Below are 917,929 nucleotides of genomic sequence, written 5' to 3'. Positions count from 1 at the left end.
CGGACAGGTGCTCTATCGCATCGACGATCGCCAGTTCAAGGCGGCACTGGCCAGCGCCCAAGCGGATCTGGCCAGCGCCCGCGCCACCCTGGAGTCCAACCGGTTGCTGGCCGAGCGCTATAAGAAACTGGTGGAAGCAAACGCGGTGAGCCGTCAGGAATACGATAACGCCCAGGCCAGTCTGGCCACCAACAAGGCGCAGATCGCCGCCGCCCAGGCCGCGGTGGAAACCGCCCGCCTGAACCTGGACTACGCCAGTGTCAAGGCGCCGATTTCCGGGCGCATCGGCCGTTCCAGCGTCACCGCCGGCGCTCTGGTCACCGCCAACCAGAGCGAGGCGCTGGCCACCATTCGCCAGTTGGATCCGATCTATGTGGACCTCACCCAGTCCGCCCGTGAGTTGCGTCAACTGCGCGTGGCCATGGAAAGCGGGCAGTTGGAACAGGTCGGCAAAGACAAGGCGCGCGTCACTCTGGTGTTGGAAGACGGCACCGAGTACGGCGAGAGCGGGACCCTGCAATTCTCCGAATACGCAGTGGATGAGAGCACCGGCTCGATCACCCTGCGCGCCCTGTTCCCCAATCCCGACGGCGACCTGCTGCCCGGTCTGTTCGTACGCGCCAAGCTGCCCCAGGGACAACGCGACAACGCCATCCTGGTGCCACAGAAAGCGGTCACCCGTGATCCGCAAGGCACCGCCAGCGCCCTGGTCATCGGCGACAACAACACGGTGGAAAAACGTCAGGTGGAAACCGTGCGCACGGTGGGCAACCGCTGGTTAATCGGCGATGGCCTCGCCGCCGGCGACAAACTGATCGTCGACGGCCTGCAAAAGATCGGCCCCGGCATGCCGGTGGAAGGTGTGGACGTCGAGGCGCAAAAGCAGCAAGCGCAGCAAACCCAGGCCCAGGACAACGGCCCGAACAACGCCAACGCCGAGTAATCGGGGAGCAACATGGCCAATTTCTTTATTGATCGACCCATTTTCGCCTGGGTGATCGCCATCGTTCTGATGATGGCGGGCGCCCTGGCGATCAATACTTTGCCGGTGGAGCAATACCCCACCGTGGCACCGCCGGAAGTCACCATCGAGGCCACCTACCCCGGGGCCTCGGCGAAAGCCGTGGAAGATTCGGTGACGCAGGTCATCGAGCAGCAGATGAACGGTATCGATAATCTGCTGTACATGTCCTCCACCAGTGATTCCTCCGGTAACGCGCAGATCATTCTGACCTTCGCCCCCGGTACCGACCCGGATATCGCCCAGGTCCAGGTGCAGAACAAACTGCAACTGGCCACCCCGCGCCTGCCCCAGGTGGTGCAGCAGCAGGGGGTGCAGGTGAGCAAGTCCTCCGACACCTTCCTCATGGTGGTGGCGTTCAATTCCAAATCCGGTGAACTGGATAACGCCGCCCTCGCCGACTATGTGGCGGCCAACATCCAGGATCCGATCAGCCGGGTGCAGGGCGTCGGTACCACCCAGTTGTTCGGTACCCAATACGCCATGCGCGTCTGGCTCGACTCCCAGAAGATGACCGAGTTCGGCCTGACCGCGGCGGATGTCACCCAGGCGATCACGGTGCAGAACAACCAGATCACCGGCGGTCAGATCGGCGGTAACCCGGCGGTGGAAGGCCAGCAGTTGAGTGCCTCCATCATCGTGCAGACCTTGCTGCAAACCCCCGAGGAATTCGGGCGGATTCTGCTGCGCGTCAATGACGACGGCTCCCAGGTACGCCTCAAGGATGTCGCTAACATCGAGTTCGGCAAGGAAAGCTACGATATCACCGGGCGCTACAACGGCACCTCCGCCACCGGCCTGGGGATCAACCTGGCCACCGGCGCCAACGCCCTGGATACCGCCGAACGGGTGAAGTCCACGCTCAACGATCTGAGCCAGTTCTTCCCCGAAGACATGCAGATGGATTTCCCCTACGACACCACACCGTTCGTGGAAATTTCCATCATGGAGGTGGTGAAGACCTTGTTTGAAGGGATTCTGCTGGTGTTCCTGGTGATGTACCTGTTCCTGCAGAATTTCCGCGCCACGCTGATCCCCACCATCGCCGTGCCGGTGGTGCTGCTGGGGACCTTCGCGGTGCTGTTCGCCTTCGGCTTCTCGATCAACACTCTGACCATGTTCGGCATGGTGCTGGCCATCGGTCTGTTGGTGGACGACGCCATCGTGGTGGTGGAAAACGTGGAACGGGTGATGGCGGAAGAGGGTTTGCCTCCCCGTGAAGCCACGCGCAAATCCATGGGCCAGATCACCGGCGCGCTGGTTGGTATCGCCCTGGTGCTGTCCGCGGTGTTCATTCCCATGGCGTTCTTCCCCGGTTCCACCGGCGCCATCTATCGCCAGTTCTCCATCACCATCGTTTCGGCCATGGTGTTGTCGGTACTGGTGGCACTGATCCTGACGCCGGCGTTGTGCGCCAGCATGCTCAAGCAGCAGGACGCCTCCCATGAGGACAAGAAAGGCTTCTTCGGCTGGTTCAACCGTAACTTCGACCGTGCCAGCCATGGCTATCACAACAAGGTGGAGAAAATCCTCGGCCGCCGTGGCCGCTACCTGTTGATCTATGTGGCCGTGGTGGCGGTGCTGGCGTTCACCTTCACCCGCTTGCCCACCGCCTTCCTGCCGGAAGAGGACCAGGGCATCATGCTGGCGCAGGTACAGCTGCCGGTCGGGTCCACCCAGGAGCAGACCATCGAAGTACTGAAGAAAATGGAGCATTACTTCCTGGAGGAAGAAAAGGACGCGGTGCAATCCATCTTCACCGTGGCCGGCTTCAGCTTCGCCGGTCGTGGCCAGAACTCGGGCATCGCGTTCGTCCGTCTGCGGGACTGGGAGGATCGTGATCTCAGCACCAATGGCATTGACCAGATCATCGGCCGCGCCATGGGGTACTTTGGTGGCATTCGCGAGGCGATCATTTTTGCCTTGAACCCGCCGTCAATCCCCGCTCTCGGGGTGGCCAGCGGTTTCAACTTCCAGCTCCAGGACCGTGGCGGCCTCGGCCATGACGCGCTCAACCAGGCCATGGGCCAGTTGCTTGGTCAGGCCAACCAGGATCCATCGATGGTACAGGTGCGTTACAACGGCCTGCCCGACGCGCCGCAGTACAAGGTCGACGTGGATCATCTGAAGGCGCAGTCCATGGGCGTCTCCATCGCCGACATCAATAACACCATGTCGGTGGCCTGGGGCTCCACCTACGTCAACGACTTCCTCGATCGCGGACGGATCAAGCGGGTCTACGTCCAGGGTGACGCGGAAGACCGCATGCTGCCGGAGGATATCGGCACTTGGTACGTGCGCAACAGCGACAACCAGATGGTGCCCTTCTCCAGCTTCGCCACCGGCGACTGGCAGTACGGTCCGCAACAGTTGCAACGCTACAATGGTGTCTCCTCGGTGAACATCCAGGGCAACGCCAGCCCCGGCTTCAGTACCGGTGACGCCATGACCGCGCTGGAAGGTCTGGCGGCGAATCTGCCGGAGGGCTTCGGCTACGAATGGACCGGACTGTCCTACCAGGAACGCCAGTCCGGCAACCAGGCGCCGGCGCTGTATGCCCTGTCACTGATCGTGGTGTTCCTGTGTCTCGCCGCCCTGTATGAGAGCTGGTCGATTCCGTTCGCGGTGATGCTGGTGGTGCCGCTGGGTGTGATCGGCGCGGTCCTGTTCTCGCTGGGCCGGGGCCTGGAAAATGACGTCTTCTTCCAGGTTGGTCTGCTCACCACCATCGGGCTATCGGCGAAGAACGCGATTCTGATCGCCGAGTTCGCCAAGGATCTGGAGGACCAGGGCTACTCGTTGTGGAAAGCCACGCTGGAGGCCACACGCATGCGGCTGCGTCCGATCCTGATGACCTCCATGGCGTTCATGCTCGGGGTGACACCACTGATGCTGAGCAGCGGTGCCGGCTCCGGCGCCCGAAACGCCATCGGTACCAGTGTGTTTGGCGGCATGTTCACCGCCACCGCCCTGGCCATTTTCTTTATTCCTTTGTTCTACGTGGTGGTTCGTAAACTGTCCGGCGTGCCGTTGAACGGCAAAGGCGACCGTAACGAGCCGTCCGAGGAGACCCGCGGATGACATTGAAACCCGCTTCCATGGCGTTGGCCGTCGCTCTGGCCCTGAGTGGCTGTACGCTGGCGCCCAGTTATGAACAGCCCCCGTCCCCGGTGCCGGATCAGTTCCGTGAAGGCGCCGACGCCACGCAGGTCACTCTGCCCGGCTGGCGGGATTTCTTCGCCGAACCGGAACTGCAACAGCTGATCCAGACCGCCCTGGCCAACAACCGGGATCTGCGGCTGGCCATGCTGGATGTGGAAGAGTTGCGCGCCCAGTATCGGATTCAGCGTGCCGATCTGTTTCCCGATATCGGCCTGAACGGCACCGGCACCCGGCAACGGGTGCCCGGTGACCTGAGCAACACCGGCGAGAGTCAGGTGCAGAGCCAGTACGGCGCCAATGTGGGCATCTCCGCCTACGAGCTGGATCTGTTCGGCCGGGTGCGCAGTCTCAAGGACGCCGCCCTGCAGAATTATCTGGCCAGCGAGGAAGCCCAACGCAGCGCCCATATCACACTGGTATCGGAAGTGGCCAACGCCTATCTGACATTGGTGGCGGACCGGGAGAACCTGCGCATCAGCGAGGAGACCATGGAGGCCTATCGGTCGTCCCTGGACCTGACCCAGCGCCGTTTCGACCTGGGTGTCGGCTCCGAGCTGGAACTGCGTCAGGCGCAGACCGCGCTGGAAACCGCCCGCGCCAATCGTGCCCGCTTCGCCCGTCTGGTGGCCCAGGACCGTAACGCCCTGGCCACCCTGGTCGGCGCGCCGCTGCCACCTCTGCCCAACGATAATCTGGAGGCCTCCGGGCTGGTGGAATTGTCGGATGTGCCTTCCGGGCTGTCCTCCAACGTGCTGCTGGCACGCCCGGATATCATCCGCGCGGAGCACTTGCTGCGTGCGGCCAACGCCAACATCGGCGCGGCGCGGGCGGCGTTCTTCCCGAGCATCTCCCTGACCGGGACCTTTGGTACCAGCAGTGCCGAACTGGACGGGTTGTTCGAGAGCGGCTCACGCAGTTGGTCGTTCTCACCGAGTATTTCCCTGCCAATCTTCACTGGCGGACGCAACCGCGCCAGCCTGGACGTGGCGGAAGTGCGCCGGGACCAGAGCGTCGCCACCTATGAACAAACCATCCAGACCGCCTTCCAGGAAGTCTCGGATGCGCTGGTGGCCCGGGAGACTCTGTTGGAACAGGAAATCGCCCAGCAGGCCCTGGTGGACGCCACCCGCCGCTCACTGGAACTGTCCCAGCAACGCTACGAGCTGGGCGCGGACGACTACCTGGCGGTGCTGGACGCGCAGCGCAGTCTGCTTACCGCCCGTCAGGAACTGGTGTCGATCACCCTCAGCAAGCTCGCAAATCAGATCACTCTGTATCGGGCCCTGGGCGGCGGCTGGCTGGAAGATCAGGCCACCGTGATCAACACCGCTCCGGAGCAGGAAGACAGCGACACCTCCGGCACACAAGGTTGAGCGTACTTGCCCGGCGCGAACGCGCCGGGCCTTTCCTTGCCTGTTCCCTTCTCTCTTCGTTCTAGTTCCTGAACCAATCCCCCGCGCACGACTTTCGTGCCACCCATCAGGTCACCACGGTCTTAAGACGCCTTCCCGACCAAAGCGGGATTCGCAGCCGCCCGCCACTTTCCATACTGCCCGCTCCGAACGACGCAAAAAACATGGAGCGAACCATGCACAACAACAAAAGGCTGCCCCTTACCTGCGCCCTGCTGGCATCCCTTGCCGGTGCCGGCGCCCAGGCGGAAATCAAACTGCACGATGACAATCGGACCACTTTTTCCACCGATGGCTACATCAATGCCTTCTACGTACACAACGACGTGGACCGCCCCGGTGATCAGTTCGACCGGCGCCAGTCCCGGGTGAAAATGGGATTCTTGCCGAACTGGATCGGCTTCAATTTTTCCCGCCAGGTCGGCGACCTGAAACTCGGGGCCCGCTCCTCGTTCTGGGTCACCATCAACGACAGTGAAACCAACGGCACCGAAACCGGCATCGATGTGCGCCAGTTTTATGGCACCATCGACGGCGGTTGGGGCCAGGTGTTGATCGGTAAGGACTTTGGTCTGTTCGCCCGTTCCAACATTCTCCGCGACGAACTGTTGTCGGGTTTCGGCCAGGCCAGCGATACCCTCGGCCTGATGGACGGTAGCGGTGTGTCCTTTGGCAATATCGGCACCGGTTATCCCTACCCTTTCCCCAGCGCGCAGATCACTTACCGCAGCCCACAACAACATGCCCTGAAAGTCGCCGTGGGTGTTCTCGATCCCTATGACAGCAACGAAGTCGGCGGAGCCGGCAAGGCCTACCAATCAGCACCGCGTTTCGAAACGGAAGTAAGCTACCAGACCAGCCTCGGCGCCACTGAACTGTACGCCTGGGTTAATGGCGCCTATCAGACCTCGGAAAACACCGACGGTAGTGTCGAGGATGTGACCTCGCGGGGGCTGGGCTATGGGGTTCAGGCCAAACTCGGCGACACCTCCCTCACCGCTTCGGGCTTCAATGCCGAGGGTATGCATCCCCTGTTCTCCAACAACCTGGGGCAAGCCAACCTGAAGGAGATCGACAGCAAGGGGTACCTGCTGCAAATCGGCCAGCAGATCGATAAATTCCGGCTGGCCCTGTCCTACGGCCGTAGCGAGGACGATGGCAATCTTCTTGGCGGTGAAGCTGACTACGAAAACAAAGCCGTGCTGCTCAGTTACGCGGTCAATGACAATCTGAAACTGCTGGGTAATTTCAGCCGCTTCGAAATTGATGACAAACAGGCCGGCGAGATTGAATCCACCGATACCCTGGCAGTGGGGGCCGCACTCTCCTGGTAGATCCGCTGAGCGGATCCATTCCACTGTGCCATTTGGCCGCCCTTGGGGCGGCCTTTTTTATCAGCGCCGTGGATATGATTTCGGAGACAGCTACAAGGCCGCCGTGGGCGCTGGCTTGCTGCCAATTCCGCTCCTCCGGCGTTGCTACTCGCTTGCAGGCAGGCTGCCCAGCGGCTTCCTGCTCATGGCACCAACACCGCCGCGCCGGTGAGACGGCCGGCGCGAAGATCGTCCAGCGCCTCGTTGGCCTCGTCCAGCCGATAGGTCCGGGTCGCGACCTCGATACCCGCCTGCGAGGCAAGGCGCAGAAACTGCTCGCCATCTTCCCGGGTCAGATTGGCAACGGAACGGATCACTCGTTCACCCCATAAATCAGCGTAGGGAAACCTCGGAATATCGCTCATATGAATGCCGCCACAGACCACCACACCGCCTTTGCGCACCGCGCGCAAAGCCATGGGCACCAAAGCGCCCACCGGAGCGAAAAGAATGGCCGCGTCCAGTTCCACCGGTGGCGCTTGATCTGATCCACCGGCCCAGGCTGCCCCCGTTTCCCGCGCGAACGCCTGAGCGACGGTATCGCCAGGACGGGTAAACGCGTAGATCTCACGTCCCTGCCAGCAAGCAAGCTGGGTCAGGATGTGCGCCGCCGCGCCGAAACCGTAGAGCCCCAAACGCGGCGCCTCCCCGGCCATTCGATAGGAGCGGTAGCCAATCAGGCCGGCACACAGCAACGGCGCCAGGCTGACGGGATCGGGTTCTTCCGGCAAGGCAAAAGCGTAGTCCTGTGAGGCCACGCAATGTTCGGCGTAACCTCCGTCAAGGGTGTAACCGGTGAATCCGGGCGTGTCACAAAGATTCTCCTGGCCCGCTTCGCAATAGCGGCATCGTCCACAGCTGTGTCCAAGCCAGGGAATACCAACGCGCTGCCCCAGAGAAAACCGGCTGCCGCCCGGCCCCAATTCCACCACCCGACCGACGATTTCGTGGCCGGGAATCAAAGGGAGCTTGCCCCCCGTCAACTCGCCGTCCACCACGTGCAGATCGGTGCGGCAGACACCGCAGGCTTCGACCTGAAGGCGCAGCTCGCCGGTGCCGGGACGGGCTGCCGGGCAATCGATCAACTCGAGCGGTCCGCCGATCTTTCGCAAGCTCATGGCTCGCATGGGAACCTCCGCTGTTATTGGAATACCACACCCATGATCCAGTGTAGTGCAAGCGGGGGCCTTGATCGCAATCAAGCAACGGTAGAAGGGGGGATGGACAGGAAAAGCGGCGGCACCGGCGGAGAGGTCGGGAGAACGTATCCCTTCCCCCTTCCGCCGGCTTATCCGTTGGCTTCAGAAGAAGCCAAGCGGGTTTACGTCGTAGCTGACCAGAAGGTTCTTGGTCTGTTGGTAGTGATCCAGGATCATCTTGTGGGTTTCCCGGCCGATACCGGATTTCTTGTAACCGCCAAAGGCGGCGTGGGCCGGATAGGCATGATAGCAGTTGGTCCAGACCCGGCCGGCCTGAATACCGCGGCCCATGCGGAACGCCACGTTGATATCCCGGCTCCAGACCCCGGCACCGAGACCGAACTCGGTATCATTGGCGATCGCCAGCGCTTCCGCCTCGTCCTTGAAGGTGGTCACCGCCACCACCGGGCCGAAGATTTCCTCCTGGAATACCCGCATCTTGTTATGGCCCTTGAGCAGGGTCGGCTGAATATAGAAGCCTTCGCCGTGTTCACCTGCCAGGGATTCGCGATCGCCACCGGCCAGGAACTCGGCGCCTTCGCTGCGGGCCACTTCCATGTAGGACATGATCTTGTCGAACTGCTCCTGGGATGCCTGAGCGCCGACCTGGGTTTCGGTGTCCAGCGGATTGCCACGCTTGATCGTGGCGATGCGTGCCACCACCCGCTCCATGAAGTCGTCGTACATGCTTTCCTGGATCAGCGCCCGGGACGGGCAGGTGCAGACCTCGCCCTGGTTGAAAAACGCCAGCACCAGCCCTTCCACCGCCTTGTCGATGAATTCCGGCTCGGCATTGAGGATGTCGGCGAAGTAAATATTGGGCGATTTGCCGCCCAGTTCCACGGTGGAGGGAATGATATTCTCCGCCGCGCATTTGAGGATGTGTGAGCCCACCGGCGTGGAGCCGGTGAAGGCGATCTTGGCGATGCGCTTGCTGGTGGCCAGAGCCTGGCCGGCTTCGTCGCCAAAGCCGTTGACCACGTTCAACACACCCGCCGGCAGCAGATCACCAATCAGTTCCATCACCTTGAGAATCGACACCGGAGTCTGTTCCGCCGGTTTCAGCACAATGCAGTTGCCCGCCGCCAGCGCCGGCGCCAGTTTCCAGGCGGCCATGAGGATCGGGAAATTCCAGGGGATGATCTGCCCGACCACACCCAACGGCTCGTGAAAATGATAGGCCACGGTGTTGGCGTCGATATCCGCGAGCGTGCCTTCCTGGGCGCGGATACAGCCGGCGAAATAGCGGAAGTGATCCACCGTCAGAGGGATATCGGCGTTGAGGGTTTCGCGCACCGCCTTGCCGTTATCCCAGGTTTCCGCCACCGCCAGGGACTCCAGGCTGCCTTCGATGCGGTCGGCGATTTTCAACAATATATTGGCGCGCTCGGCCACCGAGGTTCGTGCCCAGGCCGGCGCGGCGCGGTGAGCGGCGTCCAGCGCCAGATCGATGTCTTCGGCGGAGGAGCGGGGCACCTGACAGAACACCTTGCCATTGACCGGACTGATGTTGTCGAAGTACCGGCCCTTAACAGGAGCCACCCACTCACCGCCAATATAGTTTTGGTAGCGCTCCTTGAAGGAGACCAGGGCGCCCTGACTACCGGGATTGTCGTAAATCATAGCCGTACTTCCTCGCTTTTTTATGCTGATCCTGAGTTTTTCCGCCACACTCTCGAGCGGACTGTCTGGATATTCAGATTAGTGCCGCGCCGGTAACGCCCGCATGCTACCAAGGTACTAATTCGCCCCTTATTTGGTCGTATCCGGTTCCGCCCACAGCAACGCTTCCTCATAGTCGGCGTAGAAATGGCTGACACTGCGGGTCAGCTCGTAACGCACCAGCGCCATGCCGGCGAAGCGTTCCGGTAACGGTGCCTGAATCACCTCGTTACGGGTGGCGCCGCGAGCCGCCCCCCCGGCGAGACGCCGATCCAGCCAATCCAGATAGTCGAGGGTCTCTTCGATGGGCGAGCCGTCCCGGGACACCGGACCATGGCCCGGCACCAATGTTTTAAATTGCAGGGCACGCAGTTGTCCGAGCTGCTCCCGCCAGATGCCAATCCCCGGGGAATGCGGTGTGGTCGGTGCCCGGCGGTGGAATACCAGATCACCGGTGAACAACACCCCGGTGGCGGGATCGAGTACCACCAGGTCGGCGCCGGAATGGCCGCTGAAAGCAAACAATTGCAACGGATAATCGCCAAAGCGGCCCTCGCCTTGCTGTACGGACCGGGTTGGCAGTACCGTTTCGGTGCCGCGCACGGCGTCTCCCAGCCGTTGATAAAGCGTGGCGCGAAAGCTGTCGGCGTCCCGCTTCAGGGCGGCGCGGGTGGCAGGCAGCGCGGAAATTTCCGCGCCCTCGAAGGCCTGGTTGCCGAACACATGATCCGGGTGATGATGGGTGTTGATAATCCAGCGCACCGGCTGGTCGGTGACGGTGGCGATGGCCGCCCGCAGCGCCCGGCCATAATTCAGGGTGCTGCCGGTATCGATGACGATGACGCCATCACCGGTGGCGATGAACGCGGCGTTGGCGATATCACCGCCATTGTCCTCGGAGAGTTCCTCGCGCCGCCCTTCCACTACCCAGGTGCGCTCCGCCACGGCCACCGGTTTCAGCTCATACTCGAAGGCCAGCGCGTACCTAGGTGGTAAAAGGACGGCCCCCAACGCCAGCACGACAAACAGCGCCATCTTCGCCAGTCCGGGCCGGACCGCGCCGTCAAGGAATGGCATGGTCGAACTCATTGCCATTGTTGTCGCGGGCCTGGAACCGGTAGCTGGCGTCGGAATCCCCCTTGAGCGTCAGTGCCAGCTCCGGGTTTTCGCTCACAGAGGCTTGCCAGGCCATGGTCGCCGCTGGTTCGCCGTCACGAATGAACGCCACCTGTTCCACGTAAAACGGCCGGGTACTTGGAATCAGGCCGCTGTCCATGGGATGCGACAGTTTGACTCGCACCCGGCTGCCTGGCTCGTGGTCAAAACGCCGGGCCATGATCTTGCCAAAATCCCTGGACCAGTTGTCCTCGGTCTTGGCGATACCAGGCGTGGTACAACCCCCGCCCTCCCCTTCGATGCGGGTGCCGCCCACGTGCCAGACGCCATCGCTGAGTACCGCCACCCGCACCGCCGAGGACTGCTCCAGACGCACGTTGATGGAAAGGTTGGCCAGACCATCACTCAGTGGCCGGTAGTCGAACACCAGGGGGATCGGATTCAGTTCCACCCACAGCAGCATGCGTTGGAATCGGCCATTGAAAGCCGAGGCGTCCACATCAATGGGAACCTGCCCGGAATCCTCCGCGAAGGCCGGCGCCTGAACGCGAACCCGCTGATCGAAACGCACCGGCGTATCCCCGAGAAAACGTTCGCGGTAGCGCTCCCACATGAAGGAATCCAACGGGTCTTTTTGCGCTTCCGCGGTGATGCCCGGGGATGCGCAAAACAGCATCAGCACCGCCAACAGCGGCCGCAGGTAACCGGCCATGGCCATCCCTCCCTTGTTCACCGGGTACTCAATTGCCGCCGGTGGTTTCCAGGCTGACGGTTTCCAGCCAGGTACGGATCGCCCATAGCGCTTCCTGGCTGAGATAGTTGGCCATCGGCGGCATCAGCACCCGACCGTTACGGCTGGCGCCGTTGATCACGCGCTCTTTGTACCACTCGTCACCGTAATCGCCGTTTTCCAGCTCACGCAGATCCGGAGCGATACCGCCGGATTTCGCTTCCAGGCCATGGCAAGCGGCGCAGTTCTGGTTATAGGCGGACTTGCCCACATCCACCGCCAGTTCGTGTTGCGGATGCGATTCCCGGTAAGGGTTGGTATCACGCCACTCCTCGCCCAGCTCTTCCAGGCCTCGGATGTTGACCGACTGCGGCGTGACATTGCCGTGCCCCCAAGCCAGACCGGCCAGGGACAACAGGGAGGTGAGGGTGAGAATAAACATTGTTCTGGTCATTGTCGGGATCCTTCAGATCGCTGATTGCAATACGGCGGTAAAGCGCGAAGCCGGCTCAAAGGCCTCACATCGCATTTCAATCTAGCGATCCGTCCGCCATCGACCTACTCGTCCTTGGACCAAACCTGTCTACATCCTTGGTACTAGACCCAATTGGCTAGATTTCTCGGCCTGGTGTCGGTAGCGGCCAATCGCGCCCTCGGAGACTCTGAGCGCTGTCTTTATCCGCAGCGGGGCGGGAACACTCCGCGACCGATACCAACAAGCCGAGGAACAGGTATGAAAACAACAAGCCGCAACGCACCGTTTTCCGGAAAGGTCAAACGCCTTGCCGGCGCGGTTACCCTGGCCACCATGATCGGGGCCACCACGATCGGAGTAAGTGGCGCCGCGCATTCCGCCACCAAGACGGTAAGCTGGGAAGACATCGCCAATGATGCCGCCACCACCGACGACGTCCTGATGTACGGCCTGGGCATCCAGGCTCAGCGCTACAGCACACTCGACAACATCAACGCCGACAACGTCTCCATGCTGACACCGGCGTGGTCCTTCTCGTTTGGTGATGAGAAGCAGCGCGGACAGGAATCCCAGGCGCTGGTCCACGACGGCGTGATCTACGTCACCGGCTCCTATTCCCGCGTATTCGCCATCGACGCCCGCACCGGCAAGAAGCTGTGGGACTACGCCCATCGCCTGCCGGACGACATCCGTCCCTGCTGTGACGTGGTCAACCGTGGCGCCGCCATCTATGGCGACAAGATTTTCTTCGGCACCCTCGATGCCAGCATGGTGGCGCTGAACAAGGACACCGGCAAAGTGGTCTGGCGCAAAAAGTTCGCTGACCACAAAGTGGGTTACACCATGACCGGCGCTCCGACCATCGTTAAGGATCAGAAAACCGGAAAAGTTCTGTTGATCCACGGCTCTTCCGGTGATGAGTTCGGCGTGGTCGGCCGGCTGTTCGCTCGCGACCCGGATACCGGTGAGGAAATCTGGATGCGGCCGTTCGTGGAAGGCCACATGGGCCGCCTCAATGGCAAGGAGAGTACGCCCAGCGGTGATCCGCGCGCGCCGTCCTGGCCGGACGATCCCAACACCGAAACCGGCAAGGCCAAGGCCTGGAGTCACGGCGGCGGCGCCCCCTGGCAGAGCGCCACTTTCGATCCGCAAACCAATACCATCGTTATCGGCGCGGGCAACCCGGCGCCCTGGAATGGCTGGGCCCGCACCGCGCCCGACGGCGATCCCAAGGACTACGACAGCCTCTACACCTCCGGTCAGGTTGGCGTGGATCCGACTACCGGCGAGATCAAGTGGTTCTATCAGCACACACCCAACGACACCTGGGATTTCTCCGGTAACAACGAGATCGTGCTGTTCGATTACGTCGACAAGAAAGGCAAGCTCCACAAGGCCGGCGCTCACGCCGACCGTAACGGGTTCTTCTACGTCACCGACCGGGCCAACGGCAAACTGTTGAACGCGTTCCCATTCGTCGACGGTATCACCTGGGCCAAGGGCATCGACTTGAAAACCGGCCGTCCGATCGAGAACAAAGGCCAGCGGCCGGCACGCCTGAAGAAGGGTGAAACCCGCTCCGAAGTGGTGGAAGTGTCACCGCCATTCCTCGGCGGCAAGAACTGGAACCCGATGGCCTACAGCCAGGACACGGGCTTGTTCTATGTGCCCGCCAACCACTGGAAAGAGGACTACTGGACCGAGGAGGTGGAATACACCCCGGGATCCGCGTATCTGGGCATGGGCTTCCGCATCAAGCGGCTGTTCGACGATCACGTGGGTGTGCTGCGCGCCATGGATCCGACCACTGGCGAGGTGGTCTGGCAGCACAAGGAAGAGATGCCGTTGTGGGCCGGCGTGCTGGCCACCAAGGGTAATCTGGTGTTCACCGGTACCGGCGACGGCTACTTCAAAGCCTTTGACGCCAAGAGCGGCAAGGAGCTGTGGAAGTTCCAGGTGGGCACCGGGATTATCTCCCCGCCGATCACCTGGGAAATGGACGGCGAGCAGTACATCGGCGTGACCGCCGGCTACGGTGGCGCGGTACCGCTGTGGGGCGGCGATATGGCGGAGCTGACCCGGCCGGTCTCCCAGGGCGGTTCCTTCTGGGTGTTCAAACTGCCCAGCTTCGCCAAGGACATGGCGAAGAAATAACAACACCCGTCAGCGCGACAGGGAGCGGCGCCCGCGGGCGCCGTTCCCGTACCACAACAATAACACCGGCCCGGCGCAAGCCGGGCCCTGGGAGCATCTCATGGCACTGCGATCCAAACTTCTGCTCAGCAGCCTTCTGGTGGTCGCCGGCGCAATGACGTTGGGTAAAGCCCCGCGCGCCGCCGAAGACGACCTGTGGGCGCCGCCGGAACACAACGGCTGCGTTCTTGAAGCCCAGACCCATTGTCCCGGCGCGGACCTTTCCGGCGCCGATCTTGCCAACCTGGATTTACGCGGCGCCGATTTCAGCAACGCCAATCTGCGCGGCGCTGATCTGCGTCATACTGATCTGCGTGGCGCCAATCTGGAGCGCGCCGATCTGAGCGGCGCCGATCTGACACGCGCCACGCTGTACAGTACTAACCTGCGTTCGGCCAATCTGAGCCAGGCCAAGCTGGTGGCGGTACAAAGCTGGAATCTGTTCGCCCAGAATGCGCGCTTTGACGGCGCGGATCTCACTGGCGCGGATCTGCAGTTCGGCCGTCTCACCCGGGCCAGTTGGCAACACGCCACACTGCGTGCCGCCAATCTGGAAATGGCCTGGATGAACAAATCAAAACTGCAAAACGCGGATCTGCGCGATGCCAACCTGCAGGAAACCAAGTTGAATCTGTCCACTCTGGAAGGCGCCGATGTCACCGGCGCGCGGCTGCGCTTCACCAACTTTCAGGGCACTTACATGAAGAACTGCAGCGGCTGCCCGCGGGACTGGTGACATGATCCGGCGCCTTCTGCTCACATTGCTCGTCGCTGCCGTCGTGCTGCCCGCCTTCGGCGACGACGGCAGCTTCAATGCCGAAGGTTATCGCCTGCCGCCCTACCGTTCCCCTACTCCGAAGGTGGTGGAAGGCGCGGTAACGCTGAATACCGAAGCGCTGAAAGAGATGCTGTCGGCCAACCCGGATGCGGTGCTGATCGACGTCTACAATGTCGGTTACGCCAACGGCGGTTTTTTGCAGGACACTCCGCATTGGACACTACCCGGAGCAATCTGGTTACCCAACACCGGTAACACACCGCTGGAGAAACGCTGGCGGGACTATCTGTATCGGCATCTGCAACAGGTCACGGAAGACAACAGGGATCGCGCTCTGGTGTTTTTCTGCCGTGCGGATTGCTGGTTGTCCTGGAATGTGGCGAAACGTATCGCGGCCGATGGCTACACTTCGGTGTATTGGTATCGCAATGGCGTGGACGGTTGGCGGGAAGCCGGCGGCAAGGTGGAAGCGGTACGGCCGGAGCCGGTTGTTGGGGACGGGAACCCCTGACACGGCCCCGCCCTTGGCGTCTTCGCTTTGCTGAACTCAAAGGCAGCGGCTTCGTAGTGGCTTTTTCAGGATCCAGGCCCTCTACCGACCAGAACATGCTGTAGCGCCAGCTTCAGCTTCATCGGTTTTACCGGCTTATACAGCAACATATAGCCGTGGGTGGCGCAGCGCTGCTTCAGTTCCTGTTCACGGTCGGCGGTGAGCATGATCACCGGTAAGGGTTCGCTGCGTGCCGCGTTGATCTGTCCGGCGACGGTCAAGCCATCGTCGGTGTCCGGGTCCAGATGGTAATCCATGATCAACACCTGAGCATCCCCCGCGCCAACATCCACCTGCTGGCGCAGTTCCGGCAGGGATTCCGCCGCCACCACCTGGCAGCCCCACTGTTCCAGTAAGGTGCGCATACCGGCGCAGATGGCTCTGTCGTTGTCCACCACCCAGACCCGCAAGCCGGTCAAAGCGGAACGCTCCTCCGAGGACTGCGCCAGGGCCTGCTGGCCGGCCTGACTCAAAGTGGTCACGGGCAATCGCAGCAGGAACCGGGAACCCTGGTTTTCCCGTGACGTCACCGACAACGGATGCTCGAGAATACGGCTGATCTTTTCCACGATGGATAGCCCCAGCCCCAGACCGCGCTCGTGATACTCCACCGCCCTCTTGCCGCGCTTGAACTCCTGGAAGATGGAACCAATCTGATCCTGGCCGATGCCAATGCCCGTGTCCGCCACCCACACCTCCACTTCGGCGCCACGGCGACGGCACCCCAGCAGCACCGTGCCACTGTCGGTGTAACGGATGGCGTTGGAGAGCAGGTTGCGCATGATACGGCTGAGCAGTTGTGGATCCGAACGCACCACCAGGGAGGTGGGCACATAGCGGAAACGGAGCCCTTTCAGCGCCGCCATCTGTCTGAATTCTTCCGCCAGCACATCCAGCAACTGGCTTAACGGGAACGCCATGGTTTCCGCGGTGACCACCCCGGCATCCAGTTTCGAGGCATCGGACAAGGTGGTGATCAGCGATTCCAGATCGCGCAGCGCGGTGTCGATATGATTCAACATCGGCGACGCCCGTTCATCGGAGTCTTCCTGCAAGGCGCTGGTGAACAGACGGGCGGCATTGAGCGGCTGCATCAGATCATGACTGACCGCCGCCACGAATTTGGTTTTCGACAGATTGGCCTGCTCCGCTTTATCGGTGGCCTCTCGCAACCGCTGCTCCACCCGGCGGCGCTCCTCGATCTCCGCCATCAGTTGGCGGTTGGTTTCGCGCAGCGCCTGGGTGCGCTCACGCACCTGCTGGGCCAGGACCACGGAATGCTGAAACGCCGCATAGGGGGCGGTGGGGGCCATGCCGCTGCCCTCCACGCGTTCGATCAGAGCATCGCAAATCCGCCGGAGGCGGGCATTCTCCGCCATCAGACGCGCCTCGTGCAGATCCCAGGGGGACTGGCGGGCGTTGTCGGAATCTTTGCTGGTGTCAGCCATTACCGGCGCCCATCTTTCGCCCAATCACCACGCCGGTCAGGGTGTGATTGATGTGCATGCCGTTATATTGCTCGCCATAGGTGCAGAACCCCACCACCCGGTGCTGGCGCAACAGCTCCGAAGCCTGGGGAATCTCCTCATCGGCCTCCAGTTCCGCCCGGCGCAGACAGCAATCACAGCCGATCACCACCCAGGGCGGCCCGAGCCGCGACTCAATGTCATCCAGCGTATTGGTGAGATTGTCGTGCAGCGAGGCATTGCGCATGGCGGTAAGCACGATGCCGTTCTCCACCGCGCAATAGAACGACAAGCTCATGTCCCGATTGGCCTTTTGAATGGCGCGGGCGTAGTAGTGATCGTTGATGCGTACCGCCAGCGGGTAGCGGGCGAATACCACATCATCGAGCTGTTCCACCGGCACCCCGACCAGGCGGGCATAGGCCAGCGCCGCCGGTTCCGCGTCCAGTTCGTGCACCACCCGTCGTTCGGCATCGGCGGCGGTGACCACCAGCTTGGGCGTGGATGGGTGCAGATGGTGAGTGCTGAAAACCTCGAAATCCAGCGCCGTGCTGATCATCACGACGATGGCGGCGTCGCTGTAGAAACGGCCATCGCAGTAGACATAAGTTTGCGCCAGACGATAGTCATCGCCGGCGGAGCCGCCGAAGCTGGGAATCGATCCCAGTGCCGCATTCAGCGTGGCGATGACGATCTCCTCGTTCACCGACAGCCCATCGAGCAACGTCAATACAAAGGTATTGTTCTCGTCGGGCGTCAGGCCCTGGGCCCGCTCCCGGCATTGTGTCAGCAGACCATCGGTGAGTTGCTGGGCGTCGAGCAGGCCGAAGCCGTCCATGTGCTCGATCAAATGATGGCCGGCGGAGAAAAAGCGGGCATCGAAACCGATCGCCACCAGTGTATTGCGATCATAACCACGGGCGGTGATTTCCCCGGCGGAGGTACAGCCACATAGGGGCAAATTCTGGAATTCGCCGTTCAGAGCACCGGCGAGGCGGTCCAGATCGTACTCGATGGAGCAAAAAAACAGCACGAATCCCAGATTGGGATGAATCAGACTCTCAGCGATCTGGCGCGCCGCCACCTGTTCGTCGCGGGCGTCGCTGTAGGCGGTCAACACCGCCTGTGGCGGGGCAGCGGTCATGGTCTACTCCCGGATACTTGTTGTTATTTACCCGGCTTTCGTTACCCGGTTCATGCGTTCCCGGCGGCCGAGGCTACCGGGGACTCACCGCCGAATCCCGCGCCGTTACCGAAGGCGCTTTCAGATAGGCGGAAAAATCGATATCACTGGCGGACAGGATCGCCTGCACGCGATTGGTGGCGCCGAGCTTGCGCAGTATCGCCGAAACGTGAGCCTTGACGGTACTCTCGGCGATATTGAGCTTATAGGCGATGACCTTGTTGGATTCGCCCTGGGCCATGCGCTCGAACACCTGCAACTGTTTGCGGGTCAGTGTCTCCAGCAACGCCGGCAGGAATGAGGGGTCATAGCGCCCCATTGCCGCCCCGGCCCCTTCCGCCCGGATAATATGCGAAGGCAGATACACCGAGCCGTCAAGAATCTGCCGCAGCGCCTGAATCATCTGTTTGCGGGGCGAGGATTTGGTAATGAAACCCACCGCGCCATAAGTGATGCATTGCAAAATAACGCTTTTTTCTTCTTCCGCCGAGACGATCACCGCCGGTACCGTGGGAAATTCGTTGCGCAGCCGCACCAGGCCACTGAGCCCCTGCATACCCGGCATGTGGATATCCAGCAGCACCAGGTCCAGGTCGTCGTTGTCGGCCACCAGGCGCAGCGTGGAATCCAGATCCGATGCTTCCAGCAATGTGGTGCCGGGGAAACCATCGTCGATGACGCGGGCGATGGCTTCACGAAACAGCGGATGATCGTCGGCAACCAGAACCTGATACATGGGGGTTCCGCTCCTGCCTCAATCGGTCCAAGGTCGGAGTCCCCGCCCGCGGCGTCGCCGCCGGCCAGGGACACTTATACCATCGAGCATAGCACAGGGTTTTGACGGGCCTCGCCATCAAATGAGGGAATTAGCCGAAAGTACTATAAGGACGCGACTTAAGGATTAGCGGAACGCCGGCGAGGAAATCACGGGCTTGCCTCAGTAATCCACCACCACGCCCTTGGGATCCTCGGAGCCGCCACGCAGGCGGAAAGTCCCTTCACCGAATGCCAGCAACCGGTCGTTGGCATCCAGCACTTCCATGGACGAGTTGAAGATGCGGTTGCCGCCGGCCCGCTTCACGCCGATGGCGCGCACCAGACCGGGACCGGCCTGACCGGTGAAGGTAGTGGTCAGCGACAGGGTCAGCGCCTTGCGCACCCGCCCCGGATAGGGGCAATAGGTGCCGGAACAGGCTCCGGACACGTCCAGCAACGTGGCCAGCACACCGCCGTGAATCACATTGCCCAGATTGAGGTGTTTCTCCACCACATTGAGCCCCAGCACCACCCGGTCTTCTTCCCACTCCAGAAAATGGAAGCCAATGGTGCCCAGAAACCCGTGTTTGAATTTTTCCGCGGCCTGGTTCAGGGCCGGCACCGCGTCCGGCGTCAAACTACTGCTCACTCATTACTCTCCCGGACCGGACGCGGGGTCGGATCACCGCCCATCACACGTCCCGGCCCTGCAACATTTCCTTGACTTGTCCCACCAGCTCCTTGAGCCGGGGGCCGAGATTTTCCACCAGAATCCGCCGGCTCAAGCGCAGCGAGGAACCGCCGCAATTGAACGGAATCACGGTGGAGTCGTTATCCAGCACCAGGGGAACCCCGACGGCGCTGATATCGCGGTTCCATTCCCCATCGGAGGTGCAGAAACCGTATTCTTCATATTCGCGATAAGCCCGCTCCAGCCCTTTCTCCCACTCCGGCCAGCCTTCCGGATCGTGCTCGCGGATCAAACGGTGATGAGTGGCGCGATCCTCTTCGGAGAGACCGGCCAGATAGGCCCGGCCCACCGCCGACCCCGCCATCGGCACCCGTGATCCCACGGTCAATCGCAGTACCAGCGGCCCGCTGCCCTGGCACACCTGGATGTAGCTCATCCACGGACCATTGGGGGCGGCGATCGCCACCATGCAATCGGTGGCGTCGGCCAGGTCCTGCATGAACGGTCGGGCGATATCACGGACGCCTTCGCCGGCCAGATAGCGGTAGCCCAAATCCAGCACGCCGGGGCCAAGCCGGTACTTCTCCAGCCGCTCCACATAACGCAGGTAGCCCAGTTGCGTCAGGGTGGCGGTCATCCGCGATACCGTGGGACGGGGAATATTGGTGCGTTTGGCCAGCTCCGCGTTACCCAGGTAATCGTCGGAGGGACCGAAACAGCGCAGGATTTCCAGTCCCCGCGCCAGGGCGGTGACGAAATTCCGGTCTTTCTCCGCCGACTGGGCCTCTTTACCCATAGGGGCTCGTCGCATTGTGTTCTTTCCTCGGTCAGGCTTCGGGATTATGGCGAGCGGGTTTATCCCGCTCTTTCTTTATGAATGAATCTTATAGTTGTCGATAAAAGCGCCAAATATACCAGACTAGCCCGGTACCCGCGTCAATCAGACTTTCATACCAGGCAGGTTCAACGAGGCGGTATTACCACCGTCCACCGCCAAAGCCTGACCGGTGACGTAACTGGCGTCGTCGCTGGCCAGGAACGCCATGGCGGCGGCGATTTCGGAAGGGCGCCCATAGCGGCGCAGTTCGCAACGGCTGCCCAGCTTTTCTTCTTTGTTGTTTTCGCGGGCGTAATCGAATACCGGCTTGGTCATGCCGGTCTCGATCAACCCCGGGCAGACCGCGTTGACGCGAACGTTATAGCCGCCCAGATCACAGGCGGTGGTTTTGGTCAGGTTGATCACGCCGGCCTTGGAAGCGCTGTAGGCGTTCCCGCCAGCGCCGGAGCGAATGCCCGCCACCGAGGCGGTATTGACGATGGCACCGCCGCCCTGCTCTTTCATATAAGGCGCCACCGCGCGGATAAAGAACATGGGACCGAGCAGATTCACGGAAAGGATGGTGTTCCAGTTGTCGGTGTTGTTGTCGGTCACCGGAGAGTGATCGTTACCGGCGGTGCCGGCGTTATTGATCAGAACCTGGATGCCACCATGGGAAGCGGCGATGTCATCCACCAGCGTCTTCACCGCCTGCTCGTCGGCCACGTTCACTTCACGCAACGTGGCCTCGGTGCCGGCGGGCAGCGCCGCCCGGGTTTCCTCGAGGCCGGCCAGGTTACGGTCCACCAGCACCAGGCGCGCGCCTTCCTCGGCGAAACGCAAGGCGGCGGCACGGCCAATGCCACTGGCGGCACCGGTGATCAAGACGGTCTTCTGATCGAAACGGTTCATACACTCTCCTCGTTTGTTATTCGGAACCGGGGTGGTGGAGACCACGACGCAACGCCAGGGCTGAAACAGGGTCAGCGGAGCGGTTCTGATTGGGAGCGTCCGGGTAAAAGGCGGTGTCGGGTGAAATCGTCACCGGGTCGAGACCGATTCCCTGTTGCGTTGGGGGTTCCTTGGATTGTCGTTTTCCAGGAAGATGACATGAGCGGGCCGGCCGGTCAACATTTTGGAATAGTGTTTCATTAATTTGTTTTGACCCTCTGGCCGCCCCGGGGGCATTGTATTGCCCCTGTCCTCTGAATAACTGTATACCTCCAAATAACAAGGAGCACTCTCATGGAGAATCTGGCTCGGTTTTATATTAATGGCGCCTGGGTAAAACCCGGCGACGACGCCCGGGAATACCCCGTCATCAACCCCGCTACCGAGGCCTCCGAGGGCACTCTGTATCTGGCTGGCAAAAGCGACACCGACCGTGCCATCCAGGCCGCGCGCGACGCGTTCGACGACTTCGCCGCCACTCCGGTGGAAGAGCGTCTGGCGCTGCTGGAAAAAATCCTGGCCGCCTACAAACGCCGCCTGGACGACATGGCCGACGCCATCAGCCGGGAAATGGGCGCGCCACGCCACGGCCTGGCCGCCAAGGTGCAGGCCCCCACCGGTCTCGGCCACCTGGCCACTGCTCTGGAAGTGGCACGGAATTTCGAATTCGAAACCAACACCGGCAAAACCCTGATCCGGCATGAGCCGGCCGGCGTGGTGTCCATGATCACGCCCTGGAACTGGCCCATGAACCAGGTCACCTGCAAGGTCGGCCCGGCCATCGCCGCCGGCTGCACCATGATTCTCAAACCCAGCGAGTTCGCGCCGCTGTCGGCCTGCGTATTCGCCGAAATCATGGACGAAGCCGGAGTGCCCGCTGGCGTCTTCAACATGATCTATGGTGACGGCGCCGAGATCGGCCCGATGCTCTCCTCCGATCCGCGCGTGGATATGGTGTCCCTGACCGGCTCCACCCGTGCCGGGGCGTCGGTGAGCCGTGAAGCCGCCGATTCTTTCAAGAAGGTGTCCCTGGAACTGGGCGGCAAATCCGCCAACATTCTGACCCCTGACTGTGATCTGGAAAAAGCGGTCACCCATGGCGTCATGTCAATGATGACCAACACCGGACAGAGCTGTAACGCACCGTCCCGCATGCTGGTGCCGGCGGACAAACTGGCCCAGGCCGAGGAGATCGCCGCCAAGGTATGCGCCTCCATCAAGGTGGGCCCTTCCGCCGAGAAGGATACGCAGATGGGGCCCATCGCCAACGCCCGCCAGTTCGAGCGAGTGCAAACGCTGATCCAGCGTGGCATTGATGAAGGCGCCAAGCTGGTTTGCGGCGGCCCGGGCAAACCGGAAGGTCTGGAGCAAGGCTACTTCGCCCGCCCCACTGTGTTCAGCGAAGTGAACAATCAGATGACCATCGCCCGTGAGGAAATCTTCGGGCCGGTGCTGACCATGCTGCCCTACAACACCATCGACGAGGCGGTGGCCATCGCCAACGACTCCGACTATGGATTGTCCGGCTATGTCTACGCCGCCGACAAGGACGAGGCCGCCGCCATCGCCCGCCGTCTGCGTACCGGCATGGTGCATCTGAACGGAGCTCAACTGGACCTCAACGCGCCGTTCGGCGGCTACAAGCACTCCGGCGTCGGCCGTGAATGGGGCAGTCACGGCCTGGAGGAGTTCACCGAGGTGAAATCCATCATGCTGTAATACCCAAGCGCAGTTGGATCGTGGTCCTTTCTTTATATGGGGGGACTCTGTATGAGTGACCTTGTATGAAGAGGACCGCGATGCCTGCTCCCCACCCATACCCTCTTCCACGCCCCTCTTCCACGAAAATGAGAAACGGAGGCGTCCCATGACCGTCTCTTTGTCCGATATCACCAGAGCGGTGGAATCCTCTTACGACGGCATCTGGATCACCGATGCCATCGGCAACACCCTGTTCATCAATGAGGCCATCTGCCGCATCACCCGCCTTAAACGGAAGAATGTGGTTGGCCTGAACATGCGCACCCTGGTCGATCGGGGCATGTTCGACGTCAGTGCCACCCTGCTGGCATTGGAGAAGCAGGACGTCGTCACCATCCTTCAACACGTCAGCACCGGGGTGGAGACCATCGTCACCGCGACACCGGTATTCAACACCGACGGCACTATCGACAAAGTCATTTCCAACGTGCGCGACATTACCGAACTGAGCGCGCTGAAAGAAAAGCTGAAACGGGCCGAGGCCCGCAACCTGGCCTATCAGAACGAAATCGCCCGCCTGAAATCCCGGCTCGACGAAGACGGCAAACTGATCGCCGAAGACCGGACCATGCAAGCAGTGATGCGCCAGGCCGAACGTATCGCGGCCTTTGAAACCCCAGTGTTACTGCATGGCGAACCCGGATCCGGCCGGCATCGTCTGGCCCGCTGGATCCATGATCACAGTGAGCGGCGACACCAGCCGTTCATCAAACTCGGCTGCGGCGCTTTGCCCGAGGAGCGGTTGGAGCGGGAACTGTTCGGCAGCGAGGAGACCGACGACACCCAGGGCGCGGCGCGGGTGCGGCCCGGCCTGTTGGAGCTGGCCCGGGGCGGCACGCTCTATCTTGAGGATATCGCGGCCCTGCCGGTGGCGATCCAGATGAAGCTCGCCAATGCCTTCGCCTGCGGAGTCCATTATCGCCACGGCGGCAACAAGCCGGTTGAACTGGATGTGAGAGTGCTGTCCTCCAGCACCGACGATCTTGAGCAGCAACGCCGTCATGGCCGTATCCGCGACGACTTGTACTACCACGTCAACGTGTACCGTATCGACATCCCGCCACTGCGCCAGCGCCGCAAGGACATTCCGCTGCTGGCCCGTCAATTTCTCGACCAGTTGGCGAAACGCTACGGCAGGAAAATCGGCATCTCCACGGCCCTGTTGGCGAAACTTCGCGATGCACCCTGGAATGGCAATATCCGCGAATTGCGCAATACCATGGAGCGCCTTTATGTGAACAGTGAAGGCCCCACCATTGTCAGCGGCCTGTCACCAGCGGAAGGCGCCCCCCATGCCGCGGAGGGCACGCCGGAAGAGGCGTCGCTGAAACGCATCCTGGAAGACACCGAACGGCGAGTTCTGCAGCAAGCCTACTCACGGTACGAAACCACCTACGGGGTGGCCAATGCGCTTGGCATCAGCCAGACCTCCGCGGTGAGAAAAGCGCGCAAGTACGCCATCAAGGTGCGCCAGCCCGGCCGGCCAGGACTGGTCTGAACGTCAGTCATCGAACTCGAAGCTGACGGGTTGGGGACGGGTATTGGAAAAGCCCGTCACCGGCCGCTTGCTGCCGTCATCGATGACCAGCCGCGCCACGTCCGGGCGGGCGTAATGCCCAACGCAGTCGATCATATGTTTGGCTTTGCGGATATCCCCCAGATCCAGGTCCGCGTAGACAATGCCTTCCTGGTCGGTCATCGGCGTGCCGACGGGCTCGCCAAACGGGTTGTACACCGCCGCGATACCACCGCCCACGGCGAAGGTGTCCTTCAGTTCCGGGCACAACTGATGATAGAAGCGCACTTCCTCCTCGCCGATACAGGAAGACGACGCCACCACGAAAGTCTGCCCCTCGAAAGCAATGAAGCGGCACACGGTATCGATGGTGCGGGTCCGGTCACGGGGCTGGCTTTTGAAATTGGAGCCGGGCCAGTTCGCCACATGGATCTGCAGCCCCTGGCTATAGAGCGCGTAACGAGACAGTGCCATGGAGTTCTCGTAACAAATCAGGCCGCCCAACCGCCCTATTTCGGTGTCCAGCACCAGCAGATCGCTGCCATCGCCTCGGCCCCATAACGTGCGCTCCTCGCCAGTGGGCACCAGTTTGCGGCGCAGGCCAATCAGATCACCGCGGTTATCGATGAACGCCTGGCTGTTGTACAGAGTATCGCCACCGATTTCATTGATACCGATAACCACGTGAATATTACGGCGGCGCGCCTGGTAGCAGATCGATTTGAACACGTCACCGTGGACATCCACCGACTCCCCGGCCAAACGCTCGTACAGCTCGAGACGCTTGACGTTATCCACCGCCATCCAGATCCACCACGGATACATGGGCAGGAAGGTTTCCGGGAACACCACCAGCGAAGCGCCCTTGTCCGCCGCTTCGTTGATAATGTCGCAGCACTTCTTCGCCGTGGCCTCCAGATCGAAGATCACCGGGGACGCTATCACCGTGGCTATCTTGTGTTTCATCGCCGACCTCGCTCGTCGTTATTGTTGGATCATTCGAGCTTAGCCGCCGTAGGGCGATGGCTTCATTACCGGAATCGAACCGCTTCTGGTTTGATTTCGGGAGGGCGTGGGAGGGGTTGAAGGCGCCGTCTCGTCGAAACGGTGCGTGCGCGGGAAAAGAGTCGCTTTCTACTCAATAAGTTTATTTTGACTTATTGGATTCGCCTGCGGGGCAGCCCCCTACGAGGGCTCCGCAGAGACCTCCGTAGGAGCCTGTCGGGGCGGCTCTCCGCCTGCAGGCGAATGGCTCCTTATTTATTAAGAAAATTCAGCGCCAGACCGGGCCTTTCCCACGGCACCGCCACCAACCTTCCGGAGCTGGACAGGGTGATATAAGCGGTGCGCAAATCCTCGCCTCCGAAGCAGATGTTGGTGGTGATGGCATCGTCGGTGGGAAAATGACGGATGCTGGAGCCGTCGGGAGCGAAAATGGTGATACCCGGGTTGAAGATGGTCGCCACGCAAACATTGCCGTCACCATCCACCGCCAGGGAGTCAAAGAAGTTCAGCCCCGCGGGGGAGCCGACGAAGCGCCCGGGAAAGGGCCCCGGCGCCCGTTTGATTTCCCCTTCCCCGGCGATCTCGAAGGCCCACAGGCGACCGGGAATGGTGTCCGCCACGAATACGGTTTTCTCATCCGGTGACAACCCGACACCATTGGGACTGACGATGGGGAACACCACTTCCTTGACCATGGAGCCGTCGGCCCTGGCGTAGTACAGACCACCCCGGTCCTGAGTACGGCCACGTCCCTTACCCAGATCGGTGAACCAGAAACCACCGGCTTTATCGAAAACGATATCGTTGGGCCCCTTGAGCGGTTCGCCGTCCACCTCGGTGTACAGCACTTCAACCTTGCCGGTGCTCAGGTCAATGCGTTCGATGCGGCCACCGCTGTAGTCCTTGGGCATATCGCCGGGAAACAGCAAGCCGTTTTTTTCGTGGAAGCGCATGCCACCGTTGTTGCACACATAGCAGGCGCCATCGGGACCGATGGCGGCGCCATTGGGGCCACCGCCGGGCTCGGCCACCACCTCCTTGCGGCCATCGGGCAACACCCGGGTCAGGCGGCCGGCGGCGATTTCCACCAGAATCACACTGCCGTCGGGCATGGCGACGGGACCTTCGGGAAACTGCAGGCCCTCGGCGATCACGGTCATCTCGGACATACGGCTCGTCCTATGTTTGTTATGGAATCGGCGGAAGCCTCAGGGGTTCTCGTTGAACATGGCGATACGGCCGCCATCCACCACCAAATCATGGCTGTTGATGAAGGAGCCTTCATCGCTGGCCAGGAACACCGCCGCATAAGCGATATCATCGGCAAAACCGGAACGGGGCATCGGCGTGGCCTTGGCCAGGTTGGCCTGCAACTTGGCCATTTTCTTTTCGTTTTCCTCATCACTGAGGTTTTGAGCGCGCTGGGAACCGCCCCAGAAGATCGGCGTGGCCACGGCGCCCGGCGAGATCGCGTTGACACGGATGCCATAGGGGCCGAGGTCCGCGCCGGCCAGACGGGTCATGTGCGCCACCGCCGCTTTGGCGGCGGAGTACAGATACCCACCCTGGTTGCGGCGGTGTCCGGCGATGGAGGCGTTGTTGATGATGGCACCGCCACCGCTGTCCTTCATCACCCGCGCGGCGTGCTTGATACCGAATGCCGGCGCGCCCACCAGCAGCCGCATGATATGAGCGAATTCGGCTTCGTCGAAGGACTCGTAGGAAGTACGGTCACCGGCACCGGCATTGTTGAACAGGCAGTCCAGACGGCCAAACTTGTCCACGGTGAAATCCACCAGGGCGGCAATATCCTCTTCCTTCATGACGTCGGTGCGTTTGAACACCGCGCGTTCGCCCAGTTCCTTGGCCAGTTCCTGCCCCTTCTCCTCGGAGCGGCCAGCCAGCACCACGGTGGCGCCCTGCTCGATGAAGCGGTGCGCGGTGGCTTCACCAATACCACTGGTGGCACCGGTAATGATGGTGATTTTGTCCGCCAAACGATTGCTCATGATTGTTCTCCTATATGAAGTCCAACGTCGAACGTTCGACTTGTTTGTTGCCTTAAAACGCTGAAACTCCGCCGTCCACCGCCAACGCCTGACCGTTCATATAGGTATTGGCCGGTGACAACAACATCATCATCACGGCGACGATTTCCTCGGGGCGGCCCAACCGTTTCATTGGCGAGCCGGAGGCCATCATCGACAGTGTTTTCTCAGCGTCATCGCCGGAGGCGATGCCGTCGCTTCCTTCCAGCATCGGCGTCAGCGTATAATAGGGGCACACGGCGTTGACGCGAATATTGCGCCGGCCGTAGTCCACCGCCGCGGTGCGGGTGACACCGATCACCGCGTGTTTGGCGGCGGCATAGGGCGCCAGCTTGGGCGCGCCGCCGATACCGGCCATGGAGGCGGTGTTGACCACGGCGCCACCTCCGGCTTCGATCAACGCCGGCAGCTGGTATTTCATGCCGAAGATCACGCCTTTGACATTGACGTTGATCTGCCGGTCCAGCAGGGCTTCGTCGATGTCGTGCATGGCGACGAAATCATGGGCGATGCCGGCGTTATTCACCGCCATATCCAGGCGACCGAACTCCGTCACGGCGGTGTCCACCATGGCCTTGCAGTCCGCTTCCCGGGATACATCGCAACGCAATGCGCGCACCGGAATATCCTGCCCGGCCAATTCCTCAGCCACCTGCCGCAGGGCGGTTTCATTGATATCCCCGATCACCAGGGAGGCGCCACGACGCCCCAGTTCCTCGGCCAGCATCTTGCCAAAACCACTGGCGGCGCCGGTGATCAGTCCCACCTTGCCGGTGAAGTCCAGCATCGGATCCATGGTACTCTCCATACTTTCTGTACTTTCCCGCAGTCCTATTCTGAGGCGTCGTTCTGACGCCCCGCCCGGCCGGGATCAGATGGTGAACCCACCATCCACCACCACACATTCGCCGGTGACATAGCTGGATGCGTCGGACACCAGGTACAGCACCGTGCCCGCCATTTCGCGCGGCTCGGCGTGGCGGTGCATGGGGATCTGGGCGATGGCGCTGTTGTAGATTTCTTCCTGCTCGAACAACGCGCCGGCGAACTTGGTTTTGGTCAGACCCGGCAGCAGAGCATTGACCCGCACATTGAACTGAGCGCATTCCTGGGCAAAGGACTTGGTCATGCTGATCACCGCCGCCTTGGAGATGGAATAGATGCCCTGCATGTTGCCCGGAGACAGACCGTTGATGGAGGCGGTATTGACGATGGCGCCACCGCCATGGTCACGCATCAGTTTGGCGCCTTCCACGGACATGTAGAAATAGCCGCGCAGATTCACGTCCACGGTCTTGTCGAACGCGGTGACCGGGGTATCGAGGATATGGCCGAAGTACGGGTTGGCCGCGGCATTGTTGACCAGAATGTCCAGCTTGCCGTGCTTTTCCTTGATGAAGCTGAAGATGGCCTCGATCTGTCCCATTTCACCGATATGACAGGCGAAAGCCTCGGCACTGCCGCCGGCTCCGTTGATCGCATCCGCCACCGCCTGGCAGCCGTCGATCTTGCGGCTGGAGACGATCACGTGGGCGCCCTGCTCCGCCAGCAGCTTGGCGATTTCTTCACCGATACCACGGCTGGCGCCGGTGACCAGGGCAATTTTTCCATTCAGATCAAACAGGTTGGTGCTCATTCATGCTCTCCTTAAAAATTCTTGGAAGGACCTTTTGGAAAGGTCTCTGGAATCCCGCAGGGCGGCAAAGCCGCCCTTCCTCCGGCAGGCCTGCTGCCACGGCGGCTTCGAAATCCGCATCAGCGAAGTGCTATCTCAGGCGCCCTCGCGGACCACCTGCATGGCCATCTGTGATAGCGGCTCCACCACCTGAGCGGCCCATCCGGCGGTTTTGCTGGAAGCGTTACCGTCCAGAGCGCGCTTGGCCACGCCCTGGGCAATCGCCGCCAGTCGGAAGAAACTGAACGCCAGATAGAATTCCCAATGGTCGATGCCGTCGATACCACGCCGTTCGCAGTACGACGCCACATACTCTTTTTCCGAGGGAATACCGAGGGCCGCCCGATCCTTGCCCTGCAGGCCGGACAGGTTGCCGCTCTTCGGCGGCATGCGCAGCTGCATGCATTGATAGGCCAGATCCGCCAGCGGATGCCCCAGGGTGGACAGCTCCCAGTCGAGCACCGCGATGACACGGCTTTCCTTGGGATCCCACATCATGTTGTCCAGACGATAGTCGCCGTGTACCAGAGAGACCTGACCGTCATCGGCGGGCTGATTCGCTTCCAGCCAGGCCATCAGCTCTTCCATGGCTTCGATGCGATGGGTTTCGGAGGCCCGGTACTGTTTGCCCCAGCGGCCCAGTTGGCGTTCGAAATAGTTGCCGGGCTTGCCGTAATCGGCCAGCCCCACCGCCGCCGGATCAACGCTGTGCAAAGCGGCCAGCACGCGGTTCATTTCCGTGTACATGGCGGTACGCTGGGCGTTATCCACTTCGGGAATCGCCGCGTCCCAGAAGATCCGGCCTTCACAGAACTCCATCAGGTAGAACATGGAGCCAATCACGTCACGGTCCTCGCACAGATGGAATACCTTGGGCACGGGCACCTCGGTGTTCTTCAGCGCTTCCATCACCCGGTATTCCCGGTCCACCGCGTGGGCGGACTTGAGCAGCTTGCCCGGCGGCTGCCGGCGCAGTACATACTCGCCGGAACCGGCCTTGATGCGAAAAGTGGGATTGGATTGACCACCGGCGAATTTTTCCGCGCTGACCGGGCCTTTGAACCCGTCCACATGCTGTTGTAAGTAGTCCGCCAGACGTTCGGTATCCAGGGTATCCACCTGGGACATGCGATTCCTCCTTATGCCGATACGCAAAAGCCGGCAGCGTCGCTAAGCGACGCTACCGGCGATTGTTTCAACGTAACTCAGTGATAACCGAATGTCCGGTTTCAGCCGAGTTGTTTGGCCAGATTACGGCCCAACTGCATCATATGCACCTGATCCGGACCATCGGCCAGACGCAGAGTACGGGCGTAAGCGAAGAAACCGGCCAGCGGGGTATCCTGGCTCAGGCCCACGGCACCGTGAATCTGCATGGCACGGTCGATCACCCGCAACGCCATGTTCGGAGCGATGATCTTGATCATGGCGATCAGTTCCTTCGCTTCCTTGTTGCCATAACGGTCCATGGCGTCCGCCGCTTTCAGGGTCAGCAGACGGGCCTGTTCGATTTCGCAGGCACTCTTGGCGATATCCTCTCGCACGGAACCATGTTTGATCATCGGCTGACCAAACACCACGCGCTCATTGGCGCGCTTGCACATCAGTTCCAGCGCGCGCTGGGAAGCGCCGATCAAACGCATGCAGTGGTGAATCCGGCCCGGGCCGAGGCGGCCCTGGGCAATTTCGAAACCACGCCCTTCACCCAGGATGATGTTTTCCTTCGGTACGCGCACGTTCTCGAAGATCACTTCGGCATGGCCTTCCGGCGCGTCCACGGAACCGAGCACCTGCATCGCCCGTTTAACGGTAACACCCGGGGTTTTGGTGGGCACCAGAATCTGCGACTGCTGCTGGTGGCGGTTGGGGTTGTCCGGATCGGTCTTGCCCATCACGATCATGATTTCGCAAGACTTGCGCATGGCGCCACTGATGTAGAACTTGCGGCCGTTGATGACGTAATCGTCACCATCACGGGTGATAGAAGTTTCAATGTTGGTGGCGTCGGAAGACGCCACTTCCGGCTCGGTCATGGCGAAGGCAGACCGGATCTTGCCTTCCAGCAATGGCTTGAGCCACTGTTCTTGCTGCTGGGCGTTACCGTACTTGGCCAGCACTTCCATGTTGCCGGTGTCCGGGGCGGCACAGTTGAACGCCTCGGAAGCAATGTGATGGCGGCCCATCAGTTCGGCCAGCGGTGCGTATTCCAGGTTGGTCAGACCGGCGGTGAAGTCTCCGTGCTCACGCGGCAGAAACAGATTCCACAGTCCTTTTGCCTTGGCTTTCTCTTTCAGCTGGTCCAGCACCGGCGGCGTTTCCCAGGGATTTTTCGCCAGTTGCTCTTCATAGGTCGGTTCCGCCGGCACCACTTCGTTATCGATGAAGTCGCGCACCTGGGCGATCAGTTCCTTAACCTTGTCGGAATACTCGAAGTTCATTTCTCTCTCCCCGGGGTTGGCACCCCGTGTCACTGATTACGGCGTGTTTGTCATCACCGGCGGGGCCGGATCAGGTATAGGTGACGGCGTCCTGCCGGTCTTCGCGGTCCAGGTGCGGAACCTGATTGAACGCGGACAGACGAAACGCCTTCTGGTTGAAGAACCCTTCCGTGACGCTGGTGTTACGTATTTGCAGATTCAGTTCCACCACGGTCTCGTCAGCGGTTCGGAGCAAATGGTGCATCCACATGGCAATGGCACCGCCGGAGCTGACCACCAGCACCCGGTCGTGATCGCTGTAACGGCCCTGCAAATGGGTCATGGCGGCGGCCACGCGATCGGAGAACTGGCGCCAGGTCTCCGGCAAATTGCCGCTCAGACGCTGTTCCCGCCATTCCACCATGGCCCGCTTGAGCAGGCGGTAAAAAGCGGCGACCGGCGCACCGGGCTCCGGCATTTGATCCGGGTAGGCGCTGAGATAGGCATCCACCAGGGCATGAAACTGGAATTCATTGAGGCCAGGCTGCCGGTCGGTGGGCAGGTCCTGCCCCAACCCTTCGCAAATACCGGCGCCGGTTTCCACGTGACGCACCAGATCGCCACTGATCAGAGCATCGAAGCGCAGGCCCCGCTCGCGGAAATACTCACCCAGCCAGCGGGACTGCTGGTGTCCCAGATCAGAGAGCTTGTCGTAGTTCGCCGCGCCGAAGGACGCCTGACCATGCCGGATGAGATAGAAACGGGCCATGTAACGACTCTGCCTGTGAGCAAATGATGGTCACAGCCTAGAACAGGGGGGAAAGTTAGTGAAATTGATATTTTGAATTCCAGCGCATTAGTTTGATGCATGAAGATTTGGGGCATCCGGTTTTTTTCCTGTTGCGGAACGAAACCGAATTCCGATATTTTCCCTAGCCCTGCCCTCCACAAATGATGCCAACCGGGAGACCGAAATGAGTTCACTGGAGCTGAAAAGCGGCCACATCCGCGTTACCGAGCACGACGCCCTGATACAGGTCACCCTGGATCGCGCCGACAAGCTGAACGCGCTCACCGCCGAAATGTACCGGGATCTGGCCCGCGCCGTGGACCATTTCCGTGACCGTGATGACCTCAACGCCCTGTTGATCGACGGCGACGGCCGCTCCTTCTGTGCCGGCAACGACATCGGTGATTTTCTCAACGCCGACCCGGAATCCCGCAAGAACGGCAAGATCAGCCCGGCCATGGAGGTGGTGCATCGCCTTATCGACCTGGACAAGCCCGTGCTGGCCGCCGTCCAAGGCAACTGCACCGGTATCGGCACGACCCTGCTGCTGCATTGCGACCTGGTAATGGCCGCCGACAGCGCCCGTTTCTATACCGCCTTCATTAATCTGGGCCTGGTGCCGGAGGCCGGTTCCAGCCTGATTCTCCCAGGCCTGTTGGGTCGCCAGAACGCCAATCGTCTCCTCATCGCCGGCGACACCCTGACCGCCGAGGAAGCCGAACGCATGGGCCTGATCGCTTACCGGGTGAGTGATGAGGAACTGCGCGAGCGCGCGCTGGAACTGGGCAAGAAGGTAGCGGCCAAACCGCCGCAAGCAATGCAGTACACCAAGCAACTGACCCGCCACGGCGCCGACGCCATCCGTGAACAGATCAAACGGGAAACCGTGCTGTTCGCCGACCGTCTGTTCAGCGACGAAACCCGCGCCATTTTTGACCGGTTCCTGAATAAGTAAGGCAGGCACGACGGCACCTTCCCATTCGCGGCCAAGGCCGCTTCTTCCCACAGGGACACTAAGGAGTCACCGTGGGAAGCGGCCTTGGCCGCGGAGTCAGCAGGCTATCCCTTACCCGGCACCACGACGCCGGCCAGGGCCACCCGCACCACTTCCTCGACAACCTCGTCCCTCGCCCCCGGCCCGCTTTCCCGGCGCGGCTGGTACCAATTGATCACCGAGTTGAGCGCTCCGAACAGGGGCTTGATGGCAATGCGTGGCTGCTCCGCCCGTAATTTGCCTTCACCGATGCCCTGCTCCAACACCTCCAGGAACATTTGTTCATAACGGCGGCGGCGATTCTGCAGACGGGTCAGCTGGGCTCGCTGGGCTCGGGTGGTGCTGATGCGCAAATGCATTTGCACGCCTTCGGCCACCGCGCGCTGATAATGCTGGGTCTGAATCAGGGAATGAACGTGGGCCGCACTCATGGCCCGCAGTTTGCTCACGGCGTCATCCGTGCCCTCGGACAAGGGCTCCACGGCCTTGAACAACGCGTCCATGCCGATCTGATGGATCTCGAAGAACAGATCCGCTTTAGAGGAGAAGTAGTGATACACCATGCCTTTGGTGGCGCCCAGGCGACTGGCGATGTCGTCGATGCTGGTGGCGTTGAAGCCACGATCCATAAAGCAGCGCGCAGCGGCATCCAGGATGGTATCGCGGGGGCTCGCGGTGAGGTCGATGTCCGTCATGGTTCTGGTTATTCCCTATTGGGGCTTTGGAAAGGCCTCATTCTGCCACAGCCGGTGAGGACCGACATATTATTGGCGAAAACGGACATTATGACCTATTCGTTCCAATCTTTGCATTGGCCTAAGGTCTACGCTCACTTGGCGTTGAAGCCTTTAAATACGCCCTCCCGCCTCCATCGGGCGGCATGTCGCTTTTCACCAATGACACAACTGCCTTTGCCAATGGCGTTTTTCACACTGGACGCTCCACACCCCGCCTCACATACTTCCGGCCGTGTCCATAAATGAAAAACTATTTCAAAAGAGGAGGTGGACGGTGTCGGACCTTGAACAGTTCCGCGCGGAAACCCGGGAGTGGTTGCAAGCCAACTGTCCCGAAGAAATGCGCCAACCCGTACGCGGCCCCGAGGACCACTGCTGGGGCGGTCGCAAATGGCAATTCCAATCCGACGCCCAGCGTGTCTGGATGGAGCGGATGGCCGAGAAAGGCTGGACCGCGCCACAATGGCCGCAGGAATATGGCGGCGGTGGTCTGACGCCGGAACAGGCGGCGATCCTCGATGAAGAAATGAAGCGCATCAATGCGCGTACGCCGGTGAGCAACTTTGGTTTCTGGATGCTCGGCCCGGCGCTGCTGAAGTTCGGCAGCGACGAACTCAAGCGCAAACATCTGCCGCCGATCTGCCGCGGCGAAATCCGCTGGTGCCAGGGCTATTCCGAGCCGAATGCCGGTTCCGACCTGGCCAGCCTGCAAACCCGCGCCGAAGACAAAGGCGACCATTTCCTGGTCAATGGCCAGAAGATCTGGACCTCCTACGCGGATAAGGCGGACTGGATTTTCTGCCTGGTGCGCACCGACCCCAACGCCACCAAGCACAACGGCATTTCCTTTGTGCTGTTCGACATGGAAACCCCGGGCGTGACCACTCGTCCGATCGAGCTGATCTCCGGCGAGTCCCCGTTCTGCGAAACCTTCTTTGATGATGTCAAAGTAGAAAAAGATGCCGTGGTCGGTGAGCTGAACCGTGGCTGGGACGTGGCCAAGTATCTGCTGACCCATGAGCGCAACAACATCGGCGGCGAGCCGCCGGGCTACCTGAAAGGCCGTGCCCTGGGGCCGCTGGCCGCCGAGCATGTGGGCACCGAGAACGGCAAACTGGCGGATAGCGCCCTGCGCGCCGACATCGCCCGGCTGGAAACCGACCACATGGCATTCCGCGCCCTGGTCGCCAAGGTACGCGCCGAAGCGGAAGCCGGCGAAGGCGTGGGTGCCTTGTCCGCGGTACTTAAATACTACGGCACCGAGCTCAACAAACGCCGCTATGAGCTGATGATGGACGCCATGGGCACCGAAGGCCTGGAATGGGAAAGCGAGCGCACCCAGGGCGGCATGTTCGCCAGTGAGTGGCTGCGTTCCAAGGGCAACTCCATCGAAGGCGGTACCTCCGAAGTGATGCTGGGCATCGTTTCCAAACGGGTACTGGGTCTGCCGGACGCTTAAGGAGCCCTTTTCTGGGAGTAAAGAATATGAGACTGAACGACGAACAACAGATGCTCCAGGACTCCGTGGCCCGGCTGATGGCCGACAAGGGCCCGGTGTCCCGCCTGCGCGAACTGCGTGACAGCCGCGACGAGAAAGGCTATGACCAGCCACTGTGGCAGGCCATGGTGGAAGCGGGTCTGACCGGCATTCTGGTACCCGAGGAACACGGCGGCATCGCCTTTGGCCTGGTCGGCGCCGGCCTGGTGGCCCAGGAAATCGGCCGTAATCTCTCGGTGACCCCGTTCCTGTCCACCGCGGTATTGGGCGCCACCGCTCTGAGCACCGGCGCCACCGCCGAGCAGCAAAGCCAATGGCTGCCGGCCATCGCCGAAGGCACCGCGCTGGTGGCCCTGGCCGTGGACGAAGGCGCCAAGCATCGCCCCGACAACCTGAGCACCCGCTATGAAGGTGGCAAGATCAGCGGCGACAAACTGCTGGTTCTGGACGGCCACGTGGCCGACCTGCTGCTGGTCGCCGCCACCGACGGCAGCGGCAGCGCCCTCTATCTGGTGGATCCGAAGGCATCCGGCGTCACCATCGAGCGGACCATCATGGTCGACAGCCGTAACGCCGCCCGCATCCGCTTCGATAATGTTGACGCCGAACCCATGGCCGATGGCGCCGCCGCTCTGCAGACCGCTCTGCGCGCCGGCCGCGCGGTGCTGGCCGCGGAACTGGCGGGTCTGTCCCGGGAGGTGTTCGAACGCACTCTGGGCTACCTGAAAGAGCGCAAGCAATTCGGCCGCCTGATCGGTACTTTCCAGGCATTGCAGCATCGTGCCGCGCAGTTGATGATCGATGTCACCATGACCGAAGCGCTGGCGCTTCAGGCCCTGGATGCCTGCGACAACAACGCCGACGATGCCGATGCCCAGGTGTTCGCCGCCAAGGGCAAAGCCGCCCGCACCGCCCTGCTGGCCGGTCAGGAAGGCGTGCAGATGCATGGCGGTATCGGCATGACCGACGAATTCGATATCGGCTTCTTCCTCAAGCGTGCCCGCGCCGGTGGCGAAACCCTCGGTGACGCCAACTTCTGCGCCGACCGCTTCGCCACACTCGGCGGTTATTGAACCCGCACGGGAGCGGGCACGCCCGCTCCTCCAGTGACGATCAGGAGACAATAATATGTTCAACAACAAACTCAGCGTCGAACAACTGCGGGCCAAGGTAGGCGAGGATCTGGGCTCTTCCCGCTGGTTCCCGGTATCCCAGGAACGCATCGATCAATTCGCCGACCTCACCGAGGATCCGCAGTGGATCCACATCGACCCGGAGCGGGCCGCCAAGGAAACACCTTTCGGCGGCACCATCGCCCACGGCTTCCTGAGCCTGTCCCTGCTTTCCGCCATGGCCATGGACGTGGTGCCCGGTGTACAAGGCACGGTGATGGGCATCAACTACGGGTTCGACAAGATTCGTTTTCTCAACCCGGTACGCTCCGGCTCTCAGGTGCGCGGCCACTTCAAGCTGGCCCAGGTGGAACCCCGGGGCGACAACCAGCTGTTGATCCGCTATGCCATTTCCGTGGAGATCGAAGGCGTGGACAAGCCCGCCATCGCCTGCGAATGGCTGAGCCTGGTGGTATTGGGTTAAACACCGCGGTTGACCCGGTGCGCGAGGAAAAATCAGGAGAACATCAATGAGCATTAATTTCGAAGGCCGGGTGGCAATCGTCACCGGTGCCGCCAACGGCCTGGGCCGATCCCACGCTCTGGAACTGGCCCGGCTGGGCGCCAAGGTGGTGGTCAATGATTTCGGCGGCGCCCGCGACGGCACTGGTGGCTCCAGCGAGGCCGCGGAAAAAGTCGTGGCGGAAATCATCGAAGCCGGCGGTGAAGCCATTGCCAACGGTGCCGACGTATCCAATCAGGAACAGGTGCAGGCCATGGTGCAGCAGACCCTGGATCAATGGGGCCGCATCGACATCCTGGTCAACAACGCCGGTATCCTGCGCGACAAAAGCTTCGCCAAAATGGAGATGAGCGACTGGGACAAGGTGATCGCCGTGCACCTTACCGGCTCCGCCATCTGCACCCGCGCCGTCTGGCCGGTGATGCGTGAACAAGGCTACGGCCGCGTGATCATGACCACGTCCACCTCCGGTCTGTATGGCAACTTCGGCCAGACCAACTACGGCGCCGCCAAGATGGGCGTGGCCGGAATGATGAACACCCTCTGTCTGGAAGGCGAGAAGTACGACATCAAGATCAACTGCGTGGCTCCCACCGCCGCCACCCGCATGACCGAGGATCTGATGCCCAAGGAAGTGCTGGCTCTGCTGGAACCCAGCGAGATCACTCCCGCGGTACTGTTCCTGGCCAGCGATCAGGCCCCCAACCGTCGCATCCTGCTGGCCGGCGCCGGCTGCTACGCCACCGTGCGTCTGATGGAGAGTGAAGGTATCTATCTGCAGGAAGGCGAGCGCACGCCGGACGCCATCGCCGCCCATTTCGAGGAACTCGCAGACATGAGCAACGCCCGTGAAATGCACAACGGCGGCGAACATGTCTCCAAGATCCTGACCAAAGCCGCCCAGGCCAAAGGCATTAAACTGGGCTAACCTGACCCCCCTTTTATTTGAGCAACGAGGCCCATCATGAGAGAAGCTGTCATTGTTTCCACCGCCCGCACCCCCATCGGCAAAGCCTACCGGGGTGCCTTCAACGATACCCAGGGCCAGGCGCTGGGTGCCCATGCCATCAAGCACGCCGTGGAGCGTGCCAAGATCGATCCGGAAACCATCCAGGACGTGATCATGGGCGCTGCCCTGCAGCAGGGCAGCACCGGCGGTAACGTGGCTCGCCAGGCCGCTCTGCGCGCTGGTCTGCCGACTTCCGTTTCCGCCATGACCATGGACCGTCAGTGTTCCTCCGGCCTGATGTCCATCGCCACCGCGGCCAAGCAAATCATGGTCGACAACATGGACGTGGCCGTGGCGGGTGGTCTGGAGTCCATCTCCCTGGTACAGAACGACAAGCAGAACCGCTACCGCGCCGCGGATCCGTGGCTGAAGGAGCACCGCCCGGACATCTACATGTCCATGCTGGAAACCGCTGAAATCGTCGCCGATCGCTACAACGTTTCCCGGGAAGCTCAGGACGAGTACGCCTATCAGTCCCAGATGCGTACCGCCGCCGCTCAGGAAGCCGGTAAATTCGACGACGAAATCGTGCCCATGACCACCATCATGAAGGTCATGAACAAGGAAACCAAAGAAGTTTCCGACCAGGAAGTGACTTTGTCCAAGGACGAAGGCAACCGTCCGCAAACCAAACTCGAAGACCTGCAGAAACTGCAGCCGGTGTTCAAGGATGGCCAGCAGGTGAGCGAAGGCCGTTTCATCACCGCCGGTAACGCCTCCCAGCTGTCCGACGGCGCCAGCGCCAGCGTGCTGATGGAAGCCAAGGAAGCCGAGCGCCTGGGCCTGCAGCCGCTGGGTGCCTACCGCGGCATGGCCGTGGCCGGCTGTGATCCGAACGAAATGGGCATTGGTCCGGTGTTCGCCGTTCCCAAACTGCTGCAGCGCTTCGGTCTGAAAATCGATGACATCGGCCTGTGGGAACTGAACGAAGCCTTCGCCAGCCAGTGTCTGTATTGCCGTGACGAGCTGGGCATCGACCCGGAAAAATACAACGTCAACGGCGGCGCCATTTCCATCGGCCACCCCTACGGCATGTCCGGTGCCCGCATGGTCGGCCACGCGCTGATCGAAGGTAAGCGTCGCGGCGTGAAATACGTGGTGGTGAGCATGTGCATCGGCGGCGGCATGGGTGGCGCCGGTCTGTTCGAAGTATTCTGATCACGCCCCCGCGATACTCTTCCGGCGGTCTTCCCCGGCCGCCGGATTCCCGGTTTTACCGCACCAGCCTGGACGGCCTCCCAACCGGCCGTCCGCGTTGGCCGTGCCCTACCCTCTCCTGGGTACCCTTCCCCGGGCACGACCACATCATGAGGGCCGCTGGTGCGGTTTTTTTATGGCCGCCAATACATTCTCCAGAGAGCTACGAAGCCGCTGTGGGAGCCTGCCTGCAAGCGAAGAAAACCCTTCGCTTGCAGGCAGGCTCCCACAGCGGTGTTGTCGTCAGGGCCGGGCCCGTAAACGGTGTTTTCGGCGAGTCAGCAAGAGGGCATCACGTGGTCGCAAGTGCCGGCCGTGCCACAATCCTGGTCTTGACCACCGCCATGAGAATGAGCCCCGCCAACAGCCAGAACCCCGCCACCAGGTAGAGCGAGGCGTTGGGCGTACCCGTGGCGGTGTTGACGAAAGCCACCACCGAGGGCATGACGGCAGGCCCCAGATTGCCCAGGCTGCTGACCAGCGCGATACCGCCGGCCGCGATCTTCTTGGGAATGACCTCACTGGTGGCGGCGAAGAACAGCGGCGTGGCTGAAGATTGGCCAACCGTGAGAATAACCAGACCGAGGAGGGACAACACCAGCGTGCCTTGAGTAAAGACGAGAACCACCGCGCCAATGGCGCACAGGGAACAGCAGAACATGAAATGCCGGCGCCGTTCGTTATGTCTGTCGGAACTGCGCCCGATCAACACCATGGCGAAGATGGTGACCGCGGGGGCGATGGACGAGAGCAGCCCGACGGTGAAGACATCCTCCACGCCCCAACTCTTGATCAGTGTCGGCGCCCAGAACACCATTACATAAGTGGCGCCCAGAACCAGAAAGTACACAAGCGACATTACCCAGACTTTGGGGCTGGCAAGCAGTGCGCCGAATGAACCGTGCGAGGTTCCCCGGCCGGCCAATGCCTCGTCATCGTCAAGCAGTTGGCGCAGACGGGACTTTTCATCAGCGGACAACCAGTTGGCGTCTTCCGGTTTGTCCTTGAGATAAAAGAAGGCAAAGAGCCCCAGGAAGGTAGCGGGCAGGCCCTGGACAACGAACAGCCATTGCCAGCCACGGTAGCCCATCAGACCGTCCATGTACTTCATGATGGCGCCCGACATTGGACCGGCAAGGAGATAGGCGATGGTGGCGCCGGTCATGAAAAGAGCGATCGCCTTGCCGCGCCGGGGCCCCGGATACCAGTAGGTAAGATACAGAATGATGCCAGGGAAGAAGCCGGCTTCGAACGCACCAAGTAGAAAACGCAGGATATAGAATACCGTCGTCGACTGAACAAACATCATGGCGGAAGCGACCAGTCCCCAGCAGAACATGATGCGTAACAGGGTCTTGCGCGCACCGATTCTCTCCAGGATCAGATTGCTGGGCACCTCGAACAGCAAATAGCCGATAAAGAACACCCCCGCACCGAAAGCGTAGGCGGCGTCACTGAATGGCAGCGTCTCCCGCATTTGCAGTTGCGCGAAGCCGATATTGACGCGGTCGAGAAAAGCGATGATGTAGCAAACGATCAGCAGTGGCAGCAGCCGCCAGCTGATCTTGGAAAACAACGCCTCGTCCTGTGGACTGTACTGGACGGCCGCCGCTTTCCGCTCTGGAGCATAGTGAGCCATGACAGGTCTCCCTTGTTTTTCGTTTTATCGTTGTTGAAATGCTCGACAGGCCTCACACGGCGACACGACGCCGGGCTTCTTCATCGACCAGATCTTTCTTCGACAGCTTGCCCACGGCGGTCTTGGGTAGTGCTTCACGAATCTCCAGATCCCGCACCATCTCGTGCTTACCCAGCTTGTCCTTGAGGAACGTCTGCAGCTGTTCCAGCGTGAAAGGACTGGCGCCATGCTTGAGCGTGATGAAGGCCTTGGGGGACTGGCCCCGGTACTGGTCCGGTACGCCGATGACAGCTACCTCGGATACGGCGGGGTGTTGATAGATGGCTTCCTCGAGCACACGCGGATAGACGTTGTAGCCGCTGCACAACAGCATGTCCTTGCAGCGATCAACGATGAAAACGAAGCCGTCCTCGTCCATGTAGCCGATGTCGCCGGTGCGGAAGAAGCCATCGAAAGTAGTGCTCTCGGCGGTGGCCTCGGGCTTGTTCCAGTAGCCCTTCATCACATTGGGACCCTGGATGCAGATCTCGCCTTTCTCGCCCAGGGGCACGTAGTGTGTCGGATCGTCCAGATCCAGCATTTTTATCGTTACGCCAGGATGTGGAATGCCGCAGGAGCCGGCCTTGCGCTTGCCTGGAATGGGAGAGAAGGTGCCGGTCGGCGAGGTCTCGGTCATGCCCCATCCTTCCGCCAGCCAGGTACCGGTGATGGCATTGAAGCGATTGCCCACCTCCACCGGCAGCGGCGCTCCACCCGAATTGCACATCTTGAGCGTACGCAGGTCATACCGGGCGGCATCGGGATCGTTGATGACGGCGGTGAACATGGTCGGCACGCCGCAAAAGAAAGTGAGCTTCTTGTCGGTGATGTCACGCAGAGCGGCTTTCGCGTCAAAGCGCACATGCTGCACGATCTCGGCGGCGAGACGCACGGCCAGCAACAGATTGACGGTAAGCGCGTAGATATGAAAAGGCGGCAGCACCGCGAGCACGCGTTCCTTGCCCATCTCGAACATCGGCGGCGTGCCCAGTCCGGTGGTCACCACCTGCTCAACGGCCGAGGACAGATTGCCGTGTGTAAGCATCGCCCCCTTGGGCAGCCCCGTCGTACCCCCGGTATACTGCAAAATAGCCAGAGCCTCGTGGGGATCGTCGATGCCATGGGCCCGGTACCGCCCGTCATTGTCGATCAGTTCGGCAAAACGCATATGCCACTCATCGGAGGGAATGGCCACGGTCTCCCCTTTGGCGGCCATTGCCGCGACCACCTGCTCCGGGGCGCCCGACATTTCAGCCAGATTGCCGACGATGAGTTTTTTCAACCGTGTCGTGCCCACCATCGCCGCCATTTGCGGGTACAGGGCAGCCATGTCCAGCGTCAACAGGAAATCGGTCTGGCTGTCCTCGATCTTGTGCTTGAGCACATTGGCGGCGTCGAGCGGCGAGTAATTCACCACCGTGCCACCGGCTTGCAGTACACCAAAAAGGCAGACCAGGTAATGCGGAGTGTTGGGCAGGAACAGGCCCACATGAACGCCCGGCCCCACACCGAGCTGCTGCAGCCCGGCGGCCACGCGATCGGTCAGCGCGCCGAGCTCCCGGTAGTTCATGTTTCGCCCCATGAAGTCGACCGCGGGCTGCTCCGGATGATTGGCCACCGAATCGGTCAGGATCCGCTGGACGGCTCTGGGGGTGATTTGGGCGTCCCAACGCACGCCTGGGGGGTAGGACTTCAGCCAGGGTTGATTATTCATTGTATGTCTCCCGAAAAAAAGCCGGCACGCGCTCCATGGGCTGCGTGTCTTTGGCCAAGAAAAATCCGGTGAATACCGAAGAGGTTCGAGGCGAACCTTCATCGGCAGGGTGGACTTGTAGACATGCGGTAAGAGCATCCGCATCGTCTTTTCCCGGCGCTCAACCATCTTTTCGCGCCCCCGGAGGCCTGAAAAGGTGCGAATAGCCGGTCTGCCGGTGAGTTCAGGTCAGGCGAGCGACAAGCGGAGGTTTTTCGTGGAGAGCCGTAAGGCGGTTCAGCCTGTTCGTTGAGAACAACCACTTTTTCTCTGAACCGTGACAAAAAAAACCCGTCCAGAAGACGGGTCAGCTCATTGCTCAATGGAATGCGTAAAGGGTAGCGGCGGCGGCCAGGGCCGCCACCGGAATTCACACTTCGAGCCACTCCTTGCGGATCGCATCGTCGGCGCGCAGTTCTTCCGGCGTGCCTTCGAAGACAATCTGGCCATGGCCCATTACCAGCACCCGGTGCGAAATGTCCATGGCGATGGAGAGTTTCTGTTCCACCAGCAGAATGGACACACCGGCGTTGGCGATATCACTGATCAGTTCGCCAATCTGTTTGACGATCAGCGGCGCCAGCCCTTCGGTGGGTTCATCGATCATCATCAGTTCCGGGTCGCCCATCAGGGTCCGGCACATGGTCAGCATCTGCTTCTCCCCGCCGGAGAGTACACCGGCCGGAGAATCCGCGCGGCGGGCCAGATTGGGGAACATGTCCAGCATTTGCTGGACTTTCCATTTACCCGGCTTTCTCGGATTCTTGATGCCCAGTTCCAGGTTCTGGCGCACGGTCAGGGTGGGAAAAATATCCCGGTCTTCCGGCACATACCCCAACCCGCGCCGGGCGATGGCATGGCTGGGTAGTCCGGCGATTTCCTTGCCACGGAAACGAATCGATCCCTGCGGCGGCACTTCGCCCATGATCGACTTCACCGTGGTGGAGCGCCCCACCCCGTTACGTCCCAGCAGCGAAACCACTTCGCCTTCTTCAAGGTGGAAGTTCACCCCATTGAGAATGTGACTTTTGCCGTAGTAGGCGTGTAAATCCTTCACTTCCAGCATCACGCCGCCTCCTCGCCGAGATAAGCTTCCCGCACCTTCGGATTATTGCGAATATCCTCCGGCTTGCCGGTGGCGATGATCTTGCCGTACACCAGTACCGAAATACGGTCGGCCAGCTCGAACACCACTCCCATATCATGCTCCACGATCATCAGGGTCCGGCCTTCGGCCACCTGACGAATCAGCTTGATGGCCTGGGCGGTCTCGGTGTTGCTCATGCCCGCGGTGGGCTCATCCAGCAGCACCACCGGCGCGTCGCAAGCGATGGTCATGCCGATCTCCAGGGCACGCTGGCTGGCATACGGCAAGGAGCCAGCCGGTACATCACGTAGTGCCTGCAAACCGATCATTTCCAATACTTCCTCGGCACGCCGGTTGGCTTCACGCACCCGCGCCGCCGAACGCCAGAACACGTAGCCAGCTCGACTTTGCTTGAAGCAGGCGCAGCGCAGGTTCTCGAACACACTGAGATTGCCGAACACATTGCTGACCTGGAAGGAACGGGACAGCCCCCGTTGCTGGATCTTCTCCGGCGACAGGCCGTCAATGCGTTCACCGTACAGCTGGATTTCCCCGCTGGTCGGAGGAAAAGCGCCGGAAAGCAGATTGAAGAACGTGGATTTGCCGGCCCCGTTGGGGCCGATCACAGCGTGCACCTCGTTCTTTTCCACTACCAGGTCCACGCCACAGATGACTTCCGCGGGGCCGAACTGCTTCTTCAGCCCCTTGATGTTCAAGGCGCTCATGCGTTCACCTCCCGATTTTTCCTGGTCGCCCGCATTACCAGCACACCGACCACCAGGGCCGCCACACCGGCCAGCCAGCCAGTGGCACCACCGGCCTGGAACTGGATGCCGAAGACGTTCACGGTATCGCCGCCACCATGGCCGGCGAACAGCATTTCGATGACGATAATCAGGCCCAGGGCGATCAACAACACCGCCACGGCGCCTCCAAACCAACCAGGCAAACGCCGTGCCAGACTGCCTTCGCGATAAGCGGCACGGATATGCTCAAGACCTCCCGCCAAACCGCGCGGAGCGAACATCACGATGGACAGGAAGATCAGCCCCACATACAAAATGGAGGCGTCCGAATAGTCGCTCAACAGCGAGTTCATCAGCGTCACCAGCACCGCGCCGACGATCGGGCCATAAAACACACCCAGACCACCCACCGCGGCCATCAGCAACGCCAGACCCGAGGGAATCAAGCCCAGCGATTCCGGCGTGATGATCTCGTAGTTCACCGCCGCCATGCCGCCGGCCAGACCACCAAAGGAACCGGATGCGATGAAGACCAGAAAGCGGATATTACGCGGCTGGTAACCGATGAATTGCAAACGGTCGGCGTTGTCCCGCACGGCGTTGGACATACGCCCCAGAGGCGTGCGAGTGAACGCCCACATGGCCAATACGCCGGCGAAGGTCCAGAACGCGATGAACCAATACACGTCCGCCGCCTGCGCCAGCTCCAAGCCAAACCATTGCGGCCCGACCATGCGGTTGCCATAGATGCCCGCTTCGCCACCGAACACGGAAGGGAACATCTGGCCAGCGGCGGCGATCATCTCGCCGAGCCCGAGCGTGATCATGGCGAAGGCGGTACCGGCGCGACGGCAGAACGGCCAACCCAACACCAGCGCCACCAGGCCGCCACCGATCATGCCGATCAGCGGCATGGCAACCACCGGCACATGGGCCCAGAAGCCCTCGCCGGCATAGGAGGCGTCGTCGATGGCGATCATCGCGTGCATGGCGGCGTAGCTGCCCAGGCCGAAGAACACCGCATGGCCAAAGGACAGCATGCCGCCCTGGCCCAACAGCATGTTGTACGACAGAGCGAAAACGATATTGATGCCAATGGCGTTCATCAGCGTGAAGCTGAAGCCATCGGTAAAGATGAAAGGCAGGATCAACAGCACCGCGGCGAATACCAGCCACGGCACCAGCCCGCGCAGAGCAAAACGTTGATTGGAGCGGATCATGGTAGCAGTCATGTCGTCACTCATGGTTCAAGCTCCCCCATCAGACCACGGGGCCGGAAGATCAGCATCAGCACCAGCAGAATGAAAGGTGTCATCGGAGCCAGGTTAGCCAGGGTGATGCGCGCCACTTCGCCATACGGGTCGATCTGCAATCCGAAAATACCGAGGATGTCGGCCACGGAAGCGTCGATGGCCACGAAGAAGGTCTGCAACAGACCGATCAGCAGAGAGGCATAGAAAGCACCGGGCAACGAGCCCATGCCGCCGACCACCACCACCACGAATACAATCGGTCCCAGCGTGGCCGCCATGCCTGGCTCCGTGGCCAGCAGAGGACCACCGATAACACCGGCAAGTCCGGCCAGCGCACAGCCGAAGCCAAACACCAACATGAACAGCCGCGGTACGTTATGGCCCAGATGTCCGACCATGGCGCCATGGGTAAGAGCGGCACGGATCATCATGCCGACCCGGGTTTTCTTCAGCAGATACCAGAGCGCAATGAACATCAGAATGGAAATCAGGATAACCACGCCACGGAAAATGGAGTAGTCGGTACCGAACAGGGTGAACAGGGGCTCGCGCAAATAGTCCGGCTCCCGGTATGGCACCGCCACCGTGCCCCAGGTGAGTTGCACCAGTTCGTCGATGACATAGGCCAGACCAAAGGTAAACAACAACTCCGCCACGTGACCGTTGGCGTGCACCCGGCGCAGACCGAAGCGCTCCACCAGGCTGCCTACCACGCCCACCAGAATGGGAGCCAGGATCAGAGCCGGCCAGAACCCGGTGTGCATGCCCAGGGTGTAGGCAAAATAGGCGCCCAGCATATAGAAGCTGGCATGGGCGAAGTTAAGCACCCCCATCATGGAGAAGATCAGGGTGAGGCCACTGGACAGCATGAACAGCAAAAGACCGTACAAAATACCGTTCAGCAGGGAAAAGAGGATAATTTCGAGCATGAGCAGGCTCCCGGGGCAGCGGAATCTCCGCTGCCCTTACTGCATCAACAAGGAGTCATGGCCGCCTTTAGTTGGGACGGCGCATGCGGCAAGTGGTGGGCAGGGTCACGTCGTCACGAGCAATCTCCGCGACCTTGTGGAAGTTGTAGTCCGTGCCTTCCGCGCCGTACTTCATGCCGTCTTTCATTACGGAAATGAACATCGGCAACTGGATCTGGTGATCCTCGGCCCGCATGGTCACTTCACCGGTGGGAGTTTCGATGCTCAGACCTTCCAGTGCCTTGGCCAGGTCCTTCGGATCAGTGGAGCCGGCTTTGTCAGCGGCGGCCTTGAGCATGTCGAGCATGGTGCTCAGACGCAGATAGTAGAAATCCCAACCGGTTTTTTCATACATCTCCACTTGCTTCTTGGCCATCTCCGGATCTTCGAAATCACCGTAGTACTCGTTGATCTGATAGATGCGGTCCACGCCCTTGTCACCCAGCTGGGTCACCACGCCGGAGCTGGCACCGTAATAGGTGTAGAACGGCGCTTTCAGACCGAATTCGGCGGCCGCTTTCACCAGCAAGGTGATGTCCTGCCCCCAGTTGCCAGAAATCACCGCGTCGGCGCCGGAAGCCTGGATCTTGGACACATACGGAGTGAAGTCCTTGACCTTGGCCAGCGGGTGGAAGTCATTGCCAACGATTTCGATATCCGGACGCTTCTGCTTCAGCATTTCCTGGGCGGACTTGGAAACCGCGTGGCCGAAGCTGTAGTCCTGGTTGATCAGATAGACTTTGTGGATATCTTTATTGCTGGCGATGTAGTTGGTCAACGCGTTCATCTTCATGTCCGCGTTGGCATCGAAACGGAAATGCCAGTAAGAGCAGCGCTCATTGGTGAACGCCGGATCCACCGCCGCGTAGTTCAGATACAACACTTCCTTGCCCGGGTTACGGCGGTTGTGTTTCTCCACGGAAGTAATCAGCGCGGATGCGACGGAGGAACCGTTACCCTGGGTCACCAGTTGGATGCCATCGTTGATGGCCTTCTGCAACTGTACCAGGCTTTCCTGCGGGTTGACCTTGTTGTCCAGGCCGACGATTTCCAGTTTGGCGCCATTCAGGCCGCCATTGGCGTTGATACGTTCAGCTTCTAGTTTGAGGTGCTCGAACGCCGGCTGGCCGGCGGCGGCCATGGGACCGGTGAGCGGGTCGATCAAAGCGAGTTTCACTGTCTCCGCGGCGCTGGCGGCGGTACCAGCCAGCAGCAAGGAGGCGGTGACGAGGGTACGAACGGACTTCAACATTTAGGCTCTCCACTTTGTTGTTGTTTTGCCGTTTTATTTCATCGCCGCGGGCACGCGACGATCCACTTTCGTGGAACATCCTTCCGTTTCACAGGCCAGGGATATTCCTTTGATGATGCCAAAGAGGCATTCAATGTTATTTCCACGTTACCACCAGGAGCGGCGGACGCGGCCATGCCGTTAAGTATGTTCCTAAGTTTTTTTACCTGTCCAGCCCCATCTTGCGTCCAATTTAAGAACACTAAGTTGCTGTTTTTCCTTCATCTTTCTTCTATTTCCGCCACTAGTTGTAAAGTAATGTGCCAGCCTCCGTCCACCACCAAAACCGATAGAAATACGGTGAAAACCGTCATCCTTGAGTCCTTACCGACCTATTTCCACACATGACTGTCCGGTCATAAAAAGCGGCGACAAAAGACCAACGGTTTTTCTGCACGAAGCCCTTCACGTTTCGGCGCATTTACCGTCTTTACACGGCATTCCGGTCTCGATTTTGGCCATGTGTTACCATTCTTCCCATAGACAGTAACAGCACCTGCCGCACTCAACTCCTGTTTTGTTTTTTGTAGCACTGTCGTACCACGCCACTCTGCTTTCCGTTTACCTGTCCTCCCTCTCCATTTCCCCTGGCTCGTTACTAAAAGTAACATCGACAGAAAAAAGGTATACACGACAGCCGCACCCTTCTCTTTTTGTCTGTTTTTTAATCAAAAACGCCCCAAATAGATCGCTTTTCGATCAAAACAACTTACTTGCCCTTGTTGACCCTTCCGCCAGTGAGAGGTTGAATGCGCCCTCCCGGCGATTTTCAAAACACTGATTCACAAAATCGTCGGGAACGATTTTGGACATCGCTTTAGCGATAGTCCGGAGGATGGCCGCCATGGACGGTGGCCACACAAAATCGTCGGGAACGATTTTGGACGTCGCCTGCGACGGCCCGAAGGGTGACCGCCATGGACGGTGGTCACACAAAATCGTCGGGAACGATTTTGGACATCGCTTTAGCGATGGTCCGGAGGATGGCCACCAGGGACGGTGGTCACACAAAAGATCATTCCGCTACGGACCAGCGGCCAAACCAAAAGAACAACACCTGCCTGCTCCATTTTCGGCGCCATGGGGTACTGCCGGCCTTGCCGGACCACTCCCGCCGATATGGCCAGCCCCGATACCTTTTCCGGCACCGGTCCCACTCCGAAGGATCCTTGCACACGGTGCGGACGGTGACGTCGTCCGGTTTTCACCGTTGGTCGGAACAGACCGATTTGTCGTGACGCACAGAGAAAAACAGCAACGATCGGAGGCCGTTCGAACGGCCCCAGTGGAGAGCGAAATACAATGAGGATAAAAGTCCTGGCCGGGGTGGCCTGCACCCTCGGCACCCTGCCCCTGTGTATACCGGCCTGGGCCGGCGAAAACCAACTGAGCGAGGACGCCAGCGTCGCCTGGACGGTGAAGGGCGCCCTCGGTACCGCCATGCGGGTGCAGTCCGCCAACAAGGATCTGCTATTCGCGCCGGACGTGCCCGGTGGCGGCCAAACCAATTCGGCGGTGGCCGATGACGGCAACATGAATTATGACGCCGGTGATCTGGTCAATGGCGTGGCGCAGCTGTTCGGCCGCTTTGATTTCAAGTACCAGAATTATGGCGCGGTGATCAGCGCCAAGGCCTGGTACGACTATGTCCTCAAGGAACAGGATGTTGCCCATGGTCATTTCCCCAACGACTATCAGCCGGATACACCGCTCGACGACGACGACTTCGACCGGCGCGCCCGGTTTTCCGGCGGCAACCTTCAGGAAGCTTACGTTTACGGCAACTTCGAGGTGAACGGCCGGCCGTTGTCGGTAAAGATCGGGGATCAGTTCCTGCTGTGGGGCCGCAGCCTGTATTCCCGCGGCTCACTATCGTCTTTGAACGCGGTGGATCTGGCCGCATTGCATCGGCCGGGTTCCGGTTATCAGGAATATCTGATTCCCTCTGGCATGGTGAGCCTGGAATTCAGTCCGTTCGAGCACCTTTCCGCCAAGGCGTTCTACCAATATGACTGGGAGAAAGCCGTGCTGGATGGCTGCGGGACTTTTTACTCCTCCCTGGACAACACCGCCATTGGCTGCAACGGCACCTTCTCCGGCAGCACCCCACTACCGAGCCAGGACGCCAAGGAACAGGGACTGTACTTCGTGCGGGAAGGAGACGACGACGCTCGCGGCAATGGCCAGTACGGCTTCAAGTTCGACTACCAGTTCGCCGAAGCCAAAGCCAAGGTCGGCGCCTACTACTTCAACTACCACATGCGTTTGCCGATCTACTCCACCCGTAAACTGAAGACACCCAGTGCACAGCCGGCACCGTTCAACCGGGTTCACTATTTCTACGAGTATCCGGAAGACATCAAGGTGTTCGGTCTGACCGCCGACAAGACCTTCGCCGGTATCGGCAACCTGTCCATGAATCTGAGTTATCTGAAGGACATGCCGATCCAGATCAATACCTCGGACCTGACCTCGCAAACCGCCAGCAGCACCCTGGGCGGTAACAATGCCAAAGTACCCTCCGGCACTCAGGACTACATCAACGGGGTTGCGGCGGGCGATGTGGTTCACGGCTACCGGGAGTTCGACATCCAGCGTGCCGAATTCACCTTCACCACGGTAGTTCCCGAGTTTCTCAAGGCGCAAAAAACAGTGCTGTCCTTGCAAACCGCGTTTGAATGGATTCCGGACTTGCCCAGCACCAGCGAGATGCGTTTCCGCCGTCACACCCAATACGGCGTCGGCGACCCGGGCGACAAGGGTTACGTCACCGATTTCAGTTGGGGCTATCAGGTCTCGGTGAAATCCACCTACGCCAACCTGCTCGGTCCGGTCACCGTGACTCCGGGACTGTCGTTCCGTCATGGCGTGGACGGTTACGCCAGCGATGACGCCCTGCAGGAAGACCAGCGCTCGCTGGGCCTGTCACTGGGCTTCGATTACCGCAACACCACCACCACGCTGTCCTACACCACTTATAATGATCAGGCCTACAGCACCGTCTCCGATCGTGATTACGTTGCCCTGAGCACCAGCGTGACATTCTGATTTTTTTATAAGGAAGCCGGCGGCCCGGGCCGCCGGCAGGCAAGAGGAAAACCGATGAAAACATGGAAATACGCCTTCCCCGCTCTGTTGCTGACGTTATTGAGCGGTTGTCTTTCGGTGTATAGCAACACCAGGCTGGTGGAGGTGAAAGCCAACACCGAAAAGACCGCTCAGCCGCCTTACCAGTCGGTGGTGGTTGGCCTGCTGGTGGACCATGAAGTACGGCCACTGCTGGAACACGCCATCGTTGAGCGGTTGCGCGCCCGGGGCATCGACGCCCGGGCGGCGCTGGATGTTTACGGCCACAAAGGCATTGAAGGGAAAAGCCGTGACTATCTTGCGCAACGCATGCGTGACGAAGGTTTCGACAGTGCCGTGGCAATCCATTTACTCGACAAAAATGTGGAGGATGTGCACGTCGGTGGCGAGGCGTCCTCCCAGGCACCAGTCACCGCCGGCCTCACCATGCAGCCGGAAACCTTTGGCCCGGATTTCTTCATTACCGAAACCCTGTATGTGACCCGCACCGATTTCTGGGACGTGACGCAACAGGCGATTGTCTGGCAAGGCACCACGGTAACGGCGAACCAACGCGGATTGGAAGCCGGCGCGGAGAAATTCGCCAACACCATCGCCAACGGCCTGGTCGAGGCCGGGCTGTTTGACGATCAATAGGCCTAACCCCCCGGGCGGAGCATCCGGCGTTTTTGTTTTGTTCCGCCCATTCCCCACGGTATGCTGTTGTTCCTGTCGGGCCGGGACAAGCCGCGCCCCCATTCCAATAACAGCAGGCAGCATTTCGACATGGCAAACGCTACAGAGCAGCGCGTGGAAGCAAACGGTCTCACCTTCCACGTCAGTGAGTACGGTGAACGGGGCCGCCCCGCCATTATTCTCTTGCACGGTTTCCCCGAGTGCGGGTACTCCTGGCGTTATCAAGCGCCTTTTCTCGCCGGGCAAGGCTATCACGTGCTGGTACCGGATCTGCGCGGCTACGGCTACAGCGACGCCCCCAAGGACCCGATGGCCTACCGGCAAAGCGAGCTGGTCAAGGATGTGATTGGCATTCTCGACGCTTTCGATGCCGGGCAAGCGGTGGTGATCGGCCACGACTGGGGCTGTGCCCTGGCCTGGCAGGTGGCCCGTGAGTATCCGCAACGGGTGCGTGCCGTGGTCGGGCTTTCCGTTCCCTATCCCGGCATCGGCCCGCGCCGGCCCACCGAGCAAATGCGCCAGGCCTTCGGTGAGCGTTTCTTCTATCAACTGTACTTCCAACAGCCGGAAATCCCGGAGCAGGAACTGGAAGCGGATGTACGCGATTTTCTGCGCCGTATGTACCATGCGCTGTCCGGCCCCGGCATGCGGGAAAAACATCGCGCCGCCAAGCCGGTCACCGGCTTCCTGGACATTCTGCAGCCCCCGCAAGGGCCGCAGCCGCCCTGGATGACCGAGTCGGATCTGGACGTCTATGTGAAACGCTTCGAAAACAGCGGTCTGACCGGGCCGATCAACTGGTATCGGGCCATGGACGCGTCCTGGGAAGAACAGCATGCCGACGGCCGCCAGCGGATCCAGCCCACCGCCCTGTTCATTGGTGGCGAGGAAGATCCGGTGATCCAGTTCGCCGCCAAAGCGTTGGAACGCATGCCGTCGCAGATGGATGATCTCACCGATATCATCATCCTCGATGGCATCGGTCATTGGATCCAGATGGAGGCACCGGACCAGGTCAATCAGCACCTCAAGACGTTCCTGGACGGACTGGGAAGCTAGGGCATCATCTCCGCCATGGCGGCCCTCAGCACGCGGACTGCGCCAACATCTCCCGCACTTCCGCCACCAACGCCGACACCGTGGGCGTGGCGGCGGACATGTGAAAACGGACCGGCGGCAACCGGGGCAGTTTGAGAGCGTCATCGATCCGCCTCAGCCCTTCGGGTACCGCCGAGGCGTTCAGGCAGGCGACGCCGAGCCCCGCCGACAACGCCAGATGCATCCCCGCCACTCCGGACGCGGAATGGGCGATGTAATAGGGTCGCTGGTGGGCTTCCAGCATGCTCATGGTATAGCGGTGCAAGGCGCAACTGGCTGGCAGCGCCACTATCGGCACCGGCTCGGAAGGCGTCAATTCCAGAGAAGAATGGGCCACCCAGAATAACGGCTCACGGCGTAGCAGCCGCCGTTGCTCCGTGCCGGTGGGCGGCTGCGGTGCCACGTCCGGCAGCATCATGGAAATGCCCAGATCGTACTCCCGCGCCGTCACTTCCTCTTCGACGAAGGCGCTTTTCAGGATCGCCACATGCAAACGCAAGCGCGGATAGCGGCCCCGGATACGGCGTAGCAGGGTGGGCACCCAGTCCGGGCGAAAATAATCGGTGATCGCCAGCCGCACATCCCCGGCCAGCAACAGTCCCTGCATATCCTGATAAGCGACGTCGTTCAAAGCCAATAGCTTGCGCGCATGGTCCACCAGCCTTTGCCCCGCCGGGGTCGGCACCACGCCCTGCTTGCCGCGCACCAGCAACGGCACACCGCACTGTTGCTCCAGCTTCCTCACCTGCTCGCTGAGGGTGGACTGGGAACGGCACAGGATCGGCACCGCCGCCGACAGGCTGCCCTGCTCCACCGCCGTCACCAGGGTGTTCAACAATTCCAGATCGAAGCGTTTCATCGCACGTCATTCCAAACTTGCGCCATCCATCGGACTTACCGATGGATTCTATCTTATATTCCCGTTATTCGGATGGCCAAATCTGCTCTAGCCTGTCCCTTCCTGATCACCTAAGCCCCATCTGGAGACTTGAGCCATGCCCGGTATTGATCTGATCCTGTCCGGCACCCCCGACCCCGCACAGGCCCGCCATATCGCCAAAACCCTCACCGCCCTGACCTGCCGTGTGCTGGACAAGGAAGAGCAACGCACCATGGTGCAAATCCGATATCTGCCCAGGGAGCAATGGTTCATCGCCGGGCGCTCGCTGGCCGAGTTGGACAGGGACTCTTTCCGGCTGGTGGTGACCGTCACCGACGAGACCAATACCAAACAACAGAAAGCGGACTACCAGGACCGGGCGTTTCAGGAATTGAGTCGCCTGCTCGGCGATGTCCATCCCCACTCGAATATCCACATCGTCGACTGCCGCGCCGCCGCCTATGGCTACGGCGGCATCTCCCAGGAGGCCTACAGTTATCGCGGCTGAGGCGTCATTGGCGACAAACCGGAAGCGGCCCGGCTTCCGGTTTGCTTTGCCCCCGCCTCTCGGCTAGCCTCTGCGGCTTCGTCCACTACCGATTCACGAGAGCACCGTGTCCGCTTCCCGACTTGTCGCCCTGCTGCTTGGCCTCACCGCCGTTATTCTCGCCGCCTGGTTCTTCTTCGGCTTCGATGAAATGTGGCGCCTGATTCCCACCGGCCTGCTGATCGGCTTCGCCTATGCGGCGCTGAAAACCGCGGCGTCCAAGGGAGAAGACGGCTCGGGCAAACAATAAGCCGGCTCGCGGGGGCCGTCGGCGGCCCCCGCCACACATTCACCATTGCCTGATACGCGCCTGTATCTCGGTGATGATGCTTTTCCCATCCCGGCTCCGCGTGCGTAAGGTCATCTGGCTATTCCGGTTCAGCGTCCCCTGCAACAGCTTATAACGCTCCTTTTGCTCAAACGTCACCGACGCGCCTTCCCCTTTTTCCGAAACACTCCGGTCGCCTACCGTAACCGCGTGGTCGGAGGCAAAGTTCCATAAGGCGCGCTGTTGCTGAAGATACTCCGCACGGGTCAGGGAGATGACCATAGGCGGTTCCTGCCCCATCAGCAGCGTCACCTTGATCCTCGTATCCTCCGCCAGCAACGCGGCCAGAGCGGTATCATCCCTCTGCTGCAAGGCCTGCACATACCGCTCCACCAATCGGGAAGCGGCATCGGCATGGACCAGGGTGGACGACGCCAACAGGCCCAGCAGGCATAAACCATATAGCCAACGCATTACCATTCCCCTCCGTCCACGCACTCCGCCCGGGCGGGAGACACCTTGCAGCGCACTTTCTTCAGCCAACGCATCATATCCCTGTCGTATACGCCGGCCTCAATCAGGAAGCGGCGCGATTCGTTCATCATCTGCGCATACCGCTCCCGGTCCTTGTCCGGAGGCGGATAGAAAAACAGCAGGTCGTCTTCCGCGGCCCGGATCACCTTCATGGTCCGCTCAAACTGGTCGGCAAAATAGTGGCGGGAGCGGGCCATGAACTCCGGTGAAAAGCGCTCGTGGCGCAACACCAGTTGCAGCGTCAGTTGGACCGTGGTCAGCTTCAGCACCACACCTTGCAGGCCCACGCCCCGATAGAGCTCCAGCGGCCTATAGGCCACCGCCGGCGCGGCAATGACATCGACGACACCATTGTTGAATTTCGATGAGAAATTACTCACGTCGGACAATACCGGGCGCACACCGATATGTTCCGCCATCAGGATCTGAGCCCGGTCGTTATCGAATACCGCCATGGTATGGCCCGCCATTTTTTCCACGCTGTTGATGGCGCGGTCATTGATATGCAGATAAGCCGCGCCCAACGGCAAAATACCCGCGGTCTCATAGACACCATGGCGCATGGCGGCCGCCAGCCTCGGATCCGCCAGCAATTCGATCAGAACCCGCAGACTCCGGTAATTATGCAGGCCGCCAATGGCATCGATACTACCCGTGAACGGCACGAACTGGCGTGCCCGCATGCCCGTCATCATCAAGCCATCGCATAACCCCGCCTTGAGGTCTTCCGCCGCGATCCGCTCATCGGTGAAGACCCGTAACGACAGCGGCTCACCCCATTGCAGGGCCGCCACCCGGTAATCTTCCATCTGCTCCCAGAGTTCCCCCTGAGCACCGACCAGACTGAACACACAGAGTGTTCGCGCCGACAGCGATGGCGGCATCACCAACAGCAACAAGAACGCCAGATTCCGTATTGTCTTCCAGGTCGTTATTCTCATTATTTACCCCTTCCCTAATTGGCCGTGCCGGCGGCTGCCGGGCTGACCAGTCCTTCGGTAGCAAGCCGGCTGAGGATGCGTTGCCCCAAGTGCCGCAACCCCGTGGGCGTGCCCGGAACCCTTCGCAGGCGGGAGAGACCGGCCAGCATCGGCCGCATCATCCATAGTGCTTGCTCACCTCCGTGACTGACCGGAATTCCGAAGCCCTCCGCCATCTCATCGCCCAGCATGCGGCGGAACAAGGCAACCTGCAGGGGGCGGGGCAACCGCGATGTGGGGGGCAAAGAGCACAGTCCCTCCAGTAATGAGGCCATGATCGTTTTCGCGGTGTCGTCCGGGGCGAAAAACTGGCTCATGAACCAGGTGTCGAGGTTATCCTGTTGCCGTTGCGTCTCCCCCAGTAATTCCAGCGGCACGCCCAGCAACCGCGTGGTATATCGCCAGATCAGGCAATAGCCGGCCGCTTCTTCGTCGCTGATGCGGGCTCCCAGACGGCGCATGCAACCCAGTAAGTGAGCGCCAAAGAAAGCCGGCCCGGCGGCGGTGGCCAGTTGACTGACCGGCATGCCGTGACCGAGCTGATCCCATCCGTCCGCCAAACATTTCATTCTGACCAGCGCATGGACCAGGCGAACCTGTAAGCAGGCTTCCCACATGGCCTTGCCCGGAGCCAGGGCATCACTGTCACAAACACCGAAGAACAGCGAGGCCGATTCATTCAGACGACGGCTGATATTGGCTTGCATACGACCGGTGCGCACAAAGATGGCCGCCGCATCCGGATGGGCGAACGTCAGAGGCATGCAGCCGTAGGTCAGGCCCAGAATCAGATGAGGGAAGTGGCATTGCGCCATGGCGCCGCCCTGGCGCATCAGGCCAAAATCCACCCAATCCGGCACCGTTTCCATATCCGCCCACAGCCGCTGACAATCCACATCCCCTTCGTCAGCCAGTTGGCGAACCGTCGCCACGGCGCCCCCCGGGGAAGCACGCCGCTCCCGAAGCCGAGCGGCCACCGCTTCCGCCAACGGATCGCCCTGGTAATGCCAGGGCATCATCCTTTCCTCCCAATCCGTGCTGCTTCCCCCGCGGTCCGGCCTGACCGCCGGGGTCGGCCCCGATGTCACATCCATGACGTCCTCCTGTGGGTGTTTTTTAAGCAACCCTACGCCACCCAATCCAATCATTCAACATGTTGAGTATTAATCAAGTTTAGCGATGTGTACCATCAGCGGAGGAGGAAAAAGATGTCCCTACGCCACGTTTTGTTGGTCTATCTGGGTAGCGGCGGTGCCGCCGGCTACGACATCGTCAAAGGCTTTCAGCACACTTATGGCTATCTGTGGAATGCCAGCTTTCAGCAGATTTACCGGGATCTTGCCAAGCTGCATAAGGATGGACTGCTGGATTGCGAGACGGTGGACAACGCCCCGCGACCGCCGCGCAAGGTTTACCATCTGAATCAGGCCGGCTGGCAGGCCATGCAGGAATGGCTCGCCAAGCCCATTGCGGTACCCAGACTCAATGACGGCTTCATGGTGAAGGTTGCCTCCATGCACCTGCAGGACCCGGACACCCTGGCCACGGAACTGAACCAACTGCGGGAACATTATCGGCGGACACTGGAGCACCTGTACCGCAAACGGGCGGTATTCGAATCGCTGCCGGCCACCGTGCTGGGCAAATTCATGGGGGTGTTCCTGACCCTCAAACGGGGGATCCGGCTGGCGGAAACCTGGCTGGAATGGGCCGAGGAAGTCGATCAGGTACTCGCCGCCCGGGAGTGGCAACACATTACACCGGAGGAAGTCCGGCTGTTTCTGGATACCCTGCAGGGGGACGGCCTGCCGCAGCCCAATAGCAGTGAGCCTGCCGCCCGCAAGGGTACGGCAAGAAAAAAGAAGTCTGGTCGCGCAACATAGAGCGACACAATCGACATCAGAAGCCTTACACGCAAGCCGCTTTGTAGGGCTCAACCTCCTCGGCGATCACCTTCGCGGACATGTTTTCGGCGACACGAATATCATACTCCGCTTGCAGGTTCATCCAGAAATGCGGCGTTGTGTTGAAAAAGCGGGCCAATCGCATCGCCGTATCCGCGGTAATGCCGCGCCTCTCGCGTACGATCTCATTGACGCGCGGCGCCGAGACATGCAGCGCCCGCGATAGAGCATGGGCGCTGATACCCAGCGGCTCCAGGAATTCCTCACGCAATACTTCGCCCGGATGGACCGGACGCATTCCATTCTGAATCATGGCCTGGCCTCCTTAGTGATAATCCACAATTTCCACATCCTCCGGCCCGACACTTGTCCAACGGAAACAGATTCGCCATTGGTCATTGATGCGGATGCTGTGCTGTCCCAAACGGTCTCCTTTAAGCGCCTCCAACCTGTTACCCGGCGGTGACAACAAATCCCGCAGCTCTCTGGCGGCATGCAGCATGGCCAGTTTGCGTTGAGCCACTCTGCCAATCCCGCTCCAACGGCGGGTCTTGCCAGTCTCAAACAAGCTGCGAGTGTCCGGGCAACAAAAGCTCTTAATCATTGAGAGAAAATATAACGTTTAACGTTAAACGTCAAGGCCATGAGGAGGTGGCGGAGTTCTTTATTTGGCGGTGAGGGAGGGATTGTCGCTGACGCTCGGGGCTTCGCCCCGTCGCCCAAGGGCGACGTCCTGCGCCGGCCAAAGGCCGGCTGGTCGAACCGGAGGGCTCTCATCAAAACCGCCCACGACCGCCAAATAAAAAAGCCCTGAAAAATCAGGGCTTTTTATTTGGCGGTGAGGGAGGGATTCGAACCCTCGATACGTTTCCGTATACACACTTTCCAGGCGTGCTCCTTCGGCCACTCGGACACCTCACCGGGGAAACTCTTTGTCGTCCCAGCCCGTAGGCTGAGGGCGCGTAGAGTACCGGAGGGGCGCGGGTTAGGCAAGGGTTCGGGGAGGCGACTGCTCAGGGTTTAATCAGATCACAGAGGACCGGGAAGGTGTCCAGCGCCAGCCAGGCCAGCAGCACCATCTGCACCAGTAAAAAGGCGAAGCGGATCTGCACCAGCCAGTGATTCACCCCGATCAGATGAATCAGGCTCTGACCGATACGGGCGGCGAGAATCCAGGGCAAGAGCTGACCGGCCAGGTCGTTGCCAACCGCCATCGCCGCACCGGCGATAACGATCACCACGCCGAGCAGTTCCAGGGTGTTCTGATAGGCGCGCGAGAGACGGCTGAGGAATTCCGCCGGCTCATAGTGATATGGCGGGAAGGCATCGGCACGTCGGCGGCCGGACACCACTTGTAACCCGCGGCCGGCAACCAGAGCAAAGAGCAGGAATAAAGCCCAGCTACCGAAGCCGAGCAGATAGAGCAACGCGGAAGTATCCAGGGTCATGGTTTCAGTATCCGGGCAAGAAAGGTGCCCTGATACTGGCAGACCGGCTGGCCCTGTTCATTGTCCGCCCGCGCCATAATGCGCAGCGACGACTTGCCGCGCCGTTGCAGCCGTTCGCGGAAACGTTCCCGGTCAGCGGCTTCGGATTCGGCGGTGATCACCATATCGACGTCGAGCGGCAGCAGATAGTCCAGCGAAGAGGTGACCGCCACCACGTCCACGGCCTGGTCTGGCAGGATCTGCTCGGCCAGCACCGAGGTCAGCGACCAACCGGCCAGAGTCACCAGCGCCGCCTGGCTGCCGGCGAAGAAGGTGCCCTTGTCGTTGTGGTTGGGCTCCAGTGGTGCCCGCAAACGCAGCCGCTCGCCATTGAAGTCCAGGTACTCGAAGGCCAGATGGCGGGTCAGCGGGATCGCCTCGCGAACCTTTCCGGCCAGGGCCGAGAGATCAGTCATCGGGCAGCTCCCGCACATACAAGTCGGGACTTTCGTCCGGCACGGATTTCAGTGCGCCGGCCGGCGTGCCCAGGTAAATGAACGCTACCACCTGGTCCTTGTCGGCGAAGCCCAGACGCCGTTTCACCGCCGCGTCCTCGGCGATGGCACCGGTACGCCACATGGCACCAATACCCAGCGCGTGGGCGGCGAGCATGATGTTTTGAGCGGCGGCGCCGGCCGCCAGCACCTGCTCCCACACCGGCACCTTGTGGCCTTCGGTGACCTCCGCCGCCACCACGATCACCGCCGGGGCCCGCAATGCTTTGTTGCGGGCATTGGCAAGAGTGCACGGGTCCGCCTCGGCAAAGGATTCGGCGGTGTGCTGTTCCATGATGTCCGCTAACCGCTCCCGCTGGTCACCGCGCAGCACGATGAATCGCCAGGGCCGCAGCATGCCGTGATCCGGTGCGCGGATCGCGGCCCGCAGCAGCAAATCGATCTGTTCATCGCTGGGGCCGGGGTCGGTGAGCCGCGGCACTGACACCCGCGTGGTCAAGGCGGTGAGGGTATCCATGCATTCTCCTTATAAAGAGCGCTATTGTAGCCTCGTGCCCCAAAGACGCCACCCACGGATACGGCAACAGCGCCAGACTGCCCGTTGACGAAGATCATCCTTTTTTCTTATAAAACTTTCTAATAAGCTCGTCTGTTACCCCCAGGACAAGGAGTCGATCATGCGCCGTGCCACCGACGCCCTCGCGGCGTTATCTTTCCTTCCTATCGGGACCAACACCGTCCATGGCTGACACTGCCCTGTCCTCGCGCCAGTACCTGGATCTGAAGGCGCAAACCCGCCGGCAAACCCATCTGACCCGAATCCTGGCGTTTCTGGTGGCCAGTGGCATGCTCGGGGCCGGGATCGGATTACAGGTTTATCCGTTCTCGCTGCTCTGGGCGGTGGCGCCGTTGCTGGCTTACCCGCTGCTCATCCAGTTGTTGGCGATGGTGGCGGAAAAACGCGGTGTGGCCGCCGCCACGTTGTCACAGACGCTATTGCAGGCGGACGCCCTGTGCATCGGCTTCGCGTGTGCCTGCCTGTGGTTCGCGGTGGTCCCCAGCCTGGCGCTGCTGGCCATCGTCCACGCCAACGCCATGAGCCATGGCGGCTGGCGCCCCTGGCTCGGCAGCGTGGCGATGACCACCCTGGGCGCGGGCGCCGGTGGCGCCCTGTTCTATCTGCTTGATCCCACCTTCGAGCCAGTGCCGCAGGCTCCGTTGTCCCTGGTCGTCCTCGCCCTGCTGGGGCTGGCGGTGTACATGGGCGCCAGCGCTTTTTTCGCGCAACGGCAGACCCGCTATCTGCGTCTGGCCCAGCAGCAGTTACGCGAGCAGCAGCGGCAAGCCCTGAATATGTCACGCAAGCTGGCCAAATATCTGCCTCCGCAAATCTGGGGCTCTCTGTTCACCGGCAAACGGGACGCCAAACTGGAAACCCGGCGCAAGCGCCTCACCGTGTTCTTCTCGGACATCAAGGGCTTCAGCGCGATTTCCGAAGAGCTGCCGCTGGACACCCTGACCGCCATGCTCAATACCTATCTGAGTGAAATGACCCGTATTGCCCTGCGTCACGGCGGCACCATTGACAAGTTCATCGGCGACGCGGTGATGGTGTTCTTCGGCGACCCCAAAAGCGAGGGCGCCCAGGAGGATGCCTTCCGCTGCGTGGCCATGGCCATCGAAATGCAGCGCCATATGCGTCTGCTGCGCCAGCGTTGGAAGCACGAGGGCATCGAGCAGCCGCTGGAGATTCGTATTGGCATCAATACCGGCTATGTCACGGTCGGCAACTTCGGCACCGACAGCCGCATGGACTACACCATTCTCGGCACCGACGTGAACCTGGCCAGCCGTCTGGAATCCGCCTGCCGTCCGGGCCAGGTGCTGATTTCCGAATCCACCCATGAACTGGTGCAGGACCGCATTCAATGCCGCAGCGTCGGCGACATCAGCGCCAAGGGCTTCAATCGCCCGATTCCGGTCTACGAAGCCCGTGATCTGAAACGCCACGCCGGAGCCCGCAACCGCTATGTCAGTGCCGAAACCGAAGGTTTTGCCCTGCATATGGACCTGGAACGTATTCACAATTTCGACAAAAAACGCATACTCGGGACATTGGCCCGTTCGGCCACGGACTTGAAAGACAACAAACCGGTGTCCCTGGACTTCGAAGCGGAAGGCTTCGTGCTGCATCTGGATTCCGACCGTCTGCATCATCGGGAACGTCCCCGGGTACTGGAATTCATGGGACGGTCGGCGCGTCGGGTACAGGAGCAGCTTCGTCTCTGAGTAGTTCGGCGGACAGAGGCACCACCGGGAGCGACTATGGCGATTTCTGCATCGGCGGGCTGGTTGAGCCGTCTGGAACGGCTGGGCAACCGGCTACCCCACCCCACTCTTCTGTTCGTTTGGTTATGCGTGTTGATGCTGCCTCTGAGCGCGATTCTGTCCGCTCTCGGCGCCAACGCCTTTCACCCCCAGGAACAAAAGGAAATCGTGGTGCGCTCGCTGCTGGACAGCGACGGCCTGCGGTATTTGTTCAGTCACATGATCGGCAACTTCACCGGGTTCGCACCGCTGGGCGTGGCGCTGGTGGCGATGCTCGGCCTGGGTATCGCCGAGTATTCCGGTCTGCTGGGTGGTAGCCTGGCGGCACTGGTACGCCGGGCCTCCCATCGCACGCTGGTGGCCACGGTGGCGTTCGCCGGGGTGATGTCCAGTATCGCCTTCGATGCCGGCTACGTGGTGCTGATCCCGCTGGCCGGCTTTCTGTTCCAACTGGCCGGCCGCTCTCCTCTGGCCGGCATCGCCACCGCGTTCGCCGCGGTATCCGGCGGTTACAGCGCCAACCTGCTGCTCGGCCCGGTGGACGCGGTGCTGGCCGGGATTTCCACCGAGGCGGCGCACATCATCGATCCGCAGCGCACCGTCAGCGCCGCCGGCAACTATTGGTTCATTATCGTATCCACCGTGCTGGTGACCACGCTGGTGACCCTGGTGACGGTGCGCTTCGTCGAGCCCCGGTTGGCCGCCGGCGAAGCGGACGGGAGCGTCCGGGACGAACAACCGCACCTGCACCGGCGCGCGGCGATCTGGACCCTGGTCACCCTGGTGGCGGGTCTGGCGTTTCTGGCCTGGCTGGGGCTGCCGGCGGACGCGCCGCTGCGTAACGCGGACACCGGAGCCCTGCTGCAATCACCATTCATGTCCAGCATCGTGGTGTTAATTGCCCTGGTGGCCGCCGCCTGCGGCGTGGTCTACGGCCGCGTCAGCGGGGCGTTCCGCTCCGCCGGTGACGTCATTACCGCGATGGAAACCACCATGGCGTCCATGGCCGGTTATCTGGTGCTGATGTTCTTCGCCGCCCAGTTCGTGGCCTGGTTCAACTACAGCCAGTTGGGTCTGGTACTCGCCATTCGCGGCGCCGCCTGGCTGGGCACGCTGTCCTTGCCCACCGTGCTGCTGCTATTGCTGTTCGTGTTGATGAGCACCGCCATCAATCTGCTGATCGGCAGTGCCTCGGCCAAATGGTCGATCCTGGCGCCGGTGTTCATTCCCATGCTGATGCTGCTCGGCATCGATCCGGAAGCCACCCAGGCCGCCTATCGCGTGGGCGACTCCAGCACCAATATCATCACCCCGCTGATGCCCTACTTCGCCCTGGTCCTGGGCTTCGCCCGCCGCTACCAGGCGGACACCGGGGTCGGCACGCTGATCGCGCTCATGCTGCCCTACAGCCTGACCCTGCTACTGGGCTGGTCGATTCTGCTGGGCGTCTGGATCGCGGTGGGATGGCCGCTGGGAACGTGAGAAAAGCAGTGAATAGTGAAGGAAAGGGTGAGGGTTGCGGATACGCAAGCCCTCTTTTTTAACCGTTCACTTTTAACTCTTCACTATTCACTGTCTTATTGTGCGTCGGTTCTCCGGCGCCGCTTCGAAGTTGCTGCGGAACGGGTTGATGTCGAGGCCGCCGCGGCGGGTGAAGCGGCCGAGGACGGAGAGTTTGGCCGGGGCGCATTGGCGCTGCAGGTCGACGAACATCTGCTCGACGATCTGTTCATGGAAGCCCTGGTGGTTGCGCAGGGAGACCACATAGCGCAGGAAACCCGCCGGATCGATGGGCACGCCTTCATAGCGCACCACCACCGTGCCCCAATCCGGCTGGTTGGTCACCGGGCAATGGCTGCGCAGGAGGTGCGAATAGAGTTCACCCTGGTGTGCCTCCCCCGTCGTGGTGGTCAGCAGGTCCGGGCGGTACTCGACGGTGTCAATGGTCAGATCCAGCTCATCCACGCAAACACCATCGCTATGCCAGGCCGGTTGGGCCGCCGCCTCGTCCAGGGAAAGAATCCGCACCGTCACCGCTTCTCCGGCCACCTTGCCCAGGTCGGCTGTGATGATCTCCCGTACGGAATCGGCATTGGTGTAGCGGCTGTTGGCGAACGAATTCAGGTAAAGCTTCAGCGATTTGGACTCGATGATGTTGTCCGAGGTGCACGGCACCCGGACTTCCACCAGCGCCACATGGGGTTTGCCGCCCTGGTCCAACCAGGACAGCTCGTAGCCGGTCCATAGATCCTCGCCCCGGAACGGCAGGGTGCCGGTCAGCGCCAGGCTTTCCCGTGCCAGTGCCCGGGGCACCGGATACAGCAGTTCCGGTGCGTATTGATCCACGTACTCACTGGTTTGCCCCAGCGGGGCGTCTTGCAAATAGCTCATTGTCTTGTCTCAGGCGCGGATACCGGTGCCACGGCGCAGCAGCCACAGGGCCAGAATGTAAAAGCCCAACACGAACAGCGCGATGGTCCCCAGGGACGTGTACACATTAACGTCACTGACCCCCAGAATACCGTAACGGAAGGCGTTGACCATGTAGACGATGGGGTTGGCCAGGGTCACCGTACGCCAGAAATCCGGCAGCAGCTCCAATGAATAAAACACCCCGCCCAGATAGGTCAGCGGCGTCAGCACGAAGTTGGGGATGATGCTGATGTCGTCGAAATTACGGGCGAACACCGCGTTGATGAAACCACCGAGGGAGAACAACGCCGCCGTCATCACCACCACCGACAGCGTGATCCAGGCATGCTGCAGCGTCAGATGGGTGAAGAACAGACTCAGCACGGTAACGATGCCGCCGACCATCAAACCGCGGGCGATACCGCCCACCATGTAGCCGGTGAGAATGACGTGGGCCGGCATCGGCGACACCATCATCTCCTCGATGGAATGCTGGAACTTGGTGGAGAAGAACGAACTGACCACATTGCCGTAGCTGTTCTGGATCACGCTCATCATGATCAGACCGGGCACGATGTATTGCATGTAATCGAAGCCGCCCATATCACCGATGCGGCTGCCCACCAGGTTGCCGAAGATGACGAAATACAGGGACATGGTGATCGCCGGCGGCAGCAACGTCTGCGGCCAGATACGCACGAAGCGCCGGATTTCCTTGGTCACCAGGGTGAGAAACGCCACCCACTGTTCAGTAAAACTCACGAGGCGGCCTCCTTGCCGGCAAGATCCGCGTTGCGTTCCACCAGTCGCACGAACAATTCCTCCAGCCGGTTGGCTTTGTTACGCATGCTCAGCACTTGAATGTCCTGTTCCGCCAGGGCACCGAACAGGCGATTGAGACTCTCGGTTTTCGGCACATCCACTTCCAGGGTGGCGGCATCACGCAGGCGCACGTGGAAACCGCACAACTCCGGCGCGCTTTGCAGCGGCCGTTGCAGATCAAGCACGAAGGTCTCCACCTGCAGCTTCTCCAGCAGGGATCTCATATCGGTGTTTTCGACGATCACGCCGTGGTCGATGATGGCGATGCGCCGGCACAGCGACTCCGCCTCTTCCAGATAATGAGTGGTGAGAATGATGGTGCGCCCTTGCTCATTCAGACCGATGAGAAAATCCCACATGGAGCGGCGCAACTCGATGTCGACGCCGGCGGTGGGCTCATCCAGGATCAGCAGCTCCGGTTCGTGCACCAGCGCGCGGGCGATCATCAGGCGGCGCTTCATGCCCCCGGAGAGCATGCGCGCGGCGGACTGGCGCTTCTCCCACAACCCGAGCTGACGCAGATATTTCTCCGCCTGGCGCCGGGCCTCGGCGATGGGGATGCCGTAGAACCCGGCCTGGGTGACGACGATGTCGTACACTTTCTCGAATTGATTGAAGTTGAATTCCTGCGGCACCACACCGATCTTCTTTTTTGCCAGTGCCCGCTCCCGGTCCAGGGAATGCCCGAAGATCTCGACCTCTCCGCCGCTCTTGTTCACCAGAGAACTGACGATGCCGATGGTGGTGGATTTGCCGGCGCCATTGGGGCCCAGCAATGCGAAGAACTCGCCTTTTTCAACGGTCAGGTCGATGCCCTTGAGCGCCTGGACACCGTTGCCGTAGGTTTTGGTCAGATTACGAATGGTCAAGGCCGACAAAAATCACCTCTCTTTCCGGTCTGGGGCGGAAAACGGATCCAATCCGAGTGCTTTACCAATCGGTGCGTAGCGAACGGTAGTTAATGGGGATAACCAAAGACAAAATCAAGCAGAGGCACGCAGCAAGCGGTGGCCACGTTCACCACGCCATACCCAGTGCATGCCGCCGTCCTGGAACCAGACCCACAGGCCTTCCATCATCCAAGGCCAATCGTCCTGGTTGATGGAGCGCCGCCCTTCCAGCTCCGCCACCAGCACCGCGAGAATGGTGTCATGGGTCACGTGCACCGCCAGTTCACCGCGGCCAGGCTCCCGGTCCCGCAAGTAGCCGGCCAGCTTGGCGCAGCCATCCGCCGGCGACAGCATGCCCTCGAACGGATTCTGCAAATGGCGATTGAGGAATCGCATGGCGCCCATCTTCAGAAAGGTGGGTCCCACCCGATTCATGTCCTGCACATAGCACCCCGGTTCCACCAGCGTGTTATCGGTGAGCACGTCCATGGGACGATCGATCAAACCGGCGCGCAGCGCGCCCTCGGCCATGGCCTTGGCGGTATCCACGCAACGTCCCACCGGGCTGGAATAAAACGCCGACACCGGGCGCGCCAGCTGCCCTCCCCAATCCCGGGCCAGTTCGATGCCTTCCGGCGTCAACGGCAAACGGTAATCCGCGAACCCGTTCTTGGCCAGCTCCCGAACCGAGTGGCGGGTCAACAAGTGCACCGGCCGGTTCGACGGCAATAAATTGAGTGCATGCAATAATCGAGGGTGTAATCGGGCCATGGCAGATCGTCTCGCTGTCCCGCACATCTTAGGGCCTGGGGGGATTTTCTGCACCCTTCTTGCCAGGAGTTATTGCAACGATTAACACCTCGATCGCCAACGGACTACCGCGAGCGCGGCGAGGCCGGCTCGATGCCGAACACCTGCTGAAGACGAGCACCGTCGATACCCTCTGCTCCACGCCAACCGGCCAACGGCAGCACGATATCCGAGCGCGGGCTGCCCTTCACCTGCTGATGGGCCGCGATCCGCTCGCTGTAGGGAATATGGCGATCCCAGGACGGATCGAGGATCGGGTTGGGGATCACTCCGACCTCCGCCAGCGCCTGCAGCATGCCGTAACGGGCGTACTTGTCGCTTTTGGGGATCAACTTGAGCCGCGCCAGATTCTTTTCCAATTCCCCCGGCGTGGTGTCCGGCGCCTGCGAGCCAATCACCTGGATCAGCCGCCGGAACACCGCCTCGTCATCAGCGCTGGGCGACGGTAACCCTTGCGCGGCGGCTGCCTCCAGATCAGGCAGAAAATTCGCCGGCAGCTCATTCCAGACATAGCCCAACGCCAGTCGCAGTGCCTGGTCGCTGAAGTTAACTTCGGACCTCTCAGCCAAACCGCAGTCCGGCAGGCCCGAATCGGTCCTGGGTGCACCGGACAAATGCCGGGCCCAGGCATAGGAGATCAATATCTGCCGCCCGCGTGGGTGGCTGCCGCCGACGCCGGCCACGAACGCGGCGGCCACCTGATCGGGTTCCAATCGGGCCGCGGCGGCGATAGCTCGTGCGATCAGATCGGCGGCGGACAGCGAGATGGTCTGCGCAGGCGCCCAGCCCAGCCGTTCCGCCTCGGCCAATTCCTCAGGCTCCGGCGGAACCGGGTCGACGGCCACGTTACCGGCACGGTTGAAACGGTAGCCGCAACAGCGCATTAACAGCGGCAACTCTTCCCCTTCGGGTATACGCTCGGGCCAGTCCTTTGCCATTTTCCTCTCCCATCGGTTTCATCAACGGCGTTTTTATACCATCGCGGCTGGCACACTTACACGCCACACCGCCAGCGAATTATGAGACAGCACGGGCGGCTCACTGGCCGCGATCCTGACCCTCGAGCCGGCCATCCACCAAATGCAGGCGCCGGTCCATGCGCGCCGCCAGCTCCATATCGTGGGTTACCGCGATTACCGTTTTACCGCGCTGATGCACCAGATCGTGAAGAATGGAGAAGACCTGTTCGGAACTGGCGCTGTCCAGGCTGCCGGTGGGCTCATCCGCCAGCACCAGGGGCGGATCGTTGGCCAGCGCCCGGGCCACCGCCACGCGCTGGCGCTGGCCGCCGGACAGTTGATGCGGCCGTTTGTGCAGATGCGCTTCCAGGCCCAGCACCGCCAACAGCTCGGCGGCGCGTTCGCGCTGCTCGCGGTCGTTGCGTTCACCCAGCTTGCGCATCGGCAGCATGACATTGTCCAGGGCGCTGAATTCCGGCAACAGAAAATGGAACTGGAATACAAACCCCAGGGTTCGCAAACGCAATGCGGCCCGGGCGACTTCGTCCAGCTCGGCGGTGTCCTGGTCAATCAACACCAGACGGCCCCGGGTTAACTGATCCAGCAGGCCAAGCAGGTACAGCAGCGAAGACTTGCCGGAGCCGGAGGGGCCGGTAATGGCGACGAATTCCCCACCGGATACCGTCAGGGAGACGTCGTCCACCAGCGTCACCGGCACGGTACCCGGGAGAATCCGCGTCAGGTGCTCACCACGCAACAATACGCTCATGACGCTCCCCGGATAATATCCACTGGATGCAGACGGGCGGCGCGACGGGCCGGCAGGTAACCGGCCATGGACGCCGAGGCCAGTGCGCATCCGGCCGCGACCAGGTAATGCCAGACATTCCAGGCCAGTGGCAGATGCGTCATCTCCTGGGCCACGCCGGCACCGGAGAGCTCGAAACGCACCATCGACATGGCCACGCACAACAGTGCGCCGATCATCCAGCCGATGACCGAGCCGGCAACCCCGAAGGCCACGCCTTCCGCCACGAACAACCGGCGTATGTCGCGCTCGGTAAAGCCCAGGGATTTGAGGATGGCGATGTCGCGGCTTTTTTCGTGGGTGATGGTGGAAATAATGTTGAAGATGCCAAACCCGGCCACCACCAGAATGGCGCCGACCACCGTGTACATGATCACATTGCGCACCACCAGCGCTTCCAGCAGGGATTCGTTGGCTTCCTGCCAGGCCACCGCCTTATAGCCGATCCGCCGCTCGGCCCGGCGCGCCACCTCCGGCGCCAGCGCCGGATCCGCCAGCCGCAGGCGAATGTCGTTGATGACATTGGGCCGGTCACTGAGAGTCTGGGCTTTGGTCAGCAGCACATACCCTTCCCCCTCGTCACGGGCGGTGGTGCCGGTATGAAACAGACCGGTGATCTTGAAGGAACGGGACTCACCGGTGGCGGACACCAGCGACACTGTGGTGCCCAGCCGGGCACCCAGTTTTTCCGCCAGGCGATCGCCGACCACCAGATTGTTGCCACCGAACGCCAGTGACTGGAAATCCCCGGCGATGAACTCTTCCGGCTTGATCGCCGCCACCGCCTGGGCCTGATCCGGCTCGATGCCGACCAGAGTCAGGCCCTGGTCCCGGCCGGCATAACGGACCACCCCCTGGGTACGCAGACTCCAGGCCAGTGAGCCCGGCACCCAACCGGAAAGGCGGGCGCGCACCTCCACCGGATTGAGAATGCCGCGCCGGTCCTCCTTCGGGCGCAGACCAGCGATGGCAACGGCATCGAAGCGATCCTGCACCGGCTGGCGCCGGGCATGACGAAATTCATCGGTGATCCGCACATGCGGCATGGCGTTGACCATCTGCTCGATCATGTCGTCCTCGCCTCCCTGCATCAGAGCCGCCATGGCAATGGAGAACCCGACGCCCAAAGCCACGCTGAGGACCGCCACCAGGGTCTGCCGGCCGCGTCCCAGCACATGGGAGCGGGCCAGATCCAGGACCACCGGCACCTTCATGGCGGCGCCTCCCGCCGCTCCGGGCGCACCCGGTCTCCGTGTTCCCGATCGTCCGGAAAGGGCACGATCACAGCGGTTTCCGCGGACACGCCGTCACGCACTTCCACCTGATCGATGCCGCGAATGCCCACCACCACCGATTCGATCACCACGCGGCCATCCCGGACCCACGCCAGCCGGTCACCGTCGAACGCATTCGCCGGCAACAGCCAGGCGTGGCGGGAAACCCGGGTGACGATATTGGCCTCCACCGTCATCCCCACCCTCAGCGGGGTGCGCTCCGGCAATGCCAGATAAACCCGGTAGGTCTTGGCCACCGGATCGCCCTTCGGGGTGATTCGTTCGACCCGGGCTTCCAGGGATTGCCCTGGAAAGGCGTCCGAGTTGAGCAGAACGTGCTGACCGGTCTCGACCTGGGGAATGTCTTCCTCATTGACTTCCGCCACTACCCACAGCGGCCGTGGCCGCCCTATCCAGAACAACGGCGTGTCCGGGCTGGCGATCTCTCCGGGTTCACCCTCATCGCGCAACACATGACCATCCATGGGCGCCCGTATCTGATGGTATTCCAACACGGTGCGTTGACGCTCCACCGCCGCTCGGGTCTGCTCCGCCTCGCTCCTGGCCTGGTCCAGCGCCTGGCGACTGACCGCGTTGCGGGCCGCCAGCACCTTGAGGCGCTGATAATCGATTTCCGCGCGCCGTTCCCTGGCCTCCAGTTCGGCCAGAGTGGCGCGGGCCTCGCGATCATCCAGGCTCGCCAATACCTGACCTTCACTGACCTGTTCCCCCTCGCAGCGGCAATGGGTTTGCAGACGCCCACTCACCAGCGGCGCCACCCGCGCCCAATAGCGAGGTTCCACTTCCCCGGTGGCGTAGACCACCTCGGCGGCATCGCCACGTTGCGGAGCCACCACCGTCACCGTCGGTGGCCGCCACAACCAGAACCACAGCAGCCCCAGGAATAGCATCAGCGCGAGCAACCACCCGAACCGCTTGAGCAAAACAGGCATACCGGAGAACCATTGCATCCCTTGCCCTCGCTGCTTAATCTGAGCACAGACCGACCGTCGGTTTATTACAGACAGACCGTCGGTCTGTCGTCAAGCCCACAGACAGGACACGGTGATGCCACGCACCCCGCAAAATCCGGAACGACGCCGGGATCAACTCCTGGATTGCGCCCAGGCTCTGTTCTTTGAGCAGGGTTATGAAGCCACCACCGTCAACCACATCCTGCAGCGCTCCGGCCTCTCCAAAGGGGGCTTCTATCATTATTTCGCCTCCAAGGAGGACATCCTGGAAGCCATTGTCGCGCGGGTGGCGGAACGTTCCGTGGCCCAGGTCAACGATTTGGTGGAACAGGACAACGGCGATGCCCTGACCCGGCTGAACGCCTTTTTGCGGCGCTCCCGGCAGCTCAAGCTGGAGACCGCGCCGCAGTTACGACCGCTGTTCAGCGTCATCTTCAGCCCCGGCCATCAGTCCTTGTTTCATCGCATCAACCAGGCCAATATGACGCTGGTTGGGCCGCTGCTGGCACGCCTCATCCAGCAGGGTATCGAGGAAGGCCGTTTCCAGGTGCCGGATGCCACCGCCGCGGCGGAAATCATCATGCAGTTGGGCGCCAGCACCTATGATGCGGTGGGCCGGGCGGTAGACGCCCAGGGCACGCCTGAAGCCAAGGCGGCGAACCAGGCGCTGGAGCGGCGTCTTCAGTTCCAGGGGCTGGCCATCGATCGTATTCTCGGCCTGCCGGATGGCAGCATCCGCTACATTGACCCCGGCTTCGTCGAGGCGCTAATGCGCCTGCTGGATGACACCGCTGAATAACCAACGGCGAACACCGGGTCTCAGTGCCACAGTGGATCCTGACCGAACCATTCCGCCAGATAATCCAGCAGCGCCCGTAACGCCGGCGGCATATGACGCCGTGAGCGGTAAATCGCGGAAATGGCCAGATCCTCGGGGCGCCAGTCCGGCAGCAACGCCACCAGGCGGCCGCTGTCGATCAGAGGCGCCGCCGCGTAAACCGGCTGCAGGGCAATACCCAACCCCGCGCTGGCGGCTTCCAGCAGTGCCATGGGATCGTTGGCGTTGAGGTTGCCTTCCACCGGCACCGACACCTCGCCGCCAGCGCCTTCACCATCATGACGCTGGAAACGCCAAAGACTTTTACCGAAATAGGAATAGGTCAAACAGTTATGGTCGGCCAGTGCCTCCACCCGCTCCGGCATGCCGCGCGCGGCCAGATAGGACGGCGATGCGCACACCACCGAAGCGCAATTGGCCAGGCGGCGGGCGATCAGATTGGGATCCAGCTGGTTGGTGATGCGGATCGCCAGATCAATGCGTTCTTCCACCAGATTCACCGGGTGATACCCCACCTGGAGGTCAATGGCGGTGTGCCGGTAGGTCTGCAGATAGCCGGTCAGCGCCTTACCCAGCGCCGCCTGGGCCAGCGACGGCGCGCACGCCACCCGCAACCGGCCACGTGGTTGGCCATCGTCGGTGCCGCCGAGGGTTTCGATATCCTCGGCCAGTGCCAGCATTTCCCGGCACCGGCTCAGCGCCCTTTCGCCCGCCTCGGTGAGACTCAGGCGCCGGGTGCTGCGGTGCAGCAGCCGGGCATCGGCCCATTGCTCCATTCGTGCCAGATAACGGGTGACTTGAGCCCGGGAAAGATCGAGCGCGCGGGCGGCGGCGGACAGACTGCCCTGCTCAACGATGCTGACAAACACCCTGGCGGCGATCAATCGATCCATATTGTTTCCAGATTCGCAACAGTGGTGTTCATTTTACAGGGTATTTGCATCCTTTATTGCAACTTACCATGAAGGCCTGACTCAATCAGGAGATCCTTTATGTCCCTCAAATCCATGCTCATCCAGGCGCTCGGTGGCGGCCTGCTGGCGTTGAGCGCCCTCACGGCCCAGGCGGCACCGCTGCATCTGGATGTGTATAACCCCGGCGAGGCGTCGGTGTTTCCGGTGACCTCCACTTTGATCACCGGCGAACGCGAAGCACTGCTGATCGACGCTCAGTTCCAGCGCGACGACGCTCAGGCTCTGGTGGACAAGATCCGGGCCAGCGGCAAGACACTGACCACCATCTACATCAGCCATAGCGATCCTGATTATTACTTCGGCCTGGACCTGATCCATGCGGCATTCCCGGCGGCCAAAATTCTCGCCACCGGTGAGACCCGCGCCAAGATTCTGGCCAACAAGGACCGTAAATTGGAGTACTGGGGGCCAATCCTGAAAGACAACGCGCCACGGCAAATTATTGTGCCGGACGCCATGGAAGGCGATCAGCTGGCACTGGAAGGTAAGTCACTGAATGTGATCGGCCTCGACGGGCCCGCCCCCGAGCGCACCGTGCTGTGGATCCCATCCCTTAAAACGGTGCTCGGCGGCGTACCGGTCTCGGCCAACATTCACGTGTGGATCGCCGATACGCAAACGGAAACATCACGCAGTAACTGGCTGACCCTGCTCGAACAACTGCAAGCACTGAACCCGGATCAGGTCATCCCCGGCCACTACCTGCCCAACGCCGATGGCACCTCGCCCTTCGACGGCCAGGCCCTGGCGTTTACCCGTGATTATCTCACTGCCTTCGAGAGCGAAGCAGCCCGCGCCGACAATGCGGCCGACCTGATCACCGCCATGCAACGACGTTACCCAACCCTTGAGGACAGCAGTTCCCTGGAACTCAGCGCCAAGGTGATCAAGGGAGAGATGAGCTGGCCCTGATGGGAAGGGATGCTCCGAGTCAGTCTGACGGATAGTATCCATTGAAGGGCGGCCTCTGGATCCACCATCGCGGTGTGTCGGCACGCCGGATCGGACAGCGCACCAGGGCACTGCCGTCAATGCTGATAGTGCGGCCATGCTCATGGCGCAAGACGGCGGAGGCCTGCCTCCCCGTGGCGCCACCGCGCAAGGCCGCGTCCTGTTCCGGCTTGTCACCGCAACGCAGTTGCAGAGTGCTGTGGAATTCACCCGGCGCCGGCGCCTCCCCCTCGGCCGTGAGCACGGCGCAGTATTGATCGAACCACTGCAGCGCCCCGCCGGACGGCCGCGACAAATCCAGGGACACCCGTTCGTCAGCGCCGCCACGATCGCACCCTCTGGCCTGGCGCGCGTAAACGCCGTCATAGAACCGGCCCGCCCGTCGCCGGTACGGCTCCGCCGGATCAGGCACTTCATCGACCCTCTGAACAGACAGTACCTGGCGAATCTCCCGCCGTTCCCGCCGGGGGTCCGCCAGTACCATCGCTTCCACCTTACAGAGGGCGTCCTCGCGGCAAGCCGCTTTAACCGGGTTCAGGATCGCACTGCCGGCGGGGATAGAGCAGTGATAGTCGCCTTTAATGACCATTCCGGTCTCACCGGAGGCCGTCCGCGGATAGCCGTAGCACAGCGCCCATTGCAGAGCCTCCGGTTCCACGGTGGGTGTCATCCGTGCCCGAATCGCCGGTGGAATCCGGTCCGCCTCGGAAGGGCAAGGCTCATACCGGGTGGCGATACGCTCCCCCTCCATATACCAGTCCGCCCCCTGCACGCCCGGCTCCACCCCGGAAGAGAAACAGGCCGCCGCCGGCGCGCCCCGCGGTGAGATCAGCAACGCCCAACTAACGTCGCCGCCACTGGCCGGGTCGAAGGCATGCATAAGCAGGCCATGGTCCGTTACCAGGATTTTCCCGGCGACCCCATCGCGGGTCTCAACCAGAAGGGCCTGGCGAATGCCGGGATCTTCCACCGCCGCGGTGACCGCGGCTTCCACTAAGGGGGCATCCAGGAAGGAGGCGCCGTCGACGTCATCCCACGGATACCGGCCCGCGTAACGATCCAGGGCCGCCGCCGTATCCGCGCTGCCAACAGCGGGCAGCACCATTAACGTGGCGGCCGCCACCGCCAGCCATTTCCTTTGATTCATGCCGGACGCCCCTTTTTCCGCCCAGATCCGCTTTCACCGCGCGCCTTGCGCAACAGAATACCGCCGACAATCAACCCCGCGGCGCCGATCACCGTGTAAGGCAACGCCATGGCCAGCAGCCAGAACCAGAATGCGGTGGAGGCATCACTTTCCGCCCGGGAGCCGGGGTTGATCAGGGCTCCGAGGTCCAGCCCCGAAAACAACAGAGTGGAAACGATGTTCAGCAGCAACACCGCGCCCAGTATCACCAGCCCCCAGCCGATCAGCCGTTTCATCACGGAGATCCGCGCCAGCCATACGGCGCTGGCAACGGCCACTACCAGTTGAATCACCAGCGCCGCGATGATCACGTAATGGAACGCCGTGGGATCCTCGGCCAGCCACTGGGGCTCGGCACCAAGAACGGGAGAGAGGAAGGGAGCGACAATGCCAAAACTGACCCGCCCGATGACAACACCGAAAAGAATCCCCGCCAGCCACCTGATCCATGTGGATTTCATTCGGTCCCTGCCTTGTTTGTAAAAGCCGATGGGAGATATCGGGTTTGGCGCGCAATCGCACCCGGCCAATAGTAAACGGATGTGGTCGGACGCACCAAGCATATTGAGCGCCGTACCGGCGGTGGCGAACGCCCTTTTCGCGGGCGGGGGTCGGCCGGGATTTTGAGCAGGATCAACTCTCCCGCCATCCGCTGGCGTACTGTCGAATTGTGGCCCCGTGAATGTTCACGGCGCCGTCATCAACCCCGCCACGCCTGTCGGGAGGAGGTTCCATGTTCACCACCGCACTTGTCGCCCTGGACCAGTCACCCGCCGCGCCGCCCACGCTGGCCCGTGTGGCGGATCTGAGCAGCTGGGGTATCAAAAAAGTGATTCTCGCCCATGTGGTGCGAGTCGGGTACAACCAGTTCGCCGCCTACGACCACGGTGAGAATTACCGCGAATGGCTGGAACGCTGCGCCGAGCCGCTCAAGGAAGCGGGCCTCGAGGTTACAGTCTGCGTGCGGATCTCCGGTCTGGTGGCCGATGAGTTACTGGCCATCGCCGCGGAGTTCAGAGCGGATTTGCTGCTCATCGGGTCCCGGGCGCACAGTCGCGTCAGCAACCTGTTTCTGGGTAGCGTCGCCCGTGACCTGATCCGCAAGACCACCCTCCCGCTGTTTCTGGAATGGATTGCTCCCGAAGCGGACGACACCGGAGCCCAGGACATGCCCCCCAGCAAGTCGGCGCTGGGCCACGTGCTGTTGGCCACGGACCTGTCCAAATACGCCAGCGGCGCGGAAAACCTCATCCGGGAGTTGTCCACCCAGGCCAAGCGCATCGATCTGCTAACCGTGCTAACCCCCGACGGCCTGAATAACACCCCGGCCTTGCCGGTGATGGCCCTAGCGGCACTGAATCACATTCGTGACTACCTACCCGACGAGGCAGGAGAGGTCAGTGTGCTGACAGAGCGTGGAGCCCCGGCGGAAACCATACTGCGCATCGCCGCCGAGCGAGACTGCACCTTGATCATTATCGGCAAGCACGGTCAGGGCTGGCTGGAAAGCAAGCTCGTCGGCACCACCGCCACCGAAGTCTGCGAAGCGGCGCGGCGCCCGGTGCTGGTGGCGCCCCTGCTGGATCATCAATAGCAACGATGGCGACGCCAGGCAGGTCGATTCTGAACGGGATGGTGGCAGGAGCCGGCGGGACCGCTCAGCAATCGTATTGAGGTTCCGGGATCCGCAGCGGGCGGTTCAGGATCCTGCTGAGATGGGAGGCGAGATCGTCCAGTGTGTCCATGTCGCCGTGGGATCCTGAAATACTCACTTCCCTCTCCATTCCATCAGTGGCTTGAAAGACAGCGGTCAAGGCAGCGCCACCCCCACCCTTGGCCGGTCGAAGCTTTTGCAGGCGAAGCGCGACAATGCACTGAGCCGGTATGATGTGCAGCTGCCGCGAGCAAACGATCAAGGCCTTGCGGTCCGGCGAATGGCCGACCTGACCCAAAAAATTGTCCTGATCCAGAGGAGGCAGGCAAACGAAATCCTGGCCGTTGTCGCCAGGGGCACTGGCCCACAATGCCCGCAGTGTTGATGCCAGCGCCGTCCCACCCACTTTGTCCAAAGGGGTAAAACCTCTCAACCATTCTCTTTCCTGCACCGTCATCGGGCGACGATAGCCGGGCTCGATATAAATTGAGCAGGCGGTTTTCAGCCGCCGGTCTCGCTCATGGGCCGGGATGTTCCTGTTCCACCCCGAGGGTTGGAGCTTTGGCGGCCAGACGGTCAGCGAAATACGAGCCGGACCGGCACGCCAGATCGAGGAGACCGTATTGTTGCGAACTCCGATTGGAGCCGGACTCAGCAGTTCGGCCATGCGACGATGAGCATGACGAAGGTTGGCGAGGGGATCCGTTTTGATCCAGATGCTCCCGCTGAACCCTTGAGGCACCTGATCGCGCAACGCTATCCGGGAGAGTTGCGGAGAGATGGGATAGAGCAAGCCGTCGAGAGACAAGGGACAAGGCATGATCGGGCTTTGCTCCCAGTCGTAGGCGGGATGACGAACCAGGCCGAAGCGGTCAATGAGTTCCTGGCAGCTTGCCCGCCAGGGGAAGCCGAGGCTGTCCAGCATATCCTGAATGGTGTTTTCCGCACCCGGGGCCCAGGGCAGCTCGAGGTCAGTCGGACGGTCTACAATCGGCGGCCTCTCTTCACGCACTCCGAAAAGTTCGCGCAGCTTGCGAAAAACGCCCGAAAATTCAGGGCTTGTCATTGAGGGCTCCTCATTCAAGGGGATACTGGCACGGCGACTACCCCTCTTTACTGTATGGACAGCACGATGGACAGGATCACATTCTTATTCACTATTATCCGGATGCCCTGTCTCACCGAATTTTTCGCGATATATGTCTCGAGCCCAATCGATGAATACGCGCACTCTGGGAGAAAGCTGCCGATGAAATGGGTAGAGCGCACTGACGGGCAGTGCGGGACAGGTCCATTCAGGCAGCACTTGGACTAGACGTCCAGCCCGCAGGTGCTCTTCCAGCCGGAAACGAGGCACCTGAATCAGCCCGCAGCCGGCGAGTGCAGCGCTCGTGTAACACTCTGCATCACTCACCGAAATCCAGCCACTCGCTTCGAATTCAGCCACCTTACCGTCCACTATGACGGTGAAGGGATAACGGCTGTCATTGCCCCGGGAAAAAAAGCCAATCCCCTGGTGCTGCACCAATTCACGCGGATGTTCGGGGGTACCGTATCGAGCCAGATACTCCGGACTGGCGCAGATGATCTCCGGCATGTCCGCCAACTTTCTGACCACCAGCGACGAATCGCGTGGCCGGCCAGCTCGTACCACGCAGTCAATACCTTCTTTGACCAGACTTACCAGGCGGTCGCCACTGCTGATAACGACATCAATTCGGGGATAGCGCGCTCTGAACTCGCCGATACGCGGCAGGATGATCATCGTCGCATGCGCCCCATGGAGATCCAGCCGTAACGTCCCGTGGGGATTGGCTATCTGGGTGCTCAGGCACGTTTCCGCCTCCTCCAGTTCAGCCAGGACGCGCCTGCTGCGTTCGTAGAAGGCCTGTCCATCCAGGGTCGGTTTCACCTGACGTGTGGTGCGATCCAGCAGGCGGGCCCCCAACCGCTTCTCGAGCGCCTTGATCGTATGTGTTGCCGTAGCACGCGGGATATTCAGCACATTGGCGGCTTCGGTGAAGCTGCCGAGTTCCACAATGCGAGTGAACAGCTGCAAAGCATCGAAGCGGTCCATACCAATCCAATTGTTGATACTTCTTGAATTAAGAAGCCAATTTAACCTCATTTATTCATTAATGCTCAATCCGCACCATCGACTCCATAGCGCCTGCTATATCGTCACGCGGGATCGACGAGTGTCTACCACCATGCACATCAAGGAAACCATCATGAGTACCAGCAAGTCATCCACCGTACCACCGCCGGTCCGGACAGCCATTATTACCGGCGCCTCCCGAGGCATCGGCCGCGCCATCGCACTGCGCCTGGCCGCCGATGGCTTCAAAATCGCCGTCAATTACTCAGGCAATGCAGCCAGGGCTCAGGAAGTCGTCTCGGCCATCGAAGCGGTGGGTGGGGAAGCGGTCGCCGTGCGGGCGGATGTATCCCAAGCGGCGGACGTACAACGACTCTTTGCCACGACGCAGGGTGCCTTCGGTGCCATCGGTGTGGTCGTCCATAGCGCTGGTGTGATGACTCTGGCCCCCATCAGTCCCGAGAGTGTCGAGACTTTCGATCGCGTTGTTGAAACCAATCTTCGCGGTGCCTTCCTGGTGCTGGGGCAGGCAGCTCAGAAATTGCAAGCCGGTGGCCGAATTCTCGCGCTGTCGACCAGCGTGATCGCCAAGGCCTTCCCTGAATACGGCCCCTACATAGCAGCTAAGGCCGGTGTCGAAGGTTTGGTTCATGTGCTGGCCAATGAATTGCGTGGCCGCGGCATTACGGTCAATGCGATCGCCCCCGGTCCCGTCGCCACCGAACTGTTTCTCAAAGGCAAGACCGACGAACAGATTGCCCAGCTCAGCAAGGCATCTCCCCTGGAGCGTCTGGGACAGCCCGAAGACATTGCCCGCGTGGTGTCGTTCCTGGTCGGCGCCGATGGGGGCTGGGTCAATTCTCAAATCGTGCGCGCCAACGGCGGGTTCGCCTGAGCGTACGCCGCTTCAACCCGCCAGGAGTCAAGCTTATGAACCTCACCATTTTGATCACCGGTGCCTCCACCAAAGGGCTCCATGATTTTGCGCACAGTGGCCGCCCTGTCACCTATATCGCCGTGCCCCGTTTATGCGCCCCGGGAGGTGCGTAATGGCCAATAACGCACTGTCTGACCATCTGAAAATAGTGATTGGCGAGTCGGTCATCGCATCATCGGCCGCCACACTGAGCGTGATGGCTTTCGAAGTCCCGGTGTGGGCCATGTTTGTCGGCTGGATTTCGTTCTTCACCCGTGGACTGAACCTGAAACAGGGAGTCATCAACCTGGCCTGCGTGCTGATCGGCGTCGCCTTGGGCATCGGCGCAGCCCAGGTCATGGCGGTTCTGACACCGCTTCTGGGAAGCTACGCCATCAGCGCGGTGGTGTTCGCCGTCACCGTAATTGCGCTGTCCCTGGCCAAGGCGCCCGTATTCAACAATCTGCTTGGTTTCTTCCTGGGCCTGGTGGCGTACTTCGCCTCGCACCAGCCCCCATCAGTCATGGCGTTCGGAATCTTGGCTCTGGCCGCGACGCTGGGTGCGGCAGCCGCCTTTGCTGCGTTTTCGCTACAAAAGAAAATCCAGCGAAACGCAGCGCATTGACCGCGAAGGAGATTCACATGAAACGAATCCCAATCATTTGTTGTGCCGAGCCGGATCAACGTCCAAACACCGGACTTTACGCATCACCAACCCAATCCGAGACTGCTTCCAAAGAAACGAATAAAACTTATGAGCGCCTGTTGTTTCCACGGCTAGGCGTGCTTTATGAGCGTGCGGAACCGGTCCTGTACGCAATGCTGCGTTTTGCCTTCGGCGCCGTCCTGTTCACCCACGGCCTTCCCAAAGCCCTGGGGACATCTCACGGCTCCATGGCTGACCCGATGGCAGGCTCCGTCAACCTGATCCAGAACGTCATGGGTTTGCCATTCGCACCACAGCTGGCCTTTTTGGTCATGCTACTTGAAACCGTTGGCGCCCTCATGCTGGCTATTGGACTATGGGCTCGCCCGGTCGCGTTCATCATCACGTTGCAAATGGCGGGTATCAGCTACGCGCTCGGTCCCACCTGGCCCTGGATCGATCGCGGTATAGAGTTTCCGGTATTGATGGGGTTTCTTGCGCTCTATATTGCGGTGCGCGGTAGCGGCCATTTCGCGGTCGATCGCAAGCTCAGACTTGTCATCTAAAGGAAATTGGAGCGGGAAACGAGATTCGACCGGGCTGGCGCACCAGCTCGCGATCCCAACCAATAAAAGGCGGGGTCGCCCTGCTAAGCACGACGATGCTTTACGAATCCCGAAAGTAGATTGGAGCGGGAAACGAGATTCGATCGGGCTGGCGCACCAGCTCGCGATCCCAACCAATAAAAGGTGGGGTCGCCCTGCTAAGCACGACGGTGCTTTACGAATCCCGAAAGTAGAATTGGAGCGGGAAACGAGATTCGAACTCGCGACCCCAACCTTGGCAAGGTTGTGCTCTACCAGCTGAGCTATTCCCGCTTGTCACTGCTTCGCCTGAACGAAAATAGTGGCGTCCCCTAGGGGAGTATTCACCGCTGCGCGGCTCACCCCTTCGGGGCTGTCTTCGCAAGCGAAGACATTCCGTGTCCCCGGCTTTGCCGGTGACCGGTCGAACCCCACTAATGAAGGTTCGACTCTTGGGTTCCAATCAACGAAGTGCCAGTTCGCGGACCGTTACCGAACCCGATTCAGTGGCGTCCCCTAGGGGAGTCGAACCCCTGTTACCGCCGTGAAAGGGCGGTGTCCTAGGCCACTAGACGAAGGGGACCCGGACTTGTCGGCCAATCCCGTTGCGGGACTGCCCTGTCAAGCGGCGCGTAGTCTAGGAATCCGGGCCGGCAGCGTCAAGGGGAAATTCCCCCGGTCGACACCGTTCGTTCATAATCCGTTCAATCTCGGCGATTCCGACGGTTTTCCCCTGACCGGGCGGTCCCCTGTTGACCCTTCCGCGACACTGCTATATGCCTGTTACCCCAGCCGCCCGTCGGATTCACGGGTTGAGATCCGCCTGCGGCCGGCCCGCTTTCGAGTGGGCCGCACCAGGCCCAACATCACAATAGAGACCGGGAGATCCCAATGACCATCAAACTGTATGGCGCCATGCTGTCGCCGTTCGTGCGTAAAACCCGCGTGGTACTGGCCCTCAAAGGCGTGGAACATGAGACCGTCAACGTGGACCCGCGCAACGCGCCGGACTGGTATCGGGACCTCAACCCGCTGGGACGCATCCCGGCACTGGACTACGACGGCCAGATTCTCGCCGATTCCGGGGTGATTTGCGCCTTTCTGGAGAAGAAACACCCCGAGCCGTCCCTCTACCCGGAGGATCCCTACGAGTACGCCCGCACCCTGTGGTTCGAGAAATTCGGCGACTACGAGCTGGGCGTCAACTGTACCTTCGGCGTGTTCTTCAACCGGGTGGTGCGGCGTCTGATGGGCAAGGAAGTGGATGAAGCGGCGGCGCAGAAAGCGCTGCAGGGCGCGGTGCCACCGCTGCTCGAGTACCTGGATCGGGAACTGGAAGGCAAGACCTACTTCGCTGGCGAACGGCTCACCGTCGCCGATATCGCCGTGGCCAGCCAGTTGGTGAACTTCCAGCACGCCGGTGAAGGGGTCGACCAGTATCCCAACCTGGCCGCCCACAAGGAACGCCTGCACGCCCTGGAGCCGTTCACCCAGACCATAGCCAAGGAAAGCGGCTTCCTCACCAAGGTCCTCGGCGGCTGATCAGGGCGGCCCTCCAGCCCCCTCGCCCGTGCCCTCCCCGGTGTCCTCCACGGACACCAGGGCGGCACGGCCATCGGTGGCGATACGCACCCGCGCCAGACCGCCCTGCCGTAATCGCCGCTCCAGTTCCAGCGCCTTATCCTTTGGCGCGAAATAGGCTTCGATACCGTATTCCACCGTCACCGAACCCACCCGCACCGCGCGGATATGCCCGCGAATAAAATCGCCCGGCGGCGGTGAATAACGGGTATCAACGGCTTTCCACACCCGCCCTTTCCGGCGCAACTGCACATACACTTCCCGCCCTACCCGCGGCACTCCCACTTCCGGCATCGGCGCCTCACTGATGTCGTAGCGCAGGCGGGCATAGTTGCCGCGCAACAAATCACGCGGATCCACCGGCACCGTGCGCAGCACCACTTCCTTGCCGAACCAGACCGGATACCGCGCATAGCCCAGCAAACCGAGCAGCACCAGAACCTGCAACACCAGCGCCGCCACCAGGGCGCGCAGCCGCCAGCGCCTAGTCATGGGCCACCTCCGGATCGCGCTGGCGCCAGTAGCGGGCGCCAGCGTAGAGAATGCCGGCCATGACCAGGAACAACAGGGCCGCCCCCAGGTAATCTCCAATCAGATCGACATAACGCAACAGCGCCAATACCGCCACCGTGCCCAAACCGGCGAAGAAACGGCGCTGGTCGGCGCGCAGCAATCCCTGGCGTATCCAGGCCATGGCCACCAGCAGAACCACCAGATTGGCCGCCACGCTCCAGTACAGGCTCTGTTCCGGCCGACCCAGACCATGCGCCAGCAGCACCCCGGCCAGCGCCAACCAGGGCAGGATGCCACGGGGCTTGAGGGCGATCGCCGCCAGCAGCAGCGGCAGCGCCGCCCACAACCCGGGATCCAGCCAGCCCCAGTGGCTGTGCAGATATTCTTTCCAGAGGTCCTCGAACGTCAGCGGCAACAGCACCAGCAACGACAACCGTCCAAGCCACGGCAAGGGTGCCCAACGCGAGTCCCCGCGCAGCTCCAGCCGCTGGCAGAGCACCTGAGCCAGGACCAGAAGAGCAAGATTGAAGGTCAGGTGGCCAGCCCGCCAATGGGGCCCGAAATCGGTGTGGAACACCCAGGACAACATCAGGTTGAGCCACAACACCAGAGCCGCCAGCACCGGCAGCATCACCACATTGGAATGGCGGCGCCAGGCCAGCCAGCCGGCCACACCGAGAAACACGATGCCAGCCCAGGGTGGCGAGAACGGGGTTTCCATCACCATCCACAGGGCGGTGAGCGCCACCAGCAGCAGTGTCACCAGCAGGCGCCGGGAGAAAAAGGCCACCGGCAACGTGCCGATCATCCACAACAGCACGCCGTTGGGGAAATGCTCGCCAAGGTGGTACATCTGCCCCACCAGCATGATCGAAGCGCCATAGCAGACCGCGCCGAGAAACAGCCAGCCGCCCCCCTCGCCATGACGCCCCCAGCGCCACACCCCTACCCCGTTGGTGGCCACGGTGAGGGCCAGCAGAGCGGCGAAGCGCACGCCCCGGGGCAGACCGTCCCAATGGGCGGACACCACCAGCAGCAGCGCCAGGCCGATGAACAGCAGAGCACAGGCGGTCAACACTCGCGCGCCCAGGGAGCCGCCACTGGCTTCCAGACCGTTGCCATAACGGGCCAGAATGCGCCGGGCCTGATCCTCCTCGATCAGCCCCTCGGCCAGCCACTGTTGCATCTCCCGGCGCAGAGCGTCTTTACGTATCACGTTGTTCCCAATCCTTTTGGTGCGGGCTTCCTGAGCATGCTAGCACGCTGGGTGCGCGCGGCTCTCCGCAGCCCGCTGTAGCAGCCTGCCTTGCGGTCGAATAGACTCCTGCGTCCGAAAATTCGCCTGCGGGGCAGGCCCCTACAGAGACTTCGAATCAACACCGGGCGAACCGCGACATTTTCAAGCCGTCAAAGCGGTAACCCCAGCCGCCGTGCTTCCATGCGGCGCAGGAATTCCAGCATCACCTGCCGGTACAGGTCCTCGCCCAGCCACAGGTCCTCGACGCCGGCATCGATGTTGGGATTGTCGTTCACCTCCATCACCACCACCTGATCGCCGGACTGCTTCAGGTCCACGCCGTACAGGCCGTTGCCCATCAGCCGGGCGGCCTTGAGCGCCACTCTCAGCACCTTCGGCGGCACTTCGCGGATCGGTACCGTGCGCGCGTTGCCGGAGGCGGTTTTGCCGCCGTCCTTGTGATGATAAATCTGCCAATGCCCCTTGCTCATGAAGTACTGGCAGGCAAACAGCGGCCGGTTGTTGAGCACGCCGATGCGCCAGTCGTAATCGGTGTACATAAAAGCCTGGGCCAGCACCACGGCGGATTGTTTCAGATAGCCATGCAGGGCGTTGCCCAGCGCCTCGCGGTCCTCCACCTTGCTAATGCCGCGGGAGAAACTGCCGTCCGGGATCTTCAGCACCATCGGCAGTCCCAGTTCCCCGATCAGGCTGTCCACCTGTTCGGCGGTGTCGCTGAACACAAAGGCGGTGGGCGGCACCGGCACGCCATTGGCCTGCATCAGTTCCGCCAGATAAATCTTGTTGGTACAGCGCAGAATCGAGCGCGGATCGTCGATCACCACCATGCCTTCCTGCTCCGCCTTGCGGGCGAACTGATAGGTATGGTGGTCAATGGCGGTGGTCTCGCGAATGAACAGGCCGTCGTATTCACCCAGGCGGGCGTAGGCGTCGCGGCCGACGATTTCCACCTTGATGCCCAGTTGCCGGCCGGCCCGTGCGAATCGCTTCAAAGCGGCGCGATTGCTCGGCGGCATGGCCTCCTCGTCGTTCACCAGCATGGCCAGGTCATAGCGTTCACCACGGCGCCGGCGCGGGCCGCGCCAGACACGGGCGTTGAACTGCTCCAGGGCACGGGCGAAGGCATCTTCCTGGGCACCCTTGACCTGTTTCAGACTCGGCGTCTTGATCGCCTCCAGGGTCCACCGGTCCCGGCGCCGGAACGACACCCGCAGAATCGGACACGGCAACTGGTCAAAGATCTGCCGCGCCAGTTCCGCCAGCCCTTCCTGCTCGGTTTGGCCGAAGTAGATATTGAACGTCACCTTGGTGGCATCGCCGCCCTGCTTCTTCATCGCCTTGTCCAGCGCCGACTCGAAATGCTCGAAGTGCAGGCCGTACAGCGCCTTGTAACTGAGGTCGTTGACCGTGCGTACCGAGGGCATGACGCGCTGACCGCGGGCCTCCGCCAGCAGCGAACAGTAGTAGCCGGGGGACAGGTATTTGTAGCTGCGGCACAGATTGATCACCTGCACTTTCTTGTCGGTGCAGACCGGCTCGGAAGCCTGCAGGTAATCACGGGCTGACAGCAGATTGCGGGCGGGATAGTACGCCGCCCAGTCCGCCGGGTCGTCCACCAGGATAATGACTTGGCTCATCGGGGTTCCATTGAGAAGGCTAAGGACGCCGGATGTCCGGCGCCCTTAGAATATCGCGGCTCGTGGACCGCTCCTACAGAAACCGCCATGCCCGGTCCGAGCCGGTCAGTGGCCCTGGTAGACCACGCGGTAGATGGCGCCGGCGTGATCGTCGGCGATCAGCAAACTGCCGTCGGCGGCCTGCATGACGTCCGCCGGACGTCCCCAGCGGGTGCCGTCCTCACGCAGCCAGCCGCTGATGAATGGCTGGTACCCGGCAACCTTGTCGATGCCTTCCACGCCGACCCGGGTGACCCGGTACCCGGCCGGCGTGCTGCGATTCCAGGAACCATGCTCGGCGATGAAGATGTCACCCCGGTAGTCCTCGGGAAATTGCTCCCCGGTATAGAACGTCATACCCAGCGGCGCGTGATGCGCCGGCATGGTTTGCATCGGCATGGCGAATTCACCGGGATCATGGTCCTTGCCAAACTCCGGATCCGGCACCGTGCCACCGTGGATAAACGGATAGCCGAAGTGTTCGCCGTCCTCGCGCACCCGGTTGAGTTCTTCCGGCGGGATCTCGTCGCCGAGCATGTCGCGGCCATTGTCGGTGAACCACAACTGCCCACTGCGCGGATGGAAATCAAACCCCACCGAATTGCGCACTCCGCGAGCCACCGTGGTCATTTCCCCCGAGTCCGGGTCATAGCGTTGGATGGTGGCGTAGGGTTCTTCCCGGTTGCAGATGTTGCACGGTGCCCCCACCGGCACGATCAGTTTCCCTTCGCGGTCAAACGCCAGATACTTCCAGCCGTGATGGGAATTGGAGGGAAATTGGTCCGTCACCAGCTCCAATGCCGGCGGATCGTCCAGATGATCGAGAATGTCCGGCAGCGCCAGAATCCGGTTCACCGCCGCCACGTAGAGGGTGCCGTCGCGATAGGCGATCCCGGAGGGCATGTTCAGCCCTTCCGCCAGCACCCAGGTGCGCTCGGCGCGGCCATCGCCATCGGCGTCGCGGATCGCGTAGACCTTGCCCTCGTCACGGGAGCCGGCGAACACGGTGCCATCCTCGGCCTGGGCCAGTTGCCGGGCGTTGGGAACATCGTCGGCGAACACCGTCAGGGTGAAGCCCTCGGGCAGGGTCAGGCTGTCCACCGGCAGGGACTCGGCCATGACGGGAGCGGCAAAACCGAGTAGCAGGCCGGCCAGCCAGTGCCGGCCGTGAATGGCGGGAAGATCGCTATGAGCCCGCGGCGTCCTTCCGCGCGCCGGGGTGTCCTGCTTTTTCCAAGGCATCTTGAACCTCCGGAGGCATGTAGGTCTCATCGTGTTTGGCGAGCACTTCTTCCGCCTCGAACCGTTCCCGGCTCACCAGCGTGCCGTTGGCGACGATACCCTGCCCTTCACGGAACAGGTCCGGCAGGATGCCCTGGTAATGGACGGTGAAGGTGCCCTTGCCGTCGGTGACGTCAAAAGTCACGTCCAGAGTGTCGGGGTCGCGTACCACCGATCCCTCCATAACCAGACCACCCACACGCATTTTAGTGCCCACCGGTGCTTCACCGCTGACCACCTGCTGCGGGGTGAAAAACAGATTGATGTTCTGGCGCAGGGCGTACACCGCCAAAGCAGTGGCCAGGGCCAGCCCCAGAAACACCGCCAACACCACGATCAGGCGCTGTTTACGAACCGGATTCATGCTTAACCTCCCGGGTTTCCCGTCGCCACTGGCGAGCCACGTCCTGGCGCACCCGCGCCAGCTTGCGCGCCGCCAGCACCATATTGATCACGATCAGCAGCGCACAGATACCGTAAGCGCTCCAGACATAGGGCCCGTGCCGGCCCATGGCCAGAAATTCCGCGAAGCTGTCGAAATACATCAGTGCCCCTCCACCAGTTTGCGTACCCAGCCGCTGCGGCGCTCCCGGCTCAGCACTTCGGCCCGGGCCCGCATCAGTACGTTGGCGGCGTACAGCAGCCACATGCCCAGCATGCTGATCAGCAGCGGGTACTTCATGGCCGGGTTGATGGAGGATTCGCTGAACAGGTTCAAGGTCGCCCCCTGATGCAGGGTGTTCAGCCACTCCACCGAATACTTCACGATCACCACGTTGATCACCCCGACCAGGGCCAGCAACGAGGCGGCACGGGCGGCCTGGCGGGGATCACGGATGGCGGACTGCAACACCATCACGCCGAGATACATGAACAGCAGGATCAGCATCGAGGTCAGGCGCGCGTCCCACTGCCAGTAGGTGCCCCAGGTGGGCTTGCCCCAGATCGCGCCGCTGATCAGGGACACCGCCGCCAGCACGGCACCGAACGGCGCCAGCGCCTTGAGCATGACCTCGGCCATTTTCATCCGCCAGACCAGGCACACCAGCCCGGCCACGCCCATGGCGATGTAGCCCATCAGGGCGCCGCTGGAAGCCGGGACATGCAGATAGATGATGCGATAGCTGTCACCCTGGTAACGCTCCACCGGCGCGTAGGCCAGCCCCCATACCAGGCCGATGGCGAGAATGATCAGCGCCAGCGGCCACAGCCACGGCAGCACGGCATCGGCGAACCGGTAAAAGTAGCGGGGCGAGCCCAGTTGGTGATACCAGCGTTTCAGAGTGTTCCACATAACTTCGACTCTATTTTTTTGTCGTCGGCCCCGGCGGTTGTCGTCATCGACCCCGGCGGTCAGTCTCCGGCGCTGATACGCAGGCCCATGGCCACCGCCAGTGGCCCCAGACTCAGCGCCAACGCCAGCAACGCGCCCAATACCGCCAGCAACCCCTGGGTGGGAGAGCCGTCCACGGCGGCGCGCACCACACCGGCGCCGAACACCAGCACCGGAACATAAAGCGGCAGAATCAGCAGCGCCAGCAAAATGCCGCCGCGATTCAGGCCCACGGTCAACGCCGCGCCAATGGCGCCGATCACCGTCAGCGTCGGCGTTCCCAGCAGCACGCTGTAAGTCAGCGTGGCCAGGGCCGGCACCGGCAGCTGCATCATGTAGCCCAACAACGGCGCCATCAACGCCAGCGGCAAGCCGGTCAGCAGCCAGTGCGCCAGCAGCTTGGCCGAAACCGGCAGCACCGACACCACCGGCGCGGTCAGCATCTGATCCAGGGCACCGCTTTCCTGGTCACGGCGGAACAGCCCGTCCAGCGACAGCATCACCGCCAGCAGTGCCGCCACCCAGACCACACCCGGCGCCACCAGCGCCAGTAATTCCGGCTTCGGCGACAACCCCAGCGGGAACAGGCTGACCACCACCATGAAAAAGAACAGCGGCTGCACCATATCCGCCGGGGACCGCCAGATCAGAGTCAGTTCCCGGCGCAGGGTCGCCCACCAGGGTCCGCTCATGCCGGCGCCTCCGTGCCCAAATGCAGCCGCCGCACATCATCGCCGACCCGGTGGTGGGAGGTATACAGCACTAAAGTGCCGTTGCCGGCGGCATCACGTATGCGCTGGTCCAGGCGTGCCACCCCGCTCTGATCGATGGCGGTGTAGGGTTCGTCCAGCACCCACACTTTTTTTGGCGCCAACCACAGCCGCGCCAGCGCCACCCGGCGCTTTTGGCCGGCGGAGAGATGCGCCGCCGGCACGTCTTCGAAGCCGTACAGGTCCACCGCGTCCAGGGCCGCGTCCACGTCTCCCGGCTGGTTGTTCAGCGCGGCACTGAAGCGCAGATTCTCACGGGCGGTCAGTTCTTCACGCACGCCGGGCTGATGCCCCAGATAGAGCAGATCCGGCGCCAGCGGCGAATGCCAGCGCACCTGGCCTTCATAAAAGCCGTGCAGCCCTACCAGAATCCGCAACAGAGTGGTCTTGCCCGCCCCGTTGGCGCCGGTAATCTGCCAGATCTCGCCGGCGCGGGCCTGGAACGCCAGATCACGGAACAGCACGCGCTCATCCCGTTCGCACTGGAGCTGCCGGACGGTCAGACGAAGGGAGTCACTGCTCATGGGGCTCCTGATCAGGAAATAACAGGCGTTGGGCTCGGTTCGGCGGCGCAGTATAGCATGTATTTCCGCTATGATTGGTGGGACAAAACAGCATACGGGGAGAGCCCATGGGCATCGAAATCGAACGCAAATTCCTGGTCCGCGACAGCGCCTTTCTCGATGGCCTCGACGGCGAGCGTCTGACCCAGGGCTATCTCAGCCACGACAAACGGGCCACGGTGCGGGTGCGGCTCAAGGGCGGCAGCGCCTGGCTCACCATCAAGGGGGAAACCCACGGCGCCAGCCGCAGCGAATTCGAATACCCGATCCCGCCACGGGACGCCCGCGCCATGCTCGACGAACTGTGCGGCGAAGGCGTCATCGACAAAACCCGCTACCTGATTCCCCACCAGGGCCACACCTGGGAAGTGGATGTCTTCCACGGCGAAAACCAGGGCCTGATCGTCGCCGAACTGGAACTGGACCACGAAGACCAGACCTTCCCCCTGCCCCCGTGGCTCGGCGACGAGGTCACCGGCGACCCGCGCTACTACAACAGCGCGCTGAGCAAAACCCCCTACAAGCAGAGCAGTTAATAGTTAGAAATGAACAGTGAATAGTGCGCGAGAGGGGGCAAGCGAAACTGAAAGGCAAAGCGCCGCGCGCAACGGCTGAGCAGGTCCCTTGCCGCGGAAAACAAAATTTGAAACGTCATTTGCGAGTACGCAACCACCATTTGCGATACCGCAATCTTTCTGTTTTTTTAACTGTTCACTCTTAACTGTTCACTCTTAACTGTTCACTCTTAACTGTTCACTCTTAACTGTTCATTGTTCCCTGCCTTTTCTTTGCTCTATTATGGTGCATACCCCAAGGACGACCTCGGGGCGCGGCGTTGAGCGCCGCCTGTTCCGGGGACGACCCCGCCACGAAAAGGACCTCGTCATGGCGTGGTATCTGCTGTTCCTCGCGGGTCTGCTGGAAACCGGCTGGGCCATCGGGCTCAAATACACCGAAGGTTTCACCCGCCCGCTCCCGACCTTGCTCACCGTCACCGCCATGGCCATCAGCTTCTGGCTGTTGTCCACGGCGATGAAAACCCTGCCAGTAGGCACCGCCTACGCGGTGTGGACCGGCATCGGCGCCACCGGCGCGGTGATTCTCGGTATCGTGCTGTTCCAGGAACCGGCGACACCGGCCCGGTTGCTGTGCGTGGCCGCCATCGTCGGCGGCATCATCGGACTCAAGCTGATAGGTTGACCCGCCGGATGCCGGACAGGTTTTTGAAGCACAGTGCCTCGGCGGTCTCCATGAAGTCCTGAATAAAGGGCACCGTCTGATCCCCCTGGCGTACCGCGGCATACAGGGTGCGCCAGACCCCTTCCTCGCCCAGCCTCACGCTTTTCACCAAACCCAGATCGAGATACTCGGTCAGCGCCCAGTTCGGCAGCGCCGCCACGCCACGACCAGCGGCCACCAACTGCACCATCATCGGCGTCAACTCGGCGGTGCGCACGGAGCCCGGCGCCACCCCGGCCGGGTCAAGGAAAGCGGTGAACACGTCCAGCCGTTCACGCTCCACCGGATAGGTGATCAAGGTCCGCTCCGCCAACGCCCCGGGCTCAATAAAGCGCCGCGCCGCCCATTCACTGTCACGCGCCACCGCCAACACCAGCTCATAGCGGAACAGCGGCAGGTAGCACACCGCCGGGTCGTCCACCGGGTCCGAGGTCACCACCATGTCCAGATCGCCCCGGGTCAGCGCGGTCAGCGGCTCGAAGCCGAAGGCGGCGGACAGATCCAGCTCCACTTCCGGCCAGTCCTCGCGGAACCGGTCCAGCGCCGGCATCAACCACTGGAAGCAGGAGTGGCATTCGATGGCGATGTGCAGACGGCCGCTGTCACCGGCGGAGAGCCGCTTCAATTCGGTCTCGGTTTTCTTCACCAGCGGCAGGATCTGCCGGGCCAGCGCCAGCAGGCGGCTGCCGGCGGTGGTGAACCGCACCGGCCGTGTGCGCCGCACGATCAGTTCCAACCCGAGCCGGTGCTCCAGATCCTTCAACTGATGGGACAGGGCGGACTGAGTGACATGGAGCCGCTCCGCGGCTTCCACCAGGGAGCCGGCATCGTCGATGGCCTGCAGGGTGCGCAGATGGCGCAGCTCCAACATGAGATACCCTCATATTAAAGATTAGATATTTGATTTTGTCTCAACAGACAGTCCCACCACAATAGCGCCATTGAAATCCGACCGCATTCGAAAGGACCGATCATGACCACCTTGCACAACCTGGGCTTCCCGCGCATCGGCGCCCGCCGGGAATTGAAACAGGCACAGGAGGCCTACTGGGCCGGCACCTTACAGCAAAGCGAACTGGAACACGTTGGCCGCAGTCTGCGCGAACGGCACTGGGCCCTGCAGGCACAGGCCGGCATCGATCTGCTGCCGGTGGGCGACTTCGCCTGGTACGACCAGATTCTGGAATTTTCCTGCCTGCTCGGCGTGGTGCCGGCGCGCTTCGGCCAGGACGCCGATGCCGACGTGGATCTGGACACCCTGTTTCGCATGGCCCGTGGCCGCGCGCCCACCGGCACCCCGGCGGCCGCCTGCGAAATGACCAAGTGGTTCGACACCAACTACCATTACATCGTGCCGGAACTGGCCGCCGATCAGAACTTCCGCATCGCCCGCGAAAGTCTGTTCGAGCAGGTCGAGGAAGCCAAGGCCCTCGGCCACGATCCGAAACCGGTGATCCCCGGCCCGCTGACCTACCTCTACCTGAGCAAGGGCGAGGACTTCGACGGCGCCGACGACAGCGCCAAGCTGGCTCTGCTGGAGACTCTGATTCCAGTTTACCGCCGGATTCTGCAGCGGTTGGCGGATCAGGGCGTGCAATGGGTGCAGATCGACGAGCCGATCCTGGTGCTGGATCTCCCCGACGCCTGGCAGCGCGCCTACCTGCGGGTGTATGACCAACTGGCCGCCGCCAGCACCGCCCGGCTGCTGCTGGCCACGTATTTCGGCGCGCTGAAGAACAACCTGTTCACCGCCCTGGAACTGCCGGTGGCCGGCCTGCACCTGGACCGGGTACGCGGCGATGACGATCTGGAACAAGTGATCAGCCGGCTCGGTGACAAGGTGCTCTCCCTCGGCTACATCAACGGCCGTAATATCTGGCGCACCGACCTGGATGCCGCTCTGGCCACCCTGAAGCCGCTCAAGGAGGCACTTGGCGACCGTTTGTGGCTGGCGCCCTCCTGCTCCCTGCTGCACAGCCCGGTGGACCTGGACCAGGAAGACAAGCTCGATACCGAACTGAAAAGCTGGCTCAGCTTCGCCAAACAAAAGCTGGACGAACTGGCCCTGCTGGGCGGCGCGCTGGACGGCGATGCCGCCGCCGAGGCGGGCCTGCAAGCGCAACGCGAAGCACTGCGGGCACGCTCTGAATCCACCCGCATCCATAACCCGGCGGTGGCCGAGCGGATCGGCGCCAGCGGCGACCTTTCCCGTGATCGTCTGAGCCCGTTCGCTGAACGTATCGCCAAACAGCAGGACGCGCTGAAACTGCCGGCGTTCCCCACCACCACCATCGGCTCTTTCCCGCAGACCCGGGAAATCCGCGAAGCGCGCCGGGACTGGAAAGCCGGCAAACTCGATGACGCCGCCTACACCGAACAGATGAAGCAGGAAATCGCCCGCTGCATCCGTTATCAGGAAGAAGTGGAACTGGATGTGCTGGTGCACGGCGAAGCCGAACGCAATGACATGGTGGAGTATTTCGGTGAGCTGCTGGAGGGCTTCGCCTTCACCCGCTTCGGCTGGGTGCAGAGCTACGGTTCCCGTTGCGTGAAACCGCCGATCATTTTCGGCGACGTGCGGCGCCCCAATCCGATGACGGTGGAATGGGCCCGCTACGCCCAATCCCTGACCGATAAACCGGTGAAAGGCATGCTCACCGGCCCGGTGACGATTCTGCAATGGTCCTTCGTGCGCGACGATCAGCCGCGCTCGGAAACCTGCAAGCAGATCGCCCTGGCCCTGCGTGACGAAGTGCGGGATCTGGAAAACGCCGGCATCAAGGTGATCCAGATCGACGAGCCGGCCCTGCGCGAAGGCCTGCCGCTGCGTCAGGGGGAATGGCAAGCCTACCTGGACTGGGCGGTGGACTGCTTCCGCCTGGCCACCGTGGGAGTCGATGATGACACCCAGATCCACACTCACATGTGCTATTCCGAGTTCAACGACATCATCGAGGCGATCGCCGCCCTGGACGCGGACGTCATCACCATCGAGACCTCCCGTTCCAATATGGAGCTGCTGGATGCGTTCCGCGACTTCCAGTACCCCAACGACATCGGTCCGGGGGTGTATGACATCCACTCCCCCAACGAACCGGATGTGGCCTGGATGGTGGGCTTGATGGAAAAAGCCGCCGAGCGTTTGCCCAAGGAACGGCTGTGGGTCAACCCGGATTGCGGCCTGAAAACCCGCAAGTGGGAAGAAACCCAAGGCGCCCTGGCCAACATGGTGGCCGCCGCCAAGCAATTGCGCACGGCGTAAAAAAGGTCCATGGCGGCTTAGCGGGAGCCGTCATCCTCCATCAGGGACAGCGGAGCCGCGTTACGCCTTTGCGGGAACACCGTGAAGCAGAGTCCCGCAAAGGCGTAACGCGGCTCCGCTTCGAGGTAACCGGCAAGCACAGGCGTTCTTTCAACCACTGTGAAACCTCTGAAAAACGTCATGCAGAGGTGAGAGTGCGATTTCTCCTGTCCTGAAAGGTTCGTCGTTGTCGGAGCCCCAAACGCGGCGGTTCACTCCAAGCGGGTCTGTACGAAGGCCTTCCGGGACCCTGTTTGACAGGGACGTCAAACCGGGAGCCTACATGGACGTATTCACGGCGTTCCCGGAAGGCCTTCGTACAGACCCGTGCCCCCCCGATGAAGCCCTCACTCCACCTGCAACAACCGGTCCGGCCCCAGTTCCACCGGCGCTGGATCGCCGGGTAGCCGCCACTGGCCGGCGTGCCTTTCCGCCGGCTTGTGATCCACCTTCGGCAGATTGGTCAGATCCCCCACCGCGTCCCGATACAGATCCGTGCGGTAGCATTGCGCGGCGAAAGTGCTTGTCTCTTCGATGCGGCCCTGCCGCCATCGCTGCATCTCGCCGAGCAGAAATTCCGCGTCCGAGCGCCAGGGAAAATTGGCCTGGTAGGCGGAGAAGACATGGAAGTGATGACGCGGAAACGGCTGACCAGTGAGCCCGCCGGGCAAGCGCTGGGAAAACGGCGCGCCGATCACTTCCGCCGGCACGCCCAGCCAGGCCGGATGCGCCAGCCACTCAAGGCACTCTTGCAGACGCTCATCGGCATGGGCCGCCGCCCGATACAGGGCGCGCAGCAGAGCGCGGTGGGCATCCGGATGGGCCGCCGCCCACTCACGGGTCACCGCCAGCACTTTTTCCGGCGCGTTCTCCCAGATCTGGTAGCCGGACAGAATGCAATGTCCGGCACCGGTGAGCGCCGCCAGACTGTTCCAGGGTTCACCCACGCAGAAGCCGTCGATATGACCCAATCGCAGGTGATCCACCATTTGCGAGGGCGGCAGCACCACCAGTTTGACGTCGTGGTCCGGGTCGAGTCCGGCCACCGCCAGCCAGTGACGCAATTGATAGGCGTGACAGGAAAACGGGAACACCACCGCCAGTACCAGCGGCGCGTCACCGGCGCTGGCCCGGGCCGCCACCAGCTTGTTCAGCGCCACCGCCATGTCCTGGGGCGAGGGCCCCGGCGCCAGCGCGCACAAACCGTGGTACAGCATCGGCGACACGGTCACGCCATTACCGTTGACGCCCATGGAAAAGGCGGTGGCCAGCGGTTTCTTGATGCAACCCAGGCCGAGCGATGTGCCCAATAACATGGGCGCCAGCATCGGCGCCGCGTTCACCTGCCCCACCAGCAAGCGATCACGCAGGCTGGCCCAGCTCCATTCCGGCTGCAGTTCCACCTCCAGTCCTTCATCGGCGAAATAACCGGCTTGCTGGGCCACCACCAGCGGCAGGCTGTCGGTGAGCGGCATATAGCCAATGCGGACATGCTGAGTTTGCTTCATCGTCACCCCTGGGCTTTCAACAGATCGGCGTAATCCAACACCGAACGGGCCACCTGGATCAGAGGTTGCCCGGTGTTCATGGCCTGCCGCCGCAGCATGGTGTAGGCGTCCTGCTCATTGAGGCGGCGCCGTTGCATCAACAAGCCCTTGGCGCGCTCGATCAGCTTGCGCTCCTCCAGCGCCTCCCGGGTCTTCTCCAACTCCTCTCGAAGCGCTTGGTACTCACGGAAGCGGGCGGTGGCCACCCGCATCACGCCGCGCACCCGGGACAGGTCGGTTTCACCGGCCACATAGGCGCTGACGCCAGCGCGCAAGGCGGCGACAATCAGATCCTCGTCGTCCTGGCCACAGAACATGACGATGGGACGGGGCATGTCGCGCTGCACCAGCGCCATACTCTCCAGCGTATCGCGGTCCGGCGCGTTCATATCGACGATCACCATGTCCGGATTGCACGCCATCACTTTCTGTGACAAACCGGCGGCGCTGGTGAGGCGGCACAGAATGACGTGCCCTTCATCTTCCAGGGCCCGCTCAAGCATCGCTGCCCGCGGCGGCTGATCGTCCACCAGCATGATCTTCAATGGCATGGGCTTGTCGGCATCCATGTTGGTTGGCTTCCCCCCGGTTGTAGCAACCGCTGTGCCAAGCGGTCATGGCCCGGTTTTCATGCCGCGCACGGACGGGGGCGCGGGAAACGCACCGATCAGGTGCAAACCCGCGCCCTGATCCGCACCGTCATGACGCCGATTACGCCTGCCGCCGCTGCGGCGGCGCCGGGTCCGGACGGCTGGGCAAGGCGGTGACCTTGTTTTGCTTTTCATACAGAAACCGCAGCACCTTTTGCCGGCAGCGGTGGTAAACGGGATCGTCCGCCAACGCCAACCGGTCCCTGGGGCGTGGCAGCGCCACTGGCAGCACTTCGCCGATGGTGGCGGACGGGCCGTTGCTCATCATCACGATGCGATCGGACAACAGCACCGCCTCGTCCACATCGTGGGTGATCATGATCACGGTGGTGCCCAGTTGCGCGTGAATCGCCATCAGTGAATCCTGCAGGTGGGCGCGGGTAAGCGCGTCCAGCGCGCCGAAAGGCTCATCCATGAGCAGCACGCGCGGTTGCATGGCCAGCGCCCGGGCAATGCCCACCCGCTGCTTCATGCCGCCGGAGATCTCTTGAGGGGTCTTGTCCATGGCATGCGCCATGTGCACCAGCTCCAGGTTATAGGCCACCCAGTCTCGCATTTCCTTTTTGCTTTTCTGTTTTCGGAACACCTGGCGCACCGCCAGTTCCACGTTCTCAAAGGCGGTGAGCCAGGGCAGCAGCGAGTGATTCTGGAACACTACCGCCCGTTCCGGGCCAGGCTCGGTGACTTCCCGCCGCTCCAGAATCACGCCGCCATCGGTGGCGCGCAGCAAGCCGGCGACAATGTTCAACACGGTGGATTTGCCGCAACCAGAGTGACCGATCAGCGACACGAATTCACCGGCGGCGATTTTCAGGTTCACCCCCTTCAAGGCTTCGAAACGCCCGGTGGGTGTATCAAAGGTCATGCCTACGTTGGATAGTTCCAATAACGCTGTCATAAATCCCCCTAGCGCTGCGCGGCGCTCTTGTCCCATACCAGAAACCGTTGCAGCGCCAGCATCAACCGGTCCAACAGAAAACCGATCAACCCGATCACCAGCACCGCCACCATGATGCGGCCCAGTGACTGGGAGCTGCCGTTCTGGAATTCATCCCAGACGAACTTTCCGAGGCCCGGATTCTGCGCCAGCATTTCCGCGGCGATCAGCACCATCCAGGCGATTCCCAGACTCAATCGCAGGCCGGTGAACATCATCGGCAGCGCCGAGGGCAACACAATGCGGCGCACATGCTCGAAAGCATTAAGACGCAACACCCGCGACACATTGGTCAGATCGCTGCTCACCGAGGTCACGCCAACCGCGGTGTTCAGCAAGGTGGGCCATAAACAACACAGCGTGACGGTGAACATGGAAGTGAGAAACGACTTGGCCAGCCAGGGATCACTGCTGGTGTACACGGCACTGACCACCATGGTCACCAGCGGCAGCCAGGCCAGCGGCGATACCGGTTTGAAAATCTGGATCAGCGGATTCACCGACGCGTGCACGCCGGCGCTCAGGCCGACCACGATGCCCAGCGGTATGGCCAGCGCCGAGGCCAGCAGAAAGCCGCTCATCACGGTAATCAGACTGGTTCCGACCTGATCGAAGAAGGTGGGCGCACCGGTATAGTCCCGGCGCACCGGTTGCCAGTCCGGTTGCTGCGCCAGGCGCGTCTCGATGTATTTTTCCTGACGCTCATGGAAGGCCGCTTCCCGCTGCCGCCCTTGACGATGCTCCTGGTAGAGCGCCTGGGCTTGCTCCCATACGGTGGCGGGGCCGGGAAACTGCCCCAGCGATGTTTGAATGTTCTGCGCCGCCCAATGCCATAACAGCAGGAACAGCGCTATACCCAGAAGCGGCCATACCAGTTGCCGCAACACGGCCTGTTGTTGTGCCGGCCCGGCCTTGCCGCGCATCAGATCAAGATAAGGCGCCAGCCAGCCCGGTAGCGTCATCGTCGCCATGGTTCCTCCTCGCCGCTCAAAGGCGGTCGCCGTCCTTCAAACCGATGGGAAATTGTTTCAGATAGGCGTTCGGGTACCGGCCGTCATAGGTGATGCCGTCGATGAACTCGCTTTGCGGCGGCTTGAAGCCGTCTTCGCTGTCGAAGTCGGGAAAATCGGAAGTGCTCATCTTGCCTTCATCGATCAGAGCCTTGGCGGCAGCGGCATAGACATCGGGCCGATACACTTCCTTCGCCGTTTGCAGATACCAACTGTCCGGTTTGCTTTCGCTGATTTGCCCCCAGCGGCGCATTTGCGTCAGATACCAGATGGCATCGGAGTAGTACGGATAGGTGGCGTTGTGGCGGAAGAACACATTGAAGTCCGGCACCGGTCTGATATCGCCCTTTTCATACTCGAAGGTGCCGGTCATGGAATTGGCGATCACTTCCTCGTCGGCGCCCACATAGTTGGGGCGGGCCAGGATTTTCACCGCCTCGGCGCGATTGGCGTTGTCATTCTCGTCCAGCCACTTGGCGGCGCGAATCAACGCCTTGACCACGCGGATATGGGTGTTGGGGTATTTATCCGCCCACGTCTTGCTGACCCCGAACACCTTTTCCGGATTGTTTTTCCAGATTTCGTAGTCGGTGATCACCGGTACGCCGATGCCCTTGAACACCGCCTGCTGATTCCAGGGTTCGCCGACGCAATAGCCGTGAATGGTGCCTGCCTCCAGAGTCGCCGGCATTTGCGGCGGCGGCGTTACCGACAGCAGCACATCGGCCTGTAACTGGCCACTGGTATCGCCTTTGTGCGGCGCATAGAAGCCGGGATTCAAGCCGCCCGCGGCGAGCCAGTAACGCAACTCGTAGTTGTGGGTGGAAACCGGAAACACCATGCCCATGCGAAACGTCTTGCCGTCCTTGCGATAGGCTTCCACCACCGGTTTCAGAGCGTCCGCCTTGATCGGATGCAGCGGCTTGCCGTCCTGCTCGGGAATGGACGTTTTCATCGCTTCCCAGACCTCGTTGGAGACGGTGATGCCGTTACCGTTCAGATCCATGCTGAACGCGGTGATGATATGAGCCTGGGTACCATAGCCAATAGTGGCGCCCAGCGGCTGTCCGGCCAGCATGTGGGCGCCGTCCAGTTGCCCGTCGATGACCCGGTCCAGCAGCACTTTCCAGTTGGCCTGAGCCTCCAGCGTCACGAACAGCCCTTCTTCCTCGAAGTAACCCTTTTCGTAGGCCACGGCCAGCGGTGCCATGTCGGTCAGTTTGATGAAGCCGAACTTCAATTCCGCCTTCTCCGGCCAGCCCACGGTCTCGGCCAGGGCCGGCATCGCCACCAGCCCCATCAGCATCGCCAGCCGGCGGCACCACCGTTGAATTCCCATCATGCGTCATACCCCTTCTGTGTTTCGGAACCGCAAACAATTGCCGGGAGCAATGTTCAACGTCGCTTCAGTGACGGCCCGCAGGGTGGCCGCCATGGACGGCGGCCATAAAAAATTGTCGGGAACAATTTTTAACGTCGCTCCAGTGACGGCCCGCAGGGTGGCCACCACGGACGGTGGCCATAAAAAATTGTCGGGAACAATTTTTAACGTCGCTCCAGTGACGGCCCGCAGGGTGGCCACCACGGACGGTGGCCATAAAAAAAGCGCCCAAGAACGATTGGCGGATATCGCCGAACGTTCTTGAGCGCCTTTGCTCGTGGTCGCGCCACCGCCGTTGGCGGCGCGACCACTGGTTTGTCATTCCGGGCAAGACAGGAGCAAACCCTGTGCCAAAAGGAAAACTTCTTTAAGCTCAGCCGGTTAGCAGGGGCAGGTGAGAAAATCGGAGAACACGGGCGTAACCAAAACAGGGAGGGCGCACCAATTCGGCGCCGATTCGACGTACCGATTCAGGGCATCAGGGCGTCACATCGAAACGCAGAACCCCGATCACTTGCCCCCGGCCGGTTCGCACCTCCACTCGCCAGCGGCCTTCGGCGTGTTCCGGGAAATGCCGTTTATGGGACCAGGTACGATAGCCTTCCTGGCGGCCACCCGTGAGCTCGAGACCGATCCGGTCCACCAGTTGGCCATCGTGGTACCAGTAATGGCTGACCGGCTGGCCCAGCCCCAGCGGGGCGCGGATCGCGGTATAGGCGTACAGCCCGCCACTCAGCTCGGACGCGTTGAAGCGGGTCCCGGTCACCAGCGGCTCGCGGCGCTCCCGATTGAGCGTCAGCGCCATGGCCCGGTGCTCCAATGACAGGGTCAGCGGCGGCACCAGCCGGGCGCCCCACAGCGGCACACTGGCAATGGCCAGGGAAAACAGCACCAGTGCCACCCAGCGATACAGCGGTCTGGGCCCGCCCACACGCCAGAAGCTGGGCAGCGCGACCAGAGCGGTGAGAATGGCGGCGCCATCCAGAGCCAGATTGGTGGGCACCTTGACGATCAGGGGCAACAACACCAGCAACGCCACGAACAGCGCCCAGGCGTGGTAGCCGAAATACAGGGCCCGGTGCGCCGCCAGACGGAAATACAGCGGATCGACGATGCTGACCAGGGCGCTGGCCATCACCAGGCCCGTGAACAGCACATAGGCGGCGCCGCCGGACCATTGCAGCAGAATGAACGGCAGCGTGAAGAAGAAGGCTTCCTGGTGCACTCCCTGGAGCATCAGTTTCAACGCCCCCTGGGACAGCTTCTGCATGGCCTGGCCGCGTAAAAATCGCGACCACAGGCCCTCGGTGAGCAGCGCCAGCCAGGTGGTCACCAGAATCACCGTCAGCACGGTGGCCAGCCAGGGTTTGCGTTCCACCAGGAAATAGCTGCTCAGACCGAGCAGAAAGCTGCCCACCGCCCACAGGTAGCGCAGGCGGTGAAAGCGGAGCATCAGGGCATCAAGCCATGTGGAGTTCATCATCAGCCGGAGTGGTTATAGGGGTGCCCCAGGATACCGATACCGACGTCAGCCCACCATGTTCAGCAGCACACCGGCGGCCACCGCCGAACCGATGACGCCGGCCACATTGGGCCCCATGGCGTGCATCAGCAGATGGTTATGCGGATTGGATTCCAGCCCCACCCGGTTGGCCACCCGCGCCGCCATGGGGACCGCGGAGACCCCGGCGGCGCCAATGATCGGGTTCACCGGCACTTTGCCAACGGCGTTCATCAACCGGGCCATCAGCACACCGGAGGCGGTACCAATCACGAAAGCCGCCAACCCCAGCAGCAAAATGCCCAGGGTCTCCAACACCAGAAAGCTTTCGGCGCTGAGCTTGGCGCCCACCGCCAGCCCCAGCAGGATGGTCACCGTGTTGATCAGGGCGTTGCTGGTGGTGTCCACCAGCCGGCTGACCACCCCGGCCTCGCGCATCAGGTTGCCGAAGCAGAACATGCCCAACAGCGGCGCCGCGTCCGGCAACAACAAGGCCACCAGGATCAACAGCAACACCGGGAACAGAATTTTTTCCAGACGCCCCACCGGACGCAGTTGCTCCATGCGAATTTCCCGCTCCTTGCGAGTGGTGAGCAGGCGGATTACCGGCGGCTGGATCAACGGCACCAAGGCCATATAGGAATAGGCGGCCACGGCGATGGCGCCAAGCAGATCCGGCGCCAGGCGGGCGGTGACGTAGATACTGGTGGGGCCGTCGGCGCCACCGATGATGCCGATACTGGCGGCATCGGCGAGAGAGAAGTCCATGCCCACCGCGTTCAGCGCCAAGGCACCGAGCAGCGCGGCGAATATGCCGAACTGGGCGGCGGCGCCGAGCAACAGGGTGCGCGGATTGGCCAGCAAAGGGCCGAAGTCGGTCATGGCGCCAACGCCCATGAAAATCAGTAGCGGGAACACGCCGGTGGTGAGGCCGACGGTATAAATCAAATACAGCAGACCGTCGCTGAAATTGGCATCGGTGGCCAGGTTGTGCAGTTGCGCCTGCAAAGCCGGCGCCGCCTGGTGATAAGCCCGCATCAAGGCTTCCACACCCGCCGCCGGGTCAACGCCAAGCGCGGAAGCCATCTGCGCCAGCAAGGCGCTGTCACCGAAGTGCAGCGCCTGGCTCACCGCCGACTCCGCCAACCCGGCCACTGGAATATTGGCGAGAATACCGCCGAAGCCGATCGGCACCAGCAGCAGCGGTTCGAAATTCTTGCGGATGGCCAGGTACAACAACACCAGACCCACCCCGATCATCACCGCCTGTCCCCAGGTCAGGTGATACAGGCCGGTGCTGTGCCAGAGACTGAGCAAGGCTTCCATGGATCAGTCTCCTATGACCAGCAGGACGTCGCCCACCGCCACCGCGTCGCCGCTTTTGACGCGGACCTCCTGAACCGTGCCGGCACGATGGGCGGACACATCGGTCTCCATTTTCATCGCTTCCAGCACCAGGACTTTCTGTCCTTGTTCGATTTTTTGTCCGGGTTTGACCAGCACCTCGAAGATGTTACCGGCCAGCGGAGCACTCAGTGGTTCTCCGGCGCCGCCGCCCTGGGAGGCCGATGCGGCGGCCGGCGCCTGAACACCATTCTCGGACAATGGTCGGATGCCCTCGACATCACCGCCATCCGCCACCGACACCACATAGCTCTGCCCTTCCACGGTAACGGTATAGACCCCCTCGCCTTTGCCATCGCCGTCTTCTTCCGGCGCCGGTTCAAAGGCCGCCGCATTGCCACGGTTGGCCAGAAATTTGAGCCCCACCTGAGGAAACAGCGCATAGGTAAGCACATCGTCCAGACGTTGCTCGCCCTGTGCCAGCGACACATTCTGCTGTTGCGCTTTGTGTTCCAGTTCCTGTTGCAACCGTGGTAGTTCGGACTCCAACAGATCCGCCGGACGGCAGGTCACCGGCTCGTCCCCTTCCAGTGCCCGTGCCTGCAATTCCGCGTTGAACGCCGCCGGCGCCAGGCCGTATTCGCCGCGCAGCACGCCCCGGGTTTCCTTGCTCAAGGCCTTGTAGCGCTCGCCGGCAAGCACGTTCAGCACCGCCTGGGTGCCGACAATCTGCGAAGTGGGGGTCACCAACGGAATGTAGCCCAGGTCCTTGCGCACTCGCGGGATTTCTTCCAGCACCTCATCGAAGCGGTCCTCCGCGTTCTGCTCACGCAGCTGGCTTTCCATATTGGTGAGCATGCCGCCGGGCACCTGTGCCACCAGAATGCGTGAGTCGACACCACGCAGGCTGCCTTCGAAGCGGGCGTACTTGAGCCGCACCTGGCGAAAATAAGCGGCGATGTCTTCCAGACGTTTCAGATCCAGTCCGGTGTCCCGTTCCGTTCCCTGCAGCATGGCCACCACCGTTTCGGTAGGGCTGTGTCCGTAGGTCATCGACATGGAGGAAATCGCCGTGTCCACGTTGTCGATGCCGGCTTCCGCCGCTTTCAGCGCGGTGGCGGTGGACAGTCCGGTGGTGGCATGACAATGCAGGTGTACCGGTATGGACAAGTCCGCCTTGAGACGCTTCACCAACTCATAGGCGACATTGGGGGTCAATAACCCGGCCATATCCTTGATCGCCACCGAATCAGCGCCCATGGCTTCGATCCGTTTGCCCTGCTCCACCCACACCTCCAGGGTGTGCACCGGGCTGACCGTGTAAGCGATGGTGCCCTGGGCGTGCCCGCCCTGCTTGATCACCGCCGCCACCGCGCGCTCGATATTGCGCATGTCGTTCATGGCATCAAAGATACGGAACACGTCCACGCCGTTTTTCACCGCGCGCTCGACAAAGGCGTCCACCACGTCATCGCCGTAGTGGCGGTAGCCGAGCAGATTCTGCCCGCGCAGCAGCATTTGCTGCGGCGTGTTCGGCATGGCCTTTTTCAGTTCCCGAATGCGTTCCCAGGGATCTTCCCCAAGGTAACGGATGCAGGCGTCGAAAGTGGCGCCGCCCCAGGATTCCAGAGACCAATAACCGATCTGGTCGAGCTTCTCTGCGATGGGCAGCATGTCATCCAGACGCAGGCGCGTGGCCAGCAAGGACTGATGGGCGTCGCGCAGGACGACATCGGTGATGCGCAGGGGTTGGGTCGCGGTCATGGGAGGTTCCGATCGGCTCAGGGGCGGGTAGCCCGATGTTGTCGAATGGCGGCCTGAATCGCGGCCAGAACTTGCGGAGACGGTTGTTCGGCGGAGCAAGCCGGGTTGTCCGTAGCGGCGGGCGGCGCCGTGGCAGCCGGCGCGAATCGGTTAATCAGCGCGGCCATGGTCACCATCACACCCACCAGAATCAGCAGGAAGGTCATCACCACTCCCATACCGAGCAGCATCAACTCCAGACCCTGGGACAGTAATGCGGTCATCAGGCGCTCCCCCTGTAGGATTCAGCGTCGGGCCTTGACGGCCTCGTCATATTTCAGCCGCCTTTTGGGCAGCGAAAGCCAACTCTTGTGCGGCGCAATGTAGCGGCATTGTCGACAACAGGCAAGATGGCGGATTGGACGATTTTTTCTGCTAAAGGTCGGAAACGCAGTGTTAACAGGGCTTCGAGGTGTTCAGGGGAAAAATTCTTAGCTGTGGATATTGGGAAGTTGTCGACATTCAGGCGAAGGGAGAGGATTCGCTGATCCGATGAGAAAGTGCCGGGCTGGTCGAACCGGGGGGTTCTGCTGAATAACTCCCACAGTACGATACAAACAAAAACGGCTCCCTAAGCGGTAGCAAGCTCGGCGGGACTGGAAAGCGACGGTGCGGGGAGGATAGGCTCGCCGCCTTTGGCGGCTCGGGGCTGCGCCCCGTCATCGCTTGCGATGACGCCCTGCGCCCGGCAAGCCGGGCTGGTCGAACCGGGGGGTTCTGCTGAATAACTCCCGCAGTACGATACAAACAAAAACGGCTCCCTAAGCGGTAGCAAGCTCGGCGGGAATGGAAAGCGATGGTGCGGGGAGGATAGGCTCGCCGCCTTTGGCGGCTCGGGGCTGCGCCCCGTCATCGCTTGCGATGACGCCCTGCGCCCGGCAAGCCGGGCTGGTCGAACCGGGGGGTTCTGCTGAATAACTCCCGCAGTACGATACAAACAAAAACGGCTCCCTAAGCGGTAGCAAGCTCGGCGGGAATGGAAAGCGATGGTGCGGGGAGGATAGGCTCGCCGCCTTTGGCGGCTCGGGGCTGCGCCCCGTCATCGCTTGCGATGACGCCCTGCGCCCGGCAAGCCGGGCTGGTCGAACCGGGGGGTTCTGCTGAATAACTCCCGCAGTACGATACAAACAAAAACGGCTCCCTAAAGGGAGCCGCTTTTGTTTGTATGGCGCGCTGGGGAGGATTCGAACCCCCGACCTTCTGGTTCGTAGCCAGATGCTCTATCCAACTGAGCTACCAGCGCTTTAACTGTCTTCAGAGCGTGTCGCCCTGAGAGGCTGCGCATTATTCCCAAAGCCCTTTTGAGAGTCAAGGGAAGAGCGGCTAAAAGTTGCGCGATCAGTCTTCCGCGGTTTCCATTTGTTTCTGCAGGTAGTTTTCCAGACCCACCTTCTCGATCAGACCCAGCTGCGTTTCCAGCCAGTCAATATGTTCTTCCTCGCTTTCCAGGATACGGCGGAACAAATCCCGGCTGACGTAATCCTGCACCGACTCACAATAGGCCATGGCTTCACGCAGATCCGGTACCGCCAGGTGCTCCAATTTGAGGTCGCAGGAAAGCATTTCCTTGGTGTTTTCACCAATCATCAACTTGCCCAGATCCTGCAGGTTCGGCACCCCTTCCAGGAACAAAATGCGCTCGATGAGCCAGTCCGCGTGCTTCATCTCATCGATGGACTCGTGGTACTCCTTCTCATACAGAGCATGAAGTCCCCAATCCTTGTACATTTTGGCGTGCAGAAAATACTGGTTAATCGCAATCAGCTCATTACCCAGCGCCCGGTTCAGGTGCTCGATAACCTTCTTGTCGCCTTTCATGGGTGGTCTCCGTGCCGGTATTTGGGGTGCCAATATTGTTCAGCAATAGCCCGGCACGGGCAAGGGATATCGGAAAAAATTCCAATAAATACAAGTAGTTATACAAATGAGAATCAGTCTTTGCCGACCTTGCTCATGGGATCAAGCCGGCTGCGGCCAATATTGCACCGCAACCGACTGATCGGAGGAAACAGAGACGGAGGTCGCCGCTACCGCGCTACGGGTATCACGCAGTACCTGACGGGCGTGGCGGGCACATTTGGCACACTGACTGCCAACCCCAAGTTCCCGACGAAGATCACGCAGGCTGTCGCAACCATTCATGGCCGCTTCCCGTATATGACCGTCAGTGATGCCGTTGCAGAGACAAACGTACATGCCACACCTACTCCTCAATCTCTGGAAAGCAGGTTAACCCTAATGCGAATTATTATCAACACGTTTCTTTGATCTAATTATTGCACAGGAATAGTGCGGAAAAGGAACGGGAAGCCCCTCTGGCTTCAAGGGCATGTTGACGCGATCCAGGTCGGTCTTTGCCGTCCGCTCGCTCCGGCCCCGGTGACTGCCGGCTCCGGAACGAAAGAGAGATCAGGCTCGGAAAGGAGCTCCGGTCCCCGCCATGGAGACGGGGCCGGAGTGATCGAAGGGACTTAGCTTGCGCTGCCAGTGGCGGCCTTCTTGCGGGCCGGAGCACGACGAGCGGCTTTCTTGCGCGCCGGAGTCTTACGGGTCGCGCTCTTGCGGGTCGCTGCCTTTTTGGTTTTGGCCCGGGTCGTGGTCTTCTTACGCGCAGTGGTTTTCTTGGCGGTGCTCTTGCGAGCCGCGCGCTTCGCTTTTTGCTCTGCTTTCTTCTGCTCGGCCTTCTCTTTCTTGGCCAGCTTGCGCTGATATTCACGCAGCTTGCTGGTCAGATTGCGCTGAGCAGTACGCAGCTTTTTATTCTCGCGAGTCACCACTTTTTTAGCCGCCTGGATTTCCGCGCGAATCAGTTTCGCTTCACCGCGCAGGTCCTGCAGCTTCAAACGTTGGGTGTTGAGTTTGCCACGAGCGGTTTCGACGGCACGCTTGGCGGCGGCGGTAGCTTTTCCTTTCGCCTTGTCGCGCTTGGCGGCCAGATCAGTGCGGAGCTTGGCCAGCTTGCCGTTCTCCGTATCCACTTTTTTCTTCTGGCGATCCAGTTTGGCCTGCGCCTGGGCAACTTTCTTCTCTGCCTGGCCGACCGCTTTTTCCTGCAGTTTGGCTTTCGCTTCCGCGTTGCTTACGGACTTCGGAACCGCCGGTGCTTTGCTGGCGGTAGCGGCCTTTTTACGGGTCGCTGTTTTCTTCCGCGCTGCGGCTTTCTTTGCTTGTGCCATGATCGATCTCCTAATCCTATGACGTCACTTACTTCGACAATCGGAAAATAGCATAAAAAAAAATCACTTGGTACATTATTTAATCAGATCGATGCGCGACCGCGTAAAAAGAAAACAAAAGAAGATTTCCATCGCTCTTCAGCGGCGGAAGAGACGCTCGCCCTTCTCACTCCGCCGTGACCGGCAATAACGAAAAGAATCTTCGTTAGCGGATCGAACAACACGCCATCCGTATTCCATTTCCCGCCGGATTGTTGAATGGCGACACACCTCCACTCTCGCCACTTTGCTTTACCGAACGCAACGAAGTGTTACCACCGGTGGCACTGAAGAGAGATTGAGCGGAAAAAATGGGGGCACTCGGAGAGGGAGGGGAATAAAAGAAACCAACATCCCCATCGGAATCACCGTGACACCGGCATGGAAGAAGCAGGAACAACAAATGCGACAACCGCGTTGATTAACCTGGCGAGCGCCGCTGATAAGCGCCCTTATAAACACAGTCTGGCCGTTCCGCCGATTGTCATGGAACAACAGATTCGCTGCCAAGGCAGCTTCCCACAGCGGCTTCGTGCGATAGAAGCCCGATATCCGCGGGGCATAAAAAGAGGGTCCGGAGCCATTTTTTAATGTTGCACTGCGGCCGCCCGAAGGGTGACCGTCATGAACGGCGGGTATAAAAAAAGGAGCCGTGCGGCTCCTTTTTCCACTCTCATGAGAGAGGTTCGCGGGCGTGTGTTATTTGCCCAGCGCTTTGAAGATGCTGTCCCGGATGCTTTCCACCGAGCCGACACCGGGCACGCGCACATAGGCCGGCGCCTTGCCAGCATCGCTCTTGGCCAGATCCTGATAGAAATCCACCAGCGGGCGGGTTTGCGCCTGATACACTTCCAGACGCTTGCGCACGGTGTCTTCCTTATCGTCGTCACGCTGCACCAGTTCCTCACCGGTAACATCGTCCTTGCCCTCTTCCTTGGGCGGATTGTGAGTGACGTGGTATACCCGGCCGGAGCCCGGGTGCACCCGGCGGCCGCTCAGGCGATCGATGATCTCCTGATCATCCACATCGATCTCCACCACATAGTCGATGTCGATCCCCGCATCCACCAGCGCCTGGGCCTGCGGAATAGTGCGTGGGAAGCCATCGAACAGGAACCCGTTGGCGCAATCATCCTCGGCGATGCGTTCCTTGACCAGGCCGACAATGATGTCGTCGGAAACCAGGCCACCGGCGTCCATGACTTTTTTTGCTTCGAGGCCGAGTGGCGTGCCGGCCTTGACGGCGGCGCGCAGCATATCCCCGGTGGAGATTTGGGGAATGGAAAAAGCGTCCTTTATGAACTGCGCCTGAGTGCCCTTGCCTGCACCGGGCGCGCCAAGCAGGATGACACGCATAGGAATCTCCCTTCTTACCGCGAATGGGCGCCGAAAAGCGGCGCCCTTAATAAGGTGTCGAAAAAGCCAGACCGTGGCTTCTTCAAGCCCCTCTTCGCGGTCTGTTTCGCCAAGAGGAACGTGGAAAATCAACCGCTTGCGGCGTTTGATTGCGCTGACGCCCCGATGGAGACGCCAGTCCAGACCGCACTTTAACGGCCTCTCAAAGGTCGGGAACTTTACCGTGCGGGTCAGCGGCGTACAAGGGCGACCTTTGTACAGGCCGCTTCCGACCAAAGGCTTGAGCGGCTACTGCCCCAGTGTCAACTCCGCCTGCAAGGGCGAGCCGCGCAGCGGTTCCGGCGCCACCCTGAGCCCGGCCTCGTCGACGCTGGAACCCGGCGCCGGGGTATAGCGGGCACCGGCGCGCAAATCGGAAAGGTCCGCCGGATAAGACTGCAGCCAATCCTCGCGACGCAAAACCACGGTGGCCGGGAACCGCTCCACCAGCACACGACGGGCCGCCAACGGCTGCCCCCCCTGCTCGCCCTGGCGCAGGAACACGAACAAGGTGCCACCGGCGGCCACGTCGCCGGCATTGACGGTGATACGCAGATCATCCAGTTGCCGCGCTTTGGCCAATTGCCGTTCGGTATTGGCCTTGCCCTGCCGCAGCAGGTCACCGGCTTCGCCCTCGCCATGGCGGGCGAGCAACGCCTGCCAGGACCGCAGCGCCAGTTCATAACGATGGGCGCGGCTGGCGGCCATGGCTTGCAGCATCCAGGCGCCGTCGTGCTGCGGATAGGCCTCCAGCACTTTCTGGATTTCCGCTTCGGCGGCGTCGGTGAGACGGCCTTCGTTGGCTTGAATCAGTGACCGTGCCAACAGCAAACGGGCGGCATCGTTGTCGGGTTCGAGAAACAGTGCCCGCCGCGCCGCTTCCTCGGCCTGGGCCGGGGCACCCAATTGATCGTAAAGCAGGCCCAGGGCGTACCAGCCGTCCATGGTCTGATGCTCGCGGACCACTTCGGATTGCAGCACCCGGGCGAAGGCGGCGGCACTCAGGTTGTCATTGTCGATTTCCGGCGGTTGCCCCTGGATCACACGGCGGGCGGCGTCGCTCAGTTCACGGCGGTCGCTCAGCCACTGGGCGGTTTCCGGATGATAGCCCAGGGTCAGATAGCCCAGCCCGCCCAGCACCACCACCAGCAGCGGCAGCGCCAAGCCGGACCAGGAAGCACGGTCGCCGTCACGGCGGGTTTCCCGCCGCCATAACAGAAACACGGACAGCAAGGCGATCAGCAGGACGGCACCGAGCACCGCAAGCAGGAAGGTCATTGCTCGTCATCCTCCACCCGGCGGCTGGCCCGCCGGATCAATATCACGATGGCACCGCCGCCCAGCAACAGCAGTATCGCCGGCCCCAGCCACAGCACCAGTGTCTGGGCGTTCACCGGCGGCCGGTAACTGACGAAGTCGCCATAGCGGTCAACGAAATAGTCGACGATGGCCTGGTCGTCATGCCCTTCCCGGATCATTCGCGCCACCCGCTCGCGCATGTCCTGGGCAATCCCGGCATCGGAATCGGCGATGCTCTGGTTCTGGCACTTGGGGCAGCGCAATTCCTCGGTCAGCACGCGGAAACGGGTTTCCTGTTCTTCCGTGTCGAATTGGTAAACGTCAATGGCGGCCAGGGCGCCCTGCCCCAGCACCGTCAACAAGAGCAACAACAACAGACGCATTACTGTTCTCCCCCACTCCCTGCCTGGTCGAGAACGGGCTGGAATTTTTCTTCCCAGACCCGCTCGTTCAGATCGCCGGCGTGCCGCAATACCACCCGCCCTTCGGGATTCAACAGGAACGTTTCCGGTGCGCCGTAAACACCCAGGTCGAGCCCCAACTGACCGTCCTGGTCCACCACCACTTCGCTGTAGGGGTTGCCCAGATTGGCCAGATAGTCCCGCGCCGCGTCGGTCTCGTCCTTGTAGTTGAGTCCGATGATGGGAATCCCCCGGGCCGCCAGTTGCAGCAGATAGGGGTGCTCCACGTAGCAGGTCGGGCACCAGGTGGCCCAGACGTTCAGCAACTTCCAGTTCTGATCCCGCAGGGAAGCCGGTGTGATGGTCCGTTCACCTAATAAGGAAGGCAGTTGGAACGCCGGTAACGGCTTGCCCACCAATTCCGATGGCAGCTCTTCCGGGTTACGGCCCAGGCCGCTGGCCAGCAACACCGCCAGGGCCACGAACGCCACCAACGGCAGGAACACCCACAGACTGACGCCGCGCTGATGGCGCGGCTTACCACGATCAAGCCTGTTCACGAGCCACTCCTCCCATGGGTTTGCGATAACGCCGGTCGGACAGTGCCAAGGCACCACCGAGCGCCATGACCAGGGCGCCCAGCCAGATCCAGCGCACCATCGGTTTGTGATAGATGCGTACCGCCCAGGCGTCATCACCCAGGGGCTCGCCCAGCGCCACATAAAGATCACGCATCAGCCGGCCGTCGATGGCCGCCTCCGTCATCACCTGACCGGAGGCCCGATAGGTGCGTTTTTCGGGGTTCATTTCGGTCACCGGACGGCCGTCCCGGCTGACCAGAAAGTGGCCTTTCTGGGACTGATAATTCGGCCCCTGTGGATCACTGAGGCTTTCGAATTCGAAACGGTAGCCACCCACTTCCGCCACATCCCCGGGGCGCATGCGAACATCCCGTTCGGTCTCATGGAAGCTGACCACGGTGACGCCGGCCACCAGGACCGCCAGCCCGCAATGGGCCACGACCATGCCTATATAGGAACGGGTCAGTTTACGCAGCCCGGCGAACAGGCCCTGGTTGTAGGCCAGAGCCCGGCGCACCACATCATCCAGATGGGCAAGTACCAGGAACAGAGCCAGAATCAATGCCAGGGTACCGGGCCAGGGCGTCGCGCCGGGCAACCGCGCGCCCAGCCAGCCGCCGATCAGGGCCGCCGGCGCCAGCCACAGCAGACGGCGCACCAGTGGCTTGCCGGCCTGGCGCTTCCAATTGCTCATCATGCCGGGGACCAGCAGCAGGATCAGCAGCAAGGTCAACGGTACGAAGAAGGCGTTGAAGTAAGGGCTGCGGATCGACACCTTGATGTCCATGGCCTCGCCCAGCAGCGGGAACAAGGTGCCCATCAGCACCACGAAAGTGGCGGCCAGCAGCACCAGATTGTTGCCCAGCAGGAAGCTTTCACGGGACATGGCCTTGAAGCCGCCCTGCCCGGACAACCGGCCGGCGCGCAGGGCGAACAGAGTCAGCGCGCCACCGGCCACCACCACCAGGAAAGCGAGAATGAAGGCACCGCGGCTGGGGTCATTGGCGAAGGCATGGACCGAGGTGAGTACCCCGGAACGCACCAGAAAAGTGCCGAGCAGACTCAGCGAAAAGGTGACGATCGCCAGCAATACGGTCCAGGCGCGGAACAGGTTGCGTTTCTCGCTCACCGCCAGGGAATGGATCAGCGCGGTCCCGGCCAGCCAGGGCATCAACGAGGCGTTTTCCACCGGGTCCCAGAACCACCAGCCGCCCCAGCCCAGTTCGTAGTAAGCCCACCAGGATCCCAGCGCGATACCAACGGTGAGGAAACACCAGGCCACCGTGGTCCAGGGACGGGCCCAACGCGCCCAGGCCGGGTCCAGATTGCCTTCCAGCAAGCCGGCGACGGCGAAACCGAACGCCACGGCGAAGCCCACGTAGCCCATGTACAGCATCGGCGGATGGACGATCAGGCCGGGGTCCTGCAGCAGCGGATTAAGATCGGCACCGTCGATGACGAACCAGGGCAGAGCCCGGTCGAAAGGGTTGGAGGTAAACAGCATGAAAGCCAGGAAGCCCACCGCGATCATGCCCATCACCGACAGCACCCGCACCACCATGGGCAACGGCACGCTGCGGCTCAGCAGCCCGACCAGCGCGGTCCAGCCCGCCAGCATCCAGCCCCACAACAACAGCGACCCTTCATGGCCGCCCCAGATCGCCGACAGGCGGTAGCCAAGCGGTAATTCGGAATTGCTGTGGTTGGCCACATAGGTGATGGAGAAATCGTTGATATAAAAGCTGTAACCCAGCGCCACGATAGCCGCGGTCATGGCCATCCACTGCAGCCAGGCCAGCGGCCGCGCATAGCGCTGCCAGGCCAATACGCCACGGTGGACGCCGATCAGAGGAAAGATCGCCAGGACCAGGGATGCCGCCAACGCCACCCACAGGGAAAGATGTCCGATTTCCGCCGCCACCAGTTACCTCCTGAGACACGCCTGGGAAGGATCGGCCCGACCGGCCATCCGGGAGCCAACGGCCGCGCGCTCTGTTGTTGTTTCACGTTGCCATATCACGGCACCAAGGGGATTCGATGGCCGCGCCGCCCCAGGGTTCCCTGAAATCGGCCCCCTTGCCCTGTCACGGATCATTCTTTCGGCTGATCCGGTGATTGGGTCCGGGTCGGTCAGTCCCACGACCGAATGTCCGAAGATGACACCTTGAGACGACGGGGTCCTGCCCCACAATAGATTAGACTGGCGGCCGGCCTCGCGGAGGCCCGCGGCCGCCGGCGCATGATCGGCACAACGCCGCCGCAATGCAAGCCCGGCGCCCGGCGCGGCGGGCCGCCAGGAGCGGCGATGCTGGACATATTTTGAGACGCTTACGTCCGTCCCGGTCATTTCGGGTCTGCTAGTATGGTGACTCTGCATGGCAAAATGTCTTAATTCTGCAGTCAAACAGTCATCGGGCATCCATATACTCGCTCAACAACATACTAGCTCAACAATAATGGACGCCGGTCTTTATCCCCCGCTGGGATGCCATTGCCGAATTGGCCTGTGTGGAGAGTCAAAGATTTGAGTAACGCTAACGTAGAAAGACAATCATCCTATCAGCGCGACGAACTGCTCGCCTGCGCCCATGGCGAACTGTTCGGCCCGGGCAACGCCCGCCTGCCGCTGCCCAACATGTTGATGGTCGACCGCATCACCCGCATTGCCGAGACCGGCGGTGCCCATGATCGCGGTGAGGTGGTCGCCGAACTGGATATCCACCCGGATATGTGGTTCTTCCAATGTCACTTCGAAACCGATCCGGTGATGCCCGGCTGTCTCGGCCTCGACGCCACCTGGCAGTTACTCGGTTTCTACCTGGGCTGGCTCGGCCACCCCGGTCGCGGCCGCGCCCTCGGTGTGGGTCAGGTCAAATTCTCCGGCCAGGTGCTGCCCACCGCCAAGAAACTGACCTACCAGATCAATATCAAGCGGGTCATCGCCCGCAAACTGACCATGGGCCTCGCCGATGCGGTGGTGTCCGTGGACGGTAAACCCATTTACCAGGCCGACGACCTGCGTGTGGGCCTGTTCACCTCGACGGAAGGTTTCTAGGAGTCATTATGCGACGCGTCGTTATTACCGGCATGGGCATCGTTTCCTGTTTGGGCAACGATACCGATACCGTCTCTCTTGCGCTGCGCGAAGGACGCTCCGGCATCCGTTTCAAGGAGGAATATCAGGCTCAGGGCATGCGCAGCCAGATCGCCGGCAGCCCCGACATTGATCTGGAAGCGCTGATCGACCGCAAAAGCCGCCGCTTCATGGGCGATGCCGCGGCCTACGCCTATGTGGCCATGCAACAGGCCATCGCCGATTCCGGCCTGGAAGACAACCAGGTCAGCAACGAGCGCACCGGTCTGATCGCCGGCTCCGGCGGCCACTCTTCCCAGAATCAGGTGGAAGCGGCGGACATTGCCCGCTCCCGCGGCGTCAAACGCATCGGTCCTTACATGGTGCCGCGCGTGATGGCGTCCACGGTCTCCGCCTGTCTGGCCACGCCGTTCAAGATCAAGGGCCTCAACTACTCCATCACTTCCGCTTGCGCCACCAGCGCCCACTGTATCGGCAATGCCGTGGAGCAAATCCAGATGGGCAAGCAGGATGTGGTGTTCGCCGGCGGTGGCGAGGAAGAGCACTGGACCCTGAGCTGCCTGTTCGACGCCATGGGCGCGCTTTCCACCAAGTACAACGACACTCCGGCAACCGCATCACGGGCCTATGACGCCAGCCGCGACGGCTTCGTCATCGCCGGCGGCGGCGGCATGGTGGTGTTGGAGGAACTGGAGCACGCCAAGGCTCGCGGCGCCCGTATCTACGCGGAAGTGGTGGGCTACGGCGCCACCAGCGACGGCTACGACATGGTCGCGCCCAGCGGCGAAGGCGCGGCGCGCTGCATGCGTCAGGCCCTGTCCACGGTGGAAGGCCCGGTGGATTACATCAACGCCCACGGCACCAGCACTCCGGTGGGGGATGTGGCGGAGTTGAAGGCGATCCGCGAAGTATTCGGCGGCGGCACCGTGCCGAGCATCAGCTCCACCAAGAGCCTGACCGGCCACAGCCTGGGCGCCACCGGCGTACAGGAAGCCATCTACTGTCTGCTGATGATGCGCGACGGCTTCACCGCCGCTTCCGCCAACATCCAGGAGCTGGATGAGCAGGCCGCTGGCCTGCCGATCCTTACCGAACGGCTGGAGCGCGCCCCGGATCTGGCGATCAGCAACAGCTTCGGTTTCGGTGGCACCAACGCCACCCTGGCACTGCAACGCTGGCAGGGCTGATCGGAACCAGCACGATCAAAAAACGGCCCCATCAAGGGGCCGTTTTTTTTGTAACCGGACACCTCTGATTCATATCCTTGAGGTCGCGCACCAGCGGCCCACGGACCTCAATCAGAACTTGTGCGCCAGCCCCACTGACACCAACCCGCCTTTACCGTCGTCATAACCGGCGGCGTCATCGTCCACGTCCGCATCGGACACTGACAGCAGCGTATAGGCCGTGGTCTGGGCGCCCAGCTTGTAATCCGCGCCGACGGTGCCGGTGGTCAGGGTGTAGCCCAGATCGTCACTGTCGAAGCGGCCCCCCTGTGCCTTCAGGGTCAGGCGCGGGCTCATGGCCAGACCGGCGCTGAGCAGGTAGGAAGTGCCGTCGAGACGGCTGGCGCCGGGATAGTCCGGATCCAGACGCAGTTCTTCAACGATCGCGCCCAGGGACAGGTTACCTAGCCGCATCCCCAAGGCCCCGCGCAGCACGTCCCGGTCCGCGGGCACATTCAGGCTCACCGGTGCGGGCAGCGCTCTTTCGGTATAGCCGTGCTCGTAAGCCAAGGCGGCGTAAAGGGCATCGCTATTCCAGGTGGCGGACAGCGCGTAAATATCGGCCAGGCCGTCCTTGGTCTCGTCGTAGGGCGGCGTGCCCAGTTCATCCTGTTCGCCCGGCGCGAGCTGGGCTTTCAGTACCAGGTTGCCCAGGTTCGGGCTGACCCAGTTCAGGGTATTGCTGTTGCGATATTGGCTGGTGAACACCGTCTGCATGTCAGCGGCGGTGTTGTTGAACTGATCCAGCTTGCCTTCCGCCTGTTTGACCAGGCTGTCATAACGACCGGCGAAAACCCGCCCCCACGGCGTTGCCAGACCAATGTAGCTGTTGCGGGTGCTAAACGTGCGACTGCTGCTGCCGTCCACATCGTAACCGGCTTCGAACTGGTAAATCAGTGACAATCCACCCACATCCAGGGGCACTTCATCACGCACACCCAGATAGGAGTTATAGGCTTCCACGAACCAGCCGTCGCGTAACGGTGAATCGCCCTCGCCCATGTCATCCAGTGCCGAAGCCAGAGTCCGGCTCGGATAGTCATCGGTGCCTTCCAGTGCGATATCGATGCGGCCATAAAACTGCGGCGCGGCCAGCGCCGAGGCCGGCAGAAAAACCAGCAATGCCGGAATGAGTCCGCGATGTACGGTGTTCATGATCCCTACTCCCTCACATGAAAAATGGGAGCACACTATATGACGATTTAATGGGTATACGGATTTAATGGTTGATGGGGCACCTTCACCCCATCAATCTGATACCACCCTCAGATGGTTGATAGATCGACTCCGTAGTTGAGTTCCTCTGCGAAGTCCGGCAGTCCGTAACCGATGGTTTTCTTGTAGAAAGGAGAGACCTTCGCAGTCGGTGCCTTCTTCTTGTGCTTCGTGGTGTAGAGCATTCGTGCCCGCATCACCTCGAAGGAGTAACCGCGCCCTTCACGGTTCTTGTCCTTGGCCAGTCGGTTGATGGACTCCGTGTAAGCGTTGGTGACGGGCATGTCCGTCTCGAAGTAGGTCATGGTCTCTTCGCGCCAGTTTCCCACTGCCCTGACCAGATCGCTCCAGACTTCCTTTTGGCCCTTCGGGATGGTGGCTATCCACTCGTCCAGGGCGGCTTCTGCCTGGAGCCGTGTGGTGGCGTCCCAGATGCCGTAGAAGCGCTCCTTGTGCTCGTAGGCGGCCAGCAGTTGCGGGAACGCGCCTGTCCAGGTCTCCATGATGAGGCGCTCCCGGTCTGAGACTTCGTGAGCGCGTTTCAGCAGGATTTTCCGGTCTCCCTTGAGAGTCCGGCTCTGGGACGGTTTCAGCTCCTTTCTGAGGCCCTTGCGCACTCTCTCTAGGGCATCGTTGGCCATGCGCACCACATGGAACTTATCGACCACGATACGGGCCTGGGGCAGCACAGCCTTGACCGCTGCCCGGTAGGGGTTCCACATGTCCATGCTGACGATCTCGACCTTCTGCCGGTCTTTCAGCTTCATCAGGTAGTTGGTCACCACGTCCTGGCGGCGGGTGGCCAGCAGGTCGAGCAGGGTTCGCTCCTCAATGTTGGTCAGAATGCAGCGGTAGCGCTTGTTCAGGTATAGCTCGTCAATGCCCAGGATGCGGGGCGTCTCGAAGCGGTGCCAGCGCCCCAGGAACTCGGCGCGGGCGTTGAAGATGTCGCGCACCGTCTTCTCGTCCAGGCCGGTCTGTGCCGCCACAAAGGTGTAGGGGTGGTTGAAGGATTCCTTCTCCACGTACTCATGCAGCCGCAGTGTCATACGGAATCCGTCCACCATCTCCGGTAGCTGGGGCCTGAATGTTGTCTTGCAGGCCCGGCAGGTGTATCGGCGGCGGACCACCCAGAGAGTGACCCGCTTGCCGTGGATGGGCAGATCACGATAGGGAACGTCACGCTTGCCGAACCGTACGAACTCACCCTGCACGCCGCATTCCTCGCAGGCGATGGGATCGGGCACGTCCACCTGGAAGTGCATTTCGTCGTCGGTTGATTTGCAGCCCAGTACTTGGTATTGCGGCAGGTGAAGGATGTTGTCGGGAAGTTCGGTCATGGTGTTGTATAGGCGTAGGTGTCAGTCAGATCCATCCGGCTCGGCATTGGTGTTTGCTTTTTTACCCAACAAGCTGCTGGAAACGAAAAGTAAGGCACCGAGGACAATTGCAATATCAGCCAGGTTGAAGGCCGGCCAATGCCAGTCTCGCCAATAGAAATCAAAGGAATCCACAACATGGCCGCGAAAGACCCGGTCAATCAGGTTGCCCATGGCGCCACCGAGGATAAGACTGTAAGCGATGGCTTCTCCTTTATGACGATTTTCAAGGATCAGCTTGATCAGAAAAATCGAGACCACTACCGCGATTCCGATAAATAAGTAGCGCTGCCAGCCTCCACCATTCGCAAAAAGACTGAATGCGGCACCGGTGTTCCATAGGTGCACCCAGTTAAAGAACGGGGTCACCGAAACATACTCGCCATAGGCCATTGATTGCTGCACCAGCCACTTTACAGCCTGATCAGACGCTGCCAGCAGGCCCGATATGGACAATAGGGCATACGGCGAGAGCTTTTTGCCAATAATGAGCATTATTTAACCCTTCAACGCCAAAATGCGTCTGGCACCGTTAAGTACAATGCCCCCCGCGATGGTGCCGATAATCAGATCCGGATAATTGGAACCGGTCCACGCGACCAGGGCGCCGGCGGTGATGACCCCCAGGTTGATCACCACGTCGTTGGCCGAGAATATCCAGCTTGCCTTCATGTGCGCCCCGCCTTCCCGATGTTTGGATATGAGCAGCAGACAACTGGTATTGGCAATCAATGCGACGAATGCGATAGCCATCATCACCAGCGATTCAGGCTCACTACCGAATACAAAGCGTCTCACCACCTCTACGAGCACGCCCACAGCCAAGATCAGTTGCAGTACACCAGCAAGATGCGCGGCACGTACCTGCATTTTCACGCTATGTCCAACCGCATAAAGGGCAAGCCCGTACACCGCCGCATCGGCAAAATTGTCCAGGGATTCTCCAATCAGGCCGGTGGACCGGGCGATCAGACCGGCAGTCATTTCCACCACGAACAGAAGTGCATTGATGCCGAGCAACCAGCGCAGGGTCCCGGATTCTTGCTTAGCAGAAGCTGCCGAAAACTCGGCGGCCTTGATGGTCTCCGGATTTGCAGCGACGGTTTCCTGAAGCGAGGCGCCTAGCCCCAAGGTCTTCAGTTTCGAGGTGACGGGCTCGACCTCGCCGTCATGCACGACCTTCAGCCGGCGGTTCGACAAGTCGAAGGACAGCGCCCGAATCTCCTCAAAGCCGTTCAGGGCTAGGCGAATCATTCGTTCTTCTGATGGACAGTCCATCTTCGGCACGGCATAAACACTGACCCATCTCCCTGGCGCCTCGGAGGAGGCCTGTATATCGGTATCCGCTGCGGACGTTGCATCACCGCCACAGGCGCCACCACAGGATTTGCTCATGATACGACTCCACTTGAACAATGTTGTGGTACCATTTAAAACTATAAAGCTACTATAAGGTCAATAGAGTAAAGAATCCGTTGGGGAGGAGGCTGATGCGCATTGGTCAGTTGGCGCAGTTGGTAGGGGTCGAAACACAGACGATCCGCTTCTATGAACAGCAGGGCTTGTTGCCGCCGCCTGATCGGCAGGACAACGGTTACCGTGTCTATACCGAGAAGCATGGTGAGGGGCTGGCCTTCATCCGTCGCTGCAGAATCCTGGGCCTGTCACTGGCTGAGATTCACGAACTACAGAGCTATCAGGACGACCCTCATCAGCCTTGTACCGCCGTCAACACCTTGCTCGATGATCACATCTCTCATGTGCGGTCGCAGATAACCGCTCTGCAAGCGCTTGAGAAACAACTCGTTTCACTGAGAGCGAGTTGCAACGATGACCGGGAAGTTGAGGCGTGTGGGGTTCTTGCTGGAATTAGCGAAGGAAACATGCACCAGCAGTAGGTGAAGCATCAACCAGATAATCCGATGAGATGCCGGTCTGTCTCACTCTCATGCAAAGGTAAGATCAACCATTTAATCCGCTTACCCGATTTAATGACAGGACCAATGAGAGCGGTCAAAGAACCGTATCACGGTCCGTGGATCGCTGCTGTCCCACAGCGGCTCCGTGGTTTCCTCCGTGGGAAACTGCCTGGCAGCGAATAAGGTGTGAGCTCATAGCCGCAAGGCGGCACGGGCGGGCCAAGGGTTTGGCGTGTAAGCGTCAAATAAAAAAAAGCCCGCCAGGAAGGCGGGCAAGGCTGTCACTTGCTTCGAGGAAACTTCAGGACGTGAGTCCGTATTCTTTAGAACTTGTGCTCCATGCCCACACCGAAGGTGGTGTCGTCACGGTCTTCACCGGCATCCGGTTCCAGGGACACTTGGGAGAAGTAGGCGTAGACCTTGGAGGCCTTGGCCAGTTTGTAGTCGGCGCCAACCGCCATCAGAGTGGCTTCGTCGTCAGTCTGATCGCCCTGGGTCATGCCGTACTGGGCTTTCAGCTTCCAGCGGTCGATTTTGTAGGCACCGCTGACCAGGAAGGACTGGTCTTCGCCGTCGGCTTCGGATTCTTCGGCGATCTGGTACAGAGCGCCCAGTTCCACGTTACCCGGCTTCAGCATCACCGCGGCGCGGGTGATGTCCAGAGTGGTACCGGTGGTGCCATCAACAACCAGCTCGTCTTCGATATCAGCATCGTGGGACAGGGCGCCGTAGAAGATGCCCTTTTCAGCGATGATCGCGATGGAGTAGGAATCCGCCAGATCGTTTTCTTCCTGGCCGTCGCCGTCCAGGTCTTCGCCTTCACCCGGGATGAAAGCACCGTGGATGGTGACCATGTCACCGAGAGTCGGGGTGCTGTACTGAACGATGTTTCCGGCACGGTTTTCACCGGCCATGATGTTTTTGATATCGCCCTGCAGATCGTTGAACTGATCCACTTTACCCTGGGCAACCTTGGTCGGGGTGTCGAACTTACCGGCTTTCAGCACACCGAAGTCGCCGGCCAGACCACCGAAGATATTACGCTGGCTGAACTCGTCATCATCGCCGTCAACGGAGATTTGGTATTCCGCCTGGTAGATCGCCTTCAGACCAGCGAAGTCCAGATCGAAGTCGCCTTTGATACCAACACGGGAAGCGTTGCTGTTCAGGGACCAGTCGTCGTCCACACTTCCGGACTGACCGATTTCATTTTCCTGGTTTTCCAGTGAAATGTTCACTTTACCGTAGACGGTAGGACCGTCCGCCAGGGCCAGGCCAGGCAGAGCGACGGCCGCCCCCACAGCGATCGCGAGCAAATTCTTTTTCATCGCAGCATCTCCTATCAATCAGGCAAGTTAAAAACAGCACGGAAGACGTCGAGCGGAAGCCGCGCGAACATCCTGGTTGCTTGGGGGCGGAGTATGGGGAGAGCGAATGACGGAAAAGTTGCTTTTATGTGAAGTTTTTATTTCACAGTCGCGAGGCGGGACGTGACAGGCAGATGACGAAGCCCCCGAGACGCCGTCATCAGCGGCGTCGGGGGAATTACTCCTGGTCCTTGGCGTGACGCCAGAGTTGTTCCAATTGTTCCGTATTCAGCCCGGCCAGGGGTGACGAGCTGACGGTTTCCATGTGACGGAAGCGGCGTTCGAACTTGGCGTTGGCACGACGCAGCGCCTGTTCTGGATCCAGTTTCAAATGGCGGGCCAGGTTGATCAGGGAAAACAGCACATCACCGAACTCGTCTTCCACGGCATCGATATTGTCGCCATCCAGAGCCTGATCCAGCTCCGCCCACTCCGCTTCCACCTGCGCCCGCACCGGCGCCGGCCCGGGCCAGTCAAACCCCACCTTAGCCGCTTTCTTTTGCAGTTTGGTGGCACGTTGCAAGGCCGGCAGACCTTCCGGTACACCATCGAGCGCACTGCCATGCTCACGCCCCTTGGCCCGCCGCTCCTCGGCTTTGATCGCCTCCCAGTTGGCGTTCACCGCCTGCTCGTCAGCGGCCGGGTCGGCGCCAAACACGTGGGGATGGCGGCGGATCATTTTTTCGCTGAGGGTTCGCGTCACCTGCTCGAAGTCGAACAACTCCGCTTCCCGGGCCATCTGTGAGTGAAACACCACCTGCAACAACAGATCACCCAGTTCTTCCTTGAGCTCGCCATAATCCCGGCGGGCGATGGCCTCGGCCACCTCGAACGCTTCCTCGATGGTATAAGGCGCGATGGTGTCGAAGTTCTGCTTCAGATCCCAGGGACAGCCGCCCTCCGGATCCCGCAAACGCGCCATGATGTCGAGCAGTTGCGCGATGGCACTGGTCGCGTTGTTGTCCGTGCTCAAGAAAACCTCCTGGTGAAATATCGCGGGTAGGCAACACGCCGATTCGCCGCCCCTTCACTTCTTATAGCGCCGCACTTCCAGCACCCCTTTGAGCTGGTCCAGCTTGGCCAGCACCTTGCCCAGGTTGCCCAGCGAGGAGATCTCCAGGGTCAGCAGCATGGTGGCGGTGTTGTCCTCGGTGTGGGATTGGGTATGCACGGCGGTGACATTGACCTTTTCGTTGGAGAGCACCGCGATCACATCGCGCAGCAGCCCCTGACGATCCCAGGCGCGCAGGAACACATCCACCGGATAGAAGATGCGATCCGCCTCGCCCCAGCTCACCTCGATCACCCGGTTCGGGTCCTCGCCCTGCATCGCCAGCAGGTTCGGACAGTCCGCCCGGTGCACGGTGACACCGCGGCCCTGGGTGATAAAGCCCATCACCGGATCGCCCGGCACCGGCTGGCAGCACTTGGCCATCTGCGTGAGCAGGTTACCCACCCCGTGGATGGTGATATCACCGGATTCCGAGGCCCGCGAGCGCGCCGGCACGAACGCCAGTTCCTGTTGCGGATTATCCGGCGACAGCGCCTGGGCCTGATTGACCACATGCCCCGGGCGCAGGTCACCAGCACCCAGCGAGGCCAGCACGTCGTCACCGCTTTTCAGGTTGAGCTGCGGCGCCAGCAGGTCCAGGTCGATGCGATCCAGAGCCAACCGGGACATTTCCCGCTCCAGCATCGCCTTGCCCTGGGCGATGTGCACATCGCGGTCCTGGCGCTTGAACCACTGCTGGATGCGGGCCCGGGTGGAGGAAGCGGCCACATAGCCCAGTGACGGCGTCAGCCAGTCACGGCTGGGCCCGCCTTCCTTGGCGGTGAGGATTTCCACCTGCTCGCCGGTGTTCAGGGTGTAATTGAGCGGCACGATGTGACCGTTGACCTTGGCGCCCCGGCAACGGTGCCCCACCTCGGTGTGGATGTGGTAGGCAAAGTCCACCGGAGTAGCGCCGGCTTCCAGATCGACCACGTGGCCATCCGGGGTGAACACATAGACCCGTTCGCTGGTCAGGCCGTGCTTGAGCTCGTCGACCACGCTCTTGGCGTTGTCGCCCAGTTCTTCCTGCCATTCCAGCACCTGGCGCAACCAGGCGATGCGGTGCTCATAGTCGCTCTGCCCGCGGCGCGCCTTGGAGCCTTCCTTGTAGCGCCAGTGAGCGCACACACCGAGCTCCGCTTCCTCGTGCATGTCGAAGGTGCGGATCTGCACTTCCAGCATCTTGCGTTCCGGGCCGACCACCGCGGTATGCAGACTCTGGTAGCCGTTGTCCTTGGGGCTGGCAATGTAATCGTCGAACTCCTTGGGCACGTGCTTCCACAGTGAATGCGCCACGCCCAGCGCGGCGTAGCAGTCCCGCACCTCCGGCACCAGTACGCGAACGGCGCGAACGTCATAGACCTCGCCGAACTCCAGGTGCTTCTTCTGCATTTTGCGCCAGATGCTGTAGATGTGCTTGGCCCGGCCATACACCTGGGCGCCACGGATACCGCTGCGCTCCAGATGACCGCGCAGATCCTCGATCACTTTTTCGATGTAGTGCTCGCGGTCGAGACGCTTCTCGTCCAGCAGCTTGGCGATCTTCTTGTAGGCCCCCGGTTGCAGGTAGCGGAAGGACAGGTCCTCCAGCTCCCATTTCAGATGACCGACGCCGAGACGGTGGGCCAGCGGCGCGTAGATATCGAAAATCTCCTGGGCCACCTTGCGCTGGCGCTCCGGCTCCGATTCCTTCACCGCGCGGATGATGACGGTCCGCTCCGCCAGCTTGACCAGCGCCACGCGCACGTCATCCACCAGCGCCACCAACATCTTGCGCACATTGTCGAGCTGGCCGTCCTGCTGCCCGAGCACCGCCTTGCGGGTGGGGTTGAGCACGGTGCTGATGGCGGCCATGCGCAGCACGCCCTCGATCAGCCGCGCCACCCGCTCACCGAATTCCTTGTCCACCTCCAGCAGCGACATCTGCCCTTCGCGGACCGCCCGGTACAGCACCGCCGCCGGCAGGGTTTCGGTATCGGCACCGAGGTCGGCGAGGATATCCGCCATTTCCAGACCGATGGTCAGGCAGCCCTTGCCGTAGGGCCATTTGGCGCCGGCCGCGTTGCCGGCCAGTTCGCATTGTTCGGCCCGGGCGCAGGCCTGCGCCAGGGTTTCCGCGTCGCGCACCACGGTGCGCTTCTGTAACTGCTCAAGCCATGCCTGCCAGTCATGACTCGGGGTTTCCAGGGGTTGCTGCCGCCGTACGGTGACCATGGAATACCTCCGTGATGTCTTGGCGCCAAATCACCACCGCTGACCGCCCCGATAACGCGCATCGGAGGGGCACGCTGACGACCGCGCATTCTTGCGGACGGACCAGCCCTGGCCGTCCCGTTATCAATCCGCTGACCCGATCGCCCTGATCGGCCATCGGGCCCTCGCCCGGCAAACCCGCACTCTGTGCCGATTTGCACTCAATCGGTTCATCGCCGCCGGCCCGGCCGGCGCGCCATCAATCGCGGTCGAACACCGCGATCGACTCGACGTGGGCGGTATGGGGGAACATATCCATCACACCCGCCGCTTTAAGACGGTAACCCCGGCTCACCAGTTCCCCGGCATCGCGCGCCAGGGTCGCCGGGTTACAAGATACATACACCAGACGGCGCGCACCGAATTGGGGCATAAGCCGCACCATTTCAAGCGCCCCGCTCCGTGGCGGGTCAAGCAACACCCGATCATACCGCCGTTGCGCCCAGGATTGCCCCTGTGGCGGCTGGAACAGGTCCCAGGCGTGAAACTCCAGGTTGTCCAGGCCATTGCGGCGGGCGTTCTCGTAACCGCGCCGAACCATCGCCTCGCTACCTTCCACGCCGACCACACGGGCGGCGCGACGGGCCGCCGGCACGGTGAAGTTGCCCAGGCCGCAAAACAGGTCCAGCACCTGGTGATCCGGGGCGATCTCCAGCAAATCCAATGCCAAGGGCACCATTTGCCGGTTTATATCGCTGTTGACCTGGGTGAAATCGGTGGGGTGGAAAGCCAGTTCCACATCCGCCTGTGGGTAACGCGGGTCCGCATGACGATAGTAAAGACGCTCTTCCCCTTGTTCCGGCCATACCCGGTGCACGGTGGATTCGTTGCCCGGCTGCAGGTACAAATGAAACTCGCTCTGCTGGCAGAACGTCAGCAGCCGCTGCTGGTCGGCCTCGCTGAGCGGGTCCATGTGGCGCACGATCAGGGCCACCGGGCCATCGCCACGGGCCACTTCGATCTGCGGAATACGGCCGCGTCCCTCGAGGCCATCGATCAGGGCGCGGAAGTCCATGAAGCGATGCCCCACTTCCGGTATCAGCACTTCACACTGACGCAGATCGGCGATGAAGCTGTTGCGCTTCTCGCGGAACCCCACCAGCGTCTCGCCACGCCCCTCCACGTATTTCACGCCCATGCGCGCCTTGGCGCGATAGCCGGTGACCGGCCCGGTGAGCGGATCGAGCCAGCGCTCCGGAGCCAGGCCGCCGAAATGGGCCAGCTGCTCCTCCAGCACCGCCTGCTTGCGCGCGATCTGCCGTTCCGGCGCCACGTGCTGCAGGCTGCAGCCGCCGCACAGGCCGGCATGCTCGCAGGGCGGCGTGACCCGGTCCGGCGACGGCGACAGGATTTCCACCGCCCGGCCCTCGTCGAACTTGCGCCGCCGGTAGGTGAATTTGAACATCACTTCCTCGCCGGGCAGGGCGTTGTCGATGAAGGTGGTTTTGCCGTCCAGGCGGGCGATCCCACGGCCATCGTGGCTGAGGGATTCAATGGTGGCGGCCACCGGTGTTTCCGGCAGTTTTTTCTTGCGACGTGGGGCCATAATCCAAATCTAAGTTGACAGTTAATAGTGGACAGTTAACAGCGAAAGACGAAAGACAAGGAGGGTGATCTTTAGCCACCGTGGGAGCTTGCCTGCAAGCGAATGGGGTTCGCTCGGGCGTTTAGCGATATTCGCTTGCAGGCAAGCTCCCACAGCGGCTGAAGATCCGGCTGCTTTTTTCTCTCTGTCAACTGTCCACTATCAACCGTCAACGGATTCCCACTGCTCCAGGAATGCCAGAAAGTGCGGGTGGCCTTCCTGGCGGAGGTAATCGCGCAACAGGGTCAGTTCCTGTTCGTAGCCGGTGGCGTCGATCTCGCCGCGCATCAACTGGAAGCGCAGGAACACCAGCCAGGTGTTGAGCACATCGGTCTCGCAGTAATCGCGGATGCCCTTGATGTCGCCTTCCTGGAAAGCATCGAACACCTTGGCGCCGCTCATGCCCATCTTGCCGGGGAAACCGAGCAGCGAGGCGATCTGATCCAGCGGCGCCACCGCGCGGCCGTTGAACATGGCCAGTTGATCCATCACGTCCAGATGGCGCTGGTGATAGCGGCTGATGTAGTTGTTGAAGCGGAAGCTGGTGTCCTCGCCGCCGGTTTCCCAGAACCGCCGCGCCACCACGCCATGTTTGAGCGCGCGGTAGTTGAGCACCGGCAGATCAAAACCACCGCCGTTCCAGCTGACCAGCTGCGGCGTGAACCGTTCGATGCCGTCGTAAAAGCGCTCGATCAGCTCCTTTTCGCTGCTGTCCTCGTCCCCCAGGGACCAGACCTTGATGCCCTGGGCGGAACGCAGCACCACCGAGATCGCCACGATCCGATGCAGGTGCAGACGCAGGAACTCAGTGCCGTTTTCCTGGCGGCGCAGATTGAACAGCGCGCTGGCGGTGTCCTTGTCGTTGAGCCCATCCAGATCGTAGAGACGGCGGCCGCCTTCCAGATCCGGAATGGTCTCGATGTCGAAAACCAGAACGTTCATGCGGTGCCTACTCCTGACCGGCCGAGAACACGCCGGTGGACAGGTAGCGATCGCCACGATCGCAAATGATCGCCACGATCACCGCATTCTCCAGTTGTTCGGAAAGCTGCAGGGCACCCGCCACCGCGCCACCGGAGGAGACCCCGCAGAAGATGCCCTCTTCCCGGGCCAGACGGCGCATGGTGTCCTCGGCCCGTTCCTGGGTCATGTCGATCACCTGGTCCACCCGCGCGTCATCGTAGATGCTCGGCAGGTATTCCTTGGGCCAGCGGCGGATACCGGGAATCGAGGCGCCGTCGGTGGGCTGCAGGCCAACGATCTGGATCGCCGGGTTCTGCTCCTTCAGATACATGCTGCAACCCATGATGGTGCCGGTGGTGCCCATGGAACTGACGAAATGGGTGATGCCGCCGGCGGTGTCGCGCCAGATTTCCGGCCCGGTGGATTCATAATGCGCCAGCGGGTTGTCGGGATTGGCGAACTGATCCAGCACCTTGCCTTCGCCGCGCGCCTGCATCGCCTGGGCCAGATCCCGCGCCCCTTCCATGCCCTCCTCGGCGCTCACCGAGATCAACTCGGCGCCGTAGGCGGCCATGGCGTCGCGCCGCTCCTGGCTCTGATTGGCCGGCATGATCAGCTTCATCTTGTAGCCGCGCATGGCCGCCGCCATCGCCAGGGCAATACCGGTGTTACCGCTGGTGGCCTCGATCAGCGTGTCACCGGGCTGGATCTCGCCGCGCTCCTCCGCCTTGCGGATCATGTTGAGCGCCGGGCGATCCTTCACCGAACCGGCGGGATTATTGCCTTCCAGCTTCACCAGAATGGTGTTCGTCGTGTTCCCCGGCAGGCGCCGCAGCCGCACCAGCGGCGTATTGCCGACCGTGGATTCAATGGTTTTGTAGTTCATGGGCGGCATTGTAGCCCAAGCCCGATGGCGGGCCCATAGCTTCGCACCGGACACGGTGAGCACCCCGCCACTGGCAGCCACCGCAAACTCCGGCATAATGACCGCCACCGAATAGCAATAAGGCAAGCATGGCCCGATCCAGTCTGCGCACCCGCATCATGGCGATGACCGCCCTGCCCGCTCTGTTGGCGGCGCTGGTGGTCGGCGGCTATGCGCTGATCAATCGCATTCTGGAACTGCGCGTGGACGATGCGCTGCGCCAGCAATTGATCATCGACAGCTATGCCGCCCGGCTGGCCGCCCTGGAAGGGATGCCCGACACCTCGCGCGACCAGTTGCTGCGCGAGTTGCTGGAACAACCGGACGTCCGCGCCGCCAGTCTGGCCGACCACCGGGCGGGCTGGCATTTGCACGCGGGGCCGCGGCTGCGGCCGGTGGAACGCAGCGAAACCAACGAGGTGGGCGGTGCCCGGTTGCTCACCGACTCCAGTTGGCAGCTGGTCCGCCCCCTGCCGGGCCGCCCCAATCAGCTGCTGACGGTGGAGTTTTCCCGCCAGGGCCAGTACGTGGAAATCCTCGAATCCATGCTCACCATGTTCGGCGTGGTGATGCTGCTGATGGCACTGGCGCTGATTCCCGCCTCGCGGCTGGCGGCCCAGGTCACCCTGCCCATCGGTGGCCTGCTGGATACCGTGCGCCGGGTCCGCGACGGCGATCTCAGCCCGCCGCCAAAGACCGGCGCCCTGGGCGAGCTGGCCGATCTGGAGGACGGCCTGCGCAATATGGTGGGCGCCCTGGACGATGCCCAGGCGGAGCTGCAGAAAAACGTGGATCAGGCCACCCAGGATCTGCGCGAGACCCTGGAGACCATCGAAATCCAGAACATCGAACTGGACATGGCGCGCAAGGAAGCGCTCAAGGCCAGTCAGATCAAGTCCGAGTTCCTGGCCAACATGAGCCATGAGATTCGCACACCGCTGAACGGCATCATCGGCTTCACCCGGCTGCTGGAACGCTCGGATCTGTCGCCCCGCCAGCAGGATTATCTGAACACCATCCGCAAGAGCGCCGAGGCGTTGCTGTCGATCATCAACGACATCCTCGACTTCTCCAAGATCGAGGCCGGGCGCCTGTCGCTGGAACACATTCCCCTCAACCTGCACGACATCATCGAGGACGTGCAGACCATGCTGGCGCCGCTGGCCCAGGAGAAAGGCCTGGAACAGGCGGCGATCATCTATTCCGATCTGCCCTCCCATCTGCTCGGCGATCCGCTGCGCATCCGCCAGGTGCTCACCAACCTGGTCAGCAACGCGATCAAATTCACCGAGCACGGTTCGGTGGTGGTACGGGCCATGCTGGAGGAGCAGAAAGGCGCCGAGGCGGTGGTCAAGATCACCGTCACCGACACCGGCAACGGGCTCAGCGAGGACGTGCAGCGCGGTCTGTTCAACGCCTTCACCCAGGCCGACCAGAGCGCCAGCCGCCGGGCCGGCGGCACCGGGCTGGGGCTGGCCATCTCCAAGCGTCTGGTGGAAGGCATGGGCGGCGAGATCGGCATCGACAGCACCCCCAGCCAGGGCTCCACCTTCTGGTTCACGCTGCGCTGTGAGCGCGATGTGGGCACCCGCCCGGAATCGCCGCCGGCGGAGCTGGCGCGGCTGTCGGTAACTCTGGTGGAAGCCAGCGAGTACGCCCGCCTGGGCCTGTACCATATGTTTTCCGGCTGGCGCATGCGGATCAGCGAAATCCAGGGCCTGGACGTGCTGGATTCACACCTGGCGGCGGAGAACCTGCCGCAAACCGATTTCTATGTGGTCGGCGTGCCGGCCATGACCCGGGACCCGGTGGGCCTGGCGCCGCTGATCCAGCGGCTGGCGCGGCACAGTCAGGCACCGGTGCTGGTGCTGGCCAACAACGGCGACTATCTGGCGGACGAACTGGCCGACCAGCCCCGTTGCCGGGTGCTGGGCAAACCCGCCACCCGCCGCCGCCTGCGCGACGCCCTGCTGGAATTGAGCGGCCTGGGCGGCGACCGCGCCCGCCACCAGGAATTGCTGACGCCCCTGGGCTGCCATCCGCGCGTGCTGGTGGTGGACGATCATCCCGGCAACCTCAAACTGGCGCGCATTTTTCTCGAGGAACTGGGCGCCCAGGTGGTGCCCTGCGCCGGTGGCCAGGAGGCCCTGGACGCGTTCAGCCAGGGCACCTTCGACCTGATTTTCATGGACGTGCACATGCCCGGCATGGACGGTCTGGAAACCACCCTGGCCCTGCGTGAGCGGGAAGGCGAAAGCCAGCGCACCCCGATCATCGCGCTCACCGCCCACGCCCTGGAAAACGAAAAGCGCGCCCTGCTGGCCGCCGGCATGGACGACTACCTGAGCAAGCCAATCACCGAGGAGCAGTTGCGCCATACTCTGGAGCGCTGGGTTCTTGGTCAGCAAAGCAGCGCACCGGCGCAGCCGGAAAACAAGACCGCTGACATCGACATCGAGCCGGACACCCCGGTGGTGGATCCGGAACTGGGCCGCAAACGCGCCGGCGGCCGCGACGCCCTGGCCCGGGACATGTTCGAGATGCTGCTCAACAATCTGGAACAGGACGGCCCCGGCATCCGTGACCTGGCGCAAAGCGGCGACCAGGAAGAGCTGCTGGAACGGGTCCACCGCCTCCACGGCGCCACCCGCTACTGCGGCACCCCGCGCCTGGAACAAGCCGCCCGCCGCCTCGAGGAAGGCCTCAAGGGCCACCAGCCGGACGCGCAGCTGAATACCTTGGTGGGGCAATTATTGGCGGAGATTGAGCAAGTGCAAGAACATGGAAAGGCAGTGAATAGTGAACAGTGAATAGTGAACAGTGAATAGTTAACAGCGAAAAGCCAAAGGCCTTGCGACTCTGCAAAGACTGATTGCGTATCGGCAATCTGGTGCTACTGGTTACTTTTTTCAAGACAACGAGGCCACTCCCGGACTTTGGGCGCGGCCTCGTTACGACCCGGCGGCTCCTTCCTCTTCCGCGCAACTATTCACTGTTAACTGTTCACTATTAACTGCTTTCAATGATTTTCTTCATTTCCCGCACCGCTTCGTGCAGGCCGCTGATCACCGCTCGGGCGATGATGGCGTGGCCGATATTGAGCTCGTTGATGCCGGGGATGGCGGCGATGTCGCGGGTGTTGTGGTAGTGCAGGCCGTGGCCGGCGTTGACGATCAGGCCTGCCTTGAGGCCCAGCGCCACGCCTTCACGCACGCGCTCCAGTTCCGCCAGCCGCGCGGCTTCATTGGTGGCGTCGGCGTAATGGCCGGTATGGATCTCAATGGCCGGAGCGCCGCAGCGATGAGCTGCTTCAATCTGCGCCGGGTCGGCGTCGATGAACAGGGATACTTCGATCCCCGCTTCCGCCAGGCGATCACAGCAGGCTTTGATCCAGGCTTCGTTGCCGACCACATCGAGGCCGCCTTCGGTGGTCAACTCCTCCCGTTTCTCCGGCACCAGACAGCAGTGGGCCGGGCCGATACGGCGGGCAATGTTGACCATCTCCTCGGTGGCCGCCATCTCCAGATTCATGCGCGTCTGCAGGGTCTGCGCCAACAGTTCCACGTCACGATCCTGGATATGCCGCCGGTCCTCGCGCAAATGCACCGTGATCCCATCGGCGCCCGCCTGCTCCGCCACCAGCGCCGCCTGCACCGGCTCCGGATAGCGGGTGCCCCGCGCCTGACGCAAGGTGGCGATGTGGTCGATGTTGACGCCGAGAAGAACGGAAGAAGGCATGGGGATTGGCACCGTGGGTGGTTGGTGGGACAGCCATAATAACGGACAGGCAATGAACAGTTAACAGTGAATAGTGAACAGCGAAAACAAGTGCCGCCGAAGATACTTTGCGTGTACCGCAAATACAATTATGCGTTTCTGCAACGATGTTTTGACTTTAGCTATTCACTATTCACTGTTAACTGTTAACTGTTAACTATCAGCTGGTGCCGCGAAATAATTCGCGGCTCCTGAGCGGTCTTCCGCCCAGGTGCGGCGCCAGGGCCTCGCGCAGCAGTTGTTTGGCCATGCGGCGCACGGCCGGGGTCCAGCGGTCTTCGGCCAGGGCTTGCAGGTCGGCGCCGGAGTGGCCGTTTTTGTTGGGTATCAGTCCCAGGTCCGGCACCCAGCCGTAGCGCAGTTCCGGCGAGAGCGGTTGCCCTTCGCCATCGTGTTCGAGCACCAGGCCATAGCCCACTTCTTCCAGCAGTACCATTTCGAAACGGCGCAGGGTCACGTCCAGGGGCGTGTCGCCTTTCAGTTCGCGCAAAGTGTATTCGTAAGCAGGCCAGAGGTCCGGATGGGGATCATCGCGGTGCAGCAGGCGCACCAGCAGCTCGTTGAGGTAGAAGCCGCAGTACAGGGCGGTGCCGGTCAGAGAGACGGCGGCGGCGCGCGGTTCCACTTGGCGCAGGGTATGGAGTTCGCCGCTCCCCCGCTGTAATTGCACCCACAGCGGCACGAACGGGGCCAGCGCCGGGTTACGACGGCCGCCGCGGGCCACCGCGCCGACCCGGCCACCGCCGGGCAGGAACAGGTCGAGAATCAGACTGGTGTTGCGGAACGGCCGGCGATGCAGCAACCAGGCCGGTTCGAGGCCGTTGGCGCCGTCAGGATTGTCGCGAGTTGTCATAGCCCAGGGAACGCAGGGCGCGATCGTCATCGGACCAGCCGGCCTTGATCTTCACCCACAGATTGAGCATGACGCGGCGCTCGATCAGGTTTTCGATGTCGCGGCGGGCCTGGGTGCCGATGCTCTTGATGCGCTCGCCTTTATCGCCGATGAGAATTTTTTTCTGCCCGCGCCGTTCCACCAGAATGGTGGCGGCGATGTCGGTGACACGGGGTCCGTCCTCCCACAGGTCGATTTCCACCGTGACCTGATGGGGGACTTCCTGACCCAGTTGCCGGACGACTTTTTCGCGGATGATTTCCGCCGCCATGAAACGCAGGCTGCGATCGGTAAGCTGGTCCTCGTCGAACCAGAAATCACCTTCCGGCAAGCGGGAGACCAGTGCTTGTTCCAGCACGTCCAGGTTGTGTCCGCCCAGCGCGGACACCGGAATCACTTCGGCGAAGTCATGACGCTGATTGAGTTTGTCCAGCAACGGCAGCATGGCGGCCTTGTCGTCCAGGCGATCCACCTTGTTCACTACCAGGATCACCGGAATATCACCGGCCCGGGCCAGTAACGACAGCACGTGCTCGTCGCCTTCGTTCCACTTGTCGCTGTCCACCATGAAACAGATGACATCCACATCGGACAACGCCGACATGGCCGCTTCGTTCATGGCGCGGTTGAGCGCCCGTTGCTGGCCGGTATGGATGCCCGGGGTGTCGGCGAACACGATCTGACAGTCGTCCCGGGTCAGAATGCCGTGGATACGGTGACGGGTGGTCTGCGGCTTGCGCGAGGTGATACTCACCTTCTGGCCGATCAAATGGTTCATCAGCGTGGATTTACCCACGTTGGGACGGCCGATGATCGCCACCAGGCCACAGCGACGGGATTCACTCATGAGTCTGCTCCAGCCACTCCAGAGCCTGCTCCGCGGCCTGCTGCTCGGCACGCCGGCGGCTCGGGCCGCTGGCACGGAAGGTTTTCTTCAAACCGCTCAGTTCGCATTCCACCTCAAAAGATTGTTTTGGCGCCTGGCCGCTGACCGACAGCACACCGTAGACAGGTAATTCATATTTGCGCGCCTGCAGCCATTCCTGCAAGCGGGTTTTGGCGTCCTTGCGCACGCTCTGCGGGCTGATCGCCGCCAGCCGGGCTTCGAACCAGCTCAACACCACCTCGCGGCAGGCGTCTTCACCACCGTCGATGACCATGGCGCCGATCAGCGCTTCCAGGGTATCGGCCAGGATGGACTCACGCCGGTGGCCGCCGCTTTTCAGCTCGCCGCCGCCCAGAATCAGGTATTCCCCCAGACCCAGCTCGCGGGCCACTTCCGCCAGGGTCTGGCCACGCACCAGTGAGGCGCGCATACGGGTCAGTTGCCCTTCCGCCGCGTCCGGAAAACGGTGGAACAGTTCCGTGGAAATGATCTGGCTGAGCTGGGCGTCACCGAGGAATTCCAGCCGCTCGTTATTGTGACGCCGGCTGACGCTACGATGGGTCAGCGCCAGTTGCAGCCGTTCCCCATCGCTGAAGCGATAGCCCAGGGCCTTTTCCAAACGCTCACGGTGTTCGATCACGGCGCCGCCGATTTGCTGAACGTGTCCTGGAACGTCATCACCACGGACACATTGTAGAACAGCGGTTCACGGACCTCGTAATCCACCGCCACCGACACACGGCCGCCTTCCTTACTCACCACCAGGTCATTGGCGGTGATCGCATCGATCTGGTTGATGACAAAACGCTTGCCAAGCGCGTCGCGGATTTCCCGCTCGGACATCAGCGCGGTCTTGCTGTCGCCAAGCAAGGAGACGGTCGCCGATTTGATCGTGTTGTACTCCATATACGCCGGCACCATGCGGAACGCGGCGGTGCCGAACACCGCCAGAACGATCAGCACCACGATCCAGCCCAATAGGGAAAGCCCCCCCTGACGTGCGCGCCCTTTCATGTTGTTATGTCTCCACTTTGTCGATCGCGCCGTTCCGGGAAAAACTGGGCAGCGAGAAGAACGGTTCCCAGTGCATCCAGATCAGGAACGCCTTGCCCACCACCAGATTCTCGGGGACGAAGCCCCAGAAACGGCTGTCGTTGCTGTTATCCCGGTTATCACCCATGACAAAGTACTCCCCCTCGGGTACCTGCCACTTGCCCTGGGTGTTACGGGGAATGACCTTGTCTCCGGTGTACGGATTGACCGGGCCTTCCTGACGGATCAGATGCGGGTGTTCGCCGAGCATTTCGATGTACTCACGGCGCCACGCCTGGCTGTTGCTGCCGTTCTTGATCAGGTCGCGCCGCACCGCTTCACCGTTGACGTACACCACATTATCACGCACTTCCACCACATCACCGGGGAGACCGATCACTCGTTTGATGAAATTCTGCGCGCGGTTTTCCGGAAACTTGAACACCATCACATCACCGCGCTCCGGTTCGCCGGTCTCCAGGATCTTGGTGTTGGTCACTGGCAGGCGCAGTCCGTAGGAAAACTTGTTGACCAGAATGAAATCGTGCACTTCCAGGGTCGGCAGCATGGAGCCGGAGGGAATGGTGAAGGGTTCCACCACGAAGGAACGGATCACCAGCACCACGAAGAACACCGAAATCAAAGAATTCGAAGTCTCCACCGTGCTGCCCAGACTTCCGCCTCTCTGACGCAGTTTAAACAGCCGGTCGAGTATCCATACCACCACGGTGACCAGCAGCGCCAGGGTCAACCAGAAGCCAATATCTATATCCATCAGTCATCCACCTTCAGCACGGCAAGGAAGGCCTCTTGGGGAATTTCCACGTTGCCCACCTGCTTCATCCGTTTCTTGCCCTCCTTCTGTTTCTGGAGGAGCTTCTTCTTACGAGACACGTCACCGCCGTAACATTTGGCGGTGACGTTCTTGCGCAGCGCCTTCACCGTCTGGCGGGCAATGATCTTGCTGCCAATGGCGGCCTGGATCGCCACGTCGAACATCTGCCGGGGCACCAGTTCCTTCATCTTCTCGATCAGCACCCGGCCGCGATGGGCGGATTGGTCCAGGTGGCAGATCATCGCCAGCGCGTCGACCTTGTCGCCGTTGATCAGCACGTCCACCCGCACCAGTTTGGTGGCCTGGAAGCGCTCGAAGGCGTAGTCCAGGGAGGCGAAGCCCCGGCTCACCGACTTCAGCCGATCGAAGAAATCCAGCACCACTTCGGCCATGGGAATGTCGTACACCAGCGATACCTGCTTGCCCAGGTACTGCATGCCCTTCTGCTCGCCACGGCGCTCCACGCACAGGGTGATCACGTTGCCCACGTACTCCTGCGGCACCAGGATATTGACGCGGGCGATGGGCTCGCGGAATTCCTCGATCTTGTTGCCTTCCGGCAGCTTGGACGGGTTGTCCACGTAAAGCAGGCTGCCGTCACTGAGCATCAGTTCGTACACCACGGTGGGCGCCGTGGTGATCAGGTCCATGTCGTATTCCCGTTCCAGCCGCTCATGGATGATCTCCATATGCAGCATGCCGAGGAAACCAACGCGGAAGCCGAAGCCCAGGGCATCCGAGGTTTCTGGTTCGTAGAACAGGGAGGCGTCGTTCAGCGCCAGCTTGGACAGTGCGTCGCGGAAGTCCTCGTAGTCGTCCGCGGAGACCGGGAACATGCCGGCGTAAACCTGCGGCTTGACCTTCTGGAAGCCGGGCAGCGCCGGCACGTCCGGGGTGTTGGCATGGGTCAGGGTGTCACCCACCGGCGCACCGTGAATGTCCTTGATGGTGGCGCTGACCCAGCCCACCTCGCCGGCTTCCAGGTGTCGGGTTTCGGTGCGTTTGGGGGTGAAAATCCCCAGGCTGTCCACCACATGGGTCTGGCCGGTGGATTTGACCAGGATCTTGTCGCCTTTCTTGAGGCGGCCGTGCTTGACCCGCACCAGACAGATCACGCCCATGTAGTTGTCGAACCAGGAGTCGATGATCAGCGCCTGCAAGCGGCCGCCGCGCTCCCCTTCCGGCGCCGGGATGCGTTCCACCAGCTGCTCGAGCAGATCCTCGACACCGATGCCGGTCTTGGCCGACACCCGGCAGGCGTCCATGGCGTCGATGCCGATGATCTCCTCGATTTCCTCGATCACCCGTTCCGGCTCCACCTGCGGCAGGTCGATCTTGTTCAGCACCGGCAGCACCTCCAGATCCTGCTCGATGGCGGTGTAACAGTTGGCCACCGACTGCGCTTCCACCCCCTGGGCGGCGTCCACCACCAGCAAGGCCCCCTCGCAGGCCGACAACGAGCGGGACACCTCATAAGAGAAGTCCACGTGGCCGGGGGTATCGATGAAGTTGAGCTGGTAGGTTTCCCCATTGCGGGCGGTGTAGTGCAGCGTCACGCTTTGCGCCTTGATGGTGATGCCGCGCTCGCGCTCCAGATCCATGGAGTCGAGAACCTGCTCCTTCAGTTCCCGATCGCTGAGGCCGCCACAGGTCTGAATGAAGCGGTCCGCCAGGGTGGATTTGCCGTGATCGATGTGGGCGATGATGGAGAAGTTACGAATATGGGTAATGTCGGTCACAGATTGCCGCCAAGGAACGAAACGATGGAGGGCGATTCTAGCGGATTATGCACCCGGCAACCAAAGTTGTTGGTCGCCGGGCGCCATAAACCGTGTCAGGCGGGCCGCTCGCGGCCCTTTCGTCGGTGGAAAGGGCCGGCAATGATCACTGCCCCAGCTTGAGGGCAATGAAGCGGGCGTTGCCACCACGGTTGACCAGGGCCGGCACGGTGCCTTGCTCGGGCAGATTCTCGACGATGTCCTGCAGGGTGTCGATGTCCTTGACCGGCTGGTTATTGAGGGAGACCAGGATATCACCGCTGCGGACTCCGGCGGCGCGGGCCGGGCCCTCTTCCACCTTGGCGACGATGACACCGGATTCGGCCTTGGCGCGGGCCAGCTCGGCGGCACTGGCGTCACGCACCTGCAGGCCGAGCACGCCGCCCTGGGCGCTCTCGCCACCGCCGGCGGCGGCCTGGCGCGGATCCTCGGGCAGTTCGCCAACGGTCACCGACAGGTCCTTCTTGCCGCCGTCACGCATCACGGTCAGATCCACTTCGCTGTCCGGCTTGATGGTACCAACCACCTTCGGCAGGTCACCGGAGCGCTCGATCTGGTGGCCATCGAACTCGATGATCACATCACCGGGTTGCAAACCCGCGGCCGCCGCCGGCGAGCCGTCCACCACCTGGGCCACCAGCGCGCCCATGGGCCGCTCCAGGCCGAAGGACTCGGCCAGATCCCGGTCCACTTCCTGGACCAGCACACCGAGCCAGCCGCGGCTCACCTTGCCGGTGTCCTTGAGCTGTTCCACCACGTCCATGGCCATGTCCATGGGAATGGCGAAGCTGAGCCCCATGTAACCGCCGGAACGGCTGATGATCTGGGAATTGATGCCCACCACTTCGCCGTTCAGATTGAACAGCGGCCCGCCGCTGTTGCCCGGGTTGATGGCCACGTCGGTCTGGATGAACGGCACATAGTTGTCCGATGGCAGGCTGCGCCCCTTGGCGCTGACGATGCCGGCGGTCACCGAGCTGTCGAAGCCGAACGGCGCGCCGATGGCCAGCACCCATTCGCCCACCTTGAGATTTTCGGAGGAGCCGATGTTGACCACCGGCAAGTCGGAAGCCTCCACCTTGAGCAGGGCCAGGTCGCTCTGCTCATCGGCGCCCACCAGTTCCGCATCCAGCTCGCGGCGGTCCTGCAGGCGCACCACGATCTCGTCGGCGTCGGCGACCACATGATTGTTGGTCAGCACATAGCCATCGCTGGAGATGATGAAGCCGGAGCCCAGGGAGCGGACGTCTTCCTGTTCCGGCATGCCGCCGCCAAATTCATCGAAGAAGCGGCGGAAGAACTCCGGCAGCTGCTCCATCTGCTGTTGCTGGTCGCTGGCGTCACGGTGGGTGACGGTGCTGATGTTGACCACCGCCGGCCCCTCTTTCTCCACCAGCGCGGTGAAGTCCGGCAAACCGGTGACCAGAGGCTGGGAAGACGGCTGCGCCTGGGTTGGCGGGGCCGCTTGGGGCTGCTCCGCCGGCGCCGGTTGTTGCTCCGAACCGCCGCAACCGGCGATCACCAGCCCCACCGCCAGCAGCGGCGGCAACAAATAGTGTTGAATCATTCCCATGGAAAGCTCCCTGTGCATCGATGGAGTCTCTTGCCGCCCTTGAAGGGCTTCTCTACCCCAAAACAAACCCCGGTCAGTGTGTCTTGTGCTGACACCCGTTATGACGAAACGATCCTGACCGCCCCATCTTCCCGCGCCGGACAGCGGCGCAGGACCGTTGGTTGGTACGCCCGGCCGCGATCACCGCGATCGCGCCAGCGATTGATGATGAAACCCAGCAGCAGGCCCAGCACCCCGAACAGCGCGGCGCCGTCGAACGGCAGCGGCAGGGCGCCGCCGAGCAGAGCGCCCGAAAACAGTAAAACCAGGGGTAAAGCGTAAACCCACAGAGCACCGCGCAGCAAAGCGCCTTCGGGAATGCCCACCACCACTTCCTCGTCTTCCTGGAAAGTGTCGCGGGTCAGCACGCGAAGACGGGCCCGCTGCCCGCCGCTTTGATTGATCAGACGATGGCCGCAACCCTTGCGGGCCTGGCAGGCATCACAGACACCGGCCCGCACGGTTTCCACCCAGATCGCGCCGGGCTCCCGTGCCACCACGCGCCCGTGCTCCTCGATCATTGCGCCGTGGAGACCTGTATTGATTGCATGACCCGTTCGGCCGTGGGCTGGGGGATTTCACCCACCAGGGTCATAAGGAAGGTAATCGGCCCGTTCTGGATGTGGCGGCTGATCGCCACGGTGGGACCGACCCGGCTGACACCCTCTTCGGGGCTGGCGCCGTCGGTGGCTTCGGCGAAGACGGTGAAGGTGGCGAGACCATCGCTGTAACTCTGTGCCGCCACCGGATCCGCCACCGTGTCGACACGGCGCCAGTCCCGATCCACGGCCTCGAAACCGCCGGGCAGCCATTGCGCCTCGATAACGAAATTACCGGGCCGGGAAGACGCCACGTTTTCCAAGGCCCGTTCACTGTGGGTCTCGGGCACATCGAAATCGGTCCGTTGCAGCCCGGGATTCAAATCCAGGGTGACGAATTCCACCCGCTCCAGTGCCAGACCGTTGCCATCCACCATTTCCGACTTCAGCAGCAGTTTGCTTTCGTCATCCAGCCACAACCGGTAGCCGTAACGGTGATTGTCCAGCGGCGCCACCCGCACGCGCAGGGTCGGGCGGCCCGCGACGCGGCCGTCACCGTCAAGAAGGACGTTGTACTGGGAAGGGATGGCGCTGGCCAGCCGGTCCTGGAATTCCAGTGGCAAGCCGTTGGCATCGGAGATCCGGGTCAGGGTGCCGTTGGAATGCAGGCAGACCAGCTCCGGTCCACGCCGCAGCACTTCCACCAGGCGGCCGTCGAGATGGGTCAGACGCTGATATTGATGGTCGTCGAAGACCGCATGGCTTACCTCCATGGTGCTCACTTCGGCACCAAACTGATAGAGGAAACGGCCTTTATAGTTGAGTTGCCGGGACGCCTCGGACATGGATTGCAGCAGGGTCGCCGCGGGGGCTTCCTGAGCCGAGGCCGGCGGGGCGAGCAACAGCGCCGGCAGCGGCGCTATCAGGGTCAGACCAAAAACGAGGGTTCTCAGCATTCGTTAGCGTGCTCCGTTGCGGGCGTCCATGCTCACCAGACGGGCGTAAGGCATCATGCCCTGACCGCTGTGGCGCGCGGCGAACTCACTGTGCCGCATCAGCATGGCGTTGACCCGCGGCTGGGCCGCGTTGACCTGCACCGGCACCGCGCCGGCACCGCCACGGGCGCTTTGCGACACCAGCGAAAGATCACCGAACGGACGACTCATGCGCTGATCATTGGCGGCCAGGGTGTTTTGCGGCGCGCCGGAAGACAAGGAGGAGCCGGAGGGCCCGCTCCAGTACTGCCAGCCCACCACGGTGGCCGCGGCCACGGAGGCGGCCACCGCCACCCGGGCGAAACCACCCACCAGGCCGGACCGGCGCGCCGGCGCCGATTCCGCCGCCAGCGCCTCGGACAGACGCGCGTTAAAGGACGATGGCACCGGCCGAACCGCCTGGCCATGCATCACATCACGGGTGAGTTGCCAACGGGCCAGGGTATCCAAACCATTCTCGTCCAGATCCCGCAGCACCCGCCGCGTCTCGAATTCATTGGTTTCTCCGTCCAGCAGGGCGGACAACACTTCAAAGTCCCGTTTCATGACCTCACCCTTTGTCTCCACGTTGCGACCCTAGCAGGGGCCGCACCGCCTCGTCGATGGCTTCCCGAGCCCGGAAGATGCGCGAACGCACCGTTCCCACCGGACATTCCATGACCACCGCGATGTCCTCATAGCTGAGGCCCTCGAATTCACGCAGGGTCACGGCGGTCTTGAGTTCCTGGGGCAGTGCCTCGATGGCCCGGTGGATTACTGCCTCCAGCTCCTCAGACAACACATGGGACTCAGGGGTTCCAATCTCGTGCAGGATTTCCGCACCACTGTACTGTTCCGCTTCGGCGGCATCCAGATCGGTGCCCGGAGGACGGCGCCCCTGGGCCACCAGGTGGTTCTTGGCGGTATTGACGGCGATACGGTAAAGCCAGGTATAGAAGGCACTGTCGCCACGAAATCGCGGCAAGGCGCGCCAGGCTTTGATGAAGGCTTCCTGGGCCACGTCCTGGACCTCATCCTGATCACGGACGTAACGGCTGATGAGAGCGAAGATACGTTGCTGGTACTTCAGTACCAACACTTCAAAGGCGCGCTGATCACCATTCTTGGCTTTTTTGACCAACTGTTCGTCGGACACCTAGCACTCCTTCGGGATGGTCGTGGCAAAACGAGCGGCGACATCCCGTCGGCACGGCACGCGCGGCGCATACCGACCAGGCGCCGATGGCCCTGTTTTTCCCGTCGTGAGCTGGTGTTGCAGAAGCACTGTGCCCCCCGGAACGTCGCGATCTTCGCCTTGCCCTGGCCGTGCCGGAGCGGATTTGGCCCCCGCCAGCCAGGATTGAAGCGCGGTATTGTAACAGGAGTTGCCTGGACCGCTATACTGGCCTCCCTGAACATGGCCGGTTTTCACAATGGTTCAACAATTCACCTCCATAATGCGCCGCTTTGCGTACCGTCCCCGGTCACGGTGTCGAGCCGGCAGCGCGGATAACCGCGGATAGCTATGGCAACCTTTCATTACGACGTTCTGATCATCGGTTCCGGCGCCGCCGGCCTGACCGTGGCCCTGCGCCTGCCCGACGATGCCCGGGTCGCGCTGCTTTCCAAGGGCGAACTGACCCACGCCAGCACCTATTACGCCCAGGGCGGCGTGGCGGCGGTGCTGGATGAATCCGATTCCATGGACAGCCATGTCCAGGATACCCATGTGGCCGGCGCCGGCCTGTGCCACGACGACGCGGTGCGGTTCACGGTGGAAAACGGCCCGGAAGCGATCCGCTGGCTGATTGAACAGGGGGTGGATTTCACCCGCATGCCCGGCGGCCAGGACGCGCCCCTGCCCTACCATTTGACCCGCGAGGGCGGCCACAGCCACCGGCGCATTATCCACGCCGCCGACGCCACCGGCGTGGCGATTTCCAGCACGCTGATCGACCGCGTCAAGGAAAAGACCAACGTGGAACGGTTCGAACACCGGGTGGCGGTGGATCTGATCACCCAGGTGCACGATGGCGAGCGGCGCTGCTGCGGCGCCTATGTGCACGATATCCGCAGCGGCGAAACCGATGTCATTCTGGCCCGGTCGGTGGTGCTCGCCACCGGCGGCGCCTCCAAGGTGTACCTGTACACCTCCAATCCGGACGTGGCCACCGGCGACGGCATCGCCATGGCCTGGCGCGCCGGCTGCCGGGTGGCGAACATGGAATTCATGCAGTTCCATCCCACCTGTCTGTACCACCCCAAGGCCAAGAGCTTCCTGATCACCGAGGCGATCCGCGGCGAAGGCGGCAAACTGCTGCTGCCCAACGGCGAGCGTTTCATGCCGCGCTTCCATGAACGGGCGGAACTGGCGCCACGGGATGTGGTGGCCCGTGCCATCGACCATGAAATGAAGCGCCTGGGCGCCGATTGTCTGTATCTGGACATCAGCCACAAGCCGGCGGATTTCATCATCGAGCACTTCCCCACCGTCTACGCCAAGTGCCTGCAACTGGGCCTGGACATCACCCGCGATCCGATCCCGGTGGTGCCGGCGGCCCATTACACCTGCGGCGGGGTGATGATCAACGAAAACGGCGAAACCGACCTGCCCGGCCTTTATGCGCTGGGCGAGACCAGTTTCACCGGCCTGCACGGCGCCAACCGCATGGCCAGCAACTCCCTGCTGGAATGCCTGGTGTACGGCCGCTCCGTGGCCCGCCACATCAGCGAGCACCTTGCCGGTCTGCCGCTGCCGCGCGGCGCCGAGGAATGGGACGACAGCCTGGTCACCGACTCCGACGAAGACGTGGTGATCAGCCACAACTGGGATGAGCTGCGGCGCTTCATGTGGGACTACGTGGGCATCGTGCGTACGGTGAAACGGCTGGAGCGGGCCCAGCACCGGGTGGATTTGCTGCAGAAGGAAATCAGCGAGTATTACAGCAACTACCACATCAGCAACGACCTGCTGGAACTGCGCAACCTGGTGGTGATCGCCGACCTGATCATCCGTTCGGCGCTGCAACGCCGTGAAAGCCGGGGCCTGCATTTCATGCGCGAGTTTCCCGGCCCCCAGGATCCGCCACGGGACAGCGTGCTGGTGCCGGACAACAGCCCCTTGGGAGCCCTTTCGCCGGTCAGCGCCGCCGATTGAGCCAGAGCACCTGACGCAGCGGCGTGAGCGCCGCTTCCCCGGCCTGATCGGCGAAGATCCAGACCCAGCCCCGGCCGGGGCAGCGCAGCGCCAGCCAGGGCCCGGGCGTCCAGGCGCGGAACGGCGCCGTCACGGTGATCCGGCTCTCTTTCAGGTCCGGATTTTCCAACACCAGAGTCACTTCCGTGGCGGTGACCGCCACGGCCGTCACTAGTGGCGGCCGCCACCGCCACAACCACCAGGCCAGCCCCGCCAGCAACGGCGGTAATGCCCACACCGGCACCGCGCTGTGCCACAGCGCCAGAGCGGAAATCAGCAAAGCGGCCAGGCGCAGCCGGCGCGGCCAGGCCGAAGGGCGCAGCTCAAGACGAGGCGGAAACGAGGCCGAGTATGTGGCGGACATAGGCGCGTAACTCCGGGTCTTGCGGTTCCGAACGGGCGGTGAACCACTCCAGCATGTCGACGTCCGCGCATTCCAGCAGTTTCGGGAACAGCGCCCGGTTGGCCTCGCTATCCTGCTCGAAGTGATGATCCAGATAGCCGTACAGCACCACCTCCACCTCGGAAGCGCCACGACGGCACTGCCAGCGATAACGACGTTTCAGATCGGCCAGCGACATGTCTTTCCCCAATACGATGTGCAGGCGGGCAATTGTATGTCAGGCGACGTTCCGGCGATATGGTAAGAGCCTGTTTAAGGTCTCTACGGCTGACAGCACCCACCCCGATTCCCTATCATGTGTGACCAGCCAACAACCGGGAACACTATGAGCGCTTGGTCCTCTTTGATCGCGGAAATCTCCCCCGCCAACGGCGGCGTTACCACACCGGCCCTGGCGATCTGCGACCATCTGGCGGTGGTGCGGGTGCGCGGCGAGGAAGCGGGGTCCTATCTGCAAGGGCAACTCACCTGCGATCTGAAACGGATCGATCAGGGCGAGCACCATGCCGCCATGCATCTGTCGCTGAAAGGCCGGGGCCTGGTGAGTCTGCGCCTGGTCCGCGATGACCAGGGCTATCTGATCCTGTGCCCGGCGACCATGGCCGAAGCGGTGATCCGTTGCCTGGAAAAATACCGACTGCGCGCCAAGGTGACCTTCGAGGTGGCCGAGGATCTGCGCGTGATCGGCCTGGCCGGAGCGCTGGAGCAAAGCGGCCTGCCGCTGCCGGATGCGGGCCATGGCCGCCACCATGATGGCCTGACTCTGCTGCGTTATCCGCTCACCGAGCAACTGCTGGTGATCGGCGCTGACGACGCCCTGGCGGAACTGAGCCGGGCGCAACGGAAGCAGGCAAGCCGCACCCCGGTCGACGGCGAGGGCTGGCGTTTTCTCGATATCGGCGCCGGCGAAGGCCAGATCTACCCCGGCGGCGAGGATCTGTTCCTGCCCCAGGTGCTTAACTACGACCTGCTCGGCGGCGTCAGCTTCAACAAAGGCTGCTACACCGGCCAGGAAGTGGTGGCGCGCATGCACTTCAAGGGCAAGCTCAAGCAACGCATGGCCGCCTTCACCTACAACGGCCCGCCCCTCTCCCCGGGACAACCTCTGCGCAACAGCGACGGCCGCGCCGTCGGCGAAGTGGTCGACAGCGCCCGCGGCGAACCCACCCCCCGCCTGCTCGCGGTGGTGCGCCTGGACCATGAGGGGGAGTTGTTCGCTGATGATCAGGCGTTGGGGGCGGCGGCGATGGCACTGCCATATGGGAAGGGCAGTGAATAAGTAACAGTGAATAGTGAACAGTGAAAAGAAGGCGGCGTTGCGATGACGCAAGGGCCGTTTGCCGATCCGCAATAGCCCGCTTTTTTATTTTTCCAATCAAAGAGGCCGCACCCAGGTTTGGGCGCGGCCTCTTTGGTTTCAGTCAGCACCTTTCGTAGCGCGCGCAACTATTCACTGTTCCCTATTAACTATTCACAGTCTTTCCATTCTTCTTCCAGCGTCCGCACCAGCTCCGCCACCGGCATCTCCCGGGAACGGTGCGCCCCCGTGCCGGCCCAGAGGCTTTTCCAGTCGGCGCCAGCGCCTTTGCGCAAAGGGGAAGTCAGGCGGTGTTGTTCCGGGTAGGGAGCGATGTCCTTGGGGGCGCGCTCATCCATCCAGGCGTTGGCCAGGCCTCGTGCCCAGCGGCCGGAGACCGCGCGGGTGACGCCGGTGGCGCCGGGGGCCGCCTCGGCCAGCCGTTGTTTCCAGACCGCCGCCGTGTCCGCTTCCGGGCAGCGCAGAAAGGCCGTGCCCAGTTGCGCGGCGGCGGCACCGGCACGCATTACCCTCGCCATGTCGGCGCCGTCCATCAAACCACCGGCGGCGATCAACGGCAGGGACACCACTTGCCGGCAAGCCGCCAGCAGATCGTCCAGCACCATGCCCGGCGCCAGCGGGTCGACGCTGCCACGATGGCCGCCGGCTTCCTCGCCCTGCAGGACCACCGCGTCAACACCGTCCTCGGCCAGCGCTTGCGCCTCCGCCACACTGGTGGCGGTACCCACCAGGGCGATACCGCGCGCGCGGCAGGCGTCCATGCGATCCCTGGGCAGACGGCCGAAGGTGTAGGAAAACACCGCCGGGCGCGCTTCCAGCACCGCTTCGAACTGCTCGTCGAAGGACGGCAGCGGCGCGAACTGTTCCGGCATGGTCACGCCGGCGGCGGCATAGCAGGAACGCAGCGCCGCCTTTGCTTTCACCACTTGTTCGGCGTCCGGCGTTTGTGACGGCGGGATAAACAGATTGATGGCGAACGCATCGCCGCCGGCGTCGCGCACACCCCGGGCCGACTCGAGGATCGCGGCGCCGCTCAAATAACCGGCGCCCACTGAACCAAGCGCCCCGGCGCGGCTCGCTTCGGCGACGAAACGGGCACCACTGATACCGCCGGCCATGGGCGCTTGAATCAAGCTGTAATGCTGGAAAGACATGCCTGGCTCCCTGCTTGGAACGAAGAAGGAGCCTAACCCTACCGCCGGGCGGCGCGGGGCACCAGCACAACGCGGGCATACTCATTATCACTGGTATTTATGGGCGGAGAAGATAAACCCGCTGACACACCATTCGCTTGCAGGCAAGCTCCCACGGCGGCTTCGTAGCGCAATCTGTGGGAGCCAGCCTGCTGGCGAATCCCGGCCCGTCTTCTCCAAAACCAGTCAGCAGGCTTTGGATATAGCGTGCCGGCGTGTTGCGTGTAGGCGTGCCCACGAATCGCTTTTTTCCGCTAGGATCCCAAATCCGCCAGCGGATGCCGCGGCGCCGGGTTTTCGAAGAAAGTGTCGATGTACCCCGGCGGCACCTCATGCACACTGCGGTGGCGGAAGCGCGGCTTGCCGTCCTTGTCGATCAACAACGCCCGCACGCCTTCGCGGAAATCCGCGTGCAGCGCGCATTGCACCGACAGCGTCCATTCCATTCGGAACACATCCTCAAGTGACAGATAACGCGCCCGGCGCAGTTGCTCCCACACCAGGAAAGCGGTTTGCGGACAGCCGCCGGTGAGGTTGGCGCGGGCCTTGTCGAGCCAGCTGTCGCATTCCTTCGCCGCCAGCAGAGTGTCCACCACTTCCGGCAGGTCGGCGCCGTCGCACCAGTTGTCGATGAGATTACGGCGGGCACTGACGGCGCCGTCCAGCTGCAACGGATAGTGGGCGGCATCGCGGAAGAAACGAAACAGCAGGGCATGGTCGGCGGCGCGCTCGCCAGTGAAGCTCTGGCCGCCGAGGTCATCCAGCAGGTGCTCCGCGTCCTGGTCCAGGCAGCGATCCGCCAGCCCCAGATTCAAAGCATCGCGGGCATCGAAATGAACACCGGTGAGCCCCAGGAACAAACCGGTACGGCCCGGCAGGCGATTGAGAAACCAGCTGGCGCCCACGTCCGGGTACAGACCGATGTTGATTTCCGGCATACCGAGCCGGCTGTTTGCCGTCACCAGCCGGAAGGTGCTGCCTTGCATCAGGCCCATGCCGCCGCCCAACACCAGGCCGTCCGCCCAACAGATCACCGGCACCGGCGAGCGGTGCAGACGGTGGTCGAGGCGGTATTCGGCGGCGAAGTACGCCTCCACTTCCGGATTCCGGTCCTTGCCCGCGTGGCGCACCATGGCCCGATGCAGGGCCACCACATCACCGCCGGCGCAAAACGCCTTGTCACCGGCGCCTTCCAGCCAGATCGCGACGATGTCGTCACGGTCTTGCCAGTCGTCCAGCCGCCGGCTGAGTGACTCGATCATGTCCAGACTGAGCGCATTGAGGGCGGCGGGAGCGTTAAGGGTGGCGCGGCCAATCACATGGCCGGAGGCGGTGGGCAATTCCTGAAACAGAACGGTGTCGGTCATGCCGGCACGGGCTCCTTTTTCCGATAGAAATCCCGATCGAAAAAGAATCGATTGGAGAAACAATCGCTATAGCAAGTATCAAACCACGGAAAGCACCCGGGTGTTGCAAAAAGCCGTTAAAGGGCCCAATCCACCGGCGTCTTGCCCTGTTGAATCAAATACTGGTTGGCGCGGGAAAAATGGCCGCACCCGAGAAAGCCGCGGTGCGCCGACAGCGGCGACGGGTGCGGCGCGGTCAGCACGCAGTGGCGCTGACGGTCGATCAGGCGCCCTTTCTTTTGCGCGTAGCTGCCCCACAGCATGAACACCACGCCCTCGCGCTCACGGTTGATGTGGTCGATGGCCTGATCGGTGAACTCTTCCCAACCCTGCTTTTGATGGGAAGCGGCCTGGCCGGCGCGCACGGTGAGCACCGCGTTGAGCAACAGCACGCCCTGCTTGGCCCAGGGCTCCAGATTACCGTGATCGGGGGCGGGAATGCCCAGATCCCGTTCGATTTCCTTGAAGATATTGACCAGCGACGGCGGCACCCGCACGCCCGGCTGCACCGAGAAGCACAGGCCGTGGGCCTGGCCCGGCCCGTGATACGGGTCCTGGCCCAGGATCACCACCTTGACGTCCTCGAAGGGGGTATCGTTGAAGGCCCGGAAGATGTCCGGGCCCGGCGGGAACACGGTCTCGCCCTTTTGCTTTTCCTCACGCAGGAACGCCCGCAGACGCACCATGTAATCCTTGTCGAACTCCGCCGCGAGGACGTTCATCCACCCCGGTTCCAGGGCGGCCTTGGCGTCAGACATGGGGTACCAACCTGTCCAATAAATGTCGTGTCCGGTTACGCAGGGACGACTCGTCCACCCATTCGGGGTGCGCCAGCAGACGCACCTCGATGACCATGATCTGGCCGTGGATCAGTTCCGCGTCCAATTGCGGCTTGTCCGAGCCAAAGGCCCGGCAGGCCTCCACCAGAATATCCGTTTGCTGCTGCAAATAAAGGTCCGCCAGCTCCCGCAGCCTCTGGTCCAGGATCGCTTCCTGCAGGAACGCCTGCTCGGCGATCAGGTGCTCGCGCCGGTTTTGCAGCTCATCAAGGATAAAGCGCGTGGTCAGCTCCGCCAATTGGTCAATCAACTGGTCCCTTTGCGCGGCATTATTGATCGGCGCGCCGTCGAGCTGCCGGATCAGGGCGAAGGCCTGATCCCGGAACGGCCCGATCACGTCGCTGAGGGCCCGTTCCGCGAACAGCGTGAAGGTGTCGGCGATCAGATCGCCGATGTCCTTGAAATAGTAAGTGGTGGCGGACAGCGGCACATCGGCCTCGCGCGCCACGGCCCGGTGCCTCACGGCACGGATACCGTCGCGGACGATGATCGTCAGGGCAGCCTCGAGAATGGCGCGCCGGCGCTGTTCGCTGCCGGCGCGGCGGGCCTTGCGGCCCTGGTATTGAATGGTCGTGGTCATAGGACGACTCGTTGTTCTGCTAATGATGGCCATTCCAGCTTACCAGCAGGTGTAAGCTTAGTAAGGCCTCACTTTGCAACGCTTCGTGACCAGAGCCACCGGGCTCGCTGGCTGTCAACGGCCCTGGGGCCGCATGTGCGGGAACAGGATCACATCCCGGATCGACGGCGAATCGGTGAACAGCATCACCAGCCGGTCGATGCCGATACCCTCGCCGGCGGTGGGCGGCAGGCCGTGCTCCAGGGCGTTGATGTAATCCTCGTCGAAGAACATGGCCTCGTCGTCGCCGGCTTCCTTCTCCGCCACTTGCTGCTTGAAGCGCTCGGCCTGGTCCTCCGCGTCGTTGAGCTCGGAGAAGCCATTGGCGATCTCGCGGCCGCCGACGAAGAACTCGAAGCGCTCGGTGACGAACGGGTTGTCATCCCGGCGCCGGGCCAGCGGTGACACTTCAGTGGGGTAGTCGGTGATGAAGGTGGGGTCCTTCAACCGGTGCTCCACGGTTTTCTCGAAGATCTCGATCTGCACCTTGCCCAGGCCCCAGATCGGCTTGAGCGGAATGCCCAGCCCTTCGGCGATACGGCGGGCGCCCTGCTCGTCGGCCAGCTCGGCGGCGTCCATATCCGGGTTGAACTGGAGGATCGAGTCGAACACCGACAGCCGCGCGAACGGCTTGCCGAAGTCATAAATCTCGCCCTGGTACTGGATCTCGGTGGTGCCCAGCACGTCCCGCGCCAGGGTGCGCAGCATGTCCTCGGTGAGGTCCATGAGGTCCTGGTAGCCGGCGTAGGCCTGGTAGAACTCCAGCATGGTGAATTCCGGGTTATGCCGGGTGGAGAGACCTTCGTTACGGAAGTTGCGGTTGATCTCGAACACCTTCTCGAAGCCGCCCACCACCAGCCGCTTGAGGTACAGTTCCGGCGCGATGCGCAGATACATGTCCAGGTCCAGGCTGTTGTGGTGGGTGATGAACGGCCGCGCCGTGGCGCCACCGGGGATCACCTGCAGCATCGGTGTTTCCGCTTCGATGAAGCCCTGCGCCACCAGATAATTGCGGATACCGGCCACCACTTGCGAGCGGATCTGGAAGGCACGGCGGCTGTCGTCGTTGACGATCAGGTCCACGTAGCGCTGACGATAACGGGCCTCGGTGTCGGTGAGGCCTTTGTGTTTTTCCGGCAGCGGCCGCAGCGCCTTGGTGAGCAGACGGTAGTCGTCCATCATCACGTACAGATCGCCCTTGCCGGATTTGCACAGCTTGCCGCGCACGCCAACGATGTCGCCCAGGTCCCAGTGCTTGGTGTCTTTCTGCACGTCCTTGCTGGCGTAGATCTGGATCCGTCCGGACATGTCCTGGAGCACTTTGAACGCCTTGCGGTCCAGCATCAGACGGCCGGCCACCGCCACCTGGATGTCCCGCTCTTCCAGCTCTTCCTTGCTCAGCTCGCCGTATTGGGCCTGCAGATCGGCGGCCAGCGCGTCACGGCGGAAGTCATTGGGGAAAGCCGCGCCCTGTTCGCGCCAGGCCGCCAGTTTGGCGCGGCGCTCGGCGATCAGACGGTTTTCATCGGCGCTATCGTTGGCGCTACCGTTGGGAGTGTTCTGTTCGTCAGCCATTATCTCTCTAACCTGTTTCGCGGTCCGGCGGCGGACCCTGGTATTACAGCCGCGTCTTTCTTTACAACCCGCTTTTAAGGGACGCTTCGATAAAGCGGTCCAGATCACCGTCCAGGACCTGCTGGGTATTGTGGCTTTCCACGTTGGTGCGCAGATCCTTGATGCGGCCGTCGTCCAGCACATAGGAACGGATCTGGCTGCCCCAGCCGATGTCCGACTTGGCGTTTTCCTGTGCCTGCTTGGCCGAGTTGCGTTTCTGCATTTCCAGTTCGTAGAGCTTGGCCATCAGCATCTTGGTGGCCTTGTCCCGGTTCTGGTGCTGGCTGCGCTCGGACTGGCACTGGGTTACCACGGTGTGTTCCTGGCCGGTATCCGGATCGGTGAACACATAGGTCAGACGTACCGCGGAGTCGGTCCGGTTAACGTGCTGACCACCGGCGCCGGAGGCGCGATAGGTGTCGGTGCGCAGCTTGCCCGGGTCGATCTCGATGTCGATGTTGTCATCCACTTCCGGTGCCACGAACACCGAGGTGAACGAGGTATGGCGGCGGCCGCCGGAGTCGAACGGGCTCTTGCGCACCAGACGGTGCACGCCGGTCTCGGTCCGCAGCCAGCCGTAGGCGTAGGGCCCTTCGAAACGCACGGTGGCGGATTTGATACCGGCCACGTCGCCGGCGGAGGCTTCCTCCAGGGAGGTCTTGAAACCGTGGGCCTCGCCCCAGCGCAGGTACATGCGCAGCAGCATTTCCGCCCAGTCCTGGGCTTCGGTGCCGCCGGATCCGGCCTGAATATCCAGGTAGGCGTTGTTGGCGTCCATTTCGCCGGAGAACATGCGGCGGAATTCCAGATCCGCCACCAGCCGTTCGAGCCGCTCCAGGTCAGCTTCCACTTCCTGGACGGTGTCTTCATCGCCCTCTTCCACCGCCAGTTCCAGCAGGTCGCCGGTGTCGATGACGCCTTGGCCGGCCTCATCGAGGGTCTTCACCACCAGCTCCAGTTGCGCCCGCTCCTTGCCCAGGGCCTGAGCCCGCTCCGGTTCGTTCCACACGTCCGGGGTGGCCAGTTCCCTTTCTACTTCGACCAGTCGCTCGCTTTTTACAGCGTAGTCAAAGATACCCCCTAAGCGCTTCCACGCGCTCGGACAGGTCGGCAAGGTGCGTACGCAGCGGATTGACTTCCATAAGGCGTCTACTCGAATCGTCTCAAATGAATGGGGAAAGGCGGCGATTTTAGCGGTTTGCGCCGCCACTGACGAGGGGCCTGCCCGGCCGGATGGCGAAGACGGCGCTAATCTTTCAGTTCGAAGACGTGATACGCCTCCGGTTTGAGGGTATCCAGGGTGGTGCCAATGTAGCGGGCGTTGTCGGGAATGCCGCTGCCAGTGGCGAACACCTTGAAGCGCCGGGTTTCCTTCGGCGTGTCGATGACGGTGTCGGCGTCCACTTCCACCCACATATAAATCAGAGCTTCCTGGGCCACGTAGTCCACGCGCAGGACGGTACCGTCCTCGGGCAAACGCAGCTCCTGCACCTGGCTCGAAATATCCAGGCGATGCTTGTGAATTGTTTTCATGTCTCCCCTCCGTTAAGGGTCGCAGCTCCCCGGGATGGCGATAGCCGCCGGGGGGATGGTCAATCCGGCCTTTTGGGCCGGCGTCAGCGCCAGGCCGCAAGAGCGGCGGGGCGCGAAATCGTCGAGGCGCGGGCAGGCGCGAAAAGCAATGCTAGCAAAGTCCCCGGGGCGAGACACCTAATATGCGGGAGGGCGAGCGAAACACATCGCGGTTCGTGGTTCACGGCTGTATCGCCGCCAGGGCAGCCCCCACAGCCGCTTCGTAGCCGTCCTTGTGGGAGCCGCCCTGGCGGCGAATCGGCGTGGCGGCGGGTGTCAACGATCATGGGGCACCACTGGCCCGAGGGCCGCGTTTGTTCCTCCCTCACACCACCTGCAAATACTCAAACAACAACTGCGGATTGCGCTGGCCGCGGAATTCGTTGACTTCCAGCCGGTAGACACCTTCCACCCGCTGGATCCGGGAGGGCAGATCCGCCACCGGCGCGTTGAAGAAAATACCGTCCACCGCCGCGCCCACGTCCGGCAACCCCAGAGTCAGTTTGAGGTGACGCTCGCCCACCACCCGGTGATTGAGCACCTCGAACACACCGTCGAAACGCGGTGGCGGGAAGCCCTGCCCCCAGGGAAAACGGTGGCTGAGCAGTTCGGCGTTGGCCAGGGTGATGTCCCGCTCGCCCAGTTCGCCGTCAGTGTCGATCACGTCCAGGAACACGTCCTCGTCGGCCTGGGCCGCCACCGCTGCCTGGAACGCCGTGGTGAATTCGGCCAGATGGCGGCGCTCCAGGGTCAGCCCGGCGGCCATGGCGTGACCGCCGAACTTCTGCAGTAAACCAGGATGGCCGGTGGCCACCGCGTCCAGCACATCACGCAGATGCAGGCCGGGAATGGACCGGCCGGAGCCCTTCAGCAGCCCCTGCTGCCGGGCCGGAGCAAAGGCGATCACCGGCCGGTTCAGCGCTTCCTTGACCCGCGAGGCGAGAATCCCTACCACCCCTTCGTGCCAGTCGTCGCCGTGCAGGCACAGCGCCGGCGGGGTCGGCCCGGTGAGCCGCGCCACCTCGGCCATGGCGGCCTCGCGCATGCCCTGCTCGATGCCGCGCCGCTCGCGGTTGATGGTGTCCAGTTCCTGGGCGTGGCGTTCGGCTTCGGCGTCGCTCTCCGCCAGCAGACATTCGATGCCGTGGCTCATGTCCGAGAGACGCCCGGCGGCGTTGAGGCGCGGCCCGGCGGCGAAGCCCAGATCGGCGGCCACGACTCGCGCGGGATCGCGGCCCGCCACCCGCAGCAGCGCGCGCACCCCCGGTGAACCCTGGCCGGCACGCAGACGGCGCAGCCCCTGCTCCACCAGAATGCGGTTGGCACCGTCCAGCACCACCACGTCCGCCACCGTGCCCAGCGCCACCAGATCGAGCAAATCCACCACCCGGCCGCGCAGCTCCAGCGCGCTCTGCAACGCCATCAACACATAGAAGGCCACGCCGACGCCGGCCAGGTTGGCGGCGGGAAAGCCCTCGTCGCAGAGACGGGGGTTGAGAATGGCGTCGGCGTCGGGAAGCGTGTCGCCAGGCAAATGGTGGTCGGTGATCAGCACCCGCAAACCGGCGGCCCGGGCCGCCGCCACGCCATCGATACTGGCGATGCCGTTATCCACGGTGATCAACAAATCCGGCTGGTAACGCTCCCGGGCCAGGTCGACAATGGCCGGCGACAGGCCGTAACCGTACTCGAAGCGGTCCGGCACCAAATAGTCGGGACGGACGAAGCCGAGCTGTTGCAGGCCCTTTACCATCACGGCGGTGGCGGTGGCGCCATCGGCATCGTAATCGCCCACCACGCACACCCGCCAATGCTCGCGCCGCGCTTGCAGCAGCAGCGCCACCGCCTGCTCCAGACCACCGAATTGACGCGGGTGCGGCAGGCGGTTCAGGCTCAGGTCCAGCTCCTCGGCGCCGCTCATGCCCCGCGCCGCCAGGATTCGTGCCAGCAACGGCGGCACCTCGGCCAGCCCGGCGGGGATTTCCACAAGACGGCGGCGAATGGTGGGGAAAGCACGGACCACGGCGGACAACCTTTCATCAATTTGAAGCGGGGGCTGAGTATACAGGGTCGAAGGCGCGGCCGCCTCCGACCATAAAGTCACAAAAGGGGCTAAATAAACCGCGCCCGCTTTCTTATACTTGGCGCCCAATCCGGATACCGTACCAGCACGCGGAATGACGATTTAATCCGGGGCTTCAGGGCATTTCGTCGCTGGAGGTGTTAATAAGTGGCACAGAGATGCCCATGCTTGGCACGCATCAGGCGGCCCCAAAGCGCGCCCGACGCCCCCGTGTCGCTGGACCAGGCCCCGGCCTGGCGCGGCGCGACCCGAGAACATCGGGCGCACTTTGGAACTCGCCTGCCACGCACCATCTGGTACGGCATCCGGATTCATGGTTTCGCCATTCATGTGAGTGTTTACTCACGTGCTGGCACACGGGCCTCCACGGAGGCGGAAGCAGGCTCACCAAATGCGGCGACACGCCGCGGACTTTGGGACTGGAGAGCAATCTTATGATCTATCAAGGCAACGCCGTAAGCGTACAACTGCTTGACGACGGCATCGCCGAGCTGAAGTTCGACCTTCAGGGCGAGTCCGTCAACAAGTTCAACCGGGCCACCCTGGAAGACTTCCAGAAAGCCATCGACGCCATCAAGGGCAGTGACCAGATCAAGGGTCTGATCGTCACCTCCGGCAAGAAGGTGTTCATCGTTGGCGCGGACATCACCGAATTCACCGAAATGTTCGCCCAGGAAGAAGCGGAGATCGCCAAATGGTCCCGCGAGGCCAACAACATCTTCAGCGCCTTCGAGGATCTGGACATTCCCAAGGTGGTCGCGATCAACGGCTTCGCCATGGGCGGCGGCCTGGAAATGTGCCTGGTGTGCGACTTCCGGGTGATGAGCGAACAGGCGCAGATCGGCCTGCCGGAAGTGAAACTCGGCATCTTCCCGGCCTTCGGCGGCACCGTGCGCATGCCGCGCCTGGTGGGCGTGGACAACGCCGTTGAGTGGATCGCCACCGGCGCCCAGCAGAAACCGGAAAAAGCCTTGAAGGACGGCGTGGTGGACGCGGTGGTCAAGCACGACGACCTGCACAACGCCGCCATCGATCTGGTCAAGCAATGCCTGGCCGGCAAGATCGACTTCCGCGCCAAGCGCCAGGAAAAACTGGAGCCGCTGAAGCTGCCGCCGATGGAAAACATGATGGCGTTCCAGACCTGCACCGCCATGGTCATGCAGCAGGCCGGCAAGAACTACCCGGCGCCGGTGGAAGCCGTGAAGGTGATGCAGAAAGCCGCCGGCATGAAGCGCGAGGAAGCACTGGACGTGGAAGCCCAGGGCTTCGCCAAAGTGGCCAAGACCCCGCAAGCCACCGCCCTGGTGGGCCTGTTCCTGGCCGACCAGCAAGTGAAGAAGGTCAACGGCAAGGTCGCCAAGACCGCCAAGGACATCCAGCAGGCCGCGGTACTGGGCGCCGGCATCATGGGCGGCGGCATCGCCTTCCAGTCCGCCCTCAAAGGCACCCCGATCATCATGAAGGACATCGCCGACAAGGCGCTGGACCTGGGCATGAACGAAGCCTCCAAGCTGCTCGCCAAGCGCGTCGCCAAAGGCAAGATGGACGCCGCCAAGATGGGCAAGGTGCTCTCCTCCATTCGCCCGACCCTCAACTACGGCGACTTTGAAAACGTCAACGTGATCGTCGAAGCCGTGGTGGAAAACACCAAGGTGAAACAAGCCGTACTGGCGGAAGTGGAAGAGAAAGTGGCGGACGGCACCATTCTGGCCTCCAACACCTCCACCATCTCCATCACCAAGCTGGCGGAAGCGCTGAAAAAACCGGAAAACTTCGGCGGCATGCACTTCTTCAACCCGGTGCACATGATGCCCCTGGTGGAAGTGATCCGTGGTGAGAAAACCTCCGACGAAACCATCGCCACCCTGGTCGCCTACGCCCAGAAAATGGGCAAGAACCCGATCGTGGTCAACGACTGCCCCGGGTTCCTGGTGAACCGCGTGCTGTTCCCGTACTTCGCCGGCTTCGGCATGCTGGTACGCGACGGCGCCGACTTCCAGCAAGTGGATAAAGTGATGCAGAAATTCGGCTGGCCCATGGGCCCGGCCTACCTGCTCGACGTGGTCGGCATCGACACCGGCGTGCACGCCGCCAAAGTGATGGCGGAAGGCTTCCCGGACCGCATGCAGCACGACTTCAAGGACCCCACCGAAATCATGTTCGAGAACGAGCGCTACGGCCAGAAGAACGGCATTGGCTTCTACTGTTACGAGCAGGACAAGAAGGGCAAACCGAAGAAAGTGGCCGACGAAGGCAGCTACGAGCTGCTCAAGCCGATCGCCGCCGAGCGCAAGGAATTCGACGCCGAGGAGATCATCGCCCGCATGATGATCCCGATGTGCACCGAAACCGTCCGCTGTCTGGAAGACAACATCGTCGGCTCCGCCGCCGAAGCGGACATGGCGATGATCTACGGCATCGGCTTCCCGCCGTTCCGTGGCGGACCGCTGCGCTACATCGACAGCATCGGCACCAAGGCATTCGCCGACCTGTGCGACAAGTACGCACACCTGGGCGCCCTTTATGAAGCGCCGCAAATGCTCAAGGACAAGGCCGCCAAGGGCGAGTCCTTCTTCGCGTAAGGCACGGGCAGAGGAGATTTATTTATGAGTTTGAATCCGAAAGACGTAGTCATTGTTGACGCTGTCCGTACCCCCATGGGGAAAAGCAGAAACGGCCAGTACCGCAACGTTCGCGCGGAAAAGCTGTCCGCCCTGCTGGTGGAAGCGCTGCAAGCCCGTAACCCGGGCTGGGACCTGAGCAAAACCGAGGACGTGATCTGGGGCTGTGTGAACCAGACCAAGGAACAGGGCATGAACATCGCCCGCAACATCGCCATGCTGGCCGGCCTGCCCCGCACCACCGCGGCGCAAACCGTGAACCGCCTGTGCGGCTCCTCCATGCAGGCGCTGCACTCCGCGGCCCAGGCGATCCAGACCGGCAACGGCGAGGTGTTCGTGATCGGCGGCGTGGAGCACATGGGCCATGTGGCCATGGACCACGGCGTGGACCTCAACCCGGAACTGTCCAAGGTCACCGCCAAGGCCTCCAACATGATGGGCCTGACCGCGGAAATGCTCGGCCGCATGCACGGCATCACCCGTGAACAGCAGGACGAGTTCGGCGTGCGCTCCCACCAGAAAGCCTGGGAAGCCACCGAACAAGGCCGCTGGAAAAACGAAATCGTGCCGATCGAAGGCCACGACGCCGACGGCCACAAAGTGCTGTGCGAAATCGACGAAGTGATCCGTCCCAACGCCAGCATCGAGGACATGGCCAAACTGCGCCCGGTGTTCGACCCGGTCAGCGGCACCGTCACCGCCGGCACCTCCTCGGCGCTGTCCGACGGCGCCTCCGCCATGCTGGTGATGAGCGCCGAACAAGCCCAGGCCATGGGCCTGAAACCGCGCGCCAAGATCCGCAGCATGGCCGTGGCCGGCTGCGACGCCGCCATCATGGGCTACGGCCCGGTACCGGCCACCCAGAAAGCCCTGGCCCGCGCCGGCCTGACCATCGACGACATCGACTACGTCGAACTCAACGAAGCCTTCGCCGCGCAATCCCTGCCGGTACTGAAGGACCTGAAGTTGCTCGACAAAGTCGAAGAGAAGGTCAACCTCAATGGCGGCGCCATCGCCCTGGGCCACCCCCTGGGCTGCTCCGGTGCCCGCATCACCGGCACCCTGCTCAACGTCATGGAATGGAAAGACGGCCAACTCGGCCTGGCGACCATGTGCATTGGCTTGGGTCAGGGGATTGCTACGGTGATTGAGCGGGTTTAACGCCCTCTCTTACACCGTTGCCAAGAGCTCAAAAGCCCCGGCGGGTTTACCGTTGGGGCTTTTTTCATCTCAATCTCTATGTAGCAGGACTAGTATCTAACAAACCCTCATCCTCAGGAGAGTGGGCATGCACGTCTCACTAACCCCCGAACTCGAAGCCCGCATCAAAGCCAAAGTGGACAGCGGCTTATACAACAACGCCAGTGAGGTGGTCCGGGAAGCCCTGCGGTTCGTGGACACCCACAAGGAATGGATCAACGAACTCAAACTGGCTCGGCTACGCGAACAGCTTCAAGAAGGCATCCTGCCATTGAACCAGGACCAAGCCATTCGCGTTGACAGCAATGCCGGACTCGACCGCCTGTTTGACGACATCAAGACCTGATGACGCTTGCTCTGATCTTCTCGCCCGCCACCCGCAAGGATTTGCGCTCCATCCACTAATACGGATCGCGCCATTGGGGCCTGACCAGATCGGACGAGTACATGAACTCGCTCAAAGCCAAACTCCGGCAACTGCTTCGGCAACCGAAGACCGGCAAGGCACGACCTGAGCTATCCCCCGACATATACAGCGCTTCCGTTACCAGCCATATCATTTTCTATCGAATTCACCAGCAAGAATTGCAAGTCATTCGAATTCTTCACGCCAGACAGGACGTTACGCGACAACTTTGAGCAGAGCAGTAGTCTGCTTCCCTCGCGGTTAGGCCCGCGCCGGCCTGATCATCGACGATATCGACTACATCGAACTCAACGGCGGCGCCATCGCCCTAGACTGCTCCGGTGCCCGCTCCGATTACAAATAGAGACACCCTGCTCAACATCATGGAATGGGAAGACAGTCAACTCGGTCTGGCGACCATGAGTATTGGCTTGGGTCAGGGGATTGCTACTGTAATTGAGCGGGTTTAAGTCTCCACTTCATTTATTGCTGGTGATATGAAGAAACCCCGGAGAAATTGCCCATTGGGGCTTTGATTCAATCAATTCAAATTTTCTCAGCGGGAGCAGGAAAAACCAAATAACTTCAGAGCATAAGTTAGAATGTCACACCCAACGCGCCGGCATTTAATATTTCGGCGCCGTATAATAATTCCCATTACCACTCCAGAATTGCAAATGGCCGTCAGGACCGATTATGTAGAACTCACCACGCTCCCTACCACCCTCATCGTAATACCTGGTCACCCCCTCCACATTACTCATTGAAATTTCTTTTTCCTGGCCACTCCCATCGGAGTAAAGGGTTTTCATGTAGATCTTCCCACCTCTATCATAGATCGCAGCCTTATATTCACCTCCCCAATCAATTAGCCAGTGACCAATCAAGTCACCAACGATCTTCAGGTCGACGGAGATCATGTTTTCATGGTCTTCTTTACTAGAACCCAGGATAGAAACTTTAAGATCAGGATCATAATTGGTTGTTGCCCAATAATAGCCTTTACCTTCCCCCTCCAATCTATAACCAATAAATGTCCTGTCAAACCCACTCCTGTATACCTCTTCTGCAATTTTTCCAAGACCTTCTTCATCAACACGCTCTGACAGCAAAATTTCTACCGTTCTTTTAATATCACGAAACTTTTCATCCTTAGTGATTTCATAATCCACACCAACAGAGTCCCCACATCCCAACAAGAAACCACAGAAAACCCACAAAAAAATTCTAAAATTTATTTTTTTCACAAGAAAATCCTCCATACAAAATTAACAAAATATCCCGCATTGTAATTAGCCCATACCTTAAACTGGCCATATTACCTTGAATACACCTTTCACCCCTAAACAACCTGATCACAGCATTCCCGGCTCACAGGAATATTGAAGTCAAGACCAATCCTTACTATAGAAAATAGCTTAAACCAAACCCTAGAAAGGAGATCAGAAAACCACATTAAGCGAGCGCCAAAGCATTTTGTGTATTTTAATATGATTACTCCTTCTTATCTCGCTTCTCGATATTGTAGGCTGATCAATGTAGGACCAGATGAAGGTATCAAGCGAGCTTATTTTCACTCCTATTGCGCCAACATGATATAAGGACATTAGCATCGTAGTAACGATGTCGGAGCTTTTTATTTTTCCACCACTATCGCCAAAATATTTTTTTACAACCCTTACACATGGGTCACGACTATTTCCCTCAAAGAGCGATATGCAAACATCATTAATTCTATCGTCCGTCATCTGGCCGCGTGTAAACGTATAATCTAGCCCTCTCAAAATTTCAATCGTCTCGAGAAGCTCAGGATAGATATCGCCCCATTCTTCTTTCAAAGAGTTAAGTCTCTTCTTTGAATAAATCGACTCAGCTGCAAAAATATCCCTCCATGAAATTTTTTCACTTCCTGAGGCTACTTTAAATATTTCATTTACGAATTGAAGTGCATCCCTGGGGCGAAGAAGGGTGCGATCAAGAATATAGTCAATAGACTTTGGCCCACCCCCTTTCTTTGGAGGCGGAAAAATATCATCAAACCCAACACCCTGCTTAGTGTATTGACGAACAAAAATTTCATTAATTCTCTTATCAATTACCCGCCCCAGCTCATCCCTTTTCCAAACAACAGGAAGCAGATAAGATTCGTATTTCTCTTCTTGAAATCCAGACCCTCTTGTTCGATCGAAAACCATATCCAAAAGATCGTGCCGCAAAGCAGCAATAATCTTAACATTTTCAAGGCGCCGAAAAGTTTTCACCTCCTCAATCAGAGCCCTTATAAATTTGCATCTAATATCAGTTTCTGCCCAGTCAACATCTAATTTATCAATAAAAACGTAATATCTCTTTTGCCTATCTTCAAATGCATATTCGGACAATAGATCAAGCACTTCATTCAACTTCTTAATCTGAAGCCCACTAACAACCCGACTTGCTCGCTGTGATACTTCAACTTTATCTGATTCACTCAGGTTAAGCGCCCCACTTCCTGTAAGTGCTATGGTTCCCCATCCTGCTCCTATCTCTGTCCGAACATCTCGCTCAAGTTTTCTGGTAATTTCCCTAAGGTGCTCATCTGTATCAATCCAAAAACGGTCGCCCCACTCTGTAAAATACTCTAGGGCCTTCTTTTTAAGTTTATCCTTTGCCATCAACCTATAAAATTTCTCAAGGAAGCTCTTATTATCATGCTCACTCTTCAAACCATATCTCATTCTTAAAAGTTCAACCACCAAAACATGACGCCAAAGAACTTGATAAAACAGGTCCAACTTGACACCTAACGCATCAAAAAACTGTATTATATCTGAGTGCTCCAGAAACCTTATAGAAATATCACTTGGATCCAAAAAAACAGAATTATTAACAGCAGCAATACCTTTCAAAATCAGGGCACTCTTCCCGGAGCCAGTCCGCCCCAAAATTATCGCCTCCGGCGCCTTAACATTGAGCAGTTGAGAAAGGTCGCCTTTATCTATAAAACACGCACCGAGCAGATCCCGATCTGTTTCTGCCTCCAGATCTCCAATTTTCATATTCTTTTTTATAGCCAGAGATGTTTTCTTTCTCACCATGCCAAAGCCTTTATAAAAAAATAAGAATCGTTATGAAATTAATCCACTCTTCTTCTTTTATTCTAAAATTTCCTTATCGACCAAACCTCCCCACAAACCAATTCTCTCCATTCCCCGTCAGCAACAACTGCTGCCGCGCCCGTGTCATCCCCACGTATAACAGCCGCACTTCGTTCTCCAGGTTCTCTTCGTCATCCTTCAACCCACCCAGCCCCACCAGAACCACGGTGTCGAATTCCAGCCCCTTGCTGCTTTGCCGGGTTAGTAGTGCCACGCTTTCGGCGTTGGCGTCGTAGGCTTTTTTGTCTGCGGTACTTTTCAGCCAGGCGTTGGGTATGTCGACGGCTTTAAGGGCCCGTTGTAGAGTTTCGGCCTGCCAGTGGTGGCCGTAGATTACGGTAATGGTGTTGAGGAGCTGGCCGTTCTGGTGCCATTTGCGAATGCAGCGGGCGATGTAGTGGGCTTCGTCGTTAAAGGTGTCGAACTTGCGAGACTGCGGTTCTGGCCCGCTGGCGCCAGCTACGTCTGGGGCGATCAGGGAGGTGTGGTCGTCGGCGTCTTGGGCTTGCAGGAAGTCTTTGGCAAAGTCGTAGGCGTAATTGAGGACTTTGAGGGGGCCTGAGTAATTCGGTCTAAATACAGCGGCACAGCCCATTCTCTGGACGTTAGCGCCTGCATAGTCAGTAATACTTCGAAGCCCCCCAAAAGGCCCCGGGATAAAGCAATAGGAAGACATCCCTTCCCCCACTTTTTGGTTTTACGCCGTGCCTCTTCGGGACGGCGGTTTCTGGCGGCCGCCTTCCTAGGCGGTCTCCTTCCAGGACGCCGCTGATGCGGCGTCTTTTTTGTGATCTAAGTCCGAATTTACCGGCGGCGAAAATAAATGCAAGCGGCTGTTTGGGTCATTCCTTGATCATGTCCGGCATGGGCGGTGTGTAGGTATCGTCTGGTGCCGGAGCCCTTCCCTACCTTCAAGCCCCATTTTGGGGGCGATCACCCCCAAAGTGGGAATCTTAATGCCCTATTTCTGGGAGGGGCCCTTTCAGTTTGAAAATCAAATAATTTGCGGCGTTTTTCGCCGCAAAAATCCTCTTTCTCAAACCACCTTTCGAGTGAACACAAGCCGCATCCACACCGCCAGCCCCAATCCCCAGGCGCCGTTGACGATCAGGCCGCCCACCACCGTGTTGGCGTTGACGTCCAGGCCTTTCAGGGGAAACACCACCAACATGGCCACCAGGGTGGGGCCGATGGCGCCGGCGATCAGGGCGCCAAGCCAATGACGCAGGCCCCGCCAGCGGCGGATCAGCCACCATATCGGAGGCCCCCAAACACCACCCCAGAATGCCAGGGACAGGACTTTGGGAATGCCGAACGGCGGCACCGGGCTCATGTTCCAGGGCGCCGCCGGAATCAGGCCGGCCAACCAGAACAGGGCGACGATGCCCTGATGGAACAACAAGGTGGCAATGAAGCCGCCAATGAAGGCCTGCAGCCATTCTTTCCAGCTGGGCGGGTGTTGTGCGTCGAGCATGTGGCGTCTCCTGTGAGCGGGCGCGTCACAAACGCTACCACATCCAGTGGGAGGGCAGGCATTGGGGTGTTCGGGGCTGAGTTACGGCGGGGCTGGTTGGTATGAAGCTGTAGGAGCCAGCCCTGCTGGCGAATCAGGGCTCTCGGGAGAAGAAATTCGCCAGCAGGCTGGCTCCCACAGGGGGAGCGAGCGGACGGGTTGCTCAACTCAGCCCTCGTCCGGGATTTCCGGGTCCACCAGTTGCGCCAGTTGGATCAGGGATTCCTGCCAGCCCTGGTAGCAGAATTCCAGCGGGATGGCATCGGGGACGCCTTCCTGGGTGATGTGCACCTCGGTGCCGCACAGCACTTGCTTGAGGGTGACGGTGACCTGCATTTGCCCGGGCAGGTTGGGGTCCTCGAACTGGTCGGTGTAGCGGATCAGCTCGTTGGGTTTGAGTTCCACGAAGCGGCCGCCAAAGGCGTGGCTCTTGCCGGTGGTGAAGTTGGTGAAGGTCATGCGGTAGCCGCCGCCTTCGCGAGCGTCCATGTCGTAAACCTTGCCGGTGAAGCCATGGGGCGGCAGCCATTTGACCATGGCGTCCGGGTCGATGAAGGCGCGGTAGACGCGGTCGGGGGTGCCGCGCAGGACGCGGTGCAGACGAACAGTGTTGCCGGACATGGGTGTTCTCCTTTTTTGATCTCTGAATGCCGGTTAGTCGGCTGCCGGCCGGCCATTTCGACACTGACCGCACGCCGGAGCAAACCATCGAATAATCCGATTCAATGCCGTCACTTTTCTCTGTTTTTTATCAGTCTGACCGATCCTAAAGTGATGCCATCGAACGGTCAGGCACCGATGCCTGCCAAGGAGGACATTATGATCAGACTGCGACCCTTTAATGAACTGGGCGGTGCCCGGCACGGCTGGCTGGATACCAAGCACCACTTTTCCTTCGCCAACTACTATGATCCGGAGCGTCTGCACTGGGGCGAGCTGCGGGTGTGGAACGATGACACCATCGCCCCGCAGACCGGTTTCCCGCCGCATTCTCACCGGGACATGGAGATCATTACCTACGTCCGCGAAGGCGCGATCACCCACCAGGACAGCCTGGGCAACAAGGGCCGCACCGAGGCCGGCGATGTGCAGGTGATGTCCGCGGGCACCGGGATCACCCACAGCGAGTACAACCTGGAGGAGACCGAGACACGCATCTTCCAGATCTGGATCATCCCGAACGCCACGGGCCTGCCGCCCACCTGGGGCAGCAAGCCGTTTCCCAAGGGTGACCGGGCCGGCGGGTTCGTGACCCTGGCCAGCGGGGATCCGGCGGAAGACGGAGCGCTGCCGATCCAGGCCGACGCCCGGGTGGAGGCGGCGACGCTGAATGACGGTCAGGAGGCGGTCTACGAGCTGGCGCCGGGGCGCAAGGCCTATCTGGTGCCGGCCAAGGGCCGGGTGCGCGTCAATGGTGTGTTGGCGGAAGCCGGGGATGGTCTCGCCATCGACGACGAAACCCGGCTGACGGTCAGCGCCGAGGCGGACAGTGAGGTGGTGCTGGTGGATGTGGTTTGATGTAGCCGGACTGTAGGAGCCTGCCCTGCGGGCGAATTTCGCCGAACACTGGCGGGATAATTCATTCGCCAGCAGGGCTGGCTCCTACAACCGGGTTCTGGTTGCCTTTCAGGGATCAGACCACGCCCTGGCTGCGCAGGTAGTCCTCGTAGTTGCCGTGGAAATCGACGATGCCGGTGGGCGTCAGTTCGATGATGCGGGTGGCCAGGGAGGAGACGAACTCGCGGTCGTGGCTGACGAACAGCAAGGTGCCGGGGTAGTTTTCCAGCGCCAGGTTGAGCGACTCGATGGATTCCATGTCCAGGTGGTTGGTGGGTTCGTCGAGCACCAGGATGTTGGGCCGTTGCAGCATGATCTTGCCGAACAGCATGCGGCCCTGCTCGCCACCGGAAATTACGTCCACGGTTTTGTTGATCTCGCTGGAGGAGAACAGCAGCCGGCCCAGAGTGCCGCGAATCACCTGCTCGTCGTCGCTGGGTTTGCCCCATTGGGCCATCCAGTCGAACAGGTTCAGCTTTTCCTCGAAGTCGGCGGCGTGATCCTGGGCGTAATAGCCCAGGGTGGCGTTTTCCGACCATTTCACTTCGCCGGCGCTGGGTTCCAGGTCGCCGACCAGGCAGCGCAGCAAGGTGGATTTACCGACGCCGTTGGGGCCGATAATGGCGATGCGTTCGCCCACTTCCACACGCAGATCCAGTCCGGAGAACAATTCCTCGTCGAAGCTTTTCGCCAGGCTCTTCACTTCCAGCGCGTTGCGGAACAGCTTTTTCTCCTGCTCGAACACGATGTACGGGTTCTGACGGCTGGAGGGTTTGATCTCCTCCAGTTTGATCTTGTCGATCTGTTTGGCCCGCGAGGTCGCCTGCTTGGATTTGGAGGCGTTGGCGGAGAAGCGGCTGACGAACTGCTGCAGGTCGGCGATCTGCGCCTTCTTCTTGGCGTTGTCCGCGCGCTTGCGTTCCAGCGCCTGGGTGGCGGCGGTCATATACTCGTCGTAGTTGCCCGGGTAGACGCGCAGCTCACCGTAGTCCAGGTCCGCCATGTGCGTGCACACGCTGTTGAGGAAGTGGCGGTCGTGGGAAATGATGATCATGGTGCACTGGCGCTGGTTGAGCACGTCTTCCAGCCAGCGGATGGTGTTGATGTCCAGGTTGTTGGTGGGCTCGTCCAGCAACATGATGTCCGGGTCGGAGAACAGTACCTGGGCCAGCAGCACCCGCAGTTTCCAGCCCGGCGCCACTTCGCTCATGGGGCCGAAATGCTGCTCCACCGGAATACCGACACCGAGCAGCAGATCGCCGGCGCGGGACTCGGCGGTGTAGCCGTCCAGCTCGGCGAATTCCGCTTCCAGTTCACCGGCGCGGATGCCGTCCTCTTCGCTCATCTCGTCTTTCGAGTAGATGGCGTCGCGCTCCTCCTTGACCTTCCACAGTTCCTCGTGGCCCATGATCACCGTGTCCACCACCGAGTACTGCTCGTAGGCGAACTGATCCTGGCGCAGCTTACCGATGCGCTCGTTGGGGTCCTTGGACACGTTGCCCGCGGACGGCTCCAGATCGCGGCCGAGGATCTTCATGAAGGTGGACTTGCCGGAGCCGTTGGCGCCGATCAGTCCATAGCGGTTGCCGTCACCAAATTTGACGGAGACGTTCTCAAACAGCGGTTTGGCACCAAACTGCATGGTGATATTGGCGGTGGTCAGCAAGGTCGGATTCCGGATCGAAGAGCGAATGGGTGGACTGAATGTACAAGGCGATAGCGGGAAAAGAGGCGGCGATTATGGCACAGTGCCCGGTTCGGGTCACACCTTCAGGGCAGCCACGATGAACATCTACTACCGCGAGGAGCGCCTTTGCGGCGGCTTGTCCGGGAACGGAGAAAAACAGGACTGGATCGACCGGCTGCTGGAACGGCCACGGCAGGCCAGGATCAGGGAAGCGTTTCCCCTGGACGACATCAACCGCGTGCTCCACAACCACCACAACTCCTTCGGCTGCTCGGTGAAGGCGCCCATGGGCAACATCATGTGGCGTAGCGAGGCATTGCATTACACCCTGCCCTGCGATGTGGAGGCCTACATTCCACGACACATATCCTTCACCGACGGGCAGCGCGATTTCTATCTGGTGGTGATCGGCGATGCCTGCGAACTTCGTGTCTGGCCGGACAGCCGCCTATGGGAGCGGCAGGAGGCGCACTGGTTTTCGCATCAGCCGGTGACGGACTATCGGGACTTCAAGGCGCTCAAGGTCGCTTTCGACGCCCTGCTGGTCCATGTCCGCAAGGAGGACCGGTTAGCCGGCCACTGACCGGCGCCGCGCCATCATCCCTTTCTCCAATGCCAGCACCAGCAACAGGCTGAGTCCCGCCAGCGGCAACAGCGCCAGCAGCGTCAGTGTGATTGCCAGCCAATAGCGTTTGCGGATCGGCGGCGAGTCCGGCGCGCCGAGGCCACCGGCCGGCCGCCGGCGCCACCACATCACCACGCCGGTGATCACCAGCGCGACAATGGCGACGCAGGTGAGCAACATGACGATCTGATTGGCGCGGCCGAAGTAGTTGCCCATGTGCAGCGCCACGCCCAGTTCCACCGCCTTGGCGATGGCGCCGTAATCGTCGAAGCCCACGTTCACCAGCAACCGGTGGCCGCCGCTGTCCACGTGCAGGGTACGCTGGCCCTGGGGGCGGTCCGGGTAGGTATAGGCGCTGTAGGGATCCCCCGCGTCAGCGGGAATCGACAGCCGATAGCCGTAAGGCAACCCCTGCCCGGCAAGAATGTCATGGACACGGTTGATCGCCGCCGTCGAAGTATCCAGCTCACCACCGTGCTCGCCGTGATGATGGTGGACATGCGGCAGCGGCGCTTGTTGCAGCGCCCAGGGCGCGTTACCCAGCGTATCCACCATGGTTTTAACAGGCTCGGCGGATGCTTCGCCGCCGCCGTGATGGCGCAGCTGCGGCGGGTAACCCAGCCCCAGGGCGTTGCTCACCGGGCTCAACACGCGGTCGCCCCAGAACGACGCCCAGGGCAGACCGGTGATGATCAGGAACACGATCATCACCGCCGTGTACACGCCCACCAGCCGGTGAATTTCCCGCCAGCGTTTGCGGCCCCGGGTGCGCCGGCCAAACGTAAACGCCCTGCTCCGGCGTCCGCGCGGCCACCACAGATGCAGCCCGGTGATCACCAGTACCAGCGCCCAGCTGGCGGCCAGTTCCACCAGTGCGTCGCCGCCGCGTCCCAGCAGCAGCGAGCCGTGCATGACATCGGCGAAGCCCACCAAAGTGTGGGCATAAATGACGTCACCCAGAATCGTCCCGTCCCCCGGATCGACGAACACACGCAGCGACTCGCCCTGCTCCGGCGTCACGAACACCATGGCGGTGCGGCCGGGGTTCACCGGCATGTCGATACGGGTGACGGTGTCACGCGGATAAGCCTCGCGCACCGCCGCCACCAGATCGCCGGCGGGCAGCACGGCGTCGCCGCTGGGGGCGAAACGCAGTTGCGGATAAATCAGGTCGTTGAGTTCATCGTTGAACAGATAAAGGGCGCCGGTGATCGCCAGGATCAGCAGAAACGGGGCCGTGAACAGCCCCGCGTAGAAGTGCCAGCGCCACACCGTGGCGTACCCGTTACGCGCCATCAGAAGCGGCCGGTCCAGCCCAGTTCCACGGTGCGCGGTTCACCGACATACACCTGGGTGGGGCTGTAGCCGGACCATTCGGCGTAGAACTCGTCGGTGAGGTTGCGCCCGCGCAGGGTCAGGGTGCCGCCGGCCAGCGGGTAGCCGACCCAGGCGTCCAGCAAAGTGCGGCTGGCCACCCGGTATTGGTTGGCGGTGCCGGTGAAGAAGTCGCCGGTGTAGCGTACCGCGCCGCCGACGGTGACCGGCAACGGAGCGAAGGTGTAGGCGCTGCTCAGATTCCAGGTTTTCTCCGGCACGTTGGTGAGCCGGTTGCCGGATTGGTCGGCGCCGCTGCTGCTGGTCATGCGGGTGTACTCGGCGTCGTTGAAGGCACCGTTCAGGTTCAGCCACCAGCGCGGGTGCGGGCGCAGGGTCAGATCCACTTCCACGCCCTTGGATTCCAGGCTGCCGCCCTGGATCGAGAGGCCGGCATTGTTGGGGTCACGGGTGATGATGTCGTCCTGACGAATGCGGTACACCGAGGTCATCAGCGTCAAACGGTTATCCCACAACTGGCCGCGGACCCCGGCTTCCATGGAGTGGCCGGTGGTCAGATCGAAACGGGCATTGGTGGCGTTGCTCAGCAACAGCCCGCCCACCGGAGCCGAAGCCCGGTTGTACTGCAGGAACACCTGAGTGGTGTTGGTCAGGTCATAGACGGTGCCAAGCCGCCAGGACAGATCCTCGAAGGTCTGGCCGAAAGTCTCTCGGCTGCCGGCGTCGAGATCGTCGATGCCCCGGTCCAGATCCAGATACTCGTAACGCAGCCCCGCCACCATCAGCCAGCGCGGCGTCAGGTTGAGGGCGTCCTCCACAAACAGAGCGCGGCCGGAGACAGTGCTGTCGTAGTCAACCCGGGAAGAGGTGTAGTTCGCCGGCGAGTTGGGCGGCAGATAGCCCCGGTCCGGGTTGAACGGGTCCACCGCCGTGGTGGTGCCGAAGCGGCGGCGGGTGTCGAAGTCGGTGTACTGGTATTCCACGCCGGCGGTGAAGCGATGGCGGCGCTCGCCCCAGTAACCGTCATAGGCGGCGTAGGCCCGTTCGGAGGCGAAGCGGTGATGGTGGTTGATGCGGGTGGTGCCGCGTTCCAGTAAGCCCGTGCCACTGTTTGGATCAGCGTTATAGGTGAAATCCTCGGAATTGGCCCAGTCGCGGTTGGCGTTGTACAGGCCCAGTTCGTTGACCAGCCGCCAGTCGGGCGTCAGTTCATAGCCCACCTTGGTGCGCAGCCACTGGCTGTCGGCGGTCATGGCGCCGTCACGGACGTTGTAGTTGTTGTCGCGGATTGATTCGTCCAGCACCAGATCACCGCCGGACACCACGTCACTGGGATCCCGTGCCACCGAGGCCGGCAGCAACGGCGCACCCTGATAAGGGGTGGTGTAACGGTCCTGGTAGACATCGAAGGCGGCGCTGAGGGTGAGCCGTTCGGTGGCCTGGAACAACAGGCTGGTGGTCAGGGCGTTGGTGCGGGACGAAGTGTCGTCGATGTAGCCGTTGCTCTCGCCGTGGCTGAGATCGGCACGCAATGCCAGCCGGTCGCTCACTACTTTGTTGCCGCCAATGCCGAGACGCACGGTGTCATTGCTGCCGTAGGAAATCATGCCTTCGCGGCTGTCCTCCGACAGGCTGGCCTTGCGCGGCACCAGATTGATGCTGCCGGCGAGCGCGCCGGTGCCGTGCAGCACCGAGGCGGGTCCTTTGAGAATCTCCACCCGCTCCAGATTCCAGGTGTCCAGGTTGCGCGCCACCATGCCCGGATCCGCCACCCGCACGCCATCGAACAGGTAACCCACGTCGGTGAGGCCCCGCATCACCGCGGAGGCCGGCGAGCCGGGGATGTTGCCGGCGCTGACGCCGGGGGCGCTGCGGTACAGCTCGATCAGGTTGCGCAGGCCTTGTTGCTCGATGCCCTCGCGGCCCACGCTGTTGACGGTGGCCGGAACCTCCCGGGGTTCCAGGCCCAGCCGCCCGGCAGTGGTGGTCGGCCGGGGCTGGGCCTCGATGTTCGCGCCCACTTCCACCGACTCCAATGCATGGGGCTCCGGCTGTGGCCAGGCCGCTCCCGGCCAAAGGGCCGCACAGAACAAACAACCGGACAGGGCGTAACGCGAAGAGATGGAACGTGGAGAGACAGGGAACGGCAGCGGCAAGAAAACCTCCAGGCGAACGCGGACACTTTGGCGCGCAAGCCTAGCGGTACGGGGGCAGAAGGAAATGTGGCATATTGTCGCGGCGCCATGCCGCCCGGATCAGCGCAGCTCGACGATGATCCGGCGACCGCCGCTGATCTGGACCTTGCCTTCCTGGCTGACCCGGGTTTCCGGGCCAAAGTTGGCCACCACGGTGCGGCTGCCGGGCTCCAGACGAACGGTGGAGTTGACCCGGTAGCGTTTGCGCTCGTCCACCAATACCACGATCAAGTGGTAAACGTCGCCGCCATCACGACGCACGTCCACCAGATAGTCATCGCCCTTGCCCTGCCAGCGGACCCGCTGATCGGCGTCATGCAGAATTACCCGCATCACCTCGGTGTCGCCATCCTGGTCGACGGCCACCGCCAGGCCGTCCACCGGTTCGGGGGTGCTGGCATTGCGCCACAGAAACACCGCCACCAGCCCCGCCAGCAACAACAACGCCAACAAGGGCTTAATAATGCGTCTCATCGTCATCCTTTTCCGTTCGTCCTGGTACAACCACTCAGGCATAGACCCGTGGGGAAGGAACAAGTTGCCCGAAAATGGCGGCTGCAACCGTAAAACAGGGTAACCGCCGCCGTTCAGCCTTTGTCCACCAGGGCGAGAAAGAAGCCGTCCATGCGGCTGTTGGGCCACACTCTCAGGGTATCGGCACAAGCGTCGGGCAAGGGCCGTTGCTTGCTGTCCCGGGTCAGCCCCGGGGTGAGATTGTCCAGCGCCAGGTTTAGCGGCCGCACTCGCGCCCCCTCCCGCTTACGCAGCAGGTGCGCCACCACCATTTCGTTCTCCTCCGGGGCGTAGGAGCAGGTGCAATAAAGCAGACTGCCACCGGCCTTGAGCGCGTCAAAAGCGCTGAGGATCAGGCGCTTCTGTTTGCGGGCGCACTCGCTCACCTTACGCGGTGTCCAGTGCCGATAGGAAGCCGGATCATCCGCCCGAAACCTGCTCTCCGAGGAACAGGGCGCGTCCAGCAACACGCGGTCAAAGGTAGCCGGCTTGAGGGAGCCCACCGCCCGGCCGTCCTTGAGGTAGGCGCGGGTGTTGCTGACACCGGCCCGCTCCAGGTTGGCCTTGAGCCGGAAGAAGCGGCCCTTGACCGGCTCCACCGCGCTGATCGCCCCTTCGTTTTCCATCAGTTCCGCCAGCAGCACGGTCTTGCCGCCCGGGGCGGCGGCCAGGTCCAGCACCCGCTCACAGGGCCTCGGCGCCAACAACAGCGGCGCCAGCATACTGGACTGACTCTGGATGTAGATGTCACCGCTTTCCGCCGGCGCGCTGTGGGTCAGCGCCTCGCGTTGTTCCGGCGGCACTTGCCAGGCGGCGATCCCTTCATCACGGGCCCAATCCACCGCATCCAGTTGCAGACCGGCGGTGCGCAAGTCCCGGCACACGCTGTCTTCATCCGCCTTGAGACGGTTGACGCGAAAGCTGGTCCACTTGGGCTGTTCGAAGGAATCCCAGGCCGCGGCCTTGAGATGGGAGGGACAGAGCTGGTCAAAACGTTGAACAAATTCCGCGGGGAGCATGGCAAAAAAAGTAACGGCATCCGAGAATGCCGTTACTTTAGCGACGCTTTTACCAGGCCGCCAGTGCGGCGGCGCGGCCGGTTACAAGTGGATGCCGCACTCGGTTTTGGCTTTGCCCTGCCAGCGGCCTTCACGGCCCTCGCCTTTCCAGGTGCAGTGGCTGCAGCCGATGGAGTGGTACCCTTCCTTGACCAGCGGGTGGAACGGCAGGTCGTGTTCGGCGATGTAGGCGTCACGCTCTTCCCGGGTCACGTCGATCATCGGGTTGAATTTGATCATGCCGCGACGCTCCTCGAAGATCTCAAGGCCGGCGCGGTGCTCGGTCTGCCAGGACATCAGGCTGGAAATCCACAGGTCGTAGTTCTCCTTGGCCTCTTCCAGCGGTGCCACCTTGTTCACCTGGCAGCACAGGTCCGGGTCGGTTTCCCACATGCGCTCCTGCTGGGACACTTCGTGATGCTGCGGATCCGGGGTCACGTCGATGACATCCAGATCAAAGCGCTTGATCAGGTAATCCTTGTAATCCAGGGTCTCCTGGAAGTGGTACCCGGTATCGATGAAGTGCACCTTCTGTTCCGGCCGGATGGTGGAAATGATATGCAAAAAGTACGCGGAGGTGGCGGCGAAGGACGACGTCACCATGATCCGGTCCGGGGCGAAATCCTGATACACGCGGCGGATGCGCTCGGCGAAACTCAGCGAACGGTAGATCCGGTTCAGGTCGGCAAGGGTATCCCGGGACAGACCGGCGCTGTTGTCGCCTACCCGTGTAATCAGTTGTGCATTGCCCATGACGTCGCTGTACCTCAAGTCGCTTTAGGTATCTGGAGTGGCCATGATAAGGGGGCTGGACACATTATAAAGAAATAAATAGTGCTACTTTTATACCTAACTGAAATATAAAAGATAAGCCCGTCACATTCCGGAAACGTCCATCGAACCTTCGTTGTGATCGCTGTCGGACTCTTCAGTGGCATGCCTGGAAAGCATGCCGTTGTCACGGAAGCAATCAGGAGGAAACACCATGAAAGCTTCGTTCAAGGGCCCGATGGTCGCAGTGGCCACCTTTGTTCTGGCCACAGGCGCCAGCAGCCTCGCGCTGGCGCAACAGCACACCACCGAAAACCCGGCGGCGCCACCGGCCGGAGCCGCGCAGCAGGCTCCGCAACAGCAAGGCGCCATGCCACAAAGCGCCGACATTTCCGATCAGGATGTGCAACGCTTCGCCGAGGCCCAGGGCAAGGTGAACGACATCAAGCAGGAGTACCAGGGCAAGCTGCAGGAAAGTGCCCAGGATCCGCAGAAAGCCATGGAAATACAGCAGGAGGCGCAACAGGAGATGGTACAGGCGGTACAAGACAGCGGCATGGATGTGCAGCAGTACAACCAGATCGCGCAACTGGCCCAGTACGACAACGAATTGCGCCAGCGCATCGAGTCCCAGTAACGGCTCTGCCCGGAACGCAACGTCCATAACCCAAAAGGACCGGCGAATGCCGGTCCTTTTGTTTTTGGTTCCACCTTCAGACGTGCGCCTTAGGTCAGAACGTCACTCTCATGCCCAGCCAGTAGCGGCGGCCGTCTTCCACGTAGCCGTATTCATCGTAGGTGATGTCTTTGTCGGCCAGATTATAGATACCCGCATTCAACGTGGTTTGCGGTGACAGCTGGAAGGCAACACCGGCGTCCACCAGCGTATTCGACGGCGCGATAATGTCGCTGCCTGAAGGCGTGCTCACCGGCTGACTCTCCTTGCCACGATAATGCACCGACGCCCAGGGCGATACCCGATCGGTGGCCCGCCAGTCCGCCCGCAGGGACGCCAGGTGCTCCGGAATCTGGGTCAGCGGCTGCCCTTTGTATTCGCCGGACTTCTGCTCGGAATCGGTGTAGGTGTAGCTGAAGGTCAGATCCAGTTGGCGCCACAGGGTGGTGGCCAGGGTGGCTTCCACCCCTTTGGTCACCGCCTCGTCCACGTTGATGCGGTAAGTCGGATCGGAGCCCCAGTCGTTGGCCCCATCGGTACAGATGCTCACCGGGCAGGTGACCCGGGTGATCTTGTCCTCGAAGTCGTTATGGAACACGGTAAGGCTTGCGGTGAGAGCGCGGCCGGCATTGAAGTACAGGCCCAGTTCCTTGTTCAGCGAGGTTTCCGGCTCCAGATCCGGGTTACCGTAAATGTTGCCGCCCCGGCTCACCTGTCCCCACCCCGGGGTGATTTCGCGCAGGTTCGGCGAACGGTAACCAGTGGAAACGCCCCCCTTGATGGTCCAGCGCGGCGCGAAGCCCCATACCGCATAGAGTCGCGGACTGACCTGGCTGCCGTAATTTTCGTCGTCGTCCAAACGCACACCGCCGGTGAGGCTCACGTTGTACGGCAGCATCCATTCGTCTTCCACGAACATCGCCCATTTGGAACTGTCCACCCGGGTAAGGTCGGAGATGCGGTTCGACGTCTTGTCGGACAGCTCTTCCTTTTCGAAGTCCGCGCCCAGGGTCAGCATATGATCCCCCAGCGGCACCATCAGGCTGCTCTTGGCGGTGGTGTTGGTGATGGTCATCTCGCGGCTTTCGTTTTCGCTTTCTTCCCGCTGTACATAGCTGTCGGAAGTGCCGATGGCCCAACGGCCGGTATGGGTCAGCGCCAGCACTTCACGGCGGAACTCATCGTCGTTATCGGTACAGGGGCCACGGCAACCGTCCGGGTCCACGCTCTCACCCACGTGTCCCCGCCGACGCTGACGGGTTTCGCCGGCTTCCAGGGTGAAGTCGTGATCAGCGGTGGGCGTGAACGCCAGCTTGGCGTTGAGACTGCGCAGACTTTTATCCTCGAAACCATAAGCGAAGCGGTCTTCATCACGATTGCTGAACTTGCCTGAAAGCTGCAAACCCAACAGGTCTTTTTTCAGCGGGCCATTGAGAAAGAAGTTCGCCTGTTGCTGATCGCCGGAACGGGAGTCGTCCTGAATAATGGCATCCAGCTGCATGCCGCCGCCCCACTCCTCGGCGACCTTGCGGGTGATGATATTGATCACGCCGCCAATGGCGTCGGAGCCGTACAGCGTGGACATGGGACCGCGCACGACTTCGATACGCTCGATGGCCTGCAGCGGCGGCAGCCAGTCCTGTTCGAAACCGGCGCTGCCGTTGGGGCGGCTTTCCCGGGAGGACACCGGTTTGCCGTCCACCAGGATCAGCGTGTATTGAGCCGGCATCCCGCGCATGACGATGTCGTTGCCGTTGTCGCCGGAACCGCCGCCGGTAACGATGACACCAGGGATATCCCGCAGCGCATCGGTGGCGTCCTTGTAGAAGCGTTGTTCCAATTGTTCGCGATCAATAACGCTGATCGAAGCCGGCGCATCTTCCAACTGCTGGATGCGTCCCGCGGCGGTCACCGTGACCCGTTCGATCTGGTTGACGGTGTCATCGGCGAAAACCGATCCCGCCCCCAAGCCGAGTACCACCCCGGTCAAGGCACAACGTAATTTCATTCCTGAACTCCCGCAATTTCCCAATGGCGTCCAAAGACCCGATCCCGGACGTAAAAGTGCGAACAGGAATGATATAGATTCTTATTTGATGAAAAAGGCAGGATTACACTTTATACATTTCCGGCCGCCGCCAGACGCACATGCACGCGCAGACCGGGGTGGCCATTCTCCGCCCACAACTCGCCGGCCTGCCGGATCACCGCACGGCGCGCGATACTGAGCCCCAGACCGAAACCGCTGTCGGTGGTGCGGGCCGGGTCCAGACGCACGAACGGCGCGAAGATCGACTCCAGGCGTTCCTCCGGTACCCCCGGTCCCTGGTCCGCCAGCCACAGGTGCCAGTATTGCCCTTCCCGGTTCCCGTGCAGCACCACTTCGCCGTTCACCGGGGAATGGCGAATGGCATTGCGCACCAGGTTTTCCAGGGTCAGCGCGAAGTCATTGAGGTTGCCGAGCACCATGGCGTGCTCGGGCAACTGGCAACGGAACCGCAACGGATCCCAGCCGCTTTCAAAGGCGGCGTCGTCCACCACCAGATCCCAGATTTCCCGTACCGACAACGGACCGGTTTCCGAGCCGCGTTGTTCGGTGTCGTGCCACACCAGGGCCAGGGTGTCGTCCACCAGGGTGCGCATCTTGTCCACTTCCGTGGCGACCCGCTGGCGCAGGGCCGGTTCGTCCAGCGGACTGTCCAGCGCCACATTCAACCGGCTCAGAGGCGTGCGCAGCTCGTGGGACATGTCATGCAGAAGCTGCCGCTGGCTTGCCAGCAAACCGGACACCCGTTCCGCCATGCTGTTGAAACTGCGCCCCAGTTCCCCGAATTCGTCACGCCGTTCGGTAAGGGTGGTTTCCACCCGCGACGCGGGCTCGTCGCGGAAGCGGTGCACCTGGGCTTCCAGCGCCCGCAACGGCACCATGATGCGCCAATAGATCAGAATCACCGCCAGCAGCGCCATGATGCCGGGCAGCAAGGTCAGAATCAGGATGCGTTGCAGCGGCCAGGCCCCACCGGGCATGTGTTCCGGCGGTAACTGCATTACCAGGCGGCCCTGGTCCGGCGCGCCGGGAAACGGCATGCCGATGAACGGCATTTCGCGGTAGCGGAAGCTCATGCGCCAATCCAGCTCGCGCTGAAAACGAAAGCCGGCGATCTGGTTGTCGGTGAGCGGGGTGCCACTCAGAGAGCGTCCGGCAGTGTCCACCACCATGGCCTCCCCCGGCACCCGCTGGTCGAGCTCCGCCAGCCAGGCGGCCACGCCCTGCTCGCCGCCCGCCCGCCAGGCCGCTTCCGCCTCATGGGCATAGCCCAGCATTTCCGCCTTGGCCTGATCACTGAGCAGCACCACCTGGTTGGCCACCCAGATCGTCACCCAGCGGCTGCAGGCCACGATCACCACCGCGCTCAGACACAACACCAGGGCAAGGCGCCAGAACAGGGAATGACGGCCGGGCATTACAGCGCCTCGGACACCAGGGTGTAGCCCTGGCCCCAGACCGTGCGCAGCGGTTGTTCCGCCATGCCGACATCGCGCAGCTTGCGACGTAGATGGCTGACGTGCAGATCAAGGCTGCGATCATGACGGCCATAGCCGCGATGCAACACCGCCTGATACAGAAAAGCCTTGCTCAGCACCTGATCACGATGTTCCAGGAACACCTGCAGCAGACGGAACTCCGTGGTGGTCAGCCCCAGATCGGCCTCCCGGTACCAAGCGGTTTCATCCTCGGTGCGCAGGACCAGAGCGCCCACCGGCGCCACGCCCTGGCTCTGGCGCCGCTCCAGCGTCACCCGCCGTAATACCGCTTCCACCCGCACCGCCAGCTCGGCGGAGCTGAAGGGCTTGGGCAAATAGTCGTCGGCTCCTTTCATCAGACCGCTGATACGATCCTGCTCATCGCCCAGGGCGGACAGCACGATCACCGGAACGCCGCTGCGCTGACGCAGCTCCGCCAGCAAGTCGAGGCCATTCATGCCGGGCAACAGAATGTCCAGCAACACCAGGTCGAACGGCTGGTCCAGCGCTTGTTGCAAGCCAGCCCGGCCGTCGCGGCATACCGTTACCTGGTGCTGCCGGGAGGTCAGAAAGTCCTGTAAATGGGTGCATAGCACGGCGTCGTCCTCGATTACCAAAAGACGGGCCGGGCAGGGGGATATCGCAGTCATTTGTAAAGAATAAGAATTATCATTCACAAAGGGAATGGCTGGTTCGTCCCTGATCTCGCCGCAAGGTTCCCTGCTTACATTCTTTACCCGCCTCCTTCATTGTTAGTGCGAACCATTCGCAATAACATGCCAGCCATCCGCAAACCCAGGGCAGTGGAAGATCTCCGGCTTGGACAAGAAAGCAAAAGCGCGTTGGCTCAAGCAGCTTCACCAATGGCACTGGGTCAGTTCGGCCCTGTGCCTGGTGTGCATGGTGCTGTTCAGCGTCACCGGCATCACCCTCAACCATGCCACCCAGATCGACGGCGAACCCAAAGTGGAAGAGCTGACCGCGACCTTGCCCGAACCGTTGCTGGCCGAATTGAACCGCCAGGATCAAGGCGCCCTGCCCCGGCCACTGCGGGACTGGCTGAGGCGGGATCAGGGCATCGACGTGAACGACCGCGAGGCGGAATGGTCCGGCCAGGAGGTGTATCTGGCCATGCCCCGGGCCGGCGGTGACGCTTGGCTGGCCATAGATCGAAATAGTGGCGAGGTGCTTTACGAAAACACCGACCGGGGCTGGATTGCTTTTCTCAATGATCTGCACAAAGGCCGCGACACTGGCACCGTATGGCGCTGGTTCATCGATATTTTCGCCGTCGCCACCCTGCTGTTCGCCTTCACCGGCCTGGCTCTGATGTTCCTGCATTCCCGCCGGCGCCCGGCCACCTGGCCGGTCACGGCGCTTGGCTTGGTGCTGCCGTGGTTGCTGATTGCCTTTTTCATGCATTAGGAGATGGTCATGCGTTTGATCCCGATAGTAATGCTGTCCGCCCTGGCCTTCGCCGCCGAGGCCGCCCAGTTCCAGGTGGAAGTGGAAGTGCCACGGTTGCGGGTGGCGGAATACCACGCGCCCTATGTGGCGTTCTGGATCGAGACGCCGGAAAACACCGTGGCCGCCCCGCTGGGACTCTGGTACGACGACCAGGAAAAATGGCTCAAGGACCTGCGCCAGTGGTGGCGCCGCACCGGCCGCTCGCAAAGCGCCCCTTATGACGGCCTCACCGGCGCCACCCGTTCGCCGGGCCAGCACAGCGTGGACTTTTCCGAGCTGCCGGCGATGGCCGAACTGCCTGCAGGCGACTACCAACTGGTGGTGGAGGCCGCCCGCGAAGTGGGGGGCCGCGAGGTAGTACGGATTCCGTTCCAATGGCCTCCCGCCAGCGCCCAACAGCTCCGTGCCGAAGGCACGGAAGAACTGCATGACGTCACTCTGACCCTTACTCCTTAGCTCTTTCCCTTTAAATACCGGCATTGACAGGAGCCAAACCATGAAACCCGTTTCCCTGGCCGCCGCCGCGGTCTCCGCGCTGCTACTGCTCTCCCCCGCCGCCCAGGCCCACAAGCGCTGGCTGCTGCCGACCCACACCGTGGTCTCCGAAGCGCAATGGATCAGCGTCGACGCCAGCGTTTCCAACGACATCTTCTACCCGGATCGCGCTTATTCCCTGGAACGCCTGCAAGTCACCGGCCCCGATGGCAAGGCGGCGGAAACCGATCATCTTCTGGAGATGCACCGGCGCAGCATATTTGACGTCAATCTGGCGGCAACCGGCAGCTATCGCATTGCCCTGCCGGGCCATTTCTTCCTCGCCTTCTTCGAGCAGGACGGCGAACGCAAGCGGCTGTTCGGCGAGGATGCCGAGGCACTGCTGAAGAAGGTGCCGAAAGGCGCCGACAAAGTGCGCCTGCTGGAATCGGTCAGCCGCATCGAGACCTTCGCCTCCGTCGGCGCCCCCGACACCGCCGCGCTGAAACCCACCGGCAAGGGCCTGGAACTGGTGCCGGTGACCCACCCTAACGATCTCTACAGCGGTGAAACCGCGCGCTTCCGCTTCGTCGTCGACGGCAAGCCCGCCGCCGGCCTGGAGGTTCATCTGCTGCCCGCCGGCACCCGCTACCGCGACGCCCAGCAAGACTGGACCGTCACCAGCGACGACAACGGCGAAGTGGCGATCGAATGGCCCCACGCCGGCCGCTTCTTCCTGGAGGCGGAAGCCAGCGACCAGAACGTCAGCCACAAACAGGCCGAACGGCGCCGCCTGGAGTACCTGGGCACGTTCGAGGTGCTGCCGCTGTAAGGCCAACCACACGCTATTCGCTGCCAGGGCAGCTCCCACAGCGGGTTTTACAAAGCTGCTGTGGGAGCGATCCTCCCCATGCAGGCGTGCCGACAAAGAAAAAGATGCATTCTCCCGCCATTTACCGTATAGTCCACGCCCCCCGCCATACTGGCCTGCGTCCTTTTCACTGAAAGGTCCCCTTCATGTTGCATAGCGATTCCGGGTTCGCCGCTTTGGGCTTGCCCGCGCCCCTTCTTGATGCCATCGGCAAACTGGGTTTTGAAACCCCGTCGCCGATCCAGGAGCGTAGCATCCCCGTCCTGCTGGACGGCGATGATCTGCTCGGCCAAGCACAAACCGGTACCGGCAAGACCGCCGCTTTCGGCCTGCCGTTGCTCGCCCGTATCGATCCAGAGCAGCGTTGCCCACAGCTGCTGGTGATCGCCCCCACTCGCGAACTGGCCCTGCAAGTGGCCGACGCCATGGAAACCTTCGCCCGCCAGTTGCGCGGCGTTAAGGTCGTGGCGGTATACGGCGGTAGTGAATACCGCACCCAATTGCGCGCGTTGCGAGACGGCGCCCAGGTGGTGGTGGGCACCCCTGGCCGGATCATGGATCACATGCAGCGCGGCAGTCTGAACCTGGATCGTCTGCAGGCGCTGGTGCTGGACGAAGCCGACGAAATGCTGCGCATGGGCTTCATCGACGACGTCGAATGGATCCTGGAACACACCCCGGACGAGCGGCAGCTGGCGCTGTTTTCCGCCACCATGCCGAATGTGATCCGGCGCGTGGCCGAGCGCCATCTGAAGTCACCGAAGTGGATTCGCATCGAAAGCGATACCACCACCAATAACGGCATCCGCCAGCGCTTCTGGCCGGTCTCCGGCCTCAACAAGCTGGACGCCATGTGCCGTATCCTGGAAGGCGAGCCCCACGACGGCGTCATCGTCTTCGCCCGCACCAAGCAGTCCACCCTGGAGCTGGCCGAGCAACTGCAACGCCGGGGCCTGCGCGCGGAAGCCCTGAACGGCGATATCCCCCAGGCGCAGCGGGAAAAAACCGTGGCCCGCCTGCGTGAAGGCCGCTTTGATCTGCTGATCGCCACCGACGTGGTGGCCCGTGGCCTGGACGTGCCGCGTATCAGCCACGTGATCAACTACGACATGCCCGCCGACACCGAAGCCTATGTGCACCGGATCGGCCGTACCGGCCGGGCCGGACGTAACGGCGAGGCGATCCTGTTCGTGTCGCACCGTGAGCGGGGCATGTTGCGCGCGATTGAGCGTGCCACCGGCCAGAGCCTGGAATCCATGGACCTGCCCAGCGTCGACGCACTTAACAGCAAGCGTCTGGCCAAGCTGCAGGAGCAGCTGGTGGCGGGCCTGGAAAGCAAACATCGCGAAGAGGCGGAGACGGTACTGAGCGCCCTGCGCGAACAGCTGGATCTGGACGATGAAAAGCTGGCTCTGGGCCTGGCGGCGCTGCTGGTGGCCAAGGAGCCGGTGATTCTCAAGCCGGCCCCGGTGGGCAAACCGCCGCGCGCTCACAAAGAGGGCCCTCGCAAGGACCATCCGCGCAAGGAAGGCCGGCCGGCCAACAATCGCCGCCGTGCCGCCGGCAGCGACGGCGACGCCAACGGAGACATGCAGGTTTACCGGGTGGAAGTGGGCCACGCCCACGGCGTACGGCCGGGCAATCTGGTCGGCGCCATCGCCAACGAAGCGGGTCTGCCGAGCCGCCTGATCGGCGCCATCCGCATTCATCAGGAACACAGCACCGTGGCGCTGCCGCAGGATCTCACCGCCAAGCAGCTGAACATTCTCAAGCGCACCCGCGTTTGTCAGCGGCCGCTGTCGCTGGAAGCCCTCTGACGCCGACACACGCCAACGGATTGTTCCGTTGGCGTGTGCTTCAGGCCAGCTCAGACGTCAACTCGAAAGCCCACCTTCACCACCACCTGGAAATGGGCGACTTTGCCGTTTTCCACATGGCCGCGCGTCTCCCGGACTTCGAACCATTCCACGTTCTTGACGCTCTTGCCGGCGGCGGCGATGGCGTTATGAATCGCGCCTTCGATGCTGTCCTTGGATGAACCAACCAGTTCCAGCTTTTTGTAGACGTGCTCGCTCATGGGGAGCCCTCCCTATTCAATGTCTGTTCTCCATCTCTGACAGCATGGCAACAGTTTTTCAAGCGAAGTATCGTGACCGCCAAACACCGGATCAGGCTGTGGCGAATACCCGTTCCAGCACCATCGGGAGCAGCGAATCGGGCACCGCCCGCGAATCGGTAATGCGCTCAAGACCGAGACCGTTGGCCAGCGCGAATACCAAGGTGGCACTCCATTCCGCAGGCAGCGACGCATCCGATCCAAGAGCATCAACCACTGAGCGGCGCAATGTCATACGCAAGGCCCCCAGCCGTTCCCGCAACGCCGTATCACGCAGCGCATGAATCCAGAACTCGAGCAATAACGGTGGCCAATCCGGCTCCAGATCCATGAGGTCCGTTAGCGCCACGCCCAACGCCCGTGCGCGGGCCTTCCCCGGTTCCACCTGAGCCAGCTTATCGATGACATAGCGAGACCGTTGGGCTACCCGTTCCACCAACAAATCCAGAAAGATCTCGTCCTTGTTGGCGAAACTGGAATACACCGCGCCTTTGGTAAAACCTGCTCGCTCAGCGATTTCCTCGATTCTCGACGGATGGAAACCCCGTTCACGAAACACCGCGTCAGCGGCGGCCAGAATACGCTCACGGGTCTGTTCCCGGGTAGGGCGAACCCGTGGTCGGCGGCGTTGCTTGGGTCGAGTCCCGGTCACCGTTATCTCTCTTCTCAATGCGGGATTAGCAGTCTAGCGCACCCCCAATGCAATTTCGATACGCACGGTATTGACTTTTCGATACGCAAAGTATCGAATTGCTCATCGACATCAAATAACAAGAGTCCTCGCTTTGCGAAGAGGAAAATACATGAACCAACGTCCTCTGCCCGGCTGGCGGCTGGCAGCCTTTGCCGCCCCTTGTGTTCCCATCGCCGCCCTGGGGCTCCCCATATCGCTGTATCTGCCCCAGTTTTACGCCTCATCCCAAGGGCTCGGTCTTGGTTTGGTGGGTACCCTGTTCATGGTCGCCAGACTCTGGGACGTGGTTTGTGACCCACTGATCGGATTCCTTTCGGATCGCTACCCTTCACGTTGGGGCCACAGGCGCCCCTGGATCATCGGCGCCACACCGCTGATCTGCATCGCCACTTGGTTTGTCTTCATGCCGCCAGCCACGACTTCTGCTACCTACCTGCTGGGCTGGTTGCTGGTTCTATATCTCGGTTGGACCATGCTTACCATTCCCCACCTCTCCTGGGCAGCGGAATTGTCCGAGGATTACCATCAGCGCTCCCGCATTCATGGATTCCGGGAAGCCGGGGAAATCATCGGTATACCATTGGTGCTAGTGCTTCCCGCCGTTATCGAACAGATCGGCGGGGAGAACATGGAAGCCCACCGGATAGCCGCCATGGGTGGCTTCCTACTAATTCTTCTCCCTGTCGCGGTCTTGATCAGTGTGCGCTCCGTCGGCGAACCTCCCAGGCGGACGGTTCCACCCCTGGCCCTGGCAAGCACTATCAGGGCTTTGATCACCAATCAGCCCCTGGGTCGCGTTATTCTCGCCGACACGATCAGTGGAGCCGCCGGCGCTTCAGTGGGCGCCTTGTTTCTTTACATGGTCAGTGAGAAGTGGCACCTGGGAGGCAGCGCCAGCTTGCTCATGCTGATCTACTTTCTCGCCGGTCTCGGTTTTGTTCCTCTTATCGTCAAGACCAGCTACCGGTTCGGTAAGCACCAGACACTGATCGGTTGCTGCGCTTTTTACGTCGCCTTTCCCCCGTTGGCGCTGCTGGTCCCGGATGGCAATTTCGCCGCAGCCGCCGGGCTGATGGTCCTCCTGGGTATCAATGTCGGCGGAGCCGGCCTGTTGCTGCGTTCCATCATGGCCGATGTCGCCGATCTGGATGAGCATCGCACGGGCGAAAAACGTACCGGCTTGCTCTACTCATTCATGGCATTGACCCGCAAGGCCGGCGGAGCCTTGGCGGTGGGTGGCACATTCTGGGCATTGCAAGCCATCGGCTTCGATAGCCAGGGGCATAATTCCAGGGCAGTCCTTGACCAACTTGCCTGGCTATTCGTCGCCGTGCCGACCTGCTGCAACCTGGTGGTAATGGCATTGATGTGGCGTTTCCCGCTGGACAGCCGTCGGCAATCACAATTGCGCGAAGCGCTGAGCTCTTCGCCGGTGGCTGATCTGCCAGGAAAGTGAGGGCGAGGTCAGAATCCCACGCTTAGCCGCAAGCCGACAGGCATGAAAATACTCACGAATACAGCCCGCGCCACGCCAACATGGGTTAAAATCCCCAACCATGCAACGAAGCGCCCATTTTTCCCGCTGCCGCCAATACCGCTATGCCCTCTGGCGCCGCTGGGCCGAGGGCGATGACTATGTGCTGCTGGTGGCGCTGAACCCGTCCACCGCCGATCACCGCCGCGATGACCCGACCATTCGCCGCTGCATCGGTTTTGCCCGGGACTGGGGCTATTCAGCGCTGTGCGTGGCCAACCTGTTCGCCTATCGGGCCACTTATCCGAGCGACCTGTTCGCCGCCGACGATCCGGTGGGGCCACGCAACGACCAGTGGCTGAGCAAGCTGGCCCGCGACGCCAGCCTGGTGGTGGCCGGCTGGGGCAATCATGGCCGTCATGGCAATCGCGCCGCCCAGGTGCGCGACCGCCTCGGCGACGCCCTGCACTGTCTGCGCATGAACGGCTCGGGGGAACCCGCTCATCCGCTTTACCTGCCGAAAGCGCTCAAGCCGATTCCGATGCCACCGGTTATCCCTGCCAACCGGCCCGATCGGCCCGGTCGCCGCTGATTCACGTTTTCGCCATCGTGGTCAGACAATATTCCGATCCGCTAGACTGCCGGTGAGCGACGACCGAATCACGACCGGAGGGAACCCAGGTGACAAGATTGCAAAAGGCTCTGTTGGGAGCCGTGGCTTTTTTTGTGCCTCTGATCGGCATCGGCGCGGCCGCGCCCTCCTCCTCCGGATCGGCACAGCCGGTTTCCTTTCAGCAGCAGGTCAGACCGGTCCTGGAGCAGCGCTGTATCGCCTGCCACGGCTGTTATGACGCCCCTTGCCAATTGAAACTGGAATCGCCGGAAGGGCTGGCCCGGGGCGCCAACCAGACGCCGGTGTATAACGGCCAGCGCACCTCGGCGGCAGCGCCGTCCCGTCTGTTCATTGACGCGAGGAGTTCCGGCGAATGGCGTAATCGCGGCTTCTTCTCGGTACTGGAAGGCCGCCAGACCATGGACGAAGGCCTGCTTTATCAGATGCTGGTACTGGGCCGGCACCACCGCTTCGAGCCGAACAGCAAGCTGCCGGAAGAGATTCAACTGGGATTGGGCCGCGCCAACGTTTGCCCGGCACCGGAGGACATGGCGGACTACGCCCGCGAGCATCCGCTGGAAGGCATGCCGCTGGGGCTGCCGCCATTGAGCGAGCGGGAATTCGATCTGCTGACAGGCTGGCTGGCCCAGGGCGCGCCGCTGGAGGCCACGCCGGTGAAGCTGACATTGGAAGAACAAGGCCGGATCCGGGCCTGGGAAAGCTGGCTCAACCGGGAAAATCCGCGCCAGCGTCTGGTCGCCCGCTGGGTCTACGAGCACCTGTTCCTGGCTCACCTCTACTTCGACGATGGCCGCCAGAGCCGGCCGCGCCACTTCTTTTCCCTGGTTCGCTCATACACGCCGCCGGGGGAACCCATCGAGCCGGTGGCCACCCGCCGCCCCAACGGTGATCCCGGTGCACCGTTCTGGTACCGGTTGCGGCCGATCACCGAGACCATCGTCCACAAGACCCATATTACCTACGCGCTCACCGACGCCAAGCGCGAACGCATGGAGACGCTGTTCTTCGATACACCCTGGGAGCCCGGTGCGCTGCCCGACTATGACGCCGATGCCCGCGCCAATCCGTTCGAGACGTTTCAGGCCATTCCCGCCCGCGCCCGTTACCAGATCATGCTGGACGACGCCGAGTACTTCGTGCGCACCTTTATTCGTGGTCCGGTATGCCGGGGACAAATCGCCACCGATGTGATCCGCGACCAGTTCTGGACAGTGTTCCAGGATCCGGACCATGACCTTTATGTGGACGATGCCGACTATCAACGTCAGGCGACGCCGCTACTGGGCCTGCCCGGCCAGCACGACGATCTGATTTCACTGGGCCCGCAATGGCTCAAGTACAAGCACAAACGCAATCGCTACCTGCGCGAACGTCAGCAGGCCTACGCCCGGCACGCGCCCGGCGGCCCCACCTGGGAAACGCTCTGGGACGGCGATGGTGATAACAGCAACGCGTTGTTGACCATTTTCCGCCATCATGACAGCGCCTCGGTGCGACGCGGTCTGATCGGCGACCTGCCCCTGACCACCTGGGTCATGGATTACCCGCTGTTCGAGCGCACTTACTATGCCCTGGTGGTGAATTTCGACGTGTTCGGCTCGGTCTCCCATCAGGCCCAGACCCGCCTGTATTTCGACCTGATCCGCAACGGCGCTGAACAGAACATGCTGCGTTACCTGCCGGCGGCGGCGCGCAAGCCGGTGCTGGACGATTGGTATCAGAAGACCGGCAAACTCAAGTTGTTCATCAGCTACGCCAGCGTCGATACCGACACCCCCACCGGCATTGACTATGGCACCAGCACGCCCAAGCAGGAATTCGACGGTAAGCTGCTGACCCGTTTCGCCCATCTCAATGCCCGCCCGGACCCGCTGAACCGCTGCCAGGACGAGCATTGCGCCCTGCCCGGCGCCAACGGTCTCGAACAGCGCGTGCAGCAGGCACTGAGCGTGCTGGCGTCACGGCGGGCCGACGATCTGCCGGTGATCGATCACCTGCCGGAAGTGTCCCTGCTGCAGGTGCGTGGCGAGAACGGCGATCTGGCGGTGTACACACTGCTGCGCAATCGTGCCCACAGCAACGTGGCGTTCATGATGGGCGAATCACTGCGCTATCAGCCCGAATTGGACACGGTGACGATTTACCCCGGCGTTCTCGCCAGCTATCCGAATTTCATGTTCCATCTGCGTGAGGGCGAGTTGGGAGACTTTGTGCGGGCCATGGAGCGGGCGGGCGATGAGAGCGGCTTCGAACGGCTGGTTCAGCGTTTCGGCGTGCGCCGTACCCACCCAGAATTCTGGCGTTATTTCGACGATCTGGGGGATTATTTGTTGGAACATGAACCGACCCAGGCCGGGGTGCTGGACCTGAACCGCTATGAGAATCTTTAACAGTGGCGGGCGTTGCGATATGAAATCCGGCAGTCCTACAATGAGGAACGCATCACGCTGAGCGGGAGCTACCCATGGAGCCGGACGACCGCAATAGCAGTAGATATGCCCCATCCCCCCTGATCCGGGCGACAATGAGCGCTTCGGCCCTGTTCCTGACGATCTGGATTTCCCCAGCCCTGGCCGAGGCAATCCCCTCGCGGGACGGTTGCGTCACCTCGACCATTCCGCACATTTCCCCCGAGCTGGCCAGACAGGCCGGCATGACCCGGCTGCCCAATGGCCAGTATGAGCTGGACATGGCGGCGCTGGCCGCCAGGGCCGGCGGCCCCGCTGCCCTTCTGCGAGTCAGCCGCCGGCAATACGAAGCCAACATGGCATGGCTGAGCGAGATGGCCTCCCTGGTCGCCGATCCCGGCACGCCGTTGCTGCCTCAAGTCCAGTCGGTGTACCGGCAGGGCTGGGAAACCAATGTGGTGGAAATGTCGATTATCCAGGCGATGGAGTGCCAACTCGGCCTGGCGCCCTCCGACCTCGAAAGACCGGCGCCCCCATCGGAGGCGATCGCCGAGCGTCAAAAGCGGATTGCCCAGGGCCGTGCCGAGGCCGAAGCCGAGGCCCGCAAAGCCGCCCGCTGGAGCACGTTCAGTGACATCATGATCGGCGTATCCAATGCAGTAGGCACCGCGGCGGGAGCCATGTCAGGCTCGGGAGGCGGAGGGAGCCCAAGCGGCTCCGGCACCTGCCCGGGAGGGACGCCCAGGGATTCAGCTGGGAAGTGCGAAGTCGGTTACAGTAATTAGTCCTAGCCGGCTACCATAAAAAAACCAAAAAGGCGGCTAACCATGCACACGTTCGCCCCCAAAAGCTTTGCCTCCCACTGGCGTCTTATCGCCGGCTTGCTACCCTGGTTACTAGCCGGTTGCGCCAGCGCGGGTTATCAAATGCCCGATCTCTCTCTCGACGGCCTGTTCAGCAGCGACCAGGCGGCCGCCAGGGATCAGCCCGTGGCCAATATCGGCATCACCCACTGTGATCAACTGACAACCCATGAAGACGACTGGGATCGCGTCAAGGGCATCTCTCCCGTGGAGGGTGAGGATATCGATATCGCCTCCGCGATTGCCGCCTGCGAAAAAGCACTGGCCGAACACCCCGGTCACCGCCGCCTGCAGGCGGAACTGGCCCGCGCCTATGCCGAAGCCTTCCGCTATGACGAAGCCTTCAGGCTCAGTGGCCAGGCCGCCGAGGCGGGCAGTCTCTACGCGCTGATCCAGCAAGGCCATGCCTACCGGTACGGCAGAGGCACGCCAAAGGATATCGACAAGGCCGTCAACGCCTACCAAAGAGCCGCCAAAGCCGGGCACGTCGGGGCGATGAATTATCTGGGCAGCACGCTCTACCAGCGCGATGGCTGGGGCGACCGCTCCAAGGCCAAATCCTGGTACCGGAAATCCGCCGATGCCGGCGATGCCACCGGCATGGCCAACTTCGCCCAGCTCCTTCTCATTGACGGGAAACAGGAAGAGGCGTTCCCCTGGTTCCAAAGGGCCGCCCAACAAGGCAATGCGTTCGCCCTTCAGCAGATCGGTACTTACTACGCCGTGGGAGGAGAGCCGGCCATCAAAGCACCGTACACGGCACTGTCCTACTTTGAAAAAGCAGTGAAAAAAGGGCGGCCCAGTGCCAGCGTCAAGGCGGCGAAGCTCTTCATCCAGGAGGCAGGCGACACCAATTCGCACCTGAATGAGAGTGAACGGCAGGCAAAGGTCCTGTATTGGGTCAAGTACGGAATGCCGACGTTATCAACCCGTCAGTAATACGATACACCGTCAAACCATGGCGGGGTGCGATAAACAAAAAAAACCCCGGACCTGGGTCCGGGGTTTAAAGTACCGTCACAGCATGCCTGCGAAGCAGGCTCCCGAGCCTGATGACGATATACGACTTACGCGGGCAACCAGCCCGGCTGAATCAGCGCCTGTTGGCAAGGTCACCACCGGCATCTGGCAACGTCGCACCGGCAATGACCACAGGATTCAGGAGTGATCAAACTAATAATGGCACCCTTCCTCCAGGGCTGGTATTGTCGCCTATGACTTATTCATGGTGATTTGCGACAAACCTACCAAGGACAACAATGTATCAAGTCAGCGTCCTGGCCTATGACGGCGTTTTCGCCTCCGCCCTGGCAGGGGTGGTGGATCTGCTCAACCTCACCGGCGTGACCTGGAACCGCATCCACGGTCTGCCCCTGGACCGGCAATTCAAGGTTCAGGTGGTCTCCCGCGGCGGCCAGCCGGTGCGCTGCAACGCCGGGCTGAGACTGGCGGTGGATAACGCCATCGAGCGGGTGGACAGCAGCGATCTGGTGCTGGTGCCCACCATTGGCAACGAGATTACCAGTGTGCTCAAAGCGGAACAGGACACCCTGGAATGGCTGCGTTTCCTGCATGCCGGCGGCGCCGATCTGGCCAGCAACTGCACCGGCGCCTTCCTGCTCGCCGAAGCCGGCTTGCTGGACGGACGCCGCGCCACCACCCATTGGGGCTACAGCCCGTTGTTCCGCCAGCGTTACCCGCAGGTGAACCTGAACGAACGCGAGTTGATCACCCGGGATGGCAACATCTTCTGTGCCGGCGGCGGTACCGCCTGGCGCGACCTGACCATCCTGCTGGTGGAGCGCTATTGCGGCGCCGACATGGCGCGGGAGCTGGCCAAGTCGTTCGTCATCGACGTGCGCAACGACCCGCAAAGCATCTACGCCGGTCTGCCGGCCAAGACCTATCACCGCGACGAGCAGGTGCAGCAGGTGCAGTCCTGGCTGCATGAGCACTATGCCGAGCCCACCACCCTGGCCGATCTGGCCCAGCGCGTGCACCTCAGCCCCCGGCAGTTGCAACGGCGCTTTATCGCCGCTCTCGGCGAGCCGCCCCTGCAATATTTACAACGGGTGCGCATCGAGGCCTCACGCAAGATGCTGGAGCGCGGCGCCACCAATCTGGGCACCCTGGCCGAACAGGTCGGCTATCAGGACGTGAGCAGTTTCTCCCGGCTGTTCAAACGCCACACCGGCTTGTCGCCAAGCCATTACCGGCAGCGTTTCGCCCGCGTCGGCGCCCTGCGCGACTGACCTCGGGCCTGTTCACCCTATTTCCATCGCGCCTGCTGGATGCCCTTTTTGCCTCCAGCGAGGCGGAGGGCGCGCGGTTTGGTCATTCCAAATGAGCAACCGACAACGACGCGGGAGGTAAAAAGGGCTCCAGCCCTTCGGGTTGCGGCTAAAACGTCACCACTCCGCGTTACTCGTCGTTCATTTGGAATGACCAAACTTCTCTCCTCGTGCCTGGATTGGTGACGTTTTAGCCGCAACAGGCGCGATGCAAATAGCGTGAACAGGCCCTAGGCGTGCAATTCCAGGCTTCACTCCTTAGAGTGAAGCTTCATGGATGAATCAGAATCACAACTCGAACTGATACTGGGGAAGATCGTCGGCTTTGTCTGGGGCCCGCCACTGGTCACTTTGCTGGTGGGCGGCGGCCTGTTCTTCCTGCTTTATTCCCGTCTGCTGCCCTATCGCCATCTCGGCCGGGGCCTGCGCCTGCTGTTCAAACCACCGGACCATGACGACCAGGGCTCGCTGTCCCATTTTCAGGCCCTGAGCACGGCATTGTCCGGCACTCTGGGCATGGGCAACGTGGGTGGCGTGGCGGTCGCCATCGCCACCGGCGGTCCGGGCGCCATATTCTGGATGTGGATGAGCGCCCTGCTCGGCATCGCCACCAAGTTCTACACCTGCACCCTGGCGGTGATGTACCGGGGCAAGGACAGCGAGGGCACGCTTCAGGGCGGCCCGATGTACATCATCCGCGAAGGCATGGGGCGGCGCTGGCGCCCGCTGGCTTACTTCTTCGCCTTCGCCGGCCTGCTCGGCACCATGCCGATCTTCCAGGTCAATCAACTGGTCCAGGTGGTACGGGACGTAATCGCCACACCAGCCGGCTGGACCACTGATGACCAGCACTTTTTGTTCGACCTCGGACTCGGGGCGCTGCTGGCGATCCTGGTACTGGGGGTGGTGGCCGGCAAACTGCCGCGTCTGGCCCGGGTCACCTCCACCCTGGTGCCGGCCATGGTGCTCAGCTATCTGAGCCTCACCGGCGTGGTGCTGATCGGCAACAGCGACCAGATTCTTCCCGCACTGAAGCTGATCGTCGTCGATGCCTTCACCGGGCAGGCGATGGTCGGCGGCGCTATTGGCGCGATGATCATCACCGGGGTCCGCCGCGCCGCTTTCTCCAATGAGGCCGGCATCGGCACCGAAGCCATGGCCCATGGCGCCGCCCGCACCCGCGAACCGGTCAGCGAGGGTCTGGTGGCCATGCTCGGCCCGGTCATCGACACCCTGGTAGTGTGCACCTGCACCGCTCTGGTGATTCTGATCAGTGGCGTCTGGACCAGCGGCGACAATGACGGCGTCTCACTGACCGCCGCCGCCTTCGCCAGCCTGTTCGACGAGGCCGGTTCGGTGGTCATGGCACTGACGGTGAGTGTGCTGGCCTTCAGCACGGTGCTGACATTCTGGTACTACGGCAGCAAATGCCTGGGATTCATGATCGGCGCCCGCCATCAGCATCATTACGTATGGTTTTACCTTTTTTTAATAGTACTCGGCGCCATTGCATCGCTGAATACGGTGATCAGTGTGGTGGACACCATGTATGCACTCATGGCGATCCCCACCATGACCGCTTCTCTGGCGCTGGCACCCAAGGTGAACCAGGCGGCGCGGCGTTATTTCCGTAAGGACGCCGGGGGAAGCGGCTAGCGCCGGCGCGCATCCCCATTTCGTGGAAGTTGTGATGCCGCCCGGCGCAGGAGGCGATCGTTTTTGCCACTATCCCGTCCGATTCCAGGGAAATGCTCCCAGGAACGGCGATATTTGCGGCTCAAACGGTGCCGAACGTAAAACGGGTGTTGTGGGGTAGACGGATCCTTGGCTTCGAGAATGAACGCGACGCATTTTGGGGGGCGCGGCTTCGAGTATCCGGCTGGCGGGGAGAATACCGCCGCCACCGGGCCAGGCATTTCGCGGAGACCGAAGGTGACGGTTGTCAGGAAGTGGTTCCCGCCCCACAATATACAAAAAATATCACAATCAAGCGGTGTTTAATTATGTTGTGGGGGAAAACACACTCATTCCATCGGTTTGTCGACACCCAGCTACGGGACCTGCGCGAACGTTACGGCCTGTCCCTGTGGATGCTGATTCGTAAAACCGGCGACGATTGGCGCCTGCTGCGCAGTAACGGTAGCGGCTATGCCTTGACCATTGGCGAACACTTCAGATGGCCGGATACCCGCGGCCGAACCGGATCGCCAGCCCATACCGATGCCGGCGTACTGCTGGACGCCGAAGCCCATTCACCGCCCTATCCGGTGAATCGACCGATGAAGGTCGGGGCCTGTCTGCGACTGCCGCTGTACGGCGACGGGGATCGCCTGCTTGCCGTGCTTTGCGCGCTGGATCCGGAACCGCAGCCCCATCTGGCCGAGCACTTATTGCCTTCCTTGAAACGTCAGGCGTTTCTACTGGAAACCGCCTTGTCATGGAACCTTTCCCTGCTCAACCAGCAAAGGGTCAGTGACTTTCTTGAAGATGATGGCCGTGATCCGGATACCGGCATTCTCGATGTCACTGGATGGTCGCGGATTCTGGAAAAAGAACGCCAGCGCTGCCGCGACTACGGTCTCGGCGCCACCATTTTGCGTTTGCACGGCACCGGCCTGGAACGGTGTGACCGCCGCCAGCGGCTGGCCGACTCCCTCGCCGCCCTGGTGCGTGAGCAGGATATGGTGGCCTATCTCGGCCATGGCCAGTTCGCGATACTGCTCGCGGAAACCTCGATAATGCAAAGCCTGCGCATGCGCGCGCGCATCCTTGATGCCCTCGCCGCCAAGGATCTGCCGGTGGTGTGCGAGCCGGAAAGCCTGCTCCTTAATTCCAGTGTTCTTCAGCCCGAGGTGCTGTTACACAGCGCCGTCCATTAAGGCCTGTTCACCAACAAGCCGCTTTCCACCGCGAAAAATCAAGGCGCGGTGGAAAGCCTGCCCGCCAGCGAAGCGTCCTTCCCTCCAGGGAACTTGCACCCGTCCCCACCTGACCGGATACTCTCAGCTTCCAGGAAAGAATCGATTTTTTGGGGGGAAAACCATGGCGTCGGCTCATAGTGCTCATTCGGATTCGCCGACACCGGTCAGGGCCGGGGACCGCTTTTATGCCTTACGCATGACCGCTCTGATTACCTTTTGCGGTTTGCTGCTGTCCTCCCTGATCACCAGCATCGGTGTCTTGCTTACCGGCGAACGGGACTGGCTGTCCGCGATCTGCCTGGCCTTGTTGATTCCCCTGCTGTTGCTCCCCCCTCTGGGCTATCCGCTGTTGTTGCGCTTGTCCTCCCTGCGACGGGAAAATCGCGTTCTGCAACAGCAGGTTCGCGAAGATCATCTCACCGGTTTGTTCAATCGCCCGCACTTGCTGGGCATGTTGGAACGCGAACTGTCCCTGAGTCAGCGCCACGATTACGTGGTGTCCGTTTTACTTTTGGATGTCGCCGATTTCACCGATCTGGCCGACCGTCATGGCCGCCGCGCCGCCGATCGCCTGCTGCGGGTATTCGCCGACCGCATCCGGGACAAGATTCGCGAAAGCGACCTGTTCGGACGTATCGACGGCGCCCAGTTCCTTCTGGTACTGCCTCATACCAGCCAGCACGATGCCCTCCACATGGCGGAAGGCCTGCGCGCGCTGGTCACCAGCATGCAGGTGCCGGGGATCGAGGACAGCCTCCAGTTTGAAGTTCGTCTGGGGGTGGCCAGTACGGAGAACACCGGCCCCAATCTGAACGCTCTACTGAATGAGGCCGACTACACGCTCTATCAAAGCCGGAATGATCTCCGTCACCGCGCCGGCCAAAACTAACCCTAATTACCTACACATAATGCAACCTTCTGGTACCAATCATTAACAAACTGACGTTTTTCATGTCGCTGTATGACATGTGTTTGTAAATTTTCTTATTAATAAGCGCCGCCCCATTTACTCCTAAAATATGCATGACAAACTGTTCCAGTGTTTGTTCTGCCTACACGATAAAAAGGAAGGAGTTATGGACGCTAAACGTTTTCTTGCCTCCAGCATCGCACTGGCATCCGTATCCGTTGCGAGTGTTGCCACGGCCGCGGATATCCCCGATCGGTATTTCTATCTCGGTGGTCACGTCAGCCAAAGCTGGATGGACATAGGCGATCACTACGAGGGTGACGGGTATATTGACGACAACGTGCCCGGTGTCAGCACCGATACCGTGACCCTGCCGGGCGCGCAACTCGGTTACCGCTTCAACCGTGACTGGTCCATCCAGGCATGGTGGGAACGCAACAACTACAACAGCGTGGACCTGCGCAACAACTTCGTCAGCCTGCGCAAGCACTTCCGTGGTGACGCTTCCCCGTTCGAAACCTATGTCGGTTTGAACGCCGGTGAAACCCGTACTGAGTTCAACAGCCAAAGCGACGACGATTTCAAGGAAACCGTTGGTGGTGTTGAATTCGGTGTGCAAACCGCGCTGGCTCGCAACTTCCTGCTGGACGTAGGCGCACGCCCGACCTACAGCTTCCGCAGCGAGCGTTGGGATGGCCAGATCTACGCCGGCCTGAACCTGCTGATCGGCGCTTCCAGCGCTGCCAAGCCGGCTCCGGTAACCGACGTGGCCACCGACAGCGACGGCGACGGTGTTCCGGATGATCGTGATCAATGCCCGAACACTCCGGCCGGCGCGGTAGTCGATGCCCGCGGTTGTGAGCTGGACGACGATGGTGACGGCGTACCGAACAGCGCTGACCAGTGCCCGAACACCCCGGCCGGCGCGAAAGTCGACGAGGTGGGCTGCCAGCTCTACCTGACCGAAGACATTAAAGAAACCCTGTACGTGGAGTTCGAGTTCGACAAGGCGGTTGTTCGTCAAACCTCCTACCCCGAGCTGGAAGGCCTGGCTACCCGCATGCGCGAGTACCCGTCCGCGAACCTGGTTCTGGAAGGTCACACCGACAGCACCGGTCCGGAAGGCTACAACCAGAAACTGTCCCAGCAGCGTGCCAACGCCGTGAAGGACGTGCTGGTTAACCACTTCAACGTGGACAGCAACCGCATCTCCACTGAAGGTTACGGCGAAGCCAAACCGATTGCTGACAACAGCACTCGCGAAGGCCGCGCTCAGAACCGTCGCGTGGAAGCGATCATGAAAGCGACCGTGAAAGAAGCTCAGTTCCAGGATTAATCGGAACCGCTTCAAACAGAGAGTCCTCGACTCTTGGAAAAGCCCGGCCTTCGCGCCGGGCTTTTTTTGTGGCGGAATAACGGGAATGGAGGGCTCGAGTCTGTGTGGACAACCGCTGGCACGGAAAGGGCTACCAAGCCGCTGTGGGAGCGTGCCTGCAAGCGACTAGGCTCTCGGGCCCCAGGATTCGCTTGCAGGCAAGCTCCCACAGCGACGTTGTAGCGGCTCCGCTGTCCACGATGGAGAGGGATGCCGTTTTTCTCCATCCCCCTGCCCGGCAACCCCTAATCCGTCAGCGTCAAGACTGCTCGGTCATTGTCGTGGCTGCGCTGCCGCCTCCTCTGGTCGAGGCAGTCAATCCCTGAGAGGCCACCTGCCCCATAATCGGATCATTCGATAACGACCACGGGGATTCTCATGGCCAAAGATGCTATTGGCTACGCACTCACTGCCCTTAACCGTCTGGCGTCCTCCGAGTTGCTGGACCGGCTGGGTATGCGCCATACCGCCGAGCGGCTGGCCTATCGCTTGACCAAGGGCGGTTTCCAGGTGCTCACCACTTCCGCCCGCGCCTTCAAGTCCGCCCGTAAAGTGGATCGGCCCGAGCGCCTCAACGCGCCGGGTACCACCACGGACCTGTTCGATCTCAATATCACCGAAGAGCAGCAGATGATCCGCGACAGCGTGCGGGCTTTCGCCGGCGAGGTGCTGAGAGAACAAGCGGAACGGGCCGATCATGACCAGGGTACCGCCGAGGAGGTGATGGGCCAGGCGCGGGAGCTGGGGCTGAATTTCTTCGCCGTCCCGGAAGCGCTCGGCGGCGCCGCCAACGAGAGCACCACCGTCACCAGCATGCTGGTGGCCGAGGATCTGGGCTGGGGTGACATGGGGCAGGCGGTGGCGATTCTGGCGCCCATGGGCGTCGCCAATGCGCTGACCCGCTGGGGTACGGCCACACAACAGGACAAGTACCTGGGCAGCTTCGCCGAGGAACAGGCGCCGCTGGCCACCATCGCGGTCACGGAGCCGCGCCCGCTGTTCGATCCCATGGTGCTGAACACCCACGCCACCCGCGATGGCGACGACTGGGTCATCACCGGTGAGAAGTCCCTGGTTCCGCTGGCCGCGGAAGCCGAGCTGTTTCTGGTGGCGGCGGCCACCGAGGAAGGACCGGCGGTGTTCATCGTCGAAGGTGGCACCGAGGGGCTGACCGTGGGAGAAGACCCCGCCATGGGAATTCGCGCCAGCGCACAACGGCCGCTGCGCCTCGATGAAGTGAGGGTCCCGGAACAGAATCGCCTGGGCGACGAGGATTTTGACTATCGCGCCTTCGTCGACCTCGGCACTCTGGCTTGGTGCGCTCTGGCTATCGGCACTGCCCAGGCGGTACTGGATTACGTGGTCCCTTACTGCAATGAGCGTACCGCTTTTGGTGAGCCGATCAGCCACCGTCAGGCGGTGGCCTTCATGATCGCCGACATGGCCATCGAACTGGATGCCATGCGTATGCTTACCTACCGCGCGGCGTGCCGCGCCGAGCAGGGCAAATCGTTCCGCCGCGAGGCTCATCTGGCCCGTACTCTGGTCAAGGACAAAGCCATGAAGATCGGCACCGATGGCGTTCAGCTTCTCGGCGGCCACGGCTTTACCAAGGAGTATCCGGTGGAACGCTGGTACCGTGATCTGCGTGCCGTTGGCGTCGCCTTTGGCGGCCTGCATCTGTAAGGAGGGAAACCCACATGAATATCGAGATTCCAAAGAAATTCAAACCGCTGATCAATAACGCCTATCAAGTGGCGCGCAGCACCCTCCGTCCGATTTCCCGTAAGTATGACCGCGGCGAGCACGAATACCCCAAGGAGCTGGACATGCTGGCCGCCGTGCTGGACGGCTTCAACGAAGGCGATCCGGCCAACTCCGCCGGGGCCGCCACCACCGGCAGCGGCAAGGTGGAGGACAGTGGCAGTGTGAAGAACGGCGCCAATATGGGCGTTTGTCTGGGCGCCATGGAAATGTGCTATGGCGATACGGGCTTTCTGCTGGCCATGCCTCGCCAGGGGCTGGGCAATGCCGCCATCGCCGCCGTCGCCAATGACGAACAGCTGGAGCGTTTCAAGGGCAAATGGGCCGCCATGGCGATCACCGAACCGGGCTGCGGTTCCGATTCCGCCGCCATTCGCACCACCGCGAAAAAGGATGGCGATCACTACGTTCTCAACGGCGAGAAAATTTTCGTCACGTCCGGCCAGCGCGCCGACTGCGTGGTGGTTTGGGCGACCCTGGATCCACAGTTGGGCCGCGCCGCCATCAAGTCATTCGTGGTGGATTGGGGCACACCGGGCATGGAACTGGCCCGCCTGGAGAAAAAGCTGGGCATCCGCGCCTCCGACACCGCCGCCATCAACTTCGTGGATTGCCGGGTACCGGCGGAGAATCTGCTGGGCAGCCCGGAGATCGATACCAAGAAGGGCTTCGCCGGAGTGATGGAGACCTTCGACAACACCCGCCCGCTGGTGGCCGCCATGGCCATCGGCTGCGCCAAGGCCTCATTGGAACGTATCAAGGAATTGCTCGAAAAACAGATGAGCTACGATTACGGCAAACCGGTGGACAACTGCTCCGCCGTGGAAGCTGAAATCTACAAAATGGAAGCGGACTGGGAAGCGGCTTATTGGCTGGCGGTGAAGGCCGCCTGGATGGCGGACAACAAGAAAGCCAATACTCTGGAAGCTTCGATCAGCAAAGCCAAGGCCGGCCGGGTCGGAAACTATATCACTCTGCGCTGCGTGGAACTGGCGGGCAGCCTCGGCTACACCGAGGACGAACTGCTGGAAAAATGGGCCCGTGATTCAAAGATTCTCGACATCTTCGAAGGTACCCAGCAAATCCAGCAACTGGTGATTGCCCGGCGGGTGCTGGGGTTGAGTTCGAAAGAACTGAAATAAAACCGCGCGGTCCTTTTCTTTATCAAGGAAGAGGACCGCGATTGTCGTTTTATAGCGACGCGGCTAGTTCGGCGCCCTGGCGAATGGCCCGCTTGGCATCCAGCTCTGCCGCCAGTTGCGCGCCGCCGATCAGGTGAAGATTCTCCTCACCTTCCCGATACAGTTCCTTGAGCGGCTCCTGACCGGCGCAAAGCACCACGTGATCCACATCCAGTAGCCGGGCTTCGCCGTTTACCGTCAGATGCAACCCCTGATCATCCACCTTCTGGTAATCGCAGCCGGGCAACATTTCCACCTGGCGCTGTTTCAAGGTGGCCCGGTGCACCCAGCCCGAGGTTTTGTTCAGGCCCTTGCCCACGGAGCTGTCCTTGCGCTGCAACAGGTACAGGCGCCGTTGTGGTTTCGGAGGTTCCGCTTCCACCAGGCCACCGCGCGCGTCGGAAGTGAAATCCACGCCCCACTCCGCCATCCATTCCGGCAACGGTTGATGGCCTTCACGGGGGGCTTCGGCGAGGAATTCCGCCACATCAAAGCCAATGCCGCCGGCACCAATGATGGCGACTTTCTCTCCTACCTTAACCTTGCCCTGCAGGACGTCCACGTAGGACACCACCTTGGCGTGATCGACACCCGGGATTGACGGCGTGCGTGGCACCACGCCGGTGGCCACCACGATCTCATCGAAACCCTGCTGTTGCAGTTCCTCGGTGGTGACCCGCTGGCCCAGACGCAGTTCCACGCCGGTCACCTCCAGACGCCGCTGGAAATAGCGCAGGGTGTGATAGAACTCTTCCTTGCCCGGGATGCGCTTGGCCATATTGAACTGGCCGCCAATGGCGTCCGCTTGTTCGAACAGCGTGACCCGATGCCCCCGTTCCGCCGCCACCGTGGCGCAAGCCAGCCCCGCCGGGCCGGCCCCCACCACCGCGACCCGCTTCGGATTGGCGGTTTTAAGATAGATCAGTTCGGTTTCGTGGCAGGCGCGCGGGTTGACCAGACAGGACGCCCGCTTCAGTTCAAAGGTGTGATCCAGGCAAGCCTGATTGCAGGCGATGCAGGTGTTGATCTCATCCACCCGTCCCTGTTCGGTCTTGCGCACGAACTCAGGATCCGCCAGCATCGGCCGCGCCATCGATACCGCATCGGCCCAGCCGTTGGCCAGAATATTCTCGGCCACATCCGGGTCATTGATACGGTTTGAGGCCACCACCGGGATCGACACCTGATCCTTGATCTGTTTGGTGACCTCCGCGAACGCGGCCCGGGGCACCGATGTCACGATGGTCGGTACCCGCGCTTCATGCCAACCGATACCGGTATTGATCAACGATGCGCCGGCGCCTTCCACTTCCCGCGCCAATGCCAGCACTTCTTCCCGGGTACAGCCGTCCGGCACCAGGTCAATGGCGGAGAGCCGGTACATGACGATGAAATCATCACCGCACCGGCGACGGGTCTCCGCCACGATTTCCACCGGGAAGCGGCGGCGATTTTCCGCCGAACCACCGTACTGGTCGGTGCGCTTGTTGGTGCGCGGCGCGGTGAACTGGTTAATCAGATAGCCTTCCGAGCCCATGATCTCGACACCGTCGTAACCGGCCTGTTTGGCCAGCGCCGCGGTGCGGGCGAAATCCTGCACGGTGCGGCGGACTTCGCGGGTGGACAGGGCCTTGGGCTTGAACGGGTTGATCGGGCTTTTGATCGCCGAGGCGGAACCGGAGAACGGGTGATAGCTGTAGCGGCCGGCGTGCAATATCTGCAGCACGATCTTGCCGCCCTCGCGATGCACCGCGTCGGTCACCAGGCGATGATTACGCACATCCAGGCGGCTGTTGAAGGTGCCCGCCAGCGGATAGAACCAGCCGCGCCGGTTGGGATTGAAGCCGCCGGTGACGATCAGGCCGACACCGCCACGGGCGCGCTCGGCGAAATACGCCGCCAGTTTTGGAAACTGCCAGAAACGGTCCTCGAGTCCGGTGTGCATGGACCCCATGATGACCCGGTTTTTCAGCTGTGTGTGCCCCAGGTCCAGGGGCGAAAGCAGGCGCGAGTATTCGCTCATCAGTGCTCTCCAAATTGGCGGCGGCTTGATCTGGACGCCGTCAAGTTAGGATACTGTCTTGACACTGTCAAGATATCCGGGAGTCTCGATGAGCCAAACCGCCCGCTACCACCACGGCGACCTGCATGCCACGCTGCTGCGCGAAGCCGCCGTGCTGCTGCGCGAACAAGGCATAGAAGGATTGTCACTCAGGCGTCTGGCGGAGCGGGCCGGGGTTTCACGCACCGCGCCCTATCATCATTTCGCGGATAAGAACGCGCTGCTGTGCGCCCTGGCGGAACAAGGCTTCCGCAAGCTGGAAACACTGATGCAGGAGGAAGATCTGGAATCAGAACCGGCCCGGGGGCTGCGCCGCTTCGTCCACGCTTATTTGCGCTTCGCCAGCCAGGATCCGGAACAGTATGAATTGATGTTCGGCCGCACTCTGTGGAAAACCGGGCGCCCCACCGAATCGCTGACCCGGGTGGCCCACGGCTGTTTCCGCCGCTATATCGATCTGATGTACCGGCCGCCGCTGGCCTCCCGCCTGCCGCCGGGCATGGACCCGCTGCGCCTGGCCCAAGCCAGTTGGGCCACCCTGCACGGCCTGAGCCGGCTGCTGCTGGACGGCATCTACCTGGATCAGAATGACATGGAGGCGGTCAGCGATCAGGCGGTGGATCTGATGATCGCCGGCCTGCGCCTCGGCGAAGACGTCACCGGCGGGTAAGCGGCCAGCACACCCGCGCCATCAGACCACCAAGCGCTTCGCTGTGTCCCAGCGTCAATTCACCGCCGTAGGCCTCGGCGGTGTCACTGACGATGGCCAGCCCGAGGCCGTGGCCGGCCACGCGCTGATCGAGGCGCTCGCCTCTGCGGATCACCTGATCGCGGCGCGCCGGTTCGATGCCGGGGCCGTCGTCCTCGACACTCAGCCACAACGCCTCGGGCTCCCGCCACAAACGCACCGATACCCGGCCTCGAGCCCACTTGCAGGCGTTGTCCATCAGATTACCCAGCACTTCCAGCATGTCATCCCGCTCCACCGGCTGCGGCGGCAGCTCGGTGCCCATCAGTTCGATGCGGCGGCCATCCCCGTAAACCTGGATCATGGTGTCCCGTAGCGCCACCAGGTCCTGGTCCGGGTGAAACAAGGTTCCGGGGGTGGCGCCGGCGGCCACCCTGGCCCGGTTCAATGCCCGGCGCACGGTGTCCTCCACCTGGGCCAATTGCTCATCCAGCAAACGGTACAGATCCGGATGCTCACGCCGCAGGTCTTCGTCGCAGCGGTTACGCAACACCGCCAAAGGCGTTTTCAAAGCGTGTCCGAGATCGCCAATGGCGTGGCGGGAACGGCGCAACTGCTGGTCGGTGTGGCCCAGTAACCGGTTCACTTCCTGCACCAGCGGCCGCAATTCCGTGGGTACATCGCAATCCAGCTCGGTGCGTTCACCGTCACGCAGTTGCTCAATCTGGCGGCGAGCCTCGTTGAGCGGCCGCAGGCCACGGCGGATCAACCAAAGTTGCGCCGCCGCCAGGCCGGACAGGATCAATACCCATGCCAGCAGGCTCACCGAGCGGGTATTGCGGAAATTTTCCAACTGCGGGGTGTAATCCTGGGCCACTACGATAGCCACTTTATGGCCGTAAATTTCATAGTCACCACGATACCGCAACAACTGCTGGCCATCCGGGCCCGGCACCAGTTCATTGTCGAGACCACGGCTTTCGGTGTCCGCCATGCGCTGATCCCAAAGGGATCGCGAACGCCAGATGTGGTCATCAAAAGACACCATGAAATAGCGGCCGGAAAACGGCTGGCGATAGGCCGGATCCAGCATCGGCTGCTCCAGTTGCAGCCCGGACGGCCCTTGGGAAATCGCGGCCAGCACACTGACCGCTTCATCGCGCAAACTGGCGGTCATCACTTGCCGTTGGCGTTGGTCCAGCCACCACAGCGCGCCCTGCCCCACCAGAATGCCGGCCAGCAACAGGCTGACGAACAAACTGACGCCAAGGCGGCCGGCAATGGAGGTCACCGGGGCAATCCCGTGAAGACGTAGCCCTGCCCGCGCCGGGTCTGGATCACCGGCGCCCCCAGCTTGCGCCGTACGCGATTGATATGAACCTCCAGCACATTGCTGTCCCGTTCACTCTCACCATCATAGAGATGATCGGCCAATTGCATCCGCGACAGCAGTTTGCCGGCGTTCAGCATGAAATAACGCAGCAGCCGGAATTCGGCGCCGGTCAGCGCTATTTCCTTGCCTTCCAGCCAGGCGCTTTGCCGCTCCTCGTCCAGCTCCACGCCGCCCACGTTCAGACAGGCCTGGTTGGCGTTGCCATGGCTACGGCGCAGCACCGCCTGCACTCGCAGCAGCAACTCCTCGGGATGAAACGGCTTGGTCAGATAATCATCGGCGCCGGCACGCAGACCATCCACCCGCTCCGCCCAGCTGTCCCGGGCGGTGAGGATCAACACCGGCACCGTGACGCCTTCCTCGCGCCATTGTTTCAACACGTCCAGGCCCCCCATGCCGGGCAGCCCCAGATCCAGAATCACCAGGTCATACGGGTCGTCATGCACGCGCACCAAGGCATCACGGCCATCCGCCAGCCAGTCCACCGCGTAACCGTGATCACGCAACAACGGATTGAGCTGGTCGGCCAGGGCCACGTTGTCTTCCACCAATAGCAGGCGCATCAGTCGTCCACATCGTCCTTGAGAACGCTGCCGGTACGGGCGTCGAGCTCCAGCTCGCGTACCACACCATCCGGAGTCAGCAACTCGATTTCATAAATCAGATGACCGTCCTCGCGCTCCAATTCCGCCTCCAGCAATTGTCCGCCGGGGTACTGGCGCAGGGCTTCCGTCAGAATCTGTTCAAACGGCCGGATGCGGCCCTCCTGCCGCAGGCGCAAGGCTTCATCGTGCCCCACGTCCAGCGCCGGCAGCGAACCGCTCAAGACCAGCAGGGCGGCGGTTGCCGCCCCGCGGAGGGGTAAAGACATCAGTCGTCCCGTTCGTTACGAATCACTTCACCGTTGGCGGCGTTCAGTTCAACGTCCCACTGTACGTTGTCCTGATCACGCAGCTCCACTTTGTAGACATAGCCGCCAAACTCTTTTTCCAGCTCGGTTTCCTCGATTTTGGCGTTGGGATGCTGGTCCAGAGCCGCTTTATTCAACTCCTCGAAGGGCTTCACTTTGCCGTCCTGAACCAGTTTCATCGCCTGATCGGGCCCCACGTCGTCGGCGTAGGCGCCGGCGGTCAGGGTGGCGGTACCGAGAAACAGGGCGGTCAGAATCGCTTTCTTGGCTTGCATGGGTTATCTCCTTTGAGTCACTTCCGTTGGGGTACGAAAGTCACTTTATTCGTCACCGCTTAACCTTCCCTGAATGGAATCTTAACCCATTGTTAAGACCGTCAACCCCCTTTACCCTCTTGCAAAATCCGCCACATCCGGTCACTTTGAGCCTTTTCCGGCAGCCCCGCCGCTGTCCAGACCGTCAAAGAACAAGAGCGATTCCATGCATACCGATCTTTCCGATTTGCTGCAACTGCTTGACCTCACCGAACTGGAACCCGATCTCTACCAAGGCGAAGGCCGCAATATCGTTGGCCCCCGCATCTTCGGTGGCCAGGTGCTCGGCCAGGCACTGCGCGCGGCCTCCCACAGCGTACCCGGCCGCACCGCCCATTCCTTGCAGAGCTATTTTCTACGCCCCGGAGACGCACGGGATGCGATTATCTACCGGGTGGAACGGGTGCGCGACGGCCAGACCTTCTCCACCCGCCGGGTGGTCGCGGAACAACGCGGCCGGCCGATCTTCGACCTGTCCGCCTCCTTTACCCTGCCGGCGGAAGGCCCTTCACACCAATGCGATGCACCGGTCCCCGAAGGCCCGGACGGCCTGCTCACCGAACAGGAGCTGAATCGGCGCTATCTGGAGCATGAGGATATCTCGGAGAACTTCCGCAACGCCATGCTGAGAAGAAAGCCGCTGGAGATGCGGCCGGTGGTGAAACGCCATCCACTGCGCCCGGAACCGGCACCGCCCTTGCGCCAGGTGTGGATGCGCGCGCCGGAAACTCTGCCGGAGGATCCGGTGCTGCACCAGTGCATTCTCGCCTACGTCAGTGATCACAGCCTGATGGGTACGGCGATGCTGCCCCATGGCCTGAGCTTCCTCACCCGTGACCATCAGATGGCGAGCCTGGACCACGCCCTGTGGTTCCACCGCCCGGTGAATATCAATGACTGGCTGTTCTATCAGAGCGACAGTCCCATCGCCACCGATGGCCGCGGCTTCAATCGCGGTCAGATTTTCAATCAGCGGGGGGAACTGGTGGCCTCGGTGGCCCAGGAAGGGTTGATGCGGAAGATGTAACGCGCCTGTCGCGGTCCTTTCCTGTTATGGAGAGGCTCCTTATGGAGAGGACCGCGACGTCTTTCCTTATTACTTCTCGACGATCGCCACCACGCCCTGCCCACCGGCGGCGCAAATGGAGATCAGGCAACGGCCGGAGCCTTTCTGGTTCAGCAGCTTGGCGGCATTGGCCAGAATCCGCCCGCCGGTGGCGGCGAACGGGTGGCCGGCGGCCAGTGAAGAGCCCTTCACGTTGAGTTTGTTACGGTCGATGCTGCCCAGCGGCTTGTCCAACCCGAGCCGCTCCTTGCAGAAGGTTTCGTCTTCCCACGCTTTCAGAGTGCTCAGCACCTGGGAGGCGAAAGCCTCGTGGATTTCATAGAAATCGAAATCCTGCAGGGTCAGACCGGCGCGGGCCAGCATGCGCGGTACCGCGTAAGCCGGCGCCAGCAACAGCCCTTCTTTCTTGCCAACAAAATCCACAGCCGCCACTTCGCAGTGGGTGATGTACGCCTGCACCGGCAAACCGCGCTCCTCGGCCCACTGTTCGGAAGCCAGCAGCACCGCGGACGCTCCGTCGGTCAAGGGCGTGGAGTTGGCGGCGGTCATGGTGCCTTCCGGCCCGCCGAACACCGGCTTCAAGGTCGCCAGTTTTTCCAGGGTGGAATCGCCACGCATGTTATTGTCGCGCTCCAGGCCCTTGAACGGCGTGATCAGGTCTTCCTGCCAGCCTTCCTCATAGGATTTGGCCAGATTCTGGTGGGAGCGCCAGGCCAGCTCATCCTGATCCTCGCGGCTGATGCCCCATTCGGCGGCGGTGATCGCCTGATGCTCGCCCATGGACAGGCCGGTGCGCGGCTCGGCGTTCCGGGGAATGTCCGGCACGATCATCTTCGGGTTGAGCAGTTTCAGCGCCGCTTTGATTTTCTCGCCATTGGTCTTCGCCTTGTTGATGTTCATGAACACCTTGCGGGCGTCCTCGTTCACACCCAGCGGTGCGTCGGAGGTGGTGTCCACGCCACCGGCGATGGCGCTGTCGATTTGCCCCAGCGCAATTTTGTTGGCCACCAGAATGGCGGCTTCCAGGCCGGTGCCACAGGCCTGCTGCAGGTCATAGGCCGGGGTTTCCGGCGCCAGACGGGAGCCCAGCACGGACTCGCGCACCAGATTGAAATCCCGGGAGTGCTTCATCACCGCGCCGGCGGCCACTTCGCCAACCCGCTCGCCCTGCAGCTTGAAGCGATCGACCAGGCCGTTGAGGGCGGCGGTGAGCATGTCCTGGTTGCTTGCGCCGAAATACACCGTATTGGAACGGGCAAAGGGAATCCGGTTACCCCCCACCACGGCCACCTTGCGAACCGCGTCGCCTGCCAGCATAGTCAAATCCTCCACAATGGCGTTTCCGCCAAGATTAACAGATGAGCGCAGTCTATCGTTCCGTTGACGCGCCTCATTGGCTACGGCGCCCCTGGCGTTTCCCAGGCGGGTCAATCCGCGTGTCACGGACGGGTGATTCAATACGCAGCCAACAGTGACCCGTAAGCGTGTTCCGCACCGAGGGTCGACATTCCGTACATCGCACGGCGAAGGACAGGATCATGAACGATACCTATCAGACGATTGCCAACTCTTCCGTGGGCAAGGCCCTTTTCAACGCCATCAATCTGCCGATCCCGGTGATCCTGGAGCGCTGGCAGCCAGGCCAGGCGTCGTTCATCGATGGCCGCGTGCTGGTGGGTGCCGCCGAGGGCGGCAGTGCCATGGATACCATCCTGGCCACCCTGAAAGCCGCTCCCGGCGCGCAACTGGCGGTACTGGCCAACAACGGCAACGCCAGCGAGCTGCAAAAGCAGGCGGCCGCCGCCGGTGTCAACGCCGACAATTACACCGCCACCCGTGAAGACGATACCCGCTTCAAAGGGCTGGTGTTCGACGCCACCGGCATCGAGAATCCGGATCAGTTGAAAGCACTGTGGGCCTTTTTCCACCCGGTTATCAAGAAGCTGGACAAATGCGCCCGGGTGCTGGTGATCGGCCGCACCCCGGAAACGCTGAGCGGTGCCGCCCGGGTCGCCCAACGGGGCCTGGAAGGCTTTACCCGTTCGGTCGGCAAGGAAATCAAACGCGGCGCCACGGTTCAGTTGATTTACGCCGAAGCCGGCGCCGAGAGCCAGCTCGCCGCGCCGCTGCAGTTCTTCCTGTCGCCGAAATCCGCCTATGTTTCCGGTCAGGTGGTGCGCGTCCGCCAGGCCGGCTTCGATGCCGAGGGCTTTGACTGGCAACGCCCGCTGGCCGGTAAAAAAGCCCTGGTCACCGGCGGCTCCCGGGGCATCGGCGCCGCCATCGCCCGGGTCCTGGCCCGCGACGGCGCCGAGGTGATCGTGCTGGATATTCCGCCCATGGCGGAGGACCTGAACAAAGTGGCCGGCGAAATCGGCGGCCATACCCTGGAACTGGACATTACCAGCGATGAAGCACCGGGGATTATCGCCCGGACCGCCAAGGAGCACGGCGGGCTGGATATCCTGGTGCACAACGCCGGGGTCACCCGCGACAAGATGCTCGGCAATATGCCGGAAAACCTCTGGGACATGGTGCTGAATATCAATATCGCCAGCCAGTTGCGCATCAATGAACAATTACTGGCGGACGGCGCCATGGGCGAAGGCGGCCGCATCGTCTCGATCAGCTCCATCGCCGGCATCGCCGGCAACACCGGCCAGACCAACTACGGCTGCTCCAAGGCCGCGGTGATCGGCATGGTGGACGCTTATCGCGAGGAATACGCGAACCAGGGCATCACCATCAACGCGGTGGCACCGGGTTTCATCGAAACGCAGATGACCGCGGCGATCCCGTTCACCATCCGCGAGGCCGGGCGGCGCATGAACGCCATGAATCAGGGCGGCCAGCCGGTGGATGTGGCGGAAACCATCGCCTTCTTCGCCAGCCCCGCCGCCCAGGGCCTGACCGGCAATGTGGTCCGCGTGTGCGGGCAAATGATGCTCGGCGCCTGATCCAATACCGGACCGGGGGCTTCCCCGGTCCCTCCTCTTTTTACCTGCCTTGGAGAGATACATTCGGAGGCCGCTGTAGGAGCGCAATCTGTGGGAGCCAGCCTGCTGGCGAATACGGCATCTGGTATTGGGATATTCGCTTGCAGGCAAGCTCCCACAGCGGCTTCGTGACCCCTTCTGTGCCAGCGGTCAATGTTGCTGGACAAGAGAACGCCTCGGCAGCGGTCGGAATGATTCCTGAGCCTGCCGTTTACCTCGAAGCGGAGCCGCGTTATGCCTTTGCGGGGTTGAATTTCCCGTCCTTACCGCCATCTCTTGGGACAGGTCGTCGTAGGCAAGGTTAAACCGTGCCGCGACACGTCTCCCGGCTGCGACGCCGTCACCAAGAGGTCCCCATGACGTTTGGCCGCCTGTTTTTCGTGATTTTCGCCTTCGCCTTGCTGGAGGTATTGGTCCTGGCCGCGGTGGCCGACGTGATCGGCTGGCCGGTCACCATCATTCTGACGCTGGCCACCGCCATCATTGGCTCCTGGTTGTTCCGCAGCCAGGGTCTGCAAACCTGGACGCGCCTGAATCAGCGCATGCAATCCGGCGAGATGCCCGGCCAGGAGCTGGTGGAAGGTCTGCTACTGTTGATCGGCGGCGCTTTGCTGATCACCCCCGGTTTTGTCAGTGACATTGTCGGTTTTCTCATGCTGCTGCCGTTCAGCCGCCACCGGCTCGCCGCCATTCTGGTACGTCGGGGCACCCTGCAAACCTTCAGTGGCCGGCAGGGCTCGGCGTTTTTCTATCAGAGCGGGTCCTTCAATGGCGGCCCGTTCGGCCCCGGAGGAGGCCCGTTCGGTGGCGGCCGCCCTAATCAGGGCAGCAGTCAGGGCAACGGCGTGGTCATCGATGGCGAGGCCCGGGAAGAACCACAAACCCCCGATCAGTTGGAACGGGACCAGGACCGGCGTTAAGAGCCGGTCTTCTTTAACCGGTAGAAAAGATTTGGCTCGCTGACCAGGTAAAGATCCCCCTGATCATCCATGGTCACCCCTTCCAGTTGCGGCGCGTCCCGTTGCATATCCTCATTGGCACGCAAAAAGGCCCGGAAACTGACGTAGCGCCCCTCCCGGTCCAGTTCCACCAGGGAATGGGAGCGGTCGCTCAGTAACAGCAGGTGACCGGTGGCGCCGTGGTAAAACACATCCGAGAGATCCCGGTTGAACACCAGCCCTTCAATCCAGCTGGTCAGATCACGAATGTGCAAGGACAGGCCTTGCTCCAGACTGGCGCCGAATCCCTCGATGGCGTAGAGCTTCTGCGGGCGGCTTTCCTTCACCACGAACAGCCGATCCCCTTCGGCATCATAGGAAATGCCTTCAAACCCCTTGTTGCCATCTTCTTCCATACCGAGGGACAACGACTGGATTCGCTGCTGGTCCACCGCCGCGCCGGGCTCCGGCATGGCAAACACGCTGAAACGCTGGCGACGTTCATCCACCACCACCACGCGGCCGTCACCCAGTGAAGCGACCCCCTCGATATCACCAAACCCTTCCAACTGATGGCGGTCCAGCACCTCACCCTGTCGATCCAACTCCAGCATCACCGGTGGATCATTGGTCACCGCCAGCAACCGGTCCCGCTCACGGTCATAGCTGATCGCGGAGAGATTGCGACTCACACCGGCAACGGCCTTGCCTTCGATAACTACGCGATATCCTTCCAGCCGCAATCCCTGCCGCGGCCCCTCGATCCGTTCCTTCAGATGGAAAAACAGAGGTTCATACCAATGCTGCCAATACGCCACGCCAGCCATTAGCGCCATCACCAGCGCGCCACCGAGCCACCAGCGCGCCTTTGTGGCGTGCCAGGAACGACGATTAAAGGAAAGTTTCCCCATAAAACACCGCTATCCTACTCATGCCGGAGTGCAAAACCGCGCTCCCGTCAGGACAGGCTTAGAGAGGTGTTTCCGGGGATGGTTCCAGAGCGACGGCGCCTTAGAGTCTGTTCACGATCTTTACGCCACCGCCCGCGTCAACCGCGAGCGGCGGCGTCCTCTTCGGCTTTCATCTTGCGGTATTCAATGGGCGTCATGCCCACCCAGCGCTTGAAGGCCCGATAAAAAGTGGAAGGCTCCGAGAATCCCGTCAAATAGACGATCTCGTCGATGGACTCGTCGGTACCGGCCAGCAATCGCTTGGCCAGTTTGCAGCGATAATCCGCCACCAGCTGGTTGAAGTTGGTGCCGGCATCCGCCAGGCGGGTGCGCAGTTGACGCGCCTTGATGCCAAGACGTTCCGCCACTTCTTCCAGATTGGCATGTCCGGATTCCAGCAGCTCGGCGATGAGGCGATTCACCTGAGCCACCAGGTCCTGCTTTTCCAGCCTCGCCACCTGTTCACTGGCAAGCTGCTCGTGCAGGCGCAGTAATTCCGGCTCGTGATGAGCCGACGGAAGGGCCATCAGGCGCGCATCGAAGTACACACCAACCGAGTTCATCTCGAACTTCACCGGACAACCGAAGGCCCGTTCGTACTCACTCGGATCGGCGTGGCGCTCATGGGCAAAGTGAATTTCCAGCGGCTCGAAGGCGCCATCGGTGACGAAACGGAAGAATTTGATCACCCCCACCATCACGCATTCATTGAGATGGGCCAGGCGGCGGCCCCAGAACGGCTGGCGCAGGAAGGCACGGTCTCCCTCCTCTTCCATCAGCTCCGCCCGGGCGGCATCGGACAGCAAACGCTGATAGTTCAGCGCCCGCCGCAAGCCTTCCCCGAATGAGGGGCTGGAGAGAAACAGGTATTCCAGGACCTGGCCTTTATAGACCGGCATATGTTGGCCCAGGTGCAGACCGATGTGCGGGTCCTTGGAGACCTTTTCCGCGGCCTGCCAGAACCATTCCTGGGCATCATGCGGCGTACGCAGGTCAGGCACCTGGAGAATGGCGCGGTCCACGCCTACTTCAGCAAGAACCGCGTCTGCATCAATGCCTGCGTTGACCATGGCCCGGTAGGCCATGCGCAACAACACGCCGGAGTCGGTAAGCTCTGCCATCCTTTCGCGACTTCCCCGAATTTTTTGGTATCAACGAGCGAGAGTAGCACATGCCCGGGGAGGCCGGAACAGCATCAGCTCACCGCCGCTGCTCCACGGCGGGAAGGCAGCGCCAAACGGTGGATGCGCCGCATCACCGAGCCGAACTGACGGCGCAAACTGCCGGAGTTGTAGTGCAAACCGTACCGCTCGGCGATCTCGCGGACCTTGGGAGCCACCTGCTGGTACCGGTTGGACGGCATATCCGGGAACAGATGATGCTCAATCTGATGGCTGAGGTTGCCGCTGAGTATATGAAACAACCGACCGCCCTCCAGATTGGACGAGCCTAACAGCTGGCGCAGATACCATTGCCCGCGGCTTTCGTCTTCCACCTCTTCCTCGGTGAACATCTCCGCGCGCTCGGTGAAGTGGCCGCAGAAAATAATCAGGTAGGACCACAGATTGCGCAGGATGTTGGCGGTGAAGTTACCGGACAGCACGAACAGGAAAAACGGCCCCGCCAGCAACGGGAACAGCACGTAATCCTTGAGCACCTGACGGCGTACCTTCTTGAGGATCAGTTTCCGCTCCTTACGGTATTGTTCGCGGCTTTTGTCGCCACGGATCACCCGTTCGATTTCCAGATCGTGGAACGCCACCCCCCACTCGAACAGCAGCGCCAGCACCCAGTTATAGATGGGCTGGAACAGATAAGCCGGGTTCCAGCTCTGGTGCTCGGACATACGCATGATGCCATAGCCGACGTCACGGTCCTTGCCCACCACATTGGTGTAGGTGTGATGCATATAATTGTGGGAATGTTTCCATTGCTCGGCCGGGCAGGTGTTATCCCAGTCGTAGTGAGCGGAATCCAGATTCGGATCGCCCAGCCAGTCCCACTGGCCATGCATCACGTTGTGGCCAATCTCCATGTTCTCCAGAATCTTGGAGAGCGCCAACAGACCGGTTCCCGCCAACCATGCCGGCGGCAGAAAGCCGAGGAACAGCAGTCCCCGGCCGGCTACTTCACAGCCTTTCTGGAAGCGCACCACACGGCGGATATAGCGGGCGTCGGCTTCGCCACGGTCCGCCATCACCTGCTGGCGCAGAGCTTCGATTTCCTCGCCGAAAGCATCTACCTGGGAACGGGTCAGGCTGACACCGTCACGTTGAAAGACGATTGGGTCGTGCTCTTGTTGCATTGCGTATCCCATTATTCAACTCCTTGTGTTTGTGTCGCTTACAACGCCACTTCCACGTCGCCTTCGGCGGCATGGATACAAAGTCTTACCAGTTGGTTGTCCACCGTCCGGCTCTCGCCGGTCTGCAGGTCGCGAACTGAACCGCGTACCGGGCAGCGGCAGGTATGACAAATGCCCATACGGCAACCATGGGCCGGATTCAGCCCGCTGCGCTCGGCGGCCTCCAGCAGGCTTTCACCGCCACCGGCCTCGGTGGTTAGATCACTGCCGGAAAAGCGGATCTGGCCGCCGTTGCCGGCATTCTTGGTCAGCGGCTGGAACCGTTCATGCAACAACGGCGCACGGCCTTCGGCGCGGTGCCATTCACTGACCGCGTCGAGGAAGCCGGCCGGCCCGCAGGCGTAGACCTGACGGTCGGCGGCGTCCGGCACCAGAGCGGCCAGCAACGCGGCGTCAAAGCGGCCCTGTTCATCACCGGGCAGCGGGGCCTGATGCCCCAACACCACACGGGCGTTCAATTGGGAATGGCGTCCCAGTTCCCGCAAGGACTCCAACAAAATCACATCCTCATAACGGCGATCGAAATGCAGCCATTCCACCTGACCGTCAAAGGAGGTGTTTTCCAGGTATCTTGCTATACTGTGAACGGGTGTAATGCCAGAACCGGCGGTCAGGAACAGCAACCGGTCCGGAATTCGGGCCGGCAACAGGAACTCACCGGCGGGCTCGCTGAGCGTCACCACGTCACCCGGGCGGGCGCGCTCAAGCAGATGCTCGGTCACACCGCCGGCCCGGTGACACTTGACGGTGACGGTCAAGGTCCCCGATTGCGGGGCGCTGGACAGGGAAAAGCAGCGCCATTGCCGCGCACCGTTCACGTCGATGCCGAGCATTACATGCTGGCCGGCCTGAAATCCGGGCCACAGACGGTTCGGCCGCAACGTCAGGGAAACCGCCCGGCCGGTTTCCCGGTGAACACCGGTGACGCGGGCGCGGATCTCCCGGGCCGAGGCCACCGGGTTGATCAGCGCCAGGTAGTCTTCCGGCTGAAACGGGCTGGTCAGGGCCTGGCCGAGGCGGCCAAACCAGCCCCGACGAGGCTCGATGATGGTCTGCATACGGCATTTCCTATCAATTTTGTGAACAGTTGTACACTTTTTACAGGGAGCCGATTTTATAGTCAACACCTGTTCACAAAAATAATTGTGAACGGAGTTGTCAAGCGCTTTGCTATATCCCGAGGCGGAAATTGAATACCATTGCCGCCGGAGCCCGGGACAAAGCGCAACGACAATACCCAGGCCGCATCACTGCTTCTTGCTTGATTGGTTAGATTTGATTCGTTGGTTAAAACAACAATTCGGGAGACTGTCTGACACATGACCAGAGAAACCGCCCCCCGGGGAAGGAAAGCCAGAAAGGGACGGACTCGCCAGGCGCTGATGGACGCGGCCTTGGATCTGGTGGCGAAAAAGGCCCCCTTTTCTTCCCTCAGCCTCAGGGAAGTGACCAAGAAAGCCGGTGTTGTACCCACCGCGTTTTATCGTCATTTCACCGACATGAGCGCGCTTGGCCTGACCCTGCTGGATGAGTCGTTCCGTACTCTGCGGCAGATGATGCGTGAGGTCCGCCAACATCAACTGCCCAATGAGCAGATGATCCGCGGATCCATGGAGACCTACTTCAATTATGTGCGCAACAATCGCACTTATTTTCTTTTTGTCTCCAAGGAGCTGTACGGGGGCTCCGCCACCATGCGGCAGGCAATCCGGCGGGAAATCCGGCTGTTCGTCAGCGAACTGGCCATGGACATGGCGCGCTTCCCTTTCCTTATCAATGTCAGTTCCCAGGATCTGCAGATGATGGCCACACTGGTGGTCAATAGCGTGGTGGCACTGACGCAGGAAATGTTGGAATTGAGCGAGGACGATGAAGCCGGCCAGAACGAAATGCTGATCATGGCGGAGAAACAAGTCCGTCTGATTTATTTCGGCGTGGCCCAATGGCGTTCCGAACCCGACAGGATTGCCTGAGCCGTCGGCGATACGGCCAATCAGCCTCTCCGGCGCTCTGCCTATACTGCCACGACATTGCGCTAAATGTTCGTGGGAGAAGGGTGTCCTTATGAGTGAGGTTCGATTCAAGGAGCTGCGTCACGCGCCGCCCATGGCGGTGAATTTCGCCAAAGCCGTACTGCGTGCACGGGTGCGCCCGGGCAACGCTCCGGTACTGCCCGACGAGGGGCTGCGGCTCAACGATGTTGCTCAGAAATCTCGCCATTTGGCGGCCTACCGCCAGGTATGCGGTTTCAGCGCCGACGGTCATCTGCCCATCACCTACCCGCACATGCACGCGTTTCCGCTGCACATGGCACTGATCCTGGGTGACGGGTTCCCGTTCCCTGCCATGGGGCTGGTTCACGTGCGCAACCGCATCACCCAGTTCCGCCCGATCGGAGAACGGGAACAGCTCAATATCAAGTGCTATACCGGCAATCTGACCCAGGTGGAAAAAGGCTATGAGTTCTCCATCTTCACCGTGGTCAGCACCGCCGGTGAGCGAGTCTGGCAGAGTGAATCGGTGAATTTCCATCGCGGCGGCGGCCACGGTGAGAAAAAGGCCCCGGATGCGCAAAGAGAGGCGCGAACCACTGCCCCTGCTCCGGATCTGGTCGAGGAATGGGAGGTCCCCGGCGACACCGGACGGCGCTACGCCAGCGTCTCCGGCGACCGCAATCCGATTCACCTGTATCCACTGACCGCCAAGGCCTTCGGCTTCAAGCGCCAGATCGCCCATGGCATGTGGTCCAAGGCACGCTGTCTGGCGGCTTTGCAGCCAGAACTGCCGGAGCAGGCTTTCACCGTGGATGTGCGCTTCAAGCTGCCCATGTTCATCCCCGCCAAGGTCAAGTTTGCCCGTACCCGGCAGAATGACGGACTCGATTTCCAGTTGCTGGCCGCCGACGGCGTCAAGCCCCACTTGAGCGGCGAGGTGCGTCCGGTCAGCGAATGACCGGCGCGCCCTGCCTGCCCAACCTCGGCCCGCCCAAATCCCTATCTGTTCAAACCTATCTGCTAAATTAAAAATGGGCGGTGTACACTGCCGCCCATGACCCGTGACGACACCAACGACTACGCAGCGCTGTTCCTGAACGACACGCCGCTCCTGGATGTCCGCGCCCCGGTGGAATTCGCCCGGGGCGCGTTTCCCCATGCCACCAACCTTCCTCTGATCGACGACCAGGAACGTCATCTGATCGGCCTGCGTTATAAGCAGCAAGGGCAACAGGCGGCCATTGATCTCGGCAATGAGCTGGTCCGTGGCGAGGTCAAGGAGCGCCGTCTGCGCGCCTGGCACGATTGGTGGCGGGCGCACCCCAACGGCTATCTCTATTGTTTTCGTGGCGGCTTGCGCAGCCGCACCACCCAGAACTGGCTGCGTCAGGCCGGTATCGACGCGCCCTTGGTAACCGGTGGCTATAAAGCCCTGCGGCGTTTTCTGTTGGAACACCTGGAACAGCATGTGCTCCAAGGGCCGCTATGGGTGCTCACCGGCCGCACCGGTTGCGGCAAGACCCGCGTCCTGCATCAACTGCACCGGGCGGTGGATCTGGAGGGGCTCGCCCACCATCGCGGCTCCGCCTTCGGCCGCCGGCCCGGCGGGCAGCCGGCGCAGATCGACTTTGAAAACGCCCTGGCCATCCGCTTGCTGAAACTCGGCGACCAGGCGCCGGTGCTGGTGGAGGACGAAGGACGCCTGATCGGCCGGTGCGCGTTGCCACTGTGCTTGAACCAGCGGCTGCGAAGCATGCCGCGCATCGACATCGAAGAGCCGCTGGAAAGCCGGGTGGACGTGATCCTGGAAGACTATGTCCTCACACCGCTGCGGGAATTTCTCGACGGCCACGACGAGGAGCAGGCCCACGGCCTGTTCGCCGAGCATTTGCTCGGCGCGCTGGACCGCATTCGCAAGCGCCTCGGCGGCGCCCGTCATCAGACCCTGCGCGAAATCATGATCCGGGCACTGGAACAACAGCGCCGGGGCGATGGCGGCGATGAGCACCGCCACTGGATCCGAGCCCTGCTAAGCGACTACTACGACCCGATGTATGACTATATGCTCCGCCATCGCCAGGGGCCGGTGTATTTTCGCGGCAACCGCGACCATGTCATCGCCACGCTGCAGGAATGGGAACGCGAAGAGCAGGCACGGCCGGAGGGCCGCTCACGGTGATGACGGCGGTCGCGCATCACGACCTGGTGCTGGTGGGAGGCGGGCACAGCCACGCGCTGGTACTGCGCCGTCTGAGCATGCGGCCGGTGCCGGGGCTGCGCCTCACACTGATTTCCCCCGACAGCCTCACCGCCTACTCCGGTATGCTGCCAGGTATGCTGGCGGGCCATTACCAACGGCATGAAACCCACATTGATCTGAGCCGGCTGAGCCGGGCCGCCGATGCCCGCTGGCTGCCGCAACGCGTGCTTGAGCTGGATCCCGTCCAGCGCCGCTTGCTACTGGATAACGGTGACCAGGTGGAATACGACACACTCAGTCTGGATGTCGGCGCCACCCCGGATCTGGATAGCGTACCCGGGGCCCGCGCCCACGCGGTGCCGGTAAAACCGGTAGCGACTTTCGAGCAGCGCTGGCGCCATCTATTGGCCGACCCCACCGCGGCTCGCCGGGTCGCGGTGGTGGGCGCCGGAGCCGGCGGCACCGAGCTGGCCGCCGCCCTGGCCCAGCGGCTTGGCGCCACCACCGAAATACAATTGATCAGCGCCAGCGAGCTGCTGCCTGGCTACCCGGACCGGGCGCGCTCGCTGATACGAAAGCGGCTGCTGACCGCCGGCGTCCGCATCGTGGAACAAGCGCCGGTGCAACGGGTCAGCGAAGGGCAGCTCCATTACAACGGCCAGCCCCAGGCGGTGGATCTGGTGTTCTGGTGCACCGGCGCCCGGGCGCCGGCCTGGCTCGCCGCCAGCGGCCTGCCCTGCGATGAACGCGGTTTCCTGCGTGTGGACAGCACCCTGACCAGCCTGGGCAGCCCGCACGTTCACGCCGCCGGTGACTGCGCTTCGTTCCCTTCGCCTTTGCCCAAGGCGGGGGTCTACGCGGTGCGTCAGGCACCGGTGCTGGCCGATAATTTACTCGCCGCCACCCGGGGAGGACGCAAACGGCCCTACCGCCCGCAACGGCACTTCCTGTCACTGCTGTCCGCCGGGGCGGGTGATGCGGTGGCCTCCAGACCGCCCTGGCCGGCGCTGGCGGGGCCCTGGATCTGGCGCTGGAAGGATTGCATCGACCGCGCTTTCATGAAGCGCTTTGAGAATCTGCCTGCGCCAATGCCCGCCGCGCCCGCCGACAGCGACGCAATGCACTGCGCCGGCTGTGGTGCCAAGGTTGGCGCCGCCACCCTGAATCACGCTCTCGCTGATCTTCAGACCAGGGTCCGCGATGATATCGAAGCTGGTGTGGCCCAGGGCGATGACGCGGCGGTGATCCGCTGGTCCGGGCAACACCGGCTGGTGCAAAGCGTGGACTATTTCCCCGCCTTCATGGATGAGCCCTACCTGTTTGGCCGGGTGGCCGCCCTGCACAGTCTCAGTGACATCTACGCCATGAACGCCGATCCCCATTCAGCGCTGGCTACTCTGTGCCTGCCCCGCCACCACCCGCGTCTGCAAGGCCGGGACCTGCGGCGCCTGCTGGCCGGAGCGGTGGAAGAGCTGAACCGGGCAAGCTGCACGCTGGTGGGAGGACACACCATCGAAGGGCCGGAAATGGCCGCCGGCTTCACCATCAACGGCGCTCTGACCGCAGCGGCCTGGAGCAAGGAGGGTGCCCGGCCGGGGCAGGTTCTGATTGTTACCAAACCACTTGGCATTGGCATTCAACTGGCGGCCTGGATGCGCAACGTCCATCGGGGGCCGGATCTGGACGCTACCCTGGCAACCCTGTTGCAAAGCAACGGCCCGGCCCGTGCCGCGCTGTCCACCCTGCCGCCAAGCGCCTGCACCGATATTACCGGCTTCGGGCTGCTCGGACATCTGTTGGAACTGTGCCAACACAGTCAGGTGAGTGCCCGCATTGATCTGAATACCTTGCCCATACTGCCCGGTACCCTGGCGCACATACGCCGAGGCATTCACAGCACCTTGCGGGACAGCAACGATCAGGTGCTGGGTCATTGCGAGATTGCCCCCGCCCTGCTCGGCCGGCCGGAACTGGTCGCCGCCACCGACCCGCAAACCAGTGGAGGCCTGCTGTTGGCGGTGACCAGGGAGCGCCTCGAAGCCACCCTGGCAGCCCTGCGCGGGGCCGGCGCCGATGCCACCGTGATTGGTGAAACCGTTGTAAAAAATCACAAAGCCGCCGCCACTATCACGCTGCATGAATAGTGTCTCGTGCTACTCTCGATGCATCATTCAAACAGGGAGCGACAGCCCATGAACAAGCGTCTCACTGGCGTTTTTACCGCCGCCGTTCTGCTCATCACCCAGGCCCTGTTCGTCCCCATGGCTCACGCCGCCATGGTCGGTACCGATACCCTGGTGGCCAGCGAACAACGGGCGGCCATGGAGCAGAAGGTCCTTGCGCTACTCGAGCATAAAGCCGCCGCCAAAGTACTGGCGGACAATGGTGTCGAATCGGAACAAGTAAAGGACCGTCTGGACCGGCTCAGTGATCAGGAACTGACCCAACTGGCCGAACAGGCCGATGACCTGCCCGCCGGCCAGGGCGTTCTCGGTGTCATTCTGGCGGTGATTCTGATTCTCGTGCTGCTGGATCTGCTCGGCGCCACCAACGTGTTCCCGGCGATCTGACCAATCCATTGACGTGACCTTTCGCAAGATCATCGTCGGGCTGGTTTTGCTGCTGGCGGGGTGCCAGACACTGCCCCCGCCGCAGTCGGCCCGGCAGCCCGCCGACCAGCAGTTGGACGTCCCTTTCATTGCCCAGGAAAAATATCAGTGCGGCCCCGCCGCTCTGGGCATGATGCTGCAATGGAACAGCCTGCCCGGCGACGCCGAGGCGCTGGTGGACGAGGTTTGGTTGCCGGAACGCAAAGGCAGCCTGGGCATCGAATTGATGGCCGCCGGCCGCGCCCGCGGTTTGCTGGCGTATCCCGTCAACCGGCCGGAAGCGCTGTTCAGTGAGCTGCAAGCCGGCCACCCGGTGCTGATTCTGCAGAACCTGGCGCTGAAGCGCTGGCCGCGGTGGCACTTCGCCGTGGTCACCGGCTACCGCGACGGCGGCGACCGGTTGATTCTGCACAGCGGCACCCGCGAAACCACCACCAGCCATTGGAATCGCTTCATTCGCACCTGGGCGCGCGCCGACTATTGGGGCATGGTGCTGCTGCCCGCCGGAGAGTTACCCGCCAGCGCCCGCCCCGGCCCTCTTCTACACGCTCTTGCCCCGCAGAAAAAGGATGCCTTGCGCCATTGGCAAACCGCGGTATCCCGGTTCCCCAACGACGGCAAACTCCATTTCGCCTACGCCAACGCGCTGTGGCAGGCGGGACGGAAAGCGGATGCCCTCAAGGCCTTCGAAAAGACCGTGACACTCGCCCCCACTCTTGCTCCGGCCTGGAATAATCTGGCCTACGCCCGCCTCGACCAGGGTCACCGTGAAGCCGCCCGGGAAGCGGTCTGCCGGGCCCGCACGCTGGCGCCGGATGACGCCAACATCGATGGCAGTGTCGCCGAAATCACCGACGGTACCGGCTGCCCCTGAGATCATGAACAGGCTCCGGACAACGCCAGGGAAATGGCGTCATTTCCGTTTTATCGCTATTGTCTAAGCTCCCGTTCATTCTCTGACAATGGATTACGCGCTTCCCTATGAGACCCGGTCGATCACGGTTACTGCTTTCCTTACTGCTCTTCTGGATGCTGTGCGGTGTGGCCGCGGCACAAGGCAGCGGCTTTTCTCTGCCCGGCATCGACGATCTGGAGAAACAACTTACCGGGGATGGCGACAACGCCGATACCCAAAAGGAAGGCGAACCAACACCGGAACGCACGCTGTTGGAAGAGACGCTGAAGCTGCGCAAGGAAATCGACGCCAATCACGAGCAGATCAAGAAGCTTGAGCAACAGCAAAACGCGCTACCACGGGAGAAAGCCGCGCTTCAGGACGAGTTGGAAAAGATTCGTCGCGAAAGCACCATCGACTGGGCCGAACGCTATCAGAGCTTGTCGATTTCCGCTCTGGCGGAGGAGTTGGGGCAGAAGCTGCAAGCGTTGGAGCGCAACCAGGAAAAACTGGCGGCCACCGCCAGCGATGTGACCAGCTCCCAAACCCTGCCGGAGCGGGCCCAAAACACCATCAGCGACAGTCTCGCGGAAGCCGACGATATTCGCCGGCAGTTGAACCGCCCCTCGGTGGAAGAGACGCTGAGTGAGATGGAAGTGCAGAACCTGCAAGTGAAACTGGCGGTGCTGGATTCCCGTATTGAACTGCGCAACCAGGAGCTGGCCGTGGCCAGCGCCAGCGAACAGCGCTCACGTCTGCAGCAGCGGGTACTGGAAGCGGACGCGGAACTGATCCAGAAACAGCTGGATGTGCTGCAACCGCTGATCAACCAGCGGCGTCAGCAACAACTGCAGGACGAGTTGCAAGCAGCCTCCGTGGACCTGCCCGCCGAAGTGGCCGATCACCCCGAGCTGGCGGCGGCGGAAGAGCGCAACAAGGCCCTGCGCAAACAGTTGGTTCAGACCAGCGAGGAAGTCAATGATCTGCTGCGTGAAAACGTGGCCACCAAAACCCAGTTGGATCGGGTTCGGGCGCTTTCCACCACCGTCAACGACCAGATTCGCATGCTCGACGGCAGTTTGCTGTTGTCACGGATTCTGTACGAGCAGCAGAAGAATTTACCGGATTTCAAGCCCCGGGAAGGCCTGCCCAAAGCCATCGGCGACACCCGTCTGCGCCAGTTTGAAATCAGCCAGCAGCGCCAGCAAACGGAAGCCAGCATTGTCCGGATCGATGACCAGGACATCTCACCGGAAGACCGCGCCGCTCTGCAGGATGCCCTGGGAAGTCTGCATGACATCCACGTGGAATTGCTTAATCAACTGGACACTGAACTGGGGCGCAAGCTGAATCTGCTGGTACGGCTCAACCTGGTACAGGATCAGTTGGGGGATGTTTCCCGCAATCTGCACGACACCATCTCCGAGCAGACTTTCTGGATGCCCAGCACCCAACCGATCAATCTGTCCTGGTTGCGCGAGTTCCCGGCTCAGGTCCGGGATCAGATCAACGCCATGCCCTGGTTGCGGATGGGCAAGGACGCCCTGGCATTACTGAAGGACAAGTGGCCCTGGCTGCTGCTGCCGGCCACATTCGCGGCGGCGCTGATGTGGTGGCGCCGACGGCTGCGTACCCGCATCCGCAAACTGAACAGCGACATTGGTTTTCTCCGACGGGACAGTCAGTTGCATACGCCACTGGCGATCCTGATGACGGCGCTGATGTGCGCCCCCGGGCCACTGGTATTGAGCCTGCTCGCCTGGGGGCTGTGGATTCAGCCCGGCACGCTGTCCACGGTGTTGGGCGCGGCTCTGCTGAAAGTGGCGCTACTGTGGCTGGTGTTCGAAATGTGCTACCGGTTGCTGGCCCGTGACGGCATCGCGCAACGGCATTTCCGCTGGTCCGCCGACGGCAACACCCAGCTGCGCCGACGCTTGCTGGCGGTGGGCCTGGCAATGGTGCCGATGACCCTCATCATCGCCTTCGGCGAACAATGGCCGGCGCAGCTCAACAACGACCGTATTGGCCTGGTTATCATGGTGTTCGGGCTGGCGGTCATGGGTATCATGCTCACCCGGGTGGCGTTGCACTTTCCCATCACCCGTTTTTCCACCGCTTACAAAACCATAGCGGCGCTGGTATGCGGCGGCCTCCCCTTCGCGCTGATCGTGGTCATCGGCCTGGGTTACTACTACACCACGGTGCGTTTGTCCGGACGCATCATCGACAGCTTCTATCTGCTGCTGTTGTGGACCCTGATCGACGCCACCGCGGTGCGCGGTCTGGCGGTGGCGGCGCAGCGGCTGGCCTACAAAAGAGCCCTGGCGCAACGGGACAGCGACGCCAAGGAAACCAGCGTGGAAGGCATCGAGGTGGAAGAACCGCAATTGGATCTGGAGCGGGTCAATCAGCAGTCCCTGCGCCTGATCCGCATGGCGCTGGTGGTGGTTTTTGGCTTCCTGTTCTATTGGGTCTGGGCGGACATCCTCAGTGCCTTTTCCTATACCGAGAACATTCTCCTGTGGGAAACCACCGAGGGCAGCGGCAGCACGCTCACCCAGGTTCCGATCAGTCTCGGCGACGTCATGTTCGCGCTCGCCGCCACCGTGGTGACATTAATGCTGGCACTGAACCTGCCCGGCCTGCTGGAGGTGCTGTTGTTATCGCGGATGAACCTGAAACAGGGCAGCAGCTACGCCACCACCACGCTGCTATCCTATGTGATCATCGCCCTGGGCGTCATGGTAGTGCTCGGTTCGCTGGGGCTGACCTGGAACAAACTGCAATGGCTGGTGGCCGCCCTCGGCGTGGGGCTGGGTTTTGGTCTGCAACAGATCTTCGCCAACTTTGTTTCCGGTATCATCATTCTGTTCGAACGGCCGATTCGCATCGGTGACGTGATCACTATCGGTACCTTGTCGGGCACCGTCAGCCGGGTGCGGGTGCGCGCCACCACGGTGATTGATTTCGACCGCAAGGAAATCATCATCCCCAACCAGACCTTCGTTACCGAACAGTTGATTAACTGGTCGCTGAGTGACACGGTAACGCGATTGATCATCACCGTCGGTTTCGCCTATGGCTCGGACCTGAACACCTGTCGAGAGATTCTCCAGACCGTGGCCCGCGATCATCCTAAAGTGATGAAGGATCCGGAGCCGATGATCCTGTTCATGGGCTTCGGCGCCAGCACGCTGGATCATGAACTGAGGGTCTACGTGAAGGAAATCGGCGACCGCCTGAGCACCACCGACGAACTCAATCGCCGTATCGATCAGTTGTGCCGGGAAAAGGGAGTGGAAATCGCCTTCAGCCAGATGGATATTCACATTCGCAGTATCAATGGCGGCGACAACCTGACCATCCCCGGCGAGCGCCGCGAATCCGGAAACAGCGACCCACAGACGGACGCCTGACCACCGGCGGGAAAATCAGGTACACAGCAGGCTTCCCTTTTAGCAGCAAGCACGGATGCTCTTCTGGCCTTGGAAGCATGAATTCGGCGTCCGCTACAACGCCGCTGTGGGAAGCTGACTTGCAAGCGAATGGACTTCCGGCGAGAAGATTCGCTTGCAGGCAAGCTCCCACAGATGCCCCCCCTCTCTTCTCTAACCAGGAAATTCCATCATGCTCACTCACCGCCTCCCCCATGGCGGGGCTATTGTATTGTCCGGTGGCCCCGGCGCCGGCAAGACCAGTTTGCTCCAGGCCCTGGCCGGGCTTGGTTACCTCACCGTCACCGAATCCGGGCGGGCGGTGATTCGACAACAACGGGCGCTTGCTGGTGATGCCCTGCCCTGGCGAAACCGCCAGGCCTTCGCCGCCGCCATGCTGGACCGGGACCGGCGGCAGTACCGGCGGTACAGCCGCCGTGGCGGACCGGTATTCTTCGACCGGGGTGTGGTGGATGTGCTCGGCTATGCCCGCCTGGAACGGCTGCGGGAGAGCGCCACCCTGCGCTGGGCCGCGCGGCGCTACCGTTATGCGCCGGAAGTACTGATGCTGCCACCCTGGCCCGACATCTACCGGCACGACCAGGAACGCAAGCAGACACTGGCGGAAGCCGAGCGCACGTTCCAGGTGTTATGGGACACTTACCTTGACCAGGGCTACCGCCCGCTCCTGGTGCCCCGGGGAACGATAAGAGAACGCCGTGACTGGGTCCTGTCCCATCTCGGTCTGGCTTGCTCCCCCATCCATGACGCACCGGGAAAATGCTAGACTCGCGTTCCCCGACACCACGGTAACCGGACACCATGCCATTGCTGACTCTGCGTGACTTGCAGCTTGATTACGGCGACCAGCCACTATTCGACCATTTGGACCTGACCATCGAGCCCGGCGAACGGCTGTGCCTGGTGGGCCGCAACGGTTCCGGCAAATCCACCCTGCTGAAAGTACTGGATGGGCAGGTGCAGGCGGACGATGGCCAGATCGAGCGCACCCAGGGCCTGGTTGTGGCGCGCCTGGAACAGGAGGTCCCCGAGGATCAGGACCACAGTGTCCAGGAGATGGTGGCCCAGGGACTCGGCGAGTTGGGCGGCCTGCTGGCCGAGCACGACCGCCTCAGCCACAGGCTCAACGATGGCGACGACGCGGTGATGGCCCGCTTCCAGCAGCTCAGCGACCGTATCGAAAGCGCCGGCGCCTGGCAGCTGTTCCAGCGGGTGGAGACGGTGCTCTCCAAGCTGCAACTCGATGGCGAGCAGCGTTTCGCCGGCCTCTCCGGCGGCATGAAGCGCCGCGTTCTGCTGGCCCGTGCGCTGGTGCAGGAACCGGATCTGCTGCTCCTGGACGAACCGACCAACCACCTGGATATCGACTCGATCCGCTGGCTGGAAAGCTTCCTGCGCGACTACCCGGCGACCCTGGTGTTCATCTCCCACGACCGCGCTTTCATTCGCGCCCTGGCCACCCGCATCATCGAGCTGGACCGCGGCCGGCTGACCAGTTGGCCCGGGGATTACGATCGTTATCTGGAAGGCAAGCAGGCGGCCCTGGAAGTGGAAGAAAGAAACCAGGCCGAGTTCGACAAGAAGTTGTCCCAGGAAGAACGCTGGATCCGTCAGGGCATCAAGGCCCGGCGCACCCGCAACGAGGGCCGGGTGCGGGCCTTGCAGTCGTTACGTAAAGAGGCTGCGCAGCGACGCCAGCGCCAGGGCACGGCGGCCCTTTCCATCCAGCAGGGCGACCGCTCGGGTAAAACAGTGATCGAAGCGGAACACCTCAGCTATGCGGTGGGCGGACAGACGCTGCTGCGGGACTTCTCGCTGACCCTGCTGCGCGGCGACCGTGTCGGTATTCTCGGCCCCAACGGCTGCGGAAAGTCCACCTTGATCCGTATTCTTCTGGGCCGCTTGGCGCCCGATGGCGGTAGCGTGAAGCAGGGTACCCAATTGAAAGTGGCCTACTTCGATCAATTGCGCGACAGCCTGGACGGCGAAAAAAGCGTGATCGACAACCTGGCGGAAGGCTCCGATGTAGTGGAAGTGGATGGCCGTAAGAAACATGTCATGGGTTACCTGCAGGATTTTCTGTTCGAGCCGGCCCGCGCCCGTCAGCCGGTCAAGTCCCTGTCCGGCGGCGAACGCAACCGCCTGCTGCTGGCCAAGCTGTTCACGCGGCCGTTCAATCTGCTGGTACTGGATGAGCCCACCAACGATCTGGACGTGGAGACCCTGGAATTGCTGGAAGAGCAATTGGTGAATTACCAGGGCACCCTGCTGCTGGTCAGCCATGACCGTGCTTTCATCGACAATGTGGTGACCTCGACACTGGTGTTCGAGGGTGGCGATCCGCACTGGTATGTGGGCGGTTATGAGGACTGGTTACGGCAACGTCCGGAACCGTCCGCGCCGGAAACCGTCAAACCCGCCAAATCCGCCGCTCGCCCCGAACGCAGCGAAGCGGCGAAACCGGCGCGCAAGAAGCTGAGCTACAAGGAGCAGCTTGAGTTGCGCGATTTGCCGGCTCGCATCGAAGAGCTGGAAGCAGCGCTGGAGGCGCTGCAAAGCACGATGTCGGACCCGGCCTTTTACAAGGAAGCCGCGGAAACCATCGCCGCCGAGCAAAAACGGCTCTCCGAACTGGAACACACGCTGGCCGAAGCCTACGCCCGTTGGGAGGCGCTCGACCAGCTCAACAGCTGAGACATCACAATGACCGCACGCTGGTCCCTGACCATCGCCCTGTTGGCCGTCCTGGCACCCTGGCCGGCCCTGCACGCCGACGAGAGCCCCGTCGACGACACCGAACCCGAGGCGCACGCGGCTCCAGCCAATCCTCCCGCGAAACAGGTGGTCGACGACACGCAGGTGGTCGACACCGTGACCGCCGGCAGCCATGAGCCGCCGGCGCCCTCTTCCACCGAGGAGCCGCCGCCCACGGTGCGGCCGCTATCGCTGCTGGGCCGTAATGTGGTGCCGGGTAGCTTCGCCACGCTGCACTGGACACCGGATCAATCCTTCGCTTCCATCGCCACGCCGGTGCCGGTGCTGGTGGCCCATGGCAAGAAACCCGGCCCGCGCCTGTGCCTGACCGCCGCCGTCCACGGTGACGAGTTGAATGGTATCGAGATGGTGCGCCGTCTGATGTACGACCTGGAGCCGGAAACCCTGTCCGGCACTTTGATCGGCGTGCCCATCGTCAATCTGGAAGGCTTCCGCAACGGCTCGCGCTATCTTTCCGACCGCCGCGATCTCAATCGCCATTTCCCCGGCCGTGGCACCGGCAGCGCCGCCGACCGCGTGGCCCATTCCCTCTATGATCAGATCATCCGGCATTGCGAGTATCTGGTGGACCTGCACACCGGCTCGCTCAAACGCATCAACCAGCCGCAGTTACGCGCCGATTTGAAAAATCCGGATGTTCTGGCTTTCGCCAAGCACTTTGGCGGCATGACCGTGCTGCATGGCCGCGGCGCCCGCGGCACGCTGAGACGGGCGGCGGTGGACGACGGCATCATGGCGGTGACAATGGAGGCCGGCGGTCCCAATCGCCTGGAAGAAGAGGCGGTCAGCTACGGCGTCCAGGCTCTGGAAACCCTGCTGGAAAATCTTGGTATGCGCAAAGCGCGCCGGTTCTGGGGCGCGCCGCAGCCGGTGTTCTATGAATCGCAATGGATCCGCGCCAGTCAGGGCGGCATCCTGCTGTCGGAAGTCAAACTGAATGACAAGGTGAAAAAGGGGCAAATTCTCGGCACCGTCACCGATCCCATCACCAACACCGGCAGCGCCATCATCGCCCCCTACGACGGCCGTATCCTGGGCATGGCCATTAACCAGGTGGTACACGCCGGCTTCGCCGCTTACCGGCTTGGCGAGGAGCAAACCCCGGAGGAGGTGGAGGCCAAGGCCGAGCAGGCGCAAAGCGTGAAGCCCGCCGACGGTGACTCACCGGCGAAAACGGAGGATCCCGAAGCCCCCGCCTCGACGGCGCCGGCGGCCGCGCAAAAACCGGCCGCCACCGACGCCGGGGTGGAGGACGAAGAGCCGGAGGAGCCGGACGACCGCCAGCGGGATTGATCGGCCCAAAGGTCCGGCGGGATGCATTCCGCCGCCGGATCTGCCACCCTAGAGGACTGGTTTTCGTTGTTCGTTCCGCCCCAAGGACGAGGCTATGCTATCGACTCAGCGGGTCTATCTGACCTCCGCCGCCATCATCGTTTCCCTGGTCGCCCTCGGCGCCGCCTTCCCCAAAGCCTTCGCCAGTACCGCCGCCACCTTGTTATCCAGCCTGAGCCGCTACTTCGGCTGGTTCTACCTGCTCAGCGTCTTCGTGTTCGTGGTGTTCCTGCTGGTGCTGGCGTTCAGCAAGTACGGCAAGATCCGCCTCGGCCCCCAGGACAGCACGCCGGACTACAGTCTGTTTTCCTGGCTCAGCATGCTGCTTTCCGCCGGCTTCGGCGTCGGGCTGGTGTTCTACGGCATGGCCGAACCGATGCTGCATTTACAGGAGCCGCCCCACGGTCTGGCCGAACCCGGCACCCGGCAAGCCGCTGCCCTGGCGATCCAGTACAGTTTCTTCCACTGGGGCGTCAATCAATGGGCCGCGTTCACCCTGGTGGGCCTGATCATCGCCTTTTTCCAGTTCCGAAAAGACCGCCCCGGGCTGGTGTCGACCATGGTGGAACCGGCCCTGCGCGACCTGCCACGCCGTCAGATCGCCTCCGATACCCTCGACGTGATGGCGGTGATCGCCACCGTCACCGGCGTCGCCACGTCTCTCGGGCTCGGCGTGCTGCAAATGAACGGCGGCCTGGAGTCGGTGTTTGGCTGGCCCAATGATGTCTGGAGCAAGGTCGGCATCCTCGGCGCCATGTTCCTGTGTTACATGGCGTCCTCCTATACCGGCCTGGACCGCGGCATCCGCATCCTCAGCAATCTGAATATGGTGCTGTGCCTGACGCTGATGGCCTATATGCTGATCACCGGCCCCACCGTGCGGATCTTCGACGTGTTCGTGAACGGCCTGGGTGATTACTTCGGCAACTTCATCGAAATGGCGCTGACCATTCCCCCGTTCGAGCGCGGCGACTGGATGGACCGCTTCACCGTGTTCTATTGGGCCTGGGTCATCGCCTGGTCACCGTTCGTCGGCACCTTCGTGGCGCGGGTATCGCGCGGGCGCACCATCAAGGAGTTCGTGTTCGGCGTGCTGCTGGTGCCGCCGTTGCTGGCCTGCGCCTGGATCGCCGTATTCGGCGGCACGGCGCTGGACCTGGACCTGACCCAGAACGCCGGCCTCGCCGCCGTGGTTCACAACGACGTTGCCAGCGGTTTGTTCAAAATGTACGAGATGCTGCCTTATGGCTATCTCCTCAGCGGCCTGACCATGGTGCTGCTGTTCATTTTCCTGGTCACCTCGGCGGACTCGGCCACCTACATCGTGGCGCAGATGACGGATCAGGGCTCTCTCAATCCACCACTGAAAAAACGCCTGACCTGGGGCGTGCTGATTTCCGCCATCTGCATCACGCTGATATCGGCCGGAGGGCTGAAGGGCCTGCAATCGGCGGCACTATTGGCCGCCCTGCCGTTCGCCCTGGTGCTGTTTCTGATGGTGATCGTACTGGTGCGAGAACTGCGCGAAGATCGCCGCAATATGCTGCTGGATCTGTATCACCGCAATGAGGGCACACCGGTGGGCGGCGACCCGTTCGAAGCGGAGGAATTCACCGATCTGGCGCCGGAGGAAAAGATTCGCCGGCGCCTGACCGCGGTGAATCGCACACCGCCGGGCTGACCAATCGCCCTTGAGAGGAGACGACGAAGCCGCTGTGGGAGCTTGTAGCAACCTCTGAATTCATGTCCCCGAGACTTGTTGCTCCAGCTCTGCCAGGGAAACGGCCGGTTCGGCTTCGTAGCACCGGCGCAGCAAGCGCATGAAGGACTCCGCCTCCGGAATCGTGGTCCCGCCAATGGCGGTGACCGCGATACCCGGTGTCCATGAGTTCATCACCGCCGCCCCGGCCAGATCGCCAAGACGCCCCAGAGTGATCTCTTCATGACGCTGGGCAATGCCAAGGCGATCCAGTTGCCGCTGAACCATGCCCATCATGGTGCCGTGCAGGATCGCCGCCCTGGGCCAGACAACCGCGTCGCCATCCCAGAACACCAGATTCCAGATGGTGGCTTCACTCAATCGCCCCTGCCGGTCGAGAAAAGCGGCGTCGTCAAAGCCCTGACGGATGGCCTGATGCAGCCAGTAGGTCTTGCCGGCTTCGCCAACATGTTTGATCGCCGCCAGGGGACGTTCATGCTCCACCACGCTCAACCTCAGCGGCCCCCGGGGGCCCTCCGCCGGAGTATCGGTGCGCACCAGCACCTCCGGCTCTGTATCCATGCTGCGGCTGCTGAATTCACCACCACCAACGAAAACCGTGACCGTCAGTGATTGATCCGCCGGCCCGGCGTCGATGGCCGCTTTGATATAGGAACGCATCCGTTGATCGGACACCGCCACGCCAAAAAATTCGATGGAGGCTTCACGCAGGCGGGTCAGATGCAGATCGAGCCCTTTGACCTTGCGGCTTCGCACCTGCATCGCGGTGAAGTGCGCGAACCCCGCGAACGCCAGGGGCGTCACCTCCGCGACGGTGACCGGACGGCCGTTGATGGCGGCCTGATAGGGACGGTTTTCAATGGACATGCCACGCTGCTCCTGATTCACATGTAGGAGCCGGCACCTTAAACTGTGACAGCGCTGTCAGAGTCAAGACGATGAGATGAAAATAGGCGAGCTGTCGAAACGTACTGGCGTGAGCATCCGCATGCTGCGCTACTACGAAGCCGAAGGGCTGCTCAAACCGCGACGTACGGCCAGCGGCTACCGGGACTATGATGCCGCGGAAATACGGACCGTGGAGCGGATCAAGCTGCTCGGTTCCGGAGGCATGACGCTGGCGACGATCCGCCAGTTCCTGCCGTGTGTGCGCGGTGAGGGTCCGGTGTTCGAACCCTGCGATGAGCTTCGTACCGTCCTGCATGAACAGATCCGCCAGGCCGACCAGAAAGCGGAAAAACTGGCGCAAAGCCGGCGGATTCTGCGTAATTTCCTGCACGAGATCGAACAACCCTGAGCCGCCGCGCCTCAGGCTAGGGCCCGCACTAATGGGACAGCACCTGGAAACGGCGCCGCAGACGAAAGCCCTGATCGTCCACCAGCGTGAGCGTATGCCAGCCAGGCGCCGCCTGGATCGCCCATTCGTGGAAATGAGCGGTGCGCCCCAGATAGCGGTCGTCCAGGTGCCAGAACAGTTCGGCGTCATCACGTTCATGCACCACCCGGAACACCGCCCCGCCACGCTGCCCGCCCAGTTCCACCGGCAGATAGAGCGCGGAGCCGGCGTGGGGATAGATCACCGCCATCGGCGCCCGTGAACTCAGCGCCCGGGCACCCGCCGCGCAGTCTTCCCGCCAGGCCGGCAGGGGCCGGTATTCCGGGTGGCGGAAGCGGTAGAAATAAGCCTGCGCCGGCGGCAGCACGAACCAGTCGCGGGCGCTCATGGCGGCCACGTTCTCGCAACCGCTGTGCACCCGCCGCCCTTGATCGTCCACATGCACACGCAAATGATGTGGCGTGACGGCTTGGAAGTGGCTGTCCAGCGGCGCCAGCACGGTACGCGCCGAGCACTGCCCGCCGGCCAGATAGCCATCGTCACGGCACACCCGCAGTTCCTTCAGATCGCCCAACGGCGCCTGAGGCCACTCCGCCGGCCCCAGCAGGCTGAACAGATCCAGCATCAGCGGCGCCGCGGTGGTGGCGCCACCCAGCGCCGGAGCCGGTTCGCCGTTGCCGTTACCGGCCCAGACGCCCACCGTATAGCGGCCGTTGCTGCCTATCGCCCAGGCGTCGCGCAAACCGTAGCTGGTACCGGTCTTCCAGGCGATCGCCTGGCTGGAACGATACAGCCGCCATTGCCGGGCGGTGCCGGGCCGGGCCACGTCACGCAGCGCCTCCAGCGTCAACCAGGCAGCTCCCGCGCCGATCGGAAACGGCTCCGGCAGCGGCTGCACATCGCTCAGCACAGTAACCGGCGCCGCCTGGCCGTCACGGGCGCTGGCCATCAGTCTGGCGTACAGCGCCGTCAGCTCCATCAACTTGCCTTCGGCACCGCCCAGCACCAGGGTCAAACCGTAGTTCTCGGCATCCCTGAACAGCGTGCTCATTCCCATGGCGCGCAACTGGTCATGGAAGCGGGCCACGCCGTATTGGCGCAGCATACGCACGGCGGGGATATTCAGCGACTGGGCCAGGGCCTCGTGGGCCGGCACCGCGCCCCGGTATTCACGGTCGAAATTCTCCGGACTGTAACCGCCGTAGTTGGTGGGCAGATCGGGCACCAGGGTATCCGGCAGCAGCAGGCCTTCCTGCAGCATCAAACCGTACAGCAGCGGCTTGAGCACGCTGCCGGTGGAACGGGGACGCCCGGCGATGTCCACCGCCGCCCCATATTCACGGCGGTCGCCGTGGGTGACATTGCCCACATAGGCGCGCACCGCCAGATCGCGATGGTCGATCACCACCACCGACAGATTATGCACGCCGTCGTTGGCCAGACGCCGTCCATGCTGTCCGGTAAGGGCGTTCACCCGTTGCTGCAGCCCGGCGTCCAGCGTGGTGTGAATCAGCGGGGAAGTGGTGTCGGCCGCCAGGGTGTCGAGCAGATGCGGTGCCAGCGACGGCAACCGCGCGGTGCGCGGCAGCGGTTCCAGCTTCGCCAGCCGTAACGCGTCCGCATCGATCAGCCCCCGTTGCCGCAGGGCTTCCAGCAGACGGTCCCGCTTCGCCAGTAATTGCTGCCGCTGCCGCCCCGGGTGGATCAGCGCGGGGCTGTTGGGCAGCACCGCCAGCAGTGCCGCTTCCGCCCAGCTCAGGTCGTCCGGCGCGCGCTGGAAATAGCGCCATGCCGCCGCTCTCAATCCCACCGTGTTGCCGCCGAACGGCGCCCGGCTGGCGTACTCCACCAGAATCCGCGACTTGCCCAGGCGCCATTCCAGTTGCAATGCCAGCAACGCCTCGCGGGCTTTTTCCCACAGGGTGCGGGGCGGATCGTCCCGCAACAGCCGGGCCAACTGCATGGTCAGGGTGGAGCCGCCGCTGACCACCCTTCCGGCGCGAATATTGGCCACGGTGGCCCGGGCCAGCGCCAACGGATCGACACCCGGGTGCCAGCGGAAACGGCGATCCTCGAAGGTCAGCAGGGCTTCACGGTACTTGTCCGGCAGCGTCTCCACCGGGGCGAAGCGCCATTGTTGATCCGCGGCGATACGGGCCGCCAGGGGCCGCCCGTTTCGATCCAGCATCAACACCGCATAGTCACTCCGCTGCAGCGACGCCGGCAGCGGCGAAAACTGCAGCAGCGCCAACGCCGCCAGCACCACCAGCAGCAGTGCCGCCAGGATGCGCCGGCGGCGTGAGGGAGACGGTTTTGTCATCGTGTTCCAGATGTTGTCGGGTAGCGCCCGGTGACCGGCCGGACCATTCGCGGCCCGGCCGGTGAGGGCTATTCCGCCACCACTTCCACCCATTGGCCACGCTTACGGGACTGAATAAAGCCCTGATACATGGCTTCCACCTGCCAGCCGGGCAGATAGAAACGGCCGGCGAACGAAGCGTTCAGCTCCACATTCACGGTACGCGTGGCGCCGGGTTTCAGGGAGAAATAGCTCAGCACCCGGTCGTCACGCACGTCCTGGTAATCCAATGGGGTTTCCTTTTCGTCCTTGGCATCGTCCACGCCAGTGGACGACAAACGCGAGGCGATCTGCCAGCCGGAGGGCACGATTTGTGTCAGCGCCAGATTTTCCAGACGGCGGTTGGTGCGATTGGTCACCTTCACCCGGGCGCGGAAATCCGTGCCCTGGGTCAGCCGCGCGGGATCCAGCGGCGAGCCGTCCATCGACAGGAACGTCACCGACAGGTCGAGTCCCTCGGACACCGCTTTTTCCTGACCCGGAGCCGGCGTGCCGACGGTGGTCATGGTGGCGAACAAACGACGATCGCTGTCGTTGCGGACCACGATGGACTCGCCGTCATCTTGGATCTCCAGCGGCTGCTGGAACACCGGGCTGGTGGCGTGGGTTTCCCGCCAATCGCCCTCGCCCTGCCGCCAGGCCAGATCATAGCCGTCCCCGGCGCTTTCATCGCCGGCGAAGCGTGCCATGGCCATCAGCGACCAGGCCAGACTCTGGGTGGAGAACCAGCGATCGGAGGCCAGATCATCGGCCACCACCCGGGCTTCGTCCCAGGCCCGCGCCTGATCGCCGCGGGCTTCCAGCACCATCATGCTGATGGCGCGGTCACGCAACGCGGAGCCGAAGGTGGGGCCGGGCTCATCGTAGTCGCCCACCTCGCCATCAATGGCGATCAATTCACCGGCCACATCGGTCAGTCCCATTTGCTGATAGGCGGCGGCCAGCAACCAGCGGGCGGTATAACGGCCATGCTGGTTGCGGCTGTCGCTCACCGCCAGCGCGCCGCGCAGACGGTTCATGGCACCGACTTCCGGCTCCCCGGCCAGCGCCAGGGTATAAAGCCGGTAAGCCTGGCTCGCCCACTGCCAGGCGTACTGACCGGGGTCGCTGGCCAGCCGCCGCTGATAGTTCCGCCAGCCGTCGATCATCTGCGCCGGTACCGCGTAGCCAAGGCGGCGTGCTTCCACCAGGAAGTGACCGGCGTAGGAGGTGCCCCAGTCGCTGGCCTGGCCACTGCCGGGCCAGTAGCTGAAGGCGCCGTCGTTCAGTTGGAAGCGGCGCAGCCGGTCAATGGCGCCGGCGATGTTGTTCTGCACTTCCTGTTTCTGGGCGTCACTGAGCCCAACCAATTGGTGCAGGTACAGCTGCGGCAACACCGTGGAGGTGGTTTGCTCGACGCAGCCGTGGGGATAGCGGATCAGGTATTCCAGCCGCCGCTCCAGTCCCATGGCCGGCAGACTGCTGACCGTCAAGGCGCTTTGGTTGGTGCCCGGCAGACCATGGGGAGTCCAATCCAGCGCCCAGCTGTCTCCAGGTTCCAGCACCTTGAGCTGCTCCCGGCTGGTGGGCGGGTTGGCGGTGCGGATCGGCAGATTCACCGTCTCCCCGGCCTGCTCCTTACCCGCTTTGGCCGACACCGTGACCCGGGCGATCCCCACCTGGTCACCGGCCTCCAGTGACAGCGTGGCGATCTTGTCTCCAGGCTCCTCGAAGGTCAGCCGGGCGGTGTCCCGGGTGACCTTCAACGGCGGTTCCGCCTCCAGGTTCAAATCCACATCGGTAATGGTGTCCTCAGTGGCGAAGACATTCACCGGCACCTGCAGGGACTCTCCCGGCCCCAGCACCCGCGGCAACGTCGACAGCAGTGTTAACGGCTGGGTCACGGTGACCGGGGTGTCCGCCTTGCCGTAGGCACGCTGCTGGCCGTCGCGATGTCCCGCCACCACCATCACCCGGACCTCGCCCATGTAGGCCGGCAACTGAACCTTGTGTTCCTGCTCAGACTTGGCCTTCAGTTCGAATGGTCCGGCGAAATACACCACCGGCGGGAACCGGCGGCGCTGGGCTTCGGAGCCATCCATCAGCCCCTCCGAGCCGCCCACCGCCAGCATCCGCTCCAGCTCCCCGCCGTAGGCGCCCACCACCTGATCGAACAGATCCCAGGTGAGCACGCCCAGCGCTTCCCGGCGGAAGAAGGTTTGATGGGGGTTCGGCGTTTGGAAATTGGTCAGACCCAGCAGGCCTTCGTCCACCACCGCCAGGGTATAGGTCATCGCCCTGCCCTGCTTCTCGGACACCGTCACCGTCAGTTCGCTTTCCGGACGCACTTCCTCCGGGGCTTCTATATCCGGCTCCAAGCGCGTGTCCGGGTCTTCCACCAATAACGGCACGATGCCATAGAGGCGAATCGGACGGTCATTGTCGCGGTCCTTGTGCGCTTGCAGCAGAGTGGCGTGCACGTAAACGTTGGGCGCCATGTCCGCGGTCACCGGAATCTCCAGGGTGAAGTTCTCCTTGTCACCGGGTTTGACCCAGTAGTGGCGCAAGACCCGCGAGCCGCTTTCCAGGCTGACCAGCAAGCGTCCGGAGCCGGACACCGGCACCTTTACCCTGGCCATCTCCCCGACCTGGTACTGTTCCTTGTCGGTGGACAACGCCAACCGGGAGGCGGCGTCACCGCCACCGCCGCGCTGGCCGCTCCAACCCAGGTATACGGTCCGTGCCGCGCAATGCCCGCCTTTGTCATCACAGACGCGCACCAGGTAGCGGCCCCAATCGTAATCCGGACCGTTCAATCGCCATTGCACCCGCCCCTTGTCGTTGGTGGTGAGCTGGGTGGCCTTCACCTTGCGGGTATGCGGGTTACTGATGAAATTGGCGAGATCATTGGCGCCCCGATCCCACCACCAGCGCCAGTCGATACGATAGACGCTCAGGGTGACGGAACGGGATTCCGGCTGCCCGTCCTGGTCCAGGGTGAGCAGATCCAGATTATGGTTCTGGTCGCGTCCGAGAGCACCGCCCCAGCCATCACCTTCCGGAACCCGCAGTCCTACCCAATGCCGATACGGCGCCACCGGCAATCGCTGTACCTGGGTGCTGTAGTCGCCGCCATTCTCGAAAATCCGCGTGGTCACCAGCGCCGCCGCCATGCCCGGCGGCGTGACCGCCGGCACCGCCAGATTCACGGTGGCGTCGCCGGCGTCGTCCAGGCGCCCCTCGAAAGCGGTGAACGGCTCCGCCTGCAGGGTGCGGGACGGATCCTTGAAGGTGTAGCCGGCATACCCCGGGAAGGGGTCGGCGCCGTTGAGCAGGCGCACCTTCACATCGGCCTTGAGGGCACTGGCGCGGGCACCATTGAGCCATTGTCCGTGCAGCGCCAATGGTGTGCTCTGACCGGCGAAGACCTGCTCGGGGGCGGTCAGCTCAATACGCAGCCGGTTGGGTTTGATCGCTTCCACCCGTAGCCGGGTATCGAAGTCCCGCTCACCCAGACGTGCCACCGCCCGCCAGTTGCCGGTGGGGGCGCTTTCCCCGGTCTTCAGGGTAAAGGTGTAGAACCCGTTCACCGGCTCGTCGTTGGTATAACTGGCGACCTTGTTACCGCGCGGATCAAACCAGTCCACCGTGACCGGGTGATCCGCCGGCATGCGTTGTTGCGGGTCATCCAGTACAAAGGTCAGATGAATATCATCACCGGGCCGCCAGACATCCCGCTCACCGTAAAAGAACCCTTTCAGGCCATCGAGAACCCGCTCGCCGCCGGTGTCGAACTGGTTGGAAGGCAGCGCCCGGTTGCGGGCCACCTTGAGATAGCCTTTTTCCTTGCCGTTTTTCGCCACCAGATAGAAAGGCGTGCCGGATAATTTCAACTCCGCAATGCCGTTATCGCCACTGCTGGCACTGCCCAGGGACTGGTGCTGGTAGTTGTAGGCGGTAACCTGGGTTCCCGCCAGGGGCGTGTTGGTATCCAGGGCGGTGGTGACCACCAGCATCCGGTCGTCCTCCCCCTGCTTGGCCAGCAAACCGAGGTTGGAAGCAATGAAAGAGCGGGAGCTTTCCGCCTGGTTGTTGTAGGCGTAATAACTGTCGCTGCAGGGATTATCACGCTCGTCCCAGCGCAGGTAGCCGGCATCGTGATAATAACGGCTCACTTCATCGTCCTGGCCCGGTCCTTCGTAGTTGTCTGGTAGCGTGTTCTCACGCCGCGGCCCGCCATCGCCGCATTGGTAATGAATGCTGCGCGGGTCCACCTTGAGGGTAAGCAGGACCAAACCATTGGGGTGTTTGGCCATCAGCTCGGTCAGATCGAGCCGGTACCGTTGCCATCCCCGCTCCTCGGATGGCGGCAACTCCAGGGTTTTCTGCCAGAGATAACGGCCGGAGCGGGTATCCGGATGCTGGTTCTCCAGATCACGGGATTGCAAATAGGAGGTGATGTTGTTCTCGAACACCTCGAACGCCTGTACCTGGATAGCACCGGCGGCAGCGGCCTCGAACGGCACGCTGAGCACTTCGCCCCGTGGCAGAATGGCCCCTTCGCCAACAAACCGCACAGCGGGCTTGGCCATACTCAATACCAGAGATTGCCGGTACATCTTCTCCAGCGTATGGCGGGAGGCACTGACCACGCCCGGAGCGATCTGCAACACCGCCTTCTCGTCCACCTCGTCGCTTGGATAGACCAGCAACCGGGAGCCGTCGACCTGCACCCGGGCGCTCTTGCCACCCAGCGCCACCATTCCCAGGAAGTCCTGTCCCGCCTGCAGGGCCTCAGAAAATTGCACCACCACATGACGGTCGGGGAAGCTCTCCGAGCGGACCGAGGTAACGGCGAACTGGCCGGGCCGAGGTACCGAATAACTCCGCTCGCCCGCCCCCGACTCGCCCACGGGCTCACCATCCCAGGCCAGGCGGACCTCCTCGCCGACATCACGGCGGATGCCGGTAACCTGGAAGCGGTGGGTCAAACCAGCGGACGGGTGTTCCCACACGATCGGCAGCGACGTCTCACTCTGTTTGGCGGAGAGCACCGATTCCAGCGCCTGGTTATCCACCAGATCCAGGGTATCAATCCGCCCTTTCAGGATCATGGTGTCGCTCCCTTCCGCCGGCGCCAATGCCTCGACCCGGATGGTCAGTTGCTGGCGCAATACGGTCAGCCTGGTTTCCAGCGGAGGCAGACTGTCATCGACTCCGGAAAGGCCCTGAGGAAACAGAGTGACAGTGAAATTTTGATCACTGCGCAAGGGTTCCAGAGGCCGTATCTCAAGCCGGTCACGGGCGGTGAACACCGCCGTGAAAGGCCGCTCCGGGCGCAGTTTCACCACGCTTTTCTGTGGTTCGTTGAGCGCGCTCTGCTCCACCACCGGATGGGTGAAACGGAATACCAGTGGGGAGCGGGAGCCCGTTTCTCCCCGCGGCCAGCTGTCCAGATGAGTACGCCAACGGGGATCGGGCTCACTGTCGGCGGCCACCGCGGACCCGGCCTGTTCGCTTTTATCCCTGGCGGACGACGCCGATTCGTCGGAGGTGTCACATGCCCATAAACCCAACAGCAGCAGAGACACGCCAATCAGGCGTAGAGCGGAGCTTTGCATTCCTTGCCTACCTTATTGGATGGTGTAATCAGGCTAAATTAGCACACTTCCAAACCCGACCCCATGCTGTCGTCTGTGCACAAGAATTGACCACTCAAGCCGAAATCCCGGGCGATAAAGCAAATGTTTTTGCATTTCAGTGGCGCCATACTCAAAGCCGTCAACGAGGTCCCATCTGTTGACATCGGAGTTGTACTCCGTGATAGCTCTCCCGAGCCAAACGATTCACGGCGCCCCATGGGCGCCGTTTTTTTTGCGTCGAGAACAGGGGAGCACGGGGCTTGGTGGTCCGGACAGCGGAAACTCTCACAACAACCGGCTGTTCTTACCGAACTGATTGCGCAGAAACGCCATCTGGTCACCACGAATACGATGGCTGTTAATCAGCGCCAGATACTCGGCCATATTCGGCACATAAGGCAGTGCCAGCAACTCCATGCCGATTTCCTCCGGCAGGCGATTGCCCTTGTGCTGATTGCAGCGGCGGCAGGCGGCCACCACATTGAGCCAGTGGTCGCGGCCACCACGGGATGTGGGGCGAATATGATCGCGGGTCAGTTGGGATTCCGGGAACGGCTTGCCGCAATAAAGACAAACATGCTGGTCACGGCGAAACAGCGCGCGATTGGTCAACGGCGGACGGGTACGGCGGCGCGGGCTGGCCAGCCCATCGCAAGCAATAATGGAATGCAGGGACAAACGGGAGCGATCGCCGGTGACACGGCAGAATCCGCCGCGCAGGCGATAAATCACATCGCCCAGAGTCCAGGTCACCAGACCCCGCGCGTACAGGGTGGCCGCGGCCTGCCAGTCCAACCATTCCACCGGCGTGCCGGCCTTATCCAATCGCAGAATGCGCTCACTCATAGGCACCCTCGCCTGCTCGACGAACTTCTCCCGCTGTGGCGGGACCATGAAAGCCTGTTATCGTGACGATTCTGCGACAGGGAATGAAAAAAGCGTCGGCGGGAATGTGGGCCCGTCCCCGTGAAGGGGATCTTTGCGACGAACTTCCTCTACCCTGATCTCTGCTTAACCGACCCGAACCGGCTAAGCAGAAAACAGCGCCTCGCGGCAAGCTGCGCAAAAGTTGTACTGTTGATAAAAGTTGTATTGATCATAAACAGCGCTCCGCTCCCCCGCAAGCGCGCTGTCGCTGACTTTGCCGGCCTGGCGGTGTCCGGATTCGGCCAATAACACCGAAGCGTGGCGGGACTAGTATGCGAGGATAGTGACACAGGACGCCCCCACGGTTCACTGCCGGGGGCAGCGGACCGGTCAGAGAGCCGATAACAACCAAGGGCGAGCGGCATGCAATACGATTACGTGATTGTCGGCGGGGGTTCCGCCGGCTGTGTATTGGCCAACCGGCTGTCAGAGAACCCCAACAACCGGGTGTGCCTGTTGGAAGCCGGGCCACCGGACAACAGCCTCTTCATTCGCATTCCCGCCGGTATCATCCTGCTGATGCGCTCCAACAGCCGTAACTGGCGTTACTACACCGTGCCACAAAAGGCGCTCAATAACCGTCAGATCTACATTCCCCGTGGTAAAACCCTGGGCGGCTCCTCCGCGGTCAACGCCATGTGTTACACCCGTGGCCACCCCTGGGATTACGATCACTGGGAGTCCCTGGGTAACCCCGGCTGGGGTTACCAGGATGTCCTGCCCGTGTTCAAGCGCTCCGAACATTACGAAGCCGGCGAAGATGATTTCCATGGCACCCACGGCCGTCTCAACGTGGCCGATCTGCGTTTCCGGCACCCGGTCAGCGAGGCGTTCGTCAGCGCGGCTCAGGAAGCCGGTTATCCGGCCAGTGATGATTTCAACAACGCCACCCAGGAAGGGGTCGGCTTCTACAAGGTGACGCAAAAGGACGGTGAACGCTGCGGCGTCGCGCGGGCCTATCTGCACCCCGCCCTGGAGCGCGAAAATCTGACCGTGATGACCGGCGCCCTGGTGCACCGGGTGCGCTTTGACGGCCGCACCGCCACCGGCGTGGACGTGGAGCATCAAGGGCAGGTGCAAACGCTGTCCGCCGGCCAGGTGATTCTCTGCGGCGGCACCATCAATTCCCCACAGTTGCTGAAATTGTCCGGCGTCGGTCCGCGCCAGGAACTGGAGCAGCATGGCATCGACGTGGTCCACGACCTGCCCGGCGTCGGCGAGAACCTGCAGGACCATCCGGACGTGCTGGTGGTGCACCAGAACCTGAAACGCGACACCCTGACACTGTCGCCCTGGGAACTGCCCACTTCCGGCCTGCGTGGCGTCTGGGACTTTTTCTATCGTCGCACCGGTCAGTTGACCTCCAACGTGGCCGAAGCCGGCGGCTTCATCAAATCACGGCCGGAAGAGCCGATCCCCGACCTGCAATTGCACCTGACCGCCGCCAAACTGGACAACCACGGCCTGAACTGGACGTTCAGTATCGGGCACGGTTATTCAGGCCACGTCTGCATCCTGCGCCCCAAGAGCCGCGGCGACATCCGGCTGCGCGACGCCAACCCGCGCTCACCGGCGCTGATCGATCCACGTTTCCTGGAGCATGAGGACGACATGGAAGGCATGGTACGCGGGGTCAAGGCGATGCGCGGGATCATGGCCCAGCAAGCCCTCGGCCCCTGGCGCGGCAATGAGATCTTTCCCGGCAGCCAGGTGCAGTCCGACGATCAGATCCGCGCTTTCCTGCGCGAGAAATGCGACAACATTTACCACCCGGTGGGCACTTGCAAGATGGGCGTCGATGACATGGCGGTGGTGGATCCGCAACTGCGCGTGCACGGCCTGGAAAATCTGCGGGTGGTGGATGCCTCCATCATGCCAACACTGATCGGCGGCAACACCAATGCCCCAACGGTGATGATCGCCGAAAAGGCCGCCGACGATATCCTCGGCGTGGCGTGACAAAAAGAGTTGCCCCCCGTTAGGGACAGCGGGGCCGTGTTACGCCTTTGCGGGAACGCCGCTATGGGAGCTTGTCTGCAAGCGAAGTAGAGGAAGTGGGCCCGACTCGCTTGCAGGCAAGCTCCCACAGCGGCTTCGTAGCCCATTCTGTGCCAGCGATCAACATTGCTGAAGCCCGAAGCGCGACGGTTCCCTCGAAGCGGGTCTGTCCAGACCCGTGGCCCCGATGGAGACCTCCCCCCTTAGCACGACTGTCATTTTTCACTTCCACACTGGCACCTTTGGGTTGTTAAACACAAACATCTGGGGGGCTACCATGGGCGACGACACGCCGGCTCGCGCGCGTCTGGTGGAATTGCTTTGGCAGTTAAAGCAAAACTACGACCGTGCCGGGGATACAGGTCTTGGCTTCATTCATTTCAACACCTTGCTGAACGACGCCCGCTACCGGGCGGAAATTATCGAACGGGCATGTCACAGCCCGCACAGCCATATCCGTCATCTGGGAGAAGAACTGGCGCGCCTTGACCACGCCGACGCGGCCAATAGCGCCCGTCCCCAAGCGGCCTCCACGGGTTCTTCCCGTTTCGCTTACCGGCGGCTGGCATGGCCTCTGGTCATTGGCACCTTGTCGCTGTGCCTGCTGCTATTCTGGTGGCTGGCTCTGCCCTACCTGCAAGGCGACCAGGTAGTAACCGGGGTGATCGACCAGGACCAGACCTGGAGCGCCGACCGTGATTGGGTACTGGGGGACGTGGTGTACGTAATGCCCGGCGTGCGCCTGACCATCGAGCCGGGCGCCCGCATTCTCGGCCGCGCCGACTCGGCGCTGGTCGTCACTCGCGGCGCCCGTCTCCACGCCGCCGGCCGCGAGGATGCCCCCATCGTTTTCACCAGCAGCCAGCCTGAAGGGAAAAGAGCCGCCGGCGATTGGGGCGGGCTGGTCTTGCTGGGGGACGCTCCGGTCAACGAACCCGACGCTCAAATCGAAGGCATTGATGCCGGCGATCCGCTCGGCGCCTATGGCGGGCAGAACCCGCAAGGCAGTTGCGGCGTACTGGAGTACGCCCGGATCGAGTTCGCCGGCTTCGAGGTTTATGCCAACAATGAACTGAACGGACTCACCCTGGGCGGTTGTGGCAGCGGCACCATCGTCCGCCATGTGCAGGTGCACCGGTCCCTGGACGATGGCGTGGAAGTGTTTGGCGGCAACGTCGATCTACGTCACATCGTTATTACCGGTGCCGGCGACGACGGGCTTGATTGGGATCTAGGCTGGCGCGGCAGAGTGCAGTTCCTGCTGATACAACAGCACGAGGATACCGGCGACAACGCCTTCGAAGCGGACAACAACGGCGCTCATCACCAGGCACGCCCCCGCTCCGAACCGATCATGTACAACATCACTCTGGTGTCACCGCGCAGCAGCACCCGCCATCATCGTGCCATGACCCTGCGCGAAGGCACCGGAGGCCATTTCCACAATCTGTTAATCAGCGGCTTTTCCGGCGAAGCCATCGATCTGCGCGATGGTGCCACGGTGGCGAACCTGGATACCGGCACGCTGGATTTTCAAGGCGTGCTGATGCATGGCATTGGCCCGCGCGGCCTGAGTTATTTCGAAGCGGAGCAAGAAGACGCGGACGACGACAACGGCTTCGACGAAGACGCCTTTTTCCGGGGATTGAGCAGCGTCCGTTTCGATGAGGACCCGCGCTTCAATCAGGATGCGATCAATCCGTATCATCCCAATGCCACGCCGGCTCTGCGCTCACCAGCGGCGCGCGGCGCGGTACCAGTACCTCAAGGCGAATTCTGGGACGAAGCGGCCAACTACCTTGGCGCGGTGCGGCCCGGCGCCAGTGCCACCTGGCTGGATCGCTGGACTGCGTTTCCGGCCCGTTAGCGAAGACCGGGCCCGGCTGTCCCACCATTGTGGGACAGCCTTATACGCCCGTGTCAGGATTTACCTGGATCAGCGCACCACCACGAAGAACACACCGCCGTCACGATTGACACGCAACAACAGGGCGGCATCGGCATCGGGCACCGCCGACTCCAGTTCCTTCATGTTGGCCACATTCTGACGATTGGCATTGATAATCACATCGCCGCCACGCAAGCCGGCACGCCAGGCCGGGGAATTACGTTCCACCGCTTCCACCAGTACGCCACTGTCAGCGTGCCGCAGCTCACCTTTACGCAGATCGCGCAGACTGGCGCCTTGCAGGAACTTGGAGATGGCGTCGCCACCGGACTGGCGTTGATCGGACTCGGTAATGACCGCCACGACTTCGCGCTTACGACCATCGCGAATAATGTTGAGCCGCACTTTTTCGCCCACCGGCGACAACCCGACCTTGTTACGCAAATCCGCCGCCCGGGTCACCGCCTGGCCATCCACTTCCACCACCACGTCACCGGCCTTGAGACCGGCTTTATCCGCGGCGCTGTCTTCCACCACATTGGTGACCACCACGCCACGCTGCCGTTGTTTCACCTGGAAGGCGTCCGCCAGCTCCGGTGTCAGATCCTGGATCGTCACGCCCAGCACGCCACGTCGTACCTCGCCATGCTCGATCAACTGCTCCATCACATTCACCGCCATCTCCGTGGGAATGGCGAAACCGATACCGACGTTCCCTCCGGAAGGCGCCAGGATTGCCGTGTTAATACCGACCAGTTCGCCACGCAGGTTGACCAGCGCACCGCCGGAATTGCCGGGGTTGATGGAGGCGTCGGTTTGAATGAAGTTCTCGTAGCCTTCAATGCCCAGGCCGGTCCTGCCCAGCGCGGAGACGATGCCGGAGGTCACGGTCTGGCCCAAACCAAATGGGTTGCCGATGGCCAGAACATAATCCCCCACCCGCAACCCGGTGGAGTCGCCGATCCGGATCTGGGTCAGATCATCGGTCTTGTCCAGCTTGAGCACCGCCAGATCCACTTCCTCGTCCAGCCCCACCAGTTCCGCGCTCAGTTCGCGGCCATCGGTGAGAGTCACTTCGATTTTATCCGCGTTCTTGGCCACATGGGCGTTGGTCAGCACGTAGCCTTGCTTGGCGTCGACAATAACGCCGGAGCCGGCGCTGATGGCACGCCGGGTGGAAGGCTGCTGCTGTTCGGGAATATTGAAAAAGCGACGGAAGAACGGATCCTCCAGCAACGGATTGCGGGCGGTCCGCACCCGCGTCTCGATGGCGATGTTCACCACCGCCGGCGCGGTTTTTTCCAACATCGGCGCAAGCGTCGGCAACGATTCCCCCTGCGCCACGGGCAACGCCGCCCGAGCCGGTACGGCGGCGGCCAACAACAGAGCAACGCAAAGCGCGCAAATAAAGGAATAATAGGATCTCAATGGTGCGTACAAGGCCACATCCTCCTGTACCTGGGCACTAACTTAATCGGGCTTGAACTGGCCATCAACACGACAGCCAGGTTAGCGGATCGTGAACCTTCGACCCTCGCCCGGCCTTCAGGGTTCCAACAAATGGGGGTCCGATAAAAACAGCCGTACCTGGTTGAACTCATTGGCTTCCCCCAGATCCGGCCAGGTGGTCGCATGCCAATGTCCCAGCAGACGATACCCCGGAGGATTCAGTCCGGCGATACGGGAATCCGCCAGCAACACCGGCGCGCCGGCCTGGCGAAAGCGGTCCAGCAGGGGCAGGTTATCCCGGTCGTAGAGAATATCGGCGGCGGTAACGCGATCGGCCACAGCCAGACAGGCCTCCAGGTCGCCGCTCAATTCCACACTGACCCCGTTGAGGGCGGCGTTGGCTTCGCTGGCGGCCAGCGCGTCCGGGTCCAGGTCGCAGGCAATGACCCGACGGGCACCGGCCCGGGCGGCGGCCACCGCCACCACACCGGAGCCGGGCCCCACGTCCACCACACAGCGGCCCTTCACCCACTCCGGGTGGGTCAGCAGGTGACGTGCCAACACCTGCCCCGAGGCCCAACATAACGACCAGTATGGCGGCGCTTCCATCAAGGCATTGGCCACCTCCTGTTCCAGACGCTGGTCCGCCAGCAGCCGGTCCAGCAGCCATAAGGACAGCTCCGGTACCAGCGGCAGCGGCGTGGCACACAGTTGGATTTCCGGCAGCAGGGCATTGAGGCGGGCCTGCAGCGCCAGTGGCGCCGATACGCTCACGACACCGCTTCCCGCCGCGCCTTGGCGGCGGCCAGTTCCGCGTTGAATCGCGTGGCATGACGCACTTCGCCGCTGTCATTCAATTCCGGATAAGGCAGGCCATAGCGATCACAATAGCCCGCCAGTTTTGGATGCGCCCAGCGGAACAACGTATGCCGGTAGGTTTCCGGATCCAGCCGGGGGCGATCGTAGAATCCTGCCGCGCGCCGCTGTTCGCAGGCTTCGGACAGGATAATCGCCGCCGCCACGCTGACATTGAACGACGCCACCATGCCCATCATCGGCACGATCACATGGCCGTCCACGGCGGCGCCGGCGGCTTCGCTGACACCGAAGCGCTCGGTGCCCAGCAATAACGCCGTGGGCTTGGTGAAATCCACTTCGCGGTATGGCAGCGCGGTATCGGAAAAGTGGGCGGCCAGCACCTGCATGCCCTGGGCGCGCACCTGTTCGATGGCGGCCACCCCGTCGTTATGCTTGTGCAGATTGATCCAGCGCTGCGACCCCATGGCGATGCCCGCCGCTACTTTGGCGCGATTTTCCGGCAGCACGGCGTGCACGTCGAGAATGCCGACGGCGTCGCAGGTGCGCACCACGGCGGCGATATTATGGGGTTTGTGCACCCCTTCCATGATCACGGTGAGATCCGGCTGGCGGCGATCCAATGTATCCAGCAACCGGCGATAGCGTTCCGGGGTCATGGGGACTCCTGTTGTTGGCGAAGCGCGATTGTAGCACGGGGTTCGCCTGTGCCCGTTCCGTCGGGCACAATGCGCTCAGATAACGAAGGAAGACCCGATGAGCGAACGTTCCCTGCCCCTGGCCGGTATCCGCGTGGTGGAACTGGGCCAATTGCTGGCCGGCCCTTTTGCCGGCACGCTGCTCGCCTATTTTGGCGCTGACGTGATCAAGGTGGAGCCTCCCGGCGGCGACCCGATCCGTCGCTGGCGATCCCTGGATGACACCGGCACCTCGTTCTGGTGGCGCAGCCTGGGCCGCAACAAGCGCTCGGTCACTCTGGATCTGAAGACCGACCGCGGCCGCCAACTGGCCGGGCAGCTGATCGACCGCGCCGATGTGCTGATCGAGAATTTCCGCCCCGGCACCCTGGAATCCTGGGGGCTGGGCCCGGAGCGTTTCCAGCAAAGCAATCCCGGCCTGGTGTACGCGCGAATTTCCGGCTATGGCCAGGACGGGCCCTACGCCGACAAGCCCGGCTACGCTTCAGTGTGCGAAGGGGTCGGCGGGCTGCGCTACGTCAACGGCTTTCCCGGCGAACGCCCGGTGCGGCCCAATCTGTCCCTGGGCGACACCATCGCCGGCCTGCACGCGGCCCTTGGCATCGCCCTGGCCTTGCTGGAACGGCACGGCAGCCAACAAGGCCAGGTGGTGGATGTGGCCCTGTACGAGTCGGTGTTCAATCTGCTGGAAGCGGTGATCCCGGAATTCGATGGCGCCGGCCTGGTCCGCGAACCGTCCGGCTCCACCGTCACCGGCATTGTCCCCACCAATACCTACCGCTGTGGCGATGGCAAGTACGTCATTATCGGCGGCAATGGCGATTCCATCTTCAAACGGCTGATGCAGGCCATGGGCCGTGAAGATCTGGCCGATGATCCGCGCCTGGCTCACAACCCGGGACGGGTGGAGCACGAAGCGGAGCTGGACGCCATTATTGGCGATTGGTGTGCCGGCCAGGACAGTCCCCGGGTACTGGCACGGCTGGAGGAAGCCCGGGTGCCTTGCGGTCCGATTTACAGCGCCGCCGACATGATGGCGGACCCGCACTTCCAGGCACGCGGCTTGTTCCAACAGGTGGAAATCAACGGTAAACCGCTGCGTATCCCCGCCCTCACGCCACGCCTTGCCGGCACCCCCGGCGGCACCCGTTGGCCCGGCGGTGAGGCCGGCACTCACACAGAAGCGGTATTACGTGAGGATCTGGGGTTGTCCGAGGCGGAGTTCCAGGCGCTGCGGAACGAGGGCGTGCTGGGATAGCGGCGGAGACCTGAATTCAAGGATTGCCACGAAGCCGCTGTCGTAGCTTGCCCTGCAAGCGAACAGACTCTCGGGAAAAGATTCGCTTGCGGGGCAAGCTCCTACAGCGGTGTGTATAAGCCTCTCAACGGCGCTGTGACAGCTGCTCGTAGAGATTGTCGATGATGCGCGCGGCCAGTTGCCTTGCACGGTCGGTATGGGGCCCTTCGAAGTGCTGGTCCAGATTGGCCATGAACAACCCCAGCCAGCGCTCATGATGGGCGCCGGTGAGCGGCATCTTGTCGTCCACCGCCCGGTGTTTGGCCATCATATGCCGATTATAACGGTCATCGCCAAGCAACAGTTTCTTCCAGAAAGCAGCGATCAGCGGCAGGTGCTCATCGAGATCGATGCGCGCCACCTCGAGAAAAACCGGCGCCAACAACGGATCCTCGAGAATCCGCTGATAGAACAGCGAGACCATGCGATCAATTTGTTCCGGACTATCCAGATCGGGCCGCCCGGACTTGGAGCGATGCCCGGCGGCACCGGGCTGAAAAAGCCGTACCCGTTGCCGTTCACTCACCAGCGAATACGCCCGGTCAGGATATCCTTGAACATGACAAAATCACCGGCCAGGCTGTACCACGGATGCTTGAAGGTGGCGGGCCGATTCTTCTCGAAGAAGAAATGCCCCACCCAGGCAAAGCCGTAACCGACCACCGGCAACAGCAACAACCCCCACCAGTTACCGGAAATCAGAACACCGAACAACACCGCGAACAGACACAGCGTACCGATGAAATGCAGGCGCCGGCAGGTCGGGTTGGTGTGCTCCTGCAAATAGTAGGGGTAGAACTCCGCGAAGCTCTGGAAATCAGATTGCTTTACCGTCGTCATAACGTCCACCTGTTCCGTTGCGCCCGACACCGCTGGTGGCCCTGGGGTCATCGGCCCAGGGCAGCGGCGCCAAGCCATCTGGTACCGCCATTGTCCACCATACCCGGGCACAAACAACAGCCCTGATCGGGCCATCCGCGAGATGGATCAATGACCATGACCAGCCTTTCCCTTCCCGCCGGTTTCAATGCCAGCGCCGTCACCGTTCCCCGTCATCTGACGCCGGTCACCGACCAGGGCGACGAGTGCGCCGCCGCCGAGGCCGGGCTGCGTCCGCAACAGGTCGCCACCATCTGGCGCCACGTCCGCGGGCTCTACCGCACCGGCATGAACCCCGCCATCGCCCTTTGCCTGCGCCGTCGTGGACAGGTTTTTCTGGATCGCACCCTCGGCTACGCCGATGCCGGCCAACAGCGCCTGCTCACCACCGACACTCCGATTTGCCTGTTTTCCGCCTCCAAGGCGGTCACCGCCATGCTGGTGCATCATCTGGCGGAACGGGGGGAACTGGATCTGGACCGGCCAGTGTGCCATTACATCCCCGAATACGGGGCCATGGGCAAGCACCGGACCACCCTGATGCACGTGCTGACCCATCGTGCCGGGGTGCCGCGCATCCACGAGCCGGTGGCGGCGGAGGACCTGTTCGACTATGAGCGGATCATGACCTTGCTGTGCCGTGCCAAGCCGGAAAACCCCGGGCGTCAGCAGGCTTATCACGCGATCACCGCCGGCTTCGTGCTTGGCGAGGTCATCCGGCGTGTCACCGAGGAGAGCATCGATGCCCTGCTGGACCGGGTGATCCGGCGGCCGATGGGGATGCGTTATTTCACCTATGGTCTGCGGGAGCCGGCGGTGGCACCGGCGGAAAACGCCGTCACCGGACTGCAATTGCCGCCGGTAAACGCCTTTCTCACTCACGCCGTGGGCGCACCGCTGGAGGAAGTGGTGGGCCTCTCCAACGATCCCCGTTTTCTCGACGCCACCATCCCCGCCGGCAACCTGTACGCCACCGCCGAGGAGGCCTGCCGCTTCTTCCAGATGCTGCTGGACGATGGCCGCTATCAGGACCAGCAGTTATTCCGTCCGGAAACCGTGCGCTTCGCCACGGGCCGGGCCGCCACCAAGGGAGGCCGCCTGGATCGTACCTTGATGGTACCGCTGGCGTTCTCGCCGGGTTTCATGCTCGGCGCCCGTGCCCTGAGCCTGTACGGGCCGGGCACCAGCAACGCCTTCGGCCATTTGGGTTTCATCAGCATTTACTGCTGGGCGGATCGGGACCGGGATCTTTCCGGCGCCCTGCTGACCACCGGCAAGGCCGCGCTGGGCCGGCATTTCCCGGCCCTGCTGAAGTTGCAGATGGCGATCAACCGGCATACGGCCTGACTGTTATCGGAATCCGCCACAGACAGGACTACGAAGCCGCTGTAGGAGCTTTCTTAGAAGTAAAAATCGAACGCCACATAAACGGCGTTGAAATTACCTTCGTAGACATCACCGTTGGCGTCGATGTCGCCGTCGGACCACAGGTATTCCAGATAGAGCCAGCCGGGGCCGTACTTGTAGCGAATACCCGGAGCGTAAAACTGTACATCGCCGGCATCATTGTTACGTGTATCTGTGCTGGCCACGCCGCCGTCCAGGTAATATGCCCAGTTGCGGTTCTGATACATCACCTCGGCCACGTGCCGCTGGGTTTTCACTTCCTCATCCGCGGGCGCGGCGTCGGAGGCCAGGAAGGCATCGAGACCACCAAAGTCTCGGCGGGCGTCGACAAAGCGGTATTTGAAGCTCCAGGGCCCACGCTGGTACAGGTAGTGCAGATCATAGGCCACGTGCTCGCCGTCGGCCTTGCGCCCGGAAGCGGTGTCCGCGGTGAGGTCCTGCATCCGCCCATATTGCACCGAGGCCCCCACGGTATGGCCTTCCTGGAAGCGCCAGTCCAGATTCAGCACGCCGGTTTTCAGCTTGCGGTAACTGTCGCTGGTACCCCAGTGCCCGTTGTCATCCAGAGTGTCGGTGCTGTCCTCGCCCCAGTCGTCCTGGTGGTAATAGGCGGCGTCATAGTGGAAGTCACCGGCGTCGCCGCTGAGTTTGAAACCAACATCCATCTGATCGCCGTAACCGCCCTGAAGACCGTCTCCAGGCCAGAAGTTCACCGTTTTCCAGCCGAACGGCACCTGGCTCTTACCGACTTTGAGCAAGGTATGGTCGTTGAACTCATAACCAATCCAGGCTTTGTGCATGGCGAAGGTATCGCCACTGCTGTTGTTGTTGACGTCGGTGAAGGAGCCTCTGCCGATACGGGCTTCGGCGCTGAAACGCCAGGGGCCGTGACCACCGTCGTCATCGGCGTAGAGAATGAACGCCGGGTCGGCGAAATTACCGCCGGTTTCCCGGTCCAGGTCCGCGTCGAAGGCGGAATTGGGACCGCCAAAATCGGATTTATCCACGTACTGGTACACCCACCAGACGCCGGCGCTGAGCTCAGCACCCGCCTGCGCATTTTGTACCAGAAACAAAGAGGATACGGCGCCCAGCGCCAGGGCCGGTAGAGCCCGCTTATTGTCTGCCATCGGCTTCTCCCCAGTCGAGTCAGAACTTTTCATTGAAGTAAGGTTTCGTTCCTTGCTGCCCGCTTTTTCGGATTATGACGTGCCCGTCGCCTCGCTCGGCGTCGGCATGGAAACGGCGAACAGGACGCGCTCACCCTAAGGGTGTATCACAACCAAACAGGCGGGGTCACGTCAGGAGTGTTTTACCGGGCCGCGAAAACCGCCCGGTAAGAACAAGAAAAAGCGGCCACGAATGGTGTCGTGGCCGCTTCAATTGAGGATTACAGATTGTCCAGAATAGCTTTCTTCACCGCGTCCAGCTCGGCATCGATGGTCACCATACGGGCGCCGGAAGACAGTTCCTGCTGACATTGCGCGATAGCGGTATCCGGATCCTTGAGTCCGTTACCCGTCAGGGTGCAGACAATGGTGCTGCCTTCGGCGATCTTGCCAGCCTTGATGTCACGCATGGCGCCACCAATGGAAGCGGCGGAAGCCGGTTCGCAGAACACCCCTTCTTTTTGCGCCAGCAGTTTTTGCGCGGCCAGGATTTCCTCATCGGTCAGTTCATCAAACCAGCCTTCGGAATCCTTCTGCGCGGTCCAGGCTTTGTCCCAGGACTGCGGGTTACCGATACGGATGGCGGTGGCCACGGTTTCCGGGTTCTCCACCGCCGCGCCCCGCAGGAACGGCGCCGCGCCCGCCGCCTGGTAGCCCACCATGCGCGGCACGCTGCCGGCGATACCGGCTTTGTGGTATTCGCTGTAGCCCATCCAGTAGGCGGAAATATTGCCCGCGTTGCCCACCGGCAGGCAGTGGTAATCCGGGGCCCGGCCCAGTTCCTCGACGATCTCGAAAGCCGCGGTTTTCTGCCCCTGCAGACGGAACGGGTTCACCGAGTTGACGATGGTGACCGGCGCTTTCTCGGCCACCTGCTTGACCAGTTCCATGCCCTGGTCGAAGTTGCCGCGGATCTGCATGATCATGGCACCGTACATCATCGCCTGGGCCAACTTGCCCATGGCGATCTTGCCTTCCGGGATCAACACGAACGCAGAGATGCCGGCCCGGGCCGCGTAGGCCGCCGCCGCCGCCGAGGTATTGCCGGTGGAGGCACAGATGATGGCATTGCTGCCCTCTTCCACCGCCTTGGTCACCGCCATAGTCATGCCGCGATCCTTGAAGGATCCGGTGGGGTTCAGGCCCTCGTACTTGACGTAGATATCCACGTCCTTGCCGAGCAGGCGCGGAATATTCTTGAGCCGGATCAGCGGGGTGTTGCCTTCGCCCAGGCTGATGATCGGCGTGTCGTCGTTCACCGGCAGGTGGTCGCGGTAACGGTTGATCAGGCCTGTGTAGCGGTCACGGAATGGCATGGCATTGTCTCTGCTTCTGGTGTGGAGGCCCGGATACGGGCCCCACGGGTATTAATCGTGTCGTCTTTTCAAGCGTCCAGCGTTTCCACGCGAATACGCATTATATCGTTATCCACGGTGTCCAGGGCAGCGATTCGCTTGAGCGCTTCGTTCATGTCACCCTCGCGCACCCGGTGGGTCAGGATGACGATGGGCACCAGCCCTTCGTCCACTTCCTTCTGCACCATGGCCTCGATGCTGATGCGATTGTCGCTGAGAATGCGGGTCACATCCGCCAGCACGCCCGCCTTGTCCTGGACATGCAAACGCAGGTAGTAACCACAGGAGATATCCTCGATGGTCAACACCGGCTCGTCGGACATCTGGTCGGTGTGGAAGCCCAGATAAGGCACCCGTTCGTGGTGATCCACGGTCAGTTCACGGCCCAGCTCGATGATATCCGCCACCACCGCCGAGGCGGTGGGCTCGGCGCCGGCGCCGGCGCCGTAATACAGGGTGGGGCCGACCGCGTCGCCATCGATCATCACCGCGTTCATCACGCCGTTCACCGCCGCCAACATGATTTCCTGCGGGATCAGCGTGGGATGCACGCGCAGTTCAATACCGTTGCCAGTGTCCTTGGCGATCCCCAGGTGTTTGATGCGGTAACCGAACTGGGCGGCGCTGTTGACGTCCTCGATGGTGATACGGCTGATGCCCTCCATATAGACCTTGGAGAACTGCAGCGGGATACCGAAGGCGATGGAGGCCAGAATGGTGAGCTTGTGGGCGGCGTCCACACCTTCCACATCGAAAGTGGGGTCGGCTTCCGCGTAACCGAGTGCCTGGGCTTCCGCCAGCACTTCATCGAAGCCGCGCGCGCCCTGCTCCATTTCGGTGAGGATGTAGTTACCGGTGCCATTGATGATGCCCGCCACCCAGTTGATGTGGTTGGCGGCCAGACCTTCGCCCAGCGCCTTCAGGATCGGGATACCGCCGGCCACAGCCGCTTCAAAAGCCACGTCCACGCCGTGTTCCTGGGCGGCGAGGAAGATCTCGTTGCCGTGCTCGGCGATCAGCGCTTTGTTGGCGGTGACGATGTGTTTGCCGTTACCGATGGCGGTGAGCACCAGTTCGCGGGCGACGTCGGTGCCGCCGATCAGTTCCACCAGGATGTCCACGTCCGGGTCGTTGGCGACGTCGAACACATCCCGGGACACCCGGATACCGGTAATATCGCAGGCGGGATTATCACGCCGCGCACCAATGTGAGCGATCTCAATGGGCTGACCCACGCGCCGGGCAATTTCCCCCGCGTTGCGCTTGAGTACATTGACGGTGCCTGAGCCCACCGTGCCCAGGCCAGCGATCCCAACCTTAATCGACTTCACTTGGTCCTCTCCAGGGTGTGTGTAATGCATGGGGGCCAACGGCGTCAGCCCACGATCAGCCCATCGGCGCGGAACATCTTCTTGATGCCTCGCAGCGCCTGACGGGTACGTTGCTCATTTTCAATCAGGGCGAACCGCACATGGTCATCGCCGTATTCGCCGAAGCCAACGCCCGGAGAGACCGCCACACCGGCCTCCGACAGCAGCTTTTTGGAGAACTCCAGCGACCCCAGCGCCCGGTAAGGTTCCGGAATCCGGGCCCAGACGAACATGGTGGCGCGGGGCTTTTCCACCGTCCAGCCCAGGTCGTTGAGGCCGTCGCAGAGTACGTCACGGCGTTTCAGGTACAGATCGCGAATTTCGGAGACACAGCTCTGATCGCCTTCCAGAGCGGCGATAGCGGCCACCTGAATCGGCGTGAAAGTGCCGTAATCCAGATAGGACTTGATGCGCGCCAGAGCGTGAATCAGCTCCTTGTTGCCGCAGCAGAAGCCGACCCGCCAGCCCGGCATATTGTAGCTCTTAGACAGGGAGAAGAATTCCACCGCCACGTCGCGGGCGCCTTCCACCTGCAGGATCGACGGCGCCTCGTAGCCATCGAAAACGATATCGGCATAGGCGATATCGTGCACCACCCAAATACCGTATTCCCGGGCGATCGCCACCACCTTCTCGAAGAAGTCCAGATCCACGCACTGACCGGTGGGGTTGCCGGGGAAATTCAGCACCAGCATCTTCGGCTTCGGCCAGGCTTCCTTGATCGCGCGTACCAGTTCCTCGAAGAAGTCCACACCCGGCACCAGCGGCACGTGACGGATATCGGCGTTGGCGATGACAAAGCCATAGGGGTGGATCGGATAGCTGGGATTGGGCACCATCACGGTGTCACCGGGGCCCATGGTGGCCAGCGCCAGATGCGACAGCCCTTCCTTGGAGCCGATGGTGACGATAGCCTCGGATTCCGGGTCCAGCTCCACGTTGTAGCGGCGCTGGTACCAATCGGTGATCGCCTTGCGCAAACGGGGAATACCGCGGGACTGGGAATAACGGTGGGTATCGCCGCGCTGCACGGTTTCCACCAGTTTTTCCACGATGTGCGGCGGAGTCGGCTGGTCCGGATTGCCCATGCCGAAATCGATGATGTCCTCGCCCCGCGCTCGCGCCGCTTTCTTCAGCTCTCCAACGATATTGAAGACATAAGGCGGCAAACGGCGAATACGCTGAAAATCGGCTTCCACGGCTGAATCCTTCAAGAAAGATGGCGCGGTCCGGGACCGTACCGAAACGGGCACGTCACGGGCCGTGGCGGGGTTACTGGAAGCCGGACACATTAACGGCGCCAAAGGGCGCCGTCAATGTGTCCCGAGGGGCGGGAGGCCCGCTTAAAGCTGCAGCCGCTGCAGCATTTGCGCCGGGGTCAGGTAACCGCCCAACTGGGTGCCTTCGGCGGTGTAGATCGCTGGCGTGCCGCGCACCCCGAATTCCATACCCAGGGCATACTCGTCGTTTACCTGGGCGGCACAGCTGCCCAGCTCGTTTTCGACGATCTTGTCCTTCAGTTTGGCGTCGGTAAGAGCGCTGGCCCGGTCCTTGGCGCACCAGATATGGCGCATGTTCTCGGCCGCCTCGGAGGCCGGCCCGCCACGCGGGAAGGCCAGATAATGCACGGTGATCCCGGCCTCGTTGTACTCTTCGATGTGCTCATGCATCTTGCGGCAGAAACCACAGGTGATGTCGGTAAAGGCGTAGATTTCCGCCTTCTGGTCGGCGGCGGCATAGGTAATCATGCGCTTACTGTCGATCTTCGCCAGGCCTTCCTTGCGTACCTTCTCAAGGCGTTCCTCCGCCAGATTCACCGGCTTGCCATCACGCAGCTCAAGCAGATCACCGGTAAAAATGAAACGACCATCACCACTGGTGTATACCCACTGGCTTCCACCGCCGCCCTTGAGTTCCACCTGGGCCATGCCCTCCACCGGCGCCGGCTCGATTTTGCTGACTGTGAACTGGGGGAAGGTATCGGCGAAGTTCTTCCTTACCGCCTTCTCATCCACCCCCGAATCCGCCACCGCCAGGGTGGCCGCGACCAATCCCAGGGCCGCCATCATCATCCTTTTCATGACATTCTCCAATGGTACGCCGCCCCCTGCGGCGATTATCGTTATTTGAGTGGCGACAGGCGCATCAAGTTCCCGCCCGGGGATGATGTTGCTCATAAAGCGTCTGTAGCCGCTGCTGCGCCACATGGGTATAGATCTGTGTGGTGGACAAATCACTGTGCCCCAATAACAACTGCACCACCCGCAGGTCGGCCCCGTGGTTGAGCAAATGTGTCGCGAACGCATGGCGCAGTGTATGGGGTGACAACGCCTTTTGCACCCCCGCGCTGACCGCGATCTGTTTGATCCTGTACCAGAATGCCTGACGCGTCATTGTCTCTCCGCGACGGCTGGGGAACAGCACATCCTGATCCGGGTGAATCAGCAAGGGTCTGGCTTCCCGCAGATAGCGCGCCAGCCAGTGCAGAGCCTCTTCCCCCAGGGGCACCAGCCGCTCCTTGTCCCCCTTGCCCACCACCCGCACCAGCCCCTGGCGCTGATTCACCTGCCCCAGGGTCAGGCCGACCAGCTCCGACACCCTCAGACCGCAGGCATACAGTACTTCCAGCATGGCGCGATCGCGCAAACCGAGCGGATCGTCCAGATCCGGCGCCGCCAGCAGCGCTTCCACATCGGCCTCGCTAAGGCTCTTCGGCAAGGCCCGGCCGGTCTTGGGACGTGCCACGTTCAGGGTCGGGTCCTCGCCGATACGCCCTTCCCGTTTCATCCAGCGGAAAAAACTCTTCAAGGCGGAAAGCTGACGGGCCACCGAGCGAGCGCCCAATCCCTGCTCATGGCGGTGGGCGAGGAACTGCAACAGCTGATGGCGCTGGCACTGTTCCAGCGGGGTGTGCTCCTCCCTGTTCAACCAATCTCCGAATTGACGCAGGTCCCGGCCATAATTTTCCAGGGTATTACGGCTCAGCCCCCGCTCCAGCCATTGATTGTCGAGCCAGGCATCCACCAGCCGTTGCCGGGCTTCGGACAGGTCCGTCATAACCTATTTCCCGTTTCGTTTCCGCGATTCTGGCGCCATGCGGTACTCTCAGCAAGCTGGGGTTTTACTATTTATTACCCGGGTCGTGCATCCATACGGGGCATACTCAAGGGGCTTTGAGTTACCAGAGGTAAGGAGTGCCCTATGGAAATTCTTTCTTGGATCGTACTGGGTCTGATCGCGGGTGTGATCGCAAAATGGATCATGCCGGGCAAGGATCCGGGCGGCTTCATTATTACCATTCTGATTGGTATCGCCGGTGCTTTTGTCGGCGGCTGGCTTGGTTCTCTGGTGGGAATCGGCGCGGGAGCGGCATCAAATTCGTTATCGATCGGCAGTATCATCACCGCCATCGTCGGCGCACTAGTGCTGTTGTTCCTGTACCGGTTGCTGGCCAAGCGCTAACCCCCGCTGCAAACAAAAAGGCCGCCCCTTTCATCGAAGGGGCGGCCTTTTTATGACCGCCGTCCATGGCGATCACCCTACGGGCCGTTGCAAAGCAACGTTAAAATTGCTCCCGGCAATTTTTTGTTGTCCGGTGGGAGCATCCTTGCTCGGCCAGAGGTCGCTTCCGAATGCCCTACAGCAAAGGCTGAAGCGACAATAGCTCGCAACCGGAGCGAGTGGCGTATTACCGGATTTTTTCCTTGATACGCGCGGACTTACCGGAACGCTCACGCAGGTAGTACAGTTTGGCGCGGCGAACATCGCCGCGGCGGACGACTTCAATGGAGTCGACCAGCGGGCTGTGCAGCTGGAACACCCGCTCCACACCCACGCCGTGGGAAACTTTACGAACAGTGAAATTGGAGTTCAGGCCACGGTTACGGCGGGCAATCACCACGCCCTGGAACGCCTGCAGACGCTCACGGGTGCCTTCTTTCACTTTTACTTGAACGGTGACGGTGTCACCGGGACCGAACACCGGCACGTCGCTTTTCAGCTGTGCCTGTTCGATTTCCTGAATCAGGGGTTTCTTGCCGCTCATGGCGTGCTCCTTGGTTCATTGATCGCTGTATTGCTGCTCGTACTCCCCAATGTATTCATTGAGAAGCCGCTCTTCTTCCTCGGTCCAGCCACTGGCGCGGCGGGCTTCGAGCAAGTCGGGGCGCCACCGCCAGGTGCGCCCCAGTGCCTGCTTCAAACGCCAGCGGCGAATCCGCTCGTGATCGCCGCTACGCAAGACTTCAGGCACCACCCGGCCCAGGTGTTCCTCGGGCCGCGTATAGTGCGGGCAGTCCAGCAGGTTTTCCAATTCGCCGGAAAACGAATCCTGGGCTGCCGAATCCTGGTGCCCCAGCACTCCCGGTAACAGGCGCGCCACGGCATCCACCAGTACCAGCGCCGGCAGTTCACCGCCGCTGAGTACGTAATCGCCGATGGAGATCTGCTCATCCACCCGCGCTTCGATAAAACGTTCATCGACCCCTTCGTAGCGGCCGGCAACCAGGATCAATGCCGGCTCGGCGGCCAGTTCCTGGGCCTTGCTCTGGGTCAGCGGCCGCCCCTGAGGTGACAGATAGATCACCCGGGCCGGGCCCACTCGCTCCCGGGCCGCGCTCAGCGCGCGTTCCAGGGGCTCGACTTTCATCACCATGCCCGGCCCGCCGCCAAAGGGGCGATCGTCCACGGTGCGGTGGCGGTCATCGGTGAAATCCCGGGGATTGACCGCTTCCAGACTCAGCCGGCCATTTTCGATGGCCCGCCGGGTCACGCCGAAGCCGGTTACCAGCCCGGTCATTTCCGGGAACAGCGTCATCAGCGCGATTCGCATTGAGCGCCTCCCTGTCCACGTCCGCCGTGGCTCTAGAATTCCGGGTCCCAGTCCACGCGAATCTCACCGCGCTCCAGCGCAACGTCGACAATCACGTCGTCCGGCACCCAGGGCAGCAGCCGTTCACGGCGGTCCAGGCTGTTGGCATCGCCGATCACCACCAGCACATCGTTGGCGCCGGTTTCCATCAGCCGATCCACCCGGCCCAGATCACGGCCGTCCGGCAGCACCACCCGCAGACCGATCAGGTCCCGCCAATAGAACTCGCCGTCTCCGGAACGGGGCAGCAGAGACTCCGACACGGCGATTTCCCGCCCCACCAGTTCCCGTGCCGCCTGTTCGCGGTCACCGATACCGTCAATGGCGACGACCAGCCCCTTGCCTTGGGGGCGGGCGCCGGCCAGCTTCACTTCTTCCCAGTCCCGGCCCTTGCTCAGATACCAGGGCTGGTACTCGAAGATGTTCTCCATGGGATCGGTATGGGAATAGACTTTTACCCAGCCTTTGATGCCGTGTACCGCCATGATGCGGCCCACGATCACCTTGTCCGATTGAGATCCCATGGGTCTGGTCTGGATCAGAGAGCCAGGATGCTCAAGCGCTCTCGCTCTTGCGCGCTTCCTTGACCAGGTTTTTGACCCGGTCGGACAGCTGGGCGCCTTTCTGAACCCACTGGTCCACGGCTTCCAGATCCACTTTCAGACGGATTTCACCGCCACGGGCAATCGGGTTGAAGTAACCCAGACGTTCGATGAAGCGGCCGTCACGGGCATTACGGCTGTCGGTGGCAATGATTTGGTAGAAAGGGCGTTTCTTGGAGCCACCACGGGCGAGACGAATAACCAGCATTTTTCAGTCCTGTTTCAATCCGGTGTCCCGGCCAGACGCTTATCGCCCGGCCATCGTATCCGCTTGAAGATCCCTCCGAATGGGCCGGAGGGCGCGAAGGGCGCAGATTTTACGCGGGGTTGGCGGGGAAGGCAAGAACGGAGACTGTTTTCCCCCTCCCCCCTTACCTCGGCCCTTACATGGGCGGCAAGCCACCGCCGCCGCCCATACCGCCGGGAGGCATGCCGCCCGGGGGCATGCCGCCGCCGGGGCCGCCCTGTCCGCCCATCATGCCTTCCAGGCCGCGCATCATGTTCTTCATGCCGCCTTTGGTGCGCATCTTCTTCATCATCTTCGCCATCATCTTCTGCTGCTTCATCAGGCGATTGAGATCCTGGATCTCCAACCCGGCGCCGGCGGCGATGCGTTTCTTGCGGGAGCCCTTGATCAGATCCGGGTTGCGGCGTTCCTTGGGCGTCATGGAATCAATCAGCGCCTCCATGTGCTTCATGTTCTTCAGAGCCGCCGGATCCTGAGCCGCCTGCATCATATTGCCCATGCCGGGCAGCTTGTCCAGCAGGCCGGCCATGCCGCCCATGTTGCGCATCTGCTGAAACTGGTCCTTGAGATCCTCGAAGTCCATCGCCTTGCCTTTCTTGAACTTCTTGGCGATCTTCTCGGCTTTCTTCTTGTCCAGCTTGCGCTCGGCTTCCTCCACCAGGGACAGCACGTCGCCCATGCCGAGAATCCGGCTGGCGATACGGTCCGGGTGGAACGGTTCCAGGGCATCGGTTTTCTCACCCATGCCGATGAACTTGATCGGCTTGCCGGTGAGATGACGCACGGACAGCGCCGCGCCCCCGCGGGAGTCACCGTCGGCCTTGGTCAGAATCACCCCGGTCAGCGGCAGCGCTTCGTTAAACGCCTGAGCGGTGTTGGCGGCGTCCTGACCGGTCATGGCGTCCACCACGAACAGCGTTTCCGCCGGCTCGATGGCGGCGTGCAGCCGTTTGATCTCCGCCATCATGGCGTCGTCCACGTGCAGACGACCGGCGGTATCGACGATCAATACGTCCATGTAACGGCGGCGGGCCTCGGCCAGGGCGGCGTTGGCGATATCCACCGGATCCTGGTCACCGGTGGACGGGAAGAAATTGGTGTCCACCTCCCCGGCCAGGGTTTTCAACTGCTCGATCGCCGCCGGACGGTAGACGTCGGCGGACACCACCATCACCTTCTTCTTCTCACGCTCCTGGAGGAAGCGCGCGAGCTTGGCCACGGAAGTGGTTTTACCGGCCCCTTGCAGGCCCGCCATGAGGATGATCGCCGGCGGCTTGGTGGCCAGATTGAGGGCGTCATTGGCGTCGCCCATGGTGTGGACCAGTTCGTCGTTGACGATCTTCACGAACGCCTGGCCAGGGTTCAGGCTTTGCAGGACTTCCTGCCCCAGAGCCTTCTCTTTGACCTGTTCGACGAATTCCTTGACCACCGGCAACGCCACATCGGCTTCCAGCAGGGCCTTGCGTACCTCGCGCAGAGTATCGCGAATATTGTCCTCGTTGAGCTGTCCCTGGCCGGCCAGGCTCTTCAGCGACTGGCCCAGGCGCTCGGTGAGATTCTCGAACATGATCATCAACCTCCTGAATCGGGTGGCCGCCTTCCGGCCCGGAAAACGGCGACAGGGCGCGATTATAGGGCAGGCACCCCTCCGCCGTCATGGCGAACGCTTCAAAAGCCGGGGCAGCTGTGCCAGACTTCGGCGGCTTTTCCCGGAAAACCACCATGGAACCTATGACTCCTGCCCTGGCCTTCGGCTTACCCGCCACCGCCCTGTACGTGTTGGCGTCCATACTGGTGTACCGCCAGTTCCGGGGGCAAGCCTCGCCTTCAAAAGCGACCATTCTGATCCCCGGCGGCCTGGCGGTGATCGCCCATGCGCTGACGCTGTACGCCCAGCTGATCACGCCGCAGGGCCTGCTGCTGGGCCTGTTTCCCGTGGCTTCGGCGGTGGCGCTGGTGGGCGCCGCCCTGGTGGTGCTGTCCAGCTTGCTCAGGCCGTTTCAATGGGTCAGTGCCCTGGTGTTTCCGTTCGCCGCCGCCACCATTCCCGCGGCGCTGTGGCTGCATACCGGCTATGTGGCCCATCCGCTGGAACACGGCATCGGCATGCATGTGCTGCTCTCCATCGTCGCTTACGCGGTGCTGGCGCTTTCCGCCTGCCAGGCGGTGTTGCTGTGGGTCCAGCACCGCCAGCTCAAGGGCGGCCACATCCGCGGCGTGATGCGGCTGTTTCCGCCGATCCAGATGATGGAATCGATGCTGTTCGACGCCCTGTGGCTGGGCGAATGCCTGCTGACCCTGGCGATCCTGTTCGGCTTCCTCTACGTGGATGACCTGTTCGCCCAGCATCTGGTCCATAAAACCGTGCTGACCCTGGTGTCCTGGGTGATTTTCGCGGTGTTGCTGTCTGGCCGTCATCTGCGCGGCTGGCGTGGCCTGACCGCGGTGCGCTTCACCCTGGCCGGCTTCGCCGTGCTGCTGGTGGCCTTTTTCGGCACGCAACTGGTGCTGGAAGTGATTCTGCGCCGCTGATCACGACGGTGCGGTTAGGGCCTGTTCACCCTAGTGCTTGACACCCCGGAACCCGGCACCGAACAATAGCGAGCCAAACAGCAACCAAACGACCGTCTCTTGGCCAGCATCCCGGATGGGTGGTTATTGATCACCCTGATCATTCTGATCCTCTTTTCCGCTTTCTTCTCCAGCAGTGAAACCGGCATGGTGGCGATTAACCGCTACCGGCTGCGTCACCTTTCCCGGCAAGGCCACAGCGGCGCCGGCCGGGTGGAAAAACTGCTGCGGCGTACCGACCGGCTGTTGTCGGTGATCCTGATCGGCAACAACTTCGTCAATAACTTCGCCGCCACGGTGGCGGCAATCCTGGCGATCCGCTGGCTGGGCGACTCCGGCGCGGCGGTGGCGCCGGTGGTCATCACCCTGATCATGCTGGTGTTCGCCGAGATCACGCCGAAGACCTACGCGGCCATGAAACCGGAGCGGGTGGCGTTCCCCGCCAGCCTCATGCTGCAGCCACTGCAATGGCTGCTGGCGCCGCTGGTGTGGCTGGTCAACGGTATCAGCGGCCTGTTCCTGCGCCTGTTCGGCGTGCGCACCGACAGCGCCGAGGAAGACCACCTCAGCCCCGAGGAACTGCGCACCGTGGTCAACGAGGCCGGCGGCCTGATTCCGGAAAAGCACCAGAAGATGCTGCTGAACATCCTCGACCTGGAAAGCGTCACCGTCGAGGACATCATGATTCCGCGCAACGAGATGATCGGTGTCGATCTGGATGATGACATGAACGACATCCTCAACACCCTGCGCACCAGCCAGCATACCCGGCTGCCGGTCTACCGCGGCGACCCCAACAACATGTTGGGCGTCCTGCACCTGCGCAAGCTCAGCCGCCTGCTGCTCAAGGAAGAAATCAATAAAGCGGAGCTGATGCAGTACACGGTGGAACCCTATTTCGTTCCCGAAGGCACTTCGCTGAATCGCCAGCTCATCCAGTTCCAGAATGCCAAACGCCGTATCGGCATCGTGGTGGACGAATATGGCGACGTGATGGGCCTGGTGACCCTGGAAGATATTCTTGAAGAGATCGTTGGCGAGTTCACTTCCGATCAGGCCGCCACCACCAATCCGGACATCCTGCCGCAGGAAGACGGCAGCTTTGTCATTGACGGCTCCGCCAACCTGCGCGACATCAACCGGGCGCTGCACTGGGACATCCCCATCGTCGGGCCGCGCACCCTCAACGGTCTGATCCTCGAGCACCTGCAATCGATTCCCGACGCCAATATTTCATTACGGGTGGAGGACTACCTGATCGAGATCCTGCAGGTAAAGGACAATATGGTGAAAGCAGCGAGAGTCAGGAAAAAGCAATGAACAGTGAAAGGTGAAGAGTTAAAATCACAGAAAGAGGTCGCACCCAACGCTTGGACGCGGCCTCTTTCGTTTCAGTTCACGGAGAAATTCCTCTGCGCACTGTTCACTATTAACTATTCACTGTTACCTGTCTTCCCCAACCACGCCCGGATATCGCCGGCATGGCGCTCTACCAGGCGGCGGCCTTCGTCGATGGCTTCCTTGGCACGGTGGAAGTCCATCAGGGCAAAATCCTCCAATAGCGGGATCAAGGTGATTTCCGGCGGGTCACCCGCCATGCGGGAGCGGGTGATGCGGTCCTGCATGATGTTGACGCTGGAGGCGATGACGTCAAAGAAACCCGGTGCCTGGCCGTCCCCGCTGGTGAAATAATTCGCCATCTTCTGCCAGAGGCTGTGCTCTTCCTCGGTGGCGCCATTCTCCCCCGGCGGTTTCTGCCGGGACAGGTGGGCGCCCACCAACTGAGCATTGAGATTGACGGCGATGACCACGTCGGCACCGAAGGCGCGAGCGGCGGACACCGGCACCGGATTGACCAGGCCACCGTCCAGCATCCAACGCCCTTGGTGTTTGAGCGGCGTGAACAGCCCCGGCAACGCACAGGACGCCCTTGCCGCCTGCAGAATCGGCCCCTTGCTGATCCAGATCTCGCGGCCGCTCTTCATATCCGTGGCGACGGTAACGAAACGCTGCTCCAGATCCTCGATGTTGGGGTTGCTGTGCCGCTCCTCGAAGAAACCGAACAGTTTCTCCCCCTTGACCACGCCACCGGACAAGGTGAAGTCCATCAGGCCGAATACATCCTTGGTGGTCAGCGTCTTCACCCAGTCCGCCAGGTCATCAAGCGCACCGTTGACGTAGGCACTGCCCACCAGGGCGCCAATGGAGGTGCCGGCCACCACATCCGGACGAACCCCCATCTCTTCCAGGGCCTGGATCACACCAATATGCGCCCAGCCGCGCGCCGAACCACTTCCCAGCGCCAGTCCCAGACGCGGCGCCGGCGGCGTGTCCTGCTCCCCTTCCGTACTCATCCCGGCACCACTTCGTCCATCAGGCAGGGCGCCAGCTCACCGGCCATGCGCCGCTGACACCGGCGCAGCACTTCCACCTGGCGGTCAGCATCGAGGCGCCCCCAGTGGCTGATTTCCTGACCGGTGCGAAAGCAACCGACACAGACATCGTCACCGTCCAGCGCGCAGATCGACACGCACGGCGAGACCGGCTTGGGACTATTTGAAACGCTCATCTTCTTGCAGGTGCTCCGAGAAATGACGGGCGTGGGCCACATAGTGCTGGCTGCCCATGGTGATCATCGCCTTGTGGCCATCGGTGATTTCCTTCACCACCTTGGCCGGCGCGCCCATCACCAGGGAATTGTCCGGGATCTGCATGCCTTCCGGCACCAGAGCGTGGGCGCCGATAATGCAATTGCTGCCTACCTTGGCGCCGTTCAGTACCACCGCGTTCATGCCGATCAGGGTGTTGTCGCCGATGGTGCAGCCATGCAGCATGACTTTGTGGCCGACCGTGACGTTCTTGCCGATTTTCATCGGCACGCCCGGATCCACGTGCAACACCGAGTTTTCCTGCACATTGCTGTTATCGCCGATCTCGATGACGTCGTTATCCGCGCGGATCACCACGCCAAACCAGACACTGGCGTTTTCACCCAGCACCACGGACCCGATCAGGGTGGCGTTGGGCGCAATCCACTGGCCCTCGCCACGGAATTCCAGCTGGCGGTCGTTAATCGTATAGATCATTTTCTTGTCCTTGCCTTAACCGTTTCCATCGTCGCTGACATCGAAACGGATATCGGTATCGTAAACGTGATTGATCAGATCCAGGATCATGAACGCGGTCAGCCCCCAGATCCGTTTATCCTCGAAATAGTAGTTCGGCATGCGCAGACGGCGGCCGTATACCTCCACCGGCGCGGTCAGATCCGGCTCCTGCTCCAGAAAGAAACGCAGCGGTACGTTGAAAATCGAGTCGATCTCGCCGGGCTCGGGCGTCAATTCCACATCCGCATGCACCACGCCAACAAAAGGCGTTACCTTCATGCCGAAACGGGACGGGATCGGCGACAGATTGCCGAGCACTTCCACCGCTTCCCGCGCCAACCCCACTTCTTCCTGACTCTCGCGCAGCGCGGTCATCATCAAATTACGGTCGGAGGGGTCCCGTTTACCACCGGGGAAGGCCACCTCTCCAGCGTGAGTCGGCATGGAACGGGAGCGAACGGTAAGAATCAGTTCAGGTTCCGGCTTATCGACAAAGGGCATCAAAACCGCCGCTTCGGGCAAATCCAGGGGCAACTCGATCAAACGGTAATCCGGCAGCCGCCTACGCAGGCGTTCCAGGTCTGTCATCCGCGCGTCTCCCGCGGCCATCCGCTGATTGGACCTTCGCAGCACTGCTTCACTCTCTTACTCCCCTTTTCTTTACTACTCAGTTTGACCATCGCCCGCTCCGCGGGCAAGGGCGAGGCACCGCTTTCGGATTGCCAGGGTTCCGGTGAGCCAGTAGGCTGGCGTACTTCACCACGGCGAGAACGATCATGAAGTATTGCAGCCATTGCGGGCAGGAAGTGTTGTATTCGGTTCCCGAAGGAGACAACCGGCCCCGCTATTGGTGCAACCATTGCGGCACCATCCATTACCAGAACCCGAAGATCGTGGTTGGCGCCATCCCGGTCTGGGAAGGTCGCATTTTGCTCTGCAAACGTTCCATCGAGCCCCGCAAGGGCTACTGGACCCTGCCCGCCGGCTTCATGGAAAACGGGGAAACCCTGCAGGAAGGCGCCGCCCGGGAAACCTGGGAAGAAGGCTGCGCCACGGTAGAGGTTGGGGACATTTATACGATTTTCAACCTGCCCCATATCAACCAGGTCTATGTCTTTTTCCTGGGTAATATGGCCAACGGTGACTATGGCGTGGGCGAGGAAAGTTCCGATGCCGGAATGTTCACGGAAGACGAAATTCCCTGGGATCAGCTGGCCTTTCCCACCATCGGCCGTACCCTCAAGTTTTATTTTCAGGATCTGAAAACCGGCGACTTCCCGGTACGCACCCAGGACATCCCACCGCTCAAGCGCAAACCGGCGCTGGATGAGAATATCTAGGCCGGTATCGAGCAACCAATAGCGGGCCAGCGCGATCCGTCAAACCGGTAGCGGCGCCAGCGGCCATAGGTCGATGGCCGGCTCCTCGTAGGGGTGGGCGTCACGCAAGGCGCGGACCGCCGGTTCCAGACAATCCGCCTCGCAGATCATCTCCACCCGGTACTCTTCCACCGTCTCCACCTGTCCCTGACTGCCCAGATAGGGATTGCTGCCGTCCAGGGGTCTGAACTGGCCCTGACCCAGCACCTGGAAGCTGCAACGATCGTAGTCACCAATACGGCCGGCACCGGCGTCGAACACCGCCGCCTTGACGGTTTCCACGTGACTCACCGGAACATAGAAGCAAAGCTTGTAGAGCGTCGTCATCGGTCCTCCTGATGATCGATTCAGGCCACGTCGCTGTCGTTTGCCAGGTGCGCGTATTCCGGTCTGAGACGGTAATCCCCCTGGGAGGAAATCCAGATACCGCTGGCCGCCACGGTTTGCACGCCGTCGACGAAGACCCGTGCCTCGTTAAACAGCTTGCGACCCTGCAGACGCACGAGCCGCGCCTCGAAGTTCACTTCACGGTGCAGCGGCGTGGGCGCCATGTAGCGCACATTGAGCGTACCGGTCATGCCCAGGCTGGTGACGAAGTCCTGGGTCTTGGCCAGTAGCATATCCAGCGCCAGGGACAGAACGCCGCCATGCACCTTGCCCGGCGGCCCCATGAAAGCGCGACCGAAGGTGGCACGGGCACGCACCACATCGCCGTCAAGCCAGAAGGTCACCGGCGGTGACATGGCATTGGCGGGACCGGACAGAATCTCGAAATCCGCCATGTCCAGGGCATCCTGTCGATTGCCCTGACCGCTGATCAAACGCCCGAGAATGTCACGCATGCTGCGATGGGAATACCCTTCCAGGCTTTCCCGCAACGCCCGCGCCTGCTCGGTGGCGGCCATCAGCGCCGCCTCGTCCACATCCAGGCGTACCAGCTGTTCGTTGATCGCCGCCAATTCCCGGGCCAACTCCCGGCGCCGCGCCGACACCGGCGTCGGCTCCGGCAACTCGCCGATCGGCATGTCAAAATAATGGTACTTTTCTTCCGTCATATTGGTGTCTGATCAGCCTGTTACTTTAATCTATCGCCTACACGCAACACGGTGACAGGCCAGCGTCCCACAGCCCTTTCTCTTGTTTTTCGCTTTTGCCTTTCGCTGTTAACTGTCCACTATCAACTGTTAACTGCTTTTTATCCCACCCACCTGCGCGCATTGGCGAACATCCGGAACCAGGGGGCATTGTCGAAGCGGCGCCAATCATCCGGGATCCAGCTGTTCTGCAGCACGCGGAACACCCGCTCCGGGTGCGGCATCATAATGGTCACGCGGCCGTCCCGGGTGGTGAAACCGGTGGCGCCCTGGCTGGAACCGTTGGGGTTGGCCGGGTATTGCTCGGTGGCATTGCCCATGCCGTCCACGTAGCGCAGGGCCACCAGGCGCTGCTCCACATTGCGGGCCAGGTCGGCGTCGCTGATCTCCACCCGCCCTTCGCCATGGGCCACGGCGATGGGCAGGCGGGTGCCCGCCATGTCGCGCAGCAAGATGGATGGGGAATCGCCGATTTCCACCAGCGAGGTGCGGGCCTCGAACTGCTCGCTCAGATTGCGCACGAAGCGCGGCCAATGTTCCGCGCCGGGCACCAGGTCCTTGAGGTGGGCCAGCATCTGACAGCCGTTGCAAACGCCCAGAGCGAAGGTGTCCTCGCGGAAGAAGAAACGGTTGAAGGCGTCACGCAAGCCGTTGTGATACAGCACGGTCTTGGCCCAGCCGCCACCAGCACCAAGCACGTCGCCATAGGAGAAACCGCCACAGGCCACCAGGCCTTTCATGTCGTCCAGATTGACGTCACCGGCCAGCAGGTCGCTCATATGCACGTCCACGGCGGCGAAGCCGGCACGGTCAAAAGCGGCCGCCATCTCGGTTTGGCCGTTGACGCCCTGCTCGCGCAGGATCGCCACCTTGGGCCGGGTACCGCCGATGAATGGCGCCGCTACGTTTTCGCTCATGTCGAAGGTGAGCCGCACGTTCAGGCCTGGATCATTGCTGTCCGGGATGGCGTCGAACTCCTGGCGGGCGCAGTCCGGGTTGTCGCGCAACGCCTGGATACGATAGCTGGTTTCCGACCAGAGCCGCTGCAGACCGCGACGGGGCCGCTCCATCAGGATGGCGCCGCCCAGGCGTACCCGCACCACATCGTCCACGTTGAGCCGCGCCACGGTGTGCACACAGCCGGCCAGACCAGCATCGGCGTAGCGCTGACGCACCGCCTCCGCCTCGCCTTCCGGCACCTGCAGTACCGCACCCAGTTCCTCGGCGAACAGGGCCGCCACCGCTTCCGGTCCATCACCGGCGATGTCGTCCAGCACGATGTCGATGCCGACCCGGCCGGCGAACGCCATTTCCACCAGGGTGGTGAACAAACCACCGTCGGAGCGATCGTGGTAGGCCATCAGCTTGCCTTCCGCCAACAACGCCTGGGTCACCTGGAAGAAGGCCTTCAGGTCGGCGGCATCGTCCAGATCCGGCGGCACATCGCCGACTTTTCCAAATACCTGCGCCAGCGCCGACCCGGCCAGCCGGTTACGGCCGCGGCCAAGATCCACCAGCAGCAGTTCGCTGGCCTCGGTGGTACGCAACTGCGGGGTCACGGTCAGGTTGATATCACTGACCTGAGCGAAGGCGGTGACGATCAACGACAACGGCGAGGTGACACTCTTGTCGATGCCACGCTCATTCCACACTGTGCGCATGGAGAGAGAGTCCTTACCCACCGGGATGGCGATACCCAGCTCCGGACACAGCTCCATGCCCACCGCCTTGACCGTATCAAACAGCGCCTGATCCTCGCCCGGGTGACCGGCGGCGGCCATCCAGTTGGCGGACAGGCGGATTTGCCCGAAGCCGCCGATGTGGGCGCCGGCCAGATTGGTAATGGTTTCCGCCACCGCCATGCGGCCGGAGGCGGCGGCGTCCACCAGCGCCACCGGGGTGCGCTCCCCCATGGCCATGGCTTCACCGGTAGTGATATTGGCCTGGTTGGGGTTGAAACCGGTGGCGGTCACCGCGCAGTCGGCCACCGGCACCTGCCAGGGTCCCACCATCTGGTCCCGGTGAACCAGACCGGTCACCGACCGGTCGCCGATGGTAATCAGGAAGCTCTTGGAGGCCACCGTGGGCAGCCGCAGCACCCGATCCACCGCATCGCGCAGTTCGATGTCGTCGGTGGTGAAAGTCTGGCGCTGGAAGTCTTCCCGATCGAAGGCACGCTGCATCTTCGGCGGCTTGCCGAACAGCAGGTCCATGGGCAGGTCCACTGGCGCGTCGCCGAAGTGCTCATCGGACACTTTCAGGTGCTCTTCCTCGGTGGCTTCACCAAGCACCGCGAAGGGCGCACGCTCGCGCCGGCACAGTGCCTCGAAGCGCGCCAGGTCTTGCGGCATTACCGCCAGCACATAGCGTTCCTGGGCTTCGTTACACCAGATTTCCACCGGGCTCATTCCCGGCTCATCACTGGGCACCCGGCGCAGTTCCAGGTTGGCGCCACGATCGGCATCGTGGACCAGTTCCGGCAAGGCGTTGGAGAGGCCGCCGGCACCGACGTCGTGGACGGAAACAATGGGGTTGTCGTCACCCAGGGCCCAGCAGCGATCGATCACTTCCTGCACCCGCCGCTCGATTTCCGGGTTACCGCGCTGCACCGAGGCGAAATCCAGGGCCTCATCGGATTCGCCGCTGGCCATGGAACTGGCGGCACCGCCGCCGAGACCGATCAGCAGCGCCGGGCCACCCAGCACGATGATTCTGGCGCCCGCCGGAATACCTTCCTTCTGCACGTGGCCGTCACGAATATTGCCAAGGCCGCCGGCGATCATGATCGGCTTGTGGTAACCGCGCCGTTCATCCCCATTGATCCCCGGGGCTTCGATTTCCAGGGTGCGGAAATAGCCGCACAGATTCGGGCGGCCGAACTCGTTGTTGAAGGCGGCACCGCCCAGCGGCCCCTCGATCATGATGTCCAGGGCGGAGGCAATGCGCCCGGGGCGGCCGTAGTGGTCTTCCCACGGTTGCACGAAATCCGGAATGCTCAGATTGGAGACCGAGAACCCGGTAAGGCCGGCCTTGGGCTTGGCGCCGCGACCGGTGGCGCCTTCGTCACGGATCTCGCCGCCAGCGCCGGTGGAAGCCCCGGGATGGGGGGCGATGGCGGTGGGGTGGTTATGGGTCTCCACCTTCATCAGCATATGCACCGGCTCATTGACGTAGCGGTACTCGGCGTCGTCCGGACCGGGGAAGAAACGGTCCGCCACCGGCCCAGCCACCACCGCGGCGTTATCCTTGTAGGCGCTCAGCACGCCTTCACTGGCGTGTTTGTAGGTGTTGCGGATCATACCGAACAGGCTCAGTTCCTGAGCCTCGCCGTCAATGGTCCAGTCGGCATTGAAGATTTTGTGCCGGCAATGCTCGGAGTTGGCCTGGGCGAACATCATCAGTTCCGCGTCACTGGGGTTGCGCCCCAGAGCGGTGAAACGTTCCACCAGGTAATCGATCTCGTCGTCCGCCAGAGCCAGACCCAGCTCGCCGTTGGCCCGGGCCAGCGCGTCGCGGCCGCCGCCGATCACATCCACCGTGGTCAACGGCTTGGGCTGATGATGGCTGAACAGCGCCTCGGCCTGCTCGGGCTGATCCAGCACCGCCTCCACCATGCGGTCATGCAGCGGCGCCACCAGCTCCGCCCGGGCGATATCCGGGTCCGCCCGCAGCCGATATTCAATGCCCCGCTCCACTCGCAACACCTTGTCGAGGCCAGCGTTATGGCAGATATCGGTGGCTTTGGAAGACCAGGGAGAGATCGTGCCGGGGCGCGGCACCACCAGGAACCGGCGGCCTTCCACCTGCTCCTCGCTGATCGTCGGGCCATAGCTCAGCAAACCGTCGAGCACCGCCTGTTCCTGGGCGGATAACGGCGCGGAAATTTCCACGAAATGAACGAAACGGGCGGACAGTGCCTCCACCCGAGGCAAAGCGCGCAGCAATTTTTCCTTACGAAATGCGGAGAGAGCCGGGCTACCGGGTAGGATCAGCATGGGCTGGCTTTTCCTTTGGATCGACGGGGGATTGGAAGAAGCCGCAATGATACCGGATTCCTGGGGGGCGGCGCGAGGGCGCGAACCCGGTTTCCCGCCTTTATCTCGACAGAGCGGCGACACGGTGGAAACCGTCATCAACCGGTCCAATAGCGGCAATTGTTGGACAAAAAAGTAGCGGCCCGGGGGTTGCGGATGGTAAATTCGCCCCCAATTGTAAAAGCACCGCTTATTTTTTGTACCCGTCCTTCATGGCGGACACCCTGGCGGGCCGTCGCGAGCGACGTTAAAAATCGCTCCCGGCGATTTTTGATGCCCTGCCATCCATGGCGGGCACCCTAGCGGGCCGTCGCGAGCGACGTTAAAAATCGCTCCCGGCGATTTTTTGGTCATTCCAAGCCGTCTCAATCCCGGGCCTGCGCCGAGGCGTGGTCCGGCGACGGCTTCGAATGTCCTGCTTCCGGCAAACAAGGACCGTTTCCGGAACCGAGGAAGCCCCGAAAACCAAGCAATGGGCGCTTCCAACCTATCTGGCAACCCCAGGAGGCAGCAAGGACATGACGATACGGTTACGCCGTAAACTGCTGGCATGGGCACCCCTGGTGCTGCTTGCCGCACTGATCCTGGGCCTGTTTCTGCGCCCATCCGGCACCGCCCTGGAACGGATCCAGGCCCGCGGCGAGTTGGTAGTGGTCACGCGCCCATCCCTGACCACCGTTTACGGCGATGAAAACGGTTCCACCGGCATGGAATACGAACTGGCCCGCGGCTTTGCCGAGCGGCTGGGCGTTAAGTTACGTCTGGTGGAAGCCGATGACCTGGCAACCGTGCAGAAGCTGCTGCTGGCCGGCAAGGCCGATTTCGCCGCCGCCGGGCTGGTGATCACCGAGCAGCGCCGCCAGCAGTTGCGGCTGACTACCCCCTATCAGAAAGTCGATACCCTGGTGATGTACCGGCTCGGCGAACCGCGCCCCAATACCCTTGTTGATCTGGACGGCAAGAGCGTCGCCGTGGTGTCCGGTTCCAGCAACGCCGATCTGCTGGAGCAGGCCAGGGCCGCCCAGCCTGAGTTGACGCTGGATGTCTACACCGGCACCACCGTGGAGCAAACACTGGCCCGGGTGGAGGAAGGCGAAGCCGATTACGCCTTGATTAATTCCAACGATTACGCCATACACCGGGGTCTGTTCCCGGATCTGGCGGCCGGTTTCACCGTCGGCGCGGATCAAGGGCTGGCCTGGGCCTTCGCCCCCGGCAGCGACGGCAGCCTGTATCAAGCCGCCCAACGCTATCTGACCCAGCAAAACGCCATTGGCGCCACCGAACAGCTGGCCAAGCGCTTCTACGGCCATGTGGAACGGTTTGATCTGTATTCCGCGCGCAGCTTTATCCGCCACCTGGACGACCGTCTGCCTGACTACACCAATGCCTTCCGCGATGCCGCCGAAGACGCCGGCTTCGACTGGCGCCTGCTGGCCGCGGTGGCCTATCAGGAATCCCTGTGGGACGCCGGCGCCATCTCCCCCACCGGTGTGCAGGGCCTGATGATGCTGACCAATCAGACGGCGCGGGAAATGGGCGTCACCGACCGCACCGACCCGGCCCAGAGCATCCACGCCGGCGCCGCTTACCTGCGCAAATTACACGACCGCATGCCCGAACGCATCGCCGAGCCGGACCGCACCTGGCTGGCCTTGGCCGCCTACAATGTGGGCTTTGGCCATCTCGAAGATGCCCGGGTCCTGACCCAGAAGCAGGGCGGCGATCCGGATCGCTGGCAAGACGTGAAACAGCGTCTGCCGATGCTGGCAAAACCCGCCTATGCCGGCCAATTGCGCTACGGCCCCGCCCGTGGCGGCCAGGCGGTGGCGTATGTGCGCCACGTACGCGGCTACTACGACCTGCTGGTGTGGGCGGAAAACTCCGAACGCCACCGCCCTACCCTGGTGGCAGCGGCGGAGTAACCGCTCAATAAAAGCCAATCGCGGCTCACGAGCCGCGATTCGTTTGTCTTTCGCTATTAACTGTTCCCTGCCTCTCTCATCGTTTGCGCCGGAAAAAGTCCCGCATCAGTTGCGACGCCTGGTCCGCCAGCACCCCGCCGGTGACTTCCAGGCGATGGTTGTAGAAATCCCTCTCCGGCAATCCCAACTGGCTTTCACACACCCCGGCACGAGGTTCGCGGGCGCCGTACACCAATCGCGCCACCCGGGCGTGGATCATGGCGCCAAAACACATGGTGCACGGCTCGATGGTGACGTAGAGGGTGCTGTCCGGCAGCCGGTAGTTACCGGCGCGGGCGGCGGCATCACGCAATGCGCCAATTTCCGCATGGGCGGAGGGATCATGGCTGAGAATCGGCCTGTTGTAGCCCTCACCAATGATCTCGCCGTCACGCACCAGCACCGCGCCCACCGGCACCTCGCCCTGCTCCGCCGCGCGTTCCGCCAGGGCCAGCGCCCGCGCCATCCAATATTGATCGTCCACTTGTCCGCCCGGGGTTGATTGGGATGCTTTCGGCGCCAATGGTAGGCGCGACGGCGCCGGGGTGAAACTCTTCCCTCGCGATGGCGGCGCTTTTCGCTACAATCTTGTTCATCCAGGCGGGGTTGGCCCCCGCGGAAGCCATTGTTTCGACGATTTGTTCGATGAGGAGACGGCATGACCACCATCGGTACCCCTTATTCCGACAACGCTACCCGCGTGATGCTGCTGGGCAGCGGTGAACTGGGCAAGGAGGTGGCCATCGAGCTGATCCGCCTGGGTTGCGAGGTGATCGCCGTGGACCGCTATCCGCGGGCGCCGGCCATGCAGGTGGCGCAGCGCTGGCACGTAATCGACATGCTGGACGCGGACGCGGTGCGGGCAGTGGTGGAAGAAGAGCGCCCGGCGTTGATCGTGCCGGAAATCGAGGCCATCGCCACCGCCGAACTGGAAGCTCTGGAGCAGGAAGGGTTCACCGTGATCCCCACTGCCCGGGCAGCGCGGCTGACCATGAACCGCGAGGGCATTCGCCGCCTCGCCGCCGAAGAGCTGAGCCTGCCTACCTCGCCCTACCGGTTCGCCGGTGACAAGGACGAATACCTGGCGGCGGTGAAGGCAGTGGGCCTGCCGTGCGTGATCAAGCCGGTGATGTCCTCCTCCGGCAAGGGGCAGAGCCTGGTGAAAACCGAGGACCAGATCGACGCCGCCTGGCAGTACGCCCAATCCGGCGGCCGCGCCGGCCAGGGCCGGGTCATCGTCGAAGGGTTCGTCGAGTTCGACTACGAAATCACCCTGCTCACCGTACGGCACCGCAATGGCACCGATTTCTGCGCGCCCATCGGCCACCGCCAGGAAGACGGCGACTACCGTGAATCCTGGCAACCGCAGCCGATGAACGACGCGGCGCTGGAGGAAGCCCGCCGCCAGGCTGGCGCCATCACCGCCGCCCTGGGCGGCTGGGGCCTGTTCGGTGTGGAGTTCTTCGTGCGCGGGGACCAGGTCTGGTTCAGTGAAGTGTCACCACGCCCTCACGATACCGGTCTGGTAACCTTGATGTCACAAAACCTCTCCGAATTCGCGCTGCACGCCCGCGCCATTCTCGGGCTGCCGATACCGAATATCGAACAGCGGGGTCCGTCCGCGTCCTCGGTACTGCTGGTAAAAGGCGATTCGGAAACCATGCGCTACGGCAATCTGGATCAGGCCCTGGCGGAGCCGGACACCGACCTGCGCCTGTTCGGCAAGCCGGAGGTGCATGGCAGCCGCCGCCTCGGCGTCGCTCTGGCGAAAGCGGATAGCATCGAAAGCGCGAGAGTCAAAGCCAACACCGTGATTACCAATATCGAGGTAAATCTATGAACCCGCGGATTGACGATACCCACAGCAAGATCATTGGCTACGCCCTCTGGATCTTTGGCTTCATGGGGTCACACCGGTTCTACTATGGCCGGCAAATTACCGGCGTGATCTGGTTCTTCACCCTGGGATTGTTTTTCATCGGCTGGATCGTCGATTTGTTCCTGATCCCGTCCATGGACCGCGACGCCGATCATCGCTATGTCTCCGGCCCGGTGGATTACAACATCACCTGGCTGCTGCTGACCTTCCTTGGCGTCTTCGGCCTGCACCGTTTTTATATGGGCAAATGGGTGACCGGGCTGATATACCTGCTGACCCTGGGCTTGTTCGGGCTGGGCATTCTCTACGACTTCCTCACTCTCAACGAGCAAATCGCCACCGCCAACAGCCGCAAGCGCTGGACCTGAATGGATTCGGAAGGGGCGGCGAGGTTTCTCCGCGGCGCCCTAACCGGCCAGCACCAGCACCACCCCGGCGGCCAAGGTCCCCAGTGTCGCCGTCAGCAACAAGTCACCCAACAAATGGCCTCCCCGTACTCTTGCCACGATACGGTGTAGCGGTCTTTTTCTTCTCATGGCTTTCCTCCTTTCCCCCTGAAGCGTCTACCCTCCGCCGGCGAAGTGATAGAGCTCCATCGCTTCTTCGGTGGATAGCGCGCCGTCATCCAACATGGTATTGGCGAACGCATTCTTTGCCATCGACATGCCTACCGGGTTTTCTTTCAGTTCCCGTATCGGATAGTGCTGATGAACGGCTTCCGAGGTCTCGACAACCACCTTCAGGGTCTCCACCAGTTCCCGCTCGACTTCGGGTAAATGCCCGGCCACCGCACTTTCCAGCTCTTCCGGGTTCTCTTCCAGGTATTCGAATTCCGCCGCGCCACCAACCGCCGCATAAGCAAGACGGGTAGCGTGAATCGACGCCATGACACCGATATCGGCCTGCTCCCGGGTAGGCAATTCCGAGACCGTCTCGCCTTCCAGGCGCAGTCGCAGGGCCTGGCGTCCATTCAGAAAACGCACCCGATAATTATCACTGTCCTCGACCGCCGCCTGCTCAATGAGGATGTCCTGCAAAGCCATGGAAGAAAAAACCTCGATCCTGTCACCGTTCTCATCGGCCATTTGAATGGGCACCGCGCCGACCTTGATGGCGAATTCCGATGGCGCCATGCCCGATTGCATGGCAAGGACATCCGAATAAAGTCTTTTGATCTGCTCGCTGCCAGGGTGAGCCTCCAGCAGTGCCACGATGTCCGTCGCCGCCTCCGCGTAGCGGTCGCCCTGGATGTTGTCTTCGATGGCTGCCAACAGCGCCTTCTCCTCCGCCGTCAATTCCACATCGGAAATATCCAGCCCGGGCTCCGGCTCAGGTTGCACAACGTCGCCACCTCCCGAGCTACTGAGGTCATCACTTCCACACCCCCACAGAAGGGGGAGCAGCAAGGTGATCGATAATGCCAATTTGATGTAGTTCATTTTATCCACCCGATTCCGTTCATCGATCCCCCGTTCAGGGACAATCACTCAAGGATTCACCGCAGTAATAGCCGCTCAGTGCGGTGACGGTCGCGTCACCTTCCATATCGCCGGTCTCGAACGTCACTTGCAGTTGGTAGTAAGCGCCGTTATCCCGCTTCAATTGAATGGTATGGCCGACATCAGCATCGAGTACCGCGCCATTCTCGAGGTTCACCAGAGCAAAGGGCTCGCCACTGCTGTCGTAAAGGTTGGCGGAGTTTTCTCCGGACCAATAGCCATACAAAAATAGGGCGGTGTCCGGCCCCACCGCGGGCTGTGCGGCGGTGGCCGTCAAACGATTGTCCCCGTCGATATCGATAACGATAACGCTCAGGTCGCCATCGTCGTCGACTACCGGCAAGGCACTGCTCAAAATCAGAGGAACGGCACTGGATTCTTCCGCGGTGATCGAGGTGACATGGCTGGAGGTTTCCCCCTCGGCATTGGTGATGGTCAGTTCGACCTCGTAACCCCCCGCCACATCCGTTATCAGACTGGCTTGCGTACCGTCCGCTGAAATCACCAATTCCGCGTTGCTCCCCTCCGGCGCGGAGCTCAGCGTGTACTTGAAGGAAGAACCACCAGGATAAGATGAGCGGTCCAAATCGAAGGATACCTCGTCACCAACCCAGTGCTCCGTCTCATCGGTCACCGGACCGGCCACGGGCGTGGAAACAAAGGAAAACGACTGGCTGCTGATAATTGGATCCGGCCGGGACGGCAACTTCAATCGGGCTTCGACGGTATAAGTCCCTTCCATTACGTCCGGAGTCAGGGTCGCCCTCTTGGCGTTGACGTCGGGCACCATCTCCACGCTGCTTCCGCCGGGACGTTCCGTGACCGCCCACCACAACTCCGCTCCCGGAGGTACCGTCGAGCCACTGGCATCGAACAGCACCAGCTCCCCCATATTGATGATTGCCGGCGGCGGGCGAAACACCACATTCACGACCGGCTCAAGCACCGTGACCACCTCGCTCAATGTGACGTCGCCATCCGTGCCCGCACGGGTTCGTTTAACGGTATAACGGCCGACTTCCCCGGCAACAAAGTGTCTTTCTTCAGGCAGCGCCGTGGTCAGCAGCTCGGAGGACTTATCCACCGTTTGCCCCCCTTCCGGCGTCAGCAGCAATTCCCAGGTTGCGCCGTTGCCGTCCGTCTCTCCATTATCATCCAAACCACTCCAATAAGTGGCGACGATGTCGTCTCCGGGCAGCGCGTATTCCTGATTAAGTTCCAGACTCGGATGAACGTAACGGGCGGCCAGAGCCACCGATGCGGAGTCCCTCGTACCGTCGGAGCCGGTGGCGGATACCGTCAAGGTCGCGGCGCTGGGGCTGCTGGCTTCCCTTGCCGTTCCCATGTACCGCAGGTATTGCGTACCGCCTTCCTCAATGATGGCCCAGTCCGGCTCATTGGCGGACCATGAGCCCTCCGCCACCTCGGAAAGAGGTCCGTCCACCCAATATTCGGGCAATGGCACCGGCCCGCTTTCGTTATCCAAAACCAGGAAGGGCTCTTGAAGAGCCACGCTCAAACTGTTCATTCCCTGCCTGGTTGCCGGTAGAGTGCCCGTACATTGATGAATTCGGCCTAGTGCATCCTGAGTCTGCAAAAGATAGCCGTATGCTCCGTCAGAGGGATCAACGGGGGTGTACGAATAGGTGTAGTAATCCACCACTCTGAACTGTTCCCGAAGAGCTATCGAGGTCTCATCTATCTTATCTTTCCCTTCATACACCAGCGCATCGGGCCCCATCGGCAATGCCTTGACAATGGGATAACCTTCCCACACCCACACCTCGAGCTGGCAGTTACCGTCCTCAGCCCAGCAATCGGATAAGCTGCAAGCAATTTCGGGTTGCTCATCGCAACTGCAATTCACCAGTACCAACGAGCACAACATGAGCAGCCCGACCTGGCTTGCCGATTTTATTCTCAATGGAAAACGTCGTAAGGGTAATCGCACGGCACTGGCCTCCAGCCGATGGATTGTTCGAATTATCAACAGCCCTGAAGTTGATTTTTTCCCAACAAGAACTGTGTGCTTTTCGTGCGAGGATAAACCACCCCTCCACCCCATACCCTTCCCTATTTAGGGGGGGGAGCTGAAAGATGCTGGAGGCTTATTGCGAGCCGGAGGAACTCCTCCGGCTCGCTTCTGAATGAAGAGTCTAGTGGAAGTGACAATGATGCTGCCGCGAACTTGCCGGCCAGCGAACAGTGGTTGCGTTTAAGCGTATTCCAAGGCCGGGCCCATCAATTCCTCATTGCGTACTTGCCGGCACCGAGGAAGAACAACGCCGCAGCGGTGAACAGATAGAATCCCTGCAACTCAATCGCCCAGCCACCGTTGTCATTGATCGCGAACAGCTCGTTCATGTGCACCAGCACCAACGCCACCAGCATGTTGCCGACGATCAATGCCGCCCCTACCCGGGTGTAATAACCAACGATGATCATAAGCGGCGCGATCACCTCGCCGATAAACACCCCGTAGGCAAAAAAACCGGGCAATCCCATGCTTTGCAGCGAGCCGGCGATCCAGCCCACGCCATGCAGCATTTTCGAGATCCCGTGCAAAAGCAACATGCCGCCCAGGCTCAAGCGCAGGATCAGTTTCCCCAGATCCGGATGGTTCATGGCGTTCTCCTCGTCCTCTGTTGATCGGTGATGTACCGATATTGAACGGGTTTCCCGCCACGAAGGAAAGACACCCATGACACAAACCGGCAGCCACGCCCGCCACGGCGCCAAGAAAAAATCGTCGGGAACGATTTTTAACGTTGCTTAAGCGACGGCCCGGAGGGTGACCGCCACGGACGGCGGTCATAAAAAATCATTTACATGATACCCATCATGCATTTATAAATTATATCCATCATCAAAAAAGGAGGACCGCCATGCGTGTCAGCCGAGCACAAGCCGCCGCCAACCGGCGCCGAATCGTCACCGAGGCTTCCCGGCTGTTTCGGGAAAGAGGTTACGACGGCGTGGCCGTGGCGGACCTGATGAAAAGCGCCGGCCTCACCCACGGCGGCTTCTACGGGCACTTCGAGTCCAAGGAAGCGCTGATGGCGGAAACCTGCGCCTCCTCCGGCGATATCCGTACCCGATGGGAACGCCTCACGGCCAAACGCCAGCAACCCCCCTTTCAGGTACTGGTGGAGCAATACCTGAGCCCGCGCCATCGCGACCAGCCCGGCCACGGCTGCCTGTTCGCCGCGCTCTCGGTGGATACCGCCCGGCAAACGCCGGAAGTGCGCCACGCCTATACCGGCACCTTCCGCAAGTTCGCCGACATGATCGCCGACTGGCTCCCTGGCCGTCGCGCCAACCGCCGGCGCCGGGCCCTGGCCACGGCGTCCAGTCTGGTCGGCGCCCTGGTGTTGTCCCGCGCCGTGGATGACCCGGAACTGTCCAGCGAAATTCTCGACGCGGTACGCCAGCAACTGCTCGGCGCCACCGCTTCCGCAACCCCGGCTTCCTCCGGGAAGCCCGCCAAGGAGTAAACCGTGAATCAATCCAATACCGCCCTGAAAGCCATGACTGGCCTGGAAACACTGCAGATGATGATGGAGAAGGATCTCCGCGCCGGCATCGGCCAAACCATGGACTTCACTCTGGTGGAGGTGGAGCGGGGACGGGTCGTGTTCGAAGGCTCGCCCAGTGAAAAAGTCTATAACCCGATCGGCACCGTCCATGGCGGTTACGCCGCCACCTTGCTGGATTCCGCTTGCGGCTGCGCCGTGCATTCCAACCTGGAGGTGGATCAGGCCTACACCACCGCGGAACTGAAAGTGGCCTACCACAAGGCCATGACCAAGGACACCGGCCCGGTACGCGCGGAAGGCAAGATCATTACCATGGGCCGCCGCCTGGCCTTCGCCGAGGCCCGCCTCACCGACAGCGAGGGCCGCCTTTATGCCAGCGCCACCTCAACGTTGCTGGTAATGCAACGGTAAACGCCGATGAACCGAGCCGCCGTCGCCACCGCGCCCCTGTCCGCTCCCCCTTCGAATGCCGGAGAGCGGGCACGCAGAATCCTGCACGCGCCGGTACTGCCTACGTTACTGAAACTGGCGCTACCCAATCTGGTGGTGATGCTGGCTCAGGCCCTGGCCAACTTTCTGGAAAGCTACTACGTCGGCCTGATCGGCGTGGACGCCCTGGCCGGGGCGGCACTGGTGTTCCCACTGGTGATGCTCATGATGATGATGTCCGGCGGCGGCATCGGCGGCGGTATTTCCTCGGCGGTGGCGCGCGCCCTCGGCGCCGGCGATGCCGACAAGGCCAACGCCCTGGCTCTGCACGCGGTGGTCATCACCGGTGTACTGGGTTTGCTCTGTTCAGCGGTGGTGATCGGCTCCGGTCCCGCTCTCTACGCCCTGCTCGGCGGCCGCGGCCAGGCCCTGGACGCCGCCCTCGCCTACTCCAACGCCCTGTTCGCCGGCGTCACCTTTCTGTGGCTGATGAACGGCCTGTCGGCGGTAATGCGCGGCGCCGGCAATATGCTGATGCCGGCGCTGGTGCTCACCGGCGGCGTGTTGCTGTTGCTGGTGCTGTCGCCGCTGCTGATCTTCGGCATCGGTCCACTGCCGGGTATGGGCATTACCGGCGCTGGTCTGGCGCTGGCCGCCTATTATCTGATCGCCACGGCGATTCTGGCGGTGGCCCTGATGCGCGGCCATGGCGGCGTCCGGTTGGACTTGCGGGCACCGCTGCGCAAAACCCTGTTCGCGGAGATCCTCGGCGTCGGCCTGTGGTCCGCCCTGAACACCGTGTTCTCCAATTTGTCCGTGGTGGTGGCCACCTTCTTCGTCGCCCGCACCGGGATGACGGCGCTGGCCGGCTTCGGCCTGGGTATTCGTATCGAATACCTGCAGATCCCGCTCAGCTTCGGTTTCGGCACCGCCCTGGTGGCCATGGTCGGCATGAACATGGGCGCTGGCCAGATCCAGCGCGCCCGTCGCATCGCCTGGATCGGCGCCGCCCTCACCGCCGCCACCACCGGCACCGTGGGCCTGCTCGCCGCCGCCTTTCCCACCGCCTGGCTCGGCCTGTTCACCGACGATGCCGAGGCGATCGCCACCGGCGCCATTTACCTGCGCACGGTGGCACCGGTGTATGGCTTCTTCGGCGTCGGCATGGCGCTGTACTTCGCTTCCCAAGGCGTCGGCCGTATGCAGTGGCCGATCGCCGCCAGTCTGACCCGCCTTGCTGTTCTTGGCATCGGCGGCACTCTGATGACGACACTGTTTCCCGGCGATCTGGTGGCCCTGTGCGCGGTGATGGCCGCCTCCCTGGTGGCACTGGCGGCGGTCAACAGTATTCCCTGGCTGATCAGGAGATAATCATGAAAGCCGTTATCGCGGGCTACGCCCGTTCCCCGTTCCACTTCGCCCGCAAAGGGGCGCTCGCCGAAGTACGCCCGGATGATCTCGCCGCCCAGGTGGTGAAGGGATTGCTCGCCCGTACCGATCTGGATCCGTCGCTGCTGGAGGACGTGATTCTTGGCTGCGCCTACCCGGAGGCCGCCCAGGGCAACAACATGGCGCGCATCGTCGGGCTGTTGTCAGGCCTGCCCCGGGAGGTCGGCGGCATGACCATCAACCGCTTTTGCGGCTCGTCCATGTCCGCCATCCATATCGCCGCCGCCCAGATCGAGGCGGGCATCGGTGACGCTTACCTGTGCGTGGGCGTGGAAAGCATGTCCATGGTGCCCCAGGGCGGTTTCAACTTCTCCCCCAACCCCTGGTTGCGGGAACATACCGACGCTTACGTATCCATGGGACGCACCGCCGAGAACGTGGCGCAACGCTATGAAATCCACCGGCCCGAGCAGGAAGAACTGGCTCTGGTCTCCCACCGCAAGGCCGCCGCCGCGCGGGACGGCGGTCTGTTGCGCGATGAAATCATCGCCATCGATACGGGAACGGGCGCGAACCGGATCGAGGACGACGGCTGCATCCGTCCCGGCACCTCTCTGGAAGCTCTGGCGAAACTGCCGCCGGCGTTTGATGAAAACGGCGTGGTCACCGCCGGCACCTCTTCACCGCTCACCGATGGCGCCAGTGCCGTGCTGGTCACCAGCGATGACTTCGCCCAGCGCCACAATCTGCCGGCCAGCGCCCGGATCCGCGCCGTGGCCACCGCCGGTTGCGACCCGGCGGTAATGGGGCTCGGTCCGATTCCCGCCACCCGCAAGGCACTGCAACGGGCCGGTCTCAGTGTGGAGCAACTGGACGTGGTGGAAATCAACGAAGCGTTCTCCTCCCAGGCCCTGGCCTGCATCCGCGATCTGGGACTGAACCCGGATACCGTGAACCTGGACGGCGGCGCGCTCGCTCTTGGCCACCCCCTGGGCGCCACCGGCGCGCGCATCACCGGCAAAGCCGCCACCCTGCTGCGGCGGGAAAAGGCCCGCTACGCCCTTGCCACTCAATGCATCGGCGGCGGCCAGGGCATCGCCACCATCCTGGAGGCCCTGTAACAGCCCGTTCGCGGGCGCCCACCTTTTCGTCCGTTACTCCGACGACCCGGCGTCCCTGGCGTTCCCACTACGCGCCAGAGACAACGCCACGGTGATGGCTCCGCCATCGTCCTCTCCACGGCCGTGGCACCGGGGTCGCCGGGGGCTTTTTATGGCGGCCATCTTTAAGGTCTTTGGAGCCTCCATTCAGACATTGCTACAAGGCCGCTGTGGGAGCTTGTCCGGGCGGCGGGCCGCTGCAAGCAATGGGTCACGCTGGAGGGCCGTATTCGCCAGCAGGCTGGCTCCCACAGCGGTTCTGTAGCGCCGTGCAGAGGGAACCCCAAGCCCCCAAGCCAGATTTTGCGTCAACTCCTTTGCCTCATTATTAATCGCGTTTTAATATAAGCTTATATCAATACATTTATTGTGGGCTTTTTCGGTCAGGACCTTCGCTCTGACCGCACGCCAGGGAGTTCCGTCATGCCAGCTTCACTTGCCAGCAAGCGGGCGCTACGCCTCAGCTTGATCCCCTTTCTGTTTGTTTCAGCCCTCGCGGCTCGCGGCGCCGACTCCGGAGAAACCCTGGCCCGTCAGGGCGCCAGCGGCGCGCCACCCTGCGTCACCTGCCACGGCACCGATGGCCGCGGCAACGCGGCCGGCGGCTTCCCTTCCCTGGCCGGCCTCAGTGCCGACTATCAGGCCAAGCAACTGCATGACTTCGCCAGCGGCAAGCGCGCCAATCCGATCATGGCGCCGATCGCCAAGGCGCTCAGCGACGAGCAGATCCAGGCAGTGGCGGAGTACTACGCCGGCCTCGATGCCGGCTCCGGTCAAACCGATCAGCAAAGCAGCGACAAGGCCGCTGCCTTGCCAGGGCGCGATTGGGTGGTGAATGGACACTGGCAGGCCAATCAGCCCGCCTGCGTCGCCTGTCATGGTGACGGTGCCCGTGGGGTGGGCAACCACTTCCCGGCGCTGGCCGGGCAACATGCCGGTTATCTGGAAGCCCAGCTCAAGGCCTGGCAAAGCGGGCAACGCAAAAACGACGCCGGCGGGCTGATGGCGGCAGTGGCAAACGCCATGACCGAGCAACAAATCAAGGAAGTCGCCGCCTATCTCGCCGCCCTGCCCACCGCTGGGGAGATCCCGGAGCATGCCCGGCCGGATCCGGCACCCCGTGTCGCCGACGCCCTCAACAATTACTTCCAGCCGCCGCTGTTGGAGGATCTACCCGATAACGAATTCGGTGCCTCGGTGCGTCGCGGCGCGGATATTTTCCGCCACACCAGCACCGATGCCGAAGCCGGCCGCTACGTGGGCAATAGCCAGAGCTGCGTCAACTGTCACATGAACAACGGCCGCCAGGCCAACGCCGCACCAATGTGGGCGGCCTGGGGACAGTACCCGGCCTGGCGCAGCAAGAACCAAAAGGTGAATACCATGGCGGAACGCCTTCAGGGTTGCTTCACCTATTCGCAAAACGCCCAGGCCTCCGAGGCGGGACAGGCGCCGGCGGCGGACAGTCAGGTCATTGTTGATCTGATGAGTTTCATGTTCTGGCAATCCAAGAGCACCCCCACCGGGGAAGCTCTGCCGGGCCGGGGCTATCCGGAACTGGACAAGCCGGCGCAGCCGTTCTCACCGGAACGGGGGGCCGGCTTGTACGCGGAGCATTGCGCGCTGTGTCACGGCGACGACGGCCAGGGCACCGCTTTGGCGAAACGCCGCTACCAATTCCCGCCGCTGTGGGGAGATCAGGCCTTCAATTGGGGGGCCGGCATGCACAGGGTCAACACCGCCGCCGCCTTTATCCAGGCCAACATGCCCTTGGGCAAACCGGGCAGTCTGTCGGTACAGCAGGCCTGGGATCTGGCCGCGTTCATCACCAGCCAGCCACGGCCACAGGACCCGCGCTTCAAAGGGGATCTCGACGCCACCATTAAAGACTTCCACGGCAACCGGGCCATGGATTACTACGGTAAAACCGTGAACGGCTATCACCTGGGCGCGCCGGGAACCCTGGAGCAATGGCGCAAGGAGAGGACCACCGGCCGCTAGCCGTGATCGTCGAAGCTGCCGTGGCGCCCTGCTCCCCGGGCGAAGCGTTGTGCCCCGGCGATGGCTTCGGCGAATACCACCGGATAGCCGCCGGCGCCCTCACGGCGCAGGGCTTCCGTCAGATCGTGATCCCACTGCTGATAGGTGGAAAGGCGGTCCGCGCGCAGGCACCGCTGCGGGAACGCGGCGATCTCCCTGGCCAGGGCCTGCGCCTGGGCCAGGGCGTCGCCGTCCGCCACCACCCGGTTGGCCAACCCCATGCGCAACGCCTCATCCGCCTGCACCGGGCGACCGGTGAGAATCATGTCCAGTGCCTGCCCCTGGCCGATGATTCGAGCAAGCCGTACGGTACCGCCGTCAATCAGCGGAACCCCCCAGCGGCGGCAGAACACACCGAACACCGCCGAGGCTTCCGCCACGCGCAAGTCGCACAACAGTGACAGCTCCAGGCCGCCCGCCACGGCATAACCTGACACCGCCGCGATCACCGGTTTACTCAGCAGCATGCGCGAGGGACCCATGGGGCCAGGACCGGTGCCTTCGGGTTCCACTTCGTTGCGGCGCTGCTCATCGCCCATGGCGGACAAATCGGCGCCGGCGCAAAAGTTGCCGCCGGCCCCGGCCAGTACCGCCGCATGAACGCTGTCATCCTGTTCGAACGCTTCAAAAGCAGCACGCAGGGCGTCGGCGGTGGGCCGGTCCACGGCATTGCGTTTATCAGGGCGGTTAATGATGATCGTGCGAACCGCACCCTCGGTGTGGGTGATAACCGGCGAATTGGACATGGGTTGTCTCCTGGTTTGAGGTCTGTACGGTTTTGAGGCATGCGCCGCGCGCCATTTGCCGCACCAAAATGCAATTTTTCGAAGCTAGGATATATTTCACTAAATGTCCAACATGGTAAAACTCAGTTACATTGAAGGCATGGAACCGACCGCTTCGGATCTGGTGCTTGATCTGCTATCCACCCACGATGCCCGGGAGCTGTCGATTGCCGCGCTGTGCCGGGCGGGCGAGGCCTGCGGCCTGCGGCCGCAGAACGTGCGGGTGGCGGTGAATCGTTTGCTGCGTCATGGCAAGATCACCAGCCCCGCGCGCGGAATTTACGCGCTCAATCCCCAGGGCAATTCTCTTATCGAGGATGTGCGCAACTGGCTACGCAAGGAGCAACAGGCGGTGGCCTGGGATGGCGGCTGGATCGGTGTCATCGACGCCGCCGTGCCAAGACGGGAAAAAGTCGCCTGGCGCCGTCATGAACGGGCGTTGGCGTTGAGGGGATTTCGTGCCCTGGCGAACAGCGGCCTGTGGCTGCGCCCGGACAACCTGATCGGTGGCGTCGCGACGGTGCGGGAGGATTTGAAACGCTTGGGTATGGCTCCGGCGGCACGGGTCTTTGGCGTCAGTGCGTTGTCCGGGCAGGATGAAGCACTGATTCGGGCACAGTGGGATACCCGGGCAATGACCTCGGCCTATGAGACTATCGGCCAACGCTTGAGAACCAGCGAGGCGACCCTGGACACGCTGCCACTGGCACAGGCTGCCCGCGACAGTCTGTTGCTGGGGCGTGCCGCCATTCGCCTGATCATTCATGATCCGCTGCTGCCCGAGGCCCTGATGGGCGGCGATGCACGTCATCGTCTGATCGATCAGGTGCGCGCCTATCAGGTCAGAGCCAAAGCGTTGTGGGCGCGGTTCCTGGAAGACGGCTGATCAACGGCGGGGGAAACACCGGCAGGACCGCCACTTCCGACACGGCCCCACCGGATTCCTGCTTATCCGCCCCGGCTAGGGCCTGTTCACCCTATTTCCATCGCGCCTGCTGGATGCCCTTTTTTGCCTCCAGCCAGGCGGAGGGCGCGGTTTGGTCATTCCAAATGAGCAACCGACAACGACGCGGGAGGTAAAAAGGGTTCCAGCCCTTCGGGTTACGGCTAAAACGTCACCACTCCGCGTTACTCGTCGTTCATTTGGAACGACCAAACTTCTCTCCTCGTGCCTGGATTGGTGACGTTTTAGCCGCAACAGGCGCGGTGGAAATAGGGTGAACAGGCCCTAGTCACGGAACCACAAATAGTCGTGGGGCTGCTGTTGAGCCGACACCACCACCCGCAGCGCGTCCCGTTCCCCGATAACCGCGTTCTGCAGATAGAGGGCACCGTTGGCGCTGGCGCTAAAGGGTCCACAGGCACCGGCGGTTAGCGCCAGCGAGGCCGGATCACCACTGCCCGCCGTGGTGACACTGCCCTCAAAGGCGCAGTCGCCCGATTGCGCCGACACCAGGCCCTGATCGCTAATGCGCACCGACCATAACGTGCCCTTCTCGTCCACGAACACGTAGTCCCCCGCCAGCGGGTCGTCGGCGATACTTTTCTCATCGCGCTGTAACACGAAGGTGCCGTTGAGGTCTCCCAGTGATAGTTCACCGCGTACCACGGCGGCGTCGGCATCGTCATCGGTAAAATGCACCGGTTCGCCCGCCTTTCCGTCCTGTTCCGCGATGCCGTCAAAACCGGTGTCATCCAGTTGGCCTTCCAGCAGAATCCGGGCGCCATCGGCCTCGTCGTCAAACGCCAACAGCGCGGTGCCATCTTCCTGTACCAGAGCCGTGATCCAGTTGGCGCCGCCGTCGTCGGCAAAGAAAGCGCCTTGATAGAGGCCAGCCAGGGACGCCGGCGTGCCAGCGGGAGAATGATCACCGCTGTTGCCGCCACATGCCGTCAGCGACAACGCCAACAACGCAACGCCAAGAGATTTCAATTTGCTCATCGTTCCACCCTCCGGCTCAATCGGTTTCGGCGTCGCCAATACCATGGAGGGAAACCCGGGTCAGCGCCTTGGCGGCCCGGGGACCATTGAAGCTGGCATGGAGCGTGCTGATGCTGATGTACCCTTCACGCTGGGCGATGCCTTCCTCACTGATCTCCTCGGCGGGAATGTCCTGACTGGCAAAATCGAACACATAACCGTCCAGGGAAACGGTACCGTCTTCCTGTGGCTGAAGATCAATGGATAACGTGGAGTGTGATCCGGCGTCGGTGAACAACAGGCCTTTGGGGGTGCCCGCCGGATAGTTGATATTGAGCGCGACTCCCGGTGGCAACAACCTGTCCCCTTTGGCGTTATCCTGCAGCTTCCGCACCACGTCCGCCACCAAAGCGGCGGCAGCGGCGTAATTATCGGAACGCACGGAAAGACTGACCGCGATGGCGGGCACCTCTCTTTGCACCGAAGAGACCGCCGCCGCCACGGTACCGGAATGCAACGTGGAACGGCCCACGTTCTCTCCGGAGTTGATGCCCGACACCACCAGATCCGGCGCCTCGCCCATCAAGCGCAATCCGACATAGGCACTGTCCGCCGGGCTCGCGCTGACGCGCTGGCCCAGTTCCAGAAACGGCATCGGCAAATGATCCACGGTGCCGCAGTCTTCACCGTTGGAGACTGACACCGCACTGACGCAGTAGCCGCCAGCGGCGGGCTCATCGCCTTTGAGGTCCGAGGTCAGTGTTTCAAAACGCACACCGCAATCACCACTGGGCAGCGTCAGCCGCGACCCCTGACCGCTTTGCGGTCCGGCCGGAGCGTACATGGTGATGGTGTGCCCATGGCTTTGCAGTGTCTCGGCCAGGGCGTTGATCCCCGGCGCGGCGCAGCCATCGTCATTGACCAGCATGATGTTCAGCGCCGCCGCCTGCGTGGACAAGGCCAGAACGCCGATTCCCGCCGCGTATTTCGCCACTGTCCAGCCAGTGATAAAAACACCTGTCTTTTTCATCGTGATCTCTCCCGATCTTGTTGTAATTCGTCTGTGTTATGGCGCCGGTTGTTGAGCACCAAGCAATAAACGGAAGGCGGTACGGGCGTGCGGCATGGCGGTGTCGTGGCCGCTGATGATGTCGCCATAAAGAAAGGACTCGCCGACACGCACGATCAGGTAGGCCAGTTCGGCAAGTGGGATCGGCGACCGCCAGCGGCCGGCGTCGGCCTCGCTTTGCAGCAGGCCGCGAATGACTTCGATGGAGCGCCCCTGAATGATGCTGGACTTGGAGGTCAGAATCCGGATTGCGTATTCGGTGTCCTGGCGGATAAAACGCTGTAGCGGCTCGTTTTCCATGATACGCACCACCACCTGCTCACAGGCCCACGCCAGGTACTCGCCACCGTCACCTTCCGCATCCTCGATAATCTGATCGAACAGCACCCGATAGAACGACCACAGGACTTCCCCGAGCAACAGGTCCTTGTTACCGACCCAGCGGAACAGCGTCGCCCGATTGACGCCCAGTTCCTCCGCCAGTGAGCCCATATTGAGGCGCGAATGTTCGAGCCAATGTTTGCGGGCGAGCTTGAGCGCATCCAGTGGCGTCGCCTGTACTTTTGCTTCCTGCTGAGTAAGGGCGCGGGTCAGTGGGGTATCGTTATGCATCATTTTTCAAATTTATTCTTTAATGCGTCATTTTTATTAAATGTCGCATTCATCCTAGAAGTCCTTTCCCTCCTCTGTCAATTGCCATCCCCCGTGTTATCGGTAGCGTGCCGTGAGCAAGGGTGTCAGCCGCACTGCCACCATGATGGCAGCAGCGCTCGCACCCTGGGGTGGGCAAAGCGGTCGTCGATCAGATGCACCACGCCTTCGTCATCGCCGGTGCGGATCACCCGCCCCGCCGCCTGGACCACCTTGCGCAGCCCCGGGAACAGATAGGTGTAGTCGTAGCCGTCGCCAAACAGCGCCGCCAAACGCGTCTTGAATTGTTCGTTCACCGGATTCATCTGCGGCAACCCCAGCGTCGCCACGAAAGCGCCAATCAGGCGCCGACCGGGCAGGTCGATGCCTTCGGCGAAGGCGCCGCCGAGCACCGCGAACCCGATTCCTTCCCCGCCTTCTTCGAAGCGATCCAGAAACGCCTGACGAGCCTCTTCGTCCATGCGTCTTTGCTGGGACCAGACCGGCACGTCCGGATGGGCCCGGCGGAACACCGAGAGCACGCCTTCCAGATACTCATAGCTGCTGAAGAACGCCAGGTAATTACCACGGCGCTGCTGGAACTGATCACCGATCAACGCGGCGATCGGCGCCAAAGAGGCCCGGCGGTCGCGGTAACGGGTAGAGATGCGGTGGCCGATGCGCACCTGTAATTGCTCCGCCCGGAACGGCGACGGCACATCCACCCAGGCGGTGGTGTCCGGCAGCCCGAGCAGATCGGCATAGTAACGGGGCGGGCTGAGCGTGGCGGAAAACAGCACCGCCGCCGAAGCGGTTTCAAAACGCGGCGCCAGCAAGGCCGCCGGCACCACGTTACGCAAACACAAAAACGAACCGGGCCGGCCACGGGACGGAGCACGCCAGTGGCTGTCAAACAGAAAGGCATCACTGTCGAATCGTTCCGCCACCCGGTTGAAATGCAGCGCATCGAAATAGAAACGGATCAGATCGCTGTCCAGAGCTTCCGGTTGTTCGGCCAGATAATCGGTGATCGCCGCCACGCCCTGCTGCAAGGCGAAAAGAAATCCCTGGGGCGGATCATCATGAACGCGATAGTCGGTGTCAGGCTGGGCTTCCTCGATCTCTTTATTTAGCGCGTTCCAGTGCCGGTGGATGCGTTCGAACGCGCCTTTCAGGGATTTCGGCACCTGTTTTTTCAGGCGGCGAAAGGCGATCTGATCCAGTTCGGCGGAATACATGCCACGGGCACGGTCCACCAGGTTGTGGGCTTCGTCCGCCAGCACCGCCACGCGCCACTGGTTTTCCGTGGTGAGCCCGTGCAACAGCGCGGAAAGATCGAAGTAGTAGTTGTAGTCCCCCACCACCACATCACTCCAGCGCGCCATTTCCTGGCTCAGATAATAGGGGCAGATGTGGTGCCTCAGTGCCACCTCGCGGAGCTGCCGACGATCCAGTATCGGTGATTCGACCGCCGCTTGCCGGGCGGCGGGCAGACGGTCATAAAAGCCCGCCGCCAGCGGACAGGATTCCCCATGACAAGCCTTGTCCGGATGTTCACAACTTTTTTCCCGGGCAATCATTTCCACGGTACGCAACGGCATCGTGCCGTCGCCGGTGAGCGTGCGCACCGCGTCCAGCGCCAGCTTTCGTCCCGGCGTTTTGGCGCTGAGGAAAAACACCTTGTCCAGCACTCGCCCCGGCGCCGCCTTTAACAGCGGAAACAAGGTCCCCAGGGTCTTGCCGATACCGGTGGGCGCCTGGGCCAACAGTGGCCGGCCAGTGCAGGCACTTTGATACACCGATTCCGCCAGTTCACGCTGGCCGGAACGGAACCGGGCATGCGGAAAAGCCAAGGCGGTCAAGGCCTGATCCCGCGCCTGACGATGGGCCAGCTCACGGTCCGCCCATTGCAGGAAACGTTCACAGTGTTCATCAAAAAAACGGTTGAGGGACTCCGCCTCGTGGACTTCCCGCAGCGGCGTTTCCTTCTGCTTGACCACATCGAAATAAACCAGCGCCAGTTCCACCTGGTCCAGGCCGCGCTCACGGCACAGCAAAGCGCCGTATATCTTCAACTGCGCCCAATGCAACACCCGATGGTTGGCGGGCTGCCGCTCCAGATCGCCACGAAAGGTTTTGATTTCTTCCAGGCGGTTACGGCGGGGATCGTAACCATCGGCCCGGCCACGCACATGCAAGTGGCGGTAGTCACCGGCCAAGGGTACTTCCCGTTGATAACTCTCACCGCGACGGCCGGTGACGGTGGTGTGCCCGGCAATGCCCTCCTGAGCGGTGGGCGAAGGGGTGAAACGCAAATCCAGGTCGCCGCTTTTGGCGGTGAACTCCGCCAGGGCGCGCACCGCCACGGTATAGCGGCTCACTCCGTCTCCCGCCAACGCACGTGACACACCGCCACCGGAATATCGTGCCGCTGAAAATAGTCGAGCCAGCGCCGCTGATTATCCTGCAGACGATCGCCGGGCCCCTTCACCTCCACCATTCGATAACGGCGCTGTCGCGGCCATAGCTGAATCAGATCCGGTAACCCCGAGCGGTTGGCGCGCGGATCGGCCAGCAGTCGCTCAAAGCAGAGGCGCAGATGCTCGGCGGGAATGCAGTCCAATGCCTGAGTCAGCAGCTCCGAATCGAGCGCATCCCAAAACAGGAACGGCGACAAACGCCCTTGCTTTTCCTCGAAACGTTGCAGGATCACGGCGCGATAGCTGCCATCATTCAGGCGCGCCAGCGCCTGTTCAAACAGATCCCGGCGGCGGCTGACAAAATCGTCCCGATAGAGGTCCGCCGGCCCGCTTTGAAATGGATGGAAAAAGGCACCGGGCAGGGGCGCGAACAGCGCCTCCCAGCACAGCAGCCCGAACAGACTGTTGATCAGGGTGTTTTCCACGTAGTAGACCGGCTCCGAGGCGGTCCGCATATGGTTCCTCACCGCCAGCTCCACCCACGGATAATACGGCAGCGTCAGTTCGAACTCATGATGCGTCGGTATTGCTCCGGCACGCTGCACGGGATGCCCGAGTTTACGTTGCAGACGGGGCAACACCCGCTGCACCTGCTGCCACTCCGCTTCATTGCGGGGCTCCGCCTCGGCGCTCCGGGCCAATTGGTAAGCCTCGGTATAGCGGCCGGTTTTTTCCAGGACCCGCAGCTCACGGGCACGGGCCTCGGCGTAATGGCATCGCTGATACAAAGCCAGGGCAGCCTGTTCCTCGCCACGCCGCTCCCTCTCCCGCGCCACCTTGAACAACAACTTATGTCCGCGCTCGCGCAACCACGGGTTATCCGGCAACGCTTCCAGGCGCGGCAGCAGCGCCTGTTCCAACGCCTCCAGATCGCCATCGCCATCGAACTGCTCCCGGCAAGCGGCCAGATCGAGATAGGCATCCACTTCCTCGCGACTCTGAAAGGGACGCGAGGCGCGGGACAAGGTCACGGTTTCATACAGGAAGGTGCCTTGTTCGGCGAGCACGAACTCGGACCAGTCCTGGTGCAGGTTGCCGAAAAACATCAAACGCAGCCGATCACACAGCGGCCGAATGCGCAACTGATAGACCGGCACACCGTCCCAGCCCCACGCCTTCGCGGTACGGGCCTGATCGTCGTCTTCCCGCAGTGCCGCCAGCCAAAGCGTCTTGCGCGCCGACAGCGCCAGGCCCCGCTCCACCAGGCGCTGGTGCAAAGCCGACTTCAACTCATCACGGGTACAGAGGGCAAACAGCGTCTCCAAGGTCAGGAGCGGGTCGCCATCAACCCAGCCCGCGCTGATCAGCGGCGCCATGGCGGTAGCCGTGTCGCCAACTTCGCGGTAGCCCAGCCGGTCCCGGCGGAAGTACTCGCCCTTGCGCATCACCATCCGCGCCAGCAAGGCACGGCTGGGCTCCGGCAAAGCGCGAAAGGCATCCAGGAATGCCATTTCCTCCGGCGCCAGCAGATCGCCATGGCGCTCCCCCACCCAATCCAGCACGGTCTGGAAGTTGTGCAGGTAGTAGAGCGGATCGGCGAGATCGGCAGTGAGTGGACGAGATGTACTGGTCATCCGGTTAGCATACCAATGGACAGTATTCGGTACCAACCATTGAGCATCTTCGATGCTGACAAAAAGATCTAAATATCAGAACAAAGAAAACAGATAATACCTATTTTTCATCTAATCACCTGCCCTTTTAATACCCCCATCACCGCACGGTCCAGCGGGCCGGTGCCACTCTCAACCTTTAAGAGGCTTTCGATCATGACGTTATTGCAACCCGCTCTGCAGACTCGTAGCACCTGGGCACCGCTGCTGCTGCGCATCCCCGTGGGCATTATTTTCATGGCCCATGGCGCACAAAAACTGTTCGGCTGGTTTGGTGGCCATGGCCTGGAAGGCACCGGCCAATGGATGTCCTCCATCGGCCTGGAACCCGGCGTTCTGATGGCTCTGGCGGCGGGTTCGGCTGAGTTCTTCGGTGGCTTGTTGTTACTGATCGGCCTGCTGACACGGCCCGCGGCACTGGCACTTGCCTTCACCATGGTGATGGCGATTGTCACCGTCCATGTCGGCAACGGCCTGTTCATGAGCAACAACGGCTACGAATTCGGGCTTGCGCTGTTGGCGGCTTCGGTCTCACTGTTGGTCTCCGGCGGCGGCAACCTGAGCCTGGACCGGGCCCTCTACCCGGCGGACTGAAACACGCGGTCCTTTGCTTCCATCACTGCTCCGGTGCCGCCCGGCACGCCACGGCGGTACCGGCATGTTGCTCAGAAACCCTGTCGATTCTGAATCAGCGGACAACACTCCGCGGCCGCCCGGCGGCGTGCCTCCCTGGTCCGTGCCCCGATTCGCTCCGCCGATTGCCCGTGTCGGGCCTTGCGCCCGGCGCGCACATAAGCGACGACGAACAGCACCGATAGAATCAACACGATGGTGGGCGCCGGCGCGCTGTCGATAAAGAAGGACAGATAAACGCCACTGAAAGCACCGAACACCGCCACCAGCACCGACAGCAGCAACATCGCGCCGAAAGTGCGTGTGAGCAGGAAGACAATGGCGCCAGGCGCGATCAGCAGAGCGATGGCGAGAATCACCCCCACCGCCTGCAGCGCCCCGACGATGGTCATCGAGATCAGCGCCAGCAGCCCGTAATGCAGCCAGCCGGTTTTCAACCCCACCGCCCGAGCCTGGGCCGGATCGAACGCGTGCAGTAAAAGATCCTTCCATTTCAACCCGATAACACCGGTGGTAATCAGTGCGATCAGTGCCGCGGCAAGCAAGTCCGGGCCGGCGACACCAAGCAGGTCGCCGAACAGGATGTGATCGAGATGGACTTCCGACTGGATCTTCACATACAGCACCAGACCCAGCCCGAACATGCCGGCGAATACCACGCCCATCACCGTGTCCTGTTTGACCCGGCTGTGGTGATCGAGAAAGCCGGTGCCAACTGCACACAGCATGCCGGCGATGAACGCGCCCACCGCGTAAGGAATACCGATCAGGTAGGACACCACCACCCCGGGAAATACCGCGTGGGACATGGCGTCGCCCATTAGCGACCAGCCCTTTAACACTAGAAAACAGGACAGCAGCGCCATGGGTATCGCCATCAGCATGGCGACGATCAAAGCGTTGATCATGAAATCGAACTGAAACGGCGCCAGCAGAGTATCGATCAACGTCATACCGGCTCCGCGCAGGCCCGTGCCGCCCTTTTGCGCGCGGCCAGCAAACCGTGTTTCGGCGCCAACAGAAACACCAGCAGAAAAATCATCGTCTGCAGCACCACGATCACACCGCCGGTGGCGCCGTCGAGAAAATAACTGGCGTAGGCGCCGGTCAGGCTGGTGAGCGCACCGATCGCCACGGCGATCATCAGCAATCGGGCAAAGCGGTCGGTGAGCAGATAAGCGGTGGCGCCGGGCGTCACCACCATGCAGATCACCAGAAACGCGCCCACGGTCTGCAACGCCGCCACCGTCGACGCCGACAATAAGGTGAAGAACAGGATCTTGAGCCGGGTTGGATTGAGACCGATGGAGCGCGCGTGGCTCTCGTCGAAAAACGTCACCATCAGGTCCTTCCATTTGATCAGCAGCACGGCCAGGGAGACCAGGCCGATCACCGCCAGTTGCAGCGTGTCCGCTGGCGTGATGGCGAGAATGTTGCCCAGCACGATGGTCTGGATGTTCACCGCCGTGGGCGATAGAGAAACCATGAACAGCCCCAACCCGAAGAACGCGGAAAAGATCAAGCCGATCACCGCGTCCTCCCGCAGTTTGGTGCGCTGATTGAGAAACAGCATGGCGGCCGCCGCCAGGCCACCGGAGAAGAACGCGCCGATAAACATGGGCAGCCCGAACAGGTAGGCCCCCGCCACGCCGGGCACGATGGAATGCGACAAGGCGTCACCGATCAGCGACCAGCCTTTGAGCATCAGGAAACAGGACAGAAACGCGCAGACACCGCCGACCAGCGCGGATACCCACATGGCATTGACCATGTAGTGGTAACCGAACGGTTCCAGCAGCAAGGCGCTCATGGGTTATCGCCATTCCCTGCCGCGCGGGCCGATGCCCGGCCGTCCCTGAGAATCAGCGGCCGCTCGTCGTCGGTGAATACGCCAATCGGGATCGGCATGCCGCTGCCCGCCTCATTGACGACGAAGTGGCGCAGCACACCACCAAACGCCTGCTCCAGATTACGCTGGGTAAACACCTCGCTGGTGAGGCCATGGGCGAGAACGGTACGCTTGATCAGAATGGTGCGATCACAGAACTCCGGCACACTACCGAGATTATGCGTCGAGACCAGCATTACCCGGCCCTCTTCGCGCAGCTCCCGCAGCAGCGCCATGATCTGCTCCTCGGTTTTTACGTCAACGCCGGTGAAGGGCTCGTCGAGCAGAATCACCTGGCCGTCCTGGGCCAGCGCCCGGGCCAGAAACACCCGTTTTTTCTGGCCGCCGGACAGCTCGCCGATCTGCCGTTTGCGGAAGTCGGTCATATTCACCCGCGCCAACGCCGTCTCCACCGCCTGGTGATCGGCGGTCCGGGCCCGGCGCAACAGACCCATATGGCCGTAGCGTCCCATCATCACCACGTCTTCCACCAACACCGGGAAATTCCAGTCCACCTCTTCCGCCTGCGGCACATAGGCCACCAGATTGCACCGCAACGCCTGCCGGATCGGCATGCCGAGCACGCGAATGTCGCCCCGGGCCAGACGCACGAAGCCCATGATCGATTTGAACAGCGTGGACTTCCCCGAGCCGTTGACACCGACCAGCGCCGCGATGGTGCCACGCGGGATACGGAAGCTGGCGTCACGCAACGCGGTATGGCCGTTGCGGTAGGTCACCGTGGCCTGTTGCACGGCGATCCCCTCTCCGTGCTGGCGGGCGACACATTCGGCGAGGCGGGCGGCAACGGCGTTCATTGAGTCAGTCCTTTGGTAATGGTGGCGGCGGTGACCCGCAGCAGATCCAGATAGGTGGGCACCGGGCCATCCGGGCTGGTGAGGGAATCCACATAGAGCACGCCGCCGTAAGCAGCACCGGTTTCCCGCGCCACCTGACGGGCCGGGGAAGCGGACACGGTGCTTTCGGAAAACACCACCGGGATGTTTTCCGCCCTGACCGTATCGATCACCTTGCGGACCTGCTGGGGCGTGCCCTGCTGATCCGCGTTGATCGGCCACAGACACAGTTCCTTCAGATCAAAATCACGGGCCAGATAAGAGAACGCGCCCTCGCTGGTCACCAGCCAGCGCCGCGCCTCGGGCACCGCCGCCAGTTCCTGGCGAATCGGCTCGACCAGCGCCCGGATGCGGGCTTTGTATTGCTCGGCGTTGCGCCGGTAGGTATCCGCGTTGCCCGGGTCGTAACGCACCAGTGCATCACGAATGTTATCCACGTAGATCAACGCCGAAACCGGCGACATCCAGGCGTGAGGATTGGGCTTGCCGCGATAAGGCCCGTCACCGATACCCAGAGGCTCGATGCCGTCCGACACCACCACCCCGGGCACACCCCGTAAATGGCTGAAGAAGCGTTCGAACCACGACTCCAGATTCAAGCCGTTCCAAAGGATCAGATGCGCGCCCTGGGCGCGTTTGATATCACCAGGGGTGGGCTGATAGTTGTGGATCTCCGCCCCCGGTTTGACGATGGACTCCACGGTGGCGGCCTCCCCGGCCACGTTGCGGGCAATGTCGGCGATCACCGTGAAGGTGGTGACCACCTTGAACTTGTCCCCGGCTATCGCCGGCGTCATCGCCGACAGCATGATCAGCGCCGCGCCGATCCCCACAACCAGGACCAGCCGAATCGCCTTGCCAAGCATCACTCAATTCCTCCAATGACCCACGCCGGGTCCGTCCGGATCGTCCTCCCTATAATGAGTGAAATTGAGATTCATTTGCAAACAGGAATTACTTGTACTTATTCGACATTGCAGAAGAACAAGACTGCCCTCCACGTACCGCGCCACCACCGGTGCCATTGATTAATCGCTCTGCTCCAATCGCGCCAGCGCCTCACGGATCACGGCGATATCGGTGGGGCGCACCACTCTCGCCATCTCTTCACCGTCGCGCAGAAAAATCAGCGTCGGCCACAGCTTGACCCGGAACGAGCGGCCCAACCGCCGGCCCCGGCCGTCTTCCACCCGGATATGGTCGGTGGCGGCGTGCTCCAAAACCTCACGGATCAGCGGTTGCGCGGCAAGGCAGTGGCCACACCAGGGCGTGCCGAATTCCAATACCAGATTGCCCTTGCCGGCATCGATTTCCTCTCGTTCCGGCTCCCGCGCCACAAAGATTTCGTTGTAGCTCATTGCTGATTCTCCTGTTCCAAAGAGGCGCGAAAAGCGTCGACGAAGGCCCGCACCCGGGCCGGAATATAACGCCCTGGCGGATACACCGCGTGGATGCCGCCGTCCGGCAACCGCCAGTCCGCCAGCACCCGCACCAGACGGCCGGCCCGGATCTCCGCTTCCGCGGTGGGCTGAGCCATGACCGACAAGCCGGCGCCACGCGCCAGCATTTCCCGCAGGACACCGGTGGCGTTGGTGCGTAACCGGGCCTGCATTTGTACCCTGCATTGCCGTTCGCCTTTGCGAAAGTTCCAGGTCAATGGCGAGCGCAACGGCGTGAAGGCGACCCAGTCATGGTCGCTCAGAGCTTCCGGCGTGGCCGGTGTGCCTCTTTTGCGCAGATACTCCGGCGAGGCCATCAACCATTGCTGAAAGTGGCCCAGCACAGTGGAACGGAGCGTCGAATCCCGTAGCCAACCGAGACGGATCGCCAGATCGATGCCTTCGCGAACCATATCGGTGATCCGGTCGCCGCCGCGTAACTCCACCTGCAATCCCGGGTGCTCGGCACTGAATGCCGCCACCACCGGCGCCAGAGTCTGCATGGCGTAGTCCTCGGGAGCGGAGATCCGCAACTCACCGGTCAAGGTCTGCCGGTCCGCTTCCAGAGTGCCCAGCGCCGCTTCCAGGCCACTCCATAACGGCCGACATTGCTGATAGAACGCCTCGCCGGCCGGGGTCGGCTGCACCTGCCGGGTGGTGCGATGAAACAGGCTCTGGCCCAGGCGCTCCTCAAGACGACGGATCTGCAGGCTGACCCGGGTCTTGGTGCAGCCCAGGCGCTCGGCGGCGGCGGTGAAACTGCCCGCTTCCACCAGGGCGATAAATACCGGCAGGCTGTTGTAGTCGAGATCTTCCACGGCGGCCATGGTCAGCCCCATTGTTATCAATTTAAAAACACTGAATTATTGATTGGGCTGTTTTTCAAATCAATCACCGGTGCCACCATGGCTTTGTTTTCGAGCAATCTCTTCCTCATAAGGAGTTGGTTATGAACATTGCACTGATTGGCGCCAGCGGCTTCATCGGCTCCGCCCTGCTCAACGAGGCCCTGGAAAGGGGCCACCAGGTCACCGCCGTGGTCACTCACCCGGAACGCTTGCCGCAACACGAAAATCTGACGCCGGCGAAAGCGGACGTGATGGACAGCGAAGCCCTGGCCAAGGTGCTGGCCGGCCATGACGCCGTGATCAGCGCGTTCAGCGGGCATGCCCAGGACGACGTCTATGGCTACTACATCAAGGGCGTGGAATCGATCCTGCGCGCCCTGGAGAACGTCGACGCCAAGCGCTTCCTGATCGTCGGCGGGGCCGCGTCACTGGAAGTGGCTCCTGGCAAGCTGCTGTTCGATACGCCGGAGTTTCCGGAGCAGTACAAGGCCACCGCCCAGGGCGCCAAGGCGGCTCTGGAACTGTTGCGCGGCCAGAGCGAACAGACCTGGACCATGCTGTCCCCGGCGGCGGAGATCTTCCCTGGCGAGCGCACCGGACGATTTCAGCTCGGCGGCGACCAGTTGATCACCGATCAGGACGGCAACAGCCGCATTTCGGTGCAGGACTACGCGGTAGCCATGATCGACGAACTGGAAAACCCACAACACCGGGATCAGCGCTTTACCCTGGGCTATGTCTGATCAGATATTGGCGCCACCGTCCATGGCGAACTCCGAGCCGGTCACCGAGCGGGCCTCGGGGCCGGCCAGCCAGGACACCAGCGCCGCCAGATGATCGGGGTCGTTGTAGCGGGGAATCGCCATGAGCGCCCGCTGGCCATCGGCATGGTCGCCGCCCGCGGGGTTCATATCGGTGTCGGTGGACCCCGGATGCACCACGTTGGCGGTGATACCACGCTCACCCAGATCCCGGGCCAGCGCCTTGGTGAAACCGATCAATGCCGCCTTGCTCATGGAGTACAAAGTCAGCCCCGCCCAGGGCACCCGTACCGCCAGGCTGCTGCCCAGATTGATCACCCGTCCCCCCTCCGGCAGCAGGTCCACCGCCGCCCGGGTGGCGACGAACACCGCCTGGGTGTTCACCTCCATGACCCGCCGATAATCCTCCAGGGTCAGTTCGCTGATCGGGCGCATCTCGAAAATGCCGGCGTTGTTGACCAGGATATCCAACCCGCCAAGAGCGTCCGCCGCCTCACGCACCGCCGCCGCCAGAGTCTCACTGTCGCGGTTGTCGGCACGTAACGCCAGCGCCCGCCCGCCTCTGCTTTCGATATCCGCCACCACCGCCTCGGCAGCGGCCGGCTGGCTGGTGTAGGTGATCGCCACCCGGGCGCCGTCGGCGGCAAGGCGACGGGCGATGGCGGCCCCGATACCCCGGCTGCCACCGGTCACCAAGGCCACTTTACCGTTCAAATCCGTCATGACTCTCTCCAAATATGTAGTGATCAATACAAATAAGAAATGACGTGCGGAATCGACGCCGTCAAGTTATTTTTTATTGATCGATACATAAAAAGGAGCCCCCATGCCACCCCGCGGCAGACCCCGCAACTTCGACCGGGAAACGGTATTGCGCAAGGCACTGGACGTGTTCTGGCGCAAAGGCTTCGAACACGCCTCCATGGCCGACCTCACCGCCGCCATGGGGCTGAACCCGCCCAGCCTGTATGCCGCCTTCGGCAGCAAGGAGGGGTTATTCCGCGAAGTCCTGGAGCTGTACCGGCGGCACGGCGGCAGCGGCATCTGGGAACCGGTGGCGGACAGCGCCAGTGCCCGTGAGGCGGTGGCTCATGTGTTGCGCCAATCGGCTCGGGCGTTCAGTCATGAAGACCGTCCGCCAGGCTGTCTGATCGTACTCGCCGCGCCGCAATCGGAGGGCGCCAGTCCAGCCATTTGCGAAATATTGAGGGAGCACCGGACGCGCAACATCAGCGTCCTGCGGGAGCGCTTCGAACGGGCTGTCGCCGAGGGTGAACTGGCGCCGGAAACGGATTGCCAGGCCCTGGCGACATACCTGGCGACGCTGCAGCACGGCATGTCGATCCTGGCACGCGATGGCGCCGACGGCGCCACCCTGATGAGCGTGGCGGATACCGGCCTGGCCGCCTGGGACGCCCTGATCAGCCGGCCGCCAGCACCCGCGCCAGATCCGCACTGAAATGGCGCGCCACCTCCGGCTCCAGTCCGGTCACGGTGACGCGCAAAGCGCCGGCGCCGGCGCCAAGACGGAAAGGCCGGTCATCGCGCACCAGCCAACCCCGCCGAGCCAGCGCCGCGGTGACCGGCGCCGCCGGCCCCGGCAGCGGTATCCATAGATTGAGACCATCGCCGTCCCACGGACACAGCCCCTGATCCCGCAGAGCCCGTGACAAGGTATCCCGGCGCCGCCGGTAATCGGCGGCGGCCTCCGTCACCCGCGCCATTACCGCGCTGCTCTCCAGGCACGATGCCACCATATCCTGCAGCAAATGGCTGACCCAGGCGGTACCGGAGGCCAGCCGCTGGCCAAGCCGGCTGGCGCTGTCCTCATCGCTGACCACCAGCGCCAGACGCAGATCCGGTCCAAAACACTTTGATACCGAGCGTACCACTGCCCAATGCCGGCTCCGCGACGACGCCAGTGGCTGGTATTCCGCCCGCGACAACGGGGCGAAGTGATCGTCCTCGATCACCAGCACGTCCGGATATTCGGCCAGCACCTGGCGCAATGCCGCGGCCCGACCCGCGCTGAGGTTGCACCCAGTGGGGTTGTGGGCGCGCGGTGTGCACAAAACGGCACGGGCGCCGCTGGCGAGGGCCTGACGCAAGCCATCCACGGTCATGCCTTCCCCGTCCACCGGCACGCCCATGGGACGCAGGCCCAGTAAACGCAGCGTATGGATGCTGCTGAGGAAACAGGGATCTTCCACCGCCACCGGATCGGCGGGCACCAGATGGGCGGTCAGCAGCCGTTCGATGGCGTCCACCGCTCCGTGGGTCACGGTCAGCACCGGATCTGGACAGGGCACGTCCCGGAACCAAGGCTCCGCCAGAGCCGCCAATCGGGGCGACACCGGTGGCTCACCGTACAGGCGCGGTTGCCCGGACAGCGCCGCCGCCAGGGCGCGCGGGTCCGGCAACCAGCGCGGGTCCGGATTACCGCTGGCGAGATCCATCAACGGCGAGTCCGGTGCCGCGCCTTCCCGTGGGCCTGGTGCCGCAGGCTCTCGAATCAGCGTCCCCAACCGCCCCCGGGTTTCCGCCACGCCAACCACCACCAGCCGCTTGTAGGCAGCAGCCACGGTATTGCGGTTCACGCCCAGCCGCGCCGCCAGTTCCCGCACCGGCGGCAGCGCCTGGCCCGGTTCCAGGGCACCGCTTCGCACCTCGGCCCGCACGCTGTCGACGATCTCCGCCGCGCTTTGTCCCGTAATCGCCATTTTTTGTCCTATGACAATATGGATTTTGACCTGTGACAATCATAAACTAAGCACTCTCCAAGTGCCCATGGGAGCCCGGTGATGACACCAGACCCAACCCAAACGCCCCCTTCATCCTACCCGCCAGCGGCAACGGAGGCGCGGATTCGCGCCAATCTGGCGTCGGTGCGCCGGCGCATCGACGATGCCTGTTACCGGTGCGGCCGGGACCCGGCCACGGTACGCCTGCTGCCAGTGAGCAAGACCGTGGCGGTGGAACGGCTGCGGCTGGCCTACGCCGCCGGTTGCCGGGAACTGGGCGAGAACAAGGTTCAGGAAGCCCGCCATAAACATCAGACACTGGCGGATCTGACCGACCTGCGCTGGTCGGTGATCGGCCATCTGCAGACCAACAAGGCCCGCTACGTGGCCCGTTTCGCCAGTGAATTCCAGGCCCTGGACAGCATCCGGGTGGCCGAGGCACTGGAACGCCGGTTGCAGCAGGAAGGCCGCGCCCTGGACGTCATGGTGCAGGTGAACACCTCCGGCGAGGACAGCAAATATGGCCTGGCGCCGGATCAGGTGGCGCCATTTCTGAAGGCATTGACGCCGTTCTCCTGCCTGCGGGTCCGAGGCCTGATGACCCTGGCGTTGTGGTCGTCCGACACCGACCGGGTGCGCGCCTGCTTCGTCCGGTTGCGCCAGTTGCGGGACCAACTACGCCAGAGCGCGCCGGACCGGATCGATCTGACGCACTTATCCATGGGCATGTCCGGCGACTTTGAAACCGCCATCGAGGAAGGCGCCACCGTGGTTCGGGTGGGTCAGGCCATCTTCGGCGCGCGTCCCCTGCCCGACAGTCACTACTGGCCGGACGCGGCTTCTTCTCCCACACCGCAAGCGGAGCAAACCCAATGACGATGAACACCGCCGTGGCCCTGCGCCACCTGGCTTTCGAGGATCTGGGCACGCTCGAGCCCCTGCTGCGCGAATGGGGTTGGCAAATCCAATACCGCGATATCGGCGTGGACACCCTCGAGGATTTATTCGATGCCCCGCCTGGCCTGCTGATCGTACTCGGCGGTCCGATCGGCGCTTTCGACGACCGTCTCTATCCGTATCTGCAATCCGAGCTGGCCCTGATCAGCGAACGTCTACTGCGACGGCAGCCGTTGCTCGGCATCTGTCTCGGCGCGCAATTGATGGCCCGGGCCCTGGGCGGCCGAATCAGCGCCATGCCGGAAAAGGAAATCGGTTTCGCGCCCGTTCAACTGACCCGCGCCGGCCTGGCCTCGCCGCTGACCGCTCTGGAAGACGTGCCGGTGTTGCATTGGCACGGCGACCGGATTCAATTGCCGGCGGCCGTGTCCAGTCTGGCCACGACGACGCCTTGCCCGACCCAGGCGTTCGCCGCCGGCCACCACGCGCTGGGCCTGCAGTTTCACATCGAAGCGGACCCGGAAAAGCTGGAGCGCTGGCTGATCGGCCACACCCTGGAACTGTCGGGGGCCGGCATTGATCTGGAACAGTTGCGCCGGGACGCCGCGGAACACGGCCATTCTCTGATTCGGGCGGCGCGACGGCTGATGACTCAGTGGCGGGATCAATGGGAGCAAAAACAATGACGCAGTACCGTTTGACCATCCACCACCGGGGCCGGCTGTTGGGGCATTTCGAAACCGATAGCGCCGACGCCAGGGCGGCCATGGAACAGGTGCGAGGCTGCTTCTCCGAAGCCTCCGGCTACCAGCTCTCCGTCCAGGTGGCGAACGAGGAATACCGTTTGCTGGAAAGCGGACCCGACGGTTTGAGGGTTCTCGGCCGCCGGCCCTTGTACCAGCCACTCCCCGGGGAAGCCTGATCAGGTTCCGGTACCGCCCAGCATGGCCAATAGCCGCTGGCTGAGAAAGCGCCCCACCTCCTCGCTGTCCCCACCGCGGGCGATGAGGTCATCGGCCAGACCGTGCATGCTCCAGAACGCGATGACCGCCAGCCGCCGCCAATCCGCCTGAGGCCAGGCGCCGGCTTCACCGCCGGCGCGCAGAATCGCCTCCACCTGATCCAGCACCTGGTTCAGATCAGGGTCACTGCGATCATGATAGTGATCGGCGTACACCAGATCGTGCAGCCGAAAGTCCTCGACGCAGATCGACAGGCTGCGCTGGCACCAGGCGCTGAGCCGGCCGCGCCAGTCGTCTTCGGCACAGGCTTCCACCGCTTCCGACACCCGTTCCAGGAAACGACGGGCGAAGCGCTCGCGAAGTGCCGGCAACAAGTCCGTTTTGGTGTTGAAGTAATGGTAGAAAGTGCCCTTGGCGACACCGGCCCGTTCGACGATATCGTCCACCGTGGTGGCCTTCATACCCTTTTCCAGAAACAACACCTGGGCCGCACTGACCAATTCATCCAGACGTACTTCCGCGGGCTTCACCTGCCGCTGCCGTTGCTTGGTTTTCAAGGGACTTCCTTCCATTAGCGCCTTCCACGCGAGAACACCATCGCCCGTCAGTGTATCCGTTCACGCCGGATCGTCCCAGGAAACCGCCTCCGCCGTCCCATGTGTCGCTAATGCAATCATAAAAGCGCTATATTCACTCCACTCGTCGAGTGATACGAACAATGGAGGCGCGCCCTGGACCGGTTGGAGCTACTCAGAATCTTCGTGCGTGTGGTGGACTGCGGCAACTTCACCCGTGCCGCGGAAACCCTGCCGCTGCCGCGCTCGTCGGTGTCCGGCGCGGTCAAAACGCTGGAACAGCGTGTCGGCGCGCGGCTGCTGCATCGCACCACACGCCAGGTCACCGTCACCGAGGAAGGGCATCGTTTCTACGATCGTTGTGTGCGCCTGCTTGCCGATTACGAAGAAACCGAGGAGCTGTTCCGCCCCGGCAAGGCCCCGGCCGGCCGCATCCGCGTCAATGTGCCGGCCCGTATCGGCCGGCTGGTCCTGGCTCCGGCGCTACCGGCCTTTCTTGACCGCTATCCGGATATCAAGGTGGATCTGTGCGTGGCCGACCGCCAGGTGGACCTGGTGCAGGAAGCGGTGGACTGTGTCATCCGCGTCGGTCCACTGGCCGACTCCTCGTTGATCGCCCGGCCGTTGGGGCAATTGGAGCTGATCAATTGCGCCAGCCCGGCGTACCTGCGGCGCCATGGTACACCGCGTACAGTGGAAGAACTGCCGTCACATCGGGCGGTGCACTATATCGCGCCCAGCCAGGGCCGCCCCGAGCCCTGGGAGTATCTGCGCGATGGTGAATACCACCAGGTGGAGATACCCGGCGCCGTGGCGGTGAACAACACCGAGTTGTATATCGCCTGCTGCCGGGCCGGGCTGGGTATGATCCAGGTGCCGGCCTACGATGTTCGCGAGGATCTGGACAACGGCCTGCTTTGCGAGGTACTGCCCGAGTGGCGGGCGGAGCCCATGGACATCACTTTGCTGTATCCGCAGCGCCTGCATCTGTCGCACCGCTTCCAGGTGTTTTCCCAGTGGCTGGAAACGGTGATCGGCGAACGCCTGCGCCCCGCGCCCCGGCGTTAAGAGTGTTCATCCCGCGCGTACACCACCAGACGCAGATGGCGATCCTCGTCCACGATCAGGGTGGTGTGCTGGTAGCGCTGGACTTGCCCATCGCGAAACAACTCCCGGCTGCCCGTGCACGGCGCTTGCACGTCCTGGCCGGGCCACCATTGGCGGAATTCCGGCGAGGCCCGTTCCAATTGCCGAACCAGATCGGTGATGCTGGGATCGGTGGTGGCGCGCACGAAATCACGGCGGAAGCTGGCCAGCATGCGCGGCGCTTGTTCGGCCCAGTTCACGAACACGCCGCGAAGGTCCTCGGCGGTGAACAACAGCCACAGCAGATTGCGCTGCCCCGCCGGCCGCCGTTCGAAATCAAACAGGGTCTGGGCCGCCGCGTTCCAGGCCAACACATCCCAGCGCAAATTGAGCACGTAAGCCGGATGGTGGGGCCAGTCGTCCATTAAACGCCGTACCAGCGGGGGCACCGAGCACCAGGTTTTGCCCGGTTCCACCGGCGGCCGGTTCTGTGCCAGCAAAAACAGATGGCGGCGCTGGGCGCCGTCCAGTTTGAGCACCCGGGCGATGCGTTCCAGTACCGGCGCGGACACGCCGATCTCCCGTCCCTGCTCCAGCCAGGTGTACCAAGTCACCCCGACCCCGGCGAGCGTGGCCACTTCCTCACGGCGCAAACCGGGCGTGCGCCGGCGTCCACTGTCCGCCAGCCCCACCTGCTCCGGAGTGATAGCCTCCCGGCGGGCGCGCAGAAAAGCGGCCAGTTCCCGGCGTGTGCGCTGCAGCCTTGGCGTGGCCATGGGGGTTACCTCTTGTAATAGGATAAAAAGCTAAATTGTAATGCGATAAAGGGTCGCCAGAATAGCTCCTCTTCACCCACAAGAGGAGACCATGATGGCATCCCGTTCCCCCCTTGCTTCGTCCCTTCCCCATGGCAAGGGCATTCCCGGTCTACCGCTATTGTTGCTCGGCGGCTTTGTCACCATTTTTGATCTGTTCGTGGTCAACGTGGCGATCCCCAGCATGCAGCGGGACCTGGGTGCCAGTTTCGCGCAAATCGGCTTCGTGCTGGCTGGCTATGAACTGGCCTTCGGCGCTCTGCTCATCACCGGCGGCCGTCTCGGCGACCGCTTTGGACGGCGGCGTCTGTATCTCTGGGGGATGGCGCTTTTCACCCTGGCTTCTCTGCTGTGCGGCATCGCCCCCACGGCGGAAGCGCTGATCGCCGCCCGGGTGTTCCAGGGCGGTGCCGCTGCTCTGCTCTTTCCGCAGATCTACGCCTCTCTGCGCGTGCTCTACGACGCCGACACTCAGCGCCGGGCGTTTGCCTGGCTGGGCATGACACTGGGGTTTGCGGCCATTGCCGGGCAAGTGCTGGGCGGCTGGCTGGTGCATCTGGACCTGGCCGGTCTGGGCTGGCGCACCATCTTTCTGATCAATCTCCCCATCGGGCTGCTGACACTGCTGTTCGGCGGGCGCGTGGCCGAATCCCGCCTGGAGCAGCGGCCGGATCTGGATGGTGCCGGTGTGCTGCTGGTGGCCGCCGGTTTGACACTGTTGCTGGTAGCACTGCTGGAAGGCCCGGCCCGGCACTGGCCGCTGTGGTGCTGGGGCGCGCTGGTACTATCCGGCCTGTTGCTGGCGCAATTCAGTCTTCAGCAACGTCGCCGGCAACGCCGGGGGCTTCTCCCTCTGGTGGATATGACGCTACTGCGACAACCGGCTTTCGCCCTGGGCTGTGTGCTGGTCACACTGATTTATTCCACCTCCAGCTCCTTCTTCCTGTGCTTCGCGCTACTGGTGCAAACCGGGCTGGGGCTGGATCCGTTCCAGGCCGGGGCGCTGTTCGCACCGGCCAGTGCTGGTTTCATGGCGTCGTCATTGCTGGCTTCACGCTGGGTATCACGCTATGGCGCCACGACACTGGTAGCCGGGGGTGGTCTTTACGCGGTTTCCCTGGGCTTACTGATCATGCAGGTGAAGTGGACAGCGGAGGGAGGCCTGTTGGCCTGGTGGATTCCGGCATTGATCGCGGTGGGCTTTGGTCAGGGCCTGGTAATGACCCCGTTGCTGAATCTGATTCTTGGGGTGGTGCCGCGGCGGCAGGCGGGCATGGCCTCCGGGGTGATCTCCACACTGCAACAGGTGGGCGCCGCCCTCGGCGTCTGCGCCATGGGCATGCTGTTCCTCGGCACTTTGCGGGCCGCCCCGGCGGCGGAGCCTGCCGCCGCCCACGTGGACGCGTTCGTCGTTGCCATGTTGTACAACCTGACGGCGGCGGTGGTGTCCTGCGTGCTGTTGCAGCGGCTGCGCAGGTTGGGGCATAACGCCTGACGCCCCAAAATGGAAACCGCGCCCACCATCCCTATCGGCGGGCGCTTACCGTCGGCTGATTTCGTTATTTTCTTTTTTCTTCTTCCCTTTGTCGTAGTGCCACTTGATGGCGAAGAACATGCCCGTGCCGAACACGACAATCTTGAACGTAAAGAAAACTATAGGGATCCAATTCATCATTCGGAGTCTTTCCAGTCCATGACTTGACACTGTCTATCGTGAGGGGCGCCTCAACGGGTAGTGCCACTTGTTCGGACAGTGTTCCGGGATTTTCGAGTGGAACGCGCCAGGCAATCGTGCTGCCGTTTTAATCGCGGGCAGCGTCGCGAAGTATGCCTCATCCGGGGTTTGATCGGCCAGGACCGCGTGTGATATCAAGCGCTCTTCACAACATCCGAACGTCCACCACCGTGGACCAGGCGGTGAGCAGCAACAGCAGCGCCATGGCGCGGTTGAACCAGCGCAGGCGCCCCGGCGAACGGGTCCAGGCGGCGGCTTTGATGCCCAGCCAGGCCCAGATCGCCATGCACGGCAGCGCCACCAGAAAGAAGATCAGCGACAACAAAGCCACGCGACCACCTTGCCCGGCGCCCGGGGTGACGAACACCCCCATGACCGCCAGCGCCATCATCCAGACTTTCGGATTCACCAGTTGCAGGGTGGCGGCCACGGTGAAGCCACGGCCGCGGCCGAGCGCCCGTTCGTCGTCACCAAGGGAATCGCTGCGGAACAGATGCCAGGCCATCCAGCTCAGCCAGGCCACACCCGTCCAGGCGATGGCCCGCTGGATCTGGGGGTGCTCCGCCAGGGAGCGGGTCAGGCCGCTGCCGACCAACAGCACGATGGTGGTGGCGGCGGCGCAGCCGCCGATCACCATGGGCAGCGCCGAAGGCCAGCCATGACGGGAAGCGTTGCTCATCACCAGAACATTAGTGGGACCGGGCGTGATCGAGGCGACAAAGGCAAACAGAAAAAACGCGACCAGGGATTCCATGACACCAACCCTCAACCAGATGGGAGGGCTATCGTCGCGTAGCGGCCGTTGTCAGTCTGGAAGCTTTGAGCAACGATTACGGTAATAGGCCGGCGTCATCGCATAAGCACGGCGAAACCAGCGTCCAAGATGACTTTGATCGGCGAACCCGGTGGCCGCCGCCACTTCCGCCGGTGTTTCGCCCCGAGCCAGCAAGCGGCGGGCTTCGACCAGACGCAGTTGCACCAGATAAGCGTGCGGCGACATGCCGAACGCCGCTTTAAAGGCCCGCGTGATACGGAAACGGTCGCAGCCGAGCGCCCGCGCCACGTCGTCCATGCCGATATCCTCGGCAATATGAGCATGCAGGAATTCCCGCGTCTTCGCCGCCAGCAACGGCATCGCCGGATGCGGCTGCGGCCGGCGCCGCCATTGCACATGGCAGGTCAGCCGCTCCAGCAGCGTATCCAACGCCGCCTGCCGGGTGATACGAAAATCGCCGTGATGCATCACATCGAAAGCAGTACCGATGGCGCGAGCCAGCCGCACGTCGCTGCTCATGGCATCCTGAAACGCCATGCGGTAATGATCGGGGCGCTGTTCGAACAATCCTCCCAACCGCTGATGCAGCCATTGCGGATCAATGTACAGTAGTCGGTAGGTAAAGCCTTCCGGCGTCGGCCCGTGGCCGTCATGGACATCACCGGGTTCCAGCAGAATCACTTTACCTGGTGTGCTCTCATGGCGGGTGCGCCCCAGATGAAACCGCTGCACGCCCTGTTCGGTGAGCCCGATGGCATAGGTATCATGCCAATGCGGATCGTAGGCGTGACCTTCGAAATGGGCGCGCAAACTCTCGATCCCGGTTTCCGGATCGCGAGACAGATCAACCCAATTGGTGGACGTCATTGCCGTTCCTTGCCACTGTCTGGAGCGGATTCGCCCCGTGGTGTCATTACTATTACAGAAACAGGTACAGAAATAGATACAGAAATCGGTTAGTGCAATTGATCATCAATACAACCCCGGACGGGGGTGCGTCTGGAACATTTGTGCAGCGCCCCTCTACTCTTCAGTGGTATCAGCATCCCATGGGAATAAAAAATGAAATTTCTCTGTCTGGCCTATGAAGCGGAACAGGCTCTCACCGATCTGACGCGGGAACAATGGCAGGCGCTGCGCCAGGAAACGCTGGACTATGTGGAAACCTTGCGCGCCGGGGGGCACCTGGTCGACACCCACGCGCTGCAAAGCGCGCGTCGGGCCAAAACCACCCGCGTCCGTGGCGGCAAGGTCTCGGTCACCGATGGTCCATTCGCGGAAACCAAGGAGCAGCTGGGCGGCTTTTTCCTGATCGAAGCACAGGATTTCGATGAAGCCCTGCGCCTGGCCCAGGGCTGGCCGTCGGCGCGGCTGGGCACGATTGAAGTGAGGCCGGTCGAGGAGGCTCTGCGCGAGGAAGGGCGGTATTGAAGGAGCTCTACGAAACCACTGAAGGAGCTTGCCCCGCAAGCGAATTACGCTGCATTAGATGAATTCGCTTGCGGGGCAAGCTCCCACAGCGGCTTCGTAGCTCTCCCCGAGGGAAGCGAGCCGCAATCAGTTCTGACCGGCAATACGCTCCGCACGCAGCCGTTGGATCGCTTCGGCGGACAGCCCCAGGGTTTGCGCCAGCACCTCGTCGGTATGCTCACCGAGAAGCGGCGGCGCGGTGCGATACTCCACCGGTGACGCCGACAGCCGCAGCGGGCTGGCCACCTGCGGTACCGTGCCCAGACTCGGGTGCGGCATTTCCAGTTGCATGCCCCGGGCCTGGACGTGGGGATCCTGAAACACATCGGCGATGCTGTTGACCGGCCCGCAGGGCACACCGGCCTGTTCCAGAACCTCGATCCATTCCCGGGTGGTGCGCATTACCGTGGTCTGCCGCATCAACGGAATCAAGGTGTCGCGATTGTCCACGCGGGCGCGGTTGGTGGCGTAGCGGTCGTCCGCGGCCCACTCCGGGTGTCCGGCCACCTCACAGAAGCGGGCGAACTGACCGTCGTTGCCAATCGCCAGGATCACATCGCCATCAGCGGTGGGGAAATCCTGGTACGGCACCACGCTGGGATGAGCATTGCCCATGCGCGTCGGTGCTTGACCGGTGGTGAGGTAATTGAGTGTCTGGTTGGCCAGACAAGCGACCTGCACATCCAGCAGCGCCATATCAATGTGCTGGCCTTCGCCGGTCTGATTGCGATGTTCCAGCGCGCCGAGAATGGCAATGGTGGAATACAGGCCGGTGGTGATGTCGGTGAGCGCCACGCCCACTTTCATCGGGCCGGCACCGGGCTCACCGTCACGATGGCCGGTGATGCTCATCAACCCGCCCATGGCCTGAATCAGAAAATCGTAGCCGGGGCGGCTGGAGTAAGGCCCGGTCTGACCGAAGCCGGTGATGGAGCAATAAATCAGCCCGGGGTTGTCCTCGGACAAGGATTCATAATCCAGACCATAGCGGCGCAGGCCGTCTTTTTTGAAGTTCTCGATCACCACATCGCTTTGCGCGGCCAGTTCACGGATCAGCGCCTGCCCTTCCGGGTGGGCGATATCAATGGCCACCGATTTCTTGTTGCGATTGGTGCACAGATAATAGGCGGACTGGTCACTGTCGTGACCCTCCGCGTCCTTGGCGTAGGGCGGCCCCCAGATACGGGTATCGTCACCGCTGCCGGGCCGCTCCACCTTGATCACCTCGGCGCCCAGATCGCCCAGGATCTGGCCGGCCCAGGGGCCGGCCAGAACGCGGGACAAATCGAGCACGCGCAGGTGCGACAGCGCGCCACTCATAACAGTCCCTTAGTTGGTGAAGGCTTGCAGGCCGGTTTGCGCGCGGCCGAGAATCAGCGCGTGCACGTCGTGGGTCCCTTCGTAGGTGTTCACCACTTCCAGGTTGACCAGGTGGCGGGCCACACCGAACTCGTCGGAGATGCCATTACCGCCCATCATGTCACGGGCCAGCCGCGCGATGTCCAGCGCCTTGCCACAGGAGTTGCGCTTCATGATGGAGGTGATTTCCACCGCCGCGGTGCCTTCGTCCTTCATCCGGCCCAGACGCAGACAGCCCTGCAGGCCCAGGGTGATCTCGGTCTGCATGTCGGCCAGTTTCTTCTGGATCAACTGGTTGGCGGCCAGCGGACGGCCAAACTGCTTGCGGTCCAGGGTGTACTGACGGGCGGTGTGCCAGCAGAACTCGGCGGCGCCCAACGCCCCCCAGGAAATACCGTAACGGGCGGAGTTCAGGCAAGTGAACGGACCACGCAGGCCGGACACGCCCGGCATCAGGTTTTCTTCCGGCACGAACACATTGTCCATGACGATTTCACCGGTGATGGAGGCGCGCAGGCCGACCTTGCCGTGAATCGCCGGGGCGCTCAGACCTTCCCAGCCTTTTTCCAGAATAAAGCCGCGGATCTTGTCGTCCTCGGTCTTGGCCCAGACCACGAACACATCGGCGATGGGGCTGTTGGTGATCCACATCTTGGCGCCGGAGAGCAGGTAGCCGCCGTCGGTTTTCTTGGCGCGGGTGACCATGCTGCCCGGGTCGGAACCGTGGTCCGGCTCGGTCAGGCCGAAACAGCCGATCCATTCTCCGCTGGCCAGCTTCGGCAGGTATTTCTGCTTTTGCTCTTCGCTGCCGAACTCGTTGATCGGCACCATCACCAGGGAAGACTGCACGCTCATCATGGAGCGGTAACCGGAATCCACCCGTTCCACTTCACGGGCAATCAGGCCGTAGCACACATAGTTGAGGCCCGCGCCGCCGTAGGCTTCCGGAATGGTGGCGCCCAGCAGCCCGAGTTCGCCCATTTCACGGAAGATTTCCACATCGGTGTGCTCGTTGCGGAAGGCGTTGAGCACCCGCGGCATGAGTTTGTCCTGCGCGTACTGGTAGGCGGTATCGCGCACCATGCGCTCGTCTTCGGTGAGTTGCTGATCCAGCAGGAGGGGGCTCGCCCAGTCAAAGGCTGCATTATTGGCCACGGTTATTCCACCTTTTCACTTCAAGAAGGGATGAGAGACTGCCCGGTCAGGCACGAAGGCGCTATTTGGGCGGGTTTGGCGCCATGCTATACAGGCCGCGGTGGTCAGAACAAGCCACTTTCTCGCACGCCTTTGTGCTATTTTATCACTTGTGAATGGAAACCGACCGGGAAGACCCGTATGCGACGCAAGATCCCCAGCACCGCCGCTTTGATCGGCTTCGAGGCGGCCGCGCGCCATCAGAGCTTCACCAAAGCCGCCGAGGAACTGGCCCTGACGCAAAGCGCCGTTTGCCGCCAGATCGCGGCCCTGGAGGACTTTCTGGGCGTCAAACTGTTCCGCCGCTCACGCCCGGGCGTGCGGCTCACCGAAGCGGGTCGCGATTACAGCCGCCGGGTCAGCGTCCATCTTGATGAATTGGAACGGGATACACTGGCGGTGATGGGGGACCACGGTGCCGCCAACACCCTGGAACTGGCGGTGGTGCCCACCTTCGGCACCCGCTGGCTGCTGCCGCGGCTGAAGGACTTCCGCCGTGCCCACCCCGGCGTCACCGTTAATCTGACCAACCGCACCAAACCCTTTCTGTTCGCCGAAACCCGCTTCGACGCGGCGATCTATTTCGGCGACGGCGACTGGCCCGGCACCGAAGCCACCTTGTTAATGCATGAGGAACCGATGCCGGTGTGCAGCCCGCGTCTGATCGCCCCGGAACGGGAGCTGGATGCACAGACCATCGCCGGCCTCACCCTGCTGCAACAAACCACCCGCCCCTACGCCTGGCGTGAGTGGTTCGATTCCGCCGGTCTGCGGGTGGAGCGTGATATGACCGGCCCGCGTTTCGAACTGTTCACCATGCTGGCCGAAGCCGCCATGCAGGACATGGGGATTGCCCTGATTCCACCGTTCCTGATCCGCGAGGAACTGGCCTCCGGACGGCTGATCCTTCCATTACCGCACAGCTACCGCAGTTCCTGGGCTTACCACTTTATCCTGCCGGAACAGAAGGCGGAGAATCCGTTGTTGCTGCTGTTTCGGGATTGGCTGGTGGCGGAAATCGAACACTTCCGGGAGCGCGGCGGGCTGACAGCGGCGCCGGCACCACAGGCGGTTTGACGCCGGGCGAGACGCATGGGTGTCGTGGCTCACACGCCGCGATCTTTTCCGCATCCGATGTCTTCCCTATGTCATTTCCTGGCGTTAACCTTGGACACGATGTCGAATTCCCCACCTCGTCGTTCGACTCAATGACGACTCAAAAAAAGGAGAGACCAATGAACTACAAAGGAAGTTGTCATTGCGGAAACGTCGCCTTCGAAGCCGAAGGCGAGTTGGACGGCGCCATGTCCTGTAACTGCTCCATCTGTCAGCGCAAGGGATCCCTGATGTGGTTCATTCCCCGGGATCACCTGCGGCTGCTGACGGCGGAGGACGACATCGCCACCTACACCTTCAATCAGCATGTGATCCAACATCACTTTTGCCCGAAGTGCGGCATTCACCCCTACGGTGAGGGGGTGGATCCGGAAGGCAATCGGATGGCCGCGATCAACATACGTTGTCTGGAAGGTGTCGACCTGGATTCGGTTCCCGTGCAGCGGTTCGACGGCCGCGCCATGTAACCGGTCCGGTTCGCCGACCAACCCGCCGAGCGACTGACCCACGCTCTTCACACTGCCCTTCGGGCATACCCGAACCTCATGGAGGTTCCTCTGTCGCGTTGCGGTAACGGGAAACCGTCGGCCCGTTCCCGCCACCTCCGTTCCAACTAACCTATGGTGGCGTACCGCGCGGCATCTTGTAGTAAGTGAAAGGATAACGACTGTGACACAGGAGAATATGGAAGCTTCCAACGCGTCACCACCCGCCGCCACGCGGCGTGAGTGGCTGGGTCTGGCGGTGCTGATGTTGCCCACGGTGCTGCTGGCCCTGGACATGACCGTGCTGCATCTGGCGGTACCACAGCTGAGCGCGGACCTGCACCCCACCAGTGATCAGTTGCTGTGGATTCTCGACATCTACGGTTTCATGATCGCCGGCTTTCTGGTGACCATGGGCACGCTGGGTGACCGCATCGGTCGGCGTAAACTGCTGCTGGCCGGCGCCACCGCTTTCGGTGCCGCTTCGGCGTTGGCGGCCTTCGCCACCAGCGCGGAAATGCTGATCGCCGCCCGCGCGCTGCTGGGCATCGCCGGCGCGACCTTGATGCCCTCCACCCTGTCGCTGCTGCGCAACATGTTCCATCAGGAGCATGAGCGCACCGTGGCGATTACGGTGTGGATGACCGGCTTTATCGTCGGCAGCGCCATCGGCCCGCTGGTGGGCGGCGCTCTGCTGGAATTTTTCTGGTGGGGCTCGGTGTTTTTGCTGGGTGTGCCGGTGATGGCGCTGTTGTTGGTGTGCGGCCCATTATTGTTGCCGGAATTCCGCGACGAGCAGGCCGGCCGCCAGGATTTTCTCAGCGCCCTGCTGTCGGTGGCCATGGTGATCGCGGTGATCTATGGCTTGAAGGACATGGCCCGCAACGGCATATCCTGGGCGCCCTTGCTGTCCATCGCCGCGGGCCTGGTGATCGGCATGCTGTTCGTGCGCCGGCAACGCCGTTTGGCGGAGCCGATGTTCGATCTGGCGCTGTTCCGCAACCGTACTTTCAGCACCTCGGTGGTGGCCATGCTGCTCACCGTGCTGGCGCTGTCCGGTGCCTGGCTGATGGTGTTCCAGTATCTGCAGGGCGTGTTGGGGCTGTCGCCGTTACATGCCGGTCTGGTGATGCTGCCGCCGGCGGTGATCCAGACCATCGTGTCGCTGCTGGTGCCACGCCTGACCCGCTATATGAGTCGAGGCGTGCTGGTCAGTGTCGGCCTGCTGTTGTCGGTGTTCGGCTTTCTTTCCATGGCCATGGTCACCGGCATGGACAACATGGCCTGGCTGGTGGCCGGCATGGTGATCATGGGAGTCGGAGTCATGCCGATGATGATCCTGGGCACCGACATGGTGGTCAGCGCCGCTCCACCCAACAAGACTGGCGCCGCCTCGGCGACATCGGAGACCGCCACGGAACTGGGCATGGCCCTGGGTATCGCGGTGATCGGCAGTGCCGGCGCCGCGGTTTACCGCGCGCACATGGCCGGAGTCCTGCCGCCGGATCTGCCGGCGGATCTGGCGCTGGCCGCCGGTGACACTCTGGGCGGCGCTCTGGATGCCGCCAGTCAGCTGCCGCCGGACGTGTCCGATCTGGTGCTGTCGGGGGCGCGTGAGGGCTTTACCCAGGCCCTGCACACCAATGCCCTTATCGGCGCGGCGATCGTTGCCATCACCGCGATTATGGTGGGCTGGCTGCTGGCTCGCCGTCAGGCCATACCGGCCGCCCCGGATGACACCACGCAAACCGAAACCCCGTGACCCAACGCCGGGCTCCCTCCGAGCCCGGCATCACCCCCGGCGCGCCCGCTCCAGCGCCTGCCAGTCCAGTTTCTTCATCGCCATCATCGCCTCGGTGACCCGCGCCGCGGCAGTGGAGCCGGCCCCTTCCAGCGCCTTCGGCAGCCACTCAGGAAATACCTGCCAGGACAGGCCGAAACGGTCCTTCAGCCAGCCGCACTGCTGCGCGCTCGGATCGCCCCCCTCGGACAAGGCCCCCCAATAATGATCCAGTTCCTCCGGGCTCCGGCATGGAACCTGAAACGATACCGCTTCATTAAAAGTAAACAGTGGCCCGCCGTTCAAAGCCACGAAAGGGTTTCCTTGCAACTCGAAGGCCACCACCATGACATCGCCGGGACGCTGGCCATGGATCTCCTTGCCCGCCTCACCGTAATGACTGATGGTGGTGATACGTGAATCGGGAAACACCTCGACGTAGAAGCGCGCTGCCTGTTCGGCTTGGCCGTCGAACCAGAGACAGGGGGTGATCGTCAGTTGGTTGCCCATCGTTGGCTCCTCGTGTCTGGATTGGACTCTGGTTAATCGCTTGCCGACGGTACGGTTCGACATGTCCACAGTGGTCCGCCGGTCCGCACTGTGGCAATCTCGAAGCAGATCATCCGGATAGGAGGCTGGTTTGATGAACGAAAAAGAAAAAACATCGTCCTGGGTATCCATTGTTACCGTCCTGGTGGGCCTGCTCATGATCGTCGCCGGCATCGGGCTGCTCGGCGGTGGTATTTACCTGATCCTGCTGGGCGGTTCCTGGTACTTCAGCCTCGCCGGTATCGGCCTGGTGATCTCCGGCGGTCTGGTGATGGCCCGCCATGTTCTGGGGTTCTGGCTATACGCTGTCGTTTTCATGGGCACCGCGTTGTGGGCCTGGTGGGAAGTGGGTCTGGATTTCTGGCCCCAGGTGTCCCGCCTGTTCGCACCGGCGGTGCTGTTGTTCCTTCTGGCGCTGCTGGCGCCGGCTTTACGGCGGGGCAAACCGATCAGTGGCGGCACCGCCTATCCGGTGGCGGCGGTGATTCTGCTTGGTCTGGCGGCGACGATTTTTCATGCTTTCTATCCCGGCCCCATCATCGCCAGCAAGACCGAACCGCCCTCCTTGACAGTGACGGATCAGGCTCGGGAATGGCATCACTACGGGCGCCAGCAGGATGGCACCCGCTATGCGCCGCAGGATCAGATCACACCCGATAACGTGGACCAGTTGGAAGTGGCCTGGACCTTTCGCACCGGTGATATTCCCAATGCCAACCCTCCCGGAGCCGGCGGCGAGGACCAGAACACACCGATCCAGGTCGGCGATACGCTTTATGTTTGCACCGTGCATAACAAAGTGTTCGCCCTGGACGCGGACAGTGGTGAACAGAAATGGAGCTTCGACCCCGAAGCGTCCTCACCGTTGTGGCAACGTTGCCGGGGCCTGGGTTATTACCAGGCTTCCAACAACGAAGAGACCTGCGCCGGCCGCATCGTGCTGTCCACCATCGATGCCCGCCTGATCGAGCTGGACGCGCAAACCGGCGCGCTCTGCCCTTCCTTTGGCGATGGCGGCACCGTGGACCTGAAACAGGGCATGGGAGAGGTGAAGCCCGGCTTTTATTTCCAGACCTCGGCGCCCACGGTGGCGCGGGGACTGATCATTATCGGCGGCTGGGTGTTCGATAATATGATGACCGGCGAGCCCTCCGGTGTGATCCGCGCCTTTCGCGCCGACAGCGGGGAACTGGCCTGGGCCTGGGACCTGGCCAATCCAGCACTCACCGGCCTGCCTGCGGAGGGCGAGACCTACACCCGCGGCACACCGAATGTCTGGTCCACGCCGGCGGTGGATGAGGAACTGGGATTAATCTATCTGCCCACCGGCAATGCCACCCCGGATTTCTATGGTGGTCACCGCACCGATGCGGATGAAGACTATTCATCCTCCATCGTTGCCCTGGATCTTCATACCGGCAGGGAGCGCTGGAAATTCCAGACCGTGCATCACGATATCTGGGACTACGACGTGCCCTCCCAACCCGCTTTGTTCGATGTGGATGACGGTAATGGCAATACCGTGCCAGCGCTGATTCAAACCACCAAACGCGGTCAGATTTTCATGCTCGACCGGCGTACCGGCACCCCCATTGCCGAAGTGGAAGAGCGCCCGGTTCCACAGGGCGCGGTGGATGGCGACTGGACCTCGCCAACACAACCCTATTCCGTGGGCATGCCCGCCATCGGCGCGGAAAAGTTGTCGGAAGCCGCCATGTGGGGCGCTACCCCTTTCGATCAATTGTACTGCCGGATCCAGTTTCGCAAACTGCGTTACGAAGGCGATTTCACTCCGCCAGGACTGACTCCCAGCCTGCAATGGCCGGGCTATTTCGGCGGTATGAACTGGGGCAGCAACACCATCTACAAACCCGGCGGCTATCTGATCGTCAATGACACCCGTTCCCCTCAGCGGGTATTGCTGGTACCGCGCGAGGAAGCGGACAAGGAAGACGCCTCGGCCTCTCATACCGGTTTATCTCCTCAACACGGTACGCCCTATGGCGCCTCCAAGTATGTGTTCATGTCGCCGCTGGGCGTGCCTTGCCAGAAGCCGCCTTACGGTACCCTCAGCGCCATCGATTTGAATCGGCGCGAAGTGGTCTGGCAGATCCCATTAGGAACCGTGGAGGATACCGGCCCCCTGGGACTGAAAATGCATTTACCAATTCCCGTGGGCATGCCGACGGTGGGCGGCCCCATGTCCACCGCTTCCGGCCTGGTGTTCTATGCCGGCACTCTGGACTACAACATTCGGGCCATGGACGTGGCCAGCGGGGAAACAGTGTGGAAACATCGTCTCCCGGTGGGCTCCCAGGGCACGCCAATGACCTACATCTCCCCGGCCAGCGGCAAACAGTACCTGGTTATCTCCGCCGGCGGCTCCCGGCAATCTCCGGACCGGGGCGACTACATTGTTGCCTTCGCTCTGCCGGACAAGCAGAACGGAGCCACCCGCTAACGCGATGGAGCGCCGGTATCCGCGCCGGCGCTTCGCCGTTGAAGGAGCACGTGCAATGCCACCGCCAGCACGGCTCCTATCGACGCCAGCGCCATATCCTTCTGCGCGTCCCAGATGTCGCCCTGAGTCCCCAGGAACGCCTGCCCCAGATCGCCACCGAACCAGACCGCGGCAATCCACTCGATCAGTTCGTATAACATCGACGTGGCCATGATGATCGCGCTGGCGAACACGTAGCCCCAGCCACGCCCCAGACCGACCGCGCGCCGGCAGAACTCAAACAGAGGTATGGTTAACAGCAACCCGTAGGCCAGATGCACCAGCCGGTCGAACTGATTGCGCTCCCAGCCCATCAGTTGATCAAGACTGAAGCCGAACAGCTTCCTCAGCGCCGGATCGTAGGGCACCAGGGAATAGGTATAGTGGGAGCCCAGCTCGTGCAAGGCGAGAAAAGCAAAGATCAACAGATAGGCCTGGTTGGAGAAAACGAACCAGCGCCGGGTGACAATCAGCGCCACAACCGCCAACAACACCAAGGCGTTTTCCAGCATCCAGTCCGCACGATCGTGGGGCTCGACAGCCATCCAGACGACAAACACCGCCAACAGGGAGAGTAGAAGCATAAAGACAGCGCGACCGGACATTCCGTGATTCCATATCTGAAAGCATTTCAGGCAAGCGGCCAGCGCGCGGAAGGTCAAGATTGGCCGTCGTCGGCAATGGCGACCAGCCAACGCCTGACGACCTTTTCCTCTTCGGCACCAAGCCCTTTCATCAAAGCCTGTTCTACCTTATTCACCTTTGCTCTGCACTGTTTCAAAAGCCGCCGGCCCGATTCACTGGCCTCGATTCTCTGAATACGCCCATGTACCGGATGCGGCTGTCGCCGCACCAGGCCAGCTCGCTCAAGATTATTGATGATCACGCTTACGGTCTGTGGGGTGAGCATGGCCAGCCGGGCCAGATCAGCATTGGAAATCCCGGGATAGGCCTCCAGCATGGTAAGGGTCAGAAACTGGGGTAACGTGATCTCCTTGTCGGCAAGCGCCCTTTCCATTCTTAATCTGTGGGCGGCGCTGGCCTGGCGTAGTAGATAGCCCAGGTACCCCTGCTCTCCCCGTTTTCCTTCCCCGATATCCGGTACGTGCGGCGATGTCTTGCGCATATTATCAGCACTCTTATATGATGTCAGAGCACTGATAATACACAAAGCCCTTCTCTATCGCCAGCAACGGGGCGGCAGTGAAGGCAATGAACATGAAGGGAGAGAGCCCGATGTGTCCGTCCTACACCCTGCACACCCTGCGAGACGAGTCCGAGGTATCGACGTGCTTCCCGCTTATAAAGCAGCTCAGGCCCCATCTGTCCAGTCCAGCGGAATGGGTTTCCCGATGGCGTGCTCAGAGTGCGGAAGGCTACCGTTTGTTGGGGTTACGGCAAGAGGACCACTTCGTCGCCCTGGCCGGATATCGGCTCCAGAACAATCTGGTGTACGGCCGTTTTCTCTATGTGGATGACCTGGTTACCGATGAGAGCCACCGTAGCTGTGGGCTGGGCGAAAAATTAATGGCGGAAATAAAGTCGATAGGAGAAACGGAAGGTTGTGCGAAAGTGGTTCTGGATACACCGCTGAGCAACGTTCTGGGTCATCGCTTCTACTATCGTAACGGCCTGTTGGCCACCGCCCTGCGCTTCAATTTCATCTTGGAGAGAGCATCATGATCCGGATCCTGCATGTCTCGGCCAGCACCCGGGAGGCGTCATCCCGGAGCCGGATAGCCGCCGATATGGTATTGGCCAGGCTGCGTGAATCCCACCCGGATCAGAGTATCGTGGAGCGTGATCTGGCAGCCCGGCCGCTACCTCACCCGGATGTCGGCTTCGTGGAAGCCACCGCACTGCCCCCCAAAGCGCGTACGGAACAGCATGCGCACAGCCTGGCGTTGTCGGAGAACCTGATTCGTGAGCTGGAGCTCTCGGATCTGCTACTGATTTCCACTCCCATGCATAACTTTACTGTACCTTCCGTACTCAAAGCCTGGGTTGATCACGTGGTACGTCCATACCGAACATTCCAGTTGAGTCCCGAGGGCGAGATCGGTCTGCTTCGTCCCCGGCCTGTCCTGGTGATCAGTGCCTGTGGTGGCGGATTTATCGATGACATGCCAGGAGAAACACCTCGAACAACGGGAAAACAGAAGGATTTCCTGACCTCATATTTGCGCTACGTTCTGGCGGTCATCGGTCTGACTCAAGTGCAGATATTGAGACTGGAGCATCAGAATGCACCCGGCGCCGGTGACATTACGGATGAAATCAACAGCTGGGCGGATCAGGTGCTGGACCAGTTGGAACTCTGATCGCTTTCCGGTCATCCCTTATCGGAGTGCCCCAAAGGAAAGGCAGCGAAGGTCCGCGATGACTTTCCATCTTTCCCCACACACTTCGCTACCAGCTTGGCTTTTTCCCGGTCGCTGTCATCATGCCCCAGAGCCAGTTGATCTTATAGCGCTCCGAAGCCACCGACTGGAAGCCAGCTTCGCGCAGCAGATTCTCGCATTCAGCACTGCGATAGGTTTTGAAATGAGCGGGATCCGACCACTTCAGATACCAGTCACACAGGCGGCAACTGAGGTAATCATGGCACCAGTCGCTGATCACCAGCCTTCCGCCTGGCCGCAGCACCCGGAACATCTCCGCCAGAGCGGCGTCAGGGTCACGGATATAATGAAACATGCTCAAGGAGACCACGACATCGAACTGTTCATCATCGAACGGTAGTTGCTCCGCCCAGCCTTCCTTGAGGGTCACTTCCTCGCGCAAACGGTCACGCGCCCGTGCCAGCATCTGCGGCACCGGATCGATACCGGACAGGAGTGGTGGCGGATGGCGTTCAGCCAACACCGCCAGCAGGGCACCGGTTCCGCACCCCACCTCCAAGACACGTTCTCCTCCATGCAGAGGCATCCGCGTCAGCGTCTCCTGGATGGTCCGGCGCAAATACCCGGACCAGCGTCGATCATAATCCGCGGCGAGACGGCCATAGGATTCCAGTACCGGCGGCTTGGATTTCATTTCGTTGCTCTTCTCACGGCAGGTTGTACGGCGGATCATCTTCCATCAAGGAATTCACAAGCAATTGCTGCGCCGAAAAGTCAATAGGAAAAGGCCACCCTGTCTTGTAAGCCTTTTACTCGAGAAATTCCGTTCTGGCTGATAGCTACCCCATGACAATTTTATTACTCTCGGCTGTGCTCTCGTACTTTATTAGGAGATCACGGATATGGAAATCCGACACGCACTGGAAGTCCTGCGGGATCTGGCGGAAGGCGTTGATCCAGTCACCGGGCAGCCCTTTCCGCAACACTCGCCTTATATTCACCCGGATATAACCCGGGCTCTGTTCACCTGCCTTCAAGACATTCGCTATCGGCGCGCCTCCGCCATCACCCTGAGAGACAACCGGGCAGCGGTGCCCGTGGTCAAGGGGCCTTACTACCTGAACCGTCCCTGGACGCCGGAACAGAGCCGGCAATTGCGGGATGCTTTCCTGTCAGGGCTCTCAGTGGAAGCTCTGGCACTATGCTTCTCCCGTTGCCCACCAATGGTCAGGAGCGAGTTGCAACGTCAGGGGCTGGTTCCCGGGGGGGACGATGAGACCGCGATATCTTCCAGGTGAACCCCATACGGATCACTGCTGCCCGACAATCCAGGAACCGCCAGTCTCGCCCGGCAGCTCCACGGAAAGGACCGCGATACCGCTTACTCGCGGTCCGGCAAATGCTTCAAGAGCACTTGAGCATCGTCGTACGCAGTCAGCGCCGCCACCACTTCCGGCAGCGGATCAGGATAATAGCCGGGCAGATCCCTCTCACCCGGCAGATCAAGAGGGAACGCCAGGCGCTCCACCGGCGGCTCGAAACGGGCATCGACTCCCGGCCGATTACCGCGTGCATCTATCCGATACCAGCCGTGCTCCGGCAGGAACACCGCGTTGAGTCCGTGCAGACAATACGGAGCTCCGTCGTCATTGACGCTCAGGCGCTGATAGCAAAAGGCCGCGGGCAAGCCATTCGCTCTCAACAGTGCCGCCAGCAAGTGGCTCTTGGCGTAACAGAAGCCGCTGCGTTCGCGCAGCACTTGCGAAGCTGAGCAGGTCACCGGGGAAAGCTGATAATCGATGGAATGCCGAATCTCATCGCGCACCCAGAGGAAACACCGCTGCGCTATCCCCGTGGGATCCTCCTCCTGACGCGACAACTCATCGGCCAAAGCCCGAACATCCGGGTGGTGCCAATCCACTACCTCGGTCGAAGCCAAAAACGTTTCCATACCCTTCCTATCTCTCCAAAATGGACATCACCCGTACGAACGAGAACCCTATCAGTGCGTCAGTTTTCCGTACAGTTGGTCAAAAGGAATCAGAACTCGTCGTCGGTATGCGGAACGCTCACTCAAACGCTGATACCAGTCGAATACCGCCGGATGGCGCGGCACCGGCACTCGCCCGTGAGGATTCATGGCCAGGAATTCAGGATCGTCCAAACCACCGTGGTCGCCGCCCAGGCTGATGTGCCGGTACTCCAGCTCCAACTCATCCAGCAACCAGAGCACTTTCTGAACATTAAAAGCGCTATCGCGCCCCCATAGCGTCAGTGCTTCGGTGGAGGGTTCAACACTATAGCCAACGGCCACAATCGGTCTCCCGGACGATACGGGCATACTGCTCTTCGGTGATGATATCGGCATCGGAAAGCCAGTCCAGTATTGCTTCCAATGCTTCCAGCTCTTCATGGTTGCCACAGTGCAGGCTCATGAGGCGGCATGACCGCTCCAACACAGCCGCGTATTCCTCATCTGTTAATGCACCCCGACAGTCGGACACTGCTTTTGCCAAGGTCCATTTCGCCTCCACGACGTTATCTTCCCTGATTAACTGGCGTTCCACAGCCGACATCAGTTTATTGGCTTCCACATACGCGTTCTTATTTCCCGCCATGTCAGTTGACCTTTTCGACAACGTGCTGGCCCACACCAAACATGGCACCCAAAACCAGCAGGCATAAGGCATACAGCCCCACCCTGCGGCCTTGGGCCTTACCTTCGTCGGAAGCGGGGGCAGCCGGCTCGGTCCTGTTACCGAAGATACGGACCCACAATCGATATGGAAGCATGAGAATCGCGGCCACGCCTGCTTCCATCAATCCAACCAACGCCGCCAGGATCAGGAATCCTATCAGGACTTTTATACCCCCCATCAGAACGAGGGTCGCCAACAAATACCCGGCCGCCAGAAACAACAAGCCGACCCCGAACAGCGTCAACAAGCCGGCCCCGTCCAGTATTTTCTCGAAGAGCGTTTTCATCCCTGATCACCTCTTTCACCGCCTGTTTGCTTGGGGAACCTCTGAAAACCTCCGTCATCCCGGGCGGCACCCGGGATCTCCTTCTGTAAGACGCATGGCTTCGTCGAGGAAGATGCCGGACCGAGTCCGGCATGACGTTTCAGGGTATCAGTATCCGGCCTTAATTCCAGGGTGACCGTTAGTTCACCACCAGCGTCCCTTTCATCATCGTCCAATGACCGGGAAAGCTGCAGAAGAAAGTATAGTCTTCCCCCGCTTGCAGACGACTCCCCGGAATCGTCAGCGAGGTGGATTCACCACCACCAATCATGTCACTGGCGCCGATGACTCGGCCATCGTTGACCGGAACATAGCCGTTCCCAGGCCCGGCCTTCATTCCAGCCTTGGCCACGTCCTTGAAGTCTCCGGTCAGCGTCACCACCACATTGTGTCCCATGACGTTCGCGCCGAGCTTGCCGCTGTGCACCAGTTCAATGGTCACGGCTTCGCACTGGGAGGATACCGTAAGCTGGGTTTGATCAAAGCGCATATTGTCGTCGCCACGCAAGGCAACATGGCAGTTGTCGGCGGCCTGCGCCAGCGAGGAGCATCCCCAGATCAGTAAACCGACAGAGGCGTAAGAAGCAATGTTCATCAGTGATCTCCTTGGGCTTGGGAGTGATAGGCTGCCATGACCGCCTCGACCTCACGGACGAAAGCCGGGTCCGGGGCGCCGGCCATTTTCTCGGTGCGCGCCACGATGCGGCCGTCGGCGTCCAGCAACAGCCAGGCATTGGTGTGATCGAAGCCGCCGTCGTCACGCTGACGGAACCGGATATCAAGCAGCGCGGCTATGGTTCGCTCCTGATGATCCCGGGGCCGCAGGAAAGTGGCCCGTCCGGGCGTCAGCCGATATCGGGCCATGGTTCCCGCCAGTACGTCGGGAGTGTCATGGTCCGGGTCCATGGAAATGATCAGTAGACGGGGAACCGCCGAACCCTCTTCCAGAAGCCGCTGTTGCACGCTCATTCCCTGGTGAATGATCAGCGGACAGCTCATGCGGCAGCGGGTATAGACCATCGAAACCAGACGGGGCTGGCCACGCAGATCCTGCCACCGCAGCGTCTCCCCTTTTTCATTCTGCACCGTGGCGGACAGCGCGTAGACGGAGTCGCCGGGCGGACTTTGCTCGCCACGTACCGCCTGAGGCATCAGCATCGCCAACACCAGCAAGGGCAGTAGCACACTCAGGCAGTCCCAGGGCCTGCACACGGCAGGGCGGGATTGGGTATTTTTTTCACGATTCGCTTTCATGGTAGCTCCTTGGCACAACGAAAGCCGAGATTGGACAAGGTGGTGCGCGCGGACAGAGCCGACAGCAAGGCCACCCGTTTGATCACCGCATAGTCGCGGCGATCGCTGAAGGCCAGCGCACTGCCACCGCAGTACCGCAGCGGATTTTCGGTATCGACGTTGCGGCTATCGGCAGCGGCCATCATGCTGGCGTGGTCCCAGGGCCATTCCCAGACCAGCCCATGCAGATCGTGCACGCCATACACATTTGGCACGCTCTCTCCAGCGGCGCGGTAAGCGCCGGGGGTACCCAAGGTCAGGATCCGGCGGCGGCGGCCGGCATCATCACGGGCATCCGTCTGGCGGGCATCGGCGGCGGCGAATTCCCACTCCAGCCAGGTCGGCAACCGCGCGCCCCGGGCACGGCAGTAGGCATCCGCCACGAACCAGCTCACCCGTGTCACCGGGAAATTCAGAGTGCCGGGGCGCGGAGCCAGCGGCCTGTCCCAGTGAGACAGGTAGCCGGCGTCAGCGAACAGTCCGGGAATCCGGTCCCGACGCCATTGTGGATGCGCTTGGACAAAAGCCAAAAACTCCGCTTCGCGCACCGGCCGTGACATCAGTTGATAGCCTTCGACAACGACCTCCCCGCCGTTGTCAGCAAACCGCAAGCTGGAGTGGAAGGGGCCGCCGGACAACGGAACGTACTCGTTCGCCAGCGCCGCCGTGGTGAGTAAACACAGCAATGGAATCCAGCTCCCCTTCCCTTTCATTCTCTATCTCCCACCTTCGGCTTCAGGGTATTCCCCACTGAACTGCTGGCCAGTGTAGATCTCCGGTTTCATCGTTCCGTCCACGCTGAGAATGCCCAATGCACCTTTGTTGAAAGTACGGAAGATACTGTGATCAACCAGGATGAAGTTGCCCGGGACATCGGTGGTGAACTCGACCATGGCGGCCCCGCCGGCCGGAATCAGCGTGGTTTGCACATTTTCCTGATACTTGCTGCCCCCTTCGTAAAAGACGCGATCGAAGATCTCACCAATTACGTGGAAGCTGGACACCAGGTTGGGGCCCCCGTTGCCGACGAACAGACGAACCTTGTCGCCGGCGTTGGCGGTCAGCGCCCCTTCCCCGGTCAGCGCCCCTTCGCTGCCATTGAAGACCACGTAGGTGGGATGCTCGTCCACCGCCTTTTCCAGGCTGAACGGTTGCAGCCCCGGTTCCCCGTGGTCGCCCTCGGTGTAGAAGTCGCCTTGCATGACGTAGTACTCACGATCCACCGGTGGCAATCCCTCTTCCGGCTCCACCAGAATCAGGCCGTACATGCCGTTGGCGATATGCATTCCCACCGGCGCCATGGCGCAGTGATAGACGTACAGGCCGGGATTCAGAGCTTTGAAGGTGAACTGCGTTTTGTGGCCCGGCAGGGTGAAGGTGGCCTCCGCGCCGCCACCGGTTCCAGTGACCGCGTGCAGATCAATATTGTGCGCCACATGAGAGTCATGGCGGTTCTTGAGGTGGAACTCCACGGTGTCGCCTTCCCGGATCCGGATGAAGCTGCCGGGCACCGTGCCACCGAAAGTCCAGAACTCGTAAGTAACGCCATCGGAAAGGCGCATTTCCTGTTCCACCATTTCCAGGTCCACCACCACCTTGGCGGGCCCTTTTCGGGAAATCGGTGGTGGCACCATAGGTGGCGCCGTTAGTTGCGCTTGCTCCACCGGAAGCGGCGCTTCGGACACCGTCTTGCCGGTTGTGCATCCACTCAAGAGAAGTGCCAGAGCGATCCCCCCGGCGAGCTGCTTCAGTACGGTATGTGATGTTAATCCAGACTTCATGGCCGACCCTCACTTTGGCTATCGGGCTCTCCGTCGCGGTCTGGATTAAATATGCATTTTAAATGAATCTTTATGTTTTGACCGGTATCAATGGGCGAACCGGCCCAACAGCTGGCGATGACAAACCGGATTGATCAGTGATCTGGATCAATAACGCCGGGTATCCCCGCGTGCCTGACGCCGCAACGCTTGTGGGGGATGTCCAAAACGACGAACGAAGGCGCGACGCATGCGTTCCGGATCATTGAACCCATACATAATGGCAATCCGCTCGATGGGCTCATGGCCGGCTTCCACCCGGTGCCGGGCCGCTTCCACCCGCAGCCGTTCCACCGCCCGCGCCGGGGTCTCTCCGGTTTCGGCACGGAACAAACGGCTGAACTGGCGCGTTCCCAAACAGGCCGCCTCGGCCAAGCGTTCCACCGGCAGCGGTTCATGCAGATGGGCGCGGGCAAAATCCAGCGCCATGCGAACACGATCGGATTCAGGCTCCAGCGCCAGCGCCTCGGAAAACTGGGACTGATCACCGGAGCGCCGTTGCTGTACCACCAGCTCCCGGGCGGCGGCTCGCGACAATTCCAATCCCAGATCCTGCTCGATCATGGCCAGCGCCAGATCGATACCAGCGGTGATGCCGGCGGAAGTCCAGATATGGCCGTCACGGATATAGATGCGGTCGCCTTCCACCTTCAATGCCGGATAGCGCCGTTGCAGTTGAGCGGCATAACGCCAGTGCGTGGTCACACGGCGCCCATCCAGCAGCCCCACCGCAGCCAGAATCACCGCGCCGGTGCAGACACTGGCCACCCGGTTGGCCCGCCGCGCCAGACGCCGGACAGCCTCCCGCTCTTCACGCTGCTCGGCCAACCGGTGGGCACCCCGGCCGCCAACCACGATCAACGTATCGACCATAGCGCGACCGGGTTTGAGGGTGTCTATGGTGATACCAGCGGTGCTGCGCACGCCACCTCCCTGACGGGAAAGCACGCGCAAATCGTAGGCCTGCTCGGGGGCCAGCTGGTCCAGCCTTTGAAAGGCCGCCAGCGGACCGCTGAGGTCCAGCAACTGGAAATCGGGAAAGACATAAAAGGCAATTCGGTGCATGGCGCAAATCGAGGGAAACTGGTCATTGGCGCCATCACCTTGCTCCCCTAATCTGGGGGCGTCAAGCAGGAGACCCACCATGACGCAAACTTTGAATATCGTGTTCGCCGTTTACGATGATGTTACTCATCTTGATTTCACCGGCCCGCATATGTTCTTCGCACGGCTGCCGGGTGCCCGGATCCAGGTTGCCTCTCTGCACGGTGATCCGGTGCACGCCGACGGCCTGGTATTCGCCGAGCTGGCGGCACTCACCGATATCCCCCACTGTGATGTGCTGTGTGTACCCGGCGGCCTGGGCTGCATGGCGGTAATGGAGGATCAAGCCTATCTGTCGGAACTCAGACGGTTGGCCGCCAGTGCCCGCTATCTGACCTCGGTGTGCACCGGCTCCCTGATTCTCGGCGCCGCCGGACTGCTGAGCGGCAAGCGGGCCGCCTGCCATTGGGCCTGGCGGGACATGCTCGGTGAGCTCGGCGCCATCGCCGATCCGGAGCGGGTGGTACGCGACGGCAATCTGATCACCGGCGGCGGGGTGACCGCGGGTATTGATTTCGCGCTTACAGTAATCGAGGAACTGGCCGGCGCCGATGTCGCCCAATCGATTCAGCTCGGGTTGGAATACGCGCCACAGCCCCCCTTCAACGCGGGTCGTCCGGAAACAGCACCGGCACCAATACTGAATAAAGTGAATGACGCCATGGCCGCGGCCATGCCGGCACGCTGGGAAGCCACCCGCCGGGCGGCCCGGCGTCTGTCGCAAGACAAGTGAGGCAACCGCCTCAGTCCGGACGATGCCCTGGGCGGTCGGGACGGTAATGGGATGGCGGCTGGCCGAACCGCCGCCGGAACATGGTGGAGAACGACGCCGGGCTGTCGTAGCCGTATTCAAGGGCAATGCGGGTGATCGATTCCCCCGCCGTCAAACGCTCCAGCGCCAGCACCACGCAGGCCTGTTGCTTCCAACGCAGAAACGACAGGCCTGTTTGCTGTTTGAACAGGCGGCTGAAGGTGCGTTCGCTCATGGCCAGATGCGGCAGCCAGTGGTCGATACGAGCGTGAATATCCGGCTCATCCAGGAACGCGCGGCAGACCTTCTGCAAGCGCTCGTCTCCGGGCAGCGGGATATGGAACGGCAAAGACGACAGCCGCGCCAGCTCATGAAATACCAGATCCGCCAAGATACCGTCACGACCGTCAAGGTCATACAGCAAAGGTAGCTTTACTGCTTCCGCCAACAGCTGACGTAACAACGGCGATACTTTCACCACCTGGCACACAGGCGGTGGCCTGATCACCGCGTCGGGTTCCAGATAAAGGCTGTGCGTGCTCACCCCGAGCATGCGCACCTGATGCGCTTCCTCGGCCGGAATCCAGACCGCCTGTCCGGGCGGCACCACCCAGTTCCCCGCCCGCGTGGCAACGTGCATCACACCCGTAGCGCCGTAGAGCAATTGCACCCGGCGATGACGGTGCCAGGGCAACACCTGCCCATCGGCATAATCAGTGTGGATCGCCACCAAAGGACGCGGCGTATCGTCAATGTCGTCGATAGGGATGTTTCGCATCGCCTTCTTCCGAGCCCCTGTACCCATCCTGCCTCACCCTGGCCGAAACACGATCAGAGTTGGCCGGATCGATGATACCCGCTCAACGCCGGCGACGTATGCTGGCCACCTCCAAAATAATCCGGGCGCAACGGAGCCCAGCTATCATGGACTACTTTATCGTCATTGCCATGGCGGGCTTCGCCACCGGCATCACCACTTTGCTGTTCGGCTTCGGCGGCGGCTTCGTGGTGGTCCCCTTCGTCTATCATTTCGTCAACGCCACCGGCGTTGGCGAAGGCAATGGTATGCGCGTGGCCGTGGCGACGTCCACGGCGGTGATGATCCTGAACGCCGGCTATGCCACTTACACCAATTGGCGTCGGGGGCATCTGCATAGCGAAGCCCTCACCCCGCTCCTTGTTCCCATAGGCGTGGGCGCCGCGCTGGGTGCTGGTCTGGCTGATCTTCTCGGAGATTCACTATTGCGCATACTGTTCAGTCTTTATCTGGCGGGAACGCTGCTGGATGGCCTGCTGCGCAAGGGGTTCCTGGGTAAATCCGCGCCCCGCAGCATAGGCCCGGCAACCCGCTGGGCGGGCGGTGCGCTGATCGGCGCTATCGCCACACTACTGGGTGTTGGCGGCAGTGTCATGACCGTTCCACTGCTACGCCGGCATGGCTATGACATGAAGTACTGCGTCAGCGCCGCCAACCCGTTATCGATGCCAGTGGCTATCGTTGGCACGGTGATGTACGCCTGGCTCGGACAAGACCAGTCGCTTGGCGCGGAATATCTGGGATACGTTAACACCAGGATTTTCGGTGTTCTGGTGATCGCCGGCGTCGCTGGAATGCTGTTCGCGAAACACTGTATTCCGGCGATTAATGACCGGCTGCACGCCCGGGCTTATCTGCTGCTTCTACTGTTGATGCTGATCGTCAGTGTGTGGCCATAACCCGCGAAGACTACCGCCATTGCCCTTTTTTGGGGGAAGCGGGCCGGAGTAGTGGCACCAGTTGTTCGAGCAAATCCTGTTGCCGCCGCGAAGGGGTTCCCTCCACCCGGGTGATTTGCTCCACCAGTTCCAGTGCCGACTCAGCCTGCTCCGGCGAGAACCGCTCAAGGCTGGGCCGCACCACCGCCGCCAGGTTATCCCGGATTTCCTCGCCCTTACCAAACAAATGCACGCAAGCGGCCAACAGATCCGAGGCCTCGGCCTCGGGCAGGTGGAAGGTCTCCCGGAACAACGTCAACAGGGCCCGCTTTTCATCACCGCTCATATCGCCATCCAATTTGGCGGCGGCGGTCATTAATAGCGCCGTCAACTCCATGGGACTTTCCAAAGCATAGATCGGGTTACCCTGGCTGCGGCTGCGCCATTGGCGGCGACGGCGCCAGGCCCAGGGATTCAGTCCGCCCAGATCGATGCCCATCTCCGCCAGGCGATAAAGCAGCCACAGAATCGTGACCAACGTCCCCAACAAACCCAATACGATATGCATGCCCGTACCTCCCTGTCTCCATGACGTCATCGGCGCCGCGATTATAGCGGCGTTTTGCCCATCAGGCTCAGCTGAATCCCACCACATCATGAGGAACGTACGCCTGCTCCAAGGCGGCGATCTCTTCCCCGGACAGCTCCAGGGACAAGGCATTGATCGCATCGTCCAGTTGCGCCGGTTTACTGGCACCGACAATCGGCGCGGTCACCGGAGACTGATGCAGCAGCCAGGCCAACGCCACTTGCGCACGCGGTACGCCGCGGGCGATGGCCACCTCGCCCACTGCCTCGATCACGCGGCGGTCCGCTTCCGCCATTTGCACGTACAGCCCCTTGCCAAATTCGTCGGTACGCTGCCGATCGCTGTCCTGATCCGGCTCCCGCGCCAAACGCCCTCGTGCCAGCGGGCTCCACGGCAGCACACCGATGCCCTGATCGGCGCAGAACGGCAGCATCTCCCGCTCTTCCTCCCGGTACAGAAGGTTTAAATGGTTCTGCATGCTGACGAACTCAGTCCAGCCGTTCTGACGCGAGGTAAACACCGCCTTGGCGAACTGCCAGACGTACATGGACGACGCGCCGATATAGCGAGCCTTGCCGGCTTTCACCACATCGTGCAGCGCTTCCAGGGTTTCCTCGATGGGGGTGTGATAATCCCAGCGATGGATCTGATACAAATCCACATAATCGGTACCCAGGCGTGTCAGGCTGTTGTCGATTTCCCGCATGATCGCCTTACGGGACAAGCCGCCGCCATTGGCATCGCCGGACATCGGCATAAATACCTTGGTGGCCAGCACGATCTCATCACGGCGGGCAAAATCACGAATGGCACGCCCGACGATTTCCTCCGAGGTGCCGTCGGAGTAGGCGTTGGCGGTATCGAAAAAATTGATACCCGACTCCAGTGCCTGGCGAATCAACGGCCGGCTGCGCTCCTCATCCAGGGTCCAGGCATGCTTGCCGCGATCGGGAATGCCGTAGGTCATGCATCCAAGACAAAGCCTGGACACCTTCAGGCCGGTACGCCCCAGTCGAGTGTATTTCATCTCCGCTCTCCCCGTGCTATTAAAGGACGAAACCAGCACTGAAAAAATGGGCAGCGATTACGATGCCGTGCCCAATCAGAGACAGTGCATGGTGTTGGTCGCCCCGGTCGGTATCAGGAACTTTATACCCATAGGCCGCGCAAAACATCCCGTTCAGCCCGGTTTCACAAGGAGGAAGAAACATGGTCCGGTTCAACCGCTCTTTTGCGCTCCGTCTCGCCACTGCGCTGACTCTGGCCACGACGCTGTACGCCACCGCCCAGGCGTGCACCCGTTTGGTCTACCTGGGCCCGAATGACAATGTCATTACCGCCCGATCGATGGACTGGAAAAATGACATCGCCACGCATCTTTGGATCTTCCCGCGGGGCATGGAACGCAGTGGCGAAGCAGGCAACCGGTCGTTGCACTGGACCTCCCGTTACGGCAGCGTTATCGCTTCCGGCTACGACATCTCCACCACCGACGGCGTCAACGAGGCCGGCCTGATGGCCAATGTGTTATGGCTGGTGGAATCCCAATACCCTGAATTCACCGGAAAAAAGCCGGGGCTGACCATCGCCGCCTGGGCACAGTATGTACTGGACAATTTCGCCACGGTGGAGGAAGCGGTAAGTGCGCTGCGTGAAGAGCCCTTCACAATCGTCACGGACAAAGTCCCGGGAGAGGAACGTCTCGCCACCCTGCATCTATCGTTATCCGATTCATCCGGCGATAGCGCCATTGTCGAGTACATTGAAGGGAAACAAGTTATTCACCACGGCCGCCAATACCAGGTGATGACCAATTCCCCCACCTTCGACGAGCAACTGGCCCTGAACGAATACTGGAAACAAATTGGCGGCACCGTGATGTTGCCTGGAACCAATCGGGCCTCGGATCGTTTCGCTCGCGCCGCCTTCTACGTCGACGCCATCCCCCGCGAACGGGATCCCGACCGGGCCCTGGCCAGTGTCTTCAGCGTAATCCGCAACGTATCGGTCCCCTACGGCATTTCCACTCCCAACCAGCCGAACATTTCTTCCACCCGCTGGCGCACAGTAGTGGATCACAAACGGCGGCTGTATTTTTTTGAGTCGGCGTTGACACCCAATACGTTCTGGGTCGACCTGAAGAAAGTCGACTTCTCGGAAGACAGTGGCCGGGTCAAGAAACTGGATCTGGGCACCAACCAGAACCACACCTACTCCGGCGACGCCACCGACCGCTTCGTCGATACGCCGCCATTCCGTTTTCTGGGGCTACCTGAAAGCTGATCAAACGGGAGCCGGCCGGGGCAACAACCGCTTGTGTTCCCTCCATGCCCCTGCCCTTTATTCCTCACCTCCGGCGGCTTCGCTGCCGGAGCGCTCCGGTATCCCCATCGTCCATGACCAACACCCTGACCGGATTCAAGTCTGGTAATTGACAGTAACCATCGTCTAGGGCACTTTGAATCGCATTGTTACCCTGAAAAACCACAGCAGCATAAAAATGAAACAAGCTGATCGGAAAAATCTCTATGAGCGTGCCCTCGCCTCGCTCTCGGGAGAACGTCCGGAGGGCAACCAGGCATCCGCTTCGATTCCAGTCTCCCGCTATCTGTCCAGGACTGTTTTCGAACAGGAAAGGGACCTGCTCCGCCGTCGCCCGCTTCCAGTGGCGGCGGCGTCCGAGCTGTCGGCGGCTGGTGACTGGTTGTCCCTGGATTGCTATGACACCCCGTTGTTGCTGGTACGCCAACCCGACGGTACGGTGCGGGCCTTCCTCAACGTTTGCCGTCATCGTGGCGCGCGCGTGGTGCCCGCCGGGCGCGGTCATGGTGCGCGGTCTTTCGTTTGCCCTTATCACGCCTGGACCTACAAACCGGACGGCGACCTCAAGGGGCTGCCGCAGGATTTCGGTTTTCCCTGCCTGGACCGATCACGCTCGGGCCTGCGCCGGCTGGCGGTGAGCGAACGCGCCGGCATGATCTGGCTGATTCTGGATCCGGATCAGGCCGATCAGGATATCGACACACACCTCGATCCCTTAATGACGGAGCTGGAGACCCAGGACCTGGCACAGCCCCAGGGCTTCGCCTCCCGTTCCTACCTGGTGAAGGCAAACTGGAAATTGCTGGTGGACGGCGCCTTCGAGGCGTATCACTTCAAAATTGCCCACCGCAACACCATCGCCCACATGTTCACCGACAACCTTCAGATCGTCGACGAGTTCGATCTGAACCGCCGTCTGTACCTGCTCAAGGCCAATTTCGATCCAGCCTCGCCGCCACCTCGCGACCGGTTCCAGCCACGGGACTACGGCAACATCATCTACTATTTCTTTCCCAACACCACCTTCCTGGTGCAACCGGACCACACCCAGTTCAGTACCCTCGAACCCCTGGCTCCCGGCCTCACCCGGGTCCATGAGACCACGCTTCTGCCACAAACCCCGGACAGCGAAAAAGCACGGAGCTACTGGCAGGCCAACGTGGATTTGTACCGCCGCACCCTGGCGGAAGACTACGATCTGGCGGAGTCGATCCAGAGCGGGCTCGCCAGCGGCGCCAATGAAGCGCTGACGTTCGGTACCTTCGAATACAGCGCCCCGCGCTTTCACCGGCAGTTGCAACAGCTTCTCGAACAGCGCCAGCCCCACGTAGTAACGGTGTAATACCTCTCAGCCATCGGCCCCTGCTAACTTTTCCCCAGTCCATACCAACAACAGCGGGAGGCCGACATGGGCGCCAAGACGATTCTGATGATTACCGGTGACTTCACCGAGGACTACGAAACCATGGTGCCGTTCCAGGCGCTGCAAGCTGTCGGACATACCGTCCATGCGGTGTGCCCGGACAAGAAGGCGGGCGATACCGTGGCCACCGCCATCCACGATTTCGAAGGGGATCAGACCTACACCGAGAAGCCGGGGCACCGTTTTGCCCTGAACGCCGACTTCGACGGTGTCGATCCCGCCCGTTACGACGCGCTGGTGGTGCCCGGTGGCCGGGCGCCGGAATACCTGCGCCTGAACACCGAAGTGCAAAATCTGGTACGGCACTTTTTTGACACCAACAAGCCGGTGGCCGCCATCTGCCATGGCGCGCAATTACTCGCCGCCGCCGGGGTGCTGGAAGGCCGCACCTGCTCCGCCTACCCGGCTTGTCAGCCGGAGGTGGAATTGGCCGGAGGTACCTATGCCGGCATCGACGTTGACGATGCGGTAACCGATGGTAATCTGGTAACAGCACCGGCCTGGCCGGCCCACCCGGCCTGGCTGGCCCAGTTCTTCAAGCTGCTCGACCAATAACCGGGCCAGTGCGGGTGCCCCGGCCACGGGTTCGGGGCCACCCGAAGGACCTCATCATGTGCAAGCTGTTCATCAACGCCGACCCGCAACTCTGGGTCAGCCGTACCCATTCCCTCCGCATCGACGGCATGGTCACCAGTGTGCGCATTGAAAACGCCTTCTGGCGCGTGCTTGAGGAGGTAGCGGAACGGGACGGCATGAACCTGCCGCAGATGATCACCCGGCTCTATCATGAGTCCATCGACGCCGGCCATGATCTCGGAAATTTCACGTCCTTCCTGCGTGTCTGCGCCATGCGCTACCTGGCCCTGCAGTTGAGTGGCGACATCCCCGCCGACAACCGGGTGGCCATCGCCTCCCTGGACGCGGAAGGCATTCTGGCGCGCGAGCCCGTCAGCGGCGCACCTCGCGGCAGGGCAGTCAAAACCACCCATTAACCCGTTCGTCTTGCGGGAGTCATGCTCATGAACGACCGCCCGATCAAACAACCCGGCCCCGATCATCCGATTGACATCCATCCCACACCAGGGCGCGTGGTGGTGATCGCCGACGGAGCCATCGTCGCCGACAGCCGCGCGACACTGACGGTGAGCGAGGCCGACCTGCCGGATGTGTATTACATTCCCCGCGCCGATACCGACCTGTCGTTGCTGACGCCGACACCACTGAAAACCTACTGTCCGTACAAAGGCGAGGCGAGCTACTTCAGTCTACCCGGAGAGCAAGGAGAGAACGCCGTGTGGAGTTATCCGAAGCCTTTCCCCGCGGTAGCGCAAATCAAGGAATACCTGGCGTTCTATCCGGATCGGGTGGAGGACATCCGGGTTCTACCCGAAGCCTGAGGCTCGCGCCCAAGGGTCAGGGCATCAACCACAGCGCCATCGCCGCGGTGGCGGCCGACAAAGCCGCCGCCAGAGCTCGCACATGGTTCCAGAACGTCCACTCACGCAAGTACAGAGCCCAGTAACGGCGGGCCTCCTGCGAACCATCCGTCATTCGCGCCAGGCGCTCATTGCGGGGGACGTTGAACAACATGGTGACCAGAAACGTACCCAGCAGATAACAGACCCCGGCGGCCATCATCCACAGCGACCGCCCGGCGTGCCAGGGCACGAAGGCCGCCACGATGGCGGCAACGGAGAGGATTGCCGAGCCCATGAAGATCCCCAGAAACCCGGGATTGAGCACGGTGACATTGATACGCCGCATGGCATCGGCACCGTGCTCCGGTGGTTGCCCGGCCAGCGCTTTCATGATGAAGGAAGAGAACGCGAAGAAGACGCCGGCGATGATGCCCGCGCCAATGCACAGCAGGAAGAGAATCAATACGCTCATGGCAGGCCCTCGGTGGTGACCCCGTTTTATGGTTGTCGAGTTGATCCTCGCCGTTTCGACATTAAAGCCACATCATCGAATCGGCATACCCCGCCCTACGCCTTTGGAACCTGCTCGATGGTCACGTGTCCCGGTTGCCCGCTTACCCGATCCAGCCAGGCCTGAACATGCGGATACAGGGACAGATCGAAGCCACCTTCATGAGCTTCGTGCGTGTAGGCATAGAGGGCGATGTCGGCAATTGAATAGCGTTCGCCAACCATGAACGTGCGCGTGCTCAAGTGCCGGTCCATCACCGCCAACGCCTCATTACCGGCCTTGTGTTTCTGTTCCAGCAGTTGGCGATTGAACGGCGTCTCTTCAAGCCCCTTGATCGCCAGCCAGAAGCGGGCGGTGGCGATGTTCGGTTCATGGCTGTACTGCTCGAAGAACAGCCATTGCATCACTTGCGCCTGCTCCACCTTATCTCCGGGCCAGTAATCGGTACCCTGCGAAAGATAAAACAGTGCCGCGTTGGACTCCGGCAGGAAAGTGCCGTCATCCAATTGCAATACCGGAATGCGTCCGTTGGGGTTCCTCGCCAGGAACTCCGGAGTACGGGATTCGCCGCGCAGGATGTCCACGGGCACGTATTGGTAGGGAATCCCCAGTAACGCCAGCAGCAAACGGATCTTGTAACCGTTGCCGGATATCGGGTCATCGTACAGAATCATGGCGTCCTCCTTGCCCTTCCCGTTATTTACGTTCTTCCAGTGACAGCCGGATCGCCAGACCCGCCAGCACGCCGCCCATCAGATAGCGCTGCAACGCCAGCCACAGCGGGTTACGGGCGAACCAGCCGGAAATACCAGCGGCGGACAGCGCAATGGCAAGGTTGACGGAAAAACTGACCAGAATCTGCGTCAGCCCCAGCGTGATACTTTGCAGGAACACCGAGCCGTGCGCCACGGCTATGAACTGAGGGAAAATGGACAAATAGAAGACCGCTATTTTCGGGTTCAACACATTGGTCAGAAACCCCATGAGGAACAGCCTGCCATCGGAATCCGCCGGCAGATCACGGGGCTCGAACGGCGAACGGGCACCCGGCCTCACCGCCTGCCAGGCCAGCCACAGCAAATACGCGGCACCGGCCCACTTCAACAGTTCATAAGCCAAGGGCACCGCCAGGAACAGGGCGGTCAGCCCCAGCGCCGCCGCCAGCATATGCACCAGAAAACCAGCGATCACGCCAAGCAGGGAAATCACACCAGCCCGCCGCCCCTGACAAATCGAGCGGGAGATCAGATAGATCATGTTGGGGCCCGGTGTCAGCACCATCAGCAACGCCGCACCGGCGAAAATAATCAGATCCTGCAGTGGCACCATGTTTCAGTCCCCCGGTCGCGCCTTACACCAGCGCTTCCTCCGGCGTCTTTGTCCCGTCCAGCAGACCAAATTCCCGGTTCACCAGAGACCGGGTCCGTACCAGATACAGCAAGGCCACCGCCACATTGGCGCGGGACACCACGTTGTCGCCGGCCTCCTCCACGCTGGTCGCCACCCTGCCGGTGGCCGCGTCGTCGGTGAGACGGCCCGGCTTGAGAATAACGTAGGGCACGCCCCGGTTCTTCAGGTAATCGTCCGCCGCTTTTTTCGCCGCCATGTAGGGCCGCAACTTCTCCGGCGCCCGCAGCGGATCGTCGGCGCGCAGGGCGCTCACCATGATATAGCGGGACAGCCCCTTGCTTTTGGCCAGATCGGCCACCCGCATGGCGCCGTGCAGGTCGATCAGCAGTGTCTTGTCCGCCCCGGTATGCGGCCCGGAGCCGGCGGTGAACAACACCTGATCACAGCCGTCGAAGGCATGGTCAAGATCCCCTTCCAGATCCGCCAGCACGGTATCCATGCCCCGTTCCCGGAACCAGGCTTGCTGTTCCGTACTTCGCACCATGGCCCGGAAGGGGACCGCCGCGTCTTGCGCCAGTTGGCAGAACTGCCGTCCGATCTGCCCGTTGGCACCCACCACCAGAATCGTCATTGCTCTACTCCTCGCGGGAACTTCGGCCCTCCGCGTTCTCAATTCAACGGGAGTTTCACATTAACCCAGTCCGCGGAATCCGCAACCTTGCGCCAGACCTCAGCGCCTTCGATGTGCTCTCGGAGAATCCATTGGCCCGGCCCTGACCAGGCGAGCTCCACATAAGGGCCTTCCAAGCAGCCCACGGCGATCAAGGCCGCAACCTCATCCACTGGTCCCGGCATCATACCGCCGGCGGCCACAGGCAGGCGGCTCGCCAACAGTTGCCGTAGATGGCGGTACAATGCGGATTGATCAGAGAACTTCAGAGTATGACGCGGCTCACCGCCGCCAGCGAAAACCAGTTCCCCCGACGACACCTCCGTGTGCATGGCGGCGAGATAGCGGGGCGGCTCCCCTTCTCCCAAACAATAGCGGGCCACCAATGAGTTCACGCCGTCGACACCGGAGGCTCGGATTGCTCAATAAAGGCGCCGTTGCCGTCCCGCACGAATTCCGCACCCACTTCCCGGTCGAGCAGCCCGATAATGCTGTCGTCCTCGGTCAGCACCGCGCCTAGGGATACGTAGGCGGTATTATCCGGATCATCCAGATAGGCAGGATCCTCGTTGCCGGCAAGAATGCGCCAACCGCTGTCATCCTCGGATTCCGGCGTCTCCCGGTAGAGCAAGCCCACCGGTTCACCATCGCGCAACACTTTTCTGGTGACGAAACAGCGTGGCAGATATTTGTCGGCAAGGCTGGAAACAGGATCAGGAATCTGCACCCCCATGATGTGACGAGCCTCGAACCGCACCGGATCATGGGCTCGCAGGTCTTTTATATAGAGAGGGATATTCTCCAGGCTCCCGCTGAAACGATGATTATCATGGATGTCGGTGATCAACACCCACATCCGCTCCGCCCCTGGCGCCTGAGGGTCGTCACTGTCGAACTCGAAAATCAGCTTGGCCAGATCGCCGATGCGAAGCCGGGCAATGGCTTCCGGCGACGGCTTGTAGAAAGTGTAGGGATAGTGATCCGCCAGCGCCTGGGCATCACCCAGCCTCCAACTGTTGTCCATCAGATTCCGCCCCTTGATGTCATCCCATGGTTCCTTAGTGGATCCGCTACTTCAGGAAGGAGCGGAAAAACCGGCTCAAGGCGGTCAGGTCCTCGGTTCGTTCGGCGGGGTCTTCCTGATAACTGGCCAGGCGCGAGAGCTCCTTCTCGATAAACCGGTTCAAGGTCGGGATCACCGGCACGAATTCCTTTTCCTGACTGCGCTTCTTGCGTTCCAGTAGCTTGCTGATCTCATCGTTTACCCCCGGCGCGTCCGTAAGGGTTTCACGCAGGCGCTCGAACTCGATGGGGGCGGGCTCGCCATGGGTCTCAAGCCAGCGGATCGCAAGCAGCGGCCTGAGCACGTAAAAGTACTTTTTCAACGGCACCAACTGGGCTTTCAGGTATCCCTTATAGTTGGTCTTGGCCATGCTGTGGTAGTGGTGCACGCCCTTCGCCACCGAGTATATACCCGGCATCAGCGAGCGGACGCCTTCGGAGAAGGTACGATCGTCCACATAGACAATGGGGGACTGCATCCACTCGACAAAGGACGGGTTGGACTTCCAGAACAGTTTCAATGCCTTACGCAGATCCCAGCCATTGATGTCGATGTCGTCGACGATTTCGTACTCGATGACATCGCGCTTGTCTTCCAGATCCACACTGAGATACCAGTCGTGGGGGTGCACATAGATAAAGCGCACATCATAGTCACTGTTCGGGGAGGCAAACCCCCAGGCCCGGCTGCCGGATTCCACGGCATAAAGCACACGGACCCCGTGCTCCTGCTCCGCGTCGCGAATGCGGCGCATGATTTCTTCTCTTACTGCCTCATCAATCATAGTCCGGTTTTACCTCTTCCTCCGGTTGGTCATCGCCGGTTCGCCCTTACCACCACCATCACAACAATGGAGCATGACATGCAACCCGCCAGTCCGGGCAAGCGGGCTCGCCAGTATGCTCGTGACAGCGGCCATACTGAGTGTACCCGCATGCCGTTTCGGCTACTTTTTACGTTCCTTGATGGATCGGCGGGATCAGCGGACGGCAATCGCGGCAAGGTGTTCGACCACCATGGCCACGGCGCGGGGCAGACAGCCCTTGAAGAAATGGTCGGTACCGGCGAACACCACCACCGGCCGTTGTTGCGGGCGGACCCATTGCAGCAGGTCCGTCAACGGCGCCCGTTCGTCGTTTTCGCCATGCAGCAAAAGTGCATTATCGGGGATGGGCTGCGGCTGGTAATAGCGGCCATCCGGGACCTGTCCCACCGGCAATCCCATCAACACCAGCCCATCCACCGGCTGCCGGGGCTCCAGTCTGGTGGCGGCCCGCGCAAACACATAGGCGCCGAAGGAAAAGCCCACCAGCGCCAAGGGAAGCCGCGGATACTCCTCACGCAAGGCCGTGATCATCAAGAGGGTATCCTGCTCTTCCCCTTCACCGGCACCGTGCTCCCCTTCCGAGTCATCAACACCACGAAAACTCGGTCTTACCACCAGCCAGCCGGCATCGCGCAAGACCCGCGCCAGAGAATGCGGCACCGGATGCCGGGGGGAACCGCCCAGCAACGGCTGAGGATGGCCCACCAGCACCACGCCACAGGGCGCATCATCAGGATGATCAAGCGTCAGGCGAAGGCGCCCCGCCGGGCCTTGCAGATAACGGGTTTCACGTTGAGAAGCTGATGCGCTCATTAGAACAGGGAATTCCGGCTGACAGACTGACGATGGCGGGAGTCTAACACGATCCTCCGTGCGCTCCGCCTTCCCCTCAATACTCCTCGTCCAAGTGCCAGCCGATCAAGTCACCCACCTCATCGTGGACATTGGCCAGCACTTCACAATCACAATAGCCGCCGTGTTCGTTCAGCCAGGGCACCACAAGCTCCGACGCCAGGCCCTGTTGATTCAGGAATACCCGTGTCCGGGTCAGGGAATGGTCGCAAGGCGGGGCATCGGTACGATCAAGAAAGGAGAACAGTGCTTTCAATTGTGCCAATGGCATCGGCAAGGAAGCACATAATGCCGCGCGCCGTTTTGCTTTGAATTCAGCCTTGAGCGCCTTCTTGGCCGCTTGATCCATCCGTCTTTCTCCGGCGCGGCGCCCGGTGTCCGCGCCATGGTATGAATTGAGGGGGGGGGGGGAGGAACCGGCCTTGCCGATGCTTGCCTACACGATAGAGGCCGGAGTCCCCTTTCCACTGGAGTGCTTTGCCGGTCAAATGGTTCCGGATGGACAGCATCACCAGCGTGATCTGTGACTGCGTTCTCTGCAATTATCACATCTGGTGGTCCAGCCAGGATCCCGTTCAGGACATACCCCGTGGTTGGTCCACTTTCGCTTCCGGGAAATACTGTCCAGCCCAACCCATAAAATCCGTCTCGGTATGACATTCCAAACAAGCTCCCGAGCAGGGCTGGTAAAGCCATAGTGCCTGCCCCGAACTCAGGCGCTTGTGCAAAAGACGCAGTTTGCCTTCCAGCCATTGCATCGGCGTGGCGGTACCGTATTGATGCGCCTGCAGCAGACGTTCAAAGGTATCGCGATCCACCCTGCCGGAGCGGGCCAGGTGGGCATCGAGTTCATGATTGAAGGCGGCGGCATCCATGGTCGGCGTTGTCACCCGGGGCGATTTACGACAGGGACTTACCCTAACGCAGGCGGGCCGCCCGGTCATCCCGGACGGCCCGCAGCAGACACCGGGAATCAGGCTTTGGCCGGCAACGGTTCAGTACGCAACCCCACGGAAACCAGCAGCCCGGCGAAGATCAATACCAGACCGCTTATGGCGAACACGCCGGTGGCGCCACTGACGTTGAACACCGCGCCGCCGGCGGCGGCCCCCAATGCGATGGCGAACTGAATCGCCACCACCATCAGCCCGCCACCGCTTTCCGCCTCGTCAGGCACGGTACGGGTGATCCAGGTGGACCAGGCCACCGGGACGGCACCGAAAGCCATGCCCCACAACGCCACCAGAATGGCATCGCTCACTGGCGTACCGGTGAGCATGGCCAGACTCAGACCGGCCACGCCCATCACCAGCGGCATCACCGCCAGTGTCAGTCGCATGTTACGTTCCACCAGCGCGCCGCCCAGGAAAGTCCCAATGAAATTGGCCACGCCGAAACCGAGCAAAATGGCTGAAATGCCGGACACCGCCACTCCGGTGACGTTTTCCAGGAAGGGGCGGACGTAGGTAAACAAGGCAAAGTGGCCGGTGAACACCAACAAGGAGGCCAACATGCCGAAACCCATGCGCGGCCGCATCATCACCTCGAACATGGTACGCAGACGGGTGTGACCATTGGGCGCCATGCGTGGCAGGGTGGCGAGCTGCACCAGCAGCGCCAGGATCCCCAGCAAGGAGGCCAGCAGAAACACATTCCGCCAGCCGATCTGATCACCCAGATAGCTGCCCAGTGGCGCCGCGAACACCGTAGCCGCCGACACGCCGCTGAACAATAGCGACAATGCCCGCGGCACCAGCGCTTCCGGCACCAGGCGCATTACCGTGGCCGCGGACATGGCCCAGAAGCCACCGATACCGATACCGAGAAACACTCGTCCCAGTAGCAGCACAATCAGATTAGGCGCATAGGCCACCAGCAGATTCGACACCACCAGCAGCACGGAAAAGCCGACCAACACATGGCGCCGATCAATCCGCCGGGTGACCGAAGCGATAAACAGACCGGTTATCATCGCCAGCACCGCGGTGATGGACACCGCCTGGCCCGCCAGACCTTCACTGACCGCCAGGTCCGCCGCCATCGGCGTCAGCAGACTGGCGGGCAGGAATTCGGCGGTGACCAGCCCGAACACTCCCAGGGTCAGGGAAATCACCGCTCCCCAGGCGGCGGTCACCGGAGCGCTCGTGTTCTCCCGCGCAGTATCAGACTTGTTCATGGGTCTCCCTTCTTTCTCAGATGGCATCACGAAGGGGGCCAGAATAGAGTGGACAAACCAGACGATCCATGCCATATAGTCGCTCATGCTTGATCAATCGTCCGAACCTCAATCTGATCTGTCCCGTTCCTCCAACGCTGATCTGATCAGCGAATTGCTAGCGGGAATGCGACTGCGAGGCCTGCGCTACCATCGTTTGAGGCTGACGCCACCGTTCGGCGTGCGCTTTGGCGAGGGAGGCACGCCCCGGGCCCATTTCCACTTCGTGGCGCGGGGGCAAGCCTATTTGCGTGGCGAAGACGGTGTTTTGAATGAATTGAACCACGGCGCCGCGGTGTTGATGCCCCGCGATGCCCCCCACGCCCTGCTCTCCGAACCGGCGCTGCCGTGCCGCCATATCACCGGCTTTGACGCCGCTGCCCTCTGCGATGCCGTCAATGACGTGCGGTCCTGCGACCCGGACACCTGCCGCAGCCAGGACACCTTGATCTTCAGTGGCTGCATGGAGCTGGATTTGGGTTCCCTGCATCCCTTGGTATCACTGATGCCGGCGGTCATGCGGGTGGACCCTCAAGCGGACCGGCAGTCGGAATTGCTCCCCATTCTGGAAGCCATGGAACAGGAGGTCTGCGGGCAGCGGGCGGGCTTCGCCAGCATCCTCACCCGGCTGGCGGAAGTGGTCGCCGCCGCCATCATACGAAGCTGGGTGGAATGCGGCTGCGGAGATGCCAGCGGCTGGGTGGAAGCATTGCGCGACCCACGCCTGGGCGGAGTGATCGCCGCACTGCATCGGGAACCTGGCCGGCATTGGACGGTGGAATCCATGGCGCGGGAGATGGGCGTATCCCGCTCGGTGTTCGCCGAACGCTTCCTTGCGGTGACCGGCATCACGCCGCTGCGCTACGTCACCGAACTGCGTATGCGCCTTGCCAGTCAGTGGCTGACCCGCGAACGCCTGCCTGTGGAGGACGTGGCGGAGCGGCTCGGTTACAGCTCCCAGGCGGCCTTCAGTCGCGCTTTCAAACGAACCACCGGCCACTCACCGGGGGCTTATCGCGCCGCCCTCCCCCACCAATCCGAAGAGACTTGACGAGGGGGCTGGCTCCCGGTCAATCACCAATCCGGCTGAAGGTTTCGAACGGCACCGCGCTGGCGCACAAAAACGCGTACAGCCGAACCGATTCATCGCCGGCAAAACGTTGCTTCAACGCCGCCAGCACCGGCTTTCGGGTTTGCAACGCCGCCCTCAGTTTCGGCATATCAGCGGCCTTTATCGTCCATTGCCATTCATATTCACAACAACCAAAGCTATCCGAAACACCCGCGCCCAGATCCTGTCCCACGAACACCAGATCACCGTTGCTCTGCAATTCGGCGGCAAGATAGCGATAGCCGCGCTGATCCCGGTTTCGCCGAAGTATCACTTTGTTTGGACGCCACCAGCGGCCCATAACATCATCCATCCAGTTGCTGTCACCGCACCGTCCCTGCGTCTGGCCATCAGGCCTTTAACCGTTGCTTCCAGGGGCGAAGTCCCTGCCTGAGATTACGGGAAACCCGCTTGGTTACCAAAATGAAACCCACCTCTCGGATCCGGAAAAAGGAAACTGCTAGATTGTACGTGAACCGTCCATAAAGGCTTCCAGTTGATGCCCTCCACCCCTTCCCGTTTTCCGGACGGCTTATTCCTCCTCTCCAGGCATCCGTTTTTGGGAGCGTTTTTCCCGGCGTATCAGGTAAAAGTCCTCCATCCACTCCATGCCCCAGAGCAGAATGTAGCCCGATACCACCAAGACGACGCCGATCAAGAACGCCGCCATTGCCACCCCGCCACCATTCAAGGCTTCTTGCATTCGAACACGCCCCATAACCCCACGTCAGGATCGTTTCCAAGCCCAACCTCCGATAACAGGCCAACAGGGGATCACTCCGGAGGTCTGCTCCGTCCTTTTTTCACGCTTTTCCCGATTCGGCAATGCCGCTGACACGCGGCATTCACCGACACAAAGCAGGTCATAAAACAAACAAAATAGGCGTCATATGCCTCTTTTTGTCCTTTTATCTACATTCTACACATACAAGTTAGCCATTCAACATCACATTTACAACAAAATTCATCATAAAACGTCGTTCTTGAAGGCCCCGCTATCTGCTGAACTGCCCGGCAGGAGAGGAGCAGCCATGAAGAACCCCAAACAACTCATCGGCCAACGCATCAGCTTGTTGCGGCGTGCCCGGCATCTGACCCAGAACGATCTGGCGGAAGGCGTCGGTGTGGACAGCCGCCATATCTCGCGGCTGGAAACCGGCAAATACTTTCCGTCACTGGATACTCTGATAACGATGGCCGAGGTGCTGGGAGTGGAGTTACAGGAGTTCTTTCTGTTTCCGTCGGTGGAAACGGAAAGCGAAATGCGGGAGGCCCTGGTCGCTATCGCCGAAGAAGCCCCGGAGCCGGTGCTCCGGGAAATATTGTCCTTCGCTCGCAACCAGCTGGCCCAGCGCCGGGGGGGGCGGCAGCGATAACCACGCAGGGAAATGACGTCAGCGCCTGTTATGCAGCGAGTGCACCGCGCCCGGTTTGTTTTTTATTCCCCGGACCATCGCTTTATGCACGAACGGCGAGGTCATAGCCCTCATCAAGGCACTGTAATTGACGCCGAAGCGGACCTCGCCGCCCACCTGCAGCCGGTGTGCGCCGCTATTGAGAATCAGGTGATCACTGCTGGCGCCAAGGATGGACAAGCCCTCGGGAGGCCACAGCCCATCCGGATCCAGATCCTGTTCTCCGATGGCCAGAATCGCCCGGGCCATATCACCACGATCCATGGACGTAACGCCTTCATCAAAGGCGGTTTCCCCCAAGGTGCCCCAAGGGAGGGAGGGTTTGATTTTGGACTCGATCACCTCCGCCACCAGGGCAATGGCGTCGGTATAAAGGCCGTCGACCGGCTGGCGATGTAGCGATTCCCGACCCAGCAAAATCGCTTCTCCCAGGCGCAAGTGGTTGACTCGCCCCTTGCGGCCCGCCCCCAATGCCCAATCCAGGTTGGCCGAATTACCACCGGATACCAGTTCCAGCTTCACTTCCAGTGTTTCCTCCAGCTCATCGGCCAGCGCCGACAGATCCGCCATATTGGCCGCATCCGGCGCCACGCCACTGTGGCAGGCCAGATTGGTGCCAATACCGGTAAGAACCAGATTGGGAAGACGTAACACCTCCCGGGCGGCATTGACCAGATCACCGGGGAGAATACCTTCGCGCAGGTCACCCAGCTCCACCATCAACACCACACCGTGAGTTCGCTCCGCGAGCTGGGCCGCGGCGGAAAGCCGGCGTACCACCGCCAGTTCGGTGTTGAAGCTGATGTCCGCATGCCGGACCACCCTTTCCACCTGGCTGAGCATGGGTGAGCGAATCAACATGATCGGCGCCGCGATGCGCTGTTGACGCATCGCTTCGATATTTTCAATGCGGGCGTCTCCCAGCCCGTTGACCCCGGCGCGCAGCATCGCCTTGGTGACCTCCACCGATCCCATGCACGATTTGGTGACACCGGTCACCGTGATGCCGTTTTCTCCCAACTCTTCCACCAGGAGACGGGCATTTTGCGTGATCTTGTCCAGATCCACTTCCAGGCGCGGAGCGTTCATTGCGTTTCTCCTTGAGACCGGACGGCGAGCTCCGGAAAAGCCGCGAACACCATATCCACCAGGTATTGGGCGGGTCTGGACAGCGCATCAGTGACGGGAACACCAAGATCGCGGGTGTAGGCATTGATGGCCGAAGCCACCTGACTCTCGTCCATGTGTTCATGATTGAGTGTCAAACCAATCACCCGCGTAGGTGAAAAGGTCTCGATCAAGCGGATTTCGTCGGCCGGATCCGGCATGGCCATGGTGGCGAAGTCGCATCGGAATTCACGTGCCGGAGCATGCTGCAAGACCACGCCATGAGGGCAGGCTCCACGCAGCACGAAGGAGGTCGTGGAAAAAGCCGGGTGACTCAGCGCGCCCTGCCCTTCGATGATGATCACATCGGGTTGCTCAGCGTGAAAGGCCTCGACGATGGTGGCTTCCAGCTCACCGGCACAAAACTGCGAGGGCACGGAATCCAGAGCCACACCATAGCGAGCCCCCTGGATCAGCCCTGTCTGTCCGGTACCAACCATCACCGCCTTGAGCCCCATGGCGTTGAGTGCCGCGGTGAGAACAGTGGCGGTGGTGCGTTTGCCGATGGCACAGTCCGTGCCCAACACCGCGATACGAGGACACGTAACCTCACTGATACGGCCGCTGAAAAGGCGCAGAAACTTCTTCGGCCGGGGACAGCGGACATCGACGATATCCACCTTATGGGCAATCCGGGCGGCGGCGAACTCCGGATCGTCGTTGAGGAACTCATGCAGTCCGTTAATGATGCTCATGCCCTCGGCCATGGCGGCCAGCACCACTTCCCGTTGCTCGGTGGAGAGCAGCCCGCTGGCCGGCGCCATGCCGAAGATAAGAAAATCCGGCACCGTATCCACCTGGCTCAGAGCGTCGCTCAGATCACGGCAAACCGGAATGCCGTTGGCGCTACCATCCAGAATGGTGCCGGTATCCTGACCGGCCTGACGGCTGTCGATCACCGACAGAACAGCGTATTTCTCGGAGTGGCGGATCAGCCCGTTAGCGGTTTTGCCATCGATATCACCGAACTGCCCTTCACAGTAGACAATCGCGGTAGCGATGTTCGCACGCGCGCGGGTAACAAAAGTGTGAGCGTTATGAAGAGGAGGTTCAGGAGGAACAAGCGGCGGGCGGGATCGGGAGGACGGGGCGACGGCGGGCGGAGCCTGTGCGGAGTAAGGACGGGCTCGCAACGAAATGGGGGAAACGATGGTCATGGTGAACTCCTCAAGCGGCGCGACGCTTAGAGGGGCAATAGCGATTAGGCCGGCCAGAGTGGCCGAAAAAACAACGAGAGATCCCCACTAAGCGGTGGGGTGGTCGACAGCCATGGTATCACGGATACGCCCCAATATAACAGCCACGCACTCTCACCAGGCACGGGGACGTTCCCCTTGCAGCAGACACTTTCCCTGCTCCACACTGACCAAAGCAACCAGATGGCGGGAACCGCCGCCATACGGGAGGCAATCTCATGATACAGGTGCGGATTTACCGTTATATCCCGGAAAACGATATCGAACCGCGGATGGAAGCGTTTGAAGTCGAGGAGGCTTTTCGTCAGCGCATGGTGCTGGATGTGCTGGAACACCTCAGGGAGAAAGACACAACCCTCGCCTATAGACGCTCATGCCGGGAAGGGGTCTGTGGCTCCGATGGCATGAACATTAACGGTAAAAACGGCTTGGCCTGTATAACTTCCGTTGCCGATACCGTTGGCCACTCCAACCTCCTGGTGATACGACCGCTTACCGGAATGCCTGTAATCCGAGATCTGATAGTGGATCAAAAGCACTTTTTTGAACAGTATCGACAGATCCAGCCCTGGTTGATCAATGATGGGCCGCCCCCTGCCATCGAGCGAACACAATCACCTGAGGAACGAGCCCGCCTCGATGGTCTCTACGAGTGCATCCTTTGCGGCTGCTGCACCTCCGGCTGCCCTTCCTGGTGGTGGAACCCGGACAAGTATCTGGGCCCGGCGGTGCTATTGCAGGTCGAGCGCTTCTTGAGGGACAGCCGGGACACCGCGACCGGCGCCAGGCTCGCCGCCCTAGATGATCAGTTCAGTGTTTTCCGCTGCCGGAACATTCAGAACTGCGCCGAAGTCTGCCCCAAAGGTTTGAATCCGATGAGGGCAATCAGCGATATCCGCCGCCGCCTGTTGAAGGAGGGGATTTGAGTAGCGGATCACCGACAGTTTCTACCATCCATTTTTATTGTTTTATTACTGAGCCATCTTACTAGCTCCCACGGTCTTCTCTTGGCGGCACATGACATCATCCACCAAAGTCCGCGCAGCTACCGCTATACGTCTCCCCGGCAAACTCCAGCAAGCAAAATCCATGACCGAATGGATCCGAGAACGTAATGCACTTGGAGGCATTCCACTCAATACACTCACTTTCGCGAACGGCGCCGGCACGAACGGCCCGGGCGGCGGCCAACTCAATGTCATCAACCACGAAATCAATATGGACCGGCGTCCAGTGCCTGACGTAGTTGCGTACCTGTGGCAGTGTGTGTGCCACACGCGAGCCGGTATCCTTTTTGAGAAGGTAGATCACCGCGGACGCGCCCGTCAGCTCCGCCACGTCGTTATCCAGTGTACGGCTGTACCTGAGCCCGAGAGCGTCGGTGTAAAACTCGATGGCTCGGGCCAGCTCAGGAACATCAATATTGACGATCATTTTCATGGTGGGAACTCCCGTTCGGAGAGCCCTGCAGGGACCGGTGCCGGCCTCTTTCCCTGCGATCCGTCGCAGCCAAAGCGCCCAGTTCCGGCCTACCGGGCAAATCTTCCGGTAAGCGGATCAACCATGCCAAACCGAGATCCCGCAGGCGATTCAACACCCACCAGCCCGGGGCCGGTTGATTCCCATACAATCCCAGCAACGCCGACCCTGGATAAGCGTGATGATTGTTATGTCAGTTTTCCCCATGGTCAGATAAGTCGCGGCGGGAATGTTGAAGCCCTGTACCGCCGCGCCTTCGCTGGCGCCCAACGTACCCGGCCCGAGACTGGACTGGTACCCGGAAACGCCAGGATTCTCGGCGTATGAGTGTTGGTATCCATACCGCACTCTCTCTAAGTTACCGTGGTGTTACGATCCCGGACCGGCGGCAGTCCGTACATGCGGGCGTACTCCCGGGTAAACTGAGACACACTGGCGTAACCGACCTCGAAAGCGACCCGGCTAGAGGTCTTTCCCTGGGATAGCATCAATCTGCGGGCTTCGATCAGGCGTAACTGCTTCTGGAACTGCAGCGGCGATAGCGAGGTAACCGCGCGGAAGTGCTTGTGAAAAGCGGAGCGACTCATGCCCGCTGCTTCCGCCAAACGCTCAATCGGTAGCGGCTTCGCATAATCTTGGCGCAGCATGGCCACCGCGCGGGCGATGCGTCGAACCTGACTGTCCGGCAAGCCCAGGCGGCGAATCGCCTGCCCCTGGTCTCCCAGCAGTAACCAGTAATGTATCTCCCTGACCAGTTGCTTGCGCAGCACGGACAACAACCGCGGTTGCTCCAACAACCTCACCAGCCTGAACATCGCATTATGAAGTTCTTCGTCGACGTTGATACCCACGGGTTCCTGAGGCGAACCCGCCATAGTCATGGCCACATCCAGATCGGTAATCACCGCCGGATCCAGATCCAAGGCCAGGGCCAGATAGGGCCTGGTGATTGTCGCCTCACTGATCCGGCTGGCCGTCGGCACATTGGCGGTGACGATCATCGAGTCACCCGCGGTAAAGGTGAACCCCCTATTGCCAATGGTGACTCGCTTACTGCCTTGCAGCACCAGACATACCAGAGGGCTGGCAATGGCATGTTCCAGTTCGCCAGGCGAGCAGCCACGCACCAGAAACAGACCGGGCACCGGGGTACCGGCGACACCATCCGCGTTGGCATGTTCACGGGTATAACGCTGGACCGCGTCACGTAGAGCATCAAACATGATTTATTTTTGCCCGACGACTTCGACCACGTAAAGTGAAATGGACAATCAGGCAAAAACCGGCGAGCTTCGGGCATCACCGGAGTGCCGTACCGTTCTACCGTAAAACCTCTGCAATGGAGGTGAACGATGAAAGACGAAACGAAATCAAGCGGCGTGGCAACCACCGCCTCTCCAGGACCAACCCCTGATCCGGCGCCATCTCCCGGGGAGCACCCTCATCGTGGTGTCCGCGTATCCGGACGGGATGGCGCAGAAGGGCCAAAGGCCTTCTATATTCACATCGAGGCTCTACCCGGTAAGGAGAATCAGGTCGTCCGTATGCTTGAAGACATTCTCGGCTGTGTGGAGGAGGAGCCGGCCACCGGCCCATGGTATGCGGTACGGTATTCGCAAACCACTTTTGGTATCTTCGAGGTTTTCCCGGATCTGGCCGGGCGGCAGGCGCACGTGGAGGGCGGCGGCGGCGATATCTTCCGGGATGTTGAGCGGATGAACGCGCTACTGGCCTATCCCGCCCATGTCCATAGATTGGATGTACTAATGAGCAAAGAGGTGTTTGCCCGGCGCTGAAGGCTCCTCTCCACCGCCAATCCACCATCAGCCCACCACCCGCCGCCGGTCCCTTGGTTCCGGCGGCGCGCTCCCCGGCTCGGCCCGGCGTCAGGCCACCTGACCTGCCTTAACCCTCTTATCTGTGCGACAATCCGCGCGATGCGCTTCCCGCCCTTGCGGCCAGGCGAGTTGCCACTCTCCGGCTTACTCTGGCCGGGCACGCGGGAATGCACACTGGAGCCAGTCTGACAGGAGTCCCGATCCCATCATGAAGAAAATCCTCATCGCGCTTTCTGGTATGGCGATAGCCGCCGTCATCATTTTCCTGATGATCTCCCATGATAGGTCTCCGGATATTCAAGCGCTGACGGACGCGATGCTGGAAAAGAAGGACGCCAGGCTCACACGATTGGAATCCGTGGAAGATAAAGTACTCAGGAAGTCACTTCTTAACCTGGTGTACGACGCCATGTTCACCGATGGAATGGAACTGGACTTCCGGGCACCGCCACGAAACACCACCTATACCACCGCCAAGCTGGCCCGCCTGGACGATTATTCGAGCATCGATGAACTGACAGAGGTATTCCTGGCCAACCAGATCGCCGCCACCACCTATCCGGACAGAAGCTGCGTATGGCCGCGCGAACCTTTCAACTACCCTTTCCAGCATCGATTAGCCTGGACTGCCATTCGGCTGGATAACGGCGAGATCACGGCATTGCCGAATCACTTTTCGGGAAGCGCCTACAATACTGAAATAGAGTACAGCGGCGCCCGGAATACGTTTTGCTATCGTGATCCCCTTGGCCCGGACAAACCGGCCCCCGTCGCACTGGTCGGTGAGTTCTCCGTTCAGCTTCCGAGAAAGCTGATCCAGTTTGACTTCAGCCGCTCGGATATCGACCAGCCCCAATCGAAGGACGGGTACACGGTGACTTTGGTGGAGGCCAATGACTTCTCTTACGCCATTGAAGTGTCCTCCCCCAACGGCAAATCGCCACCATTAGGCAGCAAGGACATCATCGGCGAAGCTCTTGATGACACTGGAAAGTACCTTTCCCATACAGGTACCCGCACCGGCCGCTCTGAACTTTATGAAGCTTCCGACCTTATCATCGACGACCTGATTGATCGGGCAGTTGAAGGGACACTGACGGAGACTCAAATAGACCAGCGATTCGATGAAATGCAGAATGAGCTGAATGAAAAATATGGAAACAGGCTCCATAAGCACTTCTTTTTCAGCGGCTCCGTTAAAACCGCCCGTATAACCCTGCTCGACAAGGAAGCGAAGCAAACGCCTTTTAAACAGCATCTCGACTTACCCATTCGCAACCTGGCCAGGCGGCAGCCCACGCCGAGCCTCGATCTGGATACGCTGGAGCGCATTCCCACCCTCAGTCCTGTCTACGACCATTCGATCCAGAACAAGGTGGAGCTCAACGCAGACGAAATGAAGACCGCCATCGACATTCGTCAGAATGAGATATCAGCGGATTTGGAGTACAGCGCCCAGGTAAAGCTTTATTATCCCCAGGTACAAAGCGACCGCTTTCTCGGTATATTCGATCGCTACCAAAAGCCTGGGGTTCACGACATCGTCTTTCTTAATGCCGAAGGCACTGCCATCAATCTGCCCAGTGACGACCCGGACTATTATCGATTCATGGTGAGCCGGATAGAGTATAACCCCGGGCGCTTTCCTGAAAAGCCGGTGCGGCTCTCCGCCACCGTGCCCGTGGTAACCACGCCAGAGCTGACCAAGAAAAGTCACGATCGAAACAATCTACCTGATGGTGTACGCATCCTGGACAACATGATCATTATTGACCGCGCCGTCTTTGGGCCCGCGCGCAATAGTGAGCCTTCCGAGAAGACTCATCTGTTCTTCGCCAAGAGCGCCGGCCAGCGCTATCTGAGCAAGGTCACGGATCTTCACTTCCCAAGAACCGAGGGCCCCGGTGTTGATGTCATCTACTACAACGGCCTGCCGGAGATCTTTGAAGTCTGGCACAGAGGGGACACGAAGACCGTGGACTATCAGGTCGATCTGCATCTGAAGGAGCCGGCCGCAAGGGAATAAGCGGCCGCACCGTCATTCGTGTTGCAGAATATTGACCAGCTTCCCAAACGGATCACGGACATAGAATCGCCGCACGCCCCAGGGTTCGCTGACGGGACCGTACTCCACCGGGATCCCGGCTGCCTTGAAGCGCGCCAACGCCGCCTCGACATCATCAACTTCGATGGAGAGATCAGGTACCGGGGTTCCCGAGCCGCCTTCCGAGGCAAAACTGACCTGAACCCGCATCGTCTCGGCCGAGCCGTAAGTCCGTAACCAGCCGTGATCCATCAACAGGTCAAGGCCCAGCATTTCCCCATAAAAGAACGCGGCCTTCTCGACATCCGATGTCTCGATGTTGGCCATGATGCGCTTGACTCTCATAGTTCACCTCAACTGTGGCAAAACCGCGCGCCTCCAAGCCGTTTCTGCAGCTGGCGACGGGATTGCGACGATAACGTCCGGTATTGAAAGGACAGGCTGCGTGGCCGCCCTTCCACAACATCTAAATACGAACTTCCACCACCAGAATATCGGTTCCGTAGAGCGTCTTCATTTCGTCCAGGAACCAGGGAGCAAACGCCTCGCCAAAGGCGTTCCAAAGGGTGATGGCCACATTACTGAATGCCCAGGGCGGTTCCTTGCCGCCGTGATCGGTCCGATATTCAGTAATATGAAATGTCTTCGCGCAATTCCGGCATTGCGGATAATCGTCTTCTCTTTCGTACCAGGCGCTGATGCTATCCGCCGCGTCCCAGCCCATGTCGTGATTACACTCCGGGCAAGCAAAATGGAGGTCGGCACCCTCCATGGGATGGAAAACCCGGCGGCTGCCATGATGCAGCTCCAGACCATGGGTCAGCAGCGTATGTTCCGAACTGTCCGGTCGTGGTTCTTCATCGAAGATCCGTGATATCTCCGGCAGAAACCGGTAGCCCGGTTCACCCAGGGTGCAGTCGGACAGCGCATTTTCCACCATGCCTCTTTTCTGGAACCAGTAAAGGATCTCCTTCACCTTGGCATGATCGTCGGGGTAGTCCCCTTTATGAACCGGCACGATGTGGGTGCAGTTGTCACTCATTACGGTGTTCTCTCTTTTGATCCAGCACCCCGGAGTCTGCTCCCGGGTTACCCGTGCAGATCCAGAAAGATGCCATGAACCCATCATCTTGCCTTTTGCGCCGATCAAACGCACGCTCCCAGTATCCCATCCCACACGGATACGGTGAGGGAAAGGCGAGACAGGACAACCCGGCGGACAGACGCCGGCAGAGAGGGAGAAATAATAATGTCGCGCGACATTCTGGTACTGGGAGCCGGCATGGTCGGTGTATCCGCTGCCTGGCATCTGCTTGAACGCGGTCACCGGGTAACCCTGGTCGACCGTAACGAGCCAGGCCGGGAAACCTCCTTCGGCAACGCCGGTATCATCCAACGCGAAGCCGTTCGCCCCTACCGTTTCCCCCGGGACCTGGCCACGCTGATGCGGGTGTTGCCCAACCGGCAAATCGACATCCGCTACCAACCCTCTGGTATGGTTCAGGCGGCCGGCCCGCTGTTTCAGTATTGGCGTAACTCCGAGCCCGAGCGCTACGCCCGCATCGTGCCCGAGTACGCCGCTCTCATCCGCCATGCTTTGGACGCTCATGCGCCGATGATCAATGCGGCCGGCGCCGAAGCGCTGGTTCGCCGTGAAGGATACCTCGAAGTGTTTCGCAGCACCGAGGCTTTGGAGCAAGAATGCCGGCTGGCACAAGCCGATGCGCAACACTATGGCGTTACCCATCGCGTTCTGAACAGCGCGGCGCTGGCCGAGATGGAACCGGATCTCGCCGCCGGCCTCGCCGGTGCCATTCACTGGACCCAGCCCTGGACCGTCACGGATCCGGGCGCTCTGGTCGCCGCCTACGCCAAAGCGTGTCAGGAGAAAGGCGGACAGTTTATTCAGGGCGCACTGCGAAAACTGGGCCATGACGGCAACGCCTGGCGGGCGGAGATCGGCGACGAGATTCGATCGGCCCAACAGGTCGTACTGGCATTGGGGCCCTGGTCCAAACACTGGCTGTCACAACAAGGTCTTTCCGTGCCCTTGTTCGTCAAACGCGGCTATCACATGCATTACGGCGCCCGTGGCGGAGCCCGCCTGCGGCACTGGGTGATGGACGCCGAGATCGGCTACCTGCTCGCCCCCATGCGCGCCGGTATACGCCTCACCACCGGTGCCGAGCTGGCCCGCCACGACGCCACACCCCACTACCAACAGCTGGCCGCCGCCGAAGCCACCGCCCGCCAGTTGTTTCCTCTGGGCCAACGCCTCGACCCTCAACCCTGGATGGGCGCGCGCCCCTGTACCCCGGACATGAAGCCGATTATCGGCCCGGCGCCTGGTTTATCCGGACTATGGCTGGCCTTCGGCCACGGCCATCAGGGGTTCACTCTGGGCCCCATCACAGGGAAGTTACTCGGACAAATGATGGACGGCGAGCCCACCGATGTGGACCTGGGGCCTTATCGGGTGGACCGGTTTTGATCTCCGGATAGCAGCGAGGCGGCCTGACAATGAAAGAGCCCGTCGACGACGGGCCCTTATCTCCTTGTGGTTTACTGGATGGTGGCAACCACACTGGTGGGAGTATAGACCAACTCCACCGCGACATCGCCGGCATCAACGGCGTCGAACGTTCCCGCCACGGCCGCGCCACTCAACAACGTGAACGTCTCACCGCTTTGCGGGGCGAGCGCCTGGAAATCCAGCACCAGATTTCCGCCATCAACATAAATGGTTTTCCCCACAGTAAGCTGACTTTCATCGTCATCCATTCGTAACGTCAGCCCGCCACCGTCCACTGTCAGATTACCACTGATGGCCAAAGCCCCATCCACGTCCACCAAGACCATGCCTTCCTCCACATACACATCGCCGACGCCGAACGCGGATGGGGAGAGCGCCGCCAGAGTGCCATCCTCCACCAGGGTTCCGCCGGAGTAGGTGTTTTCGCCGGTCAGCGCCAGATAGCCATCACCATCCTTGCGCAGACGGCCCGCACCAGAAATATCGTTCCGCCAGGCGTCCCGTGCGTTGAACCCACCAAGACCGGCATCCATGGTCACGGAGACATCGCCGAGGAAGGCGCCATAGCCATCCGCGGCGGTCACCAGATCCAGGCGGCCCCAGCCATTGGTGGCATCCAGGACTGGGTACCCGGAGTCAATGGAGGTGGTATAAAGCACCGCCCTGCGCTGCTCGTCGGTAAGGTACGGCAGGCGCGTGGCCAACAGGACTTCCGCGCCTTCCGGTACGATCGGGTCCTGGCCGGCCTTACCCGGGTCCCGCGGCAAACCGTAGGTCATGCGGAAGCGGTACGCTTCCTTGTTGGCCTCGTGATCGTCATACAAATTGTTGTCGTAGACTTCGGTGCGAACATTGGCTCCGTCAATAAGTCCCGCCTGGTCGGTTACCGGACGATGGGCGTATTGGTACAAATCCATCCCCTCGGCCTCGGCCAGGTCACCGAAGAACTGCTGGGTACGCTGGTACGCCGCGGTCGCCTGATCCAGGATAGCCGGCTGATTGAGCGCGTAGCTGGCGACGATCATGGATTGCACACGCCCTCCGATCACATCAAGCGGAGAATGCATGCCCGCCATGATCCGGCTCTCACCCAGTTGCGAAGCCCGGGTCAACATCTCTGAATAGCGCTGCGGCAGCGCATAGGCATAGGCCATGGCGGCAAGATAACCGGCGTTGGTATGGCCACTGGGATAGCCACCATCCTTGCGACGGTTCTCGGTGTCCTCGGTGTACAGCCCTTTGTCATGATCACCGCTACTGTGAGCACGGCGGGCGCACATCAGACCCGGCACCACTTTCACACTGGTGGTATAGCTGTCCACCGTTCGCACCTCACTATTGCCGGCGCTGTCCACGCAGGTGTAATCCTTGACGGTACCCAGGAAATCGATCTCGCCATTGTCGGTCATCCGCCAGGGACGCGGCGTGGAGAAGATGTACTTGGACGCGTTAGTGGATGCCGGCGAGCGCTGACGGAAAGCATCCACCAAAGTGACGACTTCTCCCAGCGTGGAGCTCTGATCCCCGGCAAAGACGATGTTGTCATTGGAGCCCGGCTGATAGTGCTCGTCCTCCAGCACCTGGGTGATGGTCGGAACGGGGATATCCACATAAGCCCCGGAGTTCTCCACATAAGTCTCGGTGAGCGGCCCGTAGCCATCGATCACGCTGTAGTTCTTGCTTCGGCTATCGTCAAGAAACGCCAGGATCGCCTGCTCGTCGGAGCGCTCATGAGTCACATTGATGACATACCGCATGTTGGCGGCCCAGACCTCGGCATTGATGATCGGATTCGCCAGATAGCTGTCCGGACCGCTGCCTGACGCCGCGCTCTGATAGCTGTCCGACGTTCCCTTCCAAATGTCATTGATACCGCTGAGAAGCCTGGCAACAGGGTTGTCACCAATGACCCAACGTAAAGTGTCATCCGCATTGTTTTCGGCGTACCGGCTGGCAGGCAGGGGGTAAGTGACCGACGGTGTTGCCACCGTTAGTTCACTGCCGGTACCCGCGGGCTTATTAGGCTTATCGATATCGGAAGGGGAGTCACTATCGCTTGAGCTGCCACCGCAGCCGGACAAAGCCAGTGCAGCCACGGCAGCCAGAATCAGAGAACTGGAACGCTCTCCTGGCAACGAATGGAAAGTCATGGACGGCTCACTTATCGAAGATGGAATCGGATTGAGTTTCTTGTCACAAGAAAGGAAGACGGTGATCGCTTTTGCAAACCTCTCCACCCTTGTCAAAAGGAGCCATCCTAGTCAGAAAGCATGAACCTTCCGTTACATACCGTTATGAATGACAGGCACCCGAACAAGGCTTGGAACGGCGCCGGAGCCGACCTCACCCTCCATCTAGCGAAGTTGGATCAGCCCGCCGCCAGCATTCAATCGAGGAACCCCGCCATGCTTGATAAAATAGGCATCGATGGCCAGTGCCTCCTGCCAATGCAAAAAGCCGGCCTTCAAATGAGACGCCATGCACTCTTCAAGCGGGAAAAAAGCGACATGCATCCTCTCACTTGCTCCTTCCGGCCACCTCCATGCTGCTGAATGCCCTGAATAACGGCCTTCGTAATGAATGCCCGCGGATGACGCAAACTGAGACATCCGGTTCTTGAAATTGTCGGTCATTCCGATGTACTGCACTTCGATTGCCGAGGGACAAGGGACCTCCTTCGGCGTTCCCCAGGCAATGGCGTAGATTCCTGACATTTTTCTTACCGGTGCAAGTGGAGGGTCCACCTTGTCGGAGCGCCCTCCTGGTCCCGGCCAAAAACAGCGATTGATTCTGCTCCAGTGAAACCACTGATCAAGAAAAGGCTTTAACCTGAACCTGTCCAACCCCTACCCCTCAAGACACACTAAAAGTCATTTTCCGTCTTTTACCACGTTACAAACCGGCATCGCCGTGCCAGTACAGCTACCAGCAGCGTAAGATACGCACATAACGCCGATTGCGGCTGTATGAAGGCGGCTGCCCGAACCAGCGTTGGTAGGTACGTGACAAATGCGCGGAATCAGTGAAACCGGCGGCATGGGCGATCTCAGTGATGCTTCGGTCCGAATGGAGCAACTCAAATACCCGTTGCAGCTTTCTCCACGCCTTGTAGTCACGCAGAGACATACCGAATACGTCACTGATCACCCGCGACGCCCAAAAATAGGATACGCCCAATTGTTCGGCCAGTTGAGCCAGAGAAACTTCTGGCTGAGCTTCCAGGAGTGTACGAAGACGTCCCGCCCTGGGATCCACCCGGGGCGGTACCGGCATGTGCCGGAAGGGCACCCGCAACACTTCTTGATAGACCTCTTCAGCTTTGCAGGCCGGTAATCCGCCCCGGAACAGCGCTTCCAACTCTTGTTCCAGATTGCCGAACTGCCCCCGATCCAGCAGCGATATCCGCCCCTTGGCCAACCCATTGAGGGCATCATAATGGGGGGAAGCCGGCATAACATGGAAACAAACCAAGGGCACATTGGCCGCCAACAAACTGCGGGGAACGAATGGAGGCACCAGGATGGCGCGGCCGCGCCATTCCTGTCCGCCAGCGGACACGGTAAACCGGCCCTCGCCAACGGAAAGAAGGACCGCCGCCGACGGCGGCCGGGTGTCACGGGTATCGATCCACGGCGCGGTATAGATAAAGCCGGACCGACCCATCATGTAGACGTTATCCTTCACCTCGTGGGACAGGATACCGAACCCCGAACTGTCCCGTTCCGAGTGTTTCACCGCCATGGAATCTCTCCTCCGCGCGGCCTAGTCTTCCACGGCCAGCTGCTGCCCCGCTCACTCCATCATAGCCGAAAGCACGATCCTGGAGACTTGTACGTTTTTGCGGTAACAGGGCAAAACCGTTCAATTCTTGACGACCCGCTTTAATCCATCCTGGTGTTTGTCAGCTCAATCAGAACAGACGCGGCGAGCGCGCCCAAAAATCAAATAATTGCATTTCCATCCAAATCACGACGGCTCGCCCAAATCACAACAACAAGGGTCAGGAGAACTGTACCATGCTCAAGCAGGTCCCCCACCGGCGTCAGCGGTACTCCACCGCCGTGATCGCCTTTCTATCCTCGTTATTGCTCTTGATGTCCGGGTGCGGTGGCTCATCGTCATCGGATTCCGACAGAGAGCCACTTTCCGGTCTGTTCGGCGCCCTTCCAATATCCGGCGTCAGCTACCGGCAGGGTGACGCGCCATGGCGAACTACCGGCGAGTTGGGTCAATTCCACTATACCGGGGATGAGACACTCACCTTCGCCCTTGGCGATCTGACCCTGGGAAGCACCTCCGGAGCAAAAGCACTCACCGTCGCCAATCTATCGCCCGCTGCCACACCGGCGGAGACGCCGGCGATGATCAATACCCTGGTGCTGCTGCAAACCCTGGATGCCGACGGCAGCCTTCATAATGGTATTCAGATTACACCACGGATCCGGGAACGGGTTTCCGAGCAGGCCGCCAGCCTGACTTTGGATCAGCCCACCCCCGATTTCAACGCCGCCCTGCAAAGTGTAGTGGATGATCTGGAAAGTGCCGGCGCCTTCTCCGACACCGATTCCAGAGCCCGTCGGCTGACCACGCCCGATGATGCGGAGGAGAACTTCCAACGTGCCGTCTCCCCCCGCCGGTTGGTTGAAACCAACGGCGGTCAGCTCAGTGGCTTCCAAGCCGATGAAAATACCTGGCAGTTTCTTGGCATCCCCTATGCGAAACCGCCATTGGGCGAACTGCGCTGGCGCCCGCCGGTGGATCCCGAGCCGTGGTCCGGCATCCGCCACGCCGTTGCCTGGAGCGATCAGGCCGCGCAAAACACCGCCCTGGAACGGTTCGGTGAGGGCGGCATGAGTGAAGATTCGCTTTATCTCAATGTGACGGCACCGAAGAACGCCGATGGCCTGCCGGTGATGGTCTGGTTTCATGGCGGAGGCTTCACCGCGTTGACCAGTAACACCAAGCCGTTCAATAACCCGCAGGCAGTGGCGAGCAAAGGCGTGGTACAGGTCTCGGTTAACCACCGGCTGGGGCCGTTCGGCTATATCGCACACCCCGAGTTGAGTGCGGAGAGCGGTTATAACGGCTCAGGCAACTACGGACAAATGGACCTGATCGCGGCCTTGGAGTGGGTGCGTGACAACATTGAAGCCTTTGGTGGAGATCCCGGTAACGTCACCATATTCGGAGAATCCGGTGGCGGCCGCAAAGTGCTGTCGTTGATGGCCTCTCCCCGCGCCGCCGGCCTGTTCCATCGGGCGATCAGCCAGAGTGGCACGCTCTATCCGGATACCCGTACCCTGGCGGCCGCCGAGGCCGTCGGTAGCCAACTGCAAACTGAACTGGACGCTTCGTCTCTGGCTGAGATGCGCCAGAAGAGCTGGCAGGAAGTAGCGGCTGCCGCGGCGACGCTGGCGCCCTACACCAACATTGACAACCACTATCTACCCTACGCCGAACGCGTCGCTTTCGAATCCGGCAATCAGAACGACGTGCCGTTTATGTTCAGTATCAACGCCAACGATACCCCGGACCCCACCAATACCGCCATTGAGGTGTTTCCCTGGATGGCGCCACTGTGTTCGGCCAATCACTACGCCACCTATTTCACTCACCAGCCCGCTGGCTGGAAAGCCCGGGGCGTGGAAGCCTACCACGCCGCCGAACTGGCCTATGTGTTCAACATGCCAGAGAGCGTCATCACCCACTACCTGCTGGGCCTGGTCATCGATCCGGCAACCGGCGGTTCGTTGGTCATTGATGATCTCAACGGCAACGGCGTGTCCGGATCCCAAGGCGATCCCGCCGATATTCTTGCCTCCGCCGGTTTCGATCAGACCGACCAGGCGGTAATCGATCGCATGCTCACCATCTGGACCAACTTCGCAAAAACCGGCGATCCGAGCATTGAGGGTGACATCGACTATCCGCTTTATGACGCGGCCAGTGAAAGCTATGTGGAAATAGGCGCCAACAGCGAAGCGAAGACCGGCCTCGGCAGTGTGCTGAGTGACTGAAGGCAGATAACGGTGACTGGAATCAAGGAGATCACCATGCAAAAAGAACAAAGGCAAGGCTCACGGCTGATACATCTCATTGCCGTGGCGCCCCTGATCCTCGCGGGCTGCGGCAGCGATAGCGACAATCACGGCGGCCCCTCCAGCCCTGATACCCAGACAGGTACCTTTATCGACAGCCCGGTGGCCGGGATCGATTACGTCGGGACCGAAACCGTGGCGGGTATCACCGACCAGGCCGGTCAGTTCCACTATCAAAGCGGAGAGCAGATCACTTTCTCCATTGGTGAATTGAAACTGGGCAGCGCGGAAGGGGCGCCCCAGCTCACCCCGCTGAACATCACCGAGGACGCCACCTCCGCTGAAGACGAACGCGTGAGCAACAAACTCATTCTTCTGCAGTCACTGGACCAGGATGGCGATTTGAACAATGGCATTCAAATCACCGATATGATTCGCTCACAGGTTTCCGACAACGCGGAGATCATCAATTTTAACCAGTCGCCCGACCAGTTCCGGGAGGCTCTGCAATCGATCCTCACCGATCTGGAAAACAACCAAGCCTTCTCGGATACCGATCCACGCCCACGACGTGTCCGCTACCTTGACGAAGCAGTGGAGCATTTCACCCGCTCCATCAGCCGGCGGATCGTCGTCGCCACCACCGGCGGTGACCTGCGTGGCTTCGAAGCAAACGAGAACACCTGGCAATTTCTCGGCATCCCCTACGCTAAACCACCCCTCGGCGAACTGCGCTGGCGGCCGCCGGTGAAGCCCGAACCCTGGGAAGGCATCCGCGACGCCGTGGCCTGGGCCGACCAATCCGCCCAGGCCACGGCTCTGGAAAGCGTCAATGAAGGCGGCATGAGCGAGGATTCCTTGTACCTCAACATCTCCGCTCCGAAAAACGCCGACAGCCTGCCGGTAATGGTCTGGTTCCACGGCGGTGCCTTCGCCATTCTTTCCGCCAACTCCAGGCAGTACAACAACCCGGACAGCCTCACCAGCAAGGGAGTAGTACTGGTAACGGTCAACCATCGCCTGGGACCGTTCGGCTATATCGCCCACCCCGAACTCAGCGAGGAAAGCGGCTACGGAGGCTCGGGCAACTATGGGCAGATGGATCTGGTAATGGCACTAGAGTGGGTGCGGGACAATATCGCCGCCTTTGGCGGAGACGCCGGCAACGTCACTCTATTCGGTCAATCCGGCGGCGGCGGAAAAACCTATTCACTGATGAATTCCCCCCAGGCCGCAGGTTTGTTTCACAAGGCCATCGTGATGAGCGGCTTCGCGCCTCTGGAAACGGGCGGCGCGCCAGGGGATTCACTGGCGGAATCCGAACTCGTGGGCACCGCCCTGTTCGACCGGGCCGGCGTGGATACCCTGGAGCAAGCCCGGCAGTTACCTTGGACCGCGTTCACCGATGCCGACGCGCAACACGGCATCCCACGCCAAACCTACCGGCCCAATGTGGATTACTACTATCAGCCCAAGACCTACTATCAAAACGTCATCGACGGCATGCCCAGCGACGTCCCCCTGATGGCCGGTGTCACCGCCGGTGACTATCCCCATTTGCGCGCGGCCCTGCCTGTATGGCTGAGCCAGCGTTCCTCGCATTATCAGTCCGACCAGTACGTTTATAAGTTCAGCCGGGTCCCATCGGGTTGGCTGAGCCGGGACATCATGAGCTGCCACGGGTGCGAATTACCCTACCTGTTCAACCATCCGGCCGGTCTGGTGCAGAACTATCAACTTGGGCTGGTCAACACGGTGGACGGCGAGAAACCGGAAATCAGTGATCTGAACGGAAACGGCATCGACGGCGACGTAGCGGATGTCTTCGCTTCCATGAGCTACGGCCAGGACGATGAAACCGTGGTGGAGCTGATGATGACCATGTGGACCAACTTCGCCAAAACCGGCGATCCCAGCCCGGCCCATCTGCAGTGGCCCGCCTACACCGAGGACAACGGCAGCTTCCTGGAAATCAGGCAGGATACCGAAGCTTCCGTGGAAACCGGCGTTGCGGAGGCCATGGGGTTGGAGTAACCCTAAACAGAAACTGAGAGCCAATCGAAAATTGGCGCAAAGTGAGGTCTGGTCTTGTCTTGGGCTCAAAGAGAAGACCAGACCTCCTGTTCTCAAGCCGCTAACATCATTCCGCTCAAGCCTCAAACCCCACCCCGGGCTTTAGCTTTCGGGTCAGTGCCCAGAACACCAACGCCAACAAACTCACCACCGCTCCCAGGGCACAGACGCCCACCCAGCCTGAATACGCGTAAGCCACCGTGGTACTGATGGCGCCAAGGCCGCTGCCCACCGAGTAGAACAGCATATAAAGCCCCACCAGACGGCTGTGCGCTTCCGGGTGCGTGCGAAAAATCATACTCTGGTTGGTAACGTGCAGCGCCTGGCCACCGAGATCCAGCAACACGATGCCAATCAACAGCGCCCACAGCGACCATGCCATCAACGATAGCGGAATCCACGATAACAACAGTAATACCAAAGCGGCGGCACTGGTGTATTGACCGTAACCCCGGTCGGCCCAGTAGCCGGCACGGGCGGCAGCCGGGGCTCCGGCCGCCCCCACCAGCCCGAAGGCGCCGATCAGGGAGTGCGAGAACTCATAGGGAGGAGCGCTCAACGGCAGCACCAGTGCACTCCAGAAAATATTGAAAGCGGCGAACATCAGCAACGCCAATACACCGCGCACTTGCAATACCCGCTCTGTTCTCAGAAGCGTGAGCATGGAACGCAATAAACGCGGGTAGCTCATGCTATCCGAAAGCACCACCAGAACCGGTAACCTTCGCCACAACGGCCAGGCCAGCGCCAACATCATTGCCGCCGAGCAAAAATAGACACCTCGCCAACCGGCCACATCGCTGACACCGCCGGCAAAAACACGGGCCAGCAACAACCCGACGAACACACCGCTCTGAGCCGCGCCCACCACCCGGCCCTGTTCATGGGGCGCCGCGGCACTGGCAGCGTAGGCAATCAGCCCCTGGGTCATGGCGGTACCCAGTAACCCCACGGCGAGCATGCCCGCCAGCAACACCGGCGTTGATTGCGCCAGGGCCACCGTGATCAACGCGATCACCAGGGCCAGCAACTGCCCCGCCATCAATCGGCGACGGTCCAGCCGATCCCCCAACGGCACCAGTAGTAACAGAGCCAGGGCGCACCCCACCTGAGTAGCGGTAACCACACCACCCACCGCCGCATGACTGATACCGAAATCCAGCGCCAGCGTATCCAGTAACGGTTGCGCGTAATAGACATTGGCCACGCTCAACCCGCTGGCGGCGGCGAACAGCAGAACCAGAGCACGCGGTAATACAGCACGCGCCGTTGATGAACAGGAAACGGGGGACGTCGTCATAGCATCCAACCAGTTGCAAATAGAAACTGGTTGGATGCTATGCATTCCAGTTTTAAAATGCAACCACAACATCCACCACCTGATATCATCGGAGACGCCATGCCCCGCCGCTCCAGCTCTGACAGCACCTGCCCGGTGGCCCGCGCCGTCGATGTGATCGGCGATCGCTGGTGCCTGCTGATCCTACGGGATGCCTTTGACGGCGTATGTCGCTTCCGGGACTTCCAGCGCGATCTCGGCATGGCCCGCAATATTCTCACCGACCGCCTGCGCCGCCTGGTGGATGCGGGTGTGCTGGACACCCGGCCGGCTTCCGACGGCACCGCCTATCAGGAGTATGTGCTGACCGCCAAGGGAGAAAGCCTGTTTCCCGTCGTTGTCGCGCTACGTCAATGGGGTGAGCATCACCTGTTTGCCCGCGGCGAACGCCATTCGTTACTAATCGACAAGAACACCGGCAAGCCGGTGCCCTTCATGACCCCTCGGGATGAGGATGGCCATATGCTGCCCCCGGATCAGTCGGAAGTGAGGAAGCTGACGTAAAGAGAAGCACAGGCGAGGAGCAGGCACCGTCTCCTCCCCGCCCGGCAGGATTCAATCCTGAAGGGGAATATCGAACGAATAGCTGGCGTGGGAGCCCGGGCCTTTTTCGATAAACAGAAAACCCACCGGCTCATCGTAGAAGTGGTAAGCGCGCCGGGGCCACCCCTCGTCGAACGAATGACGAACTTCGGCGATTTTTTTCAGATAACGGCCCCGCGCGTCCCGGGCAAGCACCAAATCGGGGATATGATTATCCGCCGCCGCCGGACCAAAAAGCACCTGTTTCCCATGCATTTCATAGCCTTCGGGTAAATCATCGATGGCAACCCAGCGTACCTTGATGTCTGGCAGCAGCAAAACATCCAGTTCTCCACGGGCGCGCACTGGGGGCCGCTCGAAGCGATCCGGATGATACTCGATCCGATTGACGGTGAATCTCACCGGGCCCTTCCGATCCTCCGGATCAAACCGGTAAACCGGTTCGCCATCTTTATCCAGGAAAACCAGTTCCTCGACATGATCGAAGCGATCAAAGTCGGACACCAGGCGGTTGCTCATTTGCTCCGGAAAATGAAAGTACAGTTTGTCGGCTATCGGATCCGATAGCCCCGGGTTCACCCCCTTTTTGAATTCCACCTGGATCAGTTCATCCAGTAAGGCGGGGTCGGCTTCCAGCGGCTGGTCCAGTTCCCAATCGCTGGCGGTGTGATCATACACCCGGGCCCGCACACCAAAGGAACGTGGCTCGGCCTGGTTGTCCGGCACATCAAACTGTACCGATGTCAGATCCAGCGGCACGATCAGCGTTGTCTCACCGGAAAGCCCTGGCAGCAGCACTTTCACCTGCTTCACCGTGCCACTGAACGCCACCTCCACAAACAACTGCCTATCCACACCCTCAAACATGGCCTTCCGCTGCGCCTGCATGCGCTGCTCCATGGCCTCCTTGTCCTTCAGTTCGCCGGATTCCGCCGCGTCGATCAGCTGGTCCAGCATCTCGATGATCAGGGTATCGTCACCGGCCGGCCCTTTCCCTGTGCTGCTGCTCGACAACAGGCGACCGGTGCTGTCACTGGCCTCCACCTCAATCTGATTGAACCTGTCTTCCGCCTCGGCAAGCGCCATATCTTCCGGCACCTTGAACAGCAACCGAACCCGATGCCCTTCGACTTCTTCCAAGGTGATGCGCCACCCGGACAACTCCTGATGGTCGCCCACATCGGAGGCTGAGAAATCAACTTCCGGCAGTGTTTCCGGCACGGTCAGGATCATCTCGCCACGTGCCCGTGCTATCGGTGACGGTGGTTGCGGCACCTGACCAATGGGCAGGTTTTCGTGTTTTTTCACCTGGGTGGTGAAACGCTTATATGAGGTATTCCACAACGCCACCGGAATCAGATTGCTTTGATCGGTGAACGGGTCCCGCTCCACCACCGGCAGTTCGGTGCCATCCGCCAACACCACCTGCTCCCAGTTGACCTTGAGGTCAAAGGGATACGCGAACGGGAGCTCGAGTCGCGCCTCCTCGGGACGGTAGCGCGGGTCATGGGTCAGCAGCACGCCGGCGGCCAACTGATCGGCCATGTCCTTCGTGTCCTTATAATCACCCAGGATCGCGTAGGGCGAGGTGCTATATTGCACCTCCTCCGGTGGCACCTGGCGCTCCAGGTCCCCTTCTCGTATCCAGAACATGACATCGGTTATCGACGCCAGTGTTTGTTTGACGTCCTGATCGGGCAGGGCTTCGATCCGTGCCTGATACTCCGCCTTCTGTTCTTCCAGGTCCTGCCTTTGCTCTTCGAGGGTTTTCTCCGAACACCCCGCCGACAACACCGCAAGAAGCGGCAGCCATAAAAACAACAACGTCATTCTGCGCATGGAAAACCTCGGAAATGGCAAACATCCTTATCGCCGCCCTGGCGGCTCCGCCTTCCCGCCAGGAACCGGCCTGTTCCGGCTGACATTCCCCGCGGACTTTTTTCATTGCCCGCTATCCTACCCCAAGGTGCTAGGCCAAGGCCTCCCCATCCGTCTCACCGAACGTCCCGGACTCGGCTTCGAAGACCAGAGTCTCGCCATCCTCGGGAATCAGCAGCTGTTGTCGCAGACCGGCGCGATCCCGGGCATCACGCAACTCGGCGCGGGAAACCGGGCAATGGTCCAGAGCTTCCAGATGATTGGCCACCACCCGCCCCGCGCTCAGCCGCGCCACCTGTAAAGCCGCTTCCCGACCCATAATGATGTCGCCGCCCAGGTCGAAACGGGCACCGCCGGCGGGGATCACGGTCACCGCTGGACGCCGCTCTCGCAAGTGCTGACGAACAGTGTCGGTGAGCAACGTATCGCCGGCCAGATACAGGCTCGGCTCATCCGGCCACTCAAGGTGATAGCCATGGCCATGGGCCATCATCCTCCCCACCAGACCACGGCCATGCAGGCAAGGTACCGGCGTGACCCACCCGCCCAGAAACGGCTGACGGATATTCTCGCGCAAAGGCCGCACCGTCAGCCCCTTGCCGCTGAGGAAATCCGCGTCGCCTTCCATGCAGAACACCGCAATGCCGCGCTGACGCAGCCATTTGGCGCCGGCCCGGTCCAAGTGGTCGAAATGGCCCTTCTGACAATGAGTGATCAGCGCGTGGGTCACGGTGTTCAAGCGTTGATCCGTGCCCGGCGGCAGGTCCACCAACGGATTGCGGCGGCGGCGGGCGGTGGCGTATTTGAGGGCGGGAATGGCACCGGCCGGCGCCAGCATGGGGTCCACCAACACCCGGTGGGTACCAGCTTCAACGATCAGGGTGGCGTTGCGCAATTGGGTCAGTTTCATGTCTCTCCTCCAAACGAGGGGCCATTGTAGGAAGGGACACGCCCGGCTAATCTGGCAAGAACTGACAATAACCAGACAATTTCAGCCACCATGAATCTTGGTCTGCTGCTTTACCCTGGCTGCCTTCCCACCGGGCTGTTCGCCGCCTCTGACCTGCTTCTGGCCGCCAACCTGCGTCTGGGACGGGAGCTGTTCCGTTTCCAATGGCTGAGCCCGGACGGGCGGCCGGTGGCCTGCGCCAACGGCCCGGCCCTGCCCGCCGAGCCGCTGGGCGACGCCCGTCTGGATGCACTGTTGATACCCGGCGCCTGGCGCGACGCCGACCACGTGCCCGCTCCCGGTGACGATGCCCTGGCCGCGGCTCTGGCCAGCCTGGACCATGACGTGCGCCTGCTCAGCTACTGCACCGGCGTCTGCCTGGTGGCGGCGGCCGGAAAACTGGATGATCACCCCGCCACCACCACCTGGTGGCTGGCCTCCGTGGCGGGAAAACACTGGCCCAAGGTACGCTGGAAACTGACCGAAACCGCCGTCCACGGCCCGCGCCACGCTACCGCCTCCGGGGTCAACGGCCACCTGCCTCTGACAATGCGGCTGATCGAGGAATATGGCGGTACCGCGGTGGCCGAGGATATCCACGCCGCCATGGTGCTGCCCCGGCCCGGACGTCACCACACGCCGTTTCAGACCCTGACCGCGCTGCTACAACAAAGCCCTCTGATCCGTCGCCTGGTGCACTGGGTGGAAGCCACGCCGGCCACCGATCTCACTCTGCCCCGAGCGGCGGCCCACCTGCACCTCACCGAGCGCACTCTGGCCCGGCGCCTGAAAACGGAAACCGGCGACAGCGCGGCCCATCTGATTCGTCTGATTAAGTTCAACCAGGTCAGCGACCGCCTGCTCACCAGTACCGATCCGGTGGGGCGCATCAGCGATCTTCTGGGGTTCGCCGACGACACCACTCTGCGGCGCGGCTTCAAGCGGCTCACCGGCCTGACTCCGGCGGCCTACCGGCGCCGCTACGGCTGATTCTTTCTTTTGGGGGCTCTTCTGAGCAGCGGAGCGAGGTGTGCGTCTTGATTCAGTTCACGGCTTCCGGCGCCCGGATCGCCTTGCTGTAGAACCCCGAAGGATCAAAGCAACAGACCCGTTTTTTGCCCGAGGCCAGCATGTCGCAGGCGTCATCAATCCGCTTGGCACGGGTCTTGGCCTGTTTGGCGGTGGTGATCCAATGAATCCAGTCGACACGGGCCAGAGTGGTGGTGGCTTCCCAAACCGCCCTGGCCTCCGGAGCAGCCTGCAAAGCCTCCCGCAGATCCTCGGGGACCTCCGGTTCCGGCTCCCGAGCCACCGGACTGATTTCCAACCGGGCGACATCGCCGAAGGTGGTGCCGGACGCTTCCATCAACGGCTGATCGATGCGAAGCCAATGGCTCTTGCGGCCGTCCGGTTCCAGCAAGACCCGGAATGCGTGGCCGTTCAGTGTGGCATCCACGGAGGTGCGGCCCCGTCTGGGCAGCTTTGCGCTGACCTCTCCGGGCAGTATCACGAAAGCCCAGGGCTCACCGTCGCCTTGCTTTCGGGGGCAAAGCAAACGTGCATCAAAACAGGATTTCTTGTCTTCTCCGGTCATATTCCATTCCTGACGTTATCCGGGAGCAGCAAGGTGGGTGAGATTCAGCGAATCCCAAGTTTGCCAAGGCGGGGTCCGCTGTCAACCGCGGCGCCCCATAGCGTGCCGCCCTCAGGCCAGTTCCGCCAATGGGTACTGGCGACGGCGCCTCTTGTTCCAGCTCATCCCTGCTCCCGTCGATTCGCCCACGCCGACTCCGCGGCCGGCGCGCCTTTCAGGCCCGCTTTTCCGACAGCGTGGCGATAATGGGAGCCCCCTTGGTGACGATAACGGTGTGCTCGAACTGCGCGGAAAGGTTGTCCGGATGGCCCACCAGAGTCCACCCGTCCTCCGCCTCCGTCACCAGCGTACTGCGGGTGGATAGAAACGGCTCGATGGCAATGACCTGGCCGAGCCGCAATCGGCGGGTATCGCGGCGGTCATAATAGCCCACGATGTCCTCCGGCTCTTCATGCAGTGTCCGCCCGATACCATGGCCGGCCAGATTCTTGATCACCTTGAAGCGATGCGACTTCGCGGTATGTTGAATCACTTTGCCGATGCGATTGATGGGAGCACCGGCTCGTGCTTCACCCAAGGCGCGTTTCAAAGCCAGCCGGGTGGCATGACAAAGGCGTGCCTTCAGCGCCGACCCCGGCGGAACAACCGTCGTGCCGCCGGTATCCGCGAAATAGCCATCCAGTTCAGCGGATACATCGACGTTCACGATGTCACCGGCCTGGATCACCCTTTGCCCCGGAATACCATGGGCGGCTTCCTCATTGACGCTGATACAGGTGGCGCCGGGAAAATCATAAGTCACCCTCGGTGCCGATCTGGCGCCGTACTGTTCCAGCAGCTGCTCTCCCAGCTTATCCAGCTCCGCCGTCGTCATGCCCGGTTCAACCGCATCAAGCATGGCATCGCGCACCCTGGCGACGACCCGCCCGGTGTTCAGCACGCCATCAATGTCGTTCTGGCCTTCCACGGTCATGCGTTCACCTCTTGTCCGTTTATGCTCTTCAATAATATTCCATGACTCTTTTCTGAACGTAGATCAGAGCACCATTGTCGTACTTTTCCCTGTTCGTCCAATTCCCGAACTCGTCGTAGTCATACTCATAGACAACACGCTGCGTTCCGGCGTCGCCGTCTACCCAGCTTCTGGATGCCACGTCGCCATACTGGGTGTACTCGATCGTGTAAGGGATATTTCCCCAATCCTCCGATATGCTTTTGGATTCAATCAGGCGGCCGGAATCATCGTACTTGAAATCCATCACGACCTTTACCGATCCATCCTGGCGCAGTTCGGTTTCTTTCACGACATTGTTTTTATTGTCATATTCAAACAGCCTTTTCGACAAAACAATGGAGTCGGATGATTTGTGGATCTCGGAAACCCTATTTCCCTTTGAGTCGTACTCCCGGGAATGAATGGCGGAGAGGCGGTCAACGCCAAAATAACTCCTGACTTCCACGGTACGCCCGGCTTCATCAAGTTCGTGGACAAGCCTTTTCTTTACTTCTCCATTTGCCGCAGCGTAAACAATTTCCAGCAGGCGCCCATGATCGTCTCTCTTGAACGCTCTGGTCTCGAAAAGCGTACCTTTCAGCCAGTATTCGCGCCTCGTGATATTCCCACTGCCATCGTAATGAGAAACTGTTTTAACCCTTTCCTTGAGAACAGGGTCGGACTCCACCGTATCGCTTCGCTCAACCTTGTATGCTGTTTCCGTTACGGTCTTGAGAGTGGGCGCCTCATCAGCCTTATCCGCGCAGGAAGTTAAGGAGAGAACCAGGGCTGCCCAGAGGGGAGCAATCCTGGCTCTATGTTTGAAAAAAGACATACAGGTCCTCTCTGTTCCTATGGTCCCTGGCAAGAATCCGAGCGATCAACCGCGAGGATCAGCGTATCTACCTCATGGGGCCCGGCCGGTGAACCACACCGGCCGTCAGCCGACTCCAGAAATGTATAACCGCCACGCCATCGGCAATGTGGTCAACATCAATGAGCTCATTATCCAGAGTGGAATGCTATAAGTTGTTTCGTGAATAGGGACGTGGAGCGCCACCATCTCATCGATACCACGGACATAATGTCCAAAACGATTGACGAAGGTGGGACCATCATCAAACAGACTGACAAACTCCGACATGTCATGAGCGTTCCAGGCAGCCTGGAGCACCGCCGGTGCCTCCTCTGGCGTGTTTATCCTGGTCACAAACTAAGCCCTGTATTGTACCGTGCCCGAACACGACGCCCTGTCGTGCCTATCAAAGCTTACGCCCCTGAAGGAAATCAAGACCTGCCACGGGACACAGCACCAGCCAACCATTGACATATACTACATATGCAACTTAACCGTCCGTGGAACACGTTAGCGCCTCCCAGGCGTCAATTTCAGCAGCGAGAGCATCCAGCTTATCGCGCACCAGGGCGAGTGCGTCGCTACCTAACAACAAGTGCGTCGGCGGCGTATCGCTGTCGATTACCGTCAGCATGGCGCGCGCGGCTTTCACTGGATCGCCGAGTTGGCTGCCGCTCTTTTTCTCACGTGCTTTGCGGATCGGGTCGAACAAGGCATCGTAATCCGCGATGGAGCGAGGCGTGCGGACCATGGATCGGCCAGCCCAGTCAGTGCGGAAAGATCCCGGCGCCACCGCCGTCACGGCAATGCCAAAGGAAGCCACCTCCTTGCCGAGCACTTCGGAAATCCCCTCCAGAGCGAACTTACTGCCGCAATAGTAGGCGATGCCCGGCATGGTGATAAAACCGCCCATGGAGGTGATATTGAGAATATGCCCCCGGCGACGCCGGCGCATGTAAGGCAACACCGCCCTGGTCATGGCCACCGCGCCAAACACGTTGACGTCAAACTGCCGGCGCAGCGCGTCCAGTGGCGATTCCTCCATGATGCCTTCCTGGCCATACCCAGCGTTATTGACCAGCACATCCACCGGCCCGACGTTCTCTTCCACCTCCGCGATCAAGCCATCCACCGCTTCGAAGTCCGTTACGTCGAAGAGGCGCCCGAACGCCCGGGAAGGGTTCAGCACCTCAAACGCTCGCTTTGCCTCAATGCCACGCACTGTACCGATCACCCGATGACCGGCGGCCAGCGCCTCTTCCGCCAACGCCCGGCCAAAGCCGCTGCTCGCGCCCGTGATCAACAGTGTTTTTGACGATGTCATCTGGATAACCTCTGGCAACGATGAGAAAGTGCATACTATTCTCATAACCTGGCGCCGAAACGGCCTTATCTTTTAATTCTATTGCCTGTTTTTATGAGTGATCAGAATACGTTGATAGACTTGATCAGAGCCCTCGCCCCGCAAGAGGGCTACAACCTGACGGCGTTGCCGGACGTGCGTATCCTGCGCTCCGATCGTCCGCTGACCCGCACCCCGGTGCTCTATGACCCTGGGATCGTCATCGTCTGCCAAGGCTGCAAGCGGGGGTATTTTCAGGACCGGATCTACCACTACGACGAACAGCACTACCTGGCGGTGGCCGTGCCGGTACCGTTCACCATGGAAAGCGACGGCTCACCGGAAAGGCCCTTGCTGGCGGTCTACATGCATCTGGATTTTCAGGTGGCGGCGGAGGTGATGTTGCAGATCAATCGCCAGGGCCCACCTGCCCCTGAAGCCGTACCGCAAAGCATGATCTCCAGCCCCATGACTCCAGCGCTGATCTCATCGTTGCGGCGTTTTCTGGAAGCCTTGAGCGATCCTCTGGAGGCCGCGGTGCTCGGCCCTGCCCTGGTACGGGAACTGTATTTCCGAGTGCTCACCGGCCCCCAAGGCAACACAATGCGTTCGGCGCTGACGATGCAAGGGCAATTCGGCAAAATCGGCCAGGCCCTGCGCCGCATCCACGCCACTTACGCGCAACCGTTGAACCTCACGCAATTGGCCCGCGAAGCGAATATGAGCGTGCCGACTTTCCACGGCCACTTCAAAGCCATCACCGGCATGGCCCCCATGCAATACGTGAAGTCCACCCGGTTGCACCAAGCGCGGCTGCTGATGGTCCGCCAGGCCATGACCGCCACCGCCGCCAGCCACGCCGTGGGCTACGAAAGTCCTTCGCAATTCAATCGGGAATTCAAGCGCCTGTTCGGCCTGCCGCCGGCCCAGGAAGCTCGTCGTATGCGCGACAGTTTCTCGTTGCCGCCAGCGCAGGCAGCGTCGGAGTACATTGCTTCGCACTAGACGTTTGTCGATGTTGGCTCATCGGCCGGGCCCTCAGGCGCGGATTCGGCTTTAGCCTGCCGGTCAATCTCCTTCCGAATGCAATTCGCCGAATAGGCTGAACGGCATGACATTACCAATGCCCAGCCGGTAAGGCTCGAAACCAACCAGGTGTTCCAAGACCCCACGGGTTCACTGCCCAGTATCAGCAGCATATAAAGTGTCCACAGAAGCACCCCACAGGACACAGCGAACAATGGGAGTCCGGTAATAAGCCCGACCCACATCATCAGCCACTCCACATGACCAAGTTTTATTTTAAGCATGCCCTTCTCGTATCCAACATGGAATACAGCACGCTTGAAGTGCACAAACGGTAGCCGCCCACCACTACCCTCATAGATCCTCAGCAACGCTTCCCGCGGTGCTTTTTCCATCATGATTCCGGTGGCGGCGTAAAAATGCTCGGTAGCGGCCTGCTCCTTGAGGCAAGCCCTTTCAAGCCCTTGCACATATTCCGACTGCAGCGCGGCCTCCACACCTTTCAGACGATGCCTTTTGCGCTCGACCAGAAGGGGATACAACTTATGCGCATTCAGTACGACAAAAAACACCATCAGAATGATAACGAGCGATATGTTCCCGTCCCGCAGGCCTTCCGTAAGCACCTGAGTGAATTCCCCCATGCTTCCCCCCTTTTTATTCAGGCAGGCCGGCGATAACCGGCATCCTGTGTAAAACTCCCCGAACGACTTAATCGATGGCTTTCATGGGCTCCGAGACTTCCCCCAAAGTCGGCCAAGGAACCCGCACCTGAAAGGCAAGTCCCTTGGCCATGGAGCTTCTGCCGGCCCGACTACTTAACCCGATGAATCGCGCAGAGCTTGTTGCCGTCAGGATCACGCACATAGGCCAGATGCATGGCGCCCATGCTGCCTTCGCGCAGCCCCGGCGGATCCTCGATGGGCTTGCCGCCCTGAGCGACCGCCACATCATAGAATTCCTTTACCTGCTCGGGCGAATCGCACTTGAAACCGATGGTGCCGCCGTTGGCGCAGGTTGCTTCTTCGTCGTTGATCGGCTCACTGATCGCGAAGGTGCTGCCATCGTGGATATAGAACAGCCGGACGTGGCCGGAAGGCGCCACGTTGCGAAACGGCTCGCGCGCGCCGAGTACACCGAGCACCGCGTCATAGAATCTCTTGGAACGCTCGATGTCATTGGAACCGATCATGATGTGGTTGAACATGGTTGCTCTCCTTCTACAGTTTGTCGTTATGTCTTATTCGCCCAGCCATTCAGCCAACAGGGCCCGTATCGCTCCAGGCCTCTTTTATCGCCGCCCGCCCACCTGCCAAACCTTCCCGGCATCACGCCGGATCACGCCAGTGGCGGCCCTCCCGGACTGGCTTGGGACTAAAGGCCGGATAGGCCAGGCAGGCACGGCGAAGCGTTATATTCACCCGCCCATGATCCGGCGGCAACCCGCCTTTTCTCATCGCCGCGCCGCTAACGACTGGCCGGTGCCGAGCGATAGGCTTTGCTCGGGACGTTGATTGCCTCTCTCCATTCCACCCCGCGCGTTCACGTGAGGTCATGGAGCAGATGAATATCGTCCGGCTCCCGCCGATACAACGCTTCATCCGGCTGCTCGCATAACCGGCAGCCCAGTCTCATGTAGAAATCCACGGTGTTACGCGACGGCGTCGCCGAAACGTAGAGCGCGCCAGCCCCCACCTGCCGGGCCCGGGCGACAGCGAGACGGAAGAGATGGGCGCCGAGGCCACGGCGACGGTAAGCGTGACTGAGGTGGAGGAATGTCAGTTGTAGCCATTCCTCCCGCGGGCCGAAGCGACGCGAATCGACAACCACCGCGCCGATCAGGCGGCCCTGGTCGAACAGACCGAGGAACCAACCGCCACGGTCAAAGCAGTCAAGCAGGATGGGTGTGTAGTGCTCGGCCTCGCCGTCCGGCCAGCCGCTCATATCGTAAAACTCGGGACGGAGCACCAGCTTGCCGTCCTTGAGGGAATAGATCTCTTTGATCACTTCGCTGCGGTCGATCCCCCAGACCAGGGCGACCTCGTCTCGGCGCAACAGGCGCTCGTCGATCATCGTGGTTTCCCTACGCTCAGGCTGCACACAGAAACGAAACCGCGCCCCTGTGTCCGTGACCTCTTAGTGATGGTCGGGTCAGTCCTCTCCCAATACGGACGGCGAGCGTCCTTGCAAGAGGGCGTCCGAATCGTACAGAAACAGAATCGATAACACGATGCCACAACCCAACCATGTGCCCGAACCCGGTCTTGCTTTTTACCAGCTCCCAAACCCGCTATATCCGACGCGCCCGGTCCAGCGTGAGACACAGCTCTCATTCAAAGCGCATCCGGAGGTCGTGGAGGGTTGCGTTATGGCACTCACGCCACAAGATTCAGTGCTCGCACCGGCCAAGAGTTCCTTTTTCATGTCCGACCATCCGATCCTGTCCATCACCGACGTCTCCACCCCCGAGGCCTACCCCGCCATCACCGCCGCTACCCTGAGTGGCGAATGGCCGGCGCTCACCGAGCGCCTGGAACGCACCGCCGCGGACTATCGCCGCGCGCCGTCCCTGCACACGCTGGTGCAACTGGAAGGCACGCTGCATGCCATCCTCCGCGCGCCGCGCGACACCCTCGATGCCTGGACGGAGACGGAACCAGACAACCCCTGGCCCAGGCTCGCCCAGGGCATGGCGGACACCTACGCCGGCATCGACGCCCGGGGCGAAGAGACCGCCGACCAGCTCACCGACGCCCAATGGGAGCAGGTGGTGACATCGCTGAACCGCGCCCGCGCACCGCTGACCCGCGCCCTGGAGCTGGGCGCGCAGCCCGGCCCGGCGCTGGCCGCCCTCGGCCAGGCCGCCACGATCCTGGGCGTGTCCGAGGAGGACCACCAACAACTGCTGGCGCAACTGGCGGAGGCCGACCCGAACTGGCTGCCCGCCTGGTCCAGCGCCCTGGCCCGCAGCGAAGCCCGCTGGGGTGGCAGCCTGGCGCGCATGGGCGAAGTGGTGGCCCTGGCCGAGCGCGCCATGACCGCCCCCGAGCTGCACCAGCTCCTCACCGCCGAGCACTGGTGGTGGCGCGCCAACCGCGCCGCCACCATTGACGGCGACCTGGTCACCGCCCGCGGGCACTTGCGCGCCGGCCTGGAAGACTGCCCGCCCGGCCGCACGCGCGCCGCCTTGCTGGTATTGGAAGCACAAATCCTGGCCTCCATGGACGCCCCCGCCCGGGAGATCGCCGAAGGCTGGCAGGCCGCCGTGGACGCCGCCCCGGACGACCCCACACACCAGTTCGACCTCGGCCTGGCCTGGGTCGACGCTGGCGACATCGAGCGGGCCACCGCCGTGCTGACCCGCCTGGCGGAACGGCCCGGCCCGGAGGGCCTGGAAGCCGCCAACTGGCTGGGGCGGTGCCTGGCCCGAGGCCGGCGTGGCTTTCCACAAGATCGCGCGGCGGCGGAGCGCTGGTTCCACCGGACCGCTGAACAGGGCCCGGACGGCAAGCTCAACCTGGCCGAACTCCAACTGGAGGACGACCCGCACTCCGAGCAGGCCCTGGCCCTGTGCCGCGCCGCCATCGCCGAAGGCAACGCCTACGGCGCCTTGCCCCTGGCCCGCGCCTACCTGGCCCGGGGCGAACAGGCCGAAGCCAAAGCGGTGCTCAACGACGCCCCTGTCGAGTTTACCGCCTGCAAATACGCCCTGGCCCGCGGCCTGGACGAAGGCTGGTTCGGCACGCCCGACCCGCGCGCCGCGCTCGAGGTCAGCAACACCGTGCTGCCCCAAGTGTTCGACCCGTACCTCTCCGTGCTGCACATGACCCTGCTCAGCGCCCAAGGCAATTGGGACGCCGCCCGCGACCACGGCCACTGGCTGCTGGAGGCAACCGCCGAGGGCCAGCTCGACCTGCCCGACCCACTGCCTAACGAAGTCCGGCGGCTGCTGGGCGAGATCCCCAAGCCCGGCCTGGGTGGGTTGCTGAAGCGGACGTTCAGTAAGGATCGGCTGCGGATGGAAGTGGAATCACCGGACTTGTGGGCCATCTGAGTCCGGGAGTCAATTCAAGCATCTTGATCGCTAAAACGTACAAAACATCCCTTTATGTACATTTATGAGCACATAAGGCATAGAGACGTTCTTGACGAATCACAAGGAACGCCATAACGTACATTTAACGCCGCTTTGTACGGTTTAGTGATCAAAATGCCCCGGACAGTCGATTCTCCCGTTTATCAAAAGGCCCAGATTCTCGATGCCCTGCGCGACACCGGCGCCCTGATCGCCGAGGCCCGCAAGGCGCGCGGCTGGTCACAGACCGACCTGGGCGCGCGCCTGGGCAAGGTGGACCGGCGGCACGTGAGCGCCCTGGAAAAAGGCGACCCGAAGGTCGACGTCGGCCTGGTGGTGGCGGCCCTGTGGCTGCTTGACCTGCCCCTGCTGGCGACCCTGCCCGAACCGGGCCAGCCCACCCCAAAAGGGTATTACCGGGTCGCCGAGAGCCGTGCCGGCGCGCGCCGGCCCGCCAGCCGGCGCCGGTTCCGGCCCCAGGACGTCGACAATGATTTCTGATCGCGCCTACCTCTGGCTCTTTCCGCCGGGGCAGGCGGAACCGGTGGTGTGCGGCGTGGTGGCCTGGGACGGCGCCGAATACGTGTTCCGCTACGGCAAAAGCTACTTGGCCCGGCCGGATGCCATCCCGCTCTCGATCCCCGGCCGCCCCCTGGGCGAGCTCACCGGTGAGCCCTACGTCCTCGACCACGAGCTCAGCGGCGCCGTGCGCGACGCGGCGCCGGACGCCTGGGGGCGGCGCATCATCCAGCGGGAAATCGCCAAGACCCTCGACCCCACCGGCGATGCCCCTTACCGCCTCGAAGGCGAGCTCGGGGAGATTGATTACCTGCTCGGCGCCGGCGCCGACCGCATCGGCGCCCTGGACGCCACCGACCGGCCGGACGCCTACGCGCCCCGCCCCAAGCCGATCCGCCCGCTGGCGGACGCCCTGGAAGCGGCGGAACGGATGGAACGCGGCCAGGAACTGGATGATGACCTGGACGCCGCCCTGAACCACGGCACCAGCATCGGCGGCGCCCGCCCCAAGGTGCTGTTCCGGCGCGGCAAGTCCTGGCTGGTCGCCAAATTCAGCTCCAGCCGGGACACCCTCAACATGATCGCCGCGGAAAGCGGCGCCATGCGGCTCGCCGCCAAAGCCGGCCTGAACGTGGCGGACACCCGGGTGCTGGAAGTCTCCGGCAAGGACGTGCTGCTGGTCCGCCGCTTCGACCGCGACACCAACGCGACCGGCCACCCGACTCGCCGCCACATGCTCAGCGCCATGACCCTGCTGGACCTGGACGAATACGCCGTCCGCAGCGGCGAAGCCAGCTACCTGGAACTGGCCGACGTCCTGCGCCAATACGCCAGGGACTTCGAACGGGACGGCCCGGAGCTCTTCCGGCGCATGGTCTTCAACATCCTGATCGGCAACACCGACGACCACGCCCGCAACCACGCCTGCTTCTGGGACGGCACCGCCCTCGACCTGACACCCGGCTACGACATCTGCCCCCAACCTCGACTGGGCTACTCGGCAGACCTGGCCATGGTGGTCGGCCACCAGGGCCGCGCGGCCACGCTCCACAACGCCCTCAGCCAGGCGGAACGGTTTGGTCTGAGCGAACGGGAAGCCACCGAATGCGTCGACGCCATCAAGCAGGTGGTGGAACAACACTGGAAGGAATTGTTTTCAGCGGCAGGGATGGAAGCCGGGGATATCGAGTACCTGGCGAAGGCGACGGTCTTGTCGCCGTCGATTTTTGATTAGGCGCCAAGGCACCAGAATTCAATCACCGGCCCGCACCAGATTCTCCCGAGAAAGCTCCCCAACCGCCCTCGCCCCGGTCAACGTCATCGCCACCTTCATCTCGCTGGCGATCAGGTCCAGCAGGTGGGCCACGCCCTGCTCGCCGGCGGCGGCGAGGGCGTAGACGAAGGGGCGGCCCAGCAGCACGCCGTCCGCGCCCAGGGCAAGCAGGCGCACCACGTCCAGGCCGGAGCGGACGCCGGAATCCGCCAGGATCGTCAGGTCGCCCCGCACGGCGTCGGCGATGGCCGGCAAGGCCCGGGCCGAGGACAGCACGCCATCGAGCTGGCGCCCACCGTGGTTGGAGACGACGATACCGTCCGCGCCGAAGCGCACCGCCTCGCGGGCGTCCTCCGGGTCGAGAATGCCCTTGAGCACCATCGAGCCTTTCCAATAATCACGAATCCATTCCAGATCCCGCCAGCCGATGGACGGATCGAAGTTCTCGCCCAGCCAGCCGATGTAATCCTCCAGGTGGATGCGATGGCCCAGATAGGCCGACACATTGCCCAGATCGTGCGGCCGCCCGCGCAGGCCCACGTCCCACGCCCAGCCCGGGTGCGTCACCGCCTGCAGCATCCGCCGCCAGGCCGCGAACGGCCCGGACATCCCCGAATGCCGATCGCGATAGCGCGCCCCCGGCACCGGCATATCCACCGTGAACACCAGCGTCCGCACCCCCGCCGCCCAGGCCCGCTCCAGCGCGTTCTTCATGAAACCCCGGTCGCGCAGCACATAAAGCTGAAACCACATCGGCCGCGTCATCGCCGGCTGCAACTCCTCGATGGGACACACCGACACCGACGACAACGTAAACGGCACGCCCCGCGACGCCGCCGCCCGCGCCGCCTGCACCTCGCCCCGCCGCGCGTACATCCCGGTGAGCCCCACCGGCGCCAGCGCCACCGGCAAGCTCACCGCCTCCCCGAACAACCGCGCCGACAGATCCACCTCCCCCACCTCCTTCAACACCCGCTGCCGCAACGCCAGATCGCGCAGATCCGCCACATTGCGCTCCAGGGTGTGCTCGTCGTACGCGCCCCCGTCGATGTAGTGGAACAGGAACGGCGGCAGGCGGCGCTTGGCGGCGAGGCGGTAATCGTGGGTGGAGGAGATGGTCATGGTTGTCTCAACAAAGCGGGAAAGTGCTACTTATCGTCTGTAGACCGTAATTCGTGGTCTGCGCTCTACTGCATGGGTCGATTTAAGGAGAGTAATTGAAGGAGAAGGAGATGACCAAGCCGTACGATGTGGAGCGGACCGAAGTGGGTGATATGGCGTGTTTGGCCGTTGAGCAGTTTAACTATTTGGAGGCGCTTTTCTCGGCTCTCGCAGGTCGGTTGGATACTCTTGAGCGCGGAGACCGAACAATCAGGGATGCCAGAAGACTTGCCTTATTGGGCCGCAGTCATGCGGAGCAGTGGGCTTGTGCCTTTCTGGATGAAATCAATGGATAACCCAGCAGACAGAGGAAACATCATGAAAAAGCGCAAGCCGGACATTAAGATCGGGCACTACCGGGGTGGTCGCTATTGGGGCGTTTGGGTTGATTCTGAGCTGCTTGCCGTGGTGTGTTATCGAAAAGGAGCGGAAGCAATCAGATCAGCTTTACTACATTGTTAGTGGCTAAAGGAGAGAAGGAGCTAAGAGGCATGAAAAGTTAAAGTTCGCTGTAACGGTGAGTCAATATTAAAAACGAAATCGGCCAGAAAGCCATGTGGCTTTTAGTGGGAAACACCCCACTCAGAAATCGTCCATTTACATACCACGCATTTTGTGCGTCTCCTCAGGCAACGCCGTCAGCTCCCGAAACATAGCTCTTTTGCATTTTGGAAATATACTCACCCCAGAGACTCAAACATCTCTCAGCCAAATCTCGAGCATCGTATCTATGACCACCCGAAATAATCTTGTACGAAGCCTTATAAGAAGAAGGTTTCCCAGAGGCCGGCGTATAGTGGCTCACACGATATTCCCTATAGGCGAGATGAGGTTGACTACCAGTTCTCTTATTACGCTCAAGGCGGCAATGCTTCTCCCCGTTGCAAAAATCCGCGCAAATTTTCAATTCTTCATGACTATTTATGAAGGTATCAATTTCGGCGCCATTGATATTTATCTTTGAAAGACTGACAACCCAATCTTTAATATGATAACAGTGTATGAAAAACGAAACCACCTCATCTTCATAATGCTCTGCTGAACCAGGAAAATAGGTACCTTCATAGATCATTCTGATTCTATCCAGGTACCTCTCCGCTCTCTCATACTGCTTTAAATGAGCATACATTTCTGAGCACCTTATATCCTTGTCTACACATGTATTGAAATATTGGGAGGGGAAGGAGGCCAAGCGTCCATTAACGCGGCAAAATCAGAATACTTCCTGCGACGAATTATTAACCACCAAAACGCTCTCTCAACCAGTCTACGGCTTCACTGACATCTGAAATGACAACACATGAATAGTCCTCTGCCAATTGGAGATGCTTTTGCTGAAGAAGTGATCTCAACGGTTTCTCCGTCATGAAAGCGTCACAGTAGCCAATCGCAGCGGCGGCATGGTGAAAATCATATAAATCATTGGCCACTAATTTCCTACCTTTATCCCACCGAACCGCAGCATAGCATAGGGCTGGAACGTGCAAACTTGGCAATCTCAATGCCACAGCTTTCTTTGCGACTAGATTGCCGAATACTGTATGCCAATTCGACTCACGCGCCTCCCTTTCCCGATCGGAAGATGGCGCCGAAACTCCCGATGCTCTTTTATACTCGCTTTCCGACCACATCCGGGGTACGTGCATAAACAGGCTCAACGCACCACGGATTTCATCAAGATAAACCTTATTAAAACCCCCCACTCCCACTTGATGAAGCCGATTGAGTGCATTCAACCGATCTGCCACCTCACCGAAACTTTCAGGCGGGAAATTATTTTCGTCCTCTAGGTAAGAAATCACCTCAACCAATGGAATCTTCCACATATGGTCAAAAAACGCCTTCTGAATGACAAGTTCATCTTCAGCGTCAAAAGCAGTCTTTGATGGATGGACTAAACCCAATACATAGCTAAGCTTAGACCACACCAGCTCCTTCGGTTCATGATACTCTGGACCATCAGGCCTCGGCAAAGCGATAATACCGACCAGTTCCTGTGCAACACGTTGTTCATAAGGAACCAGTGTAACCCCGTGACTGAACTCATCAATCAGACTTGCCGTGGCTCGACGGGTTATCAAATCTTGTTGCTTCATCAGCTCTAGAAACACCGACTCGCTAATCGGACAGAGGGCCTTTTTGCCCGCTACGGCTGCTCTTATCTCACCGAGCAGCTCATCGGCTGCCCGCACTGTTGATCGCTCCATGTAAGCATCGCGAAGCAGCACCCAAAATCGTGTGTCGAGATATATTTTCTCAACGCCATGAATCGATTCTGTAAGCTCCAATGCCTTCTCTTTGACGTGTTGATCGATAGAAATCTCTGGATGTCGTCTATGGAAGTCACATGATGCTGATATATCCGGCACTTTGAATCTCTGCATGAGTGGACTCGGTTGCTAACATCCAAGCTCAGTTGCCGACCGGCGCGCAGCAGCTACATGGTCGGTCAACTGTAGCCCCATATTAGAACTATTTTCCGATATTTTTTGGCAAATGGACTTTCATCCCGGGCAAGTAAATGCTCACGGGATTATCTTCTGAGGACTCTTCACCATTTTCGCTTAGGTAATTCTTTACGTGCTCACGAAGTTCGTTTTTAGCCGAGGCCATTCTATCCAAGAGCGTGTATATATCGGATACGTCGATCACGATAGTTCGGCCTTGCGCCACGTCAAATGGAATTTTGTCACCCTTCCGGATTATTTGAATCGTAGGAAGCTTAGTCATATGCCGCACACCGAGCTCATAGAACGCATTCGGGTTACCAAACGATAAATCTGCGACGCAGAATTTGCTTGACACTATATATTCAAATATCTGCTTAGATATTAATCCAGACCTACCGATCTTATCAGCACGAATAACTGTGACATTGAATTCATTGAAAACGGGCTCGATCAAATGCCGAAGCAGCATATCGGCATGCTTTCTTTCGTCTGTTCCGTCGTCTCCAATCGGTGTTATGTAGAAGCAAGCTTGACCCGCCTCGATAGCTGTTATCTGACCCGCTTCTTCAGCATCCTCAAAGACGCTTTCTTCGATTTCAGCATGGTCATCCTCGACCGAAGTTTTATCATTTACTTCTTGTGCCAAACCTACTGGATGCGGCGGCGCAACACCTGCCTCAAGGCGTATAGTTCTCTTGTCGTCCGAATGCGTAGTTACTATTCCCGCATACTCAGCGTTAGCCAAGATGATCTTTTTAGCTTCTTCGATTCTATTCCTCGGAACCGAATATCGATTCTCGAGGACATTATCAAGGTATGCGTCTGGGGGTATTAATTTACCATCATAGTCTGAGTAAAATTTGCTAGGTATCGTCGGTATTCGGATCGACTTTAAAGCAGCCTCCGACTTCTCTTCCGGATAATTAGGCGCAAGCAGCTTCCGCCCAGTCTCAGAAAGAGAAAACTTTTCACCATCTTTTGTAATTAGTTCGTAAGCTTGGGCGCTCCATATTAAGTATTTCGTGTTGTTCGATTTCGCGCCAACACCCATGGCGCTAGCTATCTCGTCCCAACTCGCGGTTGCGCCTGCATATATTTCATGTATAGGGCGGATTACCTCCAAACACTCTTCCAGAGTTTTTCTGGGTAATTCGCCAGCCGAAACCTGTTTAGTACCGCTTTTCGGGCCACGCGTTTTACTTGACTCTCGGTCATTGAGATCATTTTTCCTCGACACTACTACCTCCTATGTATTGGTAGCTCTAACGCCTCTGTGCAGCGGCGAGCGCAGCGAGTCCAGCGCCAATAGGCGCGAACTGCCACGGCTTGTTATGGCCAAACAAACTGTCGCAGTGGCGGCTCATAGCCTGGAAAGCAGTTTGCGACGAACTCTTCAATTGACATTGCCGTATAAATAATGTAATCAGCAATATCAAGCACCTGCCCTGCAGTAAGCGGCTCTTCCTCATGTCTGAACCCTTTTTTCATCTTCGCACTTAACTTCCTTCTTCTAACTTGTTTCTTGGCATGGTCGTACACCCAAGAAGAGTGCAAAAGTCGATTTCTCATCTCCTCGGATTTTGAACACATATAAAGTAAATCTTCGAACTCCTTTTCCGAAAAAGGAAACTCTTCTTGCTGGTATCTAGACCTCATGAGAGAGGAGAAAACGCTCAGCTTTGCTCTAAAAGACATCTCGCTCGCAACAACCAGGCCCTCTTCGATCTTGCAGTCCATCAGGCATATGACGGCCGAGGAAATCTCATCCTCGAGCGTAGAAAAATTCATCGCTAGGCTGCCAACCGCCGAGTTTAGCTCAGAAGGATTGGTCATCTCGCTAAATTCGCAACCAGTATATTTAAAATCTCTCTCGAAGTACTTCACACTTTCAATGCCCATAATAGGTATTAGGGCGCTGGCGCAAATATCCAATGAACGCACCAGCGTCATATCTCTTTTCTTGATTTTCCCTGACACAAAATAAAACCAGAAAAGCCAACCACTGACAAACGCTTTGAGCCATTCTTCTCCCGACATCTTGGCCAACCCTCTATCCCAAAAAACAAAAAGGCCGCCAACGCTGCCACGCCAACGGCCTTTTAAGTAACCCCTTACTAACCCCATAAATTAGATAAATCCCGAATCAGCCACCCACGCTGCGCCAACCCCGGCTAACCCCCTCCCCAGGCAACGGCAACCCAGCAATCCGCCCGGCCTTCTCCGGCGACACCCCCAACGCCTGCAGCACCATCTCCGCGGCAATACGGTCCGCGTGTTCCACCTCGCCGTCTTCCACGAGCAGGCTCATGGCGCCGAGTGTGGCGGAGATGGCCATGCTCATGGCCATTTCTTCGTGGGCGTAGTGGAAGTCGCCTTGGCGGCGGCCGGCTTGGAGGTCGGCGCGGAGGTAGGTGGCGAGGGCGGAGCGCATGCCTTCGGCGTAGCGGACCACGGTGATGAGGGCGCGGGTCCAGTCGGGGTCGGTGCGGGCTTTGTTCATGAAGGTGCGCACGGCGATGCTGAGGCGTTCGGCGCCGCTGTCGACGGCTTCGCTGACGGTGAGGGTCTGTTCGGAGAGCTGCACGGCGAGTTCCAGGCCCACGGCTTCGAGGACTTGTTCGCGGGAGCGGAAGTCGTTGTCGACGGTGCCGTTGGGGACGCCGGCTTCGTCGGCGAAGGTGTTGAGGGCCAGGTCGCCGACGCCGGCGTGGGGGCAGAGGCGCAGGGCGGCGTCCAACCGTTATTGTCGGCTGCATGGCCCACGGAGACACCCACGGGTGGGGCGGAGAGCCATTTGGAGCGGCGCCTAGGAACACGTATTCGCTTAATCCAGAAGCCTTTCCGGTGCATCCATGTACTCATGTAGCACACGAACTACTAGCACCTTCGCTTCCAGCACTCGATAGAACACCGCGTGATGCTCAACCTGCAATCGGCGATAGCCGGGAAGAACATGGGCGTAGTCGGTCCCGAGCAAGGGATGCTGAATCAGCGGCCTCATGCCCGCTTCCAGTTGATCAAAGTCGTCATCGGCCTGATCCGCGCCCCACTCTTCGCAGGTATACACCCAGACGTCGAGGAGGTCGGATTCCGCCTTGGGTGTAAGGCTCAGCGTGCGCCCTACTCCGGCGCCTTCATCCGCTTACGGCCAGCCGCCTTGATCGCCGCCCTATCGACTGGCTTGCGCTCGCCGCTTGCTTCACCGTCAACCAGGGCTTGCCTGAGCGTGGCAAGCCGTTCCTGGGCTTGTTGGTCCTGCCGGATGAGATGGCGGATATACTGGCCGCTTTCGATCCGGCTCTTTACCCAGCCGTTCTGTTGTTCGGTGAGGGTGATGGTTTTCCGGTGCAGGCTCATAGTGGGTACTCCTGGGTCCAAACAGTATGACAATGTCATACCAAGCCTTTGCGGCGGATCAATTCCGTCTTCCAACCGGCGGCGGCAGGCAGGGTGTTTGTTCAGGCACCTTCAAAAGCCTTTGAGCTCGTCCTCATCAGTGGTGGTCTGGCCGTCTTCCGCCGGTGCCCCGGGAGGTCTCGCCTTTGTTTTCTTGCCGCCAGCTGACCGTACCCGTTGAGGCAACTGCTGCTGCGTCAATTCCAAGCCCAGGGTGTCCTGGTCCAGCGCCATGATCCTGACCATGTCCTCAAGGCGACCGAGCACGTGCAGGGCGCGCAGGAAGGTGTGCAGGGCCGTGCCGGGGTTGCCGTCTTCCATGCGCCGGACCGTGCTCACCGATGTGTCCATCCGCTGCGCCAGGTCCTGCTGCGTCCAGCGGCGCGTACGGCGGGCCACCGACAGGTCATGGCCGAGCTTGCGCAGTGCGCGCGCCACGGGCGGCGGTATTGCGGTCGAGTTGTTGGAGCCTTTGGGGGCGGAGGACTTCATCGCTAACCCTTCACACATGAGTGCAAAATGCTATTAAGAAATCATATTTGATCTCTTTAACGCTGAAAAGCCTTCCGCGAATAGGCCGGTCCGGGCGCCCGGCGTCCGGCGGCGATCCGGGTGGCGAGTCCTGCAATAAAGATCAACACCTATGCGCAACATTAGCTGCGCGCAGCTTAGATCGTTGCGCATAGGCGTGATTAATTGCGCATAAATCCCAATGCACAACCGATCCGATCATGGCGAAATCCATACCCTGCATCAGCCTGGCAAACCGTTCCTTGGCTTGCTGGTCCTGATCGCGGGTGCTCCCGGGATCGGTAGAGTATGACCCTATCACCCTACTCACTGGAGGCGGCCCGATACCCTATTCCTTGCCATCCTCAGTCCGCCGAGCGTAGAATCGTACGGAAACCCCGTACATGAACTGGTGCCTGAAATGGATACCGTGAGCGTCAACAAGTTCAGAGACAACCTGAAAAAGCTGGTGGAACAGAGCCTTAGCAAACATGAACCCCTCAGAGTCACCCGGCGATCCGGGGAGGACTTCGTGGTGCTCAGTGCCGAGGATTGGGAGCGCGAGCAGGAGACGCTGTACGTACTGCAGAACAGCAGCCTGATGCGCCAACTGGCGGATTCGGCGAAAACGCACAGTGAGCGCACTGGCTATACGCCAACCAACGAGCAAATGGATGAGATCACTGGTCTTTGAGGGTAGAACCTGGGAGGCGTATGAGGCCATGCGCCAGAAGGACAAAAAACTGCACAATGCCGCCCGCAAGGTGATCAAGGAACTGATTCGTTGCGACGACCCCACCGTGGGTCTCGGCAAACCGGAGCCGTTGCAGCACAACCTGTCCGGTTTCTGGTCCAGGCGCCTGTCCCAGAAAGATCGGATTGTGTATGAGTTTGATGCCTCCTCCATTTATATCTTCGCGCTTGGCGGGCATTATGATCAGCCCTGAACCCGCTTTCCCCATTTCACGCGCAGAGCCGCTATGAACGCATCCTCCATCGGCCGCAACGCGCCCTGCCCTTGCGGCAGCGGCAAGAAATTCAAACACTGCTGCCTGGGCCGGGAGAACGCCACGGCCGCAGACCCCGGCGCGCCGGGCCTGGCCCAGGCATTGCGCGAGGCGCTCCAAGGCCAGCAGTTTCGTTCACTGGAAGAAGCCCAGGTTTTCGCCGACGAGCACATGCGGCAACAAAATCAGCGTCCGCTGGATGACTTCGATGGCCTGTCCCCGGATCAAATGGCCGGGCTGCTGAACCGGCCATTCAGCGCTCCGCGTCTGGTTGTCTTTCCAGACGTCCTCGACTCACCGCCGGGCGCGCCGATCACGCGGCTTTTCAGTCTGCTGGTGGAGGCCATCGGTGAGCAGGGCCTGAAACCCACCGCCAAGGGCAACCTGCCCCGCCGGTTCTGCCGCGAGGCCGCCCTGGCCTACTGGGGCGAGCAAAAGTACCAGGAGGAGACTCGTTTTGGCGGCATCAATCGGGAAGTGGACTTTTTCGATCTACATGTCACCCGGCTGGTGGCAGAGCTGGCTGGGCTGATCCGTACCTACAAAGGCAAGTTTATCCTCAGCCGCGACTGCCGCCGCCTGCTGGCCGAGAGCGGCCTGGCGGCGGTGCATCCCAAGCTGTTCAGGGCCTATGCAGAGCAGTTCAATTGGGCCTACCGGGATGGGCATGCCGATGTGCCGTTTATCCAGCAGGCGTTTTTATTCACCCTGTATTTGCTCTGGCGCCACGGCGATACCTCACGCCCGCAAACCTTTTATGAAGACGCTTTTTTGCGGGCCTTTCCGATGGTGTTGAATGATGTGCCACCCAGCCCGGTCTTTACCGCCGAGGAGGAATTACGCCGCTGCTATACCTGGCGCACCCTGGTGAATTTCGCGGGCTTTTTCGGGATGGCCGAAGTGGAGAAAGTCTCCGAGGATATTCTGTGCCGCGAGTATCGGGTCAAAGCCCTGCCTCTGCTGGGCGACGCCTTGCGGTTCCAGGTTTTGGGGTAGCTCTTCGTGGTGAGGAAGTCATGGTGAGGAAGCCACGGCGAGGGGGCGAAAACCGAGATGCCCCCGAGCGCCCTGCTCGTTCAACCAGACAATTCTCCATTAAAAAGTAGTGGAATTATCATCGAGTTAAACGGCGCTCCGCGCATTGGCCACACAGGCCACCAGATTCAAGACCGATAGGATCAGGTATTTCGAATCCTCGTTGGCCATCGATAATGCCCCGTTGTCTTGTAGCAGCCCCACGACGTATGCGAGTAGCCACGGCTCTTTTTGGAAACCGACGTACTGCCTGACTGATTCATTTACCTGAGATAACCCCAGCCCTTCCGTGAACCGCACCGACGCCACAAGCCCCTGAAGCTCGCGCTCTTGCTCCTCCTCCGTTATCGTCTCGATCCGCTTATCGGACGCTTTTAGCGCAAGGTGCATCACCATGAGCGCCTCCAGAGCCATCTCCACATGCCGCAGAGGGATATCCTTTTTTGTTAGGACCAATACCGAAGCCAGGAGATTCGGCTGTTCCACGAATATCTCATCACAAATCGCTTCCCGGGCACCGGGATCCGCATCCGCGATCTGCTTAATGGCGGATACCAGGTTTGCTTGGGTAATTCTACTCATCATCTGCTTCCGGGCTTACAGCGGATCAAACTCCACCCGCAGCGCTTCCACCTTCGGCGTGCCCCTCGGCTTGAGGGCGACTTGGCCACCTTGATCGCCGCTATACGGTCGGTTCTATGTTTTTTTCTTGGCGAGATACCTGACGTTCGGCAGGCCCTTGAAGTCATTATCCTGGGTCCAGAGTACGGCGGAATGCTTTTGAGACGTGGCAAAGATAATGCTATCCGCCAGCGGCAGCTTATGAAGGGCGCCAAACTTAGCAGCATCCATTGCCAGCTCTGAATCCAGAGGGACCACTTTGCCCTGCTTCATGTGGGCCGTAACGATCAACGCCGCCTCTTCGCCACGCTGGCGCAGCACGTTCTTGAACACTTCCGTGATCGTGATGCTCGGCACTAACAGTTCCGGGAGTGCTTCGATGGGCTCAGCGAACACCATTGCATTCTTGTCACTGGCGAAATACGACAACCAGGCTGACGAATCAACGACGTTCATACCCGATCTTCTTCCCTGTCGACACTGGTATCAATGCCTTTAAGAAACCCTCTCATTTCCTTCATGGGCTTTAGGGGAATCAACTCAATCCGCCCCTGGTAAGACATGACCTGGACTTTTTGCCCGGACACGATGCCCATGGATTCGCGAATTTCCTTGGGGATGACGATCTGGTACTTGGGGGAAACGGTCACGGCGGTCATGGTAGCACCCATCGATAAAGGTTTGGTATTACGATACCCCTATCGATAAGCGCAATCAAGGTGCAGGCGGTAGGCCGTGCTGCGAGCCTGGGCCGTGGGTATCGGCAAACCGGAGCTGCCTGTCTGGTTTCTGGCCGAGGAGGGGCGACGTCTATTCGGTACTCACCTCACCCTCATTGGCCACACTGATCTCATCCGCAATCAGATTCATAACGAGCCGGGCCATCAGATCCTTGGCCTTCGGGTCGCTTTCGGCGATCAGCAGCGTAAGCGCGGTCAAGCCCTGCTCGTTGAGCGTCAGGCGCATGCCTTCCTGGCGCAGGTAGAGCAGGAACAGGAAGGCGCCGGAGCGCTTGTTGCCGTCCGAGAAGGGGTGGTTCTTGATCACGAAATACAACAGGTGCGCGGCGCGTTCCTCGCGGGTGCCGTAGAGGGGCTCGCCGAACATGCTTTGTTCCAGGTTCCCGAAGATAGAGGCCAGGCCGTCATCCCGGTCCCGGGCGAAAAGGTCGCTGGCCTCTCCCCTATCGCGCAGTTCTCCGGCCAGCGCATCCAGGGCACGGCGAGCTTCATCCACGCCCAGCACACCCCGGGCCGGGCGGGCCCCAGGAGGCACGCCCAGCGCGCCTTCGTCATAGTCCTGGAGCAAGCGCCAGGTGCGCGCATAGCCGAGGATCAGACCGACCACCTCCTGACCGATGTCGGAGACCAGCTCTTGTCGGGTCAGGGTCTGGCCGAGCAGTTCCACGGCCTGCTCCAACTCGGCGAGGCCCTGCCGGGCCAGCCGGTGCTCGTTGAGGCTGTAGCCCTGGGTCAGGTGTTCGCGGAGGACGCGAGTGGCCCATTGGCGGAAGCGCACGCCCCTCTGGGATTTGACGCGGTAGCCCACGGAAATGATGACATCGAGGTTGTAGTGATCAATCGCGCGCCGAACCTGCCGGTTGCCCTCCTGGCGAACTATCCGGAATTTCCGGATAGTTGCCTCACGGCCTAACTCACCCTCTTCGTACACATTGCCAACGTGCTCGTTGATGGTGCGCAGGTCCTTCCCGAACAACTCCGCCATCTGCTTCTGAGAGAGCCAGACGGTCTCGCCCTCCAGACGCACTTCCACCGGCCCGGTGTCCTCCTCAAAAATGACGATGTCACTCACACAACCTCCTTGCTGTAATCATCCGCACTGGCCATATTGACAGTACATTACACGAAGGTACACTTACTTGAGGAGCCTAGAAACTCCAACAGGCGGGCAAAGCCGCACCCCGGAAACATTGCGGCTTTTTTGTGCCTAGGCCATCCCTGGCCGGCACCCTGCGGGCCGTCGCCCCACCGGGCGACGTCAAAAATTTCTCCTGGAAATTTTTTGTGCCCGAAATCCGGGACGTAATGGCCGGGAGGTCCGGCGAATACAACACCTGCTTGCAGGAAATAGTCGGAGCAGTACCTGTTGCTGTTTCTAGCCTCCCGACCGCCCTATTTACGCAACCTAGAAATTGCACAACAGGAGCAAGACCATGAAACAGCGCAAACTGAAAGTCCGCAAAGGCCACCGGGACTACACCCTGAAGAGCAAGCCTTGTAGCGGCAATCCGATTATCCCTTTTCTTCTTCTCAAAGGTACCTGGCTAGAACAGGCGGGATTCACCATTGATACGCCCGTCTCCGTGACCGTGGAGGATGGGCGGCTTTCGATTGTTCGGGATTGATGTCGGTGAGGGGCTGGCCCCGACGGTAGGCCGGGGCTTCTTGCGGCAGGATAGGCTAAGGGCAAGGCTTAACACCCGTCCGCTCTCCGCCTCTACCTTAGCTCGGGAAAAGGTCGCGAACGCGAAGAAAGGGCATGCCGGTTTCCGCTGCCCTCCGTACCTTCCGTTCGAGAACCTGGTCAAGCGGTATGTCGCGGTCGAGCAACTCATAGAGGTCAAGGCCATCCATACAGATGACGCGTTTGCCTCGCCCAAAAGCCGCGAGGCCATCATCGGTGAAGCCGCTGTTGCTCACGAATAGACCTCGTGTCCAGGCAGCCTTCTGTTCAATCTTCCCATGGAAGGTGTGTAAATCGGCGACGCCAATTGGCTGACTGTGCCACTTGGCTTCCAGCAGATAGATTTCGCTGTCAAGCTGGAAGCTGCCGTCGATTTGCTCTCCGCGAAGCCGGAAAGGCTCCTGGGCAGCCAAACCGAATGCGTCAAATAATCTCTTGAGAAACCCCTCGAAGGCGAAGCCACGCGCCTGTGCGCCAAGCGAGGAGACCTGTAGCAGGTCGGCTTTAATGATGTCGAGCTTTTGCCGGTCCACAATGGGTTGAGGCTGGGTTACCACAGGATTTTTACCGCCGGAGAGGCGATTAATCAAGCGTTGATAACGCGTTTGCGCGTCGATCAAAGGATCTTTGTCACCTCTTCGGATAAGATAGTCCGCACGGTACTCCCAGAGAGCCTCGAGCACGCGAACGGCCGTGGCATCGTCGCAGTTCTGTAGAAAATAGCGCAGGCGCTTCCCTTTGGAACCACCGTTCGCCGCGTATCTGGGATCATCGATATCGACCTCAAGCTCCGAGGCGAAGAAATCCGCGAAGCTCCGGTCGGAAAAATCAAGCACGAACCCAGGACCCCGGATGAAATCAACAAGGTCATCCACAAAACGCATATCGATCGATCGTATGGAGCTAATAAACCCTCCCCCACGGGCTGATACTTATCCACTTCATGCCGTGATTAATATTCAATCGTTCCGTCAATAGCAAATCTTAATAGATGCGGCATTATAATACGAACCAGCACACAGCCACTCCTGAGCTACCCGGCCTTTACCAGACTCGCAGTCTCAGGATCGTAGATATACCCAGTGATGCTTCCATCCTTGATTCGCACGACAGCCTCGTCAATGACGAACAGTGGGACGAGGAACCATTCCTCAGGCTGCACAGGATGGCCGAAACGATCGTTGATCGTAATGCTCAACCGCGCTGGTGCAAACAACCTGTGAAACAAGTTCTCCATCCGCGTGCGGTTGATACCCGAAAGCTTGTATGTTGCGACCACTTCAACTTTCGCCAACAGGTATGTGGAGTCGTGTTCGGCGTTGGCGATGCGAGTCTCTACCTTGCCGCCGGTCACACCGATCTTGTGAATGACATCACGATGCTCAGCCACATAGGGGTTATCGGATAGCGAGCGCAACACATAAATGGTGCCACTTTCCAGATCTCCCTCTTCCAGAAAATCGCTGAATAAAGGCCCCATATCCGGATCAGTAATTCGACGTGCTGTTTCGTCTTTATACAAAGCACGAGCCAGGGACAACCGCAGCAGGTTGCTTTCGGTACCATTCGAGTAAATGACGCGCAGTCGAGCATCTTTCTTCCCTTGTGGCGAGTCAAACTCTTCGCCCTCCTCGGCGACGTATGCCGTTTGACCATCCAGGATGAACCAATGTCCCACTTCAATCGTTGCGTACTGCCCGAAAGGCCGTGTCACTCTTAAACCTGAACTCAGATCACAGCGCACCTGATCGAATAGCGACTTGAACGCATCAAAATCCTCGCAAGGCTTGCGATCCGCAATCTCCTCGGCGGTGCGCTTTTCGGCTCTGGTGCGTACGTGACGCAGGACAGTAATGTCATCGGGACCAGCAACATCCGTCAGTTCGGCAGCCAGATCGTCGATGTCGATGATTTCGTCTCCCGAAGCAGCAACGGTCTGGGCCTCAGCAAGCAAGCCCTGATGATCCAGCGACTCAAGCAAGGAGCGGCAGTCCGGGAGCGCACGTAGACAGTCGAGCCGCACTGCATATAGGCGCTCGAATATGTCGCGGTCTTCCCCATGCTGCGGCGCACGCCCATGCTGCTCGGCGAAACGCTGGATTTCCTGAAAGCCGGCGATGACACGCTCTTCGCTGGCTGGGCGCCCTTTTTTCTTTTCAGGAGGCGCGAAGTCCGCCAGTTCTGCCGCCAAGTCGTCAAGGTCGGAGTTACTCATAGCACCCCTCCGTTCTGAAACGCATAAATGCGGCCGCGCCTTCCGCAAGGTGCTTTTCCCAGGCATCTTGAGAGATTGCGGATGGGAGCCGCCCACGCTCACGTTTAAACTGAGCCGCACGCTTGGCGATCACCTTCGCTTCGTCAGGCGTGATCGAAGTGCGCTTGGCCGAAATGGCGGCCGCGACCTGCTTCAAGCTGTCCTCGCTCATGGTCTTGGCAAGGATTGCGTAGGCTTCTCCGAAGGGGTTGATGCGGTCGATCAGATCGATATCCAACTCTCGCACGTCCATCGCGAAGCGGCGTACGCCGTCGATCAGTGCGGTGTTTGGCGACCCATCGCTCTCGCCTTCGGTGACAAGTCGCTTGGCCTGCTGCGTGAGGTTGAGAGCGGCGATGGCGTGCTGACGCACGGCTTCCTGATCTTCGGCGTCAAGTTCGGGATACTTGTCCTTAATGATCTTACCCATGCGAACTTGCGTCAGCTCCTCGGGCACCAGCTCCTCATCGAACAGACCGCGCTCGATGCTCGACTTGTCCTGCACGAAAGCCGTAATAACTTCATTCAGGTCTTCCTGACAGATTCGAGCAGCCTCCTTGCTCTTGGGCTCGGCGAGGCCCGTGATCTCAATTTGGTACACCCCCGCCTGCTCATTGACACCGACATTGCAGCGCCCCTCGTCGTAGCCACCTTCCCCGTAGTCAAAGCCCGGCGTTGGCCCGCTGTCGGGGTTCTTAGGCTTGAACTCGAAGCGCGGAGCAAGAACCTGCTCCATCAGCAAGCTGGCTGCAATGGCCTTAAGTGTATCGTTGATCGCCTCGGTGACCGCTTCCTCGCTCGCGTCCGGCTCTGCGATCAAGTTGGTGAACCGTGCGCGGGCCTTGCCCGGCGCATCGCGGGTGGCACGCCCGATGATCTGCACGATCTCGGTCAGGCTGGCGCGGTAGCCCACGGTCAGCGCATGTTCGCACCAGATCCAGTCGAAACCTTCCTTCGCCATGCCGAGCGCGATGATGATGTCCACATGGTCACGGTTGTTCTTCTGCGTCGGGTCTTTCAGCGCGGCGGATACGCGGCCACGCTTCGTGGCATCGTCATCGACTAGATCAGCGATGCGCAACACGCGGCCATCGGGGCGCTTGACGAGCTGGAAACCAGTGGCGGGGTCGATGCCCTGCCACTCCCCCAGCGTCTCGATGATGTGCTCCACCTCGCGCATTTTGTCCTTCGTGCTTTCGCGCGAGTTGACGTTGGGAATGTGGATGATGGTCTTCTCGCCAGGGTCGAGGACTTTAAGGATGTCATCGACATAGGCGCCGCTGTAGAAGAAGTAGCCGATATCGAGTTGCTTGAGGTATTCGTAGCCGTTGAGCTGCTCGTAGTAGGTATAGGTGACGGTATCGAACTTCGACTCATCTTGCGGGGCCAGCACGGTCTCAGCGTCACCCCGGAAGTAGGAGCCGGTCATGGCGACGATATGCGTCTTGTCCCGCGCAATAAACTGTCCCAGGTGCTGACCGAGTTTATTGTCCGGGTTGGCCGACACATGATGGAACTCATCGACGGCGATCAGTCGGTCGTCGAATGCCTCCACGCCGTAAGTATCGACCGCAAAGCGGAAGGTCGCATGGGTGCAGACCAGCACCTTGTCGTCGCCTTCAAGGAATGCGCCCAGCGACTTGACTTTCCCGCCATTTTCGTTGCCCGGCGCGTTGCATAGATTCCACTTCGGCTCGACGTGCCAATCAGCCCAGAAGCCGTACTTCGACAGCGGTTCGTCGTTGAAGCTGGCACCGATGGACTTCTCCGGCACAACGATGATGGCCTGCTTAATGCCCTGATTCTTGAGCTTGTCGAGCGCCACGAACATCAGCGCACGGCTCTTGCCCGATGCGGGCGGCGACTTGATGAGCAGGTATTGCTCGCCCCGCTTCTCGTAGGCACGCTCCTGCATGGGACGCATGCCAAGGGCATTGGCCTTGGTCGACGCGCCGTTGCGGGCGTAGGTGACGGAAACGGACGGTACGGTTCTATCAGCACTATTGGTCATATCTTGCTCTTCTGTTGAGATTCGACACGGTCTTTTAGGATGGCCTTGCCAAACCAGTCCGGCACGTCGGTTACTCGGGAATCAACAACGTTCTCCGGCACGTCCCGCCAGAACGCCAAGATCGCGTCCGACAACGCCTGAAACTGATCATCGCTTACCTTCAGATGCGTATGATCACGATATCTCGTGTCCGACAACGCCCCCCCGAAGTCTTTGAACGGATCATCGAGATATTCAGGATAGCTATTCCTCAGATCGTCGAGAGATTTTCCTTCTCCGTGCTTGTACACATTAACCACCAGGCGGCACCCATCAAGCGTTCGAAAGTAGTCCGCAGCGCGGAGATTCCAACCGAAGCTTTCCAGTAATTCGGCGATCTGACCGAAGTCGGCCGACCAAACCTTCAAGGTGGCATTGTTGCCGCGATGCCAGTGCTGAATCTCATGTGCCAGCCAGTCACGTAGCTGCTTATCCCACTCGTGGAACATCCCAGCGACAACGCTCAAGCGCGTTTGCTCGCGCATGTCGCTCAGTAATCCGTAGAACTCAATACCGACATCGTGCGCCTGTTCATAAAAATCACCTGGGTCATGCCGATCCGGATCAAAATATTTTCCACTTTGCTCCAGCCAGTCCTCGGCAGCTCGGTCAGATTCGGATTCAATGTCGTCGAACTGCGAAAGCAAACGCTTCCGCGCCTGTTCGACATAGAACAAATGTCCCTTAATCAACGATTGCCGGAATGGCTCCCACATCTGAAACAACACATCGCCTCTCATACACCGCCCCTCGCCTTGCGCTTGTTGCCCTTAGTCGGTGCAGCCGAAGCGGCCATTTTGGTATAGAGCTCAAACAGCTTTTCCAGCCGCTCGGTATCGTTCTTGAAGCGCCGACCGATGTATATCCGCTCCAGCACTTCGTCGTTGCGATCATGGGCGGCACGCAGGTCAGCGGGCATGTTCTCGGGGTCGTACAGGTCTGCGATGGCGGCCGGGAAGTGATGCTCCCGTGCGAGCAAGATGTCTTCGGCACAGCGCGTGAGGTCGGCCTTCATTTTTTCGGTGAGCGTGGGGACTGGGAAGGTGTTCCAGCCAAGGGTGTTGGAGTAGCGGTAGCGCGTTTCCAGCTTGCCGCAGACGGTGGCGATCCAGACAAGATGCAGGCGGCTGGCGATGACGGCGAGGTTCCAGAGAGGGGCGTCGTAGAGGGCGAATGCTTGATCTTGGATGATGGCGTCAGAGTCAAGCAATCCGACCGGCAAGCAGGGACGGCTCTCTGAGCTGACACGGGGAACCACAAGAATGTGATTCCTAGCTGTCTGCTGGTCGCGGAAGCGATAGGGAGTCTCAGCCAGCTTCTGGGCCGCCTTGTCTTGTTTCTTCGCGCGCCTAGCACTCGCTACGGCGCTCATGCGCTCAGCTATCAGCGGAATGGCCCCCGCTTCGTCAGCCTCATCGTCGTCAATCCACAGACAGGCACGTGGCACAGCGGAGATGAACTCTTGGGAGCCGTAGAGCGGGCGGATGAAGCGTGCTGTGCGCGGGTCGGCCGACCGCATCTGCTGCGCTTCGGAGGTCGAAAAGATCAGTGATGCGCCGTAGTAGGGGTGATTGCCGAACTGCATAGTTGCAAGGCTGTCGGCTGGACGGCTGGCCCCCTCCACAATGACGTTAGGGCCGGCGATCAAGTAGGCGTTGATGTGCTCCGCCTCACGAAGCGTCGTCGCACCATTATCCCCAGCAGAAAAGAGGCGTCGCAACTTTCCTGCACAGTTGGAAATTCCGACAATAACAACTGTGACCCCGGCGTTGTGAGTAGCAAGGTTCGACCACTTAAAGCTCGTGTACGCGAAGCCGATCTCGTGTCCTGTCCTGAAAATCTCCGGCCACAGAATCGGTACTTGCTGCCCTTGGCAGACCGAGTTGGTAGCGACAAGAGCGGTCACGGAACTTGTGTGGCTGCCGTAGTCCGCGGCTTTTAGGAACCAGCCAGCAACGTAGTCGAGCGACTTCCAGTTCTTCACGCGGCCAGCGAAGATTGCGCCAAGATCGGCTTTGTGCTCATCCGTCTGCCACTTTGAACCGAGGTATGGTGGGTTACCGCAGATGTATGTCTCGCCGCCCTCGTTCTCAAAGTCGATCTCAGCTTGATCGAGCGGAGAACCGAACAAGTCATCGGCTTGCACCTTCACGCCCGTGCCGGTCGGTGGGCAAATGCTTAACCAGTCGAGCCGCAGCGCGTTTCCGCAGGTGATCCAGTTTTCATTGCGCAGGGGCAGAAACTCGGCCAGGGCCAGCTTCTGCCCCCGGTACAGCACGTCGCACTGATACTCGGCGATGACCAGCGCAAGGCGGGCGATCTCCGCCGGGAAGTCGCGTAGCTCGATCCCGCGAAAGTTGGTGACTGGGATTTCTGATGCGCGATCCAGCTCGCCGCGCCGCCGGTTGATCTCGGCCTCGATGGCGCGCATTTCCTTGTAAGCGATGACCAGGAAGTTGCCCGAACCACAGGCCGGGTCGAAGACCCTGATCTTGGCGATGCGCTTACGCAGGTTGAGCAACATGCGAGCGTTATCGCCCGCCTCCTCCAGCTTCTCCCGCAGGTCGTCAAGGAACAGCGGATTCAGCACCTTCAGGATGTTGGGGACACTGGTGTAGTGCATCCCCAGCTCGCCGCGCTCCTCGTCTTCGGCAACGGCCTGGATCATTGAACCGAAGATGTCGGGGTTGATCTTGGTCCAGTCCAACCCACCGACGTGCAGCAGGTAGGACCGCGCGATCTTGCTGAATCGCGGCACCTCCTCGCCACCAGAGAACAATTGCCCGTTGACGTACGGGAAGTCTTCGGCCCATCGGGGAGTCCTGGCGGCGGCCCGGTCCTCGCGCTTGGTGTTCATGGCGCGGAACAGCGTGGCGAGAACCTCGTGCGTGTTCGACGAGTCCCTGGCGCTCATCTGCGCGACGGTTTCGGTGAAGCGCCCCTTGCCGACGAAGATGTCGGTGTCCTCGGCGAAGAAGCAGAAAATCAGCCGCGCCATGAACTTGTTCATGTCGTGGCGACGCTCCGCCGTGCCCCATTCGGGATTGTCTTTCAGCAATTCAACGTACAGACGATTCAGGCGGCTGGTGGCCCGGATGTCGAAGGCGTTCTCGCTGATCTGGCGGACGGTGCTGATGCCTGCCAGCGGCAGGAAGAAGCCGAAGTGATCCGGGAAGTCTTTGAAGGCGCAGGCGACGGTCTCGCCGCTGGTCAGGTCTTCGGCCTCAAAATCTTTGCCGTCCGTGGCAAGGATGAACTTCGCCTTGGCCTTGATTGTTGCCGGACTAACCTTGAGCGCGGCCAGCGTCTGGGTCACCTGCCCTGCGTCGCAGGTCAGAATATGAATGTTGTTCGTCTGTAGAACACCGCCCAGGTCGGATTTATTCGACGCCCCGGCGCGCAGGCGCTTGATGGTCGTCGCCTTGTTGCCGAAAGCTTCAAGGAAGGCATAGGGAAACTCAGCGAGGTCAAAGGGCTGCTCCGCAAGGTCTGTGATCGCTTGTTCGATTTCTACGGCGTTCATGGCGTACGCACACTCTGTTAGTCCATACCATTGTGCCAACGTTGCCCTACGATTCACTCATTTCCGGGCCAAAGCCAGACGTCAGATCATTCCCACTCAATCGTAGCCGGCGGCTTGGACGAGATGTCATACGTCACTCGGCTGATCCCCGGAATCTCGTTAATGATCCGGCTGGAAACCTTCTCCAGAAACTCATACGGCAGGTGCGCCCAGCGGGCGGTCATGAAGTCGATGGTTTCGACGGCGCGGAGCGCGACCACGTATTCGTAGCGGCGGGCGTCGCCGACGACGCCGACGGATTTGACCGGGAGGAAGACGGCGAAGGCCTGGCTGGTTTTGTGGTAGAGGCCGGCGGCGTGCAGTTCCTGGATGAAGATGTGGTCCGCCAGGCGCAGGGTGTCGGCGTATTCCTTTTTCACTTCGCCGAGGATGCGCACGCCCAGGCCGGGGCCGGGGAAGGGGTGGCGGTAGACCATGTCGTAGGGCAGGCCGAGCTCGAGGCCGATTTTGCGCACTTCGTCTTTGAAGAGTTCGCGCAGGGGCTCGACGAGCTTGAGTTTCATGTGCTCGGGGAGGCCGCCCACGTTGTGGTGGGATTTGATGACGTGGGCGCCGCCGGTTTTGGAGGCGGCGGATTCGATCACGTCCGGGTAAATCGTGCCTTGGGCGAGCCAGTTGGCGTTGGTGAGCTTGGCGGCTTCGGCGTCGAAGATGTCGATGAAGGTGTTGCCGATGATCTTGCGTTTCTTCTCCGGGTCTTCCACGCCGGCGAGGCGGGTGAGGAAGTTGTCCTCGGCGTCGACGCGGATGACGCGCACGCCCATGTGGTCGGCGAACATTTCCATGACCTGGTCGCCTTCCTGGTGGCGCAGCAGGCCGTTGTCGACGAACACGCAGGTGAGCTGGTCGCCGATGGCTTTGTGCAGCAGGGCGGCGACCACGGAGGAGTCGACGCCGCCGGAGAGGCCGAGGATGACGTCGTCGGTGCCGACCTGCTCTTTGATGGTGGTGATGGCGTCTTCGATGATGTTGGCCGGGGTCCACAGGGCTTCACAGCCGCACAGTTCGCGGATGAAGCGTTCCAGCAGGCGGCCGCCTTGCAGGGTGTGGGTGACTTCCGGGTGGAACTGGACGCCGTAGAAGCGTTTTTCGTCGTTGGCCATGCCGGCGATGGGGCAGCTGTCGGTGGTGGCGGTAACGACGAAGCCTTCCGGCACCGCGCCGACGCGGTCACCGTGGCTCATCCACACGTCCAGGTGTTCCTCGCCGCCTTCTTCGTGGTCGACGATGCCGTCCAGCAGCGCGTTGCTTTCGGCTTTGGCGACACGGGCGTAGCCGAATTCGTGTTTTTCACCGGCCACCACGGCGCCACCCAGTTGCTCGGCCATGGTTTGCATGCCGTAGCAGATGCCCAGCACCGGCACGCCCAGCTCGAACACCGCTTGCGGCGCGCGCGGGGTCTCGGCGGCGGTGACGGATTCCGGGCCGCCGGAGAGGATGATGCCTTTGGGATTAAACTCGGCGATGTCCTCGGCGCTGATGTCGAAGGCGCGGATTTCGCAGTAGACGCCGATTTCGCGCACGCGGCGGGCGATCAGTTGGGTGTACTGGGAGCCGAAGTCGAGGATCAGGAGGCGCTGGGCATGGATGTCTTGCATGGTCCGTTTCCGGTTAGGGCCGGCGGTTCGGGGCCGGCTTTAAATGCAAAGGCCGGCGGTTGGGCCGGCCAGTTCTATATCTGTTGCGCTTCGTCGGGGCACCGTGCTTGCCATCCCTGGCGCAACGCCCCCTCTCCAGAGCGCCCTACCCGGCCGTCCATGGCCGGGCGTGAGCCGCGCTGCGAAGCAGTGCTTCGGTCGCGTCTCACCCCACCGGGTAATTCGGCGCTTCCTTGGTGATGGTCACGTCGTGTACATGGCTTTCTTTCATGCCCGCGTTGGTGACCTTGACGAATTCCGGCTTGGTGCGCATTTCGTCGATGCTGGCGCAGCCGGTGTAGCCCATGGAGGCACGCAGGCCGCCCATCAGTTGGTGGACGATGGCGCTCATCGGGCCTTTGTAGGGTACGCGCCCTTCGATGCCTTCCGGTACCAGTTTCTCGACGCCGGCCGCGGCGTCCTGGAAGTAGCGGTCGGAGGAACCGGAGGAACCGGCCATGGCGCCCAGGGAACCCATGCCACGGTAGGCTTTGTAGTAGCCGCCCTGGAACAGTTCCACTTCGCCCGGCGCTTCCTCGGTGCCGGCCAGCAGGGAGCCGATCATGATGGCGTGGGCGCCGGCGGCGACGGCCTTGGCGATGTCGCCGGAGAAGCGGATGCCGCCATCGGAGATCAGCGGCACGCCGGTGCCTTCCAGTTCGGCGGCGACGTCGGAGACCGCGGTGATTTGCGGTACGCCGATGCCGGCGACGATGCGGGTGGTGCAGATGGAGCCCGGGCCGATGCCCACTTTCACCGCGTCGGCGCCGGCTTCCACCAGGGCGCGGGCGGCGGCGGCGGTGGCGATGTTACCGCCGATCACCTGCACGTCCGGGAAGTTCTTTTTGACCCAGGCGACGCGGTCGATGACGCCCTGGGAGTGGCCGTGGGCGGTGTCGACCACGATCACGTCCACGCCGGCTTCCACCAGCGCGGCGACCCGTTCCTCGGTACCGGCGCCGGTGCCAACGGCGGCGCCCACGCGCAGGCGGCCCTGGCTGTCTTTACAGGCGTTGGGGTAGCGGGTGGCTTTCTCGATGTCCTTGACGGTGATCATGCCGCGCAGGGCGCCGGACTCGTTGACCACCAGGATTTTCTCGATGCGATGTTTGTGCAGCAGGCCTTGCACTTCGTCGGCGCTGGCGCCTTCCTTGACCGTCACCAGGCGCTCCTGGCGGGTCATGATGTCGGCCACGTGCTGGTCGTAGTCGGTGATGAAGCGGGTGTCACGGCTGGTGACGATGCCCACCACCTGCTCGCCTTCCACCACCGGCACACCAGAGATGTTGTTGGCTTCGGTGAGGCGCAGCAGCTCCGCCACGGTGGCGTCCGGGCTGATGGTGATCGGATCCTTCACCACGCCGGATTCGTATTTCTTCACCGCGCGCACCTGACGGGCCTGGTCCTCCAGCGGCATGCTCTTGTGCAGGATACCGATGCCGCCTTCCTGGGCCATGGTAATGGCCAGGCGGTGTTCGGTAACGGTGTCCATGGCGGCGGAGACCAGCGGAATATTCAGTTCGATTTCCCGCGTCAGGCGCGACTTGAGGGACACATCCTTGGGCAGTACATCCGAGTGGGCAGGCAGGAGCAAAACGTCGTCAAACGTCAGGGCTTCTTGGGCAATTCTGAGCATATTGCACCGTGGGAGCTGGGGGAGATTCGGCCTGGCCGAAGATGCCGGGCGGCACCGGACGGTCATGGGGCGCCGCCACGTCAAACCGGACCAAAGGCTCCGTTAAATTAAGCGGGGCATTATACGGTATGGCGGTCCTTCGCGGCAATCGGGGATCGCGGTCCGTCCGCCGCGGGCGAATGCACAATAATTGACAGATTCAGGGATTGGGAAGATTCGCCTGCGGGCAGGCTCCCACATCCATGGGCCGCGACGCTTGCGGCGGCGGCGGGGGGCGCTTACATTGCGCGGCATGACTTCATCACGCACCGAACCCTATTCCATCAGCCGTCTCAACCTGGAAGCCCAGGGACTGCTGGAAGGCAGTTTCCCGCTGATCTGGTTGCAGGGGGAGCTGTCCAATCTGTCCCGTCCCCGTTCCGGCCATTGGTATTTCAGCCTCAAGGACGACCGCGCCCAGGTCAACGGCGCCATGTTCCGCAATCGCAATCAGTTGCTGCGCTTCCAGCCCCGCGACGGTCAGCAGGTGCTGGTGCGCGCCAGGGTCACGCTGTACGTGCCGCGTGGCGGTTTCCAATTGGTAGTGGAGCACATGGAAGAGGCCGGCGAAGGGGCGCTGCGGGCCCAGTTCGAGGCGCTCAAGGCGAAACTGGAGGCGGAAGGGCTGTTCGCCAGCGAACGCAAGCGCCCCCTGCCCCGCTGGCCGCGCCGCATCGGCGTGATCACCAGCCCCAGCGGCGCCGCGGTGCGCGATGTGGTGCAGGTGCTGAAACGCCGCTGTCCCGGCATTCCGGTGCTGGTCTACCCGGCGGCGGTACAGGGCGATGAAGCACCAATGCAACTGCGCCGGGCGTTGGACCTGGCGGTGCGGCGGGCGGATTGCGACGTGCTGGTGATCGGCCGGGGCGGCGGTTCGCTGGAGGATCTGTGGGCGTTCAACGATGAAGCCCTGGTGCGGGCGGTGGCGGCTTGCCCGATTCCCATTGTCTCGGCGGTGGGCCATGAGGTGGACGTGGCGCTGACGGATTTCGCCGCTGATTTGCGCGCGCCCACGCCGTCGGCGGCGGCGGAGCTGGTGAGCCCGGACGGCGAGGCGATTCTGGCGCGGCTGGATCAGTTGCAGCGCCGCCAGCACCGGGCGGTGGCCGGCACGCTGCAATATCGCCGGCAGCGGCTGAGCCAGCTGGCCCACCGGCTGCAGTTGCGCCACCCGCAGCGGGAGCTGGAACAGCGCCGGCAGCAGGTGGACGAATATCAGGCCCGTCTGCAACGGGCGCTGCAGCACAAGCAGACGCTGCTGCAAGCGCGGCTGGATCGCTTGAAAGGGCGGGTGATGCAGCAGTCCCCGCGTCAGCGGCTGGCGCTGCAGCGGCAACGTCTGCTGGGCCTGCAACGGCGGCTGCCGGTGCCGTTGCTGCACCAGCGCAGCCAATTGCAGCAGCGGCTCACCGGGCTGGGCCGGCGGTTGCACACCGCCAGTCCGCTGGCGACGCTGGACCGGGGTTATTCGCTGACGCTGGCCGAGGGCCAGCCGCTGCGTTCGGTGGAAACCCTGCGGGAAGGCCAGACCGTGGAAACGCGGCTGGCGGATGGCCGCTTCGAATCCAAAGTCACCCGGCTTCTGCCGTCTTCAGATAACGACTGAGCAACTTCGCCAGCAATTGCCGGCGGTAGGGTTTGGCCAGGTGGTCGTCCATGCCCGAGGCGAGGCAACGTTCCCGTTCCTCTCCCAAGGCGTTGGCGGTGAGCGCGATGATCGGCACCGGCGAGCGGCCCGCCGCCCGTTCCCAGCGGCGGATCGCCCGGGTCGCTTCCAGGCCGTCCATCACTGGCATTTGCACGTCCATCAGCACCACGTCGAAGTTTTCTCCCTGAATGGTGTTGAGCGCGGTTTCGCCATCGCCACAGCTGACCACTTCAAGCCCCAGATTTTCCAGCATGCGCGCCGCCACCATGCGGTTGACCAGGTTGTCTTCCACCAGCAGAGCGCGGCCGCTCAGGAGGCCATCGTCGATGCGCGGGCCATCGCTGGCCAGCTCCCCGGCGACCCGGGCGCGCACACGCAATCGCAAGGTGAAACAGCTACCCTCTCCGGGCTGGCTTTTGACGGCCAGATCGCCCCCGAGCATTTCCGCCAGGCGCCGGGCAATGGCCAGCCCCAGGCCGGTACCGCCGTAACGGCGCGACGGCGACGCATCCAGTTGAGAGAAGGCCACGAACAGGCGGTCGCGTTGGGCGTCGGAAATACCGATGCCGGTGTCGGTGACGGACAGCGACAGGTTCATCAGGCCGTGCTCGTCGGCGGCGGCCTGGATGGTCACCCGCACCCCACCCTGCTCGGTGAACTTCACCGCGTTGGAGATCAGGTTGCTGAGAATCTGCCGCAAGCGCGTGGGGTCGGAATACAGGTCATAGCCTTCCAGTTGCTCCAGCCCTTCCAGCTCCAGGTACAGGCCTTTGTGGCGCGCCACGTAGCGGAAAGTGCCCATGCAGTTTTCCAACAGCGGGCCGGGGGCGAAGAAGGTCTGATCGATGTCCATGCGCCCGGCTTCGATGCGCGAGAAATCGAGAATGTCGTTGATCACTTCCAGCAGGTGGCCGGTGGATTCCAGTGCCGCCTGGGTGTACTCGCGCTGCTCCTCATTCTGCTTCGTGGTTTCCAGCAGTTGCAGCATGCCGAGCACGCCATTCATGGGGGTGCGCAGTTCATGGCTCATCATCGCCAGGAAGTCGGTTTTCGCCTGGCTGGCCTGCTGCGCGCTGCGATGGGCTTGCCGCAATTCCCCCATGGCCCGTTGTTGATCGGCGCGGGCGCGCTCCAGACCAGAGGCCAGTTCGTTGATGTCCCGCTGCAGATCCGACAGTTCCCCCTGCAGATGGTGGTCACCGCGGGCGCGGTAATCACCGCCGCGAATCACCCGCACCAGACCGGACAGATAGGACAGCGGCTCGGCGATGCGGCGGGCCAGATAACCAGCACACACCAGGCCCACCATCATCGCCAGCAAGGCCGGCACCAGGCTGGCGGCGAGGATTTCCTTTTGCCGCGCCGCCAGCAGTTCCGGGGCCAGCCCCAGCACCACTTCGCCGACCCGGTCTCCGGGATCCACATAGCGCTCGGTTTCAGAAGCGGACAGCGGCTGCCGATAGATGCCCGCGCGGAATTCCAGCAGTCCGCCGCGCCCGTCGCTGGTGGCCCGGCCTTCGCTCAATAACACCTGGCCGGTCTCGTCACGGAACGCCACGTAATAGACGTCCGGGCGTTGCAGTGCCATGTTGGCGTGACGGCGCAGCTCCGAAGTGTTGCCGGAGAGCACGCCGTACTCGGCGGCGGCGGCCAGCTGGCGGGCCAGGAAGCCGCCCAGTTCGCGCACTTCGTTGTCGGCGTCCTGCAGACGCTGCCAGGTGAGTGTCACCAGCACCAGAACCAGCATGATCAGCGCCGGTATCACACCGAGCCAGCGCAACTGCCGGCGAATCCCCCCCTGGGCCATCATGGCTGTTCCTCCCATTTTCGTTGTAACGCCCGGGGTTCCCAAAGCGGCAGGTTATAGGCGCGTGCCACGTGCTCATTGACGCTGATACTGCTGTGCTCGACAAAATCCGGCGACGGCCAGTGCCCTTGTCGCCGCCATTGGTCGAGCCAGCGCAATGTTTGCCGTGCCAGCGCCGGCAAAGAGGAATGAACACTGGCGACACTGCCGGCGTTGACGAACCCCTGACCAGGGCCGACCACGGGCACTCGTTGGCGGTAGCCGGAGAGTAAAATGAGTTTGGCGGTGCCGGCGTTGAACAGCGTCTCGTCTTCCGGCAGTAACAGCAAATCCCACTGTGGCAAGTACCTTCTCAGCAGCGGTCCGATGCCGGCGGCGGAGGAAACCGGCATCCAGTCCAGTTGCAGGGAAGCGGTGGCCGCCGACGGCAGCGGCTGCCAGGCGCTGTCGGGGCCATACAAAACGCCAACGCGGCTGACTCCGGGAAAGAGGATCTCGATCAGGCGCAACTGTTGTTCCAGCGACACGCCACTCCAGATCGCGCTGCACTGGCAATCCCGGCGTCTGGCCTCGTCAACCACCGCCGGCGGCACCGAAACACCCAGCACCGGGCCGCCCTCTTCCACCGCGCGCCGAAACGGAGCGGCGCCCAAAGCCAGGGTAACGTCGGCGCCACTTTCCACCAGGCTCCAGGGCAGCGCGGACGGCACCTGTTCCAGGGCCAGCAGAAAGGCGCCGCGATGCTGCGGCTGATCGCTGATCACGCGCACGCGCAGCGGGTCGTCGGCCGCCGCCGACAGCGAATATAACGCGAGGGTTGCGAGCAGAATCCGGGCCTTCCTTGACCAGCGCACGCTCAATGACCTCCCCGCGGTGCGACACCGATCCGCTCCCCGCCGGTGAAGGCGAGGAGTCGGACGTTATGGAAAAGGCGTCGCTCCGTCATAGTCAGAACCGCAAAGCCAGGGTTAGCCAGAACCGTTCATCAGCCCGATAGCGATTTTCCTCGAACACCACCGGCTCGTTTTCGAGGAAGTGCTGCACCAACAGGCTGGCCTCCAGGTGGGTCGCCCCCAGGGCACGGCGATAAGCCAGTTGCAGATCCAGGCGTTCGTAAGGGTGATTGTTATAGTCCCGCGCCAGGTAATAGCCGCTGGAAAGCCACCAGTTCCGCAGCACGTGCCATTCCCACAGGGCACTGCCGCTGTCACGGGCGGCGAAGCGTAATTCCGTGTCACGGTTGCTGCGGGTATGGATGTGGGCGCCGCTGAGACGCAGCCAGTGATGCGCGCCGGGCCGCCAGCTGAGCTGCGCTTCGGTACCGCGATGGCTGACCTTGCCGCTGTTGTCGGCGTCAAAATTCACCGGGCTGATGGGGCCGCTGATCAGGTCCCAGAGTTCTTCCTGGAAATAACGCACATCCAGTTCCACGTCACCGAAGTGGCCGTAGTAACCCCATTCCCGCGAGCGGATACGTTCCGGTTTCAGATTGCCATCGGCCTGTTCGCTGACAAAGAAGTAGGCCGGATCCCACCCCAGCCAGTCCGCGGTGCGGTCGCCAAAAGGTCCGTTGAGCCGGCTGATCGGCGCGTTGGAATGGGCCTGGTCCTCGTAGATATCCGGCGAGCGCAGGCCACGGGCGTATACCCAACGCAAATGGTGTCCGGGCATCAGTTGCCAGGACAAACCGACGCGCGGCGTGAAGTGCTCGCCGTTGAGGTCATCATATTCCCAGTACCCGCCCAGATTGGCGGTGAACCGGAACAGCGGCTTCAGCGCCAGATTGGCGAAAGCGCGGCGGCTGACGTTATCGGCGGTGCCGCTGAGGTAGGTTTGCGAGTTGCCCCGGTCGTAGCGCAGGTTGAGTCCCGCCACCAGCCGCGCCCACGAGTTGATTTGAACGGTATCCTGAATTTCCAGGTCGTAACGATGCTCGCGCACGTCCAGGTAACTGGTGCCACAAAAACGGTCAGCGCCGCTGCTGAGCAAGTTGGCGTAGCGCTGCTGTACCGCCGGGTCGGCGGGCGCGGCGGCCAGTGTGGCGTCAATGTCACCATCGTGGGCCAGATACAGGTCGCGCATTTCCTTCGAGAAAAGCAGGCCGCCGCCAGCGCCGTGCCGCCCGGTGAGCGGGTCGAAATAACACATGGTCAGCGGCAACTCTTCGTCCGAATACTGGGCGTAACCCGAGACCTTAAGTTGATGCCAGTCAGACAGTTGGCGTTCCCACACCATGCCGGCAAAGGCGCTGTCGTCGCGCTGTATCGCCAGACGCTGATAATCGCCCAGCCCGCGAAGACTGCTTTCCGGCGCCCGTTCCAGTTTTGAACGGCTACCGCCGAAGTAAAGGCTGAGCACGTCGCCATTATCCAGCTCCCAGGCTCCGCGACTATTAACGCTTTGGGTGCGTTTGGCATCGCCGTCCTCCATCGGCGGCAAGCCGGCGTCGTAACCGTCGTCGGCGCGGCTCTCCACGGAGATCCGGAAGGCACTGTCGCCGAGGTGCCAGCCGCCGCTGACATAGGCGTCACGAATGCCATTGTTGCCGGCGCGCAGACGCACTCTCTGGCCTTCGCTGTCGCGTGGATCGCGACTGATGATATTGATCACCCCGGAAAAGGCGTTGGCGCCGTAGGCCGCGGCGGCCGGGCCACGAGTGACCTCAATGCGCTCCACATCCTCCAGAGCGATGGGGAGATCATTCCAGTTGACCCGCGCCAGTCCCGGCCGATAAACACTGCGGCCGTCCAGCAATACCAGCATGCGGCGATGATCACGGGCCTGGGTGCCGTGATAGGACACCGACGGTACATTGCCGTCGGCCTTGGCCACGCTCATGCCGGGAACCAGCCGCATGACCTGATACAGTTCCCGGGCGCCGCTGGCGCGAATCATGTCCTGGGTGATGATGGTGACACTGGCGGGGACTTCGGAGAGAGGCTGATCGAGGCGGGCCGGGGTCAGCACCCGGGGGATATCCGGGCCGGCCATTTCCTGGGCATGGCTCAGCCCCACCGTACTTGCCAGTACGGCGGCGGACCAGAGCCGCATTCCACAGTGGTATCGCACCCCGTGCTCCCCCCGCTTGATCCGGAACCGTGCCGTCCCCACGACGGCAGCCGTTCTCCGTTTTTTCTATCGGAATCCGAGTTATTTCTTGATGTGCTTCATCATGCGCCGACGACGGCGGATCTGCCGATCAGTCAGCGGATTCTTGCGCCCCTCGTAGGGGTTGTCGCCGGATTTCAGCTCGAGCCGGATCGGCGACCCCTCGATTTTCAGCAGTTCCCGGAACCGGTTCTCCAGATAACGCCGGTAACTGACCGGCAATGAATCAGTACGGTTACCGTGAATCACCACCACCGGCGGGTTCGAGCCGCCCAGGTGCGCGTAACGCAGCTTGGCGCGAAAACGGCCGCTGCGAGGCGGCGGATGGGAATGGGTGATGTCTTCCAGCATGCGCGTCAGGGCATTGCTGCCGATCTTGATGAAAGCGGAATCCCAGGCCCGCTCCACCAGACCGAACAAGTCGCCGACGCCGGTGCCGTGCAGGGCGGAAATGAATTTTATTTTGGCCCAGGGCACGAATTGCAGGCGGCGATCCAGTTGCTGCTTGACCCACTCTTTGTGATCGCTTTCCAGACCATCCCACTTGTTCATGGCGATCACCAGGGCGCGGCCGGCTTCCAGCACATAGCCCAACAGGTGCAGATCCTGGTCACTGATGCCGTCGCGGGCATCCACCACCAGCAACACCACCTGGGCAGCGTCCACCGCCTGCAGCGCCTTGATCACCGAGAATTTTTCGATGGTCTCGTGGACTTTTCCCCGGCGGCGCACCCCGGCGGTGTCGATCAGCACATAAGGCCGGCCATTGCGCTCGAACGGCACCTCAATGGAATCCCGGGTGGTGCCGGCCTGGTCGAACACCACCACCCGCTCTTCGCCAAGAATACGGTTGATCAGCGTGGATTTGCCCACATTGGGGCGGCCCAGCACCGCTACCCGCACGGTGTCCGGGGCTTCCGGTTCTTCCTCTTCACCGGTTTCTTCCGGCTCGGGGAAGACGGCCAGCACCTCGTCCATCAGCGCGCGTACACCACGCCCGTGGGCGGCGGCGATGGGCAGCACCTGGGTCAGCCCCAGAGCGTAGAAATCCGCCATGGCGGAATCCGGGTCCAGGCCATCGGTCTTGTTCACCACCAGAAACACCGGCTTGGGCAGCTTGCGCAACTCCGAGGCCACCTGTTGATCGGCGGCGGTCAGGCCGGCGCGGCCGTCCACCAGGAACAGCACGGCGTCCGCTTCACCCACGGCAAGCAGGGCCTGATCGGTCATCGGCCGGTCTATGCCCTCCTCGCTTTCGCCGATACCGCCGGTATCGACCACGATGTAGGGCCGGTCGCCCATGCGGCCGTCCCCGTACTTGCGGTCACGGGTGAGCCCGGGAAAGTCCGCCACCAGGGCGTCCCGGGTACGGGTGAGGCGATTGAACAGGGTGGACTTGCCCACATTGGGGCGGCCCACCAGGGCGATAACCGGTTTCATGCGGCACTCTGACGGTATATTGGGGCGCTATGGTATTAACTTAGCGGGAAAGTTGCCAAATTAATCGGCAATGGCTGGGACGATGGTGTCGGAATGGCTTCGCCTTTCCTCAAACGCCCCCTCTCCCCTCAAGGGAGAGGGGGCCGAATAGAAAGGTCTGTCTCGTCTCCCCTCTCCCTTGAGGGGAGAGGGTGAAAAGAGTGTCCCGGATCAGTCCCGGGCTTCCAGGCGGTAGGCGGCCAGACGGCCCTCGCTGCCAAGCACGTAGATGACGTCGTCGTGGCGGATCGGCGCGGACACAATGGGCTTGCCGCGATGGCGATAGCGGGCCACCAGCTTGCCGTCGCTCTGATCCATCCAGTGCAGATAGCCTTCGTAGTCACCGACCACCACCAGGTCGTCCTGCACCGCGGTACCGGTGAGGCGGCGGCCATAGAGCTTGTCCTGCTGCCACAGGAAGGTGCCGCTGCGCTGGTCGACGCCTCGAACCAGGCCCTGATCATCGCTGACGAACAGCGTGCCCAGATCGGAACTGAGGCGCTGGTGGCTGGAAATGTCCTTGGCCCAGTAGGGGCGGCCGTTTTCCCAGTCCAGCACCGCCACCTTGCCCTGGAACGTAGCGGTGAACACACCGCCGTTCTCCACGATCAGGCTGGTGTTGATGTCCACCAGACGGTCCAGTTCGGAGCGGCCGGTGGGCTCGGCCACCCGGCGCTCCCAGATCGGCGAACCGGTCTGTTCGTCCAGGCACACCACCTTGCCGCCGGAAAACGCCGCGTAGACACGCCCGGCGGTGACCACCGGCTGTGTGCCGCCCAGCAGAATCAGGTTGGGAATGGCGGTCTCGTACTCCCAGCGCGGCTCACCGGTTTCACTATCGAGCGCCTGGATACGGCCGTCGATGGTCTGGTACAGCGCCAGGGAACTGGTGCCGGTGGGGGCGGAGAGGATCTCGCTGCTCAACTGGCGGCGCCACAATTCGCTGCCGTCCTCGGCGGACAGCGCCACCGCCTCGCCTTCCCGGGTGCCGTAGTAGACCTTGCCGTAGCCGGCGAAGAGGCCGCCGGAGATGCGATCCTCGGTCTTTTTACGCCATTGCCGGTCGCCGTCTTCGCGGTTGAACGCGTAGACCTGACCGTGCACGTCGGCGGCGAACACTTGCTGGCTGGTCACCGCCGGGCTCAGTTTTATCGAGGTCTCGTCCATGCCGTCGCCGGCATTGGCTTTCCACAGCCGTTTGACCTTGTAGGCACTGTCGAAGTCCGGCAGATCATTGGGCTCGATGGCGTTGGGGTTGCTGCTGCATCCGGTCAGCACCAGCGCGCCCGCCACCAGGGCCACCAGGCCGCGCGTGGTGAGGGAGCGGCGCAGACCGCCGGAGGCTTGGGAGGCTTTAAGAGGCTGCATAAATCTCACGATTGACGGTTCAGGTCATCCAGTTTCATTTGCACGCGGTCACTTCCCCCCTGGCCGCCCATGGCTTCCAGTGCGGAAGCATAAGCGTCCCGTGCTTCGTCCCATTGCTGCCTGGCCTTGGCGACATCGCCTTTGAGCTCCAGGGCCTGCCCCTGCATGGCCTCGGGCCAGGTACGGCCCAATTCCTTGCCGGCGGCGTCCAGCTCGTTCTGGGCGATCAACACTCGCACCAGGCGTAAACGGGCCACGTGTTCCAGTTCCTTGGTGGCGGGTTTGTCCACCACCAGGCGCAGTTGACTGGCGGCTTCGTCCAGATCACCGTCCTGCACCGCCAGTTTGGCCAGTGCCAGATGGGCGTAACCGGCGTAGCTGCTACCGGCGAACTGGTCGATCAAGGCTTCGGCATTGGTTTTCACCACGCCGGCATCGCCGTCGCCGGCGCCCGTCGGCATCGCGCCGATCATCTTCTCGTACAGGCCGGAGGCCTTGCCGGCTTCAACGCTTTGATGCTGCTGCCATTGCCGCCAGCCGATCATGGAACCCACCGCCAGTACGATCACCACTACCGTGGCCACGCCGTTTTTCTGCCACCAGTTGCGCAGACGCTCGGCTTGTTCTTCTTCGTCACGGATGTAATCGGCCACCCCTGTTTCTCCTTACGCTTGTGATCTTGCGAGACGTTCGGCCAGCCAGTCGGCCAGGTCGGTCTCGGGCAATTGCTGTTGTTCCGCGTCCTCACGCAGCGGTTTCACCGCCACTTCCCCGCGCGCCACTTCGTCCTCGCCGAGGATCAGCGCGTAGCGGGCGCCGCTGCGGTCGGCTTTTTTCATCTGACTCTTGAAGCTGCCGCCGCCACAATGGGCGACGATGCCGACGCCGGGGAACCGGTCCCGCAGGCGCTCGGCCAGGGCCAGAGCCTGGGACTGCACTTCGCCCATGGCAGCAATATAGAGTGCCACCGGCGCCGGCAGTTCCGGGTTTTGTTGTTCCAGCAGCAGAATCAGCCGCTCCAGGCCCATGGCGAAGCCCACAGCCGGAGTCGGCTTGCCGCCCAGTTGCGCCACCAGGCCGTCGTAACGGCCGCCGGCGCACACCGTGCCCTGGGCGCCCAGAGCCCGGGTGGTCCATTCGAATACGGTTTTGCCGTAATAGTCCAGCCCGCGCACCAAATAAGGGTTGAGGCGGTATTCGATCCCGGCGGCCTCAAGCAACGCACACAGCTTGCTGAAGTGCTCACGGGCATCGTGGTTAAGAAATTGTTCCAGCCGCGGCGCCTGTTCCAGCACTTCGCGGGTGCCGGCGTCCTTGCTGTCGAGCACGCGCAGCGGGTTGCGTTCCAGCCGGCGGCGGGAGTCGTCGTCCAGGCGTTCGCTGTGTTCGCGCAGGTAGGCTACCAGGGCATCACGGTAGCGGGCGCGGTCTTCGGCGTCTCCCAGGGAATTCAGTTCCAGGGTGACCTGATCGGATAAGCCCAGGGCTTTCCACAGGCGCGCGGAGAGCAGAATCACCTCGGCGTCGATGTCCGGTCCGTCCATGCCGAAGGTTTCCACGCCAATCTGGTGGAACTGGCGATAACGGCCGGCCTGCGGACGCTCATGGCGGAACATGGGCCCGGCATACCAGAGCCGCTGGGTCTGGTTGTAGAGCAGACCGTGCTCCTCCGCGGCGCGCACGCAGCTGGCGGTGCCTTCCGGACGCAAGGTCAGGCTGTCGCCATTGCGGTCCTCGAAGGTGTACATCTCCTTCTCGACGATATCGGTGACTTCGCCGATGCCGCGCTTGAACAGATCGGTCTGCTCCAGGATCGGCGTGCGGATCTCCTGGTAGCCATAGGCCGCCAGCACCCCGCGCACTTTATCTTCCAGCCACTGCCACAGCGGCGTCTGCTGCGGCAGGATGTCGTTCATCCCGCGAATGGAGGTGATCTTCTTACCCACCGGTTCTCCTTGTTAACGCTCGACGCCCGACGCTGCACGCCCGACGCTTGAAACCCGACCGGAAACAACAAACGCCGGAGACTTGCCGCTTTTCGGCGTCAAGCGTCCGGCGTCCGGCACCCGGCGTTCTTTATTCACTACGCGCGATAATACCCTTGGCTTCGTCGTCGCGCATTTTTTGCACCTTGGCGCGCACCATCCGTTCCAGTTCGCTCACCAGGTCTTCCTGCTTGACGTGGTGGCTTTTCTGGCCGTCCTCGTAGGACAGATTGTTCGGGGTGCCGCCGGTGAGACCGACATCGGCTTCCCGCGCTTCGCCCGGACCGTTGACCAGGCAGCCGATCACCGCCAGGTCCACGGACTCGTTGATGTCTTCCAGGCGCGCCTCCAATTCGTTGACGGTCTGGATCACATCGAAGTTCTGCCGCGAACAGCTCGGGCAGGCAATGATATTGACGCCTTTCTTGCGCAGATTGAGGCTCTTGAGAATATCGAAACCGACGCGGATTTCCTCCACCGGGTCGGTGGCCAGGGAAATACGGATGGTGTCACCAATGCCTTCCAGCAGCAGACCGCCAAGCGCCACCGCGGATTTCACCGTGCCGGAGCGGAACGTGCCCGCCTCGGTGACGCCCAGGTGCAGGGGTTGCTCCACCTGGGTGGCCAGCTTGCGGTAAGCCTGCAGGGTCATGAAGACATTGGAGGCCTTGACGCTGATTTTGAATTCCTGGAAATCGTGGCGGTCGAGAATCTCCGCGTGCCGCAACGCCGACTCCACCAGCGCGTCACTGGTGGGTTCGCCGTATTTGCGTTGCAGTTCCTTCTCCAGCGAGCCGGCGTTGACCCCGATACGGATCGGAACCCCGTGATCACGGGCGGACTGAATCACCGCCCGCACCCGGTCCTCACGACCGATATTACCCGGGTTGATACGCAGGCAGTCGGCGCCTTCGTCGGCCACCTTCAGGGCGATCTTGTAATCGTAGTGGATGTCCGCCACCAGCGGCACCTGCACCTGTTTGCGGATCTTGCCGAAGGCCTCGGCGGCGTCCATGGTCGGCACCGAAACCCGCACGATATCGGCCCCCACCTCTTCCAGGCGGCGAATCTGCGCCACCGTGGCGTCCACGTCGCAGGTGTCGGTGTTGGTCATGCTCTGCACGGAGATCGGAGCGTCACCGCCAACGGGCACGGATCCCACATGAATCTGCCGGGATTTGCGGCGTTGAATGGAAATTTCCGGTTCCATACTGACTCCTGAAGAGCTGAAACGTCTGATCGACTTATCGCGGCCCGGCACCGGGCCGGGCATTCAACAGCGTTGGGCGACCACGGTAATACGGGGCTACGGTAAAGAGAAACGCAGCACCTGGCCGGATCCGCTGCCGGGCAGGGTTTCCGTCTTGCCGTTGAGTGTCATCTCGCTGACCGCGGCGGCGTCACCGACGGTCAGCCGATAAGGGGCTTCGCCATTGAGGGACACACGATCCCCGGCGCTTTGCACACCTTCCACCAGGCGCTTGCCGGTGGCGTCGACGACCCGGATCCAGCAATCGCGGGAAAAAGCCATTTCCAGCCGGTCGCCGCTGGTTTCCGCCATGGCGGCTCCGGTTTCGCTGTCCGTGGCGGCCTCATCAGCCGGCTCCGGAGTTCCCGCCTGTGGCTCCACCACCGCGGCCCCGCTGTCCATGCCATTATCCTCCGTATTGGAAGACGGCTCCATGACAGGTTCCGGGGCCACCGTTCCGGAGTCCGGGGAGGGCTCCGACGGCGGTGCCGGGCCCAGGTCCGTATCGGACCCGGTGTCGGCCGGCGCCGCTGGTGACGGCTCCGGCACCACGGATTCTTCCACCGTATCGGGGTGCGTGCCCACCGGCTCGGGCTCGCCGGCCGAGGGCCATAACCACCATGCCAGGGCCAGCAGCAACAGGACCAGCAGCACCAGCAGCAACGGCCAGCGCCAGTCGCGCCCGCCACTCAGCGGTTCATGCACGGATTCGGTGGGCGCCGGCTCCCGGCGGTTCTGGTTCACATGCTGCTGAAAGCGGGACGCCAGTTCCTCGCCGGGCAGGCCGAGCAGACGGGCGTAATTACGTAAATACCCTTTAATAAAGGGCGGCTCGGGCAAACGCCCGTAGTCATCGTCCTCGAGAGCCTGAAGGTAGCTCATCGAAAGGTGCAGGTGTTCGGACACTTCCTCACGGGTCATACCCCGCTCTTCACGCACTCGACGCAACTCGGCGCCGGGCAGTTCCGTCCCTGACTCGCTCATTAAGGTGCCTCCTGAGCGTCGCGCCACTCCTGCCAGAGCCGATATTCACGGGAGCCCCGGTGGAGATTCTGCAACGCAAGCTCATAACTGGATTGTTGGTCTTTACGGCCCAACGCATGGGCCAGCCGCACCCCCAACCACAACCCGGCGGGGTCCTGTCGACCCACCCGCTGGGTGTATTGTTGGTAATAGTCCCAGCCCAGATCGTAGCGCTGCTCCTGATAATACAGCCGCGCCAGCTCCAGATTCGGTGTCACGGATCGCGGTTGCAGACGAAGCGCCTTGATAAAGGCTTCTTTCGCCTCCTCCGGCTGGTCCAGGCGCAGATGGCACAGGCCGATATTGCTATAGGCACTGCCCCGCCCTTCATAACCCGGGTCGTTGGCGACCCGACCGAACAGCTTGAGCGCTTCCTGGTACCGACCCTGGCTGTACAGCAGGGTTCCGTAGTTGTTCAACGCCGGCGCGTAATCGCCGTCGATCCGCAGGGCGCGTTTGTAATGACGCTCCTCATTCTCCGGATCGCGCTCGTAGTTATACAACAAGGCCATGGCATTGTGTGCCTTGGCACTGTTGTCATTGAGTGACAGAGCCCGGGAAAAATGTCGCCGGGCCTCGCTGGGATTGCCCTGCTGAAGATATTGAAGACCAGCGGCGACGCGGCTGGTGACCGCCTCATCCACCTTGACGTTGTTACGACTGCTCTCCACCGCGCAGCCGGACAGCCAAAGGCCTCCGGCCAGCACCACAACCAAAGAAAAATGTCGTTTTATCATACAGACGCCGCATTGCCATCGGCCTGTTCGGTGCGGTGAAACACCGATTTTTTCCAACGTTCGGCACGACGGGTGCGGTCCTGCACCGTGCCCACCAGTTGCCCGCAGGCAGCGTCGATGTCATCGCCGCGGGTGGTGCGTACCGTGGTCAGCAGGCCATGGTCATTAAGGAATTTATGGAACTCCAGGATGTCTTTTTTCCGGGAGCGCTCATAGCCAGCGTGGGGGAAGGGATTGAAGGGAATCAGGTTGACCTTTACCGGAATGCCGTTGAGCAGCTTGACCAACTGCCGGGCGTGCTCCGGTTTGTCGTTCACGTCACGCAGCATCACGTATTCCATGGTGATGGTGTTGTGACGGTGGGTAATATTGTCGCTGTAGCGTTTGCAGGCGGCCATCAGTTCCGCCAGCGGGTATTTGCGATTGAGCGGCACCAGTTCGTTGCGCAGCTCATCATTGGGCGCGTGCAGACTGACCGCCAGCGCCACATCCAGATCCTGGCTGAGCTGGTCGATCTTCGGCACCACGCCGGAAGTGGACAGGGTAATGCGCTTCTTGCCGATGCCGTAACCCAGGTCGTCTTTCATGATGCGCATGGCGGTAAGCACTTCGCCGTAATTCAACAACGGCTCGCCCATGCCCATCATCACCACGTTGGTGATCGGATGCTCGCCCAGATTGCGGCGTGGGCCGAAGGCACGGCCCGCCTGCCAGACCTGGCCGATGATCTCGGCGCTGGTCAGATCGCGCTGAAAACCCTGTTTACCGGTGGAGCAGAAGCCGCAATCCACGGCGCAGCCCACCTGGGAGGACACACACAGGGTGCCGCGGCGGCCATCGGGGATGAACACGGTTTCCACCGCGCCGCCGCCGTCGGCCTCGAACACCCACTTGCGGGTGCCGTCCCGGGAAATACCTTCGTGCAGTACTTTGGGGCCACGAATTTCCGCCACTTCGGTCAGCTTCTGGCGCAGCGCCTTGCCGACGTCGGTCATCTGGTCAAAATGGTCCGCCTGATGGTGATGGATCCACTTCATCACTTGCTGGGCACGGAACTTCTTCTCCCCCATTTCGAGGAAGAACGTTTCCATTTGCTCACGGCTGAAACCGAGCAGATTGACCTTTTGCGGGGCACTCATGGCTTCCTCCTGCGGCGGCGTAACGCCCCGCCCTGCGGCGAGGCGTTCACCCACCACCTTAGCGGGTGCGCGGGCAGATTTCTTCGTCGGAGAAGAAATAGCTCACTTCACGGGCGGCGGACTCAGTGGAGTCGGAGCCGTGTACCGCGTTTTCGTCAATGGTTTCGGCGAAGTCGGCGCGAATGGTGCCGGCTTCCGCTTCTTTCGGGTTGGTGGCGCCCATCAGGTCACGGTTCTTGAGTACCGCGCCTTCGCCTTCCAGCACCTGCACGATGACCGGGCCGCTGGTCATGAAAGCCACCAGATCACCGAAGAAAGGACGCTCCTTGTGCTCGGCGTAGAAGCCCTCGGCCTGCTCACGGCTCAGGTGCAGCATTTTCATGGCCACGACCTTCAGGCCCGCTTTTTCGAAACGGCCAACGATCTCACCGATGACGTTTTTGGCCACGGCGTCGGGCTTGATGATCGAGAGAGTACGCTCTACTGACATCGCTGTGTCTTCTCCAGAATTGCATGAATTTGCATTGCTTGTAGTGAATAGGCGCCCGCGCCATTCGGCCGGCCGCGCCCGTGGACTCGGCCTGGGCGGTCCTCGCCGCGATCCGGGGGCCTGAAACCGGCGGATTATACGCATCCGGGGTTAAATATGATACCGTTGGCGCCGGTTTCAGGCCCCCGGGGCCACCGCCTATCGATCCCATCGCCACTCTGGATTCCACCCTGCCGTCGGATCCCGTATAATACCTGACTAAATTACTCTGGTATTCTGAGATTATGAGCAGCCAAGCCGAACTGGACAAAGTCATCCGCTCCGAGTACGAGGCCGGATTCACCACCCTGGTGGAGTCCGACACTCTGCCGCCGGGGCTCAGCGAAGACGTCATCCGCTTCATCTCCGCCAAGAAAGGAGAGCCGGAGTGGCTGCTGGAATGGCGTCTGGAAGCCTACCGCAAGTGGCGGGAGATGCCGGAGCCGGAATGGGCCCACCTGCATTACCCGAAGGTGGACTATGACGCTATCTCCTACTATTCCGCGCCGAAAAGCATGGAAGACCGGCCAAAAAGCCTGGATGAGGTGGACCCGGAACTGCTCGACACCTACAAGAAGCTCGGCATCCCCCTGCATGAACAGGAAATGCTCGCCGGGGTGGCGGTGGACGCGGTGTTCGACTCGGTTTCCATCGGCACCACCTTCAAGGAAAAGCTGGCCGAGGCCGGGGTGATCTTCTGCTCCATTTCCGAGGCGGTGCAGGAACATCCGGAACTGGTGCGGAAATACCTGGGCTCCGTGGTGCCCAAGAGCGATAACTTCTTCGCCGGGCTCAACTCCGCGGTGTTCACCGACGGTTCCTTTGTTTACATCCCCAAGGGCGTGCGTTGCCCCATGGAGCTGTCCACCTACTTCCGCATCAACGAAGCCAACACCGGCCAGTTCGAACGCACCCTGATCGTCGCCGACGAAGGCAGCTACGTCAGCTACCTGGAAGGCTGCACCGCGCCGCAGCGTGATGAGAATCAGCTGCACGCGGCGGTGGTGGAGCTGGTGGCCCTGCCCGGCGCCGAGATCAAGTATTCCACGGTGCAGAACTGGTATCCCGGCGACGAAAACGGCAAGGGCGGCATCTACAACTTCGTCACCAAGCGCGGCGTCGCCCATGACAATGCCAAGATCAGCTGGACCCAGGTGGAAACCGGCTCGGCCATCACCTGGAAGTATCCGTCCGTGGTGCTGCGCGGCGACAACTCCGTGGGCGAGTTCTATTCCGTGGCCCTGACCCGCCACGCGCAACAGGCGGACACCGGCACCAAGATGATCCACCTGGGCAAGAACACCAGAAGCACCATCGTTTCCAAGGGCATTTCCGCCGGCAAGAGCTCCAACGCCTACCGCGGCCTGGTACGGATGGGCCCACGCGCGGAGAACGCCCGCAACTTCACCCAGTGTGACTCGCTGCTGCTGGGCGATCGCTGCGGTGCCCACACTTTCCCGTACATCGAATCCAAGCACCCCAGCGCCACGGTGGAACACGAGGCCACCACCTCCAAGGTGAGCGACGACCAGTTGTTCCTGTGCCGGCAGCGCGGCATCGATCCGGAGAAAGCGATTTCCATGATCGTGAACGGCTTCTGCAAGGAAGTGTTCAAGGAACTGCCGATGGAATTCGCGGTGGAGGCCGGCAAGCTACTGGAAGTGAGTCTGGAAGGGGCAGTTGGTTAGTTAACAGTTAATAGCGAAAACCGGCCCCAGGCCTCGTCCTCCGCAGCGAAGCGTTGTGGGAAAGTCTTAGACAGTTAATTTATAGGCGTTATTTACATGCTGGAAATTCGTGATCTGCACGCCGCCGTCAACGGCAAAGCCATTCTCAAGGGTCTGGATCTGACCGTGAACCCGGGCGAAGTACACGCCATCATGGGACCCAACGGCTCGGGCAAGTCCACCCTGGCCAATGTTCTGGCCGGCCGTGACAATTACGAGATCACCGGGGGCCAGGCCATTCTGGATGGTCACGACCTGGCGGAGCTGGAACCGGAGGAGCGCGCCCAGGCCGGCCTGTTCCTGGCGTTCCAGTACCCGGTGGAAATCCCCGGCGTGTCCAACATGGAATTTCTCAAAGCGGCTTTGGAAGCGGTGCGCAAGGCCCAGGGCAAGGAAGAGTGGGACTCGGTGACGCTGCTGCGCAAGGCCCGCGAAGCCTGCAAGCAGGTCAATCTGGACGCTCAGTTCCTCAAGCGCGGCGTTAACGAAGGCTTCTCCGGCGGCGAGAAGAAACGCAACGAGATCATGCAGATGCTGCTGATGGAGCCGCGTCTGGCCCTGCTCGACGAAACCGACTCCGGTCTTGATATCGATGCTCTGCAAACCGTGGCCCGGGGCGTCAACTCCCTGCGCAGCCCGGAGCGCGGCATCGTGCTGGTCACGCACTATCAGCGGCTGCTGGATTACATCGTGCCGGACCACGTCCATGTGCTTTCCGATGGCCGCATTATTAAATCCGGCGGCAAGGAACTGGCTCTGGAACTGGAACAGAAAGGCTACGGCTGGCTGACCGGCGAGGAAGAGTCCGCATGAGCCTCCCTTCGAAACAACAGGGCCTCGAACTGAAGACCCTGGCGGTGGAAAACGCGCGCCGCTCCGAAGCCGGGGACGCGCTGGCGCCGTTGCGCGGTGACAGCCTGAACGCCCTTGAGGCCGCCGTTTTCCCCGACCGTAAAACCGAGCAGTGGAAATACACTTCCCTGCATCCGCTCACCGACGGCCATCTGAGAACCGCCGCCGACGGCGCCCTGCCCGAGCCGCTGCCGAACCTGGCCGCTCATCGCCTGGTGATGAGCAATGGCCGCTTGCAGGAAAACCTGAGCCAGTTGCCGGAAGGCGTGACACTGCATCGCCGGGCCGGACAGCGTGACGAGTTGCTGACGCCGTTCGCGCTCTACAACGGCGCGGCGCTGACGGACGCCATCACTCTGGAAGTGGCCGCCAACACCGAAGTCAGCGCGCCGCTGCACCTGCTGCTGCACGCCGCCAGCGACACGCCCGCCCATTGCCAGACCCGGGTGGAAGTACTGTTGAATCCGGGCAGCAAGCTGACCCTGATCGAGCATTACATCGGCCAGGGCCCGGTGCTGAACAACGCGGTGACCGTGATCGAGGCCCGCGACAACGCCAGCCTCACCCACTACCGGCTGCAAAGCGAGCGGGAAGACACCCTGCACATCAGCACCTTGCTGTTCCGGCAGACCGGGGTCAGCCGCATCGACAGCTACCAGCTGATGGGCGGCAACCGGCTGCGCCGCAACGACGTACGTGCCCTGCTGGAAAAAAGCGGTGCCGAACTGAACATGCAGGGCGTGTTCGTGGCCCGTGGCCAAAGCCACATCGACAATCAGCTGTGCGTGGAACACCGCGTGCCACACTGCACCTCCAATCAGGTGTTCAAGGGTCTGGCCGGCGAAAAGGGCAAGGCGATCCTCAATGGCCGTATTCACATCCACGAGGGTGCCATGGGCACCCTGGCGGAACTGAGCAACAAGAACCTGCTGCTGAGTCCCGGCGCGGAGATCTACACCAAACCGGAACTGGAAATTTACAACGACGACGTGAAGTGCGCCCATGGCGCCACCGTCGGCCAACTCGACGCCGCCCAGCAGTTTTACCTGCAATCCCGGGGTATCGCGCTGGCGGAAGCCAAGCGCATGCTGAGCCTGGGCTTCGTCAATGAACTGATCCTGGCGCTACCGGACGAGAGCGTGGCGCGGTGGGTGCAGCCGTGGCTGGCGGGGGAATTGAGCCAATATCCCGGCGCCAACGAGGAAGCGGCATGACTCTGAACGTTTCCGCGCTTCGCGACGCCTTCCCGATTCTCCACCAGGAGGCCAACGGCAAACCGCTGGTGTACCTGGACAACGCCGCCACCACGCAAAAACCGCGGGTGGTGATCGACGCGATACGGGATTACTACCAGGGCACCAACAGCAACGTGCACCGGGGCGCTCACTACCTGAGTGACCGCGCCACCGCGGACTTCGAAGCGGCGCGGGATACCGTGGCGGCGTTCCTCAACGCCGATCGCGAGGAGATCATCTGGACCAAGGGCACCACCGAAGGCATCAATCTGGTGGCCCAGTGCATCGGCCGCGAGCGGCTCAAGGCCGGTGACGAAGTGCTGATCACCACCCTGGAACACCACGCCAACATCGTGCCCTGGCAGCAGGCCTGCCTGGCCACCGGCGCCAGCCTCAAAGTGGTTCCACTGCGCGAGGACGGCAGTGTGGATAGCGAGGCGTTCCACCAGTTGCTGAATGAACGCACCCGCATCGTGGCGCTGTCCCATGTCTCCAACAGCCTGGGCTCGGTGACGCCGGTGGCGGAGTTGATCGCCGCCGCCAAGGCCGCTGGCGCCATCACCCTGGTGGACGGCGCCCAGGCGGTGTCGCACTTCCCGGTGGACGTGCGCGCGCTGGGCTGTGACTTCTATGCCTTCTCCGGCCATAAGGTGTTCGGCCCCACCGGCATCGGCGCCCTGTATGGCCGCCGTGAGTTGCTGGAAGCCATGCCGCCTTACCAAACCGGCGGCGAAATGATCGAGGTGGTGACGTTCGAGAAAAGCACCTGGAATCAGTTGCCGTACAAATTCGAACCGGGGACGCCGAACATCGCCGGCGTGGTCGGTCTGGGCGCGGCCATCCGCTGGCTCCAGAGGCAGGACCGGGACGCGCTGGCGCGCCATGAGCGGGCCCTGTTGAGCGCCGCCCATGAACAGGCGGAAGCGTTCCCGGGGTTGAAAATCATCGGTAACGCCGCCACCAAGGCCAGTGTATTGTCGTTCCTGTTGGACGGCGCCCACCCCGCCGATGTCGGCGTGTTGCTGGACAAGCAAGGCGTGGCGGTGCGCACCGGGCATCATTGCTGCATGCCGCTGATGGACAGCCTCGGCATTCCCGGTACCGTGCGCGCCTCGTTTTCGATCTACAATACCCTTGATGAGGTGGACGTCCTGTTCCAGGCGCTCCATAAAGTACGTTCTTTTCTATAGGTGATGATGTCATGACGGTACAGACTTTCGTGCCCGGCCAGGCGCAAATTCACCTGACCGAATCCGCCCGCCGCCAGGCTCTCAAGGAGATCGAGCGCGCCGGCGCCGCCGGCATCCGCTTGAATCTGGATGAGTCCGGCTGCTCCGGTTATATGTACGTGCTCGACTTTGTCGACGAACCGCGCGACGGTGACAAGCGCTTCGACATCGACGGCATTGCGCTCTATGTGCCGGAAAAATGGCTGGTGATGCTCAACGGTCTTGAGATCGATTATGTCACCGAGGGCGTCAACAGCCTGTTCAAGTTCCGCAACCCCAACGCCACCGGCGAATGCGGCTGCGGTGAAAGCTTCACCGTGCACGAGGTCTGAAGGTCTTGACCAGCGCCCCTTCTACCTCAGAGCAACGCACCGTGGTGGTCAGCCGGGATGTACCCGCCCGGCGGGTTCCCAGCGGCACCCGCATCACCATCAAGAAGAATTCCTTCGTCAATCTGCGTCAGGCGCTGGGCGGCACTTATACGGTGACCGTGAACGGCAATATGGCGCGTATTGACGGCACCGACGCGGACGCCATCGGCCAGCAGCCTCTGGAACTGGACTTCGATGCTCCCGAAGCGGACGGCACGGTGCGGGACGAGGATCTTCAGAAGACCCTGAAAACCATCTACGACCCGGAAATTCCGGTGAACGTTGTCGACCTGGGCCTGGTTTACGGCTGCGATGTGATTCGCAGGGACGATCAGAATGTGGTGCAGGTACGCATGACACTCACCGCCCCCACCTGCGGCATGGGCCCGGTCCTGGTCGGCGATGTGGAAGACCGGCTCGCCAAGGTGCCCAATGTGGACAAAGTGGAAGTGGCGCTGGTGTTCGACCCGCCCTGGAGCCGGGATATGATGACGGAAGAGGCCCAACTGGAACTGGGCCTGTTCTGACGGCAGTAATTGAGAAGGTGGTTCAACTTGTCTGATTTCGATATTCGCGCCATCACCCTCGGTGAGAACGTCACCGCCGAGGATGTCCGTGACGACCTGGAATTCCTGGACGACTGGGAAGAGCGCTACCGCTACATCATCGATCTCGGCAAGCAACTGCCGGAACTGCCGGACACCCTGCGCACCGAAGACCGCTTCGTGCGCGGCTGCCAGAGCCAGGTATGGCTGGTCACCGACTACGATGACAGCGAGGGCCGCCTGTATCTGGCGGTGGATTCCGACGCCATCATCGTGCGCGGGCTGGCGGCGATCGTGCTCACCGCCCTCAACCGCCGCTCGCCGGAACAGATCGCGGCGGTGGACATGGACGCCTTCTTCCAGGACATCGACCTGTTCGGCCATCTCAGCCCCACCCGTGGCAACGGCCTGCGTGCCATGGTCGCCCGCATCAAGCAGGAAGCGGCGGCCCTGGCCGCCTGACCCCCAACGTTCCGACGTTCAGGCGGCGGGTTCCAGACGCACCACGAAGCGCCGCACGCCGCCGTCCACCTGCTCCGACTCCAGTATCTCCACCTTCTCCCCATAGAACGCCGCCACGCCGTGGACGCAGCCCAGCGCCAGCAGGCTCAGATCCCGGTGGGAACGGTATTCCACCTGCAGCACACGTGGCTCCAGCTCACGGACATCAATGCGCGGCGGCGTCGCCTCCGGGTTCTTCAGACGAATGACCCGCTGGTGGATGCGTTCCTCCACGTTGAGCAGGAACGCCACTGCGTCCCATTCCCGTGGAATCATCGCCCGGTACATATTGATCAGGGGCGGGATCACCCAGGCGCCGAATTCCTCCAGCAAATCATCACGGTGCAGCCCGGTGACCGACTGCAGCGCCGTCACCAGGTCTTCCAGATGGTTGTCCGGGTAAAGTTGAATCGGTACGTGCAGGCAGTCGGTCAGGCCCGCTCGGTGATTGACGTCATCCCATACCGACTGACCATAGCGGTCGGTAACGAAATGACGCAGATGGGCAAGGATCACTCCGTGCATGGTTGGCTCCGTCCTTTGGTGTGATAACACCTAAGCAAGCTGCACGCCGGTTACGGAGCCTTCCGTCGGACAAAAAGAGCCGCTTATCCCCTTTGAGCGGCGGCGTCACGCAGGCGGGTGACCACCTGCGTCACATTCTGTATTACCGTGTCGATTTGCGTCTCATCGGTGAAGCGGCCCACCGAGAAGCGCAGCGAGCCGTGCGCCAGCGAATCGGACACCCCCATCGCCTTGAGCACATAGGACGGCTCCAGCGACGCCGAGGTGCAGGCGGACCCGGTGGACACCGCCACGCCGGTCAACGCGGTCAGCAGCATCTCCCCTTCCAACCCTTCGAACGCCACGTTCATATGGCCGGGTAAACGCGGCGCGCCGGCACCGTTGAGGGACACGCCGGGCAGCGTCCGGATGCCATCCCACAAGCGATCCCGCAACGCGGCGATACGCTCGTTCTCTTCATCCCGGCTGGCCATGGCCAATGACAAGGCCTCGCCCATGGCGACAATCTGGTGGGCGGGCAAGGTGCCCGACCGCATGCCCCGCTCATGGCCGCCGCCGTGGATCTGGGCGGCGACCCGGACATCCGGATGGCGCCGCACATAGAGCGCGCCAATGCCTTTCGGGCCGTAGATCTTGTGGGCACACAGGGAGACCAGGTCCACCGTGGTTTCCCGAACATCCAACGGCAACTTGCCCATGGTCTGGGCGGCGTCGGTGTGAAACAGAACGCCACGCTCCCGGCACAAGGCGCCAATGGCACCGATATCGTTGATCACCCCGGTTTCGTTGTTGGCGTGCATGATCGACACCAGCACGGTGTCCTCGCGCATCGCCTCTTCCACCGCCCGCGGGGTGATCCGGCCATCCGGCTCCGGCGCCAGATAGGTGACCTCGACGCCACGCCCTTCCAGCCAGCCGCAGGGGTCCAGCACCGCCTTGTGCTCGGTGGCGGAGGTGATCACATGTCCCCCGCCCCGCTGCTCCAGAACACCTTTGATGGCCAGATTGTTGGCCTCGGTGGCACCGCTGGTCCAGACGATCTCCCGGGGATCGGCGTTGAGCGCGTCCGCTACCTGACGACGGGCATTTTCCACCGCCTCCTCCGCCAGCCAGCCGTAAAGATGGCTGCGCGATGCCGGATTCCCGAAGGTGCCGTCCGGCCCGAGAAAACGCACCATCGCCTCCACGACCCGGGGGTCCACCGGGGTAGTGGCGGCGTAATCCAGATAAACCGCTTGCGACATGGATGTTGATTACTGTGTTGATAATGGAAGGATCAAAGCGTGCTGACCGGCACCCGGTTCAGTTGGCTCTGAGTGATCTTCTGGCGCTCCGCCACCTGACGCACCTCATTGCGGGACACCAGTTCGCCCAGCGTGATGTGCGACAGGAAATCCTGGATCTGATCCGACAGATCACACCAGAGGTGGTGTGTCAGACAAATGTGGCCGTCCTGACAATCGCCGTTGCCGCCACAACGGGTGGCATCCACGGACTCGTCCACGGCGGCGATCACCGAAGCCACATCAATATCGTCACTGTCCCGGCTCAGCCTGTAGCCGCCGCCGGGACCGCGCACACTGCTCACCAGATGCCGCCGGCGCAACTTGGCGAACAGCTGCTCCAGATAGGAAATGGAAATTCCCTGACGCTCGGAGATATCCGCCAGGGATACCGGGCCCTCATCCGCATGAAGAGCCAGATCCAGCATCGCGGTCACCGCGTATCGGCCTTTGGTGGTTAATCGCATACCCACACCTTTGGTACGTGAATAGGAAGTCAGACTATAAAGACCAACCAAATCAGTCAAGTATTATCGGAGAATAATTGATAACCGTTCTCATGTAAAAAGGTCTGAACAAGAAATAGACGGTTGGTTCCCGAAATGGCCCGGATCGACTCCCTCGTTCTTGACAGCGCCCCGGAGCTCACGGACAATTCGCGGCCTTGAAACATGGCAAGGTAGCTCAGCTGGTTAGAGCACAGCACTCATAATGCTGGGGTCGGCGGTTCAAGTCCGCCCCTTGCTACCAAATATCCAGGAAAGGCTGCTCAGTTGAGCAGCCTTTTTTGTTTCAGGCGGGCCAAGGTTCTGATCCAGGGGCCGACACTGCTTTTTCTGGGCTGGGGTCGGCGCAGGCGGCCTGCCCGTTCAAGTCCGCCCCTTGCTACCATATATCCAGGAAAGGCTGCTCAATTGAGCAGCCTTTTTTGTTTCTGACGGTCCGGACTCGCCTCTTAACGCGCACGAACTCAGATAGAGCACCACGAAGGGAGCTTTACTCATATACGAGTAAAAAACGAGATTAAAGGCTCTTTTTACTCGTATATGAGTACAAGAAACCCAGTTCCGTCTAACCGCAGGCGTTACCCGGGACCCGGAAGGCCCGGATCAGGTGTAGCACGAAGGGGCAGCAGATGACCCACCAGGTGGAGAGCGCATTGACCACCGGACCGGATTGCCCCCAGATGAACGGTATACCGGCATAGCCGGCGTATCCGCATACGGTGGCCAATACGGCGAACCCGAGGTGGAGATACAGGCGCCGCCGGAACGCAAAGGTATAGCCCACGCTGAACAGCAACGGAAACAGCCACCAGAACACCATGGTGATGTAATCCCAGGTGGTCATTTCGAATACGAGCTCCACGCTCTCCATGTCCCTTCCCTACGGCGCCTTTTTCTTACAACACGTTTCTTACAGCACAATCAGATGATTGGGCAGTTCATTCTTCTGCTCGGTGGCCGGCACGTGGGTGATCAACTCATCGCCACAGCTGGCCACGCATTCCAGGAAGCCATTCAGGGTATCCCTGGCCTTCACGTGAGCCGTGAAGGTATCGACGATGGACTGCCAGCGTTCGTTGGGCACGTGGCGGGCAATGCCCTGGTCCGCCAGGATTTCCACGTAGTGCTCCGCTTCGCAGACGAAGATCAAGACGCCGGTGCCGCCCTTGGTGTGGTGCAGCCCCTGATCCAGAAACACCCGCCGGGCCAGGTCCGCGGCGCGGCGCTGTTTCACCGAGGCGGGCACCAGCCGCATCATCAGCGGCGGCCAGCGGAACACCAGCGCCAGCACCACCAGGGTGGTCCACTGTGCCAGCAGCACTTCCAGCGGAGCCAGCCAGATCGGCGTGAAGGCGAGGATCAGTGGCACCAGCAGGGACAGCAGCGCCGCCCACATCATCGGAATATAGCGATAATTGTCCGCCTGCCGGGCCAGCACCGTCACCAGCTCGGCGTCGGTGTCCTTTTCCACCGCGGCAATGGCGCGGGACACCCGGTTTTGGTTCTCTTCATTCAATAACATCACCAGCCTCCCGAGGCGCCACCGCCCCCAAAGCCGCCGCCTCCACCGCCGAAGCCGCCGCCGCCGAAACCACCACCGCCGCCGCCAAAGCCGCCCATTCCGCCAATGGCAATCGGTGCCAGCAGGCCTCGCCCACGACGACCACCGCCGCGTCCGCCGCCGCCGAAGGTCAGCAGCATGGTCAACACCACCAATACGATCAGATAGATCAATGCCTGGAGGTTACTGCCCTTATTGGCTTTCCTGGCCGGGGCGGTGTACTCGCCATCGATGGCGGCAAGAATGGCCGCGGCCCCCTGTTCGATCCCGGTGAAGTAGTCCCCTTGACGGAACGCGGGCTGGATTTCGTTCTGAATAATGGCGTGGGACAACGCATCGGTGAGCACACCTTCAAGGCCGTAGCCCACCTCGATGCGAATCTTGCGTTCCTTGGGCGCGATGATCAGCAAGGCGCCGTTGTCATGTTCGGCCTGACCGATCCCCCAGGCCCGACCCAACTGATAACCATAGTCCTCGATGGCGTAGCCCTGCAGATCCGGCAGGGTCACCACGACGACCTGGTTGGAGGTGCGGCTCTCGGCCTCGGCCAGGCGCTGTTCCAGTGCCCGGGCCTGTTGCGGCGACAGCAACCCGGCATTATCCACCACGCGGCCGGTCAGAGCGGGGAATTCCGGTGCCGCCCAGGCGGAGGGCAGCACCAGCATCAGCAGAGTGCAGAGCAGTAGTCGCATCAGTTGAAGTTAACCTGGGGCGCTTGTTCCGCCCCTTCCGTGGTGGCTTCGAAGGAAGGCCGTACTTCCATCTCACTGTACAGCATGCTGTGCCAGATACGACCCGGGAAGGTGCGAATCTCGGTATTGTATTGCTGCACCGCGGTGATGTAGTCCCGGCGCGCCACGGCGATGCGGTTCTCGGTGCCTTCCAACTGCGATTGCAAGGCCAGGAAATTCTGGTTGGCCTTGAGATCCGGGTAGCGCTCCACCACCACCATCAGGCGCTGCAAAGCAGAACCGAGTTGCTGCTGCGCCGCCTCGAACTGCTGCAGCTTTTGCGGGTCGTTGATCAGACTTTCATCGGCCTGAATGGAACCGACCTTCGCGCGGGCTTCGGTGACCTCCACCAGCACATCCCGCTCGTGTTCCATGTAGCCCCGTACCGTACTGACCAGGTTGGGCACCAGATCCGCGCGCCGCTGATACTGGTTTTCCACCTGTCCCCAGGCGGCCTTCACCTGCTCGTCATAGGTGGGAATGTTATTGATGCCGCAGCCGGTAACGCCGAACAGAATCGACAGCAACAGGACAAAACGCCAATGCTTCATTGCGGGGTCTCCATATCCAAACCGAGGACGTCCAGCACTTCCTGAACATCGTTTGTATTGCTTTGCCCAATGGCCAGCAACCGCTCCTTGACGGTGCGCGGCTGCGCCTTGATGCGGGCTTCGAGCCGGCAGGCGCTGGCGCGATCCGCCACCGCCGCCCGCCAAACCAGGGTCACCGGCCGCCGTGCCCGAGTATAACGGGCGCCACGGGGGCCTTCATTGTGCTCCCGGTGACGGCGCTCCACATCCGTGGTGACGCCGGTATACAGTGAACCGTCCACGCAGCGCAGTATATAAACCCACCACTGTTGCATGGTTTTACATCTCCCGCGTCGACAGTTGCTATCATCAAAACATACCCAGCTCCGCCAGCGAAGGCGGCGACACTACAATACAAGGATTTCCGGAGACACGCATGATTACTTATCTCTATTGGGTACTGGTTGCGATCCTGATTTTTCTCAGTCTGTTCCTGGTCGGTGCCCGCATGGGCAAGTGGAAACCGGCGGTGATTCTGGCGGTGCTGGTGTGGCTGGCGGGCACCGTGCTGTATTACTTCTGGCTCGAGCAGATCTTCGTCAAGCGGCTGGGCGGCACCATGACGCTGAGCGTGCCGGCGGGGCAGCAGCACATCGCCGCCACCTGGAAAGGCGATAATCTGTGGATCGAGAACTACGACCCGGAGACCAACCGCTGTATTTTCCGTGAATACTCCCGTGGCAATCTGCTGGAGGGTCAGGTGGTGATTGAAAACTGTCACCCCCTACGCGCCGGTGGCAGCGCCGACAACAGTGGCGCCGAGGACAGCACCACTATTCCCAAACGCCCACGAACCGCGCTTTAACCCGGGAAATGCGCCACCAGCGATCTTCGCCGGTGGCCTTCCCGTCGCCGCGCTGCTATCTTTGAAGGTCGTCCACGCCGATGATTCGCCTTCCCCATGAAAGTGCGTACCACCAAGGAACAGCAGCGCGAGCGACTGCGCCGGGATATGGAGCGTTTTCTGTCCCGGGGCGGGAGTATCAAGCGCGTGCCCCCCGGCACCAGCGGCGAGCCCCCGCGAGGTGCCCGACCATTATCTCCGTTCAGCCACACGCCCAGGCCCCCGCGTACCGATTTGTCACGGCTGGCCGCCACCATCGACGCCCGCAAGCATAAGCCCAAGGTCCGCCGCGCCCGATCCGCCGCGCCGCGCCGCCGGCTGATCTATGATGACTTCGGTGAGCCTTTACGCTGGGTCTGGGAAGACGCCACCACCGCCCCCGACACCCCGGACAAGGAGAATTCATGAACCGCCTGATCGCGCTGAGCCTGCTGCTGCTCGGTTCCCTGGTCCACGCCGACATTATCGAACAGAAAGTGAACCTCCCCGGCGGCGTCGGCACTGGCGTACTGTACATGGACGAGGACCAGGAACGGCTTACCGCCGGGGTCATCGTGGTCCACGAATGGTGGGGGCTGAACAATTACATCCGCAACCGGAGCCGGCAACTGGCCGCGGAAGGCTACGTGGCACTGGCCGTGGACATGTACAACGAAAAAGTGGCGCAGCACCCCAAGGACGCCAAGGCGTTCATGGAGCAGGCCCTGGCAGAGCCGGAAAAGATGACCGCCCGCTTCAATGCCGCCAAGACGCTGCTGCGCAAGATGCAGTATGTGGATGACAACCGGATTTACGCGGTGGGCTACTGTTTCGGTGGCGGCGTGGTGCTGGAGCAGGCCCGCAGGGGCAATGATCTGGCCGGCGTGGCCAGCTTCCACGGCACCCTGGCGACGCAAAATCCAGCGGGTCCCGGCGACATCAAGGCACGCATCCTGGTGGCCACCGGGCAGGCCGACCCCATGGTGCCACCGGAGCAGGTCTCGGCACTGGTGGAGGAACTGAGCAACGCCGGCGCGGAATATCAGCTGCTCAGCTTCCCCGACGCCAAGCACGGCTTCACCAATCCCGAGGCGGATCAGTTTGGTCAGCGTTTCGACATGCCCCTGGCCTACGACGCCGAAGCCGACCGGGAGAGCTGGCGGGCGCTGACGGAGTTTCTCGATAGCACACCCTGACGCCCCTGAATGCACCACCTTCGGGCATGGCGCACCAAACTGGCGCCATGCCCGCCCCATCCGCAGGCCCTCCACCCCGTTTTTCCTCCCCCGATCCCCCGCAATCCCTGGCCTGCACCGATTTGGCACCGCTCTTGCTGGTATACCGGCGTGAGGAATCGAATGGCCGGTGGCCATCCACACTCGACAATTTGCTTCCAATAGACCGCTAGGGTTCCGATCGGCGCCGCCGATGCCTGGTCCGAGAGCAGTCGACCTTCGCTGAAGGTTACACGGCGGGACAAAAGCCCGGGAGGACACGATGACACCTGTCATTGGATTCCTCTTCGTCCGTAACCCAGGAGGTCCGACATGACCCGTTTGCTCACCACCGTCTGCACCACCGCCCTGCTCGCCCTGACGCTCGCCACCCCTGCCCAGGCCCAGGCCCGGGACAGTTTCAAGGTCTGCTGGTCCATCTACGTGGGCTGGCTGCCCTGGGACTACGGCGCCGCCGAAGGCATCGTCGACAAATGGGCGGACAAGTACGACATCGACATCGAAGTGGTACAGATCAACGACTACATCGAGTCCATCAACCAGTACACCGCCGGCCAGTTCGACGGTTGCACCATGACCAACATGGACGCCCTGACCATCCCCGCCGCCGGCGGCGTCGACAGCACCGCGCTGATCGTTGGTGACTTCTCCAACGGCAACGACGGCATCGTGCTCAAGGACGCCGATAAACTCGAGGCCATCAAGGGCCGTCGCGTCAATCTGGTGGAACTGTCCGTCTCCCACTACCTGCTGGCCCGGGCGCTGGACAGCGTGGGACTCAGCGAGCGCGATATCACCGTGGTCAACACCGCCGACGCCGATCTGGTATCCGCTTTCAATACCCCCGACGTGACCGCCCTGGCCACCTGGAATCCGCTGCTGGGTACAATCAAGGAGTCTCCGGAAGCCAATCTGGTGTTCGACTCTTCCAAAATTCCCGGCGAAATCATTGATCTGATGGTGGTGAACACCGACACCCTGAAAGCCAATCCAGCCCTGGGCAAAGCGCTCACCGGCGCCTGGTACGAAATCATGGGGCACCTCAATGACAGCGGCTTCCGCCAGCATCTGGCCAATGTCGCCGCCACCGACCTGGACGGCCTGCGGATGCAGCTCGACGCCACCCGCCTGTTCGACAAAGCCGAGGACGCGGTCACCTTCACCAACAGCCCGGCGCTGAAGGACACCATGCAGAAAGTGGCGGAATTCTCTTTTGACCACGGTCTGCTCGGCGAAGGCGCCCCGGATGCCGGCTTCGTTGGCGTGGAAACCCCCGCCGGCGTCTACGGCAACAACGGCAATATCAAACTGCGCTTTGACCCGACCTACATGACGATGGCCGCCGAGGGTGAGCTGTAACCGGCCCCTCGTGCCTTGTCACCGCCCACAGGAGTCGCCATGAAGAAGTTGATCAACCGGCAACCCGGACGGGTCGCCACCTGGGCGCTGGGGCTGTTGCCCTTCGCCCTTCTGCTGGTGGTGTACCTGCTGGCTTCCGACGCCCGCCTGGAAGCCAACCCCAACGACAAACTGCTGCCGGCGTTCAGTGCCATGGGCGATGCCATTCAACGCATGGCGTTCGAACCCAGCAGGCGCAGCGGCGAGTACCTGTTATGGGCGGATACCCTGGCCAGCCTCACCCGCCTGGCCATCGGCGTCGGCATCAGCGCCTTGATGGGACTGGTCTTCGGCATTGTCACCGGCACCCTGCCCTATGCCCGCGCCGGGTTGTCCCCGCTGATCACCGGGCTGTCGCTGGTGCCGCCGATGGCGATCCTGCCGATCCTGTTCATTCTGTTCGGGCTCGGCGAACTGGCCAAGGTGATGCTGATCATCATCGGCATTACGCCTTTTCTGATCCGCGACTTGCAGCAAAGGGCCCGGGAGATCCCCGCCGAGCAGGTGATCAAGATGCAAACGCTCGGCGCCAACACCTGGCAGATCATTCTGCGTCTGGTATGGCCGCAGATCATGCCGCGCCTGATCAGTGCGGTGCGGCTGTCATTGGGCTCCGCCTGGCTGTTCCTGATCGCTGCCGAAGCCATCGCCGCCACCGAAGGGCTGGGTTATCGCATCTTCCTGGTGCGCCGCTACCTGTCCATGGACGTGATCCTGCCCTACGTGCTCTGGATCACCCTGCTGGCGTTCGCCATCGACTTCCTGCTGGCCCGCTATTCCCGCTGGCGTTACCCCTGGTTCCACGGCAGCCACTGAGCAAAGCGAGGAGAAGCCCATGGCTATCATCGAAATGAACAATCTGTGGAAGGAATACGGCGACCAGGTGGTGCTGGAACGCCTCAACGCCGAGGTGCGGGAAGGGGAATTCGTCACCCTGGTCGGCGCCTCCGGCTGCGGCAAGACCACCTTTCTGAAAATGCTGCTCGGCACCGAATCGCCCAGCCGGGGCAAGTTGCTGCTGGACGGCGCGCCGATCCCGGATCAGCCGGACGAGACCCGCGGCATCGTGTTCCAACGCTATTCCGTGCTGCCGCATCTGAGCGCGCTGGAAAACGTCATGCTGGCCGACGAGTTGCACCGACACAAACTCATCGGCCGCGCCTTCGGCGGCAAACGCAAAGCCTTGAAGGACGCCGCCATGGCCATGCTGGAATCCGTGGGGCTGACCCAGGCCGCCGGCAAGTTTCCCCACGAGCTGTCCGGTGGCATGCAACAGCGTCTGGCCATCGCCCAGGCATTGATGAAACGGCCGCGCATTTTGCTGCTGGACGAACCCTTCGGCGCGCTCGATCCCGGCATCCGCCGCGACATGCATCACCTGGTGCTGGATCTGTGGCGGCAACAGGGCCTGACCATCTTCATGGTCACCCATGACCTCGCCGAAGGCTTTTACCTCGGTACCCGGCTGTGGGTATTCGACAAGACCCGCCTGGACCCGCAAGCCCCCGGCGCCTACGGCGCGCGCATCACCTACGACCTGCCAGTGGGAGATTGCGACAAAGGCACGCTCACGGCCATCCAGGAGCAGGCGGACGCCACCGCCCGCACCATGGCCTAGCGCCCGTTTTGATTTGGAAACGTACAAGGAGACCTTCATGACCGAACCGCTGTACGACTACACCATGCCCGGTGGCGCCCATTGGTCGTTTCGCCTGCGCCGTGGCACCGCTCTGCGTCTCACCGATCTGGAAGGCGGCGCCAACGTCGGCATGCTGTTCTACAACCCGGAAGAAAAACTGGAGCGTTACAACGCTCCGGACACTCTCAAGGGTCAGCACACCTTCAAACTGACCCGCGGTAATTGTCTCTACTCCGACATGGGCCGGGTGTTCGCTTCCATTGTCGACGACAGCTTCGGCTGGCACGACACCGTCTGCGGTAACCTGGACGATGCCCGCCTGCTGGAGAAATACGGTGAGCACAATTACCAGCAATACCGCAACGACTGGACTCTGAGTGGCCACGCCAGTTTCCTCACCGAGTTGGCAAAATATGGCCTGGGAGAGCGAGACCTGGCCGCCAATCTCAATCTGTTCAGCAAGGTGGTCACCGACGATAACGGACAGCTGCGTTTCGACGCCGGCGCCGCCCGCGCCGGGGCGCAAATCACCCTGCGTTTCGAGATGGACACGCTGGTGGTGATGCACACCTGCCCGCACCCGCTCAATCCCGCCAGCGACTATCCACGCAAACCAGTGCGGGTGGAAATGCTCACCGCCGCGCCGGTGGCAAAGGACGATTACTGCCTGAATTTTCGTCCGGAAAACGCCCGCGCCTTCGAAAACAACCGCCTCTATCACCTGGGCCTTTAGGAGACCATCATGATTCGGGAAAGTCAGCTGAAGCCCGCCGATGCTCATTTCCGCGACACCGTCCCCGCCGGCGATTACTTTCTTAAAGTGCTGAAGGAAGGCGAGACCCTGCGCATCCTCGATCTGGAAGGCAACCAGGCGGCGGACACGCTGTTTTTCAATGCCAAGGACACCGCCGAGCGCTACAGCGCCATGGACACCATCCGCGAACAAGGCAACGTCTTCCTCACCGCCGGCACCGTGCTGCGCTCTAACCGCAACCGGCCGATGCTGGAGATCATCGCCGACACCTGCGGCCGCCACGATACCCTCGGCGGCGCCTGCGCCACGGAAAGCAACACGGTGCGTTACGCGCTGGAAAAGCGCTGCATGCACGCCTGCCGGGACAGCTGGATGCGGGCCGTTAACGAAAATGAGGAATACGGGCTGAGCAAGCGCGACATCACCCACAACATCAATTTTTTCATGAACGTCCCGGTGACCGCCGAAGGCGGCCTCACCTTCGCTGACGGGATTTCCGCACCGGGCAAGTATGTGGAAATGAAAGCGCTGATGGATATCACCGTGCTGATTTCCAACTGCCCGCAGCTCAATAACCCGTGCAACGGCTACAACCCCACGCCCATCGAAGTGCTGATCTGGCACTGACTATCGGAATAAGGCGCCGGGGACGACCCCGGAAGCCGGACGCTTACGGCGGGACGACCCGCCATCGCCGCAGAGCCGACATCATGTTCAAGAAGGTACTGATCGCCAACCGTGGCGCCATCGCCACCCGAATCATCCGTACCCTGAAAACCCTGGGCGTCACCAGCGTCGCGGTCTACGCCGACGCGGACGCCGATTCCCGCCACGTGAGCCTGGCCGACGAGGCTTATTGTCTGGGCGACGGCAGCGCCGCCAGCACCTATCTGAATCAGGATAAGTTACTGACACTGATGGCCGAACAGCAGGTGGATGCGGTGCATCCCGGCTATGGTTTTCTCAGTGAGAACCCGGATTTCGTCGAGCGTTGCGAAGCCCAAGGCATCGCCTTTATCGGCCCCACCCCGGAACAGATGCGGGACTTCGGCCTCAAACATACCGCCCGCAAGCTGGCGGAAGACAATCAGGTGCCGCTGCTGCCGGGCACCGGTCTGCTGACCGATCCGGAACAGGCGCTGGCCGCCGCCACCGGCATCGGCTATCCGGTGATGTTGAAAAGCACGGCCGGCGGCGGTGGTATCGGCATGCAGATTTGCCACGATGCCGAATCGCTGCGCAAAGCCTGGGACACGGTACGCCGGCTCAGCGCCAACAACTTCTCCAACGATGGCGTGTTCCTGGAAAAATACATTGAGCGCGCCCGCCACATCGAAGTGCAGGTGTTCGGCGATGGAAAAGGCCAGGCGGTGACGCTCGGCGAGCGTGACTGCTCCGCCCAGCGCCGCCATCAAAAAGTGGTGGAGGAAACCCCGGCGCCCAATCTTCCCGAAGAGGTTCGGCGCACTTTGCACGACACCGCACGGCGTCTGATGGCGGCGGTGCAGTACCGCAACGCCGGGACCGTGGAATTCATTCTCGACCAGGATACCAACCGCTTTTACTTCCTGGAGGTGAACACTCGCCTGCAGGTGGAGCACGGCGTCACCGAGCAGGTTTACGGCGCCGACCTGGTGTCCTGGATGGTGCGGCTGGCCGCCGGCGAACTGCCGCCGCTGGAACACCTGGCCGGCGATCTCACGCCGCGCGGTCATTCGATCCAGGTGCGTCTCTATGCGGAGGATCCGAACAAGGATTTCCAGCCCAGTGCTGGTCTGCTGACCACCGTGCGTTTTCCTGAAGCGGACGGCCAACGGCTGCGGCTGGACCATTGGATCGAAGCGGGACTGACCGTATCCCCGCTGTACGACCCGATGCTGGCCAAGGTCATCGTTCACGAGGATGATCGCGAGCGCGCTCTGGCTGCCCTGGAGCAAGCGCTCGGCGACACTCTGGTGGAAGGCATCGAAACCAACCGCGAGTATGTGCTGGCGATCCTCGCCGACCCGGCGTTTCGGCAAGGCCGCATGACCACTCGCTATCTGAACGACTTCCGCTACCAACCCGATACCCTGGATGTCCTTGCCGGCGGTACCCTGACCACCGTCCAGGATTATCCCGGGCGCGGCGGCTACTGGCCGGTGGGCGTGCCGCCGTCCGGCCCGTTCGACAGCCTCAGTTTCCGCCTCGGTAACCGGTTGCTGGGCAACGACGAGAATGCGGCCGGCCTGGAATGCACGCTCAATGGCCCGACCCTGCGCTTCAACCGCGACACCCGGATCGCGCTGACCGGCGCGGATATGGGCGCCACGCTCGACGGCGAGTCCGTGCCCCGCTACCAGGCGGTGACGGTGATCGCCGGCCAGACGCTGAAGCTGGGCAAGGTCAACGGCACCGGTGCCCGCGCTTACCTGGCCGTGGCTGGCGGCATTCAATGCGAACCCTACCTGGGCTCACGCAGCACTTTTACGCTGGGTCAGTTTGGCGGCCACGGCGGCCGGGCTCTGCGCACCGGCGATGTGTTGCATCTGAGCCCGCACGGCGCGGTCCCGCAAGCCATCGAGGTGCCGCCCGCGCTGAAGCCGAAGCTGCGCGATACCTGGACATTGCGAGTCATCTACGGTCCCCATGGCGCCCCGGACTTCTTCACCGACAACGACGTCGCCACCTTCTTCAGCAGCGATTGGCAGGTCCATTACAACTCCAGCCGCACCGGCATACGACTGGTGGGGCCGAAACCGGAATGGGCCCGCAGCGACGGCGGCGAAGCCGGCATGCACCCTTCCAACATCCACGATAACGCCTATGCGGTGGGTACCATTGATTTCACCGGCGATATGCCGGTGATTCTGGGCCCGGATGGTCCGTCGCTCGGTGGCTTTGTCTGTCCCGCCACGGTGATCAAAGCCGACCTGTGGAAACTGGGACAACTGAAAGCCGGGGATAAAGTCCGCTTTCAACCGGTCTCCCTGGAAGACGCCGACCGTCTGTGTGAAGAACAGGACCGCTGTCTGCAACACCTGAACGCACCCGAACTGGTAGTGAAGTCCGCCCCTGTGATCACCCCGGTACTGGACCGCCTGCCGGAGGAGGAAGCCGGTGTGGAGGTAGTCTACCGAGCCGCCGGTGACCGTTATGTGCTGGTGGAATACGGTCCACTGGAACTGGATTTGCGCCTGCGTTTCCGGGCTCACGCCCTGATGCTGTGGCTGGAGCAGCAGCGGATTGACGGCGTGCTGGAACTGACCCCCGGCATTCGTTCCCTGCAGATTCATTTCGATCCACGGCAGCTGCCGCGCAACACCCTGTTAACGCTATTGAAGGAAGCAGAACTGTCCTTGCAGCAACAGGATGATTTGCAAGTGCCGTCACGTATCGTTCATCTGCCACTGAGCTGGGACGACGAGGCCTGCCGGCTGGCGATCCAGAAATACATGCAATCGGTGCGCAAGGACGCGCCCTGGTGTCCGAGCAATATCGAATTCATCCGCCGCATCAATGGCCTCGACAGCATCGACGAGGTCAAACGGATTCTGTTCGAGGCCAGCTATGTGGTGATGGGGTTGGGTGATGTTTACCTGGGCGCCCCGGTGGCAACGCCTTACGATCCCCGTCACCGGCTGGTCACCACCAAATACAATCCGGCGCGCACCTGGACCGCGGAAAATTCCGTCGGCATCGGCGGTTCCTATTTGTGTGTGTACGGCATGGAGGGCCCGGGTGGCTATCAATTCGTCGGCCGCACCCTGCAAATGTGGAATCGCTATCGCACCACCGAGGCCTTCACCAAACCCTGGCTGCTACGGTTCTTCGATCAGATTCGCTTCTACGAAGTCAGCGCCGGGGAACTGCAACGAATCCGCCGGGACTTTCCCAAAGGCGACTACCCGCTCAAGGTGGAAGAGACCACATTCAGCCTCAATGCTTATCAGGATTTTCTGCGGCGCAATGACGACAGCATCCGGGCCTTCACCGGGCAGCGGAACCAGGCCTTCGAAGAGGAACTGCAACGTTGGGTGGAAAGCGGCCAGATTCATTTCGAGTCGCAACAGGATCTGAATGGCGACGACGGCGACGGTCTGCCGGAAGGCACGCCGGTGGAATCCCCCACCGCCGGCAACATCTGGCAACTCAACGTGGCCGAGGGCGACAATGTGGAAGCCGGCCAGGTGGTGGCAATCCTGGAATCCATGAAGATGGAGATCGAAGTCACCGCCCCGGACGCCGGCCAGGTGCTGCATATAGCGCGGCAGGAAGGCCAGCAGATCAACGCCGGCCAGGCCATCATGGTGCTGGGCTAGCAGCCGGACCACGCAGCCGCTGTAAAAGCTTGCCTGCAAGCAAATACCCAACACCGGAAGGCCGGGATTCGCCAGCAGGCTGGCTCCCACAGTTTGGACTACGAAGCCGCTGTGGGAGCTTGCCTGCAAGCGAATCTCCCAACACCGGAGACCACATTCGTGTTGCTGGGCACCATAGAATCTCCGCCTACAGCGGCCTTGTAGCAATCTCTGGATTCAGAGCTTTCTCTGTCTGAACTAGAGCGTACAGCCCCCGTCCACGGCGATAGCCTGGCCAGTGACGTGTTCGGCACAGGCCAGGTACACCGCCAGTTGCCCCATGTCTTCCGGGGTTTGCGCCACGCCCTGGGGCAACAGGGTTTTCTGGTGGCGAGCCCAGGATGCCTCCTCGCTTTCCCCTTCTTCCCGCCAGCGCCCGGCCAGGCCATCCTCGCCACGCCACATGCCAGTGCCAACGATGCCCGGGCACAACGCGTTGACGGTGATGCCGTCCAGGGCCACTTCCTTGGCCACCGCGTTGGTGAAGCCGATCACCGCGAATTTGGACGCGGTGTAATGGGACAGATCCGGGAAGCCGATCTTGCCGGCGATGGAGGCCACGTTGATGATGCGCCCCCAGCGTCGCGGCCGCATCACCCGCACCGCGGCCTGGGTACAGAGGAAAACCCCCTTGGCGTTCACCGCCATGATACGGTCGAAGTCCTCGGCGGTGAGTTCCTCGATGGACTGAATACTGATGATACCGGCGTTATTGACGGCGATATCCAGGCCGCCCAGCTCCGCCTCCACCTTTTCCACCATGGCACGCACCGAATCCGGCTGCGCCACGTTGACGGAGATCGCCACGCTACGCCGCCCCGCGGCCTCTACCTTGGCGGCGGTTTCCTCGGCGATGGTCTGATCCAAATCCGCCACCGCCACATCCGCGCCGGCCCCGGCCAACGCCAGCGCAATGCCCTGCCCGATACCCCGGCCACCACCGGTGACCAGGGCGACTTTTCCTTTCAATTCCATGATCGCTGCTCCTGTTCAATGAGTCCCGGCGTTCAGCATAGGCGGGACAGGCCCGCCCGCCGCTGACGCAAATCAATCAAGCCAGATGATGCACTTCCTGCTGGCCATACACCGGCGTGTCCAGGCCTTCCATCCGTGCTTTCAATTGCAGCGCCAGGAACTGCGAGTAAAACCGGGACTGGTGCAGATTGCCGCCATGGAACCAGAGCGCCTGCTGCCGGGTGGGCTTCCACATATTGCGCAATTCGCCTTCCCAGGGGCCCGGGTCCTTGGTGGTATCCGAACCCATACCCCAACATTTACCCACTTTGTCCGCCACTTCCTGGGAAATGATGCGCGCCGCCCAACCGTTCATGGATCCATAACCGGTGGCGTAGACGATCAGATCCGCCGGCAACTCGGAACCGTCGGTCAGCGTCACCGAATGCGCATTGATGCGCTCGATGCCGACACCGCTTCTCAATTTGATATCACCGTTGGCCACCAGCTCGCAGGCGCCCACATCGATGTAATAACCGGAGCCGCGGCGCAGATATTTCATAAACAGGCCGGAACCGTCGTCGCCGAAGTCCAGCATGAAACCAGCGTCGCGCAGACGGCGGTAGAAATCCGCGTCCTTCTCCGCCACCTGTTCATAAACCGGAACATGAAACTGCGGCATCACTTTGTAGGGAATGGAGGCGAAGGTCATGTCCGCCATTTCCGTGGTGATACCGTTATTCACCGCCTCTTCGGAGTACAACGGCCCCAGCACCAGCTCCATCAGTGTTTCCGATTTGATCACGTGGGTGGAGGAACGCTGCACCATGGTGACGTCGGCGCCGTGCTCCCACAGGGCCGCGCAAATGTCGTGGGCCGAGTTGTTGGCCCCCAGCACCACGCACTTCTTGCCGGCATAGGCTTCACCTCCGGGGTGCTTGCTGGAGTGATGCTGCTCGCCCTGAAAATCTTCCATGCCCGGAATTTCCGGCACATTGGGCATGCCCGACATGCCGGTGGCGAGCACCAGTTGTTGCGGGCGCAAGGTGACACGCTCGCCATCGCGGTTCACCTCCACCAGCCATTCCTGCTTCTCCTCATCGAAACGGGCGGAGGTGCATTCAGTGGATCCCCAGTAGTTGATCTCCATGATCCGGGTGTACATCTCCAGCCAGTCGCCGATCTTGTCCTTGGGCGAAAACACCGGCCAGTGATCGGGAAACGGCAGGTACGGCATGTGGTCATACCAGACCGGATCGTGCAGACACAGGGATTTGTAGCGGTTGCGCCAGGAGTCGCCGGGGCGCGGGTTCTTTTCCACCACGATGGTGGGGACATTCAACTGCCGCAGACGCGCCGCCAGACCGATACCGCCCTGGCCGCCGCCAATGATCACGCAATAGGGCTGGCGGCTGTAACCCAGCTCCGCTTCCTCCTCGCGGCGTTCCTCCAACCAGCTTTTACGGTTCTTGAACACGCCATGGCGGGCCCCCTTGGGCCGCAGGGCATTACGTTGCTCCGGATAATCCCGCAGTTCCTTTAGCGTGGTCAGCAGAGTCCAGGCCTTGCCCTCACGCAGACGCAGGTGGCCATGGCCTCGTCCCACCGCGGTCTGGAAAGTAATCCAGGCTTCCACCACGCCGTTTTCCTCCCGGGCGTCACCGGCCAGGTTCCAGTCGAAGGGTTTGGTGTTGGCGACGGTGGCGCCAATCATGTCGCGCAGGGCGGCATGCCCCTCCACGGTTTTGATGTTCCAGGTGAAAGAGACCAGATCGCGCCAGTAACCGTTTTGCTCGAACAGTTCGGCGGCGGCGGTGGGGTCGTCACCGCTCAGGGTACGCTCCCATTCGCTAAGCCAGTGTTCCACCTGTTGGTTCGGCGTGTTCGCATTACTCATGATTTGCTCCTCGCATGCGTTGTTGTTTTTCGTGTTCCGCCACCGGCGTCGTGGTCGATACGGACGCGGGGGCGGATGCAGGGACAAGAGCAGAAGCCGTGCCAATCCCCCGGCATGGCCGCCAATTGAGTTTTAGAGCATTGATTCGGAAAAGAATTTTTAATGGAACCGGGTACAGGACAACGTTTCTTGGAGAGGTTTAATAGCCTTCTCAGGCGTAACGGCGCGCAACGCTTTGCGTTACAGGTGTAACGTCCGCGGGGTGCATTTAGTACTCAAGTCGGATGGAGCCGTCAGGGCCATGGGGCTAGGCTGAATCCCAGGCAAAAAACAGAACAACAATCCAACGCGGAGGCCCGGGCATGAGCAGCCTGCATGCGCAACAACGCCGCCACATCGACGACATTCTGCGATACGCGGACGGCGGCTATCGTCCCACCGTGTCCCCTGGCGACGCCATGATCGCCCGATCCTGGAAACGCTGTATCGAAGAGTACGGCCTGGATCCGGCGCGGCCCCGCCCGGCCCGTATCGTTACCCATCAGACCCTGCGGGAACATCAGGAAAGCGCCGACGAGTTTCTCAATGTGGCGCGGGCCGGCGTCGAGCAGTTGTATGGCCAGATCGCGCGACTTGGCTATGTGCTGCTGCTCACCGATCAGCGCGGCATTACCGTGCAGTTTCTGGGTGACCGCCGACACGACCAGCGGCTGCGCCAGGCGGGGCTCTATCTCGGCGCTGACTGGAACGAATACCACGCCGGCACCTGCGCCGTGGGTACTTGCATCCGCGAAGGCGAGGCACTCACCTGCCATCGCCAGGATCACTTCGACGCCACCCACATCGGCCTCACCTGCACCTCGGCGCCGATCACCGATCCCCAGGGTCGTCTACTGGCGGTGCTGGACATTTCCGCCCTGGATTCCGCGCCGACCCGGGACAGCCAGAATTTCGCTCTGCATTTGATCCGCCTGTACGCGCGCATGATCGAGGATGCCTACTTCTTGCGCCTTTACCGCCACCACACCGTGTTCCGCTGCGATACCTCACGGGAGCTGGTGCAGGTCAACGGCCAGTATCTGTTCGCTCTCGACGGCGACGGCCGGGTACTCGCCGCCAACGGCGTCGGCCGGCATCTGCTGGCCCGGGCGCGCACGGACGACGGCGACATCGCCTTGCCGGAAATGTTCGACTGTGACGCCCGGGATATCTGGTCCATCCCCTATGCCTGCGAAGATCAGGTGCGTGCCTTTCGGGTACAGGCTCTCGGCAGCACCCTGTTCGGCAGCCTCATCGAACCGCGCCGGCCGGCCCGGCCCGCCGCGCCGCAAGCGTTGATCCCGGAAGAGGCGGTACCTGAGCTGGACCGGCTGGCGGCCGACGATCCGGCCATGCGCCGCACTCTGAAGCTGGCCAAGCGTCTGCGGCAACGGGACGTGAGCCTGTTGATCCTGGGGGAAACCGGCACCGGCAAGGAAGTGCTGGCACGGGCCATTCATGACGCCGGGCCGCGCCGGCACAAACCGTTCGTGGCGGTGAACTGCGCCGCCATTCCCGAATCCCTGATTGAAAGCGAATTGTTCGGCTACAGCCCGGGCACCTTCACCGGCGCCCGCGCCAAGGGCATGCGCGGCCTGATCCAACAAGCCCACGGCGGCACCCTGTTTCTGGACGAAATTGGCGACATGCCATTGACGTTACAGACCCGGCTGCTAAGGGTATTGGCGGAGGGGGAAGTGTTGCCGCTGGGTTCGGAGCGGCCCATATCGGTGGACTGCCGGGTGATCGCCGCCACGCACCGGGATCCGGCCAGATTGATCGCCGACGGCTATTTTCGCGAGGATCTTTATTACCGGCTCAACGGCGCCACACTGCGGCTGCCCGCGCTCCGGGAACGAGCGGACAAACAACATGTGATCATCTCGGTGATGGGCCAACTGGCCCGCGCCGTCGGGCAACCGCGGCTGCAGTTACGCGCGGATGCCATGAGCGCGTTGCTGGCCTGCCCGTGGCCCGGCAATATCCGTCAGTTGGTGAACGCCTTGAACTTTGCCGAGGCCACTTGTGACGGCGAGCAAATCACGGTGAACGATCTGCCGGAAGAGTGTCTGGCCCAGGTGATCGGCCCCGGCACCACGCCGGCCACCACGGAGGATGACGACGATGGCGACCCGCAACGCGCCGGCCTGCTGTCGATCCTGAAACGCCACCACTGGATGATCAGCGCGGTGGCCCGGGAACTGGGCGTATCCCGTCCCACCGTCTACCGTCGTATGCGCAAGCACGGGCTGACACCGCCGAATCAAAGGGATAGTTAGAGCCGCCGGACGCCGGACGCCGGACGCCGGACGCCGGACGCCGGACGCCGGACGCCGGACGCCGGACGCCGGACGCCGATAATGCAAAACCAGACCCAACACCCTGGCAAGTACTAAAACGCTTATTTATTTCCGCAATGCTCTTCGACCTGGTGTTCTAAAGCGTCCGGCGTCAAGCATCTGGCGTCCGGCCTCTTGTTTAAAGCGTCCGGCGTCAAGCGTCTGGCGTCCGGCCTACCTCAATCAAACCGCCGCTCATCGGCGATCACCTTGCCGTCGTTGGGCAGGGAACCCGGTGCCACCAGTTCCACACCGCCACGCAGCTTGGTGACCACCTGCAGGGTTTCGGTGACTTTCTCGGCGAAGGCGCTATCGCTGCTGTCGCATTCCGCCGACAGCACCATGCGGTCCTGCTCGTTTTCCCGCGTCACCACCAGACGGGCCCGCTGGATTTCCGGGTGCCGCTGCATCAGCTGGTTGATCTGCTCCGGCGCCACGAACATGCCCTTGATCTTGGTACGCTGATCGGCCCGGCCCATCCAGCCTTTTATACGTGGCGCGGTGCGTCCGCACGGGCTGGCACCGGGCATGATCGCGGTCATATCACCGGTGGCGATTCGGATCATCGGGAAGCTGGCATTGCGCAGCACGGTCACCACCATCTCACCGACCTCACCGTCCGGCAGCGGGTCCCCGCTACCCGGACGCACCACTTCGATCAGCACGTCCTCATCGGCGATCAGTCCTTCCCGCGCCTCAGACTCATAGGCCACCAACCCCAGCTCGGCGGTTCCGAAACTCTGCGACACCTTGACGCCCTGGGCTTCCACTTCCTGACGCAGGCTGCTGCTGAGCGGTTCGCCGCCCACCGAAGCCGCCACCAGAGAACTGGTGTCCTTGCCCAGTTCACGCCCCTTGTCCAGCAGCATTTTCAGAAACGACGGCGTGCCGCCGTAGTAGCTCGGACGCAGTTGCTGGATGGCATCGAGCTGCATCTCGGTGTTACCGACGCCGGCGGGAAATACCGAACAGCCAATCGCCCGGGCGCCGCTGTCCACCATCATGCCGGCGGGGGTGAGGTGATAAGAAAAGGTATTGTGCACCAAAGCGCCAGGGCGCATGCCCGACGCCCACATGGCGCGACCAAAGCGCCAGAAATCCGTAATCGCCTCGCTGGCTTCGTAAATCGGTCCTGGCGACAGAAAAATCCGCGACAGCTCGCCCATGGGCGCCGCTTCCATGCCGCCCAGTACACCCTGTGCCTGGATCGTGGGAATATCGGACTTGCGCGTCAGCGGAATCCGGGCCAGGTCCGCCGGGCCTTGAATCGCCTCGGGGTCGATATCGGCCAACACGCCGGCCCAATAGCGGGATCGCGCCTTGGCGTGGGCCAGCGCCGCGCGCAGCGCTTCCCATTGCCGTGCCGCCCGCTCATCGGGCGAGCGGGTTTCACGATCATCCAGATACGCGGAATGACTTGCCATTGTTGTTCCTCCTGAGGGCGGCCGGCGCGGGCCGCCAACAACGTTGAGTACCCGTCGACGCGGGCGTCAGGACAGCCAGCGCTTGCGGCGGCGGTAGTGCTTGGTATCGCGGAAGCTCTTGCGCCCTTCCCCGGATCCCACGCCAAGATAGAATTCCTTGACGTCCGGATTTTCGCGCAGCTGGGCGGCATCGCCGTACATGACGATGCGGCCGTTCTCCAGGATGTAGCCGTAATCCGCGTGGCGCAGCGCCACATTGGTGTTTTGCTCGGCCACCAGGAAGGTCACGCCCTCCTCCTTGCGCAGCGTGGAGACGATGTTGAAGATCTCCTCCACCAACTGCGGCGCCAGGCCCATGGACGGTTCGTCCAGCAGGATCATGCGCGGCTTCGCCATCATCGCCCGGCCCATGGCCAGCATTTGCTGTTCACCGCCGGAGGTATAACCAGCCACTGACCGGCGGCGCTCTTTCAAACGGGGGAAATAGGTGTAAACCATCTCCATGTCGCGCTGCACCGCGGCAGCGCCATCACGCCGGCCGTAGGCGCCGACCAGCAGATTTTCTTCCACGCTCAGGTGTTCGAATACCCGGCGTCCTTCCATCACGTGCAGCACGCCGCGGCGCACGCGGTCGGCGGCGCTCAGGGTATCGATGCGCTCACCATTGTAATGAATCGATCCACGGGTAATGTCGCCGCGTTCCCCGGTTAGCAAACCGGAGATGGCTTTCAGGGTGGTGCTCTTACCGGCACCGTTACCGCCCAGCAGGGCAACGATGGACCCCGGCCCCACATCCAGGGATACCCCTTTGAGCACCAGTACCACGTGGTTGTACACAACTTCGATGTTATTAATGGAAAGCAGGGTCTGTTCGGCCTGTCGAGCCGTGGCTTGTTCCGCCATGTCGTTTTTCCTCTGTTCGGTCAGCGGTGCCGGAGTGTCTACTGCTCCGGCACCGCGCCGTTAGTCACAGGACCGTTAGTCGCAGGATTTGGGGGTGATGCCTTCCTGCTTGGCGTAGGCTTCCGCCGACGCTTTGTACATCGGGAACACCAGGTCCTTGTTCGGCTTGCGGAATTCAGTGACCTGCTTCCAGGCTTCGCCATTCCACTGCTGGATCAGCGCCATGCCGGGGCCCTCGTGGTCCAGACAGGTGATGTGCACCGGCGGCATCAGGCCGCCCATACCCAGCTCCTTGGTGCGGGCCTCGGGGATATCCAGACTCTGCCACGCCTTCAGCGTTTCCTCGCGGGTGGAGGGCCGGCCTTTCTCGGACATTTCCTGAGCCTGACGCCAGGCTTCGACGATATAACCGGCGTTGATCAGGCCGCGGTTATAGGCGATGGTGCCTTTGGCATCACCGGAACCGGCCGCCAGATCCTTGTCGTAGACGTGCTTTTTCAGGTCCTGGTAGATCGGGTAATCGGCACCGGGACCGTGGAAGGTAACCGCCTTATAGCCCTTGGCGTCGTCTCCCGCCGGTTTCACCGCATCGTCCTGGGCGGCGTAGATACCGCCAATCATGCGGCTGACGTCGATGCCCATGGAAGAGGCGGTACGGATGGCGGTGGGGTTCATCACGCCCCAGCCGAACAGGGAGATCCAGTCCGGTTTGATGCGGCGCACCTGAGTCCACACCGTGCGCTGCTCCACACCCGGCGGAGAGATCGGCATTTCGTGCAGAGTGAAGCCGTACTTCTCAGCATAGTGGCGCAGCACGCCCAGCGGCTCCTTACCATAGGCGGAATCGTGATAGGCATGGACGATATCCTTGCCTTTCAGGTTTTCCCAGCCGCCTTCCTGCTCGGCGATGTAGTCCATCACCACGGTGGTGCTGGACCAGTAGGTGGTGGGCACCATGAAGACATTATCCAGCACCGGGCCATAAGCGGCATCGGCGCGGCCATAGCCCATGGTGCTCATGGTGATGCCGTCCGCCCGGGTACGCGGAATCAGCGCATAGGTGATCCCGGTGGACAACGGCGCCACCACGGTGGCGCCGCCGTGGCGGTCCTTGAGACGTTCATAGCATTCCACGCCCCGGTCATTGGCATAACCGGTTTCACACTCCTCAAGACGAATTTTCACGCCGTTGATACCGCCGTCGCGCTCATTGATCAATGTCACGTAATCGGCGAAGCCATCAGCAAAACCGATGCCGCTGGGCGCGAAGGGACCGGTGCGGTACACCAGGCTTGGCAGGTACTGCTCCTTGGCCTCCTGCGCCTGCGCGGAGATCGCGCCGGTCAGGCCGATGCAGGCACTCAGCCCCATCAGCGCCGCTTTCCTCAACATTGTTGTTTTCATGATCGTCCTCCAAGGGGGCAAGCCCCCGACCCTTGATTGTTATTTCATTGTCCGCCCGACCGGGCGATTCTTCCTGTTACAGCCTTTTCCGCCACCGTCGTGATCAATAGGGGAACGGCCAAAGCCGCAGTTTCTGTTTGGCGATGCTCCACAAACGGGCCATGCCATGGGGCTCCACGATCAGGAAGAAGATGATCAGGGAGCCAAAGATGAACACTTCAATGTAGCTGATCATGGCGGTGCTCAATGGCAGCCCCAGAGCGCTGGGAATGATATTGAGGAAGATCGGCACCAGTACCACGAAGGCGGCGCCAAGGAAGCAGCCCAGAATCGACCCCAGACCGCCGATGATCACCATGAACAACACGTCGAAGGAAGTGTAGATATTGAACGCATCCGCCTCCAACTGGCCGAGGTAGAGGAACGCCCAGAGCACACCGGCGATGCCGATGAAGAACGAGCTCACCGCGAACGCCTTCAGTTTGGTGGGCATGGGCCGGATACCGATAATCTCCGCCGCCACGTCCATATCGCGGATCGCCATCCATTTGCGGCCCGTGGCGCTGCGTACCAGGTTCTTGGCCAGCAGTGCCATCACCACCAGGATAATCAGCGACAGATAGTAGCGGTCGGTAACCGTTTCGATGCTCCAGCCGAACATGTGGAAATCCGGTGCCGAGATCACCCCGGAAGCGCTGTAGTTATTGAACCAGGGACGCTGTAGCAGCCAAACCAGGAAGAACTGCGCCGCCAGCGTGGTCACCGCCAGATAGAACCCTTTGATGCGCAATGCCGGCAGGCCGAACAGCACCCCGGCGCCGGAGGTAATCAACCCCGCCAGCACGAAGATCACCGGCATCGGCAAGTCGGTGCGGATCGCCAGGTTCCAGGCGGCGAACGCGCCCACCGCCATGAAGCCGCCGGTGCCCAGGGATATCTGCCCGCAATAGCCCACCAGGATGTTGAGCCCGATGGCCGCCAATGAGTAAATCAGAAACGGCAGCAGCAACGAGTTCATCACATAGTTGGACGCGGTGAACGGAATCACCAGGAACGCCACCAGCAGCACCAGGATCAGGAAAATACGGTCCTGGCGCAGCGGCAGGATCGCCTGGTCCGCCTGATAGGTCTTTTTGAACTGTCCGGATTCGCGATAAATCATGCGGTCAGATCCTTTCGATAATTTTTTCGCCAAACAGGCCTTCCGGCCGCCATACCATGAACGCCATGGCAATGATGTACGCGAACCAGCTGTCGATGCCGCCGCCGATGATCGGTCCCAGATAGACCTCCGCCAGAGCTTCGCCGGCGCCGATGATGAGGCCGGCGACGATGGCACCCGGGATCGACGTGAGTCCACCCAGCAACAGCACCGGCAGCGCCTTGAACGCCACGTCCACCATCACTGGCTGCACCCCCAGGGCGCCGCCCCAGACGATGCCGGCGACCACCGCCACCAGCCCGGCGATGGACCACACCACCACCCACACCGTGCTCAGCTTGATGCCCACCGACTGTGCCGCCTGGTGATCATCCGCCACCGCTCTCAATACCCGTCCCATACGGGTCTTCTGCGAGAAAAACACCAGCCCCACCACCAGCGCGGCGACGATGGCGGCGGTGATCAGGTCATAGCTCTGCAGCAGCATGTCACCGAGAAAGATCGGATCGGAGGGGATACCCACGTCCAGCGTACGCGACCGGCTGCCCCAGAAAATCTCGGCGAAGCCGATCAGGGCGAAGAAAATACCGATGGTGGACATGAACAGGATGATCGGTTCCTGGTTCACCATCGGGCGCAATACCACCCTCTCGATGACCCAGGCCACGCCGATCATGATCACCAGGGTGATCGGGATCGCCAGCCAGTACGGCAAGCCCCAGTCGTTGTGCATGCCGCCCATGAACATGGCGGCGAACAGGACCATCGCCGCCTGGGCGAAGTTGAAGATGCCGGAGGCCTTGAAGATAAGAACGAAGCCCAGCGCCACCAATGCGTACATCACCCCGGCCAGCAAGCCGCCGATGAGAACTTCCAGAAAAAACATCATGGCTATGCGCTCTCCTGTTCCTGAACACCCAGGTAAGCCTCGATCACCTTGGGATCGTTGCTCACCTCCCTGGGCGTGCCCTCGCCAATCTTCTCGCCGTGATCCAGCACCACGATGCGATCGGACAGGTCCATCACCACGCCGATATCGTGCTCGATCAGACAGATGGTGGTGCCGTATTCATCATTGACGTCGAGAATGAAACGGGCCATGTCCTGTTTTTCTTCCAGGTTCATGCCCGCCATGGGCTCGTCCAGCAGCAGCAGTTCCGGCTCCGCCGCCAGTGCCCGGCCCAGTTCCACCCGCTTTTGCAGGCCGTAGGGTAAGGTGCCCACCGGGGTCTTGCGCACATGCTGCAGATTGAGAAAGTCGATGATCTCCTCGCAGAAGCGCCGGTGTTCCAGCTCCTCGCGGCGCGCACGGCCAAACCAGAACGCGTTCTCCAGCAACGAGGCCTTGGTCTTCAGATGCCGGCCGGTCATGATGTTGTCCAGCGTCGACATGCCCTTGAACAACGCAATGTTCTGAAAGGTCCGGGCGATGCCCTGACTGGCGGTCACGTAGGGCCGCATATGCTTACGCGGCTGACCTTTGTAGGTCAGGGTCCCGGAAGTGGGATGATAAAAACCGTTGATGCAGTTGAGCATCGACGACTTGCCCGCTCCGTTGGGACCGATAATGGAAAAAATCTGCCCCTTGCGGATTTCGAAGCCCACGTCACGAAGGGCACGGACCCCGCCGAAACGCAGCTCCACATTTTCCACTTTGAGCAGTACTTCCGACGCCTGCTCGCGTGGCGTCAGATCGGAAACCGTTGCCACCATGGTTCACCCCGCCTTGCTGAGCTGCTGATAGGTACTGGCGTCACTGATCGACAGCGTGGAACGCAGTTGACCGGTGCTGCCATCCTCGTAAGTCACCCGGACATCAACGTCCACCCTCTCATCACCGCCGTAAAGCGCCGAAATCAGCGGCTCATAACGCTCGGCGATGATGCGCCGGCGCACCTTGCGGGTACGGGTGATTTCGCCGTCGTCCGGGTCCAGCTCCTTGTGCAGGATGAGAAAACGGTGAATCTGGATCGATGCCATTTCCGGATCCTCGGACAGATCCCGGTTGACCGCTTCCACCTCTTCTCTGATCAGCTGGTACACCTCTTCGCGCCCGGCCAGGTCCATATAGCCGGTGAACGAGATGTTGCGCCGTTCCGCCCAGTTGCTCAGTGCTTCGAAGTCGATGTTGATGAACGCGGTGACATAATCCCGTTGATGACCAAACGCCACCGCTTCCTTGATGTGCGGGTGGAACTTCAGTTTGTTCTCGACGAACTTGGGACTGAACAGGGTACCGCCATTGAGACGCCCCACATCCTTGGCCCGGTCGATAATGCGCAGATGGCCATCCTCGGTGAACATGCCGGCATCGCCGCTGTGCACCCAGCCATCCTCGGTCTTGGTTTCACGAGTGGCTTCTTCGTTCTTGTAGTAACCCATGAAGACACCCGGGCTGCGGAACAACACCTCGCCGTTTTCGTCCAGCCGCACTTCCACGCCTTCCGCCGGCGGCCCGACGGTATCCGGGCGCACGTCGTTGTCCTTCTGCAGGCACAGGTACACGGAACATTCTGTCTGCCCATACAGCTGTTTAAGGTTGATGCCCAAGGCGCGGAAGAAGTCGAAGATGTCCGGACCCAGCGCTTCACCAGCGGTATAGGCCAGACGAATACGGCTGAAGCCGAGCACATTACGCAGCGGTCCGTAGACCAACACGTTACCCAGGGCGTAATGCAACCGCTCGAACAACGACACCGATTTGCCTTCCAGAAGACGCACGCCAACCTTGCGGGACACCTTCATGAAATGTTGGAACATGATCTGCTTGAGACGGCTGGCGTTCTCCATTCTCACCATCACATTGGTGATCAGGTTTTCCCAGATCCGTGGCGGCGCGAAGAAGTAAGTAGGCCCGATTTCGCGCAGATCGGTCATTACCGTTTCCGGGGATTCCGGGCAGTTGAAGCAGAAGCCGGAGATCAGACTCTCGCCGTAAGTGATGAAGTGATCGCCCACCCACGCCATCGGCAGATAGGCCAGGGTTTCGTCTTTCTCGGTGATGTTGTCGAACTTCACCGCCAGCTTGCCGGTCTCGATCAGATTGTCATAGCTGAGCATGACCCCCTTGGGCCGGCCGGTGGTACCGGACGTGTAGACGATGATGGACAGGTCCGGCCCTTGTCCCAGGGCCGCTTCGCGAGCGAAGAAATCACTGTTCTCACGGGCGTAGGCGCGGCCTTTTTCCTGCACCCCGGTCAGTTCGTGCAGAAACGGTTCCGGGTAGTTGCGCAGGCCCCGCGGATCGTCATAAACCATGGTCTCCAGACTCGGCACCTGGCTTTTGATGTCCAGCACCTTGTCCACTTGCTCCTGGTTTTCCACCACCGCGAAGCGGACCTCCGCATGGTGCAGCACATACTGCATTTCGTCGCCGACCGAATCCTGATACAGCGGCACCGGAATGGCGCCCATGGCCTGTACCGCGGCCACCGACCAATACAGTTGCGGCCGATTGTCGCCGACCACCGCCACCCGGTCGCCGCGCTGCAGCCCGAGCGCCTTCAGCCCCCCGGCCAGGGCTTCCACCTCCTTGTACACCTGGCGCCAGGTCCAGGTCTGCCAGATGCCCAGATCCTTTTCCCGCATGGCATCCACATTCGGCCGATGCTCGGCGTTATGAATCAGCAGTTTGGGAAATGTGTCCAGTTCATTGACCGACATGGCGGAAACCTCCCTTTTTTCTCATACCAAACCGAAGGTTGGTCACGGTGAAACAGGGGGTTGCCACGGAGATTCCGGTGCGGCTCGGACAGGCTCGGGAAGCGATGACGGAGCAGGGCCGGACAGGGGAATAACAGGAAATCGCGGTGCTCATGGCAGCCGTGGCACGTTCAATAGACCTACTGGCGCCACCAGTGCCCGCCAAACGAGGGATACACGTCAAGGCTCTCACCTCCAGCTTTTGCGTGGCCGCTCGGACCACGACGTTATTGTTATTAACCATTCTTATACTTACTCTTTTCTGTTTCAGGCTACCCGCCTGACGGCCTTTTGCAAGCGGTCCGCACAACGGCGTCCGCGGGATCATCCAGGGCCGGCGCATCAGCGCATGACCATCTATATCATCGACTGGCTGCACCAAGCTGTCGTTTCCGCGACAATCTGGGAAAGAAGCTCTTTTTCAGACCGGAGTACGGGATTACAACACCATGTCCGTCAAAGATCATAGCGATGACATCACCACCTCCCACGGCGACGTGGAGAGCATGCTGCGCGACTCGATCTGGGCCCAGAACCTGGATTCCGTGGCACTGGATCACGTGCGCAGTCAGATCACCGAGCGGGAGGTGGGCCCGGGGGAGTATGTCTGTCATCAAGGTTACCCGGCGGACCATTGGATCGGCGTGATTCAGGGGCTGGTGAAGCTCAGTGTGCTGTCGCCGGAAGGCAAGGCGATCACCCTTACCGGGGTCAATGCCGGCGGCTGGTTCGGAGAAGGCTCATTACTCAAGGACGAGCCCCGCCGCTATGATGGTATCGCGGTGGGCCAGACCCGGGTGGCTTTGATGCCCCGCGTCACTTTCACCTGGTTACTGGACAACAGCATCGCCTTCAACCGTTTCCTGCTGCGGCAACTGAACGAGCGCCTCGGCCTGTTCATCTCCATGGTCAGCTTCGATCGCATGCTGCGCCCCGAGGCCCGGGTGGCCCGCTGCCTGGCCACGCTGTTCAATTCCTACCTCTACCCCAACGGCTCCCTGAGCCTGAAAGTCTCCCAGGAGGACGTGGCGCAGCTGTGCGGGATGTCCCGCCAGCGCGCCAACCAGGCCCTGCGCGAACTGGAAGCCAACGGCCTGCTGAAAGTGGAATACGGCCGCATCAACATCCAGGACCTGGAAGCGCTGCGGGACTATGGGGAATAGGGAAAGCAGGTAATAGTTAATAGTGAACAGTTAACAGCGAAAACCCTGGAGCGGCCCCGTAAGGGGTAATGTTTTGACCTTCGCTATTAACTGTTCACTACTCACTTTTCACTGATTTTTCCCGGTGGCTGGAAGCCGAATCCGGAGAAGGCCCGGGCCAGCCCGGGATTGTCCGGCGCCGTGGCCCAGCTGAGGAAGGCGCCGGAGGACACCGTCGGCAGGGGCACCTCCCCCACCACCTGTACCACGCGTCGGGCGATGGCGTCGCCGGAGTCGATCCAGTGCACGGGGCCTGGCGCCACGGCGGCCAGGGATTCCCGCAGCAGCGGGAAATGCGTGCAGCCGAGCACCACCGTATCCAGCCTGGCAATCGCCGCCAGAGGCGCCAGACACTCGGCGAGCACCCGTGCGTCCAGCGGCTCCCCGGCCAGCCAGCGTTCCGCCTGGGCCACCAGCGGGTCGGCGGCGACGCGCGCCACGGTACAGTGGCCAGCGAATTCCTCGATCAGACGGTCGGTGTAGGGACGCGTCACGGTGGCGGTGGTGGCCAGCAAGGCAATGACTCCGGTGCGGCTCAGTTGCGCCGCCGGTTTGATCGCCGGCACCGTCCCCACCACCGGAATCGCCAGCCGTTCACGTAACGCCTCGAGCGCCAGAGTACTGGCGGTATTGCAGGCCACCACCAGCACCCGGGCGTCACTGGCCGCCACCGCCGCCACGCAGACGTCGACGATCCGGCGCAGCAGCCAGGAGTCCGGCTTGGTACCGTAGGGCAAGGCGGCGTTGTCACAGACATAAGCCAGCGGCAGGCCCGGCACCTGTTGGCGCAGGGCGGTCACCACCGACAGACCGCCGACACCGGAATCGAACACCAACACCGGGCGGCTCACAGCACCACCCGCAGCCACAGCCACCACAGCCAGTGCTTTTGCCCGGCCAGGAAGCGCCTGGCGGCGTTGGCCACCCGTTCCTGACCGCGCAGGCGCCACCAGTGGCGACGCACCAGACGCAGACGTATCGCCGGATCGATCTCGTCACTGTCCAGCAGCCACTCCAGCGCGAAACCGAACAGCCCGCCGCGCCGCGGATCGCGGCGTAGCCGCTCCAGGTTAGCGAGCAGTTCATCGCCGGATACGCCGGCCAGCGCCTGGGCCCGGGCCCAGACGACCACCACGGCGTCGGGCATGTCGGGGTCGGCCAGCCAGTCCGGAACCGACCGCCACAGCGCCTGGCGGGCATCGGCGCCGGCGGCCGCCACCCATGCCAGCGGCTCCAGCAGCAACCAGTTGTTATCGCGCCAGTCCCGGACCACGCTTTGATACAACGGCCAGGCCGCGTCCAGCTCAGCGGACTCCAGCGCCAGCCGCAACTGCCGGGCGCGCACGAACACATTGCCCTCGTCGACCAGGATGCGGGTCATCAGTTCCCGCGCCCGTTCGGGGTGCCCGCTGTCCATATAGTGGTCCAGCAGCGTCAGTTGGATATAGGTGTCGGAATAGTCCCGCGCCAGGGCCCGCTCCAGGTAATCGGACACTTCCTCCTCGATGGCCCGCCGGGCGTCGCCTTCGGTCACCTCCAGCATCAGTTCGGCGGCTTCCACCAGGGCACCGGCATGCCCCGGCTGCAGTGCCACCAACTGGCGGCTGGCGTGCAGACAGGGTTCCACTTCACCGGCGTCCTTGTACCAGGTGGCCAGCAGACGCCAGCCACGGGAGAATGCCGGATCATCGCGCAGCACCTGATCCCGCATCATGCTGATGGCGGTGTCGCGATCGCCCTGCTGATGACGCAGCCAGGCGGTGAAGCCCAGCACCTCGGTGGGCGGCGGCCCGCGCCAGTAGTCCCGCGACAGTAGCGGCTCGATCTCCTTTTCCCGGCCGATCCGGTGCAGCACCTCGCATTGGTCGATCACCAGAGAGGGGTCGTGGGGGCGCAGCGCCCGTGCCCGTTCGATGAACGCCAGTTCCTGATCCTGCTCGTCGGTGAGCATATAGCAGTGGCGCCACAAATCAGCGTTACTCTCCTGCTCGTTGGCGAGACGTTCCGCCAGCGCCAGTGCCTCGCCACGGCGATCGGTTTCCCGCGCCCATTCACCCAGCTTGTCCCAGCCCCAATGGTAATCCGGGGTCTCGGCCAGGGCACGGACCATGGTGTCGAAGGCCTCCTCGCGCTGCCCGCGCCGCCACAGCAGATCGGACTTGTAGCCCAATAGCAGGCCTTCCCGGGGCAAGCGCCGCAAGGCGCGGTCGATGTGTCCTTCGGAGGCATCGAAGTCGCCCCGCACTTCCAGCACATCGGACAGGGAAATGACCGCCTGCACCCAGTCCGGCGATTGCCGCAGACACTCGGTCAGGTCGGCCTCGGCCCCTTCGGTGTCGTCCGCCAGCAAGCGCAAACGACCGCTTTCCAGCCACAGGCGCGGGATCAGCGGGAACCGCCGGCAGCCCTCCTGAATGCACTCCAGGGCGCGGTCCAGATGGCGTACATCGCGATGAAAATGGGCGGCGGCGAGCCAGCTCTGCCACAGGTCCGGACGCTCCGCGATGACCTGATCCACGAACGCCGCCACCTCCTCATCCGTGAGGAAACGGCGGGCCAGCGCCACGAACGCTTGCACACCGTCACCGAAGGTCACTTGTTCCAGTAATTGCCGATGAATGAAGCCCAGTGCCTCGCGCTTGGCGGCCACGTCCGGATAACACTCCAGCAAGCCGTGAAAGGCATCCGGCCGATCCACGCTGGCCCGGATAGCGGCACGGAAGGCCTGTGCCGCAGCGTCGTTGTCCTGGGCCAGCAGATGGGCGCGCGCGCTGATCACCAGAGCCCGATGGTCGTCCGGGGCTTCCGCCAGCACCCTGCTGGCGAAACGCAGGGCCTGAGCGTAATCGCCGCGCTCCAGGGCACAATCGGCCATGGTCTGGGCCACCCGGCTGTCGTCCCCGGCCTGCGCCGCCAACGCCTCCAGTTGCGGCCAGCGTTGACTGGGCGGCAGTGCCTCGAGGAAGTCGAGCTTGACGCCGCGAATACCGTAATCATGGGGATTCAGGCTGCCCTGGCGGTCGATGAACGCCAGTGCCGCCTCCAGGCTGTCGTCGCGCCGCAGTTGCCCGGCAACGAAGCGCAGCGCGCCGGTGTGGAACGGCCGCAGCGCCAGCAGCGCCCGGAAGTGAACACTCGCCTGCTCCAAGTCTCCGGCCTGGCGGGCGATATCCCCCTCGAACTCCAGCACCATCGCTTCCGGCAGATCGGCGCGGCGCTGGGCCAGTAACGCCCGGGCGCGTTCCAGATCGGAGCGGCTCTGATAGAAAATCAGCGCTTCATTGACCAGCCACACGTTGCGCGGATGCTCGTTCAGCGCCTGCTCGAACACCTCCGCGGCTTCGCGGCTCAAATCCAGTTGCTCCAGCATCAACGCCAGCGTCACCCGGGCGTCGGCGGACAACGGTCCAAGCCGGTCGGCGCGGCGGCGCAACCAGTCCAGAGCCTGGTCGGTCTGGCGCAGAAAGCGGGCCGCCTTGAAGTAGCTCTGGGCGTAGCGCTCCACCTTGTCTTCCAGGCAGGCACACAACCGATACAGTTCAAACGCCTGCTCGCGTTTGCCCTCGTCCCAGTTGAGCCCGGCCAGGGAATAGAGGGCGGTGGCTCGGGTCGGCTCCAAGCGCAACAAGCGCTCCAGCCATTGGTGGGTTTCCTCCGCCACCCGATAGTCGTGGCGCAGGGCATGGACCAGCGTCTGGATCAGCAGCGGATGGCTGTGGCCCGCCTCCAGTTGCTCACGCAGGTAGGTACGCTGCTCCTGGAAACGGCCCAGCTCACCAAGCATATCGGCCCGTGAAGCGATCAGGTTGAGGTCTTCCGGATAGCGTTCCAGCAGCGCATCCAGGGTCTTCAATGAGGCCGGCGCGTCGTGGTCATAGGCGGCCAGGCTGCGCTCTCCCCACAGCACCAGGCGGTGCTCGGCGCCTTCCTGGCGCAACTGTTCCAGCGCCGTCACCGCCGCCGGCCGGTCGTGCCGCTCCAGCGCCAGTTGCAGATCATGGTAGTGGTCGTACAGACGTGCCGCCGGCAGCTCAATGCCTTCCAGCCGCCCGGCCTGATCCGATGGCACCACCACCATGCAGCGCGGGCCAGTGGCGGCGTAGCGTTTGGCGGCACCGTCCATCAGCATTTCGCTGATCAGCGGCGAGAACGGATCACGGATTTTGTACACGCCCTTGCGCAAGTCGTAACCGACAATGGCCTGCATATGGGCGCTGCCCGGCTCCACCGTGGACAGCGCCACCGGCACGCCCCGATCCACCAGGGCACGAATGATGTCGTGATCCATTTCGAATTCACGCACATGCCAGCCCAGTTCGCTGATCCAGCGCCGTTCGGTGGAAGCCGGCGTGCCGTCATAGCAAATCTGTTCCGCCACCTCCAGGTGGTCGAACTGGTGCCCCCAATAGCGGGCCAGGGCCACGAAAGTGGCGGGCGCGCAGGTCATGTGATGCTGGCGCACGAAGGCCACCGGCAACAACGCCTCCGCCGGCTGGTCACGACGTTCACGTAGGCGCTCGCGGACACTGACCACGAACGGATCCTTCAGCTCGTCGGCGGCCTGCAGCGCCTGATCCAGCTCACCGCGCTCATAGTGCAGCTCGAACTCCCGGTAGACCAGTTCCCGGTCCACGGTGCCCGGCAGTTCCGGCACCAGGGAGCGGGCTCTTTGCAGCGCTTCAGCGGCGGCGTCGCGCTCGCCATTTTCCAGCAATAGATCATAGAGACGCAGACACAGCTCCACTGATTCCATGCGGGGGGCATGCCTGGCCAGCAACGCCACGGCGTCGTCCCGCTGGTCCAGCAGCAACAGCAATTCGGCCCCGGCGGCCACCACCGGACGCGGTGGCGTGGATGACGCCAGCCACGGCTCCAATACCGCCATGGCCTCCGGATAACGGTCTTCCCGCTGCAAAATAACGGCGTGCTCGAGCGCCAACCAGGAGGAATCCGGATGCAGGGCCAGGGCCCGTTCGAGGAACTCGTGGCTGCGTTCCCAATCGCGGTAGATGCTGTAAAGCGTAGCGAAATGACCCAGCCACAGCCCTTGCAGATGGGGGTCGTCCTCGCACAGAATCTCGCCGTGTTGCTGAATGAAGCGCAGCGCCGCCCAGGGCCCGCGCCGGCCGAGCAATTGAAAACCGCGATAATAGCGCTGGCGCGGCCGCTCCGGTGCGCCGCGCCAGGCGCGCTGCATCAGCGCCAGGGCGGTACGGGAGCGGCCCAGATGGTTCAGCGTGCGGCCGCCCAGCAATTGCAATTCCGGGTCTCGCCATTGAGCCGGTTCACCGTGTTCGCGACGCAAAATATCGAAGGTCTGCCGGTACAGCCCCTGTTGGTACTTTTGGCGCGCTTGCCACAACGCATCCGTGGTTTCGGTGACTCCCTGCTGCACGCTCCCCTCCCCTTGCCTTTAAAAAAGAGGGACATGTTAGCCGTGCGAGACAAGAACCGCACCGTATGCGGCGGTTCGTTGTGGGAACGTGGTCTCAGATTTGGCGCGCGACCACTCCGGCGGGCCCTGTCTGGTCGGCTTCCAGCCACCGCGCCAGACGCGCCACCACCGCCGCCGGCCGTCGTGCCCAGCGAAAATGGTCCGCCTTGTCATTCAATTCGCCAGCGCTCAGCACCTGCTCTTCCGGGCGATGACGCTGAAAGCGCCTTAACACCGAATCCACCGCGATGGCGGAGGCGAAAGGGTCATTTTCCATACGCAACATCAAGGCGGGGCCGGTGTAGTCCGCCAGGGCCTGATCCACCCGGCGGTCATCGGCGCCGACCCGATAACGATTGGTCAGCGCCAGGTGACGCCAGTCGCTCATCACACCACGCGCCTCGCGCCCCCCGAAACCGAGGCGGTCACCGGGGTAATAGCCAAACAGCAAGTGGCACAACGGAATCAGGCGGGTGAGCCGTTGCACCCGGCGGCGGTCCGCTTCCTGATAAGCGGTGATCCAGGGGCTGCCGCAGGCGCACATGACGATACCCTCGAAACGCTGCGGGTAGAGACCCGCGCACATCGCCGCATAGTGGCCGCCAAGGCTGTGGCCGAACAGGTAAACCGGCTGCCGCGGCGCCTCCTTCGCGATCCAGTCCAGCACCGCCGGCACGTCGTCCTCGACGACGTCACGAAAGCCCCAGTTATGCCGTCTCGAGGGACGCAGAGCACTGCTGCCCAGGCCCCGCTGCTCCATCAGCGCCACCGACCAGCCGCGCGCGGCCAGCTCCGCCACCAGTTTGTCGTAGAAGGGCGCGGCCACGCCGAGGGCGCCCATGACCAGAAAGACCGGGCCACCACCAGCCACCCAGGTGACCGGCACCGCATAGCCTTTCCCGTTATCGATGTGTGCCAACCGTGCTTCGTTCATCCCCTTTCTCCCCACGCCGGGAGAGGGCCTCCTCAGCGCGCTTCGATTTTCGTCTTGCCGCAACGCTGGCACCGGTAGAGGGTGACCAGTCGCCCCTGTTTGGAATCAAAGGTGGTGTCCTTCGCCACCACCCATTTATGAAAGCCGTGGCGGCACAGACTTTTGTTGGTGACTTTCTTTTTCGCCGGTTTCTTGAAGGGCAGGATATCGGCCATGGCCGGGCCTCGTGAGGTTAGAGCCTGTTCACGATCTTTACGCCGCCGCGCCGGAGTTCATTTTTCCGTCAGGCCGCGATTCCGATTGTGCGATGTAGTCATTCTACATAAACAAGCGTAATCGCGGCCTGGCGGACTCTCCACCTAAAGAAAGTGGGGCCCGGCCCTTCGGGTTGCGCTGGAAAAGCCGCCAGAGGACGCTGCGGCCCTTGACTTTGGAACCACCAGAGCCTGCAGTCCCCAACGCCCTCTGGCGGCTTTTCCAGCGGCAACGCGGTGACGTAAAGATCGTGAACAGGCTCTAAGAGCCCCTCAGCATAGCCGCCCCGCTCACCACGCAACAGCCGCCAACATCGCCGCCATCACCAGTTCCAGCAGCAGAAACCGCGCCGGCCATTTCGGCAGGACCCGGTCCACCGCCCAGGAAACCAGACGCCCCGCCGCCATCCCCAACAACGCCACCGCCACCGTGACGGTAATGCCGTCGCGCCAGAGCGGCGACACCCAGGCCACCAGCAAAAGTATGGCGATGGCGATGCCGAAACCGCCATATACCGCCCGCACTTCGTTGCGCATCGGCGCCGGCAAGGTATGAACGTCGAAATACGCCAGCACCATTGGCGGGCGGGCCAGAGCGACAAGCCCCATTACCAGAAACACCATCGCCACCGGAAGCAGTAACAGAATCATGGCGGATCCTCCGTGAACGGGGCGGCGCCAGGACGCCGCCCCAGGACATCATGCGTGCGCCGGCTGCCGCAGGCCCCGCCACTGGCACCACACGCAGAATGCGGTGATCAGCACCAGGTCCGCCAGCAGCAATTGACCGATATTGGAGAGCCAGGGCGCCGCCACCAGCATCACCACCGGCATCGCCACGACAAAAGCGGCGTCCGCCAGGGTCAACAATCGCGCCAGCAGACGCGGAATCGGCCGGCGAGTGGCGACCCAGGCCAGATCCACCGCCAACACCAGCAGCACGGCACCAGCGGCGGTGGCCAGCCACACCGGGATAGCGCCGGCATGAGCGCCGGCCAGACCGGCGAAGAAGGCGCCGGCGGTAACCAGGGGAACGCCGAACACGGCGCAGACAATGGCATTGAACAGCAGTGCGGATTTCAAGGATTGCCAGGGCATGATCATTCTCCTTCGTGGTTTCTGATAGAGTCAGAATCCCCGCCAGGGGTAATCAAAACAATTACCTCGGAGGTAATCACATGCAGGCAGGCACGATACTGGCGGACTGGCGCCGCACTCGACGCATCAGCCAACTGGAACTGGCCAATAACGCCGGCGTTTCCAGCCGCCATCTCAGTTTCGTCGAAAATGGCCGCTCCCGCCCGAGCGCGGACATGCTCAAACGGCTGGCCGGGGCGCTGGATCTGAGCCTCAGGGAAACCAATTACCTGCTCACCGCCGCCGGCCATCCGCCGGCCTTTGGCGAAACCCGCCTGGACGAGGCCGCCATGGCCCCGGTGCGGCAGGCGCTGAATCTGATGCTGGAGAACCACCTGCCCTATCCGGCGGTGGTGCTGGACGCGCACTGGAACCTGCTGCTGGCCAATCCGGCTCAGCACCGTATCGTGGCGGCCATGGTGGCGGAGCGCGGCCCGCTGCCGGAAACCACCAATATCATGGAACTGGCATTTCATCCCGACGGCTTCCGCCCGTTCATCGAGAACTGGCCGGTGGTGGCATCGTTCCTGCTGCGCCATCTGCGCCGCGATCTGCATGCGCGACCAGACCCGGCACTGCACCGCCTGCACCGTCGTCTGGCGACGCTGGCCGATCTCAGCCGGATTCCGGTGGACATGCCGGTGAGTACGGACCCAATGCTGACACTGGTGCTGAACATCGGCGGGCAACGTCTGAACGCCTTCTCCACCCTGGCCAGTTTCGGCACCGCGGTGGACGTGGTGATGGAGGAGTTGCGCATAGAACAATATTTCCCCGCCGATGAGGCGACGGCGCGGTGGTTCAGGACACAGGCGGGCGAGAACGGCGGTGGTTGATTCGTTTTTCACCGACACGCATCGAAGCCGGCGCCACAAACCCGTATAATCGCCCGCCCCCGCAACCATCCAGGCGATCGCATATCCATGACCGAATTTGTTCCCGGGCAACGCTGGCTAAGTGAATCCGAAACCGAGCTGGGTCTCGGTGTGATCAAGGAGGTGGACTACCGCCTGGTCACCGTGCACTACCCGGCGGTGGAAGAAGAGCGGACCTACGCCAAAAACAACGCGCCGCTGTCCCGGGTCACCTTCGATGTGGGCGAGACCCTGACCACCGACGACGGCCTGGAACTGAAAGTTCAGGCGGTCAATGACCTCAACGGGCTGCTGGTCTATCACGCCCATCCGGTGGATCAGCCGGACAATGTGCAGCCGGTACCCGAGTCCCATCTCGGCCATCAATTGGCCCTCAATGGTGCTCAGGAACGCCTGCTGGCCAACCAGCTGTCTTCCAATCGCTGGTTCGAACTGCGCATCAAGGCGCTGCAGGCCAAGGCCCAGAGCGAACGGTCTCCCCTGCAGGGGCTGCGTGGCGCCCGTATCGATCTGATCGGCCATCAGCTGTATATCGCCGAGCAGGTGGCGCGCCGCTACGCACCGCGGGTGTTGCTGGCCGATGAGGTGGGGTTGGGAAAAACCATCGAGGCGGGCCTGATTCTGCATCAGCAACTCTATACCGGGCGCGCGCAGCGAGTGCTGGTGGTGGTGCCCGATGCCCTGGTGCATCAGTGGTTCGTGGAAATGGCACGGCGCTTCAATCTGCGCTTCAGCATTTTCGATGAAAGCCGCCTGGAGGCGCTCGGTGCCTCCAGCGCCGCCAGCATCAAGAACATGCTGGCGGATATCATCGCCGAGGAAACCGGTCAGGAGTCGGCTACCCAGGACAATCCGTTTCTGTCCGAACAACTGGTCCTGTGCAGCACCACCTTCCTGGAAGGCTGCGACATCGATCTGCTGGCGGAGGCGGAATGGGATCTGCTGGTGGTGGACGAAGCCCACCACCTGGCCTGGAGCCCGGAACAGCCCTCCACGGCTTATAGCCGGGTGGAACAGGTGTCACGTCAGGCCCGTGGTCTGCTGTTGCTCACCGCCACACCGGAGCAGTTGGGTCTGGAAAGCCACTTTGCCCGCCTGCGCCTGCTGGACCCGGACCGCTACCCGAGCCTGGACGCCTTCATCGAGGAACAACAGCAGTATCGGCAGGTGGCGGAACTGGCCGGCGCCCTGCATGACGAACCCAACTGGTCGGCGTCACTGCGCGAAAGTGCCGCCCACTGGCTGCCCGGCGAAGACATCGACGAAAGCCGCCGTGACGCCATTCTTGGCGAATTGCTGGACCGCTTCGGGCCTGGCCGGGTGATGTTCCGCAACACCCGGCACAATGTGGCCGGCTTCCCGGAGCGGCGGGTTCAGGGTTACCCGCTGCCCTTGCCGGAGGCCTATCGCCTCGACGAGGACGAGGATCTGGAGCTGGCGCTGTACCCGGAAACCGCTTACCGGGACGACCGCTGGTGCGCGGAGGATCCGCGCACCGACTGGCTGGAGCAGTTCCTCAAGCAGCATCGTGGTGAAAAAGTGCTGGTGATCTGCGCGCATCGCAATACCGCCATCGACCTGCACGCCCACTGCGGCTACAAGCTGGGGCTGAATCTGGCGGTGTTCCATGAGGACATGGATCTGATCGAGCGGGACCGCGCCGCCGCCTTTTTCGCCGACGAAGTGGACGGCGCCCAGGCCCTGATCTGCTCCGAGATCGGTTCCGAAGGCCGTAACTTCCAGTTCGCCCATCATCTGGTGCTGCTCGATCTGCCGCGCAATCCGGACTTGCTGGAGCAACGCATCGGTCGCCTGGACCGCATCGGCCAGACCGACACCATTCAGATTCACGTGCCGCATTTCCAGGCCCACGCCCAGCAAGTCCTGTTCCGCTGGTACCACGAAGGCATGGGCGCGTTCGAGCACACCAATCCCGCCGGTCACGAGATAGGCCAGCGCTGCGGGGAAGCCCTGGAACAGGCCTTGCGCGCCCCGGACGATGACACCAAGGTCTCCGCCCTGCTGGCGCAAACCCGGGAGGTCACCGATGAACTGCGCCAACGCCTGGAGGAAGGCCGGGACCGCCTGCTGGAAATGGCGTCCTGCGATCGTGAACAGGCCGACGGCTTGCGCGACCAACTGGCCCAGGAAGATGAGCAAACGCCCATGGCGTTCCTCGGCGAGGTGTTCGAACACTACGGCGTCGATCAGGAAGACCACTCCGAACACGCCTGGGTTCTGAAGCCGGCGCCGCATTTGCGCGAACCCTTCCCCGGTCTGCCGGAAGAAGGCATCACCGTCACCGACCAGCGCGGCACCGCCATCGCCCGGGACGACATGCAGTTCCTGACCTGGGAACACCCGATGGTCACCGGCGTGCTGGACCGCTTGCTCACCGAAACCCGAGGCAAGGCCTCGGTGGCGCTGCTCAAGAACCCCAAAATCCCCGCTGGCACCCTGCTGGTGGAAACCATCTATACAGTGTCGTGCAGCGCTCCCCGGCATCTGCAGCTGGACCGCTTCCTGCCCACCGTGACGATCCGCCATCTGCTTGATCCCAAAGGGCGTGATCTGTCCCAGGCCATCGACTTCCCGGGCCTGTGCCGGCAGTGCCACAAGCTGGAAAAACCGCTGGCCCGCAAAGTGGTTGGCAGCCAGAAGGCGCTACTCGAAAAGCTGCTGCGCGCCAATGAATCACGGGCCAGGGAAGCAGCGGAAGAGCATATCAACAGCGCCCGCGAAGCGATGAACCGCCATCAGCAAGCGGAGCTGGCCCGGCTCAAGGCACTCCGCGAGAAGAACCCGGCGGTGCGTGACGAAGAGATCGAGTTCCTGGAAACGCAGACCCGGGCCCTGGCCGCTTATCTGGACCAGGCGCGGGTGCAATTGGAAGCGGTCCGTGTGATCGTTGCCGGAAACTGAGTTAAGGAGTGCCGGAATGAGCTATCTGCCCTGTGTGGAAATCGAACCGCCGCAGCCCGCCGAAACCAGCGTGATCTGGTTGCACGGCCTGGGTGCCAGCGGCCATGACTTCGAGCCGGTGGTACCGGAGCTGGCACGCAAGAGCACCCGTTTCATGTTTCCGCACGCACCGCAAATTCCGGTGACCGTCAACGGCGGCATGGTCATGCCGGCCTGGTACGACATCATCAGCCTGGGCGGCGGCGGGCCGATCGACGAGGACGGCATCCGCCGCTCGGCGGCCCGGATCGACGCCCTGATCGAACGTGAGATCGAGCGCGGCATTCCCGCCGAACGCATTGTTGTGGCCGGCTTTTCCCAGGGCGGCGCGGTGGCCTATGAGGTGGCTCTGCGCCATCCGGCACGGCTGGCCGGCCTGATGGCCTTGTCCACGTACTTCGCCACCGCCGACAGCATCCAATGCAGCGATGCCAATCAGGCCCTGCCGATCTTCATCGCCCACGGTACTTTCGATCCCATGGTGCCCGAGGAAGGCGGCCGCCGGGCGGCGGAAACGCTGACCGCCAAAGGTTACTCCACGGACTACAAAACCTACCCCATGGAGCACGCGGTGTGTCTGGAGGAGATCCAGGACATCGCCGCGTTCCTGCATAGCGTGCTCGACTGACCACCGCTGCCCCACTGATTCGCGAGCAAGCTCGCTCCCACAGCGGTATCACTACGGAGCCGCTGTGGGAAGCTGCCTTGGCAGCGAATCAGTCGGCGAACACCTCATCGAACAGGTCGTCCATGGCGGCGAAGGCACGCCGCGCCACCTTGGCGTTGTATTCGCTGGTGCCCGGGTTGCTGGCGTTGGGGTCGGTGAAGGAGTGCACCGCGCCACCATGGTTGATAAAGGTCCAGTCGGCGCCGGCGTTGTCCATCTCCACCTTGAAGGCGGCGATCGCTTCGGCGCTGACCATGGGGTCGTCGGCGCCGTTCATCACCAGCACCGGCCCGCGGATCGGACCGCTTTGCTCCGGCTCCGGCGTCTCCAGCAGGCCGTGGAACGACGCCGCCGCCCGGATGTGGGCGCCATCGCGGGCCAACTCCAAAGCGCAGGCACCACCGAAACAGAAACCGAACGCCGCCACCCGGTCCTCGGCCACGCCCAGTTTGCCCGCCTCCTCGCGCAACACAGCCAGCGCCGCCCGCAACCGGGCACGCAGCGCGGCGTTGTCGTTGCGGATCGCGCCCATGGCCTCCGCTGCTTCCCCTGCGCTGGTGGGGCGCACCTCCACACCGTAGGGATCAAGGACCAGAATGACATTGCCCTCTCCGACTCGTTCCCGAGCCAGCTTCTCGGCGGCATCGCTGACACCGTAAAAGTTCGGCGCCATCAGCAGGGCCCGGTCAGGCTTACCCTCCGCCGGATACAGCAGCCGCCCTTCGAAGGGGGCTCCGTTCACCTCATAGGACACGGTCCGCACTTCAACTTCCGACATATTCCTCTCCCGTCATATCAAACGGCGCGATAACACCGTGGCAAAGATAAAATCTCGTAATCCCGGGCTCTGGCACACTTTCTCGAACGCCATCCGGCTCTATATTGGAGAAACGAACATTGCACAGAATCCACAAGGAGGACGCAACCATGGGCCGCAAACTGATTACAACACTGGCTGTGGGCGCCCTGTTGGCCACCGGCGCGGCGCAGGCGGATCCGCCCCCCTGGGCCGGGAACGGCAACAAGCACAACGGCAAACCCCATAAGGTGGAAAAACGGATCGAGTACCATAACGATCGTGACTGGCGCGACTACCGCTTCTCCCGGGATGAACGGGACCGGCTTGGCCGCTTTTATCAGCGCTACCCTTCCCATTCGGATCTGCCGCCGGGACTGCGCAAGAAGCTGGCCCGCACCGGCGAACTGCCGCCGGGATGGCGCAAGAAACTGCAGTCCGGACACCGCCTGTCCGATGATCTCCGCCGGTTCGGCTATCGCCTGCCCAATAGCTACTACGGAGACGGCTATCGCGGTGGCTACGGCTACTCCGATTATGTCATCGACAATGAAGTGGTTCGCGTCCTGGACGCCACCCAGACCATCATCGACATCTTCCAGTTGACCCGCTAACGAAACCACGGAGGGAACCCCTGCTCTTCTCCGGCGTCACATTGAAAGTGCGACTTTGGAACCACCGACACGGATAATCAGGAGTTCCCATGCCCAGATTGGCGATTCAAGGCCTGCTGGCGATCACCGCCACGCTCTGGCTGTCCCAACCCACCCTGGCCCGGGTGGAGAGCAGCGATATCGACCCACCGTCGGTGGAAACCCTGGAACCGGGCGCCGCCTCCGCCACCGAAACCCCGCCCGGAGAAAGCGAAGAGGAAAAATTCTGAATTTGGAGGTTTTACCGGGAACTTGCCGTCAACGGCACTGACTAATCTTGTGCAGTTTCTCCCTTGTAGATAATCAGGCAACCCTCGGGGCGCCTGGCGGAACGAACCGCCGGCGCCTTTTTTTTGTGTCCACCATCCGAGGCGGATCCGCTATTTCTTGCCGCCAGGCCCGAACGGCATGGGGAAGGAGGTCACATTGGAGCCGGTGGCCTCGGTAATTTTACCTATTCCTTCCTTCTCCACCTCATCCACCCGGATGATGGCGTGCATGGGAATGAACGAGCGCTGGACGCCGGCGAACTCACTCTTCAGCCGTTCCTCGGACGGATCCACCACCATTTGCGATCGCTCGCCAAATAAAAATTCCTCTACTTCGATGAAACCGTAGAGCTCACTCTGATAGATCTGGGCGGCGTAGATCTCATAGATCTGCCCCTGATTGAGGAAAATAACCCTGTAAATCTGACGGCTTTTGGACATTCCTGAATCCCTGCGCAGGGGTCGAAACGGGGCGCGCAGTCTAGCATAAATCGGCCCGGGCACACCCTCCCCAAGCCACATGACATGCGGCATTCCGGCTGGACTTTACCCCCTTGAATGTCTAGAGTTACCCGCCGTATGCCGTGGGGCATTTTGCCGCACTCTGGAAATTCGAACCAAACCACTCATATTAATGTAATTTGTTGATTTGGTTGGGGTTTCCCCCTTCTCGAGACGTTTGGGCAGCCGCTTTTTTGGCCTGCCCCGCCCCGTTTTGGGCCTGGAATCCGGCAACGGCTCCACAGCATCCTCAAGAAAAAGCCTGGGCCCGGTTCCAGGTGCCGGTGACGGCTAAGAAGGCGAAGAATGGGCTTGGACTCCTTACTGGGGGGTACCTTGCCGGGGAAAACAGGGAGCAAACGCATGCAGTCAACTCTGTTCCACCGCATGGCGGTCGGCTTGACCTCGCTGATGATCAGCGGGTTGGCCACGGCCAGCGACTGGGCTGAACGTTCCGACCACAACCTACGGCCCGGGGTGACCGCCATCGCCCAGGAAATTCACGGCTTGCATAACACCGTGTTGTGGATCGTATCCATCATCGGCCTGCTGGTTTTCGGGCTGATCCTGATCTCGGTGATCCGTCACCGCCGATCCAAACACCCAACCCCAGCCACCTTCCATGAAAATATCTTCCTGGAAGTTCTGTGGACGATCATTCCCTTTATCATCTTGATCGCCATGGCCGTACCCGCCACCCGGGTACTGATTGAACTGGACGATACCGCCGATTCCGAACTGACCGTCAAAGTCACCGGTTATCGCTGGAGATGGGGCTACGAATACCTCACCTACCAGGACGACAACGACGTCGGTGTTTCCTTCATTTCCTCCCTGGCCACGCCTCCTGAACAGTACGAAAACCCGGTACTCTCCGGCGGCCTGTTCCCCTACGGCACCGCCAAGGACCGCGTCGGCGCGCCGTCCCAGGACAAGGACCACAACTACATGCTCGAAGTGGATAACCCGCTGGTTATTCCTTCCGGCCAGAAGGTTCGTTTCCTGGTCACTTCCGATGACGTGATTCACTCGTTCTGGATCCCTGATTTCGGCGGCAAGAAGGACGCCATCCCCGGCTTCGTCAACGAAACCTGGGCGCTGGTTCCCGAGGGCCAGGAAGGCACCTACTATGGTCAATGCGCCGAACTGTGCGGTAAGAACCACGCGTTCATGCCCATCGAGGTCAAAGTGGTTGCCCAGAGCGAGTTCCAGGAGTGGCTGGCGCAGAAGAAAGAAGAGGCCGCCGCAGCACCTGACCTGACTCCGTTCGAAAGCCTGGACGCCGCCATGGAGGTGGGCGAGAAGGTCTACGCTGGTCAGTGCGCGCTTTGCCACGGGCAAAACGGTGAAGGCGGCATCGGTCTGGCTTTTGCCGGCAGCGACTTCGCCACCAAGTCCGAGCATCTTGAGGAGCATATCCATGTGCTTCTCGAAGGTCGTAACGCCATGCCGGCCTTCAAGGGCCAGTTGACGCCGAAGGAAATCGCGGCGGTGGTGACCTATGAACGGAACGCCTGGGGTAACGACACCGGCGATCTGATCCAACCCGAAGACGTACACGAAGAAGAGTAAGGGAGGGGACCGCGATGAGCACTGTTGCCGCAGCACACGATGATCACGATCATCACCACGCCCCGACCGGCCTGAAGCGCTGGCTGTTCAGCACCAACCACAAGGACATCGGTACGCTGTACCTGTGGTTCAGCTTTGCCATGTTCCTGGCCGGCGGTTTCATGGCGATGATCATTCGGGCCGAATTGATCGAGCCCGGGATGCAATTCGTTGATCCGGAATTCTTCAACCAGATGACCACCGTCCATGGTCTGACCATGGTCTTCGGGGCGGTCATGCCCGGTTTCGTGGGTCTGGCCAACTGGATGATTCCGCTGATGATCGGCGCGCCGGACATGGCGTTGCCGCGTATGAATAACTGGTCGTTCTGGATTCTGCCGTTCGCGTTCGCCATTCTGCTGAGCTCGGTGCTGTTGAGCGCCTTTGGCCATGGCAACCCGAGCGCGCCGAACTTCGGCTGGACCTTCTACGCGCCGCTGTCCACCAAGTACGGCCCGGCCTCCACCGATCTGTTCATCCTCTCGGTCCACATGATGGGGATCTCTTCCATCATGGGCGCCATCAACGTGATCGTGACGGTGTTCAACCTGCGGGCACCGGGCATGACCCTGATGAAAATGCCGCTGTTCGTTTGGACCTGGCTGATCACCGCCTTCCTGCTGATCGCGGTGATGCCGGTACTGGCCGGCGCCGTCACCATGATGCTCACCGACCGTCACTTCGGCACCAGCTTCTTTGATGCCGCCGGCGGTGGCGACCCGGTTCTGTTCCAGCACGTGTTCTGGTTCTTCGGGCACCCCGAGGTGTACATCATGATTCTGCCGGCGTTCGGTATCGTGTCGGCGATCATTCCCACTTTCGCGCGCAAGCAGTTGTTCGGTTACGCCTCCATGGTGTACGCCACCGCTTCCATCGCGCTGTTGAGCTTCGTGGTCTGGGCCCACCATATGTTCACCGTGGGCATGCCGCTGGCCGGCACCCTGTTCTTCATGTACATGACCATGCTGATCTCGGTGCCCACCGGGGTGAAGGTGTTCAACTGGGTGGCCACCATGTGGCGCGGTTCCATGACCTTCGAGCTGCCGATGAAGTGGGCCATCACCTTCGTCATCCTGTTCACCTGCGGCGGCCTGTCCGGTCTGATGCTGGCGATCACGCCGGTGGACTTCCAGTATCACGACACCTACTTCGTGGTGGCGCACTTCCACTACGTATTGGTCTCCGGCGCTGTGTTCACCATGTTCGCCGCCGCTTACTACTGGCTGCCGAAGTGGTCCGGCGTGATGCCGAGCAAGGTACTGGGTGAACTGCACTTCTGGAACTCTCTGATTTCCGTGAACCTGCTGTTCTTCCCCATGCACTTCGTGGGCCTGGCCGGCATGCCGCGCCGCTATGCCGACTACGCTCTGCAATTCGCCGATTACAACTTCTGGATCTCCATCGGCGGGTTCTGGTTCGGTCTTTCCCAGCTGTTCTTCCTGGCTGTGTGTCTGCAGTGCGCGCTGAAGAAAGGCGAGAAGGCGGAAGCCAAGCCCTGGGACGGCGCCGAAGGTCTGGAATGGGAAGTGCCGTCTCCGGCCCCCTTCCACACCTTCGACACACCGCCGGTGGTGAAGTAACGGATCCGACGGAAAGAGGGAGGCACCATGAGCAACGACGATCTGCAGGCCCGCAACGCCCGCACTTTGAAGAAGCTCCTTATCTGGGCGGTGGCAATGTTCGGCTTCGCCTTCGCCATGGTGCCTTTCTATAACGTCATCTGTGACATCACCGGCCTGAACGGCAAGACATCCAACACCGCGGCGACCCAATCGCCGGAAACCGTGGTGGAGGACCGGGTCGTGACAGTGGAGTTCATTACCCAGAACGGGGCCGGCGTGAACGGCAGCTTCTACGCCAAAACTCACCGGGTGCGCGTGCATCCGGGCGAGATCACGCTGGTGAACTTCTACGCGAGCAACCCCAAGGACCACGACATCATCACCCAAAGCATCCCCTCCATTACTCCCGGGCAGGCGGCGCGCTACCTGCACAAAACCCAGTGTTTCTGTTTTGATCAGCAGACGCTGACGGCGGGGGAGATGAAGGAAATGCCGATGATTTTTTACCTGGATCCGGAGTTGCCCAAGCACATCACCACCCTGACCCTGTCCTACACCATGTTCGATGTGACCGAACGTGTAACCGGGACTGATAACAAAAGCGACACCGTGGTGCGCTAAAACCCGGTGGTAGAGGAGACCAATTCAATGGCAACCGATAAGTACTATGTACCCGAGAGCAGCCCCTGGCCCCTGGTGGCCTCGGTGGGGCTGTTCATGACCGCCTTCGGCGGCGCGCACTTCATTCAACAGGCCACCGACCCGGACACCTTTTCCGGTTCCTGGGGCCAGCCGCTGTTCTTCTTCGGCCTGGCCTGGCTGTGGCTGACCATCGCGCTGTGGTGGCGTGACACCATCAAGGAATCCCGTGGCGGGCTGCACAGCCATCAACTGGGCATTTCCTATCGCCAGGGCATGCTCTGGTTCATCTTTTCCGAGGTCATGTTCTTTGGCGCTTTCTTCGGCGCCCTGTTCTACACCCGCTGGCTGATCGTGCCGTGGCTGGGCGGCGCCGGCAGTAACGCCATGACCCACGAGCTGCTATGGCCGGACTTCCAGGCCATGTGGCCGCTGGTGAAAACACCGGGCGGCACCACCACCCAAGCCATGGGCGCCTGGGGCCTGCCGGCGATCAACACCGCCATCCTGTTGACCAGTTCCATCACCCTGACCATCGCCCACCACGCCTTGCTGGCGGGTAAACGCGGCAAGTTGATCGGCTTCCAGGCCATCACCGTGCTGCTGGGCGCAATCTTCCTTGGTCTGCAGGTGGAAGAATATATCCACGCCTATACCGAAATGGGCCTGACCCTGGACGCCGGCATCTACGGCAGCCTGTTCTTCCTGCTCACCGGTTTCCACGGCGCGCACGTGACCATCGGCACCATCTTCCTGGCGGTGACGCTGATCCGGGTGATCAAGGGGCATTTCGACGCCGAGAACAACTTCGCCTGGGAAGCGGGGGCCTGGTACTGGCACTTCGTGGATGTGGTGTGGCTGTTCCTGTTCGTGGTGGTGTACTGGCTGTAAACGCCGCCGCCATCCCGAACACCAAAAGCCCCGGCAATGCCGGGGCTTTTTTGTTCGAAGCTCCCACAAAGCAGCTTCGTACCACAAACTGTGGGAGCCAGCCTGCTGGCGAATGCGACCTCCAATGCTGGGATATTCGCTTGCAGGCAAGCTCCCACAGCGGCGTTGTAGCGACCTCCGAATTTATCTCTCCACGGCTCGATGAAGGGTAATGCCGTTTCCTGCTAGACGCTGGCGATCTCCGCCGCCGTCAGCGCCCGATATTGGCCCGGCGCCAGATTCGGATCGAGGTGAATTTCCCCCATTTGCTCGCGATGCAGAGCGACAACGCGATTGCGGAAGTGGCCGAACATGCGCTTGACCTGATGATAACGCCCTTCGTACAGGGTCAGGCGGGCGCGGTGGCTGCCCAGCAATTCGAGTTGGGCGGGCAAGGTGGTGAGATCTTCATAGGCAAAGTACAGACCACGGGCGAACACCTCGATGTAGTCCTCGCTGATAGGCTGCTCGGTATCGACCCGGTAAACCTTGGGTTTGCGCTGCTCCGGCAGGGTAATACGCCGCGACCAGTGCCCGTCGTTACTGAGCAACAAAAGGCCACTGGTATTCAGATCCAGCCGCCCGGCCAGGTGCAGTTCGTGTTTGTCCGCCTCATCGAGCAAATCGAGCACGGTGCGGTGGCTATCGTGCCGGGTAGCGCTGACCACGCCCACCGGCTTGTGCAGCATCCAGTAACGGGCGCCACGCCCGGCTTGCAGCAGAGTACCATCCAACTCCACACGCTGAAATGCGCTCACCTCATGACGAGGGTTACGCACCACTTCACCGTCCACCCGCAGGCGCCCGGCACTGATCAGCAGCCGGCTTCGCCGCCGGCTATAAAGTGGAGAGAGGCTTAGCAAGCGATCCAGGCGCATGCTTCCATCCTGCTTACAGCGGCTCGGCGTCCTTTACTCTCCTTGTTGCTGCACCGGCTCGCCGTACAAGGTGGTCGGATTGACATCGTGGGGCTGGATCCAGCCCATCATCATGCTCAGCAGAATAAATATGAACACCGCCGCCGAGAAGCCCACCCGCCAGGCCAGCGCGCGCATGGTTTTACCTTCCTTGCCTTCATTACGGACCAGGGCCATCAAGGCCCGTCCCAGGGAGACCACGGCCGCGGCCAGCAGCACGATGACGATCAGTTTCACCCACCACATACAGGCACCTTCCACACTCGCTGTTCATGTACAATGTGCGCCCATTGTAGTCCCCCGGCGGTGAAGTGCACGCTCCACCGGCCGCCGTGACCCGGAGATCGCCCATGGCCGGAAAACCCCGCCTGTTTTCCCCTCTTGCCACCGCACTCACCCTGGTGGTGATCACCGTGTGCCTGAGCTTGTCCTGGTGGCAGTGGCAGCGCGCGGACGAGAAGAGAGAATGGCTCGCGGACCAGGCCGGCAAGGCCGCCGGGGCGCCACAGTCGTTATCCGCGGCCTTGAGGCGTGAGGACCGCCAGCATCTGCCCATCACTGTCAGCGGCGAACTCGACAACGCCCGTCCGGTACTGCTGGACAATCGCATGAATCAGGGCATCGCCGGCTACTACCTGCTTTCGCCGCTGCGTACCGATGACGGCCGCTGGGTGCTGATCAATCGCGGCTGGTTACCCCGTGGCAGCGATCGCGCGGTGCTGCCCTCGGTGGCGCCAGTGACCGGTCCGCTCACCGTGGAAGGCACGGTATACGAGCCCTCCACCCGCGCCCTGGTACTCAAGGACACCCCTCTGCCGGACAATCAATGGCCTTTAAGGGTGCAAAAGGTGGATTTTGCAGCCATCGGCGCCCGACTTGGGGTAGAATTGGCGCCCTTTGAAATCCGCCTTGCCGCGGATCAAGGCCTGGGCGATCAGCCGCCATTGCCAAAACCCTGGCAAGACGCGGAAACCACTATCAGCCCGCAACGTCACGAGGCTTACGCGCTGCAGTGGCTGGGGCTGGCCGTGGCGGCCCTGGTGGTCTTTCTGGTAGCGAGTCGGCGGCAGGCACGCCGACAGGATCAACTGGACGTATAAACCGATGTCCCCTCGCAGCAAAAACAGACTCACTTTACTGGCCATTCTCAGCCCCTTCGTGCTGTTTTTCCTGGCCGGCCGTTACCTGATCGACCCCTGGGAACTGCCGCGCCAGAACAAGGGCCAGTTGCTGATCCCGCATATTCCGGTGTCGGATCTGGGCCTGATGGAAAGCACCGAAGATCCCTACCGGGCCGATGACATGAGCGGCCGCTGGACAATGATGTACGTCGCCGGCGACGGCTGTGACAGCCGCTGCAAGAACGGCCTCTACTATCAGATGCGCCAGGTTCGCCTGGCACTCACCGAGGATGCGCAGCGCGTACGCCGGGTCGTGGTGCTTACCCGGCAACCAGATGCGGACTTCCGTGCTTTCCTGGACGACAATGTCGCCGGCATGGAGGAGGTCCAGGGTGACCTGGAGACCCTGAAAGCCACGCTCGAAGCCGCTTACGGCGAGAGTCAGTCTTCACCGGTGGGGGATATTTATCTGGTCAGTCCCGACGGCCAGATTTTCATGCGTTACCCCACCCACGAGGACATGGAAGCCACTCTGGAAGAGGCGGAGAACATCCGCCTGGATTTGAAACGGACACTCAAGGGCTCCCTGATCGGTTAGCGCCTACCCGGCACCACCGTTTGGATAGCCCGTGCTTTTATCCCGCGCGGACAACCCGCGCGTAGATCGGATGAACACCAGCAGGTCCCGAAATCATGCAAACCCTGACGTCTTCCCAAATCTGGCTGCGTCGCGTGACGATCGTAGCCATTTTCCTCGCCGCCGGCGTGATCGCACTGGGCGCCTGGACCCGCCTCAGTGATGCCGGCCTGGGCTGCCCGGACTGGCCCGGTTGCTACGGCCACCTGGATGTGCGTAAAGCCGTGGCCCACGTGGCCGATGTCAACTCGACGGATCCCGGCGCATTGCGTGAAGCGCACAAAACCATCCCGGAGATGGTCCATCGCTATTTCGCCTCCGTGCTGGGCCTGACCATCCTGATCATCGCGGCGCTCAGTTGGATCAATCGCAAGCGTGCCAAACAACCGCTGAAACTGCCGCTGTTCCTGGTGGTGCTGGTGATCTTCCAGGGCCTGCTTGGCATGTGGACGGTGACCATGGGGCTGCAGCCCACCATCGTCATGCTGCATTTGCTCGGCGGCTTCACCACCCTCACCTTGCTGTCGCTGCTGGCCGCCCGCCTCTACCGCTGGCCGGAATTTCTCAACGACTGCGATGTCCGCACCCTCAAGCCACTGGCCGGCCTGGCCCTGGCGGCGGTGATTCTGCAGATCGCCCTGGGCGGCTGGACCACCGCCAACTACGCGGCGGTGGTCTGTACCGAACTGCCGGTGTGTGAGTCCGGATGGACCGAACACCTCAATTTCGCCGATGCCTTTATTTTCTGGGGGCATGAGCACGACCTGCCCGACTATGAATTCGGCGTGCTGGAAAATGACGCCCGTACCACCATCCATGTGATGCATCGTTTCGGCGCCTTGCTGGTCTCTCTGCTGGTGCTGACCCTGGTGGTCCGCATCCTGCGCCGTGCTCACAGCACCTTTTTTCGCAACTTCGCCGGAGTGATCCTGCTGCTACTGCTGGTGCAAGTGGGTCTCGGCATCGGTAATGTGGTATTTTCCGTGCCACTGCGGATAGCGGTGGCGCACAACTTCGGCGCGGTGGTCCTGCTGATCACCCTGGTCCTGTTCATCCGCGCCATCAACGTCAAATGCACCAGTGCCCGACCGGGCCCCAACGGGGAATAGCGTTCATGAGCACCACCACCTGGCGAGACTATCTGGCCCTGACCAAGCCTGGCGTGGTCATGCTGCTGATGGTGACCGCCGTGGCCGGCATGTTTCTGGCCACGGATCCGCCGGGCATGGTTCCGCTGCCAATCTTTATCCCGGCGTTCGTAGGGCTGTCTCTGGCGATGATGGCCTCCGCCGCCATCAATCAGATCATGGACCAGAAGATCGATGCGATCATGAAACGCACCGAGCAGCGGCCGCTGGTGGCGGGCAAGCTGTCACCGCGAGCGGCGGTGGCGTTCGCCGTGGCGCTGGCGATGCTGTCCATGGCCATGCTGTACTTTCTGGTCAATCCGATGACCGCCTGGCTGACCCTGTTCGGCTTTGTCGGCTACGCCTTCGTCTATACCCTGTATCTGAAGCGCGCCACGCCACAGAACATCGTTATCGGCGGCGTCGCCGGCGCCATCCCGCCGCTGCTGGGCTGGGTGGCGGTAACCAACGAACTTCACCCCCATGCCTGGCTGCTGGTGTTGATCATCTTCGTGTGGACACCGCCGCACTTCTGGGCGCTGGCGATCCACCGGGCCGATGAATACGCCAAGGCCGATATCCCGATGCTGCCAGTGACCCACGGCATCCCGTTCACTCGCGAGTCGGTGCTCTATTACACCATCCTGCTGTTCGTGTGCTCGCTGCTGCCCTATCTCACCGGCATGAGCGGGCTGATCTATCTGATCGCCGCGGTCATCCTCGGCGCCATCTTCCTGGTGCACGCGGTGCGCCTGCGCTTCTCGGAAGACCCCAAGTTGCCGATGAAGACCTTTGGCTACTCCATCACCTACCTGTTCGTGTTGTTCACCGCGTTGCTGGTGGACCACTACATCCCGCTTTACCCCTTCATCGTCTGAAAGACGCTTCCCACAGACCGGACCACGAGCCGCTGTGGGGGCGTTGTCCGGGCAACGGGCCTCGCGACAAGTGTTAATTCGATCACGCCGGCTCGTCGGTCTACTTGGTTGTACGGCGGCATTACAGTAACTTAACCCATGGGAATGAAGGTCCGCCGGATGCGAGGCCGGCATTCCCCAATAATATGAGGTCCCGTGGCCGGCCCCGTCCGCTCCTGACAACCGCCGCTCGCGAGGAACCACGATCCGGGGAACCACGTTACTATCATTCTGGGGGGATAGTATGGGGGAGTGGCTATTCGCCGGCGTTATCGCCGCGCTGCTGTTGTATCTGATCGCCGTCTACAACCGGCTGATCCGTCTGCGTAATCAGTATCGCAATGCTTTCGCTCAGATCGATGTGCAGTTGCAACGCCGCCACGACCTGATTCCCAATCTGGTGAGCGCCACCCGCGCTTATCTGCGCCACGAACAAGACACTCTGACCCGGGTCACCGAAGCCCGCCGGGACGCCGCCAAAGCCCGCACCGATGCCGCCCGCCAACCAGGCGAAAGCGATGCCATGGCACGTCTGTCACAGGCTGAGAATCTGCTTTCCGGCAGCCTTGCCCAGTTTCGGGCCGTGGCCGAGAGCCATCCGGAACTGCGGGCGGACGCCACCGTGTCCGAACTGATGGAAGCCCTCACCAGCACCGAGAATCGCATCGGTTTCGCCCGCCAGGCCTTCAACGACACCGTGATGGGCTACAACACCTACCGCGAGCAGTTCCCGAATAACCTGATCGGCGGTCTGTTCGGACCATTCCGCGCCGCCGACCTGCTGTCACTGGAAACCGCGACGGCACGTCAAGCGGTCACGGTCAGACTCTGAGGCCACGGCGGCGATGGACTTCTTCCAGCATCAGACCCAGGCCCGGCGCCGCACCCTGCTGCTGGCGCTGTACTTCCTGCTGGCCCTCGCCGGAGTCACCGCGGCGGTCAATCTGGTGACCGTGGTGCTGGTCCGCCTGTTGCTGCCCGGCCTGGCGTCCGCGCCCTGGCTCGGCAGCAGTCCGTTCTGGTGGGTCAGTCTGTCGACGCTGTCGATCATGGCGTATGGCTCGCTACGCAAGGCCTGGCAACTGCGCGGCGGCGCCACCGCGCTCACCGCGCTGCTGTCGGCACGGGAAGTGGACGCCGACGCCGGCGACCAGCCGCTGCGCCGGCTGCGCAACGTGACGGAGGAGATGGCGATCGCCAGCGGTCTGCCGGTGCCACGCCTGTTCGTGCTGGACAGCGAAACCGGCATCAATGCCTTCGTCGCCGGCGCTCGTCCGGATCAGGCTTTGCTGGTGGTCACCCGCGGCGCCCTGGAGCAGCTGAGCCGGGAGGAACTGCAAGGCGTGGTGGCTCACGAATTCAGCCATATTCTCAACGGCGACATGCGCCTTAACCTGCAATTGATGACCGCGCTCTCCGGTATTCTGGCGGTGGGAAAAGTGGGCGAGTTCCTGTTGCAGCCGATCTCCCGGCGGCATCGCTATCAACCGCTCTTTTTCACCGGCGGCGTCCTGATGATGACGGTGGGCTACGCCGGGCTGTTCTTTGGTCGACTGATCAAAGCCGCCATCTCCCGGCAGCGCGAACATCTGGCGGATGCCTGCGCGGTACAGTTCACCCGGCAAAGTGAAGGCCTGGCCGGCGCTCTGATCAAGATTCGCAACGGTGGGGGTTCCTTGTTGCATTCCCTGTATGCCGAGGACATCAGTCACATGGGCTTCGCCGAAACCGTGTCCGTTCATCTGCGCGCCCTGCTCTCTTCGCACCCGCCATTGGAGCAACGCCTGCGGGCACTGGGTCCGGATTGGAACGCGCGCGCCCGGGTACGGGCACGCCGCGCCCCCCGCGCTTCTCAACATATCGGTTTTCTCGACGATGCCAATCTGGGTTACGCCCGGTCCCTGGTGGCCAGTATTCCAGGACCCTTGCGGCAAGCCCTGGCGGGCAACGAAGGAGCCGAAACCATTCTGTACGCGCTGGCGCTGGGGCCCCGTCCGGTGCCACCGGCGCTGGCCGGCGGCAAACGCGGCGAGTGGATCCAGCAAGTACGGCAGTTGGGCACCCGCCTGCGCCTGCCGTTGCTGGATCTGGCGCTGCCAACCCTGGCGCGCCAGCCCTTGGCGCGGCGCCAGGCCATCATTGATCAATTACTGGGAATCGCCCGCCAGAGAGGCAATCGCGATCTGCTCTGCTGGGCCCTGTGCGCGCTGGCCCGAACCCGCCTGCTGCCCGCCAAACGACTGCCGGAGCCGGCCCTGCATCGGTTCGGCGCGGTGGCGGCGGACCTTCAGGTGGTGTTTTCCGCCCTGGCCTGGGCCGCCGACAGTGCCCGTCATACCGCCGTGACGCTGTTTCAACAAGCCACCCGGGGGCTGCTGCCAGCGGGCCGTCAACTGTTGCCTCCGGACCGCTGCACACCGGAGCGGATGAATCATTCAGTGGCGCGGCTGAATCGGCTGACACCACCGCTCAAATCAGCGGTGATCGATACCGCCGCCGACCTGATACTCGCCGACGGCCGGATTCAGGTGGCGGAAACAGAACTGTTAAGGGCCCTCTGCGCCCTTCTCGACAGCCCGATGCCACCTTTGTTTCGTCGGACCCGCTGATTCTCCGTCAATGCGGATGCCATGGAAAAAACAATGCATTTGGAAAAAATAAGCCACCGCGTCACCCGTGACGCGGTTCATCAAGCCACCCGCGAAGTACGCCAGGGCCAGCTCGATCCGGCGTTGAATCAATGGTTCTCGGACCAGGGGCTGGACCTGGGCCGCACCCTGTTCGCCAGTCTCTGCCCCTTCGATCAACATACCTACACCGGCACACTGGTGGATCCCCAGGGCCGCGTCCTGGAGTTCCTGGTGGATCTGGATGAGCCGGACAACAGCAGCCTGGAGGACGTCAGCGACGAGCTGGGCCCCAAGCACCCGGAACATCCGGAGGCGGATCCCTGCGATCGCATCACCATGGCATTACTGATGCAGCAGCAAGGCGACGTGGGGAACTCATGAAAGATCCGACCGGAACGGCAACAGCGTCAGCGCTTCTTCCCGGTAGCCGCTGACATGCCGGGCTTCCCGGGCACAGAAATCCGCCACCGCGCGTTGAAACTCCGGTTCCGCCAGCCAGTGCAAAGAATAGGTAATGACCGGTTCAAATCCGCGCAACAGTTTATGCTCGCCCTGCACACCGGGATCGAACTCCGCCAGCCCCTGCTCGATGGCGAATTCGATGCCCTGGTAGTAGCAAAGTTCGAAGTGCAAAGCATCGAATTCGCGCAGGCAGCCCCAATAACGGCCGTACAGAGCCTGATCGTCGAACAGGTATAAAGCGGCGGCCACGGTGTCGTCCCGATGGCGGGCCAGCGCCACCATGATCTGATCTCCCTGGGCGGCGGCCAGATCGGTGAAGAAGGATTCGGTAAGATAAGGCCACTGCCCTCGTTTCAGATAGGTGCTGGCGTAACACTGGTAAAAGTGCGCCCACTCCGCTTCACTCAGCGTCGATCCCAGCCGGCGTTCCACCTGAACCTCCTGCGCCGTGACTTTCTCCCGTTCGCGTCTCAGGTTCTTGCGCTTGCGGGACTGGAAGCGCGCCAGGAAATCGCCGAAGTCAGCATAACCGTGGTTGAACCAGCGGAAATGGCAGGCCTGCCGTTCGACCAAGGGCAGCTCCGCCAGCGCCATGCGGCTGGCGCGGTCCGGAAACAACAGATGCCAGCCCGAAGCACCGGTTTCCGCCATTCGCTCGCGCACCGCCCGCCACATTCGGCCGGCGTCGATGTCCCCCCGCCAACGCGGTCCCACCACCGGAGTATAGGGAATGGCACTGACCAGCTTCGGATAATAGCGGTAACCGTAACGCTCGTAGGCGTCCGCCCAGGCGTAATCGAACACGTACTCACCACGGGAGTCCCGGCGCTCGAATAGCGGCAGGAAACCGCCATCGAGTTGCACATGACGGGGCAGCCAGCCGGCGTCTTCACCAGTGGCGCCGCTGCGCGCCAGGGCCTGAAAGAAACTGTCGGATAAAAACGGATACCGCAAAGTAACGCCTCTACTGCTCAATTCGGCCCTGGCGGGTGTGAGATTATCCGCCGCCTTGGTTACAATGGCCCGGCGGCGATCATAATGATAACGCAGGCCGATCTACTCCGGGGCTCGCCCTTTATCCCTTCTTTGCCCGCGGAGGCGACGCTCCCCTACAAGAGGAAGCGCGCGGAAACGACCATCGGCCCTGGCCGCCCGCCGGTAGCGCCGGCGTGACGTTCCTCTCCGCTTTTCGGAGAGGGTCCCGAGCCCAATGAGCATAAGGTAACGTCCATTCCATGAAAGTTTCCAAACCTTTGGCCGCCTTTTATATGCTGGCAGCCTTGTTACTGGCCCTGTGCGGCGCCTGGCTTATTTTCGCGCCGCGCTCCCTGATTCTCTCCGTGCATGACATCGAGCTGATGGTCTCCCCGGTATTGTCCCAGCAGGCCGGCCTGGGTCTCCTGCTGGCCGCCGCGGTGAACCTGGTGTGCCCGCTTGGCGGGCCCGGCCGTCTGCCCCTGCATTTGGCGGTGTTCTTTTACCTGGCGGGGCTGGTACTGGCCCACGGCCAGGTGGCCTTCGGCGTTGCCGCCTGGCTGTGGATTCCGGTGCTGATTTACCTGCTGCCGTTGCTGCCCTGGCAAAAACTCCGACTCGGCGGCGGCACCATGCGCCATGGCGAGGTGAAGTGGTTCAATCCCAATAAAGGCTTCGGTTTCATCCTTACCGACGATGAGGAAGAAATTTTCGTCCACTTCAAGGCGGTACAGAATGGTGGGCGCCGCAGCCTGCGTACCGGCACCCGGGTTCGCTTCACCACACGGCAATCCGATCGGGGTGAACAGGCCGATCAGGTGTACATCGAACAATAACCGGATCTTCACGCCATGAATCTGGCCTTCGCCGATTGGGCCGTGATGGCCCTGTACCTGCTGGTGGTACTGGTCATCGCGCTGTATTGCTCGCGACGCAATACCAGCACCGAAGAGTACTTCGTCGGCGGACGCCGGTTTCGCGGCTGGGTCATCGGCCTGTCCCTGGTCGGCACCTCGATCAGTTCGGTGACTTTCCTCGCCTACCCCGCCGACGCCTTCAAGACCGGCTGGCTGCGCTATCTGCCCAATCTGGCGCTACCCTTCGCCATCGCCATGGCGGCCTGGTTCTTCCTGCCGTTTTTTCGCCGTGGCAATCTGACCAGCGCCTATGAATATCTGGAACAGCGCTTCGGGCCGAGCCTGCGGGTGTACGGGGCGGCGGCGTTCATCATCGCCCAGTTGGTACGGGTGTCGATGATCCTGTGGCTGCTGGCGCTGCTCATCCAGCAGTTGGTATCGATCCCGCCGGCCACCGCCATCGTGCTCAGCGGCCTGTTTGTTGGGCTGTACACCGTGGTCGGCGGTATCGACGCGGTAATCTGGACCGATGTGCTGCAAACCGTGGTGCTGATCCTGGGTGGCGTGTTGTGCCTGTGGATCGTGGTGGACGCCCTGCCCGGCGGGCTGGTCCAGCTGTTCAGCGAAGCCGGCCGGGCCGGTAAATTCGCCCTGGCGGAATGGGGTGAGGACGGCCCAGGGGCCACCCGCTGGACACTGTCCCTGAGTGAAAAAACCGCCACCATGATGTTGTTCATCGGCCTCACCAACTGGCTCACCGAATACGCCAGCAACCAGAACACGGTGCAGCGCTACTGCGCCGCCCGCTCCCTCGGCGAAGCCCGGCGCGCCCTGTGGGTCTATCTGTTCACGGCCTTGCCACTGTGGGCCTTCTACATGCTGTTGGGGACCGGGCTCTGGGTGTTCTTCCAGCACTTCCCCGACTCACAGTCACAGGAAGTTCTGGCCGGCACGGCCCGGGCGGAAACCATCGTGCCCTGGTTCATTACCGAATATCTGCCGGTGGGTATCGCCGGGCTGGTGGTGGCGGCGGCGCTGGCGGCGGCGATGAGCTCGCTGGATTCCAGCATCAACGCCGTGGCCACGGTTTCCGTAGTTGATCTCTACCGCCGCCACTGGCGGCCGAATCAGGAGGATCGCCATTATCTGGCGGTGGCGCGCGGCGCCGCGGCACTGACCATGGTCCTGATGATCCTGGGCGCACTCTGGCTCAACGGCGCCACCACTCACACCCTGCAGGACACCTCCACCATCCTGGTATCACTACTGGGCGGCGGTATGCTCGGACTGTATCTGCTGGGGTTCTTCACACGCACCGGTAACACCTTCTCGGCCTGGTGCGGCCTGATCTGTACTCTGGCCTTCACCGGCTGGACTCTGCTGTCGGAACAGAGCTGGTGGCCGGAAGCACTACGCGCCCCCTTTGATCTGTACTACACCGGCCTGATCGGCAATGTATTGATGTTTTTGGTGGGTTATGGGGTGGCTCATCTTAGTGGCCGGCTGCTGGCCAGCCGTTACGGTTGAAGGCTGGCTGGCGCACAACACGCCGGCACGCCAAACCCTTGGCCCTCTTGCAGGCCTGGGGACATGAATTCAGAGGTAGCTACAGCGGCTTCGTGAGAGTGTGCCTGTTCGCCTGCTTGTACCCGCGCTCTACTCAAGATTCGGTACGGACAGGCGCCGCCGATGCCGCCTCCGGCTGGCTCACCGCCAGACGCTGACGGGCCCGGCGCGCCAGCAGGCGATCACGGATCAGCCAGCCGCTGGCCCAGAACACCAGCCAGGGATCAATCAGATAGTCCCAGAGATTATCGGACGGCAGCAGACGCCAGGCGTAGGCCAGCTGCGCCACCACCAGAATAATGCAACTGGCATAGGCGCGGCTCAGCCAGGCCACCACACCCACCAGCAACAGCATGCAGCTGAATATCAGATCACCGAAACCCCAGGCATACGGGTCCTCGTAGCTGGAACCCAGGCTCATCGGATAGAACCACAGCGCCAGAAACACCAGCAGCAGACAGGCCATTCGGGTCTGCCCCATGGAAAGGAACTGATGGCCGCGCAGGCGATGCAGAATGGCCAGCAACGCCAACATGCCGGAGGTCAGACTGAAGTCCCCCAGGTAACTGAGCACCCAGGGCGCCAGGCCATAAGGAAACGGCAGGAGCGACAACACCAGCACCGCGGCCGCCACCAGAGCACGGCGGCGTACCGGCCAGCGGCTGGACAGACGCAGCGACACCGCCACCAGAATAAAAGCGCAAACCACTACGGACACCAGCATCACCCTCTCCCCCCTTTGCCCGGCTGTCTGGCCGGCAACCAGGCATGCCGGATGGCGGATTTATTCCAGGTATAAAGCACGTGGAGATCACCATTGCTGGCTTGAATAACGTAGGGATAGTCGTATTGGAATTCACAACCGCGCGGGAAACACTTGTTGTGTTCCACCCGTTGCAGATAGGGCTGATCGCGGATAACGCCGAAGGTGCCTTCCAGTTCCTCGCCGATCATGTTGAGGAAGCGGTTTTCTTCCAGGTCGCCACCGCGCCAGGATGCGCGATTATGAAAGTAGATGCGATCGGTCCAGGTGCGGCCGCTGTCCCGGGTTTCGCGCATGCACAGATCGTCTCGTTCCACCGAATTACAGTTCGCCACCAGCAACCAATGCCCCTCGCTCAACGCCACACCGCCAACAGCGGCGCTGGGGTTGGGCAGTCCGGAGGAGACCAGCGGCGTCCATTCGACACCGCCGTCGTAGGTATCACTGCGGTAGAGCATGCCCGGGTGGTCGTCGCTCTCGTTGCGGAGGAAAGCGGTGGCGCGGTGCGGACTGTCCACCAGCACCAGCGGCTGAATCGCTTTGCGGCCATGGCCGATGCGGGACTTGTCCTGAATCCGGTTATCCTCATCCAGACGCAGCATCTCACCGAATTTGCCGATCATCTCATGATAGACCGGCAGCCCAACCGAGCCATCGGCGAATCGCAACGGCGGCGTCTTCACCAGCGTGCTGATGTTGAGGAAGGGCGAAGTGGTCAAGGCCCGATCAAACTTCCAGGATGCGCCCTGATCCCAGGATTCCAGCACCACCATACGGCTGGCGGCCCAGCCACCGAAGCTTACCGCCACCACGAACAGGCGCATGCGGCCGTTATCGTCGAGAACTGGCACCGCATTACCCAACTTGCGCACATGGCGGCCCCAGCCCTGGCTGATCTGATCCCGGCTGACCACGGTGGTTTCTTCACTCCAGACACCGGTGCCGGGATCAAAAACGGAGGAGTGAATGCCCACATCCTGGGCTCCCTCCCGGCTGCCGGCGAACCAGAAGGCACGCAGACGGCCATCCGGCAGCTCCACCATGGAAGCGGCGTGGACCAGAGCGGTTTCCGCATCGGAGGCGAAACGCATCTGCCACTGCCCATCGACCACATCGTGAGAGGGAACGTGTTCGGCTATAAAGGGAGGATCGGATTGCAGCGCATGCCCCGGCAAACCCGCCAGGAAAGCCGCTACCAACAAGGCGCCCATCCCCCAATGCATCCATTTGTTCAAGGCCATGTAGATCGGCTTCTTCTATTCGTATGAAAAACGAAGGTTAACACTGGTTACAATTTATCCTCTAGCGTTCTTCGCTCCGACCGCGGCGCTCAATATCCATTTACTTGCACTTGAGCCGCTATTTTTAACATTGCGCCGCATTAATAACGGAAATTCCGCCGAAAAACGTCGACTGCGGCAACACTTTGACAAAAGCGTAACAATTCCAAAATCCACCTGTCATATTCGGCCATCTGCTCTAACATAGTGCATATCCTTGTTTGGACGGACGTGTTCGGGCACGCAGTGGTGGATCGGGAGTCGCGGTCGTGGTCAACGCCCTTTTCTTTGTTTATTGCTGGTTGGTTTTCGTTCCTCTCATGGTCTTGGCCACCGTGGCACTGTGGATCCTGTGCATGGCGCTCAGCCCCTTCGTCGGGCCACGCCGGGCCGGGCGTCTGACCGCCGTGCCGTGGTCCCGCCTGGGCTTGCTGCTCAGTGGCGTTTCCGTCCACATCCATGGCCGCGAACAGCTGGATCCCGATCAGAGCTATGTGATCGTCGCCAATCATCTGAGCCAGTACGACATCTGGGTGCTTTACGGCCATCTGGGGGTGGATTTCCGTTGGGTGATGAAGCAGGAATTGCGGCGCGTGCCGCTGATCGGCTACGCCTGTGAAGTACTGGGCCACATCTTCATCGACCGGAGCAATCACGAGCAGGCTCTGGCCAGCCTGGAAAACGCCAAGCGCCAGTTGGTCGGTGGCACCAGCATCCTGTTCTTCCCCGAGGGCACCCGCAGCCGTAGCGGCGAGCTGTTGGCGTTCAAGAAAGGCGCTTTCCGCATGGCCCAGGATCTTGAGCTGCCGATTCTGCCCGTCACCCTTACCGGTACCCGCGACATCCTGCCGCCGGATACCCTGCGTATGCAGCCCGGTCCGGCGCGGATCACCCTTCACACTCCGATTATTGTCGACGGCGACGATGAGCAGGCAGTGGAAAACGCCATGGCGATCAGCCGCCGAGCCATCGCCTCCGCCCTGGAAAGCGGCCAGTTCAGCCCCCAGCCCGACTCCCACTGATCGACATCAGGGCCCGCCACCAGCGGCGTCACAGCCAGTCCCTCGCCGGCAATTGGCCCGTTCTGCATGATCGATGCCGGTACACTCCGCTCCACGTACTCATGGGGATTTCCAACATGAAAAGTTTCAAGGACAAGGTTGCGGTGATCACCGGCGCCGGCTCCGGCATCGGCCGCGCATTGGCCGGCCAACTGGCTGCCCAGGGCGCCAAACTGGCACTCTCCGACGTCAACGAGGCAGGCCTGCGGGAGACCGTCGAAGCGCTTGGCCTGGATTCGGAACGAGTCATGTCCAAGGTGTTCGATGTGGCTGACCGGGACGCGGTTTATACCTTCGCCGACGAAGTGATGGCCCACTTTGACGCCGTCCATCTGGTCATCAATAATGCGGGCGTCGCTCTGGGCGCGTCCGTGGAAGAGATGAGCTATGAGGACTTCGAGTGGCTCATGGGCATCAATTTCTGGGGCGTGGTGTATGGTACCAAGGCCTTCCTGCCACACCTGAAAGCCGCGGGCGAAGGGCACATCGTCAACGTTTCCAGTGTCTTCGGACTGATTGGCGTGCCGACCCAATCCGCCTACAACGCCGCCAAGTTCGCGGTTCGGGGCTTCACCGAGTCCCTGCGCCAGGAGCTTGAGATCGAGAACGGCGGGGTCTCGTGCACCACCGTGCATCCGGGCGGTATCAAGACCAATATCGCCCGTAACGCCCGCATGGGCAGCGGCATGGAAAAGATCACCGGCACCGATGCCGACAAGGCCCGCCGGGATTTCGAAAAACTGTTCCGCACCACCCCCGAGGAAGCGGCCCGGACCATCCTCAAGGGCGTGCGGGCCAACAAACGTCGGGTACTGATCGGCTCCGACGCCCTGGCCATCGATGGCATGCAACGGCTGCTGCCGACCAGCTACCAACGTCTGATGGTGGCCGGCCAGAAGCTGATGCGGCGCTAGGGCCTGTTCGCCCTACCCACCGCACCGGTCGTGGCGGCGGCTACCCGAAGACAGGGACGATCCCACCACGACCGGACATCCTATGCAAAGACCGTTTTCCCAAGCCGCCGAGAACAACAAGGGGCCCATCGCCGAGATACTGGCCCACTATCTGGATCACGGCGACCTGCTGGAGATCGGCTCCGGTACCGGTCAACACGCCGTCTGGATGGCGCCCCGGTTCCCGGCTGTTCGCTGGCACCCCAGTGAACAGCCGGAGAACATGACCGGCCTGAACCGTTGGCTGGAGGCCCATCCCTGCCCCTCCCTGCAAGCCGCCACCATTCTGCGGGTACAGGGCCGCTGGCCGGAGCATCGTTTCCGTCACATCTACACCGCCAACACCTTCCACATCTTGTCCCGACCGCTGGTGGAGCGGTGCGTGCAACGTCTCTGTGAGCACCTGACGCCGCAGGCTCGTGCTTACATTTATGGCCCATTCAATTACCAGGGGCATTACACCAGCGACAGCAATCGCCGCTTCGATCTGCACCTCAAAAGCCAGTCCCTGAGCATGGGAATTCGTGACCAGGAGTGGGTGGCGGCCTTGTTTGCACGCCACGGACGTGTTTTATTGGCTGACCACGCTATGCCCGCCAACAATCGCCTGCTGGTATTCCACTGACGATTGTTTCCCGGGGGGCCCTTTCACTACTATGAATGACTGCATGGGCACAGGCCGACGTTTCCCTGATCCGGCCATTTCTTCCGTGATGGCCCGTGCTTTCCACCCGACGGCGAGAGCAATCCGAGCAACGTGATGCGACAAGACAAAACAAGCGATTGGGATCTGGACCAGTTCCAGGTACCGGAGAAAGAAGGCGAGGTCCGCTTCCATGACTTCGATCTGGAACTGCCTCTGATGCGCGGTATCGCCGAAACGGGCTTCCAGTATTGCACCCCCATTCAGGCGGAGGTGCTGCGCCACACTCTGGCCGGCGCGGATGCCATCGGCCGGGCCCAGACCGGCACCGGCAAAACCGCCGCGTTCCTGATCACGGTCATCAACGACTTGTTGCGTCACCCGCTGACGGTGCCCCGCTACGCCGGTGAACCACGCGCTCTGATCGTGGCGCCAACGCGGGAACTGGCGATGCAGATCGAAAAAGATGCGCTGCAACTGGCCCGCCATACCGACCTGCAGGTCATGAGCGTGGTCGGCGGCATGAACTTCAACCGTCAGCAGGAGCGCCTGCAAACCCGTCTGATCGACATCCTTGTGGCCACCCCCGGCCGCCTGCTGGATTTCGCCAAACGCCGCGACCTGTGGCTGGACCGGGTGGAATCACTGGTCCTGGACGAAGCCGACCGGATGTTGGACATGGGCTTCATTCCGGACGTCAAACGCATCGTGCGGATGACGCCGTCAAACCGCCACCGGCAAACCCTGCTGTTTTCCGCCACCTTCAATGAGGACGTCATGGCGCTGGCCCAGCGCTGGACCGAGGACCCGGTGACGGTGGAAATCGAGCCGGCCCAGGTGACCACGGAAACCGTGGAGCAAAAGGTCTATATCACCGCCACGGAAGACAAATTCAATCTGCTGTATAACCTGATCATCAGTGAAAACATGGAAAAGGTGATCGTGTTCGCCAACCGCCGGGACATTACCCGCCGGCTCAACGACCGGCTGGTGAAAAAGGGCCTGAAAGTGTCGCTGATTTCCGGTGACGTGCCGCAGAATCAGCGCATGAAGACCCTGGAGCGCTTCCGCGCCGGCGACCTTCGGGTATTGATCGCCACCGACGTGGCCGGGCGGGGCATCCACATCGACGGCGTCTCCCATGTGGTAAACTTCAATCTGCCGGAAGATCCCGAGGACTACGTCCATCGCATCGGCCGTACCGGCCGCGCCGGAGCCAGCGGCGTGTCGATCAGTTTCGCCTGCGAGGACGATGCCTTCCTGCTGCCGCAGCTGGAAGAAGCCATCGGCATGAAACTGCCCTGCGAGCATCCGCCGGCACCGCTACTGGAAGACCGGCGTCAGGCCTGAAACATTCCTGGTAAGCGGAAAGACCAGCAAACGCAGCTCAACTCAACGCAACTCAACGAGGAAGGCGTCATGGCCCAGCGAATCTCACCGGAACAAGGCCGGGAAACTCTGGACAGCGGAGAAGCGTTGTTCATTGATGTGCGGGACCCGGGCAGCCATGCCATGGCGCGTATTCCCGGCGCCATGCCACTGACCCAGGCCAGCTTGGACGATTTTCTGGCCACCACGTCCCGTGACCAGGCCCTGGTGGTCTATTGCTACCACGGCCATTCCAGCCAGTCGGCCTGTGACTTTCTGACGGAAAAAGGCTTCACCCGGGCGGTGAGTCTGGACGGCGGTTTCGAGCACTGGCGCCAGGCTTACCCGGACCGGGTCGAGGAAGGCTGACCACGGCAAAGCCGGGGCGGAGCGCCCCGGCATAGCATACCCCGGCAAGACAGGCGGGATTCAGAACGCCCGGCCGATACCGACCATCCACACCAGCGGATCCAGTTCCACATCGATTTTATCCACGGTGGAGCCGTTCACTTTGAGGCGCGCCTCGGTATCGATATCCACCCGCCAGGCGGAGAGGTTGACGAACCAGGTGTCGCCCATGGCCAGATCCACCCCCACCTGAGCGGCCCAGCCCACCGAGTTGGACAGCGACACGTCGGCGTTGGCGCCCCCGATCAGCGGGCTGACCACGCCATCGTGGATGTTCTCGTCAAAGAAGTAGGTGTAGTTGACGCCGAGCCCCACATAGGGACGCACCGGCCCCAGCTCCGGCAGGTAGTATTGGGCCATCAAGGTCGGCGGCAGATGTTTGGTATCGCCAATGTCGGTACGGCCCAGCCCCGCGCCTTCCACATAGAGATCATGTTTGAACGGCGTGGCTGCCAGCAGCTCGACGCCGAAACGCGAGTTGATCATGTAGGCGACCGTGAAGCCGAATTGGGTATCGTTGTTCACATCCACCTTGGCGCCGGTCAACGGCGCCACCGAGAAAGCGTCACTGTCCACGCGGGGCGACACCGTGGCCGCGCCGGCACGTACCAAGATGTCTCCGGCCTCGTACCCCTGGGCCAGACCCACACTGCCGATTAGCGCCAGCGCCAAGGCGCCACGTCCCCATAGTTGCATGTTTAGCTCCCTTCTTGGCTCATCATGTCCGCACCGACAATGGTGCCGTCCCGACCGCTCGGGTCTGGACACGAACCCTCGGCATCGCCAGGGTTCCGTGGTATTACACCCGGCTCATGGGCGCCGTCTCTTGTCGTGGATCAAGATCCAGAAGGATTCGACGGTCGGCGGCACAAGCAGTAAAACGGACAAAGCGGAACCGACACTGATGAAGCGGAAAGAACTGGCCGAAGCCTTACAGCAAGCTCATGTGGAACACGCCTGCCAGCGTCTGTGCGCGGAGGACTACTGGCACGACCTGCTGGACCAGGGCGTGGCGATAATCGCGGATAAGCCGCTGGGGACCCTGGTGGATGGCGAAGTGCTGGCTCAGGTGGTGGATGATTGGCTGGCGCATGTGGCCACCGTGGAAGGTCTGCAGCCGGTGATCGAATCCGTGGCCCACGCCCTGTTGAACCACGCCCGCCAGGATCCGGTGACCTTTGGCGAATTGCTCGACGAAGCCCAGTTCGAGGCTTTGCTGGAACAACTGCTGCGCCTGCGGAGTCTGCGTGAACGGACCATTCATGCGGTGCTGAATCATCCGCTGATCAGTCAGATGGTCAGCGAGATGCTCTATACCGGCATCAAGAACTTCCTGCTGGAAGAAAATGCTTTGGCCAAACTGCCGGGCGTCAGCAGCATGATGAAGCTGGGCCGCAAAAGCGTGGGCCGGGCCATGGGTGGATTGGAAGAGCCCATTCGTTCCTACCTGAGACAGAATATTCGTGCCACGCTCAAGACCGGTGAGCAGTGGTTGAATCGGGAGTTGAGCAACGATCGCATCGCCGAGCTGGCACGCGATGCCTATGGCCGTATCGCCCCGATGAAGCCGGCGGCGTTACTGCGAGATGTGCCGGACGACACCTTGCCGGGCCTGGTGCGTCAGGGGGCTTTGTTGTCTGATCATGCCGCCGCGCTGGACTACAGCCGGAGACTGGTGATGGAAGGCATTCGCGCGGCAATCGAGGCCCTGATGGCATGGAGTCTGCCCGCATTGCTCCAGGCCATGCGCACCGATACGGCGGCGCGCCGCGACACACTGGCGCCGGCGTTGGCGCGTGGCGCGGAAGTACTAAAGGAGCAAGGTGTATTGAGCGCCTGGGCGGAACTGGCGCTGGGGGATTTCTACCAGAGCGAAGCGTGCTTGTCGGTGCTGGGGCAGGCGCTGCGGGAGTGAGGAAGGCCGGACGCCTGACACCAGACGTCCGACGTTTTCTCCTTACAACCAGGTTTCCGCGTATTCCGCCAGCAGCGATCTCGGCACGCCATTGAGCTGCACCGAGCCGCCATGGGCGAAATGCTTGAAGCGTTCGGTCATATAAGTCAGCCCGGAACTGGTGGGCGACAGGTATGGCGTATCGATCTGCGCCAGGTTACCCAGGCACACCACTTTCGACCCTTCACCGGCCCGGGTGACGATCGCCTTCATCTGGTGCGGCGTCAGATTCTGGCTTTCATCGATCAGGATCAGCGATTTCTGGAAGCTGCGGCCACGAATGTAATTCATCGCCTTGAACTGGATGTTGGCCTTTTCCTTGACGTACTGGATGCTGCCGGAAGGATTCTCATCGTTCAGGTGCAACGCTTCGATATTGTCATTGATCGCGCCCAGCCACGGGTCCATCTTTTCTTCCTCGGTGCCAGGCAGAAAGCCATGCTCTTCCGCCAGCGGCGGCGTGGAACGGGTGGCGATGATTTTATTGAAGCGTTTCTGCTCCACCGTCATTTCAATGGCGGCGGCCAGAGCCAGAATGGTTTTGCCGGAACCGGCCGCACCGGTCAGGGTCACCAGATGAATGTCCGGGTCCAGCAGCAGGTGCAGCGCCACCGCTTGTTGAATGTTCATCGGCCTCAATCCCCAGGCCTGCTGATCCATCAACGTCTGCTCACTGTAGTGGCGCAAGGTGACCACACCCGCCTCCACCGACATGATTCGGCCAACGAAACCCTGCTCATCGAGAATGAACTGATTCGGGTACACCTCCTCGCCAAGAATGTCACCGACCAGCAGACCGTGCGACAGACGGTGCAGGGTTTCCGCGCCGTGCTGCTCGGTCTCCACCGCATCAACCCGGTCCCAGAACGAACCCTCCATCATGAAATAGCCCTGATTGAGCTGGCGGATATCGGAAACCAGCTGGTCGTTGTGGTAATCCTCGGAGTCAATCCCGCAGGCCCGCGCCTTCAGGCGCATGTTGATATCCTTGGTGACCAGCACGTAATGGCGATCCGGATCGGCGGCGATCATGGCCACCACGTCATTGATGATCCGGTTGTCGTTCAGATGTTCGGGAAGGCATGGCGGCGTCAGTCCGCTCTGTGGCATCAGAACGGTCAGTGTCCCCTGATGATGATTTTCCCCACGCTGAATAGGAATTCCCGCTTCCACTTCCGCGGGCGATGCTTTGCCGATGACCCGGTCGATCAAACGAATGGCCGCGCGGCAATCCGCGGCGGTATGGGACTTCCCGGTTTTCAACCGATCCAGTTCCTCCAGTACGGTCATCGGAATGACCACCCGGTGCTCTTCGAAATTCATCAGGGAGTTGGGGTCGTGGATCAGGACATTGGTGTCCAGGACGTAAGCTTTCGGGCGGTGTTCCGGTTCGTGATGGAGGCGGGATTGGGATGCTGCGGTTACGCTGTGCAAGGTGGCCGCGCGCTCTTCCATGCGTTTCCCCTTTCAAGGTTGCAGGACATGGCGACGGAGCCCTTCACAAATGTCACGCGATATGCGATTCACAAGTGACGTTCGCGCCCGCCGCCGATGGCTTTACCGGCAGTGCTGTTCGCCGAGCTTCAACAACAGTTGTTCCAGCGGATCGCGATCACTCCCGCAATGGCGGGATGTGAATTACCATAACCCAGCTTTTCTTCACTGACAACGATAGGCCTCTGAACATGGCATTGGAACATCCCGAGGTTCGCATTCCCCCTCCTTTGCTGCATCTGGGCGGCTTGCTGGTGGGTTATGGCCTGGACCAGGCGCTGCACTGGACCCTGCCGGCGTGGCCCGGCCAGTACGCACTGGCCACGGCGCTGGCGTTGTTCGCGGTGCTGTTGCTGGCCGGCGCGATGGTGCAGTTTTATCGGCACCGCACCACGGTTTTGCCACATCGCGCGGCGCGGGAATTGATCACTGGCGGTGTCTTCCGCCTGACTCGCAATCCCATTTATCTGGCCTTCGCCTTGCTTCATTTGGGCTGCGCTCTCAGTCTTTCCAGTCCCGGCATGCTGATCATGCTGCCGCCGATTCTGTGGGTGATGCATCACCACGTGATCGCCGCGGAAGAAGCGTTTCACGAGCAACGGTTCGGGGATCAGTGGCAGCGTTATCGGCAGCGGGTACGGCGCTGGATTTGAGTTGTTTCAGCCACTGCGCCGGCAAGAGCCGGCCAGCGGTGAGGCTCAGCCGGCGGGAGCCGAAATGGCCGGGAACGAAACGGTGGGGACAAACCGTGTCCGGCAGCCAGCCGAGCCGCCGGTAGCACTCCGCCACCAGCTCCGAACAGAACCAGCCGGAGCGACGGCGGCGTCCGGAAAAGCCACTCAGGGCGTCGTAGAAATTACACAGCAGATAGTTCTTGTAAGGCCGGTGCAGCAACCGCCGCACCAGCCGCTGCATCAATCGCTGCTGGAGCGGTGTCAGCGGCGGCCCTTCACGACGCCTTACCGCCACATCACCCGGATACTCCGCGATCTTGCGTGACAGCGGCACCAGCGCCACGCCCATCACCGGGTGTCCCAGTATCCAGTCCGCCGATTCACTCAGGCCGGTGGATTCCAGCACCAGCGGTTCCGCCACTTCCGGCAGGCGCACCACCATGCCCACATGGCTCCAGGGACTGCGGGTGAACCAGCGAATCACGGTACTGGTGACCCCTCGTCCGGCGAACAACAGCACATCCCCGGTTTCCAGGTTCAAGGCGAAGTTGTCGAGGCTCTGCATCACGGTGATTCCCGCCGCCAGCGTCAAGGGCAGAGTGGCCAGCGCGGATGACACTACACTGACAGTTGCATCGCAGTTCCATGACAAAAATGCAGCGCCGCAATCGTCATGAAACCTTAACCGGAATCCGCCATCCTGCCCTGTGCGCCTGCTTTGACGGGCGCCGACCGTCACCCACTGACGCGCGCCGATGGAACAACGCCTGTATCAATTTCAACGCCACCTGCCCGAATGGTTACACCTGGAGTCGCTGATCCGGCTGGGTCAAAGGCACCTGCGTGTGCATGACGTGGACACCATCCAGATGGGCGATATCACGCTGCCCTTGCGGGTGCTGGAGATGGGCAGCCGTTCCCCCGGCGCACCGGTGGTTGGCTTCTTTGGCGGCGTGCACGGCGTCGAACGGATCGGCTCCCAGGTGCTGTTGTCGTGGTTGCACAGTCTGATCCATCGATTGCAATGGGATGATCAATTGCACCGGCGGCTGGAACGGGTGCGGCTGGTGTTCATGCCGATGATCAATCCCGGCGGCATCTGGCGGCGTACCCGCAGCAATCCCAATGGCGTCGACCTGATGCGCAACGCCCCGGTGGATGCGGAAGGCAAGGTCCCCTTTCTGGCCGGCGGCCAGCGCCTGAGCCGTCACCTGCCCTGGTATCGGGGGCGCGCCGGTGAGCCCATGGAAACCGAGGCGCAGGCGCTGGTGAACACGGTGCGGCAGCGCCTGATGAACGCTCCGGTATCGATCAGCCTGGACTGCCACAGCGGTTTTGGCCGCCGCGACCGCATCTGGTGCTGTTACGCCCGCAGCCAGAAGCCCATTGCGCACCTCGCCGAGGTGTACCGTCTGAAACAGATCCTCGAGCACACCTACCCTTACCACCATCCTTATCTGATCGAACCGCAATCGGTGAACTACACCACCCACGGCGATCTGTGGGACTACCTCTACGACGAAGCCCGGGAGCAACACCCGGACCGGCTGTTCCTGCCGTTCACCCTGGAAATGGGGTCCTGGCTGTGGGTACGAAAAAACCCCCGCCAGCTATTGGACTTCTTCGGCCTGTTCAATCCGATCATCGGCCATCGCCACAACCGGGTGCTGCGTCAGCATTTGCCGCTGTTCGAATTCCTGGTGGCGATGGCGGTAAACGCCGGCAACTGGCTGCCGCGCGGAGAGGCGAGGGAGAATCTGACCCGGCAGGCGATGAAGCACTGGTTCGGGTGATCCGGACGCCAAAGAGCAGAAGTCAGGCCTACCGCTCTGGTAATCATTCAATGAGATTATTTTGGGTTCATCGCCAGTTTGAAAGGATACGGTGTCACCCTCCATCGAGCACAGCGGAACCGTGTTACGCCTTTACCGGACCCGGCTCCGCTTCAAGGTAATCGGCAACCATGGATGTCCTTTCAGCCGCTGCGGTCGCGTTAAATCCCAAGCCTGTTGCGGACCTTTCCGGAGCGTGCGCCAAAGTGGCCCTGGTTTTGCATCATTTTGGGCACGCTTTATATTCGCCTGACGGCTTCGCCCTTATTTGTCATGAGGACCCACCATGAAATACTTGCTTCCCCTCCCCGCCCTTCTGCTCGCCGGTTGCCAGATGCTCAGCTACACGGCGCCCACCGACGGAGACGTCGCCACCGTCACTTTCTCCAGCGACAACATCGCCGCACAACCAGTCGTATGCGTACCGGGCAAGGGCTTTCAGTCCACGCCCACTTCCCTGCAGCAGGTTCCCTTCGAGACCAAAGCCTTCGATGAACTGTTGAAGACCATGAAGAAAGCGCCGGAAGTCACCACGACCGTGCGAGCGGACGAGCAGGCGCGCATCGGTGTCATTTACCAGAAAGGTTCGGCGGGGAATCGGGATCTGTGCCGCGTCGCCGTGCAGTTCAACGCCCAGGCCGGCGCCAGCTACGCCGCTCGCTTCACCAACGACAACAATCAGTGCGGCCTGGAAGTGAGCGGAGAAGGCGGCCTGCAAGCGGACGCGGTCCCTGTTGGCTGGAAATGCCCCAAAAAATAGCAGGGAGCAATTTTTGACATTGCACAGGCAATGGTCCGCAGGATGGCCGCCATGGACGGCGGCCACAAATAAGCGCCCCACTTCGGTGCGCCGCACCATAACGGCGCACCACCCCTTATCGTCCTCTCCCGATTTTACCTTTCCCTCTCAGCCAGACCTTCGCATCCCACTGTTTTTTCTGGCTTTTTATATTTTGGCACGGACCCTGCTTTGCAAAGTGACAAGCCTCCCAGGCCAGTGCGCCAGGAGCGCACAACAGGACACATTAGAAACACTTGCCATTTGCAAAGAGGGTTGCACATGAAACACGCATTCGGGATGAAAAAAACCGTACTGGCCGCGGCGGTCGCCGCCGGCATGATCATGCCGGGCATGGCGGCAGCGGAAATCAGCGGTAGCCTGGGCATTTCCAACATGTATTTCTGGCGTGGTCAGGATATTTCCAACGGCGCGGCTCAGGTCTTCGGTAGCCTGGATTACAGCCACTCTTCCGGTCTTTACGCCGGTGTCTGGGGCAGTTCCGAAACCGATTCCACTGAATACGATTTGTATGTCGGTTACGGCGGCGCCTTTGGTGACCTCACCTACGACCTGTCCTACATCGACTACAACTACCCGAACGATACCGACTCCGATCTGGCCGAAATCGTTGCCAGCCTCGGCTACGCCGGGGTCACGTTCACCGGTTACTTCGGCGTGGGTGACTACGGTCACGGTAGCGACGCCACCGATAACAAGGACCGCTACTACACCCTGGGCTACAGCTACGACAAATACGGCATTCTGGTCGGTACCTGGGACAACGACGCTGACGATACCAACTACACTCACTTGGACTTGAGCTATGCGCTCACCGACAACCTGAGCTTCACCGTGTCCAAAGTGATCTCCGCTGACGACTGCGCCATCAACAACAACGACGACGCTCTGTTCATGAACGGGGAGTGTGTCGGCGACAAGGACGATGTGGACGACGATCTGCTGTTCGTCGTGTCCTACGCCTTCGAGATCTAACCGAACCGCGCTGGTTCCCGGGCGGCGACGCCGCCCACCGTTTTTCACCGTGGGGCCTTCCCTGGTCCTCGCAAACAACGCAAGCAGGTCCCACGGTGCTTTTCATCCTCTTCGGTTAGTCCGCCAACGCCCCGGCGTTCAGATAAATCCCCAGCACATCATGATCGGACACCACCCGGGTACCGTCGTGATCGTAGAGCACGTCGTAGCGCCCGGCATTGCCACGGCTGACCGCCACTTTCTGGACATGCTGCTTTAGCGACGGGGAGAAAAAGATGTGATCCAGAGCCTGCGGACGGCACTGATGCCGGAAGGAATAACGTTCTTTCTCGGGCAATCGCGACCAGGCACTGATCAGGTCCCCGTTCTCGAATTGCTCCAACGGCTCGCTGAAGCGGCCACTGTCCGGCGCGCTGTTGAAGTCCCCCGCCACCACCACGGGCCGGGTCTGGTCCGCCGCCCAGCCGGCGATGGCGGCGGCCTGGCGCCGGCGCTTCGGCGCCACCCAGTCCTTCTGATTCAGATCCCGGGCACTGCGCAAATGGACCACCACCAGATCGAAGACCACCGGGGTGCGCACCTCGACCTTCAAGGGAGGCCGGGTGAACAACGGCTGCCGTTGGAAGCGGTCGTCGGCGAACAAGGCCTGGTGACGTCCCAGCGTGACCGGCGCCCGGTACAACAGGCCCACATCCATGCCCGCCGGGTCGTGCCCTTCCAGCAGCACCACCTTGTAGTCCGGCCCGCCCGCCGTGGAAATAGCCCGGCTCAGCGCCTTCAGCACCGTGGCGCTTTCCACTTCCTGCACCGCCAGCAAAGCCGGCGCCCGCAGGTCCCGGGTAATGTACCGGGCCACTGCCTCGAGGCGGGCCTGGTACACGGCTTTCGATAAAGGACGGTCGAGCGAGCTGTCCTTTCTGGCATCCCGCAGACGCCAGAGATTGAACGTGGCCAGACTGATCTGGCCGTCCTCCGCCGAGGGCAACGGGCGCGCCGGCGCCAGATCACGGCAGTCCGCGAGTACCGGTCCGGTGACCAGCACCGCCGCGGCCAGAAGCCAGCACCGCCAGTATCGGCCGGTCATGTCAGGGCTCGTTGTGGCGCACCTGGAAGGCGCCACACAGGTCAGCATGATTCTGGAAGGCCAGACACACCTTCGGAGTCTCTCCCGCCTCCGGCACCGGGTCCATTTTCATCAGCATCAGATGGCGGCCACCGGGGGTAAAGGACAGACTCTTACCGGCCGGGATGGTGACTTCCTTCAGATGGGACATGCTGCGGCGGCCCTCACCATCGGTACTGGTGTCGTGCAACATGGCCATGCCGGCGAATTCCGCGCTGACGCCGGTCAGCACCAGCGGCTGATCGGTATCGTTCACCAGCACGAAATAACCGGCCATGGACGGCGACACCGGCGGCACCGCGCGCAGCCAGGCCTGTTCGATACGTGCCTCCGCGAAGGCGCCGGAGCTGGCGGCCGCCAACAGCACCGCACTAAAGAAGCGTTTTAACATCGGCTACCACCTCGTCGATATTGAAATCCGCCGGATACAGCTTGCGCACCCGGCCTTGCTGGTCCAGCAGGTAGATATAGTCACTGTGGGAAAAGTCCGCGTCCCCACTGTCTCCCTCTTCTTTGATGAACACCACCCCGTACTGTTCCGCCACCTTCTGGATCGCCGGCACATCACCGGTCAGCCCAATGATGTCCGCTTTGAACCAGGGTAGATATTCGCGCAGATGTTCCGCGGTATCCCGTTCCGGGTCGAAAGTCACGAACACCGGCTGCACGCGGTCCGCCTCCCCCTGCTCTTTCAGATTCCGGTACACCTGGGACACGCGGGCCAGCACCGCGGGGCAGATATCCGGGCAGTGGGTATAGCCGAAGAACAGAATCACCACCTCGCCGTTCAGGGACGACAGGCTGAACCGCTCCCCGTTGTGGTCGGTCAGGGTGAAATCCCCGCCCAGACGGGTATTGACCGGTAACTCCCTGGCCGGCTCGGAACAGGCCGCCAGTAACAGCACGGCGCCAGCGACCAGAATGCGGAAAAGGAATGCGCTTGTGAAACCGTCTTTGTTGTTCATACCTGTTAGCCATTATGAAGAAGATATCAGCGTCGGCCGCCCCGGTTTACCCGGTTTCACGGCTTCCCCCGGTCCCGCGCGTGCCCTGTTGACCCGATTCGCCGGCGGCTTTTCGATGACGCCCAGGGACCATACCCCCACGGCCGCGCCGTGGCCACGGGCCCGGCCGACATTTTGCCACCGCGACGGTTCGCAGTTTGATCAGGGCGGCGGTATAATTCGCGCCCATTTTCCCGGAGTGCCGGTGGCGGCCTGTTGTAGCCCATCACGGCGCCCGGCACACCCCGATGCGGCAAAATGACGCATCGGCATTGATCCACAACCACGGTTGAGCGACCCATGGCACGCAAGCTGTTTATTCAGACCCACGGCTGCCAGATGAACGAGTACGACTCGGCGCGCATGGCGGATTTGCTGGAATCCAGTCATGGCCTGGAGCCCACCGACAATGCGGACGAAGCGGATGTGCTGCTGCTCAATACCTGCTCGATCCGCGAGAAGGCCCAGGAGAAGGTATTCCACCAACTGGGTCGCTGGAAGCAGCTCAAGGAGCACAAGCCGGACCTGATCATCGGCGTCGGCGGCTGCGTGGCCAGTCAGGAAGGCGAGGCGATCCGCGATCGCGCGCCCTATGTGGATGTGGTCTTCGGCCCGCAGACCCTGCACCGGCTGCCCGGGTTGATCCAGCAGGCGGCCACCACGCGGGAACTGGCCATCGATGTGACCTTCCCGGAGATCGAAAAGTTCGACCGCCTGCCCGAGCCCAGCGTGGATGGCCCCTCGGCGTTCGTCTCGATCATGGAAGGCTGCTCCAAATACTGCTCCTTCTGCGTGGTGCCCTATACCCGTGGCGAGGAGGTCAGCCGGCCGGTGCGCCCGGTGTTGGATGAGATCCGTCATCTGGCGGATCTGGGCGTGCGCGAGGTCAACCTGCTGGGCCAGAACGTCAACGCCTACCGGGGCCAGGGCGCCAATGGCGAAATCCTGGACTTCGCCGACCTGCTGTTGCTGATCCGCGATATCGACGGCATCGACCGTATCCGCTACACCACCAGCCATCCGGTGGAGTTCTCCGACGCCCTGATCCAGGTGTATGAGGAGATTCCGGAGTTGGTCAGCCACCTGCATCTGCCGGTGCAGTCCGGTTCCGACCGCATCCTGGCGCTGATGAAACGCAACCACACGGTGCTGGAGTACAAGGCCAAGCTGCGCAAATTACGGCGTATCCGCCCGGATATCTCCTACAGCTCGGATTTCATCATCGGCTTCCCCGGCGAAACCGACGCCGACTTCGAAGCCACCATGAATCTGATCGCGGATATCGGCTTCGACAATTCCTTCAGCTTCATCTACAGCGCCCGCCCCGGCACGCCCGCGGCGGATCTGCCCGATGACGTGCCCATGGCGGTGAAGAAGGAGCGCCTGCGCCTCCTGCAACAGCGCATCGCCCAGAATACCCAGGACATCTCCCGCAAGATGGTGGGCAGCACCCAGCGCATCCTGGTGGACGGTTTCTCCAAGAAGGATCCCGGCCAGCTCAAGGGCCGTACCGAAAACAATCGGGTGGTGAACTTCCAGACCGACGAACTGGACCTGATCGGCCAGTTCGTGGACCTGACCATCCAGGAAGCGCTGCCCAACTCCCTGCGCGGCACCGACTACCGGCGGGTGGAGTGATCCCCGGGGGCTGAACAGCGCCGGATACGCTTAAACGCATATATGAATGGCAATTTGGTATAACCAACCCCCTTTAACCTCAGGATTGGTTATATAAAATGAGCCCTTTATGACTCACCATTCAAGGAGCCCGAGATGCGCGTCTTGCTGACCGCCGTCCTGCTGTCCCTGGCCTCGCTGGGAACCGCGCAACAAACCCTGTTGAACAGTTCCTACGACATCGCCCGGGAACTGTTCGCCGCCATCAACCCGAAATTCCAGGAGCACTGGAAGGCGGAGACCGGCGAGGACGTCACCATCAAGCAGTCCCATGCCGGTTCCTCCAAGCAGGCCCGCGCCATCCTGCAGGGCCTGAAAGCCGATGTGGTCACCTTCAACCAGGTCACCGACGTCAATGTCCTGCACAATCTGGGCAAGCTGATTCCGGCGGACTGGAATCAGCGACTGCCGAACAATTCCAGCCCTTACTACTCCACCACCGCCTTTCTGGTGCGCAAGGGCAACCCGAAGAACATCCAGGGCTGGGCCGATCTGGCCCGGGACGACGTCGATGTGGTGTTCCCCAACCCGAAAACCTCCGGCAACGGCCGCTACACCTATCTGGCCGCCTGGATGAGCGCGGTGGAACGCTTTGACGGTGACGAGGAGAAGGTCAAGGACTACATGGCCCGCTTCCTGTCCAATGTGTCGGTGTTCGACTCCGGTGGCCGCGCCGCCACCGTCACCTTCGCGGAACGCGAAATCGGTGACGTGCTGATCAGCTTCGAGTCCGAGGTAAACAACATCCGTAAGGAATACGGCACCGGCGACTATGAAGTGGTGGTACCGAAGACATCGATCCTGGCCGAGTTCCCGGTCACCGTGGTGGACAAGGTGGTGGACGAGAAAGGGACCCGCAAGGTGGCCACCGCCTATCTGGATTTCCTCTACAGCGAAGAAATCCAGCGGCTGCTGGCGTCCTTCAACTACCGTGTGCACAACGAGAAAGTAGTCGAAGAAACCGCCGACCGTTTCCCGCCGGTGAAACTGCTCAAGGTGGAAGACTACTTTGGCTCCTGGGAGAACGTGACCGACCAGCACTTCGCTTCCGGCGGCATGCTCGACGAGCTGCAAGCCAAGGCTCGGAGCCTGCGTTAATTGATCGCTCTGCTGCGCACCCGCCACTCCGTTCTGCCAGGCTTCACGCTCAGCTTTTCGCTGAGCGTGCTGTTTATCTGCCTGGTGATCCTGTTGCCTCTGTCCGGGCTGGCCATGCATGTGGCCGGCATGGGCTGGGACAACTACTGGGGGGTGATCAGCCATCCGCGCAGTCTCGCCAGCTTCAAGGTCACGGTACTTTCCGCCGCCGGCGCCAGCGTCATCAACGCCGTCGTCGGCCTGCTGCTGGCCTGGGTGATCACCCGCTATCGTTTTCCCGGCCGGCGGCTGATGGACGCGCTGGTGGATCTGCCGTTCGCGTTGCCCACCGCGGTGGCCGGCCTGACCCTGGCGGCGCTGTTCGCCGACAATGGCTGGCTGGGACAGTGGTTCTCGATCGCCGGCGTGAAGGTGTCTTACTCCTGGGTCGGCATCATGATCGCCATGAGCTTCACCAGCCTGCCGTTCGTGGTCCGTACCGTGCAGCCGGTACTGGAGGACCTGACCCCCGACGTGGAGGAAGCCGCCGCCACCCTGGGCGCCTCGCCCACCGCCAGTTTCTTCAAGGTGATCCTGGCACAATTGACCCCGGCCTTGCTCACCGGCACCGGCCTCGCCTTCACCCGCAGTCTGGGTGAATACGGCGCGGTGATTTTCATTGCCGGCAATCTGCCTTACGAAACCGAGATCGTCTCCTTGCTGGTGAATATCCGCCTGGAAGAATACGATTTTGCCTCCGCCAGCGCCCTGGCCTCGATCATCCTGATCGCCTCCCTGGTGCTGCTGTTCGGTATCCAATCGATCCAATCCCGTCTGGTTCGCCGTTGGCGGGGCGGCTGATGTTCCAACCTACAACGCCACCGCACGGCCAATAAACAGCACCGGCCCGGTGGGCCGGTCCTCGGGCGATCCTCCCTCTGGTTCCAGGGTCAGCTCGAACAGCTGGCCACTTTCCACACCGCCCACCCGGCTGGCCGGAATCACCAGACTCCTGCCCGGCTCCACCAGGCCCAGTGAGCGCGGCCCCTTGTCCGCTTCCGCCAGGGTCCAGAACTGCACGCTGCGGTCCGCCGCGTACTGCCCTTTCACCAGCGGCGTGAGCCGCAGATCACCAGCGTCGGAGACGGTGATGCGCCAGCCCGGGCGGGCCGACTCGCCGGGAGCCTGCAGCACCACGGTGTAGACTGGCGCCGGTTGGCGCAGCGGCCCGACCAGCAGCACCACCGCCACCAGCAGAGCCGCGCTCACCGTGCGCCATACCGCCACACTGGCCCAGCCGCTGCGCCACCAGGGGCGCGCCAGTCCGGTTTCCCGAGCCACCCGCCGCCACAGTCGCGCCGGCGGCCTCGCCGGCGGCAGTAAATCCACGGCGCCCACCCAGTGCTCACGCCAGCGCCGGGCGAGCCGCCCGGCCTCGTCATCCTCCGCCAGCCAGCGTTTGATTTCCGCCGCCCGCTCGCCGCGATGCAGGCCGAGCACATACTCGGCAATCAGTAAGCGACGCTCTTCGTGATCCTGGGGAATCATAGCCGCAGACACTCCTGAAGGCCTTTCAGGCCGGATCTCACCCGGCTTTTTATGGTACCCGCGGGCACCGCCAGAGCTTCCGCGATCTGCTCATAGGTAAGGCCGTGATAAAACGCCATCAGAATCGGACGTCGACGCTCACCCCGCAAGCCGCGCAGACAATCGAGCAGGCGGCGATCACGGTCCGCCAGCAGAGAGCACTGCTCCGGAGAGGGAGCCGGGTCGGGCCAATCGTCGCCGGGTAACCCCTGGTGTCCGATTTGCCCGCCGCGCCGCTGCTGGTTGATGAGCCGATAGCGCAACAGGCTGTACAACCAGGCCCTGGCGCTGCCCCGCTCCCGCCGGAAGCGGTGAGCGTTGCGCCAGACCTGGACGAAGGTGTCCTGTACCGCGTCCTCCGCCGCCGCCTGCTCACCAGTGAAACGGCGCGCCAGAGCCAGCATGCGCGGTGCTTCGATGGAATAAAGTCGTTGGAACGCATCCCGGTCGCCACCGGCACAGGCCAGCATAAGGGCATTGCCTTGTTCCAGATGCTGCTGATCGTCATCCATGGCCGGCTTCCAAGATGTGGCCTCACGAGGGTGTCTGCCGAAATCTTGAAGGCCGGCGCGAGAAGATCGTGTCAATGCCGGCAAAGCCGGCCGCCGGAGCGGCCTGCCTCACCTTATTCAGGCGTGTTACCCGGAAGAACCGTGATCAGCGACACCGACTCCGGTGACGCCTGGTCATAGCTCACCGACGGCGCCACATCCCCGCCGGTGGAATCCAGGATGTGGTCGAAACGCAGCACCTTGCCCTGGGATTTCTCCGCCACGTACAAATGCTGGCCGTCAAAGGCGATGTCCACCGGGTTGCCAAGCAGAGTGTTACCCACGGCATTGTTGTCGTTGTCGTCGATGCGCACCGATACATTGGTAATATCATCGGCGCTGCTGGCGTTATCCAGCACGTAGAGCTTGCCGTCGGTGGGATTGGTGCCGCTGCCCACGTCGGAGACAATCAATTGATCGCTGGCCGCGACATGTACAATGCCGTGCAGATTAGTGGGCGCGGCAAAGGCAGTGCCTCCCTCGGCGGGGATGATAACGCGGTCCGGGCCATCGGCGCCGCGAGCCAGGCTGAAGCTGTCGAACACCGCCACGGTGCCATCGGTGAGAGCCACATAGAGGCGGTCGCCATCCGGATCATAGTCCAGATCCCACGGCGCCACGCTCAGGGTGGTGGTGAACAGCGGCGCCACATCACCGCCAGCCTGAGCACCGAACACCCGTACCGCGGGGTCGCCCTGATCGGCGACCAGTACCCAGCCCGGGCCGTCGGCCACATCAAAACCCTTGGGCGCGGACAGGCCGGTGTTGCCGCCCTCGATCACCCGGTCCCGGCTGTGACTGAAGGTCTCGCCGTCGCGGCCGCTGGCCAGACGGTTGATCACGCCCACTCCCGTGTCATAGCTCACGTAAGCATCACCCAACTGGTTAAACGCCAGGCTCTCCCGGTCCAGGCCGGAGGTAAACGCTCTCTGCGGGGCGGTTAGCCCGGTATCCAGTATGAGCACATCCGGGTCACCGGGCGCAGCGGGTGGATTGCTGGTCACCGCCAGGCCGGTGAAGACAGTGCCGACAGTATCGATGTCGGACAGATCCGCGCCGATATCCGGCGACAAGACCAGCGCCAGGGATTCTGGTTTGGTGCTGTCCACGATCCGGTCGGGGGCCACGTCTCCGGACTCACCGCTGAATACGTTCCGGTAAATCAGCACCGCGTCGTTGGACTTCTCGGCGATGTAAGCGGTGTCACCATCCAGAATCAGATCCACGGGATTGCCCAGAGAGGTGGCCGGACCGGCCAGCGTGCGCGCAGGGGTTACCATGCCTTCAGCGCTGGCGGCACCTTCGATCACATACAGACGGCCATCATCAGCCACCGCCGCGTCACCCACGTCGGTGATCACCAGAGTGTCGGTGTCCGCCCGGTAGGCAATGCCATGGATATTGGAGACGGAACCGGCGCTGTCCGGGGTGATGGTGCGCGCCGGTGTACCCATGAAGCCGCCTTCCACGTAGTCGTCGATGACAATCACGGTGCCGTTGGTCATGGCCAGGAACAGCCGGTCGGCGGCCTCGTCGTAGGCCAGATCCCAGGCGTTGCCGGCCAGAGCGGTGCTGGCCAGGGGGACGGCTCCGGCACCGGCGGCGGTGCCGTATACCTCTATGCTGTTGCCACCGGTATTGGCGGCCATCACCAGCCCTGCTTCATTTGCGATGGCGATCCCTTTCAGAGTCATCGAGCCGGCCGCCTCGAAGTCACGATCAAGCGCGGCGTTGGGGCTGGAGCCATCCTGGCGTCCGGCGATCCTGTGCAGGGCCTGCAAGCGGCTGGGGGCGCCGCTGCTGTCATCGGCGGCATAGAGATTACCGAGCCGGTCCAGGGCAATGCCCTCGTTGGCGCCCGCGTTAAAGGTGGCCACCACATTCAGATCACCATCCAACCGGTCGATCCGGCCCACGCTATCGCCGCCATTGTGCATTACCAGCAGGGGCGCGGTCTGGAAATCGCCGTCGCCCGTGGCCGGGCGTCGATCATTGTCGTCGCCGCCGCACGCGGCCAGCGCCACGGCTACCACCAACGGTGAGAGCCCCCACAAACCTTTGCCTTTCGAGTTCATGCCTTTCTCCTTGAGTGGGTATCGGTTCGGGCACGGAGCCCGGACGGGACCATCTCGGCCCCTGCTTGATACCCACGAGGGCAGCGTCCGGATGTAATAAAAAATAAAGAACGGTGGCATTCAGGTAACCGGCGATCTAACGCGATGCCGAAAGGATCTAAAACAGCACTGTATTTTGCTGATACGGAATATAGAATCGGGGCCCCGCTTCCCCCGAACACGGAGCCGCTCGCGCATGCCTCGATACTGGCACCAATGGGCACTGATCGCCGCCGCCTTCGCCGCCGTCATTCTGATGCTGGTGCTGCCGCTGGCCTTGATTCTGCACCAGGCTTTCGCCCAGGGCGTGGCACCGGTACTCGAAGCCCTCTCCAGCAGCGATATGGGCCACGCCATCCGGCTCACTCTGGTGGTGGCGGCCATCACCGTCCCGGTGAATCTGCTGTTCGGTATCCTGCTGGCCTGGTGCGTGACCCACTATGAGTTTCGCGGCCGCAAGCTGCTTACCACCCTGATCGATATTCCTTTCGCCATGTCGCCGGTGGTGGCCGGCCTCTGCTATCTGGTGGTGTACGGCAGTCAGAGCCTGCTGGGTCAGTGGCTGAGCGATTGGAATGTGCAGTTGATGTTCGCTCTGCCGGGCATGGTGATGGTGACCATTTTCGTGTCCTGTCCCTACGTCGCCCGAGTGCTGATTCCGCTGATGCAGAGCCAGGGTCAGGACGAGGAGGAAGCGGCGGTTTTGATGGGCGCCTCGGGCTGGCAGGTATTCTGGTATGTGACGCTGCCGAAAATCCGCTGGGCGCTGCTTTACGGCGTGGTGCTCACCAATGCCCGGGCGGTGGGGGAATTCGGCGCGGTCAGCGTGGTGTCCGGCCTGATTCGCGGCGAGACCTTGACCCTGCCGCTGTTGATCCAGATGCTGCACGAGGACTACAACACCGTCGGCGCCTTCACCGCCGCCGGGCTGCTGGCCGCCATGGCCTTGATCACCTTGTTACTGAAAACCGTGCTGGAATGGCGTCAACGCGTTTAAAGGAAAGCCAGAAAGTGAGCATTCAAGTCGAGAATATCCGCAAATCCTTCGGCGCCTTCACCGCCTTGCACGACATCTCCCTGGACGTGCCCACCAATCAGTTGGTGGGGTTGCTGGGGCCGTCCGGTTCCGGCAAGACCACGCTGCTGCGCATCATCGCCGGTCTGGAACGGGCGGATAGCGGGCGGGTGCTGTTCAATAACGAGGATGTCACTCATCTGGACGCGCGCCGCCGCCGGGTCGGATTCGTATTCCAGCAATACGCCCTGTTCCGGCACCTCACCGTGGCCGACAACATTGCCTTTGGACTGCGCCTGTTACCAAGGGCCGAGCGCCCCTCGCGCGGGGACATTCGCGACCGGGTGCGCGATCTGCTGGGCCTGGTGCAACTGGATAATCTGGCCGGGCGCTACCCGGCGCAACTGTCCGGTGGTCAGAAGCAACGGGTAGCGCTGGCCCGGGCGCTGGCGCTGAAACCGGAGGTGCTGCTGCTGGACGAGCCGTTCGGCGCGCTGGACGCCAAGGTGCGCAAGGATTTGCGCCGTTGGTTGCGGCGTCTGCACGAGCAGATCTCGGTAACCAGCATCTTCGTCACCCACGATCAGGAAGAGGCCATGGAGGTCTCCGACAAGGTGGTGGTGATGAGCCAGGGCCGGGTGGAACAAATGGGGTCGCCGCTGCAGGTGTACGAGCAACCGGCCAGCCGCTTCGTGTTCGATTTCCTCGGCCACATCAACAGCCTGGAAGGGCTTTACGATGGCCATAATTGGCGCTCCGGCGATGCTTTTCTGCGTCTCGACACCCAGGGCGCCTGCCCGGACGGCGCGCTCACGCTCTATCTGCGCCCCCACGAAGCGGATCTGGCGGCGGCGCCCACCGAGGCCGCCCATCTGCCGGTGCGGGTGGCCGGGCGCAGCGTGTTTGGCGGTACCGTGACAGTGGAGCTGGAACCCCAGGGCTGGGGCGGCGAGGTGCTTGAAGTGGAGCTGGACCGTGTGCGCTGGGACGCGCTCCAGCCCGACCGGCAGCCGGCCTTGTACCTGCTGCCGCGGCGGTTGCAAACGGTGACCTGCGACGGCGACCTGGGCCCCCAGGTGGCGCCGGCCTGAGCCCCTCTTGCCTGCCCCCCGGCGGGCAGGCTACAGTGCCGGGAAATCTTCCCCCGAAAGCGCTTTTCGGGGTATGCTGAATCCATCGCAACCGCCCGCGGGGCCTCGCTTCCCAACTTGGACACACCACTCGCTTCCCAGAAACTCCGTCTCGAACCCTACGATTCCCAGCGGCTCGCCAATCTCTGTGGCCGGCTGGACGAGCACATCAAGCAGATCGCCAAACGCCTGAGCGTGGATATCCACAATCGTGGTAATGAATTTCATCTGTCCGGTGACGAACGCTCGGTAAAGGCCGCCAGTTCCGTTCTGCACGATCTTTACGATCAGACCGTGGACGGCACCGACATCACGCCGGAGCTGGTCCATTTGCACCTGCAGCAATCCGGTCTGACCGACAAGCTGGACAATACCGTGGCCTTCCCCAGCGACGAGATGGTGATCCGCACCAAACGCGCCCGTATCCGGCCACGTGGCGCCCATCAACGGGAATACGTGCGCAATATCCGCCGTCACGACATCAATTTCGGTATTGGCCCGGCCGGCACCGGCAAGACCTGGCTGGCGGTGGCCTGTGCCGTGGACGCCATGGAGCGCGCCGAGATTCAGCGTATCCTGCTGGTACGGCCGGCGGTGGAGGCGGGCGAGAAGCTGGGCTTTCTGCCCGGGGATCTGGCGGAGAAAATCGACCCTTACCTGCGCCCGCTTTACGACGCCCTCTATGAAATGCTGGGATTCGAAAACGTGGCCAAGCTGATGGATCGCAACGTCATCGAAGTGGCCCCCCTGGCGTACATGCGCGGACGCACCCTGAACGGCAGTTTCGTGATCCTGGACGAAGCCCAGAACACCACACCGGAACAAATGAAAATGTTCCTGACCCGGATCGGCTTCGGTTCCCGGGCGGTGATCACCGGTGACGTCACCCAGGTGGACCTGCCGCGCCACCAGCGCTCGGGGCTGGTCAACGCCCTCGAAGTGCTGGCCGATGAACAGGACATCGGCGTCACCCGTTTCGACAGCCGCGACGTGGTTCGCCACCCGCTGGTTCAACGTATCGTGGAAGCTTACGACCGTCATGAACGGAATACCGACCCCAACCGTTGATATCCAGTGGGCCACGGATGCCCCGGACGCACCGGACGAGAGCGACCTGCAACGCTGGGCTCTGGCCGCCGCGGAGGCTGCCGGCGGCGTGGTCGGGGATATCACCCTGCGGATCGTCGACGACGAGGAAATCCGCGTTCTCAACCGCGACTACCGGGGCAAGGACAAACCCACCAATGTGCTGTCCTTCCCTTTCGACATGCCCGAAGGCCTGCCCGACGACGCCATCGCCCCGCTGCTGGGGGATATCGTTATTTGCGCGGACGTGGTCCGGCGCGAGGCCGCCGAACAAAACAAAACCGTGGAAGCGCACTGGGCGCATATGGTCATCCACGGCGTACTCCATCTGCTGGGTTACGACCATATCGACGATGACGACGCCGAACAGATGGAATCCCTGGAAATCCTCGCTCTTGCCGGCCAGGGCTTTCCGGATCCGTATAACTCGTTGCCCCCATAATTCACAAACCCATAATATCGAAACCATAACATGGAGCCTTACCCCTGATGTCGGACGACTATTCAGACCAGAACAACGGTCGAAGTTGGTTGGAGCGCGTTGGCCAGTTCTTCACTTCCACTCCCGGCTCCCGGGAGGAATTGCTGGATCTGATGCGCTCCATGCGCGACGGTCACGTCATTGACGGCGACACGCTTGGCATCATCGAAGGCGCCATCGGCGTCAGCGACATGCAGGTCCGGGAGATTCTCATCCCTCGCACGCAGATGGTCAGCATCCGTGCCAGCAGCGACCCCCGCGATTTCCTGCCCACCATCATCGAATGCGCCCACAGCCGCTTCCCGGTCATCGGCGATGATCCGGACGAAGTCATCGGTATCCTGCTGGCCAAGGATCTGCTGGCGCTGATTCTGGAGCCGGCCCGCATGGAACGCTTCCAGATCAAGGATCATGTGCGTTCGGCCATGGTGGTGCCCGAGTCCAAGCGCCTGGACTCGCTGCTGCGGGAATTCCGCATCACCAAGAATCACATGGCCATCGTGGTCAACGAGTACGGCGGCATCGCCGGCCTGGTCACCATCGAGGACGTGCTGGAACAGATCGTCGGCGAGATCGAGGATGAGCACGACATCGAGGAAGACGATTACCTGATCAAGGATCTGGAGAACGGCGAGCACACGGTCAAGGCACTGACGCCGATCGAGGATTTCAACGAACATTTTCAGTGCGAACTCAGCGACGAGGAGTTCGACACCATCGGCGGTCTGGTGATGCACGCCTTCGGCCGCCTGCCCGGACGCGAAGAGTCCATCGATCTGGGGCCGTTCCAGTTCACCGTGCTAAGCGCGGACGGCCGCACAATCCGGCTGCTGCGGGTCACTCACCGGCAGGATGATCCGGCTCTGGACACCTCACCGGAGTAATCCCCGGCGCGCTCTTTTGGAACAAATACAGGGACGCCGTGAATTCGTCCCTGTAGGCTCCCTGTCGAACGTCCCTGTTCAACAGGGTCCCGCAACGCAGCTCACCAATGTTTATACGGCAGGAATTTCCCGTTCATGGTCACTACCACACGGTCCCCTTTGGGGTCTTCCTGTTTGTCCACCTCCATGGTGAAGTCGATGGCGCTCATGATGCCGTCGCCGAATTTTTCCTGGATCACTTCCTTCAGCGTGGTGCCATACACACCGGCGATTTCATAGAACCGGTAAATCAACGGATCGGTGGGCACGGTCTGGTCCCAGACCTTGGTGGGAAAGGCTTCCAGTGCCTTGGCCACGTCCTGATCCAGACCCAGATACTCGGTGATCGCCATGGCTTTTTCCGGCGGCGCGCCGTTCATGCCGAGGCAGGCGGACGCCAGCCACACCGGCGCCATCCCCAGGTCCTCGCCCATTTTTTCCCAGGTCAGTCCCCGCTCGGCCTTGGTGGTCACGATGATGTCCGTCATTTGCTGTTTATCCACGGTACTCTCTCCTGTTATGTGCCCAACTCAATGACACGCTTTCTTCCAAACCAAGCTCTGCAAGCTCCATACCAACTCAGAGATATGAGCCCATGGCGCAAGGCGGTTAATTTGCGTATAACGTGGCGTCATCATGCTTGCCCTATGACCTTAGCCGGGAACCACGGATAGCCATGCCCAACCTGTTGCTCGCCCTGATCGCGGGGCTACTGTTTCCCCTCGCCTTTGCCCCCTACGATCTGTGGCCTTTGGTGCTGGTCAGCGCCGCTCTGGGTTATACGGCTCTGGTACGGTCGCCGACCCCGGGCCGCGCTTTCACCGCCGGCTGGCTGTATGGCGTCGGCATGTTCGGGTTTGGCATCAGCTGGCTGCACGTCTCAATGACCGACTACGGCTTCATGCCGTTGTGGATGTCGATTCCGTTCACCGCTTTGTTCGCCATGGGATTGGCGCTGTTTTATGGGCTGGCTTTCTGGTTCACCAAGCGGCGCGGCACCCGCGCCATGGTCTTCGCCGGTACCTGGTTGGTGCTGGACTGGGTGCGTGGCTGGCTGCTGACCGGCTTCCCCTGGCTCTATGCCGGTTACGCCGCCATCGATACGCCGCTGGCCGGGCTGGCTCCATTGGGCGGCGTCTGGGCCCTGACACTGACACTGGTACTGGCCGCCGCCGCGGTGGTGGATCTGGCGCGGCCACGGGTAAGCGCCGGAGCGGCCCTGGCGGTGGTACTGATTCTGGTGACAGCGGGCCTGCTGGCCGGTCGCCATGCCTTCACCCACCCTTCCGGCCCTCGCCAACAAGTGGCGCTGGTACAGGGCAATATTCCGCAGGATCTGAAGTGGCTGGTCACCATGCGTGACGAGACCCAGGAGATTTATCACTCGCTCAGCGCCGACCTGCCCGAGGACACCCTGGTGATCTGGCCGGAGTCGGCGATGATCGAGTTCTATCAGGATATTCGCGGCTTCGTGGATGGCGAGGGCGAACGGATCGCCGCCAACGGCGGCGCCCTGATCAGCGGCCTGCCCTGGCGCGACGCCAGCACCTACCCGCCGCGCTACCACAACAGCGTGGCGGTGGTGGGCACCGGTCACGACGGCGTTTACCACAAACAGAAGCTGGTACCGTTCGGCGAATATGTGCCACTGGAAAGTCTGATCCGCGGCTGGATTCCGTTCTTCGATCTGCCCATGTCCAGCTTCACGCCAGGCCGCCCCGACCAACCCAACCTTTTCGCCCTGGGCCAGGAGATCGCGCCGGCGATCTGCTACGAGATGCTCTACCCGGCCCAGGTGGCGGAGCGCACCGGCAACGCGGACGTACTGCTGACCATCAGTAACGATGCCTGGTTCGGCCACTCCGCCGGGCCCCTGCAGCATTTTCAGATGACCCGTTTGCGCGCCTTGGAAACCGGACGCTGGCTGTTGCGCGGCACTAATAACGGTGTCACCGCCGTAGTGGACGCGCACGGCCAGGTGCGCGACCGGTTACCGCAATTCGAGCGCGGCGTTTTGATCAGCGAATACCAGCCGCGCCGGGGCCAGACTCCGTTCATGGTGGCCGGCGTCTGGCCCACGCTGCTGCTGGCTCTGGCCATGGCGGTGCTGGCCGGCGGAGAAGGCCGCCGCCGTGCCTCACGCTGAGCCGCGCCAGTACCGCTAAACCGGCCGTCATCTGTACCGTGACGACCCTTCGCGGTTGCGCGCATACTGAGTAATTCCATGTCCCCTTGCGGAGGTCCCATGCCCCACCGACTCAATCATGCCGATCTGCAGAACCATGCCCGTCACTGGATAGAGGCCTGGAACCGGGGTGATGTGGAGGCGGTGGTGTCCGCCTTCAGCGACGACGCCGAGTTCATCAGCGCGGTGGCCGAACCCTACGTGGGCACCAGCCGCATTCAGGGCAAAGCGGCATTGCGCGATTACTGGGTAGCGGCTCTTGCCGACCGGCCGGGTTTGCACTTCGAATTGGTGGCCGCTATTTGTGACGAACCGGGACAGCAGCTGGTGGTGCATTACATCGCCAGCGCCAATGGCAAACGGGCCTTCGCCTGCGAAATCATGCGCTTTGACAACGGGCGCCAGGTCTACGGCGAGGCTCTTTATGGAGCCCCGGTATTATAACCGGCCCGAATTACTTATCTCTAAAAAGAATAAGCATATAACTTATTTGACTTTCACTTCCGTGCCCCCTATAACGGTGCCATCCCGCAACGTTTTGGATGGATAGGGTCATGACCGGTCCGCAAGTGGAAAGCTTCTTCGACACTGATACCAATACCGTCAGCTATGTGGTGATCGACCCCGGTACCCGCCACTGCGCGGTGGTGGATTCGGTACTGGACTACGATCCGGCCGCCGGGCGCACCCGATACCACAGTGCCCAGCGGCTGGTGGATTACGTGCATGAGCACGATCTCATCGTGGAATGGCTGCTGGAAACCCACGTCCACGCCGATCATCTGTCGGCGGCGCCCTGGATTCAGCAACAGGTGGGCGGCAAGCTCGCCATTGGCTCCCATATTCGAACGGTACAAAACACCTTCGGTAAAATCTTCAACGCCGGTTCCGAATTCGCCCGTGACGGCAGCCAGTTCGACCACCTGTTCGAAGACGGTGAACACTATCGGATCGGTAATCTGGAGGCCGTGGCGTTGCATACTCCGGGCCACACCCCGGCCTGTATGAGCCACCTGATCGGCGACGCGGTGTTCGTCGGCGACACCCTGTTCATGCCCGACTACGGCACCGCCCGCTGTGACTTCCCCGGCGGCGATGCCCGCACCCTGTATCGCTCGGTTCGCAAGCTTCTCGCCCTGCCCGGCTCCACCCGTATGTTTTTGTGCCACGATTACCTGCCGGAAGGACGCGACCAGTATCATTGGGAAACCACGGTGGAGGAGCAACGACGCGCCAACATTCATGTTCACGACGGTGTCGACGAAGATCAGTTCGTCGCCATGCGCGAGAACCGCGATGCCGGACTGGACATGCCACGCCTGATCCTGCCGTCGGTACAGGTCAACATGCGCGCCGGCCATCTGCCCCCGGCGGAGGACAACGGCGTCCACTATCTGAAGATTCCACTGAATTCGATTTGAACGAACGGGAGCGCAATGAACGACTACAAGACTCTGACCCCGGCCATTTCGGTGACCGGTCAGTTGCAGCCCGACGACATGAAAGCCCTGGCCGAAGCCGGCTTTCATACCGTCATCAACAATCGCCCGGACGGCGAAGGCGAGGATCAGCCGACCAGCGATGCGCTGGCCGGAGCCGCCGCCGAAGCCGGCCTGCAATATCACTATCTGCCAATCATCCCCGGCGAGATCAGCGATGAACAGATCCAGCGCTTCGGGCAACTGCTGACGGACAACCGCGCCCCGGTCATGGCTTTCTGCCGCACCGGCAACCGCTCCAGCACGCTGTGGGCGTTGTCGCAATCCTCACGCCTGGATCCGCAAACGGTTCTGGCCACAACTTCCGCCGCCGGTTACGACCTGGAAAAACAGCGTCCTCGCCTGGAGCAACGCTGGCAGCAGGGGCAAAACGCCGACGCCGCCCGACGCTCGCCAGCCAACGATTGGGACGTATTGATCATCGGCGGCGGCGCCGGTGGTCTGGCCGCCGCCGCCAGCCTGCTGAAGCGGCGTCCGTCCCTGAACGTGGCGGTGGTGGAGCCCCGCGACACGCACTATTACCAACCCGCCTGGACTCTGGTGGGAGCCGGCGCCTTCCGCCGCCGCGACACCGCCCGGCCGATGACCCAGGTGATGCCTCGGGGCAGCAAGTGGATCCGGGCCCGGGTCGCCGGTTTCGATCCGGAGCGCAACCAGGTGATCCTGGATGACGGTGATCGCCTCGGCTATCGCGCGCTGATCGTCGCCCCAGGGCTGGAACTGAATCTGGACGCGGTGGAAGGCCTGCGCGACAGCCTCGGTCACAATGGCGTAACCAGTAATTATCTGTTCGAGCACGCGCCCTATACCTGGGAATGCGTACAGAACCTGAAACACGGCCGCGCCCTGTTCACGCAACCGCCAATGCCGATCAAATGCGCCGGCGCGCCACAGAAAGCCCTGTACCTGTCCTGTCATCACTGGGAGCAACGCGGTGTGCTGAAGAACATCGACGTGCACTTCCACAATGCCGGAGAGGCCCTGTTCGGCGTTGCCGACTTCGTGCCGCCGCTAATGGAATACATACGCCGTTATAACGCCACCCTGAACTTCCGCAGCACTCTGCAGGCGGTGGACGCGGGCCATCGCAAAGCCTGGTTCGTGGACAAGGATCAGGACGGCAACGCGCGAGAGCGGGAAGAAAGCTTTGATCTGCTGCATGTGACACCGCCGCAAAAAGCCCCGGCGTTTGTCGCCGACAGCCCGCTGGCCAACAACGCCGGCTGGGTCGATCTGGATCCGGCCAGCCTGCAACATCCCCGCTTCACCAATGTCTTCGCCCTCGGCGACGTGGCCGGCACCAGCAACGCCAAAACCGCCGCGGCGGTGCGGAAGCAGGCGCCGGTACTGGCGGAAAATCTGCTGTCGGTACTCGATGGCCGGTCTCCGGGCGCGGCCTATGATGGCTACGGCGCCTGCCCGCTGACGGTGGAGAAAGGCAAGGTGATCCTGGCGGAATTCGGTTACCAGGGCGTGCTGCAACCCACCTTTCCGCTGGCGCCCACCCAGGCCCGCTCGTTGTATTGGTGGCTCAAGGCCAAGGCCATGCCACGCATCTATTTCGATCTGATGTTGAAAGGCCACGAATGGCTCACCGGTCCAGCCAAATGAGCCTGTTCCCCCACCGGACTCACCAACGGTGAGTCCGGCCTCCCCTCGCCGTCGCCTGCCGTTGCCGTCCTGGCTGCCGGCGTCACGCTGGCTGGCGGATTATCAGCGCCGGGATCTCAGCGCCGACGGTCTGGCGGCGGTGATCGTCACCCTCATGCTGATCCCGCAGAGCCTGGCCTACGCGCTGCTGGCCGGCGTTCCGGCCCAGATGGGCCTCTATGCCAGCATACTGCCGCTGGTGGCCTATGCGCTGTTCGGTTCCAGCCGCACCCTGGCCGTGGGGCCGGTGGCGGTGATCTCTCTGATGACCGCGGCGGCGGCCGGCCAGGTGGCCGGCGGCGACAGCGCTACTTTCCTGCTCGCCACCACGGTGCTGGCCCTACTCTCCGGACTCATGCTGGTCGGCATGGGCCTGCTGCGTCTCGGCTGGGTGGCGAATCTGCTCAGCCATTCGGTGATCGGCGGTTTTATTTCCGCTTCCGGCCTGCTGATCGCCGCCAGCCAGCTTAAACATCTGCTGGGGATTCCTCTGCACGGTGACACGCTGTGGGCCCTGGGCGCTTCCCTGCTGGCGCAAACCGGCCGGATTCAATGGACCACGGTGATCCTGGGCCTGCTCACTCTGGCGTTCTTGTTCTGGGCCCGCTCAGGTTTGAAATCCCTTCTCGCCCGCACTCGTCTTTCCGCATCGGCGGCGGATCTTGTCAGCAAAGCGGCGCCGGTACTGGCGGTGATCCTCACCACCCTGGCGGTGGAAGGCCTGGATCTGCGGCGGGCCGGGGTGGCCACGGTGGGAGCCATTCCCGGCGGCCTGCCGGCCCTGAGTCTGCCTGCTTTCGATGCCGAACTGTGGCGGGCTCTGCTGTTACCGGCTTTGCTGATCAGCCTGATCGGCTTCGTCGAGTCGGTGTCGGTGGCCCAGACCCTGGCCGCCAAACGCCGGCAACGCATCGACAGCAATGCGGAGCTGACCGGTCTGGGCATGGCCAACCTGGCCTCGGCGGTCAGCGGCGGCTTCCCGGTTACCGGCGGCTTCTCCCGTTCGGTGGTGAATTTCGATGCCGGCGCCCGCAGCCCCCTGGCCGGCATTCTCACCGCCGTGGGGATCGCCTTGACCGCGCTGTTCTTCACACCCTGGTTCCAGGCCCTGCCGAAGGCCACCCTGGCCGCCACCATCATCGTTGCCGTACTCAGCCTGGTGGATCTCGGCGCCCTGGCCCGCACCTGGCGCTATTCCCGCGCGGACGGCCTGGCCATGGCCGTGACCATGGCCGGTGTGTTGCTGATGGGCGTGGAGGTGGGCGTGATCGCCGGGGTGCTGTCGTCGCTGCTGTTGTTTCTGTGGCGCACCGGCCAGCCCCATGTGGCGGAATTGGGCCAGGTGCCCGGCACCGAGCATTTCCGCAATGTGCAGCGGCATCAGGTGCAAGTCTCTCCCTCCGTGCTGTCGCTGCGGGTGGACGAATCCCTTTACTTCGCCAACGCCCGCCATCTGGAGGATCAGATCTACGACTGCGTCATGCAGCGGCCGCAAATCCGCCATGTGGTGCTGTTGTGCTCGGCGGTGAATCAAATCGACGCCAGCGCCCTGGACAGCCTGGAGAGTCTCAATCAACGGCTGGGGGACGCCGGTGTCACACTGCATTTATCCGAGGTCAAGGGCCCGGTGATGGATCGTTTGCGCCGTTCGCCCTTCCCGAAGCACCTGCACGGCCGGATCTTTCTGACGCACTTCGATGCCCTGCGCGCCCTGGATCCGGCGAGTCTCGCCCCGCCGCCCTAGGGCCTGTTCACGCTATTTTCATCCCGCCTGTTGCGGCTAAAACGTCACCAATCCAGGCGTGAGGAGAGAAGTTTGGTCGTTCCAAATGAACGACGAGTAACGCAGAGTGGTGACGTTTTAGCCGCAACCCGAAGGGCTGGAACCCTTTTTACCTCCCGCGTCGTTGTCGGTTGCTCATTTGGAATGACCAAACCGCGCGCCCTCCGCCTGGCTGGAGGCAAAAAGGGCACCCAGCAGACGGGATAAAAATAGCGTGAACAGGCCCTAGCAATAAGTCTAATTCCCCACGCCCGGCTCCGAGTGCACACTTGTTTGTTTTTCGTTATGCGCCTCAGGAGTCGTCAATGACCGACGCTGCCCGGCACCAGGCCGAAATCAAGAAAGACACCGATCTCGCCGCCTGGATCGGCCTGTTCCTCGGACCTCTATTGCTACTGGCCTGTCTGCTGACCGATCCGCCCGGCACCCTGAGCGAAGCGGGCTGGCGCACCGTGGGCCTGACCTTGTTAATGGCCACCTGGTGGTCCACCGAAGCAATCCCGATTCCGGTCACCTCCCTGTTGCCGATCCTGATGGCTCCGGCTCTGGGCATCAGCACCGTGGACAAGGCGTCCGCGCCCTACGCCAACCCGGCGATTTTTCTGTTTCTCGGCGGCTTCATGCTGGGGCTGGCCATGGAACGCTGGAATCTGCATAAACGCATCGCCCTGATGACATTGCGTGCCGTCGGCAGCCAGCCCGCCTACCAGGTGGCGGGCTTCATGCTGGCCACCGCCTTCCTCAGTATGTGGGTCAGCAATACCGCCACCTCGATCATGATGCTGCCCATCGGTATGTCGGTGATCACTCTGTTGGGCGATGACAACCCGCACAGTGAGCGTCTCTCCACCGGGCTGCTGCTGGGCATCGCCTACGCCGCCAGCATCGGCGGCATCGCCACCCTGATCGGCACGCCACCCAACGCGCTGCTGATTGCCTTTCTGAAGGACAACTACGACATCCACATCGGCTTCGGACAATGGATGCTGGTGGGTGTGCCGGTGTCGGTGGTGATGCTGGGCGTCACCTGGCTGTGGCTGACCCGGGGCGGCCTGCGCAAAGCGGCAAAGCTGGCCGACAGCGACGCCCTGATCCACGACGAGCTCAAGGCAATGGGGCCGTTGTCCCGGGGCGAGAAAGGGGTCGCGGTGGTCTTTGTGTGCGCCGCCTTCGCCTGGGTATTCCAGCCTCTGATCGCCAAAGTCGTGCCGGGAATCAACGACACCAGTATTGCCATGGCGGCGGCCATCGCCTTGTTCCTGGTGCCGGTGAGTCTCAAGAACCGGGAATTCCTGATGAGCTGGGGTCACGCCGGCAAGCTGCCCTGGGGCGTGCTGCTGCTGTTCGGTGGCGGCCTGTCCCTGGCCGCCCAGATCCGCGCCACCGGCCTTGCCGACTGGATTGCCCAGGGCATGGGCGCGCTTGGTTTCCTGCCGTTGATCCTGTTGATCGGCATGGTGGTGATGGTGATCATTTTCCTCACCGAGGTTACGTCCAACACCGCCACCGCCGCTGCTTTTCTGCCCCTGCTTGGCGCCCTGGCGGTATCCCAGGGCATGTCACCGGAATTGCTGGCGATTCCCGCCGCCATCGCCGCCAGTTGCGCCTTCATGATGCCGGTGGCGACGCCGCCCAACGCCATTGTTTTCGGCACCGGCCATCTGCGCATCGGCGACATGATCCGCGCCGGCTTCTTCCTCAACCTGGTGGGAATCGTGGTGGTGACCCTGCTCAGCTATGTGCTGGTGAGGACCATCTGGTAAACCTTTAACCCGTTAACCGTTGTAGGAGCTTGCCGGCAAGCTCCTACAACGGCTACGAAGTACGGTCTGAGGGTAGCTGTTTTTACCGCGATCATCACAACGGGTATTTGCAGTGATACCAGATCAGCGCCAGCCATTCGCGCCAGATCAACGGCATCTGTGACAATGCCCCGGCGGAGGGCATCCAGGGGCGGCGTGGCAGGGAAATCACCGCATGGGGTGTCACCTCAAGGCGCTGGGCTTGAAAACAAAGCGTGGCCCGGCACAGATGGGCCTGGTCAGTGACCAGCACCAGACTCTCGATACCGCGAAGACGCAGAACCCGGGCCGCCATCACCGCGTTTTCCCAGGTATTGCGGCTCTCCGCTTCCAGCATCAGGGGCGCATCCGGCCAGGCCCGGCGCACCACCTCGGCCATCAGCGCGGCCTCGGATTGCTCCGCAAGCAGCGGCTCGGCGCCGGGGGCGCCACCGCAAAGCAATAACGGCAATTGCCGCTCGCGGGCCAGTTCCAGCGCCACCCGCAACCGCTTCAGGCCCAGCGTGTTGAGACGGTAACCATCACCCTCACGGCGCCGGCCTGCCCCCAGCACCACCACCGCCCGCGGCGGCGACGAGCCACGCCGCGGCGGCACCGGCGGGTAGAACCGGGCGACCACCGCCGGCAGGGTGGCACCGGCCATCACCAGCGCCACCATGCCCAGAATCATTACCTCGTCCATTCGCTGTCTGCCCGCGCCCCGCTCATGTATCCTATGTTTCCTTTTATGCTATGTGCCCGACCCGTACACCGTTCGTCAGCCATGTGACACGACTTACGCGACGACACACTGACAGACACCGACTGACCAAACACTAACCAAGCACTAAGAGAACCGATGGACGCACAGTATCGCCCCGACCAGGTAGAACGGGAAGCCCAGGAATACTGGGAAAATCAGGAGACCTTCAAAGTCACCGAGCAGCCGGGCAAGGAAAAATTCTATTGCCTGAGCATGTTCCCCTATCCCTCCGGTCGACTACACATGGGCCATGTGCGCAACTACACCATCGGCGACGTGATCAGCCGGTATCAGCGCATGCAGGGCAAGAACGTGATGCAGCCGATGGGCTGGGACGCTTTTGGTCTGCCCGCCGAGAACGCCGCCATCAAGAACAAGGTGGCCCCGGCCAAGTGGACCTTCGAGAACATCGACTACATGAAGGGTCAGCTCAAGCGTCTGGGTTTCGGCTACGACTGGGACCGGGAACTGGCCACCTGCACCCCGGAGTACTATCGCTGGGAGCAGTGGTTCTTCACCAAGCTTTATGAAAAGGGCCTGGTGTACCGCAAGATGTCCACGGTGAACTGGGACCCGGAAGACCAGACCGTACTGGCCAACGAGCAGGTCATCGATGGCCGGGGCTGGCGCTCCGGCGCCCTGGTGGAACAGAAAGAGATTCCCCAGTGGTTCATCAAGATCACCGATTACGCCGACGAACTGCTCAATGATCTGGACCAGCTCGACGGCTGGCCGGAGCAGGTCAAGACCATGCAGCGCAACTGGATTGGCCGCTCCGAAGGGGTGGAAATGGCCTTCGCCATCGACGGTGAAGAGCCGCTGCGCGTCTACACCACCCGACCGGACACCCTGATGGGCGTGAGCTACGTGGCCGTGGCCGCGGCCCACCCGCTGGCGAAAAAGGCGGCGGCCGCCAACCATGAAGTGGCCGACTTCGTGGAAGAGTGCCTGCACAACAAAGTGGCCGAAGCCGACATGGCCACCATGGAAAAGAAAGGCATCTTTACCGGCCTCCACGCCACTCATCCGATCAGTGGTGAGCAAGTGCCCGTGTGGATCGCCAACTTCGTTCTGATGAGCTACGGCACCGGCGCCGTCATGGCCGTGCCCGCCCACGATCAGCGCGATTTCGAATTTGCCCGCAAGTACGATCTGCCCATCAAGCAGGTGATCGAACCGGCAAACGGTGAAGCGATTGATCTGGAAAAGGAAGCCTTCACCGGAAAAGGCAGGCTGGTGAACTCCGCCGAGTTCAGCGGCAAGACCTCCGCCGAGGCCTTCGACGCTATTGCCGCCTGGCTGAACGAACGCAACCTGGGCGAGAAAAAAGTAAACTACCGTCTGCGCGACTGGGGCGTGTCCCGTCAGCGTTATTGGGGCGCCCCCATCCCCATGGTGGAAACCGAAGACGGCGAGCTGCACCCCGCCCCGGAAGACCAACTGCCGGTGGAACTGCCCACCGACGTGGAAATGGATGGCGTAAAGAGCCCCATCAAAGCGGACCCCGAATGGGCCAAAACCACCTGGAACGGTCAGCCCGCCCTGCGTGAGACCGACACCTTCGACACCTTCATGGAGTCCAGTTGGTATTACGCCCGTTACTGCTGCCCGCAGAACGACCAGGCCATGCTGGACCCGGCCGCCGCCAATTACTGGCTGCCGGTGGACCAATACGTGGGCGGTATCGAACACGCTATTCTGCACCTGCTGTACTCACGCTTCTTCCACAAGCTGATGCGTGACGCCGGCCTGCTCGACAGTGATGAGCCGTTCAAGCGGCTGTTGTGCCAGGGCATGGTGCTCAAGGACGGCGCCAAGATGTCCAAGTCCAAGGGCAACACCGTGGACCCGCAGCAGATGATCGAGCAGTACGGCGCCGACACCGTGCGGCTGTTCATGATGTTCGCGGCACCGCCGGAGCAGTCCCTGGAATGGAACGACGCCGGCGTTGAAGGCGCGCACCGCTTTATCAAGCGGTTGTGGCGGATGGTTGCCGAGCATGTCGAAGGCGGCGCCGCGCCGGCACTGAATCCGAGTGCTCTGAGCGCCGCGGCCAAGGCCGTGCGCCGCAAGACCCATGAGACCATTCAGAAGGTCAGTGACGACTTCAGCCGCCGTTACACCTTCAATACCGCCATCGCCGCGGTGATGGAACTGATCAACGACACCGGCCGTCTTGCCGCCGATGACCCGCAGGCCGGCGCGGTCCGTCAGGAGGCGCTGGAAGCCGCGGTGCTGTTGCTGTCACCGATTATCCCGCATGCCTCCCATCAGCTGTGGCGGGCACTGGGCCATGATGACGCGGTGATCGACGCCGCCTGGCCCGAAGTGGACGAAAGCGCTCTGGTCAAGGACAGTGTGGAGTTGGTGGTGCAGGTAAATGGCAAGGTGCGCGCCAAACTGGAAGCACCGGCGGACGCCGACAACGCTGCCCTGGAAACGCTGGCCATGGCCGAAGAGAACGTGCGCAAGTTCATCGACGGCAAGACCGTGCGCAAGGTCATCGTGGTGCCCGGCAAACTGGTTAATATTGTTGCCAATTAATGGTTGCCAACTGACTTTGTCGCCAACTCAAGACCGGCAGCTCACGGAGATGTTCATGACGCTCGTCCCGCATCGCACACTGTTGCTTGTTCTCGCCACACTTCTGCTGACGGCGTGCAGCGGCTGGCAGCTACGCGGCCAGACCCACACGCCGCAGTTCGAAAGCGTGACCCTGGCCGGCGGAGCGGCTCAGTTGCGCTACACCCTGGAACGGGAACTGACGCCGCTGGGCGTGCTGCTGCACAACGAGTCACCCTACGTGATCAAGGTCATCGACGAGCGTTGGGACCGGCGCACGGCGGCGGTGGACGAGCGCGGGCGGATCGCTGAACTGGAACTGCACTACGAGCTGGTGTGGCAGTTGATCGACCGCGACACCCAGGCGCCGCTCAACCCGCCCCGCCACATCAGGGCACTGCGTAACCTGGCTTACTACCCGGACAACATCACCGCCTCTTCCGATGAGGAAGAAATGATCCGCCAGGACCTGTACGACGACATCGTCTACCGCCTGATCAACCAGCTGGCGGACGCTTCCCGCAAAGTACAACGGAACTGACCGCCATGCGGCTGCGCGCGGACCAACTGGGCAAACACCTCAAGGGCGAAGAGCTGCTGCCGGTCTACCTGGTGGCCGGCGACGAACCCCTGCAACAGGACGAAACCCTTGATGCCTTGCGCTCCGCGGCCCGCCAGCGCGGCTTCGAGGAGCGGCAACGCTTCAGCGCCGACACCGGCATCGACTGGAATGCGCTGCTCAACGAGGCGCAAAGCCTGAGCCTGTTTGGCGGACGCCGGATCCTCGAGGTGGTGCTCAACGACAAGCGCCCGGACAAAGCCGGCAGCCAGATTCTGCGGGACCTGATGGCCACCCCTTCCCCCGATACCCTGCTGCTGATCCGCTGTTCACGGCTGGACCGCCGCAAGGACTGGGGCAGCGCCTGGATCAAGGCGCTGGACGGCTGCGGCGCGGTCATTGAGATCTGGCCGGTGGAAGGGCGCCAGCTTTACCCCTGGTTAAGGGACCGTCTGGCCAGCCGCGGCCTCAACGCGGACGAAGACGCCCTGGAACTGCTGATCCAGCGCAGCGAAGGCAATCTGCTGGCCGCCGCCCAGGAGGTGGACAAACTCGCCCTGCTGGCCGAGAACGGCCACGTCACCCCGGAAACCGTGCAACAGTCGGTGGGCGATTCCAGCCGCTACACGCCTTTCGATCTCACCGACGCCACCGCCCAGGGCGATCCCGCCCGCGCCCTGCGGGTCCTGCGGACACTGCGGGCCGAGGGCGTGGAACCGCCGGTAATTCTGTGGGCCCTGAGCCGCCATCTGCGTGGCCTGGACGCCCTGCTCACCGGCGGCAACCCGCCACGCATGCCCCCCGCCCGCATGCGCGCCATGGAGACCCAGGCTTCGCGCCTGCGGCCGCGCCAGTTGCATCAGGCTCAGGCCCTGGCGATCCGCGCCGACCGCACCGTCAAGGGCATGGCCCCCGGCGATCCCTGGAAACACCTCAGCAGCCTGGTGCTGCGTCTCACCGGCCAACCCCTGCCGCCAATTCTGGAAAGGTAAGGTCGACCGCTGGCACGCAACACGCCAAAGCCAAAGCCGAAAAGCGTCATGCCGGCCTTGATCCGGCATCACCCTCTGTTCCCTCTACAACCACAGGGCTCCGTTGAAAGCGATCCCGGGTCAGGCCCGGATTGGCCCGCTCGGAATCCGCCACTCTGCTAGGGTCTGTTCACGCTATTTCCATTGTCGCCAGGAAAGAACCATGCCGCAGCGTCTGGACACCTCTTCGATCAGCTTTACCGCTCTTTATACCGGCCAGGTGTGGGTTCGAAACGGGCTTTCCTCGGCGGATTTCCAGACCCGCGCCGGGGCCTTGCTATACCATGCGATGACCCCCTTCGAGGCGGCGGGCAAACAGCTTCTGGGCGGCAACATCCGTACTTTCCTGTTGCAACGCCATTACCTCATCGACGCCCGCCTGCAGTCACTGATCCAACGCTATCCGGACTTGCAGATCCTGGAAATCGCCTGTGGTCTGAGCCCGCGCGGCTATCGCTTTCGTCAGCAGCACTCCGGCATCACCTATGTGGAGGCGGATCTACCGGACATGGCCCGGCGCAAACGGCGGCTGCTGGCACGGCTGGGGGCGCTTGGTGACCGGCACCGGGTGGAAACGGTGAACATTCTGCTGGAGCAGGGCGAGGACAGCGTGCCCGCCCTGCTGGCCCGCTTCGCCCCGGACAAGCCGGTGGCGGTGGTCACCGAAGGCCTGATCAATTATTTCTCGCTCACCTCGATCAGCCCGTTCTGGCAGCGGCTGGCGGCGTCACTGGCCGGCTTTCCCGATGGCCGTTATCTCACCGACAACTATCCGCTCTACGCCAACCGCCGTTTCCAGCGGACCCTGAAAACCCTGGGGGGTCTGCTCGGTGTCCTGTCCCGCAGTCAGGTCAGCTTCCATTTCGATTCCGATGAGGAAAGCCGGGCCCATTTTCGCGCCCTCGGCTTCCAGGATCTCGATATTCACGACCCGGCGGATTACTACCAGCGGCTGCCCATTCCGCGCACCCGTCGCACCCCGATGGTACGGGTCCTGGAAGCCCGTACCGGGCCGGCGTGACGGCGCCGGTTTCGCCGCTGTCGTCCTGCACCTATACTATGGGGCTTCCGATCGACACGGCATGACAGAACACATGGATATCCAGCAGTACATGGCCAACGTGGGCGAGCACGCCCGCGACGCCGCCCGGGCCATGGCCCGGGCCAGCGCCGGTGACAAGAACAACGCCCTGATGGCCATCGCCGGAGCGTTGCGCGAGCACCGTGACACCATTCTCGCCGCCAACCAGGGCGACCTGGCACGGGGCCGCGACAATGGCCTGGACGCGGCCTTGCTGGATCGCCTGGAACTGACCCCGGCGCGCTTCGAGGGCATGGTGGAAGGGCTCGAGCAGGTCATCGCGCTGGCCGATCCGGTGGGGGAAATCACCGATCTGAACTATCGCCCCTCCGGCATCCAGGTGGGCCGCATGCGCGTGCCCCTGGGCGTGATCGGCATCATTTATGAATCCCGTCCCAACGTCACTATCGACGCGGCGGCACTGTGTCTGAAATCCGGCAACGCCGCGATTCTGCGTGGCGGCTCCGAAGCCATTGATTCCAATCAGGCCATCGCCGCCTGCCTGCGCCAGGGTCTGGCCGCCGCCGGCCTGCCGGAAACCGCGGTACAGGTGCTGGAAACCACCGACCGCGCCGCGGTGGGCGAGTTGATCACCCATCCCGAGTATGTGGACGTGATCGTCCCCCGTGGCGGCAAGGGCCTGATCGAGCGCATCAGCCGGGAAGCCCGGGTGCCGGTGATCAAGCATCTGGACGGCAACTGTCACACCTACATCGATGTGGACGCCGATGCCGACAAGGCGATCAAGGTCGCCTACAACGCCAAGACCCAGCGCTATGGCACCTGCAACACCATGGAAACGCTGCTGGTGCATCGGGATATCGCCGCCACCGTGCTGCCGGAGCTGGCCCGGATGTACCGGGAAGAGGGTGTGGAGTTGCGTGGCTGCGAACGCACCCGGGCGCTGCTGAAGGACATCAACGCCGCCACTGAAAGTGACTGGGAAGAAGAGTATCTGGCACCGATTCTGGCCATTCGCATCGTCGATGATCTGGATCAGGCCATGGATCATATCCATCGCTACAGTTCCCAACACAGCGAGGCGATCATCACCGAGAACTACACCCGGGCACGGCGCTTTCTCGCCGAAGTGGATTCCAGCTCGGTGATGGTCAACGCTTCCACCCGCTTCGCCGACGGCTTCGAATACGGTCTTGGCGCGGAGATCGGCATTTCCACCGATAAGCTCCATGCCCGGGGCCCGGTGGGTCTGGAAGGGCTGACCAGTCAAAAATGGGTGGTGCTGGGCGACGGGCATGTGCGTCAGTAAGGTCGCCTTCGCGATGCCGGGTTTGCCGCCAAAAATGAATCGAATTTCCGCCAACGGACATTCGCTTCCCCCGCTTGCCGGAAGACTTCATGTTTAAAACGTCCGACGTGCGACGTCCGACATCCGAAATCAGCGGCGTAAAGCCGCTGATTCTTTTCGGTGGCACCTTCGATCCGGTTCACGGCGCTCATGTGCGCGCCGCCCTGGCCGTGTCCCAGGTGCTCGGTAACGCGCCGGTGCGCTTGCTCCCCAATGCAGTGCCTCCACACCGGCCCCAGCCCCTGGCGGACGCCAGCGAGCGCCTGGCCATGGTGCGCCTGGCCTGTGCCGGACATCCGGCCCTGCAGGCGGATGATTGGGAGTTACGCCAGGCCGGCCCGTCCTATACTCATCTGACGTTGCAACACTTTCGCCGTCTTATTGGCCGGCGGCGGCCATTGGTGTTCATGATCGGCGCCGACAGCTTCGCCAGCCTGCATCAATGGCATGGCTGGCGCCGCTTCGCCGCCCTGTGCCATTTGGCGGTGGTGCCCCGCCCCGGCGCGCCGGCACCACTGCCGTCGGTGGAAAAGGCCTTTCCGCGCGGCCGGCCACGCCTGCTGCAGGCCCTTCCGGCCGGGCGCCGGCTGATGCTGACGCATCCGCATATGGACATTTCCGCCACCGCCATCCGCGAGGCGCTGGAGCACCGGGGGCAATGCCGTGCCCTGACCCCGGTGGTGGAAGCGCATATCCGCCGCCATGGTTTGTATAATGTGCGGACATCGGCTGCCCCGGCGGCGCCCGGAACCATAGAACCCGACACCGACGTCACTGCCAACATCGACGCCAATACCTATACCGACGCCAATACAATGGAAACAACGAGGCCCCATGAGTTCTGACACCTCTCTGCTGGATCTGGTACTCGACGCTCTCGAAGAGCTGAAAGCACGGAACGTCACTCACCTGGATGTTCGCGAGCTCACCAGTGTGGCGGACGACATGGTCATCGCCAGCGGCACCTCCAACCGTCACGTCAAAGCACTGGCGGACAACGTGGTGGAACGGGCCAAACAGGCCGGTTATCGCCCGCTGGGCACCGAAGGCGAAAAAGGCGCCGAGTGGATCCTGGTGGATCTCGGTGACGTCATTGTCCACCTGATGTTGCCCGCCACTCGCGAGTTCTATGACCTGGAACGTCTGTGGCGCAATCCGGATCATCATCCCGAGCGGACCGGCACGCCGGCCAACAAGGATCCGGGCTGAACCCTCGAGCCGTTTCGCAGTCCCATTTGCCTGAGCCGGCATCATTCAGGGCAGGGTCAGGGGGGCGCCGCAGGAGAGTCTATGCGCATCCATCTGTTTGCCGTCGGCACTCGCATGCCGGCCTGGGTCGAGCAGGGCTTCCAGGAGTACCAGAAGCGGCTGCCCCCGGACATGCGCCTGCTGCTGGAGGAAATCCCGCTGCCCAAACGGGCCAAGGGCGACGTCGCCGCTCTGGTGCGAACCGAGGGTGAGGCCATCCGCAAGCGGCTGGAGAAACTGCCCGGCGCCCGCGTGGTGGCCCTGGAGGTCACCGGCAAAGCGGTGGACACGCCGATGCTGTCACAACGTCTCGGCGAATTGCGGGATCTGGGGCAGGATCTGGCGCTGCTGGTGGGAGGTCCGGATGGCTTGTGTGCCAGGTTGTCCGCCGACGCCGACGAGCGCTGGTCGCTGTCGGCGTTGACGCTGCCGCACCCGCTGGTACGGGTATTGCTCGCCGAACAGCTGTATCGCGGCTGGACGCTGCTTGCCGGCCACCCCTATCATCGCTGAGCAAAACCACCCGATAATCTGGCAGCCATGCGCGATCCACACTCACATTTCGTTCCGATCCCCGTGCCACGGCGACCGGGCGCGGAGCCGGTCACAGGATCCACATGCGCCAACCGCTGACCCTCAAGGACCACCATCACGAGCACCGTCTGTTCAGCCTGCGTCTGCTGGTGGCGGTAGCGCTGGTTCTGGTGTTGTCGCTGGTACTGGTCGGGCGCATGGCCTGGCTGCAGATCGCCCAGCACAGCCGGTTCACCACCCTTAGTGACAACAACCGGGTGCTGACCCAGGCGATGTCGCCTCCGCGCGGCCTGATCACCGACCGCAACGGCGAAATCCTGGCGGTGAACCGGCCGGACTTCACCCTGGAACTGGCGGTGGAACAAAGCGCGGACCTGAACGACACCCTGAACCGCATTCGTCAGTTGATCCCGTTGACCGACGATGACCTGGAGCGGTTCGAGCGGCGCCGCACCAGCGCCCGCCGCCCGTGGGAACCGATCCCGCTGCGCGGCCGGCTCACCGAGGAGGAAATCGCCCGCATCGCGGTGCATCAACACGAGCTGCCCGGCGCCCGGGTCACCGCGTCACCGGTGCGCTACTACCCTCACAGCCACCTGTTTTCCCATGTGCTCGGGTACGTCAACCGCCTCAGTGCCGAGGATCTGGACAACATGACCCTGGCCGAGCAGCGTAACTACAGCGGCACTCATTATTACGGCCGCACCGGTGTGGAACGCTATTACGAGCATCGGCTGCACGGCCAGGTCGGCTATCGTCAGGTGGAAACCAATGCCCGCGGCCGGATCCTGCGCGTTCTGGAGGAACAACCGCCGGTACCCGGTGACGATCTGCGTCTGTCCCTGGATCTGAAAGTACAACAGGCCGCCTACGACGCCCTCGGCGAGCGGCGCGGCGCGGTGGTCGCCATCGATCCCCGGGATGGCAGCGTGCTCGCCTTTGTCAGCCGCCCCGGTTTCGACCCCAATCTGTTCGTCACCGGCATTTCCCACAAGGACTACGCCCGTTATCAGCAGGATCACGATCACCCGCTGTTCAACCGTGCCCTGCAGGGCCGTTATCCACCGGGCTCCACGGTGAAACCCATGCTCGGTCTGGCGGGCCTGGATGCCGGTGTCACCAGTTGGGAGAGGACCATCCACGATCCCGGCTATTTCAGCCTCGAGGGCAACCCCCACCGTTACCGGGACTGGAAACGCTGGGGGCATGGCCAGGTGGATATGGAAAAAGCGGTGGTGCAATCCTGCGACACTTACTTCTACGATATGGGGTTCCGGCTCGGTATCGACCGCATGCATGATTTCATGGTCGGCTTCTCCATCGGCGAGGCCACCGGCATCGACCTGCTCAACGAATCCGAAGGGAATATGCCTTCGCGGGAATGGAAAAGGGCCGCCCGTAACGCACCCTGGTTCCACGGCGACACCATCAACACCAGTATCGGTCAGGGGTTCATGCTCACCACCCCGCTGCAACTGGCGGTGGCCACGGCGATCCTGGCCAACGATGGCCACCAGGTGGTACCCACCCTGGCCGCCGATGAAACCCATCCGCCGCTGCGCCCGGATATCACGCTCAAGGATCCCCGGAACTGGGAGCGCATGAAGCACGCCATGGAAGCGGTGGTCCACAGCAACCGTGGCACCGGCCGTGTCATGGCCAAGGACGCCCGCTATCATATGGGCGCCAAAAGCGGCACCGCTCAGGTGTTTTCGGTTGGCCAGGAAGAAACCTATAACGAGGAAGAATTGGCGGAACGCATGCTCGACCATGCTCTGATCGTATCCTTCGCACCGGTGGAGAACCCGGCCATCGCCGTGGCGGTGATGGTGGAAAACGGCCGCCACGGCGGCTCCGTGGCCGGCCCGGTGGCCCGTCAGGTGATGGACGCCTGGCTGCTGGACGAGGACGGTAACCTGAATATTCCGGAACCGCTGGCGCGGCCCCCCATACAGAATGCGTTGCCGACACAGGCCAGTACCACCGCCCAAGCGACCAGGACGGCCGCCCCATGAGCCAAGTCGATCCTGTCAGAACCACCGACAACGGTGGCCATGCCATCTTCCGCACCCCGGTGGCCACGCGCCTGCATCTGGACCCGCCGCTGCTGGCGGCCCTTCTGTTGACCATGCTGGGCGGCCTGGCGGTCCTCTACAGCGCCAGCGGCGGCAGCATGGACACGGTGATCCGCCAGGCCATCCGCTTCGGAGGCGGTTTGCTGGTGATGCTGGTGCTGGCGCAACTGCCGCCGAGGACGTTCCGTTTCTGGGCTCCCCTGGTGTACGGCGTCGGCCTGGTCCTGCTGGCACTGGTGATTCTGGTAGGCACCGAGGCCAAGGGCGCCCAGCGCTGGCTGAGCCTGCCCGGCATCGGCCGTTTCCAGCCCGCGGAGCTGATGAAACTGGCGGTGCCGGCCATGGTCGCCTGGTTCTTCAGCGACCGCACTCTGCCACCGTCAAAACGCAATGTGCTCGGATCACTGGTGCTCATCTTTCTGCCGACGGTACTGATCGCCATGCAGCCGGATCTGGGCACCGCCATTTTGATTGCCGCCGCCGGCCTGGTGGTTCTGTTCATGGCGGGGCTGTCCTGGCGGCTGATCGGGCTGGCGGTGCTGGTGCTGGTGGTGGCCGCGCCGCTAATGTATTTCTTCGTTCTGCACGATTACCAGCGCACCCGGGTGGATACCTTTCTGAATCCGGAAGCGGACCCGCGCGGGGCCGGCTGGAACATCATCCAGTCGAAGACCGCCATCGGCTCCGGCGGCATCGGCGGCAAGGGCTGGCAGGACGGGACCCAATCGCGGCTGGATTTCCTGCCGGAGTCCCACACCGATTTCATTCTCGCCGTGCTTGGTGAAGAGTTCGGGCTGATCGGGTTCCTGCTATTACTGGCGGTCTATTTGGTGATCATCGGGCGAGGCTTTTTTATCAGCTGGCAAGCCCAGGAGACTTTCAGCCGATTGTTGGCGGCGGCGCTGACCATGACTTTCTTCATCTACGTGTTTGTCAACGTGGGCATGGTGTCCGGCCTGCTGCCGGTGGTGGGGGTACCGCTGCCGCTGGTCAGTTATGGCGGTACCTCGATCGTCACCCTGCTGGCCAGTTTCGGCATGCTGATGTCGATCCATACCCATCGACGCTTCATCAACTTCTGAACCGGTGACGGATTCCATGGTCTGCACTTATCAGTCGCCGATGCGGCGCGCCGCGATCATGGTTTAACCTCGCCGACCTCGATATTATGGCCCCAGCCCCGTCCCCCCTGTTTTTATGGAGAAACTCATGGGTGTAAGACTGTCCGCCCTGCTCCCCCCCTTTGCTTTCCTCGCCGCCGTTTTCCCCGCGGCCACGGCCTTCGCCGAAGAGCAAGGGTATGCCGATCACCCCCAGGCGGAAGCCCTGATCCAGGAAGTGGTGAAAAAAGGCGTGGACGAAAAACGGGCCCGGGAGCTGCTGTCCCAGGCCCGGCGGCAGGACAAGATTCTCGAATCCATCGCGCGCCCGGCGGAACACACCATGACCTGGGCCCGTTATCAGAAAATCTTTTTACAGCAGGAACGGGTTGACGCCGGTGTCGCCTTCGCCAGAGAAAACCGGGAAGAACTGGCCCGGGCCGAGGCCGAGTATGGCGTACCCCGTGAGATCATCCTTGCCATCATCGGCGTGGAGACCTATTACGGCCGTCATAAAGGCACCTACCGGGTGCTGGACGCCCTGACCACCCTGGGCTTCGATTACCCGCCGCGGGCGTCCTTTTTCCGCGGCCAGTTGGTGGCCCTGATGGAGATGGAAAACCAGGCCCATATCGACGCCAGCGAGATCACCGGTTCCTATGCCGGCGCCATGGGACTGGCGCAGTTCATTCCCACCAGTTACCAGGCCTACGCGGTGGACTATGACCAGGATGGCGTGACCGATCTGGTCAACAGCCCCGCCGACGCCATCGGCAGTGTTGCAAATTATTTCCATCGCCACCACTGGCAGCCCGGCTTGCCGGTGGCCGCCCGCGCCAGAATCGAAGGTCAGGGCTATCAGGCGTTGGCGAAGAAAGGCTACAAGCCTTCCTTCAGTCTCGCCACGGCCCGGAAAAACGGCGTAGTGGCAGTGAGCTGCCAGGATGATACCCTCGGCAGCGAATACTGTTTTGATCTGGCGGATGACACCCAGGTGGCACTGCTGGACCTGACCGGTGAAAAAGGACACGAATTCTGGATGGTGACGCGCAACTTTTACGTGATCACTCGATACAACCACAGCGAACTTTACGCCATGGCGGTGCTGCAACTGTCCCGGCAGCTGGCCCATGCGCTGGAAGAGGACCGGTCTTGATGCGTGCCCTTCTGATCAGTGCGTTGGCCCTGGCTCTGGGGGCCTGTAGCCTGACCCCTCCGGCGACCACACAGGACGCGCCAACCGGTCTCCCCAAAAAGAGCACCGGTGATGCCTCACCGACCCAGCCCCCTGCCCGCGACCCCGCCGGCGCGCCGGGCTCGGACCGTTATGCCCATAGCACCGACAGTCCGCCGCCCGCCGAGGATCGCAGCAGTATCGAGCGGATACCGGAGCCGGTTCCCAAATCCGAGCCGCCGAGCCGATACGGCAATCCGGCCACCTACTCCGTGTGGGGACAAACCTATCATGTGCTGCCCTCCTCCGAGGGCTATGAGGAGGAAGGGCTGGCGTCCTGGTATGGCCGCAAGTTCCATGGCTATCGGACCTCCAGCGGCGAACCCTATGACATGTACCGGTTCACCGCCGCCCACCGCACCCTGCCGCTGCCCACTTATGTGCGCGTCACCAATCTGGACAACAACAAGCAGCTGGTGGTGCGGGTCAACGACCGTGGTCCCTTCCATTCCGACCGCATCATCGATCTGTCCTGGGCCGCCGCGGTTCGTCTCGGCATCGAGCAGAACGGCACCGGCCATGTAAGGGTGGAAGCGCTGACACCGGAGGAGCCCCCCGGCGGCCGCCGTCAAGGCACCGTGCCCACCGCGGTACGGGCGGCACTGGACAGCCCGCCACCGGAGGCCGGTAAGAACCAGGCCAGATCCGGGGATCTCTATCTCCAGGCCGGTGCCTTCCGTGCTCTGGACGGCGCCCGTGATCTGGAACGCCAGTTGCGCAACCGGCTGAAGTTGCCGGTAACCGTGCGCAAATTGGAGAACAGCGCCTACTACAAGGTGTGGCTGGGCCCCTTCGCCAGTCTGGACGACCAGGAACAGGCCCGTCAGGCATGCCAGCAGGCCGGCTTCGGCAACCCGATGCCGGTTCGCTAAGGCCCTATATTTCAGGCCCTGTGATTTTTTCCAAGGTCCGTGCCTCACGGCTGCGTTGACGTTGGAGACAGGCCATCACGGTATCCGGACCCGAGCCGGATTCGACAAGAAGTACTAACAGGCAGGAAACCATGACCCAGAGAATTGCCCTTCGCGATATCTTTTTTTTATTCGCCGCCGCCTGTCTGGCGCTGCTGCCGCTGACCGGGCAGGCCCAGAGCACCGTGCCACGCGCGCCCTCGGTGGAAGCCCGCAGCTATATTTTGATGGACGCCCGCAGCGGCCACATTATCGTCCAGCACAACGCCGACCAGACCATGCCCCCGGCCAGCCTGACCAAGATGATGACCGCCTATATCGCCGAGCGGGAGATTCAGTCCGGTAATATTTCGCTTCAGGACCAGGCGCCAGTCAGCGTCAAGGCCTGGCGCATGGGGGGGTCACGCACCTTTCTCAAGGAAGGTACCCAGGTCTCCATCGACGACCTGCTGCGCGGCATCATCATCCAGTCCGGGAACGACGCCAGTGTCGCCATGGCCGAGTATATCGCCGGCTCCGAGGACGCCTTCGCCGACCTGATGAACCAACAGGCGCGGGCTCTGAACATGAACGATACCCACTTCATGAACGCCACCGGCTGGCCGGCGGAGAATCACCACAGTACCGCCCACGACATGGCACGGCTGGCCCGGGCCATTATTAACGACTATCCGGAACACTACGATATCTACGCCGAGAAGGAATTCACCTACAACGGCATCACCCAGACCAACCGCAATCTGCTGTTGTGGCGGGATTCCACCGTCGATGGCCTGAAAACCGGCCACACCGACGAAGCCGGTTATTGTCTGGTGGCCTCCGCCAAGCGCGACGAGATGCGCCTGATCAGCGTGGTCATGGGCACCGCCTCCGAACAGGCCCGCGCTCAGGAAACGCAAAAGCTGCTGACTTACGGGTTCCGTTTCTTCGAATCCTACAAGGCCTACAGCGCCAACGACGTGCTGGCCAATCCGGATGTCTGGCTGGGCGCCGCCGACACCGTGCGTCTGGGTCCGGAAAAAGACGTGCAACTGACCGTGCCGCGGGATAGCGCCGACCGTTTGCAGGCGGAGATGACGATCAACCCGCAACTGCGCGCTCCGATCGAGAAAGGCCAGCAATACGGCACGGTCACCATCCGTCTGGACGACGAAGTGATCAGCGAAACGCCGCTGGTGGCGCTGGAAAGCGTGGAAGAAGGCGGCTTTTTCTCCCGCCTTTGGGACCACATCATGCTGTTCTTCAAGGACCTGTTCTGATGAGCACGGTCTACCTCAACGGCGCCTTCATGGCCATGGAGCAGGCCCGCATCTCGCCAATGGATCGCGGTTTCCTGTTCGCCGACGGGGTATACGAGGTGATCCCCGCCTTCAATGGGGTGCTGTTCCGCTTCGAGGAACACCTGCGCCGGCTGGAACGCTCCCTGTCGGCGCTGTACCTGATCAACCCGCACGACCGCGCCGGTTGGCGCCGCCGCTGCGAGGAACTGATCCAGCGCAATGGCGGCGGCAATCTGTCGCTGTATCTGCAAATCACCCGCGGTGCCGCCGACAAGCGTGATCACGCCTTTCCCGATCCGCCGGTATCGCCCACGGTGTTCATGAGCACCGCGCCGCTGACGGTGCCGACGGAGGACAGCCCGGGTCAGGTCACCGGCGCCGCGGCCATCACTCTGGACGATATCCGCTGGGCCCGTTGCGATATCAAGTCCATATCATTGCTGCCCAATATTTTGCTGCGGCAGCAGGCGATCGCTTCCGGTGCCCGCGAGGCGATACTGATCCACGACGGCTTCGTCACCGAAGGCGCCGCCAGCAACGTCTTTATCGTCAAGGACGGCGAAATCGCCACCCCTCCGGCCAGCCATGCCATTCTCGGCGGCATCACTCGCGATCTGGTCATCGAGCTGTGCCGGGCGCAGGACCTGCCGCTGCGCGAACGGGAAATCAGCGAGGCCGAACTGGGCGATGCCGACGAAGTGTGGATCTCCAGCTCCACCCGCGACGTGGTGCCGGTGGTCTCTCTGGACGGCCGCCCGGTGGGCTCTGGCCGCCCCGGCGAGACTTGGAAAATCCTCGCCCGCCACTATATAGCGTTCAAGCGCCGCCTTTGCGGCGTATAAGTATCCGCCACCGCAGCGAGAATCGACATGGCCATCCGTGAAGAGCTTTGGGAATTTCCCCACACCATGCATTTGAAAGTCATGGGCGCCGTGGACGCGCCGCTGGAAGATGCCGTGGTGGACATCATCGAGCGTGTGCTGGAGCAGGAATTCGACCGTCCGCGCAACCTCAGCGCCCGCCCCAGCAGCCGTGGCAATTTCATTGCCCTCACCGCCCGCATCACGGTTCAGGACAAAGGACAGGTGGAAGCCCTGTATCGGGAACTGAACGCTTGCCCCCATGTGAAAATCACCCTGTAACACGAACCGGAGCGTGCCGATGAACCTGCTCGTCCGCTATCTGCCACAGGCGGATTACGATACCTGCTGGCGGGCCATGCGGGATTTCACCGAACAACGGGATGACAGCACGCCGGATGAACTGTGGGTGCTGGAACACCCCCCGGTGTACACCCTGGGCCAGGCCGGCAAGCCTGAACACGTGCTCAACCCTGGTGATATCCCGGTGGTGCGCAGTGATCGCGGCGGCCAGGTCACCTACCACGGTCCCGGCCAGACCGTGGTCTATCTGATGCTCGATGTGCGGCGTCTGGGACTGGGCAGCCGCGGGCTGGTCAACGCCATCGAACAAGCGGTGGTGGACTATCTGGCGGCGCAGGGCATCAAGGCCGTCAATCGCGCGGACGCCCCTGGCGTTTACGTGAACGGCGCCAAGATCGCCTCACTGGGCCTGCGCATTCGCCGCAAGGGCAGCTATCATGGCCTGGCGCTGAATCGGGACGCGGACGCCACGCCCTGGCAGCGCATCAACCCATGCGGCTACGCCGGCCAGCCCATGACCAGCCTGGCCGCCGAAGGCCTGACACTGACCCGGCAGCAGGTGGAAGAGGATCTGGTTACGATTCTCGCCCACCGCCTGGGGCTTGAGCCCCGGACAGCACCGCCACCGGACTGGTACACTTTACCCCAGCGGAAACCCGAGGCCTGACGGCTTCAGCGGTAACGGAGGCCTACCCGGCCCTGATGACATTGAGCAAGCGCCCAAAAGGCGCCTACACGCCAACGCGAGAGAACAGATGAGCGAAGCACAGGCGAAACGTCCGGCAAAACAGAAAGTCCGTATCGGCGACAAGCTGCGTGGCGCCGACAAGGTCCGCACCATTCCCATGGTTAACGAGGAAGCGCCGGTACGCGAGCGCAAGCCGGACTGGATCCGGGTGCGAGTGCCCGCCAACGGCGAGATCCAGCGTATCAAGAGCATGCTGCGCCGGCAGAAACTGCACACCGTGTGTGAAGAAGCCTCCTGTCCCAACCTGCCGGAATGTTTCGGCGGCGGCACCGCCACCTTCATGATCATGGGCGATATCTGCACCCGCCGCTGTTCGTTCTGTGACGTGGGCTTCGGCCGTCCCAACGCGCTGGACCCGGAAGAGCCCCGTCACCTGGCCGAGTCAGTTGCCGATCTGGCCCTGAAATACGTGGTCATCACCTCGGTGGACCGGGATGATCTGGCCGACGGCGGCGCCGGCCACTTCGCCGACTGTATCCGCGAGATCCGCGCCACCAGCCCGGACACCAAGATCGAGATCCTGACGCCGGACTTCCGCCCGTGCCTGGAGGATGCGCTCGATATCCTTGATGCGACGCCACCGGATGTGTTCAACCACAACATCGAAACCGTGCCGCACCTGTACAAGAAAGCCCGGCCGGGGGCCCGTTACGAGCATTCCCTGAAGCTGCTGCGGCAGTTCGGCGCCCGCCGCCCGGATGTGCCCACCAAATCCGGCATCATGGTCGGCCTGGGCGAAACCAACGATCAGGTACTGGAAACCCTGCGGGATCTGCGCGACCACGATGTGGACATGATCACCATCGGCCAGTACCTGCAGCCGAGTCGCTTCCATGCTCCGGTGGAGCGCTACGTGCACCCGGACGATTTCAAGATGTTCGCCGAGGAAGGCCGCAAGATGGGCTTCACCTCCATCGCTTCCGGCCCGATGGTGCGCAGTTCCTACCACGCCGATCTGCAGCACAAAGGCGTCAATGTCGGCGACCCCGACGATCTGGCCCACCCGGCCTGAGAGAACGCCGCTTTCCTATAGTTGCGAGGCAATACCAGGCACTGGTCAATCGCGGCTCGTGAGCCGCGATAACTGTACGGTCTAAAAGGTCAAAAACGGCAGCAGCGTGATCAGCAATAGCGCGATCACCGCCAGCAACATGGCCAGCGCCTGTACCGGCTGTTCCCGCAATCGGCGCCACAGGGTCGGTGCGGTCCCCAGACGGCGGGCCTCCTCATAGGCGGCCCGTTGCCGCTGGCCCCGCTCTTGCTGGTACTCCGCCATCAGTGCCTGTGCCCGCTGCCGATCCTCCGGACGGGTCAGCCAGATCCCACCGGCGGAGACGCCCCAAAGGCTGGGGGTGGTTTCATAGAAAGGAATGTCATGCCGCTCCAGCAACGCGCGGACTTCGTCCGCCTCGTCGTCCGGTACCCGGCGCAGATTCAACAGCAAGGTGGTCATAAGGTCATCAGGTCGTGATTCCGGTTGCGCAGTGTAGTCATTCTACATGAACACGCGTAATCACGGTTTGGCGGGAATGAGTCTCTCCATCGGGGCACGGGTCTGTACGGAGGTCTTCCGGGATCCCGTTTATCGCTGGCACGGAAGGGGCTACGAAGCCGCTGTGGACCGAAAGAAAGCGAGGCCCGGCCCTTTGGGTCGCACAGTGACGTGAAGGTCCCAAACAGGCTCTAAGGTTTTACAAAGTGCGGCCCGGCTTGCCACTGACCGTGACCGGCAATTCGTATAGTTTATACCAATCCGTATTAACGTGGCCGCACGGGTCCCCAGCCGTCGCCGCGCCAAGGAAGCCCCGATCCTCTGCCCATGACAGAGGATCCGTATGCAGTATTCAAGGGAGCCCGCATTGACCATGACTTACCGTCCGTTCTGGTTGTCACTGTTTCTGATGTTTGTCGCCATATCCCCGGCCGGCGCCGAATCCTGGGCCGACAGCATCTATGAAAGCCTGCAGGAACGGAAATTGCCGGAAGAATCCCTGTCACTGGCGGCGATTCCCCTGGACGGTCCCGGCGAGCCCCGCTTCGTCAATGCCGATGAGCAGATGAATCCGGGTTCCACCATGAAGCTGGTCACCACTTACGCCGCTCTGGAATTGCTTGGCCCCAACTTCCAGTGGCACACCCGGCTGTACACCGACGGCGAGCAGAAGGGCGACACGCTCAAAGGTAACCTTTACTACGTCGGTGTCGGCGACCCCAAACTGACTCTGGAGCGCATGTGGCTGCTGCTGCGCGATCTGCGCGCCATGGGCATCAAGCATATTCGCGGTGATCTGATACTCGACGGCAGCTACTTTCATCTGCCCAACGGCGTTCCCCATTTCAACGACGATGGCGACAACCCCTACGCGCCCTATCTGGTGGAACCCAGCTCCCTGCTCACCAACCTGAATGTGTTCCGCATTCGTATGATGAGCCGGGACGGCAAGGTGCATGTCAGCACTGAACCGCCGGTCAGCAAGATCGTGATCGACAACCAGGTCACCGCGCCGGAGCGGGGCCGTTGTCCGGTGCACAATTCCAAGGCGCTACAGTATGAGCCGGACTTTTCCGACCGCAGCAAGATCACAGTTACCATCACCGGCGCCTTGCCGGAGAACTGCCGCGCCGACCGCTACCTGTCGCTGATGTCCCAGGAAGACTACACCGCCAATCTGATCCGCGGCCTGTGGCGGGAAATGGGCGGTACCCTGTCCGGCCGCGACCGCACCGGCCGGCTGGCACGGGGCGCCAAGCTGCTGGTCACCACCTCCTCGCCGGATCTGGTCACCATGGTGCGCGACATCAATAAATGGAGCAGTAACATCATGGCCCGCCAGTTGTTCCTGACCATCGGCGCCGAGAACCGGCTGGCCGGGGACAAGGACGACCTGGCGGCGGCCAACCGGGCCATCCTAGAATGGATGCGGTTGAAGGGTATCGACATCAGTCAAGTGGTGTTGGAAAACGGCTCGGGATTGTCCCGTGTGGAGCGTATCACCGCTCACCAACAGGCCCTGATGCTGCAACAGGCCTGGCGCAGCCCGTTCGCCGCCGAGTTGATCGCCTCGCTGCCGCTGGTGGCCATGGATGGCACCATGCGTAACCGGCTGCGCAATACCGCTCTGGTGGGCGAGGGCCATATCAAGACCGGCACGCTGAGGAATGTGCGGTCCATCGCCGGCTTTACCCGCGACCAGAACAATACCACCTGGGCGGTGGCGGCCATGATCAACGATCGCAGCGCCAGGAAGTCCCGAGCGGTACTGGATGAGGTGCTGAAAGCCGTGCACACCCTGGTGGAACCAGGCACCGACGCCAGCCGGGTCACCGCGGCTTCCGCCGGCGGCGGCCGATAACCCCGTTCACCCCGTCTCTGCTATGCTCCGGGCTTTGACATTGTCACGCCACGGTCCGGAGCATCCCAATGATCACTGTTCACCACCTGGAAAACTCCCGCTCCCTGCGGGTTCTCTGGCTTCTGGAAGAACTCGGCCTCCCCTACGAAATCATCCATTACAAGCGCGACCCCGTCACCATGCTGGCACCGGAAAGCCTGCGCCAAATTCATCCCCTGGGTAAAGCGCCGATACTGCAGGACGATGACCGGGTGGTGGCCGAGTCCGGCGCCATTCTTGAATACCTGCTGGACCATTACGGCCAGGGCCGCTTCCGCCCGGAACCGGGCGCTCCCGGCCGCGAAGCCTACCAATACTGGCTGCACTACGCCGAGGGGTCATTGATGCCGCTGCTGGTGATGAAGCTGGTGTTCTCCCGGGTACCACAATCACCGATGCCGTTCTTTATCCGCCCGGTGGCCAGGAAAATCAGCCAGGGACTGAATCAGGGCTTCCTGGACCCTCGCCTCAGCGATCATCTGGGCTTCGTCGAGCGCCATCTTGGCGAACATGTCTGGTTCGCCGGCGACGAGTTCAGCGCCGCCGATATCCAGATGAGCTTCCCGCTGCAGGCGGCGCTGGCCCGGGCGCCCGGGAACATGCCCAACATCCGGGCATTCATTGAACGGCTGGAAAACCGCCCCGCCTACCGCAAGGCGGAGGAACGTGGCGGGTCTCTGAAACCGCTCGGTTGATCGCCCCTGGGGGAATGTGCTCCAGTGCCCATTCCCCGCACTTTGCTATGGCCATCCAGACATAAGACGTTATGCTTAGTTTTAGTCACACCCTAACATCCTATTCAGGTCAGTTCCTGACCAGGGGGTGTATTCCGGCCATAGCCATGAAGTGGGGATCCATGATTCTGCTGTATTTTTTCATCGCCCTGGCGGTGGCCATCGCGGTCATCGAAGTGGCCCAGAGAATCCATGCCCGCCGCCGCGATTAGCCGGCGCGACCCGCTGTCCTTTCCCTCCCGGCCCCGCGCTGGTTAAAGACTGTTAAAAGCGTGAACGTGTTCACACCGGCAGCTTCTAATCGACTAGGATCACATAACGCTTGATCTATATGGAGATAGAAGCATGAAAAAGATTTTGCTTACTCTTGGTCTGGCCTCCGGTCTGGTACTGGCGGGCTGTTCTTCCACTCCCTCCAACCCTCAGGCGGACAAAGCCCTGTACAGCGGCATGCTGCCCTGCGCGGACTGCTCCGGGATCCGTACCTCCCTGACCCTGTACAGCGACGAGAAAGACCGTCCGACCCAATACGAGTTGCGTGAAGAGTACATGGACAGTTCCCGCGTGGGTCATACCGAAGTTGAGCGCGGCCAGTGGACTTATGGCAATAAGGAAATGGACGGTACCGCTTATCGCACCGTGGTGCTGAATCCGGAGTCCGAGGATGTCGAAAGCCAGCTGCGTTACCTGGAAACCGCGCTGAATGCGCTGGAAATGCTGGATATCAACGGCGATCGCATCGAGTCCGAACTCAACTACACCCTGATCAAGCAATAACCTCATGGGGAGGCGCCCACCGGGCGCCTCCCCCTCTCCCTCATCTTCCGCACTTATTGAAACAGCCTATCCATCGTCACATTCCTGTAAATAGGAATGACTTGCATTCACTGTGCGAAGTGCTAGACTCGCCCGCACACTGAGATATCGTCCCGTTACGGCGCCCCTGGTGCCGTTATCCGCTTTAGTACGCCCCGGTCGACGACGATATCCGCCTTTTCCACGATGGAGTTCGGCGATGACCTCTTCTCTGCAGTTTCACCTTCCCGAGTGGTTCGTTTCCGGTGGTATCACCATGTGGGTGCTTGGCCTGATGTCCGTGATCGGCCTGGCCACCCTGATTTCCAAGATACTGCAGTTCGCCCGTGTGCGCCCCAAGGCAAGCCGCCAGGCGGATGCCCTGCTGGCGAGCCTGGAGCGTGGTGAAATTCCGGCCCAACAAAAGCCGGGCCGCACGCCCATCGACCAGGTGGTGCTGACCTCCTGGAACCAGCGCGATATGGACGAGCAAAGCTGGGAAGAAGACTGTCTGCGCCGCGCCCGCGAATCCCTGGATGAGTTGCGTGGCGGGCTGCGGATTCTCGAGGTGATCAGCGCGCTGGCGCCGCTGTTGGGGCTGCTCGGTACCGTATTCGGCATGATCGGCGCTTTCCAGGCTCTGGAACAGGCCGGCTCCCAGGTGGATCCGGCGATTCTCTCCGGCGGTATCTGGGAAGCACTGCTGACCACCGCCGCGGGTTTGACCGTGGCGATTCCGGCCCTGGCCGCCTTCCACTGGGCGGACCGCACCATTGAGGTGTGCCGGGAAAAACTGCAGGACCGCCTGTCCCAGCTGAAAGTACAACGCCGCCGCCTCGACCAGGACAGCAGCGCTCCGACCCGGGACAGTGTTCCCAGCAGCGAGGCCCGTATCGCCCATGTATCTTGAGCCCGAACGTCACCGTTCGCCGGCTATCAGTCTCACACCACTGATCGATGTGGTTTTTATTTTGCTGGTGTTCTTCATGCTGGCCACCCGCTTCGGGGCCTGGAAGGACCTGCCGGTGAGTGTGGTACCCAGCGAAGCCGTGGAACGGCAGGACGACAAAACCTGGCTGGAGTTGCACGTCAACGCGGAAGGCAAGGTGGACTGGAACGGCGAAGCATTGTCCCTTGAACAACTGGGTGAAAGGCTGGCCGGCCACGACGAAGCCGTGCTGATCACCGGCGACCCGGACGCGCCTTTGCAGGCCGCCCTTGCCGCCGTTGACGTGGCCCGGGCCGCCGGCCTCAAGGAAGTGCAGCTGGAGCTGCTGCCATGAATCTGGAAGACAACAGCCCTCGCCGGCCACCGCTGGAGCCGGTGCTGCCGCTGATCAATGTGGTCTTTCTTCTGTTGATTTTCTTCATGGTGGCCGGCCAGCTGGCGCCACGCCCCACCGTGGATGTGACCGCGCCAAACAGCGCCGAGGCCGCCACCGAGGAAGACCCCAGCCAGCTGATGTTGATTCTGGATAAGCAAGGCGTGCTGTTCCATGACGGCGAGCCGGTGGCCGAGGCCAGCCTCGCCACGTTGATCGCCAAGCATCAGGCGGAGCGGGAAAAGGAGGCGGCTGACAAAGCGGCCGCAAACGGCGCCGCGGAAATCCCGGCGGCACCTGCCGCCGAGGGCGGGCAAGAAACGACATTACCGCTGGTACGTCTGCTGGCCGATGCCGGCGTGCCACTCAGCGTATTGCGCGAAAACCTGGGCAAACTGCGGGACCTGGGTGTGGAAGAAGTTCGTTTGGTAACCCAGAGCGAGAACACTCCGTGAGGCGAAGTATACGACTGATCATTAGTTGGGCCCTCGCGATCCTGGTTCACGGCAGCCTGCTGGTGACGGTGAATTCGCTCACCCTGGCCGGCGGTCGCGTGGGCATTCAGGGTGGTCAGCAGGCCATGACGTTGTCGCTGGCGCCCAATCCGGCACCGCCGGCACCAGCGCCTCAAGTGGCTCAGGCGGAACCCAAACCGCAACCGAAGCCCGAGCCCAAACCCAAGCCGGAACCCAAACCCGAGCCCAAACCGAAGCCGAAACCAAAGCCCAAACCCAAGCCGGAGCCCAAACCCGAACCGAAACCGGAACCCAGGCCCGAGCCGAAGCCGGCCCCCAAACCGGAGCCGAAGCCCGCGCCGGAACCCGCCCCTGAACCACGGGCCGAACCCGCCGGTTCTCCCGAAGCGGAACCGGACGCGGAGCCAACCGAACAGGTGGCGGGCGGAGCGCCTCAACCCAAGGGCCAGAAAGGCATCGCCGGGGAAATCGGCAAGGGCGTTCATCGCAGCGGTGACAACGACAACGCTCTGAACCGCTATCTCGGCAAGGTGCGGGATACCATCGAGTACAACAAGGTCTACCCGGCCCGGGCGCGCATGCGCCGGCAACAGGGTGAAGTGGAAGTCAGTTTCCGGGTCAACGCCCAGGGCCGCGCGGAAAATGTGGAACTGGTGGGCAGCTCCAACAGCCGCATTCTCGATCAGCAATCCCTGGAACTGGTACGCCGGCTGCGCTTCCCGCCGCCCCCGGCCCAGTTGGGAAGCGATCCGGTGGCGGTGCGGATTCCGATCAATTACACGCTATAAGGACAACGGACACGCACCACGTTAGCACCATTCGCCAGCAGGCTCTGGCTCCCACGGATCACGCTACGAAGCCGCTGTGGGAGCTTGCTCGCAAGCGAATATTGCAAACGCCTGGCAAGCCCCCTTCGCTTGCGGGCAAGCTCCCACAGCGGCTTCGTGGCACCCTATTTCCCGAACAGAAACCGACGAACACGTTGCGTGCCAGCGAACTATCCTATTCCCCTTTCTCTCCCCAGCGCGCCACCAGCGTCTGCGGCACGCCCAGGTGATCCAGCAGACGCGCCACCACGAAGTCCACCAGATCCTCCACTCGCCGCGGGCGATGGTAGAAGCCCGGCGCCGCCGGCAGGATAGTGACACCCAGCCGCGCCAGCTTCAGCATATTTTCCAAGTGTAAAGCGGATAACGGCGCTTCCCGGGGCACCAGGATCAGGTGGCGGCGTTCCTTGATGGCCACATCCGCGGCCCGTTCAATCAGATTATCGCTGGCGCCATTGGCAATGGCGGACAGCGTGCCGGTGGAACAGGGACACACCACCATGGCCGCCGGCGCGCCGCTGCCGGACGCCACCGGCGCGGTCCACTGCTCCAGGCCACAGACCACCAGACGGCCCTTATCGGTACCGCTCCAGTCCCGCAATGCGGTCTCCGCGGCACCGGTGCCGGCGGGCAGCTTGAGATCGGTCTCGGTACCGATCACCACCCGCGCCGCCTTCGACAGCAAGACGTAGACCTCGCAGTCCGCTTCCAGCAGACATTGCAGCAAGCGCAACCCGTAAGGGGCGCCGGAAGCGCCGGTGAACGCCAGGGTGATCCGTTGTCGCATCGCGCTCTCTCCCATTCAGGACCGTGCCGCATTCAGCGCGTCCAGCAGCTTGCCGTGGATGCCACCAAAGCCGCCGTTGCTCATTACCACCAGATGGCAGGGGCCGCGCTCACTGGCGGCCACCGCCGCCACCAGCGCATCGAGATCCTGCTCCACCCGTGCCGGTACCGGTGACTGCGCCACCACCTCATCCAGAGACCAGTCCAGACCCGGCGGCTGGTACCAGATCACCTGGTCGGCGGCGGCGGTGCTTTGTGCCAGCGTATCGCGATGACGGCCCAGGCGCATGGTATTGGAGCGCGGTTCGATGATCGCCACGATGCGCTGCTCACCGACCTTGCGCCGCAGCCCGTCGAGCGTCGTGGCGATGGCGGTGGGATGATGGGCGAAATCGTCGTAAACGTGCACGCCCGCTATCTCGCCACGCAGCTCCATGCGGCGCTTCACGCCCTGGAACTCACTCAACGCCTCCGCCCCCTGGGCCAGCGTCACGCCCACATGCCGCGCCGCCAACAACGCCGCCATGCCGTTGTTGACACTATGGCGGCCAGTTTGCGACCAGTTCACCCGGCCCACCACCCGGCCGTTTTCCAGCACCTCGAAGGCGGAGCCGTCCGCCGCCAGCAGACGGTAACCGGGATCGGCGTCTTCGCCGAAACGTTCCAGCTCACTCCAGCACCCTTTTTCCAGGGTCTTCTCCAGAGCCGGTTCTCCTTGCGGCAGAATGATCCTGCCCTGGGCGGGAATGGTGCGGATCAGATGGTGGAACTGGGTCTGGATCGCGGCCAGATCAGCGAAGATATCGGCGTGGTCGAACTCCAGATTATTGAGAATGGCGGTGCGCGGACGGTAGTGAACGAACTTGCTGCGCTTGTCGAAAAACGCGGTGTCGTACTCGTCCGCCTCGACCACGAAGAACGGACTCTCGCCCAGACGGGCGGAAACACCGAAGTTGGCCGGCACGCCACCGATCAGGTAACCGGGATTCAATCCCGCGTGTTCCAGAATCCAGGCCAGCATGCTGCTGGTGGTGGTCTTGCCGTGGGTACCGGCCACCGCCAACACCCAGCGTCCGGGCAACACCACTTCCGCCAGCATCTGTGCCCCGGAGGTGTACGGCAAACCACGATCCAGCACCGCTTCCACCGCCGGATTGCCACGGCTCAGGGCATTGCCGATCACCACCAGATCCGGCGCCGGCTCCAGTTGCGACGGGTCATAGCCCGCGGTGATGTCGATACCGGCGGCGGCCAGTTGATCGCTCATCGGCGGATAGACGTTCTCATCGGCACCGGTGACCCGGTGCCCTTGGGCCCGGGCCAGCTGCGCCAGCGATCCCATGAAGGTACCGCAAATACCCAGAATATGAATGTGCATCGAGTTCCTCTCGCCGGTGCCCCGGTGATCCCGGGCGAAACCTCCGCACCATAGCGATAACCGGCGGTCAGGTGAAGAGCCGGCGCCCCGTTCAACTGGTGAAATCAGCGCACTAGCAGACACCCGGCCGGATCAATGTACCGTGCTACCAGGCGAGGATGACGCGGGCCCCATCCCCGCCGTTGTTGTGTGTTACCGGATCGGCTAGCCATAAAGCCTCCTGAATGATAACAGGCAATAAACAGGAATGATTTGCATCCGCATTATACAAAGATTACACACTCCCGCCAGATCACATTCAGGCTCTGGCGCCAAAGGTTCCCGTCACCGCGGTTACCCGAGCCAGTTAATGGATTACCATGGAGCGTGGCCGCCCCTCTCTTCCTCACGGAAGCGGTGGCCCGTTTTTCTTATCGTTACTGTCTTGGGAGAAACCATGCTGACAATTAAAAGTCCCGAAGAACTGCAAAGCTGGGAAGGTAAGGAGCTCGGCGTTTCCGAATGGGAAACCATCAGCCAGGAGCGCATCAACCAGTTCGCCGAAGCCACCGGCGACCACCAGTGGATCCACGTGGACGTGGAACGGGCCAACAAGGAGTCCCCCATGGGCGGCCCCATCGCCCACGGTTACCTGACCCTTTCCCTGATCCCCATGTTCAAGGATCAGATCTACGCCATCGAAGGCGTCAAAGCCGGCATCAACTACGGCCTCAACGGCTGCCGCTTCCTCGCCCCCGTCCCCGCCGGTGCCCGCGTCCGCGCCCGCTTCGTGATGAAATCCGTCACCCAGAAAGGTGAAGGCCGCTACCTGCTCTGCAACGAAGTCACCATCGAGCTGGAAGGCAGCGACAAACCCGCCTGCGTGGCGGAAAGCCTGGGGATGGTGCTTTTTTGAGTTGACAGTTGATAGTGGACAGTTGACAGCGAAAGGCTAAAACCAAGCATTGCGGTTATGCAAAGATGGATTGCCAATTAGCAATCTCGCCGTTGTTACTGATTGTCCTTCCTGAAGGTTTATAAAACCTATGAGGCCGCGCCCAAAGCCTGGGCGCGGCCTCTTTACTTTTGCTCTGTTTTTTCGCTGTCAACTGTCCACTATCAACTGCTTTGGCGCTGGGGTGTTTGGGGGTGTAGGCGCCTCTTGCAGACCTGGATACAGAGATGTCTACAAGGCCGCTGTGGAAGCTTGCCTGCAAGCGAATGGGCTCGCGGCCCCCAAGATTCGCTTGCAGGCAAGCTTGTATGGTTTCCCGGCAAGTCTTAGAAGGAGAAGACTTGTCGGGGTGGAGGGACCAGGCAAGCTTCTGACCCTAGGGTACAGACTGTGGGAGATATGGCCCCACCCCGCACCTTCAAACGCCGATAAGGAATCCATCGGCTGAGCGCGCACTCAGACCGACGATACTCTGCAAGCCAGCGTGACGGTGCGCCCCGACAAGCCCATTTAACCTAGCTGACAGGGGAGCCCCATGGCAATGCCGGCAAGCCGCCCGGAGATCGGGATCGACGCTGCGAAAGACAACCTGGTGATCCACCATCAGGACCTGAACCAAACCCTCACCATCGACAATACGCCCCAAGCCATCCGCCAATGGCTGGCCACCCTCCCCGAGGGCTGCGATATCGCCATTGAGGCGACCAGCACCTATCACATGGACATTACCGAGCGCGCACACGCCAAGGGGCATCGGGTCTATGTGGTGGACGGTTACCGCCTCAGCAACTACCGCAAAGGCGTTGGAGGGCGGGCCAAGACGGATCTGGCCGATGCCCAGTTGCTGGCCCGCCATCTGCACAAGGAGAAAGACGAGTTACGCCCGTGGAGCCCGCCCCCAAAGGCGTACCGGATGCTGCAGAGCCTGCTGCGTCGCCGGGCCGCCTTGGTTAAGGCCCGCACGGCATTACGTCAGAGCCTGAGCGGAGAACCGGAGCTCAAGGCCCCTCTGCGTGCCCTGATCGCCAAAATGGACCGGATTGACTCTCTGATCCAGAAACGGCTCAAGAGCGCGGTGAGCGCCGCCGGCTTACAGACTCAGGTCCAACGCTGCGACGCGATCGACGGGGTCGGCGAGATCACCGCCACCGCCTTGGTCATGGCCTTCCTGAGAGGAGACTTCACGAACAGCGATGCCTTCGTTGCCTTCCTGGGGTTGGATGTCCGGGTCCGTGACTCCGGCAAACTCACCGGCAAGCGTAAGCTGACCAAACAAGGAGATACGGAGGTCAGGCGACTGCTGCACTGTGCCGCCATGAGTGCGTCTCGACACCCGGTCTGGCGCGCCTTCTATCAGCGCTATCGGGACCGGGGACTGCACACCACGCAAGCCTTGGTGATCCTGGCCCGGAAGATCGCTCGCACCGCCTTCGCCCTGATGAAGCAGCAACAAGAATATTGCCCCGCAAAGCTCTTCTAAGCATTGCAGGGCACCATAGAATCTCCCACAGCGGCTTCGTAGTCCAGGCGGCGCGTTAGCGGTTCAGCACCTCCGGCATGAACGCAGCCAGTGTCATGTAGGTGAGAATCAGCAGGGAGAACGCCAGCGCCAACCCCAGCAGCGGGCTGACATCCAGGGAACGGTGATAGATAAAACTCTGCACCGCCAGTTGCCAGCTCACCAGCATGAAGTAGAGGCCGTCGATGATCGGGATCGGCTGCGCCGCGGCCATGTTGACGATCAGCAGCGGCAGCGCCACCAGGGACAGCAACAGGTCCAGCCCCAGCAGCGCCATCATGGTCTGCACCCAACGTGTCAGCAAACCCTTGAAGGCCAGCGCGGCGGTGGTGACGGCGGTGACCAGCAACAGCGAAATCCACTGCACGGCGATCAACTGGCCGGCGGGCAGGCTGGTCTGCAGATTGGCGCTGAGCCCTTGCATGATCAGCCAGGCCACCAGCAGGATCACCAGCAACGGCGGCGCATAGGGCATATCCTCCGGCCCCTTGCGAAACAGACTCAGGCGCCAGAACAGGCGAATCAAAGCGTTCATATCTCCTCCCGGAGCGCTATTGTTCCAGAGCCGGCAGCCGGACACCATCCCGGGGGACAGGCCGGTGTCTTTTCCGCTAGAATGCGCGCGATTTCAACGGTAGGCCGCCGCGCCGGCGCGGCCAGCTCAGGGAGTTTGCAATGGGGTCCAGAAACGCCTTTTACGCACAGTCCGGCGGGGTTACCGCCGTGATCAACGCCTCCGCGGCGGGAGTGATCGAAACCGCCCGCGCCCACAAGGGCGTGATCGGCAAGGTCTATGCCGGTCGTAACGGCATCATCGGTGCCCTCACCGAGGATCTGATCGACACCAGCAAGGAAAGCAAAAGCGCCATCGCCGCGCTCAAGCACACCCCCGGCGGCGCCTTCGGTTCCTGCCGCTACAAGCTGAAGGATCTGAAAACCTCCCAGCGCGAATACGAGCGTCTGATCGAGGTGTTCAAGGCCCACGACATCGGCTACTTCTTCTATAACGGCGGTGGTGATTCCGCCGATACCTGCCTGAAGATTTCGCAGCTGTCCAAGACCATGGGATATCCGATCCAGGCGATTCACGTACCGAAAACCGTGGATAACGACCTGCCGATCACCGATGTCTGCCCGGGCTTCGGCTCCGTCGCCAAATACACCGCGGTGAGCTGCCGCGAGGCGGCCCTGGACGTGGCCAGCATGTGCGCCACCTCCACCAAGGTATTCGTGATGGAAGTGATGGGCCGCCACGCCGGCTGGATCGCCGCCGCCGCCGGTCTCGCCAAGGAACAGAACGAGGACGCCCCGCATCTGATCCTGTTCCCGGAAATCGCCTTCGATCAGCAGGCGTTCCTGAAGAAAGTGGACGAGACGGTGAAGAAGGTGGGCTACTGCGTGATCGTCGTCTCGGAAGGGGCCCGCACCGCCGACGGCACCTTCCTGGCGGACGCCGGCACCACCGATGCCTTCGGCCACAAACAACTGGGTGGCGTGGCGCCGGTACTGGCGCAGATGGTGAAGAACGAGCTGGGCTACAAATACCACTGGGCGGTCAGTGATTATCTGCAGCGGGCGGCGCGCCATATCGCCTCCGCCACCGATGTGGAGCAGGCCTACGCGGTGGGCCGCGCGGCGGTGGAGTTCGCCGTGGCCGGTAAGAACGCCGTGATGCCCACCATCGAGCGCAAGAAAACCAAGAAGTACGGCTGGACCATCGGTGAAGCGCCGCTGAAGAAGGTGGCCAACGTGGAAAAGAAAATGCCGCGTAAGTTCATCACCAAGGATGGTTTCGGCATCACCCCGTCCGCCCGCGAGTACCTGGCGCCGCTGATCGAGGGCGAGTCCTACCCGCCTTACAAGAACGGCCTGCCGCAATTCGCCAAGCTGAAGCTGGCCGCGGTGCCGAAAAAGCTGAACGATAAGTTCGAGGTATAAGCCGTCTCGAAGAGATCGTGGTCCACGGACCGCTTTGGCTCGCTTGACCTGTATTCGCACAATATTCGCCGCCAAGGCAGCTCCCACAGCGGCTTCGTGGTTCCTCTGTGGGAAGCTGGCTTGCCAGCGAATTACGGGACACCAGTGCTCCAGCAACGGCGATATTCTTGATGACCGGCTCGCCACCAAAGCAAACCATTCTCATTATTGCTACAATTCCCCCTGCCCACCTGGGTAACCAACCATAACGGGGATCACCATGCGACCAATCACCTTGCGGCTTTCCTCTCTCTCATTGTCCCTGCTTGCCATCGGCGCCTTCCCCACCGCACAGGCGCAAACCTCCGGGGAAGAAGATGGCGCCGAGCCGTATCAGCTGGCGCCGGTGGAGGTGCAATCCAGCGCGGACGCCTCCGCCGAAGGCCTGAGCAAGGCTTACGCCGGCGGCCAGGTGGCGGAAGGTGGCTCCGTCGGCATTCTCGGCAACCAGTCGGTTATGGAGACCCCGTACAGCTTCACCAGCTACACCGAGCAGCTGATCGAGGACCAGCAGGCCGCCAGTGTCGGCGAGATCCTGCTCAACGATCCGGCGGTGCGGGTGGCCCGGGGCTTCGGCAATTACCAGCAGGTGTATCTGGTGCGCGGCCTGCCGGTGTATTCCGATGACATGACCTACAACGGCCTGTACGGTCTGCTGCCGCGCCAGTACCTGGCGTCGGAATTCGTCGAGCGGGTGCAGGTGTTCCGTGGCGCCAATACCTTCCTAAAAGGCGCCGCTCCCGGTGGCAGTGGCCTTGGCGGCGGCGTCAACGTGCTGCCCAAGCGCGCCCCCAACGAGCCGATCAATCAGATCACACTGGGGGCGCGGAGCGGCGGTCAGGGCATGGTCGCCGCCGATGTGGCCAACCGCTCCGACGACGGCCGCTTCGGCATTCGCGTGAACGCCGCCCGCCGTGACGGTGACACCGCCGTGGACGGCGAGGAGTCGGAGCTGTCCATGGCCCATATCGGCCTGGATTATCGCGGTGACGCCCTGCGCGTCTCCGCCGACCTGGGGTTCCAGAAGCATCGTATCGACGGCGGGCAACCCAGCATTACTTTCGCCTCCGGAGTTCCGATCCTGGACGCTCCGGATGCGGACGAGTCCATCGGCCAGTCCTGGACCTATTCGGATTCCAACGATCTGTTCGGCACTCTGCGCGCCGAGTACGACTTTACCGACAACATCACTGCCTGGGCGGCCTTTGGGGCCCGGGAAGGCGAAGAAGATTCGATTTTTGCCAATCCCACGGTTGATAATGCCATGGGCCATTACACCGCTTACCGGTTTGATACCGCCCGTGAAGATTCGGTGCGAACCGGTGAAACCGGCGTGCGGTTCACATTCCAGACCGGGGCCGTGGGTCACAGCGTCACCGTCAGTGGCGCCAGCTACCAGTTGAAGTCCAATAACGCCTTTGCTTACTCCGATATCGGTGGCCTGAGCGGCAACATCTACAACCCTACCCCTCTCGCCCGTCCGTCCCTCAACGATGTCGGTGGAGGCGACCTTGATGATCCGGGCCGTACCATCAGGACACGTTTCCGGAGTGTCGCGGTGGCCGACCAGCTGTCGATGCTGGGAGATCGGTTGCTGGTGACCCTCGGTGCGCGCTACCAGGCGCTCAAGGATTACGCCTATGACTATGAGTCCGGCGACCGGCTGGCCTCCAGCTATGACAAAGAAGCCGTTACTCCCACCGTCGGCGTGCTTTATAAGATCACGCCTAGCGTTTCCGTCTACGCCAGCTATATCGAGGGGTTGCAGAAAGGCGAGCGGGTTGGTGGTGATTTTAAATCGGCGGGGGCCGACAACATCGGCGAAGTACTGGACCCGTATAGAACCGAGCAGGCCGAAGTCGGCGTGAAATACGATGGCGGAAGTCTCGGCGGCAGCTTGTCCGTGTATCGCAGCCGCAAGCCGGTAGCCGGTCTCAATGACGCCAACATTTACGAAGAGCTCTATGATCAGGAAAACACTGGCGTGGAATTGATGGCCTATGGCAATCTCACCCGCGATCTCAGCGTACTCGGCGGCGTCAGCTTCCTGGACGCGGATGTGGACGGCAACGACGCCATCGGCTCACCGGAAACCCAAGCCAATCTGAATCTGGAATACCGGGTGCCGCAATTGCCGGATCTGGCGCTGGATGGCCGGGTGATCCACACCAGTTCCCAATACGCGGATGAAGCCAACACCCAGAAAGTGGATTCCTGGACCCGGCTGGATCTGGGCGCCCGCTATCTGATCGCGCTGAATGATTCCATGTTCCTGACCCTGCGCGGGCGGGTGGAGAACGTCACCGGCGAGGATTATTGGGCCTCGGCCGGCGGTTATCCGGGCGCCGGTTACCTGACCGTCGGCGCCCCCCGCACCGTCCTGCTGTCGGCGACCCTCGACTACTAACCCGACAACCCAGGCGCCCCGCCCCGGGGCGCCCAGGCAGCTCTCCGCTATGAAACAGAAAACCCTGACGCTCTGGTCCGCCATCCACAAATGGACCAGTCTGATCTGCACCGCCTTCATGCTGATGCTGTGCCTCACCGGCCTGCCGTTGATTTTTCATGACGAGATCGACGCGCTGACGGACAGCGGCGATTGGCAACCCGCCAATCCGGACGGTCCCCTACTGTCTCTGGATCAGTTACTCGACGCCGCCCTCGCCCACCGCCCTGGCGAGGTGCCCCTGTTCATGAGCTTCGATACCGACCGGCCGGTGGTCAACGTCACTACCGGCCCCACCCCGGACGCCGCCGCCAGCGACATGCACTTCGCTTCCTTCGACCGCACCAGCGGCGAGCTGGTGCCCGGGCACGAAGGCGGTATCATGGATTTCGTTCTGCAGTTGCACACCGATTTGTTCCTGGGCCTGCCCGGCATGTTATTCCTGGGCGCCATGGGCGTTCTGCTGGTGCTCGCCATCGTTTCCGGCGTGGTGCTCTACGCCCCGTTCATGCGCAAGCTGGATTTCGGCACGCTGCGAAACAACCGCTCAAAGCGGCTTAAATGGCTGGACTATCACAACCTGCTCGGCATCGTTACCGTGGCCTGGCTCACCGTGGTGGGCCTCACTGGCGTGGTCAACACCCTTGCCACCCCGATTCTGGAAACCTGGCAAAACCGGTCATTGGCCGATCTCACCGCCGGCTATCAGGGCGCCACCGTGCCCACTCCGCGGGAGATGGCTTCCCTGGACGACGCCGTGGCCCAGGCTCGCGAGGCCGCCGAGGACATGACCTTGCAGTTCGTGGCTTTTCCCGGCGGCGATTGGTCCACGGACTATCACTACGCGGTGTTTCTGCACGGCAACACACCGCTGACCTCTCACATCGTCACGCCAGCGCTGGTGGACGCCCGCACCGGAGCGTTCGCGGCCATGCGTGAGATGCCCTGGTATAACAAGACCCTGGCGCTGTCCGGACCGCTGCATTTCGGTGACTATGGCGGTTTGCCGCTGAAAATCCTCTGGGCGCTGCTCGACGTGATCACCATCGTGGTGCTGATCAGTGGCCTTTACTTATGGCTCGCCCGCCGCTCTCCCGTCGCTGGCGCGGCACACCGCCAGACACAAGCGTCCCCCACGGGAGGCGCCTCATGAGCCGGCTGTCACCCAACCGGCGCCACAATACGCCGGCGCGCATTTTCGCGGTGCCTGTACTGATCGCCCTCACCAGCCTGATCGGCCTGATCGCGGCATTGCTGGGAGATGGCGTCCTGGATGTGGTGTCGTGGGTGGGGTTGGCGGTGCCCTTGGTAATCATCGGATGGGCGATGAAAAGACGGCGCTGATCGTGCCAGGCAGCCACTGTGGGAGCTCGTCCGGGGGGCGGGCCGCTGCAAGCGAATAGCCTCATACCAAAGCTGATTGATTCGCCAGCAGGCTGGCTCCCACTGAGGACAGAACGGCGCGGCCGCCGTGGAAACTTGCCGAAGAGCGGCTCTTTGCGTGGAACAAGAGCCGCGATTCCGGCGAGAAGGACTTCGACTAGTTGAAAACGGTGAAGCTTTCCGCGTTCAACCACAGGTGAGCGAGCACACTGGCGGCGTAGCCCAGCGCAATCACCGGGCTCCACTTCAGGTGTCCCATGAAAGTGTAAAGGCCTCGTGCCTGCCCCATCAGCGCCACCCCGGCGGCGGAACCGATGGACAGCAGGCTGCCACCCACGCCCGCGGTGAGGGTGATCAGCAACCAGTGACCGTGGGACATTTCCGGCTCCATGGTCAGCACCGCGAACATCACCGGAATATTGTCCACCACCGCGGAAATAAGACCCAAAGCGATATTGGCCCAGGTCGCGTTCCAGCCGGTATAGAGAGCCTCGGACAACATACCCAGGTAACCCATGAAGCCCAGGCCGCCCACGCACATCACCACGCCATAGAAGAACAGCAAGGTGTCCCACTCCGCCCGCGCCACACGGTTGAACACATCAAAAGGCACGATGCTGCCCAGTTGAGACAGGCGTTTGTCATCACCACGGCGCAGGTAATGGCGGCGCTTCTTCTCCAAGGAGCGCGGCAGGGTCCGGCGCAGGAAATAACCGAAGAATTGCAGATAGCCCAGACCGGTCATCATCCCCAGCACCGGCGGCAGATGCAGCACGGAGTGACAGGCCACCGCGGTGGCCACGGTGAGCAGGAACAGAGCGATGATACGACGGGCACCGCGCTTGAGCTCGACCTCTTCCTTCACGCCGCTGGGCTTACGGCTCTTGATGAACAGGCTCATTACCACCGCCGGGATCAGATAGTTGATCAGCGACGGGATCAGCAGATCGAAGAATTCAGTGAAATGAATCAGGCCCGCCTGCCACACCATCAGAGTGGTGATATCGCCGAACGGACTGAAGGCGCCACCGGCGTTGGCGGCCACCACGATATTGATACAAGCCACGTTAATGAAGGGTTTGTCCCCTTCCGCCACCTTCGTCACCACGGCGCACATCAACAGCGCGGTGGTCAGGTTATCGGCGACCGGCGAGATCAGAAAGGCCAGGATACCGGTGATCCAGAACAGCTGCCGGTAGCTGAACCCCTTGCGCACCATCCAGGCACGCAGGGCATCAAATACCCGGCGCTCGTCCATGGCGTTGATGTAGGTCATCGCCACCAGCAGGAACAGCATCAGTTCGGTGAATTCGAGCAGGGTGTGGCGGAACGCGTGCTCGGCCTCATCGGGCATGCCGGACTGGACGTAAACCCAGCCGATCAACGCCCAGATAATACCGGCGGCCACCAGTACCGGCTTGGACTTGCGCATGTGCAGCTTTTCCTCGGCCATCACTAGGGCATAGGCGAGGACGAAGATAGCGAGGGCAATGAACCCGGCCACCGAGCCGGTCAGATCAAGGCCACCGGTGGCGGCCAGGGCACCGGGAGCAAACAGCAGAGCCAGGATGGCGAACAGAATCCGGCCTGCTCCGCCGGGAAGGAATCGATATTGGGAGATGTCCAGAGGTCTCAACATGACAAGCCTTTCTGAATCAAAGATACGCGCACGGAAACAAAGCGGGGCGATGCTACCATGGATTGGTGTCTTCCAGTATTGATATGGGACCGTTCCGTAACGGAACCTGACACCACCTCCACGGCCCCGAGCGGGGATGAGCTGATGAAATTTCTGTTGGCGATTGCAGTGTTGATCCTCGCCGTACCGGCCCACGCCGACCCTGGAGAATCCTTGCTGGTGGTACGGCACCGCTGGCATACCGGTCTGGTGATACCCGCCGACAAGCTCGACCCTCACCTGCGGTTTCTGCGCGATCATCTGCCGGATACCGGCTATTACGAGTTCGGTTGGGGCGACGCCGACTTCTACCAACACAACAACAGCATCCCGCGTCTGCTCAAAGCACTGTTCTGGCCCACCGACAGCGTGCTGCACGTGGTGGCTCTGGAACGGCATCCGGCGCAACTGCCGCACAAGGATCTGGCCGCGCTGTGTCCGGAACCGGATCACTGGCACCGCCTGACCCGGGCGCTGGCGGCGGACTTTCAACGGAACGCGGACGGAACAGTGCGGACGGTGGGTCCCGGTTTGTATGGCGCCAGCCTGTTCTTCCATGCCGAGGGCACCTTCTGGCTCGGCCGCACCTGCAATCGCTGGAGCTCGCAACGGCTGCGGCAAGCCGGAGCGCCAATACGCGGGACCCTCACCGCTGGCGGCCTGATGCGTCAGCTCAAAGCACTGCCGGCGACCTGTAATGCGGGCCACTTAAACGGCCGGCGCCTTCCTGAAAATAATTAACCTTTTGGTTGACAATTAAAACACTTGCCCCCATATTCAACCACATGGTTAACAATAATCCCGACACACTCGATGCCGTTTTCCAGGCCCTGGCCGACCCCACCCGCCGCGCCATGCTGGCATTGCTCGCTGATGGTGAGCGCAAGGTGGGAGAGCTGGCGGCGCCTTTCTCCATGAGCCTGGCCGGTGCCTCAAAGCACATCAAAGCGCTGGAACAGGCGGGACTGCTGACCCGGGAAAAGCAAGGGCGCGTCCACGTCTGCCGGCTGAATGCCGCTCCCATGGCCGGGGCCATGGACTGGCTACGCCATTATCAGGCGTTCTGGAACGAACGGCTGGACGCTCTGGAACAGGCCCTGCGCCAGGGCGACTGACCTTCACCCCGACCCGGGCCCCACTCTTAAGGAGAACACCATGGATGATTACGCCAAGCTGACCAAACCCGACACTCTGACACTGGAGCGGCTGCTGCCGGGCCCGGTGGAACGGATCTGGGCCTTTCTGACCGAGTCCGAAAAACGCGCCCGCTGGCTGGCCGCCGGCCCCATGGGACTGTTCGCCGGCGGCGCGGTCACCCTGGAATTTCATCATAATGAACTGTCGGAACCCGGCGATACCGCCCCCGAATACCATGCCGACGCCGAGGGCGCGGTGCTGAAAGGCACTGTTACCCGCTGTGAGGCCCCGCATCTTCTGGCATTCACCTGGGGAGAAGGCGGTTCGGAAGTGACCTTCGAGCTGACCCCCGAAGACGACCAGGTGCGCTTGCGGATTACCCACCAGCGCTTGAGCGACACGGAAAAAACCAGCGTGGCCACTGGCTGGCATACGCATCTGGCTATTCTGGTGGCGGAGCTGAACGAGACCACGCCGCCATCATTCTGGGCGTTGCACACTGAGCTGGAAGCCTGTTACCGGAAGCAATTGTCGATGAATTGATCCCAGCGCGGACACCATTTTTCCAGCAAACCACTACGACTCCTTCCGGGACCGCCGCTGGCGCTCCGCCTGCAACCAACGCTGCGCCAATAACCGGCGGGATCCCGGATAGCTTTCTTCCATGACCTGCAAATCGGCGATGCGATCCGTGCGAAAGTGGCGGAAATCCTCGCGTAGTTCGCACCAGGACGCCAGGATCCGGGCACCTTCGAAAAACGCCAAAGTCAAAGGCCAGACGGTACGCTCGGTTTCCCGGCCCTCCACATCCCGGTAGACGATTCGCAGCTTCAGTTCCTCACGCAGAGCGCGGCGCAATACGAACAGCGGCTCGCCACGTCGGGGGGCGCTGGAGGGGCCCGCCCACAGGCCCGTGTCCTCCAGCACTTCGCGCAACGCCGGCGGCACCGCCGTGGCGATCTTGTCCAGAGCGCTATTGGCGGCATCGGCCAGTTCCTTGTCGCCCTGCTGCCCGACCCAGCGGGCACCAAGCAACAGCGCCTCCAGTTCCACCGGGCTGAACATCAACGGCGGCATGAAAAACCCTTTGCGCAGCAGATAACCGACTCCGGCCTCACCATCGATCGGCGCGCCCAGACCAATCAGACTCTGGATATCGCGATAGATGGTGCGGGTGGACACTCCGAGCTGCTCGCTGAGAGCGCTGGCGGTTACCGGCCAGCGATGCCGGCGCAAAGTGTCGACCAATACGATCAGCCGCTCGGCTCTTTGCATGGTCTCAATCCTTTGAGCGGGTATGCTCGATGAGATCATCCACCACCGCTTGCTCCTGGCGCAGATCGGTAACCACGGGATCACGGCCGGGCAGCAGCAGGTTCAGCACCACCGCCAGCACTCCGCACAAGCTGATCCCCTGCAAGGTGAAGCCACCACCGCTGATGACCATGCCACCAATGCCGAACACCAACGTGGTGGCGACGATCACCAAATTACGCTGGCGCGCCAGGTCCACCTTCGCCTTGATCAGGGTGTTCATGCCGACACTGGCGATGGAGCCGAACATGAGGATCAGGATGCCCCCCATCACCGGCGCCGGGATACTCTGCAACAACCCGCCAAAGCGGGACAGGAAGGACAACGCAATGGCGAAAACCGCGGCCCACACCATCACCCGGGGGTCGAATACCCGGGTCAGCATGACCGCCCCGGTCACTTCCGAATAGGTGGTATTGGGTGGTCCGCCAACCATCGCCGCGCCCATACTGGCGACGCCATCCCCGAGCAGGGTGCGATGCAAGCCGGGTTTGCGCACATAATCCCGCCCGGTGACATTGCTGATGGCGAGCACATCACCAACGTGCTCAATAGCCGGCGCCAATGCCACCGGCACCATGAACACGATCGCTTGCCATTCGAACGTCGGCAGCACGAACTTTGGCGGCGCCAGCCAGGCGCGCTCGGTGACCACGGCGAAGTCCACCATGCCCAGCATCAGGGCGGAAAGGTAACCGCACAGCACCCCCACCATGATCGGTAACAGCCGGAAAAACCCCTTTGCCAGGGTGGCCACCAGCAAGGTGGTGACCAGCGACACCATCGACACCGTCAGTGCCTGCCCGTACGGAAACAAGGTCTCCTGGCCGCTGCCGTCCATGCCCATGGCCATGTTCACCGCGGTGGGCGCCAGACTCAGACCAATCACCATGATGATCGGCCCGGTCACCACCGGTGGCATCAACACGTGCAGGAATCCCGGCCCGCGCCAGCGCACCAGTGCCGCCAGCACCACATAGACCACGGCGGCGACCATCAGCGCGCCCATGGTGGCCGGCAGGCCCCAGGCCTGCACGCCGTGGGATATGGGCGCGATGAAGACAAAGGAGGACGCCAGGAACACCGGGATCGAGAAGCCGGTGATGCATTGGAACAACAAGGTGCCGACCCCGGCGGTGAACAACGCCACGCTCGGGTCCAGTCCGGTGAGCAATGGCATCAATACCAGAGCACCGAAGGCAACGAACAACATTTGCGCCCCCACCAGAACGGTGCGTGGCGCGAAGAAACCGGGAGTGGCGGACATGGAGGCTCCGTGACGTGATCGGTTAGCGGGTACCGAAAATGCGGTCCCCGGCATCGCCCAGGCCCGGCACGATATAGCCGTCCTGGTTCAAGCCCTCGTCCACCGAGGCAGTATAGATGTCCACGTCCGGATGGGCCTGCGCTACCTTATGGATGCCCTCCGGGGCCGCCACCAATACCAGAGCGCGGATCCGTTCACAGCCCGCCGCCTTCAGCATATCGATGGTGGCCATCAGCGAGCCGCCAGTGGCCAGCATCGGATCGATGATCAGGGCGGTGCGCTCATGAATGTCATGGGCCAGCTTCTCGAAATAGGCCACCGGCTGCAGAGTTTCCTCATTGCGATAAAGGCCCACCACGCTGACCTTGGCGCTGGGGATCAGCTCCAACACACCATCGAGCATGCCGATCCCGGCACGCAGAATCGGTACCACGGTGACCTTTTTACCCTTGATGCGCTGCACTTCCACCGGTCCGGACCAGCCTTCCACCGTGGCCGGCTCCAGCTCCATGTCGGCGGTGGCTTCGTAGGTCAGCAAGACCGCCAATTCACTGGTGATCTGGCGGAAACTGCGGGTACTCAGTTTGTGCTGCCGCAGCAGTCCCAATTTGTGTTTCACCAGCGGATGGGCAACTTCTTTCACACTCATCGAATGGAGGCTCCGTTTTCAGCGCTTCGGGTACGATCTAGTAAGAGCCGCTATTGTGTCGGGTTATCCGCCGCTGAACAAACCCGGAGGCCGGGCATGCCGGGCATTTGCGCTTTTCGGCCGGTCACTTCGACCGGGCATGAGGTCGGTACTTTTGGCTATTAGCCAGCGCCGCGTCACGGTTGCTATAATCCGCGCCCATCGTCGATTTGAACCCTCGCTGAAAGGACCGATTCATGGATTTTACCAAGGTACCCGCCGGGAAAGAGATTCCCGAAGACATCTACGTGGCGATCGAAATCCCGGCCAATGCCGATCCGATCAAGTACGAGATCGACAAGGACAGCAACGCCGTCTTCGTCGACCGCTTCATGGCCACCCCGATGTTCTACCCGGCCAACTACGGCTACATCCCCAACACCCTGTCCGAGGACGGCGATCCCCTGGACGTGCTGGTGGTGACCCCGTACCCCGTGGTACCCGGCTCCGTGATCCGCTGCCGGCCGGTGGGCATTCTCAACATGACCGACGAAGCCGGTAAGGACGCCAAGCTGGTGGCGGTACCGCACACCAAGCTGACCAAGCTGTACGACAACGTCAAGGACATCAACGACCTGCCCGAGCTGCTGCTGGCCCAGATCAAGCACTTCTTCGAGAACTACAAGGATCTCGAAGCCGGCAAATGGGTGAAAGTGGACGGCTGGGACGGCGCCGAAGCCGCCAAGAAGGAAATCCTCAAGTCCGTGGAAGCCTTCAACAGCAAGTAAGTGTCCGCGGTCCGCGACCGGCCCCTCCGGTCGCGGCGCCCCTCATCATCGTCCTGCCGCTGCCCGCTTCTTCCCCTGTCCGCTTCTCAATACCCGCGTTCCCGGAATTGTTTCGGCGTTTCCCCGCTCCAGCGTTTGAACGCCCGGGAAAAGTTCGCCACATCGTTATAGCCCAAGGCATAGGCCACATCACTGACCCGCTGATGGCGATCCTTGAGCAGCGTCCGGGCCCGTTCATAAAGCACTTCGTCCTGCACTTGCCGGTAGCTTGACCCGGCCTGTTGGAGATGCCGTTTCAGTGTCCGCGGCGATACCGCCATGCGTTCCGCCATGGCCGCCAGATCCGGTAACGGTGCCGCCATATCACGCAGCACCGCCCTCACCCGTTCGGCCAGCGGCCCCTCCTGTTCCGCACGCCAGCGGCTGACTTCCGCCTCGCATTGTTCCCGCGCCAGTGCCGCGGTCTGCGGATCCGCCAACAGCGGCGTCACCGACAGCAGTGCTTGCGGCAAAACCAGCGCGTCCTCATCCTGATTGAAGCGAACCGGCACCGGCACTTCCCCTCTCAGCGCCATGGCATGGGCCGGTGGCGGTTGCCGGAAGTGCAGCTCCGCCCCTTCCGGTACCGCTTCCAGCAGCTGTTCCAACATATGAATGAACCCCACCAGCATGGCCTCCACCACGAAGGCATGGATCCGTCCAGGGTCGGCCGTGGCCACCAGCGGGAAAATCACCCGGCCCGCCTCCTCACGCCGGTCCATGTGCCAGAACGGCGCCCGCAGCCCCAGGTAGCGCCGGGCGGCATCGAGACCATCCCCGAGAGTGGCGCTGGACAGCGCCAGCAGCCCCACCGGACCATGCAGAGTAATGCGCATGGCCCGGGCATAACGGAACCCCAGCCCGGCGGTGCCGGCCATGTCCAGGGCCTGCTCGGCGCATCGCTGGGCCAGCTCCAGCGGCACCCGGCTCTGCGGCGCCAGCAGCTGCTCACGGCTTTCGCCGACGCCCCCCAGCAAAGCGGCGGGGTCCTTGCCCAGCCCTTTCATCACATCACACAACAGCACCACATAGATGCCGGGGATACCGGCATCGAACCAGGCACGGCCCAAAGTCACCACAGGTTGGCCCTCCACGACAAGACCCGTCACCGCTACTGGAGCATATTGACGGACATTCAACATTGGCAGAATCGCCAGGAGAGCCCGATGCGATTGTTTTCCCGTCGACGTAGCGAATCACGCCAGCCGATCAAGGTGCGGCGCATGAACTTCGATTTCAAAGGTCTGGAGAAAGCCGGCTATTGGTATGGCGATGATCCGGTGGCCACCCATCTTCTCAACGTCCTTTCCATCACCTTTCCTGATGGCGAACGCTTTTTCGTGGACGCGGTACGCGCCTTCCGCGACCGCGTCGACGACCCGCAACGGCAGAAGGACATCTCCGGCTTCATTGGCCAGGAGGCGATGCATTCCCTGGAGCACAAGGCCTTCAACGATCTGGTGGCGGGACAGGGTTACGATGCGCTGGTCGAACGCGCCCTGAACGTCACGCAGAAGCTGCTGGCCGGCGCCCGCAAGCATTTGCCGCCAGAGCGGCAACTGGCCGCCACCGCCGGTCTGGAACACATCACCGCGATCCTCGCCGACACCATTCTCAGCCACAAGGACGTGATCGAGAGCATGGATCCTTCCGTGCGCCCCTTGTGGGTCTGGCACGCCATCGAGGAAACCGAACACAAGGCCGTGGCCTTCGATCTGTACCAGGATGTGGATGGCGGCTACTGGCAACGCCAGCGCGCTTTCCTGATCAGCACCGCCTATCTGATCACCTTCACCAGCTATTTCACCTGGCAGTTTCTGAAGCAGGACGGCGTCCACCGGCAACCGCTGACGCTGGCCAAGGGCCTGTGGCGTCTGTTCGGTTACCGGGGCGTGATCAGCTCCACCGTACCGGCCTGGTTCCGCTATCTGAGCCCGCGCTTCCATCCCTGGGACGACGACAACACCGATCTGGTGGCGAAATGGCGTGACACCCTGCCGGAGCCGGCGGTCAGTTCGGTGGCGTGAAGGCAGTTAATAGTTAACAGGGAATAGTTAACAGCGCGCGAGACAGGACAGGTTCATCCGAAAGCATGGAGGCCGCGCCCTAGCCCTGGGCGCGGCCCCGTCTTATGGAACGCCCTAGAACCAGGTGGCCGGTAGACCGATCAGTATCAGTGGCATCCACAACCCCAGTGCCGCCAACGCCGCGCCGTCGGTTTTCGTGGCCAGAAAGACATGGTCCACATCGGCCTCGGGCTGGTCCGGATCACCGTACAGAAAGGCGGCGGAGAAATAACAGGCCGGCACCAGCGCCAGCCACGGCACCGGGGTGAACAACCAGGCCACGACCAGAGCGGTGCCCTCGATCAGACGGCGAAAGCGCACGCTGTGCCAGAGCCCGCGCAGCGTCGCCACCAATAACATCGCCGCCACCAACAAAATCAGCCACTGCCCTCTGTCCAGATGCCATTCCAGAATGCGCGGTCCGGACCACAACATGTCCACCGCCAGCAGCGCCGCTACCATTATCGACACGATCACGCCCCGGGCCGGATGACGCAACGTCCACAGCGGCAAGATGGAGGCTCGCCTTTTAGTGATCTCACCCGCCGCTCGGGACAGGAAGTGGAAGAACAGAAAGCCCGTCAGAGCCCAGTAAAAAGCGGGATGCTCTTGCGCCGCAAGCAGGTCGGTGCCTTTCTGACCGATCTCCGCGGCAACAAAAAATAAATAAGGATAAGAAGCGAGCCGGAATAACCGGGTGCAGACGCTGCCCCGGTAGATCGGCGCGTGCCTGACCGAGAAAGGTTTGTCGTACTTCTTTTCCATCGGCGGCCTGTAGGGAATCATGCGTGGAATCCGGGCGCGGTAATCCAGGTACTCGTCACCAAAAATCTCCACCAGTTGCTGATCCTCCTCCCATAACCGGTGCCGATAGGCGATGACCCAGAACGTCATCATCACCAAGCTGAACACCCCGTTATTGATGATCAGACACAGCCCCAGGTCCATGAAAAAATTGGACAGATGAAATGGGTCGCGGACCCAGCGGTAAGGACCGGACCGGGTCAGAGTGGCGTTCTTGTCCAAATGCCCTTTCGCCCAAACGTGCAGCCAGGCCGCCAGGGCCATGAACACCGCGCCCACCGAAAACGGCAACGCCGCCATGGTATTGAACCCCGCCAGGCCGAGCAGCACGCCGCCCCCCACCAGATAACTGCGCAGTTTGGTGCGCCGGATAGGAAGGTATTTTTCCCACTTATACTTATGCATCGAGGTTTTGGACAAGAGGCCCTCCCGTTCGACTATCGCATCAATTGGGTGTGTACCGCGCGGAATACCCTCTTTCCGCGCGCGCCCTGGATTCCAGCCGTGGCCCCGAAATCAACACAACTGTCATGATCCTGCGGGATACTCCAGGGAGACGGCATGCGCCAGCACATCAGAACCAAGGCAATGACCACCGATCCTGGTTGATTTCGGGGACAACTTTATGACATCCCAAAAAAAGGACCGTCTCTTCGCCGCCGAGGAACAGGCAATCAGCGATTTCGATTTCGGCGAGAACACCGCCGCCGTTTTCGACGACATGCTCGATCGCAGCATCCCTCAATATTGGGAGCAACAGCGGATGATCGGGGAACTGGCCCGGGAATTCGCGGTGCCGGGCTCCCGCATCTACGACCTGGGTTGCTCCACCGGCATCACCTTGAAAACGCTGGATCAAACCGTGGCGCCGGGTGTGGAACTGGTGGGCTGCGATTACTCCCCGGCGATGCTGGAACGGGCCCGGCACAATCTGGCCGAGCAATGCCTGTCTGGCCGTGTGCGTCTGGAATACGCCGATCTCAATGAGGGCGTCCAGGTACAAGACGCCTCGGTGGTGGTGCTCAATCTCACCCTGCAATTCGTGCGCCCGCTCAATCGCGAGGCCCTGCTGTACTCAATCGTCTCGGGACTAAGACCCGGCGGCACCTTGATTCTGGTGGAAAAAGTGCTGGGCAACGACGCCTTCCTCAACCGTCTGTGGATCAAGCTCTATTACGACATGAAGAAGCGCAACGGCTATTCGGAAACCGAAATCGCGCAAAAACGCGAGGCCCTGGAAAACGTCCTGATCCCCTACCGCCTGGACGAGAACCTCAAGCTCCTCTCCCGCGCCGGCCTGGACAACGTGGACGTGTTTTTCAAGTGGTATAACTTCGCCGGTTTTCTCGGAACAAAAAAAAGCAGTGAATAGTTAATAGTGAACAGTGAATAGCGCGCGAGACAAGAAAGGTTGATCGGACAGCAAAGAGGCCGCGTCCAAGGGCTGGGCGCGGCCTCTTCGTTTTCAGGAAAAACCATCAAACAGGTTTCTCAGAGAAAGTTGCGGATACACAAACACGCCTTGCGGAACCGCAAACCTTTTTCTTCGCTATTAACTATTCACTATTAACTGTTCCCTGCTTTTCCTACCCCTCCTGCAGCAACTTCCGAAGATCAATCAGGGAGGCGTTGGCGCGGGACAGGTAGTTGGCCATGACCAGGGAATGGTTGGCGAAGATGCCGAAGCCGGAGCCGTTCAGAACCATCGGGCTCCACAGGGTTTCCTGGGTGGCTTCCAGTTCGCGCACCATCTGCCGGAAGCTGACGGTGGCGTTCTTCTTGCGCAGCACGTCGGCGAAATCCACTTCCAGCGCCCGCATCAGTTGCACCAGTGCCCAGGACGCCCCTCTCGCTTCATAGAAAACATTATCGATTTTCATCCACGGGGTTTTCACCACCCGTTCCTTGCTGTCCAGCTGAGTCACCGGGGTATTTTCCTCGGTGTCCAGCGTGGTGCGCCCGACGCTGCGGCTGAGGTCCTGGCTGAGGGCGCCAAGCCGGTTCTGTACTTCGTTGAGCCAGGAATTCAGGTTGTCGGCCCGGGCGTAGAACCGGCCATCGCCACTGCGCAGGCTCTCCAGGTAACGCTCCAGCGCGCGGATACCCCTACGGTACTCGCTTTCCGTGGCGGGCATGGCCCAACTGCGGGAGTCGAAATTGAACTGCGGCTCGGCAATCGCCAGATTACGGTCTTCCTGACTCTGGGACTGGGAGCGGCTCATGTCCCGGCGCATCACCCGCACCATATCGCGTAACTGCACCAACACGCCGAACTCCCAGGACGGCATGTTATCCAGCCACAGTCGATGCGGCAGCACGTCGTTGCTCAAATAACCGCCCGGTTTGTCCAGCAGGGTACTGGCCACGTTGATCACTTCCAGCGTAGTGACCTCTCCAGGCTGGGCATTGGCGAGTGCCCGCACTTCCTGGAGATCCGGCTCCCAGCTCCAGTACCAGCCGAGCAGTACGTCCACCAGAAGCAGGATCACGATCAGCCACAGGGCGCCTTTCCATATCCGGTTATTGGCCGGGTCCAGCAACCGGTCGCCCATCTTCTGGGAGAACTTCTCATTACTCATCGGTGATCCCCACTCGCGTCCTCTCAGGCCGGCAGCGGCCTTTTCCAACATGTCGGAGCCCCGGCTCTGGGCTCCACGGCATTGTGCGCCAATATAACAGCCTTTGTCGCCAACGACAGGGTCCCGGCCGCCGGCGGCGGCGGTCTTTGCGTCCATTTCGGCATGGGGGCACAATGCGTTCTTCGCCGCCACCTGCTATCACTGCCTTAAAGCCCCTTTAATCCACGAGGCGCAGACTGGGAACCGATCCGCGCAGGCGGCCTCTATATTTACCCGGAGTATCAGGAATACGGGTAGCACCGGGGCCACCGCCAGCGGGTCGTGGCCGTGCTCTTATGTTTGGGGGAGACCGGGCCAGGGACAAAACCGGTTATCTGGAGAAATCAATGTCACAACGCTTGCGTTCACTATTATCCCTTTTTGTGCTGGGGCTGCTCGCCAGCCCCGCGCTTGCGCTGTCTCTGGGCGGGGGAAGCAGCGGGGGGTTGGGCAACGACCAGCCGCCCACGGTGGACGAGGCGATCCAGGTGATGGCGGATGCCGACTGGGACAAACAAACCGTGCTGGTGGGGTTTGAACTTCTCGACGACGTCTATCTGTACCGCCAACGCTTTGAGTTCATTCTCCGCGACACCAACGGCAACGTTCTCGATGACTTTTCCGGTTTCCAGATGCCCGCGGGCAAACCGAAGGTGGATCCCATATTCGGTGACGTCGAGGTATTCTACCAGCGGCTGGAAGTGTCGTTGCCGTTGCGCAGCGTGCCGCTGGCCGATACCGAGTTGGAGGTGCGTTATCAGGGCTGCATCGAGGATTTGCTGTGCTACCCGCCGGCCAGCAAGACCTTCGCCTTCGAGGAGCCCCGTCCCGGCAAGCCCCCCACGGCGCTGAGCGCCACCGCACCGGCCGCCACGCCAACCGCCGCCGCGAGCACAGGCGACGGGGGGTTCCTGGAAACGCTGTTTTCAGAGGACGCCAACGCCTTTAATCGCTGGATCTCCGGTCAGAGCCTGGGGCTGGTGATCGCCCTGTTCTTCGCCGGCGGTCTATTGCTGGCGTTCACGCCCTGTGTCTTCCCGATGATTCCGATCCTCTCCGGTATCATCGCCGGGGAACAGCACCCCAGCGCCCGCCGCGGCTTCCTGCTCAGCAGCGCCTATGTGCTCGGCGTGGCGGTGCCCTACACCCTGGCGGGGCTGTTGGTGGCCCTGTTCGGAGCCGGGCTGAACCTCCAGTTCCTGTTGCAACAGCCGGCCGCGATCATCACCAGTGTAGTGATCTTCGTGCTGCTGGCACTGGCCATGTTCGGCCTTTATGAGTTGCAGTTACCTGCGGCGCTGCGCGACCGTCTCAACCAGACTGGACCGAAGCGCAAGGGGCTGGCCGGCGCCGCCCTGCTTGGCATGATCTCCGCCCTGGTGGTATCCCCCTGCGTCACCCCGATCCTCGCCGGCGCCTTGATCTATGTGGCTGGCAGCGGCGATGCCCTGACCGGCGCCGCCAGCCTGTTCGCGCTGTCCATCGGCATGGGCGTGCCGCTGATCCTGTTCGGCACCGGCGGCGGCCATTTGCTGCCCCGGGCCGGCCTGTGGATGGAGGAGATCAAACGCTTCTTCGGCGTGGTCATGCTCGGGGTCGCCATCTGGCTGCTGGACCGCATCGTGCCGGCGCCGGTGACCCTGGCGCTGTACGGCCTGTTGCTGGCCATTTACGGCGTCCAACTGGGCGCCCTGGAACCGGTGAAAGAAGGCGGCTCCCGCCTGAAACGGGGCCTGGCTCTGGTGCTGACGCTGTATGGCGTGATTTTGTTGATCGGCGCCGCCTCCGGCGCCCGCGACCCATGGCAGCCGCTGGCCCACTGGCAGCAACCGGCGGCACCAGTGGCCGTTACTACCGGTACGGCGCAACCCATGGCGGCCAAGGAGGACCATGGTCCCTGGCGCACACTCACCGGCCAGGCGGCGCTGCGTCAGGCCCTGGCGGAGTCCTCCCGGGCCGGACGGCCGGTGCTGGTGGACTTCTTCGCCGAGTGGTGCGTGGCCTGCAAGGTGCTGGAGGAAACCACTCTGAGCCACCCGGACGTGCTGGCCACCATGGAGGGGTTCGATCTTTATCGAGTGGATATCACCGACATCAACAGCGAAAACCAGGCGATCATGACCGAATACGACATCTTCGGTCTGCCCAGCCTGGTGTTCTTCACCCCCGCTGGCGAGGAAGTCCCGGAGTCCCGGGTGCTCGGCGAGATGGGGCCAGAGCGGTTCATCCGCCATCTGGAACAAACTGTCTTGCCGGTCACCGCCTCCTGACCCGCCGCCGTGACCGGCGTCCCGATCCCGTCATCAGGGGCGCCGGTACATGTAACGAATAGTGTAAAGTTCTTTTTTCGCCGGGCGATTCCCCCTAGACTGCAAACTTCGGGAAAAGCCCCGGCCTGATGCCGTTTTTCCCTCCTGTTCACCGCAGATAACGACACATTCAGGGGTATCCATCTTGGCCACCATTCTGGTTCTGCACGGACCCAACCTGAATCTGCTCGGCCAACGCGAGCCGGACAAATATGGCGCCACTAGTTTGGCGCAAATCGACCAGGCCCTGCAGATCCGGGCCCGGAAGGCCGGCCATCATCTGCAGCATATGCAAAGCAATGCGGAATACGAGTTGATTGAGCGCATCCATGCCGCCCGCGCGGAAGGTGTCGACTTCATTCTGATCAACCCGGCGGCCTTCACCCACACCAGCGTGGCGCTGAGAGATGCCCTGCTGGCGGTGAGCATTCCGTTTATCGAGGTGCACCTTTCCAATATTCACCGGCGCGAAACCTTTCGCCATCACTCTTATTTCTCGGATATCGCCGAGGGAGTGATCTGCGGTCTTGGCGCCGACGGTTACCAGTTGGCGCTGGACGCGGCCATCCGCCGTCTGGGCACCGACGACGACATCTGACTTTTAACATCAACAGCTCCCAACAGGACTGGACATGGATATTCGAAAAATCAAGAAATTGATCGAGCTGCTGGAAGAATCCGGAATCGAAGAACTGGAAATTCACGAAAACGAAGAATCCGTACGCATCACCCGGGGCGGCTGGCGCAACGCCGCGCCCGCCCCCGCTGCCCCCGCCCCGGTGGCGCCCGCTCCGGCGGCTCCGCAACCCGCCGCGGCCCCGGCGGCCGAACCGGAACCGGCCTCCCCGGCCGGCCATCTGGTGCGCTCTCCCATGGTGGGCACTTTCTACCGGGCCTCCTCCCCCGGCGCCACCCCGTTCGCCCAGGTGGGCCAGAAGGTCAACGCCGGCGACGTGCTGTGCATCGTCGAAGCGATGAAAATGATGAATCAGATCGAAGCGGACAAATCCGGCACTATTGATGCCATCCTGGTCGAGGACGGCGAACCGGTGGAATTCGACCAGCCGTTGTTCTCCATCGTTTAACGGAGGTCGAAATGCTGGAAAAAGTCGTCATTGCCAACCGCGGCGAGATCGCCCTGCGCGTGCTGCGCGCGTGCAAGGAAATGGGCATCCGTACCGTGGCGGTGTACTCCAAGGCGGACCGCGATCTGATGCACGTGCGTCTCGCCGATGAAGCGGTGTGTATCGGCCCGGCGCCATCCACCGATTCCTATTTGAACATCCCCGCCATCATCAGCGCGGCGGAAGTGACCGACGCGGATGCCATTCACCCCGGTTACGGCTTTCTGGCGGAAAACGCCGACTTCGCCGAAAGCGTGGAACGTTCCGGCTTCACCTTCATCGGACCGCGCGCCGACACCATCCGCCTGATGGGCAACAAGGTGTCCGCCATCGAGGCGATGAAAAAAGCCGGCGTCCCCACCGTTCCCGGCTCCAATGGTCCGGTGGGCGATGACCCGGAAGCCACCCAGGCCATGGCCGAGCAGATTGGCTATCCGGTCATCATCAAGGCCGCCGCCGGTGGTGGCGGGCGGGGCATGCGCGTGGTGGAGCATGCGGATCAATTGCTCAACGCGGTGACCCTGACCCGTTCCGAAGCGAAAAACGCTTTCGGCGATGCCACCGTGTACATGGAGAAATTCCTGCAGAAGCCACGCCATGTGGAGATTCAGGTGCTCTCCGACGGTGCCGGCCACGCCATACACCTCGGCGACCGGGACTGCTCCCTGCAGCGCCGTCACCAGAAAGTGGTGGAAGAGGCTCCGGCCCCCGGCATTCCGGCTCACCTGAAGGAAGAAGTGGCGCAACGCTGCGTCAATGCCTGCAAGGAGATCAACTACCGGGGCGCCGGAACCTTTGAGTTCCTGTACGAAAATGAAGGCTTCTACTTCATCGAGATGAACACGCGCGTGCAGGTGGAGCACCCGGTCAGTGAGATGATCACCGGCGTCGACATCGTCAAGGAACAGCTGCGCATCGCCGGCGGCGAAGGCCTGACGTTGAAGCAGGAAGACATCACCTTTCTTGGCCACGCCATCGAGGTGCGGGTCAATGCCGAGGATCCCAATACCTTTGTACCCAGCCCCGGCAAGATCACCTACTTCCACGCACCAGGCGGCAATGGGGTGCGGGTGGATTCCCACGTCTATGGCGGTTATACCGTACCGCCCTACTACGACTCACTGATCGGCAAGATCATCACCTGGGGCGAGAACCGCGACGTGGCGTTTGCCCGCATGCGTAACGCTCTGGACGAGATCGTGGTGGAAGGCATCAAGACCAACGTGGCCCTGCACCGGGACAAGATCTTCCGCGACACCGCGTTCCAGGAAGGCGGCGTGGATATCCACCACCTGGAAAAGAAGCTGGGTAATCATTAAGGCATCGCGGCTCTTTCTTGTATGGAAAGAGCCGCGATGCCTCAGCCCAGCAAATGCCGGACCCGCTCCGCCACCTCGCCGATCTCATGGGACGGCAGGTCGGCGGCATCCCGGTAGCCCACCAGTAACGCCTCCACCAGATCATCACGCAGATGCGGGCGATCTTCCTCGCAGCGCAGGAAGTGCAGCCAGTTACGGCGCCGGGCCCAACGGGACATGGACCAGGGCCGCACCTTCATATCCAGCACATCGATCAGACCAATGCGCAGACCGTCGATGACAATGTTGCCCGGATGCACGGAACGGAAAAACACACCCAGCCGGTGCAGACGGGCGATAAACACGCCCACCCGGTACATCAGCTGGGTGTCCACCTGCCCGCGAGCCAGCATCTGACGCAGCGTCAGGCCCGGCATCGGCTGGTACACCGCCACCGTATGCGGCTCACCGATAATGCGGTGCAGGCTTTCCACCTCCAGGGTGGGGATGCGCAGTTGCGCCAGTTGCCGGGCATGGCGGGCAAACCGTACCGCCGCCGGGGACAACAATTCGCGGTTGAAGAAACGCTTGCGCCGGAAGTATTTCAGGTAGCGGCCATCACGCAGACGCAGCACCTTGATGCCGTGCCCGTCGCTTTCGACCACTTCCGAGTGGCTGATCACGTCCTCCAGCTGCTGGCGGCGGAGGGGATGAATCCGAATCATGGAAAAACGGCTCCTGAACCGTTTTAAAGGCGACCACCGCTATGGGGGCGCGAAAAGGGGAAATCAACGATAACGTCAACGATAACGAGAGAAACGCGGCAGAATCGCCGGAGTGCGCGCCATATAGTCCAGATAGCGATGACCGTACCGCTCCAGCATACGTTGCTCTTCCCTGGGCAACTGCAGCAAGTAAACCATTGTAAAGGTCAGCGCCGCCGCGGGGCCAGCCAGCCAGTTCTGTAACAGCAGCAATTGCGCCAGGGACCAAAGCAGCATGGCGGCGCAGGCCGGATGGCGCAGATAACGATAAACGCCACTGTCCACCGGACGTCGGGAGCAGCGGGCCAGATCCTCCTTGGCCCGCCAGAACAGCCACACCGCGGCGCTGCCGAGCAGCAGCCCCAGCCAGGCCACTTCATCCATGAATACGATGTCGGCGAACTCGAACCAGGGCACCATCATATCCAGGAAAGGAATCACCGCCATGGTGCAAAACATCATGCCGACCAGAATGACTTTCTCGAGATCCGGCGAGGTGCGCGCCGGCACACGCGGACGCCGCAAACGCGGCATCGCGAACCGGTACAGCAAGGCGCTGGCGATCACCATCAGCACCAATATCAACTCGGCGGCATCTTCAGTCATAGGCTGGTCAGTCCGATAGACGAATCCGGATAGTACCCCTTAACGGCCGGTGAAAAAATAGCCGGTCCGCAAGTGTCAACGGCCGTGACGGCCAAGCCCACCACGGCGCAAATTTTTCCTGTCATCGCTATACTGCCGCTTCTCCATGGAGGTGTCATGACCTGGCAACAACTACATCTGGCTTCCGACTCGCAACAAGCGGACGCCCTGCAAGACGCATTGGAAACCCTGGGCGCGGTGGCGGTGACGCTGACCGACGGCGCCGACCAACCGGTATTCGAACCGCCGCCCGGCGCACGGCCGCTGTGGCGGGCCACCGTGGTCACCGCCTTGTTCTCGGACCAGGACGACCTGCAAAAAGTTCTCCAACGCCTGGATGCGTTGGGCCTGACGCCCCAGGATCACCGTATCGAAAGGCTGGAGGATCAGGTCTGGGAGCGGGCCTGGATGGACGACTTCGCACCGATGCGCTTCGGTGAGCGGCTGTGGATCGTCCCCACCTGGTGTGAGCCGCCGGATCCGGAGGCGGTCAACCTGCGCCTGGATCCGGGGCTGGCCTTTGGTACCGGCACCCATGAAACCACCGCGCTGTGCCTGGAATGGCTGGAAGCGGCGCCGCTGGCCGGAAAACGGGTGCTGGACGTGGGCTGCGGTTCCGGCGTGCTGTCCATCGCCGCCTTGCTGCTTGGCGCCGGGCAGGCCCTGGGCAATGACATCGATGAACAGGCCTTGCTGGCCAGCCGCGCCAACGCCGAAGCCAACCAGGTGGCCGACCGGCTCGATCTGTGCCCGGCGGACGCCATGCCGGCGGGATTCCAGTGCGATGTTCTGGTCGCCAACATTCTGGCGGCGCCGCTGATCGAGCTGGCCCCGACCCTGGCCAGCTATTGCAAACCCGGTGCGCTGCTGGCGTTATCGGGCATTCTCGCCGAGCAGGCCCAAGCCGTGGCGGAGGCCTACCGGCCCTGGTTCGATCTGTCACCGATCGAGCAGCGCGGAGACTGGGTAAGAGTGGACGGGGTTCGCAAGCTGTCCGCATAACAGTTGCGGCGGGGCACCATGATTCGGTAAAACACCTTACACAGTCCCTACACGAAAAATCCGACCCACGGACCGCCAGCGCATGACCGGCCCTTACAAGACCCGCTGCCCCCATTGTGAGGCGCAATTCAAGATCAGCGAGGAACACCTGGCCCAGGCCAAGGGGGCGGTGCGCTGCGGCTCCTGTTTGCGGGTCTTTCAAGCCACCGAGCATCTTCTGGAAGGTCCGCCGCTGGTGCGGGAAGAAACGCGGCCGCCCGCGGTGGACTGGTCGGCGGCCCTGCCCGAGGAAGCATCGGCTCCGGCCACCGATGGCCATGACCGCCCTCACGCGGAAGACGACGGCCAATTGCAACTCAGCGACAGTTTCCTGTCTCTGGAAAAGGAAGACCCGATCCCAGACCTGGATCTGGAGCTGGGTAACCACCCCCATGAACAAACCGATGAATCCTGGGCCGAAGCCCTGCTGCGAGAGCTCGAATCGGACCCCGAGCCAAAACCGGAACCGGTAACCGCCGATGCCGAACCCGCGACGCCGGAGCCCGCTCGCGCCGAGCCGGAAGCGGCCACGGACGACGCCTTTGAATTTCTCAACGGACCGGCCACCGCCCGCTCGGCGGCGCGCCGCGAACTGGATTCCCCTCCCCGCCGCAGCCCGCTGGCACTGCTCGGCTGGACAGCGGCTTCACTGGCGGCCCTGGCGGTGCTGGCCGGTCAGTATTTGATTTTTCACTTCGACAGCCTGAGCCGGGATCCGCGCTGGCGCCCCGCCTTTGCCGAGGCCTGCGCGGTGGCCGGCTGCACCCTGCCGCCACGAGTGGATGCCAACCGCTTGCGCGGCACCAACCTGGTGGTGCGCAGTCACCCGAGGTTCGACAATGCCCTGGTGGTGGACGCTCTGCTGTTCAATGAGGCGTCCTGGCCGCAGCCGTTCCCGGAACTGGAGCTGACCTTTATTGACCTGCAAGGCAAGCCGGTGGCCCGGCGGCGCTTCCATGCCGATGAATACCTGCGCGGGGAATTGGCTGGCGCCACGGCCATGCCAATCCGGACACCGGTACACGTTTCCCTGGAAATCGTCGACCCGGGGCGCAAGGCGGTCAGCTACCATCTGCGGCTGCTGCCGGCGGGCGAAACGCCGGCGGCACGGCTTTCCGATGCCCACTGACCCGCGGAACCCCGGCACCGGCCTTTTCTCCCGGCGCCCGGACCTCTATGATTGGCGCCCCCATGCCGGCGTCTCCACCCGGTGAACCTGTTGCGTCCAACCGAGGACAATCATGCGCATCGGCCCCCATGCCCTGCCCAACCCGGTGATCCTGGCTCCCATGGCCGGCGTCACGGACCGCCCGTTCCGGCGGCTGTGCCGGGAACTGGGCGCCGGTCTGGTGGTGTCGGAAATGGTGACCTCGGACACCCGCCTCTGGCAGTCGGCAAAATCCTCGCGCCGGCTTGATCACAGCGGCGAGCCCGGCCCGATCTCGGTGCAGATCGCCGGCGCCGACCCTTTGATGATGGCGGAGGCCGCCCGCGCCAATGTGGACCTGGGCGCCCAGATCATCGACATCAATATGGGCTGTCCGGCGAAAAAGGTCTGCAAACGGGCCGCCGGCTCCGCCTTGCTGTCCGAGCCGGAGCTGGTGGCACGGATTCTCGAATCGGTGGTGGCCGCCGTGCCGGTACCGGTCACCCTGAAAATCCGCACCGGCCCCACCCGCGACAACCGCAACGCGGTAATGATCGCGCGCATCGCCGAGCAATCCGGCATTCAGGCGCTGGCCATTCATGGCCGCACCCGCGCCGACCGCTTCAATGGCGAAGCGGAATTCGAAACCATTGGTGAGGTGGCACGCTCCGTGGAGATCCCGGTTATCGCCAACGGCGATATCGATTCCCCACAAAAAGCGCAACGGATACTGCAAAGCACTGGTGCCGGTGGTATCATGATCGGCCGCGCTGCTCAGGGTAACCCCTGGATATTCCAGGATACGGTGCATTACCTGGAGCACGGTCGTTTAGCCCCGGCGCCATCGGTGGAAGAAGTACGCGCTCGCGTGCTCGCTCATTTGAGTGACTTGCATGACTTCTACGGCACGTATTCCGGTGTGCGCATCGCTCGCAAACATCTGGGCTGGTACACCCAGAATCTGCCGGGCGGGGAGCATTTCCGGCGCGGATTCAACAACCTGGAAAAGGCCACCGACCAACGGCGGGCCATCGAGCAGTTTTTCCAACAGATCAGCGCCAGCAGTGACCGGTTGCGCATCGGTTGCTATGGCGGGGTGTCTGCCCGGAACAAAGACGGAGCATTGGCCGCATGACCCTTTCTTCCATGAAGACAGTCACTGCACGGACACTGACAGAAATGAACACCGCTGAATCGCGTAAACCGCATCTGACTCTCGCCCGCAGCGAAACCCACGATACACTGCGTAACTGCGTGCGACGGTCCATCACCGACTATTTCAATCAGCTGGATGGGGAAGCGGTCAGCGACCTGTACCAGATGGTGCTGGCGGAGATGGAAATCCCGCTGCTGGAAAAAGTCCTGGAATACACCCGTGGCAACCAAACCAAGGCCGCCGAGTTACTGGGCCTGAACCGCGGGACGCTGCGCAAGAAACTCAAGCAGTACGGTTTGCTGTAACCCTTTCCCTGATGATCCAAGGGCAGTGCTGACTGCCCTTTTTTGTTTGACCCAGACTCGGTGACTCTCCCATGAGCAAGGTGGTAGAACGCGCGCTGATCAGCGTTTCCGATAAAACCGGTATTGTCGACTTCGCCCGGGCCCTGGCCGACCGGGGCGTGGAACTGCTCTCCACGGGCGGCACTTTCCGTGCCATTCAGGAGGCCGGCATCGCCGTTCGCGAAGTATCCGATTACACCGGCTTCCCGGAAATGATGGACGGACGGGTGAAGACCCTGCACCCCAAAGTGCACGGCGGCATCCTTGGCCGGCGCGGCCAGGATGATCAGGTCATGGCGGACAACGCTATCCAGCCCATTGATCTGGTGGTGGTGAACCTCTACCCCTTCGAGCGGACCGTCGCCAACCCGGATTGCAGCCTGGAAGACGCCATCGAGAACATCGATATCGGCGGCCCCACCATGGTGCGCTCCGCGGCGAAGAACAATGCCCACGTGGGCATCGTCACCGACGCCGGCGACTACGCCCGCGTGCTGGAGGACATGGACGCCAATAGTGGTGCCTTGTCCGATGGGTTGCGCTTCGATCTGGCAATCAAGGCGTTCGAGCACACCGCCGCCTACGACAGCGCCATCGCCAACTACTTTGGCCGCCGGGTCGGCAACGGCAGCGCCGACTTCCCGCGCACCATCAATCTGAATTTCATCAAAGCCCAGGAAATGCGCTATGGCGAGAACCCGCATCAGAAGGCGGCGTTCTACACCGAGCGGCAACCTGCCCAGGCATCCGTGGCCACCTCCCGCCAGTTGCAGGGCAAGGAACTGAGCTACAACAACATCGCCGATACCGATGCCGCGCTGGAATGCGTCAAGTCGTTCACCAAACCGGCCTGCGTGATCGTCAAGCACGCCAATCCTTGCGGCGTGTCGGTGAGCCTGGACGGCATCGGCAAGGCCTATGAGCTGGCTTTCCAGACCGATCCGGAATCCGCGTTCGGCGGCATCATCGCGTTCAACCGTGAGCTGGACGCGGACACCGCCAGGGCAATCGTCGACCGTCAGTTCGTGGAAGTGATCATCGCGCCGAAGGTCAGCCAGGAAGCCCTGGCGATCACCGGCGCCAAGAAAAACGTCCGTGTGCTGGAATGCGGTGAAATCAACGGGCCGGCAGCCGCCGGCCTGGACTACAAGCGGGTCAACGGTGGCCTGCTGGTGCAGGACCGGGACGTCGGCATGATCACCGAGGGGGATCTGAAAGTGGTCACCAAGCGGGCGCCGACGGAAGCCGAGATGCACGACCTGATCTTCGCCTGGAAGGTCGCCAAGTTCGTCAAATCCAACGCCATCGTCTATGCCAAAAACCGGCAGACCGTGGGGGTTGGCGCCGGTCAGATGAGCCGGGTGAACTCCGCCCGCATCGCCGCCATCAAGGCGGAACACGCCGGCCTGGAAGTGAAGGGCTCGGTGATGGCGTCCGACGCCTTCTTCCCGTTCCGTGACGGCATCGACAACGCCGCCGAGAATGGCATCCGCTGCGTGATTCAGCCGGGCGGATCGATCCGCGACGAGGAAGTCATCGCCGCCGCCGACGAGGCGGACATGGCCATGGTCTTCACCGGCATGCGCCACTTCCGTCACTAACCGGCCAGCAACGGAGACACACGGATGAAAGTTCTGATCATCGGTTCCGGCGGCCGTGAACACGCCCTGGCCTGGAAAGTGGCCCAGGCGGAGCACGTGGAAAAAGTGCTGGTGGCGCCGGGCAATGCCGGCACCGCCCGCGAAGCCAAGCTGGAAAACGTGGCGGTGGACGTGCTTGATCTGCCGGCCCTGGCTGACCTGGCCGAGCGCGAGCAGGTGGCTCTGACCATCGTCGGTCCGGAAGCACCGCTGGTGGCGGGCGTGGTGGATTACTTCCAGGAACGCGGCCTGCGCTGCTTCGGCCCGAGCAAGGCCGCCGCCCAATTGGAAGGCTCCAAGGCTTTCACCAAGGATTTTCTCGCCCGCCATCGGATCCCCACCGCCGCTTACGGCAACTTCACTGATGTGGACGAAGCCCTGACCTACGTTCGTGAACAGGGCGCGCCAATCGTGATCAAGGCCGACGGCCTGGCCGCCGGCAAAGGCGTGATCGTCGCCATGACGCTGCAAGAGGCGGAAGACGCGGTGCGCGACATGCTCGCCGGCAACCGTTTCGGAGACGCCGGCCACCGCGTGGTGGTGGAAGAGTTTCTCGACGGCGAGGAAGCCAGCTTCATCGTCATGGCCGACGGTGAGCACATCCTGCCGATGGCCACCAGCCAGGACCACAAACGGGTGGGCGACGGCGACACCGGCCCCAATACCGGCGGCATGGGCGCTTATTCGCCGGCGCCAGTGGTCAGCGACGCCGTGCACCAGCGCATCATGGATCAGGTGATCCGCCCCACCGTGGCCGGCATGGCCGCGGAAGGCATGCCCTATACCGGTTTCCTGTACGCGGGTCTGATGATCGACGCCACCGGCCAGCCCAAGGTGATCGAGTACAACTGCCGTTTCGGTGACCCGGAAACCCAGCCGATCATGCTGCGTCTGCAATCGGACCTGGCCGGGCTCTGCCAGGCGGCCCTGGATCGCCGCCTGGACCAGGTGGAAGCCCAATGGGATCCACGCCCGGCACTGGGTGTGGTGCTGGCCGCCGGTGGCTACCCGGATGACTACGGCAAAGGGGATGCCATCGAAGGGCTGGAGCAGGCCGATTCCGATCTGGTGAAAGTGTTCCACGCCGGCACCCGCGAGCAGGACGGCCAGGTGGTCACCAACGGCGGCCGGGTACTCTGTGTCACCGCCCTCGGTGACAGCGTCGCCGACGCGCAACGCAACGCTTACCAGGGCGTTGCCAGGATTTCCTGGAAAGACGCCTACCACCGTACCGATATCGGCTATCGCGCCGTGGCCCGGGAACAGAACTAGGGTGAACAGGCCCTAGCCTCCGTGCCGATTACCCCGGCGGCCTGACCGGCCGCCGTCAGCCCACGCAGGGAGTTCCATGCCTGAATCGCTGCCGCTGTTTCTGCTGGCCGTTGCCATCGGCACCTATATTCAGGCTGTCACCGGTTTCGCCCTTGGCATCTTTTTGCTGGCCGCCGTGACCCTGCTCCATCTTGGTTCCATCCCCGCCACGGCGACGGCCCTGAACATCATGAACCTGGCCCTTGGCGCGGTGGTGGTGGTTCCCCAGCTGAGAAAGGCGGATGGCCGTATCGTCGCACAGAGCCTGATCGGACTGGTGCCGGCCATGGTCATCGGTGTACTGCTGCTCAGCTATCTCAACAGCAATGCCCAGAACCTGCTCAAGGCCCTGCTCGGCGCCGTCATCATCGCCGCCGGCCTGGTACTGGTCTGCCGCCCCGATCCACTGCCCCGGCGTTCCTCGCCGGCCACCTTTGTCGGCACCGGCTTCCTGGGCGGGTTCTTTGGCGGCCTGTTCAGCGTCAGCGGTCCGCCCATCGTCTATCAGCTCTATCGGCAGCCGATCCCGGTCCAGACCATCCGTATCACCCTGCTGACCCTGTTCTCACTGGCTTCGCTGGGGCGCCTGGTGGTGGTCGGACTGCACGGTGATCTGACCCTGGATGTGGTCAAAATCGGGCTGCTGTCGCTGCCGGTGGTGGCGGCGATGGCCTGGGTCGGCAACCGCTTCCCGCCGCCGGTCAGCGAGCGCACCTTGCGGCGCGGCATCTTCGCCCTGCTGATGCTTTCCGGCGGCGGCACCTTGCTGATGGCACTGACCGCCTGACCTACAGCGACTTTGTAGCGACCGCTGGGCTTTGATTTGGCGTGCCGCCCCTCCCTCTGGCGGGACTCTTATCACAAAACCGCGGCCCGCCGGGCAGCACGGCGGGAAAACGCTTGGAGTAGCCGCTATCATCAGCCCAAACGCGACGTTTCGGGACCGAGAGTCTCATCACAACCATAATGATCGCCGCCCGATAAGGGTGCCCGGCTTCTTTTGATGCCGTGCGTTTGTTCAGGGGGAAAGTATGTCCATCACCACGCCGGATCCGTCCCGGCTCGCCGAGTTTATTCCGTTCGACAGTCTCAGCCACACTCACCTGCACGCCATCCAGGGCCAGTTGGAAGCGCTGAATCTGCCACCCGGCCGGATGGTGTTCAAACGGGGCCAGCACAGTGACAAGGCCTACTTTCTGGTGGACGGTGAGCTGGATCTGATCGATGCCGGCTTCAGCGTGCGGCCCTTCTCCGCCACCGACGACGAGAATTACCTTGCCCTGGACAACTACGCGCCCCATACCGTCAACGCCATTACCCGCACCGACGCCACCCTGTACACCCTGGATCGGGACAAGCTGGACTTATTGATGGCCTGGACCGGCGCGGTTGATCTGCTGCCGCCGCCAGGGCAGGACGAGCAAAGGGACTGGACCGACGCGCTGCTGGCTTCCGGCCTGTTCGCCCGCATCGCGCCAGCGAAACTGCATACGCTGTTCATGAAGTTCCAGCCCCGGGAAGTGGAAATGGGCACCACCGTGGTCCGCGAAGGAGACAGCGGAGACACCTTCTATGTGCTCAAACAGGGCCAGGCCATGGTCACCCGCGGCCAGGGGCGCGGCGCCAATACCCTGGCCACCCTGGGCCCGGGCCGCTTTTTCGGCGAAGATGCTCTGATCAGCGATCAGCCGCGCAACGCCACCGTTACCATGACCAGCGATGGCGTGCTGATGTGCCTGGGGCAGGATGATTTCCAGGAAATTCTGCAAGCCTCGGTGATCCGCCATCTGAATGAGGCTACTCTCAACGACATGGTTCGCGACGGCGATCACGCCTGTATTTTGCTCGATGTGCGGCTGGCGGCGGAGTTCCGGCACGACCGGACTCCCGGGGCCCGCAACATTCCATTGGGCGAATTGAGACAAAAAGCCCCCGCCCTGGAGCGGGATTTCACTTATATACTGTGTTCCGCCGGTCGACGCAGCGAGTTGGGAGCCTATATCCTTTCCGAAGCCGGCCTGGAAGCGTATGTGCTGGATCGGGAAACGACGACGGATGATGCCACCAAGGACGTTTTGGCCACGGAATAACACACCAGCGCGATGGCTGCCGCTGATATTCGGCCTGCTCTGGCTGGTCGCCGGTCGCGCCTGGGCGGCTCCCCCGCCGCCGTTCGTGGTCAACAGCGAGCCGGACAACGCCCGCATCACCATCTATTCCGAGTACCTGCCCGACCCGGACAACCACTATTCCCTGGAGGATGTGGTCAGCGGCGGCCTGGACCACCGGTTCCAACCGGCCTCCCGTTTCGTTGAGCGGCTCGGGCTGAGCAACCACGACTGGTGGATCCGCGTTTCCATCCACAATGAGCTGTCCGACCAGCAGCGTTTCGCGCTGGTGATGGCGCCCCGCGCCTACCAGGACAGCCAGTTCTACCTTCCCGATGGCCCACCCGGTACCACCCGTTATCGTACGCCACTGCCGGATGAGTCCTTTGTCCACCGCTACCCGATCCAGGTGCTCGATCTGCCGCTGGGCCAGCCCCAGGTGTTCTACTGGCGGGTAAATCCTCATGGTGAGCTGGTCTATTCATTGACGCTCACCACCATGCAGAAAGCGCTCGGCGACAACCCACTGTACGGCGTCTACTGGCTGCTGATCGGCATGTTGCTGGCCATGTCCCTGTACCATCTGGCCCTGGCCTTGATGCGCTCCGCCGCCAGCCATGGTTACCACGCCCTGTTCGGTTTCTGTGTCGTCGGCCTGATCGTCATCGGCAGCGGCTTTCTGGGCCATCTGGACGATCTCAGCAGTTGGGATCATCCGCTGCGCCTGACCCTGCTTTCCGGCGCTCTGTTCGCCGCCTGCGGCGCCGGGCGCACCTTTGTCGACAGCCGCCAGCATAGCCCGGCGCTGCATTACATTCTGCTGGTGCTGGGCGCGTTGGCCCTGGTTCAGATCCCATTGCTATTGATTCTGCCGTCACCGGCGGCCATGGGACTGTGCTGCATACTGGTGCTGCTCACCGCGCCCTGTTTAATCGCGCTGGGCTATCAGGCCTGGCATCGGGAAGTGCCGGCCGGAGCCCTGTTCTTCTTCACCAGCATCCTGGTCGGCGTTCCGGTGGCCATTCTCTGCCTGGTTACCCTGGGGCTGCTGCACACCGGCCTGGACGTGCCCCTGACGCTGCTTTTGGTATTCACCGTGGCGGGCACCTTGCAAACCGCCGGTCTGCGCCTGCAGCATCAGCGCCGCCAAAGACTCAAGGCGGAACAACTGCGCAATCAGGCCGTCGCCGAGACCGTCGAGACCACCCGGCGCGAAACCCTGGCGCGCATGGGCCATGACGCCCGCACCCCGCTCAGCGGCATCCTCGGCATGGCCGAATTGCTCGACGATACCCCGCTGACACCGAACCAGAAGGAGTGCGTCAGCGCCATTCACAATGCGGGCGAAAGCCTGTTGAAGATCATCAACGATGTGCTGGAGTACTCCCAGCTGTCGACCTCCGGCGCCGAAATCAGCCATGAAGCCCTGGATGTCCACGAGCTGCTGGTGGACGCCGTGGACCTGTTCCGCGAGCGGGCCGAGGAAAAGCAGGTGGAACTGATCACCCACGTGCACACCAATGTGCCGGCGCGCATGGAGGGGGACCCCGGGCGCCTGCGTCAGGTGCTGACCAACCTGATCGGCGCCTTCATCCGCCAGGCCCAGCACGGCGAGTTGATCATCGATGTGTCGCTGGAACCCACCGGCCAGGCCGGTCAGGTGCGCTTTGAATTCTCCGGTACCGCTCTGCGTGCCGGCACCCTGCATGATCTACGGGAAAACGGCGCCCGCCAGGACAGCAGCACGCTGAATCTGGCCATCGCCGAACAGCTGGTGGAAGCCATGAGTGGCCGCTGTGGACACCGCGACGGGCACAACCAGGAACCGGCCTATTGGTTCATCGTGCCGTTGTCGGCGCTGGATGATCCGGCACCGGACAATCCGGCGGACCGGGTGCCCCTGCTGGGCCGCAGCATGCTGGTGGTGGATGACTCCACCACCGTGACCCGGGTAATCCGCCATCTGGCCCTGAGCTGGGGCATGCGCGTCACCGCCAGCAACGATCCGCGCGAAGCGCTGGCCTCGTTACGTACCCAGGCCAATATCAATGAGCCCTACGATGTGGTGCTGCTCGACCACCAGATGCCGGGCATGACCGGGGTGCAGCTGGCGGCGCGGATCCACGAGGATCCGGTCATCACCCACTCACCGGTGCTGATCATGCTCACCGGTATCAGCAGCTCCCCCACCGATGTGGACGCGCGTAACGTCAGTATTCATCGGGTGCTGACCAAACCGGTGTCGGCGCCGCGCCTCAAACAGGTACTGAGTGAGGAGTTGGGCCTGCAGCGCCCGTCGGCGCCCCGCCAACGCAGCGAAAGCCCGGACCCCGGATTGCAGGTACTGGTGGTCGAGGACCACAAGCTGAGCCAGAAAGTCATCCGCGGCATGCTCAACAAACTGGGCATTACTCCGGAACTGGCCGCCAACGGCCTGGAAGCCCTCCACCGTGCCACCCAGAAGCGTTATGACCTGATCCTGATGGATTGCGAGATGCCGGAGATGGACGGGTTCGAGGCCACCCGGCGGATCCGTGCCCACGAGCGGGAAAACGGCCTGGTGGCGGTCCCCATCGTCGCCCTCACCGCCCATATCCTGCGCGAGCACCGGGAGCGCAGCCTGGCCTCCGGCATGAACGCCCACATTCCCAAACCGGTGGAACTCAATGTGCTTCGTGACGTGCTGATCCGCTTTACCCGGCGCGGCCAGGTCGAGGAATCCGGTGAAGAAACCTGACCCGCGCGAGGCGCGCCGCCGCGACGATGGCGAGCGTTGCCTGCTACACTATCGGCCCGGCCATGCCACCGTCCGCCACGGACATCGGCATGGCCGGCTTACCATCCGCCCCGTGAGCATCGTGGAGAAGTCGTGATGACGGGTCGTCACCTGACGCCAGTGGACCAATTGCTTAGCCGCGTGGACAACGCGCTGCGCACCCTCACTCCCGGGTCCACCCGGGCCTCCCGGCAGCCCGCCGCCCAGCCCGGCGGTGACGAAGCCGCCATCAAGGACCCGAGCGCCGCCCTGGACGCCCGGCAGCGGCGCCATATCGCCGGCCTGATGCGTATCAACCACACCGGTGAGGTCTGTGCCCAGGCGCTGTATCAGGGCCAGGCCAGCACCGCCACCTTGCCCCACGTGCGCCATGCCATGGAGGAAGCCGCCCGGGAGGAGGAAGATCATCTGGCCTGGTGCGAGGACCGTATCCGCGAACTGGGCAGCGTGCCCAGCCGTCTGAATCCGCTGTTCTACGCCATGAGCTACACTCTCGGCGCCGGCGCCGGGCTAGCCGGAGACCGCTGGAGCCTGGGCTTTGTCTCGGAAACCGAGCATCAGGTGGTGCGCCATCTGGAGCGCCACCTGTCCGAACTGCCCGCCGCCGATCACCGCACCCGTGCCATCCTTGAACAGATGCGCGAAGACGAGCTGAAACACGCCGTCACAGCCGAAGACGCCGGCGGCGCTCCCCTCCCCTCCCCGATCCGCCGTGCCATGACCCTGATGAGCAAGGTGATGACGCTCACCACCTACAGGATCTAGTGAACAGTGAATAGTTAACAGTGAATAGCGCGCGGATGAATTTCTCCGTACGCTGCAACGAAAGAGGCCGCGTCCAGGTGTTGGGCGCGGCCTCTTTATCTTTTGATTTTCGCTGTTAACTGTTAATTGTTAACTCTTCACTGCTTTTTTACATGTTCCGGCTGTAGAAAATCTCCAGCATCTCGGTCTGCAGGCGTTCCTTGATTTCCACCAGTTCGGCGTCGTCGAATTCGTCGCTGCCGGCGCCGAACAGGTAGTTTTCGATGTCGAAGTCCTTGAGCAGCATCTTGGTGTGGAAGATGTTCTCCTGGTACACGTTGACATCGATCATCTGGTAGGCGTTCTGGGTGTCCTCGACCAGGAAGTTCTGGATCGAGGTGATGTCGTGATCGATGTAGTGCTTGGTGCCGTCCAGATCCCGGGTCATGCCGCGGACCCGATAGTCGATGGTGACGATATCGGAGTCGAAGCTGTGAATCAGGTAGTTCAGCGCCCGCAGCGGCGAGATCACGCCACAGGTGGACACATCCACATCCACCCGGAAAGTGGAGATACCGTTGTCCGGATGGGATTCCGGATAGGTGTGGACAGTCACATGGCTCTTGTCCAGGTGCGCCACCACCGTGTCCGGCAGCGGCCCGGGCGCTTCTTCGTCCCAGTCAGTACCGCTCGGCGGGGTTTCGTGTTCCGCGATCAGCATGGTCACACTGGCGCCCTGCGGATCGTAGTCCTGGCGGGCCACGTTGAGGACGTTGGCGCCAATGATGCGCGTCACGTTGGTGAGGATTTCAGTCAACCGCTCCGCGTTGTAGAGCTCATCGATGTACTCGATGTACTCCTTGCGGTGCTGCTCGGTCTTCGCGTAGGCGATGTCGAAAATATTGAAGCTGAGCGACTTGGTCAGGTTGTTGAAACCGTGCACCGAAATCTTGGGATTGGGATCTTTTACCACCGCATTTCCCCGTTGGCGGTCGTCACCGCCCGTGGTTAACTCACTCAACCCCGGATACGGCTGACCGCACCGGGAATCCGCAGGTTTTTGGCGCCGGCCCAGGCCCGCCCGGCGCCTCGTCGCCTTGGCGAAGGGTATCCGCTCAGGCTTCGATGGTATAGCTGTGGGTGACCTCCACACCACCACGGGTGAGCATGATCGACGCGGAGCAGTATTTCTCCGCCGACAATGACACCGCCCGCTTCACCTGCGCCTCCTTGAGATCCTCGCCGGATACCACGAAGTGCAAATGAATTTTGGTGAATACGGCGGGGACTTCATCCTCCGCCCGCTCCGCGCTCAGCTCACAGCGGCAGCCTGTCACGTTCTGACGGGATTTACGCAGAATATGCACCACATCGAACGCGGAACAACCGCCAACGCTCATCAGCAGGGTTTCCATCGGGCGCGCACCGCGATTCTGGCCGCCATGATCGGGCGGACCGTCCATAAGGATGGTGTGACCGGAACCGGATTCCGCCTGAAAACAGGCTTCGCCCTGCCATTCAACCACAGCTTTCATCACCTACTCCTGCTCGGCACCGGAGCGGCCCGCCGGGCCCGCCCCCAAATGGGCGCGCAGATTACCACAGAGCGACCCCGCGACCATACCCTTAGAGCCTGCTCATGGTCTCCACGCCACCCTGTTTACCACCTCCGCCCGCCCCCAACAGCGGACCGGCGTCACCCCTTCGAGCTCTCGCGGGCTCCTACCCTTGGCAGCGATGTGAAAAACAGGCAATATCCTTGAGCTTAATCGGCTAAGACATTCTTCTGGCTTAAGCAGAGACCCCATGAGCGACGGCAACAAGATTATTCCCAATCTGGACCACTTTCTGGCCAACTGCCACCGTCGGCGGTATCCGGCGAAGAGCACCATTATTTACGCTGGCGATGAGTCCGACGCCCTTTATTACATTCTCCGTGGCTCGGTCACGGTGATGATCGAGGACGACGACGGTCGCGAAATGATCATGGCGTATCTCAACGAAGGTGACTTCTTCGGTGAAATGGGCCTGTTCGAGAGCGACCCTTCCCGTTCCGCCTGGGTGAAAGCGAAAACCGAGTGCGAAGTGGCCGAGGTGAGCTACGCCAAATTCCGTCAGTTGACCCGGGAAGACGCCGACATTCTGTTCGCCGTATCGGCGCAACTGGCCGGCCGTCTGCGCGCCACCACCCGCAAGGTGGGCGACCTGGCGTTCCTTGACGTCACCGGCCGGGTCGCCGGCACCCTGCTGGACCTGTGCAAGCAGCCCGACGCCATGACCCATCCCGATGGTATGCAGATCAAGGTCACCCGCCAGGAGATCGGCCGGATCGTCGGCTGCTCCCGCGAGATGGTCGGCCGGGTCCTGAAGAATCTGGAAGAACAGGGCCTGGTGTCCGTGAAGGGCAAGACCATGGTGGTGTATGGCACGCGCTGATGAAGGCAGCGAATAGTTAATAGGGAACAGTGAATAGCTCGCGGATAAAGCGCCGCGGACACTGAAAGCCAAGAGGCCGCGTCCAGAAGTTGGAGCGGCCTCTTGGCTTTTTCTTTGCTTTTGATTTTCGCTGCTAACTATTCACTGTTCACTATTAACTAGAAAAACAGCTTTTTCAGCGCCGCGCCGGGGTCTTCCTCGCGCATGAAGGCCTCGCCGACCAGGAAACCGTGGATTCCGTTGTCACGCATCAGGCGCACGTCGGCGCGGGTGTGGATGCCGCTCTCGGTGACCACAAGGTGATCGGCGGGTACTTGCGGAGCCAGTTCCAGAGTGGTGTCCAGACGGGTTTCGAAGGTGCGCAGGTCGCGGTTGTTGATGCCGACCACTTCCACGTTCAGCTTCATCGCCCGCTCCAGCTCCTCACCGGAGTGCACTTCCACCAGCACATCACAGCCGGCCTGCTGGGCGGCGTGGTAGAGCTCATCCATCTGAGCATCGGACAGTGCCGCCACGATCAGAAGAATGGCGTCCGCCCCCATGGCCCGGGTTTCGAACACCTGCCAGGGGTCAACAATGAAATCCTTGCGCAGTACCGGCAACGACACCGCGTTACGGGCGGCGCGCAGATAGTCCTCATGCCCCTGGAAGAACTCCTGATCGGTGAGCACGGACAGGCAGGCGGCGCCATTTTCCTCATAGCGCCGGGCGATATCCACCGGATCGAAGTCCTCACGAATGACCCCTTTGCTGGGGGAGGCTTTCTTGATTTCCGCGATCACCGCCGGTTTGCCCTCGGCCACGCGATCATACAGCTTGCGATGGAAACCTCTCGCCCGACGCTGATTCTCCGCCAGCGCCCGCAAATCCCCCATGCTGTAACGGCGTTTGCCGTCGGCGATCTCCTGCTCTTTACGTTCGATGATGCGATCAAGAATGGTGCCGTTGCTCATGGCCGCTCCTGGCTGTCTGAGCGGGCCGTGCGCCGGCCCGCTTTCTTTATCGAGGGTGGTCAAGCCACTCCCATTAGAACGCTCCCGGCGGGGGATGTTCAAAGGGCTTATGTTAAATCCTGTCCAACCCGCCGCTCTCAATCCGCCGCTTTCAAGGCACGGCAAAACTGGGCCAGTTCCCGCATGCGCTCGGCGGCTTCACCGTTATGAATCAAATCATCCGCCATCCGCACACCTTCCGCCAGTGTGCGGGTCACCCCGGACACATAGATCGCCGCGCCGGCGTTCAGGGCCACCATGTCCGCGGCCTTGGCCGACACCGGCCCGGTGCGCTTGCCGAACGCATCCCGGATCAGCGCCAGCGACGCCTCGGGATCGGTCACGTCCAGCCCCACCAGGGAATCGGACTCGATGCCCACGTCTTCCGGTGTGATCTGGAACTCCCGTACTTCACCATCCCGGAATTCCGCCACATGCGTGCGCCCCGCCAGAGTGATCTCGTCCAGGCCATCATGGCCATGCACCACCATCACGTGCTCCGCGCCCAGGCGTCCCATGACTTCGGCCATGGGCCGGCAAAGCCGGTCGGAGAAGACGCCGACCACCAGCCTCTGGACGGAGGCGGGATTGGTCATCGGGCCGAGAATATTGAACAGTGTGCGCATGCCCAGCTCCTTGCGCGGGCCGATGGCGTATTTCATGGCGCTGTGATGGCCGGGAGCGAACATGAACCCCACTCCCACCGCGTCCACGCACTGGGCCACCTGCTCCGGGGTCAGGTCAAGATCGATACCGGCGGCCTCCAGCAAGTCCGCGGAGCCGCTTTTGGAACTGACCGAGCGGCCACCGTGCTTGGCCACCCGGCAGCCGGCGGCGGCGGCGACGAAGGCGCTGGCGGAGGATACATTGAACAGATTGGCACCATCACCACCGGTACCGACGATATCCACCAGATGGCGGCGGTTCTCGATGGTCACCGGTTTCACCAGCTCGCGCATCACCATGGCGGCACCGGTGATCTCGTCCAGGGATTCGCTCTTCATCCGCAACCCCACCAGGAAACCGCCGATCTGAGCGTCGGTGGCACCGCCGGTCATGATCTGGCGCATTACTTCCCGCATTTCCTCGGTGGACAGATCGATATGCTCCACCACCCGCGCCAGCGCGTCCTGAATGTTCATTGTTATTGCCCCCCGTGCTCGAGAAAGTTCTTCAACATGGCGTGGCCATGCTCGGTCAGAATCGACTCTGGATGGAACTGCACCCCTTCCAGGGGCAGCTCTTTATGCCGCATGCCCATGACCTCTTCCATTTCGCCCTGCTCATTCTCGGTCCAGGCGGTGATTTCAAAACATTCGGGCAGTGTCTCCCGGGCCACCACCAGGGAATGATAGCGAGTGGCGGTGAACGGGCTCGGCAGGCCGGCGAACACCCCCTGGCCGGTATGGTGCACCGACGAGGTCTTGCCGTGCATCACTTGCCCGGCACGCACCACCTCTCCACCGAACGCCTGCCCCAGGGACTGATGTCCCAGACAGACGCCGAGAATCGGCAGCTTGCCGGCGAAATGGCGAATCGCCTCCACGGAAATACCGGCCTCGTTGGGCGAGCAGGGCCCCGGCGAGATCATCAGCCGGTCCGCCCCCACCGTCTCCATCCCGGCCAGATCAATCTGGTCATTACGATGCACCAGCACCTCGGCCCCCAGTTCCTGCAGGTACTGGACCAGGTTATAGGTGAAGCTGTCATAGTTATCGATCATCAAGACCCGCATCAGCGTTCCCCCTCGTCCAGATTAAGCCCGCCCAGGGCCATGTTCACCGCGCGGAATACGGCACGGGCCTTGTTCATGGTCTCTTTCCATTCCAGATCGGGCTGGGAATCCGCCACCACTCCGCCGCCGGCCTGCACGTAAAGCCGGCCGTCCTTGACCACCGCGGTGCGGATGGCGATCGCCATGTCCATGTCGCCATCGAAGCCGATATAGCCCACGGCGCCGCCGTAGACACCGCGCTTGGTGGGTTCCAGTTCGTCGATGATTTCCATGGCGCGGATCTTCGGCGCGCCGCTCAGGGTGCCGGCGGGGAAAGTGGCCCGCAGCACGTCCAGCGGCCCCAGTTCCGGGCGCAGTTTGCCTTCCACGTTGGAGACGATATGCATCACGTGGGAATAGCGCTCCACCGCCATTTTCTCGGTCAGCTTCACCTCCCCTGGCTTGGCCACCCGGCCGACATCGTTGCGGCCCAGATCGATCAGCATCAGGTGTTCGGCCAGTTCCTTCGGATCCGCCAGCAGTTCCTCTTCCAATTCCCGGTCCCGCTCCGGCGTTTCCCCCCGTTTGCGGGTACCCGCGATGGGCCGCACGGTGACGGTATCGCCCTCGACCCGGGTGAGAATCTCCGGCGAGGAGCCGGCGATGTGAAAATCTTCCAGGTCCAGATAGAACATGTAGGGGGAAGGGTTGAGATAGCGCAAAGCGCGATAAAGATCCATGGCCGGTGCCGGGAATTCACAGCTCATGCGCTGCGCTGGCACCACCTGCATCACATCTCCCGCCAGGATGTATTCACGAATCGTTTCCACCGCCTGGCCATGCCGGTCGCGGGGAAACTCAGAGACGAAATCCTCTTCTCCCACCGGTTCGCCATAGCGATGGTGGCCGGGCTCGGACAACGGCGCCCGCAGCTTCGCCTCCAGCTCGTCCAGACGGCGCAGCGCCCGGCCTTCGGCGTGGCTGTCCGCCGGGTCCACCTGCACGATCAGGAACAGGCTGCCGCGCAGGTTATCGAACACCACCACTTCCTCGGAGCGCATCAGCAGGATATCCGGTACGCCGAGCACATCCTCCCCCGGCGCCGGCCCCAGACGCGGCTCGAAGTAGCGCACGCTGTCGTAGCCGAAGTAGCCCACCAGACCACCGTTGAAACGGGGCAGACCGGGGATCTCCGGGGTGTTGTATTCCTGCCGGTAGGCCTCGATCCAGGCGATCGGATCCGGCACGTCCAACTGGCGCTCGCCGTCGGCATCGGTAATCAGAATGCGCTGGCCGTGGATGCGGATCACCTCCGCCGCTGGCAGGCCGATCATGGAATAGCGCCCCCAGCGCTCCCCGCCCTGCACGGATTCGAACAGGTAGCTGTAGGGCCCGGCGGCCAGTTTGCGATAGGCGGACAGCGGCGTGTCCAGATCCGCCAGCACTTCGCGTACCACCGGTACGCGGGTGTAACCCTGGCGGGCATACTCATCCAGATTTCGTGGTGACATGGTGGTCCCCGATCTTGATACAGACGACAGATTGTAGACGGAAATAAAACGCGAGGGGTGCCGCTATCGGCAGTAGAAGCGGCAAGCGAAGAGCGTCACCATCGCCAGGCGGCGACGGAACGGGGCAGGAACTTGATTTGGAGGTCGGTGCGGCTCACCGGCTTTCCTTCGGCTTTTTGTATTGAGACCGGATTCTAGGACGTGCTGGGCCGGGGCGCAACACGCCCCGGCGAATAGCGTGCCGCCCTACTTCACCTGCTGTTTGCCCAGCTTGCGGGCCAGGGTGCGGCGATGCATGCCGAGCCGGCGCGCGGTTTCGGAAATGTTGAAACCGGTTTCCGCCAGGGTTTCGTGGATGCGCTCCCACTCGAGGGTCTTGATCGAGGTCGGCCGTCCCACCACTTCCACCTCGGTGCTGCCGTCGGCACGATGAAACGCGGCTTCGATGTCATCGGTATTGGAAGGCTTGGCGAGGTAATGGCAGGCGCCGAGCTTCACCGCCTCCACCGCGGTGGCGATACTGGCGTAACCGGTCAGCACCACGATCAGCATATCCTCATCATGGGCGTGCAAGGCCTGGACGCAGGACAGCCCGGTGGCCTCCCCCTTCAGCTTGAGATCCACCACCGCGTAACGGGGTGAGTGACTCTCCAGCAGCGTCATCATCGATTCCATGCCATCGGCACTGATCACCGCGTACCCGCGGCGCTCGAAAGAGCGGGCCAGGGTGCGGGCAAAGGGGGCATCGTCCTCGACAATCAACAGGGTGTCCGCGCTGTCTTCATGCTGGTTATGCTCGTTCACCATGCTCCTCCTCCAGGGCAATCGCCGATAGTGGCAACGTCAGCGTCACTTCGGCACCTTTGTGCGGCCGGTTGCGGGCGGTGAGGTTACCCCCCAGGGTACGCGCCACATTAACCACCAGGAACAGCCCCAGGCCGCTGCCGGGGCGCCCCTTGGTGGATTGATAGGGACGGCCAATACGGCCAAGCATCTCCTCGCTGAAGCCCGGCCCCCGGTCCAGAACCGTCAGTATCAGGGATTCGCCGTCACGGCTCACCTGCAGCCCCACCCAGTCACGGGAGGCTTCCAGGGCATTATCCAATACATTGCACAAACTTTGTTTGAGCGCCGAGTCGGAAACGATATCCATATCCTCGCCAAAGGCGTTGTGATAATCGAACCCGGTCACCGGGCGGGTGGCCCGCCACTCTTCCACCAGCTCGTCCAGGAAAGCATGCACGGTGGTTTCTTCCGAGGACTCACCCCGGGCTTCACCGGCGGACAGCAAAATACCGCTGACGATGGACTTGCAGCGCAGCACCTGGGTCTGCATTTCGGTGATCTCGTCGAGCAGATCCGGATCGGATTTGAACACCGGCATATGCCGCCAGTCCCCCAGGATCACCGACAGCGTCGCCAGCGGCGTCCCCAGTTCGTGGGCGGCGCCGGACGCCAGCAGCCCCATGCGAACGATGTGCTCCCCCTCGGCGGCGCGCTGACGCAGATCCGCCAGCCGCGCGTCCCGCTCGCGCCGGTTGCGGGTAATACGGCTGATGAAAATCACCAGCAGCACGGCGTTGAGAACAAAGCAGATCAACATCCCCTGGATATACAGACTCAGCGGCCCCCGTTCGTAATCCGGCGGCATCACCAGGGGCAGCCCGGCGAATTCCAGCCAGACGAAGCAGCCCGCGGTCACCAGCAGGATGGTCCAGGTGGACCACGCCTCCAACAGCACCGCGGCCAGCACCACTTGCAGCAGATACAGGAAAATAAAGGGGTTGGTGGCGCCACCGCTGGCGTAAAGCTGCATCGTCAGTGTCGCCACGTCCACCAGCAGCGCCAGGAACAGTTCACCGTTGCTGACATCCCGGCGCAACCACCGCAGCCGCAACATGCTGAGCAGGTTGAACCCAATCAGCCCCGCCAGCACCGCGAGCATGAACGCCATCGGCAACGAAATGCCAAAACCGTACCGCACCAGCAGTATGGTGCCGATCTGACCCAGCACGGCGATCCAGCGCAGTTGGATCAACTGCTGCATGTTCTTGCGCCCGGTGGCGTCACCGTCGTCGGTCTCGCGTTGCGCCGGAATCGGCTGGGGGCTTTGCACCGCCGCCGCGGCCCCCTTCGTGGCTGTCATCGTCACCTTCTCCTGAGAGGTTGGCCCCTGAACAGGCTCCTAGTGCCGTGACCGCAGTTCCTCACGAAGCACGAACACAGCGCCCGCGGCCACCATCAAGGCAAGGGTATACCAGGTGACCGCATAGACCAGGTGATTGTTGTGAAAAGAGACCACGGTCAGCCCGCCCACCGGTCCCTCCGCCGGCGCCGGCCCGGCATCCGCATCGACGAAGTACGGTGCCACCCGGGTCAGGTCATGGGTCCGGGCAATGGCGGCCACATCCCGGGAGTACCAACGGCTCTCCGCGGGGACATTGTCCCGCAAAAAACCGCCGCCGGGCTCGCTCAAGCGCAGCAGGCCGCTGACCCGCACCTTGCCTTCGGGGGTCCAGGCGCCGGCGGCGGCCCGGTCGCGCTGTTGCTGGGGAACATAGCCGCGGTTGATCAGCACCACGGTGCCGTCGTCCCGTTTCAGCGGGGTCATCACCCAGTAGCCACTGCCCAGCTCGGTGCTGGCCTGGACCAGGGAGATGCGATCGGAAAGGAAGGTGCCGCTGAGCTGAACGTGCTGATATTCATACTCTTCGCGGCTGATTCGCGGCCACTCGGCGGGGCCCGGGGCGGGCACCGCCGGAGCGTCCACGCGGCTGGAGACGCGTTCGATCAGGTCCAGTTTCCAAGCCCGGCGCTCCACCTGCCAGTTGCCCAGGAACACCAGCCCGATGAACGCGGCCACCGCCACCAGCATCCACGCCAGCCGCGCCGCCCGGCGCGGGCGGCTCACGGCGGGCCGTGGGCGCGAGGGTTGGTTCACTGTCCGTGCACCGATTCCATCAGGCCGGGCATCATGTTGACGTTAAGGTGGTACATCACCCACAACGACCCCGCCAGGGTGATGAATACCATCACCGCGGTGAAGATCAGAGCCAACATGTTCCAACCGCCTTCGGATTGGAAGTTCATGTGCAGGAAGTAAATCATGTGCACCACGATCTGCACCGCGGCGAACCCCAGAATCACCAGGGCGGTGGTGCTGGAGGTCTCGAACACGCCGCCCATCACGATCCAGAACGGGATCGCGGTGAGGATCACCGACAGGATGAAACCGATCATGTAGCTTTTGAAATCGGCGTGCGGCAGCTCGTCGCCATGGTGTTCGTGGGCGTGATGCTCGTGAACGTTGTCGTGATGTTCGCTCATACCAGCACTCCCATCAGATAGACGAAGGTGAATACACCGATCCAGACCACGTCCAGGAAGTGCCAGAACATGGACAGACAGGCCACGCGACGCTTGTTCTCCGGAATCAGGCCATGCTTGCGCAATTGGAAGCACAGAGTAACCAGCCAGACGATACCGAAGAACACGTGCAGACCGTGGGTGCCCACCAGAGCAAAGAACGAGGTCAGGAAGGCGCTGGTTTGCGGGCCCGCGCCTTCATGGATCAAATGCGCGAACTCATACAATTCCAGGCTCAGGAAGCCGACACCGAACAAGCCGGTGATCAGCAACCAGCCGATGGTGCCGCGCACCCGGTTCTTCTGCATCTCCAGCATGGCGAAGCCATACGTGATGGAGGACAGCAGCAGCAGCGCGGTGTTCATCGCCACCAGCGGCAGATCGAACAGCTCGGCGCCGGTGGGGCCGCCGGCATAGCTGCGGCCCAGAACCCCATAAGTGGCGAACAGAGAAGCGAAGATCAGACAGTCGCTCATCAGATACAGCCAGAAACCCAGCATCGTGCCCGTCTGCGGGTGATGCTCCTCGGTCTCGTAGAACTGCAGCGGCTGCCCTTGCGCTTGTTGAGTTTGAGTCGTATCAACCATGGTTCGCGAGTACCCGTGTCCGTTCCGCTTCCACGCGCACTACCTCTTCCACCGGAATGTGGTAGTCGCGGTTGTAGTTGAAGGTGTGGCCGATGGCCACCACCAGCAGCCCCAGGAAGGACACGCCGGCCAGCAGCCACATATGCCAGATCAGCGCGAAGCCCAGCACCGTGCTGATGCCCGCCAGAATGATCCCGGCCCCGGTATTCTTGGGCATGTGGATCGGCAGGAAACCGCTCTCCGGACGCTTGTAGCCGTGCTGCTTCATCTGCCACCAGGCATCCAGATCGTGCACACGCGGGGTGAACGCGAAGTTGTAAGCCGGCGGCGGCGAGGAGGTGGACCACTCCAGGGTACGGCCATCCCAGGGATCACCGGTTTCGTCACGCAAGGACTCCCGGCGCATGAAGCTCACCACCAACTGAATCAGGAAGGCGGCGATACCGATGGCGATCAGCACGGCGCCGAACGCGGCCACCTGGAACCAGATCTGCAGGGACGGATCATCGAATTGGCTCATGCGGCGGGTCACGCCCATCAGGCCCAGTACATACAACGGCATGAAGGCGAAGTAGAAGCCGGTCAGCCAGAACCAGAACGAGACCTTGCCCCAGAACGGGTCCAGCTTGAAGCCGAAGGCTTTCGGGAACCAATAGGTGATCGCCGCCAGCATGCCGAACAGCACACCGCCGATGATCACGTTATGAAAGTGGGCGATCAGGAACAGGCTGTTGTGCAGCACGAAGTCCGCCGGCGGCACCGCCAGCAGCACCCCGGTCATGCCACCAATGACAAAGGTAACCATGAAGCCCACGGTCCACAGCATCGGCACGTCGAAGCGGATACGGCCGCGATACATGGTGAACAGCCAGTTGAACACCTTGGCCCCGGTGGGGATCGAGATGATCATCGTGGTGATCCCGAAGAACGAGTTCACACTGGCTCCCGACCCCATGGTGAAGAAGTGGTGCAGCCATACCAGGTAGGACAGCACGGTGATCACCACGGTGGCGTAGACCATGGAGGCATAGCCGAACAAACGCTTGCCGGAGTAGGTGGAAACGATCTCGGAGAACACACCGAACGCCGGCAGAATCAGGATGTACACCTCGGGGTGACCCCAAATCCAGATAAGATTGATGTACATCATGGCGTTGCCACCCAGATCTTCGGTAAAAAAGTTGGTACCGAGATAGCGGTCCAGGGTCAGCATCGCCAGTACGGCGGTCAGCACCGGGAAAGCGGCCACGATGAGCACGTTGGTGCAAAGAGCAGTCCAGGTGAACACCGGCATTTTCATCATGGTCATACCCGGCGCCCGCATCTTGACGATGGTCACCAACAGGTTCACGCCCGATAGGAGGGTACCGACACCCGCGATCTGCAAGGCCCATATGTAGTAGTCCACCCCGACGCCGGGACTCTTGTCTATGCCCGCCAGGGGTGGGTAGGCCAACCAGCCGGTCTTGGCGAATTCACCGATGAACAGGGACACCATGACCAGCACGGCGCCGGAGGTGGTCATCCAGAAGGAAAAGTTATTGAGGAACGGGAAGGCCACGTCGCGGGCCCCGATCTGCAACGGCACCACGTAGTTCATGATGCCGGTCACCAGAGGCATGGCGACGAAGAAGATCATGATCACACCATGGGCGGTAAAGATCTGATCATAGTGATCCGGCGGCAGGTAACCGGCGGAGTCGCCGAAAGCCCAGGCCTGCTGGATGCGCATCATGATGGCGTCGGCGAAGCCGCGCAGCAGCATCACCAGGGCCAGAATGATATACATGATGCCGATCTTTTTGTGGTCGATGCTGGTGAACCATTCCCGCCACAGGTAACCCCAAAGGCGGAAATAGGTCAGCGCGCCCAGCAGCGCGATACCACCGAGGACCACCGCGGCGAACGTGGCGATCAGGATCGGCTCATGATAGGGAATCGCCTCCCAGGTGAGGCGACCGAAAATGAGCTTGGTCAGGTCGATTTGATCAAACATTTTGCACACCGACGCCCAAGGCGCTTCATGAAAGGTGTATCGGAACGATGGAAGACCGTGTCATTCCATCACTGATGCTGTTCGTGCCCGGCGGCATGGTCACCATGACCACCGTGGCCTTCAGCCTTGTCGGCCTTGTCACCGCCATGACCACCGTGGTGGCCACCGTGACCAAACATCATCATGTCTTTCATACACATCGTGCCGGGCTCCACGCAGAGATTCAGGATCGCGTCGTAGAGCGTGGGATCCACCTCGGCATAATAGTGTACGGGCTCGCGCTCGCTCGGCTTCTCCAACTCCCGATAAACGTCGCGATCCAGGGTGCCGCCCTCGGCGGCGACTTTCGCCACCCACTCATCGAAGCCGGCTTCGCTCAGGCCATGGAACTTGAAGCGCATGTGCGAGAAACCGGCGCCGCTGTAGTTGGCGGAGAAACCGTCGTAGACGCCCTCTTCATTGATCACCCCATGCAGCTTGGTTTCCATGCCCGCCATGGCGTAGATCTGGCCGGCCAGCGCCGGGATGAAGAAGGAGTTCATGGTGGACGAGGAGGTGATCTTGAAGCGGATCGGACGGTCCACCGGCGCCGCCAGTTCATTGACCGTGGCGATGCCCTGTTCCGGGTAGAAGAACAGCCATTTCCAGTCCAGGGAGACCACTTCCACCACCAGCGGCTCCATGTCCTCGGGCACCGGCTTGCCCGGCGCGATGCGATCCAGCGGGCGATACGGGTCCAGTTTATGGGTACTGACGTAGGTCATCGCCCCAAGGGCGATAATAATCAACAGAGGCACGCCCCAGATCACCAGTTCCAACACCGTGGAATGGTCCCAATCCGGCTTGTAGGTCGCTTCCTTGTTGGAAGAACGGTAGCGCCAGGCGAACAACAGAGTAAGGATGATGACGGGCACGATCACCAGAAGCATCAACACCGTGGCCCAGACGATCAGATCACGTTGTTGGGCGGCCACATCACCGGATGGTGACATGACCACTGCATCACACCCCGCCAGCAAAGCGACGGCGGCGGCCAGTGACATCCCGCGTACTAGCTTGAGAATTGGCATTGCCGAGTATTGTAAGTAGTCCAGGGTGCCGCGCACTGTACGCCTCCAGCCCGGAATGTTGAATTGGACATTTTGTCCAATGGTGTCACGATATCGAGAAAGTGATTATGATCGGTTGGACTTGATTCCGTGAGGTACAGCAATGATAACAACTAACGACGCCGCCGCCGTGCCCTCCTACTCTTCCGCTCCCGAGGCCCATCAGGCCGTGGCGCCGAACGAGATCGCCGTGGGCGTGGTGATCGGGCGCACCTCAGAGTACTTCGACTTCTTTGTTTATGGAATAGCCTCGGTTCTGGTGTTCCCGTCGGTGTTTTTTCCCTTCGCCGGCCGCCTGGAGGGTTTGCTGTACGCCTTCACCATTTTTTCCTTCGCCTTCATCGCCCGCCCCTTCGGTACCGCGCTGTTCATGACCATCCAGCGCCACTGGGGCCGAAGCGTCAAACTGACCGCCGCTTTGTTCCTGCTCGGCACCGCCACCGCGGGCATCGCCTTCCTGCCCGGCCACGCGGTACTGGGTGGCTACGCCATCCTGGTGTTGTCGCTGCTGCGTATTTTGCAGGGGCTGGCCTTGGGCGGCTCCTGGGACGGCCTGCCCTCCTTGCTGGCGCTGAACACGCCGAAAAACCGCCGCTCCCGCTTCGCCATGATCGGCCAGCTGGGCGCCCCTATCGGTTTCCTGGTGGCCAGCGTCCTGTTCCTGTTTCTGTATATGAGCCTGTCCACCGAGGATTTCCTTGGCTGGGGCTGGCGCTATCCGTTCTTCGTGGCGTTCGCCATCAACGTGGTGGCCCTGTTCGCCCGCCTGCGGCTGGTGTTGACCCATGAGTACACCGCGGCGCTGGAAGAGAGCGAGCTGGAACCTCTGAGCACGCGCAAAATGTTGCAAGAACAGGGCTACAACATCTTCATTGGCGCCTTTGCCGCCCTGGCCAGCTACGCGCTGTTCCACCTGGTGACCATCTTCCCGCTGTCCTGGATCGTACTGAACGGCTCCCAGAATGTGCCGGATGTCCTGATCGTGCAGGCCATCGGGGCAATCCTGGCGATTTTCGGCACCATCGCCTCCGGCTGGATCGCGGAACGGATCGGCAAACGCAACACCGTCGGCTCGCTGGCGGTGCTGATCGGGATCTTCAGTCTGTTCACCCCGCTGCTGATGGACGGTAACGCGGTACAGCAGGATATCTTCATTCTGGTCGGCTTCGTTCTGCTGGGTCTGTCCTACGGCCAGGCTTCCGGCACCGTCACCGCCAACTTCCAGCGCCGCTTCCGCTATACCGGAGCGGCATTGACCTCCGACTTCGCCTGGCTGTTCGGCGCCGCCTTCGCGCCACTGGTGGCACTGGGGCTGTCGGCCAAATTCGGCCTGGCTTATGTCAGCGTTTATCTGCTGTCCGGGGTGATTTGCACGCTGCTGGCGCTGCGTATCAACAAGTCACTGGAAGCAAGTTAAGGTTGTCGCACCCTCTCCCTTCAGGGGAGAGGGTGCATCAGCGAGGGCGAATCAGCTGAGCGAACCCAGCGCTTTCTTGGTGAAGATCTCGATCTCCTCCTCGCGGCCTTCCCGCATTTTGATCAGCCAGTTCGGATCCTGCAGCAAGGCCCGGCCCACGGCGATCAAATCGAATTCATCGCTCGCCATCCGCCGTTCCAGCTCCTCGATACCCACCGGGTTGGCGGTGCCACCCATACCCTGATTGTTATGGCCGATGAAATCGTCATCCAGGCCCACACTGCCCACGGAAAGGGTCGGCTTGCCAGTCAGCTTGCGGGTCCAGCCAGCCAGATTGAGGTCGGAACCTTCGAATTCCGGCACCCAGAAGCGGCGGGTGGAGGCGTGGAACAGATCGACGCCAGCGTCCACCAGCGGGGTCAGAAAGCGCTCCAGTTCCTGCGGCGTGGTGGCCAACCGGGCCTCATAATCCTGCTGCTTCCACTGGGAATACCGCAGTACGATTGCGAAGTCCTCGCCCACCGCCTCACGCACCGCGCGCACGATGTCCGCCACGAAACGCCCGCGGTTGTCCATGTTGCCGCCGTATTGGTCATCCCGCTGATTGGTGCCTTCCCAGAAGAACTGATCGAGCAGATAGCCGTGTGCCCCGTGGATTTCCACACCATCGAACCCCAGATCCCGGGCGTGGCGGGCGGATTCGGCGAAAGCCCGGATAACGTCGTCGATGTCTTCCAGGGTCATGGCATGGCCGCTCTCCTTACCCGGCTTGAACAGACCGGAAGGGGAATAACCGGGCACGTCCTTGTCCGGGCCAACACCGGGCCGGCGCACCGCCCCCACGTGCCAGAGCTGGGGAATAATGGCGCCGCCGGCCTGGTGGACCTGGTCCACCACCCGCTTCCAGCCGGCCAATGCCAGCTCACCATGAAAAGCCGGTACCCGTTCGTAACCGTTGGCCGCCACATGGCCCACGGTGGTGCCCTCGGTAATGATCAGCCCCACCTCGCCTTCAGCGCGGCGGCGGTAGTAAGCGGCCACATCCTCATTAGGAATGTAGTCCGGAGAAAAATTGCGCGTCATCGGCGCCATGGCCACGCGGTTACGCAGCTTCAGGGACTTGTGTTCAAACGGACGCAACAACGCGTCCAGCGAGGTACTCATAGCCTGTTCTCCCGAGTCGTGGCGGCCCCGGCCGCCGTCCAATTTGGTTGCAGATCGCAACCGTAAACCAGGACGGTTTCATCATGCAACCGTTTTGGATAGAATGAAGCGGCTCTTATATATGCCAAATGCCTTGGAGGGCTGCGCCCGTGACCCGCAAACGCTTTGACGACCTGGACTGCTCCGTGGCCTGCGCCCTGGATCAAGTGGGCGACTGGTGGTCACTGCTGGTGGTCAAGGAAGCCATGCTCGGCACCCGCCGTTTCGTCGACTTTCAGCAGCGGCTGGGCATCGCCAAGAACATCCTCTGCAACCGCCTCAATCGACTGGTGGACAGCGGCGTGATGAGCAAGGTGGATGCCGGCGAGCACGGCACCCGCTACGAGTACCGGCTCACCGACAAGGGCCGCGACCTGTTCACGGTGATTGCCGCGCTGCGGCAATGGAGCGAACGCTGGAACGGCAATCGGGACGATCTGCGGCTGGTGGACCGGATCAGCGGACACCCGATCCGCCAGCTCCGCGTGGAAAGCGATGACGGCCAGCCCCTTACCGTCCGCGATGTACGTTTCGAGGATGCCGGGGCCGAACGTCTGGCGAAGGACGCCTGAGTCAGAAGCGCGTTTCGATACGGCGGGCGGTCCAGTAATGGGAACGCCAGTAGACATTATCCAGCGACGAAACCATCACTCCGCGGCTGGTGGAAGCGTGCATGAAACGGCCGTGGTTCATATAGATCCCCACATGACGAACCCCCCGGCCGGTACGGAAGAACACCAGATCGCCGGTCTGTAACTGATCCTTGGCCACTTTCTCCCCTACCCTTGCCTGCTGGTCCGTGGTACGCGGCAGACGCACCCCCAAACGATCGTGAAAGGTGAGAAACACGAATCCGGAGCAATCAACCCCCTTGCGGGACATCCCGCCCAGCCGGTAAGGCGTGCCTTCCCATTCCTGCAGCTGCGCGCTGAGCAAAGCGTGCACCATCCCTGGATTGGCCATATCCACGGAGTAATCCTCCATCGATACGGTCTGTTCCGGGTCGGCGTGGCTACCCGGCTCCGGCTCGTTTCGATCTTCCACCACCACCGGCCGGCTGGCACAACCGGCCAGCAGCATACACAACAGCGTCACTCCGCTTACCAGGCGCATTCGATAGTCCGCTTCTTCCTCGTCAAAAGGGTAGCAGCGCCACCCATAACGGCACCACCGCGCCGTAGGCAACGACGATGGCCGGGTGCAGCTTCTGCAACGCCCGCTGCATCAACCAATAGGAAAGGATACTGGTGAAAACCGCCAGGTAAACCAGCCGCCACCAATGATCCCAATGCCATTGCGCCACCTCCGGTAACCGCGTGACGCCCACCAGGCAGAGCAGCACGCCGGCGAACAGCAAGCTCCAGAAAGTGGTGGTAGCCGCCGCGGCGGGCAACCAGTTCCGCAAAATAGCCCCACGGGACAACACCGCGTAGCCGATCACCGCCGCGCAGCCGAGCAAATAGATCTGGCTTCCCGGCCGCGCCAGCAGCGCCATCAGGTCGGTGGGCACCGGCAGGATCAAATACTGGATCACCAGATACAACACCACGGCGAACCCCGCCAGCGGCACCGGGTGCAGATACTCCCGGTTGGCATACCAGGCCAGGATCGCGGTCCCCGGCGGCGACAGCAGATACAACAGAGACAACTCGACGCTGCCAACAGTTCGCAAAGCCTGGAACTGCGCCCAGAAAAACACCGCCAGCAGCGCGCCAAGGATCGCCCAGATGATCAAACGGCGCGGATTGAGCGCCACCCGGGCGGCCGCCGGAACCAATAGCAGCGCGGCGATCAGAAACCGCACCCCGGTCAGAGGCAGCGGGTGCGCGTCCCGAACCAGATATTCCGCGGTGGGAAAGGAAGTCCCGATCAGCAACGACCACACCAGCATTTCGCCATGCCCGGCGGCACGGGTGCTGATGCCGCTCATTCAGGCCCGGGCCAGTTCGGCGCGCATCTGTTCGATCACCGCGCCATAGTCGCTCTTGCCGAAAATGGCGGACCCGGCGACAAAGGTATCGGCGCCGGCGGCGGCCACATCGCGGATATTCTTCTCCGACACGCCGCCATCGACCTCCAGACGGATCGGCCGCTCTTGCCGATCGATCAGGGCGCGCACCTGCTCGATCTTCTTGAGGGTGCCGGGAATGAACTTCTGCCCGCCGAAGCCCGGGTTCACGCTCATCAGCAGGATCATGTCGAGCTTGTCCATGACGTATTCCAGGCACTCCGGCGTGGTCGCCGGATTCAACACCAGCCCGGCCTGGCAGCCGGCATCCCGGATCAGTTGCAGGGAGCGGTCCACATGACGGGAGGCTTCCGGGTGAAAGGTGATCATGGAGGCACCGGCGTCGGCGAACATGCCGATCAGATCGTCCACCGGCGACACCATCAGGTGCACGTCGATGGGCGCTTCGATGCCATGTTTGCGCAGCGCCTGGCACACCATCGGACCGATCGTCAGGTTCGGCACATAGTGGTTGTCCATGACGTCGAAATGAATCACGTCGGCGCCGGCGGCCAGTACCGCCTCGCATTCCTCTCCCAGGCGGGCGAAATCCGCCGCCAGGATGGAAGGCGCGATCCAGGGGGTTTGCTTACCCATCAAGTTCTCCAGCACCGCCCGGCCCCGCGGGCTCAGGCGCGTAAAAAGTGATCCAGCTGTTCCAGCCGCCGCGGGGTTCCGATGTCCCACCACTGCCCCCGGTGATGCTCGCCGCCGACCCGCTCCGCCGTCATGGCCGAGCGCAGCAGCGGCGCCAGCTTCTGCTCGCCGGATGCCAGACCGTGAAACAACGCCGGATGCAGGCAAGCGATGCCCGCGTAAGTCAGCCGCGAGGCGCCATTATCCCGTACCCGGCCCTGCTCTGTTAAATGGAAATCCCCGTCCGCGTGGTGTGACGGGTTATCCACCAGAACCAAATGCGCGTGGTCGGCCGCCAGATCCAGGTGCAGGCGGCTGAAATCGTAATCGGTCCAGATGTCGCCATTGACCAGGGCGAACGGCTCATCGCCGAGCATCGGCAAGGCGCGCAGAATACCGCCGGCGGTTTCCAGCGGGGTGCCTTCATGGGACCAACTGATATGCACACCGAAACGCTCGCCGTCCCCCAGCCGCGCCGGCAGTTGCCCGCCCAGCCAGCCGGTATTGATCACCAGTTCGCGGAACCCGGCGCGGGCCAGCCCTTCGATCAGATATTCGATCAACGGCTTGCCGCCCGCCTCCAGCAACGGTTTGGGGGTATGGTCGGTGAGTGGCCGCATGCGATTGCCATAGCCCGCCGCCAGGATCATCGCCCGCATCAGGGACACTCCCATTCGTCCAGCAGCCGTCCCAGGTCCGCCAATTCCGGGCGGCGGCCGATCACGGTACGCAGGTAAGTGAAAAAGCGGGGTACATCCTTCACATAACCCGGCTTGCCGTCCCGGTGCAGAATCCGGGCAAAGATCCCGATCACCTTCAAATGACGCTGGGCCCCCATCAGGTCACACCAGCGCAGGAAAACATCGAACTCCGGCAGCGGCAGCCCGGCGGCCAGGCCGCGCTGATGGTATAGCCGCAGCCAGTCCAGCACCCGCGGCTCGGGCCAGCTGATGAACGCATCCTTGAACAGACAAATCGGGTCGTAACTGATCGGGCCGAGCACCGCATCCTGGAAGTCGATGACCCCCGGATTGGGCTCGGTCACCATCAGATTGCGTGGCATATAGTCCCGATGCACGAACACCCGGGGCTGTTCCAGAGCCGACGCCACCAGCAGATCAAACACCCGGTGCAGACGCTCCTGCTGTTCGCCGGTGGGTATCAAGGACCGCTCACGCTGCAGATACCACTCCGGGAACAGCGTCAGTTCCCGGCGCAACAGCGCCTCGTCATAGACCGGCAGGCCGTCGGCATCGGCATGAACCTGCATGCGCACCACGGTATCGATGGCCTGACCAAACCAGGCGTCGGCATTGCCATCATTCAGGGTCCGCAACCAGGTGTCGGTGCCGAGGTCATCCAGCAACAAATAGCCACGGGGCAGATCACTGGCACGAATCCGGGGCACATTGACGCCGGCATCGGCCAGCCGCCGGGCCACATCGACAAAGGGCCGGCAGTCTTCCCGCGGCGGCGGCGCGTCCATGGCCACCAGCGAGGCCTGCCCCAGCGAATACCGAAAATAGCGGCGGAAACTGGCATCCTCGGACGCCGGCACCCCTCTCACCGCCTCGCCGGTCTGTTCACCGACCCATTGGTCCAACGCCAACTTGCGCGGATCCCGATCATCCTTCTCTGGCTGCATTGCCCATCCCATTCGTTTACACTGCGGCGATTGACGAAGACTACCGTGTCGCCCTGTTTCCTGCCCCGAGGTGGCCCCGACCCGAGCGCCGGCATCGGGAAACACCGGGACAAATCCCGGCCAACGGGGGCGTCCAGCGGTTAAAACGGCCTTTTTACCTGTTCTGAGCAGCCGATGCCACTGCACTCACGACTGATGTTTTCCTGCCTGGTACTGGGGTTCGCCAGCACCGCGGCAGCCAAGGACGATCTGAACTGGGTTGACCGTGAGGCAATGAACGAGCTTCCCGAGGTGCTGCAGCGCCCCATTCCGGTGTGGTGCGGCGGCATCTATTACAACCCCCGGGTCGGCCCGCGGGCGGAAGCCAGCGATACCATCATTACCGCCGATCAGACCAGCGCGTCCGAGGACGGCCTGATCGAAATGAGCGGCGACGTCCTGATCGAGCAGCCCGGTTCCCGGGTGGTCACCAATTCCGCTTTGTTCGACCGCAGCAGCGGCAAATTCGAAGTGGACACCCCGTTGCGTCTGGAGTCCAACCAATTCACCTTTCTCGCCGATTCCATGAGCGGCCAGACCAGCAGCCGTCAGGTCAGCCTGGGCAATGCCCGCTATTCCCTGTTCGGCCCCGGCGCTCACGGCTCCGCCGAGTATATTGATCAGGTCAGCAACCTGACCTCGGTGTTCAACGGCACCTATACCACCTGCCCGCCCGGCTCCAACAGCTGGCGTCTCTCCGGCGAGCAGATCCTGCTGGACCGGGACAAGGGCTGGGGCGAGGCGCGCAACGTGGTGTTGCGAGTAAGAGACGTACCGCTGTTCTATCTGCCCTGGATCACCTTCCCCATCGATGACCGGCGCAAGTCGGGGTTGCTGTTTCCCACCATCAGCACCAGCGACAACGGCGGCCTGGACTTCTCCCAGCCGATCTACCTGAACCTGCACCCGCAGATGGACGCCACCGTCGCCCCGCGTTATGTGGACGGCCGTGGCGCCGGCCTGGAAACCGAGTTTCGCTACCTGAGCCGCTATGGCCAGGGGCAGATCAGCTACGGTGTGCTGTTCCAGGACCGGGAGTTCGACGACCAGGACCGTGAGCTGGCGGCCTGGCGCCACGACGGCTCCATCGGCCGCTGGGGCCTGCACGTGGACATGAATTACGTGTCCGACGACTTCTACTTCAAGGATCTGGATACCGGCTTGCAGGTGAGTTCCCAGACCCACCTGCCACGGGTTGGGGAGCTGCGCTACTACGGCCGCACCTGGCAAGCGCTGGGCCGGCTCCAGGCCTGGCAAACCATCGACCCGACGCTGGCGGATGATCTCCACCCCTATCGCCGGCTGCCACAGCTGCAACTGACCGGCAGCCCGCATCTGGTCGGCCCGCTGCGGATGTTATGGCTCAGTGACGTCACCGCTTTCGACCGCAGCGACAAGGACACCAGCAACAACCCCACCGGAGTGCGCATGCACGCGCAACCGGCGCTGTCCGCCCGGATGGAGAACAGCTGGGGTTACGTCGAGCCCAGAGCACGCCTGTACCACACCCGCTATCAACTGGATGATGGCGGTCCCAGCGGCAGCGAACCCTCCCTCAACACCTGGGGTGCCAGCCTCGACGCCGGCATGTTCTTCGAGCGCTCCACCAACCTGTTCGGCCGTGGCTATACCCAGACCCTGGAACCCCGGGTGTTCATCAACAAGGTCGCCTACGAGAACCAGGACGATCTGCCGGATTTCGATGCCGGCGAACTGACCTTCTCCTACAACACCCTGTTCCGGGAAAACCGCTACATTGGTTATGACCGCATCGGTGATGAAGAGAAGATCGCGGTGGGCTTGACCAGCCGTTTCCTGCGCGACGACGATGGCCGCGAGCAACTGCGTCTGCGCGTCGGCCAGGGCTACTACCTGGACGACCGCAGGGTGCAACTGGACGGCACCGGAGAAGACACCGCCGATCAGACACCGGCGGTGGCCGATATGCGATGGAACTTTGGCCGCGATTGGTACCTCTATTCCGAAGGCCAATGGGATACCTCCGGCGGCCAGCGCCAGCGCTCCACCCTGCGGCTCGGCTACAACGACCGCGAGCGGCGGATTTTCAACCTGGGCTTCCACGACCGCCCGGAGGATAATCTGCGGCAATCGGAAGTCGCGGCGATCTGGCCGATCCACCGTAACTGGCGGCTGATCGGCCGCTGGATGTACGACGTGGAAAACCACCGCACCCAGGAAACCCTGGCGGGCGCGGAATACCGAAACTGCTGCTGGCGGGTACGACTGGTGAGCCAGCGGGAACTCTACGACGATGATGGGGACGGCACCCTTGAGCCGGACTCCACCGTGATGTTGCAGATCGAAATGACCGGACTGGGCGGCTTCGGCGGGCGAGTGGACTCACTGCTGGAGCGCAGCATTTCCGGATACAGGAGAGAATATGAATAGGGCTTTGTCGACGTTACTGACCGTCTGTCTGTGTCTGGGCCTGGCAGTCAATGCCCAGGCACAGGTGCGGATCCTTGACCGCATTGTCGCGGTGGTCAACGACGGCGCCATCATGGAAAGTGAGTTGCAGTCCCGGGTTGCCGCCATCGTTGGTCAGTTCGAGGCGGACAACCGCCCCCTGCCCCCGGCCCAGGTGCTGCGCGAGCAGGTGCTCGACCGCATGGTCATTGAGCGCATCCAGCTGCAACTGGCGGAGCGCGGCGGCATCCGCGTGGATGACGGCAGCCTCAACCAGGCGCTGACCGGCATCGCCCAGCAGAACAACATGGACCTGGAACAGTTCGCCAACATGGTCCGTGCCGACGGCTACTCCTGGGCCGAGTTCCGCGAGCAGGTGCGCGATGACATGGTCATTTCCCGTCTGCAGCAACGCTCCGTCTCCTCCCGGGTACGCATCACCGACCGGGAAGTGGACCGTTTCCTCAGTTCCGACCTGGGCCGGCGCATGTTCGCCGCCGATTTCCATCTTGGCCATATTCTGGTGCAAGTACCCAGCGGCGCGTCTCCGGATCAGATCGAACAGGCCCGGAACAAAGCCGACGGTATCGTTCAGCGTCTGCGCGGCGGCGCGGACTTCGCCGAAACCGCGGTGGAACAGTCGGACGGCCCGCAAGCACTGGAAGGCGGCGACCTGGGATGGCGGCCGGCGGCCCAGTGGCCAACCCTCTTCGCCGAGACCGCCATTGATATGCAATCCGGCGATATCTCCGAGCCGTTGCGCTCCGGAGCCGGTTTTCACATCCTCAAAATGATCGAGCGTCGTGGCGGAGGGGGCGAGCACGTGGTTACCCAGTACCGGGTACGGCATGTGCTGGTTCAATCCGACGCTCTGACCACCGACAATCAGGCCCGGGCCGAAGCCCAGCGCCTCCATCAACAGGTGGTCAGCGGCAGTGTCAGCCTCGCCGATGTGGCCCGCGAGCATTCCGATGACCCCGGCAGCCGCAATCAGGGTGGTGAGCTGGGATGGGTCACGCCTGGCCAGATGGTGCCGGAATTCGAGCAAATGATGAAATCCACCCCGGTGGGCCAGGTGTCTCCGGTGTTCCAGACCCAGTTCGGTTACCACTTCCTGCTGGTGGAAGAGCAACGTGAAGCGGACATGAGCGACGAATTCCGCCAGATGCGTGCCCGCCAGGCCCTGCAAAAACAACGATTCGACGAGGAACTGCAAACCTGGCTGCAGGAAAAGCGGGCGGAAGCCTACGTCGATATCCGACTGGATCAATGACCGCGCCGATCGTCATCACCAGCGGCGACCCGGCGGGTATCGGCCCGGATCTGATGCTGGATCTGCCGCGCCGCTATCCCGACACCGCCCTGGTAGTGCTGGCGGATCGGCGGGTGTTGCACGATCGGGCCCGGTCGCTAGGTTTGCAGGCCACCTGGCCACAATGGCAACCTGGCGACGCCCCACCCGCCAGCCCGGCGCTTTGGCACTGCCCCGCCGGCGCCCCCGTGACTGCCGGCCAACCGGACCCGGCCACCGCCTCCGGCACCCTGACAATGCTCGGGCGGGCCGCCCGGGGTTGCCTGGACGGCCAGTTCTCCGCCCTGGTCACGGCACCAGTGGCCAAAAGCATCATCCGTGAAGGCGCCGATCCGGCGTTTACCGGGCACACCGAATTCTTCGCCGAGCAAGCCGGCGTGGATCAGGTGGTGATGATGCTGGCCGCCAAGACCCTGCGCGTGGCCCTCGCCACCACTCATTTGCCGCTGTCCCAGGTGGCGGCGGCGATCACCGGGCCCACGCTGGAAACCACATTGCATATCCTGTGCCAGGACTTGCATGACAAATTCGCTATCGACTCGCCTCGTATTCTGGTCCTCGGGCTGAACCCGCACGCCGGCGAAGGCGGCCATCTGGGGCGGGAGGAGCTCGAGATTATCGAGCCGGCGCTGGAGAGGCTGCGCCGGCAAGGTTTGCGGCTCACCGGGCCAGTGCCCGCCGACACCGCCTTCCAACCGGAGCTGCTGGCGCGGCATGACGCGGTGCTGGCCATGTACCATGACCAGGGTCTGCCGGTGCTCAAATACGCCGGCTTCGGCGAAGCCGTGAATATCACCCTGGGGTTGCCGTTCATCCGCACTTCAGTGGACCACGGCACCGCCTTCGATCTGGCCGGCAGCGGGCGTATCCGCGCCGGCAGCCTGCATGCCGCCATCGACCTGGCTCTGGAACTGGTGGAGAAACGTTCCTCATGACCGAACACCGCGCCCGCAAACGCTTCGGGCAGCACTTTCTGCATGACCCGGGCATCATCGATCGTCTGGTCCGCACGGTGGCCCCCATGGCCGGCCAGAAGCTGGTGGAAATCGGCCCCGGACGCGGCGCGCTCACCTATCCACTACTGGAACAGGTGACGCATCTGGACGTGGTGGAACTGGACCGTGACCTGATCCACTTACTGCGCGAGGCGGTACCCGAGGAACGTCTGACCATCCATCAGGCGGACGCCCTGCGTTTCGACTTCCGCCCCCTGGCCGGCGACCTCAAGCTGCGGGTGGTGGGCAATTTGCCGTACAATATTTCAACCCCCTTGATCTTCCACCTGCTGGAACAGGCGGAAGTGATCGGCGACATGACATTCATGTTGCAAAAGGAGGTGGTGGACCGGCTCACCGCGGCGCCGGGCACGGGTGATTACGGCCGGCTGTCGGTGATGGTGCAATACCACTGCCAGGCGGATTATCTGTTCTTCGTGCCCCCGGGCGCGTTCCAGCCGCCGCCCAAGGTGGATTCCGCCGTGGTCAGACTGACCCCGCACGCCACCGCGCCCTGGCCGGCCCGGGATCCGGTCTATCTTGGCAAACTGGTCAACCAGGCCTTCACCCAGCGCCGCAAGGCGGTGCGCAATGCGCTGAAGACCCTGGTGGAACCGGACATTTTCGATGCCCTGGGCATCGACCCCGGCCTGCGTCCCGATCATCTTTCGGTGGCGGATTACGTCGCGCTGGCCAACGCCACCGGCTGACGGCGGAGGACGCCGCCCACCGGGTTTCCGACCCCGCGAGAGGGAATCATGAGCGACAGTAACAACGATGCCTACCGCATCGAGGTGTTCGCGGAAAGCGAGTACCTGCCGGAGCAAAGCGACGCCGACCAGAAGCGCTGGGCGTTCGCCTACCACATCCGCATCATCAACCGCGGCAGCCAGGGCGCGCGCCTGCTGACCCGGCACTGGATCATCACCGACGGCGATCAGCGCGTACAGGAAGTCCACGGCGAAGGCGTTCTCGGCCAGCAGCCGGAGCTGGCGCCGGGCCAGGAGTTCCAGTACTCCAGCGGCGCCATCCTGGAAACCGCCGTCGGCAGCATGCGCGGCAACTATCAGATGCTGTCCGAGGACGGCACCTGCTTCAATGCGCCGATCCCGGCTTTCACCCTGGCCGCCGATCGAGCCTTGCATTGAACCCCGGCGGCGGAAGCGGCACCCTGACCGACTCCGAATAACCACCCATAGCGAGCCTGACGGAATTTTCCCATGAGCACCTACGCCATCGGCGACATCCAGGGCTGTCTGGGCCCCTTCGAGGCCCTGCTGGAGCGGATTCGCTTCAAGGCGGACCGCGATCAACTGGTCCTGGCCGGGGACCTGGTCAATCGCGGCCCGGACTCGCTCGGCACCCTGCGGCGAATCCATGACTTGCGGGACAATGTCCTCACCGTACTGGGCAATCATGATCTGCACCTGCTGGCGGTGGCCCACGGGCAGACACACGCCAGGAGCAAGGATACCCTGGCGGCGATCCTTGAGGCGAAGGACCGGGACACCCTGCTGGACTGGCTGCAGCGCCAACCGCTGCTGATCGACCTGCCCGAATTCAACGCGGTGATGGCCCACGCCGGCATGCCCCCGCTATGGAGCCTGGAACAAGCCCGTGAACGGGCCGGGGAAATCACCGCGGTACTCGCCGATGGCGAGCAGGCGAGCACCTTTTTCGCCCATATGTATGGCAACGAACCAGCGGGATGGCGTGATGACTTGCAAGGTCCGGAGCGGTGGCGAGTGATCACCAACCATTTCACCCGCATGCGCTTCGTCAACGATGCCGGTGAACTGGATCTGGGCAGCAAAGGCGAAGCGGATCAGCCGCCCGAGGGCTATATGCCCTGGTTTGAACATCCTCGCCGGCGCGACCTGGGCCGTCGCATCCTGTTTGGTCACTGGGCGGCCCTGGAAGGCCGGGCCAGCGCCAATGACGTGGAACCCCTGGATACCGGCTGCGTATGGGGCGGCCAGCTTACCGCACTGCGCCTGGAAGACGGCCTCCGTATCGCTTGCCAGTGCCGTTGATCCTCCCTCCTCCCCTCTTTTCATGACGTTCCGGCGGTGACCGAATTCGGCTCCGCCGGTTCATTCCATCGCTGCAAAAAAAACAAAATTTTTTTTCGGCTTGGCTTTGACTCAGACTTTGTTTTGGCGCCATGCTAAAGACAAGGCCGGTCACCGACATCCCGTGACGGGATTCCCTGATCTTCGCGCCGCATCCATTTCGTTAAGGGTTTATTTTCATGTAGAAAGTGACGGCTTGACATTCAAGCGCCGCCAGGAGGGAGTGAGGAATGAGCATTATCAGCCATTATCAGGCCCGGTTTGACGCCACTCAGCAGGAGGAGTTGTCCCTGGAGGAGTATCTGGCGCTCTGCAAGAGCGACCCCAGCGCCTACGCCAGCGCTCCCGAGCGCATGCTCATGGCGATCGGTGAGCCTGAACTGGTGGACACCTCCAAGGATCCACGGCTTTCCCGGATCTTTTCCAACAAAATCATCCGTCGCTATCCCGCCTTCGACGAATTCTACGGCCTCGAAGAGGTCATCGAGAATATCGTCAGCTACTTCCGCCACGCCGCCCAGGGGCTGGAAGAAAAGAAACAGATTCTCTACCTGCTCGGCCCGGTTGGCGGCGGCAAATCCTCCCTGGCGGAGAAACTCAAGGCGTTGATGCAGAAGGTGCCGTTCTACGCCATCAAGGGATCGCCGGTGAATGAGTCCCCTCTGTCCGTGTTCGACGCCGACGAGGACGGTCCCATTCTGGAAGAGGAGTACGGCATTCCGCGCCGTTACGTGCGCACCATCATGTCGCCCTGGGCGGTCAAGCGTTTGCATGAATACGGTGGTGATATCAGCCAGTTCCGGGTGGTGAAATGCTACCCCTCCATACTGGATCAGATCGCCATATCGAAAACCGAACCCGGCGACGAAAACAATCAGGACATCTCCGCTCTGGTGGGCAAGGTGGACATCCGCAAGCTGGAGGATTTCTCCCAGGATGACCCGGATTCCTACGCCTTCTCCGGCGGCCTGTGCCGGGCCAATCAGGGCCTGATGGAATTCGTCGAGATGTTCAAGGCGCCGATCAAGGTGCTGCACCCGCTACTCACCGCCACCCAGGAAGGCAACTACAACGGCACCGAGCACATGGGCGCGATTCCCTTCGATGGCATCGTGCTGGCCCACTCCAACGAAGCCGAATGGCACACCTTCAAGAACAACAAGAACAATGAGGCGTTCATCGACCGCGTCTACATCGTCAAGGTGCCTTACTGCCTGCGCGTCACCGAAGAACAGATGATTTACGAGAAGCTGTTGCGCAACTCCAGTCTGCGTGATGCCCAGTGCGCCCCGGACACGCTGCACATGCTGGCTCAGTTCTCGGTGTTAACGCGGATCAGCGAACCGGAAAATTCCAGCATTTACTCCAAAGTGCGCGTTTACGACGGCGAGAACCTGAAGGACGTGGACCCGAGAGCCAAGTCGATTCAGGAATACCGGGATATGGCCGGCGTCGACGAAGGCATGGACGGCCTGTCCACCCGTTTCGCCTTCAAGATCCTCTCCAAGGTGTTCAACTTCGATCACTCCGAGATAGCGGCCAACCCGGTGCACTTGATCCACGTTCTCGAACAGCGCATCGAACAGGAGCAGTTCCCCCAGGAACGCCAGGAGCAATTCCACCGCTTCATCAAGGAGTACCTGGTTCCGCGTTACGTGGAATTCATCGGCAAGGAAATCCAGACCGCGTATCTGGAATCCTACTCCGAGTACGGGCAAAACATTTTCGACCGCTATGTTACTTACGCCGACTTCTGGATTCAGGATCAGGAATTCCGGGATCCGGATACCGGCGAAATATTCGATCGCCAATCACTCAACGAGGAACTGGAAAAGATCGAAAAGCCGGCGGGCATTTCCAACCCGAAGGACTTTCGCAACGAGGTGGTCAACTTCGTGCTGCGGGCGCGGGCCAACAACAGCGGCCGCAATCCAAGCTGGCTCAGCTATCAGAAGCTTCGTGATGTCATCGAGAAGAAAATGTTCTCCAACACCGAGGAGCTGTTGCCGGTCATTTCCTTCAACCCGAAAGGCAGCGAAGAGGATCGCCGCAAGCACGACAACTTCGTCAAACGCATGATGGATCGCGGCTACACCGAGAAACAGGTTCGGCTGCTGTCCGAATGGTACCTGCGGGTCCGCAAGGCGCAATAAAGGGCAATGAATAGTGAACAGTGAATAGTGGCGCGGGGCTGGCCGGATTGGAATCCGGCCCTCTGCCCGCGAAGCACAGTCCCACCGCCCTATCGGCCGAGACTGGAGAGCCCAATGAGCTATATCATCGACCGGCGTCTCAACGGCAAGCATAAGAGCGCAGTCAACCGGCAACGGTTCCTGCAGCGCTACCGGCGACATATTCGTGAAGCGGTCAATGACGCCGTGGGCAAGCGCTCCATCAAGGAAATGGAACAAGGCGAGCGCATTGTCATTCCCCGCAAGGATATTTCCGAGCCCATCTTCCACCACGGCCCCGGAGGCCAACGCAATATCGTCCACCCGGGCAACCGGGAGTTTCAGCAGGGCGACCGCATCAAACGACCCAGCGGCGGTGGCGGCCAGGGCAGTGGCTCCGGTCAGGCCAGCGACAGTGGCGAAGGCGAGGATGATTTCGCCTTTGAAATCGATCCGCAGGAGTTTCTGAACTTCCTGTTCGAGGACCTGGCGTTACCCAATCTGGTCAAACGCCACCTGGAGGGCACCCGCACCTTCCAGATCCGCCATGGCGGTATCGTCAGCCATGGCATACCCGCCAAGATCAATATCGTCCGTTCCATGCGCCAGGCGTCCATGCGCCGACGCGCGCTGACGGCGGCCAGCCGGCGCAAACTGCGCGAATTGGAGGAGGAACGGGAGGCCTTGCTGCAGCAGGATCAATCCCCTCAGCGCCAGGCCCGCCTGGCGGAACTGGACGAGCACATTGAGCGCCTGCGCCGGCGTATCGACCGGATCCCGTTTATCGATACCGTGGATCTGCGCTACAACCACCATATCAAGGTCCCGGTGCCGGTGAGCCGGGCGGTGATGTTCTGCATCATGGATGTTTCCGGTTCCATGAATCAGGATATGAAGGACCTGGCGAAGCGTTTCTTCCTGTTGCTTTATTTATTCCTGCAGCGCAATTACCAGCACACCGAGGTCGTCTTCATACGCCACCACACCAGCGCCAAGGAGGTGGATGAAGAGGAATTCTTCTACTCCCGGGAAACCGGCGGCACCATCGTCTCCAGCGCCTTGAAGCTGACCCGGGATATCATCAAGGAACGTTACCCGGTGGAGGAATGGAACATCTACGGTGCCCAGGCCTCGGACGGCGATAACTGGAACGACGACTCCCCCGGCTGCGCCGAGTTGCTGGAGAAGGAATTGCTGCCCCGCATGCAGCATTTTTCCTACGTGGAAGTCATGCCCCGCGCTCACCAGGCACTCTGGGACCAGTACGAGGGCATCATGGACCGGCACCCGGATGTCTTCTCCATGGCGCAGATCGACGACCCGGCGGATATTTACCCGGTTTTCCGCCAGCTTTTCCATAAACGCATGGAGGCCGCCTGATGCTGTTGTCCACCGGCTCCGACTGGGACTTCAACCTGCTTGCCCGCTATGACGAGGCGATCTCCGAGCTGGCGCACGGCAAGTATGCTCTGGACACCTACCCCAACCAGATCGAGGTCATTTCCTCGGAACAAATGATGGACGCCTATTCTTCCGTGGGCATGCCGGTGGGCTACCATCACTGGTCCTTCGGCAAACAATTCGTGGAGGTGGAAAACCGCTATCGTCGCGGGCAAATGGGGCTCGCTTACGAGATCGTGATCAACTCCAACCCCTGTATCGCTTACTTGATGGAGGAGAACACCATCACCATGCAGGCACTGGTGATCGCTCATGCCTGTTATGGTCATAACTCCTTTTTCAAGGGCAACTACCTGTTCAAGTCCTGGACCGACGCTTCGGCGATCATCGATTATCTGGTGTTCGCCCGTAAATACATCGCCGAATGCGAGCAACGCCATGGCGTCAACGCGGTGGAGGATATCCTGGATTCCTGCCATGCCTTGATGAACTACGGCGTGGATCGTTATAAACGCCCGACGCCGATTTCCGCCCAGGAGGAGCGGCGGCGACTGCGCGAACGGGAAGCAGCTTTGCAGCAGCAGGTCTCCGAGCTGTGGCGGACTTTTCCTGATCTGCAGCCCGCGGCTCAAAGGCGCGAAAGGAACGAGCGCTTTCCCCCGGAGCCCCAGGAAAACATTCTCTACTTCATTGAAAAGAACGCACCGCTGCTGGAACCCTGGCAGCGGGAGGTCATCCGCATCGTGCGCAAGATGGCCCAGTACTTTTATCCGCAGCGTCAAACCAAGGTCATGAATGAGGGTTGGGCCACTTTCTGGCACTACACCCTGCTCAATGATCTCTATGATCAGAAACAGGTCACCGACGGCTTCATGCTGGAATTCCTGCACAACCACAGCCAGGTGGTCTATCAGCCGCCTTTCGATTCCCAGTACTACTCCGGCATCAATCCCTACGCGCTGGGCTTCGCCATGTTCCGCGACCTGCGGCGCATTTGTGAGAATCCGGAGGATGAGGACCGTTACTGGTTCCCCGACATCGCCGGCAGCGACTGGGTGGCGACACTCAAGTTCGCCATGGAGAGCTTCAAGGATGAGAGCTTTATCCAACAGTTCCTGTCCCCGCGCCTGATCCGGGAATTCAAACTGTTCAGCCTGTTGGATGATACCGAGAAGGAATACATCGAAATCAACGCCATCCACGATGAGCGCGGCTATCAAAAGGTGCGCAACAAACTGGCCGAGCAATACAACCTGAGCATCCAGGAACCGAATATCCAGGTTTACGAGGCCAATGTGCGCGGAGACCGGTCGCTGGTACTACAGCACGTCCGCCAGCACCACCGCCCCCTGGACGAAAGCAGCAGCCGGGAAGTGCTCAAGCACCTGCATCGATTGTGGGGATTCGACGTGCACCTGGACAGCTTGGACAACGGCACGGTCGTTGAGCGTCAGTCAATTCAGGGTGGGCAATAAATATCGGTTCGTCGCGGAATAACGAAAACAGTCTCTCCATCGAAGCGCGGGTCTGTACGAAGGCCTTCCGGGAACGCCGTAAATACATCCCTGTAGGCTCCCGGTTTGACGTCCCTGTCAAACAGGGTCCCGGATGACCTCCATACAGACCCGCTTCGAGTGAATCGCCGCGTTCCGGGTTGCAACAACGACGAACCTTTCCGGAGACGGGATCAATCAGCCTGCCAGCAGATTGTTCAGGCGATTGCGAATGGTCTCGGTGCATTCGCTCATGATCTCCTGCACCAGCTCATCGCAGGAGGGGATGCTGTGGATCAACCCCTGCACAATGCCGCTGGTCCAGATACCGTAATCCACGTCACCTTCGGTCAGCGACACCTTGCCGCGAGTACCGGCGACCATGTCGCGGATCAGTTCGAACTTCATATCCTTGCCGGCTTCACGTTCGATCTCATTGACCTTCTCCGCCACCTTGTTCTTGTAAACCCGGGCGGTGTTGCGCAGCGGACGGTACACCAGCGCGGTATCCAGTTCACTGGCTTCGACGATGGCCTTCTTGATGTTCTCGTGAATCGGCGCTTCCTTGGTGGCCATGAAGCGGGTGCCCATGTTGATGCCCTCCGCGCCCAGCGCCAGGCAAGCCGCCATCTGCGTGCCGGTACCGATACCACCGGAGGCAATCATCGGGATATCCAGCACCTTGGCCGCCGCCGGCAACAGCACCAGGTTGGGCACATCGTCCTCACCGGGGTGGCCGGCGCATTCGAAACCGTCCACGGATACCGCGGAACAACCGAGTTTCTGCGCTTTCAGGGCATGCCGCACGGAAGTGCACTTGTGGATCACGCTGACGCCGTTCTCATTGAACTGAGCCATGAAGGGCTCCGGGCTGCGGCCAGCGGTTTCCACCACTTTGATGCCGGCCTCAATGATCACTCGCACGTATTCCTCATAGGGAACCGGCTTGATGGTCGGCAGCAGGGTCAGGTTGACGCCGAACGGCTTGTCGGTCATCTCCTTGCAACGGCGGATTTCCTTGTCCAGGTCTTCCGGGGTCGGCTGAGTCAGGCCGGTGATAATGCCGAGAGCACCCGCGTTGGAAACGGCGGAAGCCAGCTCCGCATAACCAACATTCTGCATACCCCCTTGAACAATGGGGTACTCGATGCCCAGCATCTCGGTAATACGTGTTTTCATGAAACTATCTCTCCCGTTGAGCCAGGGGCGGTCGGACAAAGCATCGGCCGGTGACGCCGTGATGACGGATGGCACGCTGGTGTCCACATGCCCGAATCAGGCAATGATCCGAATCAAATAACGACGAAGCACTAAACCATGGCCCCAGGCCCGGTTCAATGGTGATAAACGCCATGTAGATTGTCATTTCCCTTCATCGCCGGTCAGATTGGCAACCCAGGATCAGAGCAGGGACGCCCGCAGACCAGAAAATAACCGTTCGCGTCGATTTCGACCGCATTCCTTGCCCCGGCGGTTTTCCGGCCAGACCAGACATGACATTCTAATGTTTACCTGGAAGCGATAGCGAACATGATGGATATCTATCTTGTCGGCGGTGCGGTCCGCGACGAATTGCTCGGACTGCCGGTCAAGGAGAAAGATTGGGTGGTGGTGGGTGGCACCCCCGATACTCTTTTGGCACAAGGCTACAAACCCGTGGGTAATGACTTCCCGGTGTTCCTGCATCCGCGGACCGGCGAGGAGTACGCTCTCGCCCGTACAGAGCGCAAGCACGGCCACGGCCACGGCGGTTTTCTCTTCCACACCGCCGAGGATGTGACGCTGGAAGACGACCTGAAACGCCGGGATCTGACCATCAACGCCATGGCCAGGGCTGCTGATGGCCGCTTGATCGACCCCTATAACGGTCAAAACGATCTCAAGGAGCGGCTGCTGCGCCATGTGTCCCCCGCCTTCGCCGAGGACCCGCTGCGGGTTCTGCGGGTGGCCCGTTTCGCCGCCCGCTATCACTGGCTCGGCTTTCGCGTGGCCCGCGAGACCATGGATCTGATGACCGACATCGTGCTGGCGGGCGAGCTGCAGCATCTCAGTCCGGAACGGGTCTGGAAGGAAACCAGCCGGGCACTGATGGAACGCTCACCGCAAACGTTCTTCCGCATCCTGCATGAATGCGGCGCGCTGGCGGAATTATTCCCGGAACTGGCCAACCTGGATGGCATCCCCCAGTCTCCGGACCATCATCCCACCGTGGATGTGCTTACCCATCAATGGCGCTGCCTGGCCCAGGCAGCTCGGCAGAATCTGTCCCTGACCGCTCGCTACGCCCTGCTCTGCCATGATCTCGGCAAGGCCAGTACTCCGCCGGACCGCTGGCCGCGCCATCAAAATTACGAAAGACAGAGCGAAACGCTGGCACTGGAGATGTCCAAGCGGTTGCGGGTTCCCAGGGAAATGGCGGACGCCGCCGCCGTCATGGCGCGCTGGCAGAACCGTGGACGTCGCGTCCTCAAGTTGCGCCCGCCGCGAGTGTGGGAAGTCCTGCACGCCCTGGATGTGATCCGCCGGCCGCGCCGGTTGCGCTTCTTCGTTGACGCCTGCGAAGCCGATTACCGCACCTGCCAGGCCGATCCCAAAGCCCCCTTTCCGCAAGGCGAATTCCTGCTCGGCGTCGCTGAAGTGGTCCGCACCGTGGATGTGGCGGGGCTGCGCCAGGCCGGCCTGTCCGGCCCGGCGCTCGGCCGCGCCCTGGAAAGCAAACGCATTCGCGCCATCCGTCTTTACCGACAGGAGTTCGTGGAAAAATGGCCGCTCCCGTAGCCCTGGTCACCGGTGCCGCGCGCCGCATCGGCGCCCGCATTGCCCGTCGCCTGCACCAATCGGGCCACGATGTGATCATTCATTACCACCACAGCGAAGAACAAGCGCGAACCCTGGTGGACGACCTTAACCGGCAGCGTGCCGACAGCGCGGCTTGCCTGTACGCGGACCTGGTGGTGCCCGACCAGGTGCGGCAACTGGCCGCCGAGGCACTGGCTCTGAAGCCCGGCCTGCGGTTGCTGGTGAACAACGCCTCCCGGTTCTATCGCACGCCTTTGCATCAGGCCAGCGATGAGGACTGGGATCAACTGATGCACAGCAACCTGCGGGCGCCGTTTCTGCTCAGCCAGGCACTGGCCGCGACCCTGAAACAGCATCACGGCGCCATCGTTAATCTGGTGGATGTTTATGCCGAGAAGCCACTGCGAGAGCATCCGCTGTACTGCATGGCCAAGGCCGGACTGGCAATGATGACCCGCAGTCTGGCCCGGGAACTCGGCCCTGAAGTACGCGTCAACGGCGTGGCGCCCGGGCCAATATTGTGGCCAGAACAAGGCCAGGAATCCCAACAGGTGATTCTCGACGCCTTACCGCTGGGCCGCGCCGGCGACCCGGATGACATCGCCAACACGGTGGCCTGGCTCGCCGATCACGCCCCCTACATCACCGGGCAGATCATCGCCGTGGATGGCGGCCGTTCCCAATCCTTCCCCGGCGCTTGAGAAGCGGCGCCACGGGGATTGGCACGACCGTCCTTTGCCGCTATGGTTGATACCAAGACCGCATCGACGAAGGCCATGGGAGGCTGCTCGTCACAACATCAACAACGATGACGGTCGATCCTGTCGACTCAGGGATGGAGTCTAGCGTGAGCCAACCGGCTTAACTTTCCCGTCCCGAACGGAGCCGACTGACGCTTCTTTTTCGGTTTAGGGATATTGTCATGTCACTCTTCAATACCGGTTTCTCCCATGCACGGAGACTCACCCCCGTCTTGCTCGCCACGGCTCTTGCCGCCTGTGGTGGCGGTGGTGGTTCCTCCGGCTCGGGGGGCGGCGGCCAGGTGCCGTTTCTGACCATTGACGAGAACAACGCCGGCCCGTTGCTTTATTTGACGCTGCAAGGCAGCGAGGCATTCACTTTGCCACAGAGATTCGCAACGATTTTGTTCACTATGGAGGGGGAGTGCGGGAGCGGCTCCATCAGTGTCGCTGAAGGCCCCAATGGCCCGACCAGTGCCACCGCAAGCAACTGCGAGCTAACTGATGCCGGCACTCCGATCATCCTGGATGGAACCGTGAACTACGACTACGATGGCGGCGACATAGTGGAGGTGGAGACATCCGCCTTCAACGTGAGGATCGATGACCCACTGGGAGCCGATATCCTGATCGGCGGCGACTTCGACTATGATTTTTCAAACGGGGACCTGGATCGTTTCACCGATACGGATCTGCAAATCGACGTTCGAGGCCCCACGGAAGATGGCCAAGGCGAGTACCGGATCAATTGGCTGGTGGACAATCTGACAACCACTCAGGACTATTCCGACCCAGCCGTCATCACGTCCACCATTGAAGGCACCCTGCTGGTGGATGGCGGTGCCGAGCGTGTCAGCATCACCACCAATCAGCCCATCATACAGAGCACCGACGGGAGCGACTGCCCAAGTTCCGGCGATGTGCGGTTGCGCGGCGCCAATAACACTCACGCTGAAGTTAAGTTCATCGATGCGAACAGCATCACCGTGACCATCAACGGCAATGCCGAACCTTACACCTGCGAGCAGTTCGGCGACTATATGACCGAAGCGGAAAACACCTTTATCGAGTAGCTTCGCCATCAGGCCAGCGGAACGGCACTTGCCAGAGCCGCTGTCCCTTGAAGTCGGTTTCCGCCAGCAACTCCCGGTAGCGGCGCCCATTCCCCGGGTGCCGCGTCTCCGGCGCCAGATCCGCCAGCGGACGCAGTACGAAAGCGTGCTTCAGAATTTCCCCGCGCGGCAGCTTGACGCCATCCATCTCGCCAACCGCATCGTCGTAAGTGAGGATGTCGATATCCAGGGTGCGGCTGGCGAACTTCTTCTCGCCGCGAACCCGGCCGTGACCGCGCTCGATATCATGCAGCGCCCCGGCCAGTTCCCCCACTGACAGCTCCGTATGCAAAGCCACCACCAAATTGAAGAACGGGCTGCCCTTGAAGCCCACTGCCTCGCTTTCATACACCGGGCTCAGCCTCAGCTCACCGAACCGCTCCGCCAACGCATCGAGACCGGAATGAATATTGTGTTGCCGGTCGATGTTGGAGCCGAGACTGAGAAACACCTCCGCCATCAGGAACGCTCCCCGCGCTCGATGATCACGCCAACGTCACGGGCACCGCGCAGGGCACCGGGTTTGCTCAGCCGCAATCGCAGCCAGGGCACGTTGAACTCCTCCAATACCAGCGCCGCCACCCGTTCCGCCAGGGTTTCCACCAGCTGGAATTCACTCTCCTCGATAAAGGCGATCAGGCGCTTGCTGATACTTTTGTAGTCCAGGGCATCGTCGATGTGGTCGGTGGCGGCGCCCTTGCTGATATCCGCGGCCATCTCCAGATCCAGGCTGACGGTCTGACGGATACGCCGCTCCCAGTCGAAAATGCCGATCACCGTATCGACTTTCAAATCATTGATATAAACGATGTCCATGCTGTTCCTCGGTCCGGCCGCGCGCGGGCCTGATACGCGGTTAGGTTTGGCCGCGCCACTCCCGGGAGCCTGAACCCGGGGTGACGCGCGACAAGCGGCTTGTGTGTACAATGTCCAGCCTGTTGATTCGGGGATTATAGCCGGTGGTTGCCATGGCATTACAGGAAAGCTGGGGTTGGTTGCTGTCTTTATGCGCGGTGGCGTATCTGCTGGGCTCGATTTCCAGCGCCATCCTGGTCTGCCGTTTGTTCGGCCATCCGGACCCCCGCACCCAGGGTTCCAGCAATCCCGGCGCCACCAATGTGCTGCGCATCGCCGGCAAACCGGCGGCGGCGCTGACCCTGCTCGGCGATGTGCTCAAAGGCGTGCTGCCCGTCCTGGCGGCGACGGCCCTGGGGCTCTCCCCATTTGCCGTGGCACTGGTCGGTTTCTGCGCCTTCCTCGGCCACTTGTTCCCGGTGTTCTTCCAATTCAAGGGCGGCAAGGGCGTGGCCACCGCCTTTGGCGTGCTGTTTCCGCTGCACTGGCCCAGCGGCCTGGTGGCCGGCGCGGTGTGGCTGGTGGTATTCGGGATGCTGCGCATTTCCTCGGTGGCGTCGCTGAGCGCCTTCGTCGCGGCCCCCATCTGCCTGTGGTTCTGGCTGCCCGGCGCCGCGCTGCCGATGGCAGCCCTGACCCTGATCATGATCGTGCGCCACCGCGCCAACCTGACCAAACTGCTACGCGGCGAGGAACTGGGGTTCAGGAAGAAGGGTTAGGGGGGTACCGGTTAGCGGGCTCAATTCGCTTGCAGGCAAGCTCCTACAGCGGCTCCGTAGTCCGGGACCGGGATGTAGCTATCGGGCTCAGCGGACAGGCACCCGCGCCAGTTCCGCCAGCGGCCAACGCGCCCGCACGCTCACGCCCAGCCCCTCCTGACGCTCGCCGGCGGCCAGCCGCAAAGCCCCCGCGTAAGCAATCATGGCACCGTTATCCGTGCAATACGCCAGCCCGGGGTAATACACCTTCACCCCCAGCTTGCCCATGGCCCGCGCCAGCCGCTCGCGCAACATGCCATTGGCACTGACGCCACCGGCCACCACCAGGCGCTTGGCGCCCGTGGCCTGCATGGCCCGGCGGCACTTGATCACCAGGGTGTCCACCACCGCTTCCTGGAACGCCAGGGCCACATCGGCGCGGTCCTGGTCATTCAGCGCGGTGGCGCCCCCCAGATCGTGAATGGTGTTGAGCGTGAAGGTCTTGAGGCCGGAGAAGCTCATATCCAGGCCGGGCCGATCGGTCATCGGCCGGGGAAAACGAAAGCGCCCCGCCCGTCCCTGCTCCGCCAGACGGCTGATCGCCGGACCGCCGGGGTAACCCAGCCCCATCATCTTCGCCGCCTTGTCGAAGGCTTCACCGGCCGCGTCATCCACGGATTCGCCCAGAGGGACGTATTCGCCCAGGGCGCGGGCTTCCAGCAGCAGTGAGTGCCCACCACTGACCAGCAGCGCGACAAAAGGAAACTCCGGGGCGTCGTCTTCCAGCAGCGGCGCCAGCAGGTGCCCTTCCATATGGTGTACCGGTAACGCCGGCACGCCCCAGCCGTAGGCCAGAGCGCGAGCCACGCCGGCGCCCACCAGCAGGGCCCCGGCCAGCCCCGGCCCGGCGGTGTAGGCGACGCCGTCCAATTCCCGGGCGCCAATGCCGGCGTCGGACAGGACCTGGCGCAGCAGCGGCAACAAGCGCCGTACATGGTCGCGGCTGGCCAACTCCGGCACCACACCGCCATAGACCGCGTGCATGTCGATCTGACTGAACAGGGCCTGGCTCAACAGGCCCCGTTCGGTGTCGTACACGGCCACGCCGGTCTCGTCGCAACTGGTTTCGATGCCCAAAACGCGCATTTAGCCACCTCAAAAAGCGGAATCCGGCCAGCGGCGCACCCGCTGGCAAGGGCCGGCATGATAGCCCGGCGCGCCGCCATTTGCATTTACCTGCCGGTCACGGGTAGAATTCGCGCCCTGCCGCCTGGGTGGCCGTCCCCATGACGTTTGCCCCCGAGGGACCACCTGAGCCCGTGGCGGAACCCACACAACTCAACACTTTTTAGGTAGGTGATACTTCATGCCTCAGGTGAAAGTAAAAGAAGGCGAACCCTTCGACGTGGCCCTGCGCCGCTTCAAGCGCTCCTGTGAAAAAGCCGGTGTTCTGTCCGAAGTCCGCCGTCGCGAGAACTACGAGAAGCCGACTCAGGAACGCAAGCGTAAGCGCGCTGCCGCGGTCAAGCGTCACCTGAAGAAGCTGCAACGCGAGCAGCTCGCCCGTAAGCGTCTGTACTAAGACCGTTTCCGGTCTTTGACCATGAGCGCGATCAAAGCACAGCTCGCCGACGCCACCAAAGACGCCATGCGCGCCAAAGACAAGGCGCGCCTGGGTGTTCTGCGTATGGCCATGGCGGCGCTGAAGCAAATCGAGGTGGACGAGCGCATCGAAGTGGATGACGCCCGCGCCCTCGCCGTGCTCGATAAACTGGTCAAGCAGCGCAAGGATTCCGCCGGTCAGTACCGTGACGCCAACCGTCCGGAACTGGCCGAGGTGGAAGAAGCGGAAATTCTGATCCTCCAGGAATTCCTGCCCCAGCCCCTGAACGATGCCGAAATCGAGGCGTTGATCGACGAGGCCATCACCAGCACCGGCGCCGCCGGCATGGGTGATATGGGCAAGGTCATGGGCTTGCTCAAGCCCAAACTGCAGGGCCGGGCCGATATCGGCGCGGTCAGCGGCAAGGTCAAAGCCAGGCTCACTGGCTGATTCCGGACCCGGCACGCGGTTCCCGCCCATCCCCGGCGGCGCCCCCATCAGCCGTTGAGTGCCGGCCTCCACCACTCTCTCATTAGCCGGACTTGCCATCAGCCCGGGTGAGTCGGAATATTGCTTCCCATGGCCGGTTTGATTCCCGAACATTTTATTCAGGATCTTCTCGCGCGAATCGATATCGTGCCGCTGATCGACGCCCGTGTGCCGCTGAAGAAGACCGGACGCAACTATTCCGCGTGCTGCCCGTTCCACCAGGAGAAGACGCCGTCGTTCACGGTGTCCCCGGACAAGCAATTCTATTACTGCTTCGGCTGTGGCGCTTCCGGCGATGCGCTGCGCTTCGTCATGGAGTACGACCACCTCTCCTTCCCCGAGGCGGTGGAGCAACTGGCCGGCCGCGCCGGTGTCGACATCCCGCGCGAGGAGCATCACGACAGTCGTGAGGAGAAAGCACGCCGGAGCCGGTTGCAAACCCTGTACGATTTGCTCGCACGGGCGGAGCGCTACTACCGTCAGCAATTAAAAAGCGCCCCGGATCGGCAAAAAGCAGTGGCTTACCTGAAAGGCCGGGGACTCAGCGGCGAGATCGCCGCCCAATACGGTCTGGGCTTCGCCCCGCCCGGCTTTGACAATCTGATGACCGGGCTGTCGCTGGACCAGGCCGGGCTGGAGCAAGCCCTCACTGCCGGCCTGTTGGTGCGGCGCGAGGACACCGGCCGGGTTTACGACAAGTTCCGTGACCGGATCCAGTTCCCGATCCGGGACGCCCGCGGTCGCACCATCGGTTTCGGCGGCCGGGTGCTCGGCGACGGCAAACCCAAATACCTGAACAGCCCGGAAACCCCGGTGTTCCACAAAGGCCGGGAACTGTACGGGCTATGGGAATGGCGCCGCAGCCGCGACCGCAGTGATCGTCTTTACGTGGTGGAGGGTTACATGGATGTGATCGCCCTGGCTCAGCACGGGGTGCCCAACGTGGTGGCGACCCTCGGCACCGCCACCAGCCCGGAGCACTGCCAGACCCTGTTCCGGCAAGTGAACGAGGTGGTGTTCTGTTTCGACGGTGACAACGCCGGCAGACGCGCCGCCTGGCGGGCTCTGGAATCCGCCCTGCCGTCCCTGGACGACGGCAAGCAGGCGCGCTTCCTGTTCCTGCCCGACGGCGAGGACCCGGACACCCTGGTGCGTGCCCAGGGGCCGGAAACCCTGCTGGCGCTCACCGAAAAGGCGGACACCCTGTCCAGCTATCTGTTCCGGCACCTGTCCGAGGGGCTGGACCTCAACACCGTGGACGGCCGGGCGCGGCTGGCGCGGCTGGCGCTCCCTTACCTGAGCAAGCCCTCGGGGCCGTTCTACCGGGTGCTGCTGGAGGAGGAACTGGCGCGGCTGACACGGCTGGAACGCTCCTCTCTGGAGCGGCTGCGCCAGGAAGCGCCGGCGGAACCCGCGCCCCGGCCAGCCCCGGCATCCAGGCCGGCGGCACCGCCGCAGCGGGCCGTCCGCCATACCGACCATGCGGAGCAACCGGATTGGGACGACGCACCGCCTCCGGACTTCCCGCCGGCCATGGCGGATGAACCGGACCCTGTCCCGGACCGCCCGCGGTTGGGATCGCGCGCGCGCCAGCCCGGCCTGGGCCTGGTGGAACGGCTGGTCCTGCTGCTGCTCTCCCACCCCCAGGTGGTGCGCGACCGCCCTCTTCCCGAAGGGGTCGAGGAACTGGATCTGGCGCGGGTCGATCTGCTGCTGCAGGTGGCCGGCGCGGTACGCGAGCACGCCACCCCGGCGGCGGCGCTGGGCGCCATCATGGCACTGGAACAAGGCGAGTCCCTGTCCCGTCTGCTGCGTGAGGCGCTGAAGCCAACCATGGATGACGATACCGCGCGGCGGTACTGGGACGATGCCCTGCATCGCCTGCATACTCTTGCATTGGAACAGACTTTGAAAACCGAGGAAGCCCGCCCCAATCCAGACCTGGCGCGGCTTTCAGAGCTTCACCGCGCACTCGCCAGAGCGCGTGCCGGACACCAGGCTGAACCATAGCGGGGGTCTTGTGATTACTGGCTCAACCCCCCATATCAGCGTATAATACGCCGTTTTCCCAGGACCACGGCTCTTCCAACTACGGGCATTTCGCATGACGACTCAAAAGCAGCAACAGCAGTCACAGCTGAAGCAGTTGATCGCGCTGGGCAAGGAACAGGGCTACCTGACCTACGCCGAAGTGAACGACCACCTGCCCGAGTCCATCACCGACACGGACCAGGTGGAAGACATCATCCAGATGATCAACGACATGGGCATCACCGTGGTGGAAAAAGCCACCGATGCCGATGAGATCATGATGGGTGAAGGCGCCGACAGCACCGACGAGGTTGCTGCCGAGGAAGCCGCCGCCGTACTCGCCTCCGTGGAGAGCGAGCCGGGCCGCACCACTGATCCCGTGCGGATGTACATGCGCGAAATGGGCACCGTGGAGCTGCTCACCCGGGAAGGCGAAATCGAGATCGCCAAGCGCATCGAGGAAGGCACCCGTGAAGTCATGCATGCCCTGGCCTTCTGGCCCGGCGCGGTGGAGATGGTGCTGGATGAATATGACCGTATCCTGTCCGAGGAGCGCAAGCTGACCGACGTGATCGCCGGTTACCTGGATCCGGACGACGACGGCGCCGCCGCCACCAACGCCAACAAAGAGCCGCGCTTCAACCAGAAGAAGCAGGCCGAGGCCGCGGAAAAGGATAAGGACGACGACGAAGACGACGACAGCACCGACAGCGACGACGACGGCGAAGAGGATGAAGGCGGCCTGGATCCGGCTCTGGCGGCGGAACGTTTCGGCGAACTGAAGAAGCGCTACGAAAAAGCTGAACGGGCGCTCAAGCGCAACGGCCGCGACCACGCCAGCAGCGCCAAGGCGCTGGAAGCGCTGGCCGAGCACTTCACCCTGTTCAAGCTGGTACCGCGCATCTACGACCAGCTGCTGCAAGGCGCCCGTACTCACCTGGATATCGTGCGCAAGTTCGAGCGCCAGATCATGGCGCTGGCGATCCGCCGTGCCGGCGTGCCGCGCAAGGATTTCGTACAGCAATTCCCGGGTAACGAGACCAACCTGGAGTGGGTCGCCGCCCACGCCAAGACCAAAAAGGCCAAGGACTACTCCGAGCGCCTGCTGGCGGTGGCGGAAGACATTCAGCGCAACCAGCGCAAGATCATCACCGTGGAAGAAGTCATCGGCCTGCCGGTGGCGGACATCAAGGAAATCAACCGCCGCATTTCCATCGGCGAAGCCAAGGCCCGCCGCGCCAAGAAGGAAATGGTCGAAGCCAACCTGCGGTTGGTGATCTCCATCGCCAAGAAGTACACCAACCGTGGCCTGCAGTTCCTGGATCTGATCCAGGAAGGCAACATCGGCCTGATGAAGGCGGTGGACAAGTTCGAATACCGCCGCGGCTACAAGTTCTCCACCTACGCCACCTGGTGGATCCGGCAGGCCATCACCCGCTCCATCGCGGACCAGGCGCGCACCATCCGTATCCCGGTGCACATGATAGAGACGATCAACAAGATCAATCGGGTACAGCGCCAGATGCTGCAGGAAATGGGCCGCGAGCCGACTCCGGAAGAACTGGGCCAACGCCTGGAAATGCCGGAAGACAAGGTGCGCAAGGTGCTGAAGATCGCCAAGGAGCCGATCTCCATGGAAACCCCGATCGGCGACGACGAGGATTCCAGCCTGGGCGATTTCATCGAGGACGGCAACGTGGACTCCCCGGTGGATTCCGCCACCTCCCTGGGTCTGGAGGAAGCCACCCGGGAAGTGCTGGCCAACCTCACCGCCCGGGAAGCGAAAGTGCTGCGCATGCGTTTCGGCATCGACATGAACACCGACCACACCCTGGAAGAAGTCGGCAAGCAGTTCGACGTTACCCGGGAGCGGATCCGGCAGATCGAAGCCAAGGCCCTGCGCAAGCTGCGCCACCCCTCCCGCAGCGAGCACCTGCGCAGTTTCCTGGACGCGGATATGTAAGTCGTTATATAACTACCGGCCCGGACGGCGAGCGCCATCCGGGCCTTGTTTTTTCGGGGATAAACCAAGACACAAAGAACACCGGCAGCTCGCCACCGAGACCGCCGGCCGGGGCAGGATACCTCCTCCCGCTGTTGCACATCCTCCGAGTTCCAAGGGCCTATAGCTCAATTGGTTAGAGCAGCGGACTCATAATCCGTTGGTTCCAGGTTCAAGTCCTGGTGGGCCCACCATTTGCTCCGCTTATCCCCCTGCACCAAAAAACAAGTTCACCCTTCTAATCTCCACGAGAACGGGCCAGTCGAAAAACCTTCGCACTGAGCAAACGCATGGCCATTTCGTACGGCCATGCCCATTTTCTTTGAAACCAGTAACCGATGCGTACATCCAGGGACGTGAAGATCATATAACGGCCGTGTCGCACGCCCTTGAGAATGGCCGCCGCTGCTCTCGCTGGCGTTACCGCATGGCGCTGGAAGCGCCTTGTCATTGCCTGTATATCCGGGTCATCACGGTCCACACCGACAATGTCGATGGTATTGACCAATCCGGTGTCCACCGCGCCAGGGCACACCAGACTGACGCCAATATTGTGGTGGTCAAGGTCAAAGCGCAGCACCTCGCTGACCCCGCGCAAGCCAAATTTGGTCGCGCTGTAGGCCCCGTGCCAGGGCAGGCCGAACAAGCCGGCAGCAGACGAGACGTTCACAATATGACCGCCCCGCCCGGCGTTGATCATCCCTGGCACGAAGGCACGCAGAACCTGGATCGGTCCCATCAGATTCACCTCCACCAGCCGCCGCCAATGCGCTGATTCCAGACCTTCGATGGTGCCCCAGGTGGAGATCCCGGCGACGTTCATCACCAGGTCAACACTACCCTGAGTGCGGTGGATCTCGTCGGCGAACGCCATCACCGAGGCCTCATCACTGACGTCAAAAGCACGCCCGGCCACCACCTGACCACCTGCCTCCCCAACCAGCCGGATAGTCTCCAGCAAACCGTCCCGGTTAATGTCAGTCAGGCACAGGCGCGCCCCCTCTCCGGCCAAGGCCAGGGCTACGGCCCGCCCAATGCCGCTGCCGGCACCGGTCACCATACAAAGCGTTTCATGGAAGGTTTTCACCGCTGCTCCCGCGTTCGTTCATGATGGATAGATGGTCTCACGCGCGATCCGGCCCAGAGGTAACCAGGACCGCCACGACCAGTATCCATTTCCGCCACGGCGAGGTAAGCGGCTGCATTCGTGACATACTCCATACCAACGAAGCCCGAATCACAGGTCATGGCAAAGCAACCTCCTTTCAACGAGTGGATATCGATCCGCCACCTCCAGCATTTCCTGGCCCGCGGGCAGACCGCCGGGCTGGAGGGTCACGATCTCCTCAAGACACTGGGGTTGTCGCGGTCACAGCTTGATGATTCGGAGGCGGCTCTGCCCGTGGCGGCCCTGGAACCGGTTCTCGCTTATCTGGCCAGAACCTTTCCTGATACCCCGTTCGGCCTCCATCTCGCCCGGGATGTTCAACCGGCCACCTTCGGAGTGCTGGGTTTCCTGACCCAGAGCGCGCCCCGTTTCGCGGACGTTCTGAACCTCCTGGTACGCTACAATGGTTTGCTCAGCAGCATCGGCCTCTTCTCCCTGGAACATAGGCCAGGACAGGTATACATACGCTGGGCATGCCGGTCCGGAGGGCCTCTTTTCCGGCGTCACGCTCAAGAGTACGTGCTCGGCAGTCTGGTGGTGCTGGGGCGCGCCCTGTTGCCTTCCAGCATCGACTTTCCGATTACCGTTCATTTTTCCCATGCCGCGCCGAAGACACGCAAAGGCCGGCATCAGTACCATGAACTGTTCGAATGTCCGGTCCACTTCGAACAACCGGACGCGTCGCTGATCGCCGACAGCAGACTCCTTAACCTGCCGCTACGTCACAGCGACCCCGCCCTGAGCAAAGCTCTGGAACCCCACGCCAACACGCTCCTGCGGCAACGTCGGCGGCGCAATTCAAGATCGGATGAGGTCAGCCGGTTGATCAACACCCTGCTGAATGACCACACACCTTCCGTAGCTGAGATCGCTCAACAACTCAGTGTCAGTGAACGCACCCTGCACCGGGAGCTGAGACATGAAGGCACCCGCTTCCGTGATGTGCTTGATAGGGTCCGCTTCGAGCGGGCCCGGACTCTGCTCCGCGAAAGCAATGCGCCCCTCGATACTCTGGCAGCCAGAATTGGCCTGCAATCACGCCAGTCATTTATTCGCTGGTTCCGACAACACACCGGCACCACACCGGACCAGTACCGTAAGGGACTCCACAATGATTGATCGCGATCTCCTTGAGCCGGAACGGGGCTGGGCCACCCCTTCACGAGTACGGCTTCCACCTCCTCCTTCCGCCGAGCAGGGCATCTTTTTTCGCTTGATGTCCTTATCGTCCCGAGCTTTCGGGCGAGCGGAATTGCCCCGCGTCTTTTCGTTGATACACCGCAATCCCCGCCTGTTCTGGGGCTGGTTATGCTTCGCTTCCCGTCTCATGCCATGGGGGCGATTGCCGGCCCCGGTTCGTGAAAAAATCATCCTTCGGGTGGCTTGGAATTGCCGCAGCCGTTATGAATGGGCGCAACACCTGGAAATCGCCCTGCGTATCGGCGTGCGGGACGACGAGATTGTCGCGACAACCCTTTTCGAGGACAGCATTGAGGTCGAGCATGACCGGCTGCTGATGCGCGCCTGCGATCAACTCCTCCAGTGCAAATTGATTGATGAGACCACCTGGGAGGCGCTATCGCGGTCCTATAGCGACAAGGAAATGATCGAACTGGTCATGCTCACCGGCCATTATGAGATGATCGCCGGCGTCCTGATCAACAGTGGCATCGAGGTGGAACCCGCCATCGAAGACGTTATCCAGGCGTTCTTCAGGCGCCTGAGCTAGAGTCTGACGCTTGAAAGCCCGGAGTGGATGCGTTGCAGCGGCACCGGACATTCCCGGCAGGGGCCCATAGCCATTTAACACAAGAAGCTAGCCTGTACCGCTGCCTACACTGATCGGCACCTTCCACCGATCAGGAATCCCTATGTCCCCTCCGATCCTGCTTGAGATCCGCGACGCCGTTGCCCACGTCACCTTGAACCGGCCGGAGCAGGCCAATGTGCTCAATGACGAAATGTCGGCGGCGTTCATGGAAACGGTGGAAACCCTGGCGCGGGCTTGCGCCCAGGGCCAGGTGTCCGCGGTGTTGCTGTCCGCCAAGGGGCCGCATTTTTGCGCCGGGGGTGATATCAGTGGCTTTGTCGCCAGCGATGATCTGGCCGGGCTGATGGACCGGGGGATTCCGCCGCTGCACCGGGCCATTCACACCCTGAGCACCTTGCCGGTACCGGTGGTCAGCGCGGTGAACGGCTCGCTTGGCGGTGGCGGCATCGGCGTGGCGTTATGTGCCGATCTGGTGCTGGCGTCGTCATCGATGAAGCTGCGCGGTGGCTATTCCGCTATCGGCCTGAGCCCGGATGTGGGAGTGTCCTGGGTCCTTACCCGGCTGGCCGGACCGATGCGCGCCAAACATATCCTGTTCACCAATACGCCACTGACCGCGCGGCAGTGTCTCGCCGCCGGTCTGGTATTGGAAATCCATGAGGACGAGCAGTTGATGCCGGCGGCGGAGAAGCTGGCGCGTTCTCTGGCGGCGGGCGCCACCGGTGCTCTGGGCCGGATCAAGGCGCTGGTGGATCAGGCCGGCCGCCACTCACTGCGGGACCATCTGGAGCGAGAACATCACGCCATGGTGGTCAGCGGCGCCGGCGCGGAGTCCGGCGAGGGGGTGCGTGCCTTCATGGAGAAACGGCCACCCCGCTTTGGCGGAAACGATTAGTCCCCTATCTTCCACCAGGAGCCGATCATGTTGCTGAACCAGCGTTTGCACTCGCATCACTGGTACCACCGCACCGTTTCCCAATTGTTCGCCGAAACCTGCACTGTTTATGCGGACAAGCCGGCGATCCTGTTCGAGGATCAGGTAATCCGCTTTGGCGAGTTATTCGAGCAGGTTCAGGAGATGACCCAAGGGCTTCTGGAACTGGGTATCGACAAAGGGGATGTGGTCTCCACCCTGCCCAGCGCCACACCGGAATTCGCGGTGCTGTATTTCGCCACCTTGCAGATCGGTGCGGTGGTCAACCCGCTCAATTTGCTCTGGGGCACGATGGAATTGCAGGGCGTGTTGCAACGCAATCAGCCCAAGTTAATCGTCGCCGTGGATCGCCAGGGGCCACGGGACATCCTCGCGCTGCTGGAGGGCGCACTGCCGGATCTGGCATTCGAGCCGGAGACGAGCTGCTCTTCCCTGCCTTCTCTAAAGCAGGTTGTTTGCGTGGGCCGGCACGGCCCTGTGCCGCCGGGTTATCTCGATTTCAACGATCTGCCCCGGCCGGCCGATCACACCACGCTGCAACAACGTCGAGACCAAGGCCTGGCTACCGACGTTCAGTTCATGTGCCAAACCTCCGGCACCACATCGTTATCGAAAAGCGCGCTCTGGAATCACCGCCCGCCTCTCGCCACCGCTCATTTCGGCGCGCGCAATCTGAGAATCACCGAACAGGACCGCTTCATCTGTCTGGCGCCGTTCTACCACAACAGCGGTTTGTTCGCGCTCAACATGAACCTGGCCTATGCCGGCACCACTTTGGTGTTGATGGATGGCTTCGATCCCGCCAAAGCACTGGATCTGATCGAACGGCACCAATGCACCTGCACGTTCGGCTTCGACGCCCACTGGCAGGGGCTGCGCCGCCAGCCGGATTTCGAAAAGCGCCCGTTCACCATCAGCAAGGCGATCCTGGCGGGTGAGCCACGCACCTATGATCTGGTGCGCGACATGTGCCCGGCCGGTGCCACCATCAACAATCTCTACGCGCAAACCGAGAATGGCCCGCTGGTGTCTCTGGCGGACCATGAATGCGTGGACGAAGCGGTGAACAAATACACCCACGGCCGCCCTCTTCCTGGCGTGCAGGTGGTGATCAAACACCTTGATAGCGGCGCCCGGGTGGCCCAGGGCGAAGCCGGGGAAATCTGCTACAAGAGTCCGTTCCTGTTCCAGGGCTACCACCAGCAACCGGAAGAAGTGGATAAAGCCTTCGACGAAGAAGGCTATTTCCACAGCGGCGATTATGGCCATTTCGACAACGGCTATCTGACCTATCTGGGCCGTCTCGGCGGCGTGGTCAAATCCGGCGGCGAGAACGTGTCCACCACCCGGGTTACCACGGACCTTCTGGAACGCTTCGAGAATCTGTTCGACGACGTCAAAACCGTGGGCATCGACGACGCCTACTGGGGCACCCGGGTGGTCAGTTTCGTGCGCACCCGCGATGAGCAACCACTGCCGCCGTCACCGGAGCTTCGCGAGGCCTGCAAAGGGCATATGGCCGCCTATGAGATCCCCAAGGACTTTTTACCCTGGGACCGCGAATGGCCAATGACGCCGGAAGGGAAAATCGACTTCAAGCAGCTTCAGCAACGCGCCCGGGAGGCGCTCGGAGATAGCCGGGGCAAACGCTAAGTGAAACATCCGCACGGGAAGCGCGACCGGTTCAGGCGGGCGGCATAGCCCATAAGCAGGGCCCGCCAGATCCGGCGTCCGTCAGGGGAATCAGCCGGCCCTTGCCTCACTCCCGCCACGCAACCGCCCCACAAGACTCACCACCACCAGCACCACCATGCCGGCGATCAGCCCGCCAATCAGATTCACCAGCACCGGTACCGCCCAGGATACCGCCCCGGCCAGTTCGCTCAGATGGTGCACCCAATCGTGGGAGCCGGGAACGCCGTGCACCAGAATGCCGCCACCGACCAGGAACATGGCGATGGTACCCAGCACCGACAGGGTTTTCATCAGCCACGGGGCCAAGGTCAGCAATCCCCGGCCGAGAGCAATGCGGGCCGGAGCGGCGAAACGGTCCTCGGGAGTTTTCATCAGCAACAGGCCCGCGTCGTCCAATTTGACGATGCCGGCCACCAACGCGTACACCCCGATGGTCAGCAGCAAGGCGAGGGTACTCAGAGAAATCACCTGCACCCCGAAACTGGCGCTTTGCATGGCACCGAGGGAGATCACGATAATCTCGGCGGAAAGAATGAAGTCGGTACGAATGGCCCCTTTGATTTTTTTCTTCTCGAAGGCGACCAGATCCACCTTGGCATCCTGCAAGGCTTTGAGCCGCTCCTCGCGGCTATGTTCGTCCTTGCCGTGCAGGAACTTGTGCAGGACCTTCTCGGCACCCTCATAGCACAGATACGCACCGCCGATCATCAACAGAACGGTGATCGCCCACGGCGCGAAGGCGCTGATCAGCAACGCCGCCGGCACCAGGATCACCTTGTTCAGCAGAGAGCCCTTGGCCACCGCCCAGACCACCGGCAATTCCCGATTGGCGCGCACGCCGGATACCTGTTCGGCGTTCAAGGCCAGGTCATCCCCCAGCACCCCGGCGGTCTTCTTCGCCGCCACCTTGGTCATCAGGGATACATCGTCAAGCAACGTGGCGATGTCATCGATCAGCGCCAGCAAACTGGTTCCTGCCATACTTCTCTCCTTGGGGACGGGCCAACGCAAGAAAATACACGGGACAACCCTTATGCCGCAAACCCGCGGGTCTCCAATTCGTCGTGTTTTGCACTTGGCCGGCCTGGCCGTCCATGCCAGATTCGCCAGGTTCCGTTTCCTCATAAGGAGAACAACCATGGCCTTTTTCCCTGTTCGCCGTCACTGGCTCGCTCTGCTCGGCACCACCGTGGTGCTGACCGGTTGCGCCCATTTCTCCGACAGCGACGCGCCACCGGCATCCATGGAAATCGCCCGGGGCCCGGCCGGACTGGATTTCTACACACCGCCCTCCCCACTGCCTGAAGGTCACCACGGCGACCTGATCCGGGCCCGGGCACTGGATAACAACGCGGCCCTGCCCAGCGCCGCGCAAAACTGGCTGACGCTATACCGCTCCACCGACCTGGACGGCAACGCCATCGCCGTAAGCGGCACCGTGGCCATTCCCAAAGGCACGCCACCCGAGGGCGGCTGGCCGGTGATCAGCTGGACCCACGGCACCACCGGCATCGCCGACCGTTGCGCCCCTTCGCGCAATGACGACGACTATCCTGCACGGGGTTATGTGGATTTGATGAACGAGACCGTGGATCAATGGGTGCGGCGAGGCTACGCGGTGGTGAAAACCGACTACCAGGGACTGGGCACACCGGGTGTCCATCCCTACCTGGTGGGCGAAGCGGAAGCCCGGAGCGCCATCGACATGGTCCGCGCCGCCCGTCAACTGACGCCGGATCTGAGCCGGGATTGGCTGGTCATGGGGCACTCTCAGGGTGGTCAGGCGGCGCTCTACACCGCTTATCTCGGTCCGATATACGCCACGGAACTCAACCTCACCGGCGCCATCGCCATTTCTCCCGCGTCTCATTTGAGCGCTCAGATTCAATACGCCCTGACTCATCCTGAGATACGCTCGAACCCTTACGGCGCTTTAATGCTGGTCGGCATCACCGCCGCCACCCCCAAGGTGGATCTGTCCACGCTGCTCACCGAAGAGGGTCGCAAAAGAATCAAACAGGTGGATGAGCGATGCGTCGGCGAGATGCGCGGCGAGGATGGCTGGACCCTGACGGTGGGAGAGTTGAGTGATCTGGAAGCCGATTGGCAACCACTGATCCAGGCCGTGGCCAGCCTGGAGGACACCGAGAATCTGCGTCCGTCAGTGCCACTGTTGATTCTGCAATCCGATGACGACAAGGCCGTACTGAAACCCCTCACGGACAAAATGGTGGCCCGCTACCAATCCCTGGGGCTGGATGTGGAATACCGCACCTACCACATCGAGAACCAGGACCCGGCCTACACCAGCCACCAGATCACCGTGCCGGTGTCACGTCCGGCCGCCATGGTCTGGGCGCAGCGGCATTTGCCGGCGGGACGCTGAGCCAGACGGCCGCCCTCAGGGCGGCCGCTTCACGGGACGGCGCCCCTTCGTCTGAATGCCGCCAGGAGAGCCAGCAATGCCAGAGTAGCCGCACCTATACCGCCCCCATTGCCCGAGCTCTCCTGGTGACTTCCCAGGGTGTTCTCCACCGGCGCCACGCCGAAGGCCAGGACACCGGCCTCCGGGTTCAGATCCCAGGGGCCATTGTCATGCAATCGGATCTCCAGCGCATGATCGCTCAGTCGTCGATATGCATCGGACGCCATTAATCGATAGCGTTCGTTGCCGTCGATGACTTGAGAGGCGTACAGAAGAAGACGCGAAGACTCCGGCAGCGGTGCCTGGAAGGTAACACGCACCGTCACCGGCTCGTTTGTCATGGCGCTTGCCTGCAAATCGAACCGAATGAATCCGTATTGGTATTCCAGCCCGGCGTCACCGCGCGTGGTATCGGGAATGGAGGAATCTCCGTCCGGGTCCGTGGCCAGGGACATATAGCCGGTGGTGACGCCGGCAAAGCGCCAAGGCTCGCCCACGGCGGCCTCGGCGGTGGTGCCGGACAAGGCGTCTCCAGTCACCTGCCGCCCAGGGATACCGTCGAGCAGCGCCACACCGGCTGCCAACCGGGGATCCAGAGCCGCCGCGCCAGGCTCCAGAGCGTCGATGAGACCATCCGCATCCGTGTCCACCGGGTTCTCCGGGGCCTCCCCCAGTTCCTCCGCATCGGGCAAGCCATCACCGTCGGTATCCGCGTTATCGGCATCCGGGTTGAGCCCCAGCTGTTCCTTCAACTGGTCACTGATGCCATCACCTCCGCTGCTGCTGCCTTCCAGGCGCGCGTTACCTTCGAAGTCGGGCTGCACGGTCATCGGAAAAACACCCGCGATCTGAGTCCCCGGAATACCATCAAGTACGCCCGCCGGCTCATCATCCACGGTGATGATCAAGATACGATTGGGGTTATCCGGGTCCTCGGTGATCTCGAACCGGGTGCTGGTGTCGGCACGGGGATTACCGACATTCGGGTTGTAGATCTGAAAGCCGTGATAAACCGTGTAGGTGCCATCCAGATTATCGGTGAACCCGGCGGTAAAGCGATCGTCCCCTTGCCCTTGATTACCGATGGATTGGACCTCGTAATCGAATCCCACGGTCAGGGTGGTACCGCGAATCAGCACCCACCCCTCATCGAAGTTCCAGCTCCAGTCCGCATTTTGGATGCCTTTGCCCAGCACCAGTTCACTGCCGGCCTGGCAAGCTCCGGGACAACCTCGCATGGTGAGCAGGTGCTGACCATGATAGACACCGGTCAGGCCGGGAGTCCCGGCCATAGCCGCGCCGCAGATGATCAACAGCGGAGCACTCATCAAAGCAGTCTTCAATTTCATATCACCCCCTTCCTCGTTCCATATCGGGGGCTGCCGTGGCGCCCCTTCACCATCGGTAAGTTACTCCGGCGTAACCGTGAAATTCCGCGCCGGGCACGAAGGTCGGAGCGGTCAGGCTGGACTCGGGATCTTCCGCCGACAGCCCGCGGACTACGTAGGCCGTCTGCCAGGTCTCGTTGGTGAGATTGCGCAGATCCAGGAACCACTCCCAAGATGGCGTCGGACGATATGACAAAGCGGCCCCGAGCAGCAGATAGCTGTCCTGCTTCAGTCCCGCGTTGTAGTGATCGACATGGGTGTCTTGCGGCTGCCAACGGGCGGACAGTGTCAGGCCAAGCCGCCGCGACCAGTGATATCCCAATTCAGCGGTCACCAGGTGAACCGGAATGCCGGCGATCCGCTTACCGTCATACCGCCCGCCATGGAAACGGAAGTCGCTGTAGTTGTAGACCCCACGCACGGAGAGCCAGTCTCCGGAGCGGAGCAGCCCGCGCTCGCTCCGGGCGCTCATCGCCAGTTCAACACCCTGATGCACCGTGTCGTGATCGTAGTTCACCGTGGTGCCGTCGATAGCGAAGTTCTGCACCTCCGCGATCAACTCGTCCTTGACCCGCGAATAAAAGTACGCCCCTTCCCAGGCGAACGACCCGGCAATCCGCCGGGCGCCCACTTCAAAGGTGTTCGCCATTTGCATTTCGAGGGGTTTGGTCATCAGATACAGGCTCGCCGGCGATGCCGGCACCGACCCCGGCCCCAGATCCACCAATTGCCAGAAGGTGGGTGCTTCCGAACTCCGGCTCACATTGGCGTAGTAATGCGTGCCGGCGAAAGGCGAATAAATCAGTCCGAGCTTTGGATTGAGAGCGCGATAGGTCAGCTCGCTGTCGAGCAGGCCAGGGGCTCTCTCATCATCGACATTCCGTTGGTGCCACGCATACTGAAACGCGGCCACTGCCTGCCACCGTCGGGACAGGGGATAATTGACCTGCGCTCCTCCGACCACGTTGCTGGCCCGCAAATCGAGATCGGCGAAGCGCCTCTCCAGACTGCCGTCGTCGGGATGCACCAGATAGTATTCCCTGGGCATGGCGCCAGAGTTGGCGGACAGGAATACCTGATAGCGAGCCTCCGTTCCATCCGTATTGGGAACAAACACTTCCGTCCCGTAATCCAGACCGAAATTGCCCGCCTCGGTATTGGCTTGCCAGGCCGGATTCTTGAACCGGTCCCGTATTGACTCAGCGTACAACCCCAGACTGTGGGAAGCCTGTTCCGTGTACCAGATGGTTTTGTTGGCCAGTCTGGTCTGCCGGGTGTCCCGTTCCGGCTGGCGCACCCGGACGTTGAGAAAATCCTCTGTGCTTTTATTGTCCGGATCAGCGTAGTCCCCCATCACCGAGTCTGGATCGGACAAGGCCCTGTCCTTGGTAAGCAGAAAGGGGATGTCGAAACGGTTATCCGCCAGATTCAGATAGGTTCGGTTGATCCAGTTCCCGCCCCGGTATCCGAAGTTGACAACGATGGTGTTCCTTTGCGCGCCACTGTGGCTTCGCCAACCGTCGGATGCCTGATACCCGGCGCGTATGTAGCCATCCCACTGCTCTTTTTTTTCAGCCAGGGCGACACTGCCCCGCCAGGTGTTCCAGGATCCCCCTTCCAGAGAGACCGAGGACGGACTGTTTCGTGCCGTGCGCATATTGAAATCAATGGCGCCGCCGAGAGTGGTACCACCATATCGGAGCGCGTTGGCGCCACGGTACACGGAGATCAGGCTGGTTTGCTCGGGATCAATCAGGCCGATAATAAAGGAACCGTCCGCCTGATTGATCGGCAGACCGTCGTAAAGAATCTGCACGCCACGGCTGACCGGGTTATCCTGAATCCCTGATCCACGGATGTTCAGTCTTGGCTGATCATTGCCGCCGAAGAACTCCTGGATGATGATCCCCGGCTCAAAATCCAGCACCCTGGCCAGAGTAGCCTGGCTGCCCTCCTTCTCTGCGGGATCGATCAGATTGGTCGCACCGGGCACGTCATCGAGCCGGCGTTGCTGCTCCCGCTTTTCATGCACAGCTTCGTTACCGGCTTCGACCGTCACCGGGTCCAGGCGGTTGGGCTCCGCCGCCAGAGCGGTGGTGGCAACGAGCAGGCAACACGACAAACAACGCCTGGTCATCCCCCCACCTCCCACGGAGAAGAGGACGGACTGGTCAGGCCAGGTAGAACATGGCCTTGGCCAACACCACAATCAGCACCATGTGGATGAAAACACTGTAGTGGGTAATCTTGAAGCGCAGGGAGCTCATACTCCCACAGACGGAGGCCCGGATGGCGGTAATGAAATGTACCAGGACGCTCAGCGCGAGCACGATCTTCACGGTTAAAAGCGTGGAAAAAATACTGGAGAATGGCGGATACCAGCCTGCCCAATACACTCTCACCAGTAACCCGGTCCCGGTGAGGAAGAGCAGCCCCACCACATAGGGCATGATCTTTCGCGCTCTTCGGTGAATGCCCTCCTCCACCAGCGTCATCATGCCCGCGGGCAGATACCGGCGAATGTTCTCCAGAAAGATCACCTCGAACGCCACGATGCCGATAAAGAAGATCGCGCAGAACAGGTGCAGGGTGATCAACACTCCGTATTCCAATTGAATGCTCTCTCGTTAACCGGTCAGGAAATCGAATCATTGCTCACGAACCCCCTGAGCCTCAATGATATTTGTCATGGTGGAGAGGGGCGCCGGGCGCCCCGCTGCGTCGCGGCGCCTACCACTTGCGGCGGATAAGCAAGAGCGAAATCAGGCCCGACAATCCCAAGGGAAGGGAGCCGCCGCCCCCGGAGCCCCCTCCACCGGTTCCGCCGCCATCATCACCGTCACCGGTATTACCACCGTCCGTTTCCCCGCCGGAATCCGCCGGCTCGGTGGTGGCAAGCACCAGATTGACCAGTCGCCCGCCATCCTCATAAGGGTATTCGTCCGGCAACACAGTAATGTCCTGATCTTCATCAATGGGCGCGAACATATGGGTGGAAACCGTGAACTCGACAGTCTGATCATCGACTCGGGTAAACGGCACTTCGGCGGCCAGGCTGGCCCAGATGGTGGGCGCCAGCATCTCCTCCCCGTTGATCACCCCGGTGGTGCTGCTGAGAACACGCCGCACGGTAAACAACCGGAGTCCTTGCGGAATCTCCCCAGCGAATTCCAGCCGCATGGGCGGTGCATCGGGAAGCAGGCGGTAAACCACCGTGCCGTCGGACAGTTGTTCGCCCAGCCTGATGTAATCGACGATACCGGCATCATCGAGATACTCTTCGAAGCCGGTCTCGAAGACTTCACCGAACAGTTCGGTTCCCTGCGCACGCCACGCGCTGATCCCGGCTTCGAAGGCCGGCCGGGCCTGTTCCATCATGACGGCAAGGTCATCCATCAGTGCTTTCTTGCGGGCCAACAGCGTTTGCTGTTGCTCGGTCGGTTCATCCCCGAGACTGTCCCGATACGCTTCATAGTCGGCCTTGCGGAATAACCAGTCTCCCTTGGCGGAGAGGTATTCCCCCGCGTACGACTCGATGAATTCCTTGTTCCACCTGTCCCAATCGGTGTCCTTCGCCGTGGTGCCGAACTGAATCTGGCCCAGCCGGTAGCTCAGTTCCGCGCCGTCCACGGTAACTCGGGGTAAATGTTCACCCACCGAGCTGGATTCAAAATAACGGGAGTCGATGCCGGTAACCGCATTGCCCAGTTGGAAGCGATTCCCTCTACTGTTGATCAATGTCACCAAGCGCCCGTCGAGAAGCCGTATACCGGCGGCCACGGAATCGTCTCCCACGCCTTTGACGCCTTCGATCAGGTCGGGCACGCCATCGTTGTCAGCATCAATCGGCATGGTGACGACGTCGCCGCGTCTGGCGATGTCCAGAACGGTATCAGCGGTAACGCCATAGGCCAGTGCCTGGGCATCGGTAACGCCGTCGCTGTTGCTGTCCGTGCCATCGTCCGGATACATCACCGCGCTTTCGAATTGAGGGGACACGCGGAAGGGAAACACCGCGTTGGGTTTCCCCTCGAACATGGCGGGCAGCCAGCGGCCCGGAATCATGTCCCCATCGGGGCCATCCAGAGTAGTAATCGACAGGGTGCCATCATTGGCTTCCTGTATCTCGAAATCCGTGGTGATCACACCAAGAGGGTAGCCCGCGAAATCAAGGAAGATCTGCAAGGCGAATTGCGCGGTGTATGTGCCGTCGCCATTGTCCATGAAGGAGCCGGTCACTTCGGATGGATCAGGTGTCTTTTCCGGAAAGAGCTGCCCGTCGATTCGTTCCCGCTCGGGACTGAACAACTGAAACGGCGGCGAGGCGGTCTGTAAGGCATAGATCCATCCCCCGCTGAGGGTGATCGTCTTGTTATCAAAGTCCCACTGCCAGTACTGCGTGGAACGGCTGCCTCCCAACCGGTTGTATTGGGTAGTGTTGTCATACGGACTGGTCAGTAATTGGTTGATCGGCGCCCGTGGTATCTCCGCCGGCAAGGTAATCGGGCTGTTCATATGCAGGGTATAGCGGCCGATGTAGGTACCGCCAAGATCCGCGGTCCCCGCCAGGCAAATACCGCTTTGGATTCCGATAAGAACGACGGCGTAACGCGCCGCGTTTTTCAATCTACTATTAGCTTTCATTACAGCGATCCTGATGTTTACCGTGGCGGGCATGCACCGGCATGCCCGTGTTCACCGGTCTCCTTTCAGTAAGCGGAGCCGGTCAGTTCAATGGACAGATTGGCCGGAAACGGCGATGCGGGAAGGTTGTGCCCGATGACCCCGTCACCATCGGAGTCGATGGTATCGATGAGCAGGACACCGCCGCTGTCGGTGATCTCCAGCGTAATTTCGGTATCCTTGCCGGGGTTACCAAACAACGGGTTGAATACCTTGAAGTTGTAATTGAACGAATAGGTGCCATCGCCGTTGTCGGTGAACGGAATAGTGGTGGTCCCGGCGCTGGTATCGGTCAGCGCGTAATTGAAAATGCCCGAGATACCCAGAAAGCTGGCGTTCACCTGACCGTTGGTGATGGTCATTTCCGCGTTATCGAAGTCCCAGTCCCAGTCGTAGTAGGCCACGCCGGTGGCACGAATGGTGTTGTCGTCCGTGGTCCTGACCTGGATCAGGTAGTCGCCGTAATAAGCCCCGGTCAAACCGGGCGTTCCGGCCATCGCGCTGGCGCCCAGCTGTAACGTGAAGATCCCCAGAATCGTGGCAATGCTAAGAAGCGGTTTCATGGCATTTCTCCGATGATGAAAGGTCGTTCCTTGCTCCTGAATACAGGAACCCCTATCATCTGATAATGATTCTCAAACAAAAATGACTTTTATCAGTTCAATGGGGTGGGTCGTGTCCGTTATCGAAGCGCTGAACAAAACCGCTCTGTTTTCCGGGGTGGCATCACCGGCCTTGCGGATCATCGCGAAGGGCGCGCATTCCATATCCGTGCCCTGTGGAGCCCATTTATTCGAGTCGGGGGACGAGGCGCGTTCGTTCTTCCTACTGACTTCCGGCATCGTGCGTCTCTACCGCGCCGGTCTGGACGGTGAGGACAAGGTCTATCAGGTCCTGGGGGAAGGGGATTTGATCGCGGAAACCGCCATGTTTTCCAAACCCTGCGTCTATCCGCTCTCCGCCCAGGCGGAGAGCGACTGTGATCTTTACCGATTACACAAAGAGGGCCTGACCGAATTGGCCGCCAACGATTCCCGCTTCGCCCTGTATCTGCTTGAGCAAATGTCGGGCCGGTTGTATCAGGCGGTCAACCGCTTCGATCAGCTGACCGTGGCCAATGCCGGCCAACGTCTGGTGATGTACCTGCTCGCTCTGATCCAGGAGCAGAAAAGCCACTGGCTGACCCTGCCGGTCAGCGTCAAGGTGCTGGCGAAACAACTGAACATGTCCCCGGAAACGCTTTCCAGATTGCTGGCCCGCTTCCGGGAAAGCGATATGATCAGCGGCCGGGGCCGCAAGTGGGTTATCTCCGATGCCGCCGGCCTCTGCCGGGTCACCAACCTTCCGCTACCGGATTCCATGTCCTCCATGGCGGGCGGCCAGTTTTTTCGCTGCTGCAACTTCGGCTAGGGGGGGCTCCCGCACGCCCTGTCCGGACTGACGCCATGTCAGGAAAACGCCGCCCGCCCCACCGAGGCGCCGCCGTCCACGAACAGGGTCTGACCGGTGATGTAGCCGCTATGCTCGCCGAGCAGGAATTCGATGGCGGCGGCGATTTCGTCCGGCTGGCCGAGCCGGTCCATGGGAACACCGGACAGATAGCGCGCTTCACCTTCACTTCCGGGCGGATTGTTTTCGCGGAACAGCTCGGTTTCCGTCGGACCGGGCGCCACTGAATTGACGGTGATACCGGTTTTCGCCAGTTCCAGGGCCCAGGTGCGGGTGAAGTTGACCAGGGCGGATTTGGCGGAGGCGTAGGCGGTGCGGCCTTGCATGCCCAGCACGGTGAGGCTGGAGATATTGACCACTCGGCCCCAGCCGCGCTGGCGCATCCCCGGCAACACCGCCTGGGTGGCCTGAATGGTCGGGTGCAGGTTCAGCGCCAGCACACTGTCGAAAGTATCCAGGTCGATCTCGCCCAACGGCTGCGGGCGCACCGCACCGACATTGTTGACCACGCCGTCGAAGTCAAAGCGGTTGGCCAGATCCGCCAGCACCTGCTCGGTGTTGGCGCGGTCGCTCAGGTCCACGGAAATCAAAGTGCCAGGGAAGTCACCCTGGCCGGCGCCACGGGCCAGGCCCACCACGCCATGGCCGGCGGCGGCCAGCCGCTGGGCAAGGGCACGACCGATGCCCTTGCTGGCACCGGTGATCAGAAAGGTTCTTGTTGTCATGAGGTTCTCCCGATAGGACAAGGCCCCAAGTGTGCCGTGTCCGACCGGATCGGGACAACGCTCTTGATCAGCTTTCCCGCAACGTGCCCACCGCCGCTTTCTGGAAGGCACGGCCGCGTTGCTGCAGCCGTTCCCTCAGCCCGGGCAGAAAACGGTGACTGCTGTAATAGGTGAAGCGCGGAGCAATGGTCATTAGCGGGAACCAGGGCAGGATATGTTCCGGCAGACCGAGCTGGCGCATCTTTTCCTTGCCGAGGAAATAGCGGCTGGTGCTCAGATGCATGTGATAGCGCAGCCGCCGGCGCACGCTTTGAAGACGGGGAAAACGATGCGCCAGAGGCTCCCGGGCCAGCGCCCGCGCCAGTTCCGGGGTGGTCCAGTCCGGCTGGCTCTGGGTCATCAAGGTATGATGCAAACGCAACGCACCCTCTTTTTCGGTATCCACCAGCCACTGCTCCTGCACGCCCATCAGCCAGCAGGCATAACGCCACAGGTGCATGACCGCCCGGGATTCGGTGGGTGTCACCGGGATCCCAAGCAAGCGCAAGCCATTGAGCATGACCACCGAAAATCCAAGATAGGTGGCCACCATATCCACCTGGCTCAGCGGCAATCCCCAGCGCTCATGATCCCAGTCCTCACGCCGGTCCAGATCCCGACGCACCAGAGCATGCACCAGGCGTACCTGCAAGGTGGCGCGATAGCCTGCGGCCAGCGGCTCCAGACCGCCGACCTCGGTGCAATCGATCCACCAGTGACCGGTACGTGCCACCCGACGTCCGGTACCTTCGGTAAGCGCCCCGGTAAGCACCAGCGACTGATTGAACCCGGACAGCAGATAGCCCCCCATCAGCGCCAGATCACGGAGCACGAAGGTGGCGCCCTCCCCGGTGCCATGAATGAAGCGGGCGCCCAGCTCAAGCAGCTCCGGATCCACCCAGTCCGGGCGGTTTTCCACCCGCCGGAAGAAGCGCACCAACGGCTCGGGGGCATCCGTCAGGCTATCCACGCCTTGCTTCAGTGCCTGCTGGAACAACTTGTGGCCACGGCCTCGGCCATACTCTTCCATCCACGCCACCAGTTCATCCATGGCCGGGTCGCCTACCCACAGGCCGTCCAGAGCCGCCTGGAACTCCTCCCGGCTCGGCGCCAGATCACGCCCCAACCATAACCGCAACCACAGTGGCGTGCGGCCCTGGGTCTTTTCAAATGGGCGGGCCCGGGTCGGAGCCGGGCGGGGAGTAACGGATGCGTCCATGGTGGATCTCCTGCGGGCGATGGCCTCTTGTATTACTCAGAACCATAATGCGAATATGTATTCGCATTCAATTCGCGTTTGGGCCCACCCTGGCCTTGAAGGAGCGTCATGCGTAAACAACCCAGACAGCGGCGCTCCCGGCGGATGGTGGACGCCCTCATCGACGCCACCGCCCAATGCATCACCCAATACGGCGTGGACGGCACCACCACCCCGCGCATCGCCGAATGCGCCGGCGTCAGCGTCGGTTCCCTGTATCAGTATTTCAGCGACAAGGACGCTTTGTTCGAGGCCCTCGGAGAGAAACTGGCCCACGATGTGGCGCGGGCGCTCAAACGCCTGCCGCTGCCGGAATCCGCCAACCTGCATGATCTGGTGGGCGGCGCCATCCGTTTCGGCTTCGACATGCTCAACTCCCGGGAGGGGTTGTTTCTGGAGCTGATCCGCAACTGGCATCGGCTGCCCACGGCCCGCGTGGCGGACGTGCTACAGGGGCACTTCCTGGAGCTGGCGCGGCTGTATTTCATCAAGCATCATCAGAAGTACCCGATCGAGGATCTGCAGGTGCGCATGTTCATCGTCGCCAACAGCACCTTGTTCACCATGGTGCGACAGGTCAGTCAGGACGAAGGGCTGCTACGGCAGGAAGACGTGGCCGAGGGGCTCACCAACATGATCGTCGGCTATCTCGGCGGCGAGACAGGCCCGTCCCGGTAGCATGGCCGGCACGGGCCCCGATTGAGGACAACCCGGGGTCAGGACAAGGTGGCGAGCTGTTCCCAGGCCCGTTGGACCCGCAGCTCCCGTGGTTTGGAGGCGATCTGGAATAACGGCTGGTCTCGCAGCCAGCGCCGCAATGCCGGGTCCCCGTTGTCACTGCCGCGCCACTGATCGGTCACCCTGCCATACAGGGCCTGCCCCTGACCGAGCAGGCCGGCGAGCGCCACGTGGGTCGCCGGGCTGCCGGCATCCACGCTGGCCAGACTGCCCAGCGAAAACAAATTGGCGGCCAGAGCTTCGATGAGCGGATCCGGCCAGCCGCGATAGCGGGCTTCGCGCAACAGATAGGCGTGCGTGGCGATGGCGATGAAGGTGTCTTCCACGGTGCGGAACGGCTTGACGTAGTCGCTGTAACCGTCGCCGGGCAGTACCGCCTCTCGCGGCACCCGCACATTGTCGAAGGCCGCCGCCTGATGGGGCACCTCTGGCACGAATTCCAGCGGCGTCTTCTCCGAGAAGTAAATCCCTTCGGAAGAAGCCGGCACCGCCACTACTTTCAACGCCGGCCTGGCTTCCGGTTCATGGCCGTTGATGCGGGCCACCACCAGAAACACATCCGCCACCGGCCCCAGCGTGGTCCAGCTCTTCTCACCACTGACGGTGACCGTGCCATCGCCGTTGTCGGTTACCTGGGTACGAATATCCCGGGGACGGTTACCGCTGCTTTCCGTGGCGCACAGCGCCATCGTCCACTCGTTCTCCAGCAATTGGGGCCGGAAGGGAGTCAACAACCGGCGCAGCGCCGCCTGGTACCCGCCAGCGAAGGCCCAAGCAAGGCGATCGGAGAGAAAGCCACCACTGACCGCCAGCGCCACCGGCGACAAACCCTCGGCTGCCTGGGCCCGCCATTCCGGCGCCCAATCCTCGGCGGTTTCCAAAGCGTCCACGTCCGCCCGGGAACTCAGCGCGAAACGCAGGGCGTCCACTAAATCGGATTGATCAGACATGTGCTCTCCCTCCCTCGGCATTACGAAGCGCGCAGCGGCTTCAAGGCGCCGGCCCATCGTTCCAGTTCATCGAGCATGGCCTGAGCGCTGTCCCGATGATGATCGTTACTTTCAAAGACACCGTCCTTAAGGTGTTGGTTCACCATCGGCACCATCACCTGCTCCACCAACGGCATTATTTTCAAGGTGGTCAACAACGGCTTGGTGGCCTGCACCGAACGCAGTCCTCCGGAAACGCCGCCATAGCTGACGAAGCCCGCCGCCTTGTAATTCCACTCCAGGTACAGGTAATTGAGCGCGTTGGTCAACGCCGGTGTCGGCCCGAAATTGTACTCCGGCACCACGAAGACAAAGGCGTCGGCGGCATCCACCGTCTCCGCCCAGCGGCGCGTATGTTCATGCTGGTACTTCTGCATTCTCGGGTGATTGGGCTCGTCCAACAAAGGCAGATTCATCTCGGCCAGATCCACCAGACGGGCGTCGAACGCCCCGTGCTCCCTGGCGACGGGATAGAACCAATCGGCCACCGCTTTTCCCACCCGTCCGGGGCGGGTACTGGCGATCACCACATCAAGACGCAGCATGCGTTGCCCTCCGATTGCAAAAGTGATGTCTACAATCTACTCCCCACCGCCGCTACTGCAAACCTTGAAGAAGCAAAACGCGGTCATATTCTCTGCCAAGGCAGCTTCCCACAGCGGCTTCTTAGCAGAAACTGTGGGAGCCAGCCTGCTGGCGAATTACGGGCCTCTGGCATTGACATATTCGCTTGCAGGCAAGCTCCCACAGCGGCTTCGGAGCAATTTTTTCAGTCGGATTCCGGGCAGAACAGATTGGCTTCGTCGCTACCGCTCAGCCGTACCAGGTCCACATCTCCCTGGAATGGCGTCCGCGTCGTGCTCCCCCAGGCGGCGCCGACCATGGCCCCGGTGGCGTGGCTGGAAAGAATAGGCATGCCGGCGGAGCGATCAAACTCCGCCACGGTTTCACAGTCCAGCTGCACCGTGACGTGATTACCGTCACTGCCCACCCACAACTCCTGCCAGGTGCCGGCGTCCCCCAACGCCACCACCAGACGACGCTCCTGGTTCGGGAAGTTCAGCACCGCGGCGGCACCGTTCATTTGCAAATCAAAGGCCAGCGCGCCCTGGCTTCCCAGCGAGAACACCGAGCCCTGCGGGTCAGCAGCGCTGCGAGCCCGTACATGCAAAGCGAACGCCTCGCCGATCACGGTGTTGGCCAGCACCGAATTTTCCCGGGTGGACAGCTGATAGGTGCCGTCGAAACCCAACACGCCGCCAACAGCGCCGCCCTCCTCCGACCGCGGCGCGGCTTCCAGTTCCTGATAGTTGCCATCCAGAGCGTACAGCGGATTACCGTAGGCGGAATAATCGTTGACGCAAAACTCCTCGCAGTCGGCATCCGCGTCCATCACCCAGAAACCCAGCACGTGGCCATCCACGGGCATGTACTCCACCGGGTTCTCGATGGTGTCACCGGGGACTTCGGTGACACGATCCACGTAACGGGTGTCGTCGCCGCCACAGGCGGTCAACGCAAAGGCCATGACGGCCAGGCTCAATGAAGTCTTGGCGATTTTCATGGTCAGCTCCTTAACGCCCCGCCCGTGGGGTGATGATGGTGTCGTCCACCACGGTGCCGTCGAGAGTGCGCGTCAGCACATGCATGCTCTCGCCGTCGATTTGCAGCGTGGTGTAGGTATTGACGTTGTCGTCGAACAGCACACCGGCGAACTTCGCGATGCCGCCGCCGCTGTTGTCGTAGTACTTGGCCGAATCGGAACCAGCGATCAGGTAGGTGGCACCGGCCGGGTGCGGCTGCCCGCCCGCCATCGGCACACTGCGCGAGTACATGTGGTCGTGACCGGAGAGCACCAGATCGATGCCAAGTTCATCCACCAACGGTGGCAGGTACTGCATAACGCGGCCATTGCCGGAGGCCGGGTTGCCGTTGTACGGCGGCCGGTGAATCATGACGATCTTCCAGGTCTGGTCGGACGCGCTCATATCCGAGCGCAGCCAGTCCATCATCTTCGGCCAGTCACTTTCCTCGGTGAGTTCGCTGGTCAGCACGGCGATGTGGGTATTGCCGTAATCGAAGCTGTAGATAGCGCCTTCGAAGGGATCGGCCACGCCGCTGTCGGTGGGGTCGAAGCGGAACATGGCGGCGAATTTCTCCGCGCCTTCGTTGTACACCTCGTGGTTCCCCTCGGTGGGCGCCAGCAGATGGGACGCCAACATGCCCTCACCTTCCAGGGACTCCAGGAACAAGCGCACCAGACGGTAGTCGCTCAAATCCTCGGTCAGGTCGCCCACATGCAGAATCAGATCACCATCCGGCAATTGCGCCTGCATTTTCTGGTACAGCTCCGTCACCAGACCGCTGCCGTTGAAGATGTTTTCATTGGACAGGGTCTGGGTATCACCGAACAGATGAATGTTCACCTGGTCGTCGCCGTCATCGGTGGTGAAGCTGAACTCGACGCTTTGGTTACCCGCACCATCGCCGACCCGGTAGCGGTAGGTGGAGCCCGGTGCCAGGTTGTCCAGCGCCACATGATGCACCCGCACCACGCCCGCTTCGGAGCCGTAGAAGAAGGGCAGGATCCCGGATTCACCGGTGGCGCTCTGGTTCAGGGAACCGGCGCCGTAGGCAACCTCGCTGGCGCTCACGTCCGTGGAGGTGTACCAGGTCACGTTCACCTGAGAGCCATCACTGCCCGGGGTCAGGTACACATGGCGCGGCGCCGGCGTCAGCCGTTCCACCAATGCCTGCACATCGGTCATCAGCGACGAGCCCTGATCGTCATAGGCCCGGAACAGCAAATCCTGGGAGTCGCTGCCGGCGGGCAGGGTCACGGCCAGACGGCCTTCCGCGTCGGTGGTGCCGAGCACCACGACGTCACTGATCTGGTCCGTGCCACTGTTGTAGGTGAAGGTCTCCACCGTCACCCCGGAGGCGGCGTTACCCTGCTGATCCACCACCAGCATGTCCAATTGCTGGCCGCTGATGCCCCAGTGGGTCAGCAAACGATAACGGCTGCCCACTTCCTTGCGCACCACCGGGTGGTAGTAGGTATCGCCATCCAACTGGCCGTTCACCACTACCGAAACGAAGGTGTTCTGGATGTAGTCGCGCACCTTCAGTTCCAGATACGCCACCACGCCGGTATTGTCATTGAACCCGGTAAAGCGCCCGCTCCAGTTGCCTTCCGTGGTGCTGACATCGGTGGCGCTCAGGTCACCGTCGATCACCGTCATGGCGGCTTTGGTGGCGTCGTAGTCGAGACTCAGATTCAAGTCACCGAAGTTGCCGCCGCCCTCCACGCGGATCGGTACCTGGAAGGTGCCGCCGGGGTAGAACTGGATATTGGCACTGTCGATGTAAACACGCGGACCACCGGTCAGCACCTGGAACAGATAATCCCCGGCGGTGACGTTGCCGTTGGTATCCGCCACGCGGTAGTCCACCCGGTGCCAGCCGTCCGCCAGACCGGCGCTCTGGAATTCGATACGGTCCTGGCCATTGTTGGTGAGCGAGGCGGAAACGTCCTGGCCATCCAGGGCCACATAAGCGCTGCCAAAATCCACGCCGGAATCGTCATGCACCTGCAAGGACAACAAAGGATCAGACTGCTCCACCGTGGCGTCGGCTTGCGGCGACACCGTCACACCGGGACCGGCGAGATCGGTGTCATCGCTGTAGATGGCGGTGAAGTCGTCCAGAATCACGTGGGAGTCGATGCGCTCGGCGGTCTTCAATACCAGGAAGCGGAACGGCTGGAAGAAACGCAGCGGTTCCCTGTAGCCGGACCCGATTTCCGCTTTCATGAAATGCCAGCCCCGTTCCGGCAAGGCATCGCCATCGTTGTTGTAGTTCAAGGTGACGGTCTTGCCGTCGGCATCCTTGAGACTGCCACGCACCCACCACACCTTGCCGGCCAATTCATCCGGGATGTAAACGTTCACGCCCAGATACTTGGGGTACCCCGGCAATTCGGTGACCTGGCCTGGATCGGTGAGATAAGCGCCGAAAGTGCCGGGCTGGGCGGGGTCCGCTTCCCAGCTCAGCTTCATCGAGTAGTTACCAGAAAATACCTGATCGGATACTTTCTCGATATTCACCGCCTTGTGTCGCGCACCGCCCGGCGCGAAGGCGCTGGTGTCACCCTCGAAGTCGGTCACCAGTTCCGGCGCCACGCCGATGTTCACCACGGTACTGGCGCTCTTCCCGGCAGCGGTGGCGGTAACGGTACAACTGCGGCCTTGCACCGGCGCCACGGACAGCACGCCGGTTTCCGGATTCAGAGCGCAATCGTCGGTGTTGTCCAGCTCATAGCTGATGACGTCGTTGGAATAGTGCACGCTGTCGCCGTCACTGATCAGCAGCGGCGTCAGTTGCAGGCTGCTGCCGCTGTCCACCGCGTACTGCTCGCTGGGGAAGCGGATCTCGTCGATGGTACTGGTGACGCGCACACGGGCCACACCCTTTTGTTCGCCGACCCGAACCACCACATACCCTTGCGCGTCCGCATCGGCGGCTTTGAAGGCACCGGTGCGGCTGTCGATCAATCCCAGGGACGCATCGCTGATGCCGTACTCCGGGATGTCACCGCCCCCTTCCCAGGACGCACTGTCGTAGCCCACGCCCCGGAAGCGGCGATAAACGGACCCGGCCATCACCGTCAGTTCCCGGGGATAAACCGCTACCTCATTGGCGTCGTAGCGCGCCTGTTCCGCGTTCAACACCAGGCCCCACTTGGTGGCGGTGACCCGCTCGCCGCCATCGGAGGGCGTATTCACCAGGTAGGTGTAACGTTCGCCGGGCAGACGTGCCGCCAACGTGGAAGAGCCGCCGCCGTCCAGGTTGATCGCCTGCACCGCGCCATAGCCGATCATGATCTGGCCCAGCTTGGTCTGGGTGATACCGTCGTAGAGAGAGCCCACCGGCTTGTCCACCACCAGGAAAAAGGCGCTGCCATCGGCGCGAATGCCAAAAGCGGTGCGGCTGCTTACCGCCACTTCATCCTGATTGCTGCCAAGCTGACCGTCCTTCACCAACAGACCACGGCCGAAGCCGGCCCCCAGGGCACTTTCCACCTGATCCCAGGACGGATCGTCGGTTTCGTAACGGATATCCACCCGGCTGCCCGCGGACAGCGCGCCGCCATCCACCAGCAACGCATGACCAGCGGGAACCACGTAGTGGGCACGGTCTTCCACGCGCCCCACCACGGTTCCGGACAGTGGCGGTAATTGCACGCTCACCTCGCCGTCGCCCCGCGCCACCACGCTGACGCCATTGGCCTCGGCGGCGATCAGCGCGGCGCTGCGACCGGTCAGATCAACAGTGCCGCGATAGCTTTCCGCCGGGTACAGCTCCAGTTCGGAACCGCCACGGCTGAAGCTGGTGTTGGCCTGGCTGGCATTATCGAAGTAATGCACCTTGCCCAGCGGCTCCAGCAACTGGCCATTGTGATACACATTCAGAGTGAACTCCGGCACCTGCTCAAGAATGCCGGGCGAACCGTCCTGGTACACCACGATCGCCTGTTCGTTGCGATCGGAAAATCCGGTGTAGGTGACCCCGTCCTTTTTGATCAGACCCATGTTCCAGCCCTGGGTCATGTTATACGGATCGGCGTTCACCGCCAGAATCACGTTCTGGCCGTTGTCGATGGCATGGTTGGCGGACGCGGTGGTGCGCTCAAAGGAGAACTGACCATTGGAACGGGTCAACGGCACCAAAGAGAGACTGCCGCCGGTGGTGAACTCCGCACTGAAGATGCCTTCATCGCGAACGTGATTCAGACGACCGCTGGTCAGGCTCAGATCGGTATTGATCTGGAAGCGCTGGTAATCGCTGATTACCGTAGGTTCCTTCTCTTGCTCCCGTTCGGTCACCCCATTGACCACCGGGGCGGGGTGCGGCTGGAACTGGTCGTCAGCGCCATCAGGTGCGGCGATTATATTCGCGGTAAACGTTTCCGCACCGGAGAGGTCCTCCACATAGGGGACGTCCTCTTCCACCGGCACTTCGACGATCTTGTCAACGAACTTGGTGTCGGTATCCCCACCACAACCTGCCAGCAAGGACGCGATCAACGCCGGCAATACAGCCGCACGCCATCGGCCCGCGTGGCGAACGCAAGCTCCCATGATGCTCTCCCGAATAGATAGACAAATGTCAGGGCAAAGGCCCCGCTAAAGATCGGGCACGATAGGAGAGCACGGTGGCAAATCGATTACCGGCAGGTGACAGAGTTTATGACAACCGGCCTTCCCCTTTTTCTGTCACGGGGGTGACATCTTCCGCACCTAACAGGCTGTAAGAAAAGACAGGGTAATCATCATGAAACCGTAATACTTACTGCCTAATCTGTTATGAAAATCCGAGAATCAAAATCATAAAGCGAACACCCATAAACCACAGGGAAGGCTCAGGGGGATGTTCTACGACAAAAGCTTGGTGGCCCAGATCCTGGCCATCACCCGCCTTACACGTCTTACACGTTTGCACACGGCGGTGGAATACTTCATCCGTGAACACGGCTTCCAGCGCTATTTTTTTGTCATCAACAGCACGGTATCTCTGCATCAGTCAGAACCACTACGCTTGCACAATCTGGCTGACGACTGGGTCAAGCTTTACCAGGACGAACATCTGATCAATACCGACCCCCTGGTCCACTACGCCCTGAACCGTCACCTGCCATTGGACTGGCGCTCCCTCATGACCCTGCCGGACTACGACACCGGTGAGCAACGCCGCGTCATGATCCTGCGTGCCCACCACGGCATGGCCTCCGGCTGCACCGTCCCCCTGGCCATCGGCGGACTGCATGCCCGTTTCAACCTGATCAGCGAAGAGGACGGCGAGCGCGCCTGGGACCATGTCCATCAATTCCTGCCCTACGCCCTGTTGCTCGGTAACGTGATCCTGGAACGCTCTCGCACACTGCGCGGCCAGGACCGCGCCCTGACGGCACAGCAACGTGAAGCCCATTGCGCCGAAGCACTCAACAGCCGCGAGAGGGAATGCCTGGTATGGGCCAGCGCCGGCCACACCAACAATGAAATCGGCCAGCGCCTGGGCATCACCGAGCGTACCGTGGTCTACCACCTCAGCAATGCCTGCCGGAAACTGCGTGCCCGTAATCGTCAGCATGCGGTGACCCGGGCGATCCTTTCCCGGCAGTTGCCGCTGGAGGGGCTGCCAGTGCAGTTTGATTCGCAGGGTGGCGGGGACGACTGAAGCGGGTAAAAGCCTCGGCATGTTTACTCTGGCCCCGTCGAAATATTCGCTTGCAAGCAAGCTTCCCACAGCCCCCATGTCATGCCTAACTTGATCCGGCATCTCCTTCTTCCTCTACAAAGCCGCGCCCTTCAGACGGAGATCCCGGGTCACACAACGGTGCTTAGAGCACCGTTTGGACGCCCCGCAGGGCGCCCCGAAGGGGGCGTTCAGTGGCGTTAAGCCATTGAACTATCTACCCCGGGATGACCGGGTACAGCCTTTAAAAAAAGGGGCGCCCTCTTGGGCGCCCCGCTCCGGTCAGGACCGGATATGCTGCTTAGTTAATGCAGGTGTCGATGATGTTTTCAGATGCGGTTTGGATACCACTGGCCAGGCGGGCAAAGCCTACCGGCAGAGCGGAAGAGCCGCTGATCACTTCCTTGAACAGATCCCGGGTTGCCGCCGGATCCACGTTGTTGTCGGTGTAGGTCAGCAGGTTGGTGACGGCGGCAATCGGATAGTCACCTTCCAGTTGGGCCGCCGGATTGATCACCGCCAGACAACCTTCAACCAGAGCCGGATCAATGGAAAACAGGGTTTGTGTGGTCGGCAGACCAGTGGATAAATCAACATCCCCCAGAACCGTATCCGGCAGCAGATCGCCAATAGCGTACCCTACAGAGGAGGCGGTAGCGGGATCGTGCCCTTCGATCAAGGCATAGGCCAGACCGGCCTCATCCACGTTGGCGAAGTTGGCGAAACCGATGGACCCGCTGTTGGCGGCTACCGCGGCAACCACACCACCGTTACCGCTGGCGGTAACACTGGAGTTGTAATCGGAAGGACCGTAGGAATCGGTGAAGTCTTCTGAAGTGACGAAAGCATCACTATAGTTAACGTTACAGTTAGCGGCAAAGTACTGGGTCGTGGCGAAAACCGTGCCACTCTCATCGGTACGGACCACCATGGTGATCGGGTCGGAGGAGCTGACGCCCACATCGGTCCAGACCTGAGCGTCCCCACTGAAGATGTCGCACACTTGCTTGGTGGTCAGATTCACATTGGTGATCGGGTTGCCAAAGTTATCCTCAACGTTCACCGGCAGACCGATCAATGCACCCAGAGCAGGCACCTGTACCAGATTATCGCGGGTGGCTTGATTGCCATTCTGGAAGGTAGCGATGTCACTGGCGTTCAGCGGAGCATCAGAACCGGCGAAATCAGGCAGTGCATTCAGGCCGCTGAAACCGGCGGGGGAAGCGCTGTAGTCCCGGCAGTCACCGGAGGCGGACCAGCCCGGAGCACCGAGCAGAACGCGGCGACCCGTGCCGCTGCCGGTTTGGCAGTAAGAAGCGGTATTACCGGTCAACTCGTAGTCAAGAAAAATACCACCGAGGATTTCTGCCTGTACATAGCCGCTGCCGGCATCCAAGCCAGCAAAAGGATTAGAAGATAGTCGAGCTTGCGGGTTGGACGCTGTGAAGGAATCTCCCACATAAGCCAGAGCCGGCAGGGAAGCACCACCGCCTACCAGATCGGTGGCGGAGGCAGCGAAAGGAGCGGAAGCGATAGCGGCAGCCAAGACTGCCTTCTTGATCATGGCGTTCATAACAACAATACCCTCTTGGTGTCTAATTCGATTGCAACGAAGTGCGGCGAACCGCATGAACCACACTAAAGAGGGCGCGTTTCCAAACCTTTTCATTTCAGGGAATATTGCCGGTCGGTCAGGCGACGTTTTCTTGTCACGGTTTTGTTGTTTCCGGCAGTTTGTAACCGGTTTTTCGTTGTCTTTTATGAACCCCGCTTGCATACGGGGGTTGGGCACTGTTGAACAGGGAAGAGATGTGACAGAAGGTCATAAATTGGCGGATAAGATTGCTGTAATTGGCAAAGAATGAAGACCGCTCTTAGGGGTGAATTCAGAGATTGCTACAAGGTGTCTGTAGGAGCTTGCCTGCAAGCGAATTGGTCTCTCGGCCCAAAAGAATTCGCTTGCAGGGCAAGCTCCTACAGCGGCTTCGTAGGTCGAGCGGGGAACAACAGAGATGTGATCGCCTTCGATCACCGGCAAGCGCTAAACCATGTTGCCAACCAGCCGGGAACTATCACTGGTGGGACCAAACAGCTTTCGAGACAGGATGGCCTTGGTGACCGCGTGTTGGCGATTGCGGGCATGGAGTTTTTCGCAGGCGTGGTGAACGTGATACACCACGGTACGTTCGCTGATGCCGAGCAGCGCACCGATTTCCGCGTTGGTCTTGCCTTCACTGGCCCAAAGCAAACACTCCCGTTCCCGTTGAGTGAGCGGTGTGCCGCCATCGGGCTCCATCAGGTCGTCGTCTTCTTGCCGGGTCAGCCCCCGGGTTTTATCCAACAGGACCTGTCCCAGCAAAGAAGCGTATGGCAGGTAGCGGCGAATACAGAGATCCGCTTCCTCGTCATCATGATCACAGATCAAATCCAGCCGCGCCAAAACGCCACTGGCCTGACTCAAGGGCACGGTGCAACCACTTAATAGTCCGTGTTGGGCCCGCGCCGCCATGACGCGCAGATAACCCCGGTGCTGGTAACCGGGCAGCGCCATGATCTGCTTCCAATCCATGGGCAGGGTACGAGTAGCGGCGTAATGAACGAGGGGATCCTGATCCGGCTCTCTATCCATTTCAGGCCGGCGGCCATTGACCGGCAAATTGTGCAAGGTGACCGGGTCGCGGCCTGTCAGCGCATGCTGCCCGCGCAGCGAAAAATAGTAAAAGCGAAACCCGTGCATCTGAATCAGATACGTGGTGGCGGCATGCAGGCGCGCCAGCGTGGTCACCCGGGTCATCGCCAATATCTGACTGGCCGCATCACGGTCGTAGAACATCCTTGTGCCTCCTGGCAATGCCCCGGAGCGGGCTTGCTCCGGGGTTCAACCGAGATGATCAGCGCGACTCGAGTCCCCGGCGCTCAGCGGGCGTCAACATGCCCGTCTGGTTCGCCGACAACGGCCCCGCCCCCAACACCTGTACCATCCCCTCCCCAGGACGAGAGGCCGGGGCGGCGCTGGTCCGGTCGCCTCCCGCTTCCAGCCGTTCCTGGCCGTAACCGAGAATTTCCACGCTGATAATGGAAGGCTGGTTCTGCTGATAGCGCCGCCCCACCTGCTCCGCCGCCTGCACCGCACTGGAAGCGGCGTTGCTGGCGCTGGTCAGGGCGCCCACGTTCACCGCCGCCACCGCCGGCAGGCCGGTGGAGTCCCCTTGCACCTGGATGTTTTCCGCGTTCACCACCTGCAACGCCGCCACATTGATACTGCCGGACACACGAATACCCGCCTCGCCAGCATCGATCACGCCCAGCGGCGCGATCAGATCAATGTCTCCTGGCGGCACTTCCGGGATCGGCGCCAGAGTGGCGATGCCCGCGCCGGTGCTTGGCACCGACGGCGACAGGGTGACAACACCCAGACTGTCGTAGGTGCGGCGCGGCGGCGTGTACACCAAGGTAGTTTTGGCACCGCGGCCGGCGTTGATGTCACCAGCGTTGGACCAGGCGAAGATGTCGCCGCCGTAGGTGGTCATGATGCGCGAGAGACCGAGCGCGATATCGCCCTGGCTGAACAGCTGAATATCGCCGCTGCCCTGAGTGAGGATGCCATTGTCGCCGTTCTCCGGGCGCACTGATTCCAGGCCGATGATCAAATCACCGCCGGGCACCAGCATCTGGATGTCGCCGCCGCCTTCGGTGCGGATCAGACCGGAGCGCTCGGTATTCCCATCCTGAGTCGTGAACATGGTGAAGTCACCCTGGTAACCGGAGGTGCCCATTTCACTGTCCATCTCCGGCAGCAGGGTCTCGATCACGCGGCGGCCACGCAGGTAGCTGCCGAAACGGGGTCCTTCGGAATCCGTGTACTCCCGTCCCCCTTCCCGCAGTTCCGCGTAATAGAGCTCGCGCAAGAAGATACGCTGCTGCTCCGGTGCCAGATTCTGGAAATAGGCCAGGGCATCGGTGAGGTCCAGACCCGTTAGCCCGAAACGCTGTTCCAGCCAGGCCCTCAGTTCTTCGTCGTACACCTTGACGACCTTGTCCGGTTGCTCGGCCAGAGGCCTTCCGGCCTCGGCCAGATTGGCCGGATCCAGATAGCGATCGATGAGCGCCTGATAATCCGGGCCGGACGCGCCCATGCCGACATTGATGACGATGTCAGCGCCGCCGTTCTGATCACCGCCGACGACATCACCAAAAGCCCCGAGAGTACGAATCTGCCCCCGGTCGGCCTGATAGAAACCGCGCCCCGCGGTCAGCTCCAGCGCGCCTCCGCCCATCACTTTGGTGTTGATGTGAATCAGATCGCGCCCCGCCTCGATGATCGAGACGTCCGTCGGCCCATAGTGCCCCAGCGCCGATGGCTGGCCCCCCGCGGTTGCGCCCCCATATTCAACGATATCCCGGCCGGCGCGAACATGAGCCGGACGCCCGGCCTGATTGATAAGACGCTCACTCCGGATGCCATAGTAGCCATAGTAGAGCTGGTAGATATCGCCATCACGGGCATAGAACCGCGCGGGGGATACCTCTGTACCGAGCAAATCCGGGTCATAGGCCGACGACAACCCCAGGTTGTAGATGGCGTCTCCGGCCAGAAATTCCAGCCACCCATCCGCGGAGGTGTCGGCCACTGATCCCAAAGGGGAATTACTAGGAGTGCTAGCATTGCCATAAATCGTGCCCTCCGCGGCGACCACACTGAAACGGGCGGGAAGAAGTATGGCGTCATTTGATACTGCTCCTACCCCCATATTCCCGCCGGCACTGAACAGCATACCCTCGGTCAGTTCGGTCCACAGCTTCACATCGCCGCTGTTCAGGTTCTCCGCGTTGACAATCTGGTCACCGTAGGTGTGTACCCGGGCCTGGGCATCGCCCAGCATCAGACGTAATCCACCATGAACTCTCCGGTCAGCCAGTAGCAGGTTCTCATCCGGCCGGGGATCCGTGGTGTTATTGGCAACAGCATAAGTGTGCCAAATCTGGCCGACGGCTCCGGCCCGCAGCAGCACATCGCCGCGCAGATTCGCTGTATATCCATCTGTTTCCCCCAAGGTGGCGATCCCTCTAGCCTCCCAGCTGTTGACCACGCCCCCTACTTCCAGCCTTAAGTCGCCACCGCCATACTTGCGCCCTTCGCCATCGGCATTTTCCCAACCAGTGGAGCCTACCGCCAGCGACAAGCCGCCCGGTCTGGCGCTGCCATCACTCGGGCCATAGGAATACACGCCAAAGTCCCCGCCTACCGATACAGAGAGATTACCGCCACCGAGAGTACCGATACCGTCAAAGGCAATCAGCTCGTCAGCGGCACCATAACTGCCGGTATTGAGCCACCAGGCCAGGGCGCCGCTCTCCGGATCACTCCAGGTCCACAGCCAGTCGGAAATCTGTCCCTTTCGCGAGTAAGTGTTGCCCCTCATATCCCGACCCGCGCTCACCAGCACGTTGCCACCACCCGTGGCGAAAGAGCCGGGTGTGGCTTCGGCAACACTCAGATAGGTGGGCTTGTCCTCTGCCTCAGGATCATCTTCTTCCCCGGGTTCCTCGGGAACGTAGGTATCACTGGGCAAGGTATCAGGATCTCTCTGGCGTTCAGGAGCGCCACTTGCCTCGGCGGCGGTTCCGGCGGTATAGACCCCGAAGGGGGTCTCCTGCTGATAATCCCGGGCAGCGATCAACTCCAGGTCACCGCTGCCGGTACGGATCACACTGATTCCCTCCAGGGTATCGGCGCTCCCCGAATGATGTCTCACCTGGTAGGGGTTACTCAGCGTCAGGTCACCCTCGCTGCCCTCGAGTGTTGAACGGCGGTCCGCCGCGGCCAGGTCCGCTCCGGCGACCAGCTTCAGATCCCAGCTTTGCATTCCTTCCGGCAACAAGGACGCAACAGCAACAATTCTCTGGGTCTGGAGGCTTCCTTCGAATCCATTTATCGTCATTCCTCGAGGCAACAGATCCTGCGGAAGCAGCGTTTTCGACTCGTTAAACTCATCCGCCCTCTGAATCTGCAGGCCGAATAGGTCGCTTCCAGCAGGAAGCGTGAGTGAATCAATAAAGATCTGAGCCATGCCAGATATTTCGCTACCGGCTGAAAAAACAGAACCGGCCGGTAACAGAATATTTTCTATGTAGGTTCCAGAATCAATCCGGCCGACATAAGCAGTCCCGTTTCGGTCTGTTACTGTTGCGCCTTCAGGAAGCAAGATCGGAGCCGTGAGGGTCGTATCACGCAGCTGAGCTCTAGTTGTGATTACGTCAACAGGTAACACCCCTCCGCTTCTGACTATGATTCTTGTATTAACATTAAGATCAAACGGCAAGGACCCACCATAGGTGTAGACCATAGCCAGGTCCCAGCCTGCCTTTAACGTCATTTCTTCATCGACTACATAGGGTGCCAATAGGCGGTTATTCCCATCCACCAGGGAGGGATCTATATCAACAACTGGATTGTAATTGTCATCCGGAGTGGTCGGTGGCCGATAGAAACCATCGGTGACATTGCCATTCACATCAAGGTCACCCCCGGCGCGCATCACGAACACCCCGGCGGTGCCGCTACCGTACACAACGTCATCGGCGTCCGGTCCGTAGCGGTATCCGGCAAAATCCAGATCACCATCGATACGCAGATTGCCGTCCTCGGTGGCGGAGACGATCTCCACGCCCGGGCGCAGAGAGAAGGCCTCGCCGGCGGCGTCTTTCAGGCTCGCCAAGCGCTGTTGCAACTCGTCATTGGCCAACGCCGCGTTGATAAAGTCCTTACTGTCATCATGGATCCGATCCAGATACTCCTGGTTGACCACCTGGGTGTTGCCGTGCTCCGGATCGGTGTCATCCGGAGCATCGTCGTAGCTCCAGAATCCGTTCACCGACACCCGCTTGGCGCCGGAGACCGTCAGGTTGTCACCGGCCTCCACCGCCACATCGTTGCCGGTTGCCGATGTTTCAGAAGGTGCACCCAGGCGGCGGGCATTCAGATCGACGGTGCCACGGGCTTCACCGCCCGCGCTCACATCCAACGTCACGTTATCACCCAGCACCAGACGGCCATCCCGGCTGGTCAGATTGATAACGGCCCGGTTGCTGCCTTCGATGGGGTCGCCGTAGCTGTCCAGCTTGAGTTGATCGCCGCTGGCGTCCAGGGTAGCGCCGTTCTCCACCCTCAGATCATTGGCGGCGGCCAGGTAAATACTGCCAGCGTAGTCGCCACCAGCGCGCAGATTGCCGTTGACGATCAGGTCACCGCCGTTGGCGGTGGCCTCGATATGACGGGCGCGGACTTCCTCGCCCAGAGTCAGGTCGCCTTCGTTGGTTTCGAAGCCGCGCAGGTAATCAAAGCCGCCGTCGGTGAGGCGTTGATTGAGCGCCACGAAACCGGGCAAGGTATTGGCCTTGATACGTAGGGTGCCGCCTTCGCCCTCCCCTTCCGGGTCCTCCCCTGGATTACGGGCAACCAGCTCACCAGCCAGGTCCACGGTGCCGTTGACGGCGGTGGCTTCCAGTTTGCCCGCGTCGCTGTATGGCGCGGACACATCGATACGGGAGCCCGCGACCTGCTGGACATTGCCTTCAACGCTTTCCAGGCTGACCGCGCCACCGAAGCTGTACCGGGTGACATCGAAGAACTCCACCGCCCGGCCGGCCACGTTGATCAGGCTGCCGTCGGCCAGCAGCAGATCCTCGGTGGCTTCGATGGCCACCTTGCCGCTGGGGGCGATGATGCTGCCCTCGACACGGACACTGTTGCCTTCCAAGGTCAGTTGAGCGCCCAGATCCAGGTCCGCCGGGTCCACGGCGGCTGCATCGGCAGGCCGGGTAACCAGCAGGTTGCCGCCGGTCCGGTAGGTCATTTCGGAACCGGCCTGGCCGGTGAGCACCGGGGAGCTCAGGGTCAGATTACCGCCGCTGCGTGTGCCATCGCTATCCTGCCGGTAAACGGACAAAGCACCGTACAGGTCGCTGGTGATCCTTTCCCGAGCCTGGAAAGTGACCTCACCGAAGCCCAACATCAGACGCTCCAGGGTGGCGTTGGCGGTTTGATCGCCCACCAGACCATTGAAGCCAAACACCACTTCATTGGCGTCCACCAGGAAGCCGCCGCTGCCGGTCCCCGCGCCGCCATCGATAACCTCGCCCGGCGTCACCGAGACATAATCCGGAACGAAAGGGGTCCCCCGATTTTCACCCAGCCCGCTCCAGTTGAAGCGGTCGGTACGGATCGTCACGGTGTCGCCTTCACCGCCCAGACCGTAAATGGCCGGGGAGATAAAACGCAGGGCGGCGCGGGATTCGCCGGTGGCGGGGTCGTAGGTATCCAAAGTCACGGGACCGAAGAAATTAATGGCGCCGGCCGCCTGCAGACTGAAGCTCTCCAGTTCCCCCAAAGCGAGCAAACCATCCAGGATACCTTGGTTCAGCCGCCAGCCGTCGGACAGCACACCCCTCGCCTCCGCCTCGGCCAAGGCGTCGTCAGTGCCAATATTAATGTCTTCCAGCGAGAGCAGCAGATCCCTTGCGCTCAGATCGATATCGCCGACGGTGATACCGCCGGGCGCCGCCAGCGCCACGGTGCCTTCGCCGTGCAGCGCCGCCCCATCCTCGATGCGCACACTGCCAGGACCTTCGGCCGCGCCGAGCTGCATCAGATCGTTACTGATCACCAGCAGACCGGTACCACTATCAGTGTCGATCAGAAAACCATTTTCCGCGGTCCAGCCGGCCGCACCCCGTTCCCGGCTGTCCAGGACCGCGCCGGATTCCACCACCACCGCGTCCGCGCCATTACCGGCCAGCAACAGAGTCCCGGCGCGCAAAGTGGCCCCGGAGCGCACTGTCGTGCTACCCGATGAGCGCGCAGTTCCAGTGGCCCCGGGTGGTGTCAAACCCAAGGCCAGCACGCTGGCGTCCAGATCGTTCAATTGGCCGGCATCGAGGGAAACACGGTCATCCGTGCCGTCACTGCCCTCACCCAGTACTTCCAGGTGGTTGCCATGGAACGAGATCAATCCACCACGGCCGCCCTCCACCCGTTCGTTCACCAGGGTTCCCGCGAATTGGAAGGCCGCCTTCCCGGTCAGCTCCGCATTGGTGAAATCGAACACCAGCGGGCGAGCCTGTTCCGGAAGCAAAGGCTGCATGATCGAGGTATCGCCGAAACGCGCCAACTGCGTGGCCATCCATTGGGACAAGGTGGTTTCGTTATAGCTGGCGTAACGGCGCACCGTATCGCCGGACATCACCGAAGCCCATAACGGCAGTTTTCCGGCTGCCCCGGTAAGGGCATTGGTGGTTTCCACCACGGTCCGATACACACCCGAGGCCGCCGTGGCAATACCGGGTACGGCGTATTGGGCGGCGTCACTCCCCAGTTCCACCCGGAACCCGCCGGGCATCAAGGCGTATTCCGCTGGAAGTAGGGTATAGGTGCCCGCCGCCAGGCCGGGCACACCGTCGCCAATGGCGATCTGCTGACCCACCTTGGAACCCGTATCCAGGGCCGGGTCGAGAGGGGCCTGGCCCTCGGCCAGACCGGGGACGATAGCGTAAACCCGGGCATTGCTGTCACCAGCGTGCCAGGGGGACGCATTGACCAGAGCGGTATTGAGGATGTCCACGGAACCGCCCCGTCCGGAGGTGAACCCCACGCCTCTCAGCTCTCCGCCGGCACTGACGTCGACCACGGCGCCCTCGCTGGCCGCGAAGGTTCGGGAATCGAAGTAGATGCCGCCCCAGGCCCTCTGAGACTGTTCATCACCTTGGCTGCCAGCGCCACCGGACCTGTCGTAAACCACCTCGGAACCGTTATAGAAGTATTTCAATCCATCGGTGGTATAACCGTAGGGCAACACTAAACCGGCGGCGCTGATCGAGGTGATACTGCCGGCCTCGAGCTGTACGTCCATGTCCAGATTGCTGAAATACCGGGGAGACGTGTTGTACTTCAGATTCCGTTCCGTCCCATCCCGGGAGAAGTCGATCCTTCCCAACGGTGCCAGTAGCACGCCGGCCTGCTCGATTCGCGGCGCCTGCAGGGTAAGGAAGCCGAACACGGACAGCGGCGCCGCCACGTCCCCTTCCCCTTCCCGCTCGAAACGCAACACCGCATCTTCGATCGGATCAGCATCACGCCCTTCACCGCTGAGCCCCACACGGATCAGGTTCGAGCTGTGCGTGGTGGGGTACAATCGCTCGGAGATAAAACGCAGTTCTTTGCCGGTCATAACGTCCGCGTTGGTAAGGCGGATATCACCGCGGCTGTGTAACGTCACGGAGGCGAAACCCGGCAAATCCACCTCGGCATACCCGGCGGGCGTTTCATAACGCCCCTGGGCCCCGAATGTCAGAGCGCCTTCCCCCAGATCAATAAGATCCGCGGTCACCGTGAAACGGCTGGAATCAGACGTCGCTGCCGATAACGGCGCCCAGTTATCGTAATCGAGACGGGGAAAAATACCGCCGCCATCAGCACTGGAAGGCAAAGTGGTCCGGCCCGCCAGGGTCACATAGGGGGCATCCAATGCCACACTGATCGCTGGCGTGTCCGAAGCCGCCGCCAGTGTAGCCGCGGACAGGGATAAACTGCCGCCCAGCGCCAACTCGGTGTCCCCATCGAACAGAATGCCGTCCCGGGCCCAGAGGGCGAGATGGTCGATCCCCATGCTCTCAAGATCATTCACCGCGATGCGAGCCTGGCCAAAAGTCAGTTCCTCGCCGTAACCGGAATCACCGTTCTGACTGATGGTGATATTACGTAGAACCGCACGCGGATCGTCGGGATCCGAGGTATAGATGGCGTTGCCCTCGAGCATCAGATCAAGGCGACCACCGTCTGCGTCATCGCCACCGGCATCGGCACGGAGCGTACCGTCGAAATAGATACCCGATGTGGAACGCATCGCCAGACCGCCTCCCGAGCTTGCCACGGAGGTCGATCCGGACGTTCCCAGATCCAGATCCGCACGGGTACCGGATACGTCGATCAAAGCGCCTTCGCGTACCACCACGAACGCATCGCTCAACTCAAGAAAACCCGTGCCACTGTTCATCTCCTCGGGGCGGTACGCGCCGAGAGTCACGGTGCCGCCATCCCAGACTTCACCATAACGGCGCCCGGCCGGCCCGGTCATCACATAGGCCCGGCCCGCCGCGTCCAGCACCGCCGTCTCGCCGATCACCAGGGTCCCTTCGTAGCGAAAGCTCGAAAGAATGGCGATTTCTCCGCCGGGCGCTCTCAGGGTGCCTTCCACGGCAACGGTGTTGCCACCGGAAATCACTATGGACTGCCCCGGATCGACGCTGATTTCAGCCCCACTCTGAACCTGAATGTCGCCGAAAACACCACGCCGTTCCGAGGTCAAGGTCAGGCTGGCTCCTCGGCGCTGTTGCGCGGTGCCGGCCAGGGGGTCCTCCAGATAGAGCGGTGGCAGCCAGAGTGCCAAAGCCTGGTTAAGGCTATTGGCCCGCGCGGCCTGATCCGTACGACGCAAAACCGGCATCATCACCGCCAAATCAGCGTCTCCGGACACCGTCAAGCCTCCACGTCCGTTGATGTCATAGGCACTGAAGCCGCTTTGCAGCAACGCCTCATCCAGCCTCAACATCGACGCCGGTTCCTCGCCGGAAGCCTCTTCGCTATTCCCGGGCGTGCCACCGAGGACAATGGCCTGACCCTGCCCGGATTCAATGGTCAGCACGCCGCCGCCGTCCACGCCATAACCTCTGAGGGTACCGTTTGTGCTCAAAGCGGCATCCGGGGCGATACTGCCGTTCAATGCCACGCTGGCACTCAAGGTGATGTCCCCGCCACGCCCTCCCAGCAGTTCTCCGTCCGCCTTCAAGGCGGCCCCGGAGGACACATCGACCTGGCTCCCTTCCGCCAAAGTCACATCCTGGGTGCCTTCGATGGTGACATCGCCGCCATCCACATAGGCCTGCTTCCAGTTCTCACCGCTTTCCAACAGGCCGTTGCGCCACAGGCCACGGGCGTCCAACTGGCCGTTTTCGGTCAGATGCAATTCGCTGTTTCCGTCCTCATCGGTGAACGCTATCGGAGTGAGACTGGTGCCGGCAGGCATCAATATATTGGTCAGCGCAGTATCCCCGCCCCGGGCGGTGACAGCGGCATCCACCGCCACCTGCCCGGACACCAGACGCAACTGCCCGCCCTCTGCCAGAGTCAGATCGCTCTCCACCGAAATGCTGCCGCCGGACACCAAATCCAGGCCACCGAGGCGCTGTTCATTCAAGCGGCCGGCGTCCAGCCAGACGGTGTTGAGCCGTTCGCTGAGGTCGGATTCCAGGGTGAGCTGTTCACTGATGTCGTCGAACTCACCGATGCGGATATCGCTGCCGTAGGCGTTTTCCAGGCCGTACTGGCCATACTGCCCCACCGCCAGGCGGCCACGGCGGGCCACCCGGTTCTGCGCTTGCTGGTAGCTGTCCCGGCCGGCGTCCTGGGCCTGGTTCTGGCGCTCGCCCTGGAATACTTCGGCGACGATGTCGCCCTCCAGCACGGCGGTGGGGGCGTTGATGATCAGGGTGCCGGCGTCGCGGCCCACGGTGTAGCCGTTTTCCAGTTGACGCTCCGGCGCGATCAGCGGATTGCGCCAGGCGTCGGTTTGCCCCCAGCGTTCGCTGACCCGTTCATAGCCCTGATAGATACCCGTGTAAAGCATGCTCGCCGGGGCGGTGGCGGCGTCGTACAGTCTGCCGTCGGCGCCTTTGAGCCAGGTTTTGGCGATATAGCCGGTCTGCACATCAAGGGTACCGCCGGACAGGTTCACCGACGAGCCGGTCTGGGTCACCACTTCACTGCCGCCGAGCAGCACGGTGCCGCCCGCCGCCGACCATTCCCCGATGCCGTGGCCCTGGGTATCCAGGTAACCGCTCACTTCCAGCAGACCGCCGGCGGTATACCACCGATCCGTCTCGTAGCCGCCGGTGCCGGCGGGCACGAAGATCAGGTTGCGGCGATCGACCCAGACATCGCCATTGTTGAGTCCGCCGTTATCGCGGTTGTCCGGAGAATCCCGCTGCTCATTACCCTGCACGTTGATCAGGACGTTGTTGGATTCCATCGCCACCTTCACACCCACGGAGCCGGACACGTCCAGTTCCGAGCCCGCGTTCAGGTGGGTGCGGCGGCCGGCGTCCACGGCGATCTGGCCGCCGGTGGCCAGGGTCAGGGAATCCTTCTCGAACACCACGTCGCCGCCGGAGACGATTTCCACCCGGGACTGGTCGCGGCGGTCGGCCATCAGGCCGATGTTGTCGAAGGCGCCGGTGATCATGTCATCGCGCAGGCCATCCAGTTCCGCCGACGACTCGATCAAGGCGTCACGCTGATTGTCCAGGGCGGTCTCGCCATCGTCCTCGATCACCACCGTGGTCACCGCCCCCTCGCCCAGGGTCACCTTGCCTTCGGTGTCGCTGGCCGAGTTGAGCAGATGAACGGTACCCCGGGTGTTCACCGTGGTGGTGGCCATGGCCACGCCCTGTTGGCGCACGTCGTGACCGGTGAGGGTGATGTCCCCTTCCCGCGCCACGATCAGGCCTTCATTGGTGACGGTGCCGGCGTCGCTGCCGGCTTCCCAGGTGCTGGCCACTTCGTTGCCACGGGTGGTGGAGGCCTGGTTGGCTTCGGTGCCCGCTCCCTTGCGGATGTAGAAGTCCTCACCGGCGGCCAGGGTGGTCTGGCCCCGGCGGGTGGTGATTTCCCCGGCGTTGTTCACCTCCCGGCCCATCAGCAGCACATAGCCGCCGCCCTGGGTCACCGATTCCGGTTCGTGGGTGGTGATGCGGGCGCCAGCGTCCACCGTCACGTTGCCGGCGGCGGCGGTGAAGGTGGGCTGGGAGCCGTTGGTGTCCACGTACAATCCGCGTTCGGTGAACTGCTGGTCGCTGATGTCGGCGGCGGCGGCCACCAGGTTGCGCACGTTGACCTGGCTTGAGCCGCTGAACACCACGCCGTTGCGGTTGACGATCATCACCGTGCCGTCGCCCTGGATCCGCCCCTGGATCTGACTGGGGCGGGCGTTGGGGTCGTTGACCCGGTTCAGCGCCGCCCAGTTGGCCTGCTGATCGAAGTCCACGGTGGTGTCACGGCCGACGTTGAAGGTCTCCCAGTTGAGGATGGCCTTGTCGGCGGTTTGTTCGATGCGGACGGTGGTGTGGCCGTCCTTGGTGGTCTGGGTCGGATCCTTGGCGCCCAGCCAACCGGCGGTGTCCGGGTTCACATCGACCTTGAGGCCGCCTTCTCCGAGGCCGTTGGGAATGTTCGACGCGGCCTGCTGGGCGGCCTTGCGGGCCGCTTCCTGCGCCGCTCTCTGGGCGGCCACGGCAGCGGCGGTGCGGCCAACATTGTTGATCGAGTGCTGCAAGCGCTCGCGAGCTTGCCGTTGCTGGGCCAGAGGCCGGGCGGTGGGGGCGGTATTGGCGCGGTTCTGCGCCGCGGCGCCACGGGCGGCGGCGAACCACTCCGGGCTGAACGGGCGCGGGCTGCTGGCCTCGGCCTGCCCGGCACCCACCGCCAGAATCGAGGCCACGGCCAGGGCCAGAGGCTTGCGGGAAATCACGGAACGTACCGGAGTGCGGCGGGCCGGTCTGGTGTTTTTGGTCAGCATGAAATAGGCGCTCTCAACAACGACTGTGGACGACCACCAAGGCGATGGCGGTGCACGCGACGGGCGCGCCCCGCATCCCTACACGCTAGCGACGGCGGCCACGGCACAACCCCAACGGCCCCCGGCGCGGCATCGGCTCCAGCGTGAACGGTCTTTGTGAGAAAGATGATCGGCCCGCCCCACGACCGCCGTTTTTTCACGGAAAGTTCATCAAGGGGCACAATCCAGGCAGTGTCGGGTTCTACAGTGCACGACACGGATTTGACATACAGAGCCTGCATGGTGGAGCACGGATTGAATCCACCGGTTCAAGACCCGGATGCAGTGTCTACAGGTGACCATGCCAGTGCCGTCTTTCCCGTGACGATCACCGCCTCTTTCGCCGACCGGAGCCTCTTTCTCCGTTTGTTGCGGCTGGTGGGGACGGGATTGATGCTGGCATCGACCCTGGCCGGTTACGCCAATGACGGCGCCCCCTTTTTTGATCTTCCCGCGCAGCCTTTACCGCTGTCGTTGGAGACTTTCAGTGAGCAAACGGGGATATCGATCTTGGTTACCAGCGATCGCATCCAGGACAAAACCGCCAGCGCCGTACGGGGCCATTTCCCTCCGGATCAGGCGTTGACGATATTGCTGAACGGTACCGGGCTGACCAGCCGCCGGTTGACCGATTCCGCCCTGACGCTGGTACCTGCCCAGCACGACGACGCCAAAACCGTCGCATCCAAGACTCGATCCGTGGTGCCGCCCGCTTATGCCCGCTCACTGCAACAATCGGTGCTGACCGGCCTGTGTCGCCATCAACCGGAACAACTGGGACAGTTTCGCCTGGTGGTGCAATTGTGGGCCAACCCTCAAGGCCGGGTAACCCGGGTGCACTTTCCGGACGGCGACGCCGAGGCACGGTGGGGAACAAGCGTCCGCGCCAGCTTCAAGGATCTGATCCTGCCGCCACCGCCGCCCGGCATGCCGCAACCGATCACACTGCTACTCCATCCGGGCACGCCATCCTGCCAAGGAGAATCCAGGGAATGAGTACCGCCGAGACTTCGCACCATTCGCTGCGCGATCTGCTGGTGCAACGCTATGACGAATTCCGTCAGCGTCTGTACAGCCGTCTGGGTTCCCACCAACTGGCGGAGGACGCCTTGCAGGAAACCTGGTTGCGAATTGAACGTATGCAGGAGGGCACCCGTGTTCACCATCCCGCCGCCTACCTTTTCCGCATCGCCATGAACGTGGCGGAGGAACAACGCCGTAAACACGCCAGAGTGATGACACTGGACGAAGTGGACGATCTCTATCAGATGGCGGATGAACTGGCCGATCCCGCCCGTGAGGCACTGGGTGAACAGGAGATCCGGATATTTCGCAGAGCTCTGGCGGAACTGCCACGCCGCCGACGCGCCATCGTTACCGCCGCGCGTATCGAGGACACTCCCCACGCGGAAATCGCCGAACGTTTCGGTGTGTCCCTGCGCACCGTGGAAAAAGAACTGCGCGCCGGATTACTGCATTGTTGCGAAAGGCTGGAGCGGGATTACGCCCCACGTTACGGGCCCAGACAAAAAAGGCCGACGCAATCATGACCGATTATCGAAATGCCCCCGCCCCCTCTTCCGACCGGATCACCCGGGAGGCAAGAGAATGGGTGGTGCACCTCTCCTCGGGACGCGCCAGCGCCGCCGACGGTGAAGCTTTCCGCCGCTGGTGCGCGCGGAGCCCGGAGCACGCCCGGGCATTCGTCCATTGCCGCCAGGTCTGGCAGGGCATGGAACAGGCCGCTACCAGCGAGAGCATCGAAGCCGGCGCTCATCCGCTGCCCCGGCGCCGTTCTTCCCGTTTCACTCGCCGGGCCTTTCTCGGCGGCGCCGTGGCGGCTTCGGCGGCGGGCTGGCTGGCGTTACGCTCGCCTCTGGATTTGTGGACGCGCATGGGCATGCAGTCCGCCGATCTTTGGACTGGCACCGGGGAGCAACGCGAAGTAGTGCTGCCCAACGCCGCCACCGTGCAGCTCAACACCCGCACCAGTATCGACGTGAATCGGCAGGCGGAACAAATCACCGGACTGGTGTTGAACAGCGGCGAAACCGAGATCACCACCGCCGATGGCAATCGCCTTCCCTTCACGGTAGCCGCTCAGAACGGCCTCATCGAAGCGCGCCGTGCTCGCTTCAATGTGCGCTTTACCGACGACCGCGTCCGGGTGACCTGCCTGGATGGGCAGGTGGCGGTCCGTCATCGGCACCAGAGTGTTCAACTCCAGCCTGCCCAGCAAGTGGTATACAACACCGCTCGCCTGTCCTCGGTCCAACACGTGGACCCGGACCGGGTGACGGCCTGGCGTCAGCGCATGCTGGTGTTCAACGGCACGCCTTTGGCCCAGGTGGTGGACGAAGTTAATCGCTACCGCCCGGGACAGATCGTGCTGGTGAACGATCAGCTTGGCCGGGTTCCGGTACAGGCTTATCTGTCCCTGGATAAACTGGAGGACTTCGCCGCGCTGGTCAAAGAGGTGCGCGGCGCGGAGGTGCGGTCACTGCCGGGCGGTATTTTGATTATCAGCTGAGAGAGCGGACTCCTGCTGATTCGCGGCCATGCCCCGCACCCCGCCGCTAATCCAGGCAGTAGTAGACCACTGAGTAGTTATACACCAGCGTTACTGGAGCCCCCCGCGCCACCGGGGCGCTCACCGCTTGTCGGGAATCCACGTTCTTCAAGCGAACGCTGTCCGTGCCACAAGCCTGGCGCGCCTTGGCGATACAGGGATTGGCTTCCACATCCTGGGTCGGTGAGCATTGCACGATCACCGAACGCCGGTACCCATCGACGGCTGAATCGGAGCCTGGCGCAGTACAGGCGGCCAGAAAAGCGGCGACCAGCGCCGTTGTAATTACCATCCGGATTGGCATACGGGTTCCTTTTTCGGCCAAGGCTGCTATTGGTTTTCCAACAGCGCCGTCACCGCGGCGCCATTGATGCTGAGAGAGGCCTCACCCACCAGTCGATTCAGGTAAGCCTCGGCATTTTGCCGCCGGCGCTGTTCCCTGACCGTGGCGCGCAGTTGATCGCGCACCTCATCGAAGGTGGCGGTTCTCGCCGCCTCGGTCTTCTCCAGCTTGAGCACATGCCAACCCGACGCGGTGCGAAACGGCGCGGAGACTTCCCCTTCCTTCAACGCCGTCACCACCGGGCGCGCCTCCGGAGTAAGCTGGGCCAATGACTGCACGCCGATATCACCACCCCGGGCGGCGGAAGCCGCATCATCGGAATGACGGCGGGCCAGTTCGGCGAAGTCCCCTTTTTTAGCGCGGGCTTCCTTCACCAATTGCCCGGCGCGGGCTTTCACCTGGTCGGCATTGGTGCCGTCCACGGCAAGAAAAATCTGCCTGAGGTGATAACGTTCCGGTACCGCCAGTTCCTGCTTTCTGCTGTCATAAAGCTGCCGCAGCGTGGCGTCATCGGGAAAGTCCTCCGGCACCTGGCTCACCGCGCCCAGATAGCTGCGCAGCAGGATCTGATCGCGCGCTTGATCGATGGCCTGTGTCACTTCCTCCCGCTTCTCCCAGCCCTGTTGCCGGGCCTCCCGGATCAGTGCCTTTTCCGCCAGACGCTGACGCGCCCAATCATCAAACAGCGCACGATCCCGCTGGATCGCCGAGCGGGCCTGTGGCGACAGCGCCGCCAGCCAGTCCGCCACTTCCTGATCGCGCAGACTGACCGCGCCCAGGGCCGCGACCGCATCCCCTTGCCCTGTGGAGGTGGGCGATGAGGCCGCCGGTGACGAAACCGATGCCGGTTCCGAAACGGCCACCGCCTCGGACGGTTGCATCACCCAAACGGTGCCAATGACGCCCGCCAAACCAGCCAACACCGCGCTGAGTAAAACCTGTGCGCTTTTCATTGTTCACTCCCAGGTTGAAACCATCGCCGGCACGCCGGCAATTCACTTCTCTACCCGTCACTCCGCCGCTTCCGTGCTTATCGCCTGCTCATGTTCCGAGGCATCGTCTTTATCGTGGCTCTCATTACGGTTCTCGTCACGGTAATTGCGCAGATAGAGCAGGAACTCCTGCAACAAGCGGTCCCAGATTTCCAGGTTGGCGCGCACATGGGCGCGGCGCACACCGCCAGCCACGATCACATCCATTTCCAGCACCAGAAAATCACCATGCCGGCTCAATCTCGAGAAACGCTTGCCGCGATTCCAGGCCGGGATCAGCCCTTCCGGCAACTCGCCCTGGATGCGCAAAGCGCAGCTGATGGTGAAGTCCAGAAGCCCTTCCCCCAACATATTACCGGGGCGCACGGCAAAGCCGATGCCCTGACTGGCGCTGAGCAGTTGCTTGCTGCCGTTATGCTCGGTTTCATTGGTGCGATAACCGGCTTCCTGCAACAGAGCACTGAGTTCTTCAAGAGGCAGAGTGTCGATGATGTGGTTTTCTTCGCTCATGGTGATGTCCTTAACAAGCCGTTGTGACGTTTCAATGATGGTCAGCCGTCGTTTTCCGCCGCACCGGCGTTACCGTCCTGGTCCGACCGCACCACGCCGACCTGGGCGTTATACAGCCGGTCTCCCATTTCCTGGGCCCTGTTCTCGAACTCCACCCGCGACGAGGTCGCCAGCGGCTGACGCATCTTGAACAGGCTGCCGGCACCGAGGCTTTCATAAGCGGACAGAATCTCCTTGCCCGCCATATACATCTCCTCGTTGCGGCTGACGCAGGTCTGCAATTCGGCGGTACGTTGTTGCAACGCTTTCTGCAGCGTCAGCCGTTCCGTTTCCTTGCCTTTGGCCAGGGTCAACAACTCATCGTAGGCGTCGCGCATCTGCTGGGCGCGTTCCTGGCTGGCGGCGATGCGTGCTTGACTGCTGCGTTGCTGGGAGGCCAGATTCCCTTCCACCGCATCGAGCCGGGCCTGCAATTTGGCCACCTGGGCCCTGGCGGCATCACGTTGCACTTCCGCGTTGGAACGGGCCGCCTCCAGGCCCGCTTGCCGGGATTGCAGGTCCCGCAATTGCTGGGTGGTGTTGCGCAGCTCGGTACGCAGACGTTCTTCCAGGCTGGACTGCTGGGCCTGTGCCCAGGCCGGCAAGGCCAGAACCAGCAATGTCAGCGTCGCGGGAAACCACTTTGTTTTGACGTTATCCGCCTTCTTCATGGTATTACCTCCCTTCATCGCCTGGTCGATCAGAACCGGGCATTCAGTTCGAGTTGCAGGATGTCGATGGACAACGGCGGCCCATACACCTCTTCCGAACTCATCCAGCGGCCCTGGAAGTACAGCCGCTCGTTCAAGGCGTAAGCCGCGCCCAGGTAGTAGCCCTTGGCATTGGTGCCGCCGAGGTGGAAGGAAGAATCGTTGTAGGCATCCGGTAAAGCATCCGGCTCAATGTGTTTGTAGCCCAGGAAGGTCAGCCAGTCCCCCCTCCGGTCCAGCTTCAGGGAGGAACCGAAAGCAGCATGAACCATCCAGGCGGTTCGCCCACTTTCGAATTCGCCGTCTTCATCGAAGTTGTTGACGATCATGCCGGCGGCATTGCGCCACATGGCCTGTTCGGAATAGGCGTCGTTATAAATGATGTTGCCCGCCAACCTGAGTTTGTAATCACTGAAAACCCGTGTATCCCAGATCAGGTTCAGATCGAACAGCTGAAATTCCGAGGCCAACCCCAGGTATTGGGGCATTGAAGTGACGTCGGCATCCGGATTGGGTTGGATATCGCGCAGCCAGAACAGGGTATTCCCCTTCTGCATGAAGGTCGGCCGCGACCAATCCGTATCGCAGAACTGGTATGGGTCACTGTACAATTCACATTCGGAAGACCGCTGCCCTTGAATGTTATCAAAGTGGTAGTAGCCGATGGCCGCGGTCAGGCGCTCTTCCTGATTGAACACCCAGTTGGCGCCGACCTGCGCGCCGAACAGCCATTTGTCCTCACTATCACTTTTGTCCGGGCTGCTGGAAGGCCATGAGTCGGAGCTGTATTCCAGGGGAAAGGCGCCAATGGTGCCGAACATCGCGACGCGATCACCGACCCGAAGGTCCTTGAAACCGGCGGACACACCATCGAAACTCAGATCACCGGAGAACAGAATGTCGGTGGAGACGAAGGGGTTCTCCGCGCGCCCAGCGGTGAAGCGCCAAATCCCCGGAGCCCATTTCACCCACCCCTGATCCAGCCAGATGTCTTTTTTGCTGAGCCCGCCACCGAGCGTCTGGGTAGTGGAAACCGGGCCATTGCTGCTGCCCGTGGCCAATCTGACACCGGTGCTCCAGTTGCCCCCCAGATCCGCTTCCAAACCGAAACGGGCACGGAGCCGCAACAGGTTGGTGCGGTCTTCACGGGTGTTCATAAGGGGGGGAAAGTCACTAGCGATAGGCCCCAGATTGGTTTCAAACGGGCCATCTTCATTATATTTTTGGCCATCCACGAGTTGATCAATGTTATCCCCGGAAAAGAACCGGCTCTCATTACGTACCCGCACGTCACCAAACAGCTTCACCCGCGATACCCAGTCCGGGAAGGTATTCGGCGCCGCCCAGTTTTCCGCCTTGGCCTGGGCCATCACTTCCTGTTTGACTTCCTCGCGAATCTCGTCACGAACCACTTCCGGGATGTAGGGCACACGCACGTCCCCTTCCCGCACTTCGTGTTCGGGGCGGCGCTGGCTGGCGGTCTGGGCCTCCTGTCGCGCCTGCTGTAGCAAGGCGTTGGCCTGGGCATCGGTGATTACCCCCTGTTCCACCAGCAGCCGGATCAGGTGCACGGTGGTGCTGTTGCCCTCCGGCGCGGTGGATTCGGCGGGTGCCTGCGCCACGGCCGGGCCGCTCAAGGTCGCCGCCACGGCCAGCATCAGCAGCCACTGATTGCGCTTCATGTTCATTGCTTTATTGCTCCTGAAACGGTTCGTCTCGATTCTTGGGTCTGGTTGGTTTCGGTCCCGGTCAGCCCGGACGCCGCCCTTGCAAAGCCACTTTCACCGGCAATGTCATCGACTTCGGCGGCTTTTGATCCAGCGCCGGGATGGCACGCACGGCGGCGATCACTTTGTCGTCCGTATCCGGGTCACCACTGGACTTGAGTAATTGCACCCGGGTGATCTGACCGGCCTCGTTAAGCCAGAGATTGATCTGTATCCGGTAACTTAGATGACGGATCGACGGCTCCTCGCGCAGCGCCCGCTGAAAGGCGTAGGAGAGGTACTGGCCGTAGGTGGCGTTGCCGACCCGGCCGGTGCCGGAACCGGCCATGCCGCCACCACTGCCGGCGCCGATATTGAAAGCATCGGTACCGGCCTGAGCTTCACCATCGATCTGCATGGCCTCGGACAAATCATCCGACGGTGAAGGCGGTTCTTCCGGCGTCGGTTCTTCCACCGGCGTGGGTTCCGGCTCCGGCTCGACGATCTCCTCCGGTTCGGGTTCCGGCTCCGGCTCCTTCATTTCCTCTGGTTCCGGCTCCGGCGGCGGCGGAGGCAGCGGTACCAGCATCGGCTCCTGCGGCACCTGGCGGCGCACGCCGCTCATATCGTTGGCCCATTGCCAGATCAGCCAGCCCAGAACAATCAACACCACCGCGCCGACGGCCAGGCGTACATAGGTCATCGGCCCGCGCCGCGTTCGGGATGTCTTGCTCGCGGAAAGGGAATGCCGCTTGCCCGAGGCCGTTCCGGAATCCCGTGATTGAGGTGACTGCAACGACATGGTCTTTCCTGTTATCCGGTTATCATCGATCACTGTGGCGGCTTGCCGGTCACCAGACCGACCTGGTTGAGATCCAGACGCCGCAGCACATCCAGCACTTGCACCACTTTTTGGTATTGCACCGCGGCGTCCCCGCGCACGATCACCGGAAAGCCGGGGTTCATGGCTTTCTCGGTACGCAACCGGTCCTCCAGTTCAGCGAGCGTCACCGGGTAGGCATCGAGAAACACCTGTCCGTCGTTGTTCACCGAAATGGCCTTGGTCTTGGATTCGGACAGCGACACCGAGGAGCTGGCCTTGGGCAGATCCACCTTGATGCCCGCGATCTGCGCCGTGGCGGTGAGGATGAACATCACCAGCACCACCATGAGCACATCCACCAGCGGCGTGATATTGATGCCGTCCACCGGTCCGTCCATTTCATCGTCGTCCATCGAGGTTCTTACCGAAGCCATCGTTGCTCTCCTTACACCACCGGGCTTTGAGAGATGCCATGGCGCACGGCATGACCGGCCTGCGCCGGCTGCGGCGGCCGCTGCCCGGCGCCATGAATCTCGGCCAGGCGGGTGACGAATTCATCCAGGAACACGCGCATATCGGAGCTGATATCGCGGTTACGGCCGTTGATGCGGTTGTAGGCAAACAGCGCCGGGATCGCCACGAACAACCCCATGGCGGTGGCCAACAGGGCGGCGGCCATACCCGGCGCCACCGCGTTGATGTTCACGTCCCCGGCCATGGCGGTACCGAGAAACACCACCATGATGCCCATCACCGTACCCAGCAGGCCGATGTAGGGGCCGCCGGCGATGGCGTTGGAGAGCACACCGAGACGGGAACTCAGCTCGCGATTCTGCTGGGTACGAACGGCGTCCATGGAAGCGCGGATCGCTTCCAGGGTTTCCGAGGAAATGCTGGAAGTATCGGCGCCCTGGGCACGCCGCAGACGCAACTCATGCACCGCCACTTGGTACAACCGCCACAGCGATGAGTGCTCCAGTTCCCGCTCCAGCTCGGGGCTGTCCGCGAGTTTTTCCAGTTGCGTGCCGACCTGGGCGAACTCGGCGCGGAAACGGCCATTGGCCTCGTCCACCCGGCGGGTATGGCGGAACTTCCGGTACATGACGAACCAGGTCTGGATCATCATGATCACCAGAATCCCAATGATGACCCAGGCGTCGATAGGTACCGCGCTCAGCAAGAAGCCGAGCGCGCCGAAGCCGAAGCCGGACTGTTCTTCGTCGACGCCGAACACCACCAACCGCGACTCGGAGCCCTGGGCCTGGTAATCCGCCATCAACAGAGACGCCGGCCGGGCCTGCTTGGAAATCCGCACTTCATCCAGAGCGCCATTGAAGTGGCGGGACGGCACCGCTGCCGGTGTGGTGGTAGCGACATCCTCCCCTTCACTCGCGGTTTCTTCCGCAACGGGCGCGGCGGGCGCGTAACCCGGAATATCGCCCCCCAAGGCGATGGCGGTGGCCAGCGGCGGCAGTGCCACCGGCAAGCTGCTGATCTGGCGGCCATTCACGTACAACGCCACTTGCTGCCCATCGGCGGTCACCGCCAGATGCTGCCACTGACCGGATGCCAGCGGTTGCGCTGGCGCCGTTCTCTGACCATTGACCTCAACGAAGGGCTGGCCGGCGTTGATACCGATCAACAGCGAATTACCGGCGTCACGGCGGGCATAGATCAACTGTTCATTGGCATTCTGATCGGCACGCACCCAGGCGCTGAAGGAAAACTGACCGGCGGCGGGCGTCGCCAGGGACGGCGCGGCTTCCACCATCAGCGGTTCGCCACCGGCAAAGGCGGCGGCCTGGCCGATCACCCCGGTGACGCTTTGCGCCACGGTGTTACTGGAATTGTTGCCGTAGGCGGTGGCGTCACGGGCGGGTGCGCCGGGCGCCTGGTCAAAGTGATAGACCAGGGTGTAATCGGCGTCGAACACCGCCTGACCGTTGCTGGTGGCCGGCGCGTCGGGATTGCCGTAGTACATCCAGATATCCTGGCTGGACCCGGCTTCCAGCGCCGGCACATCCACCCAGATGTAGGCCACGCCCAACAGCGCGTCGAAACTTTCAATCTGGTGATTGAGAACGGTCTGATCGTCCGCCGCCACAAAGCGCAGATCCGAGCCGTTTTCCTGGACGTCCTGAAAACTGAAATTGCCGGTATGCAGACGTACCAGCAGCGGCACCCGGCCGACCCGCTGATCGATGGCCGCGCCCTGGGGCGAGGTATCGATGGTGATTTGCTTGCGGTAACTCCAATCGTCTTGCCACCAGGCATGGGCCAGGGTGGGCAACAGCGCACCCAGGCAGGATATGAGAAAAATCAGCAGGCGTTGTTGCATGATCAGACACTCCGAAAAACAAGCTGTTTGGTCGCCCTTGGGGACGTCCTTGGTTCTGTTCAGAAACTGGCGGTAATACTGAAATGCAATCTGGGGTCGTATTTTTCCGTGTTTTCCGCGTCGGTAAGCGGGTACCCCAGATCCAGCCGTCCGCTCAACCAGGCACCGATCTCCGCCCGCAGCCCAACGCCGACACTGGCCAGGTCGAATTCATCGTCCTGCTCCGGCAATGGGTTTTGCAGTGTCAGATGGGCGCCTTCACCGAAGACATGGGCGCGCACCAGACTCCAGGGCGACCCCAGCCACTCGGCGATGGAAGGTGTGCGCAGCTCAATACTGGCCAGCACACCGTCGTCGGCGGATTGCTCCGCGGACAGATAACCCCGAACCGTGCCGGCGCCCCCCACCGCGAACTGCTCGTTGGAAACCAGGGAGCCGGACGCCATCTGCGCGCTTAGTTTTGTCGCCAGCCCCCACTCGCCCAGCAGCCTCTCGTTGCTGGCCTCGGCCCTGATCACGGCGAAATCCGGTTTGGCCCGGTACCGTTTGTAATCGAACTCTTCCCAGCCGCTGCTGTTGCCGGGGAACTCATTGGTGGCGGTAACCAGGGTCAGATTGATCGAGCCCTGATTTTTTTCGGTGTAGTAGTAGCCGTTATAGCCAAAGGTAAAAGGCGCGTATTTCAGGGGGATGGTGTCCTCGGCGTCACCGAATTCCAGCGACTCATCGAAGTCCTTGAAATCAACGCCGAGGGAGAGGGAATGCCCCCAGGTGCCGTCGAACGGAATGTTGTAGGTGGCGGAAACACCGTAGGATTGTCCTTGCCCCAACACGCTGGTGCCGCCCACGGTATTGACGTCACTGTCGGAGGTATAACCGGAGAAGCGCAGGGACCAGCGCTCGGACAGCGGCATGCCGTAACTCAACGACCAAACCTCGGCGTTATCGGTATTCTCCGGAGCGGTGAACAGGGTCAGGGACATGCTGTGTCCCCGTTGCCACAAGTTGGAGTGCCCGAGGGTGGCGATGGTACGCAGTTTTTCGGTGTCGGCGCTGTAATCGTTGTTCAAGGTCAGGCTGCCGTTCCAGGGCGTCTGATCCTCCACGGCCAGGTCCACATCCATGGTGCCGGGAATGGCGCCTTCCTTGACCACCGGCATTACCTGCCGCTTGCCGGTGCGGTTCACCTTGGTCAAATCTTCCTGCACCAGTTCGAAATTGGGCACCACGCCTTCCCGCAGTGCCGTCACTTCCTCGCGGATTTTCAGCGGGGAGTGGTACTCGGCGCCGACCACGCGCACCCGCCCCACGGTGACTTCGATCACCTGGAGATAGACCACGCCGCCACTGACCCGCTGCTCCGGCAACTCCACATAAACGGATTGATACCCTTTGTCCTGATATACTTTTTGCAGAGCTTTTTGCGCGCTCTGGATGTCTTCCAGGCTTCGTTCCGGCCCGAGAAAGGGGTACACCGCCTTCTCGATGTCACGCGCTTCCAAAACCGTGTTACCACGCACGATGTACTCATTGATGGTCACCGTTCCCGGCGCCTCCGCCGGCGCCTCTGTACGATCCTCATGGCCGGTGGCGTCTTGTTGAGCATGAAGTGACGATGTCAAAGTCATGGCTGCCACGAACATTCCCCCCAAAAACCAGGCCATTCCACTCATTCTGTTGGCGTCACGCATTGACTCGACTCTGCAAACACATACATGGACCGGTGGCCAGCATCACCGTGGACAACTCTGGTAACCACGAACCACAACCCCGAAACACACCGCGGCAAATACGGTGATCCAGTTAACACTCTCTAGATGGCGGGAGTCCGTCGGAACCGAACCGTTGTCACCAAAAATTCACGGAAAGACCGCGTTGCTACAGCAAAAAGGTGGCTAGTCGAAGGCGCTTGACCGATGCCGGGACAGCGTCAGAACAGGGCTGGAGGGAAATAGCGAGGGCCAGAGTGGCTCGTCATGAAAAATTCACTGAAAAACCACCGCGTTTTCATTCTCCTGGCAGCGGACACTCTCACCGATCAAAAACGGAAACGACATGAAGCACTGGATAGGCATGGGATGGCTGGTACTGATGGCGCCAGCGCTACACGCGGCGGAAGCGCCCGCGTCCGAGGCCGATGAGCCTTCCTGTGTGGAAGTGGAGGTGAACGGCCATCGCGCCCTGCCCTACGACTGCCTGCAGCGGAAGATGATGCCGGCGGCCGTTCCCGAGGCGGCCAAACGGGATAATCCGGCGCTGGACTCCGCTGACGTCACCCGCCTGCCGCCCAACCGGACCGGACAGTTCAATCAGTCGGCATTGCGCAATCGTATGGGTAACGCGCTGGGAAGTGGCGTCAAGCCGCAACGCCCGCCGCGTTGAGCCGGACTTGCCGACATCGCGGGCAGACGCCAGTATAAAGACCCCGTCAGCGAGCACCGCGTTATGCCCGAATCCGTGTCCAGCCTGGACCCTATTCAACTAGAGCACTGGGAAGAGGGCCTGTGTCTGGCCAGCGGCGGCTATTATCCGGAACGGACCCGGTTGGAAGATTTTGAACATCAGGCAGTGCCGCTGCCGGCGTCCTTGCAAGGCGCGGTGGAGAAGCGTTTGGCCGAATATCTGGCGGGGCGATGCTGCGCCAGAGCCGCCATCGAGGCCATCACCCGAGAACCCGCCTTGCCCGGCTACGGGGAGGACCGGGCACCGGTTTGGCCACAGGCGGTATGCGGGGCCATCACCCACGCCCAGGGCCGGGCGGCGGCATTAGTGGCCGATCGAAGGCGTTGGCGTGGCGTCGGCCTGGACGCGGAAGCGTGGATCGCCCCGCAACGGGCGCTGAAACTGCGCGAGCAGTTGCTGACGGAGGCGGAGATCGAGGCGCTGTCGGATCTGGATCAGGAACAACAGGCGCGCCGCGTTTCTCTCACTTTCTCGGTGAAGGAGGCGCTGTTCAAAGCACTTTATCCGCTCACCGGCCAACGCTTTTATTTCCAGGACGCGGCTCTGCTGGATGACCATCGCATCGTGTTGCGCACTACGCTATCGGATGAGTGGCGCACCGGAGTGGCGCTGGATTATCAATGGCGGGAACAAAACGGCGGAGTGCTCAGCTGGATTCTGGTGGCACGGAGCGGCGGGGAATGACTTCAGAGGTCGCTACAGGGGGTCCTGTAGGAGCCGGGCGGCGGGCCGCTTGCCCTGCTGGCGAATAGGCTCCATGTTGGGACATTCGCTTGCAGGCAAGCTCCCACAGCGGCTTCGTAGCATGATCTGTGGGAGCCAGCCTGCTGGCGAATCCCGGCCCTCCAGCGCTGGCACATTCGGCCTGCGGGCAAGCGGCCCGCCGCCCGGCTCTACAGCGGCTTCGTGACCTTGTCTGTGGCAAGCCCCACTTTAGCCGCTTAAAACAAATCGGCGTCCAGGCTCATCATGGTTTCCGCACCGGCCTTCAATTGCCGCGCCAGGGCTTCGCTGCGCGGCAGCAGACGCTCGAAGTAAAACCGTCCGGTGATCATCTTGGCGCGGCCGAAGTCGTCATCACGCCCGGCGGCATTGACCATCATCATCGCCCACAGCCAAGCGTAGGTGACGTAACCGAACAGGTCCAGGTACTCCACCGCCCCGGCATTGACCGCATCCGGATTATCACCCGCCTGACGCAGCAATTCCTCGGTGGCTACCTGCAGACGATCCACGGCGGCGACCAGCGGCTCGCGCACGCCGTCCAGGCCTGCTTCCTGGCCATTTTCCTCGATCCAGTGGCGCACTTCCGCCAGGAACGACTCCACATAACGACCACCGTTACGGGTCACTTTACGGCCGGCCAGATCCAGCGCCTGAATGCCGTTGGTGCCCTCATAGATTTGCGAGATACGGCAATCGCGCACGAACTGCTCCATACCCCACTCACGAATGTAACCGTGACCGCCAAACACCTGCTGCCCCAGCACCGTGGTTTCGAAACCGCGATCAGTGAAGAACGCTTTCGCCACCGGCGTCAGCAGCGCCACGCGATCCGCCGCCTTGCTGCGCACTTCCTCGTCCTCGGAGAACTTCACCAGATCCAGTTGGATACCAACGTATGCGGACAAGGCACGGCCGCCTTCATTGAGGGCACGCATGGTCATCAGCATACGGCGCACATCGCCATGCACGATGATCGGGTCGGCGGCGCCATCCGGATTGGCGGCACCGGTGGCGGCACGCCCCTGGATACGCTCACGGGCGTAATCCACCGCGCTCTGGTAGCTGGCTTCGCCCAGTCCCAGCCCCTGGATACCGATGGACAGACGCTCGTAGTTCATCATGGTGAACATACAGGCCAGCCCCTGATTGATTTCGCCGACCAGCCAACCCTTGGCGCTGTCGAAGTTCATCACGCAGGTGGCGGAACCTTTGATTCCCATCTTGTGCTCGATGGAGCCGGCGGCGACGCCATTGCGTTCGCCAGCTTCCTTGCCACTGACAGGGTCGGCTTCCGGCAGGAATTTCGGCACCAGGAACAGGGAGATGCCCTTGGAACCGGCCGGGGCGTCCGGCAGTTTCGCCAGCACCAGATGGATGATGTTATCCACCATGTCGTGCTCGCCGCCGGTAATGAAAATCTTGGTCCCGCTGATCTGATAAGAGCCGTCGTCCTGAGGCACCGCCTTGGTGCGCAGAATGCCCAGGTCAGTACCGCAATGCGGTTCGGTCAAACACATGGTGCCGGCCCATTCGCCGCTGTACAGCTTGGGCAGGTAAGCCTGTTTCAGCTCGTCGCTGGCGTGGGCATCCAGACACAGGGTGGCGCCATTGGTCAGCGCCGGGTACAGCGCGAAGGAGGAATTGGCGCTGTGCATCATTTCCTCGAACAGCACCGCCAGGGACTTCGGCATGCCCTGCCCGCCGAATTCCGGATTGCCGGAGAACGCGGTCCAGCCGTTTTCGGCGTAGGTTTTGAACGCTTCCTTGAAGCCTTTCGGCGTGGTGACGACACCGTCCTCGAAGTGACAGCCTTCCTCGTCACCGTTACGGTTCAGCGGAAACAGCAGGTTCTCCACCATCTTGCCGGCTTCTTCGAGCACGGCGTCGGAAAGATCGCGGGTCACTTCGGAGATAGGAGGCAAGGAAGACCAGAGGTGTTCCGCCTGAAACACGTCGTTAAGCACAAAACGCATGTCTTCCAAAGGAGCCTTGTAGATCGCCATGGTCTGTCTCCCAATTGCTGACCGTGTGAAAGGCGGTCAGTTTAGCCACGACGCCGGTGCGGTAAACGATTATTTGTGACTCCCCATTCATTCGTGACCGCCCGGTTCCGGCCGTTTCCACAGCCAGATCAGGGTCACGCTGAGGAAGGCCGGCACGCTGATTTTCACCAGCAAAGGCGCCGCCGACAGCGTGATCAGCAGCACGCTCAGTGCCATCATCAGAGTCGCCGCGACCTTGGCGCGACGGGATACCGCGCCATGTTCACGCCACTGCCGGATCGAAAAGCCGTAGCGGGGGTGATTGAGCAGCCAGTGCTCCAGACGCGGCCAACCGTGCGTGCCGGCCCAGGCCGCCAGCAACAGAAACGGCACCGTGGGCAGACCAGGCATCACCACGCCGATCATGCCCAGCACCAGAGTCAGCAAGGCCAGTGTTCGCCACAACAGAATCTTGATCATGGCGGGCATTACAGCATGAGCCGGGGAGCTTGTCTGCGTCGATCCGGGCGCATGGCGTTAGGCCAAATTTAGAAGGAAACACGATTTCCCTCCATCAGGGACGCGGATCGGCAAGCACAGGTGTTTTTCTGGTCTTGGAGACTTAAGTAGCTACAAAGCTGCTGTGGGAGATTCTATGGTGCCCTGCAATGCTTAGAAGAGCTTTGCGGGGCAATATTCTTGTTGCTGCTTCATCAGGGCGAAGGCGGTGCGAGCGATCTTCCGGGCCAGGATCACCAAGGCTTGCGTGGTGTGCAGTCCCCGGTCCCGATAGCGCTGATAGAAGGCGCGCCAGACAGGGTGTCGAGACGCACTCATGGCGGCACAGTGCAGCAGTCGCCTGACCTCCGTATCCCCTTGCTTGGTCAGCTTACGCTTGCCTGTGAGTTTGCCGGAGTCGCGGACTCGGACATCCAGCCCCAGGAAGGCAACGAAAGCATCGCTGTTCTTGAAGTCCCCTCTCAGGAAGGCCATGACCAAGGCGGTGGCGGTGATCTCGCCGACCCCGTCGATCGCGTCGCAGCGTTGGACCTGAGTCTGTAAGCCGGCGGCGCTCACCGCGCTCTTGAGCCGTTTCTGGATCAGAGAGTCAATCCGGTCCATTTTGGCGATCAGGGCACGCAGAGGGGCCTTGAGCTCCGGTTCTCCGCTCAGGCTCTGACGTAATGCCGTGCGGGCCTTAACCAAGGCGGCCCGGCGACGCAGCAGGCTCTGCAGCATCCGGTACGCCTTTGGGGGCGGGCTCCACGGGCGTAACTCGTCTTTCTCCTTGTGCAGATGGCGGGCCAGCAACTGGGCATCGGCCAGATCCGTCTTGGCCCGCCCTCCAACGCCTTTGCGGTAGTGACTGAGGCGGTAGCCGTCCACCACATAGACCCGATGCCCCTTGGCGTGTGCGCGCTCGGTAATGTCCATGTGATAGGTGCTGGTCGCCTCAATGGCGATATCGCAGCCCTCAGGGAGGGTGGCCAGCCATTGGCGGATGGCTTGGGGCGTATTGTCGATGGTGAGGGTTTGGTTCAGGTCCTGATGGTGGATCACCAGGTTGTCTTTCGCAGCGTCGATCCCGATCTCCGGGCGGCTTGCCGGCATTGCCATGGGGCTCCCCTGTCAGCTAGGTTAAATGGGCTTGTCGGGGCGCACCGTCACGCTGGCTTGCAGAGTATCGTCGGTCTGAGTGCGCGCTCAGCCGATGGATTCCTTATCGGCGTTTGAAGGTGCGGGGTGGGGCCATATCTCCCACAGTCTGTACCCTAGGGTCAGAAGCTTGCCTGGTCCCTCCACCCCGACAAGTCTTCTCCTTCTAAGACTTGCCGGGAAACCATACAAGCTTGCCTGCAAGCGAATGGGGCTCGCTCGGGCGGTTTGTAATATTCGCTTGCAGGCAAGCTCCCACAGCGGGTCTGTACGGAGGACTTCCGGACCCCGGTTGTCCCGCGATGAATCAAAAAAAGCCCGCCATTGAGGCGGGCTTTTTCGGGGTTACAGCGAGTCCGAAATCAGAACGCGAAGTGCTCGGCGTCCAGATCCATCATGCTGTCCACGCCGCCTTCGATGGCGCCTTTGTGACCGGCGGTGCGCGGCAGGATGCGCTTGAAGTAAAAACGCGCGGTCTTGATCTTGGCGTTGTAGAACGCCTCGTCACCAGCACCGGCGGCCAGCTGTTCCTGGGCCTTGGCGGCCATCAGCGCCCACAGGTAGGCCAGGGTCACATAGCCGGAGTACATCAGGTAGTCGACAGCGGCGCCGCCGGCGTATTCCGGGTTCTGCATGGCCTGCAGGCCAATCGCCTGGGTCAGCTCGCCCCACTCTCGGTTATAACCGGCCAGCGGTTCGATGAACTCCTTCAGATCAGCGTTATCGGCGTTGGCTTCACAGAACTTGTGCACGATCTTGGTGAAGTTGCGCAGCGCCTTGCCCTGGGTCATCAGCACTTTACGGCCCAGCAGGTCGAGCGCCTGGATACCGGTGGTGCCTTCGTACAGGGTGGAGATGCGCGCGTCACGCACGTTCTGCTCCATGCCCCATTCGCGGATGAAACCGTGACCACCGTAGATCTGCACGCCGTGGTTGGCCGCTTCCAGACCCGCTTCGGTAACGAACGCCTTGGCGATCGGGGTGAGCAGCGCCATCAGTTCGTGGGCTTCTTCCCGCTCTTCCTCGGTTTTGCCCAGTTTCACGCTGTCGCCCAATTGCGCGCACAGGTACACCAGGGCACGGCCGCCTTCGGCGAACGCCTTGCTGGTCAGCAGCATACGGCGCACGTCCGGATGCACGATGATCGGGTCCGCCGGACCGTCCGGGTTTTTCGGCCCGCTCAGGCTGCGCATGGCGAGGCGGTCCTTGGCGTAGGTCAGACCGCCCTGGAAGCCCAGCTCGGCGTGGGCCACGCCCTGAATGGCGGTACCCAGACGGGCGAAGTTCATAAAGGTGAACATGCAGTTCAGGCCTTTGTTCTCCGGACCGATCAGATAGCCGGTGGCGCCGTCGAAGTTCATCACACAGGTGGCGGAAGCCTTGATGCCCATCTTGTGCTCGATGGAGCCGCAGGCCACCGCGTTACGCTCGCCCACACCGCCATTACCATCGGTAAGGAACTTCGGCACGATGAACAGGGAAATGCCCTTGGTGCCTTTCGGCGCGTCCGGCAGGCGGGCCAGCACGATGTGGACGATGTTCTCGGCCATGTCGTGTTCGCCGGCGGAGATGAAGATCTTGGTGCCGGTGATTTTGTAGGAGCCATCGGCCTGGGGCTCAGCCTTGCTTTTCAGGATACCCAGGTCGGAACCGCAGTGCGGCTCGGTCAGACACATGGTGCCGGTCCATTCACCGCTGGTCAGCTTCGGCAGATAGGCCTGCTTCTGTTCGTCGGTGCCATGGGCCTCGATGGTGGCCACGGCGCCGTGGGACAGGCCCGGGTACATGCTCCAGGACCAGTTGGCGGTGCCGGTCATTTCAGAGATGGCGATACTGGCGGAACCGGGCAGGCCCTGACCACCGAATTCCGGATCACCGCCCATGGCCGGCCAGCCGCCTTCCACGTACTTGGCGTAGGCTTCCTTGAAGCCTTGCGGGGTGGTGACCACGCCGTCCTCGAAGTGGCAGCCTTCCTCGTCACCGGAACGGTTCAGCGGTGCCAGTTCGTTTTCCGCGAACTTGGCCCCTTCCTCCAGGAAGGCGTTGAGCAGTTCGCTATTCACTTCTTCCAGGCCCAGCTTGGCGTAGTGGGCATCCAGGTCCAGCACCTCGTTGAGAACGAAGCGCATGTCGCGCAAAGGGACTTTATACTCAGGCATGTCAGGTCTCCCTGAAAACGGTCTGTCTGGGGTTCCGAGCGGGCACGCCCAAGGGCGCCGCCGTCATTGAAGGGCCACAATCTTAGGTGAGGGTGTCATCAGTGCCCACCTCTATTTGTGACCCATAAGTCAAACGACTGTTTGAATTCGCGCACGGGACCCCGAGGGCTGGTATAGTCGGCCCCGGACCATCATGACGATGAGGTATCAAGGCGATGATCGATCCCAATCTGCTCGACATTCTGGTGTGCCCGGTCAGCAAGGCTCCGCTGATCCTGGATGAGAAGGCCGGCGAGCTGAAATGCAAGGCCAGCGGTCTGGCCTACCCGATACGGGATGGCATCCCGGTGATGCTGGAAGAAGAAGCCCGCACCATGAGCAACGAGGAATTGAAAGGTCTTTGAGTTTGGCCATCACCACCAACGAGGATGGGGTATGAAGCGCATTTTGCTGGCTTGTCTGCTGTGTGGCCCGCTGATGGCCCAGGCGCAGGAAAGCACGGAAGCCACCGAGGCCGCCGCCCGGGCCGAGGCGAAGCGTAATGAGTGTTTGTTGCGCGGTGTTCAGCAAGGCGACCGCGCCGTCACCCTGGAAGAGCTGCGCCGCTGGTGCGATCCGGAGCAGCAGCAACGTAGTGCCCATGAGGATGCGCTGCGCGGCCGGCTGGCGCTGGAGCGTTCTTCCCTGAACAATCCCTTCGCCATCACGCCGCATCGCCGTAACTACCTGATGCCCTACTCCTATTGGTCAAATCCCCAGTGGAACGATCCGGACCGGGAAGACGACGACCTGGACTCCGAGGAAATCAAATTCCAGCTGTCCCTGAAGGCACCGCTGTACGACGACTTCTGGAACGGCAGCACGCTGTACATGGCCTTCACCGGCACCTTTTTCTGGCAGGCCTACAACAGCAATCAATCCAGTCCGTTCCGGGAAATCAACTACGCGCCGGAGATTTTTCTGGCCAAACCCATGGACTGGAAACTGGGGCCGGTTCGTACCGAGCTGATGGCCTTTGGCTTCATTCATGAATCCAACGGCCGCGACGTGCCCGCTTCCCGCAGTTGGAACCGCGTTTACCTGCGGCACATTTCCCAGATTGGCTCCTATTACGTCTCGGTGATGCCCTGGTACCGGATTCCCGAAGACAAGAAAAAGGATCCGCTGCAAACCAGTGGCGACGACAATCCGGACATCGAAAAATACATGGGGCATTTCCAGTTGGAAGTGGCGCGCCCGTTCGGCAACCACGTGCTGGAACTGATGGTCCGCAACAACCTGCGCTCCGACAATAAAGGCGCCGGCGAAATCTCTTATTCCTTCCCGATCAACAAGCGCTTCAAAGGGCTGGTGCAGGTGTTTTCCGGCTATGGCGATTCGCTGATCAACTATGACGACTACGAGAACCGTTTCAGCCTCGGCATTTTGCTGACCGATACGCTGTGACGCGGCCGCGCGAACGCACGGTGGGCGGATCGCAATCCGCCCAGCGCCGTTTCAATCCGCCAGCCGCGCCAGAGTATCCCGGCGCAGGGTTTCCAGAGACTCGCTAAAACGTACCGGATAAGGGGCGTGCGGTGTCAAACCGCGCAGCGCCGTCGGCAGGGATTGTCGCTCCCGGCTCAATCGTTCTCGGGCCTGATCCGGATCCGGCGACGGCAACACCGGCCGGCCATCACGGATCACTTCCCGCAACAACGGCTCGCCATCGCGTGCCTCATCGATACCGGTGATCTCGTCACCGGCCAGCATGCCGCTCGCATCGTGATGGCGCCATACCTGTTTGGCGCCGGGATAGACCGGCTTGCCCGGTGCGTTCTTGAGCCGGGGCTCGCCGCCGTACTCGGTGAGCTTGTAGGCGAAATCCAGAGAGGGCGCGTCGGCCACCGAACCCATTTCCGTGCCCACCCCGAAGCCGTCCATGGGGGCGCCATCAGCCACCAGCTTCGCCACTTTCCATTCGTCCAGGCCACCGCTGACGACAATACGTATGCCGCTCAGTCCGGCGTCATCCAGCCGCCGGCGCGCCGCTTTCGCCAAGGCACCCAGGTCTCCGGAATCGATTCGAATGGCGCCGACCTCGATGCCTTCCTCCCGTACCAGGCCGATCACCTTGTCCACCGCGGCCAGAGTGTCGTAGGTGTCCACCAGCAGCGTGGTTCCCGGATACAGCCGCGCGTATTCGAGAAAGGCCTGCCGTTCGTCCCCCACCGCCTGAATGTAAGAATGCGCCATGGTGCCCTGGGCCGGCAGATCAAAGTCCCGCGACGCCAGCACATTGCTGGTGCCACTGATGCCCGCTACCCGGTAGGCGCGCACACCGCGCCAGGCCGCTTCCAGGCCATGCATGCGACGCATGCCGAAATCCATCACCGGCCGTCCGCCGGCGGCATCCACTACCCGGGAAGCCTTGGAGGCCAGCAGTGTCTCCAGGTTGATGTAATTCATCAGCAGGCTTTCCAGCAGCTGCCCCTGGATCACTGGCGCCCGCACCTCCAGTACCGGTTCGTGGGGAAAGACGAGGGTGCCCTCCGGCACCGTGCGGATCTCCCCGGTAAAGCGAAAACCGGCCAACCAGTCCAGAAATTCCGGTTGGAATTGCTTCAATTCCGCCAGGCGGGCCACTTGCTCCGCGGGAAAGCGCAGTTCACTGACCAGGTGGGCGGCGTACTCCTGACCACAGGCCACGGCATACTGGCGTTGCTCGGGCAGTACACGGAAAAACAGGCTGAAAATGGCTTCGTCGTTGCGCTGCTGACGCCAGTAAGCCTGCGCCATGGTCAGTTCATAGAGATCCGTGAGCAGACACAACGCGTCTCGGTCCGGCCAAATGGCGGTCATCAGACTTCCTCATGCAGTGTGCAGTGCTGTGGCCAGGCAGATTGGTTTCACTGTCCGGCGATGAGTATCACCCCGGCTTCCCGCAATGCCCGGTGGCACTCCTGCTGCCGATCGGCGAATACCGGCCGGGTGGCGGCCAGTAGCAAATGAGTGACCAAACCGTGGCGGCGGGCATCCAGAGCGGTATGGTAAACACAAACGTCTTCCGCCAGACCACCCAGCCACAAGCGGCGCACCCGGCGGCGGCGCAACCAGTGGGCCAGGCCGGTACCGTCAAAGGCGGAATAGGCATCCCGTTCGAAATGGCCCCCTTTGCTTACCCGCACCGCCTTATCCGGAATCCGCAGTTCCGGGTGAAAGGCGGCGCCCCAGCTGTCCTGCACGCAGTGTACCGGCCACGGCCCACCACGAGTATGAAACGAAACATGGTCCACCGGATGCCAGTCCCGCGACAGAATCACCGGCAGATTGGCGTCGGAGGCCGTGCCGATCCAGTGATTAAGGACCGGCACCACCGCGTGGCCGTCACCCACCGGCAGAGCGCCGCCGGGGCAGAAGTCGTTCTGCACATCCACCACCAGCAGGGCGTCTCCGGCGCGCATTGATGTGCCTGTCATGACTTACCTCCTTTTCCGGCTAACACGGACGCCAGGATCAGCCGGCCTCCAGCTCATCCAGCACCCGCCGATGCACTTCGCCCGCGGACGGATCAAACAATACGAAACGCACCTGTTGCAGCGATGATCGCTGCCCGGTCACCGCCCGTACCGTTCGCAGCGCCACCCGGGCGGCCTCTTCCATCGGATAGCCGAAGACCCCGGTGGAGATGGCCGGGAACGCCACCGAGGCCAGCTCACGGGACGCCGCCAGTTCCAGGGCATTACGGTAGCAGTCGGCCAGTAATCGGGCGGACGGCTGGTCCAGTTGGTAAACCGGTCCCAGGCAATGGATCACATACCGATTGGGAAGGTCAAACCCTTCGGTAATCACCGCCTCTCCGGGGCGGATCGGGGCCAGAGGCGCGCAGGCCCGGGCCAGTTCCGGCCCGGCGGCGCGGTGAATGGCACCGGCCACACCTCCACCGGGTTTCAACTCCCGATTGGCGGCGTTGACGATAGCGTCCATGTCCGCTTGTCGGGTAATGTCTCCCACGGTAATTTCCAAGGAAGTCATGGTGACGTCCTCCCGATCGGTGTTTGATGTCCTCATGCTGCTGCTCATCAGGGAGCCTGTAAATGCGTTTTGCCGTTGTTATTTTCGCCCTGCTGCTGTCCGCCTGCCAGACCCTGAGCGGTCTGGAAAAACCGGAAGTGTCGTTGTCCTCGGTACAACTGGAACAAGTCAGTGTGTTCGAGCAGCAATGGCATCTGGTGTTGCGAGTACGCAATCCCAATGACCGGGAACTGACCCTCAACAGCCTCGACTATGAAGTGTTTTTCAACGGCGAGCGCTTCGCTCGCGGCCTGACGGGAGAACGCGTCACCTTGCCGGCCATGGGCGATGCCCTGGTCAGCACCCGCATCACCACCACCCTGCTGGGGACGTTACAGCAACTGCAAGGCCTGCAGCGGCTGGACGAGCCGCTGGACTATGAGATCAAGGGCAAAGCCCGGGTGGCCGGTGTCGGCTTCCCGTTGCATTTCGACCGCAAAGGCCAGTTCACCCTGCCCGATACCTTGCCACGGGCACGCTGATCATGGCCGGCACGTTGTTTCACCGCAGTCCGCCAGGAGGCCGGGATGGGATTACGACGTGAACTGCTGGGTGGCCAGGCCACGCCCTTTCAGGCGGCGTTGGCCATGGCTCTGCGGGGGCTGTTGCGCTTCGGAGTACGCCCCGCTTTTCGCCCTGGCATGCGCCTGGGAGTGCAGCGTTTCTGGCTGAACACCGCCAGCCGCGCCAGTCTGGTCGCCGGTGGCGTACCACGCCACCGGGCCCGCTTCGGCTCGGTGCCGGCGGAGATATTGGGCCGCCCCCAGGGGCCGGTCTTGTTGTATCTGCACGGCGGCGGCTACGTCTCCGGCTCGCCCGCCACGCGCCGGTCGCTGACGTCCCATTTGGCGCGCCGTCTCAACGCCACCGTGGTGGTGCCGGCTTATCGACTGGCGCCGGAGCACCCCTGCCCGGCGGCGCTGGACGACGCCCTGATGGTGTATCAACGCTTGCTGGACAAAGGCCATGACGCCAGCCACATCGCGGTGGGGGGCGATGCCGCTGGTGGCGGGCTGACGTTGGCGCTGCTGCAACGGATCCGGGATTCGGCGCTGCCGGCGCCGGCGGCGGGCGTGCTGTTGTCACCGTGGCTGGATCTGACGGTGAATCAGGAGCAGCGCTCCGACATTGGTGAAACCCTGCTGAACGTGCCGTGGCTGGCCCAGGCGGCACGGCTCTACGCCGGCGACGACCTCGCCCGGCCGCAGGCGTCACCGCTGTATGGCGATCTCAATGGTCTGCCGCCACTGCTGATTCAGAGCGGCGGTGATGAATTGCTGCGCGTGGACAGCGAACGGCTGGCGGATCGGCTGCGTGCCACCGACACGCCAAGCCGCTATCAGTTGTTTCCACGCCGCTGGCACGTCTTCCAGACCCACGCCGGCCTCCTCGCCGACGCCGACCTGGCCGTGGCGGAGATCGGGGATTTTCTGCACCAGAAATGGGAAAAAGCAGTGAATAATGAACAGTTAACCGTGAACAGTTGAAAAAAGACACGACCAGATATTGCTAATTAGCAAAGAACACTTGCGTATCCGCAACCTCCCCATTTTCCTTCACTATTCACTATTCCCTGTTAACTATTCATTGCTTTTTCCCGTCGATAACGCGCCGGCGTCTGTCCGGTCCAGCGTTTGAAGGCGTGAATGAAGTTGGAGACTTCGGAGAAGCCGAGGCGCGCGCTGATTTCCTCCTGCCTCAGCCCGCCACCCAAAAGCCATTGTTCCGCCAGCAGCCGACGCACCTCGTCCAGCAATTCCCGATATCGGGTGTCTTCGGCCAGCAGCCGCCGGCGCAGGGTGCGGCTGGTGACGCCAATCTCGTCGGCCAGTTGCTCCATGGTCGGGAAATGGCCGGGCCTGGCCAGCAGTAGCTCACGAACCCGTGCCGCCATGCCCACCCGCCGCCGGCGCTGCGCCAGCAATTGCTGGCACTGTTGCTCGCACAAGCGGGCGGTGACCGGGTTGGCCTGCGGCAAGGGCTGCTCCAGCAAGCCGGCGGCGAAGCCGATCCGGTTCACTGGCTGGTCGAATTCCGGCGCCAGCCCGAACACCGCCTCGAAAGGGGCCGTGGCACGGGCCGGCAGACGCAATTGCAGACGCGATAGCGGCATCCGGCTGGCAAACAACTCCTGCTGGATCATCATGATGGCGCTGGCATCGCGGGCCAGCAGATAATCGCGCACCCCTTCCGGCAGGTCACCGTCATCAATAACAAGCGCGGCCTGTCCGCTCTGTTCTTCCAGCGTCACCCGATTAAAGGCGAACGTCAGATCCAGGTAACGCTGCCCCAGCGCCACCGCTTCGCGGAAAGTGCCACTGCTGAGCAGAGCGAATCCCCAAACACCATAACTGCTCAGGTGATAACGCTGGCCCATGGCCAGCCCCAACTCGGCGCTGTCACCCAGTTCGGCGCACAGATTGGCAACCACCGCCAGCTCCTGCTCCGCTTCGATCTGCACGTCATTGCGCGTCAACCATCGCGGCTCGATGCCCGACCCGGGCAGCAGACTCGCCACGGGCACACCGTGCTCCGCGGCGAACTCCACCTGCATGCGTACGCTGGTCAAACTCCGGCTGGATGCGCTCATGGCTGTCCGTTTTCCACAACTTTTTGTCCTAGCATGCCATAAACAGCCTGCCCCCGCCCCGCTACAGTGGATCGATATCAATAAACAAAGTGGATACCACCATGGATGCGACCCACCAGGTCATCATTATCGGCGCCGGTTTCGGCGGCCTGGGCATGGCGATTCAACTCAAGACCCAGGGCCAGCACGATCTGTTGCTGATCGAGAAAGGCGATGATGTGGGCGGCTGCTGGCGTGACAATACCTATCCCGGCGCCGCCTGCGACGTGCCCTCGCATTTGTATTCGTTCTCCTTCGAGCGCCATTACCCCTGGAGCCGCCGTTTCGCGCCCCAGGCGGAGATCCTGGACTACCTGCGCCATTGCACGGACAAATACGGTATCCGGGAGCATATTCGCTTCGGCACCGAAGTCACCGAGGCCCGTTACCTGGACGCCCACGGTCTCTGGCAGCTAACGCTGAGCGATGGGGGGACCGTTACCACACGAGCTCTGATCACCGCCACCGGACAGCTCAATCAACCGGCCTACCCGCCGCTGTCCGGCATCGAGGACTTCCAGGGTCCGCATTTTCACAGCGCCCGCTGGGACCACGACGTGGATCTGACCGGCAAAACCGTGGCGGTGGTCGGCACCGGTGCCAGCGCCATCCAGTTCGTGCCGGAAGTGGCCCGCAAGGCGGGCAGATTGCTGCTGTTCCAACGCTCGGCGGCCTATGTGCTGGGCAAGCCGGATCGCCGTTACCGCCGCTGGGAACACCGCCTGCTGAAAACACTGCCGATAACCCAGACACTGGATCGTCTGCGTATCTACGCCGCCAATGAGTCCCGGGTACTGGGTTTTACTTCGTTGCAAAAAGCCATGACGGTGTATCAGAGGCTGTTCCGGCGGCACCTGGAAAAACACATCGCCGACCCGTCGTTGCGGGCAAAGCTGATCCCGGATTACCCGATGGGCTGCAAACGTATCCTGATGTCGAACCACTACTATCCGGCACTGGCCCGGGACAACGTGGAAGTGATCAACCACGGCATTCAGTCGGTGGATCACAGCGGCCTCACCGACAGCACCGGCGCCCATCATCGGGCCGACGCGATCATTTACGGCACCGGCTTCAGAGCCACCGATTTCCTCACCCCCATGACCATCATCGGGCGCCATGGCCTGACGCTCAATCAGGTCTGGCGGGACGGGGCCGAAGCGTATCTGGGCATCACCGTGCACGGTTTCCCGAACCTGTTCATGCTCTACGGCCCCAACACCAATCTCGGCCACAACTCCATCATCTACATGCTGGAAAGCCAGATTCACTATATCCAGCAGGCGCTGGCGCACTTGCCTGCCACTGGCGCGCTGGAAGTGCGCTCACGCACACAGAACGATTTCAACCGGCGCTTGCAGAAACGCATCCGCGACACGGTTTGGGATAAGGGCTGCGACAGCTGGTACAAAACCGAAAGCGGCAAGAACACCAACAACTGGCCGGGCTTCACCTTCGATTACCGGCGCCAGACCCGGGTACTGGACCTGAGCGACTATGACTACCCTCACTGATGCACTGCGGCGACGGCGCCGCCCCGACCAGCGTCTGTTGGCCGCCACTTTACGCCGTGCCTTGCAGTTGCTGTTCAAACCCGTGGCGCACCCTCGCGTCGGTATTGCCGCGCAGCGACGCTGGCAGGAAGCCCTGGCGCGCACCAACCCGGGGGCCAGTGGTATGCCCCATCACAACATGGAAGCGGGCGGAGTCCGCTGCCGCGTCTATCAGCCGGAGGGCGCCGACACCACCGTGCTGTACCTGCACGGCGGCGCCTATATCACGGGGTCGCCATCCACTCATCACGGTCTGACCTCTCATCTGGCCAGACACAGCCAGGCCCGGGTCGTGGTGCCGGATTATCGGCTGGCACCGGAGCATCCGTGTCCGGCCGCTATCGAGGATGCGATGGCGGTATACCAGACCTTGCTTGACCAAGGCACCGATCCGGCCCGGCTGGCACTGGCCGGGGATTCCGCCGGCGGCGGGCTGGCGGTGGCGACGCTGCTGGCCTTGAAACAGGCACACCTGCCGCTGCCGGCGTCGCTGTTCCTGATTTCTCCGTGGGTGGATCTGACCCTGACCCGGCTGTTCGATACCGACCGGGACGTAATGTTGAGTCAGGCCTGGCTGGCGGACGCCGCTCGCGCCTATGGCGGCGATCATCCCGAGCGGCCGCAATGCTCACCGATCAATGGCGATCTGGCCGGACTGCCTCCGGTTCTGATTCAGGCCGGCGCTGACGAAATCCTGCTCAACGACAGCCACCGGCTGGCGCGAGCGGTCCGTGATGCCGGCGGCCAGGTCCGCGTTCAGGTGCACCCGCAACGCTGGCATGACTTTCAATTGCACGCCGGGTTGCTGGCCGACGCCGATCTGGCCCTGCGCGGCGGCGCCGGTTTTCTTCGGCACCATTTCCGGCAACCCGACCACCCGGCAGCGGAGCAGACACGGCCATGATCCCGTCCACCACGAAAAGTATCCTGATCACCGGCGCCGCCAGCGGCATCGGCCTGGCCACCGCGCGCCACTTCCATCAACGCGGCTGGCGGGTAGGCCTGCTGGACGTCAACGAGGCCGCCCTGGCCGGGCTGGCGCGGGACCTGGATGGCGCCTGGTTTCATCCTCTCGACGTCACCGACGCGGAGGCGTGCGCACGGGCGGTTTCCGCTTTCGCCGGCGACGGTGTGCTGGACGTGCTGTTCAATTGCGCCGGGATCCTGCGCATGGGGCGTTTCGAAGCCATCAGCGCGGAGCAGCACAAACGCATCATCGATATCAATGTCACCGGCCTGGTCAACATGAGTCTGGCGGCCCTGCCGGCCCTGCGGCAGGCGGACGCTCCGGTGGTCATCAACATGAGTTCCGCGTCGGCGCTTTATGGCGTGCCACATCTGGCCAGCTATTCGGCCAGCAAGTTCGCCGTGCGCGGCCTCACCGAAGCGCTCAACATCGAGTGGAAACGGCTGGGGATCCGGGTGGTGGATGTGATGCCTCCGTTCGTGAAGACCCCCATGGTGGAGGATGCCGACTATCAGGCGCCAGTGGTGAACCGTCTGGGCGTGAAGCTGAAGGCGGAGGACATCGCCGCCAAGGTCTGGGACGCGGCGGCGCGGGAGGTGCCGGTGCACAACCCGGTGGGGAGTGTATTCAAGATGATCAAGCTGCTCGACAAACTGCTGCCCAGTGCCTCGACACGCCTAACCATGACCTTTCTGAGTCGCGAGTAGCGGTTGGCTGGAGTGAAGGAAAGGGCCGTTTGGAGGCCGAGCCTGAGGGGGACGCGGACTCAAGTCTAGCGGTTCGCCGTCCGCACGTCCTGGGAAAGGGGCTCGAAACGGATCTTGACCTTGCGTTTCCCCCAGCGAAGCGCCGCGCCGCGATCCTCACCCATATAGATATCGATCTTGTTACGCCAGCGGCGGTGCATTTTGTCGCGCACGTACCAGATACCGTCCAGCCCTTCGATGGAGACCGGAGTACCGTAATCCAGACCGGCATCCAGTAGATCACGGGACACGGCGATGACCTTCATGCCCGGTTCCAGTTGATCGCCCCAGGCAGCCAGGCTGTGATCCTCTCCCGCGCCCTGCCCCGGCAACGAATTGTAGGCTGTGGCGGTAACGGTGCGGCGCTCGGAGAAGGTGGCCTCACCGTGTACCGGTATGCTGGCGGCGGCCAGCAGCAACGCCAGCACCCTTATGACGGCTCTCATCGGCGCCCTCGGACTCAAGTCGGATGATTTGGCGGCCGATTATACCTTAACAAGGCGGCGAAGCGGGCCATGCAACAATCTGCGTTCTACCCGCAACGCCCGATCCGGCGGCGCGACAGCCATAATCCGGCCGGCGCGTGCTACTTATCATGGCGACGGTTACCAAACTCCAACGAACCGCAAATGTCCCCGGCGGTCCCAATTTGTAAGGCTCGAAACCTGTTCGGGGGCGACGGACACAGCACCTTCGAACATTGCAGCGGCGAGCATGACGTCTTTGAGCGTAACGTCCTCGAGCACAGCGTCTTCGGGCACAGGGAGGAGCAATGAAGAAAACCGTACTCATTACCGGGGGGAATTCCGGGCTGGGATTGCACAGCGCCGAACAAATGGCCGCGCGCGGCGCCGAGGTGCTGATCGGCTGCCGGGACCGGACCCGCGGCCAGGCCGCCGTCGCGCACATCAAGAATCACCACCCGCAGGCGCGCGTGCGGCTGTTCGCGCTGGATCTGAGTGATCTTGCTCAAGTCCGCAGCGCCGCCCGGAGGCTGCGGGACGAAATCGGCGAGTTGGATGTACTGATCAACAATGCCGGAACGGTCCCCACCCGGCAGCAGTTCACCGCCGACGGCTATGAAATGCAGTTCGGCGTCAATTACCTCGCCCCGGTGTTGTTCACCCATTTGCTGCTGCCCCTGCTGCGGCAGGCCCCATCCGCCCGTATCCTGCATGTGGCCTCCGTGGCGCACTGGCTCGGGCGCATCAATTCCCGCACCTGGCGGGGCCGCTTCCCGTATCTGGTGATGGACGCCTACGGCCAGTCGAAGCTGGGCAACATCCTGTTCAGCAATGTGCTGGCCCAACGGTTGGCGCGTGAGGGCATCACCAGCAATGCCCTGCATCCCGGCGGGGTCGACACCGGCATCTTCCGCCATGTGCCCGGCCCGCTGCGGACGCTGATCCGACCCACTCTGATCACACCGGAAAAGGCGGCCCTGCTACCGGTTTCCATGGCTCTGGACGAGGACTTCGTCGGCGTTACCGGCGGCTATTTTGACGCCCGCGGGCGTGCTCGCCGCTCCCCCAGCGCACGCAACGGCGCGCTGGCGGCACGGCTCTACGAAGAGACCACGGCGTTATTGGAACTGACGCCACTGACAGCGGCTCAACCGGCGCGCGTGCCCGGCTGAACCGGGCGCTCCAGGGCGGCGTCCGCCACATGGGCACGCAATTCGGGATAGAAACTCAGAAAGGTGTCTTCCAGCGCCCCATAGTGGGCGCGAATATCCTCGATGCTGCCGGCAAAGGCATTGGCGAAGCGTAGTCGCCCGGCGATACGGTCCAACGCCACGCCTACCGTGTCCAGATCGGCGTAATGCCCGAACCAGTCGTGGCTCACCAGGCGCCGGGTGGTCTCGCGCATGGGCCCGGGCATCAACGGCTGACCGTATTGCAGATGGCGATAATCGGCACGGATCACTTGCGCCAGATCCTCATCATGGAAGCGGGACCAGTGGCGAATGAGAAAATGGTCGAACAGGACATCCAGCGCCACACCCGCAAAGCGCCGCCGCCGCGGCGAGAAAAGCCGGCGCGAAGCGCGCACCCGCGGATGATGATCGGTAAAGCGATCCACCAGGCGGTGATTACGCAAGCCTGCCCGAACCGGCTCCGACAGCGCCTCCTCACGAATCCCGCGCATGAAGTCCCCCATCAGATTGCCGACCTTGGAGGTCACCGTGGGCTGCGCCAGTACTAAATGAGCAAAATAGTTCATTGTTTTATCGCGACGCCGGAGCGTCATCCACTTTTGTCTTATTGTAAAAATCATTGATTAATACAATAAGATGACAAATATATAGGTAAAAAAGATTACAATATGGACCAGCGCGAACCATAAAAACCGTCGCTTTTGCGATTTCATGCCCGCCTGCCGCTGAATTCGGCGCTGCTTGGGCATTATTGGCGAGGATACCCATGAAAACTGGCCTGGTGGTGGATTCCGGTTGCGACTTGCCCTCTGACTTTATCAAAGAAAACGGCATTCTGGTGCTGCCGGCGTCGATCCGGCTCGGTGACGAGATCATCGCCGATGACCGTTCTCCCCAGCGCACCCGATCCTTTTATGACCGTCAACTACTGGACAAAGTCCATGATGCGCAGTCCCTGCCCGCCACCGTGGCGCAGATCAAGCAGCTTTTTCTCGAACAGGTGGTGCCCCATTGCGACTACGCCCTGGTGGAAACCGTACTGCAAAGCCGCAGCCCGATTTTCCACAACGCCACCGAAGCGGCCCACGGCATCCTGTCCGAGTACCGGGCGGTGCGTGACCGGGCCGGCCTGCAGGGCCCGTTCGCGGTGCGGGTGATCGACAGCCAGACGCTGTTCGCCGGTCAGGGCGCGCTGGCGGCGGAAACCGTGCGGCTGATGGCCACCGGCATGCGCGGCGCCGAATTGCGCGCCCGGGTCAGCGCCCTGGCCGGCAAAGCCACCGGCTACGCGGTGGTGCCCGATCTCTACTATCTGCGGCAGAGAGCCCGCAAGAAAGGCGACAACAGCGTGGGACTGGTGGGCGCGTTACTGGGCTCGGCCCTGGATATCAAACCGATTCTTTGCGCGCGCGGCGGCGAGACTTTCCCGGTGGCCAAGATTCGCGGCTTCGCCCAGGGCGTGGCGCGTTTGTTCGAACATGGCACGCGCTGTATCGAAAAGGGACTGCTGTCGCCGGTACTGTGCGTGAGCTACGCCGGTGATCCCCAGGCGGTGTATCAAATGCCGGGCTTCGAGGCGCTGAAAAGCTGCGCCGACCGCCATCAGGTCAGGCTGCTGGTCAGCAGTATGGGGCTCACCGGCAGCGTCAATATAGGCCCCGGCGCCCTCAGTATCGGTCTGCTGACTGAACAGCAGGATTTCCGCTAGCTCTCCACTAACCGGGGCCAGGTACGTCCAGCAGAAAGTCCAGATTCCGCCGCACCGCCGGCCATTCCAGATTGATGATGGAGAACACCACGGTATCGCGGTATAGGCCATCCTCACCCACCTGATGATTGCGCAGCACGCCATCCTGCTTGGCACCGAGGCGCGCGATCGCCGTCCTGGAGGCGCGGTTGTGCCAATGGGTGCGAAACTCCACCGCGATGGCGTCCAGCGCTTCGAAAGCATGGCCCAGCAGCAGCCGCTTGCATTCCGTGTTCAGGCCACTGCGCTGGAAGCGGCGGGCATACCAGGTATACCCCACCTCCAGCCGATGGTTGTCCTCATCCACATGGCAAAAACGGGTGGAACCGATCACCTTGCCGCTGTCGCGATGGCGCACCGCGAACGGCATTTCACCATGCTGATCACGACGCGCGAGGGCAGCGCTCACGTACTCCGCCACCGCGTCCGGCGCTGGCACGAAGGTGTACCAGAGCCGCCACAGCTCACCGTCCCGGGTCGCCTCGGTCAGATCGTCCACGTGCGCGTCCCGCAACGGCTCCAGCACCACTTGCCTGCCTTCCAGCGTGACCGGCTCTATCCATCGACTCATGGTCGCCTATCCTTTTTTCTGGGCATGGCCCCCGAGGATAGCCAATCCGCTACCGCAAAAGCACCACGTGTCCTTCCCGGGGCAATCCGCCGTGATCGTTCAATGCACGGATCACCGGCCCCGCCGCCTCGAACCCCCCGATGCTCGCACAAGCTCATCCAGCCCGATACCGGGTCACTGACCGCCTGCAGAAAACGCCGCTGCGCCGCGCCAAAGCGCTCGCTCAGCACCGCCGGGCCCCAGTCCTGATTGCGCTTGCGAATCTGCACCGGCGCGAAGAAAAAGCGGGGCTCCGGTGTCAGTGTGGCGTCGGCCTTGAGGAATTCCGTGTTGGTGGCGGAACCGGCGTAGCAGTCGTACACCAGGGCCGGACCGAAATGGTCGTGGACGGCGTGCCGCAACGCCTCATCGCCGGAGAAGTCCACGTACAGAGTCGGTTGACCGGCATCCAGCGACGCCAGTTGATCGTAGTCCACCACCTGCTGGTAGAGTCCCAGGCCCTCGACGTAGTCCCGATTCGATGGCGACGTCAGCGCGATGCGTACCGGGTCGCCCATTTCCCGCAACGCGAAGGCGGCGCCATAAGCGGTCTTGCTCGAGGCGCTGGAGACCACCAGCTGCCGCGCGCCGAAGAATTCATTGTCGGAGAGGAAGTCCGCCAGCATATAGGAAGTGAAGAACAGCGGCCGCAATAGCATTTGGTAATCTTCCAGTGCCTTCACATAGACGCCGTCGGTGCTGCACCGGGTGTACTGGTTATAGGGCGAGGGCAATCCCTGGCGGTAGTCGGTGGCGTCATAGAAGCCGCGCTCACTGATCCGCTCCGGCCGTACCTTCAGCGCCGTGGCGATGGGGAAGTAACCATAGAAACGCTCCCCGGGGTCCACGCCCGGCACCCGCGAGTCGGTCACGGTGGCGAATCCCCACACCGGCATGTGGCCCCATCCTTCCTGCCCGGTGGGGAAGAAGGACCAGTAGTTCATGGCGTCACCGAAGGCGGCGTAGGTAATGTTGTTGGTGGTCAGGGCGAACCGGTCCACGGTGAGGATCACCTCGCCGTCACCGGCTTCCGGCAGTGTCTGGCTGTTAGAGCCTGTTCATAGTCTTTACGCCGCCGCGTTGCTGCTGGAAAAGCCGCCAGAGGGCGTTGGGGACTGCAGGCTCTGGTGGTTCCAAAGTCAAAGGCCACAGCGTCCTCTGGCGGCTTTTCCAGCGCAACCCGAAGGGCCGGGCCCCTTTTTCCGTCAGGCCGCGATTACGCTTGTTTATGTAGAATGACTACACGGCACAATCGGAATCACAACCTGACGAAAAAATGAACTCCGGCGCGGCGGCGTAAAGACTATGAACAGGCTCTTATCCAGCCGGGTATGGCCCAGGTCGGTCTTGTCGGTCAGCAGTTGCAAATTCGGGGTGCGCATGGTCGCTCCGTTGGTGATGATTAACGTGGCATCATGCTAACAATGCCCCTTCGCCAACGGGTTCGGATTCCCCATGACCAGGAAAACACCATCGAAGCCCCTGCCCCAACCGCATAAGCGGCCCTCCCAGGCGCGCGCGGTGTTCACCGTGCAGGCCCTTTACGACGGCTTTGTTCGGATTTGGCGCCGCGACGGACCGGCCGCCGCCACCACCCGCGCCATTGCCGAAGAGAGCGGCTACGCCGTGGGCACGCTGTACGACTATTTCCCCAACCGCACCGCGCTGTTATCCGGTTACGTGCGCCATTGCATGGATGTGCTTTGCCAGCGGCTGAGCGAGGAAGACACCGCAATGGACCGGCATTGCTGGGAGGAGCGTCTGCGGCGAGCGGTGTCACTGACGCTGGACGAGGACGGGCAAGCCCCCTACTTCGATCGGGAGATGTTGATGATGGAGGGGAAAATCGCCACCGCCGCCCACCACCAGCGTGCCTTCCGGCAGCTGGTGGACGCCTGGGGCGCGCTGGTGGCGGGCTGGCCGGACCGGCCCGGGCCAGCGGTGACCGCCGACACTCTGGAAACCCTGGTCCTGGCCCTTTGGGGGGCGCGGCGCTATACGCTGTTGCTGGACACCGACACGCCCCCGATCCCGCAACAGGTGGATCGGCTGGCCGTCATGGCCCGGGCTCTGCTGACCTCCTGAGCGGACACTGGGGTCAGGACTTGTCCTCCCCCGCGGCCTGGCGTTTGGCGTAGTCCTCCATGCGCTTCATCTGGTCCCTGGCGCGTTCCAGGGAGGCGGAGGCGCCGTCACAGGCGGTTACCGTGCCCAGACAGTCCACGCATTGCACCAGGTCATTGGCGGCCATGCTCAAATACACCTTGAAAGCCAGGGTTTGCAACGCGGCGGCCTCGCCGCGCAGGTTACGGGCCTGCTCCGGCAAGTCAGGGAAATCCGCCTTGCAGGCTTTTTGCGCCTCGGCGGTTTTGCTGTCAGGGTATTTTTCGTGCAACTCGCGGCCGGTCTGTTCCAGGGCGGCGATGCGCGTCATCAGACTGTCGATGACTTTGCGCTCGGCGTCGTCGGGCAATTGCGCGAAAGCAGGCACACAGACGGCCACCGCCAGCAGGCCGATGATCCAGGCTTTACCATTCATCTTATTATCTCCTTTTGTTTTTAGGTGACGTTCGGGACCGTCACCTTTTATTAAGGTCCGGCGAAGCCGGTACCGGGGCTGCCCCCTGGAATTACGGGCTCAGCCCGGCGGCCAGTTGAACGGACGTCCCCCCATGACATGAACGTGCAGATGGAACACCGCCTGACTGGCACTGGCGCCATTATTCACGTTGACGCGGAAGTCCTCCAGCCCCTCCCGGGCGGCGACCTGGTTGCCGACCAGCAACAGGTGCCCAAGCAATGCCTGATCTTCCTCGGTGGCGTCGGAGAGCTTGGGGATGGGTTTCTTGGGAATCACCAGGAAATGCACCGGGGCCTGAGGGTTGATATCCCGGAACGCCAGGCATTGCTCATCCTCATAGATGATGTCCGCCGGGATCTCCCGGTCGATGATCTTGGAAAACAGGGTCTCGCTCATCTTTCAACGGTATCCAATGGCTTTACTGGGTTTTTGCGTCGCCGGCGCCGGGTATCCGCGCACGGGTGTTTTACCGGCGGGCAGAGCCAACCATAGAACAACAGGGCGGCACACGCCAGACAGCCGGTCACCGCTGGCCACCGCTTGCGTTTACCACCACCACCGGGCAGGATGCGCGCCACATCGCCGGGACGTGGTGCCGTTCACATCCCGTCCAATTCATCGCCACCGATCGCCTTCGGTGGGGTGAGCCGCACCGCCCGGGCCGCGTATACTATGGCCCTGGCATCGCCGGCGGCGATGATATCCGTGAACTCTGCTTTTGCTGATCGGAACGATATGGCCACTCTGTTCGTAGACAACCTGACCGTACTGGATTTCTCCTACCTGCACCCCAAGCGGGGCATGATCGGGGAATCCTGGATCGTGGACCTGGAACTGTCCGGTGATCTGGACGGCCAAGGCATGGTGTTTGATTTCGGCCAGGTCAAACGGCGGCTCAAACGCCTGATCGATGATCAGGTCGACCATCGTCTGCTGTTCCCCGGTGCCCATGAGGCACTGAGTCTGAATCAGCGCGAAGATCAGCAACTGAGTCTCACCTGGCAGTATGCTGCCGGGGAAATCCGGCTGGTGGCGCCCTCCGAAAGCCTGCTGGAAATCGCCGGCACCGAGGTGTCCAAGGCCTCCGTTACCCTGTTCCTGATGGAGCTGCTGGAGCCATCCCTGCCGGACAACGTCAATGAAGCGCGCATCCTGCTCCGTGAGGAGGACACCGGTACCGCGCCGTTCTACCATTACTCCCATGGCCTGAAGAAACACGACGGCAACTGTCAGCGCATCGCCCACGGCCACCGTTCCACCATTCAGATCTTCGAGAACGGCCGCCGCAGCCGTTACTGGGAGAAGCTGTGGGCGGACCGCTGGGAAGACATCTACATTGGCACCCGGGAAGATCTGGAAGGCACCTACTTCGTCGAGGAAGTGCCCCACCACCGGTTCCGCTACGACGCGCCCCAGGGCCACTTCGAACTGGTGATCCCGGAAGACCATTGCTATCTGATCGACACCGACACCACGGTGGAATACCTGGCCGACCACATCGCCCGGCAACTGGCCGAGGAAGCCCCCGGCAAGCACTTCCGCGTCCGCGCCTTCGAGGGCGTCGGCAAGGGGGCGATAGCTGAAGGGCAGTTAACAGTTAAGGGTGAATAGTTAATAGCGAAAAACAGAGGGTTGCGATAGTGCAAAGGTGATTTGTGTGTATGCAAGCCTGGCGCTCTGATCTGTGTCTTTAAAGACAAAGAGGCCGCATCCTGGTTGAGGGCGTGGCCTCTTTGCTTTCTGAGCCTGCCGGCGTCTTCCGCGTCGCTATTAACTATTCACCCTTAACTATTAACGGCCTTTTTCACGGGTCCTCCGCCAGTATCCGCTCGGCCTCCTCCTGGATCAGCTTGCGCAGCCAGCGGTGGGCGGCGTTGTGGTGCAGCAGGGGGGACCAGGCCATTTTCAGTTCGAACTCGGGAATGTCGAACGGTGGCGATTTGATCACCAGGCGGGGATTTTGCGCCTGCATGCGCGCCACCCGCGACGGCAGAGTCGCCACCAGGTCGTTGTTCATGGCCAGCAGGGCGGGCATTTGATAGTGGCGGGTGAAGATACTGATCTTGCGGGTCCGCCCCATTTGCTGCAAAGCGTGGTCGATCCAGCCCAGCCCACCCAGTTTTTCCGGGTTCATACCAAAGCCCACGCCAAAACCGGTCTTGGACACCCAGATATGCTGGGCGGACAGGTAGCTGTCCAGATCGAAATGCTTGGCGATCGGGTTATCGCGGTTGAGCAGACAGGAGAAGGCGTCCTTCCACAGGGTGACCTGGTAGAAGGACCCCGGGATTTCGTTGAACCGGTTCACCGCCATGTCCACCCGTCCTTGTTCCATATCCGGATAACTGACATCCGACGGCGTCAGGAAGTCCAGAACCACATGGGGCGCCTCTTCACGCAGACGGCGCACGATGTGCGGCACCAGCGTGCCCTCGGCGTAATCGCTGGTCATGATACGAAAAACCCGGCGGCTTTCCTCGGGACGAAACACTTCCTCCGGATTGAACAGAGATTCCGCCTGTGCCATCAACTGACGAACCAGGGGCTGCAGCTCCAGAGCCCGGTCGGTGGCGGTCATGCCCTCGCTGGTGCGGATCAGCAGCGGATCATTGAACATCTGCCGCAGCCGTTTGAGGCTGTTGCTCATGGCCGGCTGGGTAATGCCCAGTTGTTCCGCCGCCCGGGTCACGTTTTTTTCCCGCAGCAACACATCCAGGTATTTCAATAAATTCAGGTCGGCGCCGGCGACATTCATGGCGGTGTGCTCTCTCTTCTGACAAGGCGATCATAACAGAGGCCGCGACACTACCCCGCATGCTCTTTCGCACCCGGGATTGACCCGGATCAAGGCCGATTAATAGCACCGTGCCATCATCGCGTCATGTTTAAAAAATCGTCAGGAACGATTTTTGACGTCGCTTCAGCGACGGCCCGCAGGGTGGCCGCCATGGACGGTGGCCACAAAAAGTGCGTAAGGTAACCGTTTTCTCGGGGCATATGACAGACACTATGAAGCAGGACGAGACCACGCGGGCCGAGAAGTTCGTGGTTCGTTTCCCTCCCGGCATGCGTGATCGCATTGCCCAGGCCGCCACTCACAGTCACCGAAGCATGAATGCGGAGATCGTGGCCCGGTTGCAGCGCAGCATGGTTGAATGGCCCGGAGATCTGCCACGATCCGAAGGCTGCGTTCCCCAGGGGATGGAGGAAGGATTACTACTGGATTGCTTTCGCCGCCTGCCTGCGGAAAAGCGCCAGGCCCTTTTGGCTTTGCTCATTTAGCTGGCCTTGCTGATACAGTTCGCTTTACTGATATATAGTTGCGGGATATCCGCCGCGTCAGGCGCTATGCTGGGAGCCTGAATGAATCTTCGGGGACAACGGCCCCCGAACTGGCAGTAAGGACCCAAGGTGACCCACGACCCGCAACGGACGAGCACGCTCCCGTCCGGCAGCGACATACGGCTGCCCTGGCATTTGCGTCTTCCGGCGCCGCTGGAACGCGAATTCGTTGACTATTTCCGCAGTAACGTGGCCCGCATTACCCCCTGGGCCACCATCACGCTGGTCTCCATTCTGACTCTGGCGGTGATTCTGGAACTGACGGTGGAACCGGATCTGGTCGCCCTCACTTGGCGGCCGCGTTTGTTCTGCATCATGCTGGCGGTGGCCACCGCGGTGGTGGCCCACCGCCCGGATTTGCGCCGCTGGCTGCATCCGATGATTATCCTGCTCGCGTTCGCGGTGGCGATCACCGGGATGTGGATGGGCCTGTCCATCGATCATCCGCAAGCGTTCTTGCTGTTCCTGCAAACCCCTCTGGCGATCCTGGTGCTCGGCGTACTGCTGCGCGTGCCGTTCCTGGCTTCCGCCCTGAGCACTTCGGCGATACTGGCGCTCCAGGCCCTTTGCACCCTGGCCCCCAATACTCTGCCACTGTCCCAGGCGTTGACGCTGCTGCTGTTCTCCCTGGCAACCGGCACCATGAGCTTGTTTGGCCAATATATTTATGAACGCCTGCTGCGCAGCCACTTTCTGTCCGAGCACGTGCTGTATCAGCACCGGGCGGAGCTGCATTCGGCCAACCGGGTGCTCGAGAGCCAGGCCACCGGGGACGGCCTGACCGGTTGCCTGAACCGGCGCGGCATGGAGTCCCGCCTCAATGACGCTTTGCATGGCCGTAGCCGGCACGCCATCGATAACGTCACCGTGCTGCTGTTCGATATCGATTTCTTCAAGCAATACAACGATACCTACGGCCACCTGGCCGGCGACGAATGCCTCAAGTCCGTGGCCGGCATTCCCCGTGGCATGGCCCAGGGCGAAGCCGATTTCGTCGCCCGTTACGGCGGCGAGGAATTCCTGGTGGCGCTGGCCAACACCAGCCTCAAGGACGCCCTGGTGTTCGCCGAACGGATGCGCACCCGGATCGAGCAACTGGGCCTGCCCCACGCCGGCTCCAGGGTCAGCCAGGTGGTCACCATCAGCGTCGGCGTGGCCAGCTCCTTGCCCGGAGAAAAGGACGTTCTCGCCCTGATCAAACGGGCCGACGAGGCGCTCTACCAGGCCAAGGGCGCCGGCCGCAATTGCGTGGCGTTCATGGATGAGCTGCAGCGGGTGCAGGCGCTGTGAGGGGCAGGGAATAGTTAATAGTGAATAGTTAACAGCGAAAAAAGCACATTACAGTACTGCAAAGGCTGTTTGCGTACCCGCAACTTCGGCTTATGTTAAAGGACAATCAGGCCCTGCCCAAGCGATGGCGCGGCCTCCTCGTTTCCCGATTCCCCGGCCTATTTCGCGCAACTGTTAACTATTCACTATTAACTATTCCCTGCTTTTCAGCGGTATTTGCTCACTTCCTCCACATCCCGCTGTTCCGGGTCCAGGGCCTCCAGGGCGTATTGGCGCCAGACGCCGGCGTCGAGGAACAGGCGGTACAGGTCCGGGTCCAGGTGGTGGTCGTCGCGCATCTGGCGCATGATCGCCAGCGCTTCCGACAGCTTCAGCGGCGGTTTATAGGGCCGCTCCCGGGAAGTCAGCGCCTCGAAGATATCGGCGATGGCCATGATCCGCGCCGGGATCGACATTTGTTCGCGGGTCAGGCCACGGGGGAAGCCGGTGCCGTCCATGCGTTCGTGGTGACCGCCGGCGTACTCCGGTACCCGCCGCAATTTGCGCGGAAACGGCAGCGACTCCAGCATCGCCAGGGTCACGTCCATATGCCCGTTAATGACCGCCCGCTCGTCCTCGGTCAGCGTGCCTTTGGGGATACACAGATTGCTTACCTCGTCTTCACTCAACAGCGGCTGTAACTGCCCCTGCGCATTGGTCCAGGTGCGCCGGGCCATGGCCCGGACCCGTTCCTGATCCTCCCGGGCCATGGTCTCCCCGCCCAGGTTGACTCGCTGCAACAGCGCCAGATCCGCTTCCAGCTCCGCCAACGCTCGCTCTCTTTCCGCCGCCAGCGCCGTGGCCCGCTCCGGTTCCGTCCGTTCACGCTCGGCGAAGTCCGCCACCAATTCCGCCCGCAGCACCGCGAAACGGGCGGCGATCATGTCGATGCGGTCGTGCAGGGCATGCAGCTTGGTGGATTTCTCCAGCACCGAGTCCGGTGTCGCCAGCTTACCGCAGTCGTGCAGCCAGGCCGCCACTCTCAGTTCGTACCAGCCGTCCTCGTCCAGATCGAAGTCGGCGAAGGTGCCATGATCCTGGCAGGCGGCCCGGGCCAATAATTCGGTCAGCAGGGGCACCCGCTGGCAATGGGCGCTGGTGTGCGGGCTCTTGGCGTCGATGGCCTGGGCGATGACCTTGACGAAGGCGTCCAGCAGGTCCTTCATCTCCGCCACCACCAGCAGATTATTCAAAGCGATGCCGGCGTAGCCGGCCAAGGCCTCCGCCACCACCCGCTGGCGCCGGGAGAACGCCAGCCGGTGGCCCTGGTCGTCACGGGCATTGATCAGCTGCACCACACCGACCACCTCACCATCATGGTTGGGCAGCGGCACCAGCAGTTGCGCGGACACCTCCGTCACCAGATCCGGTACCCACAGCGCCCGGTCCTCTTCCGCCAGCCCCTGTCCCGACGCCAGCAACAGGGTTTCGCCTTCTTTCGCCACCCGCGCCACCGGGCACCCGGATCGCGCCAGAGGCACTTCGACCCCGTCCGTCACGCCGGTGCCACCTTCTCCCTGCCGAATCATGCAGACCAGGCGTTCATCACCGCCACCACCCCGGTACAGCCAGAGCGCACCGGCCTCCGCGCGGCACAGGGCGCGCGCCTCGGCGACGATGGTTTGCGCCAGTGTGGCCACGTCTCTTTGCTCATTGATACGCCGTGCCACCCGCAGCAGCGGCATCAACTGATCTCCGATCCTGTGCAGTTGGGGCATGCCGTTTCCTCGTCGTTATGGGTCAAGCAAACCACGTCATAAGGCCGCTGTCATGGCTTGGCGCTTGAAGCCACCGCGGCGATTGCCTACCATCCGTCGGTTCCGGGACGCAAACCCGTGCCCCCGCACCGGGCCTGCTTTCCACATCTGCCTGCTTCATTTGCTTTGGATTCCGTGTCACCCATGAGTGTGAGCTATCGACTGCCCGACGGGGCAACCCTGGAGTTTGATCAACCGGCCTCCGCCCTGGAGATCGCCGGGCGGATCAGCAAGAAACTCGCCAAACAGGCGCTGGCGGTGAAGGCCAACGGCCATCTCACCGACGTCTATCTGCCCCTCACCGACGGCACGGAAGTGGAAATCATCACCCGCGACCATGAGGACGCTCTGGAGCTGATCCGTCACGATGCCGCCCATGTCATGGCCGAAGCCGTGCAGGAGCTGTTTCCGGAAACCCAGGTCACCATCGGGCCGACCATCGAAAACGGCTTTTACTACGACTTCCACCGGGAGACCGCGTTCACCCCGGAAGACCTGGTCGCCATCGAAAAGCGCATGCAGGAGATCGTGCGGCGCAACGAAGAGATCCGCCGCGAGGTTTGGGACCGGGACGAGGCGATCCGCTTCTTCCTGGATCAGGGCGAGAAATTCAAGGCGGAGATCATCCGCGATCTGCCCGAGGGCGAGGAAGTCTCGCTGTATCGCCAGGGCGAGTTCATCGACCTGTGCCGGGGCCCGCATTTGCCCTCCACCAGCAAGCTCGGCGACGGCTTCAAGCTGATGAAAGTGGCCGGCGCCTACTGGCGCGGCAATGCCGACAACGCCCAGCTGCAGCGGATCTACGGCACCGCCTGGCGCGACAAGAAAGAGCTCAACGCCTACCTCAAACAGTTGGAAGAGGCGGAAAAGCGCGACCACCGCAAACTCGCCCGGGAAATGGACTTGTTCCATATCCAGCAGGAAGCCGTGGGCAGCATGTTCTGGCACCCGCGCGGCTGGCGCCTGCGCAAGAACCTGGAAAACTACATCCGCGCCAAGATGGAGAAGTACGACTACTCCGAGGTGTCCACGCCGCAGATGATGGACCGCGTGCTCTGGGAACAGTCCGGACACTGGGACAAATACAGCGACGACATGTTTACCGTCTGCACCCATGATCACCGGGAAATGGCGATCAAGCCGATGAACTGCCCCGGCCACGTGCAGATCTTCAACCAGGGCATCAAGAGCTATCGGGACCTGCCGATCCGCATGGGCGAATTCACCGCTCTGTTCCGTAACGAGGCCCATGGCGCCCTGCACGGTCTGATGCGGGCCCGCTCCTTCAGCCAGGATGACGCCCACATCTTCTGTACCGAAGGCCAGATCAACGAGGAAACCGCCGCCTTCATCACCATGTTGCGCGAGGTTTACCAGGATTTCGGTTTCGACAGCTTCCGCATCAAGTTCTCCGATCGGCCGGACAACCGCGCCGGTTCCGATGAAACCTGGGACCGCGCCGAGGGCGCGCTGCGCGAGGCGGTGGAGTCGCTGGGACTGGAATGTGAGCTGAACCCCGGCGAAGGCGCCTTCTACGGCCCGAAACTGGAGTTCGTGCTGCGCGACGCCATCGGTCGCGACTGGCAGTGCGGCACCCTGCAGGTGGACTTCGTGCTGCCCGAGCGTCTGGACGCCGAGTACGTGGCCGAGGACGGCAGTCGCCAGCGCCCGGTGATGCTGCACCGGGCGGTGCTGGGGTCGCTGGAACGCTTCCTGGGCATTCTGATCGAGTCCACCGCCGGCCATCTGCCATTATGGATGGCGCCGGTGCCGGTGGTGGTGGCCACCATCACCAACGCGGTGGATGACTACGCCGCCAATGTGGTCGAACAACTCAAGGCACGCGGCATTCCCGCCGAGCTGGATACCCGCAACGAGAAGATCGGCTTCAAGGTGCGCGAGCATTCCCGCGCCAAGGTGCCGGTGATCTGGGTAGTCGGCGAGAAGGAAGCCGAGCAGAATCAGGTGGCGGTGCGCCGTCTGGGTTCCCAGGCCACGGATACCCTGGCTCTGGACGAGGCGGTGGAACAACTGCACCGGGACACCCGGGCGCCGATCTGACGCCAACAGACCACCGCGGCCGCTCGCCGCTCCCGCGCCTTGCTGGTGGGAGCGGCCCATGGGCGGCGATTGCCGATGCGGCGCATAAGGAGAATCATGTTCAAAGCCAACGAGCAACAGCCGGAAGGTTTCAGCGTTGCCCTCTCCGAAGCGCTGGATAATCTGGCCTTCAATGAGCAGGGCCTGGTGCCGGTGATCGCCCAACAGCACGACAGTGGCGAAGTGCTGATGTTCGCCTGGATGAACCGGGAGGCGATCGAGGAAACCGTACGTACCGGCCGGGTCTGCTACTACTCCCGTTCCCGCGGCAAGCTGTGGCGCAAGGGCGAAAGCTCCGGACAGGTACAGTATCTCAAGGAACTGCGGCTGGACTGCGACGGTGACGTTCTGCTGGCCAAAGTGGAACAGACCGGGCCGGCCTGTCATACCGGCCGCCGCGCCTGTTTTTACTGGAAAGTGGAGGGCGATCGGGTGGTGATCGACCGCGCCCCGATCATCGATCCCAACGAGCTATATAACTGAGCCATGCTGAAACTGCACAACACCCTGACCGGCCGCAAGGACGATTTCATCCCGCTGGACCCGGACCGTATCACCCTCTACGTGTGCGGGCCCACGGTGTACAACTACGTCCACATCGGCAACGCCCGTCCGGTGGTGGTGTTCGATGTGCTCTACCGGCTTCTGCGGCGGCTCTATCCCCAGGTGGTCTACGCTCGCAACATCACCGATATCGACGACAAGATCATAAAGGCGGCGGCGGATAACGGCGAGGAAATCAGCGCCCTCACCGCCCGTTTCACCACGGCCTTCGAAGAAGACATGGGGCGGCTCAACGCCCTTCCTCCCACCGTGGTGCCCAAGGCCACTGATCACATCGGTGACATGCTCACCATGATCGAAACGCTGATCGCCAAGGGGCATGCCTACCAGGCCGATGGCCATGTGCTGTTCGCGGTGGAATCCATGCCCGATTACGGCAAGCTTTCCGGGCGTAATCTGGAAGACATGCTCGCCGGCGCACGGGTGGAAGTGGCGGACTATAAACGCCACCCCGGCGACTTCGTGCTGTGGAAGCCGTCCAGTGACGACCAGCCCGGCTGGGAATCGCCCTGGGGACGCGGCCGGCCGGGCTGGCACATCGAATGCTCGGCGATGATTCACAAGCATCTGGGCGACGTCATCGACATCCATGGCGGCGGCCAGGACCTGATCTTCCCCCACCATGAAAACGAGATCGCCCAGGGCTGTTGCGCCCACGGCACAGACTACGTCCGTTACTGGATGCACAACGGCTACATCAACATCGATGGCGAGAAAATGTCCAAATCCCTGGGCAATTTCCGTCTGGTCCGCGAATTGTTGAAGGAATACCCCGGCGAGGTGCTGCGTTTCGCGCTGCTCTCCAGCCACTACCGCTCACCGCTGAACTTCTCCGCCGAAGTGCTGGATCAGGCCGGCAAAAGCCTGGACGGCCTCTATTACGCCCTGCTGGGACGCGGCGAACAGGTCGAGCCCGATGCCGGCTACCGTCTGCCGGAGGACCACCCGGTGCTGCTGGCTCTGCGCGACGATCTCAATACCGCCGAGGCGATCAGCGCCCTGCACGCGGTGGCGGCGAAGCTGAACAAGGCGGAGCTGCCGGAAAAACCGGCGATCAAAGCCGAGTTGCTGGCCGGCGCCGAACTGTTGGGGCTACTTGAATCCGATCCGGTGGCCTGGTTCCAGAACCAGGGCAGCGCCGATGACGGTCTCGCCAACGACGAGATCGACGCCCTGGTGGCGGAGCGCACCGCGGCCAAGAAAGCCCGCGATTTCGCCCGTGCCGACCAGATCCGCGACCAGCTCAAGGACGCCGGCATCCAACTGGAGGATACCCGCGAGGGCACCCGCTGGAGCCGGGACTAGGAGCTTACCCGCAGCACGCCGTCACGCTATTCGCTGCTAAAGTAGGGGACTACGAAGCCGCTGCAGGAGCTTGCCTGCAAGCGAATGGGTGCCTCTCTCAGGCCTTCGGGATATTCGCTTGCAGGCAAGCTCCTGCAGCGGCCTTGTAGTCTGGTTTGGGGAGCGACCCGCAACGGATGACAGACAAATGTCATCTTCCTCGGGTATGCTGGCGGGATTCTGATTGGGAGTCGCCACCGTGAAACGGGTTTTACTGGCCAGCCTGCGTTTCTACCAGGGCTATTTAAGCCCCTGGCTGGGCAATCAGTGCCGTTTCTATCCCACTTGCTCCGAGTACGCGCGCCAGGCGGTGGAGCACCATGGTGCCTTGCGCGGCAGCGCCCTGGCGGCGCGCCGCCTGTGTAAATGCCATCCCTGGCATCCCGGTGGCTTCGATCCGGTGCCGGGCCAGCCGCACCCGCTGCATGGCGACGCGCAGCATGATATCCCCCAGCAAAATGGCCCCAACACTCATGGCCCCAAAACCCACGGAAAGGACCATGCGTCCCCGTAGCTACAGGGCCTTCCCGGTTCGTCTCCTGCTACTCTCCCTGCTGCTGATCGCCGGGCAGTGGCAGATAGCGTGGCACAGCACCGAGCATTTGCCGACCGCCACGTCCCTGGCCGGCGGCACTCCCGACAATGACGGCACCGCCGTCGCCCCCCATTGCCAGCACTGCGCGCCGGTACAGATTGCCGTGCCGCCCGCCACGCTGGTTCAGCACAACCCCGCAGCGGAGCCATTCTGGCGCCCGCTGGCGCAAGACCGTGGCCATACCCAGGCCGGTCTGCGCGCCTACCTTTCCCGCGCCCCACCTCTGTCCGCCTGATCTCCGATTTCGCCGCCGCCTCAAGCGGTTCGGGTTTCGATAGCACTTTTGTTATGATATAACATTCGCAGCTTGCCAAGGCATGCTCCGCGTGCCTGTTCGATAGAGGAAAAGAGTCCATGAGACGCAAAGCTTTACCCCTGCCGCTGGCCCTGGGGTTGATGGTCGGTGCCACCCTGGCCGCCCTGCCAGCCTCGGCGCAACAGAACGACAACACCGACGACCAAGCGCCCCGGCAACCCTCCCATCAGTTGGATGCGGTCCAGGTGTCCGCGCTGCCTTTTGACGAGGACGCCGCCAGCGGCGCCTCATCGTTCGGATTGCTGGAGGACAGTCTGCTGTTCCAACGCAGCAACGCCACCCTCGGCAACACGCTGGAAGGATTGCCAGGGGTTCATTCCGACACCTTCGGCGGAGGCTCCAGCCGCCCGGTGATCCGCGGCCAGGGGGCGCCACGGGTAAGCGTGCTCTCCGATGGCGCCCGTCTGTTCGACGCCTCCGATATCTCCCCGGACCACGCCACCACGGTGGAGCCCATGCTCGCCCGCAAGGTGGAAGTACTGCGAGGCCCGTCCACCCTGCTCTATGGCGGCGGCGCCATCGGTGGCGTGGTCAACGTCCTGGACGACAAGATCCCCACCCGCATGCCGGACCGTCCGGTGGAGGGCTTTGTAGCCGTCCGCGGCAATACGGTGGCTAACGAGAAGGCCGGTGCCGCCGGCATCACCGCCCGCGCCGGCGACCACTTCGCGGTGCACGTGGAAGGCTCACGGCGCCGCGCCGACGACTATGAAGTGAATGGCTTCACCGTGCCCGACATCGATGGCACCTACGCCGACAGTGACAATGTCAGTGTCGGCGCTTCCTGGATCGGCGAGCGTGGCTACCTGGGCATGGCGTATTCCTACCGCAGCGACATCTACGGTCTGCCCGGCCACAGCCATGAATTCGAGGGCTGCGAAGCCGATGGTGATCAATTGTCCTGTGATGGCGATGGTCACGACCATGACCACGACCACGGCGAAGGCGAAGGCGAGCACACGCCGCCTTATGTGGACCTGGACGCCCGCCGCATCGATCTGCGCGGTGAATACCGGCAGCCGCTGCCCGGTATCGAGAAGGTCAAGGTGCGCTCCAGCCACACCGATTATCGCCACCACGAAATCGAGGAAGGGGAAGTGGGCACCACTTTCCGTCACAAAGGTTATGAAACCCGGGTGGAGGCGGAACACGCGCCGATTGGTGGCTGGCATGGCGTGGTCGGTTTCCAGTACGCCGATCACCAGTTCAACACCCAGGGCACCGAGGCCCTGATGCCGAAGACCGACACCGAAACCCTCGGCGTATTCGCGGTGGAACACTACCGCTTCTCCGAACAGTGGCACCTGGAAGTGGGCGCCCGTCACGAGCATCAGCGCCTGGACCCGGTGGAGGATCCGCTGGACCGGCCTTCCTACAGCGACTCCGCCAATTCATTGTCGGCGGCGCTGACCTGGGCGTTTCTGCCGGACTATAACGTGTCGCTGTCCGCCACCCGCGCCCAGCGCATGCCTCATGCCCAGGAGATGTACGCCCGGGGGGTTCACCTGGCCACCAACACCTATGAGTGCGGCCTGGTCTCCAGCAGCTACACCTGCGGCGCGCCGGGTGACGATTCCGCCATTCATAAGGAAACCTCGCGCAACATCGGCTTGAATCTGCGCAAGGTTCGCGGTGATCTGACCTTCGATGTCGGTCTGTTCCACAACCAGGTGGACAACTACATCTACGCCCGCACTCTGGATCAGATCGAGGAATTCCGCCTGATCAAGTACACCCAGGACGATGTGGAGTTCACTGGCGCGGAAGCGGAGATGCGCTATCAGTGGACCCCACGCTGGTCCACCACGGTATTCGGCGACATCGTCAAGGCCCAGTTCAGTCGCGGCGGCAACGAGCTGCCACGAATCCCAGCGAAGCGCCTGGGCGGCCGCGTCAACACCTACTGGCGGGCGTTCGACGGTGAGCTGGAGTTCTATCGGATGTTCCCGCAGAACGACATCGCCGGCTACGAAAGCCGTACTCCCGGCTACGACATGCTCAACGCCACCCTCAGCTACACCCTGGAAGGGGCCCAGCGCTACAGCGTTTATCTGCGCGGCAGCAACCTGCTGGGCGAGGAAGTGTGGAACCACACCTCCTTCCTGGCCCGCACCGTGCCAGAGCCGGGCCGCAATCTGACCGTCGGCATGCGCATGGAATTCTGAGACCGGCCGGGCCCTCAAAGGGCCCGGAGCGCCCCATTACCGAAACGCTATAACGTCATAAAATCGCAACGAATTCAGGAACGACACATGAACAGCTCATTGCACTCCGCCCTGCCCCGCCTCGGCGCCCTGACCCTGGCCCTGCTGCTGGCCGCCTGTAACAACGACACCGGCAGCACCACCCTGCCCGGCGGCGACGATGATCACGACCATGACCACGAGGAGACGGCCGGCCGTCTGGTGTTCACCCAGGCAGCGGGCAGTAACTCCCGCGTTTACGTGTACGATCTGGAACAACAGGCCACCATCGCCGATTTCGCTCTGACCTATCCGGCCACGGCACTGCATACCAGCCCCGGCGGCCGTTACGCCGTGATCATGCAACGTGACAATGATCAGGTGCAGATTCTGGATGGCGGTATCTGGCTGCACGAAGACCATGTCGACACCGGCACTCCCGGGCTCAGCGCCTTGACACTGCTTGGCGTTAAGCCCACCCATTACCGCGGCAACGACGGCCTCGGCACGGTGTTTTTCGACGGAGACGCCGCCACCGGTTCCCAGTTCCAGCTATTCAGTGACAGCAGCCTGGAAAATGACGACGTCATCGCCTCTCACACTCTTGAGCAAGCGCACCACGGCATCGCCGAACCGCGCGGCGAGTGGGTACTGAGCAGTAACGTCAGCGACGGAGCGAGCGCTGCCGACGGCATCGCGCTGTATCACCTGCACGGCGATCACTTCCATGCCGAGGGCACCCTGGCCACCGCCTGCCCGGGACTTCATGGCGGCGCCTCCAATACCACCCATTCCGTATTCGGTTGCGAGGATGGTGCACTGGTGGCGGAGCTGCACGGTGACCATTTTCACGATCACAAGGTCACCGCACCGGAACGTCTGGCGACAATCCTGGGCAGTCCCGATCTGACCGATTTCGCCGCCCTCTCCTACCCTGGCTATAACCTCTATCGGATAGCGCCGGATGCCACCGAAGCCGAGCAGGTGACGTGGCGCGAGAACACCGCCGCCGACGCCAAACCGCTCGCCTACGGCCTGGACCCGCACGGAGAGCATCTGGTGCTGCTCGACGATGCCGGCACCCTGCATGTGATCGATACCGCCGAGTGGCACCACCATGGGCAAATCACCGTATTGGATCAGCCCCCGGCCGACGGCGCCCCGGCACCGGCTTTGGCCTTCAGCGGCGACGGCCACGAGGTGTTCGTCTCCGACCCGCGGGCCCAGGCCATCCACCGTGTGGAACTGGAGTCCCTGACCGTGACCACTGAAGTGGCGGATCTCGGTTTCGCGCCGTTGGGGCTCGCTTGGACCGGCGCCGCCGGAGATCATGATGATCATGGCGAAGGGGAAGAGGAAGAAGGCGAGCACGACCACGAGCATTAAACGGTAAGCTGCGCGGGACATCCGACGTCCCGCGCTTTTGAATTTATGGGAGGCCCCAGCGCCCGTTCTCGAGCAAGCTCGCTTCCCGCGGAGGCCACGGAGCCGCCGTGGGAAGCCGCCTCGGCGGCGAATCGGCGTGTTGCGTGTCCAGCCTTTCTTGCGCAGCAAACTTCATTACAATGACGGCACTCTATCGTGGTTGTGATGAAAGGATTGTTGTAATGAAGAAAACATGGCTTCTGGCCGTCTGCCTTGTCCTGCCGATGATCGCCAATGCCAGCGGCTTCGCCGGGTTGGACTACGTGAGCAGCAAAGTGGAACCGGATCGCGGCGGCAGCGCCAAGCCCTCGGCGCTGCAGTTCAAGCTGGGCACCTGGATCAACCGCACCGAAACCCTGGGCGGCGAAGTACGCATTGGTCTGGGGCTGGATGACGACAGCCTGGGCAATGGCACCAAGGTGGAAATCGACCGCCAATACGGCGCCTATTTTCGCGGGCAGTTCCCTAACTCCATGCCGATCCGTCCCTACGGTCTGGTCGGTGTCACCCGGGTGGAAACCACCCATGACTATCGCGCCGGCGGCTCCAGTAGCAAGAACTACAGCGATCTATCTCTCGGCTTGGGCGTGGACTTTACCGTCAGCCCCAAGGTTTTTCTGAGTGTGGAGTATCTGCGCGCCGTGGACAGCAGTGGCGACGAGGTGAACAACCTGGCGTTCGGCGTCAACGGCCGATTCTGAGGGAATTCGCAGGAAAAACAACGGCGGCCGGTGAGGCTTGCTCCCACCGGCCGCGTTTCTTGTCAGAAAATCAGCGTCACGGAATCGGCAGGTAGCCGCCTTCCACTTCCTTGGTGACGATCGCCACCGCATTGTGGGCGTGCAGGCTTTCCAGGTGATTCACCCGCAACCAGAAATCGCGGTAGCAGGGTTGAGGATCCAGCGCATGCTTGAGACGGCGCGCCGCGTCTTCACAGAACATCAGATTCTGGCCATTCAGCAGCGCGAATTCCTGCTCGTCGATACGCTTCACCGCCGTCTGCACCGGCGTCTTCAGCGCCTCTTCGATGGAGTCGATCAACGCCGTGATCGGGAAGGATTCAGCAGCCTTATCGAGCAGCACCCGAACCTGCGCGATACTGCGCTGGCTATGCGGCGTGGCACGAATGCCTTCCTCGGTGCCGAGCCACTCGAACACTTCGTCCACATCCACCTTGCCGGACTGAAAGTCCTCGCGGAATTTTTCCTGAATCAACTGACGAGCCAGCGCCGCGGAACAGGGGCAGGTGGAAGAGTACGGCACTTCCACGTACATCTCGGTGCACAGCCCTTCTTCACCCAGTGACGCCTTGATGCTCACGGTATAGCTCTTCCAGCCGGCGTAACTGCTCTTGAGCGCCGGGCGGCGCATGGAGTACTCGAAATCGAACTGCACGAAACCACGGGTGCTGAGCCCCTCATGGGTTTCCAGGAAATTGCCGAGCAGCTGTTCGATGGAAGCCGGGCTCACCGAGTGATCCCCGAAGGTTTCTTCCAGCATCAAATACAGGCGCGACATGTGAATGCCCTTGGCATCCGGATTGGCCAGATTGACGTAGGCCTGAATGGAGGTGCTCACCGGGCGCTCGCCGACCCGGGTATCACTGACCCGTGCGGGCAGGTGAATTTCACTCATGCCGACCCAGTCGAGGGTGCCGCCGATATGGTCGACCATGGAGTTGGATGCCACATCAGGCATCGCCTTGGTGTTGTCCGCACCGCTTTCGCGCTTCATGGAAATCTCCGATAAGGACGGAACGCGGGATGGCGCTAATCGGATGCCGGGACACAGAATGGCGCCCAACGAATCAGCACTGATGGCAATCCGACTGTCATCGTCCAATCATTCAGGGGCGCAGAGTGTAGCAGAAACCTTCAGCCAAATAGACCTATTGCTGTTGTGGAAATAGCCGTGAAAAGCCCTGATTACGGGCCCATGGCCGCACCGGCGCACGGTGGATTACGACACCGATTGGCACCTGAACGGTTATCTCATTGAAATATAAAGGGAAAAATACAGACATACTGTTGGCCGGAGCGCCGCCCTCACCCCGGCCAACAGCTTTCTCTCATGGCACTGACAGCATCGACCTATGGGTCAAGAAGCTCCTCGCCACCGACCACCGCCTGGAACCGGGGCAGGTCCCGCAACGGCTGGAACATCTCCTCCGCCCGGGCATGCTGGCGCAGCGCATCCGACTGATTCACCGCCTGCTCCAGATCACGCAGGGCGTTATCGGTTTCACCCAGCCCGGCCCAGGCACAGGCGCGCTGGTAGAGCGCATGGGAGTTTTCTTCGTCCACTTCAAGCACCCGGTCACACAGACTCAGTGCCCAACGCTGCTCACCCAGCTCAAGCGCGGCGTCCGCCTTCCATGCCAGCGCTTCCGGATCGTCCGGGCGCAGTTCCAGGATGCGGTCGTACAGCTCGATTTTCTCCTTGTAGCTGGGCTCCTTGGAGGCTTTCAACCACAGGCTGTGAATCTCGTTGGTACGCTCGATCTCTTCCTGGTTCTCGGCAATGGTGCGGGATTTCTTGCGCAGTTCCTTCTCCAGGTCCGCCAGCCGGGACTCGTACTCCACGGTCAGCCGGGACATCTCCTTCTCGGCGTAAACGCGGATGTTGTCCTTGAGATCCCGGATCGTGGACCAGCCCACCAGCGCCAGAATCGAGGCGGCGCCGGCGATCAAATAAAAGAAGTACGTCACCGTGTTGGTGGCGTAGCCCATGGCCTTGTCCGCCACCTCCAGTTCCCGGTCGGTGACCAGCTTGGTCATCTCGTTGCGATATTCCATCATGTCCTGACGAAGGGAACGCAACTCACCGAGAATCCAGTTCTCACGGAACTGGGAAATCACCGGCCCCTTTTCAATCTCGCTTTGCGCCTCGGGCCGGGGCACCCCCTGTGAGTCTTCCGGAACCTGTGAGGTTTGGGCCTGGACCGCCAGCGGCAACATCAGACAACCGATCAACACACCCACTTTTCCGCCAACACGGCTGAGCCGCTGAAGCAGCGCTTTGCGGAACACGATTCACCTCTTCCTCTTGCTGATTACTGCCCCTGGGAACCTTCCAATGGGCGACGTTCACCCGAGCCGGTGAGGTGCCCCATGGCAAATACCAGCCAGGCGGCGACCATCGCCGGAAAAACCTCCGACATGGTCGCATTAAGCCCCGCCAGGCGCCAGCCAACCGCCACCACGGTGGCGGCGACGACCATACTTACCGCCACCGGCTCACCGGGACGGCCACCCAATGCATAAACCACCAGCAGACTGCCGAACGAAGCACCGAGAATCCCCCAGGCGAACAACACCAGATCAAACACATTCTCATTGGCGAACAGAGCGATCCCCAGGGATGCCACCACCACCAGCAGAGTGATGACACGGGCGGTCCCGTAACCGTGCCAACGGCTCGGCATCAGGTCCCGGGACAGACAGGCACTGCAGCTGAGAATCAGAGAATCCACGGTGGAGATGGTGGCCGCGAACAGCCCCGCCAGCACCAGCCCGGTGGCCACATCCGGCAACAGTTCCTGGGCCATTACCGGCAATGCCAATTCCGCGTCCAGCTTGCCGGCGTTCATCACCAGCGACGGGTCAACAACGCCTTGATCCATCAACAACCGGGCCATCATCCCGACGCCCACCGCCAGCGTGTAAAAGGTGATGAACCAGGCGTAGTAATAGCAACGGGCCCGGCGCACCGAACGGGGGTTCGCCACCGCCATGAAGCGCACCATGACATGGGGCTGACCGATCACCGCGGCACCGGCGAACGTCCAGCCCACCAGAAACAGCACCGGCCCTTGCCACCCCAGCGCCAGGCTCGCCTCGGAAAAGAAACGGAAGAAGTGATCGGAGACGCCATGCAGCCCGGTCCACGCCGCCTCCCAGCCACCCACCATATACACCGCGGTCCACAGCATCACCGTCATGGCCACGATCATCACCACCGATTGCGCCGCATCGGTCCAGATCGAAGCACGCAACCCGCCGGAAAAGCCATAGAACAACACCATCACCGCGCCAATGATCGCGCCGGTACGGGTATCCCAGTCGAACAGGGCATGCAGCGCCTTGCCACCGGCCTTGAACTGAGCCGCCGCATAAACCCCCAGCAGCACCACGGCGATAACCGCCGCCACCGTCTTCAATACTTTGAATTCCGTACCATTCCAGTTGGCCAGCAGTTCCGGAAAAGTAAGGCTGTCCCGCTTCTCCGCGGTCTCACGGATACGGCGGGCCACCAGGGTGGAGGCCATCCAGTCGCCCAGAATCCAACCCACCATCATGGTGAACGCCGGCAAACCCGTGGCGTAGGTGTAGCCGATCACACCGATGAACATGAAACCTGAATTATTGGTGGCGACAGCGGAAAGTCCGGTCAGGGACGGTGCCACGCCGGAGCCGGCGAGCAGGTAATCGGCCTGGCTTCGGGAACGCACCAGCACCGAAGCGAAACCGATCAGAAGAAACAACAACATGAAGCCAATGAAGCTCGCCAGAACCATCAGGCGCCTCCCCGAACAGCTAATTACTTTGACATCTAAATATTATATCTCTAAACTAGCCTACCACTTTGAGCCACGGAGGTCCCGGCCTTGCCGCCTGGTTAGCCGAAACCGATCGAAAAAATCCCTTTCAACTCGAAATTGCGTTTTTCTTTTTTCAGTCATATTGATTCGCTATCAAGGCAATAAACGGACATGGCCAGACACGACGAAGTGTTGATCGCGTTACGACAGATTATTCGCGCCACCGATTTGTACTCCCGGAAGTTGAGCAAGGTCGCCGGTCTTACCGCGCCTCAACTGCTGGTATTGCAGGCGATCGAACCCCATGGGGAATTGACCATGGGCGATATCGCCAATGAGGTATCAGTGAGCCAGGCCACGGTCACCACCATTCTTGACCGCCTGGAGAAACGGGGGCTGATCGAACGCAAACGTGGCGAACAGGACAAACGCCGCGTTTACGCCTCGCTCACCGGCGAGGGCGTCGCTATTCTAGAGCGAGCCCCCACCCCTCTTCAGGAGGAGTTCATGGCCCGTTTCGAGCAGCTTCAGGACTGGGAGCAGACGTTGATTCTCAGTTCACTGCAACGGGTCGCCGCGATGATGAACGCAGGCGACATCGACGCTTCACCGGTACTGGATCTGGGCGCCATCGATCGCGCTCAGCCGGTAACCGAGGAACGCCGGAGCCGCCATCGCACCCCTTCCCAAACCGACCAGAAGTGACACCATGCCTGCAGACGACACGACCGACAAAAAACACCAGGACGACGACCTGACCCTGCGCAAGCCGGAAAGCCAGGACGGCCCCCGGGTGCATCAGTTGATCGCGGAGTGCAAACCCCTGGATGAGAACTCCGTCTACTGCAACCTGCTGCAATGCACCCATTTCGCCGATACCTCGGTGGCGGCGGAGCTGGATGGCGACCTGGTCGGCTTCATCTCCGGCTACCTTCCGCCCAAGCAACAGGACACCCTGTTCGTATGGCAAGTAGCGGTGCATGAGAAAGCGCGGGGCCGGGGTCTGGCCAAGCGTATGCTGGCCGCCCTGCTGGAGCGCGACGAAGCCACGGATGTGCGCTACATCGAAACCACCATCACCCCGGACAATGAAGCTTCCTGGGGCATGTTCCGCAGCTTCGCCTACGAGCGCCGCATGCCCACCGAGGAATTCATCCTGTTCGATTCGCGCCTGCATTTCGCCGGCCAGCACCAGGATGAGCATTTGTTGCGCATCGGCCCGTTCAATCGGGACGACGCCTGAAAACGAATTCAGAGAGGACGACGGAACCATGGATACCGACATTTTTGAAAGCCACGAATCGGAAGTAATGAGCTATGCCCGCAGCTTCCCGGTGGTCTTCGACCAGGCCAAGGGCAGCTACCTGTACGACGAAACCGGTGCGGAGTACATCGACTTTCTGGCGGGGGCCGGCACCCTCAACTACGGCCACAACAACCCGATCCTGAAAGAAAAGCTGCTCGAATACGTCCAGCGCGACGGCATCGTCCATGGCCTGGACATGCACACCGCCGCCAAACGGGAATTCATGGACACCTTCTATGAGGTGATCCTCAAACCCCGCGACATGGACCATGTCATGCAGTTCACCGGTCCCACCGGCACCAACGCGGTGGAAGCGGCACTGAAAATCGCCCGCAACATCAAGGGCCGTCACAATATCATCGCGTTCACCAATGGCTTCCATGGCGTCACCCTGGGCGCCCTGGCCGCCACCGGGAACAGCCACCACCGTGGCGTGGCCGGCGTTACCCTGGGCGGCGTCAACCGCATGCCCTACGACGGCTATCTGGGCGACGCCTTCGATACCACCGAGTACCTGGACAAGGTGCTGGGCGATTCTTCCAGTGGCGTGGACTTCCCCGCCGCCGTGATCGTGGAAACCGTACAGGGCGAGGGCGGCATCAACGCAGCCAGCTTCGAATGGCTGCGCAATCTGGAAAAGGTGTGCCGCAAACACGACATGCTGCTGATCCTGGACGACATCCAGGCTGGCTGCGGCCGTACCGGCAGCTTCTTCAGCTTCGACGAAGTGGGTATCAACCCGGACATCATCACTTTGTCCAAGTCTCTCAGCGGCTATGGCCTGCCGTTCGCCATGGTGTTGCTGAAACCGGAACTGGACCAGTGGAAACCCGGCGAGCACAACGGCACGTTCCGGGGCCACAACCTGGCGTTTGTGACCGCCACCGCCGCTCTGAATCACTACTGGCGCGACGACAAGTTCGCCCAGGAAGTTCAGAAGAAAGCCGACATCATCACCGAGCGTTTCCGCGATATCGCCCGCAGTTACGATGATCATTGGTTCTACCTGAACGGGCGCGGCATGATGCAAGGCCTGGTCTGCCGCGACGGCGAGCTGGCCGAGGAAATCACCAAGGCCTGCTTCAAACGCAAACTGGTGATCGAGACCTCCGGCGCCGACGGCCAGGTGATCAAAACCCTGTGCCCGCTGATCATCAGCGAGGAAGATCTGAACCGCGCCATGGAGATTCTCAAGGACAGCGTGACCGAGGTCATGACCGACCGGGTCAAGCGCGGTGAAGCACACTCCGTAGGCTGATCCCACTCGTGCTCCCCCGCCCGGGGGAGCACCTTTCTCCCCTGCCATACTCTGGAGCTACTTTAATGATCGTACGTACTCTGGCGGAAGCCGAGAAAACCGAACGCCGCGTGGTCGCGGAAAATGGTAACTGGCAGTCCGTGCGGCTGTCCCTGAAGGAAGATGGCATGGGCCACTCCTTCAACATCACCACTATCTTCAAGGGCACCAAGACCCACATCAAATACGCCAACCACTGGGAATCGGTGTATGTGATCTCCGGTAAGGGCAAAATCGAGATGGTCGAAAGCGGTGACGTCTACGAGCTGACCCCGGGCACCATCTACTTGCTCGACCAACACGACGAGCACTACCTGTACGGTGGCGAAAACGAAGACATGGTCGTGGCCTGCGCTTTCACTCCGCCGCTGAGCGGCAAGGAAGTCCACGACGAAAACGGTGTTTACCCCGCCGACCTGGACTGACTTTCCCGCCAGCCCCGATCCGGCGCGCGGTTCCGCGCGCCAATCATGGCATTGCCCCTCACCATGCGTATAATCGGGGCATGACCCGGATACTGATCGCCGACGACCACCCTCTGTTTCGCGCCGCGTTGCGCCAGGCGGTGGCAAGCAGCTTTGCCGATGCCCGTATTATCGAAGCGGATTCCCTGGCGGCGCTGGAGCGCCTGGGCCAGGACGAGGCCGTGTTCGATCTGATCCTGCTGGATCTGCACATGCCGGGCACGCACGGTTTTTCCGGGCTCGTCTATCTGCGTGACATCTATCAACGGGTGCCCCTGGCAGTGATTTCCGCCAACGAAGAGGTCGCCGTGATTCAACGGGCCCTGCACTTCGGCGCGGACGGCTTCATTCCCAAATCCGCCTCGGTAGACGCCATGACCGAAGCGCTGGAAAGAATCATGAACGGCGAACGCTGGGTACCGGAAAAAGCCCGCGGCCCCCGCCCTCCTGACCTCGCCGACTACACCGCCATGCGCGAGCGCATCACCAGTCTGACGCCGCAACAATTCCGCGTCATGGGCATGTTACTGGAAGGCATGCAGAATAAAGTGATCGCTTACGAACTGGATGTCTCCGAAGCCACGGTCAAGGCACACATGACCGCCATCTTCCGCAAACTCGGCGTCCGCAACCGGACCCAGGCGGTGCTGGCATTGAAAGACCTTGCCATCGAGCCCCCCGGCGATCTCTGATTCACAGCGCCCGCAGCACCGCCAGCAAGGCGTCCTGATTGACCGGCTTCTGCAGAAACTGCACGCCCATCTCTTCCGCCATGGTGCGGATCTCCGGCCGCCGGTCCGCGGTAATCAAAACCGCCGGCACCACATCGTCCCAATAGCCGTCCAGCGCCTCGATAACCTGAAAACCGGTCTCGCCATGGTCCAGTTGATAATCCACCACCAGCAAATCCGGCGCCGGCTGATTTTTCGCCTTTTCTATCGCCTCGCCTACGGAACCCGCCACCACCGGTTCACACCCCAGTGCGCGGAATAACGCTTCCAGACTGGCCAGCAAGGCGGCGTCATTATCAACGCAGAACACCCGCATGCCCTGAATATCCCTCTGCGGCTCCTCGATGACGTCCACCGGAGCGGTCATCGGCGTTTGCGACCGGATTCGTGGCACCGAGACACTGAACACGGTGCCCTTGTCCGGCCAGGAGCGTACCGTCAATGGATGCTCCAGCAGCCGGCAAATGCGGTCCGCGATCGCCAGCCCCAGCCCCAGCCCCTTCACCTGCCGTCGCCCCTGCTGCGGCAAGCGCAGAAACTCCCGGAACACCTGGGTCAGTTGGTCCTCGGGAATACCCGGCCCGGTATCCCAGATCTCGATACGGACCCAGTCGCCATCGCGGCGGCAACCAAACAACACCTTGCCTCGATCGGTATAGCGCACCGCGTTGGATAGCAGATTCTGCAGCACTCGCCGCAGCAAAGTGGGATCGGTGCGCACCTCCACGTCCGGCGCCACAAGATGCAGGCTCAGCGCCTGATCCCGCGCCAACACGCCAAATTCCTGTCCCAACTGCGACATCAGGGGCCGTAAACTCACCGGCGCCGGATGGGAAGGCATGGTGCCGGTGTCCAGCCGGCTGATCTCAAGCAAGGCGGAGATGATTTGCTCGGCGGCCTGCAACGAGCTGTCGATATGCCCCAGCACTTCTGTTTCGTAGGCAAAATCCTCTTCCTTGCGGCTCAGCCGTTGCCCCAGGGAAGAAACAAACAAGTGCGCCGCGTTGAGCGGTTGCATCAGGTCATGGCCGGCAGCGGCCAGAAACCGTGTCTTGCCTTCATTGGCCTGCTCCAGCTTGGCGTTCAATTCCGATAGCCGGCGGGTCCGTTCGGACACCATCTGTTCCAGATTCTCGTTGATCTGCCGCAGCGCTATTTCGTCACGCTTTCGTTCGGTCACATCCATATAGGTACTGACGAAACCGCCCCCTTCCATGGGGTTGCCACGCACTTCCACCACCACACCATTGGGCAACTCCCGCTCGAAGCGATGAGCATGCCCCTCCCGCAGCAATTGCACCCTTTTATTGACGTCCTCTTCCAGATCGTCGCCATCGTAAAAGCCACGCCCGGCGTTATAGCGGTATACCTCTTCGATCGGCCTACCGAGACGAATCAGCCCCTCCGGGTACTCGAACATACGCACATAAGCCTGATTCCAGGCCACCACGTTCAGGTCCCGGTCCACCACGCAAATACCCTGACTGATGGTCTCGATGGTGGTGCGCAGCAGTTGATGATTGAACTGAATCAGCTGGGACGCCTCGTCCATGATCCGCACCATCTCATCATGGCGCACATTTTGTTTGCTCAGCAGAGAGCCCATCACGATACGCGCGGTGGACGCTCCCATGGCGCCGGCCAGCAACCGCTCCACATAACGCACCAGATGCAACGGCGCCGGCAATTGCAGGTCCGCCGGCACCTGACGCCGCTCCAGATAATCGAAGAACAAGGTCCGCGCGCGCGGGTGCCCCAACCCTCTCTCACACACCTGCAACAGCTCCGCCGTGGAGATCAGCGGATGCCCCATCTTCTCCCGCCACCAATCCGTGGGAGTATCGACAAACCGGGTAGCCTGGGTTTCATCCAGCGCCTCACGAAACGAGCGCCGGGAAAAATAGATATAGGCGGCCAGATTCAGACTGAGACTCCAGAACACGCCATGGGTCAACGGATCCAGCCCCTCGATACCAAACAGGGCGTGAGGCCGCAGCACACCAAGACCGATCAGCCCATGAAGGTTGAGCCAGTCCACCGCCGGATCCGGCAGCATCAGCGGCAACAACAGACAGTACAGCCAGATCACGAAACCAACGATCATGCCGATAAAGGCACCGGCGCGGTGTCCTTTGTGCCAATACAGTCCACCCAGCAGCGCCGGCGCGAACTGCGCCACCGCGGCGAAGGAAATCAGCCCCAGGTGGGCCAGCCCCTGAATGCGATCGATGATGGTGTGGAACAGAAACGCCAGGATCAGCAACAGCACGATGCTGAGACGGCGGAGAAAACGCAGCTGCCCGCTCAGATCGGACAGTTCTTCCTTGCCCTGGATGCGGTATTGCACCCAGGCCGGCAGCAGAATTTCGTTGGTCAACATGATCGCCAAAGCGATGGTCGAGACAATCACCATACCCGTGGCGGCGGCGATACCGCCGATAAAGGACACCAACAACAGCCCATGGTTGCCAGTGGCCATGGGCAACGACAACATGAACATGTCTTCCTTGGTGCCGGGCGGCAGCATCTGCAACCCCGCCGCCACGATCGGCAGCACGAACACCGCGAACAGCAGAAGATACAACGGCAATACCCAGCGGCTGCTGCGCAGATGACGAAGATCGTTGTTCTCCACCACTCCCACATGGAACTGCCGGGGCAGGCAAATGATGGCCAGCATCGACAACAACAACGCGGTAACGAATCCCTGGGAGAACAGGGTGGGTTCGAACAGCCCCCGAATGGTGGCGTCAGTGGTGACCCGATTCCACAGATCGAAAGGGCCACTGTAGATACCGAACAGGCAAAACAATCCGACAATGACGAAGGACACCAGCTTGACGAAGGATTCGAAGCTGACCGCCAGCATCAGTCCGGATTGGTGCTCGGTGGCGTCGATGTGACGGGTACCGAACAACAAGGTGAACAATGCCATCAGTGCGGTGACCACTAAAGCGGTATCCAGCGGTGGCGACACATCCGCCCCCAGCACGTGCTCGAACGACAAGGTCACCGCCTTCAACTGCAAGGCGATGTAGGGCAGGACGCCGATGATGGCCACCAACGTGACCAGCACCGCCAACTGGCGTGACTTGCCGTAACGGGCGGCCAGGAAGTCGGCAATGGAAGTAATGTGGTGCTGTTTGCCCACCGACACCAGCTTGTAGACCAGCGCGGCGCCGAACAGCACGGTGATGATGGGGCCCAGGTAAATAGGCAGGTAGGTCCAGCCGCGCTGGGCGGCTTCCCCCACGGCGCCATAAAACGTCCATGAGGTGCAGTACACCCCCAGAGCCAGACTGTAACTCCAGGGATTGTTGACCACCCGCAGGCCGCGCCGCTCGGCACGGTCTCCCCACCAGGCGATGACAAACAGAATCAGAACATACAGCAGCGCCAGGCCGCCCAACTGCCACAGAGAAACCACCTTGCCTCCGACTACACCAACCACACGCGGCCAACCTGCCGACGTCTCTCAGCGTGGGCACGAAGCCGCTGTACGAGCTTGGTCCGGGCGGCGGGCCACTGCCAAACATCACCACAGCATCAAGGCACGCGCGAAGCGAATCACCACCGCCAGCAATAATAACAATACACCCGCGCGCTGCGCCTTGAACTCCGCCACCGACAGCGCCATGCCACGGGCCCAGAAGCGTGCCACGCCGCGCCAATCCCCGGTGCGACGCCAATAGTGCGCATAGGCACCCAGGACAATCAACAGCCCCAGGGTCAACAATGTGGTTTCCAAATACACCATGGTTTACCCCTCCTTACTAGCGCCGCTCAGCTCTTTTCCATCAATCTGGTGTACATCAGCGCGGCCGTGGTGGCATCACCGCGAGCGCTGTGTCTGCCCATAACCGGAACCCCCAAGTCCGCCGCCACCTGCTCAAAACGCAAATCCGCCACCTGCTCGGGCTGACGATGGCGCAGACGCTTCTGGTACAGATTGCTCAACTCGATACGGCGATTGGGGATCTCAAAACCAAACAGGGTTTTCGTATAACGATTGAGAATGGCCATATCAAAGCTCAGACACCAACCCACCAGAGGCCGGTTATCAATAAAGGCGAGCAGTTGTTCCAATACCCGGCGGACATCACCGCCCTCACGTAAATCCACCGGCCGCAAACGATGAATACGAATCGACGTGGCATCCAGAGAGGCCGGCGCCTGAAGATGCAAGTTCAACGCGGCCCCCGCCCTCACTCGCCCGTGACTGATGGGCACCGCCGCCACCGATACCAGTTCCGCGCGGCGAACATCCAGCCCGGTGGTTTCGCAATCAATCGCCACCAGCTCATCCGCATCCGCCGGCAACTCGAACATATGAGAGAAGGGACCGTCGCCGTGCCGGTGGCGTTGCCAGATGCGCTTCAATGTATGCATGGTTCAGTACTCCGGATTCGGTGCTCTGGATTCAGTATTCAAGATTCAGTACTCAAGATGGAAACGGCGACTCAGACTTTTCTTGAAATCATTGACCACATGCAAGGCGTCGCGCAGCATATCCCGCTCCAGAGACGACAAGCCTGCGACACTGACCTGATTACCGGCTTGCAATGCGGCCCCGGGCGCGGACAGGTATTTGATCTGCTGCCGCAGCCGCAGCTCCGAAAATACAGCCAGCGCTCCACCAAGATCATCGGCCACTTCCGCCTCCAGATGACCGGCATCGACCAGACGCGCCATTCTGGACAGAGTATTGGTTTCCCGTATGCGATAACGCAGGCTCAACGCCCGCACCCCATGAACCAACGGGAAAACACCGCCCTTCTTGATATCAAGGGTTTGATCACGAGTCTTGAGCGTACCGAACAAGGTCAGAGGTGTGGCGAAATGCAAAACGGGACGGGCAAACTGGGACAATAGAATTTCATCGTGACTGCAATGCTCGAACAACAAGTCCCGCAATCGTTCCACCAAAGGCACCTGCCCCGCCACCGGATGAGCATCGGCCAGAATCGCCAGCCGCATCATAGCGGCGTCATCGCCTTGCCCCACCCAACGCCGGATACGCCGGCGCCAATCGGTCAACGTACCCACCCACTCCGGATTCGACGCCATAATGCCGCCTGGGCAACGGGGGTAACCCAGACGCACCAGCGTATCGGTAAAAGCACGGGAAAGATCGCGTAGTTCCGGCCAGTTCAGATCCTCTTCCAGAATCAGGCCATTATCCTGATCGGTTTTCAGTATCTGCTCGCCACGTCCTTCGCTGCCAAACACCATAAGACAACACTGCATCGCCCTCGTCCGGGGCATCAGAAACTCAAAGGCACGGGCAATAATGCGGCCGTTGAGCGCCGCCATCAGTTCCATGGCGAAACGCATGCGCACGCCCTGAGCCATCAGCGCCTGTACTAACTCAGGCAGACGGGCACTGGCCAATACCAGGGCGTCCATATCCTCCGCCCGCTCCACTTCCAGCCCCACCACATAGGAGCGACTGGAAAAGAAACTGAGCACATCCGGCAGTTCCACTACGCCCAAGGCCCGGCCCTCCGCCATCACCACCACCCGGGTCACCTGATGCCGGGTCATGCGTACCAGGGCGGCGAACAGGAATTCATCCAGATCAACGGTTACCAGGGCAAACGACGCCAATCCCAACGCCGGGCTTCGCGGAGTCAGCCCTTCCTCCACCAGTCCACGCAGCAAATCGGTTTTGGTGATCACCCCAACCTGGCCGCCCGCTTTCAATAACAAGCTGTCGACACCATGCCGGGTCAGTTCCGTGGCCGCATCGCCAATAGTCCCGTCCGCGGGCAGCAACACCGGCTCGCGCATGCACTCACTGACACGCGCCAACATGAATCCGGCCAGGGTGACGCCGCCTTCGCGCCGCTCCGCCAGCAGCTGACTCTTTGCCGCCAACCTCGCCTGGAAGTAATCCGCGAAGGCGGGTTCTTCATTACACAGAGCCTGAAACAGCTCCGCCGGAATCAAATAGCAAAGCGCTTCTTCCTCCACCTTGAACCGGTAACGGCTGGTGCCGTTGAAGACGGTGATGGCGCCGAACAGATCATCATCGGTATAGACCGCAATCCGCGCCGACGCCTCCGGAGCACGGGGGTCCATCTCCACCACCACGCCTTTGTGGACCACATAGACATAGTCGGTGGCATCACCGGCGTCGAGAATCACGGTTCCGGCGGACAGAAACGTCATTTCCACCGCCTGGCGCAAACGGTCACGGCCCTGTTTTCCCAACAGGGAGAACGGCAATTGCTCGAAGTTCAGATCCACTTTTGCCCTGTCCTCCCGGAATCCCATTCCTCCACGGAACGGGCCTACCGGATAAGCCATCCGGATAAACCAACCCTTGGATTGGCTTATCACGATGACCTGACTTTATAACAGTGCCCTGTTAGACGAAGAAGGGCGGAGCGCATCGCACCCCGCCCCCCGGTTTTCGTTCCTGATCCCGTGATCAGTGTTGTACCGCCGCGCCCGCGCCACGAGGTACCCGAATATCCTCCACAATATGTTGGATATGCTCTGGCGGTGCCTGGGTAACCCGGGAGACCACGAAAGCCACAACGAAGTTAAGAATCATGCCAACCGTGCCAATCCCTTCCGGAGAGACACCAAACAACCAGTTATCGGCGGTGTTCAGCTCCGGAGAGATGAATTTGAAGTAGACGATATAGCCAAAGGTGAAAGCCAGCCCCACCAGCATGCCGGCAATCGCCCCCTCCTTGTTCATGCGTCGATAGAAGATACCCATCAGAATCACCGGGAAGAAACTGGCCGCCGCCAACCCGAAGGCAAAGGCCACCACCTGGGCGACGAAACCCGGTGGATTAATGCCGAAGTAGCCGGCGATAATAATGGCGACGACGGCCGCGAGCCGCGCCGCCAGCAGTTCCTGCTTCTCGGTGATCCCGGGTACCAGCGTTTTCTTCAAAAGGTCATGAGAAATGGCCGACGATATCACCAGCAACAACCCGGCCGCCGTCGACAAGGCCGCGGCCACGCCGCCGGCCGCCACCAGAGCGATCACCCAGGCCGGCAAATTACCGATTTCCGGGTTGGCCAGAACGATAATGTCTCGGTCAATGTAAACTTCGGAGGCATTATCAGTGGGAGTATTGGTCAGCACACGCTCCCCTTGTGCACCGGAGGCCTCCTCGCGGGAGCCGGAGAAAGTCGGCTTGCCCTCGAACGGAGCGCCCGCGGCCATCTGTACACGTCCGTCGTTGTTCTTGTCCATCCAGCCGATCAAACCGGAGTTCTCCCAGTTATAGAACCAGCCGGGCAGCTCTTTGTATTCCGTGCCGTTCACGGTTTCGATCAGATTGGTACGCGCGAAGGCCCCTACCGCCGGAGCGGAGGTGTACAACAGGGCGATGAAGAACAGGGCCCAGCCGGCACTGATCCGGGCATCACGTACACGCGGTACAGTGAAGAAACGCACGATAACGTGAGGCAGGCCGGCGGTCCCGCACATCAGGGCGGCGGTGATGAAGAACACGTCGATGGTGGATTTGCTGCCGTCGGTATAGGCGCCGAAGCCAAGCTCCTGAACCACCTGATCCAGGCGTTCCAGAAGATAGACGCCAGTGTCGTTACCGGAGGCATCCAACACGGTGGCGCCAAAGCCTGTTTGTGGCAGTACGTGTCCGGTCATCATGATGGACAGGAATACCGCCGGCACCAGGAAAGCGAAAATCAGCACGCAATACTGAGCGACCTGAGTGTAGGTAATGCCTTTCATGCCACCCAGTACGGCGTAGAAGAACACGATGGCCATGCCGATGATCACGCCGATGTTCACATCCACTTCCAGGAAGCGGGCGAACACGATGCCAACGCCGCGCATCTGCCCGGCCACATAGGTAAACGATACGAATATCACACAAATCACCGCCACCGTCCGGGCCACGTTGGAGTAGTAACGGTCACCGATGAAATCAGGCACGGTAAACTTGCCGAACTTGCGCAGGTAAGGCGCCAGAAGCATCGCCAGGAGGACATAACCACCAGTCCATCCCATCAGGTATACGGAGGCGTCATAGCCGGCGTAGGCGATAATCCCAGCCATGGAAATAAAGGACGCGGCGGACATCCAGTCCGCGGCCGTGGCGGCACCATTGGCCACCGGGGAAACCCCACCGCCGGCCACGTAGAACTCCTTGGTGGAACCGGCCCGCGACCAGATGGCAATACCGATATAGAGCGCGAACGACGCGCCCACGAAAATATATGTCAGAAGTTGGACATCCATACTCTTATCCTCATTGTTATCGAGCTGGTTTACTGCTCGTCCACGTCGAATTTCTTATCCAGCTTGTTCATGGAATGGGCATACATGACGATCAGTACCAGGAACACATAGATCGATCCCTGTTGCGCAAACCAGAAGCCGAGTTTGAAACCGAAGAACTGGATAGCATTCAGTTGATCCACGAGCAGGATGCCGAAGCCGTAGGAGACGACAAACCAGACAACGAGATAGGAGAAGATCAATCTCAGGTTGGCGGCCCAATAGTCGCGGGCGTTTTTTTCTCTCATTAGTTAACCCCTTTCCCAGTGACGATTCCCAGTGACGATGACGGCACTGACAGCGAACCCTTTCCGCAATACACAGCCAAGCTTTCACCGGACAGGCACGAACGGTCCGCATCTAAGAGCCTAAACAAAGCCGAATGGCGCGACAGTATGACTTTAGTCGAAGGGCGGAGCCGGCGGCGCTAGTCGCCGGCGTCCGCATAGGCGGGAAAGTTCAGGGTAAATGTGGAGCCCTGGCGCACCACGCTCCGGCACTGGATTTCGCCATTATGCTTGTCCATCACCGTTTTCACGAAGGCCAGCCCCAACCCCAAGCCGGTGGCCATGTTGTCGGCATCGAAGCGGCGATAGCTCTCAAACAGATAGGGAATATCATGGCTGGCAATGCCGACCCCCTGATCGCTGACCTGGCAAATGATCCGGTCACCGCTTTGTAGAACCGACAACGTCACCACGCTTCGGGGCGGGCTGTATTTGATCGCGTTCTCGAGCAGATTGAACACCGCCCGTACCAGGAACCCCTGATCTCCCCAAATCGGCCCGCCGTCATCGTCAAGGTTGTCGCTTTCCAAACGGATGCCTTTGGCCTGGGCCAAGGGCCAGGCCCGGTCCAGTGCATCCATGGCGATATTGGCCAGCAGCACCTCCCGGAAATCCAGCGCGCCAAACTCCACCTTGGCCAATTGCATGAAGTCCTCGATCATGTCCAGGGCGGATCGTACCTGGCGCTCCAGGCGCGCATGAAATTCCTGAGCCGGCAACGCCGCGGTACCGTTCTGCATATCGAGCAGGGCCAACATGCTGGCCTGCGGCGCCTTCATGTCGTGGGACAGAAACCGCAACATGTGCGCCCGCTGTTCCGCCGCGCGGCGTTCGCCGGTCATATCCACCAGGCTGATCAACCAGCCGGCATCCAGCGTAATCGCCGTCCACAGCGGCGCGACTTCAATACGATAGTGATTTCCCCAACGATCAAAAAAAGCCTGACCATGCCAGTGACGCACATCGGCGAAGCGGCCTCCCTCGGAGAGGAATACCGGCACGGCATCCGCCGGCACCACCGTCAGTAATGCATCCCGCAATTTCCAGCTTTCCACTCCCGCGGGATTACCCACCAACCAGCGCGCCTTGCGATTGGCGGCTTTCACCTTGGCCTCGCCATCCACCAGGAAAGTCACCACCGGCAAGGAATCCAACATGTCGGTGACGAACCGGCGAGAAGCACGCAACTGTTGCACACCGGCTTCCAAGGCCATGACCCGGCGGTGCAGCGTGCTGCCCCAACGCATACCGGAAGATCCTCCGGCCTCCGGCACCATGTTCGGTTCGCTGCTCAGCGACTCGATCTCGGTGCTGAACCAGCGCAGGATCACGCTTTGACTGCGCCACTGCCACAACAGATAAAACAGCACCAGCCCCATTAAAGAGGCCGCCGGAGGCCACCAGATTCCCAATCGCAAAGCCAGCGCGCACGCCGCCATGGTCAGTGCCACCATCAACGCCATCAGAGCATGGACATAGCGCATACGCGACACCAGCAAGGCGATCATCAAGGCCAGCACCGGCACCATGGACAGCAATATTCGCGTGGCTTTATCCAACTCGGTAATGACATAGCCATCCATCAAAGCGTTCAGCAGGTTGGCCTGGATTTCCACGCCGGCCATGGTACCCATCCGGCCCGATACCGGCACCGCATAGCGATCCCCCAGACCGGAGGCGGTGGCGCCGACCAGCACGATCCGGCCCCTCAGCAGTTCGTCCGGGACCTCGCCCAGCAGCACACTGCTGTAGGACACTCGGGGAAACGCTCCGGGCGGCCCCCGAAACGGCACCCGAACCAGGTGGTCCCGATGCCAGGAAGGCGTGTTGTGAATCGATTGGATTTCCTCACCCGGCATGGCCATCCCCGCGGCCAGGCCCTGGCCCACGAGAGCATCGAACAGCGCCCAGGTAAGATGCGGCACCACCTGGTCGATGACGCCCTCGCACAAATACAGACGTCGCACCTTGCCGTCCATATCCGCCTCCACATTAATGTGGCCTATGCCGGCGGCATTATCGGCGATGTCCGGCAATGGCGGATAAACCACGGGAGGCGCCCCCGGTGTCGCCACGGGAGCGCGCGCCAATGGCACATAAACATTGCCGGCACGGGCCATGGCATCACCGAGGCGCCGGTCCGCCTTGCCGTCGCCTTCCGCTTCCAGGAAAAGGATATCCATCATCACCGCCTGGACACCGGCTTCACGCAAGCGGTCCACCAACGCCGCGTGCACTAACCGGCTCCAGGGCCAACGCCCGATTTCACGAAGGCTGCGGTCATCCACGGCGACAATGAGAATATCGTCGTTCACCGGTTTATCCGACCAGGCGATCAAGCGGTCATAGACCGACGCGTTGAGTTGTACGAAGTCACGGCTCGCCAACCAGCCAGTAGCGGCCAGGGCGATCAGGAGCAACAGGCCCCATTGAAAAAACAGGCGGCGAAATAACGCCTCGCTGGTCAGTATGGACATCGGGACAGCTTGCTTAAAAGGAGAATCGAAAAACGAGAGGGCCTAACGATGAGCACCCACCCCGCGCAGGAAAAACACATGATGCGCTTCGCGCCCTTCAATGCCATTGGCATCGACGGCCGACAAGCGGACATGGTACGCCCCCGCGGGCACGTCCTCGACTTTGAACTCACCATCATCCGACACCGCTTCACGTACCAGCTCGATGAAATCGCTGTCCCTGGACATCTGCAGCCGGTATTGGATAGCTCCCGGCAACGGCTCGACCCTGGCATGCAGGACACCGCCGGCGCCACGCCAGTCGGGCAGCAAGGTGGGCGCGGGCAACAGCGCCACTCTGGTCAGCCGGCCGCGGCTGTCCAGACGCCCCCCCTCACCTTCACGCACCCGGCCTTGAGGCCGCCCATCATGGCTGATCGCCACTGCCCCGCGCAGCACACTGGTGGTAGCGCCGCCAGCCTGTTCACGCACACGAAAATGGGTGCCACGCACACCGATGATACCTACCGGGGTTTCCACCTGGTAATGCTCCTCACCAGGGCGGGGGGTGACCTTGGATTCCACCGCGCCACGTTCCAGGCGGACGCGAACAATACCCTGCTCACGCTCTTTGATGAACCGGATCCGGCTGCTGGATGGCAAAACCACCTGGGAGCCGTCCTCCAGACGCAGGGATACAAAAGCGAAAGGACCGGTAACCACCGACTGACCTGCACCCAGTTGCATGCCGGTCAGTAGCGGCCGCCGATTTCCATCAACGTCCTCGGCCCAGACCTCACCTTCCAAGTGAAGCACATCGATACCCAAAGGACTGTTCTCCTCCAGTATCAGCTTGGTGTCGGGTTGCAAGTGGTAGGGATCGGAAAGGTGGTTGAGGTCACGCACACGGCGCCAGGCCCGGGCGTCCCCAAGATAGGCTTCGGCGATGTCCCAAAGCGTATCGCCGGGACGAACGATGTAGTATCTCGGCGAAGGCGGTGACTCCGCGGCAGTCCGTGGCTCCGTGGCAGTCTGCGGTTGCGCGGCAGCCATAGTGCCAGCGAACAGCAGTCCGCCGAACAAGCCGCCGATCACCCCATGTCTTATGCCCACCGTCCGTGGCGGCCATCCTCCGGGCCGCCGCTGAAGCGACATTGAAAATTGCCCCCGGCAATTTTTTTTCACGCCTTGCATGGTCCACCCTCTTCAGCAGGCCCTGTCCTCGGGCCGAGTCGGCGCGTTCCCTCGCTGTTGGCGTTGGAGTCAGTTGTATTCGATGGTGAATGTAGCGATCGCCCGGGTTTCACCGCCGTTGACGATGGGAGCGGTCTGGTAATAACGGGCCTTCAGGGGCAGTTGGAATTGATGGTCCCCAGGCGTCACCGTACCCAGTTCGACACGATCGCCATTGGCGATGGGCGTGGAGGTGCGGTTATCGAGCAATTGAATGCCCACGCCACTGGCGGCTTCGGTGCCACCATCGATCTTGATGACACCAGCCGCGCCACTGGGATCCGGGCTGTACCCGAAAGACAGCTTCACCGTGTCCTGCCCATGACTGGGGCCAACGCAGGACAACCCCACCTGAAATTCCCTTTCCGTATTGGTGCTGCCGACACCGGCGAAAATGGAGCGGGATACCGTGCCGAAATCCACGGCAATATTGCGGGAGCCCATATCCACCTCACAGGCGGAGGAGACGATGGTGATGGCGCTGGCATCCAGCGTGGAAGTGAGGATCGGACGGCTGGCTCCGGTACCGTCGCCGTAGTAACGGGTGTAACGGCCGGAGACCAGTGTCCCTGAACCGGTTTGCTCCGCGATCTTGATGATTTCCACCCGGAAATACCCACCACTCAGATAGACATTTCCATTGCGGAACAACTGGTGAGGATATACGACAGTGGAGTTCTCCGAATCCAGGCGTCGCGACAGACGGATGCCAATACCCGCCACGTTGGTAGTATAAATCTTGGGATCATAGCTGCTTGGACTGCCGATCAATGTCTCCCCGATCAGATAACCGCCACCCCAATTACAATTGACGATGGTGCCGGTCCGGTTAATCGGGAATTCCTTCATCGCCAGAACCGTACCCACAGGCGCATTGGGAGTCAGAGTCACCTGTCCCATGGTCATATTGATGTCCTGGGCCTGTACCCCGTAATTGACATTACACGCGGCCCAACTCATTACCGGCACCATGGTGGCCACGAACATCACGACCTGCCGTCCGATCCATTTGATCCACTTCTTACTCACAACGGGCCTCCAGATGATGGTAGGCGCGGGCCGCGCTTGCGTCCTGATCGGACTCCGGCACGCGATAGTCGATGTCACAGCTCTGGTTCGCTTCCTCGCCCCACTTGACGCTCAGACGGCCGCTCTCTTTTTCCGTACGCAGATAGACCCGGCCGCTCTGGCCCACCAGCCCCACCGGCTGACCGGCCTCGTCGTACACTTCAGCGCCGAATGGAACCGGTTCACCTTCCGGTCCTTTAGCCTTGATCAGCAGCGCCTGACCGCTGACGGTATCGAAGGTGAGCTTGGCCACGGCCCCGGCGTAGGGCGCCACTTGCTGGCTACTGGTCTTCAGCTCCACTTCGGTGGACATGTCGTTGGGATCCAGCGTCACCGAGTTCAAGCGGTAAGGCGAAACGTACGGCACCACCGCGTAGCCGCGTTTATCGATGCGCACACCGGACATGTTGGTCACGCGAGCCCCAGCGGCCGCCGGCGCTTCCACCAACACCATGGTTTCACCACGCTGAGGCGTTAGCGTCACACCGCCGCTGTGCGCCACCATGCTGCCGCTGACACCGGCCCCCATCTGCGTAAAGTCGTCGTTATGGCTGTAAGAGGCCCGCAGCGTGGCATAGGGTGCCCGGTATTCACCGCTGAGTTCACCGGTGGCGCCGCTCTGATCCTGGTGGCTGACCGCCACGTTATAGGTCATGTTGCCGTCCACGCCGGCACTGCCGGAGACACCCAGACGGCTGCTCTCGTAGGCGCTGTCACGCATGGTCCCGGAGCCGATCAGGCTGGCGTTGCCAGCCACGTTGTCCAATGGCACCGAGAAGTTGAAGTTGTACTGGGTGTCGTCGTAGCCGAATTCGTCCTCGGTCTTCAGCGCCGAGAAACCGTAATGGAAAGGCCCATAGTTGTTGTTGTACCCCACCTGGTATTGCGTGGTTTCCCCTTCGCTTTTCCAGTAATCACGAACGGAACCAGTGAAATACATCGCCCCCAAACCGGCGCCCAGGGTCTGATTCACGGTGAGCTGGAATTCACTGCGCTGACGACGCACCGCATCGAACCCCAACTGACGATCTTCGTAATCGTGGGCGATGATGGCGTCACGCAACCCGAGGTAACCGGAGGTGGAATAGCGGTAGGCCGCCACCGTCACATTGGTGCCGGTATCGGGTATGAATTTGCTGTAGCCCAGTTTGTAGCTCTGGCCATTGCGATCGCCATAGCGATCGAAGCCGGTACGGGCATGGGTGACATCGGCGGAGAAGGCACCAACGGGCGTGCCCACCGCGACACCGGCCAGATAAGCCTGGTAGTCATCACTGAACGTGGCCCCGGTGTAACCCGTCAGCCGGTTGGTCAGGCCCTTTTGGTAGGTGGCCTGCATCAACCAGGGATCATCATCCAGGCTGGTTTCGCGCACCTTGCCGGCGGTGACGCTGTACCGGGATATGCCCGGACGCAACATCTGCGGCACGGAGGCGAAAGGCAGGCTGAATCGACGAATACGGCCATCCGCTTCGGTAACGGTGACCTCCAGGTCGCCGCCATAACCGGTGGGGTACAGATCATCGATGACGAAGGGTCCCGGCGGCACCGTGGCCTGATAGATCACCTGACCGTTCTGGCGTACTTCCACCACCGCGTTGCTTTCCGCCACGCCACGAACGGTGGGCGCATAGCCGCGCAATGAATCCGGCAGCATGCGATCATCGGACGCCAGACGGGCTCCACGGAAGCCCATGGAATCGAACAGGTTGCCTTCAGTGTAAGCGTCGCCCACGGTCACCATGCCACGGATCGACGGAATCGGCCGGCGCAGATAGGTAGCGGTGTTCTGCCAGTCAGTGCCCTGCCCATCACGGCGTGACACATTGGAATCATGCCGCAATTGCCAGGCACCGATGTTGATGCCGCTGTTGAGCATCAAGTAGGCATTGTCGTAGGTGCTGTCATTACCGCCGTAATGGGTTTCGGTACGCAGCGCGTTGAAGTTGTAACTCAGGAAACCGGCATTGATACCCGGATCCCAGAACGCCGGATCCACATAGCCACGCGCGCTGCGGCGCATATTGGCTTGCGGGATACTGATATCCAGACGCATGTTGCTGCTGTCGAAACGGGCCTGGGCGCCCGGCAACCAGCCTTCCAGGGAACGGCACTCATCGCTCAGCGCGTCACCGACCCCCTCAATGGTGCTGACGTCCACGCCATAACCGGACAGCATGCTCAGGGTAAAACAGGTGTGCGCGTTGATTTCACCGGGGGCGGCTCGAAACGCCAGTTCATTACGGCCCTTCCAGGAGCCGTTGACGTAGACATCCAGATAGTAGTCACCCGCCAGCGTCGGATTGCCCTGGGCATAACGGGAGACATCCATATCCTTGGCGGCACCGCGAAGGAAATCACTATTGAAGGAGGCCGCCGCTACCTGAGTCCCGGTTTGAGCCAGCACGGCCTGCGTCCAGGTCAGCAGAGCCAGACCACCAAGCAATTGGGCACCGGCACTCAAACTGACCGTCCGGCGTGACACAACGCACTTTTGATTCATGAGACACCCCGCGTCCATGGTTTTTTTGTTCAGGCGTTTTTTGATCAACGGCCCACCGGCACATCCCGGGCCACCCGACCACCGAAGTCATTGATAGTGGTCATACGCACCTGGCCAATCGCGGCCGGCGCATTAGCGGGCAAGGGGAATTCCAGGCTGCCACCGGGGGCGATCATGCCCTCGTCCACGGGCACCGGGACCAGCGCGCTTTCTCCACGGAGGATTTCCAGACGGCTGACGGTGACGTGGTAAGGCGTGGGGTTTTTTGCTTTGAGTACCGCTTGTCCGCCGGAGCGGGACAGATACCACTGCAGTTTTTCCGGAGCGTCGTTGGCTTTACCGCTCAACCCCTTGGGCCGGTAAAACAGCTTGATGCGCGAGCGAACCGCCAACTGCAGGAAATTCTGGGGAATCCCTTCTTCGGCTTTCGGTGCCGGCGGAATGTCGAGCACATTCAACCAATACACGGACTCGCGGTCTTCCGGCGGCGTCTTGCCACCGGTAAAGGAAATTCGAAGAACCTGACCGCTGCCGGCTTCCACACGGGAAATCGGCGGCAGCACGATGAAAGGCACATCGCTTTGTTCCGGAGCGGCGTCGGCGTCGCCGGCGTCGATCCATACTTGCACCAGGGCCGGGTTTTCGCCGTCATTGGTCAGTTGCACCGAGACTTCACGATCGCCACCGGGATAAATCACCCTGGTACCGCCGATCACCACGGCGGCCTGCGCGGCTACACCCGCGGCCAGCAATGTGAATGACAACAAGCAAAGGAGAAAACGCTGCATAGCCACCACCCGAAACCTGGAAGGACAGACAAGAAAGTGTCCGGGGCCGGCAAGCCGGCCCGCGGAAACCATGGGGATTACTGATAGATAATGGTGTACTGAACGCTGGTGGAGACGTCGCCAGCGCCAGCGGCGGCGGTAGCGTAGTACTCGGCGTAGTAGTTCAGATCAGCGCCGTCACCTTCGTTGGCAACCGTTACCCACTGGGAGTTGGTTTGCGCACCGTTGGCACCAGCGGCCAGCACCGGCAGGAAGCCGTTGTTCTCACCCAGCAGCTGGATTTGAACGTTGGTGGCACCATTGCTGGCGGCGTCGATCTGGTTGTTCAGACGGCCGGTGTTGTAGTCCACGGTGGGACCCGGTTCGAAATAGGTCGCCACTTGCCCGGCGGAGCAGTTGGACAGGTTGATGGCGAAAGGAGTACGACCAGCAACTTCACCGGCGGCGGCCAGCGTCTGAGCGGACACGGTCGGCAGGGTTACGGTGAAATCGGTGCCACCCGGGGTGGTGATTTCACAGGTTTGGTCGGTGATTTTACCGTTGAAGGTAATGGTGCCGTCCGCGGCGAGAGCGGAACCAGCACCGGTCAAGCCGAAAACTGCCAGAGCAATAGCGGTTTTATTCATTTTCATAACAGATGCATCCCATCCTGATAACGTATTTTGGGACCGGCACGCCTGTTCGGGAGCCGTTCCGCGGCCTTGCGGCCTACCGCCCTGGGACTTTGCCCCGCGGGTTCAGTACCAAGCGCCATCAAGAAATGCGATTATGTGACGTGGTCGGTAGACTGCGGGGCGGGAGAATGGATTGGGAGCAACAAACAAACAACAGTCCGAAACCATTGTTCATATTCTGTTGACAGTTATTTTATATTTATCACGGAATATACGATTAAATGCGTACAATAGTAAAAAATAGTAATGCTTTAATATCAGGTCTTTTCTTTTTCATCCATTCAAATAAGCATAAAATGCATTAACAATTTTTGCCTTATCTTGGATGACTTTATCGATTCACCGTCCTAACATTCCGCCCGGGCAAAGCCGCCCCGGACACGCCTGATCCCGCCCTGCCGCAAATCGCAACAAAGGGCGTGGATGCAAAACATTAATAAAAATAACGCTTTGATCCCCCGCCGCGGCCCGGGTCGGATAACAATTCGAACAGGCGTGCCGAAAAATTCTGTCAACGCCGAGGAAACATGACTCCATATAACAATGCACCGTGTCACTTGAGAGGGAACAGGGACCATGCATATCGCCATACTGGATGACGAGCCTGCGGTACTGGCCCAGGTCAGTCAGGCCCTGACTGGTCCATGGGGGCGCCATAAAATCTCACTGAAGATCTCCACCTTTTCCAGTTGCAAGGAATTGATCCAGGCGACAAAACGCCACACCTTCGATCTGGCCATTCTCGATTGGGAGTTGCCGGACGGCAGCGGACTGGAAGTTCTTACCTGGTTCACCTCGTACCTGGAATCACCGCCTCCGGTGATCATGCTCACCGTACGCAACAGCGAGCAGGACGTGGTCGAGGCCCTGACGGGCGGCGCCGAGGACTTCATCAACAAACCGTTCCGGGCGCGGGAACTGAAGGCACGGGCCATCGCCGTGCTGCGCCGTCGCAACGGCCCCCTGAGTGTGGAGAAAGGACGGGAGGAAGACCCCAGCCACGGCAACATCGTATTCGACGTGAATCGCCACACCCTTCACCGGGATGGTCAGCCGGTCAAACTGACGCATCAGGAATACCGATTGGCCTTCCTGCTGTTCAGCAATCTCGGCCGCCCATTGGCCCGAGCGTATTTATACGAGTATGTCTGGGGTAAAGACGAACAGTTCTCGTCACGCACTCTGGATGTGCATATCTACCGTGTCCGCCGCAAGCTGGGATTGACCCCGGAACACGGCTGGCAGCTCAATGCCGTGTACGGCTACGGTTATCGCCTGCAGGAAACCGACCCCTCTTAGCCCTGGGACAATGGCAAGCCGCTGCCTTCCCACTCCGTGTACACCAGCACCGCCCCGCCCGTCGTCAGCGCCCGCTCGAACGCGTCACGCACCGCCGGCCGGGCCTGGTGCAACTGCCCTTCGATGAGAACCCCATCCCGGGCGACGAGAACCTCGGCCCACCCATGTTCCCTGGCCACCCGCTCCATGCGCGAATAATCGTGGTATCCACAGAGACGGTATTGGCGGGAGAACACCATCAGCGGCTGCCAGGCCCCCACCCTGCCCTCTTCCGTCGCCTCACCGACAGCGAGAGCACAACCAATGAACACATGGATCTCGTAGGTGGAATTGGCGCCCACCATTGCTCAGCCCCTCTCTTATTATTGTTTACTGTCGGCCAGGCCGACTTTTCTATCGAAAGGGAACGGCGGCGGGAAATAAACAGCCTGAAATAAGGGGACAGATAAAAGATGCAAAATGACCCGAATGAACCGGCATCTGGGGTCCAGAGAATAAAGCGGTGAGGTAACACAACAAGCGGGGCAAGAGCCCCCGCCGGTACCGCAAGCGAGACGCCATAGGGAAAGGAGATCAGAGGAAGAAGCGGCTTGCGGCGGCCGGCGGGCATTTCACTATAGGCGCCCCATCGGAGCCCCGGAAGCCCCCTGTTAGACCTATTTGGAATCAATGACGCCTGCTCATTCCCAGCCCCGGCGAGGACATTCCAGAAGCTCTCCAACTGCATTGAATTTAAAGGAAAAAGCCATCCTCCCGCTAAACCCACGAACTGCCTCTTGAGGATGCCCCTGAAGCGCGGGATAGTGATTGCCACGGCATCTTGTGCCAGCGTTCAATAGGCCATAATTCGCTTATCAACCATCACCGGGGAACATCATGACAAGCTATCAGGGCCGCTGCCTGTGTGGGCAGGTCCGCTTCCGGGTTTCCGGCCCATTCAAGCAGTTTCACCTTTGCCACTGCAGCCGCTGCCGGCACGCCACCGGAAGCGCCCATGCCTCCAACCTCTTTATCGGCAATGACCAGATCGAATGGCTGGCCGGCAAAGAGCGGATACAACGTTTTGACTTGCCGGAGGCACAGCGTTTCGCGCGCGCATTCTGCCGCCACTGCGGCACGCCGGTGCCGCATCAAAGCCGGGACGGCAACGGCTTCATCGTCCCCGCCGGCAGCCTGGATCAGGCTCCGGACCGGCAGCCGGACGACCACATTCATTTCGACAGCCGCGCTCCCTGGTATGACGGCACCTTGCAGGCCCCCCGATTCTCCGCGGCACCGGGCTCACCACCACCAATTGACCCGGCCTGACACCTCCGTTAACGTTGCGCCGCCCACGGAGGAAAACGATGGCCAAGCAAGTCCCGCAATTGGAAGAATCCCTGGATAATCTGGAAGCTCTGGTGGAACGCATGGAATCCGGCGAGATGACTCTGGAAGAGTCGCTGCGCGCTTTCGAGGAAGGGGTAAAACTCACCCGCCAGTGCCAACAGGCGCTGTCCCGGGCCGAACAGAAAGTACAGATCCTCCTGGAACAGGACCCGGGCGCCGAACCGGCCCCCTTCGAGACCCCCGATGGCCAATGACAATCTGGGCCTGGGGTCTTTCGCCGACGACGCCCGCGCCCGCCTGGAACAGGCACTGCACCGCTATTTGCCGGAACCCGCCGCCTGCGATGCACCGCGCCTCGCCGAAGCCATGCGCTACGCTGCCCTGGCCGGCGGCAAGCGGATCCGTCCATTGCTGGTCTACGCCGCCTGCCAGTTAAGCGGCGGCACGCCGGAACAGGCCGATGCCCCAGCCACCGCGGTGGAGCTGATCCACGCTTATTCGCTGGTACACGATGACCTGCCGGCCATGGACGACGACGACCTGCGCCGTGGCCAACCCACTTGCCACCGTGCCTTCGACGAGGCCACCGCGATTCTCGCCGGCGATACCTTGCTCACGCTGGCCTTCGAGCTGCTTGGCGACGCCGGCGATTACCCCGCCGCCACCCGGGTCGGCATGGTACGCACCCTGGCCGGGGCCGCCGGGGCCGCCGGCATGGCGGCGGGCCAGATGCAGGACATGGAAGCCGAGGGCCGCTTGCAGCAAGTCAGCGCCCTGGAACGCATGCATTATCTGAAGACCGGCCGCTTGATCACCGCCAGCCTGCACCTGGGGTATCTGGCGGCGAACCGCCCGGACCCGGCCCTGGAGCAGGCTCTGCTGGCCTTCGGCGACGCCATCGGTCTGGCGTTTCAGATTCAGGACGACATCCTCGATGTCACCGTGGATACGGCTCAACTGGGCAAACCCAGCGGCTCGGATGAAAAACAGGGTAAAAGCACCTTCCCCGCTCTGATCGGTCTGGAGGCCAGCCGCGAACGGGCCCAAACCCTTTGCCAGCAGGCCCGCGGGCACTTGCAGGGTCATGGTGAAGCGGCCCGGCCGTTACTGGATCTGGCCGACTACATCGTCCGCCGCGGTCACTGACGGGGTTGCCACAACCCCGTTATAATGACGTTTTTCCGCACCCTCGGCCTGGACCGGCCGCCGGCGGCGGAACATCGCAGCTCCGTTCAGAGGCAGTTATGCCAAAGACCTTTACCGACATCCCGCTCACCCGCCCGGCCACGCCGCTGCTGGACAGCATCAACGCACCGGCGGATTTGCGCCGGCTAGCGCCACACCGGCTCGAACAACTGGTGGACGAACTGCGTGCCTACCTGTTGTTCGCGGTGGGCCGCAGCGGAGGCCACTTCGGCGCCGGCCTCGGCGTGGTGGAGCTGACCGTGGCACTGCACTATCTGTTCGATACGCCCCATGATCGTCTGGTCTGGGACGTCGGCCACCAGTGTTATCCGCACAAGATCCTCACCGGCCGCCGCGAGGCACTGACCTCCATTCGTCAGCAACACGGACTGTCCGGCTTTCCCAAACGAAGCGAATCCCCCTATGACACCTTCGGCGTGGGCCACTCGTCCACCTCGGTCAGCGCGGCTCTGGGCATGGCCCTGGGCGCCCGTCAGGGCGATAAGGAACGGCGCACCGTGGCGGTGATCGGCGATGGCGCCATGACCGCCGGTCAGGCGTTCGAGGCCCTCAGCCACGCCGCGCACACCCGCGCCAACCTGCTGGTCATCCTCAACGACAACACCATGTCCATCGGCCACAACGTGGGCGGTCTGGCCAACTATTTCGCACGCATCTGGGCCTCCAAGACCTATATCGCGCTGCGCGAAGGGGGCAAGAAGGTGCTGTCGGCAATGCCGGCGGCCTGGGATTTCGTGCGTCGCACCGAGGAGAGCATGAAGAACATGGTGAGCCCGGACATGCTGTTCGAGGCCATCGGTTTCAACTACATCGGCCCCATCGACGGCCACGACCTGGACGAGCTCACCGCCACCCTGGAGAACATGCGCGACCTGGAAGGGCCGCAGCTTCTGCACGTGTACACCACCAAGGGCAAGGGCTTCGCTCCCGCCGAGGCGGACCCGGTGGGCTACCACGCGCTCAACAAGATCGAACCCAAAGCCAAGGTGGAAGTAGCCAAACCGGCCAAGGCCAAGGGCCCGAAGTATCAGGACGTGTTTGGCCAGTGGCTGTGCGACATGGCCGAGCGCGATCCGCGCGTGGTGGGGATTACCCCGGCCATGTGTGAAGGCTCGGGCATGGTGGCGTTCCGTGACCGTTTCCCGGACCGCTATCACGACGTGGCGATCTGCGAACAACACGCGGTGACGTTGGGCGCCGGTCTCGCCTGCGAAGGTCAGAAGCCGGTGGTGGCGATCTATTCCACCTTCCTGCAACGGGGCTACGACCAGTTGATCCACGATGTCGCCCTGCAAGAGCTGGATGTGACCTTCGGCCTGGATCGCGCCGGCATCGTCGGTGAGGACGGCGCCACCCATGGCGGCGTTTTCGATCTGGCCTACCTGCGCACCGTGCCCAATATGGTGATCGCCGCGCCCAGCGATGAAAATGAATGCCGGCAACTGCTCTACACCGCCTGGCTGCACCAGGGGCCGGCGGCGGTCCGCTATCCACGCGGCACCGGCCCCGGCGCCGTCATTGAAGACACCATGACACCGCTGCCGCTGGGCAAGAGCCGGGTGCTGCGGGAAGGCAAGGGACCGGTGGCGATTCTGTCCTTCGGCGCTTTGGGCGAAGCCGCCCGGGAGGCCGGCGAGGCCCTGGACGCCACCGTTCTTGATATGCGCTGGGTCAAGCCACTGGACCGCGACGCGATCCTTGAGGCCGCCGCCAGCCATACGTTGCTGGTCACCTTGGAAGATCATCAACGCATGGGCGGCGCCGGTTCGGCGGTTAACGAGCTGCTGATGGACGAAGGCGTGGTGATGCCGGTGCTGAATCTGGCGTTACCGGATGAATTCGTCCACCACGGCAAGCGGGAAGCGTTGCTGGCCGACCATGGCCTGGATGCCGCCGGGGTCGAGCGCCGGATTCGGGACCGCTTGCAACGGCTGGACGCGGCCCTGCCCAACCGGGCGTAAGCGCGGCATTCGCTGCCAAGGCAGCTTCCCACAGAAGGGGCTACGGAGCCGCTGCAGGAGCTTGCCTGCAAGCGAGCATCCCAATGCCAGCGACCGTATTCGCCAGCAGGCTGGCTCCCACAGTTTGCCCCACAAACGGTCACCGCAAAGGGGAACACCGCTGCCATACGGCGCGAAACAACCACAGCACCGCCAGCGCCATCACCCCGGCGAACAGATCATCCGCGACAATACCCCAACCGCCGGGCATAGCGTGATCCGCCCAGCCCACCGGCCCGGCCTTGATCACATCGAAGAGACGAAACACTACAAACCCGGCGGTCCCCCACCACCAGCGCCGAGGCAGACCGGCCAGCGCCAGCCACAGGCCGACCCATTCGTCCCAGACCACGGCCGACGGATCATGCAGCCCCAACTGACCGCTGGTACTGCCGCAGATCCACACTCCGGCCAGGCTCAACGCCAATACCAACAGCAAGTACCAGGGCATCGGCAAACGCGCCAGCCACCACCACAATAGCAACGCCAATGCGCTGCCGGCGGTGCCCGGGGCCACTGGCGACAGCCCCGAGCCGAAACCGAAAGCAAACCAATGGACCGGATTGGTGATATCCATCTAGATATCCATACCGCTAAAAGTGACGCCAGCCACCGGGTTCCGCGTCGCTCACGCGCCCATCGGGATAATGCAATCGTACCCCCGGGCCATCGGTGATCCGGCCGATGGCCCGGGCCCCTGCCGGGACCGCGACACCGGCCGGCCAGGTAAACAGCAGACCATAATCATCGCCGCCGGACAGTTGCAGCGCCCAACGGTCTTCCGCCTCCAGCGCCGCCAGCTCGTCGTTCACCGGCAGGTCCGCCAGCACCAGCTCCGCCCCCAGGTCGCCGCTGGCGCTCAGAATATGCCCCAGATCCTGCAACAGGCCGTCGGACACATCGAGAGCGGCACCGGCACGCCCGGCCAGCGCCGCTCCCCACTCCAGCGCGGGGCGCGGGCGGGCGAAATGCCGCGCGCTTTGCGAATCGCGAACACCGGCCCGCCAGTGACGCAGCCCCAACCCGCCCTGCCCGGGCACGCCGGTGACCGCCAGGGTTTGGCCCGGCTGGGCGCCATCCCGGCGCAACGCGCGCCCCGGCAATACCGAACCGGTGGCTTGAATGGCAACGTTCAAGGGCCCCCGGGTCACGTCACCGCCCACCAGAGAGATGCCGGCCTGATCGGCCAGTTCGAACAGGCCGGCGCTGAAATCGCGCAGCCAGTCGGGATCGGCTTCCGGCAAGGTCAGGGACAACAGAAACCAGCGGGGCGTGGCCCCCATGGCGGCAAGATCCGACAGGTTCACCGCCAGGCAGCGGTAGCCGATATCCGCGGCGGGCATATCCTCGGGGAAATGACGGCCGGCGACACTGGTATCCAACGTCATCACCAGTTGCTCACCGGCCGGGGGCGACAGCAGGGCGGCGTCATCGCCGGGGCCGAGGACCACGTCCTCGCCCTGGCGATGATGAAAGTAGCGGCGGATGAGAGCGAACTCGTCCATGCCAGCTCCTGTTCATGAACGAAAGGTCGGGAAAAGCGCGTCAGGAAGGCGGCGGATCGTCGGGCGCGGCGCCGCCGGGCCGGGTTTCCGCCGCGCGCGCCCGGCGGGCCAGCTTGTCCAGAACCCCATTGACGTACTTGAAGGAATCATCGGCGCCAAATACCTTGGCCAGCTCGATACCTTCGTTGATCACCACGCGATAAGGCACATCCAGGCGCTCCCGCAGTTCGAAGGCGCCGATTCGCAGGATCACCTTCTCCACCTGGGACAACTCTTCCACCCGGCGGTCCAGAAAGGGCCTCAGCGACTCGTCCAGATCAGAAACCCGGGCGGGCACGCCGTGGAGCAGGTCATGAAAATAGCTTCGATCGACCTTGCTCATGTCGTTCTGGGCCAGAAACTGAGCCTCGATATCGCTCAGCGTGGTCCCCGCCAGTTGCCATTGATACAACGCCTGCAAGGCGTAACGCCGGGCTTTGCGACGGGCGGCGGGGGTGGAGGACGAAGCGGGAGTGGTCATTAAAGGGCCTTGAACAGAGAAACCATTTCCAGAGCGGACAAGGCAGCTTCCGCGCCTTTGTTACCCGCCTTGGTACCACTGCGCTCGATGGCCTGTTCGATGCTGTCCACGGTAAGGACGCCGAACGCCACCGGCACACCGGTGCTGTTTTGTACCGCGGCGATACCTTTGGCGGCTTCACCGGCGACGTACTCGAAATGCGCGGTACCACCGCGAATCACCGCGCCGAGGGCGATGACGGCGTCATAATCCCTTTTCTCCAGCACTTTCTTCACCGCCACCGGCAGCTCCCAGGCCCCCGGCACGCGAATGATTTCAATATCCGCGCGTTCCACGCCGTGCCGCACCAGAGTGTCCACGGCGCCAGCCAGCAGCGCTTCCACCACGAAACTGTTGAAACGCGCCACCACCAGGGCGTAACGGCCGCCCACATTGCTCAAAGTGCCTTCAAAGGTTTTGATGTCTTGCATAATCCCATCCTGCTAACCCACCGCACCAGGTAACGCCAGTGCTTACGGTGGTGTCTACTGATGGCCAGACGCTGGAGGCCCGACGCCTGACGCTTTTGGGGTTCAGCGTCTCGCGTCCGGCGACTCGCGTCCAGCGTCTACTGTTCCGCGTCCACGTATTCCACGATCTCCAGGCCGAAGCCGGACAGCGCGTTGAACTTCATTGGCGAGCTGAGCAAGCGCATTTTACGCACCCCCAGCGCGGTGAGAATCTGTGAGCCGGTGCCGATGTTGCGGTAGGCCCGGGACTGCCCCTTTGGCTGCGTGGCGGTGCCGTCGAAAAACGCCTCGATCCGATTCAAGGTCGGTGCCGCCGCCTCGTCGTCCTGACCAAGGATGATTACCACCCCGCACTCCGCGCGGGACACGGCATCCAGCACCCGGTGCATGTTCCAGCCGGTACGGCCGTCGATCTTGGCGCTCATCAGGTCCCGCAGCGGGTCCACCTGATGCACCCTCACCGTCACTTCCCGGTCCTCGGTGATCTCGCCTTTCACCAGCGCCACGTGTACGTGCCCGTCCACCGTGTCGCGGAACGCCACCAGGCGGAAGTCGCCGTACCAGGTCTCCAGCGGGTGCTCACTGACCTGTTCCACGGTCTGTTCATTGAGGGCGCGGTACTGGATCAGGTCGGCAATGGTGCCGATCTTGAGGCCATGCTCCTGGGCGAACGCCTCCAGATCCGGCCGCCGGGCCATGGAGCCGTCTTCGTTCATCACTTCGCAGATCACCCCCGCCGGCTCGCACCCCGCCATCATCGCCAGATCACAGGAGGCCTCGGTGTGACCGGCACGGCGCAACACGCCGCCGGGCTCGGCCATCAGCGGGAAGATATGCCCGGGCTGGACGATATCGGACGCCTTGGCATCACGGGCGGCGGCGGCCTGCACGGTGCGCGCCCGGTCAGCGGCGGAAATACCGGTGGTGACGCCTTCACGGGCCTCGATGGAGACGGTGAACTTGGTGCCGAAACCACTGCCGTTGGCGCGCACCATGAGCGGCAGATCAAGTTGCTCGCAGCGTTCCTTGGACATGGGCATGCAAATCAGCCCGCGCCCGTACTTGGCCATGAAGTTGATCGCCTCGGCGGTCACATGCTCGGCCGCCATCACCAGGTCGCCTTCGTTTTCCCGGTCTTCATCGTCCATCAGGATCACCATTCGGCCCTGACGGATATCCTCGATCAGTTCTTCAACGCTGTTGAGCTGCATAATTCAAACCTGCCTGCGGACCGGCGCCGGGCCGGTCCCTGATGAGTCGTCGCTGATGCTTTACTTCACGAAACCATGTTCCGCCAGCATCGCCATGGTGATGCCGCCGGAACCGGGCTCCGCCGCCCGTTCGCCGAGCAGTAACCGTTCCAGGTAACGGGCAATGATATCAACTTCCAGATTCACTGGCGTGCCCGCTTTCCAGTCCTGAATGGTGGTCACGTCCTGGGTGTGGGGAATGATGTTGAGAGAGAACACCCGGCCATCCACCTCGTTGACGGTGAGGCTGATGCCATCCACGGTAATCGAACCCTTCTTGGCGATATAACGGGCCAGTTCCGCCGGCGCTTCGATGTCGATGCGCACGGATCGGGCATCGGGGGTCAGGGACACCACCTTGCCGAGACCATCCACATGACCGCTGACCAGATGACCGCCCATGCGCGTGGACGGAGTCATCGCCTTCTCCAGGTTGACGCGGCTGCCCGCCTTGAGCTGCCGCAGCGAGGTCAGCGCCAGGGTCTCACCGGAGACGTCGGCGGAAAAGGTGTCGCCGCCGGCCAGCTCGGTCACGGTCAGACATACGCCATTGACGGCGATGGAGTCGCCCAGCCGCACATCGGCGAAATCCAGGTCGGCGCTCTGGATGCGCAGGGTCACGTCACCGTTGCTGGGAATCAGGGCGTCGATATGGCCCTGGGCCTCGATAATGCCTGTAAACATGGTGGTACCTCTGAATGGTCCGGGCGGACAGGGACAGACCGCCGCGAAGGCGTAGAGCCCCGAAACAGGCTCTCAGGCGCGGCAAATGATAAACGTCCAGGGGGCTGGAGCCAAATCCGGCGCTCTCAACGCCGCCCGGGGTAACCTTCGGGATAGCAGGGCAGATCGTCATCGATCGGCCACCAGTTGGCCTTGGAGGCGGTGTAAGCATGCCAGACAGGGCGCACATCCAGCGGCTCGTTGATCAGACCGGCGCGGATCCGCACCACATCCGGCAGATCGGCCCGGCGGCTGAACAGCGGCGAACCACAGTGGCCACAGAACACCCGCTCCTTGCCCGGGGTGGACTCGAAGCCCTTCAGTAGCGCCTCTCCGGCGTCCAGGTGAAAAGCGCTGGTGGACACCGGAATATTGGTGGCGAAGGGTGCCCCCTGAGCATGCCGGCATTGAGAACAATGGCAGACCTGCACCGGAGCCAGTTCCCCCTCGATGCGGAAGCGCACCCCGCCGCATAAACATTGTCCCGTGTACATTGCCACTCCTCATCTGATGGCCGTTGCTGGTAATCGCCAGCTACAAGGCCGGCGCCAGTGTTACCGCGCTCCGCTCACAACACAAGGAGATGATACAAGAACATCGGGACCTTCTCTCTTAGTCAGGCGCAGGCCGGCACCGGCTCCCGGATTCGCCGCAGCTCATCCACCAGGGCATCCACCCGGGACAGCGCATCGGCGATGGACGCCTCCAGGCGCTCGCCGCCCTCCTCCTGGTGCTCAATGGCGATCTCGTGGAAACGTTCGATGCCAATGAATTCCAGCGCGGTGCGAATGCTCGCTTCCAGATGATTCACATGTGCCAGCGGTCCACCGGGATTCATGCCGAACCCGCCCCGCGAGGACAGAATCACCGCATGGCGGGGCCGGTCGGCAAGCAGCGGCGTGAACGGGTCTTCCGGATTGGACGGGTCAAAATCCACGGTACGCCCGACCCGCACAATATTGTCGATCCAGGCCTTGAAGGCGGCGGGATAGCTGAAGTTATACATGGGCACCCCCAGCACCAGAATGTCCGCATCCAGTACTTCCTGAACCAGGGCATCGCTTTCCGCCAGCACCTCCTTCATCCAGGGCTGATGACGGTCGGGGGCGGTGAACGCGGCCTGAATCCACTCCACAGTGGTCAGCGCCGGAGGCCGGGCGCCGATATCCCGGCGCATCACCGCGTCTCCAGGCCGCAGGCGCCGCCACTGCGTGACGAAATGATCGGTCAGACGGCGTGTATGGGAGCCGTGCTCGTCAGTCCCTGAACGGCCGGGACGGGGGCTGGCGTCGAGATGCAATAACGTGGTCATGGCTCTGCTCCTTATTGAATGAGATTAATTCAATCGTTGTTGACATGAACCCCATAAAGCCAGAGCCTGACAACCGCGACAAACGACGTTTTTTTGTCGATTCCGGAAAATAAAACTCATCCATATAGGCAACATCCATGAGTGCCCGACGCCTGCCCCCGCTATCCGCCCTGCGCGCCTTCGAAGCGACCGCACGCCTGCGCAGCGCCAAAAAAGCCGCCGAGGAGCTGTCGGTAACGCCCACGGCGATCAGCCACCAACTGCGGCAGCTGGAAGAGCATCTGGGCGTCCCCCTGTTCATACGCCGCCCACGGCAACTGACTCTCACCGCCCAGGGGCAGGCGCTGCGAGCGGTATGCACCGACGCCTTCGACGCCATTGATGACGTGGCGTCACGACTGAGACAGACACCTCAGCGACAAAGCGTCACCCTGTCCACCATTCCGTCGGTGGCGGCGCGCTGGCTGCTGCCCAATGTCTGTTATCTGAGAGAAGAACAACCGGACCTGAATCTGAGCCTTCAGGTGACTTATGACGTACTGCCACTGGACGGCATCGCCGCCGACATGGCAATCCGCTATGGCCACGGCCCGTGGCCCGGACTGGAAGCGGAAAAGCTGTTTGATAATGTCTTCGTGCCCGCCTGCAGTCCGGCGCTGAACATCCGCGACCATGACGACCTGCGCCATCACACCCTGCTGCACTACCAGCCCTCCACCAACTCCGGAGCGCTACTGGGCTGGCCCGCCTGGCAAAAACGGGCCCGGGTCGAGGGTCTGGATATTGATGCCGGTCTGGCACTCTCGGACGACACCCACATCGTCAGCGCCGCCCTGGACGGTCAGGGTATAGCGCTGATGAGCCGGGAGTTGATTCGGGATGAACTGCGCAGCGGCCGCCTGGTGCAACCGTTTGGACCGGAACTGCTGGCGCAGCCATTCCACCTGGTCTATCCAAAGGAACGGCTACGGGAGCAGGGTATCGCCGCGGTGCGGGACTGGGTGATGGGACTGGTTAGATGATCGCCGGATAAGGGCGAATCGCGCCCCCCGGCACTACCTCGGTAACAGACGAATACGATAATCGTGACTGACGGAGGACGGCTGGGTTCCCGTTGCGCGTTCGTAATCCGGATGAACTCGCAGATAGTACAATCCGGTTTCCCCCGCGACGATATCATGACGAATCCCTTCGCAGTTCCGGGCTCCCGGGCTCGATGCCACCGTTTCATAGCCCTGCCCACTGACCTTCGCCAACAGCATTTCCATGCCCCATGCCGGCGGCAACGCCTCATCGCCACAGAGGAAATTATCCACCACCAGGGTTTTGCCCCCCACGCCGACATAAAAGAAGTAGTGCGAGAAGCTGTTTTCCGTGGCATATGCCGAGTGTGTCAACGGCGGTGTACTGCTGCCATCACGGATTCCCGCTTTGCCATGGTGTGGCACACGATCCGGGGCAATCACCATCGGTTGCTGCGGGTGCCCGTCTCCCAGGCGCTCCACATAAACACGTACTTGACGAGCTTCGCCCCCGGTTCGGATGCGAAAATACATCCGACTACCTTGTCTTCTGGCCGAGGTCGCCACCGAGCAATTGCCGTGGTTTTGACACTGCTCATAAAGCCTGGCATTGCCATTACCGGCGGAAACGCTCTCCAGATAGACAGGCGCATCATTCGGAACGGGATCGGACTGCTGCACGACAACCCGATAACTGGCGTCCGTCGGCGCATCCAGATAGAGCCCGGCTTGCCCATACTCACCGCCGACCATCAACGACTGCCCGTCGCCACCAAGACACAGGCGCCGGTTATGCTCCGAATGACTTCCGTCCGGCCCCGGCGAGCAACTGGGCGCGTACCCTGCCAACAGGCTCTGAACACCGCCCAAATAAGGCGGAAACGCCTCCCCCGAGGCGTGCGGGTACTGCCCCGACAGATGTCCCTGGAGATGGGTCAGAAGCGCGCTCTCGTCATTATGCTCCGCTATTAGTTCGGCATAGCCCGTCCACATGGTCCGCCAGAACGCGCGGGCCTCTTCATTCTCGGCGCCACCGGCGGCAAAGCCTTCCCGCGCCGCCGCCAGCCCTTCCATGCCCCCCTGTGCCATTGCCGACAGAATCATCGGCAAAAGGCCGACTTCCTGATAGTAGGCCACATCCAGCGTCTCGCCGACGATAAACCCTTTCAGCATGTCCAGTGCCCCCGGCGGCATGCGCAGCCCCGTCAGCGCGTGGTATTCCAACAGGGTGCTTTGCAGCGCCGCCGGATAATCGTCATCATGCTCCGCCAAAGCCGCTTGCAAGCGCGCGCTGATCAAATCCGTGAGCGGATTAATGTTGCCCTTGCCGTCCGCCACGTTCACCACCGCTCTCAGCGTTATCGGCTCCGAACTGAACCGGCCGTTACGCTCGTCGAACCAATAGCCCTGAACTTTCAGCAATGCCGGGCCGCTCAGCCCGGTCGCCGCAAATGCATAGCGGCCTTGCTCGTCCACCGTGGTTTCCAGAACTCGCGCACCTTCATCCACGCCCCCCAGAATCAATGGCACCAGCGTTACCTTGGATCCCGCCTGAAAAGGCCCTTTTTGCACCACTCCCGCCAACGGCCCACCTTCCGGCGGGGACGGCTCTTCCGGGGGATTGTCCTGCTCGGGATCTTCCAACGGAGGCTCGTCATGATCCGGTAAAGCGCCTGACGAAGCCGGCCCGCTGGATGATGAACCACCACAAGCGACCAGTAACATCAACACTGGCAACATGGCCCAAATACGCAATGTCATTATTTTCCCCTCCCAGGACCGCCCGCGGCTTGCCCCACTCACCCGGGTATTGGGAGCATGGAGCAAGAACCAGCAGGCGTATCCGGCTTGTTATACCAAGGTGGTTGAATTAGAAGCCCGTGACCGGACGCTGCTCGCCGGTGGGGTCGTCAATGACTTTGCGCAAGGAACCCTGCTCACGGGTGTTGGCGTAATACACCTCGGTGGTGTCGTCATCCCGCTGTACCTGAATCAGGCGGTGCGGGCCAGGGGCCAGACCGTACATGGAAGCGGAATAGCAAACGCCGGCTTCACACTGGCCGTTATGCTGGCCCAGCACCACATATCCCGCCTTGGGATCGGCGGCGCTGACGGCGGCGATTTCCCTGTCATTGGTTTCCAGAAACACCTCGCTCAGCTCTGTCATATTGCTGATGGCGTCGCCGTTACCGCTGAGAGAAGCACCGATCCAGCGGGCGTCCTCGATCACCACGGCATCACTGCCGTCAATCTTTCTGGCCACCGCGTCATCACGACCGGTGATGTGCGCACGGGTATAGAAGATCCAACCGTCGCGGCTGCCAAGCACCTCGCTCTGGATACTGCCGCTCCAGTCCGCCTCGGTGGTATCCAGCACTTTTCGATCACCGCCCTGGCTGTTCCAGCTCACCACGCCATTGCCAGCCGAAGCCACCACCCGCCCTTCATCAGCAATGATAAAACCAAGCTCCCAGCCAAGCGGTTGTTCCTGTTCGGACAACACGGACCAACCCTCGCCTTCCACCCGGTAGATATCTTGTGGGGTCATACCGAAAAGTTCAGCGATACCGAAATACAGCACGTCGCCTTCCCGGGTCAGATGCCGTGCCTGAGGCACTACCGCCCCTCCGGCAATGCCCTCGGGGAAAACCAGAGGCTCATTGTTTTCATCCAGCACCTGAACCAATTTTTCAAATGGCTGGGTGGCGTCGTAACGCCACAGAGTGCCGCCTTCGGAAAGACAAGGGCGCCCGGTAATACCCGTATCAATAACCGTATCAATGACCAGATATTGGGAGCCATCGTTCAGCGGGCCACCCAGCGGAACCGCTCTTTTTGCTTCCCTGCCGCCTGGCAGCAGGTTTGTATTGGAAATACTGTTACCACCTTCGGGGTACATATGATCCATGGCCAGCCGGTAACCCTCATCACATTGAGTGCCGCCATAGTCACTGAGAACAAGATAGGTCTGCCTGTTCAGTGAATCATTTGCACCAAAGGCATCAATATCAACAACATGATGGACCGTTCCTCCACCACTTGACCCTGGCGCATCGCCTAGTCCAAAGGTCATCCGCACTCGCTTTTCATTACCTGGCAAGCCATACACCACCGCCGCATCGCCCGAGTCCGAGTAATTCTGGCGAACCAGGGTGCCGGCGCCGGTCACCGCCGCACCAAGATAGGTTTCCGACGACACCCGAACCGGGTCGGGCGCCCCCACCTCCGCGCCCACCCGGGCAAAGCCCTCGGAGGTTTCGCTGCCGTTCAAGCGGTTATGCAGAAACAGCACGTCCGCCACACGGTAATCGCTGACGCTACCATCGCTCGCATCAATGTTCGCTTCATAGAGCGGCACATAGTGACTTCGCCCCATATCATCACCCTGCGCGGAATCCCGGGTATCCAGCGGCAGCGCTGTCGGCACCTCGGGGTTGGCCGGGTCCAGGGCGTAAAGCACCGAACGATACATGGTTTGGCCAGTACCCGGGTTCTCTCCGGTCTCGTAAGAGTGGCTGAAGTACAATAGATCCTGATTGTCGGCATCACCGGTCAGGCCGGACAGCGTTCCGGCCCCGCCACCTGAGCCATCACCGGGATCATCACCTCCTGAAACATTCCCGCCACTAGCCGAACCGCCACCTCCGCCGCCACAGGCGGCAATGGCAACACCCAGTGCCAATACGGCCGCACCCTTCCATACTTTTCCATCATTATTCATAGCTTTATTCCTTATATTCCCCTGTTGATATGAACCCGGCCTTTTTCCATCGGACGATTTCCAGTTTTATCGTGGCGACCGCCTCAGGCGGGACCACACGAAACGCCTCTCACTCCTGCTCATCCCCCGGTCGTAGACGCACATCAAAGAACAGATCCAGAGTCAGCGAATCGCCGCCGGAGGCATCTTTGCCGATGCCCTCCAAACGCTCCAGGGAGCCCTGGTAGCGCCCTTTGACCGCCACCGTATCCTCTCCACTTTTCAGGTGCTCAAGAGTGAGCTTTCCCCCGGCTTGATTGCTATACACCGGAAAAAGACTGTTTTCGGGAAAGTAGGACACTTCCGGAGTGCCGATAAGGCGGCCGTTCATCGCGGTGAAGGAGAGCGCCACGGATTCCGCTATCGCGAACTTTTTCTCCGCATGGCCCTGCACCTGGTACACCACCACCCCGGGAGCAACATTTGAAAAGCGGGCAGTGGATGTTTGACCGTCACGCAACACATGCCAGGAGCGGGATTCTCCGCCCAATTCCCCCTCCAGAGTGTCAGCGCCCGCCGACTCAGCTTTCGCCGTGAGAAATACGACCAAGACCGCGCCCTGAATCGTACACATCAACAGATCAATCCCTTTCTGTTTCATCAAACCTCTCCCTTAATGCCACTCTAACCACAAGAGGAAGGGACGGTGCCAAGGACGTCCTGCCCTTCATGGTCATCGGTCATCGCAGCATAGAGAGACACCGCCGTAAGCCCAATCCCACAAACGGGTACACTCAAAGGGGGGATGGGCGGGCAACGGGGCCGCCGATACGGTTCCCGATGTGAATAAATGGAGTGCGATGTGGTATATGTGTTCGGGTAATCGGGGGAGACGGGAAGACCAATGAAAACGGCGCTCATTGTCGAGGATCACCGGGAAAGCAGGGAATGGCTCACGGACCTGCTTCGGCAGGCATTCCCCGGTATATCCGTGGTAACAGCGGATACGCTATCCAATGCCAGCGCGAAGGCCAGCAAGGAGAATTTCAACCTGGCCGTGGTTGATATCAGCCTGCCCGACGGTAGCGGCGTGGATTTGGTAACCGAGTTGCAGGCCACGGCACCGGACACCTATATCGTCATGGCAACGATCTATGATGACGACAATCATCTTTTCTCCGCTCTGCAAGCCGGAGCCCTTGGCTATATCCTGAAAGACCAGCCTCGAACCCGCTTACTGGCTCAACTGCAAGGTATCGCCCGTGGGGAACCGCCCCTTTCTCCCAGCGTGGCCCGCCGAATTCTCCGGCACTTCCGGCGCACCTCCCTGCCCGAGGAGGTCCCCGATCTGACCCAGAGAGAAACGGATGTACTGCGTTTACTCGCCAGAGGCTTTACCCGCGGAGAAATCTCAGAAGCGTTGGATATCACCGCCAACACCGTGGCCGGCTATACCAAGACTATTTATCGGAAACTGGGCGTTTCCGGCCGTGCCGAAGCCGCGCTGCAAGCGGCACGACTGGGGGTCATAAACAATGATCTCTGACACGTCACGATGGAGGCTTGCCCCCCTTCAGACGCTTTTAATAGCCAGTTTCCTTCTCCTCGCAACCATAGCACTTGCCACCTGGCTGGCCACACGCGGGCCTTGGCTTGGCGTGAAGCTGATACCCGCTGACACCGAAGGACTACAGGTAACGAAGGTCGATCAACGGGGCCCCTTGGCTGGACGACTGCATCCCGGCGACCACATACGCGCTCTGATCATTCACGGCCGCCCGTTTTCGCTAAAAGGTTATGATCACCATCTCCAACCCCACGCCGAGCCCACCTTCCAGCACTACAACACCTATCTCGACGTGGAAAACCAGATAGCACAAGCCCTCCGCGCACCCACCGTGACATTGATAGTCAACAACGACCAGCCTCTGACGTTTGAGCCCGCGCTTCATCGCCCACTGTCATCCCTTCCGTGGACGTTCTGGTTGCTACATACCTATGGCTTGATTGCTTTTCTGATCGGCCTTTCAGTATGGGTTTTTTTACCCGCCAACTGGCCGCCTCGCCTGCTCGCCATTTCCGGCTCAGGCATGTTCCTGGCCACCTGGCAACATAGCTTGTGGGAAGTCCGCGAACTCGCCTTGCCCGCATGGCAATTCGACGCCTTGATGAGACTGAACCATATTGGCGTTCACCTTCTTCTTGTTGCCTTTCTTGTGCTGTTGATCATCTACCCGAAGCCCTTGAAACATGCTTCGAAGCTCATTTTCCTTATCACCACCGCGGTCGTGCTCCAGCAAATCAACGAAAACACCCAGATGCTGGATCTTCCTCTACACAGCTTCTATTTGCCTCTGGTGCTCTACTATCCCCTTGGCATAACTCTCGTTGTATCCCAGTGGCGACGCGCCAGGAACAATCCGCTGGACCGTGCCGCGCTGCGCTGGGTTTTCCTTTCAATCCTTATCGCCATGGGGGCAGGGTTGGTGGTGTATTTCCTGCCCGTGGCCTTCAAGGTAAGCCCCATCGCCAACCCCGCCACTATGGTAGGACTGGTGGTCACCTTATACCTGGGTTTCGCACTGGGCATTCTCCGTTACCGGTTATTCCAGTTGGAGCGATGGTGGTTTACCGCCTGGGCCTGGTTTCTCGGTGGTCTCACCGTGGTTCTGGTGGATATCCTGGTGATTTCCGCCTTCGGCCTGAATCATGCCCATGCACTTGCCTTCTCCGTCATCGCGGTGGGCTGGGTTTATTTCCCCGTTCGGCAGTGGCTGTGGCGGCGGCTGGCCGCTTCCTCGGAAGTAAACATGGAGCGTCATCTTCCGGACTTCGTCGAAGCGCTATACAGCAATCCCGATGATCGCGCCTTCCCGCTTTGGCAGGAGCTACTCCGGAAAGTATTCCAGCCCCTTTCTCTCGACCGGATCGACGAAACCATTGAAAAGGCACGCCTTGCCGGAAATGGTTCCCGGCTTCTCCTTCCCTCGCCAGGCACGCCTTCAGGTGGGCTCTGTCTGCTCTATGGGCAAGGAGGCCGCCGACTCTTCGGCAAGCGGGATACCGAGATCGCTCAAGCGCTGGTTTCAACCGCGAAGCGGATCAACAATGTAAGGCAAGCACGCGAAGCCGGCGCCATCCAGGAGCGCCAAAGGATCATGAGGGATTTACATGATGATGTTGGTGGGCGTCTTCTTACCCTGATACACACCGCCCCTAACGAACATAACGAAGAGTTGGCGCGCAACGCCCTAACCGCCTTGAGAGAGGCGATTCACGCTCTGGATCACAGACACTGCTATGATCTTCAGGCGCTACTCGAGGACTGGTACGGAGACCTTCGGGAGCGACTGGGGCCGCGCTTCGACCTCAACTGGTCAATATCAGGCGATATGGATAAAACCTCCCTGCCCCCGCGTCACTACATAAACCTGCGGCGTATCCTGGACGAATCGGTCACCAACGCGCTCAAACATGGCGTGCCAAACACGCTGACTTTTAATGCTCACTTGGACCAGCAGGGAGAGCTCTGTTTACTGCTGTGCAATGAAGTGAACCGCTTTTCTTGCTCTGAATGGAGCGACGGCCTACCCGGCCGTGGACTCAGCAACATGCGCACACGCATTGAAGAGATCAGTGGAGAGCTGTCACTTTACTGTGTACCTGGGAGTCCACGGCAGTTTTGCATGGAAGCACGCATTCCCCTGCCAAAGGCCGACGCGAGGTACTTCATTACCGCCAAGTGAACCAGCCTTTCTATCCCACGCCGGCTTTTCGAGGCGCCTGAATCCCCAGCGCCCCTCCTCAGGTTCCCCCCTATTTCAGACGCCGATCAAACACATGCTTGGCCTTGCCTTCGGAACGCGCCAGCGAGCCGGTATCGGCCACCTCCACCTTGGTGCTGATACCGATGTGGGTTTTCACCCGCTGCTGCAGCGCCCTGGCCACATCCGCCGCTTCGGCGGAGGACTCCGGTTTGCGCTCGACCCGCACCGTCACACAGTCCAGATTACCGTCCTTCTCCACATGAATTTCATAGTGCGGAGCCAAATCCTCGATCTTGAGAATCTGCTCCTCCACCTGGGTGGGGAAAACATTCACGCCGCGGATAATCAGCATGTCGTCGCTGCGGCCGGTGATTTTATCGATGCGTCGCATGGGGCGGGCCTGGCCGGGCAGCAGCCGGGTCAGATCGCGGGTCCGGTAACGCACGATAGGCAGTGCTTCCTTGGTCAGGGAGGTGAAAACCAGTTCACCGTATTCGCCGTCCGGCACCACTTCTCCGGTTTCCGGATTGATGATTTCCGGATAGAAGTGGTCTTCCCAGATGGTCGGGCCGTCCTTGGTTTCGATGCATTCCATGCCAACGCCCGGCCCCATTACTTCGGACAAACCGTAGATGTCCAACGCACTGATACCGAGACGGCTTTCCAACTCCTCGCGCATGGTCTGGGTCCATGGCTCGGCGCCGAAGATACCCAGCCGCAAACTGGACTCGCGCGGGTTCATGCCTTGCCGTTCCATTTCGTCGGCGATGTTGAGCATGTAGGACGGTGTCACCATGATGATGTCCGGCTCGAAATCGCGGATCAGTTGCACTTGCTTCTCGGTCTGGCCGCCGGACATGGGAATCACTGTGCAGCCAAGGCGCTCGGCACCGTAATGGGCGCCCAGACCACCGGTGAAAAGGCCATAGCCGTAGGCCACGTGCACCTTGTCGCCGGCATGACCTCCGGCGGCACGGATGGAACGTGCCATCACATCCGCCCAGTTATTGATGTCGTTCTGAGTATAGGCCACCACCGTGGGCTTTCCGGTGGTACCGCTGGAGGCGTGCACCCGCACCACTTCCCGCATGGGCGTGGCGAGCATGCCGAACGGATAATTGTCGCGCAGATCCGATTTGGTGGTGAACGGGAAATGACGCAGGTCGTCCAACGATTTCAGATCGTAAGGATGAACACCGGCATCATCGAACGCCTTTCGATAGAACGGCACATTGTTATAGGCATGCGTGAGGCTCCAACGAAGACGCTCCACTTGCAGTTGCTTGAGCTCATCCACGCTGACCCGCTCCACCGGATCGAAACGATTCTCCAGGTTGAATGGCATGTTCATGCTCCGCCTCTCGTTATTCTGTCGTTGAGTCTGTCCGCGTTGCTTTCTGTTCGTTTAAAGCCGCTCGATCACCACGGCAATGCCCTGCCCCACGCCGATACACATGGTGCACAGCGCATAGCGCCCCTGACGCCGCTCCAGCTCGCACAAGGCGGTGGTGATGAGACGGGCGCCGCTCATGCCCAGCGGATGCCCCAGCGCGATGGCGCCGCCGTTGGGATTCACGTGTTCGGCGTCATCCGGCAGCCCCAGTTCCCGCAGCACCGCCAGGGACTGTGACGCGAACGCCTCGTTCAATTCGATGACATCCATATCGACCAGATTCAGGCCGGTCTGCGCCAGCACTTTCCGCGTCGCCGGCGCCGGACCGATACCCATGATGCGCGGCTCCACTCCGGCGGTGGCCATACCCACCACCCGGGCACGGGGTTTCAGGTTCCAACGGCGCGCCGCCACTTCATTGCCGAGCAACAGAGCGCAGGCGCCGTCGTTGACACCAGAGGCATTGCCGGCGGTGACCGTGCCGCCTTCCTTGCGGAACGGTGTTCCCAGCTTGGCCAGTGCTTCCGCCGTGGTATCCGGACGCGGATGCTCATCTTCGCTGACGATCAGTGGATCGGCTTTGCGGCGCGGCACGCTCACCGGCACGATCTCGGCGTCGAACACGCCGGCGGTCATGGCACGGCCAGTTCTCTGCTGGCTGCGCAGGGCAAAAGCGTCCTGATCCTCACGGCCAATTTTGAATTGCTCCGCCACGTTCTCGGCGGTTTCCGGCATCGAATCGACGCCGTACTGTTCTTTCATCAGCGTGTTGACGAAACGCCAGCCGATGGTGGTGTCGAATATTTCCGCCCTGCGGGAGAACGGCTGCTCCGCCTTGCCCATCACGAACGGCGCCCGGGACATGGACTCCACCCCGCCGGCCAGCATCAGACTCCCTTCACCACATCGCAGAGCGCGGGCGGCGGTACCCACCGCGTCCATCCCGGAACCGCAAAGACGGTTCAGCGTCACGCCCGGCACGCTTACCGGCAGACCGGCCAGCAACGCGCTCATTCGCGCCACATTGCGATTGTCCTCGCCGGCCTGATTGGCGCAGCCATAAAACACATCGTCCAGCTGCGACCAATCCAGATGCGGATGGCGCGCCATCAACGCCTTCATGGGCACCGCTCCGAGATCGTCGGCGCGCACCGTCGCCAAAGCGCCGCCGAAGCGCCCCACCGGGGTGCGCACGGCATCAAAAATCAGCGCTTCATTCATGCCTGGCTCTCCTCATCGTGAATCACCTGCCCGCGAACGCGGTAGGATTTGCCGCGAAACAAGGCCACTAACTGGCCGTCACCGCCGGTGACACGCACGTCGTAAACACCGGTTCGCCCTTTACGGGTCAGCTCCCGCGCCTCCGCGGTGAGCACATCACCCGGCAATCCCGGCGACACGTACTCAATGGAGCAACCGGAAGCCACGGTGGTTTCGTTATAGGTGTTACAGGCAAAGGCGAAGGCGGAATCCGCCAGGGCGAAAATAAAACCGCCATGACAGGAGCCGTGCCCCTGGATCATGTCATCACGCACCGGCATGCACAGTACGGCGCATCCCGGAGAAACCGTTTTCAGCGTCATGCCCAGTTCGCGGGTAGCGGTGTCCCGCTGGTACATGGACTCGGCACAACGGCGGGCCAAAGCAACACTGTCCAGCGCCGCGGCGGCGGTATTCGAATCGGCCATGCAAATCTCCAAACGGGAGGACAGCCTCAGCGGCCTTTGAATTGAGGTGCGCGCTTTTCCATGAACGCGGCGACGCCTTCGCGGTAATCCTCGGTACGGCCCGCTTCACGCTGCAGGTCCCGCTCCACGTCAAGCTGCGTATCCAGATCGTTGTCAAAGCTTTGGTTCAATGCCTGTTTGATCAAGGCAAGCCCCCGGGTCGGCTGAGTGGCCAGATGGCGAGCCAGGTCCGTGGCGGTGGAACGCAGCGCGTCGTCATCCACGCACTGCCAGATCAAACCCCAGGCGGCCGCCTGCTCGGCGCTCAGCTTGTCACCCAACATGGACAGCCCCTTTGCGCGGGCCATACCCACCAGGCGCGGCAGCTGCCAGGTGCCACCGGAGTCCGGAATCAGACCGATCTTGCAGAAGGCTTGAGTGAAGCTGGCGGAACGGGCGGCGATGACCAGATCGCAGGCCAGGGCGATATTGGCGCCGGCACCGGCGGCGACACCATTGACCGCGGCGATCACCGGCATCGGCAAACGCTGCAGGGTGCGAATCAGCGGGTTGTACCAGGTTTCAATGGAAGAGCCCAGGTCGGGCACTTCGGCGCCAGGCGCCACGCTTCGGTCGGACAGGTCCTGGCCAGCGCAAAAGCCACGGCCATTCCCGGTGATCAGCAGAGCCCGCACGGCTTGGTCCTGCTCCACCACGGACAGGGCTTCCCGCACTTCTTGATGCATCTGCTCATTAAAACTGTTCAGCCGTTCCGGTCGGTTCAGTGCCAGGGTGGCGACACCGCCTTCCAGATCAAACTCAATAGTGGCGAACTCCATAATCCGGTCCTGCCCTTTTCTTGGTATCGATGATCAGACCTGCCGGACCGTGATCCGCCGAGCAGTTCCGACGCCAAACTATGGTTGGAAAGCATAGCTCAGACATGACACAAGTCAACACGGCAAATCCATATTTATGTATCGAATTAGGAAGGTAAAACAAGAACAGGATCCGTAATAAGGAATTTTTTTCTTTTAATTTCAGAAGGATAAGCTCAGAATTCAGGTCACCCCCGTTGTGTTACCAAAATTCTCACAAGAAAACTCAATAAGGAATCAGGGAGGACTACGAAGCCGCTGTAGGAGCTTGCCTGCAAGCGAATGCCCAGGGCCCGAAAGGACAATTCGCTTGCAGACAAGCTCCTGCAGCGGCCTTGTGGCCAGCAGCGTTTTTCAGTCAATCCAGCCCGCCAAAACGCTGATAGAAACCATCCCCCGGCTCAGGCAACGGCCCCTCCGCGGTTTCCGTACGTTCGCTCATCCAGGATTCCGCGCCACGGTAAGTCAGGCGGTAGAGATTACGGCAAAGCTGGCGCGCGGCGCGGCCCTCCCAGTCCGAAGGCAGAAGCTCTTCCGGCAATAGCGGATCACGCAACAGCAGTTTGCGATATTCGTGAATCAATAACGTCCGCGCCAGAAAACATTCCATCGGCGGTGGCGTCTCCAGCTTGCTCATCTCCTGCCAGAGCGGACGAAACTGATCGAGAAATTCCCGGTACCCTTCCGAGAGCTGCTCCAGATTCCAGGCATCTTTCACCTGCAGGCGCAACGGCCGTGAAGCGAAACTGTCCTGGGCCCGGGTCTCGAAGATGATCGTATCGTCCAGCGCATTCTGTTCCTGGAGCGTCGCGTTCAGCTCGGCCCGGTCCACCATCGGGTGGGCCACCATGCCCGGCGTCAAACCGCCAAACCCCATCCATTCCAGTTCCTGGCGCACATCGCGGCGAGTGTCTGGATCCAATTGATTGAGGATGACCAGCGTCCAGGCGCCGTCCCAGGTCGGCTGCACACCGGAATACACGCGCTTGAAAGCCTTCTCGAAACGGCGGCGGCCGGCGGCGGTGAGTCCGTAATAGCTGCGGCGGCCTACTTTCTCCGCGATAAGCCAGCCCTCGCGGGTCAAACGGAACACCGAGGTACGCACCAGACGCTGATTGATGCCCATGGGTTCGAGCAGATCGATCAGGCTGCCCAGCCACACCGCGCCACCTCTGGGCACGATGGCGTCACCGAACAGAGTAATGATCAGGGAACCGGTACGCAGCGGCCGACGCTGCTGAAAACGTTCTATCAAGCGTTCCAATTGCTCACATTGCAAATCCACTGGGCGACCTTCCTATCTCCGAGCCCTTTCCGGGGCGTCCAAATCAGCGTGATACCGGCCTTTCCGGCGGCGCGACATGCTACCAAACCCTCCTGTCCGGAGACATAAAAGGCCAATGAATAGCACCATAAAACAGCCACTTGGGCCAATATAGCAACCTTTATGACACATTAAATTTGATCTTGACTTAAAATTCGTATCGCTTTATACCTGGAAAAACAAGGACGCTGATGGGACGTCCCGCGCCACCGGACTCCGGCCAGGCGCATAAAAACAAAAGCCCCTCCGGGGGCATACGCAGATAGGTGTGATAATGAAAACAATGCTGAAGAACCTGGCCGTGGGCGCCGTGGCGGCGCTGGGTCTGGCCTCCTTGTCCCCGGTCGCGAAGGCGGAAGACCCCATTCGCATCGGATCCTTCCTTTCCGTCACCGGCCCGGCCGCGTTTCTCGGCGACCCGGAACTGAAAACCCTGGAACTGTATGTACACCAGTTGAACGAAAACGGCGGCCTGCTGGGGCGTGAAGTCCAGCTGGTTCACTATGACGACTCCGGTGACGCCTCCAAAGCCCGTACCTTCGTCACCCGGCTGCTGCGGCAAGACAAAGTCGATCTCATCATCGGTGGCAGCACCACCGGCGCCACCATGGCGGCGGTGCCGGTGATCGAGCAAGCGCGGGTGCCATTCATCTCCCTGGCCGGCGCGGAAACCATCTCCACCCCGGTGAAGAAATGGGTGTTCAAGATGCCGCAATCCGATCGCCAGGCCGCCCGACGCGTACTCACCGACATGAAGGAACGCGGTCTCACCCGGATCGGTCTGATCTCCGGCACCGGCGGCTTCGGCGCCTCCGGACGTAACGTGACCCAGGAGGAAGCCAAGGCCATGGGGATCGAGGTGGTGGCCGACGAGACCTACAACCCGAAAGATACCGACGTCACCGCCCAGCTCACTCGCATCCGCAATACCGATGGCGTGCAGGCGGTACTCAACTTCGACTTTGGTCAGGGCCCGGCCATCGTCACCAAGAACTACAAGCAACTGGGCATTGAACTGCCCTTTTACCAATCCCACGGTGTCGCTTCCGACAGCTTCCTGAAACTGGCCGGCGATGCCGCCAATGGTCTGCGCCTGCCCGCCACCGCCCTGTTGGTGGCCGACACCATCCCCGACAGCGACCCCCAGCATGGCGTGGTCACCGGCTACAAAAAAGCCTATGAGGACCGTTACAACAGTTCGGTGTCGACCTTTGGCGGCTACGCTTACGACGGCTTCCAACTGGCGGTGCAAGCGATCAAGCAAGCCGGCTCCACCGATCCGGCGAAAGTGCGCGACGCTCTGGAAAGCATCCAGGGTTATGTCGGAGTCACCGGCACCTACAACCTCAGCGCCAAGGACCACATGGGGCTGTCCTATGATTCCTTCCGCATCCTGGAAGTGAAGGACGGCCACTGGACGCTGGTGGAGTAATCCACTCTCCGGGCGCCATGGACGGCATCCCGAACGCTTGCTCTCACCGCCCTCTTTCCAGGCAGGACCGAACATGTTCAGCGAGTTTTTTCAATTCACGTTCTCGGGGATCACCCTGGGCGCCATTTATGCCTTGGTGGCGCTGGGTTTCACCCTGATCTACAACGCCAGCCATGTGATCAATTTCGCCCAGGGCGAATTCCTGATGATCGGTGGTATGGGCACGGTGGTGCTGGTGGGAGCCGGCCTGCCGTTGCCGGCGGCCATGGTGGGCGCTTTGGTGCTGGCCACGGTGGCGGGCATTTTACTGCACCGCCTGGCCATCGCTCCAGCGCGGGACGCCGACGTGGTGACGTTGATCATCATCACCATCGGCGCGTCCATCTTCCTGCGGGGCCTGGCCCAGTTTTTCTGGGGCAAGGAGTATCATGCGCTGCCCCGCTTCAGTGCCACCGAATCGCTTTCCATTGGCGGCGCTACTCTGCTGACGCAAAGCCTGTGGATCCTGGGTATCGCCGTGGTGCTGGTGGTGGCATTGGCGGTGTTCTTCAGCCGCAGCAAACTGGGCAAGGCGATTCTCGCCACCTCCATGAACAAGGACGCCGCACGGCTCGCCGGCATCAAGACCCAGGTCATCCTGGGGGTCGCCTTCGGTATTTCCGCACTGCTCGGCGCCGCCGCGGGCCTGATCGTTACCCCGATCACTTTCACCGCCTATGACGTCGGCATCATGCTGGGTCTGAAAGGCTTCGTCGCCGCCGCCATAGGCGGTTTGGGCAGCAGCACCGGCGCGGTGGTCGGCGGTCTGTTATTGGGCCTGAGCGAAGCCTACACCGCCGGTTATATCTCATCTGATTACAAGGACGCGGTGCCGTTCGTGATCATCCTCGCCATTTTGTTTTTCCTCCCCAACGGCTTGTTTGGCAGCCGGGCCGCGGAGCGAGTGTGATGAAGAGAGCGGACACGATGAAGCAAAACATTCTGATGTCCCCATACGGGGGGCTGCTATTGCTGACGCTGATCCTGGCACTGATGCCACTGGCGGTCAGTAACGATTTTCACTATGACCTGCTGACCAAGATCTGTCTCACCGCCACCGTGGCGGTGGGATTGAATCTGCTGGTGGGTTACGCCGGACAGGTCAGCCTTGGCCATGCCGCGTTTTACGGCGCCGGCGCCTACGCCAGCGCCATTCTCACCAGCCAGTACAATCTGAGCCCGATGGTGGCCCTGCTCAGCGCCGCCGCCGGCGTCGGCGTACTGGCCTGGCTGGTGGGACGGCCGATCCTGCACCTGAAAGGTCACTACCTTTCCATGGCCACCCTGGGCCTGGGCCTGATCGCCGCCATCGTACTCAACAATGAAGAGCAGCTCACCGGTGGTCCGGACGGCATCGGCCTGCCACCGCTATCCCTGTTCGGTCACGAACTGAGCGTGTTCGGCGAGTATCAGTTCGCCGGCCTGACGTTCACCGGCGTGGAATTGTGGTATCTGCTCGCCGCGGTGGTCTTGGTGGTGGCGGTACTGTTGGCGTTGAACATCATCGACTCACCGCTCGGCCGGGCACTGCGCGCGCTGCACGGTTCGGAAATCGCTGCTCAGGTGGCCGGCGTGGACACCGCCAAATACAAGTTGCGGGTGTTCGTCATTTCCGCCGTCTACGCCAGCATCGCCGGCAGCCTGTATGGCCATTACAGCGGCTTCATCACCCCTACCGTGGCCTCTTTCGAACACTCCATTGAACTGATCACCATTGTCGTGCTTGGCGGAATGGCTTCCACTTTCGGTGTCATCATTGGCGCCGCGATCCTGGTGCTCATCCCCCAGTTTCTCACCGACTTCCAGGAGCTGGAGATGGTGGTGTTCGGCGCCATTCTTATGGCGGTGATGATTTTTCTGCCCCGGGGTCTGCTGCCCAGCGTGCTCCAAAGATTGCAGCGAGGTGCCCAATGAGCGCTCTGCTTTCCGTTACCAATCTGAGCAAGGAATTCGGCGGCGTGCACGCCATCGAGGATCTCTCCTTCGAGGTGCGGCGTGGCCATGTGCACTCAATCATCGGTCCCAATGGTGCTGGCAAAACCACGCTGTTTAATCTGGTGACCGGCCTGTACCAGCCCAGCGCCGGCACGGTTACCCTGGGGGGCCGCGACATCACTGGCCGGGCGCCCCACAAGCTGTGCGAAATGGGCATGGCGCGGACGTTTCAGAATCTGCAGATCTGCATGAACATGAGCGCCCTGGAAAACGTCATGCTCGGCCGCCATCGCCATCTCGGTAGCGGCGCCCTGGCCGCCATGCTCAAACTGCCGGGACTGAGAAAGGCGGACCGGCACTGTCGCGAACACTGCCGGGAACTGATGACCTTCGTGGGTTGTGGTGATTATCTGGATCACGCGGCTTCCGCCATGCCCTACGGCGCGCTCAAACGCCTCGAAATCGCCCGAGCCCTGGCGGCGGAGCCCGACATTCTGCTGCTGGATGAACCCGCCGCCGGTCTCAACGCCACCGAAACCGAGGCCTTGAAATCGGTGATTCAGAAGATCGCCGGTAAAGGCATCACCGTGGTGCTGGTGGAGCACGATATGAAACTGGTGATGAACGTATCCGACCATCTTTTGGTGATCAGCTACGGCCGCAAACTGGCGGAAGGCACTCCGGACCAGATTCGAGAGCACCCCGAAGTCATCGCGGCCTATCTCGGCGGGGGAACTCGCGAACGTCAGGCACAAGAGGTTCCGGCATGACCAGCGCCGCCCCCTTCACTCCCCGCCCCGAACCGACGCCATTGCTGTCGATCAACAACATTACCAGCGCCTACGGTCGCATCGAGGTGCTTCACGAGCTGGCATTGACCATCGCCCCGGGAGAAACCGTGGCCTTGGTGGGCGCCAACGGCGCCGGCAAGAGCACCCTGCTGCGGGTGATCTCCGGCCTGCAACCCGCCAGTGGCGAGATCCGCTTCGACGGCAGCGATTTGTCGCGCGGTGACGCCGCCGATCGCGTTCGTCGCGGCATCGTTCAAGTACCGGAGGGGCGCCAGGTGTTCTCCGGGCTGTCGGTGGAAGACAACTTGATGCTCGGTGCCTATACCCGGAACGACAAAGCCGCTATCGCCGAGGACCTGGAAAAACAATATCAACGCTTCCCCATCCTCAAGGACAAGCGGCGTCAAACCGCCGGCACGCTGTCCGGAGGCCAACAGCAAATGTTGGCCATGGGCCGCGCCCTGATGGGACGGCCACGGCTGTTGCTGCTGGACGAACCGAGCATGGGCCTGGCGCCGCTGATCATTGAGCAGATCTTCGATATCGTGCGCGAGTTGAAAGCGGAGGGCATTACCCAGTTCGTGGTCGAACAGAACGCCGCCGAAGCGCTGGCGGTGGCCGACCGCGGTTATGTACTGGAAACCGGGCGCATCGTCGCCAGCGGAGAAGGCACCGCGCTGCTGGATAACGACAGCGTCAAGGCCGCCTATTTGGGCGGGTAAGTGATTTGAGCGGATGGTTTTTCGAGCAGGCGCCGTGCTGAAGGCGCGGCGTTTCTTTTTTGCTCGCCCCTGATCACCAGCTCAACACGATTTTGCCAACCATGTTCGCGGCGGGAATCATGCCGAGGTAACGGCTGTCACGGCTGTTGTCGCGGTTATCGCCCATGACGAAGAAGTGCCCTTCCGGAATAACATAATCGAATCGGCGCCCCGGCCCATCCGTCATCAAATACTGAACCGAATAGCTCTGGCCACCGAGTGTTTCGTCGGCGAGTCCCTCTTCGTCCCGAAAGACCGTAAGTACCCGCCCACCATTGATGATCAATTGCTTGTTCGCGTACTGAACATGATCCCCCGGTAAACCGATCACCCGCATTACGAACAGCTGCCCAGCCATTTCCAGCGGCCGGAACACGAACAACTCTCCCCGGCGTGGCGGCGTGCGTTCAGCCACTTCGGTTTCGTGCAGAGTCAGACCGAAAGCACCATAGACGCCGTACCCCCAGCGCTGCATCACCGCGTAACCGCCCGGCTGCAACGTCGGCGCCATGGAGGAAGACGGAATCCGGAACAGGTCGAACAGAAATGCTCTCGTTATGAAGACAACCAGAACGAAGGCCAGCGGCAAGCTGAGCGTACCCCACCAGGTGTTGAACCAGCGTCGCCGGCCATCGAAACGAACGCGCCGCGCAAGGATAAAAGCCTGCACCGCGGCGGCGGCGGACACCAGTAGGCCAAGACCAGAGGGGGCCCCTCGGCCCGCCAGCGTCAGATCCGCCCAACCGGCCGCCAGCATCGCCAGCAAATACACCGGTACCCACCGCCAGCGCGACAGATAAACAAACGCCAACGGCGGCACCAATACGCCAATCACGGCGGCAAACCAGCGGTTCGGCATGATTCTTCCTTTATCAAAAGTGCCCTGAAAATACGGCAGCCTGCCATTGAGGGAGGGCCGACCAGCAATCACCGCTGCCGGGGTAAACGCCAGTGCAAGACGGTGGACATTGTCAGCGCATAGAGATCACGGCCCTGCGGGGAGAATGCCAGCGCCAACACGGATACGCCGGACGGTACCTTGAGCGCCACCGGTGTGCGCCCTGTACGCGCTTCGTGAAGCTGCACCTGGTTGGCCACCGCCATGGCCAGCCAATGCCCATCCGGCGACGCCGCGGCAGCCCTGATCTGGTCCCTTCCATCAAGCACCGCGGAATACAGATACTCCCCTTTTTCCGTATCGAAGACATGCATGCCCGCCACTCGCTCACGCTCCGGTGCTGGACGCAACTGGAACCCGCTGGTCACCCATTGGCCCTGGGAAGACCCGACCGCCGTCCAGGATGAGAGATGATGACGCAAATCCGGATTTGGTGGCGCCCCTTCAATCGGGAAAACGCCATAGCGCTGCGGCGCCTGAATCACTTTTCGTACCCGGCCATTGGCGGGGTTCAGCTCCGCCACCCCGTAGAGATCCTCCACCCACAAGGCATCGCCAGCCCAACGCACCGGTCGCAGCGGCTGCGAAAATAAAGCCGCGCGCGGCACTTCGACAGCGTTGTAATGCCAGCGCCCGCCTTCTTCACGCTGATACCGATAAATCCGGTCCACCCGATAGCTGTACAAGCGAGGACGCCCCTGAGCATCCAGTTGCCAGCGTGGAACGTTGCCCGGGCCGGGCAGACTTGACGGCGTTGCCAAAGTCACCGCCTGCGGCGCTTTCTCATTTCCGCGATAGCGAAATAATGTCCCGTCGCCCCCGTTCAGCGGGCGCCCCCAGAACCACAACGTATCGGCGCTCTCGTCCAGCAGTATCGAGTCCGCCCCGTCCAGCCCCTGCCACAAGACCGATAGCGAAGCCTCTTCCGGTTGCAGTCGCCAAACCTCGGCAATCCACTGGCGCTCACCATCGACCTGAGCCGGCCGCTCGACGCCGATGGCCAGACTGCCATCGGACATCACCTGCAACGTTCGAGGGTCCAATGGATCGTCACTGGTCAGGGTGTAAATTTCGGGGATCACTTCACTATCGGCTTTTCCGGCCTGTTGAAGTCGTGGCGCGGGAGGCTCTGGTGGTGCCTTCACCGGCGCTTGCCAACGCGCCGGATCCTCATTGATTTGCCAGTCGCTATCAGGAAGATGTTCTTCCAGTGCGCTCATTACCGCCTGAAACAGCTCTGCGGGCACCAGTGACTGAGAGAGCGTGGTGGGCACACCATCCGCCACCAGAATCTTTCGGTGCGCCGGATTGGGAAAGGATTGGCGACGATGGATGTCGATTACCGTCGCCGGTGAGCCCAACAGCGGCTCGGCATCAAATACCGTCACCGTTTGCTTCACATGATATTGCTTGCGCCACCCTTGCACCCATTCACGGGATGATTCCGCTCGCGAATACAAGGACTTCATCCGGGGCAGGGAAAGCAGTCTCTTCGGCGAAATATCCAAGCGTGCCAGGGCCTGGTTTCGGCGCCAGTCCCGCTCTTCCGGCATCAAAGCCCCTTCACGCACCGCCGCGTCCAGATCCGGTTCAGAGCCACTGTGCGCCAGTATGTCCCGCCACTGAGGATGCCGGGATAACATCACTCGCCGCCAAGGCTCATCCAGCGTGAGCAAGGGCAATGGTGTTTCCACCAAGGTGACTTTACCCGCCAGCGCCGCGGACACCACCGGCCGAACCTGTTCATAAGAGGCCCTTACCAGAAGATAAGCACGTTCCGCCCCCATCGCGTGTTGGTCCCCCAGCACTACCACCGGAATACGTAATGCATCGGGCGTATGACGGTGCAGGCCGTCTTCAACTATCCGCCAGTCGCTCCCCTCGGATTCCGGAAACGCTTTCATGGCTTCCTCCCCTTGGGCAAGCGATGTCAACAAGACCACCATCAAGGCCACAGCCGGGTTTACAATGTTTCGATCAAGCATGGCCCATCCCGCTCAATGTAAATGAACCGGCAGTGGCGGCCGGCCCGGTCGCTGCCAGCGCCCCACCAGATCCCCATCATCGGTCCACCGAAGCGTAAAGGTCTCGGTAGTCTCACCCTCATCGCGACGAGTCAGCACCAGGGCTCCATCCCGGCTCGCTTCCCGATGCAATCGTATCGGCACTTTATACTTGTCATAGGCATACCAGGCCGGGCCGGACCAGGCTCCCAGAACCAGTGTTACAGGAAAACGGCCATCCATTTCTCCCATGAACACGCCCTGGTAGCCGGGTTGCGGCGGCGGACAGTCGGCCCGCTTCTCCACCAACAGACAGCGACCGTATTCACTCAACCAGGGCGCCAATGTGTCGTAATCGAATCGGCTTTCCTCAATACCCAGATCGTCCAATGCCCGAACCGCATGGGGAAAGCCGCAGCCCCGGGTCATCACCAAGGCATTGGCTCGCAACTGCCACTCTCTCTCATCGTACAAACCGGTCCGCACGTTCTCGCGGCACTCCCGGTAAAGATCAGCCTGGATTTTCGCCTCCTCCTGATCCAGGCCGTTTGGCTGGGCGGCCTGCAAAAAAGCGTCGATATCATGAACCTGCATCGCGTCGACCCGACCCTGGAGCTCCTTCACACCGTCTTCGGTAAACAGTGTTGCCAGGAACAAGGGCTGGCCGGTCCGGGTCTCAAACTGATAACTCTGGGAAAAAGCCGAAGGATAGGCACCGGTGTACTCGCCATTGAAAACGATGGAGAGAAATCCCATGGCGTTGGTCACCACTTGATAGTCCAGGTAAGTGACCCCGGTCCATTCCCCCTCCTGGGGCCATACGGCATCGAATGGCGTCTCTCCCGGACCGCCAGGAAAGCGCTCCAGCAAGCTGACCTGAAGCCACGTATTGATGCGTCGCGCCGTTTCAGTATCTCCTCGCACCAGAGGGAAACGAAACTCAGTGTGATCTCCCAGAGTCCTGTGCTCAGCGGACAATTCCTCAATAGCGACTTGAGACCAGGCCGCCGGCGCCGCGCCCGCCAAAGCGGCCAACACGACATAACCCAACCCCTTGACCATCGCTCCATACAGGTCACCCATCCCGCCACCATCCCAAGCAGAAAGTGTTTGAAGGCGTCGCCAATGAATATTAAATCGAGGAGAAGCAGCAACCAGAGCCATGACCACATCCTGTGCCGGAAGATTATTCGAGATCCAGCCCCAACCTTAGCATGTCCTTATGCTGGATCCCCATTTCCATCACCGGTTCATCATAATGGTCAAGAAAGAAATTGCGGACCACACGCTCTACCCGAAAACCCAGGCGTTGGTAGAACGCCAGCTGATAACCAAAAGTACCGGTACCCAGCTCAATACGGCGCACGCCTTCAGACCGGCACCGGTTGATCACATGGCGCAGCAGGGCCGATCCTACGCCCTGACCCTGCATGTCGGGCGACACCGCTATGTTAAATAACTCCAGGGCACCGTCGCCGATGGTATTGAGCACACAAATACCCACCGTAGTGCCCTTATCCTCGACGGCAACGCACCGGGCACCTCGCAGGTAAGCACGCACATTCGTTTCCGATGGATCAGCGATCAATAAGAGTGACATGGGTACGGAATCGGGATCCAGGGAATGGAAGGTCATCATTCTTTCAGGCTCTCCGCACAGGTATGTCCCATTGTATTGAACCCTGGAAGAATTCACACATCACGGCACCGCCCTAACAACCATACCGCTGGCAATATCGCGACCGCCTTATCGTTGCCGACCGCCATATCCCGTCCACAAAACGGCCACCAGACTGTCATCACCACGTCCTAGGATGCGCACCGACTTGTCTTCCTTTTATCCGAATCGGAGTTGAATCGTGGCTATTTCCAGAACTCTTCCGGCCCTCACATTAGCCGGCTACGCTCTATTACTAGCCGGCTGCGGGAGCGACAGTGACAATGACAACCCGGCACCAGAGGCCAAGCCGCTGCGGCTGCAGGTGCTGCACACCAATGATCATCACTCCTATTTCGAGGGACAGAGCTACGACCTGAGCCTGGACTATGACCCGACGCTGACCGGTGCTGAAACCGTGCGTGTTGACCTCGGCGGCTTTCCACGTATCGCGACCGCTATCGACGAATACCGCGACGATCACACCCTGGTCCTCAACAGTGGCGAGTTGAACGGCACCCTCTATTTCAGTCTGTTCAAGGGAGAGGTGGATTTCAAAGTGTTCAATGCCATCGGCCTGGACGCCTACGAGTTGGGTAATCATGAGTTCGACGAGGGTGAAGCGCATCTCGCCGAGCTGTTGAAGACGGTCAATTTCCCGGTGATCGCCGGCAACGTTCATCCGACCACGGACAGCCCGCTGTTCGGTTCCGATATCGCACCTTATGTGGTCAAGGAAATTGATGGCGAGAAAGTGGCGGTGATCGGTGTTCTCAAGGTAGAGAAGACACAAGAATCCTCCCTGGTTACCGATGCGGTGGAATTCGATGACGAAATCACCTCGGTGCGTGAGCATATCTACGCTCTGAAAGACGAAGGCATCAACAAATTCATCGTACTCAGCCATCTGGGCTATGACTTCGATCAGGAACTGGCCGCCAGCGTCCGTGATATCGATCTGATCGTCGGCGGTGACACCCACGACGTTCTCGACGCCACCGGCGAGTTCGAAGCCATTGGTTTGGATGTGGACGGCGACTACCCCACGGTGGTGAACAACCCGGACGGACAGCCGGTCTATATCGTTCAGGCCTGGGAGTACGCCAAGGGGCTGGGCAAGCTGGAAGTCAACTTCGACGCCGATGGGGTTATCACCGACATCGGCGGCAATGTGGAACTGCTGGTTGGCGAGAACTACCAGGTGCAGGATGCCAGTGGCGCCTGGGTGGCGGCCAGCGGCGAACAGACGGCGCAAATCAACGGTGTGATCGATGGCTTGACCACGGTGCGGGTCGCGGAGGAATCCCAGGCCATTCTCGACATTCTCATGCCATACAAGGCGGAAATGGAAAGCTTCAAACAGGAAGCCCTGGGACAAGTGACGCAGTACATGCCGTTCGAACGCATCCCCACACCGTTTCAGGCTGGAGAAACCCCTACAGGCAGCTACGCCGCCCAGGTCGTGGCCGACGCCTTCCTCACTTACCTGCCGAAGGCCGATGTAGCGATTCAGAACGCCGGCGGCGTGCGCGCCCCGCTCGAGGATGGGGAATTCACCGTGGCGGACGCCTACAATATCCTGCCGTTCTCCAACACCGTGGTCACCATCGATATGACCGGCGCGGACATCGTCAAAGTGCTCAACGAAGCACTCGACTACGCCCAGGGCATCTCTGCCTCCACCGGCGCCTTCCCCTATTCCGCCAACCTGCGCTACGACGTGGTGCTCGGCGCGCCGGCCGGCACCGGTATTCAGAACGTGGAAGTCAGGGATGAAGGCGGAACCTGGGGCCCCATCGACAACGGCGCCGTCTATTCCGTGGCCACCAACTCTTTCACCGGGCTCGGTAAGGACGGCTACGACACTTTCGGTGAAGTGCAAGAGGCCAACCCGGAGGCTTTCGAGAATTCCGACGTGGCCTATGTGGTGCCACTGCTGGAGTACTTCCGTGAGGAACTGCCGGACAACACACTGCCGGCGCTGGATCGGGAGCTCTACTGCCTGAAGTCCGTAACCCAGCAATAAGCATCAAACCCGGAGCCGGGTGCCCGCTGCCCGGCTCCATCAATCAAGAGAGGTACCCGTAAGCTTCCGCCTGAGCCGACAGCCAGAACAGCAGACCAACCCCGGCGGCCAGTCCCAGCGCCACGAATATCAGAAAACCCACCCGCTCACCCGGCGTCATATGCCGCACGCCTTCCAACGTGCCAGGCCGCACCAGGACATAAAACAGCCCCATCCCCGCCAGGAAAGGTCCACCGACGGTCTTCCACCAGGAATAGGACACCACGGACGCGCCGGCGGCAAGCGCCTGCAACGTATCGCGAACGTAATAGACGCTCCACCCCAGCCCTAGTGCCAGAAACACCAGACCGACAATCAGAGCGCCCGTTTTCGGATCCGGCGTCTTCGCCTGCACCGGTGTTTCTGGCACGTGACGGGCCGGATCCTGGGCGATTTCCATGGCCCGTTCATGAGCCTTCTGGCGACTACGATGGCGCACCAGGGAGACAACTCCCGAGAGCAGCATCAACGCCCCCATGGTCAACATACCGAGCACCACGCCCTGGTCTCCGAAACGCTGATACAACCAGCCGGTACGCTCCTCCGCGGTGGCCGGCTCGCCCCAATGCATCAGGGCAAACGCCATACAGACCACACCAAAGACGGACAAAATCAGGGATCGGGCTACCGCCAACATGAGCAAACACCGGGAAGATCAGACAGGGGGGCTCAACCTACCCAGCGCGACGGGCCGGGTCAACGGCGAACGCCACAAATCAGGCGGAAGTCGGATGCCGGCAGGCACCGGCTCCGAGTCTAGAAGCGCGGCTCCGTCACCACCTCGGTGAGCACCGAGCTGGCAATGAAGCACTCCTCATGGGCCAGATGATGCAGTTTTTCGATCTGCTCCGGCGAAGGCCGGCGATCGCCGGAGAACACCACCCGGGGACGCAACGTCACCCGGGTCACCGCCAACTTGCCGGCCTCATTCTCCGCCATCACACCAATGGCCTCATCCTCATAGCGATCCACCACATAGCGCCGCTTGGCGGCGATGCCCAGGAACACCAGCATGTGGCAACTGGACAACGACGCTACGAACGCCTCCTCCGGATCCACGTTCTCCGCCACCGAATACGGCAACGGCACGATGTGCGGCGACGCCGATGCCGGCACCGTCACCCCGCCGTCGAACAGCCATTCGTGAGCCCGGCTATAACGGTTATCGCTGAAGGCCTCCCCCTCATGGCGGCACCATTGGATGGTGGCGGTGTATTCGGCCATCTCTCCTCCTGACGGGATTATGGATACTCGCTCTGACCCGGCACTGTATTACTCGACACACTCGAACGACGACGCCGACATCGGGTCACCGCCCTCCACATAACGGGGCCACGCCGGGTAGTCGCATAGCGGCCGGGTGCGGCCCGGTGCGCCGATCAGGTCCATGGTGACCTGATCTTCGGGTGCCATATCCTGCTCCACCCAATTTTCCAGGGCGGTCAGGGAATCCCAGGTGGCGTGAAAATGCGAGCTCGCACCGTGACCAAACCCCGGGATCTCGTAATAGCGCACAAAGGAATCCACCTTTTCCTGCCCCATCTGCTCCAACAGCCGCTGGTAGTAAATTTCCGTGGCCCGGGAGCTGACCAGCACATCCGACAGCCCATGCGCCAGCAACAGCTTGCCGCCCCGGTCGGCGAAGGCCGAGATATCGGTGCCGGAATTAAGCATACCGCTCAGCTCGCTGATCCGTTCCGCGTACTGCGGCTCCGGGTTGACCGGGTCCAACTCGAAGGAATTGAAATCCGCATCACCCGCCACCGAATATTTCACCCACTGATCCACCAGCACGCTCAGGTATGGCGCGTTGCGGGGCATATCCGGCTGCACCGGCTGCGCGGTTCCCAATGCGAGAAAGACCACCGTGGGCTGCACCGGCGTATCGATGGTGGTGATGCCAAGATCCGCGCCCCAGACGTTGCTGCCGGGATAGCCGGTTTCACCGCTGGCCAGCGGGAAATTGAAGTCGACGCCGTCATTCATGGCGTTCAACGCCTCGATCTGAGCGTCGGACAGGCAATGGTCGCCGTCGTCGGCGCCCCCCGGACAACGCAGGTTATTGCCATCCACCATGGCGGTCGCCGGATCAAAGGTCTCGTTGCATTGGCGCTGATCACTGATCAGGCCGTCCTCGACCCCATCCAACGCATCGCAGGCTTCCAGGGCCGCATCGAGTAACTTCTGGCGCTCGCCGGAATCCGGGTAAGCACCGGGTTCCGCCAGAGCGCGGCTGAGGTATTGCCCGGCAAGCAGCGCGGCCACGTTGTTCCAGGCCGGATACCAGGCGATGGCGCCATCCCAATCGTCGGGCCAACGTTGAATATTGGTCAGCGCCTCGCGGCCGCCAGTAGAGCCGCCAGCGAAATAACGATACGTCGGTTCGTCGGCGTAGCGTTTCTCGATCACAAAGGTAGCCGCATCACGGGTTTTCTTCAGCGCCTCGCCGGAAAAGTTGCGCACCGCTTCGTCATTCAGACCCCAGCGACCATCCTGGGAGCCATACTCATTGGCCTGGTGCCCGGAATCGCTGGCGAAGGTGGCGTAGCCCCGGCCCAGCGGCGTCGGCTGATCCGGCGCGCCCTGGGATATATCACCGGTGATCGCCGGAATGGAGCCATTGAAACCGCCACCGCCAAACATCAGCACTTTCGAATTCCACTCGGTGGGCAACGCCACCTTGAATTGAATGTCCGGCGCCTGCGGATCCACCGGCGCAATGCGCCCGGATACCAGACAATGCTCCGGCACCGCCGCCGCGCCACTGCCGCTGGCCTCGACCACTTCCGCCGCCGTGACCTCACCGCCGGAGGTGGATAATTCCATGGCGTCGGCCGGAATCGCCAGGCCGACTAGCTGATCACAGGACATCGGCCGTTGCGCGTGCGAACTGCTGCTGTCACCTCCGCAACTCACAAGAGCGACTGAGGAGATCCCGAATAGCGCTACACCCAGCCTTGTCAGGCCATTTCTTGTTTTCATGCTGCTCTCCCGGTTTTATCGTTATTGGATGGGTGATACTTGTGTTGTTTACACCGGCCCGCGTGCCTTATCCGATCAAGCGGCCGGACGACAAGCCACGAACAGGGTGTCTGGGGATCATAGGTCTTTTTCGTCGAGTGTTCACTCGGGAGTCGAGGCATCAAGAGGCGGAAGCGTTACTGCGGCCTCCACAGCTTTCACAATCTCCACCAACTTGGCATTAAAGCTGGCAGCATCCTTAGAGTAATGCGCGCGTCGATGACAGTTCGGGCACAGAGCGACCACATTCTCCGGATGGTCCGGCCCGCCATCAGCCACTCGATGAAGATGGTGACACTCCAAGTATGGACCTTGTGCAGAGGGAAACGGCGCCGCCTGGGTGCAGCCCTCGCAGTGACCATTGGCACGAGCCAACGCATAGCGGCGGATGGCTTCAGCCCGATAATAAGCCACTTGCATTCGGGCCTGGGGCTCGGCCGTGCTCACAGCTTTCGGGAGCGCCGCATCTCGAAGCTGCACCAGCGAATAGCGCTTGAGCCGATTTGGATCATCCGGGTCATAGACCGGGGGCACTTCCCGCACCGAAGAGGGAACAGGCGACGAGTTCACATCAAGATGAAACACTAGCGCCTTACGCAGCTTGCCATCCCGGTCGGGCCGCTCTTCCTGGTGGTAACCAATGTAGTCCGCCTGCCCGATATAGCGAACATAGCCGCGGCGCGTGTATTCGAAGAGATGCAGAGTCTTGCCATCCTGCTGGTGGCGGGCAATAGCACGATTACCCCCCGTAAGTGCCATATGCCCGACTTGGCCTGCCCCAGTGTAGAAGAAAACGCCCTCCTTGAATTCGTCCGTGTAGCCGTGCCGACCGCCGGTTTCTGAGACGAACAGAAACACCAAAGGCTCGCTCTTTGGCGTGGAAATACCGCCTTGCTGCTGCCCGCCATACACCTCGTGGATCTGCGAACGGCGGTGATACTCCTTTCCCACTTGAAACACTATGCTTCCCCGAGCCCAAACGGGCTGCCTAGACACCTGGGAAAAACCAGAGCGTCAACGATGAATGGTCGTCAGGGATAATAGCGGGTATGCGCTCTGGCGTGCAGCCTCACAAAGCGGGATATAGATCGGTGAGCGGCTGAGAAACCGATGAGGGAGCATTTGGCGTACGGCGAATCCCAGCCGTTTGACAGGATCCCACGCCGTGAGCACATCGTACTCACCGTTGTGATCCGGAAGGATCGCCCCTCAACAGAATGGGCCCATAAGAGCCCTGGATGTGCACCATGAATACACCTATTTCTCCATATCAAAGCGAGAATGCGAAGTAATGCCACCACCCGGCAAGGTGGCGGCGCGGGCGACATCAGGCGCCGGTGGGCTCCGGGGCGGCGGAAATCACCAGGCGGCCCTCGCTGACTTCCACGTGCACCGGGGTGCCGACGGTAAAGCCAGCTTCCTCCAGCCAATAGCCCTTGATATGGACCCAGGGCACAAGCCTGACCCGGCAGCTGTTGGATAGCGTTTGATGGTAGTACTGGCCCGGATGGACCTTGAGGTGGCGAATATAGGGAAATTCGCGGTTGGGTTTGGGGGTTTCGCTTTTACCCACGCGGGCGCGTGGCTTATGATTGCGCTCAGCCATGATGGACTCCTAGACAGTCTGTTGTGGTTAGCTGCCTTCGGGTGTTGCCGCACCCGGAGGCAGTGCTTTTATTTTACTCCCAAATAATGCCTTCTTCTAGTCCTTCGAAAACTCCCATAAATGAACCTTTCCTACACCTTCAGTCCTTTTTGGTTTTTTCTTGATAAAATCGTACAATACGCTTACGCCTTTGTTATTAATTGCGAACCAAGCCATGGCAAGCGCGGCAGGCTTAGTTCCGATAGGCGCCAGATGAATTTTAGGGCGCTTCCTCAACGCTTTTTCTGACTGAAGTAACTCTGATAAAACTTTATAGTTCTGAATAGGATCATTAGCCGCAGTCGACATAAAGGAGGCATCGCAGTCCTTCCGAGCCTGATCCATAATTCTGTGGTTCTTAGAGTAGGAATTTGTTTCCCACCCTAAGACAAATGGAGGAACTGCCAAAACGCCGGTTATGTTCTGCGGACTAATTTCATCAGACGACAACATAGCTCCGAATCTATGAGACTCATACCCTAAGCCGACCACCAACCTGCTGTCCTCCATCGGGAAAACAAAACGGGGAAGCATACAAAGACCTGGGCCATCTTCAGAAAGAGAGTAGTCGAGGCCTTGCAATCCTACCTTTGACTTATGTTCATATGCATAACCGTCAGGCTCGACATAAATAACATCAAAGAGTTGATTAGTAGCATGCGCCCAGTCCATTAGATAAAGAAGTTCCGGCAGCAAAAGGGAAGTGGCATCAAACAATACTTTCCCGGAAAATTTTTGGATATGAGACAATTCATTAATAGAGTAAGTACCCAAGCGCGAAAAAATCAGTCTTGCGGAATCATTATCATAAATCACCTCTTCAATGTCACAAGAAGCTGACGAAGCCGAAAGAGAAAGCCATTTTAGCCTATCATCGATATCCAAGTTATGACCGAAAAAAGCTCTTTTATAACCAAAACTCAGTGCCTGCTTTTCTTCGGCGTCGTGAAAAATCTTCCATTCCGTTATCGCCAACATCAGAACAGAGCCCCCTGACCACCTCCTGAGCGGTCGTTCTTAGCCAACAAAGATTTTGACATTTCAATATGCTTATTCCTTATTAATTCGTACTCCGAGCTATCACCAAAGCAAATTTTTACAAAATCAGACTCTGTAAATTCTATCCGGCGAATTTTTCTATACGAAATCCCGAAATAGGGAGCATAAATGGGATTTAATTGATATTCGTATCCAGAAGAACTGTTGGAATTTTTATCTTTTGTAGCGGGGTATTCAACAAGAACTCGCCAGCATTTAGCCTGATCTATAAGAGCCTTAATGTTAGCAGGCAAAGAGCCAAAGTCATTCAAAATATAAAAATGCGTCCTTTCCGGCTCTGATTGATTTGTGCCTCTCTGCCATACTTGAAATATTCCGCCGAGGCGATTCACGAGAGCATTTAAGGTTAAGCCCATAGGAGTATAAGTGGGTATTTCCTTAATTATACTAGAACTGGAACTTATAGCCCCTTTATGCATACTATCTAGCGACATACTAGGGAATGACTCAAGTGACAAAACCTCATCATCTCGATCATCAAAAAACTTAAAAGTATTATAGCAAAGGTCAAAAAAATGTCGGATATTAAACATAGAGAGGCGACAAAATCGATCAACACCAGAGTATATTGGTATGGTTATGTAACTATACCTAGAATTTAAATTTAAAAGAGCAGTAACCAGATACGTCTGAACGCGCTGAGAGTATTTGTGGCTGGCTGAGTAATCGCTCTCAATAAAACTTATCAAATCATGTACTAAAAATGATCTTTGCGATGAAATAGCAACAGTGGCGATCGCAACATCTGGATAATCGTTTATCATCTTTTCTATATGGCCATGCGGCAGGCCTTTGATCTTTTTTAAAGCATTCTCGGTAAATTTTCTTACTGAAGATATTTTTATCGCGATGCCGGCCAGATATCTATTCGAAACAGGTGGCAAGATGCGTTTCGCGACTTCGAGAACTCTATTTCTATATTCAACCCTACTCCGCAAAGCAAGCCTTGATCTATCACCTAACGCTTTTTGGTCAAGACCTTTTATCTCACATTCAAGGCCAGCCCCCAGAAGACCAAGAAGAAGTAATTCGCAAAGAAAAAACTTCTGCTCTTTTTCATCTTTGAAGCTTTCATCCAGAACATATTCTCGATAGTCATTATCATGTTGAAGCTTTTCATCGCCGTCAGTAGAATTCGAAAGCTGAGCAAACCGTTTATGTGCAACATTCCAACTTAGAAAAGCGTCCGAATGCTTTCTAAAGTTATTAATGATTTTTTGTTGATACTCAGCTAAATTTTCAAACTCATCTACAAATATTTTGAATCTTGTGTCTCTTAGGGTTGAACAATCCCTCACCAACACAGGCAATATGAGATCCATGACGGCCTTAGGGTGCATCTTAACCGTATTAGATACATCATTAATGTTTATGTTAATTTGAATATCATAAAGAGCTTCATCAAGCCATTCTTTCAAATCTGACAGAGAGCGAAAGGCTTCTCCAGAAATCTTTTTTATTTTGCTCCAAAAATCACGGCTATTTTCTAATTGATTTAGTATTTCAGGATAGTGGTACCCAGCATTCTCTAAAAATCCCACAATTTCGTATAACAAAGAAGCAGCGGAAAGCGAGTAGAAAAATATCCTCGCGTTATCCTCGCTCAGCCAACCTTGCGAAAGAGAGCGGCAATAGGCGGTATCAGGCTTCCAGTAGAACACTACGCACTTTATAGCCTCTGGATCGATTTCAGTTCTATTTCTATCAAACTGCGTCCAATGGGAAAAATACCTTACATAAGTGGTTTTCCCACAGCCGCGGCCACCAACTATCGCCATCGAGTGGTCGATTTTCACCAAATCAATGATATCTATGAACGGCGGAACAACGAAGCGACCGTAAACGCTTTGCGTCGTTGAGTGAAATTCAGCCCTAGCTGTTGAAAACTTATGTATTACAGATCTCAAACTCATTGACCGCCCCGCCTTCTGACCAATTTATGCCAATCATCTCCACCGTCGTACCACATGACACCCAATGATTGGTTTGGGCATCCCCATTGGAACCCTACACATAAACTAGTTTTGTCACGCCCGAACCAAGCACCACGACCAAAGTTCCTATTTAAATGGCGCATCTCAGCATAACATTCGATAACTTCTTTCTCAGTGTTTATGTCATCGCCACGAAAATTAGCTTTAGCTTTATGTGAAAAAAACCTATCTTTTTGGGATACAACTTCCAAAGGGTACAGATCAATCCCATATTTTTTTTCATTTATTGATACAACGCCTTCGCAGTAAGCCATAGAAGGAGCATATATTATCTTATTTTTTTCTGCGGCTTCCCTTAGCCCGCAAGCTTCCGCAAATGAAAAAAATTGCGAACCCGACCCAACAAAATCGTCAACGATAAGAATAATCTTCCCTTTCAAATCCGACAGAGGTTTAGTGTCGACAGGGAATATGTATCTCTCATTTAATATTCCGCCGCTCAATATCCTCAGCATGTGGCTACCTGATTCACCATGCTCTCCAGCCTTGGTTACAGAGCAGATGACAATTTCTTTAGTAAAATAATCCGTTCTTTCCCTAAGTTGACGGAGCCATACGTCAAGGGATCCGACGCTCCCCGATAAATTTTTTTTAACATAGGCTCTAAAGTGAGTAGAAAAAAAGGTCTGGTACGCTGACTCTGTCATCTTCTCTGTACGAAAAATCAGCCTGTCCAATATGTGCGCTGCGATATATTTATGCTCGTCTTTAGAGAAATTTCCAAGCCATGCCGTCAGAGAATCTTGGTGAAATGGCCATATCCCGGATGCAGATAACAGCTTAACTCTTGAGCAGATATCGTCATAAAAAAACTCCCACTGGTCTGGTAACTTCATCGCGCCCCCAAAGGAAAGTTTTGCATTGTAGAATATGTAATAATTTTGGCGCATGCCCCTCTTGAATAGTTTCTCAACCAATCCTGTCCATCCTGGGAAATAATTCTTCGGAAAACCTCTTCTCTTCTATCCGAAGGAACTCTAATACTTATAACGGAATCTGTTATTATCGACCCACCAGATTCGATATAAACAGCCTTGCCCAAGCATCGAGTTCCGACACGAGCCACCAATATATCCCCTGGCTTCGCCACCTTTTCCTGTTCGCTATTATAGGCTCTGCTTGGGAGTTGTATTCTTTTTGAGTGAAGGCAACTAACATCAGAGCTATGAATATGATCTATCCTTTTAACCTTTAGATACTTTGCACAGCTCACACCGCGATACATCTCTTCTACCAAACTACCTAATGTGGAATCTTTTTCTGAAATTTTCACATCCCTTACGTTGCCTTCAAAAAAATCCGAAGGGCTTACAGAAAAATCTTTTCTTTCATCGATTTTTATATAATCTTCAAATAATACATTTTTAACTTTAGCGCCAGATTTTAAAAAAATTATAGCAGACTCGACTTCTGTCCCCTGAAAGGCTGAAGAGGGAAGCAATATAACTTTCCAAAGGCCGTGCTTTTCAATCAAAGTGTGCCTTAACAAAGACCAATAATTTGAGTATATAAATGAAGACGAAACAACAAATGCGACCGACGACACTTTCTTCTTCGTCGATAGAGCTTTTGCCAAAAAAATAGCTTCCATTCTTGTTTTTGCAGGCGCCTTACCAAATGGAATCACTCCTGATTTTACCAACATATCCCGCGTTTCGTTATTCAAAGGCACTCTTCCGAAAGGGGGGTTAGATACAATTATTCTGCTTAAGTTGTTTTTTAATAAAGAATCTTCTAGATTATTAGAAACTAAATCGTATTTATGAAATTCGCTTACAACACCATCAAGATCCTTCTCAAACTTACCGTTGATATCTAGTGCTGTAATCTTACTGGCCGGAGATCTTCTTAGGACTGCTTTAGAAAGAGCACCCTTCCCAACGCCCAGGTCAATCACTTGTGACTTCTTCTTAAAATCAATATTTTTTGCAAGAAGATCGGCAACCCAGTCCGGGGTCTCGTAATACCCATTTGTCCTTAAGCCCTCTTTTTTCTTCATTCCCCCTCCCAGATTCCTCTCAACATGAGAACTTCAGTTCCCAGAGAATAGGTGTAAACCCCTTAAAAGTTCAACAGTACATACAACCTTAGCCGTGGTGCAAAAAAAGGCCGCCCCAAAAGGAGCGGCCATCACCAAGTAAGCCTTGAATTAAGGAGTAAGGACTAACTCACCGCATGAGTCATGCGTCCCCTTTCTTCTTCGCCACCAGCGTCAGGATGTCGTAGCTGGCAACCAATTCGTCGTTCTGATTGGTGACCTGCACGTCCCAGACCACCACGCCTTGCGGGGTGCCGTCGGGGCCAGCTTTGCCTTGGTCGATTTTGCGTTTGCAGGTAAGGCGGGCGCGGATGGTGTCGCCGGCGCCGACGGGGGTGATGAAGCGCAGGGTGTCGAGGCCGTAGTTGGCCAGTACCGGGCCCGGCGCCGGGGAAACGAACAGGCCGGCGGCGGCGGAGAGGAGGAAGTAGCCGTGGGCGATGCGTTTGCCGAATTGGGAGTCCTTGGCGGCGATTTCGTCGAAGTGCATGTAGAAGTGGTCGCCGGAGAGGCAGCCGAAGTTGACGATGTCGGCTTCGGTGACGGTGCGGCGGTGGGTGAGCAAGGATTCGCCGATGGCGAGGTCGTCGAAGTGGCGGCGGAAGGGGTGCACTTCGGTTTCGAGGACGTCGGCGCCGCGCACGTATTCGCCGGTGACGGCGGCGAGCATGGTGGGGGAGCCTTGGATGGCGGTGCGTTGGAGGTAGTGGCGCACGGCGCGGATGCCGCCGAGTTCTTCACCGCCGCCAGCGCGGCCGGGGCCGCCGTGTTTGAGCATGGGCAGCGGCGCGCCATGGCCGGTGGATTCCTGGGCGGATTCGGCGTTGAGTACTTGCAGGCGGCCGTGGCGGGCGGCAAGCACGGGGATGGCGCGGGCAGCGTTTTGCGGGTCTTTGGTAGCGAAGGTGGTGACCAGGCTGCCTTTGCCTTTGTCGGCCAGGGCGATGGCTTCGTCCAGGTCGCCATAGCCCATCAAGGTGCTGACCGGGCCGAAGGCTTCGATGTCGTGGGCGCCGCCGTCGGCGTGGGGGGCTTTGCTGCGCAGCAGGCGCGGGCCGAAGAAGGCGCCTTTGTCGGTGCCCTGGCCGATGGGCTGCAGGTCACCGTTGCCGCCAAAAATACATTCGCTGGTGTTGAGCAGGTCGTTAACGGCGGCGGCCACGTCTTCTTTCTGGTCCAGGGAGGCCAGCGCGCCCATGCGCACGCCTTCTTCGTCCGGGTCACCCATGGTGACTTTTTCCAGGCGCTGAATCAGGCGGTCGGCGAAGGCATCCAGGTGCTGCCGGGGCACCAGAATGCGGCGGATGGCGGTGCATTTCTGGCCGGCCTTGACGGTCATTTCGCGGACCACTTCCTTGGCCAGCAGGTCGAATTCCTCGTCGTCCGGGGTGACGTCGGGGGCGAGGATCGCGCTGTTAAGAGAGTCCGCTTCGGCGTTGAAGGGGATGGAGCGGTTGATCAGGTTCGGGTGCGCCCGCAGTTTGCGGGCGGTGCTGGCCGAGCCGGTGAAGGTGACCATGTCCTGTTCGTCGAGTTGGTCGAGCAGATCCCCGGTGCCACCGATGACCAGTTGCAGAGCGCCGTCCGGCAGCGCGCCGGAGTCCTGCATCAGGCGCACACAGGCCTCGGTGAGGTAACTGGTGGCGGTGGCCGGTTTGACGATGCAGGGCATGCCGGCGAGGAAGTTACCGGCGAATTTTTCCAACATGCCCCAGACCGGGAAGTTGAAGGCGTTGATGTGCACGGCGACGCCACGGCGCGGCACCAGAATGTGGGTGCCGGCAAAGTGGTTGTTCTTGCCGAGGGGCATCACCGGACCTTCATGGAGGACATTGCCGGAGGGCAGTTCCTTACGGCCCATGCTGGCGTAGGCGAACAGGGTGCCGAAGCCGCCGTCGATGTCGAAGGCGTTGTCGCCTTTGGTGGCGCCGGTGTGGCGCGAGAGCGTGTAGAGCTCTTTTTTGTGTTCCTGCAGGTAGAGCGCCATGGCCTTGAGGCGGGCGGCCCGTTGCTGGAAGTCGAGCTTGAGCAGTTCGCGGGTGCCGGTGGTACGGGCATAGTCCACGGCGGCGGCGAAGTCGGGGGCATCGTCATGGGTGTGGGCAACGATTTCGCCATTGATGGCGCTGGCCAGGGGTTTGGCGGCCTGGCTGCCGAACCATTGGCCGGCAAGGTAGCTTTGGAGGACGGTCATGGCGTGGCTCCTGTTTTGTCTGCGTATACATGGCGGCTATTTAGCGAACCATGGTGAATGGTCTGTAGCGATCCAGACCCTCCGGGCGATGCCGGCGTCGCCCGGAGGCTCCCTATGGCTGATCGAAGTCGAGGACGACCTTGTCGGTGATCGGGTAGCTCTGGCAGGAGAGCACGTAGCCGGCGGCGACTTCGTAGTCCTCCAGAGCAAAGTTGTTGTCCATTTCCACTTCGCCTTGCACCACCTTGCAACGGCAGGTGGAGCAGACGCCGGCCTTGCAGGAGAACGGCAAGTCCGCGCCCTGCTCGTTGGCGGCATCAAGGATGTTCTTGGAGTCACGGGGCAGTTCAACGCGCACTTCGCGGCCGTCGGCGATGATGGTGACTTCCGTCCTGGCCTCATGCGCGGAAACCTCCTCCGGGCGCCGGTGCGGACGTTGCGTCCGCCCTTCCACGCCGAACAGCTCAAAATGCACCCGGCTTTTTTCCAGACCATTGGCGACAAGACGGTCGCGCACGGTTTCGGTCATGGATTGCGGGCCGCAGAGGAAGGCGGCGTGCAGGTTCGGGGTGTCGAGCCAGCGAGAGAAGATGGCATCGCATTTGTCGGCGTCGAGGCGGCCATTGTAGAGATCCACATCCTGTTGCTCGCGGCTGAACAGATAGATGATGTTCAGGCGACCGAGGTAGGCGTTCTTCAGGTCGCTGAGCGCTTCCCGGAACAGGGTGGAGTTACTGGAGCGATTGCCATAAAGCAGCGTGAAGCGGCTTTTCGGTTCGGTTTCCAGGGTGGTTTTTATGATCGACAGAATCGGCGTGATGCCGCTGCCGGCGGCCACCGCCAGGTATCCGGCTTCCCGCGCCGGGTCCAGATCGATGTAGAAGTGGCCACTGGGCGGCATGACCTCCAGAGTGTCGCCTTCTTTAAGTTGGCCATTGGCGAAGGCGGAGAAACGGCCACCGGGCACTTTCTTCACCGCCACACGCAGGTCACCGTCGTTGACGCCGGCGCAGATGGAGTAGGAGCGACGTACTTCCTCACCGTCCATGTGGGTACGGACGATCAGATGCTGGCCCTGGGTGAAACGGAAAGCGTCGCTCAGTTCCGGCGGAATATCGAAAGCGATGGACACCGCCTCGCGGGTTTCCGGCCGCACCTCGCGAATTTTTAATGAATGAAATTGGTTCATGTCAGGCGCTCTTCTTTTAAAGGCACTTGAAGTAGTCGAACGGTTCCAGGCAATCGCGGCAACGATAAAGCGCCTTGCACGCGGTGGAGCCGAATTCGCTGAGTTGCTCGGTGTCGATGCCGCCGCAATGCGGGCAGGCCGCCGGCCCCGGGTCCCGAAGCGTATCCCGGCCCTGCCCTTTCGGCGGAGGCGCGATGCCATAGGCCTTGAGCGCCGCACGGCCCTGGTCGGTAATCCAGTCCGTGGTCCAGGCCGGGGCCAGCACTCGCTCGATTCGCGGGCTGTGAAAACCAAAGTGCTCCAGCGCGTCTCTGACATCGCGCTCGATCACCTCGGTGGCCGGGCAGCCGGAGTAGGTGGGCGAGACTTGCACGTGCAAGTGGCCTTCTCGCCACGCCACCGCGCGGATCATGCCGAGATCGACGACGCTGACCACCGGCACTTCCGGGTCCATTACCTGCGCCAGACAGTCCCAGGCGCGCTCGAGATCCGCCTCACCAAGGGGCGTTCCGGTGAACGCGGCCCGCTCACGGAAGATCAACTCACCAGACTGCATCGGGGTACGCCCGTTGCAGGTACTGCATCTCGGCCAGCAAAAAGCCAAGGTGCTCGGTGTGCTTGCCGTTTTTGCCGTCCATGTAGAAGTGGCGTGCCGGCTCAGGCTGCTCCAGGCCAGCTTCGCTGAACACTCGAGCCACCTCGGTGCGCCAGGCATCGCCCACGTTGCCGGCGCCGATGCCCGCTTCGGAGAGCCGGTCTTCAAGGGCATCGGTGTCGGTGAGTTCATAGGTGAAGCGCCACAGGTTTTGCACCGCATCGGAGAGACGGCGATGGCTTTCCTCGGTGCCCTGCCCCAGCCGCAGCATCCATTCGGTGGAACGGCGGCGGTGGTAGGTGGCTTCCTTGAGGGCCTTGGCGGCGACCGCGGCGATGCGTTCGTCACCGGATTCGGTGAGCCGGGAGAGCACCAAGTGGTGCCAAACGTCGAACAGGAACTGCTTGGCGGTGGTGACGGCGTAGTCGCCACGGGGTTGCTCCGCGATCAACAGATTGCGGTATTCCCGTTCATTGCGGCGGAACGCCAGATGATCGGCATCGCGGCCGTCGTCGAGCAGTTCGGCGGCGTAGTCATACCAGTTGCGCGCCTGGCCAAGCAGGTCCAGACCCACATTCATCATCGCCACTTCTTCTTCCAGCGCCGGGGCGTTGCCGCACCATTCGCAGAGCCGCTGCGCCAATACCATATCGGTGTCGGCCAAGCGTAACAGGTATTCGGCCAGCGCGTTCCGGGTGTCGGAGAAAGCGTTTGTCATGGTCGCGCTCCTCACATCTGATCCACTTCAGGGGGCAGCTTGTAGAAGCTGGCGTGGCGGTAGACCTTGTCGTCGGCCGGGTCGAAGAAAGGTTCTTTCTCGTCGCCGGCGCTGGCGGTGATCTGCTCGGCGGGTACCACCCAGAGGCTCACGCCTTCGCTTCGGCGGGTGTACAGCTCACGAGCATTTTCCAAAGCCATTTGGGCGTCAGCGGCGTGCACGCTGCCCACGTGTTTGTGATTGAGGCCGTGCTTGCTGCGCACGAAAACTTCGTAGAGGGTCCAGTCAGCCATGTTCGTCTCGATGGGTTGATTCAGTTCAGGCGGCGCTTTTCGCTTTCTGTTCTTGCTTCCGGGCATAAGCCACGGCGGCGTCGCGCACCCACCGGCCTTCGTCGATGGCGCTTTTACGTTGTTGGATGCGCTCGATACCGCAAGGGCTGTGGCCCTTGAGCACGTCGAAGAACTCCTGCCAGTCGATCTCGCCGAAGTCGTAATGACCGGTTTCCTCGTTCCATTTCAGATCCGGGTCCGGCGCGGTGCAGCCAAGGAATTCCAGTTGCGGCACGGTCTGGTCAAGGAAGCGCTGGCGCAATTCGTCGTTGCCGTGGCGTTTGATTTTCCAGGCCATGGATTGGGCGGAGTTCGGCGAATTGGCGTCGGAGGGACCGAACATCATCAGCGATGGCCACCAGAAACGGTTGATGGCGTCCTGCACCATGGCTTTCTGCTCGTCGGTGCCCTCGCGCATCATGGTCAGCAGGATTTCGTAACCCTGGCGCTGGTGGAAACTCTCTTCCTTGCACACGCGGATCATGGCGCGGGCATAGGGTCCGTAGGAGCAACGCTGCAGCGGCACCTGGTTGACGATGGCGGCACCGTCCACCAACCAGCCGATGGCGCCCATGTCGGCCCAGGTCAATGTCGGGTAGGTGAAGATGGAGGAGAATTTCACCTCGCCGCGATGCAGCTTTTCGATTTCCTCGTCGCGGTCGGCGCCGAGGGTCTCCATGGCGCTGTACAGGTACAGGCCGTGACCGGCTTCGTCCTGGATCTTCGCCATCAGCTGCAACTTACGCTTCAAGGTCGGCGCCCGGGTCAGCCAGTTGCCTTCCGGCAGCATGCCGACGATCTCGGAATGGGCGTGCTGCGAGATCTGCCGGATCAGCGTCTTGCGGTAGCCTTCGGGCATCCAGTTCTTCGGCTCAATGCGCACTTCCGCATCCACCTTCTCCTGGAAGTGCCTCTCTTCCGGACTCATCTCCTCCAGGTTTTTCAGGCGCTTGGCGCCGGTATCCACCTGCTGTGCGTACATGAGGTTCTCCCTGCTCCGTCGTGGCGGTGGTGCCACCCATAGGGGCAGTATTATATGACACATAAATTTATGTCAATAACAAGTTTATGTGTCATGTCTTGATATCCCTTTTCATTATTTCACTATATTTTATTTATACCTTTATTAATCAATAAGTTAAGGAACATTAAAGCCAACACCCCATACCTGGGAAAGACATATTCAGAGCCCTGTCTACCATCAATCCGATACGGTAGTACCGAGCACGAGGAGTCAAATCGCGGACTCTTTGGGGAGCTTTCCGCGCATGACAAAACGCCGGTCGGGCATGCGGACCGGCGCGGCCATATGAATCAGGAAGGACTTAACCGGCGGGCACCGGCTCCACCCACTCCTCGGTGCCATACCGGGGAGTGACGAACAGCACCTTGATGGAAGGGGTATGCAGAGTGGCCGTGTGCGGCAGGCCACGGGGGATCAACAGCGCATGCCCTGGAGCGAGCTCATGGGCCAGCAAGGCGCCATCCGGCTGCCGCACCCGCATGGTCATACGGCCGTCCAGGATCACCAGCAGCTCATCGCCACGTGGGTGGCGCTCCCAACTGCCATCGGGACGGGTATTGTGAATGGTGATCACCCCGACCATGGACTCCTCGTCGCAGCGATGGTGGCCGAGCAGGGAAAAAGGCTGATCGTCGGGAATGGTGTCCAAGGCTTGTCGCAGATTGACGGCGACGGAGGACATAGCGGGCTCCTTGTTTGCAGTAATGGATGACAGTGGTTCGAAGCATGGCGATGTTGTTGCGCTTCAAAAATTATGCGAGTGTTTCCTCATATTTCCCATTCGCATTCCGGGCACCGCCATGCCGCCCTCACCGATACCCACGGAACCCCGTAAACAGCCGCGTCAGGCCCGTTCCCGCGCCACCGTGGAGGCCTTGCTGGAAGCCACGGCTCAGGTTTTGGTGGCCCACGATTACAAGGGCAGCACCACCGCCCGCATCGCCGAACGGGCGGGCGTCAGCATCGGGTCGCTGTATCAGTACTTTCCCAATCTGGAATCGCTGGTGGCGGCGCTGGTGGATCGCCATGCCCAAGGCCTTCTGAAGGTGATGGACAGGGCTTTGGAGGGCGATGAAGCGGCCAGTCTGGAGGGTGGCCTGCGGGCATTGATTCACGCCGGCCTGGACATGCAACGCCTGGACCCGGCGCTGCACCGGGTGTTGATGGAGCAGCTCCCCAACGTGGACCGCCTGCGCCGGGCGCGGGACACCAGCCGCCGCCTCACCGGCCTGATCGAGGCCTTTTTATGCCGTCACGCCAGTCGGCTGGCTGCCGGGCGCGAGCCGGCGCTGGCCGCCGTGGTGGTGGAAACCAGTCTGGAGGCGGTGGCCCACCGGGCAGTGAGTGATTACCCATCAGCGCCAGAACAACAACGGCTTCAGGACGAGCTGTACGATCTGCTGCTGAATTATTTGACCGGCCCATCCATTGGTTAGTCCCGATCCGGCGCGCCCAAGGGGAACAAAGGCCGATAAGGCCTGGCCTCTTCCACGGCGCGGGCAAACGCCGGCCGCGCCAGCAGGCGCCGCCGGTAGGCGGCCACGCGGGGAAAGCGGCCGTCCATCGGGTGAGTCCAGTCCGCATAGAACAATGACGGCGCGGCGGCGCAATCCGCCAGGGTGAAGGCATCCCCCATGGCCCAGGGGCCTTTTCCCAGGTTGTCTTCCAGCCATTGATAGGCGATATCCAGTTGCTGCCGGGCCAGGGTAACGCCGTAAGGATCCCGGTCACCCGGCGCGCGCAGGGCATCGAACACAATCCGCATCTGCGGTGCGCTCACATAGTTGTCGAAGAACCGGTCCAGGAAACGAACCTCCAGGGCCACATCCGGCGACGCCGGAATCAGTGAAACCGGGCCGGGATAATGGACTTGCAGATATTCGATGATCACCGTCGCCTCCGGCACCGGACGATCCCCCTCCACCAGCAGCGGAAACCGCTTGATGGGCCACAGCTCAGCGAACGCCGCCTGATTAGCTTCATGCTCCGGCGACAACATGCGCAACTCAAAGGGGACATCGTTTTCGTAGAAGGCGATTAGCGCCTTTTGACAGTAGGACGAGAAAGGATGGGCATAAAGGATCAGCGGCATGTTCGGCTCCCGTTCGGGCCACAGTTACCTTGTGGTCGAACGGAAAAGCCGGGATTCGACAACCGCCACGGCTTGCGAAGCGGTCCACCCGGAGAACTCAGGATCACTCGCCCTCAGGGGCGTCCCGGAGCCACTGCAGACCGGGGTACGGTTTCATCCCCCTTGCGGGGAGCTGGGAAGCGAATGCCATGAATCGCTATCACCTCAATATCCTGGCACCAGCGTCAGCCGCAGGTCGTTGCCCAGTTGCCGCACATCGGCCCAGCGCAGGGATACTTTTTCCGCCATGCGTACCAGCGGCAAGGTGAGCAGGCCACGGGCGTCGGTGCCGAGCAGCGCCGGTGCCATGTAGACAATCAATTCGTCGAACAGCGCTTCGCGGACGAAGGCCCCGGCCAGGGTGGCACCGCATTCCACCAGGATTTCGTTGCATTCCCGGCGGCTCAGCTCCGCCAGCAACGCTTTCAGATCCACGCCGGAGCCGGAGCTGGGCAGGTGCATGACTTCGGCGCCGGCCGCTTCCAGGGCACGTTGCCGTTCGGGATGGGCTTCGCCGCCGACGACCAGGCAGGGCCCGGCGGCGGAGACCACGGGGACGTCCACCGGCGTGCGCAGGCGCCGGTCGAGGATCACCCGCAAGGGTTGGCGTACCTGATCGGAGCCGTATTCGCCCAGTCGCCACTGATCCGCGCGTACGGTGTAGGAGGGCCGGTCCGCCAGCACCGTGCCGATGCCGGTGATCACCGCCGAGCTGCGCGCACGCAGCCTCTGCACGTCCTCGCGGGCCTCCGGGCCGGTGATCCACTGGGATTCGCCGCTGGCCATGGCGGTGCGTCCGTCCACACTGGCGGCCACCTTGATCCTCACCCAGGGCCGTTCGCCGCGCATACGGCGGATGAAGCCGGGGTTAAGCGCCCGGGCTTCACTCTCTTGCAGACCCACGTCCACCTGGATGCCGGCGGCGCGCAACGTGCTAAAACCATTACCGGCCACTTGAGGATTCGGGTCCTCCATGGCCGCCACCACCCGGACCACGCCAGCCTCGATCAGAGCATCGGCGCAGGGACCGGTACGGCCGGTGTGGGAGCAAGGTTCCAGAGTGACATAGGCGGTGGCGCCGCGCGCTCCGGCGCCAGCGGCGGCGAGGGCATGACGTTCCGCGTGAGGTTCGCCGGCGCGGGCATGGAAGCCCTCGGCGATGATCCGCCCGCCCTTGGCCAGTACACAGCCCACGCGCGGGTTGGGGTCGGTGGTATAAAGTCCTTGCCGGGCCAGTTGCAGGGCCCGGATCATGCAGTGCTGATCAAAGGCCAGATCGCTCATGCACCGTCCTTGCCGTCCTTTTTATCACCAGCCCGGCTTCGCAACCGATCCACTTCGGCGGCGAATTCGGAAATATCCTGAAAGCTGCGGTAGACCGAGGCGAAGCGCACATAGGCCACGTCGTCCAACTGTTGTAACGCCTCCATGACGAATTCCCCCAGCTCCCGCGCCGGCAATTCCCGCTCACCGGTGGCCCTCAGTTGATGACAAATGCGACTGATGGCGGCTTCCAGATCCTCCACGCTCACCGGACGCTTCTCCAGTGCCCGCTGCATACCGGCACGAAGCTTGTTCTCATCGAACGGCTGACGGGTACCGTCGGACTTGATCACCCGCGGCATCACCAGCTCGGCGGTTTCAAAGGTGGTGAACCGCTCATTGCAGCTCAGACACTCACGGCGACGCCGCACCTGGCCGCCATCGGCCACCAGCCGCGAATCGATCACCTTGGTATCTTGCGCGCCGCAGAAAGGACAGTACATGGGAAGACCAGTTGACAGTTAAAAGTGAACAGTGAATAGAGGAAACAAGCTCATTATCGCTGACTTTTGGCGGTTTTGATAATGGCGATCAAGATCCGTAACAGTTCCTGACAGTCAGCGCGCATGGACAGACCCGCGTCCGGGCCAAAGTAGCCTGCTTCCGACAACAGATCTATCCAGTAGTCCGTTTCATTGGCCTCTTTCAGAGCCATATGCATCTTGTGTATGAAGTCAGCCCGGCTCTCCGCGTACTCGGCCTCCCGAACCAGGGCGCCAATAGCCGTGCCGCTACGCAGCAACTGTTTACTGAGTACGTACTCGCTTTTCCGAGTCCTCAGGTATTGGCAGCTTTTCACCACCCTCAACGCAAAAGCGCGGGATTTCCCCGCGCCACATGCCGGTCCGTCATCCATGACCCCCGTTTTTCGCTGTTAACTGTTCCCTGTTAACTATTCACTTTGTTACCGCTCATAGACCGGCAACCGCGCGCAGATCTCGGCGACCTTCCCGCGCACTTCATCAATGACGCTCTCGTCGCCCATGTTCTCCAGGATGTCGCAGATCCAGCCGGCCAGCTCGGTGGCGTCCTGCTCGTTGAAGCCGCGGCGGGTGATGGAGGGGGAGCCGATGCGCAGGCCAGAGGTGACGAACGGGGAACGCGGGTCGTTGGGAACGGCGTTCTTGTTGACGGTGATGTGGGCGCGGCCGAGGGCGGCGTCGGCATCCTTACCGGTAATGTCCTGCTTGATCAGGCTGAGCAGGAACAGGTGGTTTTCGGTGCCGCTGGAAACCACATCGAAGCCACGGTCGATGAACACCTTGGCCATGGCCTGGGCGTTCTTGACCACGTTCCGCTGGTAGCTCTTGAAGGATTCATCCATGGCTTCCTTGAAGCAGATCGCCTTGGCCGCGATCACGTGCTCCAGAGGACCACCCTGGCCACCGGGGAAGACGGCGGAGTTGATCTTCTTCTGCAGGTCTTCGTTGGCTTTACCCATGATCAGGCCGCCACGAGGACCGCCCAGGGTCTTGTGGGTGGTGGTGGTGGTGATGTCGGCGATGCCCACCGGGCTCGGATAGACGCCGGCGGCGACCAGACCGGCCACGTGGGCCATGTCCACCATCAGCACCGCGCCCACCTCATCGGCGATGGCGCGGAAACGCTGCCAGTCCACCACCTGGGAATAAGCGGAGAAGCCGGCGACGATCATTTTCGGCTTGTGCTCGCGGGCCAGCTCTTCAACCTGGTCGTAGTCGATCAGGCCGGTGTCGTTGTCCAGACCGTACTGGATAGCGTTGTACATCTTGCCGGAGAAGTTCGGCTTGGCACCGTGGGTCAGGTGACCGCCGGCGTCCAGGCTCATGCCCAGCACGGTGTCACCGGGGTTGAGCACCGCCATGTAGACGGCGGCGTTGGCCTGGGAGCCGGAGTGCGGCTGCACGTTAGCCCAGTCCGCGCCGAACAGCTGGCAGGCGCGATCGATGGCCAGTTGCTCCACCACGTCCACGTGCTCGCAGCCACCGTAGTAGCGCTTGCCCGGATAGCCTTCGGCGTACTTGTTGGTGAGTACGGAGCCTTGGGCTTCCATCACCCGCGGAGAGGCGTAGTTCTCGGAGGCGATCAACTCGATGTGCTGCTCCTGGCGCAGACGCTCGGCGTCGATGGCGGCCTGGATTTCCGGGTCGAACTCGGCGATGGACATGGATTTGGGGAACATGGGCTACCCTCTACGGTACGGTCTGGTTGGGGATTCAGGGGCGCGTATTCTAACCAAAACCCCGCCCTTTGGCACTTGAATGGCGCTCATGGGGACTTGAAGGGCGGCCATGAGTGCTCGCCCCTTCTATCGGCCGCTAGAACGACAGACGCATATCCACCATATAAGCCCGTCCCGGGCCGGGCAGACGCCCCACCGGGCTGACATCCACACCACGGAAGTAGTAGGCCTCATCGGTCAGATTGTTGACCGCCAGGCCGATCTCCGCGGCGCGGCCCTGCCCCAGCGGCAGCTGGCGGGCCACCCGGGTGTTGACCAGCGTGTAGGCCGGCAGCTTGCCGGCGGCACCGTTGGCGGTTTCCTTATGGGTGTTGGCGGCGTCGCTGTAGCTGCTGCTGGTATGGGTGGCCGTTAGCGCCGCGTTCCAGAGCTTATGCTGGTAATGCAGGCCGGCACTGAGTTGATGGCGCGGCGCGTTGGGCACGTCATTACCGGCGAAGTCGCCATTGCGCTGCTCGCTGTCCAGCCAGGTGTAACTGCCGCGCACGTCCCAATCCCGCGCCAGCTGCCAACGGCTTTCCAGTTCCACTCCCTGGTGGCGGGTGGCCCCCAGGTTCTCGAACTGAACCTGCTGATTGTTGAACTGGATCTGGTCGTCATAGTCGATGCGGAACAGCGTGACCGCGCTGTACAACGCCGGTGTATTGAAGCGCACGCCAGTCTCGTAGTTCCAGCCCACCTCGTTGCCCACGTCGCCCTCGCGGATCACCTGGGCCACCTGCACCGGCACCAGGCTGCGTTGGGTATTGGCGAACCATTGCCAATGACGGTTCAGTTGATAACTCAGAGTCAGGCCGGGCAGCCATTTTTCCGCCTGGTTGTCGCTGCTGCCATCATTGAGGTTGTCGGCGAAGCGGGTGTTGACCTTCTCGAAACGCACGCCGGGGGTCACCAGCAAACGGCGGTCCATCAGGTAGAACGTATCGCTGACATAGGCGGCCACCGCGTCCGTGTGGAAACGCCAGTCCCGTACCGCGCTGTGGTTGGCGGAGCTCAATTCCTCGCGATTGACGTCGAAGTCCACTTTCTCGCTGACGTAACGGGCGCCCACCGTGAGGCTGTGGTCGTCGAAATGATAGGTCAGTCGTGGCTCGGTACCGGCCACGGTGAAGCTGCGCGGAGAATCCGCCACATGAGTGCTGTCGGCCCCCGGATCGGCCCAATGGCCAGCGCCGGATAGGTCTTGGCCGAACCAGAAGGTACGGTTGGCGCGATGGGCGAAATTGCGCCATTCCACCTGCAGCCGGCTGTCGGGCTGATAGAGATAGGTGAAGGTACCGCGCACCATGTCGGCGTCAAAGCGGTCATAGGGGCGCTGGCTATCGGTATGGTCGTGCCGGTATGCATCGGCTGTCAGCGCACCGGGCAGATCCGCTTCCACCTGATAGTACTGCAGTTGGCTTTTCAGGGTGACCGCATCGGTGGCGAAGAACTGGCCGTCCCAGACCAGGTTATCCACCTTTGTATCGCTGTGATCGCGGAAGCCGTCGCCGCGCAGCGCATTGAGCTGCAATTGCATCGCCAGCCGGTCGGACAGGTAGCCGCCCACCCGATAGTAGCTGTCGCTCAACAAGTTACCGGTTTGCTCCGATATGGTGATTTTCTGGCGGAGGAACTGCCGCGTCTCCAAGGGAATCTCACGGCTATGCAGATTAAGGACACCGCCCACGTTGTTCGGGCCGTAATGCACCGCCGCGCCACCGCGCACCAGATCAGCCTGCTCGAGCATTTCCAGGGTCACCGGAAACAACGACAGGCCGATGTTGGTGTAGGGGCCAATGGCTATAGGATAACCGTCCATTAACACTTGCAGACGCTGGCTGCGCAACGGGTTGAGCCCGCGCACGCCGATGTTCGGCAGGATGCCGGTGCCGGTTTCATCCAGCACCTGAACACCGGGCACCTCGCGCAGGGCGTCCTCCAGATTCAAAGCCCCGTTGTCCTGCAGTTGCTGTTCGGACACGCGGGTACGACCACCCGGATACCGCATCAGTGATCGCCGGTCATTGGCGCCCAGCCAGTCACCACCAACGCGCACCGCCTCCAGCTCATGAGGTTCCTCGGCCACCGCCACCTGGCTACTCGCCAGAACGGCCGCCGCCAAACCAACAGCAGTAAGCCCCTTCTTCATCGTCGCTACCCCAGCACATCGTTCAGGGCGGCGACCTTATTAGAGAACGATTATCAGTATCAACCTTACATTTGTATCGTTCCGTGACGCCCCTCCTCAAGTGGGGCGTCACACGCGCCCCTCACTGAGCCGGAAAGCACCGATCACCGCGCTCAGGGACTCCGCCTGGTCGCGCATCTCGCCTGCGGCGGCGTTGGTTTCCTCGACCATGGAGGCGTTGTGCTGGGTCATGGTGTCCAGTTCCGCCACCGCCGTGTTGACCTGGCCGATGCCCAGGCTCTGTTCCTGAGCGCCGGTACTGATCTCGGCGATCACACCGTTGACCTTTTCGATGGCGGCGAGAATCTCTTCCATGGTGCGGCCCGCCCCTTCCACCTGGGCGGCACCGGAGCGGGTCCAGTTCACCGAGGTGTCGATCAGGTCGCGGATTTCCTTGGAGGCCTCGCCGGAGCGGCTGGCCAGAGTCCGCACCTCCTGGGCCACCACGGCGAAGCCCTTGCCGTGCTCACCGGCACGGGCCGCTTCCACCGAGGCATTCAGCGCCAGAATGTTGGTCTGGAAGGCGATGCCGTCGATCAGGGTGACGATATCGGCGATGCGGGTGGAGGAATCATTGATGCGTGCCATGGTCTGCTCGACTTCACGCATCGCGTTCTGGCCACGGCGGGCCACCTCGACGGTACCACCGACCAATTGCGTTGCCTTGCCGGTGGCGTCCGAGGTGTTGTGAACGGTGTGAGTGATCTGCTCCATGGACGCGGAGGTTTCCTGCAGGTTGGCCGCCGTTTGCTCGGTCCGGGCGGACAGTTCCTGGCTGCCACGGGCGATTTCCTCGGCGGCGGTCTTCACGCTCAAGGCGCTGTCGCGGACTTTCGACAGGGTACCGTCGATGCGCCCGATGAAGGCGTTGAACTGATCCGCCAGTTCACCGATCTCATCACTGCGGCGGCTGTGGATGCGGGCGGTCAGATCGCCGTCCCCTTCGCTGATCTCACGGATACGCCGGGTGATCTGGCGGATCGCCCGGGACATCAGGTGCGGACCGATCAGGGCAATGGCGATCGCCAGCACGCCGATGATCACGGCGAAGACGCTGATCGCCAACTGCTGGAGACGCACCTTCTCCAAGGTTTCTTCCTGCAACGCCTGGATGCGCGCGGCGACATTGTCGCCGGCCTGATCATAGAAGGCGCGCAGGGCGTCGAAGCTGGCCTGGGACGGCCCATCCAACTGCTCCATGGCCTCCCCCACCAACTCGTCATTATAAAGCTGGAACACCTTGGCCGATTCACGCCGCCAGGTTTCATAGAGCTGCCGGTACTCGTCGGCCTTGTCGCCGGTATCCATGTAGCCGTCCATCAGCTCCGCCATGCGCGCGATGCGCTCCTGGGCCTGGACCGCGTTCTCCTCATAGAAAGCCTGATTGGCCTGCGCTTCCGGCGTACCGGGAATGCCACGCAGAAAAGCCATTTCCGCCAGCCGGGCCTGATACAGGTCGCGGTCGGCGTTGACCACCTCGGTGATGGCCGGCGTGAACCGGTCGCCGAACTCCAGCATCCGCTGCTTCACCGAGTTCACTAGCAACACGTTCACTCCCACCACGATCCACAACGCCAATGCCACCCCAATAAAGGCGACCCCATACTTCACATTGATCCGGTTGAGTTTTGCCAGCACGGCCTGCTCCTGAAAGGTCCAACACACCCGCTTCGAAAAGTGGAATCGGGTTTCGTGGCCGTGTTATCGGCGGAGCCCACCGGTTCTTGAGGGTCCGGACACGCACCGGGCTTTCATCCTCCCCCGCCTTCGGTTAGTTTAGGCGCCACACCCCGGCCCCCGCCTAGCGGGGCCTTAACGCACTGTCAGGCAAGCCATTTTCTATGTCTCAATACATCTTCACCCTGGACCGGGTGGGCAAGGTGGTCCCCCCGAAGAAGCAGATCCTGAAGGACATCTCCCTGTCATTCTTCCCCGGCGCCAAGATCGGCGTGCTCGGTCTCAACGGCGCGGGGAAATCCACCCTGCTGAAAATCATGGCCGGGGTGGACAAGGACTTCATCGGCGAAGCCCGCCCGATGGCCGGCATCAATATCGGCTATCTTCCCCAGGAGCCGGAGCTGGATCCGGAAAAGAACGTACGAGAGATCGTTGAAGAGTCACTGTCCGAGATCCGCAACGCCCAAACGCGGCTGGAAGAGGTGTATGCCGCCTACGCGGAAGAAAACGCCGACTTCGACAAGCTGGCCGAGGAGCAGGCACGGCTGGAAGCGATCATCGAAACCGCCGACGCCCACAATCTGGAGCGCAAACTGGACATCGCCGCCGACGCCTTGCGCTTGCCGCCCTGGGACGCCTCGGTGAAAAACCTGTCCGGGGGCGAGAAGCGCCGGGTGGCCCTGTGCCGGCTGCTGATGAGCGCCCCGGATATGCTGTTGCTGGACGAGCCCACCAACCACCTGGATGCCGAATCGGTGGCCTGGCTGGAGCGCTTCCTGCACGAATTCCCCGGCACCGTGGTGGCGGTGACCCACGATCGCTACTTCCTGGACAACTCCTGCGAATGGATCCTGGAACTGGACCGCGGCGAAGGCATCCCCTGGAAAGGCAACTATTCCTCCTGGCTGGAGCAAAAGGAGCAGCGCCTGGAACAGGAAGCCAAGAGCGAATCCGCGCACCGCAAGACGGTGGAAAAAGAACTGGAGTGGGTGCGGCAGAATCCCAAAGGCCGCCGCGCCAAGAACAAGGCCCGGGTGTCCGCCTTCGAGGAACTGGCCAGCCAGGAATTCCAGAAGCGCAATGAAACCCAGGAGCTGTACATCCCACCGGGCGAGCGCCTTGGCGAAAAGGTGTTCGAAGTGAAGGACGTCAGCAAACACTTCGATGACAAGCTGCTCTACGAGAATCTGAACTTCTCGGTGCCACGCGGCGCCATCGTCGGCATTATCGGCCCCAACGGCGCAGGTAAAACCACGCTGTTCCGCATGTTCGCCGGACAGGAGACACCGGACAGCGGCGAGATCGAGATCGGTGACACCGTGGATCTGGCCTACGTGGATCAGAGCCGCGAGGACCTGGACGGCAACAAGACCGTGTGGGAAGAAGTCTCCGACGGTCTGGATATTCTCAGGATCGGCAACTATGAAGTGCCCAGCCGCGCCTACCTGGGCCGCTTCAACTTCAAGGGCGCCGATCAGCAGAAACGGGTGAAGGACCTGTCCGGCGGCGAACGCAACCGTCTGCACCTGGCCAAGTTGCTCAAGCAGGGCGCCAACGTGCTGCTGTTGGACGAACCGACCAACGACCTGGACGTGGAAACCCTGCGGGCCCTTGAGGAAGCGCTGCTGGCGTTCCCTGGTTGCGCCATCGTGATCTCCCACGACCGCTGGTTCCTGGACCGGGTGGCTACCCACATCCTCTCCTTCGAAGGCGATGCCCAGGTGGAGTGGTTCGAGGGCTCCTACACCGAATACGAAGAGTTCAAGCGCAAGCAGCTGGGCGACGATGCCCTGCAACCCAAGCGCATGAAGTACAAACGTATCGAGGTGTGACCATAAGGGCGACCGCCGCGCCGGGCGCCCTTAGCAAGCGGAAACCGCCGCCAATGAGCGAATCGCAACTGGAAACCCCCGACTTTGTCGAGCGCCTGCGTGATGGCGACCGCGCCGCTTTCGCCTTGCTGGTAAAGCACTACCACCCCCGGCTTCTCGGTACCGCCCGCCGCCTGCTGCAACCGGCGGACGCCGAGGAAGCGGTACAGGAAAGCTGGATCGCCGCCCATGGCGCCCTGGCCCGCTTCGAAGGCCGCAGCACCGTGCTCACCTGGCTCACTCGCATCGTCATCAACCAGGCACGCATGCAACTGCGCCGTCAGGGCCGCGAGATCCAGTTCGATCCCACCGAGGACACCGGCGATGCCCTGGCCCATCGCTTTCGTGGCGACGGTCACTGGCAAACGCCGCCGCTCACCTGGACGTTGCACGGCCCGGACGCGCTACTGACCCGGGACGAGCTGAAGCACTGCATGGAAAAGCATATTGATGCCATGCCGGACAATCAGCGGCTGGTATTGGAGTTGCGCGATATCCAGGGCCTGGATTTCGGCGCCATCTGTAACATTCTCGATATCAGCCCATCCAATGTCAGGGTACTGCTGCATCGCGCCCGCACGCGGCTGTTTCAATTGGTGGACCATTTCCAGGAGACCGGCGAATGCTGAAATGCAAAGAGGTGGTACAACGCGCCGACGCTCTGATCGATGGCACGCCGCTGAGCTTTGGCGAACGCCTGGCTCTGCGCACCCATCTTATGATCTGCCGCCATTGCCGCCGCTATGTACGGCAATTGGACGCCCTCACCGAACATCTGCGCCAACAGACTCCGGTGGCGCCATTGGACGATGGCGAGGTGGACGCCATCTTGGCCCGGTTGCCACCCCCGCCTTCCTGACCGGCGCCACCTGTAACATTCACATCGCCACCGCATCCATATCCCATCTTCCCCAAAACAGGATGCCGGTATGTCCCTCCCCGCTCTCGCAGGCTCTCGCGTTCAGGCGCTGCTGGATCGCGCCCGTTCCCTGGACTTTCTGGCGCCGCTGGCGCTGCGGCTGTACCTGGCGCCGGTATTTTTCAGCGCCGGTCTCAACAAGCTGAGCGCTTTCGACGCCACCGTCGCCTGGTTCGGCAACCCGGATTGGGGCCTGGGCCTTCCTTTTCCCTGGCTGCTGGCGTTCATGGCCACCGCCGCCGAATTGATCGGCGGTGTTCTTCTCCTTCTGGGCCTCGCCACCCGCCTTGTCAGCGTGCCCTTGATGGCCACCATGCTGGTCGCCATCTTCGCCGTGCACTGGCCCAATGGCTGGTTCGCCATTGCCCCTTCCAATGCGGAAACCAGCATGGCGCGGCCACTGGCGGCGCTGGGCATCCCCGCCGCCGAGGCAAGCCTTGAAAACAGCGCCGGGGTCGGCGAGCGGCTGGGGCAAGCCCGCCGCCTGTTGCAAGAACATGGGCACTACGACTGGTTAACGGAGAAAGGCTCTTTCGTGGTGCTCAATAACGGCATCGAGTTCGCCGCCACTTACCTGCTCATGTTGATGGTCTTGTTTTTTCATGGCGCGGGCCGCTTCCTGAGCCTGGATTACTGGGTCGCCCGCTTTCTGACGGCAACAGGACAGAAAGACTCAGTTCCGCTGGCCCAGCCAGAGAGCCGTTAGGGCGGCGCGGCTCCTGACATTGAATTTACGGTAGATACTGCCGACATGCTTATGGGTGGTGTCGGCCTTCTGGTCCAGCTTCTCCGCGATCTGCTTTTCCGCCAAGCCAGTCAACAGATGATGCATCACCTTCTTTTCGGTGGGCGTAAGTGGCTGCCGGGCAATCAACAGGCCATGGCCGAGCAGCACCTTTTTGTGAAACCACCCCAGGCTGCGCAACGTCTCCGCGGCCACATCCAGTTCGGCTTTGCCAAACGGTTGCTCACTGCCGACCCGATTGAAGCAGAAATAGACCTCGGTGTCGGTATTGACCGGCGCCGCCACGAAGAGGGTGTCGGTGATGTTGCGGCGTTGATAATAATGCCGATAGTGCGGTCCGTTGAAGAACTCCGCCGAAACGTGGTCCCGCATCAGCGTGGCGCGAAAACACCCGGCCTGGCGCACATGATTACGCGTGCTTTCATCCACCGGGTATTCCCCCGCTTCGAACTTTTCCATGTTGTTCTTCACCACCGACTTGTCGTCGGGCATTTCCTTGTAGAAAAACATGGGGCCAGGCCGCCAGCCCAGCATCGGGTCCTTATCGGCATCCAGATGGCCGAGCAGGAAACAGCTGAGCCAATAGCCATGATCGGCATCAATCAGCTCGCTGATGGATTCCAGCAGGTAACGCAACCCATCCGTTCCCAGTAGCGGCTCGGGAAAATCGGCCAGTCGATCCCAAATACGATGAATGTGCTCGCGAACGGTATTGGACATGAAACGGATTATTGTTGACCCCCAGGGCAGGCTTGCGCCCATTCTACCCATCATCCGCCACGATATACCAAGTCCGGCCCTTGCCCACGTCTCATCTCCTGTTCCTCATTCGATTGCGTTATGGTTCCAGTAAACGCTAATAAGAGGTGAATCATGGGTGTGCGCTGGTGGTTAGGCCGCTGTCTGGTGCGTTATCTGGCTCGTCCCCGGCCGCATCTGTCGCTGGCCCCCGCCACCGGGCTGCAGCGGCTGGCGGACACGGTGCAAGTGGGCGACGTACTGTTGGTGGAAGGCACCAGCCGTTTCAGCTCGGCGGTAAAATATCTGACCCAGTCCACCTGGTCCCATGCCGCTCTGGTGGTCGACACCGGCCCCTCACCGCAGCATTGCCGGCTGATCGAAGCGGATTTGGAACAGGGTGTACGCGAGGTTCCGCTTGATCACTATCGCGGCTTTCACACCCGGATCTGCCGAAGCGTGGGGCTCACCGCCGAAGACCTGGCGCGGGCGGTGAGCTACGCCCGTGAGCGGGTGGGATACCGCTATGATCTGCGCAATATCATCGATCTGGCCCGCTACCTGATCCAGACACCGCCCGCCCCCAGCCGCTGGCGCCGCCGCATGCTGGCGCTGGGCAGTGGCGATCCCACCCGCGCCATCTGCTCCACGCTGATCGCGCAGGCGTTTCAGTCGGTGCGCTATCCGATCCTGCCCGAGGTTGAATGGGAAAATCAGTGCGATCCGGCCCAACGGGGCTACTGCCGGGAAATCCTGCATATTCGACACTACAGTCTGTTCGCGCCAAGAGACTTCGACATTTCGCCGTATTTTCAGGTGATTAAGCCGTCTCTGCGGGGTTTCGATCCCTATCGGGTCAGCTGGTCACCGGAAAGCGCGGCGATGTCCGGCATCAGTCAGGGGGCCACCGGTGGACTTTACCGGCATGAAAGGCTTGGTCGATCCGCTCCACTGTGATTTTCTGTATACCGCAGACGGGGAAACAACGGGTTAAGCCTTCTTTACAGGGCTTCGCCGCCCCCCTGCCCAGGTGCGCAACATCCTCGCCCGGACGAAACCGTAACGGTCGTCTTCATCCGACAGACTAAAATTGCCCGGCGGTCCGTAACAACAACCGCCGCCGGGCATCCAATTCACGGAACCAAAGAAGGAAGACAGCGATGAGAGACGACGTTCAGGACTATTACGGCAAGCGCCTTTCCGGCAGTGGCGACCTGCAAACCAACGCCTGCTGCGACCAGACGCCTCCGGACTACCTCAAGCCGCTGCTGGCACGCCTCCATGACGAAGTGATCAGCCGTTACTACGGCTGCGGCCTGGTGGCACCGGCGGCTTTGCGCGGCGCCAGGATCCTGGATCTGGGCTGCGGCTCCGGCCGTGATGTGTATCTGCTCTCCGCCCTGGTGGGCGAGCAGGGCTCGGTGGTGGGTGTGGACATGACCGGGGAGCAGTTGGAGGTGGCCCGTCGCCACCAGGATTTTCACCGTGATCAATTTGGCCACGGCCACAGTAACGTTGCCTTTTTTGAGGGCTACATCGAGGAACTGGATCGACTGGATCTGCAGCCGGGCAGTTTCGACGTGGTGGTCTCCAACTGCGTGATCAACCTCAGTACCGACAAGGCGAAGGTGATCTCGGACGTCAAACATCTGCTGAAACCCGGCGGCGAGTTTTATTTCTCGGATGTGTACGCGGACCGGCGAGTGCCGCAGTCGCTCACCCAAGACCCGGTGCTCTATGGTGAATGCCTGTCGGGTGCCCTCTACTGGAATGATTTTCTCACTCTGAGCAAGCAGTGTGGTTTTGCCGATCCCCGGCTGGTGGAGTCCCGACGGCTGACCATCGACAACCCGGCCATCGAAGCCAGGCTCGGCGACATTCGCTTTTACTCAGCCACCTACCGTTTGTTCAATCTCGACGGTCTGGAACCCGCCTGTGAGGATTATGGCCAGGCAGTGATCTACAAGGGCACGGTGGAAGAACACCCCCACGGCTTCATGCTGGACGGACACCACTACCTGCCCACCGGCAAGGTCTTCCCGGTATGCGGCAACACCTGGCGTATGCTGTCGGAAAGCCGATTCCATTCCCACTTCGACTACATCGGCGATTTCAGTACCCACTACGGCATTTTTCAGGGCTGTGGCACGAGCTTGCCGTTCGAAGACACGCAGAGTTCCTCCAGCGGCGGAAGCTGCTGTTGAGGACACCGACGAGGTGACGATGACAGCGAAGAAAGGTTTTCTCCTGCTCCTGATTGCCGCGCTGGTGGCGGCGTTTTTCCTGTTCGATCTCGGCCAGTATCTGAGTCTGGACTACCTGAAGTCCCAACAGGCGGCCTTTCAGGAGCTGGCGGGAGAACACCCCCTGCGGGTACTCGGCGGTTTCTTCGTGCTGTATGTGCTGGTCACCGCCCTCAGCTTGCCCGGCGCCGCCATCCTGACTCTCGCGGCCGGCGCCCTGTTCGGGTTCTGGTGGGCGTTGCTGCTGGTGTCGTTCGCCTCCAGTCTGGGGGCTACTCTGGCGTTTCTGGCTTCCCGGTTCCTGTTCCAGGACGCGGTGCAACAGCGCTTCGGGGAGCGGTTGAAAAAGATCAACGCCGGCGTGGAAAAAGACGGCGCCTTTTATCTGTTCACGTTGCGTCTGATCCCGGTGTTTCCGTTCTTCGTCATCAACCTGTTGATGGGGCTCACACCAATCCGCACCGGCACCTTCTACTGGGTCAGCCAGCTGGGCATGCTGGCCGGCACGGCGGTATACGTGAACGCCGGCACCCAACTCGGACAACTGGAGAGCCTCTCCGGGATCCTCTCACCGGGGTTGATTGGCGCTTTTGCGCTGCTGGGCCTGTTTCCCTGGCTGGCGCGGCTGCCTGTCCGCCTTTGGCAGACACGGCGGATTTATCACGGGTATCAGAAGCCCCGCCATTTCGACCGTAACCTGGTGGTGATCGGCGGCGGTTCCGCCGGCCTGGTCAGCGCCTACATCGGCGCCACGGTGAAGGCGAAGGTGACCCTGGTGGAGCAACAGCGCATGGGGGGCGACTGCCTCAACACCGGTTGCGTGCCCTCCAAGGCCCTGCTCAAGAGCGCCCGCATCGCCCATCTGGAAAAGCAGGCACACCACTACGGTTTCCGTTCCATTGCCAACGAATTCGACTTCAGCGATATCATGGCCCGGGTACAGCGGGTGATCAGCAAAGTCGAACCTCACGATTCCGTGGAGCGCTATACCGGGCTGGGCGTGGAGTGCCTGCACGGCCATGCCCGCCTGATCTCCCCCTGGGAGGTGGAAGTGGATAATTCGACGGAGGGTAACGAAGGCACCATCCGGCTCACCACCCGGTCGGTGATCCTGGCCACCGGCGCGTCCCCCTTGGTGCCGCCGATCCCCGGCATCGACCAGGTGCGGGCGCTGACCTCCGACACGCTGTGGCAATTGAAGGCTTTGCCTGAGCGTCTTCTGGTGCTCGGCGGCGGGCCCATCGGCTGCGAACTGGCTCAGGCGTTTTCCCGCCTTGGCAGCCAGGTCACCCAGGTGGAAATGCAATCACGCCTGATGCCCCGGGAGGATGAAGACGCCGCCGCGTTCGTCACCGCGGCGCTGGAAGACAGCGGTGTGCGCGTACTCACGGAGCATAAGGCCCTGCGTTTCAGTGTGGAGAACGGCACCAGCCAGTTGCATGTGGAACACCGGGACCAGGAGTCCGTGCTGCCCTTCGACGCGGTGCTGGTGGCGGTGGGCCGGCGCGCCCATACCGAGGGGCTGGGCTTGTCGGCCCTGGGCATCACCACCCGGGCCAACGGCACCATAGAGGTGAATGAACGCCTGCAGACCCGCTTCCCCAACATCTATGCCTGCGGTGATGTGGCCGGCCCTTATCAGTTCACCCACACCGCCGCTCATCAGGCCTGGTACGCGGCGGTGAATGCCCTGTTCGGGCGGCTGAAATCCTTCAAGGTGGATTATCGGGTGATTCCCTGGGCCACCTTCACCAGCCCGGAAGTGGCCCGCGTGGGTCTGAATGAGGACGATGCGCGGCAACAGGGTATTCCCTACGAGGTGACCAAGTACGGTATTGATGATCTGGACCGGGCCATCGCCGATGGCGTGGATCAGGGCTTCGTCAAGGTGCTCACCGAGCCCGGCAAGGACCGTATTCTTGGCGTCACTATCGTCGGCGAATCCGCCGCCGAACTGATCAGCGAGTATGTGCTGGCGATGAAGCACGGACTGGGGCTGAACAAGATTCTTGGCACCATTCACATCTACCCGACCCTGTCGGAGGCCAATAAATACGCCGCGGGGGAATGGAAAAAGAACCACAAACCGGAGCGTCTGCTGCGCTGGGTGGAACGTTTCCACGCCTGGCAACGCTGACCGCCGCAACGGAGATTTCCCCATGCGCCCCGTGATCGTCACTCTGCTGCTGCTATTCACCGGCATCGCCCAGGCCTTCGAACACGCCACCTGGGACGCCCTGCTCAATGCCCATGTGCAATGGGTGCGAGGTGGCGTCACTTCACAGGTGGATTACGACGGTTTCGCCACCGACAAAAAACGTCTGGAGCACTACCTGGACAGCCTGAGCGCCGTATCCGAACAGCAGTTCAGGCGCTTCGACCAGGATCAACAACTGGCTTTCCTGATCAACGCCTACAACGCCTTCACGGTAAAGCTGATCCTCGATCAGAAGCCGCGCCCGGATTCCATCCGCGATATAGGTTCCCTGTTTTCCGGGCCCTGGGATCAGCGCTTCTTCGAGCTGCTGGGTGCTCCCCGCACCCTGGATGAAGTGGAGCATGACCTGATTCGCGGCAATCCGGAGCTCATGGATCCGCGCATTCATTTTGCCGTGAACTGCGCTTCGGTGGGCTGCCCGGCGCTGCGCCCGGAAGCCTACACCGCCGAGCGACTGGATCGGCAGTTGGAGGACAGCACCCGCCGCTTCCTGTCCGACCGGCAACGCAACCGCTATGACGCCGATCGAAACCGCCTGGCGATCTCCCCCATTTTTAAATGGTACCGGGATGATTTCGCCGACGCGGCCGGCACGCTCCACCGCTGGCTGGCCCGCTACCATGCTCCCCTGGCGCTGTCCGAGGACACCGCCGAAGCACTGCGGAGAGGCATCCTGGACCTGAGCTTCATGTCCTATGACTGGTCCCTGAACAGCGCCCGGTGACGCCGCTGGGCACGCATTGTCCTAGCACTTTGGTACCGCTGTTTTAACCATTCGGCAATAGACAACGATTCTCATTTGTCTTAGTGTCAGCGCCCGTCCTTACAAACGATACATAACTCTCACCAACAAAAAAGGAGAACGCCCATGCGCCCTCTCCGCTTCGGCGTGCCTGTCTCTCTGCTGTCACTGACCCTGGCCCCCCCTGGCCATGGCCGACAACGATCCTCACAAACTGGATGCCGTCACGGTCACCGCCAGCCGCTCCCAGGGGGAAGTGGGTAAAACACCACAGAAAGTCACCGTGATCACCCGCCAGGAACTGGAAGATCAACTGGCCATCACCGGCGACCAGGCTCAGGTACTCAGCAACCTGATTCCCGGCTATGCGCCGAGCCGGCAGAAACTGAGCAATGCCGGCGAGAGCTTCCGGGGCCGCAATCCATTGTTTCTGGTGGACGGCGTGCCCCAGTCCAATCCATTGCGTGACGGCAGCCGTGACGGCTACACCATTGATCTGTCCATGGTGGAGCGCATCGAGGTGATTCACGGCGCCAGCGCCGAGCACGGCCTGGGGGCCACCGGCGGCATCATCAACTTCGTCACCCGCCGCCCGGAAGGCGACCGTGTGCGCCAGCACGCCGGCGTCAGCGTCAGCGCGCCCACCGACTATGAGTCCGACGGCCTCGGCTACAAAGCGGACTATCGGGTGGAGGGGCTGCATGGCAAATGGGACTACCTGGCCGGCGTCACCTACCAGTCCCGCGGGCTGTTCTATGACGCCAACGGCGATGCCATCGGCGTGGACAACACCCAGGGCGATATCATGGACTCCGAAAGCCATGACGTGATGGTGAAAGTGGGCTACTGGTTCGACGACAACCAGAACCTGCAATTGACCGTGAACCGCTTCTTCCTGGAAGGGAATCACGACTATGTCATCGAGAATGGCGTTCGAAGAAACCGGACGCCCACCACCTCCGAAAAAGGCGATCCGGAGGGTAAACCCACCCGTAACGAGGTGCTCACCACCAGCCTCAACTATCACAATCTGGATCTGGCCGGGAACGACCTCCAGCTTCAGCTTTACACCCAGCGGTTCCGCGCCCGCTACGGTGGTGGCACGTTCGATACTTTTCAGGTCGACCCGGAGGCCCTCGGTGAAGACAGGATCTACGATCAATCCCAGAACGAGTCCGACAAGGTCGGTGGCAAAATCACCCTGAACCGGGACGGCCTCTTCAACGGACGGGTCAAACTCACCACCGGCCTGGACGTTCTGCAGGACGAGACCAGTCAGGTACTGGTCCACACCGATCGCGAATGGGTACCAGAGACCCGGTTCCAGAACATCGCTCCTTTCTTGCAAGGGGAATGGCGCGTTACCAACCGCCTGACCGCCCAGGCCGGGGTCCGCTATGAGTACGCCAAACTGGATGTGGATGACTTCACCACCCTGGCCTACTACGGTGATGACCACAAACAGGGCAATCGCGTCGTTGGTGGCGACCCCAGCTTCGACGAGACCTTGCTCAACGGCGGTCTGACCTACCAGATCACGGAGGGCTTGCAATTGTTCGCCAACTACTCGGAAGGGTTCGGCATGCCGGACGTCGGCCGTGTGCTGCGTGCCATTGGCGACGATGGCGCGCGAGTGGATGACTTTCTGGATCTGCGCCCCATCGTCACCGACAATCGCGAAGTGGGGATTCGCATCAATCAGCACCCGGTGACCTTCGAAGCCAGCTACTTTGAATCCGACTCGGACCTGGGCGCCCGGCTGGCCGACAATGGCAGTGGCTTTTTCGAGGTCAAACGGGAAAAAACCGAGATCAACGGCGTGGAAGCCCGGGTCGGCTGGCAGGTGGAAGAAAACCATCATCTCAGCGCCAGCTACGCTCACACCAGCGGCAAATACGATGGCGACGACGACGGCCATTTGGAAAGCCGCCTGGATGCCCGCAATATCGCCCCGGACCGTGTGACACTGCGCTGGCAGGCCCGCTGGACCAGTCGCCTGCGCTCTCAAATTCAGGGCTCCCATTATTTCAGCCGTCACTTCGATGACGACAACACCAACTTCGACGGCTACAACCTGGTGGATCTCTCCCTGGTCTATCAACTGCCCAAGGGCCAACTCTCCGGCGGCATCGAGAATCTGTTCAACGAAGACTATTTCACCTACTACTCGCAGAGTGCCACCAACCGCGAGGATCAGTACTTCAAGGGACGCGGGCGCGTGATTACGGTAGGCTACAGCCTCGATTTCTAAGGACCGTCATTCCCCATGCGCAGGCTGATCTTTACCCTGCATCTGTACGCCGGTCTGGGCTCGGGCCTGTTGCTTGCCCTGATCGGCGTCACCGGCAGCCTGCTGGTGTTTTATCCACAGCTGGATCAATGGCTGACGCCGGCGCTGACCACGCCGGCCTCCACCGCCACCCCTTTGCCGCTACAGGACATTCTGTCACGGGCCAGCGATGCCGTGGATGGCGCCGAGCCTCGCCGGCTCTACCTGCCCGGCACCAGCGGCGACTACCATCTGGTCCGTTTCGATACCCCACCGGACGCGCCGGGGCCCTTGCAGGTGAACGTGGATCCCTACACCGGCAAGGTCGCCGCCGTGCGGACCTGGGGGGCGTATCCGATGACCTGGATCTACCGTCTGCATTACACCCTGCTGGCCGGTACCACCGGCAAGTACGTGGTCGGCGTATGCGGCATTCTGCTGGCGCTGTTCGCGGTTACCGGGGTGTATCTGCGCTGGCCCAAACGTGGCCGCTGGCGGCGCGCTCTCGCCATCGAACGCGGCAAGGGCCGCTTCCGTTTCTATTTCGACCTGCACGGCGCGCTCGGTCTGTATTTATTTCCGGTGCTGATGGTGGTGGCGCTGTCCGGGGTGTTCATGGTGTTTCGCGCGCCGATCACCAGCGCCGTCGCCACTCTGGCCACCGTGACGCCGGCACCTAATCCCCGGTCGGTGCCATCGGCGTCCACCCCGGTGACTCTGGACCAGGCCGTCGCCGCCGCGGCCCCGGTCTTCCCCGGAGCCCGGTTGAGCCGGGTCTACCTGCCACGCTCCCAACGGGACAGCTACCGGCTGGCTTATGTCCTGCCCGAATCCAACTGGCAGCGCTACGCGGCCAGTTCGGTCTGGGTGGATCAATACAGCGGCGAGATTCTGGAGGTGTGGGACGAACGCAAACTGGGCGCCGCCGATACCGTGCTGGCCTGGCAGTTTCCCCTGCACAATGGCGAGGCGCTGGGGCTGCCCGGACGCTGGCTGGTGTTCGTGTCCGGCGGGCTGCCTGCTCTGCTGTTCGTTACCGGGGTTTATTTGTGGTGGCGCAAACGGCGGCTGAAGCGGCGGCGCTGAGCGCCCCTCGCCGTCCCGTAAATTCAAAAACGTCGGAGATATGAAATTAGAGGTCGCTACAAGGCCCTATTCGCCAGCAGGGCTGGCTCCTACACATGTAGGAAAGGACCGCAATGAGCGCCATTCAAACCATCAGCCAATTTGCACGCGGTCCTCGACGTAGCGCAATTTCGGTATTTGCGGCCGCGCCAGCGAGAACGCCAGAGCCAGCGGTCCGATGCGGCCCATGAACATCAGCATCATCAGCACACACTGGGACGGCCAGGACAGGTCCCCGGTAATGCCCCGGGACAAGCCCACTGTCGAGAACGCTGAAAACGCCTCGAACAACACGTCCATCACCGCCAGCCCCGGCTCCAGCACCACCATCAGGAATCCGCTCAACGCCACCGCAAGCAGGCTCAGCATCACCACCGCCTGGGCCCGGAATACCGACTCCACGGCAATGGCGCGCCGGAACACCGTGGGCCGCTGACGACCGCGCAAGAACGCCCTCGTGGCCAGCAGCATGACCATGAAAGTGCTCACCTTGATACCGGAAGCGGTGGAGTTGCTGCCACCGCCGATGAACATCAGAAACATGATCAGCAAGACCGTGGGCGCCATCAGGCCGCCCATGTCCACGGTATTGAAACCGGCGGTGCGGGGTGTCACCGCGGTGAACCAGGCGGCCCAGAGCCGGCCGGATTCCGGCAATTCCCCCAAGGTGCGGGCATTGTTCCATTCAAAACCGAGCACCAGAAACCAGGCGCCGAGACACAGAACCAGGGTGCCGGCCAGGGTCAGCTTGCTGTGCAGGGAAAGCGTGCGCCATTGCCGTTTGCGCCACAGATCCAGCAGCACGGTGAAACCCAGACCACCGATAATAAACAGCGCGGTGATCACCAGGTTGACCATGGGATTGGCGGCCCATCGTGACAGGCTGTCCGGCAGTAAAGCGAAGCCGGCGTTGTTGAACGCCGAGACACTATGGAAAACACTGAACCACAGGCCCCGCGCCACCCCCAGCTCCGGGATCCAGACCACACTCAGCAACCCCGCTCCAATGGCTTCCATGACCAACGCCAGCAACGCGGTGTGCCGGACCAGCACCAGCATATCCGCCGGCGAGGTTTGGTCGGTGGCCTCGCGTACCAGCCGTTGGCCGCGCAGTCCCAACCGGCCACCCAGCGCCATCAGCGTCAACGCGGCGAAAGTCATCAGGCCCAGGCCGCCCAGCTGCATCAATCCCAACACCACCGACTGGCCAAACGGGCTGAGATGAGAACCGGTGTCCACCACCACCAGGCCGGTGACGGTAACCGCCGAGCAGGCGGTGAACAGGGCCTGGAAGAGCGTCAACGGCGGCGTGCCGGATACCGGCAGCCATAGCAAAACCGTGCCGATCACGATCAGCAGCAGGAAGCTGCCGGCAAGAATCGCCGGTGGACTGTAACGCCAGGGATGACGCAGGGACAGGACCGCCTCGGTGCGGCCCCTGAGTCCGGGAAACCAGGTTCTCATAAACTCTCGGAGAATCGGCGCAGGGCCGGTTCTTCACCGAGCAGCACCAGATGATCGTTGCGCTTCAGCCGTTGATGCGGACTCGGTTGCAAATCCACGTTCTGGCCATGTTTGATGGCCAGCAGACGCACGCCAATCTCCTCGATCTTGAGATCCGACAGCGGGCGATCCTCCAGCACTTCGCCGGGGCGGATCTCGATAACGAAGTAGTTATCCCCCAGGCTGATGTAATCCAGCATATTGGGGTGGGCCATGGTCTGGGCGGCACGCAATCCCATTTCATATTCGGGATGCAGAACGCGGTCGGCACCGAGCTTTTCAACGATACGGTGATGGACCGGCGTAATGGCTTTGACCCACACTTCCTTCGCTTCCAGGGATTTCACCGCCATGGTACAGAGGATACTGGCCTCGATATGTTCGCCGATGGCCACCAGCACGGCATCGAAACTGGGCAGGTCCAATTCACGCAGGGCGTCCTCGTCGGTGGCGTCGGCGATCACCGTCTGCGTCAGTTTGTCGACCAGACGATTGGCCTGGCTCTCCCGATTATCGACACCCAGTACCTGATGCCCCAAACGCATCAGTTCCAGCGCCACGGCTTCGCCAAAACTGCCCAGCCCAAGCACGGCGAATTGCTTTTTCATAACGGCTCCCTTGTCCCGGACCCAATGTCAGAGCGTGATGCCGGGTTTCTCATCACAACTGCTCCAACGCTTCCGCCAGAGTGCTCACCGCGATCAGTTCCACCCCGTCCGGCAGGTTGCGCGGCTGATTGGATTTGGGGATCACGGCGCGGCGAAAACCATGTTTGACCGCCTCGTATAGCCGTTCCTGGCCCTGCGGTACCGGACGGATCTCTCCGGACAAGCCGATTTCCCCGAACACCACCAGATCCCGTCCCAACGGCCGGTCGCGGAAGCTGGACACGATGGACAGCACCAGAGCCAGATCAGCGGAGGTCTCGCCTATTTTGACGCCGCCGACCACATTGGCGAACACGTCCTGATCGCCGACCTGGATACCGCCATGACGGTGCAGCACCGCCAGCAACATGGCCAGCCGGTTGGCTTCCAGGCCCACGCAAACACGCCGGGGGTTGCCGAAATGACTGGCGTCCACCAGCGCCTGCAGTTCCACCAGCAACGGCCGGGTACCTTCCCACACCACGGTGACCAGGGAACCCGGCGCGATTTCCTCGGCGCGGTTGAGGAAAATCGCCGACGGATTCTTCACTTCCTTGAGCCCCTCGCCGGTCATGGCGAATACGCCCAGCTCATTGACCGCGCCGAAGCGGTTCTTCAAACCGCGCAGAGTGCGAAAACGGGAATCGGAGGAACCCTCGAGCATGAGTGAGCAGTCGATCATGTGCTCCAATACTTTGGGCCCGGCCAGGGTACCGTCCTTGGTGACATGGCCCACCAGCAGCAGCACGGTGCCGGTCTGCTTGGCGAAGCGGGTCAGCGCCGCCGCGCACTCGCGCACCTGAGCCACCGAACCCGGCGCCGATTGCAGGCCGGCCAGATACATCACCTGAATGGAATCCACCACCAGCAGGCGCGGTTGTTCCTTGCGAGCCAGCTCGATGATGCGCTCCACATCGGTTTCCGCCGCCAGCCGCAGCTTGTCCTTGGGCAGCTTCAGACGATCGGCGCGCATCGCCACCTGGGACAGCGATTCCTCGCCGGTGACATAAAGACAGGAATGAGCGTGGGCGAGCCGGCACAGCGTCTGCAACAACAAGGTGGACTTGCCGGCACCGGGATGCCCGCCGATCAGGGCGGCGGAACCGGGCACCAGCCCCCCGCCGAGCACGCGATCCAGCTCGCCCATGCCGGCGCTGATGCGCGGGGTTTCCTCGAGGACGATTTCATCCAGGTTGCGCACTTCCGCCAGTTGCCCGCTGAAGCCACCGCGGCCGGCGGAGCCACCGGCACGGGACGGGGCGCTGTCCACCACGAACTCCTGCAGGGTATTCCATTGCCCACAAGCCGGACATTGGCCCTGCCATTTGGGGAAATCCCCGCCGCATTCGGTGCAGACAAAAGCGGTTTTCTTCTTCGCCACGGACTCTCCTCGACGCCGGGTTCGGGGGCGGCGCCCCGCGCAGTCAGCCGACCACCCGCTCCGGCCGGGCGGTGATCTGACAGAATAACTCGTAACTGATGGTGCCGCAGGCCGCGGCCACCTCATCCACGGAAACGGTGTCTCCCCACAGCTCCACTTCGTCGCCGACTCGGGCCTCGAGGCCATCCAGTCTCACCGTGATCATGTCCATGGAAACGCGGCCGACCAGCTCTGTGCGACGGCCGTTCACCGCCACCGGCGTGCCATTGGGAGCGTGGCGCGGGTAGCCGTCGCCGTAGCCCACCGCCACCACGCCGATGGTGCCACTTTCCGGGGCACGCCAGGTGGCGCCATATCCCACTGTCTGTCCGGCGCCAATGGGATTCACGGCGATCAGACGGGCGCTGAAGCGCTGGGTCGGGCGCAGTCCCAATTCACTGGCGGAGCGCCATGGAAACGGCGATGAGCCATACAGCATGATGCCGGGGCGGACCCGCCGCCGGCGCGCCGCCGGGTAGCGGATCAAAGCCGCGGAGTTGGCGGCGGTCACCGGCAATAACAGCTCCTCGGACAGTGCCAACACTTCCGCCAGCTGCCGTTCACTGAGCGGATCGTCCTGCTGATCGGCGCAGGCAAAGTGACTCATCAGGCCGAGCAGACGCACACCGGGAATGGCCCGCAGTATCGCCGCCTGTTCCCGCGCCTGCTCCGGCACCATGCCCAACCGGTTCATGCCGGTATTGATTTTCAACCAGACACCCAGGGGCGCCGGCCGTTTGCTTAACAGGGCCACCTGCCAGGCGGCGTGCACCACCACTTCCACATCCAGACGGGCCGCTTCCGCGATCTCCTCTTGATCGAAGAAGCCCTCGGCCACCAGGATCGGCTCGCGGGCGCCGTGTTCACGCACCGCCCGGGCCTCCTCCATCAATGCCACGCCCAGGCCGTCCACCTGGCCGGCCACGGCATCGGCGGCCAGCGTGAGACCATGGCCGTAGCCGTTGGCTTTAATCATGGCGAACACCTGGGCGCCATCCGCCAGTGTCCGGGCTTGGCCGGCGTTATGGGCCAGAGCCGCAGGCCGTATCTGTAACCGGGTACCGCGCATGATGTTCTCTCCCGCCCCGGCTATTCGTTGTCCTGATACTGCTGGTAGTACTCCGGCGCCAGATCGTCGAAGCGGGTGAACTCGCCGCGGAACGCCAGCCGCACGGTACCGATGGGCCCGTTCCGGTGCTTGCCGATGATGATCTCGGCGATGCCCTTCTCCGGAGTGTCCTTGTTGTAGACCTCGTCACGATAGAGGAACACGATCAAATCCGCGTCCTGCTCGATCGCCCCGGATTCCCGCAAGTCGGACATCACCGGCCTTTTGTTCGGGCGTTGCTCCAACGACCGGTTCAACTGCGACAAGGCGATTACCGGGCAGTTCATCTCCTTGGCCAGCCCCTTGAGGTTCCGGGAGATCTCCGAGATTTCGTTAACCCGGTTATCGGCGCCGGGCACCTGCATCAACTGCAGATAGTCGACCATGATCAGGCCGATCTCCCCCCCGCATTCCCGCGCCACCCGGCGCGCCCTGGCGCGCATTTCCAGCGGGCTGAGCGCGGCGGTGTCGTCGATGAAGAACTTCTGTTCACTGAGCATCTGGATCGCCGAGGTAATACGCGGCCAATCGTCCTGCTCCAGACGCCCGGAACGGATCGCGCCCTGATTGATGCGGCCCAGGGAGGACAGCATCCGCATGACGATGGCATCGGCGGGCATTTCCATGGAGAACACCAGCACCGGCTTGCCCGCCTTGATCGCCACGTTCTCGCACAGGTTCATGGCGAAGGTGGTCTTACCCATGGACGGCCGCCCCGCCACCACCACCATGTCCGACGGCTGCAGACCCGCGGTCATCTTGTCCATTTCCTCGAAACCGGTGGTGACCCCGGTCAGGGAATTCTTGGTGCGGTACAGCTCGTCGATGCGGTCCACCGCTTTCTTCAACACCGATTTGATGTTCTGCGGACCAGAGCCCTTCTTCTGCTGTTCGGCGATCTCGAAAATCGACGACTCGGCGGTATCGAGGATTTCCAGGGAAGGCTTGCCCTTGGGATTGAAAGCCAGATCCGACACTTTGTGCGATACCTGGATCAGCTGCCGCAAAATACTGCGCTCGCGAACGATCTCCGCATAGGCGTTGATATTGGCGGTACTTGGCGTGTTGCGGGCCAGTTCCGAGAGATAGGTGGCACCGCCCACGTCGTCCAGCTCGCCACGATGAGTCAGGGCCTGGGAAACGGTAACCAGATCGCTGGGCTTTTCCTCTTCCACCAACTGGCCGATTACCTGGAAGATCAGCCGATGCTCTTTGCGGTAGAAGTCCTTTTCACCGACCCGCTCGGCAACGTCGTCCCAGGCCTCATTATTGAGCAGCAGCCCGCCCAGCACCGCTTGTTCCGCTTCCACGGAATGGGGAGGTATACGCAGGCTGTCGGGAAGATGGTCATCCAACGCAAGAGACTCGTTCATGGTGGGTCCGTTTTGATTCAAAGACTCGGAGAAAGGGTGATACGAATCGGGACATCATATAACAAAAAGGCACTGCCCGATGGTCGGACAGTGCCTTGATTGTGTCACCGCGCCCCGGGAGGGGCAAACCGGCGCGGGATAGCGGCCGTGATTACTCGGCCGGTACCACCGCCAGTTTGATGGTCACGGTCACATCGGCGTGCAACGCCAGGTCGATTTCGTACTCGCCGGTTTGACGCAGCGCGCCGTGCGGGAGCTTCACTTCGGCCTTGGACATTTCCACACCGGTCTGCTCGGTGATGGCGTCGGCGATGTCGCGGGTGCCGACGGAGCCGAACAGCTTGCCTTCGTCACCGGACTTGGCGCCGATGGTCACGGACGCTTCGGCCAACTTGTCAGCGCGCTCTTGAGCGGCCGCCAGCTGCTCGGCGGCTTGTTTTTCCAGTTCCGCGCGACGAGCCTCTACTTCGGCCAGGTTACCCTTGGTCGCCGGCAGGGCCTTGCCTTGCGGGATCAGGAAGTTACGGCCATAGCCGGGGCGAACGTCCACCACGGAGCCCAGATCACCCAGGTTCTTGATGGTTTCCAGCAGGATCACTTGCATGACGGTCCCCTCGGCTTAATTGTCGTGGCTGTCGGAGTACGGCAGCAGCGCCAGGAAGCGGGCCTGCTTGACCGCGCTGGCCAGCTGGCGCTGATAACGTGCTTTGGTGCCGGTGATGCGGCTGGGCACGATCTTGCCGGTTTCGGTGATGTAGGCTTTCAGCGTGTCGAGATCCTTGAAATCAATGTACTCAACACCTTCCGCGGTAAAGCGGCAGAATTTGCGACGGCGATAAAAACGGGCCATGGTTTTCTCCTCGATTCCTAGTCCAGGGGCTCCAGTGTTTCCACGATCAACTGCAAACGGTCCCGGGCTTCACCCTTGTAGCCGGCGCGGCTGAGAAAGCCGCCGACTCTGACCCGTTGTCCTTCCTTCAGGTGCTTCGCCAGGGCGGTCTTGCCGCCGGCGAGTACCAGCCCGATGCGGGCCTGGACTTCACGGGGATGGCCGTCTTCAAGCTGCCGGGACCGGTGCTCCAGCCAGAGACGCTGGCGGGGCACGCCACCCGGCGTTACGGCCACCTTTTCAAGGGTGACGATGATGCCGGTGAGCTCGCAGTGATTACGCTCGGAAATCAGCTGGCGGCCTCCTCCTTCTCGTTGGATTTCGCCAGCGGGGACGGCTCGGTGATGGCCTTCTCGCGACGAATTACGAGGTGACGGATTACGGCATCGTTGAACCGGAAGGTGTTTTCCAGCTCGGCGAGGGTTTCGCCGTCACATTCAATATTCAGCATCACATAGTGTGCTTTGTGGATCTTGTTGATCGGGTAAGCCAGTTGACGGCGGCCCCAGTCTTCAAGACGGTGGATGGTGCCTTTGCCATCGGTAACGATCGCGCTGTAACGCTCGATCATGGCGGGCACTTGCTCGCTCTGGTCCGGGTGGACCAGGAACACGATTTCGTAGTGACGCATTGTTGGCTCCTTACGGATTGGGCAGCTTCCCGAATATCGGTGAAGCAAGGAGTCCGCCCGCCACCGGGTTGGCGGCAGGCGAAGGGCGGGGATTCTATCTCAGAAGGCGCGCGGGCTCAAGAGCGGCCGCGGGCACGGAGGTGGAACAGCATCACCCCGGTGGCCACGGACACGTTCAGGCTCTGCACATCGCCGGCCATGGGGATCGACACCAGGTCATCGCAGCGCTCCAGGGTCAGGCGCCGCAGCCCCTCGCCTTCGGCGCCCATGACCACCGCCAGGCCCGGATCGGGCTGGTAGTCGAACAAGGACACACTGCGCTGATCCAGGGCCGCCCCGGCCACACGGATGCCCCGTTCCTGCAGCGCCGCCAGCAACTGGGCCAGATTGCCCACCTCGAAGTATCGCAGCGATTCGGCGGCGCCGGCGGCGCTGCGGCAGGCCACCGGTGTCAGCCCGGCGGCGTGGCGGCGCGGCACAATCACCGCATCGACACCGGCGGCGTCGGCGCTGCGCAGGCAGGCCCCCAGATTATGAGGGTCCGTGACGCCCTCCAGGATCAGCAGCAAGGGCGGTCTCTCAAGCCCATCCAGCAAGACCGCCAATTCGGATTCCCCGCCCGGCACGCGCGGCCGGGCCCGGGCCACCACGCCCTGATTTTGCGGGCCCGCCAGCTTCTCCAACGATTCCCGGCGCGCGGACTGCACCGCTATGCCCTGAGCCAGCGCCTGTTGCATCAACGTATCCAGGCGGGCCTCGCCACGTTCGGCCCGGCGGTCCAGGACAAACAGCTCCAGGACCGCTTCCGGCCGGTGCCGCAGCAGCGATTCCACCGCATGGATACCGGAGTACATCACCGGCTTGTCCATGGCACCTTTACGGGACCCCGATTTGCCCCGGGGCGGGGCGGAGGGACGCTTGCTCATCCGCGACGGCGCCCCCGGCGGGCGGACTTGGACTTGGGCTTGCGCTTACCGTCCTTGGGAATCTCGCCCTTGGCCAGCTTTTCCCGGGTGCCGCCGCCCTTGGCGGCCGGCTCGGCGGCCTGTTTCGGCGCCTTGGCGGCCTTCTTGGCCTTGCCGGAGCGGCCTTTCTTTCCCGGCCGCGCGGACGTGGAGCTGATCAGTTCCAGGTCGATCTTGCGCTCTTCGGTGTGCACCCCGGCCACCTTCACGCAGACCGCGTCACCGAGACCATAACGGCGCCCGGAGGATTCCCCCACCAGCACCATGTTGACGTCATCGAAGCGGTAGTAATCGCTATCCAGGTTGGCCACATGCACCAGGCCGTCGATATGCAGATCGTTGATCTGGACAAACAGCCCGAAAGCCGCCACGCCGCTGATCACCCCATCGAATTCCTGCCCCAGGTGCTCCTCCATATATTGGCACTTGAGCCACTGCACCACATCACGGGTGGCGTCATCCGCGCGCCGCTCGGTCATCGAGCAGTGCTCGCCCATGGTCACCATGTCCGCCGGACTGTAAGGCAGGATGCGTTCGCGCGGAATCGCCGGCAGCTCGCCGGGATTGTCCACATGGGGACTGTCGGCGCCGGAGCGGATCAGATAGCGGATGGCCCGGTGCACGAGCAGATCCGGGTAACGCCGGATCGGCGAGGTAAAATGGGTATAGGCGTTGTAAGCCAGACCGAAATGCCCTTTGTTGCCGGCCTCGTATTTGGCCTGGCTCATGGAGCGCAACATCATGGTCTGAATCACCTGCCGGTCCGGGCGCTCGGCGATGTCCCCGCCCAGTGCCTGGAACACGCTTGGCAGGATTGGCCCGTCGGACCAGGCCAGGCTCAGCCCAAGCCCGCCGAGGAACTGCTGCAGATTGCTCAGGCGCTCTTCCTTGGGCGGCTCGTGATTACGGTAGAGCGTCGCCACATCGGCCTTCTCCAGCAGGCGGGCGGCACAGATGTTGGCCGCCAGCATCGCTTCCTCGATCATGATATGCGCCACATTGCGCACCACCGGCACGATGGCGCGAATCTTCTGATTCTCGTCGTAGAGAATCCGGCTCTCGTCGCTGTCGAAGTCGATGGCGCCACGCAACTCCCGGCGGCTGCGCAGAGCCTGGAACATCTCGTGGAAGGACCAGATCATATCGATGGACTCGTCGTCCAGCGACGCCACCGTTTCCTGGGCCAGCTCGGATTCCGGTTCCTCGATCATCGCCCCGACCTTGGTATAGGTCAGGCGGTGGCGGGAGCGCATCACCCCTTCGCGAAACACGAAGCGCGATACCCGGCCGTTGGCGGAGACCAGCATGTCGCAATAGAGACACAGCCGGTCCACATGGGGGTTGAGTGAACACAGCCCGTTGGACAGCGCCTCCGGCAGCATCGGCACCACCCGGTTGGGGAAATACACCGAATTGCCACGCTTGTGAGCTTCGTTATCCAGCGGACTGTTGGGATGCACATAGTGGCTGACGTCGGCGATGGCGACGATCAGGCGCCAGCCGCCACGGCGGCGGCGGGACACGTATACGGCATCGTCGAAATCGCGGGCATCCTCGCCATCGATGGTCACCAGCGGCAGGTCGCGCAGATCGACCCGATGGGCCTTGGCCTCATGGGGCACTTCCGCGCCAAAGCGGGCGGCGGCTTCTTCCACCCCTTCCGGCCACTGGTAGGGGATCTCAAAGCGGCGCAGCGCCACCTCCACTTCCATCCCCGGCTGATCCGGCGTGGCAATGATCTCCTCCAGTCGCACCAGCACATGATGGTCACGCGAAGGATACTGGGTGATGACGCCGCGAACGTGATCGCCCGGGCTCGGCTTGAGGCCATTATGGTCCTCCACCAGAACTTCCTTGGCGATACGCCGGTTCTCCGGCTCGATGAAACTGACCCCCGCCTCGCGACGGAAACGGCCGACCACCTCGGTCACCGCCCGTTCGGCGATCTCGACAATACGCGCCTCGCGCTTGCCGAAGCGGTTGAAGCCTGCTTCGTTCACCAGCACCCGGTCGCCGTCCATGACCTTTTCCATCTGGCGCGGCGCCAGGAACAGATCGGACAGGCTGCGATCATCGGGGATCAGGAAACCGAACCCGTCGCGGTGGCCCTGCACGGTACCGGCGACCAGATTCATGCGAGAGACGATACCCAGTTTACCGTTGCGGTTTTCCACCAGCTGGCCGTCACGGAGCATGGCCTTGAGCCGGCGCTCCAGGCCAATCAGGCCGTCTTCGCCCACCGCCAGCAGTTCCGCCAGTTGCCGCTGATCCAGCGGCTTGCCCTGGTCATTCAACACTTCAAGGATCAACTCTCGGCTGGGAACCGGATTCTCGTATTTCGCCGCTTCCCGATCCGCGTGGGGATCCGTGTAGCGTTTTTTTGATGACATTCAATACCCTCAAAAACAAATGTATGGGTTGGCCGGCGCATAATGCGCCTCAATTTGGCTCGTGGGAAAAACGTGGCAAGCCGGTCTCCCTGGCAAGGCGTTGTGGGCGCCGGAGATGAAACCAATATGAAGCAAATGGGACGACTTTTTTGCAGAAACCGTTTGACATCGGGCCATCATATACTAGAATGCACGCGCTTTCGCGATGAACGGCCTGATTTTTTCAGCCTTTCACGCCAAGCCGAGGTGGTGAAATTGGTAGACACGCTAGCTTCAGGTGCTAGTGGGGGCAACCCCGTGGAGGTTCAAGTCCTCTCCTCGGCACCAATTTAAAAAGGCTCCCAAACGGGAGCCTTTTTTGTTACGGCGAGGTTCGGACTCCCGGCCCACGCAAAGACTCACAGCGGGCGATATCCCGCTGTGGCGTGGGCGCGCAAAGCCATGCTTTCCGCCCTCTCCTCGGCACCAATTTAAAAAAGGCTCCCAAACGGGAGCCTTTTTTGTTTCGGCGAGGTTCAGCCCACGCTCCCTCCTCATCCCCCTCCTTCCCATATACAACAACCAACATAAAACCGTCATAGCGGCTCATTAGCATCGCTCCCACCCAATAACCTGACAGGGAAGAGCACTATGAGACGCCTTACTCGTCGTGATTTTATTCGTGCCTCGGCGCTGGGCATGGGCGCGGTGGTGGTATCCTCCGGCCTGACCGGCTGCGGCGGCTCGTCCTCAAACCGCAATTCGGACAATGGCAATGAGCGCCTGGTGGCGTTCCACCATGGCGTCGCCAGCGGCGACCCGCAGACCCAGGGCGTCATTCTGTGGACCCGGGTGACCCCGGAAGACGGTGATACCTCACCGGTATCCGTGAGCTGGGAAGTGGCCAGTGACGCGGACTTCACTCAACTGGTCAATGAGGACAGCACCGAGGTCCGGCAAGCCTACGACTATACCCTCAAGGTGGATGTTCAAGGGCTGGAGCCCGGCAAAACCTACTACTACCGCTTCCATGCCGCCGGCGTCACCTCCCCGGTGGGCGTTACCCGCACCCTGCCGGAAGGCAATGTGGATCAGGTCACCTTCGCGGTGCTGTCCTGCTCCAACTATCCAGCGGGCTTTTTCCATGTCTACGCCGAGGCCGCCAAGGAAGCACGGCTGGATGCGGTACTGCATCTGGGTGACTACCTCTATGAGTACGCCACCGACGGCTACGACGGCGACCAGGCCGAGGAGATGGGCCGCGCCCTGCCGGAAAACAACGACCTGGAAATGATCCAATTGGTGGATTACCGCCGCCGCTACGCGCTCTACCGCACCGACCCGGACCTGCAGGCCCTTCACGCCAAGGCGCCGTTCATCGCCGTTTGGGATGACCACGAAATCGCCAATGACGCCTGGATGGAAGGCGCCGAGAACCACGATCCGGCCACCGAAGGCGATTATCTGATGCGCAAGCAGCGCGCCCTGCAAGCCTACTTCGAGTGGATGCCGATCCGGCCGTTCGACGACAACGACCGGGAAATCATCTACCGCAGCTTCCACTATGGCGACCTGGTCAGCCTGCACATGCTCGACACCCGCATCATCGGCCGGGACGAGCAGCTCAGCTATACCGATTACCTGACTGATACCGACCTCGACGCGGAGGCGTTCACCGCCGCGGTCACCGATCCTAATCGGCACCTGCTCGGCACCACGCAGTTGAACTGGCTCAGTGAGGCACTTGCCACCTCCAGCGCCACCTGGCAGGTACTGGGCCAGCAAGTGCTGATGGGACGCATGCTGATGCCCGCGGAAATGCTGCAGGGCCTGCTGGCTCCTGCCCCCGAGCTGGTTACCCTTATTGAAGAACTGACCACTCTGAAAGGACGCTATCTGCAAGGCGACCCAACCCTGACCGAGGAAGAGATCGCCCGCATCACCACTGTCCTGCCCTACAACCTGGACGCCTGGGACGGCTACATGGCCGAGCGCGAGGTCCTGCTGCAAACGGCCAAGCAGTTGGGCAAGAACCTGGTGGTGCTGGCCGGCGACACCCACAATGCCTGGGCCAGCCATCTCACCATTGACGGCGGCGAGGGCAAGCAAAGCGTCGGCGTGGAACTGGCCACCGCCTCGGTGTCCTCGCCGGGCCTTGAGTACTATCTGCAATTACCTACCGAAGCCATTCCCCAGGCGGAGCAGGCCATCACTCTGCTGGTGGATGACCTGCAGTACCTCAACGCCAGCCAGCGCGGTTATCTGCGAGTCACCTTCACCGCCGAGGAAACCCGGGCGGACTGGCGTTTTGTATCCACGGTGAAAAGCAGCGACTATCAGGTGGACGAGGCACGCGGGCATTCGATGACGGTGCAGGCAGGGAGTCCGGCTCTGACCCAGGCGGACTGAAAACAGCGGGGGATGGTGAACTTGCATACGCCGCCGAAGTGGCCCAATATCCGGGCCGCACGCAGACTCGAGCGATAACGTGGTCCCTATGCAAAAGAATCAAGCCACCCCCGCCCTTCATGCCTCCCGGGGCCGTCGCCTGCCCGTATTGGCACTGGCCCTGTTTCTGGCCTTGCAAGCGCCAGCCTATCTGCCGGCAACCGCGCGGGCCGAGGTACACCCGGAAATTCAAAAGGCCAACGAACAGCGAGCCCGGGCGGAGAGGCGTCAGAAATTTCTGCTGCTGTTTCCCGCCGCCGCCCTCGGCATCACCATCGCGCTGATCATCATCAAACGCCGCTGAGCCTGCTCACGCTCTCTACACCACCGCTCAATCAAGCAGGTCCGAGTAGTCCCGGTTCTTGTAACCTTTCAGGGTAGTCCAGGGAGCCGGCTCCGGATCGGCGATTTCCCTTGCCTCGATGGTGCGGCCGGACAAACCGTGTTCGTCCCGGGAACGGATGGACACCGCGTAGCGGCGCTCGGGATTCCACACCAGGGTGATATGCTGGGAGCCACGTTGCATCTGGTAGGTTTCGACACCGTCAGCCACCGAGGACGGCTCCAGGGAAGACAGGCTGGCCGGATCCACCAGCGCCCAGGTTTCCACCCAGTGGCCGTCGTAGCCTACGTTGCCATAATACGGCGGCGCGATATCGATCAGACGCTGTTCGTAACGATCCACCAATTTGACGTCGACGTTGCCGCTGTCATCCCGCTGAATCCACAACGGCGCGCCCACCACGTCGGCGTGTTTGTGGCCAAGACCACCATGATGATGATCATCGTGATCCCGTTGTGCCGCCTCGGGCACTTCCCGTTCCACCCATAGGGTGTTTTCCTGCCGGTACAGTTTTTCCGCGTAGGACAGCTCCTGCCGCACACCGTCCTTGCCCACCTGCCACTGGTGGTACTCCACGCGCAATGCGGAAGCGGCTTCCGCCCAGGCGGCGGCCGGCCAGGCCAGGGCCATCACCACCCCCAGCATGCTCAGCCGGGCCAGACTTTCGATTCTTCCAACAAGCATCATTTAACTACCCATAAAAAACTGCCGGGAGCAATTTTAACGTTGCTCCGCGACGGCCCGAAGGGTGACCGCCACGGACGGCGGTCATAAAAAAGGGTGGCCGAAAGACCACCCGTGAACACCGGAAAACTCAGAGCCCCATGGCTTCGTGGATCAAATCAAATACTTCCACGTTATCCAGGGTACCTTTGAACAAATCGCTGCCGGCGCCGCCCGCGTTCAAGCGAACATCACCGCCACCGTGAGTTTCAGTGCCCGGTCCACCCAGTTTCACGCCCACTTCCTGCAGGTAATCGTCCTGCAGCACTTCGTCCTCGGTCAACGTGGCCCGATCCGCTTCACGGGGGCCGCCGCCATTACCGAACACCAGGGTAGTGAAGGGCTTGCCCTGAGCGTCCAGCGCCAGCCCGCCGGTGCGGTATTCCTTCAACAAGCCGAGCACCGGATTACCGATCTTGGAGTAACCATTGAACGCCATGACGTGATCGTGATCCGCGGTAACGATGATCAGAGTATTGTCCAGATCCACTTTTTCCATGGCAGCGGCAATGGCCTGGTCGAATGCCAGCGTGTCCTCCAGCGCGCGCTTGGCATTGGTGCCGTGCAGCGCGTGGTCGATACGGCCGCCCTCCACCATCAGGAAATAGCCGTCCTGATTGCGGGACAGGATATCGATGGCGGTGCTGGTCATCTCCGCCAGACTCGGCTCATCCAAATCGTTATTGACCCGATCCAGCTCGTAGTTCAGATCACTGCTGTTGAACAGACCCAACAGTTTGTCCGTGCTGCCCAGATCGACATTGCCCAGCTCCGAGCCACTGCTCACGTAAGTGTAACCGGCGTCCTGCATTTCCATGATCAGATCGCGGTCATCACTGCGGCGCCCCTCGGGGGCCGGCAGGAAGTGACGGCGGCCACCCCCCAGGATCACATCGATACCGTCGGCCCCCAGCGCACTGTTATAACCGTCACCGCCGGGCACCATCTGCGTGGCAATGGTATTTTCAGCATTGCGGTTACAGATATGAGCATAGGTAGTAGCAGGCGTTGCATGGGTGATACGCGTGGTGGTCACCACGCCAGTGCCGTAGCCCTTGGCCTTGAGGATCTCGAGCAGGGTTTCCGCCGCCTCACCGTTACCGGTTTCCGGGCAGAGGCTGTCACCATCGCTCTGGTACGGATTGCCATCATCATCGTTGGGGTTGGTATCCGGCGTCATCGAAATCACTTCGTTCTTGGATTTCATGCCGGTCATATAACTGGCCATACCGGGAGCGCTGTCGGTGGTCTGGGCGTCCTCGGAGTAGGTCTTGATGCGCGCGGCGTAGTCCAGCTTTTCCATCGCCAGTATATGGGTCTCCGGCACTTCCAGTCCGGCTTTTTCACCGGCGTAAATGCGTGCCGCGGTTTGTGTTACCGGGCCCATGCCGTCACCAAGGAAGAAAATAATGTTCTTGGCCTGAGCGGCGCTGACCGGCTGGGTCATCAGAGAGGCGGCACAGCAGATCAGTGCACCGCCAATAACGGAACGTTTCATGTTTCTCTCCTGCTTTAATTGGCGGTTCAATCCAGATCCAGGGCGGCCTTGATCTTGCCGAAAACTTCGGTGTTGTCGATGACACCGTGGAAGACGTCGGCCCCCATACCAACCGCCCCCAGGAATACGTCACCACCACCGTGGGTTTCACTGCTGAGCTGAATGACCGCTTCCTGCAGGTAGTCATCCGCGGCGGTTTGGGTCTCCGTCAACGCGACGCGGGTAGCGGGACGATTCGGGCCATTACCGAAACCGAGAATGGTGTAGGGGTTACCATCAACATCGGTGCGCGGCTCCCCTTTGTTCGGACCGTTGGCGTAGTTACGAACCATGCCCAGAACACCGGCATGGTCCTCCGTGGTCTTGCCGGTACGCTCGGCGTAACCATTAATCACCAGAGTGTGATCATGGTCCGCGGTGACCACGATCAAAGTGTTTTCCAGGCCCGGATCAATCTCTTCCATTTTCTCCAACGCGGTTTTTACCGCGTTATCGAACGCGATGCCGTCGGTCAGGGCACGCTTGGCACTGGTGGCGTGCAGCGCATGGTCAATACGGCCGCCTTCCACCATCAGAAAAAAGCCATTGTCACGGGGGCTGAGCAAATCGATAGCCTTGCCGGTCATTTCCGCCAGGCTCGGCTCCTGCGTGGGAATGCGGTCAAGCTCATAGCTCATATCGCTGCTGGTAAAAATGCCAAGCAACTTTTTGGTGTCGTCGGCCACACTCATCAAGGCATCGGTGTTGTCCACGTACTGATAGCCGGCGGCTTGCATTTCCTCGATCAGGTTGCGGCCGTCGGTACGGCGACCGCTCTGATCCGCGGGCAGGAAGTGACGGCGGCCGCCACCGAGCATGACGTCGACACCATCACCAAGGGCGGCATTGAAGCCGTCCCCGCCCGGCACCATCTGCGCGGCGATGGTGTTTTCACCATTCCGGTTGCAGATATGGGCGTAGGTGGTTGCCGGAGTGGCGTGAGTAACCCGGGTGGTGGTGACCACGCCGGTGGCGAATCCCTGCCCTTTCATCAGCTCCAGCAGCGTTTCGACCGGAGCGCCGTTATCCTGCTCACAAGTGCTGTTGCCGTCAGCGTCCACGTATTGGGAACCGTCCGGTGCATAAGCATTGGTGGCGGTGCTCATGGAGATAACTTCATTCTTCATCTTCACGCCGGTCATGTAAGCGGCCATGGAGGGCGCGCTATCGGTCACCTGACCATCCGCGGAGTAGGTACGGACGAAAGCGGTTTCCGGCAGTGTATCGATAGTGATGCTACCCGCCTCGCCAGCTTCGAAGATGCGCATGGCGGTCAACGTGGTGATACCCATGCCATCACCCAGGAAAAACAATACGTTTTTTTTGGTGGTGGCTGGTGGCGGCGCATCATTGCTGTCGCTGTCACTGCCGCATCCGGTCAGCGTTACGGCAAGGGCGAGCCCCGCCATTTTGAGCATTTTCATCAGCACTTCCTGTCTCATCGTCATGTCTTCGGCCCCCAACTGGGCAAGGGACCACCCCGGCAAGGAGTATTCGAAATGTTTATGACAGTTTTTAGATACTTTCAGGAATGTGCAGCGAAATGGCCGCCATCTGCTTTTATATGTAACGATATAACAAATCACAACGCGGCAAGGGCCATGCAAATCGAAGTCCTGAATTCGCCGCCGGCCGCTATTTCCGGATCACGAGAAATATTTTTGTCATTTTTCTCTCATTAAAACGCCATCCTCGCCCCCCACTCTGTTCGCACCCCAATTCCAAACAATAGTAGACGGAGCTATTCATGTCTCTGAGGAACGACGCTTTTAAACTGGGCGCGCTGGCGGTTGCCATTTCCATGGCATTGACCGGCTGCGGTAGCGACAGCGACAACGATGACAACGTCGGCGGCGACCCTGATCCGCAGCCGCAGATGGAACGGCTGACCCGTATCGCCACCCTGCCGCTTGGCGCGGAAGCCACAGGGCTGTTCTTGAAGGAAGACGGTGAGGTCTTCACCAATATCCAGCATCCTTCCGACGCCAACGTCACCCAGGATGCGGACGGCAACACCTACAGCCTGGCCACCGTGGGCGTGATCGAAGGCGCCGATGTCAACGAACCCTTCGAATCCGTTTCCGTGCCGGAAACCGACGAAGAGAAACAGGTGATGCGCGTGGCCCTGGGCCGCTATAACGTGCTGGGGCAGCAGGGCAAGGACTGGGGCGGCGCGCCTGAACCCAGCGGCCTGGGCGCTATCAACGTGAAGGACGGCAGCGCCACCATTCGTGTTTCCAACGACCCGGATTTCAATGGCTGGATCCCGGTCAGCGAAAACGAAGGTTATCTGTTCACCAACTGGGAAGACCGGCCCGGGGGTATGAGCCGGCTACACCTGATGCGCGACCAGGATGGCCGTTGGACGGTACAGGATAATGATGCCTCCATGGTGGATTTCTCGGCAGTGAACGGCACCTGGGTGAACTGCTTCGGCACCGTGTCCCCCTGGAACACCCCGCTGACGTCGGAAGAACTGTACTTCGACGACACCATTGACTGGAACAATGAAAACTACCCGTACTATGGTCAGGCGCAGGATCTGGCGGACTACCTGGCCGGCGAGATCAACACGGATTACAACGCCACCTTCCCGAACCCCTACGATTACGGCTACATCGTCGAAATCACCGACCCCACTGGTGCACCGACACCGGTAAAACATTTCACGCTGGGTCGCTACTCCCACGAAAACGCCGTGGTTATGCCCGACCAGAAGACCGTCTATATGAGCGATGATGGCGGCGGCGTGATCCTGTTCAAATTCGTGGCCGACGCCGCCGGCGACCTGAGCAGCGGCACCCTGTACGCGGCCGCCGTTCAACAGGACACCGTGCCCATGGACGCCGCCCAGGCCGGTTTCGATATCGAATGGGTGGAGTTGGCCAGCGGCAACAACGCCGAGATCGAGGGCTGGGTGGACGAATACGACGGCATCACCCCGAACGATTACACGGAAGGTGCCAACAGCTACATTAGTCAGCAACAGATTGACGACTGGGCGGAGAGCAAGCTCGGCGAGGATCTGGACAACAGCGGCGACGTGGCTGCCAACCCGTTCGGCGATGATCGCGTGGCCTTCCTGGAGTCTCGCAAAGCGGCGGTAGCCCTGGGTGCCACCGGCGAGTTCAACAAGATGGAAGGCATCAACGTCAACATCGAGCGCGCCAAGGCAAGCGTCGAAGGCGACGGTCCGCAGGCCTACGTCTACGTGGCCATGTCCGACATCAGCGGTGCCATGACTGACAGCGAAGGCCTGGTGCAGCTGACCAACGAAGATGCCAACTGTGGTGGTGTGTTCCGCATGCCTCTCGGCGCTAACTACGATGTAGCCCGCCTGGAAATGGTGGAGCTGGGTGGTCCGTACCAGCCCGAGGACGCCGCCAACACCTGCAGCGTGGACGGGCTTTCCGGCCCGGATAACGTAGCGGTCATGAACGATGGCCGCGTGCTGATCGGCGAGGACACCGGCGGTCACGAAAACAACATGGTGTGGTTGCTGGATCCGGAAGGCTGAGTACGCCCTTCGGACCCATACCGGGGAGGAGCGTCTGGCGCCCTCCCCGTTTTCCGTTCTGACACTTTATTTTCAATCAATCGGTTCCTCGACCATGAAAGCACTACTTTACGCGACCGGAATCGCTATGGCCGGCCTCGCTCTCGTCGGCTGCGATCAAAATGATAGCAACACAGAGATCGGCGACACGGTACCTGCCGCCGCCCTGGAGCGGAAACTCCCGCCGAACCTGTCGACCATTTATAACCAGGAAGCACCGATTCCGCCGCAGTGCTATACCCGCACCGAGGGCCAGTTCAACCCCTGCTACACCTGCCACCAAACCTACCCCGACCGGGGCCGGCCCAACACCATGGGCGACGGCTACCTGCAAGGGAGTTACGATTTCTCCGAGTTGGGGGAAACCAATCACTGGCTTAACCTGTTTGTCGACCGCCGCGAAGCCGTGGCCAAAATGGACGACCAGGCAATCCTGGACTACATCAACCAGGACAACTACACCGATTACATGAAGAATCTCGCCGACTCCAATGACTGGAGCGGACCGGTACCCTATATCGAGAACCTGGCCAACGGCTCCGCTGCTTTCGATGATCTGGGCTTCGCCAAGGACGGCAGCAACTGGGTGGCGTTTAACTATAAGCCGCTGCCCAGCACGTTCTGGCCCACCAACGGCAGTACCGATGACGTCATGGTGCGGCTGCCGGAAAAATTCCGCACCAGCACCTGTCAGGCTGGTGAATCCCGCGACGTCTATCTGGCCAATTTGTCGCTGATGGAAATGGCGATCAAGGAGCTGGATCGTATCGATACCCCGCCCCTGGACGAGCAAGCGGTGTGCACGGACCTGGACGGTGACGGGCGGCTCGCCACTGCCACCACCCTGCTGCGCCGCGACCACTACCTGGGCGCCGCCGCGGACGTACCAGTGGTGAACATGCTGTACCCCGTGGGCATTGAGTTCCTGCACACGGTACGCTATGTAGGCGTGGACGAGGACGGCACTATCGGGGTGCCGAAGCGCATGAAGGAAGTGCGTTACATGAACAAAATCCGCTTCTACGACACCAGTCACCTGCGCTCACTGTTCGCCAACGAGCACCAGGAAAAAATGGAAGGCAATCTGCCCACCTACGCCAACCATGGCGATCGAGGCATGGACAACGGCTTTGGCTGGATGGTGCTGGGCTTCATCGAAAAGGCGGACGGCAGCCTGCGCCCGCAGAGCAACCAGGAACAGCGTTTCTGTATGGGTTGCCATACCACCATTGGCACCACCATTGACCAGACCTTCGCCTTCCCGCGCAAAGTCACCGGTGCCGAGGGTTGGGGCTACATCGATCTGAAAGGCATGCCGGATGCGCCGGCACTGAATCAACCGCTGGGTGAAATCGCCCAATACCTCGGTCTGGTCGGTGGCGGTAACGAGTTCCGTGAGAATGGTGAAATGCAAACACGCTGGTTCAACGAGGACGGCAGTATCGATCTGGAAAAAGTAGCCAAAGCCGATGTCTACGAGCTGATCACTCCGAGCCGCGACCGCGCCCTATCACTGAACAAGGCCTACAAGTTGATCGTCGAGGAACAGAGCTTCCTGTACGGCCGCGATGCCACTCTGGCGCCGGCGGAAAACGTGTTCCGTCATATCAACCCGGACGACATCACACCCCTGAAACCGGAAAAACGCATCGACGGCTATGAAATTCGACTGGATTGGTCCGCTGACACGGACTGAGAGTCAACTCTATTCAGGACGGGGCACAGATATAAAAAAGGCCGGCTATTGCCGGCCTTTTTTATCAGCGGAAGCGGAACTCAGGAGAACGGATTACGCTTGATGATGGTTTCCACCCGGTCCGGTCCGGTGGAAATAATATCGATGGGCGCGCCGGTCACTTCCTCGATGCGTTTGAGATAGGCCTGCGCATTTTCCGGCAGGTCCTCGAGCTTCTTCACACCCAGGGTCGATTCCTTCCAGCCCGGCAGGGATTCGTATACCGGCGTCACTTCGGCGTAGCTGTCCGCGTCCCAGGCGCACTCCAGTTTGTCACCGGCGGCGTTTTTATAGCCCACGCAGATACGCACTTCTTCCAGGCCATCCAGCACGTCCAGCTTGGTCAGACACAGACCACTGATCGAGTTGATCTGGATAGCCCGCTTCAAAGCGATGGCGTCAAACCAGCCGCAACGCCGGGCGCGGCCGGTGGTGGCACCGAACTCGTGGCCTTTTTCGGCCAGATAGCGGCCGGTCTCGTCGAACAGCTCGGTGGGGAAGGGGCCGCCACCTACCCGGGTGGTATAGGCCTTGGTAATCCCCAGCACGTAATCAAGATACAGCGGGCCGAAGCCGGAACCGGTGGCGGCACCGCCAGCGGTGGTGTTGGAACTGGTCACGTAGGGGTAGGTGCCGTGGTCGATGTCCAGCAGCGTGCCCTGGGCGCCCTCGAACATGATGTTTTCACCACGCTCGCGCGCGTGATGCAGCTCCGCGGTGACATCGCACACCATCGGGCGCAGCTCTTCCGCCATGGCCAGCAGGTCGTCCAGCGTCTTCTGGAAATCCACCGGCTCGGCGTTGTAAAAGCTGCGCAGGATGAAGTTATGGTAGTCCATCACCTCGCCCAGCTTGGCGGCGAACCGTTCGCGGTGGAACAGATCACCAAGACGCACGCCGCGGCGCGCTACTTTGTCTTCGTATGCCGGACCGATGCCGCGCCCCGTGGTGCCGATCTTCTGGGCACCGCGCGCCACCTCACGAGCCTGATCCAGCGCCACGTGCACCGGCAGAATCAGCGGGCAGGCGGAAGACAGACGCAGACGCTCGCGCACGGGCACGCCCTGCTCCTCCAGCCCCCGCATTTCCTTGAGCAAAGCGTCCGGCGCCAGCACCACGCCGTTACCGATCATGCACTGCACGCCGTCGCGAAGAATGCCGGACGGAATCAGATGCAGCACGGTCTTCTTGCCATCGATCACCAGGGTATGGCCGGCATTATGCCCGCCTTGGAAACGGGCCACGCAGGCCACCTGATCGGTGAGCAGATCGACGATCTTGCCCTTGCCTTCATCACCCCATTGGGTACCGAGAATTACGACGTTCTTGCCCATGGCTATCGCTGCTTCGCTGTTCAGGAGGAAATGGGTTGAATGGTCCAGCCATTGTCGGCGGCCACCAGTTGCCGGTCACACCCCAGTTCGCCGGGGTCGTTATCGGCGCCGGGCAGAGCCAGCACCACACGTTCACCATCCGCGCGCAACGCCGCCACCTTGGCGGCGAAAGCGGCATCGGACAGCTTGCCCCGGGCGAGCACACCGCCCCCCCGGGGCACGGCGGCCAAAGCCGCCAGTTTCTTCAGGTCGGCACTGAAGCCGGTGGCCGGGCGAGCCCGGCCAAACACTTCACCGATATGATCATAGCGGCCGCCCTTGGCCAGCGGTTCACTGTCACCGGGCAGATAAACCGCCAGCACCACACCGGTATGGTAGTGATAGCCGCGCAGCTCACCGAGATCCAGGTGCAACCGGGCCGGACAACCGGCCAGCGCTTCAGCCAGCGCCTCAAGGGCGGCCAGTGCCGCCAGCGCCTCGGGGAAATCCGCCAGCAACGCCCGGGCGTGCCCGAACACGGCACTGTCGCCGTCCAGGAAAGGCAGTTCCGCCAGCGCCCGGCTGGCCGCCGCCGGCAGCGTCCGCTCGGTCAGAAACGCATCCAGTTCCGTGCGCGCCTTGCGCAAGTAGATGTCTTCCAGACGGGCCTGGTCGGCGGCGGTCAGATCGCAGGCCGCCACCAGGGAGCGGAAAATGCCGACGTGGCCAAGGTCCAGCACCACCCGATCCTGGATTCCGGCCAGAGCCATGGTTTCCAGCATCAGTAGAATGACTTCCAGATCACTTTCGGCGCCATCATGGCCGAACAGCTCCACGCCCAGCTGATAAGGCACGCGGCTGCCGCCGGCCTGGGCCGGGCGGGCCCGCAGCGCGGTGGAGCAGTAGCACAGCCGCGTCGGTGCGCCGTGCCGCAGGCTATGGGCATCCATGCGCGCCACCTGGGGCGTCATATCCGCGCGCACGCCCATCAGGCGGCCACTGAGTTGATCGGTAATCTTGAAGGTTTCCCGCTCCAGGTCACGGCCGGCGCCGTTGAGCAGGGATTCCAGGAATTCGATGAGCGGCGGAAATACCAGCTCGTAGCCCCAGGACTGGTACAGGTCCAGCGCCCGGCGCCGCAGGTGCTCGATGGCCCTGGCGCGTTCGGGAAGGACTTCTTCCACGCCATCGGGGAGCAACCACTGTTCTTCCTGATTCATTGTCATGCTCTCAAAGTCACATGCCCGGCCGCAGGAGCAGCAGGATACCCGCGCCAACCGCCATGGCCACCAGGCCACAGACGCGCAGTATCCGGCCATCCAGACGGGCCAGTTCGAGGGCGGCGCGGCGCATGCGCTCCGGAGCCAGTGCCAGAGGCAACCCCTCGATCACCAGCACCAGACACAACGCCTTGATCAGCAGAATCCAGTCCATCCGGAGCCTGTTCACAAAAAAACCGGGTGCCAGGCACCCGGTTACGGCATTCTACCATGGACCAAGGGCCGACGACTAACGGCCGCCCTCGGAGTCCTTCAGATACCTGAAGAAATCGCTGTCCGGTTCCAGCAGCAGGATGTCATTGGGCGATTTGAAGCTTTCCCGATAGGCTTGCAGGCTGCGGTAGAAGCGGAAGAACTCTTCATCGCGGGAATAGGCCCGGGCGTAAATTCCGGTGGCCAGGGCATCCCCTTCACCACGGACTTTCTGAGCTTCTTCGTAGGCCCGCGCCACGATCTCGGTTTCCTCACGATCGGCCGCGGCACGAATCCGCTCCGCTTCCTCGCGCCCCTCGGAACGGTGCTCGGCGGCATCCCTGGCCCGCTCCGCGCGCATCCGGTCGAACACCCGGCCACGCACTTCATCCGGCCAGTCCACCTGCTTGACGCGCACGTCCACCACCTCGATGCCCAGATCCTGGAGAGTGGCGGCATTCACTTCCTCGGCCACCGAGTTCATCAGCTTCTCACGCTGATCGTGCTTGTCCTCCAGCAACGCCTGGGTGGCGCCCTTTTCCTCTACCTTCTTGCGGAACTCCTCGTCCTGTTCGTTGACCAGTTCCTGCTCGGTCTTATCGAGAATCTCACCGGTGCTCACCGCCGTTGGGTCCAGCGCCTCATCGGGCAACTCACCGCCCCGACCGGCCACCACTTCCTGCACGGTGCGGGCGGCGAACTGGTTCCGCAGCGCCTCGTTGACACGCGGATCCAGCAGTTCCCGGGCGCGGCGCTCCATCACCATGCTGTTGTTGGAGCCGGCACCGACACTGACGATATAACGTTGGACATCGGCGATGCGCCAGGTCACGAAAGCATCCACGTTGAGCAGTTTCTTCTCGCCGGTCAGGAAAGACTGCGTCGGCACATCATGGGTCAACAGGCGGCCATCCACGCGAATCACTTCGTCGATCAGAGGCACCTTGGGATACAGCCCGGGTTTGATGTCCGTGCTTTCGATCCGGCTGAAGCGCTTGAGCACCGCCTTCTCGGTTTCATTGACGATATAGAACGAATCAAATGCCAGCAGCAACAGCACACCCACCGCCACCAGCATCAGCCAACTGCGTGTACCCATCAGCGAATCTCCGTGCGGTTGGTGTTGTACAGGCTGCGTGGCGCCTGGCGCCCACTGCTTCCACCGTCATCGGCACCGGCGTCGGTGCTGGTGCGCGACGCCCCGCTGGAAGAGGCTCCCGTGCCGCTTTTGCCGGCCCCTTGTGCCTCCCTGGGCTTCATCAGTTGATCCAGGGGCAGATACATCAGGTTATTGCCATTTTTCACGTCAACCAGAACCTTGCTGGACGCGCCCAGCACTTCCGTGATGGTGTCCAGGTAAAGGCGGTGCCGGGTGATGGTCGGCGCTTTTTCGTATTCGGCCACCAGGTCCTCGAAGCGCGCGGCGTTACCCTGGGCTTCGGCCACCACCTTGGCTTTGTAAGCCTTGGCTTCCTCGGTGATCCGGGCGGCCTTACCACGAGCCTGCGGAATGATCGCGTTGTAATAGGCTTCCGCTTCCTTCTTGAAGCGGTCCTCATCCTCGCGGGCCTTGGCCACGTCGTCAAAGGCGTCACGCACGGCATCCGGCGCCGCGGTACGGTCCAGCACCACCTGGTTGATCACCAGGCCGGTGTTGTAGCGATCCAGGTACTCCTGCAGCCGCTTGCGCACTTCCAGACGAATATCTTCACGTTCGTCCTTGAGCACGCCGTCCATGGTGGAACTGCCCACCACATGGCGCAGGGCGGAGCTGGTGGCATGTTCAAGAATGGCCTCCGGCGATGCCACTCGCAGCAGGAAAGCCTGGGGATCCAGCACCTTGTATTGAACGCCCAGGGTCACGGAAACGATATTGGTGTCGCGGGTGAGCATTTCCTCGCTCAATTCATAGCTGCGGTTCTGGCTCACATCCACCTTCATCGCCTGTTCAATCACCGGCGCGCGCCAGTTCAGGCCCGGCTCCACCATGCGATTGAACTTGCCGAAGCGCAGCACCACGCCCTGCTCCCGCTGGTCCACCTGGTAAAAGCCCATCATCACATAGCCGACCACCAGCACCAGAGCGACGATGATCAGTAGTCCTTTCGGTACGCCAGCGCCTCGTTTGCCGCCGCCACCGCCGCCTTTACCTCCGAACAGACCGTTGATGCGATCCTTCAGGTTCTTCAGCGCTTCATCGAGATCGGGTGGACGTTGATCTCCGCCACCGCCCCCACCCCAGGGATCCCTGGGTTTATTGCCGCCAGGTTCATTCCAGGCCATTGATTTCTCCGTTATCCCGCTTTGTGCGAGCGTTCTGGATTGTAGGAATGGGCCGAGCCCTCTGCAACCTGAGGCGCGGACACCAATACATCCTTTTCGCTGAGACCCGCTTCTCGCAGCAGGCGTTCAAAGTGCACCCGGTTCAGATGCACCCTCAGCAACATGGCGCCGTCGGTGCCGGCTTCCTCCGCCAGCACCTCGCCCGCCTCATGCAAACGCGCTCTCAAGCGCCCGGCCTCCGGCGGCAAACGCAGCCACCGGTCCACCCAGTGTTCAGCCAGACGTTCGGCAATCGCCTGGTGCAACAAATCGAACCCTTGCTGCTCCCGGGCCGACAGCCACACTCTCCACGGCCGCCCCTGTTCATCCCGGTCCAGCCGGGGCGTCTCACCGAAACGATCCACCTTGTTATAAACATGCAACACCGGCACCTGGTCGGCGCCGATCTCTTCCAGCACCTCATTCACCGACGCCACGTTATCGTCACGCTCTTCGGCGCTGCAATCCGTGATATGGAGCAGCAAGGAAGCGTTGATGGTTTCCTCCAGGGTGGCCCGGAAGGCTTCCACCAACCGGTGAGGCAAATGGCGGATGAAACCCACCGTATCCGCCAGAATCGCCGGCCCCACACCCGGCACCCGCACCTTGCGCAGGGTCGGGTCCAAAGTGGCGAACAGCTGGTCCGCCACATAAACCTCGCCGGTGGTCAGCGCATTGAACAGAGTGGACTTGCCGGCGTTGGTATAGCCCACCAGGGAAATCAGCGGCGTCTCCGACCGGTCTCGGGCCCGACGCCCCTGTTCTCGCTGCTTGCGCACCTTCTCCAGACGGGCCTCAATGGCACGGATACGATCCCGGATCAGGCGGCGGTCCGTTTCCAGCTGTGTTTCCCCGGGGCCACGCAGGCCAATACCACCTTTTTGCCGCTCCAGGTGGGTCCAGCCGCGCACCAGCCTTGAAGCCAGATGCCGCAATTGGGCCAATTCCACCTGCAGACGCCCTTCGTGGGTACGGGCACGCTGGGCGAAGATATCCAGGATCAGGCCGGTACGGTCAAGCACCCGGCATTTCGCCGCCCGCTCCAGATTGCGCTCCTGGGCCGGACTGAGCGCGTGGTTGAACAGCACCACATCGGCCTCTTCCTGGCGTACCAGTTCGGCCAGCTCCTCGCTCTTGCCACTGCCGATGAACAGCGCCGGATCAGGGCGGTCGCGCTTACCCAGCAATTCCGCCACGGGCACCACGCCACTGGACACCACCAGATGGTGGAATTCCTCCAGATCCTCCCGCCCGAAGGCGTCGGGCAGGTCCATGTGCACCAGAATGGCCCGTTCGCCAGCCCCGGTGCGTACCTGTTCAGTACGTTCGAATAAATCCATGGACCTCAGTGTACCCACAGTCCGCGGGAACGCCACAAATACGACGGACCGAATGTGATTTCCGGCGTCACCGCGGCAGCGCCGTGCCGGATGGTCGACAAAACAAAGCCACGCCGCAAGGGCGTGGCTTTGCATAAGCCGGAACAGGCGACGCGGCTATTGATTACCGTATTCGTCACCCGCCCCAGCCTGGCCGCCGCCGGCGGCACCGGTGGTGCCATGCATGGCCGGATTGCCACCGCCGGACGCACGCGGGTTGCGGGCGGGCACCACGGTGGAAATGGCATGCTTATACACCATTTGGCTTACCGCGTTTTTCAGCAGTACCACGTACTGGTCGAAAGACTCGATTTGCCCCTGCAGTTTGATTCCGTTAACCAGAAAGATAGAAACCGGAATACGTTCCTTTCTCAGCGCATTGAGAAAAGGGTCTTGTAGCGAATGCCCTTTTGACATGGCAGTTCTCCTCAGCATCCAAATATAAAAAGTAGCGCCCAACGGTTCGGGCAATCAGCGCATTGAATCCGCGTCCTGCGGGTGTTCAATTCAATGTTATACCCCGGTCGTCCGAGACCGGCCTTCGAGACCGGCCATCCCTGACTCCGGGCCCTGAATCCGTTCATTGATTCATCCGGCAACATGACCTTGAAAAAGTTTCACCCCAGATCATTCTCACCGCTACTAAACACGGATTTACAAACCTGCGCAAGCCGCGCCGCGCACGCCTTGCGCTGGTTCTCCTCGGTACTGTCGTACCACTGCAATCCAGGCCATTTTCGCAACCAGGTGAGCTGCCGTTTCGCCAGCTGGCGTGTCGCAATGATACCTTTTTCGACCATGGTCGGGTAATCCCATTGGCCGTCCAAATAGGCCCATACCTGTCGGTAGCCCACGGCTTTGATCGCCGGCAGGTTTTCGTGCAAATCGCCGCGGTGGAACAGTCTTTCCACTTCTTCCAGCAACCCGTCCCGCAGCATGGCGTGGAAGCGCTGCTCGATACGCCGATGCAATTCCTCACGCGGCGGCGCCACCGCCAGACTCAGTACCGGCGAGGGCAGACCACTGAAACGGTAAAAACCCTGTTCCAGAGCTTCCGCGCGGGTCTCGTGCCGGGCATGGAACGCCGATAGCGGCTCGCCGGTGAGCCGGTACACTTCCAACGCCCGCTGCAGCCGCTGCCGATCACCGGGTTTAAGGCGCCCGGCGCTGGCCGGGTCGACCCGGGCCAGCTCCGCGTGCACCGCGGGCCAGCCTTCCCGCTCGGCCAGGGCGGCGATTTCCGCCCGCACCGCCGGGTCCGCCGGCGGCATCGGCGCCAGCCCGTCCGCCAGGGCCTTGAAATACAGCATGGTGCCGCCCACCAGCAGCGGCACTTTACCGCGCCGCTGGATATCCTCGATCTCGGCCAGCGCGTCAGTTCGAAAATCCGCCGCCGAATAGGGCTCCGACGGATCCCGGAACCCCAATAACCGGTGGGGCGCCTTCGCCAGTTCTTCCTTAGTGGGGCATGCGGCACCGATTTCCAACCCCCGATACACCAAAGCGGAGTCCACATTGATGATTTCCATTGGCAGCCGGCTTACGGCGTCCATGGCGAGAGCCGTTTTGCCCGCGCCCGTGGGGCCCATGAGGAAGACAACCGGTCCGCGCTCGTTCTTTCGGCGTCCGGCGCCCGGCATCGAGCGTCCAGCGCTCACTTACTGCCCCCGCATGAACAGGCGATCCAGGTCCTTGACACTCATCTGGGTCCAGGTCGGGCGACCATGGTTGCATTGCCCGGAACGCTCGGTGGCTTCCATGTCCCGCAGCAGGGCGTTCATCTCCGGAATGGTCAGCTTGCGGTTGGCGCGTACGCTGCCGTGGCAGGCCATGGAGGACAACAGCGCATCCAGATGCTGCTCGATACGCTCACTGCTGCCGTGGGCGAGCAGGTCGGAAAGCACATCGCGAACCAGCGCCTCGCTGTCGGCATTACGCAGCAACACCGGCACTTCCCGCACCATCAGGGTTTCCGGCCCGGCCCGCTCCACCGCGAAACCGAGACGCTGGAACACTTCCGGCTGCTGCTCGGCGAAATCCGCCTCCCGTGACGACACCGCCATGGACACCGGCACCAGTAAGGGCTGCCCACGCACTTTCTCCTCGGCCCAGTCCCGCTTGAGCCGCTCATAGGTGATGCGCTCATGGGCCGCGTGCATATCCACCAGCACCATGCCGTGCTCGTTCTCAGCAATGATGAAAATGCCGTGGATCTGCGCCACCGCGTAGCCCAGCGGCGGCGTCTGGCCCGGTTCCGGCGCCGGCATCGGCATGGCTTCCGGGCGGGGCGTCACCAGCGAACCATAGGCACTGGCCTGGCGGTCACCATCGGCAACCGATGGCGGCGGGCGATAAGCCGGCGCCGCGCCCCCACCCTGGTACCCATTTCCACTGACACCCGCCCCACTGTCGCGGGCCTGAGTCAACGGCATGGCGCCTTGAGTCGGCGCTGACCAGGACGGCATGGCCTGCGGTGACGCCGGCACATCCAGCCGGTCCGCCGGGCGCACCTCGGCGATCGCCCGATGCAGGGTCCGATAGAGGAAGTCATGGACCATGCGCTGCTCGCGGAAACGCACTTCGTGCTTGGTGGGGTGCACGTTCACATCCACCAGGGCCGGATCCAGTTCCAGGAACAGCACGAACGCCGGGTGGCGGCCATGGTAGAGCACATCGGAGTAGGCCTGCCGTACCGCGTGGCTGACCACCTTGTCGCGAATCACCCGGCCATTGACGTAAAAGTACTGCAGATCCGCCTGGGAACGGGAGAAGGTCGGCAGTCCGAGCCAGCCGTGCAGGCGCAGGCCGGCGTGGGACACGTCCACCGGCATCGATTGTTCCATGAAGGCACTGCCGCACAATCGCGCCACCCGGGCAGCCCGCAGCGCCTCGTTGTCGCCACTGGGCAGTTGATGCACCACTTTCTGGTTGTGGCTGAGCCGGAACCCGGTCTGGAACTCACTCAGGGCGATGCGCCGGAACACTTCCTCCAGATGGTTGAACTCGGTTTTCTCGGTGCGCAGGAAGCGACGCCGGGCCGGGGTGTTGAAGAACAGGTCACGCATGGTCACGGTGGTGCCGCGCGGATGCCCCGCCGGCGTCACCGACGGGGCCATGTCGCGGCCTTCCACCACCACTTCCCAGCCTTCCGCCTGCTCACCGGTGTTGCTGGTCAGGCTCAGCCGCGACACCGAACTGATCGCCGCCAGCGCCTCACCGCGGAACCCCAGGGTACCGATGGCTTCCAGGTCCTCGGCCACATGGATCTTGCTGGTGGCGTGCCGGGACAACGCCAACGGCAGTTCATCCCGCTCGATGCCGCCGCCGTCGTCGCGAACCCGGATCAGCTTGGTGCCGCCCTGCTCCACGTCCACGGTGATCTGCCGGGCACCGGCATCCAGGGCATTTTCCAGCAGTTCCTTGAGTACCGACGCCGGCCGTTCCACCACCTCGCCCGCGGCGATCTGGTTGGCGAGGCGGGAATCCAGCAGTTGAATCTTGGACAAAATGGTCTCCCGGGGTCGCGGCCCCTGCTTTATTTCCGCTTTCCGGGATCAGGAGCCCGGAATGGTCAGCAACTGCCCCACCACGATACGGTCGCCGTTGAGATTGTTGGCGGCGCGCAAGGCGTCCTCGGACACCTGATGGGCACGGGCGATGGCGGACAGGGTATCACCGGGCTGGATACGGTACTGATCCCCCTGCTGCCGGCGCTGGGCGGCGAAGTAGCTGTTCGGAGCCGGGTGGGTCTGGAAATAGCGTTTAACGCCATTGGTCACCGCCCTGGCGATACGAGCCTGGTGGGTACTGGAACGCAGCAGGCCCTCTTCCTCGCGGTTGGAAATAAACCCGGTCTCCACCAGCACCGATACCATTTCCGGCTCCTTCAATACGGCGAAGCCGGCCTGCTCCACCGTGGTCCGGTCTCCATGCAGCTTGGTGACACCGTTGAATTCCTGCAGGATCTGCCGCCCCAGATAGAGACTGTGCGCCATGGAGCCGGACATGCGCATGTCCGCCAGCACGCTGAGCAGGTTGGAGTCGTCCTTCTCTTCCTCGTAGACCCCGGCGACGCGGTCGGATTCGTTGGCGATCTTGGCCAGATAACGGGCCCGGGCACTGGTGGCACCGCTGTTGGACAGCGCGAACACACTGGCGCCCCGGGCGCGGGCATCGGTGAAGGCATCGGCGTGGATCGAGATGAACACGTCGGCGTGATTATCCTCACGGGCGATGCGGCGGCGCTCCGCCAGCGGCACATAGTAGTCGCCATCACGCACCAGTACCGCGCGCATGCCAGGCTCGTTGTTGATCATGTTGTAGATCTTCTTGGCGATCTGCAGCACCACCACTTTTTCCTTGGTGCCCCGGGGTCCTCGGGCGCCGGGATCCTCGCCGCCATGCCCGGCATCCACCGCGACGATCATTTCACGGGGCTTTTCCGCCGAGGCCTTGGGTTTGGGAATGGTCTTCGCCGGCGGCGGATCCTTGTCGAAGAGATCCACCACCAGACGCCAGCCATGCGGCGCTACCGGTTTCAGCAGATTGGTGCGCGGCCGCACCGCCGCCTTGAGGTCGAATACGATGCGGGTTTTGTCCGCATGCTGTCCCACACGGATATCCGCCACCGGCCCGTTACCCGCATCCAGCGTTTTCACGTCAAAGTTGAAATCGGTGTCCATCAGGTCCACCACCACCCGGTCCGGGTTGGCGAGGACGTCCACTTTGTGCTCCACCGGGTCCGGCAGATCAAACACCACCCGGGTATGATCCGGAGCCCGGTGCATGCGCACGGAATCCACTTTCACCGCCGCCTGTGCCGCCATCGTCAGAAGGCCGCCCAGCATGCCGAGAAGCAGACGCCATGCCATCATTCCGCGGACGGACTTTCGCTGATTTACACCCATAGTTCGGCTATGCCCACTCCAAATTCGCATTACGCCCCGGCGGCTGCACGGTCAGTGTCACGGTGAGATCCGGCGCCGGAATCACCCCCGCGCCTTTTTGCGGCCATTCCAACACACACAGCCCGTGGCCGTCGAAATAATCCCGGATGCCGATCAACTCCAGCTCCTCGGGATCCGCCAGCCGGTACAAGTCAAAATGATAGATATGGACGCCATCGAGGTCATAGGGTTCCACCAGCGTATAAGTCGGGCTCTTCACCGCCCCCTGGTGTCCCAGCCCCCGCAGCAGCCCGCGCATCAGGGTGGTCTTGCCCGCCCCCAGGTCCCCCAACAGGTAAACGCATTGGCCGGATTCGAGCACGGCGGCCAATTCCGCGCCCAAGGCCAGAGTGGCCGTCTCGTCCGCCAGATAGCGGGACCCGGTTGGTTTATTTTCCATTCAATTCCCATCGTAACGGCGGTAAAAGATCCGTGGCCAGCAACCCGCGCTCGCCATGCTCGGCGGCGGCCCGGTCGGCGGCCCGGGCGTGCGCCATGGCGCCCAGAGCGGCGGCCTGATACGGCGGAACCCCCTGGGCCAGCAACGCGGCGATGACGCCGGTGAGCACATCGCCCATGCCACCGCTGCCCATGCCGGGGTTGCCATCGCTGATCAGAGCGCAACCGCCTTGGCCACGCACCAGCGTACCCAGCCCCTTGAGCAGGGCGGTACCGCCGTAGCGGCTGGCCAGGGCTTCCACGGCGGCAAAGCGGTCCCGTTGCACAGTGGCGCTGTCGCTGCCCAGCAACCGTCCGGCCTCACCAGGGTGGGGCGTCAATATCCAGTGATCGTTGGCGTCCACGCCCCAGTCGGCCAGCAAGTTCAGGGCATCGGCGTCCAGCACCAGCGGCAGGTCCGTCATCAGCACCCGTTTCAGCAACGTTTGCCCCCATTCGCCGGTGCCCAGCCCCGGCCCCACCGCCACTACCGTGGCACGTTCCAGCAACGGCTCCAGCCCGGCGACGTCATCCACCGCCCGCGCCATGATTTCCGGCTGCCGGGCCAGTACCGCGGTCAGATTCTCGGCGCGGGTGGCAAGACTGACCAAACCGGCGCCGCAGCGGGCGGCGGCCTGGGCACTCATGGACGGCGCGCCGGCGAAACCGTGATCGCCACCGATCACCAGAACGTGACCGTAATGCCCCTTGTGGCCATCCCGGCGCCGACGCGGCAGCCAGCGGCGCAGGTCCAAGGGGGTCGGTCGCCAAACCGGGTCGGGTACGGCCTGGTACACGGCCTCGTCCACGTTGAGGCCGGAGAACACCAGTTGGCCGCAGTGGCATGGCCCCACCCCGGTGAGCAGGCCGCGGTTCACGCCGATGAAGGTAATGGTGCAATCCGCGTTCAACACGGCACCGGCGCTGGCCCCGGAGTCCGCCGACAAGCCGGAGGGAATATCCAAAGCCAGCACCGGCTTGTCCAAGGCATCCAGCGCCTGCAGCAAAGCCCGCATGTCGTCGCGCAACGCCCCGCTGATGCCGGTTCCCAGCAGGCCGTCCACCAAGAGCGGCGCGGCCTGCGGCAGGTTATCCAGATTCAATGGCTGCATCGGCACCCCGGCATCACGGGCCGCCTCCGCCATGGCCAGGGCATCACCGCCAAGGCGATCCAGCGGACGCCACTGATACACCACGGGCCGCAGCCCGGCTTCCTGGGCCAGGCGCGCCACCACATAGCCGTCACCACCGTTGTTACCCGCACCGCACAGGATCGCCGGCTCACGCACCTCCGGCCAACGCTGCAGCATCAGGTCAAAGGCGACCTGTCCCGCCCGGGCCATCAGCGTGGCGCCGCTGACGCCCCCGGCAATGGCGAGCCGGTCCAGCTCCCGGGTCTGGGCGGCGCTGTAAAGTCGATTGGGTAACGGTGCCATGGCCATCGCTGCTATCCTGTCGCGAACATCGCCCATTATACGTTGACCACGTACAGTTCTCGATCACTCCATGGATTTCACTCATTTCAAAACACAACTGGCCGAACAGGCCAGGCTGCTGGGTTTCCAGCAACTTGGGGTGGCCGATATCGACCTCGGAGAGGCCGAGACGAGGCTGCGACGCTGGCTGGACGCCGGATACCACGGCGAAATGAAGTGGATGGAAGCCCATGGACACAAGCGTTCAAGACCACGAGAGCTGGAACCCGGCACTCTGCGGGTGATTTCCCTGCGCATGAATTATCTGCCGCCGGACACCCAGCCGGTGAAGCTGCTCAAGCAGGGCGAGAAGGCCTATGTGTCGCGCTACGCTCTGGGACGCGACTATCACAAGCTGGTCCGCAAGCGGCTGGCGACCCTGGCGCGCTGGATCCGCGAACAAGTCAGTGACAGCGAACTGGCCCGGGCGTTTGTCGACAGCGCGCCGGTGATGGAAAAGCCGCTGGCCGCCAAAGCCGGACTGGGCTGGCAGGGCAAGCATACGCTACTGATCAATCGCGAAGCCGGCAGTTGGTTTTTTCTCGGCGAGATATACACCGATCTGCCATTGCCAGTGGATCAGCCGGTGGAAGACCGCTGCGGCAAATGTTCCGCCTGCATGACGGTCTGTCCCACCGACGCCATCGTCGCCCCCTACCAGCTGGATGCCCGGCGTTGTATTTCCTACCTGACCATCGAGCATCCGGGCTCCATCCCGGAGTCCCTGCGCGCCGGCATCGGCAACCGCATCTTCGGCTGTGACGACTGCCAGCTCATGTGCCCCTGGAACCGGTTCGCGCAGTTCACCAGCGAGGGCGATTTTCACCCCCGGCATCAGTTGGAAAACAGCGATCTGGTTACTCTTTTTTTGTGGGACGAAGCCACTTTTCTGCGTTGCACCGAAGGCTCGCCAATCCGCCGCGCCGGCTATCAGCGCTGGCTGCGCAATCTGGCGGTGGCGCTGGGTAATGGCCCGGCCAGCGCGGAGGCCATCGGCGCGTTGCGCTCACGGCGGGACGATTCCAGCGAGCTGGTGCGTGAGCATGTGAACTGGGCCCTGCATCGCCTGTTGACCTGAAAGGCCGCCTGGCCGGGGAACCTTTTCCCAGTGCAAAGACCCTACGTTTTATCCGACAATCAAGTCACGTTCTGTCAGGGAGAGTCCAATGAAGAAAGTCAGCCTGTTGATTCCGGTGCTTGCCGCCGGCCTGCTCAGTGCCTGCGGCAAAGGCCCAAACGAGGCGGCGGAATATCGCGAATCCGTGTTCAAGGCCACCGCCTGGCATTTCGGCACTCTGGGTGCCATGGCCAAGGGCGAGCAGCCGTTCGATCAGGCGGTATTCGAGGAAAAAGCCGGCATCGTGGCGGACCTGTCCCGCTTGCCCTGGGAAGGTTTCACGGACGCCGGCTCCGCCGATGGCAGCCACGCCAAACCGGCGATCTGGGAAAACCGTGCCGACTTTGAAGGCAAAGCCCAGGACTTCCAGGACGCCGCCGCTGAGTTGGCCGAAATGGCTGGCGGCGCCGATCAGCAGGCATTGTTCGCGCAAGTAGGCAAAGTCGGCGAAACCTGCCGTGCCTGCCACACCGAATATCGCGAACGCTAAACCGCCCACGCCCCGGGGCCGCCACTGGCGGCCCCGTCAGCTCACCAGCCAGTAAATCGCCCCGGCCACCGGCAACGCCACCAGCAGCGCCCGCCACCAGGGGACGAAGGCCAGGTCCGGGCCGGCTTCATCAGGCACCCGCTTGCGCCCGGTCAGCATGGCCGCCAGCAATGGCTCCCCCAACAGCCGGTGCAACAAGACCGCCGCCACATGCGCCGCGATCAGAATCAATAGCAGGTCAAAGTTCCAAAAGTGTACGTCGGTAAGCGCGCGGGCCGTGGCGCCACCGACCTGACCGCTCAACGGCCCTTCCAGTGAGATATCGTCGGTGGCGAACAACCCGGTAGCGGTCTGCACCAGCAGTGACAGCAACATCAACATCACCATCCAGCCACCCAATGGATTGTGGCCGGCGAACACCGGCGCCCGTCCGCGGGCAAAGGCCTTGCCGTAGTCCAGTGTCCGTCGCGGCCCGGCCAGAAACGCCGCGAAACGGCTGTGGCGGGAGCCCCACAACCCCCAGATGATGCGGAAAATCACCAGCCCCAGCACCAGATAGCCGGCGCGCATATGCCAGACCATCAGCGCCTCACCCTCGCCGCCGGAATACCAAAGGAAGCCGATAGCGGCCACCAACAACCAATGAAACAGACGGGTGGGCAGGTCCCAGACACGAATGGTGTCCATGTTCTCTCCTTTCGATCAGCGCGCTCCATGGCCGGCCAATGCCCGGCTTAACAGATAAAGTGACGCTACTCGCGGATGAAATGTTCCCGGTAGTAGGCCAGTTCGGCGATCGATTCGCGGATGTCGTCCAGCGCCAGATGCTTGTTCTCTTTTTTGAAGCCGGACAGGATTTGCGGTTTCCAGCGCGCGGCCAGTTCCTTCAAAGTGGAGACATCCAGATTGCGATAGTGGAAGAACGCTTCCAGGGCCGGCATGTAGCGCGCCAGGAATCGGCGGTCCTGGCAGATGCTGTTGCCACACATCGGTGACATTTTCTCGTCCACGTATTGCTCCAGGAACAGCAGGGTCTGCCGCTCCGCCTCCGCTTCGTCCACACGGCTGGCGCGTACCCGGTCGGTCAATCCGGAGTTGCCATGGTGGCGGGTATTCCATTCGTCCATGGCCGCCAAACGTTCATCGCTCTGATGCACCGCCAGCACCGGACCTTCCGCCAGCACATTCAGATTGGCGTCGGTGACGATGGTGGCGATCTCAATGATGCGATCCTGCTCGGGGCTCAAACCGGTCATTTCCAGGTCGATCCAGATCAGGTTGTCTTTCGATGGCATCTCAGGGGCCCCGTGCGGTAATGAATTTGACGTCATGGTAGCAGAGCCGGAGCCCCAACCGTGCCATAATGGCGCCACCTCAACCGACCTCCTCGCGAACGCATGGCGAAACGCAATCTCAACCGGCGACAGCGCTGGCGCATTGAAAAGATCCAGGCCGAGCGCCGCGATCGCATGCAGCGCAAAGCGGAAAAGGAGCAGCCCGTGGCCACCACCCTCGGCGAGGAGCAGTGGGGCACGGTGATCGCCCATTTCGGCGGCCAGGTACTGGTGGAGGCCCGGGACGGCAGCCGGACCCGCTGTCACTTCCGCGCCAATCTGGAACAACTGGTGGTCGGCGACCGGGTGCTCTGGCATCCGCCGCACAGCGAGGGCACCGGCGTGGTCACGGCCGTGGAGCCACGCCATTCGGTGCTGAAGCGCCCGGACAATTACGGCAATTTGAAGCCCGTGGCCGCCAATGTGGACCGCCTCCTGGTGGTGTTCGCTCCACGCCCGGCGCCTTCCAGCGCCCTGCTCGACCGCTATCTGGTGGCGGCGGAATTGTCCGGCATCGAGCCGGTGCTGGTGCTGAACAAGACCGATCTTCTGGACGACGGCAATCGCGACCACGCCGAGCATATCTGCGCGCTTTATCGCCACCTGGGCTATCAGGTCATCACTCTGTCCGCCCACGGAGACGGCCACCAATTGGCCTCCTTGCGCGCCGCCCTCGCGGACGCCACCAGCGTCTTCGTCGGTCAATCCGGGGTCGGCAAATCCTCTCTGGTGAACGCCATCCTGCCGGAAGCGGATCTGGCGGTGGGCGAGATCTCGGAGATGTCGGGGCTGGGCCAGCACACCACCACCACCGCGCGCTTGTTCCATTTTCCCGAAGGCGGCCATCTGATCGACTCCCCGGGGATTCGCGAATTCGGTCTCTGGCACATCGATGAGCAGGAGTTGCTGCACGGTTATCGGGAGCTGTCCGAGCGAGCCGGCCACTGCCGCTTCCGTAACTGTACCCATCGGCATGAACCGGGCTGCGCTCTGCGGGAAGCCGCCCAGGAGGATGCCTTCATACACGAACGTCTGAACAACTACTTCCAGATCGCCGGCACCCTGGACGATGAGGCCCGCGCACGATACTGAGCGCTTCGCGCCGCGGCCATCAGAACGGTCCCGCCTGGATAAAGGCCGGCGGATATTGGACAATGATTCCATGCACGAGGCGGTGAAATTTTATTCACACCCTCCAAATTCCCGACCCACGACCGTTTGATTGACTTATGTCCCTGCCCCTGTTGCTGGAACCCGCCGAGCTGGCCAATCATCTTGATGACGCCAACCTGCTGATCGTTGATCTGAGCAAGGAACAGGTTTACGCCCAGGCCCATGTGCCCGGCGCCGTTCACCTGGATTTCAAACGCCTGCAGAAAGGCACTCAGCCGGCCCCCGGCCTGCTGCCCGATGACGATACCCTTTCCGACCTGTTCTCCGAGCTGGGACTGACCCCGGACACCCAGGTGGTCGCCTATGACGATGAAGGCGGCGGCTGGGCCGGGCGGCTGCTGTGGACCCTGGATTACATCGGCCATGCCCACTACACCTACCTCAATGGCGGCATCCATGCCTGGCTGGCGGCGGACCTGCCCACCAGCAGCGAACCACATACCCCCACGCCCAGCGATTATGAGGTTGGCCTGCACAAGGCCGGCGTCAATGTGGACCTGGAGACGGTGCTGGCCGAATACCAGAACCCGGACGTGGTGATCTGGGATGCGCGCTCCGAGGAGGAGTACGCCGGCATCCGCGCCTTCGCCCAGAAAGGTGGCCACATTCCTGGCGCGGTGCACTATGAATGGACCGATGCCATGGACAAGAACGACCACCTGCGGGTGCGTGATCTGGATACCCTGCGCCAGGAACTGGCCGCGCTGGGCATCACCGCCGACCGCAAAGTGATCACCCACTGCCAAACCCACCATCGCTCCAGCTTTACCTGGCTGGTGGGTAAACTGCTGGGTTTCCCTCATATCGCCGGTTATGCCGGTTCCTGGGCGGAATGGGGCAATCACCCCGACACCCCGTTCGAAAAATCCGAATAACAACCGGCCGCATTTCGAGGTGCTCTTGAAGGACTTATGGCAACGCCTGTTCGTCGCTCTGCAATATCTGCTGCCCCACCATGCCTTGTCGCGGCTGGTGGGCATTCTGGCCCGTAGCGAAACCCCCTGGGTGAAGGACACCTTCATCCGGCTGTTCATCCGCCGCTTTCAGGTCGATCTGTCCGAAGCGGAGATCACCGAAGCCGAGCGCTATCCCCATTTCAATGCGTTCTTCACCCGTGCCCTGCGTGAAGGCGCCCGGCCACTGCCGGAACAGGCCGATGCCATCGCCTGTCCGGCCGATGGCACCGTCAGTCAGCTCGGCGCCATTGAAGGCGACCGGATTTTTCAGGCCAAGGGACATAACTACAGCCTGTTCGAGCTGCTCGGCGGCGACCATGATCTGGCCACGGAATTCCTTGGCGGCCAGTTCGCCACCGTCTATCTGTCACCAAAGGATTATCACCGGGTGCACATGCCCGCCGCCGGTACCCTGCGGGAAACGCGCTACGTACCCGGGCGGCTGTTCTCGGTGAACCAGGCCACCACCGAACGGGTACCCGGGCTGTTCGCCCGCAACGAACGGCTGGTGTGCATTTTCGATACCGAGCAGGGGCCGATGGCGGTGATTCTGGTGGGGGCGATGATCGTCGCCGGTATCGAAACCGTGTTCTCCGGCCAGGTCACACCGCTGCCTCGCCACGTGACGCACAGCGACTACCGGAACCGCCAACCGATTACTTTGCAGCGGGGCGAAGAACTGGGCCGCTTCCTGCTCGGCTCCACCGCCATCGTGCTGTTCGCCCGTGGCCACGCGGAATTCGATGCCGCCCTGGCCGCCGAAAGCCCGGTGCGCATGGGGCAGGCGATGGGGACACTACGCTAGGGCCTGTTCACCCTATTCCGCCAGCGGCAAGCGGATCACCAGAGTGAAGCCCTGCCCTTCGCCGGTGCTTTCCGCCCAGATCCGCCCGCCGCTCTGCTCGATCATCACCCGCGCCATCGCCAGAGACAGGCCGAACCCGTCCTCGTGGTGGCGAGACCCCATGATGAAGAAGGGCTCGAACAGACTCTCCAACTGATCCGCGCCGACGCCGCGGCCATTATCACGCATACGGATTTCGCCGACGCCATCCAGACGCTGACTGCTGATATCGATGACTTCTCCAGCGGGGCTGAAACGGATGGCGTTATCCAATGCCATCGCCAGCACCTCCTGCAGCTCACTCTCGTTGGCACGCACCCGCAGCCGTTCCGAAACCCGGTTCTGCACCTTCAGACCACTCTGTTCCAGGCACTCCCACCGGCTGGTGGTGAGCGCCTCCACCAACCAGTAGGGGTCGCACACGGTAATCAGCGTGGGGCTCTCCCGATCCGACAGGTCGAAATAACGTAGCGACGTGCTCACCAGCCCCATCAGACGTTGCTGCCCTTTGCGCACCAGATTCCAGGTATCCCGGCGATCATCATCGTCGCTCAGGGTATCCGCCGCGCCGAGCCAGTTGATGGGGGTGTTCAATTCGTGGCTGACATATTGCAGGAAGGTGGACTTGTCCCGGTTCACGCGCTCCATTTCCGCCACATGCCGTTCCAGGTTGCGGCGGGATTCCTCGAACAAACTGTTGCGCTCCCGTTCCAGGAAACGAATGCGGTCCCCCAGGGCCAGCGACAGCATCACCACCACCCACAACGTGGCCAGATGCGGCAGGATGGTGATGAACGAGGTGTAGGGAAGCCAGCCGACGATACCGAGAATGAAGATGAACACCAGCAGCATGAAGACCCACCAGGCCAGCACGTACAACCGTGCCGCCCGATATCCCTGGGACAGAACCATCCAGCCAAGCCAACTGAACAGCACGACCGTGACCCCCACCAGGGCGGTGGACAGATAGTAGGACCAGGGTGGCGCGATCATCAGCTGCACCGCCAGCAACACAAGCGCGCCGATCAGGTAGTGCCGCAACACCCGGTCATAGCGTGGAAAGCGCACGCGTAACTCCAGAAAGGCCCGGGAGTACATGGCCAGCGCCGGACAGCTGATGTAAATGCCAAGCCAGTAATATTCATTGAGCTTGGGCCACAACGGCCAGACAAACTGCAAACCGAAGCCATTGATGTTGAGGATGAAGATCACCATCCCCACCAGGAAAGCGACGAAATACAGATACACCGGCTCCCGCAGCGACAATGCCAGCAGGGCGTTATAGATGACCATGATCAGCAGACATCCGTAGAACACCCCGTACAGCAGAGTATCCCGGTAGGTGTATTCCACCAGCCCGGTGCTGTTGTAGAGCACCGGCGACAGGTTGATCGCCCCTTTACCGCTGACTTTCACATAATAGGTGCGCGGGCCGGGTCTGTCGGTGTTCAGAGGGAAAATAAAGGCCCGATGATTCATCATCCGCATGTGGAACGGCAGTGTGTCCCCCATGGCCACTTCATCGTAACCGCCGTCCGGGCGCGGCGCATACAGCGTGATGTGGTCGAGAATCGGATAGCGCTCCACCAGATACCAGCTCTGGTTCATCACTTTGCGGGTGTCGAGCGTGAACCGCAGCCAGATCACGCTGCTGGTAAAGCCGAAATTGGGCTCCTCCGCCGTGTTGACGGTAAAGCGGCTGGAAAAATCCTCGCGCACCTGTCGCAAGTCCCACTGCCCCTCGGGATCCACCAGCACGTCCATGGATTTCGCCACCGCCACCTGATTCTGGTGGCCGTCCGGCACCACCACTGGCGCCGCCCAAAGCCGCGCGGCACACAGGACCAGCCCCAGCAACAGCAGGAAGTTACGGAACTTTACCAATCGTCGTTCCCCAAATGGTCATAAGAGCCTGTTCATGATCTTTACGCCGTGGCGACACAAGCACCACGGCCCGGGCTCAAAAGGTTATCATCGTTATCATGGTGTCGAACGGGCCTGAGCTTCGTTACGATTACACCAACTCGTTATCATCGGGGCCCGAGGGCCCGGGCGCAAGGAGAGCACCGTCATGGGACGTGCAATCAAGATCATTGTCATCGTAATCCTGGCCATCGTGGTCTTGCTGGCCGCGGCGATCTTCGTCGTCACCCAGGTGATCGACCCCAACAACTTCAAGCCGCAGATCGAGGAGCAGGCACGCCAGAACGCCAATCTGGACCTCTCCATTCCCGGCGACCTCTCCTGGCAGTTCTGGCCCTCCCTGGGCGTCAGCCTGGGCCGCACCGAAGCCCGCATCGCCGATGAGGAAGAGCTGTTCGCCGCCCTCGACAACGCCAGCGTCAGCGTCGCCGTGTGGCCCTTGCTGCTCGGCAAGGTGGAAATGGACGGCGTGCTGGTCGACGGCCTGGAAGTGAATCTGCGCGAGGATCAGCAAGGTGGCAACTGGGAAAGGATCGGCCCCCAGAACGACGCCAGCCCGGATCAGACCGAAGGGGACGAGCAAACCGCCGAGGGCGGCGAGGAAGGCAGCACCCTCGATATTCCCCTGACCATTCCCTCGGTGGACATCACCAACGGCCGCATCAGCTATCGCAACGCCACCGACGGCACCGATATCCGCGTCGAGCATTTCAACTTCAATGCCCGCGATGTCAGCCTGGACCAGCCGTTCCCACTGGAGATGTCGCTGCGCTATCAGGACCAGAGCGACATGCGCGTGGACCTGAACCTGAAAACCACCCTGGCCGCCAACCTGGATGCCAACCACTTCGTGTTGAATCCGATGGCGCTGGACGCCAATATCGCCGGCGCCACCACCCAACCCGTGGACGTGCACCTGGAACAGGCACTTGAGGTGAATCTGGAGGAGGATAGCGCCAACCTCACCGGCCTGGTGCTACAGGCCGCCGGCACGCGCACCACCGGCGAAGCGCGCATCACCGGGCTCACCGGCGACCTGGTCGTGGCTGGCAAACTCGATACCGAACCGTTCAACCTCAACACGGTACTGAAGACACTGGGCGAGCCGGCCATCGAGACCCGCGGTGACAGCGCCCTGAACAAAGTGGCGATGAGTGCTACTTTGTCCGGTCCGGCCAACAGTGTCATCGCCAAGCCCCTCACTATTACCCTTGATGACAGCACCATTAATGGCAGCGCCGGGCTGCAGAACCTGGAAACCGGCAAGATCGTCTTCGATCTGGCCATGGACAAGATCCTGCTGGACCAATATCTGCCGCCGGAAAGCCCTTCCTCCGAGGACAAACCGGCCACTACCGGCGGCGACGCCGGCAAGAGCGGCGGTACCGCCAACCTCACCGAGGCCGAGCTGATTCCGGTGGAGACCCTGCGTCCGTTGCTGCTGGACGGCAAGCTCCGCATCGGCCACCTGACCTTCGAACAGATCGAAGCCAGTGATCTGAGCTTTGCCGTGTCCGCGGCCAATGGAGTGTTGAAGCTGACTCAGGCCAGCGGCAAGACCCTGAACGGGGATTTCAGCGCCAGCGGTACCCTCGACGTGGCCGGCAAGACCCCGCGGATCAGCGCGCGCACCAAGGTGAATCGCATGCAGATCCAGCCCATCGCCAAGATGGCCATGAAGGATGATCTGGCCACCGGCCTGTTCAGCATGGACGGCAGCTTCAACGCCAGCGGCAACAGTCAGAAAGCGCTGGTGGAATCGGCCAAGGGCAATCTGAACCTGGGACTGGCCGACGGCACCGTGCGCGGCCTGAATCTGTACAACACCCTGGTGGGCGGCATCAACGATACCCTTGGCGGGCTCAAGGGGCTGACCGCGCTGATTCCCGACCAGCAATCCGGCAAACTGCCCTCGGTACTCTCCGAGGACACCAAGATCATCGACCTGACCAGCAAAACCCGCCTGGACAAGCAGGTCGCCTACCTCGAAAGCCTGGACGCCACACTGGAAAAAGGCAGCCTCTCCGGTAACGGCTGGTTCAACGTGCTGACCCAGCAATTCGACATGCACATCGGCATGAAATCGCCGGAGCTGGATGGCGGCAAATACCTGGGCGACGCCACCTGGCCGCTGCGCTGTCAGGGCAGCCTGGAGAGCAGCCCGGCCAAATGGTGCGGCCCGGACCGGGACGGTTTCCGCAAGATCGCCCAGCAGGCGGCCACCAATGCCGCCAAGGGTAAACTGAAAGACAAACTCGGCATCGACGCCGAAGGCGACACCACCGAGGAAGTGCTGAAAAACGCCGCCGGGCAGAAAGCCCGGGAGGAAATCGAGAAGCAGCGCGACAAACTCAACGAAAAACTGGGTGACAAGCTCAAGGGGCTGTTCAACTGAGTACCACGACCACCGCTTTCAGTGACGCCGTGCTGGCCTGGTACGACCAGCACGGGCGCAAGGACCTGCCCTGGCAGCATCCACGCACGCCCTACCGGGTGTGGGTGTCGGAAATAATGCTGCAGCAGACCCAGGTGATCACCGTCATCGATTACTTCCAGCGTTTCATGGAGGTTTTCCCGGATGTGCATCGCCTGGCCGCCGCCGAGGTGGATCAGGTGCTGCACCTGTGGACCGGGTTGGGCTACTACGCCCGCGCCCGCAATCTGCACAAAGCGGCCCGGCAACTGGTCCGCGACCATGATGGCGAATTCCCGCAAACCGTGGAGGAAGTGGCTTCCCTGCCCGGTATCGGCCGCTCCACCGCCGGCGCCATCCTGGCGCAAAGCCGCGGGGTACGCGCGCCTATCCTGGATGGCAACGTGAAACGGGTTCTCACCCGCCTGCACGCCGTGGCCGGCTGGCCCGGCCAGAAAGCGGTGGAGAACCGGCTCTGGGAGCTGGCCGAGCACTACACGCCGCGGCAGCGCCTGGCGGACTATACCCAGGCAATGATGGACCTGGGGGCCACCCTGTGCACCCGGCGCCGCCCGGCTTGCGGTGAGTGTCCGCTGCATCGGCGCTGCCAGGCTCGCGCCGACGGCAATCCGGAGCAGTATCCTGGCCGCAAGCCGGCCAAGGCCAAACCGGTTCGCCAGTCCCGCATGCTGATCCTGCAAAGTGACGATGGCAGCGTCTGGCTGGAGCCGCGCCCGCCCAGTGGCATTTGGGGCGGCCTTTGGTGCTTCCCGCAACAGGACCTGGAAGAATCACCGGAAAACCTGCTGACACAATGGGGCCTGACCGCACGTCACCGGGAAACCCTGACGCCGTTCCGGCACACCTTCAGCCATTTTCACCTGGACGTGGAGCCGGCGCTGATTCAGGTGGACGGCACCGGCACCCGCTTGGGGGAAGACCGTGGACGCTGGGTGGACCCCACCGATCCGGGCGAGCTGGGCCTGGCCGCCCCGGTAAAAAAATTGCTCAGCGGGCTGCGTCAACCGCGCCAACAGAGCATGCTGTAACCTGAAAACCATGAACCATTCCGAGGATGCCATGACCCGCACCGTATTCTGCCGCAAATATCAGGAACGCCTGGAAGGCCTGGACCGCCCTCCCTTTCCTGGCACCAAGGGCCAGGACATCTACGACAACGTGTCACGCAAGGCCTGGCAGGAATGGCTGCAGCATCAAACCTTGCTGATCAACGAGAAACACCTCAACGTGATGGATCCCAGGGCGCGCGCCTTTCTCGACGAGCAACGTGATCGTTTTTTCAACAACGAAAACGTGGAACAGGCCGAGGGCTACACCCCGCCTTCGAAAGAAAATGACCAATAAATAACCGCACTTGACGACGCCCAACGGAGTCGCTTTAATACGCGCCCTGACGCCCGGATAGCTCAGTCGGTAGAGCAGGGGATTGAAAATCCCCGTGTCGGTGGTTCGATTCCGCCTCCGGGCACCATACAAAAAAGCCTCGCTCGCAAGAGCGGGGCTTTTTTATGGGTCATCATCTCCTTCCGATCGCGGGCACAAAAACCGCTGTAGGAGTTTGCCTGCAAGCGAATCTTGGGACCTGGAAGCCCATTCGCTTGCAGGCAAGTCCTACAGCCACCTTGGAGGATGCGCCAGGGAAAAAGCAATCAGCCGGCGTTATCGCGGCGATTGCCGTTACCCGCCACGGCGGTGGCACTCTCCTGCTCATGCAGGTCGAAATAGGCCGCGTACTGGTTCTGGAAGCGGCGCAACTCATCCGGCTGCAGCCGTTCGCGGGACGGCAATGAAGCGGTCATCGGGTTCAGCGGGCGGCCATTGAGGCGCAGTTCGTAGTGCAGGTGGGAGCCGGTGCTGCGGCCGGTATTGCCGCTCAGCGCGATGACATCACCCTGCTTTACCTCCTGCCCGGGCCGCACTTCCGCCTTTTGCAGATGCAGGTAGCGAGTCTGGTAGCCCTGCCCATGATCGATCACCACGAAACGTCCCGCCAACGGATGGTAGGACACCGTGCGCACCACCCCCTTGGCCGGCGCCAGCACCCTGGTGCCCACTGGCATGGCGAAATCGGTGCCCAGATGGGGCGTCACCCGCCCGGTAATAGGGTGATGGCGATGCAGGTTGAACGGTGAACTGACGCGGTATTCACTGTTGAAGGGAGTACGGCGGAAGCCCGGCAGCAGGCTCTTGCCTTCCGGCGTATAGAATCGGTCATCGTCGAAGCGGGCGGCACGCACCGAGATCTCCTCCCCCTCGTAATCAAACCCCGCCAGCCGCGCCGCATAAGCCCCTTCGGCGTCGTCGATGTATTCCAGATCCACCAACAGGGAGAACCGGTCCCCCTTGCGAGCCTTGCTGGCCAAAGGCAGTAATTCCCCCATCTCCGCGGCGATGGCCTGGGCACGACCGCCCAGGGATGGCATCTCCGCCAGCGCGGCGGACAGGGAGGTTCGGATCTCGCCACGCACCGCCACCTGGTGCAGATTCCGCTCGTAGGTCAGCGCCGTCCGGTGCAGTTGGCCATTTTGCAGATTCCATTCCCACCCTTTTGAAGGGTCCGTCCACAACCTCAATGCCTGCAGGCTGCCTTCTCCATCGGCACGCCATTCCAGATGCTGACCGGGACTGACCTGCCGCAAAATGTCCGCGCTCTTGGGATCATTGAGCAAGGTGTAGAGGGCGGCTTCCGGCAATTGCCACTGGTTGGTCCAGAGATTGGCCAGGGAGTCTCCCTGGGCGATGGTGTAGTGCTCCCATACCGTGGGAGCCGGGTCCACATCGACGGTATAAAGGTCGGAGTCCTCGATAAGCCCCAGCAGAGCCCGGTCCGTCATCAAGGCGGCGTCGCCGGAAGGCGCCCACCACCAGGACGCCAACGCAATGGCGGCCGCCAGAGCGGGCACCATTGCGCGCAGCAGGGGCGGTCTCGAGGTCCGTGTTGTGGCGGTGGATTCCGTCATGACAACCGTGATCTGGGACCGGCCTTGCCGGTCGGTCTGTTTCTGTATTCGTGAACAAGGGTTCAGAACCAAGCGGCCGTGACCCGGCCGGGGCGCGAAAACAAGGGCGCCACCATACCCGATCGCGAGGTCGGGCCCAAGCACCGGAAACACCGGGGTTCGGGGCCGCGCGGTCAGCGGGCATCCCGATTATCGACAACGGCATGGCGATTTGGTTGCAAATCCGCTTTTGACTCAGGGCAACAGACTTTCTATATTGCCTTGCCCGGCGACCCTATCGCCGGATCGTTCTCGGGGCGGGGTGAAAGTCCCCACCGGCGGTAAGGGAGCCTCTCCCAAGCCCGCGAGCGCCCGCGGCCAAAGGCCATCCATCGTCAATGTCTACTGGCGGTCCGGTCTGCCTCATGGTCACGGGGTCAGCAGATCTGGTGTGATTCCAGAGCCGACGGTGATAGTCCGGATAAGAGAGAACGGGACGGTTCCCCCTGCCTCCGTGGCGGCACGCCCAGGCGTTGCCTTCGCGCCGGCACCGGCCCACGTTCGCCCTGATTCATCTCAACGCCACTCAGGAAAACGGCATGAATCAGACCCAGAGTTCCACCCAGCCTTACCATCCCGAACAACAGCGCCTGGCTTTTATCCACGCCAGTTGGCACCAGGACATCGTGCTCCAGTGTCTGGTCGGCTTTCGCGAAGAACTGGGCCGCCTCGGCTACGGCGACGACCAGATCGACGTGATCGCGGTACCCGGCGCCTACGAAATCCCCCTGCAAGCCAAACTGCTGGCCAAATCCGGACGCTACGCGGCGATCGCCTGCAGCGGCCTGGTGGTGGACGGCGGTATTTATCGCCATGATTTCGTCGCCACGGCGGTCATCAACGGCCTGATGCAGGTGCAGCTGGAAACGGAAGTGCCGGTTCTCACCGCGGTGCTCACGCCGCATCATTTCCATGAACATACCGAGCACCATGATTATTTTTCCCGGCATTTCGTCACCAAGGGACAGGAGCTGGCGAACGCCGCCGACGGCGCCATGCGCCGCACCTCCGACGCCAGATCCTTCCTGTAGCACCGATGTCATGGCCGGCTTCGCGATAACGTCGCCAAGCCGGCCGTTACCGGCATTTCATCGTCATAATCCGTTTCACCAAACTGCAAGCCGGTTGTCATTCTCCGAACCTAGACTCGCTGGGCTTCTTTTCATCAAGGGAACCCGACCATGTCACAACGGATTTGGCGTCTGACGCTGCTGTGTCTTTCTTTACTTATCTCGGCTTGTAACTCCTCCAGTAATCACAACGATCCGGCACCGGATCCCGAAAACCCGCCCACCGAACCTGGTGAACCCGGCGAACCTGAAGAGCCAGGAGAACCAGAACCGGAACCTCGGATACTGCTGGACGAAACCTTCGAGGGCGACACGCTCCCGGAAGGATGGGCACAATACAATGGCGTCGATAACGCCGCCTATGTACAGGACGGCAGTTTGTTTATCGACGGCCGGGCTGACAATTACACCGCCACCGCCGTCACTCTGCCGGCGGAGCTGGGCGCCACCGGCGATTACCGCATTGATGCGGAATTCACCATCGCCAGCGCCAATACCGCGTCACGCTGGGTCGGCTTCATATATCGCGCCGGTCAATCCTTTGAACCTTACTACCAGATGGCGATTCGTCAGGGCGCCACCGCCAGCAACGGCACGGAACTGGCATTCCGTTCCGGCGGCTGGACCATCCTTGAAAAAGCCCCTTATTCCGAAGCCATAGACGCTGAAAAAACCTACAACGTCACCATCATCGTTCAAGGCGGCCGGGTACAACAGTTCATCAACGGCGAGTTGCTGGAAAACGGCGAACTGGACAGTCAATACAGCCAGGGCGGCCTTGCTCTGCAAGCGGCGGGAACCCTGTTCCGGGTGGATCGGGTCACCGTCACCGAACAACTCGACGCCCTGCCGAATCTCCCCACCGTCTTCACCGTCAATGAACCGGAAACCGGCGTCGCCATGGCGCCGACGCTGGTGCGAACCGCACAGGCGGACACCGATCTGTCCGGACTCCAAGCCAGCAATGTGCTGTTCACTCTGGATAAAAATCTGAACCTGCTCGATGACAATGACCAGGTCATTACCACGCTGGCGGACTATCTGGACCAGGAGCCGGTGAACGCCATTCCAACGCTGCGCATTCGGGATGCCGATACCATTACCACTCTGAGCGCACTGGTCACCGAGCGCAATTTGATGGACCTGACGCTGCTGTCCAACGACGCCGATCTGCTGGCCGCCGCCCGCGAGGCAATGCCGATGGCGCGGGCCGCCCTGGATCTCTCCGGCGCTTCCCTCGGCAATACACGTCAGGATCTGCTTGGCGTGGTCCACGCCACCAACCGGGCCGGCGCCAAGATCGCCCTTTTGCCAACCAGCCTGGTAACTCGGGACAGCGTGGCGTACCTGCAGCGGATGCTGATCACGGTCTGGGCCGGCTCCGCCAATACCTCCGCCACCCGGGCGGCGGAACTGCTCACCACCGGGGTCAACGGTATCGTCAGCGCCGATACCGCGCTCTACGCTGACCTGTTGGGGCGTTTCCCGGAACATACGCTACTGCGCAAACCGCTGGTGGTCGGCCACCGGGGAGTGCCTTCCCTGTACCCGGAGAACACCCTGGAAGGCGCGCAACACGCCTGGGAACAGGGGGCCGACGCGATCGAGAATGACATCTATCTAACCACCGACAATCATGTGGTAATCATGCACGACGGCACGGTGGACCGGACCACGGATGGCACCGGCAATATCGAGGAGATGACGCTGGAGCAGGTCAAGACGCTCAATATCGAGCATGACTCTCTGACCGGTTTGAAAGTACCGACCCTGAACGAATTCTTCGAGGCGTTCAAAGGCAAGCCGGTGATTCACTTCGTCGAAATCAAGAGCGGCAAGCCGGAAATCATCGACCATCTGAAGACCGCCATCGATGAATATGGCGTGGCCGATCAAGTGGTGGTGATCTCGTTCTCCGACAGTCAGTTGTTGCGGATGCGCGAAATCATGCCGGAAGTCACCGTTGGCTATCTGAACAGCGTCGGCGCCGACAGCGACCTGCGGAAATCCCTGCGCCGGATTCTGTCCGCCACACAGACCTTGTCCTCCACCTTCAACCCGTCCTACGGCAGCCTGAACAATACGCTGATGGAAGCCGCCAAGCACCGCGGCACCACCTTCTGGCCCTGGACCTTCCGTGATCAAACCATCGCCGAGACGTTCTACACCGCCGGCACGCATGGCCTGACCACCGACTACGCCCAGTGGTTCAGCGCCTATCCGGTGAGTGTCGCCACCGACAATACGCAGGTCATCGTCAACGTCGGGGAAACCGCCGGCGCGCCGATCACACTGACGTTGCAGGATGGCCGCCAGCAGGAAGCCACCAGCAATCAGATGCTGGTGATCGACAGTACCGTGGATTACACCAGCGCCGACGGCCAGGTGGTTTTCAACGGCACCGGTAGCGCCACGGTGCTGTTGGGCCACACCGAGAACCTCGGTGAAGGCCGTCAATACCGTCTCTACTCCGCACCGGTTTCAGTCAGCATCCGCTGAGCCCGGGACCGCCGGCCTTCCGGCCGGCGGCTTTCCATTCAGTCCGGTGCCCCGCCCAGTGTGGCCAAGTCCACGCTGACATGGGCCGCCACCACCTTCCAGCCGTCCTCGAAACGGATCCAGGTCTGCATCTGGCGCCCCAATTGCTGACTGTCACCGTTACGGAATTGGGTGCTGACCGTGGCGGCGTCGGCACCATAAGTGGTGATCACGGTATTCAGCAGCCGGCGACTGGCGGGCACCGGCTCGCACTGACGACGATAGCGGGCGATGGTGTCGGCACCGTATAAATTCTCGGCAACGCCGTAGCGCACCGTTGCCTCCGCGTCCCAGAAAGCCCGGTCCAACGCCTCCAGCCGGTTGGCCAACAGCGCCGCTTCATACGCCTCGAAGGCGGCGCGCACCTCGGCCACTACCGAGGGAATATTGATGTCCTGAGCGGTCATGCATTCGCTCCTTGTTGGAAAGCCCGGCGCAACGCATCCAGTGAGGCGCACCGTCCGACGATACCGCCCTGGGCCACGATCATAGCCAGAGTGGCGGCTTTGAATTCGGGGAAGTAGCTTTCCGTGGCATCCTCGATCACCAGGCAGTCATAGCCCCGATCGCAGGCCTCACGCATGCTGGTTTGTACACAGACTTCGGTGGTGACGCCGGCGAAAATCAACTGAGTGATACCCGCGTCGCGCAGGCGCTGATCCAGCCCGGTGGCATGGAACATGCCTTTTCCCGGCTTATCCACCTGCCACTCACCGGGCTCGGGCGCCACCGCATCGAGGATCCGGTTGCCGGGCTCGCCGCGCACCAGGATCCGTCCCATTGGCCCGTCATCGCCAATGCGGCGCCCCGCTGGCAGTTTGTTCCGTTTCAACGGCGGGCAATCGGACAGATCCGGCAAATGCGATTCACGGGTATGGACCACCGTCAGCCGCTGCTCCCTGGCCAGCGCCAGCAGCGCCGTCACCTTCGGCACCACCGGCGCCAGCCTGGACACATCATTGCCAAGCGCCGCGCCAAACCCTCCGGGTTCGATGAAATCCCGCTGCATATCGATCACCACCAAGGCGCAGTGGCCGGGATCAAGAGGGAAAGCATTCGGCTTCGCGCTAACGTTCAACATGCCTCCGCCTCCACACCAGCCATGTGGCGTCCCAGTTCAACCCGGTTGGCCTCGGCGGCGCGGGTCTGGTAGCTGATGTGGCCGTCATGGATCACCAGAATCCGGTCCGCCAGCTCCAATAGTTCGTCCAGGTCTTCGCTCAGCAACAACACCCCGGCACCGCGATTGCGCGCCTCCAGCAGACGCTGGTGGATCATCGCCACGGAGGCGAAATCGAGACCGAACACCGGATTGGACACGATCAGCACCGCTACCTCCTCGGTCAGTTCCCGCGCCAGCACCACCCGTTGCACATTGCCGCCGGAAAGAGTCTGGATTGGACGCGCCGGGTCCGCCGGGCTGACCTGGAAGCGCTCGATACGCTCACCAGCCTGTTTGTGGATGGCGGCCCGGTTGATCCACCAGCCCCAACGACACAGCGCGGGTTGATCAAACTGCCGCAACGCCAGATTCTCCGCCACGCTCATGGTGCCGATACAAGCGTTACGCAAAGGTTCCTCCGGCAGGCTGTGTACTTTCTCCCGCAGCATTTCCTCACGTCGGCCATGGTAGGGGCGGCCGTTAATGAAAACCGACCCGCTCTCCGCCTGTCGCTGCCCGAGCAGCACCTCGGTAAGCTCTTTCTGGCCATTGCCGGAAATACCGGCGATGCCGACGATTTCCCCAGGGCGCACCGACAGGGAAACCCGGTGCACCGCCTCAACGCCCTTGTCGTTATGCGCCACCATATCCGTGACACGCAGGCACGGTTCGACCTTCTCGTTCACCGGCGGCCGCTCCACCACGGTGTCATGGGGTGGGGCCCGCCCCATCATCCAACCGGACAATGCCTCCACCGTGGTGTCCGCCACCGCGCAGCTACCCACCATGGCGCCCTTGCGCAGAACGGTCACGTCATCGGCAAAGGCGGTGACTTCCCGGAATTTGTGCGTGATCATCAGAACCGAGACTTCCCCGGCGTGAGCGAGGCCCCGCATCAGCCCGAGCACTTCATCCGCCTCCTGCGGCGTCAGCACCGAGGTCGGTTCATCGAGAATGATGAAACGGCGCTGCAAATAAAGCTGTTTGAGAATTTCCAACTTCTGCTTCTCACCGGCGGCGAGCCCGCTCACCGGACGGTCCGGGTCCAGTTGGAACGGCATCTCGTCCATGAACGCCCGCAACCGCTCCCGTTCCGCTTTCCACCGGATTCGCAATGGCGGATCGTCGCGGGACAACACCAGGTTCTCCGCCACGCTAAGGCCCGGCGCTACCGTGAAGTGCTGGTAGACCATGCCGATGCCGAGCGCATGCGCCTCGCGCGGCGCACGGATTTGCCGCTCGCGATCACTCACCAGAATCGACCCGCTGTCCAGCGGATCGTAGCCCACCAGACCTTTCACCAGCGTGCTTTTACCGGCGCCGTTCTCACCCAGCAACGCATGCACGGTGCCGGCACGCACTTTCAGGGATACCCCATCGAGCGCGCGAAAATGTCCGTAGGATTTCCCCGCGCTGAGAGTTTCCAGGCTCAGTGCCCGCATGATCAGGCTCCGTTCAGGGTTCGCAACAGGGTTTCGGAGTCCGACACCGCGCCGAACACGCCCCCCTGCATCTTCACCATGTTGATCGCAGCGGCGTGATTGCCGGCGTCAGTGGCACCGCAACAGTCCTCCAGCAGCAGGCACTCGAAACCCCGGTCATTGGCTTCACGCATGGTGGTGTGCACACACACATCGGTGGTGATGCCCGTCAGGATGAGGTTTTCGATGCCACGGGTACGCAGAATCAATTCAAGATCAGTAGCGCAGAACGAGCCCTTACCAGGCTTGTCGATGATCACCTCACCGCCCAGCGGCGCCAGCTCCGGTATGATCTCCCAGCCCGGTTCGCCGCGGACCAGAATGCGGCCGCAGGGCCCCGGATCACCGATACCGGCACCGATGCGCCGCGAACGCCAGCGCTTGTTGGCGGGCAAGTCCGACAAATCCGGGCGGTGCCCTTCGCGGGTATGAATGATGCAGAATCCTTGCTCCCGCATCAGCGTCAGCACGGCTTTGATCGGTTCAATCGGTGCCCGGGTCAGCGACAGATCGTAGCCCATGGTGTCGACGTAACCACCGGCACCGCAGAAATCGGTCTGCATATCGATCACGATCAGCGCGGTATTTTGCGGCGTCAGCTCGCCGTTGTACGGCCATGGGTAGGGTTCCGAATCCAGGTAACGTGGTGGCATGACATTCAATCCTTCTGGTCGGCGTGATCGCCGCAGGGCGAGTAAAGGCGTTCCGGCGCGTCGAACCCGAAAGCGCGTCCGTCGGTGTGCATCACCTGCTCTTCCCACGGCAGCCGGTAACGGCCGGCGGCCAGGTCGTGCATGTAGGTATAGGGGCAGTCTCCAGCTCCGCCTTTCACCGCCACGTAACCGCGATGGCCGAACTGATAGATATTGTTTTCCACGCCCCAGTGCCGCCGCGCCTCGCGTACCAGATCAGGACGCAGCTCGCAGCAGACGATTTCATCGGCCCGGCCGCTTCCTTCCACCAGTGGCACGCCGTCAAAGTTGACGAACATGGCTTCACCCATGGAATCGAAAGTACCGTCGGAACCGCACATGCAGACGCTGGCGGTTTGCATCAGGTTGCAGAATGCATTGGCCTGGTTGGTGATTTTCCAGGAATGCCGGATGGGCGCGGTGTAACCGGCGGTGCGAATCATGATTTCCGCGCCTTTATAGGCGCACTCCCGCGCCATTTCCGGGAACATGCCGTCATGGCAAATGATCAGCGCCAGCTTGCACCCTTTGGGGCCGTCGCACACCGGGATTCCCAGGTCGCCCGGCTCCCAAGGCTCCACCGGCACCCAGGGATGCAATTTGCGGTAGTACAACTGAATCTCGCCCTGATCATCGATGATCAGACCGCTGTTGAACGGATTGCCTCCGGGATTGGCTTCCATGATCGAGAAGCAGCCCCAAATGCGGTTTTCAACGCAGGCCTCGCGCAGCGCGCTGACTTCCGGACCATCAAGGGAGCACAGGACCTCATCGGAGGTGTCCATGGACAACCCGTGCAACGAGTACTCGGGGAATACGATCAGATCCATCTCCGGCATACCGCGCCGGGCCTTGCCAATCATCCGGATTACGTTCTGTGTTTGTTGCCACACTTCGTCGCGACTGTGCGGATCCGGTAACGCCAGTTGCGCCAGGCCGACAACCACACCGTTCGGGGATTTATTCAAGCCTCCAAGGCCACTGCTCATGTCATCGTCTCCTATCGATTGAGGCTCAACTCACCGGGCGCGCCGCTGAGGGTTTGATTGGGTCGGCAGGACAGGTACATCATCAGCAGAGTGAGGGCGTAAGGCATGGCCGCGAACAGGTAATAACCACTGCTGATGCCCACCGCCTGCAACGCCGGGCCGACCGCGCCGGAGGCGCCGAACAACAAAGCCGCCCACAAACAGTTCAGTGGTTGCCAGCGGGCGAAAATCACCAGCGCCACGGCCATCAGTCCCTGGCCACTGGAAAGCCCTTCATTCCAGCTGCCGGGGTAGTAGAGAGACAGATAGGCGCCACCGACACCGGCCAGGAAGCCGCCGCTGGCGGTGGCCAGGGTGCGCACCAGCGCCGGCCGGTATCCAAGGGCCCGGGCGGATTGGGCGTGATCCCCCACCAATCGCAGCACCAATCCCCAACGGGTGGCACGCAAACCCCAGTGCATCAGCAACGTCAGGGCCACACCGATAAAAAACAGAACATTCACCGACAGAGCGGAGCGCACCCGGGCGTCATCGCTCCAGGCGCCCAGCTCGATGGACGGCAAAGACGGCGCCTGCGGCTGGATGAACGCCTTGCCGAAAAAGAACGCCAGCCCGGTGCCCAGCAGGATCAGGGCGATACCGAAAGCAATGTCATTGACCCGAGGCAGTGAGCAGATCACGCCATGGAAAGCACCGAGCGCACAGCCGGCACAACCGGCGGCCAGCACACCGAGCCAGGCGGAATCGGTGAGATAGGCCACCGCGTAGCCGCTCATGGCGCCGACCACGAGAATGCCTTCCAGGCCCAGATTGATGCGCCCGCCTTTCTCGGTCAGACATTCGCCGAGACTGACGAACAGGAACGGGGTTCCCACCCGTATGGCGCCGGCCAGCAAAGCCAGCAGCAACACCGAATAGTCGATTTCAGCCATGTTGCACCACCCCTTCGGCCGGCGTCCGGCCCCGCTCCCGCCAGTGAATACGCCAATGCAGAACGCGGCCGTTCAACGCTTCCCAGGCCAACAGATTGACGAACAGCACGCCTTCGAGAATCAAAGTGGTGGCATCGGGCAACCCCAGCCGCCGTTGCAGCAGACTGCCGCTGGCTTCGACCCCGCCCAGCAGAATCGCGCAAACGATAATCGCCAACGGGTTATGACGAGCAGCGAAGGCCACCAGGATGCCACTGGTGCCATAACCAGCGATCAAAGCCGCGTTGGCGCTGCCCTGAACCGCCGCCACTTCGAACATACCGGCAAGGCCAGCGGCGGCTCCGCCCAGCACACAGGTCACCAGCACCAGGCGGTTTACCGGCAGCCCGAGCATACGGGCGGCGCGCACATTGCCACCGACAATGGAAAAGGCGAAACCGGAAACACTGTGGCGAACCAGCACATGGGCCAGCGCGCAAACCACCACGCCGGCCACCAGGCCCCAATGCACATAGAACGTATCGCTGATCACGCCCACGCTGTAGGCATCCTGCAACGGTGCCGTGGACGGCTTGTTCAAACTGGCGGGATCCCGCAGCGGGCCTTCCACCAGATGCCGGAACACCGCCAGCGCAATATAGGAAAGCAGCAGGCTGCCGATGGTCTCGTTGACGCCCCGCCGCTGGCGCATCCAGCCACTGAGACCGATCCAGAAACCACCCACGGCCATGGCGGCGGCGGCCATCGCCACCCACATCAACGAGGCGGGCAACGCCGGCAGCCACAGCGGCGTCACCGCCGCCGCCAACCCGCCCAGCACCAGCGCCCCTTCGCCGCCGATGATGATCAGGCCGGCCCGCGCCGGCAACGCCACGCACAAAGCCGTCAGCATCAGCGGCGCCGCGCGCAGAAGTGTGTTTTCCCAGGAAAACGTCGAGCCGAAGGCACCCTGATAAATCAGCGCCCCGGCTTCCAGAACCGGTATTTCCCGGGCCCAGAGAAACACGGAGAACAACAGCACGGTCGTGGCCACCGCCAGCACCGTGGGCAGCGCGGGCAGGCCCAAAGCCAGCCCCCGAGCGGCAACGGGAGGAATACGTATCGACATCGGTCAGATCTGGCCGCGCACGCCTTCCACCAGATAGTCCATCCTCTCCAGCACTACATCGGTTTGTGTCAGCACCGTCCCCTCGGCCACCATCACCTCGCCGGCGTTGTTCCTGATCGGGCCGGTAAAGATGGAGAACTCGCTCTTGAACATACTGGCCTTGACGGCGTCCGCCGCCGCCTTGGCCGCGTCACTCACCGCCGGCCCGTAGGGCGAGGTCTTGACGAACCCTTCCTTCAAACCGCCACGCATGAAGTTGTTCATTGGCGCTCCGGACTGCAGAGCCATTACGTGGGCGCGGTAGGGCGTCTCCCAGTTCCATTCGGCCCCGGTGAGATACCCTTTCGGCGCCAGCGCAGCCTGACTGGCGTGGTAGCCGCAGGTCATCACACCGCGTTTCTCCGCGGTTTCCACCAACACTTTGGGACCATCGACGTGACAGGTGAGCACATCACAGCCCTGGTCGATGAGGCTGTTGGCGGCTTCCGCTTCCTTCACCGGCAATGACCAGTCGCCGGTGAAAATCACCGTGGTGGTGATCTCAGGGTCCACCGAGCGCGCACCAAGCGTGAAGGCATTCAGATTACGTAACACTTGAGGGATCGGCTTGGCGGCCACGAACCCCAGCTTCTTGCTTTTGCTCATATGTCCGGCGACGACACCGTTGAGGTACTGCCCCTCGTCGATGTAGCCGAAGAAGCTGCCGGCATTGTCCGGGTGCCCCCCTTTTTGCCAAAGCCCGCCACAATGGGCGAAACGCACCTCCGGATACTTGCGCGCCACCTTGATCACATGCGGGTCGAAGTAACCGAACGAGGTGGGAAAAATAAGCTGGGCACCATCCTGGCGGATCATCGCCTCCATGGACCGTTGCACCGCCACCGTTTCCGGAACGTTTTCCTCCTCGATCACGGTGACGTTGGGTAACCCCTTGATGATCACCGCCGCCTCGGCGTGGGCCTGGTTGTAGCCGAAGTCGTCCTTGGCACCGACATAAATGAAACCCACGGTCACCGGTTTGTCGGCGGCGCGAGCCAGATTGACCGGCGGTGCCGCGCTGGCACCGAGCACACCGGCGGCCTTGATGAAAGAACGACGATTCAGGATTGGCATCGGAGAGACCTCGTAAATTGGATCATTAAGAAATCAGCGCGTGAGTAATCACCGCCAAGGGGCCGCCACCATCCGGCCCCTGATGTTCGGCGCCCCCGGAAACAAACAAGGCGGTATGCCCGGTACGTCCCGCCAACACCCCACCAACCAGGGCCCGGGCATGGCGGGTGGCATTGATGTCACTGTCATCCCACATGATGTGGCGGTGACCACGAATCAGGCCGTTGCGCGACGGTTCCGCCTTGGCCAGCAGCGCCACCAACTCACCGGCACCGTCACCGGGCACCCGGGCAAGCGCGCGGGTCACGGCATCGGCGTCCAGGGCATCGGCCATCACGTCATGGCCGATACGGAATTCCGCGTCCCACCCCGGCGCGTTACCGAGCACCAGGATTTCGTTGCGCATCAATTCAATCCCGGCGGAAGTACTGGCGCGGCCGGAGTACAGGCCGAACTCGTGACAAACGGCGGCGTCCCGCAGTTGCGCCGGCTCGATCTCCCCCAATGCAAGCGCCACGCCAAGCGCCGAAGCGCCGCGCGAATACGCCATCGACTCATAGGTGTCGGTAGTGGCGACGGCGGCGCCCCGCCGGGCCGCCTCGTCACAGCGGGCGGAGGTCAACAACGGGCATTTGATCTGCACGAAATGCACGTCCTCGTCGCGCTCGATGCCGGCACGGGCCATGGCCTCGCGTACCGCTTGCGCGGTGGCATCGATCTGCGCCCGCCGGCCGATCTGCTCCGGCAAAAAGGCCGGCGTGAACGCGACGCCCGCCGCCAGCCCCGGCGACGTAGAGAGCGCGGGCTCGTCCATCACCTCGAACACCAGGATATGCGGTGACAATCCCCCTTCGGTGCCACCGGACATGACCAATGCAATGCGTTCCGCCACCGCTTCGTCGCTCAGACCCAGAACCTCGGAGAAAAGCCGGGTCAGCGCCAGGGTGGACAGCGCGCGAGTGAAGTCGTTGACGCAACCGTTGCCTTCGGTCTTGCCGAGAATCGCGATCACCTTTTCCGCGTTGATCCCGCCTTCGTCCAGCGCCCGTCGCAGAGGGGAAACATCGTCAGGAGCGGCAGTGGCGAAACGGTGAACGCGGGTTTTCATGACGGGTAATCTCCGGTGGGCCTCGAAACGGGAGCACGATAAGATTTATCCAGCGAATCAAACCAGCGCTATTTTTTCATCATTGCGATGCCGTTACGGCATCACCCAATCGGAGAGCCCGTTCATGTATAACCTGCGTCTGCTCCGTTACGTTGACGCTGTTGCCCGCAGCGGCTCCATTCGCAAAGCCGCGGAACAACTCAACGTGGTGTCCTCGGCGGTCAATCGCCGCATCCTGGATATCGAAGACGAAATCGGCACGGCGTTATTCGAACGGCGACCGCGCGGCGTGCGGCTCACCGCCGCCGGCGAACTCTTCGTCGCCTATGCCCGCAAGCAGATCGCCGACTCGGAACGCATGCTCTCGGAGATCGAGGACTTGCGAAGTGTCCGGCGCGGGGAAGTCCGCATTGCCGCCATCGAGGGCATGGCCGCCGAGTTCCTGCCCAGGACCATAGAGGCCTTTCAGCAGCGCCACCCCAAGATCCGTTTTCGCGTCTACATCTGCGGGCGTGGCGACATCCATACCCGGCTGAAAGAGTTCGAGGCGGACATCGGTCTGGTATTCAATCCACCGGCCGATGCCGAAATCCGGCCGCTTCTCGAAGTGGAGCAACGGCTCTGCGCGTTCGTGGCACCGGATCATCCGCTGGCGGCACGAGCGTCGGTTCGTCTGTCCGACTGTATCGCCTACCCTCTGGCGGTGCCGGACACCTCACTGGGCGGGCGTGCTCTGCTGGATGAATTTCTGGCCCGCCGCTCGCTACGGCTGGAACCGGCGCTGGAATCCAACTCCTTCGAGATGATGCGTAACTTCGCCATCAAAAGCGGCGGCGTGTGCTTTCAAATACAAAGCGGCATGCCACCGGCTCATCTGCCCGGCGGCATGCATGCTCTGCCACTGTCCGATCGGGGCCTGCGGCGCGGCCGCCTGACCTTGTGCATGGAGCATTCCCGCTCGCTGCCAGTAGCCACCGCGCGCTTCGCCGAATATTTGAAGCAACGTCTGCGGGAGGAAACCTCCTGATACCTGCCCCTTTCTGGGGCCTGCGCCCCAGAACAGCGCACGGACCGCCCGGATAATCCCCGCCCCGGCACCGGCGAATAGGCGATATTTCCCTATATATAGCGCACGGTTCCAGGTTGGCACCGCCTTTGCACTGACTCGCATACCTACTGGTATACAACGAGGTATGCGAACGTGCTTGGCTGGACTCTGGAACAATGGCGTGACGCCTATCAGACGGGAGACTACACGCCGGTCTCGGCAATGAAGGCGCTGTACACGACTCTGCGTGACAGTGAGCGGAGTCTGTGGATTCACCTGCTGGACGAGTCCGCTCTGGTGGCCCGGGCCAAACAACTGAGCGATCCATCCCTGCCTCTTTACGGCGTTCCTTTCGCGGTGAAAGACAACATTGACGTGGCCGGTCTGCCGACCACCGCCGCCTGCCCCGCTTTCACTTATACCGCTGACCACACCGCCCCGGTGGTACAGGCGTTGCTGGATGCCGGCGCCATTCTGGTCGGTAAAACCAATCTGGATCAGCTGGCCACCGGGCTGGTCGGGGTGCGCTCACCCTACGGCGCGGTACCCAATCCGTTCAATCCGGACTACATCACCGGCGGCTCCAGCTCCGGCTCCGCCGCCGTGGTTTCCCAGGGGTTGGTGCCGTTCGCGCTGGGCACCGACACCGCCGGTTCCGGTCGTGTGCCCGCCGGTTTCACCAACACCGTCGGCCTGAAACCCACCAAGGGCAGCATGAGCACTCGCGGCGTGGTACCGGCTTGCCGGACTCTGGATTGCGTGAGTGTATTCGCCCTGTCAGTGGCGGATGCGGAAACCGTTTACGACCTGTATCGCGGCTACGATGCCGAGGACGGCTACAGCCGCCCGGACCCGGCGGCACGCCCCAAGGCCCTGCCGGCGAGACCGCGACTGGGTATTCCCGATCAGTTGCCCTGGTTTGACGACACTCAGGCGGAGCAGGCCTGGAAACAGCAGCTCAGCGCCATGGCCGACATCGCCGAATTAGTGCCACTGGACCTGCAGGCGCTGCACGACACCGCCGCCCTGCTCTATCAGGGCCCCTGGGTAGCCGAGCGTTACTCCGTGGCGGAACCCTTGATGCAGAATCAGGACGCGCTGCTGCCGGTGATCCGCGATGTCATCGGCGTGGCCGAGGGCATGAGCGCGGTCGATGCTTTCCGAGCGCAATACAAACTGGCGGATCTGAAACGCCAGGCCGATGCGCTGCTGTCCCAGGTGGATGCGCTGCTGGTGCCGACCTCACCGGGCATCTATCGCATCGACGCGGTCAACGCCGATCCGATCCGTCTCAACAGCCAACTCGGCGTTTGGACCAACTTCGTCAATCTGCTCGACCAATGCGCCCTGGCCCTGCCCGGCGGCTTCCGCGAGGACGGGTTGCCCTGTGGTATCACGCTGATCGGCCCGGCCTGGCACGACGCCGCCCTGGCCGAATTCGGGCGGCGCTGGCAACGGCATCAGCCCTGGCAGGCCGGAGCCGTGGGCGGCGATCTGCCGCGAGTCACCCCCGCGCAAGCCAGCAAAGACGACGCCGATCACATCACCATCGCTGTGGTGGGCGCCCACCTCAGCGGCATGCCTCTGAATGGCCAACTTACCGAACGCGGCGGCGTCTTGCTGGAAGCCACCGAAACCGCGCCCTGTTACCGCCTTTATGCCTTGGCCAATACCACACCGCCAAAACCCGGCCTGATCAAGAGCGATGACGGCGCCGCCATTCAGATCGAACTGTGGCAATTGCCGGTCAGCGAGTTCGGCAGCTTTGTCGGGCTGATCCCGCCACCGCTGGGGATCGGCTCACTGGAAACCGCCGATGGCCGTCTGGTGAAAGGGTTCATCTGCGAAGGCTGGGCCATCGACGACGCCACCGACATCACCGCATTGGGGGGCTGGCGGGCCTACATCGCCCAACGGCAAAACACGGCAAACTAAAACGGGATCGGAATGATGTTGAAGACAATCGGATTGAAAAAAGTGCTCATCGCCAATCGGGGGGAAATCGCGGTCCGCATCTGCCGCACCCTGAAACAAATGGGCATCGCCTCCGTGGCGGTATACTCCGACGCCGACCGCAACAGTCAGCACGTCAGCGCCGCCGATGAAGCGGTGGCCCTGGGCGGCCAGACCGCCGCCGAAAGCTATTTGCGTACCGACGCCATTCTGAAGGCAGCCCGGGAAACCGGCGCCGACGGCATCATTCCCGGTTACGGTTTTCTTTCCGAGAACGCCGACTTCGCCGAAGCCTGTGACGCCGAGGGCATCGCCTTCATCGGGCCGACGCCAACGCAGTTGCGCCAATTCGGGCTCAAGCACGAAGCCCGCGCCCTGGCCGAAGCCGCCGGCGTGCCACTGGCACCGGGTACCGGACTGCTGCAGGATCTGGATGAAGCCCGGCAAGCCGCCTTGGAAATCGGCTATCCAGTGATGCTGAAAAGCACCGCCGGCGGCGGCGGCATCGGCCTGACCCGCTGCAATAGCGAAGAGGAGCTGGTGGCGGCGTTTGAATCCGTGCGCCGGCTTGGCGAAAGTTTCTTCTCCGACAGCGGCGTGTTCCTGGAGCGGTTCGTGGCCCGGGCCCGCCATATCGAAGTACAGATTTTCGGTGACGGCGACGGGACCGTTCTGGCGTTGGGGGAGCGGGAGTGTTCGCTGCAACGCCGCAACCAGAAGGTGGTCGAGGAAACCCCGGCTCCGAATCTGCCCGAGGCCACCCGAGAACAGTTGCGCGAAAGCGCGCGCCGCCTTGGTGAGTCGGTCAACTACCGCTCCGCCGGCACCGTCGAGTACGTGTACGACGACGAGCGCGACGAGTTCTATTTCCTCGAGGTCAACACTCGCCTGCAGGTGGAGCACGGCGTCACCGAAGAAATCTTCGGCGTCGATCTGGTGGCCTGGATGGTGATGCTGGCCGGAGGGGAACGGCCACCGCTGGACCGGGCCTATCAGGTCAATGGTCACGCCATGGAGGTTCGTATTTATGCGGAAGACCCGCTGAAGGCGTTCCAGCCCAGCCCCGGCGAGCTTACCGAAGTGGCTTTCCCGGCGGCGGCGCGTCTGGACGGCTGGGTCGACACCGGCACCGTGGTCAGCCCGCACTACGATCCTCTGCTGGCGAAACTGATCGTCCATGCCGACGATCGCGAAGCCGCTCTACGGAAAATGCAGAACGCCCTGGCGGAAACCCGCCTCAGCGGCATTGCCACCAACCTGGATTACCTGCGGCAGATTCTGATCGACCCGAACGTGGCGGCAGGCCGCGTCTCCACTCGTTATCTGGAGACCTTCGAATATCGTCCCCGAGTATTCGAGGTACAGGAACCGGGGACCTATACCACGGTGCAGGACTATCCTGGCCGTGCCGGCTACTGGGATATCGGCGTGCCGCCCTCCGGCCCGATGGATGATTACGCGTTCCGTCTGGCCAACCGCATCGTCGGCAACCACGACAGCGCCGCCGGCCTGGAAGCCACACTGATCGGCCCGACTCTGTACTTCCATAGCGAAACGATTGTCGCCCTCACCGGCGCCACCTGTGACGCCACCCTGGACGGGGAAGCCGTCGCGCTGTGGCAACCGATACGGGTCCGTGCCGGCCAGAGCCTGGTCACCGGCAAGGTGACCAGCGGCTGCCGCACCTACATCGCCATACGTAATGGTATCGACGTGCCCGATTACCTGGGCAGCAAATCCACTTTCGTGCTGGGACAGTTCGGCGGACACGGCGGCCGTACTTTGCGCAAGGGTGATGTGCTGTCCCTGTGCCAGCCTCAGTTGCCCGGCTGCCCGACCCCGGCGCCGGTGCATGAACCGTCACCGGCGGAGGGCACACTGATCCCGGACTATCCGCAGCATTGGGAAATCAAGGTACTGTACGGTCCCCACGGCGCGCCGGATTATTTCACCCAGGAGGCCATCGATACCTTCTTCGGCGCTGACTATCAGGTGCACTACAACTCCAACCGCCTGGGTATCCGCCTGACCGGCCCGAAACCCACCTGGGCGCGCACCGACGGCGGCGAAGCCGGGCTGCATCCGTCCAACCTGCACGATAACGAGTACGCCATCGGTTCGATCAACTTCACCGGCGACTTCCCGGTGATCCTGACCAAGGACGGCCCGAGTCTCGGCGGCTTCGTCTGCCCGGTGACCATCGCCAAGGCCGAACTGTGGAAGGTCGGGCAGCTGAAACCCGGCGACTCGATTCGTTTCGTCGCCATCGACTTTGATCAGGCGCTGGCGCTGGAGCAGGCCCAGGATCGAAGCATCGAGAGTCTGCGGCCGGTAACACCCGCCCCGGCCACACCCACTGCCATGCCGGAGGGCACCACCTCGCCCACCATGCTGGCGGAACGGGAGGCGGACGGCGATGTGCCACGCATCACCTACCGCCAGGCCGGCGACAAATACATTCTGATCGAGTACGGCGAAAACGTGCTCGATCTGGCGTTGCGCTTCCGTGTCCACGCCTTGATGGAATCACTGAAATCCAAACCGGTGGACGGCATTCTTGAGTTGTCTCCCGGCGTGCGCAGCCTGCAGGTGCACTACGATTCCCGCGTATTGCACCAACAGGATCTGGTGGACGCGCTGCTGGAACGGGAAGCGGCCATCGGTTCCGTGGACGATCTGGTGGTGCCCACCCGGGTGGTGCACCTGCCACTGGCGTTCGAGGACAGCGCCACCCTCGACGCGGTACAGCGCTATCAGGAAACCATCCGCCCGGACGCCCCCTGGCTGCCCAACAACGCGGAGTTCATCCGCCGCATCAACGGGCTGGATTCCATCGAGGCGGTCAAACGTATCGTTTACGACGCCAGCTACATGGTGCTCGGTCTCGGCGACGTCTATCTGGGCGCGCCCTGCGCGGTGCCGGTGGATCCCCGTCACCGCCTGATGACCTCCAAGTACAACCCGGCCCGTACCTATACCGCCGAAGGCACCGTCGGCATTGGCGGCGTCTATATGTGCATCTACGGCATGGACTCTCCCGGCGGTTATCAGTTGGTGGGCCGCACCCTGCCGATCTGGAACAAGCATCTGAAGAACCCGCAATTCAAACCCGGCGAGCCCTGGTTGCTGAAGTTCTTCGACCAGGTGCGCTACTACCCGGTAAGCGAGGCGGAGCTGGGGGAAATGCGCGACGCTTTCCGCGAAGGCCGCCTGCAGGTGGAAATCACCGAGGAACCGTTCAGCCTGGCGGAGTACCGCGCCTTCCTGGAAAGCATCGAGCCGGAAATGGAAGCGTTCCGCGAGCGCCAGCAAAGCGCCTACCAGGCCGAAGTGCAGCGCTGGCAGGACGAGGACGCGGCGGTGGAATCCGCGTTATTGGGCAATAAGGTGGAAATCGGCGATCTCGACGGCCACGTGGTCAGCGCCGAGATCAGCGGCAACGTATGGAAGCTGCTGGTGGAAGAAGGCGCCCAGGTGGAGGCCGGACAAACCCTGGTGGTGGTGGAAGCGATGAAGATGGAATTCGCTATCACCACCAGCGCCGCCGGCACCGTCACCGGTCTTCACTGCAAGCCAGGAACCCTGATCAACGCCGGCGATCCGGTGGCCGTTATTGATCCCAAGGGAAGCGATACGGAGAGTGCGGCATGATCACCACCCCGCGTCGTGGCAAACAGCTGGCCGACAAGGTCTATCAGGACATCAAGGACGACATCTTTGAATTCCGGCTGCTGCCCGGCGACCGCTTCAGCGAAAACGAAATGGCGCAACGTACCGGCGCCTCGCGCACGCCGGTGCGGGAGGCCCTGTTCCGGCTGGAGCGGGAAGGCTATGTGGAAGTTTCCCCACGCAACGGCTGGCAGGTGAAGCCCTTCGACTTTCATTATTTCGAAGAGCTTTACGACGTTCGCACCGTGCTGGAATGCGCGGCGGTGCGCCGGCTCTGCGAGCTGGAGAATCTGGCCGATACGCTGCAACCCCTGATGTCCCTGTGGGGCGTACCGGAGGACCAGCGGCTGCGGGACATCAGCGGCGTGCTCAATCTGGACGAGAATTTCCACAGCGAACTGGTGCGTACCGCCGGCAACGGTGAGATGACACGCATCCATCAAAACATCACCGAGCGGCTGCGCATCATTCGCCGCCTGGACTTCACCAAGCGCGCGCGCATCGATGCCACCTACGACGAGCATCACGCGATTCTCGAGACGATTCTGCACCGGCGGGTGGAGCCGGCGCAGATCATGCTCAAGGCGCACATCGAGGCGAGCCGCAACGAGGTTCGCAAAATCACCCTGCACATGCTTTACGAGGCACGGCGTCAAGGTAGCGGAGATACCGGCGATGCCCTGCCCGCGCCCGCCTCCGGCTCCCGAGCCGGAGCGTGATGCGCACAACCTGGCACTTCAATCGGCAATGATACAGAGGGGAAAACCATGATCATGAAAAGACGTTGGCAACGACTGGCCCAAGCCGGGCTCGCCGCCGGTGCGCTGTCACTGTCGGCCCTGGCCAATGCCGCCGACACCATCAAGGTGGGGGTTCTGCATTCACTGTCCGGCACTATGGCGATCAGTGAATCCACGCTCAAGGACACCGTGTTGATGCTGGTGGAAGAACAGAACAAGAAAGGCGGACTGCTCGGCAAGAAGCTGGAGCCGGTGGTGGTCGACCCCGCTTCCAACTGGCCGCTGTTCGCGGAAAAGGCCCGTGAGCTGATCAGCAAGGAAAAAGTCGACGTTATCTTCGGCTGCTGGACTTCGGTATCACGCAAGTCCGTGCTGCCGGTGGTGGAGGAACTCAACGGCCTATTGTTCTATCCGGTTCAATACGAAGGCGAGGAGTCCTCCAAGAACGTGTTCTACACCGGCGCGGCACCGAACCAGCAGGCCATTCCGGCGGTGGACTATCTGATCGACGAGTTGGGCGCCGAACGCTTCGTGCTGGCGGGCACCGATTACGTTTATCCTCGCACCACCAACAAGATCCTCGAAGCCTACCTGAAAAGCAAAGGCGTGGCTGACGAGGACATCATGATCAACTACACCCCGTTCGGTCACTCCGACTGGCAGTCCATCGTTTCCCGCATCAAGGAATTCGGCAGCCAGGGCAAGAAAACCGCGGTGGTGTCCACCATCAATGGTGACGCCAACGTACCGTTCTACAAGGAACTGGGCAACCAGGGCATCGACGCCGCCGACATCCCGGTGGTGGCGTTCTCCGTCGGCGAGCAGGAACTGTCCGGTGTCGACACCGGCCCGCTGGTCGGCCACCTAGCCGCCTGGAACTATTTCCAAAGCGTCTACACCGACGAGAACAACAGCTTCATCAAGCAATGGCACGACTATATCGGTGACAGCAAACGGGTAACCAACGACCCCATGGAAGCCACCTATATCGGCTTCAACATGTGGGCCAAAGCGGTGGAGAAAGCCAAGTCCACCGACACCGACAAAGTCGCCGACGCCATGATCGGCATCACCACCGCCAACCTTACCGGCGGCACCGCGGTGATGAACAAAAACCACCATCTCTCCAAACCGGTGCTGATCGGCGAAATCCAGGACGACGGCCAGTTCGCCGTGGTCTGGCAGACCGACGGCCTGGTGGCCGGCGATGCCTGGTCAGACTTCCTGCCCGGCTCCAAGGACCTGATCGCCGACTGGACCAAGCCGATCAACTGCGGCAACTACAACAGCAAAACCAAAACCTGCGGCGGTCAGGCCGCGCAGTAATCGTTTCCGTTGTCCCTCAAAAAAAGGGATGCACCTTGGGAAACGCCGTCGAGGCCGGTCCCCGGCCTCCGACGCTTATGCAATGAGGAGCCACCATGCTCAGGGTTTTCGCGCTCGCACTCGCCCTATTGTGTCTGACGAGTGTGGCTCAGGCCGAATCGCCGGCCACTGAACCGACAACCACTATAGAAGAGGTGCTGCAGCAACTGCGCAGCCGCAGCTTCGACGACAAAGCCGCCGCCATCGATGCGCTGGCTCATTCCGGCCATCCCCGGGCGGATGCGCTGCTCAAAGCGTTGCAAGACCGGCGCCTGCTGCTGGACCGTGCCAACGACCGCATCGTGCTCGGCGAGCGCGCCGACGGCGGCTGGCAACTCCATGACCCGCTCAGTGAAGCGGACCTGGGCACGGTGGAGTCACGGGCCGCCGCGCCAATTACCATCAATAACCGTCTGCGCCGGCAGATCGAGAATCTGCAAGCGGTGGTCGGCCTGAACAACCCGGACGCCGCACAGCGCCGGGCCGCCGCCACCAGCCTGATCGGTACCAAGGATCCCGACCTGCTGGCCGCTCTGCGCGAACAGCGCGCACGGGAAGACAATACCTCGGTGGCGGCGGCCATCGATACCACGCTGAACACCGCCGCCCTGTATTCCGAGGACAGCGACCTGAATACGCGCCTCAACGCCATTGAAGCCCTGTCCGGCAGCCTTGAACCAACGGTGCGCAACGCCCTGCGCAGCCGCCTCGACAGTGACGCGCCCAGTGAGCGCAAAGCGGTGGAGACCGCATTAAAGCGTATCGACGCCCGTACCGCCCGTTACCAGACCGCCGATACACTGTTCTTCGGCCTCAGCCTGGGCTCGGTGCTGTTGCTGGCCGCCATCGGTCTGGCCATCACCTTCGGTGTCATGGGTGTGATCAACATGGCCCATGGCGAGCTGATCATGCTCGGTGCCTACACCACCTTCGTGGTGCAGCAGGTTTTTCCCCAGGGCCATGAGTGGTCCCTGCTTGTGGCCATACCGGCGGCGTTTCTGATCTCCGGTTTTGTCGGCGTCCTGATCGAACGCTTCGTGATCCGCTATCTCTACGGACGCCCATTGGAAACGCTGCTCGCCACTTTCGGCATCAGCCTGATCCTGCAACAAGCCGTGCGAGTGATTTTCTCGCCACTGAACCGCTCGGTGGTCACGCCGGAGTGGATGAGCGGCGCCTGGCAGATCAATCCGGTGTTCTCCCTGACCTTTAACCGCCTCTACATCATCGCCTTCGCTCTTACCGTGTTCCTCGGCCTGCTGCTGGTGCTGAAGAAAACCCGGCTGGGCCTGCAAGTGCGCGCGGTCAGTCAGAACCGGCAAACCGCCCGCGGCCTCGGTATCCGCAGCGACCGCATCAACGCCCTCACCTTCGGGCTCGGCTCCGGTATCGCCGGTGTCGCTGGCGTGGCGCTGGCGCAGCTCACCAACGTCGGCCCCAACCTGGGCCAGGCCTACATCATCGACTCATTCATGGTGGTGGTGTTCGGCGGCGTCGGCAATCTGTGGGGCACGCTCACCGCGGCCTTCAGCCTGGGTATCGCCAACAAACTGCTGGAGCCGGTTTCCGGCGCGGTGCTGGCGAAGATCTTCGTGCTCGTGTTCATCATCCTGTTCATTCAACGCAAACCGCGCGGTCTGTTCCCGCAGCGCGGCCGGGCCGCGGAGGAATAATGAGACATTCGGATTTGAAAACCGCCCTGACCGACCGTGCCGCCCGCTGGTTCATCGGCATCCTGTTCGGCGCCGTGGCCCTGGTGGTGCTGTTGAATCAGCTGATCCCGGCGGACTCCGGGCTGCATGTGAGCAGCTACACGGTCACGCTGCTCGGCAAGTATCTGTGTTACGCGCTGCTGGCCATGGCCCTGGATCTGGTCTGGGGCTACTGCGGCATACTCAGCCTCGGCCATGGCGCCTTCTTCGCCCTGGGCGGTTACGTCATGGGCATGTACCTGATGCGCCAGATCGGCGATCGCGGCGTCTACGGTAACCCGGTGCTGCCGGATTTCATGGTGTTTCTGAACTGGCAGGAACTGCCCTGGTACTGGCTCGGCTCCCATTCGTTTCTGTTCACCATGGTGCTGATCGCGCTGGTGCCCGGGCTGCTGGCGTTCGTGTTCGGCTGGCTGGCGTTCCGCTCCCGCGTCACCGGAGTGTACCTGTCGATCATCACCCAGGCGCTGACCTACGCGTTGATGCTGGCGTTCTTCCGTAACGAACTGGGTTTTGGCGGCAACAACGGCCTCACCGACTTCAAGGACATTCTCGGCTTTTCGTTGCGCGAGGACAGCACCCGGGTGGCTCTCTTGATCGCCACCGCCATTGCCCTGGCACTGGCCTTCGTACTGTGCCGCTACATTACCGGCTCCCGCATGGGCAGGGTGGTGATGGCGGTTCGCGACGGTGAGTCCCGCGCCCGCTTCCTCGGCTATCGCACCGAGCACTACAAGCTGTGGATTTTCACCCTGAGCGCGGTACTGGCCGGTATCGCCGGCGCCCTGTATGTACCTCAAGTGGGGATCATCAACCCCGGCGAGTTCTCACCGCTCAACTCCATCGAACTGGTGGTGTGGGTGGCGGTGGGCGGCCGCGCCACTCTGTATGGCGCGGTGATCGGCGCCATTCTGGTCAACTACGGCAAGACCGTGTTCACCGGCATCATGCCGGAAGCCTGGCTGTTCGCCCTAGGGGGGTTGTTCGTGGCGGTGACCCTGTTCCTGCCACGTGGCCTGGTGGGCCTGGCGGACAATGTCCGTCAGCGCCTGCGCAAAAGTGATGGTAACAATAGCAACGGCACCGACAACGACGACCAGCCGGAGGCGTCCCATGAACCTGCGTGACACCTTTCGCCGCGACCGGGTGTTCGACGTGGTCCGCCCCGGCACCCGCACCATCAATCCGGGCGAGCTGGACACCGGCGGCAAATACCTGCTGTACATGGAGAACATCACCGTCAGCTTCGACGGCTTCAAGGCGCTGAACGACCTGACCCTGTACATCGAACCCGGTGAGCTGCGCTGCATCATCGGCCCCAACGGCGCCGGCAAATCCACCATGATGGACGTGATCACCGGCAAGACCCGGCCGGACCAGGGTACCTGCTTTTTCGGCCAGACCCTCGATCTGACCCGCATGAGCGAAACCGAAATCGCCGGCGCCGGCATCGGTCGCAAGTTCCAAAAGCCCACCGTGTTTCCGGAACACACCGCGGCGGAGAATCTGGAGCTGGCCATGGCCGGCCCGAAAACCACTTGGCATACCCTGGTGCATCCACTCAACGGCGAACAGCGCGACCGCATCGCCGCCACCCTGGACACCGTCGGCCTGCTGGACCGGCACGACCATGTGGCCGGCGCGCTGTCCCACGGGCAGAAGCAATGGCTGGAAATCGCCATGGTGCTGATGCAGCAACCGAAACTACTGCTGGTGGACGAACCCATCGCCGGCATGACCCGACAGGAAGTGGAGCGCACCGCCGAACTGCTTCAACAACTGGCCGGCGAGCACTCCGTGGTGGTGGTGGAACACGATATGGAATTCATCCGCAGCATCGCCAGCACCGTCACCGTACTGCACCAGGGCAGCGTCCTCGCCGAAGGCAAGATGCAGGACGTGCAGAACGACCCGAAAGTGATCGAAGTATATTTGGGCGAGTAACGCTCCGCCCCATACCAATGAACAGGAACGCTCATGCTGTCGTTGAAAGGCATCAATCAATACTACGGCGAATCCCATACGCTCTGGGATCTGGACCTGTCCGTGCAACAGGGCGAATGCCTGTGCGTGATGGGCCGCAACGGCGTCGGCAAGACCACACTGCTGAAAACCATCATGGGCCTGCTGCCTTCGGCATCCGGCGAGATCCGCTTTCTCGACCAGGACCTGCGCAAGAAAGCCGCCGAGGACCGCGCCCGTGCCGGCATCGGCTACGTCCCCCAAGGCCGGGAGATCTTTCCATTACTGACCGTGGAAGAGAACCTGGAAACCGGCCTGCAGGCGCGCCCGGATCGCCAGCGCAAGATCCCGGAACGGATCTATGAACTGTTCCCCGTGCTCCACGAAATGCGCCATCGCCGCGGCGGCGACCTGTCCGGCGGCCAGCAACAGCAACTGGCCATCGGCCGCGCCCTGGCCCTGGACCCGAAACTGCTGATTCTGGACGAACCCACGGAAGGCATTCAGCCCAACATCGTCGACATGATCGGCCGCGTCATCAAAACCCTGAACCGGGAAGAAGGCCTCACCGTGCTGCTGGTGGAACAAAAACTCCACTTCGCCCGCGCCACCGCCGACCGCTTCACCATTCTCGACCGTGGTCGTAACGTGGCGGAAGGGGCAGTTGGGGAACTGGATGATGCATTAGTGAAGAAGTATCTGACTGTCTAAGGGAGACTAAAACAATTCCCACAGACCAAACTACGAAGCCGCTGTAGGAGCTTGCCCTGCAAGTGAATTTTCCCCTTACCCCAATTCGCCTTCAGGGCAAGCGCCTACATGCCAGATACAGAGGCCTTTGCAGAGTGGAGCAGCACCTGACCAAACAGACCAGGCACTATTCGTAGTGACTCCAAAGCCGAAGCACCTTCACCACCCGTTCGCTCTCAAGTACCTGATACACCAACCGGTGCTGGATGTTGATACGGCGGGAATAAGCCCCCGCCAGATCACCAACCAGCTTCTCGAACGGGGGCGGCTTCCGATACGGATCTTCCGCGAGCAGCGCCAGCAACTCCTGAGCTTTCGGTTTCAGACCGTTTGAGGCCAGCTTCCTTGCGTCTTTCTGCGCGTGCCGGGTATAAACCAACTTCCATGTCACCAATCCAACTCCTCATCGCATTCATCCACGGGGGTATCCATTCCCTCACGGATTGATTCCCGCATCCCGGGGACCGAGAGCAGGTAAAGGGTCTCCTGAATCGCGGCCCAATCCTCTTCGGACACCAGAACCGCCCTGTTCCGTTTACCCAGGATAACGATCGGCTGATGGGACTCGGCGGTTTCATCAATCAAACGATAGAGATTGCTGCGCGCCTCGGTGGCGGTAATACCCGTCATGACGCACCTCCAGAGTGTTCAATATTTGGCCAAATTGTACGCTTTTACGAACGTACGTCAACACGAACGCCCCAACCCTTCTTCCATCCCGGCTCATTCTTCATCCCTGATTTTCAATCCATACTGATCGGCCAGTGCCTCAAGCGCCGCGTCTTCCCCACGAATCTCCCACTCGAACCAGTTGGTCCATTCAAGCACCAGCTCCAGCCCGTCCTTCCTGAGGGTGAAACTATCGAAATCGATTCCCTTGTCAAAAGCCAGAGACGGGTACTCCTTGATCTTCTTCCAGCCCTCACTCATCAGTGTTTCAAGAAGCTGGTTGCCTTTCTCTGTGTCCAGATCGATCACTTTCATTCCAAGCCACTCTGGCTATCCATACGTGTGCACCGATCCCAACGTTTCAATGCGCTGGCGCGCAGCGAAGCAGCGCGTCCGAATAAAACCATCTTTTGATAACCTTGGAGAAACCATCGTGGAAAAGATAAAGGCGAAGCCTGCCTTCAATCAGCCATCAACCTTTAGGTATCGTTTCCGGACGAATATATGGGAGCATGTGCGCCACGTAATCAGCCTTTCCAAGTTCGACCTTTTCGCGGCGCAATATTGAGTAAGCGGGCATGAGATGGAAATAAAACTGGGCCAAGGCCCAGCCTCGAGCATATTGCTCGGCGGTCAGATCGAGAATCATTCCGCTGGGAAGCTCATGCGCCACGAAATTGTTCGTACTCGCATCCAAAGCGTCGGAAGCCAGGCCAATCAGTAAGGAGGAGTAGTTCAGAGCAAATCTGAAAAATCCCTTTGAAAAAGAGAGGGTTACCGGTTCTGATGAAGGTACCTAAACCTGAAACCAGAACCAAAAGGTGCCCCTCATGCTCCACCCCCACTAGCTTTGCCCAATACGGCAAGTGGCTCTAGATATGGAGCATCAGCTACTTCCGAGAACAGATCGGTGCTGGCCTGATTATACAGCGATTCCCACACCTGCCCGATCGCGGCGAAGTGGTGGTTCCCGGCCCTTCCGCGTCACTGCACACAGAGTGGGCGAATGGGTCGTCCGGTTGTCACGCGTGCCCCACCCAGCACCACCTGGAAGCCGAGAACGGCTGAGAAAAGTCCGGCATGGAGGACATGCCGGCGCCAGGATGGTGGGGAGGGGCGGGCAACGTCAAGAGCACGTTGGCGGCGTATCCCGCAGAGCCGGTCTGATTGAGCGCCTCCGGGGATCAAATACCCGGCCTTGCCTACCATAAACCAAGAATCAGAATTTGTAGCTCATGCCCACAGAAAGCACTTCAGGGTCGCCTCCCGGTACAGTGTTGATGTGGTCGCCATGAGCGTAGTCGGCGGTTGGGTACTGACCGCTGCCCCTATTGATGGTGGTGGTCGCCGCCAGATACAAATCCAACGCTTGATTAGCATGCCAGGTGCCGACCAGACTGTACTGATCCGCCTCATCATCTCCGGCGTCGGATTCGTCAGCATGGATCCACTGCGCACCAATCGTATAAAGGGGCCCCAGGTCCCAGGTGACGAAGGCCCCGTAGGCATCGCGATTCAGAAAGTCCACGGTATCCGCCTCCAAATGGTCGTAGACCACACCAAGGCGCGCCGGACCTATGCGGTAATTGGCCCCGGCGTTGAAGCCGCTGACATCACCGTCATTATAGAGTTTGGACCAATCCACGTAGGCAACGCCGGCGACCAAGTCGCCGCCCACCCAGGTCAGGCCGACACTCCACATATCGCTTCCATTATCGTCGGCGACACCTTCGGTGTCCTGCTGTCCGGAGCCGTACTCCAGCGCCACCTTGAGCCGCCGATCCAGGAAGTCCTGATCCCAACGTATGGCATTTTTCGCTCGCAACGAAAGCCGCTGAGCGCCACCGCTGCCGCGACCGAGAAGCGCCTGGGGATCCGCCACCGTGGTGGTGAAGCGGCTGAGCATGATGCCATTGCGCTTGTAGGGGGTGTCCATGATACCGAAGCGGAACAAGCCCGCCGGAGTCTGGAAACCGGCGAAGGTATCCCGGTTGCCAAGGCCGCGATCGCGAGGCGAATCCGGATCGAAGTTCTGCTCCAACTGCCAGACCAGCGAATAGGTTCCGTCCAGTTGATGCTTACCGCGCAATCCGATCAAAGTGGTATTAGTGGACAGGCTGTGGCCGGCGTCAACCAAACCGGCGGACGGATCGTCCGGGGTATCACCCAGATCCGAACGCCCATAGTCCAGCGACAGACGCAGCTTTCCGTATATATCCAGCTTGTTCTTATCGTTTTCGATCACCGTCATCGCATGAAGAGCCGGTGAAGCGGCCAGACCCAGCGCCAATCCCAGTGTCATCAGAGTTTTTTTATTCATTGTTTATCTCCTTTTCTTCTCGTTAGATTTCTTCAATCAACAGCTATTTCTTGATGTGCGAATCCGCCATCAATGAGTCAGGTTTTGGCTTCCGCGTTGCTAACGCTTGAAGATTTCAATTCATTCAGTGACAAGAGCACGGCACCGTGGAACCCCGGCTTTTTGTGAAAGGCGTCTTGCGGACCGGTGATCTGTTCACGCATTCAAGTTTTTGTTGGCCGGGCCGCGACGGGAGTCAGAAATATCAACCCGGCGAACAGGACAGTGGAGGCTCCGCGGCCTTCTATCGCTGGGATTTTCATGGTTCTTCCTCAAGCTTCTTTTGGACGAATAGGCCCCTGGCCCCCTAAAGCGGCCGGCGGACGATTTCAGCTTGGATATCCGGCCAGTAAGCCGGCGGACATAAAGGATGGAAGGCCCTGGATCAGTCAGGGCCGATTATCGGTCTCATAAGCATTCCTCCTGTTTGTTGCTTTGATTTTTTCTTATGGTTGTGTCGTTGATTCAGTGAGGCGTCAGCGAGTTGCGACCACACCGGGCCATGCCCAGGGGCGGCGCTGCCGATCCATTCGTTGCCAGGCGAGCACGGCTTCATCACTGCGCAGCGTGAGGGCGATTTCATCCAGCCCTTCGAGCAGCATCTGACGGCGCAGGGCATCTATTTCGAAGAGCCATTGGTGGTCGCCCACCCGGATACGGCATTGGTTCAGGTCAACGTGAAACTCGCGGCACTGTTCGGCAAGCGCCGCCAGTTCATTGACCTGGTCCGAGGGCAAGATGATCGGCAGCACCCCGTTCTGAAAGCAGTTGTTGCGAAAGATGTCACCGTAGCCGGGCGCAATCAGGCAGTGGAACCCCATGCCCTGAAGCGCCCACACCGCCCCCTCCCGGGACGAGCCGCATCCGAAATTATCGGCGGCAATCAGGATCGGCGCACCGGCGAACTGCGGCTGACCAGGGGTGAACGCCGGGTTCGGCTCGCCGCTTTCCAGATAGCGGATCGCCTCGAAGGCGTATTTACCAAGCTCGTCCTTACCAAGTTGAGTAAGCCGCTCGATACGGATGATGACATCGGTATCCAGATTCGCTCGCATCAACGGTGCCGCCCGCCCGCGCAGGGTTGTAAAGGGTTCCACGTCACAGCCTCCTGACGTCAGTGAGCTCGCCGGCGATGGCGGCGGCGACCGCCATCGCGGGGCTGGCGAGATGAGTGCGCGCGCCAGGGCCCTGCCGGCCAACGAAATTGCGGTTGGAAGTCGACACAGCTCGCGCGCCAGGGGGAATTTGCTCGCCGTTGGCCGCCACGCACATGCTGCAGCCAGGTTCGCGCCAGGCGAATCCCGCCTCCATGAAGATACGGTCCAAGCCTTCTTGTTCCGCCGCCCGCTTGACTTGCTCGGAGCCCGGCACCACCCAGGCCGTGACGCTTGCGGCGACCTGTCTCCCTGCGGCGATTTTCGCGGCGGCTCTCAGATCGGAAAGCCGGGAGTTCGCACAAGAGCCAATAAAGACCCAATCCACCGGCGTGCCAAGAATCGCGTCGCCGCCACGCAGCCCCATGTATTCCAGCGCGGCGCGGTACTCTTCACGGCGCTCCGTGTCTGGCTCGACGGCCGGGTCCGGAATCCGATCCTCAATGCCGATCGCCTGATCAGGGCTGGTGCCCCAGGTCACCGTTGGCGCGATGCCGGTCAGATCAAGCACCTCCTCCCGATCAAACACCGCGTCCTCATCACCGACCAGCGCGCGCCAGTCGGCCACCGCCCGGTCAAATGCCGAGCCGGCCGGAGCAAAAGGCCGCCCACGCAGATAATCAAAGGTCGTCTCATCCGGCGCCACCATACTCATCTTCGCGCCAAGTTCGGTGGCCAGATTGCACAATGTCAGCCGTGCCTCTACGTCGAGGCCACGGACCACCGGCCCGGCGAACTCGATGGCGTGGCCGACCCCGGCGCTGGCGCCCAGCCGGGCCAGCGTATGCAGAATCATATCCTTGGCGGTGATCGCCGGCCCCGGGTTGCCCTTGAAGGTAATCCGCATGCGCTTGGGCTTACGTTGTCGCAATGTCTGCGTGGCCAGCACGTGTACCGCTTCCGACGAGCCGATACCAAACGCCAATGCACCGACGCCGCCGTTGGTTCCGGTGTGACTGTCACCACACACCACCGACAACCCGGGCAACACCACACCCATTTCCGGGCCCATGACATGCACGATGCCCTGCCCCGGCTGCCCCAGGTCGAACAGGTGGATACGATTGGCCAGCGCACCATCATGCAGGCCAGCCCACAACCTGCGGCCCTTCTCGTAGGTATGGCCGGTACGGCCTGGCTGACTGGACACAATATGATCCGGCGTGGCGAAGCACAGTTCCGGGTTATGAACCGGCAGGCCACGATCCGCCAGGTTCTGCAACGCCGGTGGGCCAGAAAGGTCGTGCAGCAAATGCCGGTCGATGTGCAACAAGGCCCAGCCTTCACCCAGGTCGTTGATGACATGGGCGTCCCAGATTTTGTCAAACAAGGTGCGACCCATGACTATTCCTCTGGCAAGCTTTGGAACCGGTGCCGCAGTTCGTTCCATTCGTCGGAACCGAAGCGTCGGAAGAAATCCCGCACATCCTGATTGTCCTCCGGCTTCTCGGGGCCACCCTGCTCCTTGATGCGCTGCAAAGCCAGGTCGCCGGCCAGCAGCATCCGGTTTAGCAAGGCGCCCGGCATGATCATCAATCGATAGCCCATCTCCTGCGCCTGGGCGGCGCTAATGATCGGCGTCCTGCCACCGGGCACCATATTAAGCAGGCATGGGCCTCGCACCCGGCGTGGCACTTCCGCCATCTCGCTCAGGCTTTGCGGCGCCTCCACGAACGCCATGTCGGCCCCCGCCTCCAACGCCGCATTAGCACGGTCGATGGCTTCATCCAGCCCGTGCACCGCACGCGCGTCGGTGCGAGCGATAATCATAAAATCCGGATCCCGGCGCGCCGCCACCGCCGCGCGGATTTTGGCCACGTACTCGTTCGATGTGATGACTTCCTTATCGTCCAGGTGACCGCATCGCTTGGTGAAGACCTGATCCTCGATGTGGATGGCCGCCACATTGCGGGCCTCGAATTCGCGCACGGTACGGGTGACGTTCAACTCATTACCATAGCCGGTGTCAGCGTCCGCGATCAGGGGAATGGACACCGAGCGCGCCATGGTGCCGGCGTTGTCCACCATCTCCGTCATGGTTAACAGACCCAGATCCGGGAACCCGAGAGCCGCCGACGTACCAGCGCCGGTCATGTACAGGCACGAAAATCCTGCTTGTTCAATCAGACGGGCGGTAATACCGTCGTACCCACCAGGGGCCAGGACCAGATCCTGCTCCTTCATCAATTGACGGAGCCGCGCGGCAGCTTTCATAGATAAACTCCAAGGTAGTAAGGTCGGCGGCAATGGAAAATTTGAAGCCCCATTTCTTTAACCTCGCAATGAGTGATATCGTTTTAAGGGTCGTCACACTGCGGTCACTTTTTCTCCCATGGATACCCTTCCTGGCGAACCGCTTCCGTCACTGCGCCCACCTCTTTGAGGTAGGCCTTGTTGATTTCAGCGACATGCTGGTTGTATTTGGACAAGCGCTCGACCTTCTCATCGTTGGCCTTTTCAAAACCCTCATTCCACGCCGCCTTTTGCTTGTCGTCCGGTTCCAGAAACTGCATCGAGTACTTTTCAGCGCCGCTAAGACGCTTCTGGGCATTCGCGCTGTCGTCCAGCTCTGCACGAGCGAGCCGCAAGAGCAGTTTAGGCTGCAGGGAGTCGAAGCATTCCCGAGACTTCACCGGCAAGCTTTTCCATACCCCCCGATTCATGGCGATCAGGTTCATCTGCTGACCGATACCCGGATTGACCGCGTAATTGGCGACTTCGTTGTGTTTGTACGCTTCGATAAGCGGCAGATAAGAAGTAAAGGCATCGATGGTGCCACGCTCCATGGACGAATAAAGGTCGGAAAAGGAGAGACTTACCGTGGCGACTTTCCAGCCCTGTAACTTAGCGGCACGGCTCCAGGTAGAAGCAAAATACGCCTTGGCGCCATCCAGATCTGACGGCTGCATATATGGTTTATCGACACTGAGAATAACTACCGGGCCTACCGAGTAGTGTGATATATACTTGATATTATTTCTCTTCTCTTCATCTCGGATTGCGGAAAAACGATCGCGCATATGGTTAAAGGCCACCGCAGTAACGTACGGGTTACCGGAGCCAACATCACTCTTGGCCAGATACCATAATGGCAACTTGGCCTGATCATAACCCGGCGCGATGATCGCGATGTCGGCGATTCCGGCACTGACGCCGCTGAGAGCGTCCTTGAGCTTCACCAGACTCTGCAAGTAGTAGCCTTTGATCCTGGTTTCCCCCTTGGTGCATTGATCGATGGAATCCATCCACCAAAGCAATGCCTTATGCTCGCTGGTACCAACCGGCGCATTGGGGATCGCCAGAGACAGCGTGCGCGCCTTCGCCCCTGGAGAGATCAACAGAGCGATACTGAGAGCAACCAGGCACAAAGGAGCTGAAAGAGAGGGTGACCTAAAGGGTTCTGTAGACATGTTGAGTCCTCATTCGGGCCATAACGGCCCGTCAGTTTTTGTAGGTATGACGTGGCGGATAGCCCGAGGCCTGAAACAATCAACCCGGGCCGACTTCAGCAGATTCGGGCCAGCGCCCGGTCACACCCTTGGATGGGATATGACCAGATGTATCTTGTACCATACAAGAACAATGAAATTGAGGTCAAATATAAATTTGCGTTTTTCTTGATTCGCGCGCGAAAGACGTATTGCCTGCCGAATAAGCAAGATGTATTCTTGTACGTACATGATGTGCATCAGAGGAATCTGAAAGCCGTGCATCGCTCCGCAGGCCAAGCATCAAGGCCCGGCGCTTACCTACAACACCTCTTCGCCCCAGGGTCCCGATATGAAAAACAAGCACCCTATAGACCGGCTTATCACCGGCATGAACCGTGTTGATTTCGTGGTCATGGTGATCGCACAGCTATTGCTTGCCGCCATGGTCGTGATCACCTTTGTGTCCGTTCTGGGCCGCACCTTCTTACATGTCTCCGTACCCGACGACCTGCTCTTTCAGGAAATGCTGATGGTCGCGGTGGTATTTTTGCCGCTGAGTTACGTGCAGTCCATCGGCGGCCATCTCGAGGTAACCGTCCTCAGCGACCAGTTCAGCAAGAGAGTGCAAACCACGCTGATCAGTCTGGGACTGGTGCTGGCTCTGATGATTTTTTCCTGGATGGCCTACCTCTCGCTTAGGCAGGCAATCGAATCCTATTCGATTGGCGAAGTAGCTTACGGTTCGGTGCTCTACATTCCTGAGTGGCCAGCAAAAGCTCTGATTCCTATCGGCCTTGCCTGGTGGTCATTGCGCATTCTTCTGCAAATCATATTCACCCGAGCCCGCCCCAGTGAGGCGCAAAACGAACTGCGCCAGGCGCTCGACTCATCCGTATCACACAACAACTAAACGGTGTTTTAAATCATGGATCCAGCGATTGTTGGCGCGGCTGTGATGGCCGCCATGATCATTTTGTTACTGTTGCGCATCCCCATCGCGGTGTCTCTGATCTGTGCCGGGTTCGGCGGCCTGGTGCTGGTGCTGACCGCCCGAGGCGGCGGCGATCTGGATGCCTTCGGGCGAGCACTGAGCGCGGCAAACCATTTCCTCGGCGACTTGGCCTACTCATCCGTGGCCGAATACACCTACACCACCATCCCCATGTTCCTACTGATGGGCTATCTCGCCACGGAAGGCGGCTTTACAAGGGACATCTATGCCGCCGCCAGAATGTGGTTCGCGCGGGTTCCCGGCGGGCTGGCGGTGGCGTCCGCGGTGGGCTGCACACTATTTTCCGCGATCAGCGGATCAAGTCTGGCGACCGCCGCGGCGATGGGGCGCATGGCGATTCCCGAGATGCTCCACTGGAAATACGACAAGGGACTCGCCTCTGGCATCGTTGCCGCATCCGGCACTCTGGGCTCGCTGATTCCCCCGAGCATCCTGATGATTCTATATGCGGTATTTACCGAGCAATCGGTAGCTAAGCTGTTTGTTGCTGGTGTGTTGCCCGGAATGCTTTCTCTGGGAGCCTATGTTCTGATCGTCATGATCCGCGTCAAGATCAACCCGCAACTGGCTCCACCGGTTCCCGCCGTACCCATGCGCGACAAGATCGGCTCCCTGAGAGGCATCTGGGGTATGCTGGCGCTGATCGCCCTTGTGGTAACCGGTCTCTACACCGGCATGTTCACCCCCTCCGAAGCCGGCGGCATCGGCGCCATGGTGGCCCTGCTTCTTTGCTTGTTTAGTGGCCGTATCAAGTTCAAGGGCGTCGCCGCCGCCGGCGAGGAGACCCTGAAGACCACCTCAATGCTGTTCGCCGCCGTACTGGGCGCCTATATGGTCACCACGTTCAGCGCCCTCACCGGTTTCGCTGGCGAGTTAACCAGCTGGGCATCCAGCTTCGAAAACGTACCGCCGATCGTCATCCTCGCCGTGCTGTCGGTTCTTTACATTGTGCTCGGCACCTTCATGGGCGCCATCGAAATCATGTTGCTCACGCTGCCAGTGGTGATCCCGGTGATAAAGGGACTCGGCTACGACCTGATCTGGTTCGGCATCATCATGATCAAGTATCTGGAGATCGGCCTGATCACGCCTCCGGTGGGGCTGAACGTGTTCATCATTAAAGCGGTGACCGGCGACCTGATCGGCATGGGCCAGATTTTCAAAGGGGTTGCCTGGTTCATTCTGATGGACATCGTAGTGTTGGCAATCCTCATTCTCTGGCCAGATATCACCCTCTGGCTCCCTTCCCTGATGTAAGGAACCACCCATGACCATGAGCAGAAGACTGAGAGACATGCTGGCGGGGGGCGGCCTGGCAGTCGCCCCCGGCGCCTACGACTGCATCACCGCCCGTGCTGTGCAGACTGCCGGCTTCAAGGCTGTGTACATGACCGGCGCCGGCACGTCCGCCACGCTGGGCTACCCAGACTACGGCCTGCTGACGATGCGGGAAATGGTCGACAATGCGGCGCGCCTGGTGGCGGCCGTGGACATCCCGGTGATCGCCGACGCGGACGCCGGCTACGGCAACGAGCTGAATGTCTATCGCACGGTGATGGAATACGAGCAAGCCGGCGTCGCCGGCATCCACATCGAGGATCAGGAGGATCCCAAGCGGTGCGGCCATCTGGATGACAAGCGCATCATCCCGCAAGGCGACTACATCGCCAAGATTCGCGCTGCACTGGCGGCCCGCAAAAACCCCGACTTCGTTATCATCGCGCGCACTGATGCCCGTGCCGTGACCGGGCTGGACGATGCCATTCAGCGCGCGCGTGCCGCGCTCGCCGCAGGCGCGGACATTGCCTTCGTGGAAGCACCTCAGGATCTTGAGGAACTGCGCCTCGTGCCCGAGCGGGTGAATGGTCCGTGCCTTGTGAATATCGTATGGAAAGGCAAGACTCCGGATATCTCTCTTGATGAAGCCCAGGCGATGGGCTTCAAGCTTGCGCTTCTGCCGGGCCTTTTGCTAAAGTCAGTTGTACAGACCTGTGATCAAGTCCTTCACTCTTTAAAGGAAATTCGCCGCTATCCGCCGCCGCACGGCAGTGGCGACATTACGCCGTCCGAAGGATTCAGGCGCTTTGGCGCGGGGGAATGGGATGGAATCCGTCAGGCGGTCGAAGCTGCTACCTTTGATCGTTAATGTCAGGCTCTTTTCTTTTTCTTGCCGTTCCTCGATGCGCTTGACCGGGTCGGCTCCGTCGCCGATAGCGATTCATCGAGAGACACCATAGTGGCCACATTCAACAAGAAGAACCTGAACGCCTCCCTTGGCGTGCCGTTACACCGACAGATATTCCTGGTGATGAAGGAAGCCATCCTCTCTGGCAATTACGAGGATGGCGCCTTGCTTCCCGGTGAGCAGGACCTGTCTCGCTCATTCGACGTTTCCCGGGCGACTATGCGCCGCGCCCTATCCGATCTGCAAAGCGAGGGCCTGATTGAGAAACGGCATGGCCGTGGCACCTTCGTCAAGAAAGCCGCACGCAATGAAACCCCCTCTCTGCATGAAAGTACGTTTTTCAATCAGCTCCGCGAAGCCGGAAAGATGAAGGTGAAGGTGCTGGAATTCGAGTATCTGGTGCCACCCCCGCAAGTTCGCGCCGAGCTCAAACTGGCCGCCAACCAGGTTGCTCAGCGCGCGGTTCGCCTTCGCTTTCTCGGCAATCAGCCAGTGCTGCATCTGACCACCTACGTTCCCGAACACATCGGCCGCACCTATACGCGCGCCGATCTGGGCCAAAAGCCTCTCTATGACCTGATTCAGCGATCGGGCGCCCCCTACACCAAAGCGGTACAAACCATTGAGGCCACTCTGGCAGCCCCATCGGTGGCAACCGTCCTGAAGCTTGAGACAGGCACCCCGCTTCTACACATCAAACGCTGCGTATTCGACAAGGACGGCAATCCGGTGGAGTACCTCTCCGCCCTGGGTGTCTCCGACTTCAACAAAATCCGCATGATTCTCGGCGATGAAGGCGAACGTGACTCGGTCAATTGGAAAGTCACGTATTATCAGTCCGGAGGCTGACGCCGTATTTCCCCGAATCGCCCAAGGCCACCGATCTGGCTGATCACGCAAGGGCGACAATGCCGCCGACGGATTATGACGGCGGCTTTAACGCTCTGATCAAGTCAGACACCGCCCCACAGCTCTCAATGTCGAGCAATTGATCCGCTAGATGGCGGCTGCCGGCGTCCCCATAGACTTCCGCTGCCATGGAATAGAATTTTTGCCGAAGCCGCTCTTCTCCCAAGGGCGATTCCGGCTCACCCGACGGCACCTCCACCACAAGTTCTTCGCTGCCGACCGTCAGTCTTGCCGCCGGCCCGGCCAGCGCCGCGTCAGGCCGTACGCTGATTGTGGCCATCAGAGCTTCCAGGGACGGTTCACCCAGATTCTGATAGCTACGCCAATCCATGCGTCCTTGTCGCCAAGCGCACGCGACCTGGAAATAGACGCTGAACTGAGCGTCAACGGTATTTCTTGGCCGCTTCTTTGTTTCGGTCGGCTCGCCCACGATGTCGAATGCCTTTGGACTCAGTTCAATGCTTATTGCCACTGGCTCCGCTGTGGGGAACCGCTCTCGCAATACCAGAGCCGCATCCACCGCGCCATGGGTTAAGCGGCATGACGGATAAGGTTTGAGACCGGTTTTCAAGGCCAGCCATTCTCGGCCAAGATCCCGTCCTAGCAGGTCCGGCCTGGGGTTCCGTGAGTACCCGTTCAGCACGCCGTAGCGTCCGACAAGTGGTTCATGTGCACC

853 protein-coding genes, 8 tRNA genes, 2 pseudogenes and 2 riboswitches (2 of these 865 only partly in view) are annotated in these 917,929 nt (G+C 61.6%); of the genes and pseudogenes, 366 read left to right on the top strand and 497 right to left on the bottom strand.

Features of this window, described 5'->3' with window-relative positions; genetic code table 11:
• The 4 genes from RYH70_RS07825 to RYH70_RS07810 all read left to right on the top strand — a co-directional run.
• Positions 1-943: the 3' portion of an efflux RND transporter periplasmic adaptor subunit gene (locus RYH70_RS07825; RefSeq protein ID WP_317010003.1), read on the top strand. 257 nt of this gene lie to the left of the window's left edge; only the last 943 of its 1,200 coding nucleotides appear in the window; its start codon lies off the left edge, out of view; its stop codon occupies positions 941-943.
• Positions 944-955: 12 nt separating this feature from the next.
• A complete protein-coding gene (locus tag RYH70_RS07820; protein WP_317010002.1) occupies positions 956-4,102 on the top strand; it encodes an efflux RND transporter permease subunit in 3,147 nt (1,048 codons plus the stop codon).
• Positions 4,099-5,556, top strand: coding sequence for an efflux transporter outer membrane subunit (locus RYH70_RS07815; protein ID WP_022994054.1), 1,458 nt, complete (start codon positions 4,099-4,101; stop codon positions 5,554-5,556). The genes RYH70_RS07820 and RYH70_RS07815 overlap by 4 nt, the downstream gene beginning before the upstream one ends.
• A gap of 215 nt (positions 5,557-5,771) precedes the next feature.
• Entirely contained in the window at positions 5,772-6,929 is a 1,158-nt protein-coding gene (locus RYH70_RS07810; RefSeq protein ID WP_022994053.1) for a porin, read from the top strand.
• A gap of 182 nt (positions 6,930-7,111) precedes the next feature.
• Here RYH70_RS07810 and RYH70_RS07805 read toward each other — a convergent pair whose 3' ends face one another.
• From RYH70_RS07805 to pedF, 5 genes are all read right to left on the bottom strand, one after another.
• Positions 7,112-8,095, bottom strand: a complete 984-nt coding sequence (locus tag RYH70_RS07805) for a zinc-dependent alcohol dehydrogenase family protein (RefSeq protein ID WP_080530734.1) — start codon at positions 8,093-8,095, stop codon at positions 7,112-7,114.
• Positions 8,096-8,269: 174 nt separating this feature from the next.
• The gene (gene exaC, locus RYH70_RS07800; protein WP_022994051.1) at positions 8,270-9,790 is read right to left on the bottom strand and encodes an acetaldehyde dehydrogenase ExaC; all 1,521 of its coding nucleotides are present in this window, start codon (positions 9,788-9,790) and stop codon (positions 8,270-8,272) included.
• A gap of 129 nt (positions 9,791-9,919) precedes the next feature.
• The gene (locus RYH70_RS07795) at positions 9,920-10,906 is read right to left on the bottom strand and encodes a quinoprotein relay system zinc metallohydrolase 1 (protein ID WP_233924856.1); all 987 of its coding nucleotides are present in this window, start codon (positions 10,904-10,906) and stop codon (positions 9,920-9,922) included.
• Positions 10,893-11,657: a quinoprotein dehydrogenase-associated SoxYZ-like carrier gene (locus RYH70_RS07790; protein WP_022994049.1), complete on the bottom strand. Its 765-nt coding sequence runs from the start codon at positions 11,655-11,657 to the stop codon at positions 10,893-10,895. The genes RYH70_RS07795 and RYH70_RS07790 overlap by 14 nt, the downstream gene beginning before the upstream one ends.
• 28 nt (positions 11,658-11,685) lie before the next feature.
• Positions 11,686-12,129, bottom strand: a complete 444-nt coding sequence (gene pedF / locus RYH70_RS07785) for a cytochrome c-550 PedF (RefSeq protein ID WP_026948930.1) — start codon at positions 12,127-12,129, stop codon at positions 11,686-11,688.
• 354 nt (positions 12,130-12,483) lie between these two features.
• Between pedF and RYH70_RS07780 the strand changes: the two genes are divergently transcribed.
• From RYH70_RS07780 to RYH70_RS07770, 3 genes are all read left to right on the top strand, one after another.
• Complete coding sequence (locus RYH70_RS07780) at positions 12,484-14,304, top strand: methanol/ethanol family PQQ-dependent dehydrogenase (RefSeq protein ID WP_233918084.1); 1,821 nt, start codon at positions 12,484-12,486, stop codon at positions 14,302-14,304.
• A 100-nt stretch (positions 14,305-14,404) separates the two neighbouring features.
• Positions 14,405-15,079: a pentapeptide repeat-containing protein gene (locus tag RYH70_RS07775; protein WP_022994046.1), complete on the top strand. Its 675-nt coding sequence runs from the start codon at positions 14,405-14,407 to the stop codon at positions 15,077-15,079.
• 1 nt (position 15,080) lies between these two features.
• On the top strand, positions 15,081-15,632 hold the full coding sequence (locus tag RYH70_RS07770; RefSeq protein ID WP_022994045.1) for a rhodanese-like domain-containing protein: 552 nt from the start codon (positions 15,081-15,083) through the stop codon (positions 15,630-15,632).
• Between the two features lie 65 nt (positions 15,633-15,697).
• Here the strand turns inward: RYH70_RS07770 and RYH70_RS07765 are convergent, their stop codons facing one another.
• From RYH70_RS07765 to RYH70_RS07740, 6 genes are all read right to left on the bottom strand, one after another.
• A complete protein-coding gene (locus tag RYH70_RS07765; RefSeq protein ID WP_097058801.1) occupies positions 15,698-17,119 on the bottom strand; it encodes an ATP-binding response regulator in 1,422 nt (473 codons plus the stop codon).
• Positions 17,112-18,281: a nitric oxide-sensing protein NosP gene (gene nosP, locus RYH70_RS07760; protein WP_022994043.1), complete on the bottom strand. Its 1,170-nt coding sequence runs from the start codon at positions 18,279-18,281 to the stop codon at positions 17,112-17,114. The genes RYH70_RS07765 and nosP overlap by 8 nt, the downstream gene beginning before the upstream one ends.
• Positions 18,282-18,354: 73 nt before the next feature.
• Entirely contained in the window at positions 18,355-19,056 is a 702-nt protein-coding gene (locus RYH70_RS07755; RefSeq protein WP_022994042.1) for a response regulator, read from the bottom strand.
• Between the two features lie 201 nt (positions 19,057-19,257).
• Entirely contained in the window at positions 19,258-19,725 is a 468-nt protein-coding gene (locus RYH70_RS07750; protein ID WP_022994041.1) for a PaaI family thioesterase, read from the bottom strand.
• A gap of 43 nt (positions 19,726-19,768) precedes the next feature.
• A complete protein-coding gene (locus tag RYH70_RS07745) occupies positions 19,769-20,578 on the bottom strand; it encodes an IclR family transcriptional regulator (RefSeq protein WP_031228102.1) in 810 nt (269 codons plus the stop codon).
• Positions 20,579-20,707: 129 nt separating this feature from the next.
• Positions 20,708-21,496: an SDR family NAD(P)-dependent oxidoreductase gene (locus RYH70_RS07740; protein ID WP_022994039.1), complete on the bottom strand. Its 789-nt coding sequence runs from the start codon at positions 21,494-21,496 to the stop codon at positions 20,708-20,710.
• Between the two features lie 333 nt (positions 21,497-21,829).
• On the opposite strand from RYH70_RS07740, the gene RYH70_RS07735 reads away from it, so the two are divergent.
• Both RYH70_RS07735 and RYH70_RS07730 read left to right on the top strand, forming a co-directional pair.
• Positions 21,830-23,254 carry an aldehyde dehydrogenase family protein gene (locus RYH70_RS07735; RefSeq protein WP_022994038.1) on the top strand — a complete coding sequence of 475 codons (1,425 nt, stop codon included), beginning with the start codon at positions 21,830-21,832 and terminating at the stop codon, positions 23,252-23,254.
• Positions 23,255-23,402: 148 nt separating this feature from the next.
• The gene (locus tag RYH70_RS07730; RefSeq protein WP_055100570.1) at positions 23,403-24,794 is read left to right on the top strand and encodes a sigma 54-interacting transcriptional regulator; all 1,392 of its coding nucleotides are present in this window, start codon (positions 23,403-23,405) and stop codon (positions 24,792-24,794) included.
• Positions 24,795-24,797: 3 nt separating this feature from the next.
• Here RYH70_RS07730 and RYH70_RS07725 read toward each other — a convergent pair whose 3' ends face one another.
• From RYH70_RS07725 to RYH70_RS07690, 8 genes are all read right to left on the bottom strand, one after another.
• Entirely contained in the window at positions 24,798-25,778 is a 981-nt protein-coding gene (locus RYH70_RS07725; RefSeq protein WP_063140154.1) for a carbon-nitrogen hydrolase family protein, read from the bottom strand.
• Positions 25,779-26,068: 290 nt separating this feature from the next.
• Positions 26,069-26,986 carry an SMP-30/gluconolactonase/LRE family protein gene (locus RYH70_RS07720; protein WP_317010001.1) on the bottom strand — a complete coding sequence of 306 codons (918 nt, stop codon included), beginning with the start codon at positions 26,984-26,986 and terminating at the stop codon, positions 26,069-26,071.
• A 39-nt stretch (positions 26,987-27,025) separates the two neighbouring features.
• Positions 27,026-27,826 carry an SDR family NAD(P)-dependent oxidoreductase gene (locus RYH70_RS07715; protein WP_022994034.1) on the bottom strand — a complete coding sequence of 267 codons (801 nt, stop codon included), beginning with the start codon at positions 27,824-27,826 and terminating at the stop codon, positions 27,026-27,028.
• Between the two features lie 52 nt (positions 27,827-27,878).
• Entirely contained in the window at positions 27,879-28,661 is a 783-nt protein-coding gene (locus tag RYH70_RS07710) for an SDR family NAD(P)-dependent oxidoreductase (protein ID WP_022994033.1), read from the bottom strand.
• 75 nt (positions 28,662-28,736) lie between these two features.
• The gene (locus RYH70_RS07705; RefSeq protein WP_022994032.1) at positions 28,737-29,501 is read right to left on the bottom strand and encodes an SDR family oxidoreductase; all 765 of its coding nucleotides are present in this window, start codon (positions 29,499-29,501) and stop codon (positions 28,737-28,739) included.
• Positions 29,502-29,636: 135 nt separating this feature from the next.
• Positions 29,637-30,668: a phosphotransferase family protein gene (locus RYH70_RS07700; protein WP_022994031.1), complete on the bottom strand. Its 1,032-nt coding sequence runs from the start codon at positions 30,666-30,668 to the stop codon at positions 29,637-29,639.
• Between the two features lie 101 nt (positions 30,669-30,769).
• Complete coding sequence (locus RYH70_RS07695; RefSeq protein ID WP_022994030.1) at positions 30,770-31,978, bottom strand: acyl-CoA dehydrogenase family protein; 1,209 nt, start codon at positions 31,976-31,978, stop codon at positions 30,770-30,772.
• Between the two features lie 70 nt (positions 31,979-32,048).
• On the bottom strand, positions 32,049-32,726 hold the full coding sequence (locus tag RYH70_RS07690) for a histidine phosphatase family protein (protein ID WP_022994029.1): 678 nt from the start codon (positions 32,724-32,726) through the stop codon (positions 32,049-32,051).
• A gap of 205 nt (positions 32,727-32,931) precedes the next feature.
• On the opposite strand from RYH70_RS07690, the gene RYH70_RS07685 reads away from it, so the two are divergent.
• Positions 32,932-33,702: an enoyl-CoA hydratase/isomerase family protein gene (locus tag RYH70_RS07685; protein WP_022994028.1), complete on the top strand. Its 771-nt coding sequence runs from the start codon at positions 32,932-32,934 to the stop codon at positions 33,700-33,702.
• A 104-nt stretch (positions 33,703-33,806) separates the two neighbouring features.
• Here the strand turns inward: RYH70_RS07685 and RYH70_RS07680 are convergent, their stop codons facing one another.
• Positions 33,807-34,436: a TetR/AcrR family transcriptional regulator gene (locus tag RYH70_RS07680; protein WP_014993974.1), complete on the bottom strand. Its 630-nt coding sequence runs from the start codon at positions 34,434-34,436 to the stop codon at positions 33,807-33,809.
• Between the two features lie 316 nt (positions 34,437-34,752).
• Between RYH70_RS07680 and RYH70_RS07675 the strand changes: the two genes are divergently transcribed.
• Genes RYH70_RS07675 through RYH70_RS07655 form a run of 5 tightly spaced genes read left to right on the top strand, consistent with a single transcriptional unit; the run spans position 34,753 to position 39,778 of the window.
• Positions 34,753-35,937, top strand: a complete 1,185-nt coding sequence (locus RYH70_RS07675; protein ID WP_116028032.1) for an acyl-CoA dehydrogenase family protein — start codon at positions 34,753-34,755, stop codon at positions 35,935-35,937.
• Positions 35,938-35,963: 26 nt separating this feature from the next.
• The gene (locus RYH70_RS07670) at positions 35,964-37,049 is read left to right on the top strand and encodes an acyl-CoA dehydrogenase family protein (RefSeq protein WP_022994026.1); all 1,086 of its coding nucleotides are present in this window, start codon (positions 35,964-35,966) and stop codon (positions 37,047-37,049) included.
• Positions 37,050-37,104: 55 nt separating this feature from the next.
• Positions 37,105-37,572 carry a MaoC family dehydratase gene (locus RYH70_RS07665; protein WP_116028033.1) on the top strand — a complete coding sequence of 156 codons (468 nt, stop codon included), beginning with the start codon at positions 37,105-37,107 and terminating at the stop codon, positions 37,570-37,572.
• 46 nt (positions 37,573-37,618) lie between these two features.
• Positions 37,619-38,539, top strand: a complete 921-nt coding sequence (locus RYH70_RS07660) for an SDR family oxidoreductase (protein ID WP_014993970.1) — start codon at positions 37,619-37,621, stop codon at positions 38,537-38,539.
• A 36-nt stretch (positions 38,540-38,575) separates the two neighbouring features.
• Positions 38,576-39,778, top strand: coding sequence for an acetyl-CoA C-acyltransferase (locus RYH70_RS07655; RefSeq protein ID WP_022994024.1), 1,203 nt, complete (start codon positions 38,576-38,578; stop codon positions 39,776-39,778).
• A 331-nt stretch (positions 39,779-40,109) separates the two neighbouring features.
• Here RYH70_RS07655 and RYH70_RS07650 read toward each other — a convergent pair whose 3' ends face one another.
• From RYH70_RS07650 to RYH70_RS07620, 7 genes are all read right to left on the bottom strand, one after another.
• Positions 40,110-41,456, bottom strand: coding sequence for an MFS transporter (locus tag RYH70_RS07650; protein ID WP_080530727.1), 1,347 nt, complete (start codon positions 41,454-41,456; stop codon positions 40,110-40,112).
• Between the two features lie 52 nt (positions 41,457-41,508).
• Entirely contained in the window at positions 41,509-43,209 is a 1,701-nt protein-coding gene (locus tag RYH70_RS07645; protein WP_080530726.1) for a long-chain-fatty-acid--CoA ligase, read from the bottom strand.
• Positions 43,210-43,618: 409 nt separating this feature from the next.
• A complete protein-coding gene (locus tag RYH70_RS07640) occupies positions 43,619-44,314 on the bottom strand; it encodes an ABC transporter ATP-binding protein (protein WP_022994021.1) in 696 nt (231 codons plus the stop codon).
• Positions 44,314-45,060, bottom strand: coding sequence for an ABC transporter ATP-binding protein (locus tag RYH70_RS07635; protein WP_022994020.1), 747 nt, complete (start codon positions 45,058-45,060; stop codon positions 44,314-44,316). The genes RYH70_RS07640 and RYH70_RS07635 overlap by 1 nt, the downstream gene beginning before the upstream one ends.
• Positions 45,057-46,325, bottom strand: coding sequence for a branched-chain amino acid ABC transporter permease (locus tag RYH70_RS07630; RefSeq protein ID WP_022994019.1), 1,269 nt, complete (start codon positions 46,323-46,325; stop codon positions 45,057-45,059). The genes RYH70_RS07635 and RYH70_RS07630 overlap by 4 nt, the downstream gene beginning before the upstream one ends.
• Positions 46,322-47,263, bottom strand: coding sequence for a branched-chain amino acid ABC transporter permease (locus tag RYH70_RS07625; RefSeq protein WP_022994018.1), 942 nt, complete (start codon positions 47,261-47,263; stop codon positions 46,322-46,324). Before RYH70_RS07625 ends, RYH70_RS07630 begins: the two co-directional genes overlap by 4 nt.
• A gap of 67 nt (positions 47,264-47,330) precedes the next feature.
• The gene (locus RYH70_RS07620; RefSeq protein WP_317010000.1) at positions 47,331-48,554 is read right to left on the bottom strand and encodes a branched-chain amino acid ABC transporter substrate-binding protein; all 1,224 of its coding nucleotides are present in this window, start codon (positions 48,552-48,554) and stop codon (positions 47,331-47,333) included.
• A 1,341-nt stretch (positions 48,555-49,895) separates the two neighbouring features.
• Here RYH70_RS07620 and RYH70_RS07615 point away from each other — a divergent pair.
• The 3 genes from RYH70_RS07615 to RYH70_RS07605 all read left to right on the top strand — a co-directional run bounded on the left by RYH70_RS07615 (position 49,896) and on the right by RYH70_RS07605 (position 53,414).
• On the top strand, positions 49,896-51,641 hold the full coding sequence (locus RYH70_RS07615) for a DUF1302 domain-containing protein (RefSeq protein ID WP_233918059.1): 1,746 nt from the start codon (positions 49,896-49,898) through the stop codon (positions 51,639-51,641).
• 54 nt (positions 51,642-51,695) lie between these two features.
• A complete protein-coding gene (locus RYH70_RS07610; RefSeq protein ID WP_317009999.1) occupies positions 51,696-52,316 on the top strand; it encodes a hypothetical protein in 621 nt (206 codons plus the stop codon).
• 129 nt (positions 52,317-52,445) lie between these two features.
• Complete coding sequence (locus RYH70_RS07605; RefSeq protein WP_317009998.1) at positions 52,446-53,414, top strand: alpha/beta fold hydrolase; 969 nt, start codon at positions 52,446-52,448, stop codon at positions 53,412-53,414.
• Between the two features lie 25 nt (positions 53,415-53,439).
• On the opposite strand, the gene RYH70_RS07600 is transcribed toward RYH70_RS07605, so the two are convergent.
• A complete protein-coding gene (locus tag RYH70_RS07600) occupies positions 53,440-54,312 on the bottom strand; it encodes a LysR family transcriptional regulator (protein WP_063140146.1) in 873 nt (290 codons plus the stop codon).
• 136 nt (positions 54,313-54,448) lie between these two features.
• On the opposite strand from RYH70_RS07600, the gene RYH70_RS07595 reads away from it, so the two are divergent.
• Together RYH70_RS07595 and RYH70_RS07590 are read left to right on the top strand one after the other, a co-directional pair.
• Positions 54,449-54,841 carry a tautomerase family protein gene (locus RYH70_RS07595; RefSeq protein ID WP_022994012.1) on the top strand — a complete coding sequence of 131 codons (393 nt, stop codon included), beginning with the start codon at positions 54,449-54,451 and terminating at the stop codon, positions 54,839-54,841.
• A 106-nt stretch (positions 54,842-54,947) separates the two neighbouring features.
• Positions 54,948-55,130 (top strand): hypothetical protein, encoded by a 183-nt coding sequence (locus RYH70_RS07590; RefSeq protein WP_022994011.1) that lies wholly within the window; start codon positions 54,948-54,950, stop codon positions 55,128-55,130.
• Between the two features lie 39 nt (positions 55,131-55,169).
• Here RYH70_RS07590 and RYH70_RS07585 read toward each other — a convergent pair whose 3' ends face one another.
• From RYH70_RS07585 to RYH70_RS07575, 3 genes are read right to left on the bottom strand one after another with little or no spacing between them, the layout of a single operon-like run.
• On the bottom strand, positions 55,170-55,622 hold the full coding sequence (locus RYH70_RS07585; RefSeq protein ID WP_317009997.1) for a Cif family virulence factor: 453 nt from the start codon (positions 55,620-55,622) through the stop codon (positions 55,170-55,172).
• Positions 55,622-56,623 (bottom strand): putative solute-binding protein, encoded by a 1,002-nt coding sequence (locus tag RYH70_RS07580; protein ID WP_317009996.1) that lies wholly within the window; start codon positions 56,621-56,623, stop codon positions 55,622-55,624. The genes RYH70_RS07585 and RYH70_RS07580 overlap by 1 nt, the downstream gene beginning before the upstream one ends.
• 14 nt (positions 56,624-56,637) lie before the next feature.
• Positions 56,638-57,681, bottom strand: a complete 1,044-nt coding sequence (locus RYH70_RS07575; RefSeq protein WP_026948937.1) for an oxygenase MpaB family protein — start codon at positions 57,679-57,681, stop codon at positions 56,638-56,640.
• A gap of 189 nt (positions 57,682-57,870) precedes the next feature.
• Between RYH70_RS07575 and RYH70_RS07570 the strand changes: the two genes are divergently transcribed.
• Complete coding sequence (locus RYH70_RS07570) at positions 57,871-58,545, top strand: PadR family transcriptional regulator (RefSeq protein ID WP_055100558.1); 675 nt, start codon at positions 57,871-57,873, stop codon at positions 58,543-58,545.
• Positions 58,546-58,570: 25 nt separating this feature from the next.
• Here the strand turns inward: RYH70_RS07570 and RYH70_RS07565 are convergent, their stop codons facing one another.
• The 6 genes from RYH70_RS07565 to RYH70_RS07540 form a co-directional block, all read right to left on the bottom strand.
• Positions 58,571-58,879 carry a HigA family addiction module antitoxin gene (locus RYH70_RS07565; protein WP_055100557.1) on the bottom strand — a complete coding sequence of 103 codons (309 nt, stop codon included), beginning with the start codon at positions 58,877-58,879 and terminating at the stop codon, positions 58,571-58,573.
• Positions 58,880-58,891: 12 nt separating this feature from the next.
• The gene (locus RYH70_RS07560) at positions 58,892-59,170 is read right to left on the bottom strand and encodes a type II toxin-antitoxin system RelE/ParE family toxin (RefSeq protein WP_055100556.1); all 279 of its coding nucleotides are present in this window, start codon (positions 59,168-59,170) and stop codon (positions 58,892-58,894) included.
• 229 nt (positions 59,171-59,399) lie between these two features.
• A tRNA-Ser gene (locus tag RYH70_RS07555) sits at positions 59,400-59,487 on the bottom strand.
• A 92-nt stretch (positions 59,488-59,579) separates the two neighbouring features.
• Positions 59,580-60,014 carry an MAPEG family protein gene (locus tag RYH70_RS07550; RefSeq protein WP_116028043.1) on the bottom strand — a complete coding sequence of 145 codons (435 nt, stop codon included), beginning with the start codon at positions 60,012-60,014 and terminating at the stop codon, positions 59,580-59,582.
• A complete protein-coding gene (locus tag RYH70_RS07545) occupies positions 60,011-60,469 on the bottom strand; it encodes a YiiD C-terminal domain-containing protein (protein ID WP_022994003.1) in 459 nt (152 codons plus the stop codon). Before RYH70_RS07545 ends, RYH70_RS07550 begins: the two co-directional genes overlap by 4 nt.
• A complete protein-coding gene (locus RYH70_RS07540; protein ID WP_022994002.1) occupies positions 60,462-61,025 on the bottom strand; it encodes a nitroreductase family protein in 564 nt (187 codons plus the stop codon). Before RYH70_RS07540 ends, RYH70_RS07545 begins: the two co-directional genes overlap by 8 nt.
• Positions 61,026-61,249: 224 nt before the next feature.
• On the opposite strand from RYH70_RS07540, the gene RYH70_RS07535 reads away from it, so the two are divergent.
• A complete protein-coding gene (locus RYH70_RS07535) occupies positions 61,250-62,797 on the top strand; it encodes an adenylate/guanylate cyclase domain-containing protein (protein WP_063140139.1) in 1,548 nt (515 codons plus the stop codon).
• Between the two features lie 36 nt (positions 62,798-62,833).
• Positions 62,834-64,318 (top strand): AbgT family transporter, encoded by a 1,485-nt coding sequence (locus RYH70_RS07530; RefSeq protein WP_022994000.1) that lies wholly within the window; start codon positions 62,834-62,836, stop codon positions 64,316-64,318.
• Between the two features lie 87 nt (positions 64,319-64,405).
• On the opposite strand, the gene queF is transcribed toward RYH70_RS07530, so the two are convergent.
• From queF to RYH70_RS07490, 8 genes are all read right to left on the bottom strand, one after another.
• Positions 64,406-65,227, bottom strand: coding sequence for an NADPH-dependent 7-cyano-7-deazaguanine reductase QueF (queF, locus tag RYH70_RS07525; RefSeq protein WP_316310118.1), 822 nt, complete (start codon positions 65,225-65,227; stop codon positions 64,406-64,408).
• Positions 65,228-65,236: 9 nt separating this feature from the next.
• Entirely contained in the window at positions 65,237-66,010 is a 774-nt protein-coding gene (locus tag RYH70_RS07520; RefSeq protein WP_022993998.1) for an ABC transporter permease, read from the bottom strand.
• Positions 66,007-66,948: an ABC transporter ATP-binding protein gene (locus RYH70_RS07515; protein ID WP_022993997.1), complete on the bottom strand. Its 942-nt coding sequence runs from the start codon at positions 66,946-66,948 to the stop codon at positions 66,007-66,009. Before RYH70_RS07515 ends, RYH70_RS07520 begins: the two co-directional genes overlap by 4 nt.
• Before the next feature lie 105 nt (positions 66,949-67,053).
• A complete protein-coding gene (locus RYH70_RS07510; protein WP_080530713.1) occupies positions 67,054-67,731 on the bottom strand; it encodes a histidine phosphatase family protein in 678 nt (225 codons plus the stop codon).
• 104 nt (positions 67,732-67,835) lie between these two features.
• A complete protein-coding gene (locus tag RYH70_RS07505) occupies positions 67,836-68,708 on the bottom strand; it encodes a hypothetical protein (protein ID WP_022993995.1) in 873 nt (290 codons plus the stop codon).
• A gap of 100 nt (positions 68,709-68,808) precedes the next feature.
• A complete protein-coding gene (locus RYH70_RS07500) occupies positions 68,809-69,498 on the bottom strand; it encodes an ABC transporter ATP-binding protein (RefSeq protein WP_317009995.1) in 690 nt (229 codons plus the stop codon).
• Positions 69,495-70,751: an ABC transporter permease gene (locus tag RYH70_RS07495; protein WP_022993993.1), complete on the bottom strand. Its 1,257-nt coding sequence runs from the start codon at positions 70,749-70,751 to the stop codon at positions 69,495-69,497. Before RYH70_RS07495 ends, RYH70_RS07500 begins: the two co-directional genes overlap by 4 nt.
• Positions 70,748-71,782, bottom strand: a complete 1,035-nt coding sequence (locus RYH70_RS07490) for an efflux RND transporter periplasmic adaptor subunit (protein WP_220387563.1) — start codon at positions 71,780-71,782, stop codon at positions 70,748-70,750. Before RYH70_RS07490 ends, RYH70_RS07495 begins: the two co-directional genes overlap by 4 nt.
• Positions 71,783-71,879: 97 nt before the next feature.
• Here RYH70_RS07490 and RYH70_RS07485 point away from each other — a divergent pair, with 97 nt between their 5' ends.
• Complete coding sequence (locus RYH70_RS07485) at positions 71,880-72,584, top strand: TetR/AcrR family transcriptional regulator (RefSeq protein WP_116028049.1); 705 nt, start codon at positions 71,880-71,882, stop codon at positions 72,582-72,584.
• 20 nt (positions 72,585-72,604) lie between these two features.
• Here RYH70_RS07485 and RYH70_RS07480 read toward each other — a convergent pair whose 3' ends face one another.
• The gene (locus tag RYH70_RS07480; RefSeq protein ID WP_097059002.1) at positions 72,605-73,516 is read right to left on the bottom strand and encodes a LysR family transcriptional regulator; all 912 of its coding nucleotides are present in this window, start codon (positions 73,514-73,516) and stop codon (positions 72,605-72,607) included.
• 99 nt (positions 73,517-73,615) lie between these two features.
• On the opposite strand from RYH70_RS07480, the gene RYH70_RS07475 reads away from it, so the two are divergent.
• On the top strand, positions 73,616-74,509 hold the full coding sequence (locus RYH70_RS07475) for an MBL fold metallo-hydrolase (protein ID WP_026948942.1): 894 nt from the start codon (positions 73,616-73,618) through the stop codon (positions 74,507-74,509).
• A gap of 19 nt (positions 74,510-74,528) precedes the next feature.
• Here the strand turns inward: RYH70_RS07475 and RYH70_RS07470 are convergent, their stop codons facing one another.
• Positions 74,529-75,695: a hypothetical protein gene (locus RYH70_RS07470; protein ID WP_317009994.1), complete on the bottom strand. Its 1,167-nt coding sequence runs from the start codon at positions 75,693-75,695 to the stop codon at positions 74,529-74,531.
• Entirely contained in the window at positions 75,692-76,195 is a 504-nt protein-coding gene (locus RYH70_RS07465; protein WP_284455702.1) for a hypothetical protein, read from the bottom strand. Before RYH70_RS07465 ends, RYH70_RS07470 begins: the two co-directional genes overlap by 4 nt.
• A 272-nt stretch (positions 76,196-76,467) precedes the next feature.
• On the opposite strand from RYH70_RS07465, the gene RYH70_RS07460 reads away from it, so the two are divergent.
• On the top strand, positions 76,468-77,328 hold the full coding sequence (locus RYH70_RS07460; RefSeq protein WP_317009993.1) for a universal stress protein: 861 nt from the start codon (positions 76,468-76,470) through the stop codon (positions 77,326-77,328).
• 64 nt (positions 77,329-77,392) lie between these two features.
• Here the strand turns inward: RYH70_RS07460 and RYH70_RS07455 are convergent, their stop codons facing one another.
• Both RYH70_RS07455 and RYH70_RS07450 read right to left on the bottom strand, forming a co-directional pair.
• Positions 77,393-78,454 (bottom strand): hypothetical protein, encoded by a 1,062-nt coding sequence (locus tag RYH70_RS07455; protein ID WP_317009992.1) that lies wholly within the window; start codon positions 78,452-78,454, stop codon positions 77,393-77,395.
• A gap of 84 nt (positions 78,455-78,538) precedes the next feature.
• Entirely contained in the window at positions 78,539-79,465 is a 927-nt protein-coding gene (locus RYH70_RS07450; RefSeq protein ID WP_055100548.1) for a LysR family transcriptional regulator, read from the bottom strand.
• 133 nt (positions 79,466-79,598) lie between these two features.
• Here RYH70_RS07450 and RYH70_RS07445 point away from each other — a divergent pair, with 133 nt between their 5' ends.
• From RYH70_RS07445 to RYH70_RS07435, 3 genes are all read left to right on the top strand, one after another.
• Complete coding sequence (locus tag RYH70_RS07445) at positions 79,599-80,381, top strand: SDR family oxidoreductase (RefSeq protein WP_082439295.1); 783 nt, start codon at positions 79,599-79,601, stop codon at positions 80,379-80,381.
• A gap of 154 nt (positions 80,382-80,535) precedes the next feature.
• Positions 80,536-81,027, top strand: a complete 492-nt coding sequence (locus RYH70_RS07440; protein ID WP_055100547.1) for a DUF1097 domain-containing protein — start codon at positions 80,536-80,538, stop codon at positions 81,025-81,027.
• Positions 81,028-81,044: 17 nt separating this feature from the next.
• A complete protein-coding gene (locus RYH70_RS07435; RefSeq protein ID WP_233918070.1) occupies positions 81,045-81,614 on the top strand; it encodes a DoxX family protein in 570 nt (189 codons plus the stop codon).
• Positions 81,615-81,850: 236 nt separating this feature from the next.
• Here the strand turns inward: RYH70_RS07435 and RYH70_RS07430 are convergent.
• Together RYH70_RS07430 and RYH70_RS07425 are read right to left on the bottom strand one after the other, a co-directional pair.
• Positions 81,851-81,926: transfer RNA gene (locus tag RYH70_RS07430), tRNA-Gly, on the bottom strand.
• Positions 81,927-82,139: 213 nt separating this feature from the next.
• A tRNA-Glu gene (locus tag RYH70_RS07425) sits at positions 82,140-82,215 on the bottom strand.
• A 308-nt stretch (positions 82,216-82,523) separates the two neighbouring features.
• On the opposite strand from RYH70_RS07425, the gene RYH70_RS07420 reads away from it, so the two are divergent.
• Complete coding sequence (locus RYH70_RS07420; protein WP_116028055.1) at positions 82,524-83,174, top strand: glutathione S-transferase family protein; 651 nt, start codon at positions 82,524-82,526, stop codon at positions 83,172-83,174.
• Here RYH70_RS07420 and RYH70_RS07415 read toward each other — a convergent pair whose 3' ends face one another.
• The 9 genes from RYH70_RS07415 to ccmA form a co-directional block, all read right to left on the bottom strand.
• Positions 83,175-83,705: a GDYXXLXY domain-containing protein gene (locus tag RYH70_RS07415; RefSeq protein WP_022993981.1), complete on the bottom strand. Its 531-nt coding sequence runs from the start codon at positions 83,703-83,705 to the stop codon at positions 83,175-83,177.
• Positions 83,698-84,942, bottom strand: a complete 1,245-nt coding sequence (locus RYH70_RS07410) for a DUF2157 domain-containing protein (RefSeq protein WP_116028056.1) — start codon at positions 84,940-84,942, stop codon at positions 83,698-83,700. Before RYH70_RS07410 ends, RYH70_RS07415 begins: the two co-directional genes overlap by 8 nt.
• A gap of 191 nt (positions 84,943-85,133) precedes the next feature.
• The gene (locus tag RYH70_RS07405; protein WP_022993979.1) at positions 85,134-86,621 is read right to left on the bottom strand and encodes a RimK family protein; all 1,488 of its coding nucleotides are present in this window, start codon (positions 86,619-86,621) and stop codon (positions 85,134-85,136) included.
• 105 nt (positions 86,622-86,726) lie between these two features.
• Entirely contained in the window at positions 86,727-87,902 is a 1,176-nt protein-coding gene (locus RYH70_RS07400; protein WP_233918072.1) for a PQQ-dependent sugar dehydrogenase, read from the bottom strand.
• A complete protein-coding gene (gene ccmE, locus RYH70_RS07395) occupies positions 87,847-88,305 on the bottom strand; it encodes a cytochrome c maturation protein CcmE (protein WP_063140130.1) in 459 nt (152 codons plus the stop codon). Before ccmE ends, RYH70_RS07400 begins: the two co-directional genes overlap by 56 nt.
• The gene (ccmD, locus tag RYH70_RS07390) at positions 88,289-88,486 is read right to left on the bottom strand and encodes a heme exporter protein CcmD (protein WP_022993976.1); all 198 of its coding nucleotides are present in this window, start codon (positions 88,484-88,486) and stop codon (positions 88,289-88,291) included. The genes ccmE and ccmD overlap by 17 nt, the downstream gene beginning before the upstream one ends.
• Positions 88,486-89,235, bottom strand: coding sequence for a heme ABC transporter permease CcmC (gene ccmC / locus RYH70_RS07385; protein ID WP_026948948.1), 750 nt, complete (start codon positions 89,233-89,235; stop codon positions 88,486-88,488). The genes ccmD and ccmC overlap by 1 nt, the downstream gene beginning before the upstream one ends.
• 59 nt (positions 89,236-89,294) lie before the next feature.
• On the bottom strand, positions 89,295-89,966 hold the full coding sequence (gene ccmB / locus RYH70_RS07380; RefSeq protein ID WP_022993974.1) for a heme exporter protein CcmB: 672 nt from the start codon (positions 89,964-89,966) through the stop codon (positions 89,295-89,297).
• Positions 89,963-90,568, bottom strand: a complete 606-nt coding sequence (ccmA, locus tag RYH70_RS07375; RefSeq protein WP_026948949.1) for a cytochrome c biogenesis heme-transporting ATPase CcmA — start codon at positions 90,566-90,568, stop codon at positions 89,963-89,965. The genes ccmB and ccmA overlap by 4 nt, the downstream gene beginning before the upstream one ends.
• A gap of 107 nt (positions 90,569-90,675) precedes the next feature.
• On the opposite strand from ccmA, the gene RYH70_RS07370 reads away from it, so the two are divergent.
• Complete coding sequence (locus RYH70_RS07370; protein ID WP_233918073.1) at positions 90,676-91,143, top strand: CYTH domain-containing protein; 468 nt, start codon at positions 90,676-90,678, stop codon at positions 91,141-91,143.
• A gap of 349 nt (positions 91,144-91,492) precedes the next feature.
• Positions 91,493-91,807: a quaternary ammonium compound efflux SMR transporter SugE gene (gene sugE / locus RYH70_RS07365; RefSeq protein ID WP_014993925.1), complete on the top strand. Its 315-nt coding sequence runs from the start codon at positions 91,493-91,495 to the stop codon at positions 91,805-91,807.
• On the opposite strand, the gene RYH70_RS07360 is transcribed toward sugE, so the two are convergent.
• Complete coding sequence (locus RYH70_RS07360; RefSeq protein WP_284455696.1) at positions 91,791-92,717, bottom strand: LysR family transcriptional regulator; 927 nt, start codon at positions 92,715-92,717, stop codon at positions 91,791-91,793. The two genes, sugE and RYH70_RS07360, sit on opposite strands and share 17 nt — an antisense overlap.
• 102 nt (positions 92,718-92,819) lie before the next feature.
• Here RYH70_RS07360 and metE point away from each other — a divergent pair, with 102 nt between their 5' ends.
• Positions 92,820-95,108, top strand: a complete 2,289-nt coding sequence (gene metE, locus RYH70_RS07355) for a 5-methyltetrahydropteroyltriglutamate--homocysteine S-methyltransferase (RefSeq protein ID WP_026948951.1) — start codon at positions 92,820-92,822, stop codon at positions 95,106-95,108.
• 386 nt (positions 95,109-95,494) lie between these two features.
• Here the strand turns inward: metE and RYH70_RS07350 are convergent, their stop codons facing one another.
• The 5 genes from RYH70_RS07350 to RYH70_RS07330 all read right to left on the bottom strand — a co-directional run bounded on the left by RYH70_RS07350 (position 95,495) and on the right by RYH70_RS07330 (position 100,597).
• On the bottom strand, positions 95,495-96,655 hold the full coding sequence (locus RYH70_RS07350; protein WP_063140126.1) for a CmpA/NrtA family ABC transporter substrate-binding protein: 1,161 nt from the start codon (positions 96,653-96,655) through the stop codon (positions 95,495-95,497).
• A 2-nt stretch (positions 96,656-96,657) separates the two neighbouring features.
• On the bottom strand, positions 96,658-97,263 hold the full coding sequence (locus RYH70_RS07345) for an ANTAR domain-containing response regulator (protein WP_063140125.1): 606 nt from the start codon (positions 97,261-97,263) through the stop codon (positions 96,658-96,660).
• Positions 97,264-97,405: 142 nt separating this feature from the next.
• Positions 97,406-98,242 carry an ABC transporter ATP-binding protein gene (locus tag RYH70_RS07340; protein ID WP_063140124.1) on the bottom strand — a complete coding sequence of 279 codons (837 nt, stop codon included), beginning with the start codon at positions 98,240-98,242 and terminating at the stop codon, positions 97,406-97,408.
• An 8-nt stretch (positions 98,243-98,250) separates the two neighbouring features.
• Positions 98,251-99,252 (bottom strand): ABC transporter permease, encoded by a 1,002-nt coding sequence (locus tag RYH70_RS07335; protein WP_317009991.1) that lies wholly within the window; start codon positions 99,250-99,252, stop codon positions 98,251-98,253.
• A gap of 16 nt (positions 99,253-99,268) precedes the next feature.
• Positions 99,269-100,597 (bottom strand): CmpA/NrtA family ABC transporter substrate-binding protein, encoded by a 1,329-nt coding sequence (locus tag RYH70_RS07330; RefSeq protein WP_231504713.1) that lies wholly within the window; start codon positions 100,595-100,597, stop codon positions 99,269-99,271.
• Positions 100,598-100,631: 34 nt separating this feature from the next.
• Here RYH70_RS07330 and RYH70_RS07325 point away from each other — a divergent pair, with 34 nt between their 5' ends.
• Entirely contained in the window at positions 100,632-100,937 is a 306-nt protein-coding gene (locus RYH70_RS07325; protein ID WP_145912290.1) for a hypothetical protein, read from the top strand.
• Between the two features lie 213 nt (positions 100,938-101,150).
• On the opposite strand, the gene RYH70_RS07320 is transcribed toward RYH70_RS07325, so the two are convergent.
• The 13 genes from RYH70_RS07320 to RYH70_RS07260 form a co-directional block, all read right to left on the bottom strand.
• Positions 101,151-102,125: a DUF5924 family protein gene (locus RYH70_RS07320; protein WP_233918077.1), complete on the bottom strand. Its 975-nt coding sequence runs from the start codon at positions 102,123-102,125 to the stop codon at positions 101,151-101,153.
• Positions 102,126-102,200: 75 nt separating this feature from the next.
• Positions 102,201-103,499 carry a sodium ion-translocating decarboxylase subunit beta gene (locus RYH70_RS07315; protein ID WP_116028062.1) on the bottom strand — a complete coding sequence of 433 codons (1,299 nt, stop codon included), beginning with the start codon at positions 103,497-103,499 and terminating at the stop codon, positions 102,201-102,203.
• Positions 103,500-103,502: 3 nt separating this feature from the next.
• Positions 103,503-105,281: a sodium-extruding oxaloacetate decarboxylase subunit alpha gene (gene oadA / locus RYH70_RS07310; RefSeq protein WP_022995705.1), complete on the bottom strand. Its 1,779-nt coding sequence runs from the start codon at positions 105,279-105,281 to the stop codon at positions 103,503-103,505.
• Positions 105,282-105,298: 17 nt separating this feature from the next.
• Positions 105,299-105,544, bottom strand: a complete 246-nt coding sequence (locus RYH70_RS07305; protein ID WP_014993914.1) for an OadG family protein — start codon at positions 105,542-105,544, stop codon at positions 105,299-105,301.
• Between the two features lie 942 nt (positions 105,545-106,486).
• Positions 106,487-106,563: transfer RNA gene (locus RYH70_RS07300), tRNA-Arg, on the bottom strand.
• A gap of 95 nt (positions 106,564-106,658) precedes the next feature.
• Positions 106,659-107,138, bottom strand: a complete 480-nt coding sequence (bfr, locus tag RYH70_RS07295) for a bacterioferritin (protein ID WP_022997596.1) — start codon at positions 107,136-107,138, stop codon at positions 106,659-106,661.
• 141 nt (positions 107,139-107,279) lie between these two features.
• Entirely contained in the window at positions 107,280-107,516 is a 237-nt protein-coding gene (locus tag RYH70_RS07290; protein ID WP_080530697.1) for a bacterioferritin-associated ferredoxin, read from the bottom strand.
• 275 nt (positions 107,517-107,791) lie between these two features.
• The gene (locus tag RYH70_RS07285) at positions 107,792-108,496 is read right to left on the bottom strand and encodes a hypothetical protein (RefSeq protein WP_022997597.1); all 705 of its coding nucleotides are present in this window, start codon (positions 108,494-108,496) and stop codon (positions 107,792-107,794) included.
• A 738-nt stretch (positions 108,497-109,234) separates the two neighbouring features.
• On the bottom strand, positions 109,235-109,891 hold the full coding sequence (gene adk, locus RYH70_RS07280) for an adenylate kinase (RefSeq protein ID WP_022996752.1): 657 nt from the start codon (positions 109,889-109,891) through the stop codon (positions 109,235-109,237).
• A 288-nt stretch (positions 109,892-110,179) separates the two neighbouring features.
• On the bottom strand, positions 110,180-111,208 hold the full coding sequence (locus RYH70_RS07275) for a tetratricopeptide repeat protein (RefSeq protein WP_022996751.1): 1,029 nt from the start codon (positions 111,206-111,208) through the stop codon (positions 110,180-110,182).
• Positions 111,205-111,612, bottom strand: a complete 408-nt coding sequence (locus RYH70_RS07270) for a cytochrome c-type biogenesis protein (RefSeq protein WP_026948959.1) — start codon at positions 111,610-111,612, stop codon at positions 111,205-111,207. The genes RYH70_RS07275 and RYH70_RS07270 overlap by 4 nt, the downstream gene beginning before the upstream one ends.
• Complete coding sequence (locus RYH70_RS07265; RefSeq protein WP_022996749.1) at positions 111,612-112,190, bottom strand: DsbE family thiol:disulfide interchange protein; 579 nt, start codon at positions 112,188-112,190, stop codon at positions 111,612-111,614. Before RYH70_RS07265 ends, RYH70_RS07270 begins: the two co-directional genes overlap by 1 nt.
• Complete coding sequence (locus RYH70_RS07260; RefSeq protein ID WP_022996748.1) at positions 112,177-114,132, bottom strand: heme lyase CcmF/NrfE family subunit; 1,956 nt, start codon at positions 114,130-114,132, stop codon at positions 112,177-112,179. The genes RYH70_RS07265 and RYH70_RS07260 overlap by 14 nt, the downstream gene beginning before the upstream one ends.
• Positions 114,133-114,735: 603 nt before the next feature.
• Between RYH70_RS07260 and fabA the strand changes: the two genes are divergently transcribed.
• Together fabA and fabB are read left to right on the top strand one after the other, a co-directional pair.
• Positions 114,736-115,266 carry a 3-hydroxyacyl-[acyl-carrier-protein] dehydratase FabA gene (gene fabA / locus RYH70_RS07255; protein WP_022996747.1) on the top strand — a complete coding sequence of 177 codons (531 nt, stop codon included), beginning with the start codon at positions 114,736-114,738 and terminating at the stop codon, positions 115,264-115,266.
• A gap of 8 nt (positions 115,267-115,274) precedes the next feature.
• Positions 115,275-116,492, top strand: coding sequence for a beta-ketoacyl-ACP synthase I (fabB, locus tag RYH70_RS07250; RefSeq protein WP_026948961.1), 1,218 nt, complete (start codon positions 115,275-115,277; stop codon positions 116,490-116,492).
• Positions 116,493-116,603: 111 nt separating this feature from the next.
• Here fabB and RYH70_RS07245 read toward each other — a convergent pair whose 3' ends face one another.
• From RYH70_RS07245 to RYH70_RS07230, 4 genes are all read right to left on the bottom strand, one after another.
• On the bottom strand, positions 116,604-117,686 hold the full coding sequence (locus RYH70_RS07245; protein WP_317009990.1) for a porin: 1,083 nt from the start codon (positions 117,684-117,686) through the stop codon (positions 116,604-116,606).
• Positions 117,687-117,796: 110 nt separating this feature from the next.
• The gene (locus tag RYH70_RS07240) at positions 117,797-119,086 is read right to left on the bottom strand and encodes an ISL3-like element ISPpu12 family transposase (protein WP_004574636.1); all 1,290 of its coding nucleotides are present in this window, start codon (positions 119,084-119,086) and stop codon (positions 117,797-117,799) included.
• Positions 119,087-119,107: 21 nt separating this feature from the next.
• Positions 119,108-119,620, bottom strand: a complete 513-nt coding sequence (gene lspA / locus RYH70_RS07235) for a signal peptidase II (protein ID WP_317009424.1) — start codon at positions 119,618-119,620, stop codon at positions 119,108-119,110.
• A gap of 3 nt (positions 119,621-119,623) precedes the next feature.
• The gene (locus RYH70_RS07230; RefSeq protein WP_004364974.1) at positions 119,624-120,520 is read right to left on the bottom strand and encodes a cation transporter; all 897 of its coding nucleotides are present in this window, start codon (positions 120,518-120,520) and stop codon (positions 119,624-119,626) included.
• 95 nt (positions 120,521-120,615) lie between these two features.
• Here RYH70_RS07230 and cadR point away from each other — a divergent pair, with 95 nt between their 5' ends.
• Entirely contained in the window at positions 120,616-121,023 is a 408-nt protein-coding gene (gene cadR, locus RYH70_RS07225) for a Cd(II)/Pb(II)-responsive transcriptional regulator (RefSeq protein WP_007148576.1), read from the top strand.
• Between the two features lie 344 nt (positions 121,024-121,367).
• On the opposite strand, the gene RYH70_RS07220 is transcribed toward cadR, so the two are convergent.
• From RYH70_RS07220 to cysM, 6 genes are all read right to left on the bottom strand, one after another.
• A complete protein-coding gene (locus tag RYH70_RS07220) occupies positions 121,368-122,372 on the bottom strand; it encodes a porin (RefSeq protein WP_022996744.1) in 1,005 nt (334 codons plus the stop codon).
• 217 nt (positions 122,373-122,589) lie between these two features.
• Complete coding sequence (gene mazG, locus RYH70_RS07215; protein ID WP_022996743.1) at positions 122,590-123,384, bottom strand: nucleoside triphosphate pyrophosphohydrolase; 795 nt, start codon at positions 123,382-123,384, stop codon at positions 122,590-122,592.
• A gap of 54 nt (positions 123,385-123,438) precedes the next feature.
• On the bottom strand, positions 123,439-125,676 hold the full coding sequence (relA, locus tag RYH70_RS07210) for a GTP diphosphokinase (RefSeq protein WP_022996742.1): 2,238 nt from the start codon (positions 125,674-125,676) through the stop codon (positions 123,439-123,441).
• Between the two features lie 238 nt (positions 125,677-125,914).
• Positions 125,915-127,261 carry a 23S rRNA (uracil(1939)-C(5))-methyltransferase RlmD gene (gene rlmD / locus RYH70_RS07205; protein WP_022996741.1) on the bottom strand — a complete coding sequence of 449 codons (1,347 nt, stop codon included), beginning with the start codon at positions 127,259-127,261 and terminating at the stop codon, positions 125,915-125,917.
• Between the two features lie 201 nt (positions 127,262-127,462).
• Entirely contained in the window at positions 127,463-128,242 is a 780-nt protein-coding gene (locus RYH70_RS07200; protein ID WP_026948964.1) for a 3'-5' exonuclease, read from the bottom strand.
• 7 nt (positions 128,243-128,249) lie between these two features.
• Complete coding sequence (gene cysM / locus RYH70_RS07195; protein ID WP_026948965.1) at positions 128,250-129,149, bottom strand: cysteine synthase CysM; 900 nt, start codon at positions 129,147-129,149, stop codon at positions 128,250-128,252.
• Between the two features lie 128 nt (positions 129,150-129,277).
• Here cysM and RYH70_RS07190 point away from each other — a divergent pair, with 128 nt between their 5' ends.
• Entirely contained in the window at positions 129,278-131,998 is a 2,721-nt protein-coding gene (locus RYH70_RS07190; protein ID WP_026948966.1) for a response regulator, read from the top strand.
• 199 nt (positions 131,999-132,197) lie between these two features.
• On the opposite strand, the gene pdxJ is transcribed toward RYH70_RS07190, so the two are convergent.
• The 12 genes from pdxJ to rpoE form a co-directional block, all read right to left on the bottom strand.
• Complete coding sequence (gene pdxJ, locus RYH70_RS07185; RefSeq protein WP_022996737.1) at positions 132,198-132,926, bottom strand: pyridoxine 5'-phosphate synthase; 729 nt, start codon at positions 132,924-132,926, stop codon at positions 132,198-132,200.
• A gap of 199 nt (positions 132,927-133,125) precedes the next feature.
• Entirely contained in the window at positions 133,126-133,818 is a 693-nt protein-coding gene (gene recO, locus RYH70_RS07180; RefSeq protein ID WP_026948968.1) for a DNA repair protein RecO, read from the bottom strand.
• Complete coding sequence (gene era / locus RYH70_RS07175) at positions 133,796-134,704, bottom strand: GTPase Era (protein ID WP_022996735.1); 909 nt, start codon at positions 134,702-134,704, stop codon at positions 133,796-133,798. Before era ends, recO begins: the two co-directional genes overlap by 23 nt.
• A complete protein-coding gene (rnc, locus tag RYH70_RS07170) occupies positions 134,697-135,383 on the bottom strand; it encodes a ribonuclease III (protein ID WP_022996734.1) in 687 nt (228 codons plus the stop codon). Before rnc ends, era begins: the two co-directional genes overlap by 8 nt.
• Positions 135,380-135,757, bottom strand: coding sequence for a DUF4845 domain-containing protein (locus RYH70_RS07165; protein WP_317009989.1), 378 nt, complete (start codon positions 135,755-135,757; stop codon positions 135,380-135,382). Before RYH70_RS07165 ends, rnc begins: the two co-directional genes overlap by 4 nt.
• Positions 135,758-135,761: 4 nt before the next feature.
• Positions 135,762-136,550: a signal peptidase I gene (gene lepB / locus RYH70_RS07160; protein ID WP_022996732.1), complete on the bottom strand. Its 789-nt coding sequence runs from the start codon at positions 136,548-136,550 to the stop codon at positions 135,762-135,764.
• Positions 136,550-138,349 carry a translation elongation factor 4 gene (lepA, locus tag RYH70_RS07155; RefSeq protein ID WP_022996731.1) on the bottom strand — a complete coding sequence of 600 codons (1,800 nt, stop codon included), beginning with the start codon at positions 138,347-138,349 and terminating at the stop codon, positions 136,550-136,552. The genes lepB (RYH70_RS07160) and lepA overlap by 1 nt, the downstream gene beginning before the upstream one ends.
• Positions 138,350-138,494: 145 nt before the next feature.
• Positions 138,495-139,961, bottom strand: a complete 1,467-nt coding sequence (locus RYH70_RS07150; RefSeq protein ID WP_026948969.1) for a DegQ family serine endoprotease — start codon at positions 139,959-139,961, stop codon at positions 138,495-138,497.
• 98 nt (positions 139,962-140,059) lie between these two features.
• A complete protein-coding gene (locus tag RYH70_RS07145) occupies positions 140,060-140,521 on the bottom strand; it encodes a SoxR reducing system RseC family protein (protein WP_026948970.1) in 462 nt (153 codons plus the stop codon).
• Positions 140,518-141,495, bottom strand: a complete 978-nt coding sequence (locus tag RYH70_RS07140) for a MucB/RseB C-terminal domain-containing protein (protein WP_317009988.1) — start codon at positions 141,493-141,495, stop codon at positions 140,518-140,520. Before RYH70_RS07140 ends, RYH70_RS07145 begins: the two co-directional genes overlap by 4 nt.
• Before the next feature lie 3 nt (positions 141,496-141,498).
• Positions 141,499-142,080, bottom strand: coding sequence for a sigma-E factor negative regulatory protein (locus tag RYH70_RS07135; RefSeq protein ID WP_022996727.1), 582 nt, complete (start codon positions 142,078-142,080; stop codon positions 141,499-141,501).
• Between the two features lie 4 nt (positions 142,081-142,084).
• Positions 142,085-142,669, bottom strand: coding sequence for an RNA polymerase sigma factor RpoE (gene rpoE, locus RYH70_RS07130; RefSeq protein ID WP_022996726.1), 585 nt, complete (start codon positions 142,667-142,669; stop codon positions 142,085-142,087).
• A gap of 369 nt (positions 142,670-143,038) precedes the next feature.
• Here rpoE and nadB point away from each other — a divergent pair, with 369 nt between their 5' ends.
• Positions 143,039-144,670, top strand: coding sequence for an L-aspartate oxidase (nadB, locus tag RYH70_RS07125; protein ID WP_022996725.1), 1,632 nt, complete (start codon positions 143,039-143,041; stop codon positions 144,668-144,670).
• Here nadB and RYH70_RS07120 read toward each other — a convergent pair.
• Both RYH70_RS07120 and RYH70_RS07115 read right to left on the bottom strand, forming a co-directional pair.
• Positions 144,654-145,073, bottom strand: coding sequence for a hypothetical protein (locus RYH70_RS07120; protein WP_026948973.1), 420 nt, complete (start codon positions 145,071-145,073; stop codon positions 144,654-144,656). The genes nadB and RYH70_RS07120 overlap by 17 nt on opposite strands.
• Complete coding sequence (locus tag RYH70_RS07115; protein WP_022996723.1) at positions 145,033-145,290, bottom strand: FAD assembly factor SdhE; 258 nt, start codon at positions 145,288-145,290, stop codon at positions 145,033-145,035. Before RYH70_RS07115 ends, RYH70_RS07120 begins: the two co-directional genes overlap by 41 nt.
• A 147-nt stretch (positions 145,291-145,437) precedes the next feature.
• Between RYH70_RS07115 and ygfZ the strand changes: the two genes are divergently transcribed.
• Positions 145,438-146,391, top strand: a complete 954-nt coding sequence (gene ygfZ, locus RYH70_RS07110) for a CAF17-like 4Fe-4S cluster assembly/insertion protein YgfZ (protein ID WP_022996722.1) — start codon at positions 145,438-145,440, stop codon at positions 146,389-146,391.
• A 188-nt stretch (positions 146,392-146,579) separates the two neighbouring features.
• Here ygfZ and RYH70_RS07105 read toward each other — a convergent pair whose 3' ends face one another.
• The 8 genes from RYH70_RS07105 to recJ form a co-directional block, all read right to left on the bottom strand.
• On the bottom strand, positions 146,580-147,584 hold the full coding sequence (locus RYH70_RS07105; RefSeq protein ID WP_317009987.1) for an NAD(P)H-dependent flavin oxidoreductase: 1,005 nt from the start codon (positions 147,582-147,584) through the stop codon (positions 146,580-146,582).
• A gap of 293 nt (positions 147,585-147,877) precedes the next feature.
• A complete protein-coding gene (locus tag RYH70_RS07100; RefSeq protein ID WP_022996720.1) occupies positions 147,878-148,990 on the bottom strand; it encodes an enoyl-CoA hydratase/isomerase family protein in 1,113 nt (370 codons plus the stop codon).
• Positions 148,991-149,106: 116 nt separating this feature from the next.
• Complete coding sequence (gene ung / locus RYH70_RS07095; protein ID WP_022996719.1) at positions 149,107-149,787, bottom strand: uracil-DNA glycosylase; 681 nt, start codon at positions 149,785-149,787, stop codon at positions 149,107-149,109.
• Positions 149,780-150,448: a TetR/AcrR family transcriptional regulator gene (locus RYH70_RS07090; RefSeq protein ID WP_022996718.1), complete on the bottom strand. Its 669-nt coding sequence runs from the start codon at positions 150,446-150,448 to the stop codon at positions 149,780-149,782. Before RYH70_RS07090 ends, ung begins: the two co-directional genes overlap by 8 nt.
• Positions 150,449-150,562: 114 nt before the next feature.
• Positions 150,563-152,062, bottom strand: coding sequence for a lysine--tRNA ligase (gene lysS, locus RYH70_RS07085; RefSeq protein ID WP_317009986.1), 1,500 nt, complete (start codon positions 152,060-152,062; stop codon positions 150,563-150,565).
• Between the two features lie 61 nt (positions 152,063-152,123).
• A protein-coding gene (gene prfB, locus RYH70_RS07080; protein WP_097058045.1) for a peptide chain release factor 2 occupies positions 152,124-153,243 on the bottom strand; the annotation gives its coding sequence in 2 pieces (ribosomal slippage) (positions 152,124-153,170 and positions 153,172-153,243; 1,119 coding nt in all).
• A gap of 106 nt (positions 153,244-153,349) precedes the next feature.
• Complete coding sequence (locus RYH70_RS07075) at positions 153,350-153,634, bottom strand: DUF7352 domain-containing protein (protein ID WP_014993874.1); 285 nt, start codon at positions 153,632-153,634, stop codon at positions 153,350-153,352.
• Positions 153,635-153,998: 364 nt separating this feature from the next.
• Entirely contained in the window at positions 153,999-155,696 is a 1,698-nt protein-coding gene (recJ, locus tag RYH70_RS07070) for a single-stranded-DNA-specific exonuclease RecJ (protein ID WP_317010165.1), read from the bottom strand.
• Positions 155,697-156,190: 494 nt separating this feature from the next.
• Between recJ and fadB the strand changes: the two genes are divergently transcribed.
• The 5 genes and pseudogenes from fadB to fadA (RYH70_RS07050) all read left to right on the top strand — a co-directional run.
• Positions 156,191-158,338, top strand: coding sequence for a fatty acid oxidation complex subunit alpha FadB (gene fadB / locus RYH70_RS07065; protein ID WP_317009985.1), 2,148 nt, complete (start codon positions 156,191-156,193; stop codon positions 158,336-158,338).
• 24 nt (positions 158,339-158,362) lie between these two features.
• Positions 158,363-159,538 carry an acetyl-CoA C-acyltransferase FadA gene (fadA, locus tag RYH70_RS07060; protein WP_022996713.1) on the top strand — a complete coding sequence of 392 codons (1,176 nt, stop codon included), beginning with the start codon at positions 158,363-158,365 and terminating at the stop codon, positions 159,536-159,538.
• Positions 159,539-159,665: 127 nt separating this feature from the next.
• Entirely contained in the window at positions 159,666-159,923 is a 258-nt protein-coding gene (locus RYH70_RS07055) for a type II toxin-antitoxin system ParD family antitoxin (protein ID WP_317009984.1), read from the top strand.
• Positions 159,924-160,003: 80 nt separating this feature from the next.
• Positions 160,004-160,216, top strand: a complete 213-nt coding sequence (locus tag RYH70_RS20905; protein WP_394356129.1) for a type II toxin-antitoxin system RelE/ParE family toxin — start codon at positions 160,004-160,006, stop codon at positions 160,214-160,216.
• 35 nt (positions 160,217-160,251) lie between these two features.
• Positions 160,252-160,453 (top strand): annotated as a pseudogene (gene fadA, locus RYH70_RS07050) (acetyl-CoA C-acyltransferase); the annotation flags it as partial.
• Positions 160,454-160,609: 156 nt separating this feature from the next.
• Here fadA (RYH70_RS07050) and RYH70_RS07045 read toward each other — a convergent pair.
• From RYH70_RS07045 to RYH70_RS07025, 5 genes are all read right to left on the bottom strand, one after another.
• On the bottom strand, positions 160,610-161,230 hold the full coding sequence (locus tag RYH70_RS07045; RefSeq protein ID WP_317009983.1) for a hypothetical protein: 621 nt from the start codon (positions 161,228-161,230) through the stop codon (positions 160,610-160,612).
• 195 nt (positions 161,231-161,425) lie between these two features.
• Positions 161,426-163,060, bottom strand: coding sequence for a P-loop ATPase, Sll1717 family (locus RYH70_RS07040; protein WP_317009982.1), 1,635 nt, complete (start codon positions 163,058-163,060; stop codon positions 161,426-161,428).
• Positions 163,061-163,133: 73 nt separating this feature from the next.
• The gene (locus tag RYH70_RS07035) at positions 163,134-163,796 is read right to left on the bottom strand and encodes a 3'-5' exonuclease (protein ID WP_317009981.1); all 663 of its coding nucleotides are present in this window, start codon (positions 163,794-163,796) and stop codon (positions 163,134-163,136) included.
• A gap of 360 nt (positions 163,797-164,156) precedes the next feature.
• On the bottom strand, positions 164,157-164,594 hold the full coding sequence (locus RYH70_RS07030; protein WP_317009980.1) for a hypothetical protein: 438 nt from the start codon (positions 164,592-164,594) through the stop codon (positions 164,157-164,159).
• Between the two features lie 207 nt (positions 164,595-164,801).
• Positions 164,802-165,254 carry an SRPBCC family protein gene (locus RYH70_RS07025; RefSeq protein WP_317009979.1) on the bottom strand — a complete coding sequence of 151 codons (453 nt, stop codon included), beginning with the start codon at positions 165,252-165,254 and terminating at the stop codon, positions 164,802-164,804.
• Positions 165,255-165,452: 198 nt separating this feature from the next.
• Between RYH70_RS07025 and RYH70_RS07020 the strand changes: the two genes are divergently transcribed.
• Positions 165,453-166,151 (top strand): pirin family protein, encoded by a 699-nt coding sequence (locus RYH70_RS07020; RefSeq protein ID WP_317009978.1) that lies wholly within the window; start codon positions 165,453-165,455, stop codon positions 166,149-166,151.
• 115 nt (positions 166,152-166,266) lie between these two features.
• Here RYH70_RS07020 and RYH70_RS07015 read toward each other — a convergent pair whose 3' ends face one another.
• Complete coding sequence (locus tag RYH70_RS07015) at positions 166,267-167,856, bottom strand: ABC-F family ATPase (protein ID WP_026948980.1); 1,590 nt, start codon at positions 167,854-167,856, stop codon at positions 166,267-166,269.
• Between the two features lie 118 nt (positions 167,857-167,974).
• On the opposite strand from RYH70_RS07015, the gene RYH70_RS07010 reads away from it, so the two are divergent.
• On the top strand, positions 167,975-168,460 hold the full coding sequence (locus RYH70_RS07010; protein ID WP_317009977.1) for a hypothetical protein: 486 nt from the start codon (positions 167,975-167,977) through the stop codon (positions 168,458-168,460).
• On the opposite strand, the gene RYH70_RS07005 is transcribed toward RYH70_RS07010, so the two are convergent.
• The 5 genes from RYH70_RS07005 to RYH70_RS06985 all read right to left on the bottom strand — a co-directional run bounded on the left by RYH70_RS07005 (position 168,446) and on the right by RYH70_RS06985 (position 174,356).
• Positions 168,446-169,798 (bottom strand): PepSY-associated TM helix domain-containing protein, encoded by a 1,353-nt coding sequence (locus tag RYH70_RS07005; protein WP_317009976.1) that lies wholly within the window; start codon positions 169,796-169,798, stop codon positions 168,446-168,448. The genes RYH70_RS07010 and RYH70_RS07005 overlap by 15 nt on opposite strands.
• Positions 169,798-171,864: a TonB-dependent receptor gene (locus tag RYH70_RS07000; protein ID WP_317010164.1), complete on the bottom strand. Its 2,067-nt coding sequence runs from the start codon at positions 171,862-171,864 to the stop codon at positions 169,798-169,800. Before RYH70_RS07000 ends, RYH70_RS07005 begins: the two co-directional genes overlap by 1 nt.
• Before the next feature lie 228 nt (positions 171,865-172,092).
• Positions 172,093-172,506: a hypothetical protein gene (locus RYH70_RS06995; protein ID WP_022996701.1), complete on the bottom strand. Its 414-nt coding sequence runs from the start codon at positions 172,504-172,506 to the stop codon at positions 172,093-172,095.
• A gap of 113 nt (positions 172,507-172,619) precedes the next feature.
• Entirely contained in the window at positions 172,620-173,564 is a 945-nt protein-coding gene (locus RYH70_RS06990; RefSeq protein WP_233918272.1) for an RsmB/NOP family class I SAM-dependent RNA methyltransferase, read from the bottom strand.
• A gap of 81 nt (positions 173,565-173,645) precedes the next feature.
• Entirely contained in the window at positions 173,646-174,356 is a 711-nt protein-coding gene (locus RYH70_RS06985) for a phosphoadenylyl-sulfate reductase (protein ID WP_022996699.1), read from the bottom strand.
• A gap of 232 nt (positions 174,357-174,588) precedes the next feature.
• Here RYH70_RS06985 and RYH70_RS06980 point away from each other — a divergent pair, with 232 nt between their 5' ends.
• On the top strand, positions 174,589-175,011 hold the full coding sequence (locus tag RYH70_RS06980; RefSeq protein ID WP_022996698.1) for a DUF4168 domain-containing protein: 423 nt from the start codon (positions 174,589-174,591) through the stop codon (positions 175,009-175,011).
• A gap of 94 nt (positions 175,012-175,105) precedes the next feature.
• Here RYH70_RS06980 and RYH70_RS06975 read toward each other — a convergent pair whose 3' ends face one another.
• The 3 genes from RYH70_RS06975 to RYH70_RS06965 all read right to left on the bottom strand — a co-directional run bounded on the left by RYH70_RS06975 (position 175,106) and on the right by RYH70_RS06965 (position 179,225).
• Positions 175,106-177,058 (bottom strand): ligand-gated channel protein, encoded by a 1,953-nt coding sequence (locus RYH70_RS06975; protein WP_055100515.1) that lies wholly within the window; start codon positions 177,056-177,058, stop codon positions 175,106-175,108.
• Between the two features lie 110 nt (positions 177,059-177,168).
• Positions 177,169-178,515: a sensor histidine kinase gene (locus RYH70_RS06970; protein ID WP_317009975.1), complete on the bottom strand. Its 1,347-nt coding sequence runs from the start codon at positions 178,513-178,515 to the stop codon at positions 177,169-177,171.
• Positions 178,515-179,225 (bottom strand): response regulator transcription factor, encoded by a 711-nt coding sequence (locus RYH70_RS06965; protein ID WP_026948986.1) that lies wholly within the window; start codon positions 179,223-179,225, stop codon positions 178,515-178,517. Before RYH70_RS06965 ends, RYH70_RS06970 begins: the two co-directional genes overlap by 1 nt.
• A 169-nt stretch (positions 179,226-179,394) precedes the next feature.
• On the opposite strand from RYH70_RS06965, the gene RYH70_RS06960 reads away from it, so the two are divergent.
• The 4 genes from RYH70_RS06960 to RYH70_RS06945 all read left to right on the top strand — a co-directional run bounded on the left by RYH70_RS06960 (position 179,395) and on the right by RYH70_RS06945 (position 183,204).
• A complete protein-coding gene (locus RYH70_RS06960; protein ID WP_080530673.1) occupies positions 179,395-180,000 on the top strand; it encodes a PepSY-associated TM helix domain-containing protein in 606 nt (201 codons plus the stop codon).
• 9 nt (positions 180,001-180,009) lie between these two features.
• Positions 180,010-180,498, top strand: a complete 489-nt coding sequence (locus RYH70_RS06955; RefSeq protein ID WP_080530672.1) for a DUF2271 domain-containing protein — start codon at positions 180,010-180,012, stop codon at positions 180,496-180,498.
• Positions 180,499-180,538: 40 nt separating this feature from the next.
• The gene (locus RYH70_RS06950) at positions 180,539-181,348 is read left to right on the top strand and encodes a DUF4198 domain-containing protein (protein WP_317009974.1); all 810 of its coding nucleotides are present in this window, start codon (positions 180,539-180,541) and stop codon (positions 181,346-181,348) included.
• A 185-nt stretch (positions 181,349-181,533) separates the two neighbouring features.
• Complete coding sequence (locus RYH70_RS06945; RefSeq protein WP_022996691.1) at positions 181,534-183,204, top strand: DEAD/DEAH box helicase; 1,671 nt, start codon at positions 181,534-181,536, stop codon at positions 183,202-183,204.
• A gap of 50 nt (positions 183,205-183,254) precedes the next feature.
• Here the strand turns inward: RYH70_RS06945 and RYH70_RS06940 are convergent, their stop codons facing one another.
• The gene (locus tag RYH70_RS06940; RefSeq protein ID WP_014993836.1) at positions 183,255-183,464 is read right to left on the bottom strand and encodes a dodecin; all 210 of its coding nucleotides are present in this window, start codon (positions 183,462-183,464) and stop codon (positions 183,255-183,257) included.
• A 91-nt stretch (positions 183,465-183,555) separates the two neighbouring features.
• Positions 183,556-184,155: a TetR/AcrR family transcriptional regulator gene (locus tag RYH70_RS06935; RefSeq protein WP_317009973.1), complete on the bottom strand. Its 600-nt coding sequence runs from the start codon at positions 184,153-184,155 to the stop codon at positions 183,556-183,558.
• A gap of 151 nt (positions 184,156-184,306) precedes the next feature.
• On the opposite strand from RYH70_RS06935, the gene RYH70_RS06930 reads away from it, so the two are divergent.
• The 12 genes from RYH70_RS06930 to RYH70_RS06875 all read left to right on the top strand — a co-directional run bounded on the left by RYH70_RS06930 (position 184,307) and on the right by RYH70_RS06875 (position 199,979).
• Positions 184,307-185,653, top strand: coding sequence for an MFS transporter (locus RYH70_RS06930; protein WP_317009972.1), 1,347 nt, complete (start codon positions 184,307-184,309; stop codon positions 185,651-185,653).
• A 100-nt stretch (positions 185,654-185,753) separates the two neighbouring features.
• Positions 185,754-186,263 carry a DUF1643 domain-containing protein gene (locus tag RYH70_RS06925; RefSeq protein WP_317009971.1) on the top strand — a complete coding sequence of 170 codons (510 nt, stop codon included), beginning with the start codon at positions 185,754-185,756 and terminating at the stop codon, positions 186,261-186,263.
• A gap of 89 nt (positions 186,264-186,352) precedes the next feature.
• On the top strand, positions 186,353-188,695 hold the full coding sequence (locus RYH70_RS06920; protein WP_317009970.1) for a fatty acid cis/trans isomerase: 2,343 nt from the start codon (positions 186,353-186,355) through the stop codon (positions 188,693-188,695).
• 134 nt (positions 188,696-188,829) lie between these two features.
• A complete protein-coding gene (locus tag RYH70_RS06915; RefSeq protein WP_145912288.1) occupies positions 188,830-189,498 on the top strand; it encodes a hypothetical protein in 669 nt (222 codons plus the stop codon).
• Positions 189,499-189,540: 42 nt separating this feature from the next.
• Positions 189,541-190,515 (top strand): tetratricopeptide repeat protein, encoded by a 975-nt coding sequence (locus RYH70_RS06910; protein WP_317009969.1) that lies wholly within the window; start codon positions 189,541-189,543, stop codon positions 190,513-190,515.
• A 320-nt stretch (positions 190,516-190,835) separates the two neighbouring features.
• Positions 190,836-191,828, top strand: a complete 993-nt coding sequence (locus RYH70_RS06905; RefSeq protein ID WP_022996688.1) for a GlxA family transcriptional regulator — start codon at positions 190,836-190,838, stop codon at positions 191,826-191,828.
• 312 nt (positions 191,829-192,140) lie between these two features.
• A complete protein-coding gene (locus RYH70_RS06900; protein WP_026948991.1) occupies positions 192,141-193,523 on the top strand; it encodes an alanine/glycine:cation symporter family protein in 1,383 nt (460 codons plus the stop codon).
• A gap of 347 nt (positions 193,524-193,870) precedes the next feature.
• Positions 193,871-194,746: a GAF domain-containing protein gene (locus RYH70_RS06895; protein ID WP_022995552.1), complete on the top strand. Its 876-nt coding sequence runs from the start codon at positions 193,871-193,873 to the stop codon at positions 194,744-194,746.
• Between the two features lie 163 nt (positions 194,747-194,909).
• The gene (locus RYH70_RS06890; protein WP_026948992.1) at positions 194,910-195,677 is read left to right on the top strand and encodes a GGDEF domain-containing protein; all 768 of its coding nucleotides are present in this window, start codon (positions 194,910-194,912) and stop codon (positions 195,675-195,677) included.
• A 187-nt stretch (positions 195,678-195,864) separates the two neighbouring features.
• The gene (locus RYH70_RS06885; RefSeq protein WP_022995550.1) at positions 195,865-197,034 is read left to right on the top strand and encodes an OmpA family protein; all 1,170 of its coding nucleotides are present in this window, start codon (positions 195,865-195,867) and stop codon (positions 197,032-197,034) included.
• Positions 197,035-197,451: 417 nt separating this feature from the next.
• Positions 197,452-198,759 carry an acyl-CoA dehydrogenase family protein gene (locus tag RYH70_RS06880; protein WP_022995549.1) on the top strand — a complete coding sequence of 436 codons (1,308 nt, stop codon included), beginning with the start codon at positions 197,452-197,454 and terminating at the stop codon, positions 198,757-198,759.
• 14 nt (positions 198,760-198,773) lie between these two features.
• Positions 198,774-199,979: an acyl-CoA dehydrogenase family protein gene (locus RYH70_RS06875; RefSeq protein WP_022995548.1), complete on the top strand. Its 1,206-nt coding sequence runs from the start codon at positions 198,774-198,776 to the stop codon at positions 199,977-199,979.
• A 49-nt stretch (positions 199,980-200,028) separates the two neighbouring features.
• Here RYH70_RS06875 and RYH70_RS06870 read toward each other — a convergent pair whose 3' ends face one another.
• The gene (locus RYH70_RS06870; protein WP_022995547.1) at positions 200,029-202,041 is read right to left on the bottom strand and encodes an NADPH-dependent 2,4-dienoyl-CoA reductase; all 2,013 of its coding nucleotides are present in this window, start codon (positions 202,039-202,041) and stop codon (positions 200,029-200,031) included.
• An 88-nt stretch (positions 202,042-202,129) separates the two neighbouring features.
• Between RYH70_RS06870 and RYH70_RS06865 the strand changes: the two genes are divergently transcribed.
• Positions 202,130-202,750, top strand: a complete 621-nt coding sequence (locus tag RYH70_RS06865) for a TetR/AcrR family transcriptional regulator (protein WP_022995546.1) — start codon at positions 202,130-202,132, stop codon at positions 202,748-202,750.
• On the opposite strand, the gene RYH70_RS06860 is transcribed toward RYH70_RS06865, so the two are convergent.
• From RYH70_RS06860 to RYH70_RS06845, 4 genes are read right to left on the bottom strand one after another with little or no spacing between them, the layout of a single operon-like run.
• A complete protein-coding gene (locus tag RYH70_RS06860) occupies positions 202,737-204,059 on the bottom strand; it encodes a sensor histidine kinase (protein ID WP_022995545.1) in 1,323 nt (440 codons plus the stop codon). The two genes, RYH70_RS06865 and RYH70_RS06860, sit on opposite strands and share 14 nt — an antisense overlap.
• Entirely contained in the window at positions 204,056-204,724 is a 669-nt protein-coding gene (locus RYH70_RS06855; RefSeq protein ID WP_022995544.1) for a response regulator transcription factor, read from the bottom strand. Before RYH70_RS06855 ends, RYH70_RS06860 begins: the two co-directional genes overlap by 4 nt.
• Positions 204,724-205,032, bottom strand: a complete 309-nt coding sequence (locus RYH70_RS06850) for a PepSY domain-containing protein (RefSeq protein WP_022995543.1) — start codon at positions 205,030-205,032, stop codon at positions 204,724-204,726. The genes RYH70_RS06855 and RYH70_RS06850 overlap by 1 nt, the downstream gene beginning before the upstream one ends.
• A complete protein-coding gene (locus RYH70_RS06845) occupies positions 205,032-205,346 on the bottom strand; it encodes a PepSY domain-containing protein (protein ID WP_026948997.1) in 315 nt (104 codons plus the stop codon). Before RYH70_RS06845 ends, RYH70_RS06850 begins: the two co-directional genes overlap by 1 nt.
• Before the next feature lie 205 nt (positions 205,347-205,551).
• Here RYH70_RS06845 and RYH70_RS06840 point away from each other — a divergent pair, with 205 nt between their 5' ends.
• Complete coding sequence (locus RYH70_RS06840) at positions 205,552-206,412, top strand: acyl-CoA thioesterase (RefSeq protein WP_055100180.1); 861 nt, start codon at positions 205,552-205,554, stop codon at positions 206,410-206,412.
• 69 nt (positions 206,413-206,481) lie between these two features.
• On the opposite strand, the gene RYH70_RS06835 is transcribed toward RYH70_RS06840, so the two are convergent.
• Positions 206,482-207,768 carry an acetyl-CoA C-acetyltransferase gene (locus RYH70_RS06835; protein ID WP_026948998.1) on the bottom strand — a complete coding sequence of 429 codons (1,287 nt, stop codon included), beginning with the start codon at positions 207,766-207,768 and terminating at the stop codon, positions 206,482-206,484.
• 221 nt (positions 207,769-207,989) lie between these two features.
• Here RYH70_RS06835 and RYH70_RS06830 point away from each other — a divergent pair, with 221 nt between their 5' ends.
• Complete coding sequence (locus tag RYH70_RS06830) at positions 207,990-209,408, top strand: 3-oxoacyl-ACP reductase (protein WP_022995539.1); 1,419 nt, start codon at positions 207,990-207,992, stop codon at positions 209,406-209,408.
• A gap of 395 nt (positions 209,409-209,803) precedes the next feature.
• Positions 209,804-210,367 (top strand): FxsA family protein, encoded by a 564-nt coding sequence (locus RYH70_RS06825; protein ID WP_022995538.1) that lies wholly within the window; start codon positions 209,804-209,806, stop codon positions 210,365-210,367.
• Here RYH70_RS06825 and RYH70_RS06820 read toward each other — a convergent pair.
• The 4 genes from RYH70_RS06820 to RYH70_RS06805 form a co-directional block, all read right to left on the bottom strand.
• Positions 210,364-211,296, bottom strand: coding sequence for an SdiA-regulated domain-containing protein (locus RYH70_RS06820; protein ID WP_022995537.1), 933 nt, complete (start codon positions 211,294-211,296; stop codon positions 210,364-210,366). The genes RYH70_RS06825 and RYH70_RS06820 overlap by 4 nt on opposite strands.
• 137 nt (positions 211,297-211,433) lie before the next feature.
• Positions 211,434-212,456 carry an AraC family transcriptional regulator gene (locus RYH70_RS06815; RefSeq protein WP_022995536.1) on the bottom strand — a complete coding sequence of 341 codons (1,023 nt, stop codon included), beginning with the start codon at positions 212,454-212,456 and terminating at the stop codon, positions 211,434-211,436.
• 74 nt (positions 212,457-212,530) lie between these two features.
• Positions 212,531-213,652: a fatty acid desaturase family protein gene (locus RYH70_RS06810; protein WP_031228394.1), complete on the bottom strand. Its 1,122-nt coding sequence runs from the start codon at positions 213,650-213,652 to the stop codon at positions 212,531-212,533.
• A gap of 26 nt (positions 213,653-213,678) precedes the next feature.
• Positions 213,679-214,758: a ferredoxin reductase gene (locus RYH70_RS06805; protein WP_022995534.1), complete on the bottom strand. Its 1,080-nt coding sequence runs from the start codon at positions 214,756-214,758 to the stop codon at positions 213,679-213,681.
• Between the two features lie 261 nt (positions 214,759-215,019).
• Between RYH70_RS06805 and RYH70_RS06800 the strand changes: the two genes are divergently transcribed.
• The 11 genes from RYH70_RS06800 to RYH70_RS06750 all read left to right on the top strand — a co-directional run bounded on the left by RYH70_RS06800 (position 215,020) and on the right by RYH70_RS06750 (position 230,641).
• Complete coding sequence (locus RYH70_RS06800) at positions 215,020-215,673, top strand: TetR family transcriptional regulator (protein WP_026949003.1); 654 nt, start codon at positions 215,020-215,022, stop codon at positions 215,671-215,673.
• Between the two features lie 91 nt (positions 215,674-215,764).
• Complete coding sequence (locus RYH70_RS06795) at positions 215,765-216,652, top strand: MaoC family dehydratase (RefSeq protein WP_284455289.1); 888 nt, start codon at positions 215,765-215,767, stop codon at positions 216,650-216,652.
• Between the two features lie 96 nt (positions 216,653-216,748).
• On the top strand, positions 216,749-217,873 hold the full coding sequence (gene mnmH, locus RYH70_RS06790) for a tRNA 2-selenouridine(34) synthase MnmH (protein ID WP_026949005.1): 1,125 nt from the start codon (positions 216,749-216,751) through the stop codon (positions 217,871-217,873).
• On the top strand, positions 217,873-220,038 hold the full coding sequence (selD, locus tag RYH70_RS06785; RefSeq protein WP_317009968.1) for a selenide, water dikinase SelD: 2,166 nt from the start codon (positions 217,873-217,875) through the stop codon (positions 220,036-220,038). Before mnmH ends, selD begins: the two co-directional genes overlap by 1 nt.
• A gap of 48 nt (positions 220,039-220,086) precedes the next feature.
• Entirely contained in the window at positions 220,087-220,464 is a 378-nt protein-coding gene (locus RYH70_RS06780) for a PA2779 family protein (RefSeq protein WP_080530661.1), read from the top strand.
• A gap of 13 nt (positions 220,465-220,477) precedes the next feature.
• The gene (locus RYH70_RS06775) at positions 220,478-221,377 is read left to right on the top strand and encodes a PA2778 family cysteine peptidase (RefSeq protein WP_163126590.1); all 900 of its coding nucleotides are present in this window, start codon (positions 220,478-220,480) and stop codon (positions 221,375-221,377) included.
• A gap of 107 nt (positions 221,378-221,484) precedes the next feature.
• Positions 221,485-224,814 (top strand): mechanosensitive channel MscK, encoded by a 3,330-nt coding sequence (gene mscK, locus RYH70_RS06770; protein WP_317009967.1) that lies wholly within the window; start codon positions 221,485-221,487, stop codon positions 224,812-224,814.
• A 211-nt stretch (positions 224,815-225,025) separates the two neighbouring features.
• Positions 225,026-225,619, top strand: a complete 594-nt coding sequence (locus tag RYH70_RS06765; protein ID WP_022995526.1) for an AAA family ATPase — start codon at positions 225,026-225,028, stop codon at positions 225,617-225,619.
• A 35-nt stretch (positions 225,620-225,654) separates the two neighbouring features.
• A complete protein-coding gene (locus tag RYH70_RS06760) occupies positions 225,655-227,547 on the top strand; it encodes an ATP-binding cassette domain-containing protein (RefSeq protein WP_026949010.1) in 1,893 nt (630 codons plus the stop codon).
• 9 nt (positions 227,548-227,556) lie between these two features.
• Positions 227,557-228,921, top strand: coding sequence for a succinylglutamate desuccinylase/aspartoacylase family protein (locus tag RYH70_RS06755; protein ID WP_284455294.1), 1,365 nt, complete (start codon positions 227,557-227,559; stop codon positions 228,919-228,921).
• Between the two features lie 94 nt (positions 228,922-229,015).
• Positions 229,016-230,641 (top strand): BCCT family transporter, encoded by a 1,626-nt coding sequence (locus RYH70_RS06750; protein ID WP_022995523.1) that lies wholly within the window; start codon positions 229,016-229,018, stop codon positions 230,639-230,641.
• A 60-nt stretch (positions 230,642-230,701) separates the two neighbouring features.
• On the opposite strand, the gene RYH70_RS06745 is transcribed toward RYH70_RS06750, so the two are convergent.
• Entirely contained in the window at positions 230,702-231,547 is an 846-nt protein-coding gene (locus tag RYH70_RS06745; RefSeq protein WP_022995522.1) for an aminotransferase class IV family protein, read from the bottom strand.
• Between the two features lie 76 nt (positions 231,548-231,623).
• Here RYH70_RS06745 and RYH70_RS06740 point away from each other — a divergent pair, with 76 nt between their 5' ends.
• A complete protein-coding gene (locus RYH70_RS06740) occupies positions 231,624-231,977 on the top strand; it encodes a MerR family transcriptional regulator (RefSeq protein ID WP_031228385.1) in 354 nt (117 codons plus the stop codon).
• Positions 231,978-232,005: 28 nt separating this feature from the next.
• Here the strand turns inward: RYH70_RS06740 and pbpC are convergent, their stop codons facing one another.
• The 3 genes from pbpC to RYH70_RS06725 all read right to left on the bottom strand — a co-directional run bounded on the left by pbpC (position 232,006) and on the right by RYH70_RS06725 (position 240,842).
• On the bottom strand, positions 232,006-234,336 hold the full coding sequence (gene pbpC / locus RYH70_RS06735) for a penicillin-binding protein 1C (RefSeq protein ID WP_080530656.1): 2,331 nt from the start codon (positions 234,334-234,336) through the stop codon (positions 232,006-232,008).
• 68 nt (positions 234,337-234,404) lie between these two features.
• Complete coding sequence (locus tag RYH70_RS06730) at positions 234,405-239,975, bottom strand: alpha-2-macroglobulin family protein (protein WP_317009966.1); 5,571 nt, start codon at positions 239,973-239,975, stop codon at positions 234,405-234,407.
• 306 nt (positions 239,976-240,281) lie between these two features.
• Positions 240,282-240,842 (bottom strand): HNH endonuclease, encoded by a 561-nt coding sequence (locus tag RYH70_RS06725; RefSeq protein ID WP_022995518.1) that lies wholly within the window; start codon positions 240,840-240,842, stop codon positions 240,282-240,284.
• A 444-nt stretch (positions 240,843-241,286) separates the two neighbouring features.
• Between RYH70_RS06725 and RYH70_RS06720 the strand changes: the two genes are divergently transcribed.
• Positions 241,287-242,882: a GMC family oxidoreductase gene (locus RYH70_RS06720; RefSeq protein WP_022995517.1), complete on the top strand. Its 1,596-nt coding sequence runs from the start codon at positions 241,287-241,289 to the stop codon at positions 242,880-242,882.
• 316 nt (positions 242,883-243,198) lie between these two features.
• On the top strand, positions 243,199-244,788 hold the full coding sequence (locus RYH70_RS06715) for a hypothetical protein (protein WP_233917053.1): 1,590 nt from the start codon (positions 243,199-243,201) through the stop codon (positions 244,786-244,788).
• 69 nt (positions 244,789-244,857) lie between these two features.
• Here RYH70_RS06715 and RYH70_RS06710 read toward each other — a convergent pair whose 3' ends face one another.
• From RYH70_RS06710 to trmH, 3 genes are all read right to left on the bottom strand, one after another.
• Positions 244,858-246,255, bottom strand: coding sequence for a DegQ family serine endoprotease (locus tag RYH70_RS06710; protein ID WP_051414290.1), 1,398 nt, complete (start codon positions 246,253-246,255; stop codon positions 244,858-244,860).
• A 99-nt stretch (positions 246,256-246,354) separates the two neighbouring features.
• The gene (locus RYH70_RS06705) at positions 246,355-247,032 is read right to left on the bottom strand and encodes a 50S ribosomal protein L11 methyltransferase (protein WP_233917052.1); all 678 of its coding nucleotides are present in this window, start codon (positions 247,030-247,032) and stop codon (positions 246,355-246,357) included.
• Positions 247,029-247,733 (bottom strand): tRNA (guanosine(18)-2'-O)-methyltransferase TrmH, encoded by a 705-nt coding sequence (gene trmH / locus RYH70_RS06700; RefSeq protein WP_317009965.1) that lies wholly within the window; start codon positions 247,731-247,733, stop codon positions 247,029-247,031. The genes RYH70_RS06705 and trmH overlap by 4 nt, the downstream gene beginning before the upstream one ends.
• 97 nt (positions 247,734-247,830) lie before the next feature.
• On the opposite strand from trmH, the gene RYH70_RS06695 reads away from it, so the two are divergent.
• Entirely contained in the window at positions 247,831-249,030 is a 1,200-nt protein-coding gene (locus tag RYH70_RS06695) for a CaiB/BaiF CoA transferase family protein (protein WP_026949019.1), read from the top strand.
• Positions 249,031-249,154: 124 nt separating this feature from the next.
• Here the strand turns inward: RYH70_RS06695 and RYH70_RS06690 are convergent, their stop codons facing one another.
• Together RYH70_RS06690 and RYH70_RS06685 are read right to left on the bottom strand one after the other, a co-directional pair.
• Positions 249,155-249,595 (bottom strand): group III truncated hemoglobin, encoded by a 441-nt coding sequence (locus RYH70_RS06690; protein ID WP_022995511.1) that lies wholly within the window; start codon positions 249,593-249,595, stop codon positions 249,155-249,157.
• Complete coding sequence (locus RYH70_RS06685; RefSeq protein WP_022995510.1) at positions 249,592-249,909, bottom strand: DUF962 domain-containing protein; 318 nt, start codon at positions 249,907-249,909, stop codon at positions 249,592-249,594. Before RYH70_RS06685 ends, RYH70_RS06690 begins: the two co-directional genes overlap by 4 nt.
• 150 nt (positions 249,910-250,059) lie before the next feature.
• On the opposite strand from RYH70_RS06685, the gene RYH70_RS06680 reads away from it, so the two are divergent.
• A complete protein-coding gene (locus RYH70_RS06680) occupies positions 250,060-251,295 on the top strand; it encodes a serine hydrolase domain-containing protein (RefSeq protein WP_317009964.1) in 1,236 nt (411 codons plus the stop codon).
• Between the two features lie 53 nt (positions 251,296-251,348).
• On the opposite strand, the gene RYH70_RS06675 is transcribed toward RYH70_RS06680, so the two are convergent.
• The 6 genes from RYH70_RS06675 to xerD all read right to left on the bottom strand — a co-directional run bounded on the left by RYH70_RS06675 (position 251,349) and on the right by xerD (position 258,306).
• A complete protein-coding gene (locus RYH70_RS06675) occupies positions 251,349-252,485 on the bottom strand; it encodes a porin (protein WP_317009963.1) in 1,137 nt (378 codons plus the stop codon).
• 260 nt (positions 252,486-252,745) lie between these two features.
• Entirely contained in the window at positions 252,746-253,840 is a 1,095-nt protein-coding gene (thrC, locus tag RYH70_RS06670; protein WP_022995507.1) for a threonine synthase, read from the bottom strand.
• A 68-nt stretch (positions 253,841-253,908) separates the two neighbouring features.
• Entirely contained in the window at positions 253,909-255,210 is a 1,302-nt protein-coding gene (locus tag RYH70_RS06665; RefSeq protein WP_022995506.1) for a homoserine dehydrogenase, read from the bottom strand.
• Between the two features lie 44 nt (positions 255,211-255,254).
• The gene (gene alaC, locus RYH70_RS06660; RefSeq protein ID WP_063140103.1) at positions 255,255-256,448 is read right to left on the bottom strand and encodes an alanine transaminase; all 1,194 of its coding nucleotides are present in this window, start codon (positions 256,446-256,448) and stop codon (positions 255,255-255,257) included.
• Positions 256,449-256,592: 144 nt separating this feature from the next.
• Positions 256,593-257,330 (bottom strand): DsbC family protein, encoded by a 738-nt coding sequence (locus RYH70_RS06655; protein WP_022995504.1) that lies wholly within the window; start codon positions 257,328-257,330, stop codon positions 256,593-256,595.
• 64 nt (positions 257,331-257,394) lie between these two features.
• A complete protein-coding gene (gene xerD / locus RYH70_RS06650; protein WP_022995503.1) occupies positions 257,395-258,306 on the bottom strand; it encodes a site-specific tyrosine recombinase XerD in 912 nt (303 codons plus the stop codon).
• 144 nt (positions 258,307-258,450) lie between these two features.
• Between xerD and RYH70_RS06645 the strand changes: the two genes are divergently transcribed.
• Positions 258,451-258,711, top strand: coding sequence for a GlsB/YeaQ/YmgE family stress response membrane protein (locus RYH70_RS06645; RefSeq protein WP_022995502.1), 261 nt, complete (start codon positions 258,451-258,453; stop codon positions 258,709-258,711).
• A gap of 226 nt (positions 258,712-258,937) precedes the next feature.
• Here RYH70_RS06645 and rplS read toward each other — a convergent pair whose 3' ends face one another.
• The 5 genes from rplS to ffh all read right to left on the bottom strand — a co-directional run bounded on the left by rplS (position 258,938) and on the right by ffh (position 262,535).
• Positions 258,938-259,294 carry a 50S ribosomal protein L19 gene (gene rplS, locus RYH70_RS06640; protein WP_022995501.1) on the bottom strand — a complete coding sequence of 119 codons (357 nt, stop codon included), beginning with the start codon at positions 259,292-259,294 and terminating at the stop codon, positions 258,938-258,940.
• Between the two features lie 15 nt (positions 259,295-259,309).
• Complete coding sequence (gene trmD, locus RYH70_RS06635; protein WP_022995500.1) at positions 259,310-260,080, bottom strand: tRNA (guanosine(37)-N1)-methyltransferase TrmD; 771 nt, start codon at positions 260,078-260,080, stop codon at positions 259,310-259,312.
• A 32-nt stretch (positions 260,081-260,112) separates the two neighbouring features.
• On the bottom strand, positions 260,113-260,643 hold the full coding sequence (gene rimM / locus RYH70_RS06630) for a ribosome maturation factor RimM (RefSeq protein ID WP_055099111.1): 531 nt from the start codon (positions 260,641-260,643) through the stop codon (positions 260,113-260,115).
• Positions 260,644-260,674: 31 nt separating this feature from the next.
• Positions 260,675-260,929 (bottom strand): 30S ribosomal protein S16, encoded by a 255-nt coding sequence (gene rpsP / locus RYH70_RS06625; RefSeq protein WP_022995498.1) that lies wholly within the window; start codon positions 260,927-260,929, stop codon positions 260,675-260,677.
• A gap of 175 nt (positions 260,930-261,104) precedes the next feature.
• Positions 261,105-262,535: a signal recognition particle protein gene (gene ffh, locus RYH70_RS06620; RefSeq protein WP_026949021.1), complete on the bottom strand. Its 1,431-nt coding sequence runs from the start codon at positions 262,533-262,535 to the stop codon at positions 261,105-261,107.
• A 155-nt stretch (positions 262,536-262,690) separates the two neighbouring features.
• Here ffh and RYH70_RS06615 point away from each other — a divergent pair, with 155 nt between their 5' ends.
• Both RYH70_RS06615 and RYH70_RS06610 read left to right on the top strand, forming a co-directional pair.
• A complete protein-coding gene (locus tag RYH70_RS06615) occupies positions 262,691-263,500 on the top strand; it encodes a cytochrome C assembly family protein (RefSeq protein WP_233925843.1) in 810 nt (269 codons plus the stop codon).
• A gap of 99 nt (positions 263,501-263,599) precedes the next feature.
• Positions 263,600-264,859, top strand: a complete 1,260-nt coding sequence (locus tag RYH70_RS06610) for an HlyC/CorC family transporter (RefSeq protein WP_026949022.1) — start codon at positions 263,600-263,602, stop codon at positions 264,857-264,859.
• A gap of 113 nt (positions 264,860-264,972) precedes the next feature.
• On the opposite strand, the gene rssA is transcribed toward RYH70_RS06610, so the two are convergent.
• The 4 genes from rssA to RYH70_RS06590 are packed head-to-tail and all read right to left on the bottom strand — an operon-like array spanning position 264,973 to position 267,234.
• Positions 264,973-265,893, bottom strand: a complete 921-nt coding sequence (gene rssA, locus RYH70_RS06605; RefSeq protein WP_026949023.1) for a patatin-like phospholipase RssA — start codon at positions 265,891-265,893, stop codon at positions 264,973-264,975.
• Positions 265,890-266,108, bottom strand: a complete 219-nt coding sequence (locus RYH70_RS06600; protein ID WP_035450852.1) for a DUF1289 domain-containing protein — start codon at positions 266,106-266,108, stop codon at positions 265,890-265,892. The genes rssA and RYH70_RS06600 overlap by 4 nt, the downstream gene beginning before the upstream one ends.
• Positions 266,092-266,625, bottom strand: a complete 534-nt coding sequence (locus RYH70_RS06595; RefSeq protein WP_014993769.1) for a gamma carbonic anhydrase family protein — start codon at positions 266,623-266,625, stop codon at positions 266,092-266,094. The genes RYH70_RS06600 and RYH70_RS06595 overlap by 17 nt, the downstream gene beginning before the upstream one ends.
• A 15-nt stretch (positions 266,626-266,640) precedes the next feature.
• Positions 266,641-267,234, bottom strand: coding sequence for a CoA pyrophosphatase (locus tag RYH70_RS06590; protein WP_233917047.1), 594 nt, complete (start codon positions 267,232-267,234; stop codon positions 266,641-266,643).
• Positions 267,235-267,422: 188 nt separating this feature from the next.
• Between RYH70_RS06590 and RYH70_RS06585 the strand changes: the two genes are divergently transcribed.
• Positions 267,423-267,986 (top strand): NUDIX hydrolase, encoded by a 564-nt coding sequence (locus RYH70_RS06585; protein ID WP_014993767.1) that lies wholly within the window; start codon positions 267,423-267,425, stop codon positions 267,984-267,986.
• Between the two features lie 39 nt (positions 267,987-268,025).
• Here the strand turns inward: RYH70_RS06585 and RYH70_RS06580 are convergent, their stop codons facing one another.
• The 3 genes from RYH70_RS06580 to purL form a co-directional block, all read right to left on the bottom strand.
• Positions 268,026-268,352, bottom strand: a complete 327-nt coding sequence (locus RYH70_RS06580) for a YqfO family protein (protein ID WP_316310082.1) — start codon at positions 268,350-268,352, stop codon at positions 268,026-268,028.
• A 20-nt stretch (positions 268,353-268,372) separates the two neighbouring features.
• Complete coding sequence (locus RYH70_RS06575) at positions 268,373-269,080, bottom strand: PaaI family thioesterase (protein ID WP_022995491.1); 708 nt, start codon at positions 269,078-269,080, stop codon at positions 268,373-268,375.
• Between the two features lie 140 nt (positions 269,081-269,220).
• Positions 269,221-273,114, bottom strand: coding sequence for a phosphoribosylformylglycinamidine synthase (purL, locus tag RYH70_RS06570; RefSeq protein WP_055099107.1), 3,894 nt, complete (start codon positions 273,112-273,114; stop codon positions 269,221-269,223).
• 557 nt (positions 273,115-273,671) lie between these two features.
• Between purL and mltF the strand changes: the two genes are divergently transcribed.
• Entirely contained in the window at positions 273,672-275,078 is a 1,407-nt protein-coding gene (gene mltF / locus RYH70_RS06565) for a membrane-bound lytic murein transglycosylase MltF (RefSeq protein ID WP_284455301.1), read from the top strand.
• A gap of 76 nt (positions 275,079-275,154) precedes the next feature.
• Here mltF and tadA read toward each other — a convergent pair whose 3' ends face one another.
• On the bottom strand, positions 275,155-275,601 hold the full coding sequence (gene tadA / locus RYH70_RS06560) for a tRNA adenosine(34) deaminase TadA (protein ID WP_026949027.1): 447 nt from the start codon (positions 275,599-275,601) through the stop codon (positions 275,155-275,157).
• 174 nt (positions 275,602-275,775) lie between these two features.
• Here tadA and purT point away from each other — a divergent pair, with 174 nt between their 5' ends.
• Positions 275,776-276,957, top strand: coding sequence for a formate-dependent phosphoribosylglycinamide formyltransferase (gene purT / locus RYH70_RS06555; protein ID WP_022995487.1), 1,182 nt, complete (start codon positions 275,776-275,778; stop codon positions 276,955-276,957).
• The gene (locus tag RYH70_RS06550) at positions 276,954-277,364 is read left to right on the top strand and encodes an NINE protein (RefSeq protein WP_022995486.1); all 411 of its coding nucleotides are present in this window, start codon (positions 276,954-276,956) and stop codon (positions 277,362-277,364) included. Before purT ends, RYH70_RS06550 begins: the two co-directional genes overlap by 4 nt.
• A gap of 39 nt (positions 277,365-277,403) precedes the next feature.
• Here the strand turns inward: RYH70_RS06550 and RYH70_RS06545 are convergent, their stop codons facing one another.
• The 4 genes from RYH70_RS06545 to RYH70_RS06530 form a co-directional block, all read right to left on the bottom strand.
• Positions 277,404-277,532: a hypothetical protein gene (locus RYH70_RS06545; RefSeq protein WP_255346276.1), complete on the bottom strand. Its 129-nt coding sequence runs from the start codon at positions 277,530-277,532 to the stop codon at positions 277,404-277,406.
• Between the two features lie 27 nt (positions 277,533-277,559).
• Complete coding sequence (locus RYH70_RS06540; RefSeq protein WP_080530649.1) at positions 277,560-278,336, bottom strand: hypothetical protein; 777 nt, start codon at positions 278,334-278,336, stop codon at positions 277,560-277,562.
• A 133-nt stretch (positions 278,337-278,469) separates the two neighbouring features.
• On the bottom strand, positions 278,470-280,446 hold the full coding sequence (locus RYH70_RS06535; protein WP_317009962.1) for a hypothetical protein: 1,977 nt from the start codon (positions 280,444-280,446) through the stop codon (positions 278,470-278,472).
• 290 nt (positions 280,447-280,736) lie between these two features.
• The gene (locus RYH70_RS06530; RefSeq protein ID WP_022995483.1) at positions 280,737-281,120 is read right to left on the bottom strand and encodes a DoxX family protein; all 384 of its coding nucleotides are present in this window, start codon (positions 281,118-281,120) and stop codon (positions 280,737-280,739) included.
• A 260-nt stretch (positions 281,121-281,380) separates the two neighbouring features.
• Here RYH70_RS06530 and RYH70_RS06525 point away from each other — a divergent pair, with 260 nt between their 5' ends.
• From RYH70_RS06525 to RYH70_RS06505, 5 genes are all read left to right on the top strand, one after another.
• Positions 281,381-281,989 carry a TetR/AcrR family transcriptional regulator gene (locus RYH70_RS06525; RefSeq protein WP_022995482.1) on the top strand — a complete coding sequence of 203 codons (609 nt, stop codon included), beginning with the start codon at positions 281,381-281,383 and terminating at the stop codon, positions 281,987-281,989.
• A 3-nt stretch (positions 281,990-281,992) separates the two neighbouring features.
• Positions 281,993-282,442, top strand: a complete 450-nt coding sequence (locus tag RYH70_RS06520) for a PaaI family thioesterase (RefSeq protein WP_317009961.1) — start codon at positions 281,993-281,995, stop codon at positions 282,440-282,442.
• Positions 282,443-282,448: 6 nt separating this feature from the next.
• Positions 282,449-283,831 carry an MATE family efflux transporter gene (locus RYH70_RS06515; protein WP_055099101.1) on the top strand — a complete coding sequence of 461 codons (1,383 nt, stop codon included), beginning with the start codon at positions 282,449-282,451 and terminating at the stop codon, positions 283,829-283,831.
• 2 nt (positions 283,832-283,833) lie between these two features.
• Positions 283,834-284,970, top strand: a complete 1,137-nt coding sequence (locus tag RYH70_RS06510) for a thiolase family protein (RefSeq protein ID WP_022995479.1) — start codon at positions 283,834-283,836, stop codon at positions 284,968-284,970.
• 462 nt (positions 284,971-285,432) lie between these two features.
• On the top strand, positions 285,433-287,010 hold the full coding sequence (locus RYH70_RS06505) for a c-type cytochrome (RefSeq protein WP_317009960.1): 1,578 nt from the start codon (positions 285,433-285,435) through the stop codon (positions 287,008-287,010).
• Here RYH70_RS06505 and RYH70_RS06500 read toward each other — a convergent pair.
• Entirely contained in the window at positions 287,007-287,795 is a 789-nt protein-coding gene (locus RYH70_RS06500) for a crotonase/enoyl-CoA hydratase family protein (protein WP_080530647.1), read from the bottom strand. The genes RYH70_RS06505 and RYH70_RS06500 overlap by 4 nt on opposite strands.
• Before the next feature lie 103 nt (positions 287,796-287,898).
• Here RYH70_RS06500 and RYH70_RS06495 point away from each other — a divergent pair, with 103 nt between their 5' ends.
• Positions 287,899-288,720, top strand: a complete 822-nt coding sequence (locus RYH70_RS06495) for a PaaX family transcriptional regulator C-terminal domain-containing protein (RefSeq protein ID WP_284455308.1) — start codon at positions 287,899-287,901, stop codon at positions 288,718-288,720.
• A 342-nt stretch (positions 288,721-289,062) separates the two neighbouring features.
• On the opposite strand, the gene RYH70_RS06490 is transcribed toward RYH70_RS06495, so the two are convergent.
• The 5 genes from RYH70_RS06490 to RYH70_RS06470 all read right to left on the bottom strand — a co-directional run bounded on the left by RYH70_RS06490 (position 289,063) and on the right by RYH70_RS06470 (position 295,508).
• The gene (locus tag RYH70_RS06490) at positions 289,063-289,776 is read right to left on the bottom strand and encodes a hypothetical protein (protein WP_317009959.1); all 714 of its coding nucleotides are present in this window, start codon (positions 289,774-289,776) and stop codon (positions 289,063-289,065) included.
• Positions 289,777-289,792: 16 nt separating this feature from the next.
• Entirely contained in the window at positions 289,793-290,785 is a 993-nt protein-coding gene (gene surE / locus RYH70_RS06485; protein ID WP_063141763.1) for a 5'/3'-nucleotidase SurE, read from the bottom strand.
• Between the two features lie 36 nt (positions 290,786-290,821).
• A complete protein-coding gene (locus RYH70_RS06480; RefSeq protein ID WP_063141765.1) occupies positions 290,822-291,439 on the bottom strand; it encodes a QsdR family transcriptional regulator in 618 nt (205 codons plus the stop codon).
• A gap of 122 nt (positions 291,440-291,561) precedes the next feature.
• Positions 291,562-293,835, bottom strand: a complete 2,274-nt coding sequence (locus RYH70_RS06475) for a helicase C-terminal domain-containing protein (protein ID WP_317009958.1) — start codon at positions 293,833-293,835, stop codon at positions 291,562-291,564.
• Positions 293,832-295,508 carry a VRR-NUC domain-containing protein gene (locus tag RYH70_RS06470; RefSeq protein ID WP_317009957.1) on the bottom strand — a complete coding sequence of 559 codons (1,677 nt, stop codon included), beginning with the start codon at positions 295,506-295,508 and terminating at the stop codon, positions 293,832-293,834. The genes RYH70_RS06475 and RYH70_RS06470 overlap by 4 nt, the downstream gene beginning before the upstream one ends.
• A 195-nt stretch (positions 295,509-295,703) precedes the next feature.
• Between RYH70_RS06470 and RYH70_RS06465 the strand changes: the two genes are divergently transcribed.
• Positions 295,704-296,141 carry a DoxX family protein gene (locus tag RYH70_RS06465; protein ID WP_055099093.1) on the top strand — a complete coding sequence of 146 codons (438 nt, stop codon included), beginning with the start codon at positions 295,704-295,706 and terminating at the stop codon, positions 296,139-296,141.
• A 71-nt stretch (positions 296,142-296,212) separates the two neighbouring features.
• Here RYH70_RS06465 and RYH70_RS06460 read toward each other — a convergent pair whose 3' ends face one another.
• From RYH70_RS06460 to RYH70_RS06435, 6 genes are all read right to left on the bottom strand, one after another.
• Positions 296,213-297,133: a metal ABC transporter permease gene (locus RYH70_RS06460; protein WP_026949036.1), complete on the bottom strand. Its 921-nt coding sequence runs from the start codon at positions 297,131-297,133 to the stop codon at positions 296,213-296,215.
• Positions 297,130-297,990 (bottom strand): metal ABC transporter permease, encoded by an 861-nt coding sequence (locus RYH70_RS06455; protein WP_022995468.1) that lies wholly within the window; start codon positions 297,988-297,990, stop codon positions 297,130-297,132. Before RYH70_RS06455 ends, RYH70_RS06460 begins: the two co-directional genes overlap by 4 nt.
• Entirely contained in the window at positions 297,987-298,886 is a 900-nt protein-coding gene (locus RYH70_RS06450; RefSeq protein WP_055099090.1) for a manganese/iron ABC transporter ATP-binding protein, read from the bottom strand. Before RYH70_RS06450 ends, RYH70_RS06455 begins: the two co-directional genes overlap by 4 nt.
• On the bottom strand, positions 298,883-299,791 hold the full coding sequence (locus tag RYH70_RS06445; protein WP_317009956.1) for a metal ABC transporter substrate-binding protein: 909 nt from the start codon (positions 299,789-299,791) through the stop codon (positions 298,883-298,885). The genes RYH70_RS06450 and RYH70_RS06445 overlap by 4 nt, the downstream gene beginning before the upstream one ends.
• Before the next feature lie 162 nt (positions 299,792-299,953).
• On the bottom strand, positions 299,954-300,283 hold the full coding sequence (locus RYH70_RS06440) for a thioredoxin family protein (RefSeq protein ID WP_316310067.1): 330 nt from the start codon (positions 300,281-300,283) through the stop codon (positions 299,954-299,956).
• Positions 300,280-301,191 carry a LysR family transcriptional regulator gene (locus RYH70_RS06435; protein ID WP_026949037.1) on the bottom strand — a complete coding sequence of 304 codons (912 nt, stop codon included), beginning with the start codon at positions 301,189-301,191 and terminating at the stop codon, positions 300,280-300,282. Before RYH70_RS06435 ends, RYH70_RS06440 begins: the two co-directional genes overlap by 4 nt.
• A 122-nt stretch (positions 301,192-301,313) precedes the next feature.
• Between RYH70_RS06435 and RYH70_RS06430 the strand changes: the two genes are divergently transcribed.
• Positions 301,314-301,955, top strand: coding sequence for an NAD(P)-dependent oxidoreductase (locus tag RYH70_RS06430; protein WP_055099088.1), 642 nt, complete (start codon positions 301,314-301,316; stop codon positions 301,953-301,955).
• On the opposite strand, the gene RYH70_RS06425 is transcribed toward RYH70_RS06430, so the two are convergent.
• Positions 301,956-302,696, bottom strand: coding sequence for an SDR family NAD(P)-dependent oxidoreductase (locus tag RYH70_RS06425; protein ID WP_022995462.1), 741 nt, complete (start codon positions 302,694-302,696; stop codon positions 301,956-301,958).
• A 103-nt stretch (positions 302,697-302,799) separates the two neighbouring features.
• Between RYH70_RS06425 and RYH70_RS06420 the strand changes: the two genes are divergently transcribed.
• Positions 302,800-303,432, top strand: a complete 633-nt coding sequence (locus RYH70_RS06420; protein WP_022995461.1) for a TetR/AcrR family transcriptional regulator — start codon at positions 302,800-302,802, stop codon at positions 303,430-303,432.
• On the opposite strand, the gene ptsJ is transcribed toward RYH70_RS06420, so the two are convergent.
• The gene (gene ptsJ / locus RYH70_RS06415; RefSeq protein ID WP_055099087.1) at positions 303,395-304,693 is read right to left on the bottom strand and encodes a MocR-like B6 salvage transcription factor PtsJ; all 1,299 of its coding nucleotides are present in this window, start codon (positions 304,691-304,693) and stop codon (positions 303,395-303,397) included. The two genes, RYH70_RS06420 and ptsJ, sit on opposite strands and share 38 nt — an antisense overlap.
• 81 nt (positions 304,694-304,774) lie before the next feature.
• Here ptsJ and RYH70_RS06410 point away from each other — a divergent pair, with 81 nt between their 5' ends.
• The 3 genes from RYH70_RS06410 to RYH70_RS06400 are packed head-to-tail and all read left to right on the top strand — an operon-like array spanning position 304,775 to position 306,533.
• Positions 304,775-305,590 (top strand): YggS family pyridoxal phosphate-dependent enzyme, encoded by an 816-nt coding sequence (locus tag RYH70_RS06410; protein ID WP_031228364.1) that lies wholly within the window; start codon positions 304,775-304,777, stop codon positions 305,588-305,590.
• Positions 305,587-306,297, top strand: a complete 711-nt coding sequence (locus RYH70_RS06405) for a glutamine amidotransferase (RefSeq protein ID WP_317009955.1) — start codon at positions 305,587-305,589, stop codon at positions 306,295-306,297. Before RYH70_RS06410 ends, RYH70_RS06405 begins: the two co-directional genes overlap by 4 nt.
• Positions 306,294-306,533 carry a hypothetical protein gene (locus RYH70_RS06400; RefSeq protein ID WP_022995457.1) on the top strand — a complete coding sequence of 80 codons (240 nt, stop codon included), beginning with the start codon at positions 306,294-306,296 and terminating at the stop codon, positions 306,531-306,533. The genes RYH70_RS06405 and RYH70_RS06400 overlap by 4 nt, the downstream gene beginning before the upstream one ends.
• Here the strand turns inward: RYH70_RS06400 and RYH70_RS06395 are convergent, their stop codons facing one another.
• Positions 306,534-307,130, bottom strand: a complete 597-nt coding sequence (locus tag RYH70_RS06395; protein WP_026949040.1) for a TetR/AcrR family transcriptional regulator — start codon at positions 307,128-307,130, stop codon at positions 306,534-306,536.
• 183 nt (positions 307,131-307,313) lie between these two features.
• Between RYH70_RS06395 and RYH70_RS06390 the strand changes: the two genes are divergently transcribed.
• A complete protein-coding gene (locus tag RYH70_RS06390) occupies positions 307,314-308,216 on the top strand; it encodes a LysR family transcriptional regulator (protein WP_284455313.1) in 903 nt (300 codons plus the stop codon).
• Here RYH70_RS06390 and RYH70_RS06385 read toward each other — a convergent pair.
• Positions 308,213-309,010 (bottom strand): helix-turn-helix transcriptional regulator, encoded by a 798-nt coding sequence (locus RYH70_RS06385; RefSeq protein ID WP_284455314.1) that lies wholly within the window; start codon positions 309,008-309,010, stop codon positions 308,213-308,215. The genes RYH70_RS06390 and RYH70_RS06385 overlap by 4 nt on opposite strands.
• A gap of 91 nt (positions 309,011-309,101) precedes the next feature.
• On the opposite strand from RYH70_RS06385, the gene RYH70_RS06380 reads away from it, so the two are divergent.
• Both RYH70_RS06380 and RYH70_RS06375 read left to right on the top strand, forming a co-directional pair.
• Positions 309,102-310,544 carry an MFS transporter gene (locus tag RYH70_RS06380; RefSeq protein WP_284455315.1) on the top strand — a complete coding sequence of 481 codons (1,443 nt, stop codon included), beginning with the start codon at positions 309,102-309,104 and terminating at the stop codon, positions 310,542-310,544.
• Positions 310,545-310,553: 9 nt separating this feature from the next.
• A complete protein-coding gene (locus RYH70_RS06375; protein ID WP_157367616.1) occupies positions 310,554-310,751 on the top strand; it encodes a hypothetical protein in 198 nt (65 codons plus the stop codon).
• Between the two features lie 178 nt (positions 310,752-310,929).
• On the opposite strand, the gene RYH70_RS06370 is transcribed toward RYH70_RS06375, so the two are convergent.
• Entirely contained in the window at positions 310,930-311,538 is a 609-nt protein-coding gene (locus tag RYH70_RS06370; protein WP_317009954.1) for a LysE family translocator, read from the bottom strand.
• A 51-nt stretch (positions 311,539-311,589) separates the two neighbouring features.
• Entirely contained in the window at positions 311,590-312,426 is an 837-nt protein-coding gene (locus RYH70_RS06365; RefSeq protein ID WP_022995450.1) for an AraC family transcriptional regulator, read from the bottom strand.
• Positions 312,427-312,621: 195 nt separating this feature from the next.
• On the opposite strand from RYH70_RS06365, the gene RYH70_RS06360 reads away from it, so the two are divergent.
• Positions 312,622-312,990, top strand: coding sequence for a YciI family protein (locus RYH70_RS06360; RefSeq protein WP_055099082.1), 369 nt, complete (start codon positions 312,622-312,624; stop codon positions 312,988-312,990).
• A gap of 126 nt (positions 312,991-313,116) precedes the next feature.
• Here RYH70_RS06360 and RYH70_RS06355 read toward each other — a convergent pair whose 3' ends face one another.
• Both RYH70_RS06355 and RYH70_RS06350 read right to left on the bottom strand, forming a co-directional pair.
• Positions 313,117-314,349, bottom strand: a complete 1,233-nt coding sequence (locus RYH70_RS06355) for a CaiB/BaiF CoA transferase family protein (protein ID WP_022995448.1) — start codon at positions 314,347-314,349, stop codon at positions 313,117-313,119.
• Positions 314,350-314,358: 9 nt separating this feature from the next.
• The gene (locus RYH70_RS06350) at positions 314,359-315,543 is read right to left on the bottom strand and encodes an acyl-CoA dehydrogenase (RefSeq protein WP_022995447.1); all 1,185 of its coding nucleotides are present in this window, start codon (positions 315,541-315,543) and stop codon (positions 314,359-314,361) included.
• Positions 315,544-315,723: 180 nt separating this feature from the next.
• Between RYH70_RS06350 and RYH70_RS06345 the strand changes: the two genes are divergently transcribed.
• The 3 genes from RYH70_RS06345 (at position 315,724) to RYH70_RS06335 (ending at position 318,945) form a co-directional block, all read left to right on the top strand.
• On the top strand, positions 315,724-316,659 hold the full coding sequence (locus tag RYH70_RS06345; protein WP_284456139.1) for a LysR family transcriptional regulator: 936 nt from the start codon (positions 315,724-315,726) through the stop codon (positions 316,657-316,659).
• Between the two features lie 158 nt (positions 316,660-316,817).
• Positions 316,818-317,165 (top strand): GFA family protein, encoded by a 348-nt coding sequence (locus RYH70_RS06340; RefSeq protein WP_022995445.1) that lies wholly within the window; start codon positions 316,818-316,820, stop codon positions 317,163-317,165.
• Between the two features lie 217 nt (positions 317,166-317,382).
• Positions 317,383-318,945 carry an MFS transporter gene (locus RYH70_RS06335; RefSeq protein ID WP_317009953.1) on the top strand — a complete coding sequence of 521 codons (1,563 nt, stop codon included), beginning with the start codon at positions 317,383-317,385 and terminating at the stop codon, positions 318,943-318,945.
• A 30-nt stretch (positions 318,946-318,975) separates the two neighbouring features.
• Here the strand turns inward: RYH70_RS06335 and RYH70_RS06330 are convergent, their stop codons facing one another.
• Positions 318,976-319,473 (bottom strand): VOC family protein, encoded by a 498-nt coding sequence (locus RYH70_RS06330; protein ID WP_080530633.1) that lies wholly within the window; start codon positions 319,471-319,473, stop codon positions 318,976-318,978.
• Between the two features lie 133 nt (positions 319,474-319,606).
• Here RYH70_RS06330 and RYH70_RS06325 point away from each other — a divergent pair, with 133 nt between their 5' ends.
• On the top strand, positions 319,607-321,973 hold the full coding sequence (locus tag RYH70_RS06325) for a membrane-bound PQQ-dependent dehydrogenase, glucose/quinate/shikimate family (RefSeq protein WP_022995442.1): 2,367 nt from the start codon (positions 319,607-319,609) through the stop codon (positions 321,971-321,973).
• Here RYH70_RS06325 and RYH70_RS06320 read toward each other — a convergent pair.
• Positions 321,970-322,617, bottom strand: coding sequence for a DUF2238 domain-containing protein (locus RYH70_RS06320; protein WP_022995441.1), 648 nt, complete (start codon positions 322,615-322,617; stop codon positions 321,970-321,972). The two genes, RYH70_RS06325 and RYH70_RS06320, sit on opposite strands and share 4 nt — an antisense overlap.
• A 53-nt stretch (positions 322,618-322,670) precedes the next feature.
• The gene (locus RYH70_RS06315) at positions 322,671-323,138 is read right to left on the bottom strand and encodes a MarR family winged helix-turn-helix transcriptional regulator (protein ID WP_022995440.1); all 468 of its coding nucleotides are present in this window, start codon (positions 323,136-323,138) and stop codon (positions 322,671-322,673) included.
• A 92-nt stretch (positions 323,139-323,230) separates the two neighbouring features.
• Here RYH70_RS06315 and RYH70_RS06310 point away from each other — a divergent pair, with 92 nt between their 5' ends.
• Together RYH70_RS06310 and RYH70_RS06305 are read left to right on the top strand one after the other, a co-directional pair.
• A complete protein-coding gene (locus RYH70_RS06310) occupies positions 323,231-323,695 on the top strand; it encodes a GNAT family N-acetyltransferase (RefSeq protein WP_317009952.1) in 465 nt (154 codons plus the stop codon).
• The gene (locus RYH70_RS06305) at positions 323,692-324,333 is read left to right on the top strand and encodes an FMN-dependent NADH-azoreductase (protein WP_317009951.1); all 642 of its coding nucleotides are present in this window, start codon (positions 323,692-323,694) and stop codon (positions 324,331-324,333) included. The genes RYH70_RS06310 and RYH70_RS06305 overlap by 4 nt, the downstream gene beginning before the upstream one ends.
• A gap of 88 nt (positions 324,334-324,421) precedes the next feature.
• Here RYH70_RS06305 and RYH70_RS06300 read toward each other — a convergent pair whose 3' ends face one another.
• Positions 324,422-325,048 (bottom strand): class I SAM-dependent methyltransferase, encoded by a 627-nt coding sequence (locus RYH70_RS06300; protein WP_167374819.1) that lies wholly within the window; start codon positions 325,046-325,048, stop codon positions 324,422-324,424.
• A 208-nt stretch (positions 325,049-325,256) separates the two neighbouring features.
• Here RYH70_RS06300 and RYH70_RS06295 point away from each other — a divergent pair, with 208 nt between their 5' ends.
• Positions 325,257-325,652 (top strand): hypothetical protein, encoded by a 396-nt coding sequence (locus tag RYH70_RS06295; RefSeq protein ID WP_022995436.1) that lies wholly within the window; start codon positions 325,257-325,259, stop codon positions 325,650-325,652.
• Between the two features lie 83 nt (positions 325,653-325,735).
• Here the strand turns inward: RYH70_RS06295 and RYH70_RS06290 are convergent, their stop codons facing one another.
• The 9 genes from RYH70_RS06290 to RYH70_RS06250 form a co-directional block, all read right to left on the bottom strand.
• Positions 325,736-326,305 carry a transglutaminase-like domain-containing protein gene (locus RYH70_RS06290; protein ID WP_055099076.1) on the bottom strand — a complete coding sequence of 190 codons (570 nt, stop codon included), beginning with the start codon at positions 326,303-326,305 and terminating at the stop codon, positions 325,736-325,738.
• Between the two features lie 51 nt (positions 326,306-326,356).
• Positions 326,357-326,668, bottom strand: coding sequence for a glutathione S-transferase N-terminal domain-containing protein (locus RYH70_RS06285; protein ID WP_317009950.1), 312 nt, complete (start codon positions 326,666-326,668; stop codon positions 326,357-326,359).
• Positions 326,652-326,972, bottom strand: coding sequence for a hypothetical protein (locus RYH70_RS06280; RefSeq protein ID WP_317009949.1), 321 nt, complete (start codon positions 326,970-326,972; stop codon positions 326,652-326,654). Before RYH70_RS06280 ends, RYH70_RS06285 begins: the two co-directional genes overlap by 17 nt.
• 1 nt (position 326,973) lies before the next feature.
• Positions 326,974-327,339 (bottom strand): hypothetical protein, encoded by a 366-nt coding sequence (locus RYH70_RS06275; protein WP_317009948.1) that lies wholly within the window; start codon positions 327,337-327,339, stop codon positions 326,974-326,976.
• A 178-nt stretch (positions 327,340-327,517) separates the two neighbouring features.
• Positions 327,518-327,973: an azurin gene (gene azu, locus RYH70_RS06270; RefSeq protein ID WP_055099073.1), complete on the bottom strand. Its 456-nt coding sequence runs from the start codon at positions 327,971-327,973 to the stop codon at positions 327,518-327,520.
• The gene (locus RYH70_RS06265; protein WP_317009947.1) at positions 327,973-328,632 is read right to left on the bottom strand and encodes an SCO family protein; all 660 of its coding nucleotides are present in this window, start codon (positions 328,630-328,632) and stop codon (positions 327,973-327,975) included. Before RYH70_RS06265 ends, azu begins: the two co-directional genes overlap by 1 nt.
• The gene (locus RYH70_RS06260; protein ID WP_317009946.1) at positions 328,629-329,384 is read right to left on the bottom strand and encodes a formylglycine-generating enzyme family protein; all 756 of its coding nucleotides are present in this window, start codon (positions 329,382-329,384) and stop codon (positions 328,629-328,631) included. The genes RYH70_RS06265 and RYH70_RS06260 overlap by 4 nt, the downstream gene beginning before the upstream one ends.
• A gap of 3 nt (positions 329,385-329,387) precedes the next feature.
• Positions 329,388-330,383 carry a copper-containing nitrite reductase gene (nirK, locus tag RYH70_RS06255; RefSeq protein ID WP_233917004.1) on the bottom strand — a complete coding sequence of 332 codons (996 nt, stop codon included), beginning with the start codon at positions 330,381-330,383 and terminating at the stop codon, positions 329,388-329,390.
• 216 nt (positions 330,384-330,599) lie between these two features.
• Positions 330,600-331,637 (bottom strand): GlxA family transcriptional regulator, encoded by a 1,038-nt coding sequence (locus RYH70_RS06250; RefSeq protein WP_233925839.1) that lies wholly within the window; start codon positions 331,635-331,637, stop codon positions 330,600-330,602.
• Here RYH70_RS06250 and RYH70_RS06245 point away from each other — a divergent pair.
• Entirely contained in the window at positions 331,636-332,328 is a 693-nt protein-coding gene (locus RYH70_RS06245) for a DJ-1/PfpI family protein (protein ID WP_035451126.1), read from the top strand. The genes RYH70_RS06250 and RYH70_RS06245 overlap by 2 nt on opposite strands.
• Positions 332,329-332,338: 10 nt before the next feature.
• Here the strand turns inward: RYH70_RS06245 and RYH70_RS06240 are convergent, their stop codons facing one another.
• Positions 332,339-333,124: an AraC family transcriptional regulator gene (locus RYH70_RS06240; protein WP_080530625.1), complete on the bottom strand. Its 786-nt coding sequence runs from the start codon at positions 333,122-333,124 to the stop codon at positions 332,339-332,341.
• Positions 333,125-333,270: 146 nt separating this feature from the next.
• On the opposite strand from RYH70_RS06240, the gene RYH70_RS06235 reads away from it, so the two are divergent.
• On the top strand, positions 333,271-334,062 hold the full coding sequence (locus RYH70_RS06235; RefSeq protein ID WP_316310059.1) for a sulfite exporter TauE/SafE family protein: 792 nt from the start codon (positions 333,271-333,273) through the stop codon (positions 334,060-334,062).
• Positions 334,063-334,072: 10 nt separating this feature from the next.
• Here RYH70_RS06235 and RYH70_RS06230 read toward each other — a convergent pair whose 3' ends face one another.
• Together RYH70_RS06230 and RYH70_RS06225 are read right to left on the bottom strand one after the other, a co-directional pair.
• Entirely contained in the window at positions 334,073-334,609 is a 537-nt protein-coding gene (locus tag RYH70_RS06230) for a tellurite resistance TerB family protein (RefSeq protein WP_316310058.1), read from the bottom strand.
• A 67-nt stretch (positions 334,610-334,676) separates the two neighbouring features.
• Positions 334,677-335,657, bottom strand: a complete 981-nt coding sequence (locus RYH70_RS06225) for an aldo/keto reductase (protein ID WP_316310057.1) — start codon at positions 335,655-335,657, stop codon at positions 334,677-334,679.
• Between the two features lie 182 nt (positions 335,658-335,839).
• On the opposite strand from RYH70_RS06225, the gene RYH70_RS06220 reads away from it, so the two are divergent.
• The 5 genes from RYH70_RS06220 (at position 335,840) to RYH70_RS06200 (ending at position 339,772) form a co-directional block, all read left to right on the top strand.
• Complete coding sequence (locus RYH70_RS06220; protein ID WP_026949359.1) at positions 335,840-336,913, top strand: linear amide C-N hydrolase; 1,074 nt, start codon at positions 335,840-335,842, stop codon at positions 336,911-336,913.
• Positions 336,914-337,130: 217 nt separating this feature from the next.
• Positions 337,131-338,294 (top strand): aromatic ring-hydroxylating oxygenase subunit alpha, encoded by a 1,164-nt coding sequence (locus RYH70_RS06215; RefSeq protein ID WP_317009945.1) that lies wholly within the window; start codon positions 337,131-337,133, stop codon positions 338,292-338,294.
• 66 nt (positions 338,295-338,360) lie between these two features.
• Positions 338,361-338,930 (top strand): DJ-1/PfpI family protein, encoded by a 570-nt coding sequence (locus RYH70_RS06210; RefSeq protein ID WP_116027786.1) that lies wholly within the window; start codon positions 338,361-338,363, stop codon positions 338,928-338,930.
• Between the two features lie 56 nt (positions 338,931-338,986).
• Entirely contained in the window at positions 338,987-339,367 is a 381-nt protein-coding gene (locus RYH70_RS06205; protein WP_022995418.1) for a ribbon-helix-helix domain-containing protein, read from the top strand.
• A 27-nt stretch (positions 339,368-339,394) separates the two neighbouring features.
• Positions 339,395-339,772, top strand: a complete 378-nt coding sequence (locus tag RYH70_RS06200; RefSeq protein ID WP_022995417.1) for a DUF427 domain-containing protein — start codon at positions 339,395-339,397, stop codon at positions 339,770-339,772.
• A 16-nt stretch (positions 339,773-339,788) separates the two neighbouring features.
• On the opposite strand, the gene RYH70_RS06195 is transcribed toward RYH70_RS06200, so the two are convergent.
• The 11 genes from RYH70_RS06195 to RYH70_RS06145 all read right to left on the bottom strand — a co-directional run bounded on the left by RYH70_RS06195 (position 339,789) and on the right by RYH70_RS06145 (position 347,241).
• Positions 339,789-340,265: an anthrone oxygenase family protein gene (locus RYH70_RS06195; protein WP_317009944.1), complete on the bottom strand. Its 477-nt coding sequence runs from the start codon at positions 340,263-340,265 to the stop codon at positions 339,789-339,791.
• 95 nt (positions 340,266-340,360) lie between these two features.
• Positions 340,361-340,978 (bottom strand): glutathione S-transferase family protein, encoded by a 618-nt coding sequence (locus RYH70_RS06190; protein WP_063141823.1) that lies wholly within the window; start codon positions 340,976-340,978, stop codon positions 340,361-340,363.
• Between the two features lie 22 nt (positions 340,979-341,000).
• Complete coding sequence (locus tag RYH70_RS06185) at positions 341,001-341,633, bottom strand: LysE family translocator (RefSeq protein ID WP_022995414.1); 633 nt, start codon at positions 341,631-341,633, stop codon at positions 341,001-341,003.
• A gap of 22 nt (positions 341,634-341,655) precedes the next feature.
• Entirely contained in the window at positions 341,656-342,285 is a 630-nt protein-coding gene (locus tag RYH70_RS06180) for an SDR family oxidoreductase (RefSeq protein WP_022995413.1), read from the bottom strand.
• Between the two features lie 38 nt (positions 342,286-342,323).
• On the bottom strand, positions 342,324-342,719 hold the full coding sequence (locus RYH70_RS06175) for a hypothetical protein (RefSeq protein WP_317009943.1): 396 nt from the start codon (positions 342,717-342,719) through the stop codon (positions 342,324-342,326).
• Positions 342,716-343,348, bottom strand: a complete 633-nt coding sequence (locus RYH70_RS06170) for an immunity protein Imm33 domain-containing protein (protein WP_317009942.1) — start codon at positions 343,346-343,348, stop codon at positions 342,716-342,718. Before RYH70_RS06170 ends, RYH70_RS06175 begins: the two co-directional genes overlap by 4 nt.
• Positions 343,349-343,394: 46 nt before the next feature.
• The gene (locus RYH70_RS06165; RefSeq protein WP_080530620.1) at positions 343,395-344,171 is read right to left on the bottom strand and encodes a nucleotidyltransferase domain-containing protein; all 777 of its coding nucleotides are present in this window, start codon (positions 344,169-344,171) and stop codon (positions 343,395-343,397) included.
• A gap of 195 nt (positions 344,172-344,366) precedes the next feature.
• Positions 344,367-345,026 (bottom strand): alpha/beta hydrolase, encoded by a 660-nt coding sequence (locus tag RYH70_RS06160; RefSeq protein WP_317009941.1) that lies wholly within the window; start codon positions 345,024-345,026, stop codon positions 344,367-344,369.
• Between the two features lie 76 nt (positions 345,027-345,102).
• Complete coding sequence (locus tag RYH70_RS06155) at positions 345,103-345,414, bottom strand: DUF2695 domain-containing protein (RefSeq protein WP_262460429.1); 312 nt, start codon at positions 345,412-345,414, stop codon at positions 345,103-345,105.
• Positions 345,415-345,640: 226 nt separating this feature from the next.
• A complete protein-coding gene (locus RYH70_RS06150) occupies positions 345,641-345,940 on the bottom strand; it encodes a hypothetical protein (protein ID WP_262460427.1) in 300 nt (99 codons plus the stop codon).
• A gap of 98 nt (positions 345,941-346,038) precedes the next feature.
• Entirely contained in the window at positions 346,039-347,241 is a 1,203-nt protein-coding gene (locus RYH70_RS06145) for an MFS transporter (RefSeq protein ID WP_063141829.1), read from the bottom strand.
• Between the two features lie 85 nt (positions 347,242-347,326).
• On the opposite strand from RYH70_RS06145, the gene RYH70_RS06140 reads away from it, so the two are divergent.
• Complete coding sequence (locus RYH70_RS06140; protein ID WP_316310055.1) at positions 347,327-348,331, top strand: AraC family transcriptional regulator; 1,005 nt, start codon at positions 347,327-347,329, stop codon at positions 348,329-348,331.
• 19 nt (positions 348,332-348,350) lie between these two features.
• Here RYH70_RS06140 and RYH70_RS06135 read toward each other — a convergent pair whose 3' ends face one another.
• Together RYH70_RS06135 and RYH70_RS06130 are read right to left on the bottom strand one after the other, a co-directional pair.
• Positions 348,351-348,692: a hypothetical protein gene (locus RYH70_RS06135; protein ID WP_022995405.1), complete on the bottom strand. Its 342-nt coding sequence runs from the start codon at positions 348,690-348,692 to the stop codon at positions 348,351-348,353.
• 231 nt (positions 348,693-348,923) lie between these two features.
• A complete protein-coding gene (locus tag RYH70_RS06130) occupies positions 348,924-349,094 on the bottom strand; it encodes a hypothetical protein (RefSeq protein WP_022995404.1) in 171 nt (56 codons plus the stop codon).
• A gap of 328 nt (positions 349,095-349,422) precedes the next feature.
• On the opposite strand from RYH70_RS06130, the gene RYH70_RS06125 reads away from it, so the two are divergent.
• Positions 349,423-349,767: a helix-turn-helix domain-containing protein gene (locus RYH70_RS06125; RefSeq protein WP_317009940.1), complete on the top strand. Its 345-nt coding sequence runs from the start codon at positions 349,423-349,425 to the stop codon at positions 349,765-349,767.
• A gap of 18 nt (positions 349,768-349,785) precedes the next feature.
• Here RYH70_RS06125 and RYH70_RS06120 read toward each other — a convergent pair whose 3' ends face one another.
• Positions 349,786-350,895 carry an alanine/ornithine racemase family PLP-dependent enzyme gene (locus RYH70_RS06120; RefSeq protein ID WP_317009939.1) on the bottom strand — a complete coding sequence of 370 codons (1,110 nt, stop codon included), beginning with the start codon at positions 350,893-350,895 and terminating at the stop codon, positions 349,786-349,788.
• Positions 350,892-352,130, bottom strand: coding sequence for a DUF1611 domain-containing protein (locus tag RYH70_RS06115; protein ID WP_316310054.1), 1,239 nt, complete (start codon positions 352,128-352,130; stop codon positions 350,892-350,894). The genes RYH70_RS06120 and RYH70_RS06115 overlap by 4 nt, the downstream gene beginning before the upstream one ends.
• A 260-nt stretch (positions 352,131-352,390) precedes the next feature.
• Between RYH70_RS06115 and RYH70_RS06110 the strand changes: the two genes are divergently transcribed.
• A complete protein-coding gene (locus tag RYH70_RS06110; RefSeq protein WP_284456165.1) occupies positions 352,391-353,095 on the top strand; it encodes a succinate dehydrogenase iron-sulfur subunit in 705 nt (234 codons plus the stop codon).
• 97 nt (positions 353,096-353,192) lie between these two features.
• On the opposite strand, the gene RYH70_RS06105 is transcribed toward RYH70_RS06110, so the two are convergent.
• Both RYH70_RS06105 and RYH70_RS06100 read right to left on the bottom strand, forming a co-directional pair.
• Positions 353,193-353,609, bottom strand: a complete 417-nt coding sequence (locus RYH70_RS06105; protein ID WP_063141841.1) for a VOC family protein — start codon at positions 353,607-353,609, stop codon at positions 353,193-353,195.
• Positions 353,610-354,001: 392 nt separating this feature from the next.
• Positions 354,002-354,871, bottom strand: a complete 870-nt coding sequence (locus RYH70_RS06100) for an AraC family transcriptional regulator (protein ID WP_317009938.1) — start codon at positions 354,869-354,871, stop codon at positions 354,002-354,004.
• 129 nt (positions 354,872-355,000) lie between these two features.
• Between RYH70_RS06100 and RYH70_RS06095 the strand changes: the two genes are divergently transcribed.
• Positions 355,001-355,444, top strand: coding sequence for a putative quinol monooxygenase (locus RYH70_RS06095; RefSeq protein WP_051414424.1), 444 nt, complete (start codon positions 355,001-355,003; stop codon positions 355,442-355,444).
• Between the two features lie 250 nt (positions 355,445-355,694).
• Complete coding sequence (locus RYH70_RS06090) at positions 355,695-357,512, top strand: hypothetical protein (RefSeq protein WP_317009937.1); 1,818 nt, start codon at positions 355,695-355,697, stop codon at positions 357,510-357,512.
• 12 nt (positions 357,513-357,524) lie between these two features.
• Here the strand turns inward: RYH70_RS06090 and RYH70_RS06085 are convergent, their stop codons facing one another.
• Both RYH70_RS06085 and RYH70_RS06080 read right to left on the bottom strand, forming a co-directional pair.
• Entirely contained in the window at positions 357,525-357,857 is a 333-nt protein-coding gene (locus tag RYH70_RS06085; protein WP_258954009.1) for a VOC family protein, read from the bottom strand.
• 139 nt (positions 357,858-357,996) lie between these two features.
• Positions 357,997-358,572 carry a hypothetical protein gene (locus RYH70_RS06080; RefSeq protein ID WP_317009936.1) on the bottom strand — a complete coding sequence of 192 codons (576 nt, stop codon included), beginning with the start codon at positions 358,570-358,572 and terminating at the stop codon, positions 357,997-357,999.
• A gap of 207 nt (positions 358,573-358,779) precedes the next feature.
• Between RYH70_RS06080 and RYH70_RS06075 the strand changes: the two genes are divergently transcribed.
• Positions 358,780-360,021 (top strand): NAD(P)/FAD-dependent oxidoreductase, encoded by a 1,242-nt coding sequence (locus RYH70_RS06075; RefSeq protein WP_317009935.1) that lies wholly within the window; start codon positions 358,780-358,782, stop codon positions 360,019-360,021.
• 71 nt (positions 360,022-360,092) lie between these two features.
• Here RYH70_RS06075 and RYH70_RS06070 read toward each other — a convergent pair whose 3' ends face one another.
• From RYH70_RS06070 to RYH70_RS06060, 3 genes are all read right to left on the bottom strand, one after another.
• Positions 360,093-362,213 carry a phosphatase PAP2 family protein gene (locus tag RYH70_RS06070; protein ID WP_317009934.1) on the bottom strand — a complete coding sequence of 707 codons (2,121 nt, stop codon included), beginning with the start codon at positions 362,211-362,213 and terminating at the stop codon, positions 360,093-360,095.
• 204 nt (positions 362,214-362,417) lie between these two features.
• Positions 362,418-362,777: a hypothetical protein gene (locus RYH70_RS06065; RefSeq protein WP_317009933.1), complete on the bottom strand. Its 360-nt coding sequence runs from the start codon at positions 362,775-362,777 to the stop codon at positions 362,418-362,420.
• Positions 362,778-362,985: 208 nt separating this feature from the next.
• Positions 362,986-363,804, bottom strand: a complete 819-nt coding sequence (locus RYH70_RS06060) for a helix-turn-helix domain-containing protein (RefSeq protein ID WP_055099048.1) — start codon at positions 363,802-363,804, stop codon at positions 362,986-362,988.
• Positions 363,805-364,079: 275 nt separating this feature from the next.
• On the opposite strand from RYH70_RS06060, the gene RYH70_RS06055 reads away from it, so the two are divergent.
• Both RYH70_RS06055 and RYH70_RS06050 read left to right on the top strand, forming a co-directional pair.
• On the top strand, positions 364,080-366,080 hold the full coding sequence (locus RYH70_RS06055; protein ID WP_317009932.1) for a carboxylesterase/lipase family protein: 2,001 nt from the start codon (positions 364,080-364,082) through the stop codon (positions 366,078-366,080).
• Between the two features lie 36 nt (positions 366,081-366,116).
• Entirely contained in the window at positions 366,117-368,135 is a 2,019-nt protein-coding gene (locus tag RYH70_RS06050; protein ID WP_317009931.1) for a carboxylesterase/lipase family protein, read from the top strand.
• A gap of 115 nt (positions 368,136-368,250) precedes the next feature.
• Here the strand turns inward: RYH70_RS06050 and RYH70_RS06045 are convergent, their stop codons facing one another.
• Positions 368,251-369,474 carry an MFS transporter gene (locus RYH70_RS06045; RefSeq protein ID WP_317009930.1) on the bottom strand — a complete coding sequence of 408 codons (1,224 nt, stop codon included), beginning with the start codon at positions 369,472-369,474 and terminating at the stop codon, positions 368,251-368,253.
• A gap of 99 nt (positions 369,475-369,573) precedes the next feature.
• Between RYH70_RS06045 and RYH70_RS06040 the strand changes: the two genes are divergently transcribed.
• The gene (locus tag RYH70_RS06040; RefSeq protein WP_022995386.1) at positions 369,574-370,017 is read left to right on the top strand and encodes a winged helix-turn-helix transcriptional regulator; all 444 of its coding nucleotides are present in this window, start codon (positions 369,574-369,576) and stop codon (positions 370,015-370,017) included.
• Positions 370,018-370,068: 51 nt separating this feature from the next.
• Here the strand turns inward: RYH70_RS06040 and RYH70_RS06035 are convergent, their stop codons facing one another.
• Positions 370,069-371,895 carry a hypothetical protein gene (locus tag RYH70_RS06035; RefSeq protein ID WP_317009929.1) on the bottom strand — a complete coding sequence of 609 codons (1,827 nt, stop codon included), beginning with the start codon at positions 371,893-371,895 and terminating at the stop codon, positions 370,069-370,071.
• Between the two features lie 130 nt (positions 371,896-372,025).
• Positions 372,026-372,844: an MBL fold metallo-hydrolase gene (locus RYH70_RS06030; protein WP_317009928.1), complete on the bottom strand. Its 819-nt coding sequence runs from the start codon at positions 372,842-372,844 to the stop codon at positions 372,026-372,028.
• A 90-nt stretch (positions 372,845-372,934) separates the two neighbouring features.
• Between RYH70_RS06030 and RYH70_RS06025 the strand changes: the two genes are divergently transcribed.
• Positions 372,935-373,873 carry a GlxA family transcriptional regulator gene (locus RYH70_RS06025; RefSeq protein ID WP_317009927.1) on the top strand — a complete coding sequence of 313 codons (939 nt, stop codon included), beginning with the start codon at positions 372,935-372,937 and terminating at the stop codon, positions 373,871-373,873.
• Between the two features lie 52 nt (positions 373,874-373,925).
• Here RYH70_RS06025 and RYH70_RS06020 read toward each other — a convergent pair whose 3' ends face one another.
• From RYH70_RS06020 to RYH70_RS06005, 4 genes are all read right to left on the bottom strand, one after another.
• Entirely contained in the window at positions 373,926-374,477 is a 552-nt protein-coding gene (locus RYH70_RS06020; RefSeq protein WP_022995382.1) for a YdeI/OmpD-associated family protein, read from the bottom strand.
• A gap of 214 nt (positions 374,478-374,691) precedes the next feature.
• Complete coding sequence (map, locus tag RYH70_RS06015; protein WP_055099040.1) at positions 374,692-375,450, bottom strand: type I methionyl aminopeptidase; 759 nt, start codon at positions 375,448-375,450, stop codon at positions 374,692-374,694.
• 28 nt (positions 375,451-375,478) lie between these two features.
• Positions 375,479-376,306, bottom strand: coding sequence for a hypothetical protein (locus RYH70_RS06010; protein ID WP_317009926.1), 828 nt, complete (start codon positions 376,304-376,306; stop codon positions 375,479-375,481).
• Between the two features lie 511 nt (positions 376,307-376,817).
• Positions 376,818-377,651, bottom strand: coding sequence for an oxidoreductase (locus tag RYH70_RS06005; RefSeq protein WP_116027770.1), 834 nt, complete (start codon positions 377,649-377,651; stop codon positions 376,818-376,820).
• Positions 377,652-377,771: 120 nt separating this feature from the next.
• On the opposite strand from RYH70_RS06005, the gene RYH70_RS06000 reads away from it, so the two are divergent.
• Complete coding sequence (locus tag RYH70_RS06000; protein WP_317009925.1) at positions 377,772-378,674, top strand: AraC family transcriptional regulator; 903 nt, start codon at positions 377,772-377,774, stop codon at positions 378,672-378,674.
• On the opposite strand, the gene RYH70_RS05995 is transcribed toward RYH70_RS06000, so the two are convergent.
• The 3 genes from RYH70_RS05995 to RYH70_RS05985 form a co-directional block, all read right to left on the bottom strand.
• Positions 378,671-379,339, bottom strand: coding sequence for a hypothetical protein (locus RYH70_RS05995; protein WP_317009924.1), 669 nt, complete (start codon positions 379,337-379,339; stop codon positions 378,671-378,673). The two genes, RYH70_RS06000 and RYH70_RS05995, sit on opposite strands and share 4 nt — an antisense overlap.
• Positions 379,340-379,509: 170 nt before the next feature.
• The gene (locus RYH70_RS05990; protein WP_022995379.1) at positions 379,510-379,902 is read right to left on the bottom strand and encodes a VOC family protein; all 393 of its coding nucleotides are present in this window, start codon (positions 379,900-379,902) and stop codon (positions 379,510-379,512) included.
• A 335-nt stretch (positions 379,903-380,237) separates the two neighbouring features.
• Positions 380,238-380,768, bottom strand: coding sequence for a GNAT family N-acetyltransferase (locus RYH70_RS05985; protein WP_317009923.1), 531 nt, complete (start codon positions 380,766-380,768; stop codon positions 380,238-380,240).
• Between the two features lie 349 nt (positions 380,769-381,117).
• On the opposite strand from RYH70_RS05985, the gene RYH70_RS05980 reads away from it, so the two are divergent.
• The 3 genes from RYH70_RS05980 (at position 381,118) to RYH70_RS05970 (ending at position 384,523) form a co-directional block, all read left to right on the top strand.
• The gene (locus tag RYH70_RS05980; RefSeq protein WP_317009922.1) at positions 381,118-382,749 is read left to right on the top strand and encodes an SEL1-like repeat protein; all 1,632 of its coding nucleotides are present in this window, start codon (positions 381,118-381,120) and stop codon (positions 382,747-382,749) included.
• Positions 382,750-382,905: 156 nt separating this feature from the next.
• Positions 382,906-383,271 carry a helix-turn-helix domain-containing protein gene (locus RYH70_RS05975; protein ID WP_063142030.1) on the top strand — a complete coding sequence of 122 codons (366 nt, stop codon included), beginning with the start codon at positions 382,906-382,908 and terminating at the stop codon, positions 383,269-383,271.
• Entirely contained in the window at positions 383,261-384,523 is a 1,263-nt protein-coding gene (locus RYH70_RS05970) for a type II toxin-antitoxin system HipA family toxin (RefSeq protein ID WP_317009921.1), read from the top strand. Before RYH70_RS05975 ends, RYH70_RS05970 begins: the two co-directional genes overlap by 11 nt.
• Positions 384,524-384,541: 18 nt before the next feature.
• Here RYH70_RS05970 and lldD read toward each other — a convergent pair whose 3' ends face one another.
• Complete coding sequence (gene lldD / locus RYH70_RS05965; protein WP_317009920.1) at positions 384,542-385,684, bottom strand: FMN-dependent L-lactate dehydrogenase LldD; 1,143 nt, start codon at positions 385,682-385,684, stop codon at positions 384,542-384,544.
• 110 nt (positions 385,685-385,794) lie between these two features.
• Between lldD and RYH70_RS05960 the strand changes: the two genes are divergently transcribed.
• Positions 385,795-386,019 carry a hypothetical protein gene (locus RYH70_RS05960; RefSeq protein WP_317009919.1) on the top strand — a complete coding sequence of 75 codons (225 nt, stop codon included), beginning with the start codon at positions 385,795-385,797 and terminating at the stop codon, positions 386,017-386,019.
• A 329-nt stretch (positions 386,020-386,348) separates the two neighbouring features.
• On the opposite strand, the gene RYH70_RS05955 is transcribed toward RYH70_RS05960, so the two are convergent.
• The 8 genes from RYH70_RS05955 to RYH70_RS05920 form a co-directional block, all read right to left on the bottom strand.
• Positions 386,349-386,795, bottom strand: a complete 447-nt coding sequence (locus RYH70_RS05955) for a hypothetical protein (RefSeq protein ID WP_317009918.1) — start codon at positions 386,793-386,795, stop codon at positions 386,349-386,351.
• 166 nt (positions 386,796-386,961) lie between these two features.
• Positions 386,962-388,107, bottom strand: coding sequence for a hypothetical protein (locus RYH70_RS05950; RefSeq protein WP_317009917.1), 1,146 nt, complete (start codon positions 388,105-388,107; stop codon positions 386,962-386,964).
• 88 nt (positions 388,108-388,195) lie between these two features.
• Complete coding sequence (locus RYH70_RS05945) at positions 388,196-389,410, bottom strand: hypothetical protein (protein WP_317009916.1); 1,215 nt, start codon at positions 389,408-389,410, stop codon at positions 388,196-388,198.
• Between the two features lie 92 nt (positions 389,411-389,502).
• Positions 389,503-390,297: a hypothetical protein gene (locus RYH70_RS05940; protein WP_317009915.1), complete on the bottom strand. Its 795-nt coding sequence runs from the start codon at positions 390,295-390,297 to the stop codon at positions 389,503-389,505.
• 19 nt (positions 390,298-390,316) lie between these two features.
• Positions 390,317-390,910, bottom strand: a complete 594-nt coding sequence (locus RYH70_RS05935; protein ID WP_317009914.1) for a TetR/AcrR family transcriptional regulator — start codon at positions 390,908-390,910, stop codon at positions 390,317-390,319.
• 87 nt (positions 390,911-390,997) lie between these two features.
• Positions 390,998-391,285, bottom strand: a complete 288-nt coding sequence (locus RYH70_RS05930; protein ID WP_317010163.1) for a type II toxin-antitoxin system RelE/ParE family toxin — start codon at positions 391,283-391,285, stop codon at positions 390,998-391,000.
• Positions 391,286-391,293: 8 nt separating this feature from the next.
• Entirely contained in the window at positions 391,294-391,530 is a 237-nt protein-coding gene (locus RYH70_RS05925; protein WP_317009913.1) for a ribbon-helix-helix domain-containing protein, read from the bottom strand.
• A 111-nt stretch (positions 391,531-391,641) separates the two neighbouring features.
• Positions 391,642-392,061 carry a helix-turn-helix domain-containing protein gene (locus RYH70_RS05920; protein ID WP_317009912.1) on the bottom strand — a complete coding sequence of 140 codons (420 nt, stop codon included), beginning with the start codon at positions 392,059-392,061 and terminating at the stop codon, positions 391,642-391,644.
• 439 nt (positions 392,062-392,500) lie between these two features.
• On the opposite strand from RYH70_RS05920, the gene RYH70_RS05915 reads away from it, so the two are divergent.
• The 3 genes from RYH70_RS05915 to RYH70_RS05905 are packed head-to-tail and all read left to right on the top strand — an operon-like array spanning position 392,501 to position 394,082.
• Complete coding sequence (locus RYH70_RS05915; protein WP_317009911.1) at positions 392,501-392,773, top strand: type II toxin-antitoxin system Phd/YefM family antitoxin; 273 nt, start codon at positions 392,501-392,503, stop codon at positions 392,771-392,773.
• Positions 392,754-393,026, top strand: a complete 273-nt coding sequence (locus RYH70_RS05910) for a Txe/YoeB family addiction module toxin (protein WP_317009910.1) — start codon at positions 392,754-392,756, stop codon at positions 393,024-393,026. The genes RYH70_RS05915 and RYH70_RS05910 overlap by 20 nt, the downstream gene beginning before the upstream one ends.
• Before the next feature lie 33 nt (positions 393,027-393,059).
• Positions 393,060-394,082, top strand: coding sequence for a YecA family protein (locus RYH70_RS05905; protein WP_317009909.1), 1,023 nt, complete (start codon positions 393,060-393,062; stop codon positions 394,080-394,082).
• Positions 394,083-394,208: 126 nt separating this feature from the next.
• On the opposite strand, the gene RYH70_RS05900 is transcribed toward RYH70_RS05905, so the two are convergent.
• The 4 genes from RYH70_RS05900 to RYH70_RS05885 form a co-directional block, all read right to left on the bottom strand.
• Entirely contained in the window at positions 394,209-394,706 is a 498-nt protein-coding gene (locus RYH70_RS05900; RefSeq protein WP_317009908.1) for a hypothetical protein, read from the bottom strand.
• A gap of 111 nt (positions 394,707-394,817) precedes the next feature.
• Positions 394,818-395,198, bottom strand: a complete 381-nt coding sequence (locus RYH70_RS05895; protein ID WP_317009907.1) for a type II toxin-antitoxin system VapC family toxin — start codon at positions 395,196-395,198, stop codon at positions 394,818-394,820.
• Positions 395,195-395,401, bottom strand: coding sequence for an AbrB/MazE/SpoVT family DNA-binding domain-containing protein (locus tag RYH70_RS05890; protein ID WP_317009906.1), 207 nt, complete (start codon positions 395,399-395,401; stop codon positions 395,195-395,197). Before RYH70_RS05890 ends, RYH70_RS05895 begins: the two co-directional genes overlap by 4 nt.
• A gap of 151 nt (positions 395,402-395,552) precedes the next feature.
• Positions 395,553-396,554, bottom strand: coding sequence for a virulence protein RhuM/Fic/DOC family protein (locus RYH70_RS05885; RefSeq protein ID WP_317009905.1), 1,002 nt, complete (start codon positions 396,552-396,554; stop codon positions 395,553-395,555).
• 361 nt (positions 396,555-396,915) lie between these two features.
• Here RYH70_RS05885 and RYH70_RS05880 point away from each other — a divergent pair, with 361 nt between their 5' ends.
• On the top strand, positions 396,916-397,107 hold the full coding sequence (locus RYH70_RS05880; RefSeq protein WP_317009904.1) for a SymE family type I addiction module toxin: 192 nt from the start codon (positions 396,916-396,918) through the stop codon (positions 397,105-397,107).
• 97 nt (positions 397,108-397,204) lie between these two features.
• Here the strand turns inward: RYH70_RS05880 and RYH70_RS05875 are convergent, their stop codons facing one another.
• From RYH70_RS05875 to guaB, 7 genes are all read right to left on the bottom strand, one after another.
• Positions 397,205-398,050 carry a restriction endonuclease gene (locus RYH70_RS05875; RefSeq protein ID WP_317009903.1) on the bottom strand — a complete coding sequence of 282 codons (846 nt, stop codon included), beginning with the start codon at positions 398,048-398,050 and terminating at the stop codon, positions 397,205-397,207.
• Positions 398,051-398,199: 149 nt separating this feature from the next.
• Positions 398,200-399,381, bottom strand: coding sequence for a GIY-YIG nuclease family protein (locus RYH70_RS05870; protein ID WP_317009902.1), 1,182 nt, complete (start codon positions 399,379-399,381; stop codon positions 398,200-398,202).
• Complete coding sequence (locus tag RYH70_RS05865; RefSeq protein WP_317009901.1) at positions 399,374-401,431, bottom strand: DEAD/DEAH box helicase; 2,058 nt, start codon at positions 401,429-401,431, stop codon at positions 399,374-399,376. The genes RYH70_RS05870 and RYH70_RS05865 overlap by 8 nt, the downstream gene beginning before the upstream one ends.
• Positions 401,428-402,210 (bottom strand): hypothetical protein, encoded by a 783-nt coding sequence (locus tag RYH70_RS05860; protein WP_317009900.1) that lies wholly within the window; start codon positions 402,208-402,210, stop codon positions 401,428-401,430. Before RYH70_RS05860 ends, RYH70_RS05865 begins: the two co-directional genes overlap by 4 nt.
• Positions 402,207-404,993: a class I SAM-dependent DNA methyltransferase gene (locus RYH70_RS05855; protein ID WP_317009899.1), complete on the bottom strand. Its 2,787-nt coding sequence runs from the start codon at positions 404,991-404,993 to the stop codon at positions 402,207-402,209. The genes RYH70_RS05860 and RYH70_RS05855 overlap by 4 nt, the downstream gene beginning before the upstream one ends.
• An 86-nt stretch (positions 404,994-405,079) precedes the next feature.
• Positions 405,080-406,651 (bottom strand): glutamine-hydrolyzing GMP synthase, encoded by a 1,572-nt coding sequence (guaA, locus tag RYH70_RS05850; protein ID WP_317009898.1) that lies wholly within the window; start codon positions 406,649-406,651, stop codon positions 405,080-405,082.
• A gap of 205 nt (positions 406,652-406,856) precedes the next feature.
• On the bottom strand, positions 406,857-408,326 hold the full coding sequence (guaB, locus tag RYH70_RS05845) for an IMP dehydrogenase (RefSeq protein ID WP_022995353.1): 1,470 nt from the start codon (positions 408,324-408,326) through the stop codon (positions 406,857-406,859).
• Between the two features lie 292 nt (positions 408,327-408,618).
• Here guaB and xseA point away from each other — a divergent pair, with 292 nt between their 5' ends.
• Positions 408,619-409,971 carry an exodeoxyribonuclease VII large subunit gene (gene xseA, locus RYH70_RS05840; RefSeq protein ID WP_233916959.1) on the top strand — a complete coding sequence of 451 codons (1,353 nt, stop codon included), beginning with the start codon at positions 408,619-408,621 and terminating at the stop codon, positions 409,969-409,971.
• Here the strand turns inward: xseA and RYH70_RS05835 are convergent.
• From RYH70_RS05835 to ndk, 12 genes are all read right to left on the bottom strand, one after another.
• On the bottom strand, positions 409,937-411,823 hold the full coding sequence (locus RYH70_RS05835; protein WP_317009897.1) for an ATP-binding protein: 1,887 nt from the start codon (positions 411,821-411,823) through the stop codon (positions 409,937-409,939). The genes xseA and RYH70_RS05835 overlap by 35 nt on opposite strands.
• Positions 411,820-412,674 carry a hypothetical protein gene (locus RYH70_RS05830; protein WP_317009896.1) on the bottom strand — a complete coding sequence of 285 codons (855 nt, stop codon included), beginning with the start codon at positions 412,672-412,674 and terminating at the stop codon, positions 411,820-411,822. Before RYH70_RS05830 ends, RYH70_RS05835 begins: the two co-directional genes overlap by 4 nt.
• 94 nt (positions 412,675-412,768) lie before the next feature.
• The gene (locus RYH70_RS05825; RefSeq protein ID WP_317009895.1) at positions 412,769-414,889 is read right to left on the bottom strand and encodes a TonB-dependent receptor plug domain-containing protein; all 2,121 of its coding nucleotides are present in this window, start codon (positions 414,887-414,889) and stop codon (positions 412,769-412,771) included.
• A gap of 81 nt (positions 414,890-414,970) precedes the next feature.
• Complete coding sequence (der, locus tag RYH70_RS05820) at positions 414,971-416,368, bottom strand: ribosome biogenesis GTPase Der (RefSeq protein ID WP_022995348.1); 1,398 nt, start codon at positions 416,366-416,368, stop codon at positions 414,971-414,973.
• 210 nt (positions 416,369-416,578) lie between these two features.
• Positions 416,579-417,775 (bottom strand): outer membrane protein assembly factor BamB, encoded by a 1,197-nt coding sequence (bamB, locus tag RYH70_RS05815; RefSeq protein WP_022995347.1) that lies wholly within the window; start codon positions 417,773-417,775, stop codon positions 416,579-416,581.
• A gap of 5 nt (positions 417,776-417,780) precedes the next feature.
• A complete protein-coding gene (locus RYH70_RS05810) occupies positions 417,781-418,428 on the bottom strand; it encodes a YfgM family protein (protein ID WP_055100159.1) in 648 nt (215 codons plus the stop codon).
• Positions 418,429-418,440: 12 nt separating this feature from the next.
• Positions 418,441-419,721, bottom strand: a complete 1,281-nt coding sequence (gene hisS, locus RYH70_RS05805; protein ID WP_022995345.1) for a histidine--tRNA ligase — start codon at positions 419,719-419,721, stop codon at positions 418,441-418,443.
• A 130-nt stretch (positions 419,722-419,851) separates the two neighbouring features.
• The gene (gene ispG, locus RYH70_RS05800; protein WP_022995344.1) at positions 419,852-420,970 is read right to left on the bottom strand and encodes a flavodoxin-dependent (E)-4-hydroxy-3-methylbut-2-enyl-diphosphate synthase; all 1,119 of its coding nucleotides are present in this window, start codon (positions 420,968-420,970) and stop codon (positions 419,852-419,854) included.
• A 96-nt stretch (positions 420,971-421,066) separates the two neighbouring features.
• On the bottom strand, positions 421,067-421,993 hold the full coding sequence (locus RYH70_RS05795; RefSeq protein ID WP_317009894.1) for a RodZ domain-containing protein: 927 nt from the start codon (positions 421,991-421,993) through the stop codon (positions 421,067-421,069).
• Positions 421,993-422,769 carry a type IV pilus biogenesis/stability protein PilW gene (gene pilW, locus RYH70_RS05790; RefSeq protein WP_145912279.1) on the bottom strand — a complete coding sequence of 259 codons (777 nt, stop codon included), beginning with the start codon at positions 422,767-422,769 and terminating at the stop codon, positions 421,993-421,995. Before pilW ends, RYH70_RS05795 begins: the two co-directional genes overlap by 1 nt.
• The gene (rlmN, locus tag RYH70_RS05785) at positions 422,766-423,908 is read right to left on the bottom strand and encodes a 23S rRNA (adenine(2503)-C(2))-methyltransferase RlmN (protein ID WP_022995341.1); all 1,143 of its coding nucleotides are present in this window, start codon (positions 423,906-423,908) and stop codon (positions 422,766-422,768) included. Before rlmN ends, pilW begins: the two co-directional genes overlap by 4 nt.
• Positions 423,909-423,966: 58 nt before the next feature.
• A complete protein-coding gene (ndk, locus tag RYH70_RS05780) occupies positions 423,967-424,398 on the bottom strand; it encodes a nucleoside-diphosphate kinase (protein WP_022995340.1) in 432 nt (143 codons plus the stop codon).
• 284 nt (positions 424,399-424,682) lie between these two features.
• Here ndk and sufB point away from each other — a divergent pair, with 284 nt between their 5' ends.
• From sufB to RYH70_RS05745, 7 genes are all read left to right on the top strand, one after another.
• Complete coding sequence (gene sufB / locus RYH70_RS05775; RefSeq protein ID WP_022995339.1) at positions 424,683-426,125, top strand: Fe-S cluster assembly protein SufB; 1,443 nt, start codon at positions 424,683-424,685, stop codon at positions 426,123-426,125.
• A gap of 96 nt (positions 426,126-426,221) precedes the next feature.
• The gene (gene sufC / locus RYH70_RS05770) at positions 426,222-426,977 is read left to right on the top strand and encodes a Fe-S cluster assembly ATPase SufC (protein WP_055100164.1); all 756 of its coding nucleotides are present in this window, start codon (positions 426,222-426,224) and stop codon (positions 426,975-426,977) included.
• A complete protein-coding gene (sufD, locus tag RYH70_RS05765) occupies positions 426,974-428,230 on the top strand; it encodes a Fe-S cluster assembly protein SufD (protein ID WP_163122406.1) in 1,257 nt (418 codons plus the stop codon). Before sufC ends, sufD begins: the two co-directional genes overlap by 4 nt.
• Entirely contained in the window at positions 428,227-429,441 is a 1,215-nt protein-coding gene (locus RYH70_RS05760; protein WP_317009893.1) for an aminotransferase class V-fold PLP-dependent enzyme, read from the top strand. The genes sufD and RYH70_RS05760 overlap by 4 nt, the downstream gene beginning before the upstream one ends.
• Before the next feature lie 11 nt (positions 429,442-429,452).
• Positions 429,453-429,812 carry a HesB/IscA family protein gene (locus tag RYH70_RS05755; protein WP_055100166.1) on the top strand — a complete coding sequence of 120 codons (360 nt, stop codon included), beginning with the start codon at positions 429,453-429,455 and terminating at the stop codon, positions 429,810-429,812.
• 5 nt (positions 429,813-429,817) lie between these two features.
• A complete protein-coding gene (sufT, locus tag RYH70_RS05750) occupies positions 429,818-430,378 on the top strand; it encodes a putative Fe-S cluster assembly protein SufT (protein WP_031228325.1) in 561 nt (186 codons plus the stop codon).
• A gap of 27 nt (positions 430,379-430,405) precedes the next feature.
• Positions 430,406-430,858 (top strand): SufE family protein, encoded by a 453-nt coding sequence (locus RYH70_RS05745; protein ID WP_022995333.1) that lies wholly within the window; start codon positions 430,406-430,408, stop codon positions 430,856-430,858.
• Between the two features lie 18 nt (positions 430,859-430,876).
• On the opposite strand, the gene RYH70_RS05740 is transcribed toward RYH70_RS05745, so the two are convergent.
• From RYH70_RS05740 to iscR, 3 genes are all read right to left on the bottom strand, one after another.
• A complete protein-coding gene (locus RYH70_RS05740; RefSeq protein WP_317009892.1) occupies positions 430,877-431,422 on the bottom strand; it encodes a heme NO-binding domain-containing protein in 546 nt (181 codons plus the stop codon).
• An 83-nt stretch (positions 431,423-431,505) separates the two neighbouring features.
• Positions 431,506-432,666, bottom strand: coding sequence for an IscS subfamily cysteine desulfurase (locus tag RYH70_RS05735; protein WP_080530600.1), 1,161 nt, complete (start codon positions 432,664-432,666; stop codon positions 431,506-431,508).
• A gap of 32 nt (positions 432,667-432,698) precedes the next feature.
• Positions 432,699-433,172 (bottom strand): Fe-S cluster assembly transcriptional regulator IscR, encoded by a 474-nt coding sequence (gene iscR / locus RYH70_RS05730; RefSeq protein ID WP_022995330.1) that lies wholly within the window; start codon positions 433,170-433,172, stop codon positions 432,699-432,701.
• Positions 433,173-433,378: 206 nt separating this feature from the next.
• On the opposite strand from iscR, the gene RYH70_RS05725 reads away from it, so the two are divergent.
• Positions 433,379-433,455: transfer RNA gene (locus RYH70_RS05725), tRNA-Met, on the top strand.
• 321 nt (positions 433,456-433,776) lie between these two features.
• Here the strand turns inward: RYH70_RS05725 and RYH70_RS05720 are convergent.
• Genes RYH70_RS05720 through RYH70_RS05700 form a run of 5 tightly spaced genes read right to left on the bottom strand, consistent with a single transcriptional unit; the run spans position 433,777 to position 436,368 of the window.
• Complete coding sequence (locus RYH70_RS05720; protein WP_063141941.1) at positions 433,777-434,082, bottom strand: hypothetical protein; 306 nt, start codon at positions 434,080-434,082, stop codon at positions 433,777-433,779.
• Between the two features lie 39 nt (positions 434,083-434,121).
• A complete protein-coding gene (locus RYH70_RS05715; RefSeq protein WP_022995328.1) occupies positions 434,122-434,733 on the bottom strand; it encodes a TPM domain-containing protein in 612 nt (203 codons plus the stop codon).
• Positions 434,733-435,464 (bottom strand): TPM domain-containing protein, encoded by a 732-nt coding sequence (locus RYH70_RS05710; RefSeq protein ID WP_022995327.1) that lies wholly within the window; start codon positions 435,462-435,464, stop codon positions 434,733-434,735. The genes RYH70_RS05715 and RYH70_RS05710 overlap by 1 nt, the downstream gene beginning before the upstream one ends.
• On the bottom strand, positions 435,464-436,054 hold the full coding sequence (locus RYH70_RS05705) for a LemA family protein (RefSeq protein WP_026949406.1): 591 nt from the start codon (positions 436,052-436,054) through the stop codon (positions 435,464-435,466). Before RYH70_RS05705 ends, RYH70_RS05710 begins: the two co-directional genes overlap by 1 nt.
• Entirely contained in the window at positions 436,051-436,368 is a 318-nt protein-coding gene (locus RYH70_RS05700) for a GIY-YIG nuclease family protein (RefSeq protein WP_022995325.1), read from the bottom strand. The genes RYH70_RS05705 and RYH70_RS05700 overlap by 4 nt, the downstream gene beginning before the upstream one ends.
• 101 nt (positions 436,369-436,469) lie before the next feature.
• On the opposite strand from RYH70_RS05700, the gene RYH70_RS05695 reads away from it, so the two are divergent.
• The 9 genes from RYH70_RS05695 to uca (RYH70_RS05655) all read left to right on the top strand — a co-directional run bounded on the left by RYH70_RS05695 (position 436,470) and on the right by uca (RYH70_RS05655) (position 446,243).
• Complete coding sequence (locus RYH70_RS05695) at positions 436,470-436,898, top strand: hypothetical protein (protein WP_022995324.1); 429 nt, start codon at positions 436,470-436,472, stop codon at positions 436,896-436,898.
• 96 nt (positions 436,899-436,994) lie between these two features.
• Complete coding sequence (locus RYH70_RS05690; protein WP_022995323.1) at positions 436,995-437,345, top strand: hypothetical protein; 351 nt, start codon at positions 436,995-436,997, stop codon at positions 437,343-437,345.
• Positions 437,342-438,112, top strand: a complete 771-nt coding sequence (locus tag RYH70_RS05685) for a dienelactone hydrolase family protein (protein ID WP_317009891.1) — start codon at positions 437,342-437,344, stop codon at positions 438,110-438,112. Before RYH70_RS05690 ends, RYH70_RS05685 begins: the two co-directional genes overlap by 4 nt.
• Positions 438,113-438,309: 197 nt before the next feature.
• Positions 438,310-438,409: riboswitch (guanidine-I (ykkC/yxkD leader) on the top strand.
• 54 nt (positions 438,410-438,463) lie between these two features.
• Positions 438,464-439,510 (top strand): putative urea ABC transporter substrate-binding protein, encoded by a 1,047-nt coding sequence (locus RYH70_RS05680; RefSeq protein WP_063141943.1) that lies wholly within the window; start codon positions 438,464-438,466, stop codon positions 439,508-439,510.
• A gap of 39 nt (positions 439,511-439,549) precedes the next feature.
• Positions 439,550-440,365: an ABC transporter permease gene (locus tag RYH70_RS05675; RefSeq protein WP_317009890.1), complete on the top strand. Its 816-nt coding sequence runs from the start codon at positions 439,550-439,552 to the stop codon at positions 440,363-440,365.
• A 19-nt stretch (positions 440,366-440,384) separates the two neighbouring features.
• The gene (locus tag RYH70_RS05670; RefSeq protein ID WP_022995319.1) at positions 440,385-441,167 is read left to right on the top strand and encodes an ABC transporter ATP-binding protein; all 783 of its coding nucleotides are present in this window, start codon (positions 440,385-440,387) and stop codon (positions 441,165-441,167) included.
• Between the two features lie 37 nt (positions 441,168-441,204).
• Positions 441,205-441,921, top strand: a complete 717-nt coding sequence (locus RYH70_RS05665; protein ID WP_022995318.1) for an urea amidolyase associated protein UAAP1 — start codon at positions 441,205-441,207, stop codon at positions 441,919-441,921.
• 9 nt (positions 441,922-441,930) lie between these two features.
• Complete coding sequence (locus RYH70_RS05660; RefSeq protein ID WP_233916951.1) at positions 441,931-442,569, top strand: urea amidolyase associated protein UAAP2; 639 nt, start codon at positions 441,931-441,933, stop codon at positions 442,567-442,569.
• A gap of 83 nt (positions 442,570-442,652) precedes the next feature.
• Entirely contained in the window at positions 442,653-446,243 is a 3,591-nt protein-coding gene (gene uca, locus RYH70_RS05655; RefSeq protein WP_317009889.1) for an urea carboxylase, read from the top strand.
• A 237-nt stretch (positions 446,244-446,480) separates the two neighbouring features.
• Here the strand turns inward: uca (RYH70_RS05655) and RYH70_RS05650 are convergent, their stop codons facing one another.
• A complete protein-coding gene (locus RYH70_RS05650; RefSeq protein WP_063141952.1) occupies positions 446,481-447,257 on the bottom strand; it encodes an SDR family NAD(P)-dependent oxidoreductase in 777 nt (258 codons plus the stop codon).
• 76 nt (positions 447,258-447,333) lie between these two features.
• On the bottom strand, positions 447,334-449,133 hold the full coding sequence (locus RYH70_RS05645; RefSeq protein WP_116027742.1) for an NAD(P)/FAD-dependent oxidoreductase: 1,800 nt from the start codon (positions 449,131-449,133) through the stop codon (positions 447,334-447,336).
• Positions 449,134-449,495: 362 nt separating this feature from the next.
• Here RYH70_RS05645 and RYH70_RS05640 point away from each other — a divergent pair, with 362 nt between their 5' ends.
• Positions 449,496-451,451: a sigma-54-dependent Fis family transcriptional regulator gene (locus tag RYH70_RS05640; RefSeq protein ID WP_233916948.1), complete on the top strand. Its 1,956-nt coding sequence runs from the start codon at positions 449,496-449,498 to the stop codon at positions 451,449-451,451.
• A 239-nt stretch (positions 451,452-451,690) separates the two neighbouring features.
• Here the strand turns inward: RYH70_RS05640 and RYH70_RS05635 are convergent, their stop codons facing one another.
• From RYH70_RS05635 to RYH70_RS05605, 7 genes are all read right to left on the bottom strand, one after another.
• Entirely contained in the window at positions 451,691-452,935 is a 1,245-nt protein-coding gene (locus tag RYH70_RS05635) for a phenylacetate--CoA ligase family protein (RefSeq protein WP_080530587.1), read from the bottom strand.
• 66 nt (positions 452,936-453,001) lie between these two features.
• The gene (locus RYH70_RS05630) at positions 453,002-453,838 is read right to left on the bottom strand and encodes an ABC transporter ATP-binding protein (protein WP_022995311.1); all 837 of its coding nucleotides are present in this window, start codon (positions 453,836-453,838) and stop codon (positions 453,002-453,004) included.
• Positions 453,839-453,913: 75 nt separating this feature from the next.
• Positions 453,914-455,242, bottom strand: coding sequence for an ABC transporter substrate-binding protein (locus RYH70_RS05625; protein WP_317009888.1), 1,329 nt, complete (start codon positions 455,240-455,242; stop codon positions 453,914-453,916).
• 103 nt (positions 455,243-455,345) lie between these two features.
• Entirely contained in the window at positions 455,346-456,404 is a 1,059-nt protein-coding gene (locus tag RYH70_RS05620) for a branched-chain amino acid ABC transporter permease (protein ID WP_022995309.1), read from the bottom strand.
• A 4-nt stretch (positions 456,405-456,408) separates the two neighbouring features.
• Positions 456,409-457,293 carry a branched-chain amino acid ABC transporter permease gene (locus tag RYH70_RS05615; RefSeq protein ID WP_022995308.1) on the bottom strand — a complete coding sequence of 295 codons (885 nt, stop codon included), beginning with the start codon at positions 457,291-457,293 and terminating at the stop codon, positions 456,409-456,411.
• A gap of 2 nt (positions 457,294-457,295) precedes the next feature.
• The gene (locus RYH70_RS05610; protein WP_317009887.1) at positions 457,296-458,117 is read right to left on the bottom strand and encodes an ABC transporter ATP-binding protein; all 822 of its coding nucleotides are present in this window, start codon (positions 458,115-458,117) and stop codon (positions 457,296-457,298) included.
• Between the two features lie 3 nt (positions 458,118-458,120).
• On the bottom strand, positions 458,121-460,067 hold the full coding sequence (locus RYH70_RS05605) for an AMP-binding protein (RefSeq protein ID WP_317009886.1): 1,947 nt from the start codon (positions 460,065-460,067) through the stop codon (positions 458,121-458,123).
• 488 nt (positions 460,068-460,555) lie between these two features.
• Here RYH70_RS05605 and RYH70_RS05600 point away from each other — a divergent pair, with 488 nt between their 5' ends.
• Positions 460,556-461,269, top strand: coding sequence for a Crp/Fnr family transcriptional regulator (locus RYH70_RS05600; protein WP_022995305.1), 714 nt, complete (start codon positions 460,556-460,558; stop codon positions 461,267-461,269).
• A gap of 101 nt (positions 461,270-461,370) precedes the next feature.
• On the opposite strand, the gene murI is transcribed toward RYH70_RS05600, so the two are convergent.
• The 6 genes from murI to RYH70_RS05570 all read right to left on the bottom strand — a co-directional run bounded on the left by murI (position 461,371) and on the right by RYH70_RS05570 (position 469,028).
• Positions 461,371-462,159, bottom strand: a complete 789-nt coding sequence (murI, locus tag RYH70_RS05595) for a glutamate racemase (RefSeq protein WP_022995304.1) — start codon at positions 462,157-462,159, stop codon at positions 461,371-461,373.
• Entirely contained in the window at positions 462,156-466,703 is a 4,548-nt protein-coding gene (locus RYH70_RS05590) for a tetratricopeptide repeat protein (protein WP_317009885.1), read from the bottom strand. The genes murI and RYH70_RS05590 overlap by 4 nt, the downstream gene beginning before the upstream one ends.
• Before the next feature lie 94 nt (positions 466,704-466,797).
• On the bottom strand, positions 466,798-467,676 hold the full coding sequence (locus tag RYH70_RS05585; RefSeq protein ID WP_317009884.1) for an alpha/beta hydrolase family protein: 879 nt from the start codon (positions 467,674-467,676) through the stop codon (positions 466,798-466,800).
• A 32-nt stretch (positions 467,677-467,708) separates the two neighbouring features.
• Positions 467,709-467,891, bottom strand: a complete 183-nt coding sequence (locus RYH70_RS05580) for a hypothetical protein (protein WP_116027739.1) — start codon at positions 467,889-467,891, stop codon at positions 467,709-467,711.
• 330 nt (positions 467,892-468,221) lie between these two features.
• Positions 468,222-468,581 (bottom strand): DUF4345 family protein, encoded by a 360-nt coding sequence (locus RYH70_RS05575; protein ID WP_080530583.1) that lies wholly within the window; start codon positions 468,579-468,581, stop codon positions 468,222-468,224.
• Positions 468,582-468,629: 48 nt separating this feature from the next.
• Complete coding sequence (locus tag RYH70_RS05570; protein ID WP_022995299.1) at positions 468,630-469,028, bottom strand: hypothetical protein; 399 nt, start codon at positions 469,026-469,028, stop codon at positions 468,630-468,632.
• Between the two features lie 80 nt (positions 469,029-469,108).
• On the opposite strand from RYH70_RS05570, the gene RYH70_RS05565 reads away from it, so the two are divergent.
• From RYH70_RS05565 to RYH70_RS05555, 3 genes are all read left to right on the top strand, one after another.
• On the top strand, positions 469,109-469,903 hold the full coding sequence (locus tag RYH70_RS05565; RefSeq protein WP_022995298.1) for a helix-turn-helix domain-containing protein: 795 nt from the start codon (positions 469,109-469,111) through the stop codon (positions 469,901-469,903).
• An 87-nt stretch (positions 469,904-469,990) separates the two neighbouring features.
• On the top strand, positions 469,991-472,864 hold the full coding sequence (gene rapA / locus RYH70_RS05560) for an RNA polymerase-associated protein RapA (RefSeq protein ID WP_097059111.1): 2,874 nt from the start codon (positions 469,991-469,993) through the stop codon (positions 472,862-472,864).
• A 16-nt stretch (positions 472,865-472,880) separates the two neighbouring features.
• Positions 472,881-473,531, top strand: a complete 651-nt coding sequence (locus tag RYH70_RS05555) for an alpha/beta hydrolase (protein WP_284455796.1) — start codon at positions 472,881-472,883, stop codon at positions 473,529-473,531.
• A gap of 88 nt (positions 473,532-473,619) precedes the next feature.
• Here the strand turns inward: RYH70_RS05555 and RYH70_RS05550 are convergent, their stop codons facing one another.
• Positions 473,620-474,348 (bottom strand): dienelactone hydrolase family protein, encoded by a 729-nt coding sequence (locus RYH70_RS05550; RefSeq protein ID WP_317009883.1) that lies wholly within the window; start codon positions 474,346-474,348, stop codon positions 473,620-473,622.
• Positions 474,349-474,497: 149 nt separating this feature from the next.
• On the opposite strand from RYH70_RS05550, the gene RYH70_RS05545 reads away from it, so the two are divergent.
• The gene (locus tag RYH70_RS05545; RefSeq protein WP_233925821.1) at positions 474,498-474,980 is read left to right on the top strand and encodes a hypothetical protein; all 483 of its coding nucleotides are present in this window, start codon (positions 474,498-474,500) and stop codon (positions 474,978-474,980) included.
• 89 nt (positions 474,981-475,069) lie between these two features.
• Positions 475,070-475,249, top strand: coding sequence for a hypothetical protein (locus RYH70_RS05540; protein ID WP_022995293.1), 180 nt, complete (start codon positions 475,070-475,072; stop codon positions 475,247-475,249).
• A 150-nt stretch (positions 475,250-475,399) separates the two neighbouring features.
• On the opposite strand, the gene RYH70_RS05535 is transcribed toward RYH70_RS05540, so the two are convergent.
• Complete coding sequence (locus RYH70_RS05535) at positions 475,400-475,729, bottom strand: DUF1820 family protein (protein WP_022995292.1); 330 nt, start codon at positions 475,727-475,729, stop codon at positions 475,400-475,402.
• A gap of 423 nt (positions 475,730-476,152) precedes the next feature.
• Between RYH70_RS05535 and coxB the strand changes: the two genes are divergently transcribed.
• Genes coxB through RYH70_RS05515 form a run of 4 tightly spaced genes read left to right on the top strand, consistent with a single transcriptional unit; the run spans position 476,153 to position 480,492 of the window.
• Complete coding sequence (coxB, locus tag RYH70_RS05530) at positions 476,153-477,361, top strand: cytochrome c oxidase subunit II (RefSeq protein WP_316309937.1); 1,209 nt, start codon at positions 476,153-476,155, stop codon at positions 477,359-477,361.
• 14 nt (positions 477,362-477,375) lie between these two features.
• Positions 477,376-478,980 (top strand): cytochrome c oxidase subunit I, encoded by a 1,605-nt coding sequence (ctaD, locus tag RYH70_RS05525; protein WP_022995290.1) that lies wholly within the window; start codon positions 477,376-477,378, stop codon positions 478,978-478,980.
• A gap of 27 nt (positions 478,981-479,007) precedes the next feature.
• Positions 479,008-479,583 carry a cytochrome c oxidase assembly protein gene (locus tag RYH70_RS05520; protein ID WP_014993500.1) on the top strand — a complete coding sequence of 192 codons (576 nt, stop codon included), beginning with the start codon at positions 479,008-479,010 and terminating at the stop codon, positions 479,581-479,583.
• A 27-nt stretch (positions 479,584-479,610) separates the two neighbouring features.
• Complete coding sequence (locus RYH70_RS05515) at positions 479,611-480,492, top strand: cytochrome c oxidase subunit 3 (RefSeq protein ID WP_014993499.1); 882 nt, start codon at positions 479,611-479,613, stop codon at positions 480,490-480,492.
• 224 nt (positions 480,493-480,716) lie between these two features.
• On the opposite strand, the gene RYH70_RS05510 is transcribed toward RYH70_RS05515, so the two are convergent.
• On the bottom strand, positions 480,717-481,409 hold the full coding sequence (locus RYH70_RS05510) for a pseudouridine synthase (protein WP_022996099.1): 693 nt from the start codon (positions 481,407-481,409) through the stop codon (positions 480,717-480,719).
• Positions 481,410-481,442: 33 nt separating this feature from the next.
• Positions 481,443-481,694, bottom strand: coding sequence for a twin transmembrane helix small protein (locus RYH70_RS05505; protein WP_022996098.1), 252 nt, complete (start codon positions 481,692-481,694; stop codon positions 481,443-481,445).
• A gap of 104 nt (positions 481,695-481,798) precedes the next feature.
• Between RYH70_RS05505 and RYH70_RS05500 the strand changes: the two genes are divergently transcribed.
• The 7 genes from RYH70_RS05500 to RYH70_RS05470 all read left to right on the top strand — a co-directional run bounded on the left by RYH70_RS05500 (position 481,799) and on the right by RYH70_RS05470 (position 488,261).
• Positions 481,799-482,548: an SURF1 family protein gene (locus tag RYH70_RS05500; RefSeq protein ID WP_022996097.1), complete on the top strand. Its 750-nt coding sequence runs from the start codon at positions 481,799-481,801 to the stop codon at positions 482,546-482,548.
• A 4-nt stretch (positions 482,549-482,552) separates the two neighbouring features.
• The gene (locus RYH70_RS05495; protein ID WP_022996096.1) at positions 482,553-483,167 is read left to right on the top strand and encodes a hypothetical protein; all 615 of its coding nucleotides are present in this window, start codon (positions 482,553-482,555) and stop codon (positions 483,165-483,167) included.
• A gap of 95 nt (positions 483,168-483,262) precedes the next feature.
• Positions 483,263-484,315, top strand: a complete 1,053-nt coding sequence (locus tag RYH70_RS05490) for a COX15/CtaA family protein (protein WP_026949588.1) — start codon at positions 483,263-483,265, stop codon at positions 484,313-484,315.
• Between the two features lie 5 nt (positions 484,316-484,320).
• Entirely contained in the window at positions 484,321-485,211 is an 891-nt protein-coding gene (cyoE, locus tag RYH70_RS05485; protein ID WP_014993493.1) for a heme o synthase, read from the top strand.
• A 283-nt stretch (positions 485,212-485,494) separates the two neighbouring features.
• The gene (locus RYH70_RS05480; RefSeq protein WP_026949586.1) at positions 485,495-486,082 is read left to right on the top strand and encodes a LemA family protein; all 588 of its coding nucleotides are present in this window, start codon (positions 485,495-485,497) and stop codon (positions 486,080-486,082) included.
• A 13-nt stretch (positions 486,083-486,095) separates the two neighbouring features.
• Positions 486,096-487,859: a M48 family metalloprotease gene (locus tag RYH70_RS05475; protein ID WP_022996092.1), complete on the top strand. Its 1,764-nt coding sequence runs from the start codon at positions 486,096-486,098 to the stop codon at positions 487,857-487,859.
• A 33-nt stretch (positions 487,860-487,892) separates the two neighbouring features.
• A complete protein-coding gene (locus RYH70_RS05470) occupies positions 487,893-488,261 on the top strand; it encodes a hypothetical protein (RefSeq protein WP_022996091.1) in 369 nt (122 codons plus the stop codon).
• On the opposite strand, the gene RYH70_RS05465 is transcribed toward RYH70_RS05470, so the two are convergent.
• Positions 488,256-489,296 carry a GNAT family N-acetyltransferase gene (locus RYH70_RS05465; RefSeq protein WP_317009882.1) on the bottom strand — a complete coding sequence of 347 codons (1,041 nt, stop codon included), beginning with the start codon at positions 489,294-489,296 and terminating at the stop codon, positions 488,256-488,258. The genes RYH70_RS05470 and RYH70_RS05465 overlap by 6 nt on opposite strands.
• A 281-nt stretch (positions 489,297-489,577) precedes the next feature.
• On the opposite strand from RYH70_RS05465, the gene RYH70_RS05460 reads away from it, so the two are divergent.
• The gene (locus tag RYH70_RS05460; protein ID WP_022996089.1) at positions 489,578-490,153 is read left to right on the top strand and encodes a cold-shock protein; all 576 of its coding nucleotides are present in this window, start codon (positions 489,578-489,580) and stop codon (positions 490,151-490,153) included.
• Positions 490,154-490,168: 15 nt separating this feature from the next.
• Positions 490,169-491,701 carry a sodium:solute symporter gene (locus RYH70_RS05455; RefSeq protein WP_022996088.1) on the top strand — a complete coding sequence of 511 codons (1,533 nt, stop codon included), beginning with the start codon at positions 490,169-490,171 and terminating at the stop codon, positions 491,699-491,701.
• Positions 491,702-491,834: 133 nt separating this feature from the next.
• Here the strand turns inward: RYH70_RS05455 and RYH70_RS05450 are convergent, their stop codons facing one another.
• A complete protein-coding gene (locus RYH70_RS05450) occupies positions 491,835-492,464 on the bottom strand; it encodes a hypothetical protein (RefSeq protein WP_080530579.1) in 630 nt (209 codons plus the stop codon).
• Complete coding sequence (locus tag RYH70_RS05445) at positions 492,464-493,744, bottom strand: sialidase family protein (protein ID WP_026949581.1); 1,281 nt, start codon at positions 493,742-493,744, stop codon at positions 492,464-492,466. The genes RYH70_RS05450 and RYH70_RS05445 overlap by 1 nt, the downstream gene beginning before the upstream one ends.
• Before the next feature lie 308 nt (positions 493,745-494,052).
• Here RYH70_RS05445 and RYH70_RS05440 point away from each other — a divergent pair, with 308 nt between their 5' ends.
• From RYH70_RS05440 to glpE, 5 genes are all read left to right on the top strand, one after another.
• Positions 494,053-494,805, top strand: a complete 753-nt coding sequence (locus RYH70_RS05440) for a lysophospholipid acyltransferase family protein (RefSeq protein WP_022996084.1) — start codon at positions 494,053-494,055, stop codon at positions 494,803-494,805.
• A gap of 116 nt (positions 494,806-494,921) precedes the next feature.
• On the top strand, positions 494,922-495,758 hold the full coding sequence (locus tag RYH70_RS05435) for an SDR family NAD(P)-dependent oxidoreductase (protein WP_022996083.1): 837 nt from the start codon (positions 494,922-494,924) through the stop codon (positions 495,756-495,758).
• A gap of 82 nt (positions 495,759-495,840) precedes the next feature.
• Entirely contained in the window at positions 495,841-496,422 is a 582-nt protein-coding gene (locus RYH70_RS05430; protein ID WP_022996082.1) for a DUF938 domain-containing protein, read from the top strand.
• Positions 496,423-496,557: 135 nt separating this feature from the next.
• Complete coding sequence (gene rhlB, locus RYH70_RS05425; protein WP_317009881.1) at positions 496,558-497,790, top strand: ATP-dependent RNA helicase RhlB; 1,233 nt, start codon at positions 496,558-496,560, stop codon at positions 497,788-497,790.
• 69 nt (positions 497,791-497,859) lie between these two features.
• Entirely contained in the window at positions 497,860-498,177 is a 318-nt protein-coding gene (gene glpE / locus RYH70_RS05420; RefSeq protein ID WP_022996080.1) for a thiosulfate sulfurtransferase GlpE, read from the top strand.
• A 60-nt stretch (positions 498,178-498,237) separates the two neighbouring features.
• On the opposite strand, the gene RYH70_RS05415 is transcribed toward glpE, so the two are convergent.
• Complete coding sequence (locus RYH70_RS05415; RefSeq protein ID WP_014993480.1) at positions 498,238-498,912, bottom strand: OmpW/AlkL family protein; 675 nt, start codon at positions 498,910-498,912, stop codon at positions 498,238-498,240.
• A gap of 208 nt (positions 498,913-499,120) precedes the next feature.
• Between RYH70_RS05415 and RYH70_RS05410 the strand changes: the two genes are divergently transcribed.
• Positions 499,121-500,131 (top strand): hypothetical protein, encoded by a 1,011-nt coding sequence (locus tag RYH70_RS05410; protein ID WP_022996079.1) that lies wholly within the window; start codon positions 499,121-499,123, stop codon positions 500,129-500,131.
• A 42-nt stretch (positions 500,132-500,173) separates the two neighbouring features.
• Here RYH70_RS05410 and RYH70_RS05405 read toward each other — a convergent pair whose 3' ends face one another.
• Positions 500,174-501,625 carry a PhoH family protein gene (locus tag RYH70_RS05405; RefSeq protein WP_022996078.1) on the bottom strand — a complete coding sequence of 484 codons (1,452 nt, stop codon included), beginning with the start codon at positions 501,623-501,625 and terminating at the stop codon, positions 500,174-500,176.
• A gap of 230 nt (positions 501,626-501,855) precedes the next feature.
• Here RYH70_RS05405 and RYH70_RS05400 point away from each other — a divergent pair.
• Positions 501,856-502,215 (top strand): annotated as a pseudogene (locus RYH70_RS05400) (methyltransferase family protein); the annotation flags it as partial.
• Here RYH70_RS05400 and RYH70_RS05395 read toward each other — a convergent pair.
• The gene (locus tag RYH70_RS05395; RefSeq protein WP_022996076.1) at positions 502,193-502,957 is read right to left on the bottom strand and encodes a YiiX/YebB-like N1pC/P60 family cysteine hydrolase; all 765 of its coding nucleotides are present in this window, start codon (positions 502,955-502,957) and stop codon (positions 502,193-502,195) included. The pseudogene RYH70_RS05400 and the gene RYH70_RS05395 overlap by 23 nt on opposite strands.
• 136 nt (positions 502,958-503,093) lie before the next feature.
• Here RYH70_RS05395 and RYH70_RS05390 point away from each other — a divergent pair, with 136 nt between their 5' ends.
• From RYH70_RS05390 to RYH70_RS05380, 3 genes are all read left to right on the top strand, one after another.
• On the top strand, positions 503,094-504,131 hold the full coding sequence (locus RYH70_RS05390) for a M14 family zinc carboxypeptidase (RefSeq protein WP_022996075.1): 1,038 nt from the start codon (positions 503,094-503,096) through the stop codon (positions 504,129-504,131).
• A gap of 325 nt (positions 504,132-504,456) precedes the next feature.
• Positions 504,457-504,930: a hypothetical protein gene (locus RYH70_RS05385; protein ID WP_317009880.1), complete on the top strand. Its 474-nt coding sequence runs from the start codon at positions 504,457-504,459 to the stop codon at positions 504,928-504,930.
• Positions 504,931-505,230: 300 nt separating this feature from the next.
• Complete coding sequence (locus RYH70_RS05380) at positions 505,231-505,944, top strand: TorF family putative porin (RefSeq protein ID WP_022996073.1); 714 nt, start codon at positions 505,231-505,233, stop codon at positions 505,942-505,944.
• Between the two features lie 115 nt (positions 505,945-506,059).
• On the opposite strand, the gene RYH70_RS05375 is transcribed toward RYH70_RS05380, so the two are convergent.
• The 3 genes from RYH70_RS05375 to RYH70_RS05365 are packed head-to-tail and all read right to left on the bottom strand — an operon-like array spanning position 506,060 to position 508,032.
• Positions 506,060-507,028 carry an endonuclease/exonuclease/phosphatase family protein gene (locus RYH70_RS05375; protein ID WP_317009879.1) on the bottom strand — a complete coding sequence of 323 codons (969 nt, stop codon included), beginning with the start codon at positions 507,026-507,028 and terminating at the stop codon, positions 506,060-506,062.
• Between the two features lies 1 nt (position 507,029).
• Positions 507,030-507,458, bottom strand: a complete 429-nt coding sequence (locus RYH70_RS05370; protein ID WP_317009878.1) for a copper chaperone PCu(A)C — start codon at positions 507,456-507,458, stop codon at positions 507,030-507,032.
• Entirely contained in the window at positions 507,439-508,032 is a 594-nt protein-coding gene (locus RYH70_RS05365) for an SCO family protein (protein ID WP_055098737.1), read from the bottom strand. The genes RYH70_RS05370 and RYH70_RS05365 overlap by 20 nt, the downstream gene beginning before the upstream one ends.
• A gap of 339 nt (positions 508,033-508,371) precedes the next feature.
• Between RYH70_RS05365 and miaB the strand changes: the two genes are divergently transcribed.
• The 3 genes from miaB to cysT all read left to right on the top strand — a co-directional run bounded on the left by miaB (position 508,372) and on the right by cysT (position 511,686).
• Positions 508,372-509,709 (top strand): tRNA (N6-isopentenyl adenosine(37)-C2)-methylthiotransferase MiaB, encoded by a 1,338-nt coding sequence (gene miaB, locus RYH70_RS05360; protein ID WP_055098738.1) that lies wholly within the window; start codon positions 508,372-508,374, stop codon positions 509,707-509,709.
• Between the two features lie 135 nt (positions 509,710-509,844).
• Positions 509,845-510,846 carry a thiosulfate ABC transporter substrate-binding protein CysP gene (gene cysP / locus RYH70_RS05355; RefSeq protein ID WP_063141999.1) on the top strand — a complete coding sequence of 334 codons (1,002 nt, stop codon included), beginning with the start codon at positions 509,845-509,847 and terminating at the stop codon, positions 510,844-510,846.
• On the top strand, positions 510,847-511,686 hold the full coding sequence (gene cysT, locus RYH70_RS05350) for a sulfate ABC transporter permease subunit CysT (RefSeq protein WP_022996067.1): 840 nt from the start codon (positions 510,847-510,849) through the stop codon (positions 511,684-511,686). It abuts the gene before it with no gap.
• Between the two features lie 9 nt (positions 511,687-511,695).
• Here the strand turns inward: cysT and RYH70_RS05345 are convergent, their stop codons facing one another.
• From RYH70_RS05345 to RYH70_RS05335, 3 genes are all read right to left on the bottom strand, one after another.
• Positions 511,696-512,373, bottom strand: coding sequence for an anti-sigma factor (locus RYH70_RS05345; protein WP_317009877.1), 678 nt, complete (start codon positions 512,371-512,373; stop codon positions 511,696-511,698).
• Complete coding sequence (locus RYH70_RS05340; protein ID WP_022996065.1) at positions 512,370-512,924, bottom strand: RNA polymerase sigma factor; 555 nt, start codon at positions 512,922-512,924, stop codon at positions 512,370-512,372. Before RYH70_RS05340 ends, RYH70_RS05345 begins: the two co-directional genes overlap by 4 nt.
• A gap of 113 nt (positions 512,925-513,037) precedes the next feature.
• Positions 513,038-515,038: a YncE family protein gene (locus tag RYH70_RS05335; protein WP_317009876.1), complete on the bottom strand. Its 2,001-nt coding sequence runs from the start codon at positions 515,036-515,038 to the stop codon at positions 513,038-513,040.
• Positions 515,039-515,273: 235 nt separating this feature from the next.
• On the opposite strand from RYH70_RS05335, the gene cysW reads away from it, so the two are divergent.
• The 5 genes from cysW (at position 515,274) to RYH70_RS05310 (ending at position 519,673) form a co-directional block, all read left to right on the top strand.
• Positions 515,274-516,074, top strand: coding sequence for a sulfate ABC transporter permease subunit CysW (gene cysW / locus RYH70_RS05330; RefSeq protein WP_022996063.1), 801 nt, complete (start codon positions 515,274-515,276; stop codon positions 516,072-516,074).
• A 14-nt stretch (positions 516,075-516,088) separates the two neighbouring features.
• Complete coding sequence (locus RYH70_RS05325) at positions 516,089-517,183, top strand: sulfate/molybdate ABC transporter ATP-binding protein (protein ID WP_316309899.1); 1,095 nt, start codon at positions 516,089-516,091, stop codon at positions 517,181-517,183.
• A gap of 117 nt (positions 517,184-517,300) precedes the next feature.
• A complete protein-coding gene (locus tag RYH70_RS05320; protein ID WP_022996061.1) occupies positions 517,301-518,290 on the top strand; it encodes a PhoH family protein in 990 nt (329 codons plus the stop codon).
• Positions 518,262-518,750 carry an rRNA maturation RNase YbeY gene (gene ybeY, locus RYH70_RS05315; protein WP_022996060.1) on the top strand — a complete coding sequence of 163 codons (489 nt, stop codon included), beginning with the start codon at positions 518,262-518,264 and terminating at the stop codon, positions 518,748-518,750. Before RYH70_RS05320 ends, ybeY begins: the two co-directional genes overlap by 29 nt.
• A 47-nt stretch (positions 518,751-518,797) precedes the next feature.
• Positions 518,798-519,673: an HlyC/CorC family transporter gene (locus RYH70_RS05310; protein ID WP_080530571.1), complete on the top strand. Its 876-nt coding sequence runs from the start codon at positions 518,798-518,800 to the stop codon at positions 519,671-519,673.
• Positions 519,674-519,774: 101 nt separating this feature from the next.
• Here the strand turns inward: RYH70_RS05310 and cynS are convergent, their stop codons facing one another.
• Positions 519,775-520,215 carry a cyanase gene (cynS, locus tag RYH70_RS05305; protein WP_317009875.1) on the bottom strand — a complete coding sequence of 147 codons (441 nt, stop codon included), beginning with the start codon at positions 520,213-520,215 and terminating at the stop codon, positions 519,775-519,777.
• Between the two features lie 173 nt (positions 520,216-520,388).
• On the opposite strand from cynS, the gene lnt reads away from it, so the two are divergent.
• The 6 genes from lnt (at position 520,389) to RYH70_RS05275 (ending at position 528,592) form a co-directional block, all read left to right on the top strand.
• The gene (gene lnt / locus RYH70_RS05300; protein ID WP_026949573.1) at positions 520,389-521,858 is read left to right on the top strand and encodes an apolipoprotein N-acyltransferase; all 1,470 of its coding nucleotides are present in this window, start codon (positions 520,389-520,391) and stop codon (positions 521,856-521,858) included.
• A 99-nt stretch (positions 521,859-521,957) separates the two neighbouring features.
• The gene (locus RYH70_RS05295; protein ID WP_022996048.1) at positions 521,958-522,341 is read left to right on the top strand and encodes a nuclear transport factor 2 family protein; all 384 of its coding nucleotides are present in this window, start codon (positions 521,958-521,960) and stop codon (positions 522,339-522,341) included.
• A gap of 110 nt (positions 522,342-522,451) precedes the next feature.
• A complete protein-coding gene (locus RYH70_RS05290; RefSeq protein WP_317009874.1) occupies positions 522,452-523,318 on the top strand; it encodes an MBL fold metallo-hydrolase in 867 nt (288 codons plus the stop codon).
• A 15-nt stretch (positions 523,319-523,333) separates the two neighbouring features.
• A complete protein-coding gene (locus RYH70_RS05285) occupies positions 523,334-525,007 on the top strand; it encodes a bifunctional protein tyrosine phosphatase family protein/NAD(P)/FAD-dependent oxidoreductase (protein ID WP_317009873.1) in 1,674 nt (557 codons plus the stop codon).
• Between the two features lie 28 nt (positions 525,008-525,035).
• Entirely contained in the window at positions 525,036-526,790 is a 1,755-nt protein-coding gene (locus tag RYH70_RS05280; protein WP_026949570.1) for a SulP family inorganic anion transporter, read from the top strand.
• A gap of 344 nt (positions 526,791-527,134) precedes the next feature.
• Entirely contained in the window at positions 527,135-528,592 is a 1,458-nt protein-coding gene (locus RYH70_RS05275; protein ID WP_022996044.1) for an SLC13 family permease, read from the top strand.
• 94 nt (positions 528,593-528,686) lie between these two features.
• Here the strand turns inward: RYH70_RS05275 and RYH70_RS05270 are convergent, their stop codons facing one another.
• Positions 528,687-529,313, bottom strand: coding sequence for a YdcF family protein (locus RYH70_RS05270; RefSeq protein ID WP_022996043.1), 627 nt, complete (start codon positions 529,311-529,313; stop codon positions 528,687-528,689).
• Positions 529,314-529,469: 156 nt separating this feature from the next.
• Between RYH70_RS05270 and leuS the strand changes: the two genes are divergently transcribed.
• The 17 genes from leuS to lipA all read left to right on the top strand — a co-directional run bounded on the left by leuS (position 529,470) and on the right by lipA (position 547,220).
• Entirely contained in the window at positions 529,470-531,917 is a 2,448-nt protein-coding gene (gene leuS, locus RYH70_RS05265) for a leucine--tRNA ligase (protein ID WP_026949569.1), read from the top strand.
• A 55-nt stretch (positions 531,918-531,972) separates the two neighbouring features.
• Positions 531,973-532,476 (top strand): LPS-assembly lipoprotein LptE, encoded by a 504-nt coding sequence (locus RYH70_RS05260; protein WP_022996041.1) that lies wholly within the window; start codon positions 531,973-531,975, stop codon positions 532,474-532,476.
• A gap of 5 nt (positions 532,477-532,481) precedes the next feature.
• On the top strand, positions 532,482-533,486 hold the full coding sequence (gene holA, locus RYH70_RS05255; protein WP_022996040.1) for a DNA polymerase III subunit delta: 1,005 nt from the start codon (positions 532,482-532,484) through the stop codon (positions 533,484-533,486).
• A 202-nt stretch (positions 533,487-533,688) separates the two neighbouring features.
• Positions 533,689-534,546, top strand: coding sequence for a class I SAM-dependent methyltransferase (locus tag RYH70_RS05250; RefSeq protein ID WP_026949568.1), 858 nt, complete (start codon positions 533,689-533,691; stop codon positions 534,544-534,546).
• A gap of 73 nt (positions 534,547-534,619) precedes the next feature.
• Complete coding sequence (locus RYH70_RS05245) at positions 534,620-535,876, top strand: glutamate-5-semialdehyde dehydrogenase (protein WP_022996038.1); 1,257 nt, start codon at positions 534,620-534,622, stop codon at positions 535,874-535,876.
• 89 nt (positions 535,877-535,965) lie between these two features.
• Positions 535,966-536,760 carry a nicotinate-nucleotide adenylyltransferase gene (nadD, locus tag RYH70_RS05240; protein WP_080530566.1) on the top strand — a complete coding sequence of 265 codons (795 nt, stop codon included), beginning with the start codon at positions 535,966-535,968 and terminating at the stop codon, positions 536,758-536,760.
• Positions 536,750-537,124: a ribosome silencing factor gene (gene rsfS, locus RYH70_RS05235; protein WP_022996036.1), complete on the top strand. Its 375-nt coding sequence runs from the start codon at positions 536,750-536,752 to the stop codon at positions 537,122-537,124. Before nadD ends, rsfS begins: the two co-directional genes overlap by 11 nt.
• Before the next feature lie 81 nt (positions 537,125-537,205).
• Positions 537,206-537,676: a 23S rRNA (pseudouridine(1915)-N(3))-methyltransferase RlmH gene (gene rlmH, locus RYH70_RS05230; protein ID WP_080530565.1), complete on the top strand. Its 471-nt coding sequence runs from the start codon at positions 537,206-537,208 to the stop codon at positions 537,674-537,676.
• 104 nt (positions 537,677-537,780) lie between these two features.
• The gene (gene mrdA, locus RYH70_RS05225) at positions 537,781-539,712 is read left to right on the top strand and encodes a penicillin-binding protein 2 (RefSeq protein WP_317009872.1); all 1,932 of its coding nucleotides are present in this window, start codon (positions 537,781-537,783) and stop codon (positions 539,710-539,712) included.
• Positions 539,709-540,854, top strand: coding sequence for a rod shape-determining protein RodA (gene rodA, locus RYH70_RS05220; protein ID WP_026949564.1), 1,146 nt, complete (start codon positions 539,709-539,711; stop codon positions 540,852-540,854). The genes mrdA and rodA overlap by 4 nt, the downstream gene beginning before the upstream one ends.
• 127 nt (positions 540,855-540,981) lie before the next feature.
• Positions 540,982-542,028 carry a lytic murein transglycosylase B gene (gene mltB / locus RYH70_RS05215; RefSeq protein WP_022996032.1) on the top strand — a complete coding sequence of 349 codons (1,047 nt, stop codon included), beginning with the start codon at positions 540,982-540,984 and terminating at the stop codon, positions 542,026-542,028.
• Positions 542,028-542,978, top strand: coding sequence for a septal ring lytic transglycosylase RlpA family protein (locus RYH70_RS05210; RefSeq protein ID WP_284455102.1), 951 nt, complete (start codon positions 542,028-542,030; stop codon positions 542,976-542,978). The genes mltB and RYH70_RS05210 overlap by 1 nt, the downstream gene beginning before the upstream one ends.
• A gap of 131 nt (positions 542,979-543,109) precedes the next feature.
• On the top strand, positions 543,110-544,276 hold the full coding sequence (locus tag RYH70_RS05205; protein WP_233924476.1) for a D-alanyl-D-alanine carboxypeptidase family protein: 1,167 nt from the start codon (positions 543,110-543,112) through the stop codon (positions 544,274-544,276).
• Positions 544,276-545,139, top strand: coding sequence for a D-amino acid aminotransferase (locus RYH70_RS05200; protein WP_080530562.1), 864 nt, complete (start codon positions 544,276-544,278; stop codon positions 545,137-545,139). The genes RYH70_RS05205 and RYH70_RS05200 overlap by 1 nt, the downstream gene beginning before the upstream one ends.
• A 27-nt stretch (positions 545,140-545,166) precedes the next feature.
• Positions 545,167-545,439 carry a DUF493 domain-containing protein gene (locus tag RYH70_RS05195; RefSeq protein ID WP_014993439.1) on the top strand — a complete coding sequence of 91 codons (273 nt, stop codon included), beginning with the start codon at positions 545,167-545,169 and terminating at the stop codon, positions 545,437-545,439.
• A 19-nt stretch (positions 545,440-545,458) separates the two neighbouring features.
• On the top strand, positions 545,459-546,127 hold the full coding sequence (gene lipB, locus RYH70_RS05190) for a lipoyl(octanoyl) transferase LipB (RefSeq protein WP_233916919.1): 669 nt from the start codon (positions 545,459-545,461) through the stop codon (positions 546,125-546,127).
• 88 nt (positions 546,128-546,215) lie between these two features.
• Positions 546,216-547,220 carry a lipoyl synthase gene (lipA, locus tag RYH70_RS05185; protein ID WP_022996027.1) on the top strand — a complete coding sequence of 335 codons (1,005 nt, stop codon included), beginning with the start codon at positions 546,216-546,218 and terminating at the stop codon, positions 547,218-547,220.
• Positions 547,221-547,301: 81 nt separating this feature from the next.
• On the opposite strand, the gene RYH70_RS05180 is transcribed toward lipA, so the two are convergent.
• The gene (locus tag RYH70_RS05180) at positions 547,302-547,661 is read right to left on the bottom strand and encodes a DUF6164 family protein (protein WP_317009871.1); all 360 of its coding nucleotides are present in this window, start codon (positions 547,659-547,661) and stop codon (positions 547,302-547,304) included.
• 412 nt (positions 547,662-548,073) lie between these two features.
• Here RYH70_RS05180 and dacB point away from each other — a divergent pair, with 412 nt between their 5' ends.
• The 7 genes from dacB (at position 548,074) to RYH70_RS05145 (ending at position 553,715) form a co-directional block, all read left to right on the top strand.
• Positions 548,074-549,561 (top strand): D-alanyl-D-alanine carboxypeptidase/D-alanyl-D-alanine endopeptidase, encoded by a 1,488-nt coding sequence (gene dacB, locus RYH70_RS05175; protein WP_317010162.1) that lies wholly within the window; start codon positions 548,074-548,076, stop codon positions 549,559-549,561.
• A 68-nt stretch (positions 549,562-549,629) separates the two neighbouring features.
• Positions 549,630-550,295, top strand: coding sequence for a glutathione S-transferase (locus RYH70_RS05170; protein WP_317009870.1), 666 nt, complete (start codon positions 549,630-549,632; stop codon positions 550,293-550,295).
• A 384-nt stretch (positions 550,296-550,679) separates the two neighbouring features.
• Positions 550,680-551,111 (top strand): copper resistance protein NlpE, encoded by a 432-nt coding sequence (locus RYH70_RS05165; RefSeq protein ID WP_022996020.1) that lies wholly within the window; start codon positions 550,680-550,682, stop codon positions 551,109-551,111.
• 238 nt (positions 551,112-551,349) lie between these two features.
• Positions 551,350-552,039: a MotA/TolQ/ExbB proton channel family protein gene (locus RYH70_RS05160; protein WP_022996019.1), complete on the top strand. Its 690-nt coding sequence runs from the start codon at positions 551,350-551,352 to the stop codon at positions 552,037-552,039.
• Positions 552,029-552,412: an ExbD/TolR family protein gene (locus RYH70_RS05155; protein ID WP_022996018.1), complete on the top strand. Its 384-nt coding sequence runs from the start codon at positions 552,029-552,031 to the stop codon at positions 552,410-552,412. The genes RYH70_RS05160 and RYH70_RS05155 overlap by 11 nt, the downstream gene beginning before the upstream one ends.
• A complete protein-coding gene (locus RYH70_RS05150; protein WP_055098755.1) occupies positions 552,409-552,906 on the top strand; it encodes an ExbD/TolR family protein in 498 nt (165 codons plus the stop codon). The genes RYH70_RS05155 and RYH70_RS05150 overlap by 4 nt, the downstream gene beginning before the upstream one ends.
• The gene (locus tag RYH70_RS05145) at positions 552,903-553,715 is read left to right on the top strand and encodes an energy transducer TonB (protein WP_022996016.1); all 813 of its coding nucleotides are present in this window, start codon (positions 552,903-552,905) and stop codon (positions 553,713-553,715) included. The genes RYH70_RS05150 and RYH70_RS05145 overlap by 4 nt, the downstream gene beginning before the upstream one ends.
• A gap of 214 nt (positions 553,716-553,929) precedes the next feature.
• Here the strand turns inward: RYH70_RS05145 and RYH70_RS05140 are convergent, their stop codons facing one another.
• Positions 553,930-554,541 (bottom strand): flavin prenyltransferase UbiX, encoded by a 612-nt coding sequence (locus RYH70_RS05140; RefSeq protein WP_022997503.1) that lies wholly within the window; start codon positions 554,539-554,541, stop codon positions 553,930-553,932.
• A gap of 15 nt (positions 554,542-554,556) precedes the next feature.
• Entirely contained in the window at positions 554,557-555,918 is a 1,362-nt protein-coding gene (gene mpl, locus RYH70_RS05135) for a UDP-N-acetylmuramate:L-alanyl-gamma-D-glutamyl-meso-diaminopimelate ligase (protein WP_317009869.1), read from the bottom strand.
• 436 nt (positions 555,919-556,354) lie between these two features.
• Here mpl and RYH70_RS05130 point away from each other — a divergent pair, with 436 nt between their 5' ends.
• Positions 556,355-556,813: a MaoC family dehydratase gene (locus RYH70_RS05130; protein WP_022997506.1), complete on the top strand. Its 459-nt coding sequence runs from the start codon at positions 556,355-556,357 to the stop codon at positions 556,811-556,813.
• Between the two features lie 574 nt (positions 556,814-557,387).
• Entirely contained in the window at positions 557,388-558,332 is a 945-nt protein-coding gene (locus tag RYH70_RS05125) for a transposase (RefSeq protein ID WP_317009759.1), read from the top strand.
• 55 nt (positions 558,333-558,387) lie between these two features.
• On the opposite strand, the gene RYH70_RS05120 is transcribed toward RYH70_RS05125, so the two are convergent.
• Positions 558,388-558,906, bottom strand: coding sequence for a hypothetical protein (locus tag RYH70_RS05120; RefSeq protein ID WP_055098764.1), 519 nt, complete (start codon positions 558,904-558,906; stop codon positions 558,388-558,390).
• Positions 558,907-559,046: 140 nt separating this feature from the next.
• On the opposite strand from RYH70_RS05120, the gene RYH70_RS05115 reads away from it, so the two are divergent.
• The 4 genes from RYH70_RS05115 (at position 559,047) to RYH70_RS05100 (ending at position 564,138) form a co-directional block, all read left to right on the top strand.
• Complete coding sequence (locus RYH70_RS05115) at positions 559,047-560,309, top strand: 6-phosphofructokinase (protein ID WP_022997519.1); 1,263 nt, start codon at positions 559,047-559,049, stop codon at positions 560,307-560,309.
• 259 nt (positions 560,310-560,568) lie between these two features.
• Positions 560,569-562,755: a TonB-dependent receptor gene (locus RYH70_RS05110; protein WP_317009868.1), complete on the top strand. Its 2,187-nt coding sequence runs from the start codon at positions 560,569-560,571 to the stop codon at positions 562,753-562,755.
• A gap of 49 nt (positions 562,756-562,804) precedes the next feature.
• On the top strand, positions 562,805-563,947 hold the full coding sequence (locus RYH70_RS05105; protein ID WP_317009867.1) for a PepSY-associated TM helix domain-containing protein: 1,143 nt from the start codon (positions 562,805-562,807) through the stop codon (positions 563,945-563,947).
• Complete coding sequence (locus tag RYH70_RS05100) at positions 563,944-564,138, top strand: hypothetical protein (protein ID WP_022994082.1); 195 nt, start codon at positions 563,944-563,946, stop codon at positions 564,136-564,138. The genes RYH70_RS05105 and RYH70_RS05100 overlap by 4 nt, the downstream gene beginning before the upstream one ends.
• Positions 564,139-564,334: 196 nt before the next feature.
• Here RYH70_RS05100 and nhaD read toward each other — a convergent pair whose 3' ends face one another.
• Positions 564,335-565,816 (bottom strand): sodium:proton antiporter NhaD, encoded by a 1,482-nt coding sequence (gene nhaD, locus RYH70_RS05095; protein ID WP_063140397.1) that lies wholly within the window; start codon positions 565,814-565,816, stop codon positions 564,335-564,337.
• Between the two features lie 144 nt (positions 565,817-565,960).
• Between nhaD and RYH70_RS05090 the strand changes: the two genes are divergently transcribed.
• From RYH70_RS05090 to RYH70_RS05080, 3 genes are read left to right on the top strand one after another with little or no spacing between them, the layout of a single operon-like run.
• A complete protein-coding gene (locus RYH70_RS05090) occupies positions 565,961-566,596 on the top strand; it encodes a DUF2459 domain-containing protein (protein ID WP_022994084.1) in 636 nt (211 codons plus the stop codon).
• A 44-nt stretch (positions 566,597-566,640) separates the two neighbouring features.
• Positions 566,641-566,970, top strand: coding sequence for an ArsR/SmtB family transcription factor (locus RYH70_RS05085; protein WP_022994085.1), 330 nt, complete (start codon positions 566,641-566,643; stop codon positions 566,968-566,970).
• Between the two features lie 40 nt (positions 566,971-567,010).
• Positions 567,011-567,535: an SRPBCC family protein gene (locus RYH70_RS05080; protein WP_317009866.1), complete on the top strand. Its 525-nt coding sequence runs from the start codon at positions 567,011-567,013 to the stop codon at positions 567,533-567,535.
• Between the two features lie 33 nt (positions 567,536-567,568).
• Here RYH70_RS05080 and RYH70_RS05075 read toward each other — a convergent pair whose 3' ends face one another.
• The 3 genes from RYH70_RS05075 to upp are packed head-to-tail and all read right to left on the bottom strand — an operon-like array spanning position 567,569 to position 570,222.
• A complete protein-coding gene (locus RYH70_RS05075) occupies positions 567,569-568,267 on the bottom strand; it encodes a helix-turn-helix transcriptional regulator (protein ID WP_317009865.1) in 699 nt (232 codons plus the stop codon).
• A 4-nt stretch (positions 568,268-568,271) separates the two neighbouring features.
• Entirely contained in the window at positions 568,272-569,573 is a 1,302-nt protein-coding gene (locus RYH70_RS05070) for a uracil-xanthine permease family protein (RefSeq protein WP_317009864.1), read from the bottom strand.
• Positions 569,574-569,595: 22 nt separating this feature from the next.
• A complete protein-coding gene (upp, locus tag RYH70_RS05065; protein WP_055098768.1) occupies positions 569,596-570,222 on the bottom strand; it encodes a uracil phosphoribosyltransferase in 627 nt (208 codons plus the stop codon).
• Positions 570,223-570,458: 236 nt separating this feature from the next.
• Between upp and ppa the strand changes: the two genes are divergently transcribed.
• A complete protein-coding gene (gene ppa, locus RYH70_RS05060; RefSeq protein WP_022994090.1) occupies positions 570,459-570,989 on the top strand; it encodes an inorganic diphosphatase in 531 nt (176 codons plus the stop codon).
• Between the two features lie 86 nt (positions 570,990-571,075).
• On the opposite strand, the gene RYH70_RS05055 is transcribed toward ppa, so the two are convergent.
• Complete coding sequence (locus tag RYH70_RS05055) at positions 571,076-572,107, bottom strand: AraC family transcriptional regulator (protein ID WP_055098769.1); 1,032 nt, start codon at positions 572,105-572,107, stop codon at positions 571,076-571,078.
• Between the two features lie 87 nt (positions 572,108-572,194).
• On the opposite strand from RYH70_RS05055, the gene RYH70_RS05050 reads away from it, so the two are divergent.
• Positions 572,195-573,055, top strand: a complete 861-nt coding sequence (locus RYH70_RS05050; protein WP_063140389.1) for a metal-dependent hydrolase — start codon at positions 572,195-572,197, stop codon at positions 573,053-573,055.
• 114 nt (positions 573,056-573,169) lie between these two features.
• Here RYH70_RS05050 and RYH70_RS05045 read toward each other — a convergent pair whose 3' ends face one another.
• Positions 573,170-574,318: a methyltransferase family protein gene (locus RYH70_RS05045; RefSeq protein WP_097058400.1), complete on the bottom strand. Its 1,149-nt coding sequence runs from the start codon at positions 574,316-574,318 to the stop codon at positions 573,170-573,172.
• 205 nt (positions 574,319-574,523) lie between these two features.
• On the opposite strand from RYH70_RS05045, the gene cmoA reads away from it, so the two are divergent.
• A complete protein-coding gene (gene cmoA, locus RYH70_RS05040) occupies positions 574,524-575,270 on the top strand; it encodes a carboxy-S-adenosyl-L-methionine synthase CmoA (protein ID WP_055098771.1) in 747 nt (248 codons plus the stop codon).
• A gap of 214 nt (positions 575,271-575,484) precedes the next feature.
• Here the strand turns inward: cmoA and RYH70_RS05035 are convergent, their stop codons facing one another.
• Complete coding sequence (locus tag RYH70_RS05035) at positions 575,485-576,477, bottom strand: DUF2333 family protein (RefSeq protein ID WP_022994102.1); 993 nt, start codon at positions 576,475-576,477, stop codon at positions 575,485-575,487.
• A gap of 386 nt (positions 576,478-576,863) precedes the next feature.
• Here RYH70_RS05035 and dsbD point away from each other — a divergent pair, with 386 nt between their 5' ends.
• The 4 genes from dsbD to accC all read left to right on the top strand — a co-directional run bounded on the left by dsbD (position 576,864) and on the right by accC (position 581,268).
• The gene (gene dsbD / locus RYH70_RS05030) at positions 576,864-578,786 is read left to right on the top strand and encodes a protein-disulfide reductase DsbD (RefSeq protein WP_233924484.1); all 1,923 of its coding nucleotides are present in this window, start codon (positions 576,864-576,866) and stop codon (positions 578,784-578,786) included.
• A gap of 184 nt (positions 578,787-578,970) precedes the next feature.
• Entirely contained in the window at positions 578,971-579,423 is a 453-nt protein-coding gene (aroQ, locus tag RYH70_RS05025) for a type II 3-dehydroquinate dehydratase (RefSeq protein WP_022994104.1), read from the top strand.
• A 34-nt stretch (positions 579,424-579,457) separates the two neighbouring features.
• Complete coding sequence (gene accB, locus RYH70_RS05020) at positions 579,458-579,910, top strand: acetyl-CoA carboxylase biotin carboxyl carrier protein (protein ID WP_022994105.1); 453 nt, start codon at positions 579,458-579,460, stop codon at positions 579,908-579,910.
• Positions 579,911-579,921: 11 nt separating this feature from the next.
• Positions 579,922-581,268 (top strand): acetyl-CoA carboxylase biotin carboxylase subunit, encoded by a 1,347-nt coding sequence (gene accC / locus RYH70_RS05015; protein ID WP_022994106.1) that lies wholly within the window; start codon positions 579,922-579,924, stop codon positions 581,266-581,268.
• 41 nt (positions 581,269-581,309) lie between these two features.
• Here the strand turns inward: accC and RYH70_RS05010 are convergent, their stop codons facing one another.
• A complete protein-coding gene (locus tag RYH70_RS05010) occupies positions 581,310-581,972 on the bottom strand; it encodes a BUD32 family EKC/KEOPS complex subunit (RefSeq protein WP_022994107.1) in 663 nt (220 codons plus the stop codon).
• A 75-nt stretch (positions 581,973-582,047) separates the two neighbouring features.
• On the bottom strand, positions 582,048-582,617 hold the full coding sequence (locus RYH70_RS05005) for a methyltransferase (protein ID WP_317009863.1): 570 nt from the start codon (positions 582,615-582,617) through the stop codon (positions 582,048-582,050).
• A 156-nt stretch (positions 582,618-582,773) separates the two neighbouring features.
• Here RYH70_RS05005 and prmA point away from each other — a divergent pair, with 156 nt between their 5' ends.
• The 10 genes from prmA to coq7 all read left to right on the top strand — a co-directional run bounded on the left by prmA (position 582,774) and on the right by coq7 (position 594,944).
• A complete protein-coding gene (gene prmA / locus RYH70_RS05000) occupies positions 582,774-583,658 on the top strand; it encodes a 50S ribosomal protein L11 methyltransferase (protein ID WP_022994109.1) in 885 nt (294 codons plus the stop codon).
• Positions 583,659-583,740: 82 nt separating this feature from the next.
• Positions 583,741-584,826 carry a zinc-ribbon and DUF3426 domain-containing protein gene (locus RYH70_RS04995; RefSeq protein ID WP_022994110.1) on the top strand — a complete coding sequence of 362 codons (1,086 nt, stop codon included), beginning with the start codon at positions 583,741-583,743 and terminating at the stop codon, positions 584,824-584,826.
• A gap of 112 nt (positions 584,827-584,938) precedes the next feature.
• On the top strand, positions 584,939-585,979 hold the full coding sequence (dusB, locus tag RYH70_RS04990) for a tRNA dihydrouridine synthase DusB (RefSeq protein ID WP_022994111.1): 1,041 nt from the start codon (positions 584,939-584,941) through the stop codon (positions 585,977-585,979).
• Positions 585,980-586,023: 44 nt separating this feature from the next.
• Entirely contained in the window at positions 586,024-586,305 is a 282-nt protein-coding gene (fis, locus tag RYH70_RS04985) for a DNA-binding transcriptional regulator Fis (protein WP_014993375.1), read from the top strand.
• A 71-nt stretch (positions 586,306-586,376) separates the two neighbouring features.
• Positions 586,377-587,945, top strand: coding sequence for a bifunctional phosphoribosylaminoimidazolecarboxamide formyltransferase/IMP cyclohydrolase (gene purH / locus RYH70_RS04980; RefSeq protein WP_080530547.1), 1,569 nt, complete (start codon positions 586,377-586,379; stop codon positions 587,943-587,945).
• Between the two features lie 24 nt (positions 587,946-587,969).
• Entirely contained in the window at positions 587,970-589,256 is a 1,287-nt protein-coding gene (purD, locus tag RYH70_RS04975) for a phosphoribosylamine--glycine ligase (protein ID WP_026949657.1), read from the top strand.
• Positions 589,257-589,332: 76 nt separating this feature from the next.
• Positions 589,333-590,082: a TSUP family transporter gene (locus RYH70_RS04970; protein WP_116027714.1), complete on the top strand. Its 750-nt coding sequence runs from the start codon at positions 589,333-589,335 to the stop codon at positions 590,080-590,082.
• Between the two features lie 244 nt (positions 590,083-590,326).
• Positions 590,327-591,385 (top strand): cyclic nucleotide-binding domain-containing protein, encoded by a 1,059-nt coding sequence (locus RYH70_RS04965; protein WP_026949656.1) that lies wholly within the window; start codon positions 590,327-590,329, stop codon positions 591,383-591,385.
• On the top strand, positions 591,351-594,140 hold the full coding sequence (locus tag RYH70_RS04960) for a hybrid sensor histidine kinase/response regulator (protein WP_022994116.1): 2,790 nt from the start codon (positions 591,351-591,353) through the stop codon (positions 594,138-594,140). The genes RYH70_RS04965 and RYH70_RS04960 overlap by 35 nt, the downstream gene beginning before the upstream one ends.
• Before the next feature lie 135 nt (positions 594,141-594,275).
• A complete protein-coding gene (coq7, locus tag RYH70_RS04955; protein ID WP_449355846.1) occupies positions 594,276-594,944 on the top strand; it encodes a 2-polyprenyl-3-methyl-6-methoxy-1,4-benzoquinone monooxygenase in 669 nt (222 codons plus the stop codon).
• Positions 594,945-595,092: 148 nt separating this feature from the next.
• Here the strand turns inward: coq7 and speD are convergent, their stop codons facing one another.
• A complete protein-coding gene (gene speD, locus RYH70_RS04950; protein ID WP_014993368.1) occupies positions 595,093-595,896 on the bottom strand; it encodes an adenosylmethionine decarboxylase in 804 nt (267 codons plus the stop codon).
• 142 nt (positions 595,897-596,038) lie between these two features.
• Positions 596,039-596,458, bottom strand: a complete 420-nt coding sequence (locus tag RYH70_RS04945; RefSeq protein ID WP_014993367.1) for an OsmC family protein — start codon at positions 596,456-596,458, stop codon at positions 596,039-596,041.
• 271 nt (positions 596,459-596,729) lie between these two features.
• Here RYH70_RS04945 and crp point away from each other — a divergent pair, with 271 nt between their 5' ends.
• Positions 596,730-597,359: a cAMP-activated global transcriptional regulator CRP gene (gene crp / locus RYH70_RS04940; protein WP_014993366.1), complete on the top strand. Its 630-nt coding sequence runs from the start codon at positions 596,730-596,732 to the stop codon at positions 597,357-597,359.
• Between the two features lie 158 nt (positions 597,360-597,517).
• On the opposite strand, the gene trpC is transcribed toward crp, so the two are convergent.
• The 11 genes from trpC to cyoA all read right to left on the bottom strand — a co-directional run bounded on the left by trpC (position 597,518) and on the right by cyoA (position 608,631).
• A complete protein-coding gene (gene trpC / locus RYH70_RS04935) occupies positions 597,518-598,312 on the bottom strand; it encodes an indole-3-glycerol phosphate synthase TrpC (protein ID WP_022994119.1) in 795 nt (264 codons plus the stop codon).
• 137 nt (positions 598,313-598,449) lie between these two features.
• Positions 598,450-599,493, bottom strand: coding sequence for an anthranilate phosphoribosyltransferase (gene trpD, locus RYH70_RS04930; RefSeq protein ID WP_055099689.1), 1,044 nt, complete (start codon positions 599,491-599,493; stop codon positions 598,450-598,452).
• 2 nt (positions 599,494-599,495) lie between these two features.
• A complete protein-coding gene (locus RYH70_RS04925; protein WP_317009861.1) occupies positions 599,496-600,086 on the bottom strand; it encodes an anthranilate synthase component II in 591 nt (196 codons plus the stop codon).
• On the bottom strand, positions 600,086-601,576 hold the full coding sequence (gene trpE, locus RYH70_RS04920; RefSeq protein ID WP_026949651.1) for an anthranilate synthase component I: 1,491 nt from the start codon (positions 601,574-601,576) through the stop codon (positions 600,086-600,088). Before trpE ends, RYH70_RS04925 begins: the two co-directional genes overlap by 1 nt.
• A gap of 246 nt (positions 601,577-601,822) precedes the next feature.
• Positions 601,823-602,383, bottom strand: coding sequence for a response regulator transcription factor (locus tag RYH70_RS04915; protein WP_022994123.1), 561 nt, complete (start codon positions 602,381-602,383; stop codon positions 601,823-601,825).
• Complete coding sequence (locus tag RYH70_RS04910) at positions 602,367-603,722, bottom strand: ATP-binding protein (protein ID WP_022994124.1); 1,356 nt, start codon at positions 603,720-603,722, stop codon at positions 602,367-602,369. Before RYH70_RS04910 ends, RYH70_RS04915 begins: the two co-directional genes overlap by 17 nt.
• Before the next feature lie 39 nt (positions 603,723-603,761).
• Positions 603,762-604,517 (bottom strand): SURF1 family protein, encoded by a 756-nt coding sequence (locus tag RYH70_RS04905; RefSeq protein WP_231504737.1) that lies wholly within the window; start codon positions 604,515-604,517, stop codon positions 603,762-603,764.
• Complete coding sequence (gene cyoD, locus RYH70_RS04900) at positions 604,514-604,903, bottom strand: cytochrome o ubiquinol oxidase subunit IV (RefSeq protein WP_022994126.1); 390 nt, start codon at positions 604,901-604,903, stop codon at positions 604,514-604,516. Before cyoD ends, RYH70_RS04905 begins: the two co-directional genes overlap by 4 nt.
• Positions 604,900-605,529: a cytochrome o ubiquinol oxidase subunit III gene (gene cyoC, locus RYH70_RS04895; protein WP_022994127.1), complete on the bottom strand. Its 630-nt coding sequence runs from the start codon at positions 605,527-605,529 to the stop codon at positions 604,900-604,902. Before cyoC ends, cyoD begins: the two co-directional genes overlap by 4 nt.
• On the bottom strand, positions 605,522-607,525 hold the full coding sequence (cyoB, locus tag RYH70_RS04890; protein WP_022994128.1) for a cytochrome o ubiquinol oxidase subunit I: 2,004 nt from the start codon (positions 607,523-607,525) through the stop codon (positions 605,522-605,524). The genes cyoC and cyoB overlap by 8 nt, the downstream gene beginning before the upstream one ends.
• Before the next feature lie 68 nt (positions 607,526-607,593).
• Positions 607,594-608,631, bottom strand: coding sequence for a ubiquinol oxidase subunit II (cyoA, locus tag RYH70_RS04885; protein WP_231504736.1), 1,038 nt, complete (start codon positions 608,629-608,631; stop codon positions 607,594-607,596).
• 106 nt (positions 608,632-608,737) lie between these two features.
• Between cyoA and RYH70_RS04880 the strand changes: the two genes are divergently transcribed.
• Positions 608,738-610,051 (top strand): MFS transporter, encoded by a 1,314-nt coding sequence (locus RYH70_RS04880; RefSeq protein ID WP_022994130.1) that lies wholly within the window; start codon positions 608,738-608,740, stop codon positions 610,049-610,051.
• Positions 610,052-610,102: 51 nt separating this feature from the next.
• On the opposite strand, the gene RYH70_RS04875 is transcribed toward RYH70_RS04880, so the two are convergent.
• Positions 610,103-611,215 (bottom strand): NADH:flavin oxidoreductase, encoded by a 1,113-nt coding sequence (locus tag RYH70_RS04875; RefSeq protein ID WP_317009860.1) that lies wholly within the window; start codon positions 611,213-611,215, stop codon positions 610,103-610,105.
• A 149-nt stretch (positions 611,216-611,364) separates the two neighbouring features.
• Here RYH70_RS04875 and RYH70_RS04870 point away from each other — a divergent pair, with 149 nt between their 5' ends.
• Positions 611,365-611,826, top strand: coding sequence for a winged helix-turn-helix transcriptional regulator (locus RYH70_RS04870; RefSeq protein ID WP_116027709.1), 462 nt, complete (start codon positions 611,365-611,367; stop codon positions 611,824-611,826).
• A 1-nt stretch (position 611,827) separates the two neighbouring features.
• On the opposite strand, the gene RYH70_RS04865 is transcribed toward RYH70_RS04870, so the two are convergent.
• The 5 genes from RYH70_RS04865 to RYH70_RS04845 are packed head-to-tail and all read right to left on the bottom strand — an operon-like array spanning position 611,828 to position 615,543.
• Positions 611,828-612,367, bottom strand: coding sequence for a C40 family peptidase (locus tag RYH70_RS04865; RefSeq protein WP_022994133.1), 540 nt, complete (start codon positions 612,365-612,367; stop codon positions 611,828-611,830).
• Between the two features lie 22 nt (positions 612,368-612,389).
• A complete protein-coding gene (locus tag RYH70_RS04860; protein ID WP_022994134.1) occupies positions 612,390-613,184 on the bottom strand; it encodes a DMT family transporter in 795 nt (264 codons plus the stop codon).
• Positions 613,185-613,859, bottom strand: a complete 675-nt coding sequence (gene rpe / locus RYH70_RS04855; RefSeq protein ID WP_022994135.1) for a ribulose-phosphate 3-epimerase — start codon at positions 613,857-613,859, stop codon at positions 613,185-613,187.
• 32 nt (positions 613,860-613,891) lie between these two features.
• Positions 613,892-614,557 (bottom strand): N-acetylmuramate alpha-1-phosphate uridylyltransferase MurU, encoded by a 666-nt coding sequence (murU, locus tag RYH70_RS04850; RefSeq protein ID WP_116027708.1) that lies wholly within the window; start codon positions 614,555-614,557, stop codon positions 613,892-613,894.
• On the bottom strand, positions 614,557-615,543 hold the full coding sequence (locus RYH70_RS04845; RefSeq protein ID WP_317009859.1) for an aminoglycoside phosphotransferase family protein: 987 nt from the start codon (positions 615,541-615,543) through the stop codon (positions 614,557-614,559). Before RYH70_RS04845 ends, murU begins: the two co-directional genes overlap by 1 nt.
• A 174-nt stretch (positions 615,544-615,717) precedes the next feature.
• Here RYH70_RS04845 and RYH70_RS04840 point away from each other — a divergent pair, with 174 nt between their 5' ends.
• From RYH70_RS04840 to RYH70_RS04800, 9 genes are all read left to right on the top strand, one after another.
• A complete protein-coding gene (locus tag RYH70_RS04840; RefSeq protein WP_317009858.1) occupies positions 615,718-617,991 on the top strand; it encodes an LPS-assembly protein LptD in 2,274 nt (757 codons plus the stop codon).
• Positions 617,984-619,282, top strand: coding sequence for a peptidylprolyl isomerase (locus RYH70_RS04835; RefSeq protein ID WP_116027706.1), 1,299 nt, complete (start codon positions 617,984-617,986; stop codon positions 619,280-619,282). Before RYH70_RS04840 ends, RYH70_RS04835 begins: the two co-directional genes overlap by 8 nt.
• On the top strand, positions 619,279-620,256 hold the full coding sequence (pdxA, locus tag RYH70_RS04830) for a 4-hydroxythreonine-4-phosphate dehydrogenase PdxA (RefSeq protein ID WP_284455132.1): 978 nt from the start codon (positions 619,279-619,281) through the stop codon (positions 620,254-620,256). Before RYH70_RS04835 ends, pdxA begins: the two co-directional genes overlap by 4 nt.
• A complete protein-coding gene (gene rsmA / locus RYH70_RS04825; RefSeq protein WP_055099693.1) occupies positions 620,253-621,026 on the top strand; it encodes a 16S rRNA (adenine(1518)-N(6)/adenine(1519)-N(6))-dimethyltransferase RsmA in 774 nt (257 codons plus the stop codon). Before pdxA ends, rsmA begins: the two co-directional genes overlap by 4 nt.
• Before the next feature lie 48 nt (positions 621,027-621,074).
• On the top strand, positions 621,075-621,464 hold the full coding sequence (gene apaG, locus RYH70_RS04820) for a Co2+/Mg2+ efflux protein ApaG (protein ID WP_097058385.1): 390 nt from the start codon (positions 621,075-621,077) through the stop codon (positions 621,462-621,464).
• A gap of 72 nt (positions 621,465-621,536) precedes the next feature.
• Entirely contained in the window at positions 621,537-622,349 is an 813-nt protein-coding gene (locus tag RYH70_RS04815; RefSeq protein WP_022994143.1) for a symmetrical bis(5'-nucleosyl)-tetraphosphatase, read from the top strand.
• Positions 622,350-622,618: 269 nt separating this feature from the next.
• Positions 622,619-624,541: a PrkA family serine protein kinase gene (locus RYH70_RS04810; protein ID WP_014993340.1), complete on the top strand. Its 1,923-nt coding sequence runs from the start codon at positions 622,619-622,621 to the stop codon at positions 624,539-624,541.
• A gap of 114 nt (positions 624,542-624,655) precedes the next feature.
• Positions 624,656-625,939 (top strand): YeaH/YhbH family protein, encoded by a 1,284-nt coding sequence (locus RYH70_RS04805; protein WP_022994144.1) that lies wholly within the window; start codon positions 624,656-624,658, stop codon positions 625,937-625,939.
• Positions 625,939-627,435, top strand: coding sequence for a SpoVR family protein (locus tag RYH70_RS04800; RefSeq protein ID WP_317009857.1), 1,497 nt, complete (start codon positions 625,939-625,941; stop codon positions 627,433-627,435). The genes RYH70_RS04805 and RYH70_RS04800 overlap by 1 nt, the downstream gene beginning before the upstream one ends.
• Positions 627,436-627,651: 216 nt before the next feature.
• Here the strand turns inward: RYH70_RS04800 and RYH70_RS04795 are convergent, their stop codons facing one another.
• Complete coding sequence (locus tag RYH70_RS04795; protein ID WP_014993337.1) at positions 627,652-628,632, bottom strand: NAD(P)H-dependent flavin oxidoreductase; 981 nt, start codon at positions 628,630-628,632, stop codon at positions 627,652-627,654.
• A 354-nt stretch (positions 628,633-628,986) separates the two neighbouring features.
• Between RYH70_RS04795 and RYH70_RS04790 the strand changes: the two genes are divergently transcribed.
• The 3 genes from RYH70_RS04790 (at position 628,987) to RYH70_RS04780 (ending at position 632,065) form a co-directional block, all read left to right on the top strand.
• The gene (locus RYH70_RS04790) at positions 628,987-630,231 is read left to right on the top strand and encodes a multifunctional CCA addition/repair protein (protein ID WP_233918404.1); all 1,245 of its coding nucleotides are present in this window, start codon (positions 628,987-628,989) and stop codon (positions 630,229-630,231) included.
• A complete protein-coding gene (locus RYH70_RS04785) occupies positions 630,216-630,953 on the top strand; it encodes a pteridine reductase (protein ID WP_233918403.1) in 738 nt (245 codons plus the stop codon). The genes RYH70_RS04790 and RYH70_RS04785 overlap by 16 nt, the downstream gene beginning before the upstream one ends.
• A gap of 221 nt (positions 630,954-631,174) precedes the next feature.
• A complete protein-coding gene (locus RYH70_RS04780) occupies positions 631,175-632,065 on the top strand; it encodes a hypothetical protein (RefSeq protein ID WP_317009855.1) in 891 nt (296 codons plus the stop codon).
• Here the strand turns inward: RYH70_RS04780 and folK are convergent.
• Both folK and folB read right to left on the bottom strand, forming a co-directional pair.
• Positions 632,055-632,564 carry a 2-amino-4-hydroxy-6-hydroxymethyldihydropteridine diphosphokinase gene (folK, locus tag RYH70_RS04775; protein ID WP_317009854.1) on the bottom strand — a complete coding sequence of 170 codons (510 nt, stop codon included), beginning with the start codon at positions 632,562-632,564 and terminating at the stop codon, positions 632,055-632,057. The genes RYH70_RS04780 and folK overlap by 11 nt on opposite strands.
• Positions 632,564-632,920 (bottom strand): dihydroneopterin aldolase, encoded by a 357-nt coding sequence (gene folB / locus RYH70_RS04770; RefSeq protein WP_022994150.1) that lies wholly within the window; start codon positions 632,918-632,920, stop codon positions 632,564-632,566. Before folB ends, folK begins: the two co-directional genes overlap by 1 nt.
• 152 nt (positions 632,921-633,072) lie before the next feature.
• Between folB and plsY the strand changes: the two genes are divergently transcribed.
• A complete protein-coding gene (plsY, locus tag RYH70_RS04765) occupies positions 633,073-633,678 on the top strand; it encodes a glycerol-3-phosphate 1-O-acyltransferase PlsY (protein ID WP_022994151.1) in 606 nt (201 codons plus the stop codon).
• A gap of 87 nt (positions 633,679-633,765) precedes the next feature.
• Here plsY and tsaD read toward each other — a convergent pair whose 3' ends face one another.
• Complete coding sequence (gene tsaD, locus RYH70_RS04760) at positions 633,766-634,803, bottom strand: tRNA (adenosine(37)-N6)-threonylcarbamoyltransferase complex transferase subunit TsaD (protein WP_026949733.1); 1,038 nt, start codon at positions 634,801-634,803, stop codon at positions 633,766-633,768.
• A 220-nt stretch (positions 634,804-635,023) separates the two neighbouring features.
• Here tsaD and rpsU point away from each other — a divergent pair, with 220 nt between their 5' ends.
• From rpsU to RYH70_RS04735, 5 genes are all read left to right on the top strand, one after another.
• Positions 635,024-635,239: a 30S ribosomal protein S21 gene (rpsU, locus tag RYH70_RS04755; protein WP_014993329.1), complete on the top strand. Its 216-nt coding sequence runs from the start codon at positions 635,024-635,026 to the stop codon at positions 635,237-635,239.
• Positions 635,240-635,260: 21 nt separating this feature from the next.
• Positions 635,261-635,710 (top strand): GatB/YqeY domain-containing protein, encoded by a 450-nt coding sequence (locus RYH70_RS04750; protein ID WP_022994153.1) that lies wholly within the window; start codon positions 635,261-635,263, stop codon positions 635,708-635,710.
• Positions 635,711-635,839: 129 nt separating this feature from the next.
• Positions 635,840-637,759, top strand: a complete 1,920-nt coding sequence (gene dnaG, locus RYH70_RS04745) for a DNA primase (protein ID WP_022994154.1) — start codon at positions 635,840-635,842, stop codon at positions 637,757-637,759.
• Positions 637,760-637,853: 94 nt separating this feature from the next.
• Entirely contained in the window at positions 637,854-639,743 is a 1,890-nt protein-coding gene (gene rpoD, locus RYH70_RS04740) for an RNA polymerase sigma factor RpoD (protein WP_022994155.1), read from the top strand.
• A gap of 156 nt (positions 639,744-639,899) precedes the next feature.
• Positions 639,900-639,976 (top strand) — tRNA-Ile (locus tag RYH70_RS04735).
• A gap of 44 nt (positions 639,977-640,020) precedes the next feature.
• On the opposite strand, the gene RYH70_RS04730 is transcribed toward RYH70_RS04735, so the two are convergent.
• Complete coding sequence (locus RYH70_RS04730; protein ID WP_080530535.1) at positions 640,021-640,869, bottom strand: SDR family oxidoreductase; 849 nt, start codon at positions 640,867-640,869, stop codon at positions 640,021-640,023.
• A gap of 159 nt (positions 640,870-641,028) precedes the next feature.
• Between RYH70_RS04730 and RYH70_RS04725 the strand changes: the two genes are divergently transcribed.
• The 4 genes from RYH70_RS04725 to RYH70_RS04710 all read left to right on the top strand — a co-directional run bounded on the left by RYH70_RS04725 (position 641,029) and on the right by RYH70_RS04710 (position 645,308).
• Complete coding sequence (locus RYH70_RS04725) at positions 641,029-642,069, top strand: AraC family transcriptional regulator (RefSeq protein WP_063140275.1); 1,041 nt, start codon at positions 641,029-641,031, stop codon at positions 642,067-642,069.
• 133 nt (positions 642,070-642,202) lie between these two features.
• Positions 642,203-642,679: a carboxymuconolactone decarboxylase family protein gene (locus RYH70_RS04720; protein ID WP_317009853.1), complete on the top strand. Its 477-nt coding sequence runs from the start codon at positions 642,203-642,205 to the stop codon at positions 642,677-642,679.
• Positions 642,680-642,821: 142 nt separating this feature from the next.
• On the top strand, positions 642,822-643,616 hold the full coding sequence (locus RYH70_RS04715) for an enoyl-CoA hydratase/isomerase family protein (RefSeq protein ID WP_317009852.1): 795 nt from the start codon (positions 642,822-642,824) through the stop codon (positions 643,614-643,616).
• Between the two features lie 27 nt (positions 643,617-643,643).
• Positions 643,644-645,308, top strand: coding sequence for a class I adenylate-forming enzyme family protein (locus RYH70_RS04710; protein ID WP_317009851.1), 1,665 nt, complete (start codon positions 643,644-643,646; stop codon positions 645,306-645,308).
• Positions 645,309-645,398: 90 nt separating this feature from the next.
• On the opposite strand, the gene RYH70_RS04705 is transcribed toward RYH70_RS04710, so the two are convergent.
• The gene (locus tag RYH70_RS04705; RefSeq protein ID WP_080530532.1) at positions 645,399-646,331 is read right to left on the bottom strand and encodes a DUF808 domain-containing protein; all 933 of its coding nucleotides are present in this window, start codon (positions 646,329-646,331) and stop codon (positions 645,399-645,401) included.
• A 157-nt stretch (positions 646,332-646,488) separates the two neighbouring features.
• Here RYH70_RS04705 and RYH70_RS04700 point away from each other — a divergent pair, with 157 nt between their 5' ends.
• Positions 646,489-647,736 (top strand): lipase family protein, encoded by a 1,248-nt coding sequence (locus RYH70_RS04700; protein ID WP_317009850.1) that lies wholly within the window; start codon positions 646,489-646,491, stop codon positions 647,734-647,736.
• 29 nt (positions 647,737-647,765) lie between these two features.
• Here the strand turns inward: RYH70_RS04700 and RYH70_RS04695 are convergent, their stop codons facing one another.
• The 5 genes from RYH70_RS04695 to RYH70_RS04675 all read right to left on the bottom strand — a co-directional run bounded on the left by RYH70_RS04695 (position 647,766) and on the right by RYH70_RS04675 (position 654,409).
• Positions 647,766-649,124 carry a hypothetical protein gene (locus RYH70_RS04695; protein WP_317009849.1) on the bottom strand — a complete coding sequence of 453 codons (1,359 nt, stop codon included), beginning with the start codon at positions 649,122-649,124 and terminating at the stop codon, positions 647,766-647,768.
• A gap of 46 nt (positions 649,125-649,170) precedes the next feature.
• On the bottom strand, positions 649,171-651,300 hold the full coding sequence (locus RYH70_RS04690; RefSeq protein ID WP_317009848.1) for a TonB-dependent receptor family protein: 2,130 nt from the start codon (positions 651,298-651,300) through the stop codon (positions 649,171-649,173).
• A 34-nt stretch (positions 651,301-651,334) separates the two neighbouring features.
• Positions 651,335-651,763, bottom strand: coding sequence for a hypothetical protein (locus tag RYH70_RS04685; protein ID WP_317009847.1), 429 nt, complete (start codon positions 651,761-651,763; stop codon positions 651,335-651,337).
• Positions 651,764-651,893: 130 nt separating this feature from the next.
• Positions 651,894-653,807, bottom strand: coding sequence for a hypothetical protein (locus tag RYH70_RS04680; protein WP_317009846.1), 1,914 nt, complete (start codon positions 653,805-653,807; stop codon positions 651,894-651,896).
• A 65-nt stretch (positions 653,808-653,872) separates the two neighbouring features.
• On the bottom strand, positions 653,873-654,409 hold the full coding sequence (locus RYH70_RS04675; protein ID WP_022994162.1) for a hypothetical protein: 537 nt from the start codon (positions 654,407-654,409) through the stop codon (positions 653,873-653,875).
• A gap of 112 nt (positions 654,410-654,521) precedes the next feature.
• On the opposite strand from RYH70_RS04675, the gene RYH70_RS04670 reads away from it, so the two are divergent.
• Complete coding sequence (locus RYH70_RS04670; RefSeq protein ID WP_080531842.1) at positions 654,522-655,256, top strand: Crp/Fnr family transcriptional regulator; 735 nt, start codon at positions 654,522-654,524, stop codon at positions 655,254-655,256.
• A gap of 38 nt (positions 655,257-655,294) precedes the next feature.
• On the opposite strand, the gene RYH70_RS04665 is transcribed toward RYH70_RS04670, so the two are convergent.
• Together RYH70_RS04665 and RYH70_RS04660 are read right to left on the bottom strand one after the other, a co-directional pair.
• A complete protein-coding gene (locus tag RYH70_RS04665) occupies positions 655,295-656,020 on the bottom strand; it encodes an SDR family oxidoreductase (RefSeq protein ID WP_317009845.1) in 726 nt (241 codons plus the stop codon).
• A 67-nt stretch (positions 656,021-656,087) separates the two neighbouring features.
• Complete coding sequence (locus RYH70_RS04660; protein WP_026949729.1) at positions 656,088-657,278, bottom strand: oxygenase MpaB family protein; 1,191 nt, start codon at positions 657,276-657,278, stop codon at positions 656,088-656,090.
• A gap of 108 nt (positions 657,279-657,386) precedes the next feature.
• Between RYH70_RS04660 and RYH70_RS04655 the strand changes: the two genes are divergently transcribed.
• Positions 657,387-657,995 (top strand): TetR/AcrR family transcriptional regulator, encoded by a 609-nt coding sequence (locus RYH70_RS04655; protein ID WP_063140286.1) that lies wholly within the window; start codon positions 657,387-657,389, stop codon positions 657,993-657,995.
• Between the two features lie 38 nt (positions 657,996-658,033).
• Here RYH70_RS04655 and RYH70_RS04650 read toward each other — a convergent pair whose 3' ends face one another.
• The 4 genes from RYH70_RS04650 to RYH70_RS04635 all read right to left on the bottom strand — a co-directional run bounded on the left by RYH70_RS04650 (position 658,034) and on the right by RYH70_RS04635 (position 665,184).
• Complete coding sequence (locus tag RYH70_RS04650; protein ID WP_317009844.1) at positions 658,034-659,005, bottom strand: acyl-CoA dehydrogenase family protein; 972 nt, start codon at positions 659,003-659,005, stop codon at positions 658,034-658,036.
• Between the two features lie 20 nt (positions 659,006-659,025).
• The gene (locus tag RYH70_RS04645) at positions 659,026-659,589 is read right to left on the bottom strand and encodes an NADPH-dependent FMN reductase (protein WP_022994168.1); all 564 of its coding nucleotides are present in this window, start codon (positions 659,587-659,589) and stop codon (positions 659,026-659,028) included.
• Between the two features lie 224 nt (positions 659,590-659,813).
• Entirely contained in the window at positions 659,814-660,608 is a 795-nt protein-coding gene (locus RYH70_RS04640; protein ID WP_055099709.1) for a LamG domain-containing protein, read from the bottom strand.
• A gap of 10 nt (positions 660,609-660,618) precedes the next feature.
• On the bottom strand, positions 660,619-665,184 hold the full coding sequence (locus RYH70_RS04635) for a phosphodiester glycosidase family protein (protein WP_317009843.1): 4,566 nt from the start codon (positions 665,182-665,184) through the stop codon (positions 660,619-660,621).
• Positions 665,185-665,473: 289 nt separating this feature from the next.
• Here RYH70_RS04635 and RYH70_RS04630 point away from each other — a divergent pair, with 289 nt between their 5' ends.
• Positions 665,474-666,280 (top strand): LuxR family transcriptional regulator, encoded by an 807-nt coding sequence (locus RYH70_RS04630; protein ID WP_080530524.1) that lies wholly within the window; start codon positions 665,474-665,476, stop codon positions 666,278-666,280.
• A 319-nt stretch (positions 666,281-666,599) separates the two neighbouring features.
• On the opposite strand, the gene RYH70_RS04625 is transcribed toward RYH70_RS04630, so the two are convergent.
• From RYH70_RS04625 to RYH70_RS04615, 3 genes are all read right to left on the bottom strand, one after another.
• Entirely contained in the window at positions 666,600-667,871 is a 1,272-nt protein-coding gene (locus RYH70_RS04625; RefSeq protein ID WP_317009842.1) for a PstS family phosphate ABC transporter substrate-binding protein, read from the bottom strand.
• Between the two features lie 468 nt (positions 667,872-668,339).
• On the bottom strand, positions 668,340-669,131 hold the full coding sequence (locus tag RYH70_RS04620; RefSeq protein WP_317009841.1) for a LuxR C-terminal-related transcriptional regulator: 792 nt from the start codon (positions 669,129-669,131) through the stop codon (positions 668,340-668,342).
• A 58-nt stretch (positions 669,132-669,189) separates the two neighbouring features.
• Positions 669,190-680,925 (bottom strand): filamentous haemagglutinin family protein, encoded by an 11,736-nt coding sequence (locus tag RYH70_RS04615; RefSeq protein ID WP_317009840.1) that lies wholly within the window; start codon positions 680,923-680,925, stop codon positions 669,190-669,192.
• 432 nt (positions 680,926-681,357) lie between these two features.
• Between RYH70_RS04615 and RYH70_RS04610 the strand changes: the two genes are divergently transcribed.
• The 3 genes from RYH70_RS04610 to RYH70_RS04600 are packed head-to-tail and all read left to right on the top strand — an operon-like array spanning position 681,358 to position 683,494.
• Positions 681,358-681,960 carry an STN domain-containing protein gene (locus RYH70_RS04610; protein ID WP_317009839.1) on the top strand — a complete coding sequence of 201 codons (603 nt, stop codon included), beginning with the start codon at positions 681,358-681,360 and terminating at the stop codon, positions 681,958-681,960.
• Positions 681,957-682,514: an RNA polymerase sigma factor gene (locus tag RYH70_RS04605; protein WP_317009838.1), complete on the top strand. Its 558-nt coding sequence runs from the start codon at positions 681,957-681,959 to the stop codon at positions 682,512-682,514. The genes RYH70_RS04610 and RYH70_RS04605 overlap by 4 nt, the downstream gene beginning before the upstream one ends.
• On the top strand, positions 682,511-683,494 hold the full coding sequence (locus tag RYH70_RS04600; protein ID WP_233924558.1) for a FecR family protein: 984 nt from the start codon (positions 682,511-682,513) through the stop codon (positions 683,492-683,494). The genes RYH70_RS04605 and RYH70_RS04600 overlap by 4 nt, the downstream gene beginning before the upstream one ends.
• 46 nt (positions 683,495-683,540) lie before the next feature.
• Here RYH70_RS04600 and RYH70_RS04595 read toward each other — a convergent pair whose 3' ends face one another.
• The 9 genes from RYH70_RS04595 to RYH70_RS04555 all read right to left on the bottom strand — a co-directional run bounded on the left by RYH70_RS04595 (position 683,541) and on the right by RYH70_RS04555 (position 692,637).
• Entirely contained in the window at positions 683,541-683,837 is a 297-nt protein-coding gene (locus RYH70_RS04595) for a hypothetical protein (protein WP_026949722.1), read from the bottom strand.
• Positions 683,838-683,863: 26 nt separating this feature from the next.
• Complete coding sequence (locus RYH70_RS04590; RefSeq protein ID WP_055099717.1) at positions 683,864-684,829, bottom strand: peptidylprolyl isomerase; 966 nt, start codon at positions 684,827-684,829, stop codon at positions 683,864-683,866.
• Positions 684,830-684,886: 57 nt separating this feature from the next.
• A complete protein-coding gene (locus RYH70_RS04585) occupies positions 684,887-685,378 on the bottom strand; it encodes a YbjN domain-containing protein (RefSeq protein ID WP_026949720.1) in 492 nt (163 codons plus the stop codon).
• Positions 685,379-685,419: 41 nt separating this feature from the next.
• Positions 685,420-686,088, bottom strand: a complete 669-nt coding sequence (locus RYH70_RS04580; RefSeq protein ID WP_022994181.1) for a hypothetical protein — start codon at positions 686,086-686,088, stop codon at positions 685,420-685,422.
• 29 nt (positions 686,089-686,117) lie between these two features.
• Positions 686,118-687,815, bottom strand: a complete 1,698-nt coding sequence (locus RYH70_RS04575; RefSeq protein ID WP_317009837.1) for a putative porin — start codon at positions 687,813-687,815, stop codon at positions 686,118-686,120.
• A 61-nt stretch (positions 687,816-687,876) separates the two neighbouring features.
• Complete coding sequence (locus RYH70_RS04570) at positions 687,877-688,536, bottom strand: energy transducer TonB family protein (RefSeq protein WP_022994183.1); 660 nt, start codon at positions 688,534-688,536, stop codon at positions 687,877-687,879.
• A gap of 128 nt (positions 688,537-688,664) precedes the next feature.
• Positions 688,665-689,090: an ExbD/TolR family protein gene (locus RYH70_RS04565; RefSeq protein WP_014993295.1), complete on the bottom strand. Its 426-nt coding sequence runs from the start codon at positions 689,088-689,090 to the stop codon at positions 688,665-688,667.
• Positions 689,091-689,101: 11 nt separating this feature from the next.
• Positions 689,102-690,994, bottom strand: coding sequence for a DUF2341 domain-containing protein (locus RYH70_RS04560; RefSeq protein ID WP_317009836.1), 1,893 nt, complete (start codon positions 690,992-690,994; stop codon positions 689,102-689,104).
• Positions 690,995-691,053: 59 nt separating this feature from the next.
• Complete coding sequence (locus RYH70_RS04555) at positions 691,054-692,637, bottom strand: ShlB/FhaC/HecB family hemolysin secretion/activation protein (RefSeq protein ID WP_394356128.1); 1,584 nt, start codon at positions 692,635-692,637, stop codon at positions 691,054-691,056.
• A gap of 412 nt (positions 692,638-693,049) precedes the next feature.
• On the opposite strand from RYH70_RS04555, the gene RYH70_RS04550 reads away from it, so the two are divergent.
• The gene (locus tag RYH70_RS04550; protein ID WP_031228131.1) at positions 693,050-693,376 is read left to right on the top strand and encodes a hypothetical protein; all 327 of its coding nucleotides are present in this window, start codon (positions 693,050-693,052) and stop codon (positions 693,374-693,376) included.
• 63 nt (positions 693,377-693,439) lie between these two features.
• The gene (locus tag RYH70_RS04545; protein ID WP_116027676.1) at positions 693,440-694,141 is read left to right on the top strand and encodes a 4'-phosphopantetheinyl transferase family protein; all 702 of its coding nucleotides are present in this window, start codon (positions 693,440-693,442) and stop codon (positions 694,139-694,141) included.
• Positions 694,142-694,398: 257 nt separating this feature from the next.
• Here the strand turns inward: RYH70_RS04545 and RYH70_RS04540 are convergent, their stop codons facing one another.
• From RYH70_RS04540 to RYH70_RS04525, 4 genes are all read right to left on the bottom strand, one after another.
• Complete coding sequence (locus RYH70_RS04540) at positions 694,399-696,186, bottom strand: acyl-CoA dehydrogenase C-terminal domain-containing protein (protein ID WP_097058358.1); 1,788 nt, start codon at positions 696,184-696,186, stop codon at positions 694,399-694,401.
• Between the two features lie 87 nt (positions 696,187-696,273).
• Positions 696,274-696,645 carry a YbaN family protein gene (locus RYH70_RS04535; RefSeq protein WP_317009835.1) on the bottom strand — a complete coding sequence of 124 codons (372 nt, stop codon included), beginning with the start codon at positions 696,643-696,645 and terminating at the stop codon, positions 696,274-696,276.
• A gap of 192 nt (positions 696,646-696,837) precedes the next feature.
• Complete coding sequence (locus RYH70_RS04530; protein ID WP_317009834.1) at positions 696,838-697,782, bottom strand: transposase; 945 nt, start codon at positions 697,780-697,782, stop codon at positions 696,838-696,840.
• A gap of 401 nt (positions 697,783-698,183) precedes the next feature.
• Complete coding sequence (locus RYH70_RS04525) at positions 698,184-699,980, bottom strand: acyl-CoA dehydrogenase C-terminal domain-containing protein (RefSeq protein ID WP_080530514.1); 1,797 nt, start codon at positions 699,978-699,980, stop codon at positions 698,184-698,186.
• 215 nt (positions 699,981-700,195) lie between these two features.
• Between RYH70_RS04525 and RYH70_RS04520 the strand changes: the two genes are divergently transcribed.
• Together RYH70_RS04520 and RYH70_RS04515 are read left to right on the top strand one after the other, a co-directional pair.
• Positions 700,196-700,384 carry a Trm112 family protein gene (locus RYH70_RS04520; protein ID WP_022993715.1) on the top strand — a complete coding sequence of 63 codons (189 nt, stop codon included), beginning with the start codon at positions 700,196-700,198 and terminating at the stop codon, positions 700,382-700,384.
• A 31-nt stretch (positions 700,385-700,415) separates the two neighbouring features.
• On the top strand, positions 700,416-701,426 hold the full coding sequence (locus RYH70_RS04515) for a phospholipase A (RefSeq protein ID WP_022993716.1): 1,011 nt from the start codon (positions 700,416-700,418) through the stop codon (positions 701,424-701,426).
• A 51-nt stretch (positions 701,427-701,477) separates the two neighbouring features.
• Here RYH70_RS04515 and RYH70_RS04510 read toward each other — a convergent pair whose 3' ends face one another.
• Genes RYH70_RS04510 through RYH70_RS04500 form a run of 3 tightly spaced genes read right to left on the bottom strand, consistent with a single transcriptional unit; the run spans position 701,478 to position 703,994 of the window.
• Positions 701,478-702,821 carry a nicotinate phosphoribosyltransferase gene (locus RYH70_RS04510; RefSeq protein ID WP_022993717.1) on the bottom strand — a complete coding sequence of 448 codons (1,344 nt, stop codon included), beginning with the start codon at positions 702,819-702,821 and terminating at the stop codon, positions 701,478-701,480.
• A 47-nt stretch (positions 702,822-702,868) separates the two neighbouring features.
• Entirely contained in the window at positions 702,869-703,438 is a 570-nt protein-coding gene (locus RYH70_RS04505) for an isochorismatase family protein (protein WP_317009833.1), read from the bottom strand.
• A 37-nt stretch (positions 703,439-703,475) separates the two neighbouring features.
• Positions 703,476-703,994 (bottom strand): macro domain-containing protein, encoded by a 519-nt coding sequence (locus RYH70_RS04500; protein ID WP_055099724.1) that lies wholly within the window; start codon positions 703,992-703,994, stop codon positions 703,476-703,478.
• Between the two features lie 62 nt (positions 703,995-704,056).
• Here RYH70_RS04500 and RYH70_RS04495 point away from each other — a divergent pair, with 62 nt between their 5' ends.
• Together RYH70_RS04495 and RYH70_RS04490 are read left to right on the top strand one after the other, a co-directional pair.
• Positions 704,057-704,515 carry an LEA type 2 family protein gene (locus RYH70_RS04495; RefSeq protein ID WP_014993283.1) on the top strand — a complete coding sequence of 153 codons (459 nt, stop codon included), beginning with the start codon at positions 704,057-704,059 and terminating at the stop codon, positions 704,513-704,515.
• Positions 704,516-704,560: 45 nt separating this feature from the next.
• Positions 704,561-705,520 (top strand): alpha/beta hydrolase, encoded by a 960-nt coding sequence (locus RYH70_RS04490; protein ID WP_022993720.1) that lies wholly within the window; start codon positions 704,561-704,563, stop codon positions 705,518-705,520.
• Between the two features lie 89 nt (positions 705,521-705,609).
• Here RYH70_RS04490 and RYH70_RS04485 read toward each other — a convergent pair whose 3' ends face one another.
• The gene (locus RYH70_RS04485) at positions 705,610-706,623 is read right to left on the bottom strand and encodes an AraC family transcriptional regulator (RefSeq protein ID WP_035451432.1); all 1,014 of its coding nucleotides are present in this window, start codon (positions 706,621-706,623) and stop codon (positions 705,610-705,612) included.
• A 101-nt stretch (positions 706,624-706,724) separates the two neighbouring features.
• Here RYH70_RS04485 and RYH70_RS04480 point away from each other — a divergent pair, with 101 nt between their 5' ends.
• From RYH70_RS04480 to RYH70_RS04470, 3 genes are read left to right on the top strand one after another with little or no spacing between them, the layout of a single operon-like run.
• Positions 706,725-708,176, top strand: a complete 1,452-nt coding sequence (locus tag RYH70_RS04480; RefSeq protein ID WP_097057422.1) for a flavin-containing monooxygenase — start codon at positions 706,725-706,727, stop codon at positions 708,174-708,176.
• On the top strand, positions 708,160-709,119 hold the full coding sequence (locus tag RYH70_RS04475) for an alpha/beta hydrolase (RefSeq protein WP_022993723.1): 960 nt from the start codon (positions 708,160-708,162) through the stop codon (positions 709,117-709,119). The genes RYH70_RS04480 and RYH70_RS04475 overlap by 17 nt, the downstream gene beginning before the upstream one ends.
• Entirely contained in the window at positions 709,116-709,889 is a 774-nt protein-coding gene (locus tag RYH70_RS04470) for an SDR family oxidoreductase (protein WP_317009832.1), read from the top strand. Before RYH70_RS04475 ends, RYH70_RS04470 begins: the two co-directional genes overlap by 4 nt.
• Positions 709,890-709,954: 65 nt before the next feature.
• Here the strand turns inward: RYH70_RS04470 and RYH70_RS04465 are convergent, their stop codons facing one another.
• The gene (locus tag RYH70_RS04465) at positions 709,955-710,374 is read right to left on the bottom strand and encodes a 3D domain-containing protein (protein WP_031228060.1); all 420 of its coding nucleotides are present in this window, start codon (positions 710,372-710,374) and stop codon (positions 709,955-709,957) included.
• 326 nt (positions 710,375-710,700) lie between these two features.
• Here RYH70_RS04465 and RYH70_RS04460 point away from each other — a divergent pair, with 326 nt between their 5' ends.
• Positions 710,701-711,564 (top strand): SDR family NAD(P)-dependent oxidoreductase, encoded by an 864-nt coding sequence (locus RYH70_RS04460; protein ID WP_022993728.1) that lies wholly within the window; start codon positions 710,701-710,703, stop codon positions 711,562-711,564.
• On the opposite strand, the gene RYH70_RS04455 is transcribed toward RYH70_RS04460, so the two are convergent.
• Positions 711,540-712,151, bottom strand: a complete 612-nt coding sequence (locus tag RYH70_RS04455) for an acyl carrier protein phosphodiesterase (RefSeq protein WP_116027670.1) — start codon at positions 712,149-712,151, stop codon at positions 711,540-711,542. The genes RYH70_RS04460 and RYH70_RS04455 overlap by 25 nt on opposite strands.
• A 200-nt stretch (positions 712,152-712,351) precedes the next feature.
• Here RYH70_RS04455 and RYH70_RS04450 point away from each other — a divergent pair, with 200 nt between their 5' ends.
• Positions 712,352-713,293 carry a DegV family protein gene (locus tag RYH70_RS04450; RefSeq protein ID WP_063140303.1) on the top strand — a complete coding sequence of 314 codons (942 nt, stop codon included), beginning with the start codon at positions 712,352-712,354 and terminating at the stop codon, positions 713,291-713,293.
• Positions 713,294-713,300: 7 nt separating this feature from the next.
• On the opposite strand, the gene RYH70_RS04445 is transcribed toward RYH70_RS04450, so the two are convergent.
• Together RYH70_RS04445 and RYH70_RS04440 are read right to left on the bottom strand one after the other, a co-directional pair.
• A complete protein-coding gene (locus RYH70_RS04445; RefSeq protein WP_317009831.1) occupies positions 713,301-713,903 on the bottom strand; it encodes a GNAT family N-acetyltransferase in 603 nt (200 codons plus the stop codon).
• A complete protein-coding gene (locus RYH70_RS04440; protein WP_317009830.1) occupies positions 713,900-714,943 on the bottom strand; it encodes a DUF2855 family protein in 1,044 nt (347 codons plus the stop codon). Before RYH70_RS04440 ends, RYH70_RS04445 begins: the two co-directional genes overlap by 4 nt.
• Before the next feature lie 454 nt (positions 714,944-715,397).
• Between RYH70_RS04440 and RYH70_RS04435 the strand changes: the two genes are divergently transcribed.
• Positions 715,398-716,027 (top strand): TetR/AcrR family transcriptional regulator, encoded by a 630-nt coding sequence (locus tag RYH70_RS04435; RefSeq protein WP_081744320.1) that lies wholly within the window; start codon positions 715,398-715,400, stop codon positions 716,025-716,027.
• Positions 716,028-716,040: 13 nt separating this feature from the next.
• Here RYH70_RS04435 and RYH70_RS04430 read toward each other — a convergent pair whose 3' ends face one another.
• Positions 716,041-716,481: a hypothetical protein gene (locus RYH70_RS04430; RefSeq protein ID WP_317009829.1), complete on the bottom strand. Its 441-nt coding sequence runs from the start codon at positions 716,479-716,481 to the stop codon at positions 716,041-716,043.
• 99 nt (positions 716,482-716,580) lie between these two features.
• Positions 716,581-716,919 carry a histidine triad nucleotide-binding protein gene (locus tag RYH70_RS04425; protein ID WP_014993269.1) on the bottom strand — a complete coding sequence of 113 codons (339 nt, stop codon included), beginning with the start codon at positions 716,917-716,919 and terminating at the stop codon, positions 716,581-716,583.
• A gap of 339 nt (positions 716,920-717,258) precedes the next feature.
• Here RYH70_RS04425 and RYH70_RS04420 point away from each other — a divergent pair, with 339 nt between their 5' ends.
• Entirely contained in the window at positions 717,259-718,134 is an 876-nt protein-coding gene (locus RYH70_RS04420; protein WP_026949814.1) for a 6-carboxytetrahydropterin synthase, read from the top strand.
• 193 nt (positions 718,135-718,327) lie between these two features.
• Here the strand turns inward: RYH70_RS04420 and RYH70_RS04415 are convergent, their stop codons facing one another.
• Positions 718,328-719,278 carry a LysR family transcriptional regulator gene (locus tag RYH70_RS04415; RefSeq protein WP_022993737.1) on the bottom strand — a complete coding sequence of 317 codons (951 nt, stop codon included), beginning with the start codon at positions 719,276-719,278 and terminating at the stop codon, positions 718,328-718,330.
• Positions 719,279-719,532: 254 nt separating this feature from the next.
• Here RYH70_RS04415 and RYH70_RS04410 point away from each other — a divergent pair, with 254 nt between their 5' ends.
• Complete coding sequence (locus RYH70_RS04410) at positions 719,533-719,805, top strand: Arc family DNA-binding protein (protein ID WP_022993738.1); 273 nt, start codon at positions 719,533-719,535, stop codon at positions 719,803-719,805.
• Positions 719,806-719,934: 129 nt separating this feature from the next.
• Positions 719,935-721,155: a GGDEF domain-containing protein gene (locus RYH70_RS04405; protein ID WP_022993739.1), complete on the top strand. Its 1,221-nt coding sequence runs from the start codon at positions 719,935-719,937 to the stop codon at positions 721,153-721,155.
• Positions 721,156-721,361: 206 nt separating this feature from the next.
• On the opposite strand, the gene RYH70_RS04400 is transcribed toward RYH70_RS04405, so the two are convergent.
• Positions 721,362-722,912, bottom strand: a complete 1,551-nt coding sequence (locus RYH70_RS04400) for an HD-GYP domain-containing protein (protein WP_317009828.1) — start codon at positions 722,910-722,912, stop codon at positions 721,362-721,364.
• A 183-nt stretch (positions 722,913-723,095) separates the two neighbouring features.
• Between RYH70_RS04400 and thrS the strand changes: the two genes are divergently transcribed.
• The 8 genes from thrS (at position 723,096) to RYH70_RS04360 (ending at position 732,179) form a co-directional block, all read left to right on the top strand.
• Complete coding sequence (thrS, locus tag RYH70_RS04395; protein WP_317009827.1) at positions 723,096-725,012, top strand: threonine--tRNA ligase; 1,917 nt, start codon at positions 723,096-723,098, stop codon at positions 725,010-725,012.
• 96 nt (positions 725,013-725,108) lie between these two features.
• Positions 725,109-725,534, top strand: coding sequence for a phosphoribosyl-AMP cyclohydrolase (hisI, locus tag RYH70_RS04390; protein ID WP_022993742.1), 426 nt, complete (start codon positions 725,109-725,111; stop codon positions 725,532-725,534).
• Between the two features lie 3 nt (positions 725,535-725,537).
• Positions 725,538-726,920: a cysteine--tRNA ligase gene (gene cysS, locus RYH70_RS04385; RefSeq protein ID WP_097057431.1), complete on the top strand. Its 1,383-nt coding sequence runs from the start codon at positions 725,538-725,540 to the stop codon at positions 726,918-726,920.
• Positions 726,921-727,158: 238 nt separating this feature from the next.
• Positions 727,159-727,473 carry a membrane protein insertion efficiency factor YidD gene (gene yidD / locus RYH70_RS04380; RefSeq protein WP_097057432.1) on the top strand — a complete coding sequence of 105 codons (315 nt, stop codon included), beginning with the start codon at positions 727,159-727,161 and terminating at the stop codon, positions 727,471-727,473.
• Complete coding sequence (locus RYH70_RS04375; protein WP_317009826.1) at positions 727,460-727,789, top strand: hypothetical protein; 330 nt, start codon at positions 727,460-727,462, stop codon at positions 727,787-727,789. The genes yidD and RYH70_RS04375 overlap by 14 nt, the downstream gene beginning before the upstream one ends.
• Before the next feature lie 119 nt (positions 727,790-727,908).
• Positions 727,909-730,035 carry a TonB-dependent receptor domain-containing protein gene (locus RYH70_RS04370; RefSeq protein ID WP_317009825.1) on the top strand — a complete coding sequence of 709 codons (2,127 nt, stop codon included), beginning with the start codon at positions 727,909-727,911 and terminating at the stop codon, positions 730,033-730,035.
• 87 nt (positions 730,036-730,122) lie between these two features.
• Positions 730,123-731,439, top strand: a complete 1,317-nt coding sequence (locus RYH70_RS04365; RefSeq protein WP_063140311.1) for a hypothetical protein — start codon at positions 730,123-730,125, stop codon at positions 731,437-731,439.
• 221 nt (positions 731,440-731,660) lie between these two features.
• Positions 731,661-732,179, top strand: a complete 519-nt coding sequence (locus tag RYH70_RS04360) for a porin family protein (RefSeq protein WP_022993748.1) — start codon at positions 731,661-731,663, stop codon at positions 732,177-732,179.
• Between the two features lie 76 nt (positions 732,180-732,255).
• On the opposite strand, the gene folE2 is transcribed toward RYH70_RS04360, so the two are convergent.
• The 3 genes from folE2 to RYH70_RS04345 all read right to left on the bottom strand — a co-directional run bounded on the left by folE2 (position 732,256) and on the right by RYH70_RS04345 (position 735,994).
• Positions 732,256-733,212 (bottom strand): GTP cyclohydrolase FolE2, encoded by a 957-nt coding sequence (gene folE2 / locus RYH70_RS04355; RefSeq protein ID WP_080530498.1) that lies wholly within the window; start codon positions 733,210-733,212, stop codon positions 732,256-732,258.
• A gap of 356 nt (positions 733,213-733,568) precedes the next feature.
• Complete coding sequence (locus RYH70_RS04350) at positions 733,569-734,507, bottom strand: tetratricopeptide repeat protein (RefSeq protein WP_026949821.1); 939 nt, start codon at positions 734,505-734,507, stop codon at positions 733,569-733,571.
• A gap of 23 nt (positions 734,508-734,530) precedes the next feature.
• A complete protein-coding gene (locus tag RYH70_RS04345; RefSeq protein ID WP_233917743.1) occupies positions 734,531-735,994 on the bottom strand; it encodes a sodium/proline symporter in 1,464 nt (487 codons plus the stop codon).
• Between the two features lie 195 nt (positions 735,995-736,189).
• Here RYH70_RS04345 and RYH70_RS04340 point away from each other — a divergent pair, with 195 nt between their 5' ends.
• The 5 genes from RYH70_RS04340 to RYH70_RS04320 all read left to right on the top strand — a co-directional run bounded on the left by RYH70_RS04340 (position 736,190) and on the right by RYH70_RS04320 (position 739,777).
• Complete coding sequence (locus RYH70_RS04340) at positions 736,190-736,723, top strand: MarR family winged helix-turn-helix transcriptional regulator (protein WP_022993752.1); 534 nt, start codon at positions 736,190-736,192, stop codon at positions 736,721-736,723.
• Positions 736,724-736,727: 4 nt separating this feature from the next.
• Entirely contained in the window at positions 736,728-737,261 is a 534-nt protein-coding gene (gene ectA / locus RYH70_RS04335) for a diaminobutyrate acetyltransferase (RefSeq protein ID WP_022993753.1), read from the top strand.
• Between the two features lie 28 nt (positions 737,262-737,289).
• A complete protein-coding gene (gene ectB, locus RYH70_RS04330; protein ID WP_026949823.1) occupies positions 737,290-738,582 on the top strand; it encodes a diaminobutyrate--2-oxoglutarate transaminase in 1,293 nt (430 codons plus the stop codon).
• 65 nt (positions 738,583-738,647) lie between these two features.
• Entirely contained in the window at positions 738,648-739,046 is a 399-nt protein-coding gene (locus RYH70_RS04325) for an ectoine synthase (protein ID WP_026949824.1), read from the top strand.
• 80 nt (positions 739,047-739,126) lie between these two features.
• Positions 739,127-739,777 carry a response regulator gene (locus RYH70_RS04320; protein ID WP_022993755.1) on the top strand — a complete coding sequence of 217 codons (651 nt, stop codon included), beginning with the start codon at positions 739,127-739,129 and terminating at the stop codon, positions 739,775-739,777.
• Position 739,778: 1 nt separating this feature from the next.
• On the opposite strand, the gene RYH70_RS04315 is transcribed toward RYH70_RS04320, so the two are convergent.
• The 12 genes from RYH70_RS04315 to RYH70_RS04260 form a co-directional block, all read right to left on the bottom strand.
• Positions 739,779-743,243 (bottom strand): hybrid sensor histidine kinase/response regulator, encoded by a 3,465-nt coding sequence (locus RYH70_RS04315; protein ID WP_317009824.1) that lies wholly within the window; start codon positions 743,241-743,243, stop codon positions 739,779-739,781.
• A 108-nt stretch (positions 743,244-743,351) separates the two neighbouring features.
• Entirely contained in the window at positions 743,352-743,573 is a 222-nt protein-coding gene (locus RYH70_RS04310; RefSeq protein WP_022993757.1) for a hypothetical protein, read from the bottom strand.
• Positions 743,574-743,599: 26 nt separating this feature from the next.
• Positions 743,600-744,205 (bottom strand): 3'-5' exonuclease, encoded by a 606-nt coding sequence (locus RYH70_RS04305; RefSeq protein ID WP_055099744.1) that lies wholly within the window; start codon positions 744,203-744,205, stop codon positions 743,600-743,602.
• A gap of 45 nt (positions 744,206-744,250) precedes the next feature.
• Positions 744,251-746,065: a DUF294 nucleotidyltransferase-like domain-containing protein gene (locus RYH70_RS04300; RefSeq protein ID WP_394356121.1), complete on the bottom strand. Its 1,815-nt coding sequence runs from the start codon at positions 746,063-746,065 to the stop codon at positions 744,251-744,253.
• Positions 746,066-746,249: 184 nt separating this feature from the next.
• Positions 746,250-748,046, bottom strand: coding sequence for a sodium:solute symporter family protein (locus RYH70_RS04295; protein WP_116027659.1), 1,797 nt, complete (start codon positions 748,044-748,046; stop codon positions 746,250-746,252).
• A 29-nt stretch (positions 748,047-748,075) separates the two neighbouring features.
• Positions 748,076-748,333 (bottom strand): DUF4212 domain-containing protein, encoded by a 258-nt coding sequence (locus RYH70_RS04290; RefSeq protein ID WP_022993761.1) that lies wholly within the window; start codon positions 748,331-748,333, stop codon positions 748,076-748,078.
• A gap of 179 nt (positions 748,334-748,512) precedes the next feature.
• Entirely contained in the window at positions 748,513-750,849 is a 2,337-nt protein-coding gene (locus tag RYH70_RS04285) for a CHASE2 domain-containing protein (RefSeq protein ID WP_317009823.1), read from the bottom strand.
• Between the two features lie 42 nt (positions 750,850-750,891).
• Positions 750,892-751,941, bottom strand: coding sequence for a FecR domain-containing protein (locus RYH70_RS04280; RefSeq protein WP_158549015.1), 1,050 nt, complete (start codon positions 751,939-751,941; stop codon positions 750,892-750,894).
• Positions 751,942-752,091: 150 nt separating this feature from the next.
• Complete coding sequence (locus tag RYH70_RS04275; RefSeq protein ID WP_317009822.1) at positions 752,092-753,090, bottom strand: fimbrial protein; 999 nt, start codon at positions 753,088-753,090, stop codon at positions 752,092-752,094.
• Entirely contained in the window at positions 753,083-755,632 is a 2,550-nt protein-coding gene (locus tag RYH70_RS04270; protein WP_317009821.1) for a fimbria/pilus outer membrane usher protein, read from the bottom strand. Before RYH70_RS04270 ends, RYH70_RS04275 begins: the two co-directional genes overlap by 8 nt.
• Positions 755,633-755,676: 44 nt before the next feature.
• Positions 755,677-756,420 (bottom strand): fimbrial biogenesis chaperone, encoded by a 744-nt coding sequence (locus RYH70_RS04265; RefSeq protein WP_022993766.1) that lies wholly within the window; start codon positions 756,418-756,420, stop codon positions 755,677-755,679.
• A 77-nt stretch (positions 756,421-756,497) separates the two neighbouring features.
• Positions 756,498-757,052: a fimbrial protein gene (locus RYH70_RS04260; protein WP_097057443.1), complete on the bottom strand. Its 555-nt coding sequence runs from the start codon at positions 757,050-757,052 to the stop codon at positions 756,498-756,500.
• Between the two features lie 618 nt (positions 757,053-757,670).
• On the opposite strand from RYH70_RS04260, the gene RYH70_RS04255 reads away from it, so the two are divergent.
• On the top strand, positions 757,671-758,393 hold the full coding sequence (locus RYH70_RS04255; RefSeq protein WP_026949833.1) for a response regulator transcription factor: 723 nt from the start codon (positions 757,671-757,673) through the stop codon (positions 758,391-758,393).
• Here RYH70_RS04255 and RYH70_RS04250 read toward each other — a convergent pair.
• A complete protein-coding gene (locus RYH70_RS04250; protein ID WP_022993769.1) occupies positions 758,390-758,737 on the bottom strand; it encodes a hypothetical protein in 348 nt (115 codons plus the stop codon). The two genes, RYH70_RS04255 and RYH70_RS04250, sit on opposite strands and share 4 nt — an antisense overlap.
• A gap of 532 nt (positions 758,738-759,269) precedes the next feature.
• Here RYH70_RS04250 and RYH70_RS04245 point away from each other — a divergent pair.
• The 4 genes from RYH70_RS04245 (at position 759,270) to dxs (ending at position 762,889) form a co-directional block, all read left to right on the top strand.
• The gene (locus tag RYH70_RS04245) at positions 759,270-759,701 is read left to right on the top strand and encodes a GFA family protein (RefSeq protein ID WP_051414450.1); all 432 of its coding nucleotides are present in this window, start codon (positions 759,270-759,272) and stop codon (positions 759,699-759,701) included.
• Between the two features lie 38 nt (positions 759,702-759,739).
• Entirely contained in the window at positions 759,740-759,976 is a 237-nt protein-coding gene (locus RYH70_RS04240; protein ID WP_317009820.1) for an exodeoxyribonuclease VII small subunit, read from the top strand.
• Positions 759,966-760,868 (top strand): polyprenyl synthetase family protein, encoded by a 903-nt coding sequence (locus RYH70_RS04235; RefSeq protein ID WP_051414449.1) that lies wholly within the window; start codon positions 759,966-759,968, stop codon positions 760,866-760,868. The genes RYH70_RS04240 and RYH70_RS04235 overlap by 11 nt, the downstream gene beginning before the upstream one ends.
• A gap of 98 nt (positions 760,869-760,966) precedes the next feature.
• Positions 760,967-762,889, top strand: coding sequence for a 1-deoxy-D-xylulose-5-phosphate synthase (gene dxs, locus RYH70_RS04230; RefSeq protein ID WP_026949481.1), 1,923 nt, complete (start codon positions 760,967-760,969; stop codon positions 762,887-762,889).
• A 139-nt stretch (positions 762,890-763,028) separates the two neighbouring features.
• Here dxs and RYH70_RS04225 read toward each other — a convergent pair whose 3' ends face one another.
• The 8 genes from RYH70_RS04225 to RYH70_RS04190 all read right to left on the bottom strand — a co-directional run bounded on the left by RYH70_RS04225 (position 763,029) and on the right by RYH70_RS04190 (position 768,747).
• The gene (locus RYH70_RS04225) at positions 763,029-763,505 is read right to left on the bottom strand and encodes a phosphatidylglycerophosphatase A family protein (RefSeq protein WP_026949480.1); all 477 of its coding nucleotides are present in this window, start codon (positions 763,503-763,505) and stop codon (positions 763,029-763,031) included.
• A 16-nt stretch (positions 763,506-763,521) separates the two neighbouring features.
• The gene (gene thiL, locus RYH70_RS04220) at positions 763,522-764,433 is read right to left on the bottom strand and encodes a thiamine-phosphate kinase (RefSeq protein WP_080530488.1); all 912 of its coding nucleotides are present in this window, start codon (positions 764,431-764,433) and stop codon (positions 763,522-763,524) included.
• 40 nt (positions 764,434-764,473) lie between these two features.
• Positions 764,474-764,953 carry a transcription antitermination factor NusB gene (nusB, locus tag RYH70_RS04215; protein WP_026949478.1) on the bottom strand — a complete coding sequence of 160 codons (480 nt, stop codon included), beginning with the start codon at positions 764,951-764,953 and terminating at the stop codon, positions 764,474-764,476.
• The gene (gene ribH / locus RYH70_RS04210; RefSeq protein WP_014993227.1) at positions 764,953-765,423 is read right to left on the bottom strand and encodes a 6,7-dimethyl-8-ribityllumazine synthase; all 471 of its coding nucleotides are present in this window, start codon (positions 765,421-765,423) and stop codon (positions 764,953-764,955) included. Before ribH ends, nusB begins: the two co-directional genes overlap by 1 nt.
• Before the next feature lie 137 nt (positions 765,424-765,560).
• Entirely contained in the window at positions 765,561-766,673 is a 1,113-nt protein-coding gene (ribBA, locus tag RYH70_RS04205; RefSeq protein WP_022993777.1) for a bifunctional 3,4-dihydroxy-2-butanone-4-phosphate synthase/GTP cyclohydrolase II, read from the bottom strand.
• A 60-nt stretch (positions 766,674-766,733) separates the two neighbouring features.
• A complete protein-coding gene (locus RYH70_RS04200; protein WP_022993778.1) occupies positions 766,734-767,396 on the bottom strand; it encodes a riboflavin synthase in 663 nt (220 codons plus the stop codon).
• Positions 767,397-767,521: 125 nt separating this feature from the next.
• Positions 767,522-767,929 (bottom strand): GFA family protein, encoded by a 408-nt coding sequence (locus RYH70_RS04195; protein WP_026949477.1) that lies wholly within the window; start codon positions 767,927-767,929, stop codon positions 767,522-767,524.
• Between the two features lie 122 nt (positions 767,930-768,051).
• The gene (locus RYH70_RS04190; RefSeq protein ID WP_233924613.1) at positions 768,052-768,747 is read right to left on the bottom strand and encodes an FMN-dependent NADH-azoreductase; all 696 of its coding nucleotides are present in this window, start codon (positions 768,745-768,747) and stop codon (positions 768,052-768,054) included.
• Between the two features lie 137 nt (positions 768,748-768,884).
• On the opposite strand from RYH70_RS04190, the gene RYH70_RS04185 reads away from it, so the two are divergent.
• Positions 768,885-769,769: a LysR substrate-binding domain-containing protein gene (locus RYH70_RS04185; RefSeq protein ID WP_317009819.1), complete on the top strand. Its 885-nt coding sequence runs from the start codon at positions 768,885-768,887 to the stop codon at positions 769,767-769,769.
• Positions 769,770-769,802: 33 nt separating this feature from the next.
• Here RYH70_RS04185 and RYH70_RS04180 read toward each other — a convergent pair whose 3' ends face one another.
• From RYH70_RS04180 to RYH70_RS04170, 3 genes are all read right to left on the bottom strand, one after another.
• Positions 769,803-771,530: a hypothetical protein gene (locus RYH70_RS04180; RefSeq protein ID WP_317009818.1), complete on the bottom strand. Its 1,728-nt coding sequence runs from the start codon at positions 771,528-771,530 to the stop codon at positions 769,803-769,805.
• A 109-nt stretch (positions 771,531-771,639) separates the two neighbouring features.
• Positions 771,640-773,490, bottom strand: a complete 1,851-nt coding sequence (locus tag RYH70_RS04175; RefSeq protein ID WP_317009817.1) for a hypothetical protein — start codon at positions 773,488-773,490, stop codon at positions 771,640-771,642.
• A 109-nt stretch (positions 773,491-773,599) separates the two neighbouring features.
• The gene (locus RYH70_RS04170; protein WP_022993785.1) at positions 773,600-774,130 is read right to left on the bottom strand and encodes a hypothetical protein; all 531 of its coding nucleotides are present in this window, start codon (positions 774,128-774,130) and stop codon (positions 773,600-773,602) included.
• A 243-nt stretch (positions 774,131-774,373) separates the two neighbouring features.
• Here RYH70_RS04170 and RYH70_RS04165 point away from each other — a divergent pair, with 243 nt between their 5' ends.
• Together RYH70_RS04165 and RYH70_RS04160 are read left to right on the top strand one after the other, a co-directional pair.
• Entirely contained in the window at positions 774,374-775,015 is a 642-nt protein-coding gene (locus tag RYH70_RS04165) for a response regulator transcription factor (RefSeq protein ID WP_317009816.1), read from the top strand.
• The gene (locus tag RYH70_RS04160; RefSeq protein WP_233924617.1) at positions 775,005-777,215 is read left to right on the top strand and encodes a sensor histidine kinase; all 2,211 of its coding nucleotides are present in this window, start codon (positions 775,005-775,007) and stop codon (positions 777,213-777,215) included. The genes RYH70_RS04165 and RYH70_RS04160 overlap by 11 nt, the downstream gene beginning before the upstream one ends.
• Before the next feature lie 70 nt (positions 777,216-777,285).
• Here the strand turns inward: RYH70_RS04160 and paaK are convergent, their stop codons facing one another.
• The 5 genes from paaK to paaX all read right to left on the bottom strand — a co-directional run bounded on the left by paaK (position 777,286) and on the right by paaX (position 782,459).
• Positions 777,286-778,581 carry a phenylacetate--CoA ligase PaaK gene (gene paaK, locus RYH70_RS04155; RefSeq protein ID WP_097057457.1) on the bottom strand — a complete coding sequence of 432 codons (1,296 nt, stop codon included), beginning with the start codon at positions 778,579-778,581 and terminating at the stop codon, positions 777,286-777,288.
• A 60-nt stretch (positions 778,582-778,641) separates the two neighbouring features.
• Positions 778,642-779,850 (bottom strand): 3-oxoadipyl-CoA thiolase, encoded by a 1,209-nt coding sequence (gene pcaF / locus RYH70_RS04150; protein WP_026949473.1) that lies wholly within the window; start codon positions 779,848-779,850, stop codon positions 778,642-778,644.
• Positions 779,847-780,317: a hydroxyphenylacetyl-CoA thioesterase PaaI gene (gene paaI / locus RYH70_RS04145; RefSeq protein ID WP_035451211.1), complete on the bottom strand. Its 471-nt coding sequence runs from the start codon at positions 780,315-780,317 to the stop codon at positions 779,847-779,849. Before paaI ends, pcaF begins: the two co-directional genes overlap by 4 nt.
• A 26-nt stretch (positions 780,318-780,343) precedes the next feature.
• Positions 780,344-781,135, bottom strand: a complete 792-nt coding sequence (gene paaG, locus RYH70_RS04140; protein ID WP_316309633.1) for a 2-(1,2-epoxy-1,2-dihydrophenyl)acetyl-CoA isomerase PaaG — start codon at positions 781,133-781,135, stop codon at positions 780,344-780,346.
• A gap of 397 nt (positions 781,136-781,532) precedes the next feature.
• The gene (paaX, locus tag RYH70_RS04135; protein ID WP_082439235.1) at positions 781,533-782,459 is read right to left on the bottom strand and encodes a phenylacetic acid degradation operon negative regulatory protein PaaX; all 927 of its coding nucleotides are present in this window, start codon (positions 782,457-782,459) and stop codon (positions 781,533-781,535) included.
• Positions 782,460-782,772: 313 nt separating this feature from the next.
• On the opposite strand from paaX, the gene RYH70_RS04130 reads away from it, so the two are divergent.
• From RYH70_RS04130 to RYH70_RS04110, 5 genes are all read left to right on the top strand, one after another.
• The gene (locus RYH70_RS04130) at positions 782,773-783,930 is read left to right on the top strand and encodes an ABC transporter substrate-binding protein (protein ID WP_317009815.1); all 1,158 of its coding nucleotides are present in this window, start codon (positions 782,773-782,775) and stop codon (positions 783,928-783,930) included.
• 73 nt (positions 783,931-784,003) lie between these two features.
• A complete protein-coding gene (locus tag RYH70_RS04125; protein WP_055099762.1) occupies positions 784,004-784,879 on the top strand; it encodes a branched-chain amino acid ABC transporter permease in 876 nt (291 codons plus the stop codon).
• 17 nt (positions 784,880-784,896) lie between these two features.
• Complete coding sequence (locus RYH70_RS04120) at positions 784,897-785,883, top strand: branched-chain amino acid ABC transporter permease (protein ID WP_317009814.1); 987 nt, start codon at positions 784,897-784,899, stop codon at positions 785,881-785,883.
• Complete coding sequence (locus tag RYH70_RS04115) at positions 785,880-786,674, top strand: ABC transporter ATP-binding protein (RefSeq protein ID WP_055099763.1); 795 nt, start codon at positions 785,880-785,882, stop codon at positions 786,672-786,674. The genes RYH70_RS04120 and RYH70_RS04115 overlap by 4 nt, the downstream gene beginning before the upstream one ends.
• A complete protein-coding gene (locus RYH70_RS04110) occupies positions 786,671-787,417 on the top strand; it encodes an ABC transporter ATP-binding protein (RefSeq protein WP_055099764.1) in 747 nt (248 codons plus the stop codon). Before RYH70_RS04115 ends, RYH70_RS04110 begins: the two co-directional genes overlap by 4 nt.
• 73 nt (positions 787,418-787,490) lie before the next feature.
• On the opposite strand, the gene lepB (RYH70_RS04105) is transcribed toward RYH70_RS04110, so the two are convergent.
• The 4 genes from lepB (RYH70_RS04105) to RYH70_RS04090 form a co-directional block, all read right to left on the bottom strand.
• The gene (lepB, locus tag RYH70_RS04105; protein ID WP_233917726.1) at positions 787,491-788,315 is read right to left on the bottom strand and encodes a signal peptidase I; all 825 of its coding nucleotides are present in this window, start codon (positions 788,313-788,315) and stop codon (positions 787,491-787,493) included.
• 68 nt (positions 788,316-788,383) lie between these two features.
• The gene (locus RYH70_RS04100) at positions 788,384-790,258 is read right to left on the bottom strand and encodes a WD40 repeat domain-containing protein (protein WP_317009813.1); all 1,875 of its coding nucleotides are present in this window, start codon (positions 790,256-790,258) and stop codon (positions 788,384-788,386) included.
• Positions 790,259-790,351: 93 nt separating this feature from the next.
• Positions 790,352-791,440, bottom strand: a complete 1,089-nt coding sequence (locus RYH70_RS04095; protein ID WP_317009812.1) for a hypothetical protein — start codon at positions 791,438-791,440, stop codon at positions 790,352-790,354.
• 103 nt (positions 791,441-791,543) lie between these two features.
• Positions 791,544-791,996 (bottom strand): GNAT family N-acetyltransferase, encoded by a 453-nt coding sequence (locus RYH70_RS04090; protein WP_284455960.1) that lies wholly within the window; start codon positions 791,994-791,996, stop codon positions 791,544-791,546.
• 220 nt (positions 791,997-792,216) lie between these two features.
• Between RYH70_RS04090 and RYH70_RS04085 the strand changes: the two genes are divergently transcribed.
• Entirely contained in the window at positions 792,217-794,040 is a 1,824-nt protein-coding gene (locus tag RYH70_RS04085) for a bifunctional metallophosphatase/5'-nucleotidase (RefSeq protein WP_317009811.1), read from the top strand.
• A gap of 43 nt (positions 794,041-794,083) precedes the next feature.
• On the opposite strand, the gene RYH70_RS04080 is transcribed toward RYH70_RS04085, so the two are convergent.
• The 16 genes from RYH70_RS04080 to RYH70_RS04005 all read right to left on the bottom strand — a co-directional run bounded on the left by RYH70_RS04080 (position 794,084) and on the right by RYH70_RS04005 (position 810,570).
• Complete coding sequence (locus tag RYH70_RS04080; RefSeq protein ID WP_143247696.1) at positions 794,084-794,665, bottom strand: hypothetical protein; 582 nt, start codon at positions 794,663-794,665, stop codon at positions 794,084-794,086.
• Positions 794,666-794,835: 170 nt separating this feature from the next.
• Positions 794,836-795,303: an OsmC family protein gene (locus RYH70_RS04075; RefSeq protein ID WP_022993805.1), complete on the bottom strand. Its 468-nt coding sequence runs from the start codon at positions 795,301-795,303 to the stop codon at positions 794,836-794,838.
• A gap of 48 nt (positions 795,304-795,351) precedes the next feature.
• Positions 795,352-796,950, bottom strand: a complete 1,599-nt coding sequence (locus RYH70_RS04070; protein WP_317009810.1) for a tannase/feruloyl esterase family alpha/beta hydrolase — start codon at positions 796,948-796,950, stop codon at positions 795,352-795,354.
• A gap of 252 nt (positions 796,951-797,202) precedes the next feature.
• Complete coding sequence (locus RYH70_RS04065) at positions 797,203-798,060, bottom strand: HNH endonuclease (protein ID WP_317009809.1); 858 nt, start codon at positions 798,058-798,060, stop codon at positions 797,203-797,205.
• Between the two features lie 367 nt (positions 798,061-798,427).
• Positions 798,428-798,706, bottom strand: coding sequence for a SymE family type I addiction module toxin (locus RYH70_RS04060; protein WP_317009808.1), 279 nt, complete (start codon positions 798,704-798,706; stop codon positions 798,428-798,430).
• Between the two features lie 96 nt (positions 798,707-798,802).
• Positions 798,803-799,723 carry a hypothetical protein gene (locus RYH70_RS04055; RefSeq protein ID WP_317009807.1) on the bottom strand — a complete coding sequence of 307 codons (921 nt, stop codon included), beginning with the start codon at positions 799,721-799,723 and terminating at the stop codon, positions 798,803-798,805.
• Positions 799,723-801,717, bottom strand: coding sequence for an ORC-CDC6 family AAA ATPase (locus RYH70_RS04050; RefSeq protein WP_317009806.1), 1,995 nt, complete (start codon positions 801,715-801,717; stop codon positions 799,723-799,725). The genes RYH70_RS04055 and RYH70_RS04050 overlap by 1 nt, the downstream gene beginning before the upstream one ends.
• Positions 801,714-802,634 carry a phosphoribosyltransferase-like protein gene (locus tag RYH70_RS04045; protein ID WP_317009805.1) on the bottom strand — a complete coding sequence of 307 codons (921 nt, stop codon included), beginning with the start codon at positions 802,632-802,634 and terminating at the stop codon, positions 801,714-801,716. Before RYH70_RS04045 ends, RYH70_RS04050 begins: the two co-directional genes overlap by 4 nt.
• The gene (locus tag RYH70_RS04040; protein ID WP_317009804.1) at positions 802,631-803,797 is read right to left on the bottom strand and encodes an N-6 DNA methylase; all 1,167 of its coding nucleotides are present in this window, start codon (positions 803,795-803,797) and stop codon (positions 802,631-802,633) included. Before RYH70_RS04040 ends, RYH70_RS04045 begins: the two co-directional genes overlap by 4 nt.
• A 181-nt stretch (positions 803,798-803,978) precedes the next feature.
• Positions 803,979-806,030, bottom strand: coding sequence for a phenylacetic acid degradation bifunctional protein PaaZ (paaZ, locus tag RYH70_RS04035; protein ID WP_317009803.1), 2,052 nt, complete (start codon positions 806,028-806,030; stop codon positions 803,979-803,981).
• Positions 806,031-806,142: 112 nt separating this feature from the next.
• Positions 806,143-807,219 carry a 1,2-phenylacetyl-CoA epoxidase subunit PaaE gene (gene paaE, locus RYH70_RS04030; protein ID WP_022993811.1) on the bottom strand — a complete coding sequence of 359 codons (1,077 nt, stop codon included), beginning with the start codon at positions 807,217-807,219 and terminating at the stop codon, positions 806,143-806,145.
• Between the two features lie 16 nt (positions 807,220-807,235).
• Positions 807,236-807,775 (bottom strand): 1,2-phenylacetyl-CoA epoxidase subunit PaaD, encoded by a 540-nt coding sequence (gene paaD, locus RYH70_RS04025; RefSeq protein ID WP_317009802.1) that lies wholly within the window; start codon positions 807,773-807,775, stop codon positions 807,236-807,238.
• Complete coding sequence (gene paaC / locus RYH70_RS04020; RefSeq protein ID WP_051414441.1) at positions 807,762-808,532, bottom strand: 1,2-phenylacetyl-CoA epoxidase subunit PaaC; 771 nt, start codon at positions 808,530-808,532, stop codon at positions 807,762-807,764. The genes paaD and paaC overlap by 14 nt, the downstream gene beginning before the upstream one ends.
• A gap of 11 nt (positions 808,533-808,543) precedes the next feature.
• Positions 808,544-808,825 carry a 1,2-phenylacetyl-CoA epoxidase subunit PaaB gene (paaB, locus tag RYH70_RS04015; RefSeq protein WP_014993187.1) on the bottom strand — a complete coding sequence of 94 codons (282 nt, stop codon included), beginning with the start codon at positions 808,823-808,825 and terminating at the stop codon, positions 808,544-808,546.
• Positions 808,826-808,850: 25 nt separating this feature from the next.
• A complete protein-coding gene (gene paaA, locus RYH70_RS04010; RefSeq protein WP_026949454.1) occupies positions 808,851-809,846 on the bottom strand; it encodes a 1,2-phenylacetyl-CoA epoxidase subunit PaaA in 996 nt (331 codons plus the stop codon).
• Between the two features lie 343 nt (positions 809,847-810,189).
• Entirely contained in the window at positions 810,190-810,570 is a 381-nt protein-coding gene (locus RYH70_RS04005; RefSeq protein WP_022993815.1) for a cupin domain-containing protein, read from the bottom strand.
• 118 nt (positions 810,571-810,688) lie between these two features.
• On the opposite strand from RYH70_RS04005, the gene RYH70_RS04000 reads away from it, so the two are divergent.
• Positions 810,689-811,324, top strand: coding sequence for a TetR/AcrR family transcriptional regulator (locus tag RYH70_RS04000; protein WP_022993816.1), 636 nt, complete (start codon positions 810,689-810,691; stop codon positions 811,322-811,324).
• Here RYH70_RS04000 and RYH70_RS03995 read toward each other — a convergent pair.
• The 7 genes from RYH70_RS03995 to RYH70_RS03965 all read right to left on the bottom strand — a co-directional run bounded on the left by RYH70_RS03995 (position 811,321) and on the right by RYH70_RS03965 (position 819,371).
• Complete coding sequence (locus tag RYH70_RS03995) at positions 811,321-811,980, bottom strand: glutathione S-transferase family protein (RefSeq protein WP_022993817.1); 660 nt, start codon at positions 811,978-811,980, stop codon at positions 811,321-811,323. The genes RYH70_RS04000 and RYH70_RS03995 overlap by 4 nt on opposite strands.
• 204 nt (positions 811,981-812,184) lie before the next feature.
• Positions 812,185-813,303, bottom strand: coding sequence for a bifunctional diaminohydroxyphosphoribosylaminopyrimidine deaminase/5-amino-6-(5-phosphoribosylamino)uracil reductase RibD (gene ribD / locus RYH70_RS03990; RefSeq protein ID WP_317009801.1), 1,119 nt, complete (start codon positions 813,301-813,303; stop codon positions 812,185-812,187).
• Complete coding sequence (gene nrdR / locus RYH70_RS03985) at positions 813,300-813,785, bottom strand: transcriptional regulator NrdR (protein WP_022993819.1); 486 nt, start codon at positions 813,783-813,785, stop codon at positions 813,300-813,302. Before nrdR ends, ribD begins: the two co-directional genes overlap by 4 nt.
• A gap of 53 nt (positions 813,786-813,838) precedes the next feature.
• Positions 813,839-814,198 (bottom strand): four helix bundle protein, encoded by a 360-nt coding sequence (locus tag RYH70_RS03980; RefSeq protein ID WP_116027638.1) that lies wholly within the window; start codon positions 814,196-814,198, stop codon positions 813,839-813,841.
• Positions 814,199-814,246: 48 nt separating this feature from the next.
• The gene (gene glyA, locus RYH70_RS03975; protein ID WP_022993821.1) at positions 814,247-815,503 is read right to left on the bottom strand and encodes a serine hydroxymethyltransferase; all 1,257 of its coding nucleotides are present in this window, start codon (positions 815,501-815,503) and stop codon (positions 814,247-814,249) included.
• Between the two features lie 136 nt (positions 815,504-815,639).
• Entirely contained in the window at positions 815,640-817,694 is a 2,055-nt protein-coding gene (locus RYH70_RS03970) for a TonB-dependent receptor family protein (RefSeq protein WP_317009800.1), read from the bottom strand.
• Between the two features lie 108 nt (positions 817,695-817,802).
• Entirely contained in the window at positions 817,803-819,371 is a 1,569-nt protein-coding gene (locus RYH70_RS03965) for a methyl-accepting chemotaxis protein (RefSeq protein WP_035451205.1), read from the bottom strand.
• Positions 819,372-819,574: 203 nt separating this feature from the next.
• On the opposite strand from RYH70_RS03965, the gene ettA reads away from it, so the two are divergent.
• The 4 genes from ettA to RYH70_RS03945 all read left to right on the top strand — a co-directional run bounded on the left by ettA (position 819,575) and on the right by RYH70_RS03945 (position 822,906).
• Entirely contained in the window at positions 819,575-821,242 is a 1,668-nt protein-coding gene (gene ettA / locus RYH70_RS03960; protein ID WP_022993823.1) for an energy-dependent translational throttle protein EttA, read from the top strand.
• 53 nt (positions 821,243-821,295) lie between these two features.
• On the top strand, positions 821,296-821,910 hold the full coding sequence (locus tag RYH70_RS03955) for an RNA polymerase sigma factor (protein ID WP_026949448.1): 615 nt from the start codon (positions 821,296-821,298) through the stop codon (positions 821,908-821,910).
• On the top strand, positions 821,904-822,140 hold the full coding sequence (locus RYH70_RS03950; RefSeq protein WP_026949447.1) for an anti-sigma factor family protein: 237 nt from the start codon (positions 821,904-821,906) through the stop codon (positions 822,138-822,140). Before RYH70_RS03955 ends, RYH70_RS03950 begins: the two co-directional genes overlap by 7 nt.
• Positions 822,141-822,210: 70 nt before the next feature.
• Positions 822,211-822,906 (top strand): HvfX family Cu-binding RiPP maturation protein, encoded by a 696-nt coding sequence (locus tag RYH70_RS03945; RefSeq protein WP_080530463.1) that lies wholly within the window; start codon positions 822,211-822,213, stop codon positions 822,904-822,906.
• On the opposite strand, the gene RYH70_RS03940 is transcribed toward RYH70_RS03945, so the two are convergent.
• Positions 822,874-823,665 (bottom strand): helix-turn-helix transcriptional regulator, encoded by a 792-nt coding sequence (locus RYH70_RS03940; RefSeq protein ID WP_022993827.1) that lies wholly within the window; start codon positions 823,663-823,665, stop codon positions 822,874-822,876. The genes RYH70_RS03945 and RYH70_RS03940 overlap by 33 nt on opposite strands.
• A 153-nt stretch (positions 823,666-823,818) precedes the next feature.
• Here RYH70_RS03940 and RYH70_RS03935 point away from each other — a divergent pair, with 153 nt between their 5' ends.
• The 6 genes from RYH70_RS03935 to RYH70_RS03910 all read left to right on the top strand — a co-directional run bounded on the left by RYH70_RS03935 (position 823,819) and on the right by RYH70_RS03910 (position 832,241).
• Complete coding sequence (locus RYH70_RS03935; protein ID WP_022993828.1) at positions 823,819-824,640, top strand: YiiX/YebB-like N1pC/P60 family cysteine hydrolase; 822 nt, start codon at positions 823,819-823,821, stop codon at positions 824,638-824,640.
• 203 nt (positions 824,641-824,843) lie between these two features.
• Complete coding sequence (locus tag RYH70_RS03930; RefSeq protein ID WP_116027634.1) at positions 824,844-825,887, top strand: methyltransferase domain-containing protein; 1,044 nt, start codon at positions 824,844-824,846, stop codon at positions 825,885-825,887.
• 19 nt (positions 825,888-825,906) lie between these two features.
• Complete coding sequence (locus RYH70_RS03925; protein WP_080530461.1) at positions 825,907-828,063, top strand: FAD-dependent oxidoreductase; 2,157 nt, start codon at positions 825,907-825,909, stop codon at positions 828,061-828,063.
• 22 nt (positions 828,064-828,085) lie between these two features.
• The gene (locus RYH70_RS03920; RefSeq protein WP_080530460.1) at positions 828,086-828,868 is read left to right on the top strand and encodes a DUF547 domain-containing protein; all 783 of its coding nucleotides are present in this window, start codon (positions 828,086-828,088) and stop codon (positions 828,866-828,868) included.
• A gap of 208 nt (positions 828,869-829,076) precedes the next feature.
• Positions 829,077-831,137 carry a TonB-dependent receptor gene (locus tag RYH70_RS03915; protein ID WP_317009799.1) on the top strand — a complete coding sequence of 687 codons (2,061 nt, stop codon included), beginning with the start codon at positions 829,077-829,079 and terminating at the stop codon, positions 831,135-831,137.
• A gap of 15 nt (positions 831,138-831,152) precedes the next feature.
• Positions 831,153-832,241, top strand: a complete 1,089-nt coding sequence (locus tag RYH70_RS03910) for a PepSY-associated TM helix domain-containing protein (protein WP_284455942.1) — start codon at positions 831,153-831,155, stop codon at positions 832,239-832,241.
• Between the two features lie 132 nt (positions 832,242-832,373).
• Here RYH70_RS03910 and RYH70_RS03905 read toward each other — a convergent pair whose 3' ends face one another.
• The 11 genes from RYH70_RS03905 to rnr all read right to left on the bottom strand — a co-directional run bounded on the left by RYH70_RS03905 (position 832,374) and on the right by rnr (position 843,206).
• Entirely contained in the window at positions 832,374-833,744 is a 1,371-nt protein-coding gene (locus RYH70_RS03905) for a TrkH family potassium uptake protein (protein ID WP_022993834.1), read from the bottom strand.
• Positions 833,741-834,391 (bottom strand): potassium channel family protein, encoded by a 651-nt coding sequence (locus tag RYH70_RS03900; protein ID WP_022993835.1) that lies wholly within the window; start codon positions 834,389-834,391, stop codon positions 833,741-833,743. The genes RYH70_RS03905 and RYH70_RS03900 overlap by 4 nt, the downstream gene beginning before the upstream one ends.
• A gap of 52 nt (positions 834,392-834,443) precedes the next feature.
• Positions 834,444-835,811, bottom strand: coding sequence for a DNA repair protein RadA (radA, locus tag RYH70_RS03895; RefSeq protein WP_317009798.1), 1,368 nt, complete (start codon positions 835,809-835,811; stop codon positions 834,444-834,446).
• 43 nt (positions 835,812-835,854) lie between these two features.
• On the bottom strand, positions 835,855-836,919 hold the full coding sequence (gene alr / locus RYH70_RS03890) for an alanine racemase (RefSeq protein WP_022993837.1): 1,065 nt from the start codon (positions 836,917-836,919) through the stop codon (positions 835,855-835,857).
• 20 nt (positions 836,920-836,939) lie between these two features.
• Positions 836,940-838,331 carry a replicative DNA helicase gene (gene dnaB, locus RYH70_RS03885; RefSeq protein ID WP_022993838.1) on the bottom strand — a complete coding sequence of 464 codons (1,392 nt, stop codon included), beginning with the start codon at positions 838,329-838,331 and terminating at the stop codon, positions 836,940-836,942.
• Positions 838,332-838,482: 151 nt separating this feature from the next.
• A complete protein-coding gene (gene rplI / locus RYH70_RS03880; protein WP_022993839.1) occupies positions 838,483-838,935 on the bottom strand; it encodes a 50S ribosomal protein L9 in 453 nt (150 codons plus the stop codon).
• Positions 838,936-838,950: 15 nt separating this feature from the next.
• A complete protein-coding gene (rpsR, locus tag RYH70_RS03875; protein WP_014993157.1) occupies positions 838,951-839,181 on the bottom strand; it encodes a 30S ribosomal protein S18 in 231 nt (76 codons plus the stop codon).
• Positions 839,182-839,198: 17 nt separating this feature from the next.
• Positions 839,199-839,510, bottom strand: a complete 312-nt coding sequence (gene priB / locus RYH70_RS03870) for a primosomal replication protein N (protein ID WP_035451201.1) — start codon at positions 839,508-839,510, stop codon at positions 839,199-839,201.
• Complete coding sequence (rpsF, locus tag RYH70_RS03865) at positions 839,510-839,851, bottom strand: 30S ribosomal protein S6 (protein ID WP_022993840.1); 342 nt, start codon at positions 839,849-839,851, stop codon at positions 839,510-839,512. Before rpsF ends, priB begins: the two co-directional genes overlap by 1 nt.
• A gap of 116 nt (positions 839,852-839,967) precedes the next feature.
• Positions 839,968-840,720: a 23S rRNA (guanosine(2251)-2'-O)-methyltransferase RlmB gene (gene rlmB / locus RYH70_RS03860; RefSeq protein WP_284455978.1), complete on the bottom strand. Its 753-nt coding sequence runs from the start codon at positions 840,718-840,720 to the stop codon at positions 839,968-839,970.
• 53 nt (positions 840,721-840,773) lie between these two features.
• Positions 840,774-843,206 carry a ribonuclease R gene (gene rnr / locus RYH70_RS03855; protein WP_022993842.1) on the bottom strand — a complete coding sequence of 811 codons (2,433 nt, stop codon included), beginning with the start codon at positions 843,204-843,206 and terminating at the stop codon, positions 840,774-840,776.
• Between the two features lie 240 nt (positions 843,207-843,446).
• Between rnr and RYH70_RS03850 the strand changes: the two genes are divergently transcribed.
• The 3 genes from RYH70_RS03850 to RYH70_RS03840 all read left to right on the top strand — a co-directional run bounded on the left by RYH70_RS03850 (position 843,447) and on the right by RYH70_RS03840 (position 845,937).
• A tRNA-Leu gene (locus RYH70_RS03850) sits at positions 843,447-843,533 on the top strand.
• 303 nt (positions 843,534-843,836) lie between these two features.
• A complete protein-coding gene (locus tag RYH70_RS03845; RefSeq protein ID WP_317009797.1) occupies positions 843,837-845,594 on the top strand; it encodes an alkaline phosphatase D family protein in 1,758 nt (585 codons plus the stop codon).
• An 88-nt stretch (positions 845,595-845,682) separates the two neighbouring features.
• Entirely contained in the window at positions 845,683-845,937 is a 255-nt protein-coding gene (locus tag RYH70_RS03840) for a hypothetical protein (RefSeq protein ID WP_022993844.1), read from the top strand.
• A 27-nt stretch (positions 845,938-845,964) separates the two neighbouring features.
• Here the strand turns inward: RYH70_RS03840 and RYH70_RS03835 are convergent, their stop codons facing one another.
• The 3 genes from RYH70_RS03835 to RYH70_RS03825 all read right to left on the bottom strand — a co-directional run bounded on the left by RYH70_RS03835 (position 845,965) and on the right by RYH70_RS03825 (position 849,684).
• The gene (locus tag RYH70_RS03835) at positions 845,965-846,663 is read right to left on the bottom strand and encodes a hypothetical protein (RefSeq protein ID WP_022993845.1); all 699 of its coding nucleotides are present in this window, start codon (positions 846,661-846,663) and stop codon (positions 845,965-845,967) included.
• Between the two features lie 127 nt (positions 846,664-846,790).
• A complete protein-coding gene (locus tag RYH70_RS03830) occupies positions 846,791-848,197 on the bottom strand; it encodes an alkaline phosphatase (RefSeq protein ID WP_317009796.1) in 1,407 nt (468 codons plus the stop codon).
• 26 nt (positions 848,198-848,223) lie between these two features.
• Positions 848,224-849,684, bottom strand: coding sequence for an alkaline phosphatase (locus RYH70_RS03825; RefSeq protein WP_317009795.1), 1,461 nt, complete (start codon positions 849,682-849,684; stop codon positions 848,224-848,226).
• Between the two features lie 299 nt (positions 849,685-849,983).
• On the opposite strand from RYH70_RS03825, the gene RYH70_RS03820 reads away from it, so the two are divergent.
• Positions 849,984-851,753: a PhoX family protein gene (locus RYH70_RS03820; protein WP_026949433.1), complete on the top strand. Its 1,770-nt coding sequence runs from the start codon at positions 849,984-849,986 to the stop codon at positions 851,751-851,753.
• 127 nt (positions 851,754-851,880) lie between these two features.
• Complete coding sequence (locus RYH70_RS03815) at positions 851,881-853,488, top strand: hypothetical protein (protein ID WP_317009794.1); 1,608 nt, start codon at positions 851,881-851,883, stop codon at positions 853,486-853,488.
• Positions 853,489-853,568: 80 nt separating this feature from the next.
• On the opposite strand, the gene RYH70_RS03810 is transcribed toward RYH70_RS03815, so the two are convergent.
• From RYH70_RS03810 to RYH70_RS03755, 12 genes are all read right to left on the bottom strand, one after another.
• Entirely contained in the window at positions 853,569-854,861 is a 1,293-nt protein-coding gene (locus RYH70_RS03810) for an adenylosuccinate synthase (protein ID WP_055099795.1), read from the bottom strand.
• A 20-nt stretch (positions 854,862-854,881) separates the two neighbouring features.
• Positions 854,882-856,060, bottom strand: a complete 1,179-nt coding sequence (locus tag RYH70_RS03805) for an ATP phosphoribosyltransferase regulatory subunit (RefSeq protein WP_022993851.1) — start codon at positions 856,058-856,060, stop codon at positions 854,882-854,884.
• A gap of 16 nt (positions 856,061-856,076) precedes the next feature.
• Positions 856,077-856,274, bottom strand: coding sequence for a DUF2065 domain-containing protein (locus RYH70_RS03800; protein ID WP_022993852.1), 198 nt, complete (start codon positions 856,272-856,274; stop codon positions 856,077-856,079).
• Positions 856,275-856,349: 75 nt separating this feature from the next.
• The gene (gene hflC, locus RYH70_RS03795; protein WP_022993853.1) at positions 856,350-857,411 is read right to left on the bottom strand and encodes a protease modulator HflC; all 1,062 of its coding nucleotides are present in this window, start codon (positions 857,409-857,411) and stop codon (positions 856,350-856,352) included.
• Positions 857,411-858,595 (bottom strand): FtsH protease activity modulator HflK, encoded by a 1,185-nt coding sequence (gene hflK / locus RYH70_RS03790; protein ID WP_022993854.1) that lies wholly within the window; start codon positions 858,593-858,595, stop codon positions 857,411-857,413. The genes hflC and hflK overlap by 1 nt, the downstream gene beginning before the upstream one ends.
• A gap of 11 nt (positions 858,596-858,606) precedes the next feature.
• Positions 858,607-859,974, bottom strand: coding sequence for a ribosome rescue GTPase HflX (gene hflX / locus RYH70_RS03785; protein WP_022993855.1), 1,368 nt, complete (start codon positions 859,972-859,974; stop codon positions 858,607-858,609).
• A gap of 156 nt (positions 859,975-860,130) precedes the next feature.
• Positions 860,131-860,430 carry an RNA chaperone Hfq gene (hfq, locus tag RYH70_RS03780; RefSeq protein ID WP_022993856.1) on the bottom strand — a complete coding sequence of 100 codons (300 nt, stop codon included), beginning with the start codon at positions 860,428-860,430 and terminating at the stop codon, positions 860,131-860,133.
• A gap of 200 nt (positions 860,431-860,630) precedes the next feature.
• Positions 860,631-861,602 carry a tRNA (adenosine(37)-N6)-dimethylallyltransferase MiaA gene (gene miaA, locus RYH70_RS03775; protein ID WP_258954034.1) on the bottom strand — a complete coding sequence of 324 codons (972 nt, stop codon included), beginning with the start codon at positions 861,600-861,602 and terminating at the stop codon, positions 860,631-860,633.
• A 69-nt stretch (positions 861,603-861,671) separates the two neighbouring features.
• Positions 861,672-863,519, bottom strand: coding sequence for a DNA mismatch repair endonuclease MutL (gene mutL, locus RYH70_RS03770; RefSeq protein ID WP_055099798.1), 1,848 nt, complete (start codon positions 863,517-863,519; stop codon positions 861,672-861,674).
• 48 nt (positions 863,520-863,567) lie between these two features.
• Positions 863,568-864,887 carry an N-acetylmuramoyl-L-alanine amidase gene (locus RYH70_RS03765; RefSeq protein WP_309599191.1) on the bottom strand — a complete coding sequence of 440 codons (1,320 nt, stop codon included), beginning with the start codon at positions 864,885-864,887 and terminating at the stop codon, positions 863,568-863,570.
• Positions 864,888-864,927: 40 nt separating this feature from the next.
• Positions 864,928-865,359 carry a tRNA (adenosine(37)-N6)-threonylcarbamoyltransferase complex ATPase subunit type 1 TsaE gene (gene tsaE / locus RYH70_RS03760; protein ID WP_022993860.1) on the bottom strand — a complete coding sequence of 144 codons (432 nt, stop codon included), beginning with the start codon at positions 865,357-865,359 and terminating at the stop codon, positions 864,928-864,930.
• The gene (locus tag RYH70_RS03755) at positions 865,349-866,839 is read right to left on the bottom strand and encodes an NAD(P)H-hydrate dehydratase (protein ID WP_317009793.1); all 1,491 of its coding nucleotides are present in this window, start codon (positions 866,837-866,839) and stop codon (positions 865,349-865,351) included. The genes tsaE and RYH70_RS03755 overlap by 11 nt, the downstream gene beginning before the upstream one ends.
• Before the next feature lie 64 nt (positions 866,840-866,903).
• On the opposite strand from RYH70_RS03755, the gene queG reads away from it, so the two are divergent.
• Together queG and RYH70_RS03745 are read left to right on the top strand one after the other, a co-directional pair.
• Positions 866,904-867,950: a tRNA epoxyqueuosine(34) reductase QueG gene (gene queG / locus RYH70_RS03750; protein ID WP_317009792.1), complete on the top strand. Its 1,047-nt coding sequence runs from the start codon at positions 866,904-866,906 to the stop codon at positions 867,948-867,950.
• A gap of 88 nt (positions 867,951-868,038) precedes the next feature.
• A complete protein-coding gene (locus tag RYH70_RS03745; RefSeq protein ID WP_022993863.1) occupies positions 868,039-868,479 on the top strand; it encodes a c-type cytochrome in 441 nt (146 codons plus the stop codon).
• A 36-nt stretch (positions 868,480-868,515) separates the two neighbouring features.
• On the opposite strand, the gene RYH70_RS03740 is transcribed toward RYH70_RS03745, so the two are convergent.
• Together RYH70_RS03740 and orn are read right to left on the bottom strand one after the other, a co-directional pair.
• Entirely contained in the window at positions 868,516-869,166 is a 651-nt protein-coding gene (locus RYH70_RS03740) for a cytochrome b/b6 domain-containing protein (protein WP_022993864.1), read from the bottom strand.
• 65 nt (positions 869,167-869,231) lie between these two features.
• Positions 869,232-869,774: an oligoribonuclease gene (orn, locus tag RYH70_RS03735; protein WP_022993865.1), complete on the bottom strand. Its 543-nt coding sequence runs from the start codon at positions 869,772-869,774 to the stop codon at positions 869,232-869,234.
• A 102-nt stretch (positions 869,775-869,876) separates the two neighbouring features.
• Between orn and rsgA the strand changes: the two genes are divergently transcribed.
• The 3 genes from rsgA to asd all read left to right on the top strand — a co-directional run bounded on the left by rsgA (position 869,877) and on the right by asd (position 872,747).
• Positions 869,877-870,905: a small ribosomal subunit biogenesis GTPase RsgA gene (gene rsgA / locus RYH70_RS03730; protein ID WP_316309541.1), complete on the top strand. Its 1,029-nt coding sequence runs from the start codon at positions 869,877-869,879 to the stop codon at positions 870,903-870,905.
• Positions 870,906-871,042: 137 nt separating this feature from the next.
• The gene (locus RYH70_RS03725) at positions 871,043-871,861 is read left to right on the top strand and encodes a sulfurtransferase (RefSeq protein WP_022993867.1); all 819 of its coding nucleotides are present in this window, start codon (positions 871,043-871,045) and stop codon (positions 871,859-871,861) included.
• A gap of 25 nt (positions 871,862-871,886) precedes the next feature.
• The gene (asd, locus tag RYH70_RS03720; RefSeq protein ID WP_063142274.1) at positions 871,887-872,747 is read left to right on the top strand and encodes an archaetidylserine decarboxylase; all 861 of its coding nucleotides are present in this window, start codon (positions 871,887-871,889) and stop codon (positions 872,745-872,747) included.
• A 12-nt stretch (positions 872,748-872,759) separates the two neighbouring features.
• Here asd and RYH70_RS03715 read toward each other — a convergent pair whose 3' ends face one another.
• Positions 872,760-874,670, bottom strand: coding sequence for a sensor histidine kinase (locus RYH70_RS03715; RefSeq protein WP_022993869.1), 1,911 nt, complete (start codon positions 874,668-874,670; stop codon positions 872,760-872,762).
• 187 nt (positions 874,671-874,857) lie between these two features.
• Between RYH70_RS03715 and RYH70_RS03710 the strand changes: the two genes are divergently transcribed.
• From RYH70_RS03710 to RYH70_RS03695, 4 genes are all read left to right on the top strand, one after another.
• On the top strand, positions 874,858-877,104 hold the full coding sequence (locus tag RYH70_RS03710; protein WP_317009791.1) for an AsmA family protein: 2,247 nt from the start codon (positions 874,858-874,860) through the stop codon (positions 877,102-877,104).
• 29 nt (positions 877,105-877,133) lie between these two features.
• Complete coding sequence (gene mutY, locus RYH70_RS03705; protein ID WP_022993871.1) at positions 877,134-878,171, top strand: A/G-specific adenine glycosylase; 1,038 nt, start codon at positions 877,134-877,136, stop codon at positions 878,169-878,171.
• Between the two features lie 31 nt (positions 878,172-878,202).
• Positions 878,203-878,487, top strand: coding sequence for an oxidative damage protection protein (locus RYH70_RS03700; protein ID WP_284455977.1), 285 nt, complete (start codon positions 878,203-878,205; stop codon positions 878,485-878,487).
• Between the two features lie 51 nt (positions 878,488-878,538).
• Positions 878,539-878,614, top strand: a tRNA-Phe gene (locus tag RYH70_RS03695).
• A gap of 178 nt (positions 878,615-878,792) precedes the next feature.
• Here the strand turns inward: RYH70_RS03695 and RYH70_RS03690 are convergent.
• On the bottom strand, positions 878,793-880,103 hold the full coding sequence (locus tag RYH70_RS03690; RefSeq protein WP_157367635.1) for a peptidoglycan DD-metalloendopeptidase family protein: 1,311 nt from the start codon (positions 880,101-880,103) through the stop codon (positions 878,793-878,795).
• A 283-nt stretch (positions 880,104-880,386) separates the two neighbouring features.
• A riboswitch (FMN riboswitch) is annotated at positions 880,387-880,579 on the top strand.
• 102 nt (positions 880,580-880,681) lie between these two features.
• Here RYH70_RS03690 and RYH70_RS03685 point away from each other — a divergent pair.
• Together RYH70_RS03685 and RYH70_RS03680 are read left to right on the top strand one after the other, a co-directional pair.
• On the top strand, positions 880,682-881,173 hold the full coding sequence (locus RYH70_RS03685; protein ID WP_055099803.1) for a 6,7-dimethyl-8-ribityllumazine synthase: 492 nt from the start codon (positions 880,682-880,684) through the stop codon (positions 881,171-881,173).
• Positions 881,174-881,323: 150 nt separating this feature from the next.
• Positions 881,324-883,711, top strand: a complete 2,388-nt coding sequence (locus RYH70_RS03680; RefSeq protein WP_317009790.1) for a glycerophosphodiester phosphodiesterase family protein — start codon at positions 881,324-881,326, stop codon at positions 883,709-883,711.
• Positions 883,712-883,749: 38 nt separating this feature from the next.
• Here the strand turns inward: RYH70_RS03680 and hpxZ are convergent, their stop codons facing one another.
• Genes hpxZ through atzD form a run of 9 tightly spaced genes read right to left on the bottom strand, consistent with a single transcriptional unit; the run spans position 883,750 to position 892,335 of the window.
• Positions 883,750-884,157, bottom strand: a complete 408-nt coding sequence (gene hpxZ, locus RYH70_RS03675; protein WP_022993878.1) for an oxalurate catabolism protein HpxZ — start codon at positions 884,155-884,157, stop codon at positions 883,750-883,752.
• Positions 884,154-884,831, bottom strand: a complete 678-nt coding sequence (locus tag RYH70_RS03670) for a cysteine hydrolase family protein (RefSeq protein WP_317009789.1) — start codon at positions 884,829-884,831, stop codon at positions 884,154-884,156. Before RYH70_RS03670 ends, hpxZ begins: the two co-directional genes overlap by 4 nt.
• Positions 884,825-886,354 (bottom strand): ABC transporter ATP-binding protein, encoded by a 1,530-nt coding sequence (locus RYH70_RS03665; protein WP_055099807.1) that lies wholly within the window; start codon positions 886,352-886,354, stop codon positions 884,825-884,827. Before RYH70_RS03665 ends, RYH70_RS03670 begins: the two co-directional genes overlap by 7 nt.
• 2 nt (positions 886,355-886,356) lie before the next feature.
• Positions 886,357-887,046, bottom strand: a complete 690-nt coding sequence (gene biuH, locus RYH70_RS03660) for a biuret amidohydrolase (protein ID WP_055099808.1) — start codon at positions 887,044-887,046, stop codon at positions 886,357-886,359.
• Between the two features lie 5 nt (positions 887,047-887,051).
• Positions 887,052-888,074, bottom strand: a complete 1,023-nt coding sequence (locus tag RYH70_RS03655; RefSeq protein ID WP_022993882.1) for a formamidase — start codon at positions 888,072-888,074, stop codon at positions 887,052-887,054.
• A gap of 11 nt (positions 888,075-888,085) precedes the next feature.
• Positions 888,086-889,006: an ABC transporter permease gene (locus RYH70_RS03650; protein WP_317009788.1), complete on the bottom strand. Its 921-nt coding sequence runs from the start codon at positions 889,004-889,006 to the stop codon at positions 888,086-888,088.
• Positions 888,999-890,114, bottom strand: a complete 1,116-nt coding sequence (locus RYH70_RS03645; RefSeq protein WP_317009787.1) for an ABC transporter permease — start codon at positions 890,112-890,114, stop codon at positions 888,999-889,001. Before RYH70_RS03645 ends, RYH70_RS03650 begins: the two co-directional genes overlap by 8 nt.
• 3 nt (positions 890,115-890,117) lie before the next feature.
• A complete protein-coding gene (locus RYH70_RS03640; RefSeq protein WP_317009786.1) occupies positions 890,118-891,227 on the bottom strand; it encodes a BMP family ABC transporter substrate-binding protein in 1,110 nt (369 codons plus the stop codon).
• 25 nt (positions 891,228-891,252) lie between these two features.
• A complete protein-coding gene (gene atzD, locus RYH70_RS03635; RefSeq protein WP_317009785.1) occupies positions 891,253-892,335 on the bottom strand; it encodes a cyanuric acid amidohydrolase in 1,083 nt (360 codons plus the stop codon).
• 124 nt (positions 892,336-892,459) lie between these two features.
• Here atzD and RYH70_RS03630 point away from each other — a divergent pair, with 124 nt between their 5' ends.
• The 9 genes from RYH70_RS03630 (at position 892,460) to urtE (ending at position 905,495) form a co-directional block, all read left to right on the top strand.
• Positions 892,460-893,362, top strand: a complete 903-nt coding sequence (locus tag RYH70_RS03630) for a LysR family transcriptional regulator (protein WP_097057506.1) — start codon at positions 892,460-892,462, stop codon at positions 893,360-893,362.
• A 174-nt stretch (positions 893,363-893,536) separates the two neighbouring features.
• Positions 893,537-895,318: an allophanate hydrolase gene (atzF, locus tag RYH70_RS03625; RefSeq protein WP_317009784.1), complete on the top strand. Its 1,782-nt coding sequence runs from the start codon at positions 893,537-893,539 to the stop codon at positions 895,316-895,318.
• Between the two features lie 15 nt (positions 895,319-895,333).
• Entirely contained in the window at positions 895,334-898,987 is a 3,654-nt protein-coding gene (gene uca / locus RYH70_RS03620) for an urea carboxylase (RefSeq protein ID WP_394356127.1), read from the top strand.
• Complete coding sequence (locus tag RYH70_RS03615) at positions 898,984-899,724, top strand: GntR family transcriptional regulator (protein WP_317009782.1); 741 nt, start codon at positions 898,984-898,986, stop codon at positions 899,722-899,724. Before uca (RYH70_RS03620) ends, RYH70_RS03615 begins: the two co-directional genes overlap by 4 nt.
• Positions 899,725-899,772: 48 nt before the next feature.
• Positions 899,773-901,071 carry an urea ABC transporter substrate-binding protein gene (gene urtA / locus RYH70_RS03610; protein WP_022993891.1) on the top strand — a complete coding sequence of 433 codons (1,299 nt, stop codon included), beginning with the start codon at positions 899,773-899,775 and terminating at the stop codon, positions 901,069-901,071.
• 95 nt (positions 901,072-901,166) lie between these two features.
• On the top strand, positions 901,167-902,783 hold the full coding sequence (gene urtB, locus RYH70_RS03605; protein WP_316309510.1) for an urea ABC transporter permease subunit UrtB: 1,617 nt from the start codon (positions 901,167-901,169) through the stop codon (positions 902,781-902,783).
• A complete protein-coding gene (urtC, locus tag RYH70_RS03600; RefSeq protein ID WP_317009781.1) occupies positions 902,783-903,949 on the top strand; it encodes an urea ABC transporter permease subunit UrtC in 1,167 nt (388 codons plus the stop codon). The genes urtB and urtC overlap by 1 nt, the downstream gene beginning before the upstream one ends.
• Positions 903,936-904,766: an urea ABC transporter ATP-binding protein UrtD gene (gene urtD / locus RYH70_RS03595; protein ID WP_022993894.1), complete on the top strand. Its 831-nt coding sequence runs from the start codon at positions 903,936-903,938 to the stop codon at positions 904,764-904,766. The genes urtC and urtD overlap by 14 nt, the downstream gene beginning before the upstream one ends.
• A 33-nt stretch (positions 904,767-904,799) precedes the next feature.
• The gene (urtE, locus tag RYH70_RS03590) at positions 904,800-905,495 is read left to right on the top strand and encodes an urea ABC transporter ATP-binding subunit UrtE (RefSeq protein WP_063142305.1); all 696 of its coding nucleotides are present in this window, start codon (positions 904,800-904,802) and stop codon (positions 905,493-905,495) included.
• Positions 905,496-905,661: 166 nt separating this feature from the next.
• Here urtE and RYH70_RS03585 read toward each other — a convergent pair whose 3' ends face one another.
• The 9 genes from RYH70_RS03585 to dctP form a co-directional block, all read right to left on the bottom strand.
• Positions 905,662-905,925, bottom strand: a complete 264-nt coding sequence (locus RYH70_RS03585) for a Txe/YoeB family addiction module toxin (RefSeq protein ID WP_163123310.1) — start codon at positions 905,923-905,925, stop codon at positions 905,662-905,664.
• On the bottom strand, positions 905,922-906,164 hold the full coding sequence (locus RYH70_RS03580; RefSeq protein WP_080530439.1) for a type II toxin-antitoxin system Phd/YefM family antitoxin: 243 nt from the start codon (positions 906,162-906,164) through the stop codon (positions 905,922-905,924). Before RYH70_RS03580 ends, RYH70_RS03585 begins: the two co-directional genes overlap by 4 nt.
• A gap of 93 nt (positions 906,165-906,257) precedes the next feature.
• Positions 906,258-906,518 (bottom strand): hypothetical protein, encoded by a 261-nt coding sequence (locus RYH70_RS03575; RefSeq protein WP_317009780.1) that lies wholly within the window; start codon positions 906,516-906,518, stop codon positions 906,258-906,260.
• Positions 906,519-906,675: 157 nt separating this feature from the next.
• The gene (locus tag RYH70_RS03570; RefSeq protein ID WP_317010160.1) at positions 906,676-906,915 is read right to left on the bottom strand and encodes a DUF1993 family protein; all 240 of its coding nucleotides are present in this window, start codon (positions 906,913-906,915) and stop codon (positions 906,676-906,678) included.
• 507 nt (positions 906,916-907,422) lie between these two features.
• Positions 907,423-908,523 carry a porin gene (locus RYH70_RS03565; protein ID WP_284455927.1) on the bottom strand — a complete coding sequence of 367 codons (1,101 nt, stop codon included), beginning with the start codon at positions 908,521-908,523 and terminating at the stop codon, positions 907,423-907,425.
• A 515-nt stretch (positions 908,524-909,038) separates the two neighbouring features.
• Positions 909,039-909,659: a 3-isopropylmalate dehydratase small subunit gene (gene leuD / locus RYH70_RS03560; RefSeq protein WP_317009779.1), complete on the bottom strand. Its 621-nt coding sequence runs from the start codon at positions 909,657-909,659 to the stop codon at positions 909,039-909,041.
• 1 nt (position 909,660) lies between these two features.
• A complete protein-coding gene (leuC, locus tag RYH70_RS03555; RefSeq protein ID WP_284455925.1) occupies positions 909,661-911,058 on the bottom strand; it encodes a 3-isopropylmalate dehydratase large subunit in 1,398 nt (465 codons plus the stop codon).
• Between the two features lie 2 nt (positions 911,059-911,060).
• Positions 911,061-911,930 (bottom strand): isocitrate lyase/PEP mutase family protein, encoded by an 870-nt coding sequence (locus RYH70_RS03550; RefSeq protein WP_317009778.1) that lies wholly within the window; start codon positions 911,928-911,930, stop codon positions 911,061-911,063.
• Positions 911,931-912,034: 104 nt separating this feature from the next.
• Entirely contained in the window at positions 912,035-913,126 is a 1,092-nt protein-coding gene (gene dctP / locus RYH70_RS03545) for a TRAP transporter substrate-binding protein DctP (RefSeq protein WP_262462281.1), read from the bottom strand.
• Between the two features lie 370 nt (positions 913,127-913,496).
• On the opposite strand from dctP, the gene RYH70_RS03540 reads away from it, so the two are divergent.
• The 4 genes from RYH70_RS03540 to RYH70_RS03525 are packed head-to-tail and all read left to right on the top strand — an operon-like array spanning position 913,497 to position 917,193.
• The gene (locus RYH70_RS03540; protein ID WP_316309498.1) at positions 913,497-914,057 is read left to right on the top strand and encodes a TRAP transporter small permease; all 561 of its coding nucleotides are present in this window, start codon (positions 913,497-913,499) and stop codon (positions 914,055-914,057) included.
• Positions 914,058-914,072: 15 nt separating this feature from the next.
• On the top strand, positions 914,073-915,416 hold the full coding sequence (locus RYH70_RS03535; RefSeq protein ID WP_316309496.1) for a TRAP transporter large permease: 1,344 nt from the start codon (positions 914,073-914,075) through the stop codon (positions 915,414-915,416).
• A 10-nt stretch (positions 915,417-915,426) separates the two neighbouring features.
• Positions 915,427-916,305, top strand: a complete 879-nt coding sequence (locus RYH70_RS03530) for an isocitrate lyase/PEP mutase family protein (protein ID WP_262462275.1) — start codon at positions 915,427-915,429, stop codon at positions 916,303-916,305.
• 21 nt (positions 916,306-916,326) lie between these two features.
• On the top strand, positions 916,327-917,193 hold the full coding sequence (locus tag RYH70_RS03525; RefSeq protein ID WP_316309494.1) for a GntR family transcriptional regulator: 867 nt from the start codon (positions 916,327-916,329) through the stop codon (positions 917,191-917,193).
• 73 nt (positions 917,194-917,266) lie between these two features.
• Here the strand turns inward: RYH70_RS03525 and RYH70_RS03520 are convergent, their stop codons facing one another.
• Positions 917,267-917,929: the 3' portion of an MmgE/PrpD family protein gene (locus RYH70_RS03520; RefSeq protein WP_316309492.1), read on the bottom strand. 708 nt of this gene lie beyond the right edge of the window; only the last 663 of its 1,371 coding nucleotides appear in the window; the start codon falls outside the window, past its right edge; its stop codon occupies positions 917,267-917,269.

Origin of the sequence: Alloalcanivorax xenomutans, from assembly GCF_032810065.1 — a bacterium.
GTDB lineage: Bacteria > Pseudomonadota > Gammaproteobacteria > Pseudomonadales > Alcanivoracaceae > Alloalcanivorax > Alloalcanivorax xenomutans.
The sequence above is the reverse complement of the archived record's forward strand: the minus strand, read 5'-3'. Positions and strand labels throughout refer to the sequence as shown.

What these genes read in the sequence shown, in the direction of transcription:
- RYH70_RS07820 (WP_317010002.1), top strand. Translation starts at nt 956, where the DNA reads ATGGCCAATTTCTTTATTGATCGACCCATTTTCGCCTGGGTGATCGCC.
- RYH70_RS07815 (WP_022994054.1), top strand. Translation starts at nt 4,099, where the DNA reads ATGACATTGAAACCCGCTTCCATGGCGTTGGCCGTCGCTCTGGCCCTG.
- RYH70_RS07810 (WP_022994053.1), top strand. Translation starts at nt 5,772, where the DNA reads ATGCACAACAACAAAAGGCTGCCCCTTACCTGCGCCCTGCTGGCATCC.
- RYH70_RS07805 (WP_080530734.1), bottom strand. Translation starts at nt 8,095, where the DNA reads ATGCGAGCCATGAGCTTGCGAAAGATCGGCGGACCGCTCGAGTTGATC.
- exaC (WP_022994051.1), bottom strand. Translation starts at nt 9,790, where the DNA reads ATGATTTACGACAATCCCGGTAGTCAGGGCGCCCTGGTCTCCTTCAAG.
- RYH70_RS07795 (WP_233924856.1), bottom strand. Translation starts at nt 10,906, where the DNA reads ATGCCATTCCTTGACGGCGCGGTCCGGCCCGGACTGGCGAAGATGGCG.
- RYH70_RS07790 (WP_022994049.1), bottom strand. Translation starts at nt 11,657, where the DNA reads ATGGCCGGTTACCTGCGGCCGCTGTTGGCGGTGCTGATGCTGTTTTGC.
- pedF (WP_026948930.1), bottom strand. Translation starts at nt 12,129, where the DNA reads ATGACCAGAACAATGTTTATTCTCACCCTCACCTCCCTGTTGTCCCTG.
- RYH70_RS07780 (WP_233918084.1), top strand. Translation starts at nt 12,484, where the DNA reads ATGATCGGGGCCACCACGATCGGAGTAAGTGGCGCCGCGCATTCCGCC.
- RYH70_RS07775 (WP_022994046.1), top strand. Translation starts at nt 14,405, where the DNA reads ATGGCACTGCGATCCAAACTTCTGCTCAGCAGCCTTCTGGTGGTCGCC.
- RYH70_RS07770 (WP_022994045.1), top strand. Translation starts at nt 15,081, where the DNA reads ATGATCCGGCGCCTTCTGCTCACATTGCTCGTCGCTGCCGTCGTGCTG.
- RYH70_RS07765 (WP_097058801.1), bottom strand. Translation starts at nt 17,119, where the DNA reads ATGGCTGACACCAGCAAAGATTCCGACAACGCCCGCCAGTCCCCCTGG.
- nosP (WP_022994043.1), bottom strand. Translation starts at nt 18,281, where the DNA reads ATGACCGCTGCCCCGCCACAGGCGGTGTTGACCGCCTACAGCGACGCC.
- RYH70_RS07755 (WP_022994042.1), bottom strand. Translation starts at nt 19,056, where the DNA reads ATGTATCAGGTTCTGGTTGCCGACGATCATCCGCTGTTTCGTGAAGCC.
- RYH70_RS07745 (WP_031228102.1), bottom strand. Translation starts at nt 20,578, where the DNA reads ATGCGACGAGCCCCTATGGGTAAAGAGGCCCAGTCGGCGGAGAAAGAC.
- RYH70_RS07740 (WP_022994039.1), bottom strand. Translation starts at nt 21,496, where the DNA reads ATGAACCGTTTCGATCAGAAGACCGTCTTGATCACCGGTGCCGCCAGT.
- RYH70_RS07735 (WP_022994038.1), top strand. Translation starts at nt 21,830, where the DNA reads ATGGAGAATCTGGCTCGGTTTTATATTAATGGCGCCTGGGTAAAACCC.
- RYH70_RS07730 (WP_055100570.1), top strand. Translation starts at nt 23,403, where the DNA reads ATGACCGTCTCTTTGTCCGATATCACCAGAGCGGTGGAATCCTCTTAC.
- RYH70_RS07725 (WP_063140154.1), bottom strand. Translation starts at nt 25,778, where the DNA reads ATGAAACACAAGATAGCCACGGTGATAGCGTCCCCGGTGATCTTCGAT.
- RYH70_RS07720 (WP_317010001.1), bottom strand. Translation starts at nt 26,986, where the DNA reads ATGTCCGAGATGACCGTGATCGCCGAGGGCCTGCAGTTTCCCGAAGGT.
- RYH70_RS07715 (WP_022994034.1), bottom strand. Translation starts at nt 27,826, where the DNA reads ATGAGCAATCGTTTGGCGGACAAAATCACCATCATTACCGGTGCCACC.
- RYH70_RS07710 (WP_022994033.1), bottom strand. Translation starts at nt 28,661, where the DNA reads ATGGATCCGATGCTGGACTTCACCGGCAAGGTGGGACTGATCACCGGC.
- RYH70_RS07705 (WP_022994032.1), bottom strand. Translation starts at nt 29,501, where the DNA reads ATGAGCACCAACCTGTTTGATCTGAATGGAAAAATTGCCCTGGTCACC.
- RYH70_RS07700 (WP_022994031.1), bottom strand. Translation starts at nt 30,668, where the DNA reads ATGTCCCAGGTGGATACCCTGGATACCGAACGTCTGGCGGACTACTTA.
- RYH70_RS07695 (WP_022994030.1), bottom strand. Translation starts at nt 31,978, where the DNA reads ATGAACTTCGAGTATTCCGACAAGGTTAAGGAACTGATCGCCCAGGTG.
- RYH70_RS07690 (WP_022994029.1), bottom strand. Translation starts at nt 32,726, where the DNA reads ATGGCCCGTTTCTATCTCATCCGGCATGGTCAGGCGTCCTTCGGCGCG.
- RYH70_RS07685 (WP_022994028.1), top strand. Translation starts at nt 32,932, where the DNA reads ATGAGTTCACTGGAGCTGAAAAGCGGCCACATCCGCGTTACCGAGCAC.
- RYH70_RS07680 (WP_014993974.1), bottom strand. Translation starts at nt 34,436, where the DNA reads ATGACGGACATCGACCTCACCGCGAGCCCCCGCGATACCATCCTGGAT.
- RYH70_RS07670 (WP_022994026.1), top strand. Translation starts at nt 35,964, where the DNA reads ATGAGACTGAACGACGAACAACAGATGCTCCAGGACTCCGTGGCCCGG.
- RYH70_RS07665 (WP_116028033.1), top strand. Translation starts at nt 37,105, where the DNA reads ATGTTCAACAACAAACTCAGCGTCGAACAACTGCGGGCCAAGGTAGGC.
- RYH70_RS07660 (WP_014993970.1), top strand. Translation starts at nt 37,619, where the DNA reads ATGAGCATTAATTTCGAAGGCCGGGTGGCAATCGTCACCGGTGCCGCC.
- RYH70_RS07655 (WP_022994024.1), top strand. Translation starts at nt 38,576, where the DNA reads ATGAGAGAAGCTGTCATTGTTTCCACCGCCCGCACCCCCATCGGCAAA.
- RYH70_RS07650 (WP_080530727.1), bottom strand. Translation starts at nt 41,456, where the DNA reads ATGGCTCACTATGCTCCAGAGCGGAAAGCGGCGGCCGTCCAGTACAGT.
- RYH70_RS07645 (WP_080530726.1), bottom strand. Translation starts at nt 43,209, where the DNA reads ATGAATAATCAACCCTGGCTGAAGTCCTACCCCCCAGGCGTGCGTTGG.
- RYH70_RS07640 (WP_022994021.1), bottom strand. Translation starts at nt 44,314, where the DNA reads ATGCTGGAAGTGAAGGATTTACACGCCTACTACGGCAAAAGTCACATT.
- RYH70_RS07635 (WP_022994020.1), bottom strand. Translation starts at nt 45,060, where the DNA reads ATGAGCGCCTTGAACATCAAGGGGCTGAAGAAGCAGTTCGGCCCCGCG.
- RYH70_RS07630 (WP_022994019.1), bottom strand. Translation starts at nt 46,325, where the DNA reads ATGAGTGACGACATGACTGCTACCATGATCCGCTCCAATCAACGTTTT.
- RYH70_RS07625 (WP_022994018.1), bottom strand. Translation starts at nt 47,263, where the DNA reads ATGCTCGAAATTATCCTCTTTTCCCTGCTGAACGGTATTTTGTACGGT.
- RYH70_RS07620 (WP_317010000.1), bottom strand. Translation starts at nt 48,554, where the DNA reads ATGTTGAAGTCCGTTCGTACCCTCGTCACCGCCTCCTTGCTGCTGGCT.
- RYH70_RS07615 (WP_233918059.1), top strand. Translation starts at nt 49,896, where the DNA reads ATGAGGATAAAAGTCCTGGCCGGGGTGGCCTGCACCCTCGGCACCCTG.
- RYH70_RS07610 (WP_317009999.1), top strand. Translation starts at nt 51,696, where the DNA reads ATGAAAACATGGAAATACGCCTTCCCCGCTCTGTTGCTGACGTTATTG.
- RYH70_RS07605 (WP_317009998.1), top strand. Translation starts at nt 52,446, where the DNA reads ATGGCAAACGCTACAGAGCAGCGCGTGGAAGCAAACGGTCTCACCTTC.
- RYH70_RS07600 (WP_063140146.1), bottom strand. Translation starts at nt 54,312, where the DNA reads ATGAAACGCTTCGATCTGGAATTGTTGAACACCCTGGTGACGGCGGTG.
- RYH70_RS07595 (WP_022994012.1), top strand. Translation starts at nt 54,449, where the DNA reads ATGCCCGGTATTGATCTGATCCTGTCCGGCACCCCCGACCCCGCACAG.
- RYH70_RS07585 (WP_317009997.1), bottom strand. Translation starts at nt 55,622, where the DNA reads ATGCGTTGGCTATATGGTTTATGCCTGCTGGGCCTGTTGGCGTCGTCC.
- RYH70_RS07580 (WP_317009996.1), bottom strand. Translation starts at nt 56,623, where the DNA reads ATGAGAATAACGACCTGGAAGACAATACGGAATCTGGCGTTCTTGTTG.
- RYH70_RS07575 (WP_026948937.1), bottom strand. Translation starts at nt 57,681, where the DNA reads ATGATGCCCTGGCATTACCAGGGCGATCCGTTGGCGGAAGCGGTGGCC.
- RYH70_RS07570 (WP_055100558.1), top strand. Translation starts at nt 57,871, where the DNA reads ATGTCCCTACGCCACGTTTTGTTGGTCTATCTGGGTAGCGGCGGTGCC.
- RYH70_RS07565 (WP_055100557.1), bottom strand. Translation starts at nt 58,879, where the DNA reads ATGATTCAGAATGGAATGCGTCCGGTCCATCCGGGCGAAGTATTGCGT.
- RYH70_RS07560 (WP_055100556.1), bottom strand. Translation starts at nt 59,170, where the DNA reads ATGATTAAGAGCTTTTGTTGCCCGGACACTCGCAGCTTGTTTGAGACT.
- RYH70_RS07550 (WP_116028043.1), bottom strand. Translation starts at nt 60,014, where the DNA reads ATGACCCTGGATACTTCCGCGTTGCTCTATCTGCTCGGCTTCGGTAGC.
- RYH70_RS07545 (WP_022994003.1), bottom strand. Translation starts at nt 60,469, where the DNA reads ATGACTGATCTCTCGGCCCTGGCCGGAAAGGTTCGCGAGGCGATCCCG.
- RYH70_RS07540 (WP_022994002.1), bottom strand. Translation starts at nt 61,025, where the DNA reads ATGGATACCCTCACCGCCTTGACCACGCGGGTGTCAGTGCCGCGGCTC.
- RYH70_RS07535 (WP_063140139.1), top strand. Translation starts at nt 61,250, where the DNA reads ATGGCTGACACTGCCCTGTCCTCGCGCCAGTACCTGGATCTGAAGGCG.
- RYH70_RS07530 (WP_022994000.1), top strand. Translation starts at nt 62,834, where the DNA reads ATGGCGATTTCTGCATCGGCGGGCTGGTTGAGCCGTCTGGAACGGCTG.
- queF (WP_316310118.1), bottom strand. Translation starts at nt 65,227, where the DNA reads ATGAGCTATTTGCAAGACGCCCCGCTGGGGCAAACCAGTGAGTACGTG.
- RYH70_RS07510 (WP_080530713.1), bottom strand. Translation starts at nt 67,731, where the DNA reads ATGGCCCGATTACACCCTCGATTATTGCATGCACTCAATTTATTGCCG.
- RYH70_RS07505 (WP_022993995.1), bottom strand. Translation starts at nt 68,708, where the DNA reads ATGGCAAAGGACTGGCCCGAGCGTATACCCGAAGGGGAAGAGTTGCCG.
- RYH70_RS07500 (WP_317009995.1), bottom strand. Translation starts at nt 69,498, where the DNA reads ATGAGCGTATTGTTGCGTGGTGAGCACCTGACGCGGATTCTCCCGGGT.
- RYH70_RS07495 (WP_022993993.1), bottom strand. Translation starts at nt 70,751, where the DNA reads ATGAAGGTGCCGGTGGTCCTGGATCTGGCCCGCTCCCATGTGCTGGGA.
- RYH70_RS07490 (WP_220387563.1), bottom strand. Translation starts at nt 71,782, where the DNA reads ATGCAATGGTTCTCCGGTATGCCTGTTTTGCTCAAGCGGTTCGGGTGG.
- RYH70_RS07485 (WP_116028049.1), top strand. Translation starts at nt 71,880, where the DNA reads ATGCCACGCACCCCGCAAAATCCGGAACGACGCCGGGATCAACTCCTG.
- RYH70_RS07480 (WP_097059002.1), bottom strand. Translation starts at nt 73,516, where the DNA reads ATGGATCGATTGATCGCCGCCAGGGTGTTTGTCAGCATCGTTGAGCAG.
- RYH70_RS07475 (WP_026948942.1), top strand. Translation starts at nt 73,616, where the DNA reads ATGTCCCTCAAATCCATGCTCATCCAGGCGCTCGGTGGCGGCCTGCTG.
- RYH70_RS07470 (WP_317009994.1), bottom strand. Translation starts at nt 75,695, where the DNA reads ATGAATCAAAGGAAATGGCTGGCGGTGGCGGCCGCCACGTTAATGGTG.
- RYH70_RS07465 (WP_284455702.1), bottom strand. Translation starts at nt 76,195, where the DNA reads ATGAAATCCACATGGATCAGGTGGCTGGCGGGGATTCTTTTCGGTGTT.
- RYH70_RS07460 (WP_317009993.1), top strand. Translation starts at nt 76,468, where the DNA reads ATGTTCACCACCGCACTTGTCGCCCTGGACCAGTCACCCGCCGCGCCG.
- RYH70_RS07455 (WP_317009992.1), bottom strand. Translation starts at nt 78,454, where the DNA reads ATGACAAGCCCTGAATTTTCGGGCGTTTTTCGCAAGCTGCGCGAACTT.
- RYH70_RS07450 (WP_055100548.1), bottom strand. Translation starts at nt 79,465, where the DNA reads ATGGACCGCTTCGATGCTTTGCAGCTGTTCACTCGCATTGTGGAACTC.
- RYH70_RS07445 (WP_082439295.1), top strand. Translation starts at nt 79,599, where the DNA reads ATGCACATCAAGGAAACCATCATGAGTACCAGCAAGTCATCCACCGTA.
- RYH70_RS07440 (WP_055100547.1), top strand. Translation starts at nt 80,536, where the DNA reads ATGGCCAATAACGCACTGTCTGACCATCTGAAAATAGTGATTGGCGAG.
- RYH70_RS07435 (WP_233918070.1), top strand. Translation starts at nt 81,045, where the DNA reads ATGAAACGAATCCCAATCATTTGTTGTGCCGAGCCGGATCAACGTCCA.
- RYH70_RS07420 (WP_116028055.1), top strand. Translation starts at nt 82,524, where the DNA reads ATGACCATCAAACTGTATGGCGCCATGCTGTCGCCGTTCGTGCGTAAA.
- RYH70_RS07415 (WP_022993981.1), bottom strand. Translation starts at nt 83,705, where the DNA reads ATGACTAGGCGCTGGCGGCTGCGCGCCCTGGTGGCGGCGCTGGTGTTG.
- RYH70_RS07405 (WP_022993979.1), bottom strand. Translation starts at nt 86,621, where the DNA reads ATGAGCCAAGTCATTATCCTGGTGGACGACCCGGCGGACTGGGCGGCG.
- RYH70_RS07400 (WP_233918072.1), bottom strand. Translation starts at nt 87,902, where the DNA reads ATGCCTTGGAAAAAGCAGGACACCCCGGCGCGCGGAAGGACGCCGCGG.
- ccmE (WP_063140130.1), bottom strand. Translation starts at nt 88,305, where the DNA reads ATGAATCCGGTTCGTAAACAGCGCCTGATCGTGGTGTTGGCGGTGTTT.
- ccmD (WP_022993976.1), bottom strand. Translation starts at nt 88,486, where the DNA reads ATGTATTTCGACAGCTTCGCGGAATTTCTGGCCATGGGCCGGCACGGG.
- ccmC (WP_026948948.1), bottom strand. Translation starts at nt 89,235, where the DNA reads ATGTGGAACACTCTGAAACGCTGGTATCACCAACTGGGCTCGCCCCGC.
- ccmB (WP_022993974.1), bottom strand. Translation starts at nt 89,966, where the DNA reads ATGAGCGGACCCTGGTGGGCGACCCTGCGCCGGGAACTGACTCTGATC.
- ccmA (WP_026948949.1), bottom strand. Translation starts at nt 90,568, where the DNA reads ATGAGCAGTGACTCCCTTCGTCTGACCGTCCGGCAGCTCCAGTGCGAA.
- RYH70_RS07370 (WP_233918073.1), top strand. Translation starts at nt 90,676, where the DNA reads ATGGGCATCGAAATCGAACGCAAATTCCTGGTCCGCGACAGCGCCTTT.
- sugE (WP_014993925.1), top strand. Translation starts at nt 91,493, where the DNA reads ATGGCGTGGTATCTGCTGTTCCTCGCGGGTCTGCTGGAAACCGGCTGG.
- RYH70_RS07360 (WP_284455696.1), bottom strand. Translation starts at nt 92,717, where the DNA reads ATGTTGGAGCTGCGCCATCTGCGCACCCTGCAGGCCATCGACGATGCC.
- metE (WP_026948951.1), top strand. Translation starts at nt 92,820, where the DNA reads ATGACCACCTTGCACAACCTGGGCTTCCCGCGCATCGGCGCCCGCCGG.
- RYH70_RS07350 (WP_063140126.1), bottom strand. Translation starts at nt 96,655, where the DNA reads ATGAAGCAAACTCAGCATGTCCGCATTGGCTATATGCCGCTCACCGAC.
- RYH70_RS07345 (WP_063140125.1), bottom strand. Translation starts at nt 97,263, where the DNA reads ATGGATGCCGACAAGCCCATGCCATTGAAGATCATGCTGGTGGACGAT.
- RYH70_RS07340 (WP_063140124.1), bottom strand. Translation starts at nt 98,242, where the DNA reads ATGACAGCGTTATTGGAACTATCCAACGTAGGCATGACCTTTGATACA.
- RYH70_RS07335 (WP_317009991.1), bottom strand. Translation starts at nt 99,252, where the DNA reads ATGGCGACGATGACGCTACCGGGCTGGCTGGCGCCTTATCTTGATCTG.
- RYH70_RS07330 (WP_231504713.1), bottom strand. Translation starts at nt 100,597, where the DNA reads ATGCTGATGGGGCTGGTGGCGATGCCGGCCCTGGCCGAGACCGTGGGC.
- RYH70_RS07325 (WP_145912290.1), top strand. Translation starts at nt 100,632, where the DNA reads ATGCGTCATACCCCTTCTGTGTTTCGGAACCGCAAACAATTGCCGGGA.
- RYH70_RS07320 (WP_233918077.1), bottom strand. Translation starts at nt 102,125, where the DNA reads ATGCTCCGCTTTCACCGCCTGCGCTACCTGTGGGCGGTGGGCAGCTTT.
- RYH70_RS07315 (WP_116028062.1), bottom strand. Translation starts at nt 103,499, where the DNA reads ATGGAAGCCTTGCTCAGTCTCTGGCACAGCACCGGCCTGTATCACCTG.
- oadA (WP_022995705.1), bottom strand. Translation starts at nt 105,281, where the DNA reads ATGACCGCGACCCAACCCCTGCGCATCACCGATGTCGTCCTGCGCGAC.
- RYH70_RS07305 (WP_014993914.1), bottom strand. Translation starts at nt 105,544, where the DNA reads ATGACCGCATTACTGTCCCAGGGTCTGGAGTTGATGCTGCTCGGTATG.
- bfr (WP_022997596.1), bottom strand. Translation starts at nt 107,138, where the DNA reads ATGAAAGGCGACAAGAAGGTTATCGAGCACCTGAACCGGGCGCTGGGT.
- RYH70_RS07290 (WP_080530697.1), bottom strand. Translation starts at nt 107,516, where the DNA reads ATGTACGTTTGTCTCTGCAACGGCATCACTGACGGTCATATACGGGAA.
- RYH70_RS07285 (WP_022997597.1), bottom strand. Translation starts at nt 108,496, where the DNA reads ATGGCACAAGCAAAGAAAGCCGCAGCGCGGAAGAAAACAGCGACCCGT.
- adk (WP_022996752.1), bottom strand. Translation starts at nt 109,891, where the DNA reads ATGCGTGTCATCCTGCTTGGCGCGCCCGGTGCAGGCAAGGGCACTCAG.
- RYH70_RS07275 (WP_022996751.1), bottom strand. Translation starts at nt 111,208, where the DNA reads ATGACCTTCCTGCTTGCGGTGCTCGGTGCCGTCCTGCTGATCGCCTTG.
- RYH70_RS07270 (WP_026948959.1), bottom strand. Translation starts at nt 111,612, where the DNA reads ATGCGTCTGTTGTTGTTGCTCTTGTTGACGGTGCTGGGGCAGGGCGCC.
- fabB (WP_026948961.1), top strand. Translation starts at nt 115,275, where the DNA reads ATGCGACGCGTCGTTATTACCGGCATGGGCATCGTTTCCTGTTTGGGC.
- RYH70_RS07245 (WP_317009990.1), bottom strand. Translation starts at nt 117,686, where the DNA reads ATGAACACCGTACATCGCGGACTCATTCCGGCATTGCTGGTTTTTCTG.
- RYH70_RS07240 (WP_004574636.1), bottom strand. Translation starts at nt 119,086, where the DNA reads ATGACCGAACTTCCCGACAACATCCTTCACCTGCCGCAATACCAAGTA.
- lspA (WP_317009424.1), bottom strand. Translation starts at nt 119,620, where the DNA reads ATGCTCATTATTGGCAAAAAGCTCTCGCCGTATGCCCTATTGTCCATA.
- RYH70_RS07230 (WP_004364974.1), bottom strand. Translation starts at nt 120,520, where the DNA reads ATGAGCAAATCCTGTGGTGGCGCCTGTGGCGGTGATGCAACGTCCGCA.
- cadR (WP_007148576.1), top strand. Translation starts at nt 120,616, where the DNA reads ATGCGCATTGGTCAGTTGGCGCAGTTGGTAGGGGTCGAAACACAGACG.
- RYH70_RS07220 (WP_022996744.1), bottom strand. Translation starts at nt 122,372, where the DNA reads ATGAAAAAGAATTTGCTCGCGATCGCTGTGGGGGCGGCCGTCGCTCTG.
- relA (WP_022996742.1), bottom strand. Translation starts at nt 125,676, where the DNA reads ATGGTCACCGTACGGCGGCAGCAACCCCTGGAAACCCCGAGTCATGAC.
- rlmD (WP_022996741.1), bottom strand. Translation starts at nt 127,261, where the DNA reads ATGGCCCCACGTCGCAAGAAAAAACTGCCGGAAACACCGGTGGCCGCC.
- RYH70_RS07200 (WP_026948964.1), bottom strand. Translation starts at nt 128,242, where the DNA reads ATGAACGTTCTGGTTTTCGACATCGAGACCATTCCGGATCTGGAAGGC.
- cysM (WP_026948965.1), bottom strand. Translation starts at nt 129,149, where the DNA reads ATGAACTACAAAACCATTGAATCCACGGTCGGCAATACGCCGCTGGTG.
- RYH70_RS07190 (WP_026948966.1), top strand. Translation starts at nt 129,278, where the DNA reads ATGGCCCGATCCAGTCTGCGCACCCGCATCATGGCGATGACCGCCCTG.
- pdxJ (WP_022996737.1), bottom strand. Translation starts at nt 132,926, where the DNA reads ATGCCTTCTTCCGTTCTTCTCGGCGTCAACATCGACCACATCGCCACC.
- recO (WP_026948968.1), bottom strand. Translation starts at nt 133,818, where the DNA reads ATGACAACTCGCGACAATCCTGACGGCGCCAACGGCCTCGAACCGGCC.
- era (WP_022996735.1), bottom strand. Translation starts at nt 134,704, where the DNA reads ATGAGTGAATCCCGTCGCTGTGGCCTGGTGGCGATCATCGGCCGTCCC.
- RYH70_RS07165 (WP_317009989.1), bottom strand. Translation starts at nt 135,757, where the DNA reads ATGAAAGGGCGCGCACGTCAGGGGGGGCTTTCCCTATTGGGCTGGATC.
- lepB (WP_022996732.1), bottom strand. Translation starts at nt 136,550, where the DNA reads ATGGATATAGATATTGGCTTCTGGTTGACCCTGGCGCTGCTGGTCACC.
- RYH70_RS07150 (WP_026948969.1), bottom strand. Translation starts at nt 139,961, where the DNA reads ATGGGAATGATTCAACACTATTTGTTGCCGCCGCTGCTGGCGGTGGGG.
- RYH70_RS07145 (WP_026948970.1), bottom strand. Translation starts at nt 140,521, where the DNA reads ATGATCGAGGAGCACGGGCGCGTGGTGGCACGGGAGCCCGGCGCGATC.
- RYH70_RS07140 (WP_317009988.1), bottom strand. Translation starts at nt 141,495, where the DNA reads ATGCTGAGAACCCTCGTTTTTGGTCTGACCCTGATAGCGCCGCTGCCG.
- RYH70_RS07135 (WP_022996727.1), bottom strand. Translation starts at nt 142,080, where the DNA reads ATGAAACGGGACTTTGAAGTGTTGTCCGCCCTGCTGGACGGAGAAACC.
- nadB (WP_022996725.1), top strand. Translation starts at nt 143,039, where the DNA reads ATGGCAACCTTTCATTACGACGTTCTGATCATCGGTTCCGGCGCCGCC.
- RYH70_RS07120 (WP_026948973.1), bottom strand. Translation starts at nt 145,073, where the DNA reads ATGTCCGCCACATACTCGGCCTCGTTTCCGCCTCGTCTTGAGCTGCGC.
- RYH70_RS07115 (WP_022996723.1), bottom strand. Translation starts at nt 145,290, where the DNA reads ATGTCGCTGGCCGATCTGAAACGTCGTTATCGCTGGCAGTGCCGTCGT.
- ygfZ (WP_022996722.1), top strand. Translation starts at nt 145,438, where the DNA reads ATGAGCGCTTGGTCCTCTTTGATCGCGGAAATCTCCCCCGCCAACGGC.
- RYH70_RS07105 (WP_317009987.1), bottom strand. Translation starts at nt 147,584, where the DNA reads ATGTCTTTCCAGCATTACAGCTTGATTCAAGCGCCCATGGCCGGCGGT.
- RYH70_RS07100 (WP_022996720.1), bottom strand. Translation starts at nt 148,990, where the DNA reads ATGACCGACACCGTTCTGTTTCAGGAATTGCCCACCGCCTCCGGCCAT.
- ung (WP_022996719.1), bottom strand. Translation starts at nt 149,787, where the DNA reads ATGTCTGACGCCAAGGCCGCCCTGGAACCGGGGTGGATGAACGTCCTC.
- RYH70_RS07090 (WP_022996718.1), bottom strand. Translation starts at nt 150,448, where the DNA reads ATGACCACGACCATTCAATACCAGGGCCGCAAGGCCCGCCGCGCCGGC.
- lysS (WP_317009986.1), bottom strand. Translation starts at nt 152,062, where the DNA reads ATGGCTGACGAACAGAACACTCCCAACGGTAGCGCCAACGATAGCGCC.
- RYH70_RS07075 (WP_014993874.1), bottom strand. Translation starts at nt 153,634, where the DNA reads ATGAAAACAATTCACAAGCATCGCCTGGATATTTCGAGCCAGGTGCAG.
- fadB (WP_317009985.1), top strand. Translation starts at nt 156,191, where the DNA reads ATGATCTATCAAGGCAACGCCGTAAGCGTACAACTGCTTGACGACGGC.
- fadA (WP_022996713.1), top strand. Translation starts at nt 158,363, where the DNA reads ATGAGTTTGAATCCGAAAGACGTAGTCATTGTTGACGCTGTCCGTACC.
- RYH70_RS07055 (WP_317009984.1), top strand. Translation starts at nt 159,666, where the DNA reads ATGCACGTCTCACTAACCCCCGAACTCGAAGCCCGCATCAAAGCCAAA.
- RYH70_RS07040 (WP_317009982.1), bottom strand. Translation starts at nt 163,060, where the DNA reads ATGGTGAGAAAGAAAACATCTCTGGCTATAAAAAAGAATATGAAAATT.
- RYH70_RS07035 (WP_317009981.1), bottom strand. Translation starts at nt 163,796, where the DNA reads ATGTCTTCCTATTGCTTTATCCCGGGGCCTTTTGGGGGGCTTCGAAGT.
- RYH70_RS07030 (WP_317009980.1), bottom strand. Translation starts at nt 164,594, where the DNA reads ATGCTCGACGCACAACACCCGCCCAGCTGGAAAGAATGGCTGCAGGCC.
- RYH70_RS07025 (WP_317009979.1), bottom strand. Translation starts at nt 165,254, where the DNA reads ATGTCCGGCAACACTGTTCGTCTGCACCGCGTCCTGCGCGGCACCCCC.
- RYH70_RS07020 (WP_317009978.1), top strand. Translation starts at nt 165,453, where the DNA reads ATGATCAGACTGCGACCCTTTAATGAACTGGGCGGTGCCCGGCACGGC.
- RYH70_RS07010 (WP_317009977.1), top strand. Translation starts at nt 167,975, where the DNA reads ATGAACATCTACTACCGCGAGGAGCGCCTTTGCGGCGGCTTGTCCGGG.
- RYH70_RS07005 (WP_317009976.1), bottom strand. Translation starts at nt 169,798, where the DNA reads ATGGCGCGTAACGGGTACGCCACGGTGTGGCGCTGGCACTTCTACGCG.
- RYH70_RS06995 (WP_022996701.1), bottom strand. Translation starts at nt 172,506, where the DNA reads ATGAGACGCATTATTAAGCCCTTGTTGGCGTTGTTGTTGCTGGCGGGG.
- RYH70_RS06990 (WP_233918272.1), bottom strand. Translation starts at nt 173,564, where the DNA reads ATGCTCCCCGCGGAATTTGTTCAACGTTTTGACCAGCTCTGTCCCTCC.
- RYH70_RS06985 (WP_022996699.1), bottom strand. Translation starts at nt 174,356, where the DNA reads ATGGGCAATGCACAACTGATTACACGGGTAGGCGACAACAGCGCCGGT.
- RYH70_RS06980 (WP_022996698.1), top strand. Translation starts at nt 174,589, where the DNA reads ATGAAAGCTTCGTTCAAGGGCCCGATGGTCGCAGTGGCCACCTTTGTT.
- RYH70_RS06975 (WP_055100515.1), bottom strand. Translation starts at nt 177,058, where the DNA reads ATGAAATTACGTTGTGCCTTGACCGGGGTGGTACTCGGCTTGGGGGCG.
- RYH70_RS06970 (WP_317009975.1), bottom strand. Translation starts at nt 178,515, where the DNA reads ATGCCCGGCCGTCATTCCCTGTTCTGGCGCCTTGCCCTGGTGTTGTGT.
- RYH70_RS06965 (WP_026948986.1), bottom strand. Translation starts at nt 179,225, where the DNA reads ATGACTGCGATATCCCCCTGCCCGGCCCGTCTTTTGGTAATCGAGGAC.
- RYH70_RS06955 (WP_080530672.1), top strand. Translation starts at nt 180,010, where the DNA reads ATGCGTTTGATCCCGATAGTAATGCTGTCCGCCCTGGCCTTCGCCGCC.
- RYH70_RS06950 (WP_317009974.1), top strand. Translation starts at nt 180,539, where the DNA reads ATGAAACCCGTTTCCCTGGCCGCCGCCGCGGTCTCCGCGCTGCTACTG.
- RYH70_RS06945 (WP_022996691.1), top strand. Translation starts at nt 181,534, where the DNA reads ATGTTGCATAGCGATTCCGGGTTCGCCGCTTTGGGCTTGCCCGCGCCC.
- RYH70_RS06940 (WP_014993836.1), bottom strand. Translation starts at nt 183,464, where the DNA reads ATGAGCGAGCACGTCTACAAAAAGCTGGAACTGGTTGGTTCATCCAAG.
- RYH70_RS06930 (WP_317009972.1), top strand. Translation starts at nt 184,307, where the DNA reads ATGAACCAACGTCCTCTGCCCGGCTGGCGGCTGGCAGCCTTTGCCGCC.
- RYH70_RS06925 (WP_317009971.1), top strand. Translation starts at nt 185,754, where the DNA reads ATGCAACGAAGCGCCCATTTTTCCCGCTGCCGCCAATACCGCTATGCC.
- RYH70_RS06915 (WP_145912288.1), top strand. Translation starts at nt 188,830, where the DNA reads ATGAGCGCTTCGGCCCTGTTCCTGACGATCTGGATTTCCCCAGCCCTG.
- RYH70_RS06910 (WP_317009969.1), top strand. Translation starts at nt 189,541, where the DNA reads ATGCACACGTTCGCCCCCAAAAGCTTTGCCTCCCACTGGCGTCTTATC.
- RYH70_RS06905 (WP_022996688.1), top strand. Translation starts at nt 190,836, where the DNA reads ATGTATCAAGTCAGCGTCCTGGCCTATGACGGCGTTTTCGCCTCCGCC.
- RYH70_RS06900 (WP_026948991.1), top strand. Translation starts at nt 192,141, where the DNA reads ATGGATGAATCAGAATCACAACTCGAACTGATACTGGGGAAGATCGTC.
- RYH70_RS06895 (WP_022995552.1), top strand. Translation starts at nt 193,871, where the DNA reads ATGTTGTGGGGGAAAACACACTCATTCCATCGGTTTGTCGACACCCAG.
- RYH70_RS06890 (WP_026948992.1), top strand. Translation starts at nt 194,910, where the DNA reads ATGGCGTCGGCTCATAGTGCTCATTCGGATTCGCCGACACCGGTCAGG.
- RYH70_RS06885 (WP_022995550.1), top strand. Translation starts at nt 195,865, where the DNA reads ATGGACGCTAAACGTTTTCTTGCCTCCAGCATCGCACTGGCATCCGTA.
- RYH70_RS06880 (WP_022995549.1), top strand. Translation starts at nt 197,452, where the DNA reads ATGGCCAAAGATGCTATTGGCTACGCACTCACTGCCCTTAACCGTCTG.
- RYH70_RS06875 (WP_022995548.1), top strand. Translation starts at nt 198,774, where the DNA reads ATGAATATCGAGATTCCAAAGAAATTCAAACCGCTGATCAATAACGCC.
- RYH70_RS06870 (WP_022995547.1), bottom strand. Translation starts at nt 202,041, where the DNA reads ATGAGCGAATACTCGCGCCTGCTTTCGCCCCTGGACCTGGGGCACACA.
- RYH70_RS06865 (WP_022995546.1), top strand. Translation starts at nt 202,130, where the DNA reads ATGAGCCAAACCGCCCGCTACCACCACGGCGACCTGCATGCCACGCTG.
- RYH70_RS06855 (WP_022995544.1), bottom strand. Translation starts at nt 204,724, where the DNA reads ATGCGCCTGCTATTGGTGGAAGACAACGTGGCCCTGGCCGACCAGCTC.
- RYH70_RS06850 (WP_022995543.1), bottom strand. Translation starts at nt 205,032, where the DNA reads ATGTCTTTACCCCTCCGCGGGGCGGCAACCGCCGCCCTGCTGGTCTTG.
- RYH70_RS06845 (WP_026948997.1), bottom strand. Translation starts at nt 205,346, where the DNA reads ATGCAAGCCAAGAAAGCGATTCTGACCGCCCTGTTTCTCGGTACCGCC.
- RYH70_RS06840 (WP_055100180.1), top strand. Translation starts at nt 205,552, where the DNA reads ATGCATACCGATCTTTCCGATTTGCTGCAACTGCTTGACCTCACCGAA.
- RYH70_RS06835 (WP_026948998.1), bottom strand. Translation starts at nt 207,768, where the DNA reads ATGCTGGCAGGCGACGCGGTTCGCAAGGTGGCCGTGGTGGGGGGTAAC.
- RYH70_RS06830 (WP_022995539.1), top strand. Translation starts at nt 207,990, where the DNA reads ATGAACGATACCTATCAGACGATTGCCAACTCTTCCGTGGGCAAGGCC.
- RYH70_RS06825 (WP_022995538.1), top strand. Translation starts at nt 209,804, where the DNA reads ATGACGTTTGGCCGCCTGTTTTTCGTGATTTTCGCCTTCGCCTTGCTG.
- RYH70_RS06820 (WP_022995537.1), bottom strand. Translation starts at nt 211,296, where the DNA reads ATGGGGAAACTTTCCTTTAATCGTCGTTCCTGGCACGCCACAAAGGCG.
- RYH70_RS06815 (WP_022995536.1), bottom strand. Translation starts at nt 212,456, where the DNA reads ATGGCAGAGCTTACCGACTCCGGCGTGTTGTTGCGCATGGCCTACCGG.
- RYH70_RS06810 (WP_031228394.1), bottom strand. Translation starts at nt 213,652, where the DNA reads ATGGGATACGCAATGCAACAAGAGCACGACCCAATCGTCTTTCAACGT.
- RYH70_RS06805 (WP_022995534.1), bottom strand. Translation starts at nt 214,758, where the DNA reads ATGCAGACCATCATCGAGCCTCGTCGGGGCTGGTTTGGCCGCCTCGGC.
- RYH70_RS06800 (WP_026949003.1), top strand. Translation starts at nt 215,020, where the DNA reads ATGACCAGAGAAACCGCCCCCCGGGGAAGGAAAGCCAGAAAGGGACGG.
- RYH70_RS06795 (WP_284455289.1), top strand. Translation starts at nt 215,765, where the DNA reads ATGAGTGAGGTTCGATTCAAGGAGCTGCGTCACGCGCCGCCCATGGCG.
- mnmH (WP_026949005.1), top strand. Translation starts at nt 216,749, where the DNA reads ATGACCCGTGACGACACCAACGACTACGCAGCGCTGTTCCTGAACGAC.
- selD (WP_317009968.1), top strand. Translation starts at nt 217,873, where the DNA reads ATGACGGCGGTCGCGCATCACGACCTGGTGCTGGTGGGAGGCGGGCAC.
- RYH70_RS06780 (WP_080530661.1), top strand. Translation starts at nt 220,087, where the DNA reads ATGAACAAGCGTCTCACTGGCGTTTTTACCGCCGCCGTTCTGCTCATC.
- mscK (WP_317009967.1), top strand. Translation starts at nt 221,485, where the DNA reads ATGAGACCCGGTCGATCACGGTTACTGCTTTCCTTACTGCTCTTCTGG.
- RYH70_RS06765 (WP_022995526.1), top strand. Translation starts at nt 225,026, where the DNA reads ATGCTCACTCACCGCCTCCCCCATGGCGGGGCTATTGTATTGTCCGGT.
- RYH70_RS06760 (WP_026949010.1), top strand. Translation starts at nt 225,655, where the DNA reads ATGCCATTGCTGACTCTGCGTGACTTGCAGCTTGATTACGGCGACCAG.
- RYH70_RS06755 (WP_284455294.1), top strand. Translation starts at nt 227,557, where the DNA reads ATGACCGCACGCTGGTCCCTGACCATCGCCCTGTTGGCCGTCCTGGCA.
- RYH70_RS06750 (WP_022995523.1), top strand. Translation starts at nt 229,016, where the DNA reads ATGCTATCGACTCAGCGGGTCTATCTGACCTCCGCCGCCATCATCGTT.
- RYH70_RS06745 (WP_022995522.1), bottom strand. Translation starts at nt 231,547, where the DNA reads ATGTCCATTGAAAACCGTCCCTATCAGGCCGCCATCAACGGCCGTCCG.
- RYH70_RS06740 (WP_031228385.1), top strand. Translation starts at nt 231,624, where the DNA reads ATGAAAATAGGCGAGCTGTCGAAACGTACTGGCGTGAGCATCCGCATG.
- pbpC (WP_080530656.1), bottom strand. Translation starts at nt 234,336, where the DNA reads ATGACAAAACCGTCTCCCTCACGCCGCCGGCGCATCCTGGCGGCACTG.
- RYH70_RS06730 (WP_317009966.1), bottom strand. Translation starts at nt 239,975, where the DNA reads ATGCAAAGCTCCGCTCTACGCCTGATTGGCGTGTCTCTGCTGCTGTTG.
- RYH70_RS06725 (WP_022995518.1), bottom strand. Translation starts at nt 240,842, where the DNA reads ATGAGTGAGCGCATTCTGCGATTGGATAAGGCCGGCACGCCGGTGGAA.
- RYH70_RS06720 (WP_022995517.1), top strand. Translation starts at nt 241,287, where the DNA reads ATGCAATACGATTACGTGATTGTCGGCGGGGGTTCCGCCGGCTGTGTA.
- RYH70_RS06715 (WP_233917053.1), top strand. Translation starts at nt 243,199, where the DNA reads ATGGGCGACGACACGCCGGCTCGCGCGCGTCTGGTGGAATTGCTTTGG.
- trmH (WP_317009965.1), bottom strand. Translation starts at nt 247,733, where the DNA reads ATGACCCCGGAACGCTATCGCCGGTTGCTGGATACATTGGATCGCCGC.
- RYH70_RS06695 (WP_026949019.1), top strand. Translation starts at nt 247,831, where the DNA reads ATGAGCGAACGTTCCCTGCCCCTGGCCGGTATCCGCGTGGTGGAACTG.
- RYH70_RS06685 (WP_022995510.1), bottom strand. Translation starts at nt 249,909, where the DNA reads ATGACGACGGTAAAGCAATCTGATTTCCAGAGCTTCGCGGAGTTCTAC.
- RYH70_RS06680 (WP_317009964.1), top strand. Translation starts at nt 250,060, where the DNA reads ATGACCATGACCAGCCTTTCCCTTCCCGCCGGTTTCAATGCCAGCGCC.
- RYH70_RS06675 (WP_317009963.1), bottom strand. Translation starts at nt 252,485, where the DNA reads ATGGCAGACAATAAGCGGGCTCTACCGGCCCTGGCGCTGGGCGCCGTA.
- thrC (WP_022995507.1), bottom strand. Translation starts at nt 253,840, where the DNA reads ATGCCATTCCGTGACCGCTACACAGGCCTGATCAACCGTTACCGCGAC.
- RYH70_RS06655 (WP_022995504.1), bottom strand. Translation starts at nt 257,330, where the DNA reads ATGAAAAGGATGATGATGGCGGCCCTGGGATTGGTCGCGGCCACCCTG.
- xerD (WP_022995503.1), bottom strand. Translation starts at nt 258,306, where the DNA reads ATGACGGACCTGTCCGAAGCCCGGCAACGGCTGGTGGATGCCTGGCTC.
- RYH70_RS06645 (WP_022995502.1), top strand. Translation starts at nt 258,451, where the DNA reads ATGGAAATTCTTTCTTGGATCGTACTGGGTCTGATCGCGGGTGTGATC.
- rplS (WP_022995501.1), bottom strand. Translation starts at nt 259,294, where the DNA reads ATGAGCGGCAAGAAACCCCTGATTCAGGAAATCGAACAGGCACAGCTG.
- trmD (WP_022995500.1), bottom strand. Translation starts at nt 260,080, where the DNA reads ATGCGAATCGCGCTGATGACGCTGTTCCCGGAAATGACCGGGCTGGTA.
- rimM (WP_055099111.1), bottom strand. Translation starts at nt 260,643, where the DNA reads ATGGGATCTCAATCGGACAAGGTGATCGTGGGCCGCATCATGGCGGTA.
- rpsP (WP_022995498.1), bottom strand. Translation starts at nt 260,929, where the DNA reads ATGCTGGTTATTCGTCTCGCCCGTGGTGGCTCCAAGAAACGCCCTTTC.
- ffh (WP_026949021.1), bottom strand. Translation starts at nt 262,535, where the DNA reads ATGTTCGAGAATCTCACCGAGCGCCTGGGCCAGTCGCTGAAGAGCCTG.
- RYH70_RS06615 (WP_233925843.1), top strand. Translation starts at nt 262,691, where the DNA reads ATGGAACCTATGACTCCTGCCCTGGCCTTCGGCTTACCCGCCACCGCC.
- rssA (WP_026949023.1), bottom strand. Translation starts at nt 265,893, where the DNA reads ATGAGTACGGAAGGGGAGCAGGACACGCCGCCGGCGCCGCGTCTGGGA.
- RYH70_RS06600 (WP_035450852.1), bottom strand. Translation starts at nt 266,108, where the DNA reads ATGAGCGTTTCAAATAGTCCCAAGCCGGTCTCGCCGTGCGTGTCGATC.
- RYH70_RS06595 (WP_014993769.1), bottom strand. Translation starts at nt 266,625, where the DNA reads ATGATCTATACGATTAACGACCGCCAGCTGGAATTCCGTGGCGAGGGC.
- RYH70_RS06590 (WP_233917047.1), bottom strand. Translation starts at nt 267,234, where the DNA reads ATGACAGACCTGGAACGCCTGCGTAGGCGGCTGCCGGATTACCGTTTG.
- RYH70_RS06585 (WP_014993767.1), top strand. Translation starts at nt 267,423, where the DNA reads ATGAAGTATTGCAGCCATTGCGGGCAGGAAGTGTTGTATTCGGTTCCC.
- RYH70_RS06580 (WP_316310082.1), bottom strand. Translation starts at nt 268,352, where the DNA reads ATGACGACGCTCTACAAGCTTTGCTTCTATGTTCCGGTGAGTCACGTG.
- RYH70_RS06575 (WP_022995491.1), bottom strand. Translation starts at nt 269,080, where the DNA reads ATGACGGAAGAAAAGTACCATTATTTTGACATGCCGATCGGCGAGTTG.
- purL (WP_055099107.1), bottom strand. Translation starts at nt 273,114, where the DNA reads ATGCTGATCCTACCCGGTAGCCCGGCTCTCTCCGCATTTCGTAAGGAA.
- mltF (WP_284455301.1), top strand. Translation starts at nt 273,672, where the DNA reads ATGACGATACGGTTACGCCGTAAACTGCTGGCATGGGCACCCCTGGTG.
- purT (WP_022995487.1), top strand. Translation starts at nt 275,776, where the DNA reads ATGACCACCATCGGTACCCCTTATTCCGACAACGCTACCCGCGTGATG.
- RYH70_RS06550 (WP_022995486.1), top strand. Translation starts at nt 276,954, where the DNA reads ATGAACCCGCGGATTGACGATACCCACAGCAAGATCATTGGCTACGCC.
- RYH70_RS06545 (WP_255346276.1), bottom strand. Translation starts at nt 277,532, where the DNA reads ATGAGAAGAAAAAGACCGCTACACCGTATCGTGGCAAGAGTACGGGGA.
- RYH70_RS06530 (WP_022995483.1), bottom strand. Translation starts at nt 281,120, where the DNA reads ATGAACCATCCGGATCTGGGGAAACTGATCCTGCGCTTGAGCCTGGGC.
- RYH70_RS06525 (WP_022995482.1), top strand. Translation starts at nt 281,381, where the DNA reads ATGCGTGTCAGCCGAGCACAAGCCGCCGCCAACCGGCGCCGAATCGTC.
- RYH70_RS06515 (WP_055099101.1), top strand. Translation starts at nt 282,449, where the DNA reads ATGAACCGAGCCGCCGTCGCCACCGCGCCCCTGTCCGCTCCCCCTTCG.
- RYH70_RS06510 (WP_022995479.1), top strand. Translation starts at nt 283,834, where the DNA reads ATGAAAGCCGTTATCGCGGGCTACGCCCGTTCCCCGTTCCACTTCGCC.
- RYH70_RS06505 (WP_317009960.1), top strand. Translation starts at nt 285,433, where the DNA reads ATGCCAGCTTCACTTGCCAGCAAGCGGGCGCTACGCCTCAGCTTGATC.
- RYH70_RS06500 (WP_080530647.1), bottom strand. Translation starts at nt 287,795, where the DNA reads ATGTCCAATTCGCCGGTTATCACCCACACCGAGGGTGCGGTTCGCACG.
- RYH70_RS06495 (WP_284455308.1), top strand. Translation starts at nt 287,899, where the DNA reads ATGTCCAACATGGTAAAACTCAGTTACATTGAAGGCATGGAACCGACC.
- RYH70_RS06490 (WP_317009959.1), bottom strand. Translation starts at nt 289,776, where the DNA reads ATGAGCAAATTGAAATCTCTTGGCGTTGCGTTGTTGGCGTTGTCGCTG.
- surE (WP_063141763.1), bottom strand. Translation starts at nt 290,785, where the DNA reads ATGAAAAAGACAGGTGTTTTTATCACTGGCTGGACAGTGGCGAAATAC.
- RYH70_RS06480 (WP_063141765.1), bottom strand. Translation starts at nt 291,439, where the DNA reads ATGATGCATAACGATACCCCACTGACCCGCGCCCTTACTCAGCAGGAA.
- RYH70_RS06470 (WP_317009957.1), bottom strand. Translation starts at nt 295,508, where the DNA reads ATGACCAGTACATCTCGTCCACTCACTGCCGATCTCGCCGATCCGCTC.
- RYH70_RS06465 (WP_055099093.1), top strand. Translation starts at nt 295,704, where the DNA reads ATGACGTTATTGCAACCCGCTCTGCAGACTCGTAGCACCTGGGCACCG.
- RYH70_RS06460 (WP_026949036.1), bottom strand. Translation starts at nt 297,133, where the DNA reads ATGACGTTGATCGATACTCTGCTGGCGCCGTTTCAGTTCGATTTCATG.
- RYH70_RS06455 (WP_022995468.1), bottom strand. Translation starts at nt 297,990, where the DNA reads ATGAGCGCCTTGCTGCTGGAACCGTTCGGTTACCACTACATGGTCAAT.
- RYH70_RS06450 (WP_055099090.1), bottom strand. Translation starts at nt 298,886, where the DNA reads ATGAACGCCGTTGCCGCCCGCCTCGCCGAATGTGTCGCCCGCCAGCAC.
- RYH70_RS06445 (WP_317009956.1), bottom strand. Translation starts at nt 299,791, where the DNA reads ATGCTTGGCAAGGCGATTCGGCTGGTCCTGGTTGTGGGGATCGGCGCG.
- RYH70_RS06440 (WP_316310067.1), bottom strand. Translation starts at nt 300,283, where the DNA reads ATGAGCTACAACGAAATCTTTGTGGCGCGGGAGCCGGAACGAGAGGAA.
- RYH70_RS06435 (WP_026949037.1), bottom strand. Translation starts at nt 301,191, where the DNA reads ATGGCCGCCGTGGAAGATCTCGACTACAACAGCCTGCCGGTATTTATC.
- RYH70_RS06430 (WP_055099088.1), top strand. Translation starts at nt 301,314, where the DNA reads ATGAACATTGCACTGATTGGCGCCAGCGGCTTCATCGGCTCCGCCCTG.
- RYH70_RS06425 (WP_022995462.1), bottom strand. Translation starts at nt 302,696, where the DNA reads ATGACGGATTTGAACGGTAAAGTGGCCTTGGTGACCGGTGGCAGCCGG.
- RYH70_RS06420 (WP_022995461.1), top strand. Translation starts at nt 302,800, where the DNA reads ATGCCACCCCGCGGCAGACCCCGCAACTTCGACCGGGAAACGGTATTG.
- ptsJ (WP_055099087.1), bottom strand. Translation starts at nt 304,693, where the DNA reads ATGGCGATTACGGGACAAAGCGCGGCGGAGATCGTCGACAGCGTGCGG.
- RYH70_RS06410 (WP_031228364.1), top strand. Translation starts at nt 304,775, where the DNA reads ATGACACCAGACCCAACCCAAACGCCCCCTTCATCCTACCCGCCAGCG.
- RYH70_RS06405 (WP_317009955.1), top strand. Translation starts at nt 305,587, where the DNA reads ATGACGATGAACACCGCCGTGGCCCTGCGCCACCTGGCTTTCGAGGAT.
- RYH70_RS06400 (WP_022995457.1), top strand. Translation starts at nt 306,294, where the DNA reads ATGACGCAGTACCGTTTGACCATCCACCACCGGGGCCGGCTGTTGGGG.
- RYH70_RS06385 (WP_284455314.1), bottom strand. Translation starts at nt 309,010, where the DNA reads ATGGCCACGCCAAGGCTGCAGCGCACACGCCGGGAACTGGCCGCTTTT.
- RYH70_RS06380 (WP_284455315.1), top strand. Translation starts at nt 309,102, where the DNA reads ATGATGGCATCCCGTTCCCCCCTTGCTTCGTCCCTTCCCCATGGCAAG.
- RYH70_RS06375 (WP_157367616.1), top strand. Translation starts at nt 310,554, where the DNA reads ATGGAAACCGCGCCCACCATCCCTATCGGCGGGCGCTTACCGTCGGCT.
- RYH70_RS06370 (WP_317009954.1), bottom strand. Translation starts at nt 311,538, where the DNA reads ATGGAATCCCTGGTCGCGTTTTTTCTGTTTGCCTTTGTCGCCTCGATC.
- RYH70_RS06365 (WP_022995450.1), bottom strand. Translation starts at nt 312,426, where the DNA reads ATGACGTCCACCAATTGGGTTGATCTGTCTCGCGATCCGGAAACCGGG.
- RYH70_RS06360 (WP_055099082.1), top strand. Translation starts at nt 312,622, where the DNA reads ATGAAATTTCTCTGTCTGGCCTATGAAGCGGAACAGGCTCTCACCGAT.
- RYH70_RS06355 (WP_022995448.1), bottom strand. Translation starts at nt 314,349, where the DNA reads ATGAGTGGCGCGCTGTCGCACCTGCGCGTGCTCGATTTGTCCCGCGTT.
- RYH70_RS06345 (WP_284456139.1), top strand. Translation starts at nt 315,724, where the DNA reads ATGCGACGCAAGATCCCCAGCACCGCCGCTTTGATCGGCTTCGAGGCG.
- RYH70_RS06340 (WP_022995445.1), top strand. Translation starts at nt 316,818, where the DNA reads ATGAACTACAAAGGAAGTTGTCATTGCGGAAACGTCGCCTTCGAAGCC.
- RYH70_RS06335 (WP_317009953.1), top strand. Translation starts at nt 317,383, where the DNA reads ATGGAAGCTTCCAACGCGTCACCACCCGCCGCCACGCGGCGTGAGTGG.
- RYH70_RS06330 (WP_080530633.1), bottom strand. Translation starts at nt 319,473, where the DNA reads ATGGGCAACCAACTGACGATCACCCCCTGTCTCTGGTTCGACGGCCAA.
- RYH70_RS06325 (WP_022995442.1), top strand. Translation starts at nt 319,607, where the DNA reads ATGAACGAAAAAGAAAAAACATCGTCCTGGGTATCCATTGTTACCGTC.
- RYH70_RS06320 (WP_022995441.1), bottom strand. Translation starts at nt 322,617, where the DNA reads ATGTCCGGTCGCGCTGTCTTTATGCTTCTACTCTCCCTGTTGGCGGTG.
- RYH70_RS06315 (WP_022995440.1), bottom strand. Translation starts at nt 323,138, where the DNA reads ATGCGCAAGACATCGCCGCACGTACCGGATATCGGGGAAGGAAAACGG.
- RYH70_RS06310 (WP_317009952.1), top strand. Translation starts at nt 323,231, where the DNA reads ATGAAGGGAGAGAGCCCGATGTGTCCGTCCTACACCCTGCACACCCTG.
- RYH70_RS06305 (WP_317009951.1), top strand. Translation starts at nt 323,692, where the DNA reads ATGATCCGGATCCTGCATGTCTCGGCCAGCACCCGGGAGGCGTCATCC.
- RYH70_RS06300 (WP_167374819.1), bottom strand. Translation starts at nt 325,048, where the DNA reads ATGAAATCCAAGCCGCCGGTACTGGAATCCTATGGCCGTCTCGCCGCG.
- RYH70_RS06295 (WP_022995436.1), top strand. Translation starts at nt 325,257, where the DNA reads ATGGAAATCCGACACGCACTGGAAGTCCTGCGGGATCTGGCGGAAGGC.
- RYH70_RS06290 (WP_055099076.1), bottom strand. Translation starts at nt 326,305, where the DNA reads ATGGAAACGTTTTTGGCTTCGACCGAGGTAGTGGATTGGCACCACCCG.
- RYH70_RS06280 (WP_317009949.1), bottom strand. Translation starts at nt 326,972, where the DNA reads ATGGCGGGAAATAAGAACGCGTATGTGGAAGCCAATAAACTGATGTCG.
- RYH70_RS06275 (WP_317009948.1), bottom strand. Translation starts at nt 327,339, where the DNA reads ATGAAAACGCTCTTCGAGAAAATACTGGACGGGGCCGGCTTGTTGACG.
- azu (WP_055099073.1), bottom strand. Translation starts at nt 327,973, where the DNA reads ATGAACATTGCTTCTTACGCCTCTGTCGGTTTACTGATCTGGGGATGC.
- RYH70_RS06265 (WP_317009947.1), bottom strand. Translation starts at nt 328,632, where the DNA reads ATGAAAGCGAATCGTGAAAAAAATACCCAATCCCGCCCTGCCGTGTGC.
- RYH70_RS06260 (WP_317009946.1), bottom strand. Translation starts at nt 329,384, where the DNA reads ATGAAAGGGAAGGGGAGCTGGATTCCATTGCTGTGTTTACTCACCACG.
- RYH70_RS06245 (WP_035451126.1), top strand. Translation starts at nt 331,636, where the DNA reads ATGACGCAAACTTTGAATATCGTGTTCGCCGTTTACGATGATGTTACT.
- RYH70_RS06250 (WP_233925839.1), bottom strand. Translation starts at nt 331,637, where the DNA reads ATGGTGGGTCTCCTGCTTGACGCCCCCAGATTAGGGGAGCAAGGTGAT.
- RYH70_RS06240 (WP_080530625.1), bottom strand. Translation starts at nt 333,124, where the DNA reads ATGCGAAACATCCCTATCGACGACATTGACGATACGCCGCGTCCTTTG.
- RYH70_RS06235 (WP_316310059.1), top strand. Translation starts at nt 333,271, where the DNA reads ATGGACTACTTTATCGTCATTGCCATGGCGGGCTTCGCCACCGGCATC.
- RYH70_RS06230 (WP_316310058.1), bottom strand. Translation starts at nt 334,609, where the DNA reads ATGCATATCGTATTGGGTTTGTTGGGGACGTTGGTCACGATTCTGTGG.
- RYH70_RS06225 (WP_316310057.1), bottom strand. Translation starts at nt 335,657, where the DNA reads ATGAAATACACTCGACTGGGGCGTACCGGCCTGAAGGTGTCCAGGCTT.
- RYH70_RS06220 (WP_026949359.1), top strand. Translation starts at nt 335,840, where the DNA reads ATGGTCCGGTTCAACCGCTCTTTTGCGCTCCGTCTCGCCACTGCGCTG.
- RYH70_RS06215 (WP_317009945.1), top strand. Translation starts at nt 337,131, where the DNA reads ATGAAACAAGCTGATCGGAAAAATCTCTATGAGCGTGCCCTCGCCTCG.
- RYH70_RS06210 (WP_116027786.1), top strand. Translation starts at nt 338,361, where the DNA reads ATGGGCGCCAAGACGATTCTGATGATTACCGGTGACTTCACCGAGGAC.
- RYH70_RS06205 (WP_022995418.1), top strand. Translation starts at nt 338,987, where the DNA reads ATGTGCAAGCTGTTCATCAACGCCGACCCGCAACTCTGGGTCAGCCGT.
- RYH70_RS06200 (WP_022995417.1), top strand. Translation starts at nt 339,395, where the DNA reads ATGAACGACCGCCCGATCAAACAACCCGGCCCCGATCATCCGATTGAC.
- RYH70_RS06195 (WP_317009944.1), bottom strand. Translation starts at nt 340,265, where the DNA reads ATGAGCGTATTGATTCTCTTCCTGCTGTGCATTGGCGCGGGCATCATC.
- RYH70_RS06190 (WP_063141823.1), bottom strand. Translation starts at nt 340,978, where the DNA reads ATGATTCTGTACGATGACCCGATATCCGGCAACGGTTACAAGATCCGT.
- RYH70_RS06185 (WP_022995414.1), bottom strand. Translation starts at nt 341,633, where the DNA reads ATGGTGCCACTGCAGGATCTGATTATTTTCGCCGGTGCGGCGTTGCTG.
- RYH70_RS06180 (WP_022995413.1), bottom strand. Translation starts at nt 342,285, where the DNA reads ATGACGATTCTGGTGGTGGGTGCCAACGGGCAGATCGGACGGCAGTTC.
- RYH70_RS06170 (WP_317009942.1), bottom strand. Translation starts at nt 343,348, where the DNA reads ATGGACAACAGTTGGAGGCTGGGTGATGCCCAGGCGCTGGCGGATCAC.
- RYH70_RS06165 (WP_080530620.1), bottom strand. Translation starts at nt 344,171, where the DNA reads ATGATTGATGAGGCAGTAAGAGAAGAAATCATGCGCCGCATTCGCGAC.
- RYH70_RS06160 (WP_317009941.1), bottom strand. Translation starts at nt 345,026, where the DNA reads ATGAGCGCATCAGCTTCTCAACGTGAAACCCGTTATCTGCAAGGCCCG.
- RYH70_RS06155 (WP_262460429.1), bottom strand. Translation starts at nt 345,414, where the DNA reads ATGGATCAAGCGGCCAAGAAGGCGCTCAAGGCTGAATTCAAAGCAAAA.
- RYH70_RS06150 (WP_262460427.1), bottom strand. Translation starts at nt 345,940, where the DNA reads ATGGATGCCGCCGCCTTCAATCATGAACTCGATGCCCACCTGGCCCGC.
- RYH70_RS06145 (WP_063141829.1), bottom strand. Translation starts at nt 347,241, where the DNA reads ATGAACAAGTCTGATACTGCGCGGGAGAACACGAGCGCTCCGGTGACC.
- RYH70_RS06140 (WP_316310055.1), top strand. Translation starts at nt 347,327, where the DNA reads ATGCTTGATCAATCGTCCGAACCTCAATCTGATCTGTCCCGTTCCTCC.
- RYH70_RS06135 (WP_022995405.1), bottom strand. Translation starts at nt 348,692, where the DNA reads ATGGGCCGCTGGTGGCGTCCAAACAAAGTGATACTTCGGCGAAACCGG.
- RYH70_RS06130 (WP_022995404.1), bottom strand. Translation starts at nt 349,094, where the DNA reads ATGCAAGAAGCCTTGAATGGTGGCGGGGTGGCAATGGCGGCGTTCTTG.
- RYH70_RS06125 (WP_317009940.1), top strand. Translation starts at nt 349,423, where the DNA reads ATGAAGAACCCCAAACAACTCATCGGCCAACGCATCAGCTTGTTGCGG.
- RYH70_RS06120 (WP_317009939.1), bottom strand. Translation starts at nt 350,895, where the DNA reads ATGAACGCTCCGCGCCTGGAAGTGGATCTGGACAAGATCACGCAAAAT.
- RYH70_RS06115 (WP_316310054.1), bottom strand. Translation starts at nt 352,130, where the DNA reads ATGACCATCGTTTCCCCCATTTCGTTGCGAGCCCGTCCTTACTCCGCA.
- RYH70_RS06105 (WP_063141841.1), bottom strand. Translation starts at nt 353,609, where the DNA reads ATGAAAATGATCGTCAATATTGATGTTCCTGAGCTGGCCCGAGCCATC.
- RYH70_RS06100 (WP_317009938.1), bottom strand. Translation starts at nt 354,871, where the DNA reads ATGTTTGATGCTCTACGTGACGCGGTCCAGCGTTATACCCGTGAACAT.
- RYH70_RS06095 (WP_051414424.1), top strand. Translation starts at nt 355,001, where the DNA reads ATGAAAGACGAAACGAAATCAAGCGGCGTGGCAACCACCGCCTCTCCA.
- RYH70_RS06090 (WP_317009937.1), top strand. Translation starts at nt 355,695, where the DNA reads ATGAAGAAAATCCTCATCGCGCTTTCTGGTATGGCGATAGCCGCCGTC.
- RYH70_RS06085 (WP_258954009.1), bottom strand. Translation starts at nt 357,857, where the DNA reads ATGGCCAACATCGAGACATCGGATGTCGAGAAGGCCGCGTTCTTTTAT.
- RYH70_RS06080 (WP_317009936.1), bottom strand. Translation starts at nt 358,572, where the DNA reads ATGAGTGACAACTGCACCCACATCGTGCCGGTTCATAAAGGGGACTAC.
- RYH70_RS06075 (WP_317009935.1), top strand. Translation starts at nt 358,780, where the DNA reads ATGTCGCGCGACATTCTGGTACTGGGAGCCGGCATGGTCGGTGTATCC.
- RYH70_RS06070 (WP_317009934.1), bottom strand. Translation starts at nt 362,213, where the DNA reads ATGACTTTCCATTCGTTGCCAGGAGAGCGTTCCAGTTCTCTGATTCTG.
- RYH70_RS06065 (WP_317009933.1), bottom strand. Translation starts at nt 362,777, where the DNA reads ATGTCAGGAATCTACGCCATTGCCTGGGGAACGCCGAAGGAGGTCCCT.
- RYH70_RS06060 (WP_055099048.1), bottom strand. Translation starts at nt 363,804, where the DNA reads ATGGCGGTGAAACACTCGGAACGGGACAGTTCGGGGTTCGGTATCCTG.
- RYH70_RS06055 (WP_317009932.1), top strand. Translation starts at nt 364,080, where the DNA reads ATGCTCAAGCAGGTCCCCCACCGGCGTCAGCGGTACTCCACCGCCGTG.
- RYH70_RS06050 (WP_317009931.1), top strand. Translation starts at nt 366,117, where the DNA reads ATGCAAAAAGAACAAAGGCAAGGCTCACGGCTGATACATCTCATTGCC.
- RYH70_RS06045 (WP_317009930.1), bottom strand. Translation starts at nt 369,474, where the DNA reads ATGACGACGTCCCCCGTTTCCTGTTCATCAACGGCGCGTGCTGTATTA.
- RYH70_RS06040 (WP_022995386.1), top strand. Translation starts at nt 369,574, where the DNA reads ATGCCCCGCCGCTCCAGCTCTGACAGCACCTGCCCGGTGGCCCGCGCC.
- RYH70_RS06035 (WP_317009929.1), bottom strand. Translation starts at nt 371,895, where the DNA reads ATGCGCAGAATGACGTTGTTGTTTTTATGGCTGCCGCTTCTTGCGGTG.
- RYH70_RS06030 (WP_317009928.1), bottom strand. Translation starts at nt 372,844, where the DNA reads ATGAAACTGACCCAATTGCGCAACGCCACCCTGATCGTTGAAGCTGGT.
- RYH70_RS06025 (WP_317009927.1), top strand. Translation starts at nt 372,935, where the DNA reads ATGAATCTTGGTCTGCTGCTTTACCCTGGCTGCCTTCCCACCGGGCTG.
- RYH70_RS06020 (WP_022995382.1), bottom strand. Translation starts at nt 374,477, where the DNA reads ATGACCGGAGAAGACAAGAAATCCTGTTTTGATGCACGTTTGCTTTGC.
- map (WP_055099040.1), bottom strand. Translation starts at nt 375,450, where the DNA reads ATGACCGTGGAAGGCCAGAACGACATTGATGGCGTGCTGAACACCGGG.
- RYH70_RS06010 (WP_317009926.1), bottom strand. Translation starts at nt 376,306, where the DNA reads ATGTCTTTTTTCAAACATAGAGCCAGGATTGCTCCCCTCTGGGCAGCC.
- RYH70_RS06005 (WP_116027770.1), bottom strand. Translation starts at nt 377,651, where the DNA reads ATGACATCGTCAAAAACACTGTTGATCACGGGCGCGAGCAGCGGCTTT.
- RYH70_RS05995 (WP_317009924.1), bottom strand. Translation starts at nt 379,339, where the DNA reads ATGGGGGAATTCACTCAGGTGCTTACGGAAGGCCTGCGGGACGGGAAC.
- RYH70_RS05990 (WP_022995379.1), bottom strand. Translation starts at nt 379,902, where the DNA reads ATGTTCAACCACATCATGATCGGTTCCAATGACATCGAGCGTTCCAAG.
- RYH70_RS05985 (WP_317009923.1), bottom strand. Translation starts at nt 380,768, where the DNA reads ATGATCGACGAGCGCCTGTTGCGCCGAGACGAGGTCGCCCTGGTCTGG.
- RYH70_RS05980 (WP_317009922.1), top strand. Translation starts at nt 381,118, where the DNA reads ATGTCCGACCATCCGATCCTGTCCATCACCGACGTCTCCACCCCCGAG.
- RYH70_RS05975 (WP_063142030.1), top strand. Translation starts at nt 382,906, where the DNA reads ATGCCCCGGACAGTCGATTCTCCCGTTTATCAAAAGGCCCAGATTCTC.
- RYH70_RS05970 (WP_317009921.1), top strand. Translation starts at nt 383,261, where the DNA reads ATGATTTCTGATCGCGCCTACCTCTGGCTCTTTCCGCCGGGGCAGGCG.
- lldD (WP_317009920.1), bottom strand. Translation starts at nt 385,684, where the DNA reads ATGACCATCTCCTCCACCCACGATTACCGCCTCGCCGCCAAGCGCCGC.
- RYH70_RS05960 (WP_317009919.1), top strand. Translation starts at nt 385,795, where the DNA reads ATGACCAAGCCGTACGATGTGGAGCGGACCGAAGTGGGTGATATGGCG.
- RYH70_RS05955 (WP_317009918.1), bottom strand. Translation starts at nt 386,795, where the DNA reads ATGATCTATGAAGGTACCTATTTTCCTGGTTCAGCAGAGCATTATGAA.
- RYH70_RS05950 (WP_317009917.1), bottom strand. Translation starts at nt 388,107, where the DNA reads ATGCAGAGATTCAAAGTGCCGGATATATCAGCATCATGTGACTTCCAT.
- RYH70_RS05940 (WP_317009915.1), bottom strand. Translation starts at nt 390,297, where the DNA reads ATGGGGTTAGTAAGGGGTTACTTAAAAGGCCGTTGGCGTGGCAGCGTT.
- RYH70_RS05925 (WP_317009913.1), bottom strand. Translation starts at nt 391,530, where the DNA reads ATGAGCCTGCACCGGAAAACCATCACCCTCACCGAACAACAGAACGGC.
- RYH70_RS05920 (WP_317009912.1), bottom strand. Translation starts at nt 392,061, where the DNA reads ATGAAGTCCTCCGCCCCCAAAGGCTCCAACAACTCGACCGCAATACCG.
- RYH70_RS05915 (WP_317009911.1), top strand. Translation starts at nt 392,501, where the DNA reads ATGGATACCGTGAGCGTCAACAAGTTCAGAGACAACCTGAAAAAGCTG.
- RYH70_RS05910 (WP_317009910.1), top strand. Translation starts at nt 392,754, where the DNA reads ATGAGATCACTGGTCTTTGAGGGTAGAACCTGGGAGGCGTATGAGGCC.
- RYH70_RS05905 (WP_317009909.1), top strand. Translation starts at nt 393,060, where the DNA reads ATGAACGCATCCTCCATCGGCCGCAACGCGCCCTGCCCTTGCGGCAGC.
- RYH70_RS05900 (WP_317009908.1), bottom strand. Translation starts at nt 394,706, where the DNA reads ATGATGAGTAGAATTACCCAAGCAAACCTGGTATCCGCCATTAAGCAG.
- RYH70_RS05895 (WP_317009907.1), bottom strand. Translation starts at nt 395,198, where the DNA reads ATGAACGTCGTTGATTCGTCAGCCTGGTTGTCGTATTTCGCCAGTGAC.
- RYH70_RS05890 (WP_317009906.1), bottom strand. Translation starts at nt 395,401, where the DNA reads ATGACCGCCGTGACCGTTTCCCCCAAGTACCAGATCGTCATCCCCAAG.
- RYH70_RS05880 (WP_317009904.1), top strand. Translation starts at nt 396,916, where the DNA reads ATGAAACAGCGCAAACTGAAAGTCCGCAAAGGCCACCGGGACTACACC.
- RYH70_RS05875 (WP_317009903.1), bottom strand. Translation starts at nt 398,050, where the DNA reads ATGCGTTTTGTGGATGACCTTGTTGATTTCATCCGGGGTCCTGGGTTC.
- RYH70_RS05870 (WP_317009902.1), bottom strand. Translation starts at nt 399,381, where the DNA reads ATGAGTAACTCCGACCTTGACGACTTGGCGGCAGAACTGGCGGACTTC.
- RYH70_RS05865 (WP_317009901.1), bottom strand. Translation starts at nt 401,431, where the DNA reads ATGACCAATAGTGCTGATAGAACCGTACCGTCCGTTTCCGTCACCTAC.
- RYH70_RS05860 (WP_317009900.1), bottom strand. Translation starts at nt 402,210, where the DNA reads ATGAGAGGCGATGTGTTGTTTCAGATGTGGGAGCCATTCCGGCAATCG.
- RYH70_RS05855 (WP_317009899.1), bottom strand. Translation starts at nt 404,993, where the DNA reads ATGAACGCCGTAGAAATCGAACAAGCGATCACAGACCTTGCGGAGCAG.
- guaA (WP_317009898.1), bottom strand. Translation starts at nt 406,651, where the DNA reads ATGCAAGACATCCATGCCCAGCGCCTCCTGATCCTCGACTTCGGCTCC.
- guaB (WP_022995353.1), bottom strand. Translation starts at nt 408,326, where the DNA reads ATGCTCAGAATTGCCCAAGAAGCCCTGACGTTTGACGACGTTTTGCTC.
- xseA (WP_233916959.1), top strand. Translation starts at nt 408,619, where the DNA reads ATGACTTCATCACGCACCGAACCCTATTCCATCAGCCGTCTCAACCTG.
- RYH70_RS05835 (WP_317009897.1), bottom strand. Translation starts at nt 411,823, where the DNA reads ATGATGGCCCAGGGGGGGATTCGCCGGCAGTTGCGCTGGCTCGGTGTG.
- der (WP_022995348.1), bottom strand. Translation starts at nt 416,368, where the DNA reads ATGAAACCGGTTATCGCCCTGGTGGGCCGCCCCAATGTGGGCAAGTCC.
- bamB (WP_022995347.1), bottom strand. Translation starts at nt 417,775, where the DNA reads ATGCAGCCTCTTAAAGCCTCCCAAGCCTCCGGCGGTCTGCGCCGCTCC.
- ispG (WP_022995344.1), bottom strand. Translation starts at nt 420,970, where the DNA reads ATGGAACCGGAAATTTCCATTCAACGCCGCAAATCCCGGCAGATTCAT.
- RYH70_RS05795 (WP_317009894.1), bottom strand. Translation starts at nt 421,993, where the DNA reads ATGAGCGAGTCAGGGACGGAACTGCCCGGCGCCGAGTTGCGTCGAGTG.
- pilW (WP_145912279.1), bottom strand. Translation starts at nt 422,769, where the DNA reads ATGATAAAACGACATTTTTCTTTGGTTGTGGTGCTGGCCGGAGGCCTT.
- rlmN (WP_022995341.1), bottom strand. Translation starts at nt 423,908, where the DNA reads ATGAGTGCCCCGCAAAAGGTCAATCTGCTCGGTTTCAGCCGTGAGCAA.
- ndk (WP_022995340.1), bottom strand. Translation starts at nt 424,398, where the DNA reads ATGTCAGTAGAGCGTACTCTCTCGATCATCAAGCCCGACGCCGTGGCC.
- sufB (WP_022995339.1), top strand. Translation starts at nt 424,683, where the DNA reads ATGAGCAGCCAAGCCGAACTGGACAAAGTCATCCGCTCCGAGTACGAG.
- sufC (WP_055100164.1), top strand. Translation starts at nt 426,222, where the DNA reads ATGCTGGAAATTCGTGATCTGCACGCCGCCGTCAACGGCAAAGCCATT.
- sufD (WP_163122406.1), top strand. Translation starts at nt 426,974, where the DNA reads ATGAGCCTCCCTTCGAAACAACAGGGCCTCGAACTGAAGACCCTGGCG.
- RYH70_RS05760 (WP_317009893.1), top strand. Translation starts at nt 428,227, where the DNA reads ATGACTCTGAACGTTTCCGCGCTTCGCGACGCCTTCCCGATTCTCCAC.
- RYH70_RS05755 (WP_055100166.1), top strand. Translation starts at nt 429,453, where the DNA reads ATGACGGTACAGACTTTCGTGCCCGGCCAGGCGCAAATTCACCTGACC.
- RYH70_RS05740 (WP_317009892.1), bottom strand. Translation starts at nt 431,422, where the DNA reads ATGCACGGAGTGATCCTTGCCCATCTGCGTCATTTCGTTACCGACCGC.
- RYH70_RS05735 (WP_080530600.1), bottom strand. Translation starts at nt 432,666, where the DNA reads ATGTCGCAAGCGGTTTATCTGGATTACGCCGCCACTACCCCGGTGGAC.
- iscR (WP_022995330.1), bottom strand. Translation starts at nt 433,172, where the DNA reads ATGCGATTAACCACCAAAGGCCGATACGCGGTGACCGCGATGCTGGAT.
- RYH70_RS05720 (WP_063141941.1), bottom strand. Translation starts at nt 434,082, where the DNA reads ATGGAGAGCGTGGAGCTCGTATTCGAAATGACCACCTGGGATTACATC.
- RYH70_RS05715 (WP_022995328.1), bottom strand. Translation starts at nt 434,733, where the DNA reads ATGTTATTGAATGAAGAGAACCAAAACCGGGTGTCCCGCGCCATTGCC.
- RYH70_RS05710 (WP_022995327.1), bottom strand. Translation starts at nt 435,464, where the DNA reads ATGCGACTACTGCTCTGCACTCTGCTGATGCTGGTGCTGCCCTCCGCC.
- RYH70_RS05705 (WP_026949406.1), bottom strand. Translation starts at nt 436,054, where the DNA reads ATGAAGCATTGGCGTTTTGTCCTGTTGCTGTCGATTCTGTTCGGCGTT.
- RYH70_RS05700 (WP_022995325.1), bottom strand. Translation starts at nt 436,368, where the DNA reads ATGCAACAGTGGTGGGTTTATATACTGCGCTGCGTGGACGGTTCACTG.
- RYH70_RS05695 (WP_022995324.1), top strand. Translation starts at nt 436,470, where the DNA reads ATGATTACTTATCTCTATTGGGTACTGGTTGCGATCCTGATTTTTCTC.
- RYH70_RS05690 (WP_022995323.1), top strand. Translation starts at nt 436,995, where the DNA reads ATGAAAGTGCGTACCACCAAGGAACAGCAGCGCGAGCGACTGCGCCGG.
- RYH70_RS05685 (WP_317009891.1), top strand. Translation starts at nt 437,342, where the DNA reads ATGAACCGCCTGATCGCGCTGAGCCTGCTGCTGCTCGGTTCCCTGGTC.
- RYH70_RS05680 (WP_063141943.1), top strand. Translation starts at nt 438,464, where the DNA reads ATGACCCGTTTGCTCACCACCGTCTGCACCACCGCCCTGCTCGCCCTG.
- RYH70_RS05675 (WP_317009890.1), top strand. Translation starts at nt 439,550, where the DNA reads ATGAAGAAGTTGATCAACCGGCAACCCGGACGGGTCGCCACCTGGGCG.
- RYH70_RS05670 (WP_022995319.1), top strand. Translation starts at nt 440,385, where the DNA reads ATGGCTATCATCGAAATGAACAATCTGTGGAAGGAATACGGCGACCAG.
- RYH70_RS05665 (WP_022995318.1), top strand. Translation starts at nt 441,205, where the DNA reads ATGACCGAACCGCTGTACGACTACACCATGCCCGGTGGCGCCCATTGG.
- RYH70_RS05660 (WP_233916951.1), top strand. Translation starts at nt 441,931, where the DNA reads ATGATTCGGGAAAGTCAGCTGAAGCCCGCCGATGCTCATTTCCGCGAC.
- uca (WP_317009889.1), top strand. Translation starts at nt 442,653, where the DNA reads ATGTTCAAGAAGGTACTGATCGCCAACCGTGGCGCCATCGCCACCCGA.
- RYH70_RS05650 (WP_063141952.1), bottom strand. Translation starts at nt 447,257, where the DNA reads ATGGAATTGAAAGGAAAAGTCGCCCTGGTCACCGGTGGTGGCCGGGGT.
- RYH70_RS05645 (WP_116027742.1), bottom strand. Translation starts at nt 449,133, where the DNA reads ATGAGTAATGCGAACACGCCGAACCAACAGGTGGAACACTGGCTTAGC.
- RYH70_RS05640 (WP_233916948.1), top strand. Translation starts at nt 449,496, where the DNA reads ATGAGCAGCCTGCATGCGCAACAACGCCGCCACATCGACGACATTCTG.
- RYH70_RS05635 (WP_080530587.1), bottom strand. Translation starts at nt 452,935, where the DNA reads ATGGCAAGTCATTCCGCGTATCTGGATGATCGTGAAACCCGCTCGCCC.
- RYH70_RS05630 (WP_022995311.1), bottom strand. Translation starts at nt 453,838, where the DNA reads ATGGCGGAACAAGCCACGGCTCGACAGGCCGAACAGACCCTGCTTTCC.
- RYH70_RS05625 (WP_317009888.1), bottom strand. Translation starts at nt 455,242, where the DNA reads ATGAAAACAACAATGTTGAGGAAAGCGGCGCTGATGGGGCTGAGTGCC.
- RYH70_RS05620 (WP_022995309.1), bottom strand. Translation starts at nt 456,404, where the DNA reads ATGATTTATCGCGAATCCGGACAGTTCAAAAAGACCTATCAGGCGGAC.
- RYH70_RS05615 (WP_022995308.1), bottom strand. Translation starts at nt 457,293, where the DNA reads ATGATGTTTTTTCTGGAAGTTCTCATCGGCGGCTTGCTGGCCGGGGTG.
- RYH70_RS05610 (WP_317009887.1), bottom strand. Translation starts at nt 458,117, where the DNA reads ATGGTGGCAACGGTTTCCGATCTGACGCCACGCGAGCAGGCGTCGGAA.
- RYH70_RS05605 (WP_317009886.1), bottom strand. Translation starts at nt 460,067, where the DNA reads ATGTCGGTCAATGAACTGGACACATTTCCCAAACTGCTGATTCATAAC.
- RYH70_RS05600 (WP_022995305.1), top strand. Translation starts at nt 460,556, where the DNA reads ATGTCCGTCAAAGATCATAGCGATGACATCACCACCTCCCACGGCGAC.
- RYH70_RS05585 (WP_317009884.1), bottom strand. Translation starts at nt 467,676, where the DNA reads ATGAACGAAGCACGGTTGGCACACATCGATAACGGGAAAGGCTATGCG.
- RYH70_RS05580 (WP_116027739.1), bottom strand. Translation starts at nt 467,891, where the DNA reads ATGGCCGATATCCTGCCCTTCAAGAAACCGGCGAAAAAGAAAGTCACC.
- RYH70_RS05575 (WP_080530583.1), bottom strand. Translation starts at nt 468,581, where the DNA reads ATGATTCTGTTACTGCTTCCGGTGGCGATGGTGTTTCTGGTAATGGGG.
- RYH70_RS05570 (WP_022995299.1), bottom strand. Translation starts at nt 469,028, where the DNA reads ATGCCCTGGCAATCCTTGAAATCCGCACTGCTGTTCAATGCCATTGTC.
- RYH70_RS05565 (WP_022995298.1), top strand. Translation starts at nt 469,109, where the DNA reads ATGCAGGCAGGCACGATACTGGCGGACTGGCGCCGCACTCGACGCATC.
- rapA (WP_097059111.1), top strand. Translation starts at nt 469,991, where the DNA reads ATGACCGAATTTGTTCCCGGGCAACGCTGGCTAAGTGAATCCGAAACC.
- RYH70_RS05555 (WP_284455796.1), top strand. Translation starts at nt 472,881, where the DNA reads ATGAGCTATCTGCCCTGTGTGGAAATCGAACCGCCGCAGCCCGCCGAA.
- RYH70_RS05550 (WP_317009883.1), bottom strand. Translation starts at nt 474,348, where the DNA reads ATGTCGGAAGTTGAAGTGCGGACCGTGTCCTATGAGGTGAACGGAGCC.
- RYH70_RS05545 (WP_233925821.1), top strand. Translation starts at nt 474,498, where the DNA reads ATGGGCCGCAAACTGATTACAACACTGGCTGTGGGCGCCCTGTTGGCC.
- RYH70_RS05540 (WP_022995293.1), top strand. Translation starts at nt 475,070, where the DNA reads ATGCCCAGATTGGCGATTCAAGGCCTGCTGGCGATCACCGCCACGCTC.
- RYH70_RS05535 (WP_022995292.1), bottom strand. Translation starts at nt 475,729, where the DNA reads ATGTCCAAAAGCCGTCAGATTTACAGGGTTATTTTCCTCAATCAGGGG.
- coxB (WP_316309937.1), top strand. Translation starts at nt 476,153, where the DNA reads ATGCAGTCAACTCTGTTCCACCGCATGGCGGTCGGCTTGACCTCGCTG.
- ctaD (WP_022995290.1), top strand. Translation starts at nt 477,376, where the DNA reads ATGAGCACTGTTGCCGCAGCACACGATGATCACGATCATCACCACGCC.
- RYH70_RS05520 (WP_014993500.1), top strand. Translation starts at nt 479,008, where the DNA reads ATGAGCAACGACGATCTGCAGGCCCGCAACGCCCGCACTTTGAAGAAG.
- RYH70_RS05515 (WP_014993499.1), top strand. Translation starts at nt 479,611, where the DNA reads ATGGCAACCGATAAGTACTATGTACCCGAGAGCAGCCCCTGGCCCCTG.
- RYH70_RS05510 (WP_022996099.1), bottom strand. Translation starts at nt 481,409, where the DNA reads ATGCGCCTGGATCGCTTGCTAAGCCTCTCTCCACTTTATAGCCGGCGG.
- RYH70_RS05505 (WP_022996098.1), bottom strand. Translation starts at nt 481,694, where the DNA reads ATGTGGTGGGTGAAACTGATCGTCATCGTGCTGCTGGCCGCGGCCGTG.
- RYH70_RS05500 (WP_022996097.1), top strand. Translation starts at nt 481,799, where the DNA reads ATGGCCGGAAAACCCCGCCTGTTTTCCCCTCTTGCCACCGCACTCACC.
- RYH70_RS05495 (WP_022996096.1), top strand. Translation starts at nt 482,553, where the DNA reads ATGTCCCCTCGCAGCAAAAACAGACTCACTTTACTGGCCATTCTCAGC.
- RYH70_RS05490 (WP_026949588.1), top strand. Translation starts at nt 483,263, where the DNA reads ATGCAAACCCTGACGTCTTCCCAAATCTGGCTGCGTCGCGTGACGATC.
- cyoE (WP_014993493.1), top strand. Translation starts at nt 484,321, where the DNA reads ATGAGCACCACCACCTGGCGAGACTATCTGGCCCTGACCAAGCCTGGC.
- RYH70_RS05480 (WP_026949586.1), top strand. Translation starts at nt 485,495, where the DNA reads ATGGGGGAGTGGCTATTCGCCGGCGTTATCGCCGCGCTGCTGTTGTAT.
- RYH70_RS05475 (WP_022996092.1), top strand. Translation starts at nt 486,096, where the DNA reads ATGGACTTCTTCCAGCATCAGACCCAGGCCCGGCGCCGCACCCTGCTG.
- RYH70_RS05470 (WP_022996091.1), top strand. Translation starts at nt 487,893, where the DNA reads ATGCATTTGGAAAAAATAAGCCACCGCGTCACCCGTGACGCGGTTCAT.
- RYH70_RS05460 (WP_022996089.1), top strand. Translation starts at nt 489,578, where the DNA reads ATGAAAGTTTCCAAACCTTTGGCCGCCTTTTATATGCTGGCAGCCTTG.
- RYH70_RS05455 (WP_022996088.1), top strand. Translation starts at nt 490,169, where the DNA reads ATGAATCTGGCCTTCGCCGATTGGGCCGTGATGGCCCTGTACCTGCTG.
- RYH70_RS05450 (WP_080530579.1), bottom strand. Translation starts at nt 492,464, where the DNA reads ATGCTGGTGTCCGTAGTGGTTTGCGCTTTTATTCTGGTGGCGGTGTCG.
- RYH70_RS05445 (WP_026949581.1), bottom strand. Translation starts at nt 493,744, where the DNA reads ATGGCCTTGAACAAATGGATGCATTGGGGGATGGGCGCCTTGTTGGTA.
- RYH70_RS05435 (WP_022996083.1), top strand. Translation starts at nt 494,922, where the DNA reads ATGAAAAGTTTCAAGGACAAGGTTGCGGTGATCACCGGCGCCGGCTCC.
- RYH70_RS05430 (WP_022996082.1), top strand. Translation starts at nt 495,841, where the DNA reads ATGCAAAGACCGTTTTCCCAAGCCGCCGAGAACAACAAGGGGCCCATC.
- rhlB (WP_317009881.1), top strand. Translation starts at nt 496,558, where the DNA reads ATGCGACAAGACAAAACAAGCGATTGGGATCTGGACCAGTTCCAGGTA.
- glpE (WP_022996080.1), top strand. Translation starts at nt 497,860, where the DNA reads ATGGCCCAGCGAATCTCACCGGAACAAGGCCGGGAAACTCTGGACAGC.
- RYH70_RS05415 (WP_014993480.1), bottom strand. Translation starts at nt 498,912, where the DNA reads ATGCAACTATGGGGACGTGGCGCCTTGGCGCTGGCGCTAATCGGCAGT.
- RYH70_RS05410 (WP_022996079.1), top strand. Translation starts at nt 499,121, where the DNA reads ATGAAGCGGAAAGAACTGGCCGAAGCCTTACAGCAAGCTCATGTGGAA.
- RYH70_RS05405 (WP_022996078.1), bottom strand. Translation starts at nt 501,625, where the DNA reads ATGGAAGAGCGCGCGGCCACCTTGCACAGCGTAACCGCAGCATCCCAA.
- RYH70_RS05390 (WP_022996075.1), top strand. Translation starts at nt 503,094, where the DNA reads ATGGAACAACGCCTGTATCAATTTCAACGCCACCTGCCCGAATGGTTA.
- RYH70_RS05385 (WP_317009880.1), top strand. Translation starts at nt 504,457, where the DNA reads ATGAAATACTTGCTTCCCCTCCCCGCCCTTCTGCTCGCCGGTTGCCAG.
- RYH70_RS05380 (WP_022996073.1), top strand. Translation starts at nt 505,231, where the DNA reads ATGAAACACGCATTCGGGATGAAAAAAACCGTACTGGCCGCGGCGGTC.
- RYH70_RS05375 (WP_317009879.1), bottom strand. Translation starts at nt 507,028, where the DNA reads ATGACCGGCCGATACTGGCGGTGCTGGCTTCTGGCCGCGGCGGTGCTG.
- RYH70_RS05370 (WP_317009878.1), bottom strand. Translation starts at nt 507,458, where the DNA reads ATGTTAAAACGCTTCTTTAGTGCGGTGCTGTTGGCGGCCGCCAGCTCC.
- RYH70_RS05365 (WP_055098737.1), bottom strand. Translation starts at nt 508,032, where the DNA reads ATGAACAACAAAGACGGTTTCACAAGCGCATTCCTTTTCCGCATTCTG.
- miaB (WP_055098738.1), top strand. Translation starts at nt 508,372, where the DNA reads ATGGCACGCAAGCTGTTTATTCAGACCCACGGCTGCCAGATGAACGAG.
- cysP (WP_063141999.1), top strand. Translation starts at nt 509,845, where the DNA reads ATGCGCGTCTTGCTGACCGCCGTCCTGCTGTCCCTGGCCTCGCTGGGA.
- RYH70_RS05345 (WP_317009877.1), bottom strand. Translation starts at nt 512,373, where the DNA reads ATGATTCCCCAGGATCACGAAGAGCGTCGCTTACTGATTGCCGAGTAT.
- RYH70_RS05340 (WP_022996065.1), bottom strand. Translation starts at nt 512,924, where the DNA reads ATGGATGACGATCAGCAGCATCTGGAACAAGGCAATGCCCTTATGCTG.
- RYH70_RS05335 (WP_317009876.1), bottom strand. Translation starts at nt 515,038, where the DNA reads ATGAACTCGAAAGGCAAAGGTTTGTGGGGGCTCTCACCGTTGGTGGTA.
- cysW (WP_022996063.1), top strand. Translation starts at nt 515,274, where the DNA reads ATGCCTCGATACTGGCACCAATGGGCACTGATCGCCGCCGCCTTCGCC.
- ybeY (WP_022996060.1), top strand. Translation starts at nt 518,262, where the DNA reads ATGAACGGAATACCGACCCCAACCGTTGATATCCAGTGGGCCACGGAT.
- RYH70_RS05310 (WP_080530571.1), top strand. Translation starts at nt 518,798, where the DNA reads ATGTCGGACGACTATTCAGACCAGAACAACGGTCGAAGTTGGTTGGAG.
- lnt (WP_026949573.1), top strand. Translation starts at nt 520,389, where the DNA reads ATGCCCAACCTGTTGCTCGCCCTGATCGCGGGGCTACTGTTTCCCCTC.
- RYH70_RS05295 (WP_022996048.1), top strand. Translation starts at nt 521,958, where the DNA reads ATGCCCCACCGACTCAATCATGCCGATCTGCAGAACCATGCCCGTCAC.
- RYH70_RS05290 (WP_317009874.1), top strand. Translation starts at nt 522,452, where the DNA reads ATGACCGGTCCGCAAGTGGAAAGCTTCTTCGACACTGATACCAATACC.
- RYH70_RS05285 (WP_317009873.1), top strand. Translation starts at nt 523,334, where the DNA reads ATGAACGACTACAAGACTCTGACCCCGGCCATTTCGGTGACCGGTCAG.
- RYH70_RS05275 (WP_022996044.1), top strand. Translation starts at nt 527,135, where the DNA reads ATGACCGACGCTGCCCGGCACCAGGCCGAAATCAAGAAAGACACCGAT.
- RYH70_RS05270 (WP_022996043.1), bottom strand. Translation starts at nt 529,313, where the DNA reads ATGGACGAGGTAATGATTCTGGGCATGGTGGCGCTGGTGATGGCCGGT.
- leuS (WP_026949569.1), top strand. Translation starts at nt 529,470, where the DNA reads ATGGACGCACAGTATCGCCCCGACCAGGTAGAACGGGAAGCCCAGGAA.
- RYH70_RS05260 (WP_022996041.1), top strand. Translation starts at nt 531,973, where the DNA reads ATGACGCTCGTCCCGCATCGCACACTGTTGCTTGTTCTCGCCACACTT.
- holA (WP_022996040.1), top strand. Translation starts at nt 532,482, where the DNA reads ATGCGGCTGCGCGCGGACCAACTGGGCAAACACCTCAAGGGCGAAGAG.
- RYH70_RS05250 (WP_026949568.1), top strand. Translation starts at nt 533,689, where the DNA reads ATGCCGCAGCGTCTGGACACCTCTTCGATCAGCTTTACCGCTCTTTAT.
- RYH70_RS05245 (WP_022996038.1), top strand. Translation starts at nt 534,620, where the DNA reads ATGGATATCCAGCAGTACATGGCCAACGTGGGCGAGCACGCCCGCGAC.
- nadD (WP_080530566.1), top strand. Translation starts at nt 535,966, where the DNA reads ATGTTTAAAACGTCCGACGTGCGACGTCCGACATCCGAAATCAGCGGC.
- rsfS (WP_022996036.1), top strand. Translation starts at nt 536,750, where the DNA reads ATGAGTTCTGACACCTCTCTGCTGGATCTGGTACTCGACGCTCTCGAA.
- rlmH (WP_080530565.1), top strand. Translation starts at nt 537,206, where the DNA reads ATGCGCATCCATCTGTTTGCCGTCGGCACTCGCATGCCGGCCTGGGTC.
- mrdA (WP_317009872.1), top strand. Translation starts at nt 537,781, where the DNA reads ATGCGCCAACCGCTGACCCTCAAGGACCACCATCACGAGCACCGTCTG.
- rodA (WP_026949564.1), top strand. Translation starts at nt 539,709, where the DNA reads ATGAGCCAAGTCGATCCTGTCAGAACCACCGACAACGGTGGCCATGCC.
- mltB (WP_022996032.1), top strand. Translation starts at nt 540,982, where the DNA reads ATGGGTGTAAGACTGTCCGCCCTGCTCCCCCCCTTTGCTTTCCTCGCC.
- RYH70_RS05210 (WP_284455102.1), top strand. Translation starts at nt 542,028, where the DNA reads ATGCGTGCCCTTCTGATCAGTGCGTTGGCCCTGGCTCTGGGGGCCTGT.
- RYH70_RS05205 (WP_233924476.1), top strand. Translation starts at nt 543,110, where the DNA reads ATGACCCAGAGAATTGCCCTTCGCGATATCTTTTTTTTATTCGCCGCC.
- RYH70_RS05200 (WP_080530562.1), top strand. Translation starts at nt 544,276, where the DNA reads ATGAGCACGGTCTACCTCAACGGCGCCTTCATGGCCATGGAGCAGGCC.
- RYH70_RS05195 (WP_014993439.1), top strand. Translation starts at nt 545,167, where the DNA reads ATGGCCATCCGTGAAGAGCTTTGGGAATTTCCCCACACCATGCATTTG.
- lipB (WP_233916919.1), top strand. Translation starts at nt 545,459, where the DNA reads ATGAACCTGCTCGTCCGCTATCTGCCACAGGCGGATTACGATACCTGC.
- lipA (WP_022996027.1), top strand. Translation starts at nt 546,216, where the DNA reads ATGAGCGAAGCACAGGCGAAACGTCCGGCAAAACAGAAAGTCCGTATC.
- RYH70_RS05180 (WP_317009871.1), bottom strand. Translation starts at nt 547,661, where the DNA reads ATGACCACCTTGCTGTTGAATCTGCGCCGGGTACCGGACGACGAGGCG.
- dacB (WP_317010162.1), top strand. Translation starts at nt 548,074, where the DNA reads ATGACTTACCGTCCGTTCTGGTTGTCACTGTTTCTGATGTTTGTCGCC.
- RYH70_RS05170 (WP_317009870.1), top strand. Translation starts at nt 549,630, where the DNA reads ATGATCACTGTTCACCACCTGGAAAACTCCCGCTCCCTGCGGGTTCTC.
- RYH70_RS05165 (WP_022996020.1), top strand. Translation starts at nt 550,680, where the DNA reads ATGAAAAAGATTTTGCTTACTCTTGGTCTGGCCTCCGGTCTGGTACTG.
- RYH70_RS05160 (WP_022996019.1), top strand. Translation starts at nt 551,350, where the DNA reads ATGACCTCTTCTCTGCAGTTTCACCTTCCCGAGTGGTTCGTTTCCGGT.
- RYH70_RS05155 (WP_022996018.1), top strand. Translation starts at nt 552,029, where the DNA reads ATGTATCTTGAGCCCGAACGTCACCGTTCGCCGGCTATCAGTCTCACA.
- RYH70_RS05150 (WP_055098755.1), top strand. Translation starts at nt 552,409, where the DNA reads ATGAATCTGGAAGACAACAGCCCTCGCCGGCCACCGCTGGAGCCGGTG.
- RYH70_RS05140 (WP_022997503.1), bottom strand. Translation starts at nt 554,541, where the DNA reads ATGCGACAACGGATCACCCTGGCGTTCACCGGCGCTTCCGGCGCCCCT.
- mpl (WP_317009869.1), bottom strand. Translation starts at nt 555,918, where the DNA reads ATGCACATTCATATTCTGGGTATTTGCGGTACCTTCATGGGATCGCTG.
- RYH70_RS05130 (WP_022997506.1), top strand. Translation starts at nt 556,355, where the DNA reads ATGCTGACAATTAAAAGTCCCGAAGAACTGCAAAGCTGGGAAGGTAAG.
- RYH70_RS05125 (WP_317009759.1), top strand. Translation starts at nt 557,388, where the DNA reads ATGGCAATGCCGGCAAGCCGCCCGGAGATCGGGATCGACGCTGCGAAA.
- RYH70_RS05120 (WP_055098764.1), bottom strand. Translation starts at nt 558,906, where the DNA reads ATGAACGCTTTGATTCGCCTGTTCTGGCGCCTGAGTCTGTTTCGCAAG.
- RYH70_RS05115 (WP_022997519.1), top strand. Translation starts at nt 559,047, where the DNA reads ATGGGGTCCAGAAACGCCTTTTACGCACAGTCCGGCGGGGTTACCGCC.
- RYH70_RS05110 (WP_317009868.1), top strand. Translation starts at nt 560,569, where the DNA reads ATGCGACCAATCACCTTGCGGCTTTCCTCTCTCTCATTGTCCCTGCTT.
- RYH70_RS05105 (WP_317009867.1), top strand. Translation starts at nt 562,805, where the DNA reads ATGAAACAGAAAACCCTGACGCTCTGGTCCGCCATCCACAAATGGACC.
- RYH70_RS05100 (WP_022994082.1), top strand. Translation starts at nt 563,944, where the DNA reads ATGAGCCGGCTGTCACCCAACCGGCGCCACAATACGCCGGCGCGCATT.
- nhaD (WP_063140397.1), bottom strand. Translation starts at nt 565,816, where the DNA reads ATGTTGAGACCTCTGGACATCTCCCAATATCGATTCCTTCCCGGCGGA.
- RYH70_RS05090 (WP_022994084.1), top strand. Translation starts at nt 565,961, where the DNA reads ATGAAATTTCTGTTGGCGATTGCAGTGTTGATCCTCGCCGTACCGGCC.
- RYH70_RS05085 (WP_022994085.1), top strand. Translation starts at nt 566,641, where the DNA reads ATGGTTAACAATAATCCCGACACACTCGATGCCGTTTTCCAGGCCCTG.
- RYH70_RS05080 (WP_317009866.1), top strand. Translation starts at nt 567,011, where the DNA reads ATGGATGATTACGCCAAGCTGACCAAACCCGACACTCTGACACTGGAG.
- RYH70_RS05075 (WP_317009865.1), bottom strand. Translation starts at nt 568,267, where the DNA reads ATGCAAAGAGCCGAGCGGCTGATCGTATTGGTCGACACTTTGCGCCGG.
- RYH70_RS05070 (WP_317009864.1), bottom strand. Translation starts at nt 569,573, where the DNA reads ATGTCCGCCACTCCCGGTTTCTTCGCGCCACGCACCGTTCTGGTGGGG.
- upp (WP_055098768.1), bottom strand. Translation starts at nt 570,222, where the DNA reads ATGAGTGTGAAAGAAGTTGCCCATCCGCTGGTGAAACACAAATTGGGA.
- ppa (WP_022994090.1), top strand. Translation starts at nt 570,459, where the DNA reads ATGGATTTTACCAAGGTACCCGCCGGGAAAGAGATTCCCGAAGACATC.
- RYH70_RS05050 (WP_063140389.1), top strand. Translation starts at nt 572,195, where the DNA reads ATGCGATTGTTTTCCCGTCGACGTAGCGAATCACGCCAGCCGATCAAG.
- cmoA (WP_055098771.1), top strand. Translation starts at nt 574,524, where the DNA reads ATGACATCCCAAAAAAAGGACCGTCTCTTCGCCGCCGAGGAACAGGCA.
- RYH70_RS05035 (WP_022994102.1), bottom strand. Translation starts at nt 576,477, where the DNA reads ATGAGTAATGAGAAGTTCTCCCAGAAGATGGGCGACCGGTTGCTGGAC.
- dsbD (WP_233924484.1), top strand. Translation starts at nt 576,864, where the DNA reads ATGTCACAACGCTTGCGTTCACTATTATCCCTTTTTGTGCTGGGGCTG.
- accB (WP_022994105.1), top strand. Translation starts at nt 579,458, where the DNA reads ATGGATATTCGAAAAATCAAGAAATTGATCGAGCTGCTGGAAGAATCC.
- accC (WP_022994106.1), top strand. Translation starts at nt 579,922, where the DNA reads ATGCTGGAAAAAGTCGTCATTGCCAACCGCGGCGAGATCGCCCTGCGC.
- RYH70_RS05010 (WP_022994107.1), bottom strand. Translation starts at nt 581,972, where the DNA reads ATGATTCGGATTCATCCCCTCCGCCGCCAGCAGCTGGAGGACGTGATC.
- RYH70_RS05005 (WP_317009863.1), bottom strand. Translation starts at nt 582,617, where the DNA reads ATGACTGAAGATGCCGCCGAGTTGATATTGGTGCTGATGGTGATCGCC.
- prmA (WP_022994109.1), top strand. Translation starts at nt 582,774, where the DNA reads ATGACCTGGCAACAACTACATCTGGCTTCCGACTCGCAACAAGCGGAC.
- RYH70_RS04995 (WP_022994110.1), top strand. Translation starts at nt 583,741, where the DNA reads ATGACCGGCCCTTACAAGACCCGCTGCCCCCATTGTGAGGCGCAATTC.
- dusB (WP_022994111.1), top strand. Translation starts at nt 584,939, where the DNA reads ATGCGCATCGGCCCCCATGCCCTGCCCAACCCGGTGATCCTGGCTCCC.
- fis (WP_014993375.1), top strand. Translation starts at nt 586,024, where the DNA reads ATGAACACCGCTGAATCGCGTAAACCGCATCTGACTCTCGCCCGCAGC.
- purH (WP_080530547.1), top strand. Translation starts at nt 586,377, where the DNA reads ATGAGCAAGGTGGTAGAACGCGCGCTGATCAGCGTTTCCGATAAAACC.
- purD (WP_026949657.1), top strand. Translation starts at nt 587,970, where the DNA reads ATGAAAGTTCTGATCATCGGTTCCGGCGGCCGTGAACACGCCCTGGCC.
- RYH70_RS04970 (WP_116027714.1), top strand. Translation starts at nt 589,333, where the DNA reads ATGCCTGAATCGCTGCCGCTGTTTCTGCTGGCCGTTGCCATCGGCACC.
- RYH70_RS04965 (WP_026949656.1), top strand. Translation starts at nt 590,327, where the DNA reads ATGTCCATCACCACGCCGGATCCGTCCCGGCTCGCCGAGTTTATTCCG.
- RYH70_RS04960 (WP_022994116.1), top strand. Translation starts at nt 591,351, where the DNA reads ATGATGCCACCAAGGACGTTTTGGCCACGGAATAACACACCAGCGCGA.
- coq7 (WP_449355846.1), top strand. Translation starts at nt 594,276, where the DNA reads ATGACGGGTCGTCACCTGACGCCAGTGGACCAATTGCTTAGCCGCGTG.
- RYH70_RS04945 (WP_014993367.1), bottom strand. Translation starts at nt 596,458, where the DNA reads ATGAAAGCTGTGGTTGAATGGCAGGGCGAAGCCTGTTTTCAGGCGGAA.
- crp (WP_014993366.1), top strand. Translation starts at nt 596,730, where the DNA reads ATGAGCGACGGCAACAAGATTATTCCCAATCTGGACCACTTTCTGGCC.
- trpC (WP_022994119.1), bottom strand. Translation starts at nt 598,312, where the DNA reads ATGAGCAACGGCACCATTCTTGATCGCATCATCGAACGTAAAGAGCAG.
- trpD (WP_055099689.1), bottom strand. Translation starts at nt 599,493, where the DNA reads ATGAACATTCAGGACGCGCTGGCGCGGGTGGTGGAGCATATCGATCTG.
- RYH70_RS04925 (WP_317009861.1), bottom strand. Translation starts at nt 600,086, where the DNA reads ATGCGGGTCTTGATGATCGATAACTATGACAGCTTCACCTATAACCTG.
- trpE (WP_026949651.1), bottom strand. Translation starts at nt 601,576, where the DNA reads ATGTCACCACGAAATCTGGATGAGTATGCCCGCCAGGGTTACACCCGC.
- RYH70_RS04915 (WP_022994123.1), bottom strand. Translation starts at nt 602,383, where the DNA reads ATGGTGAACGAGCATAACCAGCATGAAGACAGCGCGGACACCCTGTTG.
- RYH70_RS04910 (WP_022994124.1), bottom strand. Translation starts at nt 603,722, where the DNA reads ATGACAGCCACGAAGGGGGCCGCGGCGGCGGTGCAAAGCCCCCAGCCG.
- cyoD (WP_022994126.1), bottom strand. Translation starts at nt 604,903, where the DNA reads ATGAGCGAACATCACGACAACGTTCACGAGCATCACGCCCACGAACAC.
- cyoC (WP_022994127.1), bottom strand. Translation starts at nt 605,529, where the DNA reads ATGGTTGATACGACTCAAACTCAACAAGCGCAAGGGCAGCCGCTGCAG.
- cyoB (WP_022994128.1), bottom strand. Translation starts at nt 607,525, where the DNA reads ATGTTTGATCAAATCGACCTGACCAAGCTCATTTTCGGTCGCCTCACC.
- RYH70_RS04880 (WP_022994130.1), top strand. Translation starts at nt 608,738, where the DNA reads ATGATAACAACTAACGACGCCGCCGCCGTGCCCTCCTACTCTTCCGCT.
- RYH70_RS04875 (WP_317009860.1), bottom strand. Translation starts at nt 611,215, where the DNA reads ATGAGTACCTCGCTGGACGCGTTGTTGCGTCCGTTTGAACACAAGTCC.
- RYH70_RS04865 (WP_022994133.1), bottom strand. Translation starts at nt 612,367, where the DNA reads ATGCGCCTGGTAAGCGGAGTGACGCTGTTGTGTATGCTGCTGGCCGGT.
- RYH70_RS04860 (WP_022994134.1), bottom strand. Translation starts at nt 613,184, where the DNA reads ATGAGCGGCATCAGCACCCGTGCCGCCGGGCATGGCGAAATGCTGGTG.
- rpe (WP_022994135.1), bottom strand. Translation starts at nt 613,859, where the DNA reads ATGGGTAAGCAAACCCCCTGGATCGCGCCTTCCATCCTGGCGGCGGAT.
- murU (WP_116027708.1), bottom strand. Translation starts at nt 614,557, where the DNA reads ATGCGGGCGATGATCCTGGCGGCGGGCTATGGCAATCGCATGCGGCCA.
- RYH70_RS04845 (WP_317009859.1), bottom strand. Translation starts at nt 615,543, where the DNA reads ATGCAGCCAGAGAAGGATGATCGGGATCCGCGCAAGTTGGCGTTGGAC.
- RYH70_RS04840 (WP_317009858.1), top strand. Translation starts at nt 615,718, where the DNA reads ATGCCACTGCACTCACGACTGATGTTTTCCTGCCTGGTACTGGGGTTC.
- RYH70_RS04835 (WP_116027706.1), top strand. Translation starts at nt 617,984, where the DNA reads ATGAATAGGGCTTTGTCGACGTTACTGACCGTCTGTCTGTGTCTGGGC.
- pdxA (WP_284455132.1), top strand. Translation starts at nt 619,279, where the DNA reads ATGACCGCGCCGATCGTCATCACCAGCGGCGACCCGGCGGGTATCGGC.
- rsmA (WP_055099693.1), top strand. Translation starts at nt 620,253, where the DNA reads ATGACCGAACACCGCGCCCGCAAACGCTTCGGGCAGCACTTTCTGCAT.
- apaG (WP_097058385.1), top strand. Translation starts at nt 621,075, where the DNA reads ATGAGCGACAGTAACAACGATGCCTACCGCATCGAGGTGTTCGCGGAA.
- RYH70_RS04815 (WP_022994143.1), top strand. Translation starts at nt 621,537, where the DNA reads ATGAGCACCTACGCCATCGGCGACATCCAGGGCTGTCTGGGCCCCTTC.
- RYH70_RS04810 (WP_014993340.1), top strand. Translation starts at nt 622,619, where the DNA reads ATGAGCATTATCAGCCATTATCAGGCCCGGTTTGACGCCACTCAGCAG.
- RYH70_RS04805 (WP_022994144.1), top strand. Translation starts at nt 624,656, where the DNA reads ATGAGCTATATCATCGACCGGCGTCTCAACGGCAAGCATAAGAGCGCA.
- RYH70_RS04800 (WP_317009857.1), top strand. Translation starts at nt 625,939, where the DNA reads ATGCTGTTGTCCACCGGCTCCGACTGGGACTTCAACCTGCTTGCCCGC.
- RYH70_RS04795 (WP_014993337.1), bottom strand. Translation starts at nt 628,632, where the DNA reads ATGAAAACACGTATTACCGAGATGCTGGGCATCGAGTACCCCATTGTT.
- RYH70_RS04790 (WP_233918404.1), top strand. Translation starts at nt 628,987, where the DNA reads ATGGATATCTATCTTGTCGGCGGTGCGGTCCGCGACGAATTGCTCGGA.
- RYH70_RS04785 (WP_233918403.1), top strand. Translation starts at nt 630,216, where the DNA reads ATGGCCGCTCCCGTAGCCCTGGTCACCGGTGCCGCGCGCCGCATCGGC.
- RYH70_RS04780 (WP_317009855.1), top strand. Translation starts at nt 631,175, where the DNA reads ATGTCACTCTTCAATACCGGTTTCTCCCATGCACGGAGACTCACCCCC.
- folK (WP_317009854.1), bottom strand. Translation starts at nt 632,564, where the DNA reads ATGGCGGAGGTGTTTCTCAGTCTCGGCTCCAACATCGACCGGCAACAC.
- folB (WP_022994150.1), bottom strand. Translation starts at nt 632,920, where the DNA reads ATGGACATCGTTTATATCAATGATTTGAAAGTCGATACGGTGATCGGC.
- plsY (WP_022994151.1), top strand. Translation starts at nt 633,073, where the DNA reads ATGGCATTACAGGAAAGCTGGGGTTGGTTGCTGTCTTTATGCGCGGTG.
- tsaD (WP_026949733.1), bottom strand. Translation starts at nt 634,803, where the DNA reads ATGCGCGTTTTGGGCATCGAAACCAGTTGCGACGAGACCGGCGTGGCC.
- rpsU (WP_014993329.1), top strand. Translation starts at nt 635,024, where the DNA reads ATGCCTCAGGTGAAAGTAAAAGAAGGCGAACCCTTCGACGTGGCCCTG.
- RYH70_RS04750 (WP_022994153.1), top strand. Translation starts at nt 635,261, where the DNA reads ATGAGCGCGATCAAAGCACAGCTCGCCGACGCCACCAAAGACGCCATG.
- dnaG (WP_022994154.1), top strand. Translation starts at nt 635,840, where the DNA reads ATGGCCGGTTTGATTCCCGAACATTTTATTCAGGATCTTCTCGCGCGA.
- rpoD (WP_022994155.1), top strand. Translation starts at nt 637,854, where the DNA reads ATGACGACTCAAAAGCAGCAACAGCAGTCACAGCTGAAGCAGTTGATC.
- RYH70_RS04725 (WP_063140275.1), top strand. Translation starts at nt 641,029, where the DNA reads ATGGCAAAGCAACCTCCTTTCAACGAGTGGATATCGATCCGCCACCTC.
- RYH70_RS04715 (WP_317009852.1), top strand. Translation starts at nt 642,822, where the DNA reads ATGTCCCCTCCGATCCTGCTTGAGATCCGCGACGCCGTTGCCCACGTC.
- RYH70_RS04710 (WP_317009851.1), top strand. Translation starts at nt 643,644, where the DNA reads ATGTTGCTGAACCAGCGTTTGCACTCGCATCACTGGTACCACCGCACC.
- RYH70_RS04705 (WP_080530532.1), bottom strand. Translation starts at nt 646,331, where the DNA reads ATGGCAGGAACCAGTTTGCTGGCGCTGATCGATGACATCGCCACGTTG.
- RYH70_RS04700 (WP_317009850.1), top strand. Translation starts at nt 646,489, where the DNA reads ATGGCCTTTTTCCCTGTTCGCCGTCACTGGCTCGCTCTGCTCGGCACC.
- RYH70_RS04695 (WP_317009849.1), bottom strand. Translation starts at nt 649,124, where the DNA reads ATGAAATTGAAGACTGCTTTGATGAGTGCTCCGCTGTTGATCATCTGC.
- RYH70_RS04690 (WP_317009848.1), bottom strand. Translation starts at nt 651,300, where the DNA reads ATGACCAGGCGTTGTTTGTCGTGTTGCCTGCTCGTTGCCACCACCGCT.
- RYH70_RS04680 (WP_317009846.1), bottom strand. Translation starts at nt 653,807, where the DNA reads ATGAAAGCTAATAGTAGATTGAAAAACGCGGCGCGTTACGCCGTCGTT.
- RYH70_RS04675 (WP_022994162.1), bottom strand. Translation starts at nt 654,409, where the DNA reads ATGAAACCGCTTCTTAGCATTGCCACGATTCTGGGGATCTTCACGTTA.
- RYH70_RS04665 (WP_317009845.1), bottom strand. Translation starts at nt 656,020, where the DNA reads ATGACAACAAGAACCTTTCTGATCACCGGTGCCAGCAAGGGCATCGGT.
- RYH70_RS04660 (WP_026949729.1), bottom strand. Translation starts at nt 657,278, where the DNA reads ATGGACGCATCCGTTACTCCCCGCCCGGCTCCGACCCGGGCCCGCCCA.
- RYH70_RS04655 (WP_063140286.1), top strand. Translation starts at nt 657,387, where the DNA reads ATGCGTAAACAACCCAGACAGCGGCGCTCCCGGCGGATGGTGGACGCC.
- RYH70_RS04650 (WP_317009844.1), bottom strand. Translation starts at nt 659,005, where the DNA reads ATGTCTGATCAATCCGATTTAGTGGACGCCCTGCGTTTCGCGCTGAGT.
- RYH70_RS04645 (WP_022994168.1), bottom strand. Translation starts at nt 659,589, where the DNA reads ATGCTGCGTCTTGATGTGGTGATCGCCAGTACCCGCCCCGGACGGGTG.
- RYH70_RS04640 (WP_055099709.1), bottom strand. Translation starts at nt 660,608, where the DNA reads ATGAAAATCGCCAAGACTTCATTGAGCCTGGCCGTCATGGCCTTTGCG.
- RYH70_RS04635 (WP_317009843.1), bottom strand. Translation starts at nt 665,184, where the DNA reads ATGGGAGCTTGCGTTCGCCACGCGGGCCGATGGCGTGCGGCTGTATTG.
- RYH70_RS04630 (WP_080530524.1), top strand. Translation starts at nt 665,474, where the DNA reads ATGTTCTACGACAAAAGCTTGGTGGCCCAGATCCTGGCCATCACCCGC.
- RYH70_RS04625 (WP_317009842.1), bottom strand. Translation starts at nt 667,871, where the DNA reads ATGAACGCCATGATCAAGAAGGCAGTCTTGGCTGCCGCTATCGCTTCC.
- RYH70_RS04620 (WP_317009841.1), bottom strand. Translation starts at nt 669,131, where the DNA reads ATGTTCTACGACCGTGATGCGGCCAGTCAGATATTGGCGATGACCCGG.
- RYH70_RS04615 (WP_317009840.1), bottom strand. Translation starts at nt 680,925, where the DNA reads ATGCTGACCAAAAACACCAGACCGGCCCGCCGCACTCCGGTACGTTCC.
- RYH70_RS04610 (WP_317009839.1), top strand. Translation starts at nt 681,358, where the DNA reads ATGCTGGCATCGACCCTGGCCGGTTACGCCAATGACGGCGCCCCCTTT.
- RYH70_RS04605 (WP_317009838.1), top strand. Translation starts at nt 681,957, where the DNA reads ATGAGTACCGCCGAGACTTCGCACCATTCGCTGCGCGATCTGCTGGTG.
- RYH70_RS04600 (WP_233924558.1), top strand. Translation starts at nt 682,511, where the DNA reads ATGACCGATTATCGAAATGCCCCCGCCCCCTCTTCCGACCGGATCACC.
- RYH70_RS04595 (WP_026949722.1), bottom strand. Translation starts at nt 683,837, where the DNA reads ATGCCAATCCGGATGGTAATTACAACGGCGCTGGTCGCCGCTTTTCTG.
- RYH70_RS04590 (WP_055099717.1), bottom strand. Translation starts at nt 684,829, where the DNA reads ATGAAAAGCGCACAGGTTTTACTCAGCGCGGTGTTGGCTGGTTTGGCG.
- RYH70_RS04585 (WP_026949720.1), bottom strand. Translation starts at nt 685,378, where the DNA reads ATGAGCGAAGAAAACCACATCATCGACACTCTGCCTCTTGAAGAACTC.
- RYH70_RS04580 (WP_022994181.1), bottom strand. Translation starts at nt 686,088, where the DNA reads ATGAAGAAGGCGGATAACGTCAAAACAAAGTGGTTTCCCGCGACGCTG.
- RYH70_RS04575 (WP_317009837.1), bottom strand. Translation starts at nt 687,815, where the DNA reads ATGAACATGAAGCGCAATCAGTGGCTGCTGATGCTGGCCGTGGCGGCG.
- RYH70_RS04570 (WP_022994183.1), bottom strand. Translation starts at nt 688,536, where the DNA reads ATGACCTATGTACGCCTGGCCGTCGGCGCGGTGGTGTTGATTGTTCTG.
- RYH70_RS04565 (WP_014993295.1), bottom strand. Translation starts at nt 689,090, where the DNA reads ATGGCTTCGGTAAGAACCTCGATGGACGACGATGAAATGGACGGACCG.
- RYH70_RS04560 (WP_317009836.1), bottom strand. Translation starts at nt 690,994, where the DNA reads ATGCAACAACGCCTGCTGATTTTTCTCATATCCTGCCTGGGTGCGCTG.
- RYH70_RS04555 (WP_394356128.1), bottom strand. Translation starts at nt 692,637, where the DNA reads ATGTTCGTGGCAGCCATGACTTTGACATCGTCACTTCATGCTCAACAA.
- RYH70_RS04550 (WP_031228131.1), top strand. Translation starts at nt 693,050, where the DNA reads ATGAAGCACTGGATAGGCATGGGATGGCTGGTACTGATGGCGCCAGCG.
- RYH70_RS04545 (WP_116027676.1), top strand. Translation starts at nt 693,440, where the DNA reads ATGCCCGAATCCGTGTCCAGCCTGGACCCTATTCAACTAGAGCACTGG.
- RYH70_RS04540 (WP_097058358.1), bottom strand. Translation starts at nt 696,186, where the DNA reads ATGGCGATCTACAAGGCTCCTTTGGAAGACATGCGTTTTGTGCTTAAC.
- RYH70_RS04535 (WP_317009835.1), bottom strand. Translation starts at nt 696,645, where the DNA reads ATGATCAAGATTCTGTTGTGGCGAACACTGGCCTTGCTGACTCTGGTG.
- RYH70_RS04530 (WP_317009834.1), bottom strand. Translation starts at nt 697,782, where the DNA reads ATGGCAATGCCGGCAAGCCGCCCGGAGATCGGGATCGACGCTGCGAAA.
- RYH70_RS04525 (WP_080530514.1), bottom strand. Translation starts at nt 699,980, where the DNA reads ATGCCTGAGTATAAAGTCCCTTTGCGCGACATGCGCTTCGTTCTCAAC.
- RYH70_RS04520 (WP_022993715.1), top strand. Translation starts at nt 700,196, where the DNA reads ATGATCGATCCCAATCTGCTCGACATTCTGGTGTGCCCGGTCAGCAAG.
- RYH70_RS04515 (WP_022993716.1), top strand. Translation starts at nt 700,416, where the DNA reads ATGAAGCGCATTTTGCTGGCTTGTCTGCTGTGTGGCCCGCTGATGGCC.
- RYH70_RS04510 (WP_022993717.1), bottom strand. Translation starts at nt 702,821, where the DNA reads ATGACCGCCATTTGGCCGGACCGAGACGCGTTGTGTCTGCTCACGGAT.
- RYH70_RS04505 (WP_317009833.1), bottom strand. Translation starts at nt 703,438, where the DNA reads ATGACAGGCACATCAATGCGCGCCGGAGACGCCCTGCTGGTGGTGGAT.
- RYH70_RS04500 (WP_055099724.1), bottom strand. Translation starts at nt 703,994, where the DNA reads ATGACTTCCTTGGAAATTACCGTGGGAGACATTACCCGACAAGCGGAC.
- RYH70_RS04495 (WP_014993283.1), top strand. Translation starts at nt 704,057, where the DNA reads ATGCGTTTTGCCGTTGTTATTTTCGCCCTGCTGCTGTCCGCCTGCCAG.
- RYH70_RS04490 (WP_022993720.1), top strand. Translation starts at nt 704,561, where the DNA reads ATGGGATTACGACGTGAACTGCTGGGTGGCCAGGCCACGCCCTTTCAG.
- RYH70_RS04485 (WP_035451432.1), bottom strand. Translation starts at nt 706,623, where the DNA reads ATGAGCGCATCCAGCCGGAGTTTGACCAGCGTACGCATGCAGGTGGAG.
- RYH70_RS04480 (WP_097057422.1), top strand. Translation starts at nt 706,725, where the DNA reads ATGGATGCGACCCACCAGGTCATCATTATCGGCGCCGGTTTCGGCGGC.
- RYH70_RS04475 (WP_022993723.1), top strand. Translation starts at nt 708,160, where the DNA reads ATGACTACCCTCACTGATGCACTGCGGCGACGGCGCCGCCCCGACCAG.
- RYH70_RS04470 (WP_317009832.1), top strand. Translation starts at nt 709,116, where the DNA reads ATGATCCCGTCCACCACGAAAAGTATCCTGATCACCGGCGCCGCCAGC.
- RYH70_RS04465 (WP_031228060.1), bottom strand. Translation starts at nt 710,374, where the DNA reads ATGAGAGCCGTCATAAGGGTGCTGGCGTTGCTGCTGGCCGCCGCCAGC.
- RYH70_RS04460 (WP_022993728.1), top strand. Translation starts at nt 710,701, where the DNA reads ATGAAGAAAACCGTACTCATTACCGGGGGGAATTCCGGGCTGGGATTG.
- RYH70_RS04455 (WP_116027670.1), bottom strand. Translation starts at nt 712,151, where the DNA reads ATGAACTATTTTGCTCATTTAGTACTGGCGCAGCCCACGGTGACCTCC.
- RYH70_RS04450 (WP_063140303.1), top strand. Translation starts at nt 712,352, where the DNA reads ATGAAAACTGGCCTGGTGGTGGATTCCGGTTGCGACTTGCCCTCTGAC.
- RYH70_RS04445 (WP_317009831.1), bottom strand. Translation starts at nt 713,903, where the DNA reads ATGAGTCGATGGATAGAGCCGGTCACGCTGGAAGGCAGGCAAGTGGTG.
- RYH70_RS04435 (WP_081744320.1), top strand. Translation starts at nt 715,398, where the DNA reads ATGACCAGGAAAACACCATCGAAGCCCCTGCCCCAACCGCATAAGCGG.
- RYH70_RS04430 (WP_317009829.1), bottom strand. Translation starts at nt 716,481, where the DNA reads ATGAATGGTAAAGCCTGGATCATCGGCCTGCTGGCGGTGGCCGTCTGT.
- RYH70_RS04425 (WP_014993269.1), bottom strand. Translation starts at nt 716,919, where the DNA reads ATGAGCGAGACCCTGTTTTCCAAGATCATCGACCGGGAGATCCCGGCG.
- RYH70_RS04420 (WP_026949814.1), top strand. Translation starts at nt 717,259, where the DNA reads ATGGCCACTCTGTTCGTAGACAACCTGACCGTACTGGATTTCTCCTAC.
- RYH70_RS04415 (WP_022993737.1), bottom strand. Translation starts at nt 719,278, where the DNA reads ATGAATGTCGCCGGCGCCGACCTGAATTTATTGAAATACCTGGATGTG.
- RYH70_RS04410 (WP_022993738.1), top strand. Translation starts at nt 719,533, where the DNA reads ATGAAGCAGGACGAGACCACGCGGGCCGAGAAGTTCGTGGTTCGTTTC.
- RYH70_RS04400 (WP_317009828.1), bottom strand. Translation starts at nt 722,912, where the DNA reads ATGCCCCAACTGCACAGGATCGGAGATCAGTTGATGCCGCTGCTGCGG.
- thrS (WP_317009827.1), top strand. Translation starts at nt 723,096, where the DNA reads ATGAGTGTGAGCTATCGACTGCCCGACGGGGCAACCCTGGAGTTTGAT.
- hisI (WP_022993742.1), top strand. Translation starts at nt 725,109, where the DNA reads ATGTTCAAAGCCAACGAGCAACAGCCGGAAGGTTTCAGCGTTGCCCTC.
- cysS (WP_097057431.1), top strand. Translation starts at nt 725,538, where the DNA reads ATGCTGAAACTGCACAACACCCTGACCGGCCGCAAGGACGATTTCATC.
- RYH70_RS04375 (WP_317009826.1), top strand. Translation starts at nt 727,460, where the DNA reads ATGCGTCCCCGTAGCTACAGGGCCTTCCCGGTTCGTCTCCTGCTACTC.
- RYH70_RS04370 (WP_317009825.1), top strand. Translation starts at nt 727,909, where the DNA reads ATGAGACGCAAAGCTTTACCCCTGCCGCTGGCCCTGGGGTTGATGGTC.
- RYH70_RS04365 (WP_063140311.1), top strand. Translation starts at nt 730,123, where the DNA reads ATGAACAGCTCATTGCACTCCGCCCTGCCCCGCCTCGGCGCCCTGACC.
- RYH70_RS04360 (WP_022993748.1), top strand. Translation starts at nt 731,661, where the DNA reads ATGAAGAAAACATGGCTTCTGGCCGTCTGCCTTGTCCTGCCGATGATC.
- folE2 (WP_080530498.1), bottom strand. Translation starts at nt 733,212, where the DNA reads ATGAAGCGCGAAAGCGGTGCGGACAACACCAAGGCGATGCCTGATGTG.
- RYH70_RS04345 (WP_233917743.1), bottom strand. Translation starts at nt 735,994, where the DNA reads ATGGTTCTGGCGAGCTTCATTGGCTTCATGTTGTTGTTTCTTCTGATC.
- RYH70_RS04340 (WP_022993752.1), top strand. Translation starts at nt 736,190, where the DNA reads ATGGCCAGACACGACGAAGTGTTGATCGCGTTACGACAGATTATTCGC.
- ectA (WP_022993753.1), top strand. Translation starts at nt 736,728, where the DNA reads ATGCCTGCAGACGACACGACCGACAAAAAACACCAGGACGACGACCTG.
- ectB (WP_026949823.1), top strand. Translation starts at nt 737,290, where the DNA reads ATGGATACCGACATTTTTGAAAGCCACGAATCGGAAGTAATGAGCTAT.
- RYH70_RS04325 (WP_026949824.1), top strand. Translation starts at nt 738,648, where the DNA reads ATGATCGTACGTACTCTGGCGGAAGCCGAGAAAACCGAACGCCGCGTG.
- RYH70_RS04320 (WP_022993755.1), top strand. Translation starts at nt 739,127, where the DNA reads ATGACCCGGATACTGATCGCCGACGACCACCCTCTGTTTCGCGCCGCG.
- RYH70_RS04310 (WP_022993757.1), bottom strand. Translation starts at nt 743,573, where the DNA reads ATGGTGTATTTGGAAACCACATTGTTGACCCTGGGGCTGTTGATTGTC.
- RYH70_RS04305 (WP_055099744.1), bottom strand. Translation starts at nt 744,205, where the DNA reads ATGCATACATTGAAGCGCATCTGGCAACGCCACCGGCACGGCGACGGT.
- RYH70_RS04295 (WP_116027659.1), bottom strand. Translation starts at nt 748,046, where the DNA reads ATGGATGTCCAACTTCTGACATATATTTTCGTGGGCGCGTCGTTCGCG.
- RYH70_RS04290 (WP_022993761.1), bottom strand. Translation starts at nt 748,333, where the DNA reads ATGAGAGAAAAAAACGCCCGCGACTATTGGGCCGCCAACCTGAGATTG.
- RYH70_RS04285 (WP_317009823.1), bottom strand. Translation starts at nt 750,849, where the DNA reads ATGTCCATACTGACCAGCGAGGCGTTATTTCGCCGCCTGTTTTTTCAA.
- RYH70_RS04270 (WP_317009821.1), bottom strand. Translation starts at nt 755,632, where the DNA reads ATGAATCAAAAGTGCGTTGTGTCACGCCGGACGGTCAGTTTGAGTGCC.
- RYH70_RS04265 (WP_022993766.1), bottom strand. Translation starts at nt 756,420, where the DNA reads ATGCAGCGTTTTCTCCTTTGCTTGTTGTCATTCACATTGCTGGCCGCG.
- RYH70_RS04260 (WP_097057443.1), bottom strand. Translation starts at nt 757,052, where the DNA reads ATGAAAATGAATAAAACCGCTATTGCTCTGGCAGTTTTCGGCTTGACC.
- RYH70_RS04255 (WP_026949833.1), top strand. Translation starts at nt 757,671, where the DNA reads ATGCATATCGCCATACTGGATGACGAGCCTGCGGTACTGGCCCAGGTC.
- RYH70_RS04250 (WP_022993769.1), bottom strand. Translation starts at nt 758,737, where the DNA reads ATGGTGGGCGCCAATTCCACCTACGAGATCCATGTGTTCATTGGTTGT.
- RYH70_RS04245 (WP_051414450.1), top strand. Translation starts at nt 759,270, where the DNA reads ATGACAAGCTATCAGGGCCGCTGCCTGTGTGGGCAGGTCCGCTTCCGG.
- RYH70_RS04240 (WP_317009820.1), top strand. Translation starts at nt 759,740, where the DNA reads ATGGCCAAGCAAGTCCCGCAATTGGAAGAATCCCTGGATAATCTGGAA.
- RYH70_RS04235 (WP_051414449.1), top strand. Translation starts at nt 759,966, where the DNA reads ATGGCCAATGACAATCTGGGCCTGGGGTCTTTCGCCGACGACGCCCGC.
- dxs (WP_026949481.1), top strand. Translation starts at nt 760,967, where the DNA reads ATGCCAAAGACCTTTACCGACATCCCGCTCACCCGCCCGGCCACGCCG.
- RYH70_RS04225 (WP_026949480.1), bottom strand. Translation starts at nt 763,505, where the DNA reads ATGGATATCACCAATCCGGTCCATTGGTTTGCTTTCGGTTTCGGCTCG.
- thiL (WP_080530488.1), bottom strand. Translation starts at nt 764,433, where the DNA reads ATGGACGAGTTCGCTCTCATCCGCCGCTACTTTCATCATCGCCAGGGC.
- nusB (WP_026949478.1), bottom strand. Translation starts at nt 764,953, where the DNA reads ATGACCACTCCCGCTTCGTCCTCCACCCCCGCCGCCCGTCGCAAAGCC.
- ribH (WP_014993227.1), bottom strand. Translation starts at nt 765,423, where the DNA reads ATGCAAGACATCAAAACCTTTGAAGGCACTTTGAGCAATGTGGGCGGC.
- ribBA (WP_022993777.1), bottom strand. Translation starts at nt 766,673, where the DNA reads ATGCAGCTCAACAGCGTTGAAGAACTGATCGAGGATATCCGTCAGGGC.
- RYH70_RS04200 (WP_022993778.1), bottom strand. Translation starts at nt 767,396, where the DNA reads ATGTTTACAGGCATTATCGAGGCCCAGGGCCATATCGACGCCCTGATT.
- RYH70_RS04195 (WP_026949477.1), bottom strand. Translation starts at nt 767,929, where the DNA reads ATGTACACGGGACAATGTTTATGCGGCGGGGTGCGCTTCCGCATCGAG.
- RYH70_RS04190 (WP_233924613.1), bottom strand. Translation starts at nt 768,747, where the DNA reads ATGACCACGTTATTGCATCTCGACGCCAGCCCCCGTCCCGGCCGTTCA.
- RYH70_RS04185 (WP_317009819.1), top strand. Translation starts at nt 768,885, where the DNA reads ATGAGTGCCCGACGCCTGCCCCCGCTATCCGCCCTGCGCGCCTTCGAA.
- RYH70_RS04180 (WP_317009818.1), bottom strand. Translation starts at nt 771,530, where the DNA reads ATGACATTGCGTATTTGGGCCATGTTGCCAGTGTTGATGTTACTGGTC.
- RYH70_RS04175 (WP_317009817.1), bottom strand. Translation starts at nt 773,490, where the DNA reads ATGAATAATGATGGAAAAGTATGGAAGGGTGCGGCCGTATTGGCACTG.
- RYH70_RS04170 (WP_022993785.1), bottom strand. Translation starts at nt 774,130, where the DNA reads ATGAAACAGAAAGGGATTGATCTGTTGATGTGTACGATTCAGGGCGCG.
- RYH70_RS04165 (WP_317009816.1), top strand. Translation starts at nt 774,374, where the DNA reads ATGAAAACGGCGCTCATTGTCGAGGATCACCGGGAAAGCAGGGAATGG.
- RYH70_RS04160 (WP_233924617.1), top strand. Translation starts at nt 775,005, where the DNA reads ATGATCTCTGACACGTCACGATGGAGGCTTGCCCCCCTTCAGACGCTT.
- paaK (WP_097057457.1), bottom strand. Translation starts at nt 778,581, where the DNA reads ATGCCATTCAACCTGGAGAATCGTTTCGATCCGGTGGAGCGGGTCAGC.
- pcaF (WP_026949473.1), bottom strand. Translation starts at nt 779,850, where the DNA reads ATGAATGAAGCGCTGATTTTTGATGCCGTGCGCACCCCGGTGGGGCGC.
- paaI (WP_035451211.1), bottom strand. Translation starts at nt 780,317, where the DNA reads ATGGCCGATTCGAATACCGCCGCCGCGGCGCTGGACAGTGTTGCTTTG.
- paaG (WP_316309633.1), bottom strand. Translation starts at nt 781,135, where the DNA reads ATGGAGTTCGCCACTATTGAGTTTGATCTGGAAGGCGGTGTCGCCACC.
- RYH70_RS04130 (WP_317009815.1), top strand. Translation starts at nt 782,773, where the DNA reads ATGAAAACAATGCTGAAGAACCTGGCCGTGGGCGCCGTGGCGGCGCTG.
- RYH70_RS04125 (WP_055099762.1), top strand. Translation starts at nt 784,004, where the DNA reads ATGTTCAGCGAGTTTTTTCAATTCACGTTCTCGGGGATCACCCTGGGC.
- RYH70_RS04120 (WP_317009814.1), top strand. Translation starts at nt 784,897, where the DNA reads ATGAAGCAAAACATTCTGATGTCCCCATACGGGGGGCTGCTATTGCTG.
- RYH70_RS04115 (WP_055099763.1), top strand. Translation starts at nt 785,880, where the DNA reads ATGAGCGCTCTGCTTTCCGTTACCAATCTGAGCAAGGAATTCGGCGGC.
- RYH70_RS04110 (WP_055099764.1), top strand. Translation starts at nt 786,671, where the DNA reads ATGACCAGCGCCGCCCCCTTCACTCCCCGCCCCGAACCGACGCCATTG.
- lepB (WP_233917726.1), bottom strand. Translation starts at nt 788,315, where the DNA reads ATGCCGAACCGCTGGTTTGCCGCCGTGATTGGCGTATTGGTGCCGCCG.
- RYH70_RS04100 (WP_317009813.1), bottom strand. Translation starts at nt 790,258, where the DNA reads ATGAAAGCGTTTCCGGAATCCGAGGGGAGCGACTGGCGGATAGTTGAA.
- RYH70_RS04095 (WP_317009812.1), bottom strand. Translation starts at nt 791,440, where the DNA reads ATGGGTGACCTGTATGGAGCGATGGTCAAGGGGTTGGGTTATGTCGTG.
- RYH70_RS04090 (WP_284455960.1), bottom strand. Translation starts at nt 791,996, where the DNA reads ATGATGACCTTCCATTCCCTGGATCCCGATTCCGTACCCATGTCACTC.
- RYH70_RS04080 (WP_143247696.1), bottom strand. Translation starts at nt 794,665, where the DNA reads ATGGCGTTTGCCCTGATGCATTGGGGCGAGCCGGCCACCGCGGAGGAG.
- RYH70_RS04075 (WP_022993805.1), bottom strand. Translation starts at nt 795,303, where the DNA reads ATGGCCGAATACACCGCCACCATCCAATGGTGCCGCCATGAGGGGGAG.
- RYH70_RS04070 (WP_317009810.1), bottom strand. Translation starts at nt 796,950, where the DNA reads ATGTCCTGTGATCAGCTAGTCGGCCTGGCGATTCCGGCCGACGCCATG.
- RYH70_RS04060 (WP_317009808.1), bottom strand. Translation starts at nt 798,706, where the DNA reads ATGGCTGAGCGCAATCATAAGCCACGCGCCCGCGTGGGTAAAAGCGAA.
- RYH70_RS04055 (WP_317009807.1), bottom strand. Translation starts at nt 799,723, where the DNA reads ATGTTGGCGATAACGGAATGGAAGATTTTTCACGACGCCGAAGAAAAG.
- RYH70_RS04050 (WP_317009806.1), bottom strand. Translation starts at nt 801,717, where the DNA reads ATGAGTTTGAGATCTGTAATACATAAGTTTTCAACAGCTAGGGCTGAA.
- RYH70_RS04045 (WP_317009805.1), bottom strand. Translation starts at nt 802,634, where the DNA reads ATGAAGTTACCAGACCAGTGGGAGTTTTTTTATGACGATATCTGCTCA.
- RYH70_RS04040 (WP_317009804.1), bottom strand. Translation starts at nt 803,797, where the DNA reads ATGAAGAAAAAAGAGGGCTTAAGGACAAATGGGTATTACGAGACCCCG.
- paaZ (WP_317009803.1), bottom strand. Translation starts at nt 806,030, where the DNA reads ATGACCGTCCTCCAAAGCTACCTTGCCGGCCAATGGTTCGGCAGCCAG.
- paaE (WP_022993811.1), bottom strand. Translation starts at nt 807,219, where the DNA reads ATGAACCAATTTCATTCATTAAAAATTCGCGAGGTGCGGCCGGAAACC.
- paaD (WP_317009802.1), bottom strand. Translation starts at nt 807,775, where the DNA reads ATGCAGTCTGGTGAGTTGATCTTCCGTGAGCGGGCCGCGTTCACCGGA.
- paaC (WP_051414441.1), bottom strand. Translation starts at nt 808,532, where the DNA reads ATGACAAACGCTTTCTCCGACACCCGGAACGCGCTGGCCGAATACCTG.
- paaB (WP_014993187.1), bottom strand. Translation starts at nt 808,825, where the DNA reads ATGGCTGACTGGACCCTCTACGAAGTTTTCGTGCGCAGCAAGCACGGC.
- paaA (WP_026949454.1), bottom strand. Translation starts at nt 809,846, where the DNA reads ATGTACGCACAGCAGGTGGATACCGGCGCCAAGCGCCTGAAAAACCTG.
- RYH70_RS04005 (WP_022993815.1), bottom strand. Translation starts at nt 810,570, where the DNA reads ATGTCCTCCGTCGCCGTCAATCTGCGACAAGCCTTGGACACCATTCCC.
- RYH70_RS04000 (WP_022993816.1), top strand. Translation starts at nt 810,689, where the DNA reads ATGCCGCCCTCACCGATACCCACGGAACCCCGTAAACAGCCGCGTCAG.
- RYH70_RS03995 (WP_022993817.1), bottom strand. Translation starts at nt 811,980, where the DNA reads ATGCCGCTGATCCTTTATGCCCATCCTTTCTCGTCCTACTGTCAAAAG.
- ribD (WP_317009801.1), bottom strand. Translation starts at nt 813,303, where the DNA reads ATGAGCGATCTGGCCTTTGATCAGCACTGCATGATCCGGGCCCTGCAA.
- nrdR (WP_022993819.1), bottom strand. Translation starts at nt 813,785, where the DNA reads ATGTACTGTCCTTTCTGCGGCGCGCAAGATACCAAGGTGATCGATTCG.
- RYH70_RS03980 (WP_116027638.1), bottom strand. Translation starts at nt 814,198, where the DNA reads ATGGATGACGGACCGGCATGTGGCGCGGGGAAATCCCGCGCTTTTGCG.
- glyA (WP_022993821.1), bottom strand. Translation starts at nt 815,503, where the DNA reads ATGTTCCCCAAATCCATGTCCATCGCCGAGTTCGACCCGGAAATCCAG.
- RYH70_RS03970 (WP_317009800.1), bottom strand. Translation starts at nt 817,694, where the DNA reads ATGAAGAAGGGGCTTACTGCTGTTGGTTTGGCGGCGGCCGTTCTGGCG.
- ettA (WP_022993823.1), top strand. Translation starts at nt 819,575, where the DNA reads ATGTCTCAATACATCTTCACCCTGGACCGGGTGGGCAAGGTGGTCCCC.
- RYH70_RS03955 (WP_026949448.1), top strand. Translation starts at nt 821,296, where the DNA reads ATGAGCGAATCGCAACTGGAAACCCCCGACTTTGTCGAGCGCCTGCGT.
- RYH70_RS03950 (WP_026949447.1), top strand. Translation starts at nt 821,904, where the DNA reads ATGCTGAAATGCAAAGAGGTGGTACAACGCGCCGACGCTCTGATCGAT.
- RYH70_RS03945 (WP_080530463.1), top strand. Translation starts at nt 822,211, where the DNA reads ATGTCCCTCCCCGCTCTCGCAGGCTCTCGCGTTCAGGCGCTGCTGGAT.
- RYH70_RS03940 (WP_022993827.1), bottom strand. Translation starts at nt 823,665, where the DNA reads ATGTCCAATACCGTTCGCGAGCACATTCATCGTATTTGGGATCGACTG.
- RYH70_RS03935 (WP_022993828.1), top strand. Translation starts at nt 823,819, where the DNA reads ATGGGTGTGCGCTGGTGGTTAGGCCGCTGTCTGGTGCGTTATCTGGCT.
- RYH70_RS03930 (WP_116027634.1), top strand. Translation starts at nt 824,844, where the DNA reads ATGAGAGACGACGTTCAGGACTATTACGGCAAGCGCCTTTCCGGCAGT.
- RYH70_RS03925 (WP_080530461.1), top strand. Translation starts at nt 825,907, where the DNA reads ATGACAGCGAAGAAAGGTTTTCTCCTGCTCCTGATTGCCGCGCTGGTG.
- RYH70_RS03920 (WP_080530460.1), top strand. Translation starts at nt 828,086, where the DNA reads ATGCGCCCCGTGATCGTCACTCTGCTGCTGCTATTCACCGGCATCGCC.
- RYH70_RS03915 (WP_317009799.1), top strand. Translation starts at nt 829,077, where the DNA reads ATGGCCGACAACGATCCTCACAAACTGGATGCCGTCACGGTCACCGCC.
- RYH70_RS03910 (WP_284455942.1), top strand. Translation starts at nt 831,153, where the DNA reads ATGCGCAGGCTGATCTTTACCCTGCATCTGTACGCCGGTCTGGGCTCG.
- RYH70_RS03905 (WP_022993834.1), bottom strand. Translation starts at nt 833,744, where the DNA reads ATGAGAACCTGGTTTCCCGGACTCAGGGGCCGCACCGAGGCGGTCCTG.
- RYH70_RS03900 (WP_022993835.1), bottom strand. Translation starts at nt 834,391, where the DNA reads ATGAAAAAGCAATTCGCCGTGCTTGGGCTGGGCAGTTTTGGCGAAGCC.
- alr (WP_022993837.1), bottom strand. Translation starts at nt 836,919, where the DNA reads ATGCGCGGTACCCGGTTACAGATACGGCCTGCGGCTCTGGCCCATAAC.
- dnaB (WP_022993838.1), bottom strand. Translation starts at nt 838,331, where the DNA reads ATGAACGAGTCTCTTGCGTTGGATGACCATCTTCCCGACAGCCTGCGT.
- rplI (WP_022993839.1), bottom strand. Translation starts at nt 838,935, where the DNA reads ATGCAAGTGATCCTGCTGGAAACCATCAAGAACCTGGGTGATCTGGGC.
- rpsR (WP_014993157.1), bottom strand. Translation starts at nt 839,181, where the DNA reads ATGGCCCGTTTTTATCGCCGTCGCAAATTCTGCCGCTTTACCGCGGAA.
- rpsF (WP_022993840.1), bottom strand. Translation starts at nt 839,851, where the DNA reads ATGCGTCACTACGAAATCGTGTTCCTGGTCCACCCGGACCAGAGCGAG.
- rlmB (WP_284455978.1), bottom strand. Translation starts at nt 840,720, where the DNA reads ATGGACAAGCCGGTGATGTACTCCGGTATCCATGCGGTGGAATCGCTG.
- rnr (WP_022993842.1), bottom strand. Translation starts at nt 843,206, where the DNA reads ATGTCATCAAAAAAACGCTACACGGATCCCCACGCGGATCGGGAAGCG.
- RYH70_RS03845 (WP_317009797.1), top strand. Translation starts at nt 843,837, where the DNA reads ATGAGACGCCTTACTCGTCGTGATTTTATTCGTGCCTCGGCGCTGGGC.
- RYH70_RS03840 (WP_022993844.1), top strand. Translation starts at nt 845,683, where the DNA reads ATGCAAAAGAATCAAGCCACCCCCGCCCTTCATGCCTCCCGGGGCCGT.
- RYH70_RS03835 (WP_022993845.1), bottom strand. Translation starts at nt 846,663, where the DNA reads ATGATGCTTGTTGGAAGAATCGAAAGTCTGGCCCGGCTGAGCATGCTG.
- RYH70_RS03830 (WP_317009796.1), bottom strand. Translation starts at nt 848,197, where the DNA reads ATGAAACGTTCCGTTATTGGCGGTGCACTGATCTGCTGTGCCGCCTCT.
- RYH70_RS03825 (WP_317009795.1), bottom strand. Translation starts at nt 849,684, where the DNA reads ATGACGATGAGACAGGAAGTGCTGATGAAAATGCTCAAAATGGCGGGG.
- RYH70_RS03820 (WP_026949433.1), top strand. Translation starts at nt 849,984, where the DNA reads ATGTCTCTGAGGAACGACGCTTTTAAACTGGGCGCGCTGGCGGTTGCC.
- RYH70_RS03815 (WP_317009794.1), top strand. Translation starts at nt 851,881, where the DNA reads ATGGCCGGCCTCGCTCTCGTCGGCTGCGATCAAAATGATAGCAACACA.
- RYH70_RS03810 (WP_055099795.1), bottom strand. Translation starts at nt 854,861, where the DNA reads ATGGGCAAGAACGTCGTAATTCTCGGTACCCAATGGGGTGATGAAGGC.
- RYH70_RS03805 (WP_022993851.1), bottom strand. Translation starts at nt 856,060, where the DNA reads ATGAATCAGGAAGAACAGTGGTTGCTCCCCGATGGCGTGGAAGAAGTC.
- RYH70_RS03800 (WP_022993852.1), bottom strand. Translation starts at nt 856,274, where the DNA reads ATGGACTGGATTCTGCTGATCAAGGCGTTGTGTCTGGTGCTGGTGATC.
- hflC (WP_022993853.1), bottom strand. Translation starts at nt 857,411, where the DNA reads ATGGGTACACGCAGTTGGCTGATGCTGGTGGCGGTGGGTGTGCTGTTG.
- hflK (WP_022993854.1), bottom strand. Translation starts at nt 858,595, where the DNA reads ATGGCCTGGAATGAACCTGGCGGCAATAAACCCAGGGATCCCTGGGGT.
- hflX (WP_022993855.1), bottom strand. Translation starts at nt 859,974, where the DNA reads ATGGATTTATTCGAACGTACTGAACAGGTACGCACCGGGGCTGGCGAA.
- hfq (WP_022993856.1), bottom strand. Translation starts at nt 860,430, where the DNA reads ATGTCAAAAGGGCATTCGCTACAAGACCCTTTTCTCAATGCGCTGAGA.
- miaA (WP_258954034.1), bottom strand. Translation starts at nt 861,602, where the DNA reads ATGGGCCCCACGGGCGCGGGCAAAACGGCTCTCGCCATGGACGCCGTA.
- RYH70_RS03765 (WP_309599191.1), bottom strand. Translation starts at nt 864,887, where the DNA reads ATGATGGCATGGCGTCTGCTTCTCGGCATGCTGGGCGGCCTTCTGACG.
- tsaE (WP_022993860.1), bottom strand. Translation starts at nt 865,359, where the DNA reads ATGGAAAATAAACCAACCGGGTCCCGCTATCTGGCGGACGAGACGGCC.
- RYH70_RS03755 (WP_317009793.1), bottom strand. Translation starts at nt 866,839, where the DNA reads ATGGCCATGGCACCGTTACCCAATCGACTTTACAGCGCCGCCCAGACC.
- queG (WP_317009792.1), top strand. Translation starts at nt 866,904, where the DNA reads ATGGATTTCACTCATTTCAAAACACAACTGGCCGAACAGGCCAGGCTG.
- RYH70_RS03745 (WP_022993863.1), top strand. Translation starts at nt 868,039, where the DNA reads ATGAAGAAAGTCAGCCTGTTGATTCCGGTGCTTGCCGCCGGCCTGCTC.
- RYH70_RS03740 (WP_022993864.1), bottom strand. Translation starts at nt 869,166, where the DNA reads ATGGACACCATTCGTGTCTGGGACCTGCCCACCCGTCTGTTTCATTGG.
- orn (WP_022993865.1), bottom strand. Translation starts at nt 869,774, where the DNA reads ATGCCATCGAAAGACAACCTGATCTGGATCGACCTGGAAATGACCGGT.
- rsgA (WP_316309541.1), top strand. Translation starts at nt 869,877, where the DNA reads ATGGCGAAACGCAATCTCAACCGGCGACAGCGCTGGCGCATTGAAAAG.
- RYH70_RS03725 (WP_022993867.1), top strand. Translation starts at nt 871,043, where the DNA reads ATGTCCCTGCCCCTGTTGCTGGAACCCGCCGAGCTGGCCAATCATCTT.
- RYH70_RS03710 (WP_317009791.1), top strand. Translation starts at nt 874,858, where the DNA reads ATGGGACGTGCAATCAAGATCATTGTCATCGTAATCCTGGCCATCGTG.
- RYH70_RS03700 (WP_284455977.1), top strand. Translation starts at nt 878,203, where the DNA reads ATGACCCGCACCGTATTCTGCCGCAAATATCAGGAACGCCTGGAAGGC.
- RYH70_RS03690 (WP_157367635.1), bottom strand. Translation starts at nt 880,103, where the DNA reads ATGACGGAATCCACCGCCACAACACGGACCTCGAGACCGCCCCTGCTG.
- RYH70_RS03685 (WP_055099803.1), top strand. Translation starts at nt 880,682, where the DNA reads ATGAATCAGACCCAGAGTTCCACCCAGCCTTACCATCCCGAACAACAG.
- RYH70_RS03680 (WP_317009790.1), top strand. Translation starts at nt 881,324, where the DNA reads ATGTCACAACGGATTTGGCGTCTGACGCTGCTGTGTCTTTCTTTACTT.
- hpxZ (WP_022993878.1), bottom strand. Translation starts at nt 884,157, where the DNA reads ATGACCGCTCAGGACATCAATATTCCCTCGGTAGTGGCCGAGGTGCGC.
- RYH70_RS03670 (WP_317009789.1), bottom strand. Translation starts at nt 884,831, where the DNA reads ATGTTGAACGTTAGCGCGAAGCCGAATGCTTTCCCTCTTGATCCCGGC.
- RYH70_RS03665 (WP_055099807.1), bottom strand. Translation starts at nt 886,354, where the DNA reads ATGCGGGCACTGAGCCTGGAAACTCTCAGCGCGGGGAAATCCTACGGA.
- biuH (WP_055099808.1), bottom strand. Translation starts at nt 887,046, where the DNA reads ATGCCACCACGTTACCTGGATTCGGAACCCTACCCATGGCCGTACAAC.
- RYH70_RS03655 (WP_022993882.1), bottom strand. Translation starts at nt 888,074, where the DNA reads ATGAGCAGTGGCCTTGGAGGCTTGAATAAATCCCCGAACGGTGTGGTT.
- RYH70_RS03650 (WP_317009788.1), bottom strand. Translation starts at nt 889,006, where the DNA reads ATGGCTGAAATCGACTATTCGGTGTTGCTGCTGGCTTTGCTGGCCGGC.
- RYH70_RS03645 (WP_317009787.1), bottom strand. Translation starts at nt 890,114, where the DNA reads ATGTCGATACGTATTCCTCCCGTTGCCGCTCGGGGGCTGGCTTTGGGC.
- RYH70_RS03640 (WP_317009786.1), bottom strand. Translation starts at nt 891,227, where the DNA reads ATGCCAATCCTGAATCGTCGTTCTTTCATCAAGGCCGCCGGTGTGCTC.
- atzD (WP_317009785.1), bottom strand. Translation starts at nt 892,335, where the DNA reads ATGAAAACCCGCGTTCACCGTTTCGCCACTGCCGCTCCTGACGATGTT.
- RYH70_RS03630 (WP_097057506.1), top strand. Translation starts at nt 892,460, where the DNA reads ATGTATAACCTGCGTCTGCTCCGTTACGTTGACGCTGTTGCCCGCAGC.
- uca (WP_394356127.1), top strand. Translation starts at nt 895,334, where the DNA reads ATGTTGAAGACAATCGGATTGAAAAAAGTGCTCATCGCCAATCGGGGG.
- RYH70_RS03615 (WP_317009782.1), top strand. Translation starts at nt 898,984, where the DNA reads ATGATCACCACCCCGCGTCGTGGCAAACAGCTGGCCGACAAGGTCTAT.
- urtA (WP_022993891.1), top strand. Translation starts at nt 899,773, where the DNA reads ATGATCATGAAAAGACGTTGGCAACGACTGGCCCAAGCCGGGCTCGCC.
- urtB (WP_316309510.1), top strand. Translation starts at nt 901,167, where the DNA reads ATGCTCAGGGTTTTCGCGCTCGCACTCGCCCTATTGTGTCTGACGAGT.
- urtC (WP_317009781.1), top strand. Translation starts at nt 902,783, where the DNA reads ATGAGACATTCGGATTTGAAAACCGCCCTGACCGACCGTGCCGCCCGC.
- urtD (WP_022993894.1), top strand. Translation starts at nt 903,936, where the DNA reads ATGAACCTGCGTGACACCTTTCGCCGCGACCGGGTGTTCGACGTGGTC.
- urtE (WP_063142305.1), top strand. Translation starts at nt 904,800, where the DNA reads ATGCTGTCGTTGAAAGGCATCAATCAATACTACGGCGAATCCCATACG.
- RYH70_RS03580 (WP_080530439.1), bottom strand. Translation starts at nt 906,164, where the DNA reads ATGACGGGTATTACCGCCACCGAGGCGCGCAGCAATCTCTATCGTTTG.
- RYH70_RS03575 (WP_317009780.1), bottom strand. Translation starts at nt 906,518, where the DNA reads ATGAAAGTGATCGATCTGGACACAGAGAAAGGCAACCAGCTTCTTGAA.
- RYH70_RS03565 (WP_284455927.1), bottom strand. Translation starts at nt 908,523, where the DNA reads ATGAATAAAAAAACTCTGATGACACTGGGATTGGCGCTGGGTCTGGCC.
- leuC (WP_284455925.1), bottom strand. Translation starts at nt 911,058, where the DNA reads ATGGGTCGCACCTTGTTTGACAAAATCTGGGACGCCCATGTCATCAAC.
- RYH70_RS03550 (WP_317009778.1), bottom strand. Translation starts at nt 911,930, where the DNA reads ATGAAAGCTGCCGCGCGGCTCCGTCAATTGATGAAGGAGCAGGATCTG.
- dctP (WP_262462281.1), bottom strand. Translation starts at nt 913,126, where the DNA reads ATGTCTACAGAACCCTTTAGGTCACCCTCTCTTTCAGCTCCTTTGTGC.
- RYH70_RS03540 (WP_316309498.1), top strand. Translation starts at nt 913,497, where the DNA reads ATGAAAAACAAGCACCCTATAGACCGGCTTATCACCGGCATGAACCGT.
- RYH70_RS03535 (WP_316309496.1), top strand. Translation starts at nt 914,073, where the DNA reads ATGGATCCAGCGATTGTTGGCGCGGCTGTGATGGCCGCCATGATCATT.
- RYH70_RS03530 (WP_262462275.1), top strand. Translation starts at nt 915,427, where the DNA reads ATGACCATGAGCAGAAGACTGAGAGACATGCTGGCGGGGGGCGGCCTG.